Genomic DNA, 922,746 nt, shown 5'->3' on the forward strand with positions numbered 1-922,746 from the left:
TTGACGGCAACGAGTGCCATCAAGGCAGCTAATGCCAAACATGCAAAACCGCAGCGCAACGTGTTCGCTCCTACTTGTATTGCGCCCACTCCAACGTGGAGGGGTCTTCGAACTTGATCCGCATACCCGCGTAGGCAGCCAATCCGGCGGTATTGAAGCCGTAAACCTCCTCATAGTTCTGATTGAGCAGGTTCTCGATACGCCCGAATAGTTCCATGTTCGGAGCTATCTGATAGGAAGCTGCCGCCGACACAAGCCAATAGCTGTCTAACGCTACGCGTTGCGAGGAGAATGTAATAGCGCTGAAGCCGAGATCCTGCATCTGGCCATTGTAAATGGCGGCAAGATTGAAATTACCCTTACCGGCATCGAACACGTAATTCAGCTCCGCGCGGCCGGAATGGGGCGGACGGCGCACTTCTTCCTGCCCGTCGCTTTCCTTTGCATTGAGGTAGGTATAGGCGGCCCCGAGGGTCAAGCCGTCCATGACGAGAAACTTGGCGGAAACCTCCACGCCCTCGCGCGTACTTTGGCCGGTCCGGTTAAATGGAATGAAGCAGAACGGCGTGCTCCCGCAGGCGCTGGCGGGCGGCACAAAGTCGAAGTCGATTTCATCCTCCAGATTGGCGTTGAAATAGGTCACGTCCACGATGCCCTTGCCGGCGAGGAAAGTCGTCTCTAGGCCCACGTCCCAGCCAAGGCTAGTCTCCGGTTTAAGATCGGGATTGGCAACGAAGCCGTAAAAGACGCCGAACTGTTCCGAAAAGCTCGGATACTTGATACCCGTGCCAACGCTGGAATGCAGACGGAACGGCGTCGCGATCTGCAACGATCCCGTCACGCGCCACGTCGTTGCGTCCTCAAAACCTTCGTTGTTGTCGTGCCTGATATTGGCGGTTAGAGACAACGTGTCGAAGTATTCGCCTCTGATCTCACCGGCGACGGAATTGCGGTCACGCTCAAAGGCATCGGAGGCGATCAGCGGCTGCTCGAACGCTTCTCGCGTGTGTTCGAGCATTCCCGTAATCGCGTGCTGCACCGGGCCGCCTTCCCCGAGCCTGAAGGTCGAGAGGTAGCCGTACTTCGTAGTGGTCGAGATGTTTCGCGACAGAAGGCCCGCGGGCGGCGAGTAGATGCCCAGATCGAGATCGCTGTTCTCCGTCTGCGCGCCGTTCACGTAGAGCTTGTGCGTCCAGGCATGATCAAAGGTATCGAGCGTTGCATCCAAACGGCCAAGCCAAAGATCGCTTGCGAACGTCGAACGTTCCTCGGACGATACAAACAAGCCATCGCGGATATCGTTGCTACCGTCCCGGTCGCCGTCGCGGTGCGATGTGCGCACCGTTGCATCGATTTTCAGATTGGGCAGAACGAGCAAACCGCCAGCGAAGCTCAAGGTGCGAAATTCGCCACCGTCCTTCTCCGTACCCGCATCGGATATATCGAACCCGTTGGTCCTGAGGCCCGACAGCGTAAGACTGCCGTGCGCGCGATCGGTGCCGCCAGAAATGCCAACCATCGCATCACGAGTGTTGAACGAACCACCTTCCACGCGGGCGCGAACGGTAAGCGGGCCTTTGCCGCCGCGCGTGATGATGTTTATCACGCCGCCGATCGCGCCTGAGCTATAGAGGCCGCTCTGGGGTCCGCGCAAAACCTCGATCTGCGCAATGTCGTCGACCATGAGGTTGGAAAAATCGAAAAAGCCGTCGCTCCCCGCGTTGACTTCGACGCCATCGATGAGAACTAGCGTTTGATTGCTTTCGGCGCCACGAATACGCACGACGGTGAGATTTTGACGGCCGCTTTGCTGACTGACCGAAACGCCGGGCAAGCTGCGCAAAGCGTCTGCCGCGGTTCGCACCTGACGATCCTTGAGCTCCGCGCGCGTAACGACCGAAACGGCGGTGCCCAGCTTGGACGCGGGTATGCCGGAAACATCGCCATTTGCAGTCGTCTGGTCGGAACCGTTGAACGCCGCGTCGGGAATGTCGCCTGCGACTTCGCCCACGTCGTCTGCTGGTGGAGCGGTATCATCCCCCGGCGCATTTGCGGCTTTCTTTGCTGGCTCGGCCGGTGGGCCGTCTGTCGATTTCACCACCTGCGGCTTAGGTTTTGCCTTCGGTTTCGGTGTGGTCGCAGGCGCAGCTTCCAGCGTTGCACCCTCCACCACAACAGGCGGCAGCTCAGCATCGGCCAATTTCGCATCCTGAGCCCGCACAGTTGCAGGCAATACGTGCGTGAATACGCCACCTGCCAGCGCAAGCGCTGCACAGTTGATCTTGGTGGCGGTCCTTCTCGTCGTCATGTGTTCCCCCGTCGATATGGCGACCGGTGGAATGCGCCTCTTACGCTAGGGAACGTATTCACTTCGACTTCGAAACTGGTGCCGATAATCCGGCTAACGACTACGATCTTGCAGTTTCGAGACTTGCTATTCCCCGACACGTCAGATGCTGATTCCCACTAGGTCTTGCATCAGTCGCCACTACGGGTGTCCGCTCTTCCGCGCGCCCCGCACGGATGATGGGCGACGTGTGTCGGCAGGTCTCCTGGCTCACGGCTCGAACGCTTCCAGTCCGCCTTCCCGAACTAGACCATACGTGGTCCTGTCAGTGGCGCTTTTGGCTGAAAACTTGCCGTTTACAGTTGCGGGGGCAGCCTCGGTTTTGATCCCTTGCGGGCTCTCACCGTGTTCCCATTTTCACCGGCCGAATGTCACTTCGGTCGGAACCGTCACATCTGCATAAGGAACAGATCGAGCCGAACCCGTCAAGCGCGGCAAAACGGAAGTGTTGCGCGTATGCACCCATAAATGCACGTTCAGCGAAAATTGCTAGAAGCACCAGATCGCGTCAGACAAAGCGGCAAGATCAAGCAGGATGGCTTTTCCGCGCCAAGCAATGCCCGTAACGGCCACAACCACAAGGGCGCCGACGGCCGCCATAACCCATGGCCGCACCGAAGGTGGAAGTATCGATTTGTGATCGGGATCCATTTTCCGGTCCAGAACGATTGGCAATTATTCCGCTGGTTGAGGGTTGTGCCGCGGTGCGCTCTCTTCCTGAATCGGAAGGTGTATCAGAGCCGCAAACACGGCAAGCCCCAGAGAGATCCACCACATGATGTCATAGGATTTTGTGACGTCGAATAGGAATCCTGCGGACCAGGCTCCAAGAAACGACCCGATCTGATGGAAGAAGAACACGATGCCGTAAAGCATTGTCATCCACTGGGCGCCGAAGAACGTGCCAACCAACCCGCTCGTCAATGGAATGGTCGACAGCCATAACAGCCCCAGCGCAAAGCTCAAAATAATCACACTCTGGGGTGTGATCGGCAGAAATAGAAATCCCAGGAACACGATGGCACGGCCAAGATAGATGAGACTCAGCCCTACCCGCTTCGGGATGAAGCGCGCGGACTGACCTGCGGCCCATGTGCCTGCAAGATTTCCCAAACCCACAACTGTCAGTGCCGTGACGGCAACGCCTGGAGCCAGCCCCTGATCGGCGACGTATGCAGGCAAATGGGTGCTAAAGAACGCGACGTGAAATCCGCACACAAAGAAGCCGGCATTGAGTAGCCAATAGCTTGGCAACCGGAACGCTTGCTTTAGCGCCTCCCTCAGCGATTGGGAGGCTGCGCCTGTGACGTGCCTATGGGGCTGCCCGGAGATCAGGTAGGCGAGAGGAAGAATTGTCAGCGCGGTGAAAAGCAGAACGATCAGGCTCGATTTCCATCCGAGCTCCTCAATCAGCACATGCGCATAAGGCAGCGCGATCAAGATGCCGACGCCGCTACCCATGCCGAGCATCGCGATGGCCTGGGTTCTCAGCTCCACCGGCGCGGCGCGCGCGGCCGCTCCGACCATCGCGTTGACGCCTGCGCCTGCTACGCCAAGCCCGAGAAACACTCCCGCCACCAAAAGCATCGTCTCGCTGTGCGCCGCATATGTGAGGTAGAGACCTATTGCCGTCGTCACGCCGCCCATAACAGCAACGAGCCAAGCACCGTAGCGATCAGATGCAGCACCGACGAAGGGCGCTGCAATGCCCCACACCAAATTTGCTATGGCGATCGCCAGAGAAAAGACCTGCCGCCCTAACCCCAGATCCATCGAGATCGGCTTCAGGTAAAGCCCCATCACCTGCCGCAGCCCCATGGCGATTGCAGCAATCGAAGCCGCAGCCACGACGGCCAGCCACCATCTATCGCCCGGCGGCGTTATCTCGTCATGTTTCACGTCGGCATCTCCAGGATGCTCTCCGCCAATTTGACAATTTCACCGTTGGGCGTCTCCAGCCCGCGTATCGTATAGCGGATACGCAATCCGTCTTCGCCAGGGAAAAACGTGAAGATGTTGTAGCGCGCCAAAGGCTCGTCCTTATGCGCGCGGGCGGCGGACGCGGAAGGCACGCCGATGACCGGAATAGGCGCACTGCCGGTACGGGTTGCGGCATCGACATGCCAGTTCAGGCGCTCGCGGTGATTATGCCCGTAAAGTACCAGCTCTGCACCGGCGCGCTCCAAAACCCGGGCGAATTGAGCAGCGTCGGCCAACGCGCGGCGCGCACTAGCCAATCCGGGCAACGGAGGATGATGGATCAGTACCACGCGGATGACGTCTTCGTCGGCAAGCCTTTCCAGCATTTCGCCCGCCACTTCGATCTGATGCGCGCCAAGCCTCCCCGAAGCGACGAACGGCGGCGTCTCGATGGCCGAGTTCAACCCGATGAGCGCAAGCGGACCGATGCGACGTACAAACGGAAACGCGAGCGATCCCTCCTCGCAGCCCATATACGCGGCCCAGCGCGCGACGCCGATATGACCGGCAAGACGGGTGTAGACGTCGTGATTGCCGGGAACGACCGTCACGTCCTCGGGCGAGCCCAACGCATCGAGCCAGCTCCGCGCGGCCTCGTATTCCGACGGCAGCCCCAGGTTAATCAAATCGCCTGTGATGGCGATGTGGTCGGCACGCAGCGCGATGGCGTCCATCAACAACCGATCGGCGATCTCGCGCTCATGAACACGCTTGCGGCCGCGTTGCCAGTTGAGGAAGCCGAGCGTGCGTTTTGCATTCCAATGACGAAGCCCGAACCCAGCGATGGGCGAGAGATGAATGTCAGAAAAATGCGCGAGCGTGAACGGCGTCTTCATATCGGATGCTGTCGGAAGGGAGAACTTACCCGACCATGCTAACATGGTCCGCTTGCCAAGCACGGCAGAAACAGGCCACAAGTCCGTGTCTGTGGCGGGGCCGTCCGCCATGGCTTAGGGAGTCCGACGTTGCCCCACAAGAGCCTGATCAGGAAATTCTTTCAGAGCTACTGGCGTCTGTCGCGCAGCTTGAGCCTCGACGTGCGCGCCTGCGTGCGCGATGCACAGGGCAAGATCGGTTTGGTTCGCAGTTCCAGCGATGGTTCATGGCAGATGCCCGGTGGCATCGTCGAGACGGGAGAAACGTCGGCTGAGGCCCTGGCCCGAATTCTCGAACGAATCGCGGGGATCGAAATACTGGGCGATCCTCGGCTGGTTGCCATATATGCCAGGCCCGAGGGTGCCGATTTCGATCAACGCGCACTTTTCCTCGTGCCCTCCTGGCGGCGTTCCAGGGAGCCAAACATGGTGAAGATGTACGACGGCGCGGCTCCAGCCGCCCACGCGCTGACCTTCTTCGACTTGGACGGATTGCCGCACGACGTCGACAAGGCCGTTCCGCGACGCCTGGCGGAGATCGACCAGTCTCGTGCTTTGAGCGAGGTGTGGTAGAAGCGCGTCTGGCCGTCGGCATCCGTTGCCGCGATCAGCGATGAAATTCAGCCCCTCCCCTTCCCCGCGATCAGCTCCACAGAAATTCGACACATGCTGCCAATTGCATCCACGCGAAACGCACGGCCCGAAGACCTTCCCGCCATCTCGGCGCTTCATGCGCTCGTGTTCGGGCCCGGGCGCTATGCGCGCTCCGCCTATCGTGTGCGCGAAGGCAAGGGTATGTGGTCGCCGTTCTGTCGGCTGGCCGAGATAGGGACGCGCGTGATCGCGGCCTTGCGCCTGACCCCCGTAGTGATCGGTGAAACGGACGGAGCGGTCCTGCTCGGCCCGGTCGCCGTCGATCCCGAATTCGCCGGTCAGGGATACGGCCGCCGCCTCATCAGCGAGGCGCTGGACGACATGAAGGCTCATGGCGTTCGTCTCGTCATTCTGGTCGGAGACGAGCTCTACTATGGCCGCTTCGGCTTTCGCACAGTGCCATACGAGCAGATCACTTTACCCGGTCCGGTCAATCCGACGCGCGTGCTGGCACTGGAACTTCAGGACGGCGCGCTGCCCACCTATCGCGGCGTCATATCGGCACGTCCCAGTGCCGAGGCAGGCAAAGGCTGATCGGCTTCGACCGATACACAGCGCGAGAAATCTAGCGTGCACGAAAGCGTTTCCGACGAATAGCGGCGCTTTCCTGCTGTCAGCTGCGCGCTGCCCTTAAAAAGGATTTCGTTGATGGCCGGGCGGATCTCGATCGCATCCGCATCACCGCGAATGCGATACGTATCGGAAATGATTTCCGCATGTCCGCGCGCAATTATGTCGCCGGTTTTCTCATCCGCTATCTGCTCATCGGCGATCAGCACAACGCCGCGCGGAAGCCCCGCCAGAACCGGTGCGCTCAAGATAACTTGCGCAAAAAACAACAAGCCGGGAAGACACCACTCGATATCACCGCGCCGCATCGCACTCAAAAAGCCTCGCACACTCACGCTACCACGGCCTTCATAGCGCCAGGCCATGGCCGCAGTGGGGTGAGTGTGTGGAAAACGTGCGGCGGAGCGTGGGTTCGAGGGGTCAGCCCAGGAACGGATCCTTCATGAGGATCGTGTCCTCGCGCTCCGGGCTGGTAGAGAGCAGCGTCACCGGGCACTCGATCAGTTCTTCTACACGGCGCACGTACTTCACTGCTTGGGCGGGCAAATCGGCCCAGCTACGCGCGCCTTGCGTCGATTGCGACCAACCCTCGAAGTCTTCCCAGATCGGCTCGATGCGTTGCTGAGCGTTGAAGCCCGCAGGCAAGCGGCTCAGCCGTTCCCCATCGAGCTTGTAGCCAACGCAAATCCGGATCGTCTCGAAGCCGTCAAGCACGTCGAGCTTGGTCAGCGCAATACCGTCGATACCCGAGACCTTGGCGACTTGGCGCACGAGCACGGCGTCGAACCAGCCGCAGCGGCGTTTGCGTCCGGTCACGGTTCCAAACTCATGCCCCCGTTGGCCGATCTTCTCACCAATGTCATCGTTAAGTTCGGTAGGGAAAGGACCAGAACCGACGCGCGTGGTATAGGCCTTGGCAATCCCAAGCACGTAGCCCACCGCGCGAGGGCCGACTCCCGATCCCGTAGCAGCCTGCGCCGCAACGGTGTTGGACGAAGTCACGAACGGATAAGTACCATGGTCGATGTCGAGCAGCGCGCCTTGGGCCCCCTCGAAGAGGATGCGCTTGCCCTGGCGATGCACCGTGTCGAGCAGTTCCCACGTGACGTCCATGTAGGGGAGAACCTTCGGCGCAACCTCTTTCAGCTCCGCCATCAATTTGTCCTGGGCAATCTCAGGCTGCCCCAGGCCGCGACGCAGCGCGTTGTGATGCACCAGAATGCGCTCGACCTTGGGAGCGAGCGTTCCCAGATTGCGCAGGTCTTGCACGCGGATCGCGCGGCGGCCAACCTTATCCTCATAGGCTGGGCCGATGCCGCGGCCAGTCGTGCCGATCTTGCCCGTACCGGCCGCGTCTTCACGGATCTGGTCGAGCTCGCGATGCAGAGGCAGGATCAGTGTCGCATTTTCGGCCAGACGCAGGTTGTCGCGCGAGATGTGAACGCCCTGCTTCTGCAGCCGCTCGATCTCAGCGACCAGCGCCCATGGATCAACGACGACACCATTGCCGATAACGGCAAGCTTGCCGGGACGCACCACGCCCGACGGTAAAAGCGATAGCTTGTAGACGTTCTCGCCAATGACCAGGGTATGACCCGCGTTGTGCCCACCCTGGAAACGCACCACCACGTCGGCGCGCTCGGAGAGCCAATCGACAATCTTGCCCTTGCCTTCATCGCCCCACTGGGCGCCGATGACTACGACGTTGGCCATGCTCGATCCTTGTCACGTTCCAAGCCGCGCTTGACGCGCGCAAGGCCCCGGCGCGTGACCAGGGCCTCACTTTGTGTTGCAGCTCAAAGACGCTTTGCCTAGCGTCCAAATTCTTGAGGCCCGGTTATATCGAACTGACCCGGCCGGCAAGTCCAAAGGGCCCATTTCAAGGGGGCACACGGCGCATTGCGCTGCTTTGACGCCCGAAGCACTGAAAATTTCAGCACCAAGGGCTCTTTAAGACCGATTGGGCGGTTCCTGCGCACCGCCGAGGCCGGTCACTGACCGGAGTAGTAAATCGCCTTGGCACCTGGCCAGGTGATCCGATAGCCGTATTCAAAAACCTTTTCCTCATCGGGCTCTAGCTTGGCTTCAAACGACATCACGCCGCGCTTGTCGTCGAAATCGGTTTTGGTCGGCTGGTTGCGGCCGAGGAAGTCGACTTTGATTTCCTGGTTCAACGCAACCGGAACCTGGTCGATCATCTCGAGCTGAATGGGCCGCTCGTGCATGTTCTTCACGGTTACGCGGTAATTGCGTACATCCGTGTGGGATGAAGATATCAGCCCTGTCTCTCCGCGCTTTTCCTCGATGATGGCGTGGCGCACCTTCACCTGATCGTCGATGCCAAAGCCCAGGTCATGACTTTCTCCGGGGTTCAACAGCGGAACAGTGCCGGTTCCCACAAACGTTCCGTCACGAAAGAGATAGACGTCTCCCGGGAGCAGCGGCGTGCCCTTGGCAAACGACATCTTCGCGTAGAGATAGGCTTTGGGATCGGTCTTGGGCACAGTGCGGCAGAAAAGCTGTGGCTCGGTCGACTCCGTCGTGAGGACTACGCGCTTGGCTTCACCCGTGCCTGCAATGCTGACGCGTCCGGGTACCGCAAATGTTGCCTCGAAGGGCGCAACCGTCATTACGCTCTTCATCTCTTCGATAGGCTCGGCGGCAGGCGGAGGCGGTGCGGCGACAATCTCCGCTGGCATGTCTAGTGCCATGCCATCTGCCTCGCTATCGCGCGCCATCGACCGCTTCACCTTTGCGGTGGGCACCGGGCGAACTTCCGGCTCGAAATCCACCGTGACCGTCTGAAGCTCGGGTGCGGACGCTCCGCCTGACGGACGAGCGGTCGACAACTCGATCTGCGCATCCTGCCAGTCCTCGCCCGAACGCTGCGAGATTGCGGCACGGCGCGCCAGTTCCAGCGTGGCCGGCTCTGTCTTGGATCCGGTATTGAGGCGCGCGTCATAGAGCGGTGTCCAGGAGGCGTTCCCAACTTGATAGCGAATGATCAGATCCGCTTCCAACGGGGAGGAGGCGGCAACATGGATCTTCACTTCTGTCTGCTCGGACTTGGCGGGTGCCAATTGCGACAGCTTCTTCTCCAGATCCTCGATCTGGCGTTCCAGATCGCGCGTCTTTGCCTGTGCTTCGATCATCGCGCGCGCCGCATCGCTCGAACCTTGCGCAATGAGCCCGAGTACGCGCGACCAATCCTCCCCGGCGCCACCGGAACCGGGAGGCGCAGGACGCATCGGAAGCTGCGCAAGATTAGTGATCAGAGACTTTTGCGTTTCCGCGGCAGCAATCTGCGCATCTGCAGTCGCTTTCTGATCCCGCAGCGCTTCGATCTGGTCTTCAATCTTCTTGCGCTCCTGATCTGCGGCCTCGGAATCCTGGCGGCTTAGAAAAGTACGACGCGTATCGACCGACGAAATATCGAGCTTGCCCGTGGCGTTGCCTTCGACACGTATGGAGCCGGTAACAGCAGAGGCAGGTATATCGATAATCGTGATGGTGTGGTCGCCTTTGTCGAGCTTCACTTTGGTCAGCCGCGAAACTTCAGCGCCCGACAGGAACACCGTCACGGAATCGATCTTTGACGTCGCGGTCAGATCGGCGGCATTTGCCGTCGCGGAAAACGCCACGAGAAAAACAAGACACGCAATTCTGTACATGAGTTATTTCATCCAAACGCGCGCCGGCGCGCGATTACCAGTTACCTATATGAGACCGCTTAGCCTGTATAAAGCTTGGGTAGTATGACGCGGCTCGTTGTCGGAAAAAAGCTCTTTGCCGCAGCGCGCCCGCGATTAACCAAGGTCGGCTTATTTCTTGCGATTCATCAGGAATATCCAGCCTTGACCTCGCAATGAGCCCATTCCAGCCATGCCGTCAGACATTCAAGATCGGCCGTCTCGACGGTTGCACCCGTCCAAATGCGCAGACCATGCGGAACACCCCTGTAGGCCGCGAAGTCGAACCCAGCGCCCTCAGCTTCCAGCAGCTTCGTCAGCTGGGAAACGAAACGATCGCACGCTTCCTCGCCCCCTTTGGCAACATCGGGATCAACGAACCGCAGACAGACCGACGTATTGGAGCGCGTCTGTGGATCCTGCGCCAAAGGTACGAGCCAGTTCGTCGTCGCAGCCCAATCGTAGATGACGGCCGCATTGCGGTCTGCGCGGGCGATGAGGCCGTCAAGGCCACCCAAACTCTCCGCCCAACTCAGAGCGTCGGCGTAATCCTCCACGCACAGCATGGAGGGCGTGTTGATGGTGATGCCGTCGAACACGTCGCGAAGGATCTTGCCCTTGTCCTTGAGCCGCATGATCTTTGGGATGGGCCAAGCAGGCGTGTAGCTCTCCAACCGTTCAAACGCGCGCGGCGACAGAATGATCATGCCGTGCGCAGCCTCACCGCCCAGTACCTTCTGCCACGAATACGTGAGCACATCGATCTTGGCGAAGTCGATCCTTTGCGCAAAAACGGCGGACGTACCATCGCAGAAGGTCAGACCTTCGCGCTTGTCGCTGATCCAGGATGCATCCTTCACACGCACGCCCGTCGTCGTGCCGTTCCAGGTGAAGATTACGTCGCGCGCGGGATCGGCTTGCGACAGGTCGGGCAACAGCCCCCAGTCGGCATCGAACACGCGCAAATCGCCAAGCTTGAGGATGTCGAGCGCGTCCTTGAGCCAGATACGTCCAAAGATCTCCCAGGCGAAGACGTCGGTGCCGCGTGCGCCCAACATATTCCACATCGCCATCTCGAATGCGCCGGTGTCCGAGGCAGGAACGATTGCGGCCTGATAACCCTCGGGCAATTGCAGAATCTCGCGCGTGCGCGCAATCACATCCGCGAGCTTGGCCTTGCCTTCGCGCGAACGATGAGAACGTCCGATCAACGCACCCGACAGCGCCTGCGGCGTCCAACCGGGCCTTTTGGCGCACGGGCCGGACGAAAAGCGCGGATTGACGGGCCTTGCAGAAGGCTTTGCGTTACGGGTCATGGTGTTCCTGGACATTGAAATTAAATCGTGCCGCCGATCTTGAGGCGCGTTTGCGCCGGGGTCTAGGACGCCGTCCGCACCACGTCAAGCCAGGGTCGATAAATGGCGGAAAAGTTGGGGTAAGATCTCAAATAGTAAGACGAGGGGCGCACCTTTCGGTTCGCCCCTCGTTACGCTCCTTCACAAACCTATGTCGTCCGCGCTGCTTTAATCGATGTTGAAGCGCAAGCCTGTACGGAACTGATGCTGAATAGTGTCGCCGTAAGTGACGGTGCTGGTCGCTCCGGCATGGGTCGGCGCCGTGATTTGAATGGCGTTGCTCTCCCACAGCATCTGATAGCCGTTGTCCCAGATGATGTCCGGCGTGATCTGGTAAGAGAAGCCGGCCATGGCAGCGAGCGCAATGTCGAAGCGATCGGTTTCGTACTTCGTTTCGGACAATTCGTACGACTGTAGGCTGGAATTAATGCCTGCACATGCCGTTCCGTCGAACGTCGGGTCAGAAGCGTCGGACGAATACAAGCAATCTGCGTGTTCGCGCGAGGTGCGCGTCATCGAGCGCCACGTCACACCAACGCCACCGCCGATGTACGGGCGCAGACTCCACCCGGTCGGAATGTCGTAGAACATGTTGAACATCGCGGTGGTGCGTCCGACCTTCACTTTGTCGAAGCGCGTAACAGCGTAGTGGCCGACTATCGTCGTATCGTCGATGGCCTGCGCATCCATATAGTGCTCTTCGGAGGGACCAGCGACCTTGAAGTCGTCATAGAAGTCGAACGACACCTCGGCGCGGATGTTGGGCGTCAGGTAGGTACCGCCACTGATGCCGCCGTACATCGTCTTGTTGAGGTTGTCGCGTACCGGCATCGAGGTGCCGATCTCGTCGATGGTCGAATCATCCACCAGAACGCCGCCGGCTGCGACGCCGATGTACCATTCAGCACTGCTCACCGGAATTGGTGCAGGTGCGGGAACCGGCACACCGCCAGCGCCACCGTAATCCTTGATGCCACCGCTATACCAGTCGGCCGCCGTTGCCGGCGTCGAGCCGACCAACGCCAGACCGGCCATCAAGCCCATCGTAAAGCGCGCTTTGCGAACATTCATTTTCTTACAGTCCCTCGTCTTCAGCTCGCAGAAGCTCTTGGCGCTTCTCGACGCTCCCCATGCTCAACTTCGCAACAACAGCAGGCAGGGCCTTCCTGAACGACGCTCCCCGAGACGCCCGTTACAAGGGCGCGCTACGCGTACAGGAACAAATGAGGGATCGAACACGAAAGGCTTTCAGGACTTGAACCCCTTCCGCCCCTGGTGCCGGCAGCCGGACTGGCGTTGTTTGCCACCCTCAGCTGCCGTCTTCTCGTCTCACTGGAGGCAGATCGCTCCGCCCCCAAAACTCATCTCTGCTTCAGCGCAAATCGTAACGAAGGCCGAAACGGAACTCGTGGGCGTTCATGTCGTCCCAGCCGACATTGAGCGCGTTACCATTGGTCTGCAGCGCATTCCCGGTCTCGACATCGCCGAGATGGAGGAAGCGGTAACCGATATCGAGATAAAGGCCGCGGCCGCTATCGACCATGACGGGCTCATCCTTCACACCGCCCATGTAGACAGGCTGGCCGCCGCGCAGCTTCACGGTCAGGCCAGCCATGGCGGCGACTGCAAAGTTCGTGGTGCTGGAGCCGCCGTAGGTCGCATCGCCGAAGTTGGCGCCGCAGGCCGACACGCAGCCGAGCGTGCCGCTGCCCGTCGAAAGATGCGCAAAGCCGATGCCCGCGCCGAGATACGGCATGAAGCGACCACCGCGGTTGAAATCGTAATAGAGGTTGGCAAGGCCAACGACGCCGTCGACGTCGGTGGAGGTTCCAAGCGTACAGCACGTTGCTTCCGCGGTTCCGGAAACGTCTGCGGACGTGCGATATTCAAGCGTCAGGTCGCCGCGAAATCCGCGGCCGAAGTACATGCCGACGCCGCCGCCGACGCCCCATCCATTGTCAATGTCGCTGTTGCCACCAGAGATCGCTGAGGGAGGATTGACCAGCCCCTGATCGACGATGGAAATATCGTCGATGGTGTGGAAGGCCAATGAGCCATCGGCGCGGAGATAGACGGAGGGACCGGCAGAAACCATAGGCGCCACGTATTGTGGATCCTTCATGCCACCATAAAGGTCGGCCGCGTTTGCGCCGAAGACCGTGCTGAACAGAATGGCTGCGCCAAGCGACAGGGTGCGCGTAAATGCCATGGGGAACTTCCTTTCGATAGTCGCCTCGCCAACGCAAATACACGTCTTGGCGGAGCTGTGTTACGCATCATCAGCGCCGACTATCGCGAACAATCTTTAAAGTAGGTTTAATTGCGTTCCGTTTTGCGACACGCATCGCCGCCGTTCGTTAAACAGGCGTTAACGCAAGCGCGTACGCGCGCCTGGAATGCTAAGCGGCGCCCGCGCTTTGATGTTGCAATGTACGCTTTGGTGGGATCTCAGGCCGCAGCGACGGAACGAACCGCATCAACGATGTCACCGACGACTGTGGTCACGACGCCTTCGTCGTCGCCTTCCGCCATAACGCGGATGACAGGTTCTGTACCCGACGGCCGAATCACCAGACGACCGTGATCGCCGAGTTTCTGCTTTGCGCTTTCGATAGCCTTGACCACGCGGCTGTCCTCGAGCGGACGGCCGTTGGCATAGCGCACGTTCTGAAGAATCTGCGGCAGTGGGTCGAACCGATGACAGACTTCCGAGACGGGCTTTCCCGTCGATACGACGCAGGCCAACACTTGCAGAGCCGAAACGAGGCCATCGCCCGTCGTAGTAAAATCCGACAATACGATGTGGCCGGACTGCTCGCCGCCGACATTGAAGCCGTGCTTGCGCATGTGCTCCGTCACGTAGCGGTCGCCGACCGGCGTACGGGCTAAGGTAAGACCTTTGCCTTTGAGATAGCGTTCCAGGCCGAGGTTACTCATCACCGTCGCCACTATGCCCCCGGCCGCGAGCTTGCCGCGCAAATGCCAGCTCTCCGCGATGACCGCCATCAGCTGATCGCCATCGACGATATGGCCCTTCTCGTTGACTATCACGACGCGATCGGCATCGCCATCGAGCGCAATGCCGATGTCGGCGCGCACTTCCTTGACCTTCGCCACAAGGGCATCGGGAGAGGTCGAGCCGCACTTGAGATTGATGTTGAGACCGTTGGGTTCCACCCCGATCTTGATGACTTCCGCGCCCAGTTCCCAAAGCGCTTCGGGGGCAACCTTGTAGGAGGCGCCGTTCGCGCAATCGATCACGATCCGCAGGCCGTCAAGCCGCAAATTCTTTGGCAACGTCCGCTTGGCGAACTCGATATAGCGCTCTTGCGCGCTTTCGACTCGCGTGGCGCGCCCGATGCGCTCGGCCGGCGCCAGAAGGGATTTGGTGTCGCCATCGATGAGATCCTCGATCTGGCGCTCCATCTCATCAGACAGCTTGTAACCGTCAGGATCGAAAAGCTTGATGCCGTTGTCGTTGGAAGGATTGTGGGAAGCCGACAGCATCACCCCAAGATCGGCACGCAGCGACCGGGTCAGCATGGCGACGGCCGGTGTCGGCATCGGGCCGAGGAGGAAGACATCCATTCCCACCGAGGTAAAGCCGGACATGAGTGCGGCTTCGAGCATGTAACCGGAAAGGCGCGTATCCTTTCCGATCACCACGCGATGGCGGTGTGTGCCAGACTGAAACACCTTGCCGGCTGCCATCCCGACCTTGAGCGCCACTTCCGAGGTCATCGGATGCGAATTGGCGAGCCCACGAATTCCGTCGGTCCCGAAATAGCGGCGTGACATGAGTACCCTCGTCCTCAGCGGTTGGTGGCGTCGCGTATGCCTTTGCACAGCGGTCTTGGGAGACTTTGCAAGAGCGGTGCAAACGAACCGACACCCCTACCCCGACCGCCCGACATGGTAAATGCCGTTATTGGCGGGGCAAGAGCGCCACACATCAAAACAACTTGCACGACATTACCTCCAAGACGTTGAGCTTAGGCAAATTTCGCACCACTTTCACGCAGCAGTTGCATCCACAGCCAAGGCCGGGCCGATCCCGGCTTTTGGCATGGCGCAGGGTCACGGAATCGGCCCATAGCTCGCCTAATGGAGGCAGCCGGAAGGCGTTTTCGCCTATTTTACATGTGCCGCGTTCGCGTGGCGTTCCTACGAGGGGGTATTGGTTGTAATGGCGGTCTTTCTTGCAGTGGCAAATCGCAAGGGTGGTGTTGGCAAATCCACGATTGCGGTCATGCTGGCACATGCGTTGAGCGTGTACGGGGGCAAGCGAGTGCTGGTGCTCGACCTTGATTCCCAGTGCAATGCCTCGCTGATCCTAATGGGCGGCCAGGGATGGAACGAAGCCCGCAAGGCCGGCAAGACCATCTCGGACTACTTCTACGACCTGTTCGACGGAATCCCCGCAAATGCGCGTGACTATGTCGCCCGCAACGTTGGCGACGTCGCGGCCGCTAACGGCAAACCAGCCCCTGTCGCCCTGGTGCCCGGCTCGCTGCTGCTGGAGGACATTCAGGGCGAACTCTATCTGAAGCAGGCAAGCCAAAGCCATATCCCCGACGTTGTGGCTAACCGCGTCCGCGGGCGCATCGAGCTGCTCATTCGGCGCTTCGAAGGCGATTTCGACGTGGTGATCCTCGATTGCCCGCCGGGTCTGTCGTTTGCCGCCCTGGCAGCGCTGAAAGCGGCCGACAAGGTCATCGTGCCGTTCCGGCCCGATTACGTGTCCCAGCTCGCGGTCGACCGCATCGCGCTGCTGATAGAGGACAAGCGCACCATCGACGATCTGGCCGAGATCCCCATCGAGGATCGGCGGTACACCTGCTTGGCCAACTACGTGCGCGACGACAACAAGCATTACATGCTGATTGAGGAAATCAGTCTGGTTCATCCGCTGATGGAGACCTTCCTGCCGCAGCGCGAAGGCATCGCCAACGCCTTCGACTATATCAACGAGCGCCGCTCCATCGAAACCAAGTATGGGGACGCGATCGGCGATGTGAAAGAACTTCACATCGAGACGGAAAAGCTGCTGGAGCAGATCGCCAAATCAGCGCAGAAAGACAGAGTTGCAGCCCAGTAGCCTCGTCTGCGCAAGCGACATTGGCCTCTTTTGGGGCTTTGGTTTCATGGTGTGGTACGGATTTCTGGTTCCACGGTTTCTTGAACGGACAATCTTGCGATGAGCAAAGGCGTTCAGCTCTGGCCTGGCGATCGGATGCGGGCATTTTACCGCCGGCACATTACGGCGGAGAGTTCGCTCGACCCGAAAACCACAGAACGTCTCGTCGAGGCGCTCACCAAGGCCACCAATCGGATGTTGGTCTGGGAAATGCCTGCCGAGCCTGCCGCCGCTAAGGTCGAGGGTGGCAAGGCCGCGAAAGCCTCCGCCAAGACCAGTGCCCAAACAAATGCAAAGTCTGGCAAGTCTCCCGAGGCCGCGCCAAACGATCCGCCTTTCGATCCGTATGCGTTTTCCGCCATGGTCATACTCGCCAAGCAGGGGAGCGAGGCGCTTGCTGCACGCTTGGCCGGGATCAAGAGCGTCGATCATCTCAAGAAGCTCGCCGACGCTCAGCACCTTGGGTTCGATCGCTCGCTGACCAAGATCGACGACGTGCGCAAAGCCCTGCTAAAAGCTGCTGAACAGCGGCTCGCCGACCGGCGCGCTGCCGCAAGCTGACGCAACGCTCATTCGGGACGTCGTATGGCCTCCAAACCCAAGCTAGAGTTCTTCTACGAATTCGCCTCGACATACTCGTACCTGTCCGCCATTCGCATAGACGATCTTGCCGCGCGCGCGGGAATCGATGTGGCTTGGCGGCCTTTTCTATTGGGGCCGATCTTCGCCAGCCAGGGATGGACGACCTCGCCCTTTAATCTATACCCGGCCAAGGGCCGCTATATGGTGCGCGACATCGAGCGAATCGCAAAGGCGCGCGGACGCAAATTCGTCATGCCGGCAGTCTTTCCGGCAAACGGCCTGGCGGCGGCGCGCATCGCGCTTGCCGGCGAGAAGGCGGGCTGGATCAAGGATTTTTCCCGCCGCGTCTACGAAGCGCAATTTGAACGTGGGGAGGATATTTCCAACCCCGACATTTTGCGCAGGCTCCTCGATGATTTGAAGCTCGACGCCGACGTCGCTATGGCGCAGGCCAATGCGCCGGAGAACAAGGACCGGCTGAGGGCACAATCCACGCGCGCCGCCGAACTCGGATTGTTCGGCGCACCGTCTTTCGTCACACCCGATGGCGAGCTGTTCTGGGGCGATGACCGGCTGGAACAGGCAATATCCTGGACGCTGGGGCCCAAGAAAACCTGAACGTCGGCACATCGAGCAATTTTCCGACGTTTTACATCAATTCCATTCGCATCCTCACTGAATTAGAATCCGACCCGCCGCCGGAGTTGCGCCTTCCGGCTGTCTCTCTCTGAACGGCGCGGCACGAACCACGAGGCCAGCATGTTCCCTGTCGGTGATGACGACTCCACAATCCGATCAACGACCTACGTTACCTACACGCTCGTGGTCATCAACGTTCTGGTATTCTTGCTTGAGCTGGCAGGGGGGAATGCCTTTATCCAGGAGTGGTCGTTCATTCCGGCGCGGTTCACGCGCAACCCTTCAAGCGATGCCATCACAATTCTCACAGCCATGTTCATGCATGGCGGATGGATGCATTTGTTCGGTAACATGCTCTACTTGTGGATCTTCGGAAACAATGTGGAGGACCGGATCGGCTCTATCCGCTTCCTGATCTTCTATCTCGTGTCAGGCTTGGCGGCGACCTTTGCCCAGTACTATTTCTTGCCCCATTCAAACGTGCCAAACGTCGGAGCGTCGGGCGCCATCGCAGGCGTGCTGGGCGCGTATCTGGTGATGTTTCCAAAAGCAAGGGTCAACGTCGCTATTGGCTATAACGTCGTACCTATGCCCGCCATTCTGGTACTCGGATTCTGGATCGTGCTTCAGCTGTTCAGCGGCGTCGGTTCCATCGCAACAACAGACGAGACCATGAGAGACGTTGGCGGCGTTGCATACATGGCGCACATTGGCGGCTTCTTCACGGGCATCCTGCTTGCGCTCGTCATGGGCGGACGAAGGCCAACCAACATGGCTTAGCGCTGTGTCTCAGCCCGTTTCCCTGACGATGTGCGCCTTGCAAGCAGCAATGAATTCAGCACGCTCGCGTTCGCATCTGAACGCACGCGGCGGAATGATGTTACCGGCAGCGGGCTCAAACCACAAAATCACGTAGCCATCGAACTCCGTAACGTCCTCGAAACGGCTCCAGGCCATCTGGTTGCTGAGCCCGGGGGACGAAGATTTGATCCCATCTTCAGAAACCTCGAGCTGCCGCTCGGCGAGCACGGGCCCTCCCGGTCGGACACCTCTTTTGCTTTGCGCAAAATACTGAGCCCATAGCGAACCCAGAATTATCGTCACCCCCGCTGCGAGGCCGACGGCGAAGGACACCATGTTGTTAGGTCCTAAGCCGAACGCTGGTATCAACACGTGCGCCGCGGCCAGGAAAAGCGGCAGCACCAGAAGCGTAAGAACCAGCGCGGTGGCCTTGCTGGAGGTTTGCTGGCCAGAGATGCGGTTCATCCGCGTTTTGACCGCGCGCTGGTAAACCGCGACATCGGCTGGCTCGAGCTTGTATGTCAGGTGACGGGGCTGCATTTCACGCCAACCCGGCTTCCGTGCCAGCAACACTCGCGCGCCAAACCTCGACAGCCTGCCGCGTCTCGGCGACGTCATGTACGCGCACGATCTGGACACCTTGCGCTATCCCGCACAATGCGGCTGCGAGCGATCCCGGCATGCGGTCCTTTGCTTCCGGCACATCGCACAACTGCCCGATCATTTTCTTGCGCGAGGCACCCAGCAGAAGCGCAACGCCCAAGCCATGATAGAGCGACAGCTTCTGCATGACGGCCACGTTGTGATGCAGATGCTTGCCGAAACCTATGCCGGGATCGGCAACGATCCTCTCGCGCGGAATGCCCGCGGCGACACACTCTCCAATGCGCTTGTCGAGATAATCGAAGACGTCGAGCACGACGTCGTCGTAGCGCGGGTTGTCATTCATGGTCTTGGGATCGCCTTGGGCGTGCATCAGCATGACAGGCAAGCCGCTGGCAGCCGCCACATCGAGTGACTTGGGATCGTGCGTGAGCGCGGACACGTCGTTCAAGATGTCCGCGCCAGCAGCCGCGGCCTGGCGCATAACTTCCGCCTTGCGGGTATCGACGGAGATGACGGCTTTCGTTTTTGCCCGCAAGCCTTCGATCACAGGGATGACACGCGACAGCTCCTCCTTAAGCGCGACAGCGTCCGAGCCGGGCCGCGTGCTTTCTCCTCCGATGTCGAGGATATCGGCTCCCTCCTCGATCAAACGCAAACCGTGTGCGATAGCCGCTTGGGCACCCGAGAACTGCCCGCCATCCGAGAAACTGTCCGGCGTCACATTGACGATCCCCATGATGCGCGGACGCTTCAGATGCAGCCCCGCCAGCGGCGCACGTTCTCCTTGGAATGCCTCGTAAGTTTCCCACATCTGGTCGCCGTCGAAGGGCGGATGGTACCAGTCCTGTGCCTCGAAGGCTTCCACAAGGCGACAGCGCCCCGGTCCATGATCCGCGCGTCTGATCAGTTCGACGTGAGCAAACCCGATGTCGTCTCGCCCGCATAGTGGTTGCAGGCCAACGGTATTAGGATCGAGCTTATCGCGCACCGTCGCGAACGAAATGACCGGGCGCATATAATAGCTTCGGGTCAATGCGGGGCCTCCGAAAGAAACAGCCCCCGGGAGGTGTTTTCCGGGGGCTGCCAGATTTTGTCGGTTTGAACCGCCGCGTCAAGACTGCGGCTGAGGCTCCATGCCGCCCGAAGGCTCGCCACGCGGGCGCGGTGCACGACCAGCGGTCGGAACAGCCGAGCCCGTGGCGCCACGCGGTCCTTCGTCGTCCGAACGCCGGACTACCTTTTCACCGCGCATGATAGCGCCGCACTCATCGCCGGTGATGGTCTCGTACTCCATCAGCGCCTGCGCCATGGCCTCGAGTTCGGCCTTATGTTTGGTCAACACTTCCCAAGCCTTGGCTTCGCCCGTGGTCACGATACGACGCACTTCTTCGTCGATCAGATTGGCCGTCTCTTCGCTCATGTTCTGACGCTGCGTGATCGAGTGACCGAGGAACACCTCCTGCTGGTTCTCGCTGTAAAGCAGAGGCCCGAGCTTGTCTGACATGCCCCACTCGGTCACCATGCGCTTGGCGATGTTGGTCGCCTGGCTGATGTCGCTCGACGCACCCGTATTGAGGTGCTCACGGCCGTAAATGATCTGCTCGGCAACGCGACCACCGAACGCCATGGCGATCTTGGCCTCGCACCACTGCTTGGAGTAGCTGAGCTTGTCGCGCTCAGGCAGGCTCATGGTAACGCCCAGCGCGCGGCCGCGCGGAATGATCGTCACCTTGTGCAGCGGATCGTTGCCTTCGACCACGATATTGACGATAGCGTGCCCTGCCTCGTGATAGGCGGTTGCAAGCTTCTCCTCTTCGGTCATGGCCATGGTCTTGCGCTCGGCGCCCATCATGACCTTGTCCTTGCTGTCTTCGAACTCGGCTTGGGTCACGAGACGCTTGTTGCGCCGCGCGGCCAGCAAGGCCGATTCGTTGACAAGGTTGGCCAAATCCGCGCCCGAGAAGCCCGGCGTACCACGCGCGATGACCTTGGGATCGACGTCGGGTGCCAGCGGCACCTTCTTCATGTGAACGCGCAGGATCTTTTCGCGGCCAGCCACATCCGGGTTCGGAACCACGATCTGACGGTCGAAACGACCAGGGCGCAGCAACGCGGGATCAAGCACGTCGGGACGGTTGGTCGCCGCGATGATGATGATGCCTTCGTTGGCTTCAAAGCCGTCCATCTCCACCAGCAACTGGTTGAGCGTCTGCTCGCGCTCGTCGTTGCCGCCGCCTAGGCCAGCGCCGCGGTGACGACCGACAGCGTCGATTTCGTCGATGAAGATGATGCACGGCGCATTCTTCTTCGCCTGCTCGAACATATCGCGCACGCGCGATGCGCCGACGCCCACGAACATCTCGACGAAGTCAGAACCCGAAATGGTGAAAAACGGCACGTTTGCTTCGCCAGCGACCGCACGCGCGATCAGCGTCTTGCCGGTGCCGGGAGGACCAACCAGAAGCGCGCCGCGCGGAATGCGTCCGCCTAGCCGTTGAAACTTTTGCGGATCGCGCAGGAACTCGACGATCTCTTCCAGATCGGCCTTGGCCTCGTCCACGCCTGCGACGTCCTCGAACGTCACGCGGCCCTGACGCTCGGTCAGCAGCTTGGCGCGGCTCTTACCAAAGCCCATGGCCCGGCCCGAGCCCGACTGCATCTGACGCATGAAGAACACCCATACGCCGATAAGAAGCAGCATGGGGAACCACGACAGCAGGATGCCCGTCAGCGACTGCATCTCGTCTTCAGCCGGTTGGGCGCTGAAGTTCACGCCCTTTTCGCGCAACTTGGCGACCAAGCTGGAATCGTCGGGCGCGTAGGTCCGGAAGCTCGTCCCTTTGGGGCCTGCCTCGCGGTATGTGCCGGTGATGCGTTTGCCCTGCAGAACCACCTTCGAGACCGAGCCCTTATCGACCGCCTCCAAGAACTCTGAGTAGGCAATGTCGTCGCTCCGGCGGGCCTGGGAGGTGTTCGAAACCAGGTTCCACAACGCGAAGACCAGCACGAGCATTGCTGCCCAAATCGCAAGCCTTTGATAATTTTGATTCATTTGAGTTCCCAAAGAGGCCGGTAGTCTATTGCAACCCTAGCCGGCGGCCATAAGACCCGCATTCGTGCCGTTAACATAGGGTTCCCCCGTCAATCGCACAAGCAAAGCCCCTTATATGGTCAAAGAGATAAGATCTGCAGAACTGGAAGAGCTTGCCCGCCAAGCCCTGACATATCGCTAATTCACATTGAACCAACGTTATCGTTTCCGGCAATTGGGCGGGCTCGCCCTCAGTGACAGAGCGGCTCGGCGTCCAGTTCCTCCCCGCCGCTCAGGTCCATGGCCGGGTCGGCTTGCAGATACGCCTGCAGGCTCGGGACGGCGACCAGCTTGCCTTGCACCCGGAATGCCGGCAGCGCCGCGACGGCTGCTGCTGGCAATCGGCACCGCGGATCGAGCAGCGGGCCGACCAGTGTTTGACGATCGGTCTCACCCAGCATGCCGACTTCAACGCCCTCAACCCCGCGCCGCGTTCTCACCCTGAAGCGGCGGTCCCAGGTCTGCCAGACACCGGAATGGTCGAGGGTCATGGGCGCGACATCGACCCGCCCGGCCTCCCGCCAGACCTTAACCTGCCGCGCCGTGGTGGTGACGACAGCGCCGCCGAGGGTCGCAGTGAGCCTCCCGTCTGAGGACATGCGTTTCACCATATCCTCAACCTCCGAAAGCTGCGGCACCGGGCTAGCCCCCCCGAAGCGCGAAATGAGATGCGCCAGAACCCGCATCCGCAAGTGCGCAGGCCCGGCATCAAAGGCGGACCGGGATAGGCTGGAATAGATCTCGTCGTTGAACGACAGCTCCAGCGTTTCGGTGAAGCGCGCGACCGCGTAGTCCATGGCTTCTCGCGCTTCTCCGAGCCGCCGCGCACTAGTGGCAATCGCGTCCGCACCGATGCCCTCGTCGCTGAGCCGCGAAAGCGCAACGCGCAGAGCAGGCCGCTCATAGTCGAGGCAGGCGTTGGTCGGATCTTCGACCCAGTTCACGCCACGTGCTTCCAAGGTGGCGATCAGACGTACCTTCGGCACGTCGAGCAAAGGGCGCAGGAGGGTTACTGAACTTTCCTCCCTCAAAGACGTGCGAGGCGCCATCGCGCTCAACCCGTCCAGCCCCGAGCCTCGCTTTAGACGCATCAGGAATGTCTCAGCCTGATCGTCTCGCGTGTGTGCGCTCACGATGCAGACGCTTGCGCCACCAAGGCCCAACGCTGCGCTTTCGAGCAATAGGTATCGCGCGGCGCGCGCTGATGCCGGAATGCCTCGAGCGGGCTTTTCCCCCTCCCACTCCAGCGTGCGGTGCGGCAGAGCGAGCTTCGCCGCACACTGCAAAACAAAGTGCGCTTCTTGCGCCGATTCCGGCCGCAAGCCGTGATCTACGGTAATAACGAGAACCTTGCGTAACGTATCGGGGTGACGGGCAAACCATTCGGCAGCGAGATGCATGAGGGCCATGCTGTCGGGACCGCCCGAAACCGCAAGAACGATTGCGTCGAAGGCGGCAAGCGGCGCCAACAGGCGCTCCGCCTCTTCCATCGTTACGACTGGGGCCTTCTCACCCACGCTTCACACTCCGAACATTAGGATCTTGCCAAGGCTTCGGAGGTCAAGCGTGCGGCTTCACTGACAGCCAACCCGCTGACGCTCCGCTTGCGCACGCGCTTTCACACTCTGAGGCGCATCGGGGAACTTCGAATTCAACTCCGAATAGGATGCGCACGCGGCGTCTTTCTGCCCAAGCCGATCGAGCGACATTGCGAGCTTCAGCAAACTATCGGGCGCCTTCGCACTCTTCGCATAGGTCTGGTAGCCCTGCAGGAATGCACTTGCGGCCGACTTGTACTGGCCGCGCACAAAATAAGTCTCACCAAGCCAATATTGCGCGTTTCCCGCAAGCGAGTCGCTCGGAAACTGTTTGAGGAAATCACCGAAGGCAGCTTCAGCAGCACCATAGTCGCGCTGCAGAAGATAGCCGTAGGCAGTTTCGTACGCCTGGCGTGGATCGCCGCCGCCCTCGCCTGCCGCCGGTAAAGCAGCCGTCTGCACACCCGCTGGTGACGTGGCACCTGCCGCAGACTGCGACGCATAACCGTTGTCGCCAGTGATGACCGGCGGGCCGCTCGAATTGCTTTCCTCGATCAGTCCACCGATCGCATCGTTGTGAACCGACGTCGTGCCGAACGATGACGCCGCTTGCGCCGGACCGGCGGAAGGCGCGACGTACTCACCGCGACGCGGCGCGCCACCCATGCTGCGAATCTGATCGGACAGAGCCTGCACCTGATTGCTGAGCGCCCGCACCTGGTTCTCAAGTGCATCCACCCGTATCGGATCTGCGCCGCCCCCACCGCCCGCAGCAGCAGGCGCCACCGGATTGCGCGCCATGCTCTGAAGCGTGCCGACAAGCACCTGCATGTCGACCAACTGTTCTTCGAGACTTTCAACGCGCGATTTCAAACCCGCATCACCCGCCTGATCGGCGGCTTTCGCTTTCGCGGATTTTGCATCCTGCGCAAACGCATCGTGTGCAAACGTCAACGGCGCAGCCAGCAAGGCCAAAGCGAGCGTACCTGCTGCGAGACGGCGCAAGTGTTGAAACAAGTCTGCGCTGGTCGTGAAGCTCGTCATCTCAATTGCCCCTGTGGTTCTCGTGTGCCGCGACAATGCAATCCAATGTGAAGTCTTCACATGAATGCTTCGAGTGCGAGGCACCGCCCCAATCTACTTGCTCGCTGGCACATGCTCAATGTATCGCGTCCGACGCGCCAGATTTCACATCGTTTCCAATTCATTTCGACGAACGCCCGACACAGCGGAGCTGGCCATTTAGCCCAATCACAAACTGTGGCAATGAAAACACGCCGCTCTTACCGCGCCAAGGGTCGCGTAGGCACGCTTGCGGGCAACTCTATGGCCATCGCCTCCGGCGAAGGCGCGGAAAGTTGCGAAGTCCCCATCCCCGCATAGTTGATCAAAGATTCGACGTGGCGGTTCTGCGCCTGACAGAGCGCGCTCGAACACGTCGCGACAGGATCGGTGGCGCCGCGTGCTTCAACCCGAATGCGCGAAGGTTCGACACCACTTTCAAGCAGCTTTGCCTCAACCGCGCGTGCGCGCGCCAACGAAAGGTCGGCTTCGTCACGGTTGCTTCCCCCGTCAGCAGAACGACCGATCACGGTAACCTCAAGACTTGGCATCCGCTTGAGCCATTGCGCCTGCGCCTCGACGACGGAGCGCGCTCGACCGCCGAGCAACGCGCTATTTTGCGAAAAGAAAACCCGGTCGCCCACGTCCTTCAGGAAACGGTTACGCGTACGGCGAACCTGTTCGGCACTTACAAGAAGTCCGTTTTCCGCGCTCGGCTCGACACCACGCTGGGTGACTGTCTTTGCCGGGATCGAATCGCGAGACGTTGCGCGGCTGACATTGGCGGTGTTGCTGGTCGGCGCAGGGCCTGCGTTGTCGTCACCGGCGCCTTCGTCCTCGTCGAGGCTGATCAACGCCTCAGACGCTGCCGCAGCCTCGGTCGACTGCGGATAGGAAGACAGAATTGTTTCGAAGATTTTGCGTGCCAAATCCGATCGGCCAGCATCGAGTGCGTCGAATCCGTCAGAGAGCAGATCGGAGGGTCCCGATGCGCTCTTTGCCGGACCTGCTCCGGCAGTAGTTGCACTCATCCCGCCCGCGGCAAACGCCATACAGACGGCGAGGACAACTAACCTGAACTTTGAACGACCTCTGATCATGGCACCAAAATCGGACAACCCGCTTTGCCCGCACGTGAACTTGTGGTCCTCCATTGGGGCCAAACTAAGCCAATTGTGGGTTAACTCGCCTAATTGGGAGCAGGTGTTGCAGTATGGTTTACGGACGATCCGCCAACCGAATGCAGCTTAGCCGCAAGTCTTCGGAAGCGCCCCTCGCCGGCGGTCGATTCATCGAAGGAATCGCACGCAAAAGACGCGTAGCAGAACACGGACCATGAACTCATCGCGCGCAAAACGAAACGGCGGGGCCGAAATCCCGCCGTTCAAAGTTTTCGCAGCCAATCTGACCCTTTGAGGGCCAGCGGATCGCTAAGTCTAACGCTGGCTTATCTGGCCACCCGAGTTCAGCACAGTCTGCGCACGACGATTCTGCGACCAACAGGAGATGTCGTTGCAAACCGCCACCGGGCGCTCCTTACCGTAGGAGATGGTGCGGATGCGCTGGCCATTGATGCCGTTTTGCGAAAGGTAGTTGCGCACAGCGGTTGCACGCTTGGCGCCCAGCGCGATGTTGTATTCGCGGGTGCCGCGCTCGTCAGCGTGGCCCTCAATCGTGATGGTGTATTGCGGATACTGCTGTAGCCACTGCGCCTGCTTGGCGAGGGTCTGGCTGGCTTCCGGCGTCAGGTCGACACTATCCGTCGAGAAGTAGACGATGTCGCCGACGTTCTGCGTAAAATCGCGCTGAGAGCCAGGTGTGGCAGCACCATACTTTCCACCAGCTGCGTTCAGCGCAGCTTCCGGCGAATTCTCCTTGTTGGCGCAGGCCGCAGCCGACAGCGCCAACGCAGAAACCGCTGCCAAGCGCAGCGCGGCCAACAAACTCTGTCGGACTAACATCCTTGTCCCTCTCGCTCCATTGGGCCGGAGGGGTCTCCTCTGAAACGGCCTGGGCAACCTTTTGACGTGTGAAGAGATTTAATGTGAGCTTCCGCCGAAAATGTGGCCGCACCAACGGCCTGCACTGGCAGGTGAAAGGCTCCTTGCTGAGGTAATCTAACGTCCCGTTTGTTGATTCTGCCACGGGCACTTCGCGCTCATCCCCTGCCAATTCGCCCCAGGGATGAGGCTCATTCGTCTGTGACAAGAGGTAGAGCTTTCTGCGCCACACGACGATGCACGGGCTGCGAGCTGGGCGTCTTTGGTGGCCCTTGGGTCACGACCGGAAACAAGTCAGAAAACGCTCAGAAACACTGAATCTCGCACCGGATCCGAAGCATGCAACCCAACAAAACCGATACCCAAAAACGAAATCAAGACCGAATTGAAAACGGATCTCTCCGTCAACAACTCGGCCTTGAAAGGTCGTTAGCTAACGTCCTTGACGTAAATCGCTTAGCGAGCGATTTCGGTCTTGGCAACGTCAGCGCCGAGCTTCATCGGAACGTGCTCAACTTCACGACGGCAAGCGCCGAGAGCAACGGCCGCAACGAGCGTAGCGATAAGAATAGCGCCCTTCATGTCTTAATCTCCTTGATTAGTGTCCCAGACTTCTGCCTCAGTTAGCGCGCAACATGCCCGGCTACCGGGACGTCAGCGCCGAGCTTCATCGGTGTATGCTCAACTTCGCGACGGCAAGCGCCAAGCGCCACAGCCGCGATTACCGCTGAAAGAACGATCAGCCCCTTCACACCACGCATGGTCATGTCTCCTGATACGTTTCCGGCAGAAGCCGTAGGATTTGGGTACCCTGGGGGGGGGCTGGCAATCAAGAACTGTCAGGGGTTTGAACGAGTTTTCCAGCCCAACAGATGCGAAAATGCCACTCGATGGCAGCACCTGCCACACGCTAGAGCGCGTACCCTGTCTTGGGCGTTAATACCTTGTTAAGATTTAGTAAAACTTAGGGCCCCAATTACATCGCGCAATTGGAGCCCAGCATATGAGACATGTTTAGCTCATCAATTGAGCAGGGGAGACCATGCCGGATCTGATGCAAACGACGGGGTGGGAACCTGCCGCTCATTATACCCGGTGATATCGACCGAGAAGATTCGCGCGCCCCCGTTCGCACCTTGCGATTCCCGGAAGAACATCAAAACGCGCCCGTTGGGAGCCCAGGTCGGGCCTTCGTTATGGTAGCCCTCGGTGAGAATTCGCTCCCCGCTCCCGTCAGGCCGCATAACGCCGATAAGGAATCGGCCCGACATCTGTTTGGTAAACGCGATGTAGTCCCCGCGCGGCGACCAGACTGGCGTGGAATACCGCCCGCCGTCCGCCCCCGATACCCGGTGAACGCCCGACCCGTCGGCATTCATTACGTAAAGCTCCTGAGATCCCTCCCGGTCGCTTTCAAAGACGATCTGGCGGCCGTCTGGCGAATAGCATGGGCCGGTGTCGATGGCGTTGGTCTGCGGCGTAATCCGGCGGGACTGACGCGATCGCAGATCCATCTCGAAAATACTGCTTGAGCCGTCCTGTGCTCCCAGACTCATGATGACGCGCTGTCCGTCCGGGGAAAATCGCGGCGCAAAAGTCATGTTCGGGAAGTCGCCGACAAGTTCGCGCCGTCCCGTCTCGAGGTTCATGATGAAAACGCGCGGTTGATCGCGCATGTAGGACATATAAGTGATTTCCTGGTTGGTCGGCGAGAATCGCGGCGTAAGCACGAGTTCCTGTCCCTGACTCAGCAACCGCACGTTAGCGCCATCCTGATCCATGATGGCCAGGCGCTTGACGCGCTTATCCTTGGGGCCGGTTTCGTCTATGAAGACGATACGGGTATCGAAATAGCCCTTCTCGCCAGTAAGGCGCTGATAGACCTGATCGGCGATCAGGTGGCCAATCCGCCGCCAATTCTGAGCCGCCGTGGAAAACCGCTGACCGACGAGCTGGCGGCCTGAAGCAACGTCCCACACTCGAAATTCAGCACCCACCTTGCCGTCGCCGGTCTTGACCGTGCGGCCGACCACCAGGGCATCGGCACGGATCGCACGCCAGTCAGGAAACCTCGGCGCGGCATTCACGTCGCGGATCTGCTCCAGGAACGATGCCCGGTCGAGAGGCTGAAACAGGCCAGAACGCTCAAGATCCGCCTGCACGACGTTTGCGACGTCGTTGGCGAGTTGCGGATCATCTCCAAGAAACACTGGGATCGCGATCGGAATTGGAGCGATCGTGCCCTGGGTCTGTGTACCTTGCAGCTGTGCGCTCGCAGGAACTGCTTCGAACATCGTCACCAGGTACGCGAGGCCGACAAGCGCCCAAACGCCTCGAAGTTTCAGTATCGCATTCGACATTCAGGAATTCTCGCTTGTCCGTTGGTACTAAACGCTTCACCCGTGCCGCAGCCTGCCAATTTGATCGGCTTTCGCCGGAGAATGAAGCAAGTGTTAGGCGCAATCACAACATTTCACGCGGATCGAAGACCCAGATGATGTCCTTCCAAGCATCGTATTTGTCCGTGGGCAATAAGTAAGGCTGGCAGGCCTTTACCGCGCGAACTGCGGTTTCGGCCGCCACTTGACCGGAAGCGCCCGAGGGGGCGGAACGCACCGAGGGATCGCCGTCCAGCGTACCATCAGGCTTCAAACGCCATCCCAGTTCGACCACCGGAACCTCATCGCCACCGCCCCCTCCAGGCAAACGCCAGCACTGGGCGAGCCGCGATTTGATCATGCCCGCTAGGAGGTCCTGCTCGCGCGCCGAAAGAACCGTGTCTTTTCCGGTCGCCGTACCTGCTTCTTTGCCGATGGCCGTTGCCGTCTTGCTGGTGCCTGAGGCTTGCTGGCCCTTCTTTGTCGGATCCTTGTCGATCAAAGCCTTTTGGGAATCATCGGGCGCCTTGTTGAGAAGATTAGCGATCTTATTTGGATCAAACTTCTTGGCTTCTTCGGCTTTCCGTTTTGCCTCGGCAAGCTTCTTTTTCTTCAGCTCCTCTTCACGCTTCTTCTTAGCTTCGGCCTTCTTCTTTGCTTCTTCGGCAGCCTTCTTCTTGGCCTCCTCTTCGGCCTTCTTCTTTGCCTCTTCGTCCGCCTTCTTCTTGGCGTCGGCCTCCGCTTTCAAGCGGTCCTCTTCCAGCTTTTGCTGCAGAAGCTTCTGCTCTTCAGGCGTTGGGCCAGGCGGAGGAGGAGGCGGCGGCTCGTCGAGCTTCTTGGCAATGGGGTCAGGTTCAGGCGGCGGCGGCTCTTCAGCCTTTGCGACCTCTTCGGCCGGCGGTGGCGGAGGAGGCGGAGCGTTGTTGGGCTTCTTGGCGTCGTTCTTGGAGTCGTCTGGCTTTGGTTCGTCGTTGGCTTTGGTCTCAAGTTGCTTTGCGTCTTCGCTTCCCTGCTTCAAACGCAGGAACTCGCTTGGCGTGATGACCTCGGCCGAAATGATAGGGGTGTTCTCGTTCGGTAGCTCTGACACCGCGCGCATGGAGAGGTACGCCCAACCGATGAGCGCAGCATGACACATCAGCGATATGACGAGCCCTAATGGCACGTCTTTTAGCCTCCCTTTTCTTCGTCCGTGACGAAGGAGAGTTTATTGAAGCCTCCAGCCTTGATACGCCCCATGACGCGCATGATGACGCCATACGCGACACCTTTATCACCGCGAATATAGATCGGCTCGTCGTAGCCATTCTTGGCGATTGCCTTGAGCTTGTCGGCAACCTGATCGAGTTCAACGGGTGTTTCGCCGATGAAGATCTCGCCGCCCGACTTGACCGTCACCGCGAGCGGCTCCTGCTTGGGCGCCGGAATCTGTTGTCCCTTTGCTTCGGGAAGCTCGACGGGTATGCCGACTTGAAGCAATGGTGCCGCCACCATGAAGATGATCAGAAGCACCAGCATGACGTCCACCATCGGCGTCACGTTGATCTCAGCCATGGGCATGTGCCGTCCACGGCGGCGACGTCCGCGTCCGGTTGGAGCTGCTTGTGTTTTGACGCTTGCACCCATGGCTCGTCCCCTTGTTGACGCGGGCTCTTAGTTGCGCACGTCGATCTGACGCGAGACGATGGCGGCGAACTCGTCGGCGAAAGCGTAGAGACGCTGAGATATCGCGGCAGAGTCGGCTGAAAACTTGTTGTAGAAGATGACCGCGGGAATAGCCGCCATAAGGCCAAGCGCGGTTGCAAACAACGCCTCGGCAATACCGGGCGCCACGACCGCGAGGTTTGTGTTCTTGGAGACGGCAATCGACTGGAACGCGGTCATGATACCCCAGACGGTACCGAACAGGCCGACGAAGGGTGCAGTGGAGCCGACCGTTGCAAGAAACAGCAAACGCCTGTCGAGCCGCTCCATCTCACGGCTGATCGTGACATCCATCACCTTCTCGACACGCAACTGAATGCCGCCAAGCGCGCGGATATTGCCTTCTACCGACCGTTTCCATTCGCGCATGGCAGCAACGAATAGAGCAGCCATGGTGATCGTGCGTCCCCGGGCTAGCCCGGCATAAAGCTCATCGAGTGACTGACCCGACCAGAACAGCGATTCAAACTTGTCGCTCTCGACGCGCGCACGTCGAAACGCGAACAGCTTTTCGAAGATGATCGCCCAAGACCAGATGGATGACAGCAGCAAACCGATCATCACAAACTTGACGACGAGATGGGCCTGCAGAAACAGCTCGAAAAATGAAAACCCGCCTGCGCTCACCGGAGCGATGGCACCTTGGGCAACGTCAGCGGGGTTCATTCATGCCAACCTTTGTTGTCTGTCTGTTGCAACCATGAAGCGACCTGAGCGACGTGCCCAGCTTCGCTCGTCAGCCAAGAAGCCGCGCTCGCCACACGCAAAAGCGAGGCGGACGCGGCGACAAGAAAGCTCACAAACGCGGCAGAGCAATGGTCCGCGTTCCCTCGCCATGGCCGGCGGAAGCGGCATTGAAGGCTGACGTCGGCTTGTTCGACCCAATCCCCGTCACCCAAAAGCACGCCCCGCCGCGCACTGACCCGTATCGCAGTCTTGTTGCCTCGCAATATGACCAAACAAGGGCTTATGGGCAGGGGCGCACTCTGCCGACCGCTCCACTTTTCCACCAGTTTCTGAGTTCGGTTCTGAATAGACCGGGCTTCTCAACGATGAGGCCCTTCGGAGCGTGACGGTTCAGGCCAAGGCGAGTTGATCGCAAATCTCAGCCAATCGGATTAGGTGCGCCGCAAGAACTTTTGTTGCGTGCGCGAAACCATCGATGCGGCGGCAAAATATTATGCACTACGGGCCATTTCGATAAGAAACGATGCCTTGACAATTCGCGTCGATACGCCGCACACTTTCCAGGCAAACAACAAAATTGCCTAACAGGCAAAATCCGTCGGCATTTGACGGTTTCACTAGGGGAGAATTTGGATGTCCACTTCAAGCGACCCAAGGGTCGATCAAATGTACGCGCGCGACCGCGGAGCAGCGCTTCTGGCGCTGGTGACTCTGTGGTCCACACTACTCTTCGTTTTCTGGGAAGTCTTGCCTCTCGTTCCCGAGCCCGCGGTTCTTTACGTGCTGGGCGCTGGCGTAGCGATGGTGTTGCTCTTCAACACCGCCTCGATCCTGGCGATGCTCTCGCACTACAGCGAAGACCGGGGGCCGATCTACGGGCTCGATCTGCACTACCTCGACGAAATGAAAAAGAGCCGGGGCTAGGGAGGCAAACAATGGCTAACGGAAAATACGACCCCCCGAAGCAATCCGCTCTCGGGCAAATCATCGACTCTCTCTTTCTGCTCGTGCTCGTCGGTTTGAGTCTATTTGTGCCCCTGTGGCTCGGACTGGCCGGCGGCGGCAAGGCCGACCTCACCTTCACCGAGAAGACGTGGCAGGGCATGGGACAGAACGAGATAACGGCAGCAGCCTTCGAGAAGCTCGGATATACGCCTGAAACGGCGCACGACATGATCGCCTCACGGTTCGACTACTCATTCGATCCGCTTACCGCGATCATCACTGCGATCGTCATCATCGCCTATTTCGTCTTCGTATTCCGCTTCTCCGACAAAGAGTATCGCGACGTCATCCGCGAACGCTTTGGCGGCAAGTGAGGGGGCCACCATGCCAAATCTTGCAGAAATGAACACATTCGAATTGCTTGAACTCGCAGCCTGGGCAATCTCCTTATTGCTCGGCCTGTGGATGATCGTCGACATGATCCGCACCAATACGGCTTATTCAGACGACGTGCTGTTGTCCTCGCGCGAAGGCGAAATCGAGGACGAACTCATCATTGATCCGACACACAGGGGCTAGCCATGACACAAACAACAGCTGTCCATGGCGAGAAAGTCTCGCTTCTGCGCGTTCTGGGCCCTGGCCACGTCTGGGCTCTGGGCGTCGGCATCGTTCTTGTCGGTGAGTTCATGGGGTGGAACTTCGCAGTCGGCAAAGGCGGCCTCATCGCCGCACTGATCGCCTGCTGGTTTGCCGGCCTGCTCTACACCTGCGTCGCTATGATCGACTCGGAAGTGACCTCTACGGTTGCTGCCGCGGGAGGTCAGTACGCGCAGGCTAAACATATCGTCGGGCCACTTATGGCTTTCAACGTCGGCCTCTTCCTCGTCATGGCCTACACCATGCTGGAGGCGGCCAACGCAATCACGCTCGGCTATCTCGTCCAAGAGGTAGGGAAGATGGCGGGGTTTGAAGCGGCACACGACAGACCCTTCATCGTACTCACCATCATGTTCCTTGCCTGGTTGAACTATCGTGGCGTCTACGCAACGCTGACCTTCAACCTGGTCATCACGGCTATCGCCTTCATTGCGATCGTCGTGCTGTTCCTGGCGTTGACGGTTGCCAAGGTTGCCCCGCTCAACCACGCGGGCTTCATACATGGTGACACCCTGCCCTACGGCTGGATGGGTGTGATCGCGGCCATGCACTTCGGTTTGTGGTACTATCTGGGCATCGAAGGGACGACGCAGGCGGCAGAAGAAGTGCGCTCACCTGCACGCGCTCTGCCGCTGGGAACGATGACCGGTATCATCACGCTGCTGATCGCGGCAAGTATGACCTGGTACATCTGCGCCGGTCTGATGCCTTGGGAATACCTGGGCCAAGCCACGACGCCATTGTTCGACGCCGCCCGCTTGACGGATTCCAACCCGCTCATGGTTCTGCTCTTTATCGGCACCATGTTCGCGACGATGGCTTCTGCCAACGGTTGCATCAACGACGCCTCGCGCGCCTGGTTCTCGATGGGTCGCGACCGTTACCTGCCAACGTGGTTCGGTGCCGTCCATCCCAAGTACCGCACGCCGTTCCGTTCGATCATCTTCCTCGTTCCAGTGGCGTTGATGTTCGCTCTCGGTGCGCCGCTTGATCAGGTCATCACATTCTCGATCCTCTCGGGACTGCTGGAGTACACCGTCATGTCCTTCAACATGATGATGTTCCGCTCCAAGTGGCCGCTGGGCACGATCAAGCGCGGCTACGTGCATCCCATGCATCCGCTGCCCGCAATCGTGCTGCTGGTTCTGTGCAGTGTCACGTACTTCGCGGTGTTCCTGGGTTATGGCACGCAGCTGATGGCCATGATGGTGTTCTACATCGTCGCCTCGGCATGGTTCCACTTCCATCGCTATAAGTACGTTCGCCGTGGCGATCAGTTCTCGATGAACTGGCCGCGTCCGCGAGGCTACTGAGGCATTATCCAGAGCCTTGCGCGGCGCGTCCTTCCTGAGGTGAAGGATGCGCCGCGCGCTTTCGTTTTCTGATTGGTTTTGAGGCCAGTGTTGACTGTCCAAATCCTATTTGCTGCTGGTGCTGCAGGTGTCACTGCGCTGGCGTTGCTTGCCCGCCATGAGCGTCTTCTGGTCAAAGCCCGCCGCCAGAACATTCTGGAGCCGGTACGGGAGCTGTTTGACGACGCGACTTTTGAGACCGATGGCGCTGGCATTCCCCGCATCGAGGGCCTTTACCGCGCGCGACGGTTTAAGCTCGATCTCATTCCCGACACCATGACTGTCAAGCGCCTGCCTCAACTCTGGCTCTCGATCACCGCCCTGAAGCCAACCAACATCGCAGACGCGGGCCTTGTCGTCCTTATTCGGCCCTCAGGTAATGACTATTACTCGCTTGCGCAGCACATGAGCACGCACTTGGATACACCCCGCGAGTTCCCATGGGAGTGTCAGGTGCGCGGCCAGAGCGAACGCTCGCGCGCCACGCTGCAGGCCATCAAAACGGTTGCGGGCGCGATACTGTCCGATCCGAAGGTGAAGGAAATCGCCGTCACGCAGCGCGGCTTGCGCATTGTCTATCAACTCGCCGAGGGCAAACGCGGACAGCATCTGCTGTTGCGGCAGTGCGATTTTGAAGGCACGACGCTCGAGCCGCAATTGCTCGCTCATCTGTCTGGAGAACTCGACACGCTGGCCGCCGTCCTCGGTATCGACCTGGTGGAGAAATCCTCATGATGCAGCAGGCTGTGACACAATCGAAAAAGCCTCTTGATCCCTATGTCGTGCTTGCGATCGCGATACTCCTGCCCGGCATGGGTCATGTCGCGGTCGGACAACCCAAACGCGGGCTCGGGTTCGCGTTCTTCACGCTGCTGCTGGCGCTGTTTACGTACGCGATCACCCCGCCCGACCGCTCGTTTGTCGGACGCGCTGCCATGGGACTGTTTGTCTGGGCGTTGTCGATTCCCGACGCTTACCGGATCGCGCGGATGCAGTACGAAACCTGGAAGCGGGACAACGGGTGATCAAGCGCAACCAAACTATAGTTCGGTGGCCGCGCGATGGGCTTCGAACGCGGAACGCACACGATCGCTGAGACGGAGCGGCTTGCCGGACTTTGAGATCAGAACGATCGTCACATCGGCCTCGAAGATGCGCTTGCCCTCGCGCACGATGGTCTGCTGGAGCGTGATACTTGCCCCGCCAATCTCCCTGACGCGCGTCTCGACCAACAGCAGATCGTCCATGAGACCGGGACGGATGAAATCCATATTCATACGTCGCACGACGAAGATCGCAGGCTCTGCCCCGGAACTGCCGTCGAACATCGAACGCGCGTCCGCACCAAGCAGACGAAGAAAGTCCGTGCGGCCGCGCTCGCAGAACCGGACATAGCTTGCGTGATAAACGATGCCACCCGCATCCGTGTCTTCAAAGTAGACACGCACAGGCAGGACATGGCGCTGACCGGTCTCATCGCTCACGATGCGACCCGCGATGTCCGGCCATTGATCCGTTTTCATCTCATCCCGCTCAGGCTGTAGTACGCTTCCCGAGCTCAACAACGACGATCTCGGGCGGGGAGCCGAAACGCACCGGCAGGCCCGAGCAGCCTATGCCGCCAGACACGACGAGGTGACGTCCCTCCTCCACGATATGACCGTAGACATAGCGGGCCTTGTATTTGGAGGGAACGACCGGCGCATAGCCGAATAGCCGCACCTGCCCCCCGTGTGTGTGCCCTGACAGCGTGAGTGCTATACGATTGGGCACATCGGGGAAAATGTCAGGCTCGTGCGCCATGAGAATGACCGGCGCGTCGTCGGTAATTTTCGCAAGGGTGCCGGGCAGATCGTCGACGCCGCGATAATCGACGCGACCCCGGCGGACGAAATCGGCGTAACGATCCGGCTTGGGCCAGAACGCCCACTGATCTCCAAGGCCGGCAATCCAGAACGGACGGCCATCCTTTACGAGCCGTACCGCATCGTTCTCGTAAACAGGAATTCCCGCGTTCTGAAGAGCAATGGCGGCACGCACAGGCCCTTTTTCAGAAGACTGGATCGCGCGATCTTCCCACCAATCGTGGTTACCCAGAACAGCGTGCACACCCAACGGCGCTTTCAGCCCGGCTAGTGCCTGCGCCCAATCGTCATGAGGTACGGGACGCCCGAAATGACCAAGGCGATGGCCAACAACGAAATCACCAAGCAGAAGGATCGCATCAGGCTCAAGGTCGTTGGTTTGTGCGACAAGGCTTTCAAGCCGCTTTACGCTGACCCATGGATCGATCGCATGCAAATCCGCCAGAACGGCAAGGCGAAGGTTCAACCCTGCGGGCCAGGACGGCGGCGTAATCGCGTAGGAGGTGACGTTGGTACGAAAAGGCTCGGCCAGCGCATAGCTGACAAGCGCCGTTCCGGAAAAGCCCAAGGTGGCGAGCGCTTGTAGAAAGTGTCGGCGCGTCAGCATTCGTGAAACCCGTCCGTGACTTTACGTTGCAGGCGTTGTGGCTTTGAGGATCGGCGCGCGCTAGCGCCTTTTTCCGCCTTCTTCTGCCTCGTCGTCCTCATCGAAGATTGGAAGTTCGGGAGTGGCCGCGCGCGCTGGTCCCGAAAGGCCCAAATGACGATAAGCCTTCAATGCGAGAACGCGGCCACGCGGCGTACGGCTTATGAAACCTTGCTGGAGAAGATACGGCTCGACGATTTCTTCAAGTGCGTCGCGCGGCTCCGACAACGCCGCAGCAAGCGTTTCGATACCGACCGGCCCGCCCTCATAATTGCGCGCGATGCACCCAAGGTAACGATGGTCGAGCGCATCGAGTCCCTCACCATCCACCTCCAGCAGCCGCAGCGCACGGTCCGCGACGGCGGCGTTAATGACGGCAGCGCCTTCGACGGCGGCGAAATCGCGAACACGGCGCAGCAAGCGCCCTGCGATGCGTGGCGTCCCGCGCGAGCGTTTGGCAACCTCGCGCGCACCGTCGGATGCTATCGGCGCACCGAGCACGCGCGCGCCGCGCGACACGACAAGCTCAAGCTCATCGACCGTGTAAAAATTCAGACGCACCGGTATGCCGAAGCGATCGCGCAACGGGTTGGTGAGTAGCCCTGCTCGCGTCGTAGCGCCCACGAGCGTAAATTTCGGAAGATCGATACGTACTGAACGCGCAGCAGGCCCTTCGCCAATCATAAGATCGAGTTGGAAGTCCTCCATCGCAGGATAGAGAATTTCTTCAACCGCCGGATTGAGCCGGTGTATTTCATCGATGAAAAGTACGTCGCGTTCTTCCAGATTGGTCAGAAGCGCGGCGAGATCTCCAGCCTTGGAAATCACCGGACCTGAAGTCGCCCTGAACCCGACCCCAAGCTCCTTGGCCATGATCTGCGCGAGCGTCGTCTTGCCGAGACCTGGCGGGCCTGCAAACAAGACGTGATCGAGCGCATCGCCACGACCTTTGGCGGCCTGGATGAAAATACTCAGATTGGCGCGGGCCTGCTCCTGACCGATGAACTCGGCCAGCGACTGGGGACGGATCGTCGCCTCGAAGGCGTCGGTCTCGCGCTTGGCTGAACTGATCAGGCGGTCGGTCATGGTTTGTTCGTGGCGGTGTTCGCCCCCGCCGTCAAGCCGACACGGTGCGCGCGGACGCACCAAGCGTGGAAATTGACCGGATCGGGCCGGATTGCCGCGTAAAGCAGCTGATCCGGCCAGCATATGACACCGAGGACGATTTCTGCTTTTGGCGCCTTTCGCGCCTCAGGCCCAGGTTAGGACGTCGCCGCAGGCGCGCCGACTACGCCTCGCGTTGAGCGCGGGCAAGGGGTTTGGGCGCGGCGGTGAATTTCACACCCAGCTCCTTGGCTCCACAGCGGACGATCTTGCATTCGTACATGACGCGATCCAGTCGCACGACAAGCCGGATGCGATCATCATTGCTGATGCCAGCGGAAAAATCTCTATCCCATCCCTGCCGAAGCTCGAGCCGCGCTCCTGTGGTGGACATATCGCGGATAAGACAGGGAAAGGATCCCGGGCCATCTTCCAAGTACACGACAGCCGGCGTCATTCCCGAACGGCGGGGTGCGAAGCGCTTTTCGCTGGCTTTGTCGTGAGCGCCCACTGACGCGGCTTTGGGCTTCGATAAAATCCGGTCAATCGATCGCATCGTTCGTCCTGCTTGGTTACCGGTAGATGACCAAGAATCAACGCACGATCAGGTAAACGCCCTGTTAAGACTATCCGTCGCATTCGAGCTTTATGGCGCATGTTTGCGCTTGATGTGCTGAACGGCCTGCTCCAGCGCCTGCAAGAAGGCGGATCGGTTGGCTTTGCTGAATGGCGCGTTATAGCGCCCGCCTTCGCCAGTCTCCCTCAAATGCTGCGAGAGTTCGCGCATTGCGAGTGCCATGCCAATGGACGCATCGGTGAAGGGCTTGCCGGTGTTGCCGATCGCGTGTGCGCCTGCTTTCAAGGCGCGTGAGGCAAGCGGAATGTCCTGCGTGATGACGATGTCACCGTTGCCAGCGCGCTCCGCGATCCAATCGTCGGCAGCGTCGGGACCATCATGCACGATCACCCGCTCGAACTCTGGTCCCTCGGGCAGTCGCATCCAGGCGTTCGAAACAAAGATTACCGGAAGAGCATGGCGCAGCGCGACCCGCGCCACCTCCTCCTTGACCGGACAGGCATCAGCGTCGACAAAAATCCTCATCGTTCAAAGATCCTGGCGGTTGCTTGAAATCGCAAAGAATGCCGCACTTCTTAGACCGGAGTAGAGGCAATCGTGCAGAAAATCTCGGCTAATGCCGCAGGCGCGGTGATGTGGGGATTATGGCTGGCGTCCATCTCGAAGTAGCACCAGCCCGGATCGGCCTTCGCGGCACGCGCAAACGGTCCGAACATATCGCCGGGCCCAATGCGCGTGCAATAGATGAAGCTACGCGGCAAAGCGGTAACGCCGAGCTTGAGCTCGATAGGCTGCGTCATGGTCTTGAACGGTTGAGGATGACGGCGCGGCGCGATCCAATCGAGGTCGGCCTGCTCGGTGTCGGGCGGAAGTGGATTGGGCGGCACGCGCCATCCCTCGCCTTGTGTGCGTGCGCCTTTCACCCAGCGCTCGCGCTGCTCAGGCGTTGCGAGAGCAAGCATGGTGTCGCCAGCCTTGGGCGCAAATGCATCGAGATAAACCACCTGCGCCAATCGCTCCGGCATACGGTCTGCCACACCGGTTGCGACGAACCCGCCGTAGCTGTGGCCGACGAGAATGACGTCGCGGAGATCTTCGTGGAAGATCACGGAACATATGTCAGCGATATGATGCTCCAGATCGATATCTGGATGTGCCAGATGCAGGCGTTCACCCAGACCAGTATGCGTAGGCGTGAACAGCTCATGCCCGGCTGCGCGCATCAACGGATGCATTCGCTTCCAAACGAAACCGGCGGACCATGCGCCGTGCGCGACCACAAACGTCGCCATCTCAGCAATCCTTTCAAAAGCGCTTCCGCAGAATGCACGCGCAATATAGCGATCCGGCACTTTTGCGGAATGGTACGTGGGGATGAGCGTGCGCTTAGGGTTTAGCGCGCCAGCGCCTTTAATCCGCGCTTGATAAGCGCCGCCGTATCGGCCGCCTCGCCCAGCTCGCCCATGGCGGTTGCAACCGCTGCGGAAGCCTGTTGCGGATTATAGCCAAGATTGGTGAGCGCGGAGATCGCCTCAGCCGCGGCGTGCCCCTGAACGATGGGCTGCGGTTGCGCCACACCGTTAGCCAAGGCGGGCACATTAAGACCGGCCACCGAGAGGGCCGGAGCCTTGTCCTTAAGCTCGGCGACGATGCGTTGCGCCAACTTCTTGCCGACGCCCGGAGCTTCCTCGACCGCTGCCCAATTGCCAAGAGCAATGGCATTCGCGAGATCCTGCGGGCTCATGATGCCCAATACGCCCAGCGCCACCTTTGCGCCGACCCCCTGGATGGTCTGCAGCGTGCGAAACCAGTTACGTTCCAGCTCGCTTTGGAAGCCGAACAGGCGGATTGCATCCTCGCGCACATGAGTGTCGATGGTGAGAGAAACCTCATCGCCAATCTTCAAATTGCGAAGAGTGCGCGCCGACGCCTGCACCTCATATCCGACGCCACCGACGTCGATAATGAGAAAGCTCTCGCCAATGGTATCGACTTTACCTCGCAACTTGCCGATCATGTGCGAGCTTCCTTCAGCAGACGAAGAGCAGCGGCCTGGGGCGTGAACCGATGGTTGGCGTGACAAATCGCAATCGCCAGTGCGTCGGCTTCATCGGCACTCTCGAACCGCGCTTTGGGCAACAGAAAACCTATCATGGCTTGTATCTGCTGCTTTTCAGCGTGCCCCGCCCCGACGACTGTCTTCTTGATCTGGTTGGGCGTGTATTCCGCGACCTGTAGCCCGAGCATAGCGGGTGCAAGCAGCGCAGCACCCCGAGCTTGGCCAAGCTTCAAGGTAGAACGAGGGTTTTCGTTGACGAAAGTTTCCTCGACCGCTGCCTCACGCGGAGAAAAACTCGCGATCACGCTGCTGATGCCCTCAAACAGCGACCGTAGCCGGTACGCCAAATCGTCCCCAGAGGTCGATGTGATGACGCCGGATGCGACATAGCTCAAACGCACCCCGTCGCTATCGACGACGCCCCAGCCTGTTCGGCGGAGGCCCGGATCTAGTCCCAATATGCGAATCGCGGATGCTTTCATGTCCCCCTGATACCACGCCCGCCGTCACAGACGCGGTGCGAACGCTCCACATCCGGGCATAAAAATATCCCGGAGCGCTTCCCGGTGTGTGACAACCAGGTAACGATCCGGGATCTGCCTTGCGGGCCGGCAGAAGGTTACTCGGAGGTCGGAGGTGTCGTGCGATAGCGATGGTATTCGAAGGCCTTTGCCAGGTGGTCAGGCTCCGGCATCGGGCTCTCCACGATCGACGCCTTGAAATTCTGGGGGCGTGCGGCCGTGAGTTGTGCATCGACGAACTCAGCCCAATAAATTCGGCGCAGCGTGCGCGTATAGGCTTCGAAAATCGCGGACCCGTGACTGGACATTCTGTACTCCACTCCAGAAAGTTGGGCAGCCACCCGCAATGGACGCCACACGTATGAAGGTCAATAAATAATGAATAGAATTTAACCGCTAATTCTCACCAAGTTCTTGACGCCCGTCGCGCAATTTTAGCGACTTAAAGAAAAATTCACCAATAGTACGTGCACGCACGTTAACCGGGGTTAACGGCGATGACAGTGCTGAAAGACTGGCGCGGTGAAAGGCGTACGGCAGTGCAAGCCGACGCGCGGCTTTCTATATCTGGTCAGCGACGCGGCAGGCTTGCGTTCAAGCGGCCGTCAGTTTCTTCAAAACGTCCTCGGACACCTCGAAGTTCGCAAAGACGTTCTGGACGTCATCGTCGTCCTCAAGTGTCGCGATCATCTTGAGGATCTTTTGCGCGTTCTCTTCATCGACGGGCGTCGTCAGCGTGGGCTTCCATACGGCCTTGACGCTGGCCGCCTCCCCAAGCGCCTTTTCCAGCGCCGCTGCGACAGTCCCGAGACTGTCGAAAGAGCACGTAATCAAATGACCGTTGCCATCGGTTGCCGCATCGTCGGCGCCTGATTCGATGGCAGCTTCGAGAATGGCATCAGCGGAGCCCGCTTCCGGCTTGTAGGAAATCTCCCCGACGTGATTGAACATATGGCTTACCGAACCTGTCGAACCGAGGTTGCCGTCATGCTTCGTGAAGACGGAGCGCACCGCGCCGCCCGTTCGATTGCGATTGTCGGTCAGCGCTTCGACGATGACGGCCACACCGCCGGGCGCATAGCCCTCGTAACGCACTTCCTCATAGTTCTCGGTATCGCCCCCGGCCGCCTTCTTGATGGCGCGCTCTATATTGTCCTTGGGCATGTTTTCCGCGCGCGCTTCCTGAATGGCGAGACGCAGGCGCGGGTTCATGGTCGGGTCAGGCATGCCGAGCTTGGCGGCAACGGTTATCTCTCGGGAAAGCTTAGCAAACATCTTGGAGCGCGCGGCATCGGCACGCCCCTTCTTGTGCATGATGTTCTTGAATGCTGAATGCCCGGCCATTGCGATGCCCTGAAAAGTTCGTTGCTTGCGAGATGATCGGCCCCGTGTTTGGCGCAACATTCGGGGGCTGGTCAAGCCCATCGCAAGCATCCGCAGGGCAAATGGGGCCCAGCCGCGCCAGTCTGCCGATGCAAGGCCGCTATTGGAGAAGATCGAGCGGATTGATAGGCTTGCCGTCCCTCAGGACTTCAAAATGCAACCGGGGCCCCTGCGTGCGCCCCGTTGCGCCGATTTTGCCGATCTGACGCCCGCCAGTAATGCACTCTCCTGCACTGACCGACAGCGCTCCAAGGTGGCCGTATCCAGTCTCGACGCCGCCGCCATGTGCGATGCGCACATAAAGCCCAAGGTCGCCTTTGTTGCCCGCCTCTACGACTTTACCGCTTCGCGCGGCATATACGGGCTCGCCGGCAGGACCGTCGAGATCGACGCCGCCGTGGAACTGCTTGGTCTTGGAGATTTCGTCGTACTGGTCGCCGAACTCCTTGATGACACTGCCGCCGGTTGGTCTGGCAAAGACCAGCGCCTCCTCTGCCGATCCCGCCATACTGCATTCGGCCGCCCAAGCGCCTGCGGAAGCCAGAGTGAGCAAACCGGCTGTCAGTGTGACAAGAGTGAGAAGCGCTTTTGCCATAACTCCCCCCTACCAGAAGTCGGGCTCGACCGGATCAAGATGTGGACCCCGCCTGAACGGAGCGACACGTCGCGCCAGTCCTGTCGCATCGTCGATGTCTATCGCAAGCCCACAGAGCGTGGCTTGGCCCATCGCCGGTTCATAGCGTGTGCGCGGAATTTTGGTCAGGAACCTGCTCAGCGGCTCCTCGGCATCCATGCCCAGCACAGAGTTGTAATCACCACACATGCCAGCATCGGACATGAAGGCGGTGCCATTTGGCAGAACGCGATGATCCGAGGTCGGCGTATGCGTATGCGTTCCCACTACGCCCGATACGCGACCGTCCACGAAATACCCGAACGATTGCTTCTCGCTCGTGGCCTCGGCGTGGAAATCAACGAAAATGACGTCTGCGCCGTCCTTGAGCTTGCACGCTGTGATTTCGTTGTCGACGGCGCGGAAAGGACAGTCGAGCTCGGTCATGAAGACGCGGCCCATGACGTTGATCACCAGGACGTCCGCTCCGTTCCTTGCCTTGAGCATTGTAGCCCCTCGCCCCGGCGTGCCCTTTGGAAAATTGAGCGGGCGGATCAAGCGGTCGTGCCGCTCGATGAAGACGAGAGTGTCCTTCTGGTCGAAGGCGTGATTTCCGAGTGTGACGCAGTCAGCGCCAGCATCGATAAGGTCATTCAGAATGGATTCGGTAATGCCGAAGCCGCCGGCAGCGTTCTCGCCATTGATGATGACGAAGTCGAGTTCATAGCGCTCCCGGATGCCTGGCAGCGCCTCCAGGATCGCGTTGCGGCCGGTACGGCCCACAATATCGCCAAGAAAAAGCAGTCGCATTCATGTCCCACGCCCCGCGTCCAGGTTGGAGAGGGCTTCTTTTAGTTCTTGCTGCAACGGATCGGGCCCGACGGCGTCAGCACCCAATCCAGGCGCTGGTCATAGCTCTCGTGGGGAACCGCGTCGACCTCTAGTTCGTCATACGCTATGCCGACGGCCGTGACCGGCTTGTGCACCTTCAGCTTGGCCAACGTGCGATCATAGAAGCCGCCGCCGTAGCCCAGCCGCCAGCCATCCCGGTCAAACGCCAGGAGCGGCACGAGGAGAACATCGGGCGCCACCTCGTCCTTGTTAGCGAGTGGCTCGCGAATGCCCCACTGAACACGTGCCATTTCATCGCCTGGCGCCCAAGACCGCATGATGAGCGGCTTGCCGCGCCCCTCCATGACCGGAAGCGCCAGCTTGAAGCCTTCTCGATGAAGCCAATCGAGCAATGCAGAAGGATCGATCTCGTCGCGGATAGCAGCAAAGCCGGACACCGTCGCCCCTGGCCGTACGCCCAGAAAATCCAGCCCATGGGCCGCAAGACGACGTCCAGCCTCTCCGCCATGGGCCTCATATGCCGCCTTGCGGGTTGCGAACGCCCTGTTGCGAAACTCTGCCTTCAGCTCGACTGGCAACGTACAGGCTCCCGGTGAATTAGGTGCCGCGGTGGCCGTTGGGAACATGATCCCGCGTGGTCCCTACGAGCGTAGGTGGGCACCATATGTCCAGAGCCACGGCTCCGGCCAGGGACAGCGCCCGTGCGGATCTTATAGGCCCCCGGGTCATTTGTCCCTGACGGGCCCCGCAGCGTTCTGGATGTAGGCCAAGATTGCCAGAAAATCCAGGGGCGCGCGGGTCTCAGCCAGCAGACAAGTTATGTGCAAGCCCGGCTCTCAGTGCCAGCGACCCCACGCCCAGCGACCGGTCAACACAATGGCGACCAGCCAAATAACAACCACGATGACCGCCGCAGTCCGCGATGGCGCCAAACGCGTGCCGGGCGTGATCTTGGCGCGATGTTCGGCCATAACCTCGCTCGGGATCATCCTTCGGATCGCCCATAAGGCCAAAGGCAGCAGGATCAATTCATCCAGAAATCCGATCACCGGGATGAAGTCGGGGATCAGATCGATCGGGCTGAGGGCATAAGCGACGACAGCAACCCCAAGAAAACGCGCGGCAAACGGCGTTCGCGGATCACGCAATGCGGATGCCAGTACTGCGATTTCCGATTTCAGCGATTTGGCGAAAGCGCGCAGTTTTTCGATCATCAGCCCGGCCAATGTTGCTCATGGAAAGCGAAATGATTGTTTCTTAGGTGCCTGACTTGCGCCCGAGATCACTGGCGCTTCCAGTGCGTTGCTCTTCCACCGTCTTCGTTACCGATTTCAGCTTGTCGGTCTGCTCTTCCAGCAACTCGTCAATGTCGGCGCGCGCCTCGAACAGCTCATCCGTCACCATGAGCGCAGCCATGAGCACCAGCCGCTCATCGCCCACGGGCCCATGCTCACGAATGAGCGTGTCCAGCTTGTCCTTGAGATAGCCCGCGATTTCGCCCAAACGATCCGCATCCGCCTCGGCACACTCGAAGCGGTATGTTCGCTTGTTAAACGATATCGCAACCTGGGCCAAAAGCTGTCCGGCCCGCTGTTGGCAGGGCCGCTCCCCCGAGGACGACGACAAAAATCGCCTAGTCGGTCAGGTTATGAAGCGAATCGATAGCCCAATCAATGCGATTGATGATTTCGGCGTGCTTTTGCTCAAGCTCTTCGATACGCGACCTTGCCGCCGCAAGCTCCGAACTTAGCCGCGCATTCTCCGCAACGAGCCTGTTATCGGCTGTCTTGGCAGCGATTTTGGAGCCCTCGCCCCGCTTTGATTTTGTAGTAGTCCGTTCAGCCATAACTCGTAAGCCCCAACCCGGCTGGCCGCGGGTTTGGCTCGCGATTCAGCGCCCCACGGAACTGCACGTTACGTGGCATCCATAAACCACGTCAACCAATCAAAACTACAATGCAGCATTACTCCATCGATCCTGTCTCAACCTTGTTGCTTCATTGCCTCGATTGACGCATTGACAGCCGTCAGCCTGCTCAAGTTAATGGCGCACGCCGGAATAAGTGTCGTCACAATGCCCTAGCCGGCTGCGCGCGCGCCGCCCTGGTGCGCCTTCTTTGCATCAAGCTCCCGGGAGGAAAAAACAATGGCGGTGAAAGTCGCGATCAACGGATTTGGGCGTATCGGCCGCAACGTGCTTCGCGCGATCGTCGAAAGCGGTCGCACAGACATCAAAGTCGTCGCCATCAACGATCTGGGCCCGGTTGAAACCAACGCACACCTGATGCGATATGACAGCGTGCACGGACGTTTTCCCGGCAAGGTCACCGTATCGGGCGACACCATCGACGTCGGCACAGGCCCCATCAAAGTCACAGCCATCAAGAACCCGGCTGAGCTGCCGCATAAGGATCTCGGCGTACAGATTGCGATGGAGTGCACAGGCATTTTCACGTCGAAGGAAAAGGCGTCCGGGCATCTCGCCGCCGGCGCCAAGCGTGTGCTCGTTTCCGCCCCTGCCGACGGAGCCGACCTTACGGTTGTCTACGGCGTCAATCACGACAAGCTCACGAAGGAGCATGTTGTCGTCTCGAACGCCTCTTGCACCACGAACTGCCTGTCGCCGGTGGCCAAGGTGCTCAACGACACCGTCGGCATCGAGAAGGGCATGATGACGACGATCCACTCCTACACTGGCGATCAGCCGACCCTCGACACCATGCACAAGGATCTCTACCGCGGGCGCGCCGCCGCGCTTGCAATGATCCCGACCTCGACCGGTGCGGCCAAGGCCGTGGGACTTGTTCTACCTGAACTGAACGGCAAGCTCGATGGCTTCGCCATGCGCGTACCGACGCCCAACGTCTCGGTCGTCGATCTGAAGTTCATTGCCAAGCGCGCGACGACCAAAGACGAGATCAACGCTGCCATCAAGGCCGCAGCTGATGGTCCGCTGAAGGGCATCTTGGGCTACACGAACGAAAAGAACGTCTCCATTGACTTCAACCATGATCCTCTTTCGTCAATCTTCCACATGGATCAGACCAAGGTCATGGACGGTACTCTCGTGTCGGTCTTGTCCTGGTACGATAACGAATGGGGCTTCTCCAACCGCATGAGCGACACCGCAGTCGCCATGGCGAAGTTGATCTAAATACCGATTTAGGCGGAATAGACAAAAGCGGTGGCGTGGTTCATCTCACGCCGCCGCTTTTTTTGTCAGACATTGATTGGTTTTACGCCTTTGCCGCCTGGTGCACGCGCGCTTTATGTTCGTTGGCGATGAGCGCGGCGTCGGACAACTCAAGTGCTGTTTTGGACATCGCATCGGCTTCCTGCGTTAGGTCGTCAACCCCCATGCGTTTGAGCGCGCGCAAGACCTTTTGGAGCCGCACACCGATTTCGACGCTACCGGCACCGTCGCGCGCTATTGGCGTGAAAGCGTCGTTGACGATCTCCCGAGCCGTCAACGGCAGAGCGTGGAGGCGGTCGAAAGCAATCTTGTGGGTCTCTTCATCAGCTTGAAGTTTCGCCCATTTCTCGATCACCTCAACCAGTACGTTGAGAATATTCACCGCCGTTCCGGGATCGTTAACGGCAGGCGACAGCGCCCGATCGGCGGTTTCAGTTAGGTTGAGAATGTTGAAGCGCACGTCGCTATCGCTTTCCCGCGTGGAACCCAGCACGATGCAGCCGTTGATCGCGCTCGCCAACTCTGGCGTTTTCGCGTCCGCAGGCGTGACATAGGCAATCGGCGCCGTCGTTTCGACGTGTTCTCCTGGCCGCACAAACAGATAGATTTGGCAATCGTTCTCGCACGCCAGTTCCTGCAGGTTACCGAGCCCTAAATCCACCACGTAGCCGAAGCCGTCGGGAAAGACCGCGGCAGCATCTTCGCTCGGCGCTCCGTCCCAGGTGTTCGCCCCGAGTGCCCCTGCCGTCTTCGGCGTCAGTGATGAGAGCGCCGCATCGTGCAGGCGTTCAATGGTGTTGCTCAGTCGGCCGAGCTTCATCACGTGGTCAACCCAGTTGATGAACGACAGCAGCACGAAAATGACGATGGCGATCAGCCCAATGAAAAGGATGAAGCGGCCTGCGTGGCCGTAGTGAAACGCCTTGAGAGCCAGGATTCCGCAGATGGAATAGATGAAGGCAGCAATGAAAGCTGACAGAACGGTTTGCGCGGTACTGTCTGACAGGATGAACCGAGCGGCCCGCGGCGTGGACGTGGTCGAGGCCGAGGATGCTGCTGTGACGATGGCCGAAACGGTAAATGTGGCCACTGACAACATGCTGGAAGCAAAAATGCCAAATAGCGTGACCAGCGATTCCTCGCTGATATCGAGATCGAACTGCCCCTCGAAATGGTTGCCCAGCAGAAGCGCGGCGGCCGCTATAGCCACCGAGAACAAACTGGCTAAAGCCGGCCTGAACCAAAGTTTATGTCTTAAAAACAGGCGCAGACGCTGCAGAAGCACGCATTTCCCCTTGATTAACCGGAATTTCTTTCTAACCCATTTGCATAGCGCGCGCGTTTGCCGCAAGTGCTATCCCGTCCGACAGCAGCGCACATTGCGATGCAGCCTTGGCGGCCCGCCCCATCCGCGCTAATGCGTTGCCGCCGATTTCGAGAACCAACCGGATCAGGGGAGCCGACATGTCCGAACGCCTTGAAGATATCGCGCGCGCAATGGTTGCGCCCGGCAAAGGAATTCTTGCCGCTGACGAAAGTTCCGGAACGATCAAAAAGCGCTTCGACAAGATCAACCTGACGTCCACAGAGGATGCACGCCGCGACTACCGCGAAATGCTGTTCCGCTCCGCCGACGCCATGAAGAACTACGTTTCCGGTGTGATCCTGTACGACGAGACCATCCGACAGAAGGCCAAGGACGGCACCACTCTCGTGGACGTCATGAAGGCTGCGGGCTCCATTCCCGGCATCAAAGTCGACACCGGCGCCAAACCGCTTGCCGGCCCGAGTTCCAAGATCGAGACCGTGACGGAAGGCCTTGATGGTTTGCGTGAACGCCTTGCGGACTACTACAAGCTCGGGGCTCGATTTGCAAAGTGGCGCGCCGTCATCACCATCGCTGACGGCTACCCGACCTGGAACTGCGTGAAGGCCAACGCCCATGCGCTCGCTCGCTACGCGGCGCTATGCCAGGAAGCCGGCATTGTGCCAATCGTTGAGCCAGAAGTGCTGATGGACGGCGAGCATTCGCAACACGACATTGCTGAGTGCGCGCGCGTTACGGAATGGACGCTGCGTGCTGTCTTCCGCGAGCTTTACGATGCGCGTGTAAACCTAGAGGGCATGGTCTTGAAGCCCAACATGGTCATCGCCGGGCAGAAGTGCACGAAGCAGGCTTCGGCGCAGGAAGTCGCCGAGCGCACCATCAAAGTTCTCAAAGCAACCGTGCCCTCCAGCGTACCGGGCATTGCGTTCCTATCGGGCGGCCAGTCCGACGAGGCGGCGACGGAGCACCTGTCGCTAATGAACGCCATTGGTAACCTGCCCTGGGCACTGACTTTCTCATATGGCCGCGCACTTCAGGCCGCTGCATTGCAGGCTTGGGGCGGCAAGGCTGAAAACGTCGCTGCCGGTCAGCGCGCATTCACGCATCGCGCCAAGATGAATTCGCTGGCAGCCCTCGGAAAGTGGGACGCCAAACTGGAGAAGGCGGCTTGAGGCACTTTTCCAAGCCATGAAAATAAACAAGGCGGGCATCAGGGCCCGCCTTTTTTGTTTCTTTGATTCCGGCTGATCCCTTAGTTGGCTACCAGACCGGACAGTGCATTGCTCATGATATCGTTCGTCGTTCTGGTGGACCGCCGCGCGGTCTGCTCTTTCTTTTTGTTCGACTTGCGCGACGAAGTTGTAGCCGGTTGCGGATTAACGTCCGTGCTTCCCGTAGACACGTCGACCTGATCGTCATCGATAGCCGCAACCGTATCGGCGCTATTGGCCGCCGGCGCACTATAACGGACGTTGCGGCCAGCCAACGCCGACAACAGCCGACCGTCGTTGCCATAAACATCAGAGTAGGTTCGCAGCTTGCCCTCTTCGTCGACCCGCGCCGTGAAGTACGCAAGATAGACGGGCAACGGCTTTTCAAGAGTGACGTCTCCACCGGAATTGAACATCCCGCGGACCTTTGCTGCCGACCAGCCCTTATCCTGCTCCAGCAGAACCTCTGCAAGACGCTCCGGATTTTGGACGCGTATACAGCCATGGCTCAGCGCGCGGAAAGATTGTTTGAACAGCGCCTTCTGCGTCGTGTCATGCATGTAGACATCGTGGCTATTGGGGAAACGGAACTTCACGTCGCCCAGCGGATTCTGCCCGCCCGGAGGCTGCGTAAAGGAGAAGCGTCGGATATCCACCTTGCTCCAGTCGATGCTATCGGGATCCACTGGTCGGCCGTTGAGCGTCGGCCGCAGACCGTAGGCCTTCAGCACGCGCCCACCGCCGCTTGATCCACCTCCGAACAGCTGGTCAAAGAAGCCACCGCCCGAGGCCTGTTTCAGCCGCGGCAGAAGCTCCTTCATTTTAATGCCGTCAGGTACGCCCCAGGTCGGACGGAACATGACGTACAGCATGGTCGAACTCAACATCGGCGTCGGCCAAGTGGTCTGACCGACAATGATGCGTTCCTCGAAAATCTTCTCGTCGCCTTTGTAGGCGCGAGCGACATATTCGGGGATGTTGTTCATCACATAGACTTCGCCGAGATCCTCCGGCAGCCAGCGCCAGCGTTCCATGTTGGCGATGATGCGATCTATCTCCGCCTTGCCGTCGCGCTTCTTGGGCTTGCCTTCCGCGTTCAACGCAGCTCGGGTCGCAGAGTTGAGATATCCGTTGGCCTTGATGCCTTTTTCCTGCTGAAACGCCTTCACAGCCTCCACCAGCACCGCATCGTAGACGTTTTCATCCTCGCTGTTTTCGGCAGGTGTCTTCAAGCGCTTGCGCAGTAGGGCAATATCGTCGTTTTCCTGTCCAGGCTTTACGGTGCCCTTTCGGGGAAGCTCAACCTTGAGAGCCTCGTCGATCTTTTCCTCATCCTGCGGCCCGCGCGCCTTCAGCATTGCCTGGCGCAACTTTTCAAACTGAGGATGCTTGGGATTGAGGCCCGTCAAGTAACTGCCGGGCGTTGCGCTGGCGGAAATCTCCGCGAGCACGTCGGCAGGCTGTTTCACGGGGGGCTGCATGTCCCAAATTCTGCTGACGGAAGCAGGTGTGACCCGGCCGCCGCGCGCGTAGCGAGCGTATCTCAGCACTGCGAGCGACAGCTTGGCTTCTGCGGTTCCCTGATCGGCGCTCGGCGCCCCTGCAGCCAGCTCGGGCAGTTCAAACGCCGAAGCATCGAGCCCCCAATCGTCGGCCTTGCGGATTTCGGCAATCGCTTCGTTGGCTTTGGATGAGAGCGCGCCGTCCTTGATCCATAGAGGTGCAGGATGCTCGCCGTAGTACTGGTTCAAAGCCTCCACATCGTCCTTGTCGAAGCCTTTGACGAAAGTCTTATCGGATAACTTCTCCACGGCGGCGGCGACTACGGCGGCTACCGCAGGATCGACAGGCGGAGCGGCCGCGGCGGTTGTTTCAGTTGCAGGTGCGTCCGTTGCCGTTGCGTTGTTCGTCTTTGTCTCATCGGGCGAGGCGCTTGGGCTGGCAGGAGCTGTCGACGCCGCCGCATCTGCGGGTTTCGCGTCTTCCGACTTTGCGTCTTCGGTTGCCGCAGGGCTCGGAGCGGCAGCTGCATCTTGCTTGGCGTCACCGCTTGGCGGTGTCGCTGCCTGATCCTTATTCGCTTGGTCCTCCTTGCCGGCGTCTGCCGTTCCTGGCGCAGCAGCGTCAGGCTTGCTGGCGTCAGCCGCTTCAGGCTTGGCGGCCTCGTCCAGCTTATCGGTCACTTCCGAGGCCGGTGATGCATCAGGCGGAGCCGGTGTTGCAGCTGTTGTGGAAGAAGACGTTCCCGTCTCGCTCGTCGTGCTGGCGGAACCGCCTTCTGCGGAAGGTTCCGCGATGACAGGTGTCGCCACCAACGCGGCGGCCGTTGCAAAACCAGCCATCCACGATGCGCGCATCACCGCCTTCGTACCCATATCCGGTCGCTCCAAAATTGCTTCAAATGTGGCGGACTTGAAAAGTGATCTCGCCCCCTACTGCCCATACCGGCCCAGCAAGATGGCATATTCTAGCCCGTTGCCCCAGATTTCACAGCACCATGGCTGCATCGCCACCGTGGGTAAACCGCACGGGGGTCATTAAACCTCGAAATGATTTGGGTGTGGCACTGAAGACTCGGGGCATCTACTTAAGAGCTCGCGGAACCGTGATCTGAAACCATGGGGAAAATCCCAGCGCCTCGGTCGGGTTCTTTTTTCCGCCTCATTCCGCCGCGATAGCCGCAGCCTCAATTCCGGGAGATTATCTTGGCCGTGTCAGAGCTTTACCTCATCGCCGAGATTGGCGGATCGACGCCCGATTCAAATCGCGCCCGGATTGCCGCTGCCCTTGGGGCCGCAAGCATCCCCAGCGTGCTGTTGCGTCCCGTTCCGGGAGGCAGCCTCGAAGCGGGCCGCGTGAAACCGCTCGTGGAAGAGGTTCAAGCGAAAGGGGTCGCCGCGCTTGTGGCTGACGATGCGGAACTTGCGCGGGTGGTTCGCGCCGACGGCGTGCACCTTTCCTGGAGCAAGGACCAGACCGGCCGGATGACGGAAGCGCGCGAAATTCTCGGAGGCCGCTATATGTTGGGCGCGGATGCGGGTCGCTCTCGCGATGACGCCATGACATTGGGCGAGATGGGAGCCGACTATGTCGGCTTCGGTATTCCACCCCATGTTGAGGATCGGGCAGCCGCATTTGCGCGCCAATGCAATCTGCTTTCTTGGTGGGCAGAAATCTTCGAACCACCTTGCGTCGCCCTCGATGTGCCTGACGCAGAAGCAGCGGGTCATGCCGCACGCGCCAACGCCGACTTCGTGTCTGTTACACTCAGCCCCGATATGACGCCAGAGGATGCGGCCGCGTTGGTCAAGACCTTCTCCATTGTCATCGGAAGTGCCAAAATCCCTGCATGAGACGCGTTGTTGTCATACGCACCTGTACGCTAGGCGTTCTCTCGCTGGCCTTGAGTTGCATGAGCGCGATTGCATCGCGCGCCGAAAGTAGCTCGTGGTCACAGCGGATCGAAACGCCCGACGATCAAAAGGCGCCGGCCGCCAAGAAGACCCCGCCAGAGAAAACTCCGCCCAAGAACAAGCCCGCTAGTGCCGCCAAGCCTTCACCGGCGGCGCAAAAACCAGCTACGACCACGATCTCCAAGACTGTGCCGAGCACCGTGCCGGCAACAGGCGAAGACGCGGCCTATATGGCCTTCGACCAAGGACAATATCTCACCGCGCTGAAGTTAGCTCAGGAAGCCGCCGGCCGAGGGGATGCAACTGCAAACACTCTGATAGGCCGCATCTATGAGGAGGGCTTGGGCGTTCCCCAGGACTCCAAGACCGCCGCCAACTGGTACACACGCGGTGCCGAGCTGGGAGATATTCCCGCAACGTTTGAGCTGGCCATGCTGTTGGCCCAAGGCAAGGGTGTGGAGAAAAATCGTGAGGCCGCCGCTCAGCTGTTTGAGAAGGCGGCTTTAACCGGACACGCACTCGCAAATTACAATCTCGGGCTTCTGTTTCTCAAAGGTGATGGCAAGCCACAAAATCCCTATCGCGCGCTTGATCACATCCGATTTGCCGCCGAGAAAGGCGTAGCGCAAGCGCAGTACGATTTGTCAGCCATGTACCAAAAAGGCGAAGGCACACAGCCCAATGCCCTGGAGGCCGCCAAGTGGTTGTCGCGCGCCGCCGCGCAAGGGCTCGATGTCGCCCAGTACGATTATGCGATCATGCTTCTAAAGGGCTTCGGCCTGACGCGCGACGAGCCCAAGGCCATCGCATACCTCAAAGCCGCGGCCGAAAAAGGACTGCCGGGAGCCCAGAACCGTCTTGCTTGGGTCATTATGGAAGGCGTGGGCACGAACAAGGATCCGGTTGAAGCCGCCAAATGGCGCTTCATCGCCAAGCATAACGGCTTCGCGGATGAGAAGCTTGATGCGGCAATCGCCAAGTTCTCGAAGGCTGATCTGGCAAAGGCGCAAAAAGCTGCCGCCGATTGGTCCGACCGCATCCAAGTCCAGCCTATCGAGTAACATCACGGCATAATTCTAGCCATTCGGCGGAATGCGTTGGCGGCGAAGGGCAGCTATTGCTTGGGTCCGAAGACTGTCGAGCGCATACCTTTGTGCAGGTCAGCCGCAAGGAACCTAGAATATGACGCAGAACTACCGGCTTCACCCCCTGATCCTCGGCGAAGCTGACGTCGGCAGCGCGCTCGACGTATTTTGGGGGATGAATAAGGAACAGGGCCGCGTGACGGTTCCGGTCTATGCGTTTCTCATCGAGGGCGGGCCCCATCCCATTCTCATCGACACCGGTATGCGCGATGCCGAACGCGCAATGGCCATTCATAGACTTGGACCGCATCGCCTTCCACCGGGAATGTCCCTGTCTGAGCAACTCGCCCCGCATGGATTACGGCCTGAGGACATCGGCACAGTCGTCCTCACGCACCTGCACTACGATCATTCTGGCGGTTTGGAATTGCTGTCCAATGCGCGGATCGTCGTTCAACGTAGCGAGCTTGCCGCCGCTGCCACTCCGATAGGACCGCGCACGCTCGACATTGGCTCACGCGAATTGTTCTATGACCGCAAGGACATCGCCGCCTTGATCGACCCAATGTGGGATCGCGTTGAACTCATCGAAGGTGACTGCGAGCTCTTCCCCGGTATCGAGTGTATTTTCTACCCCAACACCCATACGCCCGGCAGTCAGTGCGTTTTCGTTCAAACGGAGGATGGCGTCATCGGCTGCGTCGGCGACATCGTGCGCAAGGTCGACACCAACGTGCGCAAAGGAATTCCGCCGGGCATCTACTACGACCTGGAGCAAATGCAGCGGGCCATGCGCGACATCGCAATGCGCTGCGACATTGTCTATCCCGCGCACGATCCTCTCGTCATGGAACCGGACAGAGAAAAGCGGTTGGCTGCCTTAAGCCCCGGCAAGCCGTGGCCGTGAATCTGGCTATGCGTTCACCAGCGGCAGAAGCAGCTTATTGAGCGTACTGTTGGATGCCATGACGTCGCCGGTTTCCAGCATCTTGTCGGCGCCGCTGAGATCGCTGACGAAGCCGCCGGCCTCACGCACGATGACGATGCCTGCCGCCATGTCCCAAGGCTTGAGGTTGCGTTCCCAATAGGCGTCGAAACGGCCCGCCGCCGTGAAGGCGAGATCGAGCGCGGCAGATCCGGTGCGCCGGATGCCCGCGACCTCCTTCATCACCGTGTCCATTTCCTTGAGAAACTTTGGATGTCCCGGTCGGCCGCGATGTGGAATACCCGTCGAGATCAGAGTATCGGCAAGGGTCTTGCGCGCCGCAACCCGCAAACGCCGATCGTTGAGATAGGCGCCCTTGCCCTTTTCGGCGGTGTAGAGCTCGTCCGTCGCGGGATTATAGATTACGCCTGCCACGAGCTGCCCCTCGCGCTCCAGGCCAATCGAGATCGCGAACAGCGGCATCGAGTGCAAAAAGTTCGTCGTACCATCGAGCGGATCAACCAGCCATCGGTGCGTCGTGTCGGCGCCTTCGATGAAACCGCGTTCTTCCATCAGGAAACTGTAGCCGGGTCGCGCCTTCGACAGCTCTTTGAAGATGATGTCCTCGGCCTTGTGGTCTGCCGCAGAAACGAAGTTCGCAGGCCCCTTTACGGATACCTGAAGCTGCTCGACCTCGCCGAGGTCGCGAGCCAGGCTACGGCCGGCCTTACGCGCGGCCGTGATCATGACGTTGAGGAGCGGCGAAACGTTGGCCATGAGATTTCTGCAAATTTCCAAAGAGCAAGGGCCGGATCGGCCAAGATGGGCCGCCAGTGACATTGGTGACGACCTTACGGATGGGTGGGGTGGTGACTAGCCGCTTCACACTGCCAGCGCAAGGCGGCGATGAGCGCACACCCATAAACCCGGCCAACATTACGGAATTTCCGACTTCTGGCGCGTTGCGACCCAGCCTTCAGGTGCTACCCTGCCTTCAGGAAATGCGAGCGGCCCAAAACAGAACAAGAGGCCGCAGGCGCAACGGGGAGAATACCATGAGCGAACATTTCGAAGCCTATACGCTCGGCAATACGTCGGAAGAATACAGACGATTGCGCATGCAGGCTCTCGCCTGGGAGGAAGCCACCCGGCGCGCCATCGTTAAAGCCGGACTGGGCGAGCGAGCGCGCTGCCTCGATGTCGGCTGCGGTCCCGGCGAAGTGATGCGGCTTTTGCGCGAGATGACTGGGCCGGACAGCCACATCACCGGTGTGGATCGCGACGGCAAGATCGGGCGCGAAGCGCTCGCTACGCTGAAGGCGGTCTACGGAGACAACTTCGCTTTTCACGAGCTTGATCTTGCGAGCGAAGCGCAAATTCCGGGTGGACCGTACGATTTTATATTCGCGCGATTTGTCGTGTTTCATCAGCGCGATCAGGTTGCGTTACTCCGCAAGCTCTGGGGCCTGCTCAAACCCGGCGGCAAGTTGCTGGTGATGGACGCAGATATCCTTGCACCGATGAGCGTGTGGCCGGCGTGGTCGGATGAAATCGTCGCATTCATCCAGAACACTCTTAAGGGCGCGGGACTCGATCTGGCCACCGGGCGGCGGATGCCCGAGTGGTTTCTTCAAGCCGGCATAGGGCCCCACGACGGGCTTGACGCTTCGACCATCCTGCTGCCAGCGCCCGAGGTTGCAACATTCGCGAATGTGGTCGCCACAAGTCTATTGCCGGCCGCGCTTCAGATGGGCACGACCACCCAGCCAGCGTTCGACGCCATGGTTGCCAAAGTCAAAGAGGAAGGCGCCAAGGAAAAGGCTTGGATGTACTGGCCGATCGTCATCGCGACGTGGAAGACCAAGCCGCACACCTCCTGAGTTTCCAGCCCTCATCCGCGAGTTTTTGCCTGTGTGTCGCAACACTGTCATGCGGCGGGAACTCTTTGGGAAGCACAATCAGCACCGGGTGCTTTCGCCAATGGCACACCGGACTGAGAGTGTTGGCTTTTGGCCAAATCGCCGTGCGCGCAGCATCACACGTGACACCAAGGCCACATTTTGGTGTTGCAACGGCATGATCTTGCCCGTTTTCGCTGCCATTGCGTTCGGGTATTGTGGACGTTCGCGCGGGGGCGAGGGAGCAACACCGGGGAGAGACGAGGCACATGGCCAAAAAAGCCAAGGGGGACGCGACACTCGCGCCTATTTCCCGTCGGTTGACGCCGCCCGGCGTTTTTCTGTTGCGCATGACCATCTTCCTGACGCTGATCGGATTTCTCGGCGCAATCCTTTTTGATCAGCTCAAAAGGTCGTGGCTGACCAACCCCGGCCTCAACGCGTTGATTATCGGCGTGCTCGCGTTCGGAATTTTGTACGCCTTCCGCCAAGTCATCCGGCTCTATCCCGAGATCCGCTGGGTCAATGCTTTTCGCATTGCCGATCCCGGCCTGGTCAATCCGCACAAGCCGGTGCTGCTGGCGCCTATGGCGACCATGCTGCGCGACCGCACGGGAGCGCTCTCGCTCTCGCCCGCAGCGATGCGCGCCTTCATGGATTCCATCAGTTCGCGCCTGGACGAAGCGCGCGACACCGGCCGCTATCTGGTCGGCCTGCTGGTTTTCCTCGGACTGCTCGGAACTTTCTGGGGTCTTCTCGACACCATCCAATCGGTTGGCCACGCCATCGATACTCTCGACAGTAAGGCGACCGACAACGTGCAGATGTTCGGCGATTTGAAAGCCGGGCTTGCCGCTCCCCTGCGCGGCATGGGCACCGCGTTCTCGGCCTCGTTGCTCGGCTTGTCGGGCTCACTTGTCCTAGGCTTTCTGGAGCTACAGGCCAGCCACGCTCACAACCGCTTCTATAACGAATTAGAAGAATGGCTCTCGGGCATCACCGAGCTCAACCCGTCATCAGGCGTAAGCGGCTCGACAAGCTCGGAGTTCGTCAATCGCCAACTGCTGAGCGCCGTCGTCGATATGCAGCGCGCGCTGGAGGAGTTTTCAAACCGGCTTGCCGATCAGCCGATTGAGCCACCCAGCGTGCTGGCGTCGACGCCACAGCCAGATGAAGTGCGCGATCTTGCCCGCGGCGTGAACCAGCTTGTCAGCCAGATGCGCGCCGAGCAGAAAGTCGTCCGCGAGTGGGTGGATGAGCAGGCCGCGCAACAGACCGAGGTGGCATCGATGCTCAAGAGCCTCGCCGAAAACATGAAGCGCGGAGGCTGATGCCCTATGGCGCGTGGCCGCAATCGCAGAGGTGGAGAGTATGCCGAGTTCTGGCCGGCGTACGTCGACGTTCTGTCGACGCTGCTGCTCGTGGTCACGCTGCTGATGTCGCTCTTTATGATTGCGCAATATTTCGCCGCCGAAGAAGCCAGCGGCAAGGACACCGCACTTAAGCGTCTGACCCGCCAGATCACCGAATTGACGAGCCTTCTCAATCTTGAAAAAGGCAAATCCAAGAGTGCAGAAGATGAGCTGGCGTCGCTGCAGGCCTCGTTGTCGGCGCTGCGAGACGAAAACAGCAAGCTTGCAGGCACGGGCCTTGGCGCAGATGAGCGCGCGAAGGCGGCTGAAGGGCGCATCTCGGCTTTGTCTGCAGATCTGGAGACCCAAAAGAACGTCTCCAACGAAGCGCTGGCCAAGGTCGATTTGCTCAATCAGCAGCTGCTCGCATTGCGCCAGCAGATCGCGGCGTTGAATGAGGCCCTCGACGCCTCGGAGAAGAAAAGCTCAGACAGCGACAAGACGATCAAGGATCTCGGACAACGGCTGAACGCTGCCCTCGCCCGTCAGGTCCAAGAACTGCAACGCTATCGCTCCGACTTCTTCGGGCGGCTTCGCAATCTGCTGAAGGACCGCAAGGACATTCGCGTTGTTGGCGACCGCTTCGTATTCGAAAGCGAAGTGCTGTTTCCTTCAGGCTCAGCAACTTTGACGCCGGAGGGCCTGGCGGCAATGGATCAGCTTGCTGCCGCCATCAAGGAACTGGAAGCCCAGATCCCGCCTGAACTCGATTGGACTTTGCAGGTCAACGGGCATACGGATTCCCGACCGATCTCAAGTGCGCAATTCCCCTCCAACTGGGAACTATCGACGGCGCGCGCGGCCTCGGTGGTCAAGTACCTCATCTCAAGAGGCATCCCACCTGACCGGCTTGTTGCCGCCGGGTTCGCTGAATTTCAACCCATCGAGGGTGGGTACTCCGAGGAGGCTCTTCAGGCCAACCGTCGTATTGAGCTGAAGCTCACCACCCGCTGATTGCAAGCATTGATCCGCGAAATCAATCGTCATTGCGTGCGCGACGCTCGCGCGTACCGCGCTTGTAGCTCTCCGGTACGGCTTCATCGATCTCGCGCAACTGGCTTCGCGCGGGATCAGCGGCGGCAATCTTCGAGGCTGGCACGCCAGACAGAGCCTGAATGACGCGACGATCGTGGCCATACATGTCGTCATACTTGACGATCGTACGGTCCTCGCCCGGCACCATTGTGAAATAGACGTTATGGACCATGAAGGGACGGTCCAGATCGATCTTGTTGCTGGGCTTTTTCGAGTTGCTCAACAGCTTGTTGACGGTGTCTTCGCTCCATCCCTTGTCGCGCGCGAGCAATAAAACGGCAAGCCGCTCAGGATTGCGCACGCGCACGCAGCCGTGGCTGTACAAACGCCAGGACGACTTGAACAACGCGCGGTTGTTTGTGTCGTGCATGTAAACGTGATGCTCGTTGGGAAAGAGGAACTTCACGCGGCCTAGCGGATTGCCACTGCCGGAACGCTGATAGATGCCGACATCGCGGATATCAATCTTGCTCCACTTGAAGCGGGTGGGACGCAGCTCCCGGCCGGAAAGACCAAGGATGCGCATATTGCGTCGCTCCAGCACGCCGTAGTCGCCTGCCTTCAACTTCGGAAGCAGATCGTTGACCTTGATCGAGGGAGGAACGCCCCATTCGGGTTGGAAGACGATCTGCCTCATCCGCTCGGAAAATACGGGCGTTTGCGTGTTGGGCTGCCCGACGATGATGCGCTCCTCATGGATCACCTTGCCGTTCTCCACGACACGGGTCTCCATCTCGGGAAGGTTGTTCCAGATGTGAAAAGCACCGAGGTCGCGCGGCAGCCAACGCCAACGCTCCATATTGGCAAGCAAGCGATCCAAATCTTCTTTCTTTGGCGGCGGCGGCGGGCGGTTCAAGACGCGCCGCGCCTTGTCGTCGATGCGGCCCCAGCGCACGCGCACCTTCTGCTCGCTCAGATAATCGTGGAGAGCGTTGGCAAGTTTCTCGTCAAATTTGGATTGAAAGCCCTCTTCGGCGGGCACCTTGAGCTTGCGACGGACCACCAGCACATCGGGGTGCCATTCGCCAAGTTTGATCGTTGGCCCCATGGCCATGATGTCGGCCGGATCGGGCTCTCTGGGATGCTCGATCTCTCGACGCATGGCGACGTAGGCTTCGCGCAGAAGCTCGAATTCCGGATAGGGCGGGTGCATGGCACGCAAGGCGGCGCCTGCGTCCTCATTCGAAACGACGTCAATCATCACAGCCGTCGCGTAGACGGGATCGTCCGTGCGATTGAGCCACAGGCTCAACGAGGATGGATCAATCCGTCCCCCGTGGGCGTGAAACGCATATTTGACAACCGCACGCGACAGGCCGAGTTCAGCGCTGGCAAGCGCATCATCCGTTAGATCGTTCGGATTGATCTCGGGCGCCTGGAAAGCGGCTGGGTCAAGACCCCAGTCTCCTGCCTTGCTCAACTCGGCAATCGCGGATCGTGCGCGAGACGTCCACCCCTTAGAGGACACCCAGACAGGGGCACCGTCCCTGCTGATATAGAACGAGCGCAGTTGGGCAAGCCAAGCGACGTCCCGCCCCTCGGCATCAGCCCTTGCAGCAGCAATGTGCTCATCGAGCGTGTTGGAAAAAGCAGATCCGCGCTCAACCCTCTCCAGCTGCTCTGCGCGGAGCGCTAATTGTCCTGCGGTGTCTGGCTCAGCAAAGGCTGCCGCCACACCGGTTAATAGAAGAAAGCCGCCGGCGAAGACCCGGCAGAGTACGCGATACATAAACTCTGTGCCCCTTACTTTGGTCCGGTACTATTGCATCATCAGCACTACGATGCACGCGGAGCTTTGGGTCATTTCACGAAATGGTTGAAATAATCCCTACCCTGTCCGCGCCATAACGGCGGGACGAGCAAAACCGCACAGAAATCCTGAAATGACTATCTCGGTTAAAAGCCGCCGCTACTCGGCGGCCTCACGCCCAAACTGCAGCTGGGCCAATCTCGCATAGGTGCCCCCCTTGCGCAGAAGTTCCGCATGGGTGCCTGTTTCCGCGATCCGCCCTTCCTCCAGCACGATGATGCGATCGGCCTTCTGCACAGTCGCAAGCCGATGGGCAATGACGAGCGTCGTGCGATCCTGCATGACACCTTCAAGCGCACGTTGGACCGCGCCTTCGCTCTCCGCATCCAGCGCACTCGTGGCTTCATCGAGCAGCAGAATTGGCGCGTTGCGCAGGATGGCGCGTGCGATGGCGATGCGCTGGCGCTGGCCCCCAGACAGCGTGATGCCGCGCTCGCCAAGCTTTGTCTCATAGGCATCAGGCAGCGCACGAATGAACTCATCGGCCTGTGCAGCCTCGGCGGCGCGGCGGATTTCGCTGAGGGTCGCCGATGGCGAGCCATAGCGGATGTTTTCAGCGACCGTATCCGCAAACAACGCCACATCCTGCGGCACTACCGAGATGCGCGCACGCACCTTCTGCAGATCCGCCTTGGAGACATCTACGCCGTCAACCAGCACAGTGCCTGAAATCGGATCGTAGAAGCGCAGCAGCAAGTTGAAGAGCGTGGTTTTACCCGCTCCCGACGGCCCCACGACGGCAACCGTTTCGCCACGCGCCACCTTGAGGTTTATGTCGTGCAACGCCGAAACTTCGGCCCGATTAGGATAGTGGAAGCTGACATTCTGGAACGCGACCGTGCCGAGCGGTGGCTCGGGCAACGCAATCGGGTTCTTCGGCGAGCGAATGGTGGGCTCCTCGGCCAGGATCTCCATAATGCGGTCCGCTGCGCCCGCCGCCTGGCTCATCTCGCCCCAAACTTCAGAAAGCTCCGCCAGTGCGCCGGCCGCAAACAGTGCGTAGAGCACGAACTGGCCCAAACGTCCGCCCGTCATGTCACCTGCAATAACGGAAGACGCACCGTACCAAAGCACGGCCGTGACGCTTGCGACCGTCAGGAAGATGGCGAGAGCGGTGAGCAATGCACGCGCGACATGGCGCTGGCGGGCATCGTTGAATGAGTGCTCCACTGCTCGGGCGTACCGGTCGGAAACCTGCGGCTCGTTGGTGAAAGATTGCATCGTGCGGTGCGCGGCAAGGTTCTCGGATGCATAGGCCGAGGCCGAGGCGAGACTATCTTGAGCCTGCCGGGACAAGCTGCGCACCATCCGCCCGAAACCGACGAGCGGCAGCACGATCAACGGAATTGCGATCAGGACAAGTCCGGACAGTTTCGGGCTCGTCACGAACATCATGATCAGCGCGCCAATCAGCATGATCGCATTGCGAGCGAACTGCGACAGCGCTGTGCCAGCGGCCGCCTTCATCTGGGTGGTGTCGGCCGTAAGCCGGCTCATCATCTCGCCGGAGTGACTCTTGTCGAAAAAGGCGGGGCCCAAGGAGGCAAGATGGGCAAAGGTCTTGGCGCGCAGGTCCGCCACAACCCGTTCGCCCAGCCAATTCACGCAATAGAAGCGAGAGGCCGATGCCAGCGCCAGCACAGCGCCGATTCCGATCAGCGTGAGGAAGTAGCTGTTTATCAGATCGCCATCGTGACCGCCAAAACCGTGGTCGATCATCCGGCGCACCGCCAGAGGGACAACAAGCATCGCGGCGGCCGAAACGACCAGCGCAATCGCTGCGCCTGCCAACATGCCTTTATGGGACATCAAAATCGGCTTGAGTTGCAGCAGCGGTCGAAGCGACTGACGAGATGAGGGCGCGCCTTCAAGCTGCGAATTGGCCTCAGCGCTGCGGCGCCGGCTTCGTCTGGACATACCTAATCACAACCTTTTCAATGCGTTGTCCGGCGACCGGGCGCCGGTAGGGCATCGCTTTGGAGGCCCTGGCGGCCAGCGAGCCGGGGCGAACATGCCCGACCGGGCAGCCCACCTCAAGGGGCAATGGGACGCTGGCTCGATCCGTAATGTTCAACCGGCGCAACGCCACACTTGTATGCGGGGCACTTTAGAGTTATGGAAGCGCCAGAAATTTCGCCACAAGTGGAGACGCGCCGGCCGGGCCGCATTTGGCAGCTCAGCGGAGAAGCGCTCTATTTCGCTAAACTGCAAGTGAGAGCGCCATGAAGAAAGACGCAGATCTTCATCCCGATTACCACATGATCCGCGTGGTCATGACGAACGGGACCGAGTTCACCACCTACTCGACCTACGGCAAGGAGGGCGACACGCTCACCCTCGACATCGATCCCACCACACATCCGGCCTGGACGGGTGGCGATACGAAGCTGATGGACCGTGGCGGTCGCCTGTCGCGCTTCAAGAAGAAGTTCGAAGGCCTGGGCTTCTAATAGCTCGCAAAAATTCAAGGGCAGAAATTCAAAACGCCAGGCGGGAAGCTTGGCGTTTTTCTTTGTCTCCGAACCTTGTCGGCTTCGATACGCCGAAAACGATCAGGCCCGGCGCTACCACCGGGCCCGATCAAAAATCTCTCAGCGTTCAACTCGAGGAGAAGCTCTGCTCAACCGAGCTTATTCTGGAAGGCCCGCTCCAGAAGGTTCATCTGTGCAGCAACCGGATTTGCCGGACGCTCGGGGATGACATCAGGATCGCCAGCCGAGTTCATGGCACGGTCGAGCTGAACGATGCGGTCATGCAGCGTGAAACTTTGCTCAATCAGATCACGCAATCCAGCGGGAAGGTCGCCAAAGCCGGTGACGTGCGCCGGGCGTCCGAATGCCTGCAACTTGACGCGACGGCGCTTCTTGGCAGCTTCCTCTTCCGTGATCTCACCTTCCTTCAAGGAGCGGCGGATCAACAGCCAGGATGCAAGGTCGAGCAATCGCGTCGTCAGACGCATGCTCTCAGTTGCGTAAAGAACGCTCGCCGGACCGGTAAGACGCTTCGCCTCCGCACGGCCGGGACCGTCGAGGTAGGCAGCGGTGCGCTCAACGAGCGCCATACCTTCCTTGAAGATGTGATCGAATTGTCCGGAAGACTGAAACCGCTCACCGAACGATACGGTTGTAGAGCTGCCCGAAAGGGCGCCATCGACTCGAGAACTATTGTTCATGACCCTGTACGACACAAACGCTTACCCAACACAAACCAACTATACCGATTTCACACTACGGCACCATAGTTAACAACATGGTCCATTTCGGGGCACTTGTCGCACCACCTGTGGACAACTCAGGTGCCTTGTATCTTCGACTGCAAGAACGACGCCGACAGTCCATCGCTGCAAGATGCTTCGAACAAAAAAAAGAGCCGCCCGGGAAGAGCGGCTCGAAAGTCGACAGGGAGGCGTCAAACCAAGCAGCGGGGGGCGCCGCGAGGTTGATCCAGATGGCTGGATACATTTGATAATGATTGGGTAGGGTTAAATGCGAGTTAAGTGCGCGCATCGTTCAAGAACACGGGAGGTAACACTTTGTTGCAGTCGGCGCGACGCACGGAAACCCGACACAACAGGCGTTGAAAGCATAGCGGCAAGTTTTGTTTACGATTTGAAAAGTGCGCTTGCTGCGGCCTCGTGCGCCTTCTTCTTCGCCAGCTCTGCGCTTACCCGCTCGATCTCCTGGTGAAGCGCTGCAATGCGCGCCTCCAATTCGGCAACCGAAAGCGTCCCCAGCTGCTCGCCCAGCGTCGCTTGTGCTTTCGGACGTACCTCATCCCAATCCATAATGAGGGCTCCTTTGAATTTGCAGGCGCCAGCAACAGAGCCTATCCGCTTTATGGCGACCAAAGCTTGTGCCGAGCGACCCGGTGATGCATGTGTCGAGTACGGACACTAGAGGAAAAGCGCAACGATGACGACTCTGCCCACAACCATGACCGCCATTGCCATTGATGGAAAAGGCGGACCGGATGTCCTGAAAGAAGTTACTCTGCCGTTGCCGCAACCTGGCCGCGGTCAGGTTCTGATCAAGATTTCAGCCGCGGGCGTCAATAGACCCGATGTGCTTCAACGCAAAGGTCTCTATCCCGCGCCGAAGGGACATAGCGAGCTGCCTGGTCTCGAAGCGTCTGGCACCATCGTAGCGGTTGGCGAACAAACCTCGCGGCACAACGTCGGCGATACGGTGATGGCACTTCTCAACGGAGGCGGCTACGCCCAATACGCCATCGCCGAAGAAGGCAGTTGTATCGCAGTGCCGCAAGGCCTCGACCTCGTCCAGGCCGCGGCGATGCCTGAGACGTTCTTCACAGTTTGGCACAACGTGTTCCAACGCGGCGGCTTAAAAGCAGGCGAGAGCTTTCTCGTTCATGGTGGAACAAGCGGAATCGGCGTCACCGCCATCCAGCTTGCCAAAGCATTCGGCGCAACGGTCTTTGCAACGGCAGGATCTCCAGAAAAATGCGACGCCTGCCGCGCACTCGGCGCGGACCATGCCATCGACTACAAGACGCAGGACTTCGCCGAAGCGATCAAGGCTCAAACGCAAGGCCGCGGCGTCGATGTCATCCTCGACATGGTCGGCGGTGATTACATCGAGAAAAACATTCGCTCGCTCGCCGACGATGGCCGCCTCGTCAACATCGCCTATCAAAAAGGTTCAACAGTAACCATCGACTTCATGCGCGTCATGCTAAAGCGGCTGACGCTGACGGGTTCGACCCTGCGGATTCGGTCAGCGACTATAAAGGCCGCCATCGCACGAGAGGTGGAATCCAATGCGCTGCCCCTGGTGATGAAGGGACAGATCAAGATCCCCATCGACAGCACCTTCGCGCTGAAGGACGCAGCACGGGCGCAGGCCCGCATGGAGGAGAGCGCGCATATCGGAAAGATCGTACTGAGCGTCGGCTGACCGTCGCCTCACAAAAGCTCCGCACGCTCGCCGATCCTGCCGAGACCACAGCGCCTCGTCCATGACACCTGGTAAAGAGATGCAAGATGCCAAAGCCGCAGGCGAGCCGATGACGCGTGGCGCTTCGAGCTCAACCCCAGGCGCAAGCGTGTCGAAGAAGAATTGATTATGTCTTGCGGAGGCGCGGCGGAAAATGCGCCGCGCCTTTTCGCGTCCAGCTGCCCATGGCATGCGACATCACGCAAGCGCGCGCATCACGCCGACGGGTCGCTTCGATGTGCTGGCAAACAAGCGCTCGACTGCGTCGGCCAACGTCTCGTTCGCGTCCATGCTGACCTTGCTCGCGACATAGACGGCGTCGATTCCAGCACCGATTGCACCGGCGATGTCAGTCTTTGCTCCATCGCCAATGGCGAGAATGGCTTCCGGCGCGATTATTTCGCCGCATACGTCTCGCGCCATCTGCTGGGCCGCTTCGTAGATCGGCGCGTGCGGTTTTCCCGCATAGAGGACCGTGCCACCGATTGCCTCATAAGCCTGCGCCAATGCTCCCGCACAATAGATCATGCGCCCGCCGCGTTCGACTTTGACATCAGGATTGACGCAAACCATCTCCAGGTCACGGGCGAGACAGGCTGCGAGCACGTCGCGATAGTCGTCCGGAGTTTCCACCTCGTCGTCGAACAGGCCAGTGCATACGACGGCACGCGCGTCGGCAGGATCGCCCAGTGTTACGTCCAAGCCTCGATAGACCGGTAAGTCCCGCTCGGGACCTAAGTGGAAGATCGTCTCCCCGTTGTGCTTGGCAATCAGCGCGCGCGACACGTCACCTGACGTCAGGATGGCGTCATATGCCTCGCGCGGCACCCCGATCTGATCGAGCTGACGAGCGACACCATCGCGTGGACGCGGCGAATTCGACACGAGAATAACGCGGCCGCCATGTGCGCGAAAATTCCGGCACGCAATGACGGCGCCGTCATATTGCCGGACGCCATTGTGCAGCACGCCCCAGATGTCGAGAAACCAGACGCGGTACGGCTTGGACAATTGCGTTATGTTCAACAACTCGGGGATTGCGGTCATGACAGCCCTGGCGCACGGATGAACTGGTGCGCCTTCAAGTCAGCGCACACCTGCCAGCGCCTATAGCCTTGTCGCAATCGCCTGTCACCGGCCTGGGCGCACGCGACGCATGCGCTGCCCTCAAGCAGCCGCCGTCCGGCGCTCGGCAAGAGATTCAAGCGTAATCTGACGCGCGCCGCCAAACAGCTGGCCTTGCCCGAACAGAGCACCAAAGCCGAATACCTTTGCCAATTGCGTCTGATCGTCGATAGCCTCGACCACCAAGGTCAGGCCCGCCTCCGCCATATGCCGGCAAAGATCGGCGGGCGGCACCATGCCATGGCCCGTCGCCATTCCATCGAGGAACGCCTCGGCTGGAAGTTTGACAAAGGCAAAGCCACGTTCTGCGAGAGCGGCAAAATCCGTCGCCAGATGCGTGACCTCCGACAGCGCGAAACGGAACCCGAAAGAGTTCATATCGGAAAGCGCTTGCCAGGTTCCGGCGCCGAACGCGGCGACATCAGCCTGTGTGAATGTCAGAACGAGCTGGCCGGAGATCGACATCCGCTCTTCGAACTTGCGGGCGAATGCCTCCAGGAACTTGCCATCGGTCATCGAGTGTCCGGCCGTGGGGGCAAGCAGCGAGCCGGTCTTACCACGCGACTCCAGTTGATCGGCGACGCGCGCGGTCCGGTTGAGGCGTTCGATGTCGAATAGCCCCAGCATCTCGCTCGCACCGACGCTGAGCGTTTCGACAACACCGTCGATGAAAGATCCCGTAGGCGATTTCAGGCGTACATCGACCTCGAAATGCGCAACGGCATAATCACCAAGCCCGACGATGGGCTTGAGGAAGACGTCCATACGACTCGTTTCGATGGCTGCGGCGATTTCCGACAGCTTGCGATCGGGAATTGGTGTGGGTGCTGCCAATCGGCCATCGCCGAGCTGAGACCGCTGCCGGATAGGCGTCCTCTCGTTCGGCAATGTTTGATCTTGGCCGCGATGTGGTGGCTCCATCGCGGCGCTTCGAGGCGTTGCGGACTGCTGTTGCGAGCGCGGCTCGGCAGACGAGCGGGACGGCGGCGCCTGCTGCTGCTCGCGCATGTCATCTGCATCATCGTCGTATGGTTCTTCATCGCGTGAAACCGCGATCGGCTGCGCGCTGGCAGGAATAAGAGCATCGAGCGACGGCAACGCGCCAGACTGAAGAGGCGCTTGCTGAGGCGGCGATGTTGCAGGCACGGAGAGTTTATTCACCTTGGCCTTTCTCTCGCCGAACTCGCCACCTTCAGCCGGTTCTGAAGCCGGCTTCGGCCGCTTCATGCGATGCGCTGTGTTGCGCAGCGCCGCGACGGATTCCTCAATGCCCGACCCACCATGATAGCCGCCCAATTGATGTTGCGTCGGCTCGGAAGCTGCTCCGTGATCCGCCGCGTGTGCGATGCGCAGCGCTTCGTTGGCGTTCACTTCATCGGCCAGAGCCTTGATCTTCCGTTGGACGAGTTCGAGATCCGCCTCGACGCTTCGAACATGAGGAAGATGCGGTGTACGGGTGTCTCCTTCCCCTTCACCGCCTGGGGCGAACTCACGAGACGTACCCGTGTCTGTTGGCCGGAACGACCAGGCGTCGCGCAATGCATCGCCTGTCGTTTGCGATGCGCCGCTCCAATCAGGCAGCTCGACAAGATCAGGCCCAACAGTGGGCTCAGCGCCACGGCCGTGCTCATCACGCCTCTCAACCGATGAGGCAGGACGCTGGGGCGCGTGAGCACGTGACGGATCGCGAGGCGGCGGCGAACCACTCTGGACCGCGCCACCAGCAGGGCCGAGACCTGATTTGGGCGGCACGAAGCGCGCGCGACGATTTACTTGCGAGGGCTCCCAACGCGCATCCGGCTTCAACGGCGATTGAGGGAACGCCTCAGCGTCGTCGCCACCCATCGCAGTCTCTTCCGGCCATCCCTCGAACTGCCGCGGCCCGCCTGAGGGCGAGCGCGAAACGGCTGGCGACGACATCGCCGAATTGGCGGCAGGACCGCTGGATCTTTGGTCGGGCGCCCTTGTGTCAACAGTTGCGGGCGCCTGATATCCGGCCTGAGTCTCTGCGAGCGGCGCGGCACGGCCTTCTGGCGGGCTACCGGGTTTTGCCTGCGGCCAGCTTGCACGCAAGTCGACCGAACCGGATGTCGGTCCACCCTGGCGCGCTGGCATTGGCGACAGTGGCATGCCATGGGATTTTATCCGCGCCATCTCGTGCTCGAGGCGCAAAACCTCAGCCCGCAAGCGCGCGATCTCTCCTGAACGCACCAGCATTCCATTGATGGCCATGAACATGGCGAAAGCCAACAGCCCCGCCGTGGCTGCGCCTGCTGCTGCGTAGCCCAAGTGAACATGAGCCACACCGCCCACCGCCATTGCGACGAGCGCCATCATGACCATGACAATACGTTCTCGCGCCGGACCGCCCTCCGCAGGGGCGCCCATCTCCTCGACCGGCGCGGGATCCGCCGCGACGGGTCCACCCCCGACCGGTTCGATACTTGCCATCTCCGATGGAGGCCGTGCGGCCTTCACGGAGGTATCTTGGGTTGGAACAGGAGTGGTCATAACGCCTGGAGCCTATTGAGCTGATTCTTTAAAATGAGAGGATCGGGGCCACGCACAGTTGGCGCAATCTCGCAAGGAAGGCTTTCACCAGAATTCACTGCCCGCGGTCCTGCCGCAAAGCAGTTGGCAGGTGCAGAAGCACCTTTCGGCAACACTTCCAGGTTGCATCCACCTCTATCCATCGCTTGTTTCTCTCCGAGCGTCTCCCGCGCATGGGGGGCACCCGCCCGCCTCCCGACGGCCATTCCGATAGGTAGCGGACCCGTGCCCCAATTCATCCACAGCCGCCCCATTGCCGCCCTATGCCAGCCGAAGCGCCACCCGAATCGACGCGCTGTTTAGAGACCGTTAGGCGAATCACCGTGCTATCGTAATGCCCGACTGTCTCTAGACGCGTCGGGCTATTTTCAGCGCGTCGGGAGGGATTGGCGGCATGTACATGAGCGTAGTTGGAAACAGTCCTGAGAGTGAAATTTTGGGCGAGTTGACCGGGACTCGCGTCCTGATCACCGGTCTTGCAGGTCATATTGGCGTCGACATCGCGCGTGCATTTGCAGATCTCAAGTGCAAGCTGGTCGTCCAGACCGACGATCTCACACCCGACATGACGGAGCTCGCGGCCCTGCTGTCTCAGAACGCGGCCGAGATGAAGCTCTATACCGATCCCATCCGGACAGCCAAGTCCGCGACGCGATTTGCGCAGCATTGTCAGCAGGCTTTTGGCGGGCTCGATACCGTTATCAATCTTCAAACCATCACGCCCCAAGAGATGCGTGACGTCTCAAGCGAGGCTGATGTCGAGCGTCTCATCACTGAGAAGCTGACGCCGCTGACCCACATCACGCGCGTGTGCGCCAACCGCATGCGCGTCATATTTGCTGAGGGTTCAATCCTCAACGTCCTTACAATGCCGGCACCGCTGCGTCCGCGTGAGGCAGCCATCGCCGGAATCGCCCGCACCGCACTGGCCGCAATGACGCGCGGTGAAGCCGAACAGTGGGCGGACCAGTCCGTGCGCATCAACGGCATTGCACCACGCATCGGCATATCGAGCCCATCTGGCGCGTCGCTCAAGAGCGAACCGGACATCGCGGCGCTTGCGTTCTACCTTGCTTCACGGCGCGGCAAGACGCTGTCCAGCCATATCTTCGATGCCGAAATGACCGGGTGCTGAAAAGCACCTGACGAAATAAGCAACAATTAAGAAATCAAACAAGGCGGCAGGATCACTGTCGCCTTTGTCGTTTCGCGATCAAGCCATCCGCCCAGCTTCTCTCAAGCAATTGAGGCAGAAATCTCCAATTAAGAGAAAAGCAAATGAACTGACATATATAGTATACAGATTGTTTGACCCCGGTAATATTTTGGAAACGAGTGTGAACACTCTGAAAACAAAAATTCTGATCGCTGACGACGACCCAGTTTATCGCGAGGTCGGGCGGGATGCATTGGAGCATGCCGGATTTGCGGTCACTGCAGTCTGTGACGGCGCGCAAGCCATCGCCGCCTTGTCTGCTGAGAAATTTCACGCTGCCGCGGTCGATTTGACGATGCCCGAGGCCGACGGCATCGCCGTCATCTCGACAGCGCGCGCAGATGGTCCAAACATGAACACACCGATCGTCGTGATTACAGGACACGACGAAGCCTCCGCCGTCGAGCGCGCCTACAATGCTGGCGCCACGTCGTTTCTGACCAAGCCAATCAATTGGCTTTTGTTCACCCACCATATGAATTTTATCCTGCGCAATGGGCAACTCGAGACCCAATTACGCGAGGCGACCCAGGCAGCTGCCTTTCTCAGCGATTTGAAAGGTCAGATGCTTTGTGCCCTGGCGCGCGAGTTCCAAGCGCCGATCAAGACCATCTACGGATTTGCCGAACTTGTCCGTCGAGAGGTCTATGGCCCCCTCGCACCAGCAAGTTACCGCGAACTGGTGCTCGACATGGGCTCCGCTGCCCATAAGCTCAACAGCTCGTTCCTCAAGTTGATGGATCTCGGCAACGCTCTGAACGAACAACTCGATATTAAGAACGAAGTGATCGCAATTCGCGAAACGCTTCGCGACCTACTGGTTTCCATCAGCGACGAAGCCGAGCGCCGTCGCGTCCATGTCGTCTCGACTGTTGACATTCCCAGCACACTTGCCCTTCGCGCCGACCGCGTTCTGTTCATCCAGGCCGTGCGTGCCGTGCTTGCGAACGCCGTGCGGTTAGCTCCCAGAAACTCCCAAGTCTCTGTACACGCCTGGATTGATCAGAACGACGGACTGAAGATTGCCACCTCCGACACTGGGCCTCCGATCGCTGCAACCCTGCTTGCGGAGATCACCAATCGCAGCCGTAACGAACCCAGCGTGCCGATGATTGATACTCAGACCCGCGAAGTCGGCATGAAGATCGCCAAGGTCTTGACCGAGGCTCATCAGGGCAGCATCGATGCACACTCGGATGGCGAAAACTCAAATGTCGTGCGGATCAATCTGCCAGCCTCCCGGCTCACCTCTTTCGAAGCCGAGCCTCGCACGCCGCAACCGGCTACCAAAGCGCAGGACAAGCGTCTTGCAGAGATCAGCGCGGCTCTAGCTCAGGATCCGCGCGTCCGCTTCGCTAAAGTCGATGCACCAGCCGTGTCTGCGCGGCAACTGAGCGAGGACAAGGCAGCGGTTCGCGAGTGCAGCCCGCGAAATCCTGGCTGACACCCCTGCAACGATGGACGCGGAGATGACAGCCTCGACAATCAAGACAATGATAGCGGCGCGATTGGGTATTCCCGATCGCAATGCAAGTGCCGTCGATTCCGCTGTGGCGCGTGCGACCTTGACGCTCCTCTACCAGCAACTGCCTCAGGGCTTGCTGGCGACGATCATCAATTCGTCATTACTGGTGTACGTCCTCGCTGACGTCGTCGAAGTGGCAACGCTGACAGCCTGGATGTCTCTGATGTTCGGCGTAACTGCTGTCCGCTACGCGTTGGTCCTCGGGTTCCGTTCCGAAGCGACCGAGCAGATGGATACGAACAAGTGGCGTGCCTACTTTTTCAATTCAGCCGCGGCCACAGCAGCCTTGTGGGGCGTCGGCGGCTTTGCGCTGTTCCCCGCCGGTAGCCTGGAGCACCAGGCATACCTGGGCTTTGTGTTGGCCGGCATCACGGCCGGCGCCTCGGGCACGATGGCTGCTGACGACAGAATCTACCGCGTCTATGTCATAACCGCCATTGCGCCCTACATGACACGTCTTGTGCTCGAAGGTTCGCCGATGCCGCTCGCAATGGCAACCATGTCGGCGGTGTTCATGGCAGGAATGATCATGGCCTCGCGCGGAAACGCACGTGCTGCGCGCGAATCCTTGCGACTGCGTTTCACCAACGCGGATCTCGCTCTCGATCTGGAAAGGACAATTGCCCGCCTTCAGCATACCAATATCGCCTATGAGGCAGCGATAAGCGAAAACCAGCGCAATCTCGCTTCTCTGGAACATGCCGTTGAGGAAGCCAAGGCATCGACGGAAGCAAAATCTCAATTCCTGGCCAACATGAGCCACGAGATCCGCACGCCCATGAACGGCGTGTTCGGTATGACCGATCTCTTGATGCGCACTTCTCTCGATACCCGCCAGCGCAAGTTGGTGCGCACTATCAACGAGTCCGCGCGTGCGCTCCTCACCATCATCAACGACATTCTAGACCTGTCGCGCATCGAGTCCGGGAAATTAGAGCTCGATCGCCACGAATTCGCGTTGCGAGAAGCCGTCGAGCGCTCGGCCGATCTGTTTGCAGGCCAAGCACAGTCGAAGGGACTGAACCTCACCGTCTACGTTGCGCGCGACCTCCCGCATACGGTGATAGGCGACAGCGGGAGGCTGAAACAAGTTCTCCTTAATCTCATTGGCAACGCTCTGAAGTTCACCAAGGATGGCGAGATCGCGGTGCGTGTCACGCGCATCAATAACGACGCCAACTGCGTCCGCGCCTTGTTTGAAGTGCAAGACACCGGCATAGGCATCGACGCAACTGTTCGCGAGAAGCTATTCCAGCCCTTCACTCAGGCTGAAACCTCGATCAATCGCCGCTTCGGCGGTACAGGTCTGGGACTGTCAATTTCACGCCATCTGATTGCGCTGATGGGCGGAAGCATCGGGCTGGATAGCCAGCTTGGCAAAGGTACGCGCGTCTTTTTCGAGCTCGATCTGGAAGCGGGTTCTTCCGGCGTTCAAGGCGACGACCACGATTTGAGCGTGCTCGAAGGCGCGCGCATCCTCGTCATCGACGACCGGGAGACGAACCGCGAGATCATGGCCGGCTATTTGTCCGGATGCGGTGCCCTCGTAACGCTCGCTTCCAATACAGCCGAGGCCTGGCCGCTTCTGGTTGAGGAAAACGCCGCTGATCGCCCATTCCATGCAGCCATCGTCGACATGATGATGCCGGACGAAAACGGACTGGAGTTCGCAACACGGGTCAAAGCTGACGAGACCCTCAGCAAACTCAAGATTATTCTCGCAAGCTCGCTTTCCTGGCAAGGCGACTTGGCAAGCGTGCGCCGGGCTGGCGTGGAAAAAATTCTTACCAAACCAATTCGCCGTCATGAGTTGCTTGATGCCGCCGCGCGCGCCATCTCAGGCACCCGTCACGCGGGTTGGCAGGCATTTCGTCTCGATGGCGCTTCGAACGCGCAAACGGACACCTCGGGCGGGCTGCTTAGCCGTCGCATCCAGGCGCGCGTCTTGTTGGCTGAAGACAATCCGGTCAACGTTGAGGTGGCCCGCGAACTCCTCACTTCGGCTGGATGCCGCGTTTGCGTAGCGGGCAACGGATTGGAAGTCCTGGCGCAGCTTGAAGACACCGACTTCGACATCGTCCTGATGGATTGTCAGATGCCGATCATGGACGGGCTGACCGCAACACGAAAAATACGCCAAGCCGAGCAAGACAAGGGACTGGCTCGTATCCCCATCATTGCGGTGACGGCCAACGCATTCGCCGAAGACAGGACGCGATGTCTCGACGCCGGAATGGATGATTACATTTCCAAACCCTACAGCGAAGACACTCTTATTCGCACGCTCACGCGTTGGGCGCCCATGCGGCAGCCGCTAGCGACCGCGATTAGCAACGGCATGAACGAAGTTTCCGGGGCTCGAAGCGGCGCTGCTGCTGCGCAGGGAGCCGAATTTAAGGAAGAAACAGGTTCAGCCATCGACGAGGGCATGATCGCGCCGTTGAAGTCTGCCCGACCCGATCTGCTGGCCCGATTGATAAAGACATTTCTTTGTTATGCCCCCGACGCTCTCAAAGGGTTGCAAGAAGCCCGCAGCGAGGGCGATGTGCGTCGCGTCGCCATGCTTGCCCATTCGCTGAAGTCCTCCAGCGCCAACCTTGGAGCGGTCAAGCTGTCGGCCCTCTGCCGAGACTTGGAGAAAAGGGTGGCCGAGAAGCAGGAGGCGGAAGCCCTCGCCATCGTCGACCAGATCGTTTCAGCCTTCACACCGGTATCTGAGGCACTAGACGAGCTGTCGGAAAGCCTTGCAGTGGGCGGCAACACGCCGACGCGGGCGCAGCGTTAACCGATCGCGTGCGCCTATTATTTGCGCTATTTCTCGAGCCGTTCGTACAGTGGCGTTTGCCTTTCGAGGCGCAAAGCGGGATGATTGCTGACATACGACGTTCCCAGGCCGGCGCTTAATGGACATCCGACAACTTCAATATCTGGTCGCATTGGCTCGCGAGAAGCACTTCACGCGCGCGGCGAACGCCTGCAACGTCACCCAGCCGACGCTGTCGGGAAGGATCCGGCAGCTGGAACTGGAACTCGGCGTTCCGATTGTCGAACGCTCCCAGCGCTACCAGGGACTAACGCCCGAGGGAGAGCGCGTTCTGAAGTGGGCACAGCTTATCCTGAACAACTGGCAGTCCATGCAGCAGGAGCTGGCGCATCTGACCGACCGCGACGCGGGCCTGTCGGGACGCCTTGTGCTCGGTGGCATCCCCTCGGCCCTGCCCATGATCCCGTTCCTCACCAAGTCGGTACGAGAATCCCATCCAGGCATCGACTTCACCGTGATGTCGATGAGTTCGGAAGAAATTCTGCGGGCGCTGGAAGACTTCACGATCGATGTCGGCATTACCTATCTCGACAACGAGCCTATCGAAGGGTTGCTGGCCGCGCCCCTCTATAAAGAGCGCTATTGTCTTTTCGTGACCGAGTCACACCAACTGGCATCGCGTGAAGCGGTGACATGGAAAGAAGCGGCGCACGAACGCCTTTGCCTGCTGACGACCAACATGCAGAACCGGAGGATCATCGATCGGGCTTTCCGCGGAGCCGATTGCCGCCCGACACCCGAGCTGGAGACCAACTCCGTTATCAATCTGTGCGCCAACGTGCGGCTCATGGGGCTGGCCAGCGTGATGCCGGACTACATTCTGGGTATCCTCGGGCCACACTCTGGGATAAAAGCTATTCCTCTCAGGAATCCCGAGGTCGTCCACAACGTCGGGCTCGTCGCTGTGAAGCGGGCACCCCTCTCACCCCTTATCGAGGTTCTGATGGAGGCCGGCCGGAGCTTTGAGCCGCAACCCGCAAACTGGGAGGCATCGGGGCAGGCGGTGCCGATTTATTGAAGAATAACAACGAACGCCTTGCGATAAGCGGAATGCAAAGGAGCAGATTCGACCAACTTCGACCAAGTTCGCAGTTGTTGCGACGCAGCATAGATGCAGTCGATAACAAAATCGACAATAACGATTTGAGTCTCAGCGTAGTTTCGGAGACTTTCCGCGGACTCGGCGAACACCCATATCAAGAAAGATAGAACAATTATAAGAGGGACCCCGGTCGCGGGGCTATCGGCAGTTCATGGCCAAGAGTACGTCATCCCCGAAAGACGGTTCGATCAAGGCGGCAGCGGAAGAATCGCATGCGGCCCGCCCCGTCAGCGAAGCCCGCGCCGTCGCGATCTGCGCCCAGCATGGCAATCGCCCCGATGAGCTGCTCGAAATTCTTCACGCCCTACAGCACGAACTCGGGCATGTGCCGGAAACGACACTTCCCATCATCGCCACTGCCCTGAACCTTTCGCGCGCCGAAGTTTATGGCGTTCTATCATTCTATCATGACTTCCATCGCCATCCGGTCGGCAAGCACGTCATCAAGATCTGTCGCGCCGAAGCTTGCCAGTCCATGGGTACCGAAGCGCTGTGTGCCCACGCTGAGCGCAAGCTGTCGACAAAGATCGGCAACACCACGAGCGACGGCAAGTTCACCATCGAAGCCGTCTACTGTCTTGGCAACTGTGCCCTCTCGCCCGCCGTCATGGTCGGCGAAGATCTCTATGGCAAGGTCGATGCCAAGCGTTTCGATGAGATTGTCGGCTCTCTCGACAAGGAGACCGCATAATGGTCACCATCTACGTTCCTCGCGATGCTGCAGCGCTCTCGGTTGGCGCTGATGAAGTTGCCGCCGCCATTGCCACCGAAGCTGCCAAGCACAAGCTGGATGTGAAAATCGTCCGCAACGGCTCACGCGGGATGTTGTTCCTAGAACCCCTGGTCGAAGTAGAGACAGTCAAGGGACGTGTCGCTTATGGCCCGGTCACTCCGGGCGACGTCGCAGATCTTTTCAAGGCCAAATTCCTGGAAGGCGGCGCACATAAGCTTTCACACGGATTGACCGAGGAAATCCCTTATTTCAAAAGCCAGGAACGTCTGACGTTCGCGCGTTGCGGCATCACCGATCCGCTCTCGATAGACGACTATCGCAAGCATGGCGGCTTCGAAGGCCTGGCCAAAGCCATCGCGATGAAGCCGATCGACATCGTGACCGAAGTGACAACCTCAGGCTTGCGCGGTCGCGGTGGCGCAGGCTTTCCCACCGGTATCAAGTGGAAGACCGTCCACGATCTCTCCGCCGACCAGAAATACGTCGCGTGCAACGCGGACGAAGGCGATAGTGGCACTTTCGCCGACCGTATGCTGATGGAGGGAGACCCTTACTGTCTCATCGAAGGCATGACGATCGCGGCAATCGCGGGCGGCGCCACCAAGGGCTACATCTACGTGCGCTCTGAGTATCCTCACGCCATCAACGTTCTCAAGGAAGCCATCGAGATCGCTACAAGAGCGAACTTCCTGGGCGAGAACATCCAGGGCTCCGGGCACAACTTCGAACTGTTCGTGCGTCGCGGTGCGGGTGCCTATATCTGCGGCGAAGAAACCTCGATGCTGGAGAGCCTCGAAGGCAAGCGAGGACTGGTACGCTTCAAGCCGCCGATCCCCGCTATCGAAGGTCTGTTCGGCAAGCCCACCATCATCAACAACGTGATGAGCTTCGCCGCCGTTCCGATCATCCTCGCCAAGGGCGGGGAATTCTATAAGAACTATGGTGTCGGCCGTTCACGTGGGACGCTCGCTTTCCAACTCGCCGGCAACATAAAGCAGGGCGGCCTCGTCGAGAAAGCATTTGGCGTGACCACCCGCGAACTGATTGATACTTGGGGCGGCGGCACCGCCTCTGGCCGACCTGTCCGCGCGGTTCAGGTCGGCGGCCCGCTTGGCGCTTATCTCACCGTCGAAAAGCTCGATGTCCCGATGGACTACGAGGAATTCGTGAAGGTCGACGCCATGGTCGGCCACGGCGGCGTCGTCGTATTCGATGACACCGTAGACATGGCCAAGATGGCTCGCTTCGCCATGGAGTTCTGTGCCATCGAAAGCTGCGGAAAATGCACGCCCTGCCGGATCGGTTCCCAGCGCGGCGTGGAGGTGATCGACAGGATTATCTCCGGACAGGAACGCACGAAGAATTTAGAACTTCTCGAAGACCTGTGTGTTACTATGACAGATGGATCACTGTGCGCCATGGGCGGACTGACGCCGATGCCTGTCATGAGCGCGCTCAAAGGCTTCCCCGAAGATTTCAACCGGGCGCCGAAGAAACCCGTCGCCGAAGCTGCCGAATAGAAGCCGCCTGACATTTGAATTCATCGCAAGCTTGCGAGGATTAGAACCCATGAACACCCACGTAAAGCCGATGACCCTTATCAAAGAGACCGACTACGGAACGCCGTCCGTCGAGTCTCACACCATGGTCTCTCTCGAAATCGATGGCCGTGAAGTGTCGGTGCCGGAGGGTACCTCGATCATGAACGCCGCCATGCAGCTTGGCATCCAGGTGCCGAAGCTGTGTGCGACTGACAGCCTTGAGCCTTTCGGCTCGTGCCGTTTGTGTCTGGTGGAGATCGAAGGCCGCAAAGGCACACCTGCATCCTGCACCACCCCCGTTGCACCCGGCCTCAAGGTGACGACGCAGAACGCGCGTCTTGCACAGCTGCGCAAGGGCGTCATGGAGTTGTACATCTCCGACCATCCGCTCGATTGCCTGACCTGCGGCGCCAACGGCGATTGCGAACTTCAGGACATGGCGGGCGCCGTCGGTCTGCGCGAGGTTCGTTACGGCTATGATGGCGCCAACCACGTCTTCGCCAAGAGCGCAGATGGCAGCAAGAACGATAGCTTCAAGGCGAAGGATACATCCAACCCTTACTTCTCGTTCGAGCCGTCGAAGTGCATCGTGTGCTCGCGCTGCGTGCGCGCGTGCGAAGAGGTGCAAGGTACGTTTGCGCTCACCATCGACGGTCGTGGCTTCGCTTCGCACGTGTCCGCCGGTATGGATGAAGAATTCCTCGCCTCCGAGTGCGTTTCTTGCGGCGCCTGCGTGCAGGCTTGCCCGACCGCAACACTGATCGAAAAGTCTGTGCTCGAAAAGGGTCAGCCGGAGCACTCCATCGTGACGACCTGCGCCTACTGCGGCGTCGGCTGCTCGTTCAAAGCCGAAATGCAGGGCGAAGAAGTCGTGCGCATGGTGCCCTACAAAGACGGCGGCGCCAACGAAGGCCACTCCTGCGTCAAAGGCCGCTTCGCATTCGGCTATGCCACACACAAGGATCGCGTCCTCACGCCGATGGTACGCGATAAGATCACCGATCCCTGGCAGGTCGTCTCGTGGGACGAGGCGATCAAATTCGCCGCGACGCGCTTCAAGGCCACTCAGGAGAAGTATGGCAAAGGCTCTATCGGCGGCATTACCTCCTCGCGCACCACCAACGAGGAAGTCTATGTCGTACAGCGCATGGTCCGCGCGGCATTTAACACCAACAACATCGACACCTGTGCGCGCGTATGCCACTCCCCGACCGGTTACGGTTTGAAGCAGACGTTCGGAGAATCCGCAGGTACCCAGGACTTCAAGAGCGTCGACAAAGCCGACGTCATCATAGTCATCGGCGCCAATCCTACCGATGGTCATCCGGTGTTCGCCTCGCGCATGAAGAAGCGCATCCGCGAAGGCGCCAAACTGATCGTAGTCGATCCGCGCCGCATCGACATGGTCAAGAGCCCGCACGTCAAGGCCGACTATCATCTGCAGTTGCAGCCCTCAACCAACGTCGCGATCATGAACGCGATTGGGCACGTCATTGCGACCGAGAACCTGATCGACCGCAAGTTCGTGGCACGTCGCTGCGAAAAGGGCGATTTTTTCCGTTGGGAAGAATTTATCAGCCGTCCTGAGAACTCACCTGAGGCTCTGGAGGAGATCACTGGTGTGCCCGCGCAGGAGGTTCGCGAAGCGGCCCGCCTGTACGCCACCGGCGGCAATGCTGCGATCTACTACGGGCTTGGCGTCACCGAGCATTCGCAGGGCTCCACAATGGTCATGGCCATGGCAAACATTGCCATGGCGACGGGCAACATCGGCCGCGAAGGCGTAGGTGTGAACCCGCTGCGTGGCCAAAACAACGTGCAGGGCTCGTGCGACATGGGTTCGTTCCCTCACGAGTTCCCCGGCTATCGCCATGTCTCGAATCTCGAAGCGCGTCGCATGTTCGAAAAGGAATGGGGCGTTATGCTGGATGCCGAGCCTGGGCTCCGCATCCCCAACATGTTCGATGCAGCTCTCGACGGCTCATTCCGCGGCATCTTCATTCAGGGCGAAGACATCGCTCAATCGGATCCCAACACGCATCACGTCGAGCACGCTTTGACGGCGATGGATATCGTTGTCGTGCAGGATCTCTTCCTCAACGAAACGGCTGCCTTCGCGCATGTGTTCCTGCCCGGCACGTCGTTCCTCGAAAAGGACGGCACCTTCACCAACGCCGAGCGGCGCATAAACCGCGTTCGGCCGGTGATGCGCGCTAAGCAGGGTATGTCGGAATGGGAAGTTGTATGCCGGATCGCCACCGAGATGGGGTATCCGATGTCCTACAAGAACGCTGCCGATATCATGGACGAGATCGCACGTTTGACGCCGACCTTCCGCGGCGTCTCGTTCGACAAGCTGGAAAAGACGGGGTCGTTGCAGTGGCCGGTTGACGATGCGACTCCTGAAGGCACGCCCGTCATGCACACCGAGGAGTTCACCCGCGGCAAGGGCCGCTTCATGTTGACGAACTTCGTCCCAACTGCGGAGCGCACCAACCGCAACTTCCCGTTGGTGCTGACCACGGGGCGTATCCTGGCCCACTATAATGTCGGCGCCCAGACACGGCGCACCCCGAACGTGGCCTGGCATCCAGAGGACGTGCTGGAAATCCATCCGCATGACGCTGAGGTGCGCGGCATTAGCGATGGCCAGATGATCTCGCTGGCAAGCCGTGTCGGCGCCACCACGCTGCGGGCGAAGATCTCCGATCGTATGCCGCCGGGTGTGGTCTATACGACGTTCCATCATCCGGTGACGGGTGCCAACGTCATCACCACCGAAAACTCGGATTGGGCGACCAACTGCCCCGAGTATAAGGTGACCGCGGTGCAGGTCACGATCTCCAATCGCCCGTCTGAATGGCAGGAGGACTGGGAGACCCGTGACGTGAAGAACCGCCGTATCGGCACCGACAAGGCCATGGAACCGGCCGAGTAGGTTGAGAAGACAGATCGGCAAGCGAATGAACCTCATGGGCAAACCGGCTGCCAGCGAGACGGGCACAGTTTCGACGTGCTCGCGTATCGCCGAAGGCGTGGCCCATGAGGCAGACGGCGGCACTCACGAGATCGCATGGGCGCTCCCCGAAGAGACGCCCGTTGCCGTGCAGATCAACTCCGAGAACTTCACAGTCATGATGGCGACGCCGGCGGATCTGCGCGACTTTGCCGTAGGCATCGTGCTATCGGAAGGGATCGTTAAAGATGCCGGAAAGATCCAAGGCATCCTCGTGATGCCGGTGGAGAACGGCGTCACAATCGATATTGCCATTAATGAAGCTGATATCGACTTCACACACCTAGCGCGCCGGTCCATTGAAGGGCGCACTGGTTGCGGACTGTGCGGGGTCGAGGATATCGCCGCCGCGCTGAAGCCTCTTCCGCGAATTGAACGCACCAGCGCCCCTACTCCCTTAGCCATTCTGAAAGCTGCGAAAGCCCTTCCCGGCCTACAGCCCATGAACCTCGTTAACCGGTCTGTTCACGCGGCCGGCTGGATCTCTTCCGACGGCGACGTTCTTCTGGTGCGCGAAGACGTCGGACGCCACAACGCGCTCGATAAACTCATCGGCGCGCTCAAGCAGACGAAGACCGATCTTCGCGCCGGTTTCGTGCTGATGACCAGCCGTTGCAGCTTCGAACTTGTGCAGAAATGCGCGCTGGTCGGCATCGGCGCACTTGTCACAGTCTCAGCCCCGACAGCACTTGCGCTTGACCTGGCGCGCGCATCGGGGCTCTATCTCGCCGCCCTCGGCCGGGACGAGGCGGTCGTGTTCAACCCCTGATCAGTTTCAAAGTATTTCTGGAGCTTGCCTACACATGGACAATCGCGATCTCGTGCGCATGGCCAATCAAATCACCGCCTACTTCTCCGCCTACCCGAAGGGTGAGGCGATCGACGGCATCGGCAAGCACATTCACCTGTTCTGGGATCCGCGCATGCGCGACCAGTTGAAGACTTATCTCGATCAGGGTGGCGAAGGGCTCGATCCCTTGTTCATCGAAGCCATGGCTGACTATTTCAAAGGCCCAAAGAGCCCGGCCAAGTCGGCGGCAAAGCCCGCAAACAAAGGCGCCGAACCCTCGTCGACGCGCGGCACCTGATTTCGCCGCCGCCACTTAGGCAAGCATCGCTCAGCCATCGTCATTGAAGCATATGTACCCCCGCTGGTGACATTGCTTTTCCGCTACGGATCAGGCCTTGCACCTGGATACCGGCAAATTCCGGTGCCTGGGTAAGCTATGCTTGCGAGCCCAGCGAGGTGCGATTATGCATCCTCAAGTGGCAGCATTCTGCAAGATGAGAGGCTGATGACCTACTCCGCTCCCCTCGACGACATGCTCTTCGTCTTAAACGAAATCTGCGGTGCGCCACGTATCAGCACCTTCTCGGGCTTTGAAGAGGCGACACCGGACACGATCGCTGCGGTGCTGGAACAGGCCGCGGTCTTCACCAGCGAAGTTCTGGCACCGCTGAATAGCGCGGGCGATAAGACCGGCGCACGCCGCACGGACACCGGCGTGGAAACGACGCCGGGTTGGAAGAGCGCCTATACGCACTTCACCGACGGCGGCTGGAATGGTGTCGTCTTCGAATCCGAATGGGGCGGCATGGGATTGCCCTGGATGGTCGGCGGGGCTGTTCAGGAGATGCTCAACTCATCCAACATGGCTTTCGCCCTCTGCCCCCTACTGACGCAAGGTGCCATTGAAGCCATTCTGCTGAACGGATCGGACGCACTTAAATCCACGTATTTGCCGAAGATGGTCAGCGGCCAATGGACCGGCACGATGAATCTGACGGAGCCGCAGGCAGGCTCGGATCTCGCGGCCGTCCGCACAAAGGCGGAACGCGCAGGCGGACATTATCTCATCACCGGCCAGAAGATCTTTATCACCTATGGCGATCACGACCTGACCGAGAACATCATTCATCTGGTGCTCGCGCGTCTGCCCGATGCGCCGGAGGGTGTAAAAGGCATTTCACTGTTCGTCGTGCCGAAGTTTATTCCCGATGCGTCCGGTGCTCCCGGCGAAACCAACGACGTTCGTTGCGTCTCGCTGGAGCACAAGCTGGGCATTCACGGAAGTCCGACCGCAGTGATGTCTTATGGCGATCATGGCGGCGCCGTGGGCTACCTCGTTGGCGAGGAGAACCGCGGTCTGGAATATATGTTCGTTATGATGAACCAGGCGCGGCTCAGCGTCGGCATCCAAGGTCTCGGCATCGCCGAACGCGCCTATCAGCGGGCACGAGTCTATGCCAACGAACGGGTCCAAGGCCGCATCATCGGCGATGCGACGCCCGGTGCCAAGCCGATCTCATGGCATCCTGACGTGCATAGGATGCTGATGAGTATGCGCGCGCGTACTGAAGCCATGCGGTGCCTCGCCTATTGGGCGGCAAGCGCATTGGATTTTGCTCACGCAGCACCTGACGATGCCGAACGCGCCGCACATCAGGCGCGCCTCGATTTTCTCATTCCCATCGTCAAGGCTTGGTGCACCGAAAGCGCTTGCGATATTGCCTCGCTGGCCGTTCAGGTCCATGGCGGCATGGGCTACATCGAGGAAACCGGCGCAGCCCAGCATTTTCGCGACGCGCGCATCACGACAATCTATGAAGGCACCAGCGGCATTCAGGCCAACGACCTGATCGGACGCAAAATGCAGCGCGACAACGGCGCGGCGGCCCTCGCCGTCGTGGCCGAACTGAAAGTGATCGAGAGCGCGTTGGCGGAGACAGCTGGCAAAGACCCGATCTTCGTGCCGATCCACAAAGCGGTTTCTCGCGCAATCCGCGCGATGGAAGCCGCTGGCGGCTGGCTATTGCAAAATGGTCGCCAGAACCCGGTCGCCGCCGGCGCTGCCGCGTTCAATCTCCTCAATGTTTTCGCGATCGCCATTTCCGGCGCGCTGCTTGCCAAGAGCGCCCTCGTTGCGGCCCGACACATTGAGGCCGGGGAAGGCAATGCGGAATTTCTCAAGGAAAAAATCGCGGTCGCCCGCTTCTTCGCAGGTCAGATCATGCCGGAAGCCGATGCGCGCCTCGCCGCGGTACTCGATGCGCACGAGGGTGCATTGCAGCTCTACCCATCTTCGCTCGCCTGACTTTCCTCAACGCACCCGCGGTCCAGCTCTTCAATATACTTAATGCTCTGGCCCTGTTTTTGCAGCGCACAAAAACGGGTCCGCTGGTGAATCAAAATCGCTTATTTCATCGCGGTTTTCGAGCGCATCTGACTGTCAACACTGCTTATACGACCGGTCAAAAAATTCGACGAAAGGCTAATCATACGCTTGTCAACGATGCGGCATGCTGGCACAGTCCGCACGAACCATCATCCAGAGCCTTCGAAATATGCACGACAGTTCAAGCGAATTCACTGCGGCGTTGGGAGTAACAGCCACATTGGGCGGTGACATCGTACGTGCCTCTTGGCGCCGCTGTCTTTCGGAGTACGGCCTGGACAGAGCTGCGCGTCGGCCGGTCGAACGGGTGACCAGCTCAACGATCAAAGACCTGCGCGAACGGATGGAGGACATCCTTGTTCAGGCATCGCCCGTCGTCGAGGGCGTCCGTCGTATCGCAGCAGACACCAACCATGTCATCCTTTTGAGCAATGCCGACGGGGTCGTCGTAACGAGCTTTGCCGACTCGACGGGAAGCCAGGAAGTTTCGCGCGAAGGTCTCAACACCGGCTCGCTTTGGTCAGAGCAGCGCGTGGGCACCAACGGCATTGGCACCTGTCTGATATCTCGCCAGCCGATCACCGTTTTCGGCGGCGCCCATTTCAACGAGAACTTTGCGACGTTTACCTGCTCGGCCGCACCGATTTTCGGACCCGACGGCCAGGTGATCGCCGCTTTCGACATATCGGGCCGCGCGGTGCCCGGATCGGGCGATGGCACGATCGCCCAATATTTCGCCCGTGAGGCTGCCTCACAAATCTCGATGATGCTGTTTCGCAAATGGCATCGCGACGATTGCATCGTGACGCTGTCGGCAGAGGCTGACCCGATGCCGATGTCTGCCAAGGCGCTCATCGCGACAGATGAGAGCGGCTGCATCCTGGGCGCCACTCAAGAAGCGCTGTCGTATCTTGGCGTTCCCGAGATGGCGGATATCGGCGGGCGCTACATCAATGATATTTGGGACGTTTCGTTCAACGACCTGCGCCCGCTTAGCAAGCACAGCGTGCGGCTGACAGGGCCAAACGGCTCGAACGCATTCGTCACCGCCTTCTTGCCGAAGAAGAAATCCGTCTCCACGCCATCGCGCACCGCGACGACAGTCGTCGAGGACAAGAAGGCGAGCACGCAAGCGCCGCCTCTGCGCGCCCTCGACAAAGTGGTCGGGGCCGACCCGTTGATGGTCCAGAATGTCAATCTGTGCCGCAAGATCATCGACAAAGACATTCCCTTGCTGATCCTCGGCGAAACCGGCGTTGGCAAGGACACTCTTGCACGCGCCCTTCATGCCGAAAGTAAGCGCGCACACAAGCCGTATGTCGCCGTCAACTGTGCCGCGATCCCGGCAACGCTTCTCGCCAGCGAGTTATTCGGCTATGCGCCCGGCACCTTCACCGGCGGCGCAAAGGGTGGACGCACCGGCAAGATCCTCGCCAGCCATGGAGGAACACTATTCCTCGATGAAATCGGCGATATGCCGCTCGATCTTCAGGCTCATCTCTTGCGGGTCCTGGAAGAGCGCACGGTAACGCCACTGGGCAGCTCCGAAACGATCCCCGTCGATATGAAGATCGTTTGCGCGACACACCGCAATCTTCCTGACCTCATCGCCATGGGCCAGTTCCGCAAAGACCTTTATTATCGCATCCGCGGAGCGCAGATCGTATTGCCAAGCTTGAAGGACCGTACCGATCTGCCGCAACTGGTTGCCAGCATCGTCAGCGATGAAGCCGGGCCAGGGGCAGACAAGATCACGTTCTCCGAGCAGGTGATGAACCTATTCCAGCGCTATCCATGGCCTGGAAACATCCGAGAATTGCGCAACGTGTTGCGCTTCGCGGCCTCGCTCCATCCTGGCAAGATGATTGAGATCGAAGATCTGCCAGATCAGATCCTAGACTTCTCGCGAGCAAATCTTTCGCACTTCCCGGCTGATCCGGTGCGTGTGATCCACCAGGATCCCATCATTGAGGAGCCGCGAGTTGAGCCTGCCATGCCGCCGCCCGCTCCAACGGGTGCAACGTTGCACGAATCCAACGAAGCCGCCGAGCATCACCGCATCGTCGAGGTTCTGCGAGCCAAACGCTGGAACGTCACCGAGGCGGCCGCGCAGCTAGGAATTTCGCGCGCAACGCTCCATCGCAAGATCCGCCGGTACGGCATCACCTCGCCGAACAATCAAGGCTGAGGGCATATCCCGACACCCCTAAGTGCGAAACGCGCAACTTTTCCCTTAAGCAGGAACGAGCGCGCGATTGAGGTAGTCGTTCAACGACTGGGCGACATTGCGGGCGTCCGCCTGCTCGCGTCCAATGAGATCGGAAAGCGTCACATGGCGCATACGATCGATGCGCCTGTCCGTGCCGCTGGCAGCATAGAACACGTTCAATGCCTCAATGGGATCATCTAGCTCGTTCGACGCCATCAGCGCGATGTGAGCAAGAACAGCAACCCGGCGGGATGTCCCCTCGCCGCCGAGAAGTTTCCAACGCTGCGCTGTCCCACCCAATTTGAGATTATCGACAGCAACGTTGTAAGTGCCGTCACAAAACGCTCCCGGAATTGATGCGACGTGCGGCACGATCCCATAGGTATCGCGAAGGAACGCGAGCACTGGAGCGGTGAGGCATCCGTAGGCGTTTGCAATCGATGCTTGTTCGCCGGTGAGCGTGAAGCATAGCGACAGGTTCACAACGCCAGGCTCCTGCGGCGTGAGATCGCCACCGGTGTCACGTTCGTGCACCGGATATCCCAACGCTTCGACCGCAACACGCGCCTTTTCGAAATAGTCGCGCGTTGGAAGTCCGCGCGGAACGATAATGGCTTTTGGCGTTCGCCAGATCAGAGCGCGCATTTGGCTCGGCTCCAAAGTCTCTTGGCGGATCTGCTCAAGCAGATCGCGCTCAAGCTGAAGCGCATCGGCAAAAGGAACCGGCTCGTCTATAACGCGACTGAACTGACGTTCCGGTTCGACCGGCTTCACGCCATGCCTTCGATTATCTTGCAGAGATCTGTGAGGAAATCGCCCGCGGGGGCTCCGTTAACGGCGCGATGATCGAATGTCAGCGACAAGCCCATGATTGGCCTCGCAACGATCTGACCATCAACGACCCACGGGCGCAACGAGGTTTCCCCAACGCCGAGAATGGCAATCTGCGGAACCGGCAAAATGGGCGTGAAGAATCGCACGCGCGTCAGACCGATATTGGAGATCGTGAACGTGCCGCCGGTCATTTCCTTGACCGTCACTTTGTTGACCTTGGCGCGGTCAACAAGATCGCGACGAGCCTTGACCCGATCAGCAAGCGACAGGTTGCCGGCGTTGAAGATCGCCGGCGCCACCAGAAGATCTCCCGGCAACGCAACGGCAACGCCGATATTCATGTCCGCGCGTTGCGTGATCTCGTTGCCGACGAGAGTGCCATTGAGTGCCGGGTGCAGGCGGAGCGCCTGCACCACGGCCTCGACGACCAGGTCCTCGACGGACGCCTTCAGCCCTTCGCCCAGGAGCCTTGCCTTCATCGCGGCGAGGCCGGTGGTGTCGCATTCGGCAAAGTGTGTGAGCTGAGCGCTGGTCGACAGACTCTCGAGCATCTTGCTCGCGATCATGCCGCGCATCGCGGTGAGCTTTACGACCTTGTCGGCGGTAGCAGCCGGTGCTGTTGTGTCCGTCATTGGTGAGGAAACTGCCTTTTCTTGTCTTGTCGCTAACTCAGGTGATAGTGCCGATCTCGGCACCCTTGGCAACGACCGCCTCGGCGGGCTGCGAGATCTTGATGGTGCCAGATGCAGGTGCGCGCACCTCGTGCTGGACCTTCTCCACCATGATCTCCGCGATCAACTGCCCTTCGGTTACCGCGCCACCGTCACCCACCAGCCAAGTGGTGATGACGGCCTCTGTGTCTTCTTCCCAGAGATCAGTAGGTATCGTGACGGCGACCATGTTGCTTATGTCCTCTTCATTGCATTGAAAGCTTCAACAATCTTGTCGGGATTGGGCAGAGCGAACTGCTCCATCGGACGCGAAAATGGAATCGGGATGTCGGGATAGGCGACACGTTGAGGCGTGGCCTTGAGCACTGAAATATCGCGCTCGGCAACAGAGGCAATGATCTCGCCCGACAAACCGTAGCTATTATAGTCTTCATCGACGACGATGAGGCGGCCCGTCTTCTTCACGGAGTTGAAAACGGTATCGCGATCAAGCGGCACCAGCGTGCGCAGGTCGATGACTTCCGCGCTGACACCTTGTGCCGCAAGTTTATCGGCAGCCTTGAGGCCGTTGTGCACGCCCATGGCGACGCCGACGATGGTGACGTCGGTGCCTTCGCGCACAACCGCTGCCTTGCCGAAGGGGATCGAATAGGTTTCTTCAGGAACGTGCACTGTTGCACCCGGCTCCGTCCCGAGCCAGCCCATGCCCTGCAACGACTTGTGGTACATGTAGATGACGGGGCTGTCGTCGCGGATGGCCGAGACCATCAGGCCCTTAGCGTCGTAAGCGTTCGACGGGCAAACGACCTTCATGCCGGGCAAATGTGCGAACGTGCCATAGAGGCACTGCGAGTGCTGGCCGCCGTCGCTGTAACCGCCGCCTGTCGACGTCATCAGGACGACCGGAACTTTCACCTCACCACCTGAGAAGTAGATGTTCTTGGCCATGAGATTGTAGATGGCGTCGAAGCAGACACCGAAGAAATCAACAAACATCAGCTCGACGATGGGCCGCATACCGTCGGACGCAGCTCCAACCGCAGCGCCCATGAATGCCGTTTCCGAGATCGGCGTATCGCGGACGCGCTCGGCTCCGAATTCCTCGATCAAGCCGCGGGTGTTGCCGTAAACGCCACCGAGTTGGCCGATATCTTCGCCCATGACGAAGACGCGCGGGTCAATCCGCATCTCCTGCGCAACGGCTTCCGCCATCGCGCGTGCAATGGTGACGCGCCGTTCATTCTGCTGCGGCTTTGCAGCCGTCGAAGTCAAAGTGGACATTGCTTGCTCCTCCCAAGGAGTAACGTGTTTTTTGTCTTTGCCATCCGTTCGCGCCGCGCTCGTTGCGTGATGATGCGGCCGGGTGGCGGTTCACGGGAGGGCAGCGCATTGTCCGCGCCCTCCCGATGCTCTCAAATGCTGCCTTCAGGCAAAGACCTTCTCTAGAGCTTCCTCGGCCGCGGGGTAGGGACTCTGGCGGCCGAACTCGATCGCATCATCCACCTTGGCGCGAGCGCGGGCGACGATGGCGTCGTTCTCTTCCTGTGTCATCCCATCCTCGGCCATCAGGCGTGCTTTCATGGCCGGAATCGGATCTTGCGCGCGCAAACGATCGAGCTCGCCCTTGGGGCGATAGCCTTCGGCGTCGCCCATGAAGTGACCGGCCAAACGAGAGGTTTCGATTTCGATCAGCGAGGGGCCTTCGCCCCGGCGTGCGCGCTCGATGCATTCGCCAGCGACACGGAAAATCTCATAAGGGTCATTGCCCTTCACGAGATAGCCCGGAACGCCATACGCCTGGGCGCGGATCGAGTTGTCCGTCACCGCAGTGGAAGCCGATTTGGCGACGGAGATGCCCCACTGGTTGTCTTCGATGATGCAGATAAACGGCAGCTTCCAAACAGCGGCCAGGTTCATCGCCTCATGGAAGGCGCCCTGGTTGACCGCACCCTCGCCGATGTAGGCCACGGCGACCCCAGGCTTCTTCTGCATCTTGCGAGACAAGGCCGCGCCGACCGCTGGGCCCATACCCTGAGCAATGATGCCCGAGCAGCAGAAGTTCACGTTGGCGTCGAACAGATGCATGTGGCCGCCACGACCACCACTCAGCCCCGTCTTCTTTCCGAAGATCTCGGCTACCATCTTTCGCAGATCGACACCCTTGGCGACCGCGATGTGGTGGGGACGGTGCGTACCAGTCACCATGTCTTCGGGTTTCAAGTGCGCACACACGCCAACGGCGCACGGCTCCTGACCGTTGGACAAATGCATCTCACCCGGAATGGGGCCATTGGCCATGTTGAAAACCGGCTTTTTGCCCTCGAGGTAGATCTGCTCGATCGTTTCCTCGAGGAACCGGCTTACCAACATGTTCTCATACATCCAGACCTTCTGGTCTCTCGTTGGTTGCACGATTTTCCTCCCTGAATTTTCTTTTGAAGTCGTGTTTTTGTTCTCTCGTCGGGGGTCCAATTGCTATCACCCGGACAAGGCGTCGTTCTTCGGTCTACAGAAGCATCCTGCGTGCCAGTTCCTATTTTCCCGACAGCACCTAAATTTGCTTATCGTTTCAGCGTGTTGACGGCACTCCTTGAGACGATTTTGGTTGCACGTGTCGCGCGCTTGTTCCACCTGTAGCGGTAGCCCTGACATCAGCCGTGCGCACCTGCAAACGCTGCAAGCCTTAGCGCCCTGGCGAGACCGCGAGTCCGTTCACCCGCAAACCTCTATCAAGCCGCAACTGCCTCAGTGATCGACAACAGCGCCGGCGTATGGATGACACGCGAAAGCTTCAATCCTGCACGCTCAAACAATTTCGCGAATTCTTCCTGCGTACGCTCAAATCCCGGAAGCGCAGACATCATCAACACATCCAGCACCTTTCCGCCGTGCGGGCCATTCCCCGGAGGTATTACGCAGTCACACACCAGGATGCGTGCGCCCGGGTTCATGACTTTCTTGATATTAGACAGGATGGTAACGCAATCATCGTCTTTCCAGTCATGGATGATGCGCTTCAGCATGTAGACGTCGCCACCAGCGGGAGCGCTCTTGAAGAAGTCGCCCTCAACGCACGTCCAGCGGCCAGCCTCCTCGTTGACGCGCGCATCCTTAAGCACGTGCGCCACATCATAAAGCACGCCCTTGGCGTTCGGCGCACACTTGAGCGCCTCAATCAGCAGTCCGCCATGTCCACCCGCGATGTCGATGATCGTGTTGACACCGCTCCAGTCGTAGGCTTGTGCGATCGGTGCATTTTCCAGATCCGACAAGCTGGACATACCGCGATGGAAGATAGCGCCCGCTTCCTTGTTTTGCTCCAGGTAATCAAAGAACGGCGCACCGAAATGCGGGATCATGCCGTTCTCGCCCGTGCGCACGACCTCATCCAACTCGCCCACCGGCTTCCAAAAGATGTCCTGCGTCACCATCAAAGCGGCATGATGCAATGTATGCGGCAGGCTGGTACGCAGCAGGTCAGCCGCTGGAGTCAGCTGATACTCGCCGCCTTCTTCCTTGAAGACATTGAACATTGCCAGCAGCCGCAGCACGCGATTAAGCGACTGCTCATCGACACCCACCTCTTTCGCCAAATCGCCCACTGACTTGGGACCGCCTTCCAGCCGGTCAGCAATCCGAAGTTTCGCGGCGGTGGCCAAAGCACCGGATAGAATAAAGCCGAACGCAAGATCGACGATGATTTGACCGGGAGCGGGTGACTCTGACATGCGGCGCAACCTTCCTGAATTTAATGCTTTTTGATTGTTGTGGTGACTTCGAACGTGCACGTTCGCGCGCCCTTGAGGGTAGGGCCGGCGAGCGGCTCGTAGGGTCCACGACCTTACGATGAAGGGCCAATTCGGCTGACATCTCGTATGAGCGGCCCAAAGACGGAATTTGCGGAATGTACTGCGGCGCAAGGGCCGCAGGGCGAGAAACTGATCAGCCATCGACCGTCAGCAACTCGCCCTTACGACTGGGCTCTTCCCTCGCCCAGCCTTTCCGCAACGCTTTTGTTTGCGGCTTACTTGCGGCTCAGTCCGGCAAAGGCCATGGAGCCATTATCGTCTTCATCGAGCAGGCCATAACGCACGCGCTGCGACAGCAAGGCTGCTTCGGTGCGATTGCGGCAGCCGGCCATTTTGAAGATTGCGGAGACGTGAGCCTTCACTGTCGATTCCGCAACGCGCAACTCGTGCGCAATTGCCTTGTTCGACAACGCTTTGCCTACGAGCAGGAAGACGCGCCACTGCTGCGGGGTCAGGTTCCACATGGGGGCCGATGCCTGAACAGGCGCAGCTACACGATGTGCTTCGATATCAGCAACGTGGGCATGATCCTTAGAATGCTCGTTACGAGCCGGGGTGGAATACATGCGAGCGTCAGTCATTGTCGTTGATCCATCTGGGTTTGCGTTGGAACGGAATATTGCGAAAGTTGACTTGGCGGCTCCTGCGAGCGCACCGCACTGGTGGTGAAATCGAAATCAAGGAAGCCCGGAGCATGCGAGATGCGGCTGCGTGAAAGTCGCGCGAGCACGGCGCTTGCTGAAGATGTGCATCGGTCCTGACCTCCCAGGTCTTTCGTGGCTCTTTGGGTTAGCCAGCCCGCGCCTGCGAGCCAGACTCCCGATTACGACGGGCCACGTTGACGATTTTCCAGGCAAGTGTTGTGCCAGCTCTCTACGCCACTGAAATGCATTTGTATTTTTGGATTTTTTGGCTTGAGGCGTAATGCAGCGCGTCTCGCGACTGCTACACACGTCGCATATCGTTTGTCGCATACGACGAACTTCCAAGCCTCGTTGATGGTCCAACGCTTCAAACTTCTTGGAATGATTGAAAACGCGCGCCACGACGCAGCGTGCAACAAGTGTCTCAACCAACTTCGAAGAAACTGTCGCAAGGCCGCAACGCATGAACCGGCGACCTATGCTGCAAGCGCGAACGAATTTTAGATCACACGACAATTTTGAAGCAAACGTGTGTTGCTCGAGGCTAGGAGTCACGTGAACCGCAGACCAGAGTTGTCTCATATGCATAGCCCAAAATGCACAGACACAACTTCCGCATCACCGTCAGCCGATTGACTTGAAAACAATTCATGAGCGCGTGCGGCGCAGCATCGACCTATTGGCACATGCCTTGCTCAGACACTTTCGAAGATGTTGCGTCCGGCCATGCCGCAGCTCTCCAACAAGAAGAAGAACGAACGACCAAAGAATAAAGACTCAAAACTGAAAACCAATAAAACCGAGGAGGATTATGGCGCCATGCTTCACGATCTGAATATGATCGCCGCAAAGCCATCCGTGTTCGCCACGCCGACGCGGCGCCAGTTGCTGGGCACGACTGCGTTCGTCGCGCTCACCGCTGGCCTGTTGACCACGACGATGAGCCGGTATGCGGTCGCTGCAGCGTCATTCGACGACACGCAGAAGGTTATGCTTCTGCGCGTGGCTCGCGATATCTATCCGCACGAAACGCTTCTCGACAACGCGCCCTATCAGGCCGTGGTCGACAGCATCGTTACGGAAGCGGGAAAAGACGAGAAGGTCGCCGCTATGATGTCGGACGGCTTGGTCGATCTCGATAAGCGCGCCGATGCGACCTACAAATCCAAATACGTTGACGTGAAGAACCCGCTCGAACGCGAAGCCCTGCTTCGCCAAGTCGAGTTGACCGACTGGTTCCAGAAGATCCGCGGTGGGCTTCTGTTCGGTCTCTATAACAACAAGGCCCTGTATCCGAAGTTCGGCTACGACGGCTCATCCTGGGAGCACGGCGGTTGGATCAACGATCCGTCGTTCGGCAAGGTCGATTGGCTCTAATCGGGTTCTAAGGGAAGGAAACAATTACAATGGCAGCGAAATTCGACCTCAACGACGATAGCGTCGTCGTCATCGTAGGTTCCGGCGCGGGCGGTGGCACCATGGCCAACGAGCTCGCCCAAAAAGGCGTGAAAAGCGTCGTCCTCGAAGCGGGCAAGACGCTCAGCCTCGACGACATCGAAAACGACGAATGGGCCATGTTCTTGAAGATCTCATGGCTCGACAAGCGTTACTCGGGCGGTACATGGCACGGGCACATCAACCATCCAAACCTGCCGGCCTGGATCGTCAAGGGCCTCGGTGGCTCGACCGTTCACTGGGCAGGCGTCTCGCTGCGCTATCAGCCCCACGAGTTCAAGATGCTGACGACCACCGGCGGCGTGCCGGGCGCCAACGTCCTCGACTGGCCGATCAGCTACGATGAGCTGAAGCCCTATTACGACAAGGCCGAACTGAAGATGGGCACGACCGGTGATGTGACCGGAATGCCTCACCTGCCCGATAGCGCCGACTGGAAAGTGCTCAAGGAAGGCGCACGCCGCATCGGCTACTCCAAGCTGACGGCAGGCCCGATGTCGATCAACTCGGTCGAACGCGATGGTCGCCCGGCTTGCCAGCAGATCGGCTTTTGTATGCAGGGCTGTAAGATCGGCGCGAAGTGGTCGACTCTATATACAGAGCTGCCCAAGGCGGTCGACACTGGCAACTGCGAGATCCGTACGGACTGCATGGTCCTGCAGATCGAGCACGACAAAACGGGTAAAGTCACCGGCGTTGTATACGCAGACAAAGACGGCAAGCATCAGCGTCAGAAGGCTCGCATTGTCTTGGTGGCCGGCAACTCGATCGAAAGCCCGCGCCTGCTGCTCAACTCGGCTTCCAGCAAGTTCCCCGATGGCTTGGCAAATTCGTCCGGCCAAGTTGGCAAGAACTATATGTCTCACATGACGGCTGGCGTGTATGCCGTGATGCCGGGCAAGGTCTATCAGAATCGCGGCACTCAGGTCGCCGGTATCGTGAGAGACGAATCGCACCACGACGACAAACGTGGCTTCGTTGGCGGCTATACCCTTGAAAAGCTTACCCTGGGTCTTGGCTTCCTGTCGGCGTTTATGATTCCCGGCCCGACCGGCTGGGGCCACAAGCTCACGGGCGCTCTGGAGAAGTACGACCAGACCTCAGGCGTGTGGATCTGCGGCGAAGACCTGCCGCAGGAGATCAATGGAATCGAACTCCACAAGACGGAGAAGGATCAGTACGGGTTGCCTGTGCCGATCGTGAAAAAGACCGACCACCCGAACGACACCAACATGCGCAACCATGCTTATGCTCAGATGGGTAAGATCTATGACTCATTGGGCGCGCTGGAGGTTTGGAACCTGCCTGCGTATCCGGCGAGCCACAACATGGGCACAAACCGCATGTCGGAGAAGGCAAAAGACGGAGTCGTCAACAAATGGGGACAGACTCACGACATTAAGAACCTCTTTGTGTCTGACGGCAGCCAGTTTACGACCAGCGCCTCGTGCAATCCGACGCTGACCATCGTAGCCCTGGCTATCCGCCAAGCTGACTACGTGGCAGACCAAATGAAGAAGGGTGCCATCTAGGCAACACAGTTGTAGAAAAGCGCTTCGCAGCCTTGCGTGTTTGGCAGATTGAGTTTAGCACAGCACCATAGATGCGAAGCGCCTTTCTTAAGGTGAGCATTTCACGACCGACCCGCTGCAACGTGTTCAGATCGGCAGGGGTCACCTAAACGGACCGAGTTAGTGTCGCGTTGAGTAGCTATCGGCTACGGGCACTCAACCTCGGATCCGATAAGGCTGTTGTAACTGCGTAAGCGGCCACCGAATTTAAGGCTGCTTGGTGTGCGCGTCACAGCCAGTACCTCAGTAAACCAGGCTGTTTGTAACTGCGTGTTGTGGTGATCGAGTCTTTCGCTCGTTTGCCCAATCGTAGTGACGTCGCGGCCAAGAAGCGTCAATTCAGACGGGTAACTTTGGATGGGGGACTACAACATGAAAGCAAGACTGCTGGCGGCGGCTATGGGAGCTGCTACCCTGCTTGGTGGAGGCAATGCCTTCGCTGCCGATCTCGGCGGCAATTGCTGCGCCGACCTCGAGGAGCGCATCGCTGAACTCGAAGCCACCACGGCACGCAAGGGCAACCGCAAGGTTAGCCTGACGATCACGGGCTGGGTTTCGAGCCAGCTGTACTGGTTCGACAACGGCGACGAGTCGAACGTCTACGTGGTCGACAACAACAACGACCTTTCGTCGAACGTGAAGTTCACGGGTACGGCTCAGATCTCGCCTGGCTGGCGGGCTGGCTACTCTCTGTGGATCTACACGAACGGCCCTTCTTCGCTGACGGCTAACGAGAATTGGGACGCCAACGCCGGCAGGGGCTGGGGTCTGAATGCTGAGAACTCCTACTGGTTCATCCAGTCTGACACCCTCGGCAAGCTGTCGGTTGGTAAGCAGAGCCTCGCGGCAGATAACGCCGCTCTCGGCACTGACTTCTCTGGCACGCTCTTCCCCGCGAACGGCGTGACCTTCGATGGCGGCGCTCTTAACGTCACTATCAACGGTGTCCCCACCGGAGCGGCTTGGTTGAACGCTGGCTTCTGGTGCGAACACGCTGGCGTCGGCACCGCGAACGACTGCGCTGGCGGCCGTTTGAACGGCGTACGCTACGACACTCCGACCTTCGCTGGCTTCACGCTCGGCGCATCGTGGGGTGAAGATGATTACTGGGATATCGCTCTGCGCTGGTCGGGTGAGCATTCTGGCTTTAAGATGGCGTTCGCAACCGCCTACTCTGAGAGCACGGATCCCGACATTCTCGCTACGGGCGCTAACACCAACGACAACCAGTACTTCCAGGTTGGCGGTATGATTAAGCACCTTGCTTCCGGTCTGTGGATCCACGGCACCTACGGCAAGAATTTCATCGATGATGCTCCTGGCAATCACCCGCCTCATCCGGACTCCGAAGGCTGGTACTTGAAAGCTGGTTGGACCACGAAGTTCCATTCGCTCGGCAACACCCACTTCTACGGCGAGTACGGTGGCAACAACGATGCTTTCGCCAACCAAGCTGGTTGCACGGGCTGCATCAACGGCGTCCAGATCACCTCTTCGGATGCCACACGTTGGGGCCTCGGCGTTGTCCAGGAAATCGACGCAGCTGCAATGTCGCTGTGGGCAAAGTATCGCCACCATTCGCTGGATGGCACGCTGGCCAACAACACGACCTTCGATGCTGATAACGTCGACATGTTCCTCGCTGGCGCTGTGATCTTCTACTAAGATCCAGTAAAAGCTAAGGATTTGGGAAGGGCCGCTGCAAAGCGGCCCTTTTCTTTTGTCATAAGAAGCGCGCCAAACTGCAGGGCGTGCCTGCAGGCCACAGGTGTGTGCATTTGGCAATTGTGGTGATTGCATGCCACAGGCCGGTGGGTAAGTGATTCGGTTCTGCGGTTCGTGCTGGACTTGCAGACGCTCCCGATTAAGAACTGAGCACAGGCTCGCCCAAGAACCCAATTGGCGCGAGGACCAGGAGACCAGACGGGTTTAGTTATTTCAGACGGGTATAAGTAAGAGTGATGGGGGACTACAACATGAAAGCAAGACTGCTGGCGGCTGCTATGGGAGCTGCTACCCTGCTTGGCGGAGGCAACGCCTTTGCTGCCGATCTCGGCGGCAATTGCTGCGCGGACCTCGAAGAACGTATCGCTGAGCTGGAAGCAACAACGGCACGTAAAGGCAACCGCAAGGTTAGCCTGACGATCACGGGCTGGGTTTCGAGCCAGTTGTACTGGTTCGATAGCGGGTCCGAGAGCAACGTTTACGTTGTCGATAACAACAACGACCTTTCGTCAAACGTGAAGTTCACAGGTACCGCCCAGATCTCCCCCGGTTGGAAGGCTGGCTACTCTCTGTGGATCTACACGAACGGTCCTTCTTCGCTGACGGCTAGCGAAGATTGGGATACCAGTGGCGGCAGGGGCTGGGGCCTGAATGCTGAGAACTCCTACTGGTTCATCCAGTCCGACACCCTCGGCAAGCTGTCGGTCGGCAAGCAGAGCCTCGCGGCAGATAACGCCGCTCTCGGCACTGACTTCTCCGGCACGCTCTTCCCCGCGAACGGCGTGACCTTCGATGGCGGCGCTCTTCACGTGTCAATTAACGGTGTCGCTACCGACGCTACTTGGATGAACGCAGCCTTCTGGTGCGAACACGCTGGCGTCGGCACCGCGAACGACTGCGCTGGCGGCCGTTTGAACGGCGTACGCTACGACACTCCGACCTTCGCTGGCTTCACGCTCGGCGCATCGTGGGGTGAAGACGATTACTGGGATGTGGCTCTGCGCTACTCGGGTGAGTTCTCGGGCTTCAAGATGGCGTTCGCAACCGCCTACTCTGAGAGCACCGATCCCGACATCCTTGGCACGGGTGCCAACACCAACGACAACCAGTACTTCCAGGTTGGCGGTATGATCAAGCATCTGCCTTCGGGTCTGTGGGTTCACGGCACTTGGGGTAAGAACTTCATCGACGACGCTCCGGGCAACCATCCTTATCATCCGGACTCCACCGGTTGGTACTTGAAGGCCGGTTGGACGACGCGCTTCTCTGCTCTTGGCAACACGCACTTCTACGGTGAGTACGGCAAGAACAAAGATGGCTTCGCTAACGACACCAGTGCTCCTGACTGCTTTGGCTGTCTCGATGCCACCGATAATGGTACGCAGATCATTTCCTCGGATGCCACCCGCTACGGCGTAGGCGTTGTTCAGGAAATCGACGCAGCTGCGATGTCGCTGTGGGCAAAGTGGCGCCACCACGAGTTGGACGGTACGCTGGCCAACCAGTCCACGTTCTCGGCTGACAACGTCGACATGTTCCTCGCTGGCGCTGTGATCTTCTACTAAGATCCAGACCACAAACGGAAATCTGCAAAGGGGCCGCTGAAAAGCGGCCCCTTTCGCGTCTCCGGCAAGTCGACCGCTTGCGTATGCGCCATTTCCGTTGAGGTTGCGGAGCTCTTACCCATCTGGCGAACTTGCAGCGCAGCAATGGAGCGGGCATATCTGGGGTAGCTCCAACGAGGCACGTCCATGGTTACTCTGATTGATACTCGCGCTGATACACCGGATGGCGACCCCAAGCCGTCGTCAGAGCGAGTTCGCCACCCGGAAAAGGCTCACCGGTCAGAAACTCCCACTATTCAGAAACCGCACTGGATCCGAGTGAAGGCTCCCTCTTCGCCCACCTACAGCGAGACCGCCGACATCGTCCGCAGCAAGGGACTTCACACGGTCTGCGAGGAAGCAGGTTGTCCAAACATCGGCGAATGCTGGAGCCAACGGCACGCCACCATGATGATCATGGGCGACACTTGCACACGCGCCTGCGCGTTCTGCAACGTCCGCACAGGACTTCCTCTGCCGCTCGACACCGCTGAACCGCAAAAAGTTGCTGATGCCGTTGCCCAGCTTGGACTCGCCCATATTGTCATCACATCGGTTGATCGGGACGACTTGGAGGATGGCGGCGCCGACCATTTCGCGCAGACAATTCGTGCCATTCGCGCAACAGCGCCCGGAGCCACGATCGAGGTTTTGACACCGGATTTTCTGCGCAAGGATGGTGCGCTGGAGCGCGTCGTCGAGGCCAAGCCCGACGTGTTCAATCACAATCTGGAGACGGTACCCGGGCTTTATCTGCGTATCCGTCCAGGCGCACGCTACTTCCACTCTTTGCGCCTTCTCCAGCGGGTAAAAGAGCTTGACCCCACCATGTTCACGAAATCCGGCATCATGGTGGGATTAGGCGAAGAGCGCGAGGAAGTTCTTCAACTGATGGACGATCTGCGTTCCGCCGACGTCGATTTCGTCACCATCGGCCAATATCTGCAGCCAACGCGAAAACATGCCGAAGTGAAGTCCTTCGTTACCCCTGATGAGTTCAAGGCTTATGAAACCGTCGCCTACGCAAAAGGCTTCCTGCTCGTCTCATCGAGCCCGCTAACGCGCTCCAGCCATCATGCCGGAGAAGATTTCGCCCGGCTCAAGGAAGCACGTCAGACGCTGGCCACCAACTGAGCCCTTGCGGCGCGTTGGCTCTCGTGTTTGCTGACACGGATAGCCAAATGCTGTCGGGCGACTGACCCGGTTTAACGCGCGGGCTTGGGTCGTTTGCCCTGCTCGGTGCTTGGAGCGCAGAAGAGATCGTAAAGCGTGCCCATCATGCGCACTGCCCTCGGATCGGCGAGACGATAGTAAATCGTCTGAGCATCTCTCCGCGTGGCGACGATGCCGTTCGCGCGCAGCTTTGCAAGATGCTGCGATAACGCTGATTGAGTGAGGCCGACCGCATCCTCAAGCGCCCCGACGGAGCGCTCTCCCAGGTTCAACTCGCATAAGATCCGCAGCCGACTGGAATTCGCCAACACCTTGAGATAGTTGGCAACGTCCTGACTGCGCTCGGTCAAATCAATTGCGTTCATGCCACTACTTAAGCAATCGCTAATATTCCAGTCAAGCGCGATCACAGTCGCAGGGCGTACGCCACTTGCAAACCGATCCACGGCAAGTCCGCGAAGTCTGCAAGTCTAGCCCGGGGCTGTCGTTTTACTCGCGAGCGAATTATGCTTTTCTGGCTCTGCCAACGAAGCTCCCCTTGCGTGCACCTCTTTTTTGCATAGACGGGCGACCAACTGGGGACATATCCGGAACCGGGATGACATCGAGCAAGCAGGCCACGGGACAACCGACCCTCAAACAGAAACTGAACCACTACTACACGTCGCAAACCCCAGAGGGGCGGCGTTTCAGGTATGGCATTCTCGCGTTCGATCTTCTCGCGGTCTCATTCATCATAGCGACCTCGTTTGTGCCACGCTCCGAGTTCATGGAGGTGCTGGACGCCTTGTTCGGCATCATCATGCTCACCGAATTCTCGGCGCGCATGTACAGTATGCGCGCGCCATTGCACGAACTTCTGCATCCCGCAACGTGGGCCGACGTAGCTGCAATAGCCTCGTTCCTCGCCCCCATCCTTGGCGAAGGAGCCGGCTTCTTGCGGATCATGCGAACGGTGCGTTTGCTGAGAACGTATCACCTGTTGAGTCAGCTTCGCCGCGACTTCAGCTACTTCCGGCGCAACGAAGAAATCATCCTCGCCAGCGTGAACCTCTGTGTCTTCCTATTTGTGATGACGGCGCTGGTCTACGAAACTCAGCACCTGACAAACCCGCAAATCAAGAACTACGCCGATGCGTTGTATTTCACCGTTACCGCACTCACAACCACGGGCTTCGGCGACATCACACTGCAAGGATCGGGCGGCAGGCTGATCTCAGTCGTCATCATGATCCTTGGCGTCACTCTGTTTATCAATCTGCTGCGCACTATCTTGCAACCCACCAAGGTGCGCTATCGCTGCCCGTCATGCGGCTTGATGCGCCACGACTACGACGCCGTTCACTGCAAGGCGTGCGGCAACCTTCTCAATATCCCTGACGAGGGGAAGCTCTAAAGGCGTCAGCTCTTCGACTTCAGCAAAGCGTCGAGATTGGCCATCCCCTTCTCGAACATGCCGCCGACCATCTTGTCCATATCGACGAAGGCGCACACCATGCGTCCAGCAAAGCTGTTTTCGCCGCTCATGGTCCACGTCATGCGTGTTCCCTCCCCATCAGGCGCAAACGTAAATACCGTCTGACTTGTTCCTGGCATCGGCTTTACGAATTCGAGGCGCATGGCAATGCGCTCATTGGGCTTGCTGTCGGTGATCGTCATCTTGCCTTCGCCGACATCACTGTTACCAGCCCATCCGAACACAGCCCCTTGCCCGGAGGGAGCGCCATCGAAAGTCGACTTGGCGTCGGGATCAAGCTTTGCCCACGGCGACCATTGCTGCCAATTGTGATAGTCGTTGACCTGCGCAAACACGGCATCAGGGGGCGCATTGATGTGCGCTTCGCGGGTAATCGTGTACTGCGACGGTTGCAGGGCGATATAAATGCCGAAGGCCGTCAAGACGGCCACGAGCGCCGCGGCTAACCACTTCAGCATTGTCCTCGCTCCTCCCAACGCTTCTGGGCCCTCATGCCCGCCACGTTATTGAACGCCGTGTTCGACATTGCCGTATATCGCCGTCTGATAATTCAACCAAGCGTGACGTTGCCAGCCCACAATCTTACTCCAGTCATATAAACCAAGTTTGTCAGGAAGCGTTTCTACTAACGACGTAGAATTTGACGGGCCGACGGCGAGCAGGCACGATCCCGCCCGGTCAATCAAGGCTTTGAGTTGTGCGTACGCAGGATACATCTGGAAGGCGGGGCGCGACGCTTGCTGGCGTGGGGGCTGCGCTTGCTTGTTTCGTCCTGATCACCGGGAAAACTTCACCTGCTGGAGCTTTCGAGGACAACGCGACGACCGCCGCCTCAACCTCCCAAGACGCAAGCAAGCCGGAGACCTCTGCTCAGTCCGGGACCACAACTTCCGACCCAGCAGATGTTGTCACCGACACTGCTGCGCAACCTGAGAGCGGCACGAAGCCGACATTGGTCGAAGAACTCACAATGAAGGTGTTTCTCGACAGGTTGATGCGTGCGGAAAGCGGTGGACGGCTCAACGCCCGCAATCCCCGCTCCACTGCGTTTGGTCCTTACCAGTTCATCGCGTCGACCTGGCTTATGATTGCCAATAAGCACTTCACGAAAGAGATGGAAGGTCTGCGCGCCGACCAGGTTCTCGCCCTGCGAACCGATCTTGGTCTTTCACGGCGCGCGGCGGAAATCTATACCCATCAAAATGCGGCTTATCTCATCGCCCGAGGGCACAGGGCAACGTTTCCCAACTTGCGTCTTGCCTTCCTGGTCGGGCCCAGCGCAGCCGCGCGTGTTTTGTCTGCCCCTGCAAATGCCGCTGCCAGCACCCTGCTCGGGGGCGGTGTAATTGCCGCCAATCCCTTCATGGCGCGGCTCACCGCAAGCGGGCTCGTCGCACGTGCTGCTCGCGATATCCTGGCTGATCCCGGCTCACTTGCCGGTGTGACGCCGGATCCCGCATTGGTGCGCGCAGCAGCGAACGGTGAAGGGGACAGTAAGCGTCCAGCGATTGCAGTACCATGCGAGCTTTCGTTGCCATCGTGTCGTCGCTGGCTGGCGCTGGCCCAAAGGCGCGCCAATCGCAAACAGCGGCGCGCAAGCCGCTGACGCGCACATCTTTAGGCTCGCAGCCAGCACAAGCCGATCAAGCAACATGTGTCGGAAAGGCCCAAGAATCCTCCGAATCTGCTAGATAGTTGAAGCTCCATCTTTGAACGATTCGAGGAGTTGCGACATGTCCGACAGAACCCAGCTCGCCATTGGCCGCAACACATTGAACGTTCCGCGCATCACCAAGCGCGCCCTCGAAGTTCTTCTGGCCACCTCCGTCACCGGCATGGTGTCGCTACTCATTCTCCTGCTCAACAATGTGTTGACGGGGCGCGGCGGCTGGCTCAACGGCTTCGATGTATGGATGTCCTTCATCCGCCGGCCCGACATTCTGGGAACGATGGTGCTGACCGCAATCTGCACGGTCGCATTCCTGCAGTGGCAACGCGAGAGCGGAAAGCGCTAAGCGCACGTCCTTCCGATCGATGACAAAGCCTCACCGCGACGGCGTCGAGCACGCCGCCCTGGATATGCTTATCCGCCTTGCCACGCCTTGATCGCGTCGAACGGATAGATAAGCATCAGGACATTGAGCGTGAGGTTGTCGCGGATCATGTACGCCATGAAGACCTCGATGCCGAAAAACATTGCGACACTCGCCCACACTGGCAGCACGGCGGCCATCGCGAAGCCGATCATCATGGATGCGATATCGCACATGGAGTTGATGACGCTGTCACCGTAGTAGTCGAGCGATATCGTCGCCGCACGATAGCGATTGATTATGAGAGGCGTGTTTTCGAGTATCTCCCACCCTGCCTCGATCGCGACAGCGGCCACAAAGCGCTGTCCGATGCTCCACTGCGGCGTCAACCACGAAAACAGCGCATAGAACAGCAAGCCGTGCAGCACGTGGGAGAACGTGTACCAGTCGGTGAGGTGCTGGGAATTCTCCGAGCTGTGCACGACGCCATGCCACATCTTGATGGTGCCGCACGTACAAATGGGAACCCGCCCCATGGCGAGCAATATCAACGCCGTCACGATCATGATCGCAGCCGCAAATCGGGAGCTGTGTTTGTCGATTAGCGGTGCCAACTGCACGTCAGTTCTCCAGGGCAGCCGGTATGGCCTTTCGGGCCTTGCGCCGCGCACGCCAGCGCGTCCACGCCTCTACGAGCCCCCAGAGGATGAGAACTCCAAGAAGCACCGGCAGACTGACAAGCGCGGTCCATCCCAACACAAACATGGCAGACAACACGCCTCCAATGTCCACGCCGGCAATAGAGCACACCGAAGTTGAGGCTTCGTTGAGTTCGCAGCCCGCCAGGGCTGCTATCGTGGCGCTGACCAGAACGCTTGCCAATGGCAACAGGCACAATACGGACAAGGCCACGAAGAAGCGGCGAAGATGGCGCATTTCTTCCCTCCTTGCGTTTCCCAGCTACGGCAAAGACCAATCCCGTCCTGATTTAGCCGATGGCCCAGCCAATGTCTGGCGTCTCAAGGACACGCAAACAGGCTAATCTCGCTTTGCGCCACAATAGGGGAGACACATCTCACCGCGGGGACGACAGGGAAGCTCAGATAAGCCAGCGGGGAACGCACGAGAGATAGTGTGCATAGTCCTCGCCGAAAGCCGCCATCAGATCGCGCTCCTCCTTCCGAATGACCGTAAGGTTCATCGCCAGGATGTAGATGGCAGCCGCCGCGATCGCCGCCGATACAGAAAACACCGCGATCGAGGCCAATGGTAGAAAGAAGGCAACGTAGATGGGATTGCGAGAGTAGCGGAAGATGCCCGACGTCACGAGGCGGCGCGGCTCACCAAATGTATTTGCCAGCAACGACAACCGCATGTGCCGCTGGATCGCAAGCACGCATCCAAGAAACAGCAGGAAAGCCGCGACGGGGACATACAGCCCCGGCCCGCCGACAAGAATGCTCCTGGCCATCTGGGGGGAGGATGCCAGCATCATACCGATTGCGAACGATGCGCCACTGATCCAGGCCGACAGATCGATGCGGTTCAGCGCGCCCTTCAGTTCGACAACGGGTTCTTGCATTTCGACGCGGGCCAACATGGCAGACTTTCCCAGGCTGGCTGCGAAGCCGCCTTGTCAGGGCGTCACCGCAGCATTTGTCCATTACCGCGCCAAACACATCCCAATCTGAAACGCTGCGCGGCCAACTGAGGGTGAAAATGCAAGGCCAGGGCCAGCTCTTGAGGCCCGAAATGAGCGCCCTTAGAAGCGAATTAACGTTGGCTAACATGACCTGACATCCGTCCCTGGCCGTTAACACTTGCAGGGCGACACTAGCCGCCCTATTGCCCAAAGGCTCAGCGCCCGTGCGCGGGGCACTGAAAGAAGCCTAAGGAGCAGGCGTCGTGGCAGATCTCTCTAAACTTCAGCCTGGCATTGAAGGCTCAGCGCGGATCAAGGTTGCTCCCGAGCGGATGGCACCGGCCATGGGCTCCGGCGGCGCGCCGGTTTTCGCCAGTCCCTCGATGATCGCGTTGATGGAAGGCGCCGCCGTCGACTGTGTGGAGAAGCTCCTGCCTGATGGACATCAAAGCCTGGGTACCCATCTCGATGTCCATCACATCTCAGCAACGCCGGAGGGGCTAACCGTGACGGCCCATGCCAAGTTGATCGCCGTGGACGGCCGCAAACTGACATTTGCCGTCGAAGCTCATGACGGTATCGAAACGATCGGCAAGGGCACCCATATCCGGGTTGTGGTGGACACGGCCCGCTTCATGGCGCGGTTGGCACAAAAATCATCGGCGGGAGCCTAAGGGCCGGGCTGGGCCAAGCCCCGCCATCATTGCCGCTTTTATGGCTTCTGCACACGGCATGCTAAGACGATCGGAAAAGGGTGCGGGGAGCGGGAGCCCACTCATGGAGTGCATATCGCGATGTTGAGACGTTTGATGCTCGTGTTGGGCCTGATGGCACTGACCGCGGCTGGCGCACCATTCGCGCACGCAGAAGAATGCACGGCCACCGACTATGCGGCCGCAGTCGACCGCTCGGGCGCGGAGCTGAGCAAAGCGAGCCGCGCTGTTCAGCCGAAGATCCAGCAACGTATGAGGCGCTACCAGGAAGCGACTGGGCTTTCCGACACCGATTACGAGGATGCCGCGCTGCAGGCGATTCACGACGATCAGCTGGATCAGCTCGACGCCAAGAGCAGCGAGTTGCTGCTGAAAATAGACAGCCTTGGTCGTCTGCCCGACGGCAAACCTCCTAGCTGCGCGGAAGTTGCCGATATCGACGCGTTAGGCAAGGAACTGTTGGGCATCGTGCGAACCAAGTCGGACTACATCCTGGAGCGCCTTGATGCCAAGATAGCGGAAGCCGAAGCCAAGAGCGGGCGCGTCGCCTCGGCGGGCAAAGCAGACCCTGCAAAAAGCGAAGCGCCAAGCACCGAAGTCAAGAAGACTGAGGCAGCAAAGACTGAAACCTCAAAGGCCGAGACACCCAAGAGCGAAGTCGCGAAGTCTGCGGCGCCCGCAACGAAGTCTCAAACTCCCAAAGCTGAGCCGAAGGCAGCAAAGGCAGAGCCCAAACCCGCGGCGAAGCCACAGGTTGCTATGCGCGACGATTGGTCGGCAAAGACCAAACCCAATGCTGGCTACCAAGCCGATCCCGATGAAAGTGTGCCGGTACCCGTGCCTGCACCAGGCGGGGCAGGTTCCGCTGCTGGGGAACCTGATGGTTATTCGATCGAGGAAATCCGCGACGCCACGCGCGGCTTCTTCGGCACTATCTCGACCAACCTTGCCAGCGTGATCGAGCACGCATTCAAAACCTCGGGCCGGCCCACCGCGTATGTACTCGGCACGGAGGGTGGCGGCGCTTTCCTGGCCGGCCTTCGCTTCGGTGAGGGCACACTTTACATGCGCCATCGGCCAGAGACGCGAAAGGTGTGGTGGCACGGACCTTCAATTGGCGGCGATTTCGGCGCCTCGGGAACACGCACCATGTTCCTGATATATAAGCTGGACAATGAGCAAGGCCTCTACCGCAGCTTTACGGGCGTCGATGGATCGGCGTTCTTCGTCGGTGGCGTCGGAATGACGGTCCTCAAGGGCGGAGACGTCATTATGGCGCCCATTCGCACGGGGCTTGGTTTGAGGGTGGGCGCCAATGTCGGCTACGTGCGCTTTACACCGACAGCGACATGGAACCCATTTTGAAGCACAGACTCCTGCGACAGAATTTGGATCGAAACGCCAAACAAAAAGCCCGGCGAAGTCGCCGGGCTTTTCATTGAGCAAAGCTCTGGATCTCACCACCATCCGTTGCTGGCGGAGCCGTACTTTTTATAATAGTAGCGGCGCGCCTGTGCGTTTGACTTTTTGCTGTTGGCGTAAGCAGGCTTTTTCCCCTTCTTGACGAAGTTCGGATTGTAAGCCGAAGAGGGAGAAGAGCCAAAGTCGAACAGGCTCCAACCGCTGTTCTGGCTGGCGTACTTCTGCGCTGGAGCGGACTTACGAGCAATCGCCGGCGCGCTGTACTTCGGCGTGCCATAGACCGAAACGCGCGTCATCTTGAGACCGTGCTTGTGCACGAGGTTGTAGAATGTCTTGGCATTGCTCGGCGCAAGGCGAATGCAGCCATGCGAAGCCGGACGGCCCAGGTACTTCGTGGCGTAAGTTGCGTGAACCGCAACGCCGCCGTTGATGAAGACGGCATGGGGCATCGGCGCGTTATCGTATTTGCGCGAGTACCACATCTTGGCGGTCCACTGGGGACGGAACGTTCCGCGCGGCGTGGGATGGCTGGCGGTGCCTGACGAGATCGGCCACGAATACTTGACGTTTCCGTATTCGCGAACGGTCAGTGTCTGTGATGCAAGGTCAATCGAAACTTTCAACGTGGGATCGGGAAGCGGCGCCGGTTGGGCTTTCGCTTCGGCCTCCGCAGGTTGCGATTCCGGCGTTGTCTTGGCTTCAGGTGTGGTTGCTTCGGAGGGAGTTTGCTCTTTGACCGAACTGCCGGAATCCTCCAGCAGATCCGAACTCTCATCTGCCTTTGCAACAACCGTCGCATCTTGTTTGGCCGGCTCGGCTTGGGCCATTGAAGCGTCTGACAACATAGTCAGACAAGCCAACGCCAAAATGCCTTTACGCAACATCACCAACTCCAATCTCAGGAACTAAACGCTCGAATGCGCGACAACAATTATACGATAAACGGTGCCGAATGCTTAACGAGATGGACGATTTGCAGGATTAGATGGCATTCCTGCCACGCACCCAACCTCCCCCTATCCAATTGTCTTTTCGAACTATTTTCATTCGTCTCGACCGGCCTCATTTTAGTGCTTCAATAAAATGCCGGCATAGAAGTTAGTAGACGGAAATTCTTGTTCGTCTCATCCCGTGGTTTGAGACAAGGGAATACAGCTGGCGGGCGTGGGAAGGCGCTAGCCGAACGCACCCGTGCGACGCTGGCCTGCCGAGATATTGCGTATGCTGAGTTGCATGGATCGCGTAACCGCCGCGAAAGAAAATGGAATATGGCATCGGCGCAGAGTCATACTTGGTCGAGTACCACATGCGCTCCATGCGCTTGGCGCTATATCTGCCATGAGGCGTTGAATACCCGCGCCGACCGGTCGATACCGGCCACGAGTAATAGTGCATCCCGTCAACGAAGACGTCCATGGTCTGAGAACTTGTGCTGATTTGGACGGCAACATCAGCCTTGGCGGCCACAGGAACGGCCAGCATAGACAGCCCCATGACGGCGGCTGCCGTTAAACCCCTCAACATTTCTTGAACCCTCGAACGCAACTGGAACTCGATTGAACGCCGGGCCGAATGTTTCCCGCCCTGAGATAGGCTGTCGTATCCTTGCGTTACTTAACAGCCGTTAAGAGCCGACAAATCTATCCCATTAGTGAACATCGGGTATATGTGACACTAGTGCAAGTCCGTACTGGCACGTATCGACGTTGAAGACTTTCAAAGCAGTACTTGCGAGTGGCAATTATTCGGAAATAGGCGCCTTCACATTCTCATAGGCCAGCAACGCCCGACGCCGCGCGAAGGCATGTTCAACCAATCTTTCCGGATAGTTCGAGCCAAGCGTAACGCCGGCATTCTCCAAAACGGATGGCGGCGCAGTCCACGGCGCGTGGATATACTCATCAGGTAGATTGGAAAGCTCAGGCACGTACCGCCGGACGTAGCTTCCTTGCGGATCAAACTTCTCACCTTGTGTGACCGGATTGAAAATACGGAAATACGGCGCTGCATCCGCACCCGATCCGGCCACCCATTGCCAGCTTGCAGCATTGTTCGCAAGATCCGCATCAACAAGTGTGTCCCAGAACCACTGCTCGCCCGACTGCCAGGGGATGAGCAGATCCTTTACGAGGAACGATGCTGCAATCATGCGAACTCGATTATGCATATAGCCCGTATGCCAAAGCTCGCGCATACCCGCGTCGACAATAGGATAACCGGTGAGACCACGCTGCCAGGCTTTCAAGGCAGCAGCGTCGTTCTTCCAGGGAAATTGCGCGAACTCGGATCGAAACGGCGCTGAGGGCAAGTCGGGTCGATCGACCAGCAACGCATATGAGAACTCGCGCCAAGCCAGTTCCTTTAAAAAAGTTTCGTGTCCTTTGTCCGCCCCTCCCAAGCCCGCGGCCACCTGGCCCGCACGATACCAGCACATGCGCGGAGAGATTTCACCAAAGTGCAGATGCGGAGACAGCCGCGAAGTTCCTTCTATGGCCGGGAGGTTACGCGCATCCGCGTAGTCCTTCATCGCGTGCTTCAAGAAGCGATCCAAGCGTGCTTGTGCCCCTTTCTCGCCCGGCGTCCAGGATGTGCGAAAGCCGCCAGCCCAGTCCGGCTTGTGCGGCAACAGATCAAGCGCCTCAAGCGCAAGCCCCTTTGGCAAGCGCGGGGGAGAAACGATCTGCTTGGGTGCGGGCTTTGGAGCGGACACAGTGAGCCCGTTGCTCAGCGCCCTCCAGAACGGGGTATAGACCTTGTAGACGTCGCCGCCCTTCGTTCTGATCTCTTCCGGTTCGCGCAAGAGCGCTCCACCGTAGCGCCTGAAACCGATACCGTTCGTATCGAAATGCTCCTTGAGACGCTGTTCGAGTACGGCCGCATGAGGCTCATAAGCGCGCGAACAGAAAACAGATGATGCTTGTACCTCCAGGGCGAGCTTGCTGAGGATGTGTTGCGTTTCGCCCCGCAACAGAAGCAGAGCACCGCCCCGTTCCGTCAACGCATCGCTGAGCGCTGCAAGGCTCATGTGGAGCCACCAGCGCGAAGCCCCCCCCATTCGCCAGACGCCCGGTGTTTCATCGTCGAGAATGTAGAGCGCTAAAACAGGGTCACCGGTTGCGACCGCTGCCGCCAGTGCTGCGTTATCGCTCACACGCAAATCGTTGCGAAACCAGACAATAACGGGACGTTGTGACATTGGACTGTCGAATAGGGATGAACGGGCCAAATGCAAGCACTGCGGCGGCGAGCCAGTGTGGGAGGCGCAGCCAGCGACAGAACCAGCCGACGCTTTGGCTCAAGCCACCGCAGCAAGTCCTAAACGCACGAAACCGCGATTAGATCACTTTTGATGTGCAGGTCAGTTAAACAGCAGATCGAAAATGCTTTTCGGCTTCGGCTGATGCCGGCGCTGCGAGGCAGATCGGCGGGAGGGCTGGTTACCTTGAAATTCTCCGAATGGCTGGTCCCACGGCGACCATGTCGAGCCGCTGTACGACTTGGAGGCCGTCCGCCGGCTTGCTCCCCCCTTCGGTATCGCAGGCTCAGCTACGACGGGCGCGTTTAGGCGCAGCGGAAATTCGTCCGTGACGCCGTCGATACTGGCGATCTGAACGCGATCATCCTCCCAAGTCCACTTGGCGACCTTTTTACCCTGCCGGCTGGGCTGGATAGCGATGACCTTGTCGTTTTCGATATCGATGATAGCCGACTGCTCGGTATCTTCCGCACCTGAGGGACCAACCACCTGGCCTGCAGCGAAACGCAAGACGCCATAGCCCTTGTAGGGCTCCTTCTTGAGTTCCCACTCAAGGAGTTTAGGCGTCCCTTCCCCCATCATCTCAAGTGGGATGCGCACGTTGGGATAGTCATCAGAGACGGCAAAAAACGCATTCTTGCGCGAAACTATGTTCCAGTTTGCGATGCCGGCCCCTGCCACCTTTTCATCGGCTGCGGTGTCGTCGGCAGCGCCCAGTCGCTTCAATGCATCTTCGGCGAGCTTAAAACCGGGCTTCAAGACGGTGGCCTTGCGCTGTGCAACGATGGCTGCGTCAGGGCGCCCACGCGCCTCCTCCATCTCTCCCAGCGCCCACTGCACTTCGGCGAGGTCGGCCTGAAGCTTCAAGGCCGCGTTCATGTCCTTCTGCGCCACGTCGAGCTGCTGCGTCTGCTTGTAGAGATAAGCCCGGAACGCAAACGCCACGGCCGAACGCGGATCTAGCTCAATAGCGCGATTGAGATCGGCAAAGCCCGCATCGTAGGATTCAGCCATCCCATTTGCCAATCCGCGCGCCTCATAGGCTTCGACAGACGACGGCGCCAACTCGATGGCGCGCGAAAAATCCTTGATCGCCGACATTACGTTGGCGGCGTCGAGATAAGCATATCCGCGCACGATGTAGAGATCGGCATTGTCGCCATCGAATGCAGCGGCGCGGGAGAGATCCTCGATTGCCTCCTCGCCCTGCCCGATCACGAGCCGCGCCTCGGCGCGATTGCGATAGGCAGTGGCAAAGCGCGCATCGGCGTTCACCGCCCGCGAAAAATCACGAATGGCAGCGTGCGGCTTGCCTTCGGCCAAATGCGCCAGTCCACGACCCGATAGCGGTGGGGCGCTTTGCGGCGCAAGTTCGATGGCGCGCGTAAAGTCTGCTATCGCTTGCTGCTGCTGCCCGAGTTTGAGACGCGCATTGGCTCGATTGGAGAACGCGGCAGAGTAGCGGGGTGCTAGGAGAATGGCGCGGTCATAGTCCTTGATCGCTTCCTGATACTGTCCGAGCGAAACCAGAAGATTGCCGCGGTTGTTGTAGGCTGGCGGATATTCTGCAAACAGCTTCAGCGCGGCGTTATAGTCTTCAAGCGCCAGCTTCGCCTCGCCCGATTTTGCCAAAGCCACGGCCCGGTCGTTCAACAGTCCAGCGCGGCGATCGTTGGCAAGCCCCGTATCTTTCAGAGCCTCGGTATAGGCGGCCACCGCTTTGGCAGTGTTTCCGCGTGCCAGCTCTTGCGCAGCCTCAGCTGCTTTCTGTCCCGGCGTGCTGGCGTCAGCTTGGGCGTTAGAACCTTGCTGCCCCCCTGGCGCAATCGGTCCCCCAGCCGCGCCGTCGTCGGCAGCAAAGGCGCTGGAAACAAAGCATGGTATTCCCACCGCTGCCGTGGATACCAGCAACGCGGCAAAACCCAGATGCAGCACAGATGGAAGCAGATTACGGCGCATCGATCCCCTTGGAGCGGTCTCTCCCAGCGTAACTCAATCTTGGCGGCGGGCGTTCGCGTACCTGCCAGATTCTGGCGTACCCGACTCAACTTCTTTGCACGCCAGATTGCTTCTATCGGTTCATTATGGCCCGTCGAGGACGAAATGCCAAAACCTGAGGTTTTGCAATCACAAGCTCGCTCATCGCTTGACCGTTCCCAATCTTGATCTTAGAGCCCCGCCGTAACAGGCAAAATTGGAAAACCACACATGAATTTATGGCTTCGCATGATCTGGGTGGTGATTGCCGGATGGCTCGGCGGCGTGCTCAAGCCGCCACAGGACGTCTCGAGTGTATCGTTCCGGGTATGGCCGCACGACCTCGATCCCTTTGGTCATATGAACAACGGGCGCTACCTCACGATCATGGATCTGGGCCGCACCGACATAATGGTGCGTTCGGGGCTGTTCCGCGCCGCCGCACGCCACAAGTGGACGCCAATAGCCAGCGCCGTCGTCATCCGCTTTCGGCGCGAGATGCGTCTGTTTCAGAAGTTCAGGCTCGAGTCGCGCATCCTCTGGTGGGACGATACCGTCAGCATCATTGAGCAGATCTTTGTTCTTGAAGGCGGACCGCATAACGGACAGGTCGCCGCCCACGCCCTGTTCAAAGGTGGGTTGTATGACCGAGCCGCGCGCAAATTCGTGCCGATCTCACGCTTGATGGAGGAGATCGGATTGAGCGGGCAAAGCCCTGATATGCCCCCGCGCGTCGCCGCCTACCTCGCGACAGACGAAGCCATGAAGACGGCGATCCGCACCGACATACAGGCGACGTGACAATGCCGCCGGCACGGTCAATGATACTTCGATGACCACGAAATTCTCGCCCGTCGAACTATCGAAAGCTGTAACGGTTAGCGCGCCGGATGGCTCGCGCGTCGATATTCTTGCGCAGAATGGACGCGGAAGCATGGCGCGCTTTTCGCTCGATCCTCATACAGTCTCGAAGGCCGTACGCCATCGAACAGTGCAAGAGCTCTGGTATATCGTGGCAGGCATCGGCGAGATGTGGTTGAGCGATAGCAGAGGAGAAGAGATCATCGCACTTGCGCCTGGTCTGTCGCTTTCAATCCCGACCGGCACATCATTTCAATTTCGCAGCCTGGGCGATGCGCCGCTCGAAGCTATTGGTGTAACGATGCCGCCATGGCCCGGCATGGACGAGGCGGAGTTCGTGCCCGGAAAATGGTAGGGGGCGAAGGCGCATCTGATCAAGCCTTCACAATTTTCGCAAGACTCCGGGCAAGGCTTCGGGAATGTCTTCGGCGATCAACCCGGGGCCGAATGCATTGGCGCACTCGCCATGCATCCAGACGGCAGCACACGCGGCCTCGAAGGCCGGCATGCCTTGAGCGAGTAACCCTGTCACGAAACCAGCAAGCACATCACCGGAACCGGCGGTGGCAAGCGTCGGCGGCGCATTTGTGTTGATTGCGGCAAAGCCATCCGGCCTCGCAATGACCGTGTCGGGCCCCTTGAGTACGACAACGGCTCCGCTTTCCCGCGCCGCCATGCGGGCACGCTCCAGTTTCGAAGGAAGCTCTGCAAATTTCGGAAACAGCCGCTTGAACTCACCCTCATGCGGCGTCATCACCACCGCCCGCTCGCCCAACGAGTTAATCGCAGAAAAAAGCGTATCGGGCCGCGATGTCATCGGTCTTGCAGCTCCCGTAAAGCCAAAGCCGACACCGCCCCCCTCGTCCTCATTGGCAATTTGCGCGAAGGAGGTCAGCGCATCGGCATCGAGCACCACGGCAGCGCCCGACTCTAAAGCAACAAGAACACAATCGCGCGTATCTTCATCAATGCCAGCGCCTGGTCCTATCAGGCAGGCGTTCTTGCGCTTGTCGCGTAGAATTTCCGAAAGCGCGCGGGCCGAAGGACAAGGAAGCAGCATAATCGCCGTCAGATGCGCGGCATTCTCCGGTAGCGCCGATGTGGGGCTTGCGACCGTGACGAGCCCGGCGCCGATGCGAAGCGCACCGCGCGCCGACATGCGGGCGGCACCGCTATGAAAAGCAGGCCCCGAGACCACCAAGGCATGTCCGCGCGTATATTTATGGCTCGAACGCCTAAGCTCTGGCAGCCCGGACCGCCAAACATCCGGCGCGTTCTCAACGGCATGAAAAATCTGGCCCATCTCTCGATTTCCCGCCCCCCCACCAAGCGCCTCGCTGGGAATGCCGATGTCGGCAACGCAGACTTCGCCGCATAAGTCGTGCCCGGGAAAGAGGAGATGTCCTGGCTTCTTACGGAAGAACGTCACCGTGCGATCCGCATGCACCACAGCCTCACCGAGCGGGACACCCGTCGATCCATCGAGGCCGCTTGGTACGTCCACAGCTAGCACTCTGGCACCCTGACCGGCCGCCTCGTTTATCAGATCGATCGCGGCGGCAAAGTCGCCAGCAGGCGCACGTGCCAATCCGGCGCCGAAAATAGCATCGACGATGATGGCTCCGGGACCCAAGTCCACGATGAGAGCCTGGCCAAGTGCGGATTCGACGGTTCCCTCCCATCTGCTCGCCATTTTGGCGGCATCGCCCTTGAGCTTCTCTACGGGCACCAGACAAAGAACCCGCACATCGCAGCCCCACTCTCTCAGGTATCGCGCAGCAACGAAGCCGTCGCCGCCGTTGTTGCCCGGACCACAGAACACAACGGCCCTGCCCCCCTGGGAGATCAACCTGCTGGCCTCATCGGCAATTGCCCGCCCCGCATTCTCCATCAGGGTTAGCGAGGGCACGCCCAGCTCCACCGCGCGCTTATCAGCCTGGGACATCTCAGCGGTGGTCAGCAGCTCGTTCATGCTGCCGACGCCTCAATCAAAGACTGCGACCTATCGACCGTGCGGCCCTGACGGCAACAAGGATTTTGCCTCATATCCACTCAGACTCCACTTTCGTACACCTGCCCCGCCACAACAATTGTCATTTGCCGCCAAAACAGCCATCACATCCGCCCATTTTCCAAACTCAATGCATAGTTTTTGAGCTATTTAAGTGGGGCGGCGCGTCGGGAGACTGTCGTCCAAAACGCTAACACTTTGTAAAACCAAGAACTAACCCAAAACCTACGATCTGGCATAAGCCCTGCTATCTGTGGGGGCCAAGACCGTAAGGGATGAAACCGAGCTCTAAACTCAAGGGGCGCTATGAAAAAAGTCGAAGCTATCATCAAGCCGTTCAAGCTCGATGAAGTGAAAGAGGCTCTACAGGAAATTGGCCTGCAGGGCATTACCGTAATCGAAGCAAAGGGCTTTGGCCGCCAGAAGGGGCATACCGAACTGTATCGCGGCGCGGAATACGTCGTCGACTTCCTGCCGAAGGTGAAAATCGAGGTAGTGCTAGCGGACGAACTGCTCGACAAGGCCGTGGCGGCTATCCAGAAAGCAGCAAAGACAGGCCGGATCGGCGACGGAAAAATCTTCATTTCTTCGATCGAAGAAGCCATTCGCATTCGCACCGGCGAATCCGGCAGCGAAGCTATCTGATCCAAATAACAGACCAACTGGGTCGCCGTGCCTAAGTTTTAGGCTTGGCAAGCGGTGCGCGCGCGGATAGGCGTGTTGCGCCCAACGACTGACCACACAGGGGAGTTCTTATGAAGAGCGCGAGTGATGTCCTGAAGCTTATCAAGGACAAGGATGCGAAGTTCGTAGATCTGCGGTTCTCCGATACCAAAGGCAAGATGCAACACGTCACTGCGGACGTTTCCTGCATCGATGAGGACGTTTTCAAGGACGGCTATGCGTTCGACGGCTCCTCGATCGCCGGATGGAAGTCCATTGAAGCCTCAGACATGCTTTTGATGCCCGATCCGGCGTCTGCACATATTGACCCCTTCTTTGCTCAAACGACGGTCGCGATCTTCTGCGACGTCATCGAGCCCTCGACCGGTCAAGCCTACGAGCGCGATCCGCGCGGCATCGCCAAGAAGGCCCAGGCCTATATGATGTCGCTTGGCATCGGCGATCAGGTCTTCTTCGGTCCGGAAGCCGAGTTCTTTATCTTCGATGACGTGAAGTTCTCTACCGATATGTACAATGTCGGCTACAAGATCGACAGCTCGGAGCTGCCGGTGAACTCGTCAACCGATTACGAGATGGGCAACCTGGGCCATCGCCCGCGCGTCAAGGGCGGCTACTTCCCGGTTCCCCCGATCGACAGCTGCCAGGACATTCGTTCGGAGATGTTGTCGGTTCTCATCGAGATGGGCGTTACCGTCGAAAAGCATCACCACGAAGTTGCTGCCGCCCAGCACGAACTCGGCGTGAAGTTCGGCCCGATGATCACCATGGCCGACCACATGCAGATCTATAAGTATGTCGTCCATCAGGTCGCCCAGGCCTACGGCAAAACGGCAACCTTCATGCCGAAGCCGCTGTTTGGCGATAACGGCTCAGGCATGCACGTCCACCAGTCGATCTGGAAGGGCAGTCAGCCGATGTTCGCGGGCGACAAGTACGCCGACCTCTCTCAGACGTGCCTGCACTATATTGGCGGTATTCTGAAGCATGCCAAAGCGATCAACGCTTTCACGAACCCGTCGACCAACTCCTACAAGCGCCTTGTTCCCGGCTATGAAGCTCCCGTGCTGCTCGCCTACTCGGCGCGCAACCGTTCGGCGTCGTGCCGCATTCCGCACGTTTCCTCGCCCAAGGCCAAGCGCATCGAGGTTCGCTTCCCCGATCCGTCGGCCAATCCGTACCTCGCTTTCACGGCGATGTTGATGGCAGGCCTCGATGGCATCCAGAACAAGACCGATCCGGGTCCGGCCATGGACAAGAACTTGTACGACCTGCCGCCGGCAGAGCTCGCACAGATCCCAACCGTTTCTGGCTCGCTGCGCGAGGCGCTCGACAGCTTGGACAAGGACCGCGAGTTCTTGAAGAAGGGCGGCGTCATGAACGACGACATGATCGACGCTTACATCGCGCTCCGCATGGAAGAGAACATGCGCTACGAGATGACGCCGCACCCGGTCGAGTACGATATGTACTACTCCGTTTAAGCAAAGCGACATGTTCAAATGAAAAAGGCGGCTTCAGCGGGCCGCCTTTTTTTTGTTGCCTTTTCTCAGCTCGACTGAATGACGAAGCCTTCTTGGATGGGGCTCTGCGAAGGGCTCGCATTGTCGCCGTCTTTTTCGATCCGCGTCGCCCTCTGTGGAGCGAACGCTCTGCAAGCGTCGAAACGAAGGATCTCTCACGAGGCGAAATCATAAATATATGCCGGCCCGAAGCTGCCGTTGGATGCAACTCCGGGCCGGCGGTCTAACGGTTACGCGGCTGCAGCCTTCTTACCAGCCATCGGAACCGTAGAGATCGTGCGCAGGATCTGCGACGCGATCTGGTATGGGTCGCCTTGCGAGTTCGGGCGACGGTCTTCCAGATAGCCCTTGTATCCGTTCTTGACGAACGAGTGCGGCACGCGGATCGAAGCACCACGGTCAGCCACGCCATAGCTGAACTTGTTCCACGGTGCGGTCTCGTGCTTGCCCGTTAGGCGCAGATGATTATCGGGACCATAGACAGCGATGTGGTCTTCAAGGTTCTTCTCGAATTCCTTCATCATCGATTCGAAATACTCCTTGCCGCCGACTTCGCGCATATAGGAGGTCGAGAAGTTGGCGTGCATGCCCGAGCCGTTCCAATCGGTATCGCCCAGCGGCTTGCAGTGGAACTCGATGTCGATGGCATATTTCTCTGTCAGACGGAGAAGCAGGTAGCGCGCCATCCACATCTCATCGGCGGCCTTCTTGGAGCCCTTGCCGAAAACCTGGAATTCCCACTGGCCCTTCGCCACTTCGGCGTTGATACCTTCATGGTTGATGCCAGCGGCAAGGCATAGATCGAGATGTTGCTCGACGATTTCACGCGCAACATCGCCGACATTCTTGTAGCCGACGCCGGTGTAGTACTGCCCCTGCGGCGCGGGATAACCCGAATCCGGAAAACCGAGCGGACGACCGTTCTTGTAGAAGAAGTACTCTTGTTCAAACCCAAACCAGGCGCCTTCATCATCGAGAATGGTAGCGCGCTTGTTGGAAGCATGCGGCGTCACACCATCAGGCATCATGACTTCGCACATAACGAGAGCGCCGTTTGTGCGTGCGGGATCAGGATAAACTGCAACGGGCTTCAACACACAATCCGAGCTGTGTCCTTCAGCCTGCATCGTTGAGCTTCCATCGAAGCCCCAAAGTGGCAATTCCTCGAGTGACGGGAAGGCGCTGTACTCCTTAATTTGAGTCTTTCCACGCAGGTTCGGCACCGGCGTGTAGCCATCCAGCCAGATATATTCGAGTTTGTATTTCGTCATGCAGGCATACTCCCGGGTTAATGACATTGAGCACTGCGGTGCAACCGCAGAAATTTCAGGCGATTGAGTTTTTGCTCAACAGGCAGGCATAGGACTGTCGGTCGAAACCAAATGCTGGTCCGTGCGTTTTGAACACGGCCCGCAGTTGCTGATATTTCGCGGCCCCCACGGTTGAATTCGACCAGGACAATCATCCGCTTTGAAGACTTCTCACGACGTTCTGCGCAACAGCAATGAACCATCACGAGCGCCATAGATGTTAGAAAGGCGCATCAAAAGAGTGCAATGGGGGGAGTGCCTATAATATATACAATTTGCAGTTCTTATTTAGGCAATTGCGTGATTTCGATGCAAATCGTGCTATTGTCAGGGGCCAAGGAAGAAATTTGGATAGAAGACAAGCGAGGCCTCCATGGCAACATTCAGTCCCGGACACACCGCCAAGATCTACGCATTCCCTCCGCGTGGTCGTATGGCTGGGAGCGATGTAAATCGCTCCCATACACAAGACCTGTCAGACGAGCTGGCGCAGATGCCGGTGACGATCTGCACAGGTGCTTGGTATCATGAGGACGCAGTTACAACGTCACACATGCCGAAGCGTTCTAGCTAGTCTGCGGTTTGCCCCTACAGGCGGATCCAGACAGTTACTCTGGGTCGCTTGAGAAAAGTGGGCCTAGTGTAACGACAAAATTCAAGGCGGCCTATCGAGGCCGCCTTTTTTAATTCTGTGGCGCGGATCACACCTCCAAACCGACCGTGTCGTGTTAAGCTGATTTGATAAGGCAGTGCGCAAGTTCGCGACGTGAAGCGCCAAGAAGGCTGCCCGAGGACGCGCCTCAAGGATCTTTGATTGCTGGCTCGCTGCACCGAATGCCAATGCATCGGGAGCGGTTGGCCGCATCGTTCCGCGAGAGGATGCCATGATCAAACATCATCACTTCATCGGACGTTTCGAAGTCACAGCGCCCCCGCTCGAAGGCGACCGGGGATATCTCGAATCTTGGATGTTCGAGCTGATCGAGGCTCAGGGAATGAAGGTCCTGTCTGGGCCTCATGTCGCCTTCGTCGACAAGCCAGGCAACAGAGGCCTCACGGGCGTCGCCATCATCGAGACTTCGCACGTGGCCGTACATATCTGGGACGAGACATCGCCCGCGCTCGTGCAGCTCGACTTCTATACCTGTGGAACGCTGCGCAAGGATCTCATCCTGCAAGCCATCGCACCGTGGGGCGTAGCCAAGCACACATTCATGGTTCTCGACCGCGAAACCGACGTTGTTGCGATGGAGTTGGCCTAGAAATCTATCGGCTGAGCCTGCGCTGCAATGCGCGGGCTCAGTAGAACAGCAGCACCCCAAGACAGCCGCCGATGAGCGCATAGTAGAAGAACTGACGCTCGCGTACGAGGAACCATGTCACCACGCGGCGGGGAATATCTGCCCAGTGGTAGCGCGCGAGCACGCCGAGCAACAAGCCGACTGCCAGTCCGAAGACGGCCGATTCCATTTGCAGACCAGTCCCCGGCGCCAGACCCGATCGTATGCCGTGGCTCTCAAGCCAGGGTAGCATAAGGGCCACCACACTGAGCGTCATGACGCCAAGTGCGAGAATGGAGCAGAACTGGAAGACCGAGCGCATCATGGGCGAAACATTTTCGCAATATTTCAGACGAGGCGGCTTCGCTATGCCCGCGTTCCGCCCCTCTTTGCATTTAACAGGCTGGAAGCGAATTATTTGTTAACCATGCCGCTGCCTGCCCATGCGCGTTGGAAATTTGCATCGTCTCAATCGCCGCGAGCTGCTGCGAGGCAGCGCCGCATTCGCATTCATGGGCGCGCAGACGCGCTTGTCCAGCGCCGCGGGTCTTTACGCATGGCGCCCAGCCACGGCCGCCACAGGTGCTGGAGATACGCTACAAGCGCGGTTCTCTCCCCCGCCGGGTTTCATCAGAGATGCGGTTGCAGACTCATCATTCGCCGCCTGGCTGCGATCCTTGCCGCTGAAAGAGCAAGGCGCGCGCGTGCATCTCTACACGGGGGCGGAAAAATCCCGCCAGGATGTCCATGCCGGTGTCATAGACATCGACGTCGGCGGGCGCGATCTTCAACAATGCGCTGACGCCGTCATGCGACTTCGCGCCGAGTGGTTGCTTGGAACCGGCCGCAGCAGCGAGATCGCCTTCAATATGACAGAGGGCGGGCGGGTTCCGTTCTCCAGATGGGCCCGCGGAGAGCGAAGCTCTCCCTCTGGCAAACGGTGGCGAAAGACCGCCGCTGCGGATTCCAGTTACGCCAGCTTCCGCAAGTATTTGGACTTCGTCTTCTCGTATGCAGGCACCGCATCACTCGAGAAGGAGCTGGTGCCCGTGCCTGAGGGCGACATCGCCATTGGGGATGTCTTCATCAAAGGCGGCTTTCCAGGCCACGCGGTGCTCGTTGCCGATCTCGTCCACAACGCGGCCACACAATCGAAGCGCTTCCTTCTGATTCAGAGCTACATGCCGGCGCAGCAGATGCACGTCCTCAGGAACCCACAAAACGGCGACGGCTCCCCCTGGTACGGCGTGCCCGCTGGCAACTTGGTAACGCCGGAATGGACCTTTGCTCCAGGCTCACTCCGACGCTGGCCCTCATCACGTTGACGATGAAGCGAACTTCGTATCGCGATTTATGCCAGCACCAGCGGAGTACATCGGAGGCAGATCTTTGAGAGTGAGAAACGCTTCTTGCGCGCTTTCCGGCCGCACGCCGCGTGAATCCAACAAATGTTCGCTCAAAGCCGCATAGGCCGCCGACGCAGGCTCCGCGCTTTTTTCGGCGGAATACAACTCCGTCAACCTTTCAAGGATCAGCGCGGTTAAACTCAAGGCGTAACGTCGCTCGATGTCTCCCCGCATGATCGCGCGACGTGCTGAGGGATCGGCAGCCAAGAGCTTCAGCCACATCCGACGACGAATTGCGCCCTCGTCCGCGCTCTCAGATCCATCCTCAATGGATAGCGCAGCGGCCGCCCAGCGTTCCGCAAGACGCCGCTGAGCCGGTTTCGCGCCAGTGCCGGCCACTTCGGAAGACGGCCGATATCGGGCGAGCCTGAAGACGTTGCCCGGCAGCCGCGCCCCCAGGTGCAAACTGCGGCGCCCAAAGCTTTGAGAGACGACATGCAGTGTGCGCTCATCCAGACCGAGTTGTGCATAGTCGCTAACGAAGGTCTTGCCTCCCGGGTGCGTGGTGCCAAAGGTAACGACCCCGCAGATATTTCGCCCGCGCTTGGCAAACTCGTAGGCCGCAAGCATCGCGGCTGCGCCCCCGCGTTGATGTCCCGCGAGCAGGATGGGCGGCTTGTCATCGTTCTCGCTTGTCCGCAACACGCCCTTGAGCCACTCCTCCACGCCAGGACGCAACCCATTCCACATCCGGGCGGCTGCTCGGGCACGTGGAGCGGCGTCCCAAATCGATTCTTCTGGAACATACTGGCGTGCACCCGCGCGCGGAGTGAGGAGCGCCGCAGATGCTGAAAGGGGGCGGAAGCCGTCCGGGTCCACGACTGCGATCGTGGTCACACCTTCAAAAACAAAGCAAAGAGCGCGCCCAGCTTCATAGGTTACGAGATGGGGCTCGCCAACGCGCGGACAGTGCGTGCGCAAATAGCGCGGTGCATCTTCGTGATAGGCTAACGCGCAGGCATAGGCGAGAAACTCTGTCAGCCCCACCGGCACGCGCCCTTCCGCGAGCGCTTGCCGGCTTTCTGTCAGCTTTACCTTGCGATCCGAAGCCGGCCTGCCCAATCCCGCAAGGTAGTGCTTCACGGCGACCGCATTGAAGGGATGGTATTGCAGCTCAGGTTCATCGCCCGCCAGTCTGCGCGAGAGAATATCCGATATACCAGACACCCTTGGCGGGCTGGTCTTTCGCGTCGGGGCGGTGCCTTCTATCGCACCAGCTTGCGGGCTAAGCGTACGGCTTTGTCGCAAAAGCCCCGAGATCAACACCAGCAATGCGCCGACGGTCCCCGTCAGCAAAGCCTGAGCGAATGAACTCGTGTAGTCGGCCACATGAGCCTGCGCTGGATCCGCGGGGTCATACAGCACGACGATTTCATCGCCGGGTCGATAGCGTTCCGCACTGCCTGCGCTTTGCGACATGAAAGTGTGTCGCCGACCGTCAGCGTCGACGAATGAAATGATCGGCACTCCGCGCCCATCGTGCCCGGAATTCACCAGCTTCTCTATTTGCCCCGCTGCTTTGGCGGACTGCCAGATGGCGTCGATTTTCCCCGCCGCGAGAACGGCGGCCCAAAGCATGATGGCGACGCCCGCAATGCCGACGAGAGCAGCCGCTGCACCGCGGCCAGTCGTCAGATTTCTGCGCTGCAATTTTGCGGGGTCGTCAGCCAACATCCACGCCTTGAACTGAAATATGAAGGTTTCAAACAACTATCGAGGCAAGCGAACAATACAGACAAGGCGCAGCGATGACGCTCGTGACACCTCACATTGCCGCGTGTGGCATCGCAACGACGCGCGCGCTCAAGCCTGTCTCCGCCACAGCCAGAGCACTCCCGCCAGCGCCAGGAGCATGAATAGCGCCATGGCATACACGAAGCCCTCTACCGGCGAGATCGACATGGCGAAGCCAGCCGCAGCCGGGCCCAGAATAGCCCCCAGCTGGTACATGACGAGAAACGCCGCGTTGGCAGCCGCTAGATCGCGTGCCTGAACCTCCTCGCCCACGACCGCCAAACCGACAGTGTAAAAACCGAGCACAACGCCGCCTAGAACAAACGCCAGCGGAAACGCCATGGGCGGATGGGCAAGAGCCGCAGGCAACAACAGCGACAGCACGATAAAGGCAACGCCGAGCGCAATAGTGACAAGCGTGCGCGCCATTTTGTCGGCCATGTAACCGATGAGAAATTGAAGGACCACGCCGCCAGCGGTCAAAAAGCTCATGAGACGCAAAGCCGTCGCTTGCTCCAGTCCGCCTGCAATGCCGACGTTGCCGATCAGCGCCAGGTAACTCATCTCCGCAAAGCCGCCGATGAAGCCCCCCATCATCCCGACCGGAGCAAGCCGCACGGCAGAAAACGGCGAGTGATCGGAGCCCTTCTGGGACACGTCGGGCGCCAAACGAGCGGCCAGCACGATTGGAAGTCCGGCGAACGCCATCGCGCCCGCGCCGACCAGATAAGGCGCATAGCCGAGCAGTCCCGTCGCCTCCAGCAGAAGTGGACCGACCGAGTAGCCCGAGAAAAATGAGATTGCATAGATCGCAATGACGCGCCCACGGGTTTCTTCGCGGGTGACGAGATTTATCCAGGTCTCGCCGGCCAGCCACGGCAGCGCGAGCCCGGCGCTCATCAGGAAGCGAATAACGATCCAGGCGTGGACGTCTTGGAACAGTCCAAGCGCGATGAAACCCGCCGCGCCAACAAGACATCCCACAGAAATGGCCCGCACGGCCCCCCAGCGCGCGACAAGCCCCGGAAGAAATGGCAACGTCGCCAACACGCCCATGGCGGGCGCTGCCCCTGCGATGCCGATCAGCCATTTTTGCGTGGCCCAGCTTTCGAGAGTTAGCGCTGTCAACGGAAAGCCGACGCCGAAAGCCATGCCGACGCCGAACGCTGCGGTAATAACCGCCGCAAGGCTGGCGATACGTCGTCGATCCTCGTCGCGCGTCCAACCACTCTCAGGCTCGGACGGCGGATCGGGGAAAATCCCGGGTCCTGTGGTCATGTGTCGGACGCGACGTTACGACGTGCTTCTGCCACGGAAACTGGCAACGCCTTGGCAAACAGGTCGAGATCTGCGTCGAGGCCACAGCTTACCCTGATACAGCGGTCGAGCGGAGCAACCGCTGGTTTGCGAATGAAAACGCCTTGGTCGAGCACGCCTTCCAGCACGCGCTTAGCGAATGCACCGTCGGCCCCGCAGTCGATGGCGACGAAGTTTGTTGCAGACGGCAATGGCAGCAGACCACAGCTGTGTGCAATCGCTCCGATGCGATCCCGAGCGCGCGCGATCTGGCTGACGACCTCAGCGAGATAAGGCTGGTCTTGCAACGCCGCCAACGCGCCAAGCTGGCCGACGCGGTTGATCCCGTAATGGTTTCGCACCTTGTCGAAAGCAGAAATGATCTCCGGTTCCGCTATGGCGTACCCGATGCGCGCACCAGCAAGTCCATAGGCCTTGGAGAAGGTGCGGTAGCGGATCACCTGACCATTCGCTACGTCGATGGGCGGCAACGTGCCATCCGGCGCGGTGTCGGAATATGCCTCATCCAAAATCAGCAACGTTTGAGGCGGAAGATTCGCAATTAACTGCGCGATCTCGTCTGCAGGCCACCACGATCCCATCGGATTGTTGGGATTGGAGACGTAGAGAATACGCGCGCTCTCCGCCTTTGCGGTTTCAAGCAGCGCGCCGAGATCCTCACAATCATGCGCCATCGGAACCTTGATGAGGCGGCCACCGTGAGCAAGCACATGGAAATTAAATGTCGGATAAGCGCCGTCCGATGTGACGACAGTTTGCCCAGGCGTCAGGTACATCAGGCATGTCAGACCGAGCAAGCCATCGATGCCTTCGCCAACGACGATATTACCAACGTCAAGGCCATGAAACGCAGCAAGTGCAGCCCGCAGCTCGTAGCTTTCCGGATCGGCGTAACGCCAGTTGGTCTCGGCGGCCTCGCGCATGACGGCAATTGCTTTAGGGCTTGGGCCGAAGACGCTTTCGTTGGCGCCAAGACGAGCCAGGAACTTTCGTCCTGTTCCCCGCTCGATGGCTTCGGGCCCGACGAAAGGCACGAGTTTGGGCAGGGCTTCGATTATGGGTGTGAATGGGATGTGCGGCATGGCTGGATGATCTGTCAGATCAGACACAACTCGGCAAGCGCCTTGCGCATTCCTGGCGGCATGGCGGAGATGCCGTTCCCCGCGCACTTGCCGAGATCTTCCGGTGCATCCTCGGCGGAAAGATATCGCCAGCCCTGAAAAGCGCGCCGCGGCACAGGGCGCACGGCAATCAGCTCTGGATCGAGCACCATGACGCAACAGGGCGTGCCGTCTTCCTTGGTTCCCTCATCGAAGGCGACAAACCGTTGGCGTGCTGTAATGATCCCCTTCATCACCCAGTAAAGAGAGCCGCCGTCGAGCAGGTCCTCCTGGCGTTTTGGGCTTTGAAATGTGGTGTGATAGGGCAGCGGACGTTTGCCCGCCTTTTTCGCTGCCGCTATGCGGCCGCGCTGCCAGTCCGCCAGATCCTCTATGGAATGCGCGCCAACGCACAGCTTGATCATATGAAGTGCCATGAGCGGATTTGACCTCAAGGTGGGAGTCGGCGCAATCGCACTATCCACAGTCCTAGCGCAGAGATATCTGCCAAATCACTTATGCGTGCATGTACCGGCGTACTGAGAGAACATCGGCTGGCCGAGCAGACCGAAGTGGCGCGAATGCACCGCTGGCTGGACGTCCGGAGTAGCCGGATCGGCGTCGTAAATCGTCGTGAGATTGAGGAAGCCCTCGTTGGCAACCTCAAGGAAGTGATTGGCGTTGAGCGCGCGCACGATCCTGAGTTTCCCAGCATCCTTGCCCTCGATAATCAGCTTCGCTGACTGCGCGTCCAAATCGACATCGTCGATTTCAAATGCCAAAGGCGCAGAAGGCGAGGACGAGAACTTGCCACCTTCGTAGGTCCACACATAGCCCGTCTCGAATCGGCAGAAGAGCTTCGACTCAGCAGCTTGCGCGCTCTGCGAGGATATCGTCACCGCAATCCCCACAACGGCCACTCCAGCGAATTTGAGAAGGTGGCGGAAAAGGGCCATTGGCGAAGTTCCTTCTTCAGGCATGTTGTGAGCGGGCGTCTGTCGGGGCAGACCATTCCGCGGCAGCATTGGAACGAGATTGCGGCGATTGAAGCCCGCCCGACGCAGGAAGGCAACGGCTTCACCATTTTTGCCATGTAAGCCGCATTGCTTATCGGCAACACGTGGCAAAATTGCTAATCAATGATGATCTTTGTTCGACTCGGCCCTCAAACGGCCGAACTGATAGCTCTTTTGGCGCCGTGGCAGCGAGAACCCCAATCCTGAAGTCTTTGCCGATGTGCGTCTTTCTCGCACTGACGGGCTGCGCCGCCGGCAATCTGGAGCCGACGACGGCGGCGACACTTGCCTACGCGCCTGCGGGCGAGGCCGGCGGGAACGGCGGCGGACAGGTGATCACCGCTGGATATCAACTCAGCCCGGAAGAGCAAGAGTACGACTGCAAGCGGCTGGCAGGGCACCTGCAAATCCGCATCCTTGAGCTGCGAAGCCGATTGAGCGACACGCAAACTTCGCAACTGTCGCGTTCCCTCAACACTGTCGGCTCCGCAACCATGGGCGGATCAAGCTTCGGCCTCGATCCTAAGAGCGACCGAGCGCGCGATGTTGCACAGATCCGGGCCTATAACGATGAGTTGGTGACGAAACACTGCCGCTCCTTCGATCTCGCAAAGGCGATCACGGGCGATGACATGCCGCCGTCGCCAACGGTTCCGCCTGCCTCCTCCAGCCATTGACGCCCGTCATCGGCGCGTTAACGCAACACAGTCCAATGTCGACTTAGGCGTGCAAAGCGGCCTGACGTGGACTGGTGTTTCGCGTTATGACTGTCGCGTCCACTTTTTTGCAGTCACCTCAGCGAACGCATGACCCAACCTCAGAACACAGCAGCCGAACGCGCGAATAATTTCCCATGGCCGCCGGTTCTGCTCGTCGCGGCCATTGCCTTGGCGCTCGCGTTGGGCCGATGGGCGCCGCTGACCTGGCCCGGCATGGATGATGGCCCGGCCCACTTTATCGGACTTGCAATAGGCGGCGTCGGTCTGGGACTGATCGTAAGCGCCATTCTGACTTTGCGAGGCCACGAGACGACAGTTATGCCCGACAAGATGTCTAGCGTGCTGGTGACCGACGGTCCCTACCGCTTTTTCCGCAATCCCATCTACCTCGGCGAAGTGATGGCGATGTTCGGCCTTGCGGAACTCTCAAAGAACATCTGGTTTGTCATTGCGGGGGCGGCATTTGCCCTGGCTGTAACCGTCCTGCAGATCCTCCCTGAGGAGCGCCACTTGGAAGCGCGCTTTGGAAAGGACTACCTCGACTACAAGCAGCGCGCGCGGCGCTGGCTGTGAGCGGGAAACGGTAATGGCCCGGGATCTTGGGGAGCAGGAGCGCGCATTCGTCACTTCGCTGAAGGAAGACACCGGACGCGATCTGAGCGGCTGGATGAGCGCAATCGCCGAGTGTGGCCACAGCCGGCGCAACGACATCATCGACTGGCTGCGCGTCCAAGGCTTCACGTTTGCAAATGCGTCTTGGCTTGAGCGCATTCACCATAACGGCGGCCAGCTCATCTACGGCGACGATGGCACGAGCACGGAGCCGGTGGCATCAACGACGGACGCACGTTTGCCTCCTGCCCGGGAAATATCGGACACGCAACACTCCAAGTTTGAGCCTGAGACGACGGGCGAAGCGGCTCCCGACGCAAAGCCCTCGCTCTCTCGCTCTTTCGTTGCAGCGCCCAAGGCTTCCACCCCGGTTACGGCTGCTAGCGACCAAGAGATAGCCAGCCTGCTCCTTGCGGCCAAGGGCCTGCGACCGCTGGCCGAACTTATTTTGCGTGAGGTGGACGCACTCGTGCCGACCCTGGTGCAGACGGCAGAGCCGCCGCTTATCACAATTGCCAGCCCCATGCCCTTTGCCGCCCTGCTGACCGGCCCCAAGGATCTGAGGCTGTTTGCCGACTTCGGTCCTGGCAGCCGCGACCGGACCCGCAAAGCTGACACTGGACGCGTTTCGACACCATTTCCGGACGTTCTCGTTCTCAACGATGCCCGACAAATTGATGATCGTTTCCGCGAGCTGATTGCGGCAGCCTACACGCGAGCGCTTCAATAGGTCGGAGCTTACCTGAGTTGCATCAACGTCTTGGCTGCAAATCATCGATTCGCCAGAATTTTCATGGCTCTTAGCGCCGGATGCGGAGGATACCATGAGTTCTGATCCCTGCCGGTTGGCAACCAGCACGCGTGCGATGGCGCTGGCGTGCGCGCTGATCGCGTGGCCAAGCCTTCCCCTTTTCATGGGTGGACTTGCGGGCGTGGCCTTCGCGCAGACAGCCAATCGGGATCACATCGGCGATCTCATCGAAAGAACCGCAACCGACAGCGGCACGATCAGCGCCCAAAAGACGGACAAAACCCCTCCGGCCGATCCGCGAGCGGGCGATCCGCAGTTCGAACAGGCCGCCGCTCTCATGAGCGCGGTCGATGCCATTCTAAAAGACAGCGCCGACAACCGATCGGATGCGGAACGCTTGCCCAGCCGCGACGAGTTCATCCTTCCTCCGCTATGGCGTGAAACGCGTGAGGATCGCGAGGAGAAGGTGCGCAACCTTCTGGACGCCGCGCTGTCCATCGTGACCAACGTGCCAGTGGTCGAGATTCAGAAAAGGGTCGAAGGGCTGCGCAAAAACATCCGCGAGCTGGAAGATGAAAACGCGCACCTCAAAGAGCGGCAACTGACCGCCCCCAAAGACGCGATCGTCTCGGACACGGTTTCCTCGATCCAAGCCACGATCGACGAAAACGTGAAGCGCGTTGAGGCCAACCGCGATGCGATCAAAGCGGCAAAGGGCGAAATCGCCGATGCACTGAAAACGTCCGGCATCGAGCTTGGAACCGATCAGGTCGATCTGCTGCTTGATAGCGTGCTGTCGGGCGATCTTGTTCGTTTGGTCGCCGCATTCGAGGCCGCACGACTTATCGATGGTCAGCTCGCCAAGCTGATTTCGACCACTGGCGACAACATGAATTCAGCGCGCAAGTACTTCGCCATGCACGCCGCCTTGTTCGCCATGCTGGTGCGCGCCCAAGACGCGACCATCACCAAGATCGACACCCAGTACATGCCAAAGCTCGATGCGATCCTCGGCGACATCAAGGCTGCAAAAGCAAAAACATCGAACTTGCTGAAGGCGGAAAACCGTCCCGACCAGAAGCGCGCGCTTGAAGCCAACCGGGAAAGCCAAAGAGTGGCAGAAGACGCCGCCCAGGCTTACCGCCGCTACTTGCAGGGCCAGCGCGAGCAGATCGCACGGGCGCGCGTCAAGGCGGTGCATGATCTGCGAATTGCCGACAACACCTACGAGACGGTGGAGGCGAGCGTTCAGCTGCGCAATCTCATGCGCGACAGCTCAGCGTCATTTGAAGCCATCCAGAAGCTGGAAGCGCCGAGCTTCGAGCACATCTTCAAGAATGATGAGTTGCGGCGCGAATTCGAGAATCTAACTCGCCGGCTTGACGCGCCGTCAAGCTGAAGACCCAAGGCGCACAGTCGTTTCTCCGGCCTAGTTGCGGCGCCGATACTGCAAAAAGTCCGTCAGCTCCCCCATCCGGTCATAGAGGTGGCGCGCCGTTTCATTCTTCTGCTGTGTGGCCCAATAGGTCCGCGTCGCTCCGCGCGCATCCGCCAGAGCATAGGTCGCTCCGATCAAAGCTCCGCCGACGCCGCGCCCCCGGACGGAAGGATCGGTATAGAGGTCCTCCAGATAGCAGTATGAGGTTAGCGACCACGTGGAGCGGTGAAACACGAGGTTGGCAAGACCGACCGCGTGGTCACTGTCATCGACGGCGACCAGACCGACCATGCCGTCTTTCTCCGCCAGCAGGCGCTCGAAGGTGAGCGTAATGATCTCGGGCGCAACTTGTGCCTCGTAGAATGCGATGTAACCTTCAAATAGCTCGCGCCAGCGGGCTTCATCGCGCGCTTCCAGCGCCCGCACTCTGGTCTTACCCGTATTGATCATAACCCACTCCTCCTCGACGCTGTCGTCACAGGAGCCAGATTGAGGCCAGCCCAAGGAATGCAAAAAATCCCACGATATCGGTGATCATGGTGACGAATACTCCGGAAGCAGGTGCAGGATCGAGACCGTAGCGGTCCATGGTCAGGGGCACGAGAATGCCGCCCAATCCTGCCGCCAGCGAGTTGCAGATCATGGCGGCAGCGATGACTGCACCCAGCTTGCCCGATCCAAACCAAAAGAACACGACCAGCGCGATGATTGTCGACAAGACCAGCCCGTTGACTAGTCCGACGACAGCCTCCTTGGAAATAACGCGCGGAGAATTGACGCGCCCAAGCTTATTGGTCGCAAGCGCGCGCACCGTCACCGTCATGGTCTGGGTTCCCGCGTTCCCGCCGACGGACGCGACAATCGGCATCAAAACGGCGAGCGCCACCATCTGCTGAATGGTAGCGTCAAAAGCCTGGATCACGAACGACGCCAGGATGGCGGTGCCGAGGTTTACGATCAGCCAGGGCACGCGCGAGCGCACCGTATCGATGACGCTGCCGGCCAGGCTCTCGTCGCCCACGCCAGCCAGAGCCTTCATATCTTCCTCGGCCTCGTCCTGGATGATCTCAACCACGTCGTCCACCGTCACGACGCCCACCAGTCGGTTATGAGCGTCGACGACCGGTGCCGACATCAGATCGTAGCGCTTGAACTGGCGGGCTAGCTCTTCCTGATCCTCGGTGGCGAGCACCATATGGCGCTCGGTATCCATGATGGCAGCGACAGCAACATCGCGTTTGGTGCGCAGCAGCCTCGAAAGATCGACGGAGCCCATGACCCGGAAACTCGGGTCCACGACGAAGATCTCCGAGAAGTGATCCGGAAGCTCCTCGGTTTCGCGCATGTGGTCGATGACATGCCCCACGGTCCAAAACGGAGGCACCGCCACAAACTCCGACTGCATGAGACGGCCGGCGGTTTCTTCAGGATATTCAAGGTTCCGCTCAATCGCCTCGCGGTCTTCGGAGGGAAGCTGCGCGAGAATTTCCTGCTGATCGCTCTCTTCGAGATTTTCGATCAGGTAGGCGGCGTCGTCGGTGTCGAGTTCTGTGACAGCCTTGGCAAGCAGATCGTTTGGCAGAGCTTCCGAGAGCTGATCTCGGACGCCTTCGTCGATCTCGGAGAGCACTTCGTAATTAAATGACGACCCCAGCGCCTGGATCAGTTCAACGCGTTCGTTTGGGGCAAGGAGTTCGATAACGGCGGCGAGATCAGGCGCGCGCAGATCGCCGACGAGCGTGCGCACCTCGTCAACCGCTTTGCGGTGAAGCGCATCGGACACAGCGTTGAGCAGCTGGCTGTTTTCCGCCTCGTCGACAGGTTCCTGGTCGTGTTCTCTTTCTTCCGCCACGTCCGCGGCTACCTCGCTCTGGTTGAAAACCTCACCCAAGAAGTGACGATCGGACGGCCTTGTCCCGCGCAATCGCGAGAGAGCCAGGGCATCCCTTACGCGCGTGTTACAATTGTCAGACGCTCCGCACTAGCCCGCTACGGTTCCGGCGCATCATATAGTTTGCCGACACCAACCAAACCGTTACTCATCGGGCACAGCAGACACCTTGATTTTGCCTACATTTCCGTAAGGTCGCAAATCTGCCAGCCAAACCATATATAAGGAATTTGGAAATAGCCTAGCTGCCTTGACGGTCTGCGGCGCATCGGGTTCTTGCTCTGAAAGCGGCTGCGGGGGAAAATCCAGGCGCAGTTTGGTGGAGCCGCACTACGCGGCGCGGGAATCGCAGTGGCGGCCCGAGTTGTTTAGAGGGATGGGCACGCAATGTTGTTGGGAGTCTTGGACCGCTGCCGGTTATTGGCGGTCTCTTGCCTGATCGGTCTGGTAGCATCCTTTGGCTTCGCAGCCACCGCACCCGCAAAAGATGGTTCGTCGAAACCCGAGCTTCTCAGCGTAGAGACCGGAAGCGTAGAGCACGCGTCCGACAACTCATCAGATTCCGGCCAAACGAGCGACGCAAACCAAGGCGACGCCGCTCAGCACGCCTTGGATATTCCAGCTTGCGCAAAAGATCCCGACAAACTTGGCATTTCTCGCGTGGTTGAGATCGATTCAACGGGCGGACCGATATTCGGCGGCTCTCACGCCTACAATTCTTTTCTTCGGGACCACGAAGTCATCCTGACTTTCGACGATGGTCCCTTGCGCGCTTACACGCGCCGAGTGCTGGCGGCGTTGGATGCTCACTGCAGCCGTGCAACGTTCTTCATGGTTGGACGAATGGCAGTTGCAGACCCCGCCATGGTGCGTGAGGTTATCGCCGCGGGTCACACAGTCGGCTCGCATACGTTCAACCACCGCAATCTGAAAACCATCGGTCTCCTCAAGGCGAGATCGGATTTTGAACTGGGTTTTTCGGCTGTCACCAAGGCTGCCGGACAGCCGATCGCGCCGCTGTTCCGCTTCCCTTATCTCAGCGAAAGTCGGCAAGTGCTTGAGCATCTGAAGAAGCGCAATATTGCGTCATTCTTCATCGACATCGACAGCAAGGACTACCAGACCCGCAACTCGGACATCGCGTTCAAGCGGATCATGAGTCAGCTTAACGTGACGCATAAAGGCATCATCCTGATGCATGACATCCAGCCTTCGACGGCCGGAATGATCAAGAAGCTACTCGATACGCTTCACGACCAGGGCTACAAGCTGGTGCACGTTGTGCCAAAGCAAACAGAGCCGACGATGGTGGAATTCGATGTCCCAGCGGCCCAGGCACTTGCCGCCAAGGGTAGCAAGGCGAAGCAGTCCCCGCTCTCCGATCGGTCTTTAACCTGGACCGCCCCTCCAAAGGAAGGCGCTCAGGCTGCCACGACCTCGGCCAGCAAGGGTGGAGCGGAACCTACCACAGCATCCAACGACGACCATTTGCCTTGGACCAAACCCGCAGCCAAGCCGCGGCGCGCTCCAAAGCCTGCCGCACGTCCTGAGCATGAACAGCTGCCCTGGCAGTCGCGCACTTTCGCCAATTGAGGCTGCACTCAGCGCCGCTTGTCGAGAACGGCCGCCTTTAGAGCGGCCTTTCGTCTGGGCCAAACGGCGCGTACCGCTTTTGAATCACAGCTGCCGACCACGGCAAAGCGCCGCTGAGCGGCTGATCTTGGCGGTCAATCCGATGCGCTTTCTTTTCCGGGGATCGCTTTGACAAACCGACCCGAATCCGAGGGCGGCACTATCGCAAAATGAATGGTGCGGTTGAGAGGACTCGAACCTCCACGCCGTTTCCAGCGCTACCACCTCAAGGTAGTGCGTCTACCAATTCCGCCACAACCGCATTTGAGGCCTAGGATTTCTAGAGCCTGCGATCCGGCCACAGCCTTAAAAAGGACCCTGCGAACCGGAGAGGTTGCCCCAGGTAACAGAGCGACCGTCCCAACGCAAGCAGCAGTTTTGTCCCGCCACAACAAAGGGCAAAATGGCGCGATTCCAAGTGCCCGCGTTACGTGCCAGAGGACCGCGGGGGAACCGGCAAAGCCGTCCGCAAGCCACTATCGCGTGCCTATCAGATTAGGAGACCACAATTTCATGGATACCCCCCGAGCCCCGGCTTCCCCTGAGGCCACCACCGGCGTCATCGGCTGGGCGATCTCGGACCGGCCAGTGCCTTACCCAGAAGCGCTCGCGACCATGAACGCGCGCGCAGACGCGATTCGCCGCAACGAGGCATCCGAACTCGTTTGGCTCCTGGAGCATCCGCCGCTCTACACCGCGGGCACCAGCGCGCAGCCCGCAGACCTACTGGAGCCCGACCGCTTTCCAGTTTTCGAAACGGGACGTGGCGGGCAGTTCACGTATCACGGCCCTGGCCAGCGCGTGGCCTACATCATGCTCGACATGAAGCGGCGCGGCGGCGATGTACGTGGGCTTGTTGCCGACTTGGAACGCTGGGTGATCGAGGCGCTTGCGGCGTTCAATGTCAAAGGCGAGCGTCGGGAAGGTCGTGTCGGCATCTGGGTGCGGCGACCCGAAAAGGGTGCCGATCGCGAGGACAAGATTGCTGCGATTGGCCTGCGCGTTTCGCGATGGGTGACAACCCACGGCATCAGTTTCAACGTCGAGCCGGATCTTTCCCATTATGCGGGGATCGTGCCGTGCGGTATCCAGGACCATGGCGTCACCTCACTTACCGACCTCGGCCTGCCGGTTGCCATGACGGATGCCGACATCGCCTTGCGCGCCGCATTCGAAAAGGTGTTCGGGCCGGTCGTGCCCACCGACCCGCCGCTGTGAGGAAAACTGGGGATATTGCAAATTGGCACCATTGATCGAAGACGCCGATGGATGGCGTCCGGATCAAATTGCACCCCGAGACTCACTTTGACCGCGACCGCTCGCTTAAGCGAGGGCGGGAAAAACCTCCGGTCAGGGGGAGCAAGTGGGTCTCGCGTGGCCCTTCTGAGTAGGCTGCCTACCCCCGCCTAGTCTCCCCTTGGCACCCCGCATCAGCTAGCCGAGCGATGCATTAACCTCATGAGTCTCAAAAGAAAAGGCGCCTACCTCCGTCCTGGAGGTAGGCGCCCAATACACTACCGCGATTTTCTTCTACTCCGACTTTGGCTTGTCCGCAGGTTCGGTGCTGCCGCCTTGCGGCGCGCCATCTCCTAGCGGCGTATCGTAGTAGAGGAAGCCTTCTTCGACGGACACGGCTTCCGAGCCTTCCAGCTCGTACTCATCGTTGTCACTGTCATTGAGGCGGATAATACAGCCCTTCTGGCAGACCCCTTCGATCACCTTGCCGGGCGGGATAACACTTTCCTGCCGGGCATCTCCCTCGATGATAGTGAGCTTGACCTCCTTATCATCGTGGTTGGTGACGCTGACCGCTTGGGCGGTCGAGGTCACAAGAAGAGCTGCGACCATACCAGCTGCAAGAGAGGTGAATTTCATTACAGCTTTCCAGATCGCGGCAGAAACAAATTACTTCTTCTTCTTCGCCGCAGCTTTCTTAGCGGGAGCCTTCTTGGCAGCTTTCTTTGCAGCTTTAGCCATCGGATGTCGTCCTTCTGTTGTGGCTAGTTTCGGCGCTGTTGTACGCCTCGACTCGATTGTTTTTTTCGAGCCGCAGGCACTCTGGTGAATTTCAAGCTTGTTCACAAACGAATTTTGATGGTTGGTGATATCGATTTTTTCGATAGATAGATTTCTGTGATCGGTTTGGCTTCACCCTCGGGGTATCAGCGTCATGGATGTCAGCCTCGCACGAACGTTTCTGATGGTCGCGGAAACCGGCAGTTTCATAGACGCCGCGCGCAAGATGAACGTCACCCAATCGACAGTTTCAGCCCGAATTAAAGGGCTTGAAGACATGCTCGGTCGCCCGCTGTTCGAACGCTCGAAGGCAGGCGCGGAGCTAACCGGGGCGGGTGAACTCTTTCAAAAGCACGCGCTCGCCATGGTCCGCGTGTGGCAGCAGGCGCAGCTCCAAGTGTCACTTGCCGACACACATCGTGATCATTTGTCCATGGGCGCTCCGCTCAGTTTGTGGAGTTCTTTCCTGTTGAAGTGGGCGTCGGGGTTGCGGCTTACGATGCCGGATGTCGCCATTTCCGCCACCGCGGGGGCTTCCTCGGTGCTGACTCAGCGCCTGATCGAAGGCACGCTCGACGTCGCCGTGCTCTACCGACCCTCGGTTCCGCCTGGGCTTACCATCGAACACCTGTTCGATGAGGAATTCGTCCTGGTAACGAGCGCCAAGCAGGGTGGCCGCCGCCAACCGGCCGACTATGTGCTGATCGATTGGTGCGCCGAGTTCATGCAAGACCATGCCGGCGCATTCCCTGAACACGCCAATCCGGCGGTGACTTTGGATCTGGGGCCTATGAGCCTCGACTATATTCTGGCCAACGAATGCCAAGCCTATTTCCCAGCCCGTATGGTGCGTCCGTTGGTGTCCCGCGGCCGTCTCAGACAGCCCAAGCGTGGGCGCAAGTTCGTTTACCCCGTCTGCATGGTCTACCCGGAAACCCGCAACGAAGAAGCTTATGAGACCATCCTCGACGGCATCCGCGCAGAAGCTGCACGGTACGGTTAAAGGCGATGACCAACCTTGAAGGTCAAAAGAAAACAGGCGCCAGTGACGGCGCCTGTTTGTGTAAGTCTGGTCTCGTTCGCGTAGCGGCTATCAGGCAAACTCGATGATGACGGCATCCACCGCGAGGCTGTCGCCGGGCTTGGCCGCGATTTTCTTGACCTTGCCGTCGCGCTCTGCGCGCAGGACGTTTTCCATCTTCATCGCCTCTACCACCGCAAGCGTATCGCCTGCCTTGACCTCGGCACCCTCCTCTACGCTGATCGACTTGACTAGGCCTGGCATCGGGCAAAGCAGGAACTTCGACATGTCGGCTGCTGCCTTTATCGGCATCAGGGCCGCAAGCTCGGCCTCCCGCTCCGTATAAACGTAGACCGGGGCCTGGATGCCGCGATAAGCGAGGCTGACACCGTTGGCGATCGGACGTACCAACAGTGAAGCCTCCTTGCCGCCGACCGTTCCGGTCCATACCGGCTCGCCCGGCCACCAGTTTGAGATCGCTTCCATTGTCGCGGTCACCTTACCGTTGGCATCGAGGAAGGAGATGGCGTAAGGGCCTGGTACCTCGCCCGACACGTCGAGCGTCACGGTGGTCGCACCAACGCGCACTACACGACGCTTGGCGAAGGTCACTGATTTTCCGGTCATCTGATGGGTGATGGCGCGGCGGCGCTCGTTACCCAGATGGTCGATGACAGCAGCCACGGCGGCGATGATGTTCAGATCTTCCCCCGCAGGCTCGATCGGATTGAAGCCCTCAGGAAACTCCTCCTTGATGAAGCCGGTCGATAGCTTGCCCGAGCGCCAGCGCGGATGCTGCATCACTGCCGACAGGAAGGGAATGTTGTGCTGGATACCATCGATATAAAATGCATCGAGCGCATCGGCCTGAGCATCAATGGCGGCCTCGCGGGTCGGCGCATGGGTTACGAGCTTGGCGATCATAGGATCGTAGTACATCGAGATTTCGCCACCCTCGAACACGCCGGTGTCGTTACGTACGGTGATGCCGCCTTCGGTCTTCTCCGCCGGAGGCCGATATTTCACCAAACGCCCGATAGACGGCAGGAAGTTGCGATAGGGATCCTCGGCATAGACGCGGCTTTCGACCGACCAACCCTTCAGCTTGATGTCCGCCTGCTTGAAGGGCAGTTTTTCACCTGCCGCGACGCGGATCATCTGCTCGACCAGATCGATGCCGGTGATCAGCTCGGTGACCGGATGCTCGACCTGCAGGCGCGTGTTCATTTCAAGGAAGTAGAAGGAGCGATCCTGTCCGGCGACGAATTCGACGGTGCCGGCCGAATCATAACCCACTGCTTTTGACAGGGCGACAGCCTGCTCGCCCATGGCCTTGCGGGTTTTCTCGTCGAGCAAGGGCGAAGGTGCCTCTTCGAGGACCTTCTGGTTGCGGCGCTGGATAGAGCACTCACGCTCGCCGAGATAGACAACGTTGCCGTGCTTGTCGCCCAGCACCTGAATTTCTATGTGGCGCGGGTTCTCGATAAACTTCTCGACGAAGCAACGGTCATCGCCGAACGAGGATTTCGCTTCCGAACGCGCAAGCTGGAAGCCTTCTTCTGCTTCCTTGGCGTTGTAGGCGATACGCATACCCTTTCCGCCACCGCCCGCCGACGCCTTGATCATGACGGGATACCCGATCTCCTCGGAGATCTTGACCGCCTGCTTGGCATCTTCGATTTCGCCCATATAGCCGGGCACGGTAGAAACTTTGGCAGCCGCGGCGGCCTTCTTCGACTCGATCTTGTCGCCCATCGCGGCAATCGCCTTGGCGTTGGGTCCGATGAAGACCAATCCGTTCTTTTCGAGCTCGGTGGGGAATGCCTCGCGTTCAGACAGAAAGCCGTAACCCGGATGGACCGCCTCGGCGCCTGTGGCCTTGCAGGCGGCGATGATCTTATCCATCAGGAGGTAGGACTGCGCTGCTTGAGGAGGCCCCAAATGCACCGCCTCGTCGGCCATCTCCACATGCAGCGCATCGCGGTCAGCGTCCGAATAGACCGCTACCGTCTTGATGCCCATTTTGCGCGCAGTCTTGATGACGCGGCAGGCGATCTCGCCACGGTTCGCGATCAGAATTTTCTTGAACATCTTGCGCCCTTATCCCCGGACGAGAAACGTTGGTTAACGCCCTCGTGGCTCATGTCGATTTGATTGTCCATCGGACCTTCTAGTCATTGGCGGGCCGCTCGTAAACCGCCAGCTGGGGCCCCGCGCACCATCCTCCCCGCGCTTTGCGGCCGCACTCAATCGAACGGGCAGCCATCATAGTCAAAGAAACGCCCCAGGATCCGATCCCGGGGCGAAGAGGTCAGTCACTGGCAAGAGAGAGACTGCGCGTCGCGCTTATGCGGCATCACCAATCCGGTCGACCGCCTCGCTCAATACCGGGTGGATCGACGGGCTTTCGCTCCGCAAGTATGCAACAAGCGCCGTTTCCGAGGGAGACAGTCGCCCATCCCGTCCCAGACGGCTTACGAGCCATGTTGCTTCCGCCTCGGTGATTGCCTCGTTGGTAATGATTTCGATGCGCTGATGCTCAAGGCGCGCAAGAGCCCGCTCCTCGGCGGTCTGATCGTGATAGGCATCGCGCACCGCCGAAAGGTTGGAGCGGACCATCGAAAGCAGGAAGGCGAACACGGAGGTCCGTTGCTCGACTGCATCCAGGCTGGCTTCCTGACGCAGAGCCTCTTCACGTGAGGGAACTGCATAACCCGACGTCGCCATGATCACGTTGGCAACCGCCTTGACGAACAGATCGGTCCAGGCCGCGTTCGCCGGTCCATGCGCTACGGCCTCATCGATGTCGAACAGTACGTCGGCTTCATCGCGCGTGACCGCGACATGGCCGCCACCACCGAAGGCATAAAGAATACGACGCAGCATCTCGACCTCGCTCAGTGAGATCGTACCAGCTAACGTGGAGCTGTCGGCCCGCAATGGCCCGCTGCCCGTGATGACCGCATGCTTAATTTGATCCAAGGCGAACTTCGCAAGGCTGACCGGCGCCCAACGGGCTTTGTCGATGACCTCGACCACAAGCTCCAGCTCAGCTCTGCTGCGCACTAGGCCGTCGTGGTTTACGCGGTCGAGGAGCCAATGGGCGTTTTCGCTTGTGACATAGCCCTGTGGATCGGCCTGATCGACGACGTAGTCGGTGATTGCTTCGATAAAGAAGCTCGTCCAATCGGTGCTCTCGGATTTGCACTTGGAGAGCTTGAAGAGCGTGTCGGCTTCCTCGGCGGACACAATGCCGTCCTCGTAAAACACGCGACGAAACTTAACGAGATCCGAATTGCTGATGGTGCCGCGCGCCAGGATGTCTTCAACAGGAAGCGACTTCAGACCACTCATCAGAAAATCCTCGCAAAACGGCAAAATTCGTGATCCGGAGGATAGGCAGCGGGACTTAAGCAGACCTTAACAAGCATCCCAAAGCGATGTTCAGGGCTCCTTTGGTGTTGCCATGCGGTCACGCCAATTCATCGACTAACACATAGTGATAGAGGCATGACCAAAACCAGCGATGCGCCGTCGTCTTGAGGACAGGTTCCAAAAAACAAAAGAAGAGCTGTCCGGGGGGAGGAGCAGCTCTTCAAGTTGGCGCACGCCGGGGGTCCTAGACGTGCGCGGGAGGAGGCAAAGAAAACAAACTTGCCGTCGGCCCGATCAGCGACCGAAGCGCGGCATCCACCAGACCCGCTGCCATCCGTTGTGAGCCTTGACGGCGATGTTGCGGCTGGCGTCGTCTTGCATATGCTGCAGGGTTCGCCGTTCGCTGCGGCTGAGGTGTCCGTCAGCCCGCATATTTGCTTCCGTGCGCATAATGTCGGCCTGCTGGCGGCGCAGCTTCACACCCTCGCGCCAAGTAATCTCGCCACTCTCACGACCGCTCTCGATTCTGTTCTGCTGCGCGCGCAAACGGGCATCTGGCGAATAGGCAAATGCGGCGGTGGAGGTGGCTGCAAGAAGGGTGGCGGTCAATATGATGGACTTCATGTCTTCCTCTTTGGACGATTGAAAAAATGGCGGGCTCTAAGGCCCGTACGCCGATCAACAAGTTCGATGAGGAGGAGACTAGAATTCCCGCTTTGAATTGCCACTGAATGGGCAGCTCATCTGGCGTTCATATTGTCAGAGCGGCTTCGAGCCGCCCTGGAAGCCCTAGAAATCAAGGCCAAGATTGACCTTCAAAGCCGCATCTGGCGTGGCTTGTGTCAGCCCGAAGAGGACGCCGACTTCGGCATGCAAGCCGCCTTCGTGACCTCCGTGCTCGTCGCCGTGATGCTCGCCCTCGTGCATCTCGTGATGCGATGGATTGCCGTGGACGTGACCCAGGTAAAGCACTGGTCCGATACGATGTATCTGCTCACTGGCACCAGGAGCGTTGCCGATATCAGCGATTTCGCCATAGCCCTCCACGCCGACGGAGAAATTTTCCTCGATCTCGTAGGTCGCTCTCCAGCCATAGCTCAAAGTAATGCCGTCCTCACGATTGCGCCCAAAGGTCTTCTCGAAGAAGGGATTGAGCGTGAGCGTCATCAGGCCCGAAGAAAGCGACACGACGGGACCGAACTCAACCGCGTTCGTCTCTTCCGAATTGGTGCCGAAACCTATCGCGGTCTACCAACCCCAATCGAGCGGACCGCGACTGGCCTCGGGCAATCTGAACACGTTCTCGAAAGCGACCGAGGAAAGATCATAGCTCTCGCCTTCTATCTTTTCGGCCGATAGCGCGACTTTCGCCATCCAGAACGACGTGATCCCGCCATGAATTGCGAACTCGTGAGCGCGCTTGAGCGCGTCATGAGCGTGACCGTCCGTCCCGTTCTCGTCCTCATGGTCGATCTCACAAGCAGGCCACTGCCGTTGTCTGAGCATGTGTTGCCTTCAAGCTTCAGATCTCACCGAGCACCGGTCACGCACTCAACGGCACACTCTAAGTGTTCTCGTAACGACGGCCGGGCCGTCAGCTTCACGGCATCCAAAGCCCCGAGCCGATGGATCGACGACGCAATTTGACGTAACGGAAAACCACAGGACAGATCTTACAGAGAGTCGGGATGAACACCTCCACCACCCTCGCACAGGCCTCGCGTAAAGTGCGCCGACGCCTGCTGCCGTTTCTCATCGTCTGCTACTTCGTCTCGTATCTCGACCGGGTGAACATCGGCTTTGCCGCCCTGACCATGAACGCCGACCTCGGCATCGGCCCGGAAGCCTTCGGCTTCGTCGCTGGCATCTTCTTCATCGGCTATTGCCTGTTTGAGGTGCCGAGCAACATTGCGTTGGCCCACTTCGGCGCACGCATATGGATCGCACGCATCATGATCTCCTGGGGTTTGGTCTCGATGGCCATGGCCCTGGTCAGCGGGCCGGTCAGCCTTGCGGTGACGCGTTTTCTTCTCGGCGTGGCGGAGGCCGGATTTTTCCCGGGCATCATCTATTATCTGACCCGCTGGGTGCCAGCGGCGGAACGGGCCTCAACGGTCTCCGCTTTCATGGCAGCGGTCCCTGTATCGGCTTTGATCGGCGCTCCACTCTCCGGGCTGATCCTCGATGCGTTCGCGGGTGTCGGCGGCCTCGCTGGTTGGCAATGGCTGTTTATCTTGGAAGCAGCGCCAGCCATCTTGCTCGGCTTGGCAGCTCTTTCTGTCCTCAAGGATGAACCGAAGGATGCCCCCTGGCTGACGCGCGCGGAAGCCGACGTTCTCACTAAGAAGATCGCAGAAGAAGACGGTGCGCGCCAAAAGGCAGGCAACATCACGCTGACTCAGGCGCTGACCGAGCCGCGCGTATTGGCCCTGAGCCTCGTCTATTTCGGCATCGTCGCCGGTCTCTACAGCTTGACGTTCTGGACACCGCAAATCGTGAAAGCATTCGGATTGAGCAACAGCGCAACCGGTCTCATCGCCGCTATCCCATTTTTGGGCGGCGCGCTCGTCATGTATCCGTGGGGACGGCATTCGGACCGGCAAGCGGAGCGGATTTGGCATGTCGCGATACCCTGCTTTGTGGGTGCGGTCGGACTTATCGCGGGCACCTTCGCGACCGAGCCGGTCTGGGCGATGGCGGCACTCGTCGTCGCTGCGCTCGGCATCTTTGCAGCTCTGCCCACATTCTGGGCCCTGCCGACGGCTCTGCTGTCAGGCACGGCAGCGGCGGCGGGCATCGCGCTCATCAACTCGATCGGCAACATCGGTGGATTTGCCGGTCCCTATGCCGTTGGTTGGTTGAAAGCCGCCGGCCTCGACACGGCAACCGCGGTGGCTGCCATCTCTGCCCTGATGTTCTTATCGGGCGCCATGGCATTGATTGCCGGACGCCAAACGGCACGGGCGCGTTAAGCATGATGGTAAGACATCTGAGCGTGTAAATACTTTCTTAAGCGGGGCCAAGCGACGCTGTCATCGGATAGCGCGTTGTATTGGAGTTTCCGCCGTGTCGAAGAACTTGATCGGGCTGTCAATCGCCAGCCTCATTTGCAGTATCTTGGTGTCCACGCAGCCGGTGGACGCGCAGGACCCCGCCCCAAATCTCGCTGTTGAAGCGAAACAAGATGTCCGTCGCGCACTCGCAGCGGAGATATCCAAGCTGATGGATTATCCCGCCGCAGTCTCTGCCTGGAAAAGCAGCCTAGGCGCGGCTCAAAACTTCTCTGGGTGTGGCTGTGCTGCTCCCAAGCACATGCAGGAGAAGTTCAACGCCGCCTGGAAAAATGCGGTGGCCGATGGCTTCGATGTGGACGAGGTCGTTGCTGTCCTTGAGGACACGACAGCCCAGACAATGACACTGGACGAGTTGAAACAGGCCATCAACTTTCGCAAGTCCCCGCTAGGGCAGAAAGTCCTTTTGGCCGAGCAAACTAGCCGAAAAGCATCTGCAGAAGCCGACCCGGCTAACACTCGGGCGCGGATGACATCCGCCCAAAAGGAACTCGACGCGAAGCCGCTCAGAAAGGCGCAACTGAAAAAGCTTCTGGAACTATCGGGCGGAATGCGCGGCACATCCGACGTCCTGATCAATATTTCCATCGGCACGGCGCTTGGCGCGAGCACCATCGCACAGCCAAATCAACCTCGCATATCCGACGACGAAATCGTCTCCATGGTGGAAGCCACGCGACCGATGGTCGAGAAGAGCGTGGCGGCGACATTGCTGCCGCATTACGCCAATTTGTACGCTTCGCTCAGCGACGCTGAGCTGAAGGCGCTCAACAAGCAGATGAGTAGGCCGGAAGCACGCAAATTCACGTCCATGACTCTGGCAGCGTTCAACCACGCCATGCGCGCTCAAGCCCTCAAAATGGGTAAGCATTTCGCAGGGGAACTGCAGGCTGAAAAGATCTGACGTCGCTAAAACGCACACAAGATCCCAATATTCTCACAACACAAAGCCCGCCGTCACTGGCGGGCTTTGCTGTTTAGAGATCGGCCGACAACAGGTGGTAAGGGCCCGCCTTCGGCTCATAAACAAGACGCCCGACGGACCGCAACAACCCTTAAAGCGGGATGTTGTCGTGCTTCTTCCAGGGGTTCTCGACCGTCTTGTTACGAAGCATGTTCAGCGCGCGGCAGACGCGGCGGCGCGTTCCGTGCGGCAGGATCACCTCGTCCACATATCCGCGTTCGGCGGCGACGAACGGATTGGCGAAGCGGGCCTGATATTCGTCGATGCGGCCCTTGATCTTTTCCGGGTCGGCAAGGTCTGCGCGATAGAGGATCTCGGCAGCACCCTTGGCGCCCATGACCGCGATTTCAGCCGTCGGCCAGGCGTAGTTGACGTCACCGCGGATGTGCTTTGAGCTCATAACATCATATGCGCCGCCGTAGGCTTTGCGGGTGATGATCGTGACCTTCGGCACCGTTGCCTCCGAATAGGCAAACAGCAGCTTGGCGCCATGCTTGATGAGACCGCCGTACTCCTGTGCGGTTCCTGGCAAGAAGCCCGGAACGTCGACGAAAGTGATGATCGGAATATCGAAGCAGTCGCAGAAACGCACGAAACGTGCAGCCTTGCGCGATGCATCGCTATCGAGCACGCCAGCGAGAACCATTGGCTGGTTGGCAACGACACCGACGGTGCGGCCTTCCATGCGGGCAAAGCCAGTCACGATGTTGCGGGCGTATGCTTCCTGAATTTCGAAGAAATCACCCTCGTCCACGACCTTCAGGATCAGTTCCTTGATGTCGTAGGGCTTGTTCGGGTTGTCGGGGATCAACGTGTCGAGAGAGTAATCGGCGCGATCGGCTGGATCCTGGGTCGGCACTTCAGGCACGCCGGTTTCGTTGTTGGCGGGCAGGAAGTCCATCAGACGGCGCATCTGGAGTAGCGCTTCGACGTCATTCTCATAGGCCCGGTCGGCAATGGAGGATTTCGTCGTGTGCACCTTGGCGCCGCCCAGCTCCTCGGCCGTGACGGTCTCGTTGGTCACCGTCTTCACGACATCTGGGCCGGTGACGAACATATAGCTGGTGTCCTTCACCATGAAGATGAAGTCGGTCATGGCCGGCGAGTAGACGTCTCCACCCGCGCACGGTCCCATAATGACCGAGATCTGCGGAATGACGCCGGAGGCGAGCACGTTGCGCAGGAACACCTCGCCGTAGCCGCCGAGTGCTGCGACGCCCTCTTGGATGCGCGCACCGCCCGCATCGAACAGACCGATGATGGGCGCGCGGTTCTGCAGCGCCATATCCTGGATCTTGGTGATCTTCTTGGCGTGCGTCTCGGACAGCGAGCCGCCGAATACGGTGAAATCCTTGGCGAACACGTACACGACGCGGCCGTTGATGGTGCCCCAGCCGGTGACTACGCCGTCGCCGGGGATCTTCGACTTTTCCATCCCGAAGTCGACGCAGCGGTGCTCGACGTACATGTCGAATTCCTCGAACGACCCTTCGTCCATCAAGAGCTCGATACGCTCGCGCGCGGTCAGCTTGCCCTTGGCGTGCTGGCTGTCGATACGAACCTGGCCACCACCGAGGCGGGCATTGTCGCGGCGCTTCTCGAGCTCTTCGATAATGTCTTTCATGGGGAGCGGCCCTTGGACTTGGTGAATTGTTCTGGAAAGGAAAAGGTCTGATAGCACGCTTGGGCCCAAGCGCAAGCGCGGCCAAAGGCGCAGCTTAACCATATGGCGCGTCTGTGGATTTATAGCTGCCGCTATGAGAAAGCCAGCGGGTGCTAGGCGGCATTGTCCAGTCGCGCAAGGCGGGCGGCGACATCAGCCGCTTCAAGCTCGACGACGCCAGCGCCGGGAATGGGCTCCAGCACGACCAGATGCCCGCGCTCAGCCAGCCAGGGCAAGGTCGATGAGCGGAAATCGGCTATCGGATCGGCTACGATGCGTTTGCCCGGCGTCACCCGTTTCATGAGCCTCTCGGCCTCAGAGCGGACAGGGAAAATATAAAGAGCATGACGCTCAACACCTCGGCGCACCAGGGGAAGCAACTGCGGGCCTTCCTCTCCCTCAGCGGTGAAGACCTCCCCGCGTTCGGTCACGAGGGCAAGAAATACTGAGACAGCTTCCAATTTAAGCCGCAGGAGCAGATCCGCTGGTTCGACCTCGGGCTCGATCGGGTCTGAAACCCAATCGGTGCCCGCGAGTCCTTTACCGCTTCGCAGGCCCGGAAGGATGTCACCGGCGAATTCCAGCAAGCTGATCTCTTGAAGACCATCCTCTCCCGTCAGCGCCTTTGCCCAGCGCTTGGCTTCCTTAGGGCACGACCAGAAGAGTTGTACCGTCCGCCCCGCGCTTTTCTGCGACGGGACACATGCGCTCTGCTCATCGGCAAGCGTGAAGACGCGCCCTTCCTTCACGGACCGCTTCACGAAGCGGTCTCGTTGACCAAGCTCTGGAATGCGCGGACTAGGAAAGTTCACTTCGGCGGCTCTTTTGCGCTTGCTTCTGCTCTAACAAGACGAATCAGACGCCTGAAGTTTCGCTTGATACCTCGCCTTCGGCAAGCGCACGCGGGCTGGAGCGCCGTGCGTGTGGCAGCGCTGCAAGACAACGAAACTAGGGCTCTCCCACGAAGGCAGCGAATTGATCGTCGAAGGTGCGTTTCAACAGGGCCGCATATCGTGCATACGCCATGTGCTCCCGGCCGATGCGGCCATAATGGACCTGTTCGCCATTACGCAAGCGGCTCAGCACGATTGGCGTGGAGACGGGGGAGAGGTGCGCGCCCTTTCCCGATTGCAACGTCGTCAGGATGCCGTGCATCTCCCCAGAGATGGTCGGACGCGCGACAACGATCAGACGATGCTGGCCGTGCCGGTTGGTAACGAGATAGATGTGCCCAGACTGGTGAGGCACAGCGACTTTGCCGAACTGGGTGTAGTCGGTATCGACGCGATCTCCCTCACGAAAGATCAAAGCCGCGGACGCCTCGTTCCAGTCGATGTCGGTACGGTAGGCATAGACGGCGTGCTTTTCTCCGAACGACGGCCGCAGTGTGAGGTAAGAGCCTTCGAGCCATTGGACGGCCGCGCGGCTGTAATTTCCCAGATCATCGGGGGCATTCGTGCCCTCGGGCGGCGTATCCGAGCGGGCAGAAGCGGCCGGCAGCAGCTTGATCCCAAGCCCTTCCTCCAACCGCACAATCGTAGCCAGTGTAAACGCGCGTCGGCCAGCCAGCACCTTCTCAAGGGTCGAGATCGAAATCTTGGCGGCATCCGCCAGCCCCTGCCTGGTCATCCGCCGACGCGCCAATTCCTCGCGCAGGCGCAATGCCAGCTGCTCGCTTTCCTCACCAGAAAGCTTCAAGGCCCTGCCGTCACTCATCGTTCACTCACCCTCGTGGTGCCCAACCGGACCCTCACATTTCCGCACAAGTAGGGCAGCGGCAAGGCGGACCACGCCCAGAAATTCAAGGATTTGACTAAGGCGGTAAACGTCAGTTGCGGCGAGGCTCCAAGTGACTTCAGCCACTTGAGGACTTCCCTATGCCCCTGCGCTCACGCGCCTTCCCCGACCAGACTTTGTTCTGCCTGGCCCTCGTCACCCTCGCCAACTGCCCGCGCGACGGCGTGCGGGATTTCGGCCTGCGCCTTCTCGCTCGGGCAACCCACGCGAACACCTGACAAGGAGCGGCCACCATGAAGATCCTCATCGTCAACCCTCCCCACAAAGCGATTGGCTCGCGGATGCCCGGCGAGATGTTGCCGCCGTTGGGATTGCTCGCTATCGGCGGCCCGCTCATTTGCGACGGTCACGATGTTTCCCTGCTCGATGCCGATGTCGCCGACATGACGCCCGACGCCATTGTGGAGGCGGTGGTTGCTAAGGCACCCGATGCTCTGCTGCTTGGTCACAACGGCTCAACGAGTGCACACCCCACCATCGTCGATCTGATGAAGCGGTTGCGCCCGCTTATCCCCGAGACGTGGTTCATCTACGGCGGCGTATTCCCGACCTACCATTGGCGCGAGTGCCTCGATGAAATGCCCGAACTGGATATCATCGTGCGCGGAGAAGGTGAGGAAACCACCCGCCGCCTGATCTGCGCCATCGAGGATGACACACCCCTGGAGGAGATCGCCGGCCTCGCTTTCCGTCGCTTAGGTCTCGCCCACGCAACCCCGCCTGCTCCGATGATCCGCAATCTCGACGACTACCGCGTCGGCTGGGAGCTGATCGACCACGCGCGCTATTCCTACTACGGCGGAAAGCGCGGCGTCGTCGTCCAGTTCTCGCGCGGATGCCCGCATCTATGCAGCTACTGCGGGCAGCGCGGTTACTGGACCCGCTGGCGCCATCGTGATCCAAAAGCCTTCGCGGCCGAGTTGGGCCGGCTTTACCGCGAGCATGGCGTCACCATGATCTCGTTTGCCGACGAAAACCCCACCACATCAAAGAAAGTCTGGCGCGAGCTGCTCAAGGAGATAATCGCGCAAAACTGCAAGTTCACGATGATTGCCACGTTGCGCGCATCCGACATCGTGCGCGACGCCGACATTTTGCATCTTTATCGCAAGGCGGGCTTTGAACGGTTCTTGATCGGCATGGAACACTCCGATCCCGAAACCCTCGCCATGGTCCGCAAGGGAAGTGTGACCAAGGACGACCGTGAGGCCATCAGGCTTTTACGCCGGCACGGAATCTTGTCCTTATGCACCACCGTATTCGGCTTCAACGAGGAACGCGACCGCGATTATTTGCGCATCTTCCGCCAGCTGCTCGTCTACGATCCCGATCAGATCATCACGCTCTTCGTGACGCCGCACAGATGGACCCCGTTCTTCGTGCAGGAGAAAGATCGCAAGGTCATCCAGACTGATCAGCGCTTCTGGGACTACAAGCATCAGGTTCTCGCAAATCGTCACGTGCCCGCATGGCGAAGCTTTCTCTGGGTCAAGCTGATCGAAGTTCTGGTGCAGACGCGGCCCAAAGCCTTGTTTCGCACCTATTTGCATCCTGATCCCGCCGCGCGCCATGGGATGCGATGGTACTCTCGCATTGGCCGCAAGGTGTGGCTGCATGAGATCTGGGAATTCCTCACCGCCGTTCGCTTCTCACCTCGTGGGCCATCGCTCGAAGCATTCTGGGGTGGGCCACAACGCGGTCTCGAAGATGCGCTGAGCATCCGCAAAGACATCGGCCGCTCGGGGGCCAGCCCCTCGCATCCACTTTCGGGAGATCGCACCGCAGCATGAAAATCGTGCGCGCCCCGCACCATCGCATCAGACCGAAGTCGAACACGATTGTCGTTGACGACACCCACCGTCAATTGAACACTCGGTCAACATCAGGGAGAGAAACGGATCACTCAAGGAGACCGGCGACATGAAGATCTACGACTGGCACATCGCGCCTAATCCGCGTCGCTTACACATGTATGTCGCGGAAAAGGGGTTGGACATTCCGTTGGTCGAAGTCGGCACCGACAAGCTCACGCTCAGCGACGAGTACAAAGCCAAGTATCCGCACGCGATGGTTCCGATGCTGGAGCTGGATGACGGCACGTGCATCGGTGAAGCGATGGCAATCGCGCGCTATCTTGAGGAACTCTATCCTGATCCGCCGCTGTTTGGAGTCGATGCAAAGGATCGCGCCATTGTCGATATGTGGGAAAAACGCGCCAATGAGGAGGGTATGCTGGCCGCCTCAGAATTGTTCCGCAATACCGCAGCGACATTCGCCGATCGCGGTCTTCCCGGCTCGGCCCAACCCATCCCGCAAATCCCGGAACTCACGACCCGGGCACTGGAACGCATGAGCCGCTTTTTCAAGAAATTCGATGCCCAGCTCGCCGACAAGCGTTTCGTAGCCGGTGATCGCTACACGGTCGCTGATATCACGACGCTATGCGCCATCGATTTCGGCAAATGGACTGATGTTGATATCCCCGACGACTGCAAGAATTTGCGTCGGTGGTACGATGAGGTCTCGGCGCGTCCCAGCGCAAAAGTATAGGCCCGGCAACGGCATTGCCGCTCAATTTGTATTTTTGCAGGTAATGCCGTTCTCTTTCCGGCAGCATATGCGTATCGTGAGTATAGTGCATTTCGATGGTTCTGCATCGGAAAGAGACAAATGAGACTTGCAAAGACTTTTTATTGCGCACTTGCGGCGTGTGCCCTGCTGGCGGGATCGGCAAGCGCGAGCGACTATTCTCACGAATGCCGCTCCGCCGACGGCCTTTATGAAATGAACGATGAGGAGCTTCACGCCTCGGACAACAATCAAACCGCCATTCCATACGAGACCATCAGCGATAAAATCTTGTCTCAACGCAACGGCTATTGTCTGAGCCACGACCGACGTTTTGAGTTCGAATCCAAGACATATGTCCGGCGTGTACGCATTCGCGTTGAGGGCGAGCCGGTCGAAGTGGAACTGCTCTGTCAGCTGGCATCAGACGGATTGCCGGCAGCGTACAATTGCGACAAGGAGGTCGTGACGCTCGACACGACTTCTCAAAATGGCGGCGGTAACCCCGCGGGCAGCACTAGCAGCAGCGCCATCTGGCTACACAACGGCTCGTTGATGCGCCTTGAAGCCACCGGGTACGCCCGCGTGTTTTCTTACGAGAAACCCCGACCAGGAATGCGCAAGGCCGGAGCCCGACCAGGTGATGTCGTCTTCGAGGGTGAAAGACAAAGCGATACATACACCGGCACGGCCTACATCTTCTCTCGCGACTGCGGGCGGCACGGCTACCCGGTGGCAGGCAAAGTGACCAATGGCGACCGGGCCGTCGTCCTTGACGGGCAGGCACCGGTCCTGGACGATAACTGCAAGATCAAATCCTATCGCCACGACCGTCTACGCTTCGAGTATGTCAGGCGCTAGTCCCGAGGGAATTCCGCCATACCTCCCTCGGCGGCGCGATTTGGCCTGATTGTTTGCCAGCGCGCCGACGCCTATAACCGGCGCATGACAAACCTTTTCGAAGCCGCCGGACTGGAAAAAGGCGCGCCCCGGCCGCTTGCCGACCGGCTGCGGCCGCAGAAATTGAGCGAAGTCGTCGGGCAGGACCACCTTGTCGGCCCGGATGGCACGCTGACGCGCATGCTTTCGTCCGGCCGCCTTCCGAGCCTGATTTTGTGGGGGCCGCCCGGCTCGGGCAAGACCACCATCGCACGCCTCCTGGCGGGCGAGACCAAACTCGCTTTCGAGCAACTGTCCGCCATATTCTCCGGCGTTGCCGATTTACGCAAAGCCTTCGACCGCGCACGAATGCTGCGCGAACAGGGCAAAGGCACACTGCTCTTCATTGACGAGATCCATCGCTTCAACCGTTCTCAACAGGACAGCTTTCTGCCCTACATGGAGGACGGCACGATCACACTCGTCGGCGCCACGACAGAGAATCCTTCTTTCGAGCTCAACGCTGCGCTTCTGTCGCGCTCCAACGTTCTTTTGCTCAATCGCCACGACGAGACGGCGCTTGAAAATATCCTGAAGCGCGCCGAGACCGAAATGGGTCGAAAGCTGCCGCTCGACGACGACGCGCGGGATGCATTGAAAGGCATGGCGGACGGCGACGGCCGCACTATGATCAATCTTGCCGAGGACGTTTTCGCCGCCGTCAACGATAAGTCCAAACCGCTGAACCGCGACGCCCTCATCAAACTCGTTCAACGCCGCGCGCCACTTTACGACAAGTCGCGCGAGGGCCACTACAATCTGATTTCCGCCTTGCACAAGAGCGTTCGCGGCTCGGACCCCGACGCGGCGCTGTACTATTTCTGCCGTATGCTAGACGGAGGCGAAGATCGCCTGTTCCTCGCCCGCCGCTTGGTGCGGATGGCTGTCGAGGACATCGGACTTGCCGATCCGCAGGCACTTGTCGTTTGCAATGCCGCCAAGGACGCTTTCGATTTTCTCGGCAGTCCCGAAGGTGAGCTGGCCCTGTCCCAGGCCGTCGTCTATCTGGCGACCGCGCCGAAATCGAATGCAAACTATGTGGCCTACAAGGCGGCCATGCGCGCCGCCAAAGAGCACGGGAGCCTTGCGCCGCCTAAGACGATACTCAATGCACCGACCAAGCTCATGGAGGAGGAAGGCTACGGGTCGGACTACCTCTACGACCACGATCAGCCCGACGCCTTCTCGGGCCAAAACTATTTCCCACCCGAGTTCAAGAAGCGGCCGCAGTACTACGATCCGGCAGAACGCGGATTTGAGCGCGAAATCAAAAAGCGGCTAGAGTACTGGGCACGGCTCCGCAGAGAGCGCGGAGGCGGTTAAGCAGAGGCGAACGATCCGCCTGACACACGGCCAAGTTCCCAAGCGCGGCAAGACATGAGCGTAGTAAGACATGGAAAGTCTGGAACTCCTGCAGCGCTTATCGGTCGCCCTCGCCATCGGACTGTTGATCGGCCTTGAACGGGGCTGGCAGACCCGCATGGAAACTGAAGGCGAGCGAGCCATCGGTTTTCGCACACACACGCTTGCGGGCATTTTGGGCGGAGTCTGGGGCGCCCTTGTCCACGGCGCAGACGGAAGCGGGCTGATCGCGCTTGCAATAGCGTTCAGCATGTTTGCCCTGCTGATTGGCTTTTTTCGATATCGCGAGGTTGTCCACGAACGAACTTACGGGGCTACTACGCTGGTCGCGGCCATGCTCGCGTTCTCTCTAGGCGCTTTCGCCGTGCTCGGGAACATGCAGGTCGCAGCCGCTGCCGGGATCGCGACCGCCGGCCTGCTGGCGATGAAGGAAATGCTTCATTCCTGGATCAAACGCATGACATGGCCCGAGCTCCGCTCGGTTCTCGTGTTGGCGTCGATGACGTTTATTGCATTGCCTATACTGCCCAATGAGCCGGTCGATCCCTGGGGCGCGCTCAATCCTTACGAGATCTGGCTGCTGACGGTGCTCATCGCAGCCATCTCGTTCGCTGGATATGTCGCCATCAAGCTGCTCGGTGACCGCAACGGAATAGCCGTGACCGGCATCGCCGGTGGATTGGCCTCCTCCACCGCCGTCACCATCAACATGGCAAGCCTGGCCGCCAAGCAGCCTGAACACCGGGGCCCACTCGTGGCGGGCGCGCTGATCTCGGGTACCGTCATGATGGCTCGCGTCCTTACAGTTGCTGGCATCGTCAATCACGCACTGCTGCTGAAGCTTGCGACGCCCTTGATCCTCGGCGGATTGGTGCAAGCAGGAGCAGGTGTGTATCTGCTCGCTATTCACTCCCCGCCCGATCGCAACGGCAATGACCTCGATCTGAAAAATCCCTTCGACCTCGTCAGCGTCCTGAAGTTCGGCGCCTTTCTAACCGTGCTGATGGTGCTCGTGCACTTTGTAACCAAATACGCAGGTGACGCGGGCGTTTACTTGCTCTCCGCGATTTCAGGTGTCGCCGACGTCGATGCGATCACCCTCTCAATGGCCCGCCTCGGCGGGACGAGCCTGGATCTCAACGTGGCAGCCCGCGCCGTTCTCATCGTTGTCGCTGTCAATACACTGTCCAAGGCCGCGCTCGGATGGATAACGGGCGGAGCGGCATTTGGTGTGCGCATGGCCGTTGTTGGGCTGACGGCGATTGCGGCAGGCGGCCTCTGGCTGGCGCTAGCCTGAGTAAATGGCCGAGCGGACTGCCTTTGCCTTGCCACGCGCACGGATTATAAGCGCCAAGGACACGGCAGGCAGGGTGCAAAGCAGAAAGACGGCATGGTCCAGTTCATCGATCTTTGGCGCGGACATCCGACCAACGAGAGCGTCGATGCGCCTTGCACCGTTTCGGAGCGCAGCGCGTATGCGCCTGACGAAGCACCGGTGGATGCCATTCCCAGCCCCAAGCCGGCCGAAGCCCACGTCACACCGGTCGCGCCGCGCGATCAGTCCGCAATTCGCCTCGGCGTCGCCATGCGACGTGCGGGCGTGCGCATCGAAGAACTCGGACCGCGGTTACAAACCTGCGGCATTCACGACCGCTCTTTGATGCACATCCTATCCGCCAGTCAGTTTGCCGCCGCTTTGAGGCGCGCCAAGATTGCCGGCTTCGGCGACGTGGAACTGATCGCGGGAAGCGACGTCGAACGATTTGAGGCCCGCATCATCGGACGTACCGGAGTGCTTTACGTGCGCGACTACTGGATGCGGCCCGGCGATGCGGAGGGCCGCCCGACGGGCGACCTCATTGACTTGTGGAACGGCTATCGTACGACCGACAGTTGGCTCATGGAGTGGATGTCATGGGCGGGATACACATCGGCTTACGGGCTCGCCCGCGAAATGTGGTTCTGGCCGGTCGCCTGATGATGGCCAAACGAGTGAAGGATCAAGCCCCTTGCGTACCGTTATTGCGATGATCTTCGCACTCGTGGCTGCTGGATTTACGGCACTCAGCGTTGCTCACAATGTCGCGGACAACATCGTCGCCGGCCAACACTTCACCATGCCGGGAGAGGCCGCGCGCGCCCATACCCTTATCTACATGGGTACCAATTTTATGGCCCTGGTGCTCGGCTACGGCGTCGGCTGGTTGCTCGCCTATCCCCTTCGCCGGCGGCCGCAAGGCCAGTAAAATCGCAGCAACCGCGCGTGAAGTGGCGGCCTGGCGCTTCCTTAACTGCATTGCAGAGGCTATAGCTTCGGCCTGTCGAATTCTAAGGAACTCCCTATGAAACTTCTCCTCCTCGCGTCGGCGGGTGGCGCTATCGGCGCGGGCACGCGCTTCCTCGTAAACGAAGCGTTTGCGTCGCGGGGCCTGGTGTCCTTTCCCTGGGCCACGCTGACGGTGAACATGCTCGGCGGGTTTCTGATGGGAGCCGTGATGGTTCTGGTTATGGAGCGCTTCGACGGTTCGCCGGAAATCCGCACCTTTCTCGCGACCGGAATGCTCGGTGGCCTTACCACGTTTTCCGCATTCACCTATGAACTGTCGCAGATGATCGGGGCTGACGGGCTCGCCAGTCCGCGTCTGTTCGCCTACATCGCGCTTTCCGTCCTCTTCGCACTCGGTGCGCTCTACGCCGGCATGGCCGTTGCGCGCGCGGTGATTTCATGAGCGATACGCCGCCCAAAGTTGAAAGCATCCGCGTTAAACAGGGCGAGGCGGATATGCGCCTCGACCGCTGGTTCCGCGTGCATTTCCCCGAGGTGGGTTACAGCTATCTGCAAAAGTTGCTTCGCTCTGGGCAGGTCCGTGTCAACTCGAAGCGCGCCCAGGCCAATGACCGGCTGGAGCCCGGCTTTGAAATCCGCGTTCCGGCCATCGTGCGCCAGCCCAAGTCCACCGGCTCAGGCCTCAAGCCACCACCGGGCCTGTCGAAGGGCGACCGCGACACAATCGAGAAGATGATCATCTATGAGGATGAGCACGTTCTCGTTCTCAACAAGCCGTTCGGCCTTGCGGTACAGGGTGGCACGGGCACCAAGAAACATATCGACGGAATGCTCGCTGGAATGGCTGACCGCTTCGGCGGGGAGCGCCCGCGCCTCGTCCACCGTATCGACCGCGATACGACCGGCATTCTTCTCGTTGCCAAAACGCGCGATGCCGCCGCCAAACTTGGCCGCACGTTTCAGACCCGCTCGGCGGCAAAAACCTACTGGGCGCTGGTGAAAGGCCTACCCAAGCCTCCCCAGGGCAAGATTGAAGCCGCGCTGGTGAAGGCAACTGGGCCTGATGGCGACCGGGTGCGAAAAGCACTCCCCGGCGAGCAAGACAAAGCCATGCACGCCACAACGCATTATTCCGTGATCGACCGCGTTGCCAACAGAGCGGCCTGGGTTTCGCTCAAGCCCGTAACAGGCCGACAGCACCAGTTACGCGCCCACATGCATATGATCGGCCACCCCATTGTGGGCGACAACAAGTATGAGGGTGACGTTCACATGCCAGCGGAGAATATCGAAAAGAAGCTGCACTTGCATGCGCGGCGCCTCATCATTCCTCATCCGGTCACCAAGGAGAAGATCGACGTCACGGCTCCGTTGCCACCCCACATGAAGGCATCGTGGGAAACCTTGGGTTTCGATGAGAAGAAGTTCGGAGGCAAGGAGGAATGAACGCGTCATCGGCGGCGAAACGCTCCGGAGAACGGGCATGAAACTCCTCATCTTCGATTGCGATGGCACGATCGTCGATAGTCAGGCCGGTATCGTCCTGTCGATGGACCACGCCTTTCGCTCATTGAACCTGGAGCCGCCGACGCGCGCACAAACCCTGTCGGTTGTCGGCCTGTCACTTCCGGAAGCGTTTTCGGTTCTCGCACCCGATGTCGACCCTGAGGTGCGGATCATGCTGGCTGAACGTTACAAGAGCGCGTTTCGCGACCTCGACCGCGATCCTTCGGATTGTGAGGTTCTCTTTCCGCGATGCCGCGAAGTGATAACTCAACTCGCAGCTGATGATAATGTCGTACTTGGCATCGCGACCGGAAAATCCAAACGCGGCGTAGATCGGCTGATCGAGCGAGAAGGCTGGCATGGGCACTTCATCACTATCCAAACCGCGGATGACCATCCATCAAAGCCACATCCGTCTATGGTTCTGACTGCGATGGTCGAAACAGGCGCCGAGCCCCATGAAACGATAATGATTGGCGACACCACCTATGACATTCAGATGGCGCTTGCGGCCAAGGTGGGCGCACTGGGCGTTACTTGGGGCTATCATCCGCGCGATGAACTGGCCGATGTGGGCGCGCATCTCATCATCGACGATTACAGCGAGATGCCTGGCGCATTGGATCGCATATTCGAACAATTGAGCGCGCACGCATGAACAGCTCGGAAAAAGGAAACGGGTCAAACGGCACGGACAGCAAGCCGTCCGGCGGGCCCAAGGGTGCGATCAGCGACAGTCTGGCGAAACCGCTTCCCAAGCGCTTCTATAATGACGTGAGCGTCAGCGACGGCGCCTTCTTCCAAATTTTGCTCGACGGCCGCGTCGTCAGAACGCCGAAAAAGCGGGCGCTGGTGCTTCCAACCCGCAAACTCGCCAATGCGGTTGCCGCCGAATGGGCAGCGCAAAAGGATGTCATCGATCCCAGTACCATGCCGATGACGCGCTTTTCCAACACCGCCATCGATGCAGTTGCGGATGCGGCGAACGAAGTCGCCGCCGATATCGTGGCTTATGCCGGCCGGGATCTTTTGTGCTATCGCGCCGAAACACCGGCAGAGCTTGCAATCCGCCAGGCCAAGGCCTGGGATCCCGTCGTCGATTGGGCGCGCGAGGCTCTTGGAGCACATTTTACCGTCGTCCACGGTGTTATGCCCGTCGATCAGCCAGTGTTGGCGTTACAGCGCATCGCAAAGGCGTTGGAACCGCACGAGCCATTCCGGCTCACCGCGCTGCATGTGATGACGACCCTGACAGGCTCGGCCATTCTCGCCCTTGCCCAAGCTCGCGGCTTCTTATCGAGCGAGCAAGCATGGAACGCAGCGCATGTCGATGAGGACTACCAGATCTCAGTCTGGGGTGCGGATTACGAAGCTGCTGAAAAGCGCAAACAGCGCCAAAAAGATTTCGACGCTGCGACTAGGCTGATCGCCACACTGACTTAAGTGCATTGCGCTAGTTGCGCACGGCCACCCGCACAGTTTGCGGTGCGCCCGACGTCGCACCGGACTTGTCAGCCACTACGACATCGAACTTCGCGGTATCCGCATTCGAGCCGTCATGGGAGAATAGCACCCTGCCCTGCTCCAGATCCTCCTGCGTGAAGCTGCTTATCGGCTGGCTTGGCGCGCTCGAAAAGCTGATGAAGCCGTTGGCAGCATTAGAAACCGCGAATGTCAGGTTATTGGTGTGGTCGTCGGGATCGACTGCGGTGAGATCGGCAGTCGTGATCCGTACTGCGCGGCCTTTTCCAACCGCCAAATCGAGATCACCAGCGACCGTGGGCGGTACGTTGCGCACGCTTGCTGAAAGCTCCGCGCCTTCTTCCATCGCCAGACGGCCATACTTGACGCTGCCCGCAACGTTACCGGTGCTGCGGATCGAGATCAGCTCCTTGACGCGAACATCGCCTTGCAGCTCACCCTGGATGTCGGCGTTCTCGGCTTTCACAACACCGAAGAGACGGCCCTGCGGATGGACCACAACTTTGGCGGCGTCGAGCTTGCCGTCGACATAGCCGAACACCTCGATTTCGCGGCAATTGCTCACTTCGCCTTGGAGCACCGTGTCCCTACCGATGACCAGCACGCCCTTGTTATTCGACACGACTACTCTCCCCCGAAAGCCGACCACTCATAATCCTTGCTAGATGTGGGGCAGGATTGTGTCAGCTTGTCGTCCCAAAGTGAGGTTAACGCGGCTTCGACGCAAAACGCATCCTCAGCCCGGAACATTGAGCTGCAAGACGCGCTCGCCCCGCTTCACCGAGACGCTCCACATGCGCTTGCGGCCGGACAGAGCCTTCTCCAGATCGCCCACGTTGGCGATCGTCTCGCCGCCAACTTCGACCACGATGTCGCCCTGCCGGAAGCCAAGCGATTTGGCAACCGATCCATTCCTGACCGAAAGAATGACGACACCGTCCGTGTCGTCCAACCCCATTTCATCCGCTAGACCTGGCAGGATGTTTGAGACGCGCGCGCCATCGAGAGGGTGGGGACCAGACAGATTACGAACATCGTCCTTCCCGCCCTTCGGTGGCGCGACGAGAGCAATATCCGTTTCGATCCCACGACCTTTTCGCAGCACCGAAAGTCGCGCGGTCTTTCCGACGCCCTTCGTCGTCAGACGGTAGAAGACAGCACGCGGATCGGCGACCTCGATGCCGTCAACACTCATGACCACATCGCCAGGCTCGAGGCCCGCCTTCGCCGCCGGACCTTCTGCAGAGATGCGCGTGACGACGGCGCCTGCGATACGACTGAGGCCCAGACCGTCAGCGAGATCACGGGTCACGTTCTCAAGCTTCGCACCGAGCCACGGACGTTCGACCTTGCGGCCGGCAACAGCACTCTCAGCATAAACTTTCACAAGGTTTGAAGGTATGGCGAAGCCAATACCCACTGAACCACCGCTCTTGGAATAGATCATGGTGTTGATGCCGACGACGCGGCCATTCATATCGATTAGCGCGCCACCCGAATTTCCCGGATTGATGGCCGCATCCGTCTGGATGAAAATCTGCGCGTCAGAGGCGCCAATGTCCGAACGCGCCAACCCCGAAATGATGCCGCTCGTTACGGTTTGACCAACACCGAACGGATTGCCGATCGCCAACACCAGGTCACCGACTTCCAGGCTGTCGCTGTCTTCAAACTCCAGGAATGGAAAGTGCCCATCGCCGCCCTCGATCTTGAGAACCGCGATGTCCGTCTTCTCGTCCTGAGCGATGACCTTGGCGTCGAACTCCCGCTTATCGGCGAGCGCAACGCGGATCTCCGTTTCGCCGCGTCCCTTCACGACATGTGTGTTGGTTACGATAATGCCGTCAGCCGAGACGATCACGCCCGAGCCTAGCGAGCTCATCACGCGCTCGGAAGGTTCGCCGAACTGATCGCCGAAGAAGCGGCGGAACCAAGGATCATCCGAAAAGGGCGAATTGAACGTCTGGACGCGGCTCCTGACATAGACATTAACGACTGCGGGAGCCGCCTTGCGCACAATTGGTGCAAACGACATCTGCACAGCTTCGCGCGTGGGAGGTGCCACCCGCTGCTGGGCGTTAGCCGAATTCGTCAAAGCATACGAGAGCGTCTCTCCTCCTGCCACCAGCATCAGCGCCGCAACGACGGCGCGGATGGTCAGATAGGCAATTCTGGAAATGCGCGGCATGAAGACCTCGTAAGGTTTGATCTGGCAGTGCCGAGGGCGATAGGCGCTATTTCCGTCTTATCTATGATCGTAGAACGCGCGGCTCAAGCGATTATCCCCAGGCGCGATGCAACGCAGCTTAGTCTGCAGAATATGAGCTGAAACCGTGCGCAACTCTTACCGCTAAATCAGGCCAAGTTCGCGCAAAGAGCGGATTGCATCGCGAATCGCAACGTCTCCCGACCGCAGCGGAAGGCCGAAGTAATTCGTAATCTTCTCACTGGTGTAAGCCTTCTCACGGCCAAGTTCCGGCAAGATGGTACGCAGCCGCTTGTCAAACAGGGCCAAGGCGCGCACCGCTGTATCGGGCAGCTGGAATTTCGGCGTCTTGGATTTCAATTCCGGGCACTCTGCTGCAAGCGCTTGGCCCAGCGCGAACAGCCCTGTGTCGTCGCGCGCAACGATAAAGCGTTCTCCAGCCGCCTCGGGACGAACGAGCGCCTCCGCATGAGCTTCAGCCACGTCGCGCACATCGCAAACCGGAAAGCGAATGCGTGGTGCGGCCGGATAAATCCCGCGCGCCATCAGGCGATAGAGTTCGAGCGAGGTGGACAGATCGCCATCAAGCGCAGGCCCCTGCACGAAGCCCGGATTGATGACTGTCAGCTCGGGAGCTCCGGGAGTCGTTCCGACGAAGTTCCATGCCGCCTTCTCCGCAATGGTTTTGGAGCGAATGTACGGCGTCAGTCCCGGCGTGTTCTCGTCGGTGAAGTCCTTTTCGCTGAAAACATGATCCCGCCCGTAGGACGTAGGATACATCACGGCGACCGTCGACGACGTAAGCACCACGCGGCCAATGCCGTGGCGATGAGCTGCTCGCAACACGCGTAACGTGCCTTCGCGAGCCGGCATGATCACGTCGTCTGGATTAGAGGGCTGCTCCATCGGAAAAGGCGAGGCGGTGTGCATCAGGTGATCGCCGCCCTTTACGGCCTCATCCCAGCCCTCGTCTGACAGCAAATCGCAATTGGCGAATGAAAGCCCCGCTGTGTCGACCCCCGCCCGGTTTAGAGCCGTGACCACGGCCAGGGTGTTCTTGCCCTTTCGCGCGGTACCACGGACCGTATATCCGCGTCGCAGCAGCTCCGCGATGATGTGCTTGGCGATGAAACCGGTCGCACCCGTAACGACCACCGTCTCGGACATGCACCAACCCTCCCGGTGTGCGTGAAACCTCGGCCTTACGACACTATCCCTAGCGCGCGCAATCTGCCACCTCGACCAATAGCGAGGCAACGGAACGCTCGATGTGACAAACGAAACATGCCCCGCGCGGGTGGCACGGGGCATGCGATGAATGCTTTGCTTGTGGCGCTAGATTAAGCGTTCTGCTCTTGCGCCTTCAGCATTTCTTCGTGACGCGCCTTGTCCTCGGCACCCTTTACGGAGGTGTCGCGATCGACCAGCTCGATCACAGCGCGCGGAGCGGCGTCGCCATGGCGGAAGCCGGCCTTGAGAACGCGCGTGTAACCTCCGTTGCGATCCTTGTAACGGGGGCCGAGCACATCGAACAGCTTCTTGGCCATGTCCTCGTCGCGCAGGCGCGAGGCAGCCAAACGGCGCGAATTGAGATCACCGCGCTTTGCGAGCGTAATGTACTTGTCAACGACGCGCTTGAGGTCCTTGGCCTTGGGCAACGTGGTGACGATTTGCTCGTGCTTGATGAGAGCGGCGGCGAGATTGGAGAACATCGCCTGACGATGTCCGACGTGGCGGCCAAAACGGCGGCCGAGCTTCTTATGACGCATTGGTCTTCAGTCCTTTTGTTTCGTTGTGCATTGGTTATGGGAGGTTCTTTGGCCTCGCCTTGGTCGTGCGTCCGTTGCAACCCGCGCTCAGCAGAGCCGGCCGCAACGGACGAAATCGTGCTTAGTACTGGTCCTCGAAGCGCTTGGCCAGCTCGTCGATGTTGTCCGGCGGCCAGTTGGGCACTTCCATTCCCAGATGCAGGCCCATGGAGGCCAGCACTTCCTTGATCTCGTTAAGCGACTTGCGGCCGAAGTTCGGCGTGCGCAGCATCTCAGCTTCTGTCTTCTGGATCAGGTCGCCAATGTAAACGATGTTGTCGTTCTTCAGGCAGTTGGCGGAGCGCACTGACAGCTCCAATTCGTCCACCTTCTTGAGCAGCGCCGCGTTGAAGGCAAGCTCGGGATGCGCACGCTCTTCGACGGCCTTCTTGGGCTCTTCGAAATTGATGAACACTGCAAGCTGATCCTGAAGAATGCGCGCAGCCAACGCCACAGCATCCTCGGCACGTACTGAGCCGTCCGTTTCAACGGTCATGGTCAGCTTGTCGTAGTCAAGGATCTGACCTTCGCGCGTATTCTCCACCTTGTAGGAGACTTTCTTGACCGGCGAGTAGAGGCTGTCGACCGGGATAAGACCGATCGGCGCGTCCTCGGGGCGATTGCGGTCGGACTGAACGTAGCCTTTGCCCATATCGGCGGTGAACTCCATACGGATGGAGGCACCCTGGTCGAGATGGCAAATGACGTGATCTGGGTTGAGGATCTCAACTTCCGAGGAAGCTTCCATATCGCCGGCGCGCACTGGGCCTGCGCCTTCCTTCTTCAGCACCATGCGCTTGACGCCATCTGAATGGATGCGCAGCGCGATTTCCTTGATGTTGAGAATGATGTTGGTGACGTCCTCGCGCACGCCCGGCACGGAGGAGAACTCATGCAGCACGCCATCGATCTGTACTGTCTTGATGGCAGCGCCCTGAAGCGAAGAAAGCAGCACGCGACGCAGCGCGTTGCCGAGAGTCATGCCAAAACCGCGTTCCAGCGGCTCGGCGACGACAGTTGCAATCCGGGCGCGGTCGCGACCCGGCTGGATGTCGATCTTGGAGGGTTTGATTAGGTCTTGCCAGTTCTTCTGCAGAACATTCACCACGGGGAGCCTCGCTTGCGATGCGGCGCGGGTTGATGAAGCCCGCGCCTACCAAGGGACGAATAAGTAAATAATACCAAGCCGCTAGCAGCTGGTCGGGCGGTCATTGCCGCCCTCGGCGTTATACGCGGCGGCGCTTGCGCGGGCGGCAGCCGTTATGGGGGATCGGCGTCACGTCGCGGATCGAAGTGATCTGGAAGCCGATCGACTGAAGCGCGCGAAGTGCCGACTCACGACCCGAGCCCGGACCGCAGACTTCGACTTCGAGCACCTTCATGCCGTGATCCTGAGCCTTGCGGCCAGCATCTTCAGCGGCAACCTGAGCGGCATACGGCGTCGACTTGCGCGACCCCTTGAAGCCCTTCGTGCCCGACGACGACCAGGCAATCGTGTTGCCCTGTGCGTCTGTGATCGTGATCATCGTGTTATTGAAAGACGCGTTCACGTGAGCCACGCCCGACGTGATGTTCTTCTTCTCGCGCTTCCTGACTTTGCCGCGTGCGGCTGCTTCCTTGGCCATCTCGACTTTGCTCCTTACCCCGTAGCGCTCTCGCCTTTGGCGCCCGTGGGCTCAACTCGAATTTGCGGCCCCAAGCAAAGCAATGCGAACAGGACCGAGTTAAAAATGCCAGCGCGGGCCAAGCTCGAAAAACCGAACCAGCGCTGCGAAAACTACTTCGTCGCTTTCTTCTTGCCGGCGATCGCCACAGCCTTGCCCTTGCGGGTGCGGGCGTTCGTGTGCGTGCGCTGACCGCGAACGGGCAGGCCCTTGCGGTGACGCAGACCGCGATAGCAACCCAGATCCATGAGGCGCTTGATGTTCATCTGAACTTCACGGCGCAGATCGCCCTCAACCGTGTAATCGCGGTCGATGGCTTCACGGATCTGCAGAACCTCAGCGTCAGTCAGCTCATTGACGCGGCGCTCAGCAGGGATGCCAACCTTCGCGCAGATCTCGCTGGCGAACTTGGGGCCAATGCCGTGAATGTAGCGCAGCGCGATGAGGACGCGCTTGTTGGTCGGGATGTTGACGCCTGCGATGCGGGCCACGTTGGTCTCCTGCGGTCTTCTTGCGGTAGAGCGACTTAGCGCCCACCTTATGGTTAGTGATGCCGTCCGGCATCGTGGTTAGTTGTCCGCCTTGCCTGCACCGTATGGGTGCGAAGCGGCACTAGCGGCCGTCCAAATGCACAACGTTCCGGGCCCGAGCTTTCGCCCCGGTCCGGATTTCATCTGGCCTGCGCTAGAAATTCCAGTGGTTTCTATCGCGCAAACCTTGATCCGTCAATCCGGTGGGTCGGCCTTTCAGGCCTTCCCAACCGCCGCCAAAACCCCGTCGATCTGGCGGGTTACGTCGTCGATTGGCGCCATACCGTCCACGGTCCTTAACAGTTCGTGGGCGAAGTAGTACCCGGTGAGGGGCGCCGTCTCGCGGTAGTAGGCCATAAGGCGCGTCTTCAGCGCCTCGGCATTATCGTCGGCCCGGACCGTACCGCCAGCTGCCAGCGTCTCGCGGGCGCGGTTCTCGATACGATCGACCAGAATTGTATCATCGACCTTGAGCTCGACCACGCAATCCAGCTTTTTGTTTTTCGACTTCAATAGCTTATCGAGCGCTGCCGCCTGCGGCAGCGTGCGTGGAAAGCCGTCCAAAATGAATCCCTTGGCGCAATCGGGCTCGGCGATGCGGTCGGCAATAATCCCGACGACGACCTCATCCGGCACCAAACCTCCGGCCGCCATAATCTCCTTGGCCTTCATACCGACCGGCGTCCCCGCCTTCACGGCTGCCCGAAGCATGTCTCCGGTCGAAAGTTGAGGAATGCCAAGCTTCTTGCAGAGCACCTCCGACTGCGTCCCTTTGCCTGCGCCTGGAGGTCCCAGTAGAATTAAATTCATCGCCGCCCCTTTGCTGAGGATGCGCCCTTGAGCTTGGCCTTCTTGATGAGGCCTTCGTATTGCTGGGCAATCAAATGGCTCTGGATCTGAGCCACGGTGTCCATCGTAACGCTGACCGCGATCAGAAGCGAGGTACCGCCGAAGTAGAGCGGAATGCCGGCATATCCGGTCAGGAACTCGGGCAGCACGCAGACCGCAGCAAGATAGAGAGCGCCGATCAGGGTAATCCGGGTCAGGATGTAGTCGATGTATTCGGCGGTCTTCTCGCCGGGGCGGATGCCAGGGATGAAGCCGCCGTACTTGCGCAAGTTATCTGCCGTGTCCTTCGGGTTGATGACAACCGCCGTGTAGAAGAACGCGAAGAAGATGATGAGCGCGGCGTAGACCGCCATGTGCAAAGGTTGGCCGGTGCCCAGCGACGCCACGATGTTGTTCAGCCACTCAGGACCCTGACCGGCAGTGAACTGTGCGACGGTAATCGGCAGCAGCAGCAACGAGGAGGCGAAGATCGGCGGGATAACGCCCGACGAATTCAGCTTCAGCGGAAGATGCGAAGCCTCGCCCTGGAACATCTTGTTGCCAACCTGGCGCTTGGGATACTGGACCAGCAGCCTGCGCTGTGCGCGCTCGAAGAATACGATCGCTGCCACGACACCAAGCGCAAGCACCAGGAAGCCAACGAGCAGTGCGGGGCTGATCGAACCCGTTTTCGACAGTTCGAAGAGCTGGACGAGCGCGCCGGGCAAGCCCGCGACGATGCCGGCGAATATGATGAGCGAAGTACCGTTGCCGACGCCGCGTTGGGTGATCTGCTCTCCAAGCCACATCAGGAACATGGTACCGCCGACCAGCGTGATCACGGTGGTGGCGCGGAAGAACCAGCCGGGCTCAATGACGACGCTGCCAGCCGCATTGTGCGAACCTTCAAGCCCAACAGAAATACCGTAAGCTTGGAACGCCGCGAGCACGACCGTCAGGTAGCGCGTGTACTGGTTGATCTGCTTACGGCCGGCCTCACCCTCTTTCTTCAGCGCTTCGAGCTTCGGATTGATCGAGCTCATCAGCTGCATGATGATCGAGGCGGAGATGTAGGGCATGATGTTCAAGGCAAAGATGGCCATGCGACCGAGCGCACCACCGCCTAGCGTATTGAACATTCCGAGGATGCCGTGCGACTGCTGCGCGAAAGAAGCAGCATAAGCGGCAATATTGATACCCGGCAGCGGGATATATGTGCCCAGCCGGTAGACGACGAGCGCAGCGAGCGTGAACCAGATGCGCTTCTTCAGATCCTCGGCCTTCGAGAAGGCTCCGAGGTTGAGATTTGCGGCAAGCTGCTCGGCAGCGGAAACCATCGTGTTATTCTCCTGACCGAGCGCAGCTGGTGCGCGGGTCCAGATCTCGTTTCAAGGATGGAACGCGGAAGGCCCACAGCAACATGGCGGACCTCCCGTCGGACCTTATTCGTCCTTGGCGCCTGCGGGCTTCTTACCCGCTGCCGCCTTCTTAGCGGCCGACTTGGCGCGCTTCTTCTCGTCGGCTTCCAGCACCTTGACGGGAATGATCGTCACGCTGCCGCCGGCTTTCTCGATCGCAGCCTTGGCCTTAGCCGTAGCGTGGTTGACCGTGATGGAAACCTTCGTCTTGATTTCACCGTCGCCAAGCAGGCGCAGGCCATCCTTCGGACGGCGCAGAACGCCAGCGGAAACCAGTGAAGCCACATCGACCGGCTGTCCCGCGTCGACGCGCTTTTCCTCAATCGCCTGCTGCAGAGCGCCGACGTTGATCTCGTTGTAGTCAGCCGGGCGCCACTTGTTGAAGCCGCGCTTGGGCAAGCGACGATGAAGCGGCATCTGGCCGCCTTCGAAACCGCCGATTGCAACGCCGGAGCGAGCCGTCTGGCCCTTTCCGCCGCGGCCACCCATCTTGCCCAGACCGGAGCCGATGCCGCGGCCGATGCGGGTGCGGAACTTGCGAGAGCCCGCGTTGTCTTTAATGCCGTTGAGCCGCATTGGGCTACGCTCCTTCTTTCGTGGCACCAACAGGCCGCTGAGGCCGGGCGTTGGATGCCCAATAGTTTCGTGTCCTTAAGCTGCCTGGCGTGACCCTATAGGGCAAGCGCCGAGCGAAATTACTTGTCCTCTACGACCCGCACGAGATGCGAAACCTTCTTGAGCATGCCGCGCATTGCAGGCGTGTCCTCAAGGGTAGCGCGACGGCCGAGCTTGTTCAGCCCCAGGCCGACGAGCGTCTGCGTCTGGCGCTCTGGGCGGCGGTTCGGGCTGCGGATCTGCTCGATCGTAATCGTCTTATTGCTGGCCATGTGGTTACCTCGAAAGCAAATGTGAAGCCCCTCGCAAAAAGGGGCTTCAAGTCTCGTCTCAGGCCTCGGCGCTTACGTCCGCAGCCGATCCGTCACGGCGGCGCGAAACGATGTCCGAAACCTTCTTGTTGCGGCGGGCTGCGACCGCACGCGGATTTTCCTGCGCCTTCAGCGCATCGAACGTGGCGCGCACGACGTTATAGGGGTTGGTCGAGCCCAGCGACTTCGCAACGACGTCATGCACGCCGAGCATCTCGAACACGGCGCGCATCGCACCGCCGGCGATGATACCGGTACCTGCCGGTGCCGAGCGAACGACCACCTTACCCGAACCGTGACGACCGACGCTGTCATGGTGCAGCGTGCGGGCATCGCGCAGGGGAACGCGAAGCAGGTTGCGCTTTGCGCCTTCCGTCGCCTTGCGGATAGCCTCAGGCACTTCGCGCGCCTTGCCATGACCGAACCCGACGCGGCCCTTCAGATCGCCTACCACGACGAGTGCGGCGAAACCGAAGCGCTTACCGCCCTTCACAACCTTGGCGACACGATTGATGTGCACCAGCTTGTCGGTGAACTCGCTATCGCGCTCCTCGCGGTCACGGCCGCGCTCTCTTTGAGGTCCACGTGCCACGTTTAAATCCTCTCCATTAGAACTTCAGACCGCCCTCGCGGGCGGCATCGGCCAGCGCCTTGACGCGGCCATGAAACAGAAAACCACCGCGGTCGAACACGACTTCGCTGACGCCGGCCTTCACAGCCCGCTCCGCGACCAGCTTGCCAACAGCAGCAGCTGCGTCCTTGTTCGCCCCGGACTTGAGCGAGCCCTTGAGCTCTTTGTCCATCGTCGATGCCGCCGCGAGCGTGGTGCCCTTGGCGTCGTCGATCACCTGCGCGTAGATGTGCGCAGACGAACGATGGATCGAAAGGCGCGGACGCCCGCTCGAATACTTCTTCACGCTGCGGCGCACACGGGCCCGGCGCTTCACAAACTTTTCTTTGGAATTGGCCATGGTCGCCGTCCTTATTTCTTCTTGCCTTCCTTGCGGAAGATGTACTCGCCCTTGTAGCGCACGCCCTTGCCCTGGTAGGGCTCAGGCTTGCGCGACGCACGGATCTCGGCGGCCATCTGGCCGACCGCCTGCTTGTCGATACCCGAAACCGTCACCTGGTCCTGCTTGGGTCCGCCAACCTTGACGTCGACGCCAGCGGGAATGTCGAGCACGACGTCATGGCTGTAGCCGACGGAGAGCACGATCTCGTTCTTGCCCTTCATCTGCGCCTTGAAGCCGACGCCGTGAATTTCCAGCTCCTGGCTGTAGCCATCCGTCACGCCCTTGATGAGGTTGGCGATCTGGGTGCGCGACATGCCCCACATGGAGCGAGCCGGCTTGGTATCCTCGATCAACGAAACGAGGACGCCCTCCTTCGTCGATTCAACCTTGAGCTCCTCAGGAACGCTGAACGAAAGCTCGCCCTTGGGGCCTTTCATCTTGACGTTCTGACCGGCCACCGTCGCCGTCACATTCGACGGTACGGGAACGGGTTTTTTACCGATGCGCGACATGGGTCAATGAACCTTTTTTCTTCAGTCCGGCGAGTGTGTGTCGATAACCCCGACCGGCCCTTTCGCGATTAGAAGATGTTGCAGATGACCTCGCCACCAACGTTGGCCTCACGCGCCTTCGCATCCGACATAACGCCCTTGGGCGTCGAGAGAATGGAGACACCGAGACCGTTGGCGACGGTCGGAATGTTCTTGACCGGCGAATAGACCCGGCGGCCAGGCTTGGAGATACGCTCGATTTCGCGGATCGCCGGCTGGCCGTTGTAGTACTTCAGCTCGATTTCAAACTGCGGGATTTCGCCCTTCATCTCAACGCGGGTGTAGCCGCGGATGTAGCCCTCGTCCTGCAGCACGTCGAGAACGCGGCCGCGCAGGTTGGATGCCGGCGTCGACACCTTCGGACGACGGCGCATCTGCGCGTTGCGGATACGGGTGAGCATATCGCCCAACGGATCGTTCATTGCCATTGCGCGCTCTCCTTACCAGCTCGATTTGACCATGCCCGGGATGCGGCCCTGGCTGGCGAGTTCGCGCAGCTGGTTGCGGCACATTCTGAGCTTGCGGTAATTGCCGCGCGCGCGGCCAGTGATCTCGCAACGGTTGCGAATGCGAACCGCGGCGCCGTTACGAGGCATTTCGGCCAGCTTCAGACGGGCCGCGAAACGCTCTTCCGCGGTCTTCGTCATGTCCTTGGCGAGTTCTTTGAGCCGCTTGCGCTTGGGCGCCTGCTGCTCGGCCATCTTGCGACGGCGCTTGTTCTTTTCAATCGAACTGGTCTTAGCCATATAATCTCCTCCAAAGGCCTTTCGGGACGGCCGCTTTCAGCTGGCCCGAGGTCCTCTAGCTGCGGAACGGGAAGTTAAAGCCCTTGAGCAACTCGCGGGCTTCGTCATCAGTGTTTGCCGACGTGCAGACGATCACGTCGAGACCCAGGACGTTATCGACCTTGTCGTAATCGATCTCGGGGAACACGATGTGTTCCTTGAGGCCGGTTGCGTAATTGCCGCGTCCGTCAAAGCTCTTCGGGTTCAGGCCGCGGAAGTCCTTCACGCGCGGCAGCGCGATCGTCACCAGGCGGTCCAGGAACTCATACATGCGGTCGCCGCGCAGCGTAACCTTGGTGCCAATCGCCATGCCTTCGCGCAGCTTGTAGGTCGCGATGGCCTTGCGGGCACGGGTAACGACAGGACGCTGACCGGCGATCAAGGCCAGTTCAGCAACCGCGTTGTCGACCTTCTTGCGATCATTGACGGCATCGCCCACGCCCATATTGAGAACGATTTTCTCAATCTTTGGGATTTGCATGACGTTGGCGTAGCCGAACTTCTGCATCAGAGCGTCGCGCACGACCGTTTCGTAATGCGACTTGAGGCGCGGCTTATAATCCTTCGGGCGCGGCGCAGCTACGCGCGCTTCCTTGGGAGCGGCTGCAGCCTTCTTCGCGCCTTTTGCCTGGGCGCCACCCTGGGGCTTGCCGCCCTTTTGCGCTTTTTCTTTCTCAGCCATGGCTTAGTTCTTCTCCGGGATCTGCTCACCCGAGCGCTTAGCGACACGGACCTTCTTGCCGTCGGCCAGGAGCTTGAAGCCAACGCGCGTCGGCTTGCCGTCCTTGGGATCCTCAATCGCGAGGTTGGAAATCTGGATGGGGCCTTCCTTGGAAATAATGCCGCCTTCCTGCTGGGCCGTCTGACGCTGATGGCGACGCACCATATTGATGCCGCGAACCAGCGCGCGGTTCTCCTTCGGCATCACGTCGATGACCTCGCCGCGCTTGCCTTTGTCGCGCCCGGCGAGAACGACGACGTTATCGCCTTTTTTGATCTTGAACGACGCCATTACAGCACCTCCGGGGCGAGCGAGACGATCTTCATGTGGTTCTTTGCGCGCAACTCGCGGGTCACCGGTCCGAAGATACGGGTGCCGACGGGTTCGCCGTTGGCATTGACCAGCACCGCAGCGTTGCGGTCGAAGCGGATCAGCGAGCCATCGGGGCGGCGAATGCCCTTGGCAACGCGAACGATCACGGCCTTCATGACTTGGCCCTTCTTGACGCGACCCTTCGGAATAGCCTCTTTGACCGACACGACGATGGTATCGCCCACGGTCGCATACTTACGCTTGGAACCGCCCAGCACCTTGATGCACTGGACGCGGCGCGCACCCGAGTTGTCGGCGACGTCGAGATTGCTCTCCATCTGGATCATCGCATCATTCCTTCTTTTTCACTGTCAGGCACGGCTGACAGCTCGCTCTTCTTTTGGGTCCTTTTTCGCTCCCGGGGTCTTGGGACCAACCTCGAATATATGAGGCTCCCAACGCTCCGACGGCTCAAAGGTCTTTATACAGTGGCGTCAAATTCGTGGACGATAGGTCGGGTGACTAGGCACCCGGCTCACGCCTCGTTTTCAACGACGGTCCACCGCTTATTCTTCGAGATGGGCGCCGATTCCTGGATCAGGACCTTATCGCCAACCTTGAATTTGTTTGCCTCGTCGTGTGCGTGATACTTCTTGGTACGACGCACGGTTTTCTTGAACAGCGGATGTGTGTAGCGGCGCTCGACCTGAACGACAATCGTTTTGTCGTTCTTGTCGGAAACCACAACACCATGCAGCACGCGCTTCGGCATAGTCTTCTTGCTCCTTTACGCGCCCTTTTGGGCGCTGCCGGCACGCTTCATGCGGGCCGCGGTCTTTACCCGCGCGATGTCACGGCGAATGATCCGGATACGCGCAGTGTTTTCAAGCTGGCCGGAAGCCCGCTGAAAGCGCAGGTTGAACTGCTCCTTCTTCAGCTTCACCAGCTGGTCGTCGAGCTGATCGAGCGACATGTCGCTGAACTCGGCTGCCATTGTTCTCGTCCTCTACTGTTCTTGCGCAATGCTGCGGGTTAGCCCACGCGCATCACGACCCGTGTCTTGATCGGCAGCTTGGCGGCACCCAGAATGAGCGCTTCCTTGGCGATCTGCTGATTGATGCCACCCAGCTCGAAGATGATGCGGCCAGGCTTCACGCGCGCCACCCAAAGTTCCGGCGAGCCCTTGCCCGAGCCCATGCGGACTTCGGCGGGCTTCTTGGAAACCGGCACGTCGGGGAACACGCGGGTCCACATACGACCGGCACGCTTGGTGTGGCGTGCGATCGCGCGGCGCGCCGCTTCGATCTGGCGAGCCGTGAGGCGCTCAGGCTCCATGGCCTTCAAGCCGACCTCGCCGAACGCCAGCGTGGTGCCGCCTTTAGCGGCCCCGTGGATGCGGCCCTTGAAGGCCTTGCGGAACTTTGTCCGTTTCGGTTGCAGCATTGTTGTCTCGCCTCAAATCTCGTTATGCGTCGGCTTCGTTGCCGACATCGCCGCCGCCACCCGACGTCCCGCCAGGGCCACCACGGCTGCGACCACCACGGTTGCCGCGGCGCTCACGGCGCTCGCCGTCGTCACGACGCGGACGAGGGCTGCCGCCCTCCTGCATCTCGGCTGCCTTCTTCTCGGACGCCATGGGATCATGCTCCATGATCTCGCCCTTGAAGACCCAAACCTTGATGCCGATGATGCCATAGGCCGTCACAGCGCGGCCGTAGCCGAAGTCGATATCGGCGCGCAGCGTATGCAGCGGCACGCGGCCTTCGCGATACCATTCCGTGCGGGCAATTTCAGCACCGCCCAGACGGCCCGCAACGTTGATACGGATGCCGATAGCGCCGAGCCGCAGGGCCGACTGCACGGCACGCTTCATCGCGCGACGGAATGCAACGCGACGCTCCAGCTGCTGAGCGATCGACTCAGCGATCAGCGTCGCGTCGATCTCGGGCTTGCGGATCTCAACGATGTTGAGATGCACTTCCGAGTTCGTCAAACGAGCAAGCTCGGAGCGCAGACGCTCGATCTTGTCGCCCTTCTTGCCGATCAAGATGCCGGGGCGCGCGGTATGGACTGTCACGCGGCACTTCTTGTGCGGGCGCTCGATGATCACGCGGGCGATGCCGGCCTCGCGCTGATCCTTCATGATGTGCTCGCGGATCGCGCGATCCTCGTGCAGCAGCTTCCCGTATTCACCCGTGCGGGCAAACCAGCGGCTGTCCCAGTTGCGATTGATGCCGACGCGCAGGCCAACGGGATTGACTTTCTGACCCATATTACTTGGCCTCCTTGGCGGACTTCTTTGCGGCCGGCTTGGCCTTCGCCTTCTTCTTCGGCGCCTCGTCTTCTTCGACCTGGCGGACGACAACGGTGAGCTGAGAAAACGGCTTAAGGATTGCAGCGCCACGGCCGCGGCCGCGGGCGTGGAAACGTTTGAGCGTCAGGTTCTTGCCGACATAGGCCTCGGCCACAACCAGCTCGTTCACGTCGAGCCCGTGGTTGTTCTCGGCATTGGCGACGGCGCTCATCACGCACTTGCGGACATCGCCCGCAATGCGCTTCTGGCTGAACTCGAGTTCAGCCATGGCCTGATCCACCTTCTTGCCACGGATAAGACCGGCGACAAGGTTCAGCTTCTGTGGCGAGATGCGCAAAGACTTGACGACAGCCTGCGCCTCGTTGTTCGCCAAACGGCGCTCGTGAGAAGGCTTGCCCATTATCTCCTCACCGCTTTCTTATCGCCACCGTGCCCGTGGAATGTGCGGGTCGGAGCGAACTCGCCGAACTTGTGGCCGATCATGTCCTCGGTGACAGCAACGGGAATGTGCTTCTGGCCGTTGTGAACACCGAAGGTCAAGCCGACGAACTGGGGAAGAATGGTCGATCGCCGGCTCCAGGTCTTGATGACCTCGTTACGACCAGACGACCGAGACTTTTCCGCCTTTTTCAGGAGGTACCCGTCAATAAACGGACCTTTCCAGACTGAGCGTGTCAAAGTGCTTCTCCTTGCGTTCCGCGCTTACTTCGTCTTCTGACGGGCGCGAATGATGTATTTCGTAGTCTGCTTGTTCTTGCGGGTCTTGAAGCCCTTGGTCGGTTTGCCCCACGGCGTCGCCCAGTGCTTACCACCCTTCGTACGGCCACCGTTGGGATGGTCGACCGGGTTCATGGTGATCGAGCGGTTGTGCGGACGGCGACCCTTCCAGCGAGTACGACCAGCCTTGCCGACGACGGCGTTCATGTGATCCGGGTTCGACACCGCGCCAACCGACGCCATGCAATCGGCCGGCACCTTGCGCGTCTCGCCCGAGTTGAGCTTCAGCACCGCCCAGCCAGAATCGCGGCCGACGAGCTGAACGAACGCGCCAGCGGAACGAGCTAGCTGACCACCCTTGCCGGGCTTGATCTCGACGTTGTGGACGATCGTGCCGACCGGCATCGAAGACAGCGGCATCGCGTTGCCGGGCTTCACGTCGACCTTATCGCCAGACACGACCGTGTCACCGACAGCCAGACGCTGAGGAGCAAGAATGTAGGACAGCGTGCCATCCTCATACTTGATCAGGGCGATGAATGCCGTGCGGTTGGGATCGTACTCCAGACGCTCAACAACAGCCGGAATATCGGCCTTGCCGTTACGGCGGAAATCGATCTTGCGGTAGCTCCGCTTGTGGCCACCGCCAATGAAGCGGGACGTGGTCCGCCCGTGCGCGTTACGACCGCCCGTCTTGTTGAGGCCCTCAACGAGCTTCTTGACCGGGCTGCCCTTCCACAGATGGCTCTTGTCGACCTGCACCAAATGGCGTCGGCCGGGAGACGTCGGGCTGAATGTTTTAAGCGCCATAATTCATGAACTCCTTAGAGACCGGTCGTCACGTCGATGGAGTGACCATCTTCGAGCGTCACGACGGCTCTCTTGGTGTCGCTGAGCAGCGCCGGACGGCCCCGGAAGGCCTTGAGCTTGCCCTTGCGGACGATCGTGTTGACGGCTTTGACCTTCACCTTGAACAGGCTCTCGATCGCGGCCTTGATCTCAGGCTTGGTCGCCTTCGAGTTCACCTTGAAGATGACCTGGTTGGCTTCCGAAGCGAGCGTCGCCTTTTCGGTGATGACCGGCGAGACGATGACGTCATAGGCGGTGCGTTTCGTCATTTGAAGCGCGCCTCCAGCGCCGCGACGGCTGCCTTGGTCAGCACCAGCTTCTTACGACGCAGAATGTCGTAGACGTTGATGCCCTGAACGGGGAGCACGTCGATGTTGGGAATGTTGCGGGCCGCGCGGGCGAAAGCCGGCTCGAGCTCGGAACCATCGATGATGAGTGCGTTTGACAGCTCAAGCTTTGCGAACTGCGATTTCAGCGCGCCGGTCTTGCCGTCCGTCGAGGAGGCCTTATCCAGCACGACAATCTCACCTGCCTTCGCCTTCGCGGAGAGCGCATGGCGCAGAGCGAGAGCGCGCACCTTCTTGGGCATATCAACGGCGTGACTGCGCGGCTTGGGACCGAACGCCTTACCACCGCCACGGAACTGCGGAGCGGACTTGTCGCCGTGACGAGCACCACCGGTGCCCTTCTGCTTGTACATCTTCTTGCCCGTGACCGAGACTTCAGAACGGTCCTGGGCGTGATGCGTACCGGCCATGCGCTTCAGGGTCTGATAGCGCACCATGCGGTGGATCAAGTCCGAACGCGGCTCGAGGCCGAAAATTGCATCTACGAGTTCGATATCACCGGCGGAGCCGGCATCGAGCGTGGTGACGGTTGCCTTCATCACGCACCTTCCTTCTTGGCTTCAGCACGCGGCTTGAATGCGCCGGGCTTTGGCAGATCCTTGGGCGTGGGCTTCTTGACGGCATCGCGCACCAGCACCCAGCCGCCCTTGGAACCCGGCACCGCGCCACGCACCATAACGAGACCGCGAGCGACATCGATTTTGGCGACAACGAGGTTCTGAGTCGTGATGCGCTCATCACCCATGTGGCCAGCCATCTTCTTGCCTTTGAACACCTTGCCGGGATCCTGGCGCTGGCCGGTCGAACCATGCGCACGGTGCGTAACCGAAACGCCGTGAGTTGCGCGCAGACCGCCGAAGTTCCAACGCTTCATGGCGCCCTGGAAGCCTTTACCCTGGTTCGTGCCCGTCACGTCGACGAACTGCCCTGGGACGAAATGATCGGCGGTGATCTCGGCACCGACTTCGATCAGGTTCTCAGGACTGACACGAAACTCTGCAATCTTGCGCTTGGGCTCAACCTCGGCCTTCGCAAAATGACCGCGGTCAGCCTTGGTCAAGCGCGAGGGCTTGCGGGTGCCGGCCCCGAGCTGGAGCGCGGTATAGCCGTTCTTCTCGACCGTCCGGTGCGAGAGCACCTGCAAATTGTCGAGCTTCAACACGGTCACCGGGACGTGCTCGCCGGTTTCCGTGAAGATGCGGGTCATGCCCACCTTCTGTGCTAGTACACCGGAACGCATCAGCATTCCTTCCTATCGTTGGGGCCGTGCTCACTGTTTCAGAGTAGAGGGCCCGAAATCTGTTTCGTTTTCTTTTACAGTTTGATCTCGACGTCGACGCCGGCAGCGAGATCGAGCTTCATAAGAGCATCGACCGTCTGCGGTGTCGGATCGACGATGTCGAGCAAGCGCTTGTGAGTGCGCATCTCGAACTGCTCGCGGCTCTTCTTGTCGATGTGCGGCGAGCGGTTCACGGTGAAGCGCTCAATGCGCGTCGGAAGCGGGATGGGCCCGCGCACTTCAGCGCCCGTACGTTTCGCCGTGTTCACGATCTCGCGGGTCGATGCATCAAGTATGCGATGATCGAACGCCTTGAGACGGATGCGGATGTTCTGGCCGTGCATGGTGTCGTCGCCTTCACTCTCGAAAAAAGACTAAAGGATGCGTCCCGGCGGGCCGACACGCATCCTCGTGCTATGAGCTACTCGATAATCTTGGTGACGACGCCGGCGCCGACGGTGCGGCCGCCTTCACGGATGGCGAAGCGAACCTTCTCCTCCATGGCGATCGGAGACACGAGCTCAACCGAGATCGAGACGTTGTCGCCCGGCATCACCATTTCGGTGCCTTCAGCCAGTTTCACCGTGCCCGTGACGTCCGTCGTGCGGAAGTAGAACTGCGGGCGGTAGTTGTTGAAGAACGGCGTATGACGGCCACCCTCTTCCTTGTTGAGGATGTAGGCCTCGGCCTGGAACTTCTTGTGCGGTTTCACGGAGCCGGGCTTGCAGAGCACCTGACCGCGCTCGACGGCAGCCTTGTCGATACCGCGAAGCAGACAGCCGACGTTGTCGCCAGCCTCGCCCGAGTCGAGCAGCTTGCGGAACATTTCGACGCCGGTGACGACCGACTTCTGAGTGTCGCGCAGACCGACGATCTCGACTTCTTCGCCGACCTTGATCATGCCGCGCTCGATACGGCCAGTGACAACCGTACCGCGACCCGAGATCGAGAACACGTCTTCGATCGGCATCAGGAAGGGCTGATCCTTCGGACGCTCGGGGATCGGGATGTAGGTGTCGAGAGCTTCATACAGCTTGACGATGGCTTCGTCGGCCAGCGGGCCCTTCTCACCGTTCAGCGCCTTGATGGCGGCGCCGCGGATCACCGGCGTATCGTCGCCAGGGAAGTTGTACTTGGAAAGAAGTTCGCGGACTTCCATTTCGACGAGATCGAGAAGCTCTTCGTCCTCGACGATATCGCACTTGTTGAGGAACACGACGATGCGCGGCACGCCAACCTGACGAGCGAGCAGGATGTGCTCACGGGTCTGGGGCATCGGGCCGTCAACGGCCGAGACGACGAGGATTGCGCCGTCCATCTGAGCTGCGCCGGTGATCATGTTCTTCACGTAGTCGGCGTGGCCTGGGCAGTCGACGTGTGCGTAGTGGCGGTTCGGTGTCGCGTACTCGACGTGCGAGGTGGCGATCGTCAGAATCTTGGTGGGGTCGCGGCGGCCCTGGCTTTCAGATGCCTTGGCTACTTCGTCGTATGCAATCGCGGTCTGGGTCCAGCCGCGGTCGGCCGACACCTTCGTCAGAGCTGCGGTCAGCGTCGTCTTGCCATGGTCAACGTGGCCGATCGTGCCGACGTTGCAGTGAGGCTTCGTGCGCTCGAATTTTGCTTTGGCCATCGGTGGCTCTCCTTCGTCTTCCTAACTCGGCCCCGGATTATGGTCCGGGGGATTTCTGCTCAATACAATTCCGGGCTCCACGCATCAGGCCATTTGAACCTGACAAATGAAATCCGTGGTTCCGTCAGGCGTACTTCGCCTTAACTTCGTCAGCGACGTTCTTGGGTACGTCGGAATAATGCGCGAACTGCATCGAATACTGCGCACGGCCCGTAGACATCGAGCGCAGCGTATTGATGTAGCCGAACATGTTTGCGAGCGGCACGTAAGCACGGATCACAGTCGCGTTGCCGCGCATCTGCTGATCACGAACCTGGCCGCGGCGAGAGTTCAGATCGCCGATGATGCCACCGACGAAATCACCCGGAGTGACGACCTCGACGTCCATGATCGGTTCGAGGATCTTCACACCGGCCTTCTCACAACCCTCTTTCATGGCCGCACGCGTCGCGATCTCGAATGCGATCGCGGACGAGTCCACTTCGTGGAACGCGCCGTCGTAGAGGTTGACCTTCATATCGACCATGGGAAAGCCGATGAGGATACCGTTGTCCCAAACCGACTTGACGCCTTTTTCGACACCCGGGATGTATTCCTTGGGCACCGTGCCGCCAACAATGGTGGACTCAAACACATTGCCCTTGCCAGTCTCGTTGGGCTCGAGCTTCAGCTTGACGCGCGCGAACTGACCCGTGCCGCCCGTCTGCTTCTTATGCGTGTAGTCGATGTCGGTCGCGCGTGCGAGCGTCTCGCGGTAGGCAACCTGCGGCTGACCAACGGTAGCATCCACGCCGTAGGTGCGCTTCAGGATGTCGACCTTGATGTCGAGATGCAATTCGCCCATGCCCTTGAGGATGGTTTCGCCCGACTCCGGATGAACCGAAACGCGGAACGAGGGATCCTCAAGCGACAGCGTGTTGAGCGCGATCGCCATCTTCTCCTGATCGGCCTTTGTCTTTGGCTCGATCTTCATTTCGATGACGGGCTCAGGGAAATCCATCTTCTCGAGAATGACAGGCTTGTTGGGATCGCAGAGCGTCTCGCCCGTGCGGGTATCCTTCAGGCCTTGCAGAGCGACGATGTCACCTGCAAACGCCTCTTTAATTTCCTCGCGGTCAGCAGCGTGCATGAGATACATGCGGCCGGCGCGCTCTTTCTTGTCGCGCGTGGTGTTCGCGAGCGCCATGCCCTGCTCGAGCTTGCCCGAGTAGATACGGCAGAACGTGATCGAACCGACGTGTTCAAAGTTCATGATCTTGAAGGCGATCATGGCAAGCGGATCGGCATCGGTAGGACGGCGCGGAGCCTCAGCTTCCGTCTTGGGATCGATGCCCTTGTAGGCTTCGCGGTCAGACGGCGCAGGCAGGAAATCTACGACCGCGTCAAGCAAGGGCTGCACACCCTTGTTCTTGAACGCCGAGCCGCACATCATGGGGTAGAAGGTACCGGTGATCGTAGCCTTGCGGATGAGCTTGCGCAGCGTCTCCTCGTCGGGCTCGTTGCCCTCGAGATACGCTTCCATCGCAGTATCGTCCATTTCGACGGCAGCTTCGATCATGGCGGCGCGATATTCTTCGGCCTTGTCTTTCAGGTCGGCCGGAATCTCGCCTTCAACCATCTTGGCGTCCTTGCCATCACCATCCCAGGTAATCGCAATCATACGGATGAGGTCGATGACACCCTGGAAGTCGGACTCAGCTCCGATCGGGATCTGCAGCGGAACGGGACGCGCACCGAGCTTATCCTTGATGTCCTGAACACACATGTAGAAGTCGGCACCGATCTTATCCATCTTGTTGGCGAAGATGATGCGCGGAACGTTATACTTGTCACCCTGACGCCAGACGGTCTCGGTCTGCGGCTCGACGCCCTGGTTGCTGTCGAGAACGCAAACGGCCCCGTCGAGCACGCGCAGCGAACGCTCGACTTCAATGGTGAAGTCGACGTGGCCTGGGGTGTCGATGATGTTCAAGCGGCGCTTGCGGCCATCGCGGCCCGGCCAGAAGCAGGTCGTCGCGGCCGACGTAATCGTAATACCGCGCTCAGCTTCCTGATCCATGAAGTCCATCGTTGCGGCGCCGTCGTGGACTTCGCCGATCTTGTAGGATCTTCCGGTGTAATAAAGGATCCGCTCAGTGGTCGTGGTTTTTCCGGCATCGATGTGGGCCATGATGCCGAAATTGCGGTAGTCCTCAATCGGGTATTGGCGGGCCATAAGTTGCCTCGATAATCCGTTTCCTTTGCGCTCAGGCTGCCCTCTGGCAACCAGCGCATTTACCAGCGGTAATGCGAGAACGCACGGTTGGCTTCCGCCATCTTGTGCGTGTCTTCGCGCTTCTTGACGGCCGTGCCGCGATTGTTGGCAGCATCCAAAAGCTCACCTGAGAGCTTGTCGACCATCGTGTTCTCGTTACGGGAGCGTGCCGCGGAAATGATCCAACGGATCGCTAGCGCCTGACGGCGCTCGTTTCGAACTTCGACCGGCACCTGATAGGTGGCACCACCTACGCGGCGCGAGCGGACTTCGACAGCCGGCATAACGTTGTCGAGCGCCTGCTTGAATAGCTCCAGGGCATTGGCCTTGGCCTTCGCTTCCATCTTGTCGAACGCACCATAGACCATGCGCTCGGCAACCGACTTCTTGCCGTCTTCCATCACCGCATTCATAAACTTGGTGACGACAAGGTCGTTGAACTTCGGATCCGGGATCACTTCCCGCTTTTGCGCCGCGTGACGACGAGACATCCTTGTGTCCTTCGCTTCGAATTCTGTTTCCGATCAGGGCCGAACGAGCCGACCCGGCTGCATTCTTACTTCGGCCGCTTAGCGCCGTACTTGGAGCGCCGCTGACGGCGGGCGGAGACGCCCTGAGTATCGAGCACGCCGCGGATGATGTGATAACGAACGCCCGGCAAGTCCTTCACACGGCCGCCGCGGATGAGAACCACGGAATGCTCCTGAAGGTTGTGACCCTCACCCGGGATGTAGCCAATGACCTCATAGCCGTTGGTCAGGCGGATCTTCGCGACCTTACGGAGTGCCGAGTTGGGCTTCTTCGGCGTCGTTGTATAGACGCGAGTGCACACGCCACGCTTTTGCGGGCAGGCATCCATATGGCGAGACTTCTCGCGATAGGTCTTCTGCTCCCGGGGCTTCCGGATCAACTGTTGTATCGTCGGCATTCGCCAAATCCTGCCTTCGTGTCATAAACTTCGGCGCGTCCATTATGGAAATGCGCCAAGCAACCCTGCCAGGCGGCGCAAACGGCGCCCCTAGCATGAAAAAACCAGAGGATCTTGCCGCCCGGAGGACGACAGATCATGGTCCGTCGATGTGCTCTGCTTTAGTGAACGGTAGCGTCTAGGCCGGCGTCGCATCCCAAAAGGGCGCCGAAGAGGGCCTACCGCCTACCGTGAGAGTGGGGGAGCTATATACACGGGTTTCATATTGGTCAACACTCAGAGACCCGCGATTTCAAATTATTTTGCGCCAGCGAAGCCTGTAAGCGAAAAAAGCGGCTGCGACGTGGTGTCTTTCGCGCCAAGTCACCACCAATCCGAGCTAAAATTCTAACGAAAGACGGCCGCGAAGCTTGTTCGCGGCCGTCCGTTTTCTCATCGTTCGTTTTGCCCCTTAAGCGGCCTCTTCCGCTCCCGGACGTCGACGGCGGCGTGCGCCAGGAGCGCCACCAGACCCTTCGGGCCCAGACAACGAGCTCGACTTAGCCTGCTCCATGGCGATGAGCTCATCGCGCTTTTGAGCAATCTTGCGAATCCGCCGTAGCATACCGCCCGTACCTGCCGGGATGAGACGGCCCACGATGACGTTCTCCTTGAGGCCATCGAGCGTATCCGCCTTGCCGTTGACGGCGGCATCGGTGAGGACGCGCGTCGTTTCCTGGAAGGAGGCTGCCGAGATGAACGAACGGGTCTGCAGCGACGCCTTGGTGATGCCAAGCAGCACTGGATTGGCGCTCGCAGGCCGCTTGCCGGCTTTCTCTGCTGCCGCATTGACCTCGTCGAACTCGATCCGGTCGATCTGCTCGCCCTTGATCAGATCGGTTTCGCCGGAGTCCGTGATCTCAACCTTCTGCAGCATCTGGCGAACGATCACCTCGATGTGCTTGTCGTTGATGGTCACGCCCTGCAGACGATAGACGTCCTGGATCTCGTTGATGAGATAGTTCGCCAGCTCCTCAACGCCCTTGATCGCAAGGATGTCATGGGGCGCGGGGTTGCCGTCGTAGACGAAATCACCACGCTCGATGCGGTCGCCATGCTGCACGGCAAGGCTCTTGCCTCGCGGAATGAGGTATTCGACCGGATCCTTCGACTCATCATCAGGCTTGATGGTGATGCGCTGCTTGTTCTTGTAGTCCTTGCCGAACTCGACCGTGCCGGAGAGGTCCGCCAGGATCGCGTGGTCCTTCGGACGGCGCGCCTCGAAGAGTTCCGCCACGCGCGGCAGACCGCCCGTGATGTCGCTCTGCTTGGCCGAGGACGTCGGAATACGCGCAAGCACGTCGCCTGCCTTAACCTCCGCGCCGCGATCGACAGACAAAACTGCATCGACCGAAAGCAGGTAGCGCGCATCGCCTCCGCGGGCGACCTTGATCGGCTTGCCCTTGGAGTCCTTGATAACGATCGCCGGCTTGAGTTCGGAGCCGCGCGGGCTGGTGCGCCAGTCGACGATGACCCGGTTCGACGTACCCTTCATCTCGTCGGTCTGCTCGCGCACCGAAGCGCCTTCGATCAAATCCTCGAAGTCGACGGTACCGTTGGCCTCCGACAGGATCGGACGGGTATAGGGATCCCAGGTCGCCAGCTTGGTGCCGCGCTTGACCGTATCGCCTTCGTCCACAAACAGACGCGCGCCATACACGATCTTGTGCGAGGCAAGCTCCTTGCCGGTCTGATCGATAATGAGGACCGACATGATGCGCGAGGTCGAGATATTCTGACCCTTCGAGTCCTTCGCGATGGTGCGGTTCTTGATCTTCACCGTACCGTTGAAGTTGCTCTCGATGCTCGACGAGTCGACCAAGTTTGCCGTGCCGCCGATGTGGAACGTACGCATGGTGAGCTGCGTGCCGGGCTCGCCGATGGACTGAGCAGCGATAACGCCGACAGCCTCGCCGATGTTTACCGGCGTACCACGCGCCAGATCGCGCCCGTAGCACTTGCCGCACACGCCATTGATCGTCTCACAAGTCAGAACGGAGCGAATGCGCACTTCCTGGATCTCAGCCTTGCCGATCGCCTCGGCATGACGCTCCTCGATGAGATCGCCATCCTTGATGATCAACTCGCCGGTAACCGGATGCTTGATGTCCTCGGCGGCGGTACGACCAAGCACGCGCGCCGCGAGCGACACGATGACCTGACCGGCGTCCACGACGGCCTGCACGTTGATGCCGGCATCGGTTCCGCAATCCTCTTCCGAGATGATCGCATCCTGCGCCACGTCGACGAGACGGCGCGTGAGATAGCCTGAGTTCGCCGTCTTCAAGGCGGTGTCGGCCAGACCCTTGCGAGCGCCGTGCGTCGAGTTGAAGTACTCGAGCACCGACAAGCCTTCCTTGAAGTTGGAGATGATCGGCGTCTCGATGATCTCGCCCGAAGGTTTGGTCATGAGGCCGCGCATACCGGCAAGCTGCTTCATCTGGGCAGGCGAACCGCGCGCACCCGAATGGCTCATCATGTAGATCGAGTTGATGGGCTTTTCGCGTCCGGTCGCAGCGTCCTTATGAACCGCCGAAATGCGATCCATCATTTCCTTGGCGATCTGATCGGTGCAACGCGACCAGGCGTCGACCACCTTGTTGTACTTCTCCAACTGGGTGATCAGACCATCCTGATATTGCTGCTCGAAGTCGCGCACTTCGGAGTTGGTCTTCTCGACGATCTTCTCCTTGGTGTCGGGGATGAGCATGTCATCCTTGCCGAAGGAGATGCCCGCCTTGAAGGCGTGATGGAAGCCGAGCTGCATGATGCGATCGCAGAAGATCACCGTCTCCTTCTGACCGCAGTTGCGGTAAACCGCGTCGATCATGCCGGAGATGTTCTTCTTGGTGAGCATCTGGTTGACGAGCGCGAACTTGACGCCCGGCTGACGCGGCAGAAGCTCGCCCAGGATCAGGCGACCCGGCGTCGTGTCGTGGATCTCGGTGACCGGCTCGCCGTTGTCATCGACCGTCTGGAAACGGCCCTTGATCTTGGCGTGCAGGGTCACGACACCGGCAGCCAGCGCGTGATGGATCTCGGCGAGCGAGCCAAACATCATGCCTTCGCCCGGCTCATGATCGCGCATGAGCGAGAGATAGTAGAGACCAAGCACGATATCCTGCGAGGGCACGATGATCGGCTGACCGTTGGCCGGATGCAGAATGTTGTTGGTCGACATCATGAGCACGCGGGCTTCAAGCTGGGCCTCAAGCGACAGCGGCACGTGGACAGCCATCTGGTCGCCATCGAAGTCGGCGTTGAAGGCAGCGCAGACGAGCGGATGCAGCTGAATGGCCTTACCCTCGATCAGGGTGGGCTCGAACGCCTGAATGCCAAGGCGATGCAGCGTCGGCGCGCGGTTCAGCATCACCGGATGCTCGCGGATGACCTCGTCGAGGACGTCCCAGACTTCCGGCTTCTCTTTCTCAACCAGCTTCTTTGCCTGCTTGACGGTGGCGGCTTGGCCGAGAGTCTGCAGCCGCGCGTAGATGAAGGGCTTGAACAGCTCCAGCGCCATCTTCTTCGGCAGACCGCACTGATGCAGCTTGAGCTCTGGACCAACCACGATGACCGAACGGCCCGAGTAGTCCACGCGCTTGCCGAGCAGGTTCTGACGGAAACGACCCTGCTTGCCCTTCAGCATGTCGGCGAGCGACTTCAGCGGGCGCTTGTTGGCGCCGGTGATGACGCGGCCACGGCGGCCGTTATCGAACAGCGCATCGACCGCTTCCTGAAGCATACGCTTCTCGTTGCGGATGATGATGTCGGGCGCACGCAGCTCCATCAGCCGCTTCAGACGATTGTTGCGGTTGATGACGCGACGATACAGGTCGTTGAGGTCGGAGGTCGCAAAGCGGCCGCCATCGAGTGGCACCAACGGACGTAGCTCCGGCGGAATGACCGGCACCTGGGTCAGGATCATCCATTCCGGACGATTGCCGGACTCGATAAAGGCCTCGATCACTTTGAGACGCTTGCCGAGCTTCTTGGGCTTCAACTCGGTCGTCGCCTCGGCGATCTCCTGGCGCAGATCGACAGCAATCTTGGGCAGGTCCATAGCCGAGAGAATTTCGCGGATCGCCTCAGCACCGATGCCGGCGGTGAAGCTGTCTGCGCCGTACTCGTCGATGGCCTGGTTGTACTGCTCTTCCGTCAGCAGCTGCTTTTCGGAAAACGGCGTCACGCCCGGCTCGATGACGATGTAGTTCTCGAAGTAGAGAACGCGCTCAAGATCCTTCAGCGCCATATCGAGCAGAAGGCCGATGCGCGAGGGCAGCGACTTCAAGAACCAGATGTGGGCGACGGGGGCGGCAAGCTCAATGTGGCCCATGCGCTCGCGGCGCACCTTGGCCAGCGTCACCTCAACGCCGCACTTTTCGCAGATGAGGCCCTTGTACTTCATGCGCTTGTACTTGCCGCACAAGCATTCGTAGTCCTTGATCGGTCCGAAGATGCGCGCGCAGAACAGGCCGTCACGCTCGGGCTTGAACGTGCGGTAGTTAATCGTCTCGGGCTTCTTGATCTCGCCATACGACCACGACAGGATGTCGTCGGGCGAGGCGATGGAAATCTTGATCTGATCGAAGGTCGGGAGCGGCGCCTGCGTCTTGAAGATGTTGGTAATCTCGTTCATCAGCTCTCTCCTCGTGAGACCGATGGGGGCATCGGCCTCGAAAATTCCGTAAAGTCTCGCGGCTCGCGCCGCCAATCGCGTCGCGAGAGCCTCGCATCATCAGGGACACGAAGCTCTCGCTATGGACCTGGTTACTCGGCTGCCGGCGGCAACTGCGCCTGGGGCTCTTCCGGCAGTTCTTCGCCCTCCGGACCGGCCTGCACGTCGGAGTTGATCAACTCCACATTGAGTCCGAGAGCGCGCATTTCCTTGACGAGCACGTTGAAGCTCTCTGGTACGCCTGCCTCGAACGCATCGTCGCCACGTACAATGGCCTCGTAGACTTTGGTGCGGCCAGCCACGTCGTCCGATTTGACCGTGAGCATCTCCTGCAGCGTGTAAGCAGCGCCGTATGCTTCGAGAGCCCACACCTCCATTTCGCCGAAGCGCTGACCGCCGAACTGCGCCTTGCCGCCCAGCGGCTGCTGGGTGACGAGCGAGTAGGGGCCGATGGAGCGCGCGTGGATCTTGTCGTCGACAAGATGGTGCAGCTTGAGCACGTACTTGTATCCGACCGTCACCTTGCGATCGAACGGCTCGCCAGTGCGGCCGTCGTAGAGCGTCACCTGACCCGACGAGTCGAAACCTGCCATCTGCAGCATATCGACAATGTCCTTCTCGCGGGCACCGTCAAACACGGGCGTTGCGATCGGCACGCCGGTCTTCAGGTTCTCCGCGAGCGAGGCCAACTCGTCGTCTTCGACCGCCGGCTTGATCTCGTCGCCATAGATCCTCGTCATCTCGTCGCGCAGAGCCTTGCCCTGCCCACTCTCGTGGAACTTCTGAAGCGCTTCGTCGATTGCGCGGCCGAGACCACGGCAGGCCCAACCCATATGCGTTTCCAGGATCTGGCCGACGTTCATGCGCGACGGCACGCCCAGCGGGTTCAGCACGACGTCTACGGGCGTGCCATCCTCAAGGAACGGCATGTCCTCAGACGGCACGATCATCGACACGACGCCCTTGTTGCCGTGACGGCCGGCCATCTTGTCGCCCGGCTGGATCTTGCGCTTCACCGCTACGAAGACCTTGACCATCTTCATGACGCCCGGAGGCAACTCGTCGCCACGCTGCAGCTTGTCGACCTTATCCACGAAGCGGCGCTCGAGGCCCTTCTTGGCCTCTTCGTACTGCTTCTGGATGGCCTCAAGCTCGCCCTGGGCCTTCTCGTTGGCCAGACCGATTTCCCACCATTGGCTGCGCGGAATATCGTCCAGGATCACATCGTCGATCGTGGTACCCTTGCGCGCACCACGCGGTCCCTTGGCGACTTCCTTGCCCATCAGGGCATCCTTGAGACGAGCATAGACGTTGCGGTCGAGGATCTGCAATTCGTCGTCGCGGTCCTTGGCGAGACGCTCGATCTCCTCGCGCTCAATGGCCATGGCGCGCTCGTCTTTTTCGACGCCGTGGCGGTTGAACACGCGCACTTCGACGATGGTGCCCGAGACGCCCGGCGGCAGACGCAGCGAGGTATCGCGCACGTCAGATGCCTTCTCGCCGAAAATGGCGCGCAGCAGCTTCTCTTCTGGCGTCATCGGGCTTTCGCCCTTCGGCGTGATCTTGCCGACGAGAATGTCGCCAGGATGCACTTCCGCGCCGATGTACACGATACCGGCTTCGTCGAGGTTTTTGAGCGCCTCTTCCGAAACGTTGGGAATATCGCGCGTGATTTCCTCGGGCCCGAGCTTGGTGTCGCGAGCCATCACCTCGAACTCCTCGATGTGGATCGAGGTGAACACGTCTTCGGAGACGACGCGCTCGTTCATGAGGATGGAGTCTTCGAAGTTGTAGCCCATCCACGGCATGAACGCGACGAGCACGTTCTTGCCGAGCGCAAGTTCGCCGAACTCCGTCGAGGGTCCGTCCGCAATGATCTCACCGGACTTCACCTGATCGCCCACGTTCACCAGCGGGCGCTGGTTGATGCAGGTGTTCTGGTTGGAGCGCTGGAATTTGCGCAGACGGTAGATATCTACGCCCGGCTTCGACGGGTCGGTCTCTTCGGTTGCACGGATAACGATACGGGTTGCATCGACCTGATCGACGACACCCGTGCGGCGTGCGGCAATAGCAGCGCCGGAGTCGCGTGCAACACGATCTTCCATGCCCGTGCCAACGAGCGGTGCTTCCGCCTTGATGAGCGGAACGGCCTGACGCTGCATGTTGGAGCCCATGAGCGCGCGGTTGGCGTCGTCGTTCTCCAGGAACGGGATCAACGCGGCGGCAACCGAAACGAGCTGTTTGGGCGACACGTCGATATAATCGACCTTGTCGGGCGTCACGAGAAGAACGTCACCCTGGTAGCGGCAGGTGATGAACTCGCCTGTCAACTTGCCCTTGGCGTCGATCTCGGCGTTCGCCTGGGCGACGTGGTGGCGCATTTCCTCCATGGCGGAGAGATACACGACCTCGTCGGTGACCTTGCCGTGCACGACCTTGCGATACGGGCTTTCGATGAAGCCGTACTTGTTGACGCGCGCGAACGTCGCCAGCGAGTTGATAAGGCCGATGTTGGGGCCTTCAGGCGTCTCGATGGGGCAGATGCGGCCGTAGTGGGTCGGATGCACGTCGCGCACTTCAAAGCCCGCGCGCTCGCGCGTCAGACCACCCGGACCAAGGGCCGACAGGCGGCGCTTGTGGGTGATTTCCGACAGCGGATTGGTCTGGTCCATGAACTGCGAGAGCTGCGAAGATCCAAAGAACTCACGCACGGCGGCAGCCGCCGGCTTCGCGTTGATCAAATCCTGCGGCATGACCGTGTCGATGTCGACCGAGCTCATGCGCTCCTTGATGGCGCGCTCCATGCGCAGAAGACCGACGCGATACTGGTTCTCCATCAGCTCGCCCACCGAGCGAACGCGGCGGTTGCCCAGATGGTCGATGTCGTCGATATCGCCCTTGCCATCGCGCAAATCGACAAGGGTCTTGACGACCGCGAGAATGTCTTCCTTGCGCAGCACGCGCATCGTGTCGGGCGCATCGAGTTCGAGGCGCATGTTCATCTTCACGCGGCCAACGGCCGACAGGTCGTAGCGCTCCGAGTCGAAGAACAGGCCGTGGAACAGCGCGGTTGCCGCTTCGATGGTCGGCGGCTCGCCCGGGCGCATGACCCGGTAGATGTCCATCAACGCTTCCTGCGTATTGGCGTTCTTGTCGATGTGCAGCGTGTTGCGGATGAAGGCGCCGATGTTCACGTAATCGATATCGAGAACGTGGAATTCTTTGACCTTCTGCTCCTTAAGCTCGGCCAGAAGGTTTGCATCGAGTTCGTCGCCAGCCTCCGCAAAGATCTTGCCGGTATCCAGATCAACAATGTCTTCGGCGATGAAGCGGCCCGAAAGATCCTCGGCCGAAACCAGGATTTCCTTCAAACCGTTCTCGGCAAGCTCACGCGCCTTGCGCGCGGTGATCTTCTCACCTGAGCGCGCGATGACTTCGCCCGTCTTGGCGTCGGTGACGTCGGACTGGGGCGTGAAGCCACGGAACTTCTCGGCAATGTACGGCATTTTCCAGCCGCGCTTGGATTCCTTGACCGAGATGTGGTTGTAGAAATGCGAAAGGATCTGCTCGTCGTCGAGGCCCAGCGCATACAGCATCGTCGTCACCGGCAGCTTGCGGCGACGGTCGATGCGCACGTATACGATGTCCTTCGCATCGAACTCAAAGTCGAGCCAAGAACCGCGATAGGGAATGATGCGAGCCGCGAACAACAATTTGCCCGAAGAATGGGTTTTGCCGCGGTCGTGGTCGAAGAACACGCCCGGCGAACGGTGCATCTGCGAGACGATCACGCGCTCGGTGCCGTTGATGATGAAGGTGCCGTTCGACGTCATGAGCGGCATGTCGCCCATGTAGACGTCCTGCTCCTTCACGTCCTTGATCGACTTTGAACCCGTCTCCTCGTTCACATCGAACACGATCAGGCGCAGCTTCACCTTCAGCGGCGCGGAGTAGGTCATATCGCGCTGCATGCACTCGTCGACGTCGAACTTCGGCGGCTCAAACTCGTAGCGCACAAACTCCAGCGTCGCCTTGCCGGCGAAGTCGGAGATCGGGAATACGCTTTTGAATACCGACTGCAATCCGAAATCATCAGGACGCCCACCAGGGGGCTCCTTCACCATCAGGAAGTCGTCGTAGGAAGCCTTCTGAACCTCGATGAGGTTCGGCATCTCGGCAACTTCGCCGATAGATCCGAACTGCTTCCTGATACGCTTGCGGCTGGGAAGGGTCTGAGCCATGTCCGCTCCTATGCTCGTGTTGGCGGGCGAATCCCGCAATCAAATCGTGTCGTTCGATGCCGTCGGCCTTATCAGCCTCTTGAAACGGCTCACCGGAGGGTTCTTTTTGGGACTTCCGATCCCAAGAGAACCCTCCGGAAAGACGTTCCTTTTGCCCCGCGAGCAAGATGCGCATCGCGGAGAACACAAGTGAGCGGGTGTCCCGACAAGATGACGGGACACCCAGCCGAATTACTTCAGCTCGACCTTTGCGCCCTGGTCCTCAAGCTGCTTCTTCAGCTTGGCGGCCTCGTCCTTGGAGACGCCTTCCTTCACAGCCTTGTTGCCAGCTTCGACGAGGTCCTTGGCTTCCTTCAGACCCAGGCCCGTGATGGCGCGGACTTCCTTGATGACGTTGATCTTCTTGTCGCCACCAGCGATGAGGAACACGGTGAACTCCGTCTTCTCCTCGACGGGAGCGGCGCCAGCGCCGCCAGCCGCGGGAGCAGCAACGGCAACGGCGGCCGCAGCCGACACGCCCCACTTCTCCTCGAGAGCCTTCGCAAGCTCAGCGGCTTCCAGAACGGTCAGGCTGGAGAGATCATCAACGATCTTTTCAATCTTCGACATAATGTACTTCCTTCGGTTTGAACCAGTTGGTTGAGTGCAGCCAGTGGCTGCCAATCGTGCTTTTCATCGAGGCCCACTTGGAGGCCTCTCCCGAAATCAAGCGGCCTCTTCCTGCGATGCCTTTGCCTGAATGACGCGAGCCAGCTTTGCACCGGGCTCCTTGACCGTGCGGGCGATCTTGGTCGCCGGCGCGTTGAGAAGACCGATAAGCTTTGCGCGCAGTTCATCGAGCGAGGGCAGTTCGGCGAGCGCCTTCACGCCATTTGCGTCGAGGACGTTGGTGCCCATCGAGCCACCAAGAACGATCAGTTTCTCGTTCTTCTTGGCAAACTCGACAGAGACCTTGGCGGCAGTGATCGGGTCCTTCGAGTAGGCCAGGACCGTGGGTCCCGTCAGAAGGTCGGCGATGCCGCTGTAGTCGGTGTCCTTGAGCGCAATCTTGGCGAGCCGGTTCTTGGCCACCTTGACCTTGCCGCCGGCAGCTTTGAGCTGCTGACGGAACTGGGTCATCTGAGCGACCGTGAGACCGGTATAGTGGGAGACAACGACAACGCCCGTGTCCTTGAACACGCCGTTGAGGTTATCGATGAGCTCACGTTTCGCGGCTCTATCCACGTCTCGTCTCCTGCTTGCGGATCTTTCCTCTTGCGAGCCGATCCGCGGGGTTGCACCTTGCCGCTCTCTCCTCTTCGAAGAGGGCGACGGTTGGTCTGTCCTTACTACCGGCAACCTCCGTTAAGAGGCGGCACGGTGCTGACCCAGAAGGTTCAAACCGGATAATCGGGTTGCCCCGGCGATCCAGCCGTCTTCTGTCTCATGCGGGCCCTCGGTCTTGAGAGACTTAGGAGCCTTGCGGAAAGTCCGCCGGGCTCACCCACAATCTCGGACAGTGAACCGGACCGATGCTCGAAGAGCCCCGGCCCGGGGCATTCCAGGTTGCCCTGGAAACTCGTGTCGTGCCTTAGACCACAGGGCCCGAGGCGACGGTCGTCGTGTCGATCTTGAGGCCAGGGCCCATCGTCGAAGACAGCGAGACCTTCTTGACGTATGTGCCCTTGGAGCCCTGCGGCTTGGCCTTGACCACAGCGTCAACGAACGCCTTGATGTTCTCCACCAGCGCCGCTTCCGTGAAGGAAGCCTTGCCGACGCCAGCGTGGATGATGCCGGCCTTCTCGACGCGGAACTCCACCGAGCCACCCTTTGCACCTTTGACGGCGCCCGTGACGTCCATAGTGACCGTACCGACGCGCGGGTTCGGCATCAGACCACGCGGACCCAGCACCTTACCGAGACGGCCGACGAGGCCCATCATGTCCGGCGTCGCGATGCAGCGGTCGAAGTTGATCGTGCCCTTGGAGACGATCTCGACCAGATCTTCCGCACCGACGATGTCTGCTCCGGCAGCCTTCGCCTCATCGGCCTTGGCGCCCTTGGCGAACACAGCGACGCGCGCAGTCCGGCCGGAACCGTTGGGCAGGTTGCACACGCCGCGGACCATCTGGTCGGCGTGCTTGGGATCAACACCCAGGTTCATGGCGATCTCGACCGTTTCATCGAACTTCGCCTTGGCGCGGGATTTGATAATCTTGACGGCCTCATCGACAGGGTAGGACTTGCCCGCGGGCAGACCCTGTTTGACGGCCAGCATGCGCTTGCCACCGGCAAGACGTGTCGCCTTGATCTGCTCGGGCGAAAGCTTTGCTTTGTTATCAGCCATTGTTTTTTACTCCGCCACCGTGAGACCCATCGAGCGCGCGCTGCCCGCAAGGGTCCGCGCGGCGGCTTCGATATCGTCGGTGTTCATGTCCTTCATCTTGACCTTCGCGATGTCGCGAAGCTGCGCCATCGTCACGTTTCCGGCCACAGCGCGACCCGGCTCCTTGGAGCCCGTGCCGCCCTTGCCCGTCGGGCGCAGACCGGCGGCCTTCTTGATGAGATACGTGGCAGGCGGCGTGCGCATCTCGAAGGTGAAGGAACGGTCGGAATAGACCGTGATCTTCACCGGGATGGGCGTGCCCTGCTCGATGTCCTTCGTCTTGGCGTTGAAGGATTTGCAGAACTCCATGATGTTGACGCCGCGCTGGCCAAGCGCGGGACCGATTGGCGGCGAGGGATTCGCTGCGCCTGCCGGCACCTGAAGGTTGATGTAGCCGTCAATTTTCTTCGCCATGGTCTCCCCTAGCTCACTGAAGGACACTCAAAGCGCCTTGGCGAAGGCGCCTCTGGTCCAGGGTTAGCGGTTCAGCGGGCATGGACTTTCAAGAAAGTCCGTTTGCCCTCCCGCACGTCATTGCCGACGATGATTTCATCTCCGGCAATTCCCGGCGAAACCGCCGGTAGCTTCGGTCCGATCACTGCACACGCCATCTGCCTGCGAAAATTCAGACAGACGACTTTTAGCGCGGCAATCAGCTTGCAATCTTCTCCACTTGGCCGAACTCGAGTTCGACCGGCGTTGGCCGTCCGAAAATCGACACGGCCACCTTGAGGCGCGAACGCTCCTCGTCCACCTCTTCGACAACGCCCGTAAACGAAGCGAACGGGCCGTCGGCAACCTTGACGTTCTCGCCGACCTCGAAAGTGATCGTGGGCTTGGGACGCTCCACACCCTCTTTCACCTGATTGAGGATGCGCATTGCTTCATCCTCGGAAATCGGCATCGGCTTATTGTCGGCGCCAAGAAAGCCCGTGACCTTCGGTGTATTCTTGATCATGACGAACGCAGCGTCCGTCATCTTCATCTTAACCAGCACATAGCCGGGCAGAAATTTGCGCTCGGCCTGGATCTTGCGACCACGCTTGACTTCCACTACCTCCTCGGTCGGCACGACAATCTCTTCGAACAAATGCTCAAGATTACCCGCCTTCGCGCGCTCGCGGATGGCGTCCGCCACCTTGCGCTCGAAGTTCGTATAGGCGTGGACGATATACCAGCGCGTGCCAGGCACCGTCGTTTTGTCTTCGCGTTGCTGCGCGAGCGTCATCTTTACTTGCCCTCTCGCCTGCTAGTCACTAGGCGCCCAAGCCTAAGACGAGGCGCACAATCCAACTCAAAGCCTGATCGACTACCAAAAAGAATATAGAGGCGAGCGCGACCATGATGAGAACCATCACAGTCGTGATCCAAACCTCTTTGCGCGTCGGCCAGGTGACTTTGGCAGTTTCTTGCCTGACTTCCTGAATAAACGCGATCGGGTTCAACTTCGCCATTAAACTGCAATCCTGATAGGGCATGCGACAACTCGCCGCAACCTGCCTCGGACGTTTCCGGGGCCGGCGCCGCGAGTCAGACCGGGAGCAATGGCAGGGGCGGAGGGTCTCGAACCCCCGACCTTCGGTTTTGGAGACCGACGCTCTACCAATTGAGCTACACCCCTAGAAAGCCCCACAATTGCGGTGCTTACATTGGGCCGAATTGTTCCAAGGCCCGTCTCCTTAGACTATGTTTAAGCGTTTGTCACCCACTGCATTAGGTATTTTGCTGCGCCGCCATGCTGACGCCAAAATCGGCCCCTGGTCCGCACATTTTGTGGCAAAAAACCCGACACAAGCCTTTGAAATATATAAAATGGTTCGCGGCATGAGAAAGTCAATGGTTGCGCTCACCCTTACGAGCTGCCTCTGTCTGGTCTGGCCAGCGTTGGGCGCTCCCGAGACCGCGCTGGATACGCAAAAGACCGCGCCTGCCGCCACCACGCGGATTTTGCCATCGGATACCGCCTCGGGCCCGCGCGCACCCGACAACGGCTGCCCCTTACGCGCCAGCCCAACGGAGGCAGGCTCCGACAATGCGATCCCCTTTTTCGACCTGATCGCTGACGCGGTAGCCGAGTACAGCGTGCGGGTGACCATCGCCGACACCGATCCAAGAACCGCCCTCGCAGACGCTCTCAAGGGCGTAGATGAGCAGACCCGCACCCTTGCGACCCTCTACACACTCTGGGATGGGCTCGGACGCGATGGCCTGCATTCATTCTTTTTCATGCGCGTCGGCGGGCTTGCGCCCCAAGCGCGCTCGGCGCTGAAGGAGGCTGGCCTTCACAAAGACTACGACACCTTCGGCACAGCAATGGCCCTGTTCGGCGAAGACTACCCCTTCGACGAGAAAGCCCGAGAGAAGTTCTTCGGCTATGCGCACGGCCAGGGCGAGTACAACGACTTCGACCGCCGACTTCTGGATCTGGCCAATCAATTCCCTTCACGGACCGAGTTTGCCCAAGAGCTCGAAGGCTACGTCACTAGGCGCGACGAACTCTGGCATCGCATCGAGGCGCGCCGAAAAGCCATCGGCGCTCAGCGGCGCTTCGGCATACTGATCGATAATCTCTGGCGCAAAATCCCATCCGGCTCCGATGACGAGGACGTTCCCCAACGGCTGGCGAAGCTCAGCTTCCCAGAACAGACTCTCATCGCCCTGGATGCCTTCAGTTCAGAATTCGAAAACGGTGGAATTCACCAATTCTTCTTCAATTCAACGGGGGCGTTCGCGCCGGAAGTACTGGCGGGACTGCGCGCGCTCAACCTGACGCAACAAGCGCAGCTCTTCGAGCGCGCCATGAAAACCTTTCCCTCACCCTATCCGCGCGACCGGGACAAGCGCGCCGCTTCCTATCTTGGTCATCGCGACCTGGAAGGATTTGAATCGGAACTCGCCGAATTGACCGACGAGTTCTATGCCGCGGATACGGCGCAGACCAACAGCAAGCCGCACTCGGCAACCAATGCAACAGGATTGCGGTCGGCCATCCTGCGCTATGCGGAAGCGCACAAACTTTTGCCCTGCTAGCCCAAGGGAATCCGCGGCGCCTTCAAGCCGCGAAGGCGGGCATCAGCGGACCGGCTCAATAATGACCGCAGAACCGTAGGCAAGCACCTCCGTCACGGCCGCTGCGATCTCATTGGCGTCGTAGCGCATGGCGAGAACCGCGTTGGCGCCCATCTCCTGCGCGTTCTTCACCAACAGATCGAATGCCTCCTGACGGGTCTGCTCGGCGAGCTTGGTATAAACGGTGATGTTGCCGCCAAAGAAAATCTGAATGGCCGCGCCCAGGTTGCCTACGACGGAGCGGGAGCGCACCGTAAGACCCTTGACCATGCCGAGATGGCGCACGACGCGATATCCCTCGATTTCGTTCGTTGTGACGACGATCATAGTGCCTCCTGAGATCGCTCAGCCTACCGGGTGGCGACACTAGCGTGTTGTCTGACGAAACGCGAGGAGCGACGCCATCGACGGCATTGCAAACTGGGGACCAAGGCGATGCACTTCGAGCCGGCTATGCCTGCGTTGGCGTGAAAGCAAGAGAACGCCACCAACGGGCCTGCTTTTTTTCAACACGCGAAACGCTGCAAGCCAACGCAGGCCAAATCCGATCCGTCCAATGGAGCTCGGCCACCACCGCAAGGCTGCAGCCGTCGCTCAAGCAAAGCGGGACGCGCACTGACACGTGTCGAGACAATTTATGGAAGCAATGGAGCGGGTGATGGGAATCGAACCCACGTATTCAGCTTGGAAGGCTGCTGCTCTACCATTGAGCTACACCCGCGCACGGACCGACTAACCTCAATAATTAAGCAGCTTGGCGACAATAAGAAACCTCGCGCCCCCTGCCATCCGGCCCCGTGGAGCCGCTTGATAGACGCTTCGGAGCACAATGTGAAGCCCGTAAGTGCCGCGTCGGTGGAAAATTGGCTTTAGTCGCTCGCAAGGGTACTTACTGGCCGAAAAGCAAGTTCAGATGGTCGTTTTACGAGTTGGCACCTTGCCCGACCCCCTCAGTAAATCCGCTGCTCTGAAATTCCTGCCATAGCCAAACTGTCTATTCTTCATCTTCAGAATTTGCTGTTCCAAAAGCCGCCACGACACCTCCGTTAGCAGCAATGAAAGTGCGATCTTTGCGCTACTGACCGCTGCATAGTTTGCCAGATTGCCCTCCACGCGTAGCGGTTCGAGCGCCGCAAAAATTGGATAATGATAGAGGTACAGTCCATAAGATCGTGTTCCGATGTATCGCATTTGCGGCGAGGCCAAAAAACGTTGCGTGTTACTGGCGCAGCTTTGGACGAAAACGATGAACGTGACTGCCAGCAAGGCAAAACCACTGAATGCCAGTGGCAATGTCTTCATCATGTTGTCGGATACGAGAATCAGAGCCGCCAACAGTGCCAACCACGCAACAAGCGTGACTCTCGCAGCCGACCTCTGTCCTATCGACAAAACTGACGAACGCAGTTCCGGCATGCAGAGTCCGGCCAGGCATCCAATCATAAGCGAGTCCATTCGTGCGGGCGTCGCTGTATAGATGCGATCAAGATCGACACCAGCAGTAAGCATCGAATATCTGACCGCAATCGCCAGAAAGACGATGCAACAAGCGAACGCTGCTAATGCCCTGCGTGACCTTGCAAAGAGAACGATGAATGTAGTCGGCCATAGAATATAGAACTGCTCTTCAAGCGCGAGCGACCACGTGTGCCCTACACTGCCAGCCTTTTCAGCATCGAGAAAGTTGGCATAGAACAGCAGAGATGCGACCGCCGCATGCCACCTACCTGCTTCATTGGATGGCCAAAACATTAGCGCAAGCACGAGACACACGGCCAGGGGAGGCAATATTCGACACGCCCTACGCATATAGAACTTGAACAGATCGACTTTACCGGTCGATTGGTATTCTCTCACCAGCAATTCAGTGATCAAAAACCCGCTAAGCACAAAGAATATGTCAACCCCAAGAAAGCCGCCGCTTAAGCGGCCGTAGGTGAGGTGAAAAAGGACAATAAAAATGACGGAAACGGCCCTCAGTCCATCCAGCTCGGCAACGCGTCCCATTTTGGCGCTGATGTCCTGCTTATCGGGCAACAAGTTTGATCTCCAATCAGCCCGCTTACGCGCCGCCGGCCGCGTGGTCGTAGATGTCATCCTCCTGAGCGCTGTGGATGCGCACCAGCGATTCAATAGCCTCGATTACCCGTTGCGCGTCCCGGATCAGATAATGGTCGGCGTCATCCGGCGACAGGGAATGCGATAGCCGTCCCAACATTCTGGCCAGATGCAGGATTTCGCGATGAGCGCGGCTCATGGCAGCCAAGCCCGAGCCATCATGCAGTATTTTTTCAAGCCGCGGATAGACCAGCGCCTCATCCTCTCGTTCGTGCGTGACGATCGTGTCGCCCACGATCTTGTTTGCTTCAAGGATTAGAGCGATCGCGACAGCCCCCATCGCCTCATCGAGCGCGTCCGCGATCTCGCGCAGCCGGTCGAGCGCACGCGTGATTTCAGCATGACCCTGATGCAGGGCACGGCTCGCGGCGGGTTGCAACACAGGATGCTTGGATTCCCGGCGCGGCACGAGCGCCCGAAGAGCGTTGAGAATGACCGCGACATCGATGCCTTCTTGCGTCAAAGCGCCGGCCACTGGCGTCAGGTAGCCAAGCGCGGCCGCAACCATCGCAACTGCAGAGAGCGTCATGCCTGCCACGATGCTTTGCACGGCGATTGCGCGCGCTCGTTTGGCGATAGACACCGCATCGGAAACCCTATCGAGCGCATCCACTAGAACAACGACGTCGGCAGCTTCAGACGAGGCGCTGGCGCCGCGTGCACCCATCGCGATGCCGACATCGGCCGCGGCCAGGGCTGGCGCATCGTTGATGCCATCGCCGACCATGATCGTTGGATGCTGGCGCTGCTCCATGGCAACGGCCTCCACCTTCTCGGCGGGAACACGGTTGGCCAAAACTGCATCGAGGTCGAGTGCCGCGGCGATGGTCTCGGCAGATTCCGCCCGATCGCCCGTGACCATCACGATGCGCTTCACGCCACTCGCACGCAGTCCTTGCACGGCGCGCGGCGTGTCACGGCGTAATTCATCAGCCAACAGGATCGCGCCGATAGTATCGCCGTCGCGCGCAACGAATACGCTCAAGGCGGAGCGCCAAGAGGCTCGGCGAAGAGCGCGCGCGGCCCATCCCATGGGGTGCATGGCCCCGGTGACTAGTTCGTAGGAACCGGCTTTGATTTTCTCAACACCGACCATTCCTTCCAGTCCCGATCCGCGGGTTTCGCGAACGTCGTGAGGCTGCACCAGCGCGATTCCGCGTGCGCGTGCGGCTTCCACGATTGCATCCGCCACGACGTGCTGTGACGCCTGCTCAAGGGAAGCCGCAAGGCGCAGCACATTTCCGGCATCCTCGCCGGGAGCTGCCTCGACAGCGACAAGGCGCGCGCCTCCAACCGTGAGCGTGCCGGTCTTATCAAACATCACCGTGTGGACCCGCGCCAAGGCTTCCAGTGCGGCACCGCCCTTGATCAGAATGCCGCGGCGCGCTGCCCGCGATACACCTGCAATGAATGCTACTGGCGCCGCGAGGATCAAGGGGCACGGCGTCGAGGCCACCAGAACCGCAAGCGCGCGCACCGGGTCGCCACTCCACATCCATGCCGCGCCCGCCAGCAACAGCGTGGCAGGCAGAAGCAACAATGCATACTTGTCCGCGATGCGAATGAAGGGCGCCTTCGCCGTTTGCGCGGCGGTGACAAGACGGACAATGCCGGCGTATGTGCTCTCACTGGCCGTCGCAGTGGCACGCATCTGGAACGTCTCACCGACATTGATCGTGCCGGAGCGCACCGCCTCACCTCGCGCTCGCGTTACGGGGATGGGTTCGCCTGTCAGAGCGGATTCATCGATGACCGCTCCTTCGTCCACAACGACACCATCTACGCCGATGACCTCGCCCGCCCGCACCAAAAGAATTTCGCCGGGCGCGACCGCCTCGATGCCGACATCTTCGACGGTCCCGTCAACGACCCGGTGTGCAAGGCGCGGTGCGCGGTCTACCAGCGATTTGAGGTCACGTTCTGCGCGAGCAACCGCAAAATCCTCAAGAAGATTGCCACCCGCATACATGACCGCAACAACGACAGCGGCAAGGTTCTCGCCAAGAACGAGGGCCGCCGTCATCGACACGAACGCGACGGCGTCGACACCCATCCGACCGGCGAGCAAATCGCGCACCATCGAGATAAAAAGACCGATGACGACCGGAATTGTGCCAGCCGCCCAGCAGGCCTGGGCCAACCGCGGGGCACCCGCAACCCACGCTAGCGCGCCCGACGTCAGACCGGCCAACGCGATGAAGACCAATGCGCGGCGTTGAAATCGCTCCGAGGTGAAATCCGGCACTGCCCCGCCCCCTGACTGGCCTTCGGTTTGTCTCCTGAGCGATGCTTAAGAGGTGAAGACGGCGCGTGCAATAACCTCCCGAACCGAATGCCTGGTGGGCAGACATTCCAGCGGCGTCAACTTGTGGCAGCGGGCGGAGCGGTATCGCCTTCGCCTCGCGCATTGCGCCGGCCGAACCAGTTACCTTCGCGCAGGTGTTGGAAGGTCACGTACAGCATCGGAATGATAAGAATACCAGCAAACGAGGCGGCCAACATTCCGAAGATCACGGGCAGCCCCACGGCATACATACTATCGGCACCTGGACCATGCGCGATGATGAGCGGCACTAGCCCAGCGATAAACGCGATGCTTGTCATCATGACGGGTCGGAAGCGTTGATGGGACGCATGGATCGCAGCATGCACGATGTCATTGCCCTCCTCGCGTAGCTGCACAGCAACTTCGACGATAAGAATCGCATTCTTGGCCGCGAGCGCGATAAGCATAACAGTGCCGATCTGAGCGTATAGATCGAAGTTCGCGCCCATCACCCAAACACCGAAAATAGCGCCGAGGATCGCAGCGGAAACCGACAGGAGAACAGGAATAGGAATGTTCCAGCTCTCATAAAGCGCGACCAGGAAGAGATAGGCGAACAGCAAGCCAAACCCCAAGACGATCCCGGTTTGCCCCGCGGCGGCCTTGGTCTCCAAAGCCTGGCCGGTCCATTCATAACCATATCCGTTGGGCAGCGTCGTGCGCGCCAATTCTTCCATGGCCTGAATGGCGTCACCGTCACCGTGCCCTGGCGCAGCGTTTCCGGTTATCGAAATTGCGCGATAGTTGTTGTAGCGCGTGATGGCGCGCGGCGAGGCTTCCAAATCTGCAAGCACCAGCGACGACAGCGGCACCATTTCACCTGAAGCATTCTTCACCTTGAGATCATAGATCTGAGAAATGGATTTACGATAATCCTGCTCGGCCTGAACCATGACCTGCCAGGTGCGCCCAAAACTATTGAAGTCGTTGATGTAGTAGCTGCCGAGCGACGACTGCAGTACCGAAAACAGATCTGATAGATTGACACCCAGCACGGCAACCTTGTCGCGATCGATTGTCAGACGAATCTGGGGAGTTGACGCATCGAAGGTCGTGAACACACCAGTGAGTTCCGGGCGCTGGCTTGCAGCCAAAATCAGCCCGCGCGCCACCGCCGCCATTTCGGACAGTTCCTGGCCCTGCAACGCTTCGAGCATGAACTCAAAGCCACCCGTCGTCCCCATGCCCGGAATAGAAGGCGGATTGAGCGTGAAGAACATGCCATCTGGAATGACCGCAAGGGCGCGCGTCAGCCTCGGTGCAACAACCGTCGAATGGGCATTCGGCGAAGTGCGCAAATCGTAGTCTTTCAGACGCGAAAACATCACGCCCGAGTTCGACGCACTGCCGCCGCCCAAGAGATCGAAGCCAGCGATAGAAACGACATTGCCGACCGTCGGCTCCTTGCGCAGGATGGCTTCCGCCTTCAGCATCGCTTCCTGGGTACGATTTAACGATGCACCGGCCGGCAAGGTTACAACCGTTATCAAGTAGCCCTGATCCTCGGCCGGCAGAAACCCTGCGGGTGTCGCCGACATCAAAAACCTTGTAGCCAAGCCAAGCGCGAAAACGACTGCGAGCGACACAGCGGCAACGCGAACCAAGCGCGTGACGACCGATGCAAAGCCGTTTCCGGTAGCGTTGATCGCACCCGTGATTGTCTTCATGATGCCTTTGGGGTGACCCGGCTTCAGAAAAACCGCACACAAGGCTGGCGCTAGCGTCAGGGCCACGATGGCGGAGATGACCATCGCGGCGGAAATGGTGATGGCGAACTGACGGAATAGTACGCCGCTGCTGCCTGGAAGAAATGCAACCGGCACGAACACCGACAACAAGACCAGCGTAATAGCGATAATTGCGCCAGTAATTTCACTCATCGCCTTATGTGTGGCCTCGGGAACAGTCAGCTCCGGGTGCTCTTCCAGGATGCGCTCGACATTCTCCACGACCACGATGGCGTCGTCGACGACCAAGCCGATGACGAGCACCATTGCCAGAAGCGAGATCATGTTGGCCGAGAAGCCGACCGCGAGCAGGATCGCAAATGTTCCAATCACTGAGACAGGCACAGCCAGCAATGGAATGAGCGTCGCGCGCCACCGCCCGAGAAACACAAACACGACAAGGGCCACGAGGGCAAACGCCTCGCCAAGCGTGTGAACGACCTTGTCGATCATCTGCCCCACGAAATCGGCCGTGTTGTAGATGTAAGAATATGTAATGCCTTCAGGAAAGCGAGGCCTCAAATCTTCGAGGCGCTTGGAAACCGCGTTTGCGACTTCAACCGCATTGGCGCCAGGCGAGAGATAGACGCCCAAAGGGCTCGAGGGCTTACCATCGAATGTGCTGATGGAATCGTACGTTTTGCCGCCCAGTTCCACGCGCGCCACGTCCTTGACGCGCACAACCGACCCGTCAAGTTCACCACGCACGATGATGTTGCCGAATTCGTCGGGATCCGTCAGCCGACCCTTTGTCGTGATTGTCAGCTGGAGCCGCTGATCCTCCGACAATGGCGCCGCACCGATGCGCCCGGCAGCAGCCTGCGTGTTCTGGGAGGCAACGGCAGCGATAACATCCTGGGAAGTCAGATTGAGACTTGCGAGCTTCTCGGGATCGATCCAGATGCGCATCGCATAGTCGCGTGCACCGAAGTTCACCACATCGCCGACTCCGGGGACACGTTTCAACTCATCGACAATGTTGATCGTCACGAAGTTCGAGATGAAGAGCTGATCGTGCTCGGGCTTGGACGAGTGGAATGTAAAGACCTGCAAGAGGCTGGTTGAAACCTTCTTGATCGAAAGCCCGCTACGGCGAACATCCTCTGGCAGCTTGGCTTCCGCCTGTTTGGTGTTGTTCTGAACGTTCACCGTTGCGATGTCGGGATTGGCGGCCAGCGAGAAGCTGACGCTCAGCGTATAGCTGCCATCGTTCGACGAGGTCGATTTCATGTAGCGCATGTCGCTGACGCCATTGACGACGCTTTCCAGCGGCTGAGCGACACTTTCCTCGACCGTGCGGGCATCGGCTCCGGAATAACTTGCAGCCACCTGCACAGTCGGCGGCGCAATATCGGGATACTGCGCGACAGGGATGGACAGAATAGAGATGAGGCCGGCAATCGTGATGACCAAGGCGATGACGATCGCCATTCTCGGCCTCTTGATAAAGATATCCGAGATCATCGCGTTGGCCTCGATCCTGATAGAGTGAAAAATTACTGCACGCGAGCGCGCGCAGGGTTGGAGCCGTTAATCCGATTGGGCGACCGCAATGACTTTCTGGCCAGGTCGCGCCTTCTGATGCGCGCTGACCACCACCCGGTCGCCGACCTTGAGGCCAGCCTCTACGACAATTGTCGTCCCTCTTTGCTTGCCGAGTGTCAGCCGCGCTACCCCGACCTCGCCATCTGGCGCAACCGTAAGCGCGTAGCTTCCTTGCTGATCGAGCAGCAAGGCTGACTGCGGCATCACAATTTTCTTCTCAGGCTGCTTGCTGACTACGTTGGCCTGAACGACCTGTTGGTCGATAAGCAAGCCGTTCGGATTTGCAAACTTCGATCGCACGGCCACTGAATCAGTTGAAGAGGAGGCGGTCACGTCGGAAAATTCAATCGCTCCTTTTTCTGGATAGATCGATCCATCCGCCAAGGTCAGCTGCACGAAATACTGCGATTTGTCCTTGTCCTGCCGACGCACCTCCAACCGAACGGCCTGCGGGAGAGGAAATGTCACGTAGACAGGATCTTCGCGCACCAGCGTGACAAGCGACTGACTGGACGTGTTGACGTATTCGCCCGTCGAATACGTGGCCCGCCCAACTCTTCCATCAAAGGGCGCGACAATCTTCGTGTAGCCCAGCTGCAGTTTGGCGTTTTCCAGATCCTGTTCGCGCGCTTTCGCAGTGGCAACGGCCTGCTTGAGATTTGCATTGGCCTGATCGAGCTGTTGCTTAGAGATCGCGTTAGAGTTTCGTGCTGCCAGATCGTTCTGGCGATCGAGTATGATCTGCGCGAGATCGCGAGCGGCTTCCGCGCTGGCAAGATTAGCCTCTCCCAACGCAACGTTCAATTTGTAGGTAGCTGGATCTATCTCAAATAGTACGTCGTCTTTCTTGACGCGCGAACCCTCCGCGAAAAGACGAGGGAGCAAAAAACCCTCCACGCGAGCGCGCAGGCTCACCTTCTCCATCGCCTCGACCCGCCCCGTGAAGGAGCGCGACGACGCGACGTCAACTTCCTTGATCGTTTCAACGAGAACGGAAGGCTGCGGAGGCGCTGCTGCGGCGGCAGGCTTGTCTTCAGCCAGTGCGCTCCAAGTTGATGTCGCCAGCGCCAACGAGACGAGAAGTATTCGCCTTACCATCATAGGACCGCGTTCCCTATTCAATCCGCCAGGACTGACAATAGAGGCTCTACGGAAATGCGGCAACTTGCCCAAGTACCCTGAAGCAAAGGATCGTTGTCACAAAAGGCTTATGAGCGATGATTTCAGGAATTCAGGTGGAAGGACGTTTTTGGGCGCAGGGCAGGCTTGGCGGCGGCGCGCAAATAAATTGGTGGAGGGGGCTGGATTCGAACCAGCGTAGGCGAAGCCAACGGATTTACAGTCCGTCCCCTTTAGCCACTCGGGCACCCCTCCATGACCAACAAGCGTTAGAACTGTGAGCGATAACGCCCAGCGCGTCCAAACGAAAGCGACCCCGCCGGAGAAAAGGCAGGGCCTCAATGCCTGCCTTATGTTCGCGGGGGGCTTTCCTGTCAATCGGAAAAGCGTCATGGTCCGCCTCCGATTTCTCCCGCGCGTGGGCATTCCACCGCTTTTCGACCGACGCGCGCCAACCTCAAGGCCTGAATGTGAGCAAAGACAGACCCCGCCCCCCACAGCGGCCCTGGACCCGTAAATCCGGCGCGCCGAGCCGGTCAGGCCACCAGGGCGCAGGCGGAACACGCCATGCGCGACCTCACGCCTCGCGCCGGGACAGCGACCGTAGCGAAGACGGCCCCTTGCGTCTCTTCGGACTGCACGCCGTCGAAGCGGCGCTCAAGAACCCGTCGCGAAAGGTCCTCCGCCTCGTGTTGACTGAAAATGCCGAGCGGCGCCTTGTCGAAGCTGTTGGCGTGCTGAACCACCCCATCGAGCGGGCCACCCCGCGCGATCTCGATCGCATTCTGGGGGCAGATACCGTTCATCAGGGGGCGATGCTGGAAACCGAGCCCCTGCCTGAACCTGAATTTGCGGATCTTGTCGCGCAAGCCAGCGGTCGCCCGCTCATCGTTCTCGATCAAGTCACCGACCCCCACAACGTCGGTGCTATTTTACGCTCCGCGGCGGCGTTCGGGGCAGCAGGCTTGGTGATGACGCGCCGGCACAGCCCTCCCCTTAACGGCGTATTGGCAAAGTCGGCATCCGGCGCACTGGAACTAATTCCCGTCGCACTGGTACAGAACCTGTCGCGTGCTCTTGAAGAGCTCAAGGAGGTTGGCTTCCTTGTCGTCGGTCTCGACGGCGAAGCTCAAGACGCCATCGAAGAGCTGGACTGGTCGCGCCCAACCGCTTTGGTCATGGGGGCGGAGGGCAAGGGGCTGCGCGAGTTGACAGGCAAGACCTGCGATCAGCTTGCCCGCATCACGACCGACGGTCCACTGGCAAGCCTCAACGTGTCGAATGCGGCTGCGGTGGCGCTGCATGCCGCCCTGGTAGCCCGCGCAAAGGCCAAGAGCTGATCAACCACCGTCGGTTGATCATAGCTGTCCTGGCAAACAAAAATGCGGCCCCGGACCCGGACCGCATGTAATGCTCGTTCTCGAAAATTGCGCCTCAGCACCCCGCAGCAATCGTACCGAGGCTGCACGTCGAGTTTGCGATCAATCGCAGATCAAAGGTCGTTCGCAGATATAGCGTCCGCCGCGGCAAACTTCGTCGCCCCAGCTGTTCTCAAAGCAGCGCCGCCCCGTCCAATGACATTCACGGTGCCCGTAATAGCACCGGTCGTCATAACGCGAGTAGTACCGTTCGTCGGCGTGAGCCCGCGCGGCGCCGAGAACGCCTAAACCAATGATGCCGGCGGCAACGCCGAGTGCGACACCACTTCCATTCCGGGCTTCCGCTTGCGGTGCTGCGGACGCCATGAAACCGAACGCCATTACGAGCGCCATGAAGGCGTGCTGGAATTTCCTGACCATAAGATTTGCTCCGGTCTGCTTTCCGAGTGCGGCCACAAATGGGACCGTCACGATGCAGGCTCGCGAGGATCCCCTAAGGAATCATCCTCGCTCAAGCCTGACCGTGACGCTCACCACATGAATGTGACCTGAACGCGGAAGAGACGCGGCAGCAAAGTGTCTGCGTCACTTACCAGTTGCCACGGCGATGGCCACCGTAATGACGGCGATGCCACTCGACGTGATGATAACCAGGCTTCGTCGAACCCCAGGCGCGGTAATACTTCGGCAGACGAAAATGCGCGCGGTCGATGTAAGGACGGCGCCAATATCCGGAGTTGTAGTACGGGTAGTAGCCGCGCGGAACATAACGGTAAGCGTAAGGATCGCTCACGCTGTCGCGCAGATACACATGATGATAGCGCGGATAATAGACCCAATGCCGGACCGTGCGGCTCCGGTCCCAGCCCGCCGGCTGATCAGGGCGATCTAAATGAAAGGCAGCTGCGGGGCTCGCGGCTGCAAAGCTGACGGTCGCCGCTGCGATGACGGCCGTCAAAAAGCCTTTGAAACGCATTACTCGGTACTCCTCGACACACTCGTGCGATAAACACTGCGCTAATCATTACCGGAGATTAGCTAAGGCACCGTTACATTGCATCTCTCAAGCGAGGAAATTTACACGAAACCGCCGCTCTGAGCCGGAGACACACTGTTGGCAACAGCGTAAATCCTGCAAAAGCGTTAACAACCGCGGCTTTGCTCCGAGCGGAAATCTAGTAGGCGTTGCGGAAAGTCTTACGCGAAATCACTGTCAGCACGATGATGTAGACGTCGAACAGCAGCGACCAGTTGTCGATGTAGTAGAGGTCGTGCTCGACCCGCTGATGCATACTGTCATCGGTGTCGGTGGCGCCGCGGAATCCGTTAACTTGTGCCCAGCCGGTGATCCCCGGCTTTACGTTCAGACGGCGCGGGTATTTCTCAATCCGTTTCTCAAAGAAGCGGTCGTGGGCGACCGCGTGGGGGCGCGGTCCGACCAACGCCATATCTCCCGCGATCACGTTCAGCAGTTGCGGCAGTTCATCGATCGAGAATCTGCGCAGCACGCGACCCACGCGGGTTACTCTTTTGTCGCCCTGCTTGGCTTGCTGGATGACGTCTCCATCGTCAAGCGTCGACATGGTGCGGAATTTCCACATTCGGAATTCGCCCAGATTATAGCCCCGTCGCCGCTGCCGGAAGAACACTGGGCCCGGACTGTCGATCTTGATCGCAAGAGCGACCAACCCCAGAAACGGCAGGAGCAGTACAAGCGCAGTCAATGCAAACACGACGTCGAACGTCCGCTTGCTTGCAGCCTGCAATGGTCCAATGGGCTCGCGGGTCAACGACAAAGTCGTCTTGCGGCCAAACCGGGATATGCGTGCATGTTTGAACTGCCCGACCAAACCGTCAGTGCCCAGGTGCACGACAATCGGCAAAATAGAGAAGGCGGCGACAGCCTTCTCCGTGAAAGCGCCATTGCATCCGCTGGAAATGATCACGTCCTGAACGTTATCCAGGCGCGCGGTTCGAACGGCATCCTCAAGCTGCATGGTCCAATCGTGGCCCTCGACCGTATCGCCGACGACGACAAGACGAGCCACAATGACTGCACCCGCCGCGCCATCAGCAATCTCGCGCTCCATGAACGCCAGGCTCTCGGACGTACCGACCAGCATGAGACGTCGCGGTAGAATGACGCCACATTCGATGAGCGTTGCGATCGAGCGATGGAGAAAGGCGTTGAGAGCGATCAGCGTCACCAACCCAACGCTGTAAAAGATGATGAGCCAGGCGCGCGAGAAGATCGCGGTCGTCTTCGTGAGAAAGCCTATCAGCGCCAGAGCGGCGAAAGCCAGGTTCCACACCAAAAGCAGACGTCCATTGCTGCGGCGGCCTTCCAGGAGTGCTTCAACTCCGTATTCGTTCTGAACCAGAAATGTCAGGCCGTATGCTAAGCCTGCGAGCAAGCCAATACCGGCGTACTTGCCGATATCGCCTGTCATCTCGTAGACGAATAAATGGTAGCCGATCCCCGTCGACACAGCGACGAGTACGATCATCGTCAGTTCTAGGAGAAACACGCCACCTGCAAATGATGCTCGGGATAGCCCGAACCTGTTGTGACGATGAAGAACAGGCCGAGATCCAGCCTCAATAGCGCGACCGAGCACTCACTACCACCGCAATTCCAATTGCCAGAGGAGGGAACTCCGGCACCCGCAATATCCCTCTTCGTCAAGCTGTATATCAAGACTGCGTTCGGATCTCCTGCCATTTGATATATATGTTTAAATGCCACGGAAACAATTTGGTCTCAAATCAGATGTTCAGTTTTCGAACAACCGAAGGCATAGCTCTTGCACAATACCGGTTGCCTCAATCCGGCCTGCTGCCGTGTTGACGGTAAACAGGATGCGGCGTGCCGCTCCTGTACGTCCGACTGTGTCTTTGCGTAACGACGAGTTCAGAATGGTACAAATAGTTCCGCGACTGGGGTCAGCTTACTTGCCGCACGTGCTGCGCAACTCCACACGACCTGTCGCATCTCAGCTGCCATCGTCAACGGCCTCCGACGCTACGACAGACATTGACGGGCTGTTCCGAATCCTCAAGCGCAACATATGGAGGATTTTGCTGGCAACTTTGGCGGGCATCACTCTTTCGCTTGCTTATCTGGCTGTCGCGAAGCCGTTGTACACGGCGACGGCCTCTATCTTTGTCGATCCGCGCGCGCGCAAGGTTGTTTCCGAAGAGATCGTGCAAGGTGGCGTGGCTTCCGATCTTGCCCTCGTCGAGAGCCAAGTTTCAATTCTCACGTCGGACGCTGTTCTCCGGCGTGTGGTCAAAAATCTTCAGCTCGACCAGGATGAAGAATACGCACCCAAAGCCCGGCACGGTCTGTTGTCGCGCATCAAAGCGCTGATCGTCCCGAAAACACCGATCGCAGACCTCGATCCAACCGTGCAGGCCATCAATACGCTGGCCGATAGCATCAAGGTCAAACGCGCACAAAAAACCTACGTAGTTGACGTTGATGTGACAGCGTCCTCGCCTGTGAAAGCCCAGCGCGTCGCACAAGCTGTCGTCGACGCATATTTGGCGGACCAAACCGCAGCCAAGACCGGGGAAGCCAGGCGCGCCAATGCCCTCATCGACGCGCGTCTCGGCGAACTGCGCCAACAGGTACTCGATGCAGAGACCCGTGCCGATCAATTCAAACGAGATAATCGGATTCTAACGTCTGAAGGCGGGATCGTCACGGAACAGCAGCTGACCAAGCTGAATGGCGAACTCATTACGTCCCGCGCAGTTACCGCCGAGAGCAAGGCCCGGAACGAACAAATCGTCTCGGCTCTCAACTCCGGCGCCGGAGCTGAAACTCTGCCGGACGCCGTGCGATCTGGCCTGATCCAAAAGCTGCGCGAGCAATATTCTCAAGTCGCCCGTAGAGAAGCCGCCCTAGCCTCCCAACTTCAGCCGCGCCACCCGGTGCTTGTAGAGGTTCGCTCGCAACTCGCCGAAGTGAAGGCTCAAATCAAGGCTGAGCTGAAGCGCGTGGCGACCGCCGCGCAAGCCGATTACCAGATTGCCGAAAATCGTGAACGCGAACTAGCCGCCCAACTTGAGCGCGCAGAGGAGGAAGTTCGCCGCACCAACACCGCACAGATCAAGTTGCGCGAACTGGAGCAGGAGGTAACCGCAAGCCGTGAGCTGCTCAGGCTCTTCCTGGCGCGCGCCAAGGAAACCCAGGAGCAGCAGAACGTATCGACACCTGATGCGCGCATCATCACCCCGCCATCCGTCCCCGCAAAGCCGTCAAAGCCGCTGACGTATCTGATTTTGGCGTTGGGCCTCGTCGGAGGTTTAGGTCTCGGACTGGCGTCAGCGCTGATTAGAGACCACTTCGACGCATCGGTACGCACAACGGCGGCCTTTGCGCCGACGCTTCCAGCCCAAGCGGTGGCAAGCCTCCCGTTACTTGATCCGCTCCCGCGTCCAATCTGGCAACGACTCCGCATCGGTAAATCGCCAGATCGCGTCGAAGCCGCGCAATTCTCCGATCTCCTCACCGCGCTGACCGACACGTCGAGCGGGCCGCACACTCATTATCGGCAAAGCGTCTTGCGACTGCTTGCACGTATAAAGGCGCATCAACGTCCAGGACGCCCCCACACCGTGTTTGTCGCATCCCCTGTCACCGAGGCCGGAAATTCAGCCACCGCTCTCGCCCTGGCATATGCCGCTGCGCTAGCGGGAGAGCGCGTGCTGTTGATAGACGCGACCTCGAACAGGCCCGACCTATCGAACATCTTCGCCGCATCGCTCGAACAGAAAAACGTCGTCGTGCTCGATAACAAGGAACACCTTGCGGAAATCACCGCACGCGACTCTCGCTCGGGGCTCGCGTTTCTGCCGCTCGCATTCGTTGACCTGCGCACCCTAAAAAGCCAGCAGCGACGTCGTCTGGTAGCGGGGCTTAACGGCCTTATCCAGAGCTACGATCTCGTCTTCATCGACGCGGGCGGCTTGCTGGAGGACGAATCTGCGATGTGTTTGCTGCCCACCGCTGACGAAGTCTTCCTGGTTGCCCGCCATGCCGCGACGACACGCGAGGAAATTGCCGAGAGCATGGAAGTTCTGGAACCTGCCGGAGATCGTTTGACTGGCGGCATTCTCGCAATGACACACTGACAATCCTGTCGCCAGGCCGATGGCACAGAAATAAATCAGGACTGATTGACGATGGGCGTCCCCAACTCGACGCGTCAGCACTTTCCTCCCGACGGTCGCCTGCCGGGGCTGGGGCTCGCACTGGTTGCTGTACTGTTCATGGTCATTTCGCCGTTGGCGCTGGTATTGCTGGGGCTGAACTACGATGACGCTGGCGGCGGCCCTCTGGAGAAAGTTCATCCCGCGACGGTGCTCGCATTCGCCGTATTGGGACTGTCGGCGCTTTACGTGCGCAATCCGTTGACCGCAACGCTCAACGCATTGCTGGCTTATCCCGGCACGCTGGTCTTTCTCATTACGATTGGCCTATTGATCGTTCACTCCATTCGCGTGGTCGGCCTGCCGTTTACGTTCTTTTTCGATACCTTCCTGGCGCCCGTCGTCGTGTTCTTCCTGTTTAAGGACATGCGCCAAGAAAGAGCCGACCGCTTTGTGCTGCTATTTCACACCCTGATGATGGTGAACGCGACCATCGGCATCATCGAGTTTGCTGTCGGCGCACGTCTCACGCCTCTCGTTGCAAACGGGATAGTTATCGAAGACGACTGGCGCTCGACGGCTTTGTTGGGGCATCCCCTAGCCAACGCGAGCATCACCGGCGCCTATATCCTGACCCTCGCCCTTGGAGCCGCGCGCGACCTGCCACGCCCGTTCGCGATTGGCGGCTTCGTCATCGCCTCGGCGGGAATGGTTGTCTTTGGCGGTCGTGCTTCCAGCGTCCTTTTGCTGGTGATGTTATTGGGTCTGGCAGCGACACGCGCGGGTGGGGTTTTGCGTGGCGCGCGATTCGACCGCCGCACCTTGATTGCCGCATTGATCGCAATTCCGCTGGTCTCATTGACCATCATAACTCTGGCTGAAGCTGGCTTTTTCGACCTTTTCATCGAACGCTTCTTGGACGATCGGGGCAGCGCCAGCACTCGTATCGAAATGTTCGAGCTATTCAAGCACATCCCATTGAGCGAGCTACTGCTGGCGCCCGACCCAGAGCAGCTTGCCACACTGCGCACGCTTTACGGTCTCGACTTCGGCATCGAAAGTTTTTGGGTGTCATTCGTGCTGAGCTACGGTCTGATCCCGGGCCTGGTCTTCTTTGCCGGACTGTTTCTGTTCTGCCGCGATATCGTCCGCGCGACGCGCCCAGGCACGATCTGGGTTCTGGTCTTCTTCTTTCTGGTCGCCTCGACCTCTGTAAGCCTCTCGGCAAAGACACCCCTATTGGCCATTCTCGTTCTGATGTTGCTCGTCCTCATGCGACAGCCACAGCCAGAGGATGTAGTCCACGATCAATCGGGATCACCCTTACGTCTGCGGCGGCGACACCGGATTGCACCGCCGTCACCTCTGACCACTGCTTAACCAATCCAAATACCCGCCCCTCCGCAGAACTGTTGTATCCGCCCTGGGATAATGGCGAGGCATGAGAGTTGCTATTGCGAATGATGGAGGACAGCTGTCGGTTCATTGCGACACACAAGGTCCAAGCAAGTGCCTCCCGGATGAAGCCGGCATGCGCATGCAGTCTTCTCCGCGCGACATAAAGGCCCATGGGGTCATGTAAAATTTGTGTCAAACAGTAACGAGCGCATGTCCTGCACAGCGCCCTATGGTGAGTGAGCGTAAAGATGATGTCATCGAGTTTGCCGTATCTCGCATCCGTTGACGGACGCGGCATCAACTGCCCAACCTTGGAGCGCGCCGTCTCAGATACGATCGATCGCGCAAAGGCCGGGGAAGCCTTCACAGTTTTCACGCTCAATCTCGATCATCTTGTCAAGATGCGGCGCAATCCGCTTTTCAGTGCCGCCTACGCAAACGCCGGCATCGTCACAGCAGATGGCGCGCCTGTTGCCTGGCTGGCTCGCGCACAGAACTCAGGGATCGAACGCACGACGGGCGCCGACCTCGTTATTCCGCTTGCAGAAGCTGCAGCCCATGAGCAGCTGCCCATCTTCTTGTTCGGTACCTCCGCGGAGGTGATGGCGCGCGCTGGCCGCGATTTGAATGAACGCACCGACGGCCTCATCGATATCGCTGGGACGCTTGCTCCGTCATCTAACTTCGATCCCGAGGGACCGGAGGCCGACGCCGCCATAGAGACCATTCGACGGTCTGGCGCGAAGTTGGTCTTCGTTGCTCTTGGCGCTCCCAAGCAGGAAATTTTTGCGGAGCGTGCAAGGCAGGCCGGATTGTCGTCTGGGCTTGTCTGTATTGGCGCCGCGCTGGACTTTATCGCAGGCACGCAGGTCAGAGCGCCCCAAGCCATGCGTGATAATGGACTTGAGTGGATCTGGCGACTTGCCACCAACCCACGCAGGCTGTTCATGCGCTATGCGCAATGTGGCAGCCTGTTTTTGGACTTGATGCTTCTGGCTCCTCTGCGTCAACGCGCTTCGCGTCTTCGCGGGGCTTGAGAATACGGTTACGGGATTAGGCTGGGTTTAGTGTTTCGCCCGCTGGCGAACGTTCGAGGTCGGCTCTTGATGTCGAGAAAAATACTCTTCTATACCCACGGCCTGGTTGACGGCGGTGGCGAGCGACTCTGGTCTTGTCTTGCCAGCGCGTTCAAAGCCCGCGGCAACGACGTGATTTTCGTTCAGGACTTCGAAGCCGACGAGAATCGCGCCAACCTTGACAGCTCAATACCCGTATTCACGATTGGGCGCAGACATTGGCGCGCTGTGAAGCGGCTGGCCGAAATCTTGCGCGAGGAAAAGCCGGATATCGCACTTTCAGCCATTGGTGGATCCAACACAAAGCTGATGCTCGCTAAATGGCTGGCGAATTCGCCGGTGCGCACGATCATCACCTATCATGGCTTTTGCGAGTGGCGCACAGGGCTGCTAAGCTTCGCTACCTACTTCGGCTTGCCCATGCTGAGTGCTGCAGCCGATGTTACGGTGGCGGTTTCCGACGGACTGCGCGAACGACTGGTTCGCCGTTGGGGCGCCCGCCCCGAAAAGACGACAACCATCCTCAATCCGGTATTCTTTCCGAAGAGCGCCGAGGTGCCGACCGAAGCGGAGCTTGCGCGCCGCTCCGACGTGCTTCTTGCCGTCGGACGCCTCGTTCCTGAGAAGGACTTCCCCACCCTTTTGCGTGCGTTCGCGCGCCTCTCGCGTTCCTCCGTGCGGCTGGTTATTCTCGGCAAAGGTCCAGAAGAGAAGAAGCTCAAGTCATTGGCAAATGAACTGGGCATCGCAGACCGCGTGACGCTGGCCGGCTACTCCAAAGAGCCGTGGCGTTTCTATGCGCAGGCAAAATGCTTCGTGCTGTCGTCTGTATCGGAGCCATTCGGCAACGTCGTCGTCGAGGCCATGGCCTACGGACTTCCCGTAGTCGCGACCGCAAGCGCCGGACCGCAAGAGATCCTGCGGCACGGCAAATTCGGCAGTATTGTTGCGGTCGGAAACGATTTGCAGTTTGCCCAAGCTATCGAAGATACGCTCGATCATCCCGGCGACCCGGCCATGCGCCGTCGCAGAGCTGACGAGTTTTCATTCGACGTTCGCGTCCCTGCCTATGAAAAGCTGATCGATAAGGTGCTTGGCACCGTGAATGTCACGCATATCGTGCCGCCCACTCACCAGGACGGTCCGGCGACAAGCCTGCCGGCCGCCTGAACACTCAAGAGCGAGACACTTTACCGATGCCGGAAATGGAGAAACACCGACAGCGGGTCTATCTCGATCTGACGCACGCTGGCCGCCACGTGACGGGCCTGGAGCGCATCTCGATCGAACAGTTCGAACAAGTTCACTTCCACGGTGCCGACATCGTGCCCGTGCGCGCCAACGGCGTCGCCTCCATGATCTTGCGCCAACAGTTTCTGTTGCCTGCGCTTGCTGTCCTGAACCCATCGGCTCAATTCGTCTTTCCGGGATTTCCGCCTTCGCCGCTTTTCGCACCCTTATCGCGGCGGGTCTGGATGTACGTCCACGACACGTTTCTCATCACCCGCAAGAACGACTTGTCGGCTAAAGCGCGCTTCTACATGGCTCCTCAGTTTGCCTTCGCGCTTCGTCACCTGAAGCGTTTCATGGTCAATTCCGAGAAGACGCGCGATGAGCTTCGCCCCTTCGTCGGTAAGGACGCCACGATCCGACTTTACCGGCCATTTGTCGGCAATGTATTCGACCTCACAGCAGAAGGCCGTGAGGCGCGCATTGTGAAGCCAAATCCACTGCGGCTGGCCGCACTCGGAACGATAGAGCCGCGCAAGAACTATTCCGCCGCTATTGCCGTTCTCGACCAACTTCGCTCCATGGGACACGCGGATGCCCAACTTCACATTATCGGGCGTCCGGGCTGGGGTGAGGATGCCCAACGCATCGCCACTCATCCCGGCGTGGTGATCCACGGCTATCTGCCCGCCGAGGAGGTCAAGAAAGAGTTGGAAGCTTCCGACATCTACCTGTGCACCTCGCACGATGAGGGACTGGGTCTGCCGTTGCTGGAAGCGCAGTACGCAGGCCTCCCCATCATCGCACCCGATGCTCCGGTCTTCCGGCAGGTTCTTGCGGCATCAGGCACCTTCATCAATCCATCCAAGCCGGAAGAAGCGGCGCGCACTATCCTGGCCATGACGTCTGATCCCGAATGGCGCGCGCAGACCGCGACCGCAGCCCTCGGCAATATTGAACGATGGAATGAGATCGCTGACAAAGACCTCGCCTCCGCGCGGCAGATTTTTGCCTCAGCTTTCGACCCTGACACTTCCACCGCCCCGGCTGCGGCGCGCACGCCATGACTTCGAATTCTTCCCCGAGCATGAGCCGCCGCGATCTGCTGATCGGTGCGACTGCAGCGGGAACTTTGTGCGCTGTGGCGCCTTGTCCGCGCGCCGCTTCTGACGACGCCCAGGGACTGGCAGCCCTCGCCGAGAAGAAAGGCATCCTCTTTGGCGCCTCCTTCGCCGTTCACGAACTCGACCGCGAGTATGGAGCGCAATATCGCGATCTCTACCTACGCGACGCACGTATCCTGACAAGCGAGCTTGAGTTCAAACTCTCCATGCTCCGACCCAATGCCCAATCCCTGGATTTTTTCGGTTCGGACAAGCTCGTCGAGTTCGCCACTCAAAACAACATGGCCGTCAGAGCCCACACTCTGATCTGGGACGACGATGTGCCCGAATGGATCCACCGCTTGCCCGCAGGCCATATTCCGGATCTCCTCGACATGCACGTCGAGACCGTCATGTCGCGCTATTCCGGCAGGGTCAAATATTGGGATGTGATCAATGAACCCATCGGCCCCTGGGACGGCAAACCCGGCAACTTGCGTGCAGGACCGTTCTACAACGCTCTTGGCGAGACCTATATCGCGCGCGCTTTCAAAGCCGCCCGCTCCACGGCCCCGACCGACGTACTCGTCCTCAACGAAGCCCAATGCGAAACCGCCGACGAAAATGGAGAAACGTTCCGCACCAGTCTCTTGGCCCTGCTACGTCGGTTGAAAGACCAAGGGACGCCCATTGACGCCGTCGGCTTCCAAAGCCACCTGCGATTGGCTGCAGAATATGATTTCCCCGCGTTCGCCGCGTTTTTGAACGAGGTCGCCGAGCTGGGCTTCGAGATTCATGTCACCGAACTCGATGTCAACGACAGCAAGTTCCCCGGCGATATTCCGGTTCGCGACAAGGCAGTTGCGCAGATGTATCGCGGATACCTGGACGAAGTGCTGAAGCTGAAGGCAGTTAAGGTCGTTGAAACTTGGCAGCTCTGCGATGCAACGAGTTGGATGAATGATCCTTCGACGCAGACCCGCATGGAGATCCGGTCGGCGCCACGGCCGCTGCCCTACGATGCAAGCTTCAAACGTAAGCCCGCCTGGAACGCGATTGCAGAAGCATTCGCTTATGCTCCGCCGCGCTAAACTTTTCGGGCTGCGCCATTGAGGTTCCGGCCAGGCAATCTACATCCCGACGCATGGAGGCCGACCGACTAGGCGGCCAAATCCGAGTTATCCCCGTAGCGTCGTCGCTGGATGGCGCGGTGGTTTTGGTAGACACGCGCGAGCTGGTACTCGGGAGTGAAAGTACCTACCTCGTTCGCCACGCCTTCGGGCGTGATCGTTCCATTTGCTATCGCCTCGTGTACCTCGACAAAGGCTTCCGCCAGACGCGCCGCCATATCATCTTGCTCGGACGAGCGAGCCACAAGCTTGCCCGACACACCATCTTTTATGACGCTGGCGAGCTGCGGAAGATGGATCGCGCATACAGGGCGGCCTGAGCCTAGTGTCTCCAGAACAGAGAACGGCATACCTTCGAATTCGGAGGTCAGAATGCCCGCATGAACATTTGACAGAACATCTGCAACGCCCTGCGCACTCTTGAAGCCGTGCAGCACGGAATAGCTACGGATGGCATCGAATTCGGGAAAGCGGTTGGGATCGCTTGTGCCCATGTAGTGGAATTCAACACCCTCACCCAGACGCTCGCGCAGCCGCGCAATGGTCTTGAACATAAGGGAGGGAACCTTGAAGAGATCAAGCCGACCGGCAAAGGCGATACGCAAGCCGTCGCCTGGAAACGGTGCGGGATGGAACGTCTTGGTATCGACCCAAGTCGATTGAGTCCCGATCTTGTCCGCATTCGCGGGATAGGTCTGGCGAATTCGTTCTGTGATGATCGGATTCACGCACATGAACTTGTCGCACGACTTCACCGCCAGCCACTCGTTGATGTTGTGAACGTAACGGTAGCTCTTGAGCAAGGAATCCATTTGCAGTTTCGGCGCACCTTCGCCGTGAAGCATTTGGATGAATGGAAGCCCCATGCCCTTCACAAGCGTTGCAAACTCCACGCGCTGCAAATCGACGCTCGTCGGGACCTCACGCAGCACGCGGCGCACCGTCGGCAGATGGCGCAATAACCCCTGCATGAATTGGAAATTGATCGAGTCTTTCAGGCTTCGGGCCGCCTCGCGCGCCTTGTCTTCCGGATAATGAAGCACGGGCAAAAAATCGAATGGCTTCCCGCGGAACGTTTCGCGCGAAACCTTACCCAAAGGGCGTTTACCCGTAGAGTCCACACCTATCATCAGAAAGCTGAAGTCGTCCGGCAGATGGCCAATCATGTCCCGGACGAATGTCTCAAGGCCACCGACCTTCGCGCCGAGTGGATCGAAGGAATGTATGACGCAAAGACGATACTGCATGGGATAACAAACTCACTGTTCTACGTTGCGGCCAGCTTCGATTGGCTGCGAAACACAAGCTAAGACGACACTATTCCAAGATCATGCCGTTGGCGAAGCAAAGCCCCGGACAACGCGACGCATCTGGCATCTTGATGCCGTTAAGGTTGCCAACTCCGCCACGATTGTCTCCCAACATTTTTCATATCCAGCCCTTAGGCCTGACGCAACGCGCGAAACTTCGCGAGCACTGTATTCATCTCGCCCGGATAGACCAGGGCCAGTGCCAAGCCATAAACAGTGGCACCGGTGACGATGGCAAGCGCAAGCGAGACAACGGTGGGCGTCATGGGCAGGAAATGCAGAGCCCCGATCATCGCAGCGGTAGCCGTTGCAATGCGGATCAGATGGCCCAGCGGCAGAGCAAATCCGTGCAAATAAGCCCCACAAGACAATGTGACCAAAAGGCTTACGATTGCCCCGCACGCCGCTCCCGCGACGCTTCCCGGCAGACCTCCCAGCGCCAGGCCGATGGCGCCGCCCACGATCGTGCTCAATCCATCGAGCACGTCATTGACCAGTGGAATTCTGGTTTCTTCCCGCAGAAGAAACACTTGCTCCCCGAAGTGAATACGCAAGTTTCTCGCAGCCCCGGCCAATATGGCCCAAGGCAGCACCGCTGCCGTCATTTCTCGGAACGGCGCGGCGACGATGCGTTCGACGAGGGGATCTGAAATTGCCCATAGCCCGCCGGCCGCCGGCGCCAGGATGGCGAGCAACAGCACGCCATTGCGTACGAGTTGCGCTTGTCCTTCCGCCATGCCGCTCTCGCGTGACCGCGCAACCGCCAGCGGAAAGGCCGCCGCCGTCACAAGCATCGCGGCGAACGCCGCCGCACGCAGACCCAGACCCCAGCCGACGGTGACGAGACCGACCGCCGCCGCGCCTTCCTGATGCTCGATCACGAAGCGCAGACCGTTGTTTGCAAGCCATACGAAGAGACCTCCTATGACCAACGGCATTCCGTAACGCAAACCCGTGCGAACGATGTCGGGAGATATGTGATGGGGCCGCGACCCAAGGCCCAACCGTGAGATGACACCAGCCAGAGCAAGACCCTGCGCTACTGCGTAGCCCCATAACACGCTGGCAGCGGTCGCAGAAAACAGCTCCACGAATAACACGCCAAACGCCAGCCCCAGCACCGGCCAGCTCACCTGCATGATGGTGTAAACGAACGTATCCTGCGCGGTGCGCGCACGGTCTGTGAGGTGGGTTGCCAGCGTACGCGACAAGCAATAGGCGAGCGCACCGGCCGCCAGGGCTGGCGACCACGCCACGTCGATGAACAAGGGCAGCAACATCACGCCCAGTGCCGTGCCAAGCGCTGCGGCCAGCATGACGCCAGCCTCCGTGTTCATGAACGCAGCTTTGTCCCGAGACTCGGCGTTCCGGTCGAAATACCGCATAGTGTAGAGCGTGAACCAGAACATCGTGGCGATGTAGCCGAACTCTTGCGCCGCTGTAATAAGCGCGAACGTGCCCATCTCGACCGGATCGAGAAAGTAGGTCCACAGCACGATCGACAGGAACTGAACAATGGGTCCAAGAACCTGCGCGGGCAGATACAGTAGAGTTTGACGCAGAAGCATTTTGCCCGCTGACTTGTATGGACGCCCCTTGGGGCAAAGAAATGCGGCACGCTCTTCTCTAGCCGCACGTCCCGTAATATGCGAGCGTCGCAGGCGCAGCAAAGCGCCTCGCCTGCGCCGCACGACACAGGAGCGCATTCTCGCCCATGCAAATCTGCGTCCATCTCGACGCTGCCCGGCTTTACCGCTGGCATTTGGCGCTTCTGACTGCCCTGGCCGATGCCGGGCACGAGGTCGCTGTCTCATTTAGGGACACGCCCGAGCCCCTGCCCACCAGCTTTACGGCTTTGGTAGATTACGATCATGCGCGAGCACGGGCGGGAATGGACCGGTTCTCCACGCTGCTTCGCAGTGAGGCGTTTTCGTCCTGGCCGCAGTATGCCGGGGGGACCTACGACCTCATGCTTGATGTATCGTCAGCCAGCACGGTCAAGACCCACCCGGGTCGCATCATCCGGCCCCTCTATAACGGCTCGTTCACGGACTACGCGCTGTTTCACGCCATACTACAACAATGTGCGCCGGTATTGAGCGTGTCTGACTCCATTTCGCGCGATCATGTCTGGCTCATAGGCACGCCCGCCATTGAAACGCCCTGGCGGCCATCCGTCTCGATGGACATGATTTCGTCGCGGCTCGTGGAAGGGCTGGTGCGCGTTGTTAATCGCATTGCCCACGATGAAGGACCGCAAGATCCGCTGCCGACAAAGCGATCCTTTGCGGGACGCTCTACCATACTGTCATCGGCCACGAGCCTTATGCGCGCGCGGATTGCCCGCAAGATGGGGCGCGTTGCCGAAGTTGTCGCCGGCAACGAAGCGAGGTGGTTTGTCGCCTGGAGGAAGATCTCATCTGAGGCCGTGACTTCATCAGCTTCGCAAAAATTGGAGATCAACAAATTCCGAACGTTGGAGGATGGAGGAACTCGCTACTTCGCCGATCCCTTTGTGTTCGTCGATAGCGATACGACCCATGTATTCATCGAAGAGCTGCCGAAGGCCACTGGCCGTGGCATCATCTCTCACTTCACTTTGGCGCGCGATGGCAGCCCGTCCAAAGTCACGCCGGTTCTGGAAACCGAATTTCACCTTTCCTACCCGCTTGTCTTTTCACATGAGGGCACGATCTACATGCTGCCGGAGTCCTCCGCGTCGGGCGGTTTGGATCTCTATCGCGCCAGGCGCTTTCCGTACGAATGGGAGAAGACCGCTCGCCTCATCGAAGGACATCTGCACGACGCGACCATTTTCAGACATGAGGGCCGGTGGTGGATCGCGGCGGGGACTATCAGTCTGCAAAGTTCAAGCTGGGATGCGCTATCGCTTTTTTACGCCGAAGCTCTGACCGGCCCCTGGCACACGCATCCGTACAACCCCGTGCTCATCGACGCGGCGGCAGCGCGACCTGCCGGGCATGTGTGGCGTGATGAAGCGGGGCGGCTGTTGCGACCGGCCCAGAACTGCAGTGGCGGCTATGGCAGCTCCCTGACGCTTCGCGCCATCGTGCGGCTCGACCCGGAGGGATTTTCGGAAGAAACCGACGGCGCAATCGCATTTGAGCCCGACTCGGGCATTTTGGGACCCCATACTCTGAACCGGGCTGGAGGTTTCGAGGTTATCGATTTGTTTGCGCGACCAAGCGCCCTCGGGGCTGGTTATCGGACTTGAATGAGGCTATAAGCCCGCCTCGGGCTAGCGTCGCGCCGGGCCATTTCAGGCAACAGGTAGACGCCCGCGGACAATTGCGCGTGCTCCCGAAACCGGAGGCCACTTCGCGCCCACCCAGGATGCCGGCTTAGCACAGTGGTAGTGCACCTGATTTGTAATCAGGGGGTCGGGGGTTCAAATCCCTCAGCCGGCACCAAATTTACTCGCTCAGTTCTCTGCCATTCCGGACCGGTGCGCCACCCGGGCATACTATGGCGACCTTAGGAGCCAGACATTATCGCAGCGAAGACGAATGTTGCGCGGTCATGAACTGGAGCGTGTAATCTGGGACAACTTTGAACTTCTTCGCCACCTGAGCGAGGGGAGGATAAATGCTTAAGAAATTTGGCCATGGGCCGTCTATGTTGTTCACGATGGCCTGGTTCTTCGCGGCAGCCATACTGACAGACCCCGCGCGCGCGCAGCAAGGCCCAGTCGATTTCGCCAAAGGTGAGCTCGTCGCAAATGAGGCCTGCTCATTTTGTCACGATGTCACTGTCGATGAGTCCGATCCCCCCGATAACAAAGTGCCAAGTTTCGTCGCGATAGCGAATAAGCCGCATCAAACGGCGGAGCGGCTAGCTGAGACCGTCCTCTTTCCTCATCGCGACATGCCCCAGTTTTCGTTCGATAAGCCCACCGACTTGAGAGACGTCATCGCTTACATCATGACGATGCGAAAGAAAGACTGACGTCGGCCCCCATCGCCGCGGAGATCGCTTCCGTAAAGAGCCCAGCCTGCTCGGGATATGCTTTCATGCACCACCTGAAACTAAGTAAGGCGTTCACTCTCATCGAGCCTGGGCCTCTCACCCTCGTGACCACCCATGACGGCACCAACAGCAATATTATGACCATCTCTTGGACGATGGTGATGGACTTCACGCCAGTATTCGCCATCACCACCGGCGCATGGAACCACTCATTTAAGGCCCTGCAAGCAACGGGCGAATGCGTCGTCGCCGTTCCCACGGTCGACCTCCTGGATCGCGCAATTGGTATTGGAACCTGCTCCGGTTCCGACACCGACAAATTCGCCACGTTCAAACTTACCGCTGTTGCCGCTAAGCGCGTCCGCGCCCCGTTGATCAAGGAGTGCCTGGCCAACATCGAATGCAAAGTCATCGACATGGTCGACAAGCACAATATTGTCGTACTGCAGGCGGTCGCCGCCTACATGGACACTGCGCGAAAGGAGAAGCGCACGGTTCATGCGGTGGGCGACGGCACTTTCATCGTCGATGGCCGAAAGCTAGACCGCAGGAAGATGATGGCATCCAAGCTGCCTGCTGGGGTTTAAGCCGCTGCACTGATGGGAAATTGCAATTGCCCAGAACAATCAAGGAGGCGTGTCGACGCCTAAATAGATGTTCGTACTACCGACAGGACGCCGCGACGGTTGAAGACCTCACTTAGCTGCTCGAAGCCTGCAGCAGTCCAGACAAGAGCGTCTCCTCGGTATATGGCTTGCGAACCACTGGAACCGACCGAAGATGCTCTGGGATCATAACCATGTCTCCATAGCCCGTCGCAAACACAAACGGCACCTTCCGCTGCCTTAACTCGTCAGCTACCGCGAGGGAGTTGCTAGACCCAAGATTGACATCGAGAACGGCAAGATCGGGCGGCGCATTACCGATGGCCCGAAGCGCGTCCGAAGCGCTACCGACGGCCACCAGATCACCCGCGCCCAAGGATCGGAGCATGTCCTCCGCCTCCAGGGCGATAAGAAGTTGATCTTCTACGAGGAGTATCGAGCGCCCCGCGATGGTCTTGGCGTCTTTCGCAGTCCTTACAGTCTTTTGCGGCGGCGCTGGCACGGGCTTGTGCAAGCGCGATGTGAACCTTACAGGGATGGCTATCTTGGCGGCTAGGCCGCCAGGGAGAAACGCGATCTCGCTTCCTCCCTGCAGGTCGTGCGGAATAGAGCGATGAAGCACAATCGAGCCGAACCCCTTGCGCTTTGGTTCGAAGACAGGAGGACCGCCCTCCTCCCTCCAGACAATCTCCAAATTCTCCTCGTTGAGCGACCAGTTCACTGCGAGCTGTCCGGTTTGATTAGACAGGCTCCCATACTTTGCAGCGTTGGTCGCCAGTTCGTGGACGACGAGAGCCATGACGGAGTAGGCGCGCTGGTCGAGGCCGATGTCGTCTCCGATCAGCTCCATTCTCTCCATCGGATAGGGTGAAAGTTCCGCCCCCAGCAATTGACGCAGAGAGCCGCCACCATCCGAGCGAACCACCTGATCGTGCGCGTGAGAGAGAGCAAGAATTCGACCTTTCAAACCGGACACGAATGCCTCGATACTTTCGCTGTCGCCGGTCGGTTGATTTACCAACGACTTGATCAGAGCCAGAATATTTTTGACGCGGTGGTTCAGCTCATCATTGAGAAGACGCATCCGCGCGTCGGCCCTGTTGCGCTCCTTAGCGAGAATCTCGCTCTGCCGCATCATCACCTCACGCAAACCAAGAAGCACGGCTTGGGCTGAGGTCCGCTCATCCACGCTCCAAGATTCCGATTGTCCCGCCACGATCTGCTTCCACACAGCAAAGCTCTTGCGCGGCGTTAGGCGATCGCCGTGCGGTCCTGTTGTGTATGTCTTGTTAGGATCGCCGGCCCAGTTCAGGGTTTGGAGCTTCTCTTTGCGAAAGAAGAAGAGAAAATCTGGCTGGGTCAGCGATAGCGGAATGGCCAGCACACCCGCCGCCGCGTCTGCGAATTCTGCGGCCGACGGCAGATGCGCCTGAAGAGCGTTGGTTGCCCACACCTCATCTCTTCCAACCTCCCGTATTAAACTCGCCATCATCGGGACCACACTTGAAGGCGGCGTCGAACCATGGGCGGACCAAGTGCCGTTCATCCATAAACCGACGCCATCCGAATCGAGGACCGAGTTGAGTTTTGGCAGAGACTGGCGAAGAAATTCCTCCGTTGGCTCGTTAAATCCCGTGGAAGCCAAGATTTCGTCCAGCGTATGGCGCGCACGCCGTGTAGCGTCCGCACGAACGTTTTGCTGGATGGATGTCAGATGCAGAGACAAAAAGTCTCCGAAGAGCTCCATAGCGATGCGTCGTGACATCCCTAGCGCCTTGGGTGCGTAATGATGGCATGCAACAAGACCGAAGAGCTTGCCGTCCACGATGATGGAAACCGACATGGACGCCGCAACGCCCATGTTGCGGAGGTATTCCAGGTGAATTGGAGAAACGCTGCGCAAGTGTGCAAAGGAAAGATCGAGCGGTGTCCCGGAGGCGTCGTATTCCGGAATAATGGGGCTGCTTTCTCCCTTCGCATCTGAGATCACACGGATGGTGTTCTGCAAATAGAGTGCACGCGCCTGCGATGGTATATCCGACGCGGGAAAGTGCTGCCCGAGAAATGACTCTAAGTGATGTCGCTTAGCTTCGCCCGCCACCTTGCCCGAGCCGTCGTCAGAAAACTCGTAAATCATCACGCGGTCGTAGCCGAGAACCGCCTGGAGAAATCGCGGGAGCTTCTCAAAAAGGGCCTCGCGATCCATAAGTGATTGTGTGCGCGCAATCAGGGACCGGGCAATATCCAGTGGACCATCGCCATTTTCGCTCGCCGCAGGCTCGAACTCCAACAACGTCACACCATCGCAGGTGTGGCAAGAAACATCGAAGAAGCCTGCGTCCTGTAGGTCCAATCGGTGGGCCAGCCCCGGACGTCGTGGCTCTTTCGATTTAGCAATAGCGTTCAATAGGCTGTGAACGACAGGTCCAGAAAACAACTCTGAAAGAGACTTGCCAGCCGGATCCCCACCGAGTTTCAGCATTTCAACAATATTCAACGAGCTGCGGAGTATTGTGTCCCCGTTCTCGTCGCATACAAGGAGGCACCCATGCGTTTGAATGCTTCCCGGAATATGGATCGGTTCGCGGTCGCAAGTCGTCAGATCAACGTTTTCCGGCATCGATGTACGCCTCTGCGATGCTCAACACCAAATCAAATACTTTACTGCCCGCATGGACGAGGGCCTCCTCGTCGATGTCCTCTGCACTCTCAAGCTCGTTGAGGAACGCGCTCCACCTCGGAGCTTCTGCCGCCTGCCGGGCCAAATGCCTGGCCCCAAAATCGGCGCAAAGCCCCAATGCCTGAACTTGCGAATAAAGAACGCGGGCCCCAAGCCTCGATCCTTCCAATACGTAGAATGTGCCTAGATAATCTTCGCGGCAGTTGCGCAGCTCAAAATCAGTGTTGGGTTGCGCGCGCCCAAGCCGAAGATCGTCGCAGTCCAATTCGATATCCCTCAGCAGCATCTGAGGTTGCAGCGGATATTGAGAGAACCGATGTTCGATCTCTCTCTCGATCACGCTTCGAAACGCGCTTATGACGAGCAGATAGCGGGCATAATCCAACCGGCTCGCCAACGGCACGAGCTTGCTATCCAATGCTGTGTGCGCTGCCTCGGTAGCCTGGCGCAGAGCACGACGTCTTGGACCCATACTTCCTTCACATTTCAAAGCGGCTGCAAACCGCCGTACTGCGAGCTGCGTGTCAGCCCCTCAAGATCGCGCTCCAAAGCAGCGCCTGGACCCAAGTAACAAAATACCACTATTCGGATCACGCGCCAGAGTCTGTTCACTAGTGAACAGACGAATTGTTGTTTTCGTGGGGGGGGGGCGGTCTCCCAATTCAGAGGGGCCGAACAACGAACAAGGGCCGGACCCCATTGCGGTTTGGCAATGAGGTCCGACCCTTGGTGTTTAAGCACGCCGGAACCGGTCGGCACGGGGAGCGCTGCGATCCCGGCGTGCGTCTCAGGCGCTGTGCAAACCCGATCCGCAGCTTGTGGAGGCTCTACTAGCCGACGGAGGCAGGTAGTGCGATGAAGCGCTGAGAGTTCTCATGCTGCACAAGAGCAAGTGTGTGTTTCTTGCCGTTGGCGCCAGCTTCCTTCAGCGCCGTCTTAAGGTCGTGCGCAGAGGAAACCGACTTGCCGGCAATCTTCAAGATCACATCGCCTGCCTGGATACCTGCGTCAGCGGCCTCGCCGTCGGGGTCGACGTTGAGTACTGCCAAGCCATGCTCGCCCGCGCCATCGACGCTGGAAGCCGGAGCAACGGTCATGCCGAGTTTTCCGACGTCGCCTTTATCGCCGCTCTCATCTTGGGCCGAAGCAACCTTTTCATCTTTGTATTCGCCGAGCTCGACCTTGAATGTCTCCGCCTTCTGGTTACGCAGAACAGACAGTGTCACATCATTGTTGGGGGCAAGACCGCCGATAAATTTTGCCAGACCGCGCGCGTCCTTCACGGGCGTGCCGTTGACAGCAGTGATGATATCTCCCGATTTCAGACCGGCCTTCGCTGCAGGACCGTTTGCAAGCGGCTCGGAGATAAGCGCACCGCTGGCTTCCTTGAGGCCGAGGCTGTCTGCGATCTCTTTTGTTACCGGCTGAATCTGCACGCCGAGCCAGCCGCGATCGACGCGACCCTTTTCATGAAGTTGCTCAACGACGGATTTCACCGTCGACGAGGGAATATCGAACGCGATACCGACCGAGCCGCCCGTCGGCGAATAGATTGCGGTATTCACTCCGATCACCTTGCCCTGCAGGTTGAATGTCGGACCGCCGGAATTTCCGCGATTGACCGCGGCATCGATCTGAATGAAGTCGTCATAGGGACCACTACCAAGATCGCGCCCATGGGCCGACACGATACCTGCTGTCACCGAGCCACCGAAGCCATAAGGGTTACCCATCGCAACCACCCAAGAGCCGATCGGAGGCGCGTCGCTCGCCAGTTCCACGAACGGGAAATCGTCGCGGCCTGAAACCTTCAGCAACGCGAGGTCGGTCTTGCTATCGGTCCCTATGACCTTTGCCGGCAACTGCGTGCCATCATCCATAATGATCTCGACATCGACTGCTTTGTCGACGACGTGATTGTTGGTGACGATGTAGCCGTCATTGGAAATGAAAAAACCTGAACCAAGCGCCTGGCTCATTTTGGGCTGCTGACCATTGCCGCCCTCACCATTCTGTCCGTTGTTGTTCTCGCCATATTGATTGAAGAACTTTTCGAACGGAGTGCCCTCGAAGGGATTTCCCTTGGGGAAATTTACCATTTGCTGCTCCGCAGGCGCTTTAACGCGCACCGACACGACGGCGGGCTTCACGGCCTGAGTGAGGGAAGCAAAGTCCGGCAGATTGGCTGCGGTCTGTCCGGCCTTTTGAGAAAGATCGGTGGCTTGAGCTGATGCCTGAGGCCAAGGCTTTCCAGCTTCGGCCCGGACTTCCCACGCGGCGGTCGTTCCCACTAGAAAAGCGCATGCTGCTACGCTCATGAGAAGTCTGGACGCAAGCGCCGTTTTAGCAGGGCGCGCTGACGTAGCGTGCTCATCATTGTTCGTCATTTTGCAATCTCCTGGGTCTTTGAGGATCGAAAGAGCGCCGGGAGGGAAATCTTACGAATGGCGCTTCGTGGAGAAAGTTGTCATGGCGAACCTCTCCGCAACGTGGAGAACAGCCTAAAATTTTGTAAGACACTTCACGCGGTCGAGATTGCGCACGTGACCGCGTCTCTTCCCAAGGGACAAAAAATCGGCCCAGTAAATCAGGCCAAATGGCCGACAAACAGAAAGAGCGCCGAGGCGATTCTCCCGCCCCAGCGCTCTCGTCTGTAAGACTTACAAAAAATTCACGCGCCGGTATCGATACGCGCCAACCAACGCTCGAAAGCCAATCTCAGCGTCTCCACATCGTTTTCAAAACCGTCGCGGACCTCTGTGCTCTTGGCATGCTCTCCGAGCTGAAGATGGCGCAACTTGAAATCCGCAGCCGCCTCGCGCTCAGGTCCAAGAAGTGCACCCTGCTTCTCCAGGTGTGCGATCTTTTCGCTGATCCGCTGACCCAGCTCTTGAAGTCGGTTTAGGTCATCTTGATTGGACTCTGACATGGTCGCCTCCATCTGATTTTCGTGTGGCGCGGTGTAGCACCTCAACGATGAAATTGTGACAGGTTTTTTGCAAGGCAAGCCGCCTTTCCGGGGCTTGCAGATCGAACGAAGCACCCTGGCGCCCCGCAGGCGCGCCAATGTTTGCTAATTGCACACGACTAGCCCTTGAGCTTGATGGCAGGCAAGGCCCATATTGGCAGTATGCACCACAAGAAGATCGGTCATTAACGCTGTCCTAATGACCTCTTTTCCAACACTGCCATGCTCCCGCCGCGACATCTTAGACGCACATCGCCAACATCATTGATAGGACACTCGGGAAGATGAGGACCAGATTTATTGTACTCCTGGGCCTTCTTGTGCTGGTGGGCGGATGGGCATATTTGCGCCTTGGCAACGCCGACCCCACGTCGGACTGGCAAGGCTGGGTTGAAGGCGATTTTCTGTATATGGGGCCCGACGAAGCGGGCCGGCTCGTTTCACTTGATGTGAAAGAGGGGCAGACCGTTAAGCGCGGCGCACCTTTATTTTCCGTTCAAAGCGATATTCAGGACGCAGACTGGCGCCAGGCAAAGGCTGCCGTCGAAGAGGCCAAGGCCAAACTGGAGAGGACGCAAGCAGCTCAGCAACGCCCCGAAGAAATCGCAGTTCTTGAGGCCCAGCGCCGACGCGCGCAGGCCGCGCTTGATCAATCGGGCCCCGAGCTAAAGCGCGCCAAGGAGCTTAACGAAAAAGGATTTGCCGCTCAGTCTCGGCTCGATGCCGCCGAAGCCGCCTTTGCGCGCGACACCGCCGCCCTGAGCGAGGTGGAAAAGCAGATCGACGTTGCACGGCTCCAATCTCGGCGGGAAGACATCGATGCGGCCAAAGAGGTTGTCGCTCAGGCCCAGTCACGCCTCGCATCAGCTGAGTGGCGCCGCGAGCAGCGCAGCGTCTCTGCTCCAGCCGATGGCACAGTACTAACAATCTACTTTCGAAACGGAGAAGTCGTACCCGCGGGCCGTCCCGTGGTCTCGCTGCTGCCGCCAGCCAATATGAAGGTGCGCTTCTACGTCCCCCAAAGCGTTGTGCCGACGCTCAAGATCGGCCAGCGCATCAGCGTTACGTGCGACGGCTGCGCGGCGAACATCGAGGCCAACATCAGCTTCATTTCGCCAGAGGCTGAATTCACTCCGCCCGTCATTTACAGCCGCGAAGAGCGCCAAAAACTCGTTTTCCTGATCGAGGCCCGCCCCACCCACCCCGAGCTGCTTCGCGTCGGCCAACCCGTCAGCGTAACCGTGCTAAACGATGAACAGATTTCCAAGGCCGACACACCAAATTCCAAGGATGCAGGCCATACGTGAGTACTGCACCAAACGAGCCAGATATTGCTATCGAAGTCGAAGGATTGACGAAATCGTTCGACGGCAAGGTCGTGGTCCGAAATCTGTCCATGAAGGTGCCGAAGGGGGAGATTTACGGCTTCCTCGGTCCTAACGGATCCGGCAAGACGACGACGATCCGAATGCTTTGCGGTTTGCTGACGCCTGACAAGGGGCGCGGCACATGCTTGGGCTTCGACATTCTCACCCAGAGCAGGCTGATCAAGCAGCGCGTCGGCTACATGACGCAGCGCTTCTCGCTCTATCAGGACCTCTCTATCCGCGAAAATCTCGAATTCGTGGCGCGCATCTATGGAATCCCGAACCCGCGGCGGGCGGCGCTGGAAGCCATGCAGAAGCTCGGGCTCGAAGGTCGCCAGGAGCAGCTCGCAGGAGAGCTTTCCGGCGGTTGGAAGCAACGGCTGGCACTCGGCGCGTGCATTCTACCTGAGCCCGAGTTGTTGCTGCTCGACGAACCCACCGCCGGGGTCGACCCAAAGGCGCGACGCGAATTCTGGAATGAGATCCATGCGCTCTCCGCTGATGGCCTGACCGTCCTCGTTTCGACCCACTACATGGACGAGGCCGAACGGTGTCACGAGATCGCCTATCTCGCCTATGGTGAGTTGCTCGCGCACGGCACTATTGATGATGTGGTCGCAAAATCCGGACTTGTGACATGGACCGTGTCGGGTGCTGAAGATCCTCATTCTCTAGCTCAAGAGCTGGAGGATCTGGATGGCGTGGACATGGTTTCCCCGTTCGGCGCTACACTGCACGTGTCGGGTGCAGACAAGGAAAAGCTCGAGCGCGCCATCGCTCCTTATCGCGCGCGTCCTAATCTGAAGTGGCGGCATTCCGAGGCTTCCCTGGAAGACGTCTTCATCGATCTGATGCGTCAGGGCCGCGACAACTTCGGGGAGCCGAGCGGCTAATGGCCAAAATTCCCCGATACCGCTCGACGAGCTTTGCGCGTTTTTCAGCGATGTTCGTCAAAGAGTTCATCCAGCTCAAGCGGGATCGCATCACGTTCGCCACGATGATCGTGGTGCCCCTCATGCAGCTTCTACTGTTCGGCTTCGCGATCAACACCAACCCGCGTCATCTGCCAACGGCGCTGCTCATGCAGGAACAAACGGATTTGAGCCGCTCCATCCTGGCAGCTCTGCGCAACACCTCGTATTTCGACATCAACGTCATGGCCCGATCGAGCAAGGAGCTGGATGAGGCGATTGTGTCGGGCAAGGTCCTTTTCGGCGTGGAGGTTCCAGCCAACTTCGAACGCGATGTGCGGCGGGGTAACAATCCGGCCATCCTCGTCATTGCAGACGCGACGGATCCGGTTGCGGCGGGGACGGCACTCGGTGCTCTGGAACCCATCATCACGTCCGCGCTAAAGGCGGACCGCGCTATTCCCGTCTCGCAAACAGCCAGCAGCGCATTCCGTATCATTCAACACCGGCGCTACAATCCGGCGGGCATTACCGCGCTCAACATCGTGCCCGGTCTGCTTGGCACCATCCTCACCTTGACGATGCTGATCTTCACCTCGCTCTCGGTGACCCGCGAGGTTGAGCGCGGCACCATGGAGAGTCTGCTGGCCATGCCGATGGAACCGGTCGAAATCATGCTCGGCAAGATCGCGCCCTATATCATCGTCGGCTTCGTCCAGGCGGCGATCATTCTCACGGCCGGCGTGTACGTTTTCCGGGTCCCGATCGAAGGCAGCTTGCCGCTGCTCGCCGGTCTCACCACCCTGTTCGTTACCGCAAATCTATCTGTCGGATACACCTTCTCGACGATCGCCAAAAACCAGCTTCAAGCCATCCAGATGTCGATGATGTGGTTCCTGCCCAACATTCTACTATCGGGTTTCATGTTTCCCTTCGCCGGTATGCCAGCATGGGCGCAAGCGATCGGACAATTCTTGCCACTGACGCACTTCCTGCGCATCGTGCGCGGGATCATGCTGAAGGGCGCAGGGATTACCGTTCTGTCCACCGAAATCGTCTGGTTGACGGCGCTTATGCTGATCGCCATGACAATCGCCGTCACACGTTTCCGCAAGACTTTGGACTAAGCTGGCCAAGCATGCGATTGGGTTTTAAACCGCTCACAGTGTGTGGAGGTTCATCCTTGACGATAACGATCTACCACAACCCTGCCTGCGGGACCTCCCGCAATACCCTGGCGATGATCCGCCAGTCCGGGGCTGAACCCAACATCATCGAATACCTGAAGACCCCCCCGTCGCGCGCGCAACTGGTGAAGCTCATCAAGGCTATGGGGGTTTTCCCGCGGGATGTCCTGCGCGCCAAGGGCGGCCTCTATGATGAGCTGGGCCTCGAAAATCCCAAATGGACCGACGCAGAGCTGATCGACTTCATGATTGCGCACCCCGTCCTGATAAACCGGCCAATCGTGGTAACTCCAAAAGGCACTCGGCTTTGCCGTCCTTCCGAATTAGTGCTCGAATTGCTCGACAATCCTGCTATCGGAGCCTTCACCAAGGAAGACGGCGAGATCGTCAAGGACAAGTCTAAGGGAAAATCCAAAAAGTGACCGAGCGCGACAATAGCCTTCCCAACATAAAAACGGACGCCTTCCATCTGCCGGATCTTGGCAAACTTGGTGCGCGCGCCAGCCATCGGCCACGCATTCTGCTGCTTTACGGCTCCGTGCGCGAACGTTCCTTCAGTCGATTACTCGCGCAAGAAGCCGCCCGGCTTCTGGAAAGTCTAGAGGCTGACACCAGAGTTTTCGATCCGAGCGGACTGCCTCTTCCCGACGACGCAAGCGATAGCCACCCCAAGGTCCGCGAACTGCGCGAACTGGTAGAGTGGTCGGAAGGCCAGGTGTGGAGTTCGCCGGAGCGACATGGCGCCATGAGTGCGATCTTGAAAGCGCAGATTGACTGGCTCCCGCTCAATTCAGGGGCGGTGCGTCCTACACAAGGTAAAACGCTTGCTCTCCTGCAAGTCTGTGGTGGATCGCAATCTTTCAACGCGGTCAATCAAATGCGCGTCCTGGGCCGCTGGATGCGCATGATCACCATCCCCAACCAATCCTCGGTTGCCAAAGCCTTCCAGGAATTCGATGAGCATGGACGTATGCGTCCGTCTGCATTCTACGACCGCGTCGTGGATGTGATGGAAGAACTTATGAAGTTCACACTGCTGACGCGCGACATCTCTGATTATCTGACAGATCGCTACAGCGAACGGGTGGAAACCGCCGAGCAACTTTCCGCGCGCGTTAATCTGAAAGAGGCGGCAGGCACCTGAGCACCTGCCGCCTCTCGTTTGCTTCTACTATGAGTCACGCATCAGTCGATGCAGTCATAGTAGCGATACTTCCATTTTGGATTGCCGGTCTGGAGCCACTTGCGCCACAGCCAGGCGCAGCTTCCGCCGTAGTAGTAGTTATCCATGGAGTAGTAAGGGAGCGCATAACCGTAGCCGTAGTAACGGTAGTGCGGATACCTGCCGCGATAGTGACCGCCGTTATGCGGGCCGCCTTTGCCACTCCACTTGCCACCGTTCCAATGCTTGCCGCCTGAACTCATTCCACCGGGGCCCGGTTTGAAAGAGGGTGAGGGCCCACGCGGCCCGGAGAAGCGCGGGCCTCCGCCGCCTCCTGGAGGCGCGCCATGAAACGCGCGCGGACCACCGCCGCCGCCCATGTGCGGACCGCCGCCACCTCCCATGTGTGGCCCGCCGCCGCCCATACGTGGACCACCGCCACCACCCATGTTCGGGCCACCGCCACCCATCCGCGGGCCGCCGGCCATAGACGGGCCATGCGCGTTCGCCGCGCCGGCCGATTGCGAAAGGGGCAGCGCCAGCCCGAGCGCGAGAAGCGCAGCTGCCGATGCCCTCCAAAACAGGTTCATTGCGACCTCCATAACATTGCCGTCACCTACACCCGGCGCGACTTCGTTTGAGATATGGGAATTGCGCGGGAGAATTTTCAGATCCTGCGCAATTGTCGCAAGTGCAGCTGAGCGCACGCTGAAACGGCGCTGAAATCGAGCCAGGAATTTTGGCTCATAACCGTCGCGGATCAGAGAAGTCCTAGTGTGGCTTCAGCACGCGGTGAACGACCGGGCTCAGAAGCGCACTGTTCTGCGCATAGGCGTTGAAGCTATCTCGCGCACTCGCCAGCAGGCCGGAATGCGTCGGCACTGCTGCCAACATCGCCAGGGTCGAGATAAGGCTGAACGCAAGATTGATCAGCAACGACCTGCGGAACATTTACAACTCCAACACCGACCTTCACACATTTTTAATCAATGCACGAGCACGCGGCGGCTCGCAAGACGCTCGCGTTCAGAAATCGGAGGATGCGGCGGAAAACATCAAAAAGTTAACGACTAGCCAGGATGCGCTGAGCAAACGGCACGCGCATGTTGGCTAACCACGAGAGCCACCCGCCCAGCATAGCCGCTAGCGGTTTCCTGGCTTCAAGCGAGGGACGCTCAACCACCAGCCAAGAGATCATCGCGACAGGCAGCGTCAGCGCTGTGGCGAACACGATCAATGCGGCGGGACCAGCTTCAGGAAAACTGCCGATCAACACCTGCTGGATAGGGCAAGCGTAAATGTAGACGCCGAACGAAACGTCATAGCGGTTAGCGAGCGACCTCATGCGGCCAGCGGGAAGACTTGCGACGTAAAGCGTGGCGTAGCCGAGGAAGCCGGCGGTGGCCAGCACGCCAAACCGCGTTCCGATAGCGCTCACGAACAGCACAAAGAGTGCAACGCAGACGCCGCCATGAACGAAGAGCGCAGAGCGCATCAGATAGGCGAGCGTACCGGCGAAGAAAAAGACCGAAAAATAGCGGATATTGTCGGCTGCGGTGTAGGCGTCGGCCGATTTGGTAGGTTCTATGAAGACGACGGCAACGCCAAGCGCCAAGGCTGCGGCCGCGTATTTTCTCCACTCCGGCTTGAACAACCCTACGCAGCCCAAAGCTGCCAGCCCGCCGTAGCAAAGCACTTCGTACTTCAAGGTCCACAAGGACATGTTGACGAGACCTGGCGCCGGGGCCGTCTCGAACACGCCGGGAAGCGTCGCCGAGCCGGTCGACAGCGATACCGTCTTGATCACGTATGCAAGCGTCTCGGAATGGGTGAAATAGGCAAAGATCGGCAGACTGGTTACCGCCGGCCCGATGAAGACCACCGTCACGAAGACGCAGATGAGAAGGCCCGGAAAGATCCGCAGGACGCGGGCCAGCACGAAGTCGAGCAGACTTCGGCTGCGATCGAAACTTTGGGCGACGAGGATGCCGCTGAGGAAGAAAAAGACCTGGACCGCGTGCTCGCCGAGCGAATGTCCAGTCCAGCTGACCAACGGCTCGGCGGCCGTCGTTCCAGCATAAAGAAAGAATCCATGGGAGATGAGCACGGCGAGCGCCATCGCGAGGCGGACGAGGCCGAAATTGTTTGCCTCCGGAGCGAGGATATCAGCAAGCCGTGTAGCCGCGCGCCTGTTGGCTGAGGCGTTAACTGTGTGTTCCAAATTGCTATGAACAGGGTTCGACATACGACAAGCCCTGCAATTCATGCGCCACGTCAAACAATGCAAAACGGCCAGCCGTAAGGAGCTGGCCGTCCGACATTCACACTTCTTAACGCCTCGTCGTAATCAGGCGTCGGCGGACTTGGGCGATTTGAATTTCTGCCGCTCGGCTTCCAGAGCCGCGGCCTGCGAGGCCCAGCTGGCCCCAATCCAATCATCGGTTCCAAACAGCCAGTACCAGAAGCGATTGCGGCGATGATAACGCTCGATCATCATCTTGTTCATGGTGTCCATATGGGCGGACAGCGCATTGAGCGTCTCGATCGGGCGTTCGTTGTCGCGGTCGAGATTGGTGAGGCGGTTTGAAATTACCGACAGATCGCCGGCCGCGTCCGTTCGCCACTGATCAATGGAACCGGCAAGCGTGTGCTGGTTCTGGTTGAGCTTCATGAGGGCTTCGTGCACCTCTCCAAGATCACGCGCATAGGCTTCGTGCTTGGTGGCGGCCGTCTCAATCTCGGCCGCAAGCGCACGCTCCACCGCGCCCATGCGCTCAGCCACCTTCGTCAGTAAGTCACTCAGGCTGGCCTGCTGTGCTTGCGCTGATCCCACAACAGCCGATACGCGCTCCACCACCGGCTGCATGAGCGCGTTGATCATTTCACCGCGTTGATGCTCGAAATTGCCAAGCAGGCTTTCCAACCGGCTCAGGCCGCCTGAATTTGCATTCACGGCGCGCGCCACTTCAGCTTCGAGGGAGCGCAGGCGCTCTTCCAGGCGACTGACACCCTCCTCGCCACCCTTTCCGGCCCCGCCAGACAGCACCGCTTCCTCGATGATGTCGAGCCGGTTGGCGATGGGCTTGAGATCGACGACGGCGCGCAAGCGGTCCATAAGATCAGCGGGAACAGCCCCGCCTAAGGGCCTCTCGCGCACGGCAGATTCGATCGCCTGCAGCCGTTCCGACAAGGTTGCCCAGGAACGCGCTATACCATCGAGCTTTTGTTCGAGCGCAGTTTCCAAAATCAAAAGTTGCTCTTGAAGAGCCTCGCTATGAGGCGCCTGGCCCTGGTTCACGGCTTGCTCCAATGTGCCCAAGCGATCGACCAACGTTGTTTGAAGGCGTCCCTGGTCAGAACGCTGCGCCTGAGTTTCTTTGCTCAAATCCTTCAGCAGCCCCGACATGATCTGGCGCTCGCTCGAAATGTCGGAGCTCAACGCGCGAACCATCTGCTCGAGCGCATCAAGTCGAGAGTTCTGAATGCTGTCGGTTGGCGTGCCTGTCAGATCGACGCGATAGCTGCGGGCGGGCTCAGACGACATGCGCTGCATGTCCGTCTGCTTCGGTGCCGTGACGTAACGTGGTTCGGTCACGTAGCGCGTTGCCGGCGGCAGCGGCTCGGGCGCTTCGCGGATCGTGCGTACTGTATGGCGCGACAGCAGCGATAAGCCGGGCAGATCATTGCGCTGATCGAACAGAACGAACAAAAGGTCTTCGATGCTGGCAGGCGCGTTTCGGCGCGCAGCATTGGCAGCAGCGAGCCGCAGAACCTCAGCCAATTCGTCGGAGCGGCGGGGCGTCCCTTTGCCGTTGGGCAGCCCGACGGGAATTTCGCTCGCTATGATGGTTGCGCTTTCGCGGCGAAGTGCGGCCACCCGCACTCCCCGCGCCTCAAGGGCTTCGGCGGCCGCCTCTATGCGCGTCAGGGCATTGAGCAAATGTTCCAGCCGCACCTCACCGGCACGATGCGCAAGCGCGATGTCAAACGCATGATTGCTGCAAGCCAGCACCGTGTCGTCTACCCAGATCGGACCAGAGCGCGCGCCCATCGCCCCTACGTCGCCGGTGCCCAGCGTTTGCGGTGTACGCAGATCCAGATCTTCACCCCGATAAGTCATCGTGTACTCGTCTCCTCGTGACGCGCGACCGCCAACTCCAAGCCACAGACGGTGGCCAGACCACATTCGCCCAGTGCTCCTCTACATCGCCCATCCCGCATGAGGGAGCGTCAGACGGCAAGCACCTATTTCCCAGACCCACGTCACGGGTTTTAGGAACTGATAACGGCAAGCTGTTGACTATCCCACATTATCTGCGAATGAACCGGGCCGCGAGGGGGCGCGCTGCTTTGGCTCGCAACTTGGTCAACGCCAAAACAGCCAACCTTTCCAGTTGCTTATGCTTAGCGGCCGCGCCTACGCACGATGCGATCTGCTCAAAGCAGCGTGGTGCGTACCGGTGTCTGCAGCCCCGCACCCTCATTGCGCGGATTATTGACCCGTCGGTCCACCTCGATGTGATCCATCAGCCCCTCCGGTGGGGGCTTGAGAATATCACGCACAAAATCGGCCGTTCCCGGCTTGCAATCGAGCCAGCGATCGAAGTCCTCGGGCGCAATAATGATCGGCATCCGATCGTGGAGCGCACTCATGTCAGCGTTGGCGCCCGTCGTCAGTATGGCCATGGTCTCGATCTCGCTGCCGTCGGCGCCTAGCCAATGTTCCCAAAGACCCGCAAACGCAAAGGGCTCGCGATCCCTACGGCGAATGAGATGAGGTTGCTTGTCGCCGCGCGTTCCGGTCCATTCGTAGAAGCCGTCGGCGGGCACGAGGCATCGACGATGCCTCATAGGTCCCCGAAAAGACGGTTTATCGATCGCCGTTTCGGAGCGCGCGTTGATGAGGGTCGAAAATTCCCGAGGATCCTTCACCCAGGACGGAATGAGCCCCCAACGTACCAGAACCAACTCCCGCCCACCCCGTTCTGCGTTACGAACGATCAAGACCGGATCAGTCGGAGCGATGTTATAACGCGGTGGAAATCCGTGCTCGATAGGGACGGCGAACAACTTGCCTATGGCCTCAGGGGGCGCGGTGAGACTATAACGCGAGCACATTCGTCTTGAACCTTTGGTGGATACCCGAAAGTTGCGTGATCACTAGGGTCTATATAGGCGGCGTCCGGTATTTTCGATGTGTCCTGGCAGGCTTGTGCCCCGTGATTGCCGGAAAAGGCATCTAACGGGTACGCCATCAAAGACCTGCAAGCGCAAACACAGCTTGATCCACGACGGGAACTTCCAGATGCGCCGCCCACGGACTGGACTGATATCAACCATTATCGCCGCTAGCCTCATCTGGGCAACCACGCCGGGAGTTATCGCGGCGCAACAGGCCAAACCCTACGACGATAAGCTAATGCGTCTGTCGGAAATTCTGGGCGCCATCCACTATTTGCGGGAGTTGTGCGGTGCCAATGAGGGGCAGTATTGGCGCGACCGGATGCGAGAGCTGATGGATGCCGAGGGATCGACCACGCTGCGCAAGGCGCGGCTCACGCGCGCCTTCAACCAGGGGTATCGTAGCTACAGTCGCACCTATAACACCTGTTCGCCTTCGGCGCAGACAGCCGTTACCCGCTTCATCAGCGAAGGCGCCGAACTCTCAGACGGATTGATCAAGAGTTTTCCGCAATAAAGCGCGTGGCAGAGGACGCGGCAGAATTCCCAATGGGCGAGTGCGTGGCGGGTAGTTTACTGTGAATTGTTGTCGGGGTCACCTTTCGCCCTGGCGCATGCTAGTTCAAACAGAAAGGGAGGCAACGTCATCTGAGCGACGTAATTTCCAAACACGAGCAGGCAGGGGCCAGCCGGGGGAAATGACGGAAGGACAGGATGATGAGTGTGTGGTGTTATTCTGGTTGGGGGGAAGCAATGTATTCTTTTGAAGATTTGGAAGTGGACAATCCTTCTCTCAAGGCCTTGGACCTCATTCTTGCAGCTTGGGACGAAGGCGCCGATACCGGCGTCGCACCCGAGCAGATGGCTTATGCCGCGCTCTTCACTGCCTTGACGGATCTCGTTTCGATGTATGGTGAAGATGCCGTCGTCAAGCTGACCCGTGGCCTGGAACAGCGCATCGACTCCGGTGAGTTCACCTTGAAGCGGCGCCACCAATAAGCCGCCACCAATAATAAGAACAGCGGCGGCCGATCTCCGACACTATTAGAAGTGGCCGCCCTTCCAGACGACTTCAGCCAGCAACAATCCGCCAAAGATCGCCAGTAGAATTCCGGCGACACGATTGATCGTGCCCAGTCGCGTCGCGTCGATGCGGTGGCGATGGCGGCTGATCAGGTTAGATAGCCCAACCCACCAGAGCAGGCTGCCGGTCATGATGGCCGCCACCATGAGCAGCACGTCGACGGTCGAATGCACCTCAACAAATGTCGAGACGCCGCCGAAAATTGCGATCAAGCCAAGTACAGCGCCGGGGTTGGTAATGGTGAGAAAGAACGTCTGCGGTATGTCCCATACGAAATCGCGCAGACTTGTTTCATGCTCATGCACGGGAGCAACCGCGATGCGCGGTGTCGCGTAATAGAGCTTAGCTCCAAATGCCATGAGCGCCAGCCCGCCCACGACCTGTATCACGGCACGATAGTTCTCAACCGCAGCTGAGATCGCACCCACACCCATGCCGGCTGACAACGCAATCAATCCGTCTCCGAGCATCGAGCCAAGACCGGCGGCAATGCCGCCCCAAAAGCCGCGTTCGATTGCGCGCTGAACGCACAAGACGTTGACCGGACCAACAGGGGCGGCGACCAAGACGCCAATGAACAATCCCACTGGAATGATGAAGGGATTGGGAATGTAGTCCATGATCACGCGATTAGTTCCACCCGCATTGGCCCCGCCCGCCTACTGCCCGAGCCTCATTCCATGGGCTTTTCGTGCAGCACCATCCGATAAGAAAAATCGCCCGTTTGGCGAATCCTTCCCTGCTCTAGTGGTAGTTGGCCGCCGATGTCTTGTCCAATGCGCAGGGGAGCGTCTAATCGTTGGGTTCAACACGAGCCGAGGGCATGCCCAAGAAATGGGCGGCGGCGTCGTTAGCTGCAAGCAGAGCCAAAATAGCGCAGGGACACGGCGTCACCGGAAATCGGCCACCTATCGCCTGTCCTTTCGATTGGCATAAGCTTTTGGCGAACCCTCTATTTCCGTCTCCCGGGATCTCGTAGGGGAGGGAGGAAATTGCCGAGCTTTGGCCAGGCTAACCTCCCCAGAAACAAACAGTTGTGGCGCCTCAAACGAATACCGGTCTGGCCAGCGGCGCAGGACTGTTGTTAAGTGCGGAGGTTCTTCACAGTTTGAGTTAATCTAGGAACCTAGGATCATGAAGAGATTATCGCTTGTCGTCGCCGCCGTGGCCATTGTTGGCGCGTCGGGCAATGCCAGTGCGAACGAGGGCTTCTACGACCAGTACGGGTATCAGACGCCCAACAAGTACACTCGTGCGGCCCCTCCCCCGAAAGCCAAGGCCAGCGAGGCCTTCAGCTTCGAGTTCAAGAAAAAACAAGCGGCGGCTCTCTCCGGCGATGGAGAAAAGAGCGGTGGCGGGCGTCCCAAGATTTCGCCCATCACACCCCCCAAAGTCAGCTTCCATGGATACGGCGCCGGTCAGATCATCATCGACCAGTCGTCGCGCAAGCTTTACTACACGGTTTCCTCATCGAAGGCTTATGTCTATCCGATCGCCGTCGGCAAGCAGGGCTTCAAGTGGACGGGAACCGAGAAGATCTCCAAGAAGGTCGATTGGCCGGATTGGCGTCCGCCGGCTGAAATGCGCGAGCGCAAGCCCAACCTGCCTGTATCCATGGCGGGCGGTGTCTACAATCCACTCGGTGCCAAGGCGCTTTATCTGGGCAACACGCTATATCGCATTCACGGCACCAACGATCCTAAGAGCATTGGCACAGCCGCGTCGTCAGGCTGCATCCGGATGTACAACGGCCACGTTGTGCACTTGGCCAGCCTTGCAGGCGTCGGCACCACCGTGCATGTCGTGAGCAAGCTGCCCAAGGCAATCGCCTCCAACTAAGGCGATCAACGATCGGTGCTTCTTAGACCAGCATCCAATACAGCAGATCATGAAGTGGAGACGGCCCTGGCATCAGATTGATGCCCAGGGCCGATTTCGTCAGATACAACGCGGCAATGCCGACGCTCATGATCGCCGACGCGGGAACCGCCAACAGGAATGCCTGTCCCCAGGTCAGATTGTTTTCAGCAAAAAGAGCATTGCGATAGGCGGTGGCGAACATGTCGATTTCCGGCACGATTGTTAAGGTTTGCCGGAGAAATGCAGCGCCCATGCCAGGACCATTAACGTGCTTCAGCGTTAGCGCGCGCCCTCAAGAAATCTCACCGGCGCCCCCTGCGCACCGCTGAAGATCTCGCCTTCCCACATAACCTGGCGACCACGCACAAAGGTGCCAACGGGCCAGCCGGTCACCGTCACGCCGTCGTAAGGCGTCCAACCCGCGCGGCTTTCAACCCAGCGATTTGTGATGGTTTCGCGCCGCTTTAGGTCAACGACGGTCAAGTCGGCGTCATAGCCAGCGGCAATGCGGCCCTTGCCGCGAATGCCGAACAGACGCTGCGGACCATGGCTCGTAAGATCAACAAAGCGTTGCAGCGACAGCCGTCCCGCATTGACATGATCGAGCATGATCGGGACGAGTGTCTGCACGCCTGTCATGCCAGAATGGGACGCGGGATAGGCATGGTCCTTCTCTTCACGTGTGTGGGGGGCATGATCTGAGCCCAGCACATCCACGATGCCCGCTTCCAGCGCTGCCCAGATCGCCGCCCGATGACGTTCCGTGCGAACGGGCGGGTTCATCTGCACGTAGGTACCCAGGCGCTCGTAACATTCAGGCGCAGCCAGCGTGAGGTGGTGGGGCGTGACTTCGACGGTGGCGAACTCCTTGTGATCGCGCAAGAACGCCATCTCTTCGGCGGTCGAGACGTGCAGCACGTGAACGCGCTTGCCGTACTTCTCGGCCAAGCACACCAGTCGTGTCGTCGCGATCATCGCCGCTTCTTCGTCGCGCCATACTGGGTGCGAAGAGGGATCGCCCGTCTTGCGCTCACCCATGCGCGAGATCAGGCGCGCCTCGTCCTCCGCATGGAAGGCCGCCCGCCGTGATATCCTGTCTATGATCCGGTCAAGCGAGCTTTCGTCATCGACAAGCAAGTCGCCGGTGGACGAGCCCATGAACACCTTGATGCCGGCGGAGCCTTCGAGTTTCTCCAGCGCAGGGATCTCGCCGACATTCTCCCGCGTACCCCCGACATAGAAAGCGAAGTCGCAGAACATTCGGTTGCGCGCGAGCGACACCTTCTGCGCCAGGAGTTCCGCCGTGGTGGTCAGCGGCTTGGTGTTGGGCATCTCGAACACAGCCGTCACACCGCCAGCGACCGCCCCACGGCTGCCAGTTTCCAGATCTTCCTTGTGCGTCAATCCAGGTTCGCGAAAATGCACCTGCGTGTCGATCACGCCGGGAAGGATGTGCAGGCCCTTGGCGTCCAGCGTCTGCGCCGCTTGTGCGTTGGTCAATTGCCCCAGCGCGGCGATGCGGCCGTCCTTTACCGCAATATCCCGCACGCCCTCACCGTCATGATTGACGATCGTCGCGCCCTTTATCAGCAAATCGAACGATTCAGCCATCGCTACCTCGCATTCCCGCTACCCGCCCGCATGCCTTGCGTTTGTCTCTAGCCCCGCATACGTAACTTGTCGGCCCAATTCAACCGGCGTCTAGAACAACATGGATAAGCCATTTATCGCACATCTGGAGGATCGCGGCGTCGTAGCCGTCACCGGCGCAGATGCGGTGAAATTCTTGAATGGTCTGGTGACCAACGAGGTTGCTCACCTTGCCGAGGGAGAGGCGGCCTACGCGGGGCTTCTATCACCGCAAGGCAAGATCCTGTTCGCCTTCTTCGCCTTGCGCACGGCAGACGGGTTTTTCCTCGATGTCGCGCGCGAGAAGGCCGCCGATCTGGTCAAGCGCCTCAGCCTTTATAAACTGCGCGCCGCGGTGACGATTGCCGACGTCTCGGAGCGCTTCGACGTCTGGGTCGCGAAGGATGAATCTTCAATCGCCAAGCACATCCCGAACGTGGCTCTTTCGTTTCGCGATCCACGACATGAGGCGATGGGGCTCCGTATCTTGTCCCCACGGGACGCAGCAGCGTCCGCTGCGCCCTCAAATGGTGACGTCGGTGCCTACGTCGCGCAGCGTATCGCACTTGGCGTTCCCGAAGGCGGCAAGGATTACGAATTCGGAGACACCTATCCGCACGAAGCCGATTTCGATTGGTTCAACGGCGCCTCGTTCGCGAAAGGATGCTACGTCGGACAGGAAGTCGTCTCACGCATGAAGCATAAGACGGTCGTGCGCAAGCGCGTGGTCCGAATTACTGGCGAGACAAACCTGAAACCGGGCGCGGATATCACAATCGGCACCGTCGTCATAGGTCGTACGGGCTCCGTCGATGGCGTTCATGGCTTGGCTCTTTTGCGTCTCGATCGTTATGCCGAAGCACGTGAAGCAGGACAAACCGTATCGGCGGCGGATACTCCGATCCAAGTTTGCGATGAAGACTTCACGCGCTACGCCGAAACGGTCGCGAAACGCGAAAAGGCGTAAGCCCTTCCCCGCGCGTTAGGCGAGAAAGGGCTCAACCCGATTTAGTCTTGTGCGGGAGCTGCGGATTTCGCGGCGTCCTTCGCTGCCTTGAGTTGATCGAACGCTTCAACCGCGTGGCTGGCGTACATGACGGACGGCCCCGCACCCATGTAGATCGCCAGCCCAAGCGTTTCCATTACTTCCTCACGCGAGGCGCCCTGCTCTATCGCTGCCTTGGTGTGAAAGGCGATGCAGTCGTCGCAGCGTGTCGCAACGCCGATGGCGAGCGCGATCAGCTCCTTGGTCTTGGTGTCGAGCGCATTGGTCTTCAGGGAAGCCTGCGCCATCGCCGAGAAGCTCTTCATAACGTCGGACGTGCCGACACGAAGCTCGCGCAGATGGGGCGAAAGCTGCTTCATGTAGTCCTGCCAGTCCTTGATCATTCTGCTTCTCCTCGGGCAATTCCACTATTGCGATAATGCTCACCTACCCCCCGCGACAGGAGGCAGCAAGCGTCCTGCTTGAAGATATTAGATTTAGCTAATATAACAACCCCCGAACAGTTGATTGCGTCATGAAGGAACGGCGCGGGCGCCTGTACGCAGGTCGCCTAACGTTCAAGGAGACACGAAAACGATGGGAACGATGCAGAAAATCTCGCCTAAGGACGCCAAGCTCTTGATCGACAAAGGGGCCGTTCTTGTCGATATTCGTGAAGCGGATGAGCGCGCCCGTGCACAAATCGCGGGGTCGTGCCACATGCCGCTCTCGAAACTCGGCACGCTTGGCAACGCTCCTGCGACGAAAGGCCAAGTGGTGGTGTTCCACTGCAAGAGCGGCAACCGCACGATGGTCAACGCCGACAAGCTCGCCGGCAAGACGCAATGCGAATCTTACATCCTCGATGGTGGCATCGACGCTTGGACCGCGGCGGGCCTGCCTGTTGCCGCTACTGCGAAGAAAGCGCCAATCGAGATCATCCGGCAGGTGATGATCGTGGCAGGTTCGATGGCCTTGGCAGGTGTCGTCCTGGGCATGTACGTTTCTCCAGTTTGGTACTACCTATCGGCATTCGTTGGATTGGGATTGATCTTTTCAGGTGTTACGGGCTTCTGCCTGATGGCCTATATCCTGAAGCGGATGCCCTGGAATAAGGGCTTTGCCTGAGCGACGGCGAGGCGCTTGCCTGTCGTTGCCAATTCATTGAGTTCCAAGACATGGCAACGACTATCAGTAAGAATTCCGGCAGCGGGAAAGCGACGATGCTCAGGTGTCCATGGCCTGGCATCGCCGATCCATTATATGCACGCTACCACGACACAGAATGGGGCGTGCCCCTGACCGATGACCGCGCACTGTTTGAAAAGCTGGTGCTCGAAGGTTTCCAGGCCGGGTTGTCCTGGCTCACGATCTTGAAGAAGCGCGACAACTTTCGCTCCGCGTTCCACGGATTTGATGCACGGCGGATCGTGCGCTATGGCACAAAGGACATTGCGCGGCTGATGGATGACGCCGGCATCGTGCGCAATAAATTGAAGATCGAAGCGACCATCGACAATGCCCGCGCCTACTTGGCACTGACGAAACACACGCCGTTGTCTCACTTCATCTGGTCGCATCTCGACGGCCCGCCGCAACAGAACAAGCTGGTACGTCTGTCTGACGCTCCAGCGCAGACCGACCTTTCAAAGCGCATCTCAAAATCGCTGAAGGCAGAAGGCTTCAGGTTCGTAGGACCGACGACGGTCTATGCCTTTATGCAGTCTTCGGGCATGGTCAACGACCATCTCGTCTCTTGCCCTCGCCACGATCCTTGCGCAAAACTTCAGCGTGCCCTCAAAATTCCCGGCAAAGCTTGATTAACCTGACATGACCCAAGATCCCGAACACAAGCCGCGCGCGTGGCAGCGCATGTTGTCGGGCCGCCGACTTGATCTGCTGGCCCCCAACCCCGCCGACATCGAAATCGACGACATCGCGCACGGATTAGCACGCGTAGCACGGTGGAACGGACAGACGACGGGCGCCCATTCTTTTTCGGTCGCGCAGCATTCACTCGTGGTGGAAGCCATCGTGCAGGCAAATAACACCGGTTTCGGCTCTAAAGAGCTTCTCGCGGCCCTCCTCCATGATGCTCCCGAATATGTGATCGGTGACCTGATCAGTCCATTCAAGGCCGCGATTGGCCTCGATTACAAAGCTTTCGAGAACCGGCTGCTTGCTGCAATTCACCGCCGGTATGCTTTGCCGATCGCGGAGAATTCGGAGCTGACGACGAGCATCAAGCACGCCGACAGGATCGCTGCGTATTACGAAGCGACCGTTCTTGCGGGCTTCGCGATCGAGGAAGCGCAATCTTTTTTTGGGCGTCCTGAGATACCTAAAACCTTACATCACGAGCTGCTCTTGCTTGAGCCACTGCCAGCAAACCAAGCTGAAATGGCCTTTATAGATCGATTTAATCAGCTCTGGTCCGATTCATAATTGCGTCCAAAAAGCGGCAACCATCTGCCAATTACGAGCACGCAATTCCGAAAATAGCCATGATCAGGTCTTAGCTCGCCTCTTGGGGAGCACGGGGAGATATGACCTATGAACATGGAACTTGCAGGTAGAGGCAAACCGTCGCCCGATAAATCGAAGCGCATGATCCCACAGGAGAACGATGGCCTTGCGCCATCTGCCGTCGAGATCGGATTGACGGCGGCGATTGTCGCCGTGCTCGACAACGAGCCCGTCGCACTCGTCGTACGCGGAGAACCCGACAGCGCCGGAGCAACTGACGGACTGCCGTTTGGGCCGTTTGAACCGCGTCAGCATCGCACTTTGGAAACCGGACTTCGTTCTTGGGTGCAAGAGCAGACGGGGCTTGATCTTGGCTATGCCGAGCAGCTCTACACTTTCGCCGACCGTGGCCGTCATCTGGAAATCAGCGACGCGTCACCGCCAGTCGTTTCCATTGGCTATCTGGCGCTAACCCAAGCGCGCGTAGGCAATGAACTTTCAAGCGGCATCTGGCGCTCTTGGTATCACTACTTCCCTTGGGAAGATTGGCGCCGCGGACGGCCAGAGATCATATCGACTGACATCGAACCAAGGCTGAAGGCTTGGGCCGAACGCCAGGGCGAACTCCCCGCTGCACAACGTCCCATCGCGCGTTCAGAACGTATTCGCATTTGCTTCGGTCTCGACGGTACAGCCTGGGACGAGGAGAAGGTGCTGGAGCGTTATGAGCTGCTTTACGATGCTGGCTTGGTTGAAGAAGCCCGCCGAGATAGCCGCCCGTCAGCGCAGGAATGGTCCGACTTGCCTCGGCTCGGTCATCCCATGCAGTTCGACCACCGCCGCATCCTGGCAACGGCGATCAACCGCACGCGCGCCAAGATCAAATATCGGCCCGTCGTGTTCGAGCTGATGCCGGTCGAGTTCACGTTGTACGAATTGCAGAAGACGGTTGAAGCAATCCTTGGCCCTCATCTGCACAAGCAGAATTTCCGCCGTCTCGTCGAAGGCGCAGGCCTTGTCGAGCCGACCGGAGAGATGAAGACGCGCACAGGCGGCAGACCCGCAAAGCTGTTCCGCTTCCGCCGCGAGGTTCTTTTGGAACGTCCGGCTCCCGGCGTTCGCGTTTCCGCGCCGCCAAGCCGCACGCAATAGAACTCTTTCGGCTCAGCAGCGTTGTTCAAACGCGCAAGCTTCAAGATGCGGGTCGCGAGATAACAATCTTGCGACCCGCACCTTTGAGGCTCTGGAAATTCGCGTTTACATACATTAAGTTAAGTGCACGGTAGGAATGCTCATATCGAGCATTTTAAACGAATTGCCCGGCAGCAAGCCGGCTTTCTTTGGGCTTATAAAATGCTCGTTTGGAGCATATGAGACTAGAGATCGCCATTTGCCGGTTCGATGAGTTGAAGGAGGCATCCGCGTTGGCAACCATCTCTAAGACCACGGTGCGTCAGACCAAGAGCGGTTCAAAGGCGATCGCGGCTTCGGCCCGCACCGCCGCCACGCGCAAGAGCGCGCCTGCCCGCCTGCCCGAGACGGGCAAGGCTTTCGCGCCGCTTGCCAACCCACCGAAATACGAATGGTCTCCCGCTCTCAAGGCCGAGATGGCGCCGATGTACGACCGCGTGAAGCACGTGGTCACGCCGATGGAATGGCCGCACTATGCGCCGCTGATCAAAGCCATCAATGAGCTGAAGAAGATCCGCAACGCTGTCGTGCTGGCGCACAACTACATGACGCCGGAAATTTTCCACTGCGTATCGGATTTCCGTGGTGACAGTCTTCAGCTGGCCAAAGAGGCCGCGCGCGTTGACGCCAAAGTCATCGTGCAGGCCGGCGTTCACTTCATGGCGGAAACCTCGAAGCTGCTTTCGCCCGATAAAACCGTTCTCATCCCAGATCTGCGGGCAGGCTGCTCGTTGGCATCCTCTATCACTGCCGAAGATGTGCGCATGTTGCGTGAAGCCTATCCGGGCGTGCCTATCGTCACTTACGTCAACACGTCCGCAGCTGTGAAAGCGGAATGCGACATCACCTGCACGTCCTCCAACGCCGTCAAGGTCGTTGAAAGCCTCGGTGCACCGCGCGTGCTTTGCATTCCCGACCAGTACCTCGCGAAGTGGGTGCAAAGCCAGACTAAGGTCGAGGTCATCGCCTGGAAGGGTGCTTGTGAAGTTCACGAGCGCTTCACCGGCGCCGAGCTGGAGCAAATGCGCAAGGATGATCCAGGCCTGAAGATCATCGCCCATCCTGAGTGCCCACCCGATGTCATCGCGGCGGCCGACTTCACCGGTTCGACTTCAGGCATGATCAATTGGGTGAAGGATAAGCGGCCGGCCAAGGTGATGCTCGTCACCGAATGTTCGATGGCGTCCAACGTTGCCGTAGAAGCTCCCGATGTCGAGTTCATCCGGCCGTGCAACCTTTGCCCGCACATGAAGCGCATCAGCCTGGAAGGGATCTACGACAGCCTCGTCAACATGCAATACGAGGTGACGGTAGACCCCGATGTCGCGGAACGCGCCCGCCGGGCTGTCGAGCGCATGGTGAACCTGACGAACTGATCGCAAGCCTGAGTTTCAGCAGCGGAGACGCACTGCGATGGCTACCAGACCGACACGTTCCAAATCCAAGGGCTTTACTCCTGCGAACACCACGCCGGGACCGGGTGATGTTGTCATCATCGGCGCGGGACTGGCTGGACTGTACACGGCGTTGAAACTTGCGCCGCTTCCCGTGACGGTCATTGCCGCCGCGCCGTTGGGTGAAGGCGCATCCAGCGTCTGGGCGCAAGGCGGCATCGCGGCAGCGGTCGGCGAAGGCGACAGCACCGATAAGCACGCAGCCGACACCATTTCGGCCGGCGCGGGCATCGTCGATCAAGCCATGGCCCACCTGGTCGCCGACGAAGGCCCTGACGCCATACGCGATCTTCTCACTTACGGGGTGCCATTCGACCGTGATCTGGAAGGCCACTACGTTCTTTCCAAAGAAGCTGCGCATTCAGAAAAGCGCGTCGTTCGCGTCACGGGCGACCGGGCGGGATGGGCGATCATGAACGCGCTCATCGCAGCAGCGCGCGCGACACCCTCAATTCGTTTCCTTGAGGGCTATGAGGCACACGACCTCATCACCGAGGACGGTCGCGTGAAAGGCGTGCGTCTCATCCGCCCGGCAGCTCTCGGCCATGGCACTTACAAGTTCGTACCAGCATGCGCCGTCATCCTGGCGACCGGCGGTGTCGGTGCGCTTTATGCAGTTACCACTAATCCCTCCTACGCACGCGGCGAAGCGATAGCCATGGCAGCGCGAGCCGGCGCGGTGATCACGGATCCCGAATTCGTCCAATTCCATCCCACGGCGATCGACGCGGGTATCGACCCGGCGCCGCTTGCTACCGAAGCCTTGCGCGGGGAAGGAGCCACACTGGTCAACCGACTGGGCGAGCGCTTCATGCTGGCGATCGACCCGCGCGGAGAGCTTGCGCCACGTGACGTCGTTGCGCGCGGCGTACACGCGGAAACTACCGCCGGTCGCGGTGCGTTCCTGGATTGCCGCGAGGCTATTGGCGCGCGCTTCGATGAAGCCTACCCGACGGTTGCCGCACACTGCCGCGCTGCAGGGATTGATCCAGTGCACGACCTTATCCCGGTTGCACCGGCCGAGCACTACCACATGGGAGGCATTGCTACGGATGCGCGCGGACGCACTTCGGTGCCCGGACTATGGGCGGTGGGTGAAGTGGCGGGAACGGGCCTGCATGGCGCCAACCGTCTCGCCTCCAATTCGCTTCTTGAAGCTGTCGTGCTGGGCGGTCATGCTGCAGCCGATATCAAAGCGCTCATTCCGAGTGAAAAGGCAGGGCACTTCGTCGTGCCTAAGCGCGTCTCGGGACCCAAACCTCTTAAAGCGGCAAAACGTGCTGAGCTTATCGCGAAACTACGCGCCATCATGACGTTGCACGTAGGCGTCGTGCGCAACGCCAAAGGGCTCAAGCTTGCACTGCGCGCACTCGACGCTATTGCAATCGACGGCAAGGACGATCCTCTGATTGCTAACATGGTGCTGACGGCGCGCCTCATAACCGCAGCCGCTTTGAAGCGTAAGGAAAGCCGTGGTGGACACTTCCGCGATGACTTTCCGCACGCCAATCCCGAGCTTGCGAAGCGGACGTTCATCACCCTTGCAGATTTGCCAAAACGCGAGCCGGTTCCTCATCCCGCGTCAGCTGCGGCCGCCAACGCGGTTTGCGCACCATGAAGACGCGCGCGATCGATCTTGCGCCGCTTCCAGCGCCGCTCATTGCAAGCGCTGTCAAGGCTGCGCTGCTTGAGGATCTCGGGCTGACCGGCGACATCACGACCAACGCAACCATTCCTGCTGACACGCGCGCGCAAGGCGTTATCGCCGCGCGCAAGGCGGGCGTCGTCTCCGGGCTTCCTCCCGCTGAAGAGGCGTTCCGCCAACTCGATCCCGACTTTCGCTTCGACATCCTGGTTGCGGATGGCGAGCGCGTGAAGCCGGGCGACGTTATTGCGAAGATTTCCGGCAATGCGCGTGCGCTGCTCACCGCGGAGCGGGTCGCGCTCAATTACATGGGACGCATGTCGGGGATAGCGTCGCTCACGCGCCAATATGTCGACGCGATTGCGGGAACTAGGGCGCGCATCGTCGATACCCGTAAGACAACGCCTGGACTGCGCGCCTTCGAAAAGTATGCGGTCCGATGTGGCGGCGGACACAACCACCGCACCGGCTTGTTCGACGCCGTCCTCATCAAGGACAATCATATCGTTGCCGCGGGAGGCGTGGAGCAGGCCGTGGCGGCCGCGCGCCAGACTGCAGGCCACATGGTCAAGATCGAGGTGGAAGTCGATACTCTCGATCAGCTCGACCGTGCACTGAAGTACGACGTGGATGCCGTTCTGCTCGACAACATGACACCATCCCAGCTCAAGGAGGCGGTCAAACGCATCGGTGGGCGTTGTCTCGCCGAGGCCTCGGGTGGCGTTAGCCTCGAAACGGTGGGCGCAATCGCCAAATCAGGCGTCGATCTCATTTCGGTGGGAGCTTTGACCCACTCTGCCCCCGTGCTCGATTTAGGGCTTGATTTCAAGGCGCAACCCGCAAAACGAACCATCAGCGCTTGAATTCGCCATAGTTGGCGCGCACCTGAAGGCTTGTGCTATAGCGCCCAGTGCGGTGGCACGATGCGCGGGTTTTTCCCGGCGGTCGCGCGAAAAGCGGAGTGTGACGTCATGAAGTGGATCGTTCTTTGGGGCCTGTGCGCCGTGACCGGAGCAGCGCTCGCGGGCGTCTTCGCCGGCACCAAGAACCGTGACGTATCGTTCTGGATGGCTTGGTGCTTCCTGTTTCCGCCGCTCATCGTATGGCTGATGCTGATGCCGAAGAACGCCGGTCCGCGTCCGAAACCGCGACCTCTCGATGATTTCGACAATCCACGCGGCGGTTTGCTTTAGCCTCAACCGTTGGATTTCTGCATTTTGGCGCGCACTGACGCCTGTGCGGCCGCCAAGCGTGCAATGGGAACGCGGTAAGGCGAGCACGACACGTAATCGATGCCAATGCCGCAGAAAAATTCCACCGAGCGTGGCTCCCCGCCGTGCTCACCGCACACGCCGGCTTTCATTCCAGGCTTAGCAGTCCGCCCGCGCTCCAAGCCTATGCGTACCAACTCACCAACGCCTTCCTGATCGATTGTCACGAACGGATCGTTGGTGATGATGCCGCGCTCCAGATAGCTCGAAAGGATCGGGGCCGCGTCGTCGCGAGATAGCCCCATGGCCGTCTGGGTGAGATCGTTCGAACCGAACGAGAAGAAACTTGCGCCGTCCTCGCCCTCTGCAATCTCACCCGCCCGCAGCGCGGCGCGCGGCAACTCGATCATGGTGCCAACTTCGTAGCTCAGCTTGACGCCCGTCTCGCGCTCCACTGACTCGGCCGTTCTATCTATGACAGCACGCAAGGTAACGAATTCGGCGCGGAACACGACGAATGGAATCATCACCTCGGCGTGCACCGGTGCACCGGACTTCTTGCCCGCCGCAATTGCGGCTTCGAAGATGGCGCGCGCCTGCATCTCGGTGATTTCCGGATAGCGCACGCCTAATCGGCAACCCCGGAACCCGAGCATGGGATTGAACTCTTCAAGCTCCGTGATCCGCGTCTTAAGCCGCATAATATCAGTATTAAGCTCCGCCGCGACCTGAGCGATTTCCCGCTCCTCGTGCGGTAGAAACTCATGCAACGGCGGATCGAGCAGCCGGATCGTTACCGGTAATCCCGCCATGATCTCAAACAGCTCTTCGAAGTCTGCGCGCTGCACGGGGAGAAGTTTGGCGAGAGCCCGTCTGCGATCATCCTCGTTCGTCGCAAGGATCATCTCCCGAACAGCAAGAATGCGATCTTCTTCGAAAAACATATGCTCGGTTCGGCACAGCCCGATGCCTTCCGCGCCAAATGTTCTGGCCTGCCGGGCGTCGCGAGGTGTATCGGCATTCGTGCGCACCTTGACGGTGCGTGCGGCATCAGCCCACCCCATCAATTTCGCGAACGCTCCTGAAAGCTGAGGCGGACGCATTTTGGCTTTACCGGCAAGAACGCGCCCCGTGCTGCCGTCGATGGTGATGATCTCGCCCGCGCGAAAGGTTCGTGCGCCAATGCGCATGATTCCTGCGTTCGCATCGATGCGCAAGGCACCCGCACCCGACACGCACGGGCGGCCCATGCCACGCGCAACGACGGCGGCGTGGCTCGTCATGCCGCCACGCGCGGTCAGGATTCCGACCGCCGCATGCATTCCGTGAACGTCCTCCGGGCTCGTCTCGGCTCGAACCAGGATGACATCCTTGCCCTTGCCTTTCAGCGCCTCAGCCATCTCCGCATGAAACACGATTTCGCCGGATGCCGCGCCCGGAGAGGCGGGCAGGCCCGACGTCAACACTTCCTGGGGTGCGTCGGGATCGAGCGTCGGATGCAGCAACTGATCGAGCGCGTTGGGCTCGACGCGGAGAATAGCCTCTTCCGAAGTAATCAAGCCCTCTTCTGCCATGTCGGCGGCAATCTTGAGCGCGGCTTCGCTGGTGCGTTTACCAGATCGCGTTTGAAGTACCCAAAGCCGCCCGTCCTCGATCGTGAACTCCACGTCCTGCATGTCGCGATAGTGGCGCTCCAGAAAGCTGAAGATCTCTTTCAACTCTCCAAACGCGTTCGGCATCATGGTTTCAAGCGACACGCCTGAGCGCGAGATGCCAGCGAGCAGCGGCTGCGGCGTGCGGATGCCCGCCACCACGTCTTCGCCTTGCGCGTTGGGCAAGAACTCGCCGTAGATCTCATTCTCACCCGTCGAAGGATTGCGCGTGAATGCAACGCCCGTAGCGGACGTATTTCCCAGATTGCCGAACACCATGGCCTGCACGTTGACGGCTGTCCCCCAGTCGTCAGGGATCGCATGCAGACGGCGATAGGTGACGGCGCGCGTGTTGTTCCAAGATCCGAACACCGCGCCAATCGCGCCCCAAAGCTGCGTGGCGGTGTCCTGCGGAAACGGCGCTCCCGTTTCTCGTTCGATCACTTCCTTGTACTCGGCGATGATCTCGGTCCACGCATCTGCATCCAGATCGGGATCGGAAGCAAATCCGTTCAAATTCTTGAAGTTCTCAAGAACATCCTCGAAAGCGCCGTGATCGCAACCCAGCACAACGTCGCCGTACATCTGGATGAAGCGCCGGTAGCTGTCGTAGGCAAAGCGCGCATCGCCAGACCGCTTCGCCAGCCCCTCGACCGTCTTGTCGTTGAGGCCAAGGTTGAGGATGGTGTCCATCATGCCCGGCATCGACGCGCGTGCACCTGAGCGGACAGACACGAGCAAAGGCATTGCTTCATCACCGAATACAGATCCGGTGACGGCGGAAATGGCATTTAGCGCCGCCAGCACCTCTTCCTTAAGTCCATCGGGAAATTTCTTTCCGGCCTTCACATAGGCGGCGCAGGCTTGAGTCGTAATGGTGAAGCCAGGAGGGACGCTGAGGCCGAGTCGCGCCATTTCGGCAAGATTGGCGCCTTTTCCACCCAGCAACTCGGTCATGGAGGCATCACCCTCGGCGTTACCCGGGGCAAAGCTGTAGACCCATTTCCTTTTGCCGTTGCTGGAGCTGTGTGTCATCAGAGCTAGCGGGCCTCCCTGGCATTGCCTGTCGCTGGCGGCAGATACTTGCCACAATGGCGGCCCCGAAAAAAGGGTATATGTCCGCGACGGTCTCGAAAGACGCACGAAGCCGTCAATCTAGCGAACAATCGAGCAAACCTAACCGACGGAAGACATCAGATACCATGAGCAAACTGCCAGCTGTCCTCGGCACTCTCGAAGAAACCAGCGGGGAAGGATTGGCCCGGCTCTTCGAATTGCTGAGGATCGAAAGTATTTCGACTGATCCCGCCTGCAAGACCCAGTGCGCCGACGCAGCACGCTGGTGCGCCGAACAATTGCGCGACATCGGATTTGCGCAAGCCAAAGTGGTGGAGACCTCCGGTCATCCAATGGTCGTAGCCCATGACCGCACCAAACGCGCACCTGGTATCCCGCACGTTTTGTTCTACGGTCACTATGACGTCCAGCCCATAGATCCGCTCGAGTTGTGGAACAGCCCGCCCTTCTCGCCCACGCTGGCGCAGGATCCCGACAATGGAACTATAATCGTTGCGCGCGGCGCGGAGGACAACAAAGGCCAGCTCATGACATTCATGGAGGCCTTCCGCGCGTGGAAGAGCGTCGCGGGAGAACTTCCGATTGCCGTATCCGTGCTCATCGAAGGCGAAGAAGAATGTGGATCTCCCTCGCTTCCAGCATTTCTTGAGACCCACGGCGAAGAACTGAAGGCGGACTTTGTTTTTGTGTGCGACACCGGACAGTGGGATAAGGACACGCCCGCGATCATCACTATGCTGCGCGGCCTTGCCGGTGAAGAACTCATTATTCACGGCCCCTCGCGCGATCTGCATTCCGGCATCTACGGTGGCCCGGCGACCAATCCTATTCGCGCACTCGCCCACGTCATGGCAGCACTTCATGACGACAATGGGCGCGTTGCGGTTCCCGGCTTCTATGACGGTGTGAAGGAACCCGCGCCGGAGCAATTGGCGCAGTGGAAGCAGATCGGCCTTTCAGGCGAAGCCTTCCTTGGCGCGGTTGGCCTGAAGACTCCTGCCGGCGAGAAAGATCGCACAATCGTCGAGCAATTGTGGTCCCGCCCGACACTGGAATTCAACGGCGTGACGGGCGGCTATCAGGGTGCAGGCTCAAAGACCGTGATACCCTCCAAGGCTTCAGTCAAGATTACGTGTCGCCTCGTGCCCGGTCAGGATCCCGACAAGACCATGGTCGCGATTCGCGATTACGTTGAAAAGATCCTGCCTGCAGATTGCCGAGCCGAGTGGCTCGACGGGCGCGGCTCGGGTGGCATCATGTTTGACACTGGCGGCAATGCCATGCAGGCCGCCGCCCGCGCGCTAGAGGCTGAGTGGGGCAAGCCCGCTGTGCTGATGGGGTGCGGTGCGTCCATCCCGATCGTGACATCGTTCCGCGACAGATTGGGCATGGACAGCCTGCTCATTGGCTTTGGTGTCGACGACGATCGCATTCACTCGCCAAACGAGAAATACAATCTTACCAGCTTCAAAAAGGGCGCCCGCTCATGGGCCAGAATTCTTGCTGCATTCGCTGAAGCCGCTTAAGAGACCCGCGACACGCACGCAGTTGGCCGCAATTACACTCTACGGTGCGAATTGCGCCGCCCATATTCTGAAATTGAAAGACGCCATGCGTATACCCATCACGATCATCAAACGTCTTCTGGCAGCCGCTCTCATGCTTGCCGCGACGGCGGGCGTCGCCGAAGCGCAGTACCGCGACCGTTACGGTCAAGAGCGCGAAAGCAGGTTCGGCCGCGATGATGATCGTCAGCGCAACGTGGCGGGGCAGTTCGATTATTACGCGCTGGTGCTGTCGTGGAGCCCGACTTATTGCGCCGAAAGCGACGACGGCGACGACCAGCAATGCAATCGGCGAGACGGCAGGCGCTTCAATTTCGTGCTCCATGGGCTGTGGCCACAATATGATCGCGGATGGCCGCAGGATTGCCGCACCGCGCGCCGCCCGTTCGTACCACAGCCGCTGATCGACAATATGCTGGATATTATGCCGAGCCCGCGGCTCGTCATTCACGAATATCGCAAGCATGGGACCTGCTCTGGACTCTCCCCCGATGCCTATTTCGGGCTGGCGCGTAGGCTTTTCAACTCCATCGAAATTCCAAGCAACTACAGAAATCCATTTGAACAGCAGACCGTGTCCCCGCGCGAGCTGGCGCTAGACCTGATGCGAGCCAATCCAAGTCTCAAGCCGGAAAACTTCGCCATCGTCTGCGGCGGACAAGGAAACCGCCTCAAAGAGGTGCGAATCTGCTTTTCCAAGAACGGACAGCTGCGCGCCTGCGGTGCCAACGAGGATCAACGGCGCATGTGCTCAGCCTCGCGCATTTTCATTCCGCCGGTGCGTTCGACTGCGCGCGGCAACCCAGATCCTGGTGCGCAATTCGATTCGCCAAGATCCAATCCGCTGCCCGGTCCACGAATGGATCTTTACGAACGTCATTTGTGACGCACTCTCCCTGTGGAAAACTTGAGTGCGTAAGCATCTATGCCACGCGCGAGCTTGCTGGCACGCCATATCCTGCACACACTTGAGCTTGAACGATTCTCAAGGCTTGGGGCATGCGCAACATCGATCTCGATCAGATCTGGCCTTTTCCGCAGCGGCGCTTCAACGCTCCGCACGCCAGCATGACGAGCGACGATAGCCGCTACACGCGCGACGTTTACGATCAGCTGGCACAGTTCGATCACCCGGTAAAATCGGCAAGCGATGAGATCGACGGATCCGATGGCGGGCCTTACGTCTTCACATTCGGCGAAGCAGATGCCGAGGCTCTATGCGCCGCGTGCGAGGCTAGTCTGCCCCCTCCGCAAAGTGCGCATGTCGTGGCAGCTGCAGCACCAATTGCGAGGGTTCAGCGCGCAGTACAGTCTGACCCAGGCCAGCACGCCGTGCGCCCGCCGCCGCCGCCGCTCAGCCAGATGTCAGCATCGCCATCGCTGAGAGTTTCAACAGCGGCCCAGGAAACAGAAAAGCCTGCCACCGTCGAGAACAAGGCCGCCCCAATCCTTGCGACGGTCAAGGAACCGGAGACTGCCCGGCCACGTGCGCGTCGGGATTGGACGCCGCTCGTCTGGGGCGGATTGGGTTTCATCGCAGGAATGCTGGCGTGGCATGTGGTCGGCTTCTGGTCGTTCATGTCGAATGTTGTGCTTCATCCGAATGACGCTCGCTCCGCCCGCGTTGCGCGCGGGAACAGAACAGCTGTGGCCCCGGTTAACGTGCAAAAGGCAACCGAACCCAGCGTGCAGACCGTCACAGTAACGGCTTCGACCACTGCCGCCCCGATTGCGGTTGCTGCCGTTTTCAAAACAACTGGGCGTGTTTCCGGTGAAGCCGCGCCAGCGCTGACGGAAACTGCTGCAGCAGATCCATGCGTAACGTTGACATTGAACCGCACCTCCGGTGGAACGTCACCCGGGCAGTGCGGTGAACGGTCCGACGCGTTGATGCGAGACGCGGGCTATAACCAACGAGCAGACAAACTCGCTCTGAAGCCCCGCCTACAAGACGCGGCGATCTGGACAGGCGGAACCGCTGTTGCGACGACGCAGGGGCAGAAAGCCGACAAACAGGCCGAAGAACCAGCCATCGACTATGGCACGCTCAATCCGGCCGATTTGAACCTGAAAATGGATTGATCCGGACTCTCACGCTCCGCTTCGCGCGTCCTATAGGAAATCTTGCTTTGGCATTCTCAGGCGCTGCCCATCATGAGATGAGCTGAAAAACCTCAAGCTGCTTTACGGATGCGCTCGCTGCGCCATGAGGCTGGCGCACGGGCCACAGCGCCGATGGCAGCGGGCACATTGTTGATTTTGTCGAGCATCGAAGGATCCAGGCTCCATCCGCACGCCAAGCGCAAGACTTGTTCTTGCGTCGGATGGAGAATGATTGCCGCTCCAGCATCGCCTTTGCGCTCGCGGATGCCGCGCACCTCGTACAATTTCAATCCCAGAGCGCGCTCTTGAGGCGACTGGCGTCCACGGTCCCAAATTACGCCCTCCTCGCCCACAGCAAAAGCGCGCACGATGCGGCCGCGCTCGATGCGTGCCCAGGCATAGAAGTCGACGTCCGGAAACGCTGCAAAGTACTGTACATCGCGAAACCGCTCTCCCAGCTGCTGCAGCAACGGCGTCAGCTTGTCGACGAATGCCCTACCCGCGGGCAGCGGTAACGGTACACCCGCGACAAACGTCCAACCATTGACCGAAGGCGACAGGAAGATGTGGTCGTCCGACAGGGACGCATCATAGATGGTTCCAACTCCCGCATCCCAGTTGGCGGCAACCAGGACTTCAAGCTCCAGTGTTTCGGCCACCCCTTCGAAGTCGTCCGTCCGCACGGCGATCCATGCCATGGCCGGTCCAAACGGCTTTGGCGCATCGGGATCGGCCGAAAGAACGACTTTGCGCGGCGGCCGCAACGATGGCAGCACGACATAGACGATGGCCGCCACCGTCAGACTTATCATTCCGAAAATGAGTACGATGGGAGCCAACACGGGTACCCGTCCTTTGCCGATTCGCATCTGCGCTCAATATCCAGCGACAGAGCCATTTCCTGCAAGACGCCACAGCAGTGGGAATGGGGAAAATTCACTGCAGTTGACAAAGAAGGCGCACAGACCGGCCTTGCGCCGTTCGATCCTGTTGACTTCGAGCGGCGTAACGCCTCTCAGTTTCCCGACCCCTCACTTTGGTTCGGCATATATGTCATCGTCAGACACCACACCCAAGGTTGCGTTGATCACTGGCGCCGCGCGGCGGATCGGCCGGACCATCGCACTCGACCTGGCACAGCATGGCTGGTCTGTGGGCGTGCACTATCGCAAATCGGCCGAGGAAGCCCGCGCATTGGTGAGCCAGATCGAGGCTCTCGGCAGCGGGGTGAAGGCCGCCGCTCTCGCTGCCGATCTCGGAGATGGCGCGGCCGTGGCGCACCTTGTGGAGGCCTGCGCGCACGCGCTAGGACACGCTCCCATCTGCCTGATCAACAACGCGTCCGAATTCATGCTCGACACAATCGAGACGCTGGACCAGGAGACGTGGGACGTCCACCAGAACATCAATCTCAAGGCGCCAGTGTTTTTGGCCCAGGCTATGCTACGCGGCCTCCCCTCTGAGACCGAAGGCAACATCATCAACATCATCGACCAGCGGGTCTGGAAGCTGACGCCGGATTTCTTCTCCTACACAATCTCCAAGGCCGGCCTTTGGACCGCAACCCAAACTCTCGCACAGGCTCTTAGTCCGCGGATTCGGGTCAATGCCATCGGTCCAGGACCCGTCCTGCAGAGCATCCATCAGACGCCGCAGGATTTCGCTGCCGAACAGTGCGCGACGCTGCTCAAGCGTGGCCCCTCGCCGTCGGAAATCGCGGCTGCGGTACGCTTCATCCTGTCCTCGCCGTCAATGACCGGGCAGATGATCGCACTCGATGCAGGCCAACACCTCGCCTGAAATTTTTCGAGGCCAACTCCGTAGCCAGAAAAGATGTATACACCCCGCTCAGCACCCACCTTGATGCCATTGGTGCAGAACGAGATTTTGCGGGCGCAAATGGCGAATGCCTCATGTCCGCCCTGTAACGTTCTCATTGACGCCGCAATGCTCGGCGACCTTGTTCATGCGAGCCACGGGGGCTCAATCAACACTTTGTTAAGGTTAAGCGCCTAAGAACCTTAATTGGTTCTGTATGGCGCCTGTTGAGGGTGTCGCGTAATTATGGGTGAAACCATGATGTGCCGCTATGGGGCGCGTTTTGCGCTCCGTTTGGCGACCGCCGTATCGGCGTTCGCCTGCTCCGCTACGGCTTTTGCCGCTAGTCTTCCCCAGGTCCAGTTGTCGGACGGAAACTCGGTGCCCGCCTGCGCGACACCTGGCCGGCTGACCGCCTTTCTGGAACAACGCAACGGTGCGCTGCCAGAGAAGTTCTCGACCATTGCTGCTGACTACATGCGCATTGGTGAGCAGCTTCATATCCGATGGGACATTGCCTTCTTCCAGATGCTGCTGGAGACAGGCAATCTGAAGTTCACCGGCGACGTTTCCGCCGACCAGAATAATTTCGCTGGTCTTGGCGCTACAGGCCGCAAAGAACACGGCGAAAGCTTCCCTGACGTCGCGACGGGCGTTCAAGCCCATCTAGAACATCTGCTTTTGTATGCCGGAACCCCGGTTGACAACCCGGTGGCCGAACGCACCCGCAAGGTTCGCGAATGGGGCGTTCTCGACTCCTGGCAGAAGAGCGTCAAAGGGCCGATGACCTACACGATGCTCGCAAAGAAATGGGCGCCGTCATCGCGCAACTATTCCCGCGACATCGCGAACGTGGCCGACGCCTTCTATTCGGGCGCGTGTCATGGGGCCGATCCCAAGCCCGAGATGATGGCTCTCGTCCATCCAGAAACGGCAGCTCCGTCAAAGACCGCGGCGGCCGACGATGGGCAGGCACGCAATAGCGTTTCTGGCTCAGAGCTAGCAAAACGCGCAGTAGCAGAGGCCCGCGCCTCAGGATCTTTTGTCCGCTCAAGCCTCGGTGCAAGCTCGCTTACGGCCGAAGAAGCCGCAGCCACGGCTCAGCCGGTCACGGCCGAAGCCAGCGACAAGCCGGCCTTCAAGATCATTAATGGGCAGCAGGAAGAAGCTGCCGAGACGCCCGCTGAAACTGCTGCGGCGCAAGCCGCTCTCGAACAAGCCGCCAACGAGCAGCGCACAAAGGCCGCCCCAAAACAAAAGGTTCTGACGGCAGCACTGGGTGCTGGCACCAAGAACGCGGTTCAGCCTGCAAAATGCCGGGTATGGACCGCGAGCTACGGCGGCGCTCATGCGATGATCATCAAGGCAAGCACGGACGACACGGTAAACTACACCGTGCTCGACGTGAACGAGCAGACCGCCAAGCGTGAAGCGGAAGCTTATATCGCCGCTTACGCAAAGGGCGGGCAGACGGTCGGGGAATTTCCCAACCAGACGCAGGCGCTCGACAAAGCGTTCGAACTCTGCCCCGAGGGCTGATCTTAGAAATTGGCCCTTGAGGGTTCACCGATGAACGCAAGTATGCGCGTCAGACAACGGGCGCAGAGCGTGGCTACGGCCTTCGTCTGCCAACTTCTTCTGACCACGGCCGTCCAAGCCGCTCCACCGATCCGCACCGACACAAACAACCGCGTTCCTGCCTGCGTATCGCCAGAGCGCCTGATGGCTTTTCTGCGAGACCGAAACGAAGAGCTCAATCCGCGCTACGGAGAAATTGCGCGCTGGTACAAATACTACGGCGAAGCCTGGAACGTGCGTTGGGATTACGCCTTCTTCCAGATGCTTCTGGAAACTAATTATCTGAAGTACCGCCGCGGTGACGGCAGGCGTGGCGACGTCCACGAACGGCAGAATAATTTCGCCGGCATCGGCGCGACAGGCGGCGGTGTTGCAGGCGAGCGATTTGCCGACATCAAGACCGGCGTGCACGCCCAGATCCAGCATCTCGTGGCTTACTCTGGCGAGCACGTGCAAGATCCGGTTGCTAAACGCACCAGTGAGAACCAGGACGACATCATCGCCCAGTCGCGAAGATTGCGCCGTGCCGTCACGTTCGGCGATCTCGCGCGCAGGTGGGCCGCGGACCGCGCCTATGCCCGATCCATCGACATCGTCGCCAAGTTGTTCAACGACGGCTACTGCAAAGGCCCCGCAACGGCCGACATGGCGCCGCCACCGGCCCCAAAACCGGTACGCCGATATGAACGGCACGCGGGATTGGTGGGCCCCGCACCCGATCACCTCGGGGGTCCGGAAGAAGTCCTTCCCTGGGCCTCGCGCAGCGTCGCTCAAGAAACGAGCGATAACACCAACACTGCAGACAAGCCACGGCGCGAAACACGTACGCCGCCACCTCAGATAGCTCCCGCTGCCGCCATCAAAGAGACGCCACCAACCCCGGGTCACAACGGGCGCCCCCCCGTGCGCACGCTTTGGACCCGGGAGGATGGCTATGATCCCGCTGACACCAGAGCGCACGCGAGTGAACAGGCTCGCCCGGCTGGCACGCTGGAAAACAGCGACGACAATCCGCAACATGCCTCGGCGGGCGCTTCCGGAGAGGTGCAGCTTCCGCATTTCAGGATTGCGCCGACCGACACGCCCCCCTCGCACTTGGGCGGTCCGGTCGATCCCGTCATCAAAACCGCAAGCGTTCCCGCCCGCATCATGCCAGACTCAGATACGCCGTCTGACGATGCCAGACGGATCACAACCGCCGTTCGCACGGCATCGCTCGGAGAATGCCGGATCCTGAGCGCGAGCTATGGCGGACACAAGACGCTGCTCGTTCAAGCCGACGCGAGCGGAGCCATCCAACTGACCGCACTAACGGTGCTGGACGGGTTCGAAGATACGATGTTGGAGAGCTACGCCAAGGAAAGAGCACCCGGCGCAAAGCTGATTGGGACTTACGCAAGCAGGGACGACGCGCTCACCAAAGCGCGAACCATTTGCCCGTCGGGCTGAGCCGGAATTCACTCCAACACAACGCGCAAAAGAAAAAAGGGCGGCAAACCTAGTTGCCGCCCTTTTTTACTCAACCGTCCTGTGCGCTCATTACGCGCGCTTGAACGAAATATCCTTGTTGTCGATGAAGCCGTAGAATGCGTTCGTCCGATCCGTACCTTCCTTCTGGTAGGCTTCCTTCGCTTTCTGCAGCTTGTCGTCCTTCATGTTCACGCCCTGCTTCGACAGATCGTTGGGATCGAACCCATGGATGTTGCAGATGTTGAGGCCGAAGATCTTACGCTTCACCTCGCTGTCGTCACCACCAAGCTCCTTGAACGCGAACGTCTCGCGCATCTCTTCGGGGATCTCCATCCGGCGCAAGGCTTCGATCTGCCACTGCGGTGAGCCATACCAAACAGAGTCTGTCCCCCAGATCACGTGATCATCGCCCATACCCTTGATGAGCGTACCAAGAAGACCTGCGGCATGCTGGGGATGAGAGATCACGCAATTGGCAAAGCAGCTGCCTAATTCGGCATAGACGTTTGTCACGCCGTATTTGGCCGGGATTTCGGCCAGATCCGAAACCCAGTCGATGCGCCCGGTTTTTTTGAACTTGTCGAGATGATCCTGCGGATAGTCGTTCAGGGGCTTCAGTCCGGAGTGGAAGATAACGAAATTCAGACCCGGCCAGTCCTTCGCGGCCTTGCCCACGTCGTCGACCATGGCGTGCTTCCAGGCGTGGAAGTTATCTGCATAGTCGTTCGGCAGCAGCCCCTTATGAATGCAGAACGTCTTGATGCCCGACTTCACCATTTTTTCGTAAGCTGGATACATCAGCTTTTCATCGTCGAGGCGGTAGGGGAAGTCACTGTTGGAGAGTGGATCACCCACCGTATAGCCCTTCCAGCTGATCGGTTTCTGCTCTGCTGCACAGCGATCCATCTCCTCAAGCCAGCCCGGCGTGTTGGGACGCACGATCGCCTGGCTCCACATGCGGCGCGAGCCGCACAGATCGTCCATCAGGCCTTGCGCGCGGTACATTTCCTTGTTGGTGAGGAACCAGTTGGCTGCATCGTCGGCCGGTGCGCCCGATAGGATGCCGAGTTTGGTATCGCTGTCGAAGTAGACCTCTTTCAAGAAGTTGGCGAACTGAAGCTGCTCGAACTCGGTTTGCTTGTCGCGGAATTTCTCAGGGACCCATTTTTCCATGCCATACTTGCGCAGCGCCTTCAGGCCCTCGAACGAGAAGCCTTCGTAGACGAAGTGCAATTGGTCGTCGAAAATGAATTGATCACGCAGGGCTGCCGCGCGCGCTTCCGCCATGGAGACGTCCGCCGCCTCAGCTCTAGAAGCGCCGAACACGTTGCCGTAGTGCTCATTCATCACCGAGAAGGACAGCGCAAACCCTGCCGCCGAGCGCAAGAACGAGCGGCGTGAGACGTTGTTCTTTTTGGCGAGTTCAGTTGCCTCGGACAAGATGTGGCTCTTGACCTTGCGCTGCACGTCATTCTGCGGCGAAGGATTGAACTCACCGTTCGATAACACCTGCGATGGAACCGGCAAAGAGCTTTCGGCTTCTGCGGTTTCATCGCGTTCCTGCAAACCAAGGTGGTACTTCTCCGTCCGGATCCACAACGACATTGGCGTTTCCCTTTTTCGTTCTGTGGCAATGCGTTGCGACTGCTCAGCGGCCTTCTGAGCAGAAGCCACATCGCATTATGGTTCAACAATCTTGTATCATTACATCCTGCCGGGCAATTGGCTCAACGTATTGGCGTTCGCAGCGGCCGAAACATCGTGCGACGGGATCAATTCCCGCCCGAAGGGCCAAGGTATTTCAGAGCCGCGTTCGACAGCGCGCCGCCAACAACGCACGGAATGCCGACCTCAACCTGCCCTAATGCGCCCGCCGCGACGCAACCGAGTGCAAATACGGTCTGCCCCGCCTGACCCCACCAGTTGAAGTTACGCGTACTTTCAGGGCCCTTCGCCTTAAGTTCGTCGATGGAGGCCAACGCCTCTTTGCGGATCTTTGAAAGCTCCAGAGTTTCGGCTGCTTCAATGACTTCGCCAAGCGGCGCGCGGACCTTCACATCCTGATCCGACGAGATGCCCTTCAAAAGGGAGAGTAACTCCGGATCGCGGGCGGCGTTTTGCGCGAGTGTCCACTTCGCCATGGCGCCGATCGTCAGCTTTTCGACACTATCGCGGTCAAGCGACCAGGCGAGCACCGTCACGATGCGGCGCACCGGCGCTTCTGCGCCCGTGGCAAAGTAATAGCCCCAATTGATGTCGATAGCCGACGAGCTTTCCTCGAATGGCAGGTTTTCCAACGTCGGCTTGCCACCAAACAGGTACTTGTCGATCAGAACCTTACGCGCTGGCATCCGCTCGACAAACTTCTTCATCACTTCCTGCCAATCGGTCAGTCCCGAATAGGCAATCGCTTTGATCAGCAAGACCTGATCCTGCGGATCGAGCGGGAACATCTTGGTAATCAACGCTTCCGCCTTATCCGGATTGGAGCCGATAACGCCTGCTGTAAATCCGATGTAGACGCCGGCCTGATCCATGTCCTTGGTCACGCTGGATTTGATCATGGCCCTAATGGCCTCGGGCAGGCGGTCTGGCTCGGGCTTGAGGCGATAGCCGTTGATCCAAGACAGCAGTTCTTCAGAACCGTTGAACGGTCTTGGCTGCTTTTGCTTCGCCAGCAACGGTCCTGACACCGCCGAAAAGCTCACTGCGAGAGCTATGAGAGCTGCGATCAAACGCATGGCAAGCTCCGGAAATCCGCGCAAAAAACGATATTGGAAAGCTTGGCGGCGACCTCGCACCCCTCCGATGGCCATAATGTGGCGCTGCCGCCCCCTTGCTGTGGCTTGACGGGGTCCGGCAAAGCCCAATATTGGCGCCATGGTCACGCAAGATCCCGCAAATGAAGAAGGCGTCGAGCTTGAATCGACGGAGGCCGAAGATGCCGGCACGCGGGTCATCGCGCGCTATTGGAAGACGTTGCCTGCCTCGCCGGGCGTCTACCGGATGCTCGATGCGCAGGGCGAAGTCATCTATGTCGGCAAAGCCCGCTCGCTAAAAGCGCGCGTGGCCAACTATACGCGCTTGCAAGGCCACACCAATCGCATCGCGCGCATGATCCTGGCGACACATTCGATGGAGTTCGTAACCGTTCGCACGGAAGCGGAAGCGCTACTTCTCGAAGCCAACCTCATCAAGCGCTTCAAGCCACGTTTCAACGTTTTGATGCGGGACGACAAGTCGTTTCCCTATATCCTCATCAGCCGCGACCACCCGGCACCGCAGTTGACGAAACACCGGGGCGCGCGCAATCGCAAAGGCGACTACTTCGGACCGTTTGCCTCCGCTGGCGCCGTCAACCGCGCCATCAACATGCTGCAACGTGCGTTTCTCTTGCGCACCTGCTCCGACAGCTTTTACGAGAACCGCACGCGCCCTTGCCTGCTATTCCAGATCAAACGATGCGCCGCTCCATGCACCAGCGAAATCTCGCTGGAGGACTATCGCAAGCTGACGGACGAAGCTGTACGCTTCTTGCGCGGCGAAAGTCAGAGCGTGCGCGAGATGTACCAGCGCCTGATGACCGAGGCTTCAGACAAACTGGAGTTCGAGGCGGCCGCCAAGTACCGCAACAGATTGTGGGCGTTGGCGCACGTCACAGCAGATCAATCGATCAATCCTGAAGGCGTCGAGGAGGCCGACGTATTCGCAGCCCACCAAGAGGGCGGACAGACCTGCATTCAGGTGTTCTTCTTCCGCACCGGACAGAACTGGGGCAACCGTGCCTACTATCCCAGAGCAGACCGCTCACTCGGTGTGGAAGACGTGCTCGATGCCTTCATCGCGCAGTTCTACGACGACAAGCCGGTGCCGCGGCTCATCCTTCTATCACACGAAATTCCGAACCATGACCTGCTCGCCGAAGCGTTGACGTCAAAGGCAGAGCGCAAAGTTGAAATCCGGGTGCCCTCGCGCGGCACAAAATCCGCTCTTGTGGAACATGCCATCGCCAATGCGCGCGAAGCGTTGGGCCGCAAACTTGCGGAAACGTCTTCGCAGACACGTTTGCTCGAAGGTTTGGCGGAACGCTTCGGGCTGGCAAGCACACCGCGCCGCATTGAGGTGTTCGACAATAGTCACATCTCGGGCACGAATGCAGTTGGCGCGATGATCGTCGCCGGGCCGGAAGGCTTCGTCAAAGGACAATACCGCAAGTTCAACATCAAGTCGGATGCGACCACACCAGGCGACGACTATGCAATGATGCGCGAAGTGCTTGCACGCCGCTTCAAACGACTCACGTCGGATTCAGCTAGCGAAGAAGGTTCGACGCGCGACGTACCGCACACCGAAACTCCGGCGAACGAAGAAGGCGGCTCACGCATCTCCCCTCCGGCACACACCTCGCGCGAAATGAAAAAACTTGCGCTCGGCATGATCCCGCTTGCCGCAAGCGGGCGGATCGCGCGCGATGTTCCGCCTGACACGGTTCTTGATGACGCTTCATCTACCGCAGACGATACGAGTAAAAACTCTGGCGATGATGATATGGCACCGGAAAAAGACATCTTTCCCGACCGCCCCGACGTCGTCTTCGTCGATGGCGGACTTGGCCAATTGTCGATTGCCTGCGAAGTGATGCGCGAACTCGGCATTCACGATATCGCGCTCATCGGAGTGGCAAAGGGGCCCGATCGAGACGCTGGCCGCGAGCATTTTCACATCCCCGGCAAAGACAAATCCTTCATGCTCGAGCCGCGTGATCCGGTCTTGTATTTCGTTCAAAGATTGCGCGACGAAGCCCACCGATTTGCAATTGGCACCCACCGCGCCAAACGCTCGAAAGCTTTGAGCGCCAATCCGCTCGACGAGATCGATGGTATAGGGCCCACGCGCAAACGTGCGCTGCTCAAGCATTTCGGCTCCGCAAAAGCCGTTTCGCGCGCGGGCGTCGAAGACTTGAAAGAGGTTGAGGGCATTTCCTCTGAAATGGCACAGAAAATCTATGATTTCTTCAACGAGCGTCGAAGTTGACGAATATCGTTTCCGGCCGGCACGCGGCATTCTGAAACAGATGCTTCTGGTGGAAATCCGATAACGTTCCCGTGCGGTTAGATAACGTGGGGTGGATTTCCGCGACGCTTTCGCCCTATTTTGGCGCGCATTGCCGGTCCATCAGAGGCTTGGCGATAAATCCCCCGAAACTCGATTACTGGTGCCAATGAACTTCCATCGAAGCAAAGCCTGTTTGACGGCCGCATTGCTTGCGTTCGCAGCTTTCAACGTTGCGTCGAATGCTCGGACGGCAGGGGCCCAGACCGAATGGCAAACTGAGGTCGAACAGCCCAAGGCGCCAGCGGCAGCAAAGCCAACCAGTACGAAAGCAACCACTAAGGCGGCGGAAAGCAAACCGGCGGCTGCGCAGCAAGCGCCCTCCACACAGCCCGCGGCAACACAACAGGCCCCAGCCCAACACACGCCCCAGCAGGCGCCTGCAGCACAAGCCCCCGCGCCTCAGCAGGCACCTGCTGCAGCACAGCCCGCACCGGCTGCGGCTGCTCCGGCTGCGAACGGTGCGGCCCAACAGACCCAGCAACAAGCACCGGCCGCCGTACCCGCGGGTGATGCTGCGGCTCCCGCGGCCGAAGGGGCTGGTGCGCCAGCCCCGGCGCCCGAGACGCAAGCCGAGCCGCCTCAACCGGCAAAACCTGTACCGAAACCGACCCCGTTGCCGCCGGAGGTCGCGACAACGATCGAAAAGACAACCGACGTCATGGATGGTGCGGAGAAGAAGCTCTCCGCAATCAAGGACGTCGATGCCGACCTCGGCCGTTTGCGCAACGATATCGACGGCGTGATTTCTTCGACCACCCGCACAGCCGACAGCTTGCGCCCGCGCCTGGCGGATTTGGAAGGCCAAATCGCCAAACTTGGGCCGGCGCCCGGCAAGGATGATCCGCCTGAAGCACCCACAGCGGCCACAGAGCGCGCCCGCCTTGGCGCTGAAGCCGCCGAGGTTTCCGGGGCGATCAAAACGCTCGAAGTAACCTGGTGGCGCGCACGGCAGGCCATCGACAAGATTACAGACTTGCGGCTTGAGCTGTTCGTCAAGAGCCTCACCCAGCGCATGTCCAGCCCACTGTTTTCGGAACTTTGGGAGGACGTCGTTCGCGACTGGCCATCTGTATCCTGGCGCATCGGCTACAATGGTTCCGACTGGCTGCGAAATGCCGACACCCGCAAAGGCCGTCTGTCCATCGTGCTGGCGGCTGCGGCGTTCACGTATTTATTTTTGAAGTTGCTTGCCGGTTGGCTGACGCGATTCCGTCCGACGCCAGGACACCCCGAATGGACATTCTTCGAACGCGCGGCGGCGGGGTCTTGGATTGCGCCGGTGCGCGCCATGCCCGGCATCCTCACCGCACTTGTCTTGTACTTCGGACTGGACCACATCGGGCTGCTGTATCACCCGACGACGATGCCGACCGCCACCGCACTGCTCTATGCGATACTGATTTTTTCGGCCGTCTCGGCCCTGGTTTCGACAGTCTTTGCGCCCTACTCGCCACAGCGGCGTCTCATACCGTTGTCAGATCGCGCTGCGCGGCGGGTCGGACGACTGCTCAAGATCCTGGCCGCAATCTATTGTCTTGATCTGTTCTTCTCCGAGTTCGCCCAGATCCTGTACTTCCCTCTGTCCTTGAGCGTCGTGCAGTCGCTGATCTCAAGCCTTGCGTTTGCCGCGGTACTCGCGGGATTGCTGCTAACACCCTTCTCGCCGACGGGACATCCGCGCTCGGAGCCTTATCCGCGCAGCTATCCCCGGTGGTTGAAGTTTCCACTTTGGCTTGTCGTGCTTGCAATCGTGGTCGCGTGCCTTACAGGCTACGTCGCGCTTGGCCGCTTCATTGCCCAACAGGTCGTGATGACGGGCATCGTGGCGCTCGTCGGCATCCTGCTATTCTTTGCAATTCGAGCGTTCACACGCGAGGGTACGAAGGGGGGGCACGCTGTCGGATCCATCCTGCACGATGCATTCGGCATGGATGAACCTCGCAGAAGGCAGCTCGCGTGGCTCACTGAAGCGGTTCTTACCTTCATCCTTTTCTTGACGTTGCTTCCCGTCTTGCTGTTGCAGTGGGGATTTGCGGCGGCTGATATTCGCGACTGGCTGAAGGCGGCATTGTTCGGCTTCGAGATCGGCCAGATTCGCATTTCTCTGGTGCGCATCCTCGGCGGTATCTTGCTGTTCATGGCGCTGTTGTTCGTAACGCGCTTGGTTCAGCGCCGCTTGCGCCAGAACGTGCTTGTCGCGCCGCGTATGGATCCAGGCGTTGCGAACTCGGTCGATACCGCTGTCGGATATACCGGCATCGCACTCGCCTCGATCATCGCGGTTTCATATGCAGGCTTCGATATCACCAACCTGGCCATTGTCGCGGGCGCATTGTCGGTCGGCATCGGCTTTGGTCTGCAGTCCATTGTCAACAACTTCGTGTCGGGACTGATCCTGCTCATCGAACGCCCCATTAAGGTCGGCGACTGGGTCGTGGTTGGCACGGAAGAAGGCACGGTGAAGAATATCTCAGTGCGCTCCACCGAGATCGAGACCTTCAATCGCGCCAGCTTAATCGTCCCCAACTCCGAGTTGATCACCGGCAGGGTGATGAACTGGACCCACCGCAGCGCGCTCGGCCGCGTCGTTCTGCGGTTCTCAGCGGGAGCAAACGCCGACCCTCGGACGGTTCTTGCCATCTTGCAGGAGTGCGCGCAGGCTCACCCCGATGTCCTGAGCGAACCGGCGCCAATTGCCGTCTTTGAGGGGTACACCCAGACCGCAACAGAGTACTCGCTGCGGGCGTTTTTGGGCGATATTTCCTCGGGCGTGAGGGTCCAATCCGACCTGCGGGTGGCGGTTTTCGAGGCGCTTCGGGAGCATCAGATCGAAAAGGCTATGCCTTTAGTCACGGCAGTCGTGTCGCCGGGAGTCTAGACCGCTCCGGTAGCATTATCGGTAGCAGCCCATTGACGGATGCTTTGTGGAAGGGTTAGCCACAATCCATGGATCAAGCCGCCCGACGACCAATTGCAACCAGCCTGCCTAACATCCTGACTTACGGAAGGATTGTGGCGGTGCCTGTGCTCGTGGCCTTGATGTTCTTTCCCGATAATGCCACGGCCCGCTGGTCGGCCTTCGGCGTCTTTGTCCTGGCGAGCATCACCGATTGGCTGGATGGCTACTTGGCCCGGATGTGGGAGCAGCAGTCCACGCTCGGCCGTATGCTCGACCCTATCGCCGACAAGCTCTTGGTCGGGGCCGCGCTGCTCATGCTCGTGTATGACCGGACTATCAGCGGCTGGTCGATGTGGGCCGCCGTGATCATCCTTTCACGAGAGATCCTGGTTTCGGGGCTGCGGGAATTCCTGGCAGAGCTCAACGTGAAGATTCACGTTACCCAGCTTGCCAAGTGGAAGACCGCGTTCCAGTTCATCGCCCTCGCCATGCTCCTGGCAGGACCAGCCGCCAGCGTCTACATCAGCAAAGTGACCGAGGTTGGAATGGTGATCTTGTGGATCTCCGCGCTTTTGACCCTGGTTACAGGTTACGATTATCTCAAGGCGGGCATCCGCCACGCAATCGAACGCTAGGACCTCAAATCGTGACTGAACCGACACGTGAAATCACCGTCCGCTACTTTGCCTGGGTACGCGAAAAGACTGGCGTGGGCACGGAGCGTGTCAAGGTTCCCGATCGCGTTGCGACTGTCGCGGACCTGGTTGAACTCTTGCGTTCGCGCGGGCCCGAGTTCGAGGCGGCTTTTGCCCATCCGGCCTCTGTCCGCGCGGCGATAGATCATACGCACGTCAAGCCGCAGGCCTCCATCGCACAAGCCCGCGAAGTCGCATTCTTCCCGCCCGTCACCGGGGGATGACTCCGATGAGCGTGCGCGTGCAGGAAGCGGATTTCGATGTCTCGGCGGAAATCTCCTTGCTGACCGATGGCAACGACAGCATCGGTGCCGTGGCTACGTTCATCGGCAAGGTGCGCGGAGCCAACCATGGAAACCCGCTTCGCGCCATGGTGCTGGAACACTATCCCGGCATGACGGAAGCTGAACTCGGACGTATCGAGATGGAGGCCGTCCAGCGCTTCAAACTTTCTGCCAGTCTCGTCGTCCACCGCGTGGGTGAACTTCACCCCGGCGACAACATTGTTCTCGTAATCACTTGTTCCCCCCATCGGGGCGATGCGCTCGCCGCCTGCGAATTCCTCATGGACTACCTCAAGACCCGAGCCCCATTCTGGAAAAAGGAAATTGGGCCCACCGGAGAGGGGACATGGGTCGATGCGCGCGACAGCGACGATGCGACGGCGCTACGATGGTCGAAGTCCCGTTCCTAACGCATTGCATCCGCTGACTGACTTTCCCCTGCGGCTCCGACCCGTTAACACGCCCTTAACGTCCGAAGAGCGATAAGCTTAACAAAGGCCTGCTGCTTTCCTCAAAACGCCATTTTCAGCAGGCACTCCAGTTGTGTCCCGCATTCCTTCACGGGGGGTGCGCGTTGACGGGGGTAATACGAAGTGACTGTCTTTTCGAGAGTGTGCTTGCTGGCATGCGCGGTCGCGGCTTTTTCGGCCATGATCTCGACGCCGCCGCGCGCGCAGGCCCAAGAAGTCGCCGGCCAGCAGGTAGCTGCTAACGTTCCCTCAGCAGCACTTGCCGGGGCAAACGCTGCCCAGGCCACCGAGGCGGTCGCCAAGGGCCCCGTCTATACGCGCTTCATCGTCGGCCTTGAGCGCAAGGTCGAATTCAAGGTGTTCGCGCTCTCCCATCCCAACCGGGTCGTTCTGGAACTGGCTGACGACAAGGTGCGCCTGCCGGATCTCGGACGTGATGGAGCGCACGGCCTGGTAAAATCCTTCCGGGCTGGATTGGCCGCCCCTGGCCGCATGCGCATCGTGATCGACGTTGCCCAGCCTGTGGTGGTCGATAGCACCAAGTTGGACAAGACCAAGGGCGGCTACCGCCTTGCTCTCGATATTCTTTCGGTCGATGCGGCCATGAAATCGCGCAAAGGCATGCAGTTCGCGCCGAACGGCAGCAGCACGGTTAGCCTTCAGCCCCCACTCCCCCGGCCCGCACGCAGCCCCAAAGAGCGTGCCGCGCGCGCATTCAAGCCCGTCATCGTTCTCGATCCCGGTCATGGCGGCATGGACTCCGGCGCCACCAAGTACGGTACGGTCGAAAAGGACGTTGTTCTCGCGTTCGCGCATGTGTTGCGTGAGGATTTGGAGGCGACGGGGCGCTACAAGGTTCTGATGACGCGCTCCACGGATGTTTTCATCCCGCTCGACGAGCGCCGCTTATACGCGGAGCGCAACGGCGCAAACCTCTTCATCGCGATCCATGCCGACTACGCCAACAAGCGTGCACGCGGCGCCACAATCTTTTCGCTGCGCGACAAGGTCGCCGTGAGCCTAAAACAGTCGCTCACCTCTCGCTCTGCGGAAAAATTGCTGTCACCCACCGAGATGGACGTAGTGAAGCAGGGTAACGGCGATACGGCGACCGTGGCAAACATCCTTGCAGATCTTGCGGAACGGGACGTCGCCCGCACACAGCAACGCTCGGATCTGTTCGCAAAAACCGTCATCGAGAACATGAGCGAAAGCACGACAATGCGCGATGAGCCCGACCAGCAGGCGGCGTTTCGTGTTCTGAAGACAGCTCAGTTTCCCTCAGTGCTGATCGAGCTTGCCTACGTCACCAATACACAGGATGCGCGGAACCTGAAATCGGACGAGTGGCGGGAGAAAGTCGCAGACTCCATCGTCCAAGCCATCGACAACTATTTCTCCACCGAGGTCGCGCGACTGCCCATGTAGCGTCTGTGCGCACGCTCGCTAAATCTGCAACATCCGGACAATATTTTTGACAGCGGACCAAAATAGCCGCTCGTCCTAGCGGAACAACTAGCAAAAAGGCCGGCGCGCATGTCGCGAGCCGGCCTTTTCATTTCAATCCTGGCCGGAATGCATCGCACGCTTCCGGCTGAGGCTCATTTAAGTCCTACATGGGGGATGCTTGCTATGCTGACGCCAGAGCAGAAGAAACAACCAGCGCGGGTCCCGTTGAGACGAACGATTGCGTGCACCTGTGCTGTTGATCCTGGAGCGTAGTGGTCGAGAAAGGCTCTTCTGCATGAGGCACTCCGTCTTCCGAGTGTCCGCAACCCGGCCGCCACGGGCCGGAGCTTCGACCTGAACCTGCACGCGCACGAATTTCCGGCACGCGGGCTCGCCGGATTTCGCACGGACAACGTGGTTCAAAACCGATATGCGGAGAGGGTTGGACAGGAACGTGAGCCTTGCCGAGCCTGGACTTGAGCGACGCTCCCTCGGGCAGCCCTATCCATTGCTGCCACGCGCCATTCAAAGCCATCTGCCGGTCCATCCGGATCCGGTTCAGAGAAGAAGTGGGCATGAACCCCTTATGCTGTCTCTGACGCTCGCACAGTGTTGTAGAGGCCGAAAGATCAATACGATCTTAAGAACTCATCAACCACTCACACTGCCAATGGTAAGTGATTCGTGTGACGGTTCGTGAGATCAGCAACATAAGCGGGAGTGGCAATCAGGCAAACTTCCGGCCCCCCACCCGTAATTTCGACAGGGGCCAGCCCGGCCTCGTCGCCGTCGACCTCGACATAGACGGGTGTTTGAGCACCGATCTTCACGCGCGACGCAGCGCGCACGATAACGCCCTTCGGACAGGTATTGGGGTCGGGCAGCCGGCCCGTGGCAAGCGCCAGAGAGGCGGCCAAGAGTGCCGATCTGGTTTTGCCCGTCACGATAATGGCGATTAGCTGGTTGGCGCCTAACTGCGTCTGCCTGGTGAGCACGAACGAGCCGCCATAGTGGGCCGCGTTCGACACGATCACCCAACTGGCCTGATAGCATGTGCCGTCTACCTGGACGTCGAAGAGTTCAGGTCCCGAGATCAGTGCGCGCGTCACCGGCACGGCGTAGGCCGCGCGGCCTAGAACCCGCTTCATTTTCTGATTGAGACCCGCAACGATGCGGCCGTCGAACCCCGCGCCAGCCATCAGAAAGAATGGCGCGCCGTTGACCAGACCGCCTCGGGCAGTGATGACGGGACCGTCGAGAAGCGTACGCGCTATCTCGTCGGCGCCTGATCCCAGCCCGATCTCGTATTTCATGACGTTGCCGGTCCCCAGCGGGACGATTCCAACCGGGAGCGTGGTGCCCGAAAGCCCGGCTGCAACGGCGCGGATTGTTCCATCGCCGCCCGCAGCGATCACCGCGTCAGCGTCACCGTTACGAGCGATCTGCTCCACCATGCGCGTCGCTTCATCGGAGCTTGCGGCCGACACAGGGAAGATGTGCGCACCGGCCTTGCGAAGATTTGCCAGCACGCGGTCAAGCAGCAGCGGCCGGATTGAACCGGCGCGCTGATTGAAGACTAATGCAAACCGCTGCCGCATCGTTAGGGCATTCCTGAAGCGCCCCCGGCGGGCGCGTGAGCAAAAGAAAAGAGAGGACAGCCGGTAGCTGTCCTCTCCTCGTTAAAATTATGACAGTTTTACGTCAAGCAGGCCAGAGCAGCCCAAATGGTCAGGCTGCCGGCCCTTCTGTGCGGCGGGCAGAGTTCTGCACAGCCTTTTGCACTTTTTCGAAGGCCCGAACTTCGATCTGGCGGATGCGCTCGCGCGAAACGCCGAATTCGCTCGACAGATCCTCAAGTGTGGCCGGGTCCTCGCGAAGGCGGCGTGCCTCAAAGATCTGACGCTCGCGGTCGTTGAGCACGGACATCGCGTTCTTCAGATAGGACTTCCTCCGCGATAGCTCTTCGCTTTCGACGAGCCGATCTTCCTGGCTCGGTGCGTCATCGACAAGCCAGTCCTGCCACTCGCCAGCCTCTGCGTCGGCGCGTACCGGCGCATTGAGCGAAGCATCGCCGCCCAGACGGCGGTTCATGCTGACGACATCGTCTTCCGAAACGCCAAGCTTGGTCGCGATCTTCTTGACGTGCTCAGGCTTGAGATCGCCCTCTTCGAGCGCCTGCAACTGGCTCTTGGCGCGGCGCAGGTTGAAGAACAACTTCTTCTGCGCGGCCGTGGTGCCCATCTTCACAAGGCTCCACGAGCGCAGAATGTATTCTTGAATGGAAGCGCGGATCCACCACATCGCATATGTAGCGAGGCGGAACCCCTTATCGGGCTCAAAGCGCTTGACAGCCTGCATAAGCCCGACGTTGCCTTCCGAGATCACCTCGCCGATAGGCAGACCGTAGCCGCGATAGCCCATGGCGATACGCGCCACGAGCCGCAAGTGCGATGTGACGAGCTTTTCGGCCGCATCGGCGTCCGCATGTTCCTGCCAGCGCTTGGCGAGCATGTACTCTTCGCCAGGCTCGAGCATGGGAAACTTGCGGATCTCTTCCAGATATTTGGAAAGCCCAAGCGATCCGCCAGCAATTGTCGGATATGCGTTGGAAGCCATACTTTTTCTCCAACCGCCCGTCCCCCTGTCCTGCGGGATCTAACCCTGGACATGTTCGTGGCGGCTCCCTGACGGAACGGGCTCATCCCGCTCCTAGTTCCGGTATCAACGATAATGACGACCCCGTTCCGGCGGTCGTTACATATTGTTTAGACGCAGCATTTCACCCCCTTGGGGCGGCGACAAACGATCAACGTTGCGTGATTAGCCCTTCTTCAGGTCCTTGGCGGCAGCATTCGTCTTTGCCGTCGCTCGCCGTGCCCTGCCGCCGGCAGGCTCCGGAGCGCCCCCACGCAGCCTGTCGACAAGACGCTGAATCTCCTCAGGAAATTCTGACTGGAAAACCATCTGCTTGCGTTTCCTTGGATGCTCGAAAGCAAGCGATGCAGCATGTAAAGCTTGTCTCCCGAGCTGTTCCAGTGCAGCCCGAGCCCCTTGATCCAGCACCGCCGAGCGCGTCTTGAAGCCGGCGCCATATGTGGCATCCCCCAAAACCGGATGTCCGATATGCGCCAGGTGCACGCGGATTTGATGGGTTCGGCCGGTTTCCAGCCTCAGCTCTACAAGGCTCGCCTCAACGCCACCGCGCGGTCCGACGAATGTCTCGAGTACCCTATAATGGGTAATGGCATGGCGGCCGCTCTCGCCGCGCGTCACCGATATCTTCTGGCGATTGGACGTGCTTCGCGCCAAGGGCGCATCTATCGTGCCCTCAGCGCGCTGAAGCTGGCCCCAAACCAAGGCCTTGTACACCCGTTCAAGGCGGCCGTCGGCGCCATGCGATTTGAACTGCTCCGAAAGGCTCTGGTGAGCCGCGTCGTTCTTGGCGACAACCAGCAATCCTGATGTGTCCTTGTCCAGCCGGTGGACGATGCCGGGACGTCTGATCCCGCCAATGCCCGACAGGCTGTCGCCGCAATGCGCCACAAGGGCATTGACCAGAGTGCCCGAAGCATGACCGGCCGCCGGATGCACCACAAGCCCTGCGGGCTTGTCGATGACGATGACGTCGGCATCCTCATAGACGATGTCGAGCGCAATGTTCTCTCCCGCCACGTCGCTCGGCTCGGGGTCGGGCGGAACGAAGCGGTACACGTCGCCCGGTTTGACCCTCAAGTTGCCGTCGCCTATGGTCTCGCGCCCAGACGTGACGGCCCCTTCGCGGATGAGCGCTTGCAACCGCGCGCGGCTGAGTTGCGGCACCCGTCCGGCGAGCCAACGGTCGAGGCGCTGGCCCGCATCCTCAGGCGGCACGGTCAAAGTAACGGGGCCCGTCAACTCTTCGACGGCGTCGATGTCCTCGATAGGCTCGTGCGCAGTCGGCTCTTCAACCGGTCGGCTCTCGAGCTGATCGGTCTTGGATCGAGATTTGCTGGGTCGAGGAGATTTGGGCACGGCTTTCCGCCGGTGATCGCTTTGGTTGTTCTAGGAGGAAGGCATGACCCGCGAGGGTGAGGCGCAAGCCACCAACACTGGCACCGCAAATAGCGCGGCAGCAGACGATGCCGCTCTCATGCGCGAAATGCGCCTGCAGCGCAACCTGAAGATCATTATTGCGGTAATGACGCTCTTCATCGTAGCGGGCCTGGGTGCCATCGTCGCGCGCATCGTCTCAGGAGCAAGCAAGCACGTAGCTCCGGCAGCCACAATTTCCCGCCCAGGTGTTTCCGCGGGGCCCTCGATCACGTTGGAGCTGCCGCAGGGGGCGAAAATCGTCTCCGTTTCGCTTTCTGGCAATCGGCTGGCGGTTCACCATGAGGGGCCGCGTGGGTCAGGCATCACGATCCTGGATCTTGAGACGGGCGCGCGCATTGCGGACGTAACGGCCCGGGAGGCCTTGCCAAACGCCCAATAGCACTTCGCAAGGTGGCTTTGAATATGCCGCATGGCGCGCGAAATGAATAACGCAAGGCTCGGCGCGCATGTCCTCTTGATTGCGCCTGCGCACTCCCCTATACGGGCACAAGTGAGATGCGCCCCGTTCGTCTAGTGGCCCAGGACACCCGCCTCTCACGTGGGCAACAGGGGTTCGAGTCCCCTACGGGGCGCCAGCTTTTCCTCCAGGGCTTACGTTGCAAGGTGTCTTTTGCACCATCGCTGCTGCTCGCCCAACTGGCCGGTCATTGTTAAGCGCGTTGCGGTTTACGCGCCTCAATTGCAAGCTCCGGCAGATCCAAAGTTGGGTCTACGAACCGCCCGCGATCTTCAACCCGAGCAAACATTGCGTCGTCCGCATCGCCAAATCGGCAACGTCGGATTTCGATAAAGCCGACCTTTCTCAGTTCTTCTGTTATTGAGGGCTCATCCCACATCCAAAGATGCATTGACCCTCCGATTAGCCATCTCATCCGACTTAGCAGCGTCCTCGGCCGCCGCTCCTGACCAAGATGACATGTACGCATAAAGTCACCACTGGAGTCGGCGACTCTAATTGACACTTGGCGCACGTAGCGACGCGCCCTTTCTTCCAGGTCTGGCACGATAAGCCGAAATACGCCATCTGGCTCCAACATCTCGAACGTGTTGTGCAAAGCCTTCCTGAAGTCTTCAAGGGCGAGATGCTCTAGAACATGGGAGGCATAGACACCGCGAACTGTGTTGGCGGGAACTGAAATTCCCTTAACTATATCGCCGTAACTGACCTGACGAGGAAAGCGCTGCGAATTGCCAGCCAACAGTCCCAACGCTTTTCCCACGACAGGCAAACGTTCTATTCGAAGTGTTGGAGAACTATCGAAGTTCAACCATCCTTCACCAAAGGAAAATCCGCAGCCGTACTGCACGTAAACTGGAGCCATTCGGTTTTCCCCTAGTCCCGTCTATCCGACAAAGCCGGTCACCAGCTCAGCACGCTAAACGACATCCTCAGCGTTCGCACCATCGAGGGCGTCGGCGGCTTCCATGGAGGCTAGATCAGCGACAAGCCGCAACGCTTTGAGCGTTGCGGAGCGTTCATCTGGCGCGAGTTTTAGAAAAGCACGCTCAAACTTGTGGCCTAACGCCGGCGGCGCCGCCAAGAGCGCTGCGTGGCCCTTTTCGGTCAACCGAGTGTGCACGATGCGGCGGTCAGTGCGAGACCGATAGCGCTCTACGAGCCCTTTGGCTTCCAGCTTGTCGAGGATGCCGACCACGGTCGCAGCACTCAGGTCGGCTTCTTCGGATACCGCCCGTCCCGTAACCTCTCCGAGGTCCCTCACGATCGTCAGTACCACCAGCTGCGGCAGCGTTAGTCCGGCCTGCCGGTCAATCTGACGCGAATGAAGATCAACCGCCCGCGCGATCCGCCGGACCGACTTCAAAAGAGACCGAAGTTCAGCGTCTTTCGTCATAGGGCTCCCGACTTAGGTGCGGCGCATTACCGCTTGAGGTCTGATCATTATTGCTCTAATCATTTGAGGTCAAGTTAAATTCGAGAGGAGTGCGCCAGGATATGTGCGGCTTTTGTGGCGAGATTAATTTCGACGGTCGGAACGCTTCTGCCGCCAGTATCGAGCGCATGGCTGACAGCATGGCACCGCGGGGACCGGACGGATCTGGCGTCGTAGTGCGGGGCGCAGTAGGTCTTGGACATCGCCGCCTCAAGATCATCGATCTCACCGAATGTGCGGCCCAACCGTTCGTCGATACCGAACTTGGGCTCACACTCGCCTTCAACGGCTGCATCTATAATTATCCGGAATTGCGCGCCGAGCTCCAAGCCGCCGGCTACCGCTTCTCGTCAACTGGCGATACCGAGGTCATCCTCAAAGCCTGGCACGCATGGGGTATCGAAGCGCCAAAACGCTTTCACGGCATGTTTGCATTTGCGATCCACGACCGTGCAAGCGGCAGCGTGACGCTCGTGCGCGATCGCTTCGGAATCAAGCCGCTCTACTATGCCGAGCACGCTGGCGGATTGCGCTTTGCCTCGACACTCCCAGCACTGCTCGCAGCAGGCGATGTCGATACCTCGATCGACAGCGTCGCTCTTCAGCACTACATGACCTGGCACGCTGTCGTTCCCGCGCCACGTACGATCTTGTCGGGTGTTCGCAAGTTGCCGCCCGCCACGATCCGCGTGATCGAACGGGACGGCAAAATGAAAGACGATACGTTCTGGGCGCCGCGGTTCGAGCGCACCAGCGCGGACGTTGCCCGTCCTTTCGAGGAATGGCGCGACATGGTGCTGGAAGCGTTGCGCGTTGCTGTGCGTCGCAGGATGGTTGCGGACGTACCTGTAGGTGTATTGCTTTCGGGCGGTGTCGATAGCTCTTTGATCGTTGGCCTGCTTGCTGAGGAAGGCCAAACGGGTCTCGCCACCTATTCCATCGGCTTTGAAGAAGCACACGGCGAGAAAGGTGACGAGTTCCACTACTCCGACATCATCGCCAAGCACTACGGAACGCGCCACCAGAAGATCTTCATCCCCTCTAGCGAAATGCTGGAAAACCTGCCGCTCACCATCGCGGCTATGTCCGAACCAATGGTTTCTTACGACAACATCGGCTTTTTCTTGTTGTCGCGCGAGGTGGCGAAGACCATCAAGGTTGTGCAGTCGGGTCAAGGAGCGGACGAGGTGTTCGGCGGCTACCATTGGTATCCTCCGCTCGCAAACTCCAACGATGCGGCGGGTGACTATGCCCGCGCTTTTTTCGACCGCACTTTTGAACGGCTGGCGCAGCACCTGAACCGAGAGCATCTACCGCAACGCGACGAAGCGCGCGCGTTTGTGGAAGCACACTTTGCCATACCCGGCGCGGACGACGCGGTCGATAAGGCCCTCCGACTCGACACCAATGTCATGCTCGTAGACGATCCGGTAAAGCGCGTTGACAACATGACCATGGCCTGGGGGTTGGAAGCGCGTGTTCCCTTCCTCGATCACGAACTGGTCGAGCTGTCCGAGCGGATTCCAGCACATCACAAGCTCGCGCACGGCGGCAAGGGTGTATTGAAAGAAGCCGCGCGCCGCGTGATTCCGGCCGCCGTCATTGACCGGCCCAAGGGCTACTTTCCCGTTCCCGCCTTGAAATACATCGAGGGCCCATACCTTGAGATGGCGCGCGACGCCCTGACCAGCCGGCGCGCGAAGGAACGCGGGCTTTTCAGATCGGAATATCTGGACGATCTTTTCAAAGCGCCGAAAGACCACATCACGAAACTACGCGGCTCGGAGCTTTGGCAAGTGGCCCTGCTTGAAATGTGGCTCCAGACCCAAGGGGTATAGCGTGACCGCCTCCGACAGCAAGAAAACCCGGGAGCGCTCGAAAGAGCAGCGCCGGCGCGTGCGAATGGCAGGAGCAAGTGGCCCGTCGGCCCGACCCGACCCCGCCATGATAGCGCATTCCAGCATCAACTGCGGCTGGGGCCGACTGATATTCGCAAATACGTTTGAAACGACGGACGCACTCGTCGACACGTTACGCGCGGAAGGTCTAGAACAGCGCGACATCGCCTTGTACGTCCGCGATCCACACGTCGTGCTTGCGGCCGCTCCGCAAGAACTTTTTCTCGATCCTTCGCACACCTACCGCCTCGACCTTGGCAACTACCGCTCTGTCCACCGTCGCCAGCCCGCATTTGTTATTCGTCGTCTGACGACGCGCGAAGATGCGGAAGCTATCAACGTGCTCTATGCGGCGCGCGGCATGGTGCAGGTGTCGCCGGACTTTTTCTGGTCGAAACGCGACCCGCGCGCGCTGACGGTGATCGTCGCGGAAGATGCCGAGACCGGCGTCATTCTAGGGACTGCGATGGGCATCGATCATGCCCGCGCTTTCGGAGATCCCGAACGAGGCTCATCGCTTTGGTGTCTTGCCGTGTCGCCTCAAGCGCCACACGGAGGAATTGGAGAAGCGCTTGTCCGCAGGCTTGCCGATCACTTCAAGGCGCGCGGCGCGAGCTACATGGACTTGTCGGTGATGCACGACAACCTCCAGGCCATCGCACTTTATGAAAAACTCGGCTTCCGGCGCGTTGCTGTTTATAGCGTAAAGCGACGCAATACGTTCAACGAACCGTTGTACGCAGGCCCAGCCGTCGAAGGTGAGCCCAATCCCTATGCCAAAATCATCATCGACGAAGCACGCCGACGCGGCATTGGCGTCGAAATCACAGATGCGGAAGGTGGTTTCTTCCGCCTGTCCTATGGTGGCCGATCGGTGAATTGCCGGGAGTCGCTCAGTGAGTTCACGTCTGCGGTCGCCATGTCGATTTGTGACGACAAACGCGCGACGCGGCGCATCGTCCAAGCCGCCGGCGTTGTCGTGCCGGACCAGATGACCGATGGCGATGCAGAACAGCGCGCGGCATTTCTCGAAAAGCACGCAGCAGTCGTCGTTAAACCTGCACGCGGCGAACAAGGCCGTGGTGTTGCCGTCGGCATCCGCACGCCGGAAGATCTGGAAGCTGCCGTTGAGCGGGCGCGCGCATTTTCAGAAAGCGTGATCCTTGAGGAGTATTTCAAAGGTCAAGATCTGCGCCTTGTCGTCATCGACTACAAGGTCGTCGCCGCAGCGGTGCGCCGACCAGCCCGCGTATTTGGCGACGATCGCTCAACCATACGCCAACTGATCGAGGTCCAGAGCCGCAGGCGTGCCGCTGCCACCGGCGGCGAAAGCAAAATCCCGATGGACGCGGAAACTGAGCGCTGCATTCGCGAAGCAGGCTATGACTTCGACAGCGTGCTGCCGCAATCGCTGGAACTGGAAATCCGCAAGACAGCCAACCTGCACACCGGCGGCACGATTCACGACGTGACCAGCGAAACACACCTCACCCTTATCGAAGCCGCCGTTAAGGCTGCACGTGCTATCGGCATTCCCGTGACTGGAATAGACCTTATTGTGAAAAGTCCAAAGAGCCCCAACTATGTTTTCATCGAAGCCAACGAACGTCCGGGGTTGGCTAACCATGAACCAAGACCAACAGCAGAGCGTTTTATCGATTTCCTTTTTCCGCTATCCATTCCATCAGCTGTACGCGAGGTTCACAGGAGACCAGCGACGTGAAGAAAATCGAGCCTCGGCTTCGCATCGATACCACCTACCTTGAAGATCAGCTTGCCAAGCTGCTGAGCATTCCAAGCCCAACCGGCTACACAGATACCGTCGTCCGCCATGTCTGCAAAGAACTGGGAAGGCTCGGAGTCGATTACGATCTCACGCGCCGGGGCGCCATTCGTGCTCGCCTCAGCGGACGCCAGACGGCCGGAGCACGCGCTATCGTCTCGCACCTCGACACTCTTGGTGCGCAAGTCAAAGCCTTGAAGGACAACGGCCGACTCGAACTCGTCCCCATCGGCACTTGGTCGGCGCGCTTTGCAGAAGGCGCTCGCACGACAATCTTCAGCGAAACAGGCACCTATCGCGGCACAATCATCCCCCTCAAAGCATCTGGGCACACTTTCGGAGATGAGATCGACAGCGCACCAATCGGTTGGGCACACGTCGAGCTGCGCGTCGATGCTTACGCGCGCAATCTCGTAGAGTTGGAGCGCCTGGGCATTGCTGTCGGCGACATCGTCGCCATCGACCCCCAACCGGAATTCATCGAAAACGGCTTCATCGTATCGCGTCATCTCGATAACAAGGCTGGCGTCGCTGTCATGCTGGCGGCGTTGAAGGCGATGAAGGACGCACCGCCACCACCGGTACAGATGTTCTGGCTGTTCACGATCGCCGAAGAAGTCGGGCATGGCGCTGCCTCCATTCTCCTGCCTGACGTCGCCTCGCTGGTCACGGTTGACAATGGAACCTCCGCGCCAGGGCAGGCGTCCTCCGAGTTCGGCGTCACGATTGCTATGGCCGACCAAACCGGACCGTTCGATTATCATCTGACGCGCAAACTGATCGGGCTTTGCCGCCAGCACGACATCCGGTTCACACGCGATGTCTTCCGCTACTATCGATCGGACAGTGCATCCGCGATCGAGGCAGGGGCTGACGTGCGCACCGCGCTCGTGACGTTCGGCGTCGATGCCAGCCACGGCTATGAACGCATCCACGTGCATGCGCTCCGCTCCATCGCGGAACTTTTGACGTGCTACAGTCAGAGTGAGGTCGATATCACGCGTGATGAAAGCCTGGTATCCGATCTCAAGGGCTTCACGCGACAGCCGTCCGAACCGGCAAAGCAGGCGTTGACACCGCAAAGCGACGTGCCGTCGGCAACAAAGAAGCTGTGAAGTTTGCGACATTAAAAGAGCGCCACGACGTGGTGGCGTCTTTGGCTCGTTGCGTCAGCCCGACTTGTCGAGATTGGAGATGCGTTCCAAGAGTCGGGCCCGGCGTGGCGCGGGCGCTGCTTTCTCGCTCGGGGCAGGAGCCGCGTCGGCATTGCCGTTGACGGCCTTCAGATACCCTGCGCTTCGCTGTTCGCGGGCCGCCTCAGCATTGCCGTTGCTGGCCGCTGGACGCACAACCTCCACACTCGCTTCGGCCAAGCGCCCCGGAACTCGCGGCTGCGCGATGCGATCGGCCAGAGAACGTCTTGGTGTTTCGGCAGAGCCCTTGCCTGCAGCGCCCTCGCCTTCGGAAGACTGTACGCTCAAACGATGCATCTCCTCGCGGAAATGCTGCGCCTGCCGCGCTAGCCGTTCTGTACCGGCGGCAACCTCGGCACGCAAAGCCTCAATGGTATGCTTTTGCTCCTCGACTTGAGCTTGCAGCGCGCCGATCTCGGCCTTGGCAGCCAACGCGTCAGGTTCGTGACGATCCTTGGCATCGTCCTCATAGGTCCGCAACGACGCCATCAACCGTGCAATCTCGGAAAGCTGCTCGCGGTTCTCATCCTCGAGTGAGGCCATGCGCTCGGTCCCGCCGGAATCGGCCTTCAGAGCCTCCAGTTCGGCTTCAACCTTGGCCAACTGAGACCTGAGTCTTGCAGCTTCTGCCTCTTGAGTTGCCTTTTGGTCGCCATCCTGGCTCGTTGCATCCGCTGCTTGCAGCTTTTCAATCAACCGCGCCTGATCTTCCGATTTGGCACGCAGCGTCTCGATCTCGGTGCGCAGCGCTACCTCACCGTCAAAACGCGGATCCCCGATGGCCTCGCGGTTGCGGGCTGCGCGTGTGTTTAGTGCAGAGCGCAGCCGTTGCGTTTCCTGAGTGAGCTGCGTGTTGATTTGACTTGCCTGCTCCAGGGCTTCCGACTGGCGGGCCCCTGTCTGCGTCAGCGAGGCGATCTCACCATCGCGTTGCAACAGCATGCGGCGGGCTTCTCCCAGCCGCGCCTCCACCTTCGGCAATCGATCGAGAATGGTCTGCTCCAGCACCCGGCGGGCGTTCTGGTGCTCCTCGACGTTGGTCTTCTGCGACTGCAGGAGATTTTCAAGTTCGCTGATACGGGCATCACGTCGATTGATCTCGACGCTCTGACGTGCTCCCGTCAGCCCCGCCTCTTCAAGCTTCATCTCCAGCTTGTGAACCTCGGTCGCATATTCGGCCCGGAGTCGATCCTTGTCAGCGCGGATCTCCGCTTCGGTGAGCGGCAGGGCCCGCTTGATGCGCTCGGTTGTGAAGCGTTCAATACGGCGGCGATACGCCGGCATCAGGAACAGCATCGCCAACGCCGCCAGCAGCGTGCCGAGAAGGACAAGCATAGCGTTGTAAACGGTGATCAATGGCCTGTTCCTGCCACTTAGGCGACGCGACGACAAAAGCCCGGCGGGAGGCCGAAGCTCCCGTCAAACAGCCTATGATCAAAGCGCCGACTCAAAACGGGTTCCAAGTCGGATTACGCGTATACTTCAAATAGCCGACGTTGGCACCTAAGCGCACGCCGATTCCCGAGCGTATTGGCGCAAGAGTCACGCTTCCAGACTTTTGAAGTTGCACCCCGACGCCGCCAACGAAATAGGCAGCGCCTTGGATGCCACCGAAGCGATCATAGATCTCGGCAGGGTCGCGCAGGTTGTACACGAGCACCATGACCTTTGAGCCCTCAGCGCCGACGTCATAGCCGAGCGTTGGCCCCTGCCAATATACTTTGTGGTTGCCAGCATCCTTTGTGTACAGCGTTCCCTCGCCGTAGCGCAAACCGGCGATCAGTGCGCCGCCAGCATCTTCGCCAAGAATATACCCGTTAGGACGACCGGCTTTTTGGAATGCCCATTCAACGGCTTCACCCAGCTCTTTTGATACCGCGCCGAAGAAGCCGTGACCCGCTTTGACGATTTCGCCCTGCGAGTAGTAGCGCCCGCTGCCCTCATCGGCCGGTCCTCCCTCGCTCGGCGGAGGAACCGGCTCATACTGTTCCGCCTTCGGTGAAGTGTAGGGCTCGCCATAACCGCCGTTGTCATAAGCCGGAGGCGGCGGCGCTGCAGCTCCGCCGTTGTACCCCCCACCGCCGTTGTTATACCCACTGCCGCCGTTATACGTGTCATAGCCACCGCCAGCCGAGCCGTCGCTTGGGCGAACGGGCTCGTAGGTCTCCGGCGCAGTCTGGATCTCATCGGGACGATAAGCGTCGTCACCGCGCCCGGCCGTACTGGATCCACTTGATCCATAAGGCGAATAAGCGTCGTTTGCGGCAAAAGCTGTGTGGGGAAGCGCGGCCATCAGCGCGCTAGCCAGAGCGAACCCCCAGCGGCGCGGGAAGCACACTTGAATCATCTTCGATCCCTCGTTGAGCCCTCTTTTCGAGGCAAGCCGGACGGTCTCTTGCACGCGCGACCCCAAACGGCGCGGACAACATCAGATTACCCAACCCAGCCGATTCGGTTCAGAATCGCCTGACACTTTTGCCAAAGTGTGGCCGAACCTCCTGAAAAACACTGTTTGCAGCCCCGCGAAGGCCGTCAGCCGGCTAACCGCTGGCTTTGGAGCGCCGGAAACCGGTCAGCAAGGGCGGTCCGCCCCACGCGACGAAACTCTGGTTCAGATAGCTTTCGGCACTTTTGCCGTACACCATTGCGCCACCATCGATGGTCGTCACCGTCCCGCCCGCAGCTTCCAGAATGGCCTGACCAGCAGCCGTATCCCATTCGTAAGTAGGGCCGAAACGCGCGTAGATATCGCCCTCCCCCGCAGCGATGAGACAGAACTTCTGCGACGATCCAAGCGGACGCGCATCGTGAACCTCGAGCGCGGCAAGGAACTCCGCACTGGCTCCCCCGGTGGTTCGGCTATTGAACGCCACGAGGCGCGAACGATCCGCTATCCGTGTTCGCACCTTTTCAAGTTTCAAGGCATCAAGAGTTGCCGGCACGGCTCCTTCTGCTGGAACATGCGCACGATATGCGGCGCCATCTGCACGAGTGACGTAGAGAGTGCCGGTGGGCGGTACGTAGATCAGTCCGAATACCGGCTTGCGGGCGTGAATGAGACCGACATTGATCGAAAATTCCGGCTTTCCGCGAATGAAGTGCCGCGTTCCGTCCAGAGCGTCTACGAGGAAGAAATCGCCGTCCTCGGGGGGTAGCCGTTCCGCTGCGGCAAGTTCCTCGGCAATGACAGGAACGCTGGGCCAATTTCGCTCCAGACAGGTCAGGAGAATGGCCTCAGCCTCATGGTCGGCAGCCGTGACAGGTGAAGCATCCGGCTTCGACAGAACGGTAACGCCTGCCGAAAAATAGTGCAGCTCCGCCCGCGCTGCCTCCAGCACGGCAGGCAGCAAACCCATGATCAGCGAATCGGCGTCCGGGACAGCCATCATTCTCCATTTCAAATCTGGCGGTACGGCCTTTCGATAGGTGAAGTTTCCCGCACCACGTTCCATGCAAACGCTCTCAGCAAAAAACTCCTTGAAAAGGCTCCTTGCATGAAGCGCGCCGGTTCGCATGAAGCGCGCCGTTGCTGACCTCACGTCTTTGATACCGTGGCCGCAATAGCTCATATCCGCTCAGAACGACCCAGCGCAGGCGGAGCAAAGACGCTAGGGCTTGGCAAGTGGCTTGCGGCGCATGTATCAGTGCGTACTGGCCAATTGCAAGCGGCCCTGTTTGCTCGCGTCGTGCTGTCGCGCTTGAGCTGCCGCTGCGACCTATTAGTACGTGTACACTATAGTACTAGGCGCCAACCCCGACACCTTTTGACGATTGGAATTGCGATGAACAGCCGCGTTATCCCGAGCGATCTGGAATTGGCAGCCTTGATATCGAGCAAAATCTGTCATGACGTGATCAATCCCGTCGGCGCCATCTACAACGGCTTGGAAATCCTCGACGAGGATGATGATGTTCAGGCCAAGTCTTATGCGCTCACGGTTATCAGGAATGTGACGGAACAGGCTTCGGCGCGGTTGCAGTTTGCCCGCTTTGCATTCGGCGCGGCAGGCTCTGCAGGTTCGATGATCGACCTCGGGACCGCTGAGCAGATCTCGCGAGGCTTCGTCGGCATTACGCAGGGCAAGCACAAGCTCGTCTGGCGCGGCGCGCCTGGTCATATGGGCAAAGACAAAGTCAAGTTGCTGCTCAATCTGGTCGCTTCTGCCGTTACAGCCCTTCCAAAGGGCGGCGAGATCGACGTGGCGTTCGGCGGGTCGTTTGAGACGCCGAGCTTCCTGTTGCGTTGCCGAGGCAATGGCGCGCGTCCCCCGCAGTACCTGACCGACTTCGTGGCTGGCAATCATCCGCCGCTCGATGCCATGAGCATCCAAGCTTACTACACCTACAGGATTGCCCAGACGGCTCATATGCGCCTGGAAATTCTCAAGGATGGGGCAGACATTCTGCTCGTCGCCAAACCTCAGGGTTAGAACGCCAGGCATTGTTTGCCGGATTATCGCGCCATCCCGCGTGTCCGGACCGAAGCTACAGATGCGTGTGACGCGCATTTTGTGCCACGGATTAATCCAGCATTAGGAGTTTGGCGGGCAGAGTCTAAGCGAACCGGAACGGGCACGATATTGCGCCCGTCATTGGCACGCTCACGCTCCGTCCAGGCGATAAGCACAGGCTCCGACCGCGCAATGAAGCATATTCTGATTGTCGACGACTCCCCGATTATCCGTCAATTCGGCCGATTGATTTTCGAAAGCCTCGGGTTTCGCGTGAGCGAGGCGGAGACTGCCGCCGAGACGCTGGAGCGCGCACGCACGGACGCACCCGACTATATCCTCCTCGATTGGATCTTGCCGAACGCAAGCAGCCACGAACTCATTCAGAAGTTGCGGCGGGAGCGTATGGAAAAGCGCCCCTACATCATCTACCTCGTCACCGAGAACGACGTCAGCGACGTCACCAAAGCCTTCAAGGCTGGTGCCGACGATTACCTGCTAAAGCCGTTCAATCGCGACATCATCGAGATGAAGCTGCACGAGATCCAAGTCGCCGCCTGAAGTTTTCAAGAGCTTCGCGTGCGCTGATCTCTGGCCGTAAGCCACCTTGCCTGCTAATCCTCGCCCAAGCCTTCGCTTAGGGTCCAGGCTCACGTAAGCTTGATCCTCCTATTGAAGGCCAATCCTTCTTTGAAGCGCCTGCTTCTTGAGCGGATTGTGATCGAGGATTTTTCGCAGTGCTGCGCATCGAACAGCTCAAGGCCGCGCCCTTGCCGCCGCTGACCTTCACCGTCGGCGACGGGGAGTGTCTGGTGGTCGAAGGCCCTTCCGGATCCGGCAAGACCAGGCTGCTGCGCGCCATCGCGGATCTCGATCCGGCAACAGGTCATGTCTTCCTCAATGGCGGCGAGCGTAACGAGATGCCCGCACCGCATTGGCGCAAGAAGGTTCGCTATCTGTCGGCAGAACCTCAATGGTGGGGGGAAACTCCGCGCGCAGCCTTTACCGCTTTGGCAAATGACGATGCAGCCCAAGACCGTTTGCGGCGTCTGGTGACTTCACTTGGGCTCGACGTCGAGATGCTCGACAAGCCGATCGCATCGCTGTCAACGGGTCAGCGCCAACGCCTTGCGCTTATCCGCGGCATCATCGATGAACCAGCCGTCCTCCTGTTAGACGAACCGATCTCCGCGCTCGACCTGCCTACAGCCGCGCTGGTTGCCGAGTTGCTTCGCTTTCAGCTTCTGGCTGGGCGAACACTGATCGTCACGGCCCACAACGACAATCCGGTTTCGCGGCTTGGCCACGCACGTCTGCAGCTGGCCCCGATCCCTGGTATGCCGCCGCCCCGCCTTGGCGTAAGCAGCGCCAATTCGCCACTCGATCAAAGAAGCGTGCATCCATGACATCGTATGTGCCGCTGTCCTTCTCCGATCTCGCCATCGCCACAACGCTAGTCGTCCTCAACGGCGCCATCTCGTTTGCATACCGCCTGAAGCTGGAAAAGAGCTTAGCGATCGCCGCCGTCCGCATGATCGTACAGCTCGCCGCCGTCGCGCTCGCGCTGCGATTCATCTTCCAGCAGGTCTCACCGCTATGGACCATCGGTGTCGCCTCCATGGTTGCCGCCGGCGCGACGTTCGAGGTCATCACGCGCCAACAGCACCGCCTCAAGGGATGGCTGGGCTTGCTGCTCAGCGCCAGCCCTGCGTTTTTATCGGGGCTCGTCACAACATTTCTGGCCCTTGCCGTCATTCAGCCCGCCCCCTGGTATGCGCCGAGGTTCCTCCTTCCAATCTTGGGCCTATTGACGGGAAATACGCTGTCCGGCGTGACGCTCGTTCTCGACACGTTGACATCGGCCGCGACGCGCGAACGCAATACTATCGAAGCCCGCCTCGCTCTTGGTGCGACTCGCTACGAAGCGTTCCAGGATATTCTGCGCCAAGCCATGCGCACCGGCTTGACGCCGGTGCTCAACGCAATGGCCGCCGCGGGCATCGTCTCTCTGCCGGGCATGATGACGGGGCAGATACTGGCGGGCATCGATCCAGTGGAAGCTGCGAAGTATCAAATCATGATTATGTTTCTGATTGCAGGGGCCACGGCGATCTCCGTCCTCGCAGCTGGCCTTGCTATGGTGCATTTCATAACCGATGACCGCCATCGCCTCCGCCTCGACATGCTCGTGCGCGCAAAGGATTGAGCCTCACCCGTCGATCTAAAAGAGAAACCCCCGCGCAAAGCACGGGGGTTTTCGAAATTCTGCTCAACTCAGGCCCGAGCCTGCACCTTACTGAGCGGGGGTTCCGGCGTTCGGATCAGCTTCAGCTGGCTCGTTCTTATTCACTGAACCCGTCTCGATCGAAGCATCACTCTTCTTAGCAGCGGATTTTCCACCGCCCCCCACTGGAGCGCCATCCCAGCACACGCTCGCTTCAGCGCGGCAGGTGTACTCGTCGAATACAACAAAGTCCAAGAACAGCTCGCAGGTGACGTCTTTCTTGCCGGTCGTATATTTCGCGATGCCGTTGTCGCCAGCCCACTTCGCAATGTACTTGTCGAGCAATTGCTTAGCGTCGCGGGTGGGGCCATCCTTGCCGTAATCGTTGACGGAGAAGCCCAGCCGCGTGCACGCCGCAGACGCCTCATCGGCGAAGGACAGGCTGAAGGCGGCGGCGGCCACGCATGTAAGCGAAAGAAGCGATTTGCGCATGAAGGAAGCTCCGGCAAGCAAACTAGGAATTTTCCCGGATATCTATAGCGGCCGTCACATGGCGTGAACAGGGCACGGGAGACCCTTGTGGGTTACAGGTCACTGGAAAAGCGGTGCTCAACTTCAAGTTTTTGCCAGCCTCGGCGAAAAAGACACAGCAATGAAGTGAAGCGGCATAAGTCCCTTTCTACGGACGAACCCAAACTCTTCTCTTTCTTACGGCGCACGGTGCACTCGCAACGACGTTTCCCACTGTCCCTGTCAAAAGGACCAGCCTCGGAGCTTTGTGGCGCATGCGTCACCCTCTAACCACTCTACCCAATAATCGAACGTACAAATCCGTGCGCAGATGCTCATTGGATGACTGGGCTGTAACATGCTGTCACAGTAGCGTGCACTTAGGGGAACGGGAGGACGCACGACAGCGGAGCATATCGTTGCGAAAGGCGCTCCTCCCATAACACGTGGAGAAACATGTCATGGATATCGTAACTCTGATTATTCAGCTGATCAGTGGCGCACTGGGTGGCAACATCGCAGGCGCACTCTTCAAGAACATCAGCCTGGGCACCCTTGGCAATTCACTCGCCGGAATCGTCGGCGGCGGGCTTGGCGGTCAGATCCTCGGATCGCTCCTCAACCTGCCGATGGCAACCGGCGCGTCCGGTTTGGACCCGATGGCAATCCTCTCGCAACTTGCGAGCGGCGGCGTTGGCGGCGGCGTGCTGATGGCAATCATCGGCCTGATCCGCTCCATGTTGGCGAAGTAGCCAGCGGCAGTTTAGGGGAAGAATGAAACGGCCCGCAGCACTTGTGCTGCGGGCCGTTTCATGTCGTCCGATAGATTGTGGTGCGTGCGATCAGCTGCAGGCCTTGCGGCGAGCAAGGCAGTGCGGCAAGCCGTTGGCCGCATCGCACTTCGTAGAAATGGGACCAGCCGCTTTCCATCCATGCGCTGCGATCGAGTTCTTAAGCGCGGCCTCGGCCATGAACTTTGCGAGGTCCTCGGTGACCATCGTTGCTTCGCCGCCTGCTTTCACGCAGCCAGCCTGAGCGCCAGACGCCGAAACGGCAGCGAACGCGGCAGCGCTCAATGCCATAAGTTTCCATGCCTTCATTGTTACTACCCCCTGTTTTGAAGTGTACTTCGCTAATGTAAGGCGCCGTCTTTAGAGCTTGCAGATTGTAGTCTGGCCGCGACAGGTCACGCCAAGGCCGCCGTTGGTGCAGCGATACTTGACGGGATTGACCTTGTATCCGGGCGTCGTGCCGTTCGACATCCAGGCCGCCCAAGCGGACCAATCGGTAGCTTGCAGCAATGCTTCGTAGACTTGGAATTTCGCAGTCTTCTCGTCGCCGCCGGTCCCTTCCGCCGCCTTTGCGACGCAACTTCCGGCCGCCTGCGCGCCGGAACTTACCATGACAGGACTAACGACGGCGATCGCCGCAATGGCGATCCACTTGAATGACGTCATTGAACTTACTCCTCAAAAAGGAATTTGCTCGCCGCATCGTGGCGCACGATGGAGCATCTTTGCCGCTGCAGTTTAGATTTTGCATCTGGCAATCGGCGCTCAAAACAGCGAGCACATAACTTTAAAAATTCGCAGTGGCGGCAACGCCACGCCAAAAGAAATAAGCGAAAAGAGAAAAATCGGATCGGCAGGCGTTATCCAGCCTGCTCGAGATTGACCGCTTTCGGGCCCTTGCCGCGTTTGTCCGGCTCAGTTTCGAAAGAGATTCTCATCCCCTCTATCAGCGCACCAATACCTGAACGCTCCACCGCCGTGACGTGCACGAAGATGTCATTTCCACCGTCATCGGGCTTGATAAAACCATAGCCCTTCTGCGTGTTGTAGAATTTCACGGTGCCAACTTGGCGCATGCATGCTCTCCTCAAATTCCTCCGCGTTAGAAAACGCGAAAGCGAGTGCGAGAAGAGGCCGTCCCGGCGCGCCTCTGCACCCGCACCGAAAATGCAGCGAAGCAGACCAGCCGCGCGCCTCAGGTTTCGCCAGAAGGTCCGCAACCAGGCTCGGACGCACCTATTGGCGAAAGACGTCACCGGCAAGCTTGGCTGCTCTGACCCGGCTACAGCGCCTACAGTTACGCAAAATCGTGCTTTTTCTGCAAGCCGAAAGCTTTATTTTTGGGAGAAGCAAAAGCAAAAAACGCGCGATACTGGCGATTGACCGGCTACAGGGACCAATCGATCAACTCAAATCCAGCACCTGGCCCGGCGGCCAGCTGCTGGCTCAAAACAGGCATCAATTGCGCGAGTTGCTTGGCAAGAATGTAAGGCGGATTGACGATAAGAAGTCCTGTCTCGGTCAAGCCCGGTGCGCTGGCGCGAGCACGCACCGCAAGCGATACACCTATCACCTTTTTCAGTCCCAACCCTTTCACATCCAATATGAAACGGCTGACATCTCTGATCTCCTTGATCGGATACCAAACGACATAAGTCCCCGATTCAAAGCGCCGAATGGCTTGCGACAGCCCCTCAACGAGGCGCGCAAACTCATCGGCAGCCTCGAACGGCGGATCGATCACGATGAGCCCGCGACGCTCCGGAGGCGGAACGAGGGATTTCAATGCGATCCAGGCATCCAAATTGAGCGTCCGGGTATTGGGCGTTCCTTTGAGAGCATTTTTGAGCAGGGAGAAATCTTCTTTATGCAGCTCATTGGCAATGAGCGTATCGGTCGTGCGCATGAGTGCGCGAGCCAGAAGCGGCGAGCCAGGATAACGCCGCAACGGTCCTGCACCATTAAGAGCTTCGACCGCGTTCAAGTAGGAGGAGAGCAAGGCCGCTATCTCGGGTGCAAACTCGGCTTGATAGATCCGCCCTATGCCACCTTGCCATTCGGCTGTCTTGCTGGCTTCGACGCCTTCCAGATCATACGCGCCGATTCCCGCATGCACGTCGATGACGCGCAGCGGTGCGTGCTTCGTTGTCATGTACTGCAGGATCAGCGCCAGCACGGCGTGCTTCAACACGTCGGCGAAATTTCCTGCGTGATAGGCGTGGCGGTAGTTCATGGCGCTTGTAGAGAGTTGCCGGCGTCAACTGTCAAGGCGGCTCACGCCTTGCGCTCCCAGCGCCCCTCCTCCGTCTGCTGCCAATAGGTGACCGCGCAACCTGCCTGCTTGGCCGCTGTCCACTGCGAGCGCGCAATCGCGAGCGCGTCGGGATCGCCACCGTCGAAGAGATAGACGATGCGCACAAACCCATTGAACGTCTCAGCCGTAGCGCCGTCGACGAGAAAGCGCACGCCGGCCGCGTTCGGTGTTTCGGAACCTGTCGTCAAGAACACTGGTTGGTCTGATGAGTAACCTGCCTTGCGCTGCCCATGAGGCAGAAAGCTATCATCGCTGTAAGTCCACAAAGCTTGATCGAGTGCGTCGAGACGTTCCTGGCTGCCTGCTTGAACGACAGCCTTCCATCCACGCTCCAACGTGCGCGTTAGTAGACTGGGAAGCACACGCTCCAGCGGCTGACGCTCTAAATGATAGAACAGAACTTCGGCGGGTCCGCCCCCAGCCTCATGTGCTTGGTTGTCCGCCATCACCGATCTTCCCCGTTGCCTATTTCGCTGGCAGATAATTCCGGCAACATTCACCGCACCGCAACACCAAGCAGCATTGTGCGATGCACTTGGCGCACAGCACGCATCCAAGTGCCACGCAAACCGATTTACAGCATATTTTCAGGAATGACTGCACTTGCAGTCTTAGCCGGATCGACTATTTATCGAGGTCCGGAGCGGCGCCAGATGTGCGGCTGTCGCCCGTGTGGGCGGATGAGCTCGGCAGCCTTCTTATGTTTGCTGCTGATGCTCCCGCCCGCTGCGCTTTATGGCGCGGCGATCTTCTGCGTCGCCGCGCCTGTCGCCGCAAACTAGCGGCGAAGGTACTTGCGCGGCACTTCACCTGCATCCACCAGGGCACGCACGCAGCCCTTCGAAAGCGAACGGCGGTTGCTTTCAAAGCAACGACGCACGGCGCTCGAACCCGGATCGTACTGGGCGCAAAAATCCTGATAGTCGAGACCGCAGGCCTTCTTCACTTTCTTGCTGAAGGCGAGCGCACCCGTGGCCGACACGCCGATCACAGCCAACGCCATGACAGCGACGCTCATTGTCGTCTGCAATTTCCGCATATGTTTACTCGTCCTTATATTGGCGTCCCGCTGTTTGCGTATCGGGCTGGCCTTGAAACCACTAAATAACGGCTCGCCGGATAGCGCACCAGATGGGCGGTGACAGGCCCTCAAATCATGGCGCTTCCGCGTCTATTTCTTGGCAAAGGGATTATCGCCCTTGCGCAAATTGAAGCGGATGGGAACGCCGGGCAAGCCGAATGTCTCGCGTAGGCTATTGGTGAGATACTTCAGATAAGACTTGGGCAACACCTCGGCGCGCTGACAAAATGCCACAAAGGTCGGGGGACGGGTCGAAGGCTGGGTCACATATCGGATCTTGATGCGCTTGCCGGCCGCAGCCGGCGGGGCATGGCGCGACAATGCCTCGATCAGCCATCGGTTGAGATGCGGCGTTGGAACGCGCTTGTTCCATAGTTCATAAGTCTTCGCGATCTCACGCATCAACTGGTCGAGGCCGGTTTCCGCACGCGCTGAAATGGCGACTAGGGGAACCCCGGGCACCTGAGCCAGGCTTTCCGCCACCGTTTCCCGCAACTCACGAAGGGTCTTCTGCTTGCTCTCGACAGTATCCCACTTGTTGACCGCGATAACGAGCGCACGGCCCTCCTTGGTCACCATGTCGCCTATGGTGAGATCCTGTTTTTCGAAGGCGCGCTCGGCGTCGATGAGAAGCACAACGACTTCGGCAAACCTGATGGCACGCACGGCGTCGCTGGCCGACAGCTTCTCTGCGAGTTCATTGATGCGAGCCTTCCGGCGCAGACCTGCGGTGTCGAAGAGCCGGATGGTCTGACCATTATATTGAATGTCGCTAGCAACGCTGTCGCGCGTGAGGCCGGGTTCGGGCCCGGTAATCATGCGATCCTCGCCTAAAAGCGCGTTGACCAGCGTGGATTTCCCTGCGTTCGGGCGCCCGACGATGGCGACGCGGATCGGCTTTGGACCTTCCTTAGAAGGAACTTGTTCGGCGGCTTCGCTGTCTTCGCCGTCGGTTGATTTGCGACGGCGGACCGTAAACTTCAGTCCAAGCGCCGCAGCAATCTCGGTCACGAGATCGCCAATACCCTCGCCGTGCTCTGCTGAAATGGCCAGCGGAGCGCCAAACCCCAGCGAGAAGCTGTCGTAGAACCCTTCCGTTCCCTGTCGGCCTTCCGCCTTGTTCGCAATCAGGATGACGGGCTTTCCGGACGCACGCGCGAGCTTTGCAAACGCGGTGTCGGTGGGCGTAACTCCAGCGCGCGAGTCCACCACAAACAGGATCAGATCCGCTTCGGAGATCGCCCTTTCCGTTTGCTTGCGCATACGGTCAGCAATGGACCCAGGTGCTGCCTCTTCCAATCCGGCCGTATCGACAAGGCGGATCTTGGGGCCACCCAGGTCGGCGGTGCCCTCGCGCCGGTCGCGCGTCAGGCCCGGCATGTCGGACACGAGTGCGGCACGCGTTGCCGTGAGCCTGTTGAACAGCGTCGATTTTCCGACATTAGGACGGCCAACGATGGCTACGACAGGAAGTAGGGACATAGCGGGGCGGAACTCGAACGTTAGGCTCAAAAACGGCGAGGGCCCCGCAGGGGGCCACTCAGGATTTGCGTGTTCCTAGCCCAAATTTCAGTTGAGAGCGATTAGTTTTGCCGAATCCGTGAAAACGAACAGTCGGCCCTGCGCGACGATCGGAGCTATATAAACCGGATCGCCCAGGTCGATTGCGCTGCCCACCTTGCCCGTGGCTGCATCGACCCCGATCAATCGCCCCTTGTTGGATGTGAGCCAGAGCGTGCCACCTGCGAGAACTGGGCCCGACCAAGTCCTTGTTTCAGGCAAGCTCGCCGTCCACCGTGTGCTGCCGTCAGCGCGCGATAAAGCCATCAGCTTGCCGGAGGTATCTACGATGTAGACGGTATCGCCCGCCACGCAAGGCGTCTGCATACTTGGCACGTTAACCGACCACAGCCGCTCACCCGTCGTGATGTTGGTCGCAACCATGCGTCCGGCATGTCCCACTGCGTAGACCGTGCCGCCATCGATTGCCGGGCGCGAAGCATCGCTCATGGACGCAAGCTGTGACGTCGAGCGCGTGCGTGCCAAGCTCTCGCTCCAAACCGGCGTGCCATCCGACACCTTGAACGCCATCAGGTCGCCCGAGGGATAGGGAACGACAACAACATCGCCTTCAACGCCAGGGCTCGTCGACGTCGTAAGACTTGCCTGCTGCGGCAAACCACGAACTGACCAGATCTCGGCGCCATCAAGCGTACTCAGGCAGAAGAAGCGTCCCGACACCGTCACGACGAACATCTTGTCGCCTGATACGGTCGGCGCGGCGCGAACGGGTGAATCGAGGTTTTTCTGCCAAAGGAACTTGCCGCTTGCCGGATCGAGTGCACCGGCGATACCAAAGCCGTTAGCGATGAAAATCCGGCCGTTCTCAGCCGCCAATCCGCCACCGTGGCCGCCACCGCCGGTCTCGTTTTCCGGCCTGGTAGAGACTGAGAACACCTTGCCGCCGGCCATCGAGAACGCGCTGACATTTGCCTCCGAGTCCAGCGTATAGACCTTGCCGTCATAAACGATGGGGCTCGCCATCACGCGGCCTTCCTTGGAAGACCCTTCGCCTGCGTTCTGGCTCCAGACCTGGCGGACCGATCCATTCAGCGTCAAGTGACCTGGCACGTTGTTGGGCTCTCCGCCCGATTGCGGCCAGCTGTCGTTAGACCGTTGCGGCGGGAGAATGATCGGCTGATCGGCTGCGGCGAGATTGGCGGAGATGCTGTCGGTCGTTTCCACCACAGGAATGCGCCTTCCGGGCAGCGGTGTCTGCTTCTCCTTGAAGGGATTGAGCTCGCTGATTTTCGGCAACGAAGGGCCGTCGCTCGAACAGGCCGACAAGACAAGAGCGGTGCAAATAAGCGCCACAGCAAGGCCGCCGCGGACCCAACCTTTGACTTGTCTGGTTCCGTCCCCCAAGGACATCTGCTGCTCCTGCCGTCATGCGGCGCCGAACAATCGGCGCGCTATTTATCTTTTGACGCGGCTTACTGGCAATTACTGGGCGGGCTTGGCCGGATCGGCCTTTTGTGCTTCCCCCTCAGCGTCTGTCTTCGCCGGAGCCTCCCCGGCTGTTGGCTCAGACGGCGCAGCGTCTTTGGCTGGCGCTGCATCTTGCGTTTCCTTGGCCCCGGCATCCGCCGCCGGTTTCTGATCAGCTGCCTCGGCAGGCGCGGCGGACGGGGCTTCGGTTTTGTCCGACTTCTCGGCCGAAGACTCTTCTTTTTTCTCCGGCGTCCCGCCGTCCTTGGCCGGTTCACCAGCTTTTGGAGTTGCGGGCTTTTCAGCCTGAGCGGCGGGCTCCGGCGTCTTTCCCTTCTCCTTGGCGAGTTCGGCCGACGTGATTTCGGCCATAACGATCTTTATGCGATCCTGAATAGCGCGTGTCGCGTTAGGATCGATCAGCAGCGGCTCGAGAAGCTTGCGTGCCTCGTCCAACTTACCGGCCTTGTAGGCCGCCAAACCCAGAAGCTCACGCGCGCTCACCCGGTAGGGGCTCGAATCCCCTGTCAGCGAGTTGAGCCGATTCTGCATCTCGGTAAAGTCCGCCTCTCCCATACGCAGGGATGCGGCCTGGAGTTGTGCAAAGTTTTTCAACAGCGGATCTGCGCTCGCATCGGCTGCGAGCGCGTCGTAAGCCGCAACAGCCTCCGGCGTTTTGCCAGCTTTCACGTAAGCCCCTGCAATGTGAAGCTTGGCGAGCGAAGCATAGCCGTGGGGGCCAGTCTCCGCGATGTGTTCGAACGCCTTGATGGCCTCGTCGCTCTTGTTCTGATTTGCAAGCTCAACGGCCGCATTGAACTCAGACCCAGCGGTCTGAGCGGCAGAAAGACGGCGATTTTCCAGAAACTTGTATCCGGCAACGGCGGCGATGAAGAGTGCGGCAGCGCCCAGGATCACGCCATTATAGCGCGCCCAGAGCTTCTCCATTTTCTCGCGACGGAGTTCCTCTTCGACTTCACGCAACAGCGAGTCGCCATCGTCAGCCATACCTTATGCTCTCCCGCATTCTTTTACTGGACAGCAGCGCGCCGGCTTGCTGTGCCGAATGTTGTTCCACGGCGGACCCTGCTGAGGCTTATCCTCTTCTGCGAGCACAACGCCGAAATGTCCTTATCGCTGGAGTGATCCAACGAAACTGTGGCCGCATCAATACTAGAGCGGGCCAGCAGGGCAAGCCCAAGCCGGTCCCGGAGCAGCGTTAACCGAACTTTCCCCCCACTAATCCAGCATTGAAGAGCCAGATCACCGTAATACATGGGGTCAAGTGCTTGGATTTTTCGTCTTTTTCGTGGCTCCCCCGCCTTGAGACGGAACCGGAGCCGCTGAGCCTGGCTTTTGCGCACCAGACCCAGCAGCATCTTTCATTTGGTAGGTGTGCTCGGAAGTTGGGAACGTGCGAGCCCTGACCTCTTGGGCGTAACCGCGGATTGCGCCCTCGATCGCCGCGCCAACCGCACCGAACTCTTTGACGAACTTGGGAACTTTCGGCGACAGCCCCAGCATATCCTCCATCACCAGGATTTGGCCGTCGCACCCGGGAGAAGCGCCAATGCCTATGGTGGGGATCGGAACGGCCTTCGTGATCCGGTCAGCCAGCGGCGCTGCCAACGCTTCTAGAACAACCGCGAACGCTCCCGCCTCAGCCACGAGTTGCGCATCCTCCTCGATTCTGGCCCATTGATCCTGCGTGCGGCCTTGAGCTTTGAAACCACCGATCACATTGATCGATTGGGGCGTCAGGCCGATGTGCGCCATCACAGGAATGCCGCGCTCGACGAGGAAGCGGATGGTCTCCGCCATCCGCCGCCCACCTTCCAGCTTGACGGCGCCGCAATCGGTTTCCTTCATCACGCGAGCCGCATTCCTGAAGGCGATCGACGGGCTTTCCTCGTAGGTTCCAAAGGGCATGTCCACGACGACAAGTGCGCGCGATGACCCGCGCACCACCGCACGGCCATGCATGATCATGAGTTCGAGCGGCACCGGCACGGTTGTCTCGTAGCCGTGCATCACCATGCCGAGGCTGTCTCCCACCAAAAGAAAATCGCAGTACTTGTCTGCGATCGCAGCCGTATGTGCATGATAGGATGTAAGAGAAACAATAGGCGCGCCGCCTTTCAACGCTGCGATGTCGGGCGCCATAAGACGTTTGAGCGGTGGATGCTGAGACATCTGATTGAGTGAGCCTTGTTGTTTCCGGAGGCGAACCATACGGCTTGGGTCGCGCCCTCGCCAGGGCGCATAACGTCGAAGCCGAATTTGGCGAGTTTAGCGATTGCGCCACGGCCCTTGCGAAAACTGAAGCTTTGCTTGGTTAAATTCGCGATGATCTCGGCGTGTCGAACCTGTGAACAGGCAAATCGTTGATTCCACGCCACATCCACACAGTCAGTTGCATCAAAAACCCCTCCAATTGTTGAGCCTCCATCGTACCTCTGATAACCAAGACTTAGTGTTCGTTCGCTAAGTTTGGCGTCAGTATTTTTTCGGGGTGGTCGTTCAGTGGGTCGCGTCGCAATCCAACCCGCCAGCCGTAACTTTCGGATGTCAACGCATCTGTTGACGGCTGTTGCACTTGGTCTTTTCACGAGCGCGGTGCTCAGCGTTTCTTCTGAAGCCGCCGAGAAAGCCTCGCGCAATACTTCGCGAGACGAGCCTGCTCAAGAAACATCAGCCGGTCCGAGAACCATCGTAATCTCGTTGCGCAAGCAGCGGCTTCGCCTGTTCGACGGCAATCGGGAAATCGCGTCCTCGCGCATTTCGAGCGGCCGCAGTGGTTTCGACACACCGACGGGCGTCTTCTCCATCCTCGAGAAGAAGAAATACCACGAAAGCAATATCTACGCCGGCGCTCCGATGCCCTTCATGCAGCGCATCACATGGTCGGGCATCGCGATGCACGCCGGAGTCGTACCAGGCTACCGCGCATCACACGGGTGCGTGCGGCTGCCCTACTCTTTCGCCAAGACGTTCTTCGGCCGGACGGACGTCGGCGGCCGCGTGATTATTACCAATGACGAAGTCGCACCCCGCACCTTCGAACATCCGACGCTATTCAAGCCGCTACCCGAATTCGATCCGCCGGCACCCACACAGGGGGCTAATGCGCAAGGGGCGGTGGTTGCCTCGAATGATACGACGGCAGCCGACAAGGCCGCGCTCCATTCCCTGGTCGCAGGCGCGATCCCCCCTTCGAGCACGGGCAAGCCACGCTCACGCGCAGAGGCATTGCGCCTGCAAACCGAGAAGCTGGAGCGGCTCAAGACCGAGATGGATAGCGCCCAGGAACGTAAGGCGGCAGCCAGCGAGAAGGCCAAGGCAGCCTTGCGCGCCGCTCAGGACGCAGAAGCAAATTATCAATCGGTGCGAAAGCCATTCGAGGAAGTTCTGAAAAGAGCGGACAATGCACAAACCGCACGCGAGGCCGCTGCGCGCGCCTATCGCGATTACCTCATACGGCTGACCAAGAATGAGGACGCGCCCAAGAACAGCAAGCGCTCGAACAGAGGCGACGACAAGGACGCTTCGCCTGCAGATCGCGAACTCAATCTTGAAGATCGTCTGCTCGATCTCACTTTGGATGCCGACGACGCACGCGCTGAATCAGCCGAAGCTCAGCTTGCGATCGCGGATGCCAAGACGGCGTTCGCAACTGCGGACGCGGCAAAGACGCAGGCTATTGAAGAAGTCAAACAATCGGTCGTGGAGTTGCGAAAAGTTCAGACCGCGCTGGTCGAAGCGCGCGCAGAAGCCCGCCGTCGCGACCGCCAGCTTTCAATCTTTATCAGCCTCAAATCGCAGCGCATCTATATCCGCCAAGGTTTCGAGCCTGTTTTCGAGACGCCGATTGAAGTGGACGACCCTCCCGGCGCCATCGGTACTCATGTCTTGACGGTGCTCGATTACGATTCCACGGGCAACGACTTCATTTGGCAGCTTGTGAGCGCTCAACCGCCACGTCCTGCTGTCGATGATGACGACAGAAAGAAGAAGAAGAAGAACCGGCCTCAGCCCGTGTCGATCACCTCTCCACTTAACACCGAGGCGGTGCGGGCTGCGCTCGACTCAATCCGCATCCCACAAGACGTTGCGGAGCGAATTTCAGAACTTGCAAAACCGGGCACATCTTTGATCATCTCGGAGAAAGATCCTTCCCACGAAACCGGCAAGGGCACCGAGTTTGTAGTTCTCACCCGCTAGATTAATTTCTAGCAGGGAAGCTAGGCGCTCAAACCGGGCAGCGGCGGAACTCCGATCAGCCATTCGTGCAGGCGATAAAGAAACGCGAAATACAGCGCGGTACCAGCCACAACAACGATAACGTCGTTGAGCATGCCTGTGGGCTGCTTAGCCCCCAACGGACCTAGTGCTCCACGAGACTTGACGCTGATAAGATCGTAGACCGCATAGGCGAGGAACGACCCGAAAAGAAAAATGGATGCGACGTCGCCGTTTGAGAGCAAATGCGCAACCGCCCAAAGTTTTATGGCCATCAACATGGGGTGTTTTACGGCTGTGCGAATGCGCGAAGGCACTTGAGATGCAACCAACAAGATCATCGCCGGCAACATCAGTGCCATGGTGATGTGACGCATGAACTCGGGTGGATCCCACAAGACGGGGTTCTTACCGGGGTGAAGCTGCATCTTGTGATAGCCGAGGACGATAACGACAAACCCTGCCAGCGAGATCAGCGAAAAGACGACGCGATACATTACTGGCCCGAACCGTTCAAGAAGGCCACTGCGCATCTGCGGGGACGTCGGCAGCAAATGAATACCGAGGAAAATGATGAGACCGACGATTAGCAGCATCATGGCGTAGATCCCCTTTAAACAAGCGAAGCCCCAAAGCCGGGCAGCAATCAATAAGACCAGTGTCTAGAGCGGTTCGTATAAACTTGAAACCGTTGCACTAGCAAATTGCTCCAATCTCTTGAAGACAAGCCTGTAAGGCGGCTTACAGATTCGCATCTCAGCTGTGGAAAGCCCCGCCGATGCGTGTCCTAAGTCGCCTCCTTCGTGCCTATACAGACAGCAACCTGCCCAGCTCCAGTCTGCGCTGGCCAGCCAACTTGTCTTCGAAAGGCCCCAGATGCGGCTTGCGACCTATAACGTCGAGAACCTGTTTGCACGCGCCAAGGCGTTGAACCTTGCCGACCCGCATGCCGCCGCACCAATCCTGGAACGCTTTGCAGAACTCAACAATCTGTTCGAAGAACCCACTTACACCGACGAAATGAAGTCGCGCATGTTGCTGCTTCTGGGCGAACTAGGCATCGGCAAAACCAATGACGGCCCCTACGTCATTCTGCGCGAGAACCGCGGGCAGCTCATCGTTTCCTCCAAACTGAAGGGGACGCGCATCGTTGCCAGCGGACGAGGCGACTGGGTGGGCTGGCTCGAGATGAAGAAGGACATCATCAACGAGGTGGCGACCCGCAATACGGCCCAGGTCGTGCGCGATGTTGATCCCGATGTGCTCGCCGTGATCGAATGCGAAGGCCGCCAGGCGCTGCGGGAGTTCTCCCATCAGCTGCTCCCCCTGGTTGGGGGCACCCCTTTCGACAACATCATGCTGATTGACGGCAATGACGATCGCGGCATCGATGTCGGGCTGATGAGCCGACGCGGACACCACATCGGATGGATGCAAAGCCACGCCGACGATCGCACGACGCTTGGCGAATACGTATTCAGCCGCGATTGCCCCGAGTTCGGCGTGCGCACGCCTTCGCGCGAAACCGTCTGGGTGCTCGTCAATCATTTCAAAAGCAAGGGCTATGGCAACCAGGACTCTTCCGCCCGCAAACGATGGCTGCAAGCGGAAAGCGTTCGCCGCATCGTCGAGCGGCTAGAACTTGAAAAGGCATCGCTCGTCGCCGTTGTCGGCGACTTCAACGACACGCCCGATAGCGCACCGCTTGCGCCCTTGCTGCACGAGAGCGTCTTCAAGGACATCTTTGCGCATAAGAATTTCGACAATGGCGGACGGCCCGGCACCTTCGGGCGATGTTCCGAGCGCGACAAGATCGACTACATTTTGCTCTCGCCCGCCCTGTTCGAGCGCGTCAAGACGGGCGGTGTGTGGCGCAAAGGAATTTGGGGTCCGAACAAGAGGCCTCTGTGGGAAGTGTACCCCGAGATGAAACAATCGTTTCATGCCGCCTCGGACCACGGCTGCGTATGGTGCGAGTTGGAGGTTTAGAATTTCAGCGCGGCTTCTTTGCCGAAGCATCACCGGCCCTTCCCAACAGCGGGTGATCGAATTCCAGCATCGTGTCCAGCATCACGCCAGCGCGTCCGGCGCGTCCCCACATGACCTTGCCAGGAAGTTTTTCACCTGTGTCGAGTTCTATCGTCAGCGCCATGCCAACGGCGAGGCCATCGACGCCACTTAAACCGATGCCTGAGCGCGAAGCGTTGTCGATCACAACCGCGCTCGTCCCGCGCGGTGTCAGCAAACGTGCGCGCCGCTGCACGATCTGGCGCGCATGCACGCGGCTCTCCGCCCAGCGCGGCATACACATGGTGCCGTCATCGGCGACGCACGGCTGACCACCGGCCTTCGCCGACCGCAATAATGCTTCGGCGTGCTCATTGTTGACCGGCGGACGGCTGAAGCGTACCGACGCCATCAGCTCCCGAACAGCTGGGATGACTGCCAGCGCCGTCCCGCAGACTCGATGCCACGCTTCGTTGAGCTTTTCAAACTCAACTCCACGGATCGTCTGAAACGGTGCAGGCCCCGCGTCCGCTATCGCCTGGGAAAGCCGCAAGGCATAGCCTAATCGTGCGTGATAGGCTTGCAGGCGCAGGATAACATCCGACGGCATGTTTGCCGCCAGAACGGTGTCGATCTGACGGCGATAGACTTCAGGGCTCGCAGGCAGATAGCCCGTCAGGTGTTTGAGCGTAAGTTCTTTCGCGCGCCCGCAATGCAATGCGCCCGCGATGCTCGTCGTAATCGCGATATAGACGCTCGCCTCTTCAATTTCGACAAGGATCGCACGCAAAGCGCCGAGTGTTTCTGCGCTTATGGCATCGGCCGATACTGGTGACGCACCCGATGTCTGGACGGGCGTCATCCAATGTTTCAGTTCGCGCGCAAAGAGTTGCTGATAGGCCATGAATGCGACCCCGAGGAAATGAGATTAATTCTCTCGCCGGATCTTAAGCAGCCTTCGTAAACGCTCCGCTAACCAATGAGGCGAAAATTGGCCGGCATTTTCCTCACAACCTAGGCAATCGCTCAAACCGGAGCGGGCTCGAAGCGAATGGCGGATCTCAAGAAGGGGCTACGGCAGATAACCCTTGTCGAGGTCGAGAACCTGGCGTTGCATAGACTTGCCAGCCGCATCGAAATGCACCGCCGTCCACGCCATGTTCGTGCCGCTCTCCTCGCTGGATTGCGAACGGATCGACACCATCAATGTTTCGCGCGCCTTGATCTTGAGGGGCGACAGGAGCGGAAAATAGAGCTGCTCCCAGTGCGTCCGGGGGGCATCGGGCGCGGTCGACAAGGAGATGCCATTGCCCAGATCGGCCTGCCACCAGCAGGCGAACCCGTAAACGGTCGCAGGATGGGTCAGTTTCCAACTCGTCTCACCCTTGCGGTTGGAACGCTTGTCGGCACCCAGCCGAACGGCGTCCCATTCCCGCGCGCTCGCCATTCCATCCAGAAGTTCGGCCGCCTTTAGTGTTCGCACATACGCGTTGTTGAGGCTCATGGTTTGGGCGACTGACAGATCAAGGCCATGACCGACCCGCTCCCAGGCGCGCAGTTCGTTGTCGATGCGCGGCGCTACGACGGGGGCAACGAACTGCGTCACGCCCGAGGGGATCATCACACCGCCGTCACGCAGAAAGCGCATCTGGGCATCATGGAAGGTTGCAATCATGTGCTCTTCGAAAGCGTAGTTCCCGAGCGTCTCGGAAACGACGACATCGACGCGCGGCGGGTCATTGAACTCGCTCGAATGGCACGGAATGATCTGACAATTCCTCGCGCGGTTGGCTTTAAGCACCTTGGCGGCAATGCCCGCGACTTCCGCCATTTCAAACAGTAACACCTCTCGGGCGCCGAGCTTGGAAGCCATCAGACCCAACAACCCCGTGCCAGCACCAATATCCGCGACCGTCGTCTTGCCTGGTACGATGACGGCCTTAAGCGCCTTGTAAAAAGCCTCGTTACGAACTTTGTCTGCTATTAGCGTGCGATGATATTCGATGCGCATGACGTGGTCCTCGGCGCGCCTCAGGCAGGGTGCTTCAACTGATGTGCGGCATCACAGTTTTAGATGCGGGCTGCGGATTTGATAAAGCGTCAACGCCGTCGCAATGGCCAGATTGAGACTGTCGAGGCGGCCTGACATTGGGATCTTCACCCGGCGCGTCGCAGCCTTCGATACCCGTTCGGACAAACCCGGCCCCTCACTTCCCATGACGACAAGTTGCGGCCCCTCGTAGGACGCCGAGCGAAAGTCCTCGGTTGCCCTCAAATCCGTCGCGACGACATCGCCTGGCCACTTTGAAAGCTGGGCCATGAATCCGTCCGCGGTCATTCTCACCAGGGGAACACAGAAGATGGAGCCCATGGTCGCGCGGATCGACTCCAGCGAATACGGATCGCAGCAGTTGCCGACCAGGATGATGCCTGCCATCCCGACAGCATCGCAGGTTCTGATGATGGTGCCGAGGTTGCCCGGATCGCGGACTTCTTCAAGGGCGAGCCATGTCTGATCGGCGCGCAAGTCTTCCAGCTTGGGCGCACCCGCAAAGCTCTGGGCGAATACGCCGAGCATAGTCTGCGGATTATCCTTGGAAGCGAGCTTTCCCAGCACTTGGGCAGATACCTCAAGAACCTCCGTACCTTCGTTCAAGGCCCAGCTCACGAGTCCCTTGTTGATGCCGCTGTCGACACTTCCAGCTTGATAGACCAGCGTGCGAGGGACAAAGCCGTTATCGCGTGCGGTCACCAGAAGTGACGCCCCCTCGGCAACAAACAAACCTGTCTCTTTGCGCACCTTGCGCATATCGAGCGCACGGATCGCCTTGATACGGTCGTTGGTGAGGCTGGTTATAACTTTGGGCTCGCGCGGTCTGTCGTTCATGGTGTGCATTGTCTCATGGCGCGCTCGTCCAGCGCACGAACAGCGACGTCGGCACCATAGGGCCGCTCTGAGCCCGGATGGCAAGCTCGCCTGTGTCGAACGCGCCGCCCCGATCGGAGAGGGTGTCGCGCAACAACTGGTCGAAAGCGATTGCCGAGGCGCGAATGGCGTAGACCGTCAAGACGAGACCGGCTCGATTGGGCGCCAGCAGCTTGGCGCAGTCGGCGATGAGCCCCGGTACATGGGTGAACAGATCCCACACCTCGCCGCCCGGCCCACGGCCGAACTTCGGCGGATCGACCAGGACCATGTGGTAGGTACGCCCTCGGCGGACTTCGCGCGCGGTGAACTTCGCCGCGTCGTCCAGAATCCAGCGGATCTTCGCGTTATCGAGTTTGGACGCCGCCTGATTTTCACGCCCCCACGCGATGGCCTTCTTGGACGCATCGACGTGCGTCACCTCGGCGCCCGCCTTGGCGGCCAGCAGCGACGCACAGCCCGTGTATCCGAATAAATTGAGCACGCGCGGGGGTTCGCCCTTCACCTTGGCCAATTCGCCGAGCATCCATTGCCAGTGAGGGCGCTGCTCTGGAAACAGCCCCAGATGCCAAAGCCCCGACAGCTTGCACAACATCGTGACGCCATCGACGACCACCGGCCACTGATCGGGAACCGGTTTGTCGATCCGCCACTTACCCTTTTCGTCGTCCTCTCCCGAGGCTGAAAAGACCGCGTGCGCCTTGCCCCAGTCTGCCTTTTCAAGGCGCGGAGTCCAAAGCGCCTGGGCTTCCGGCCTGTCGACCAATATCTTGCCGAACTTTTCAAGTTTCCGCCCTGCCCCGCAGTCGAGAAGGGTGTAGTCCGGAAAACCTGATGAAGAGGCGATCGATAGGGATTTGAGCTGAGTAGGCATTGGGCTGGGCCGCGTCATACGCGGTGTCTTCGCTTTGAAGGGATACGATGATGCGAGGTCGTGGGAGCGACGTCTCAATCGGGACAGCCGGGCTCTAGCACGATCCGCCAAGCAGCGCACCTTGCCTAGTCCACGCCCAAGGGCTTGAGGGGAGGAGGCAACGGGGCTGGCCAGGAATGGCAACCTATCGAAACCAACCGGTGCTGACAGTCCACAGGTTTGTCCCCAATCGGCCACAGCAATGCCTGTGCTCATTTGGGTACAAAACGCGAATCGGTGCACAAAGCGCAGTAAGGCAAAGTCTTTCCGGAAAGTTAATGATGGCCGCCGAGGCTCCGCACACTCCACTCTCTGTCTACATGCTGGCAGACCACCTCGACGCCGCGCTCGCGGCTGGTGAGGATTTGCTCGCGCGCGGCGGAGATTGGCGTCGGCTGCTCGATGCTCCGGGCAACATGCAGACTTTTCCACAGCGCCAGCGCGCGATCGTCGAAGACATCCGCGGGCTTGAGATGATCGCCATCGCGCGCATCCTGAAGGCCCGCGACCATGCCCAGGCCCTGGCAAAGATGGACAAGCGCTTCTTTGCTGTTGCCAACCTGTTCGCCTCAGGTACTGCAGTTCTGCTCGATGCTGTTGAGGCTTGCGGCGACGCAACCGTAAGCGATTTCGACACTGCTGATGGTCTCGTTGCATATGTTCGCGGTCGCGGCCTCATCGCACCAGATGCTGCTGGTATGAAAAGCACCGCCGAGTTGACCATCGATGACAGCTTCCTGGTCGCGCGAAAAGCTGCGCTCGGCCCGTTGATGGACATGGCAGCGGCCTTCCTTGATGCGCTTGAAGCCCACTACGATCTGTTCGTCGCCGATGAAGCCGATCAGACGCAGATGGTATCGTCCCGCGGCGCTGCCAATATCGAAGGCAACGCCATCGATCTACAGATTGCAGCAGCTAGAGCCGAAGCGGATGCTGATGTGGAAGCGTCTCCGCCCTCCTCGCCAATTTCAACCCGCGATGCCCCAAAAACGGAGTTCGCGCGGCGAGCGCATGTCGCTCAACTGACTGCCGCCTCTAAAGAGCGGTTGCTGACCGATCCAAATCCCGGCCAATAAAAAGCCCCGGCGTATTGCCAGGGCGTTTCTCTTAGATCTGCGATCGTCCTTCGCCGATCCTCGGATCGGCGATTGATGATCAATAGACTTGTATCAATAGACTAGGCGAATGCGGGTGTAGATTTCCTGCGCCGTGAGCGTAGAGGGCGCAACCCGGCGAACGTCGGGCTTTAAGCCGAGAGCGCGGCGAGCCGCTGCACGCAAACCATCGGCGGGCGTCGTCTCGTTCTCGTCTTCAGAAGCGGCCGGACCCTGCTCTACGATGAGATCAGCGGCTGCAAGCTTCGTTGCAGAAATATCCGCCATTGCCACGACCATCGCCGAATTCGCAGCGGCCATCGTGGTGTACTTGCCCATATGACCGGGCACTTTGGCGTAATGGCGGTTCTTCTTGTAGCGCGCCTCGGACAACGACGGGGCGGAGACCACCCGCACAACCAGCTTCGCCACACCCTTGTTCTTGAATCCCAGCTTTTCTGCAGTGGCGCGCGAAACATCGAGTTTACGCTTACCCCAGTAGGGACCGGAGTTGTTGACGCGCACAGTTGCGGCCTCGCCGTTGGCAGGATTCCAAATCAGCAGCACCGTCCCGTTGGGATAGACCGGGCTTGCTGCGTTGTCTGCGTCGTTGGGATGAAACTTCTCGCCCGACGAAGTGAGACCGCACGGATTGTAACGATCGCGCTTGCAATCATCATAGAACGAGGTCGAAAGGCTTTCCTCAGAACCGACGAGCTTGACCATCTCGGGAATGGTTTTGACTGTGTGGCAGACGTGGTTGAAGCAGTAAGTTTTGCCTGGCACCTTGGCCTGGGCCGCGAGCGGTGAAAGCGCTGCAAGTGAAGCTACAAGCACGGCTGCGAGCGGACGGCTCATCGAACGGCCCGCGATGGCGCGGACATACGCGGTCAACATTGGTGAAACTCCTCAATTCCAAGTTCTGCGCGCGTGCCTCTGCGCGCCAGTCCTCCATGAACTCCTACACGAGACGGTCTTGGTTGATTGACCCCGTCGAAGGATGCCGCGGAACTTAGAGAAGAAATTTACCCAAGCGCACCGTGGCGGATTGACGCCGATGTTGCGACGCAATGCACGCCTGTTTTACAAGTGATTTCTTTGGATTGATCACGAAACGTAACAATTCATTTCAACTCAATCATGGCGCCAGCTTGGCCTTCAGCGTCTCGAAGGCCTCTGCCAGCCGCGCAGGATCTGTACCCCGCAAAACCAGATCGACCGTCGGTTTGCCGTCGTGCATCGCCGGGTAGCTTCCCATTGCAACATCGGGATAGCAGCGTTGATGATCGGCAAAGACGTCGGCAATGGCGCTCTCCGCACGCTGCAGCTGTAAACTCTGCGACAGCATCCGCGCACCCGTCTTCAAACGCGGCGTCACGGCATCGAGCATCACCTGCATGATGTCGGGGATGCCGGCCATGACGATAACATTCTGAAGTATAAAGCCAGGCGCGATGGAAACAGGATGATCCACCAGTTCGGCGCCGTCGGGCAGTCGCGCCATGCGCAGGCGCGCTGGCGTCAGTTCGACCCCGCGCGCATCACATGCAGCCTGCATCAGCGCGCGGGCGCGCGGGTCGACGTCGATGGACACTCCGAATGCCTTTGCGATGCTGTCGGCGGTGATGTCGTCGTGCGTCGGGCCGATGCCGCCTGTGGTGAACACATAAGAATAGCGTGCCCGCAGCGCGTTGACGGCAGCAACGATGTCCGCCTCGTCATCGGCGACCACCCGCACTTCCTTGAGCCGGATGCCGATCTGCGTCATGCGATCGGCCACTGCGCCAATATTCTTATCCTTGGTTCGGCCTGAAAGGATCTCATCGCCAATGACCAGAAGGGCGGCGGTTATGTCATCGGACTGTGCCATGGCGTCAGGTTCTTTCGCGTTTTCCGAGCGGGTAAAAGGCTGGCCGCATCATGGCCGCGCCATCCCAGCCGTGATATCGCGCACTGCCGCCTCAACTTTCAAGTCCAAGAGCTTTTCGCCGCGCTCGGCACTGGCCCGAGTGGGATCGCCGACCACGCCTTTTTCATCGGCAGCCAGCTTGTCCTTGCGTATTCCGTCCGGGTAAACCGCCATCAGCTCGGATGTGTCCCGGATGCCCGCATGGGTGCCGATCTGGGACTTGGTCTCGCCCTGCGCTACCAACCAGGCTTCGCCTCCATTGTCGGCATAATAGGAACTGGCCTGGATGACGCGAACCCCGTCGTTGGCCCAGGCTTCGCTAAGCGCGTCTGCTACCCGCTTCTGGGGGGCTTGATTGGGCCCGCTGTCGCCAAGCAGCACAATGGTCTTGAAACCATGGGCGCGGAAACTTGCGGCGGCATTTTCCAGCACGGAAACGAATACCGCAGGCGGCAGGCTGATCGTGCCGGGGTACGCCATGTGGCCTTCGCGCGTCGCGATATCTCCCTCGGGCACATAGGTCATTACCGGGGCGACCAGCGCATTGCCGAGCTTGCGTGCAATGCGGCGCGCCGTTTCGGCGACGATAAAGTTATGCTTACCGAGCACCATGTGCGGGCCGTTCTGCTCTGTGCCTCCGGTGGGAATAATAATGGTCGTGTAGCCATGGGCGATTGCGTCCGCCACCTCGGGAGAGGTCATGCGCTCTATCTCGACATCCCGCAATTGCTCAGCGGCGCGGGACCTCAGCGTCGTGAGCATCGAAACTGAGAGAAAAACAAACGTCAGCGCGACCACGAACGTGGGTGACCGAAAACAATCGCGAGCCAAGAGCCGTCTCCTCGTCAAGCCTCATTAAATTGTCAGTGTTCTAGCAGTTTCGCGTTGCCGGGCGCATTACCTGCCGTTATTCCGCTCACATGAAATTTCCCTCACCCTTACGCCGCGGCAAGCTCATCAAACGCTACAAGCGCTTTCTGGCTGACGTGATGCTCGACGACGGCACGACGGTGACCGCGAGTTGCCCGAATACAGGCGCGATGCTCGGCCTGACGGCGCCCGGCTCCACCGTATGGCTGTCACATTCAGAAAAGACGTCGCGAAAGTATGCCCATACTCTCGAAATGGTGGAAGCCAATCTTGGGTCCAGCCCGACGCTTGTCGGCATCAATACCGGACACCCCAACGCCATTGTGTCCGCAGCGATCACGTCTGGCCTCATTCCAGAAGTCTCCGGGTATCAGAGCCTCCGACGGGAGGTGCGCTACGGGATCAATAGCCGGGTCGACATTCTGCTGGAGGATCCGGCCAAAGGCCTTTGCTACGTCGAGGTCAAGAACGTTCACCTCATGCGCGAGCCGGGACTGGCCGAGTTTCCAGATTCCAAGACCGAACGCGGTGCAAAGCATTTGGCCGAACTGTCGAACGTGGTTGCCGAGGGCCATCGCGCCGTGATGGTCTACCTCATTCAGAGGGCCGACGCGGAGAGCTTCTCTCTCGCCCGCGACATCGATACCGCCTACGCGCAGGCGGCCGCACGAGCTTCCGCGGCCGGCGTGGAGATGCTCGCCTACCGATGTAAGCTGAGCCCGCAAGATATTGTCCTCGACTTGCCCATTCCCCTCCGAGAGCCAAAAGCCTGAAGGGCCGCGATTTACGGGTCGATTTTTCAATCGTTGAACTCGTGAAACGCTCTTCACTAAGTTGACGATCATGTGATCGAATTTATGGACCTGACTTCGCGAAACGTTTTGCTCGTCAGGGCCGTATATGGATCGACGGCGTTGGCAGTCGGGCTAAAAGTGGTGCCCCGGTCGACGTTAGCGATTTCAATCAAGAAGGGAGCATCCACGATGTTCACCCGTCGCCAGTTCGCCCAGGCAGGCTTGGCCGCAGCGGCTGCACTTACCACGGTGAGAAGGTCCGCGCGTGCCGATCAGGAGAAGAATATGAGCTTCGAAATCACCAAGACCGACGCAGAGTGGCGTTCGGAGTTGACACCTGAGCAGTACCGGGTTTTGCGCAAGCATGGCACCGAGCGTGCGGGCACGTCCGCTCTCGACAAGAAATATGATCCCGGCACCTACAATTGCGCAGGATGTGACCTGCCGCTGTTTTCCTCAGAGACGAAGTATAACAGCGGTACGGGCTGGCCGAGCTTCTGGAAGCCGATCGATAATGCCGTCGGCACGTCCGAGGACAATAGCTGGTTCACCACCCGCACCGAGGTGCATTGTCGTCGCTGCGGCGGCCATCTGGGGCACGTGTTTGAGGATGGTCCCCAGCCAACCGGACTGCGCTACTGCATGAACGGTGTCGCCCTGAAGTTTGTGCCCAAGGCCACCGGCTAGAGGTTTCGCGCCGCCTTTCTCCATTTGAAAGCGAAGGCGGCGCGGTCTGACATAACCAATGATCGGTCGCGCTGAAACAAGTTCAACCCCAACTAGGAAAGCCCATGGCCATGACCAGACTGGCCTCGATTGCCTTTGCGGCGCTCGTGCTCTTTGCCACCGCGATTGTTCTGCCTCTTACTGCTGAAGAGAGCGGTCCTTCCGACCATGAGAGCGGTGCGCGCCCGGCTCAAACCGCTAAGGCGGTTTTTGCAGCTGGTTGCTTCTGGTGCGTGGAAAGCGATTTCGACCACCTTCCCGGTGTCATCGACACGACATCAGGATACACCGGCGGCACTCTGGAAAATCCGAACTATGACAACCACACAGGCCACGTCGAGGCGGTTCAGATCACCTACGATCCGTCAAAGGTCAACTACAAGCAGCTGTTGGATTACTACTGGCATCATGTCGATCTGACAGATGGTGGGGGTCAATTCTGCGATCGCGGAAGCGCATACCGCCCCTTCATCTTCACTGGCAACGAGACGGAAAAAGCCGAGGCCGAAGCGAGCAAGAAAGAGCTTGAGGAGAGCGGTCGCTTTAAGTCGATCGCCGTTAAAATCGCGCCGGCTGGCAAATTCTGGACGGCCGAGGACTACCATCAGGATTACTATAAAAAGAATCCGCTCCGTTACCGATACTATCGCGCCGGATGTGGCCGTGACGCGCGCCTGACTCAACTGTGGGGCGACCTCTACCAGCATTGAGACTTCACAAGTTGATCAAATTTGTCGTGATCTAAATATTGATCAAACTCGTGCGACACATGCGCGCTTGCAGCATTTGACTCGACATGAATTGAACCGCGAAAACCACTTGAAATGCGGCGTTGCACGCAAGCTTTTGAACCAGTTGCGGCGGCACCTTGCAAACGTCAGATCACCACGGGGTTTTGCAGGGCAGCACTCGTTTGGTGCTCTGCATAATGATTTTCGCTCATGCGAGTTAGCCCTGTGAATAACTAACCGAGAGTGTCATATTGGAGTAGCACTGCCGCCGTATGAGACGCAGTGTGTATATTGCAAAGTGTTTGCTCACCGAAAAAGTTTTTCATGTCTGGAGGGCAGTCATGACAAGCGCAAAGGCCGAATTACTTGGCAAGGTCGTCATTCTTTTGAACGGCGCAAAGACCGAAAAAAAGACTGGCAAGGCCGTGGATGTTCAGGCCCCGGAAAAACTCCTCGAGACTGCGCGCAAGAACCCTGACGCAGTCGCGTTCGGATACGTATCGGGCTGCTGGGTTGCCGCGGCTTGATCCTTTGCGTGTCGCTCGGCCACAGGCAGTTCCCCCCGTGCGCTGCTTGATTTCTGAGTGGCACGCAAAGATGCTCCCCCGAATGAATTAATGAAGAAAGGCGGCTCTGAGCCGCCTTTCTTTTTGTTTCTGATACCGCTGCTGGATGGAGATCAGCCCTAAGCAGCAGCCTGTTTCTGCGACGCCAGCACCTGATCTCGCAAACGCCCGCTCAATTCCGCCAGATGGTCAAAGTGCGAGGTGAAAGACCCGACGCCTGACGTTGCCGAACGCAGGTCGACAATGAGGCTGTCCATCTCGGCGGCAGGAATATGGGCCTGGATTACGTCCCAGCCTGGCCAGCCCTCTCGGGCATCAAAACCTAGTATCTGCCCCCGTCGTTGCGAGATGATGCCGTTGATGCGGGAGTTGGCCTCCGAAGGCACGGCAATCTCCACCGCCATGACAGGTTCAAGCAAGACGGATGAACACTTCGGCATCCCTTCCGCCATCGCGATGCGACCGGCCTGCCGGAAGGCCATGTCGGAGCTGTCAACCGAATGATAGGAGCCGTCCGTGAGGGTCACGGCGACGTCAACACACGGAAAACCCAGCGGTCCTTCTTCAAGATAGTCGCGTACACCTATCTCGACCGAGGGAATGAAATTCTTAGGCACCGCTCCGCCTGTAATCCGCTCGTCGAACGTAACTCCGGTACCTCGCGGCAAGGGCGCAATCTCCAGCTTTACATCGCCGAACTGACCATGCCCGCCCGACTGCTTCTTGTGGCGCGCACGAATTTCCGCAGACCCCTTAATGGTCTCCTTATAGGCCACCTTGCGCGGTTCGCGGATGACCTCGATGCCGTACTTGCGCGCCAACCGCTCCAGCGCGACACGCAAATGCATTTCGCCTTGGCCGAATAGCAGGATCTGGTGGGTGTCGGTCGTATGGTCGACGCTGAGCGAGGGATCCTCCTCAAGCAATTTGGCCACCGCCGCTGACAACTTCACCTCGTCCTTGCGATCCTTCAACCCAAGGCCAACGGCGTAAACGCCCTGCGGCGCGGGCGGAGCAGCGATCTGCACCACCCCTCCCTTTTCAAGCGTCACTGTCTCACCGGCTGCGATATGTTCCAGCCGCCCGAAGGCGACGGTATCACCAGCCTTGGCGGCGCCGCGTTTGGTCGTCTCCTCGCCTTTCAAAGTGAAGATGCCTGCCACTCGCTCTTCCTGGCCATTTCGACCAACGAGAGTGGCGCTGTCGGGAATTTCACCCGTCAAAACGCGTGCGAACGAAAGCTTGCCGCCAGCCTTTGTGTGCAGGTTCTTGAAGATGTAGGCCGCCGATTTGGCATTCTCGATTTTGAGGCGCCGGGCGGTGTCTTCCACCGTGGGTGCTTCGTGGCGAAGCGCCTTCATAAGCCTCATAATGCCGTTACCATGCTCGGCCGAGCCGAGAAGAACCGGCACGATAAGACTGTCACGCAGCTCCTTGGTCAGATCCCCAAACACACGGTCTTTAGGCGGAGTCATATCTGACAAAAGCTGTTCCATCAGCTCGTCGTCATAATCGGCGAGCTTCTCCAGCATCTCGAAGCGGGCTTCCTTTTCGCGGTCGGAGACGCCCTTGGGCAGCTCTATGATCTGACTCTCGGCCTGCTCGCGATAAACGTAGGCGCGCTCGGACGCGAGATCGACGTATCCGGTCGCCACCCCATTCTCCCATATGGGAATCTGACGCAGCACAAGAGGCTTGACCGACGCAGGCTGAAGCGCGGGGATAATCTCGCGCACGTGGGTAGAGGTGGCATCGATCTTGTTCAAGAAAAGCAGGTGAGGCAGACCGATATCCTCAAGGCGTTTGAGGATCATTTGCAAGGCTGGAACCCGCCTTGAATCTGGCTCGCACACAACCACCGCTGCGTCGCACGCAGCCAGCGCAAGAGCGCCTTCGTGCAAAAATTCTACAGATCCGGGGCAATCGATGAAGTTGAAGGTATCGTCGAGGAATTTCACTTCCGCGACGTTGAGCTGAACGCTCATGCCATGGTCGCGGGCTTCGGCGCAACCATCTCCAACAGTGTTCTTGGCTGCAACTGAGCCGGGTCTCGAAATTGTCCCGGTACGGGCGAGGATCGCCTCAAGTAACGTCGTCTTCCCGCTTGCGAAGGGCCCGATCAGCGCAATGCAGCGTGCGCTGCGGACCCCATCTCTGCCACCTTGCGTGCCGTTTCCGCCCCTAGGGGCGCTTGAATTGCCCATGGTCTGCCTCCCACATTTTTGCGAGGTGCGCGACAACGTCCGGGCCGCACCCCGCACCTCGTGGGACGAGCGCGGCTCTCTTTGATGCTCCTCCAGCGCAACTCGCCGCGCAACATCAAATCTTCTGGTGCGCAGCGCACAGTTTCGTGACGACGTCATATTGCGATGCGAACATAAAAGGCGGTCCGTGTTGAGATTTTTTGCGACGCATCACGAGTTGCTAATCCAAGCGCATGAAAATTCGTAACAAATAGGAAAAAAATAACTTGCTCGGACGCATGATCAGCCAGATAGTGAATCAACAGCGTTGGAGGTTGAAATGGGCACAAGATCGACGCGCTGTTCGGGCCAGAGGGAAAATGGCTCTTGTAAAGCGCGAGGCGCAGTAATGGGTATCGAGGCACTAATGTCCGCTGTAGATGCGGCGGGCTATGTGATGGTAGCAGAGGACGATCTTCCCGAAACGTTCGGTGCCGAGGCTCTTGAGGAGCCCACCGCACTGACGGTCTGGCAACCGGTTCTGGCGGCCGCAGCAAGCAAACCGGCTTGGACTTCCCAAGTTTCAAACGCTTGGTCTTGGATTATGGGACGCTTCGTAAACGGCGCCACGGCCTGATGGCTGGCTGAGAAAAGCCGTCGAAACGGCAGGTTTCGATCCTGCCCGCTGAGCGCGCAATTATGCGCGCTTTTTTTATTTTCAGTGCCTCCTAAGGCCCGGCTTCTTGCTTTGCCGGAGCTGCCGCTGCCTGAGCCTCAGCTGCGGGCTTGGGCGATGACTTGGGGACTACAGGTTTGAATGGGGCGTTGAGCGCCTCCAGCAGCTTTCCGTCCCTCTTGTAAAGATCCCTGTAGAACCGAGCGCCTCCGTCAAACGTCGGATCGACCGTCCAATAGAGGAGCATCACCGGCAGCTTGTCCTTGAGCACCACGCTCTGGAGCTTGCCGGTCGCAACGATGCCGTCGATCTTCTCCCTACTCCAGCCCAGCCGATCGCCTAGGATCAGCTCTGCCAGATGAAGTGGATCTTCAACCCGGATGCAGCCATGGCTCATACTTCGGTCGGCCCTGTCGAACAGCTGACGGCTCGGGGTATCGTGAAGATAGACAGAGTACTTATTGGGAAAAAGAAACTTCACCTGCCCCAACGCATTGTGGGGCCCCGGCTTCTGAACGATGCTGTAGGGGAAGCTTGATCCGGTGAAACTACTCCAGTTCACGCTCGAAGGGCTCACAACGCCACCCTTGCTGTCTGTCAGATAGTAGTTATTCGCATTGAGGTAGCCGGGGTTGGCGGCCGCTTTGGGAAATATCTCGTTACGCACGATGCTGCGGGGCACGGTCCAGGTCGGATTGAAGACGATCTGGTTCATGGGCTCGGTGAAGATCGGGGTCTTGGTGTAGGTCTTGCCGACGATCACCCGGGTGCTCCAGACATTTTTGCCCTTGAGGAAGAGGTGCAGTCGCTGGCCTGCAATATTGACAGCCACCATCTCCTCACCCAGTGGCCGTAAGATCCACCGGGCGCGCTCGAGGTTGACCCGGATCTGCTCCACCCGCTCGTGTACCGTCACGTTGAGGGCAGCAAGCGTATTGGGACCGCCAACGCCGTCCGCATCCAGGCCATTCGCCTGCTGAAACGTCTTGAGCGCTTCAACCAGAGGCGGATCGAAAACCTGACTGTCGGACCGCGGGCCTGAATATTCGCCAGTGACAGCGAGACGCGCGCGCAGCTGGGGGACACGCGGATCTTCGGTCCCCGGTTTCAACGTCGGCCCGCTGGGAACGCTGGGCCAGCCGCCGTTGACCTCATATTGGGTAAAAGCCTGAAGCGTGGCCTTCATCGCGGCATATAGCGGGTGCTTGAGCCGCACGTCGTCGATCAACTGAGCAACGCGGCCTTCGGCAAGGGCCTTGGAGATCAGTTCGGGCGGATCATTCGTAAGCAGGGGCCGGGCGAAGTTCCAACTCGGGTCCAATGCGTTCGGGTAGACCTTGCCGAAGTACATTTGATAGAGCAGACGGACGAGCGCATCGCTCATTAGAATGTCGCGCTCTGCGACCGGCAATGTATCGATCGTCGGCTTGGAAAGGGCGTCAGCGTGAAAATCGTTCGGTAACAGCCCCTCTTCCCAGCTGCGGACCACAGCAGTCCGCAACGCTCCAACATTGCGCTCATCGCTCCAGGCAAGTCTGTTGCCGAGCGCAGCATAGAGCTTGGTGAGAAAATCCGCAGACGCGATATTTCTACCCGCTATCTTTCCGCCTGACGACAACACTGCAAGCTGAGGAGTAAGATCGCCACCTGGTTGCTCTGCGCCCACAGCGCCCGGCTGGTAGATGACCGCTAAACCAAGATAGACTAGGCCGATCCAGCGGCTAACTCTCCAGCCCGATTTGGTCGATAAAAACATCGAAATCCCCCAACAGCGCCAAGCTGCCCGTCGTCGTATACCATGTCAGGAAAGTAGGGGCGGCCCTTTTTGAACCTGTCAAGCTTCCCTCGGCTGGCGTCCTAATACGTAGAATTCCTCATTGGGACGCAGGCTTATCGAATTTGCGAGCCGGTTCGACATAGCAAAAAAGGCAGCTATAGCCGAGATATCCCAGCAGTCATCGGTGGAGAAGCCGTGCGTGGCGAGTTCGACAAAGTCGGCTTCTTCGACGGTCTGGGCGTTTTTTGCCACCTTCATCGCGAAGTCGAGCATCGCACGCTGGCGCCGTGTGATATCGGCCTTACGATAGTTGGTGGCAACCTGATCGGCGATCAGCGGATTGCGGGCGCGAATGCGCAGGATCGCGCCGTGCGCGACGACACAGTACTGACACTCGTTAGCGGCACTCGTCGCCACCACAATCATCTCGCGCTCAGCCTTGCTCAATCCTCCGTCGCGCTCCATCAGTGCGTCGTGATAGGCAAAAAAGGCGCGGAACTCATCCGGCCTATATGCAAGCGCCAAGAAGATGTTGGGCACGAAACCGCTCTTTTCCTGTACGCCGAGGATGCGCCTGCGGATGTCTTCCGGCAGCCCGGAAAGCTCGGGGACCGGAAAATGGCTGATGGGCGGATGGGTCATGGAACACTCTTCTCAGTTTCCGGGTGCGCGTGCGCGTGCAGCCCAAGACGATGACCTTCAGGGCTTAAACCACCACGTCGCCGCTAGGGCGGCAAGTGTCAGGATTAAAGAGGCGCGCCAGAAGCGACAAGAGCGGCAAGACGCGCGCGCCTGCCGCTCTTCAAGATCGGTCGTCACCGGCATCGCGGGCTTATCAGACGAAGGTCTCCCGTCTGCGCCCACCAACGCCTCACTTCAAGTTGCCGCAGAAACGCTGGATGCGCTTGCATGCCTCTTCGAGGCTTTCGGTTGACGCTGCATAGGAGATCCGGAACGACGGCGATCCCGCGAAGGCCGCGCCATGGACGCAGGCCACGCCTTCCTCCTGAAGAAGCGCGGTGACGAAATCTTCGTCGCTATTGATCTTCACGCCAGCCGCGCTGGTCTTGCCTATCGCCTCTTTGCAAGAGGGATAGACATAGAATGCGCCCTGCGGCTTGGGACAAACGAGCCCCCTCGCCTGATTGAGCATCGAGACCACGAGGTCTCGGCGCTGAACGAACACTGAGTTATTCTTGGCGATGAAGTCCTGCGGACCGTTCAACGCCTCCACGCCCGCCCATTGAACAATAGAGGACGGGTTAGAGGTCGACTGGGACTGTAGTTTGCACATCGCCTTGATGAGCACCTCAGGGCCTGCGGCATAACCCAGCCGCCAACCGGTCATGCAATAGGCCTTCGAGAGGCCATTCATGGTGAGGGTCCGGTCGAACAGCTTGGGTTCGACCTCGACGATGGTTGCGAACTTCAGCCCGTCATAGAGCAAATGCTCGTACATATCGTCGGTGAGCACCCAAACGTTGGGATGCTTCAGGAGCACATCGGTGAGCTTCTTGATGTCTTCGGCCGAATAGGCCGCGCCGGTGGGGTTGGATGGCGAATTGAAGATGAACCACTTGGTGGCAGGCGTAATCGCCTTCTCCAGATCCTCCGGCTGCAGCTTGTAGCCGTCTTCCAGGCGCGTCTCCGCGAACACCGGCTTGCCGCCGCCCAGCAGCACGATGTCGGCATAAGAAACCCAGCAGGGCGCCGGCATGATAACTTCGTCGCCCGGATTCAGCGTAGCCAGCAGCGCATTATAAAGCACCTGCTTGCCGCCCGTACCGACGGAGACTTGCGAGGTCTTATAGTCGAGCCCGTTGTCGCGCTTGAACTTGGCGACGATGGCGGCCTTCAGTTCCGGAATTCCGTCGACGTCGGTGTATTTCGTCTTGCCGGCATCGAGCGCCTTCTTGGCGGCGTCCTTTATGTTCTGCGGGGTGTCGAAGTCAGGCTCGCCGGCCGACAGCGAAATGATATCGCGGCCCTCGGCCTTCAATTGGCGGGCCTTGGTCGAAACGGCGATGGTTGCGGAGGGTTGGATGCGGTTCAAGCTGTCGGCGATGAAGCCCATGTCGCGAGGCCTTACGTGTTCGAGCGGTTATGAGAGGGATATATGCCATTACGAGTATTTCGCTAGTGCGAAATAAACGGCGCGGAAGCTACTGCCATCGGGTCGGCACCGCAAGACGGCCTTTGGTGGGCAGCTCTGCGTAAACCGCCGTTCACTGTAACGCTTTGGTAAGTTCGTCGCGTGATACCATTCCGCAACATGCGCCGCTTACTTGCGTTGCAGCAGCTAATGCACCGCCACCGCCACATTGTGGGCCAACGGGCGCCATGCTGACGCGCTCAACTCCCGTCAGGCTCAAGCGCGAGTCGAAGTTGTTATTGCGGGGAGGCTAGTTATGGCGATTAGCAAGCACACAGGCGAAGATCGCGGATCCTTCTGCCGCTCGGTTCGCCGGGGACGCGGCCGCTGGTTCTTCGTCCGGCCTGCCATCGATGCGGGCGTTTCTCTCGTCCTGTTTATGATCGCCACCGTCACCCTCAACAGTGCTCCTACGAGCGCCAACCCGCAAATTCCGGGCCCCGCAGCCCAATTCCGCAGCATGGTTGCGCCCGCCGTGGGCGACCCCGCCGAAGAGCGCACCATCGTAGAAATCGCGACGACCAGCTCCCCTGAATCACCCGACGCCGTTTACCGTCGCACAAGCTTCAGCGCCGCTTGGATATTGTTATCGTTTGCCTTTTCCATCCTCGTGGCGTTCAATCTTGCGTTTCTGCGCCATATGCGGCGCGCCTACGCCAAAGGCCGTCCTGTCCATCACAGCCCCAAATAATGGGGCACGCACGGGAATTTGATCGCCAAATCGCGTCAAAAACAGTCCCCAGGGATTTATGTCATCCACCACGAAGCTGGTTCCGAAGGCTATAATTCTGTCCTAGTTGTATTGAAACGTTGAGCATAGAACGTGCGTTGAGCTGTTAAGTGCCAGAGACCTATACAGCCGCAACGAAATGGGCGAAAACTCAGACCGAGGAACTTGAGGAGAACCGAATGTCGCAAGGACTGACGCGCGTTCTGAAGCCTGCCACGGTCGCAGCAGCATTGCTGATCCTGGGGGGCGCCGCCGCCGTCCTGACCCAAAGCTCCGAAACCCTCCTTCGCTCAAGCTTCGCTCGCGCCCTGCAGCCCACGGAGCCGAAGCTCGCTGAAGCCTCATTTGTGCCGCCGCAACACGTGGGCGTTGCTAGCATCCCCATTTCCGGTAGCGAAGAATTCTGGCTCACCGCCATGGGGCGCGATGTGGCCATGTCGAAGGGCGTATCGCTTGGCGACCGCATCACCTTCACCCTTGATGGCACCGAGCGCCACTATCGTGTGACCTCCGTCAGCGAAATCAAGCCGACGACAACCCGAGTGGATACAAGTTCCGCAAATGCTCGCGTTGTGCTCGTTACCGCACGCGATGCCAGCGCAGACCCGAGTGCTCGCTCGATCCGTTTCGTGATCGAAATCCCGGGAACTCCGCCCGCGGTCGTCACCGGACGTCCGGCCCGAACCCTCTGAGCTTCTGCGAGTTGGCTCTTGTGGACCACGCGCCCCGAAAAAGGCGCGCCCGGGCCAGCTTGCCTCAAGCCGGCGAGCCGCCTAACCTGATTAACCGCATCGCCGCCGCGGGAAAGTTGGAATGCGCCTCAACCCACCTACGCTCCTAATCTTCCTCATCGCCATGGTGTTCGCTGTGCTGGCGGTCGTAACCAAGGTCGGCATCGGCTTCATGCCGCGCTTCATTCCCCATCAGGAATTCTGGCTGGCCATCATTGCCTATCTGACCCTGATGGTCGGCAACCTTGTCCGCGGCCTTTAGTACAAGTCGCCATCCCGGTCTGCGCCGACGTGGCGGTGCTCGCCACCGCCTTAATCGTCAGAGGCCCTTACCCTCCTTTCCGGCACGACCTACTCCAGCCAAGGCATAGGCCTTGCACCCCCGTCTTCGCAGACCCGCTCAACGGGTCAAATCGGAACAACCCAGACACGGCCCACGCCTGTCCGGATTGAGCGAAGGTGCAGGGAGCGACGATCTTGGCTAACAGATTAAGCATGCCGGTCTTGTACGGCATCTGCATGGGATTGGGGCTCGCCGTCATGGGGCAGTCTGGCAATCCTCGTCCGGCGTTCGAGCCTGAGCTCGTGCAATGCTTCAAAAGTCCAGCTGCCAGCAGCACCAGTACGAGCGAGACAGCGTCAAAGATGATCAAAGCCAGCATTGCGCGTCGCGCAGCGCGCGATGCAGCCCGCGCGTGTCAATCGGGATGGTGTGACAACCGCATGCGCTACAACATGAATTATAATTTGGCCCATTACCTCGCCGAACGCCGTGCCGTGACCACCGACCTGTACCGGAGCGAAGGCGATGCTGGCTTGGCGAAGGCGGCCCAGCTCTTCTCGACGCCAGACGATGTCAAACTCGCAAGCGACGCAGCCAGTCTCTACGCCAAAGGCAGGCTGGATCCCGCGGAACTGCAAGACGAGCGCGACGCGCTTGCGCTGGTCATGATGAAATCGGCGGACTCATTCAAGCCCTGTGTGGCGCTCCATCGTTCCAGCCCCAACGTTGCACCTTACGTCTACTAAGAGCAACGCTCCTGATGAGTCTTCTAGCAGTCGTATCTGTAGAGAATATCAGGGCTGACAACGGGCCCGATTGATCCGGCCCCGGCTCTCCCCCATATTCCCGGCCATGGCTCGTCCTCCTAAATCCAAATCCGGCAGTAAGCCGCGGCCCTCGCGCCCGAAGTCCGGCAAGCCGACGCCGCCGCCACAGGAAACGGCAGCCGGCACGCCGGCGACGCTCGGCTTTGCCGAGATGCCGCAAACGGCGTTCGACGTGCCGCCCGAAGCGGGAACAGTTCAATCCGCAAGAGCAGTTTTGTCGTCACTTCCCGCTCTGCGCGGCGTCGGGGCTCCAACGCCACCCATGGGCGGTGGAAGTTTGTCAGACAGTCTCAACGCTATTCTATCCAAGCCGCACGAGCGTACCGATCGCGCCAAGGAGATCATCGCGCGCCAACCGATGATCGCAGCCCATCCGCTCGTCTCCGGCGAAATGCCGATGTTCATGCCCCATAGGCCAGAGCGACCGGAAAAGAGTGAAGGCGGCGTGTCCTTCAAGCTCGTATCCGACTACAGCCCGAAGGGCGACCAGCCTCAGGCCATCAAGGAGCTGGTCGAAGGCGTCAGCCAGCACGAAAAGAGCCAGGTTCTACTCGGCGTGACCGGCTCGGGTAAGACATTCACCATGGCGCACGTCATCGCGGAGACGCAACGGCCAGCATTGATCCTGGCGCCCAACAAAACGCTGGCGGCCCAGCTCTACGGTGAGTTCAAGAGCTTCTTTCCAGACAACGCTGTTGAGTATTTCGTCTCCTATTACGACTACTACCAGCCCGAGGCCTACGTGCCGCGCACGGACACCTACATCGAGAAAGAAAGCTCGGTGAACGAGCAGATCGACCGGATGCGCCACTCAGCCACGCGCGCGCTTCTGGAACGTGACGACGTGATCATCGTCGCCTCGGTGTCGTGCATCTACGGTATCGGATCGGTGGAAACCTATACCGCGATGACGTTCACTGTGCGGGTCGGTGAACGGCTGTCACGCGACCAGTTTCTCGCCGATCTCGTCGCCCTGCACTACAAGCGCAACGACGCCAACTTCATCCGCGGATCGTTCCGCGCGCGCGGCGATACGGTGGAAGTCTTCCCGGCCCATTTGGAAGACCGTGCATGGCGCTTTTCCCTGTTTGGCGACGAGATCGAATCCATCGTCGAGTTTGATCCGCTGACAGGACAAAAATCCGACGAACTCGCGTTGGTGAAACTCTACGCCAATTCGCATTACGTCACGCCGAAGCCAACACTGCAGCAGGCCATCAAATCCATAAAGTCCGAGCTGAAACAGCGGTTGGATGAATTGTATGCCGTCGGCAAGCTGCTTGAGGCGCAGCGCCTGGAGCAGCGCACGACTTTCGACATGGAGATGATGGAAGCGACAGGAAGCTGCGCGGGCATCGAGAACTATTCGCGCTACTTGACCGGACGCAACCCGGGCGACCCTCCACCGACGCTGTTTGAATATCTGCCAGACAACGCCCTGGTGTTCGCCGACGAAAGCCATGTCACCGTGCCGCAAATCGGCGGCATGTTCCGCGGCGACTACCGGCGCAAGGCAACCCTCGCCGAATACGGCTTCCGCCTTCCCTCGTGCATGGACAATCGTCCGCTGCGGTTTGAGGAATGGGATGCGATGCGCCCGCAATCGCTGTTCGTATCGGCCACACCGGGCTCATGGGAGCTTGAGCAGACCGGTGGTGCTTTCGCCGAGCAGGTTATTCGCCCCACGGGCTTGATCGACCCGGTTGTCGAGGTGCGCCCGGCAAAGACGCAGGTCGACGACCTGCTGGACGAGGTGCGCCAAGTTGCAAAGAAGGGCTACCGTACTCTGGTCACGACGCTGACCAAGCGGATGGCCGAAGACCTTACCGAATACATGCACGAAGCAGGTATCCGCGTTCGCTATATGCACTCCGACATCGAAACCCTGGAGCGCATCGAGATCATCCGCGATCTCAGGCTTGGCGCGTTCGACGTTCTCATCGGCATCAACCTGTTGCGCGAGGGCCTCGACATTCCAGAGTGCGCACTGGTGGCCATTCTGGATGCCGATAAGGAAGGCTTTCTGCGTTCCGAGACATCACTCATCCAAACCATTGGTCGCGCGGCGCGTAACGTCGATGGCAAAGTCATCCTTTACGCCGACAGCTCGACCGGCTCGATGGAGCGCGCACTTGCCGAAACAAACCGGCGGCGCGAGAAGCAAGTCGCTTACAACATCGAAAACGGCATCACGCCGGAAACCATCAAGCGCAACATCCATGATGTTCTGCAATCGGTCTACGAGCAGGATCACGTTACCGTCGATGCGGGACTGGCCGAAGAGGATGCGTCTCTGGTCGGTCACAACCTCGCGAAGGTCATCGAGGACATGGAGCGGCGCATGAAGGAAGCCGCAGCTGATCTTGAGTTTGAAACGGCCGCTCGCCTTCGCGACGAAATCAAACGATTGCGCGAGACGGAACTTGCCATTGCCGACGATCCGCTGGCTCGTCAGGCCGACGTCGATGATAAGACCGGCGGCTATCGAGGTGAACGCAAGTATGGGGCAAGCGCAAATCTTCCGCCGGAGAAGCCGTCTGGCGGCTCGCGCATCAAGACCGAATACGAGCCTGTCCAGCCGACATATGCGCAATCAACTTCGCGGGTAAGGAAGCCGTCACTGGACGACATGGGGCCCGGCACCGACAGACCTGTTCCTGCGCGCGCGCCGAAGATCGACAGCCGGACAAAGGCTGGCGCGTTCGGCGAGAAAGTCGCCGGGCCGCATAAGCCGACGCTCGACGAGATGGGCCCACATGCCTCGCTGCCGCTCAAGAGCGGCAAAGCGCCGGAGAAGCCCCGGTTGCCGACCCGCACGGTGGAGTTTGATGATCCCAGCGAGAAAGCCAAACGCCGAGGCCGACCCAAGAAGACCGGACGGCCCGGACGCTGAGGTCTGCGGCATCAATGCGAAAATCAACAAACGTCCACATTCAAGTCGACAGATCGCACTAGGAACGTAATGCCTCGGTCATGAACGCGAGGCACATGCACATCCAGTGAGGGACCATATGACGTTTATCGATTGGTTGAGGTCATTGCTGGGTGGGACACGCGTAAGCGGGGGCACACCATTCGCGGCTGGACAAGGTCCGTCCCACGTCATCGTGATGCGTCACGGCGAAAAGACAGGCGACAAGTTCGACCCGCACCTTTCCGCCGAGGGACAGCAGCGCGCGCAAAACCTCGCGACCTATATCCCGAAGCAATTTGGCAAACCCGATTTCCTGATCGCTGCCGCCGAGTCCAAGCGCTCCAACCGGCCCTACGAAACGCTTCTGCCATTGGCCCAGGCGTGTAATCTCGAAATCATCGAAGACTTCAGAGACGAGGACGTGGAAGAGGTGATCGACATGCTCTCCCGCGAACAAAGGTTCGCCGGTAAGTATGGCGTCATCTGCTGGCGTCACTCGGATCTACCACGCCTTATCGCGTCGCTCGGTGCACCAGACGGCACCTATCCGGATCCTTGGAATCCGGCCACGTTCGATCTGCTCGTAGACGTCGCCTATGTCGGAGCGGGAGCGCCGCAGGTGCGGTGCATTACGCCGTCGTTCTGACTAAGTCGCTGCTGTTTGATTTCCAGTCGCAAACAGTGACAAGCGATGTCAAGCAGCAGCCCGACGTTGGGCTTCGAGCGAACGCAGCACCATCAGCATGGTATGACGGATGGCTTGCTCGACCGTTTGAGCGAAGTAGACGCTGCCGCCTCCGTTTGCATAGGTCCACGTCAGCGTCCGCTCTGACGCGCGCCAGCTTCCAAAGAAGCTTCGGTCCTTGAGCACGGTTACGCCGCAGCCCGTCAACCCGGCGCGCGCAGTAAAACCACTCAATTCGAATTCAGGTAATCTCATCAAGCCGCGAAGGACGTCGGCTTCGAGCTTTCTTGGATTGTATGCGTACATGCTCTTTGCAACGAAATATGTCAGGGCCAATATCGATGCCGATCTTAAGACGAAATCCCTTACATATTTCTTTCCAACTGCCCCGCAAACGCGGAGCGCGCGCCGCAACCCACTGCTTCACCTGAATGGTGGAGAAGATGGTCCCAGCGCGACGTTCTCGTAGTGATTTAGATCAGCATTTTTTCAGCGTCGCAGCGAGTTCGCGGAACACATCCGCATGCACCGGCATGACCTTTACTGATTGATCGCATCCACGGCCGGCAACCGCCATCTTGGCCTGGAAGTAACGACCCGAGAGATCCACTTCAAAGCCCTGCTCCGTCACGGTGCCATCGAGCGTACCTTCGATCTCGTTGATCGGATCTTTCCAAACACCGGTGACCTTGCCGTCTTGCACATTCAGATCCGTAGCGGCGTGGAATTTGAAATTCTGGCCGTTGTCGCATCGCATGTTCTGGCGCATTCCAGGTCCGTCCTTGCGCGGCAGATAGGTGACGATGCACTTGAACTTCGATGGGCCGGACGAAGTCGTGAGAATGGCGTTGCCCACCCAGCGTCCCATGAGATAGGCGAGCGGATCAGCGGGGGTTGCCGCCAGAAGCGTGCTTGCGGTGACGCCGCCCAGGATTAAACCACCAGCAAGCCCCAATACCTTTGTCGTTACCATACGCATCACTTGAACTCCCTCGTCACCGCATCCAGCCAAGTCCCAGATGGCTCTCGACCCCGGTGCACCCGCTCACGCGTCCAGGTTCGGCCAGCACGGCCCATGATCGATTGGTTTTTGTTTTTCCCGTTGCCCCCGCCCGTTCGGAAGCAGCACGCTATTGTTCCTTCCAGATCGCGTCTTTTTGCTGTCGCAAATGGGGAAATACGGCCGACGCTGCTGCCTTATTTCGCGGCAGCCCGGCACTGGCGGAACAACACTCACCCTCACACCGTTCTCTTCCCGGCTGCAGAGTCGCCAGTGTGTCATGGTTGCAGTTCAGCCACACAAATCGCCCTGGCAGGTCTCGCCAAACTCACCAACTCAGACCATAATCCCTCGCTTTCTGAAAATTGCTCGGAGGAATCCGCTGTGCTGCGCACGACGTCTGCTTGTTTGCGATTGCCTGCCCTCAGTGCGATGCTTGTTCTCGGCGCATTGCCATACGGCGCGCGCGCCGCCGAAAATCCATTTCCGGCGTTGGCCGGCACATGGAACGGCTCGGGCACCGCGACACTCGAAGGCGGGAAGAAAGAGAGCCTGCGCTGCAAGGGCTATTACACCAACGGCGGTGGCGGATCGGCCTTGGGCTTGTCAATTCGCTGCGCAAACTCTTCCACTAAGATCGAGCTCCGCGCCAATCTCAACTATTCCGATGGCGCGGTGTCAGGGAACTGGGAAGAGCGCACGTATAACCAGTCCGGCACCGTGTCCGGCCGCGCCAGCAACAATAAATTGAGCCTTGCGATCTCCGGCGGCATCAACGGATCGCTGTCGCTGTCGCTTTCAGGCCGCCAGCACTCGGTCGCTGTCTCTACAGGCGGCTCAACGCTCAAGGCGATCAACATTTCGATGACCCGATAGAGCTTGGCCCCTCAAGGTGGCTGAGCCGGCAAATATGTTTGAACTGGAGACCCTATGCGATTTGCGCTCTTTGCCGTTCCTGCTCTCATCGTAACTGGGCTAGCCTGTGAGCCAGCCGACGCGAGATCTCGGCGCACAGTTCCAGACGGGGCATATGTCACGGCGGAAAGCCGGTTTGGCAACGGCAGCGTCACCGGCGCCGTCCGCAATACCGATCTTGGGCCGCAGGTTCAGCTTCCCGACGGCCACTGGGAATACTGCCGCCGCAGCTGCTCGGAGACGCTTCGCGTCGAGACGGTCGACTTCAGCATCAACAATAACAACCCGCCGTGGGTTGGCCGCGGCGGTCTCGGCAATGAATGCGGAATTTTCGGATGCATCGAGCTCGGTTTTGGCGGTCGACGCTACTAAGTATTGGTTAGACCAAGAAGGGGTTGCTCTTGCGTTCGATGCCGATCTGGCTCGGGCGGCCGTGACCGCAGATAAAGGCCACATCGTCGCCGAGCGGGAATAGCTTGGTCTTGATGGCGCTGATCAAGGCGTCATGGTCGCCATACGGGAAATCCGTACGCCCGATCGATCCTTGGAACAGCACGTCGCCGACGAGCGCAAATCGCTGAGCGCGGTTGAAGAACACAACAGAACCCGGCGAATGCCCGGGGCAGTGGAATATCTCGAAAGTATGCCCGCCGACCTTTACGGTGTCTCCCTCGTCGAGCCAGCGGTCCGGAGTGACGTTGCGCACGCCTGGGATCTGGTAGAGCTTGCCCTGCTTCTCCAAAGCTTCAAGCAGGATGATGTCGGCCTTGTGTGGACCTTCGATCTTCACACCTAGCCTTTCGCGCAACTCATCGGCGCCGCCCGCATGGTCTATGTGACCGTGGGTAAGAAGAATCTTTTCCACCTTCATGCCCGTCTCGGCGATCGCGCGCTCGATCACGTCGAGATCGCCACCCGGATCGACAACCACACCTGACTTGCTGACTTCATCCCAAAGCAACGTGCAATTTTGCTGGAAAGGCGTAACCTGCACGATAGCCGCTTTGAGCGGTGAAACGGGCTGTGCGGCTTGCGACATGCGTAATCCTCAATGCTTTCTGACACGGGCGTATCTCGCACGATGTAGTCCACGGGGACACATGGTGCAAAGTTCTTTGAGGCGCAACAGGCGACTTCGCGCCAACCGTCTCAGCTTTCGCGCTGAAAAACATGCGCAAACCGGTTGTTGCCGACGCACTTCAGTTTGCAAAACAATGAGAATCCCCTCAGCATTACAATTGTTGCACGCACAGGCCTTTGCGAATGTCTGACTGTGTTCGCAATTGTCTTTCAAAATCGCCCGAGGCCGTTGAGGGCAACAGCATCCGCTCGCAGGCCCTAAGGATTTTTACGCATGGCGCGCCCGAGCAAATACGATCCGCTTCGCTCAAAGCCCCCGATGGCATTAGCTTTTGTGGCTACCTTTGCATCAGCGGCGGCGCTGACCGTCCTTTACAATCATGCGAACAGCCCGCAGTTGACCTTCGCGCAAATCGAGCAAGAGGCCACGCAGGAACTCTCTCGCATCGGATATACTTGGGCGCGCGTATCTATCTCGGATGGAATTGCGACTATCGAAGGCGAAGCTCCCGGCGAAAGCGAACGGGTGATTGCCTATGACATCGTGCGCCGGACCTTGCGGCCTTTGATGGGCAGATCTCCGGTTATCGCGGCGGTATCCTCGCATTTGAAGTTGTCGCCGCAAGCTGTTGCTTCGCTCGCGCAAGCAAATTCCGAGCGCGATGGCGGCGGCTCCGATTATTATCTGAGCGCCGATGCCAATATGCCGTATCCGGCGCCTCCGATCATCACCGGCGCCACGGAACGGGCCGATAACACGGACGCCGCGGTGACCACGGCGGCACTTGAGCCGACGACGGCGGCCGATCAGCCCCCGGCGCCATCGAACAAGACTGCAACCAACCCGGAAATGGCTCAAGTTGCCTCGGAAACCTCGGCCACGTCCACGGACCCAAATTCTGACAGTGTCGCCGAGACACCCGAACCGGAGGCTGAGCCTGCGCGCACCGTCACGATTGAACCACCGGCCGCGCCGGAAGCCATTGCCGATGCGTCACCTGCCGCGACGGCAACGCAATCGCCTAACGAGGAGCTGAAGACTGAACCGGACCACGCCGAACAGGAAATAGCTATTTCGGCTACGCCCGTGCCGGGTCCAGCTCCAGCTTCCGACAGCGTACCCACGACGATGGTCGCGAGTACGCCAGCCGCCGTCGAGGAGGAGGAACGAGCACATCTTCCGGTCGAAGCCGCAAACATCAAGCCGGCGAGCGAACACGCTGAACCGGCTCGGATCGAAACGGCGGCGCTCGATACGCCTGCACAGATCGTTGCGACTGCCACTGCTGCGACGGAGGCAAAGTCGACGCTCGACCCGATCGCTGATTGCAAGGCCGAATTCTCTGAGGCGTTGAGCCAGGCCATGATCCAGTTTGGCTCCAACTCCGCGGCAATCGACCGCCAGAGCCATCCATTGCTGGACAAGCTTGCCCAAATCGCCAAGCACTGCAGCCGCTTCAGCCTCGTGGTGGAAGGACACACGGACTTGAGCGGAAGCAGATCCCATAATCAGGTTCTGTCACAAAAGCGCGCCGATGCGGTTCGGTGGGCTTTGGTCGATCGCGGTGTGGACATGGACCATATCTCCGCGCGGGGATTCGGCTCTTCGCAGCCACTTGTTTCGGGCACCAGTGATGCCGCAAACGCTCGCAATCGCCGTATTGAGTTCTCGGTTCTAGAGCCGAAGGTTCGCAGCCGGAATGCCTCCACCAGCGCTCCCGCCAACGAGCGGCGGATCAAATAACCCGTAAATCGTAGGTGAACCTCTGTGAGCCGTGGGCAAGCCGAAGTGCGTCGCGGCAACCGCGCTCCTGTCGTCATCACCGAATAGAAAAGATCGCCGGCACCGGCGTTGTGGGTGGCAGCCCACAAAACAGAACAAGGGGCACGGCCGAGGCCGCACCCCTTGTTTGGAACCAACACGCCCGCCAGAAAATTGCATCCGCAATCCGGCAGGCGCAAACTTATCAGGCTGCTTCGATGCCGCCTTCGTCACCTGGATCGCGCAGCACGTAGCCACGGCCCCACACGGTTTCAATGTAGTGCTTTCCGCCCGTGGCCGCCTGAAGCTTTTTGCGCAGCTTGCAGATAAACACGTCGATGATCTTGAGTTCCGGCTCGTCCATGCCGCCATAGAGATGATTTAGGAACATCTCCTTGGTGAGCGTCGTGCCCTTACGCAGGCTGAGCAGCTCAAGCATCTGGTATTCCTTGCCGGTCAGATGCACGCGCTGGCCGTTGACGTCGACCGTCTTGGTGTCGAGGTTGACGCGCAGGTCGCCGGTCTCGATGACCGACTGCGCGTGCCCCTTGGAGCGGCGGACAATAGCCTGAATTCGCGCGACCAGCTCGTCCTTATGGAACGGCTTGGTCATATAGTCGTCGGCGCCAAAACCGAGACCCCGGACTTTATCGTCGATGCCGGCCAGACCCGAAAGAATGAGAATGGGTGTAGAGACCTTGGAGACGCGCAGCGTCTTAAGGACTTCATAACCGCTCATATCGGGAAGATTCAGATCGAGCAGAATAATGTCGTAATCATAGAGCTTGCCGAGGTCGACCCCCTCCTCGCCAAGATCCGTCGTGTAGACGTTAAAGCCTTCCGACTGCAGCATTAGCTCAATGCTCTGAGCCGTCGCGCTGTCATCCTCGATTAGTAGTACCCGCATGCGCCGATCCTCTCGTGCCTCGTCCGCGTCCCGTATGCTCTCCGCCCTGTAAGAGAACGCATGAACTGCTTCGAGCTAAGCCATCGTTAGGAATCTAGCGCCGAGAGGTTAATAAACCCTAATTTTGTCTTTGCATTTCGCCGGACCGAAAAGCCAATCTCAAGGAATATTGCCTGATCCTTGAAACGCCCCCCTACGCACACCGCTTCGCTTTGACACAAAAGAAGGCATAACTCGCCTATTCGTGCCAAAATAGCCCGCTGCAAAGACATCAATTTTGGTACTTGCGCCCCTCGACACTCTTCGACCCGCCCGCGCGCGCTCTCCAGCCAGGGCGCCCACCCCAGCTGGCCAGCACTTTGATCACGTTCTGGCCGAAGTTCGATACGAATCAAGAGCTAACAGAATTCGCCGTTTGACCCTAGGGGGCTAATGGCAAATTTCGGGCATTCGCCGAATGTAGGGCCGACAAATGATATGGCGTTGCTTTACCGCAACTTAATTGAAGAGTGTTATATGAAATTTCAAAGTCATCTTTTTCTCCCGCCTCTTGGTCGAGAGACATGGATCGCTATAATTAGTATCGGACTTTGGGAATTCGACTGGAGTTCACAGCGCTTTTTGACTGCGTTGGCACGGAATTTGGTACAGGACCAACGTAGGTTCGAATTTGTTTGGGGTATCGAACGATGAAGGCACGCGAAAACGCACTGCGCATTCGCCAGCACGTGGTGGACGAGAAAAACCGCAAGGTCGAAGACCTTGAACGGATGATTCGCGAGTTCGACACCATGGCGGCCGATCTAGATCGCCAGATCCAGGCCGAAGAAGATCGCACCGGAATTCGGGATCGCGCTCACTTCTCCTATTCGACATTTGCCAAATCGGCGGCCCAGCGCCGCGATAATCTGCGGACCTCCAACGACGCCATGCGCGATAAGCTCGCCGAAGCGATTCGAGAGCGCGATGAGGCCGCTGAGCAATTTGCCCGATTTGCTGCCCAGAGCGAGGTTCGCGAAGAAATGCGCATCGGCCATCGCCGACGCCCTGAACGTCTGACAACGGCGATGTTGCGCTAGGGCCTGCTCCCTACGCCTAATACTGGTTTTGTGTTGAGGCGGTGCCACAAGCGCCGCCTTTGCGCTGTTTTGTCCCCTGAAAGCCGCATTCCGAGAGGTGGATAGGGCCTTGAGTTCGACCCTGTGGCGAGGCAAACGGGTTTGAACTGGCGATCCTATGGCGCGCCTCAACGGGATTAGGTGAATGGCGGCTGCCGCCGATAAATCCGGACGGTTTATTTGCACGGCCGTCCGCTATGGCTGCAGGGGAGCTTGGCCGCTCGCTATCATCGTAGCGCTTTCGGGCTGCGGCGGCGGCGGCAGTCTGGGGAGCGGCAGCCCTTCGACTGGGGCAACGGAGTCCTCGGGTCTCAGCCTACCCAAGCTCGCCGACATTCCCGCAGTTGCCGCCATCACAACGCCGGCCGAACCCGACCCGGAAGGCTCGGCTACCGAGTTGTATACTCGCATCGCACGCGGTGCGGTCGGATGCTGGTTCGGCGCGTCGGGTCCGTTGAAGAAAGACTACATATACCACGCCGAAGCGGATGCGCCCTCGCGTGGAGGTAAAGCAGAGATCATCATCCACGTCCGCGATCCAAGCCAGGCAAACCCGCGCGGCATGAAAGCCTACCGAATCAAGATTGAGCCAAAAAACGAGGCCAACGCGACCGTCACCACTGAAAATCTCAAAATGCCGGAGGTAACGGCCGCTGCCATGGCGGCCGACGTCGGTCGCTGGTCGCGAGGCGACCAAGGTTGCCAGGGGGCCTCGACAGCCGTCGGTTGGACGGCGGAAGCTGGCGCGCCTGAACAAGCCAAGACCGCGCCGGCAGCCAAGACAAAGGTCAAAGCGCCGGTAAAGGCACCTTCAAAGAACCAGCCCTGACCTTTCGGGCGCTGGCGCTGATCGCGGCCGTGCACCTCCAGCCCAGAGAAATCGACATGCCCGTTAACCCGATTATCCCGGGCGGCGGGGGTCAACGCGGTATGGGTATGCTTAACAGACACCAAACGGGCGGCCCTCACCTGAGCACCGCCCGTTAAAATTGTCAGACTGGCCTTTACCTACTCGCGGTAGTCCTGAATGCGCGTAGCGCGCAAGCCAGGCAGGCCATGCTTGTCGATCGACCTCTGCCAAGAGAGGAATTCGTCGACCGTCAGTTTGTAGCGCTCGCACGCCTCTTCCATGCTGAGGAGACCGCCGCGCACGGCAGCGACCACCTCGGCTTTTCGCCGGATCACCCAGCGCTTGGTATCGCGCGGGGGAAGATCTGCAACTGTCAGCGGGGACCCGTCAGGGCCGATTACGTAGCGCCCGCGCGCTCTCATCTGATGTTCGGTCATGATACTCGATACACACTCTTGACCAGTAGTTTGTTGTAACCGGTTGCTATTAAATTAGCCCTAACCCATTGAGTAAACATGGCATAAATGGGTGTGCTAATCCAGCTTCCGACTTAAGGCTGCACCAAGATCCATCCCGTTTCGAAGCAATGGAGGGACCTTGGATCTTGCTTAGCGATTTCCGGGCCAGTTTAATTAATTGCCGGGCAATACCTGCCCGGTGAGGCAGCAACTCGCCTTGCAACCGGCTCAAATCCTGGAATAATGAAGCAGATTGACGCTGGTTCCTTGCGGAACCGGCTAGTTTTGTGTCGGGATTGACCATATCTAGGGCTCGGCCGTGCCCATAAGTATGAGACCCGGCCGATTTCTGACCTTGTGAATTCGAGCAGGCAACCTTGAACCCTGAGCCCAAAATCCGCCCCGAGGGCACCAAGAAGCGTGTCGTCGTCGCCATGTCCGGCGGCGTTGACTCCTCTGTGGCTGCCGCACTGATGAAGGAGGAAGGGCACGACGTCATCGGCATCACCCTGCAACTTTACGACCATGGCGCAGCCACGGGGCGTAAAGGCAGCTGCTGCGCCGGGCAGGATATCCATGACGCACGCCGGGTTGCAGAGGCTCTCGGATTTCCTCATTATGTGTTGGACTACGAGGCCCGCTTCGCAGCCAAGGTTATCGACAGCTTCGCTGAGAGCTATGTCTCCGGCGAAACGCCCATCCCATGCGTGACCTGCAACAACGAGATCAAGTTCCGCGACCTGCTCGATACAGCCCGTGATCTTGGGGCCGACATGCTGGTGACGGGCCATTATGTGCAGCGGCTTGAAGGCCCTGAGGGCCCTATCCTCGCGCGTTCCGTGGACCCCGAGCGCGACCAGAGCTATTTCCTGTTTGGAATCACCCGCGACCAGCTCGAAATCCTGCGCTTTCCTATTGGCGGATTGCTGAAGCCGGCAGTGCGCGATGTCGCACGCCGTTTCGCGCTGCCCATCGCTGATAAGCCCGATAGCCAGGACATTTGCTTCGTGCCCGCCGGGCGCTACAGCGACGTGATCGCCAAACTGAAGCCCGGTGCCGCTGAACCCGGCGATATCGTGCATGTCGACGGGCGCGTTCTCGGCCGCCATCAGGGCATCATCCATTACACTGTAGGCCAGCGCCGTGGCCTGAAAATTCCCGGCCCCGAGGCGATTTATGTCGTGCGGCTCGATGCCGACCGCAACAAGGTGATCGTCGGCCCGCGCTCAGCACTCCAAACGAAGAGCCTTATCCTCAGAAATGTGAATTGGCTCGGGGACAGGCCGCTCAACGCCGTCGCCCAGGATGGAATGTCTATATATGTTCGTAACAGATCGTCGCAGACGCCACGCCCTGCTTCGCTGTTCTGCGACGACGATGGCACCGTTCGAGTGGTTCTGTGCGACGGCGAGGAAGGTGTTGCATTGGGTCAAGCTTGTGTATTTTACGATAATGGGGGACCAGCTGCCCGCGTGTTGGGAGGGGGCTGGATTGCCAAGACGCTCACGTCAGGACTGGGCTTGCCCGAGAGCGGCGGAGCCAAGATGGACCTGCGTGACGCATCGGCACGCCAAATAGTGTCGTGATTGGGCAAAGCCCATCGAGGGAGGATCGACGTGAGTGATAAGGAGTTGCTGAGCATGGTTCGCGGATCGCAAAGCCAATCTGCTGCTGCCCTGGCCCATCAGATGGACCACGACGACGTGCGCGATGCTTATCGCCGTTGGGCTCCGGTCTACGATTATACTTTCGGCAAAATCTCTACAGCTGGTCGTCGCCATGCGGTCGAGATGATCAATGCCTCGCACGGCAAAGTTTTGGAGGTCGGCGTTGGCACCGGCCTTTCGCTGCCCGAATACAAATCGCATCTTGAAATCACCGGCATCGACCTTGCGCCAGAGATGCTCCAGAAGGCTCGCGAGCGGGTAAAGTCTGAGCGGCTTACCAACATCGCCGGTCTGTACGAGATGGATGCCGGCAATCTGCAGTTCGCGGACAACTCGTTCGATACGGTTGTCGCGATGTATGTCATCACCGTCGTGCCCGAGCCGGAGAAGGTGATGAATGAACTGGCGCGCGTGTGCAAACCCGGCGGCCAGGTTCTTCTCGTCAATCATTTCAGCCAGGACGAAGGCGTTCGCGGCTGGGTTGAGCGCAGAATGGCCCCGTTCGCCGATCTCGTTGGCTGGCACTCCGTATTCGAGATGTCGCGCGTGATGGGCTGCCCCAACCTTAAGCTGACCGATCGCAGATCGCTGCGCCCCTGGGGCATTTTCACGATGATGCGCTTCCAGAAGGAACAGAATGCCGTCCATCATCCCCTCGCAGCGGAGTAAACCGCCGCGTTAAGTTTCAGGCGCCTAATCCTATTGGCAGGCCTGCTAGACTGTCGTCTTGACAGTCCGAGCCAGTCCTCCCTATAGACGGGCCTTCCGGCGCTCGCGAGCGTTCGGCGTGGCGGGATAGCTCAGGTGGTTAGAGCGAAGGTCTCATAATCCTTAGGTCGGCGGTTCAAGTCCGCCTCCCGCTACCAATCAATTTTTTCGATGCGCGCGGTTATCGGAATCCAATCGCTCGGTTCAGGCCGATCTCAGGCAGGATCCAGGCGCTCGATCGCATCGCCAAGACGCACAACGCCACTTTCAACGATGCGCGCAGTGATGCCACCGTGCCCCCGAACGGCATTATAGCCGCCTGCCCCCAGCGTTACCTCCATGCGGCCGCAAGGGGCACATTCACCCGTCGTCTCCAGAACGGCCGCGCCGACACGAAACCGCTGTCCCTTGAGCGCCTGTAGATTGATACCTTTGGTCATCAGGTTGCGGCGAAGATCGCGAGGGTCCACGAATTCCTTTCCGAGGAAAGCCGCGATAGCCGCCAGGCTTTCCATGGCAATCAACGTGACCTGACGTGCGCCATCGTTACTGGTCTTGTAGCGATCGCCGACAATGCCGGTTCGAGCGATTAGCTCTGCGATGTCGGGCGTGACCGGCGGAGCTCGGCGTTCGGGCCGCAGTCCGATCCAGACAAGCCTGCCTGGACGGATCGGGCCTGCAAGCAGCTTCTGCATCGGCGTGATGATCTTGTCTGGCACGACCGCGTCTCTCTATGACTATCCATGCTTTGCGCCTCGCGAGTGGCTACTGGATCGGATTTCAGCCCTCCGCTCCGCAGCACTTCTTGAATTTTTTTCCGCTGCCACAGGGGCAGGGATCGTTCCTGCCGACTTTAGGGGATGCGCGCCGCAACGTGTGCCCGGCGTGTGAATGCGCGTGACTATGCTCGTGACCATGATGGTGGTGGCCGTGATGATGCGCATGTCCCTCGCCGGCCGCATGTCGATGGCCTTCGCCCGCAATAAACCGCCAATGGCCTTGAGCATCACGGGCAAATTCCGAGACCTCGTGATGCTCCCAAAGCTGGCCGTCTTCCTCGTATGTCGCCAGAAATTCAACGGCGGCCAGTTTGTCGTCGGGCCCGCCCTTGGTCGTCTTGAGCACTTTGAGCCTTTTGAATTTGGCCCGTGCCGTCCAATCTTGGGCGGCCTTGACGTGTGCCTCCGCGCCCGACGATGGCGCAAACGTGCGGCCCAGATATTCAACGTTACCGAGTGCATAAGCACTGTACCGCGCGCGCATGAGAGCTTCGGCGGTGTTGGGCTGGGTTTCGCCCTTCATGAAGGGCTCGCAGCAAGTCTCAAAGGAACGGCCGGAGCCGCAGGGGCAGACAGTCACGGGAATTCCAACCTTTCAATCTCGTCCAAGCCAGCATTTGGATTATCGGACCTTGCATTTCAATTATATCAAAGCCGCTGGCGCGAGGTGAGGTTGACGAAACATACTGTCACACAGGCCCTTGGCGATGGCACTGGTTCAGGCTATCACAGCGCCAAGCGTGCCTAGCTCAACTGGATAGAGCATCGGAATTCGAGTCCGAGGGTTGGGGGTTCGAGTCCCTCGGCGCGCGCCAATGTCTCTTTAGTGGCGCCTTCCGACTCTCCTTGCGGAGAGCCGGCCGGAAGGCGCGAATAGGATCCTTAAAGGCGCCTTCCGACTCTCCTTGCGGAGAGCCGGCCGGAAGGCGCGAATAGGATCCTTAAAGGCGCCTTCCGACTCTCATTGCGGAGAGCCGGCAGGTAGGCGCGAATGGGATTACGCTGGCTTATGAGAAACTCACGCCCAGCGCCTTCGCCCAGGCAAGGCCCGGCACCGTTCCGTTGCGCGGCTTGTACTCAAGTCCGATGTAGCCGCCATATCCGCTCTTATCGATGACGTCGAACAGACGCTTGAAATCGAGTTCTCCTTTGTCCGGCTCGCCGCGATCGGGCGGAGACGCAATCTGCATATGCCGAATGAAGGCTTGCGCTTCGCGCAATCCGCCCTCGACATTCCCGTCCATGATCTGGCGGTGATAAAGATCGAACTGTAGGCCGGCATTCTTGCGTCCGACCGCCGACAGAATATCGAGTGCCTGTCCCGTGCGGTTCAAGAAATAGCCAGGCATGTCGCGCGTATTGATCGGCTCGATGATGAGCGTAAGACCGTCGGCCGCTACGCAATCTGCTCCGCGTTGAAGATTGGCAATAAAGGTTTCGCGACTTGCTCCCTGAGATTCCAATCCCGCCATAACGTGAATAAGTTTATTGCCGAGTGCGCGCGCGTAATCGGCCGCGCGAGCGATAGCTTGATCGTATTCGGCTTCCCGTCCTGGCACCGCCGCGATGCCGCGCTCACCCGCGTCCCAGTTTCCTTGCGCGGCGTTGAAGAGAACAAGGCTCATGCCTGCTTCGTCGAGCTTCTCACGCAATCTCGATGCTTCGAAATCATATGGGAACATGAACTCACATGCCCTGAAGCCTTGCGCAGCGGCTGCCGCGAACCGTTCGAGGAACGCGACCTCGTTGAAAAGAAAGCTCAGGTTCGCGGCAAATCTCGGCATCGTTTTGTCTTTCTTTTTGCGCCTTCCGACTCCCCCGCGGGGAGCCGGCCGGAAGGCGCGGGTAGGTTCGAAGTGCGCTTTTGCTGACTTCAATCGTGATCATGGCGCACACGGCGCAGCTTCTTGACACCTGAACGTTCTGTCTTCGCTTTCAGACGCCGTTCCTTTGAAGCGCGCGTCGGCTTGGTCTTGATCCGCGGCTTGGGCGCGACGAGCGAACTGGCAATCAATTCCGCAAGGCGCTTTCTGGCATCCGAGCGGTTCATGTCCTGGGTGCGGAAGCGATCAGCCTGAATAATCAGAATGCCCTCGTCGGTCAGCCGCCGACCGGCAAGCTTGACGAGACGCGATTTGGCGGCTGGCGGAATGGAATCGCTTGCAGCGAGATTGAAGCGAAGCTCCACCGCGCTCGAAACCTTATTTACGTTTTGCCCGCCAGGTCCGGAGGCGCGCACGAAACGCTCCTCAATGTCCTTTTCGTCGATGTCGAGCGTCTGATTGATGCGCATATCCGATGGCGTGAACGTTAGTGACCGCAGCCGGCATCAACCGAGACTGATCTCCTTGAAGAAGGTCAAACGGTTTGAGAACGGATCGGTCAGTGTCATTTCCTCCCCACCCCAGGGAGGGGTTTCGATGTTGGGGCGCAGATTGGGGTAAGGCTTGCTGCGTAATTCTGCAAGCAGCGCGTGAACATCGTCGGTCGGCACCCTCAGCTTGGCACCGGGCGATCCATCCCCATGGTGACCGGAAAGATGCAGCAGGCAATCTCCACGCGATATCTGCATGTAGGCCGGCATGTCGGGCTCGAAGCGATGCTCCCAATGCAGGGAGAAGCCGAGATAATCGAGGTAAAAGGCTCGAGCCGAATTTTCATCGAAAATCCGCAAGACAGGGATTGGAAACGAAATATGCATCGACAAAGCCCCGCTGAGACCCCCTGCTGCTCAAATCCGACGCAAGCGCAGATCCTTGGCAATCTCGCGCGCCGCGTTCATGCCTGGAACGCCGGTAACGCCACCGCCTGGATGCCCGCCCGAACCGCAGAGATATAAACCAGGAACCGGCATGCGGTAGTTTGCATGACCCAGCACCGGGCGGGCAGAAAATAGCTGCCCCAGCCCAAGCTGACCATGGAAGATGTCGCCGTCAATTAGTCCGAAGCGTTGTTCGAGGTCCAGCGGCGACAAAATCTGACGCCCAACGACCGCGGCCTTGAAGTTCGGCGCCTGCGCCGTAACCGTTTCGATGACCGTATCGGCGAACGCCTCTTTTTCGGATCCGCCTGCCCAGCTTCGCGGTGCGGGAAGGCGCGGAGCCACGTATTGCACGAACAGGCTTGCCACGTGTTTGCCTGGCGGCGCGAGGGTGTCGTCAAGCGTGGATGGGATCAGCATCTCTACGATCGGCGCGCGCGACGTGCCAAGCTGACGAGCGTCGATATAGGCTTGCTCCATGTAGGCCATGGTCGGCGCAAAAAGGATACCCGAAGCGTGGTGCGGCTGTGCCTGCTTTCCAGGCTTGCATATGAAGTCGGGCAATTCATCCAGCGCCACATTCATGCGAAAGACGCCCGAGCCGGTCGTCATGCCCGTGAAGGCCGCCAGCACTTCAGAGGCCACCGCACCGTTAGGCACAAAATCGCGAAACAGAAGTTTGGGTGGAATATTTGCCGCGACCGCGCGAGCGCGAATCTCTTCTCCTGACTTGAGAACGACGCCGCCCACGCGGCCACCGTCCATCAGCAGCGCGCCCACCGGCGCATCGGTTCGGATCTCGGCGCCCCGCGCACGTGCAGAGGCAGCCATAGCGGCCGAGATTGCCCCCATGCCGCCTATGGCATGGCCCCAAACACCCTTGTTGCCGTTCACTTCACCAAAGCAATGGTGCAGAAGCACATACGCGGTCCCCGGCGCCGAGGGCGGCAGATAGGCCCCTACAATGCCATCGAACGCGAAGGCCGCCTTGATGTGGTCATTCTCAAACCAGCGATCCAGGAAGGCTTCTACGCTTGACGTGAACAGATCAACGAGGAATCGCTGCTCATCGAGCGTCAGTTTCAAGATGCGCCGCCCAACGGTACCGCCTTTGATGAGTTCCAGAAGCCCTCCGCCTGCATTGGGCGGCGTTCGCGTTACGAGATCGCGCAACACATCTGCAGCGCGATCTAGCGCATCGTCATAGGCCGCATAGCGTTCCGCGTCTCTTGCGGAAAATTCCGCCATCGCCTTTTGGCGCAACGAACGTGAACCGTAGGCGAGATGCATCGAGCGGTGTGCGTCGATGGGCCAGAAGTTACCCGCCGGGCGCTCCACAATGCGCAGGCCATGGCGGTTCAAGTCGAGATCACGAACGACTTTGGGGTTGAGCAGACTAACCGTGTACGAAGCAACGGAGTTGCGATATCCGGGCGCAAACTCTTCCGTCGAAGCCGCGCCGCCGACGGCTGAATTCTTCTCGAGCAAAACGACCTTGCATCCCGCATCTGCGAGATACGCAGCGGCGGTTAGACCGTTATGACCGCCCCCAAGAATCGCTACATCATAGATCTCGCGCATGCATTCCTGCCAAAGAATCAATGTGCACACTTATACCCGCTCAAAACAAAAGCGAGACGTCAACACTGCTGCGGTGCAGCAAGAACGACGGTGGGTAAGGAACTATTTACTGATTGAAAGAAGCGCCAACTCACGGAACAATGGCCCTTAGTAATTTGTTGAGTTTCAACATTGCTTGATGCGTAGAATTGGCGAATCCCTGAGAATTTGAGCGCCCCACACACGCAGGGCTGTGGAGACAGGTTAATGACATCAGCGAGCCGGACAATTGCACAGACAGAGAGTCTTGCCCCGAAGGTGGCAGGGGTCGCCTTCGCCTCTCTGTTTACGGCTGTTTTCTGGGTCGCCATGATTTCGCTGACGGGAATGGCGTTTGGAATTTCTTTTGATCTTGAGTCTCTCGCGCTCGTTGGCTGCGCGATCGCGGCATTTCTATCCGGCGTATGTTCGCCGCTGATGTTGCGAGACACACTCGAAGACTACTGAGCCGAGCGGCTAGGGATGAACCGAAACGGTTTCTGATCCCACGTCTTCCTATTTGTTCAACAGATACTCGTACCGCTTGTCCGTGAGCGTCTTCAGAAACGCAACCAAGCCATCTATGCGCTTTGAGTCGAGCGCAGACCCAGTTTCAAGATCTTCTTTTGATAACGTATCGGGAACCTCCGCAGGACCCCATGGCTTTTGCGTCTCCGGATTGATCTGCTGGCGCGGGTTTTTCGAGTTGTACTTGTTATAGAACTTCACGACCGTCCGCAGATCCTTGAATACGCCGTTATGCATGTAGGGTCCGGTGACGGCAACGTTGCGCAACGAAGGCACCTTGAACAAGCCTGCGTTGGTCGGGTTAGCCGCGTTTGGATTTTGCTCCAACCCAGTATCGACATAGCCCGGCTTCGTGCCATTCAAAGCGCGCACCGCGACATTCACTGGCGTGCCTGTGTTTCGATATTGGTAGTTCGTGAACGTCTCACCTTCCGCGCCTCCAAACTCCTTGAGCTTGTGACACCGGCTGCAGTTGGTGAACTGAGTGGAGAAAAACAGGACACGGCCCAACTCCTCCTGATCCGTCAATTTCACCTCGCCCCGTAGATAGCGATCGTATTTGGAATCGAACGGCGAGAACATCGGCGTTCGTTCAAAAGCAGCGATAGCTTTGGCCATCGCCGTATAAGATTTGTCGTCGTCGCTCAAAGTATCCTTGCCAAACAACTCTCCGAACGCCGTCACGTAATTAGCGTTTTCCTTCAACCTCGCGACGACCATGCTCTTGTCCGGCATACCCATCTCGATCGGATTGAGCGGCGGCCCCATGGCTTGATCGCTGAGCGTGCGCGCGCGCCCATCCCAGAACAGGCCGCCGACGGGTTTGCCTTGCGCGTTGATATGGAAGTCGGGCGTCAGCATCGCGTAGGCTGCGCTCGGCGTATTGCGATCGCCGATCGAATGACCATCGTCGCCCATCGAAACGGAGCGCCCCGCCTCTCCCGACTCGCGCGGATCGGTGAAGGCAAGATCGGGAGAATGGCAGGTTGCGCAGGCCTGCGTACGGTTCTTCGACAGGTTGGAGTCGAAGAACAAAGCCTCCCCAAGCTTCTCGACGGTATCAAGCTTCGTCGGCGGTTCCTTGGAGAGCGCGAATTTGCCCGACCCAGCCATCATCCCAGCCGCGAGAACACACACAAAGACCACACTAGCGGAGACGACGGCTTGGCGCGTCGACGTGCGATACCACGTAGGGCCGCCGCTCTCGGATGGCTGCTGTGGCCTGCGCACTTCACGTGCGCTCAATCGTGAGTTCGTTTCCAAGGCTCGTGAACCTACGGCTCCAGGCACGGGACAAATGCGTGCGTCGCTGCATTATGACTTAATTGGTAGACAATCAAATGCAGTACCATGTCGCACTTCATTGACCCTAGTCAGTCTCCGTCCATGCTGTTGAACCCCAAGGTCAATCCAAGTTCTCCCGGCAGGACATCGATGACGTAATATTTGGCGTTGTTGATTGCCGCAATGATGGTCACGGCCCTGTTGGGATCTGGGGGCCCGGCAAGGGCGGCCGCGGCGTCAGCAAGTTTCTCATTCGCCGCTGCTGCCGCCTCCGGAGCAAATGGCTCGACCACCTTGAGCGCGGCGGCCAACGCTTCCAAGTTCAAAGCTATATCGCGTTCGCTCCGCTTGGAGCGCCAGCTCTCTGCACTTTTGGGATTTGGCACAACGCCCTTGCCGCCATAGATGGGCGGCATCTTACGGTCCTCGACCAGACGGATACCGGTGGCTATATCACCAAGGACGGCGGCAGCCGCTTCCTTGGCCTCGTCGGGCTTGGCGCTTGCCGACTTGATCTTTTCCAAGTCTCCTGTTTCGGGAGCGGTCCATTCCGCCAGCGCGTTCGTCGCAATGGTGCGGAGATTGCGCGCGATAGACGTACCCACAGCGCACTGCCGCGCGGTTAGCGTCGCCTTTTCATCCACCGAACCACGACCCCCGTACAGCAGTCGTTCCAACACAGGTAAGCCTTGAACCGCCACGCTGGCGCCAGCAATCTCCTCTGGCTTCAGTCCCTCCTCGCCCGAACCGCTCAGCAACGCGTTCAGTCCACGCGAAATGGCATTGCGCGGATCAGGCCAATAGAAAATACGCTCCTGCCGGCTTTGACGCGAAAGCGGACCTGACCTGAACATCTCCATTTGCGCCCAGGCATCGCTGGCTACGTCGAAGGCCTCGCGAAGCTTCCGTTGCGATTGGCACCCCTCTTCCCATACTTCCGCCTGCTTCACGAACGCGGCCTTGAGCCCAGACAGACGTGGGCCCGTCACTTTTTCTGCAAACACCGTAGGAAGCTTAGTGACATCATGCGCGTCATCGGCAGCGCAGATTTCAGCCGTTACCCCCAACGCAATCACAGCAAAGAGGCCGAACACAAACGCGGCGCGGACAGCCTGCTTCATCATTTCCTATTCACCCAAAAGATAGCGTTCGAGCGCGTGGCGTTGATCTGGCGACAAGCTCTCGTACCTTTCACGAGCGTCTTTGGCATCGCCGCCGTGCCATAGAACAGCTTCGTCGATATTGCGCGCCCTGCCGTCGTGCAGCAACGTGGCGCCAGCGCGCAAGCGTTCGCCAAGCCCCAAGAGCGGCGCTGTGCGCCATTCGCTGGGTCGCTGCCCGTTGGATTCCGCAAGGCCCGCCAGGCCGTCACCCAAATCGTGCAACCTGAGATCGGAAAAAAGCGATATTTCCCCCCCACCCTTTGCGGGCAAAGATGGCGCATGGCAGCTATCGCAGCCGATCTGCGACATGACTCCAGCGCCGGCCGAGCCATCCTTGATGGGAGGCGTATAGGCGGTATCGAGACCGCGCACATAGGCCGCGATCGCATCGACAATTTCCTTGGCGATCTCTACGCCCGATGCATCCGCGCCGTTGATCGCCTCACGGCACTTGGTTTGCTCGGGAGTGCAATCGCCACTGGGTTCGGGATATTGACGAGTCGAAAGGCCCAGATCGCGGCTGAAGGCGAGTGCTATAGCGCCTTCAAGATCTCCTTCGGTTGCCTTACGCCCAAATATCAAAATACGACCCTGCGCGTCGCGCAACAAACGTCCTTTCGAATTAGGTTGGGCATCTCGACCTAGCGCTTCGAGATCGACCTTGTCGATCCGGGCAGCAACCTTCAGGCTTGGTGCGAGAAGCAGCGTTTGGGACGTCTCCTTAGCGAGCGGCGTTTCAAGCCCGGCCAGAGCGGGTTTGGATTGACGAAGCTCGATATGACTACCATCGCGCAGAGCCAGAGACTCTACTCTCCAATCAAGGAGCGCCTCCGCCTCCGAGCCAAATCCCGGAATGGCGTGGGTTTGGATCTGCCGACCGTAGTGTGGATCGCCAGACCCGTCGGGTCTCGACAATCGCACGACGCTCCCCCGCGACAGCAGGCGTTTGTCAGGCATGATTTCGATGCGCCCGGCGGTTGCCGCTGAATGGCACTGGGCACAAGAGCGGGCGTTGAAAAGCGGTCCAAGGCCGTCGTTGGCCTTGGTGGAAGACGGAGCGGGCACCCATTGACGGTCAAACAACGCCTTGCCGACCGCACGGTCCAGGCCCTCGTCGGCCGGCGCTGCGGAGGGCACGAGCGCGACCAAGGCCGAAAAGAGAATGAGGAGACGCTTAAAATGCCGCCCGCACGTCGGGGCAGGCGCGATCCCGCCGTGTTGGATCATATTCACTTGCGTTCGCGGCACGTCTACTTGCGGCGGGCTGGACTGCAACATGCACCATTGGACCAAGATTTTATCGGGGCACCGAAAGCCGCTCAAACCCGCGACACCAGTCGCCGCAGCTATACGGCCGACCGAGGTCCAGGTCAAAATCCCACACGCCGCACGGGATCAAAGGCTGAAAATATTGGGCGAGGGAGGAGCGCGGACCAACGTGACGGGGGTCCCGTCCCGGGCCGCAATCCTGCGAACGGGGTTACGCGGCTTCAGCCCAAGAAGGCGTTGCAGGGTCGCTTTGAAGCTGTCCTCGGCTTGGGCAATAATGACGATTTCGTTGTAAGTCTCGTCACGCGACAATGCGCTTACCACGTCGCCAAAATCGCCCACACGCGAGCAGATCTCATAGCGAATGCCAGCGTCGTCGAGCCAGGGCCCTGCAGTATCGCAGATCTGGCGCACAAGATCACAGCCTGTTCCCGTCCGCGCGGGCTGCACGCCCGCAATCATGAAGAAGCCGCCCACACTGTTTCGCGCACGATCAATCAGGTAACGAGCTGCGGCGCCTGCCTGCTCTTCCCCTTCAACCGCAACGAGCACCTTGGACATGACTTCTTAACTCGGCTTCAATCCCGGTGGCGCTTTACGCCAGACCGGTGTTAGTGGCTGATCGTAACTGGCTCGTCCGCTGCGACTGCATGCGACACGGCTGGCGTAATGGTGCCCGCAGTGGAGGCTTTAACTAGAACTGCGCCCTGGGGTGCAGAAGCTGTTATCACCTTGGTTGGAGCCTGGGCGGTCTTTACGTCGACCTCCCAATTGGTCGGGAAAATGATGGCCGCCAGGAAAGCAAACACGTAGACGACCAGCATCTTATAAAAGAGCGTTGCGTGTTTCATGTCTCGCCCTCCTCAGGCGTCTTCTGAAGAAGGCTTGTTGGTTGCAAGAACGGCAGGATCCTGAGTGTCCGCCACGAGATCCATTTCGGGGGTGACAGCCGTGGGCGCATCGCGCTCCATCGGCTTAGCGACGCGCACTTGTACGAAACCACCGTAGGAATAGGCCGATGGCAGAACCACCTCGGCGTCTGCATCGGCGTCGAAGTTCTCTTTGATCATGAAGATCATCCCCTGTTCGTAAAATCCCCGGCCCCGCTGCTATGGTCGTGAAAATACATGGGAACGGCGCTCCTCGGCAATTCGAGCCCGCTACCTAGCTGCGGCCACCTAGGTAACAATACGTATTACGAGATATCCTCATCTCGCTCCCGGCGGTTTCGGTTCGGCGCGACGCTTGGTAAAGCTGCAAGGGGGCTTTGCAGCCAACACCGAGCAGCAAGCCGACAGCGGGTACGAAGGCAACCATTCTAAGCTCATGCGCGATAACGGAAATGGCACTCTGACAGCGGTTGAGCCGTTGAAGCGGCTTATGACGGCTGGCGCCGCGTACATCGCGGCCTATATTGCCTTGGACCTAATCAGCTACGTAAAGCCTTATGGCACGTTCGGCGTCACCCCCTGGAATCCGCAGATCGGGCTGACCCTCGCGCTGGCCTACTTCGGCGGAATTGTTGCAGCTCCCTTTTTTCTCATTGCGCAGCTCATAACCAACTACCTTCTGCGCGGGGGGCCTATGGGCTTTGGGCTGGAGCTTGCAACCTCGGTCGTGTCAGGCGGCGCCTTCTTCATCGCCGGCACGGCGCTGCGCCAAAAGGGGCTGATAGATCCTCGACTGCAATCGGTGCGCGACGTTCTTAATCTGCTGATGGCCATCATGGCGGCAGCGGCGGCGGCCGCCTTTCTGTTCACGATCATCATTGCGCTCGGCGGGGAATTGGGGCGGGGCGACTTCGGCCACGTTGCCTGGCGCCTTCTCATTGGCGATGTGATCGGCTGCCTCACGATCACACCTCTGATCTTGATATTTGCGTCCCTTCGTCCCTGGCCAACGCCGAGACTGGATGCAGCTTTCCAGATCGCCACCTTGATCGGCGCCCTGATCGTCGTGTTCGGATACCAGGAGGCAACTGCCTTCCAGCTTTTCTACCTACTATTCCTGCCGCTTCTGTGGATCGCGCTGAGCTATGGCACGGCGGGTGCGGCCATTGCGATTCTGATTATCCAGATCGGCTTGCTGATCGGCGCTGAATTTCGTTTCGGCACGGATCCTGGCCTTACCGTATTGCAGGTCTTGATGTTCGCCGTGGCTTTGACCGGCTTGCTGGTTGGCGCGATATTCATTGAACGTGAGAATGCTGCGACGCGCATTCGGGATCAGCAGAGCGCGCTAGACCGCGCCATGCGCACGCGTGCGGCAGGCGAAGTCGCAGCGGGCATCACGCATGAAATCAATCAACCTCTGACGGCATTGCGCACCTATGCCACGGTTGCTCGCTCTGCACTTCAAAACAACAATATGGAGTTGGCACTCGACAGCCTTGCGAAGGTCAATGCGCAAAGCGACCGCGTGGCAAACGTACTCAAGAGCATCCGAGATCTTCTTCATCAGGGCACCATTGACATTGCGCCCGTCAACATCGACGATCTGTTGCGTGATTTTGCCGAGTTGATGGCTTCTGATCTTGCATCACGCGGCATAACGTTGCGTATAACAGTACCAGCGGGCTTCCCCCTCGTGCGGATTGATGGTGTGCAGATCACTCAGGCTCTGCATAATCTCGTCAATAACGCTGCGGATGCCATGGCAGGCATCGGTCAGCACGGCGCAATCGGCATCGTCGTGAGTTGGGTAGCTTCGAAAACCCGGCCGGAATTTGCTATTTCGGTCACTGACGAAGGGCCGGGATTTCCACCTGGCGTCAATACTGAACGTCCCGTACCGTTCGTCACGACCAAGTCGGAGGGTACGGGGATTGGATTGAGTATTGCGCGCACGGTCGCGGAAGCGCACGGGGGACGCTTGACGATTGCGTCGGCGGCGACGGGGGCTTGCGTCAGAATTATTCTCCCTTTCAAGGAGGCAGGACATGAAGAAACGCATTTCGGTAGTTGATGACGATCCTGCCGTCATCGATTCGATACGGCTGCTGCTCCAATCTCAAGGCTTTGAAACGGATTGTCATGCGGATGCCGCATCGCTTCTGGATTCTCAGACCGACACGGACTGCATCCTTTCGGACGTGCGTATGCCGGGCATGAATGGTGTCGACCTGATGCGCGAGTTGCAAACGCGCAAGGATGCGCGTCCCATCATTTTGTTGACTGGACACGGCGACATTGAGATGGCGGTCAACGCCATAAAGGGTGGCGCCTTCGACTTCATCGAAAAGCCGTTCGATCCCTCACGCTTGATCGCCGCCATTGGCAATGCCATCAACAAGGCGGTCGAGAACAAGGTCATCCAGGAAGAGACAGCGCTGTGGAAAGAGCGCTATGACTCGCTGACCGATCGTCAACGCGAAACCATGGCACTTCTCGTTCAGGGATTTGCGAACAAGGAAATCGCGACGCGGCTCGGCATTAGCCCGCGAACCGTGGAAATCCATCGCACGTGGGTCATGAACAAGATGGCTGCGCGCACGCTAGCTGAACTTGTGCGTATGGGAATTTCTCTCGACGTCGTCTGATCATCCTCATGCCCAGAAGGGCTGCGAACATGGCCGTCCCTAAGACGCCGCTCTTGGCTGTTGATTGCGTCGTGCGCGATGCGCATGGCCGTATCCTTCTCATAACGCGCGCCAAACCTCCGTATCGCGGACAGTTCGCGCTGCCCGGAGGCTTCGTCAACCGAGAAGAAAGTGTCGAGGATGCTTGCCGACGCGAAGTGCTGGAGGAGACCGGCCTTCAGCTGAAACGCATTCGGCTAGTAGGCGTCTATTCCCAGCCCGGGCGCGATCCTCGGGGGCCAACTTGCTCGGTTGCATACTTCGCTTCAGTTCGCTCAGGCCGCGTCAAAGGCGGCGACGATGCGCGCGAGGCCGCCTGGGTCGCCAATTGGAGGGAGGTAGATCTTGCCTTCGATCACCACAAGATCATCACCGATGCGCTCCGACTCGCGCGCAACGGTTGACCTGGAGGCGCGGAGCATCAGTCGCCGTAATTTTTGACAAACAACCAAGCGCTGACGAGGCAAGCCACGCTCCCGGCTGAGATGATAACGATTGCAAGAACGTCCGCTCCTGCATATCCCCAAAAAGCATTCGTCATATGCTTTCCTTTTCGAGTAACCCTGTATCGCGCATGCGGGTACGGCCAAACTCGGTCAATTCATATTCGAAGCTCAGTCGCGGCTGACCGCGGACGGAACTGAGCGTGCGATCCACCCATTTTATCAATCCGGCCGCAGTCAACTCATCAAGCGTCACACGAGTGTTGTTCTCCCAGTAAGCGCCCGAGAGGCCGTAATAGGCCAGGAGGCGGCTTACGAGTTCTTCGTCCCAAAGCCTGTCGGAACGGCTGAGTTGCTGAAGCAAAAAGCCCTTCTGATGAATCTTCATGATGCGGCCCCTCCGGCCTCACCCTCGCGCAATGTGGTGAGGGCTTCTGCGGGTTCCCGGAACATCACGAAGCTGCCGCCGACGGCAAAGACCAAGCCCACGATGAAGTAGACGGGCGGAAATTGAAGTGTGAAGGCCGCAATAAACAAAAGCGCAAATACCGCGTAGACATTGCCGATTGCTTCGCCGCGGCCCACACCAATCAGGCCAAAGCTCTTATAGAAACACGTGTAACAGAAGGCATGACAGACCGAGGCGAGAACGATCCAAACGACTGCTCTGCCCTCCACAAATGTCTCGGCAACGAGCCGATGGACGGGCAGGTCCCCAACCAGTGCCATCAACGGCAGGATCACGAGACCCCAGAAGATGACTTCAAACGTGAAGCGGCATTGAATGCCTGCGTCGGGATCCGATACGTCCATGGCGCGCGCGGCAACTGCGCCCTCCGCCCCCCAACCGACTGCAGACATGAGGCCCCCGACATAGCCAAGCCAAGCATGCTCGTTGCCAGCGTCGCCCTGACCAAAGAGCTCAGGCCCGTAGATCGCTACGCCACCTATGATGATCAAAGACATGCCGATGGCCGCATGTGTCGTGATCTTTTCGCGGTACCAATAGCGCGCGATGATGGCACCGAAGACTGGATAGAATAGCGACGTGACCGCTGCGAAAACGGGCCCGACGAAGCCCATCGCCATGTAGGATCCAAAGATCGCAATCGGCCCGCCGCAGATCGAGGCGAGTGCATACCATTTTGAGATCTTGCTGAATCGCACGAATGTGCGAGCAAAATCGGGGATTTTGCCGAGAGCACCATTCCAGAACAGAAGGAAGATGAAGACGGCGACGGCGTGGATGAAAGTCATAACCGCTGTGGCTGTCAAACGCAGAACCTGGTCGCCTTCCGGAATCCCCGCATAAGGCATCTCATACCATAGCGCCGTGCCTGGCACGTACCATGCGCCCCAGAGAACCGCCGTCCATAGCGCGAAGATAAAGCCCCAGCGCTTGGAGCGGAGTGCGTGCCTTCGAACTGCATCCGAAAGGCCCAGCTCAGACCGTTGGCTCATTGACATGGCGTTTGCTCATTAGGGTTCGACGCCTCACCTAAGGCATAAAGGGGCCGGGAGCCTTGCACGGCTCCCGGCCAAGTTTGCGCACGGGGAAGAAGTGTGCGCGTGCCGTGTTCGTGAATTCGCCTTAAGTCCGCGCCTGAAAGCAATTGAAATGCAGCGTTACTCCTGGTTCTGCAGGTTGTGCGCAACAACCCGGAAGTGCCGCATGATTTCTTCCTTTACCGGTGTTCCGACTTTCACCCTATCGAGCGCCATCGTCATGCAATTGAGCCACGCATCTCGCGCCTCAGAATTTATCTCAACGTGCTCGTGCATCTTGCGAACATTGGAATGCCCGTGCTTCTCGGCGTAAAGCTTCGGCCCACCGAAAAAGCCGGTCAGAAAGTTGAACTGCTCGATGCGCGAATGAGCGATTCCATGCCCTCGCAAATGCAGAATCTTCAGCGCATGCCCTTCCGGCTCACTCTCAACAATGTCGTAGAAAACCTCCACGAGTTCTCGAACGACATGTTCACCCCCCAACTGGGCATACAAAGAATTCATTGCCATTTTTGACTCTGCTGCGCTAACCGCCTGGCCGGACGAATTGCGGTGCTGGCCGGAAAAATGATCCGGCCAGCACAGGAGCTTTTGAGTTAAGCTGCTGGATGCGTTCTCAGACGCATCGGATCGTAGAACGGCATCTGCACGACGGTGGCGTCGTATTCTTTGCCGTTATCGACCACCTTCAGCTTTGTTCCCAACTTGGTGTAGGCCGGCGCGATCTGAGCCATCGCTAACGACTTCATCAGATGCTGGCTGAACGTGGTGCTGGTGACGGTACCGACTTCCTTGCCATCGGCGTAGATCTTGGCCAACGGCGAGATCGCTTCGTTGTGCCAAACCTCAAGGCCGGAAATGAAGGAACGTTCCTTGCCCTTCTTGTCCGCCAACGCCTTCTTGCCGATGAAGTCTGGCTTGGACATATCGACTGTCCAATCCGCACGGACCTCCCACGGCGTGGTATCTCCATGCGTCATGTCGAAGGGGAAGAACAGCAGACCGCCTTCAACGCGGATGATGTCCAGGCACGACCAGGAGACCGGCTTAACACCCTTATCCTTGCCTGCTTCCAGGATCGAATCCCAGATGAACGGCGCATCGGCGGCGCTGCAGAACACTTCATAACCGCGCTCGGCCGAATAGCCACCGCGGGCGATCGAAACCGGCTTGCCGAAAATGGTCGTCTTCTCGTGCCGGAAGTAGGGCAACTCCGCGAGCTTCATCGGCGTGTGCGGCGCCAGAACTTCGAGCGCCTTGGGCCCCTGCAGCGATATGATATGAATATCGTTGTCGCGGGCCAAATTCACGTCGAAGCCACTTTTCGCAGCAGCAGCGGCTTCTTCAAAGGCACCGCCGCCGTGGGAAACGCGATATTTGCCATCGCCGTCTACGTACACGAGAACGTCGTCGATCAACGCGCCACTTTCGTTGACGATATTGCTGATGTGGGAGTCGCCGGTCTTAGCTTTCGAAACATCACTGGTCAGAATGTGATTGAGGAACTTCAACGCATCTGGTCCATCGACGTTCACGATCTTGAGTGCGGAAACATCGAACAGCCCGGCGCAATTGCGAACCGTCTCTGTCTCCTCATAGGGGCAAGCAGAATAGTTCTGCGGAATGGGCATGTCGTTCCAAGACGATGAAAGGTCTGAACCCAGCGCTTTGTGCCGGCTGTTCAGAACCGAGTTACGCTCTTTCGTCATTGCGTTCATCGGACTTACTCTCCAGTTTTTGTTGACGTTATTTCTCTGCACCGCAACCTCGAGGTTGCGGCTTGGCGCTTCGATTTACTTGATCAGGAATCCTGGCGGTGTCGGCTTGCCGTCGTCATACTTCGACAGCCAATCGACAGTGGTCTGGTGGTAGCGGGTCAATCCCTTGTAATCGATGAGCTCAGGCGGCAGCGACTTCAGCACGCGATGGAAGCGGCGCGCCCAATCCGGATTGGTAACAAGCTCGCTCATCTTCAGAAGATAAGCCCGGATCGAAAACACGAGGGCATTCGAACGGGGCAATCGCCACAAAGCCTGCAACTCCACGCGCAGGTGCACCTTGTCTCCGACATTCTCAGGCGTGACCGATGCCCGGTCTATGCCCCAGGTGTTATAGTTTTCGGGGCTGGTATCGAGACGCGGATTGATCGTCATCGTCCAGTTGAGACGACGGACCGGACGGCCGCGCTGCAGGTTTAAGAGGAACTTCAACGCGCGATCGAACACTCCGACCTCGTGGGCCAACGGGACCGGACCGTGCCACTCCATGAAGTTCATGCCGATGTCGAAATCCAGCGACCAGTCGGCCTGCGAGGTCGCGATGCCCGCGTCCATCCAAAGATTATTGTCGCGTTGGTCGAGGATAGCAAAATCGCCCTGGCATTGCCGCGTTATGTATTCCATCGGCTCGTAAGGCAGCGTCGATTCATCACCGAAACGGAAACGCTGATCGATGCCGAGCGGACGATTGATCCAATGCCAATCGTCACCATTGCGCTCCAATGTGAAGTGCTCTGGGTATGCATCAGCCATGGACGTCATGAGCAGTTCGAGCGTGTCCCACTGCGCAGCCATCATGTGAGGCAACGCTTGGCAGCGCAGCGGATCTTCCGCCAGAACGATCGCGCGGTCGCGCATATCCGAAACGTAATGCTCGTCCACATCGATCGGAAACTCGTAAACCGATCCCTTGGCACCGGCCGTTACATGCGGCTCCATGTTCACGGAGTACATGTACTTGTCTTCCCAGAACGGGAAGGGGAAACGCGCAATGCCTTCAGGGCTATTGGCAAACGTGTAGTCGTCGCGAAACGTCTCGTTCTTGAATACCTTATTCATGGCCTTGAACCTTCCTTGAGCGCGTAGCCAATCACAGATCAAGCGTCAGGCAACCGCCGTTGACGCGCGACACGCAGATTGCAATCTGCTTCCCTTCTTTCTTTTCTTCGTCCGTAAGGTAGTGGTCGTTGTGCAGTAGCTCGGTGGTGCAATCGACCACCCGCGTCACACACTGCCCACACGCACCGCCGCGGCAGAGATACGGCGCATCCACTCCAGCTTGTTCCAAAGCCTCTAGAGCGCTTTGATGATCACCAACTTCAATGGTCTGGCCTGTGCTCTGCACCGTGATCTCGAATGGCTTGCCTGGAGGGGGAGCGCTGAAGTGCTCGAAATGCGTATTCTCCACGGGCCAGCCTTCGTGTTTTGCAACATCGAGCGCCCAGTCGATCATGCGTTGGGGGCCGCAAACGTAGAGATGCGTCCCGAGCGGTTGATTGTTCAGAATCTCCGCAAGCGGGATGCGCTCGCCGCGATTGGATCTGTAAACATGAACGCCGTGATTGGCCTCTTCAGAAAGCTCCTTGCAGAACGCGCCAGCCTCATCTGACCGCACCGCATAATGCAACTCACAGGCCGCCTTTTCTTTCTTACAGAAGTCCAGCATAGCGAGCATCGGTGTGATGCCGATCCCGCCGGCAACAAATATGTGCTTGCGCGCCTTATGGGCCAAAGCGAAAAGATTGACCGGCTCACTGATCTCCAGCTTGGTGCCAACTTCTACTTTGGTGTGCATATAGACCGAACCGCCGCGCGATTCCCGCGATCTCTGCACGCTGATCACGTAGCCGCGGTTGTCATTGGTAGCCCCCATGATGGAGTAGGGATTACGCCAGACATGCTCGCCTTCGCGCATTGTGACGATGATGTGTGAACCTGCCGAAAAGATGGGCAACGGCTCATCGTTCATGCTCACCAACTCGAAGCGCTTGATATCTTCCGCGACAGTGTCGACGCGTGCAACGCGCACATTTTGCTGGGCTCTGCTCATTTAAAATCTCCCATGGACTCTACGGGCTCACCGGGGGCTTCAGCGTCGATGCGCACGCCCATGAATGCGCCAAGCCGGCGCGAAAAATGATCGCGCACGAGAAGCAAGGTGCCACAGTGAGCGCATTTAACCGGATTCGTCGTCACATCATCTGTTATGCCTTTGCAGTGCACGCACTGCACGCGCCGCTTTGTCGAACCGCGGTGCTCGGTCAAAATCGATTGGTGTTCGATGCCATGATCCATGGCAGTCTGAACTGCTCTTGCTATCAGCGGTTCGGGACCAGCAACGTACAGACGCAACCCCATGCGCGCTTGTGACAGCGTAACGGCAAGACGATTGATCGCGGTTTCAAGCGACGGCATCGCCCAGATGTTTGCAGGCCGCAACCCGTCACCAAATGCGCCGAGGTCCGCAGCCCCCGCAGTTAGCAGGATCGAGCGCTCTGCGAATTCAGCCGTCGCCCGCTTGAACATATCAGCGACCGCCTTGACGCCCTCTGCATCCGCGACAATCAGATTCTGCTTCGCGTAGGGATCTGGCTCAAGCCCGGGGTACACGGGTCGACTTTTTATTCCGGAAACCAGCATCGTCTTATTCAACTCCTCTGCATGACCTCATGCTCGACGGCCGGTCGTCGGCGTTCGAATTGTGGGTCGACCAGGGTGGCACTGGAGGTATGCTCGCCACCCTGGTTGTTGGAACCCGACCGGTCTGACCAAGTGACCGGTCGGGCTTCCTTTGAGTACATCACGTCAAACTGGCAGCGTGAAGAACCAGTTGGCGATCAGCACCGTAGCTAGACCCGCAGCGAGCGTGAGGTACGGCAGAATGCCCGCCTTACGATGCACGATCTCGCCTGGTGTGATGTTCAAGTCCTCATACATATGGTCTGGGAAGCGATCACCATCCTGGACGTGGTGACGGAACCAGAACACCGGAAGGATCAACGAAGCCGTGAACAGGCCTGCCCACAACGCGTTGGGGTTCCAAACCTTGGCACCTGCGCCCATGAAGACTGCATTGACGAAGGCAAAGACGCCGCCGAGCACGATCAAGATCGTGGGAGCCTTCCACGGACGATGGATGTGCGCATTGTCGATGCGATGGATCCAGCCCGAGTTGAGGTTCAGGAAGTTGAAGATGATGTAGCCAACGTTGGAAACGGCGAGGATGAAGAAGAAGCTCGTCGCATCCGCGCAGGCAATGGCAAGAATGCAGAGATTGACGCACAGGTCCGTCCACATCGCTGCAGTCGGAGCACCATGCGAATTCGTCTTGCTCAGGTAGCGCGGCAACCAACCATCGACGGATGCCTGATAGAGCGTACGCGACGAACCGGCCATCGCGGTCATGATCGACAGCAACAAAGCCAGGATCATCATCATCACGAGGATGTTCGTCATGAAGCCGCTGCCGCCGACCATGTGGCCCATGGCTTCCGCAACGCCCGAACCATCTACAATCGGTCCGGCGAGCATGCCGTCAATGCCAAGCACACCCTGGAACGTGAACGGAACCAGCGTATATAGCAGAAGGCAAAGAAGGCCGGAGTAGAAGATGGCTTTGAACGTATCAGAACCCGGATTTCGGAATTCGGCCGTATAGCAGACCGCGGTTTCAAAGCCGTAGGTCGACCACGCGGCGATGAACATGCCTCCCAGGACGAGCGTCCAACCAGGAATGTCCCATTGTCCCATCTCAGGAACGTAGGCATTCTTCAGCGGAACCAACGGTGTGTAGTTGGACCAATCGATCTGTCCGGTCAGAATCGGAACAACGCCGACGATGAGCATCGGAATGATGACCAACAGGCCAATGTATTTCTGAACGTTTGCTGTACCCGCAATGCCGCGGTGCTGGATTGCGAAGGTGAGCAGCATCAAAAGCGCACCAATCCAGAATGCAGCGTTGAAGGAGAAGTGCACAGGTCCAAGCGTGCCAGATGCCAGCGTCCAATCGCGGATGTGAGGCGTCACCGCGGTAATGCCGTCTGCACTCAACAGAGCAGCAATCGCATCGTCAGCGGTCTTACCGGCATTGGCTGCAAGCCACTCAACGACACGCGGGCTGTCGGCCGCAATAGAACCCGCATTGGCCTTGACCCACGCAAGTACCGCAGGAGCATCAGCCGGAGGGATGGGGGCAAAAGCGTTCAGGATATACGCAGCTGCAATCGAACAACCGAGCGAGAGCACTGGCGACCATGCGAACCAGTTGCACCACACGGACATCGGAGCAAGCCACTTCGCGTAGCGAACCCACGCGGCGGCGCCGTACACCGAAGCGCCGCCGGATTTATTGGGAAACAGACCTGCAATTTCTGCGTAAGTAAAGGATTGGATGAAGCCCATGATCATGGACACAGTCCAGACCAGAAACGCCACCTTTCCGACCGTGCCGGCAATGCCGCCGATGGAGAACAAAACAAGGGCCGGCACACCGCTGGCAACCCAGAACGCTCCTCGCCAATCGATACCACGCACCAACTCCGTACTTGAAGTTGGTGCTGGATCATTGATCGTTCCGCTGCGTATGGATGTCATGATACTCCTCCGAAATGGATCTCTTCCACGTTTGCTCTAATTTATTGTTTGTTCTTTTCTTCGCTCAGGCTCTTGATGGCCCTTAGAGATGACCGGCAGTCGTTCCACCGGCCGACTTCTTCTCAGTTGAACTGCGCCTCCAACTCTTGCGTCAGCTCAAATAGATCCATGCAAACCCCATAGGTCGCGACGTTAAAGATCGGCGCCTCAGGATCGGTGTTGACTGCTATGATGGTGTCGACGTGCTTCATGCCGTACAGGTGCTGCACAGCGCCCGAGATGCCGAGCGCGATGTAAACCTTGCAGACACTAGCAACCTTGCCGGATTGACCGACTTGATGGGGCTTAGGCAGCCAGCCGGAATCGACGATCGGGCGCGAACATCCGAACGTGAAGCCGAGCCTATCGGCGAGCTTCTCGAAGCGAGGAAGATTATCCTTTTCCTGAATGCCTCGCCCCACGGACAAGATGTACTCGGCCTTTGAGATATCGATGTCCGACGGCGGCGCTTCGATATAGCCGGTATGTTGCATTGGCTTGGCGGCATCGCCCAGATCGGCTTCGAAGCTCGACCGCGTTGCGCTCCCTTTGCCTTCGGGAACCGGATAAGTCGCGCCGCGTAACGCTAAAACGACAATCTCCCGGCCAGGGAAAGCAACTTCCAGATTGACCTTGTTGCCGTAAGCGCCCCGCGTTGCGACGATGGCTTTCTCATCACTTGCAAGCGCGAGAACATCGCTTGCAAAGCCTGCTCCGATCCGGGCAGCAACTGCAGACGCGCAGGCCATGCCATTCACGGTGTGACCGAAAAGGATAAGCTGCGGGCGATATTTCTTGCCCAACTGAAGCGCGCATTCCTCATAGATATGTGGATCGAAATGATCGCCATCCATCTTGACGGTGACGATCTCGTCGACGCCTTCCAGATCCACTTCGGCGGCCATCGCATCCAGGCTCTGACCAATGACGGCAACGACAAGTGGTCCACCCAGCTTGTCTTTTACCGAGGCGGCTGCCCCGATAGCTTCCTTGGTGATATCGCGAACAGCACCGTTGAGATGCTCGGCGAACAGGAGGATGCCAGCCATGTCAGGCTCCCTTCTTTTCACGAATGAGGGTTGCGATGAACTTGGCGACCTCGGCCGGCGTGCCGCTAAGCATCTCGGCCTTCGATTGCTCAGGTATGTACATGCGTCGAACCTGATAGCCTGCGCTGCCATCCTGGACGTTCTTGCCATCGACAACGACTAGCGGCTTCTGCTTTGCCTGCTTGACCATCTTCATGGTTGCAAAGCGAGGCGTGTTGATGCCGGTTTGAATTGCGACGACGGCGGGCGCCTGCAGATCGAACGTGTGGCGCAAGCCGCCTTCGAGTTCGCGAGCGAGTTGCAAAGGCCCTTTGCCGTCCCAATCAAATCCAACAACAACAGCGGCATGCGGAAGCCCGAGGATACGCGCGAGCGCCGTGCCGGTTGCGCCATGCGCCTGGTCTGCCGACTGCACGCCGGAGAAGATAAGATCCGGCGATTCAGCCGCCGCGACTCCGGCGATAGCGCGAGCGATCGTGATAGGATCGGCGTTTGCGAGGGACTCATCCCATATACGCACCGCGCGATGTGCGCCCTTGGCCAGAACCTTGAACAGCGACGCATCGGCATCAGCATCGCCCACCGTCACGGCAACGACCTCACCAGCGCCGAATTTCTCGATGCATCGCAGAGCTTCTTCGAGTGCTGCGTCGTCCCACTCGTTTAACGAGAATTCCATGAACTCGCGGCGTACGTCGCGGCCATCGTCGGTGAAGCCGTATTCATCGCCGAGCTTCGCAACGTGCTTGATCGTGACCAGTATGCGCGGACCGGTCTTGGCCGGGGCTTCGTATCCTTCGAACGTGGCGGGAACCACCGGCGAGAGCGTGTCCCATGAGACAGGCTTAAAGGGCGTATCGGGAAGCGACGCGCTGGCAAGCGGTGTTGCGTCGTTGGATTTCGCCACCACCGGAACTTCAGACGGGATCGTCGCTTCTGCTTTCCGTTCTTCCACGCTCACGGGCGCAGCAATCGGTTCTGGCGTGGATGTAGCGACCGACGCCGCAGGACCAGACGTAAGCTGAGCTGCGGCAGGAGTCGCGACCGCAGGAATCGAGGCCAGCCGCGCCGAGAGAACGGCATCCAGTTTTGCGGCCACGGTGTCTGCAATCTGGGTCGCAACAGATTTGACGATGCGGTCGGCGAGAGGTGGCAGGTCTTTCAGGTTGATGGACTTCAGCTCAATTGCCTCGGCTACGAGCTCCGCCAGATCCTGGACAACGAAGTCGTTCTCGTGCCCTCCCGTCTTTCGTGCGTCTTCAAACATGGTGAGATCCTTTGGACAGCAGGTAACGAAGATGTCGATGCCACCGAGCGCGGCCGCTTCATGCACACGATTCTCCGAGGGCTTTTGCGTGCCGGGCGTATCGGGGATCCAAATGCGCCCACCGCCAGCGCCGCAGCAGAACGAGTTATCGCGATTGCGCGGCATCTCGATGAGTTCACATCCGATCAGTTCGAGCACCTTGCGGGGCGCGTCGTAGCCGCCGTTCAACCGGCCGAGATGACAGGGGTCGTGGAAGGTGACGCGCTTATTCAGCGGCTTCTTCACTTTGAGGCGTCCGCTGCTCAGCAGCTCGACCAGGACGCTGGTATAATGCTCGATGGGTGCTACTTTGCCGAACGAGGGATACTCGTTCTTGATCGTGTTGTAGCTATGGGGATCAGTTGTGATGATGCGCTTGAACGGTTTGGCACCATCCATCTGCTCGATATTGTGCGCGGCAAGCTCTTCGTAGAGCCCTTCCTCTCCAACCCGCCTAACGTCATTGCCAGCGGTCTTTTCCCCCTCGTGCAAAAGAGCGAAGTCCTCGCGTGCCGCTTTGAAAATGCGCGCGACCGTCTGACTGACTTTCTGGTTGCGAGGATCGAATGAAGCATAGTCGCCAACGAACCAAAGCGTTTCGGCTGGCTCTTCGCGAATGTCTTTTACCTTGAATTCAAGCGCCTTCGTCCATTGCGACCGTTTGCGGGAGTTTTCGCCAAAACTGTTGCCGGTATCGCCGATGACCGTGATCGTGTTGCGCAGGAGCGGGTCCATCGTGCCCTGCTCCACCAAATGTCGGCGCATACGCACGATCAAGGACGGATGCTCGATGCCCACCGGGCAGATCTCTTGACATGCTCCGCAGGTACGGCAGGCCCATAACGTCTCAGGCGCGATCACACCGCCAACCAGATCCAGTCCCGCGGTCGGGCAGCCCTGGGCGTCGTCGTTGTATTCGCGCAGATCGAGTATGAAGTCGCGCGGGCTAAGCGGATATCCGGCCGTTCGTGCAGGACAAGCTTCATGGCAACGCCCACACTTCGTGCAGGCATCGAGATGGAGCATATCCTTCCAGGTAAAATCAGAAATAGAAGCGATGCCGGCCTTTTCCGCATCCTTCGGCTCGGGCGGAAGGAGTGCAAGAGGCTTGGCATCGCGCATCAACAGCGACCCCACTGCCGATATAACATGCTTGGCTTTGTACCAGGGAATGGCGGCAGTGAAGGCAAGCGCGAGTATACCGTGCGTCCACCAGTTCACAGCGCGGATGTGAGCGGCGGTTTCAACCGACATGCCCATTCCCGTGAGGGCCTTGGCCAACAGATAGCCAACCGGCGACCACGCCGCCCACGCAGGTTGATCGACAATCAGACCGCAGGCTTCTTGCAGAAAGCCGCCAAATCCGATGATCAGCAAAGTTGTGACGAAGATCCAATCTTCTATTCTCCACGCCTTTGCGTCTGCGCGCAGATCTTTTTCTCCACGGTAACTGCGCAGGTATTCGAGCTTCTTGGGCTTGAGGATGCCACGTCGGACGATCATGTAGATCAGTCCAATGATGAGCGCCAAATGCCCTAGATCGAGCAACAGGCTCATAATGAGATAGAATTTGCCTTTGACGAAGGTGATCCCCGTCAACGGCTTGAGAATATCGACCTCGATGAAATACAACGAGGTTGCAATCGCACCGAAGAGATAACCGTAGAAGATGCCCTTATGGGCTGCACCCGCCGCCCGATCTCGACGGCGTAGCGTGCGATGAGAGAATATGTCACTTAGCGCGCGAGAAAGGCGATCCTTGAACTCCAGTGGTCCGACGAGGGATTTGCCGCGGGCATATTTGGCGAAGTGGCGGTAGGCGCCATAGAGGAATATCAACATCGACGCCGTGCCGATCATGTAGAACATGATCAGCTGGTGCGTGTTGATGCCCCAAAATAGCACACGCGATTCCACGGAAGATTACCCCTAATCCTGCAAAGGCTCGCGGCCTAGAAGTTTAAAAGTTGCGTCGGCCTCAGCGGACCAGACTCGTGCTCAAAGCAAATGCCCGAGCCGGATTGCGTCCGGCTCGGGCAAATCAGGATCAGCCGATCGTTTCGCGGTCGGTGAGCTTGGGGAAGGTCTCGTGTCCCCACACCTGACGCTCGCGGATCCACGGTTGCGGACGCTGTGGGTTGGAGGACTCGAACTCCCGCGCAATGCGGTGCCCTTCGAAGATCGCCTGAGCGATGAGGCCAGGAGCGAAGCAATCGCCTGCCTGATAGATCGCCTCGATCTCGCGCTTCTCCCACTCGTCCTTGCGGCGAGACAGTTCACGCCAAAGGCTATCGTTGGGAACACGCGCGGAGCACATGACGATCGTATCGAACGGAACCTCGACGACCTCCGTACCGGCACGGCGCGGCAGCTCACCGGTCTTTGGTGCGCCGTTACGCTTATAGCCATCGCGGAACAGATAGTACGCGGTAGCCTTGCCGGGCTCGACCTTGGTCAGCCAATGGCTGGTCAGTTCGTGGATCTTCTTCTCATGCATCATACGATGCAGGTTCGGTGCCTCCAGCGTGAAGTGCGTGTAAGGTGCGACGCCCTTCAGTGGAGACAGGATCTTAACGTGCTTGCCACGATCCGCCAGGTATTCGGCAATCGAGACGCCCGTGAAGTAGCCGTCGCAATCGACAACGAGAACGTTGTCGCCCACCGGCTTGTTCTCCATCAGGATCTGCTCTGGCGTGCAAACGTACGGCAGAGAAGAATCGACACCCTCGACCGGCGAGTGCGTGACGAAGTTGAGGCCATCTCCAGCCCAATGGGAGCCGGTAGCGAGGACGACCTTGTCTGCACCGTAGCTGAGAATGTCTTCAGCGCTCATCTTACCGACGCCCGTGTGGACCTCGACATTCTTGAGCTTCTGGAGCTGGAGCTGACGATAGATCGTCACGCGCCCCCATTCCGCCAGACCCGGATATTTGACAACCTTGCGGATGCGGCCACCAATTTCGGTGTCTGCTTCGCGCAAGTGAACATCATAGCCACGCTCGCCCAGGACGCGCGCGCATTCCATGCCTGCCGGGCCGGCGCCAACCACGAGCACCGAGGACGTCGACTTCGTCTTGGAGAATTTCTCAGGATGCCAACCGCGGCGATACTCTTCGTTAGCGGTCGCATTCTGCGTGCAAATCATGGGCGGGCCGCCGATTTCCCAGCGCGAGATGCAGACGTTGCAGCCGATGCACTCGCGAATGTCCTCGTAGCGACCTTCTTCGATCTTCTTGGGAATGAAGGGATCGGCAATCGAGGGGCGGGCGAAGCCCAGAATATCGAGGCGGCCTTCGCGGAGGCGAGCTGCCATGTCGTCGGGGCTGGTTTCGCGGCTGACGCCGAGAACCGGAACCTTGGCGACGCGTTTGCAATCGTCCGTCCAGTTGCGCTGATGGCCCGCTTTGTAGAAGCGCGACGGACCTGCGTCCTCACCCCACTCAGCGATGTCGCCTACGTTGAGATCCCAAAGATCCAGAACGCCTTTGCTGTCGACCAGCTCGATGAACTTCATGCCTTCATCGAGTGCTTCGACGCCATCGGCGCCATACAGCGTGTCGACCGCGAAACGCGTGGCAATGGCTGCTTCATGACCGACCGCCGCCTTCACCTTCTCAAGCGTCTCAATCCAGAAGCGCGCGCGGTTTTCAAATGAGCCGCCGTACCCGTCCGTGCGACGGTTGTAGTACTTGGAAAGGAACTGAAGCGGCAGATAGCTGTGTGCGCCATAGACGTAGACGATGTCGAAGCCCGCCTGCACAGAGCGCTTGGCAGCTTCCACATAAAGGTTCTGCAGATGCGCAATGTCGTCGAGATCGGCCTCGTGGCAGTACGTCAGATACTCGAATTCGGAAGCCTGCGAAGTGGGACCATAGGAAATGGCACGCGATTCCATGCAAGGCGCATGTGAGCCGCCGTACCACAACTCGACGCCGCCGAGAGCTCCGTGCTTATGAAGACTGTCGTTGAGGTGACGCAGATTGATGACGTCGCCTTCGTCCCAGATGCGCGCCGACACGCGGTGGCAGTCGTCCGACTCCGGCGAGATCGAGCAGTACTCAGTGCAGCAAGCGCCCCAACCACCCTCTGCCTTCATCCCGCGATGTCCGGCTTGCGTACCCGGCTTTTCCGACCCAGCGCCGATGCAATGGGGGACTTGATAGAATCTGTTCTTCATCGTCTTCGGGCCGATCTTGATCGGCTCAAACAAGATGTCGTGTTTCGGATTGCGCGCCATACCCACTCTCCTCCGGTTTCTTTTTAGCCCTTACGGAACCAAAATGATCCACTTTATACCATTTTTGGACCACTTTGGAGCTAAACTAGGACCAGAAAAAACCTCGTGCAACTAAATTTCGACGCTCGTCAGCAAATTTTTTTATCATAAAGAAACGTTGTGCGGCGCAAAATATAGGCAATCACACCTTGCGTGCGACATTCCGGCTTGAAAAATCGAACTTAATCAGTGTTTGACCAATGGTCTGAAATGGTCTAAAAATGACTCGATGTCGCAGAGAAGTTGCTGATTTCGACCAGATTCGACCGAGCTAAAATCCTTCAGAGGGTGGTTGAACGCCTCGGTTGGACCTATGTGTGAGCGCGAAAACCCGCCGACCCGGCGCGGCTCAAATTTTGGGCGGACGCTATTGCCGCAGTGAACAACCCTGCGCGGGGCAGGAAAACGAGGACCGAAATGAACGAAATCACGCATCCGGGCCAGCTAGACACGTCGTCCAACGGTGATAGTTCCTCCGCAGATGTCATCGCGCCGTGGGAAGCCAGCACGGCAAATCACCCTCTTATCAAGGAGCGCGTGAAGTCTGTCGCGGCAGCACTTTTTCGGCAGATCCACAAGGGCCGATACTCCTACGGAACTCGGCTTCCGTCCGAGCGCGATCTTGCTGAGGAGTTCCACCTGAGCCGCGCCGTCATCCGGCAAGCCATCGAGTTTCTTGAGACGTACGGAATCGTAACGCGCCGCGCCAACAGTGGTGCATTCGTCGCCTATAGTGCGAAGAAGGATGGCCAGATCGCAACGTCTGATCCGGCCGGTGCACAGATGCTCAATATCTCCGCCATTGCAGAGACCGCCTCACCCTTTGAAATGAATGTCCTGTGCTCGATTATCGAACCCGACATGGTTCGACTTGCAGCGCTCTACATGTCGGTGCGCGATCTGGCGAACCTCAAAAAAATTCTTGAAGAGATCGAGCGCATCATCACCAACGCGGAATTATTCGCGCATCTCGAAAAGAAGTTTTTGTTGGCTATTGCTGAAGGAACTCACAACCGGCTCTTGTTGACCATCTACACGATCATCCATGAAGTTCGCCGCCAGCCGCGCTGGTGTGCCACGCGCGTAAAGTCCCTGTCACCGGAGCGCATTGTCGAAAACCAGGCGCGGCTTCGCTCGCTCTACAATGCGCTTGAAAATCGTGACACTGAGAGTGCTGTTGAATTCATGAAGCTGCTCATCGCTGGGCATCAAGATGATCTGCTGAACTCACGCTGAACTCTTCGCGCTGGTCCCACATCAGGTTGAGTGCGCGCATGTGTTTGATCAAGTACTGACTGTTGGCGGCCCACCAAGCCCGCGTATCGACGAAATCAACAATACGTGCGCGGCCATTACGAATGGTGACGACTGGCCATTCGCCGACAAGCGCATTGTCAATGCCAAAAAGCTCGCGCCCCCACCACGTCGCCCATCCGAAGACGTGATGTCCCCTACCGCCCATCTTCATCATCGCCAGGACCGACAGGGGCGCGACCGTGCGCGCGCTTTCAACGGCGGTCTTCCACATTTCGAGGGTCGCTGCATACTCCCACGAAACCGCGCTCCATTCGCCCGGATAACGCCTGCAGAACTCGTCATAGAACCGCTTTGGCTGGGCGAAGTTGATGCGCGGATCGTCGAGCTTTGGATCGTCAAAATCGGGGAACTGGAACACGAAGTTCTCCATGAACTTCGGGCTCGTTTTCTCGATCAATGCTTGATAGTTGTCGCAGGTGCACGACAATAGCCTACCCTTGAAGCCACGCTTGTAGGCCTCGACTGTCATCGCATGCACGAACGGTTCATAGGCCGTATCCCAACACAGAATATCGGGCTCTTTCTCCAGCAATCGCGCGATGATTTGCGTAAAATCCGTGGTCTCGATCGGAAACAAATGCTCGTCGACGAGCCTCAAGCCGGCGGCTTCGAAAGCTGCGCGGTATGTCGCGATCGAGGGAAGCCCATGCTCGTCGTTTTGCGTGCACATCGCCACTGTGCGCAGTCCGGGATCGTCGCGCACCAGCCAATCCACCCCAGTGACATTGTAGATTGGATGAACTTCGCTCGGCGCAATCAAGGTCCGTGCATCGGGCGTCAGATCGCTTGGCAGCAGGGTCGTGACGAGGGCCTTGCGCTGGTTGATAAAGTCGCGCAACGGGCGCGACATATCGTTACCACCCAGCATCAAGAGCATTTCGACGCCATCCTCAAGGAGGAGCTTGCGGGCGCCAATCAAAGCCTCCTCGCTCTGAAACCTCGTATCATGGGCGACGATTTCGATCTGGTAGAGACGGTTGCCAACCCGCACGCCACCCTTCTCGTTCACCCAATCCTTCCAGATAAGACAGCCGTGGTACCCGGGCTCTGCCCAGCTTTTCAACTTTCCTGACAACGGCCCCAAAAAGCCGACCTTAAGCGTCCGTCCGGTGTTGATGATGGACGGCGGAAGCGCCAGTGAAAGCGCGGAGGTCAATGACGGCTTGCTGGTCCGATTGATCATTTATCTTCAAATTCCCGAATGGACCTTCCGAAATGGCAACAGCGCCGCAGGATATCAAGAGCCTCAGGATGAGCCAACGCTAGGGATACGATCGGAAATCCTAATGACCAAGAAAAAGACCGGTCGCGAAAGGTTCCGCAACCGGCCTTAGATAGCAATGTGCTATTTCTGATCGGTCAGATTTCGCCCTTGAGACCTTTCTCAAAGTACTTGTGAATGATCTTGTCCTGGTTCTCCAGCAACCACTCAATCGAAGGCTCGTTGCGCATCGCCTTCTTGATGGCCTTGGCTGTTGCCTCGCGATGAATGTTGAAGAGAACCCTGTGATCGAGGTCCTTGACGGTCACGATTGAGGGATTGAGCCACACGGACACGATGATGCCGATGTCGTTGGCCTTGTCGATCGGAATGTCTCCGGCACGGACTGAATCTAGCACGCCCATAGACGTTGCGTACTGAACCGTGCCCATTAGGATGTTGGTGTACTTCTCGTCGGTGACTGTGACCTTGCTTACACAAATCGTGGCGGGACGTACCATCACGTCCGTGTTCATCAGCGCCAGAACCCGTGAGTGACCAACGACCTGATTGCCGAGCAGATTTGCGAAGGCGGTGCCGAAGGGGCCGTCCATCTCGCCGATTGCCACCTCGGGTTCGGCGGCTGTACCGGGCGGACCGCCCGCAACTAATGCCTCTCCGACGCGAATGCCGAATTTTCCGCTCATGGTTATCTGCTATCCTTTCGTGTGATCCGGCACCGCCGGAATGCTCATGTTGTTGAGGTCTAACCCGAGGACCGGCTGAGGTACCGCACCGGTCAACATCTTCGGGACACAAAGATCCCAGCGCCGATCTACCTAGATGCGTTGTCAATCTCCGTCAATCTTGAAGAATTATTTTTTCTTCACAGGAACTTATGTTCTTTGTGCTTAAGCCCCAAGCCGGAACGGCCCAGCGCTTTGCCGTTGCTGACAGCGAGCCGATAAATTTTGCAGCAGAAATTTTCGATTGCAATGCAGCGAAGCTTGCTTCCAGCGCCTGATCCATCCCGCAACTTATCGAGGATCGGAGCGACTGAATCCTCATTCCGCGGATGCGAAATGGGTCAATCAGGTAACTGTCTCCCTTCACTCTGAGACAGTCGATCTCTCTCGCTGAGGCATTCAACTTACAACCAAAAACTCTAGCGTCGGTCTTCCGCGTTCGCCGCAGTGAGCACTCTCGAAAGATGCGTAAAAAACGCAGCTCGGCTTTCCCGGTTCTGAAGCAACAAAGGTATCGTCTTATGAAGCACGTCCGGCCCGAATTGGGTTTCCTTGCCCTTTTTCTTTTCCTCAACCCATCTCAGACCACAATAAGCCGCGCCGCTGAAGAGCCTGCAACGCAAGCTGCTCCGCGGCCGTCCGATGATGATCTGCGCAGATCTGATTGGATCGCCGAGGGTCGAGCCAAGTTCGTTTCCGCCTGTGCCTATTGCCACGGCTCAAAAGGCAACGCGGGTAAGGTGAAGTCCTTCACCGAACGTTCAAACTGGGATCCCCAATTCATTCACGACACGATCGTCAACGGTAGAACGCGGGGCGCAAACGTCATGCCGCCATGGGGTGGCTCGATTCCCGATGATCTGATTTGGAAAATCGTGTCCTACATCAAATCGCTTTCGGTCGATTTTAAGGGACCAATCGATCCGAAGTAACGTCGCGTTTCGCAAACGCTATACGATATGTGGAGCGCGCTGAAGTGTTTTCGGGAAATGGCTTCTTTTTGTCCCGTCGGTCTTGCGCCCCGAGCCAGCCATTTCGAACCGCCCTCCGCCAATACTTCATGCTCATTCAGATCTCCCCCGTTTCGGATTAACTGGAGTTGGATGAACATTTCAACGTTAGCAACTGGATCAAAAAACAATGAGAACCGATATCGAGTTCAAGACAGAAGACGGCACGACCTTGAGGGGTTGGCATTACGTACCCGATACCGGCAAGGGTAAGTACCCGACCATCATGATGTGCCATGGCTTTTCTGCCGTGAAAGAATTCTATCTCGATCGCTTCGGCGAGCACTTCGCTGCCAACGGATTTGCAGCCGTCATTCACGACCATCGCAATTTTGGCGCCAGCGACGGCAAGCTCCGCCTGGAGATCGATCCATGGCAACAAGTTCGCGACTGGCGCGATGCCATTACGTTTGCCGAAACACTCCCGCAGACTGACACCGACCGTATCGGGCTATGGGGAACGAGCTATTCGGGCTCGCACGGCATTGTCGTCGGCGCAATAGACCGGCGCATCAAATGCGTATCGGTCCAGGTTCCGCTGATCTCCGGCTGGTCAAATGCCCGTCGGCTGATCCGCGCCGACTTCATCGGCGGTTTCCAGCAAGGGTTTGATGCCGACAGACGTGCGCGCCTCCGGGGAGAGGCACCGGCAATGGTACCGGTCGTTGCGGAAAATCCCCTCGATCCGGCGGCCCTGCCGACGCCCGATAGCTATGCCTTCTGCATGGACACATCCAAACGAGCCCCAGCATGGCGCAATGAGGTCACTCTGCGCTCGGTGGAGATGTTCATGGAGTACGAACCGGGCGCCTACCTGCCGCTTGTCGCTCCAACACCGATACAAATGATTGTTGCTACCGGCGACGTCTTAACAGTGGCTGACCAAGCCCTTGCCGGCTACGAGACGGCGCTGCATCCAAAGCGATTGATCTGCCTGAAGGGCGGACACTTCGATGCATACGTCAAGGACTTCGACAAAGCCGCTGGCGCGGCCACGGCGTGGTTCAAGGAGCACCTCTAAGCGGCCGCGTTCTTCGCCGCGCTGCGGCGCAACGAATATCGATGCTGACAACGACAGGGCTTGGCGAAGGAACGTTTCCCGCCGAGCCCTTTCTCGTTCGCGCACAAAGTTGCAGACCTCTATTGACTGAGCAAAGAGGTCTTCGAAAGGTCTCTTGAAACGCGAGCAAGCGGCCTCCAAAAGCCGATCATCACGCGAGAGCCGGTGCGGTCAGAAACCTTCCAATCGCGTTGGAGGGTGCAAGTCAACTTGCCGCAACTCTCGTTCTCTCACTCGCTCAATTTTCATCTAAAGCATTGAAAGCTCATACGAACGGCAGTCTGGCCCGGTTGTTGCTCTTGAACTTCCTTGCACGTCGTCCACGCGGCGGCACCGCAGGGGAGAAACGCCAACCATGACCGAAACATTTTACGACGTCTTACGACGCCAGGGCATATCGCGACGCAGCTTCTTGAAGTTCTGCAGCTTGACCGCCGCCTCACTGGGTCTTGCGCCTGAATTCGGACCACGAATGGCGCACGCGCTGGAAAATAAGCCACGCACTCCGGTGCTTTGGCTGCACGGCCTGGAGTGCACGTGCTGCTCGGAGGCTTTCATCCGTTCGGCGCATCCGCTCGCCTCGGACGTAATCTTGTCGATGATCTCACTGGACTACGACGACACCATCATGGCCGCGGCTGGTCACCAGGCGGAAGCCATCGTCGATGAGATCATCGAGAAATATAAAGGCAATTACATCCTCGCTTGCGAAGGCAATCCCCCGCTCAACGCCGATGGCATGTACTGCATTATCGGCGGAAAGCCTTATCTCGATCAGCTGAAGAAGGCCGCCGCCGACTGCAAGGCCATCATCTCGTGGGGATCGTGCGCATCGTGGGGCTGTGTCCAGGCAGCGCGCCCCAATCCCACCAAGGCCGTGCCGATCCACCACGTCATACATGACAAGCCGATCATCAAGGTCCCCGGTTGCCCGCCGATCCCGGAAGTCATGACTGCGGTAATCACCTACATCGCGACATTCGAGAAACTGCCCGAGCTTGACCGTCAGGGCCGTCCAAAAATGTTCTACTCCCAGCGCATTCACGACAAATGCTACCGCCGCCCACACTTCGATGCCGGCCAGTTCATCGAAGCCTGGGACGACGACAGTGCACGCAAGGGCTACTGCCTGTACAAGATGGGCTGCAAAGGCCCCACAACGTACAACGCCTGCTCCACCGTGCGCTGGAATGGCGGCGTCTCCTTCCCCATTCAGTCCGGCCATGGCTGCATCGGATGCTCGGAAGACGGTTTCTGGGACAACGGCTCCTTCTACAATCGCCTCACCGACATCAACCAATTCGGAATTGAAGCCAATGCCGACGACGTCGGCAAGACCGCGGCCGGCGTCGTAGGCGCGGCTGTCGCCGCCCACGCGGCCGTCAGCGCCATTAAGCGTGCGCGCAATAACGGAGGGAATGAGTAATGAACGCCCAGACACCCAACGGCTTTAGCCTCGACACCTCCGGCAAGCGCGTCGTCGTCGATCCCGTTACCCGCATCGAAGGCCACATGCGTTGCGAAGTGAATGTCGACAACGAGAACATCATCCGCAACGCGGTTTCAACCGGCACTATGTGGCGTGGTCTGGAAGTCATTCTCAAGGGTCGCGATCCGCGCGACGCCTGGGCGTTCACGCAGCGCATCTGCGGCGTATGCACAGGCACGCACGCCCTCACCTCGGTGCGCGCGGTCGAAGACGCCCTCGGCATCAAGATTCCCGAGAATGCCAACTCTATCCGCAACATCATGCAGCTTTGCCTGCAGGTGCACGACCACCTTGTGCACTTCTATCACCTGCACGCGCTCGACTGGGTCAACCCGGTCAATGCTCTGAAGGCGGACCCCAAAGCAACGTCCGAGTTACAGCAGAAGGTTTCACCCAACCACCCGAAGGCCTCGGCCGGCTACTTCCGCGACGTGCAGAACAAGCTGAAGCGGTTTGTTGAAAGCGGCCAGTTGGGCCCCTTCCGCAACGGATATTGGACAAACCCTGCCTATCTGCTCCCACCCGAAGCAGACCTTATGGCAACGACGCACTATCTGGAGGCACTCGACTTCCAGCCCACCATCATGCGCATTCGCACCATCTTCGGCGGCAAGGACCCGCATCCGAACTGGCTCGTGGGGGGTGTACCGTGCGCGATCAATGTCGACGGAGTGGGCTCTGTTGGCGCAGTCAACATGGAACGCCTCAATATGGTGCGCTCCATCATCGAGCAAACCATCCGCTTCGTCGACGACGTCTACATTCCAGATCTTCTGGCGGTCGGCCAGTTCTACAAGGGCTGGCTCTATGGCGGCGGCCTGTCCGGCAAGTGCGTCCTCGCTTACGGAGATATTCCCGAGAACGCCAACGACTATTCCCCGACAAACCTTTTGATGCCGTCAGGCGCAATCATCGACGGCAATCTGAAAGAGGTTCATCCGGTCGATCTACGCGACCCGACACAGATCCAGGAATTCGTACCTCACTCCTGGTACAAATATGCCGACGAGAAGAAAGGCTTACATCCCTGGGACGGCGTTACCGAGCCAAACTACCAGCTTGGCCCTAACGCCAAGGGAACCAAGACCAACATCGAGCAGATCGACGAAGACGCCAAATACTCGTGGATCAAGGCGCCGCGTTGGAATGGGCATGCAATGGAGGTCGGGCCGCTGGCTCGCTACGTCGTGGGCTATGCGCAGGGCAACAAGGACATCACCGAACAGATCAACCTGGTGCTGAAGACGCTCGATGTACCGGTGGATGCGCTGTTCTCGACTTTGGGCCGTACAGCCGCGAGAGCTTTGGAGTGCCAGTGGTCGGCATACAAGATGCGCTACTTCCTCGACAAGCTGGTCGCCAACATCAAGGCTGGCGACAGTTCGACGGCCAACGTCGAATATTGGGAACCTTCTACCTGGCCCAAGGAAGCCAAGGGAGTGGGCTTCACCGAAGCTCCGCGCGGGGCTCTGGCACACTGGATCCGCATCAAGGACACCAAGATCGATAACTACCAGTGCGTCGTGCCGACGACATGGAACGGCTCCCCACGCGACAACGAAGGCAACATCGGCGCCTTCGAAGCCTCCCTCATGAACACCAAGATGGAACGGCCCGAAGAGCCGGTCGAAATTCTGCGCACCTTGCACAGCTTCGATCCCTGCCTTGCCTGCTCTACGCACGTTATGAGCGAGGACGGGCAGGAACTCACGCAAATCAAAGTGCGCTGAGCACTGGGAGAAAACACATGAGACTACTTGCAAAAATAGCATATGCGGGCCTCGCCTTTGCGGCGCTCGGCACGGTCCCAGCGCTCGCGCACACCGGTGTCCCCGGGCATATTCACACAGGCTTGACGGCGGGCTTTCTGCATCCTCTGACTGGTATCGACCACATGCTCGCGATGCTGGCGGTTGGCTTCTGGTCGGCGCTTGCATTCAAAAAGTCGACACACGTGGCCGCCGCTCCGATTGCCTTCGTGCTTGCCATGCTGGCAGGTGCAGTCCTCAGTTTCTTCGGCTCGGGCTTCCCGTTCGCTGAAACAGGCATTGCCCTGTCCGTCGCCGCACTCGGCCTCCTCATCCTGGCGAAAGTCGAGCTGTCCGTCGCAACGGGCTGCTGTCTGATCGGCTTGTTCGCGCTGTGCCACGGCTACGCGCACGGGGCCGAAGCATCTGGAGCGGTCGGGGCTTACATGGCCGGGTTTGCGATCACGACGGCGATGCTTCATGTAGCCGGCATCGGCATAGGCCGTGCATTGATGCAGGTGCGTTTGGCCGCTCCTGCAATCGGCGCCGGACTTACAGTTGCCGGCGCCTATCTGCTCGCCTCGTGAGGAGGGTCCCATGTCGAAAGCAGCGAAGTCTTCCGGACAAATCGAGGAAGCCGTTTATGTCTACGAAGGGCCTCTACGGCTCTGGCATTGGATCAATGCACTGGCCATTCTAACACTTGCACTGACCGGATATTTCATCGGCTCGCCATTGCCGACCATGCCGGGCGAAGCAAGCGCGCATTTCCTTATGGGCTACATACGCTTTGCCCATTTCGCAGCCGGGTACATACTCATTGTGGGTTTCTTGCTGCGGATTTACTGGTCGTTCGCTGGAAACGAACATGCCAGGCAAATCTTTACCCCGCCAATCTTCAATAAGGAATGGTGGGGCGAGGTCTGGCATGAGATCAAGTGGTACCTGTTCGCGACCTCGGAGCCGAAGAAGTACATCGGTCATAATCCGCTTGCGACCCTCGCCATGCACGTCCTGTTCGTGTGGGGCGTCATATTCATGATGATCACGGGCCTTGCTCTCTACGGAGAAGGAGCGGGCATGGATTCCTGGCAGTATACGATGTTCACCAGTTGGGTGATGCCGTTGTTCGGCAACAGCCAGTGGGTGCACACCTACCATCACTTAGGGATGTGGGTGATCCTGATCTTCGTAATGGTCCATGTCTATGCGGCCGTGCGCGAAGACATCATGTCCCGACAAAGCATCCTCTCGACCATGATTTCCGGATGGCGCACCTTCAAGGACAAGCGTCCGGCCGACGACGACCACTAAAGCCGATCAGCACTGCTCCACTGCGATCCCAAGACTGAGAACCTATCTCCGTCCTCCACCGAGGGCGGAGTTTTTGCATGTGCGAAGGAGACTAACCATCGCTGGCCGCCACTATTCCAGCTTCCGACATCGGCCCGATGCATATGGCAAGTTAGTTTCCAATAATGCCGCGTAGGTGGTAACTTTCCTTTCAATCCGATACGACAAGCCGTCCCACATGCGACATAACCCACTGAAAACAATGATAGGCGACAAGTTGGCCTGCTAGTTGCTTAGCACTGGTTAACGCAACACTCCATCCAGAAGGGTGTGCAATGGAGCAAGAACGCAACGTCTTGATCCTGGGGATCGGGAACCTGCTGTGGGCCGATGAAGGGTTTGGCGTGCGCGCGGCTGAAGCGCTCAATCGCACTCATACCTTTGCATCCAACGTGACCGTGATGGATGGGGGTACGCAGGGCCTCTATCTGATTGAGCACGTGCGCAAGGCTGACATCCTGGTGGTGTTCGACGCCGTCGACTATGGGCTTGCACCCGGCACTCTGAAGCTCGTTGAGGATGGCGAGGTTCCCAAGTTCCTGGGCGCCAAGAAGATGAGTCTGCATCAGACCGGCTTCCAGGATGTCCTCGCATCTGCCGATATGTTTGGGGATCTGCCGGAGCATCTGTTTCTTATCGGAGTACAGCCCGAGGAACTCGAAGATTACGGCGGCTCGCTACGCGCATCAGTCAAGGCGCAGATTGCACCCGCGATCTCTCACGCGATCGATTATCTCGCCCGCTTTGGCATCAACGCGCAGGAGCGTTCCGAACCGCTTTCGGAAAGCGTGACTCTCTCATCGCCAGAAGTTGCCCTCGACGCCTATGAACGCGACCGACCTGCCGAACACGAAGCCTACCGACACGGAGACGCTCGTGTCGTCTTCTCCCCATCAGCAGACCCGGACCGGGAGAGAAGCTGAATGTGCATCGGTCTTCCCATGCAGGTTATCGAAGCTAGAGAAGGCTTCGCTGTCTGTCGCGGACAGGGCGAGACCCGCCACATCGATATGAAGCTTGTTGGAGATCAACCGGAGGGCACCTGGGTGCTGGTCTTTATCGATGCCGCCCGCGAGGTCGTCACAGCCGACCACGCCTCAGCTGTGAGTAAGGCCTTAAGAGCACTCGATCTTGCCATGTCGGGACTTCCTTCGAGCCAGGATATTGACGCGCTGTTCCCCGATCTTGCCGACCGCGAACCGCAACTGCCAGAACACCTGAAACCCACAACAATTCGATGACGCGAAAGGGATAAGACCATGACCACTCCGCTGATCGAGGCCCTCATCACACGTCACGGCTTCGCATGTGTGGATGAAACGACGGTCGATACCTTCCTTGCCGCACACGAGACCGCGCTTCTCTTCTTTCCCGGCGATGCGGAGCGCCTCGTCGAGAGCAACGACGTTGCTGTTATTCTGCCGGAGATCATGAAGGCTTACGGCACGCGCATCGCACCGGCTCTCGTTGCTAGTGCGTCGGAACGAACTTTGCAGAAGCGGTATCTGTTCAATGCCTTCCCGACGATCGTCTTTCTGCGCCAAGGCGGCTATCTCGGCCATCTGTCCCGCGTCCTCGATTGGCAGGACTACCTGTCGGAGATTCCCGCCATCCTGGCGCGCGATGTCACCATCCCAAAATTTGAACTTCCCGAAGGCTGCTACAGCAACGGCCTAAAACGGGACGCTGATAACGCGCAACAAGGAGACTTCCAATGACCGGCATGTCACCTCTAGTTGGCCCCGGATCCCAGCCGTCGGAAGACGATGGCACCGAACTGCAATACATGGAAATGCCCAAGGCGATGCGCACCTATTCGGCGCCGTCATTGCCTGAACCCGAAGAGATAGAAGATATCTCGAAAGCGCTCGCGCTGCTGCAATCGGTTGCGGATGCCGCGCAGTCGGCGAGTACCGATCCCAGCAAGACCCAGCATATCGACATTACTGATCTAGATGCACAGAACCGTGCCTTCATCGATCAAGCGCTTGGGGAAGGCGAAGTTTCTGTTGTCGCCGGTACAGCCCTGCAAGTTCAGGAATCGGTGTTGGCCGGTATTTGGCGCATTCAAGAGACCGATTCGGAAGGCCATCAGGTGCGCGATGTCATCGAGGTCGGCGCGTTTCCGTCCACCGTGCTCGATACGGCCCGCAGCTCAACACTTGGCAGCCTGCGAAGTCACCACGGACCACTGCGCCAGGGCGTCCTCAACGCTCCCGCGCTCGTCACCGAGCTTGACGACAAGATCGCGAATTTCGTGCCCGGCGCCCCAGCTCACGTCATCAATCTGACGCTGTTGCCTCAGACGGATGAAGATCTGAGCTTTCTCGAAGAGCGCCTGGGTCCGGGTTTGGTGACGATCCTGTCTCGCGGCTACGGCAATTGCCGCATCACATCCACCTCTACAGCCAACGTCTGGTGGGTGCGCTACTTCAACTCCCGCGACGCGATCGTCTTGAATACTATCGAGGTCGTCGCGGTTCCCGATGTTGCATGCGCCGCCCCTGAAGATCTCAAAGACAGCGCGGATCGACTGCGGACAATTCTGGAGATCTACCAGTGAACAACAGCTTCTTCGCAGGCTCTTACGGTGGCGACGATAGCCGGCTTTCTGACCGCACCAAACTTGAGTGCAAGATTTGCTGGCACGTCTACGATCCTGCTGAAGGCGACGACTACTGGCAGATACCAAAAGGCACGCCGTTCTCCCAGCTTCCCGAACATTGGACGTGTCCAAACTGCGATGGCGACAAAGCCGGATTCATGGTGCTGGAAGATGACGCACAATCGTAATCTCGAAGACATCGCCGCTAGGCTCGAAGCCGCGTTTACAAAGGTCTGGCGCGAGCGGATGGACGGCGTGCCCATCCTCAATCCAAGGCTTACCGTAGAAGCTGTCGGGTTGCGCGAATGGAACGGTCACTGGCTATGTGCGCTAATCACGCCTTGGTTCATAAACCTAATCCTGTTGCCGCAGCGCAATCCGCCGAATTGGGCGGCCCTCCCGATCGGTGAGAAGATGCTACATCGGTTCCCGGCGGGACGTTTCGAGTTCATTGCAGGCGAAGAGGGCGACGTCGGCCGCTATCTCATGTGCTCTCTGTTTTCGCCGGTTCTTGAATTTGAAAATCACGAAGCGGCCCGCATCGCAGCATCGGCTTCGCTCGACGCCTTGTTCGACGCAGCGCTCGATCCAGATCATGACGACAAGCAGAAAGTTGATAGCGGTACTCAGGAAGGAGCCACGCCTGTTCCTCCAGCCGATAGTGCTGAAGCCAAGCCAACCCAGTTGTCACGACGCGGCTTCCTTTCCGGCCGGGCTAACCCTCCGGAAGGAAACGCGACATGAGAACGGAGGGTCGGCTCGACATAACGATTGTTCGCGCGGGCCAAACTCCGCGGGTGACGATCTCGTCGAGCCGTCCGCACGGGTTGGCCCGCACGCTGATCGGCATGAAATCCGAACACGTCGTCGCGACCATTCCCCTGCTCTATTCGGTTTGCGGTATGGCGCAGGGCGCAGCAGCAGCCCAAGCCGTTTCAGCTGCCTCCGGCGTATGTGTCCCGCATTCCTTGCGAACCGCCCGACGACTTCTTATCCTGGCAGAAGCGTCGCGTGAACATCTCATCGCGTGCGCACGAGACTGGGCCCAACTTGCCCGAGATAACGGCTCGGAAGGCGATTCATTTCCAATCCTACGCACATATCAAAAACTGCAACGCGCGATTGACCGTGGCAACAATACGCTAACGATTGGCGCCGACGTTGTCCTGAACGAAGCCGATGTCTCTGCAGCCATCAGCGAGCTTGATGGACTCATTCATACCTCCGTGTTGGGCGAGCCGTGCGCGCAGTTTCTTGATCGAACAACCGCTTCCGCATTCGACGACTGGGCCGCCGACGACAAAACGCCCGCGCAAAAACTTGCAACAGGCGTCTTACGCGCGCACTGGGCTCACACCGGATCGACAACCACGCGTTCGCTCCCTCGCGGGTGCGCCAGCCCGCTAGCCTCAGATTTACTCTCTCAACGCAAACAGACGTTCACCGCCATGCCCGAGTGGGAGGGTGGATGCTGCGAGACAACGGCTTTGAGCCGCCAATCCGACCAGGCTCTCATCAAAGAATTATACCGGGCCTACGGAAGCGGACTTCTTACCCGCATCGCCGCCCGCTTGATTGATCTTGCCCTGCTGCCGCAGATCATGAAGAGGACCCTGGCTAACGAGAATTTCCAGGACGTTCCGTGGCACTTTGAATCTAACCATTTCGCCACAGAATGCGGTGTCAGCGAAGTAGAGACCGTGCGCGGCCGCCTTATCCACGCTGTGCGAATTCAGCAGGATATCGTTCGCAATTATGCGATCCTGGCGCCGACTGAGTGGAACTTCCATCCCGCGGGCATAGCAGCGGACGCTTTGATGGCAATGGCATCCGGGGAAAACATCGCAGAACGGGCGAAGCTGTTCTTAGCCGTTCTCGATCCGTGCGTCGCGTTTGACGTGAGGGTTGCCTGATGCATGAAATGGCGATCTCAGAGAGCATTCTGAACATTCTTGAATCGGAAGCCACCCGCCAGAAATTCGCGCGCGTAAAAAAGGTGTTCCTGGAGATCGGGCCATTCTCGACCATCGAGCCTGAAGCCCTGCGATTCACGTTTGATGTCGTGACCAAGGGAACGCTCGCCGAGAATGCAGGACTTGAAATCTGTACGCCACAGGCTGTCGCCTGGTGCCTGAATTGCGAAGCGAGTTTTCCGGTGAACCATCGCTACGATCCCTGCCCAAGTTGCGGTGGACACCAAATGCAGATGTCGTCAGGCGATGAAATGCGTATCAAAGAGCTGGAGGTGGAGTGATGTGCACCGTATGTGGATGTAGCGCCGGTGAAACGCGCATCGAAGGCAATCAGACCCCAAAAGCGGCCAATCCAGCTCATACGCACGCCGATGGCCAAAGCAGCCACCGGCACGAGCACAGCCATCACGATCATTCCCACCATCAAGATCATTCCCACGGCCACGGCCACGATCACGGCCATCACCATCATCTCGATGCCGGCGTGATCGACTATGGGCATGGCCCTGCCCGCGCACATGCACCGGGCCTTAGCCAAACCCGTATGGTGGAAATCGAGCAGAACATCCTCGCCAAGAATGACGCCTATGCTGCGGACAATCGAGCTGCGTTTGAAAAGCATGGCATTCTCGCGCTCAACCTAGTCTCGAGCCCTGGGTCAGGTAAGACAACTCTCTTATGTAAACTAATAGAATTACTCCTGCCGCAGATGCCCGTTGCTGTGATCGAAGGAGACCAGCAGACCTCCAACGACGCCGATCGCATCCGACGCACCGGTGCGCCTGCCATTCAGATCAACACCGGCAAGGGCTGTCACCTCGATGCGCACATGACTGGGCATGCTTTTGAACATCTGGCGCCTTGCGATGGCTCAGTTCTCTTCATCGAAAACGTCGGCAACCTGGTCTGTCCGGCCGCATTCGATCTTGGCGAAGCCCACAAGGTCGTCATTCTTTCCGTGACGGAGGGCGAGGACAAGCCACTCAAATATCCAGACATGTTTCATGCCGCAGATCTTATGATCCTGTCCAAGGCGGACCTTCTTCCGCACGTCGACTTTGATGTGGCGGCAACAATCGCCAACGCACGAAAGGTCAATCCCGCAATCAAAATCGTGCAGCTATCCGCCAAGACTGGCGAAGGCCTCGATACATTCGTTCAATGGATCAGAGCGGCGCGTGTGATGGCAATGACCGGCCACCCAGCGCTCGCCATGGCCGTTTCAGCACAAGGAGCTTGAGCTATGTGTCTCGCGCTGCCTGCTGAAGTGGTGTCGATCAACGACGAACAATCCACCGCGATTGTAGCTCTTGGCCCCGTAAAAAAGGAAATATCGATCGCGCTTCTTGAAGACGTGGCGCCAGGCGATTTCGTCCTCGTGCACGTCGGCTTTGCTCTCCACAAGGTATCGCCCGACGAAGCTGCACGCACGCTCGCATTGATCAAACAAGCAGGCGAGGACCCGATAGAGGAGTTCGCCCCATGAAATACGTGGACGAATATCGCGATGCAGATCTCGCCCGCAAGCTCGCTGCTACAATCGCGCGAGAGGCTGATACCTCGCGCACTTACAACATCATGGAATTCTGCGGCGGGCATACGCACGCAATTTTCCGCTATGGCGTGCAGGACTTGATGCCACCCAACGTCAAGTTCGTGCATGGCCCGGGTTGTCCAGTCTGTGTACTTCCAATTGGGCGCATCGATAGCGCGATAGAACTGGCCGAAAGACATGGTGCCATTGTCTGCTCCTATGGCGACGTGATGCGCGTTCCGGCCTCTGGACGGCGCAGCCTCATCAAGGCAAAGGCCGATGGCGCCGACATTCGCATGGTCTATTCCATTCGCGATGCATTGCGCATCGCTCGCGAGACGCCAGGCCGCCAAGTAGTTTTCTTTGCGATTGGCTTCGAAACAACCACTCCTCCCACGGCAGTTGCAATCAAGGAGGCGCAGGCCCAGGGCATCACGAACTTCTCGGTTTTTTCCAACCACGTTCTAACTCCGGCTGCCGTCGCACACATCCTTTCAAGCCCCGAAGTCGCTGACCATCGAACCGTTGCGATTGACGGCTTCCTTGGACCATCGCATGTGTCCTCTATTATCGGAAGCAAACCCTACGAAGCCGCAGCCGAACACTTCAAGCGGCCGGTTGTCATCGCCGGCTTTGAGCCCCTCGACGTCATGCAGGCGACTCTAATGGCTATCCGCCAACTGAACGAAGGGCGGCACGAGGTCGAAAACGAATATGTCCGCGTCGTGACTCGCGAAGGAAATGCCAAGGCGCAGGCCATCGTTGCCGAGGTCTTGGAACTTCGCGATACGTTCGAGTGGCGCGGCCTCGGCGAAGTGCCGCGGAGCGCACTTCGCATCCGCGATGAATTCTCCGACTTCGACGCCGAGGCTCGCTTCGACATCACCGCGCGCAAAGTCAAGGATGCAAAGAGTTGCGAATGTCCGGCGATTCTTCGAGGTGCCAAGAGGCCGACCGACTGCAAACTGTTTGGCACCGCATGTACGCCTGAGAATCCGATCGGATCATGCATGGTGTCTTCCGAAGGGGCCTGTGCAGCCTACTACACCTATGGACGCTTCCGGACTTCCGGTGGGAAACCCGGACCTGAGCAGGAGGCGGCCGAATGACAATGCTTGGTCGATTTACAGGCCGCCTCGACATTGCCGGAGGCAGCATTGATATGACGCACGGCAGTGGCGGCCGGGCGACAGCACAGCTGGTCGGCGAACTCTTCGCGCGTCACTTCTCCAACGAACTGCTGGCACAGGGTAATGACGGTGCCGCTTTCGATGTTGCGGCGGGGCGAATGGTTATGAGCACCGACGGACATGTGGTGTCACCACTCTTCTTTCCCGGAGGCGATATCGGTTCCCTTGCAGTTCACGGCACAATCAACGATGTGGCCGTGATGGGGGCCCGCCCGTTGTATCTCTCGGCCGCCTTCATCATCGAAGAAGGCTATCCGTTGCGCGACCTCGAACGCATCGTCGAAAGCATGGCCGAAGCCTCTCGCGCCGCTCGCGTTCCGATCGTGACGGGCGACACCAAAGTCGTGGAGAAGGGAAAAGCCGACGGCGTGTTCATAACCACCACCGGAATAGGCCTTGTGCCTAGCGGCATCGAGGTGTCAGGCGACAAAGCGAAGCCCGGCGACAAGATTATCCTGTCGGGATCGATCGGAGATCACGGCATCGCTATTCTTTCCAAACGCGCCAATCTCGAATTCGAAACGGAGATCGCATCCGACACGGCAGCTCTTCACGAGCTCGTTTCGGATATGCTCGCCGCCGTTCCATCTCTACGCTGCTTGCGAGATCCAACACGCGGCGGCCTCGGCACAACACTCAACGAGATTGCGCACCAATCACGGGTCGGAATGCGGCTTATCGAGCGCGCCATTCCGATCAAGCCCGAGGTTCGCGCCGCATGTGAGCTTCTTGGACTTGATCCCCTTTACATCGCAAATGAAGGAAAGCTCGTATCCGTGTGCCCCGCCGACTGCGCGGAAGCCTTGCTGGCGGCCATGAAGCAGAACCTGCTTGGCCGCGACGCCGCCATCATCGGAGAGGTGGTCAGCGACAGCAACGGCTTTGTCCAAATGGAGACCGAGTTTGGCGGCAACCGAATTGTGGATTGGCTGGTCGGTGAACAACTGCCGCGAATCTGCTGACTGAAGAAGATCCGGTAAAGTGCATCTGGCAACAAAGATGATTTGCGGAGATCGCCTATGACAGGATTGCCCACAGTCCTGATCGTCGATGACGAGCAGCGGAGCCTGGAGGCCCTGGAGCGCATCCTTGAAGATTGCTTCGACGTCAAGACGGCAACAAACGCCGAGGAAGCCGAGACAATACTCGAGAACGAGTGGGTTCAGGTCATCCTTTGCGACCAGAGAATGCCGCACGTCTCGGGTGTCGAGTTCCTCAAGATCGTGCGCGACCGCTGGCCCGACATCGTTCGAATGATCATTTCTGGGTACACCGACTCGGAAGACATCATCCGTTCCATCAACGAAGCCGGGATCTACCAATACGTCACAAAACCTTGGCAGCCCGAAAACCTTATTCTGACTCTCAAAAACGCTACAAAATTGTTTGAGTTGCAACGACAGAACGAACTACTTGCTGTCGAACTCAAGATGTCGACGGAACGAGCGGAAAGCGTTTTGGATGAGCGCCGTCACGGCCTCAAGTCTCGCTTCCAACGCGACGACGGCATCGTGCGCTGTCCCGATAGTCCGATGAACGAGGTCTGCGACCGCGTCAGCCGTATCGCACCCTATGATATTTCAGTGCTTGTCACCGGCGAGTCCGGAACGGGTAAGGAACTGATCGCGCGGTCCCTGCATTACAACAGCCTGCGTTGGAATAAGCCGTTTGTTGTCGAAAACTGTGCTGCCATGCCGAGCGAGCTCTTAGAAAGCGAATTGTTCGGCCACAAGCGCGGCGCCTTTACCGGAGCCGTCGGCGATCATATCGGCTTATTTCAGAGAGCCGATGGCGGGACCGTATTCCTTGACGAAATCGGCGAGGTATCCCCGGCATTCCAGGTGAAACTTCTGCGCGTCCTTCAGGAGGGCGAAATGCGCCCCGTCGGCAGCCGTCAAACCCACAAAGTAGATATTCGTGTTATTGCGGCAACCAACAAAGATCTCGAAGCGGAGGTTCGCTCCGGACGTTTTCGCGAAGATCTCTACTATCGCTTGTCGGCCGTTACCGTGCACGTCCCTGCGCTGCGAGACAGACGCCGCGACATTCCCATTCTTGCCCGCGTCCTTCTCGAACGAGCGCAAAAGCAGCTCGGCAAAATGGTGCATGGTCTTTCGAATGAAGCTATTTCCTGCATGATGGCCTACCATTGGCCGGGAAACGTCCGCGAATTGCAAAACGAGATCCAGCAACTTCTTGTCATGGCGCCGGACAAGGTAGAAATAGGCGCTGATTTACTATCCTCACGCATTCTGCGCGCGGCCCCTCAGGATGAAGACGATGATGATGATGTCGATCTCTTTGGGTCGCTGGATGGCACTTTGCGCGAGCGCGTCGAAAACGTCGAAGCGCGCCTGATCCGCGAGACACTTATCCGCCATCGTTGGAACAAGAGCCGGGCGGCTAAGGAACTGGGCTTGTCGCGGGTCGGACTTAGGAGCAAACTCGAACGCTACGGGCTTGAGAAGGTGGAAGGTTTGGATGCCGAAGGGCGCAGAAGGCCGGCTGGCTGAGGCGGCCTTGACAGTGCTGAAAGCGGCCAGCAATCAGGGCAACACACATCCGTTGCTTGCGGATGCTGGCGTGGCGGCCGCGCTCGAATTTTCACCGCAAGGTGAGGAGGCGTGGATCGAGGTCATCCAGAAGATGGATGCTGTTTACGCCGATCTCGTCGATCATCAAGTCGAACTGGAACATAAGAACGTCGCACTCGAGGAAGCGCAGCAATTCATCGATGGCGTCCTTTCCGCCATGACCGACGTTCTTATCGTCTGTGATCGTAACGGCGATATTGAACGTGGCAATGCGGCGTTGGAGCGGCTGACGGGACGCTTAGGAGGAGACATCGTTGGCGCTCCGTTGATGAGCCTGTTTGCGCACGCACCACCCTCCGCCGAAGATTTCCTAGACAAACTTCTGCGCGGAGACAGCGTTGCCGATCACGAAGTGGCGTTGCGGGGGCCCGAAGGCCGCCCGGTTCCGCTTTCCGTCAATTGCTCGGAACGGCTGGACCATAAGGGCATACCGGTTGGATTTGTGCTCATCGGAAGGCCTGTAGGCGAATTGCGCCGCGCCTATGAGAGCCTGAACATCGCACATCGCGAACTTCGCCAGGCTCAGCAACAGCTCGTCGTGTCGGAGAAGATGGCGGCGCTTGGTCGCCTTGTTGCTGGCGTAGCGCACGAGCTTAACAACCCGATCAGTTTCGTGTTTGGCAACATGCACGCGCTCAAGCGCTATGGAGAACGTCTGACAACCTACCTTCAGGCGATCGATAGGGGCGACCGACCCGAAGCGTTGCAGGAGCTGCGCAAGCGCCTGAAGATTGATCGCGTTCTGGCCGATATTGAGCCGCTCGTCGAAGGCACATTGGAGGGCGCTGAACGCGTTAGCGATATTGTGCAGGATCTGCGCCGCTTTTCGAGCACGCAATCGGAACCAGCCGAAAACTTCGACATCACAAAGATTGTTCGCACGGCTGTCAGCTGGGTGATGAAGGCGGCCCGCAACAAACCTGACGTCGTGTTCGATATGCCTGAGGTCTTTGAGCTGTCGGGCCGCAAGGGTCCCGTACATCAGATCATCGTCAACCTCGTGCAGAACGCCGCTGATGTAACAGCCAGTATAGCCGACCCACGTCTCGACATTTCGCTGACCACCTCACCGACAGGCGTCACCATTCAGGTGCACGACAACGGCCCCGGTATCCCCGCGGACGCAATGCCGCGCATTTTCGATCCCTTCTTCACTACCAAGCCTATCGGAGAGGGTACAGGCCTTGGACTCTACGTTAGCTATGGTCTCGCGGAAGAATTGGGAGGAAAGCTGGAGGCGCGCAATCACCCGGCGGGCGGCGCGCTGTTCAGCTTGAAGCTTCCGCGTGTTCTGAAGGAAAAATCCGATGGCGGCTAATGGAGAACGCGGCGCGCGCAAAGCCTTGCTCTGGCTGCAGTCGGGTGGCTGCGGCGGCTGTACGCTATCTCTGATCTGCGCTGAAAATCCCGACTTTTTGACCGCGCTCGACATCGCCGGAATCCAGATCCTCTGGCATCCATCCTTGAGCGAGCCGACGGGCGCGGAATTGGACGACATCCTTTCTTCAATCCTCGCTGGAACGACGCCTCTCGACCTCCTTTGTCTTGAGGGCTCCGTCATCCAAGGCCCCAACGGCACCGGACGTTTCCATATGCGTGCAGGCGGCGCGGGCCCGATGAAAGATTTGATCGCAGAGCTTGCCAGCCTTGCCGACACTGTCCTCGCGATAGGATCGTGCGCTGCCTTTGGCGGCATTACAGCGACCGGGAAAAACGAAGTCGAAGCCACCGGCCTAAGCTGGGATGGTGCGGAGTTCGGTGGTCTTCTTGGCGGTGATTTCCGCACCAAATCAGGACTTCCGGTGATCAATATCTCCGGCTGCCCGGTTCATCCAGACTGGGTCGTAGAGACGCTTCTGCAATTGGGGAGGGGAACCTTCTCAGCAGCCGACCTTGATCCGTTCAACAGACCGCGCTTCTACACGAACCATCTCGTCCATCACGGATGCCCGCGCAATGAGTACTACGAGTACAAGGCTAGTGCTGAGCAGCTTTCCAACCTTGGGTGCCTTATGGAGCATCTCGGATGCATGGCCACGCAAGTCCACGCGGACTGCAACATTAGGCTTTGGAACGGCCAAGGGTCGTGCACGCGCGGTGGCTACCCTTGCATCTCATGCACGGAGCCGGAGTTCGAACGCCCATCGCACCCTTTCCTGGAAACACCGAAACTTGCTGGCATTCCGACAGGCCTGCCGACCGATATGCCGAAGGCTTGGTTCGTGGCGCTTGCCGCCCTCTCTAAAGCCGCCACTCCTCATCGCGTAAAGAGCAACGCCGTTGCCGACACCATCGTGACGCCACCGGCTGGTGGCAAAGGGAAGAAGGTCAAATGACCCGCCGCGTCGTCGGACCCTTCAATCGTGTCGAGGGCGATCTCGAAATCTCACTTGAGATCGAGGACAACCGCGTCAAGGCAGCATGGATCAACTCTCCGCTCTATCGAGGCTTTGAGCGGATGCTCGTTGGTCGCGATCCACGCGATGCGCTCGTCATTACGCCACGCATCTGCGGTATTTGCTCTGTCGCCCAATCGCTCGCATGTGCCGAAGCCCTTGCGGACGCACAGGGCATCACACCACCGCTCAACGGCGCGCTGACGCGCAACATCATCCTTGCCACTGAGAACATCGCTGACCACCTCACCCATTTCTACCTGTTCTTCATGCCGGACTTTGCCCGACCAATATATGCCGGTGAGCCATGGCATGATCGCGTGGCGGAGCGCTTCAAAGCCGTGGAAGGCAGCGCACCGCGCGACATGCTCCCAGCGCGCGCGGCCTTCATGCACATCATGGGACAGCTCGCTGGCCATTGGCCGCACACACTGGGATTGCAACCGGGCGGCACCACGCACGCCATCGATGCTGCCGGTCAGGCACGGGTCTTGGCGACGCTTGCAACCTTCCGCCGATTTCTCGAAACGCACCTGTTTGGCGACAAACTCGAAATCGTTGCATCACTGGGATCCGCCCGCGAACTCGATGCGTGGTGTGATCGAGTTCGACCTTCACACGGCGATTTCGCCGCGTTTCTGCGACTGTCCCGCAGCCTCGGACTTGATCGGCTCGGGCGTGGAACTGATAGCTTTTTGAGTTTCGGCGCTTACGCAGTTGGGGGAGAACACCACTTCCAGCGCGGGGTCCACGAGAGCGGCCGCGATGCAAAACTCGACGCCCGAGAGATCCGTGAGGACTGCGCAAACACCTGGATGATACATCGCGATCAACCGCGCCATCCATCGCAAGGGATAACCGCTCCCAATGCCGAAGCCGCAGGCGCGTACACTTGGTGCAAGGCTCCGCGTCTGTCCGGAAAGGTGATGGAGGTCGGCGCTCTCGCTCGACAGGTCATCGATGGCCACCCACTTGCGCGCGATCTCGTTTCACAAACAGGCGGAAGCGTCATGGCTCGCGTTGTAGCGCGGCTCTTGGAGATCGCACGCCTGATACCAGCCATCGAAGAATGGACTCAGAGGATAAGACCGGGAGAGCCATTTTTCACGCAATCAGCAATGCCGGACGAAGCATCTGGCAGCGGTCTCATTGAAGCGGCACGTGGTGCGCTTGGACATTGGTTAACAATCCGGAACGGCCATATCGCGAACTATCAGATCGTCGCTCCGACGACTTGGAATTTCTCTCCGCGCGATGGAAGCGGCAAGCCGGGCGTATGCGAACAGGCACTCGCGAATGCTCCGGTTCAACAAGGCGAGCGTGAGCCTGTTGCTGTCCAACACATCGTGCGCTCGTTCGATCCGTGCATGGTCTGCACAGTACACTAGGAGCCCTGCGGATGATAATCGAGGGTGCTGAGTTCCGGGTTCGTGGCCTCGTACAAGGTGTCGGTTTCAGGCCCACGGTCTGGCGACTCGCGACCGCGCACCAACTTTCGGGAGAAGTGCTCAACGACGGAGACGGCGTACTGATCCGGGCCTGGGGTGACGCGGGCGCGCTCTACGATTTTGAGACTGCACTAAAGACACAAGCGCCGCCACTTGCCCGCGTCGCGTCCGTCGAGCGCCGCCCTCTTCCCGCCCGCGAACACACGCACGGCTTCAAAATCTCTGAAAGCATATGTGGGCGGATTACGACCGGCGTGGTAGCGGACGCCGCGACCTGCCCGGAATGCTTGAAGGAAATTCTTGATCCATCGAACCGCCGTTATCGCTACGCCTTCACCAATTGCACTCATTGCGGTCCTCGCCTGTCGATCGTCAAAAGCGTACCCTATGACCGGCAAGCGACTTCCATGTCTTACTTCGCCATGTGCGCCGACTGTCGGCGCGAGTACACCGACCCCGCAGATAGGCGGTTTCATGCTGAACCCAACGCTTGTCCCGTTTGCGGCCCAAAAGTCTGGTTGGAGACCAACGGAGGGGGCAGGCTCGACCCTCCATCAGGCCGTGATCCAATTGCCCATGCCGCCGCACTGATAGATCAGGGCGCCATAGTCGCCATCAAAGGGATCGGCGGATTTCATCTAGCTTGCGACGCGCGCGATGCGAATGCCGTCGCAACCTTGCGCCAACGCAAGCATCGCTACGATAAGCCATTCGCTCTTATGGCCCCCGATGCGCGGGACATTCGCTGTTATGTGGAGATGAGCACCGAGGAAGAGAGGATTTTGCGCTCACAGAGCGCACCAATCGTACTACTGCGCAGAAAACAAGGAGCGCGGAAACTCGCTGCTCAAATAGCTCCAACCCAGCCCGCACTCGGCTTCATGCTACCCTATACGCCGCTGCATCATTTGCTGATGCGAGAACTCGATCACCCAATCGTTCTCACGTCTGGAAATACAAGCGACGTGCCGCAATACATTTCAAATGACGAAGCACGACTGGGACTTGCCGCAATCGCCGATGCGTTCCTGATGCACGACCGCGAGATCGTCAATCGCCTGGACGACAGCGTGATGATGGTAGCCAATAGCGCGCCGATGATCATTCGCCGGGCCCGAGGCTACGCGCCAGAGCCGCTGGCTTTGCAACGTACCCTAAAAGACGCACCACCAATCTTAGCCATGGGCGCTGAGCTCAAATCAACATTCTGCCTCGCAGGCGACGGACGCGCCATCGTCTCCCAACATCTTGGTGACCTGGAATGCGTCGAGACCCATAGCGAATATCGAGCAACTCTGGATCTTTATCGGCATATCTTCGCATTCAAGCCGCAGATTGTCGCCATCGACAAACATCCCAACTACTTCTCTTCAAAGTGGGGGCGGACGCTAGCTGAGGACTGCGGCGCGCAGATCATCGAGGTTCAGCATCATCACGCCCATATTGCTGCGGCAGTCGCGGAATACGGAGAAGAGTACGGTGACCAGGCCGTTCTCGGGATCGTCCTTGATGGACTTGGCATGGGCGATCGCGGCGATTTTTGGGGCGGCGAATTCATGCTGTCTCGTCTGACGGGCTATCAGCGGCTGGCCGCATTCGATGCTGTTGAACTGATTGGCGGAGACCGAGCGGCGCACGAACCGTGGCGCAATGCATTTGCGCACCTCCATCGCGCCTTTGGATGGAAATCCTTTGAAACCAACTATGCTGCGAACAGCTTTGCCACCTTCATGCGCACGCGGCAAACACCTGTTCTGCTCGGCATGATCGACGCTGGGGTCAACGTTCCGCCTGCAAGTTCGGCAGGACGAATGTTCGACGCGATCGCGGCTGTCCTGGGCCACTTTCCGCAACGTGTTTCCTATGAAGGACAGGCCAGCATTGCGCTGGAAGCTGCAGCCCAGTCGTGTCGAAGGGACGGTGCAGCGGGCTATCCATTCTCTATCCGTGAGGGACAACCGCTCCGCATACTCTGGCGCCCCTTTTGGGAGGCGCTGCTCCAGGATATGCAAATGGGCGTTGATGCAGACATCATCGCTATACGCGCCCATCGTGGCATCGCCCAGGCGGTCGTCGAGGTCGCTTCAAGGCTTAGCAGCGAGCACGACGTCCACACCATCGTCCTGTCAGGAGGCGTCTTTCAAAATAGGCTACTCATTGAAGCCGTTTCAGCTGGCCTGGAAGCGGGCGGCGCGAAGGTTCTCATCCCCCGCGCCACTCCCGTAAACGACGGCGGCATATCGCTAGGCCAAGCCGCCGTCGCGGCCGCGCTCAGCTCCAGGTAACACGGCCAACCCGCTTTCGCGTCCCATCAAGGGAAAATGAATGTGATCGCAAAGCGGCCACCAAAGTCGTGCGGGCCACTATCTGGGCTGTCAGCCCAGTACCGAAGGCCACCCTGAATACTGACGGGCTGATTGCCAAACTTCGTTCTGTTAACGTCCAAAAAGGATATCAAATGATAATCAACTCCCCGATGGACATCATCTTCCGCGACTTGTTTTACCGTCTACGTTCATTCGCTGCAGGGCATGACATTTTTCTTAAACTCGAAGGATTCAATGTCACCGGATCAATCAAGGTCAAAACGGCGATCGGGCTGATCGAAGATTTGGAGAAGCGCGGGATCGGCCGACCGGGCGAAACTGTGATCGTTGAATCCTCGTCGGGAAATCTAGGTATCGCACTGAGCCTGGTATGCGCCATCAAGGGGTACAAGTTCATTTGCGTGACTGACTCCAACGCGACGCGGGCGAATATCCGCGGCATGGAGCTTTATGGCGCACAAGTGATCGTGGTGGACGACCGTGCTCCGGATGGCGGTTTTCTCGCACGCAGATTCGAGATCATTGACAGCATACTGGATGAAAATCCTAACGCGGTCTGGCTCAATCAGTACGAAAACCTCGCAAATACGAAGGTCCACGAAGAGCAAACAGCAAACGAGATCGCGAACGAGTTCGACAAGGTAGACTGGGTCTTCGTGGGTGCGGGCACAACAGGAACGCTCGGCGGCATCTGCGAACAACTCAGACGGAAGTTTCCTGATGTCAAAATCGTTGCAGTTGAGCCGGTGGGTTCAGTGACGTTCGGTGGACGATCCGGCAAGAGGAATATTCCCGGGATCGGGACCAGCGTTCGGCCCAAGCTGGCCAATTATTCGAACCCCGATTTCGTAATGGCGATCGACGAGCCCAGGACGATAGAAATGTGCTTGTCCTTCGTGCGCGATTATCATCTTCTCGTCGGTGGAAGCACAGGAACCGTTCTGGCCGCGGTACGCGAGATGGGACCGAAGTTTAAAAATGGCGACACGATCGTCGCGATATCGGCCGATCTTGGCGACAAGTACCTCGACACAGTCTATGACCCGGCTTGGGTTCAAGCCACGATCGGCATGGAACGGAAGGTCGTCGCGCCAGCCGCCGGAGAATAACGCGTGGTTGCAATTCCGCCCTTCTACATCGTACCAGGTTCCGCGGTCAAAGACGCTATCGCCAGAAAGCGGTCCGCTGTTTTCGAGGCCGTCGAGCAGGCTTACCGGCTTTATGCGGCAAAGGACGCGATTAACCCCGATAGTTATTTTCTGAGATTTCCCGACAGGCCGAATGCGCGCATCATCGCGCTTCCAGCTCATCTTGGAGGATCGATCCAAAAGAGCGGCATCAAGTGGATTTCCAGCTTTCCCGACAACAGACAGTCCAACTTGGCACGCGCATCGGCCGTGCAGATTTTAAACGACGCCGTGACGGGCTATCCAATAGCCTGCCTTGAGGCATCTTTGATCAGCGCCACGCGCACTGCCGTCTCGGCAGCTTTGGCGGCCGAACGATTAACACCTAATCCGTACGAGGGGACGCTGGGAATTGTCGGAACAGGCGTGATAGCCCGTGAGACAGTGCGCTGGCTGCTTTACAGGAAATGGAAGTTCCAAAAAGTGTTGCTGTTCGATCTCGATCCAAGAGAATCTCAGCAGTTCCGAGCTTGGCTCGCAGATGAGCACGGTGTCGCGTCCGAAGTGGTAAGTGCGCTAGAGAGCGCCGTGCGCGCAAATCTCATTATATTCACGACAACCACCGGCGAGCCATATCTTTCGGACGTCGGCCTCTTTAGTCACAAGCCAACCGTCCTGCATCTTTCATTGCGCGATATCGATGTGCCTGTGATCCTTGCCTCCCAGAATATCGTGGACGACGTCGACCACTGCTTGAAGGCGCGAACCTCACTTCACCTGTGTGAGATTGCGACAGGTAGCCGAGACTTCGTACATGGCACACTGGTAGATGTTCTGGATCGACGGGTTCGCTTGGACAACGATCGACCGAGAATATTTTCGCCCTTCGGAATGGGTATTCTCGATATCGCGGTGAGTGACATCGTGCTTAGCACGGCTGTTGCGGAAGGTTCCGCACTTGCGCTGCCAAGCTTCTTCAGCAACTCTGAAAGGTGGTAATAATGCATCGTGAATCTGTCGAGATCGACGATCGTGCTGAGGTTGCGGATCGAGCTTCGAAGCTAGGCGGAGTTCACTCGGCTAGGTCGCGCGTGTGGAGCTGCAATGAGTGGGATCCGCTTGAGGAGGTGATAGTCGGCAATCCACTAAACGCTCGGTATCCGACGCCGGATCTTAGCTCGCAGCTAGCCGAGTTCTCCGACCGCTCCATGGCAGACCTTCCACGCGGGCCGTTCCCCGAACAAGTGATCGAGGAAACTGAGGAGGATCTCGCCGGATTCTGCAAGCTTCTGGAGCAGGCCGGTGTCACGGTGAAGCGACCCGATCCTTGGCGCCACGACGCGAAGTTCTCGACCATCGATTGGGAAGCAGAGGGCTATTACAACTACTGTCCCCGCGACATCATGATGGTCGTTGGCGATCAGATCATAGAAACGCCAAACGTCATTCGCAGCCGCGCTCAGGAAACCTTCAGCTATCGCTCACTCCTCATCGACTACATGAAATCGGGCGCGCGGTGGTACAGTGCCCCAAAACCACGGCTCCTTGACTCGCTCTTCGAGGGACAAGATCTAGAGCGACCCACCCCACGCAACGATGAGCCGGCCTTTGACGCCGCCAATGTGTTGCGCTTTGGCCTGGACCTGATCTATCTCGTCAGCGGCACGGGCAACGAGATGGGCGGACAGTGGCTGCAGTCGATTTTGGGCGACAAGTTTCGCGTTCATTTTCTCAAGGACGTATATTTCGGCAGCCATATCGATTCAACGCTGGTGGCTCTGCGGCCTGGCCTTGTTTTATGTAACCCGGGCCGCCTTAACGACGACACCATCCCGCCTGTGTTGAAACAATGGAAGGTCATTTACAGCCCTCCCATGGAGAACACGGACCGCCACAGCGCCGACTACATTTCGCGAAGCATCGGAAGCGATTGGATCGATATGAATGCATTCAGCATCAATCCGAACCTCGTGGTCGTCGATCGCAATCAGCCCACGCTCATTAAGCTGCTTGAGAAGCACGGCCTGGATGTCATCCCCCTGAAATTGCGCCACTCCAAGTTATTGGGTGGCGGCCCCCATTGCGTGACACTTGACGTCCGCCGCCGCGGCAAGATGGAGCGCTATTTCGATTAGGACCTGGGACTAAGTGTTGACGAAGAGACGTCGGATGAGGTCCCACTTATAGTACGTCACCACCTCGAGCTAGGACGGCACATTTGACTCTGGCAGCAACCATCTTCGCAACTGTGGTATTGCTGACCTACGTGGCGTGGAGACGGTATCTGTGGACTGCAAAAGCTGTAAGGGACGAGCCTTTCGATACCTGTCCTTACAGCCTCAGGGACATCTTTGACGAAAGTGTCTACGACAAGGTCCCACATCAAAGAGGTGCGCGGTGGCTGAGCGAGGTTTTCAGCCGCTCGGCCGCCCGCTTTCCCGACCATCCCGCACTTCAAATTCCCCACACAGGTGAGACGCTGAGCTTCCGGGAGCTCGATACGCGCGCCGATACGATAGCCGCTGCCCTATCGCAATTTCTTACCGGCCCCGATCAAGTTGTTGCGTTGTCGATGCCCCAGGATAGCTGGCACATCGTGGCGGCTCATCTCGGCGTTCTGAGAGCGGGTGGGACACTGGTGGTGTTCGACACCACGCTCCCGGATAGCCTGGTTACGCACATGATCGCGGACGCGAACCCGGTCGTCGTTCTAACATTGGGCCAGGACAGCTATCGCGACCTGCCCACGCTCGACATCTCGAAACTTCCCAAGCAGGTCTCGCCGCCTCTCCCGCCTTCGTGGCTCGATGACCCGACACAGAGACTGGCGACGATCTTTTACACAAGTGGCACGACGGGAATGCCCAAGGGTGTGGAATCTCCACATGCCGGCTACATCAATCTGGCGCTCAGCTATGCCGACTATTTCGATCTCGTGCCCGGCATTGATGCGACAACGCTAACCTCATCGCTTGGCTACGATGGCAGCATCTCGGAAATGTATAGTGCATGGGTGTCTGGATGCGCTGTGGTGATGTTGACGAAGGATCAGGTGCGCTCCGGCCCCGATCTGATCCCGATCCTGAGGGCGGCGGAAGTGACGGTGCTGTTCTGCCCACCAGTGCTTCTTTCCACTCTGACGCCGACACCGGAGGTGGATCTGCCCTATCCGCTGTGCCGCTACATCGTTCCGGCCGGCGAGGCATTCCCGAGCGCCCTCGTAGAACCTTGGACGCGGGCACGGCGGCAGATCATCAATACATACGGCCCAACAGAGGCAAGCACAGACACCAGCCGCCAGAGTCTGAAGGCCGGCGAGCCGATCACGATTGGCTCGCCGTTTCCCAACGTCACCTACGTCATTTTAGAGATCGATAAGCTCGACCCTGTTCCGCATGGCGAGGTTGGAGAGCTGTGTATCGGCGGGGTGCACTTGGCGCGCGGATATCGAAACCTGCCGGAGCAGACGGCAAGCCGGTTCATTCAGCACCCTACGTTCGGGCGTTTGTATAGAACGGGCGACAAGTGCGTGATCGACATCAAAACCCAGCAGGTGCACTTCCTCGGCCGAATAGACACGCAGTTCAAGGTACGCGGACACCGCGTCGAGGCTCAAGCAGTTGAGGACATGCTGCAAACCCAGTTTCACGAAATCGAAGCTGCAGTACTCGACTACCAGAACGAGGCGCTCATAGCTTTTGTCCTTGCCCCCTCGCTCAGCAACGGAACGAAAGCTGAGGTTGCCGCAGCGCCGGAAGAATGGGCCGCGCGCATAACCGCGACGCTTGCACGGCAGCTTCCGGCACCGTCCGTCCCGTCCAGGATTGTCCTGGTCGAAAAATTTGTCATGAAGCCAGTGTCGGGAAAAATCGACCGAAGCAAACTTCCTAAGTTATTGCAGAGTGCAGGCACAGTTGAACCACCTGCACGCTTTCTCGATGGGGCGGCGACCGACGATCTCTCACAAGCCAACGTTGCCCGGGAACTCGATAACGTCGAGGTGCTCGCGATCTGCAGGAGCGTCCTTGGAACACCGATCGGATGGGACGACGAGTTTGCTCGATCCGGTGGCCATTCGATCGTCATCGCGCGCTTGGCTCTTAAGCTGCAAAGCGCCGGATGGACCATTCCTGTCCGCGCACTGATGAGTGACTGCAATACGCCCCGCAAGGTTGCGCAACGCCCCCGGCAGGCGTCTCAGGCCGCTGCGCCGACCATTCCGGCCAAAGCGATTGAGCGCCAATCGCCGTCTGGCTCTGCCACGGATAATGCGCTGCCGGTCGCAGTATTCACGGCCCTGCAATTGGCATTCGCATTGCTATTAATCTCGCCAGGCCTGATTTCGCTGGTTGTCGCGGTGAGCATGCTTGAGATCGGTGCTTTCTTCGTCGCAGGCACGTTTTTTCAATTCCTCGCAGTCGGTGTGGGGCTCTATTTTGTCGGCCTGTCGATGCCGTTTGCGACGCTGCTGTGGGTGCTTTCTATCAAGCGCTTCCTTCCTGGCAAGGTCACAGCGGGCATCTATCCGAAATGGAGCCGGATGCATCTGCGCGTCTGGTGCCTCGCCCGCATGGAGGCCCTCGTACTCCGACAGCTCAGCATGATGTTTCGAAGCGCGCCATTGATGACGTTCGCGCTAAGACAGCTCGGCGCACGGGTCGGCCGCAATGTGCAGTGCGCGCAGGACGCGGTAATAAGGGGTCCGCTTGAACTTGTATGCATCGATGATGACGTAACCATCCAAACCGGGGCCTACATCCAGCCGGTGAGATGGACCGGCCAGCAACTCCACATCGGGAAGATCGATCTGGAGAGCGGCTGCAAAATCGGCATGCGCGCGGCCGTCGGCAATGGCGTCAGGGTCGGACAAGGCACGTGGGTAACGCCCTTCACTCCCATTCTTCGCGATACCGGCCCTAACGAGATGTGGGAGGGTGGGCCGGCCCGACTGGCTGGCCGGTTTATCGATCTGGATCGCCCCCGGCGTGTCGCCCGCATCTCCTACCCAATCTGGTTGCTGGAGAGTTGCAACATCGCGATGCAGATATTGGCCAACATCGCTGTCACCGTGGCACCAGCCGCAATGATCGCTTGGCTTGCGCGCGATTTTACGCCGCTGCCGGATCTCGACGAGTCGTCTACCTACTTCAGTCATGCACCACTGCTTCAAATGATGTGGCGGCTCGCACTTTACGCGTTCGTGACCACTTGGCTCACCATCGCCGTCACTTCGGTCCTCGGCTGTCTTTTCGTGCGGGTGACAGCCGCACGTCCAGGACTTCACAACACGCACAGCTTAGCCGGAGCGCTTCTAATGCTCCGGATCAACATGCTGAATGCCATTCAACGCATATGGACGTGGACGCTTACTGGCCAGTATTTGAGGTCGCTTGCTGGCGTGCGATTCAGCCGGCTGGGCTGTTCTGAATGCGATATCATGTTCAATCTCGTCCCGGAGACGGCGCGTGTCCACGCCGAGGTCTTCTGGTCTAACGGTAGCTTCACGAACATGCTCGACTACGGACCGCACCACCTCACGCTGCGCCACGTCGACATGCCGCGCAAATTCTTCAGCGGCAACAATTGCGTCATCGAGCATGGCCAAATGCCGTCGAACTTCCTACTCGGCGTTTCCACGCCGTGCAGCGAAATAGATTTCCGGAGGCAGATCCGCACGCGTCCCGGGCAACCCATCGTCGTGGCGGGCAATCCGCCGGTGCGATTTGCTAGCGCATCTTCCGAGGAGGAGAACGCCGATCACTGCCTCCCGAGTTTTCCACTGTTTCTAGCTCGAACTCTGCTGAACGACTTCGTCGGCATCGGATTGCAGCGCGTGACTGAGCTCCTCGTGTTCTCGGTTGCACTCATTGCTTTGTTGCGGACAGGCGCCGGGTCGGTCTCCTGCTCTATCGCGGCTATTCTCATCACGGAGGCTGCGATCGTTCTGCTGAGCGTGGGAGCGAAGAGAATACTTGTCGGCAACGATTGGGGAAGAGATCATCGCACTGCGTTCTGGTCCTGGAGGCACTTCAGCTACTTCTTCGCTCAGGACTGCTTCTTCGTCTGGTGCCGGGGATATCTGGCATTGGCTGCGGGCACCGTCCTCGCAAATCCGCTTCTGAGAGCGATGGGATGTCGGATCGGTCCCAGAACTCTCGTGACGGAACCCATGCAATGCTCGGACTGGAATGCGGTCAGCTTTGGAGCTGACTGCGTCGTGGGGGGCTTCATGCAATTCCACACGTTTGAGAACATGGTTCTGAAGGTTGAGCGGACCCATCTAGCTGACGGTTGCTCGATCGCCTTCGGTGCCACGGTGATGGGAGGCGTGAATGTCGAGCCGGGGACCTCGGTGATGCCCCTTTCGCTGGTCCTCAAGGGGATGACGTTGCCAACGGGAACCTACGAAGGAAGTCCCGTTGGGTTTGCTGCTGCTGAAACTTGCCGGGAAGCCGCTCAATGAGGCAGGCACTTTTCCCCACATCAAAAGTTCAACGGCCCGAGGTCGACCGCCACTTCCGGAGCTGCGCGCGTGATTGTACGCCGGAGATAGCGGGTGCGACCATCCGTGTTCTATACGCCCCTTGGTCGCGTGAACCGGAGGTATCAAAACTCTGTGCATCGCTACTGCCCGATGTCGAGCAACGGCAGTCTGAGCTGTTCCTGACAGATGCCGATCGGGAGCGTTTCCAGCAACGCCGATCTTTCCAGCGATATTGTGTGTACGATGCACTTGGGTGTGCAGACATGCTTCATGACCTCGATTTAGGCTGGACAGCCAAGGGGCGGCCCTATCTTGCAGGGCGTCCCGAATACTCTTTCAGTTTTTCCGCGTGCCGGCTCGGCTTCGTTGGCGCTTGGTCGTCAACCCACGACATCGGGATCGACATTGAGGATTCGGCTGACGACGTTGAGGACTTGGAGATGTGCCGCTACTACTTCGAGGCGCGCGAGACGACAGCCATTTTATCCTTGACCGGCGCGGAGCGTAGAAGCGCCTTTTTCCGTCTATGGACTTCGAAGGAGGCAGCACTGAAATCGATAGGCGAAGGCATCCCCTACGGTCTTTCCACTTTCGTTCTCGATCTCAAGCCTTCCCCACGAATTATCTGCGCACCGGCGGCCTTCGGCGATGTCGGTCGCATCCAAGTCCATCCGGTGGACGGCACAGACGGTTGCACATCGCTCGTCTTGCGCGCGCGATTATGACCCGACTGGGGTGAGGATTTCGAGCGCGCGAACAATTAAAGGATCGATCCCCCTTTCGATGTCAACCCTGGTGTTCAACAACTCGATATCAGGCGGCACACCCCTGCCCTCGAAGCAAACCATGTCTGCAGATAGGTACTGTTGATAGGAGAGGCAATAATCCCAGCCGTTGGGCAGGGTCTTTTCTAGAGTGTATGAGAATATTCCGTTCGTATGATCTCCAATGATCGTGACGTTGGGGAGCTCGCGCAAGGCAAGTGCGAACGCCTCGCCGCCGCTAAAGACCGCGTCGCATGTCAAAAGAATAATGGGACCAACGAAGCGGGGACTGCCATGCGGCTCCAAATGCCATGTCTTGAGGGGCGACCAGTCGTTCGCACCACAACCGAGCTTCGTCCGCCTATGGAAGGCAACCCGTTGACGGTCTGCGAAGCGGTTGATGATCGCGATGGCTGTGCTGTCGTCGCCGCCGGGATTGCCGCGAATGTCGATGATGAAGCCCCTGAGGCTGGAAAAGTCCTGCTGCAACTTATTGAGTGCAGTTGAAAGCTTCTTCTTACCGATCCCTTCGAGCTCTAAAATGCGCAAATAGCCGATGCTCTCGGAGCGTCCGTAGTGAAGCACCCAGGCTTCTGTGGGGGCTGGCACGTCAAATCCGTTGGACACGAGCGTTCTCGATGTCGTCTGAAATAGCTGCCGTACACCATCCTTGCCAAGCGCAGTATGAAACCGAGTTGGCTTCTCCGCTGTGAAGCGGCGTTTCATACCATCGATCTGGGCTTTGACCTCCACGTGTCCATCGTTCAGGGGATCGATCATGCAACACAGCGTATCGAATAGCTCCGCATCTGTGGTCAGACCCGTGATGCGCGGTCGATAGATCTGGTATTGCCGTACCCAGTCGACTCGCCTCAGTTCGAAAAACGGATATCTTTCGAAAAAGGTTTTCCAGAAGACTTCAAAATTTCTCACAGGGTCGCGATCGATCATTGTCCGATCCCTCGCAGCAGGCACGAGCGCTTAGCAATGTTTGGTTTTGACATCAGTGCCGGTGGCAAGGGTCACAACCCTGCGTCTGGCCAGAGTCCAACGATCAGCTCCGATACGGCAAGTTGAACGGCATAGATCGCCAAGGTGTACCTTCCGACAAAACGAAGCATTGCTGTCATCGATTGAGGTGGTTGAATGGGACTTGCGCCGCGACGAAACCGGACGAGGGCCAGCGATAGAACAATTATTCCAACGATAAAGACTGCCAGTTGAGCTTGCGAAAAAGAATACTCAATTTGCTCGAACCAAACATAGAGCGGTACTGTGATGAGGAAAGCAAGTATGCGCATGGCGCTCAAGTGCCGCTGCGAGTCGTTTCGCGGCATAGAGTTTGCTCCAACCACTTTGGAAGCTGAAGTGTAGTTCACATACATACGTTGCAAAAGTCCGCACAGTGCCCAAAGCCAACCCTCTGCGCCATAGTCAAAGAGGTTCGATGTGAGGGGCAGCGCTAGAACCAAGAAACAAATTACTCCAGTGAAAGCGAGCCATTGAAAGTTTTCAATGAATTGCGCGGCATACGGGCGCACCAATCGGATCAATGCGAAACTTAGTAGAATATTCGGCGAGACCCAATTCCAGTCTTCGTTCCAGCTTTCAAGTACCGTGAGAACCAAACCGAGTGAAAGCCAACTTAGCGGCACCTGCCGCGTATTGGCATAGCCCATGAGGAAGAAAAATGGAGGAGCTGCCATACGGCCTAGCGTGCTCCACCAAGAATCGTTTTCGACAAAAAAGTGCCCAAAGTGGTCAATGGCAACTAGAATAATTGCACAAGCCTTTAGCCAATCGGTGTTGTCGACCGTGTGAGGTGCAGACATTTTAATGCAACCTACCGCGCATGGCTGGCACTTTTCAGGGGCCGGCTGCTGGTCGAATTGCTTGGAGCAGTTCAACCACTTTATCTAGCCCCAAACTGTTAGGCCACAGACGCCGGTTCCTCCAGGTGCCTCAGTGACACGATTGCGAGTGATAGCGAAAGGTAATCCAAATCTTGAGATGTAGGAGCGAAGGACAAGATTAAGGCCAAGATCTCGGGGGCCTGGATCGCTCGGACAATCGGATTTACTGGCCATGAAGACTGCGGTGCAAACTTCTGCGTAAGTTTTGCGGGATTTAGTCCCGCACTGTGCTGATCCGATGGGCAATTGTTGCAACGGGCGCCCAGCTAACACGTTGAATTATCTTGCTTTGTTCTATCTGTCTCGTATTTTGATTCCGCCATGCGGAGGTTCGAACCCTCCCACCCCAGCCAACGTCTAAGCCATTTATATCGCTGTAAAAAAGACTTTTTGTCGTATAGTGAATTGGCGCCTAACTTCCGACGGTTAGCGCGGTGTGCGTGTGACTGAGCCGCGATGAGAGACGTCAATTCGCGGGATATGCCGCCTACACGACGAGGTTATCTCTCGAGGCCTTTTTCGTGCTGCGGGTTCGCGCCAAAAGCGCGTGCGCTATTCGTCCGTTTTTCAATCTTGAAAACGTGCCATGATTCGCTCTCCGCTGAGTGTGCGAAGTCTCGCCTCTGTTGCATCAAAGGAAGCCGAGGTGACGTCGCTGAAGCGACCATTCCCGAGGCAACGTGTGTGTCTTCGTGATGAAGTTCCTCGCCGTTAGCGTCGTCGGATGACGACCGTCGAGCACCGCTGCAACGATATCTGGCGCGAGGAAACTGATCCGCAGAAGTGCCGTGATGTAGTTGGCGTTCGTTTTGATCCGCCGCGCGGATGCTTCGATGCTCTCGCCGGTCCCGTTGAATATCTTTTCGCGGACATCAAAAGCTTTGACGAACAAATTGATCAGCGTGGTGTTCGGTGCTTGCGCTGTCGCAGCGCGCACGACGAGTCGCATGCCTTGTCCTGCGCGTTTCAATGCGGCGTCCACTTTCAAGACGATAGGGTCCTGGCCGCTGCCAATCTCGCCGCGTCTCCTGGCCTCCGGCTTTCCGGGTTGCGTCAGCGCATAGAAGACGTGCAACCGGTCGATCTCGACGTCTATGTGCCCTGGTTGAATGACGACCCGACTGACGATCCTCCGGATCAGCACTCTGCGTTCAGTTGGTGACCGCTGTTCCCAACCACCCGCGAGGTCCGCAGCACTACTTAAGATTTGCTGCTTTGGCACCTTTTCAAAGCCGATTTCAGAAAGAGCTTCGAGGACGGCGGGGCCCGACGAAAGGAAGTCCTTGATCGTTTTCCCGACAAGCGCTTCGATATCGCTCGCCGGGATACGGCGACCGCGTGGTGCTTCGGCTCTCGGCCCCGTGATCAAGTTGTTGGATACGTAATACCGATAGCGCTTGCCAGTTTTTACGGCATGGCTCGGTGTTAAGCGACAACCATCTCCGTCATACAGAATGCCCGTCAGCAGGCTAGCCTCTTGAACTCCAGCGGCGGCCTCACGGTCATGCGTGTTGTCCTCGAGCCGCTTCGCAACCGCATCCCAGAGCGGTCGATCGATGATCGGCGCGTGTTCGCCCGGATATGCCTTGTCCTTGTGGACGATCTCGCCGAGGTAGATCCGGTTCTTGAGCATATGATAGAGCGCCCCGCGGGCAAATGGCTTTCCACCTGTCGTCTTGCCGTGTTTGTCGATCCGTTGTTTGGAGACGATGCCCTGTTGGCTGAGGTCGTTCCTCAAGGCCGACACAGCACCGAGTTCGAGGTAACGCCGAAAGATGCGCCTGACAGTTTCTGCCTCGTGCGGTGTGATCACGAGTTTTCGGTCGCGCACATCATATCCCAGCGGCGGGTAGCCACCCATCCACATGCCCTTCTTCTTGGACGCGGCGATCTTGTCGCGGATGCGTTCACCGGCGATTTCGCGTTCAAATTGGGCGAAGGAAAGGAGCACGTTGAGCGTCAGGCGCCCCATGGACGAGGTTGTGTTGAACTGTTGCGTAACGGAGACGAACGAGACGGACGACGCGTCGAATATTTCCACGATCTTGGCGAAGTCTGCCAGGGAGCGGGTGAGCCGATCAACCTTGTAGACGACAACACAATCAACTTTGCCGTCACGGACGTCATTGAAAAGACGTTGGACGGACGGCCGTTCGAGAGTTGCTCCAGAAATGCCTCCGTCGTCATACATCTCAGGAAGGGCGAGCCAACCGGCGTGGCGCTGGCTCAAGATATAGGCCTCGCACGCTTCTCGCTGCGCATCGAGAGAATTGAAATCCTGCTCCAGGCCCTCTTCAGAAGATTTTCGCGTGTAGATTGCGCAGCGCAAGCGCGACGCTTTCGTTGCGGTCGAGGCATTAGTCATTTTTGCCCTCCCGCAAGCGGGCGGTCGGCGACTGAGTTCGCGCTCTCAAGCCGAAGAAGCGCGGGCCTGACCAATGTGCGCCGGTGATGGCCTCGGCGATTTTGCTCAAGGAAGCGTAGGTCTGCCCGCGCCATTCAAAGCCGTCGGCCAAGACTTGAACCTCATGGGTTGTTCCGTTCCATTCGCGCAGCAGCTTCGTTCCGGGCTTGAAAGCGGTCTGCCGTTCAAGCTTGCGTTCGGCACCTGAGGCGCTTTGATCGGACAGGATTCTGAGACGCCGAAGGGTCGGCTTTGAAAGCCCGCCGTGAACGGCCTCCTGGATCTTGTAGGCGATGCCGCGGATCAGGAGATCACGACTGAGCCTGTGTGGCGGCGGCTTTCGATAAAGCCGCCGCCATTCTGTTCGCAGCTCTGGGAGACCGAGTATCTCGATCGCTATAAGCTTGGCTTCGAGGTCGGTGTGAAACGAAACGCCCATCGTCAGCGACCGCGCTTTGTGTCGATGCGGTAGCGGCGCAATCCGCCCGCGGTCTTCGACGACGTGAGTGCGAGGCCGAGCTTCTTCTTGATCGTGCCTGCGAGGAACCCACGCACGCTGTGCTGCTGCCAGCCCGAGGCTTCCATCATTTCCGTGATGGTGGCGCCGTCGCGCCGGCGCAGAAGTGTCAGGATGCGATCCTGTTTCGTGACGCGCGCGGTATGCTGCTCGTCGTTGGGTTCTACCTTGCTTGCGACGGTGTGCTTTGAAGAAGACTTTTCAGTTGCCTTGGGCTTTTCGCTTTTGGCAGAGGTTGCGGACTTTGTTCGTTTGGTCTGGCTCGAGACGCGGGCTTCCATTGTGGTCATGGTGGGCTCCAGGGGTTTCAAGGTTGCGCCACCTCGGCGCTCCCACCACCCGAAGCCCCGCGTTCCGCGAGGCGAACCCCGAAAATTCGGCACCCCAGCTAACCGGCGCCCGTCACGCCACCAATGCGTCCTTTGCGGCAGAAGTCGAGGCCTGATTTCGCTCCGAAGCGCGCGAAATTGGACGCGTCGGTTAACGAAGGCGTGCTATCGATTTTGGATGTTGAGCGGATGATATTCGCTGCGTCAGAAACGGCGCGACTGACCCTCAGCCGAAGTATCTACGCTCACGATCTCTTCCGGCCCGTCAGCATGGCCTTCACGAGATTCTCTCCGTGCTCGACGCTCGCAACGATGACACCAAAGACGTGGAGCCCAATCAGAGCGAGCGTCACATTCGCCAACGCCTCATGGATTTCCTCCAGTGCTTTCGAACCCCAATACGCATCTGTCGTCATGAGCGTGCCGGCTATGCAAAGCCCCGCCAGCATGACGAGGAGCGCGACGATCATCCAGCCGCCGGCGGGATTGTGTCCGACAACGCGGGGGGCTTGCAGTCGCACGCTCTGCTTTAAGAATTCGGCGACTGCCCGCGGCCCCTTGACGAAATTGGTGAAGCGCGCGTGGCGGGGACCAACAAAACCCCATGCGATTCGCAAGGCAACGAGTGCGGCGATTGCATAGCCTGCCGTCAGATGCAGCCATTCGATCTCGTCGCCGGTCAAGAACGCGACCACGAAAAGCACGACGAGGCTCCAGTGAAAGATGCGGACAAAGGGGTCCCACACCTTCATTGTTGCCGGCGGCATGGGGCCGCCGGCAATTTCCGATCGTTCGAAATTCATCGCGACGCGGTCCCCTTCTTGGGCAGGGCCGACCATACGGTGCCGACGGGATTGCCCGTCGCCGGATCGATGAAGAACTCGATGCGCTTGCCATCGGTGTCTCGCGCATAGATCTCAGCGCACGAGCCCTTCATTTTAGACTTGGCAACCACGTAGCCGTGATCCTTGACGATCTTCTCAATGGCTTCGAGCGTCATCCACTTGCTCTTCGGCTCGTTGGTACAGGGCTTGCCGAAGCTTTCAGCCAATGCGCTTCCACTGAGTGCGGCAAAGACAGTGGCGGCGATCATAGTTCTCTTCATGACATGTTCCTTATTGCATTGTTTGGTTGAGTAACCCCGCGTCATGCAGGTGCCCTGTCGGCGGCGGCGAGCGGTCAGGAGTCTTCCGATTTGACGACGCTGGCGGTCACGGGGTCGAGCTTCAGTTCGGACTTCGTGCCGTTCTTGTCCTCGACGTCGGCTTCCGCGCAGCCGTCTTCGAACTCGATTTCCTTGACCTTGTATCCCTGCTCGGTGAGTTTCGATTTGAGCTGTTCGAGCGTCAGCCATTGCTCCTTTGGAGCTTTGGTGCAGCCTTCGTCCTCGCTTGCGAACGCATTCGAGGTGAGGGCAAGGCCGATTGCCAGGGCTATGACGGCTAGGTTTGGAGCGGTGCGCATGTTGTCTCCTTCTGCTACATCACGCCGCCTCTTCATGGGCGACATGCACGCCTTATGCAGCAGGGCGGGTGACCGCCTCCTGATGCGAGCCGTCAGCATTTCGTCAGGTCACCGGCCGTAGCGTCGGGACGGACATTTGTCAGAGATCAATCAATATGCTGCGACGCTCTCCTAAATTTGCTTTACTGGTTTTGACGGCCCTGCTTGGAACCGTGGCACCCTCTTTCGCAGATGATGACGAACGCGGCGACGAAAATCACCGGCATGACAGAATTCGAGGAGCGGTCGAGCGCGGCGAGATCAAGCCCCTCGTCGACGTCTTGCAGTTTGTACAACCCAAGCTGCCCGGTGAGATCGTTGGTGTCGAAGCTGAGTACACGGACGGCCGCTGGGTCTACGAGTTTCGCGTCCTCGACAGACAAGGCCGCATGTTCGAGGTCTCCGTCGATGCCGCAACCGCTGAGATCTCAAGAATCGAGGACAAATGATGCGCGTTCTCGTCGTCGAGGATGATTTGAGGATTGCCGCGGATGTCTGCAGTGCGCTCCGGACTGCCGGCTATTTGACCGACCTCGCAGCCGATGGGGAGGACGCATGGTTTCGCGGCGATACAGAGGACTATGACCTCGTCGTTCTCGATCTCGGTCTGCCGCGGATGGACGGATTGGCCGTGCTCAAGAAGTGGCGGAGCGCCAAGCGCAATATGCCGGTCATTGCACTCACCGCACGCGGCAGCTGGATGGAGCGCGTGGAAGGCATCGATGCTGGCGCCGATGACTACCTGCCCAAACCCTTCCGTATGGAAGAACTGATTGCGCGCATTCGAGCGCTCGTAAGGCGATCGAGCGGACACTCGTCATCCCTGATAACGGCGGGCGATCTGATGCTCGATGAACGGCAAATGCGCGTGAGCGTGGCCGGCGTCCCGGTCGATTTGGCGCCGCTCGAATACCGTGCCGTTGCCTACCTGATGCACAATATCGGCCGCGTCGTTCCTCAAGGTGAGCTGAGCGAGCATATACACGGCTCAGCGGATGCCTATGACTCCAACGCGATTGAAGCGTTGATAGCGCGAATTCGGCACAAGATCGGCGGCGATTTCATCAAGACTCGGCGAGGCTTCGGCTACATCGTCGAAGAGGCTGCGTCGTGAAGCCGGGCTCATTGCGGCTACGGCTCGCCGCCGGAGGCGCGGCGGCCATCCTCGCCGCACTTGTTTTAGCAGGGCTCGGCCTCAGCGTCCTTTTCGAACGCCATGTGATGCGGTCGCTCGCCGATGATCTCGAAGTCGATCTGCGCCAGATGATCGCCGCACTCGAGTTGGACGCGACGGGCCTGCCGAAACTGACGCGCGAACCGGCTGACCCGCGCTTCGCCGAGCCCTTGTACGGACTCTATTGGCAGCTCGGTACGCCGGCCGGAGCCGTGGTGCGGTCGCGCTCGCTGTGGGACGCAACGATACCGCTACCCCACGACGCATTGTCGCCCGGCGAGGTGCATCATCATCGCGTCGTGGGACCCGGTGCCAGCACGCTGCTCGCCGTCGAGAGAACGGTCCTTCTCAAGTTCAATGAGACCCGGCTGCCAATTCGGCTTGTCGTCGCCGCCGATCTGGCCAAGATCGTTGCAGCGAGACGGTCGTTTACTGATGATCTTATTCCGTCTCTGGCGCTCTTGGGTCTTGTCCTTGCCGTTGCGACGTGGGTCCAGGTCAGTCTTGGGTTGAGACCGTTGGCGCGGGTCCGCGAAGGCATTGCGGCCATCCGCGAAGGACAAGCCACGGCGATCGAAGGCGCCACGCCGTCGGAAGTCACGCCGCTCGTGCAGGAGATCAATGCGCTCGTAAAGGCGCAGGAAACCGATCTTGGGCGCGCGCGTGGCCGCGCTGCCGATCTCGCGCATGGTTTGAAGACGCCGCTGTCGGCACTCTCGGCCGACGTCCGCGCCCTCCGGGCGCGCGGCGATGCCGATATTGCCGGTCGGATTGAGGAAGTCTGCGAAACCATGCGCCGGCACATTGAACGGGAGTTGGCGCGAGCGCGCGTTCGCGGAAAGCGTGGCTTTGGCGGTCCCCCGCCGACACTACTTGGCCCGCTTGTCGAATCGCTCGTTTCGATTCAGCGCAGAAGCGGACCGGGAGAGCGACTGTCGTTCGAAATCGATCTGGCCGCAGACTTCAAGATCGCCATGGACAGAACCGACGCGGCAGAGGTGCTCGGCAACCTACTCGACAATGCCAGACGTCACGCCCGCGCCAAAGTCCGGATCAGCGCCTCCGATGATGGGCGCGTATCGATCGAGGACGATGGTTCCGGAGTCCCGGAAGATATGAGGGAGTGGGTTCGCGCGCGCGGGGCGCGTCTGGATCAGAGACCGGATGGCGCAGGCTTGGGTCTGGCGATCGTGCAGGATGTGCTTGCGGCGTATGACCGGGGGCTGTCGCTAGAGATATCCTCTCTTGGCGGTCTGAAGGTGACCTTCTAGCGGAAACTTTGGCCAATGCCTTGGCAGCTCCTGGCCCGTCTCTCCCGTTCCTTGCGAGCCACCACGTCGTCTGCTGCCAAGGGAAGACCGGCAGCGCCACGGACGTGAGCTACCCGGCAAGTTTTGACCCCGAATTTCAACTCCTCGGGGTGACAGAGTCGCCGCTCAGATAGGGAGCAGCCGTTCGGCCAATACCATCACGCACCACAACGCTGTCAGTCCCAGCATCGCGACGTCCGATTTCCGAAAACTAAAGTGATCGAGGAACGATGCAGGCGTGGCCGCAATGCCCCGAGTTCCCCTTGTTTGTGCCGGAATTGACGGACGGCGGGTGAGGAACGCTTGCGTGAGTGGCACCGCCCGTGCCGCTCTACGTCGATGTGTCGTCGACGTGGACGTTGCTCCCATTAGAGCATTATAGCTGTCTGAAACGCTTGAGCTTCTTTGCATTGCGGTGTTTCCTCTCACAAAAAGCGGTGATTTCGCTGATTGGGTAGACGGACGCTAGCAAGGCATAGTCGTCGGGACGCTGATGGATGCCGTAAGCTACCTGTCAGCTGCCATCTGTTGCACTAGGGAGCGCTGCCTTGACTGGTATCAACGCCGCCGCGTCCTAGCCGGCTATTGTTTGTGCCGACGGAGCCGAGTGGTGGTGAGGAGTGTCAGGAAGATGCCAATGGGAAACGTCCAGTTCTACCGAGTATGGGACGCGCCGACGCGGCTGTTCCACTGGATCAACGTCGCCTGTGTTCTTGTCTTGGCGGCCATCGGCACCGCCATACTCTACGACAAAGAACTCGGCGTTACCGACGCTGGCAAACTCCTCTTGAAGTCGGTCCACGTTTGGATCGGCTACGTCTTCGCGCTCAACCTGCTGTGGCGCATCGTCTGGGCGTTCATCGGCAACCGGCATGCGCGATGGCCAGCCATACTTCCCTTCCGGTCCGGGTACGTTGCCGAGTGCAAGAGTTACATCCAAGGACTGAAGCAGGGCGACGCACGACCCTATCTGGGCCACAATCCCATTGCACGCGCGATGGTGACCTTCCTGTTCATCCTACTCCTCGTGCAGGCCGCCACCGGTCTCGTGCTGGCGGGAACGGACATCTACTATCCGCCGTTCGGAAATTGGATTGCCGCTTGGATTGCGGCGCCGGGCGTTGATCCTTCCACCATCGTCCCGTACGACAAGACCGGCATAGATCCGGCTGCTTGGGATGCCATGCGCTCGTTCCGGTCGCCATACGTGACCATGCACTACTGGGTCTTCTATGCGTTGCTCATCGCTGCGCTCATCCATTTGGTAGGCGTGGTTGTCACGGAGCTGCGCGAGGGAGGCGGCATCGTCTCGGCGATGCTCACCGGGCAAAAGGTGTTCAATCGGAAACCTGTCGATGACGCTGATTTAGAGGCGTGACAGGGCTTGGACTTCGAGTAGGCCTGCGGCAAGCGAGCTCAAGTACTGCCGTTAGCCCCGCGCTGACGTCGTCACGAACACGAACGTTGTCTGACCACGACGACGCCACAAGGGCGAAGACTGCTCGTGGCCCTCAGCCGATGTAGGGGCGGCTCGGTGACACTTCCGCAAGTTGGGGAACAGCAGAAGCTCCCCCATTTTTGCAGCGCATGCTGTTGACGGCTAAGTGATCGCCTCAAGCCCCTTCGACTTGACGAGACTGAGCAACTTCAAGGATGGCCCGCTCGGCTTCTTTTCCCCGCGTTCCCATTCGCTGACAAGCTTGGCTTTTACATTGAGATAGCTCGCGAACACGGCCTGGCTGACACCAGCGCGTTCGCGGATCGATTGAATTGCTTTTGGCGACAAATCCTCGACTGTTGTCAGGCACGACGCGTCGAACTCGCGCATCGTTCCCTTGTCGATTACTCCAGCACGATGCAGTCCGGCAGCTGTCTTGTGAGCCACGGCCAGCGCATCACTGCGGTACTTAAGCCCCTTCTTGGTCATCACACTCCACCTCTTTCAATTCGCCCGCAGCAACCAGTCTTTGCAGCGTGGCTGCGTTGGCTTGGAGAAAGGCCTGCGCGAGCCGACGGTAGACTTCGAGTTCGTCATCCGAGAGGTTGGCTTTGCTGTTCTTCGCGAAGCCGTACATGAAGATGCTCCGGTCGCCCGATCGAAATGCAATGATCGTGCGATATCCGCCAGATCGTCCTTGACCCTGCCGCGCAACGCGCTGCTTGATTACGCCGCCACCCAGGTCGGCATCGATCAATCCGCTACCGGCACGGAGCACGGTCTCGCAGAGTTGGCTCGATCCAATGCGTTCCTTGCGAGCGAAGCGGGCAAACTCCTTGGTGGCGAAAACCCGCAACTGGCATCTCCTTAGAGCCGCACCTATATATCACCCCTAGGGGTATAGTTCAAGGTGCGCCAAGTGGCTCGCTTCCGAGTGTGCGGCCGATACCGAGCGGGCAGTCGGACGCCGCTCGTCTCTGCGTCTCACCCGGGCGATATCCGTTCCTGCCCTGATTTTTCTTAGTGTTTTCTGTAGGTTGGGTAGGGTGAATCTGACTCTGCCTGTCGAGGTTCGAATCCTGGTCGGTCAGCCACCATCTAACTAATTGATATTGCTGCATATTATGTCATTTCCGTAGGCGGAAATCTAGCGTCTTTTCCGGGCCTTGTCGACGTCAGTTTTCCGATCCCGTACGCCACTCCCGTCTCTGCACGAGGTTCGTCGCCTCTTTGCCCGTTTTATCTCTGTCGCCCTTTTTCGGCCGGTCAGACTCGCATCGTTTTGCGGACGTGGCAGGTGCTATCGAGACTCGAAACCGAGGACGGCCCGCTGGAGCTGCCAGTCGTGGGGCAAGTCTTTGCAAAGGGAGATGAGGCGTGCCGCTGTGAGGTCCTCAGGCTGGCGCCCTTCAAAGAGGTCTCTTACAATGCCTGGAGACAGATATGTGAGGCGCATGTGCGCCGAAAGATAGTCGCGCTTGACGCCAAGCCGCTGCGCGAGTGCGTCGATGGTTGCATCGCGTCCTGACAGTAAGGCATCGCGGGTCGCATACGCATTTCTGAGCAGAGCGATCATGTGGCGATCCGGCTTTGCAGCACGGCCGCCTCCAACAATCAGTCGAATGCCTTTTCCGGCGCGGCGCAGTCTGGCCTCGGCGCGGAGTTCAGTTGTGTCGAGATGTTCTCCAGACAGCTCTCTAGATGCTTCACCCACTAGGACTCTTATGATCTCTTTCCGGTTGAGGCTGACGACAACTTCATCGACACGGACACACACGCGCGCGATAATCGACCGGACGAGTTCGCGAATCTTGATCGACGGCAAGGCCGCCCAGCCGTGTGTCAGTTCGTCGGCCTTCTTGAGTGACGAGCGAAACGTGGCAGCGTCGAGGCCGAAAATTGACAGCGTCTCACCGACGTCTTGTTCCGAAGCAAAAAACGCTCTTATCCGTTCGAGAACCAGCGCCTCGACGTCGCCTGCCGGCACGCGCAAGCCCTTTTCATGAAGCGAACGAGCCTCCGTTATCAGCGCTGTGGAGACATAGTACCGGTAGCGTCGGCCCTTCTTGACGGCATGCGTCGGCGTCATGCGGTGTCCTTCTCCGTCCACGATCAGCCCGGCAAGCAGGCTCGGCTCTTCTGCAGTCACGCCAAGCGCTTGGGCCTGTCGATTGCTAGCTAGCTTCTCTTGGACGAGTTTCCAGTTCTCGGCCTCAACGATCGCTTCGTGCTGACCGGGGTAGACCTTCCCTTGATGTCCAATCTCGCCCCGATAGATTGGATTTTGCAGCAAGGTGTAGAGTGCGCCGCGTGAAAAACGGTTGCCACCCGCAAGGACGCCGCCGGCGCCTTGCCGGCACTTACTCACGATTCCAAGCCCGGCAAGTTCGTCCGCGAGGATCCGGACCGACCCGAGTTCGGCGTAGCGCCGGAAGATCATCCGCACCGTCTTGGCTTCGGCTTTATTGACGATCAGCTTGCGCTCCTTGACGTCATATCCGAGCGGGACGTTGCCGCCCATCCACATGCCCTTGGCTTTGGACGCGGCGATCTTGTCGCGGATTCGTTCGCCCGCGATCTCACGCTCGAACTGGGCGAAAGAGAGCAGCATGTTGAGCGTGAGCCGGCCCATCGATGTTGTGGTGTTGAACGACTGCGTCACAGAAACGAACGAGGCGCTATGAGAGTCCAGCACATCGACGATCTTCGCAAAATCAGAGAGTGACCGCGTCAGCCGGTCGACCTTGTAGACGACCACGATCTGCACCTTGCTGGACGTGATGTCGGCGAGTAGCCGCTGGAGCGCAGGACGCTCCATGGTGCCGCCCGACAACCCTCCGTCGTCGCAGAGATCTGGAAGTGCCGCCCAGCCGGCATGCTTCTGGCTAAGTACGTAGGCAGCGCAGGCCTCCCGCTGCGCGTCGAGCGAGTTGAACTCCTTCTCGAGCCCTTCGTCGGAGGACTTGCGCGTGTAGATGGCACAGTTGAGCCGTTTCATTGGAGGCGCCTCTCCAGAAGGGCGAGGCGACGCCGGATTTGATTCACCGTTTTCGAGATGCGCCTGAGTTGACTGCGTCCGACATCGAGGACCTTGACGCCTTGCCCCTCCGACGCGATGAGCGCCGCGTCCTCGAACAGGCCGGTCAGATCGGCAAACGCCCGTCGGATGGCATCCAGATCGGCGTTAGCCATCGCCGGCCCCCTTCTTCGAAGTCAGGCCGAAGAACCGTGGTCCGGACCAGTGCGCGCCGGTGATTTCGCGCGCGACGACCGAAAGTGACCTGTATCGCCTGTCGCGCCATTCGACACCGTCCGCGTGGACGAGGACGGTGTGGGTCTGCCCATTCCACTCGCGCACGAGCCGCGTGCCCGGCTTAACCGCGGTGCAGGGCGCCGCCCTGCGGTGTTCGTACGAAGTTGCGTCAGGCCCTGCACCGGTCAGCTTTCGCAGAACTGACTTGGGGAGACCGCCGAATGCCCTCTCCTGGATCTTGTAGGTGATGCCGCGCAGAAGCAGATCGCGGGACAGGCTCTTCGGCGGCTGCATGTGATGCAGCCGCCGCCATTCTGCCCGCAGCTCGAAGTTGCTCAGGGCTTCGAGCCGCACCAACTCGGCCGCGATGTCTATCGAGACTGGCCTCATGTCAGCGACCGCGCTTGGTGTCGATCTTGTAGCGACGCAATTCGCCTTCGCTTTTTGACGATATGAGCGTGAAGCCGAGCTTCTTTTTGACCGTTGCCGCGAGGAACCCGCGCACGCTGTGTTGCTGCCAGCCAGTTGCTTCCATCATTTCCGGAATGCTGGCGCCGTTGCGTTGGCTCAAGAGCTCCAGCACGCGATCATGCTTCGTCACGCGCTCGGTATGGTGTTCATCGCGTGCAGCAGAGCGATTTTCGGCTGGCGCCGGCCGAGACTTGGCGCCAGATTTGGTCTTTGCGGATTTGGCGGGCGCCGTTGGCGCGTGCTTCTTGGCGTGGCTTGGGACGCGGGCTTCTATTGTGGACATGGTGGGCTCCAGGTGTTTCGGGGTTGCGCCACCTCGGCGCTCCCACCACCCGAAGCCCCGCGTTCCGCGAGGCGAACCCTGAAAATTCGGCGCCCCAGCTAATCGGCGCCTGTGCCGCCACCAATGCGTCCTTTGCGGCAGAAGTCGAGGCCTGATTTCGCTGCTAACGCGCGAATTCGCAGCCTCAGTTAAGGAAATCTATGACCGGTGCCAGGGGCCGAGCGGACGAATTACAGCCGACAGCCAAACGACGAATTTGACCCCAAGCTGAACTTGTTGCCTACCAAATGAATGGGCAAGAGGTTATGCCGCTGCGGCTAATGCGATGTCTGCACGTGCGCCGTTCATGCTTGAAATTATGGCCGACGCAGAAAGGAAAAGATTGCTCTCGGCTCACGAAACATCATCTTCCCGCGCTGGCCGCTTACGGCCGTCACCATTGACCAAACGAGATTTTCACGAGTGCGAACGCTTGTAAACAGTACGCCAGCAATATGAATGGCGACGCAAGCTGCTGTCACATGGGCAAACAGGCTATGGAGCGTGTCCACCGCTTCCGATCCCCAATAGGCGTCAGTTGTGAGCAGAACGCCGACCACGCCCGTGCCGGCAGTAATAAGCAGAAGGATCACCACCATGGCGCCACCTGCGGGGTTATGCCCAAGATGGCGCGGCTCCGCACCGCGCGCGACCTGACGTAGGTAAGCGTATGTGGCGGCTGGCGGCTTAACGAACACTGCAAAGCGCGCATGTGTAGGACCGACGAAACCCCAGAACACGCGGAATAAGATCAGCACGAGGACGGCCCAGCCGGTGACAACGTGAGCCTCGCGCGCTTCATCGCCCGTAAAATACGTTACGGCGAAGGATACGACGAGTCCCCAGTGGAAGACGCGGAGGAACGGGTCCCAGACCTCAGCGGTGCTTTTCGGCAACGGCCCTAAATGTGGTCGGATCGAAGTGCGATGCCTGCATCCTACTGCCTTTCCTGACTGTCATTCAAATTCGATCCCTGCGGTCAAGCGAAAAATGGCGTCTTCGCTGTGTCCGGTGAGGCCAAATGTGCCGCCAATGCCGACATGAATTTCATTTTTCAGGTCCGCACGCAGCCCGATGCCGATGTATTGTTCGGTCTTGCTGCCATCAAGTGTTAGACCCATTGGCGAGTCGCCAGCACCTCCGAACAACTCGAGACCAAGCGTCAGTTTCTGTACACCTCGTTCGCTCAAATAGCTGAGGGATGGCGGCGCGTCGTATGCGCGAAAGAATGTATAGTTCAGGCCAGCAGCGTAACCAAAGGCCCAGTGACCGTTTTCAAGGTTCACTTCGTGAATGGTGTTGAACGCGACGTTGAGATTGCTGTTTAAGTCGTGACCAAGAATGATCTTGGTCTCCACCTCATGCTCGCTGCCTTCTTCCTCTCCTTCCTCCTCTTCCTCGTCGTCAACGCGGCCAACCACATCCTTGACGAAGCGGCTGTTTGGGCGCTTGTAAATGTATTCGGCATAAAGAACGGGGTTTAAGAGCGTTTCTTCGCGGAAAAGTCGCAGACGGTTTTCGAAGCGGAAGCTACCAAAATCATAGTCATCGCCGCTGTCGAAGGTCTTCGCGCCTTCGAGATAAATGGCCGTCGTAAAGAGATCGGTCACGCCGTATTCAATTTCGAAAAGCTGGGCGGTGTAGTTGGGTTCCCCGTCACCGACACGACCGATATCGGAAAAGACCTGGACCTCGACGGCGCCCTCTTCCTCCATGTGGTGATTGTAGAGGACGTAATTAGCGTCTTGCCCAGCGAGTGCGGCAGACGTGCTCACCGAGCCAGCGAGCACGATAATGGCCGTCATCCGCCTAAAATGGATTCCCATAACTTCCCCCCAAAGTTCGAGATTCAAGGTCTCGAGCACTTAGAGCGTGTTTAATATGTCTACTTCATTGGTCAATAATTACGGCGCTGTAAGTATACGTAAGGTTGGAAACGTGGCGAAATGGCCACTGTCGACGCCGGAGAGATTTTGCAGTGGCGGGCCGGAGTAAAAGTGCAGCATATCCACCTCGTTCCAACGAGCGAGATGCGGCCGCCCGTGACGGTCATGTGTACGTGAGGATGCTGCGTCATCGCCGAGACCCAAGGGTGCAGTACGGCTGTCACGCCGATCTTCACGCCAAGGTGTTTTGGATCGGCAGCGATGGTCAGCATCGTCTCGCTGCTGGCTTTGAACAGCGCGTCGTAGATGACGGCCTTGTCCTGATAGGCGATGTCGCCGATCTCGGCCGGCAGCGTGAACACGATATGGAAGTACGGCACCGGCAGCAGATCCGCTTCACGCGCTTCCATCCAGTCGCGCGCCTGGGCGCCCTGGCACTTCGGGCAGTGACGGTTACGGCAGGAGTTGTAGGCGATGGAGGTGAAGCCGCACACGGCGTTCTCGCAGCGCGCGACATGCCCGCCGAGCGCTGCCGTGTGACAGTCCTCGATCGCGCTCATCACCTTCAACTGACCGAGGCTCAGATGGCCGCGGTTGGCGTCACGCCAAGCGGGGCCGTGGTCGCGGAAGATGTCCGCGACCTCCAATGCTGGACGAGCCAAGGGGCCGGCTCAAGCGGGCGGTCCATCTTTCGGTCGCAGCAACCGGTCGAGCGGGCTTTCGATCGAGCGCAGCAGATTAGTCGCGACCTGCGTGTAGCGCGCCGTCGTATCCAACTTCGCATGCCCGAGCAGCACCTGAATCACCCGCACATCGATGCTGTTCTACAGAAGATGCGTCGCGAAGGAATGCCGGAGCGTGTGCGGCGACACCCAGGAACCGAGCCCGGCGGCGTCGGCCGCCATGTGACAGGCCCGGTTCAATTGGCGCACCGTGATCGGAAGCAACGGATCGCGGCCCTGGAACAGCCAGCCCGGTGAGCTGCAGCGAGAGCATTGCGTGACGATCCCTGCGCCCCTTGCCCCGCCCACGCGGAGATCGACCCCGCACCGCATCCCCGGCGGCGGCATCCCCATGGTTCCTCCGCTCACGCGGAGATCGACCCACTTGTTAGATTTCAGCCGGAATGGAGATCGGCGTCGATAGCGGAGGAGCAAGTGACATGATGAATGACGGATGGATGTGGGGCATGGGCTTCGGGCACATCGTTGTGGTTGCGCTTGTCGTTCTGGTGATGCCGCCCTCGTCAAATACGTGTTCTTCCGGTGAAGGTCCCGAAGCGGGCAGCACGGCATACCGTGAGCCTGCGATGGCGCGAGCGGGTCTTTACCTTTGGACTCTACGCCGGCGTATCCGCGGCCGGTCACCTTCTCTGGGAGATCGTACAGCTGCCGCTTTATTCTCTCTGGCAGACTGCATCGCACACAGAGCTGGCCTTCGCCGTTCTGCACTGTACCGGTGGCGATTTTCTTATCGCGCTGAATGTCCTGCTGGCATCGGTCGTGCTGCTTAGAGCTTGGAGCTGGCCTCGCGCGCAAGCGCTTCAGGTCGCCTCCCTCTCCATCCCTCTCGGAATTGCCTACACGGCCTACAGCGAGTGGCTCAACATCTATGTCCGCCAATCATGGGGCTATCGTCCGGCGATGCCGACGGTTAAGATACTCAGCTACCAGATCGGCGTATCACCGCTCGCGCAGTGGCTCCTTGTGCCAGCTGCTGTCTTTGCCATCCTTGCGTCAATGCGCCGGTGGTACGTTCAATCCGAGCCCGGTGCACCGGAGCCGTGACAGCACGCAGCACCATGACCTGCATGCTCCTCCTGGATTGGCGGGCAAGGCAAATCCCCGTAGCAGAAGTGACGCATCAATCGCCGGACTTCGGCTTCAACATCGCGCCGCAAGCGCGCAAGCAAGATTGTACTGGCACGTACCCTTGTCGTTGCCCTTACCGGGGCGGCCGAAGCGGTCGCGGAATAGATAATGGCTGACGAGTCCCGTGAACGCCTGCGTCCGAGCGCGCGTGCCGTCGCCCAGAATTCGCGCCACTGCCAGCTTGGTGTTGGCGTAGTGGATCGATTGCGGCGCACCGGCTTGTCCGGTCTCCGAACGGCTGGCGAAGAACGCGAATGCCGAGACGTGACCGCCCAGGAACGCTTCCGTTCTCTCGGCCGGATACGTCTTGATGAATGGCGCGTCCGAGTGCGGAAGGTCCATGAAGAACACGTGCAGTTTCTGCCGCCGAATTTCGGCGTGCTGTGGCAACCGCACGGGTGCTCGTTACAATCTGACTCCACCATATCGGTCACCCTGGTCATCTCACAGCATAACCGCAGTGCGCGGTGTGACGGTTGGAGCCCATCGTGACTTGGTTTCCGTGATGATGGTGCGGTTTTCTCGCACTGAAATCAGCTCGCTTCATGCAGGGGCCTTTGGCACAATGGCCAAAGCCTTTCATGCGAGACTCTCCATCACGCCAAGGCATGACATGTGCCGTTGCGGATGTGACGCTAAAGGCGAACAGCGCTGCCGTGCAGACAAACAGGGAAGGTCGGGTCATGATTTTTCTCCTATGAGGACGGCGCCCTTACGCCGCCGTCCGTTTGCTCAATGATGGTGGTGACGATGGCGATGCCCGCCGCCCCAGATGTAGATCCGCGGCACAAATCCATAGTACCCATGTCTACGGTGGCGGAGCCTCCACGAGCGGCGATGATGGTGGCCCCATCTCCGGTGACCGTGATGCCGCCAATGACGGCGGTGCCGATGTCGGATCTGCTGAACATCGGACGTGCTAGTCTGGGACAGAGCGATCCGAGCGCTGCCGGCCGGAACCATCGCTGTTGCGGCTGAAGTCCCGCCAAATGCGGCAAGCGTAGCGGCGAGGATGACTGCGAAACTTTGCTTCCTCATGGCACTTCCTCCTTTAGCGTTGGCTGTCACTTCTTGTGGTCGTGATCGGCGTCCTTTTGGTTTTCACCTTCGTGCGACGATGCCTCAAACGTGGCGCCGTCGATTTTCGCGCATTCGTCCTTTGTCAGTTCTTTCCAGCCCGGCTTTTCGCACGCGGCATCGCCCTGACAGACGGACGGGCCCGAGCAGTGACCGTGCTCCTCGCCCGCAAGGGCCGCCGCTGTAAAAAGAGATGCCGTCGCAATCGCGATGATGATTGGCTTGATCATAGGGATACTCCTGTTCCGCGTTTGATTGCCGTGACGGTTGTCAGTCGCGTCACCTCCTTTCAGGGATTGCCCAAATAAATGCGGAAGGTCAGCGCGCCGTGTTTCGGTGTAAAAGCCAGCGCGGCGAGCAAGCTGTCCTTGCCATGCGAAAGCTGATAGCGCGTCACCTGCTGACCCGGCCATGCGGGCGTGTCGTGTGGCGCCACGCCAAAACGTGCCTCAAACCCCGCCTTTACATCGTCGACGAGATGCGGGCTGACGGGCTGGGTGGTGAGCGAGCAGACGTACACTGGGGGCTTATGGTTGCTTTCCGAATGGACCAACGCATACGCACCGAACCTGTCGTGGAACGTCCACCCTCCATCGATGTGGGAAACGGCGCCACTTCTGCGAGTCAGGTCTTCATTCGGAGCAGGTTTCCATTTGCCAACCAGGGCAAGGGTCTTCAGGCCTTCCAGGCTCTCGCCGTGCGCGATACAGGTATTTGCGACCAGCCGCAGAAGATGCTCGACCTGTCGTGCATGGGCAATCTCCGTTGCAATTTTGGCAGTGTCGACCGTTGCCAGCCCGCCATCCCTAGCGCCACCGAGCAGGTCCACCAAACGCTGTCGCGCCGCAGCCGCTTCCTGGTCCTCAGCGTCGCGGCTGATGGCTCTTTCGTAGTCGGCAAGCGCCTGCTCAAGTTCCCGGCGGCGCACATGCACGATAGCCCGGTTGAAGTAACTGTCGCTCACGTCGGGCTGTAGGCGAACCGCCTCGTCCAAATCGTTAAGGGCTTCATCAAGCCGCCCGAGGTTGGACAACGCGTTTCCGCGATTCATGTTGGCGTAGGGCAGTCCGGGGCTGATCCTCAGGGCCTCGGTGAAATCTCGGACGGCCGCGATGTAGTCTCCCTTCGCATAATAGACATTGCCACGGTTGTAGTAGGCCAAGGCGCTGGCCGGATTGAGTGCAATCGCAGCGTTGAAGCCTGCCAACGCCCGATCCATTTCGCCCTTCATGTAGTCGGATGCGGCACGGTCATGGATAGTGGCGAAGTCGGCGGCCTCAGCAGACTCTCCGCGTTCAGCCGGAACCCCTGGAGCCAATGACGCGCCTGTCACGCAAACAAGGCCTGCCAAAAGGATGGCCAGATAGCGCTTCGGCGTCAGGGCAAGAGGCATGAAACGCGCACTCCGTCGTCAACAGGCCCGTAGGGCCGCTGGTGTCATTTCAGGGTACCGGGCGGGTAAAGACCTTCGACGAGCGGTAAAAGCCCCTTGATCTTCGTTAGCGCGGTCGAGGCAGCATCAGCCTCATTGTGCTCGGCGCCGTGGTGTAGCTCGTCAACAGCCTTATCGAGTTGCTTGAGCGCAGAGGTGAGCTTGGCCTTCGATCCTTCGGCGACCATGTCCGACTTCTCCTGCAGCGTGTGCACCGCCGCTTCCATGTGCTCACCCGCTTCATGAGCCCCGGCCAGTTTATTGCCGCCAATGGCCGTCTCGGATTCGGTCAACTTCGCCGTGATTAACGTCCAGGCCTCTTTGACGTTGGCCGGTGGCGTTACCTTGAAGTGGGCCTCGTCCTTCCCGTGCGCGTGCTCCTTCCCATGCTCGTGGCCCTTGCCGTGGTCGTGGCCCTCTTCGGCCATCACAGGCAATGACAGGGCAACGACGACAGAGGCTGCGGCAGCCAGGATCGTTCGGGTGACGCTCATGCGACATGTTCCTTTGCAGTTTGGGTTTCTGGTTCGGCTTCGGCGGTGAACTCTTCGTTGAGGCAGAAGCGCTTGTAGAGCGCCGGCAGCACAATCAGTGTGAGCAGTGTGGCGGTGATCAGCCCGCCAATGACGACAGTTGCCAGTGGCTTTTGCACTTCGGCGCCCGTCCCCGTCGCAATAGCCATCGGAACGAAGCCGAGCGAAGCGACCAGCGCGGTCATCAGAACCGGGCGGAGGCGAGTCATGGCGCCTGCGATGATGGCCAGTTCGCCTTGCATGCCCTTGAGCCGCAGCTGGTTGATGTAGGTGACCATGACGAGACCGTTCAGTACGGCCACGCCGGACAGCGCGATGAAGCCGACTGCCGCTGAAATCGAAAACGGCATGTCGCGTAGATACAAAGTGAGGATGCCGCCGGAAATCGCTAGCGGCACGCCGGAGAACACCAGTAGTGCCTCGCGCACTTTGCCGAATGCGGTGAACAGCATCAGGAAGATGATGAAGAAGCACGCCGGTACGACGATCATCAGCCGACTGCGCGCCGCCTGCAGGTTTTCAAACTGCCCGCCCCAGGCCAGCCAGTTGCCTGGAGGCACCTGAACCTCGGTATCAATGCGCTGCTGCGCCTCTTCGACAAAAGAGCCAATGTCACGCCCGCGCACATTCGCCTGAACGACCACGCGGCGCTTGCCGTTTTCGCGGCTGATCTGGTTCGGGCCCTCCTCGACCACGAAGCGGGCCAGCGTTTTGAGAGGGATGAAGGAGGTCTTCGCGGAGTCGCCGTCCGTATCGGGCACCGGTACAGGAAGATTTTCCAGGGTTTCGAGGTCATCTCTGAGCCTGTCCGGCAATCTCACGAGGATGTCGAACCGGCGGTCGCCCTGGAACACGAGGCCCGCTTCCCGCCCGCCGACCGTAATTGAGATCACGTCCAGGACATCGCCGATGTTGAGGCCGTAACGAGATATGGCCTGCTTATCGAGCTTGACGTCCAACATGGGCAGGCCCGTGGTCTGTTCGACTTTGACGTCGGCCGCGCCCGGCACTTGCCGCAGCACGGATGCCACCTTGGTTGCCGTTGTCCCAAGCTCGTCAAAGTCGTCACCGAACACCTTGACGGCCACATCGCTGCGCACGCCTGCAATCAGCTCGTTAAAGCGCATTTGGATCGGCTGGGTGTACTCGTAGTTGTTGCCCGGCAGCAGGCCGACGGCCGCCGCAATCTTCTCGACCAGCTCAGCCTTGGTCATGCTCGGATCTGGCCAATCCGACTGAGGCTTCAGGATGATGAAGGTATCCGAGACGTGGGGCGGCATCGGGTCCGATGCCATCTCCGCCGTGCCTGTCTTGGAGAACACGAACGCGACTTCGGAAAACGCACGAACCGTTGCCTCGACCTTCAACTGCATCTCCTGCGACTGGGAGAGTGACGTTGACGGAATGCGCATGGCATGCATGGCGAGGTTCTTCTCATCCAGTGTCGGGATGAATTCCTGGCCAAGGCGCGTGAACAGGAACAGCGAGAACAGGAAAAAAGCGACCGACATCCAGATGACGCTGGTGTTGTCGGCCAGCGCGTTGCGTAACGCCGGTTCGTACATGCGCTTGGAATAACGGATGATCGCGCTTTCTTTTTCTTCAACGCGTCCGGTCACGAACAGCCCGATCATGGCAGGCACGAAGGTCAGCGACATGACGAATGCGGCGAGCAGCGCAATGATGACGGTCAGTCCCATCGGCTCGAACATTTTACCTTCCACGCCGGTGAAGGTGAGGAGCGGCAGATAGACGGTGATGATGATGATTTGCCCGAACACTGACGGCTGGATCATTTCCTTGCTGGCGACCATCACCTCGTGCAGTCGCTCGGAGACGTTGAGCAGCCGGCCTTCGTGGTGCTGACGCTCGGCCAGTCTGCGCAGGGCGTTTTCGGTGATGATCACCGCACCGTCGACGATGAGCCCGAAATCGAGTGCGCCAAGACTCATGAGATTGGCGGAAATCCCGGCTTCCACCATGCCAACCGTGGTGAAAAGCATCGTGATGGGAATGACCAGCGCGGTGATGAGTGCGGCGCGCAGGTTGCCGAGCATCAGGAACAGCACGACGATAACCAGCAGCGCGCCTTCTGCGAGGTTTTTGACTACGGTTTTGACGGTTGCATCAACCAGGACTGTGCGGTTGAGCACGGTCTTAATGGCGATATCCGGCGGCAGTGACTTGGAGATCGTTTTGATTTTCTCGTCAACAGCTGCTGAAACGATGCGGCTGTTGCCGCCCTTCAGCATCATCGTGGTGCCAACGACCACCTCATACCCGTTCTCGCTGGCCGAACCGGTGCGCAGTTCGCGGCCGATCCCAACCTCTGCGACGTCTTTCAAGTGAACCGGGACGCCGTTGCGATTGGCGATGATAACATTGCCGATGTCGGTCGCGGTTTCCAGCCGCCCGTCGGCACGGACGATGTAGGATTCGCCCTTTTGCTCGATGTATCCGGCACCGACGCTGGTGTTGTTGCGCTCCAACGCGTTGATGACATCGGTGAACGTCAGCCCCAGGGACAACAGCTTCTGCGGATCAGGCTGAACCTGGTATTGCTGTTCGTAGCCGCCGATGGCATCCACCTCGGCAACGCCGGTCACGCCTTTAAGCTGGGGCCGGACGATCCAGTCCTGCACCGTGCGCAGGTACATGGAAAACTCGAAATCCTTACGCAGAACTAGGCCTTCCGGCGTCAAGTAACTGCCATCGCTCTGCCAGCCTGGTTTGCCGTCTTTGACCTCCGCACCCTTGCCGCGAGGATGTTCGAAATGGACCGTCCACATGTAGATTTCGCCGAGGCCGGTCGAAACGGCACCCATGCGTGGTTCAGCCCCCGCCGGCAGGTTGGCTTTAGCCTGGTTCATCCGCTCCGACACCTGGGCGCGCGCAAAGTAGATGTCGACGTTGTCCTCAAAAACCGCCGTGACCTGCGAAAACCCGTTGCGCGACAGCGAGCGCGTGTAGGAGAGCCCCGGTATTCCAGCGAGTGCAGTCTCTATCGGGAAAGTGACGTTCTTTTCGATCTCAAAGGGCGACAACGCTGCCGCTTCCGTATTGATCTGGATCTGGTTGTTGGTGATGTCCGGCACGGCGTCGATCGGCAGCCGTTGCAGCGAATAGAGTCCGAATGCCGACGCGGCGGCAACCAGCAAGACCACCAGCACGCGGTGGGTGAGGGAGAAACTCAGGATGCGTTCAATCATGGCCGGTTCTCTCCCCCTCAATGCTCATGCTCGGCTTCGGCTTTGCCGAGCTCGGCCTTGAGCGTGAAGGTGTTGGAGGTGGCGACCGTTTCGCCGAATTCGAGCCCTGAAATGATCTCGACGTATTTCGAATCCTCGCGGCCCGTTGTCACCGGCCGCGCACGGAAGCCGCCGCTTTCGCTGACGAACACCACCTTGGACCCCTTGACCGTCTGAATGGCGCCAGCGGGCACCAGAATGTCGACTTCCTGCTCTGACGCGATGAGGCGCGCATCCACATAGTCGCCGGGCTTCCAGATGCCTGAAGCGTTGTCCAGTTCGGCGATGGCCTTGGCTGAGCGGGTCTCGGCATCGATCACGGGGCTCAGCGCGAAGATCCTTCCACTTGCCTGCCTAGTGCCCGATTGCACGCGCACCATTTGACCTTGTTTGGCGAACGACAGGTCATTGGGCGCAACAGCTAACTCAATCCAGACCTTTGCCGGATCGGCGATCGTGAACACTTCTTTGTCGGTTCCAACGGTCTGGCCGAGCACCAGGTCACGCGCGGTGACCTGACCGGCGATGGGCGCCCGCAGCTCGTAGATGCGAAAACTGCTCTCGTCCCCGATCTTGGGTAGCCGTTTAATTTCGTCGTCAGAGAGTCCGATTGCGTGCAGGCGCTGATGCGCAACATCGAGCCTGATTTTGGCTTCTGCGTGAGCGTTGCGGGCGGCGAGGTATTCCTGCTCCGCGGTCACCTTCTGCTTCCACAGTCGCTCTTCCCGCTCATAAGTTGAGCGCGCCAGTTCCTCGGTGCGCGACGCCGCCAGAAAATCAGCCTTTGCATCGGCCATTTCGCGGCTGTCGATCGTGGCAAGAAGATCGCCAACAGCTACGGTATCGCCAAGTTGCCGATCAACGCTCGCCACGGTACCGGTCAGTTTGGGTACAACCCGGGCCTGGGCATTGGCATTCATCGTTATCCGGCCTGGAGCAGCGACTTCCTTGCTGAGCTTGCCGGAAGCCGCCGGCTGCATCTCGATTGTTGCAGCCTTGATCTGTTCGGCACTCAGTTTGATCAGCCCTTCCGACGATTCACCTTCTTCCTTGCCGTGGGCATGACCGTGCTCATCCTTCTCACTAGTAGCCTCTTTAGCGTGGTCGCCGTCGGCTTTCGCAACCGGTGCTATCTCAGGGCTAGAAGGCCACATCGATTCCCAAACCGCCCGGACGAATCCGTCCTCACAGACCTTCGCGCCGAAGCCCTCAGCCGCATGGTCAGCATCCTGCTCTTCTCCATGACCGTGGCCATGCCCATGCGCATCCACCTTCGCGGGTCCGCACATGGAGCTGGTCTCGCGATACGCTACGAACAAGCCCAAAAGAGCTGCTGCAATGGCTAGGGTAAGTTTCGAGGTGAACTTCATTTAGCAACGCTTTCCTAGAATTCCTTGATGTCGCGCCCGATAAGCGCTTCGACCTTGACCCGTGCCTTTTCGTAGTCGGCGCGGGCATTGAGCAGATCGAGCCGCACCTCGAACACCGAGCGCTGAACATCGAGCACATTCAACAGATCGAACTTGCCCTCGTCGTAGCCGAGTTTGGTGCGATCGAAGGCCGTCTGCGCCACAGGCAGCACATCGCGCTTCAACCCATTGAGCTGCGTCGCCGCGACTTCAAGATCGCCAACGGCCTCAATCAGCGCGCGCAGAAGTTCGTCGCGCACAGCCAGCGCATCGGTCTCCGCCTTCGCAAGTCGGCTCTCGGCGGCGGCGATGTTGCCGTCATTGCGATCAAAAATCGGTAGCGGGATCGCTACGGACGCGACGATCGCCGTGGAGTCGTTCTCATTGAACTGACGCACCCCGGCACCAACGCGAAGGTCGGGGATGGCTTTGGCATTCTCCAGATTCACCTGGGCGGCACGGCGGCCAACCTCATCACTCCAGCGCGCCAGCGTTGGATTGCTATCGAGAAAGGTTTTCAATGCTTCAACGGAAGGCACGCTAATACCGTTGCCAAGCCGGCCAGCTGCTGCGCCGAAATCGGGCGCATGCGCACCCCATAGTGTCGAAAGCTTACGCTTGGCCGCATCCAGCCGCGCCTTCTCCGCACCCTGAAGGGCCTTGGCTCGCGCGGCCGCCACCAAAGCACGATCCAGCTCGATCGGACTGGCCTTGCCGGCCTTGACGCGGGCATCGACGCTTTTGCGCGTCTTCTCTGCTATCGAGACAAACTCACCCAGGACCTTCACCCGCTCCTGCGCGGTGAGCACGTCCACGAACGACTGGGCGGCCAAGGTCGCCATCTGGACGCGGATGCCCTCGTAGTCCCACGTGGCGAGGGACGTCTCGAGTTGAGCGGCCTGCAGACGCGCATAGCGCTTGCCGCCGAGTTCAATGAGCTGGGTCAGACTGGCAGTTTCCTCAGCGACATCGAAGTCGCGCTTATCCTTTGAGCCGCCGAAGTTCTCGACCTCCAGCAACAACTCTGGATTGGGCCGGCGTGAGGCTTGAAAGGCTTCACCATCGCGAGCCTGAATTTCGTGGTAGGCCGCGCGAACGGAGGGATTGTAAGCCAACGTCCGGCTGACTGCGTCGCGCAGCGTCAGACGGTTTTCATAGCTTAAGGTCGACGTAGCGCTGACTGATGGAAACATTACCGGTCCGGCTTCCCCGGACACTGCCGTTTCCGTGCTCCAGCCGGAAAGTTCTTCGCCCGTTGCGCCATAGCCCGAGCAGGCCGTGGCCATCGCCACAGCCAGCCAGAAGTAAAATTTAGAACGTTTCGCCATAGGGCCCCCAGGCATCGAATCAAGTTTTGCGCCGTCAGCAAGTGTGCCGACGTGCGCAGCCAAAGATCAGACGGGAGGCGCTAAATGAGGAGGATAACCGTGCTCAAGGCGTCAAGACGCGGGTCGCCGGACAGCGCCACAGCATAGCTGCTCGAAGCGACAAGGATTTGCTCCGGCTGGAACACGAGAGGTGTGGTTCCGATTTGCAGCGGCGAATCACCGCCGTCATCCGTCGACTGCTTCTTGATCGAGGAGAACGTGACCGTTGCCGTCGCCTGAAGACCGATGTCGATGCAATCCGGGCCGTTCTCCAGACTGACAGTTTGCGAAGCCTTTTCTGGCGCAACGTCAACGACATGGTCGTTCTGGTGGTGCATGGAGCTGTGGACGAACTCCACCATCCGGTGGCCGTCGTTGCCGATGCACAAGCGCATCGACCCGGCAACCACGGTGGCCGGGATAAACAGCGCAAGCAGCAAAACGGTTAAGGATCGTCGCATGGTATGATCATAGACTCCTCATCCAGAAGCACTATCAAGATTTTCTGCTGCTTGGCAATCCGGCAAGGCAGGTGTTGCCTGTATGCACATCAGTTATATTTCCGTAACGAGGAGATCAGATGGGCGCCGGTCACGACCACGGGCATACGTCATCCAGCGCATCCGCGCTGACAAAAGCCCTGGCGCTGACAGGGACGTTCCTGGTCGTCGAGGTGGTGGCCGGTATCTTGACCGGCAGCCTGGCGCTCATTTCCGATGCCGCGCACATGCTGACCGACACTGCCGGGCTCGCGATTGCTCTCGCCGCCATCAAGGTGGGCGAACGGCCTGCCGACAGCCGGCGGACCTTCGGCTACCGCCGCTTCGAAATTCTTGCCGCAGCCTTCAACGCGATCCTGCTGTTCGGTGTGGCTGCCTACATTCTGTATGAAGCCTACCAGCGGGTTCTCGCCCCAACTGAAATCCAATCCCTACCAATGCTCGTGGTGGCGTTCCTCGGCCTTCTCGTGAACCTTGCCGCCATGCGACTGCTGGCAGGCAACGCACAGTCGAGCCTCAACGTGAAAGGCGCCTATCTGGAAGTCTGGAGCGACATGCTCGGCTCGATTGGAGTCATGGCCGCTGCCATAATCATTTGGCTCACCGGTTGGCGTTGGGTCGATCCGCTGGTTGCCGTGGCGATTGGATTATGGGTGCTGCCGCGAACGTGGCAGCTCTTTAGTGAGACCATGAACGTTCTGCTGGAAGGCGTGCCCGAAGGCATCAACGTGGTCGCGATCGAAACGGCGTTGCGCGCCGTCCCCGGCGTGCGTGACATTCACGACCTCCATGTGTGGGCACTGAGTTCTGAGATGCCGTCCTTATCGGTCCATCTCGTGCTCGGGGACGCGCCGGACGCGGATAAAGTTCGCGAGAAAGCAGCCGAGCTGCTCGAAGAACGCTTTAGTATTGATCATGTCACGTTGCAGACCGAGCGAACGGACTGCCGTGACGGGCGCGATCAGCACGGGCTGCACTAGGCCAGGCTGTAAGGAGCGTTTCCACCATCGGCTTTCATCAATGCCGTGGATCGATCGGAGCCAGCGCTTCAATAATTCGGCACTCGCCAATGGTGCCGCGACCGCAATAGCGGATGATACTGTCGAGTTCGCGCCGTAGAGCCTTTAAATCGGCCAGTTTGCGATCGACGTCTGCGAGATGGTCGCGAGCGATGACATCGACAGCTTCGCAGGAACGCTGCTTCTGATCCGACAGACCCAGAAGTTCCCTCACCTGCTCCAGGCCAAAACCCAGATCGCGGGCACGACGAATGAAGCTCAGTCGACCGAGATCGCTTTTCCCATAGGCGCGGTAGTTTCCACTCGTCCTATCAGGGGCGGGAAGTAATCCGATCCGCTCGTAATAGCGGATCGTCTCGACCTTGGTGCCGGTTGCTTTGGACAAATCGCCGATCGTGAGGACGCCTGAACTCATAAGTGTTGACCCTGTAGTTACTACAGGGTGCAGTATGATCTCATAACGAGAGAAAGTCCAAAAAACGTGACAGCTGTCGAACGACCCTCAACAAACATCCACGCGCTCAAGATGGGCGTCGAGGGCATGGATTGCGGCGCGTGCGCGCTCAAGATCGAGAACGCCCTGAAGCGTCTCCCCGGCGTTGCCGACATCAACGTCAATTATGGCGCCGAGACGCTGGACCTGAACCACGACGCGGATCAGAGCTCGCGCCAAGCGATAGAGGACAAGATCCGCAGCCTTGGCTACACGCCGCGTGCACTGGCGACTGAGCAGGTCATCTCGACCCATTTGACCGAGCGGGCTGATCGGCCGTGGTGGCAAACGCGCAAGGGGCAACTTGTCCTTGTGAGCGCAGTCCTGCTTGCAGCGGCGGCAATTGTCGCCTGGGTTGCACCCGACCTCTCATTTTACGCTTATCTCTCAGCCGCCGTCATTGGTCTCGTCCCCATAGCGCGCCGCGCGGTCATGGGCGCCATGTCTGGCACGCCTTTCAGCATCGAAACGCTCATGAGCGTAGCGGCGGCCGGAGCCGTTGCCATCGGCGCGACCGAGGAAGCAGCGGTTGTGATTTTCCTCTTTGCCGTCGGTGAGCTTCTGGAGACCGTTGCGGCAGGTCGCGCAAGGGCTGGCATCAAAGCACTAATCGGATTGGTGCCGCGTACCGCCAAAATCGAGCAAGATGGCGAAGTGCGGGAAGTGCCCGTCGAACAGCTGCGTGTCGACGATGTCGTCGTGGTGCGACCCGGCGACCGGGTTCCATCAGACGGAAAAATCATCGAGGGGACGTCGGAACTCGACGAAGCCCCCGTCACGGGCGAATCGGTTCCCGTCCTTAAGACTATTGAGGCGATGGTCTATGCCGGCAGCATTAACGGCAACGGCTTGCTCAGGATATCAATCACCAAGACCGCAGCCGACAACACCATCGCGCGCATCATTCATCTGGTGGAGCAGGCACAGACTTCTAAAGCGCCTACGGCCCGCTTTATCGACCAGTTCGCAGCGTACTATACGCCAGCGTCAATGGTCGCTGCGGCGCTGATTATCATCATACCACCGTTGCTCTTTGGGGCAGACTGGGAAACCTGGATCTACCGCGGCCTTGCTACCCTACTCATCGCCTGCCCCTGCGCGCTTGTTATCTCTACGCCTGCCGCCATTGCCTCCGGTTTAGCGGCCGGGGCCCGACGCGGGCTTCTCATCAAGGGCGGTGCAGCCTTGGAGACTCTCGGCAAGATCAAGACCGTCGCCTTTGACAAGACTGGCACCTTAACCGTTGGCAAGCCACAGGTGACCGATGTCATTGCCATCGAAGGCGACGACAGTGAGGTGCTGGCGAAAGCTGCCGCCGTCGAGCAGGGGTCCAGCCATCCGCTCGGATTTGCGATTATCGCAGCGACCAAGATGCGCGGGCTCACCATACCAGAAGCCTTCGGCGGCGCTTCTGCGGTTCCAGGCAAAGCCGTTGTCGCGCGTCTGCGCGATGGCTTTATCTCGGTCGGCTCTCCGCGTCATGCAGCCGAATTTAACCTGCTGCCCCCTTCCTTCGAGAGCGTGGTGCAGCGGCTTGAGGCGGAAGGAAAGACAGTCGTGATCGTGGCCACGAATGAGCGCGCGCTCGGCCTTATTGCGCTCCGCGACGAACCGCGCCCCGATGCCGTAGCCGGGATCAGGTGGCTAAAGGCGCTCGGCGTGGACACCATCATGCTGACCGGCGACAACCGGCGCACGGGTCAAGCCATAGCCAGCGCCCTTGGCCTCGATGTACGCGCCGAGCTGTTGCCTGAAGCAAAACTCCAAGCCATTGCTGAACTCAAGACGGCTGGCCCAGTGGCCATGGTGGGGGATGGCATCAATGACGCGCCTGCCCTTGCGGTATCCTCAGTCGGCATCGCGATGGGGGGCGGGACCGATGTCGCGCTGGAAACCGCCGATGCAGCCTTGCTCAGCAACCATGTCACCGGCGTTGCTGAACTTGTCAGTCTCGCGCGGGCGACCTTATCGAATATCTGGCAGAATATCGCGCTCGCGCTCGGGCTGAAGGCCGTGTTTCTGGTCACGACACTGCTCGGTGTCAGCTCGCTGTGGATGGCCATCCTCGCAGATACAGGGGCCACCGTGCTGGTGACCGCAAATGCGTTGCGCCTGCTGCGATTTCGTCCGGCAGCGACAGCATCGTCTCAGGAGATCGCATGAGCAGCGCAATGGACACCTTGGCACCGCCCCGCCTGACACGACTGTTCGGATTGGCGGCGATCCTTATCGCCTTCGTTTTGGATCAAGCCACGAAGTTGATGGCGTTAGCGGCGCTTGAGCGTGGGAGCGTCCAATTCGTGCTGCCATTCTTCGATCTGCGTCTCAGTTTTAACCAAGGGGTATCTTTCAGCATGTTCGCTGAGACATTCGCGGACCGCCCTTTGCTTCTGGCCGGAATTACGCTCGTCATCGTTGCGCTATTTGGGTTTCTCCTGATCCGATCAACCACCCGGTGGGAGGCCGCCGCGTTCGGATTGATCATTGGCGGCGCGCTTGGCAACTCTTTGGATCGTATTCGCGTTGGCGCGGTTGTTGATTTCCTCGATTTTCATGTCTGGGACTATCACTGGCCCGCGTTCAATCTCGCGGATGCAGCAATCGCGGTCGGCGTCATCGTCCTGCTGGCAATCACATCGCTCGGCAAAAATGACGATATCGCGTCGCGAGGGACTGCACGATGACTACAGCCCTTCAAATTTACCGACCGTCACTTTGGACGGCGGCGCTGGCCAACGGCTGTTGGCCTGGGCGCGTCACGCTGACCGCAGAAGGCCTCAAGCTCGTCCTCGGCGTGTTTCTCGTCTTGGCGGGCCTAATGACCCTGTCGGGGAGACCGATCGTGCACTTCAAACCTCTGTTGAGCAAGTCATGCCGCCCTGGTTGCTGCATGTTACCACTCGCATCTGAGCCGCATGCCAATCCCTGAAGCCATGAGACGATGACACCATGAAGCTTTATCCTATCCGCGAGGCATTGGAGCAAAATCAAGTCGCCCTGTACTTCATCAGCGTCGTTCTCGGACTTGCTGTTTCCTGGGCATGGCCGGGAAGCGGCGCCTTGGAGCCGCTTATTAATCCGACGCTTGCGCTGATGCTGTTTGTGACTTTTCTCCAGGTGCCGCTCGCGGATCTTGGAAAGGCATTCACGGATGTCCGCTTTCTGTCCGCGCTGGCCGTGGGCAACTTCATTGTGGTTCCGCTGCTCGTCGCAGTGCTCATTACTTTTTTGCCGAGGGAGCCGCTGCTCGTCATAGGGGTCCTGTTCGTTCTGCTAACGCCCTGCGTCGATTACGTGGTGACGTTCTCCCACCTCGGCCGCGCCGACGCCAAATCCCTTTTGGCCTCGACTCCGTTGTTGCTGTTAGCACAGATGGCGTTGCTCCCGCTCTATCTTGGCGCCTTCGTTGGAGACGATGCCGCCGCTCTGGTGCAGCCAGGGCCCTTCGTTCACGCCTTTGCCCTCTTGATAGCCGGTCCACTTCTTCTTGCAGCGGGCTTCCAAGTCCTCGAACGCAGGGTCAAAGCCGCAAAAATAGGGGTGGCCGCACTTGGTATCCTGCCGGTCCCAGCCACAGCCCTGGTCTTGTTCGTCGTCATTTGCTCGGTGGTGCCGCAGCTCGGCCCTGCCATAAGCAGCGTGATGAAGGTGGTGCCGATTTACGTGGCCTTTGCGCTGGTCGCGCCCGTGGCGGGCTGGCTTGTCGCCCGCGCATTCTCTCTTCCACCGGATCAAGGCAGAGCCGTCGCGTTCAGTGCTGCGACGCGCAATTCGCTGGTTATCCTGCCCTTGGCGCTTTCTGTCCCAGGCGCAATCCCAGTCATCCCCGCAGTGATCGTGGCACAGACATTGGTGGAGTTGCTCAGCGAGCTGGTCTACATCCGCGTTATTCCGCGGTTCCGAATTTAGATCCGAGCTGTTCGGACAATGCCGCAGAATCTATCTCCTAGGATTTCAGTTTCCTTAGAAATGGCAGTGAGCGTATCATGATACGCTGACGCTTGCGGTTACCCGCGCAGAGCTGGTTGGGTTAGGTTTGATCCAAGTCAAGTACGGAGCGCTGACACCGACTTAAGAAACGATGACCGGTTCCTGCAAGCAAGCCACAATGAAGAAATCAGAAAGAAAGACGTAGCATTGAGGAGTAAAGCACATGACCATGCGTAAATGGGTGATCGCAGCGGCACTCCTGGCAGCGGCTGCGACTGGTTCGCTGGCTCAAGACCAAAAACAGGGTCAGCATATGCCGATGGGTCAAGGCATGGGGATGATGGGTGGCTGTCCCATGATGGGCAGCAACATGGGAATGGGCATGATGGGTCAGGGTATGCGGGGGATGATGGGCCCAGGCATGACGGGCAATATGCCGATGGGTATGGGTATGATGGGTCAGGGCATGGGACCAGGCATGATGATGGGCATGGGTCCCATGATGGAAGGCCGTCTTGCCTATCTGAAGGCCGAACTGGGCATCACCGACACGCAGGCCGCGGCTTGGGACGGCTACGTGAGCGCGGTCAAGGCTCGCGGCGATGCCATGCAAAGCATGCACACGACGATGATGCAGGCGATGCAGGGCGGCACGGCCATTGACCGTATGAACGCCCATACCACGGCTATGCAGAGCATGATGGACAGCATGAATGCGCTCAAGCCAGCAACCGAAGCGCTCTACAAGGTTCTGAATGACGACCAGAAAAAGAAGGCTGATATGCTGCTCGGCATGGGCTGTTGCATGATGTGAGAGAATACATGAGTTATTACTTCAACAAGGTTTTGTTGATGGGCTTCGATGACGTCGTCACTCTGACGGCCGAGAAGCTCAAGGAGCAGGGTTTTGGCAACATCACCGAGATCGACGTGACGAAGACACTCAAGAGCAAAATCGGCGTTGAGTTTCGTCCATACCGCATTCTGGGAGCGTGCAACCCTGCGCTGGCCCACGAGGCGCTCAAGCTCGAGGACAAGGTCGGAACGATGCTTCCCTGCAATGTCATCGTTCAGGAGCTGGCACCGGGGCGCGTCGAGGTGGCAGCGATCAACCCGGTCGCCTCGATGGCCGCCATCGACAATCCCGCGCTACTCGACAAGGCAGCGTTTGTCCGAGCAAAGTTGGAAAAGGTCATTGAATCATTGTGCGGAGGCGACAGACGACAGCCACACGGCGTCTGAATTTGGTCTGCACTCCTGGCGGGAAGCCTCTCGCTGGCCTGCCCGCACCAACGCCACGTGTACTCAGTGTTCTACGCTTTGTACCGCGACCTAGCACTTCTTCGCTTCCGTAAGCCGTCGGAGGTGCCTGTAGAGCCGGCCGATGCGCAAGGAACTCTGTGATGTAATTGGCGCGCGAACGGCCAAAATTGCTGACGTGGATTCTGGCCCACGCACACGCTCGGCTCTTTAGGAGATCGAGCGATTGACCAGCGTGAGGAACGGCAATCGATCGCCTATTTGAAGGCATAAGGATCGTCATCATCGATCGGCTCCTGCACATATGCAGTCGGACCTGCCCGATACTCGGCCAGAAGCGCCGCCTCGTTCTCCGGCGGCCCCCACGGGGCATTCGGATTTTCTTGCAAGCGCCGTTGATAATCCATCGTCCAAACAGCATACCGCTCCCATTCCTCGCGCGACATCTCACGCGCCGGCATGGCCGGATGTCGATCACCGATCCCGAAAAGCTCGTAAGCCAAGATGGCTGTTTCGGGTACCTTGCACAGTGCGCTCATCGGAAAACCAAACTCATCCGGCTGCGCAAACCAGCCCCCTCGCACCTCCTCGTCGTTCATGTGCACGTAGGGCTTCTGCTGATACTGCGCGGAAAAATTATACGCCCCCATGTCCATCATGCGACGGTAGAGGGGCACCCAGCTGTCGATCTTGGGCGCCAGCGGATAGCCTTTCTGGCGCGTGATGACGCCACCGCGCGACAGCTTCCACTCTTCGTGCTCGGTGGCAATCGCCGGCAAGTTGAGGTGCGTCCATGGCAGCTCGCCTGACAGCAGATGGCCACTGAGATCCTCGTGATGCAGCCGCTGCATGACGACGACGACCCGGCCTTTGTCCTTATCGTTCAGCCTTGGGATGACCTCGGCATCGAACCACTTGTTGACGGCCCGACGGCGCGGCTCGTCGTGCACGCGGGCCGGCGCGATCGGATCATCGACGACAATGAGGTCGGCGCCACGACCGACCAGGATGCCGCCAACCACGCCCGAGATCCGCTGGCCGCCATGAGGCAGATAGAGGTTGCCGCCGCGGCCCTCGGGCTTCAGATGCGGAAACAGGGCCTGGCAACGCTGCGACCGCAGAAGGTCTTGCGTCGCGCGCTCGAAGTCCCCGGCCAGCTCACGCGAGCCGGCGATCGACATAATCTTGAGTTCGGGATTGCGTCCGTGCATCCACACCGGCAGCGCAATTGAGGCCGCCAGCGACTTCAAGCATCGCGGGGGCAGGTTGATGATGAGCCGCGTGATCTCGCCTTTGGCCACCCGCTCCAGATAGTCAGCCAGCACATCGATGTGCCAGGTGTCGACCAGTGCCGTCTTGGGGTTCAGCTCCCGAAACGCAAATCTCAAGAAGGCCGAGAAGTTCGACCGGTAGAGCGCCTTGATCTGTTCAGCCTTGGTCATTGTCGTCTCCTGTCGGTGGCGATCCGAGCGCCTTCAGCAACTCGGCGTCATCCGCCTCTGTCGCTGTGAAGGGCTCGATGTCCTTGTGCTTCTCGAGGTGCGCGAGGACGAGCTGCATTGGCTTCTGGTCGCCACTGATGGCGCGGTTGACGAGTTGCTTGATCAAGGCTTCGCGCTTGCTCAAGCGGATCTCGCGGCCGCCTTCCTTGAGCACGACCGTCTGATCGAGCTCGCGCTTGATCATGGCTTCGATGCTGCGGCTCTTGCGCGGTCGGCCGCGCGGGTTACCCGACTGACCTGGTCTGAACCGGCTGTGCATCGGAGGCCTGCAGTAGCCGACTTTGTCGTCATCCTCGGCACTCATGATGAGACCTCCGAGCACCCGCTCTGCACAGAGGCGGCCTCGCCAAGCCGCTCGGCCGCGACCTCCGCAAATGTCTGCCCCGTCGCCGAAAGGCGGGCCTCGACACCCGAGACGCCACTCACGCGCTTCACGATGGTGTCGCAGTAGACGGGATCGAGTTCGATCCCATAGCCGCGTCGGCCCGTGCGCTCGGCGGCGACCAGCGTCGTGCCCGAGCCGGCGAACGCATCGAGGACGATTCCCCGACGCCTCGAGCAGTCGAGAATGGCGTCCGCGACAAGCGCGACCGGCTTGACGGTCGGATGCATCGCCAAGTCCGCCTCACGCGTCGCGCTGAAGGTGTTGGCGCCGGCATAGGTCCACACATTCGTGCGGTAGCGGCCATGGCGGCCGAGTTCGACGTTGTTGATATGGGGCGCGGTGCCACTCTTGAAGACAAAGACCATCTCGTGCTGTGAGCGGTAGAGCGACCCCATGCCGCCGTTGGTCTTGTTCCAGACGCAGATGTTCTTGAGCTCGTTGAACGTCCGGCCGCCAGCGGCGAGAACTTCGCCAAGGTGGCGCCAGTCCATGCACACAAAATGGATCGCGCCATCGATGGCGCGAAGAACGAGGTTGGCGAAAACGCGCTCAAGAAAGGCCGTGAATTCGGCTTCCGTCATCTCACCAGACGCAAACGCGAACTCGCGGTGTTTGACCGCGCCGAGGCCCGAGACATGGCCATCGATCTTCACGTTGTAGGGTGGGTCCGTGAAGACCATCTGCGCTTTGGCGCCATCGAGCAGGCGCGCCGAGGTTTCGAGGTCGGTCGCATCGCCGCAGATCAAGCGATGGCCGCCGGTCTGCCAGAGGTCGCCGAGCCGCGTGACGGCTGGACCGTCGGCCGGTGGCGGCACAACGTCGTCTGCGTCGGGTTTCGCCTCAGCCTCGCCAAGCAGAACGTCGATCTCGGCCATTTCGAAGCCTGTGATCGTGACGTCGAAGTCAAGCTCAAGCGTCGTTAAATGCTGCAACTCGATTCTGAGGATCTCGCGATCCCAGCCGGCCTTCTCGGCGAGCTTATTGTCTGCGAGGATGTAGGCGCGCTTCTGAGCGTCGGTGAGGTGTTCAAGGCGCAAGCACGGCACGGTAGCCAAGCCGAGCTTCTTCGCGGCTTCGACGCGGCCGTGGCCGGCGATGATGGTCCCGGCCTTGTCGATGAGAACCGGGTTATTGAAGCCGAAGGCCTTGATGCTCGATGCGATCTCGGCGATTTGCTTGGGACTGTGCGTTCGCGCGTTGCTGCTGTATGATTTAAGGGCAGCAACGGCGACGTGCTCAATGGCGAGCTTTGCAGACATAGGTCGGGGCTCCGAAAGACAGAGTTCGACCTTCTTATCTATTGGACTGTCACAGCACGGTCATCGACGAGAAATCGAGAGTTTTCTCTCAACAGCGGGTCAGGCCTTTTTCTGCGAGGCCTTCCTCACCTCGTAGGCAATGTTCCGCACCCGCTCCCATCCGATGTTCAGTTTGAGACGTGCCTGAACCATGCGGGCGGCTCGCTCGCTAGGCGGGCCCTGCCACCATTCGGCTCTCCGAATTCGTCGCCACCCTTCAAGCCCACACGCGGCTTGTCGCCACGCCAACCAAGATTCGCGTCGGTCAAAACTCGTGGCAATGAACATCTTTGTAAACTGACGGCCAGGGGTAATCCGCCCGCGGCCCTGACGCTTCTTGGCCTTGCCGTCCAGGCGATCGCTCAGATGAGCGAGTACAATTTGTGGAATAGGTTCGCGAGCGTTCCGCTTGATTTCAACGACAAGGTAGCTGGTTTCGATCCAGGCTTTGGGATCGGCCTCAAGGTTGCGCTGAGCGGAGGCGAATGGGCTGAGATCGCTCGCGCATTCGCTGGAACTGTTTTTCGCAGAAGTCCGTCCACGCCCTTGCCGCCTCTTTGCCTTACCGTTGAGGCGTTCGCTCAGATGGTCGAGCACAATTCGTGGAATGGGTTCGCGAGCGTTTGCCTTGATTGAAGCGTGCAGATAGGTCGTCTCGACCCAAGCCTTGGGATCGGCCTCAAGCTTGCGCTTGGCCGAGGCGAAAGGGCTGAGATCGACGTTGCGACGGTTAACGATCTTCGGTTTCTTGGCCATGGCGCTTAACTCAGAGGCTTCATTATCGTCGTTAAGCAAACCGCATGCCAGCCTGCCGGCTGTTCACCATTGGTGGTCAGATGCGAAGTAGCGAAAGTTTCGTTGACGCCGCTAGAAGGACCCTCAGGGTAGCCAACAAGTTTGAAGCGGGGACGACAAGGCCGCCCCCGCTTCGTGCTCGTCTCAAATATTGTCCAGGTCAGTTGCGACTTGGCAGCTTCACCACGATTTCGAGGGTGGCCTTTGCGAAAAGGACTTCCTCATCTGAGTTCGCAAAATGCGAAAGCATGTCTTCAGTGCCTTCGCGGATGAAAGCCTCCGGCTCGACCAAGACGCCATTGTCGATCGGCATCGAGACGATGCATCTCCGAAGTGCTGTGCGGTAGGGTAGGCGCTTCGCTGGTTTTTTCATGGTCAGCTCACTCGTTATCACCCGGACGATCGGGCGATCGACTAATTAGGCCATGCGCTACCTTCCAGCATCGACAAGAAAACAGCAGATTTCCGAGTCCAAGTCGGCGTGCCTGGCGGTTGGCCGTCCTTAAGAGGCACTCGATTCAAAGGTCGCCTGCTATCGAGAATAATGTCGCTGTTACTCTGCTGACGTTCACTGTTCCGCGTCACAATATTACCTGATCCGAATGCAGGGAATTGACGCGCTGAAGCCCCACTTTTCGCCTGAATTAGCGACTGAGTTCTGGGTAAACGCGCCGAAAATGCGGAAAATTCCCTGTTATTGGCCCGGACATACTGAGACCCGTTCGCGCCAGACTGCCAGCACAGCCAGCCTTTTCACCGATTTCGTGGGTTCTCCCGTTCGCACCGCGCGGTGTTGAAAGCCGCCTCATTTCCGTGGGTTACCGGCGTGGCCAGTGTCGAGGCGGGTCCTGAGACGGGAGGCCTCCCTTCGCAGGCCGATCCTGACAGAATATCTCTGGCACGACTTTTCGGGGCGGGCGGAATTTTTCTAAACGCGACTGCTGGGACCGCGAGGTGAACCTGCGGTGCGCGCGCTGAGACGACCAGTCGAGTGGCAGACTTGCCGAGGTTCTCAAGAGACGCTTGGCACTCAGTTCTGGCGGCTGCCGACCGCTTAGTATGTCATCGATGATGCTCGGGGCGAGGTAGCAGCGGCGCATCAGAGCGGTGAGATACCCTTTGCTCTTCCCGCGACGCGCAGTGATCGCATTCAACGTCTCGCTAGTATCGGCCAATACGTCATCGCGAACAGCGAAGGCTTCCTGGATCAGCCGGACCAGCGTCGGATCGACTTTCTCCGCCATTGCTTCCCGTCGCATAGTGATCGTCGAGATCTTGGACTTTGAAATTTTGTCAGCTCGTACCGGTGATCGTCGTCACATACTACCTGATTGGTCTCCCAATTATGTGCACGGCATGGAGACGGCAGGCGCACACTAGGAGCTTCCATGAGACAACTCACAGCGCTCCGCGGACTCCCGAAGAGCAGTTTGAAAATCTCGTGGCAAGCGGGGAAGTGTCTACGGCTGAAATCGTTTGATAGCTGGTCATGCAGCTATCCGACGCCGACGCAATAATGGCCGACGTAGCGGGCTGACAAGCTGATAAACTGGGCGCGTTGAGCAAAATAAACACACCGACGTCTCAACACAGCCAAGCCTGATACCGCTTTGAAAAGTAATGAATTAGCTGCTCTTGTTGGCTTCTCGCTCGCTTCAGAAAAGCAATATCGTGATAAGAATTTCGGCATCGTGATACAATGCCGCACGACGTTTGACCTGTATCAAATCTTTAGTCTCGCCCGCTGGCGAGGCCAGAGATTGCAAAAAAGCAAACCGGGCGCTGGCATCTACCTGCGCACACGGACGCGTCAGAGGAAATGCACTTCACGCCGTCCCGAGCGGCGACGGAGGACCGTAATGCCGCTGATTACACCCGAGGAGCTGCCGATCTGGGTTCCAGGCGAACTGACCGTCGATAGTGCTTCTCAAAACTGGAAGGATGTACGGGTCCGCGGCTATCACTATCAGTCGCTGGACGTCCCCATTCCCGCCATGCGGGATTACGTGATCGTGGTTTATCGCGACGGGCTCACCCCGATGAATCGCAAAGTGTGTGGTCCATGGCGAAATGAGCAAGTTGGCCCTGGTACCGTTTCGCTTTTGACTCACTCGACGGATTCCCATTGGCATTGGTCCGTGCCGATTGAAGTGCAGCACCTTTATATTTCGCCGGAGAAAGTTGCAGAAATCGCCAGCGATGCCTACGGTCGGGATATCAAAGTCGTCGAGTTACAGGATATTCTGCGAGCCGACGATCCTGCTTTGATCAATGCCATGACGACGCTGATGAACGAGTTGAACACCGGCGGGCTCGGCGGCACCTTGTTCGTCGAGGCGGTTACAAACCAAGTGTGCGTGCATCTTCTGCGGAACTATGCGGCAGAGCTTCGCGAAGCCAAACAGGCCAGAGGCGGCTTGTCACCCCTGCAGACAAAGAGGGTGAAAGAATTCATCGAAGGAAACCTCGATCGAAATTTGAGCCTCGCCGACATAGCAAAAGTGGCAGGGATTAGCGTTTTTCATCTGATCCGCCAATTCCACGAGACGTTCGGCTGTCCACCGTATGTATATCTTACTTTGCGCCGCCTTGAGCGAGCGCGATGCATGATTGAGGCAGGCGACACGCCGTTGAAATGCGTCGCAGCCAGCTGCGGCTTTTCGGATCAAAGCCACATGACGAGGCTGTTCCGGCGCGAGTTCAAGATCACGCCCGGTGAGTACCGGAAAAACGCCAACACGTAGCGAGCGTGGTCATGTTCTCTGGGAACCACAGCGCAAGCAAGTTACGCTGGTAGTTCCTGTTGTTGCCGTCAGCCGACCACCACATCGCTGATCTGAATGACCGGCGTTGCATCCGTGTAGTTCTTTATGTCCGCCAGAATGTCGCCGGCGTTTGGGCCGAATCCGGCTTGGAACGCCTCGACCGAGTCGCAGAAGATGTGACACATGCCGATATAGGTGGGGGGTGCGCCGGGCGCGCCACCGGCAATGCCTTTGTCGACCGTGTAAAACTTACACTTGTCGCCCATCTTGTTTTTGACCAGCGGCATATGCTTGTCGCGGTAGTAGTCGTGATCAAACCGCATTCCCGAGGTGTAGGGATACATTACGCTGACTTTTATCATCTCGTGTCTCCGATCGCCTATGGCAGCTTTAGCCAAGCAGTTAAGCAGGCATGCTCAGCAAGTCGTTCAGGTGTTGATCGATCTGACCTGCAAACGTAGCATCTGTTCCAAAAAGCCCAAGATGCCCGTCGATCGTGTTGATCGGTCGGAATTCAGCACCGGCTATCATCTTGCACTCCCTCTCGCAATCCGCCGGCGGAAAGAACATGTCATGGCTAATCGGCATAACGAATGTCTTGGCCTTTATGCGGCGAAGCGCTGCGCTCAAGTCTCCGTTGGTATTTCGCGCAACGTCGCCGCGCTGCCACTTCCAAGCCATGGCCAGAAGATCGTTGGGGTCCATGGGGCCAAAATACCCGCCCATGAAGTTGATCGTGAAATCCTCAAGGGAAGAGAAACCGAGCTGCTGATATCGCTTTTGAACGAAGAATTCGGTGCTCCAGCCCATTACGCCCCACAATTTTGCGTGCCGTAGAAGGCCTTCGCGCACGCATTCGGAGCGTGAGTAGAAGCCATTGTTCCATGATGTATCCGAAGTGATCGCCTCTATAAGCGTCTCGGCGAAAAGGAAGTCGTGGGTAGTGTTTTGCGCCGTTCCGGCGATCGGTGCCGCTCGGGCCACCATGTTAGGGAAGCGTACCGCCCACTCGTAAGTTTGTTGCGCGCCCATTGAGCCGCCGGTTACGAGCGCTAGGCGCTGAATGCCGAAGTCCTTCGTCAGCACCTTGTATTGCGCCCGTACGTCATCGCTGATCCGGACTTTCGGGAAGTTCCCCATTCCGCCGGGGAGCGGTGTGTTGTGTGGCGACGTCGATAGCCCGTTCCCGATTTGATTGATGATGATAATGAAGTACTTGCTGGGATCGAGCGCGCGGCCTGCGCCTGTATATACGTCGGCCATGATCTTAGAAGTGCCGGAATACCAAGTCGGAATCAGTATCGCGTTGTCTTTCGCGGCATTTAGCGTGCCATAGGTGGCGACTGCGAGTTGGCAGTTGCGGATCGTACCACCGTCTTCGAGAACGAAGTCGCCGATGTTGTGAAGTTTGTAGGGTCCATGCACATCTTGCGAATAAAATGCGTTCTCAATCATGTTGTCCTCCCGAACTTTCTTTGGCCGTTCAATCGGCTTTCTGGCTGGCAGTCTCGGAACTTGGGGCGATATGCTCTAGAACATTCAGGTTCTGGATTTGGAATGATATTGCCCGCGCAGGCGCGACAGGCATTTCTGATGACACAAGCTCGGGCGGAGCGGTCAGCTGGCACGCTTGCCTCCCCGTTCAGCCTCTCGACGTCATCGGGAATGGCGTGATGCATACGGTGCGCCAACAGGGCCGCCTCGACACGATTTCGGCAACGGGCCAGCTTGAAGATCACCGACACGTGCGCCTTGACGGTTGTCTCCGCAATGTTGAGTTCCTGAGCAATGGCCTTGTTCGTCAGAGCCTTGCCAATCAGAAGGAACACGCGCAATTGTTGCGGTGTCAGCTTTCTAAGTTCGACGAGATCGGCGGGCTTGAGAGCTTGTCGTTGCGCGCAGGAATAAGCGTCTTTCATTCATCCAGCCTTACTTCTCGTTCAGGCGGCTCATTCAGCAAGGATAACTCCCGCTGGCAAATTCCACCAACGGATGAGGCAGATCGGCGACGGTTATTTGGGGGCGTTCGCACGACGATATCGTTACACGAAGCAGGTTCTTCAATTCCCGGAAGTTACCTGGCCAGTCGTGCCGGCACATAATATCCCGTGCGCGCGAACTCAAAGTAATGTCCTTACCTTGAACCTTGGCCTCCTCGGCGGTCATGCGGTCGATGACATGCCCCAGATCTTGTCGCATGCGCAAGGCAGGCAGCATCACGCGCACGCCGCTGATACGGTAGTACAGATCTTGGCGGAACCGTCCCTGTGCAACGAGGCCAAGCAAGTCACAGTGAGTGGCGCTGATGAATCGAATATCGAGTGGGATGCTCTTGTTGCAGCCGAGCGGGTTGACCGATCTCTCTTCGAGTACTCGCAGCAGATACGCCTGCATATCGAGTGGCATGTCGCCGATCTCATCGAGAAAAAAGGTTCCGCCGCCGCTCTCAACGAGCTTGCCGGCGTAACCGCTTTTTGCACCGTCCGTGAACGTTCCAGGAGCATAGCCAAAAAGTTCGCTGGCCAGCAGGGTGCTCGGAATCGCGGCGCAATTAAAGGCAACAAATGGCTTTCGTGATCGATTGCTGGCGGTGTGAACCGCACGTGCAAGCGTATCTTTTCCTACGCCAGTTTCCCCGAGAATGAGGAGCGGAAAATCCTTATCTGCAATCTTGCGGCACAATTCAACCACGCGCGCCATCGCAAAGTCGTTGCCCGCCAAATCATCAAGTATAGGCGCCATGAACACGTATCTTGGTTCCAGACCTGTAAGAAAAGAACAGCCACCCTTACCTTGCCCATCGAGAAGTTGAGGTGGCTGTCGCAATCCATGACTATTGGATATCGAAGCCGCGATAACCGCCTTGCGTAACTTCATCGCAACGCTGTTTGTAAGGTCCTACGCCGCCGATATACGAAAGCAGCCGGCGCGGCTTACCCTCGACGTTCGAGCCCATGTACCAAGAGTTCGTACGGACAACGAGCGTGGCGTTCGCAAGTTCGTCGTGATGAGCGACCCACTCGTCCTGTCTCTGCTCCGTCGGCTCGATCGTCTTTGCGCCTATCTTGCGCACATTCTTGATGCACTCGGCGATCCAATCGGTCTGTTGTTGCAGGCACGTCGTCATGTTGCAGAGCGCAGCGGATGGGGCGAGCGGCGCGCCCGTCGTGAAGAGGTTGGGATAGCCATGCACCTGCATGCCGAGCGTGGTGCGGATGTCACGACCCCAATCGTCCTTGAGCTGGCGTCCTCCGCGTCCGCGGATGTCGATGCGCGTCAATGCGCCGGTGCCAGCATCGAAGCCTGTTGCCAAAATGATGATGTCGAGCTGATGCACCTGACCGTTTGCGAGCTTGATGCCTTCCGGGACGACCTCGACGATCGCGTTGTTCTTGACGCTCACGATCTCGACGTTCGGTTGGTGGAACACCTCGAGATAGCGCGTTTCGAGCGGAACTCGGTGCGTTCCGAAGCCATAGTCCTTCGGAATGAGCAGATCGCACAGCACCGGATCCTTAAGCCGCTCGCGCATCTTCTTGCGCACGAATTCCGACACGCCTTCACTTGCATCCTCGTCGGAGAACATTTCTGCGAATGAAGCTATCCACAATCGCAGCGAGCCCTCGTTCCAGATGCGCTCCATGACTTCCTCGCGCTGCGCAGGCGTCAATTCTCCCCAGGCGCCGTTCGTGAAGTCGTATTCAAAGCCAGTGAACGTGTTCGGGCATGTGGTCTTGAGTTCGTCGAAGCGGGTCTTGTATGCGGCCACGTCCGCGGCGGAGTACTTGGGATTCACCATCGGGATGATGTACTGCGGCGTGCGCACGAACACCTTCATGTGGCCGACTTCGGACGCGATCGTCTGAATCACCTGGATACCTGTCGCGCCGTTACCGACCACGCCGACTCGCTTTCCGGCGAAATTGACAGGGGTCTTTGGCCAGCGCGCCGTGTGATACAGCTGACCTTTGAATGTCTCCTGGCCAGGAAAACGTTTGTCCAGCGGCGCCGAGAGCATGCCGCAGCACGTGATCAAGAATTGGGTATCGATAACATCGCCCTTGTCGGTCTTGACCGTCCAACGACCCGTCGCATCGTTATAGTGGGCGCTTTCGACCCGAGTATTGAACTCGAATTCCTTACGCAGATCGCAACGATCGGCGACGAAGTTCAGCCAACGCTCGATCTCGGGCTGAGCGGGAAAACGCTCGCTCCAGCTCCAGGCATTGTAGAGCTCTTGCGAGAAGAAATACTGGTAGATGTAGGCTTCAGAGTCAAAGCGGCAGCCAGGATAGCGGTTCCAGTACCACGTGCCGCCGATGCCCGACCCGGCCTCGAAGCCACGGACTTTCAGGCCCTGCTCCCGAAGAAGATGCACTTCATGAAGACCCGCGACACCGGCGCCGATGACGACGGCATCATACGTTTTTGTTGAGGTCGACGGAGCCGTGCTGGATGACGATGAGAACATATTTCCTCCCATTTTTATTAAGCCGGATACGACTTTTCATTTTGATGGGAGTATCGAGCTGCTCAGCCTGAGGGGCTTGAACGATCGATTGCGTTGTTTGGAATGATTTGTACCAAGCGCCGGTTTGTACGACGTGGCCATTCTGCAAGGGCTGCCTGGCTCTTAGTACGTTGTTACCGCGACGCTGCGGCTACATCGAGGTGGCGGGCTGCTGCAATTGCTAGTGCCCGCGATCAAGCCCTGAACGCATGGCAAAGCCGCGGACGTTTCCACCTACGCCGATTTCCATGAGACCTATTTCACCAAGCACATTTCATTTACCTCCGACCAGCTCAATCCGAACCGAGCGAGGTACTTCTTCAGCCGGTCGGCGTCGTTGGTGGAGGACTTCGCTTCTCGCGAGGCCGCAAACAAGCGGCGACCTGCCTCGCTCAAGGAGCGTGACGTGCGGCATGTCTCGACAACAAAAGCAAGCTGGACGCGATCGAAAAGATCGATTTTATCGAGCTGTTTTGCACCAAGTAGGCTTTCTAGAACGTCGTCGTTGCGGTCGCGCTCAGTACTGCGCGTGCTTGGCGAACATCTGCCGCCGTTCCAGATCGGAGTGCAGGCGGTGAACTGTCGCCACAACTACGTGGCGCGAGAAAATCATTTCGGGCGCGACATTGCCGCAGCGCTTGAGGTTATGGTTCGCTTTGCCGTGGACCCCAGGTGGCTTATCTACCTGCCTCCCACAATGTCGCCCTGCGAAACATCGAAGGAGTCGGGCTTTCTCGAACATCCCGCGGAGGCGTTGAGCTTCTACGAGCGCGCGGGTCTGAATGCGCGCTTCGCTGACGGGCTCGTCCGCGTCGATGCGTTCAGCGCCGCTGTGCGCCAGTACTGTTGGCCGGTTAACGGGCTCGACGGCGTGTGCATCGCGCCATTCCATATCCTGGCCAGCGAAGGCAAGGTGCATAGTGAGAGGAGCCACGTCTGGCATATGGAGACGCTCGCCCGCCTTGCAGCTCACGATCGGCTGTTCCAGGCGACGCGCACAATGCTCGTAGACTTCGAACGACCAGAGACGCGCGAAGCCGCCATCACGTGGTGGCTGGAAATGACGGATGCCGGTGGGGAAGGTATGGTCGTGAAGCCGGAACTGTTTCTCGCGCGCGGTGGAGAAAACCGATTGCTTCAGCCCGCCGTAAAATGCCGCGGGCAAAACTACCTGCGGATCATCTACGGCCCCGACTATGACAGTGAGGAGAACCTCGTCCGCTTGCGCAAACGCGGCCTCAATGCCAAGCGCTCCTTGGCTTCGCGCGAGTTTGCGCTAGGGCTTGAAGCGCTGGAGCGATTTGTTGCGCGTGAGCCGCTCCGCCGGGTGCATGAATGTGTGTTCGGAGTTCTCGCTCTCGAAAGCGAGCCTGTCGATCCGCGACTGTGAGATCGCCGCCTGTTCGGTGCGTCATCTGTCTCCTGGGTTAGAAGGCCAGATAGGGATGATCCTTGCTGAAGCGGCCTAAACTCACCGACTTAGTGTCGCGCCGAGAAGGCTTGCGACCATGCGGACAATCGTCTCAGCGATGCGGCCTCCTGCGATCGATCGATCTTGCCGGTCGCATCCGCGTCGATTAGGGCGGATAATACCGCGTCAAAATTTTTCTTGGCCTTGGCGATGAGCAATAAATCAATACCGGCGTTGAGCGCTTGCACCGCAGCCGTGCCGATGCCGTCAACGCTTTCCGTAATGGCCCCCATGCCAAGATCATCGGTGATGGCTAGGCCGTCATATCGCCACTTCTGGCGCAAGAGCCCGGTGACGACGAGTGGAGAATACGACGCTGGACTTGCGCGATCTACGGCGTCAAGTCGAACGTGGCCGACCATCAAGGCAGCGCCCGGCAATTTCAACACCTGCCGGAACGGTATCCAGTCGCTCCTTTCCAACTGCTCTTCATCGGTACGGATTTCACCGGCGGCAACATGGGTGTCATTGGTAACGCGACCCAGCCCCGGAAAGTGCTTCAGGACGCACGCTATGTCGAATTGCCAAAGTTCGTGGCAGTACCAACTCGCGACCTGCGCCACCAACTGCGGGTCACTGGCAATCGCGCGCTCGTAAATCCGCGATAGCTCGTCGTTTGGCAGAGTAGAAGTGGGCCGGAGGTCAACGACGGGTGCCAAATTCATGGTGATGCCGATGGCATTGAGCCCGTGCGCCTGCGTCTCAGCGAACCGGCTGACCGCGGCCCGACGTTCGTCATCTGTGTTCATAGGCGCAATAATCTCCGCCAACGAAGGCTGGTCGTTGAGCGGTGGGGAGAGGTGCGAGACGAGACCGCCCTCCTGGTCTGCCGCAATGATCAGCTTGGGCAGCCCCTGTTTCGCCCGGATATCCTGAAGCTGCGCGATATCCCTGGCGATGTCCGAAACGCTCCGACCACCTACGTTGCGCGTTGTCACGTAGACACCGGCAACCGCCCGGTGCGCCACCAGATCTTTTATCTCAGCAAAATCGTTGTAGCCGACGATCAGCCGGCGGCCGAGCCGCTCCAGTCGCGCCGGATCCTGCTGCAGAAGCATGGCCCTCGTTCGCCAGTTCAAGCTGTAATGAACTGCTGCGAAAAGAAGAGCCGATAGCCCAACCAGGATGGCGACGAAAGTAAGCTGGTGACGGGTGATGGACACGAAATACTCTAAGATGGCTAATTCGCTTTGTGTGTTGTGCCGGTCGACACCCGAATTCTAGTTTTCCCGGAGCGCCAGCGCTGGCGCTTGCCCTCGAGCCGACATGTTCCGCAAACGAACAGCGACAAATAGAGGCCCGCCATTCGATTTCCGAAGAGATATCGCGATCGCCGATGCGGCGAAGCAGACCGCAGCAATATACCAAGTCTGCCACATGCCCCAGCTAAACGATGCAATCGTCATGCACGTGACGAAAGACGCATTCACAAATGGTAGATCCTCTGGATTAACGCGCGAGATCCGACGTATCGCAAGCAGTCCGGCCGACATGAACAGCGCGACGCCGACGAGACCGAATTCATACCATACTTGCAGGAAGATATTGTGCGAGTGTCGGCCGTTTCGTTGTGGCGAGACTTCACCTGGAATCGTCTCTGCGCTCGGGCCTTCGAGTTCATCGTAGTAGCGCACGCTATCGATGCCTTTGCCGAATAATGCGTGGGCCGGCACCTGTTCGGCCTCGTAATTCCATAACACGACGCGGGCCCGAGCCGATCCTGGAATGGCTTCGGAATTTTGCAGACCGTGCGCGTAGCAATACCTGACAACGGGCACGACGCCGATGGATGCCGTGACCCATATTGCCGTGACGGCCATTCTGGCTAATCTCGGCGAGTATCTGCTCAGACCGTAAATTGACGCCGAAGCGATAAGAGCCACCTTCGAAGCGTCGTGATAGGACAGGAAAGTCGCGGCGGCTACGACCACACATAACGATGGAACAACCCAAGGCGCGGCTTCCGCGCTCCAAAAGCGTCTATCGTCAACCGCTATAAGAAGGGCCGGCCAGAACAGGAAATTGAGCACGGCTACATTGCGGTTGAGAACGTAGTCGCGCACCGCCTCGATTGTTTCACCGGAAATGATAAAATGAAGTTTATTGCCACCTGCGAGCCATGGCACGTCGTTGAGTGCACCGGTCATCAGCGAAAGGCCGCTGAGCAGCTCAGAAACGATATACGCAGCACCGACGAATACTGAAATGACAAGTGCGCGGCGGATCAGCCCCATATTGAATGGCTCACGCTTCCTAACGAGCCGCAAGATCAGCAGTGCCATCGCGCCGTAAACTGCTGCAATCATGATGATCTTGAATGCATGCAGAGGTTCTGGCGAGGTCGCCACACGCAGAACGAGGAAACCCGCAATAAGCCAGCTAAGTGGATTGAGACAGCAACGCAGCAATAGTGTCCGAACCGATTGAGGAGGCAAAACCGGAACGTTTCGCGCGGCGACGAACAGACCCAGTAGAAGCGGCATGAGCGTGTGTAAACATTTTGGGGCTACTATCGAAGCCACAACGAGCACCGCAATACCGGTTGCAAGCCAACTGGTTGGCTGCGCCGGACGCGCGTTCCCGGCTGATACGTGGAATTCTCCCGCTGCGTTCATCGCCGTTCACTCCCTATAAGAGAGAAGAAAAGCGATTCTTGCGAATGCCGTAGTGCTTGAAGACGCAGTCACCGGTTTATGCACAGCGCAATGATAATCGGACGGCTGATGCACAATCTTTAGTCAGCTTGATGGGCCTTCCCGGGAAAAAACGGACTAAGCCGCCTATCACGAAAAAATGGGATTGCGCTGGACTGAGTTCGACGACGCAGAGGTCGCAGGCGCGAGCTGTGAGGCAAGCAAATGCAGACCCCTAAACAATGATCGATCCTGCATCGAAGAGCGACTTGACCGTGACACCGTGCACGTCCTGCAGCATGACGAGATCATAAGATTTCGAGCCGATCTCAACGGAGACCATCGTCCCCGACGCTGTATCCTGCATATGCAGGAAGTTGGTGCCGTGCGTGGAGTTAAAGGCGGTCAGATCGAGCTTGTCGGACCCGGAGGTGAAGTCGCTGATCGTGTCGTGGCCGAGGTATCTACGGCCAGAGACGACATCCATGACAGCCCATTCAAAGGTGTCGGCGCCGGCACCGCCAGAGAACAAATCCGAGCCACCCATGCCGCGGAAGGTGTCGTTGCCTGCACCGCCGATGAAAGTATCTTTCGACGAGCTGCCCAGGAATGTATCGTCGAACGCCGACCCAACAAACTTCTCAAAACCCGAGAAGCGGTCGTTGGCGAACCCAGTGGTGGTGTGTCGACCCGCGTCAATGGTGACCCCGATGTCCGCAAACGAGTAGTCGAGCGTATCGAGGCCCTTGCCTCCGTAGTAGATGTCTTTGCCCGATCCGGCGAAGACGACATCGTCTCCAGAACCAGCATTGACCCTATCGTCGCCTGCGCCGTCGAAGATGACATCGTTGCCGGTGCTCGCGCCGATCCGATCGTTGCCATCGCCACCGATCAGGGTGTCGTTGCCGCTGCCGCCATTGATCGTGTCGTTGCCTGCGCCGCCATCGATGAAGTTGTCGCCCCTGTCGCCATATAGCCTGTCGTTCCAGGACGAACCCACAACGCCTTCTATGGAGTAGACCTTGTCTAATCCAGTGCTCTGACCGGAAGCCCGGCCCCTCGACAGATCGACCCTCACGCTCGACATGGCGCCTGAGAAGTCTAGCGTGTCGGAGCCGTCGCCACCGTCGTAGATGTCATTGCCGGAACCGACGATGAAGGTGTCGTCGCCGAGACGGCCTAGAACGCTGTCATTTCCGGCGCCGTCGATCAGCGTGTCGTTGCCGGTGCCGCCTGTGATCGTGTCGCTGCCATCGCCACCGTCAAGGATATCGTTATTGCCGAGGCCGGTGAAGGTGACGCTAAGGGACCTTGTAACAGCCGTGTTTTGACCGTTTTGCGCTTCCGTCGACATCGCGGTGACGTCAAGCGTGAAATCGGCAACTGCTGATGCGGTCATCATCAGTGCGGAGAGATCGGCGGCGGTGAGGGTCCAAGAGCCGTCGAAATTGTGTACACCTGCAGAAAGGGTCGCATCCGCTGGCAGACCGGCAATCTGGATCGCAAGAGTTTCCGAGCCGTCAGTGTCAGTCAGCGCGGAGGCGATATCAAGCGCGAAGGTTCTCATCACCTTGAGGCCAGCGCCGTTGATGACGTCATTGCCGGCGCCACCGGTGATCACGTCACTGGCGTCGGACCCGGTCAGTGTTTCGCTCGCCGCCGTCCCTTCTATGGTAAGCCCGGCGGGTAGCGTTACGTTGACAACCGATAGCGTTGGGGCGTCTGCGACCGCTGCGATGGCAACTTCAACGTGCTGCATGGTCTGGCCGCCACGGCCGTCCGAGACCATAATGTCGAAACTATCATTGCCAGAGAAATTTCCAGCGCTTTTATAGACGTAGGCGCCCGTGCCTGAATTGAGTGTCAGCGTGCCATTGGCAGGGCCAGAACTGACCGCAAAGCTCAGTGCATCCTCGTCGGTGTCGGTCGCACCGACGTTGCCCGAAATGGCGGTGTCCTCGTTGGTGTTCAGAGACACGTTCGCATCGGCAGTGGGTTCGTGATTGAGAAGATCGGTGATCGGTGCGGCGATCCCGTCGACATACAAAATGACGCTTTCTACGGCGTTGATCGAAAGCTGAAGCGCGTTCAGCGTGAGCACGTCGGCAGTCGTCTGCGATGTCTGATTTGCAAGGGATCCCGCAGCGGCAGCTTTGTCTATTACCCATTGTTGGAGCGTCGCAAGATCGGCAAGTATAGCCGGTGTCAACTGTGCGGATGACAACTCGAGCGCGAGGCTATCATTTCCGCTGCCACCGGCGACGATGTTGAAGCCGGTTCCAGGGGTCACGTGAAAGGTATCATCTCCGGTGCCGCCGTAATACGTGTTGTTTCCTTCGCCGCCATAGAAGACGTCGTTGCCGCCGTCGCCGTACATCGTGTCGTTGCCGGCGCCACCATAGATGGTGTCGTTGCCGCCGCCCCCGAAGAAGCCGTCGTTGCCGTCGCCGCCATATAGCGCGTCGTTGCCCGCGTCACCTGTCAACGTGTCGTTGCCTGCGTCGCCATAGATTGTGTCGTCGCCAGCGCCGCCGTTGATGCGGTCATTGCCGTCGCCACCGTGGATCTCATCGTTCGCCGCCGTTCCGACGATGACGTCCTGCCCGGACGTTCCGTTGATCGTAGCCATAGTCCCTCGCATGCACACTTAACTTGCATCGATAGAGATAGCGAACCCGATATAAGGCTACGTTCCGATGGCTGACGTAATTTTCGCGATCGCATTTACTTTTCGTTTACCGCTGCTGCCGCGCGCTGAAATGTCAGCGACGCTTCAGTGCGCCGGACTTGGTCATTCGCACACGCGGAGGACTTCTGCGTCTCCAAAGAAATATTGTGCAAGCGATCCGGTCGCCGCTACGGACGTGGGCAACCTGCGCACGCTAATTCAGAATAACGTTAACGGTTTTCTTGTCCCAGCTGAGCGTCCATACGAAATCGCCAACTTGCTTCGGAGCATTGTTGGGTCTGCCGCAGATCTGATGCGACTTCGATCGTCAGCCCGCGCCACTGTCTTGGATAAAGGGTTGGATTTGGAGACTATGCAGCGGCGCTATCGCACTTTTTTTGACCAGCTAAATGGCAGTCCAAACCTGAGCGGCCCAGACGCGATCGTCGAGACGAAGCCTTAGTCCACGGCGTCGCGCGGCGCATCGTGATGGAGGTTGGTAGCCGATGTTTCAATTTACACGGCGATCAGAGAAACGTTGATGCTGTGAACGGCGCAGCTTCCGGCAAGGTCTGCTTTCTTGCCCGGATTAATTGCGTTGACGTTGCTCTCAGCTCCCTCTGTTGACCATCGGCCTTTGTGCGCGAGTATCACGCCCATGGGGACGTCGTTTGAAACCGCGACCTTTAGAGTGATCTCTCCGACTTCTGTTCGCAGCGTGATATCAGATCCGCTCTTTATTCCCCGTCCAAGCGCCTCGTTGGGGTTCAGAAAGGCCTGGTCGTGTCCCAGTTGTTTTAGGATCTTCGGGTCGTTGCCGTAGCTGCTGTTCATCAGCCACTCGGATGCCGGTGACAACAGTCGCAAGTCCCCTTGCTGGGGCCGGGCCTCGGCGGAAGGGAAGGGCGCGTGCGGCAATCCGGCCTCGACGAAGGCGTCGCTCGTCATTTCGATTTTGCCTGAGGGCGTGCGGTAATCGTGTCGTTCGAATTGAACTGTCGGGTGTGGCGGATGGAAGATCGTGCCGACTTCTGCCAACGCATCGAAGGTTAGGCCAGGTTTGGCTTGATCAAGAAGGTTTCCGATCAGGCTGGCGTCTGTTTCGAACAGCTCCGTTTCGGTCAGCTCCATCGCGGCAGCAAGGCGCCGGAAAATCTCCTGGTTGGGCAGCGCCTCTCCAAGCGGTGGCATCGCCTTGGCTTGGGCCGAGATCGAGGAATTGAAATAGGACATAACGATATCATCGAACTCAAGGAAGCTTGCAGCCGGCAACACGTAATCGGCGAAGTTGGCCGTATCTGTTTGGAAGAGATCCAGCGTTATTTGAAGCAGGTCGTCGCGTTCGAGCGCGCGGCGCAACCTACGCTGCTCCGGGCTCGATGCTGCGATGTTGTTGTTCCAGGTAATGAGCGCCTTCGTGGCCGGTCCTTCGAGATGCTCGGCGAGATCCATGTGGCTGATGGAAGGTGCAGGATCGGAGGCCAAGTGGGCCGCTGACAGATAAGCTGGGTCTATGCCGCGCGTGTCCCATCCATTGAGGTAGAGGAAACCCGCGCCATACTTTCCGATGTTGCCCGTGGCAGCGGGCAGCAGACCGACCGCACGCATGGCGTTGCCGCCGTAGGTCTGGCGTTGGAAGCCTTGCCCCATCCACAGCAGAGAGGGCCCATCAGCATAGGTGAGTGCGGCCTTCTCGATGAGGTTCGCCGGTACACCGGTTACAGCCTCGCCCCAAGCTGGAGTGCATGCCTCCAGCTGATCATCGATCTCATTCCACCCGATAGCGTGTGCAGAAATGAATTCTTGGTCGATCTGTCCGCGGGCGCGGATGACATGCAGCATTGCAAACGCAAGAGCGCCATCGGTCCCTGGGTAGAGCTGCAAGTGAAGATCTGCAGCCGCTGCAGTTTCATGCCGAATGGGATCTACGACAATCTTGGGAACCTGCGCATTGCTGAACCAATGTTCGTGAACGTGGGGTGCCGCGGCGGAAGGGTTGGCGCCCCAGACCATCAGGCATTTCGCACCGTCAATGGTCCGCGGATCGAAGCCGCGGGTCGACTCCCCATACATGAGCTGCAGTGCGGCGTGGCCTGCCTTGTTGCAGACCGTGTCTGGATCAACTTCGGTTGCTCCGATGCGATTGAAAAAACGCAAGGGAAAAACGCCGGCGATCAGCGAGCAGGTGCCGGTGTAGTGCGTCTGGAGAATGGCGTTGCCGCCGTCCTGTTCGCGAATTGCATTCAGCCGACGGCCGATATCGCTTAGCGCTTCATCCCAGGTTACACAGATGAATTGACCTGCGCCTTTCTTGCCGGTTCGCTTTAGGGGGCTAGTCAAACGCACTTCAGGATTGCGCCAGACGCCGTTGTAGACGATCGAGCATTTGGCACAAAGCGCACCGTGGGCAACGCTGTGTCCGGGATCGCCTACGATACTGACGATGCCGTTGCTGTTCACCTTCGCGAGCATGCCGCAAGCATCGTAGCAATCGCGCGGACAAGTTGTGCGAATGACGCTGGTTTCCATCGGAGCCACTTTTCTAAAGTAAATTGCTGAGACCCATCGGTATGGCTAGGTGCGGGGCCACCCTCGCGCAAAAAGTGTTGTTTGCGAAGCCCTATTTGGAGGCAATGATGAGATTTACGTGGCGGGCAGGGGATGTGCGGCCCAGGTACTACAGTGGCGCGTTAAGTTTTCGCTGCCAGCGCCTGGAGAGGTGTGCTGAGCTCGCGATGCCTATAAACTTTGAGTCGAAAATCTCGCATTTGATTCTCTTATTTGACGCACGCGCACCCTGATTGCGAAGGGATGTAAGATGTTCACCGCTCAAGATATTCCCCGCCTGGCTTTGTCGTTAGGGTTTGCTATGTGTCTCGGCTCGGGCGCACGCGCCGACGACAGCGATATCCAAAAGCAGCTATCCAATCCGATCGCTTCGCTGACACTGCTCCCCGTCCAGGTGAACTACGATACCAACATCGGCCCAAACCGGGATGGGGATCGCGTTACGACAAACATTCAGCCTGTCGTGCCCATCAAGCTCGATAGCGAATGGACGATGGTCGTTCGCACGATCCTGCCCGTGATTGGTCAGGACGATATCTTTCCGGGCTCGGGCAGCCAGTTCGGCCTGGGCGACACGCTGCAAAGCTTCTTCTTCGTGCCGCAGACCGTCAACGGCTTTACCTGGGGCGCTGGTCCAGCCATCCTTTGGCGCACGGGAACTGATGAGCTGCTGACCAGCGGGAAATGGGCAGCTGGCCCAACCGCGGTCGTACTACAACAAACAGGGCCGTGGACGGTCGGCGCTCTCGTAAATCACGTCTGGTCATTCGCCGGAGATGAAGATCGTGCCGATGTTAGTACAACGTTTATCCAGCCTTTTGTCGCTTACGCCGCCAGCGGCGGCTGGACCTATACTCTCAACACTGAGTCGTCCTACGATTGGGTTGGTGATCAGTGGTCAGTGCCGATCAATGCAATGATCACCAAGCTGAACTCTCGCGAGGCAACGAAACGCATTTAGGCATCTACACCTCACTCGTCGCCGATAATTAGGCGATTTGGCTAACGATGCTATTAGCTTCATTGATCTAAGTCATGGGCAAATTCGTATGGATGGTCTGGCGCATAGAGTGCAAATTAATCGGCTGAGAACAATACGCAGCTAATCTGCACTTAATGCTTGAGCCTTGGCAGGACGGAGTTTCGAGTTCGCGACCTCGTTTGTGTCCCCGCCGCATCGCAGCATGACAGCTAATAATAGGCGCGGACAGCATTTGGATCCTCCAAATGCTGTCCGACGCCACTTGACCGCTTGAACGTCGAGAGGCCGAGGTATTTTCACGGGCCTTTGATGCGGCACGACGCTTCAGCTTTTCACTTTCAACATGGCGAAGACCAACGCGAGCCCAAACGGCAAGGTCAGCGCCAACCCCACCTTGAAGATCGGCACATAAGGTCCGTAAACGTCCGGCCCAAACTCACCCATCTCACGCATCAGCGCGATTAGAGCAACCAAGAGTATCGACACAACAGCGAGAATGCCGGCGGAAGGATTACCGGCACGGTGCTTCCAAAAATGCCTCGCGAAGCGAAGACCCTGCGAGCACAAACAGCCCCGCAACAACTCCCATCGCCGCCGCAATATAAGCAGGATCAGGAACGCCGACCGTCAACCGGAGATAAATGAACCACGCCAACCACGCGAGCGGCGGCAGTGAGGTCACGATCAAAAGCGCGAACAACCAACGAGGCATCGAAGACGGCTAGGTGATTCGTTGGGGCGGACTGCGGCAGCGACCGTCAATTGCGCTGGATCGTTTGAGACTTCTCCCACCAGTCCGGCATCCACTCCGGCGCTCCAAAGAACACGTACCAAATGTCTTCAAACGAATAGACTACGCTCACGACTATCGCTGCAGTCATAAAGACCGCTCCGGCCACCCACACGAAACGGAACAGCAGAACCAACAGCGGGTGCGATGACGGCCGGACGATCTCCTGATAGAACAGCCCGCATTTCTTCCAGAGCCCCCAGGTGCTGAAAGCCGATAGCAACGCCCACGCTCCGAAGAACAGCGCGCCCATCCCCAAGAGCCCCGTCACCACCCTCCGGTCACTGACCTTGAGATCAACGCCCGGCAGGCTGAGCGTATCAATAGAAGTCGTGTTGAATTTCACACTGACGATCGCGACCGAAACGACGAACGCGGTCAACACTAGGTTGCGCGTGTCCTTGACGGAACGCTGATACAGATCGAAGGCCGTTGTCTCGCGACGCTGCGCGCTTTCGTGCGCCTTCCAATGGGGCTCGTTGGGCGCGAGAATTTCAGCGACCGGCTCCGGCTCGGGCACGACAACCGGCACAGGCTCCTGCTTCGCCTGACGCACTCTCTTGGGCGCGCTCGCGGGTGCGACCGGAGCGGTGAAAACGAGATCAAGACTGAGCTGGTCAGGAGGTGGTTTCTTCGCCATCGGCCGCCGTGACATCGCGCAAGAGACTTGCACTGCCTGATTCGAACGCGACCTGGGCGCGCAGTGAGCGCGTTATCCACCGGGATGGAAGCCAAGTGACGCGAAGCGCTGCGCTTAAGAACGTATCAATGCGCGTAGCTTGGCTAATCCTACGGTGTGACTTCTCCCACTATCGCTGGGAAGAAGTGGCTGGGGTGGGAGGGTTCGAACCTCCGCATGGCGGAATCAAAATCCGCTGCCTTACCACTTGGCTACACCCCACCATGTCCGCCGCGGGCCGCTGAGGGCCCGGCGCAGCGCGGCACCATATGCGCTTCACTGGTCCCGGGCAATGGCGAGGCGGAACAATTTGTGGCGGCCAAATGCCCGCGCAAGACCCGTATCCGCTGCCCGCCGGGGAACTCAACTAACGGCTTGGAGTTGCATGCAAAAGACCCTACTTTGAGGCATAGTAGCGGAACCAGTCGGCAGACTGCCCCAGGGCCCTTGCCCGGCGGCAACCTCACCGCTATAAAGCCGCCTCACTCGATCGCCAGCCTTTCCCGGGCGATGAGAGTTTACGGCCTTGTTCGTCAGGCTGTTGGTCGGTGCGGAGCGTAGCGCAGCCTGGTAGCGCACTTGCTTCGGGAGCAAGGGGTCGGAGGTTCGAATCCTCTCGCTCCGACCAATACTTTTTCAAGTCTGGGCCGGCGCGGACGCCTCCAAAATTGCGAGCACGCCATGGAAGGCCCAACTTTCAAGACAAACATGACGTTCAACTACGACGAGGGAGCCGAGCTTCTTCCCGGCGTCATGCGGGTCGTGGCCAATAATCCTGGCCCTTTCACCTTCAAGGGCACCAACACTTACCTCGTCGGAACGCGCAAGCTTGCGGTTATCGATCCTGGCCCAGAAGATGAGGATCATCTTGCTGCTATTCTGCAGGCCACGGGCGGGCGAGAGATCACGCACATCATTTCGACGCACGCCCACCGCGATCACGTCGATGGCATCCCAGCGCTGAAGGGAGCAACGAACGCAAAGTTGTGCGCCATGCGCCGCTCATCCACCGTGCCCATTCCGTTGGACCGCGCCCCGCAAGGGCGCGAATTCGTAGATTTCAATATATCGCCCGACGTCGAGCTGTTCGGCGGCGAGACACTCGAAGGTGACGGCTGGGCGCTCAGCGCGATCCATACGCCGGGTCATGCGCCGGATCATCTCTGCTTCAAACATGCCCAAAGCGGTGCCCTTTTCTCCGGCGATCACGTGATGGCGTGGAACACGTCCGTTGTTGCACCACCGGAGGGGCGCATGTCGGACTACATGCGCTCGTTGGAAAAGCTCATGGACGAGGACGCGGGCGTGTATTTGCCCGGCCACGGCGGGCGTGTGGAAGAGCCCAGGCGCACGCTTAAGGCCTACCTGCTGCACAGACGGATGCGTGAACAGGCGATTTCCAAAGCCATAAGAGATGGCGCCAAGACTGCCCGCGAGATCTTGCCGGCGGTCTATCCTGATATCGCCGAAGCTCTTATCTCGGCGGCCTTGCTGACCGTTCTAGCGCACGTTGAGATGCTGGCCGAGAAGGGCGAGATCCAGTACGAGGATTTGTTCTCAGCCGACGCCCTGCTGAGGGTCGTTTGATTTTCTGCCCCGCATCCTCGGCGTCCTTGGCCTTATGCTGCGCGGGTACTGTTGCTTCCAGGCGACCGACGATTTCTTTCAGGATTGTGCGCACGCGGTTGGCGTTGCGGCCAAGGTCATTGCGGCCGTAGCGTGAAGCGGAGCGCACGTCGACATGCGCTGACTTATCGTCTCCCGTCACCCGAATGACGACGTCGTCCTTGAAGCCCATGATGAGTGTACGTTCCGTCAACTCGATGGTTCCGGCGCCGTCGCGCGCATCGGCTGGCGCGGTCTCCGCTAGAGGCTTGAGTTTGAGCTTTGTCAGAGCCTGCAGAACGACATCGAACGTGTCGGCAGCGGAGCGCGGGACATCCAATGTTTTCAGGTCAGGGTACCCGGCGGCCTGCAGCGGTCCATCCACGTCGGCGTTATAGACGATGGAATTGTCGCCAGCCCCGCGCGCGCTAGCGGTCACGTCAAATTGCGGCGGATGGACTGTGTCCGTCGTCGCGTCAGCGATCGCGGGGTAGTCGCGGCTCGCCAGCCAAGCCGTTGCAGGCAGAGCGAGCAAGGCAAGTGACATCGCCAGCGCAACAACAACCCGCGCTGTCCCTCGACGACCCGTAACCCAGATGTCCAGCCCGGCGATAAGCGCCATAACGATAGTAATAACCGCGCCAGCAAAGGAGGTTCCGGCCAGATTGGCCGCGATGGGCGTGGGCATCGACAACACCCGATGCAGGACGAACGCGACCACAAGCAGGATGACGCAAAACAACGCCAAGCGGCTCGCCCAACGCGCCATGAGTGATGGCGGCTGGTCGGCGGCGTACTCTATCCGGGTCGAGATTACGGCCACGGGTCCGTCTCAAGCTCCCTCAGATTTAGAGAAATCAGGCCCCCACCATAGCCGCGATTTGGTCGAAAAGGCGAAGTGGCGGCGATTGCTCACGGGAAAAGGCGCGTCTTCGTCCATGGGGTGGCCGAATCGGCACGCCGATACACAACGCGATCGTGCAAACGGAACGGACGACTCATCCAAAATTCGATCTCTACAGGTGTTACACGAAAGCCCGACCAGTAGGGAGGCCTCGGGATCTCACCCAGCGCATATTTGGCCGTATAGCGCGCGACTTCGGCCTCGAGCGCGAAGCGACCCTCCAACGGACGCGACTGCTTGGATGCCCATGCACCAATGCGGCTTAGTCGCGGGCGCGAGGCAAAATAGGCATCGGCCTCCGCGGCGTTGGCCGTCGTCACAATTCCACGGACGCGAACCTGACGCTCCAGGCTCTTCCAGTGAAAGAGAAGAGCGGCCTTGGGATGTGCGAGAATTTCGCGACCCTTCGCACCCTCGAAGTTGGTGTAGAAGACGAACCCCCGTTCAGGCACATCCGCACCATCCACTCCCTTGAGCAGCACCATGCGCAGGTTCGGCAAGCCCGTTTCATCCACGCTTGCCACTGCCATTGCATTGGGATCGTTGATCTCGCTTTTAGTGGCGGCAGCCAGCCACTCCGCAAAAAGATCGAAGGGATCGTCCGTGGGCGCGAAACCTTCTCTGTCGCTCGCTTCAGCTGTGCTCATGCGTCTTCGTCACCTTCTTGCGCGCCACCGACAGGCAGCAACTTCTTCGTCCGATCGATACAGACTGAAATCGTCTATTAACCAAACCCGCGCAAACTTGCGAGCAAGTCCGCCTGTCGCGGCTTCCTGTAGCGTTGTGTTCGTTGAGTGTCTCTTCATGCGTTATGCACGCCCGTCACTATTTTCGATTTATGCCACCGGCTTGACGGCCTTTCTTCTGGTCTCAGCCATTCTTTTGATACCGACTTTTGCTCGCGCCGGGCAGGCGAAGGCTCCCAAAGCCGCGCACGACAGTTGCACCTGCCCACCTTCGCAAAGCACCCAGCGGCCCAAACCTGCCCGCTTGAACGCACCCTCTCGGGTCACTCTCGGCATCCAGGACGAGATCGCGGCCCTGGAGAGCGTTCAATTGGCATTGAGCCAGGTTGCAGACGGCTCAACCTACGTCTGGCACCGCAGCCACGGGCTTCTGTCGGGCATCGTACAGCCCACGTCCTCCTTCAAGGATGCCGAGGGTCAAGTCTGCCGGCACATCGTGGTCATTCTCAACTCCCTCGATACGACCAGCAAGACCGAAGCCATCGCCTGCCGCATGCCAGACGGCATCTGGCAACTCGATGGTTGAATATAATATAGATATTTCAGAGTTTTGGACAGCGCGCCGGCTTGCGCTGCCATGCCCCGCTCCTCGATCTGGACCGGGCCGCCCTTTTGTGTAGGATGCGCGCCGGGTTAAACCCGAAATATCCTACAACCTCAAGGATCGATAAGCCGATGACGGCATCTCAGACGAACACGGGCCCGGCAACCGGAAATTTGATGGCCGGAAAGCGCGGTCTGATCATGGGTGTCGCCAACAATCGGTCGATCGCCTGGGGCATCGCCAAGGCCTGCGCGGCCCAGGGAGCAGAGATCGCGCTGACCTATCAGGGCGACGCCCTGAAAAAGCGCGTCGAGCCGCTAGCCGTCGAACTGGGCTCAAAGGTTGTCCTTCCCTGCGACGTGACGGATGCAGCCTCTATGGATGCGGTATTTGCCGAGCTGGAAAAGACCTGGGGTCGTTTGGATTTCCTCGTTCACGCCATCGCATTTGCCGACAAGAATGAGCTCGATGGCCGCTACGTCGACACTTCGGAAAAAAATTTCACTCAGAGCCTGCTCATCTCATGTTACTCGTTCACGGCTCTTGCGCGCCGTGCAGAGAAGCTGATGACCGACGGTGGCTCGCTCGTGACGCTCACCTACTACGGCGCCGAAAAGGTCATGCCGCATTACAATGTCATGGGTGTCGCCAAGGCTGCGTTGGAAGCTTCGGTGCGGTATCTGGCCTCCGATCTCGGCAAGAACGGTATCCGCGTCAACGCGATTTCAGCAGGCCCTATCAAGACGCTTGCTGCCTCGGGCATTTCCGACTTCCGCTACATCCTGCGTTGGAACGAGTACAATTCACCGCTGCGTCGGACGATCACGATCGAAGACGTCGGCGGTGCGGGTGTCTACCTGCTGTCCGACCTCTCACGCGGCGTCACCGGCGAAATTCATCATGTCGACTCCGGCTATCACGTCCAAGGCATGAAAAACGAGGACGCCCCTGATATTTCTGTCGTCAAGAGCGACGCCCCTTGAGCGAAGGCGTCCAAAAGACGGCGCATCTCAAGCCAGGCGTCACGCTTTACCTCGTGCGGCACGGCGAGACGGACTGGAACAAGCAAGCCCGCTACCAGGGCCAAGCTGATATTCCCCTAAACGAGACAGGCCGCCTACAAGCGGCGCGCAACGGCGCTACGTTGCGCACGATACTCCCTGCCATCGCGCAAGCGGATTTCGTTTCTAGCCCCTTATCGAGGGCGCGAGAAACGATGGAAATCTTGCGGGGAGAAATTGGCGTCGATCCGCTTGGTTTTCGGCAAGACCCCACATTGCTGGAACTGCACTACGGTCACTGGGAGGGGCATCTCGCATCGGAGCTGCCACAGACCGATCCTGAAGGCGTAGCGGGAAAGCAAGCCGATCCATTCGGCTGGCGTCCCGACGGCGGCGAAAGTTATGCCGACCTGATGGATCGGATCTCAGCGTGGATCAACGCTCTGGATCGTACGACCGTCGCCGTGACACATGGCGGTGTTTCGCGCGTCGCACGCGGCGCATTGTTGGGACTCGATCGATCCGATATTCCAATCCTCGATGTCCCTCAGGATAAGATCCTGGTCCTCCGAAATATGACAATGGAATGGTTTTAGCGAAGATTGCGCAGCAATTATCCGACTTCAATGTCTTGCAGTTCGGTCCCGTGAAGTTATAGGCTGGCGCGCGCTGGCTCGGCCGCTCTGTTATCAATTCATGTCAAGAGGGGACGACATGGACGACTCCCAATCCGGCGTTCATGCCTCTTTGACTGACCACGTTCCGTGGTTTCTACCTGGGGCTGACGGCTCAGATCCTCTGATGACGCTGGCAGCTTTAAGCCTTCTCGGCGCCGTGGCGTTGCTAGGGGTGATGTTTTTCACTCTCCATTCTTTGCCTGAGAGGCTTGGGCACAAAAAGCTCCAGTTCGAAATCGTCGCTGTGCTCGGACTGCTGTCCTTGTTCACGCACGTCCACCTGTTTTGGGTTGCCGGGCTTCTGCTGGCGCTGATCGACCTTCCAGATTTTGCCACGCCGCTGGGGCGAATCTCCCGCGCGCTCGAAAAAATCGCAGGCATCGAGGCGCCTCGCGAGCCCAAATTGGCCTTTGAGACTGCCGAAAGCCTCCCTTCGCCAGAAACCGCCAAAGCCGAATCTGAAGCTACGGACAAAGCCGGGAAGGAGACGGCCTAAAAGATGCTTGAACTCTTCTTGTGCTCCCTGCTCACAGTCCTCCCCGATTACCTCTATCGCCATTACTACGAAGGCAAGCGGATCGGCCATGAGATCACGGTTTATTCGGTCTGGTATCAGCTTCGCTGGGGCCTCACCGCGTGTCTGATTTTGACCATCCTGCTGATCACGACGATTTTCTACTTCCACCCTTCATCAACCAACGTCGCTTCGTTCTACCGCACCATTCCGATCATCCCGGAAGTCAACGGTCGTGTGGCAGAGGTCTACGTTCAGCTTGAAGACAAGGTGAAGCAGGGGCAGTTGATCTTCAAGTTGGAGAGCAGCCGGCAGGAAGCGGCCGTCGAGTCCGCGAAGAGATCAATCAAGGAACTGGATGCCGCAATGGTTGTCGCGCGCTCGGAGATTACCGGGGCGGCGGGGCAGATTCAGCAGGCCAAGGGCGCTCTGCAGCAGGCTATCGATGAGTACGACACGAAGGCGGAACTGAGAAAACGCAATGCCGACGTCGTAGCCACACGTGAACTGGAGAAGCTTCAAAACGTTGTCGATGCGCGTAAGGGCAGCCTTGCCGCGGCAGAGGCCGCAAAGCAGGCCGCGGAGGACAAAGTGTCGAGCCTTCTGATCGCACAGAAGGCGACTGCGGAGGCTGCCCTTCAGCAGGCTGAGGTGGATCTGGAGAAAACCAAGGTCTATGCGGGAGTCTCGGGAACCGTGGTACAGTTCGTTCTGCAGGTCGGCGACTATGTAAACCCCTTCCGTCCTGCAGGCATCCTTGTTCCTGAAGGGCTCAATGGGAAGCGCCGGCTTCGTGCTGGCTTTTCCCAGCTCGAAGCCCAGGTCATCCGGCCGGGGATGGCGGCTGAAGCCGTCTGCATGTCAAACCCCTTGGCCGTCATCCCCATGGTTGTCACCGATGTGCAAGAAGTAATCGCAGCCGGTCAATTTCGCGCCAGTGACCAGATCGTAGACAGCCAGCAAGTTACGCGCCCAGGCACGCTAACCGTCGCTCTCGATCCACTCTATGAAGGCGGCTTGGACAAAGTAACGCCAGGCAGCGCTTGCGTCGCGAACGTGTACTCCAATCATGAAGAGGAAATCGCCAAGTCCGGCTTTCTAAAGAGCCTGTCTCTGCACATGGTCGACGCAACGGGCGTCGTACATGCCCTCTTGCTTCGCGTGCAAGCGCTCATCATCCCGATCAAGACGCTGGTTCTGACGGGACACTGAGCCCGAGTAAATTGGTAGTGGCGGGACTTTGCTTCGCCATTCCCGTCAGATCGCGAGACGGTTTGGTCAGGCGCTAGTTCTTCTTGCCGGATTTTTTCTTAGCCTTGCCTCCAGCGATCTTCACGCAGCTCTTGCCTGCGCTGTCAGGCGCGTAGCCCTGATCGCAATTCGGCTTTGCTCCGACGAGATCCACCTTGCGCGGCTTGTTGGAGCCTGCGTTGCTCGAAGGCTTTTTATCGGACTTCGACGGGCTCAAGTCCGGCGTCTTGGGCGCCACCCGCTTAACCGGTTCAACCATGGGCTCAGCTGACGTCACACCAGGCTCACCCAGGGCCACGCGCGAACCGCTCAACGCCACGGTTGAAGCCAGCACCGCAGCAGCACTCCACCGAGCAATGTTCGCCATGTCATGCCCCCCGTGTCATGGCCCCTGTGTCATGGCCCCTGTGTCATGGCCCTTGTGTCATGGCCCTTGTGTCATGGCCCTTGTGTCATGGCCCTTGTGTCATGGCCCTTGTGTCTTGGCCCCGACGTCGGTGGCAACCGGGCAGAGCTGAACGATGCCACGACCCTGCTGACAATCTCAATCGCTGAGCGAGCGACAAAATAAAAAGAGCCGGAGAAGCGGCTCTCCGGCTCTTTTCGCCCCTCTCTTAGAGGAGCATCACTTATTGGGCCGTTCGCGGGTCCAGGTGCTCAGTCCGGACACACAAACCGCCTGAATGCGCGCTCAAAAGGTAGCCTTGAGAGCGGCAACACTTTGGACTTCATTACGAATTACGCAGGACTTCGGTCCACTTCGGACCGCAAGGACCACAGCGCTCCTCAATCTGATCCTTCGATGCGACGCAGGCTGCGTTCGGGCAGAAGTGCGTGCTCGGTCAAGTTGCTGATGCGATGCGGACGTGTCTGGTCATGCCGTAAAGACCATGATTGCAAGCGTGGAACCTACGGCGAACGCAGTACTGTTGCCCAAATAATCTGCGTCGCGCGCGCTTGTCACGCAAATTGCCCAGCAAGAAGGCTTGCCGGGCGCGGTGTCGGCACCTAAGAGGAAGAGTGAAGCATGGCTGCAACACGACTTGTGTTGGACAGATGGCGCACCTAGCGGGTCGCAGCCGGGCATTCGCCAGCATTTTCAACAAGCAGCCCTTCGATGTCTCACAACACCTTCGGTCACCTCTTCCGTATCACCACTTGGGGTGAAAGCCATGGCCCGGCGATTGGATGCGTGATCGACGGCTGTCCGCCGGGTATCCCGCTCGAAGCTGACGAGATCCAGGCTTTCCTCGACAAGCGCAAGCCGGGGCAGTCTCGGTTCGTGACCCAGCGCCGCGAACCCGACGAAGTGCGGATCCTTTCCGGCGTCTTCACGGACGACGCAGGGCGGCAGGTGACGACCGGCGCACCGATTGCGCTCGAAATCCAGAACGTTGACCAGCGCTCCAAGGACTACGGAGACATCGCAGTAAAATATCGCCCCGGGCACGCCGACTACACTTACGATGCCAAGTACGGCATCCGCGACTATCGCGGGGGCGGCCGCTCCTCGGCGCGCGAGACCGCTTCCCGCGTGGCGGCAGGCGCGCTGGCACGCAAGGTCGTGCCCGGCGTCACCGTGCGCGGCGCCCTCGTTCAGATCGGGCCTCACGCCGTAGATCGCGCCAACTGGAATTGGGACGAAGTCGGCAACAATCCCTTCTTCTGTCCCGACGCGAAAGCTGCTGCAACTTGGGAGGCCTACCTCGACAAGGTTCGCAAGGATGGCTCATCCGTCGGCGCGGTGATCGAGGTCGTGGCCGAAGGCGTGCCGGCTGGTTGGGGCGCCCCGCTCTACGGCAAGCTCGATCAGGACCTCGCATCCGCGATGATGTCGATTAACGCGGTCAAGGCCGTGGAAATCGGCGCTGGCATGGCGGCGGCAGCACTGACGGGTGAAGAGAATGCCGACGAAATGCGAATGGGCAACGACGGGAAACCGCACTTCCTTTCCAACAACGCTGGGGGAATCCTAGGCGGGATCTCGACAGGGCAACCCGTCATGTGCCGGTTCGCGGTCAAACCCACCTCATCCATTCTCACGCCGCGGAAGACCGTCGACCGCAACGGCAAAGATACAGATGTCGTCACCAAAGGGCGGCATGACCCGTGTGTCGGCATCCGAGCGGTGCCCGTCGGTGAAGCGATGATGGCAATCGTGCTCGCCGATCATTTCTTGCGCCATCGAGGGCAGTGCGGGAGCTGAGAAAACCGTTCTTCGTCCTCAGTGACACAGCTCGAGATCCGCGAACGCAAATCCCTCGCGCTCGACGGTTTCTCCCGTTTTGACCGACACGGCTTTCGAGAACATCGGCCCTGCCGTGACGCAGGAGTGGAATTCCCCATTCTCTCCACATGGATCAATGCCCACCGGAAGATCCGCAAGGAACGAGGCATCGAACCGGCGACCGGCAAAAGAGGCGTCCAGCTTTTTCTGATCGACCACGGAGATCCATGTCTCCAATCCTCCCGCGATCATTTCATCTGCAAGCGCGCGCGTATCGCGCAGCCACAGCGGAAAGAGCGGCTTCAACCCTGTACCCGACAGCTTGTCCTCGCGATACTTGCGGATGTCCTCCAGATAGAGATCGCCAAACGCCATCGCCTCCACGCCTGCGGCGAGTGCTTCGGAAACGAAGGCTCCCATGCGCTTTTCATAGTCTTCGTTCGAGCATGGCCACGGTAGCTCCACGACATGGAGAGGAAGTCCGGCCGCCTCGGCTTGTGCTTCTAGGATTTCTCTGCGCACGCCATGCATGGCAACCCGATCAAAGGCGGCATTGACCGTCGTGACGAGTCCCACAACTTCGATGCTGGTATCTTGCCGCAAGACATGCAGCGACCAGGCACTGTCTTTCCCACTCGACCAGCTCAATAATGTTTTCAAACCATGCGCTCCGAGGCTATAGCCGTACCTGCATCAACTAACCCTTCCGGCCCAACGACGAAAGCCCAAGCTATGCCGCAGTACAAGTCCATCGTCGTGCTTACCGGTGCGGGGCTCTCAGCCGAAAGTGGACTATCCACATTTCGCGACTCCAGCGGCATCTGGTCGAGGTACGATTGGCGCGACGTAGCTACCCCGCAAGGCTTTGAAAAGAATCCCACCCTCGTTCACGATTTCTACAACATGCGCCGCCGTGCCCATGCGGATGTCAAGCCGAACGCCGCGCACCTCGCCCTTGGTAAATTGAGCCGCGAACATCCCGGAACCACCATCGTTACTCAGAACGTCGATTGCCTGCACGAAGCGGCTGGTACAGAACGGCTGATCCATATGCACGGCGAGGCGATGAAATCCTTGTGCGCGCATTGCGAGGATCGCCAGCCGTGGACCGGCGACATGTCAGTCGAAACGCTCTGTGCTGCCTGTGGCCAATCAGGCGGCATGCGGCCGGATGTCGTCTGGTTCGGCGAGATGCCCTATCACATGGAGAAGATCGGCAGATTGCTTCTGGCCTGCGATCTGTTCATTTCCATCGGGACCAGTGGAAACGTCTATCCCGCTGCCGGATTTGTCGCCGCCGCGCGCGAAGCTGGCGCTCACACCGTCGAGTTGAACCTCGAACCATCGCAGGGCGCGAGCCTTTTTGCCGAAGCGATCTACGGACCAGCAACGCAGGTCGTTCCTGCATTTGTCGCGCGCCTGCTCGCGACGAACGCTTAGCGTCGGAATATCGCCACCGCTTCAATGTGCGCGGAATAGAGAAATTGATCCACCGGCGTCACGCTTTCCAGACGGCATCCACCATCTATCAGTGTCCGAGCGTCACGGGCCAAAGTTGCTGGATTGCACGAGACTGCCACGACAGTCTTGACCTTCGACTTTGCCAGCATTCTTGCCTGCGCATCCGCTCCGGCGCGTGGCGGATCGAAAACCACGCAATCGAAATCGCGCAATTCTGTTGCCGAGAGCGGCTCGCGAAATAGATCGCGCACGCACGCCTCGACCGGTTTTAGACCCGTTGCCTTCTTCAATCCCGTGTTGAGTGCTGCGATGGCGCGCCTATCGCTGTCGGCCGCAAAAATTTTGGCGCGCTCAGCGAGCCTATACGTAAATGCTCCAACTCCACAGAATAGATCAGCCACCGCCTTCGATTTTCCCACGGCGTCGCCAATCAACTGCGCCAGAACGTCTTCCATCTCGGCCACTGCTTGCAAGAAGCCACCCGGTGGCGGCACAGCCTCCGCGCGGCCGAAGCGAAGTGACGGCGTCAACCCCTCGTAAACCGGATCACCATCGATGCTGACCCGCGCAATCCTCGCCGCAGACGCCACGTTAGCAATCGCGGCGCACAATTCCGGTGTCAGCTTCGCCGCCACATCCTCCAGAGCCACATCCAGCCCGCCCATCGTCCACGTTGCGATAACGCGCGTTTCGCCGCGTCGTGACAAGACTGGCGCCACCAGTTCTCTCATGGCCGGGAAGGCCGACACGATCTCCGGGCGCAGGACGCTGCACTCATCAAGATCGACGAGATCGTGTGAGCCGGATTTGTGGAAACCCAAAAGCACGCCAGAACCGATGCCGCGCGCGCTGAGCACCGCCCGCCTACGCGCCCCACGACAAGCAACGACGTCATTGAGCGGAGCATCTATGCCGCGCGCACGAAACGCGGCCGCAACTTGTTCCTTCTTCCACGCTAGATAAACCGGTTTATCCATGTGTTGAAGCGCGCACCCCCCGCAAACAGTAAAATGCCTGCAAGGCGGGACGACGCGATCTCCACTGCTCTTGAGGACATCAATAAGATGTCCCGCAGTGCCATCGACACTAGCGCGTATTCTTTCGCCAGCGAGGGTGAAGGGTACGAAGATGTTTCCCTCCTCAGTATCCGCAACGCCGTCTCCTTGGGCACCCACTCGGGTAATCTCGAATTCGCGAACCTCAGACATCCTTCAAAGCTCCGAGCAAGAACTCTTCATTGCCCGATCCACCTGCAATCGGGGAGACAACCACACCGCAGACGCGCCAGCCCGGCTGCTTTTCCACAAATGCACGCACATTTTCCACCGCTCGGGCGCGCGCCGCTTCATCGCGCACGATCCCGCCTTTGCCAATGTCGGCGGGCGTCAACTCAAACTGCGGCTTGATCAACGCCACCAGAAATGCCCCACGTGCCGCTAGTTTCATCGCTGCGTCCAGGGCCTTGATCAGCGATATAAATGAAAGATCTGCGACCAGCGCTTCTATGGGCGCGCCGACGTGAGAGGCACTAATCTGTCGAATATCGAATTCCTCGATACTCGTTACGCGGCAATCCGTGCGTAAGCCCTCATGGAGCTGAGCCCGCCCGACATCGACGGCATAAACGTGCTTTGCGCCCCGCTTCAGGAGAACTTGGGTAAATCCACCGGTTGAAGCTCCTGCGTCCAGCGCTACACGCCCGGACGGATCGAACCCGAACGCTTCGAGCGCGGCTTCGAGCTTTTCTGCCCCGCGCGACACAAACTCAGGTGTTCCGGTAGCAAGCGTGACCGAGGCTCCGGCAGGAACCGTCTGAGCAGGCTTCGCGCAAGGCACGCCATCGACCATGACAAACCCGCGCAGAATAAGGTCACGCGCCCGTGCTCGACTGCCAACAAGGCCCTCGGCAAGCATCCTGAGATCGAGACGGGTTGAAGCAGGCGCTGACATGGCCGTTGCATCACCCCTCGGGCGTCATCCGGTCAAGCCAAAAAACGAGAACATCCAAGATGTGCGGCGAAGAGATCAACTCGCGATGGCTTTTGGGGTTTCATACGTCTGACGCCTCAGCCTCTGCACGGCGTTAAGAAGCGCGAAAGGCGCCCCTGACAGCAGAACCTTCACATAGCGCTCATCCTGGAAATCGCCGTTGAGCGAGAGGCGCGGCAGTGCCGTGAGTTCATCGTAGTGATGGGTGTGGATCAGCCCCTTGCGCGTCGTCACAGCAGTTGCCATCCCCAGATCGCGCGCCATCTCGAACTCGCGTTCACCCGCTGAAGACTCGCAACCGTATGGATAACTGAAGTGGCGACATGGCTTGCCGAGTTCGTCTGCAATGCGCGCGATGCTCTCCGCCATCTCTTGGCGGGCCTTGGTCGCATCAAGCTTTGAAAGAGCATAGTGGCCCATAGTATGTGCCCCGATCGTAACCAGAGGATCGACCGCAAGCTCGCGCAATTCCTTCCACGTCATCACGAGATCTCGGCACAGGGCGGCCTTGTCGATGTTCGCCGCACGAGCCAACTCGGTCACGACGGAGCGAGCCTCGTGCTCGGGCAGATCACGTAGCCGCCAATAGATTGTATCGAAGGCCGATGTGCGCTGCGCGTCGGTTTCGAGATCATATTCGTGAATATCACCAGCCAAGTCGACCTCGACCCGCGGCAGACGGCGGAGGGCTTCCTCAAGCGTCAGCCACCATAAGTCTCCCTTTCCGTCCGCATAGTCGGCGGGAACATAAATCGTAAAGGGAACGTCGTGGCGGTTGAAAATCGGGTAGGCGTGATCACGATTGTCCCGATAGCCATCGTCAAGGGTAAAGACCGCGAAGGGACGTTCGCTGTCGCGCGACTTGAGCCGTTCTGGGACATCGTCGATTGAGATGCAGTCGAATCCGGCGGCCTTCACCTGGACAATAACGTTCTCAAGAAACTCGGGCGTGACTTGCAAAATCCGGTTGGGTGCGAAGCCTTCTTCTTGCTCAGGCCTAACGTGGTGGAGCATGAAAATTACGCCATTGCCGCTGGTAAACGGAGCAATTAGCTCATCGACCCCGGTGTAGTGCATAGCGCTCAGCGCCGCTTTCAGGAAGCTCCTGGAATTCATCAGCATTGTAATCGGCCAACTCACAGAATTTAGATACGCCGACCTATGGATCGACGAAGTAAATGCCGACTTGCAAGATGTGTGCGCACGACGGTAAATCCGCCCGTGGCATTGCCGACTTGGTTAACGATCTTGATATCAGAGTTTGCAGTCGGACATCAGGCCGCTTCACCGGCCACCTTGCGCGTGGCGCGCAGGAGCCGCTGCGTTGGCACGCCCGTCGGCACCGCGCGCGACATCGTCAGAATGTCGATGCCCGCGACCTCAAACCCCAGGAACGTTCCAGGCGCGTCCTGCAGGACGGTTGGCTTTTTCTTGGGATCCGGCAACAGGATGCCCGCGTCGAAGCGGCCCTCGATCGTCTCAAACAACATCCGCGCATCGTCATGCGCACCAGCGACGATGATGTGATCGTACGCCTCATCGAGTGCATCGAGCACGAGATTGAGCTGGTCGGGATCGATCTTATCGACCTGCTTGATCGGAGCGCCGCTGCCGATGAAGTGCACGCGGCTTTCTGGCAAACGCTGCACGATGTCCCCAAACGTCGCCTGGCCCGAGAGCAACTCCGAAAGCCCAACATCAGCTGACATTCCGGTCATGCTTGCTATGCCGGATTGTACACCGGGACTCCAATCGACGACGATAACCTGCCCCCCGCTCGCGCTGATCGCCTTACCCAACTCGATTGCGTCGCGCCCCACGTTCTTGACGTTGGGCGTTTCGCCCGTGACCAACGTGCGGAATCCGCCCTGGTCCGGTGTGGCGGCACTGAGGCGCGCTGAAATCTCAGCGACAGAACGCTCCCCACCTTCATTGCTGGGCTCGGATGCTGGGGCCGACAAGGCTGGAGCTTTTGTTTTTCCAGCCGCGGCGCCCGCCACCGCTTTAGGCGAAGGCTTGGCGCTCAGGGTCGGTTCGGCCTTCAACTCAACGGCTTCTTGAACCGGAACCGCGCTTGTGCCCCCGCTACGCGCGCCATCAAAGAGCGCCCGGGTGATCGTCCAGAACGTTCCCAGCAGGAGCGTGGCAAAAGCCAGCAAAGCCGCCGTCTGTCCCTTTTTCGGAGAGATAGGGAAGCTGGCCGGTAATGCCTTTGAAATGACCTGGGCTTCGACCGGCTGAGCCCGTGTGTCGAGGCGCTTGCGATTGGCTTCGAGCTGGGCCTGCAGATTATCAAGCTCGGTGCGCTTTGCTTTTGCATTGGCTTGCAACTGACGCAGCTTCGCCTCCTCGGGAGCCTGGCTCACGACGCGCGATTTGACCTCTTCAAGACTTGCTGTGATCTGGGCAACGCGGTCATGCGCAACCTTGACCTCTTTTTCCAAGCCCTCGACGAGCTTTGCGACTTCAACTGAGATCTGCCGCTTCAATCCCGAAAGATCGGCATTGAGCTGACGCATACGCGGATGGCCAGGCAGAAGGGTTGCTGAAAGCTCGGAGATCTGCCGCTCGATGCGCACACGTTGCTGCACGAGGTTCTGAATGAGAGGCGACTTCTGCACGTCAGGCAGCGCATCTGCCGATCCGGCCTTCGCCATTTCGCGCGCGGACTTGGCCCGAGCCTCCGCCTCACCCAGCGCAGACTGCGCCTTCGTGAGTTCCCCGGTCAGCTCCGAAAGCTGCTGCTCATTGAGGCCGGTGTTCTGTGCGCCACCCTTAAAGACGTTGATCTCGCCGCTATAGCGCTCAGCCTCGGTCTCAGCTGCGGCCACTTCGGGCACCAGTTTGTCGATCTTGCCTTTGAGAACCGTCTGCTGCTCATCAACCTCTTCAGCAGCAGCCGAGGCAAGCGAGTTGCGATAGGCTTCCACCAGGTGATTAGCGATTTGGGCCGCCAGGGGCGGTTTGATAGACGACACCCGCACACCGATAAACCGGCTCTCCTTTGCGGAATAGACTTCTATTTGCCTGAAGAGCGCGTTGAGGACTCTGTCGTGCTCGCTCTCTCCCGGACGCGGACCGCCGATGCCAACCATGCGCATCAGCTTATCGGGCATATCTATGGGACCTAGCGCGTTATTGAATTCAGGGTCGTCCTTCAACTTGAGTTCGTCAGCAATTTTGGAGACCAACTCGGGGGCCTGAAGCGCGCGCACGTGCGTGTTGATCGCCTCCTTGTCCATCTTCACCGTCAGCGAATCTGGCGACGATGTTTTGGGATCTGCGAAGCTGCTGGAAGCTCCTTTCGCGACGATCGCAAGTTCAGCCTGCGACTGGTATTTCGGTGCAACCTGCATCAGAGCGCCGTAAGCGAGCGCGCCGACCGCGGCACTACAGAGAACGAGACGAGGCAAGCTACGGCGCAAAGCCCCGAATATCGTACTCATCTCGATGTCGTCAGGAGACGCTTCACTGCGTGCGGGCATGGGTCGACTCGGCATGGGCTGAGGGGAGTGTTCTGAGTCGCTAATAAAGAAGCCTGAAGGTTAGCAACGGCTTAACCGTTTCAAAAAAGGGCGCGTGCTCAGCCTTTCTTAACCCTCGGAGACTAACTTGAGGATGTTCGTATTCTGAAAGTCGGGAAGAGTCTGTCATGTGTGTGCGCTTAAGGGTCTTGGCCGTGGCGGCTACTGCCATGCTTGCTGGCTGTGCTGGCGTACCGGGCGGCAACCTCTTCTCCGAGCCCCTGCTGGTGTCGAATCCGCTTCCTGCCGACGACTACGGCGCACCGCCCCCACCCGTCGTTGTGGAAGAAGCACACCAAGTCGCCTGGGGTGAGCCTACCCATTTGCCCGTCGAACTGGCCGGTCCGCACGCGGTCGCCGACACAGATGGCCCTTACCTGCTCGACACCGGCGACAGGCTGCGCATTTTTGTCTACGGCCAACCCAATCTGTCGCGGCTTTATATCGTCGACCACGAGGGCAAGATCGCCGTTCCCCTCATCGGCAATGTCAGCGCACGCGGCAAGACCACTTCACAGCTTCAGTCGACCATCCGCGCGCGACTGGGCTCTGAGTTCGTCAAGGATCCCCACGTCACCGTCGATATCCAGCAGAACCGCCCGTTCTTCATTCTGGGAGAAGTTCGCAACGCGGGCCAATACCCCTACGTCTCCGGCATGACCGTCGAGACGGCGGTAGCCATTGCTGGCGGCTACACTGAACGCGCAAGCCAACGGACGTTTCGTATTACGCGCCGCATTAACGGTCTGGTTGAACAGATCGAAGCACCCGGCGATTACGTCGTGAAGGCTGGCGACACGGTTTACGTGTTTGAAAGGTTCCTCTGAGACCCAGATAGGAAAGTCCTTCGGAACCGAGCCAGAGTCCTGGCCAGGGTAACGCCATGCGTATTCTCCACTGCCTCAGGGCACCCATCGGCGGATTGTTCCGCCATGTTCTTGATCTCGCTGGCGAGCAGGCCCGCCGCGGTCATGACGTGGGTTTGCTGACGGACAGTACGGTTCAGAATGCTCTGACCAGCGTCCAGTTCGCTGAGATCGCGCCCTTGTTGACGCTCGGCGTCGCGCGCATTCCGATCAGCCGGCAGCCGGGTTTAGGCGACTATAAAGCCGCGCGCGCAACCCTCGATCACGCCAGACCGCTGAACCTCGACGTGTTGCATGGCCACGGAGCAAAGGGCGGCGCCTATGCACGTCTCGCGCGTCGGGCGTTACGAGCACAAGGCCAACCCGTGCAGGCGTTCTATACGCCGCATGGCGGCACATTGAACTATCGGCCCGGTACTGCCCAGTCGACAGTCCTGCTGAGTTTAGAACGCGTTTTGGAGCGTTTCACAGACGGACTGATCTTTGAAAGCGCCTATGCGGCCCGCGTCTATTGTGATCGCGTCGGCAATGGACCGGCACCACAGCGCGTCATTCATAACGGCCTGCGCCCTGGCGACTTCATGGCTCACACGCCTGAGCCGGACGCCACGGACTTCCTCTTCATCGGTGAGCTGCGCCCCATCAAAGGCATGGACCACATGCTCGATGCGCTGGCGCAGCTCAACGAGCGTTCGCCAGTGACCGCGACAATCGTGGGATCGGGGCCGGAGGAGGCCAAACTCAAAGCAAAGACGGCGGAACTCGGTCTTCAAGACCGTTTGCGATTCACCGGAGCCTTACCTGCCCGCACCGCGTTGTCCCTGGGTAGGACAATGGTTGTTCCATCCTTGGCCGAAAGCTTCCCCTACGTTGTGCTGGAAGCCGCGGCTGCAGGGGTGCCGCTCATTTCGACCGACGTCGGCGGAATTCCTGAAATCACCACAGGAACCGACAGCGAGCTCATTCCTCCAGCCAGCGTTCCAGCATTGGTGAAGGCCATGCGCGAATGCCTTGATCATCCAGAAGCCGCAGCACAACGCGCCCAGCGGCTGAAAGACAACGTCGCGAGTAAATTCACGGTCTCGGCCATGGCCGATGCCGTGCTGGCGTTCTACGCATTAAGAGATGCTTAACCTAACAACGCGGCGGTGCGTCTCAAAGCTCGTGTGTTAACCTCCATTGGCACACGGAATGCTTGCTCAAGTCTCGAAATCGCAATGTTGAACACTCGAGACTGAAAATGCCTGCCACTCTTCAAACTCTCCCGGCAAACCACTCCAACACTTATCGTCCGCGCTTGGCGCTTGCCACCGCTCGCCTCTGCGACGCTAGCGCAAACCCGAAGTCAAGCATTTCGCCGGTGGTCGTCTGTGGCAGCGTGCGCGCGATGGATTTTGTCCTCATCACCCTGGCTGGTCTGTTCATCGCTATCGCCTACGTGAACGAACCTGGGATCGTCGGCAGCGCGCGCTACATGACGGCGATCGTCGCAACCGGTGCTATCACGACAATCACTTTCCAGCTCTTAGGTCTTTATAACCTGCGCACCTTCTCCTCGGTTATGCGCAACGTTCCGCGCATTATGCTGGGTTGGAGCGCCACCTTCGCGGCCCTGATCGTCGCGCTGTTCCTGCTGAAGATCGGTGCACACGTCTCGCGCGTCTGGCTGGCAACCTGGTACGTTGCGGGCGCAACCACATTGATCGCCGACCGCGCGATCCTCGCTTGGATTATGCGTTCCTTGGCCGCAAACGGCCGCCTCTACCAACGCGCCGTGATCTACGGAGCGGGCCCCGTCAGCGAAGAGCTGATTGCCGAGCTTGAGGCCGATACCGATCAGATCGTGCGCATTGCCGGCATCTTCGACGAACGTGACGACAAGCGCGGACCGCGCCTGGTTGGCGGCTATCCGCGACTTGGCAGCGTCAATGATCTGCTTGCTTTCAGCCGCACCACGCGCCTCGACCTGGTTATCGTCGCGCTCCCGCTTACGGCCGAAAATAGGCTTTTGCAGCTGTCGAAGGTGCTTTCGGTGCTGCCCGCCGACATCAAAATGCCTGCTCGCGCCACAGGCCTGCGCTTTGCCCCGCGCACCTACTCGCACGTCGGCTCAGTGGCCATGATCGATCTCTACGACAAGCCCATCGCGGATTGGGGAACGATCTCGAAGTGGCTTTTTGACAAGATCGTCGGTGCAACCGCATTGACGCTCCTGGCGCCCGTCATGGCACTCGTCGCGCTGGCGGTAAAGCTCGACAGCCGTGGTCCCGTTCTCTTCCGCCAGAAGCGTTACGGCTTCAACAATGAGCTCATCGAAGTCTTCAAGTTCCGCTCGATGTACACCGACCGCTGCGACGCCGCGGCTGCCAAGCTCGTAACCAAGGACGATCCGCGCGTGACCCGTGTCGGCCGCATCATCCGCAAGACCAGCCTCGATGAGTTGCCGCAGCTCTTTAACGTGCTGCTGGGCGACCTGTCGCTTGTTGGTCCGCGCCCGCACGCTGTACAGGCCAAGGCGGGCACAGAACTCTATGACGAAGTCGTGGACGGCTACTTCGCCCGCCACAAAGTGAAACCAGGCATTACCGGCTGGGCGCAGATCAACGGCTGGCGCGGCGAGACCGATACGCGAGAGAAGATCGAAAAGCGCGTCGAGCACGATTTGTATTATATCGAGAACTGGAGCGTGTTCTTTGATCTCTACATTCTGCTGAAGACGCCCATGTCGTTGTTGTCGACGCAGAACGCCTACTGAACCGCGACGCAATTTTATGCCTGGGAATTGAACAAAGCGGCGGAATGATCCGCCGCTTTACGTTTTGTTCACCCCAAGTCTTGGCCCGGCTTAACATCACCAGCTGGGGCCCGGTCCTTGCATCCTTAACGGCGCGAACAAGAACACTGCCTTTGAGGGTTTCATGTTGGAACGATCACTTAGCGTGCTGCGCATTGATGAGGCCACCGAAAGGCCGCGCAGCTTCGTTCACACGGCTGCCCTTGCCCTTGTTTGGCTGACCTTCGCCTCGAGTGGCGTGGTGTTTTCCGAGCCTTGCCCCACAGATGGTATGGCACTCGGCCTCATGGTCCTTCTGCCTGTCATCGGCCTGGTGCGCGTACCAAAGTTGCTTGCTCTGTTTCTCCTCGTTTCAGCGGTAATAGCGGCAACCGGTTTGGTCTCTGCCACTTTCGCTGAAGACACGTCCAAGGCGGTGACCCACACTCTCGTCTCCTTGTTCCTGGGCGGTTTCACTTTCACAATCGCCGGATTTATCGCCGTTCGCCCGGTCGAGAATATCAAGCTCATTTTCAGCGCCATCACCGTTGCCGCCGTGATCGCGGCTCTGGCAGGCATCGCCGGCTACTTCTCACTCGTTCCCAACGCTGAAATATTCACAAAATTCGGACGTGCGTCTGGCACGTTCAAGGACCCCAATGTGTTCGGCCCGTTCCTAGTACCTCCGATCTTGTATGCCGTTCACATCGCACTTCAAGGTTCCCTGCGGCGCGCCTTGCCGCCGTTGATGCTGGCAGGACTCCTGGCGCTAGCCGTCTTCTTGAGTTTCTCGCGCGGTGCCTGGATAAACCTCGTCGTTTCAGCGGGTATTTATTTGGGACTGTCTTTCCTCACTGCGCCAACCAACGGCAGGCGGCAGAAGATTGCGCTTCTGGCGATTTTGTGTGCCGCCGCGCTCGGAGGCGTCGTTGCAGGCGCGCTGCAAAACGACAGTGTCGCCAGTCTGGTCAAAGAACGCGCCAGCGTAACGCAGAGCTACGACGTGGGCCCTGAAGGTCGCTTCGGTGGACAGCAGAAGGCGCGCGCCCTCATACTTGATAATCCGCTTGGCATCGGTGCCGCGCAGTTTTCGCCGTTCTACCATCACGAGGAAGCGCACAACGTCTACCTCACCGTTACACTGGCAACGGGCTGGCTCGGATCGGGGCTGTATCTCATCATGGTGTTGTCGACCCTGGCTCTGGGTCTGCGCCAGTGCTTCAAGCGTACACCCTGGCAGCCATTCGTCCTGATTGCATTTGCGACCTTCGCGGCCAACGCAGCCGAGGGAATCATCATCGATACCGACCATTGGCGCCACTTCTATGTGCTGATGGCTTTGATCTGGGGAGCGACAAGCGCCTCTGCGGTCCGCGCGAGCGCAGGCGAAAGCCAGCGCATACGCATGCCGCGCATAGCAACTCCCTCTCGGGCCGGCACGCGAATTGGACGTCTTCAAACGCACGGATACATCGCCGGATGACACAGGGCCGGATAACTCTAGGCACGCGCACGAATGATGCAGCAGCGTCAGAAGGTAAACGACCGGGCCGCATCATCGCGGACGGCCGCAACGCTTTAGCAAAGTCAATCTTGTTCATCCGCCCTGCGCGACGACGCGGCCGGATCTTAAAGCCTCTGGCGTCCGTCATCGACAATCGGCCCGACCCTAGCCACCCGCCAAACCGCCGACATGGCTCCATTGTGAAGCTAGCAGCGACCTCAGGCCCAACCAATGCGAGACACTAAGTACAAAGAGCGCATCATTCCTATCTCGGGATGACGCGCTCTTTCGTATTTCTGGATGCGCCGACAGGCACCTTGCGGCACCAAGGCAATTTATCAAGCAACCGCGCTTGTCGCCGGTATATGCTGCTGACAAGGATAGGGAACGCCTGTCAACGGATTGACGACAAGAGATGCGCGGAATTTGGGTTGCGTGCGCTTTGTTGTGTGCACGTCGATCAATTCGACGAGGTGGATGCGGTTGATCATCGAGACGTAGTTGCGAAAGTGTGCGCTTCCCATGGCATCATGATCCCGTGTTGAGACTATGCCATTTGCGAAGCATGAATCTTGCCACTGAACACCGTTTTCGGACTAAACCCAGCGAAAAACTGCAAGCGCGTAGAGCACGCAAACCGCCACCGCCGGCCACAGATTGCCACCGAACATGCCGAGCCACGCCAGGCAAATGAACGCGCTCCCCAGTAGCGAAATGAAAAGCCGATCTCCCCGGGTTGTATCAAGTCCAAGAACGCCGTGACGTGGATCGCCGCCTGGCACCAGGATCTCCCAAACTGTCATCGCGATCAGACAGCACGCGATGAACAAGAAGAAGAGCGCAGTTGGTACGGTCCAGGCCATCCAGGACAAGAATGTCGTGCCTTCCATGTCTATCTCCTTGTCCTAGACGCGACCCAGCGCGAAGCCCTTGGCGATGTAGTTGCGCACGAAGTAGATGACGATCGCACCCGGGATAAGTGTCAAAACGCCAGCGGCAGCAAGCAGACCAAGTTCATAGCCGGATGTGCTCGCCGTCTTCGTCATGGCCGCAACGATTGGCTTTGCAGCTACCGACGTGAGGTTCTTGGCTAGAAGCATCTCGACCCACGAGAACATGAAACAGAAGAATGCCGCCACGCCGATGCCTGCAGCGATTGTTGGAATAAAGATTTTGACAAAGAAGCTTGGAAACGAATAGCCGTCGACGTAAGCGGTCTCGTCCAATTCTTTGGGCACACCGGACATGAATCCTTCCAGGATCCACACCGCTAACGGCACGTTGAAGAGCGTGTGTGCCAAGGCGACCGCCCAAGGCGTATCAAACAGCCCCACCGCGGAATACAGATTGACGAATGGCAACACAAACACGGCAGCAGGCGCCATACGATTGGACAGCAACCAGAAGAAAAGATGCTTATCGCCGATAAAATTGTATCGCGAGAAGGCATATGCGGCGGGCAGCGCCACCATTACAGAAATCACGGTATTTATCAGAACGTACGTGATGGAATTTATGTAGGCGTTATACCAGCTCGGATCTGTGAAAATTGTCTTGTAGCTCGCAAACGTGAACTCGCGCGGGAAGGCACTAAACCCTCCCAGAATTTCGTTCGTGGTTTTGAACGACATATTGAGCAGCCAATAGATCGGCAGCATCAAGAACAGAATGTAGACGAATAGAATGAAATAGCGCCAGCGCATCACTTCGCCTCCCCACGCATCATCAGCGTGTAGAACAGCCAGCTCAGGAACAGGATAATAAGGAAATAGACGATCGAGAACGCTGCGGCCGGGCCCAAGTCAAATCCCCCAAGCGCCTTCTGAACCAAATCGATCGACAGAAACTTCGTCGTGCTGCCTGGACCGCCCCCGGTGAGAACGATGACTTCAGTATAGATCATGAAACTATCCATGAAGCGGAGCAGGATCGCGATCGTCAGCACGTGCTTGAGCTTCGGAAGCTGGATATAGCGGAACACCGACCAGCGCGAGGCGCCGTCCACCTGAGCCGCCTGATAGTAGGCGTCGGGAATCGAAACGAGGCCTGCATAGCACAACAGAACGACGAGGGATGTCCAATGCCACACGTCCATGAGCACCGTCGTGAACCAGGCCGCAAACGGTTGGCGCGTATAGTTATAGGGAATGCCCAAACCGTTGATGGCCTTTCCTAGTAGCCCGATATCTGGCAGCGCCATGATGTTCCACATCGAGCCAACGACATTCCACGGCACCAGCAGCGGTAGCGCGATAAGCACAAGACAAACCGATACCCACGGCCCTTTGCGCGGCATGCACAGCGCGATGGCAAGCCCAAGCGGTATCTCGATGGCCAAGACCAAGCCGGTAAAAATCAACTGACGTTGAAGCGACTCGTGGAATTGCCTATCGTGCAGCACCTGTTCGAACCAGCGCGTGCCCGACCAAAAGAATTCGTTATTCCCGAACGTCTCCTGCACCGAATAGTTGACTACGGTCATCAGAGGGATCAGCGAGTTGAAAAGCACCATCAGGAAGACGGGCAGAACGAGAAACCACGCCTTGTTGTCGAACGTCTTTTTCATCGGGCAGCTCCTCGCGCTGCATCGCCGACGAGCCAACCATCGGCATAGATCCGTGCGCGTGATGCATCAAAGGTAACTTTTGCATTGTCGGACGGAATGGCCGCTCCTTGGCGCACGAGAATTTTCAGCGGCTGATCTCCAGCCTGGGCCGATACGATATTGAAGCGACCGGCATCCGCGACTTTGGTCACCTGCACCGGTAGGCCATCGGTAGAAAATTTCACAAATTCCGGGCGGATGCCGACTTGAAGCGTTTGAGCGCCTCCTCGGTACTTGTTGGCATTTTCCGTCGCGATCTCTGTGCCGTTGACCAATGCCTGACCATCGCACACCTCGCACGCGATGAGGTTCATGCCAGGAGATCCGATGAAGTGGCCAACAAAAGTGTGGTGCGGCCGCTCGAACAGCTCAACCGGTGTTCCGATCTGCACTACCTCGCCATCGTTCATCACGACCACTTTATCCGCGAAGGTCAACGCCTCGGTCTGATCATGCGTGACATAAATCATGGTGCGTCGGATACGCAGATGCAATTCCTTGAGCTTGGATCGCAACTCCCACTTCAAATGCGGGTCGATCACCGTAAGCGGCTCATCGAACATGATTACGTTGACGTCCGAACGCACCAGACCGCGCCCGAGCGATATCTTCTGCTTTCCATCCGCCGTCAAACCAGAAGCCCGGTTCCGCAGCGTGCCGGACAGGTCGAGCATCCCGGCGATTTCATCCACCCGCTTGGCGACGGTTGTTTCATCGACGCCGCGATTGCGGAGAGGGAATGCCAAATTGTCAAACACCGTCATGGTGTCGTATATGACAGGAAACTGGAACACCTGCGCGATGTTGCGCTCTTCCGGCGTCTTGTGCGTGACGTCGACGTCGTCGAATTCGATGCGGCCTTTGGTTGGAATGAGCAACCCCGAAATCAAATTGAGCAACGTCGTCTTACCGCAGCCCGATGGTCCCAGCAGAGCATACGCGCCGCCATCGTCCAACGTTAGCGTCATAGGCTTCAGCGCCCAGTGCTCCGGTGCAGACGGTTCGGGAACATAAGCGTGCGCCAACTCGTGAAACGAAATTTTTGCCATCAGCCGGCCAGCTCCCCAGTTGGCTTGTAGTAGAGGATCTGATCGGTATCGACATAGAGCTGCGTCTGCGTGCCGACCTCGACAGGGTGTATGCCATGCGATTGTGAAACCCAGGTCTCATCGCCTACTTTGAAGTGAATAACGCTCTCGGACCCCGAAAGCTCGGTAATCAACACGCGCCCCGCGATAGTTGCTGAGTTGGCGGCGATGCTAGATTTCGTAACGTGGTGAGGCCTTATCGCGATGGTGTAATCCCCATCGGGGATGTTGCGCGCCGCTGAGCCGAGCGCCCATTGCGGGCCATCCGAAAGCTTTAACTGGCCATTCGTCTTGACTGCCGCATGGGTATTGATCGGTGGATCGGAAAACACCCGCGCCGAGGCTAGGTCCTTTGGATGTCGATACCCTTTTGCAGTTGGGCCAAATTGGGTGATACGGCCTTCATGCAGCGTTGCCGTGTTGCCGCCGAACAGCAGGGCTTCTGCTGGCTCTGTCGTTGCGTAAACGACAATGCAATTTCGCTCCGCGAACAACTTCGGCAACTCGTCGCGCAATTCCTCTCGCAGCTTGTAGTCCAAGTTGGCGAGGGGCTCGTCGAACAAGATGATATCGCTGTCTTTAACGATAGCACGAGCGATTGCCGTGCGCTGCTGTTGACCGCCCGAAAGCTGTGACGGCTTGCGGTCCAGCATCGGGGTCAGACGCAAAAGCTCAGCAGCCTGCATGACGCGGCGGTTAATCTCCTGGACGCTCATTCCGGCAACTCGCAGGGGAGTTGCAATATTTTCGCGGACCGTGAAATTCGGATAATTGATGAACTGTTGGTAGACCATAGAGACGTTGCGCTTCTGCACAGGAACGCCGGTTACATTCTCCCCGCGAAACCATATCTCTCCACTCGTGGGCTTTTCCAGCCCGGCCATCATCTGCATGAGTGTAGTCTTACCAGCCAGCGTCGCGCCGAGCAGGACATTCAAACTGTTATCCGGCAGCACCAGATTTGTTTCATAGATGAAGGTATCGGCGCCAACGCGCTTGGTTATGTTTCTTAGTTCTAGCGACATGGCCTCTGAGCTTTTTGGAACGCTCTGATCGTACGGGATGAAAAACCCCGGGGCACGCCAACGTGGTCAGCGCCCCGGGTACAATCGCATTTGCGTTGTTGACCTCTAGTTCTTGGTCCAACGCTTGATCAGCTCATCATAGGCGATCGTCTGGCCCGGTTCTTTCTCGTTGGCGAGCTTGGCGGCGGGGCCGTCAGGCTTGCCGAGCCAATCCTCGGGCTTCTTTTCAGGATTGAGACGCGGGCCGCACCCGCCGTAGGTTTTATTGGCTTTATCGGCCGCCTCCATTCGAGCCATCATCTGGTCCATCTCGCCCGCGAGACGATCCATGGCTTGCTGAGGCGTGAATGCACCGGAGTTCACATCGCCGATCTGCTGCCACCAAAGCTGCGCAAGCTTGGGATAGTCAGGCACGTTGATGCCGGTTGGCGTCCAATTCACCCGATCTGGCGAACGATAAAATTCAACCAGGCCGCCAAGGTTGGGGGCACGGTCCGTGAAGGACTTATGGTTCACCGTGCTATCGCGGATAAACGTCAGACCCACATGGCTCTTCTTTACGTCAACCGTCTTGGAGATGACGAACTGTGCATAGAGCCAAGCTGCCTTTCGACGATCGACCGGAGTTGATCTGAACAAAGTCCATGAGCCGGCGTCTTGGTAGCCGAGCTTCATGCCTTCTTTCCAATACGGACCATGCGGCGAAGGCGCCATCCGCCACAGCGGCTTACCGGCGTCATCAACTGTATTGTTGCCATCCTTCTTGGGCGCGACCATCGAAGCGGTGAAGGCCGTGTACCAGAAGATTTGCTGAGCAACGTTGCCCTGGCTCAGAGCCGGCAGCGACTGATAGAAGTCGTAGTCGGCAGCACCGGGAGGTGCGTACTTGCGCAGCCACTCATCCCACTTCGCGATGGCAAACACGGAAGCCGGAGCATTGGTGCCGCCGCCGCGCGCCACCGATGCGCCGGAGGGATTGCAGCTTCCCTTATCCATGCGGATGCCCCACTCATCGATGGGACGGCCGTTGGGTAGGCCAGGCGAAGTCGAACCCGCCATCGATAGCCACGCGTCGGTCATGCGCCAGCCAAGGTCGGGTGCACGCTTGCCGTAGTCCATGTGCCCGTAGATGCGCACGCCGTCGATTTCCTTCACATCATTAGTGAAGAACTCCGCGATGTCCTCATATGCCGACCAATTGACGGGAACGCCGAGATCGTAGCCGTACTTGGACTTGAACTTCTCCTGGAGGTCCTTGCGGTCAAACCAATCCTTGCGGAACCAGTAGAGGTTGGCGAACTGCTGATCTGGAATCTGCCAGAGCTTTCCGTCCGGGCCGGTAGTGAAGGATTTGCCGATGAAGTCGTCGACATCGAGCCCTGGGTTGGTAACGTCCTTGCCTTCTCCCGCCATCCAGTCCGTCAGGTTCACAGCGCTCTGCAACCGCGAATGCGTTCCGATGAGATCGCTGTCGTTGATGTAGCCGTCATAGAGATTGCGGTTGGTTTGCATCTGGGTCTGCACTGCCTGCACGACTTCGCCTTCGCCGAGCAGCTGATGATTGACTTTGATGCCGGTAATTTCGGTGAAAGCTTTTGCCAGCGTTTCCGACTCGTAGCTGTGCGTCGGAATGGTCTCCGACAGCACGTTGATCTCGAGCCCTTTAAAGGGCTCGGCGGCCTTGATGAACCATTCCATCTCCTTCATCTGCTCTTCTTTGGACAGAGTCGAAGGCTGGAATTCGCTTTCGACCCACTTCTTGGCTTCGTCCATGCCGGCAAACGCCGGGGCGGACAAAGATATGGCCGCAGCAATCATTGCTACGGCGGATATGCGTTTCCTCATTTTTTTCACCTCCCAGGGCACAGAGAGCTTAAAACTATCAAGTGAAACAAAACGCGTGTCAATCGCAAAGCCCTAGCGAAAAATGAAAGCACGGAAATCAAACGAAAAAACGCAATTTGATGCGTTGTCCGCTGGCTTTTTTGCGGCATTGCAGCAGAGAGATTGTGCGGCGCAAGACTTTCGAATGCACTCGAAAACTTGAAAAAACGAATATTGCGCGCTACCATAACCGGACAGGGAGAGCTTCGAATGTTGACCACTTCACCGCGCCAACAGGAAATCGTCCGGCTCGCACGCGAGCAAGGTCGCGTCGACGTCGAGACGCTGGCAGAACGCTTCACAGTGACACCGCAAACGATCCGCAAGGACTTGAATGACCTATGCGAACGAGGCGTTCTGCAGCGCTACCACGGAGGCGCGGTGATCGCCTCCGGCGTTGCAAACTACGGCTACGAAGCGCGGCGACAGCTGGCGACGGAGGAGAAGCGGTTGATCGGCGTAAGGGCGGCTGCGCTCATTCCTGACAACTCTTCGATTTTGATCAACATCGGAACCACGACAGAGCAAGTCGCCACCGCACTGCGGCATCGTCATGGGCTATTGGTAATCACTAATAATACCAATGTTATAAACATTTTAATCGGCTGCGCAGGCATCGAGGTCATCGTCGCTGGTGGGGTGTTGCGCCATTCGGATGGCGGCGTCGTCGGCGAGGCGGCCGTGGACTTCATCCGCCAATTCAAGGTCGACTATGCGGTCATCGGCACTTCCGCCATCGACGAGGACGGCTCATTACTGGACTACGACTATCGCGAGGTCAAAGTCGCAAAGGCGATCCTTGGATGCGCCCGCCATACCATACTCGTTGCCGATAGCATGAAGTACGCGCGCACTGCGCCCGTACGCATCGGTCATCTATCGGAAATCGACTATTTCGTAACCGACCGGGCACCGCCTCCGGCGCTCGCAGCCATCTGCCGGGAGCACAAAGTTGAGATTGCCCTGCCTGGATCGGCTTGAAATTTCGTTTTCTTGCGATAATCTTCGCTTCTCAGCCCCGGCCGACGCGCGCCGGGTTCGTCAGGAAGAGCCTAAGTCGCCCCGTGCGAGGCCTTCCAAACCATTTGCCCTTTCCCGAAGGCGAGCTGGCCCAAGTGTACGACATTGCGATTATCGGCGGCGGCGTAAACGGATGTGGCATAGCCCGCGATGCGGCCGGACGCGGCCTCAAAGTGCTACTGGCGGAAAAAGCCGATCTTGCATCGGGCACATCCTCCGCATCGACCAAGCTCGTTCATGGCGGCCTTCGATATCTGGAACACTACGAATTCAAGATGGTGCATGAAGCCCTAGCCGAGCGTGAAGTTCTGCTCGCGATGGCCCCGCACATCATCTGGCCGCTGCGCTTCGTGCTTCCGCATCACAGCGCACTCAGGCCCGCTTGGCTCATACGGCTCGGCCTCTTCCTCTATGATCATCTTGGCGGGCGTAAAATTCTCCCCGCCTCGCGCGGCATTGATCTGCGGCAGTCACCCACAGGGAAGCCGCTTCAGGAGCGTTTCACGCACGCCTTTGAATACTCGGATTGCTGGGTGGACGATGCGCGCCTCGTTGTTCTGAATGCTATGGACGCGCACGCGCGCGGAGCCGTTGTTCGAACGCGAACCGAGGTCGTCTCAGCGCGACGCGGGCCGAAGTCGTGGACCATCGATCTTCACGACAAGATCCAAGATGCGCGCGAAACAATCGAAGCCCGTGCGCTGATCAACGCCGCTGGTCCCTGGGTCGACGAGGTGCTCAACACACGAGCTGGAAAAAACGGAAAACGCCGCATTCGCTTGGTCAAAGGCAGCCATATCGTCGTACGCAGACTCTTCGAGCACGACAAAGCCTACATCTTCCAGAACGACGACCGGCGTATCGTATTTGCCATCCCGTATGAAGATCATTTCACGCTGATCGGAACCACCGACGTCGACTACATTGGCGATCCAGGTGCCGCAGAGATCGACGCGAGTGAAATCGACTATCTGTGCCGATTGGCAAGCGGCTACTTCAAAAAGCCGGTCAGGCCCCAAGACGTCGTCTGGAGCTATTCGGGTGTCCGTCCTCTGCTGGATGATGGAGCATCCGCCGCTCAAGAGGCGACGCGCGATTACGTTCTCGAACTCGACGACAACGGGGGAGCTGCCCCTATGCTGAACGTCTTCGGCGGCAAGATCACAACCTATCGCAGACTTGCTGAAGATGCCTTGCAGATTCTCTCGAAAGTCATGCCGGTAGGTGCGCCCTGGACCGCAGGTGCCGCCCTACCTGGCGGTGACTTCCCAGTGGACGGCGTCGATGCACAGGTGCGGGCCCTCATGTCAATGTCGCCGGGCATCGAACCGGAACACGCTTCGCGTCTCATTCGCACCTACGGCACGCGTGCCAAGCAGATCGTCGACGGTGTCGCGCGCGCCGATCAACTCGGCCGGATGTTTGGTGGCGGACTATCGGAACGCGAAGTGCAATATCTAATCGACAACGAGTGGGCCCGCACGGCCGAGGACGTTCTTTGGCGTCGCACAAAGATGGGACTGAGATTGACGCCCCAGCAGGCCGCAGGACTATCAGAATGGCTCGCCGGACGCGCAACTGCCATGGCATAGTCGTCGTCCGGACTTCTAGGATTTTTCTAAGTCATAAACCCGCATCCGTCGCCCCGAGGCGAATTGAGAAATGCGGTGCAGACGGGGAGCGAGATGACACGATACATCCTTGCGATTGATCAAGGCACCACATCCAGTCGCGCCATCCTGTTCGACGCCGAATGCCACATCAAAACGATCGCGCAACAGGAATTCTCGCAACACTATCCGCATTCTGGCTGGGTTGAGCACGAACCCGAAGATTTGTGGGAGACCACAATCTCGACCTGCCGACAGGCGATTTCAGACGCCGGCATCACGGCAACCGACATCGCAGCCATCGGCATCACCAATCAGCGCGAAACAACGGTGGTGTGGGATAAGACGACAGGCAAGGCCATCCACCGCGCTATCGTATGGCAGGACCGGCGCACCGCAGATATCTGCGCAGGATTGAAACACGCCGGCCTCGAAGATACCGTCTCGCGGCGCACCGGCCTACTACTCGATCCATACTTCTCCGGAACTAAGGTAGCTTGGATTCTCGATCGCGTTCCTGGCGCGCGCGAGGCAGCAAACGCAGGCCGCCTCGCCTTCGGCACCGTCGATAGTTTTTTGATGTGGCGGCTCACCGGCGGCAAAGTACACGCAACGGACGCCACCAACGCCAGCCGCACACTGCTCTACGACATCAACAAGAAGCGCTGGTCGATGTACCTTCTCGATCTGTTCCGCGTGCCGGCCTCCATGTTACCGGAAATCAAGGACTGTGCCGCGGACTTCGGCACAACAGATCCAGAGTTGCTCGGGGCTGCCATACCTATCGCAGGCGTTGCCGGCGATCAGCAGGCTGCCTGCGTTGGCCAAGCCTGCTTTGAACCTGGAATGGTCAAATCCACCTACGGCACGGGTTGCTTCGCCCTGCTCAACACGGGGACCGCGCCCGTCTTCTCACGCAACCGCCTACTCTCGACGGTTGCCTACGCGATCAATGGACAAGTTCACTACGCGCTGGAAGGCTCCATCTTCATTGCCGGTGCGGCCGTGCAGTGGCTTCGCGATGGATTGGGCATCATCAAGACCGCATCCGAGACAGGGCCGATGGCAGCTGAGGCCGATGCCGATCAGGATGTCTATCTCGTGCCCGCTTTCGTAGGTCTTGGCGCACCCTACTGGGACGCAGAATGTCGTGGCGCAATCTACGGCTTGTCGCGCGGCACTGGTCCCAAGGAGATCGTGCGCGCTGCACTGGAGTCGGTTTGCTATCAGACTCGCGATCTCGTTTCCGCCATGCGCGCCGACTGGGGCGCAGCGCGCGAAACCGTGTTGCGCGTCGATGGCGGCATGGTCGCCTCCGACTGGACCATGCAGCGTCTCGCCGACATCCTCGCTGCACCGGTTGATCGTCCGCAGGTACTGGAGACGACCGCACTCGGCGCAGCTTATCTCGCCGGGCTGCACATCGGCTTCTATCCTGAGCCGGCGGAATTTGCGAAAAGCTGGTCGCTCGATCGCCGCTTTTCGCCAGCCATGAGCGAGGCGGAGCGGACGCGCAAATATGCGGGCTGGCAGGACGCCGTGCGCCGCACGTTGACGCGCCAATAGCGGGCACGTTGAGAAGCTGAGACAACAGCCCGCGCGGTGAACAAGGCTGCAGTTTCGCGGCCGTCGAATGGATATTTCCCACGACCAACACCACCCTCACAGGTTGCGTTTAATGACATATTAACTCTCTGTTAACCAAAATCTTCTTGCTTAAATGACACAAATCGATCACTTAAAGCAACCTTAGGTTGTTGTTAGTGGTAGACCAATGCACCCAAATCTGCGTCGTCCTCCGTTTCTTGCCGCACAACCCATCCGCACGATTTTTGCTACCGGACTTCTCGTTGCGGCCTCTGCCACGCCTGCGCTGGCAATCCCTTCTCCGGAATTGGTGGTCGGCTCCCTAAGCAGCCTTTCGCAATTGACTGCCTTGCTCTCGGCGATCTTTGGCGGTGGGGCACTCGCGCTTGGTTCGCGCATGAACGCAATTAGCCGGTCGGAGGGTTCTCGGGCGCGACATGCAGGGCACATTGTATTGGCGTGCTTTGCTGCTGCCGTCCTTGGGTTCGGATCAGCGATCTATGCCTACCAACAAGGTGCCACGCGCGAGCGCAACCGCCTGCAGCAAACGCTGCTGCGCCCCACACCAAAGGCCGCCGAAGGGCAAACACTAGACCCTCTGTTGAAAGAAATCCCTTACGAAAAGCAGATCCTTCATCCGCGAGGACTGTCTACCGACCAGGCCGCGAAGATCATCGCAGACGTTGCTGAGCACAGATCGCAGGAATGGCAGATCCTCGATATCCGCGAGAGCGCTGAGACCGAAATGGGATCACTCGCCGGCGCGATTAAAATCCGCTTCCCCGATCTGCCGCAATCTCACATCGACCTTGCGAACAAGACGAACCTGCTCATCTGCCATAACGGCAACCGCAGTGCGGAAACATGCGAGGCGCTTGCTGCGAAGGGGATAGACTGCCGATTTATTGCCGGAGGACTGGAGAAATGGCTGGCTGAAGGCCGTCGTCTCGACGGATCGAAAGCGCGTAGCGTCAATGATCTGCGCGCACTTCCAAGCTTTCCAAGCCAGACGACGCTGCTTGATACTGAACGAGTCCACGAGCTGGTCGAAAAGGAAGGTGCCACATTCGTTGATGTGCGATATGCCGGCGAATTTGCGAGCGGCCATCTTCCCCACGCAATCAACCTACCAATTCGCCCAACGCCAACTTCCGAATTGGCCGCACGCATCTCTGCACTGCCCGCCAAGCCGATCATCGCGCCCTGCTACGACCGCCGCAGCTGCTTTTATGGCGAGATCCTGGGACTAACTTTGGCACGCGCCGGGCGTGATTTTCGCGGACGCTATACCGTGCCATGGGAGTATTTCGCGCCTTCCAAGCGCCCTCCGCATGTGGAAGCGCTGCTTGCTGCGCAAAACAAGACAGCTTGGATGCGCGCGGGCGACGCCCTTGCCGCCGCTCTCGCAGCCCTGACGGACAAAACGGGCCTAGCGTGGGCAATTGTCTTGATGGCGCTCGCTTCACGTTTGCTCGTCATGCCGTTTTCACTCAAGGCTGAGCGCGATCAGCTTGCGACGCATGCAATCAAGGACGAGGTTGCGGATCTCAAGACAAGATTAGCGGGCGATCCGCAGCGCCTCGCGCGCGCCTTGCGCGCCGTCTACAAACGCGCCGGTTTGACGCCTGGCCGCAACCTTGTGGCATTGCTTTTCCTGCCCGTCCTCGCACTCGCTGTTGACGCTGCGATCCAAGTTGCACAAGCCAAGCCTTCGCAATTCTTCTGGATCGGCGATCTCGCCCACTCCGATCCATGGCAAAGTCTACCAGCGGTGTTTGCCGCGCTCATTGGCATTTATCTGCAGATTGCCTTTGTGAACTCCCGCCGCCAGGCAGCGATCGTCTGGTTCCTGGCGGTACCACTGCTGTTTGCCGCCGCGGCAATCCTTCCTGCCGCCGCAGGATTGTACATGGCCTCAAGCGCTGCACTCCTTCTAGTTCAGCGTTTTTTCGTCTCCGGGCTTCCCGGATGGAGCACGCTCAAAGCGTCGGCGATGCACGCGCACCAGCGCATAGCCATGGCACGACTGAACACGCCCGGTGTCATTTCCCTTTCCGACGCTAACGCCCTCCAAGACGCTGGCAACAAGGCCAAGCGCCTTGCGCAACTCAACGCAGCCGGATTGCCGGTTCCGCCCGGCTTGGTGCTCACTCCCGAATTTCTTGCGAATTTCAGCTCAGTCAACGATGGCTGTCGCAGGGCTCGCGTGAAAGCGATCTGGCGCTATTTCGGAAAGCGCCCTCTGGCCGTTCGCAGCTCAGGGGCTCTAGAAGATGGCAACGCGATGAGCTTCGCAGGCGTCTTCGAGAGCATTCTCGACTGCGATCAGGCAAACCTCGCCGACGCGATACTTAAGGTCTGCGCATCCTTCGGAGACGCAAACGCAAGCGCGTACCTGGAGGGCGCAGGCGGACATCCTGGACACGTTCTCATTCAACCCATGGTGAACGCTCGGTATGCGGGTGTGCTTTTCACCGAGGCTATCGAAGAGCCGGGACAGATGCAGATCGAGATGGTGGAAGGCACGGGCGACAAACTGGTCTCCGGCCTGGCAACGCCGCAGGCTTTCCGCGTTGGACGCATCAGCGGCGCCATTTCAGGAAAAACGACTCCTCCCATCGACCTCGCCCCGTTGGTCTCGCTCGCACACCGCGTTGAAGCCGTCTACGGCTGCCCGCAAGATATCGAATGGGCGTTCGACGGTGCGCGCTACGTCATCTTGCAGGCTCGCGATGTGACAGCAAATCTCGGCGATGTCTGCGAACGCGAAGAACGGCGACGCTTGGTCCAACGTTTATCGGCTCATCAGCAAAAGTTGCATGCCAATACGCCCATATTCGAACGAGACGACGTCGCCGAACTGCTGCCACGGCCCACCCAGTCCTCCCTTTCGCTTCTCGACGACATGTGGCGCAGCGGGGGTAGCGTTGATCTCGCTTTGCGCAGCCTCGGCTTCGATGCCGCATTCAGCGAAGACGGCCCGCCGCTTCATACCACTGTCTTCGGTCGGCTTTACACGGATGTCACCGTACAGGCTCAATGCACGCCGCAGATCTCGCGATTTGCCATCAGCCGGCTGGAGCGTTCTCTGCCCGATGTAGAGCGCAATTTTCGAGACAATTTTCTTCCCACCTTCGTTGCCCAAACCCGCTTGCTGCAGGCGACGGACTTTAATCGCCTCGCAACGAACGAACTTCAGAACGCATTCTTCTCCGTGAGACGCCGTTTCATCGAGGAGACCCATGCAGAGGTTTCGCGCGTCAACATTGCTGCCCAGTTCGCCATCGATCGCGCTCGCGATGCGTTGCTTGAAAATGGATACGATCCTGCCGCTCACCTTTCCGGCGCGGGAGCTACCGAGCTTGAACAGCGCCTGACCGACGCGCTCTCCGACGCAGGACGCGGCTCAGTCAATACCCTCAATGACCTGATCGGACACCGCGCGGCGCTCGACTACGAGTTGGCCGATCCACGCTATTCGGAAGGCCAACAGCTTATCGCCAGGGCTCAAAGGCTCGTCGATGCGCATGGGCGCGCGCCGCTGGCACCGCACAGCAATGCCGAAACTCCCGCAGCACAAATTTTGCCGCCTGCAATCGCAGACAAGATTGCACTGGCGAATTCCCTGCAAACCTTGAAAGAAGACGCCAAACATCATGCCCTGCGCGAACTTGCGGTTCTGCGCAACATCCTTTTAGCCCTTGATGAGCGATACGTACTCTCTGGTTCCATCTTCCATCTGACGCTTGATGAGATCGAACGCCTCGATGCTCAAAACACCGAAGAACTCGCCGCATGCGCTCATGCCCGAGCCATTACATATCGGCGCTATTCCAAACGGTTGCCATTACCCGGTTCGCTAACGTTGGCGCACTTGGAGGGATTGCATGGTATCGATGCTTCAGATGCGAAGACCGCATCGAAGGGGCAGCGTGTCTCGGGCAGCACAGATGTCATGGGCCGCGCGCGTGTCGTCAGCGCCATCGAAGCTGAAGAAGGCCGCCCGATTGAAAGCCTGAGAGACGGCGAGATCATCGTTGCACCATTCCTTCATCCAGAATGGCTGCCCGAACTTCTGCGTTCAGGCGGCGCGGCTGTCTCTATCGGAGGATGGCTCAGTCACATGGCAATTGTCGCGCGCGAGCACGGGAAGGCTCTGATTGTTGGCGCTGACATGCTGGAGACAATCCAGACCGGTAGCCTCATCCGGCTTGGCGCGGATGGACACGTTGAGGTCCTTGCTCCCGCGGGAGCTGCCTACGCAAGCGCGGCCGAGTGACGACTGCGTTTCAGCCCGCCAGTCCGCCGACCAGCGTGACCACCACCGGCAACATTGCAAACACCGCAATCGCAGCGGTGTTTGTCCATCCCGCGCGCAACATGAACCACGTCATTTCACTCACTCCTCTGTCGAGCCAGGCCCAACACTAGCGCCGAGGCATGAAAATCACGCTGAAGGTCCCGCTAGCTTTCGTTTCAAATTCAATCGAAGTGCGCACCGGCTGGTGGCCGAGCCCCCGCGTTTTCGGGTGGCACGCCGTTTTCTTGGCAAGCGAATAGTTACCTTCTTCTCGTATAAGTTGTGTGACGCATAAAAAGCCCCAGGAAATTGTCCTTGGGTTTCACCTCGCTCCTACACAGAGATTGCTTCACCCATGCCCCACGTTGCACATCCAAGGCTTCGCCCACCTGCACCTCTACTGCGCCTCTCACTGATGACTTTTGCGTTGTTGGCCAGTTGGACAACAGTCTCGTCGGCGCAAGAGCAGATTCATATTCAAGGCTCGACAACCTTCTTTGATCGCCTGCTTAAGCCCAATCTGGCGGCGATCGAAATGGCTTCCGGCACCAGCATCGATGTTGTGCCGAACAAATCCATCTGGGGCGTGATCGCGCTGCTCGAAGGGCGCGCAGACCTGGCGATGATCTCAGCAAACATGCAAGGCGAGATCGAAGTTGCCCGCAAGATTGCGCCGGAGCTTCCCTACGACCGGTTGCAGGCTTTCAGCATCGCCAGCGTTCCCATCAGCTTTCCTGTCCATCCCAGCAACCCCATCAAGTCGCTGACGAACGAGCAGATGCGCAAGATTTTGAGCGGAACGATCAAGCGTTGGAGCGAAGTCGGTGGTCCCGATATCCCGATCCGCGTTGTCGCCACGCAAGACGGAGGCGGGACCGTGGTGGCGGTGCGAAGCCAACTGCTGGACGACGGACCCATTCGCGCGGGTGGCTCAATTCGCCCCGAAAGTGCGAGGCATGTCGTTCAAGTCGTCGCGCAGGAGCCCGGCGCGATCGGCATTGCCCAGCACAAACTTGCCGAGGGTGCCAAGCTTCCAGAGATCACGATTGAAACGCCAATTGTCCAAACGCTGACGTTCATCGCACGCGCGCCGATAAGCGCAAAGGTAAAGGCGGTTATCGGCGCGACCAAAGCCATCCAGGAAAGAGACCCACTGTGAACCTGGGCACGCTGACAACCCACCCCAGGATCGCGACGAAATTGAACCTCGTCGCGGTGTTGGCGGGGCTTGCCCTATGCGGGCTCAGCGTCGCTGCTTTGCATTCTGCCAAATCAATTGGAGCGACGGCCGAGCACATTCGTTCGGAGGCAATGGTAGCGGTCGTGCGCTCCGCAGAACTCGGCGTTCTGGTGGAGCGTCATCGCCGCATCATAGAAGCTGCTCCCGTTACCTTCGACAAAATCCGCGTCGATAAAGACCGGCGCATATCGGAGGCGATTGCGGACCACATCCAAGACCTTGTCGCGCAGGATGAAAACCGCTTCCTGGATCCAGTCGAACGCCAGCTTCCGCAATTCTTCAAGCTCGGCCGTCGTGTTCTCTATCTGGCTGCAAATTTCGCGCAGGATGAAGCGCTCAAGAACGTCTACGACTACGGGCGGATTGCCAAGCGCATCCAGGAACGCATCGTAACATACCGGACGATCAACCTTCGCAACGCCAACAAGGATACCGCTTATCTAACCGAAACGGTGCGAGCCCTCGTCAACTGGGTGCTGTTGGCTGCGCTCTTCGCAGCGGTTCTCGTCGGCCCTCTCACCATTGCGGCCGTGCGCAACATCGCAGAGCGCATCAGAAAAATTACCGATGCGATGCGGGCGTTATCCCAAAACAAGATCGAAACGCCGATCCCGATGCTGGAGAGCACCGATGAAATCGGCGAAATGGCGCGGGCAGTGTCTGTCTTCAAAGATAACGCCATAGCACTGCGCCAGAAGCACGAGGAGGTGGCCACTCTCAATGCCCGCGTCGATCTCGCCCTGAACAACATGGTTCGCGGGCTATCGATGTTCGACACGGATCGCAAGTTGATCGTTTGCAATACGATCCTTCGTGACATGTATGGCCTTCCCGACAGTCTAACGACAGCATCAACACCCTTTGTGGACATTGTGCGCTACTGGGCACTCCATAACCTATCCGAGGCGCCAGAGACCTCAGAAATCAATGTCAATGCCTGGCTGGAAAAACATGCCGAGCGTATCAGCGCTGGAGACGAATTCACCGATATCCATCACCTGCCGGACGGACGCATTTACGCAATCAATACACGTCCTCTTCCGACAGGTGGCTGGGTGGACGTCCACGAAGACATCACCGAGAATCAGCGCAGCGCGGAGCGCATTTCCGAACTTGCCCAGACCGATGCGTTGACCGGTCTCGCCAACAGGCACAGCTTCCTTGAAGAGCTGGAACGCTCGGTTGCAGACTGTAGAGAAGGCGGAGAGTTTGCGATTCTGTGGATCGATCTCGACCGCTTCAAGGAGGTCAACGATACGCAAGGACACCCGACCGGCGACGCCTTGCTCAAAGTCGTCGCGGACAGGCTCAAGCGAACAGTGCGGCAAACGGATTTCGTCGCGCGGCTCGGTGGGGACGAGTTTGCTGTCATCGTCCGTGGCCGCGACATTTCGCATGAAATTCTGGCGAGTGTCGCAGCTCGGATCAACGCAGTTATCAGCGAACCCGCCCTGGTCCTTGGCAACTGGGTCAAGGTCGGTGCGAGCATCGGCATTTCTACTGCGCCCGGAGATGGCTCGGCGTCGGACGCAATCATGAAAACAGCGGATATCGCACTCTACCGCGCCAAGGCCGAAGGGCGTGGCAAAGCCATATTCTTCAATCGAAAGATGGCCGATGCACTGACCAAGCGAAGGCGACTTCAATCCGATCTTGAAGCAGCCGTCGCCGATTCCAGTTTGGAGCTCTACTATCAGCCTATCCTATCGGTGAAAAAGCGCCGCGTCGTCTCATTCGAGGCGCTCATGCGATGGCGCCACCCCCAATTGGGTTACGTTCCTCCGACGGAATTCATCCCCCTGGCTGAAGAGACCGGCTTGATCTCGGATATGGGCGCGTGGGCGCTACGAACAGCGTGCCATACCGCAGCAACCTGGCCGAACGACATCGCCGTGTCGGTCAACGTATCGGCGGCGCAGTTTCGCACAAACACCTACAGCTCCAATCAGAGCGTTGAGCAAATCGTGAAACAGGCCCTCACAGAGTCGGGCCTTTCTCCGAGCCGACTGCAGCTTGAAGTCACCGAAACACTCCTGCTGCACGACAAATCGGAAAACTGGGAGGCGCTAGCCAAGCTGAAGACCCTCGGCATCGCGATCGCCTTGGACGACTTCGGGACAGGCTATTCTTCGCTGAGCTATTTGCGCCGCTTCCCCTTCGACAAAATAAAAATAGATAAGAGCTTCGTGCGAGACCTAGGGCAGAACGTGGATAGTATCACCATTGTGCAGGCGATCAGCGATCTCGCCAGCACCCTCGGCATGGCCTGTGTGGCAGAAGGCGTGGAAACTGAAGAACATCTGCGCTTTGTAGAGATAGCGCAATGTGAAGAGATGCAGGGGTTCCTTTTCTCAAAACCGGTGCCTGCAGAGATGATTCCGCAGACGCTTTCCGAATGCGAAGCCCGAAGCGTCGCGTGATTTTGTAATGCGCGAAGCGCGTTCGTGCGTTAGCCGAAAACGCCCGGCCGCGTCTTCCAATCCGCCCAGCTGATGCGCGCGTCGTCGGGGTAGATTTTTAGAACGCGCCCCTCGCCGCGGGCCTTTGCGAGCGTATTATCGACCCAATATCTCCCGCCGAACCACCGGACCGACCGATACAGTACAAATCGCTTCCACCCCGGAACGCCAAGTTCGGCCAGCGCGCCGTCGAATACATCGTCGGCATCGCGTCTTTCACCCGCCTGATCCCAATAAAGCCAATCATGCACAATGGCCGGCAGCCCATACCGGCCTATCGGCGGCATCCAAGACCAGAACGAACTCGGCACACTGGCGAAATCGGTTGTGAACCCTTGCGGCACGACAACCTCGCACGGGGTCACACCAGGAACATGCCAACGCATCGGCGCGGTGAGATACCAGTAGTCCATGTCCGCAAAGGGCACGAGCGCGGGAGGCGCCGCACGCTCCTCAACGGCGTCGGCCGACGGCGCTTCAGCCGATACGCCACGACCCAGCCCGCCTTCAGCGGCGCGCTTTCGCGCCATAGGTTGAGGTGCGGCGACTTTCTTCAACTCGCCCGATTTTGCGAGCTGTTTGAGAAACTCCGTCTTCGCGCTCATGGCTGCGCCTCCCTCTTATGCCCTTCCAACAGAATAGCCCCGCGAACGCACGACCGTCCACACAGCTGCAAAAAAGGGCCGTGTCCCTGTGGACACGGCCCTGATTGCTCCGGCTGAATTGGCGACGTGTCAGCGTGCAAATGCAGACGTCATCAGGTCGCCGACACTATGCCGCCGCGGATTACTCGGTTGGCTCGATTTAGCGGCCGCCTTGGGCGGCGAGAAAAGCCCGCCCGAAGACGATGTAGAGGTGGGCGTCACAAGAAGTCCGAAAGGAGGAACAAATTTCCCGGGACGGACTGATGGCCGGGAAGCTCGCGCGGTTGAGGCATCAGACACATCGGAACCGCCAGACAATCTGGCGCCCGCGAGCAAGCCGCTGTCCGGCTCCGTGTTATGGCGCGGTCCCTTATCGATCTCCTTCCAGCGACCGTCGAGGGCAAGCGTCACGCGTTCGTCATGGCCGTAGGGATCTCCATAAAATTCCGCGTGACCGTCATCGTCGATCCAAACTGAGAAGTAGCCAACATGAACGGGAATTGGTTTATCGAGCGTAATCTCGTTGTTGCCCGGCCCGCTGTCAGCAAGCCGTTTGGCATCGAGTTCACCTTCACCCTTTTCGATGTCAAAGAGCTTTTGAGCGAAACTCACCGGATTGCGCAGTCGCACACAACCATGGCTGTAGAGCCGCTCGCTGGTCTGGAAGAGAGACTTGTTGGGCGTATCGTGCAGATAGACCGAATGCTTGTTGGGGAAGAGGAACTTTACATCGCCCAGCGCATTGCCATCGCCAGACGGCTGATAGATCGAATAAGCCGACAGGTTCGCCTTTTCCCAGTTCACCTTCCAGCTGCTTACGGTGCGCTTGCCCTTCTTTACAACTATGCCCTCGCTTTCGAGCGAGCGACCGCGACGCGCGGCTGAGAGAAGCTTCTCGACTTTGATCGAGTCCGGCAAAAACCACGACGGTCGCATCACGATGGTCGTCATCGGCTTGGAAAAGATTGGTGTCGGCGTTGCCGGCTTGCCGACAATCACCCGCTCCGTGAGGGTCGTCTTGCCATTCTGCACGAGCTGAACTGTAAACGATGGAATATTGACAAGCAGGTGGGTTGCGCCGAGATCGCGCGGCATCCAGCGCCATTCTTCCATGCTCGCAACAACCGAATCCAGATTGGCACTCGCATCGCGGCTGAGCGCGGCGCGTGTCCCTCGGCCCACAAGACCGTCAGAGCTGAGACCGTTGGAGCGCTGAAAGGCCTTCACTGCATTCTTGAGATCAGTGTCGTAGAGCGTGTTATCCCCATTCGAGGCAACGCCTAGACGCGCGCGCAACCTTGCAATCTCGTCACTGCGCGTTCCCGGCACAAGCATCGGTCCGCGTGGGTCGATCCGAGTGGCGGCAATCTTGGCCGCTTCGGCCTTTGTCTTCGCGTAAAAGGCGTGCAGCCTCTGGAACTGCTCATGCTGCGGCTGGAACGACTGCAAGGCCTTGCCCGGATCGGCTGCCGACGTCACCTTGTCGATCACGTCGATGGAGTCGGGCAGCTCGGGCCGACGATCGAGGAAATCCGACAAGTCACGATCGGGAGCAACAATACGCCCACCACTGGCCTGACGAGCATAGCGAAGCACGGCATTCATCAGCTCATATTCGATAGCAGCAACTTCTTGGGGGCTTCGACGTGACGAACCGGTGTCTCGCGCTTGAGGTGAAAGCTCGAAGTCTTTAGCCTTGAGGCCCCAGCTTTCTGCATCCGCCAACTGGGCGATGACTGCGACGGCGGCCCGTGTCGGTCCGGTCTGATCGTACCAGAACGGTCTGAAATCGCGGTTGGCATAAAATCTTCTGAGCGCAAGCTCATCGTCCATGAACTCCACCCGTGAAGCATCAGCGTCAATCGTGGTTCGCAGGAAATCCTGTACACTGCCCGCAGTGGTTTGCGCTCTTGCCGTGGTCGGCAACACAGAAACACCGCCAGCAAGAACGGTTGCACTTGCGAAAACAAAGGCACCTATCAACCGTTTGAGCATTCGCTCCCCCAAATCTATGGCTATCAACAATTGAACGTCTGTCGTGCTACGACTGCCGCTCGATGAAGCCGGCGAACATAAGCGCGCCGGGCGTTACGGCGTGAAACCGCGAGGGTTGTAGTGAAGTGCCTGGAAGCGGGATCTCTACGCTTTGCGTGTTGGTCCTTGGAACCTCGCGGCGCTCAGACTTAGCCGAAGCGATCAGAGCCCGTTTAGATGATCCAACACGGGCTACGCGGTGGGACTTTGATTTCCGCGCATACCGCACCAAGCCGTTTACCGTCCTGGCGCGAATCTCTTCACTGGGCTGCGCCGCCGCGACGGCCACGGCGGCGACCGTCTCAACCAAGACGTGCTCAATCGCCATCATGCGAACCATGCGGGCGGTTTCGGCGTGATCCAAGGCGACGGCCAACGAAACTGCCGACATATAAGGAGGTGTCATGGCGCGAACCGGCGGGCGCACGGGACGTGGTTCGGGCACATAAGCCAAGTCTTGCAGTCGCTTCTCGGCTCGCGAAAGCGAGCGGTCAGGCGAATTCGCGAGCGCCATTATTTTCGGTGCAACGGTCGTGGCCAGATTATCAGCTAGCTTCGCACATCCAACTAGGCATGCACCGATGGCTAGTAAATAGGCAGAGCCTAATGCAACACCCGACACGAAGGCCACCCATTAACCCTATGAAACGCCTAGAATTTCTTTCATATATCAGTGCACATACTAGGCGTCAATTGTAGGAAGCAATTTGCTTACCCCGCTGTTGGCAAAACATCTGCATCAAGCAGAGTGCAAAGAACTTGCATTGACATGACCAACGCCCAACGCAGGCGCAATGTTCCAAGCCGCTAAGGTATTGAGCACGAACGTTCGACAACGGGATAATGACAGATGCATGTCATATCCAGCCGACGCACAGAGTGGCTTATTCAGCCAGGCTTTATCCAACAATGATTGTCGTGAAAGGCCGCACCGCCAAACGGGGCTGATTGAATGGCACTCGTCAACGTGTTGATCCCTTCTTCTCTCTCGAACTGACCGTTTGGAGAAATAGACTCCACGATGACAACGCCAGGCAGCACACCATCGAACGCACGCGCAACGAGGGTAATCTCTCCGCGTTGGTTTCCCATTCTGATCGTTGCGCCATCGCACAATCCAAGCCGCGACAAATCGGAGGGATGAATCTTGGCGTGAGGCCTACCTTCGCGAGCACTGCTCGTGGGCATCTCATTGAACGTGGAATTAAGATAGTTCCGCGCAGGAGACGTTGCCAAGCGGAAAGGATGCTCAGCGTCGCAGTTTTCGTTCACGTTCCAATGATCGGGAAATTTCGGCACGGTCTGCGCCAGCCCACTCATCTTGCTCTGGCGACCGATCGACAGCGTCGTCCAATCCGGCTTGAATCGAAACTTGCCGTCTGGATAGCCAAAGCCGTCTATGAAATGCGCATGTTCGAAAGACGGCTGGCAGTCTATCCACCTGTATTCGGCTAGTTCCTCAAGTGTGCCCCAGCCCGAATTTTGCAGCGTTTCATCGACTATTTGCGCGGCTGTCATTTCAAAACCGCGATGCGATGCGCCGAGTCGCTTGGCGAGAGCGCAAATGACGTCGTGATTGGATTGGCACTCCCCCGGCGGCTCACGCAGCTTGGGGCCAAGCATGATGTGACTATGCCCGCCGCCCTGATAAACGTCGTCATGTTCCAGGAACATCGTTGCGGGGATCACGACATCCGACATGCACGCTGTCGGCGTCATGAATTGCTCATGAGTGCAGACAAACAGATCTTCACGCATAAACCCAGCTTTGACCTTGCGCTGCTCGGGCGCGACTTGCGCCGGATTCATGTTCTGAATGAAAAGCGCGGTGACCGGCGGACCGCCTGCCAAGTCACCTTGGTCACCTGTCAGGACCGGCCCGATCCGGCTCATATCAAGCAGACGAACATCTGGGTCGCGCAAGTCGTTACCTTCGATCAGGGTCTTGTCCCAATGATAGATCCCGCCCGAGTTGTGGAAAGCCCCTCCACCCTCGTGGAGCCACGCTCCCGTTATCGCGGGAATACAAGACGCGGCATGCATGTTGTGAGCGCCGTTGCGCTGACGCGAGAAGCCGTAGCCCAACCTGAAATAGGTTTTGGGCGTCGTGCCAATGCGGCGCGCAAAATCCTCAATCTCCGAGACGCTCAGCCCGGTAATCTCAGAGGCCCAAAGCGGGGTCTTCTCCTTGAGGTGTGCCTCAAGCTGGTGCGGGCAATCGGTATATTTTTCGAGATAAGGCCAGTTCGCGTATCCGTCGCGAAACAAAACGTGCATGACCGCGCAAGCCAATGCACCGTCCGTTCCAGGCCGCAGGCAAAGCGCGACGTCCGCCTGCTCCATAGTGCCGTTGCGATAAATGTCGACGGCAATGATCTTGGCACCGCGCTCGCGCCTTGCCCGCGTCGCGTGGGTCATGACGTTGACCTGAGTGTTGACCGGATTTGTACCCCAGATCACGATTTGGTCGGACTTGGCCATCTCGCGCGGATCTACGCCAGACAGGCGGCCTGTCCCGGCGGTGTATCCCGACCAAGCCAGTGTCGTGCAGATGGTGGCGTACATCTGGCTGTACTTCTTGGCATGCCGCAGGCGATTGATGCCGTCGCGCATGACCAGCCCCATCGTGCCGGCGAAAAAGTAAGGCCACACGGCCTCGGGTCCGTGGCGCTCCTCAGCCTCTAGGAGCTTTTGCGCGGTGATATCGAGAGCGTCGTCCCAACTGATGCGCTCGAATGAGCGAGAGCCTTTCGGGCCTTTGCGACGCAAAGGGTAAAGCAGCCGATCGGGATGGTGAATACGCTCGGCGTAGCGCGCCACCTTGGCGCAGATGACGCCATCTGTGTAAGAATTCTCCTTGGCTCCGCGAACGCGACCTATGCGATTGTCGGCTAACAGCTCGACCTCAAGCGCACAGGTCGAAGGGCAGTCGTGCGGACAAGTCGTATGTCCTATCCGGACGGATGAATTCATGTCCTTTATCCCGTGGCTGCCCGACTGGGTTCAGCGCCTCATTTTCACCTGTGGAAGCCTAAGCAATCCCGCACAGTCTTGCCACGCAATTTACGCCGTAGTGCCTATCCGCAGATCGCAACGCAGTCGATACCATCGCACGAGGGATGATCAACGAAGAGTTCTTTGCATGTGCTTAGACCGTGTTGATGCTTGTCTTTCCAGTCGCAACAATCTACGTGCTGGGACTCGCGCTCGATTTGGGAGCGCCCCGCCCCATACAAAGGTCATTGTCGATGAGTGGTGCGCCCTTATCCCTCACCCATGGCGAACGTCTGCCCAAAACCGGCTTCCTACTGCTTGCTGGCGTAACCCTCTTCTGGGGCGCAAACTGGCCCGGAATGAAGATCGCTGTGGCGGAGATCCCTGTCTGGTGGTTTCGTGCGACCTGCGTGTGGGCCGGAGCCATCGGCCTTCTGACGGTCGCCAAGCTGTCGGGCAATACGCTGCTCGTGCGTCGCTCGGAAATTCCGAAACTTCTGCTGGTGTCATTCTTCGCAATGCTGGGCTGGCAGGTGTGCTCGGCTTATGGCGTTTCACTGATGCCCGCTGGCCGAGCGTCCATCATCGCCTTTACAATGCCGGTGTGGGCCGCATTCTTCGGCGCGATCTTCCTTGATGAGCCTATCACTGGCGCCAAGATTGTCGGCCTGCTTCTTGGTGTGGCGGGGCTTGGGGTCCTTATCGGAGAAGACCTCATCGTCTTTGGCACCGCGCCGGTGGGCGCGATGTTCATGCTCGCTGCTGCCTTGGCATGGGCGATCGGCACGGTCTTATTCAAGAAGTACAAATGGACGACACCAATTTCCACGCTCGTCGGTTGGCAACTCGCGGCTGCGGCCGTCCCTATAACGATCGTCGCGATGCTTTTTGAGCCAACGCCTCACGTGACTGAACTGAGCACGAAAGCCATTGTCGCAATGCTTTACCTATTTGCGCTACCGATGGTGTTCTGCCAGTGGGCCTATTTCAAACTGGTGAGCATTTTTCCTGCCTCGATTGCGGCTATGGGCACCCTCGCCGTACCGATCGTCGGCGTCTATTCCAGCGCGTTGATCCTGGGCGAACCAGTCGGCTGGAGGGAGCTTGTATCGCTCGTACTGATTTGCTCCGCCCTCGCCAGCGTTCTAATTTATCCTTCGCTGCGCGCGAAGAGGTGACCAGCCACACCTAAAACGCAGAAAGCGAACTCCGCTTACTCCATGACTGCACCGTAAACGAGGTTTTTGAAGAGGTGTCGGCTTTGCAGTCGCGCCGTTGCGCCCTGAGTAAGCAAAATAAAAACGAGCTGCTCCTTGGGATCGATGGAAAAGCTCGTGCCGAAGAGGCCCGCCCACATCACGTCGCCCTTCGAGCCCGGGCTCCATCCAAAACCATCCTGCAAGCGCACGGCAAAGCCCAAGCCAAAGCCATACCCTGGCCCGGTTGATGACTCTGTAGAGCCACCCATGCCCACGAGGTGGTTTTGCAGCATGAACTCAACCGTCTTTTTCGAAAGATACCGCTTGCCTTCATACTCACCGCCGTTGGCGATCATCTGCAGGAATTTGAAATAGTCCTGCGCAGTTCCGCAAAGACCGGCTCCTCCCTTCAAGTATGATTTCTTGATCTCGTCCTGCGTTCTGCAAAACCGTAATGAAAGCTTCTTGAGAGGATCGCTGTCGGGAACCTCGGCAATCCGATCAGCCTTCTCAGCCGGCACCCAGAACGCGGTGTCAGTCATGCCGAGGGGACCGATCAGCGTGTCCTGAAGCAGAACGTCGAGCGGTTGCTTTGTCACGCGCTCCAGAAGGAGACCAAGAACGTCTATGGAGACGGAATAGAGGAAGTTGTTCGCCGGTTGATTGGCCAAGGGAATTTCATGCAGACGCTTTAGCATCTCGTCGCCCGAGATGTCCGCGTCGCTCCCCTCGATATTGGCTGCCTCATAGGCTTGTTTCAGCCGCTGGGACTTTACGGTGAAGGTGTAGAAAAATCCCGATGTATGCCGCATCAAGTCCTGGATCGTGATGGGCTTGTCAGCCGGAACATCATCGTAAGACACCTGCCCACTTGCATCCGCCTTCGCAACTTCGACTTTGAGATCCTTCAATTCCGGCAGATAGTCGGCGACAGGATCGTTGAGTTTGATGATACCTTTCTCAACCAACATCATCGCTGCAGTCGTGACGATCGCCTTCGTCATGGATGCGAAGCGGAAGATGCTGTCTTTATTCATCGGTTTGGTTTTGGCCGCATCGAGATATCCGTGCGCCGCGAAATGCACGATTTCGCCTCGGCGAGCGATCAGCGTGACAGCGCCGGGAAACACGCCTTTAGCAATTTCCCGGTCCATCGACGTTGCTATCCACCCGAGACGCTCAACAGACATCCCCTCAACGATACCGCTTTTGGAAGACTGCGCCTCTTGCGCTGCAACTGGATTGATCAAGAAACCGATAAGCGCGCAGACCGACGCTAAGCCACCAATCGCACGGCGCATGAGCTATCCCTCCCTTTCAATCCAGCCATTACTGGAGGGGAGAACCTACAGTGCAACCAGCGTAGGCGTCACTAGGCCAGATGGCCAGCAAGGCGCCCGAACGCAACGTAAATGTTTATTGGAAACGCGTCCTGCGTTTGTGCAATGCCGCGACTGCGCTCTACACCACAGTGCTAAGCAACGACGTGTTGGCCCGCATCAACGAAGATAACATTGCCGGTGATCGACTGGGCCTCGTCACTGACCAAGAACGTGGCATATGCGCCAACGTCGTCAAGCGACACCAGCTTGTGCTCGGGGGCAGCAGCAATCGCGGTATCAAGAAATTGATCGAAATGCGCAATACCTGACGCCGCGCGCGTTTTCATGGGCCCAGGCGACAAAGCGTTCACGCGTATCTGCTTGGGACCCAATTCTACAGCAAGGTAGCGCACACTTGCTTCGAGTGCGGCTTTGACCGGGCCCATAAGGTTGTAGTTAGCAACTGTCTTCTCTGCGCCGTAGTAGCTCATCGCCAATAGAGTGCCGCCATAGCGCATCAAAGGTTCGGAAAGCTTCGCCATCCGCAGAAACGAGTGGACTGACACATCCATCGAAAGCGCAAACCCTTGCGCGGAGCAATCCGTCAATCGACCGTGCAGATCATCCTTCGGCGCATACGCGATCGAGTGCACGGCAAAATCGAGGTGTCCCCAGGTTTCGGAAATCCGCGCGAATACGGCTTCGAGCTGACCAGGAACCGTTACATCACACGGAACAATGATCGGACTACCTAGTCCTTCAGCAAGTGGGCGCACATACGGCTCCGCCTTGTCATTGAGGTACGTGATCGCGAGGTCAGCGCCTGCCGCCTTGAATGCCTTCGCACACCCATACGCTATGCTATGCTCATTTGCGATGCCAAGGATGAGCCCTTTCTTATTTTCAAGAGAGAACATGTACGCCTCGCGTCGGTTTCACCGGTAAGTCTCCTCAACGTGTCGCGAGCGCACTTCACCATCAAGACACGAGCATGTGGCATATCAGCCGAGAGATGGATCCCACTGTCGCATACAAAGCTCAGAAAAAGTCTAATGCAGACGGCACCTACGTCTCCAAGGTCGCAGTCCTGCGCGCCTGCACTACTACTTTGCCTCGCGTGCAATGAGCGCTCGTTTGCGTTCAATGCCCCATCGATAGCCAGACAGCGCACCGTCGTTACGGATCACGCGATGGCAGGGAATGGCCACCGCAATCTTGTTCGCGGCACATGCGCTAGCTACGGCGCGCACGGCCTTGGGCATGCCGATGCGCTCTGCAATCTGCGTATATGTCACCGTCGTGCCGACCGGAATCTCTCTCAGGGCTAGCCAAACGCGGTGCTGAAAAGCCGTCCCACGCATATCGAGCGGAAGATCAAGTCCGTTCGCTGGGGTTTCGACCAGCCCCACGACTTTAGCCATGACGCCCTCAAACGTGGGGTCGCCACCAACGAGTGTCGCCTTGGGAAAGCGGTCTTCAAGTTCGTGAACCAGCGTCTCCGGATCATCCCCCAGGAGGATCGCGGCGATTCCCTTGGCACTGGCGGCCACTAGAATCGACCCAAGCGAGCATTGTCCCACAGCGAAATGAATCTGTGTTCCTGCTCCGCCGGACCGAAAATCGGAGGGGCTCATGCCAAGCACGCTCTCTGAGTCAGCATAGAAGCCCCCGCTGGAGTTGAATCCGGCATTGAAGATCGCCTTGGTTATGGTGGGATCTTTTCTCAAGCTGTCGCGCAACCTCTTCTGACGGTGCGCGATGGCATAGGCCTTCGGCGTCACACCCGCAATCGACTTAAAAATGCGATGAAAGTGAAACGGGCTCAGCCCCATTGCCGCCGCCAACGTGTCGAGCTTTAGTGACTCTTCCGCGTTTTCTATCAAACGGCAGGCCTCTGCTACTTTGACGGCATATCGCTCATGGAGGGATAGTTCTTCGGGCCTGCAACGCTCGCAGGGGCGGAACCCCGCAACCTCCGCCTCGCGACACGAGGAATGAAACGCCACGTTCTCCCGCCGAGGTAATCGCGCTGCACATGAAGGCCTGCAGAAGACGCCGGTGCTCTTGACGGAATAGTAGAACTTACCGTCGAAGGTCTGATCACGCGTGACAAGTGCCTGCCAATAGATCGCATCCAGGCTTTGTGTTGGAGGGATCGAAACTGCGCGTTGGGCGCGCAGGACAGTCTTGCGGGCGGTCTTCATTGTCAGCGTCTCGCTGTATCAAGCTCTCGGGCAGTACCCGTGCGTTCGTGTTTGCGGCAGCGCAGCAAAGCTCCTTGAAGTCCCGCGCCGTAAGCCGCCAAGACGTTGGCTTTGCCAAGTGGCAATCCCGACGCTAGTTAAGCCATAGGGCTGGCCCCGTTCGCCTCCTGTTTCTTGCTCTTGAACAAGAAAAAACGGCGGTGCGATTTAACTGACTGCCCCATCGCGCTAACCCTTTACAATTGCAACACGCTACACGATTGTCTGGTGCTTTTTGCGTGTCTGTCAGGTCCCTTTGCCTTGGCCAGCGCGGATGTTTGGCCAAGATCACATGCAATGCTATAAAAATAGACAGCCAACGACTTTGCTACCGGGAGCAAACGTATGGGTCGTAAGTTGGACCTTGAGGCCACACCACGAGGGTGGCTGAACTCACACAGCGAGGGTCAGTGGAACTCTCTTGAAGACGCGGCGGACAAATCGTTTGCTTGGGAAGAGGCGCTACGCACCTGCTATCTTGATTGGGAACTGACAAAGCCAGTCGGCCCGGATTTCAAGGCACGATTCCGCAAACGCCCCATCGACGAACTCGATCTAATTGAATGTATTTGCAGCCCTTGCTCCGGGCGCCGTGTCTTCCGCCAGACAAATAGGGAGGACAAGCCATTCATCGGGATGCAGATCGTCCTATCGGGCTCAGAGCGCTTCACGATTGGCAATAAGACAATCCGCGTATCCAGAGGCGATGTCGTCTTCTGGAACAGCTTTGAAGAAACGGAATTCGAGGTTCTTGAGGAGCTCCACAAAATCACGCTTCTGGTTCCTCAAGCACTTCTGGAGGCACGCCTCGAATTAGGTTTGCTTATCCAGGGCGGTATCGTCGACACAGAGAGCGCCACGGGAGCGTTGCTCTATTCCCATATCCAGACTTTGGCCCAGCGCTTCACCTCAATCGCGCCGCAAGAAATCTACGGAATAAAGTGGTCCACGGTGGAACTCGGCGCGGCCGCCGCTGTTTGGCTCCAGCAACCGTTCATGACTCCGTCTCAAGCACATACGCGACGCATCCAGAATTACATCCTTAGCAATCTGCAGGATCCGGAGCTTTCGCTTGCCAAAATTGCGAGAGAGAATGGTATATCTATTCGCTACATCCACTCGCTGTTCAGCACCCTTGGGACCACCGCCTCGCAATGGATCATGGATCGGCGACTGGAACGATGCCGTGATGCCCTGGCCTCTCGCCGCGACTCACGCGGTCTCGTAAAGGATGTTGCCTTCCAGTGGGGTTTCAACGACGCGACTTACTTTGGCCGCGTCTTCAAGAAGAAGTTCGGCCTGACTCCCCTGGAGTTTTGGGGCCAAACACACAGCGCTAAGGATGAAATCCCTTGCGTTGAAGGGCCGCCAGCGGGAGGTGGCTGACGGCCCATGCGCTAGTGGACGTCGGATTGATTAGGCCGCAGAAGCCTTTTTGGCTTGTCCGGACTGCTCCAGGAATGCGTTCCATGCCTGCTGCGCTTCAAACCAGCCAACGTTGGCGATGACCGAACCCTTCTCGTCAATGAATGCGAGCGGGCCGAGGAACGTCATGTAGAATGCGCTGTCGACGGGGAAGTTCGTGCGGTCGTGGCGCGCTGACGAAGCTTCGAATCCATAACCTGGTGCGCGGGCAGTCTCACCGCCATTCTGCTCACCGCCACGAATATCCATCTTGCCCTTGTACAGGAAATACTCGCCTGGGCCGGTGTGAATGTGCGTTGCAAACGACGATCCTGCGGGGCAATCAAATACTGCCGTCCAAGACCCCATCTCTGGGCAAACATTCAGCAGGCGCCACTTGATCCCACCTTCGGCAAACCCCTCGAATGGGGCCCATGGGGTATCGTCCATTTGCACGTAGATGTCTTGTGCCTTGGGCTTCATTTTTTGGTTCCTCCATTGCCGATGATCGGCTGATTGCGATACCGACAACAATAGTTTCGAACCCAGGCTTCTTCAGCGCAGACAAGCGCAGTAGCATCGCGAAAATCGCGTAGCGGACCTTTGATTCAACGCATCGGAAATCCGTTTGCGCTCTCGTCCGTCGATCTCAGCATAGCGATCTGTTCCATCAGTGCGCGCGTTCTCTTATCTAAGGATCGTTGCCTGCCTTTCCTCTAAGGTACGGATAAACTTAAGGGGGTGCAGTTTCTGCGCCCCCTCCTTTTATACAAGAATGTGAATTGTGAGTTTTCTGCCGGGATGCTCTAGAAGCCTTCTGCAATTTCTTGACAATACAGAGGGCCATGCACCGTTTCCCAATAGCGGATCGGAGTTTGCCCAAACCGCTTCTTGAATACGCGACTGAAGTGGGCACTATCGTTAAAGCCCCACTGGAAAGCCACATCCTTAACAACGCCGCGTCCGTCGCGACGCGCACCCAGCGCATCTCGACAACGCTCCAGACGACGTTCCATGATCCATTGCGATACCGTGCATCCAAGGGCTCTGAAGAGCGAGTGCACGTAGCGAACGGAAATTCCGTTGTCGTCGGCGATCCTCTGCACGCTCAAATCGGCATTCTGAAGCTGCGCGAGAATATATCTTTGGATCCGTCGCGTGTGTTCCTTGGAAGGACTGATTATCGGTTGCTGCAGCCAAACAGCCGTGGCGGCACCCAGTTCGATGCTGGACCACTTGATGCCGTAAATCTCTTCGTCGGAAATGTTGGCAAACTGCGAAGCGAGTGCGCAGATGTGAGAATAGAGCATCGCGCCCGAAGCGGTGTTCGTATTGACGATGCCGCCGCGAATGAGGATGCCCATCTCGAGACGAGACTCGAGCAACGATTGAGGCATCAATAAAGTGACCTTGTGCAGGTCCTCCACCACCTCGAACTCCGTGGATTCATAACTATTCCAGAAAACGACATCGCCCTTCGAGACCGAGATTGTCTTGTCACCGATCTTAAATCTCTCCCCCCCATCCACGACGATCTGGATGCCAACGAAGGGCTCACCTTCCTGGGTGGTTCGCCGAAGCACGCGCCGCCCCGAACAAGGGCTGCACTGACACTCGACGAGTCTGATCTCTGACAGATACTTTTGCCTGATCTGGGCATGAAACTCGTCGTTGACGGGCTTCGTCAGCTCCCAGTCGAGGTAGCAGTCTCTAAGCGCTTGCTCCCAGGCAGCAGATTTGCTGACGACGGCGGCCTCCGTGGTCCACCAATCCTCCCGGACAGGCTCGGTATGCGGCTCTCTCACGTTCATCCCCTCCCTGGGGAAATCCGATTGGTCGGATCGGAAGCTTGGCGTGCCTCTTTTAGTCGCAGCCTAGAAGCTTTCGTATTGGTGCGTCAAACGCTCTTCCACCGGCATCGAGCGCATGGGGATTTGTCTGAGAGTGCAAAAGAACAAAAATCGCGCGCTTTACGCTCAGAGCCAAGTGCTCGTGCACGCACATCCAAGGGCAACTTGAAGGGTCCGCGCTAGCTTGCTGCTGGGTACACAGAACAGCCCCGTAAAGCGCTAGGAGGAACGGCTATGGATGCAAAATCTCCACAAGACAAGGTAAATTGGGACTACATAGAGGAATGGAAAAAGCCGGTTAACCCGCTGGGAGAAGAGAATAAAGACTTCCAGTGCATATGGATGCCCTATGGCTTGCCAGAGGCCATTGACCCTGAATCCACCAAGTATGGCCTGGGCGTTACCGTTCAGAACAAGTGGAAGATCCCCGAGAAGATTATGATCACCCAAACTATTACGGGTGCTTTCTACAGCAAACGGGGCAACCCCAACCATCCGGTCTCTCCGGACGAAATTCTCGATCAGGCCCTCGCCTGTGCCGACGCCGGCGCTCAGAACATCCACGTTCACGTGCGCGGCGAAGACGGCCACAACATTCTTTGCCCCAAGCTATTCCACTATGTGATCGACCCGATCCGCAAGTACTATCCCGATCGAATCGTCAGCGCCTGCATGGTGCCCTTCCAGAAGGGCGAATGGACAAAGATGATCGAATGCTTGCAGGACGGCCTGATGGACGAAACCCCCATCAACACCGTCGCGGCGTTCTGTGGCGATACCCTGTTTGCCAAGCCTCCTCACGTTATGATCGAGAAGGCCCGCATCTTGAACGAGCTGAACTGCAAAGCGCAGATCGCGGTTTACAGCGACGGTGACATCGACAACGCCGACCGCTACCTGATCAAGACCGGCGCAGTGAAGCCACCGTACTATTGGGTCATCCTGCCGAACCTTCCGGGCGGGTCGCCCATGCAGAACCCCAAGGCGATGGTTGAAGTGCTGATGCACTACGTCAACCGTATCCAAGAGATCGACAGCGAGTCCGAGATCGTCGTTTGCGCATCCGGCCGCGCCGGCACGTATCTCGCTACGTTCGCCATGCTGCTTGGTCTTAACATCCGCATCGGCATGGAAGATACCGTTTGGCGCTTCCCGCACCAGGATGAGAAGATCAAGAAGAACCTTGATACTTGGTACCAGTTCAGCCAGATGGCGCGCCTCCTCGGTCGCGAACCGCTCAGTGCTGACGAGTTCCGCAGGAAACTGGGCATGAAGAAGCCCGGCGGCATCTTGCGCGACAAGGCCGGACAGCCCGTGCTGTCTATGGCTCGCTGACATCACAATCGGGGCTCCGGATTACCTTTCCGGGGCCCCACTTTCATAAGAACCGAGCAAATGCACGGCTGAGCCAAATTCTCGCCGGATTTTTTGCTGCGCCTAGATTTACCTCAGAGAGGACGATATGCCTGAGTTCGACGCACTAATGGCTCAGAAACCGCACCACAAAATGCGGCAGGCATTTTCGGCGGCATCCGCCACACTGAATGAGACGACGTATCCACCAACGACACGAAAGATCGACGCAACCGACAGTGTACGATCACTGACGCCGAAGCAGCGCAAGGTATTCTCGCTGTTGAGCTTCGGGTTCTCCAATAAGGAGATTGCAGCGATGATGTCTGTCGCGGAGTCCACGATCAAGGCACACGTCTGCGCAATCTTTCAAGCATTCGGGTGCACCAATCGCGTCCAGGCTGCTCTCATCGCTTTCAGCATGCGCCAACACATGTCACCGGCTGAGCTTCTCCGCACGCCGCGCCGTCCATCCGCAGAAGAAATCGCCCACCTCAGCGGCTTTTTCGATCGCTGAATTCGGTCTGCAGTTCGGACAAGCTGACAGCTTGCGCAATGCAAAGAGAGGGTCGCAAATGCGGCCCTTTCGCTTTTCCAGTCGGCACTTGGCGCAGAAATATCTGCGACACACCGGAACGTCAGATTATTCCGAGATAACGGCTCGGGCGAAAATGTATTGCCGCAGAATTTATTTAAACCCTGCTCTGCTTTATCGAGCATTCGGTCTGGCGCGCTATTCGCAAAAAAACTAGGGCCCGTGTTGAAGCCTTTTGGTTGGATCGAACACGGCCCGGCTTCTTCATTCAAGCAGAGTAGGAACGACTGAACCTTATGAGTCAGGGCGACCGCTCGCGCCCGCGCCTCCTTGCTGACGACCTCAAACGACGACGGGGAGCGCTTCTAAAAGCGCTCCCCGTCTCTGCTACTCGATCGTGCGTTCAATCTTACTCGACGGTGAACGCGATTACCGCGGCGCCGCCACGAACGTTCTTGAAGTCGGTGAAGACGCTGGAGGCGAAGCCTGGGAACAGCGAACCGAAGCCCGACGGAACGACGATGTACTGCTTTCCATTGGCCTTATAGCTCATGATGCCGGCGCGGATGCCTGAACCGGTGTTGAACTTCCAGAGTTCCTTGCCGTTCTCGTCATCGTAGGCATGCACCCAACCTTCAGGATCGCCGTTGAAGACAAGGCCGCCAGCCGTCGCCAACACCCACCCGAGGCCGGGGTTCTTATAGTCGACGCGCCAAGCCATTTTTCCCGTCAAGGGGTCAAATGCCTTGAGATAGCCATAGGCCTTGCCACCCGGAGGCGGATTGAACTCGAATTCGCTGGTCGAGAAGTAGGGCTGCGAGAATGCGAGATCCCCGATCTTGGTCTCGACCGTCTGAGCTGAGTTGCACAGCTCAAAGCCGTTCGTATACCACAGTTTGGTCTTCGGGCTGTACGAACCGGCGTTCATGCTGCGAGCACCAAGAGCGCTTGGGCAGAAGATGTCTTTCTTCCCGTCGTTCGGCTCGTGGCGCTTGCCGAGAGCGCCGGTCTTCGGATCGATCCCGTCAACCCAATTCACGTTCTCGCTGAACTTCCAGACATTGAGAACCTTTCCGTCCTTCTTGTCGAGGACCGTCACGAACCCACCCTTGTTGAGGTGGAACATGATGTCCTTGCCATCGTGATTGACGGTCACGATCTCATTTTGGGAATCGAAGTCCCAGGAATCGTTGGGCACTTCCTGATGGTGCCAAACAAGCTTTCCTGTTTTTGGTTCGAGCGCAATCAGCGAGGAAGTGTAGAGATTGTCACCACGACGCATGCTGGAGCGGAAGTCCGGAGCAGGATTCGACGTTCCGACGTAGTAGAGCTTCGTGTTCGGGTCGTAGGATCCCGGCATCCAGGCGCCGCCGCCGCCGGTCTCGCGCGTGTTACCAGGCCAGCTCTTAGGATCGTCCTTAAGCACTTCAAACGTCCAAAGCAGCTTGCCGTCGGCGATGTTGACGCCATAAATCTCGCCGCGCTGAGCAAGGTCACCACCTGTCTTGCCGATGATGGCAACGCCGTCAGCAATGGTGGGAGGCGAGGTGAAGTTGCAGCCGTGGCACTCCTTCGGGTTGGTCAAGCGAACCTGCCAGCCTTCCTTGCCCGTCTTCTGGTCGAGCGCCATCATGCGGCCGTCCGACGTGCCGAACAGGACTTTGCCGTCACCAACGGCAACGCCACGATTGTAGGAAGCAAAGATCGACTTGATGTGATCCGGGTCGAGCTCCGGGATATAGTCCCAAAGTTGGTTGCCGGTGGCTGCGTCGAGCGCATAAACGCGGTTGTTCGCAGCGATGTAATACATGACGCCGTCGATAACCAGCGGCGTCACCTGAATGCCAGATGTGATGTCGCCCGGCTGGTGAATCCAGGCCACCTTGAGCTTCCCAATGTTGTTTTTGGTAATTTCATCGAGGGGGCTATAGCGCCAGGAGCGGTAATCGCCGTTGAATTCTGTCCAGTTTCCATTCGCATCTTGTGCTGATGCAACGGCAGAGAATGCCGTAGCAGCGAATGCGCCGAGCAGCAATTGCGCTGCCAGCCCTATGGGTCGTTTCATTAATTCCTCCTTTACCGAGAATAGTTCGCTGTGGAGTGCATTGTTGTTGTCCGGGCTTATTGTGACCCGGTTGGCGACGCTGCGCAGAACAGCACGTCGGCTAAAGACGTAAGTTGGGTTGCCCCGCCGCGGCATGCACTAGCGTGATGCGAAATATGTCTAAGAGCGCACAGCTCCCGGTCTTGTGCACTTTGTGCGCCGCATCTACTCTCTCATACGATCAAGTGTGCACTCTCGGAGGCACGCCTTCATCACGCGCGCTGTTGTCACGCGCGCCTATCTGCTCTTTATGAGAGGGCGCTCGTGAGAGTCGCAATTCGCAGATTGGTAAAATTGCTGGACGGACCCTGAATGTCACGACCACCGTTGTGGACTCCCGAACCCGATAGCGTAGCTTCGTGCGCGCTAACATCGTTCTTGAATTTCCTGGCGCCTCGCCATGGCGAGATGGATGCTGACCAGCTCCATGCCTGGAGCGTTGCCAACAGCCCCGAGTTCTGGTCTGAACTCTGGGACTATGCCGGTATCATTGGCGACAAGGGTGCTGCGCCCTTCATCAAGCAAGGCCAACGCCTGGAAGAGACGAGCTTCTTTCCATCCGCATCGTTGAACTATGCAGAAAACGCGCTGCGCTTCTCGAAGACGGATCAGGAAATCGTCTTTTGGGGAGAGAACAAGGTCAAGTCACGCTTGAGCGCGAATGACCTGCGTCTTAACGTCGGCGCGTTTCAACGTGTCCTGCGCGCGGCCGGCGTCGCGGCAAAGGATCGTGTCGCGGCGATCCTTCCCAATGTTCCTGACGCAATTTGCGCCTTTCTCGGAGCCTGCTCTATAGGCGCCATATGGTCATCATGTTCTCCAGACTTCGGCGAGCAAGGTATCGTGGACCGGTTTGGCCAAATCGAGCCCAAGGTATTGGTGGTCGCCGATGGCTACTATTATGCCGGCAAGACAATCGATGTTTCCGACAAGATCCTCGCTGTTTTGAAACGCCTCCCAAGCGTCGAGCGTGTGTACGTCGTGAACTATATCGGCGGTGCCAGCGCGCTGCTGGACCGCATCAACGCAATCAAACCCGGCAGTGCCGAACTATTTGAAGCCGCGCTGGAGAAAGCCGGAAAATCTGAACCACAGTTTGAGCGCCTTCCGTTCGATCATCCTCTGTACATTCTCTTCTCGTCAGGAACGACGGGCGTCCCCAAATGCATCATCCATCGTGCAGGCGGCGTCCTGATCAAGCACCTGAGTGAGCAAATCCTCCATACCGACATTAAGCCAGGGGATCGGCTGTTCTATTTCACGACGTTGGGTTGGATGATGTGGAACTGGCTCGTATCAGGCTTGACCACGGGCGCCAGCCTGCTGCTTTACGATGGCTCCCCGACTTATCCGACCGGTGATTCTCTGTGGCGCTACGCAGAGAGGGAATCTTGCACACACTTTGGCACTTCGGCTAAATACATCGATACGATCAAGAAGCAGCAGCTAGGCCCCGGACACACACATAACCTCGCGCCCATGAGAGTCCTCCTGTCGACGGGATCGCCTCTTTCTCCCGAGTGCTTCTATTACGTCTATCACGCCATAAAGGATGAAGTGCACCTCGCTTCTATCTCTGGCGGAACAGACATCTGCGGATGTTTTGTGCTCGGCTATCCGACCAAGCCAGTGTGGCGTGGAGAAATCCAGGGACCAGCGTTTGGATTAGACCCTGACGTCGTTGATGAGAATGGACAATCCCTCAAGCAAGGAAAGGGTGAACTCGTTTGCCGCAACGCTTTCCCTTCGATGCCGCTTGGATTCTGGAACGACCCTGACGGCGCAAAATATCGCGCCGCCTATTTCGACCGGATGCCCGGGCTCTGGCACCATGGCGACTTTGCCGAATGGACTGAGAATGGCGGCTTCATCATTCATGGCCGTTCCGACGCAACGTTGAACCCTGGCGGCGTCCGCATTGGCACAGCGGAAATCTATCGCGTCCTAGAAGGCATTTCTGAGGTTCAGGACGCAGTTGCTGTCGGACAGCCCGTGGCTGAAGACGTTCGTGTCCTGCTGTTCGTTGTCATGAAACAGGGTGAAGCGCTCACTCCTGAACTCATCGATCAGATCAAGACTCGCATTCGTCATGGAGCGTCCCCGCGCCATGTGCCGTTTCTGGTGCACGCGGTTCCAGATATTCCCAGGACTCGGTCCGGCAAGATCTCCGAGCTTGCCGTGCGTGACACCATCATCGGCATAAAGGTCAAAAACACCGAGGCGCTTGCCAATCCTGAATCGCTGGCCAGCTTCGAAAATGGCCCGTGGAGTTTGGCGCCCGCGGCACAATAATCGAAAGGCGACGGAGTTGACTTTCCTTTCCAAAGCGGCACTCGTGTCGCTTGCATCATACTGCATGCTTGCTTTCTCGTTCTACGCCCAAGCGAAGGACGAGACCTGGGCTGGCATCAAGAGTGAACTCATCGGCGATGTCGCCATTGAGGAGAACCCCTCCATCCTCTCAATCGCCGCACCTGAGAAGGCCGACGACCCCGCCGTTGTTCCCGTGAGCGTATCGATCTCAGATACGTACAAAGGTGAGATCTCTCAGCTCTTTTTGATCATCGACAACAATCCGTCGCCGCTCGCAGCAAAGATAGATTTTGGCCCGGCAGCCGGGTTGTCCGGCCGCAGACTGTTCTCGACGCGCGTACGAATGGATACTCAGTCGCCCGTTCGAGCCGTCATGCGAACAGCGGACGGGCATTACTACATGGCCGCTCAAACTGTCGTTGCTGCTGGCGGTTGCTCGGCACCCAGTCCCAAAGATGTTGATAGCGCCTCTCACGAGGGCGAAACCCGCATAAAAGTCTTCGCGCCCGCGCCTGGTTCTACCTGGTTGCCCGAGGCTCAGGTCATGGTGCGACATCCAAATTTCAACGGCATGCAGCGCAACGCAGAAACGGGTCAAACAATTCCCGCCCGCTTCATCGAAAAGATCAAGGTCGACTCATCGGATCGCAACGTCTTTGAAATGACGGCTGGTATTTCGATTTCCGCCAATCCAAATCTGCGATTTACGTTCGCGGCGAGCCCTTCTCTCAATCTGGCCGTCGATACCGTCGACACCGACGGCAATCATTTCATTGGCAACTTCCCCAATTGAGCTGGCTGGGATCGCCGGGCGTCTGCTGCCGCCCCCGTATTGCTTGGTCGCGTCGTCAGCAGCAATCCTGGCATACTCTGTCGTACCAAGTTAGCTTGGAACTTCCCAGAAGCATCGATTGATGTTTGCCTTGCAGACCATCCAACGCAGCTCTCAACTGCTGGACTTCTGCTCGTCGGGCTTGCGATTGGAGCTCTGGCCCAGGCGATCATGGGCCTTGCCGCCTGCATGAGCGATGATGCGGACGCACAGATGAGATCGTCGTCACCAGCATCCTCAGCCAGACCTACGGCTGCGAAATTCGCGCCAACACGCTACCAACGGCCGACACACCGTTTGCCCTGCCCGTCGTATAATGCGAGACGTTTGAGAAATTCCGTTCGCGAGCTCGCACGCCCGCAGCGCTAGAAGCCAACTGAGCCCTGCACGACGGGGCCTGAGTATTCGATATCGACGCCCTTGGTGAGAACGTTGCCTTCGTGCTCTAGCTTGCCATTGACATAGCGATATCCAAGTCCGACCGCGAACGTGTCATCAATCCAATAGTTCAGGCTGGCCATCGCGGCGACGTAGTGGCCGCTGTAGCTACCCAGGCTTCCCACGAGGCCATCTACAGAGCCTTCCAAACTTACCCTATTCGAGAGGGCATAGGTGCCGTAGAGCCCGATCGTTGGAACCGGACCGATAACGTCCGCACGCTGCTCTTCCGTCGACCCCGATGCTCCAAGCACGGTTGCGGTTCCCTGCAATGAGAAGCCTGCATCAAGGATCGTAAGACCGAGACGGGCTCCAAACTCGGACTGCTCATCCTTCACAAATGAGTAGCCAACAAAGGCTGAGTAGTTTCGGATCCGAAGCGAGCTGTCGGCCGCTGCACTGGTTGGAATTGTAATGAAGCCGAACTCGATGTCATGACTCACCGTACGGCTGCCATCGGTGTCAACCGTGTCGAAGGTGAAGTCGAGCCGCCAGCGATCTGAAAAGCGCCAACGGGCCGCTGCAAACACCGACGTACTGTGTTCGTCGAGTCCAATCTGCGAAAAGCCTACGCTGCCGCCTCCACCACCGTTGATGTCCGCCGTTGCACCGCCATCCAAATTTTGAAAGACCGCACCAACATTGAAGACCCAGGTCTTGGTGAGGGAAGGATTGACAACCGGCTCCCCGGCCGCCGCGGGCATAGTCAGGCTACCCCAACACCCCGCAATTGCGAGCAACGTCGCAACGGAGTGCCAAATCCCGCTTTCGTTATTTCTCGCCCGCCCGCACAGCACGACCAGCAGCCCCCTCGAAAATGTTCGGTAGGAGTAGGCCCATTCCAAACTCCGAGCCAGTTCTGTGTTTGCTGGAACGGTTCGACCCATAGTTTTTGGCAGGAGCCATGTGCCATGGACGCCACATCCGGGCAGCGCAACCCGGCTCCCTATTGTCAGAGGGCAACATTTCGCACCGGGCTGCAGAGGGGCGCCCACTTCCTGAATTTAGCAGCGCCCAAATACGCGCCACGCTCAAAATATATGCTCCTTATACGCACTCTTTTTTTAACGCCTAATTGGCTGACTGAAGCGAGACACATCCCGTCGGATAAATGTAATAATATATCAACTATTCGAATGCCGCTCGAAACGCGAAATAGTTCAGCGATCAGCTCCACAATGTGGGCTCAACCGACGGATCGCACTTCTCATCGCCATCGAGCGTCACCTTCATCTTCGATGATCATCGAGATGAGAATGGCTTTTGACAGTTTGATAAAGCTGGGCCGAACTATCTTAATATCCCACCTGCTGCGAAGTTGACCTTCGTACCGCGCGCAAGCAGAGATCAAGTCTGACGGAGCAAACCATGACCGGTGCCAGCAACTGGTTTTAATTAATCACTCTGCAGAAATATAAGTTTCAAGGGCCTCCTTCTTTTGCTAAATTGAGGTACTTTCATCCACTTTTTATATTCAGGAGGATCCAATGAGGCTGAAGTTTCTCGTCGCCGCTGCAATTGTTGCTGTCTCCATTCCGTGCGCTGCCATGGCTGAAAGCCTGGGAGATAGAGAGGCTGCAGAAATTGGCGGCAATGTTTTCAAGAAGCTGGACGCCAATGGTGATGGTACGGTCGACGCCACCGAATTCCAGGGACTCGTCAACCACCATTTCAAGAAGGCCGACAAGAACGGCGACGGCGTCGTTGACACTGAGGAAATGGGCGGCGCAGAGGCCAACGCTCTCATCCAGATGAAGGAATTCTAAGTCAATAATCGCAGATATGGCGGTAATTCGCTGATTTTCTGCGTTTTTGGCTAGCCAGCTGGCAAGGGGTGCTAGGGAGACGCTACAGATAGCCGTACGTGACTTGGCCGTCCTTATTTCGACCTGCTTTACACAATGAACGATGGGCGCGAAAGGCGCCCATCGTTCGCTTTATTGATGGGGAGTGTGTCTCGCGACGCGTCAGAGAATGAAGCACGGTTCGCTGACTAGTTGTATTGGCGCTGCAGTGCAGGCTCGCGAAACATGCTCACAAAAAGGTACTGACGTCGATCCGGGATCGACTAGACTGTTTAGATGGCCCGCACTTTGTGGCGAGCGATCCACGAAATACTTGATGGACGCTCCCCATCTTTGCCGATCGAGTTGCTAAGGAGAGTGTCCATGTTCGAGTTCCTCACGCGCCGCAACATTTTGGCAGCGTCGATAGCTGCTGCGATGACCTTCGTGGTCCCCGGCTTGGCATTCGCCGACGATAAGGATCCTCTGCCCTCCTGGAACGACGGCCCCACAAAGGCATCAATTGTCGATTTCGTCACTGCCGTCACCACCTCGGGCGGACCCGATTACGTTGCACCGGAAGAACGCATCGCCACCTTCGACAACGACGGGACGCTGTGGACCGAGCAGCCGATGTACACCCAGCTCGCGTTCGCGCTCGATCGGGTAAAGGCAATGGAGCCGCTCCATCCTGAATGGAAGGATACGCAGCCCTTCAAAGCCGTTCTTGAAGGCGACATGAAAACCGTTGCCGAGTCCGGAGAGAAAGGCCTTCTCCAGCTCGTGATGGCAACGCATGCAGGCATGACGACCGACGAATTTTCAAAAATCGTCACCGATTGGTTTGCAACAGCCAAACATCCTAGATTCAAGAAGTCATACTTGAAACTGGTCTACCAGCCGATGCTGGAGTTGCTCGCCTATCTCAGGGCGAACGGCTTTAAGACTTTTATCACCTCCGGAGGCGGCGTTGAATTCATGCGGCCATGGACGATGTCGGTGTATGGCATCCCTCCAGAGCAAGTCGTCGGATCATCGATCAAGACAGCATTTGAGATGAAGGATGGGCGGCCTACCCTGATGCGCCTCGCCGAACTGAACTTCATTGACGACAAGGCCGGAAAACCTGTGGGCATCAATCAGTACATCGGCCGTGTGCCTATCGCAGCATTCGGCAACTCCGATGGCGACTTGCAGATGCTGCAATGGACGACGCTCCAAGGCGGAAGACGCTTCGGACTGATCGTGCATCACACCGATGCGGAACGCGAATACGCCTATGATCGCAAATCGACATTTGGCAAACTCGATGAAGCACTCGACGCTGCGGCAGTGAACCAATGGACGGTTGTCGATATGAAGAACGATTGGAAAGTAATCTTTCCTGAATAGCAGATTGTTGCCACTGCAGTGATGAACCGCTGTGAATGCGGCTCATCACGCATCGTTCAGCGCTCGACCTCAAGACCTTGCCAATCCGTAAGGTCCGCGGCACTAATGCTTCCTGATTGTTTACAGCAAATACCGATATTCGCGACCGCCCCGGTCATCCTGACGCATAACGGCCGCTTGAATAGGGCGCAAAGATAACCAACTAAAAGAACACGTCCTTCCTCCCTCCGTCGTTCGATAGGTTTCATGCGTCGTCATCACCACATCTTCGAACGCATCATCGACCGCGCCAGAGGTCTGCCTTCTCCAGCAATGGCAGTGGTCTATCCCTTGAGTGACGTTGCGCTTCAAGGAGCGGTCGAGGCAGCAGAGGCTGGCCTGATCGAGCCCATTCTCATCGGTCCCGCCAAGCGAATGAAAGAATTGGCTCGTACATGCAAACTTTATGTCGACTCCTATCGCATCATCGATGTTGAAGACGATCAGAAAGCCGCTGCTAAGGGCGTAGAGTTGTGCCGCACGGGCGAGGCATCCGCACTCATGAAGGGGAGCCTCCATACTGATCATTTCATGCATGCGGTCATGCTGGACGATGTGGGCCTTAGAACCCACCGCCGGATCAGCCACGTTTTCGTTCTTGATGTACCGAGCTATCCACGCACGCTGCTCATTACAGACGCTGCTATCAATATTTATCCAAAGCTCGCCGATAAGGTCGACATTGTGCAGAACGCCATTGAACTCGCACACGACGTCGGAATTCAAGAACCTAAGGTCGCGATTCTTTCCGCCGTCGAGACTGTTACTCCCGCAATTCAATCCACGCTCGATGCCGCCGCCCTCTGCAAGATGGCCGATCGCGGCCAGATTACCGGCGGCGCTCTCGACGGGCCGCTGGCTTTCGACAATGCGGTCAACCTCAAGGCCGCCAAAATCAAGCACATTCATTCACCCGTTGCAGGCCGGGCCGACATTCTTGTCGTTCCGGATCTTGAATCGGGAAACATGCTCGCCAAACAATTGGAGTACCTGGCAGATGCCGAGGCTGCTGGCATCGTCGTCGGCGCACGTGTTCCCATCGTTCTGACGAGCCGTGCCGACAGCCCAAAGAGCCGTCTCGCGTCATGCGCTGTAGCAGCGCTTCTCGCGCACTCACGAAGTCAAAAACCAGAAGGTGCAGCCGTCGGCAAGGCAAGCTGAAGTTGATCTGATGCGCACGAACGAAAACATCCTTGTCGTCAATGCCGGTTCTTCCAGCATCAAGTTTGCTGTCTTCACCTCAAGTCTCGTGCGGCAGATCTCTGGCGAGCTTGACGGTATCGGAGCCACTCCACACCTTAGCGCACGAAACGCCAATGGCGACAAACTGGCCGATCGCGACTTCCACACTGGAGAGGTGAGTGTCCACTACCTGCTTGCGGAAACCGTAGCATGGATTGAAAGCCATCTCGGCCCGGGGAGCTTGATCGCCATCGGCCACCGCGTAGCCACCGGCGGCCTATCGCATTCCTCTCCCGCAATCGTCACACCCAGCGTTCTGGAAAAGCTCCAAACTCTCATCCCCCTCGCACCTCTGCACCAACCCCGCAATCTCGAACCAATAGAAATATTGGCCAAATTGCACCCGGGCCAGCCGCAGGTCGCCTGCTTCGACTCTGCATTCCACAGTACGATGCCGCGCATCGCCCGACTTTATGGCCTGCCGCGAAGCCTCACCGAATCTGGTGCGCAACGCTTCGGTTACCACGGGCTTTCCTATGAATTCATCGCCAGCCGCCTGCCCGATCTGGACCCGAAGGCTGCCGCCGGCCGCACCGTCGTCGCGCACTTGGGCAGCGGCAGCAGTATGTGCGCGCTCAGCTCTGGCAAGAGCATTGCCACGACGATGGGCTTCAGCCCTCTCAGCGGCCTCGTCATGGGCACTCGTCCTGGCGAACTCGACGCTGGACTCTTGATCTGGATGATGCGCGAAAAGGGCTGGAGCGCGAGCGACGTTGAGAACTTGCTCTATAATGAGAGCGGTCTCAAGGGCGTGTCCGGCATCTCCAGCGACATGCGCGTATTGCTCGAAAGTCAGGACGATCAAGCACGCGAAGCGGTCGAACTATTCGTGCACCGCATCTCATTGGAGCTTGGCAGCCTTGCTGCTGCACTAGGCGGACTAGACGCGCTGGTGTTTACCGGTGGCATCGGCGAGCACGCCGCCGCCATCCGCAAGGCTGTCTGCGATCGATCAACCTGGCTTGGCATACATATCGACGCAGAGAGCAACGAACATTCGAGCGAGCGCATTTCTACGCAAGAGAGCCGCGTCAGCGTCTGGGCCGTTCCAACCGACGAAGAACGGATGGTAGCTACCCACACAATCCAGCTCGTCAGCCCACGCGGCGATCCCAAACGACAATGAATAGGAGATCGGCATGCTTCAAAACAACAGCACTGCCCCAAGTTCTGACACGAAACCTAAAGCGAAGCCGATCAAACAGGAACATAGCGTCCCCTTCTTCTGGCCCATGGCCGCCGCGATCGAGTTTCAAGAAGCGGGATTGAAGTTCGTCGAAGACAACATCCGCTATCTCGCTGAAGCCGAAGCCATAGAAAATCCGCCGCCACCCGATTGGGCGACCTCCAACACGATACAGTTGGATCTCGACACCATGCGGCTTCGAGACTTTTCCAAGGATCCCGCGAAAGCAGTGGTTCCCGTGCTGGTCGACGCGCCCTACGCCGGCCATAGCTCAACTATTGCCGACTATGCTCCAGGACAGAGCCTTGTGCAGACGCTTCTCACGAGCGGCATCGCGCGCGTGCTGGTGGCAGATTGGAAAAGCGCAACAAACGATATGAGCAACTTCAACATCGACAAGTATCTTGCCGAAATAAATGTCGCCGTTGACGATCTGGGAGGACGCGTCAATCTCGTAGGTCTGTGCCAGGGTGGCTGGATGTCGGCAATGTATGCATCCCGCTTCCCGCACAAGGTTGCCAGCCTCGTTCTCGCTGGCTCGCCGATTGACACTGACGCTGGAAACGGCCCGATCAAGCGTATGGCGCACGAACTGCCGCTTGGATTCTACGAGAGGATGGTCGATGCCGGCGGCGGTCGCATGCTTGGTCAGAACATGCTCGCCGGCTGGAAAAACATGCACCCAGGCGAACAGTACCTCGGAAAGTACATCGACCTTTACGAACATATCGAAGACAAATCATACATTACCCGAACCGAGCGCTTTGAGCGTTGGTACGAAAATCCAATCGACCTGCCGGGCAGGTATTATCTCCAAGCCATAGACCTGCTTTTCAAAAAAAATGTCTTTGCGAGGGGGGACTTCATCGGGCTTGGCCGCAAGCTCTCGCTTAATGATGTGAAGTGTCCGGCCTATCTCCTCGCTGGCGAGAGCGACGACATAACAACACGCGAACAAGTCTTTGCGGCCGAACAACTGCTGGGAACACCAAAGGGAGCCATTACGAAAAAACTCGTACCCGGCGGTCATATCGGCTTGTTCATGGGCTCGCGCACTTTGAAGGAGGCGTGGCCCGAGATTGCGAATTGGATCAAGGCAAACGGCGTCTAGAAGGACCCCGGTCCGGCGTCAGAAAAAAGGAGAACACGCGATGCTTGAAATACTCAAAGGCTATCCCGATGACGTTCTCGCTATTTCTGCCAAAGGGGAGGTCACCGCGGATGATTATGCCAGGACGCTTATTCCCGAACTCAATGCGCGGATTGCGAAATATGATTCAGTGCGCATGCTCTACGAGCTTGGACCGGAATACACTGGCTTCAGCGCCGGCGCCGCTTGGGCCGATATGAGAACCGGCATCTCAAACTGGAGCAAGTTCGAGCGTATCGCCGTTGTTACCGATGTGGGCTGGATAAGGGACACCATGCGCCTGTTCGTCCCGTTCTTTCACCATGCCATGCGTGTATTCTCAAACGCGGAGCTCGCCGAGGCGCACGACTGGATCATTTCGAAAGCCGCAGCAGCATGAACTTGACGAAACGCGGCAAAGAGAAGACCTCTGAGGCTACGCCAAGCGGTGATCAAAAACCGCCTGCCGTCCCCCCTGCCGACTTGTCAACCGATCTTAAAATCGGCCTTTCCAACTCGGAAGCAGCCGCGAGATTGCTTAAATATGGTCCCAATGCGCTCGCAGAAAAAAAGACGAGCGCGCTGGCTCGTCTGATGCACTATTTCTGGGGGCCGATCCCCTGGATGATCGAGACGGCGGCGCTCCTTTCGGCTTTTCTCGGTGACTGGGCCGACTTCGCAATTATTCTGACCATGCTTCTCGTCAACGCTGGCGTTGATTTCTGGCAAGAACACAAAGCCGGCAGCGCCATCGAAGCGTTGAAACAGCGCTTGGCGCTTTCGGCTCGTGTGCTTCGCGACAGCACCTGGCAGAACATTCCAGCCAGCGATCTCGTCCCCGGCGACGTTATTGCTCTGAAACTGGGCAATGTCGTTCCCGCCGATCTTGTCCTCAAGACGGGTGACTATCTCAGTGTCGATGAGTCTGCCTTGACCGGTGAATCACTGCCCGTCGACAAGCGCGCTGGCGACAGCGCCTATTCCGGTTCCATCGCCAAGCTGGGTGAAATGCAGGCCATCGTCACCGCGACAGGCATGAAGACGTATTTCGGCAAGACTGCACAACTTGTCGAGAGCGCCCAAGCGCATTCGCACTTTCAGACCGCAGTCTTGAAAATCGGAAACTTCCTGATTGCAACCACCCTCGTACTCGTGGCGATCATTATCGCCTTCGCCGTCTGGCGACATGAGCGGCTGATCGAGACCATCCAGTTCGCTCTAATTCTGACCGTAGCTGCGATCCCAGTTGCCCTACCGACCGTCCTCTCTGTAACTTTAGCTGTCGGCGCCGAGCGTCTTGCCCGGATGAAGGCCATCGTTTCGCGTCTCGTCTCCATCGAAGAACTCGCTGGCGTGGACGTTCTTTGTGCCGATAAGACAGGTACGCTCACCCGTAACCAACTCACTATTTCTGATCTGCGACCCACCGCTAGCGCGACCGATGATGACTTGTTGCTTGCGGCAGCGCTAGCCTCCAACAAAGATGACCCCGATGCTATCGATGGAGCTGTCCTGGCGGCGCAGAGCAAAACGGCTTCGTTGGACGGCTGGAAGATGCTTGCGTTCACCCCGTTCGATCCGATCTCGAAGCGCACTGAAGCACGCGCAGCAAAGAACGGCGACACCTATCTTTTCAGCAAAGGCGCACCCCAGGTCATCCTGGACCTCGTAACGCTGTCACCCGACGAAAGAAAAGCCTGCGAGCGCGAGGTGGACGACCTTGCCAATGACGGATACCGCGCCCTTGGCGTTGCTCAGAAGCACGAAGGTGGCCCATGGACATATCTCGGCGTCATTCCAATTTTTGATCCCCCGCGAGAGGATGCCGCTTCAACGATTGCCCGCGCGCGCAGCATGGGCATAAACGTCAAAATGATCACCGGCGATCACGAAGCCATTGCGCGCCAGATTGCCGGAAAGCTCGGACTTGGCCGCAACATCCAATCGGCAGCAGCTTTGTTCGATCAAGACGGCGACATCGCTCGCCGGATTGATGCCGTCGATGGCGTCGCGCGTGTGCTGCCAGAACACAAATTCAAGATCGTCAAGGCTTTGCAAGACAGCGGGCACTTGGTTGCGATGACGGGCGACGGGGTCAACGATGCACCCGCGTTGAAACAAGCCGATGCGGGCATTGCCGTGAGCGGGGCTTCGGATGCTGCTCGAGCGGCTGCTGACGTCGTTCTCACCGGATCTGGTCTTTCGGTTATCACATCGGCAATCGAAGAAGCCCGGCGGATCTTCGAGCGAATGACGAGCTACGCCACATTTCGCATTGCCGAGACGATCCGTGTTCTCCTTTTCATGACGTTGTCGATTCTCATTTTCAGGTTCTATCCGGTCACCGCCATCATGATCGTTCTGCTTGCAATCCTGAACGACCTGCCGATCATGACCATCGCTTACGACAATGCGGCCACGGCGAAAGCGCCGGTCAAATGGGACATGCGGCGCGTGTTGATACTCTCCACCGCTCTCGGCTTTGTCGGCGTGATCGAGACGTTCCTGCTGTTCTGGTATGTCGACACAGTCCTAAAGATCCCACGCGAGACAATCCAAACTCTCATCTTCCTCAAACTCTTGGTCGCAGGCCACTTGACCCTCTATGTCGCCAGAAGTCAGGGCTGGTTCTGGCAGCAGCCATGGCCGAACCCACGGCTGTTCCTCACTACAGAGGCAACGCAAATTCTTGGGACCTTGATTGCAGTCTACGGTATCTTCATCACACCGCTGGGTTGGAAATACGCCCTCGCAGTCTGGGCCTATGCGCTCGCCTGGCTTCCCATTGAGAATGTCATCGCGAATATTGTTCGTAGCCGATTGAGTGCTACGAACACCTAGCCACCGCGGCTTGCTGCTTCACTTGAGCTGCTTTGGATAGCGCGCGATACTTCTCGCTGCTTGACCAGCGCATAGATCGCCGGGATGACGATCAATGTGAGTAGCGTGGAAGAAACCATTCCGCCGATCATGGGAACTGCAATACGCTTCATGACTTCCGCCCCGGTGCCGTGGCTCCATAGGATTGGCAGCAAACCTGCCATGATCGCGACTACCGTCATGATTTTTGGTCGCACCCGCTCTACCGCGCCTTCGACGATCGCCGCATGTAAATCTGTTTGACTGAGAACCCTGGCCTCCGATACAGCCTCCGATTTGCGCGCCTCGAACGCGTGATTAAGGTAGATGAGCATGATGACTCCGGTCTCGGCCGCTACGCCCGCGAGCGCGATAAAGCCAACTGCTACAGCGACAGACAAGTTGAAGCCCATCCACCACACGAGCCAAAGGCCGCCGATCAGAGAAAACGGCAGCGACAGCATTACGATCAAGGTGTCCGTCATCCGCCGGAAGTTCATATAGAGCAGCGCCAGGATGATCAGGAGCGTAAACGGCACGACGATTGCCAGCCTCTTCTTGGCTCGCTCATAATACTCAAACTGTCCGCTCCAAACCGCGTAATAGCCCGGCGGGAATTTGACTTGCGCCTCAACGGCCTTCTTCACGTCCGCCACGTATGTTCCGAGATCCCGATCGCGTGCATCCACCAGAACGTACGCCGAAGGCTGAGCATTCTCGCTTCGGATCGACGCTGGTCCTTGTGTGCGCGTGATGTTCGCTACCTGCCCAAGTGGAATCGACGCGCCGTTAGCGAGGGGCACAAGTACCTCGTGAGCGATCGAGACAGGATCCGATCGAACATCGCGAGGATAGCGTATGCTGATGCCATAGCGCTCGCGCCCTTCGATGGTTGTCGTGATCGTTTCGGCGCCAATGGCAGATGCGACAATCTGTTGAACGTCGGCAATATCCAGTCCGTATCGTGCGAGGGCGCCGCGATCTGGTTCGATATCGAGGTAATAGCCGCCCATAATGCGCTCAGCGTACGCGCTTGATGTACCCGGCACCGTCTTGACCGCGTTCTCGATAGAGCGAGCCAGCTTCTCGATCACCCGCAGATCTGGCCCGATGACTTTGACACCAACCGGAGTTCGGATTCCGGTGGCCAACATATCGATGCGACCCTTGATCGGCATGGTCCAAGCGTTGGACACGCCCGGAAACTGCAATGCCTTGTCCATTTCCGAAATCAACTTGTCGACCGTCATGCCAGGCCGCCAGGCCTCCTCGGGCTTCAAGGTTATGATGGTCTCGAACATCTCGGTCGGCGCGGGATCAGTAGCAGTAGCAGCGCGCCCCGCTTTCCCGAACACGTGTTCGACCTCCGGAAAAGTTTTAATAATCCGATCCTGTGTCTGGAGAAGTTCGGCCGCCTTGGTCATCGACAAGCCCGGAAGCGTCGTCGGCATGTACATGATCGTGCCCTCGTTCAGCGTGGGCATGAATTCAGAGCCGAGCCTCTGAGCGGGCCATGCGCTCGCCGCGAGCATGACGAGCGCGAAGATGATGATGAGCGCCTTCGCCCGCAAGACAAGATTGATGATCGGCCGGTAGATCCAAAGCAAGAACCTGTTCACTGGGTTCTTCGCCTCCGGCACGATGCGTCCGCGAATAAACAACACCATCAGGGCCGGTACGAGCGTAATGGAGAGCAAGGCGGCGGCAGCCATTGAGAACGTCTTGGTCCAAGCGAGAGGCTTGAACAGCAGACCTTCCTGTGCCTCCAGCGCGAAAACTGGAAGGAAAGACACGGTGATGATCAAGAGCGAGAAGAACAGAGATGGCCCCACCTCGGATGCCGCTTCGACAAGTACGCTGATGCGGGATTTGTCCTTTGGTGCGCGTTCCACATGTTTGTGCGCATTTTCCACCAACACGATTGCGGCATCGATCATTGCACCGATCGCAATCGCAATGCCTCCGAGGCTCATGATGTTGGATGAAATTCCAAGCACCCACATGCACAAATAGGCGGCGAGAATACCGATTGGGAGCGTGATGATCGCCACAAATGCGCTGCGCACATGCAGAAGAAAGATAAAACAGACTATTGCTACGATAACGCACTCTTCGAGAAGCGTGGATCTGAGTGTTGACAGGGCGCGGTGGATCAGGTCGGAGCGGTCGTAAACGGGAACGATCTTGGTTCCATCCGGAAGAGAATTGCTGATCTCGCTCACTTTCTTTTTCACGTTGTCAATGACGGACAATGCGTTCTGTCCGAAGCGTTGCACAGCAATGCCCGCAACCACCTCCCCTTCTCCGTCGAGCTCACTCAGACCTCGCCGCTCGTCTGGGGCCAACTCGACGCGCGCAACGTCTTTGAGAAACACCGGCGTGCCATCGACACTCTTGAGCATGACCTGCTCGATATCGCTGACACCCTTGATGTAACCACGCCCGCGGACCATGAATTCCGTTTCGGCAAGCTCAACGACACGCCCGCCCACATCCATGTTCGCGGCACGGATCGCGTCGCGTACGCGCGCCAAAGGAATATTAAAAGAGCGTAGCCGCTGCGGGTCCACCACGACAGAGTACTGGCGCACGAATCCGCCGACGCTGGCGACCTCAGCGACGCCCTCCGCCTTCGAGAGCGCGAATCGCACTTGCCAATCTTGCGTCGTTCTAAGTTCCGCCAGCGTCCTTCTGGCCGCCATGACGGCATATTGATACACCCAGCCGACGCCCGTGGCATCGGGCCCAAGTGTAGGCGTCACGCCTTGCGGAAGAGACTTTGCGACACCTGACAGATACTCAAGGACGCGAGAGCGCGCCCAATAGATATCGGTTCCTTCCTCAAAGATAATGTGGACGAAAGAAGCGCCAAAGAACGAGAAGCCTCGCACGACTTTGGATTTCGGAACTGAAAGCATCGCCGTCGACAAGGGATATGTGACCTGATCCTCGACGACTTGGGGGGCTTGGCCGCTGTACTCGGTATAAACAATGACCTGAACGTCGGAGAGATCCGGAAGGGCATCGAGCGGCACTTTCGTTACTGCAACTGCTCCCGCTGCAGCCAGGAGCGTCGTCAACAGAAGGACGAGCACGGTATTGCCCGCACACCAACGTATGATACGGGCGATCATGGCTTTGCCTCATCGTGCGAATGCGTGTCATCGTGAGCTGTGCCGCCAGAAGCATCGGATTCTTTGCTGGCCGGTTCATCCGAAAAGCCCGCGAGGGCCGCGCGCAGGTTGCTTTCCGCATCAATGAGGAAATTCGCCGATACGACGACCTTATCGCCCTCCTTCACGCCTTCTTTGATCGCAACGAAGGCACTATCGCGAAGCCCTGTTTTCACTTCGCGCGGCTCGAAGCGACCTTCACCCCGATCGATGATGACGACTTGGCGTTTACCGCTGTCGATGAGAGCGGACATAGGGACGGCGAGCTGCTTGGCCTCTTGATGATTTGTTTCGATATCCACATCAGCGAACATCTCGTGCTTGATGCGGTGTTCTGGATTGGCAAGCTGGATGCGCACCTTCCCCGTCCGGGTCTGCGGGTCCAACTCGTGCAAGATGAAGGTGACTTGCCCCTCGAATGTCTCCCCGGGAAAGGCGCGAAATGAAATGCGTGCCTTGTCCCCGATTGCCACTTGACCAATGTCCTGCTCGGAGACGTCCGCAATCACCCAAATGCTGGAGAGGTCGGCTATGCGGAAGAGTTCATCTCCCATCCTGGCCATCATGCCTTCCACCACATTCTTTTTGAGAATGAAGCCGGCGATGGGCGATGGCCAATCGAACGCCAAGACCGGCTCACCGGACGTCTGCAGCTCCTCGATAACGGCCGGTGGAAGCTCGAGATTGGCTAACCTCTGTATGGCCCCCGCATCGCTTCTCGTCGTTCCCGCCGCGCGCGCGATGCGGTAATCGACCTGCACTTTCACCATATCGGGACTATAGATGCGAAAGAGCGGCTCGCCTTTTTCGACGTGGCGGCCATCCTCGTTGACGTAGAGCTTTTCGATAAAACTGTCGGCCCTGAGCGTCACCGAATAGAGCGTTCGCTCGTCGGGCTTGGCGATGCCTGGTGCCCTGACAGGCCGGGCCACCTTGCGCAAAACGACAGGTTCGCTTCGCACGCCTGTGCGCTGTACTTTTACGGGGCTTATCTTGACGATGCCGCTATCGTCTTCGTCGCCCTCATAAACAGGAATGTAGTCCATTCCCATGCCGTCCTTCTTGGGCACCTGCGAGACATCAGGCAACCCCATGGGATTGCGGTAATAGAGAACCGGCCGGTTTTCGGAGGGCTTTGTCGATCCCTGTTGCGCCAAGTCGCTTTCTTCGTCGTCGTGCACTGGCAGATAATCGCGACCGTCAGCGGTCTTTTTCGGCGTGGCTGAATAGTCCGTTTCATCCGAAGGGTTCTTCCAATAGAGAACCTTGCGCTCCTCGTGCGCACGATCCGAAGCATGTTGTATGGACGGCGGCCAAACACGGCTTAGTTCGGGCCAGGTTCCGGTGCCGAGCCGATAGCCAACCACGCCCGAAATTACCAGCGCCGCTGTGGCGATGCCCGCAAACAAGGTCTTGTTCATCGCATCGCTCCTTCAGTCCTTGGCATCAAAGACGACAAAGCCCTGGACGGTTTCTGCTTCACCCGGCACCTTGGCCATCACCTTCAATGCCCATTGCCCCGCCATCGTCAGATCGGCCTTGAAGCGGTAAACACCCGCCTCGTTCGACGGTAAGGCTTGGAGGCTGGCGGTCATGTCGCCCATGCCATCTGGTGACATGTCTAGCCGCGAGCGAAAGATAATCGCTCCGGCAACTTGCTTGCCTGTTTGCTTGTGCACCAAACGAACAGCCAGTTCGCTTCCTTTACCGTTAGCGATACTGGTCTTTGCGGCTTCAAATGCGTAGTCCGTTGCGGCCGCAAACGCGGCGGAAGCCGAGATCATGCACGCGCCCGCAAGCGCGGCCCGCATAAACGTGGCAACTTTCATTGGCCCGAACCTTGTCAGACGGTTTGTAGAGGAAATGTTGCGTGCAACCGCGTGCTCGCGCGTTTATTCGCGCGCAACACGATCAGCTGTCATCGCTCACTGTAGATCAGGCTATTGGGGGAGGCGGAATGGGCGCTCGCGTCCAGCCTGCTGGCTGTCGCGGTGTCGGTGGCACCAGCCGGATGCCTGCTAGTTGCAGGTGATTAGGCTCAGAAGATGTCACCGCGAGAAGTTGGAAACATTTCGCAAAGCAGAATGCAGCGCACGTATTGGGATGATTGCAGCCGCCGCTCTTGCCCTGAACGTGAGCCGAAGTCTCCATGGAATGGCTGTCGTGCATATGGGGCATATGAGCATGGGTTGACAGCGCAACCGATGCTGACATCGATCCTTCGGCGTGATTGCATCGCGCAAGGGCCGTCGTCATCGGCGCGAAGCCGATAATCAGCGCCAGTAGCGAAACCAGAAATTGCCGAAAACTTCTCAACCGCGCCGTCTCCCCAGACATCCAGTAGGGCATATCACGGCGCCCCACCCCTCGGAAGCGGATTTAACGTCTCATTGGCTAACGGCGATAGAGCGGCGAAAGAGGGCCAGACTTGCTGTAAAGAAGACCGCTCCGAGACCGGCGACCTTGGCAAATTCCGGCCAAACAATGCCAAAATCAGCCCCCCGGAACACGACGGCTTGGGCAAATGCCATGAAATGCCGCGAAGGCAGCAGCCACGTGACGGGTTGGATCAACTCCGGTTGACTTTCGATGGGACTGACACCTCCCGAAAGCATCATCATCGGCAAGATCGTCATGATCATGAGAAGAGCGAACTGCGCCATGGTTCGCGCAACGGTGCCTAGAAAAATGCCGATTGCCGCTGCGGCAAACAGGTAGACAGACGTACCCGCAAGAAGAAGCAGCGTTGAGCCCGCTATCGGCACTTGCAAAATTCCGGTGACGACCACCGTCAGCGACAACGCGAATGCGGTGAGAATAACCACACCGTTTGCAAGAACCTTGGCCATGGCAATCTGGAACGCCGTCAAGGGCATGACGAGCAGGTGCTCGATCGTTCCATGCTCACGTTCGCGCAGGAGAGCTGCACCCGTCAGCACGATGGTGATCATGGAAAGCTGATCGAGGAGGGCCACGATGGCGCGGAACCACATGGCGGTACCGTTGGGGTTGAAAGCCAGACGTTCAAGTAGTGTGACGGCACTGGTGGATTTTTCGTCGGATCTCGCAACAAAGCGATCGACTTCATTGCGCACGATATTTTGGATATAGCTGTCGCCGAGAGACGCTTGAGCCACAGCGGTCGCGTCGATATTGATCTGTACGCTTGGCCGTCGGCCATGGCGCACGTCCTCTTCGAACTTTGGCGGTATCTCGACCACGAACGTAAACTTGTCGCGGTTCATGGCATCTTCCACGCTCGCAGCAGAGATCTCCTGGGGACGCTGGAAGTATGGCTGATAGAATGCATTTTGGATCGCACGCGATAGCGTCGATCTGTCTTCGTCAACGAACGCGATCGAAGCGTTGTGCACGTCGTCCGTCATTCCCGTAGCCTGGGAATATATGGAAAAGCTGAATGCCCAGATGATGAGACCAACCATCACTGCATCGCTGAACAGGCTGCGGAGTTCTTTCGTGCCAAGCCAAAAGATGTTCGTCCAGGTCCGCATCCCTCACGCCTCCTGCTTCTTCAGGAAGAACGCTGCAAGCGAGATGAAAAGTGGGCTATATGCGGCAAGAACGATGAGATCGAGCGCAAGATCGCTGGAGTTCAATCCCTTGGTGAAGGCCCCCACGCTCAAGTGCATGTAGTACGTCGCCGGCCACAGAAGTCCGGCAACATGCGCACCACCTTCGAGCGTCGAGACCGGCTGTATCATGCCGGAAAACTGCATGGTTGGTAGCATCGATAGGATGCTTGTGGCAAACACGGCAGCGACCTGCGAACTTGTCAACGACGAAAGCAAGAGCCCCCAACTCGTGGTTGCGGAGATAAAGAGTATCGCACCCAGGAAAAGCGTAATGAATGAGCCATTGAGGGGCACCTGCAAAAGAAAGACAACGAGCAGCGTCAACACCAAGAAGTTTACGGCGCCGATGACGATATAGGGCAACTGCTTGCCGACGAGGAACTCGATCCGATTGGTCGGCGTGACATAGAAGTTGGTGATCGTTCCAATCTCCTTCTCGCGCGCCATGCTGACCGCCATGAGAATGGCGGGAAATAACAAGAGCAGCATGGCCGGCGTTTTCGGCCCAATCGAGTAGATCGTTTCGAATGAAGGATTGTAGCGGTAGCGCGGCTCCAAGGAAACGTTTGCCGCCGCGTTTGCGTCAACCCCGGCGGAGCGCGCCAGTTCCGTCAGATATTTTACGTGCGCGGCCGTTACATAACCTGCAATCGTCGCCGCGCGCGTTGTGTTTGCGCCATCAATCCAGGCTGAAACAGAGACCGGCTGTCCGCGCTTCAGGTTTCGCCCGAAGTCAGGCGGAATCTCGATAGCGAGCGTGATGTCGCCGGACCTCAGGCGCTGTTCAAGCTCATCTTGCGACTTGATCTCGGGCTTTTCGATGAAATAACGCGACCCGGAAAAGCTGCTTAAATAGTCCCTACTTTGCGGCGTCTGGTCGAGATTCATGGCGGCAAAGTTGAGATTGCGCACATCGAGCGAAATGCCATAAGAAATGACGATCAGCAAAATCGAGCTGCCAAGAAATGCGAACGCGAGGCGAACCGGATCGCGAAGAACCTCCATCATCTCGCGATAGCTGAAGGCCAGAAGACGCGACAAGCTGAATCGATAAACCTCACCCCTATTCCCGCTTGCTGTGTCGGCCTCTAAGGGTTGCACCGTCAGAGTTTCGGCGGCAACGTTCTGCTCTGCCGTCTCGTCGGAGGCCTCTTCAATATAGGCGATAAACGCATCCTCAAGAGACGCGGCGCCTTTTTCTTCTACCAAGTGCGCTGGCTGGCCATAAACAAGTACCCGCCCAGCGTGCATCAGCGAGACACGATCACAGCGGAGGGCTTCATTCATAAAGTGCGTGGAGATGAAAATCGTCACCTTGTCCCGGCGAGACAGTTCTACGAGAAGCTCCCAGAACTCATCACGAGCCACCGGATCAACGCCCGACGTCGGCTCATCGAGGATAAGCATTTCCGGCTCGTGGATGACCGCAACCGCAAGTGAAAGCCTCTGGCGCATACCGAGCGGGAGCGACGAAGCGAGCACATCCAGTTGATCGGCGATCCCGAAGCGCGTCACGAGTTGGCGTATGCGCTCGGTCGTTTTGGCGGCACTTAGATGGAAGAGCCTGGCATGAAGCATAAGGTTCTGGCGGACGGTCAATTCACCGTAGAGCGAAAACGACTGCGACATGAACCCGACGCGCTTGCGCGTCTCGATATCGTTGGCATCCACCGGCTTGCCGAACAGGAAGGCTTCGCCTTCGGTGGGCGGCAGCAACCCAGTCAACATCTTCATTGTGGTGGTCTTGCCGCAGCCGTTCGATCCAAGAAAGCCGAAAATCTCCCCGCGCTCGATTTCAAAGCTGACGTTATCGACTGCGGTGAAACCGCCGAAACGGCGCGTCAGCCCTTTTGCGACAATCGCGGGCACGCCATCCGCCATTTCCCGCGGTGGGATCACAAGCTCTCCCTGCTTCCTGCGCCGATGTTTCGGCAACAATTGAACGAAAGCCGCTTCAAGGGCGGTCGTCGCGGTCTGCTCCTTGAGTTGTGCAGGCGTGCCGGTTGCGAGAATGCGGCCAGCGTCCATTGCCACCAGCCAGTCGAAGCGTTCCGCTTCGTCCATGTAGGCGGTGGAAACGATGACGCTCATTCCCGGCCGCTCCTTTCGGATCGCGTCAATGAGCACCCAGAACTGACGCCGCGAAAGCGGATCGACACCCGTTGTAGGCTCATCGAGGATGAGCAGATCCGGATCGTGAATCAGCGCGCAGCACAACCCTAGCTTCTGCTTCATGCCGCCTGAGAGCTTGGCCGCAGGGCGGTTGAGAAAAGGGAACAGACCCGTTGCCTTGGTCAGCCTGTTGATGCGCGCGCGGCGTTCTGCTGAACCCTGCCCGAAGAGGCTTCCGAAGAAGTCGAGGTTCTCCTCGACACTCAGTTCCTGATAGAGGTTTTTGCCCAACCCCTGCGGCATGTAAGCGATGCGCGGACCAACTTCGCGTCGGTGCTTGCTAGACGCCATATCGCCGTCCAGAACTTCGAGCTCGCCGACCTGCAGTTTGCGCGCACCCGCAATCAGACCGAGCAATGTCGATTTGCCGACACCATCGGGCCCGAGAAAACCAACCATGCATCCCGAAGGCACATCGAGCGTCACACCCGACAGGGCACGAACGGTCTTATAGACGTGCGTAACGCCCATGATGCGTACAATCGGATCGCGCTCAGGCTTCATGAAACCGGCTTCAAGTTATGATCGATCAAGGCCTGCCAGGTGAACTTGCGCTACCCGCATCGCTGGCAGGCTCCGCCGCAGCCGGTGGATGACTTGGCGGCAGCTTCTGCAGGAAGTCGGGCCAGGGCGACGGCTCCACTCCGGGTGGAAGCGAAAGTCTGACATACGCGACACCGCGAACGCCGGTCTTCACGCGCTCGATGTAATTCATCACCAGTTCGGACGGCACGCGCACCTTCACTCGGAACACGAGCTTCTCACGCTCGCTCGCGGTCTCCACCTGCTTCGGCGTGAACTGCGATTCCGGCGAGACGAAGCTGACCGTCGCAGGAATCGCCACATCTATCACATCCAGCTTGATGCGGGCTTCGGCACCAACATTCACACGGTGCGCCTGCGCCGCAGGAAGAAAGACTTCCAAGTAAACGTCAGACAAATCGACAAGCGTCAGAATCTTGCCACCCGCGCCGACCACCTCACCGGGCTCGGCTAACCGATAAAGCACACGTCCGACTGTTGGCGACCTCAATGTGCAGTCGTCGATTTCGGTCTGAATCTCCTTGGCGACCGCACGCGCCGCATCAATGCTGCGTTGTCGAGAAACAAGCATCGCTTCGGCCGAAGCCACATTTGCCTTTGCGACCGCGCTCTGACTGACCCGGGTATCATAGACCTCCTTTGAGGTGTGGCCCTTGTCGACGAGGCTTGAGGACCGCGCCAGCTCCTGATCGGCGAGGAGGAGCTGTGCTTGTGCCTGGGAGATTGCCGCCTCAGCTGCTGCGGCTTGGCTTTGCGCGCTGGCAATGTCAGCTTCAGCTTTCAGAGCCTGCGCCTTGAGTTGCGCCACGTCGATTTGGGCAAGTACGTCGCCCTGTCGGACAAGGTCGCCTTCGCGCACGCTCACGCTCTCTACGCGCCCTGCGATCTTGGTCGCAACATCGACCTGTACGGCTTCAATGCGTCCGTTACCCCAGGCGATATCCTCGGGCAAAGAGGTGCCGTTGCCGCCAAAAAACAAATAGCCAAGGCCGCCCAGCACAATGGCCCCAGCGGCCGCCATGAGGTAGTTCGTCCGCAAGGCTCCTGCTCCATGAGAACGTTTATACGATTGCCCGCTGCACTATAAGCATAAGTATAGGCAGGCGCGGAACCATTGCCATAGGCCATAGCGACTGACAACGATAGCTTTGATGGAAGCACCCAGAACCCGGCATGGATCTGACAATCGTTCAGGTTTTGGGGGCGTCAGCTGGTTGGCCGGCCCCGGCCGTGTCAAAACTTGAGGTAAAATGTCGGCCCTAGTCGCGTGCATGCGTCAGCCGCCTGCCATCACGGCTTCCGGTATCTCAAACCGCTCAGAACCGATGGTGACGGTGAATAGATCGCTGTTCTTTTCGGTTTTCATCTTGGCGCCGCCATCCGCTTGGCTTTCATCGACCCCAGCAAAACCGCGGGAGGTCATGGCGTCAATCGCCTTTACAGCGTCCATACCTTTGAGGTCCTCGATTGGGACTAAGCCTCCTGAGCCGCCACCTGCAGTGCCGCCGCCCGTCACACCGATCTTAATCGTATATCGCGAACTCTCGTTGCGCCGCGCGGCATTCCTCATCAGGTATACCCGGACACGATAGTCGCCCGGTTGAGAAAGGCGCTGTTCGTAGTCGTTGCCACTGGAAGAGCCGACAAAGAGCGCAGTCTCGCCCGTCGGCGGTAGGACATTGAAATAGTTGGAGGCATTGCTGGCGGTGAGCGACCGACGCCGACGATGTAGTCAATATACTGATCGCCCGGCTTGAACTGATTTTCTTTGTACGAACACTTTTGGCCCAGGCGCTTTTAAGCTCAGCCTTCTGGACGCTAACGGCATATCGCTACTTCTCGACAAATGCCTTCTCGATGACGAATTCCCCGGAGGTGCTCGCGCTGCCTTCGTGAAATCCCAGATCCAGGAGGTAGGGCTTTATTTCGTGCAGCATCTCAGGGCTACCGCACAGCATGACCCGATCGAGGTCTGCTGACAGGCTCGGTGTGGAAATTTCCGAGTACAATCGGCCCGACTTCATGAGATCCGTAATGCGTCCGCGGTTCTTGAAAGGCTCACGCGTAACGGTGGGGTAGTAGACGAGCTGCTCGCGCACCAGTTCCCCTATGAGTTCGTGTTTCGGCAATTCGCTCGTAATAGTCTCGGAATAGGCGAGTTCAGCGATATTCCGGCATCCATGCACCAACACAATTCGCTCAAAGCGCTCGTAGGTGGACGGGTCACGGATGATGCTCATGAAGGGCGCAAGGCCGGTTCCGGTTGCAAGAAGGTACAAGTTGCGGCCAGGACGCAGGTGATCGATAAGAAGCGTCCCAGTCGGCTTTTTCCCAACAAGGATCACATCGTCCCTATCGATATGCTGTAGGCGGGAAGTGAGCGCACCATCGGGAACCTTGATGCTCAGAAATTCCAGATGATCATCATAATTCGAGCTGACGATGCTGTACGCGCGGGTCACAGGGCGTCCATTGTGTTCAATGCCAATCATGACGAACTGCCCGGACTCGAAGCGTAGCGACGGACTGCGGGTCGTTCGGAAGCTGAAGAGTGTATTGGTCCAATGCTGGACCGATTGCACCCGTTCACTTGTGAATGCACTCATGGCTGCGAAACTCACAATAGAGGGCCGTGCCGGCCGAGGACGACCGGCGAAACGCCAGAATTGGTTCAAGACGTGCCTGTCGGGCTGAGGCGTCTGGCGCCGATCGCTCACGGCGCCAGACTTCCCGTCAGTTGGCTCGGCTCACCTGCACAAGATTGTCCGAGAACGAGGGCGCGTGGCCCATGTCCGTAAATTCTGCCGAACTGATACTGTTGACCGTTCCATCGTTGAGCTGACGCCAGTATCCCAGCGAAGCAACCACAACGCCCGGATTGACGTCACCGGTAATCCGCGCGACGCCCTTGAAAGCACCGCGACTGTTTTCGACTTTCACGCGGTCTCCCTCGACGATACCGCGCGATTCAGCGTCCGCTGCATTGATCAGAACGAACTGATCACCCTGCCCTTTGATCTTCTGTTCCATATTGGCGTAGCAGGAGTTCAAGAAGCCGTGGCTCTTCGGCGATACGATATTGAGCGGATATTTCTTTGCTAGTTCTGGATTGGTGGCTGCCGTCTCGCGCGGGCCCACGTAATCGGGAAGCGAGTCGAGCGGCTCTCCAGGCTGGAAGCCTTCGTACATTTGACGGAAAGGACCAGCGACGAAGTTGCTGGCACCTTCCACGAGGAAATGGCACTTGCCAGTTGGCGTTGGGAAGTTCCCTTCCTTGTGACGCGCGCGATCATCCTTGGTGCCAACATTTAGCCGCGCATACCCGTGCTTGCGCAGATAGTCGAGATCGATGCCTTCGCACGCGGGTGCCGACCAATCGACATAGTTCTCAAGGCACTCGCTATCCGACCATTTGAAGTTTTCCTCCTCGAAGCCCAACCTGGCCGCAAGCCGACGGAAGATTTCGTTGTTCGGGATTGCCTCTCCCGGGCTTTCTGCACACTTGGCGTTGTAGGTGAGATAGAGATGGCCCCAAGACAGGATCATGTCTTCCATCTCCGCGCCCATCGATGCAGGCAGCACGATATCGGCATAGGACGCGGTGTCTGAAATGAAGTGCTCGGCAGAGACGAGGAAGAGATCCTCGCGCATCAGTCCTTTGACGATCTTGTCCGTCTCCGGTGCCTGCGTAACGGGGTTCGAATTCCAGCACATCATGGATTTAATCGGTGGGTCGAGCGGGATCTCGCCCGTCAACGCGCGGCCAATTTGAAGATTGTTGACCACGCGCGTTCCCGGCGGGATCAGGTCTGGGCGGCAGATGACGTCGAACTTGTAGGGATGTTCCCAGACCGAGAATTGGGTGATCCCACCTCCAACGTGACGCCAGGCACCGGTTAATGCCGGAATGCAACTGACAGCGCGAATAGTCTGGCCGCCGCCGTAATGGCGCTCGAGAGCCACGCCGATGCGGATGGCGGCCGGCTGTGTCGTAGCCAATTCGCGTGCGAGCTTCTTGATATCGGCAGCAGGAACACCGGTGATCTTCTCCGCCCACTCCGGTGTCCGCGTACTGGCCCGCTCCTTCAACTCGTCAAACCCGACCGTGTAATTGTCGACATAGTCCTGATCCACGAGCCCCTGTTCGATGATCGAGTTGACGAGCGCCATTGCTAGCGCGCCATCGGTGCCAGGCTTCGGGCAGATGTGCCAGTCGGCTTCCTTGGCGGTCCGCGATGCATAGGCGTCGATGACAACGACCTTTGCGCCGAGCTTTTGAGCATCCCTGACGATCGCCCAATGATGGAGATTAGTACTGACGCTATTGCAGGCCCAGATCACGATGTACTTCGAGTGGATATAGCTCTCCGGGTCGACGCCAGCGGTTGGCCCTAGTGTCAGTAGCCAGGCCGTGCAGGAGCCTTCACCGCAGAATGTGCGCTCGCATACGGTCGCACCAAGACGGTTGAAAAACGCATCTCCACCATTAAGGCCATGCACCAGACCTTGATGTCCGAGGTAGCTGTAGGGGATGATCGCCTGTGGACCGTGCTCCGCGATAATATCTTTCCAGCGCGACACGATCTCGTCCAACGCCTCATCCCACGTGATGCGCTCGAACTGCTTGGAACCCTTAGGCCCGGTCCGCCGCATTGGGTAGAGCACGCGGTCAGGGTGATAGTGGCGCGACTCGTAATCCTTGAGCTTCACGCACAGGCCGCCGCGCGTCATGGGATGGTCGGGATTGCCCCGCACGCTCTTGAGTTTGTTCCCTTCCACCTCGAACAACATCGAGCAGGTATCGGGACAGTCATGAGGGCAAGCACCGAAGGACGTTGTCGTCGAGACACGCTCGTTCATGGTTTTCCTCGCATTTACTTGTTTCGACTGCGCAGCGCGCCGGTCGCGCAAGCCACGTGGCTTCAGAAAAGCCGAAGAATTGGCGCTAACCAAGTGCCAAAAGCAAAAAATTTATAGGGCCAAGGAGTTTGACATATTGATTTTGCAGTCGCACTCCCTCACCTTGGCACCACTAAACAGCGGTTCTTGGCACTAGAGAGACCCCGAAAATTGCTCTATTATCTGGCCAAACGAAGAAGTATCGGTTCGAGGAAAATCCGGCTTGGACCTTAATCTGTCGCTCGATCCAGAGGCTGCCCTTTCCCTTCAGGCCCAGCTTTTTGAGCAGGTGCGCGAACTCATCCTCAGCGGCGTTCTGAAAGGCGGCGGCGCTTTGCCCCCCAGCCGCCACCTCGCTCAGTCCTATCGCATCTCTCGAAACACCGTCTCGCTCGCCTATGACCGGCTGATTAGCGAAGGCTATGCGAGTTCGCGAGGCACCGCCGGCGTATTTGTCTGCGAGGTTCTTCCGGAGGAGACATTACTCGTTTCGGGGGTACCGCAGAAACGGCTTCTCGATGTTCCACAAGATGACGAGGCCGAGCCAGTCCTGTGTTTCGCCGGAAGCCCCGGCGGCGGTAATGACCGTCCCGCAATCGACTTCTGGGTCGGCCGGTCGGATCCAGCGCTATTTCCAATCAGGACATGGCGCAGCTTGATCAACAAGCGGCTCTCATCGGGAAGCGGTCATTTTACCGACTATAGCGATCCCGCAGGGCTGCCCGAGTTGCGCGAGGCTATCGCAAATCATCTTGCGCAGGCGCGAGGTATGCATGTTTCGCCAGAGCAGATCATCGTCACCAATGGCGGACAGGATGCGCTAAACCTTATTTATCGCCTCGTCGCCAATCGCACGACACAGCTGTGCATCGAAAATCCTTGCTATCTGGGTGCGTCGTTCCTGTTTCAGAGCACCGAAAAAAAGATCCACCCTGTTCCCGTCGACGAAGATGGGCTTCGGGTTGACGACTTGCCTCAGACCAAAGGCAGCCTCCTCTACGTCACGCCTTCGCATCAGTTTCCAACGGGCGTCACGCTTACGCTCAAACGCCGTATCGCGCTGTTGCAATGGGCGCAGGAAACCGACAGCCTGATCATAGAAGACGATTACGATAGTGACTTTCGCTACGACGGCCCGCCCCAAACGGCACTTGCCGGCCTCGACCGCAGTCGCAAAGTCTTCTACATGGGCACGTTCTCAAAATCAGTCGGTGCAGGCATAAGATTGGGCTTTGCCGTGCTCCCTCGGGAGTATTGGAACAAGGCGCGGATGCTGAAGGCGCAAATGAGCAACGGCCAAAGTTGGCTGGAGCAAGCCGCGTTAGCTGATTTCCTATCCCAAGGGCACTTCTACAGACACTTGCGCCGCTCCCAGCACGCTTACAAGCTGCGGCGGGACTGTCTCGTCAAAGCGTTGACCGCGACGTTTGAATACCCGGTTATTTCAGGAACAGCGGCAGGTCTGCATTTAACTTGGCGGCTGCCGCAAAACTGTCCGCCCGCAAGCATCGTCCAGATAAGTGCTCGGCAGAACGGCGTTGGGGTGTACTCTTTGAAGAGCGGAGCCTCGTTCGATTTCAATCCAAAGGCGCGAGATGACGTCCTTCTGTTCGGCTACTCGTCGATCCATGAAGAAGAAATTACAAAGGCAGTTGCCATCCTTCAGAAAGTTCTTCATCGCGCAAAGCCGCAAACAGCAGCGGCCGAATAGATGCCACTAGCCCTCACTAGAGCAATGTGAGCAACGGTGGCCACCAAGAAGGTGGCGGCTACGAGCCTCTTCCGTGTCACTCATCCGCATGGGTCGGTGGCAACGTCGTCGATCGGCTCAGTCTGAAGAAGGCGTAGAAGTAGCCGAGCCACAGGATAACAGAAAGGCCATAGAAGACGATCGTGCGCAGCGACCAAAACGGCCATGAGCCAGCGGGTCCGATCGCAATCACGTTTGGATACCAACTGAAGAGTGTGGATCGCCAGCGATTCCACATGAGCGTCATTTCCGTATCGCGCGCCTGGGCGGTTTTCGCATCATTGAAGACACGCTCGCTGTTCCGCTTCAGCCACCACCAGGAATCGTCGTTGACGAGTTCAAGCCCTCGGTCGGATCGATTACGCATGTAGATATATTCGACATCGGACGTATTCCCGCGAGCATCGGGATCGCTGCGACGTACCTCCGTTCCTGTGATGACGCCCGTTGTCCATGTTGGGCGTGCGTATTCCCATCCAAACCAGAGCGGGATACCCAAGACGAGCGCAGCGACTGCCAATACTGCATTCCCCCGTCGCCACAAGCTAAACGCAAGCACGAGGATTGCGAGAAGGAAAAAGTAACCGATCGACACCCAAGCCTGTAGCATGGCCTAAACCTCTTCTAACCTCGATGCGGTTTCATCGTCGTGCAACACCCTCAACTTTGTGCTCTCCCCAAATCTCGCGAACCGGGCAGATGATGTTCGCATAGCCGCAGCGTTCACGCGACGAAAATCCTGGTCAAGGCCGTTCACTCGCTGATTCGATGCATGCCACATAGCCTACGCGCTCAAAATAGCGCTGAAAGGCTCGATCGAGCGCGCACCGTCGCGTTGGAGACAGCTGAATCCCCACTCGCCAAGTGGAATGGGTCGGCGAAGTTCCTCCTGTCCCACATCAACGGATGTGTGTCAGATTTAGAGACTTGAAGGCCGGATTCGTGATCAAAACTCTTCCCGACGGGTGGCCGGGAAGTGGACGCAGCAGCCCACTCGAGCGTCGCGACGTCCGTCGGGCTACTCACCAGCACCATTCGGCCGACGAAAACTTCGCATCGCGCTCGGTTGCCTGCGTAGCGTAGTATCGATCGTCGCCATCCAAAAGCTCGTACCAGCGCGGCAACGACAAAGCGTGGGGTCGCAGATCTCCTAAGGCGTCAACGCCTTACCCAACGACTCAATCTGTGCAAATGTCAGCATCGGGGGCGCGTTGATCTGGTCCTTGAATAAGCGTGGCGTATTGAGGCCTTCCTTCCAGTTTTGCGGCCGGATTTCGCCAGTGATGGCGTCAATCTCTACCCGCTCGATGACGACGGTTCCGTCGGAATAAACGGCTTCGATTTTGAGCTTCAGGGTTTCTGCGTCGGCTGCGCGACGACCAATAAAGAGCCCATTGTCGGCGCGTTGCAGCCAGTCCGGAATCTCGGTTCCGTCGCTGCGCGTCACGCGATAATCAACGATACGACGGGTTCCGGCCTCTATCGTATTCGAAATCTGAATGATTAGAGTGCCGTCACACACCGAACTGTCTATCACGATCTGCTCGCGATCGCTGAGGCCGCCTAGATTGCCAGGCACGTTGTGACGCATGGAGAAGCCGAGAAGAGGTTCGGACATTCGAAAGAGCCTAACGTCGGCCAGCCCGGCTCTTGCGGCTAACTCTCTGGACCGCTCGGCAGCGATGACCTCTAACACACTTCCTCTGTTGCCAAGGGTGCAGATACCGTTCAGTGACCTGGCGCTGTTTACGGACGCAAGCACAACACCATCGGCGCCAAGGCTGCCAGCGATTGATCGCAGGGATTCAATGTCAAAAACAGCTTCGATGACCGCGCCGTCAGCGACTAGCGCCTCCCGCGGAGCAATTGCTTCGGGATACGAAGGCCATTCAGGCCCTTCGAAGCCAAAGACCTCTGATTGGTAGACATAGTCGTTCGCTGCGACATCGATGGTCACGAATGCCTTGGCTCGGCCACCGTCGCTGTCATCTATCCAATATGTGATGCGATCCTTTCCGATGTACCCGGGTTTCGGTGTGTACCGAAGCGAGCCGTCCGCGAGAATTTGGACGCTTCCGTGGGCCGCCTGCGCCGCCACAACCGAAATAGGGTCACCATCAGGGTCGGTATCGTTGTCAAGAACGTCGATAACCGTGGCGCGCCCAGCTACGGTTGAAGCGGTATCGCTCTGCGCGATCGGCGCCGGATTCTCTATCGACCAATCCACCGTACGTGTGGTCTTGCCGCCGTGACCGTCGTCGACGGTAAACGTTACAGTATAGGGACCGCTGTTCGAAGAATCATGCTTCAAGGTGCCGGATACTACGCCGGAGTTCGGGTCAATAGCCAAGCCTGGCGGGAGACCTGAAGCTGTGTAGGTAACTTGGTCACCATCAACATCACTTACTAACCGAGATACGTCGAATTCAATCGTCTGACCGTCGCTTGATTTGGGCGGTATGAACGGGCCAATGACAGGCGCATCGTTCACAGCCGTGACCGTGATCGACACCGTCTTCGTCACGCTGCCGCCCTGCCCGTCGCTCACCGTATAGGTGAAGCTGTCGGGCCCGTGGTAGTTCGCATCCGGCGTATAGATGTAGCTGCCGTCACCCGCCACGCTCACCGTACCGTGCGCAGGATCGCTCGCCTTGCTGAAGCTTAAAGTATCCCCGTCAACGTCCGTCGCCGTCAGCGTTCCCGTGAAGGCCGTATCCTCGCTCGTCACAACGCTCTCGTCCGACGCAACCGGCGCGTCGTTCACAGCCGTCACAGTCAGCGACACCGTCACAACACCGCTGTCGGACTGGCCGTCGTTCGACTTATACGTGAAGCTGTCGGAACCGTGGTAATCCGCGTCCGGCGTATACGTGAACGAACCGTCACCGTTCAGCGTCAGCGTTCCGTGCCCCGGGCCCGTCACCACAACCGCGCTCAGGCTGTCGCCGTCAACATCGCTGTCGTTGACTAGAACACCAGGCGCCGCAACCAGCAGCGTCGTATCCTCTGACGTCGTATAGCTGTCACCCGAAGCGACAGGCGCATCGTTCACAGCCGTGACCGTGATCGACACCGTCTTCGTCACGCTGCCGCCCTGCCCGTCGCTCACCGTATAGGTGAAGCTGTCGGGCCCGTGGTAGTTCGCATCCGGCGTATAGATGTAGCTGCCGTCACCCGCCACGCTCACCGTACCGTGCGCAGGATCGCTCGCCTTGCTGAAGCTTAAAGTATCCCCGTCAACGTCCGTCGCCGTCAGCGTTCCCGTGAAGGCCGTATCCTCGCTCGTCACAACGCTCTCGTCCGACGCAACCGGCGCGTCGTTCACAGCCGTCACAGTCAGCGACACCGTCACAACACCGCTGTCGGACTGGCCGTCGTTCGACTTATACGTGAAGCTGTCGGAACCGTGGTAATCCGCGTCCGGCGTATACGTGAACGAACCGTCACCGTTCAGCGTCAGCGTTCCGTGCCCCGGGCCCGTCACCACAACCGCGCTCAGGCTGTCGCCGTCAACATCGCTGTCGTTGACTAGAACACCAGGCGCCGCAACCAGCAGCGTCGTATCCTCTGACGTCGTATAGCTGTCACCCGAAGCGACAGGCGCATCGTTCACAGCCGTGACCGTGATCGACACCGTCTTCGTCACGCTGCCGCCCTGCCCGTCGCTCACCGTATAGGTGAAGCTGTCGGGCCCGTGGTAGTTCGCATCCGGCGTATAGATGTAGCTGCCGTCACCCGCCACGCTCACCGTACCGTGCGCAGGATCGCTCGCCTTGCTGAAGCTTAAAGTATCCCCGTCAACGTCCGTCGCCGTCAGCGTTCCCGTGAAGGCCGTATCCTCGCTCGTCACAACGCTCTCGTCCGACGCAACCGGCGCGTCGTTCACAGCCGTCACAGTCAGCGACACCGTCACAACACCGCTGTCGGACTGGCCGTCGTTCGACTTATACGTGAAGCTGTCGGAACCGTGGTAATCCGCGTCCGGCGTATACGTGAACGAACCGTCACCGTTCAGCGTCAGCGTTCCGTGCCCCGGGCCCGTCACCACAACCGCGCTCAGGCTGTCGCCGTCAACATCGCTGTCGTTGACTAGAACACCAGGCGCCGCAACCAGCAGCGTCGTATCCTCTGACGTCGTATAGCTGTCACCCGAAGCGACAGGCGCATCGTTCACAGCCGTGACCGTGATCGACACCGTCTTCGTCACGCTGCCGCCCTGCCCGTCGCTCACCGTATAGGTGAAGCTGTCGGGCCCGTGGTAGTTCGCATCCGGCGTATAGATGTAGCTGCCGTCACCCGCCACGCTCACCGTACCGTGCGCAGGATCGCTCGCCTTGCTGAAGCTTAAAGTATCCCCGTCAACGTCCGTCGCCGTCAGCGTTCCCGTGAAGGCCGTATCCTCGCTCGTCACAACGCTCTCGTCCGACGCAACCGGCGCGTCGTTCACAGCCGTCACAGTCAGCGACACCGTCACAACACCGCTGTCGGACTGGCCGTCGTTCGACTTATACGTGAAGCTGTCGGAACCGTGGTAATCCGCGTCCGGCGTATACGTGAACGAACCGTCACCGTTCAGCGTCAGCGTTCCGTGCCCCGGGCCCGTCACCACAACCGCGCTCAGGCTGTCGCCGTCAACATCGCTGTCGTTGACTAGAACACCAGGCGCCGCAACCAGCAGCGTCGTATCCTCTGACGTCGTATAGCTGTCACCCGAAGCGACAGGCGCATCGTTCACAGCCGTGACCGTGATCGACACCGTCTTCGTCACGCTGCCGCCCTGCCCGTCGCTCACCGTATAGGTGAAGCTGTCGGGCCCGTGGTAGTTCGCATCCGGCGTATAGATGTAGCTGCCGTCACCCGCCACGCTCACCGTACCGTGCGCAGGATCGCTCGCCTTGCTGAAGCTTAAAGTATCCCCGTCAACGTCCGTCGCCGTCAGCGTTCCCGTGAAGGCCGTATCCTCGCTCGTCACAACGCTCTCGTCCGACGCAACCGGCGCGTCGTTCACAGCCGTCACAGTCAGCGACACCGTCACAACACCGCTGTCGGACTGGCCGTCGTTCGACTTATACGTGAAGCTGTCGGAACCGTGGTAATCCGCGTCCGGCGTATACGTGAACGAACCGTCACCGTTCAGCGTCAGCGTTCCGTGCCCCGGGCCCGTCACCACAACCGCGCTCAGGCTGTCGCCGTCAACATCGCTGTCGTTGACTAGAACACCAGGCGCCGCAACCAGCAGCGTCGTGTCCTCTGACGTCGTATAGCTGTCACCCGAAGCGACAGGCGCATCGTTCACAGCCGTGACCGTGATCGACACCGTCTTCGTCACGCTGCCGCCCTGCCCGTCGCTCACCGTATAGGTGAAGCTGTCGGGCCCGTGGTAGTTCGCATCCGGCGTATAGATGTAGCTGCCGTCACCCGCCACGCTCACCGTACCGTGCGCAGGATCGCTCGCCTTGCTGAAGCTTAAAGTATCCCCGTCAACGTCCGTCGCCGTCAGCGTTCCCGTGAAGGCCGTATCCTCGCTCGTCACAACGCTCTCGTCCGACGCAACCGGCGCGTCGTTCACAGCCGTCACAGTCAGCGACACCGTCACAACACCGCTGTCGGACTGGCCGTCGTTCGACTTATACGTGAAGCTGTCGGAACCGTGGTAATCCGCGTCCGGCGTATACGTGAACGAACCGTCACCGTTCAGCGTCAGCGTTCCGTGCCCCGGGCCCGTCACCACAACCGCGCTCAGGCTGTCGCCGTCAACATCGCTGTCGTTGACTAGAACACCAGGCGCCGCAACCAGCAGCGTCGTGTCCTCTGACGTCGTATAGCTGTCACCCGAAGCGACAGGCGCATCGTTCACAGCCGTGACCGTGATCGACACCGTCTTCGTCACGCTGCCGCCCTGCCCGTCGCTCACCGTATAGGTGAAGCTGTCGGGCCCGTGGTAGTTCGCATCCGGCGTATAGATGTAGCTGCCGTCACCCGCCACGCTCACCGTACCGTGCGCAGGATCGCTCGCCTTGCTGAAGCTTAAAGTATCCCCGTCAACGTCCGTCGCCGTCAGCGTTCCCGTGAAGGCCGTATCCTCGCTCGTCACAACGCTCTCGTCCGACGCAACCGGCGCGTCGTTCACAGCCGTCACAGTCAGCGACACCGTCACAACACCGCTGTCGGACTGGCCGTCGTTCGACTTATACGTGAAGCTGTCGGAACCGTGGTAATCCGCGTCCGGCGTATACGTGAACGAACCGTCACCGTTCAGCGTCAGCGTTCCGTGCCCCGGGCCCGTCACCACAACCGCGCTCAGGCTGTCGCCGTCAACATCGCTGTCGTTGACTAGAACACCAGGCGCCGCAACGAGCAGCGTCGTGTCCTCTGACGTCGTATAGCTGTCACCCGAAGCGACAGGCGCATCGTTCACAGCCGTGACCGTGATCGACACCGTCTTCGTCACGCTGCCGCCCTGCCCGTCGCTCACCGTATAGGTGAAGCTGTCGGGCCCGTGGTAGTTCGCATCCGGCGTATAGATGTAGCTGCCGTCACCCGCCACGCTCACCGTACCGTGCGCAGGATCGCTCGCCTTGCTGAAGCTTAAAGTATCCCCGTCAACGTCCGTCGCCGTCAGCGTTCCCGTGAAGGCCGTATCCTCGCTCGTCACAACGCTCTCGTCCGACGCAACCGGCGCGTCGTTCACAGCCGTCACAGTCAGCGACACCGTCACAACACCGCTGTCGGACTGGCCGTCGTTCGACTTATACGTGAAGCTGTCGGAACCGTGGTAATCCGCGTCCGGCGTATACGTGAACGAACCGTCACCGTTCAGCGTCAGCGTTCCGTGCCCCGGGCCCGTCACCACAACCGCGCTCAGGCTGTCGCCGTCAACATCGCTGTCGTTGACTAGAACACCAGGCGCCGCAACCAGCAGCGTCGTGTCCTCTGACGTCGTATAGCTGTCACCCGAAGCGACAGGCGCATCGTTCACAGCCGTGACCGTGATCGACACCGTCTTCGTCACGCTGCCGCCCTGCCCGTCGCTCACCGTATAGGTGAAGCTGTCGGGCCCGTGGTAGTTCGCATCCGGCGTATAGATGTAGCTGCCGTCACCCGCCACGCTCACCGTACCGTGCGCAGGATCGCTCGCCTTGCTGAAGCTTAAAGTATCCCCGTCAACGTCCGTCGCCGTCAGCGTTCCCGTGAAGGCCGTATCCTCGCTCGTCACAACGCTCTCGTCCGACGCAACCGGCGCGTCGTTCACAGCCGTCACAGTCAGCGACACCGTCACAACACCGCTGTCGGACTGGCCGTCGTTCGACTTATACGTGAAGCTGTCGGAACCGTGGTAATCCGCGTCCGGCGTATACGTGAACGAACCGTCACCGTTCAGCGTCAGCGTTCCGTGCCCCGGGCCCGTCACCACAACCGCGCTCAGGCTGTCGCCGTCAACATCGCTGTCGTTGACTAGAACACCAGGCGCCGCAACGAGCAGCGTCGTGTCCTCTGACGTCGTATAGCTGTCACCCGAAGCGACAGGCGCATCGTTCACAGCCGTGACCGTGATCGACACCGTCTTCGTCACGCTGCCGCCCTGCCCGTCGCTCACCGTATAGGTGAAGCTGTCGGGCCCGTGGTAGTTCGCATCCGGCGTATAGATGTAGCTGCCGTCACCCGCCACGCTCACCGTACCGTGCGCAGGATCGCTCGCCTTGCTGAAGCTTAAAGTATCCCCGTCAACGTCCGTCGCCGTCAGCGTTCCCGTGAAGGCCGTATCCTCGCTCGTCACAACGCTCTCGTCCGACGCAACCGGCGCGTCGTTCACAGCCGTCACAGTCAGCGACACCGTCACAACACCGCTGTCGGACTGGCCGTCGTTCGACTTATACGTGAAGCTGTCGGAACCGTGGTAATCCGCGTCCGGCGTATACGTGAACGAACCGTCACCGTTCAGCGTCAGCGTTCCGTGCCCCGGGCCCGTCACCACAACCGCGCTCAGGCTGTCGCCGTCAACATCGCTGTCGTTGACTAGAACACCAGGCGCCGCAACCAGCAGCGTCGTATCCTCTGACGTCGTATAGCTGTCACCCGAAGCGACAGGCGCATCGTTCACAGCCGTGACCGTGATCGACACCGTCTTCGTCACGCTGCCGCCCTGCCCGTCGCTCACCGTATAGGTGAAGCTGTCGGGCCCGTGGTAGTTCGCATCCGGCGTATAGATGTAGCTGCCGTCACCCGCCACGCTCACCGTACCGTGCGCAGGATCGCTCGCCTTGCTGAAGCTTAAAGTATCCCCGTCAACGTCCGTCGCCGTCAGCGTTCCCGTGAAGGCCGTATCCTCGCTCGTCACAACGCTCTCGTCCGACGCAACCGGCGCGTCGTTCACAGCCGTCACAGTCAGCGACACCGTCACAACACCGCTGTCGGACTGGCCGTCGTTCGACTTATACGTGAAGCTGTCGGAACCGTGGTAATCCGCGTCCGGCGTATACGTGAACGAACCGTCACCGTTCAGCGTCAGCGTTCCGTGCCCCGGGCCCGTCACCACAACCGCGCTCAGGCTGTCGCCGTCAACATCGCTGTCGTTGACTAGAACACCAGGCGCCGCAACCAGCAGCGTCGTATCCTCTGACGTCGTATAGCTGTCACCCGAAGCGACAGGCGCATCGTTCACAGCCGTGACCGTGATCGACACCGTCTTCGTCACGCTGCCGCCCTGCCCGTCGCTCACCGTATAGGTGAAGCTGTCGGGCCCGTGGTAGTTCGCATCCGGCGTATAGATGTAGCTGCCGTCACCCGCCACGCTCACCGTACCGTGCGCAGGATCGCTCGCCTTGCTGAAGCTTAAAGTATCCCCGTCAACGTCCGTCGCCGTCAGCGTTCCCGTGAAGGCCGTATCCTCGCTCGTCACAACGCTCTCGTCCGACGCAACCGGCGCGTCGTTCACAGCCGTCACAGTCAGCGACACCGTCACAACACCGCTGTCGGACTGGCCGTCGTTCGACTTATACGTGAAGCTGTCGGAACCGTGGTAATCCGCGTCCGGCGTATACGTGAACGAACCGTCACCGTTCAGCGTCAGCGTTCCGTGCCCCGGGCCCGTCACCACAACCGCGCTCAGGCTGTCGCCGTCAACATCGCTGTCGTTGACTAGAACACCAGGCGCCGCAACCAGCAGCGTCGTATCCTCTGACGTCGTATAGCTGTCACCCGAAGCGACAGGCGCATCGTTCACAGCCGTGACCGTGATCGACACCGTCTTCGTCACGCTGCCGCCCTGCCCGTCGCTCACCGTATAGGTGAAGCTGTCGGGCCCGTGGTAGTTCGCATCCGGCGTATAGATGTAGCTGCCGTCACCCGCCACGCTCACCGTACCGTGCGCAGGATCGCTCGCCTTGCTGAAGCTTAAAGTATCCCCGTCAACGTCCGTCGCCGTCAGCGTTCCCGTGAAGGCCGTATCCTCGCTCGTCACAACGCTCTCGTCCGACGCAACCGGCGCGTCGTTCACAGCCGTCACAGTCAGCGACACCGTCACAACACCGCTGTCGGACTGGCCGTCGTTCGACTTATACGTGAAGCTGTCGGAACCGTGGTAATCCGCGTCCGGCGTATACGTGAACGAACCGTCACCGTTCAGCGTCAGCGTTCCGTGCCCCGGGCCCGTCACCACAACCGCGCTCAGGCTGTCGCCGTCAACATCGCTGTCGTTGACTAGAACACCAGGCGCCGCAACCAGCAGCGTCGTATCCTCTGACGTCGTATAGCTGTCACCCGAAGCGACAGGCGCATCGTTCACAGCCGTGACCGTGATCGACACCGTCTTCGTCACGCTGCCGCCCTGCCCGTCGCTCACCGTATAGGTGAAGCTGTCGGGCCCGTGGTAGTTCGCATCCGGCGTATAGATGTAGCTGCCGTCACCCGCCACGCTCACCGTACCGTGCGCAGGATCGCTCGCCTTGCTGAAGCTTAAAGTATCCCCGTCAACGTCCGTCGCCGTCAGCGTTCCCGTGAAGGCCGTATCCTCGCTCGTCACAACGCTCTCGTCCGACGCAACCGGCGCGTCGTTCACAGCCGTCACAGTCAGCGACACCGTCACAACACCGCTGTCGGACTGGCCGTCGTTCGACTTATACGTGAAGCTGTCGGAACCGTGGTAATCCGCGTCCGGCGTATACGTGAACGAACCGTCACCGTTCAGCGTCAGCGTTCCGTGCCCCGGGCCCGTCACCACAACCGCGCTCAGGCTGTCGCCGTCAACATCGCTGTCGTTGACTAGAACACCAGGCGCCGCAACCAGCAGCGTCGTGTCCTCTGACGTCGTATAGCTGTCACCCGAAGCGACAGGCGCATCGTTCACAGCCGTGACCGTGATCGACACCGTCTTCGTCACGCTGCCGCCCTGCCCGTCGCTCACCGTATAGGTGAAGCTGTCGGGCCCGTGGTAGTTCGCATCCGGCGTATAGATGTAGCTGCCGTCACCCGCCACGCTCACCGTACCGTGCGCAGGATCGCTCGCCTTGCTGAAGCTTAAAGTATCCCCGTCAACGTCCGTCGCCGTCAGCGTTCCCGTGAAGGCCGTATCCTCGCTCGTCACAACGCTCTCGTCCGACGCAACCGGCGCGTCGTTCACAGCCGTCACAGTCAGCGACACCGTCACAACACCGCTGTCGGACTGGCCGTCGTTCGACTTATACGTGAAGCTGTCGGAACCGTGGTAATCCGCGTCCGGCGTATACGTGAACGAACCGTCACCGTTCAGCGTCAGCGTTCCGTGCCCCGGGCCCGTCACCACAACCGCGCTCAGGCTGTCGCCGTCAACATCGCTGTCGTTGACTAGAACACCAGGCGCCGCAACGAGCAGCGTCGTGTCCTCTGACGTCGTATAGCTGTCACCCGAAGCGACAGGCGCATCGTTCACAGCCGTGATATTGAGGGTAGCGGTGGCAACGCCCACGCCACCGTCAGAGTCCGTTATCTGATACGTGAAGCTGTCGGGCCCGTGGTAGTTCGCATCGGGCGTATAGATGAATGTTCCGTTCGTCTGGAATGTCAACGTACCGTGCGCTGTTCCCGTTACTAGGGAGTAGCTCACGGTGTCCCCATCAGGATCACTGTCGTTAGCCGTTACAGAACCGGAAAGCGGTGTATCTTCAGTTCCGGTGATCGTGTCATTGCCAGCAACCGGTGGCGGATTGGTAGCGGTATAAGTAAAGTCCTTAGTGAAACTGGCGCCTTGGCTATCGGTCGCGGTGACGGAAATCGTGTAAATTCCATCAGACATAGGGCCGCCCTGGGACGCGTCAGAATGAAGCGTGCCCGTTATGGCGCCCGTTGAAGAATTGACCGTCAGCCCAGCAGGAAGCCCGCTCACAGAGAAGGTAAGTGTGTCGGCATCGGGATCAGAAAAGTTACCGCCTACGGCCAAGTTCACGGCTGAGCCGTCTGCACCTGTCGCATTGGGAATTGTTGATGCGACTGGCGCCGGGTTTGTCACAGTCCACGTGAACGTTTGCTGCGTTGTAACACTCGATGCATCAACAGCCGTTACGGTCACGATGTAGGGGCTGGTGGCAGAAGCAAGGTGATCGATCGTTCCGCTTATAATGCCGGTTGAGGTATTTATGGATAGCCCCGCCGGCAGGCCCGTTGCACCATATGTCAGCGTATCACCGTCGACGTCAGAGAAATTCCCAGACAGGTTGAGCGAGATCGCGTCACCATCAGCTGCTGATTGGTTGGCAACAACCATCGAGGTCGGGGCATCGTTCACAGGAGCAACGGATATACTCGCGGTCGCGTCGGCAACCGATGTGAGGCCTGCGTTGTCGATAGCGCTATAGTTGAAGCTCGTAGCCCCGTTCCAGTTTGTACTCGGCTTGAAATAGACCGTCGCGGAATTACTAAGGGCGTTGACTAGCGACCCGATACCAATCGATGTCGTGAGCGTTGCATCACTATAAAGCGTACCGTTCAGCGGCACTGTCGCGATTTTGAAGCTTGCAACCGAGCCATCAACGTCAGTGCCGTTCAATGTAACCGCAATTGTCGTGTCCTCGTTACCTGAGGCGCTAGTCGTCTGCGGCACAGGGGCGTCGTTGACCGAATTCACAGTGATCGAAACCGTGGCCGTTTCGATCTTCCCGCCGGAGGTTACGGTATACGTAAAGCTGTCGCTTCCGAAGTAGTTCGCGTCAGGCGTATATGTTATGGCGCCATTAGCTAGGAAGGTCACGCTGCCGTGTGTCGGCGAACTCACGCTGGTCACACTTGGCGTGCCCTCGAAGCTGTCGGCTGTCGCACCGCCCGTTCCGGTCAGAACGTTAAAGTTCGCGGTGGTGTCCTCGTTCGTCGTAATCGCGTCGGCGGCGATATCCACAACCGGCGTGATCGTAATAGTTGTTACATCTGTATCCGAGAGCGCACCGCCCGCACCGGTGTTTCCACTGTCGTTGGTTGTCATGGTGAGATTAACGGTGCCGTTGAAATCACCAACTTGAACGTAATTTGGGGCCGATGCCGACGCCAGATAGGCGTTGATGTTGCTGAGTGTTCCCGAAAGCTGAAGCGAAGCCGTGTTTGACCCGCTCACCGTCACGCCGCCGGACGATGTCGCCGTGAGGGAGCCCGAGCTGACGGACAGCGTAACCGTGATATTTCCTGATCCCGCATCCACATCCGTGACCGAGAGCCCACTAAGTTTCAGGGCGCCGTCCTCTGTCGCGCTATATGGCGCGATGTGGTTGACAGGCGCGTCATTGATTGGATTGACCGTTACGGTCGCGGTCGCGGTTGCGGAGCTACCGTCGGCATCGGTCACCTTATAGGTGAAGCTGTCGGTTCCGCTGTAATTGCTGGACGGTACGTATGTGAACGCACCGGTCGCGGTATTGAAAGCCGTTAACGTACCGTGGGACGGACCACTAGTGACCGCTACCGACGTGATCGGCGTATCGCCAAGGTCGGTTTCATTTGCCAACACGTTATCGCTGAAAGAGGTATCTTCATTCGTCGTGAAGTTGTCGCCCACCAAATCCGGTACGCGATCGATGTTGATACGGCTTGTTGCTACTCCTGAATTCGTATCTCCGTCATTGACCACGATTTGAATTTGCCGTTGCGTCGTGGATGGTGTGTCGCTGGAGTTTGAGAATTTTATCGCCTTGAGCGCCGCTTCATAATTGGCCTCAGACGCAACGCCGGTGAGCGTCACAGTCGTCGATGTGGCTGTATTCGCCACAGTGGCGGTAATACCGGTCGGCAGCGTGCCGACGCTGAGAACATCGCCTGCCTGCTTATTGGTAAGGGTGATCGTCGCCTGATGAATGTCGGTCGTGGAATCGAAGTTCTGGATCAACGCATCACTGTCGACAATGCTGATCGGCGTGCTCTGCTCGGTATAGGTTGCGTGGTAGTCGGGACCGGTAGCCGTCGAGTTATTCGCATCGAGATCGAGACGTAACGACGATCCAAAATATTCGATAAAGACGGCGCTGTTCCAATTGGCATCGCCGATATCGGTGATTGCCAGATTTACCGTATAGGACTGACCAGTGGCCAGCTTGACGACTGCGCTAAGGGGCACAGTCTGGCCATCGAGAACCTCTGCCGGAGATGCCAAACCTGCATTACTGACAAAGTATCCAGAGTTGGTTCCAGCATTGACGTTGTTAATCGAGACGGGAGTGGATGTGCCGGGGATCAAAGCAAAGTTAGTGTTGCTATAGCTGCCGCCCGACGGATTGGTGCCGGAAATGAAAAATCCGAACGCATCATTGTACGACGAACCGACGTACTCGGGATACTCCTCCGAGCCGAAGACATAGTACACTGCAATTTTGTTGACACCAGCATCAGGCGTAAAGGCGAGCTGAATGCGTGCAACGTCGCGCTGCGTGCCCGTAGATATGGTCTGAAGCGGAGCATAGGTCGTGTTGTCTCCGCTGCCGCTGCCATCCCACTGGTTGCTCGGAGCATTCGGCAAGGTGGCGATATTGCCGGTGCCCAAAACGACGCCGTCCTTGAGGCCCACATTAGAGTCGTTTTGACTAAACGTTCCTACGTATGAGCCATTCGTTCCGTTTGGAAGGGTCAGCGCCGTTATGGTGATCCCTGAGTTTGTCGGCACGAAAGAACTTTGCAAGGTAGCAGTGTTTGTCGTCGCTGTGACAGACAAATTCAGCGTGCCATGCCACTCGTAGTCAGCAACCGTCTTTGCCTCGACGATGCCAATTGACTTTTCCAACACCCAGTTGCCGCCGAGATCACTAGCACCAGTGATATCCGTCGAAGCTGCAACGTCGGCTCCCGTCAGATTAGAGAACAAATTTACAAAAGACTCGCCATCACTGCCGTGAGCAACGTCGCAGCCATAGATAAGAATGTCGCCCGTCTCCGAGAGCGATGCTCCAATTTTAGCCAGCACGTCTGAATGAGCGGCAAGATTGGCGTTTGTCAGCTCTTCAGAACCAAGTTTGAGCGTGGCTTCCGTGCCGTGCGAAATAATGTGAATTGCGCCAATGTCGCTACGAGTTGCAAGATAAGTGGCCATCTGATCGAGTCCCGAAGATGTATCGTCAATAAGGACGATCTCATCGTTCAGGTCGATTGCTGAGATAATCTGCTCAAGATTCTCAACATGCTTGTCGATGAACACTACCGTTGCGGCCGCTTTATCGGCCGGACCCGAAAGCGCTGCAGCGAGTTCGGCATTTCCGGCGTCACCCGCGTCATGAGTAACGTGGGCAGGCTCTGGCACGGCCTCTCCCGCACCGGGGTTACTAGCGCCGCTTGCTTTCGTTGCAGCTTCGTGGCCATCGTTGGTTTGCGATTGGACCGCGTGTTGGTCGGCAGCGGTCACCGCCGCTGCCACCGCCGCGGCATCAAAAGCTATTCTTGGCTCGAGCGCACGATATGAGACGCCGGCTTTAAACAAACGGCGCAGCCCTTGAAGCTGTTTCTCTTCGTTCTGATGCCCACTTCGGACGCGTCGCGAAATCAAACTCATAGCCCACACAACACAAGACCCATACGTCCTATTTATTCCCCTATTGTTAATATTATATTCTACTCCTCTATATCCCCCGTAAATTAATGAATTAGAGAAGCAGCATCCAATTCAGCTTCTTTTAATTTGTGTTTATATTTTGCTTAGAAACCGCTTTCGCGAACGAGAACGGCCGCGGCGCGACGAAGACCACGGCCCAAAAAGCTTTCAGCCGAACCTTCAAGCACGACAACGCCCCGAAGCGAAAAGTTATGCGCGGCGGCTGATCCAGCGGTAAAAGTCGCTAAATAGCTGGCTTTGACAGGAATTGACTTGGTGCCGGTCCCCGGGATGGTCTGCGGCCGCACAGCAATCGGACCGCCATGGACTGAAGCCAGTTCCAAAATGTCGATACTGGCGGCTCCAGCAGCAGAAATTTCGCTGACGGCAACGGGAACACTTGGCCAATCTGGCTCATCAGGAATGAACCGGCCTATTGTCCCCTGACCGACACGGCGAATTTCCTCTTCAGAAATGTATCCTCGAGCAACAAGGCCGTTGCCGCCTTGGATCAGCGCCACGAATTCCCGGCGCGAAATGGTTCGGTTGGGCTGAACGGCGGAATTGAACTCAGCAATCCTGCCAGAAATCGGAGCGACGAGTATTAAATTCGCCTTCTCTTTGCCCAAACCATCTCGGGTTTCAATCAGAGCTCTCAACTCCTGCTCGAGGACCAAGCTCGTCGTGCGATCCTCAGCATCGCTCATACGCCGCGCGAGACGCAAGCGCACAAGATCAATCTTACGATTTGTCAACTTAAGTTGCTGGTCAATGTCGTAAGATTGCAGTTGAACCAGAGGATCACCAGCTCTGACTCTGTCCCCGGCCCGCACCAGCACACTCTCTACCAAGCCGGCACTCTTGGGATATACACGCGCCAACTGCGAAGTTTCGATAACGGCAGGCACGGAAATTTTGCGCGACCAGGGCACACTCAAAATCAAGATACCAAGAACTGCGCAAAGGATTGTGATCCTTGTTCGCTGCGTAGCGCTGATTGAGGCGCCATCGGCCCACCAGCGCTGTAGCTCACGCAACACCGGACCCAAAACAAAATAGAAAATTTCAACGGCAAACAAGATGATGCCGAGCGCCTTGAAGGCGAAATGATAGACGAGTACCGCAATTCCCGTGAAGATGATCAATCGGTAAAGCCATACGCACCAAGCATAGGCAATTAAAACTACCGCTGTCTTTTCAGGCAAAGCTTCGGGAGCTTGTATACCGAGACCGAAGAGGATTTCGCGAAGTTTCCATCTACCAAACGCAAACGCGCGCGTCTGCAGATTGTCGATACCGATGAAGTCGGAAAAAAGGTAATAGCCGTCGAACCGCATCAGCGGATTGAAGTTGACGGCAATGCTCAATACCCAAGCGACGGTGGCAAGGAAGAAGGCGGTGCTCCGCAAGATGCCATCCGGCAAGAACGACCAGGCAAGCGTTGCAAGGCACGCGATCGACAACTCCACAGCCACGCCTGCCGCACCGATTATCAGCCGACTTCGGCGGTCGCGCAGACGCCAAGCGTCGGTTACGTCAGTGTAGAGGACGGGAAACATCACGAGCAGACAAACGCCCATACTGGGCACACGGCATCCAAAGCGCGCCGCTGTAAAGCCGTGGCCGAGTTCGTGTGCACTCTTTATGAAGGTCAACGCAAGCGCATAGGCAACTGCACCTTGCCAGGAAAAGGAGTACTGGAACGTGTGATAGAACGCGTCCCACTGCCTTGAGACGAGATAAAGCCCGGCGATTCCCGATGAAACAACAATCCAAGCGAATGTACGTGTGTAGAAGCGCTCAACGTATGGGAGCAGGCGCTTCAAAGCCGCCTCGGGCCGCAAAATGGGCAGGCGAACATAAAGGTAGTTGTGCAAAAGCCAGCTAAACCAGCCCAGACGTGAGCGATCGAGCAACTCAGCAAAACGGCGCCATCCACCCGTCGCAGATTCCACCACCATGTGGTTTGCGATGAGGAACTGCACAAATTCCGCGACTTCGTCGACTGTAACGACGTCGCCCAAATCACTTCTGACGACCTCGGCGAGTTCCGAAAAGCTCATTCCGGCCTGCCACCGTGAGAGAAGGTGATAGGCGGTCTGGTCAATCTGAATATAGGTGTGCTGCAAAGCATCAATGAGCGTCCAGGTCGCACCTCCATCGGCGGCCACCGCTCCAGACTCAATGCGCAATTCCTGGCGAAGTTCAGGTAGCCTCGCTTCACGAAGATCGGAACGCTCCACTTGCGTCGGCTGTGGAGAGTGCATGGCTAAAATCCGATCCACTGGCGCAGCGTCGTGATCGGCCGCCGGAAAAGATACAGCCCAAGTGGAGCCTCGTCTCCGGATATCTGGGCGGTGCCACGGACACCCAGCCGCGGATTCGGCTTCCCGGTACCGGGTGTGATATCCGCAAAGACCCGAAACGCAGCGATACCATTATCACCGAGCTGGGCCTTGTAATCGGCGCGACGCACCTTTGCATCCCAAGGACGCAAAGGATCACTGTCGAGGAAGAGGCGCACACTGGCACCGGGCGCAAGAGCGATGGCGTCAGAGACGGCAAGCTCTATGCGGGCCTCAATCGACGAGGCGTCGGCAACCTCCAGTATGCGTTCGCCGACAGCGATAGGTCGACCGATAAGTTCGTGCTTATCGTTGTACATTGCCAAGCCGTCGCGCTCCGCGCGAATCTGTGTCTTCTCGTAAAGGTCTCGAGCAAAATCGCGTTCAGCTAACTTCAAGGCGAGTTCAGCGCGCGCAATGCCAATTTCGCGCATTCCGCGAGGATCCGTGAACGCAATCTGATTGCTCTGCTTTAGCCGCGCTTCGGCCACCTCTACCTCGCGCTGCGCAACCTCGTAACGATTTCGAAGCGCAGTGTCCGCGAGCTTCACCAGAAGATCACCCTTCTTCACCGATTGATTGGGTTCGACAAAAATATCCTCGATGACACCATCCATGGGTGCCGCGACGACGAAAGGGTCCCTAGGCGACATCTCAACCGGCGCAAGAACAGAAATTGGAACCCGCACAAAAAGCAGCAGCGCGAATATTCCGGCGATGGCAACGGTGTGAAAACGATAAGACGTGAAAAAATCACGCAACCTATGTCGCTCTCGTGCCGCCAAAGCACGCAACGCATGCGCATATGTCTGGGCCAAGCGTCGGGCTATGACGACATCCTGCTCCAGCCAAGCGTCTTCGCGGACGAGAATCAAGGCACCGCGCATTTCCGAAGTGCCATGCTGCAATGGCACCCAAACGGCTTCGCGAAAAGGATAGGCATCGCCGGCCGAATCGCCCGTTTCCGGTATTGTGATGCGAATTATTCCGGAGGCGTCAGGGCGTTTAGCGGTCGTCCTTGCAAAGTTCTCGAAAAACGCAATCAGGGGCGCATTTCGATCAACTACGGGGATACTCGAAACTCCCTCAATCTGAAGCCCCCCAGCTGGACCCGGCATGGCAACAAAAATTTGTCGCGCTCTAGTCAACTTTCGGGTTTCGTTGACCATCAAGAGAACGAGGTCTCTCTCGCTGGCTGCGTCCCGTACTTCCTGTTCGACACGGAGCAGAGCAAGCAACGCCGCAAGCTGGCCATCACCAGCGCCGCCGCTAGCGGGTGTCCTCACCTTCGATGCTGGATCAACCCCCGGCTTCGATTGCTTCTCAGCCATCATCCATTCGGACGCTGGAAGTGCGCCGCTCCGCTCATACCGGGCAAGATTTCCGCGTCAGGCCTTTCAAAGGTGGCAAAGACTTTCACCATCTGACTCACTGCGTCGACCGCGGCGCCAATGCGCACAACCTTTGCTTGATAGCTTCGGCCCGTCTCATCGACACTGAAGGTGAAATCGGCACCATCCCGCAACCAATTGAGCCAGCGCGACGGCATTATGATCTCGATCTCCAAACGCGCATCGCTTGTGATCTTCATGAATGACTTGCCTGGTTGCGGCCACTCAAAGCGATTTATGTCCAACTCGGCCACACGGCCTGAGAAGGGCGCTACTAACTCGCATTGCTTGAGGCGCGCTTCGAGCGCATGCGATTCGGCATTCGCCTTGTCGAGACGCGCTCGGGCGATTTCAACATCGTGCTTACCAACTGCACGCAATCTCTCAAGTTCCTCGTTGCTCTCGACCGTCAGGCGCATTTCGTGGGCGACAGCCTCAGCAGACCGCTGCTCGGCGCGGTATCGTTCGCAGTCGAAGGCGAGGAGCAGGTCACCTTTCTTAAACGCCTCACCCTCGCGAAAACCGATTTTGGCCACCTGGGCCGCCAGCTCAGTGGAGAGAGATGCCTCATCGAGAGCGCGAATTACACCGCGGACAGGAACACCGTCATCAGCAAGGCTGTCGGCGCGCGCAGGCATCGGAGCTAAGGGCGCAATCCAGCCCGTCGCGCCGAACATCCCCGCGGCCAAGATTGCACGAAGATGGCCCATGCCCATTACGTGCTCCTGCAGACATCCCAAAATGACCCACCATTCACTCGGCTGAGGCCACGCGCTTCGACCAGCCCGCATTAAGATCTCCGCGCTCGAACCACAGCTGCTGCAGCGATGCCCGGAGATCTCTCACCGGTTCACCTCGATCGATTTCCCAGCCGTACGGATCGAGCCCCATCGACGAAAATAAATTCGCATAAGCATTCTGGAGTTGTGCGTAGGCGATGTCGTACTTTGCCTCAGCAACGAGCGTATTCATCTCTTCGCGGATCAACGTCTGTTTGCTTACGCGGTCCGCAGAAGCCTCGGCTCGAATTTGCGCCAACAGACGTTTTTGAACGTCACAGAATTCGGCAGCAATCGCAAGCTCTTTGCGGGCATGAAAGAAGCGAATGCGCGAAACGTAGACCTGCGTCATCACCGCCATCGAAAGAGCCAGTGCGCGTTGATGCAGCATCTCATCGCCAAGCTCGACCACAGTACGGCGCGCAGGATAGCTGAACACCTTGAGCAGGTTCCAGCTTGCCTTGGCACCCCAATTCACCCAGTCCGCATTAAGCAGGAAGCTGTTGCTGTCGTAGTTTGAACCGGCATAAACCTGCAAACCAGGCAGCAACTCGAGGAGCGCAGCATCCGCTTCGTTGATATTGATGCGCTTTCTATATTCGACCTCGCGCAATTCGGGCCGATTATAGAGAGCAGCCACAACCATGTCCTCGAGGTTTGCCTTTAGCGCCAGGGATTCACGCTTAGAACGATAGCGGGCCAAGGTGAACTCGGTTCCTGGCCGCAGATTCATCAAGGCCGCAAGCTGTGCTTTCGCCGTATTCAGTTCGCGCTGAATTTCTCCGATTTTTTGCTTTATCTCGATCAGTTCGCGCTCATAAGTGAGCGCCGTGATTGGCGACGTCCGGCGCTCATCGTATAGCTGTCGCGTTTCGCGCAATGCAGCTCGCGTCTCCCCCTCAAGGGACACCAAGCGCTCAGAAAGCCGCTCAGCACTTATCGCACGCCAATATGCAGTCCGAACATCCTCGACGACGCGCTGCATGACTTTGCGGCGCGTCTCTTCCTGCACGAGCACCTTGTCGGCAGCTTGCCGGGCGCGCACATAGGAAAGACCAAAGTCCAGGATGTTCCAGCTGAACCCTATGTCGGCGTTCGCAACACCCTTGTCCTGACTTGTCGAGGCACCAAAGTTCTGAGTGTCAGTGGTCAGATTGAAGCTCGATGCGGCATTATAGTTGTTGCGGCTCGCATAGCCGCTATTTGAAACCACCCCCGGCAACATATCGTACCGGGATACATCAAGCTCAGCTACTCGGACCGCCGCTTCTGCTTCCTCGACGCGATGATCCAAATTGTACTTCAACGCGCGAGCCATAGCCTCATAAAGATCGATTGGGCCCGTCACAGGCTCCTGATTCGCCGTAACCTCTGCGCGATTGGCATCCACAGAATGCGCAAGCTCGGCTTCAGTGAGCGGGTCTGGAGAGACCACACAGCCTGCGATGACCAGACAACAGCCCGGCACAATAAGTTTGATGATTCGACGGACCATTGCTGCCAGCTGCTCGGAATCGGGTCGCTCTGCTCAACGCTTCGAACGCAGCACTTGTGGATAACTTTTCGCACACTCACCCGGCGCACCACGGGGCGCGCAACAAGCCACGCACAAGGTTGGGATATTTTGAAAAACCTCATGCGAATCAAACTGTGGGTAACTTCAATTCGCATGTGAGAATGCAACGTACAACGATAAGTTTTTGTGGGACGTTACGTTTAGGAGATAACGTGACCTTTGGAGCACAAGAGGAAATTCTCACGGGCTTAATGGCCCGTCGACCCTTCCACAGATAGATCACAACATCCAGAGGCTCGCGTTGCTGATCCCAGCTGAGCTTCGGCGGCGCGGAAAAGGAGAGCGATGTCACCTCCACCAGCTCCGTAAAGGAGCGCAGGAGAAGAGAGCCGCGCAAAGTCCTACCGCTCGATAAGCTGGAGCGCTGAGCGCACCCCAGCTGGACGTTCTCCAGAGTTGGCTGGCGCAAGTTGCATCGCCATAGCGGCCATGGATATCAGAAGAGCATTCTCGACGAGCGATAAAGTTCCGCGAGGTAATATGGTCTTCATAATCCGTTCCCACAACTGAGCAGCGCTCTATCCGAGTGCCTCTACGTGAGAAGGTTATGCCGCGTAAGCATGCACCACTAATATTAGTTGGCTATGGTCTTTATTGATACCGATCACCGCCGCCCGCCAAAGGTCTCGCGCACGTCCAGGCAAGTCGCGCGAGAGCTCCTAGAAATGCGGGCCCGGCGTCGTCAAGGAAGCGTCAATTGTCGATCTTCTGGGATCAGCCAGACGTCAATAGAAAGTTGCTCTTGAAATCTGGTGCAGCCAGGGCCTCCGCTTCGTCTTTCAAGTTGACGCCCGACGTCCCCCGCCGCCGCGCTTCAGTCATCAAGAATAGAAGCTTATGCGCAGCGCCATCGTACCTCAGGCCGTCCTTGCGAATGTTGGATATGCAGTTGCGCGACTCATCGGTAAGCCCACGGCGCGGCCCGTAGGTGAGATAGATCCCCATGCTGTCGGGCGAACTGAGGCCCGGCCGCTCGCCGATCAGCATGACAACAGTCTTCGCTCCCAGCGCTTCGCCGATTTCATCACCTACGGCAACGCGCGCTCCCTTAACGGCAACAAGCGGTGCGACGCGCCAACCAGCTTCATTGAGAATCGGCAACATCACTTTGAGAAAAGCAACGGCGTTCTCCTCAATTGCAAGCGCTGACAGCCCGTCGCCAATGACAAATGCCACGTCATAGCCATCGGTAGGCCGCGCACGATTTGCGAGCGCGACCTGCGAGGCTTCGTTGAGGCGTCGGCCCTTGTCCGGCCGCTGCAAGTAGTCCGGGCGACCCTTGGCAGCACTTTCCAATTGCAAGACGTCATGCCCGATTTCGGAAAGCGCGGTTTGCAGTGCCGAAAAATCAAGCTCGTGATGGACTGCGTTGCGAGCGCGTGCGTGGGCTAGCTGGAAGTCTAGGTGTGGCGCAGTGGGAAGGCTGGTACCAACCCGGCCAAGCGCGATGCGCGCCTTAGTGTATTGCCTCAGCCCTTTCCAGGGATTTTCCGCCACGACGGTTGGGATGTCTTTGCCCATGGTGATGCCTATTGTCAAAGATTCGGGGGCCTCAGTTCAGGCGCGCCAGCGCAGGCCGAAAGATCATCGGCAAATCGTCGGAGAGACTAACGGGGTCGGTGCCGTTGAAAATTCCAGTCTGCATCAACCACTCCTCGAACTCCGGGGCGGGCCGCCGCCCCAAAACCTTGCGCAAATATAGTGCATCGTGAAACGACGTCGTCTGATAGTTGAGCATTATGTCGTCGGAGCCCGGAATGCCCATTATGAAAGTGATCCCAGCAACGCCCAGGAGCGTCAGCAGAATGTCCATATCATTCTGGTCAGCCTCAGCATGGTTTGTATAGCAGATATCGCAGCCCATGGGCACGCCAAGCAGCTTGCCGCAGAAGTGGTCCTCAAGGCCCGCCCGGATTATCTGTTTGCCGTCGTAGAGGTACTCCGGTCCGATAAAGCCGACGACCGTGTTAACGAGCAGTGGTTGGTACTTGCGCGCAACCGCATAGGCGCGCGCCTCTAGAGTTTGTTGATCGGCACCGTGATGCGCATTCGCCGAAAGGGCGCTGCCTTGGCCCGTTTCAAAGTACATGACGTTATTGCCTACGGTACCACGCTTAAGCGACAAAGCCGCGTCATGGCCTTCCTTTAACATGGCTAAGTCGATGCCGAAGCTCCTGTTGGCTGCTTCGGTCCCAGCAATGGATTGGAATACTAGATCAATTGGCGCTCCGTGATTCACAGCCTCGATTGTCGTGGTGACGTGAGTCAGAACGCATGATTGCGTTGGGATGTCGTAGCGCCGGATGACTTCATCAAGCATGTGCATCAGCGTTTCGACGGCGGAGATGCTATCTGTTGCCGGGTTAATGCCGATTACCGCGTCTCCGTTCCCGTACATCAGGCCATCGACGATGCTGGCGGCAATACCTGATGGATCGTCCGTGGGATGATTTGGCTGCAGGCGAGTCGAGAGCCGGCCTTCCAGGCCAATGGTGTTGCGGAAGCGCGTGACCACACGGCATTTCTCAGCAATTAAGATCAAATCCTGATTGCGGCTGATCTTGGAGACCGAAGCAACCATTTCAGGGGTCAACCCACGCGACAGCTGGCTGAGCGTGTCTGCTGTAGCCCGGTCGGACAACAGCCAATCGCGCAGGCCACCGACGGTTAGGCTCGCAACAGGAGCGAACGCCTTTGCATCATGTTCATCAATGATCAGCCGTGTTACCTCGTCGGTCTCATAGGGGATTATGTGTTCTTCCAGAAAAACCCGCAGCGGCAGGTCGGCAAGCGCCATCTGAGCCGCAATGCGCTCTTCTTCGTCGCCAGCGGCTACCTCGGCGAGATAATCGCCAGACCGCTCCGGACTTGCCTTCGCCATCAGGTCCTTCAGATCTTTGAAGCGGTAGACATGATTTGCGATCGTGTGTGTGTAGCCAGCCATGGTTTTCTCGCGATTACTTTGAACGAACTTTGATCGTCACACGGGCAGAGCCCGTGTGACGATCATGCCTTACTGGGCAAGCTCAGCTTCGATCTGATTGTCGCGCGGCGCAATTGCGCGCTGATGCTTCGTCGTAAGGAAGTAGGCGTAGCCTACAGCAAGGAAGGCAACGAAGATCACCGCCACGATCGGATTGTAGTACGTCATTGCAATGAGGCAAACGACAGCTGCACATAGCGCGAATGCCGGAAAGACCGGATAGAACGGCGCCTTGTACGTCCGAACCATATGGGGGCTGACCTTGCGCAGGCGGAACAGACTCAACATGCTAACAATGTACATGACGATAGCGCCAAATACAGACATGGTGACGATATTTGCAGTGAGTGTCTGCCCGCCAATCTTGATCCATTCATCGCTGAAGATCGCCAAAATGCCAACGATGCCTCCCGCAATGATGGCGCGATGCGGCGTCTTGAACCGCGGGTGCACCTTGGCAAGGAACGGAGGCAGGTAACCTGCACGCGCTTGCGCAAAGATTTGCCGCGAGTAGCCGATAATGATGCCATGAAACGAGGCAATGAGACCGAACAGCCCGAGCCAGACCAGCATGTGCAGCCAGCCGCTGTTGTCGCCGACGATATAGCGCATCGCCTGCGGCAGAGGATCGTTGATGTTGGCAAGTTTCTGCCAATCGCCAGAGCCACCGGCGAAGATCATTACGCCAAGTGCCAGTGCTACAAGCGTAAGAATGCCGGAGATGTAAGCGCGTGGTATTGAGTGCTTTGGGTCTTTGGCTTCTTCTGCCGCCATCGCAACGCCTTCAATCGCAAGAAAGAACCATATGGCGAAGGGTATTGCCGCAAACATTCCGGGGATTGCCGCGCTCGAAAATACGTCTTGCCCAGACCAAGCGCCCTTGAGGAAATTATCCCAGCTGAAGCCCGGCGCTACCACGAACATGAAGACAATGAGTTCGAAGATCGCAAGAATGGTGACAAAGAGCTCAAAGGTCGCCGCGATCGATACGCCGATAATATTGAGACTCATAAAGACAATATAGGCTCCCACAGCGGCAATCTTCGGATCGAGTCCCGGGAACTGCACATTGAGGTAGGCCCCGATGGCGAGCGAGATGGCCGGCGGAGCAAAAACAAATTCTATCAGCGTTGCCATGCCTGCCAGGTATCCACCCGTTTCGCCGAAGGCAGCGTGCCCGTAGGCAAAGGGGCCGCCAGCGTGCGGGATCGATGTGGTGAGTTCCGTGAAACTGAAGATGAAAGTCAGATACATCGCCGCGATAAAAAGTGCAGTGACGACAAAGCCGAGCGTGCCGGCACTGCCCCATCCGTAGCTCCAGCCGAAATACTCGCCAGAGATCACAAGACCTACAGCTATGCCCCAAAGTTGTAGTGTTGTCAGCGACTTACTCAGCTCGTGATGGCTGACCGTGCCGATGTGTTCCTCGGTTTGCATTTCTCAGCACCTCTCCCAATAGATGAATCCAGATAAAGCCGATCAGACGCGCGCCGATGGCTGTAGTTTTTCTTTTCTCCGACGGAACGCCGGCCTGAGCTTTACCTTTGATATCCTTCTCGGCTCCGGGCTATCCGGTTTCGGCAACAGTTCGAGACCGGAAATCTTTTTGCGGACCATAGTGCGCGCAGCTGCCTTCAATGGGGGCCTTTGGCCTGCGCTGGTTTGCAGAGCGCTTCAATGCCCTGTAATAATGCAGCGTCACCGGTTTATTGGCGCTGTTTTATCATGCCGAAGCTTGCCGTACCTTTCGCTAGTCCGGCTGTAATGGCTCCTGATGTGGGCTATGTCGCCTCGGCCGCTTTCATGCCAAAGCCCAGGCTGCCACTCGTGCAAACCATCGCCACTGTCGACGTCGATGAGCAGGCTGCTCTTTTGAGCGGCTGGAACCAAACGTACAATCAGCTGTCCGCTGGCAGGTTCTCGGGACATCTTACCAATGCCAGCGTCGACGGTTTTTTGATCTTCCGCGAGGTCACCGCAAATTCCTTGCATCAGATCGGCGTATTGCCGGAAGACCTGTTTGCCATTGGTGTGCCCCTGTATTTGCAGGGCGCCGCAACATTCTGCGGGCAGTCTTGTAACGGCTCGCAACTGCACATCTTCTCAGGCAAGGATGGTTTCGAATTTCATTCGCCCAGCGGACTCGATATCGTCGGCATCGTTTTCGCTAAAGAGATGCTGTTGAGAAGTTTTTCCGAGGGCGAACGCGAGCGGCTTGAGCCAAATTTGAGCCGGGCGCATCTCCACGACAGTTCAACTTCGTGCGTACTTCGGCTGCGAACCGTCGTTGCCGCCGCACTTGCTGCCTTGCACCAAACACCGGACATCTTCGCCTCACCTGACCTTCTTGTGGCTTTTAAAAAGGAGCTCGCTGACATTATTGCCGACGTTCTCACCGATGACCTGCCGAATGAAGCGGTCTTCCTGTCATCAGAACGTCGCCTGCAGATTGTCCGCGACGTACGCGTCACGCTACGGGACAATGAGGTGCCTGTAACAGTCGAAGACTTGTGTCGCATCCTCAGGATCAGCCGGCGCACGCTGCAATATTGCTTTCAGGAGGCGATCGGCATGAAACCTGTGCAGTACATGCGCGCGATACGCCTCAATGGTGCGAGGCGAGAATTGAAGCACGGCCTTTCAGTCACTGATGCAGCGACGAAGTGGGGCTTTTGGCATTTCGGTCGCTTTGCGCAAGATTATAAGGCACTTTTCGGGGAGAGCCCGTCGGCGACCAAGCAGCAACATCAATTCGGCTAAGGTGGTCGCAAGCAGTCCGTCGGTGTGCGTTACCTGTCAACGCCTCATCCAACCGGTCGTGCACTTCGTTTGCCGAATACTCTCCCCCGATGACGCTTCTAGTGCTGGTCCATCATCGAAATCGCAGCGCACAACGCTGAGCTCAGTACGTTCTCGGCAGCCTCACCCGCGGGCAATGCTTGAGCAATGGAAACCGCTCCGATCAAGATGCTCAATTTAACAACTAAGCAATGATGTCGAAGATCGATGCCGGAGAGCGTCCGTCGTTATTTTTGTTTGACCGGAGGGATAACCCAAGACCCGTCAATGATCGTCGGATCACTTTCGTCAGGCCAGTATAAGCGCAACATCAAGGTGAACTTGTCTTTCGGGGCGGGGAGCCAGTTGGCTTCCTTGTCGGCACCGGGGCTCTCATTTTGGATATAAATTACGAGCGCACCGTCTGATTCCAACTTCGGATTCGTCCGCATACTCATGGAGTAGCGGTTGATTGGATTGGCGACGAAGAACATGTTTTGGTCGTACATCGTGAGCGACCAGAAGCCTTTTACCGGCGGCAGCTGCCCTTTCTCAAATCGCATCGTATAGGTCTTGGAACCATCGTAATGGGACAAAAGTGAGGGCTTGAGTGATGTGGGATAGACAGCATCTTGGGGGCGGTTGGCGCCAAGACCGATGTATGTCACCAGCGCGCGCTGAATGTAGTTGGTGCCGTAGACACCAGCCTTTGTTGTGTAGGTCCAGCCATTGACGCGAGACATGTCGCCGTCTCTTGTCATGAAATGAAGCTGAATGCGGTGTTGGCTCAACTTCGGCAGATCAGCTTCCCAACGTCGATCCACGAATTTCGGATCGAAGTCCTGCCCCGGCACAAGTCCAATGCTCTTGAACCTCTCCAAAGCCGGAGCATCCGCGGCAGCTGGCGGATTTCGCTTGAGCAGTTCCGCCAGCAGCGTGAAGTACTCAACCGTCGTCAGATTGTTCACCTGCTCGCGGACCGGCGTCTTCATATCTATCGACGGATCGACTTTGCCGGCGGGGGGGACATAGTCAGTGCCGTAGGTGCTCAAAGGCTGAAGCTTGAATTGATCCTGCAGGGCATGCACGGCAGCGTAATCTTCAGGCGTGCCGGTGCAGTAGATGCGCCCGAGCATCCAGACGATGCTTGTCGGCGCCTTCAGTTGGGACATCCCTGATGGCACTGTCCCCGACCAATCCGGTCCGGTGATTAGAAATGTCTGCGCCTGCGTTCCCGTCGTCCGGCTGCCGGGCACTTGGAATACATCTGTCCAGCCGCTCAAGAATGGTAGAAGGAAGTATCTTCCCTTCATATCAGGGATGCTCAACACCCACGGCTCGTTGCTGACATCCAAAAAGGACGTCGTATAGAGCGTGTCCGCATTTGGTGCGGTGACATCCCGGAACGTTGCATCCGGATATTGCCGGAGCTTGATGAGATTGCCTTCTGGGGCTCGTGTTCCTTCAGGCTTGGCAACGTTTGTGATAACGCGCCGCGTCATCTCCATCGTTACGAGCGGATAGCCATAAACGTATGCGTCGGAAGCGACTAAGAAATCCTCGCCTTCGTGCATGAGATCAACGATAGGGCCATCCCATGCCCAAGCACTTGAGGCTGACGTCGTGGTCAAAAGAGAAAGAGTACAAATTGCTTCGCGGCGGGTGAAGTCCATGGCACCAGAGCCTTCTGACAGTTGGCACGGCCTATCTGCGTCCTAGCGGCAGCTAAGAGCGTTGCTTAATTGTCCGCTAGAATGGCGGTCGAGCGTGCTTGCGCGTTAATTTGGAGGATTTATAGCCGAACTCAATAAATCCGTATAGGCAAGTTTCGCTTTCCGCGACCGCAGCTTACAAAAAATATTCTTTGGCGATTTCCGTCGACCTGGATCGACGCTAAAATTCAGCATTCAGCGCTTTGCACCTCGGCGACGCATAACATCTCGTTTACGCTGCCTAATAAATAGCTTGGCTGCAAGAGCCACCGCATGCCGTCGAATTTGCGATGCCGCGTAAACGGGTGAACAGGGCCAAAGCTGGAAGATGCTAGTACTTGTCCAATGAGCCCCAAGAGACAAACGTCCATCAAAGGGAGAAACTTGAGCAGCATAGCAATCATGAATGCGCTGCCTGTCTTGACCTGCTCCAGGGTTTTCGGGCCAGGGATTACTTGAGAGACTGCCCTCCGAATCGGAGGCAGAGATGCGCAAGAGCAGATTTTCAGACGAGCAGATCGTGGCGATCCTTCGGGAAGCCGACGCGAACCCTGTGGGCACGGTTGCCAAGAAGCACGGGGTTTCCGAGCAGGCGATCTACACATGGCGCAAGCGCTTCGGCGCGATGCAGTCGGACGACGTCAAGCGCCTGAGGCAGCTCGAAGCCGAGAACGCGCGGCTCAAAAAGCTCGTTGCCGAGCGCGATCGCCTTTGTCGACGGGCTAGGGGGTGAAGTTGAGAAAAAGGGTAGGGCACGGCCGCCACCGCGCAAAGTCGCGGCATAATTTATCTTGACCACGGGGCCCAGCGCCCCAAGTCTCGGGGGGCATGTTGGAGGGTCCCCCGATGACGCAGATAATGTTCGATTTCCCGCTATCTAGCGCAGAGCTTGTAGTTATTCGAGCGGCGCTCATTGTCTACAGGCAGCATTGCGAGATGTCCGATCAGGGTGCGACGCCGTTTGCGTCCCATGCCTTGGCGGCTGCGAACCTTCTTGAACGCATCGACGAAGAGACCATCGCGGATTTGTCGCCCCAGGAAACGGCGGACCTTATCCGACAACTTAAGAGCGACTTTCGCTAGGGACCAAGGAACATGGCTGACAAAGATAAGGGCGCGGAGCAATCCGCGCCTAATTTCGTTTCTACTGCCCCGCCTGCCGCGGCCATGTTCTTGGGCGTTCGCGCTGCAGTGAACCCCAAGAAGGCCGGCGAAGACCGCCCCTTGAAGGCCATTCGCAAGGCTGAGCGCATGCGCGTCAAGGGGGTGTCTCAATCCGACATCCATGCCCAGACCTCCAAGATGCTCGAAGGTACTCCTTATTCGGGCGTAACCTATGGCGCGGATAAAATGCCCAGGTTCGAACTGGAGGACGCAAGCGCCAAGGTGAAGGCGGCGGCCATCCCCAAGGGCGGAAAGGCATTTGCCGCAGACGTGCTCGACCATCCGGAACTCTATAAGGCGGTCCCGGAATTGAAGCACTTGTCCGTGTCGAAGAGCGCCAACAGCGGCTCCCAGATTGCTGGCGATGAAATTAAGCTGAGCCAGAAAGTGTTCTCCGGCTCCATCGTGGGCCGCGAGATCATGCACTCAGCCCTCGGCAAGTCGCATCTGTTGCACGAACTCCAGCACGCGGTTCAGGACATCGAAGGCGTGCCTCACCGTGACGGACGAGTGGACGAAGGAGGGCTTGGCAATCGAGGTCGACGGACGCATTCGCTCCGGCCGCGTAATCGAGGTTCTGTCGCGGCTCGTGTCCGAGCGCGGAGCGCCGCTTTATCTTCGTTCCGACAATGGTCCTGAGTTCGTGTCTCGCGCGCTGCTGAAATGGATCGTCGCGCAGGGCATCGAAACGGCATTGATCGATCCCGGCAAGCCCTGGCAGAATGGCTTGGCGGAGAGCTTCAACGGCAAGTTCCGCGACGAGTGCCTGTCGTTGGAGTGGTTCCGGTCGCGGGCCGAAGCAAAGGCAGTCATCGAGACGTGGCGGCGGCACTATAACGAAGTGCGGCCGCATTCGAGCCTGGGGTACCTGACGCCTGCCGCCTTCGCGGCAAAGATCGGGAACGCAGCGCCCGCCGATGTGACGGAGCGGACCGCTGCGGCTCTACGAGCCTTCGCGCTCCGCCCCGTCACATCGGAAGACAAACCAGAAGCAACGAGGGCTGATCTCTCAAGCTAAGAACGGTCCGAAGAAGTCGAGCAGGTCATAGTGACGTTCAATCTGCGCAACACTCGTTCCCATGTTACGTGCCAGATCGAACTCGGTGAGCTCGCCTCTTAGGAGCTTCAAAGTCGCGTAGGTGTGCCTAAGAGAATAGACGGTCCGCCTTTCGTCTTCAGCATCGCAGAGCAATCCGTCAGGTCTGTCAGCATACGGCACACGACGCAAGAAGGATTGGAAGGTTTTGTTCATGTCCGTTGCGGCGTGATTTGAGCCATTTTGGCCTTGAAAGACGAGTTCCTGTGGACCGGGCTTGCCTGAGATCATGAACCAATCGGCAAGATAAGCACCCGTATCTTCTAGGGGGACCACAACTCTGGCGCCACGTTTGGTGGCGTCCCGGACCTTGATTGCAAAGTGTTTGCCAATGTCTGATAGATCACCCCACCTCAGAATCCTTGCTTCACCCACTCGCAAGCCCGAGCTGGCCATGAACAACACATATGTTCGCAGTTGTTGGCGTTGTCTGCGGTGGTAGGCATTAAGTTGATCATTCCGGTATGGTCCGCGGCCTTCAGCCCAATCATGAAGATTTTGGGTAAGAACTATCCATTCAGCTTCATCAAAGGCGGGTCGACGCGTGTCACCGCGATTCGGCTTTGGAGCTTTGAGCTTAATGGGATACTGCATGAACCTGCGTCTATGGGCATCGGCAAATATCTGATTGAGTGCCGTCTGTTCCATGTGCAGGGTCTTGTTGGCAGGTACGTTTTTCGAGTTTGCTGACGACTTGGATTTTGCGTTACGGCGTTGCGGATTGTTTGCGCGAATACGCTGGCCTTCATTCGACAGCCAGTAGTTGATACGCCATTCCCAGTAACCCTCTGCGAAATCCAATGTGATGTCGTTTAAAGGTTTGGTGCCGAAGTAATCACTCAAATGGCGATCAAAGTACTTTTGATGCCATTTCTGTCTGTCGGGCTTCCATGTGTTTTTGCGAACTTCACGGTCAAACCAATCGTTCCAGTGTTGGGCGAAGGTTCGGTCTTTAATCGGCGCACCATCCGCAACCCGGCGATTGATGCGATCTAGTTCCGCCTTTGCAACGAGCACCGCATTCTCGTAGTTGCGGGTCTTGGAACTCAAAGTTTGATAGCCGGTTCGAAGTTTGATCCGCATCTGCCAAATCGGATGAACTTTCCCCCGAGACATGCGTCGGTAGAGCAAACACGCGCCGTCAAAAAGTTCATGCCTGTCTGCATAAAACGCCAAGGGTGTTCCCCCCTAACTGTGTGAGCGATCTGTGAAGATAGCCAAATTGGAAGGTGGGCCGATACAAGGGGTTGTGAATGATGTGTGAATTAGAAAAGGGGGGTCGACCTTAAGGCCAACCCCCTTGAAAACAAACGGAAAAAATGAATTCCGTCTTAGCGCTTGGAGAACTGGAACGAACGGCGGGCTTTGACGCGGCCGTACTTCTTACGCTCTACGGTGCGGCTGTCGCGCGTCAGGAAGCCCTGCTTCTTGAGGACGCCGCGCAGGTCGGGCTCATAGTAGGTCAGGGCCTTTGAGATGCCGTGACGCACAGCGCCAGCTTGGCCAGACAGCCCGCCACCGGTGACGGTGATGCGGATGTCGTACTGGGTCGAGCGGTTGGCGATCGACAGAGGCTGCTGAAGCATCATCTGCAGCACGGGGCGAGCGAAGTAGACCTTGAAGTCCTTATCGTTGACCGTGATCATGCCCTTGCCGGGCTTGAGCCATACGCGGGCCACAGCGTCTTTACGCTTGCCGGTTGCGTACGCGCGCCCGAGCTTGTCCAGCTTCTGGGTGCGCACCGGCGCTTCATCAGATGCGGACGCGCTGCCCTTGAGGCTCGCGAGGTCGTCCAACGTCCTGGATTCTGTTGCCATTGGATTAGACCCTCACATTCTTACGATTGAGCTTGGCGACGTCGAGCGTCTCGGGGTTCTGCGCCGAATGGGGATGCTCCGCGCCCTTGTAGACGCGCAGGTTGCGCATCAGCTGACGCTGGAGAGGGCCGCGCGCGAGCATGCGCTCGACAGCCTTGCTCACGACGCGCTCAGGATGCTTGCCCTCCAGGATCTGGCGGGGCGTGCGCTCCTTGATGCCGCCGGGATATCCGGTGTGGTGGTAGTACACCTTGTCTTCGTACTTGGCGCCGGTGAAGACGACCTTGTCGGCATTGATGACAATCACGTTGTCACCGCAGTCGACATGCGGGGTGTAAATGGCTTTGTGCTTGCCCTTGAGACGGGTAGCGATGAGAGCTGCGAGGCGGCCGACGACGAGACCTTTGCCGTCAATCAAAATCCACTTCTTCTCCACCGCACCCGGCTTTGCAACGAATGTAGACATGAGTCTTCTGAAGCTCCTGCCGGCTGCCGGATTGGTTGGGTGATGCGCCTTCGCGATTATCGCTTCGGCGAGTGGCGGTGTGCATACGTTGAACTTGGAGTGGCGTCAACAAAAGTCTTTGGTGTCAGAATAATATGATACAAATCAATAGTTTAAGTATTGTGGTAAAATATTACCGGACGCGGTAGCATGGTACCGCCAATTGTCAATCGGATCCAATACGGTTTTGCCGCCGATGCGTAACGGGATCGTGCAAAAAGTCCCAAATCGTGATGATCTATCGCCAACATGCCGGAAGGGGCTGCCGGCGCGGGACACGACATTCTTAATCTAGTCGCAGTTGGCGTGTGATTTCAGCCTCCGGAAAGGCCACGCCGCCAGCCGGCTTTTGCTGGCCTGGCGGACGGGCGAGGAGGACGTTCCATGACCCATTCGATCAAGCTGCTTCGGAGCATAATCGTTGCTGTTTTCGTAGCTTTAGGGCTCGCAAGTGTGGCGCACGCTCAAGAGGTGAAGCAGATCAAGCTCACAGAAGCGCAAGTTAAGAGCTTCATCTCTGCGCAAGCGGATCTGGCGGCCATTGCATCGAAGATCCAGTCGGCGGGAGAAAAGCCCGACCCTGCGCTTCAAGCGGAGCTTGAGGACATTTCCAAGAAGCATGGATTTAAGGATTTCGCCGAGCTGGATGACGTGGCGGCGAACATCTCGATCGTGATGGCGGGGCTCGACAGCCAGACGGGAGACTTTGTCGATCCGGTCGACGCGCTCCAAAAGGAGCTGGAAGACGTCAAGAAGGATGACAGTATTCCCGATAGCGATAAGAAGCAGCTCATTGAAGAGCTGGCCGAGGCCATCAAGACGACGCCGCCGCTCGAACATCGCGAAAACATCGATATCGTGAAAGCCCATCGCGCAGAGATCGAACAAGCCCTGCAATAGCTTGAAGTGGCGCTTAGGCGCGCTTGGCATTTACCGTCAAGGAACCTGGCGCGCCGCAGCGTTACCTGTCGCGGCGCGCTGAGCGTTTCTTGCACGCCTCGTCGTGGTAGAACAGCTATTGTTGGCGACTGTCAGACATTGGCGCAACATCGTGCGGAGAGATCATACGTGACTGTGGTTGAAACGAATGAGCTTCTGGTGACACGGACCGAGCCGGGTATCGCCGTCGTCACCTTGAACCGGGCTAAGGCGCGCAATGCGCTCTCGCTATCGATGCTTCGACAGCTCGACGTTATGTTCAATAAGCTTGGCGCCGACAAGGGCGTTGCTGCGATCGTATTGGCTGCAGATGGTCCGGTTTTCAGCTCTGGGCACGATCTGAAGGAAATGACAGCTCATCGCGGCGATGCAGATGGCGGTCGCGCTTTCTTCGAGACGACGATGCAGACCTGCTCGCAGATGATGCAGGCAATAGTTCACTGCCCGCGGCCGGTCATTGCTGCGGTTTCGGGAATGGCGACCGCCGCGGGCTGTCAGCTTGTGGCCAGTTGCGATCTCGCGGTCGCTGCCGATACAGCGACGTTCATGACGCCTGGCGTCAACATCGGATTGTTCTGCTCCACGCCGATGGTGGCGCTGTCACGCAATGTGCCGCGCAAGAAGGCGATGGAAATGTTGCTTCTGGGCGAAGCGATGAGCGCGCAGGATGCCGTGCAATACGGCCTCGTCAACCGGGCGGTGGCTGCGAGTGAGGTGATGACGCAAGCGATGGCGATGGCCACCACGATCGCATCCAAATCGAAGGCGACTGTGGCTATTGGTAAGACCGCTTTCTATCGCCAGATCGAGGCACCGCTGGGCGATGCATACTCGTATGCCGCGCGTGTGATGGTGGAAAATATGATGGCCGCCGATGCCGAGGAGGGAATTTGCGCATTCATCGAAAAGCGTCCCGCGAATTGGCAGACCGATTGAAGGCTGGTTGAAATGCAACCTCGCATTACGCTCGTTACCCTCGGTGTCGCCGACATTGCCAACGCGCGCGCTTTCTACGAACGTCTGGGCTTCGTCGCCTCGCGAGACAGCAATCCGCACGTTGTGTTCTTTGATGCCGGTGGTGTCGTGCTCGCTCTGTTTGGAAGAGCAGCACTGGCAGAGGACGCTGGCGCGGTTGACAGCGCGCCGGGTTTTTCCGGGGTAACTCTTGCGCACAATGTTGCCAGCCGAGTTGCAGTCGATGATGTTCTGGCTGAGGCTGTGGCGGCCGGCGGACGGCTGAGCAAGCCGGCGCAGGAGACGTTTTGGGGCGGCTACTCGGGCTATTTTGCCGATCCAGATGGGCACATGTGGGAGGTCGCTCACAATCCCTTCTGGCCCATGGATGAAACGGGTCGCGTTCTGCTGCCAGGGTCTGGGACGGCATGAAACACGACGCCTACAGCGACGACTACATTTCGCAGATACTCTCCAGCATTCGTTCGATTGCCGTTGTCGGCGCCAGCGCCAATCCCGTGCGCGCTAGCTTTATCGTGATGCAATATCTGATTGCCAAGGGATACCTCGTCTATCCTGTCAATCCAGGCATCGCAGGGCAAACGGTGCTTGGCCGGAAGGTTTATGCGAGCCTTTCAGAACTCGATGAGGGTGCGGACTGTGTCGACATTTTTCGAAACTCCGAAGCCGCTGGCGGCGTTGTGCGCGAGGCGGTTGCGTTGAAGGATATGCTCGGCCTCAAGGTCATCTGGATGCAGCTTGGTGTTCGCAGCGATGCGGCGGCCGCCGAGGCGGAAGCGGCGGGTTTGCAGGTGGTGATGAACCGCTGCCCAAAGATCGAATATGGTCGCCTGTCGGGCGAAATAGGGTGGTTCGGAATCAACACGGGGGTTGTTTCCAGTCGACTGCCGCGTTTGGCACCCAAGGGCGTGCAGAGCCTTGTGATCAAACCACCTGAGCGTTGAGCTGCTAGCGCGGTTTGTGCCCCGCGATCGACAGCAGAACGAGGAGCGCCACGACCGTGATGGCGGCGGCAGCAAGCGCAACGAACGGGAACGAGACGCCCCATAGGCCGCAGGCGATCAGTGTCGCGTTGGCAGCCGCGATGCGCCAAACCACAGGTAGATGCCGGTTGCCGAGCGCTTCAGTGGCGCGCTGGTAGAAATGCGATTTGTGCGCTTGCCAGACCTTCTCTCCACGGAACAGCCGTTTGAGCAAGGTAAGCGTCGCGTCGGCAAGGAAATAGGAGGGGAGGATGATCGCCGGCGCCCAATGTCCGCGGATTGCTAGATCGATCATCATTGCGCCGGTGAGATAGCCTAACGGTACGCTGCCGATGTCGCCCATGAAGATGGCGGCTTTGCCGCGTTCGCGAAGGTTCCAGATCAGGAAGCCTGCGGTTGCACCGATCAGGGCGGCGCTGAGCGGCGCGAGCGAAACGCCGCCTGGTGATGCCACCCCGACGAGCAGATAGCCGAAGGCAATGGCGATAGTTTCCACACCGGCAATGCCGTTGATGCCGTCCATGAAGTTAAACAAGTTGGTCATCCAGGTGAGCGCAAGGATGGCGACAGCGCGGTCGAGCCACCAGGGTAGAAATCCCTGAAACACCATGGCCTGGTGGGGAAGGGTAAAAACGAGAATGGCAGCCGCGGCCACGTGCACCGGAAAGCGCACGCGCGCAGGCAGCGGGTCAATGTCATCAAGCCAGGAAACGGCCATAACCAGCATTAAGCCGGTCAAAAGCGCGGAAGGAATTTCGCTCAGCGGAAACAGCAAGGCAGTTGCGGCGAGAGCGGAGGCAAGAAGCGGAAGGCCTCCGCCCTTGGGTACTATGCCGGTATGCAGGGTGCGCTCGTTCTCTTGTGCAACTGCACCCCGCGACGCAAGCCAGGGGATTAGGAGCCGGGTGCCGATGGCGGCAGCGACGAAGGCAAGAAGCGCGACGGGCAGCAGATGCAAGAGGGCCTCTTCAAAGGGTCGCCGGCAGGGCAGGAGCGCCGTGTAAGGATATCGCCAGATTCAGCCCCTGTTACCACGATTGAGACGAATGTGACCACTCGCGGCTTGCCGACTGGCTGTGCGTCGCCGGCTCGGATGGCTTCTGCTCGCGCCGCAGCGAAGGCCCGGCTCAGCACGTTAAGCTTTCCGCCGTTTCCGCGCCAAAGTGCCGCCAATGTGATCTGAAGGATTGGTTTTGGTGTATCTTGCCATGGCGCGATTGAGTGCCATCTAACCTTCATCCGTTCCCTTTGCCAAAGTCCGGCACTTGGGGCATATGGCTGATATGGAAGTCAAAGACGCAATGAAAGCCGGCGCACTGAAATCGGTTCAACTCGATATGGATTGGTCGGTTCAGACCGTTCTGCCAATTGAGTTCAAGGGCCGCGAGGTCATGCTCGAAGCGCATGCCTATCAAGGCGAGGCGCCCGAGGAGCAGGCGCTTGTGTTGATCCACCGCGATCCGGACGCGCCTGTCGGTACGTTGCCGATCGTGCGCGTGCATTCCGGCTGCGTCACGGGCGACATTTTCCATTCCTTGCGGTGCGACTGTTATCAGCAACTTCAAGAGGCTTTGCGCGTCATCACCGAGGTACCTCTCGGCGCGATCATTTATGTGCCCTATCACGAAGGGCGTGGCATCGGTCTATTCAAGAAGATCAAAGCCTATGCGCTGCAGGATCAGGGGCTGGATACGGTCGAGGCGAACATCGAGGTCGGCGAGCCGATCGACAGCCGCGACTATGAGCTTGCGGCCCGCATCCTGGCAGATCTTGGCATGGATGAGGTCAAGCTGCTTTCCAACAACCCCGCCAAAGAGCAGGCTTTGAAGGCCCTAGGGGTCAAGGTCGCGGAGCGTGTGCCGATTGTGATTTCGCCCAATCCGCACAATCAGCGTTATCTTGATACCAAGCGTCTGCGCATGGCTCATAAGATATGAGCCGTTACCGCCTCAGCTCGATCCGAAAAGGTCGTCGTGAATGTCTCCGACGGCCAACGCTTCGGCTGATGCTTCCAGGTCGCCGGTTGTTTTCGGGATCGTAAACCCGCCTTCTGCAACCAAGCGCGCAAACAGGCCATCGCCTGCGGCGAGCTGCGCGAACCGCCCGCGCTCCACGATCTGTCCCTGGTCGAGTACGATAATCTGGTCGGCATCGGCAACAGTCGAAAGGCGATGCGCAATGATGAAGGTGGTGCGACCCTTGCGAAGCGTATCAAGCGCACGCTTGATCTTGGCTTCCGTTTCCGCGTCCAGCGCACTTGTCGCCTCGTCGAGGATGAGGATCGGCGCATCCTTCAAGATTGCCCGCGCGATGGCGATGCGCTGACGCTCTCCGCCTGACAGAGAGGCACCGCGTTCTCCGATGACGAAATCATAGCCTTCCGGCTTCGCGGCGATGAAGTCGTGTGCTTCAGCCAGCCGCGCCGCACGCTCGACTTCAGCCTGGCTGGCGTCCGGCCTGCCTATCCTAATGTTGTCGCCGATTGTGCGATTGAAGAGCCCTGCGTCCTGGAAAACCACGGCAATCGACTGGCGTAGGGAGGCGAGCGTGACGTCGGCAATGTCGGTTCCGTCGATGGTAATGCGCCCAGAGCTGGGGCTGCGGAAACGCTGTAGCAGTGCGATTGAAGTCGATTTGCCCGAGCCGGTCGGCCCTACAAGCGCCAGCGTTTGACCCGCCAGGGCGTGGAAATTCAAATCGTGGACGCCCTGCAGGCCCACACCATATCGGAAGCTGACATGCTCGAAATTGACATCGCCTTCGACATTCACCAGCGGGCGCGCGTCTGGCTTCTCTGCGACCATCGCGGATTCATCAAGGAGCCCAAATAGCATTCGAAGCGCGGGGCCCTGCTGATGGACACGCACGACGAACGCTGAGAGTTGATCGAGCTTGCCGATTAGAAGGCCTGCAAACGAGACGAATGCTACGATCTGGCCGACGCTCAGTTCGCCGCGAGCCGACAGCATCGCACCGACGGCAAAGACGGCGACCATCGTGAGGGTGGCAGCAGCGCGTTGCAGCACCGATAGCACGCCCCACCAGGTGAGGACCGGGAATTGTGCCTTCATCAATTCCTTGATCATGGCGCGCAAGGCATCGGCTTCCGCGCTGATGCGGCCATAGCTTTGCACCACGGAGACGTTGCCGATCACGTCGCCGATGCGCCCGGAAATGGCGTAGTCGTGATGGTCGGCGGCGGACTGTCCGGCAGATGTCCGGCGCATTACGAATACGTTCATAGCGGTATATGCGATGGCGGTGCACCCCAGGATCGCAGCCATGCGATAGTCCATGGAGAGCGCGGTCGGCACCAGCAGTACGATGCCAAACAACGCGGTGAGCTGCTCTCGCATGGCGCCCAGCCAAAGCCAGAACAAGGCACTGCATCCGGAGACGATAGTCCGGATCACCGTGCCCGATCCGCGGGTGGCGTGATAGGTCTGCGGCAATGTCATTGCGCGCTCAAACACGTCCGCCATCACCGCGAGGCGGCGGCGGTGGGCGAGGCGGTCGGCGTAGATCGCAACCGTGACGTTGGCCAGGATGCCGAATAGCCCGAGCGCCGCCCAAAGCCCGATGATGGGAAACGCTCCTTGGCCTTTGGAGAGCGCATCGACCACCTTGCCAAACAGGATCGGCTCGGCAAGCTGAATGGCCGCGATGACCACACCGGCCGACGCCAGCGCGATAGCCAGGAACTTTTCCGGGGCAAGCAGCGCGAGCGCGCGGCGGTAGATTTGCACCAGTCCCAGCTCCGGGATTGTTTCGGCCTTTTTCATGCTTTGATCGCGCGCGAGCATCTTTCCCGGTACCGATTCGGGGGCGTGCCACCTGAGAGGAGGCAGGGAACCGCGATTGAGCAGGGGACGTTGATTTGGGTGGGCAGCAACGAGTGGGACCACAGGAAATGGCCGACTTCCAGCGCCGTGCCTGGAACGGTCAACCGTTCATTCATGTGCCATTCACAATCGTCCAGCATAGGCTCCTCTGAGTACGTCGGCCTCCGCGTTCCAGGCGTTGCCGTCGACCTTTTCGGGGCACTTCGACAAGATTTTTGGCATGTCAAGGCGGGCCGCTCAATGACGGTACACCACCACAATTTTCGGAAGCCCGATACCGACCCTCTGATAGAGCCGTTGCTGGCGGCGCCGTCCGATAGGCCTTTCGTTATCGCGCAGCTCGGACAATCTCTCGATGGACGAATTGCCACGCCGACCGGCGCAAGCCGTTGGATCAATGGAGGCGGCGCTCTTGACCACCTTCATCGGCTCAGGGCGAATGTGGATGCGGTGATCGTCGGAGTCGGCACTGCCGTTCAAGACGATCCCGAACTAACCGTGCGGCGGGTGGAAGGACGCAACCCGGCACGCGTGGTCATTGACCCAAACAACAGGCTTACGCCACATGCACGATGCCTCGCCGATGATGGCTGCCGACGCATCGTTTTCCGCCGTAACGTCTGTGGCCAGCAAGGATCGCTCGAACAGATCGAGCCTCCAGAAGGTCCGGGCTTCATCGATCCGAAATGGATAGTGCGTCGGCTTTTCGCGTGTGGGTTGAAAAAAATTCTAGTGGAGGGTGGCGCGCGCACAATCTCGTCCTTCATCGATGCGGGTGTCGTAAACCGCCTGCATGTGCTCGTGGCGCCTATCATTTTGGGATCAGGTGTACCGGGATTGTCGCTGTCTCCGATTGCTACGATGTGCCAAGCGCTGAGGCCCTCCACACGAACACAGGTTCTTGACGGGGGCGATGTGCTGTTCGATTGTGACCTGGGCAGAATGGATGAAGGGTAACGTCATGGCGGATGAGGAACGTTACGATATTCCCGTTTACTCCCGCCAAGCCCGCATGTTCCATTGGTGGATCGCGCTTTTTCTGCTGCTGCAGGTCCCCATTGGATTCTACATGACGTATCGCGGCTATGATATGGAGGCCGTGAACGATAAGGGCGAAGTCGTCAAAGGCTTATGGGACGGCATCACGAACACCCTTTACAGCTCACACAAGTTGCTCGGCCTTATAATACTTCTGTTCGTGGTATTGCGGCTGAGCTATCGACTGGTCTACGGCGCTCCTGCGCCGGATCGCTCGGTTCCTGCACCGCTCACCGGGGCATCGCACTTGCTCCACTGGGGCCTTTATCTGGCGCTTCTGGCGACGCCGATCATCGGGTACGTGGGAATTTCATACGGGCGTTATCTCAGCGTGTTCGGTCTTCCGTTGCCGCCGGTCACAATCGAGGACAAGAAGTTTGCCGAAGAAGTGTTTGAGTACCACGAGACCGCAGCAATCATTCTTCTGTGTCTGATCGGCGTGCACGTCGCCGGCGCGCTTTATCACAAATTCATCCGGAAAGACCGCGTGGTTGAGCGAATGCTTCCCAAGAAGCGGAACATCGTCTGAGGGACTTTAGCAGCTTCAATCGGGTGTGCGCGCCAATCAGGCGGGGCATGCGAAAATGTCCGTGTGGCCGATCTCGACACCGGAACGTATCACTTTCACCCACCCTTCAACCACTTTGGCGTCGAGGGCCCCGGTTTCGAGCACCGCCATCGCGTGTCCGCGTTGCAATTCTGCGATCAGAGTTCGTTCGCGCTGATCGAGCTTCCAGGGGCTTTCTCCTTCCACCACGCTGTAGCCCTCAAGACGGAATTGATCAGCAAGGAGCGCTGGCGCCATCGGCCCGGCGGCAGGGCCAAAACCCTTGTCATTCAGCTGATGGCGATTGAAGGCAGCGGCGATTTGATTGTCGGTGGGACGATGTGGCGTCCACTTCTGCAAACCATTATAGGTGAGCACGCCATAGAACGCGACACGTGCCGCTGCCAAAGTCCGCGCCAGTTCTCGGATAAAGTTCGCGGATACGAGATCGCATAGTGCTGACGCCGTGACGAGGTCTGTGACATTGACCATATCGCCGAGACCTGCGGCAAGATCCCGTCGCTCGAACGAGACCGATATTTCAGTGTGCCCCTTCTTGATCCGAAGACCGTCGTCTTCATCGGGCTCGCTGGAGTCTGCCCAACGACGCAGGGACTGGCGTGCGTACGCAATGAGGTCGGCGTCGTTGTCGACGAGAGTCCAGCTCTGTTTGTTGCAGAGCAGCGGAGCGGTTGCGCGCAAGTTGGACCCCGTCCCCGCTCCAAGGTCGAGAACGTGCATATGCTCGCGCAGGCCAAACCACGCCGAGACGGCGTTGGCAATCTCGCGATTGCGGCTGCGCAGATCAGCGCCTTCACGCAGGCTCAGCCAATCGCTTGAGAACATGGTCATGCCTTCAGGCCCAGAATGACGGCGGCGATGCGCCGGGCCGTCTCGTGCCAAGTCGGCAACGTCCGCCCGATCTCCCAGGAGGCATCGGCGAGTTTATCGCGCACTCTCTTGTCACTAAGTGCTTTGCGCAAGGCGACTGCCATTTCTGCTGTATTGCCCGGCTGAACGTGCAGCGCCGCGGCGCTATGAGCGGTGTCTGCCGCAGCGCCGCCGGTGGTCGTGACGATCGGCAGGCCGCGCGCCATGGCCTCGGCAATGACCATGCCGTAGCCCTCGAACAGCGAGGCTGACACGAACAGGTCGGTACTGTCATAAAACCGGTCGAGCGTGGCGGGGACGACTTTGCCGGACAAGGTCACCCGTTCGGAAAGCCCTTCTTCAGCAATGCGCTCGCGCAGAGACTCGACGCAGGCTGGATGACGGTCGATCGCCCCTGCGATTGTCAATTTCCAGTCGATATCCTTCAAGGCGCTTAGCGCCTCGATAAGGCTTTCATAGTTCTTACGGGGCGAGACGGCGCCGACGGCGAGGATGTGTAGCGGCGCGCCCGTTCCGGTGGCGCGCTGAGCTGGATCGGTGCCCGGTTCGGCCACGGTGATCTTATCGCGATCGACTCCGAGTTCGTCTCGCAGGATACGGGCGGTTGTGCGCGACGTAACCACGATATGATCAGCACGTTCAAGCGCGGCTGCCTCGCTGGCCTTCAATTCCACTTTTCGCGCGTGTGCCAGCCCCGTCTCCAGATAGAGGGGGTGGTGCACGACGGCAATGATGCGCCGTCCCGACAAAGTCAGTCTATCTTGAGGAATTGCGCCGAAGGCGAGACCGTCGAACAGAACCGTCGCATCGTCAGGTGTTTCAGCGACGAGCGAAATGGCATCCGCGATGTCGGCTTTCGAGGGGTTTGGAAAATCGGACGCGAGAGCCAGATGCTGCACATTCACGCCGAACGCGGGCAGCATCTCGATGACACGGCGATCATAAGCATACCCGCCGGTCGGGCTCTTGATGTCGCCGGGAATGGCGAAATAAGCGTCAGCCACGGATAGGTCCTTCGTATGAAGCTCGTGCCAGATCGGTTTCCGATAAGGTCACGCGGATTTTAGCAAGGTGTTGGCCGTCATCCCCTAGACGCCCGTCCTGCGCGGCCTCGCAGATCCGGTCGAAGACATACTTGCAGAGAAATTCGGTTGTAGTGAGGACGCCGTTGAATTGAGGTAAAGCGTCGAGATTTTGGTAGGCAAGCGGTTTAAGCGTCTTGCTCAGCACATCGAGGGCCGCGCCGATATCTACGACGACGTTCTTGGCGCTGAGCTTGTCTGCGTAAAAGGCGACATCAACGACAAAGGTCGCGCCGTGCATGTTCTGCGCCGGGCCGAAGAAGGGATCGGGTAGGGAGTGGGCGATCATGATCCGATCGCGAACTTCCACGCAGAACATGGGGAGATCTTCCTTCATTCCGGCACACGGTTAATCGGGGTAGCGGATCAGTGGCGGTAGCCCGCCGCTGGAATTCGATAGCACTGCGGCAAGCTGTTGGGGTACCGCTTCGAACGGAATTTCCTCGCTCACAAGCGCGTCCAGCAACGGATCGTCAAGAAGGCAAAGAGCTGTTTCCAGGCGTTTGCGATGGCTAAATGTGGGCCGGTGGCTTGGCGCAACGTGCCCGACTTGCGACGATATCAACCGCAGTCGACGGGCGTGGAACGCACCTCCCAGATGTACCGTGGCAGGCGCATCGCCATACCAGCTCGCCTCGATGATGCGGCCCTCGAAGGCAGCCGCGGCCAGTGCCGTTTGCAGCCCGGCAGAGGTCGCGGAGGTATGAAACACGATCGAGTTGTCGTCTTTGAGCTCGGCGGGTGGCGAGAAGGGTATATCCAGAGCCGACGCCAGTGCCGCTTTCGCCGGGTCGATGTCGCACAAGGTGACGCGCACGCCCGGCATCCGTCTCGCAAGTCTGGCAGTTAACAAGCCGAGCACGCCGGCGCCGATCACCGCAACCCTGTCGCCAGGACCGGTGCCCGCATCCCAATGGGCATTAAGCGCTGTTTCCATATTGGCTGCCAGCGTCGCCCGGCGGGCAGGCACGCAGTCTGGGACCGGCACCAGCATCTCAACAGGGGCGTGAAAAAAGTCCTGGTGGGGATGGAGGCTGAAAACGGTCTTACCCGCGAGGTGTTCTGGACCTGCAACCACCGTACCGGTCGCCGAATAGCCGTATTTAACGGGGAAGGGAAACGAGCCCGACTGCATTGGCGCGCGCATGCGCTGCCATTCCGATTGGGGCACATGGCCGAAAGCAACGAGGCGTTCCGTGCCACGGCTGATCGCGCTGAAAATAGTCTTGACCCGGGCCTCCCCGGCTATGGGAACTCCAAGCCGTTCGGTGCGCAGCTCGGCAACTCCCGGCTTGACGTACCACAGCGCCCGGGCCACCACCATTTGGCCCTGGCTGCGGCGCACCACGTCTGCCGCCCTGCTTTCCATCGTCTATCCTCGCAATTTCCGTGGCTGAAGCGCCGATGACCGCGTCCTCTCACAATCCGGACCTCGCCCGGACGGCTGACCGGCTGAGCCTTACGACACCGGCGGGGTTGCAGGCAAACGCCAAGCTCGCCCGCCGCCGCCTTGGCCTTCTGGTGACCTGTGTCGCGATATGGGCGGCGCTGGGGGGGTGGTTTGCAAGCATCGTCTCATCGGGCGGATGGACTTTGATCGATTGCGTGCTGCTGATCTGCTTCCTGGTTGGCACACCCTGGGCCGTCTTGGGTCTGTGCAACGCGGCTGTCGGACTTTGGTTGCGCCATGGAGCGCGCGATGGTCTGACCGAGGCTGCGCCGTTCCTGTCTCTCACGCGCGAACAAGTGTGCGAGCCCGTAAGAATTAGAACCGCCGTTCTAATGACGGTGCGAAATGAAGATCCTGAGCGCGCGCTACGACGTCTGCAGACCGTTAAGCAAAGTTTGGATGCGACGGGCGAAGGCGGCAACTTTGCCTACTTTGTTCTCAGCGATACCCAAATGCCAGACGTTGCCGCGCGAGAAGAAGCCGCTGTTTCGCGTTGGCAGGCAGCTGAAGGCGAAGGCGGGCAGATCGTCTATCGCCGGCGCGCCCACAACACCGGCTTCAAGGCTGGAAACGTGCGTGACTTCTGCGAGACTTACGGACGCAATTTTGAGCTGATGCTTCCACTCGATGCCGATAGCTTGATGACGGGTCACGCGGTGGTCGAGCTGGTTCGCATCATGCAGGCCCATCGCAAGATCGGAATTCTGCAAAGTTTGGTAGTGGGTATGCCTTCGTCATCTCCATTTGCCCGATTGTTCCAGTTCGGAATGCGCTTTGGTATGCGCAGCTACACTTTGGGCCAGGCTTGGTGGGTAGGAGATTGCGGACCCTTCTGGGGGCATAATGCGCTCGTGCGTATTGCGCCTTTCACCGAGCATTGTCGGCTTCCTCTGCTTCCCGGTGATCCGCCCCTGGGTGGGCATGTTCTCTCCCACGATCAAGTCGAAGCGACATTAATGCGTCGCGCCGGCTTCGAAGTGCGCGTGATGCCTATCGAGCGCGGATCTTATGAGGAGAATCCGCCTGACGTGCTTGAGTTCATCCACCGCGATGTGCGCTGGTGCCAGGGAAACATGCAGTATCTGAAATTGCTTGGAACGCCAGGGCTGCATCCGGTCAGTCGCTTTCAGCTGGTGTGGGCCATTTTGATGTTCATAGGCGTGCCGGCCTGGACGGTAATGATCGCGCTTTCACCATTTGCCGCGCATGAGGCAATGCAGCAGCCGAGCTTTCCTGCGACAAGCGCGAAGGCACTCTATGTCACCTATCTGCTGATCTATCTCACGCCGAAACTTGCCGGGCTTATGGATGCAGCTTTGACGAAGGGAGAGGTTGCACGATTTGGCGGAGCGCTGCGCTTTTGGAGCGGCGGCGCGATGGAAATCGTTTTTTCGTTTCTGCAAGGCGCGGTCTCCACGATTCGAACCAGCATCTTCATGACCGGACTCTTGTTGGGCAGGTCAATCGTGTGGAGCGGCCAGAACCGCGATGCGAAAGGCATCAGATGGGCAACGGCAACGCGTGCGCTCTGGCCGCAAACGTTGTTTGGTGTCGTGGTTATGAGCGCACTCTATGCCGCCTCACCGCCCACCCTGCTGTGGAGTTTGCCCCTCACCGCAGGGTATATTCTGGCCATTCCCTTTGCAGTCGCCACTGCGAACCCGAAGCTGGGTCACTTCATGCGACACCATCTCATTGCGGCTATTCCAGAAGAGATCGCGCCTGTGCCGGAGATCGTTAGGGTGCAGTCGGGCCGCGAATGGGCAGAGGTGGTGCGGGCATGACGTCTCGTGCGCTCGAGGGCGTGTTTCGCTCCCTGCGTCTCTATCACGGAGCCGAGGCGCCCCGCGCCAAGATGGACGAACTCTATGGTCGCTTCATCTCGGCGGGAGATCTTGTTTTCGACATCGGCGCGCACGTGGGCGATCGCGTGTCGTCATTCCGCAGGCTCGGCGCGCGCGTCGTCGCCGTTGAACCGCAACCCCTCGCAATGCGCGCACTGCGGCTCATTCATGGCCAAGATGATGACGTCACGCTTATACGGGCTGCCGTCGCTTCGCAGCGCGGTCAGCTTAGATTGAGGATCAACAGTGCCAACCCCACGGTCTCGACAGCTTCGGACAGTTTCGTTGCCGGGGCCGACGGGGCATTGGGCTGGGAAGGACAGGTCTGGGACGATGAGATCGTCGTAGCGACCACGACAGTCGATGAACTCGTCGCTCGGGCAGGGTGCCCGCAGTTCATCAAGATCGACGTCGAGGGTTTCGAGGATGACGTGCTCGCCGGTTTGAGTGTGCCCGTGCGCGCATTGTCGTTCGAATTCACCACCATTGCCATGGAGATCGCCTTGCGCGCTGTGGAACGGTTGGCAAAGCTTGGCCCTTATAACTTCGACGTTGCCATGGGAGAATCCCAGCATTTGGCTTTCGGCCGGGCGTTAGAGGCGGACGAGATGACGCGCTTCTTGAAAGCGTTACCTCACAGCGCTAATTCGGGCGATGTGTATGCTTGGTTGGCGGAAGACTGAACTTGGGGCTTAGGGCTCTTTAATTCGTTACATTGGAGATTGAACTGACATGCGCCGCACGATCCAATTTCTCATTGCCGCTGCTACCGCTTTAGGTATCGCCGGGCAGGTCAGCGCGGCTTCTCTCGACGGACTTGCCGTGGACGTCACCAACGAGAGCGAGCCGGTGCTCTGCGCAGAGAAAGATAACGTCGCAATTGCGTTCGAGAATAAGAATGTGCGCTCGTTTCGCATCGAAGCCGCGCACCCCGTTTATCTCTCCGCGGGAATGCGCGACAACTTCGAGGCCGACTGGACCGCGTGTGATATGACCGCCGACCCCGCCTATAAGGCGCCGGGTCAGCCACGTAAGGAAACGCTTTACGAAGAAACCCAGATGTGGGTCGTCGGATACGCCTTCCCGACTTTCTGGCGGCCTTCGACGGCGAAGGTTCGTATCGGCGACCGCGTTGAAGAAGGTATTCACATGCTGCAGGTATGGTTGCTGCGGACTGACGGCGCGGAGGAAGTTCTCGTGCTTTATCCGCAGGACGGTTATTGGCGGCCCAGGCCTATGACGCCGCCGGAAATGCGCAACACCGGCTACGGATCCTCCTTCCTTGTCGGCCCGATTGATCGCGACGTTCGTCCGCACGTCAAGTTCAAGGAGGTCGCGTTCGATCCTAAAACACGCACGTTCACGCTTCAGTTCGAAAGGGGCGGCAGCGCAACTGTCCGCATGGTCAAGGCCGACCACAACCGTTTGGCTCTGGATGTAGCGTTCGACAAAGGCATCGAGAACGGCCCGTTCGCTATGTTACGCTCGATGTATGTGACGGAGTTCAATAATGACGTCGCCCGCATCGCAGTGCGCGAGCGTGACGCGAAGGGCTGGCGCGAGGACAACATCATGAAGTTCGACAAGGCACATGCGACCGACATCTGGATGGGCCGTTTGTCGCCCTCACAGCACAACACATCCTCGCCCGATGTCGTGTTTAACTCGTTCTCCGATGGGCCCTACCCGAAGCGCCCCAAGAGCGAGCCTCCGCCGGAAGTACGGGTGGAGGATGCAAGATAGCCCATACGACTACGCCGCTCGGTTACTATGAACTGTTGTAGAAGGGCCTCGGCCGTTCGTTGTGCGGTCGGGGGCCGCTGGCGTCGACCAAGGTCGGGAAGGATGAGTTCGTCATGACGGCACTAGTGTCGAATTTCACCGGCAGTATTCCAAAGCACTACGACGAGCACCTGGGGCCGTATCTTTTTTCGGAGTATGCGCGCGATATGAGCGAGCGGGTTGCGGCTCTGCAAGTCTCCAGTGTCTTGGAAATCGCTGCAGGAACCGGGATCGTATCTCGTCAGTTGAAAGATGCTCTTCCCAAAGCCGCGCAACTGACTATCAGCGATCTCAATCAGCCAATGCTGGACGTGGCCGCAAGTAAATTCTCTGGCGATGAGCAGGTTGAGATCAAACAGGCCGATGCGACCGCTCTGCCATTCGATGATGAGGCTTTCGACGTCCTTTGTTGTCAGTTCGGAGTCATGTTCTTTCCAGACAAGCCGAAGGCGTATCGCGAGGCTCTTCGCGTCTTGCGTCCGAAAGGACGATACATCTTCAGCGTGTGGGGCGCGTTAGAGGAAAATCCATTCGCGCGCGTCGCGCAGGACACCATCGCGAGCTTTTTCGCAACCGATCCGCCAACCTTCTACATGACCCCATTCGGTTATCATGACATGGGGGCCATCCAATCAGCACTCGACGAAGCAGGGTTCTCCCGTATTGCAGCATATAATGTGCATCGCGAGATTGATATTCCGGAAGCGTCTCATTTTGCGCGAGGGCTCGTCCTGGGCAATCCGGTGAGCGAAGAAATTCGCACCCGAGGTGCATCAGACCATGAGACGGTGATCGCCGCAGTGGCCGACGCGCTGGAAAAATCCTTTGGTACCAATCCCGGACGGATGCCGCTTAACGCTATAGTCGTCGAGGCGCAAAAACCCTTACCCTAATGTTTGACGGCTGGATCTTCAGGGTTCAGAGTTCCTTCACAAGCGCGTTCAACAACTTGATGTCGAGGGTGTTGGAGCGTTTGTGCGGCAGGCTTCGGCTGCCCCACATGCTGGAAGGAGTTAATTAATGAAAATTTTGGCGGCTCAACTTGTTTTCGCAGCGAGCGCGCTGGCATTCAGTACATTAGCAAGCGTGCCGGCAATGGCGCGAAGCAAAACGTTCCACAGTCCCAAGGTCGGCGGCAAGATGCTGGACGGCTGCTATTCCTGGCCTGGCCCTTGTAAGTCGAAACGGCAGGCCAATGCTTTTTGCCGTCGCAAGGGGTTTGACTTCGCGGCAGATTTCGAGGCTTCGAACGAGTTTGGCGCCTATCAGGCCAAGCGCCTGGGTGATGGCGGCGTGTGCACGGCGTCCTGCACGGTGATGCAGATGGTGAGATGCAGCACGGACGAAGGTGATGACGACGACGATTACGGCGATGAAGACTGAGGCTGGTTTGGAGTTTTACCAGCGCAGTTCGGCCATGGCGGCAATTGCGGATGGCGTGCCTGCTGGAAAAAGAAGCTCCAGCTTCTCAGCGGACAACGCAGCACCATCCATCGCTTCGTGACGATGAATGCCGGATGCGACGAATAGGGCGTCGCATCCGAAGTTTTCAGCGCCCTTGAGATCGGTACGGATGGCGTCGCCGATGACGAGGCAGCGTCGGCGCGGCACGTTGCCGTCGCGTAGTCCCTCGGCGATGGCGTGCGCGGTCTCATAAGCGTTGAGGTAGGGCTTCCCCGCCCAGAAGACGTCCCCACCCATGTGCTCGTAGAGGTCCGCGATGGCGCCTGCGCAATAGAGCAGCGTGCCACCCACGTCGACCAGCAAGTCGGGGTTTGCGCATACGAATGGCAGTTTGCGCGCTTTAGCCTTTTTGAGCAAAGGAACGTAGTCCTGAGGCTTTTCGCGTCTGTCGTCCGTGAGACCGGTACAAACGATGGCCTCGGCGTCATCGAGATGGGCAGCCTCTGCCTTGAGGGCGGAAAAGAATGCCGCGTCCCGGTCCTGAGGGCCGATCAGATACAACTTAGCGAAGCCCCGGTTGGTGATGTGATTGAGTGCGATTGCTCCTGATGAGACGATATCGTCCCAAGCTGAGGCGGGTACGTTTCGGCTCTCCAGCATGTCCGCGACACGGTACTTAGGGACTGGGGCATTAGAGACCAGAATGACGGTTCCTCCGCCTTTTCGAAACCGCTCCAGGGCGGCGCAAGCATCCTCGAAGGCCGTTACCCCGTTATGAACTACGCCCCAAACGTCGCAAAAGAGCACGTCATAGTTGGCAAGAAGCTCTCCGGCGCGGTCGAGAATCTCTGGCACGCGCGGAGTTGGGGGGGGGTCTTTCTTCACCGTTGAGGACCGATTCATTGCTGCGAGAGGCGCCGGATGGCGTCTTGCCCTGCCGGTTAGCATGGTGATCGGCAGCAATCCAGTCTCTGCTGCGGTGCAAAGCTCCTATGCATGAGCCCCTAGACGTACCGGGATACTACCGATTGTCTGCTATCGCCGGGCATGTCTGTGTGATGGCAGCCATGATTTTATGAGAAGCTGGCGTGAAGCCTTGGAACCCGGCAGTCTTGCGTGCAGGGCTCCCGAAGCGTGCCGGTTTTTCGAATTTCGATCCAGGAGAGTTTCGTCAAGATGGCGATTGAAACAGATGACAGGACCAACCTGAACGCAGATAGCGCGGAGGCGAGGGAGTGGCGTGAGGCGATCTCCTCGGTCATCGCTTTTGAGGGCGTGGACAAGGCCGACGAAGTACTGACCCAAGCCGTCGATACGGCTCGGCGCTACGGGGCCCGCTTGCCGTTTGCGGCCAACACGGCCTACATCAACACGATCGCACCTTTCGAAGAACCTAAGCATCCCGGAAATCGCGAGATCGAGGCAAAGATAAAGTCCGCGATCCGGTGGAATGCGCTCGCAATGGTCTTGAAGGCCAATAAGACATCCACTGAACTTGGCGGACATATCGCCAGCTATCAGTCGGCCTCGACACTCTATGAGACGGGCTTTCAACATTTCTGGCACGCTCCAAGCGAAACCCACGGCGGTGATCTGATCTTTTTCCAGGGACACTCGGCACCTGGGATCTACGGGCGCGCCTATCTGGAAGGCCGTTTGACAGAGGATCAGCTTTTGAACTTCCGCCAGGAAGCCGAGGGCAAGGGTCTGTCATCGTATCCCCATCCCTGGCTCATGCCGGGGTTCTGGCAGTTCCCGACGGTCTCGATGGGGCTTGGTCCGCTGATGGCGATCTATCAGGCCCGCTTCTTGAAATATCTCCATGACCGGGGACTAGCGGATACGTCAAAACGCAAAGTCTGGGTGTTCTGTGGCGACGGCGAGATGGACGAGCCTGAAAGTCTCGGTGCGGCGGCCCTGGCAGGGCGCGAGAAACTCGACAACCTCATCTTCGTGATCAACTGCAATCTGCAACGTCTCGACGGTCCGGTGCGCGGCAACGGCAAGATCATTCAGGAGCTGGAGGGCAATTTCCGCGGTGCGGGTTGGAACGTCATCAAATGTATCTGGGGCTCCAACTGGGATGAGCTGCTCGCGCGCGATGGGACCGGCCGGCTACGTCAGCTGATGGAGGAATGTAACGACGGTCAATACCAGGACTTCAAGTCCAAGGACGGCGCCTACATTCGCAAGAACTTCTTTGGCAAATATCCCGAGACGGCGGCGCTCGTCGCCAACTGGTCTGACGAACGCATCTGGTCGCTGACCCGCGGCGGGCATGATCCGCGCAAAGTCTATGCTGCCTATGCGACAGCGGTCGAGCATGAGGGTCAGCCAACTGTGATCCTGGCCAAGACCGTCAAGGGCTACGGCATGGGTGCAGCCGGTGAAGGTCAGATGATCGCCCACCAGGCCAAGAAAATGGGCGCCGACAGCTTGCGCCAGTTCCGGGACCGGTTCCGTCTCAAGGAACTCTCAGATGAAGACCTGGAAACGTTGCCCTTTATCAAGTTCGAGGAAGGCACGCCCGAGCAGTCTTATCTCAAGGACGCCCGCGCCAGGCTCGGCGGATCGCTGCCGCAGCGGCGCGGCAAGACCTCGTTCGAATTGGAGATCCCCCCGCTGTCGTTCTTCGATGCTCAGGTAAAGGGATCGGAAGGGCGCGAGATCTCCACAACGATGGCCTTCGTCCAGATGTTGACCAAGATGATGCGAGACAAGAGCATCGGAAAGCACATCGTGCCCATCGTGCCGGACGAAAGCCGCACCTTCGGCATGGAAGGCATGTTCCGCACCTTCGGCATTTATTCGCAGGTCGGTCAGCTTTACCGACCGGAAGATGCCGACCACCTCATGTACTACAAGGAGGACAAAAGCGGTCAGATCCTGGAAGAGGGCATCAACGAAGCCGGTGCAATGGCGTCCTGGATTGCTGCCGCAACGTCATATTCGTCTTCCAACGTGCCGATGATCCCGTTCTTCGTCTATTACTCTATGTTCGGGTTCCAGCGCATCGGCGATCTTGCATGGGCCGCGGGCGACATGCGTTCGCGCGGCTTCCTGATCGGGGGCACATCGGGACGCACCACGCTCAACGGCGAAGGGCTCCAGCACCAGGACGGACACAGCCACATCATCTCGGCAACCGTGCCCAACTGCATCTCGTATGATCCGACCTTCAGCTACGAGGTTGCGGTCATCGTGCAGCGCGGACTGGAACGCATGTATCGCGATCAGGAGGACGTCTACTACTACATGACGGTTCTCAACGAGAACTACGTCCACCCGGCCATGCCGGAAGGTGCCGAGGACGGCATTATCAGGGGCATGTACCTGTTCAAGGCTGCCGATAAATCCGCTCCGGGTCACCGCGTCCAGTTGATTGGCTCAGGCGCCATCCTGCGCGAAGTGATCGCAGGAGCTGAGCTTCTTGAAAAAGACTTCGGTATTCAGTCCGACATCTGGAGTGTCACCAGCTTCACCGAGTTGCGCCGCGAGGCGGAAGACGTCGAGCGCTGGAACATGCTCAACCCGCTGGAGCCCGAGCGCATCCCCTACGTCACGCAGTGCTTTGCCTCGCGCGGCGATGCTCCGATAATCGCGTCGACCGATTACATGAAGATGTATGCCGAGCAGGTGCGCGACTATGCCCCCAACCCGTATGTGGTGCTGGGAACGGATGGTTTCGGGCGCTCCGATTATCGCCGCAAGCTGCGCGCGCATTTCGAGGTCGATCGCCACTTCGTTGCGGTTGCCGCGCTCAAGGCACTCGCCGACGAGAACAAGGTGCCCTCGCTCAAGGTGGCGGAGGCGATCAAGAAATACGGCATTGATCCCACCAAGCCGAACCCGGCGCGAGCCTGATCCAAACAAGCGCGAACCAAATTCTAGCATCAGGGAAAGACAAGAATGTCATCGAGCGAAGTCAAGGTTCCCGATATCGGCGACTTCAAGAGTGTGCCTGTCATCGAGGTTCACGTTAAGCCGGGGCAGACCGTCAAGGCCGAGGATCCACTTGTTACGCTTGAAAGCGACAAGGCGGCTATGGATGTACCCGCTCCGCGAGATGGGACGGTCGAGTCGGTGACGGTGAAGGTTGGCGACAAAGTTAGCGAAGGCACTCTCATCGTAAAATTTGCCGAAGGTGGTGATGAGAAGGCGCCTGCCGCGGCCAAGCCGGAATCGAGCGCGAAATCTGCACCCGCCGCCGCGCCGGCGGCCTCCGCTCCGCAAGCAAAGGCTGCACCTGTCTCCACCCTGGAGCCGATGCCCGAGCCACTCCCCATCCCGCGCGAGGTTCCCGCTCCTCCACTGCACGACTTTGCAGGTGTTCATGCAAGTCCGGCAGTCCGCCGCCTTGCGCGTGAACTTGACGTCGACCTAACGGCGCTCAAGGGAACCGGCGAACATGGCCGCATCACCAAGGACGACGTGAAACGGGCGATTGCGAAGGACAGTGGCTCAGGGGGCGGTGGTGGTTCCGGCATCCCGGAAATTCCCCCCCAGGATTTCGCCAAGTTCGGTCCGATTGAAACCAAGCCGCTGTCACGCATGAAGCGGCTGTCGGGACCCCATCTCCATCGCGCGTGGCTCAACATTCCGCATGTCACCCATACGGACGAGGCCGACATTACCGACCTCGATGCCTACCGCAAGACGCTCGATAACGCCGCGAAGGCAAAAGGCTTCCGCGTCACGCTGTTGGTATTCTTGATGAAGGCGTCGGTCGTCGCATTGAAAGAGTTCCCCGAGTTCAATGCTTCCCTCGCGCCAGGTAAAGACGCGCTCATCCATAAGAAGTACTATAACATTGGCGTTGCGGTGGACACGCCCGACGGGCTCGTCGTTCCCGTGATTAAGGACGTGGATCGGAAAGGTGTCCTTGAGCTTTCGCAGGAATTATCGGCCGTTTCAGCCAAGATGCGTGATGGGAAAATTGCGCCTGCTGACATTCAAGGCGGAACATTTTCTATTTCGTCGCTCGGTGGAATCGGCGGCACCGCGTTTACCCCAATCGTCAACGCGCCCGAGGTGGCAATTCTGGGTGTCGTGCGCGCTGCCATCAAACCGAAGTGGGACGGTGCGACGTTCGAACCACGTCTGATGCTGCCTTTATGCCTTTCCTACGACCACCGGGTTATTGACGGGGCGCTCGCTGCACGCTTCACCCGTAGGCTGGCGGATGTCTTGGAGGATGTGCGCCAACTCGTCTTGTAACCCCCGAAGGAGGAGAGCTTCGATATGAGCACGACTGAAATTCGCGTACCTGACATCGGCGATTTCAAGGACGTGCCAATCATCGAAATTCACGTCGGTCCCGGCGCGACGATCAATGCGGAAGATCCTCTCATCACGCTTGAAAGCGATAAGGCGGCGATGGAGGTTCCAGCACCACAGGGCGGGCGGATCGTTGAACTACTGGTCAAGCCAGGAGACAAGGTTAGCCGGGGCACGCTGATCGCGCGCATGGAAGCTTCTGTTGACGCAGCAGGCGCAGGCAATGCACCAGCCGCTGCAGCGGGCGCTTCGGGAGCAGCAAGCGGCGCCGCCGCTGCCTCAGCGCCTGCGGCGGCCTTCACCGGCACCGCGGATGTCACTTGCGATGTTATGGTGCTGGGGGCGGGACCTGGCGGCTACTCGGCGGCGTTTCGTTCCGCTGACCTCGGCCTCAACACTGTTTTGGTCGAGCGCAGTCCGACGCTGGGCGGCGTTTGTCTCAATGTCGGCTGTATTCCCTCCAAGGCTCTCTTGCATACCGCAGCGATCGTTGACGAAGCGGCAGCACTCGCGACCCACGGCATCAAGTTCGGCGCTCCCGAGATCGATATCGATGCGCTGCGCACGCACAAGAACAAGGTCGTCGGCAAGCTCACCACGGGCTTGGCGCAAATGGCCAAGATGCGCAAGGTCAACGTGTTGCGTGGCGTCGGCTCATTCCTCGATGCCAACCACATCGCGGTTACGGGGGCCGATGGTGCGCGTCAGGTTGTGAAGTTCTCCAAAGCAATCATCGCAGCTGGGTCGGAAGCGGTGGCGCTTCCCTTCATTCCGCAGGACCCGCGTATCGTCGATTCGACGGGTGCGCTGGAGTTGCGTCAGATCCCTAAGAAGATGCTTGTGATAGGCGGCGGCATAATCGGGCTCGAAATGGCAACCGTCTATTCGGTCCTCGGCGCGCGCATCGACGTCGTCGAAATGCTCGACGGCCTGATGCCCGGCGCAGATCGCGATCTGGTCAAGGTCTGGGAAAAGAAGAATGCCAAACGCTTCGACAAGATCATGTTGAAGACCAAGACTGTCGGTGTCGAGGCCAAGGCGGATGGCATCCATGTGCGCTTCGAGGGCGAGGCCGCGCCAGCAGATCCGCAGGTCTACGACCTTGTGCTGGTGGCGGTCGGTCGCTCACCCAACGGCAAGCTGATCGGCGCGCAGAATGCGGGCGTCACTGTCAGCGATCGCGGGTTCATCTCCGTTGACAAGCAGATGCGAACCAACGTGCCGCATATCTTCGCCATCGGCGACATCGTCGGGCAGCCGATGCTAGCCCATAAAGCGGTGCACGAGGCGCATGTGGCTGCCGAGGTTGCGGCTGGAAAGTCGTCCGCCTTCGATGCCAAGCAGATTCCATCGGTTGCCTACACCGATCCCGAGATTGCTTGGGCTGGCAAGACGGAAGATCAGCTTAAGGCCGAGGGCGCCAAGTTCGGCAAGGCAGTCTTTCCATGGGCGGCGTCGGGCCGAGCCATTGCCAACGGACGCGACGAAGGCTTCACCAAGCTGCTGTTCGATAGTGAGACCCACCGCATTCTAGGCGGCGGTATCGTCGGCACCCACGCGGGCGATCTCATCAGCGAGATCTGTCTTGCGGTCGAGATGGGCGCTGAGCCTGCCGACATCGGTAAGACTATCCACCCTCATCCCACGCTCGGAGAATCGATCGGCATGGCGGCGGAAGTCTTCGAGGGCACCTGCACGGATCTGCCGCCGCAGAAAAAGCCAGCCGCGTAGCCCAAAAACTTCGCATCAGAGCCCCATCGGCCGCGGCTTTTCATGCCGCGGCCGATTTGCGTTATGCGCTTGGCATGGCCGTGCGACGCCTGGGCATATACTCGCAACAACGATTCGCGATCTTGTCGCGTGCGAACGGGGAGGGGCAGGCAGGTGCGGATACTTTTCATCCATCAGAACTTTCCCGGCCAGTTCAAGCATCTGGCGCCCGCGTTGGTGCAGCGTGGCCATGAGGTGCAAGCGCTGACGGTTGCGAGCAATCGACAAGTCACCAGCATTCCGACCGCGCGCTACAAGTTCGAGCCGCATCCATACGACATCAACGCTCTCGGTCTAGCCCGAACCTACGCCGAGATGGTCGATCGTGGGCAGATCGTAGCCCGCGCGTGTGAGCAACTGGCTGAACGCAACAAGGTCCAACCCGACGTGGTGATTGGACATATCGGCTGGGGGGAGACGCTTTTCCTCAAGGCGGTGTGGCCGAAGACGCGCGTGCTGCTGTACTCGGAGTTCTTTTACAACCCGCACGATGCGTTACAGACATTCGATCCAGAATTTGACATCGACCGGCTCTCCAGTCGCGTCTGGGTAGCATCCCGGCAGGCCCACCTGTTGCAAGCTCTTTATGGCGCGGACGCCTATCTAACTCCTACGCACTGGCAGGCATCTGGATTTCCCGACTTTGTGCAGCCGCGTATGAATGTCATTCACGAGGGCATCGAAACGGCTCAGTTACGACCTGATGCCTTTGATCGCGTGACGCTTCCAGGAGGCGTGAATTTCACCAAAGGCGATGAGGTCATAACGTTTGTCAGTCGGACGCTTGAGCCCTATCGCGGCTATCACATTTTCATGCGGGCGTTACCGGATGTGCTTGCTGCGCGGCCCAACGCGCATGTCGTGATCGTCGGCGCCGACGATGGTGGGTACGGCTTATCTCCTCCGCAGGGCACAACGTGGCACCGTAAGTTCCTCGACGAAGTGTCTGGCCGGATGGATCCTGCGCGCGTGCACTTCACCGGCCACATCCCCTTTGAAACATTCGCAGCATTGATGTGCGTGACGCGCGTGCACGCCTATTTGTCGTATCCGTTCGTGCTGTCATGGTCGATGTTGCAGGCCATGAGTTGCGGCGCGCATGTCATCGGCTCGCGCACGCCTCCAGTGGAGGAAGTGATCGAGGATGGCGTCAATGGTCAACTCGTCGACTTCTTCGATGTGAAGGCGTGGTCCTCGGCGCTGATCGCAGCTTTGGCCGATCCTCGCAGGGCCGACAACCTGCGGACTGCCGCGCGCAAAACGATTGTCGAACGCTACGATCTGCAAACGAGATGCTTGCCGGATCTAGTCGCCTGTGTGGAACGGATGGCGGCTTAAGAGTGGTTACCCGTTGGGCCGTGGAGCGGCCGCCCGGCGTAACCGGTCGTTGATTGCTTCGCCAAGTCCAATTGCAGGAATTGGCATGACGGCGATGGACGCCGCGCCGGTTTGATCGAGCTTGCGCAGATAGGCAAAAAGATTGGCTGCGGCCTCGATCAGATCCCCGCGCGGGCTGAGGTTCAAAACGGGACCCGAAGTTTGCGGCACGTACGCGCCGAAAGCGAGCAGGGCTTCTCCGGGGACGGGTTCTGATGCGCAGAGCCGCATCTTCGCATTTGGAGCGTAGTGGCTTTCAAGCTGGCCGGGAGAAGTGGGCTTGACGCTCGTATCTGCGGCGCGATTTAGGTTTGCTCCGAGCACCGCTTCAATCGCGTCTGCGGCAATCGCGCCTGGCCGCAACAAAACCAAGTCTTCGCCTGTCGCATCGATCACAGTCGATTCCAGGCCGTGCGTGGTCGGACCAGCATCGAGGATCATGGCGACGCGCTCGGCGAGATCTTCCGCGACGTGCTGGGCCGTCGTCGCTGTAATCCGCCCAGAGCGATTTGCGGATGGCGCAGCGAGGGGGCGGCCCGTGGCCTTCAAAAGGCCCTGCGCCGCCGGATGCGCCGGTACGCGCAGCGCAAGCGTGGAGAGCCCCGCCGACGCAAGCTCCGCGACGGGCGCTCCCGGCGCACGTTCGACGACGAGTGTGAGTGGGCCCGGCCAAAACGCTTTCGCCAATTCCCGCGCGCGCTGAGAAAATATCCCGAGCTGCGCTGCTGCGTCGAGGCTGGAAACATGAATGATCAGCGGATTGAAGCGCGGACGACCTTTGGCTTCAAAAATGCGCGCCACAGCGTTGGCATTCGTCGCGTCGGCAGCCAGCCCGTAAACGGTCTCCGTCGGAAATGCGACGAGCTGGCCAGCGCGCAGCAGTTCACCCGCTTGCAACAGACTTGCCTCAGAAATCGCAGCAGGAACGGCAGGCCGCTCTGTGGTTGGTTTGCTCTGCCCGCGATCCGGCATAGTCTCTGTTCGTCCTCAGGAGTGTTGTTGAACCGGTTGAGCCGGACCTCTGGCTCCACTAGACGACAATTGCCTCACGCTCAAGCCACACCGCGGGCTGGGGCCGGAAAGTTGGGGCAAACAGGGCAGAAAGGTGAACGCAGATGGCCGAGGGTATCGATGTTACCAAACAGAACGGGGTGCAGATCATTCGCATCAACCGGCCACAGAAGAAGAATGCGCTGACATCGGTAATGTATCGGGAACTGATCTCGGCATTCGATGATGGAGACGCCGATCCTACGGTTTCGGCCCATGTCGTATTCGGCCTCAAGGGGGTGTTCTGCGCAGGAAACGACATCGGTGAATTTTTGTCTTTTGCGCAGAACGGAGGGATGCCGCTCGAAGCGATCCTGGCGTTTCTTGGAAAGTTGCCGGTCATCGAGAAGCCCGTCGTTGCCGGCGTGGATGGAATTGCCGTTGGTGTCGGCGTCACGATGCTGAGGCACTTTGATTTGGTCTATGCGGCGCCTGAATCCTTCTTCTCTACACCGTTTCTCGATCTGGGCCTCGTTCCCGAAGCGGCCTCCAGCCTTCTCATGCCACAGCTTATGGGGCATCAGCGCGCGTTTGAATTGCTGGTCCTGGGCGAGCCTTTTTCAGCCGATCGGGCACGCGAATGCGGCCTCATCAACGAAATAGAGCCGAGCAGCGGCCTGGAGGCGCGTGCGTTGTCGGCCGCGAACCGCCTTGCGCGCAAGCCACCTGAAGCATTGAAGCTGGCGCGCCGGCTTCTGCTCGGAGATCCCAAAGACGTCCTCGATCGCATCAAGTTGGAGGCGGATCTTTTTCGCGAGCGCCTGACATCGCCGGAAGCCATCGAGGCTTTCCAGGCTTTTGTTGAGAAGCGGGATCCCGACTTTTCGAAACTGAAGAAGGCCGACTGAATATCGCCGCAAAGGCGCGGATCGTTATAGCCAGGACAAAAAAGGCGGTGGGGGAGGCCGGCATGAGAGCAAAATTCGCGATTTTGACGGCGATGCTTTTCGCAATGCTTTGTACCGGGGAGCTTATCGAAGCCGCGCAAGCCAACTGGCTGACGGCCCTCACAAAGGGCGCGACCAAGGCCGGGAAGGCCGCAAGCCACACGCATTTGGGTGACATCGGCAAGGCGATCAGCCATGTGCCTCATCTGCCGCCTGGATCACGCGGCGTGGCATTGGCCGCGCACGCGACGTCTGATGGACATTGGCAGTTTGCGACCCGTGAAGGAAATGTGTTCACGGCAGCGACGCCGGACGAGATGAAGCGCATGTTGCCGTCCCTCGTTCCGGATGCGCCGACCGATGGCAAAATGGCGCTCTATCTTTCAGAGGACAGTGCGTTCGCAAATCGCTCCGCGCTCGACAAGCTGCCGGCTGACGCCGAATTGCACCTGACGACTTCCGAGGGAGCCTTTCCTCTAACACGAGCAGGAGACGGGGCACTGTCGCTGAAACTCAAGCCCAACGTCACGATTGCGCTTGGCGAACGCGGCATGTTTGAGGAGGCGCTGTCATTTCTGTCGCGTCCGTTGAATAAGTCGAGCATCCGGACGCTCAGCATCGAGCCGGGTGCTACAAAGCCGTTGTCCTCCGCGCCCCGCCTTGATCCCGCGAGCAAAGCGCCGGTGGTTGATAAGGTTGCGCCTGAACAGCTTGCTCAATCCCTTCGCGCGTTGAGGGGGCAGACCGCATTGGTGGTTGGACGTATCGAGAACGGAAAAATCGTGTTCAAGCCGGCGAGCGGCGCAGAGGTGGTGAGCGATTTGGATGGCTTGCTTGCCGCCGCGCGCGATGCCGACGTCAACCTCGTTTTGCTGAATGCGGATACGCCGCTTCAGCCGGGCGGTCGCAATTGGCTGTGGCAATCCATCGAGGTCGGCGGCCTCAACGAGGCGATGTCGAAAGCAACCTTCGGGGATTTTCTCGATGCGCTCGGCGCGCACCGGGCCCCGATGCGAGTTTCTGCCACGCCCGACGGCTCTGGACGTGTGCGCCTGCAGGCTCAGGCGGAAACGTCGGCAGGTGCGGTCGAGAGCGCGCAGAACGCGCTTTCCGACTTTCTCGGAGACATTACGGGGAATGTCGTAACCAATGCGGTTGATGTTCACGCCCGCGATGAAAGCCAGCAGAAGGAAATCGACGCGCGGATCATCCCGGGCGTGCCGACGTACATCCAGTATCCCTATTTGATTGCGGTGTTCCTGGGTGTGCTAGGCTGGGGCGTATCGCGGTCTTGGTGGTCGGCAATCTGGCCGCCGCGCATCCCTCAGGGAGGCGAGAACTGGGTCGCAGGCAAGTTGAGGGCGCTCCCCAACTTTCTGGCGTTTGTGTTCCTCTTTCTTCCACTGGCCGGAATTCCGGCGTTCGTCTGGCATTCTCTCTTTCAGCTCTGGAACATGATCAGTGCGCCGTTCCGCTGGATTGGCCGCCTGATGCGGCGGCGCGTGGAGGTGTAGGCAGGCGAGGTGGGCTCGCACTTCCCCTCCGAACGGCTTAGACTGACACAAAAACCGTTCAAGGAGAGGAAGCCGCGATGGGATCGCTCAAAGACAAAACCCTGTTCATCACAGGCGCCAGCCGCGGAATTGGTCTCGCCATTGCTAAGCGCGCCGCGCGTGACGGTGCTCGCGTTGCCATCGTGGCCAAGACCGATATGCCGAACCCCAAGCTCGAAGGCACGGTGCATTCCGCCGCAGAGGAAATCCGCAATGCGGGCGGGCGCGCATTGCCCATCGTTTGTGACATCCGTGATGAAGATCAGGTGACGCGCGCGGTGGAGCAGACCGTGGCAGCGTTTGGCGGCATCGACATTTGCGTCAACAACGCCTCGGCGATTTCTTTGACGCCGATCGAGAAGACGGAGATCAAGCGTTTCGATCTCATGTTCCAGATCAACACGCGCGGTACGTTCATGGTCTCCAAGGCCTGTCTACCGCACCTCAAGCGCGCTCAGAATCCGCATATTGTGATGCTATCTCCGCCTCTCGATATGAGCGCGCGTTGGTTCTCCGGCCATGTCGCCTATTCAATTGCCAAGTACGGTATGAGCCTGTGCGTGCTTGGCCTCGCGGACGAGTTAAAGAAGGATGGTGTTGCGGTTAACGCCCTGTGGCCACGCTCTACAATCGCGACGGCCGCTATCCGTAATATTCTGGGTGGAGATCGTCTGATGAGTATGAGCCGGAAGCCCGACATTATCGCAGATGCCGCCCATATTCTCTTTCAGCAGCCCGCAAAGACCTTTACTGGTCAGTTTCTCATCGACGATACATTTTTGCACAAGGTTGGCGGCATCACCGATTTCGAAGCCTATCGGATCGATCCTTCGAAGCCCTTGGCGCCTGATTTTTTCGTGCCCGCCGACAGCGTCCCTCCGCCCGGCGTGGTGCTCGCTCGCCTGTCGGAATTAGGGTGAAGGCGGCCGAGCGATGCGAAATGTCTTGGCGGCTGCGTCTTCTGGCGTAGTATGGAAAGAAAACGCTCCCAGGGACAAACGCATCCGGACCGGCACGACGAATGACTACCGTCCTCATCACGCATCCATCTTTTCTCAAGCATGATACCGGCGAATATCATCCCGAGCGACCTGATCGCATGCGCGCGATAGATCGCATACTTGGGCATGAGATCTACAATGCGCTGGAGCGACGGGAGGCGCCGTTACGCGAGGATGCGCAAGAGGCTATCCGGCGCGTGCATCCGGGAAACTACTACGACTCACTCGAAGCCAAGCGTCCTGCTCCTGGCGCGCCGTCCATTCATCTCGATGAAGACACGATCATGTCGGAAGGCACGTGGGAAGCGGCCCTGCGCGCGGTGGGTGCTGGACTTGACGCGGTTGATCTCGTCATGAACGAGCAGGCGGCCAATGTTTTCTGCCAGGTTCGTCCGCCGGGGCACCATGCAGAGAGCAATGTTGCGATGGGGTTCTGCCTTTTTGCGAATGCCGCCATCGCAGCGAACTATGCGCGTGCGAAACACGGTGCTGAGCGAATTGCAGTGGTTGATTTCGATGTTCACCACGGCAATGGCACGCAGCAGATATTCTGGTCGGACCGGGACTTGTTCTACGGCTCGACGCATCAGATGCCGCTGTTTCCGGGCACCGGTGCACTGAACGAGACAGGCGTCGGCAATATCTTCAACGCACCGTTGCGCGAAGGCGACGGGCGAGAAAAGTTCGAGATGGCGTTCCGCGAGCGAATTTTGGGGCCTCTGCGGAATTTTTCGCCTGATCTGATTATTATTTCTGCAGGATTCGACGCCCACAAGAACGATCCACTGGGCGGATTGGAATTGGTCGAAGCCGATTATATGTGGGCAACCGAGCAACTCGCCGATATTGCGGATCGTCAGGCGGGCGGGCGCATTGTGTCGATGCTCGAGGGCGGTTATGACCTCGCGGGACTAGCCCGGTCCGTCGCCGTCCACGTCAAGACGCTGATGGATGCGGGCGCGTGATTGGCGTCAGCCCCGAGAGATCGAAGACATGAATACGACAGCAAAGCCTGCGCGCAACCATGCCGATATCAAGGAGATGAGCTTTGAGCGTGCGCTCAAGGAGCTTGAGCAGATCGTCGGCCGTCTCGAACGCGGCGATGTGGAACTGGAAGAGTCGATTGCCATTTACGAACGCGGCGAGGCCTTGCGCGATCACTGCGATCGGCTTTTGAAGCAAGCGGAGGCAAAGGTCGAAAAGCTCACCTTCGGTGCAGATGGTCGCCCGCGGGGCACTGAGCCGCTCGACCCCGGTGCGTGAAATCATATCGAGCGAAATATAAGAAAGCGGCTCGGTTCACCTCGAACCGAGCCGCTTTTGCTTTGGCTGTGCGCGTTGTCGTGGAGCGCCCTTATGAAGCTTCTTTTGCCATCTCGCGAAGCTTGAATTTCTGGATCTTGCCCGTCGAGGTCTTCGGCACTTCAGTGAAGATGACATGACGAGGTACTTTGTAGCGCGCCAGCCCTTGTCGGCACCATTCGATGATCTCATCAGCAGTCGCCGACGAGCCAGGCCGTAGTTCGACGAAGGCGCACGGCGTCTCGCCCCACTTTTCGTCTTCCTTGGCGACGACCGCGCAGAATGCGACGGCGGGATGCTTGTAAAGCACGTCCTCCACCTCGATGGAGGATATGTTTTCGCCGCCGGAGATGATGATGTCCTTGGAGCGATCCTTGAGCTGGACATATCCATCGGGATACAGAACGCCGAGGTCGCCGGAGTGGAAGTAGCCGCCGGCAAAAGCATCTTCCGTGGCCTTCTTGTTCTTAAGGTATCCCTTCATCACGTTGTTGCCCCGGAACATGACTTCGCCAAGCGTTTCGCCGTCGGCAGGCACGACTTGCATCGTCTCCGGGTTCATCACCGTGAGTTCCTCAAGGGTGACGTAGCGCACGCCCTGACGCCCCTTTTTGGCGGTGATTTCTTCCTTGGGCAGCGCGTTCCAGGCGTCGTTCCATTCGTTGATGGTTGCCGGGCCGTAGGTTTCGGTGAGACCATAAAGATGTGTCAGCTTGAAGCCAGCTTCCGTCATGGCGGACAGAACAGCAGCTGGTGGCGGCGCGGCGGCGTGGTTGAAGGATACGGTGTGCGTGATCTGCCGCTTCTCATCGGGGTTGGCATTCAGCAGCGTGGCCATGACGATTGGCGCGCCGGAAAGATTGGTGACGTGGTGATCGACAATGGCATCGAAAATCGCCTTGGCGCGAACCCAACGCAGACAGACGTGTGTGCCGCCCATCATGGTAACGGACCACGGGAAGCACCAGCCGTTGCAGTGGAACATCGGTAGCGTCCACAGGTAGACCGGGTGGATCGCCATGCCGGTTTCGATGCTGTTGGCGTAGCACATCAATGCCGCGCCGCGGTGATGGTAGACCACGCCCTTCGGATTGCCCGTCGTGCCGGACGTGTAGTTGAGCGAGATGGCATCCCATTCGTCGTCCGGCCAATGCCATCTGTAGTTTTTGTCGCCCGCCGACACGAACGCATCATAGTCGAGGTCTGAACTCGCCGGATTGGTCTGCGGGTATTCTGTGTCGTTGTAGTCGATAATGAGAGGCTTCACGTTCGCTAGGGCGAGAGCCTCCTGCATCACCGGCTGGAACTCTCGGTCCACGATGACGATCTTGCTCTCTGCATGATCGAGCTGGAATGCGACGATGGCGGCGTCGAGACGCGTGTTGATCGAATGGAGAACCGCGCCGGTCATGGGTACGCCGAAGTGGGCTTCCAGCATGGCCGGTGTGTTGGACAGCATCACCGAGACGGTGTCGCCCTTGCCTATGCCGCGCTGCGCGAGCGCCGAGGCGAGCTGACGTGCACGATCATAGAACTCGGCATAGGTGATGCGTTGTGCCCCGTGAATGATGGCCGTTTGCTGCGGATAGACGGCGGCCGAGCGCTCCAGGAATGTCAGCGGTGTCAACGGCTGATAGTTAGCAGCGTTCTTGCCGAGGTCTTGTTCGTAGGGGTTAACGGCCATTGGGGCGCCCTTCGTCTTAGCGGAGATTGTTTCTCAAGGAAAATTCCAGAAATTTCCGTGGGACGCTAGCGAAAGGCGACGAAGGCTTCAACTCGGGAATTGGTTGATAGGCTGAATAGTCAAGGTCTTGTGGACGGGCGGGCGGGCGTAAGTGCGCCCGCCTTCGCAAGTAACCGTGTCCGTAGGCTCTTTGCCATCCGGTCGCCCCGTGTCCGCTCGTCGGAACGATTATTCGTCCTCGTCCTGATCGGCGTCTTTCTTGGAGGACATCTCTTTGAGCTTGGCGAAGACGCGGGCCTGCTCTTCCTCCGGCGTCTCCTCCTGCTCCTCGGCCGAGGGCTTGGGGGAAACGATAGTGGCCATTCCGGCTGGAACTGCGTCCTCGGCGGTCTCTTCAGCGCCCGCCGTGGTTTCCTCGGTGGACAGGAGCGTGCCGGCCTTCTCGCGATCCTTCATCGCCTCCTTACGCTCGCGCTCCATGCGCCGGGCGGCTTTCTTGACTTCGGCGTCGAGATCAAGCTGCGAGCAAAGTCCCAAGGTCACAGGATCCTGCGGGGTCAGTTGCGCGGAATTCCAGTGCGTGCGGTCGCGGATCTGGCCGATGGTCGGCTTTGTGGTTCCGACAAGGCGCATGATCTGGCTGTCTTTCAGTTCAGCATGGTTGCGCAGCAGCCAGAGCACGGCGTTCGGGCGGTCGTGCCTGCGCGAGACCGGCGTATAACGCGGGCCTTTGCGAGTTTGCGCCTGCGGCGGAAGCTCCACCTTGCTTTCAGCCAGCACGAGCTTGTGCGAATGGTCTTTCTCGGCGCGCGCAATTTCTTCGCGGGTGAGCTGGCTGGACGTCACCGGGTCCATGCCTTTGATGCCCTGAGCGACGTCGCCATCGGCGATGCCTTTGACCTCCAGCGGATGCAGGCCGCAAAATTCGGCGATCTGATCGAAGGACAGCGCTGTATTCTCCACCAACCAGACGGCGGTGGCTTTGGGCATAAGGGGACGGCGTGCGCTCATGTAAGTTTTCTCCGGCCCTTCGCACCCGCTAGGGAACAAAGGTAGCTTATCAAGGAAGCTCAAGTTTAAGGGATCAAGAGGGCTTATACCCCTGACCAAGCCCAAGGCGCAACCTTAGAATGCGCAAATTCTGGGCCGGGTGCCCACCGTGCGAGCTTCAACCGCCCGTGAGGCAGCCAGCGGGACCTATTGTCCTTGCGGGATAAAAATGCCGCTTCAACATGTTGCGAGCTAAATCGCGGGGGGATAGTGTCCGCCGCGCCGTCTCGTCGCCTTGCGGGCGAATGGGCCAAGTGGCCTGCAGAAACGATCGGCCGAGAGCAAAAGGAAAGAACGCGATGCTGGCGACTGCGGGTACAACCCAATATTTCGAGGATCTCAAGGTCGGCCAGGAAGCGTCCATGTCGCGGGTGGTTAGCGAGGCTGACATTGTGGCCTATGCGGCCTTGTCGGGCGACTACAACCCCGTTCATCTCGATCCCGATTATGCCGCGCGGACCGTGTTCAAGGAACGCATCGCGCACGGCATCCTTTCGGCGGGCTACATATCGGCGCTGTTCGGCATGAAGCTGCCCGGACCCGGCTCGATCTACATTTCCCAGACGCTGACCTTTAAGGGGCCCGTCAAGATCGACGACCGCGTCGAGACGACGGTTCGTCTCATCGAGCTCATTCCCGAGAAGAAGCGTGCGAAGTTCGACTGCATGTGCATGGTCAACGGCAAGCCGGTACTAACGGGTGAAGCCGTCTTGATGGTGCCCGGCCGTCCGGCCTGATATTGGTCCCCCCTAAAGTTGCCCGGCGCGGCAGTTCGGATGGGACGAGCTGGTGAGCCGCGGGGAGAGGCTTCAACGCCAATGCAAGTCGTTCACGGCCATACGCATGTTCCAGTCAACGCTCGCGGCGCGGTCATCGCGATCGGTAACTTCGATGGCGTGCACCGAGGTCATCGCGCCCTCATCGCGCAAGCCGTCTCCAAGGCCAAGCAGATGGAACGCGCTTCCGGCGTGATGGTATTCGAGCCTCATCCGCGAGAATTCTTCCATCCTGCCGAGCCGCTGTTTCGTCTGACGCCCCTCAATCGCAAGTTGGCGATTTTCGAGCATTTAGGGCTGAAACTGGCCTTCGTCGAGAATTTCGATGCGCACTTTGCTTCGCTGACCGCCGAGGAGTTTGTCGAGCGGGTGCTGGTTGCGGGGCTTGGCGTAGCTCATGTCATCGTTGGGTATGACTTCTATTTCGGTCACAAGCGCGCGGGTAATCCGCAGATGCTCATCGAAGCAGGCAAGAGGTTCGGCTTTGGCGTCACCGTCGTGGCGCCTGTTGCGGAAGCGGGTGAGGTGTTCTCATCGTCGGCGGTTCGCGTTTACCTGGCGCAAGGCGACGTCAAAGGAGCAACCCAGGTTCTGGGCGAGCCCTGGCGTGTGACCGGCAACATCGTGGGGGGCGCCAAGCGCGGGACGGGCATGGGCTATCCGACCGCCAACGTGCCGATGCCGAAGGGAACAGCGCTGGCGCATGGCATCTACGCGGTGCGCGCCCATGTCGATGGAGCGGTTCACAACGCCGCTGCCTACCTCGGCACGCGCCCGACCTTCGACAACGGTATGCCTGTGCTGGAGGTGTTTTTGATCGACTTCAACGGCGATCTGTACGGCCACCACATCGAGGTGGAGTTCATCGATTTCATCCGCGAAGACCGCAAGTTCCACTCCGCCGAGGCGCTTGTTGCGCAGATGGATGAAGACGTCAGGCAGATACGCAAGGTGCTTTCCGAGCAGGTCTAGGCTCCCCGCGCCCGCCGGAGATAGCGCCAGGGCGTCGTCAAACAGCCAAATTGCCAATAAAACCAAGCGGCCTTTGCTTTGCCCCAGCTGGATTGCTAGAAGGCCGTCTCCGACCGATTTGCAAACGCGAAAGCCCGTTCCCGATGTCCAAGAAGCCCGAGGGTGACAAACACACTGCCAACGCCGCCCACACGTCCGAAAAAGCCCCCCACGCCGCAAAGGCCAGCGGAGGCAAGGCGGATAAGGCGGCGGCGGGCGGCAAGGATGCCGGTGGCCGCGACTGGGGCGCGACGCTCTTTCTGCCCCAGACCGACTTTCCCATGCGCGCCGGGCTGCCCGACATGGAACCCAAGATGCTCAAGCGCTGGGCGGATATGGATCTCTACGGCGAGATCCGCAAAGCCTCCAAGGGGCGCACCAAGTTTGTGCTGCACGACGGCCCACCTTACGCCAACGGCAACATCCACATCGGGCACGCGCTAAACAAGATCCTCAAGGATCTCGTGGTGAAGTCGCAGCAGATGCTGGGTTACGACAGCCCCTATGTCCCCGGTTGGGACTGCCACGGCCTTCCGATCGAATGGAAGATCGAGGAGCAATATCGCGCGAAAGGCAACGAGAAGCCGAACTTCTCCGATCCCAAGGCCATCAATGCGTTCCGCGACGAGTGCCGAAAGTTCGCCGAGAAGTGGCTCGACGTGCAGCGCGAAGAGTTCAAGCGGCTTGGCGTGCTGGGCGATTGGGCCAATCCCTATTCCACGATGGCCTACCGTGCGGAAGCAACCATCGCGCGCGAGATCATGAAGTTTGCCGATAACGGACTGCTGTATCGCGGCTCCAAGCCGGTGATGTGGTCGGTTGTCGAGAAGACAGCGCTGGCGGAAGCCGAGGTCGAATATCAGGACTATCAGTCCGACACGATCTGGGTGAAGTTTCCAATTGTGCGGGCCAGTTCCAGTACTCGGCTTCCTAGCGCCGACGCGTTCGATCTCTTGGGAGCTTCCGTTGTTATTTGGACAACAACCCCGTGGACGATTCCCGGAAATCGAGCGATCGCGTATTCTTCGAAGATTGCCTATGGACTGTACGAGGTAACGCGTGCTCCGGACGGCAATTGGGCCAAGACGGGCGAGAAATACGTCCTCGCAGACAAACTTGCGACTGAGGTTATGCGGTCGGCAAAAGTAGAGGCGTTTGAGCGGATTGCGAGTGTCAATCAGGACAACTTCTTCAAAATGTTTTGCGCGCACCCGCTGGCCTCACTTGGCTACGACTTCGACGTGCCGTTGCTCGATGGCGATCACGTTACCGACGATACTGGTACGGGCTTCGTGCATACGGCCCCCGGCCACGGCGCGGACGACTACAACATCTGGACCGCCAACCAGAAGGCGCTGCGCGCGCGTGGCATCGACACGACGATCCCGTTCACTGTCGACGCCGATGGCGTGCTGACAAAGGAAGCCCCTGGCTTCACCGGCAAGCGCGTGCTGAAGGAGAACGGCGACAAGGGCGACGCCAACGACGCCGTCATCAAGGCGCTGGCCGAGGCGGGCAACATCATCGCGCGCGGACGCTTGAAGCATCAGTATCCGCATTCCTGGCGTTCCAAGAAGCCGGTCATTTTCCGTAATACGCCGCAATGGTTCATCGCCCTTGATAAGGCGCCTTCCGACTCTGCGACGCGGAGCCGGTCCGAAGGTGCCAAGACATTGCGCCATTTGGCGTTGGAGCAAATCAAGAAGACCGAATGGGTGCCGCAGGCCGGTGAGAACCGCATCACCGGCATGATCGAAAACCGGCCCGATTGGGTCGTTTCGCGTCAGCGCGCTTGGGGTGTGCCGATCACGGTGTTTGTCGCCAAGAAGGATCACGGCAATCACAAGGAAGGCGACATCCTGCATGATGCCGCCGTCGATGCCGCCGTCATCGACGCCTTCGAAAAGGAAGGCGCGGATGCGTGGTACGCGGAGGGGGCTGCGAAGCGCTTCCTGAAAGCCAGCAAGGACAAGCTCGATCCCGATAACTGGGAGCAGGTCAAGGACGTGCTCGACGTGTGGTTTGATTCCGGGTCCACACATGCCTTCACGTTGGAAGACCCCGAGACGTTCCCCGATTACAAGGGCCTCTCGCGCAAGGGACACGTGAAGGGCGGCCAGGACCGCGTCATGTATCTGGAAGGCTCAGACCAGCATCGCGGCTGGTTCCACTCCTCGCTGCTCGAAAGCGTGGGCACGCGAGGGATTGCGCCCTATGACATCGTGCTGACCCACGGCTTCGTGCTCGATGAGAAGGGGCAGAAGATGTCGAAGTCGCTCGGCAACGTGGTTGCGCCCCAGGACGTGATGGCAAAGTCGGGCGCGGACATTCTGCGCCTGTGGGTGGCAGCATCGGACTACTCCGACGATCTGCGCATCGGACCGGAAATCCTCAAGACCTTCTCTGAGACGTATCGCAAATTGCGCAATACGCTGCGCTGGATGCTGGGCGCGCTCGCACATTACACGCCGGACGCCGAGGTTGCGCTCAAGGACATGGGACCGTTCGAGCTGGAACGCCTCATGCTGCATCGGCTTGCCGAACTCGATCACGAGATCCGAAAGGCCTACGAGACCTATGATTTCCGCAAGGTCATCGGCGTGCTGGCGCACTTCATGAATACGGAGCTGTCGGCGTTCTACTTCGATATTCGTAAGGACACTCTGTATTGTGAGCCGCCCTCGTCGGAGAAGCGCAAGGCGGCGCTAACGGTCGTCAATCACATCTGCGATTGCGTGATCCGTTGGCTGGCGCCGATCCTGTCGTTCACGGCGGAGGAAGCCTGGCTCCTCTATCGGCCGGATGCGGAGCCCTCGGTGCATCTTGCGAGCTTCCCCAAGATCCCGCGCGAATGGCGCGACGACAACCTTGCGGCCAAGTGGGACCGCGTGAAGGAGGTGCGTTCGGTCGTTACCGGTGCGCTCGAAATCGCGCGCGCGGAAAAGAAGATCGGCTCGTCTTTGGAGGCAGCACCCGACGTGTTCGTCACCGACGCTGATCTCATGAGCGGGCTGGCTGGCGTCGACATGGCTGAGGTGTGCATTACTTCGGCGATCCAAGTCTCGGACGCGGCAATCCCGCAAGGCGCTTTTACGTTGTCCAGCGAGCCCGGCGTCGGCGTCGTGGTGAAGCGGGCTGAGGGCACGAAGTGCGCGCGCTCCTGGCGCATCACAAAAGACGTCGGGTCGGACAAGGATTATCCCGAACTGTCAGCTCGTGACGCCGCCGCGATGCGCGAAATCGATGCGAAGGCCGTTGCATGAGCGAGATCGTCGAGAAGCCCGGTTCTTGGCTGTGGGGACGCCGGTCTGGACTGGCATTGGCGGTCCTCGCCGCGACGTTCGTGATCGACCAGATCCACAAGTTCTGGATGATCTACGTCTATGACATCGCCTCCAAGGGGCCGGTGGCGGTCTCGCCCTACCTTGATCTCGTGTTCGTCAAGAACGTCGGTATCAGCTACTCGCTGTTCAATCAGGATAGCCAGATCGGGCAGTACCTGCTCGCAGGCTTTGCGGCGGCCGTCAGCGTGGCGCTTTGGATCTGGATTGCGCGGGGGGCCGCAGACCGGCTGATGGCCATTTCTTTGGCCCTGATCATCGGAGGGGCGCTCGGCAATGCGCTGGACCGCGTGCTGCTCGGCGGGGTTGCCGACTTCTTCCTGATCCATTTCGTGCCAGGAAACCCAAAATTCGACTGGTACGTGTTCAATATCGCCGATGTGGCCATCGTTGCCGGCGTGTTGGGTCTGCTGTATGACTCTTTCAGGACGAGTCGCAATGACGCCGCAAACCCTTTATAGGGATTTGCGATCCGCATTCTGTGGGGACGGATGCGGGCGCTGAGTGACTGGGGGATAGCATGTCACTGAATACACTGCTGAAATTCTGTGTCGTCGGCGTTGTCGCCGTGGCCGTCTGCGGCTGCGAAGCCAGCGACGTTCAGCTCAACGGCAAGGTTTTCGACGCTTTGGGCGTCAATACCTCGTCGACAAATCGTGAAACCCCCGATATGAAGCCGCGCGCCGGCATTGTGGTGCCGCCTGATCTTTCCAGCCTGCCAGAGCCTGGTTCGGGCAAAACCGAGCAGGCTCAGCTACCTATTCAGGATTATGATGCGTCCCGGACGACGTCCAAGGCCGATCTGGAGCGTCAACAGAAAGAGTACTGCGACAAGTACTACGAGCCAGTCAAAAACTCCGATCAGGACGCTGCTTTGATCGAGGGTCCGCTCGGGCGCTGCCAGAAGTCGGTCCTGTCGCTTATCGACGGCGGCTCCAAGGACGACGATAGCAAATAGGCTCCAATGCTGATTGAGATGCGCTAAGGCCCCTATCGACGGTCTGGGTCTCGGCCTGCATTGAATTGATCAGCGTGCCAAATCTGATCGCGCCGAAAATTCTTTCTAATCCAAGTCGTTGACATCGTGTTCAGATGAACGCGATGTCATTTGACTTATCCGGTCCCAGCCCTGAAACCTCGACTACTTGAGCCGCACTCATTAGGCTTTGCGGCGATGCCTCGCCTATTCTTCCGTTAACTCTTGGATGACGGCTGGATCCGAGCAACGATACAGGGACACCGCATGATTGCTCCCGCGCTTCGCACTCTTCTCGCAACCCTTCTCTTGGCGCTTCTCCCCATGCTTGTAATCAAAACCGACGCATTCGCTGAAGACTCGCAGACCCGGGCCAGCGAGTTCAAGCTCGCCAACGGTATGGACGTCGTGGTCATTCCCGACCACCGTGCGCCTGTCGTGACTCACATGGTCTGGTATCGGGTCGGCGCTGCCGATGAGGTGCGCGGCGTGTCCGGTATCGCTCACTTCCTCGAGCACTTGATGTTCAAGTCCACCGAGAAGTTTCCCGCCGCCGAGTTTTCCAAGGTCGTCGCCCGGCTTGGCGGACAGGACAACGCCTTCACAGGACAGGACGCTACCAGCTACTTCCAGAACATCTCCAAGGATCGCCTGAAGACGATGATGGAGATGGAAGCGGAGCGCATGGTCAACTTGAGGCTCGACGACAAAGAAGTGCTCACAGAGCGCGACGTTATCCTTGAGGAGCGGCGCTCGCGCATCGATAACAATCCCGCCGCGCTGCTGGACGAGCAGCTCAATGCGGCTCTCTATCTCAACCATCCCTACGGCGTGCCGGTGATCGGCTGGTATCATGAGATGGCGAAACTATCGCCGCAGAACGCGCAGGACTTCTACAAGCACTACTACGCGCCGAATAACGCCATCCTGGTGGTGGCAGGCGACGTCACGCCCGACGAGGTCAAGAAGCTTGCTGAAGAAACCTATGGCAAACTTCCGACCAACCCGGCGGTGTCTTCCACGCGCGTGCGGCCTTCCGAGCCGCCGCAGATCGTGGCGCGCCGGCTTGAGCTCAAGGATCCGCGCGCGGGTAACTTCTCATTCCACCGCTACTACATCACGCCAAGCTATAAGTCGGCCAAACCCGGCGAAGCTGAAGCGCTTGAGGTGATGATGAAGATCATCGGCGATGGCGCTACCAGCCGCCTTTACAAGAAGCTCGTCGTCGATGGCAAAGTCGCCGCCAGCACTTCGGGGGATTTCTCCGGCCTTGGGATGGATAGCGGGCAGATCACGCTCTTTGCCGTGGCTGCAGATGGCGTTCCTCTGCCCAAGATCGAAGCCATGGCCGATGAGGTGCTTGATGACGTCGTAAAGAACGGCGTGACACCTCAGGAGCTTCAGCGGGCAAAGAACGCATTGACGGCTGAATACATCTATCAAAGCGACAATCAGGCCATCTTGGCACGCCGCTATGGATGGGCGCTCGTTGTCGGGCGCACGATTGAGGACGTCGAAAGCTGGCCTGATCGCATCGCCAAGGTGAGCCTCGACGACATCAAGAAGGTCGCGGGTGAGTACCTCGATATCAGGCATTCTGTGACGGGATATATGACGCCCGACAGGAGCGAAGTCGCCCAGGCGCCAACGGCCGCCGCGACGAGGGCTTCAGCCAACGGGACGGAGAGGTAGGCCACATGATGCAGGTTTCGTTTGCGCGCGCCAGTCGGCTGGCCGGCGGGTGGCGCAAGGCGGCTGCTGCCGTCGCATCAATCTTTCTCATTCAAGCATCAGGGACGTCACCCGCCAGTGCCATGAACATTCAGACGATCAAGAGCCCTGGCGGCATCGAGGCGTGGCTTGTCGAGGAGCATTCCGTTCCTCTGATGGCGCTGCGTTTCTCCTTCGAGGGCGGTTCGAGCCAGGACATGCCCGGCAAGGAAGGAACTGCCAACTTCATCACCGCGATGATGGATGAGGGTGCGGGCGACATCAAATCGGCCGAGTTCCAGGAGCGCATGGAAGAAATTGCGATGCGCATGAGCTGGAGCGACAGCAAGGATGCGCTCTACGGCGGTCTTGAGACGTTGACGCAAAACCGTGAGAAAGCGACAGAGCTGTTGAAGCTTGCCGTTACTAGGCCGCGGTTTGACGCTGACGCCGTGGACCGCATTCGCGGCCAGCTCATCGCGAACCTGATGTATGCGGATAAGGATCCCGACAAGGTCGCCGGAAAGGCGTGGTTTGCAACCGCGTTCGAGGGCCACCCCTATGCTCGTTCGTCGGAAGGCTCGCCGCAAACGATCGGCGGGATGACGCCCGAAGATCTTCACGCTTTTCACAAGCGACTGTTCGCCAAGGACAACCTGAAGGTTGTCGCGGTCGGCGACATCGATGCGGCGACGCTGGGCAAGATGATTGATGAGATCTTCGGGGATTTGCCTGCAAAGGCCGAGTTTAATCCCGTTGCTCAGACGCAGCCGGTCAACACCGGAACTCAGACGATCATTGACATGAACGTACCGCAGTCTGTCGCTGTGTTCGGTCTGCCCGCTATGGCGCGCAAGGATCCCGATTTCATCCCGGCTTTCGTTGTGAACCACATTCTTGGCGGCGGCGGATTCGCTTCCAAGCTCATGGAAGAGGTGCGCGAGAAACGCGGCTTGGCCTATTCGGTCTATAGCTATCTGCAACCCTACGATCACACCTCGGTCATGGTTGGCAGCGTGGCGACGAAGAACGAGTCGATGGCTGAAAGCCTCGACATCATCCGCAAGGAGTTGACCAAGATGGCCGAGAACGGCCCGACCGCCGACGATCTGGCGGCCGCCAAAAGCTTTCTCATCGGCTCCTATCCGCTGCGCTTCGACACAGATGCCAAGATTGCGGCTCAGCTTCTCGGACTTATGGAAGAGGGGTTTGGACCGGACTATGTCGAGAACCGTAACAAGCTCATCGATGGGGTAACGATGGAGGACGCAAAGCGCGTCGCCAAGCGGTTGCTGCAAACCGATAAGCTGATTGTCACCATCGTCGGCAAACCCGCAAACGTGAAGGCAATCGGGGCGGCAGCGGCCACGCCGCCGCGCGGCTGAAGGCAGCGGGCAATCGAATTCCAAAAGGCGGTGGCCGACCAGGGTCGCCGCCTTTTTTCTAGTCACCCGTTCAAAGAGTTACCACTCCGATCATCTGGGGCGAAGGGACGTCGGCCTGACGCGGCCTATTGGCCTTGGGAGGCTGCCCAAGACTGTGATATGGCACGGCCACCGCTTGTGAAGTCTTGAGAATGGGGGAGACGCATGGCCGCTGAACAACCCGAACGCTACCGCCAATCCGTTGCAGGCTGCATGGACGGCGCAATCGGTGCCTACGGGCTTAGCGACGGTGTTCTTAAAAGTTATCTCGATCGGCTTTCACCCCATCTCGAAGCGTTGCGTGCCGACTATGCCGCCAAGTCCTTACCGTTGCTTCGCGTATGTGAAGATCGCGACGATGTAGCGGCCGCACGCGCGGCGCTGACCAAACTGTCTGAGGGCGCGCGCAACATCTTGTTTTTCGGTACTGGCGGCTCGAGTCTGGGGGGGCAGACGCTTGCCCAGCTTGCGGGATGGAACATTCCTGGAGGCGCGGATGCTGCGCAGAGGACGCGCCCGCGTACACGCTTTTACGACAATCTCGATGGAACGACGCTCGCCGCTGGTCTTTCAGCGGTAGAGCTGGCCAAGACGCGCTTCATCGTCACTTCGAAATCGGGCGGAACGGCCGAGACGCTCGCACAGGTTATTGTTGCGTTGTCGGCGGTGAAAGACGCCGGACTTGAAGCCCAGATCCCCGATATGTTTCTCGGCATCACCGAACCGGAAAAGCCGGGCAAGCCGAATGGATTGCGCGAGTTGTTCTCGTTCTTGAAAATTCCGATGCTGGAGCATCACACAGGGATTGGCGGCCGCTTCTCGTGTTTGACGAATGTGGGCCTGATGCCCGCCATGGCGCGCGGGATTGATCCTCTTGCTGTGCGCGAAGGTGCGGCGGCGGTGGTGCAATCGATGCTCGCTGCTAAGTCGCCGAAGGATTTTGCGCCTGCGGTCGGCGCCGCAACTGCGGTTGCGCTGTCGAAAGAGCGCGGCGTGCACACGCTCGTTATGATGCCCTACAACGATCGCCTCAGTCGGCTCGCAGCTTGGTTTGTACAGCTTTGGGCAGAAAGCCTGGGCAAGGGTGGGGAAGGTACCAGCCCCATCGCCGCGCTGGGCCCCCTCGATCAGCACAGCCAGCTGCAGCTCTACATGGATGGTCCGCGCGAGCATTACCTGACGGTGATGCGTGTGGCCTCTGCCGGCAAAGGTCCGCGAATCGATCCCGCTTTCGCCAAGCGGGCAGGAGCCGAGTTCATGGCCGGGCGCACCATCGGCGATGTTGTCGCCGCCCAGGCCCATGCGGTGCCCGAGGCACTGGCGCAGGCCGGACGGCCGGTCAGGACGTTCGATGTGGATAGCCTTGACGAAAAGACGCTCGGATCTTTGCTGATGCACTTTATGATCGAGACGATTCTCGCAGGTCGCCTTTTAGGGCTCGATCCTTTCGATCAGCCCGCCGTCGAGTTGGCCAAAGTGCTGACAAGGAAGCGGCTGAAAGCGGGAGCATGATCAACGCGCAGCGCTGTCGGTTATGTCGACGCGCGAGTACGAGGAGACAAATCCTTGGGCATCCGCCAGCTCTCGGCAGAGACCATAAACCGCATCGCCGCCGGCGAAGTGGTCGAGCGTCCTGCAAGTGCGGTCAAGGAACTCGTTGAGAATGCCATTGATGCGGGCGCGCGTCAGATCGAGATCGTCGCTGCCGCCGGTGGATTGTCGCTCATCCGCGTAACGGACGACGGAGGTGGAATGAGCGCTACCGATCTCGCCTTATGCGTGGAGCGGCACGCTACCTCAAAGCTTTCCGAAGAAGATCTTTTTGACATCCGTAGTCTCGGCTTTCGCGGCGAGGCTTTGCCGTCGATCGGCTCGATTGCGCGTTTGGAAGTGAAATCTAAGCCGCACGATGCGCGTGATGGGCTGGCCATCGTCGTCGAGCGTGGGCGCAAAGGAGTGGTGCAACCCGCCGCACTCAATGCGGGTACGGTCGTTGAGGTGCGCGATCTTTTTTCGGCGACCCCTGCGCGCCTCAAGTTCATGAAGAGCGAGCGTTCAGAGAACATGGCGATTGCCGATACTGTGCGCCGCCTCGCCATGGCGCATCCAGAGATCGGTTTCGTACTGCACACAGGTGAGCGCACGCCCTTGGTCTTGCCACGCAGCAATGCCACGCCGGAAGGTCTGCTGGAACGTCTGGGCCGCATCATGGGTGCAGAATTCATGGCGGATGCGTTGGAGATTGCAGGCGGCGGCTCTGGCGCGAGCGGTCCCATGCGGGTGTTTGGTTTCGCAGGGCTGCCCACGCTTCACCGCCAGGACTCTGGTCAGCAGTATCTTTTCGTCAACGGCCGCCCGGTCAAGGATCGTCTTTTGATCGGCGCCGTAAAGGGGGCATACGGCGATCTCATTCCAAAGGGACGCTCGCCCTACCTTGCGTTGTTCCTGGAAGTTGCGCCAAGCGACCTAGACGTTAATGTTCATCCCACAAAAGCCGAAGTCCGCTTCCGGGATCCTGGTAGGGTACGCGGTCTGATCATCGGAGCGTTGCGGCAGGCACTTGAATCAGCCGGCCATCGCGCTTCTGCGCAAGGCGGCGTGCTGACGGCAGAGAGTTTCGTGGCCGGAGAAATCGGCGGTGAGCCGAATGCGCAATCGCCGTATCCTTCTGCGGTTGAAAGCGCGGCTGTGCAGAAAATTTTCTCTGGCGCGCAACATGCGGCACCGTCTCGATCGTATTTTTTTGATGCGCGTCCCAGCGGACAGTTCGACGAGGCGAAACAGAAACCGTTCGCTCCCTTGCTCAATCCAAGCGCCGACGCGCGCACGTCTGCCGTCCCGCTGCGCGAAGATCTTCTAGAGCGTCCGCTCGGAGCAGCGCGCGCTCAAGTGCATGAGAATTACATCGTCGCGCAAACCCGCGATGGTCTTGTCATCGTGGATCAGCACGCAGCCCACGAGCGGCTTGTTTATGAGCGGCTGAAGAAGGCGCTCGCAAATGGCGGCGTGACGCGCCAGGGTCTGCTTATTCCGGTCATCGTGGCGCTTGATGAGGACGAAGCGGCAGGATTGATCGAAAAGGCCGCCGAATTGGCCGAGCTAGGCTTGGTCGTGGAGAGCTTCGGGGCAGGGGCGGTCGCTGTGCGCGAAACACCCGCGTTGCTCGGGGATACGGATGTCCAAGGTCTGGTGAAGGATTTGGCGGCGGAAATTGCGGCTGAAGGCACCGCGCGTCATCTGAAGGACAGGCTTGAGGCAATCGCTTCGCGCATGGCGTGTCATGGTAGTGTTCGCTCTGGCCGCCGGTTGACCGGAGAAGAGATGAACGCTTTGCTGCGCCAGATGGAGGCGACACCATATTCCGGGCAATGTAATCATGGGCGACCGACCTACGTGTCGCTGAAGTTGAGCGACATCGAAAGACTGTTCGGCCGGCGCTGAGCGGACTGCCTGATGGTCACGAGGGGAGAATCATGACCAATCCGCTGTTTGACTCATTGTTTGCCCCGCACGCTGGCAAGCAGGATGCATTTCTCGTCACCGCCAGCGGCGAGGCTACGTCCTACGATGATTTTCTCAAAGATGTGTCGCGTCTGGCGCAAGCGCTGATCGCATGCGGTGTGAAGCCTGGCTCGCGCGTTGCTGTTCAAGTTGAGAAGTCGCAAATGGCGCTCGCTCTATATGGGGCGTGCCTTCTGTCGGGCGCGGTCTTTCTGCCACTCAATACCGCCTACACGAGCGAGGAAGTTGCCTACTTTGTCGGAGATGCCGAGGCGAGCCTGATCGTGTGCGATCCTTCCGCCAGCGATGGGCTGGCTGCTTGCGCCAAGCAGCATCATGCGCGGTTGGAAACTATGGACCGGGAAGGCGGCGGGTCCGTTGCTTCCCTGGCCGCATGTATGCCCGTCAGTTTCGAGCCTGTTGATCGCGAGATCGAGGATACCGCTGCGATCCTTTACACGTCGGGCACTACCGGCCGTTCCAAAGGCGCCGTGCTGTCGCAAGGCAATTTGCTCTCAAATGCACTTGCATTGCGCGATATCTGGCAATTCTCGGCGTCAGATAGGCTGCTGCACGCGCTTCCGATCTTTCACGTCCATGGGCTTTTCGTAGCAACAAACGTGATGCTTGCGGCCGGCGGTTCGATGATTTTCCTTCCACGCTTCGACACAGACCAGGTGATTACCCTACTGCCGAAGGCGACGACCATGATGGGCGTGCCGACGTTCTATACACGGCTGCTTGCTGCGCAAAACTTCACGAAGGAGACGGCGCGTTCCATTCGTCTATTCGTGTCAGGCAGCGCGCCTTTGTTACCCGCGACTTTCGCGGATTTTGAGGAACGAACGGGCAAGCGCATCCTTGAACGCTATGGCATGACCGAAACCGGCATGATCACATCCAATCCCTATGAAGCCGAGCGTCGCGCCGGCGCCGTCGGCTTCCCGCTGCCCGGCGTTTCGGTGCGCATTGCTGATCCAGAAACGGGTGCTGTGCTGCCCAGAGGTGAAACAGGCGTGATCGAAGTTTCCGGTCCGAATGTGTTTTCAGGCTATTGGCGTCGGCCTGATTTGCGCGACAGCGAGTTCCGGCCCGACGGTTACTTTATTACCGGTGATCTCGGCATGATCGATGAGGACGGCTATGTGTTCATCGTCGGGAGGGCAAAAGATCTCGTTATTTCAGGTGGCCTCAACGTCTATCCAAAAGAGATCGAAACGTTGATCGATGGATTGGAGGGCGTTGTCGAGTCCGCCGTCTTCGGCGTGCCGCATGCCGACTTCGGCGAGGCGGTCGTGGCAGCCGTCGTGACGACGCCTGGTACGGAATTGACTGCCGAGACGATCAAAGCCGCGATTGCAGGCAGACTTGCCGGCTTCAAGCAGCCTAAGGCGGTTTTCATGGTCAAAGATCTGCCCCGCAACACCATGGGCAAGGTCCAAAAGAACATCTTGCGACAGACTTACAAGGATGTCTTTCAGCCGGTGGCACAGAAATAGAAAAACCGGAGCGGGGTTCCGCTCCGGCGCTCTAACCGGGATGATGTCGAAGGCCGATGCGCACGGCCTTGCGGTCTCAGGCCGGATACTGTTCAGGCGTCACGCCAGCCGTTTCCAGGAACTTGCGGATCTGCATCACTTCGTCCTTGGGGAGCGAGTGATTGACGTGAGTTAGCGCGACGGAGTGGCCATTCAGGCTAACGCCGATGCGGTTGCCGTGCTTGTTCTCTATTTCGGCGCCCAGCTCCTTCAAAACGTGCTCGACTTCCTTGAAGTCGATGTTTGCGCTGATCGGATGTGCGAACAACTGGGCGAGCACCTTGCGATGTTTATGGTTCATTGGGTCCTCGGTTTATGATCTTCGTCAGGAAGACTGACAGCAGACGTGCCCGAAGTGATTGCGCTGGATCAACTCGCCAAGCGTCGTTTTTTCACAGTTGAAATCGGGCGTAGGGCTCCGGGGGCTGCACAATTGTCCCCCCGTATGCGTGCTCGGTCTTGCGATGCAAGCTTGCCAAGCCGCACGGAACAGTTCGGGCGCAATCGGCTCTCCTGGCGGGTAGCCAGCCGGTTGCGCCCTTTGACGTTCAGTGGCCTTCGACGTCGTTGGCGCTGTCGGAGTTGAGCTGTCCGTAGTTCTCCACGCCGATGCGGTCGAGAAGATCCAGCTGGGTTTCGAGGAAGTCGATGTGACCCTCCTCGTCTTTCAGCAACGCCTCAAACAGTTGCATCGAGACGTAGTCACCCTCGTCGCGGCAGATTTCGCGAGATTTCGAATAGCTCTCGCGTGCAATGTGTTCGCCCTTGAGATCGCATTCGAGAACTTCCTTGATGTTCTCGCCGATCATCAGCGGCGCGACATGCTGCAGGTTGGGGTGTCCTTCCAAGAACAGGATGCGGTCGACGAGCTTGTCGGCATGTTCCATCTCTTCGATGGACTCGGCGCGCTCCTTCTTGGCGAGCTTTCCGTAACCCCAGTTCGCCAGCATTCGGTAGTGAAGCCAATATTGGTTGATGGCGCCTAGCTCGAGCTTCAGGGCTTCGTTGAGACGTTCGATAACTTTCTTATTGCCCTTCATGGGACGGCTCCGCCTGCTGTTGGAATTGAACTATGTCGGCAGACCTTATGGCATCGCACACAATATGGCCAGAACGCCATCGACGCGGGGGGCAATATCCAAAAATTGCAGGTTTTCAGGCGGCGCCGACGGCCGTCTCGTATGAGCCGTGCGCGGCGCGCTCGCGCCGTTCGCGGCGGTCTTGAAGGATGGCGAGCTTGCGGCGAGCTTCAGCTAAAGAGTAGGGGCAAACGCGCGTGTCGTTCTGCAGCCGGTCCATGGCTTGGTAAATGACACGGACGGTGAGCGGCGCGCACCGGCAGCAATTCATTTGTTTTTTGAGATGTCGGAAGACGACGCCTGGCGTTGGCAAAAGCGCCCGGGGAGAACTCATGATTTCGCAGACGGCACGGTCGACGTCACGATCCGTGATGACTGCGCAAGAGCAGACGATCACAACACTTCTCCAATGCTTCAGGGTTCAAGGCCCCAATATCGGAATCTTGGACGTACTTTGTGGGCAAACCGGGAACCGCGTCAAGATGGGCATTGGTGAATGCGACCTAAGGCGCAGTCCAGAAGCTTGAAATTGCTCTAAAAAGCACATCGGAGGGCCGAAAATCGGGCGCTTCAGGCATCGCCTAACCCCATCAGCCCCATGATCTCGTCCACGGCCAGAGTGGGAAGCAGGGTGCCAGCGCCGACGGCCTGCTCGATATTCGAAAGTTCGGCAGCGACTTTGGGATTCGATTTCAGGGCGCTCATCAGGCGATCTTCTAACATATCGCGCATCCAGGAGACGGTTTGAGACCGCCGCCGGGCCTGAAATTCGCCGGTGGCGCTCATCTTTTCGCGATGCTCCAGCACCTTGGCCCAAAGGGTGTCGAGTCCCTTGTTCTCACGTCCCGAGATGGTGACGACGGGAGGAAACCAGGTGGCGCCGTGCGGTGTGAAAATCTGCAGGGCAGCGCGATAATCGGCGGCGGCGCTTTCTGCGCGCTTGATGTTGTCGCCGTCGGCCTTGTTGATGGCGATCATGTCGGCCAGCTCAATGATGCCCTTCTTGATGCCCTGCAGGTCGTCGCCGCCGCCTGCCAGCAGCAGCACAAGGAAGAAATCGACCATATCGGCGAGGGCGACTTCACTTTGACCCACGCCAACGGTTTCAACGATCACCGCGTCGAACCCTGCGGCTTCGACTAAGGCCATGGTTTCGCGCGTGCGCCGGGTGACGCCCCCAAGGGTACCCGAGGACGGAGAGGGCCTTATAAATGCATTCTTTTCTTGGGCCAGATCGTTCATGCGGGTCTTGTCACCCAGAATAGAGCCGCCTGTGCGCTTGGAAGTGGGGTCGATGGCAAGGACCGCGATTTTCAGACCGGCATTTATGAGATTCATGCCGAGCTGGTCGATGGTCGTCGATTTTCCCACGCCTGGTACGCCGGTGATCCCCAGCCGGATGGCGTTTCCTGTCTTTGGAAGAAGCTGCTGCAACACGGCCTGGGCCAGGCAAGCGTGCTCTGGATTGGAGCTTTCAACGAGCGTGATTGCCCGCGCCAACATGGTGCGATCGCCGGCGCAAACGCCCGCGACGTAATCTTCAACCGGAATCCGATGCGCAGGGCGGGCGGGTAGGGTCATGAGAAAGTTCGACTCTTCAGGGCTTTGAGTTCCGTCTTTGCGGACGCGACCTTGGGGATAAATGCACCATCCCGCAAGCCGCGATTTAGCCGCTCACGCCCGTCATAACAGCGTCCATCACCGGATCGTACGATCTACGGCATTGAAGAGACCGGACCCGAGGTTGCAGGGCACGCGCCCGCTGGCCTATGGTCCGGTACATTGCGGGTTGCGGGAAGTTTTTAGGGGGATTTTATGAAGCGGCTCACGGGAATTGCGCTTGCCTTAGCGTTGTTGATGCCGGTTTCCGGCCTTGTCACCGGTTGCGGACAGGAAAAGTCCAAGCAGGAGCAGGCGGCTGAGGACAATTCGCGCGAAATGACCGAGAGCGCGCCTCCTGAAGCTAAAGAGGGCGGCAGCGGCCGCAAGTCAGCGGCAAGGAAGAGGTACGCGCCTGGGAAGGATGTGGGCTCCGCCGAAGAGGAGGCCGCTCCGCCGATGACGGAAGCCGCTCCCGAGGCCACGGCTCCAGAGCCAGAGGCCTCCGAGAGCGCTGCTCCAGAAGTCGCTGAAGAGCCAGCACCCGTTCCCGCTTATCCTGATGTTGCCGCTCCCAAACCCGCCGCTCCTTCGGATAACGATGGCATCGGTATGAGCGGGTCAGGCCAAGGTGGCGGTGGGGCGGACTACTCGCGTGGAATAGGCGGGGATGATGCAGGCTCTCCAGGATCGTCTGCCGGTACTCCGCCACCAGAGGCTACGACCGAGGCGTCTCCCACGCCGCCGCCAGCAGCCTCCGACAAAGAAATGTTCGACGTCGTGCCTGTATTCTATGGCACCGATCGCGCCGTCGAGCCTGATCCCAATCGGCTGCGGTATGGCTCTGAACGCGGTCACAAATTACAGCTGGGTCGGGCGCTGGTGACCGTGCCGACGGCTCATAAGGTGCCCGAAATCGAGCGGCCCTGGGTGATCGAAATTCCCTACTTCAAGGTCAAGATCTACGAGGAGAAGGAAGACACCGCCAAGCACTTCACAATTCAGGAGATCAGCGCGCTGACCAAGGAGCAGATGCTCGACCTGGTGAAGCTGAGACTGTCGAAGTCTGAGAACTTCAAGGACCACGCCTTCGTCTTCGTCCATGGCTTCAACACGCCTTTCGATTACGCGCTCTATCGCACGGCGCAGATTGCCTACGACATGAAGTTCGACGGCGCGCCATTCGTCTATTGCTGGCCGTCGGGAGGCAATGTCGCGAGCTACACCTATGACCGTGGCAGCGCCGAACAGGCCGAACCCTACCTCACTGAATTTCTGGAAATAGTCATCAAGGAGAGCGGGGCGAAATCCATTTCTTTGATTGCGCATTCCATGGGCAACGAGCTGCTGTTGCGAGTTCTTGAGAGCCTCCGCCCGCGAACGCCGGAAGGGGTCAAGATCAGCCAGGTGATCCTCGCCGCGCCCGATGTGGACCGTGATAAGTTCATGAACATTGCGCGCGAGATTACGGACTTCGCCAATGGCGTGACGCTGTATGCGGCTTCTAACGACAAGGCGCTGGGCTATTCGGCACGTTTCTGGGGCGGCGTTCCCCGCGCAGGCGACGTGCCTGCATCGGGTCCGTTGATCATTCCGGGCGTGGACACCATCGACGTCAGCGCGGTCTCAACCGACAGCCTCGGCCTCAACCACTCGGGCTATGCGGAGAACAACGCCTTGCTCAACGATATTAAGCTCCTGCTTCAGACCGGGGAACGGCCGCCGGACAAGCGGATCCCGATCCTTGAGCATATGACGACGGCCGCTGGCGGCGTCTATTGGCGCTATCCGCCGGCGAAATAGGGTCCGCCAGTCAACCGTTTCTAAACGACTGTCCCATAACATGACGCCAGAGGTTTTTATATCCTTGGAGTTTCGTTATGGCGTTGCGGCTTGGAATTGTAAGTATTTCATTATTGTCTGGGGTTGTCGGCGTTGGTCTCTCCGACGCGCGCTCTGCGCTGGCGGACGAGGCATTTCTGTGCGGGCCCGATACCGTCGTCTACGTCAAACCCTCGGAACTTGAGCTGAAGAAGCGCACCGATCCCTGCATCGCGGCCTACTTCGGCTTGAAAGTCGATGAAGGTGCAAAGACGCCTCCGTCAGAACCTCCATCGAATGCAGCCAAGCCTTCGATGAAGGCTGGCGCCGGAGCAGCGCAGCCGGCACCCGTTGAGCTTAAGCGGCTGCCCGAGCCAGAACGCGAGAGATCGACGCGCGCGGTCGAGGAACGTTCCGCATCGTTGTCGCCGCCTATGCCTGCGCCGGGAACCGATTACCGCAATGTGCGGATCATCAATGCATCCTCTCCGGGCGAGGAATGGTATCGGCACGTGCGCTAAGCGCGAACTTCTTGGGCAAATATCGGATGCGGCGCTTTCGCAAGTATGCTGGCTTGTTTCTTTTGATGGCAGTTGGTCGCTATGCGCCACTGCAGCAGCTCGAGGGATTTTTTGTTTCTGCAACGCCAGCTTCGAGAATTGTGACGGGGTCTCTGAACGCAACTAAGTCAGTGGTGGCTGTCCCTGGCAACGACGCTGGCGATGCTCGGGCGCGTTCACAGATCGACATCATACTTGCAGACGCGCAATCCAATCCGGGCTCTCAATACGGCCATCCGGGACGAGGCAGAGGCAATCCCGCCCGAATCCGTAGCGGGCGAGACAGTGGCTGGCCTGATGAAATGTTCGTCGGGGGCACAGGCCTTCTGGACGGCTCTCCTTCCTTACAATCGCAGCATGCCCTTGCTGAAACCAATCCTGACAGCTTCGTGGTGATTTGCGAGGCCGGCTGCCGGAGCGGTCACGACGAGATCGTGTACACAATTTCCAAAGCCAGCGCGCAGGCAGCAGAAATTGCAAAGCATAGGATGGAAGTGACGGCCGCCTCGACGGAGGTTGCAAACAGCGACGATGCCGTCGTCTGTATCGCAGGTTGTTACGACGACGATACGGCGGCACGCCGTCATGCCAGCGCAGCTGCGCCGTCAGTTCCATCACAAGAAACCCGAGTAGCTCAGGCTACCGAAACAGATCAAGACCAAGAGCTTGCGACACGTCATTTGATCAGCTTGGAGACGCATGTGCGTGCCGTCCAAAAGAGGGTCGATGCACTTGCCGCTTGGTCGCGTCTGTTGCCGCAGACAGCATATGCATCTGAACGGGGGCGACCTGCGTTGCGCTCCGCACCCTCCGATAGCAACCAGCACGACACTGACGACCGGTATGCCGAGCGGCCGCGCCAGATCGCCGAGGACGTAGTTTCCGCCGATCACTCATAAACGACTTGTTAAGCGTGTTTGCGTAACTGTTGTGTCGGTTCAGTCCAGCGTCAAAGGTTTCAGTCATGCGTCGGCACACGTTGCTCCTGTGGAGCTCCATTGCACTTATCAGCGCGTCGCTTTCCCCTGTGTGGTCTCCGTCAGGAGTGCTCGCCGCAGACGCCGCCAAGTCCAAAGAAAAATCCTCTAACGCCGCACAGCCCAAGATCTACAGCGTACCAGAAGATGGCATGGACGACGATTTTCCGGCTTCGAGCCGTCTCGTTCGCGATCTCGTTGCGGCACATCCCAACGAAGATCTTGTGATCTGTGTGGCCGGCTGCAATCCCAATCTCAATCGCGTGATCTACTCTCAGCCGGCCGACCCGCATGCCAAACGTGCGACGGTCGCTGAGAAGCACGATGCGGCTCCCGAACCCGTTGCCCAGGAGCAGAGCGAGCCTGCAACTCCTGAGACGGCCGAGGCAAAAACACCCGCAAATGAGGCGCCCGCTGCCGCGGCGCAACCGGAAGCCTCCGAACAGCGCATGGAGCCAACGGCGGCAGAGCCCGAGTCTCAGTCGAGCAACGATAATTCGGATGAGCCGCCCGCCGCTGATCACTCGGATGAGAATTCAGATGAGAATTCGGATGCCAACGCCTCGCGCGAGCATCATCAGGACACCGATCCCGACGGGGCGGCCGAATAGCGGTCCCGCTCCAATCAAGCAATAAGTGGTGAGGCGGCGGAGGTCGCCTCATTTCGTTTGAATAAGTTTCATGACGTCGGCGTAGGACGAGACCTTATAAACAAGGCCGTTCTTGATGAAGTACTGCCAATCGAGCTTGTCGGACTGGGCAAGATCTTCCGGTGTGACCGAATAGAGTTCGTCGCTCAACACGTCCCGGAAGTTGATGGCTGTCGCTTTCGCTTCATCTCCAAAGTATTGCCAGGTTCCCGGCGGAGGAAGTCGGCTCTCGGCCTCCTTGTGAAACACCACCTCTCGCAACACCTCAGGCGAAAGCTCGCCGCGTTTTATGGCCTCGATCGCCATTTCTACGAAGCCGATCTGAACGAGACCGGAGCAAATGTACTCGTTGGGCGGCTGCCACTCGTTCTCGCGATAAACTTCGACCGTCTTCTCCTTGGTGCGCATTTTCGACTGTACGCCGAACCAGATGTTGCGCGCGATGCGCAAGATTGCGAGGAAATCGTAGCGCGCCTTGATCTTGTCGAGAAGAAGTCCGCGTACGCGCGACTGGCGCGGCGCCGTGAACCAATCCTTGCGCAGCCGTTTGATGGCAACGTATGTGCTCTTGTTCTCGGTGTAGTCGGTGAACTGGGTGAGATCGACACCACCCGTTCCGGACTCGATGACGAATGTTCCCGAAATGCCGGAGTCAAACTGAGGACCCGTGAATACGAGCGCGGCATGGGAGAACGGAGAATTGGTCGCCCAGCGGATGACTGCGGCTGTGATGTCGCCGGTGCGCCGCGTCAACACCACGTCGGCCCGGTCGAGGTAATGGCCCTGCAGAAAGGTTGCGACGTCCTTCGGCCATTTGTCGTCGAAGGCTTGGGCGGTCTGCGCCGTCTCGACGTCGGCTTTGGGCGCGGGCTGCTTGTTGAGGGCGTTTGAGTCTTGCGCGACCAGCAGCATTAAGGCGAACGCCGCCGCAAGGGACAGGAGTGTCGCCCGCTTCATGATATTTCCCCCTCTCGCAATACTTACAGGGCCACGCTGTGGCGCGTCTTGGGCGTGATTATGCCCAAAAGCACTTCATGGAAAAGACAAGGAGACAGCAGCACGCCATATCCACATGTTTAACCGGGCATTTTTGACCTTAGGCGTTGCTGAGCGGCACCGCACGGGACGCTGCCTGGTGCGCGATGTAAGAAACCCGCGACGGAAATTGCGATGCTTGCCGTTTCCCTGATCGACGGCAGCGGGCGCCGTTCCCCTGATGCGCCCCGCACCGAGATTTTAAGGAGATGATACGCATGATCAAGATTTCCCGCGGCGCAATGGCCGCTCTTGCTGCCGTAGTGGCAGTTCCTACGACGGTTGCAATTGCACGCGGCTATGACCATGGCGGCTGGCATCGCATGAGCCCCGAGACGCGCGAGCGTCTTGATGAAGGGCGCCTTGCAATGGCCAAGACTGCGCTCAAGCTCAATGCGGACCAGGAAAAGCTCTGGTCGGCGGTCGAAACCGAGGTCCGCGCTGCGTTTAAGGCACGCGAAGCCCGGGCGGCCGAGCGAGATCAGAAGCGCGAGGAATGGCGCAAGGCGCGTGAAGAAGGCAAGGACGTCGATAAGCTGCGCGGCGATCTTGCAGACCGCATCGAGAAGATGAGCGAAAGAATGTCGGAGCGTGCTGAGCGCATGAAGGCGTTCTCCACGGCGTTCAAGCCGTTCTATGCCTCGCTTTCCGATGAGCAGAAGGAAGTGCTGCGTCCTCTGATGCGCGATCTTATGCGCGGCGGCGGACACCATGGCGGCAAGCGCTGGGCGCACGGACGTGGGCACGAAGGCTGGGGCGGTCATCACCGCTGGCGCGATGGAGATCGTGCTGAAGGTCGCCGAGGTGGCGGTTCCATGCAGGACGACAAGGGCCCGCCGACCGAGCAGGCTGCGCCCGATGGGCCAGACGGAGAGGACACGCCGTCCGACAACCTCTAAATCACGGTTCTCAAGTTTCGCATTTGCGGGAATGCGGGATGGTGCGGGTCAGGAGAAATCCTGGCCCGTATCGTTTTTGACGACAGCCGCTTGGAAAAAAAAAGGCGCTGCTTTTTTTGAAGCAGCGCCTTCTCTTTTTCATTATCTGTGGCTGAGTTCAGGCGACGCGAGGCGCTCCCGAGGAGCGGTTGCGACGGCGCGGTTGCGAACCGTTCAAGAACTTGGGTGGACGCTGACCGTTCCAGCGCTGTGGCGCGGCCGACTCGCTTGTTCGAGAGTCGTTGTCGCGTGCCTCGCGATGGTTGCGGTTTCGATGTTCGCCTTGGGCCCTATGCGCTTCGTGATGCGTTCTTGTCTCATCGCGCGGCCTGGAGTGGTGGGTCTTGTGGGCGTGAGGCCCGCCATGGGAACCATTGCCACGCTGCCGTTCCTGCCGTAGTTCTTGTCCACGTTCGTGGCGAAGCCCATCGGCAGCTGCCGTCTCCTGGTGGTGTTCCTTGAAGCGGCGGTCATCGCGTGGTGCGTGATGGTTCGCTTTGCCATGGCGATTGTTGTTCCGCTCGTTGTTGTCGGAGCCGCGATGTCGCGGGGCGCCACCACGATCTTCGCCAAGTCCTGCCGGCCTGCGTTGGTCACGCTTTTCATCGCTAATGGCAAAATCGTTGTGGCGTTCCCGAGAGCGACGGTCATCGCGTTCGCGGTGCGGCTTGCCATGGCGGTGGCCGCCCCGCTCGCCCTTGTCGGAATCGCGCTGCCGTGCTGGACCGCGATGATCCTCGCCAAACCCGACAGAGTTTCGGCGTTCGCCGCCGCTGTCGCGGTTCTTGCGCGGTATGGCCGGCAACGCTTCGCCGCCTACATCGTCGATGACTTCGATGGGCTGCTTCATCAAACGCTCGATGGCCTTGATCTCGCCGCGCTCGGAAGGATCGCATAGCGAGATTGCTATCCCGCTTGTTCCCTTGCGCGCCGTGCGGCCGATACGGTGCACATAAGTCTCCGGTTCCATCGGCATATCGAAGTTGATGACGTGAGTGATGCCGGAAACATCGATGCCGCGCGCTGCGATGTCTGTCGCAACCAGCACGCGAACGTGACCGGCGGAGAAATCTTTCAGTGCGCGCTGGCGTGCATTCTGAGCCTTGTTGCCGTGGATTGCCGCGGCACCGATGCCAGCCATCCCGAGACGGTCTGCAACGCGGTCGGCACCGCGCTTGGTCCGCGTGAAAACAATGACGCGCGAGACGTTTTCGTCCTTGAGGATGGTGTGCAGGCGGCTTTGCTTCTCCGGCCCGCGCACGATCATGACCTTCTGATCGATACGGTCCACGACGATCTGCTTAGGGCTGAGATCGATGCGATAGGGGTCGTTGAGCAATTCATGCGCAAGCTTGCGGATTTCGTCCGGCATGGTGGCCGAAAGCATCGCCGTGCGACGCTTGTGAGAGAGAAGCGACGCAATCCTGCGGACGTCGCGGATGAAGCCCATGTCGAACATGCGGTCGGCCTCGTCGAGAACGAACGTCCGCACGCAACGCAAATCGACGTGGCGATCATTGACGTGATCGAGCAGGCGGCCGGGTGTGGCGACAAGTACGTGGACGCCACGCTTCAAGGCGTGAATCTGGGGGCCTTTGCTGACACCGCCGAGCACGACCGCCCGGCGGATGTGCATATTGCGGGACAGGCTTGCGACCTCCTGGTCAATCTGCAGCGCAAGCTCGCGCGTCGGCGCCAGAATGAGCGAAAGCGCCTCGCGCGGATTGGGATTGGCAGGGTTGTTGGCGAGTTCTTGCAGGATGGGCAGCACAAACGCTGCGGTCTTTCCTGAGCCAGTCTCGGCCAGCGCAAGTAGGTCGCGACCTTCGATCTGGGGAACAAGTGCAGCCTTCTGAACCGGCGTCGGCGTATCGTACCCGCACTGGTTCAGCGCGCGCGCAACCGGCCCGGCAAAGCCGAAGGCCTCAAAATTGTCATGTGTCAAAGTGGAAAATGTCCCAAGGGCTCCGGACCTGTGCGCACCCTTCGTGCGAGGTCTCGTCCCATGGCCCACACCGGCGCTTTCGGGGTGTGGCCTCGTTTGTTCGGATTGATCTGGATGCAGGGTCGAGCGCGTTTGTCAAAAAACGCTTGTGTTGGCACGAAGACCCGAGCGCCATCGAAGAGCAATGCGCCGCTTATGCGCAGGCTTCGGAGGCGAAGTCAAGGCAATCGGCGGCCCTGTGCCGTCATGTGGCGAGCTGGCGCAGGGGGCAAACGGTTACTTCTTGCAGGGGTAGGCCTCTGACAGAGCCGCCGTCATGGTCACTTTGGTCGGCTCACTAAGCCGATCTTGGTGCTTCCTGGCCCAGTCGAGGTAGATTTGGGCAAGGTCGTCCATGTTGTAGCCTTTGGGGATGCAAAATCCGTCCTCGGGCTTCGACATTTTGACATGCGAATTAATGAAGCCGGCGCAGGACGATTTGAGCTGGATGTATTCCGGCGTCACCTCTTTGATGGGCCGGGGCAGCGCGAAGAACTGCTCACACAGCTCCACGAGAGGCATGGAGTCGTCAGCCCTGGCAGTCGGAGCATTCGGAAAGCCCGCTGCGAGCGCGCATGCGCAGGAGGCAACGGTAAGCCAGCGAAGTTTATGCAACATGAACTCGGTCCTGAGGCTATTCCGGCAAGAGGTGTTCCTAACACGTGTCCGCCTTGAGAAAAACCGGAACGGAAGTCGGTTTCTCTTGCGCGGTTCCGGCGTGATAAACGGGAGCTGAAAAAAAGCGAATGAGGGCACTGTGACAACCTCGAACGACGCCAAGCTTACCGATCAGCAGATCGCCGATATTGCTGATCTCGTCCTGCGCACCTACGACACGCGCACGCAAATAACGTCGATTGCGGCGCAAGTTGAGGGATTGGACCTCGCGGCGGCTTACAGGGTTTGTGCCAAGGTGCGTGACGTGCGGGAGGCGCGTGGGGAACGCGCGATCGGTCGTAAGCTTGGGTTTACCAACCGCAACATCTGGGATGAATACAAGGTCTACGCTCCGATCTGGAACTACGTCTACGACACCACGGTGCGTAGCATCTCGCCGGAGGGTGCCGAGTTCGAAATGGGACTGGTCGTGGAGCCGCGCCTGGAGCCTGAGATTTCGCTCGGCCTAACGCGCGATCCGGAACCGGGCATGGATGAGCGTGCGCTGATGGACTGCATCGGATGGGTGGCGCACGGCTTCGAGGTTGTGCAGTCGCTGTTCCCCAACTGGATATTTGCGCCCGCGGACACGATTGCGGCGTTCGGTCTGCATGGCGCTTTGATGTTGGGACCGCGCCATGAGGTCAGCGACGCTAACCGCGAAGGCTGGTTTGCGCGCTTGAGCGACTTCGAATTGAAGCTGTTTCGCAACGAGCAGTTTGCCGACCAGGGGCACGCGCGCAACGTTCTGGGGGGACCGCTCTCAGCTTTGCGCAACGTCGTGGAAGTATTGGCAGCCGATTCCGCCAATCCCCCAATTTCCGCTGGTGAGTTTGTGACGACCGGAACTGTGACCAGAGCATTCCCAATGCATAGTGGAGATATTTGGCGGACGGAATTCTCGGGGGCACCACTTGAGGGTTTGAAGGTGGCGTTGCGCGACTGAATGTCTCGAATTCGGCGCGGCGGCCTTGTTGAATTGGTCCAATTAGCAGACCAGTACGTCGCTCCAGATATTTAGCTGCTTATTGCAGAACTGTTGTTCTCCGGCGTTGCAATGATTTCAAAATAACGATCGTGCGCCTTCTCGTCGGGTAGTGTGCGGCTACATAAATTCCGTCAAGAGAGACGAATTGTGTCGTATGCAGATGGAACATTAAATCCATTAGGACAACGAATTGCGCGTTCGCATTTTCTTGCGAATTAAGCACATTTTTTCGCGGTATCCGATCTGCCCGGAGAAAATTCGGGAATTCAATTTTGCGCACGGATTATCGGCGAGTGGTTAGTGGAAAGGTAAGCTAACCCGAACATTCACAGTAATCGCAAGCTGAACGTCAGATGAAATTTTGCGAGATTTCTGGAATGAAAATGTTTGCCAGCAATGAAGTCCGCTTATGGTCAGAACATCTTGGACGACTTAAATTAAAATGCATTGGCGATTGTTCAGGGCAATCGTCTTCTTGAGGCAAGCGCGTCCTGGAACCGTTCGGCGTCGGAAATAGGGCCGTCCAGCGCAGAACGAAGGGATCAATGCGAAGTTTTTCTCCGCGACTCGTTTTATCAAAAGAGCTGCATCCACTGTTCGCCGAGCAGATCGCGGAGGTACGGGCAACGCCTGGGTTTTACCAGGCCATTCGTCTCCACGCCGATGCAACGCGTATCAGTGGTAGTTACGGCGCGGACGCCGCCACTTACGCAAAGCACATTGGTGATGCGGGCAATCAGTTGATCGAGTTGGTGGCCCTTTACCAGCATCTCCTGAAGGAGCGGTCGAACATTGGGGTCGGCGCTACTTTGGGAAGACTGCAGAAAACCGCGTTTATCCATGGTTTCGCCAGCCCGCGCCGCGTCACGATGTACGTGAAGCGCTTGGTCCAAATAGGAAGACTGGGCTACAGCGAGGAGGCGGGCGACCGCCGCGTGCGCCGTCTTATTCCAGGTGAAGACCTCGTGATGGCGGCGTTTCGCAACACCCAACACAGCGTGCGCGCCGCCGATTTGATCTGGCAATCGCAATTGGGCGAACGACTGCAGAGCGATACGAACTTCTTCGACATGCTGTTCGTCGCCAAATATCAGCGCTACGTGGCGGGTGCCGATCCGCTGCGACCATTCTCGGACGTTCGTCACTTCACGTCAAAAGACGCGGGCAGCTATCTCCTCGGCTCGCTGATTTATGGTGCGCTCGAAAACGCCGAAAGGCTTTCGCCCGAGACGGAGTTTACCTTGGGCTACTCGGATGCGTCCGCTGCCAGCGGTGTCTCGCGCACACATGTTCGTAACGTCATTGAGACCGCGGAGAAGCTAGGTCTCGTGATCAGGATCGGCGAAGGCGGTCGGGCCATGAGGCTGACGGAAAGGATGATCGACTCCTACGAGCGCTGCTTTGCCTGCGCCATGATCCTGGTTCGCGCTGCTGCCAACGACGTTGAGGCTCAGGAAGTACAGGAGCCAGTGCGACCAAACAGTGACTCGTGAGGACGCAGCCACTCGTAGACTTGTGTGAAATCAGGCGAGCTCGGCAATGGCCTTGCGCATGGCGTCCATGACGCCGGGCTCTGTTATGGCGTGTCCGGCGGCATCAATGATCTGCAAAGTCGAGCTTGGCCAAGCGGAAGCGATTGCGTCCGCGGCCAATGGCGGACACAGCAAATCATAACGCCCTTGAACGATGTGGCCTGGGATGCCGTTGAGCCGCCCCACATGGTCCAGCAGTTGGTTTGGCGCGAGAAAAAAATCATGCGCGATGTAGTGAGCTTCAATGATCGGAGTTGGAGGTAGTCGGGCGTCGCTTGCAACCTGGTGCGGCAAGTTTGTGTTTGCGGGTTTGAGTTCCGAAAGCGCCCGCTCGTAGGCGTTCCACATGTGCGCGGCTGGTGCGTGGACTGCGGGATCGGGATCAAGTAGCCGGCGCACATAGCTGGCGAGCAGGTCTGCGCGCTCGGATGCTGGCAGCCAGTCGCGGAAGTCGCGGTACAATCCGGGCCGGAAAGCGCGCGGACCTTCGATGAAGGCCCACGTGACCTCCTGGCGCGTGCCGAGGAAGACAGCGCGCAAAACGATCGAGCTCACGCGCTCCGGATGGGCTTCGGCATAAGCGAGCGCAAGTGTCGACCCCCATGAGCCGCCGACGACCATCCACCTTTCGATATCGTAGTGCACGCGTATGGTCTCGATGTCCTGCACCAGATGAGCGGTCGTATTACTACGGCACGACAGGTAGGGGTGGCTACGACCGGCGCCGCGTTGATCGAACAAGAACACATGGTCGCGCTGCGGGTCGAACAAGGAACGATGAAGGTGTTGTGCGCCGCTGCCAGGGCCGCCGTGCAGAAATACGCAAGGTCTGCCGCCACGCAGACCAACTTCCTCAACATATATCCAATGCCCATCGCCCACGTCGATCATGCGCGCGTCGAAGGGGCGCAAGGGTGTGGAGGCATGTTCATTCATGTATGGGACCGTGGGTTATGCAGATTGGAGTGCGTATTTATCGAAAGCTTGGCTCTATTTCAGCGTTGTCTTTTCAGCTTGCCTAAGAGGGCACCCGCGGCGGCCGGGTTCCTTACTTTGGCGCCCGAGATAAAATAGATGAAGACATCGCCCCGTTTTGCCCAGATCTTTGCGTCTTTGGCGAAGCCCGTCAGGTCGGCTTCCTTGTAGCCAGTTTCCAGTTCTTCGCTAGAGCCCATAAGCCGCGCATAGGTGAAGCCGCCGGAAGACTCATTAATCTGCGGATGGTCCGAGCCTTGCGCATGGACGATGGCGACGTCATGCGTGCGCGCCAGTTTATAGAATGCGGGGTCTAAGAAACTTGCGTGTCGCACTTCGAGGGCATGGCGCAGGCGTATGCCGTCATGCGATCGCGGGAGGAGGTCGAAGAAGGCTGCAAGGTCGGTTTGATCGAATTTTTTGGTCGGCATCAGTTGCCAGTTGATGGGGCCGAGCTTGTCGCCGAGTTCTGTCAGGCCCTGGCTGAAGAACTTATCGATTGATGCTTTGGCGTCTGCGAGGACTTTACGGTTTGTGACGTAGCGCGATCCTTTAACCGCGAATACAAAGCCGTCCGGTGTCTCGTTCCTCCAGTTGCGCCACGACTGCGGTTTGAATGTCGAATAGTAGGTGCCGTTGATTTCGATTGAGGTGAGTGCGCGCGAGGCATATTCCAATTCGCGCTTCTGGGTCAGGCCTTTCGGATAGAACACGCCGCGCCAGGGCTCGAACGTCCACCCGCCAATGCCGACCCGAATGTTTCCGCCTGCCATATCAGCCCCAGCCTCTTAAGACACCACACCCGATCCGGGCCGCGCGTTTCTCCAAACGCATCTATTTGATCGAAGTTCGGGGCGCAATGGAAGCGGGTGCGCGCGGGCAAGCTTCTGCAGCTGCCCGCGCAACGTCGATGTTTGGGGAAGGCTCCTTATTGGACGACATAGTTGCAGGGCTTAGCACTTGCCAGGCAGCGCCACTGTCCGGTGTTGAGCTTGGAGCAGCTGACCGAACGAGCGTCGGCGATTTTCCAAACCGACCAAGACAATCCGAATTGCGAATTGGCCGATGTCGACCAGTTTTTCCGGGCGGCGCCCATGGCTCCAAGTTTTAGCGGCTTGATGCCGATAGATTGGTGCGGCGACGCCTTGCATTGGTAAGCCTGGGCGCTGCTGGAGGCGAACGGCACAACAAGCAGGGCGAGCGCAAAAGCGGCCGATCGTGCGGAAAGCATGACTTTAAACATGAAGAGCTCCTTGCGGTTTTTGTTAATGAAGCCTGCGCGATGCAGGCATCCGAGCAGGTAGTCGCAAGGAGTTCGGGATCGGTTCAGAACAATTTGCGGGAACGCTAGAGAAGCTACGCGGAAATCTTCAGCTCCTGCGCTTTTTCGACGATTTCAGCGTGGGCTTCCCAGATAAGACGTTCGATGATTTGCTTGCGACTAGGGACGTTGGGGTGCGCGCGGCGCAAGTCGTCCAATTGCTTGAGGGTGGCGGCGTCTAGGGGTACTGATACGATATGATCCATCGGCAGATGTCCTTTGGTTGCGCTGAGGTGTGATGGCAGCGATGTAGACCACGGCGCCTTTGTCGCGCTGTGCCCCACGGAACAGACCTCCGGGTTTCAGTCACTCCGCCGCGTTATGGATTGAAGTTGCAGAAAGGAAGTGGGTGTTGCTATCGGCATCTGTCACATACTCGAAAGGCTTTCACGTCCTGATTGGAGACGACCGTTCCCAAGCCGCGACGCTTGTCATTCAGCCCGGCGCGAAAGTTGGCGGCGATAAAAATAGGCATCGCGGCGCCGATCAGTGGATCTATGTCGAAGACGGGCAGGGCGTGGCTGAAATAACGGGGAAGACGCTGGAGCTGGCGCGAGGCACCCTGATCTTGATACAGCGCGGCGAGAGCCATGGGTTCAGAAATACCGGCGCTGATGAGCTACGCATTCTCACTTTTTATGTGCCGCCCGCCTACGACGAAAACGAAAATGAACTGCCTGCTGGCTTGCCGTGAGAGCTGGTTTCACTCCCTGCTCAAATGGCTAAGACTCGGCGCGTTCTGTTCCCAGTTCTGCCCGTCAAACGGCTCTATGCTCAGGGATCGCGGCCTGGTGTCGAGGCAACGCACATTGATGTCGACCCCGTCGGGATTGGAGCGCGGTGTGTAGAATGGCTTGATGCCGCATACTTTGCAGAAAGTGTGCTGCGCAACGCCAGTATTGAACGTGTAAACGGTGATGTCGTCCGCGCCGCGTAGCAGCCGGAAGTTCGATTTCGGCACGATGAGGTGGAGAAAGCCTGCCTTGGCGCAGATTGAACAGTTGCAATCTTGCGCGACGATATCGGATGGCGCTTCCACTTCAAAGGCCACGCAACCGCAGTGGCAACTTCCCGAGTAAAGCACGGCGTATTCCTTAGCCTTGCATTCAGGCCTCGCCTTCAGTTGCCGGGGATTCCCGGGCGAACTCAGCCTCGAGTTCTTTCTCCATCCGCACGAGGTCTTCCGGCAGAGGCATTCCGAACGCCTTTAATTCTGACAGCTTCTCTTTGATCTGGAGGTAGATTTCGTGTGCATCCTCCGGTTCGTTCTGCATGGCGGTCAAAAGAAACGAGATATCGGTCTTGAGTTGATCGAAGCTCATGGATGCTCTCCTGAAGGGTAAGCCATTGTAGGATAGCACGTTCTCGTAGGGGCGGGTTCACGCTTTTCTGATGTCGGCGGGCGCCTAATCTGGCGTCAGAGAGCGTGGCTTGCGGGAACCGGCGAGGCCGATAATCGGTTTCTACCGAGGTTCGGCACATTTTTCGAAGGAGATCCTCGCATGGCACGCTCTGCTTCCTCAGTGCAAATTGAGAAGGAACATATTTTGGCGCTGTTAACCGATGCTGAAGTCGGGAAAGTGGCCACCGCGGAAACCAAGAGGGCGCTAGCTTCTGGCGAACAATACGTCGATCTTGATGATCTTTCCGCGGGTGTGCAGACCGCAAAGGGCGGCGCGGCGCCTGACTTGCACGAGCTGATTGTGCGAAGCGCCGTCGGCGGCAACACGTGGGCTGCTATTGTCGATCGCCTGAAGGCCGGTTGAGGCGGCTTACACCTGTCAGATATCTTACGGCTATCGCAGGTAGGGGCTTGATGACCTTGTGCACCGCACGTACGTGAGCGCGGCTGCGTGTCTTCGGCGTTGACCGAACCGCCGCCCGATCATAGCTTGCAAATAACGCATCTCGATCTGATTGTACGTGGTCGTGTTAAGCACGATGCGCACAACGCGTGGCTCTGTCGGCTCGGCGCGATGCGGCATGCAGTTGTGATTTGTGCGTAAGTGACAGGAGACCCTTCGATGCCTCGACTTCCGGCGCCTAGCGTGATGTTTGCCGTTTCAGCTCTGACACTTGCGCTTGGCGCATGTTCTCCGTCGCAACCATCTACGAGCGTTAGCGACGCCATTCAGACGTGCGCTGCATGTCACGGCGAGAACGGTGTGCCAACCGATCCGACCATTCCGGTGATCTGGGGTCAGAAGCGCGGTTACCTCCTGAACCAGCTGATCGACTTCAAGATCGGGCATCGCAAGAACGAACTGATGGCGGGCATCGTTGAGTCTCTGAGTAAGACGGACATGGAGGCGCTTGCCACGCATTTCGCGGCACAGACATGGCCGACCCTCGATCAGAAGCCCGATCCGCAATCCGAGCAAATTGCCATCAACATCATCGACACCAAGCAATGCACGGCCTGCCACCATGAATACTTCCAGGGCGATACAATTCGTCCGCGTCTGGCCGGGCAGGGTGTCGATTATCTCGTGAAAACGATGCAGGACTTCCGCAGCCACGATCGCGCAACGTCGCTTGCGATGTCCTCGTTGCTTCGGGACGAGACCGATGACGAGCTGAAGGCTCTTGCGATATATCTAGGCAGCCGGAAAGAAGTCGTCGCGCAGAAATAAGCCCGCGCAGGAATGCAGGGCTCCGCAAGCTCGCGTCTTGGGTGCCCTACCGGAACTGCTATTCCGCCGCCTGTTTTGGCGTGTAGCCGAGCTGTTCGTTCAGCTTTTCGATAAGATCGCCAGCAGCCTCCGGGATGTTGGTGCCGGGGCCGAAGACGGCCTTGGCGCCGGCCGCGTAGAGGGTGTCGTAGTCGTGCGGAGGAATAACACCGCCGACGACGATCATAATGTCTCCGCGGCCTTCCTTGTCGAGCGCGGCTTTGAGCTCGGGAACGAGCGTGAGATGTCCGGCGGTCATCGACGACACGCCCACCACGTGCACATCGTTCTCAACTGCCTGGCGAGCTGCTTCGTCGGCTGTTGCGAACAGCGGGCCGATGTCTACGTCAAAGCCAAGGTCCGCAAACGCCGATGCTATTACTTTCTGTCCACGGTCGTGTCCGTCCTGGCCGAGCTTGGCGATGAGAATGCGCGGACGGCGGCCGTCGTTCTTGTCGAACGCCTCGACGAGCTTCTTGACTCGATCGACGCTGGGGTTCATCGCGGCTTCCTTCTTATAGACACCGGAAATGGCGCGGATCTCTGCCTTGTGGCGCGTGAAGACTTTTTCGAGCGCGTAAGAGATCTCGCCTACCGTCGCCATCTTGCGTGCGGCTTTCACTGCCAGGTCAAGAAGGTTGGCGTTGCCTTTTGCGCCTTCCGTTAACGCGTCGAGTGCCGCCTGAACTTCCGCCTCGTTGCGCTCAGTGCGCAGGCGCGCAAGCTTTGCGAGCTGCGCTTCGCGGACGGCCCGGTTGTCCACTTTGAGGAAGTTGATTTCCTTGTCGCCCTTGATCTGGAACTTGTTGACGCCAGTGATGGTCTGGCGTCCGGAATCGATGCGCGCTTGCGTGCGGGCGGCCGCTTCCTCGATGCGCATCTTCGGGATGCCGGCGGCGATCGCCTTCGCCATGCCGCCTTGCTCTTCGATTTCCTGGATGTGGGAAAGGGCGCGAGCAGCGAGATCGTGCGTCAGGCGCTCGACATAATAGCTGCCGCCCCACGGGTCGATCGTCCGAGTGGTGCCCGATTCCTGTTGCAGGAGAAGCTGTGTGTTGCGCGCGATACGCGCGGAGAAGTCGGTCGGCAGAGCGATTGCTTCATCCAGACCATTGGTGTGCAGCGACTGAGTATGCCCTTGCGTCGCGGCCATGGCTTCAAGGCAGGTCCGCGTCGCGTTGTTGAAGATGTCCTGCGCCGTCAGCGACCAGCCGGAGGTCTGCGAGTGCGTGCGCAGCGACAGCGAGCGTGCGTCCTTCGGGTTGAATTCCTCCTTGATGAGCTTCGCCCAGATCAGGCGCGCGGCCCGCATCTTGGCGATCTCCATGAAGTAGTTCATGCCGATGGCCCAGAAGAACGACAGTCGCGGCGCGAAGGCGTCGACGTCAAGGCCGGCAGCAACGCCCGCCCGCACATACTCGATGCCGTCAGCGATCGTGTATCCAAGTTCGAGGTCGGCGGTCGCGCCGGCTTCCTGCATGTGATAGCCGGAAATCGAGATCGAATTGAATTTCGGCATGTTCGCCGAGGTGTAGGCGAAGATGTCGGAGACGATGCGCATGGACGGTGCGGGCGGATAAATGTAGGTGTTGCGCACCATGAACTCTTTCAGAATGTCGTTCTGAATGGTACCCGCAAGCTTCTCGGGAGCAACTCCTTGCTCCTCGCCTGCAACGATGAAGAGGGCGAGCACGGGAAGCACCGCGCCGTTCATGGTCATCGATACGGTCATGTCCTGCAACGGAATGCCGTCGAACAGCGTCCGCATGTCGTAAATGCTGTCGATCGCAACGCCCGCCATGCCGACGTCGCCCTTAACGCGCGGGTGGTCCGAGTCGTAGCCGCGATGCGTCGCCAGATCGAAGGCAATGGAAAGTCCCTTCTGACCGGCAGCGATGTTGCGGCGGTAAAAGGCGTTTGAATCTTCCGCTGTCGAGAAGCCGGCGTACTGACGGATCGTCCAAGGCTGCAGGGCGTACATCGCCGGATAGGGCCCGCGCAGGTAAGGCGCCACGCCCGGGAACGTATCGAGGAAATCGAGCCCCGCCGTATCGGCTCCCGTGTAGACAGGTTTCACCGGAATGCCCTCTGGCGTCCCCCAAATAGGTTCCACCGGCGGCTTGGCGCTGGTTTTGCTGGGCGTCTCAAGGGCGATCTTGGTGAAATCAGGGATCTGGGTCATCGGGGCGGTCTTTGGCCTCTTGTAGGTTCGCCGCGCGGGCAACCGCGCTCTACAATCCTGTGTAGCGAGCGAAGTCGTTGCCAATCAAGCCGATTTGAGGGTTTGCGACAATGAGAGTACCGGCGCTCCGGCCGATGCCCCATTATGATTGCAGGCCCTGAGTTTCGCGCCAAGACATTGTCAAATAAAGAAAAAATGGCCAGCGGGGGGACGCTGGCACACTCAGTCTACAGGGGAGGAAGGAACGAGTGGTCTTCAAACGCACCCAGCCTTCAGAAGGTTCCCTGCAGGTTCGGGTTCGCGTAGAGCGTCGCGCACGTCCTTTTCGGTGAGGTCGAAGTCGGCAAGGCTATACGTGTGGCGGCCGTGGCGACCTTTCGGATTGGCGGCGAGCCAGCCTTCGACCTTGCCAGGTAGGGCCGGATCGCGCTCGTAGCCCATACGGCTGTAGATGTTGCCGACGGTGGCGACAGGAGAGCCGACCAGCTGCTCATAATCCACGTGCACGACGCGATCGGCAGGTAGCCAGCGCAGCGCCTCGCGGGAGACTTCCTGGGCCTTAGCGGCGCTTGAAAGCACGTAGTCGGTGATCTTGCGTTTGTCGAAACGATCCGACGTCATGCCCCATGCAACGGCCACGAGGCTGCAATAGGACGCGATGCACTCAACTGGGTCGCGATGCGTCATGACCAGACTCGCATCCGGGTAGACCTCAAGCAGAGCCGGCAGTCCGGCCATATGCTGGGGCGATTTCAGCACCCAATGTCCGCGCGGGTTAAGCCACTGCAGGATCTGCAGCTGCTTCTTATGCATCCGGTAGGCAGGGACCGCGGATTGCCGTTCAAACCATTTCCAGTAACGGGGCAGATATGCGAAATCCCAACCCGGCGGCATTGCCGCGTAGTTGCGGAAGAGATGATAGCACTCGTCGGGATCGTCGATACCCATGGGATGAATGGCGGCGAGATCCGGTGCTACCCAGTGGAGCAAGCCGAGCGCGCGCTTGGCTTCCCGAATTCGAGTTTCTTCCGAGACTGGTTTGCCATCACGTTCCGCCAGTGGGCAGTAGCCTTCCCAGACAGGCGTGAAACGGGCGTCTTTATGCAAAGACAAAAGCCGCTGCATGATGGTGGTGCCGGTGCGCGGCCAGCCCAGAACGAAAAGGGGACGGGTGATCTTTTCGTCCTCGATTTCGGGATGTTCTTCGATGAAGCGATCGAACTCCAGGGTGTTGCGGAAGCACTGGAGAACCTGAGATCGCACAGCAAGCGTACCGAACAGGCTTAACTCTGCATCTTCTTCGTAAGATTTGAGGCGTTCTGCACGCGCCGTGCGCACCCAGGCTTCAGAATTGTCTTCGCGCCCCACCGCCCGCTCGACAGCTTTAAAGGCGGCAGGATCATCAATTTTCGGAAACAGACCCAACGCTCGTAACGCCGGGCCGAGCCGGTTCAGCGCTGAAATCGGCCAAGGTGGCGAAATACGTGTTCCGGAAGGAAGTTGCCGCATGGCCTCTCCAGTTCGTAGTCAGTCTTGGGGTTTAGCGAGAAACGGCCTGCACTGCGAATCCGCAAAAGCCATCGCGAGCCGAAGATTGGCCGCCAACAATAAATCTTAATAGCAGAAGGTGGTTCCACGATTGTGGCGATGAAAAGAAAAAGGCCGGCTTTCGGGGGAAAGCCGGCCAAGTCTTTGGGGGAGGAGGAAAGTGCGCGTGAATACGTGAGGAAATTGTTCCTGGATTGGGGCTCAATCGCGTACTGCGCCCGCAATCAGGGTCAAAAGTGCTAGGCCGGGTATGGAAACCAGCAGCCCGAGCGAATAAGCGGCGTACTCGTTACCGCTTTCAAAAATTGGTGCGACGGCATGGCTCACCTCGGGGAACGATGCGGCAAACACGGTCACAACTGTGGTGAGTGCGATCGCTGCTGAGCTGATGATCCCGGACATCGTGTTTCTCCTCGGTGTGTTTGGCGCTCTCGCCAGTGCTGTCGTCTTGAGGAGGAGAATGGTTCAAATGCCCGTGCTCCGCTGTTCCAGGAGTGACAGATGAACTTTGCACCTAAGACAGCATAAATGATGGTAAATGAATGGGTTGGTTCATCTGCCCGCCATCGCTTCGACGCCTTTTGGATCGATCAAAGTGTCATCGGCACGCGCTGGGGCTATCCATCCCGCGCAGAGCCGGAACATCCTTTCATGTGAGTTATAACATGAAGCCCATGATCTCTCGGATCTCGACAGGAAGTCTGGCCGGTACGCTCGCAGGCTTGGTCGCGGCGTTTACAGCCGTCGCCGTGGCGCCGTCTCCCGCTTCGGCACAAGGTTGGTACGATTGGGAACGGCCGTTGCGCGTACGCCCGCGACCGCCTTCCTATTACGACGAATATGATGGTTATGATGGGCCGCGGGCGTATGAGCGTCGCCGCTGGTACCGTCGCTATGGCCGCGGTTTCAATCCCTATGATGATGATGAGGGCTGGTCGGAACCACGACGGCGGCCTGCGGTCAGACCTGATGAGCGCGAGGACGACTTCGACAGCAACGACGAGGCTGACATCGACAATGGTTCGGGGCCAGCGGGTGTGACCGGCGGCGCCCGTCCAGTTATTGCGCCGAAGGCGCCACCCATCGTGCCCTTCAGTGCAGCCTACAAGCAGGGCTCCATTGTTATCGATACCAGTGCCCGTAAGCTCTACTACGTGCGCGGGCATATGACGGCTTATGCCTATTCCATCGGCGTCGGTCGTGAAGGGTTTTCGTGGACGGGCACTGAGAAGGTATCCCGGATTGCGGATTGGCCCGATTGGTATCCTCCCGCAGAGATGCGCAAACGTAAGCCGGAACTGCCTGAGCGGATGCTGGGAGGGCTAGACAATCCACTCGGCGCCAAGGCGATCTACCTCGGCAATACGCTCTACCGCATTCATGGGACCAACAATCCGAACTCGATCGGGCACGCAGAATCCTCCGGCTGCTTCCGGATGATGAACGCCAACGTCATCCATCTTGCCTCGATCGTTTCGATTGGCACGGAAGTGACAGTCGTGCGGGCGCTGGGGCGCGGTGTGGTGACTGCGAATGTGCGAAATGCGGACGCCCCGTCCACCGAGGCGCCGTCCACGCACAGAGCTGCTCCACGCGTGAGGTCGTCGCCGCGCATCCAGTGGAGCGAGGACCCCGATTCCGATCCGACTTACACTGACGAGGAGTTGATGCGCTAAAGGAAGGGCAGCGCCGGATGATGCCGACTGAGGCCTTAACCCAGCGTGTTCTGCAGTCCCTTCAGCGTTGCAATGGCGTCAGCGCCCGCGAACAGGAACTGGTCAACGCCTGCTGCCTTGAAGGCAGCTTCCTTGTCGCCCGGCCGCCCTGCCATCAGAACGAGCTTCGCGCCGGCCGCCTTCAGCGCAGCGGCGGTGCTTTCGGCGAGCGTTGCGTAAGTGGCGTCGGATGAGCAGATGCAAGCGGCCTTTGCGCCCGAAGCCTTGAACGCCGAGGCGGCGGCCTCCGGTGTTTTGTATCCATCGGAAGTCAAGGCTTCGATGCCGCCCGCGGCAAGATAGTTGCGTGTCCACGTCGATCGAACGTTGTGATCGACGATCTCCCCCATGTTCGCGAGGAAGACTTTATAGCCGCCATGCGCGTCGGCTGCGTCGCGCAAGGTTTCGAAGCCTTCCGACACGCGATGCACTTTAAGCGGCGTTATTTCGATCTCGGCCTTGCCCGTGTTCGTTGCCTGTTGACGAGGCCACGGCTCGGCTTTGATGCCATCGTCGCCGAGGAGCGGGAAGGCCGAAACGCCGGTCAATTCCTGGCGGCCGGTAGCGATGGATTTGGCCCGTGCCTGAGCGGTCGCCTCGATTATCTCCTGAACGTACCCGGTCGTGAGACCAGGCAGAATGCCCCCGCGTGCCTCAATGTCCTGGAACAGCTCCCAGGCCTTGCGCGCCATGTCCTGAGTAAGCTGCTCGACGTACCACGAGCCGCCGGAAGGATCGGTGACACGGCCAAGGTGGCTCTCCTCCTGGCACACAATCTGGATGTTGCGCGCGACGCGCCGTGCAAAAGCATCCGGCTTACCAAGGGCAAATGTGAAGGGCAGCACGCAGATCGCATCCGCGCCGCCTATGGCAGCGCCTGCGCAAGCAATCGTCGTGCGCAGGATGTTGGTCCACGGATCGCGCTTGGTCATCATCCGGTAGGATGTCGGCACATTAAGCCTGACCTTGGCCGCCGCGTCGCCTGCTCCGCAGGCCTGCGCCATTTGCCAGATGATCGTGCGAGCTGCGCGCAATTTGGCAATCGTGGCAAATTCGTCGGCATCGGCTGCAAGTGCCACGGAGATTTTTGGCATGGCGTCGGCTGGCGCGATGCCTGCGCGCTCGCACGCACGCAGGTAGGCCACAAACGTTGACAGCATCACCGCCAACTCTTGAGCCTCGCTGGCGCCGGCGACGTGGTAAGCGACACCGTCGGCGGAAAGTGCCGTAACATTCGGCATGGACAAAGTCGTCTTCACCAACGCAACCGCGCGGGCCATGACCGTATCGAGGTCCTCAGGCAAGCTTCCCCGGATAGCCAGCGTGCCAAATGGATCGGCACCGAAGGAACCTGAGCGCCTGTCGTCGGGGATGGCACGCGCCGCCCAAACCGCATTCAGCGCCAAAGCCGCGTCGAAGGCGTTCTCGCCGGCGATCAGCGCGATCGGGCAGACGTCGAGCAGAACGCCTGCAAGGGCTTTTTCCAGGGCCTCTTTGGAGATCGGCAGGCCTGGCCCGCCCATATGAAGGGCGATGGAGTTCACCCCGCCGTCGAGGTCCTCCAGGATGGCTGCATTAGCCGCCGCCGGGTCCTGTTCGACGTGTACCGTGCGGATGTCCCAGCCGTAGCCCTCACGTACTGCCCGTGTACCGCGCGTGAAGGGCGCTGCACCCGGCAATGATCCCTGTGAGGAGACCAGAGCATCCTTACGCGCGTAAAGCGGTCGGATCGTAATGCCATCTGCGGTCTTGGACACCAGCCGCTTCTCGAAGTCGATCCCCTTCAACGCCTTTTCGACAAGCGCCCGCCACTGGTCAAATCCTGGCTGGGGAAAGCCGCTGGCGAGGTTGAGGTTGGACGTCGGTTCGGTCATCGCGTCAGTGTCCTGTCAATTCGAAGGCCTATGGTCCTTCTATAGCGACTGGGTGCGGCGGAAGACGAGGCAAAAAACACTTGTGCCGAGGGGCCTGTTGACGCGCCGTTTCCTTTGGCCGAGCAGCATAAACACGCGCAGCGACGTCCAGTGGATACGGATGGTCCGCTATGCAACCGGTGTTTGCAATGACAATCCGCCCGTGCCAAGAGGTCGGGGACATCAAACAGCCGCGAGTCGGCCTTTTGTTGGGTGCGTGCGCCTTGAAGCACATGGCCATTGGGGCGATCCGTTTCTGCGGCAAGGCGGGCAGGGAAATCTTGGGGTGACGCAATGAGCCAATCGATGATCGTGGACGGCAAGATCTTCGTCGGAAAAAGCATTAAGCCCGAATACCTGGATCTGAAACTGGCCAACCGGCATGGATTGATCACGGGCGCCACAGGTACAGGCAAGACGGTCACCCTGCAGGTGCTGGCGGAAGGGTTCTCCGCTGCGGGCGTTCCGGTCTTTGCCGCCGACATCAAAGGCGACTTATCCGGTATCGCGGCCGTCGGTGAGCCAAAGGACTTCCTTCTCAAGCGTGCGCACGAGATTGGCCTTGAGCCTTTCGAGAACCGGGCGTTCCCCTCCATTTTCTGGGACGTGTTCGGAGAGCAGGGCCATCCAATCCGCGCTACTGTGACGGAGATGGGACCGCTGCTGCTGTCGCGACTGCTGGAGCTCAACGAAGTGCAGGAGGGCGTTCTGAACATCGCCTTCCGCGTCGCCTCCGACGAGAAGATGCCGTTGGTCGATATCGACGACCTGCGCGCTTTGCTCAATGACATTGCAGGTCGGGGCAAGGAGATTGCTACCAAATACGGCAACATCGCTACAACGTCGGTCGGTGCGATCCAGCGGCGTTTGCTCGTGCTCGAAGAGCAAGGTGCGACGCATTTCTTCGGAGAGCCGGCTCTCGATATCAACGATTTTCTGCGCATCGCTCCGGACGGTCGTGGCGTGGTAAACGTGCTGGCGGCGGACAAACTCATGGAAGCGCCGCGCGTGTATGCGACGTTCCTTCTGTGGCTGCTGAGCAAGCTTTGGCAAACGCTACCGGAAGTGGGTGACCTGCCCAAGCCGAAGCTGGTGTTCTTCTTCGACGAGGCGCACCTGCTGTTCGACGATGCACCCAAGCCCTTGATGGATCGCGTCGAGCAGATTGCGCGCCTTGTGCGTTCGAAGGGCGTTGGCGTTTACTTCATCACGCAGAACCCGGCAGACGTGCCGCGGACAGTCGCCAGCCAGCTCAACAATCGAATTCAGCATCGCCTCAACGCCTTTACGCCGCAGGATCAGGCGGGCATCGAAGCCGCGGCTAAGACATTCCGGCAGAACCCGGATCTCGATACGCAGAAGGTGATCAAGGAACTCAAGGTTGGCGAGGCGTTGGTCTCGCTTCTGGAGAACAAGGGCGAGCCATCCATCGTTCAGCGCACGCTGATCCGACCGCCGGAAGGCCGAATAGGTCCGGTATCGCAGGAAGAGCGCCGCGGCGTCATCGAGTACAGCCCCTATTACGGGAAATACGAAGAGCGGATCGATCGCGAGAGCGCGAAGGAAATTCTGGCGCAGCGTGCGGACGCCAATGCCAAGGAAGCGGAAGCCAGTGGTGGTGTCGGCGACTGGTTGGGCGGTGTGCTTGGCGGCGGGCGCAGCACATCCACCGGGCGCCATCAGCAGGGCATGGGTGAAATGATCGGGCGGGAACTGCAGCGCTCCATCTCCCGTACTGTAGCCACGACGATCAAGAACATTATCATAAAGTCCATTACCGGCGGTCGCAGATAGACCAACAGGAAGGGACGAACGTGAAAGCAAGAACTTCGAAGAAGACACTCGCGGCGACAGTGTTTGGTTTTGTCGCTGGCGCGCTCTATGTGAGCGCAGCGTGGGCGATGGGCGGCAATCTCTCTACCAAAGGCGAGCAGCTGCTCAACGAAAATTGCGCCAAGTGTCATGCTGTCGGCGCAGAGGGCGACAGCAAGATCGCTACGGTCAAACCGTTTCGCGATGTCATCCAGACGTTGCCCGCCGACGAGCTCGGCAGCGCTTTCATCGCGGCCATGAACAAGAATCACAAAGAGTTTGCCTTTGAACCGATGGACGCGAAAGCGATTGGCGATTATCTCGACAAGCTGAAGCTTCACCTCGATAGTTCAAAGAAATAATTGCTGCGCGACCGGCACGCGCTTTTCAGACCCTGAGGAGCCAAGCTTATGGTTTCTAAGCGCATCACGAGTGTTCGAGCTCTAAAGGTTGCGGCGGCTTTTTCGGTCGTCGCAGCCTTAATTATCTCTCCGGCAGTTGCGGAAGATTTGAAGGCCAAAGGCGAGGCATTGCTGACTAAGAATTGTGTGCGCTGTCATGCCATCGGCCCTACGGGCGAGAGCACCCATAAACAAGCTCCTCCGTTCCGACAGGTCGTGACCCGCTATCCGCTCGACGACTTGGCCGAAGGATTGGCTGAGGGTCTGACGACAGGGCATCCTGACATGCCTGAATTCGTTTTCAGTCCCGGGGAGATCGACGGCATACTGGCCTACCTTCAAGATCTGAAGGAGAAGACAGGCGGCGACGCACCAGGATCGGCGGGCGGGAAGAAATAGCGCCGCTTACGTGATATAAGAAATCCGCTATGTCGTTCAGACCGGCAGCGTTTGAGACGCCCGCCGGTCGGCGATCTCCTTTTTTGCATAGACGTAGGCCGCCTCGACCAGAGCGGAATGCTGACGCCAATCCAGCGCGCCCATGTGCGGCGGCGTTGGTGGCATCAGGAGCCAATCGTCCGGCTGTAAATGGCGTTCGAAGTGGTTGCGGTTGGCCATCAATGTTCGCACCAGGACCGAGGCCGGAGACGGCACATCGGGCAGCTCTGCGCGCGTCCAGGGCAGCAGCAGCTTCCAGAACAATTCGCGCCGTCCGGGCAGATCGGCATAGTTGGCGTTAAGCTTCTCCGCCGTTGGAGGATCGAACGTGACGACGATGTTGGGTCCGCGCTTAATTTGGCGCATCACGTCGATCGGGACGTTGGACGCGACAGATCCATCGACAAACATGTTGCCATCGGATGCGAAGTAGGGTGGCAAAACAGCTGGGATCGCTGCGCTTGCGCGTATGGCCGCCCAGACGGGCCCCGTCCTCAATACCTCCAATCGGTAGTTGGTGAGATCGAGCGCCACAGCGAAGTAGGGCTTCCACAAATCTTCGATACGCGTATGACCGTACTGTTCTTGCAGCAGACGGTCGAAGTGAGTGTGATCCAGAAGGCTGTAGCGAGGCAGCGTGTATCGCTGCATCGCTTTTCCTTCGATGAACATGCGATGTACGCGCCTGTCGATTTCATCGGCGGCCTTATCCTCGGCGAACGCGGCAGCCATGGCAGCTCCGCCCGATGCCCCCCCGACCAGATCAAGAGCGATCTGCGCTTCACTTAGGGCCTTATACAATCCGATGTGCGCCGCGCAGTAAGCGCCGCCCCCGCAGGCCACTAAGCCCATGGCCCGTCCCATGACGAAGCGCCACAAGCGGGCGAGGCTGTCTGCATCACCCATGGCCGCGTGGTGATGCATCGAGACGGGACGCTGTGCCAGCCAATGGCGCGTACCCTGGACGCCGTGGGCATGATCGTGGAGGATAGCCAAGCGATGGCGCGGAGGCAGATCGAGCGCCAGGGAAAATTCTTCCAGCGCATTGCGCGCAACGGGTGCGCCGATTGGCGAAGACCCCTGATATCCGACGAGAACCACCTCGTCGGCTTGCCGGATGGCTTTCTCGCTCCATGGTGTGAGGGTCTCGTCCGCAACGTAGACGACGCGCTCGTAACGGCTTTCGAGTTCATTTAGCCGGTGTGCCGCCTCGACGTCCTCGATCGTCGAGAGTGCGAGGCCGTGGGAGTGGAGGGTGCGCGAAGATATAACCAGTGTGGCAGGGTCGCGTTGAGCGTGGGCGCACAGGTCGGCGATGAATTCCTGTGGAACAGGACGATGCCCCGCCCCTACGATCGCGATTGTTCGCGGCGGCGGCTTTGCGGTTCTTGCGCCTCTGAGGCGTGCGCTTTTGCGGGTTTCAGCCGCGAGTCGGTTAGCGAGCGTCGCAGTGATATTAGACCAGATGGCTGGTGTGAGAGCGCACAGCGCGTCGAAATCGGCCCGCGACAGAGACACCACGACGCTATCGCGAATGGCTCTGCAGGTTGCGGTGCGCAGACCGCCTGCGAAGAATGCGATTTCACCGATCGTGTCGCCGCTGGAGATTTCGGCAACCGGTTCTTCGTGCCCTGCAACATCGACACTGAATCGTCCGGTTACAACGACGTAGAGCGCATCTGCGGCTTCACCTTCGCGCACCAACGCCGTGCCGCGTGTGACGGGAATTGGCGACAGCAGAGCTTCCAAGCGCGCGAGGTCGGCCTCGTTGAGGCCCTTGAATGCGGCGACGGTTGAAAGACGAACATGCTCAGACGGCATCGGGGCGCCTTACGTGCTTCCTCTCCTTGGTAGAGATACTAGCACGTGGCGCCCCGATCGGTGGGCTCAGTCTTCCCATCAAGTTTGACCTTGCGGAAAGGTCTCCGTCTCGAAATGGGCCGGGCCGGATCAGCCCATGAGCTGTTCGACGTATTCCCAGTTCACCAGATTGTCGATCCACGCCTCAAGGTACTTCGGGCGCGCGTTGCGATAGTCGATGTAATAGCTGTGCTCCCACACGTCGCAGCCGAGAATGGGCGTTGCACCGTGCATCAACGGATTTTCGCCGTTGGGCGTCTTGGAGACCTCGAGTTTGCCGTCCTTCAGGGTCAACCAGGCCCAGCCCGAACCGAACTGCGTGGTGCCCGCGTTGATGAAGTCGGCGCGCATCTTGTCGTACCCGCCGTAGGCCTCGACCAGCTTTTCGAGCTTGCCCGGCATCTTCTTGCCGCCGCCGCCCTTCTTCATCCACTGCCAGAAGTGGAGGTGGTTGTAGTGCTGGCCGACGTTGTTGATCACACCGGCGTTCTTATCGGCGAAGGCTTCTTTGCAGATCTCCTCCAAAGACTTGCCTTCGTACTTTGAACCGGCGAGCAGCTTGTTGCCATTGTCCACGTAAGCTTGATGGTGCTTATCGTGATGGAATTGTAAGGTTTCTGCCGACATATAGGGCGCGAGCGCGTCGTAGTCATAAGGCAGAGCGGGAAGTTTCAGGGTCACGAGACTAATCTCCAGATGAGGGACGCTGGCCCGAGAGAAATTCGGGCCGGAGGGAACCTAGTGCGACTTGCCGAATGTGGCAAACGGTCGATTTGCGCGGGGCGGCGCTCAGATCCAACCGTGTAGACCCGACAATTACGCGTCATAAAAGCAGAGCAAGGCATCATCTTTTGTCCTTGCGGCGGGAAAACCGGCGAAACGCCCCTGTCTAAAGGAACGGCGAATTGACGTCATGAGTTCCCAGATTATATGCAACGCGCGCTTGCAGCGGGTAGCGTAAGAATTGCCACAAAGACTAACAATAGCCCACGGACGAAGAACCGCGATGGGCGGCGAGCGGGCCGACGGATTTGACCTCGCCTTTGCGTTTTTGTTTGCGAAGAGATGAGGGCACGCATGGAAAGTGCCGCTAGCAGAATGGGCAAGCCGTTGAAATATCTGTTTACCCTGGGAATTCCATTGGCCTTGGCCGGTCTCGGCGTCGTCTACATGATGGACCCTCGCGGCGGGACGAAGGACGATATTAGCTACGAGACGGCCTCGGTGGAACGTGGCACGATCCGCAAGATTGTCTCCACGTCCGGCCCGGTACGGGCTCTGGTGACGGTCTCGGTCGGTTCGCAGCTCTCCGGCCAGATCGACAAGCTCTATGTCGATTTCAACAGTGAGGTTAAGGAGGGCGACCTGATGGCGACCCTCGACTCGCGCACCTATGACGCGAAGGTGGCTCAGGCCCGGGCGGACTTGCAGGCGGCCCGCGCCGGGCTGCTAAATCAACAGGCGACGATGCAGCGCAATGAAGCGGTGCTGGCACAAGCCAAGCGCAGCATCGACCGCCAGGCCACGCTGCAGAAGAAGGGCTTTGCAGCTACGGCGACGTTGGAGAACGCTCAACGCGATTTCGAGATCGCCCAAGCCGACATCGAGGTTACGAAGGCGCAGATCGAGTCCGCCAAGGCGGTGATCGCGCAGCGCGAGGCGGCGCTTAAACAGGCCGAGGTCGATCTGGATCGCACGCATATTGTTGCGCCGGTCAACGGGACAGTGATTTCTCGCACGATCGACGTCGGCCAGACCGTTGCCGCCAGCCTTCAGGCACCTGAACTCTTCAAGCTCGCACAGGATTTGCGTCGGATTAGTATCGAGGCGCAGGTCAACGAGGCTGATGTGGGTGCTGTGGCGGAAGGCAATCCGGTTACGTTCACGGTCGATGCCTATCCCGAGCGGACATTCGAAGGAAAGGTCACGCAGGTACGTCTGGCCGCAACCGAGCTTCAAAACGTCGTCACCTATACCGTAATCATCGAGGCTTCCAACGATGATCGGCGGCTCTTTCCGGGCATGACCGCAAACGTCCAGATCGAAGCGGCAAAGAAAGATGACGCGCTGCGCGTTCCGAACGAGGCGCTTCGTTTTCGGCCGCGTAACACGGACAAATCGGCCAGCGACTCAAGCACTTCCAGAGAGGAACGCACGGACCGTATGCTTGCTCGCCTCAAGACTCAGCTTCAGCTCACCGATACACAGGAGCAGGTGGTGCGAGACGCCTTGAAAGCGATGCGCAGCTCTTCGTCCATGTCGGGGGCAGAGACCATCGATCGCAGCGCATTGCGTCAGATGATCCAGTCGACGCTGGAGCAGGCCTTGCGGCCACTGATGAGCGATGCCCAGATGCCGGCATTCGACAAATGGAAATCGGGACGTGCGGAGTCGCGTTCGGGCGACGTCTATGTGCTGGATGCCAAGGGCGAACCAGAGCGGCGCTTCGTGAAGCTCGGCATCTCCGACGATCAGTTCAGCGAGATCGCAGGCGGAAACCTCGAAGAAGGCGAGCGGGTCGTCGTGCGCGCACGTTCGACAAGCAAATGACGGCTTTAGCGCTCGATGTCGCCGCAGCTGGTGCTGCCCGGAAGGCGCCGGCAGCGGGTGCGCCTCCTCTCATCCGCGCCGACAACGTATTCAAGACCTACACGATGGGTGACCAGGTCGTACGCGCTCTCGACGGCGTATCGCTCGACATCGAGGAGGGCGACTTCGTTGCAATCATGGGCGCTTCCGGTTCCGGTAAGTCGACTATGATGAACCTCATCGGCGCGCTCGATGTGCCAACGTCGGGTACGCTCTACATCGACGGGCGCAATATCTCGGATATGAATGCCGACGAATTGGCCGACCTTCGTAACCGGCGTATCGGGTTCGTGTTTCAGCAGTTCAATCTGCTGGCGCGCACACCGGCGTTACGCCAAGTCATGCTGCCGCTGCTGTACGCTCATCCGCGCCCAGCCGACCCGCAGGCGATGGCGATCGAACGCTTGCGCCAAGTTGGACTGGCAGAGCGTGCGGATCATCATCCCCGCCAGCTTTCTGGCGGCCAGCAGCAGCGCGTCGCAATTGCCCGCGCGCTGGTCAACAATCCCAAGATCCTGCTCGCGGACGAGCCGACTGGAGCGCTCGACACCAAGACGTCGGAAGAGATCATGGCATTGTTCTGTGCTCTCAACGAGCAGGGCATTACCGTGATCATTGTTACGCACGAGCCCGATATCGCCGAGTTTGCGCGCCGCCGGCTTACGTTCCGCGACGGGCGCATCGTCGATGACACGATCAATACGCACCGCCGCAAACCCATCGGAGGCGTGACGTGACCTTTCTTGACAGCCTGGAAGTTGCGTGGTCAGCGTTGCGCGCCAATCTCATGCGTTCGATCCTCACCACGCTCGGCATCATCATAGGCGTGGCTTCCGTAATCGTTCTGGTGGCAGTCGGGTCGGGTGCGCGCAGCGACGTGGAAAGCAAGATTGCGTCGCTCGGTTCCAACATGCTGGTGGTATTTTCCGGTTCGAGCCGCGTTCGTGGGCGTGCGGGTGGCGCAGGCACCGACAAGGAACTCTCGGAAGGCGATCTCAACGCGCTCCACAACGGCATCGGAGGCGTAACTGCCATTTCCGGCCAGCTCAATGGATCAGGCCCTGTTGTTTATGGAAACGCCAACTGGACAACCACGCTGAGCGGCGTGCATCCCGATTATCTCACCGTTCGCGATTGGCCGTTGGAATCCGGGCGTGATTTTACCGTGCAAGACCTTAGGTCTTCGGCGCGGGTGGCAATTCTCGGCCAAAGCGTTGTGAAGCAACTATTCCCGGGTCAAGACCCTCTCGGTGCACGAATTCGCATAAAGAACACCCCGTTCCAGGTTGTTGGCGTTCTGTCGGCAAAGGGCTCTTCAAGCTTCGGGCGAGATCAGGACGACCTTGTTTTGCTTCCGATGACAATTGCCCGCAATCAGATCTTGGGTAAAAGCGGTGTCACGCCGGATCAGGTCGGGCAGATATATATTAAGTTCGACGAGCAAACCAATCTAGCTGATGCGCAGGAAGAGATTGAAACGCTGCTGCGCCAAAGGCGTCGTGTAAAAGCTGGCGATGAGGACAATTTCAACGTGCGAAATCTCGCCGAGTTCATGAAGGCTCGCACGGAAGTCTTGAGCACGATGACTTATCTGCTTGGCGCGACCTCGGCGATTTCGCTTATCGTCGGCGGCATCGGCATCATGAATATCATGCTCGTATCCGTGACAGAGCGAACGCGGGAAATTGGTTTGAGGATGGCAGTTGGTGGACGCCGTCGCGATATTATGCGCCAATTTCTGGTCGAAGCTGTAAGTCTTTGTCTTATTGGCGGGCTGATAGGCACCGTTCTGGGCGTTCTGGCTACTTTGGTATTGGCTCAGGCCGGTCAAATGCCTGTATTAATTTCTCCAAGCGTGATTTTCCTGGCAATGGGTGCTGCAGCGGCAACAGGCGTCTTTTTCGGCTTCTTTCCTGCTCGACGCGCCGCTCACCTTAATCCCATCGATGCATTGCGCAGTGAATAGACTGCGATATAAAGTCTCGATCTTAACGAATTTTGCATGAAAAATAATAACAGAGTGTCAGCTCCCCCTTGGCGCAGGCAGTGTAGTTCGTTTAAGCGTTAAGCAGTGAGTTCAGACGGGATTCAGTAGCGTGAGACAAAAAACATCCAGAAACACTATCAGTGGCAATCTAGACAAAATGTCTTTGAAAGAGCTGGTAGAACTTGAAACGCGTGTGGCAAAGGCGATTGCCGTGATGCGCGACAAGGAGCGTAGCGAACTTAAGCGCAAAATGGCTGAAATGGCTGACGCTCACGGCTTTTCCGTCAATGAGCTTTTCGGGGGCGGCCGTGGGGGACGCGGCGCTGGTAAGTCAAAGTCTATTGGCGTTGCGCGTTATGCAAACCCGGAAAATAAGTTGGATACCTGGACGGGCAGGGGGCGCAAACCAAATTGGTTACTTGAGCGCTTGAAGAAGGGCGCGAAGCTCGAAGATTTCGCAATCTGATTTCGCTCGAAGGCAGATATCGCAAACGGCTCGACATGCAATGCATATCGGGGCGTTTTCATTTGTCCCGATGCCGGTATGACTGTTTTCCTTGTCTAGCGGTCTATGGATTACGAATGCCGCTTCAGAGTTAGTTTGTGAAGCGGATACCAACCATCACATTGACGCTGTTTGCGTCCTGGGCGTCATTTGTGTTGCGACTGTTGGAGCCGAGCAAAGGGCCGAACATTCGCAGTCACGACTGAAGAACGCAGGATTGCGTTCGTGATTGTAGTGGAGGTGGCCGTAGCCGACCTCGAATAGGGTACAAGACTCTGGTCTTTCAGTAGCAGGAGCCCGACCGATTGTTGGATCAGAAGGTTATCGAATGTCGCGTCGCGCGCGTAGGCTCTGCATTTGCGGGTCGTGCGGATTGCTCAAATAGTTGGTGTCCAGCGGAAGTAAGCATTCGAATTACCTCGCGGGGTGTTTTGCGAGGTCGCGCATTGATGGCGAACCTTCGCTTTGTATCTTCAATTTGATGCCTGCCTGAGCGAGTAGCTGCGGTTATTTTTCGTGTTATCAGTGGCTTGTTGCGGGTCTGTGGGACCGCCTCGGGAGGCGCCCGCAGGAGGCTGGTCGGGGCGTGATAGCGAGGCTGTGCGCGCCTACTTCCAGCGGTGATTACGCTGAACAAGCTTTGGAGCCGGATGGGGCGAGCGCTGAGGCTGCCGCGACGCTTGCCCGACAGCGGGCCCCTTCGCTAACCCAAAGCCAGCTGATTTAGCACTCACGTCTTGACACTGCTAACAGGTCCACCCCATATACCGCTCGGCCGGACTTTCCGGCGCGCTGGTGGGGTGGCTCTTTTCGAAGTCGGCTGTCCGCTAGAGCGCCGCGACGGCTCCGGCACGAAATCAGAAACCAGAAAATTGTTTAGATCATGAGGTTTACCCCATGAAGTTCCGTCCTCTCCATGACCGCGTCGTTGTCAAGCGGCTCGAGGAAAACACGAAGACCGCCGGCGGCATTATCATTCCCGACACTGCCAAGGAAAAGCCTCAGCAGGGCGAAATCGTCGCTGTCGGCCCCGGCGCTCGCGACGAATCGGGCAAGGTCAATGCCCTCGACGTTAAGGTCGGTGATCGCGTTTTGTTCGGCAAGTGGTCGGGCACCGAGGTCAAGATCGACGGCCAGGATCTCCTGATCATGAAGGAGACCGACATTCTTGGCGTGCTCGAAGGCGCTGCCAAGGCCAAGGTCGCAGCCTGATCACAATCGCATAAATCAAACCCTCGCATCGATTAGGAGTTGCTTCACATGGCAGCTAAGGACGTAAAATTTGCTCAGGATGCTCGCGAGCGTATGCTCCGCGGCGTCGACATTCTCGCCAACGCAGTGAAGGTGACGCTCGGCCCGAAGGGTCGCAACGTCGTCATCGACAAGTCGTTCGGCGCGCCTCGCATCACCAAGGACGGCGTCACCGTCGCCAAGGAGATCGAGCTTGAGGACAAGTTCGAGAATATGGGCGCGCAGATGCTGCGCGAGGTCGCTTCCAAGACGGCCGACCTGGCCGGCGACGGCACCACGACTGCAACGGTTTTGGCTCAGGCCATTGTGCGCGAAGGCGCCAAGTCTGTTGCAGCCGGCGCTAACCCGATGGATCTGAAGCGCGGCATCGACATGGCTGTCGCAGCAGTCGTCAACGATCTCAAGACCAACTCCAAGAAGGTCGTGAAGGATCAGATTGCCCAGGTCGGCACGATCTCGGCAAACGGCGACGAAGTCGTCGGCAAGAAGATTGCCGAAGCGATGGAGAAGGTCGGTTCGGAAGGCGTCATCACGGTTGAAGAGTCCAAGACGCTCGACTTCGAACTCGATGTTGTCGAAGGCATGCAGTTCGATCGCGGCTATCTCTCGCCGTACTTCATCACCAACGCTGACAAGATGGTGGTAGAGCTCGAGAGCCCCTACATCCTCCTGTTCGAAAAGAAGCTGTCCGGCCTGCAGTCGATGCTGCCGATCCTTGAAGCCGTTGTGCAGTCGGGCAAGCCGCTGCTCATCGTTGCCGAGGACGTCGAGGGCGAAGCTCTTGCGACCCTCGTTGTCAACAAGCTGCGTGGCGGCCTCAAGGTTGCTGCCGTCAAGGCTCCCGGATTCGGCGATCGCCGCAAGGCCATGCTTGAGGATATCGCGATCCTCACCGGCGGCACCGTGATCTCGGAAGACCTCGGCATCAAGCTCGAAAACGTGACGCTGAAGGATCTGGGCCGCGCCAAGAAGGTCGCGATCGATAAGGAAAACACCACGATCGTCGACGGCGTTGGCAAGAAGCAGGAAATCGAAGCCCGCGTGAAGCAGATCAAGGCGCAGATCGAGGAGTCGACCTCGGACTACGATCGCGAGAAGCTTCAGGAGCGTCTGGCCAAGCTCGCCGGCGGTGTTGCCGTGATCAAGGTCGGCGGCGCAACGGAAGTTGAAGTCAAGGAGCGCAAGGACCGCGTCGACGACGCTCTGCATGCTACCCGTGCAGCTGTCGAAGAAGGCATCGTCCCTGGTGGCGGCGTTGCGCTGCTGCGCGCCATCAAGGCTCTCGACTCGCTGAAGTCTGACAACGACGATCAGAAGGTCGGCATCCAGATCGTGCGCAAGGCGTTGCAGTCTCCGGCCCGTCAGATCGCTGCAAACGCTGGTGAGGATGGCTCGGTGATCGTCGGTAAGATCATCGAGAACTCCAAGTACGCTTTCGGCTACAACGCTCAGAGCCACGAGTATGGCGACCTGTTCCAGCAGGGCGTCATCGACCCGACGAAGGTTGTGCGTTGCGCACTGCAGGACGCCGCCTCGGTTGCTGGCCTCCTGATCACGACGGAAGCCATGATTGCTGACGTTCCGAAGAAGGATGGCGGTCATGCTCATGGCCCCGCCGGCGGCATGGGCGGCATGGGCGATATGGGCTTCTAAGAAGCCCCCGGGGCGGTTCAACGCTTCGGCTCGATAGCAAAACGAAAAGCCCCGGAGAGATCCGGGGCTTTTTTGCAGCCGCACCAGGTGCGCCGCACGAATTGAACCGTGGGACGTGCCCAGGTTCGCTTTCGAATGAAAATCATGGACCGCGTTTGAGCACCGCGTAAGCCGAATATCCGCGCGGGGATTGCTCGAATCGCGTCGACAGGCCGTTTGCGGCAGCGACAGAGCAGGCCACCGTTTCGAGGTTGAGGCGGGGCGTCACATTGTAGTGCTTCAGAAAGAGACGGAACGCCCAGCGGGGGCCGTTGGGCAGTCGATCCATCGAACCAAAATCGACGATCGACAACTCCCCGCCGGGGTTAAGGGCGCGCACCGCGCACTCGATCGCGAGCGGCCAATTCGGGATCATCGACAAAGCATATGAAATGAAGATGCGGTCAGCACCAGCAAGACCGAACATGGCTTGAAGATCGAAATCAGTCGCATCGCCTTGAGCGAGTTTGACGCGGTTCTCAAGGCCGTTCTTTTGGACGGAGGCTGCCGCTGTGCGGAGCATCTCCGAGGAGATGTCGAAACCGTAGAACGAAGCGTTGGGATAGCGCCGCGCGGCCCGCACGATATTCCAGCCCGTGCCGCAGGCAATCTCCACGACGCTGCCGCCGTCGGGGGGTGCCAGCTCCTTGATCAGCCGGCCCCGCCAGAGCAGATAATGGGTTCGGGTGGCGTCATAGACGTGACGTTGAAAGCGGTATTGGCGGTCCATCTTGGTCGCCGCTGAGATCGCGCCCATGCTCGCTTCCTTAAGCCTTGATGTAGAGGTGGAAGCCGCCGTAGATCGCGGAGCGATCGTTGGTGAACCCGACTTGCGAAGTTTCACGGTCGTAAGTCCACTGCGCCAGCAGATCATTGGCGATGCGACCGGGCAGGATCGTTTCGCGTCCGGCTGTGCGGAAGATTACGCGGGCGCCGGGGCGTGATGTGCGCGTGATTTCGCACCACAGGGCGTTGAGCGTCTCGTCGTCCATCCAATCCTGAGCATCGAGCAGGACATAGCGATCAAGACTTTCGGCGGGCTCCGCTCTCAGGAAATGGATGAAGTTCTGCTTCAAGACGCTGACGCGGTTCACACGTGCGCGCACATTAGAAAAGTTCTCTTTTTGCAGGTAGGGCGGCAGCGCACATTGTGATTGCTCGCCGTACCGCCCGGCAAAGGCCTGCCAAGCGAAGTAGTTGTCGGAAATATCGAAGTTGCAAGCCAGACGCTCTACGCGCTCCTTGAGAACGTCTGCCATTTCGCGTGCCCCGTGATCGCACAGCGCGTCGTACTGCGCAGGCGGAATGCCCAGCCCAAACAACGATGCGCGCTGCGAAGCCACCCAGCGGACAACGGCCTTGTCGAACAAGGGTGCAAGGTGCGTATCAAACAGCGCCCGCTGCTCTTCCCGTGTCTCCGCTTTGAGGATTTCCTCAGGATCAGCACCCAACACCCGCGCACTAAGGCGGGCGGCGGTGATGAAGTGGCCGAGAAGACCGTAGCGATAAAAATTGCGCGCAAATCGCGTAATGCGGCGCCGCCCGGTGATGTCGCGCCCCTCCCAGTAGGCGCGCGATGTTTCATCGAGCGTCGGTGCGATCAGGTCGTCGTACAGACGCACGTTGCGTTTGTCGGATGCCTGCGCAAAGAAGCGATGGAACGTCGCGTAGGTCGGCAGCGCGCGTGCAGCTGCAAGCTTCAACGCGTTCAATGCGACGTGAGTTTCATTAAGATCGACGGCATAGATCTTGGCGGGATCCGCCGTGAGGTAACTCAAGACATTGCAACCGCCAGAGGCGATGGTCACAATTCGCGAAGTCGGCGCAATCTGAAGCGCATCCATGTCGGCGCGCGGATCTTCCCATATTTGCGGATATACCATCGAGCGGAATGCGAACGCGAACACGCGCTCCAGCATTCCCTTCTTGCTGAGACCGGGCTCATGGTAGACAGCCTCCCGCAACAACTCCGCGCTGGTACGGGGCATGATATCGTAAAGGGAGGCGTCAGAAGCAGTTGTGGTCATATGGCGTGCGTTCCTAATGGACGGAGATGATCAGCGTTCACGCCGCCACTCCGATGCTTGATTGCTTGATGACTTCGCTCGTCTTGCTGTCGGTGGCCGGCGACATACGCCAGCGGATGATCTCGAAGCGCCCATCGTGGTGCTCGCCGATGGCTGTGCAGCTTTCCACCCAATCACCCGTATTGAGGTAGTGAATACCGTCGATATCGCGCTCGTTGGCGTGATGGATGTGGCCGCAGATCAGGCCATCGGCGCCACGCCTGCGTGCTTCGCTGGCAAGGGCTGCTTCAAACTCGCCGATGAAGTTGACGGCCCCTTTAACGCGCTGCTTGAGGAAGTTGGAAAGCGACCAGTACTCGAGCCCCATCTTCCGGCGCAGCCAATTGAGCGGATTGTTGAGCCAGAGAGCTGCTTCATACGAGCGGTCGCCGAGGAAGGCCAACCAGCGCGCATAACGGACCACGATGTCGAATTCGTCACCGTGCATGATGACATAACGTTTTCCGTCGGCAGCCTCGTGGATACAGTCACGACGGATTTCGATGCCACCGAAGTCCATTCCACAATACTCGCGCAGACCATCATCATGGTTGCCGGGAATGAAGATGACGCGCGTCCCCTTGCGCGCGCGCCGCAACACTTTTTGGATCACGTCGTTATGGGACTGTGGCCAGACGGGGCCCCGACGGACTTTCCAGAAATCGATGATGTCGCCGACCAGGTAGAGCGTCTCGGTCTCTATGTGCTTGAGAAAATCCAGCAACTCTGCGGCCTTCGCCGATCGCGTTCCCAGATGTAGGTCCGAGATGAAAACCGATTTATATTTTTTCAATTCGATCGCTGCTGTCACGATCAGCTCCCTTGAGCGGCCCGGTGGCTGCGCTCGTATTGAGAGAGTCATGTTTCAGGCGTGTGACACTGCGTGGCTCTTTCGACACGGTAAACATGCGCGCCGTGTGTCTTGCGGGGACGCGTGATGCAGCCCATATTTTCAAAGCCTGCGCGCTGACGCGCGGGAGAAGCCCGAATAGGGGCGCAATTCCAAAAACAGCAACGTAACTCGGGAGGCCGGAGATCATGCACGCAACCGAAATCCAGGCTCACGCCAGAAAGCTGTACGAAGCCATGGGTCCGAAGGCGCTTGCGGAGGCGGCGCAGAAAGCTAAGACATTCGAGAGCGGAGGCCGCAAAGAGGACGCTGACACGTGGCGACGCATCGAAGCGGCTCTACGCCAGATGCAGGGACCGCGGTCGACCTGAACTGCGCGGGCAAAATCGGCTATTGCGATTGATTTGGAACTGCGCGGGGCAAAAAAGCGTCGCGCAGTTTGTGTTTTAGAATGAAGCGTCGCGGAAAATTCGCTCCCATACAAAGAGCAGCGCCGTGTTCATGATACCCACGCAAATGAACGCCACTGCGATCGGGCCTGCTGAGGTCTCAGGCAGCCCCAACCAGTTTGACGAGTATGCGACGGTCAAACCTGCGACGATGCTGACGATGGCGAGAAGGGCGAACACGATTTGGACAAAACGAAGGGAGCGTGCACGCTCCAGGTCCACGTGGTCCATGACTTTACCTCAACGCAATACAAATGGTCCCAGCCCGAAAAACCTAACCGGATCCAGCAAATTGTAAAAGATTTTTTTAACAATTTAGTAACGATTTGCGGCAAGTGCTTGAAGCATCGAGCGATGCTCTGCTGGATCCGCAGGGAAATCCGCTGACATCCACCAGTGTTCGAAGGCCTCGATGATCTCGCCCACTTTGGGGCCGGGTGCTACGCCTAAGGCGAGTACATCGGCACCGCGGACCGGCAAGGCAGGTATCGGCCAGCGGTGCGGGAGAAATGCCCGTTCTTTGCGCGCAACATCGCTGGCTGGATCGTCGCCCGCTGCCCAGGCTACCAGCGCGCCGCGCAGGAAGTTATCCGCGCCGGTCTCGTAGAGCCAACGGCGTGCCTCAGGCTCGGGCGTCTCCGGCGCATAGGCGGGATGATGTCGCGCCGCACCGGCAAGAGCATCGGCCTGCGCATTCGATAGCCGCAGATGTGCAGCAAGATGGGAAGCGCCCGACGGATTGTCTAACGTCAGCGCGGCAAGGCGTGCGATGTCATCGGGTGGCAGCCCGCAAGCTGCTTCGATTGCAACCATTCGCGTGAGACGTTCGGGATGCGTTTCCCGTCCAAGGACGTGTTTGAGGATTGAGCACTGCGCCATAACCTCAACGACCTCGGCGGCGCGGGGTGCCGCGATGAGGTTTATCGTTTCCACCCCGATGCGTTCCAGAGAGAGACGCGCCAAGCCGTCTTTCAGGGCGACGCAAGCAGCAAGTCCGTCGGCATCCGGTGCGTCGCGGCTGATCTGTGCGGTGAAGCGGAAGAAGCGCAGGATGCGCAAATAGTCTTCCCTGATCCGCTGGTGTGGGTCACCTATGAAGCGGACGCGACGAGCGGCGAGATCTTCTCGGCCACCGAAATAGTCGAAAACCTCGCCGTCAGCGCCGGCATAGAGGGCGTTGATCGTGAAGTCGCGGCGTGCGGCGTCTTCGCGCCAGTCGGTGCTGAAGGCAACAACTGCGCGGCGGCCATCGGTTTCCACGTCGCGTCTTAGCGTCGTGACCTCGAAGGGTTGGCCATCCGACACGATGGTGACGGTGCCATGCTCCAGGCCAGTGGGATGCACGCCTAATCCGGCAAGAGAAGCGCGCTTCATCACGGCTTCAGGAAGGAGTGGTGTTGCAACGTCGATGTCGGTGATCGGTTCACCCAGCAGTGCGTTGCGCACCGAGCCTCCAACCACGCGCGCATCGCCGCCGTCGTTGGTCAGAACCTCCAACAGCTTGCCGAGCGCGGGCGCTCGCAACCACGGCGCCTGAGCCAGCGGCTTGTTCGAGTGCGGATCCTGATCCGGTTTGGCCATGACGTCTTACTTCTGACTATCATTGGCGCCGTGGCCAGGCAGTAACTTGCCGTCTTGATAAGAGGGCGGCGTGTAGGCCTCGCCAGGGCGGTGTCCGGACGCAGAGGAGAACACGAGCAGCGTTGTGATCATGAGGAAGGCGCCGGTCACGAAAAGCTGAACTAGGGGCGCTTCGGCCAATACCTTCCATAGCCCGGGCCAATCGTTGCGCTGGTAGGCGATGTAGGAAAGGTAGGCAATCGTGGGCAACAGGAAGAGAAACAGGTTCTCCAGAACGATGCGGATCATGCGGTCGTCAGCCTCCGGTGCAACGCGCGAATGATTCCTGCGGTAGCACCCCAGATATAGCGTCCTTCATGGGGGATGGCATAGAACTGACGTTGGGCGCCCCGCCATTCGCGCGCATCGATCCTGTGGTTGGCCTCATCCAGCAGGAAGGCAAGCGGGACGCTAAAGATGTCTGCCACCTCATGCGGATCTGCCTTAAGGGTAAACCCGGGTTTCACGACGCCGATAACGGGGGTAACCAGAAACCCAGTGCTCGTCTCGTAGGGTTCGACGTAACCAAGAGGCTCCACAAAACTTGGATCTAGGCCGATCTCCTCGTGAGCCTCACGTAAAGCTGCCGCAAGCGGCGTTTCATCGTTCGGTTCGATTTTGCCGCCAGGAAAGGCGATTTGACCCGCATGAGCGGCAAGGTGCGGCGTGCGCTGGGTCATTAAGACATTCAGTGGCGCATTGGCCACGATGGGTACGAGCACGGCTGCCGGTCGCAACTTTGCAGGAGACAGAGGTCGTACCTGCGGGTTGAGATCGTAGTCGCTGGGTAGAAGGCGCGTTGTTCTGGTTGCCATTTCCGGCCCGGCGGGGCTGGGCAATAAGCGCGTTGAAGCGAGAGTCCGCAGTGTGGTCTCGTCCATGTCCCCAAACTGTAAAAGTGAACCCATTTCAGTGTTTAGCTCAATCCAGGCAGGCCAAAGGGATCCCCGAATTTACTCCGATCAAGGCTTGAATCACGATACGGTCAAAGTCTGAGGCGAAGGTTTCGCCGAATCAGAGGCCTTTTCGCAAGGAGAAGTTTTTTGTTCTGGACGTTTCAACGCCGCCGGTTACCGGTAGCTGCGGTGGTTGCTGTAATGCTTGGCCTTGTGCTGGCATCCCATCAGCCTGCCCGCGCCATGTCGACGGCGGATTTCCTGGCGTCCTTAACAGGGGAAGAGACAGCGGAGCTGCAGGCCTGGAAGGCGGCTCGCCGCGCCCATGAGCATCACCTCGACGTCTATTGGGACAAGGTTGAAGATAAGCGGCAGGCGCGCAAAAAAAAGCGCTCACGCACGGTTCTGTTTACCGCAGACGACTACGTGATGACGCTGCCGCCGAGCTATACCGGTCCCAAACTCTCTAATGCGCTGGCCGCCAAGTATTCAAAGTTCCTCACTTCGCAGGAAGAGGCAGCACCATCTCCATCGTCGAGTTTGCCGGTTGTGTCCGACTATCTGGGCGCGGCAAAGCGCGTCTACGGCTTTGTGCCCGAGCGGGTGTCGGAAAAGGAGTTTAAGCGCCGTTATGCGGAAGAGGCGCACGCACTTGGGCTGGAAAAGAACCAGGTTGTGCGCGTGTATGCGCTGGAGACGGGCGGTATTGGCACTTACGACATGCAAGCTGGCATTCATCCGACCAAAAAGACGGGTCGGGCGATTTCCAGCGCACTGGGCTACGCTCAGTTGCTCGATGCAAATTCTGTGAATGAACTGTCGAAGAACGGAAAGCTGTTCATCGCTCATCTGCAACGCAAGGCCGCCAATCCAAACATCTCATCGCAGCGGCGCCACGAGCTGAACTACAAAATCACAGTTTTGAAGCGGATGTATGCCAACGCCAAGCGCGTGCCCTACAACTGGGCGCGCCATCAAAGGTACGCCAAGACCGAGGAGGGCATGGGCATGCATGTCCTCAACATCGATGGCGACATCGGCCCCATGCTCCAGGCCATGAAGTTGAAAGGCTTGTTGGATATGGGCGCCAAGTACGGCAGGACCAACATGACGGGGGCCCAGGTGGAGGTGATGAACCTCTCCGGCCCGGCAACCGGTCTCGAATTGATGCAACCCGCCGGCCTCAAGGCACCGGTTTCCAACTTCTTTTCTCGCCGGGCCTATTACGTAAACAAGATGGTGATCGGGCTAACGGGCGAGCAGTTGCTGGCGGAGCTGGATCGGCGCATGACCGCTAGCATGAAGGCACAGGGCTCGATAGAGTTTGCCCAGGCGTTCGATGAGGTTCTGGCTGCAAGAACAGCAGGCCGTTAATTGCGCCGGGGTCGCGCCGTTCGACCGACTTGCAACGCTGCGTGGTCTGGCGGAAGGTAACGGGAATGCGCCTGGTGCGCGGCTCTCCTTACCGCTTCTCGCCCCCGTATACCGTTCTCGTCATGACAAACCTTGATGCTATAGATCGCAAGATCCTCAGTTTGCTGCAGGACGACTGCCGCCTCACCATGCAAGAGATTGCAGAGCGCGTGGGATTGTCCGCTTCGCCTTGTCATCGTCGCATCAAGATCATGGAAGAGGCGGGGATTATCCGCCGCTACATCGCCCTTGTCGACCAACGCAAGGTGGGGCTTCCCGTTAGCGTCTTTGTCTCGATTAAGCTGGAGCGCCAGCGCGAGAAGGATCTGGAGGCTTTTTCAAAGGCAATCTCACGATGGCCGGAGGTGCTGGAATGCTACCTCATGACCGGCCATCGCGACTATTTGTTGCGTGTCGTGGTGGAGGACCTGACAGCCTACGAAACGTTCTTGAAGCACAAGCTCACGCTTGTGCCCGGCGTCGCCTCCATCGAGTCGAGTTTCGCACTTGATCAGATCAAGTATTCGATTGCTCTGCCGATGTAAGCGGGGCGTGGCTGTTTATCAGGGCCATTTCACAATAGGCGGCATGGACGAGAGGATCGAATCCACGTTCCCGCCCGTCTTCAGTCCGAACACTGTGCCGCGATCATAGAGCAGGTTGTATTCCACGTAGCGGCCGCGCCGAATGAGTTGCTCTTCGCGTTGCGCCTCGGTGTAAGGCATTGTGTAGTTGCCGCGGACGAGCATGGGGTAGACCGAAACAAACGCACGTCCGACATCCTTGGTGAAGGCGAGTGCGCCGTCCCAGCCGCCCTCTTCGTCGCTCGGAGTCAGGTAATCATAAAAGATGCCGCCGACGCCGCGCATTTCCTTGCGATGGGGCAGGTAGAAGTATTCGTCGCACCAGTCCTTGTAGCGTTTGTAATCGGCGATCTGATGAGAAGCGCAGGCGCCATACATTGCGGAATGAAAGGCAAGTGTGTCGGCGTCCGACTGGGTGCGTCGCGCATCAAGAACGGGCGTGAGATCCGCGCCGCCGCCGAACCACCATTTGGTCGTCACCACCATGCGCGTGTTCATATGCACGGCGGGAACGTTGGGATTTCGCATGTGGGCAATGAGCGAAACTCCCGATGCCCAGAAACGGGGATCCTCATCAGCGCCTGGGATCTGCTTGCGGAACTCGGGTGCAAACTCGCCGTGCACGGTGGAGGTGTGCACACCGACCTTTTCGAAAACGCGCCCTGTCATCATACTCATTACGCCGCCGCCACCCTTGGCGCCGGTATGATCGGTGCGCTCCCACGACGTGCGCACGAACTTTGCCGGCGCCATGTCGCCATGGGGGGCGTCTGCAGGCAGATCGCTCTCCAGTTTCTCAAACGCGGCACAGATCTGATCGCGCAACTCCTCAAACCAGGCGCGTGCCGCTTGCTTGCGGACTTCCAGTAGGGGTTCGCTCATTTCTTCGGGTTCACTCATGGCAGCCGGACTTGTGCTCGTCTTCTTTTCGACCAATATGGGACCTAGTGCATAGGGCGTTCATCGCGCCGCCACAAGCTGTCTGGCCCACTTGTTAGGCCCTCGGGGTAAATGCCTCATGAGGGCCGAATGCTTTTTTGTCGGCAAAGGCCCGACAATCGGCTGTGTGGCGCGATCCCTTGAACCCTTTAACGCATCAGATAGACCCATGACGTGGTCCGTGCGGCGTGGTTCGCAAGGTTCGCGGGTGTTTTTTGAAAGAGCACAAGTTGATGTTTCGGCGGATAGCATCCTGGTTTGAGACGCGCATAGATCCTTTTGCGCGGCCGCAGATCGTGCGCCCGCCGGTCCGGCTCGGTGCATTCTACTGGCATTTCGTCAAGCCGGTCTGGCCCATCTTCGTCGCATTGCTGGTCATGGGCTTTCTCGGCTCAATCATCGAGGTGATGCTGTTTGCCTTCATCGGCGAACTGGTCGATCTCATGAAGGCCACGCCCGACCCCAAGACGTTCATGGCGGACAATGCCCTCGTCTTGGGTTGGATGGGTTTTATTGCGCTGATTGCGCGTCCCATCGTCTCGACCGTGCATGATCTCGTCAAGAACCAGGCAATTGCGACCACGTTTACGAACCGGATCCGTTGGCAGACGCACTCGTATGTGCTGCGCCAGTCGCTGGGCTTTTTTCAGAATGATTTTGCCGGACGTATCGCCAACAAGATCGTTCAAACCGGCCCGGCACTGCGTGAGAGCGTCGTTCAGCTGATCGATGCGCTTTGGTATGCCTTGGTGCAGTTTTTCGGCGCGTTGACGATCTTTGCAGCTGCGGACTGGCGATTGACGCTTCCGCTGATGGTCTGGCTCGTGGCGTACATCGTCGCGCTGTCCTATTTCGTACCGCGCATCAAGAGCCGCTCCACCGACACATCGGAGGCGCGTTCGATGCTGGTTGGGCGGATCGTGGACAGCTACACCAACATTCTGACCGTCAAGCTTTTCGCCCACGCCGAGCGCGAGGACGAGTACGCTCGAACCGCTTTCCGCGAGATGATGGAAAAGTGGCAGGCGTCGCTGCGGCTCATCACGGGGATGGAGTTCGCGCTTTACACGTTGAACGGTGTCCTAATTGTTGCGACCGGCTGGCTTGCGATCACGCTGTGGTCGAACGGCCATGTCACGACGGGAGCAAATGCGACCGTCATCGGCCTCGTCATCCGTATCGTGATGATGTCGGGATGGGTGATGTGGACCATCTCGGGCATTTTCGAGAACATCGGCGTGGTCCACGAAGGCATGGAAACGATTTCGCGGCCTCACACCGTTCTTGACGCGCCAGCCGCGCGGCCCTTGGCGGTGACGAAGGGCGAGATCAAGTTCGACGCGATTCAGTTCCATTACGGCGCAGGCGTGAGCGGTGCGGCGGATCAGCCCGTGCGCGTGATCGACCACCTCAATCTCAAAATCGCATCCGGCGAGAAGGTCGGGCTCATAGGCCGGTCAGGCGCGGGAAAGTCGACTCTCGTCAATTTGCTGTTGCGTTTTTACGACCTCGAAGGCGGGCGCATTCTCATAGATGGTCAGGACATCGCGGCCGTGACGCAGGACAGTTTGCGCGCGCAAATCGGCGTTGTGACCCAGGACACTTCGCTGCTTCACCGCTCTGTGCGCGATAACATCCTTTATGGGCGGCCCGACGCAACGCCCGACGATGTACGGATCGCGGCATCGCGTGCGCAGGCGGCAGGTTTCATCAAGGATCTGGAGGATATGAAGGGTCGCAAGGGATACGAGGCGCAAGTCGGTGAGCGAGGCGTAAAGCTGTCTGGTGGCCAGCGCCAGCGGATCGCCATCGCACGCGTGCTGCTCAAGAATGCGCCTATCCTCGTGCTCGACGAAGCTACAAGCGCGCTCGACAGCGAGGTTGAGGCGGCCATCCAGGGTAGTCTCGATACGCTGATGGAAGGCAAAACGGTGATCGCAATCGCGCACCGGCTTTCCACAATCGCCGCCATGGATCGTCTTGTCGTCATGGACGAAGGCCGCATCGTGGAGGAAGGCTCTCACGCGGAGCTGCTCCGTCGTGGCGGCATCTATGCGCAGCTTTGGGCCCGTCAGTCGGGCGGCTTCCTGGCGCACGAAGCCGCGGAATAAGCCGAATTTCAATTCCTTCGGTCGCGTTCGCACGACGCGCTGACACCCGCAAAATAATTGTTGACTTAAATAGTAATGTATTGGTAGGGTGCGCCTACCCACTTACTCCGAGGGAAACTCGTAAGCTTCCGATATGCCGAACAACGACATATCGGAAGCTTCTTTTTTTCGTGAGAAACCGGGTCTTCACCGACGGAGTTGCTGGTTACGGGGGCCAGACCTACCATCTGGTCGAGAATCGTTCCAAGTACTCGAGCAACAGGCTCGTCACAGAATGACCTCCGATGGAGCGAGGTTCTTAACCAGTTCTGTCGCAGCGGGTGTGTGCGTTGTCGGCAGTGTTCTTGTTTGCGGGTCTGCTTTAGCTGGAAACGGCGCCAACTTTGTTGCCTACGATCACCATACGGCGCACTGTTCCGCGCCATGGTCGGTATCGAATTCAATTAAGGGCGGCCTATGGGTGACGACGTTCCGATCCTTCCATCGATGAGATCGAGGATCAGATCGCCAGATTGCATTTATGGGGTGCAGTCGGTCAGCTGGTCAGCCTCCAGCGAGAATGAGTAGGGCCCGGTATCGCGCACGTCTACGTTCTTGACGAGGCAGGAGCGGCCAGCTTTGTCCTTGATCTTGACGTCGTAGGTCCCTGCCGTCACCCCCGTGAGCGGCAGTCGTTCGTCGCGACCTACAACCTTTTCATCCTCGTTCTCGGTCTGGTTGCTGCCGAATTTGCCGGTTCCGGCCGGGGCCATGTAGAGCTCCACGAGGTCCTCACCGGTCAGGTTCCAGAACTTCATCTTGGTTTTCTTTGCCGCCTTGTCGTCGTCGTCCGCCAGGGCGCAGGACGTGGCGGAAATGAGTAGGAAACCTGCAGCAATTGCCAATTTCATGGACGTTGATAGCTCCCTGGCGTTAGGCAATGAATTTGCCCTTCTTTTGCATCATTTCGTGGTCAGGGTGCGGAGCATACCCTTGGACCGGATCGCAGGCCAGTTGGCAGCGATCACGACGGCTTCAAAATTCCGAGGGCACGGTTGAGGGGTATCCGTTCGTCTGGCGCAGGGCCTCCCCCACGACGATCGCCGCTGCAACCGCGATGTTGAGCGAGCGCAGCCCCGGGCGCATGGGAATGCGCAGGCGGGCGTCTGCCCTGTCATGGACGTGTTGGGGTACGCCGGCGCTTTCGCGACCCATGAGCAGGACGTCGGCGGCTCCAAAGTTGAAATCGGTATGGGCAACTGCTGCGTGGGACGAAAGCAGCACGAGCCTGCGGCCATGAGCGCGACGGTCGGCCTCGAAATCCTCGAGGCTCAAATGCCGCGTCAGGTCCACGTGGTCCAAATAGTCGAGGCCAGCGCGTCGCAGGGCGCGGTCGCTCATGTCGAACCCTGTCGGTCCAATGACATCCACAGGGATATTCAAGCACGCGCCCAGTCGCAAGATAGTGCCAGTATTTTGAGCAATGTCAGGCTGATATAGAGCCAATCGCATGGTTCGAAAGTCTCAAGTTTAGTGGCTGGAGCGCGGTTTGCGATCCGTGATGCGCCAAATTGCCCAACCGTTGCGGCCCGCGGAACCTTGAGGGGTTGGCCGAACGGTGTCAAAAGGTGCCCGCAGGGGGATCTTTATTGCGCTCCAGATCCGGCTCGGGCGCCACAGCGAAACAACAACAAGGGGTGTTGATTAACCCCACAGCTCGCTGTGCTGAAGGTCTCTGCATGTACTTTTTTCTTCGGAGGCTCTCGTGGCATCTCACGCTGATCACGCCGATGAGGCAAATCGCCGGGATTTCCTGGTGATCGCTGGCAACGCCTTTGCAGCGGTCGGCGCCGCATCCTTGCTTTGGCCTTTCATTCAACAGATGAACCCCGACTCCAGCGCAAAGGCGATGGCGTCGACGGAAGTCGATCTCTCCCATGTGAAGGAAGGTCAGGCGATTACCGTCATGTGGCGCGGTAAGCCCGTCTTTGTTCGCAACCGAACGAAGGAAGAGATCAAGGCGGCCGAGGATGTCGAGCTGAAGGTGCTTCCCGACGAGGAGGCGCGCAACGATGCCCTTCCCGCAACGGCGACCGCAATTGACGATAACCGCGTCAAGAAGGGTCACACCAACTGGCTGGTGCTGGTCGGTATCTGCACGCACCTTGGCTGCATTCCCAAGGGACAGGACATGGGAGACGCGCGCGGCGACTTCGGCGGATGGTTCTGCCCATGCCATGGCTCGCACTACGACACCTCGGGCCGCATTCGGAAGGGTCCGGCACCGCGCAATCTCGAAGTACCGCCCTACGAGTTCGTTTCCGACACCAAGATCAAGATCGGCTGAGGAGTCATAAGATGTCAGGACACTCTTCAAGCTACGAGCCGACGTCACGCTGGGGCAAATGGTGGGACGAGCGCCTGCCGATCATGCGTTTGATGCACGGGCAGTTCGTAGATTTTCCCACCCCTCGCAACCTCAATTATCTCTGGACCTTTGGCGGAATCTTGATGTTCTGCCTCGTGGCGCAGATCGTCACCGGCGTCGTGCTGGCAATGCACTACCAGCCCTCCGACGTCGCCGCGTTCAACGCTATCGAGCACATCCGCCGCGACGTCAACTACGGCTGGATGATCCGCAATTTCCATTCGGTCGGCGCGTCGATGTTCTTCATCGCCGTCTATATCCACATCTTCCGCGGTATGTATTACGGCTCCTACAAGGCGCCGCGTGAAATCCTCTGGATCCTGGGCGTGGTGATCCTTCTCCTCATGATGGCCACCGCTTTCATGGGCTACGTTCTCCCCTGGGGGCAGATGAGCTTCTGGGGTGCTACCGTCATCACCAACTTGTTCTCGGCTCTCGATACCATCATTCCGGGTCTGGGCACCGCGATCGTGGAATGGCTTTGGGGCGGCTACTCGGTGTCGGGCGTAACGCTCAACCGGTTCTTCTCGCTTCACTACCTGCTGCCCTTCGTGTTGACCGGCGTCGTCATTCTTCACGTATGGGCGTTGCACATCACGGGACAGAACAATCCCGACGGTCTCGATCTCAAGCAACCGTCGGACTCGGTGCCGATGCACCCCTATGCGACCTCCAAGGACATCGTTGGCATGTTTGCCTTCCTTATCCTGTTTGCGTGGTTCGCATTCTTCCTGCCCGACTACCTGGGCCATCCCGACAACTATATCGAGGCTAACCCGCTGGTGACGCCGCCGCACATCGTTCCGGAATGGTACTTCCTGCCGTTCTACGCGATCCTGCGTGCTTTCACGGGCTCGTTCCTGGGTATTCCGCTAGGCGGCTTCGCCAAGCTGATGGGCGTCATCGCGATGTTCGGTTCGATCCTGGTGATGATCTTCGCACCCTGGCTCGATACCTCGCGGGTGCGTTCGGCCAAGTATCGTCCGATCTTCAAGTGGGCGTTCTGGATCTTCCTGTTCACCTGCTTGGCGCTGGGCTATCTCGGCTCGCTCCCGGCAGAAGGCGTCTACGTCTTCTGGGCGCAGGTGTTCACGGTGGTTTATTTCTCGTTCTTCCTGATCGCGATGCCGGTCATCGGATTGATCGAGACGCCAAAGCCTTTGCCGCGATCCATCACGGATGCGGTTCTGGGTTCCGATGCAGCTGCCAAGGCGTAAGTGAGGACACCATGAAAAATCTGATCTCACTGTCAGCTGCAAGCCTTCTGGCTTTGGGCACACTCACCGGGGCATCGGGTGCCGCCGAAACAGCTGCCGCCCATCACGAGATCGAGCGCCAGCCTTGGGCGTTCGCGGGTTTCAAGGGGCAGTTCGACCAGGCGCAGCTACAGCGCGGCTTCCAAGTCTACAAGGAAGTCTGCTCGGCGTGTCACGGTTTGAAGCGGGTCTATTTCCGCAACCTGGTGGAGCCGGGCGGTCCTGGCTTCCCCGAAGAATCCGTAAAGGAGCTCGCTGCAAGCTGGCCGAACCAGATCCCCACGGTCAACGATCAGGGTGAAGTGGCCAAGGGCGGCGATTTGATCAAGCGTCCGGCCAAGTTGTTCGACCCGATCTTGGGGCCGTATCTGAACGACCTGCAGGCGCGTGCTGCGCAGAATGGCGCTCTCCCGCCCGATCTGTCCGTCATCGCCAAGGCCCGTGGCGTGCATCGTGATGTGAGCTGGATGATCCATCCGTTCCTGATGCTGGGTGACATTCTCACCGGCTACCAGGAAGGCGGACCGGATTACATCTATGCGCTGATGACGGGCTACACGGACCCGCCGTCGGACTTCGCAATCACCGAAGGCAAGAACTACAACCTGGCCTTCCCAGGACATCAGATCAGTATGCCGCCGCCGCTTTCGGAAGGAGCGGTGACCTATCAGGATGGCACCAAGGGGACGGTCGAGAACTATTCGCGCGACGTTTCGGCGTTCCTTGCTTGGGCGGCTGATCCTTCGCTCGATGAGAGAAAGCGGATCGGCTGGCAGGTCATGTTGTACCTGTTGGTCACGACCGTGCTGCTCTACTTCGGCAAGCGGCGCATCTGGTCGAAGATGCACTGATAGCTCGACAACCCAACGAATATGAAAAAGGCCCGCGGCCAACGCGGGCCTTTTTCATTCGGCTGCCTCGATAAGCCCGCAGGGGGTGAAAGCGACAGCGTTGTCGGCTAGAGTTCGCCAAGCCGCCGACACGGCGGCGATATAGCGAGGGGCGTGAACGCATGGCGAAGTCGGTGCTCGGCATTATGGGAGGCAGCGGCCTCTATCATTTGCCCGGTTTGAAAAATGAGCGCTGGGAGACGATCTCCAGTCCTTGGGGACAGCCCTCCGATCAAGTGCTGTTTGCCGAGATTGATGGCCTCCCGGTCAGGTTTCTGCCGCGGCACGGACGTGGCCACCGCGTCTCGCCGACTCACATCAACTACCGCGCCAATATCGATGTGATGAAGCGCGCCGGTGTCACCGATCTTGTCTCGGTTTCGGCCTGCGGCTCGCTCAAAGATCGCTATGCGCCGGGACATTTCGTGGTCGTTGATCAGTTCATCGATCGCACATTCGCGCGCGAGAAATCGTTTTTCGGTGAGGGCTGCGTTGCCCATGTGTCGGTTGCCGACCCGGTAAGCCCGTTGCTGGTTGCTGCCATCGAGACAGCGCTGAAGGCGGAAAACGTAGAGCACCACATGGGTGGCACCTATATCGTTATGGAGGGCCCACAATTTTCCACCCGCGCGGAAAGCGAGCTTTATCGCTCGTGGGGTTGCGATGTGATCGGCATGACCAACATGCCGGAAGCAAAGCTCGCACGCGAGGCTGAGCTTTGTTACGCCACCGTCGCGATGGTCACGGACTACGACTGCTGGCACGATGATCATCAGCAGGTCGATATCGCGGCGGTATTGGCGGTTATGAAGGACAACACCGAGAAGGCGCAGCGCATGATCGCGCGTCTGGCGAAGGATTTTCCGCGCGAGCATCCCGCATGTCCGATCGGCTCCGATACGGCTCTGGAGATCGCTATCGTCACGGCTCCCGAAGCACGCGATGCCGAGCTGATCGCCAAGCTCGACGTCGTCGCAGGACGGGTGCTGAAGGCGGGATGAGGAGCCACCGTGCCGGAAGAAAGGGCGTCAGCTTCCGAAGCCGATCAGGATCTTCATCTTTACCAGTTCGGGGAAGAACGTCTGAAGCAACTGGCCAAAGCCCCACAGGATTGCCATCAGCAGGATCATGGCCGGGATTGCGGCGATGGTGGCTTTAAGAAAGAAGGCGACGAGATGACCGAAAGGAACATCAAAGCGTCGAACGACGGCAGGGTAATTTTCGTCCAACGCGGCGCTTGCGACGGCCGGAGCCGGCTCCACGTAGACCTTGGGGCCAGGGCCAACGTAAGGATCGGGCGTTGTCGAAAGGGTCGGAGCCGCAGCGCGCTCGCGCGCGGCACGTTCCCTGGCTTCCCGCTCGCGTGCCTCTTTTTCTCGCCGGAACGTGCGCGGCAAGTCGTCGGCAGGCTCATCACTGAGGGGAGCGTAAGTGGGGTCCGCCATGACCATCGAGCCTCCAGCCATCGTGTGATATTCCCTCAACTGGGAAGGCGGCGCGACATACGAATCAAATCGGCACGCCCAAACCTCATCCTCTTTGTATCGTGACAATGAGGATATTGCTAATTTGCGCCGCGATTTTGACGGGAGCCCGACGTGAACGATCTTAAGACGCTTATACGTACTATTCCGGATTATCCAAAGCCGGGCATCATGTTCCGCGATGTAACGACCCTACTGGGGGACGCCAAAGGACTCAAATCCGCCATCGTTGGGATGGCCGCTCCCTACGCGAACGCTAAAATTGCGGCCGTTGCCGGGATTGAAGCGCGCGGCTTCATTCTTGGTGGCGCAGTCGCTGACAGGCTTGGCTGCGGCTTCATACCGATCCGAAAGAAGGGTAAGCTGCCGTGGAAAACGATTGGGCAGGAATACGCACTCGAATACGGCGTGGACATCATTGAGATGCACGAGGACGCCATTGCAGCCGGCGAGCGCATTCTGATTGTCGATGACCTCATCGCGACCGGAGGAACGGCCGAGGCCGCCGCAAAGCTGATACGGCGCTCGGGCGGCGATGTCGTCGGTGCGGCCTTCATCATAGATCTGCCGGAACTGGGCGGCGTCGCGCGACTGAAGAGCCATGGCATCGAAAGCCATGCGTTGATCGCTTTTGAAGGACATTGAACGTGGCGGGCGCGCTTGATCAGGAAAAGCTTGCGGTAGCCATGGCAAGCATCCGAGCATGGCAGGCCGATCCTGCGAGCGCACTTGTGAGTTGTCCGGTGTGCGCGGCCAAGGGGCTCGTCATCACCGATTGCTCATCGCGACCACATGCGGAATGGTACCGGTTGCAATGCGCCTCATGCGGTCTTGAGGAAATGTTGAACATTCCAATGGGAGCGAGCGGCCCAAGTTCCGCGGATTAGCGGAAACCACCAAACCAAGAGCGAGCGTGTGACCTATGAAGATCAACGGCAAACCAATGCGCACGCTATGGCTCCGGCCCGATGGCTGGTCCGTCGAGATCATCGATCAGACGCGACTGCCCCATGCGCTCGAAACTGTGGTGCTCAAGACTGCGGATGATGCAGCCTATGCCATTCAGGCGATGCTTGTGCGCGGGGCGCCGTTGATTGGGGTGACGGCGGCCTATGGCGTTGCGCTCGCCATGCGCAACAACGCCACAGACAGCGCGCTGGAGGATACGGTGACGTATCTGGCCGCTCAGCGGCCAACGGCGGTCAACTTGCGCTGGGCTTTGGAGGAAATGCGCAAGGCGCTCTTGCCGCTTCCGTCTTCCGAAAGAGCAGAGGCAGCCTACAGCAAGGCGGCGCGCATCGCCGACGAGGATGTGGAGATGTGCCGGTTGATCGGTGCAAATGCTCTGCCGCTTCTTCGCGAGTTTACGCAGCGTAAGCAAGGAGAGCCGGTCAATATTCTCACCCACTGTAACGCGGGCTGGCTTGCCTGCATCGATTGGGGTACGGCGACTTCGCCGATCTATCAGGCTCACGATGCCGGTATTCCAGTTCACGTATTCGTCGATGAGACCCGGCCTCGCAATCAGGGTGCATCGCTGACGGCCTACGAGCTCGGACAACATGGTGTGCCGCATACCCTCATCTGCGACAACGCCGGCGGTCATTACATGCAGCATGGCAAAGTCGATCTCGTCATCACCGGAACTGACCGCGTTGCGCCGAATGGCGATGTCGCCAACAAAATCGGCACGTATTTGAAAGCGCTCGCGGCGTTCGACAACGGCATTCCGTTCTTCGTCGCGCTGCCATCCTCCACCATAGATTGGACGATCGCTTCGGGTTCGGAAATTCCCATTGAGGAGCGCGACGCGCGCGAAGTCCTGACGGTGCAAGGGCGCGATGGTAGTGGACGCATTACGCAAGTGTCGATTGCTCCACCCAGTACGGTGGCTGGAAATCCGGCTTTTGACGTTACGCCTGCACGCCTCGTCACCGGGCTTATTACCGAGCGCGGCATGTGTCGTGCCACCCGTGAGGGTCTGTTCTCGCTCTATCCTGAGCGGGAGGTGATTTCGGTATGAAGAGTGGCTACATCGACCCGGCTTCCGATACGGCATTGCGCAAACAGGTACTGGATACCGCGCGCGCTATGAGCCGCTCGGGGTTGTCGCCTGCGAGATCCGGCAATGTCTCGGTGCGGGTGGGGCCGGCGATGCTGATTACGCCCTCAGGCATGTCGTATGAAGAAATTACGCCAGGCGACATCGTTCGCGTCGAATATGATGGCAGCGTCGCGCGCGGGCAAAGAAAGCCCTCCAGCGAGTGGCATTTTCATCTTGCGGCCTACGCCGCGAGACCCGATCGCAACGCGATCGTGCACACCCATTCCACGCATGCAACGGTCCTGGCGTGCGCGCATCGGTCGATCCCGCCCTTTCACTATATGGTCGCTGTCGCAGGTGGACGGGACATTCCATGTGTGCCCTACGCGACTTTCGGCACAGCGGAACTTGCAGCCCACGTTGCGGAAGGTTTGAAAGAGCGGGATGCGTGCTTGATGGCCAATCACGGCCAGATCGCCTTGGGCGAGACGCTTCAAGGCGCTTTGGAGTTGGCATTCGAGGTCGAGGTGCTGGCGGAGCAGTACTACAAGGTTCTCACATTGGGCATGCCACAAATCCTGGACGACGCGGAAATGGATGTCATGATTGAACGCTTCAAGAGCTATGGTCAGAAGGCACAGGGCGACAGCTACGAAGACTGACGTTCTCGAAATGTCGGTCGATCAGTCCGCCGGCCGCTCGTGAACCTCAACGTAATCGCTCCAGACTTGGGCACGCCAGCGTGAAACGCAGGGGCAAGTTCTAAGGCAGCGTTCTCCCTCGGACGTCGGCTTGAAAACGTAATTGAAGCGCAGATCGTCGGGCTCTTCCTGGATCAGCCCGCGAGCGAGATACTCAGACATTGCGGTCTTCCCAATAATCTCCATGACGCGCTCGTTGAGACTGAGCAGTCCAGCGGAATATCGCCTCCAGGCAATATCGACCAAAGCCAAGGCCCAGCAGTCTGCATGTTTGGCGTCAGTAGATGGGGAATCGACCTCAACAGGGCACGCGCGCGTTTGCACGCATGGTTCGCGATGGCCAACTTCCGATGGCGAGAGTGATGAAGTCGCATCGCCCGTCGACGCGCGCAGTGCTTCATACCGTTCGATGGCAGCGAAAGCCTTGAGCTTCACGATCGCTAGATGTTTGGGATCTTGGTCGCAGCCTTCGCGCATGATGAGATTGACGACATCGTAATCGTCGCCGGGTCCGTAGAAAGGAATTGTGACGGTCATCAGCGACGAGTCGGCGACGGGCTTTGTTTTCCGCAGTTGCGCACGCCCCCCCGGCGCACTGCGAAGTAACGGTTCAAGCCACGACAAAGTTGAAGTTAGGCTAACCGCGCCCTCGCCGGCACTACATGCGCATCGCGACCTCAATGATTGGAGCACGCCCTCATCGGGCTGCGTCGCGCTAAAAGTCACCTCAAGCTTTGGCGGATTGCCACTGACATGCGCGAACAGCACGTCTTGGCAGCCGTGCTGCGCAATCTCGTGCTCGAGAGCTGTGAAGAGAGCCTCCAACGTCATGCATGTTTGCAGCCTGGCGATGAATGCTTCGATGGATCGCTGGGTGACAGGCATTCTGAATGTCTCGCGTCCCTTGGATTTGCGAAAGTCGCCAGAAAGCCCGCGTGTACTATTTAGCTTCCGGTCAGACGGCATAAGTTACCGCTCCTGGGCTGGGTGAACAGCCGGGGTCGGTGCAACAATTTGGGACTGTGGCGTGATGGAACCGTTCAATCGGGGAGATGGGGAAAACTGTGCTCGCGGGTGCCGGAGCCCTAGCGAATAAAATTGCGTCCTTACTCAATCGCGCCTGAGGAAGCGGACTAAAGTATCCCCCCAAAAACGTTGGTCAAGATCAATAAGACCGGTCGGTATAGTGAATGAGACACCGATCCTGTCTTCTACGACGCAAATGGCACCATCTATCAGCCAGCCGCCTTGCACCAACGATTGGAGCGATTTCTCGGCAAGTCCCTTTCCGTATGGTGGGTCGAGGAACGCCAGATCAAAGGGTTCAATATTCCCAGCTGGTCCCAGATCGCACGCATCGCGGCGGAAGATGCGCGTCTCTCCCATCAGGCCAAATGCCTCGATATTCTGGCGGATGAGTCCGCGTGCTTGTGCACTGTCTTCCACGAACAGACAGTAGGCTGCACCGCGAGACATCGCTTCCAGGCCGAGGGCTCCGGTACCCGCAAACAAATCAATAACGCGCGCGCCTGCGAGGTCGAAATCGTCCGTTCCATGAGCGAGAATATTGAAAATGCTTTCGCGCACGCGGTCGGCGGTGGGGCGCAGTCCTTCGTGCTCAGGTGCGGCCAACGCGCGCCCGCGAAATTTTCCCGCGACAATTCTCATGTTTCGCTTTTGCTGCTTGATTGTGCCTTAGCGCTGCGGTGACGTTCCTTGCGCGCCTCTGGGCCTTCTGAAAGTCCAAGCTGCTGGGCGATCTTGGGTCCCAGCTGTTCGATGAGCGTTCGTCGTTTGACGAGTTCGACCGCGCCAGGCGCAAGGTCGAGAAGCTGGAAGGGACCGAAAGAAACTCGGATCAAGCGGTTGACGGTGAGGTTCAGACTGGCCAGAATTTTGCGCACCTCGCGGTTCTTGCCTTCGCGAATGGCAATCGAGAGCCACATATTTGCGCCCTGAACGCTGTCGATGGCCGCATCGACCGGGCCGTAACGAACGCCCTCGACCTCGACACCTTCTTTGAGCTTCACCAGATCAGCTGGAGTTACCCGTCCGCGGGCGCGCACACGATAGCGGCGCACCCAGGCATTGGCGGGAAGTTCGAGATAGCGTGCCAGTGCGCCATCGTTGGTCAGCAGCAACAGACCTTCGGTGTTGAAATCGAGGCGGCCGACGGACACGACGCGCGGCAACTCGGGCGGCATCTTTTCAAATACTGTCGGACGGCCTTGCGGATCGGAATGGGTCGTCACCAAACCCTTGGGCTTGTGATAGCGCCACAGACGCGGCGGCTCTTTACCAGGAAGCGGTTTACCATCGACGAGAACTTTGTCCTTTGCGCTCACCTCAAATGCGGGCGTGGTGAGCACGCGACCATTGACGTTGACGCGGCCGTCTGCGATCCAGCGTTCGGCTTCGCGGCGCGAGCAAAGCCCCGCGCGCGCCATCGCCTTGGCGATGCGCATCGGTTCGTCTGCACCACTGCTGGCGTGAAGATCGCCCGCGGTGGCGACAGCGGCGGGGGACTTGCGAGGGCTCTTGGTTGAGTCCTTGATCATCGTGTCGGTGTAATCCTTCGAGTTCAGGCAGGGCCCCTTATGACACCAGCGCGACCGTTAAGCCATATGGAGTTGGCGCTCAAAGAGGCGCAGGCCGCCGGTGCGCGCGGCGAGGTGCCGGTGGGGGCGGTGCTGGTGGGGCCCGATGGGAGCGTAGTTGCGAGTTGCGGCAATACAACCCGCATAAACAACGATCCGACGGCCCATGCCGAGATGTCGGCCATCCGAGAAGGTGGCGCCAAACTCGGCGCCGAGCGGCTCACCGGTTGCGATCTTTACGTGACGCTGGAGCCTTGTGCCATGTGCGCGGCGGCCATCTCGTTCGCCCGCATCCGGCGCCTTTACTATGGCGCGGCCGATCCCAAGGGTGGCGGGGTGGAACACGGTGCAAGATTCTTCTCGCAGCCGACATGCCACCATGTGCCCGAGGTCTACAGCGGAATAGCCGATGAAGAATCCGCACAGCTTCTCAAGTCGTTTTTCGGCGCTCGGCGCTCGCCTTGAAAGAACGTTCGCCTTCAGAAGCCTTCACTCAGGGTCGGTGGCTTTCCGGCGCGAGAGGAATTTCCGCTTGCTCCTTGGGAGCAACCTATTTCCTGCCTTCTCCGCCTCGTGTTCACCGGATGCCGCAATTTGAGGTAGCGTTTCAACGGAGAGTACGCGCTGAAGCTGGGCCTTTAGACGCTCCTTCGCAGGCTCGGCCGCGGCGAGAATTTCATCGACCTTCAAGATGTCCAGCAGCTGGAAGCGCTGCGTTCCCGATGTGATGAGGATATCGGGTTGTGCGGTCTTGAGTTTTTCACGCACGATAGTTCGCTCGAACAAGAATGCGCTGGCAAAGAGCGCTTCCATCGCTGTGGGATAGGGACGGCGCGGATCGGGTACAGGCGCGCCCGAAACGTCGATTGCAACGATGATATCGACTTCACCTTCCAACAGGTCATAGGGCAGGGGATTGGTCAACCCACCATCGATCATTGCTTTGCCGTCGACAATGACGGGCTGGAAAATCGCAGGGAGTGCCATGCTGGCCGCCACCGCAATTCCTAGCGGACCTTGCGTGAAGACCTGTGGCTCTTGATCGTAGTAATCAGACGCGACGATTTTGAGCTGAATGGGCAGGCTCTCGAAATCAGCCTTGGTCTGCTTCGGCATCACGACGTCGAGGACGGCGGCAGGATCCAGCAAGGCAGACTTGCCCGGAAATAGTTCGCGAATTCGTTGCAAGGGGCGCTCTGCAAAAAAGTCTCGCAGAACAGAGAAGCGTTGCGAGAGGATATATTTGGTATGGGCGCGCATCTCTGCTCCCGAAACGCCCGATGCATAAGCTGCGCCCATCATGGCGCCAATAGAGGTTCCCGTAATGAGCTTTGGCTTGATGCCGAGCTCGTCGAATGCCTCAAGCATCAGAATATGCGCCAGTCCCCGGGCACCACCTCCGCCGAGTGCAAGCCCGATGGATGGCACAGGCGGCGGTGACGGGCTTTTCACAACGGCATGAAGTTGGGGACGCTCGATACGTTTTCGCGGCATGTTTGCAAAGACCAAGCCTTGTTTGCCAGAGGAGTCCTTCTAGATTGCATCATGGCGGCAAACTTGTGAAAGCGCTTAACGCCGCTGCTTTTCCCGTGCGATGGCCCGCCAGCCAATGTCGTTGCGGCAGAAACCGCCGGGCCAGTCGATTTTGTTGATAGCCGCGTAGGCATGGGCCTGCGCATCGGCCACGCTCGATCCGCGCGCGGTGACATTCAAGACACGTCCGCCATTGGCCAGAATGCGCCCGCCGTCAGATTTCGTACCGGCGTGGAATATCTGGACGCCATCGACGCGGGCTGCCTCGGCAAGACCCTTGATTTCGGTGCCTTTCTTCGGGGTGCCCGGATAGCCGTTTGCGGCCATCACCACAGTTAGAGCCACGTCGTCGCTCCATTTCGGGTCGACTTTGGACAGCGTGCCATCGGCCGTTGCGCGCAGGGCTGCCAGAATGTCGGAGCGCAGGCGCATCATCAGAACCTGGGTTTCCGGATCTCCAAAGCGTACGTTGTATTCTATGAGCTTGGGACCGTCCTTCGTGATCATGAGCCCGGCGAACAGAACGCCGCGGAACGGCGTGCCGCGCGAGCGCATGGCTGCAACCGTCGGCAGGATGATTTCGTCCATCGTGCGCTTGGCGACTTCTGCCGTCATCACGGGGGCAGGTGAATATGCGCCCATTCCTCCGGTGTTGAGGCCGGTGTCACCATTGCCGACGCGCTTATGATCTTGAGCGGATGCGAGCGCCAGGGCATGCGTGCCATCGCATAGGGCAAAGAAGCTCGCCTCCTCTCCTTCGAGGAATTCTTCGATCACGACCTCAGCGCCCGCGGCGCCAAAGGCCCCGCCGAAGCACGCCTCGATGGCGTCGCGCGCTTCTGCCATCGAGGCCGCGATGATGACGCCTTTGCCTGCCGCGAGCCCGTCGGCTTTGATGACGATGGGAAGAGGTTTTCCCTCAAGGTAGGCGAGTGCTGAGGCGGCATCCGCAAATCGCCCATAGGCGGCGGTCGGAATATTGAACTGCGCGCACAGATCTTTGGTGAAGCCCTTGGATCCCTCAAGTCGCGCGGCCGCCGCGTTTGGACCGAAATAAGCGATGCCTGCCTTTTCGAGCGCGTCGCCCAATCCTGAGACCAGTGGGGCCTCAGGACCGATTACGACGAAATCCACAGCATTCGCGCGGCAGAATGCAACCACCGCATCGTGGTCTTCCACGTCGAGCGTCACGCATTCGGCGTGCTCGGCAATACCGGCATTTCCTGGTGCGCAATACAGCTTTTCAAGGAGGGGGCTGGCGGTCATGGCCCAGGCCAGGGCATGCTCCCGGCCGCCTGAGCCGATCAAAAGGACGTTCATCGCAGACTCGATTGCTAAGGGGCCCCTGATGTACCATTGGGGGCGAAAGAGACAAGGATGGAATCCCTGGTGACCGGAAGCGAAAGACCAGACATGCGCCAAAGCGGCCGTTCAGGCGAAAATACGCCTGAGTTTTCGGTCTCTGAGCTGTCGGGCGCTATTAAGCGGGCGCTGGAGGAGGGGTTCGGTTACGTCCGTCTCAAAGGGGAGATTTCGGGCTATCGCGGTCCTCATGCCTCCGGCCATTGCTATTTTGCGCTCAAGGACGATAGAGCCAAGATTGAAGCCGTCATCTGGAAAGGTGTTTTCGGGCGGCTGCGTTTCAAGCCTCAGGAAGGGCTGGAAGTCGTAGCCCAGGGCAAGATCACGACGTTTCCGGGCTCTTCCAAATATCAAATCGTGATTGAAGCGCTTGAGCCTGCAGGGGCCGGTGCGCTTATGGCGCTGCTCGAAGAACGCAAGCGCAAGTTCGCCGCCGAAGGATTGTTCGAGGACGCTCGCAAGAAGCCGCGGCCGTTCTTGCCGCGCGTGATCGGCATTGTAACCTCGCCGACCGGTGCTGTCATTCGAGATATGCTGCACGGCTTCGATGAGCGCTTTCCAGCGCACGTGGTGGTATGGCCTGTTCGCGTGCAGGGGGAAGGCAGTGCGCAAGAAGTCGCCAACGCCATTCGCGGCTTCAACAGTTTTGCTCCGGGCGGCGCACTGCCTCGACCCGACGTTCTGATTGTGGCGCGCGGCGGCGGCGCATTGGAGGACCTCTGGGGCTTTAACGAAGAGGTCGTGGTTCGCGCCGCGGCGGAAAGTACAATTCCTCTTATTTCGGCGGTCGGACATGAGACGGATTGGACGTTGATCGATCTGGTGGCGGATGCACGTGCACCAACACCGACGAAGGCGGCTGAATGGGCTGTGCCGAAGTTCAGCGAGTTGGCGGAGTCTGTCGAGCAGCTCGGGCAACGTCAGCGGAGCGGGATTCGCCGTTATCTCGATGAGACCCGCAACACGCTGCGCGCCGAGGCACGCGGGCTGCCGAAGCTTGAAGAGCTGATCGCATTGCCGCGTCAACGTTTCGATGGCGCGTCAGGTCGGCTCGATCAGGGGCTGCTCGGGCTTCTTCAACGCAAGAAGACGGGCTACGCGCAGGTGGCGACCACGTTGCGCCCCGCTCTTTTGAGCGTTCGGTTTGGGGCCGCGCGTCGAGCGCTCGATCGGCTGGCTCAGCGTCAGAGCCACTGTCTAGCGCGCTTTTCAAATCTGGCACGCAATCGGTTCGAGCGCGTGGCAAGCCGCCTGCGGCCAGGACATATCGCCATCCGCATCGCCCAATCGCGGAAAGATCTAGGCGTACTTGAGCAACGCGGCGCTCAGGCGCTGATGGGCCGGATTGCGCTGGGACGGCGGCGGCTCGAGGGTGAGGCCAACATGCTGCGCACTTTGAGCTATCAGAGCGTTCTAGCCCGCGGTTTCGCTCTGGTGCGTCAAGAGGATGGTGTTGCGGTGCGGGCCGCAGCGGCTCTTTCGGCCGGTGCCCGCATCGTTATCGAATTTGCAGATGGGAAGACCGGCGCGCAGGTAACCGGCCCGATCGACGAGGGTTTTGGTCAATCGCGAGCCAAACCTGCAGAACGTGTGTCGCGCGCGCACACCAAGAACGATAGCGGAACCGATGGCGGCGGACAGGGCACGCTCTTTTAAGCCTTGTGCGCGAAGATCGTCGCAAGGTAACAGTCAACCCTTGACTGAGCGTGGCCTATTGGTGCTTGGATAGGTTTCAAGTTTCGGTCGGCGAAAATGGAAGGTTCATGAATCGCATCGACAAGTTTTTCGGCCTGAAGAATGAGGCCAAGGTGCGCTATCTCGATGGCGAATTCGAAGTCGTCGCTCCGGGCGAATTCGTTCGTTGCGCCGTCACCGGCCAGACGATTCCGCTCGCTGATCTGAAATACTGGAGCGTGGAGGCGCAGGAGCCATACGCGAACGCCGAAGTTTCCCTGAAGCGCTACCTTGAGCTGCGCAAGAGAAGCGCCCAGGCCTAAGACGTTTCGAAGCCACCTGAGGACATATTGAGGGCCTGTTCGACGCGCGCGCTCAGTGCCGCAAGGTCGTCGTCGCTGAACTGTAGGGTGATCGGAACCGTCAGTGTGTTTTCTCGCAGAACACCAAGGCTTCCATCAGCGCCGTAAAGTCTCACGAAATCCTTCTCCGTCGTCACCAGCCGGGCACGATGTGTCTCAGCCAGCGCCAGCAATGCGTCGGCATCCGCATCGGTGAAGTGATGATGGTCGCGATAGGTCTGGCGGGCCTCTATCACAGCCCCTGCGGATTTAAGCAGCATAAAGAAGCGGTCGGGATTGGCGATGCCGGCGAAGGCGACGACGCGAGCCCCATTGAGCCATTTGAGTTCACCCGCTCCCGCCACCCGTGCGCGCAGAACCGCTCCAGAAAAGATGTCGCCGATCTCGCGTCTTGCCAGTGCCAGCTCTTGATCTGACGCTTCGCCGTTCAAGATCACAAGATCGACTTTGGACATCTGTTGTGGGAGAGGCGCGCGCAAGGGGCCGGACGGCAGGCACATGCGATTTCCGAACCGGCGGCGGACATCGACAAGGGCGACAGAAAGTACTTTGCGGAGCGAGGGGTTCTGTAATCCGTCGTCCATGATGATGACGGCGTTGGAGGAAAAGCTGCGCTCTATGAACCGAGCCCCATCTGCACGGTCGCGAGCAACGACGGTGGGAGCTGCGCGTGCGAGCAGTAGCGGCTCATCGCCAACCTGCGCGGCGTTCGATGCGTGCGCGTCCACGAGCAATGGTCCGATCGCGCTGCCACCGTAACCCCGCGTCAGGAACACCGGTTCACGTCCGAGCCCGCTTACGATCTCAGCCAGCGCGATGGAGAGCGGCGTCTTGCCTGTTCCACCTGCCGTGAAGTTGCCGACGCATAGGACGGGTAGCTTCGAAATATAACTTGGTGCACGCGCCATTCGTTTGCTTGCAAGCGTGCCATAGATTTGCGTAGCGGGCGACAGAACAAGTGCCTGCCATCCACGCCGCGGGCGGTACCACCAAGATGGCTCATTAGTGCTCACGCCGCGCCGTCTCCTGACCATCGAGGTAAGGTGTCAGCGCGTCCATTGTGGTTTTCATTGCGCCGGCAAGTTCCGCAAGGCCGGTTTCTGCGGCTTGGCGTGCCGCGCTCATCTCGCCGGGATTTGAAAGCATCTGCGAAACCACGTCAGCCAGCCCTTGTGCCGAAGTGATAGTTATAACTCCATTGGAACGTGACAATGCTGCGTAGGCTTCCTGGAAGTTATGGGTGTGTGGGCCGCTGATGACGGCCGCGCCATGTTTGACAGCTTCTATCGGGTTTTGTCCGCCGTGGGGCACCAGCGATCCGCCGATGTAAGCGAGCGGACTAAGTGCATAAAACGTTCCCAGTTCGCCAATCGTGTCGGCAATGAAGATCTGACCGTCGGCTGAGGGAACTTTCGTTTCAGAGCGGCGCTCAACCTTGAGCCCGAGTGGTGCCAGCCCGTTGATGATTGCTTCGGCACGATCAGGGTGGCGGGGAACGATGATGGTCAGAACAGTCGGGAGTTGCGCCGCTAGCTGCACGTGGGCAGCGGCAATCATCTGTTCCTCGCCAGGATGAGTGCTTGCCGCCAGCCAGACCGGCCGCATCCCAACGGCTTGCTTCAATGCCTCAAGCTGCACGGCATCGACAGGCGGTGGCGGCGCGTCGATCTTGAGATTTCCGCTGGTCACGACATTGGGCGCACCGAGAAAACGCAGCGCGCGCGCAACCCGTTCGTTCTGCGCCAATATCAAGGAGAAGCGCGAGAACAAGGGGCGTCCGACGCGAGCATAGGCGCGCCAGCGCCTCATGGAGCGTGGCGACATGCGTGCATTGATGAGCGCAAGCGGGATCTTACGCTCCGACGCGGCCAGAATGAGGTTCGGCCAGATTTCGGATTCGGTAAAAATTGCGAAGTCGGGCTTCCAATGGTCGAGGAAGCCCGCGACGTAGCTGCCAACGTCGAGTGGAACAAACTGGTGGAATGCGCGATCGGGCAAGCGCTTGGCCGCCAGCGCAGCCGAGGTCGTGGTGCCTGTGGTCAACAATATGTGAAGCTTGTCATCGCGTGCGAGCATAGCCTCGATGACAGGAAGTGCGACGTTGGTTTCGCCGACGCTGGCGGCGTGAACCCACACAAGCTTGCCTTTAGGACGCGGCATTGTAGGCGCGCCTAGTCGCTCATTGCGCCGCGCAGAGTCCTCCTTGTCTCGCCGAGCGCGGTAGTTGAGTAACACCGGCACCAAGGGCCGCAGCGCTCCGATGCCTTTGGTATAGATGCGCAGCGTCCGCCCGGGTGCGGGCGGTGAGCGGGCGGCGATCATGTCGAGTGGCGTGGCGCGTTCAAGTTCAGCGCCTGCAAGGGCATATGCCCGGGTCATCGCTGTGTTGAGTTCGTCTTCGAGTTTTTTGCGAAGCTGTTCGAGCGTGGCAGCGTCCGCATCTCTCGGCACGTGGATGATTTCGCCACCGGCAAAGGCGAGTTTTGAATAGGGAAGGTTGACCGTGATCCGGCTCCAGGTGTCGAACGAGGTCATCCGCGAGCTGGCGGCGGCAACCGGGGCGATGGGGCGGCCGGAAAGCTGGGCAATCGTTATGATGCCCATCCCGGCCGTACGAGCAGGCCCAGGCGGCACATCCGCAGTCATGACGACGGAGGCGCCCTGCGTCAGTGCGCGCACAGCCCCGCGGAGGGCGGCTGCGCCGCCGCGGTCCCTTTTACGGTCGCCCGCGCCAGCCCCGCGTATCAGCTCGACGTCAAAGGCGCGCATCGCCTCGCCGATCAGCTCAGCGTCGCCGTGACGTGCCACCATGGCGGAGACCTTGGCGCCGGGCGGACGCAACAGGCAGAGCATCATGAACTGCCCATGCCAGCACGCGACGGTGCAAGGGTGTGTCGCGGCGAGCCGATCCAAAAGGTCGGGCGGGTCGTAGACGATTTGGGAGGTTTTCGCGACGTGACCGATGAGCCGCGCCAGTGTGCGACCGGCCAGCCGTGTCAGCCTCGTTTTGGTATCTGCCATGGCGGGATTGGCAACCTCATTTCTCAGCCCACGCCACTTGCGAAAGCGTTACGGCAAAGCCACTTGCGGTGGCTACCTATAGCGAATATTTAGCCAGAGCAAACGCGTTTGAACGGCGAAAGCAGGGGGTATTTCCGTCTTATCCATGGGGACAAGCTCGCCAGGCTTTTTTGAGCTTTCCGCCAATGGGCGCAGTTCGCGCACAGGAAATATTAAATCCCTGATCCGTATGCAACTTCGGGCGAATTCGGCGGCAGCATGGCAGGCATGATAAAGCGCGCGAAGCGCAGCGTGCGCCGAAAGGTCGGCGACTGGCTTCACGGCGCAATCCACAACGCGCCAGACAGCCTGCGCGGGCGAATCTCGCCAGCCCTTTGCTATTTCGAAATGCTCATTGTCGACTATGGGATTGTGCGCATTCTCTACAACAACCGCCATCGCATTTCGCAAGACGCTTGGCGGTCCGCGCAACCTGCGCCGCATCAGATCCGGGATGCCGCGCGCAAGGGCATCAAAACCGTCATCAACCTGCGCGGTGACCAGTCCTTTGGGACCACGTGGCTGGAACAGCGCGCCTGCCAGCAAAACGGCGTCTCGCTGGTCAATTTCAAGCTGCGGTCTCGCGCCGCACCCTCTCGCGAGGAGCTGCACGCCATCCGCGATTTATTTGCAAGTATCGAATATCCGGTCCTGATCCACTGCAAATCTGGTGCGGACCGGGCGGGCTTGATGAGCGTGCTCTACCGTCATGTTCGCGAGGGGCTACCGATCGAGAAAGCGAAGCATGAGCTGTCATTCAAGTACGGCCATATCCGCCAGGCAGACACGGGTGTGCTCGACTACTTCTTCGAGCGCTATCTTGCCGATAATGCCCGGCAGCCGATCGATTTCTGGGATTGGGTCGATACGCGTTACGATGCCGAGGAGGTCAATCGCTCCTTCAAAGCCAAACCTTTGGCAAACCGGCTCGTAAATACGATACTGGCGCGCGAATAAGCGACAACGGTTGGGCCGGGAATGACGACCCTCCGCCAGCCTTCTTAAATCCGAATGGGATCCGCCAATCCTAATTGACCAGGGCGCCGTCATGGGGACTGCCGGCGAGGCGCGAGTAGGCGCCTTTGCGCGCAAGTAGCTCGTTGTGGTCGCCGCGTTCGATGATGCGACCGTCTTCCATAACGCAAATCAAATCGGCCCGCTGCACGGTCGAAAGCCGATGGGCAATGACGAGTGTGGTGCGGTTGGTCGTGAACCGAGCAAGCGCTTCCTGCACCAGTCGTTCGCTCTCGGTGTCGAGAGCGCTGGTTGCCTCGTCAAGAAGAAGTATCGGCGCATCCTTGAGGATGGCGCGCGCAAGGGCGATGCGCTGGCGCTGTCCTCCAGACAATCGTCCCCCGCCATCGCCGATCAATGTATCGTAGCCTTGCGGCTGCGTCATGATGAAGTCATGCGCAGCCGCCGCCTTGGCCGCGGCGCGGATCTCCTCAGGGGTGGCGTGAAGCTTGCCGAGCGCAATGTTGGCCGCGATGGTGTCGTCGAACAAAGTGATGTCCTGGCTGACAATCGCGACGCGATCCCTTAGCGAGGCCAAGGTGACGTCGCGCACGTCCTGGCCGTCGATCAGGATCGCACCCTCGGTTACGTCGAACAGTCTTGGCACCAGGTTTATGATCGTGGATTTGCCGGCACCCGATCGTCCTACCAGCGCTATGGTTTTGCCACCTGCCACCTCAAGCGTGAAGTCGGTGACAGCGCGTACCTTGCTGGAAGGATCATAGGCAAATCCGACGTTGCGGAAGCTGATGGCGCCGGATTTGAGCATAAGCGGCTTGGCGTTCGGCCGATCGACGATCTTGGGCTGCTCGTCGAGAAGCTCATAGACACTCTCGATCGCGGCAAGTCCCTCCTGGATTTTGCCAGACAGATTGCCAAGCGCGCGGATCGGTTGAGCCGCCATGAGCAGCGCCGTGATGAAACCCATGAAATCGCCGACCGTCGAGATACCGCCTGCAATGCGCAGGTAGGCGAAGGCAACGACGCCCGCGACGGCAAGGCCGCCAAGTGCTTCCAAGAACGGATCGAGGCGCGCACGGGTACGGACCGCCTTGAGGCGAAGTTTAAAGACCTGCTCGAAGCTCGCGCCCAGCTTCTTGGATGCATAATCCTCCAGCCGGAAGGATTTGATGAGCCGTGCGCCTGACAAGTTCTCCGACAGCAGCGAAGTCATGTCGCCAAGCTCGTTTTGCGTCTGCTTGGCAACGCGGCGCAGTCTTCGTGAAATGAGCGCAATCGGCACGGCCGCCAGCGGATAGACCGCCAACACGACAAGGGTCATCATCCAGTCGAGGTAAAGCATGGAGATGACGAGCGCGAACACCGAAAGCGTATCGCGAATGGCCGAGTTCATCGCAGCCGTAACGGCTGACTGAATGAACGAGATGTCGTTGGTCAGCTTGGATACGAGTCGTCCCGGGGTGTCGCGCGTCAGACGCGAAAAGTCCGCCGAGATAAGATGAGAAAATGCGAGTTGCTGGAGATCGGTTGTCAACCGCAGCACCAGGCGATTGGTGGCGACGTTTTGCAGATAAAGAAAGATGCTGCGCACCGCCGTGATGCCGATGATCGCAAACAAGACGAACCTCAGCAAAGAAGCATCGGCATGTTCGCTCTTCATCAGCGTGTCGAACGAGAGCTTGATAACCGTCGGGTAGCCGCCGGTTGCCGCCGCGAGGCAAGCTGTGAGAACAAGGGTCCACAACAGTTCGCGCCAACGCGGCCAGACCCAATCAGACATGAAACGGCTGAGCAGCACGCGCGATTCCTCATCGAACCGCAGGCCGCGCTTGGAGGGTTTGACGGTGGCGGTTCGTTGGGTCGCCAGATCCGTCCCTGCCGTCTCAGTCGTTTTCGTCATCAAGTCGCGTGTCCGCCACCGCTTTTGCCGGCCGCCGCAAGTTCAGGCGACAGCAGGCGATGAAGATGGACGATGAAGTAGCGCGTCGTAGCATTGTCGACAGTGCGCTGAGCCGCCCCCTTCCATGCAGCGTAAGCAGTTTCGTAGTTCGGGAACACCCCTACGATATCCACATGGTCCAGGTCTCGGAACTCGTGGCTGTGGAGATCGGTAAGCTCGCCGCCGAAAACGAGGTGCAAAAGCTGAGGCTTGTGGTCGGTGTGGCCGGATTTTTGGGTCATAGATCGTCCGTCTTGTGGTCAAATGATGCTAAAGGCTTAAGCCTCGTGTCTACAAGGAGCAGCCCCCGCTTCAAAGCCCAAGTTTTCATCGTTTTATCGATGAAGTGTGCAAAATCGATGCGGCGAAGTAAGCGGTTGTTTACCCTGTTCCTTAGGACGATCTGAACACAAATGTGACAGATTGAACAAAATGCCTGAGGACGCAGCCCGGGCTCGAAAGTCGACAGTGATATGCGGCGTGTTTGTCCCCGGGGGCAAATGCGCCGCAATTATGTTAAGGCCTTGAAAATGCACTCATTCGAATCAGCTGAACCCTGCAAACCACGACAGCGCCATATCGGCGACGATGGCGAGAAACACTGCCGCGCCGACATCCCTGTTTGATCGGAACCGCCGCAGACAATTGGCGGGGTTCTTGGTGTCGAGCGTCGCCACCTGCCAGGTCATCTGAAGGAAGACAAGCGTTATGGCGAGAAAATAGATTAGGTGGGTGCCGGCCATCAGCCCTGCAGCAAGCCACAGGACGACAGCGCCGCCATAGAGCGCGCCAACCCACGACACGGTGTTGTCTCCGAAAGTCAGCGCCGTTGAGCCAAGTCCGAGCAGCGCGTCGTCGTCCTTGTCCTGGTGCGCATAGATCGTGTCATAGCCGACAGTCCACAGGACGCATCCGGCGTAAAGGAGCACGGCAGGCCAATCCAGCGAGCCCTTGACTGCAGCCCATCCCACCAGCGCGCCCCAATTGAACGCAAGCCCCAGCACAATCTGCGGATAAGACGTGAAGCGCTTGGCGAATGGATACGAGGCGACGATGATGAGCGAGGCAATTGCGAGCAGGATGGTGAAGGTGTTGAGGCACAAGAGGACCGCGAGCCCTATGAGCGACATAAGCAGAACAAAGATGAGCGCGCCGCGCGGCGTTACTTGTCCGGACGGAATGGGGCGGCTCCGGGTGCGCGTCACCTGAGCGTCGATGTCGCGGTCGACGTAGTCGTTATAGGCGCATCCCGCAGCGCGCATAGCCACTGCACCGATGGCGAACAGCAGGAGCAATGAAATACTTGGGAAGGGTTGGCCACGCTCAGCTTCGGCCAGCGTCTGCGACCACCAGCAGGGAAACAGCAATAGCCACGAGCCTATAGGACGGTCGAAGCGGCCCAGCCGCAAGTATGGCCGCCAGGACGCGGGTGCCCAGCGGTCCACCCAATTATGGGACGGGGCATCGGCGACTGCGGAGTCTGGTCGGGGGTCGAGGGTCGTGTCCTGCTGCATGTTCGAAGAATCGACACTCCTTGTCGGGCCTCAAAAGAAATGATTGCCAGCCCGCTCTCCGCGTAAGCCTAGACGGGGCGGCGGTTCTGGGCAATCTGGTGCCCTATGGCGTATCCCTGTTGCCCTAAGGCTTTGCGCGCCGCGCTGCCCGCAATTGTGGCTTGCGCGGCTCTATGTAGCAGCTAAGACGCTTGGATCATGGCAGTCCACGATTTCACATCGGAACGTCTTTTCGTCGAAACCAGTCTGGCTCCCGACACAAGTCTGACCCTGGCGAGCGAGCAGGCGCACTATTTGCTCAACGTGTTGCGCATGTCCGCCGGCGGAGAGATCCTGGTCTTCAACGGCCGTGATGGGGAGTGGCGCGCTCGGCTTGAGGATGTAACCAAGCGCACCGCCAGTCTGCGCGTCATGGAGCAGACCCGTCCGCAGTCAGACGGGCCAGCAATCCACTACCTGTTCGCACCCCTCAAACATGCCCGTCTCGATTATATGATCCAGAAGGCGGTCGAGATGGGCGTAGTACGGCTCAGTCCGGTGATGACGCACCGAACCGTGCCCGGACGGGTCAATGCCGAGCGTATGCGCCGCAATGCCATTGAGGCAGCCGAACAGTGTGGTGTCTTGCGTGTTCCCGAGATCGACGACATCGCGCCACTCCCCAAGAGGCTGGATGCTTGGGATCCCGCTTGCCCTCTGATTTTTTGTGATGAAGATGCTGCGGTGACGGACCCCGTCTCCGCTTTGGAGATGTTGAAGCCAGGGCCTGTCGGCGTGCTGATCGGTCCTGAAGGCGGGTTCGATGCCGAGGAGCGGAGGCTTCTTCTGTCGAAGAGCTTTGTAACCGCCATCTCGCTAGGCCCAAGAATCATGCGCGCCGATACAGCGGCAGTGGCGGCGCTTGCGCTGGTTAATGCAACTCTAGGCGATTGGCGTTAGTTGCGCTGTTCCAGCAACTTCAAACCTAAGACACCTTGCTTGTGGCCCGCAGCATCGCCATAACCATGCGCACGCCAATGGTGTTTGCCCGGTCTATTCCGGTCTTCCACCTGCCGTGTCCAGGAACCAAGCCCCGCTACAGCCCAGGGACTTCAGCTCGATGTCGACGCGCGAAGATGGCGCACAAAGCTCTCAGATCGAAAGCCGAGCCGATCTTGTCGCCTGGATAGCTGCTGGCGAAAAGCCGAAGGCCGACTGGCGCATTGGCACGGAGCACGAAAAGTTCGTGTTTCGCACGATCTCGCTTGAGCCCGTGCCCTACGACGGACCTCGCGGCATCCGTGCTCTAATGGAGCAGCTGGTAGGGCGGTATGGCTGGGTCCCCATTATGGAAGGGGACAACATCATCGCTTTGAAGCGGCCGGAAGGTCCGCTGGGAGGCAATATCTCGCTGGAGCCCGGCGGACAGTTTGAGCTGTCGGGCGCGCCTCTTCAGACGTTGCACGAAACGGCGACTGAGACGGCGCGTCACCTCTATGAGGTTTTGGACGTGGGCGAGGACCTCGCCATCGGCTTCCTCGGTGTAGGCTTCTCGCCTAAGTGGACGCTGGCAGAGACGCCGCACATGCCCAAGCAACGCTATGCCGTCATGACCCGATACATGCCACAGGTCGGCAGCCGCGGTCTCGATATGATGTATCGCACGGCAACGGTTCAGGTGAATCTCGATTTCGCCAACGAAGCCGATATGGTCAAGAAGCTGCGAGTCTCATTGGCGTTGCAGCCTATCGCGACGGCGCTGTTTGCATCTTCCCCTTTTACCGAAGGCCAGCCAAACGGCTTTCAGTCCATGCGTAGCGAGGTCTGGCGTGACACGGATAAGCGGCGCACGGGTATGCTGCCGTTCGTGTTCGAGGACGGCATGGGTTATGAGCGGTACGTGGAGTATGCGCTCGACGTGCCTATGTACTTCGTCTATCGCGCGGGAAAATACATCGACGTCGCGGGATCATCCTTCCGAGACTTCTTGGCGGGCAAGCTCAAAGGTTTGGAAGGTGAATATCCCACCATCGACGATTGGTCGGATCACCTCACGACACTGTTCCCCGAGGTGCGTCTGAAGCGTTTTCTGGAAATGCGCGGCGCAGACGGCGGCCGCTGGAGCTTGATCACGGCGCTTCCGGCATTCTGGACCGGACTGCTCTATGACGAGGCCGCACTGGATGCGGCTTGGCAATTGGTCAAGAACTGGACCGCAGAGGACCGGGAAGCGTTACGCAACCACGTGCCCAAGACTGGCCTCAAGACGCCGTTCCTGGGCACGATCGTCAACGAGATCGCCCGCGAAGCGGTGGGTATCGCGCGACTTGGGTTGAAAAACCGCGCGCGGATCAACGCGAAGAGCCAGGACGAGACGATCTATCTTGCGCCGCTGGAGGCGATTGTCGGTCGCGGGCGGACGGTTGCAGACGAGCTTTTGGAGAGATTCAACGGGCGTTGGCATCGCGATATTGACTGTATCTTCGAGGAATTCGCATTCTAGAGCTTGCTGGACGGTTCAGTTTCCGTTCATGCAACCAGGAGTATAAAAACCCTAACGGAGGCTCATTTTGCCTCTGCGGGAGGCGTGAATGCGAAAAATCCTTTTTATGCTGTCGCTCTGCGCCAGTTTTTTTCTGGCTGGCGCGCATGGCATACGTGCCGAGGAGCCCGCAATTTCGCGTACTTTCCAGGTGGCTGGGGCGAGCGACTGCCAGAAGCGTTGTCAGGCCCAGGAAAACCAGTGCCGGATGGCGAGCAAGGATCTCGATTCCAGCTCCTGTGCCGCCAAATTCCTGGCCTGCATTCAAAGCTGCCGGGGCCGTTAGCCGCTGGGCGTTATATTCTGTCAAATTCCCTCTAGGTGACTGACTTATGCGCGGGCGCTCTTGCCTGCGACCCGCTGCAGCGGCTTTGCTGCAACGCCACCGACGCCGTTGTTTAAAGATGCAGGGCGCTGCCATTGCGGCTCGCCTGCATATAGCTCGGCCAGAAACTCAATGAAGGCATGAACCTTAGAAGGCATGAACTCGCGGCATGAATAGACCGCATAGATGGCGTTGTTGGGCGTACCTTCGTAATCCGGCAGTACGACGCGCAACTCGCCGCGCTCGATATCCTTTGCAACGTCCCACCAAGCCCGCAGCCCGATCCCAAGACCTTGCAAAAGTGCAGTGCGTGTGAAGTCGGCGGAGTTGGAGCGAATATTGCCTTTCACGCGTAGGTCGTGTGGACCATCCGGACCTTCCAGCCGCCAGAGATCTTGTGCGCCGGCGAGCAGGCAGTTGTGACCTTCCAGTTCGGCAAGATCCTTAGGCGTTCCAGCGCGCTCTAAATACAGGGGAGAAGCGCACATCACGCGCTTCTCATTTGCAAGTTTGCGCGCCACGAGGGAGGAGTCCTCCAATTCTCCGATCCGGATTGCGACGTCGAAGCCTTCGCGGATGATGTCGACGAAGTGGTCGGATAGGTGGACGTCGAGTTCGATATCGGGATAGCGGGCCAAAAATGTGGGCAGATGCGGAGCGATGTGGAGGCGGTTGAACGTGGTGGGCACCGAAATTTTGAGCGTGCCGCGGGGTTTTGTGTTGCGGCGCGAGACATAGTCCTCCGCTTCTTCCACCAGGCTCAGGATGTCCACGACGCGTTTGAAATACCCCTCGCCCGTTTCAGTCAGCGTGAGCTGGCGGGTGGTGCGCTGGAAAAGGCGGGCGCCGAGCCGTTCTTCGAGCAGGCTGATCCTTTTGGAGACGACGGCAGGAGACAATCCCATCTCGCGGCCCGCCGCCGACATGTTGCCGGTGCGTGCTACCCGTGCGAAAATGTCCAAGTCGCTAATAGCTGTCACGTTCGGATCCCTAGGCGTGCTGGTTCTTTGCGTCCTGGGTTGCGCCGCGTGTGCTCCCATTGCTTTACGTTCTGCCATGAACAAAGTGTTCCGCTAAATCGTCTTAGATGAAGGACTGTTTTTCCCCAGAGAGTAAACTCGCCTCAGGGTGGCCTGTACAGCAATAGCGCCGGCGAGGGCATTTCCTGCGGTATTTGCTCCAATTGATGAATGTTCACTCTTATCAAAGCTGTCATAATGCGAACACTAAACTTAACGGGATGGTCCGGCGGGGCGTCAAAATCTCTTCGAACCTCCCCAACACGGTGCCAAGGGTTGCGCTCTCAAGGTGCGTCTTGCGGTATGGTGGCCAAGAGGCCGAAGGAGGTCATCGCGTGTCTTTCGTGAGCTTGCCGGACCCTGACTCCGGCGTGCTGGCCCGCCGTAATCTGATCGTGGAAGGGCTCAGCAAACTAGTCGGACCCGACGCGCTCATCATCGATGAGGACGGCCGACGTGCATTCGAAACGGACGCCTTGACGGCATACCGGCGCGTTCCGCTGGTTGTTGTTCTTCCGCGCACGACCGAGGAGGTTTCCCGTGTGCTGCGGTACTGCCACGACAACAGTTTGAAGGTCGTTCCGCGCGGGGCTGGCACATCTTTGTGCGGTGGTGCGCTGCCGGGAGAGGATACCGTCGTCGTCTGCGTCTCGAAGATGAACCGGGTGCTCGACATCGACTATGCGAACCGCACGGCTCGTGTGGAAGTCGGCATTACCAATCTTTCGATCTCGGGCAAGGTGGCGGCCGAGAACTTCTTTTATGCGCCCGATCCTTCCTCGCAGCTCGCGTGTACGCTGGCAGGCAATCTTGCGATGAACTCGGGCGGTGCGCATTGTCTTAAGTACGGCGTTACCACGAACAATGTACTCGGACTCAAGATCGTGCTTATCGACGGCACCGTCGTGGAATTCGGCGGTGCGTATCTGGAGCCAGGCGGATACGACTTCCTGTCGCTGATCATCGGCTCTGAAGGACAGTTTGGCATCGTCACCGAAGCGACTGTGCGCATCTTGAAAAAGGCTGAGGGTGCGCGGCCCATGATGGTCGGCTTCTCGTCGCCCGAAGCCGCTGGCCAGTGTGTCGCCGGCATCATTGGCGCGGGTATCATTCCGGTTGCCATTGAATACATGGACAAGCCCGCGATCCAAGTGTGTGAAGCCTACGCGCGCGCCGGCTACCCGCTCGACGTCGAAGCTCTCCTCATTATCGAGGTCGAAGGATCCGAAGACGAGATCGAGACCCTTCTGGCTCGCATCACCGAGATCGCAAAGCAGTTCGAGCCGAAGTCTTTTGAAGTCAGCGCCGATGAGGATCAGAGCGCCAAGATCTGGGCGGGCCGCAAAGCCGCATTTGGCGCGATCGGACGAATTTCCGACTATTATTGCATGGATGGGACCATCCCGCTTGGACAGCTGCCGATGGTGCTGGGCCGGATTTCTGAAATCTGCTCGGGCTATGGCCTCAAGGTCGCAAACATCTTCCATGCGGGCGACGGCAACCTGCATCCGCTCATCCTATACAATGCCAACGATCCGCAGGAGGCTATGAAGGCCGAAAGCGCCGGCGCTGACATCCTCAGGCTGTGCGTAGAAGCGGGTGGCTGTCTGACGGGCGAACACGGGGTCGGCATCGAGAAGCGCGACTTGATGACCGTGCAATTCTCGCCGACTGATCTTGCCGTCCAGATGCGCATCAAGACGGTGTTTGATCCGGACTGGCTGTTGAACCCGAGCAAGGTGTTCCCGCTAGAAGTGAGCGCAAACCGACAGGCCGCTTAAAAACAGGCAGCTTGAAAGGTGCGCCGTTGCGCGCTTTTCTAGAGTTAAAAGTCAGCAAGGCACATAGAAGGCCAAAGCTGAGACGTGAAAGGAAACGACCCTGTGAGTGAATTGTGGCGGCCTGCCGTGGAGTGGGAACTGCGCAGCATGATCGCGCAGCTTGTCGAGGGCGGCCGTTCGGTCGAGGTTGTAGGCCACGGCTCGTTGCGCGGGATCGGGCGCCCGGTAAAGAACGACGTGACCATCACTACAACCTCATTGCGCGGCGTAACCCTCTATCAGCCTACCGAGCTGGTCATGTCTGCGCGCTCCGGCACGCCCCTTGTCGAGATTGAAGAAGAGCTGGCTGCTCATGGTCAGATGCTCGCATTCGAGCCCATGGACATTGGCCCGGCCAGCGGCGGCCCTGCCGGTGTGCAGACGATTGGCGGGGTATTCGCCAGCAACATGCCAGGCTCCCGCCGAATCTCTGCCGGTGGTGCGCGTGACCATTTGCTTGGCGCCACCGCCGTCAACGGCCGAGCCGAGCTGTTCAAATCGGGCGGTCGGGTGATGAAAAACGTCACCGGTTATGACGTCGCGCGCGGGCTGACGGGAAGTTGGGGCACCCTCGCGATCCTTTCGGAAGTGACGTTCAAGGTCTCGCCGATGCCGGAGGCTACGGTGACACTCGCTTATCCAGGACTACCCGACGATCTCGCAGTTGAGGCCATGACGACGGCGCTCGCGACGCCCTATGACATCTCGTCGGCGGCGCATCTGCCGAAGGGAACGGCAGCACGGCTCACCGACCCTCGGCTTGCTGGGCTCGATACGTCGTTGACGCTTATTCGGCTTGAGACCTTCGCCAGTTTCGTTGCCGGCCGTTCTGGCAAGTTGAAAGAAGCACTGAAGGTCTACGGAGCGCCGTTGGAGCTGGACGAGGAGCAGTCGAAGTCGGTGTGGGGCGACATCCGTCATCTCAAGCTGATGCCGTATTCGCCCGACACAAGTCTTTGGCGCATCTCGACCACGCCGACCAAGGCCGCCGAGATCGTCGCTGCCATCAGCCGGTTCATGGCGACGAATGTGATCTACGATTGGTCAGGCGGGCTGATCTGGCTGGAGGTTCCAGCTGCCGCCGATGCGGGCTCGGCAGATGTGCGGCGGGCTGTCGCCGTGCGCGGCGGCCATGCCACCTTAATCCGTGCCGCTCCGGAAGTCCGCCATGCGGTGGAAGTCTTCGAGCCCATGAAGCCCGAGGTCGAGCGTTTGACGCGCGGCCTCAAAGCCGCGTTCGATCCTCGCAACATGCTCAATCCGGGTCGCATGTATGCGGGGCTTTGAGCTGCTGTCTGTGCTATAGCTAAAAACCTCGCAAAAGACGCCTCGTTCGACACGTGCGCCCAGAAAAAGAAAAGCGATGCAAACCAATTTCAAGCCAGATCAGCTGACCAATCCTGTAACGGCCGATGCCGAGAAGATTCTGCGGCGGTGCGTCCATTGCGGTTTGTGCACGGCGACTTGTCCGACCTATCTGGTCTTGGGGGACGAGCGTGATAGTCCGCGCGGTCGCATCTATGCCATCAAGGACATGATGGAGCGTGCTGTTGACGCGCCGCCGGAGGTTTCCAAGCATATCGACCGGTGCTTGTCGTGCTTCTCGTGCATGACCACGTGTCCCTCGGGTGTTGACTATATGCATCTGGTTGAAATCGCGCGAAATCACATTGAGAAAACGGGACAGCGAAATTTCCGCGATAAGCTGGTGCGTCGGATGCTGGCTGAAACGGTGCCCTTTCCGCGTCGTTTCCGGTGGGCGCTGCGTGCTGCGCCGCTCGGCCGTCCATTTTCCGGTTTCATGAAGCGGATAGGCTTGAAGCCGATTGCCGCGATGCTGGATATGGCGCCAAGACAAGTCTCGCGCCAGCGGTTCATCGGGCCAGGCAAGGCTGAGATCACCAAAGGAACCCGCAAGGCCCGAGTGATCCTTTTGGCGGGCTGCGCGCAACAGGTTCTGCGCCCGCAGATCAACGATGCCACCATTAGACTGCTCGGCCGCAACGGTGTCGAGGTCGTGATCTCAGCGGACGCGGGCTGCTGCGGCGCCTTGACGGGCCACATCGGCATGGAGGAGCAGGCACTCGAAGCTGCGCGGCGGAACGTTGATGCGTGGTCGAAGGAAATCGCAAAAGAGCCGGTCGACGCTATTCTCATCAATGCGTCCGGTTGCGGCACAACCGTGAAAGACTACGGCCATCTGCTTGCGCGCGATCCGGATTATGCCGAGCGCGCCAAGAAAATCTCAGAACTCGCCAAAGACGTCAGCGAGTTTCTCACCTCGCATGATATTGGCGCGCCGTTGCGGTGGACGTCGCTGAAGGTGGCATATCATTCGGCCTGCTCGATGCAGCACGGTCAGCGCATCACGCGCGAGCCGAAGGCGCTTCTGAAGAAGGCAGGCTTTACAGTGCTCGACATCCCTGAAGCGCACATCTGCTGCGGTTCGGCTGGTGTCTACAACATCCTTCAGCCAGAGATCGCCGGCGCGCTGCTGGAGCGCAAGTCCGCGAACATTAAGGGGCTGCGTCCCGATCTGGTGGCGGCGGGAAACATCGGCTGTATCGCGCAGATTGCGCGCGGCGTTCCTTATCCCGTCGTCCACACAGTCGAATTACTGGATTGGGCCCACGGCGGGCCGGTGCCGGAGGGGCTTGAGGCCCTGGAGGAGTTCGCGACCGACGTGCCGGTACCAGCTCAGCGGCGCGTGGACGACTATATCCGTGCCTAATACGCACTATCGGTCTGCGTCACGAACTGGAAAAAGTGAATTACGTCAGGCACTAGGCGGATTTTTCTACCACCATTGACATTAAGCGCCATACTGGGATTAAGGCGTTAGAACCTGCACGGTGCTTGCAAGGTTGGCAGCGCGTGGGCCACGCCGTCTCATAATGATGCGGCGTGTCCGATCCTGGCCGCGTCCGCGCGGACCGAACAGCAAGCTGATACGACTTCAAGGTGATGCGTATGTCGGACCCGATCTTTACAAACTGGACTGCGGACTTGACGGCCAAGTGGGCCAAGGCGCCGCTCAAGGCGACCCACCGGCTCCATGAGCATCCGCTGTTCTCGTTCGATGCGCTTGCCGATCTGATCGACCGATATCCACGATCGCAGTACGCGCTTGTGCAAATGGGTCCGCAAGGCTCTCCGCGCCGCACCTGGCGTGAGGGCGACATCGGGGGCGTCACTGGCGACAAGGTAATCGAGGCCATTCGTAATGGACGCATGTGGCTCAACCTGCGCAACGTGGGCGAGGTGGATGCGCGTTATCGCGAATTGCTCGATGAGGCATTCGAAGAGGTTGCTCGTAATGTTCCAGGCTATAAGACCTACGCCCGCACCAACGGTATCCTGATCTCTTCGCCCAACGCGCAAGTTTATTATCACTCCGATCTGCCCGGACAGTCGCTGTGGCAGCTTCACGGACGCAAACGCGTATTCGTCTATCCCAACACTCCGCCGTTCTTGACTGAAGAGCAGCTTGAGAGCATCGCGCTGTTCGAGGTTGAGGTCGATATGCGATACGAGGCCGAATACGACCAGCACGCGCAGGTATTCGAGATCGGCGGGGGCGAGATGCTTCACTGGCCTCTGAACGCGCCGCATCGTGTCGAAAATCTCGATTGCCTTAACGTTTCGATGACGACCGAGTACTGGACCGAAGAAATCCGCCGCAGCCAGATGATCAATATGGCCAACGGCATCTTGCGCTACAAGGCCGGTGTGAAGCCTAAGAGCCGCGCCACGCAAGGGCTCGGCTTCTGGGCCAAGGCCGCGCTTCAGGCCGGTGTAAAACGCGCCGGGTTGCTGAAAAAAGAGCGCCAAGCCCGCCGCATCGTCGAATTCAAGCTCGATCCGGTCCGGCCGGGCGCAATCATTGATTTCCAACAGGCTGCTGAATGACCAGCGCCGCCGCGTGGCGAGAAGGGCAGGAACGAAAAGGCTGTGGCAACCTTGAGTGAAAACGCTGCCGTTGATGGGACGACCTCTGTCTCGCATGGCGGAATATGGCGGGCGCCGCGGTTCATCGCGGAGGTGTTCGACGGCGCCGATGAGGCACTGGCTGCGCTCGATAGTGTGCAGGAGGGCCTTGTTTCAACGGGCTTTCAGTCGACTAATTGGCTTACGGTTCTTTACGAGGATCTGGCGCCCGCCAAGCAGGCCATGCCGCGCCTTGTCGTCGTTACAGAGCGAAACAGCGGGGACGTCGCGCTCATTCTGCCGCTCGTCGTGTACACAAAGAGAAACCTGAGAATTGCTCGTTTTGCCGATCTTGGGGTCTCCGACTATGGCGTTCCCATTCTTGGGCCGGCGGCGTTGAAGAAGCGCCGTTCGATACGACGGGCATGGCGGGCCGCTCGCCATTCGCTGCGCGATGTCGATATGATCCGTCTGGAGCGGATGCCTGCGCGGATTGCAGGCCGTCCCAACCCGCTCGTAAGCCTCCCCGGCGTGACACCTGCCCGTCACAATGGAAATCTTCTCGTCATCGAGACGACGGTCGAAGACTTCTTGCGGGATCGCGGCAAGAAATATCGCAAGGAGGTCGAGCGTTGCACGCGGCTATGGGAAAAGGAGGGTGAGCCCCGCTTTGCCCGCGCCATGACAGCCGCCGAAATTGCACGCGCCTACTCTGTGCTCGAAGAGCAGCAGCACGCGCGTCACGCTGCGCTGGGCAGCAAGTACATTCTCAATCAGCAGGCCTATCGCGCGTTTTACGAACGCCTGGTGATGGACGGTACCGAGTGCGGACTTGGCTATCTGTTCACTCTGGAAGCGCGGGGCGAGATCGTTGCTGGGTTGTTTGGCATCTTGCACGATGGGACCTTCACGCTGCTGCGCATTTCAAACGGCGGCGAACCCTGGAGCCACCTCTCGCCGGGAAGGCTCGTGATCGTGGAGGCGATGAAGTACTTTGTCGCGCACGGCGTGCGCCGGTTCGATTTCGGCATTGGCGACTATCCCTTCAAACGCGGTTTTGGGGTTGCCGAGGTGCCGCTTTATGATCTGTTCGTGGCAAAGGATCTGGCAGCGCTGCCGAAGACGCTTTACCACCGGGCGGTCGCCCATGCGCGCAAGAGCCCCACGATCCGCGGGCTGGTGCGTCGGCTAAAGGGCCACGCTGAAAACGCCTAGATGACCCACCCCCCACAGTTTCTGTGACGGGGCCATCACTAAAGTCAGCAAATGGCGTGCTTTCCAGTCGAGCCGGATCCCCGGCTTTCGCACTGCGGAACCATCCGCTATAAGGCCCCAGACCTTTGGGGCCCCGTCAGGGCGCCTCAGCAACTCAAAAGTTTCAATCCATGTCCAAATCCAACAAAGGCGCTGGCTCCGAGGCACCCTCGGCGGCGCGCCCGGAAGCCAGAATTGCCAAAGGCTTCCGCGACATCGAGGCGGCCGAGCTTAAGGGCCTCAATGAAATGCTGAGCGTGATCCGCTCGGTCTATGAACGCTATGGGTTCGACGCGCTCGAAACGCCTGCCCTCGAATATACCGATGCGCTGGGCAAGTTTCTTCCCGATCAAGACCGGCCCAATGCCGGAGTGTTTTCGTTCCAAGACGAGGACGAACAGTGGATGAGCTTGCGGTACGATCTCACCGCGCCGCTCGCCCGCTATGTCGCGCAGAATTTCAACGCCCTGCCCAAGCCGTTCCGCCGCTATGCATTTGGCAACGTCTATCGCAACGAGAAGCCGGGGCCAGGGCGCTTCCGCCAGTTCATGCAGTTCGACGCCGACACGGTGGGAAGCGAGAGCATCGCTGCCGATGCGGAGATGTGTATGCTTGCGGCGGACACGCTTGAGGCGCTTGGCATCAAGCGCGGCGACTACGTGATCAAGGTCAACAGCCGCAAAGTGCTTGATGGTATACTGGAGCTGGCCGGGGTCGATCTGACGGATGGCTCGCAAAGTGGTAAGCGGCTCACCGTACTGCGCGCCATGGACAAATTTGACAAGTTTGGCGCCGAAGGCGTTTCGCAGTTGCTCGGCAAAGGCCGCAAGGATGAGAGCGGTGATTTCACCCCAGGGGCAGGCCTTACCGACGCGAATGCGACGATTATCACGAAGTTTCTAACCGCGGCGCAGGGCGCGCGCGAAGGCGCGATCGACCGTGTGAAGGGGATCATCGCCGGCAATGCGCGAGCAGAGGAAGGACTTGCCGAGCTGGAGGCCATAACGGATCTTGTTACAGCGGCCGGATATGATGCCTCGCGGATTACCTTTGATCCATCCGTCGTGCGAGGTCTGGAGTACTACACTGGCCCCGTGTTCGAGGCAGAGCTGACCTTCCAGGTGAAGGACGAAGACGGCAACACCGTTCGTTTCGGCTCGGTCGGCGGCGGGGGGCGTTACGACGATCTCGTCGCGCGCTTCACGGGCCAGAAAGTTCCAGCAACCGGATTCTCTATCGGCGTCTCGCGCCTTCAGGCGGCACTCGCGCATGTCGGGCAAAAGGCGAATGCCGCGCTTGGGCCCGTTGTCGTGCTCGTCATGGATAAAGACCGGGTCGCCGACTACCAGGAGATGGTGCAGAGGCTGCGCACTTCAGGCATCCGCGCGGAAATGTATCTGGGCTCTTCCGGCATGAAGGCGCAGATGAAGTACGCCGATAAGCGCAGCAGCCCCTGTGTCATTATTCAAGGTTCCGATGAGCGTGCCAAATGCGAAGTGACTCTCAAAGACCTGATCGAGGGCGCGAAGGCGGCGGCTGCCATCAAGGATAACAAGGAATGGAAGGAAGCGCGCCCCGCTCAACTCTCCGTTCCAGAAGCCGACCTCGTCGCTGAGGTACGCAAAATCATCGAACGTCACCAAGGTTAGAGACGATGTCCGCCGAGACGGCACTACGGTTCGAGGCGCTGGAAGCGCAGGCGCAAAAGGTCATGTCGGTCTTCACCAAAGCCGGGCATGAAGCCGTTGCGCCTTCCGTGATCCAACCTGCGGATGTCTTTCTGGATGCGATAGGCGAGGCGTTGCGTGCGCGCACTTATGTCTTCACCGATCCCGATGGCGCGGAGCTATGTCTGCGTCCCGATCTTACCCTTCCTACCTGCAGACTGCATGTGGCGCGCCATGCCAATCCTGCGGTCAAGGCGCTCTACTGCTATAATGGCCCGGCTTTTCGCTTTCAGCCTCAGGGAGCGGACGAGGTCCATCCCCGCGAGTTCCGTCAGGCAGGCATAGAGCGCATTGGCGAGAACGAGCGCGAGAGCGCGGAAGCCGCTACGATCACGCTTATTATGCAGGCGCTGAGCGCGTGCGGTCTCAACGACTGGACCATGCGCATCGGCGATCATGGCATGTTCCGTTCGGTGTTGGTGGCCGCGAACGTGCCGGAGCGCTGGCGCCAGCGACTGGCCGATGCGTTCTGGGAACCCGGTCAGTTTCACGCTGAGCTGAAACAGCTTGTAAGCGCGCCGGATGCCAATGCGCGCAAGCTGCCGCGCGAACTCATCGAAACCCTTGTTCCCGGCGACGTGGAGGCGAGCGAGGCGGCCGTTGCCGCTTATCTCGACTCTAACGGGATCGAGCTGATCGGCACGCGAACGCTTGCCGAGATGACGAGCCACATGCTCGACGTTGCGCAGGATATTGGCGCCGCCCCGCTTTCGTCCGCGGCGGCCACGTTGATCGAAAGCTATGTCGCCGTCTCCGGCCCCGCTCGCGCATGCGGCGATACGATCGCAAAACTGCTCAAGAGTGCGGGGGTGAGCGCGGGATTGGCGCTCGATGTCTATGACAAGCGGCTTGCGCAACTCGCGAACGTCGGGCTCGATCTTTCACGTGTGGCGTTTTCGGCGGAATTCGGCCGCAACCTCGAATACTACACCGGGCTTGTGTTTGAGGTAATTTCGCCGCTGTTCGGCGAGGCGAGCCCGATTGCCGGCGGCGGGCGCTATGACAATCTTCTGCGTTCGGCGGGGGCCTCGAAGGACGTATCAGCCGTCGGAGGTGCCATCCACACCGAACGCCTCCTGAGGGCTGTGAAGGAGGCGCGCGTATGAGTGCGAAGCTGACGCTTGCCATCCCTTCCAAGGGCCGCCTGATGGAGCAGACGACAGACGTGTTTGCTAAAGCCGGCCTTGTCGTGAAGAAGGTCGGTCACGCACGCGGATATCGCGGCGAGATCGAAGGCATGCCGGGTATCGACGTCGCTTACGTCTCGTCCTCCGAAATCGCGGCGGGTTTGAAGGCGGGCAGTGTGCACCTTGGAATTACAGGGGAAGATCTCATTCGTGAGAGCATGTCGGACGCCGCCACCCGCGTGACGTTTCTGCGGCCGCTCGGTTTCGGATTTGCCGACGTGGTCGTTGCGGTGCCCGCGTGCTGGATCGACGTGACCACGTTGGCCGATCTTGAAGCGATCTCCGGTCCGTTCCGGCGGGCGCATGGGCGCTGGCCGCGCGCCGCCACAAAGTACAAGAACCTGACGCGACGGTTCTTCGCCGCGCATGGATTTGGCGACTATCGCATTGTGGAAAGTCTCGGCGCGACCGAAGGGACGCCTGCGGCAGGCACGGCGGAGTTCATCGTCGATATTACGACGACGGGAGAGACACTGCGCGCCAATGGTCTGCGCATTCTGGACGACGGCGTCATCCTGAAGTCTCAGGCCAACCTCATCGCAGCCAATCTTGCACAATGGACGCCGGAGCTCACCGGATTGCGCGACGAACTCGTGAAGCGTTTGGCCGCCTGAGAACCATCCGGCGGATGGGCGGATACGTGGAATCCTCCATTGTGCTCGCGGGCCCTTTGCAGACAAATGCCAGGAACGATTGCCTTGAGCCACGTGAACGGAGGATCGCAGGATGGAACCATTGCAGTTGGCGAATGCGAGCCGCACGTTCATTGACGGGCTCACGCGCTGGGCCGTTGAGGCCGTGCCGAACATTCTTGCGGCACTGGTTCTGTTTGCTGTCGGCGTTTGGTTCTCTGGCTGGGTCGCGCGTCAGCTCGGACGCGGTATTGATCGCGAAGAGCGCATCGATCCGACCATGCGTGGCGTTCTCACGTCGCTGGCGCGCTACGGTATTCTTATCGTGACTCTGGTTGCGGTGCTCGGTCAGCTGGGCGTGCAAACGACCAGCATTCTCGCCGCGTTGGGTGCAGCAGGTCTTGCCATCGGTCTTGCCTTGCAAGGAACGCTGTCGAATATCGCGGCAGGTATGATGCTGCTCTGGCTGCGGCCCTATCGCGTGGGCGACTTCATCGACGCGGGAGGCGTGGCCGGCACAGTGAAGGAAGTCGGACTTTTTGCGACCGAGATGCATTCCTGGGATGGCGTCTACCAATTCGTTCCCAACTCGGAATTGTGGAACAAGCGCATCATAAACTACAACCGCCTGCCGACGCGCCTTGTCGAGATCAAATGCGGCATCGGCTATAACGACGACATCGACAAAGCCAAGGCCATCATGTTGCAGCTCGCAGACGCCGATATGCGCGTGCTTTCACAGCCCGCACCCACGGTGTTCGTCTCTGCGCTCCAGGATAGCTCTGTTGAGGTGTCGCTGCGTGCGTGGGCCGAAACGCCCGATTATTTCGGCACGCTGAGGGATCTCAATGAAAGCTGCAAAAAGGCCTTCGATGCAGCGGGTATTTCAATACCCTTTCCTCAACTTGATGTGCATCTTGACGGCGCTCTTGCGCGCGCAAAAGAACCAAGCGGCAAACCAGCCTAGCCGATCTCAGCTAGGATACACTTCAGGATGCCGAAGTCATAACGACCGTCGAGCGCAGCATGGGCAGGCCCGAGCTTGCCGGTCTCCAATGTGTTGCAGCGTTCGAATGCGGCCAGGATCTCGTCCATCTCTGCTTCGTCGAGCGGCAGAACGCTTCGCGCCTCTATCAGACCTGCTGCGATAGCATCGGCGAAATGCCCATAAACGGTCGAGAGCGCGATCTCACGCTCGCTCGCAATCTGCTCGGCATCAAGTCCGCGCAGATGGGCTCCAAGCGTCTGGTTGACGGTGGAAGGCAAGCGGTTATTGAGCAGCGGATGGGGTTTGTGCAGGCCAATCAACTCCAAGAAAGCCTTGCCGTATCGGGTGATCTTGCTGGCGCCGAGGCCGGTAATGTCATGCAGGCCAGCCTCGTCCATGGGCCGCTTCTCCGCCAATTCGATGAGCGTGCGATCTTGCGCAATGACGTAGGGTGGCAGCTTCGCAGCCGTGGCAAGCTTGAGGCGTAATGCCCGCAACGCCTGAAGCAATGTTTCGTCCTGCGGCGCTACCTTTGCAATCGACTTGGCTTCGCGACGCGATTTCTTCTCTGGCGCGCGCGTGACGCGAATGAGGAATTTCGCCTCTCCACGCAGAACCGGCCGCGCGCTTTCCGTCAGGCCAAGCATGCCATGGCCTTCGTCATCGGCGCTCAAGAGACCTGCTGCGATCAGCTGGCGAAAGAGACCTTTCCAGGCGACGGCGGACACATCCTTGCCGATGCCGAAGACGGATAGCCGGTCATGGCCGTTGCGCGCGATGCGTTCGTCTTCCTTGCCCATGAGCACGTCGCAAAGATAGGTGACGCCGTAGCGCTGGCCGGTGCGGTAGACGGCTGACAGCGCCTTCTGCGCAGACAGCGTGCCGTCTTCGGTCTTGGGTGGGTTGAGGCAGTTGTCGCAGTTGCCGCAAGGTTCGCTCAGGCGCTCGCCGAAATAGGCGAGCAGGGCCTGGCGGCGGCATCCAGGCATTTCCGCCAAGCCTATGAGCGCATCGAGCTTCTGACGCTGAACGTGCTTGAAGGCGTCCGAGCCATCGCTTTGTGCGATCCACTGGCGCAGTTGCACGACATCGCCGATGCCATAGGCCATCCAGGCATCCGCAGGCTCACCGTCCCGACCAGCACGGCCTGTTTCTTGATAGTAAGCTTCAATGGACTTCGGCAAGTTCAGATGCGCCACGAAACGCACGTCAGGCTTGTCGATGCCCATGCCGAAAGCTATCGTCGCAACGACAATGAGCCCATCCTCGTTGAGGAAGCGAGTCTGTGCGGCTGCGCGCACGTTAGCCTCAAGGCCGGCATGATAGGCAAGCGCCTTGCGTCCCTTGGACGAGAGCCAGGCTGCGGTCTCCTCCACCGATTTTCGCGACAGGCAATAGACGATGCCAGCATCGGTAGGGTGCTCGCTGGTGATGAACTGCCACAGGCGCTCGCGCGCGCTCATCGAGCCCATCTCGGCTATGGTGTAGCGAATGTTGGGCCGGTCAAAGCTGGCGACGTAGACTTCCGCGTCTTCCAGCGACAGCTCAGTCACGATCTCCTGGCGCGTACGCTCGTCGGCCGTGGCCGTGAGTGCGATGCGCGGCACCGCCGGAAAGCGCGTAGCAAGAATTTTCAGCTGACGGTATTCGGGCCGGAAGTCGTGCCCCCATTGGGAAACGCAATGGGCTTCGTCGATTGCGAACAGAGCAATCTCGTGGCGCGTCAAAAGATTGAGGGTGCGCTCCTGGACCAGTCGCTCGGGCGCGACGTAAAGCAGATCGAGGGCGCCAGCGGCGAACTCGCGCTCGATGCCGTCCTGCGTTTGGCGGTCGAGCGTCGAGTTGAGAAAAGCCGCTTTGACGCCGACGTCTTTCAGGGCGTCCACTTGGTCCTGCATCAAGGCGATGAGGGGAGAGACGACGATGCCGGTGCCGGACCGGACGAGGGCGGGGATCTGGTAACACAGCGACTTGCCGCCACCTGTCGGCATCAGGGCGAGGCAGTCCCGCCCCTCCAGCAGGGCCGCGATGATGCCCTCTTGATGCAGGCGAAAGCTCTTGTAGCCGAATACCTCGTCGAGCTTGGCGCGCGCCGCGTCGAGCGGTTTCGGGCTCAGCAGGTCGAAGGCCGGCAGGGCTTTGGGCGCGGCAGATGCCGGCATTGCGGTGAAGCTCCCGGATTTACGCGAATGCGACCGGCAACTCATAGGCTGATTCTATCACCAGGCCGGCATTGCTGATGGCCGCGGCTACGACAATCCCGTTGAAAACTTGAAAGGATTTCGCCGCGATCCCACGCATTCCAATGTTTAACAGGCCGTTCAGAAGCAGTTCATGTTGGGGGCTGTAGGGTCACATCCAAGCTGATGGAGCAGATAGCGCCCATCAGGTCCCAAGGTGCCCGGCCAGGTTCCCCTCTCCCCCCCCCCCGACCTGGCCGGAGCTGCCTTAGGACACCAGACACACTTCGGTAATCCTCCCAATCTGTGCCCGTTGCCCGCCGGAACTCATCCGGCGGGTTTTCTTTGACTTTTCCCTGGTCGATGATGTTGGAGGGGCCAGGTGGGGATTTGTCCCCTCGATTTTTTTGCTGCAACGCGGTAAGCCCGGGCCATGGCTCATCCGATCGCAGATTCTTTCACACGCAATCCCGTACTGATCGAAGTGACCCGCGGCCCCTTGGTGGAGTGCCGTCATCGGGGCACGGTTGCGGTTTGTGATGCGGCCGGCGATTTGGTTCTGGAATTGGGCAACGTGCGTGCGCCGGTCTATCCGCGCTCTGCCATAAAGCCATTGCAGGCATTGGCTTTTATCGAGAGCAGAGCCGCCGACCGTTATGGCTTTGGCAACCGCCACATCGCATTGGCTGCGGCCTCGCACTCTGGCACACGCGAGCAAGTGGCGACTGCAGGTGAGATGCTGGCCGCACTAGGGCTGGATGAGAGCATCATGCACTGTGGCAGCCATCTGCCGCGTGATCAGGATGAACAGCGCGCGCTGCTGCGTACCAACAGCAATCCAACGCAGCTGCACCACAACTGCTCAGGCAAGCACGCCGCCATGCTCGCAACCGCTTGTCATTTGGGCGAGCCGACCGCCACGTATGAGCAGGCGGAGCATCCCGTTCAGCAGCGCATTCGCGCGCTTCTAGAAGACATGAGCGGCGCCGAAATTACAGATGACGTATGCGGTATAGATGGATGTTCGGTCCCCAATTGGGCGCTTCCGGCGGCCAATCTTGCGCGCGCCTACGCTCGGTTTGGAACGGGCAAGGATTTGTCGCCGGAGCGCGCGAAGGCAGCTCGCCGCATTATGGAGGCGGCGCAGGCCGAGCCAGATTTTCTCGCCGGTCCGGGGCGGCTCGATACGCGTGTGCAGAAGCTTTTTGGCGGCGCGGCTTTCGTGAAAACGGGAGCGGAAGGGGCTTATGCGGGGTGCTTCCCGCAATCGGGTCTCGGCTTTGCGCTCAAGATGGACGATGGCGCTTCGCGCGGTGCGGAAGCGGTTGTTTCGATGCTGATTGAGGCGTTCCTGCCGCAAGCGCGCGGCAAGCTCCCGCTTAAGACGCTGAAGAATGCGCAAGGCAAAGATGTCGGCGTGATCCGTCCATCCCCGCTCGCAGCCGTCGCACTGCGATGATTGCCGTTCGTTTCTGGACTAAACCGCGACATTGCCATTGAGAGCGATACGTCCGCCCGAGCCGGGTTCGCGCGCGAGATCGGGCCCCGACATAGCACCCAGGTTCATGGTGCGGATGGCTCCGTCGATCGTTTGCGAGATGAGATTATTGGCGATGAGGCACGCGCCGGCCTCGGGTGCATTCGTGATGGCGATGCCCACACGCGAATGCCGGATGACGTTTCCGGTTGCCGCCACGTCGCGCATATAGGGGCCCCATCCGATTTGCAGCCCGACGGTCGGCGCGCCTTCTATTGTATTGCCGGTGACGGCAGCGTCGGCCTCCACGCCGATACCTTCACCGCGCTTTTCGCCCTCGGGCTCCTTCTCGCGGCGGAACAGATTGCGGATCAGGTTGCCTTGGATGACCGCGAGACGGCCGCCCTCCTTGAAATTAGTGACTGAGATTCCCGTTGCAGCCGTATCGACGACGTTGTTGGCGATGACGCAGCCCTGAAAGCCGAACTCGGCGTAGAGCGCCACTTCGCCGAGGCGCTCGCAATTGTTCGAGATGATCTGAATATTGGAAGCCGCGTTGCCACGTACCGCGCTGTAGGTACAGTCGTAAATGCGGTTCGCCTGAACCAGAACACCGCCTGCTCGAAATACGTTGACGCCATTGCCCCATTCGCCGGTTCCACCAAGCGCGTTACGGATCTGACTGATGCGGTTAGCGATCACGAGCGTTCCGTCTTCACCGGCTTCTCTGCGCCAGACGAGAATGCCGTTTCCTGCGCAGCGCGTGACCTCGTTGGCGGAAATTTCCAGGCCTTGGGCGTCGAGAGACTTGATGCCGGCTGAGAGGACGTCGGACACTACCATTCGGCTGACCCGTCCGCAGCATTCCACCAGCGAGATGCCGCCGCCCGCGCTATTGCGAACTTCCACATCCTCGATTGCTATGGCGCGCGCCCGCGAAATGTTGAGCAACGCTTCGCCACGGGAGACATCGAAGGTTTTGTAGGCTCCGTCGATGATAAGACCTTGCAGTACGATGCCATCGGCATTGTCGGCGGTGATGCACGCAGATCCCCCGTTGAACAGAAGCACCGTCCGCCGGGCGTTGCCGATCAAGGCGGTGCCGGCACGCAACCGCAGATCCGAAATGCGAATGACACCTTCCGGCAATCGCAGCGTGCGTCCTGTGGCTGCCGCCTCGTCGATGAGGCTCTGCAAGGCAGCGGTCTGGTCTTCGGCTGCGTTAGGCTTCAAATCAGCGTGCATGATGTCGTTGCCGATCTGGCGAAAGGCGGCTTGCAAGGACTTCGCCTTGGGAGCGGCAGCATCGGCGGCTTGCGCTCTGGTCACGGCGGCAGCCGCTGCGCCAAGTCCGAAACTGGCTGCGAGAAGGGAGCGGCGATCGACGGTCATGGCGGTCTCCTTGGGCGGGGTCGGCTCAAGGACAAGCAACATCGACGCCAGTCAGGTAAACGTTAAGCGGGGTGGTTAATCTGCAGATTGCGTGAGAAACGGTGAATGGGTCGTCTCCAGGCACGCGCGCACGATTTCTAAGGCGCCATCCAGCGCCTCAGAAAAGCGCAAGGGCGGCCCTTCCAGGTCGGCCGGTATGTGGATGAAGCCGGAGCGGCAGGCCACTGGCAGGGCCTTCGTGGCCGTCAGGCTATGGTAAAGAACGGCGTTGCAAAGGTAGCCACCGGCGTCGTCCGACAACGAGACAGGAAAGCCAAGCGCCTTCAAACGTGCTTCGATTCCAACCGCATCGATGCTGACAGGGTGCAGATCTGGTCCAAGGCGGGACAGCCGGTTCTCTGCGGGCAGGCAGCCTAATGCATCCGGCGAGGAACGGCATAGGTTGTGAGCCTGGCGTTCGATGCGAAAGCCCGTGGCGTCGGCGGCAACGCCGAAGTGCAAAGCGAGTGTAGGGCGGTGATGGGCGATCAACGTCGCCGCGCGTTCCGGAGCTGCGCTCCAAGTGGTTTGCAGAATTTCGTGATGCACGACATGGCCGGGGAAGCTCTGACGTGCGTGGTGCGCCAGTGCCGGGACAAGCCTTGCCGTCGCATTGTCTGCAATGCCGGGAAACGGTCCGAAGCCCGTTAGAAGCACGGTCTGCGTTTGGGTTTGGCTCATCGCCGTTAGCCTGTTCGAAATGCGGCTTTCAGCTTACTCGAAAGGTCGTGCGAAGTGAATGTTGGAGCGTCCGCAGCCTTACTCGGATGGAGGCGTATCCGCATCCGTCTTGAAGTAGGGTTCGACAACGCCTTTGAGCTTCACCGTGATGGGGTTGCCCTTGCGATCGCGGGAGTTGCCCGCCGCAACGCGGATCCAGCCTTCCGAAATGCAATACTCTTCGACGTTGGTCTTCTCGATGCCGTTGAAGCGAATTCCCACGTCGCGCGCCAGAAGGGCCTCGTCGTAATGCGGGCTTGAAGGATTGACGGAAAGTCGGTCAGGAAGCTTGTCGGTCATGATCGTTTCCTCGTAAGCCGTTTCTTATATTGGCGACGCTCTCTCGCCGATTACGCGCACTCGTTCTGCTCCGCCGCGCCATGTTCACCGAAACTGCGACGAAGCGATAGCGCGATCAGTTCGCGAAGCGGAAGTGCATGACGTCGCCGTCCTGCACAATGTATTCCTTGCCCTCCAGGCGCATCTTGCCGGCTTCCTTTGCACCGGTTTCGCCATTGAGAGATGTGTAATCGTCATAGGCGATGGTTTCAGCGCGGATAAAGCCTTTCTCGAAGTCGGTGTGGATGACGCCCGCCGCCTGCGGCGCCTTGGTGCCGCGCGTGATCGTCCATGCGCGTGCCTCCTTCGGACCGACGGTGAAGTAGGTGACCAGATCGAGCAGTTTATAGCCGGCGCGGATCAATCGATTGAGCCCAGGTTCAGCCAACCCCATCTCAGCGAGGAACGCATCGCGGTCTTCGGGCGCAAGTCCTGCAAATTCACTCTCGATCTTGGCTGAGATGACAACCGTCGCCGCGCCCTCTTTGTCAGCGCGCTCCTGTACCTTCTGAGAGAAAGCGTTGCCTTCGCCAGCCGAGCCCTCATCGACGTTGCAGACGTAGAGGACAGGCTTTGATGTAAGCAGTTGCAGGGCACGGAAGATAGGCAGCTCTTCGGGCGCGACCGGTGTAAACCGCGCGGGCTTGCCTTCGCGCAGGAGCACCAGAACTTTGTCGATGACGGCGAATTGGGCCTTCGCCTCCTTGTCTCCGGACTTTGCTTTCTTCTCGATCTGGGTGACACGCTTTTCGAGGCTTTCGAGGTCGGCGAGCATCAGTTCGGTCTCGACGGTGTCAGCGTCGGCGATGGGATCGATGCGATTTTCGACGTGTGTGACGTCGCCGTCCTCAAAGCAGCGCAGCACATAGGCGACCGCATCGACTTCACGGATGTGGGACAGAAACTTGTTGCCCAGTCCTTCGCCTTTCGAGGCGCCGCGTACCAATCCTGCGATATCGACGAACGTAAGCCGCGTCGGAATGATTTCCTTGGAACGTGCGACGCTGGCCAGCTTGTCGAGCCGCTCATCGGGCACGCCGACTTCGCCGACGTTGGGTTCAATGGTGCAAAAGGGATAATTGGCGGCCTCGGCGGCGGCTGTTTGAGTCAGCGCGTTGAAGAGGGTCGATTTGCCGACGTTCGGCAAACCGACAATTCCCATCTTAAAGCCCATATGTGATTTGTCCTTGAATTGCGTTGCGCTGAGCTACAACGCTCATCCTTCAAGATCAATGGGCTGGAATGGCGCGGAGGCGCGTCAGGACCGGATTTTCCGGGCTTTGTGCAAAACGTCACGAGTTATTCGGGGGCATGCGCCGCGGCGAAATCTAGGGCGGGTGAAGAACGCCCAAATAGAACATTCGGCGGCGGGCATCCTCGTGCAGGCTGTTGATGGAGAGCACCTTGGTATAGCTCTCCAACGCCAGTTCCTTGTCTCCCCAGTCGCGGGCCATTTCACCCCGCATCCAGAACAATGGCAGGTAGCGGTCGTTGACTGCGATGCCTTTGTTGAACTCCGCCTTTGCACGTTCGCGATCGTTCATCGCGTTGAACACCTGGGCGCGGCCCATGTAGGCCTCGACCTCACTCGGCTTGAGTTGAAGCGATTTGTCGAAGTCGGATAGCGCATCATCGAATTTATGTGCGCGCATGAGCGCCTGACCGCGGTCGCGGTAGTACTTGTCGTTATTTGGGTCGAACCCGATGAGCGTGGTGTAGTCCTCCACGGCCTTGAGGTACTGCGAATTCTTGGCGCGCGCCCATGCACGACCTTCGAGCGCAGTGATGTTCTTCGGTTGCAGTTTCAGAACCGACGTGTAGTCATCGGCCGCTGCCCCAAAGTCTTCCTCTTTGCCCCAGCCGACGGCGCGCAGCATCAGAATGCGCGCTCGCTCTGTCGGATCGGGGTTGGTGGCGTTCAAGATATAGGTGCAAGCTCTCACGACAAGGGGTGCGGAATCGGTCTGCTCGCAATCTTTCAGCGTCGGTGCTTCGGCAGGTGGCGGAGGTGGTGTTGTTGGCCCATTGGCGTATTGGGCGTCGGCGGAAACGGCGGAGGCGGTGTTGCAGGCCGCCGCGCACGCAATGAGTGCACAGCGCGCGCGTGCAAGGCGTAAGCGTCCGCGAGTGAATCTACGTGCAGGGCCTGATGTCACGGCTTCCCGTCTCTCTTACCAGCGCAGTTTGCGCTCTTTGAGCCGTTGCAAACGGCAGGCAGGTTTTGCGCTAGCCGAAGCGTCATTGCAAGCGCGGGGACAACCCTAGTAGCTTAAGGTTGAACATGATTCGAGCGCATTTGGCGCGGAAACGAGCCTATTGCTGATATTGCGCTAATGCGAATGTCGAATAGCGCTCGGGGCTTGGAAGATTGGTCTTGTCCGACATGGCGGAGCGCAGGGCTTGTTCGATGTTGACGCCGTTATCCGCTTCGCGCATCGCGATTACGATGAACGGACGCTGCCAGCTGGTCTCATCGTTCTCGCATTCCGCGCATGGCTCAAGGTAGCGGCCAAGATTGAGCGTCCACATCGGTATGTTGGGCCCTATCGCATCACGGACCCATTGTGCGATGCGCGCGGCACGCAGGCCGCCACGCTGCGTTTCGCGGCCGACATCACCTTCCTGGCTGGCAAGCCCGACGGCGATGAGGGCGCGTGCGCGGCCAAGGTTCTCACGCAACTGAGGGGCAAGCACCTCTGTTTCAATGTCGGATGGTGTCAGCCGCTGATCGCCGCGTTCAAGCTCCGTCGTCGATCCCAAGACCCAACCGTAATTCTTGGTCAGCACCACAACGTCAAACAGCGCGCGACGGCCAAGGGCGTCCGTGCCTTCGATCGGAAAGACCAGCGTCCGCTCGTTCCACCGCTTAGCGAAGATGCGCTGGGCGCCGCTCTTGTCCAGGAACTGGGAAAAGTAAGCGTCCTTTAACGTGATGCCCCCGATAGTGACTGTGAAGAGCAGGGCGAGGAGACCGATAACGGCTTCTTCGCGCGCGCCGAACAGACGATGCAAAAAGCCCATCAAGCCGCGTTCGCGCTCCGTGTCGGTATGTTCTGGGATTGCAATGGCTGCAGTGGCCGCGCTCGAACGCCCCTCGCCGAAGTCATCGTCGTACTGGACCATCTGCTACTCGCTTTACCTATGCCGACATATACGCTGTGCAGGGATGAGCGCCCCGTACGGAGGTGAGGCCGACACGGGAGGGCCTGACGACCTGCGCCCCTTCAGTCGCCCGATTTTCGCGCGCTGAGCCACTTTTTCAAGTTTTCTGCCAGCGCGGATTGGCGCTTATTGGCCCGTTCTCCCGCTGGATGCGGCGTATTTGTTTTTCTCTGTGGCACAGGAGCCTCGCCTTTTGAGGCTGCCGTTGTTTTGGCGGGAAGCGCCTGACGTGATGCCGGCTGGGCAGGCTTGTCGGCGGCATCACCGGCATCCGCCTGGATGAAACGCGCTACGTCGCTGAGGAAGCGGGCGTCGTCACCTTTGGCGAGGTGATGCGCCGCGCATGCCAGCGCATCGAGAAGCTCACTCACCCATTCGCGTTCGACCTTCGCAAAATCGTTGAGCACGTAATAGGTCACGGCGTCCTTGGAGCCGGGATGTCCAATGCCCAACCGCACGCGCACGTATTCGTTGCCGATGTGGGCGGAGATCGAGCGCAGACCGTTGTGGCCCGCGTTTCCACCGCCGAGTTTGACCTTCACTTTCGAGGGGGCAAGATCGAGCTCGTCGTGAAAGACCGCGACATCGGCAGGATCAATCTTGAGGAAACGTAGGGCCTCGCCAACAGCGCGACCACTCTCGTTCATGTAGGTTTCAGGCTTCATCAGCATCACGCGCTCGGTGCCGATCGTGCCTTCTGTGACGAGAGCTTGAAATTTCTTGCGCCAAGGCGGGAAGTCATGCGCGCGCGCAATTGCGTCCAGCGCCATGAAGCCAATGTTGTGGCGGTTACCCTGATACTTGGCACCAGGATTGCCGAGACCGACAAAGAGTTTCATTTCGCTCCTGCTTCCCGGCACGCCCGCAGCGCGCCCGCCGCAAGGCGGGGCCTTGTAAAGGGTCTCGGCGGGACGCTTCGTCTGCGCCCCACCGGGACAATTGTCGTTCGATAATTACTTCTTGCCAGCAGGCTTCGCAGCCGCTGCGGCGGGGGCGCCTTTGCCGGCTGCGGCAGCGGGTGCACCTTTGCCAGCTGCTGCCGCCGGTGCGGCTGCTGCTGCCGGAGTGTCGGCCGCCGCGGCCTCGTCGTCGCCCTTGAGAGCGCCTGCGATGGTCGCAATGGTGAAGTCGCGATCCTTGATCACCGGCGAGATGCCCTCTGGCATGTTGACCGACGAGACGTGGATCGAGCGGCCGATCTCAAGGCCCGTCAGATCGATCTCGAAGTACTCAGGAATTTTATTATAAGGGCAGAAGACTTCGAAGTCGTGGCGCACGATGTTGAGAACGCCGCCGCGCTTCAGACCCGGCGAAGCCGCGTCGTTGACGAAGCGAACAGGAATGGAAACGCGAATGATGCCGTCTTTGCCGACGCGCTGGAAGTCGACGTGAAGAGGCGTGTCGCGGACGGGGTCCAGCTGAATGTCGCGTGCCAGCACGATGTGCTTGGTACCCTCGACGTCGATCTCGAAAGCGGTCGAGGTGAAGTGCCCCTTGAGGAACTGCTTCCAAAGATCGTTGTAGTCGAGCGCGATCGTCTCGGGGGTCTTGTTATCGCCGTAGATCACGGCGGGTACGTTTCCTTCGCGGCGCGTTTGACGTGCGGCCCCCTTGCCGGCACGCGGGCGCGCCTGAGCCTTGAGCGGAATGAGCCCAGACATGGCATGTCTCCGAGTGTTTAAGGGTTTCCCTATAGGGAAACCAGAAAAAGCCGCATCCGGCCTCCAAGGGTGCCGGGCGGCGTCTCACAAGTGTTCATGAGATGGGCGGGCTTATAACCGCGATCCCGGGACTGTGCAACCACGCGGTGCAGACGACGGAAACGCCGAGGGGGCTAGATGGCTCCGTCGCTAAGGTCCACTTGCTGAGGGCAATCGGCGCACATGCAACGCTGTCCAAGCCGGGGCAAGGCGTCTCATGGCGCCTCAAGGGTTTTAAGCTGCCGCCGATACAGCTAAAATACCAACGTTGTAATGTCATCGGGCACAGCCTCGTGCTTCTGCTCGTCTGAGGTATAATGGACAAGAAGACTACAAAGCGGCGCTCGGCTGCGGACCAGGACAAGATCGTTGTCGAAGCCCTGCGCGGTGTGGGACGGCCCGTCTCGGCATATGAATTGATCGAGGCGTTACGGGACCAAGGGGTCACCGCGCCGCCGACCGTCTACCGAGCGCTCAATCGCCTTATCGAGGATGGATTGGCGCATCGCCTTGAGTCCCTCAATGCCTTTGTCGCCTGCAATCATCCCCACCACCACCACCACACCGGCAAGGCAGTGTTCGCAATCTGCGACGATTGCGGGTCGGTGACGGAGTTCGACAGTGAGACCGCCGAAATGAGTTTGGCCCAGTGGGCCAAGAAGGCAGGCTTCAAAGTGCGCGCCATGACACTCGAACTACGCGGCCAGTGCAAAGCCTGCGGGCAGGCTTCCATGGGTGCGAACCTCGGCGATACTGAGTGACGGACGCTAGAACGACAATCCGAACATGTCGCTGATGATGTCCCCGGTCGACCGCGGCTGACGCTTTTGTCGAGCGGGCGCAGAGGAGGCGACCGCCTTGGGATTGAAGTTAGGCTGCGGCGGCGCGAGGTGATCGCGGCCTTTCTTGATCTTGTCCCACTGACCGTCGAGTGCCTGGGTAATACGCCGTTCGTGCCCATAAATATCGGGGAAGGCGCGGACCTTGCCATCGTCGTCCACCCAAGCGGTGAAATACGCGAGGTGGATTGGAATGCGCTTTTCCATCGCAACCTCGTTGTTGAGGGGGCCTGAGCGGATCAACTCGGCAATCTTGGATTTGTCCCAACCCTTGTCGTAGTCGAGGATGATGTCGGCGAGCTCAACCGGGTTTTGCACGCGCAGGCATCCGTGTGACAGCGTTCGCTGCGCTTGCCGGAACATCCATTTATCCGGCGTATCGTGCATGAAAATGGTGTGCTGCGAGGGGAACGAGAACTTCACCACGCCAAGCACGCTTTTCCGGCCCGGAGGCTGCATTACATAGTAGTTGCGGATGTCATCCTTGGTCCAATCGATCTTGCGCCAGTCGAGCACGCGGCCGTCTTTGGTTTCAAGCTGAAGACCATATTCGCGCATCAACCCGCCGCCCTTGAGCAGGCTGGGCCACAGCTCATTCACCATGATCGATTCAGGCACGCGCCACTTCGGCCGCAACACGACGTATTTGAGATTGCGTGTGAAGATCGACGACTGCTTGTCCAACATGCCTGCAACAATGCGTTCCTTGCGGATCACTTTGCCGTCTTTGTAGACGTACTGCATGAACTCGGGGATGTTGTTGAAGACGTAAAGTTCGCCCATGTCGTCGTGCATCCAGCGCCATTCTTCCATGTTGGCGCGCAGCCGTTTCGCAGCGGCAGACATAACTATCTTGCCGCCTTTGGCTTCGCTGCCGGCCTTGGCGCCACCTGCAGCAATGAAAGCTTGGCGTAGCTTTTCGAATTGCGGATGTTTGGGATGCGTCGAAACGAGATACTCGGCTGGCGCGGATGCGGCCGCAAGACCGGCGAGCACGTCCTTGGGATCCAGGAGTTGTGGTTTGCGGTCGAGATTAGAGTTCAGCATTTCCGCCGGCTCCATAATACGTCCGCCGCGCGCATAGCGCGCATAAAGCAGAGCCGAGCGGGTCATCATCAGCTCATCGGTGGCCAACGCGGCTGGGCCGGTGCTGGGGGACTCCAATTTGGGAACCGCAAAATCTGAAGCCTCAAGGCCGTACGAGTTCGCATCCTGAAATGCCGCGATGATATCCTTGCCATTCTGCGTTAGGCCGTTGTCATCGACCCAGAGTGGTGCGTACGAGCGTTTCTCGTAGAGGCTCGTAATGGCATCGCGTTCCTTCTTGGCTTGTTCATCGTCGGAATTGGAGGCCGTAGCCGCAAGCGCTTCCTTCATGGCAGCTGCGAGTGGGCTCAATGTTGCGGGCTCGGGTGGCGCCGCCGCTGCATCGTCGGCAGCAGGCTGTCCTGAGTTTGTGTCAGCACCCTGTTGGCTGTCTTTCGGCTGATCGTCTGTCCCTGCCGTAGTATCGCGTGCCGAGGGCTCATGGGGCTTTTGCTCGGCGGTGGATTTGTCTGCCGAATTGTCGGGCTGCGAGGTCGTGTTGGTTGTTTCGGAGGTCGGACTTTCGCTTTCGGGCGAAGCTGGGTTCTCTTCGGCCGACTCCGCCCCTTCGCTGGCGTCTTGATCGGGAGTGACTTGAGCCGTCTGGAGCGCCTTCGCTGCCGGGGTGTGGGCTTCCTGCGCCTGAGCGCTCGTGCAAACAAGGCTCAATGAAAGTAGGGCCGCAGAAAAAAAGTCGAAGCGCACCGTCATGAAGAAACCTCAAGGGATCGAAGCCGACGCATTGCAAAAAATGAAGTGCTATCTGATTGCCGTAACAGTGTGAACACCAAGCCGGGCGAAACGGTGGATACCATTCAGACACGCCGAATTTGTCGCCCGTATGTGCCCTCGATGCGCCATGACGCGCTGAGTCGGGCGTTTCAAAGACCATCGGCGCTGCAGCGCACAATCCGAACTCAAGCCGAGATTGATGTGCCCATCCCCCATCTGGCGCGGTGGCGCAAAGGAAATACCGCGATATGGTGGCCCCAAAAGGGGAAAGAACCAGGAGGAGATTGGATGGACTCGGCAACGACCGACAAAGCGGCCGCGAGTGGCGGGACGCTCGCACGTTTGGCCCTGAGATTCACCGACTTTGCCGAGCGTTGGTTCCCCGATGCTTTCGTGTTCGTGGCAATCGCCGTCGCTATCGTCGTCGCAGGCGCCTTGTTGAACGGCGCAGAGCCGAAAGCCATCGCCTCCGCATTCGGAGATGGGTATTGGAGCTTGCTCGTTTTCACGATGCAGATGGCCTTGATGGTAGTCTCCGGTTACGTCGTTGCCGTATCGGGGCCGGTTGAACGGTTGATCACCTGGATTGCCAGCCTGCCCAAGACGGGACGTGGAGCGATCACGCTTACGGCCGCCATGAGCATGGCGATGTCGCTAATCGGCTGGGCAATGAGCCTTGTCTTCGGTGCGGTGCTCGTGCGCGCGTTGGGGCGCCGCAAGGACCTCCAGATGGATTATCGCGCGGCGGGCGCTGCGGCCTATCTCGGATTGGGCGCGACCTGGGCACTCGGCATCAGTTCCTCGGCGGCGCAGCTCCAGGCCAATCCGGGCAGCATGCCCAAGTCGTTGCTGGAGATTACCGGCGTAATCCCGCTCACGCAGACTATCTTCTTGTGGCAGTCCATGGTGATGATGCTGCTGATATTCGCGCTATCGGTGACCGTGGCCAACTTGTCCGCTCCGTCGCCAGACAAGTCACTGACGGCGGACGACATGGGGATCGATCTGACAATTACCAAGTCGGAAGATCCGCCGCCCTCGCGCCCAGGTGAGTGGTTGGAATATTCGCCAATATTGACCCTGCTTCTGGTCGGGATCTCGGTGCTGTGGTTTGTGCACGAATTCCAGACCAAGAGCGTGCTGACTGCGGTATCGAACCTGAACACGTACAATTTCTTCTTCATTACGCTGGGACTGCTGTTGCATTGGCGCCCGCGAAATTTCCTTAAGGCTGTGCAGAAGGCGATGCCCGCGACCGGCGGCATTTTGATTCAGTTCCCCCTCTACGGCGCTATTGCGGCCATTCTGACCCAAGCCAAGAACGCCGCCGGCATTTCGATTGCCGATCAGATTGCCCACGCCTTCGTCAGCGTCACCACGCAACATACGTTTCCGATCGCTGTCGGCGTCTACTCTGCGGTGCTGGGGATGTTCATTCCATCTGGCGGCGGCAAGTGGCTGCTCGAGGCGCCCTACGTCATGCAGGCGGCGAACGAGCTGCAAGTTCACTTGGGTTGGACCGTGCAGATCTACAACGCGGCTGAGGCTCTGCCCAATCTCATCAATCCGTTCTTCATGCTGCCGCTGTTGTCTATCGTTGCCTTGAAGGTGCGCGACATCGTGGGGTTCACATTCTTGCAGTTCTTGCTGCACACGCCTTTCGTGCTGTTCCTGCTGTGGCTGTTCGCGATGACACTGACCTACACGCCGCCAGTGATGCCGGGATAGGCTGGCGTTGTCAGGCGTCGGGGTTGAGCACGCGGGCGACGCATACGCTCACGCCTTCGTGCCAATCGGGTTGGACGATGCCGAAAGCGCGCTGCAGCTTGGTGCAATCCAGCCGGGAGTTGTGCGGACGCTTTGCGCGCGTCGGATAGCCATCCGTCCCGATGGCCGATAGCGAGGTGACAGGTCCACCAAGCTTGGCGGAGGAATCGAGAATGGCGCGTGCCACCTCGTACCAAGAGGCCTCGCCGCCTCCTGCAGCGTGATAGACGCCCCAAGGCTTGGCATCTGTGCCGCCTGGTGCCGAGAGCTTGCGCGCCACCCCTAAAATGGCTTCGACGAGGTGCGGGGCATATGTCGGGCTGCCGATCTGATCGTTCACGACCTTCAGATCGGTTCCCTTGCCCGCGTGTGTGAGAATGGTTTTGACGAAGTTCTTGCCGAACGGACTGTAAACCCATGCGGTGCGCAAAATGATGTGCTGCGGATTGGCCTCGGCAACGGCGCGCTCGCCTTCGAGCTTTGTGTGACCATACACGGATTGTGGAGCAGTGGGATCGTCCTCGATGTAGGGCGTGGCTTTGGCGCCATCGAACACGTAGTCGGTCGACAGGTGAATGATCGGCGTTCCCCGCTTGGCGGCAGCCGCAGCAAGCATCGCCGCGCCGTCACGGTTGAGCGCCATGGCGCGCTCCTCTTCACCCTCCGCGTCATCGACCGCGGTATATGCGGCCGTATTGATCACCACATCCGGCTTGATGTCGGAAAGCGCACGCTCGATGGTGGGCGAATTACAGATGTCTAGGCCGGGGCGTCCGATAGCGCAGGCCTCGATGTCGGAGGCGGCAGGCGCAACGTCAAGAAACGCGCGTGCTACCTGTCCGTGCGACCCGGTAATGAGAAGGCGCATGTGATGGCTCTCCCGCAACATGCTTTGGATCGTATCTGCAGTCCCTCGCTAACACCCTGCGCGAGCACCTTGTACGCGTCCGCTGTGTCAATAGAACAGGCTGGATACGCTTTCCTCGCGTGACGTGCGCGCGATGGCTTCGCCAATCAGCGGCGCGATCGAAATGACGCGAATGTTCTTGGCCGCTTTCACGGCTTCGGTCGGCAGGATGGAGTCCGTGATGACCAGAGACTTCAGCCGCGAATTCTGGATGCGGTTTACCGCGCCACCCGACAAGACACCGTGAGTGATGTAGGCGGACGCTTCCGTCGCGCCATTCTTGAGAAGAGCCTCGGCGGCGTTGACGAGAGTGCCGCCGGAATCGACGATGTCGTCGATCAGGATGCAGCGTTTGCCGTCGACATCACCGATGACGTTCATGACTTCACTCTCGCCCGGACGCTCGCGGCGCTTGTCGCAGATGGCGATAGGAGCTCCGATACGTTTGGCAAGCGCACGCGCGCGAACGACGCCGCCGACGTCAGGCGACACGACGACGATATCGCCGTTGTTGCCGTAATAGTCTTCGATGTCGCGCGTGATCACTGGTGCAGCGAACAGGTTATCGGTCGGAATGTCGAAGAAGCCTTGGATCTGGCCGGCGTGCAGGTCGAGGGTCAGCACGCGATCGGCACCAGCGCGTTCGATGAGGTTGGCGACGAGTTTGGCCGAGATCGGTGTGCGTGGACCCGGCTTTCGATCCTGGCGAGCATAGCCGAAGTAGGGAATGACGGCGGTGATCCGGCGTGCCGAGGAGCGCTTCAAAGCGTCCAGAAGGATCAGCAACTCCATCATATTGTCGTTGGCCGGGAACGACGTGGACTGGATGACGAAGACGTCCTGGCCACGGACATTCTCTTGGATCTCGACAAAGATCTCCATGTCCGCGAAACGTTTGACCTGACCCTTGGTCATGGGCAGCTTCAAATAGGCGCTGATAGCGTCTGCGAGCGGTCGGTTGGAGTTGCCGGCGACTATTTTCACGTCTGACGTTTCCCGGCCCTGTCGTGGGCCACTTGCGTCGCGGGTGTCGAAAGGCATGAGCAAAAACTCCCCTGCGACCCCGGAAAAGGCTGCGGTATGCCGGCTTCTAGCAAGCGGGCCCGGTGGTGGCAACCGCCGGGCCCGATTGATTTTTGCGACATGATCTACCAGCGTTAGGCCAGCAGGTTCGCAAGTTCTGTTAATTTGTCTTTGGCGGCAGCAGTTTGATGATGCCTTGTGCGGCTGCTTGCGCCGCAGCATCCGCCGTCTTGCCCCAGGCGCCATCAAGCGAGCCCTGCGGGATGTCGTTCTTCTGAGACACGGTGCCGAGCTTCTTGCCCTTGGGGTCGTAGACGTTCCAGTCGATCTGGATCGGCTGCTTGCCATCCTTGCCCTGGCCCATAGCAACCTTGCCCTCGACCTTGTAGGTCTCGGAACTGGCCACAGTCGCCAGCGGGATGCCCTGCTTGCTCAACTCGCGTTGGATGGCTCCCGTGAGCGAAACGCTGCCATCACCCGGAGCGCCGGCTACGCTCGGAACCAGAGCACGATAAGAGCCGCTCTCGATGCTGCCCGTCGTCGCTGCTGCGGCCGGAGGCGTGATGGCCGCTGTCTGCGTTGGTGCCGCCGGCGATGATGCAGCGGCTACATTTGTGGCGGCCGCACCAGCGGCGGCTACGGGGATGTTGGCCGTCGAGGCGTACCAAGATGCTACCTGCGTCGCGGTCTTGTCGGAGATGGTCTGGATCACCTGGGCGTTCACACCCGACCAGGGATCGCTGCCGCTGCCCGAGGCCATCGTCTCACCAGTGATGCGGTGTGCACGTTTGCCGGTCTGATCGGTGATATCCCAAATATAGGAGATCTTAGAGCCTGCGGCCTCGCGCGCCGCTACGATATAGCCGCGCAGAACGTATTCGCCTTTGGCGGACGGTCCCTGAGCGACGGAAATTTTGTTGCGCTCCATAGAGGAGGCAAGCTGCGTTTGCAGATCGCGAGAAACACTCTCAGGCGCACCGATGATGGGCGCAATCTCCAGCCGCGCCGTTTGCGCGGTGCCCGGTGGCGGTGTCTGCTGTCCGGCAATTTGCGTCTCTGGAGACGTTTGGCCGTTGGATGAAAGCAGCGAATTTCCAGTTCCGCAGCCGGCGAGCGTCATCGCCATCACCGATGCCAAAGCGGCGCCACGCAGTGAGCCCGTCCAGCCCCTCAGTGCAGTTGATAAAAACGTCGTCACGGCGACTCCCCCGTTCTTGTACCCGCTCTTTCCGGCGGCCGACGTACCAACCCTGCGGCCTTCTACTCCCTCAAATTGACTCTACCGGTACCCACCGTCGAACCTGTAGAGCAGCGGATGCACCCCCGTCCAGATGCCGCCGAATGAGATCTGTGGTCACTCGCCCCTGAATGGCCCAGATCGGGCACTTGCCTGTGGATTGTGCAACTAAGCCACGACAATGGCGGAGATTTGGCGCCCGTAATCTCCCTCATTTAGCGCCTGCGAGCGCCTGTAGCTGTAAAAACGTGATTCGTTTTCGTAAGTGCAGGGCGCGCACAACTCAACATCCGCAATGCCAATACGGTTAAGGCGTCCAGCAACGTAGCCTGGCAGATCGAAATGCACACGCGCGCCCGGGGACGGTGTCACAAAAAAGCGCTCGTTGCCCGGATCGAGGCTAAGCAGCTCGGCTTCGAATTCAGGTCCCACTTCGTAGATCTTCGCGCTGATCGTCGGGCCAACTGCCGCGCGGATGGAGGAGGGATTTGCTCCCTGGCGCACCATCTCCGCGACCGCTGCCTCTAAAATTCCGCCCACGGCGCCACGCCAGCCCGCATGAGCTGCGGCTACGACTTTTGTCTCGGGATCGGCGAACAGAACCGGTGTGCAGTCCGCGGTCAGCACGCCGACGGCCAGGCCCGGCGTGCGCGAGACTACCGCGTCGGCTTTGGGAAGTGCGGCGCGGTCGACTGGCGCGGTGACGGTCAGGGCTGTTGCGCCATGCACCTGGTAGAGCGTGATGACACCAGCGTTGACTGCCTTGAGGTGCTCGGCGGCGCGGCGGCGGTTTTCCTGCACGAGGCTTTGGTCGTCGTTGGAGCCGAGCCCGGCGTTGAGCCCTGCGTATATGCCCTTTGAGACGCCGCCTTCTCGCGTGAAGAAGCCATGTCGGATGCCGGGCACGTCGAGATTGGATGCCGTGATGGGGTTGAGCATGCGTGGGAGGCGGTCTCTCGTTAATTGCGGTTGTGAGGGCAGGCAAGCACCCTATCACTGACGAGTGACGATTGGTCAACGACCACAATGTTGTCTATCGCCGATTATGCCTGTGCATGCGCAAAGCCGGGAAGTGACGGCACACCCTGCGCGCGCACGCCGATAACCTTGAAGCGCGTGCCCATCCCGTTGGGAGCAAGCAGCCGTGCTACGCCCGTCTCAATCTCTCCGGCGCGATTTGGATTGGCGTGCATAAGGCGTGAAGTACGTTCGATGATGCCGAGATTGCCGAGAAACTCCGCCTGAGTGATCGGACCGTCTATGGCGAGCCCCCCGGCGTGCAGCACGCTGGCTAGCTCAAAGAAGCTGACGTGGGCGGAGATGTCGGCCTCGCCTGGCGATGCGAGAGGGTCTTCGTATTTGTGCTCGCGAACGGCCTGAAGGGTGTCGCCCGCCGATGCCGTGGCATAACCATAATCGATGATGAGGGCGGCAAAAGGACCGCTTCGTGCAAGAGCGCCAAGCGCTTCCGCAAAACGCTCTGGCCGTTGGCTTTCCACGACGGCTCCAACGGCTGCTTGTGGATAGAGGCGGTCGAGCGTGCCCGTCGTCTCGCTCATGTTTCGCACGCAAAAGGTGAGCTTTCCTCCCTCATCAAGCCCAACGCCGCGCTGGCGCCAGCCGTCGGAGGTCTTCACCCATTGGTCGACGGGCCAGGCATCGAGAAATTCATTGGCGAGGATGATGGCGGGCGCAGGAAAGCCGATCAGATTGTGGCCCCATGTGATCGGCACACCCGCTTGAGAGAGCGTGTCGCGCTGGGCGGACTGCAATACTTGGCTCGCCTCGACTAGATGGACGCGCACGGCTTGCGCAAAGCCCGGAACAACCCGGGCGGCCCGCAGCACATCGCGCATCATGGTGCCTCGACCCGGCCCATACTCCACGAGCGTGATGGACTGCGGTCCGCCTAGAACCTGTTGCCAGACGACGCCCGTCCACAGACCGAGCATCTCGCCGAAGATCTGTGAAATCTCTGCCGCGGTGATGAAGTCGCCCGACGCTCCGATGGCCTGGCGCGTGGCGTAATAGCCTGTCGCCTCGTCCCACAAGCAGGCCGACATATATTCGGACACGCTGATAGGGCCGTGCACGCGGATCCGTTCTGCCAGCTTGTGCGCCAGAGGCGTGACCCGGCGAACGCCGGGATCGGCGCTCAAGGCGCCACCTTTTCGCTTTCTGGCTTCTTCTCCGCATCCGGCTCGGTGCCGGCATCTTTATCCGATGCGGTCTCTTCAGCGGGCCGCGCGGTTGCGATGAAGTAGATGCCGAGCAGGAGCATCGGAATGGAGTACATCTGCCCTGCGGTGAATGGGCCGATGTTCAGCACATGTACCGCCTCGGGCTCGCGGAAGAACTCGCAGATGGTGCGGGCGATCGCGTACCAGACGAGGAAAACGCCTGCAACAAGTCCCGGCCGCTTCAACCCGAACTTCGTGTGCGTGATGTACCGAAGCAGAACGAACATCACCAGCCCTTCGAGAGCTGCTTCGTAGAGTTGGCTTGGATGTCGCGGCAGCGGTCCGCCGTTTGGAAAGATCATGCCTACGGCTGCGTCCGTCTCGCGTCCCCAATGCTCGGAGTTGATGAAATTGGCGATACGTCCGAGGAACAAGCCAAATGGAACGCCTGCGCTCGCAAGGTCCATGACGGAGCGCACGGGAGCGCCTGTCTGGCGGGCGAAGAGTATCAACGCCATGGCGGACGCGATGAGCGCCCCGTGGAATGACATGCCCCCCTTCCAGACTTTAACGATCTCGGCAGGGTTGGCGAAGTAGAATTCGGGGTCATAGAGCAGCACCTGGCCTAGGCGGCCCCCGAGCACAACCGCCAAGGTCAACCAGAGGAGCAGATCGTCGGCCTGTGCGGGCTTCAGAGGCGCTGCGCCTAGCCAAAGTTTCGGCGTCGCCAGCAGCCGCTTGACGTACTGCCAGCCGAGCAGAAGCCCGAACATGTAGGACAGGCCGTACCATTTGATGGAAATGGGACCGAACTCGATCGCCACGGGGTCAATCGCGGGATAGGTCAAAAACGCCAATGTCTCGATCATCTGGTGCCCCCTCATGCGCCTTTTGGTGCGGTGCGCCTTAACGGCGCTTGGCGCTGGCAGCGGCCCCCGAATTGCTTGTGCGGCCTCAAGCCCTGCCTGGGCCGGTTGTTTGCGGCTCGTATGCCCCTTGTCAAGCAACCCTTGAAGTCGAAACCAGCTGCCGTCATATGTAAAGCCTTGAATTGCTGTCTCATCCAAGCCCGCAGGACCAGCCCCGATGACCCAGACATCAAACCGCCTTTTTGACGATCTCGCCAAGATGATGACGGATGCCGCAGGCGCAGCAGAGGGAATGAAAAAGGAAGTTGAAAGCATGATGAAGGCGCAGGCGGAGCGCTTCATGAATTCGATGGACGTCGTCAAGCGGGAAGAGTTCGAGGTCGTTAAGGCCATGGCGCAGAAGGCGCGCGAGGAGAACGACGCTCTAAAGGCTCGTTTGGCTGAGTTGGAGGCAAAGCTCGCTGGTCGCTGATCGGGCCGTTTGGCCTTTCGTGATATTTCGTCCTGCGGCGTAGCGGAATTGACCTTATCTGCCATCCACAGAAGCCGCTGAGTTCTCAACATCAAGTTGCCATTAAGCCCGCCTTTTGAGCCAATTGCCCGCTCTTTGCCACTTTGCCCGTGGACAAGGTCGGCCTCACCTTGCGACTCGGAAGGCGGTGATGCTTTCGTCCGGCCACGGCCGACGCTGATTTACGCTTCCGGGTTTCAGTTTGGAGTTGGAGCGCCAGCGTGCGGGAAAGGCCCGTCGAGCCGGCCGCGATGGACAAGGATGAAGCGAGAATGGCAACCGCCGAACGCAGCTACGAGCGCCTGATCAATCCAATCGATCTTGTGGAGCAACTGGCTACGGCGCACGACTGGTCAGCCGATCGCTCCAGCGATGACGAGCTGACGCTGATCGTCGCCGGAACGTGGACGGACTATCACGTTTCGCTGAATTGGCGGGAAGACCTCGAAGCGCTGCACCTCGCCTGCGCGTTCGATTTCCGGGTTCCGGAAAATCGTTTGCCGGAAATGTATCGCCTGGTGGCCCAGATCAACGAGCAGCTCTGGCTCGGCCATTTCGATCTGTGGACCCAGGAAGGCCTCGTGATGTTCCGTCACGCGCTTCTGCTGAACGGGTCGGTGGCAACCACCCGCCAGTGCGAGGCCATGCTGCGTGCCGCCCTCGAAGGCTGCGAACGCTACTACCAGGCCTTCCAGTTCGTGGTCTGGGCGGGTAAGGAAAGCCGTGAGGCCTTGGTTTCGACCATGTTCGAGACCGAAGGACAAGCTTGATCCTTTCGCGTTAGGACTGCTGTGACATGAGTTTCAATCTCGATGGACCGGTGCTGCTTGCAGGCGCCGGGAAGATGGGCGCCGCCATGCTGTCTGGCTGGCTGGCGCGAGGCCTCTCTCCCGCGAACGTTATCATTCAAGAGCCGAATATCGCGGGCGAGGCGGCCGAACTTGCCAAGCGCCACACCATCGCGGTCTATCCAAGCGTCGCTGCATTGCCCGCCCCGCCAGCGGTCATCGTTGCTGCGGTGAAGCCGCAAGTCATGGACGCAGTTTTTCCGCCCCTCGGCAAGCTCGCTGGGCCCGGCACGGTGGTGCTGTCGATCGCGGCTGGCAAATCGATTGCGAGTTTCGAGAAGCACATCAAGCCCGGCGTCGGTGTGGTGCGTGCCATGCCGAACACCCCTGCCGCAATAGGGCGCGGCATCAGTGGTGCCGTTGCCAACACGCACGTGAGTGCGGCCCAGAAAGCCACGTGTGATGCCCTGTTGTCGGCCGTTGGTGAAGTGGTGTGGGTCGACGACGAGAGCCTCATCGATGCCGTCACTGCCGTATCGGGATCGGGACCAGCCTACGTCTTCCTGTTAGCCGAATGCCTGGCTGAGGCGGGCCGGGCCGCCGGACTCGATGCGACCCTCGCAATGCAGCTCGCGCGCGCCACAGTTACCGGCGCCGGTGAGTTGATGCACTGCTCTCCGCTGCCTGCTGCAACCTTGCGCCAGAATGTGACTTCGCCCGGCGGTACCACGGCTGCTGCGCTCAGCGTGCTCATGCGCACGCCGGGTGGACTGCAGGATCTGATGACGGAAGCTGTGGCGGCCGCAAAAGAGCGCGGCCGCGAACTTGGCTCCTGACTCGGCCTGGATGGGTTCGAGTCTGAACTGTCGCTCGCAGCCGCGCTGAAGGCACAGCTCGCGTCTCCCGCAGGCGGGACCGGGAAACCCGAGCAAGTTGCTGGTCGAGCCACTCCCAAGGAGGAGCAGAGAGAGACCCATCAGCGATGACGGTCTTGGAAAGCGTAGCGACCGTCTCGAATATCAAGATGTAATAAGATAACATCACTAACAACACACAAGTCCGTGTGCATTAAGTTCCCGCTGCAATTGGGAAAATCTCGGATTGTGCTGGTACTCAGATAGGGAGCGAGATGATAGCCCGCAGGCCCCCCATCGAACTCTGGCCGAGAGCTATCTCGCCGCCGTGGCTCTTGGCGATGTCGCGCGCAATCGCCAGCCCCAGCCCCGAATTGCCTTCATCGACGTTTCGGGCATGGTCGATGCGGTAGAAGGGCCTAAACACGTTTTCGCGTTCAGAGGGCGGGATTCCCGGTCCATTGTCATCGACCTCGATGCGGATCCATTGGCCCTCGGTTGCAGCGCGGATCACGATGTGATCGCCAAAGCGCGCCGCGTTGGAAACCAAGTTGGTTATTGCCCGTTTCAGTGCTTGGCGTTTCAGCGGCAGGACAAGATCCCGCCGCTTCTTGCGCAGCTTCAGCTCCACGTTATGTCCGTAGATCTGTGCCTCTGCATGGATCTCCAGGAGCAGCTCCTTAAGATTGGTTGGCTTGGCTTCCTCGCCACCGTCGCCCTTGGTGAAGGCGAGATAATCCTCCAGCATGTGCTGCATTTCGTTCACGTCGGCGGAAAGTGCGCGCGCTTCCGGCGTGTCTCCCAGGAGCGCCAGTTCGAGCTTGAAGCGCGTTAGGACAGTGCGCAGGTCGTGACTGACGCCCGCCAGCATGGTGGTGCGTTGTTCGACATGGGTGGTGATGCGATCACGCATTTGCAGAAATGCTTCCGCAGCCTGGCGCACTTCGCGGGCACCGCGCGGTCGGAAATCCTCAGGGATGGTCCGTCCTTTTCCGAACGCATCCGCGGCTTCTGCGAGCCGGAGAATGGGGCGGATCTGATTACGCAGGAACAGGATGGCGACCGTGAGCAGAATGATCGAGGTGCCGACCATCCAGAGGAGGAAAATATGCGAGTTGGAGGCGTAGGTCTGGCTCCGCGTGGCGATGAAGCGCAAAATCGCATCGTCGTGCTTTACGCGGATATCGACGAACCGCGCCTCGCCCACTGTGTCGATCCAGAACGGACGGTTGACGTGTCGTCTGATCTCAGCAGAAAGCGCTCGGTCGAGTAGGGTGAACAGGGGTTTTGGGCCCGGCGGTGGCAATTCACCGGCCGGCAGGAACTGAAGCTCCAGATTGAGCCGTTTCTTTGCCAGCTCGACGAGATCTTGCGTTTTCTTCTTGTCGGGAAGCTCGTCGTACATATCGACGATCGCGGCGATGTCGCGCGCGGTTGCTTCCGAAAGGCGGCGCGTCACGGCCTGCCAGTGGCGTTCCATGAATGCGAAAGCGATAACGCCTTCAAGAACCACGATCGGCGTAATGATTATCAGAAGAGCGCGTGCATAGAGGCCTTTGGGAAGGAGCTCGGAACTTAGCGAAATCAAACGCTGCGTCAGCGGGTGGGCACGCAGGCGCGTGCGCCAGCTAGCCGGCGGGTCGAGGTCAACGGCATGTTCTCGAGCAGCAACCATTTCAGCCGAATTCGTCTCGCTTCGCCAAAGGAGCGCAACGCATCAATCTGTGTATAGAACGTAGCCCTTGCCACGCGCCGTCTGCAGATAAACCGGGTTGGAGGGATCGCACTCGATTTTGCGGCGCAAGCGGTTGATCTGCACATCGATGGCGCGCTCACTGCCGGTTGACTCATCGCTGGACAATTCATGGCGCGGGACGGGCACGCCAATGCGATTGGCGAACAGGCGCAACAGATCTCGTTCGCGCTCGGTCAATTTGATGGTTTCGTCATCGCGCCTCAGCTCGCCGCGCGAGAGGTTGAAAACGCAAGGTCCCATTCGGATCTCGTCGTTCTGCACCGCCGCGCCCTGTCCGCGCCGCAGGATTATCTTCAAGCGCAGCAAAAGCTCGCGCGGCTCGAACGGCTTGGTCAGATAGTCGTCGACGCCGGTTTCCAGTCCCGCAATGCGGTCTTCCGGATTTGCCAGGGCGGTGAGCATCAGAATGGGTACAGGGCGGGTCGCCTTGAGATCGCGTGCCAAGCTGAGGCCAGTCTCACCCGGCATCATTACGTCGAGAAGGACCAAATCAAACGAAAGGCCACGCATGTATGAGCGGGCCGAGGCCGCATCTGCGGCCTGGGTTACTCGAAAGCCGCTCGATAGCAAAAACCGGCTCAACAGATCTCGGATCTTTTGGTCGTCATCGACCACGAGGATATGGGGAGCGTTGTCGGGCAAGGGATCGCAGCGCGTGCGTGTGCTCTGAGCCGGATCGTTAATTTGAAAGGACGCATCCTGTCCCCCGGTGCCTTTCATCAGTCAGCTCCATTGCGTGTCTTGATCGCCGTGTTCGCGCCGCCAGCGTTGATCAGCGCTTCCACATAAGGGCGATCTTTCTCCGCAATCATGCCAAAAAGAAAGCGGCGTGTGAGGCCTTCTGCCCCAGGGCCAGCTTTCGCAAGTGCAGCCTCGACCCGTTTTGTTTGTATTTCCGTCAGCTTGTCGGTCAGTCTTGCGCCTTTGGTTGAGACGTAGAGTCTGCGCTCTCGGCGATCCTCGTCTCCCGCCCGCTGGATAATGAAGCCCTCATCGACAAGCTGCTTGAGAACGCGCGCCAGGGCCTGTTTCGTGATCTTCAGAATTTCCAATAATTCCGCAACCTTGAGCCCTGGGTTGCGATGCACAAAATGCAACACGCGGTGGTGTGCGCGGCCAAACCCGTAGTGTTCCAGGATGGTGTCGGGATCGCAGGTGAAGTCGCGATAGGCGAAGTAGAACAGCTCGACACAAGCGACAGGATCGAGCGGTGCGGTCTCCTCACGCACTTCGCCCGACCCTTCGGACTTCGAACTATTGCTAGCGGCCACACTCCTTTGGCCGGACGCAGCATCGGACGTTATGTCAGTCATGTTGACTTATTGGCCTTGAATGTTTCCCGTTTCAAGTCAAATTGTTGGGCAATTCCATGCCTGACCCTGTCGTCTCGCACTTGCCCAATAGGGGGGTTGGGAGTTAAGGCTTCGGAAGTTGCTTTCCTCCCCTCCGAAGACCCCCAGGTGCGCTTGGCCGCCACCGCTGGGTACAACCTGCTATATCGGGACTTAAATCTTCATGGCTGACATCGCACCCTATCACGACCGCGACGGCTTCATCTGGCTCGACGGACAACTCGTTCCCTGGCGCGATGCCAAGGTTCACATCCTGACCCATGCTCTTCATTACGGAAGCGCGGTATTCGAGGGCGAGCGGGCGTACGACGGCGAGATCTTCAAGCTGCGCGAGCACAGCGAACGTCTGATCGAGGGTGCTGGGATTTTGGACTTCAAGATCCCCTACACCGCTGAGCAGATTGATGCGGCTTGCCGCGAAACCATGCGCGCCAACAATCTCACTGATTGCTACGTAAGGCCGATTACCTGGCGCGGAAGCGAGACGATGGGCATCTCGGCGCAGGCCAACACCATCCACCTCGCCATCGCCGCGTGGAATTGGGGCTCCTATTTTCCCATGGAGCAGCGTCTGAAGGGCATCCGGATCTGCATGGCGGGATATCGTCGGCCAGCACCCGACAGCGCCCCTTACCGCGCCAAGGCCGCTGGTCTTTATATGATTTGCACCATTGAAAAACACCGCGCAGAGCGCAGCGGCTACTCAGATGCGCTGATGCTCGACTATCGCGGCCACGTTGCTGAGTGCACTGGAGCCAACGTATTCTTCATCAAGGACGGCGTCATCAATACGCCGACGCCTGATTGTTTCCTCGATGGCATCACGCGGCGCACGGTCATAGATCTTGCCAGGGCGCGCGGTATGACGGTCAACGAACGCACGATTATGCCGGAGGAACTCGGGACCTTTACGGAGTGTTTTATCACAGGCACGGCTGCCGAAGTAACGCCGGTGTCTGAAATCGGCGAGCATCGCTACAAGCCTGGTCAAATCACCGAGACCTTGCTCAACGACTATATGGCGTTGGTTCGGCCCAAGAAGCAGGCTGCCGCCGAATAGGGCGGCGTTGATTAGCTGCCAGACAAAAAATTCAAAAAGCCCCAGCTCGCAAACGAGCCGGGGCTTTTTTGCGTCGAGAAAATAGTGCCGCGAGCGCACTTCTGCGCTTTGAGCTTCTCGATGCTTATTTGTTGATGGAGTGCTGTGTGGTAGCGCCGAGCTTCATCGGCACGTACTCGGGAGTTTCACGACGGCAAGCGCCGAGAGCCAGAGCAGCAACACAAACAGCAAGGACCGTATACTTCATTTGACTGTACCCCGTAAAAAACGCTCGATCGAAATTGATCTCAACACCACAACGCGGCGGTGAACCGAGTGTTCCTTTTTTTGGTTACCATCTTCTTACCAAATGTCGCGTCGTGAAGAGGCTAGTCGCTGGACGATGCGTTTCGGCAACACCGCTTGCTCACGCGGGGCGCGCATTGCCAACAGTCCCCATTGAGGAATGTGCAGCGCGGATCTTTGAAAGAATTGATGAACCGTCTCGTAGTCGGGCGCGACCGAGGAAACGGAAGCACCGTTCGGTGCCGACTTTTCAACGAGGAGTTCATATCATGAAAAATTTCGCTCTTACCGCCGCCGTGCTGACCATTTCGGCTTTTGTTACGGGGGCGGCAATTGCCGCCGGGCCGTTTGTTCCGGCAAAAACGGCCGTGGTTTCCAAGGGCTCGATCGAATTGGCGGCAAGTCGCAAACCTGCGCGTCGTCATTCCACCGCGCAGCTGAAGGGCAATGGTCGCGTCGTGAAGGACACCTGTCCGGGCGGTGACAAGAAATGCATCAAGGATCTTGTGGCCTCGTGCGACAAGGCTGGCGGCGGATTGTCGACGCAGCCCGACGGTGGCGTCGATTGCTATGTGGTCGGCATCCACGACCAGCCCTGACCTTTTTCTACACTTGCAGATTACTGGAACACGCGCAGTCGGGACAAAAGCCCGGCTGCGCTCATGCCGGTTTCGTTCCAACTTGCCTTTTTTTTGCCAGTTGGATTTGGCTGCTAATACAACTGCGGGAAATGGTGCCACGAATGCGGTTGAGGATTTGTCATGTTTCCCCGCTTCCTTACTTCCGAAACTGCCGAGCCGGCCTTCAGTCGTGATTTCGACGAGGGCGCAGACGAGTTTGATTTGCGCGCGCACGGAGTGGAGGACGAACTCGTGTGCGGAGAACGGATTTGTCCGTCGCATGCAACGCCGCCCGGGAGTTCATGGCTTCAATCCTGGCTTGTCGTCGTTTCGATCATGGGGGCTGGCTGGGCGTGGATGCAATTGCCATCGACGCTGACGTCACCCGCGCGAGCAGCCATCGCATCGGCCACGTCCGCAGTAATGGCTCAATTTGCAAACGTGTCTTCTCAGCCCTCGGCTGTGTCCGAAGGCGCAGGTGACACAGCGCAGGCACAGCCGCCGCCTGCCCCGCTGCCGCCGGCACTTGAGAGTGGGGAGGAGGTGGCATCCGCTCCGGGCGCCGATGCTGGAGTTAAGGTGGAGTCAAATCCCGTGGTCCCGCCACAAGAGCAAGATCAGTCTGAGATCGCTGCTCCTGATCAAGAGCAGAAAGCGGAAGGTGTCGAGAATGCGGGCGTAGAGGTGGAACGTCTGCACGAACCGAAGGTTAATCCGTCTGATCGCTATGCGTCACGTGCGCTGGCGGTGGGGCTGCATCCTGATCTTTCCCGCGTATTGCTAAAAAAGCTGACGTCCGCCGATTTTGAAAACGCGCGCAAGGCAATTACCGCAGCCCTTTCTGAGACGCCTCAGGACGGCACGTACGTCTGGCCGCGCAAGCCCGAGGCATCACGCGCCCAGTTCGAGATCCGCTTTGTCGCAGGCGCGCCGAAGGATTGTCGCCGCTATGTTGTGACGGTGATCAAGGATCGCTGGTCAACAACTGCGCGGGCAATGGAGAAATGCACGGGAACTGTGCGAGGATGACATATCAGATGCGCGGCCTGGAACCGTGCATATGTCTCCGCGTTGTGCGATGGCATGACGATGTAACAATCGCGTAGGTGTCCCATGCCCGGTCTAAAGTCGCTAGCTTTGTTGGTGTCAGCAGTTGCGTTCGCAGGCGTGATCCACGCAAACGAGGCAAGAGCGGTTAGCGACGACGTCCGCAACGCTTGCCACACAGATTACGTGACCTATTGCAAGCATCATCGTATTGGATCGAATTCTCTGCGCGCGTGCATGCGGGAAAATAGCAAGCGGCTTTCTCCAAGTTGCAGGCTAGCGCTGATGACGTCTGGTGAAGCGTCGCCCGAAGACGTACGTCGCTACAAGCGCGATATGGCGAAGGGCGGTCATTAGCGCGTCGCCCAAACTGTTATTGTTCATTCACTCAAACTGCACTCGTTAACCTGTATAACGCTGGGCGAAATCTTCTGCCCGCAAACGCGAGGCGCGTGGCCGCAGAGCTGCGCTTGCACTTGCGTGGATACTCCCTTGGTATTAGCAACGGCAGGAAACATGCTCCTCCCGAGGAGTTGACCCGCTTCCCAAGGAGTTTCCGATGGCAGACCCCAATAAAAAAATTGAAGAGCTCCAGCGCCAGAACGCCGAACTCTCCGGCATGATGCTCGCAACCGGCGTCATCCTCACTCAGCTCCTGCAATCCATCTGCAAGCGTGAGTTGAACCCTCAGGCTGCAGCGGGCCGCATCATGCAGACGGCGCGCGAAGGCATCGAAAGCTTTGCGAAAGAGACAGACGCTGATCCTCAGATGAAGAAGCGCGCACTTGAAGCGGTGCAACAGTATGAAGACCAGATCCGCTCCGTACTCGCAGTGTGATCGCTGCCGCTTTCAGCCTTTCTTACTCATCAGTAGGATCATGCATGTCACGGATTGCATTCTACACAAACCCGATGAGCCGGGGACAAATCGCGCGCTGGGCGCTGCATGAGGTCGGTGCCGAATATGATCAGCACCTGATTGACTACGGGCCGCCGATGAAAGCTCCGGCGTATCTCGCCATCAATCCGATGGGGAAGGTGCCTGCGATCGTTCACGATGGTCATGTAGTGACCGAGGCTGCCGCGATCTGCCTGTATCTTGCCGAGGCATTTCCGCAGGCCGGTCTGCTGCCGCAAACGCTTGCCGAGCGGGCCGACTACCTGCGCTGGACGTTCTTTGCGGCTGGGCCAGTCGAGCAGGCAATTACCAGCCGCTCGATGGGATGGAGCGCTGAAGGCGACAAGATGAAAGAGGGCCGCCTGGGATTTGGCTCCTATGAGCGCTCGGTATCGACGTTGGCAGGTCTCTTTGATGGGCGCGATTACGTGTGCGGGGATCGTTTCACGGCGGCCGATGTTTATGTTGGCTCGCAGGTGGATTGGGGGCTTGCCTTCAAGACGATTTCTCCAACCCCTGCACTCGAAGCCTACGCTGCGCGGATGCGTGCGCGGCCAGCGTATCAAGCCGCCAAAGCCATCGACAACGCGCTTATCGCCAAGGCGAACGGCTGAACGCAGATCTAGCCTCCCTAGATCAAGCTCTCGTTCTTTCACTCGTAGATGTAGGTTACGATGAACACGAGATCGGCAGGGACGGCGTTGTACGGCGGCAATGGGAAGCTCGTCTGTCTGGTTGCGAATACGACGCTTTGATCCAGGCCCGCCACGTTCGAGGGCATTTCCACGTTGGTGCTGACGAGGTTGCCGTTCCGGTTCAGCGTGATGCGCACACGTACGCGCCCGCGCGTATTGCTCAGTTGCGGCATCGTTGCTTGAAGTGCGCGGATCACGCCGCGCGCGAAGTCGTCGTTGGCGCCTGAGCGCGTAATGCCGGCCGGACGCTCGAAACCCGCGCCTCGGCTACCCGGCGGGGGAGAGAACGAGCGCGGGATACTGAGATCGAGGTTGGCCGTCTTTGTCTTCTTCGGCTTCGGAGTTGGCTTAGGCTCGGTCTTCTTGGCTTTTTCCTTCTTGGGCGACTCTTCGGCCTCTTTCTTCGGAGGCGGGGGAGCAGCCGGCTCGGATTTGTCGGCCTTTGCTTCGTCGGCTCCTGGATCCGGCGGAAGGCTGTCGCGAAGCTCGTTCGGAGGCGCGATGGACGCGGTTGCCTCCTTGTCGGCCTCGCGATCGGGAGCGGTTTCAGCTTGGCTCTTGCTTAGTTCGGGTTCGGGCTTGACCGGCTCTGCGGCCTTCGTCTCGGGTTCGGGCTGCTGCTGCTCGCGCTGTTGTTGCTCGGTCTGCTCGGGTTCGGGAGGCGGGGCGGGTTGCGGCGGCTTGGGCTCTGCGAGTTGCGGCGGCGGAACCGGCTCCCCGGCCGCATGATCCTCGACGGTCGACTTTCCCTTCAGATCGGCTTCCGACACCAGCGAAACGCTGATCGCATCATCCACGCCGCTTGCATCGCCGATCTGGCGAGGATGCGAGGTGGAAATGAGCCCGGTCAGCAGGCAGACGTGCACGGCGAGCGCCGCGATCAGCCAGCGGCGAAAGCGATTGACGTCCGCCGAGACAGACGTCTTCTCGCTCGTAAAGCCGTCCGCTGGCTTTGCGAGTTCGAATTCCGCAGATGTCGATGCCGTAGTTGCGCCCATCGCGCCGCAGCATATGACTTTTCGCTGCCCGGGGGTATGCCGGAACGGGCAGTTTTCACATCCTGTTTACGGCCAGCGGCGAAATGCGCGGGCCTCCGAGCCCGCAACCGCACTTTAACGCCAGGCTTTGGTTCAGTCTGACGATAAGTCCTGAGGCAGCATTTGCGCGGCGATTGCACTCAGCCAGTTGGCGTCAGTGCCGATGGCGAGCGATTGCCAGCCCATGCGGGCCATCTCGCGCGCGTACTCGGCATCGTTGGCGAAAATGAAAGTGATGACCCCTGCGGCGGTGGCGCGTGCGTGGACGTGCGCGATGGCCTCGCGGACTTCCTTGGCGCGGATGTCGCGATGTCTGCCGTTGGACAGCGACAGCGCCAGATCGTTCGGACCGAGGCAAATCATGTCGAGCCCTTCCACTGCGCAGATCGCGTCCACGTTCTCGACTGCGCGCTTGGTCTCGATCTGCCCGCAGGCGATGGTCCATGCGTTGGCGGCTTCGACGTAATCGCCCTCGATTAGGAACTTGCCGCGATAGGGACCGAAGCTGCGGCCCCCGAGCGGGGGAAACTTCGCCGCCTGCACGAGCCGCGCGGCATCTTCCGCAGTGTCGATCATCGGCACGATGACGCCTTGTGCGCCCGCATCGAGTGCGCGGCCGATCAGGCCGGTGTCGAGGTGGGCGATGCGTACCAATGCCGGAACGTGCGCCGCGCGCGCCGCTGTGAGGCAGGCGAGAAGCTCGGTGTTGCCGCCCGCGCCATGTTGCTGGTCGATAACGACGGCGGGCCATCCGGCGTCCGCGACCGTCTCGACCACGAGCGACGAGCCCAGCCCCAGCCAAGCGGTCGGCAGCGGTTTGCGAGTTTTGAGCAGCGCGCGAAAATCGGCGGACGTGCTAGGGTTCTTGGGGGCTGGATTTTTTCCGGCTGGCATTTTTTCGGTTGGCATGAAGACGTCTTTCGGATGGAACGTTTTGTTCGTCGGCTTGAAAGCTTCGCGCGCAGGACACGGTCATGCGCGGGCAAACGCAAGCGAAATCTGTGGCGCCCGGGCCTACCGCGCTTTCGGGTTCGCGGCGCACTTTAGGCGGCGGGCCTGAGTGGGCCGGGCGGATTGCTCGGCTCGTGCGCGAAGTATTTGAGCGTCACATACGCGCCGATCCACGAGCCGACTACGGCGAATAGCACGTAGATCCAATTGTTGGTGTAGCTGATAACCGCAAACGAGGAGAGCATGTACCATATGCCGCTCCAGTTCGCGGCGTGGAGCGCGTTCCTTGTGACGACGGCGGATGTGAACTTGACGTAAGCGGCGTCGGTCGCGGCGGTTGCGATCAACACGCCGAGTGCGATGAGTGGATCAAACGACATGGGCGGCTCTCACCTGTTCTGTAGGACGCCCGATATTGGCATATGTCGGAGGAAATAAGGAGGTGGATGGGGGCAGCGAGGGGGGAAGGAGCGGTTATCAGACTCAAAGATGAGCAATAGCTGCCTCTGCCGGGAGCAGATGAGCAACGCCTCTCTTCTATTCTGACACGACCTTCCCGCTTACTCGGCGATAATTTTTTCGGGGATCGCTTCGTATGGGTTGGCGTGCGCCACCTTTTCTGTCCTCGACTTTGTGCCCGGCATAATTTCAAAGCGCGGGTCAAAGTCTACCATGGTCGATGCAAGCTGCTTGAGGATGCTGATGTCACCTTCGACTTTTGCGGTGCCGTTCGCAATTTGAGATTCGAGTGTCTTCGCACCTACCATGGTTTGCTCAAGATCCGAGCGGTTTATCGTTAGCGTTAGATCAGGCTTGTCGGACTGGAAGCCCTGAATATTGGTGAGCGTTGCGTTCTCAAGCTCAACGATAAACTTTTCCCCGTTGTCTGGGGTGACAAGATTTATCACGAACTGCATACCTTCGGCCTTGCGGCTGTCCATTCGAATGGCAAGGAAGTTCAAGAATAGCTCTGTCGACATAGCTCGGATGACATCCGGCGAACTGGAGTTGGCGGTTTCGCCTTGTGGGATGCCCGACCGCAACTCGTAAGCGCCAGCAAGAAAACTGTTCCGTAGCCCCGGATTTTCCTGCTGGTATCCGATCTGTTCAAAGACATCGGCCAGCAAATCCTTTGCGTCGGCGTTGTCGGGCTCTGCCTGCACCAGCTTGTCCAAGATCTCCGATGCCAATAGATATTGGCCGCTATAGCAACGTCAAAAGCTCTTGGCCGACAGCAATGCTCATCACAGTGAAAGCCGATGAGCATTGCTACCGGTAGCAGATCACTTACACGTGCAATTGACGTCGGAAGGACCTTTGCCCTCAGTGTTGCCGCCTGTGCACGTGGGAGTCTTTCCTTCGGGGCAGGTCACCGAGCACGATTGAGTTTTGTCCGCGCTGTTCGCCGAACATGTTCGCGTTTCTTCTGCAATGGCAAGATTAACACTCAAACTTGCGATGGCGATTGACGACGCAATGACTAGCAACTTACGCATGCACTTCCTCCAATATAAAATGACTATTTTGTCGCTTTTGTTAACAAGTCTGACTCTTCGGCAGCGCATTGAAATGCTATGTGCCACCAAGGTGGAAAGCTCCGATAGCTGGCCTTTTTGGCGTTGATATAGATCAACGGAAATCAAATTTTGGCAAAGAATATTTTTTTTGTAATGGTCGGTCGATGCAATGAAATGGGACGATCCAATCTACTTTTTCCACTTATCACCGCCGTTTTTCCGTGTCTGTCATTTCAGTTTTCGTCACGGCTCGCAGCGCGCGAAGACTCTTTGGGTGCCGCGGAAGCCTACAAGACGATCGCGTCTGTCCTGAGGATCGACGATGTGTCGACAGTCCTGGCCTCAGGAATAACGGGCCTGGGAAGCGTCGCTGGCTTTGTCGGCCGCATTAGCAGTGCGTCGCAACTGACCGACTGCGAGCGTGGCGGCTGCGCTTCTCGCTTCAGCCATTCAGCAATATGCACCGCACGTGGAAGTGTCGCGGATGTGACCGCTAGCGGAAAGCGCGGGAGCGAATGAGGCGCTGGTGATGCGGGGCCATCGAGGGCCCTGCGTAGGGCGCTCGATGGCGTTAGCGATCTTCATCTCTTAACAGGCCAGGCTTCAACGAGAGAGGCCAAGACGCTTCATGTCGGGCCCAGCCTTCGCCAGCGCAGCACGGCACGTGTCCGTCAGTGTCGCCTTGTGGCTCTTGATGCATTCATAAAGGCGTCCGCCGCCTGGTGCTACGTCGCTGCAATACTGAAGAAGGTCGGAGCTGCATTGGCGTTCGTAGACCTGAAGGTTGGCGTTGGCTGCGAAAAAGTCGTCTACGCCTCGATAGACGGCGACCGCGCACTGCACCGACAGTTTGTCTTCATAGGCGTATAGGCAGGCCGCCACACGCCCACCGCCAAGCGTTACCCCTTTGCAGTATGTTTTGAGCTCGGGTGCGCACTTTTCGCTGACTTCGCCAACGATGGACTGCTGAGCCGAAGCTGTGCCGGTTGTGAATACGCCGCCGACCAGCGCGGCGAGCACGAATATTGCCTTCAAGTTCATTGCTAAGACTCCCCTTTCAAATTTCCCAATGTTAGCAGCAGCTTCAGTGAGCTGATGTCAAAGCATTTGAGTGCATCTCGTAGCTTGGAACGATGTAATTTTTACAACGAAAGACGGGACTTTGGCCGCTTTCCACCTTGACCGTTCCTGATATACTCCCTCGCCTTAGAAAAGGGGTTGCTTCAATTCTAGCGCAGGATCGTTCAAAAGCCCTTCTGGCAGATCAAATGTTGCAGACGCCGGCAGTTTTTACGTGCTCGTTCGATGACGTTGGGCCGTTTGCTCGCGCTCTCACGCAGGCCGAGGTGTCTTGTTTTCAGACAAGCACGGGGCCTATCCAGTTCGATCTTGCTATATGCAAAAGCCCTCAAATGGAGTTGCACTTCACCTCAATGCCGCTCGGGGGATGCATCGCAACCGGCAAGACTGCTACGACAACACAAAGCTTTCACATTCCATTGGGAACCCGACCGCTCATTGCCATGGGAGGCAGGCAAATGGAGGGGGATTCGTTTGCAGCATATGCCCCTGGCGGGGAGCACGTAATACGTGCGCACGGTGGTGCCCGGCTTGCCTATATCGTGCCTAGCCCCGAACTGATCGAGCAGACGTCGTTCGCGCACCTCCTCGGCAAGGCGACAATTCAGGAAAAGGCAAATCTAGAAATCATCTCGACCGGCTCCGATGCGATGACACGGCTGCAGAATTTTTTGCAGGATCTGGGAAGCCTCGCTACCAACACGCCTCAGGCAATGTCGAATGCGCAGGTGTTTCGCCACATGGAGCAGGTGCTGATGGAATTGCTTGTCGCCGCCTATTCTTCTCGTGGGCCGGAGGGTGGCAATACGGGTCGAGCACCGCATTCCCGTCGTCGCGTCTTGCATAAAATCGACGAGCTCCTTCGGTCGAAGGCTACAGAACCCGTGTATGTGACCGACCTTTGTACGGTTGCCGGGATAAGCCAGCCGACGCTTTATCGGGTTTTCTACGATACGTTTCAGATTAATCCCAAACGATACTTACAGCTGCGACGCCTGCACCTTGCGCGCGAGAGATTGCAGGACAGCTCAAATCCAGCGCAGTCTGTTTCCACGATCGCATTTGACTGCGGCTTCTGGCAGCTTGGACGCTTTGGACAAGCCTATCGGGAGCTTTTTGGGGAAACACCCTCGCAGACCCTGCGTCGATCCCGCAATGGCGCACCTAAAATCAGCTGATGTACGCGGCTTTGCTAGCTTTGGCCCTTGCTGCATTGGTTTCGGAGGGAAGAAGTCGATACTGAATGAAACTGGCATAGTCGTCTCGAAGGAGGGTTGTTATCCATCGGGCGATTTTGAACCCTATGGGAGGATGACTTTTGCGAACCGGCGGATCCCGAGGCTTGCCTGACTGCGTGCAGGACGCGGCGCGAGTCGTTTGTTTATTCTTATGCTTTGCTGTCTTTCAATCTGCCGCCTTTGTTGGACGGGCGGAGACAGCGCCTGCCAAAAAGCCGAACATCGTTTTCATTCTGGCAGACGATATGGGCTGGAAGGATGTTGGCTACCACGGCTCCGATATCAAAACACCGTCGCTCGATAAGCTGGCCGATGCTGGAGCCAAGCTTGAACAACACTACGCTATGCCAATGTGCACGCCGAGCCGCGCCGCACTTATGACAGGCCGCTATCCGATGCGATATGGCTTGCAGATCGGCGTGATCCCCGGTGCGGGAACGTATTCGCTTGCGACGGATGAATACTTGCTGCCGCAAATGCTGAAGGAAGCCGGGTACAAGACATACATGAGTGGAAAGTGGCATCTTGGTCATGCCAAGAAGGACTTCTATCCAAATCACCGCGGCTTCGATTCTTTCTACGGCGCAACGGTCGGTGAGATAGACCACTTCACTCACGCATCGCATGGCGTGGACGATTGGTATCGGAATGACGATCCGATAAAGGAAGAGGGATTTGATAATAGTCTGTTCGGCGCTGAGGCGGTGAGGGTCATTGAAGCCCACGATCCAAAAGATCCGATGTTTCTATATCTGGCGTTCACCGCGCCTCACACTCCATTCCAAGCCCCTCAGGAGTATTTGGACCGCTATTCCTCCATTTCCGACAAGAACCGTAGAGCCTATGCAGCTATGATCTCGGTGATAGACGACGAAGTTGGGAAAGTCGTTGATGCCCTTGATAGGAAAGGGATGCGCGAGAACACACTGATTGTCTTCGCCAGCGATAACGGTGGCGTGCGTTCGTCGATGTTCGCTGGGGACACGAAGGTCGAAGGTGGCTTGCCTGCGAGCAACGGCCCGTTCCGCGATGGCAAAGGCACGACCTACGAGGGAGGTACGCGGGTCGCTGCTTTTGCAAACTGGCCCGGGCATATTAAGGCTGGAGTCGTGGATCAGCCGATTCATCTCGTTGATTGGTTTCCGACCTTCGCGAAGCTTGCAGGTGCAAATTTCTCTAAAGGCAAACCCCTCGATGGCCTGAACGTTTGGCAGACGGTTAGCGCAGGCGCGCCTTCGCCGCGTAAGGAGATGCTTTATAACGTCGATCCGATGGGTGGCGCTTTGCGAATGGGCGAGTGGAAGCTTGTCTGGAAAGCCTCATTGCCTCCCAAGGTCGAACTTTTCAATCTCAAGAACGACCCCTCGGAAGCTAGAAATCTAGCGGCCGGAAACCCTGGAAAAGTGAAGCTTCTTCAGAATCGATTGACGGAACTCGCCGGCCAGATGGCGCCGCCGCTTCTGTTGATGGAAGCTGTGCGGCTGACCTATTACGTGCCTCCCGTTTCCGCGGATCCGACGGCGATATTTTCCGGAGGCGACTGATTCAGCCGCGCGACGGAGCGACGGCAAACAAACCTAATAATGGCTGCAGCTAAGCCGAAGCCGAGGGCCGAGTCGTTCACAACTCGGTCCCGGCGGGCCTTCGCTGCAGCCATTCTTTTCGTCATCGCGTCGGGCAACGTATCGGGGCATACTGGTCGCGTAGCCAGTTAGACGGACGCAAATCTAAAATTGCCCGCGACTGGAAGAAAGAAACAAGGTTTGGAACTCCCGCCGCCATGCATGAAGTCCTACAAGCGACCGCAACGGTCCTGTCGTTGATCAACCCGGTTGTGTGCGCGGCAATGTTCAACGTCGCGATGTCAGGTCAAGACCGATCCGCAAGGCTCGCCGCCGCCACGAAGGCGTTGCTTGCGATCGCAATCATCTTGATCATGGCGGCGCTGTTTGGGACCAAACTCCTTGCGCTGTTTGGAATTTCGCTTGATGCCTTCGCGGTGGCAGGTGGCGGCATCCTTATCTGGATCGGGATTGGCATGTTCAATCCCGGCGGCAACACGACTTCGACATCACCGGAGGCGTCGAACTCGCTTGGGCCGCTGATCATGTTCGGCGCAAGCCCTGGAACGATAACGGGCGTCATCACGATTGCGGCCCACCACTCTGGAACCGACCTGCCCATCAGTGCCCTTGTCGCCATTGTGATTGCGGTTCTCGTAACCTGGATCGTTGTCGTGTCCCTGTCCCAGTTGGGCAGGACGGAGCGCCCGAGCTTCTGGCGCTCGTTGGCGACGCGCTACATGGGCTTGATCGTTATTGCCATGGGCGTGCAGTTCGCGCTTTCCGGATGGAAGGCGTTTATGGCCTAAGCCCGCTTGGCTGAGAGTGACACCCCTCATCCTCGCCGCGCGGCTTCGATTTTTGCGACGTCGATCTTCTTCATGTCCATCATCGCAGCAAACGCGCGTTTGGCTTCCTCGCCGCCGGCGGAGATCGCGTCGGTCAGCGCGCGCGGTGTGAGGAGATGCCCCACTTGTCCTTGCACCAGCCGCACGCACTCTCTTGGCCGCCGTTGCCGACGATGGCGTTCCAGTAGCGATCTGTCTCTTCCTGATCGTCGGTGGCGATCTGGAAGGAGAATGCTTCATTGTGCTTGAAGGCGGGGCCGCCGTTGATGCCGACGCAATCAACGCCCGCCACCGTGAACTCGACGACCAGCACGTCGCCCGCTTTGCCGGAGGGGTAGTCGCCGGGTGCGCGACGGACGGCGCGTACCGCGCTGTTGGGAAAGGTCACGGCGTAGAACTGCGCGGCTTCCTCCGCATCCTTGTCGTACCAGAGGCAAATCGTGTTCTTGGCCATAACGTTTCCTCTCTCTTTAAGCTGCGCCGGGCGACTTTCCTTTCGTTTGCGCCTTCCGACACGCCTCCGGCGCGCCGGCCGGAAGGCGCGACGCGACACGCGCACACGGCGGCCGGCTCCCCGGAGGGGAGTCGCCGTGTGCAATCAATAAAGCACGAAGCGGACGGGTTCCGCGGCGTGGGTCTTCGCAATAATCGTCTCGGAACCGGTCCGCTCCGTGACAGCCAAAGATCAGGGTTCCGGCAGGCCACTTAATGAAGCGGGATATTCCGCACACGGTTTTTCTCATGCCGTGCGGACCTGCTTTCCGCCTTGACCGCATCGCGCGCGTGAGGCGAGCGGGTCTGGCTGCCCCATCCGAGCGCCGCGCGACGCCTCACGCGATGCCCTTGCCGGATGGGTAAAACCGATTATGCTGGGCACTGACGAATCCGGGGATAAGTTTTTAGATGCGCCGGGCGGCCGGCTCGACGAAGGAGAGTTGCCCGCGCCAGCTAAAGTGGGAAGCAGCGAGCGCGGTGCTCTGCGCCCGCCGGTCGGCTCGCGGAACGCGAGTCGCCGGGCGCAATTAAAAGAGAGGTCGGGGATAAATTTTTTGTGGGGGTTGGTCAGGGCCTGTTATCACGAAATAAAGTGCAAGTGATACTGAACATATTTTTTGTAGATCGGAGGTGATAGAATGAAGCACGAGGATTATCCTGCTTTATTTCTAGATGCGGATGCGGCTTCCAATTTATATCAGGCGAAATTTTTACAACTCATTCGTGGGGAATATTTCGCGCTATTCCTGGCGGCTCTATTCTCCATGAATATTTTTGCAGGCGTTTTTTATTATGTCCTATACGCTGGTATTTTCTTTGTAGGTCTTCTCGTTCTTGTGAGTCGCGCACAGAGCAAGCCGGAACAATGGTGGTATCGCTGTCGCGCGCTTGCCGAGAGTGTAAAAACATTAACGTGGCGTTACATGATGCGGGCTGCCCCATTCAATGTCGATGATGCCACGGCAAAGCTGAGGTTGCGTGACGAATTGCACGAGATGTTTGTAGAGAATAAGGAGACAGCCAAGCAGATTACAAATGATTGGTCTGGCAATAATCAAATTACCGCCGCGATGGTGGCTGTGCGCGCGATGAAGCGCGCCGATCGAATGAAATATTATCTCGACAACCGCGTCGACGATCAAAGGAGTTGGTATAAACGCGAGTCAAAGATGAATCGTGACTCCGCGCGGTTCTGGGTTTGGATGAGCGGCATCGCCTACGTTCTAGCCGGGGGCATGGTCCTTTCTCGTATTGCTTGCCCCGAGTGGAAGTATTGGCCAATTGAGCCCCTGATAGTCGTAGCGGCCTCTATTGTGGGTTGGATGCAAATCAAGAAATTTAATGAACTTGCCGCCGCTTACACCGTGGCGGCTCACGAAATTGGATTAATTCGGCCAAAGGCTGATTCGGCGAATAATGATGCTGATTTCTCAGAATTTGTGAATGACGCAGAGAAAGCGTTCTCGCGAGAGCATACTCTTTGGATTGCCAGACAGTCGGATTAGGGAGATTGAATTGATGGATACTGCATATGTGATCTTTGACGGTGAAAATGATAAATGGGCATACGCCTACATAAACGGCTGGAAAGCCAATAAAAATATTGATTTTGATTATCAGAATGCGCATGATCTTGATACTATGACGGGTCGCGCACAAGATGAGCAGTACGTTAAGTCGAAGTTGCGTGAGCGCATGAAAAATTCTACCGCCGTTATCGTTTTGGTCGGCGAGAAAACGAAGAATCTCTACAAATATGTGCGGTGGGAATTAGAGCTTGCACTTGACCTCGGACTCCCAATTATCGCAGCCAATCTAAACAAAACGAATGGACAGGATAAGGATTTATGTCCTGCAATCATTCGTGACAAGGCTTGTGTGGTGCATATTCCCTATAAGCTGGATGCTCTTAAGCACGCAATGAGCAACTTTCCAAGATTCTATCGCCGATTGAGCCTGGCAGAGAAGCAGGCAAAAAGCGCTTATTCTTACAGGATGTACGATCAGACGAGTTGATAGGAAGACGACGGGTCACGGGCATTTGCTCCGCGACACCCGCTTGCCACCACGTTTAGCCGCGCCTGCGCCGGGGGGTTGCTCCGCCGCCTGCTTTCCCACCACTTTCGCGCTTTTGTTTGCGGCTTCCGACACGCCTCCGGCGCGCCGGCCGGAAGCCGCGCTTCAATACCCGCTTCCATCCTTCCGCGTGAACTGCCACTTGCCGTCTGGGTCGAGTGAGGCTTTGAGGTCGTCGTTGGGGTAGCTGCCCTCGTCGCCGGGCGTGCGGTCGCCGATCTCTAGATAGACGACGTCACGCGCCGTCCGGTTGACGAGATGATGGGCGATGCCTGCTGCTGGGAAGCCCGCGCACATCCCGGGTCCCATTTCGATCTCGCCGGTGTCGGTGACGAGCGTCGGCGTGCCTTCGAGAATATAGACGAACTCGTCCTGCTTGCTGTGGCGATGCAGCAGTGCGGACTCGCCGCCCGGCACAAGTCGCGTCAGGTTCACGCCGAAGTTCTTCAGTCCGAAGATGTCGCCGAGCGGGCGCTTCTCGCGCTTGCCCATGCGGCTGAAGAAGGGCTCGGGATAGTTCGACGGTTTGGTGCGAAGGGGCGCGTCCTCGGCTTTGATCGCAAGTGGCGGTGTGTCGGGCATTGCTACTCCGCAGCCTGCTTTTTGTTCCTCTTCGCTGCGGCGGGCGACTCTGCGTCTTTGTTGCGCTTCGGATGCCCACTCGCATCCGCGCTGTCGAGCCGGCCGGAAGGCGCTGAGACGGGGCGGCGTGCGAGAAGATCGCGCAGGTATTTGCCGGTGTAGCTTTCCTTGACCTTGGCGACATCCTCGGGCGTGCCCTCGGCGACGATCTTACCGCCGCCATCGCCGCCTTCCGGCCCCAGATCGATGATCCAGTCGGCGGTCTTGATGACTTCCAGGTTGTGCTCGATGACGACGACGGTGTTGCCCGCGTCTGCGAGCTCGTGCAGCACTTCAAGCAGCTTCGCAACATCGTGGAAATGCAGGCCGGTGGTCGGCTCGTCCAAGATGTAGAGCGTGCGCCCGGTGGCGCGGCGTGACAACTCCTTCGACAGCTTGATGCGTTGCGCCTCGCCGCCCGACAGCGTTGTCGCCTGCTGGCCGATGTGGATGTAGCCGAGCCCCACGCGCGCCAGCGTCTCCAGCTTGTCGCGGATGGAGGGCACCGCCTTGAAGAACTCCGCGCCTTCCTCAACCGTCATGTCGAGCACGTCGGCGATGGATTTTTCCTTGAAGGTGACGGCCAGCGTCTCGCGATTGTAGCGCTTGCCTTTGCATTCCTCGCAGGTGACGTAGACGTCGGGCAGGAAGTGCATCTCGATCTTGATGACGCCATCGCCCTGGCAGGCTTCGCAGCGCCCGCCTTTGACATTGAAGGAGAAGCGGCCCGGCTCATAGCCGCGGGTCTTGGCTTCGGGCAGGCCTGCAAACCATTCGCGGATCGGCGTGAAGGCGCCGGTGTAGGTCGCCGGGTTCGAGCGCGGCGTGCGGCCGATCGGGCTTTGGTCGATGTCGATCACCTTGTCGAAGTTCTCGATGCCGGTGATGCGATCGTGTTCGCCGGGGTGCTCCTTGGCGTTGGTGAGCTTGCGCGCCACCGCGTTGAAGATGGTGTCGATCAGCAGCGAGGACTTGCCGCCGCCGGATACGCCCGTGATGCAGGTGAACAGCCCGACCGGAATGGAAGCGGTGACGTTCTGCAGGTTGTTGGAGCGTGCGCCGGTTACGGTCAATTGCCGTTCCGGATCCGGCGGGCGGCGATTGCGCGGAACCGCGACCTGGCGGCGGCCCGCGAGATAATCGCCCGTGAGGCTCTTGGGATCGGCGATGATGTCGGCGGGCGTGCCTTGGCTCACCACCTCGCCGCCGTGAATGCCGGCGCCCGGTCCGATGTCGACGACGTGGTCGGCCGCGAGGATCGCGTCTTCATCGTGCTCGACGACGATCACCGTGTTGCCGATGTCGCGCAGATGCTTGAGCGTTTCGAGCAAGCGGTCGTTGTCGCGCTGGTGCAGGCCGATGGAGGGCTCGTCGAGCACGTACAGCACGCCGGTCAGGCCGGAGCCGATTTGCGAGGCAAGACGGATGCGCTGGGATTCACCGCCCGACAGCGTGCCCGAGGAGCGCGACAGCGTCAGATATTCCAGGCCGACGTCATTCAAGAACTTCAGCCGGTCGCGGATCTCCTTGAGAATGCGCGTGGCAATCTCGGTCTGCTGTTTGGTGAAGGTCTTGGGGATGTCCTGGAACCAGAGGTTCGCCGCCTTGATGGACAGATCGCACACCTCGCCGATGTGCTTGTTGCCGATCTTGACCGCCAGCGCCTGAGGCTTGAGGCGATAGCCGCCGCACGCATCGCACGGATGGGCAGCCTGGAAGCGCGACAGCTCTTCGCGCACCCAGTCGCTGTCGGTCTCGCGCCAGCGGCGCTCGATATTGCCGATGACGCCTTCAAACGGCTTTACGGTCTTGTAGTTGCGCGTGCCGTCCCAGTAGGTGAACTCGACGTCTTCCTCGCCCGATCCGAACAGGATGGCGAGCTGCACGTGCTTGGGCAGACGCTCCCACGGCGTCTTCATCGATACCTTGTAGAACTTGGCGAGGCTTTCCAGCGTCTGTTCGTAATAGGGCGAGGTGACGCCGGTCTTCGCCCATGGGTAGATAGCGCCCTCCGCCAGCGACAGCTCGGGCTGGGGCACGACAAGATCGGGCTCGAAGCGCAGTTCGGTGCCAAGGCCATCGCAGGTAGGGCAGGCGCCTGCGGGCGCGTTGAACGAGAACAGCCGCGGCTCGATCTCATCGATGGTGAAGCCGGACACCGGGCAGGCAAAGCGGGCTGAGAATACGATCCGCTCGTGGGTGTCGTTCTTCGATTTGTTGGCGCCCTGGGTGTCCGCCTTCGACAGCGGCTTATCGACGAACTCGGCAATCGCGAGACCGTCGGACAGCTTCAGGGCCTGTTCGAAGGAATCCGCCAGCCGAGTGCCAAGATCCTTCTTGACCACGATACGGTCGACCACCACGTCGATGTCGTGCTTGAACTTCTTGTCGAGCTTGGGCGCGTCGCCGATTTCATAGACCGTGCCGTTGACCTTGACGCGCTGGTAGCCCTTTTTCTGCCACTCGGCGATTTCCTTTTTGTATTCGCCTTTGCGGCCGCGCACGACGGGCGCGAGGATGAGCAGGCGTGTTCCTTCCGGCAAAGCCAGGACGCGATCGACCATCTGGCTGACGGTCTGGCTTTCGATGGGAAGGCCGGTCGCGGGCGAGTAGGGCACGCCGACGCGCGCAAACAGCAGGCGCAGGTAGTCGTAGATCTCCGTCACCGTGCCGACGGTGGAGCGCGGGTTTTTGCTCGTCGTCTTCTGCTCGATGGAGATAGCGGGCGATAGCCCGTCGATGTGATCGACGTCGGGCTTTTGCATCATTTCGAGGAACTGGCGCGCGTAGGCACTCAAGCTTTCGACATAGCGGCGCTGGCCCTCGGCATAAATCGTATCGAAGGCGAGCGAGGATTTTCCCGAGCCCGAAAGCCCCGTGAACACGACGAGGGCGTCGCGCGGGATTTCGAGGTTGACATTCTTCAGGTTGTGCTCGCGCGCGCCCCGGACGTGGATGGTCTTCATCAGGTCCGAAGCTGGGTGCGTGGAGGTCTTGCGGGGTGCCGGTTTTTTCATAACGAAAGGATTTAGCGGAGGGGCGAACGGCGGGCAACGCGCCGTGCCTGTCAGACAGGTGGAGGAGGGGGGCGGCACGCTGCCACGGCCCGAGAAAACGGAGGAAAAATCCGTGCTGGATAAAATTTTAGGCACCGCGTTTACGGGTCCTTATTGGCCCCCGCTCAATCTCGACAAGGCGCAGCAACCCAGCACACCCCGGAAACTCCAATGGCGATTACCCCCGTGACCAGCGCACAGGTTCTGCAAACCTATGCGGACGGCACCGCCCTGTCGGCTTTAGGGTTTGATAACGCGCGTATTGCTCGGCTTGAGAATGGGCGGATGGCCATCTCCTGGGGTACGGTTGAGAACGGATCGACCGAGGTCCTCAATATTGCGACCCTCGATCCCGGCGGCAGCTCGATTTCGGGAATTTCGCAAGCTGCCAGCGTGTCAAGCGACAGCTATCTGGAGCAGCCGAAATTTGCCGCCATGACCAATGGCGGGTTCCTGGCCGTTTGGAACCGCGACCGGGATAACGTGACCTCCCCGACCAGCGGGGACAACTTTGCCCGGGCTTTCTCGAACAACGGAGCCGCCTCGGCGGCGAGCTACAATTTGTCGACGGCTGCTGCGGGCGGCGAACAGACACCATCGGTCGTGCGTCTTGGTAACGGCAACTTCCTGACCTTGTGGTCCGACACGTTATCGACGTCCGGCTTGAGTACCTCCACCGATATTGTGGGCCGCATTGTCAGTGCCACCGGAGCGCCCAAGGGAGGCGAATTCATCGTCAATTCGGAGCGGACAGGATTGCAGTTCGGCACCGATGCGGCGGCACTGGGAGACGGCCGCGCGGTAGCCATCTGGGCCACCGGGACCGCATCACTTTCAGGTATCAAGATGACCGGCCTGAAAGGGCGCTTCCTGAATTCTTCCGGCGCGGCGTCTGGCGTTGAATTTGCCATCGACACCATCGCCGCCGGCCGCACCTATGAAACAAAGACGCTCGACGTACTCGCCCTTGGCAACGGCGGCTTCGTCGCGCTCTGGGAAGAAGACAGTGGTTCCAGCGAAGAAATCCATTTCCAGCGCTTCACTGCCACCGGGGCAAAAGCGGGCGCGGAAACGATCGTCGAAACAGTGACGGGGACACGCCATATCCTGCACTTCTTCACGACGGAGCTTGCCCATGGTGGGTTTGCTGTGGGTTGGCGCCAGACGGGCGGCGGTTTGCCGGAGAAGAATCTCATTCGCCAGTTTGGCATGACGGGTGCTGAGATCGGCAGCGAAGCATCGCTCGATACGCTCGGCGGTGCGCAGGGGCTCAATCGGCCCTACGACATGGAATTGATGTCGAATGGACGGGTGATGACCTTCGGCTTCCACGGCAACAATGCGGTCGCCACGCAGATCTTTGATTTCGGCTCCAAGACAATTTCGGGCGGTGGCGCGAACGACAAGCTGTTCGGCCACAACGGCGTAAACGATGTTATGGTCGGAAACGGTGGCGCCGACACTCTTTTCGGACTTTCGGGCAACGATATCTTGAACGGTGGTGGCGGCAATGACGTCCTGAACGGCGGCGCCGGTTGGGACACATTTGTTTTCAGCGCCGCACTCAATGCGTCGACAAATCGCGACACGATCCAGAGCTATTCGACGGCGCAAGACTCGATCAAATTGGAAAACGCCGTTTTCACCGCTCTTGGTTCGACAACCGGGCCGCTCTCCGCCAATATGTTTTATGCTTCGGCCTCCGGCCGGGCGCATGACGCCGATGATCGCATCCTCTACAACACCAGTACCGGTGTTTTGAGCTATGACCGGGATGGCTCCGGTGCCGCCGCTGCGGTTGCGTTTGCCGTGCTGAGCAACAAGCCGGCGATGGCGGCATCAGAATTTCTCATCATTTAGCGTTTTTGCCCGCTCCTGGCAGATGCTGCGTTGCAACCGTGTAAGACTGTTGGTGGCTGGCGCGCAACCGTGGGTTCCCGTAGCATCACCTGAAATATCAGGTGTGAAGGGCTTGCCGCACTCTTTCCACGGATAAGACAGCGGCTGAGAGGACGTATGGCAGTCAGCATCAACTGCGACATGGGCGAGGGCTTCTCGCTTTACAAGATGGGCGACGATGCGGCATTGATGCCCTTAATTTCGCTCGCCAATGTCGCCTGCGGCTTCCATGCCTCCGACTTCAATCACATGCGCGCCACGGTGCGGCTGGCCAAGCAACATGGCGTAAAGGTTGGCGCTCACCCTTCGTTGCCGGATTTGCAGGGCTTCGGGCGTCGCGAGATGAAGATCTCGCGCGAGGAACTTGCCAACTGCATCCTGTATCAGGTCGGTGCGCTGAAAGGATTTGCCGACGCGGAAGGCGTGCCGCTCAATCACCTCAAGCCGCATGGCGCACTTTACGGTATGGCCGCGCGGTCCGAGGACATGGCCCATGCCGTGCTCGACGTTGCGGAGGTTTTCAAATTGCCCGTGCTGGGTATGAGCGCAACTTGCCAGGAGCGCGTCTGCCAGCAGCGCGGGGTGCCGTTCATCGCCGAGTTTTTCGCCGATCTCGACTACAGCGATGAAGGCGGCCTCATCATCACCCGCGAGCATGAAGCGAAAGATCCGGCGGCGGCCGCTGCCAAATGCCTGCGCGCGATCACCCAGGGCGTCGTGCGATCGACCGGCGGCAAGGACGTTCCCGTGCGCGCCGAGACGATCTGCGTGCATTCCGACACGCCAGACGCGGCGGCCATCGCAAAGGCCGTGAACGAGGCGGTGCAGGCTTACTTATAACGACCGACGTAAAACAAAAAGAGGCACGCAACAAAGCGTGCAGCAAGGGAGGGTTTGAGATGGCAGAATTTGAGGTTCTTTCGCATCTGCCGGGGATATTCTATCACCGGCCCTCTCCCGACGAGCCCATGTTCAAGAACCCCGGCGACGCGGTCAATCGAGGCGATGTGCTCGGTCTAATAGAAATCATGAAATCCTTTAACGAGGTGAAGGCCGAGCGTGCGGGCACCTTCACCCGCTATCTGGTCGGGCATGGAGAAGAGATTGCCCCCGGCCAGCCGCTTGCCCTGATCGACGGGTGAGGTCTCATGCAATCGAGATATACGTTCGGCGGCGACGAGCATCTGTTCGTTGAAGTGTCCGAGGAGATGTCACTGGAGGCGTTCTTCAAGAGCCTGTCGGTGACAAACGCCGTGCGCGACAGCAAGATTGCGGGCGTCACCGAGATCTGTCCGGCCAACGCTTCATTCCAGATCAAATTCGATCCTGACCGCATCGCGCCGGACGATTTGGCCGCCGAGGTGAAGAGGCTTGAAGCTGCCGCTGCCCGTGCCGAGCCCGTCATAAAGACACGCATCATCGAGATCCCAGTGTTCTACAACGATCCCTGGACCCATGAGACCTTGATGCGGTTTCGCGAGCGCCATCAGGATCCCAACAGCACGGACATCGAGTATGCGGCGCGGGTCAATAATCTCGCCAGCGCCGATGACTTCATAAGAGCGCATTCGAGCGCGCCGTGGTTCGTCTCCATGGTCGGCTTCGTTGCGGGGCTTCCGTTCCTGTACCAAATGGTGGATCGATCGCGACAGCTTCAGGTTCCCAAATATCTGCGCCCGCGCACCGATACGCCGAAACTCACCGTCGGGCACGGCGGCTGTTTTGGTGCCATCTATTCGGTGCGCGGGGCTGGCGGCTATCAGATGTTCGGCATCACACCGATGCCAATCTACGATCCCAATCAGAAAATCAGCTATCTGCGCGATTTCATGTGCCTGTTTCGGCCCGGAGACATCGTGAAATGGAAGCCGATCGACCGCGAGGCCTACGATGCCGCGGTTGGCGATGTGGAGAGCGGGCGCTTCGTGCCGCTGATGCGAGATGTGACGTTCTCGCTCGATGCCTTCAATAGCGACATCGATGGCTACAACCGCAAGCTCGACGAGGTGCTCCATGGCGCTTGAGATCGTTCAACCAGGTCTTGCTACGACCGTTCAGGATCTTGGCCGCCCGGGCTACTATCATATCGGAATTCCCCTCTCAGGAGGGATGGACCGCTTTGCGCTGCGTTGCGCCAACATGCTGGTGGGCAACGATGAGGGAGCCGCGGTTTTGGAAGCCGTCTTCATGGGCCCCCAGATTCGATTTGGTGAGGACAGGCTCGTTGCCGTGACCGGCGCGGAATTGCCGCCCAAGGTTGATGGCACGCCGCGCGCGACCTGGACCAGCTTCCTGGTACGCAAGGGCGAGACCTTGAGCTTCGACTTTCTCAAGAAGGGCGCACGAGCCTACATCGCCGTAGAGGGCGGCATCGACGTGCCGGTCGTTCTCGGCAGTCGCTCGACATATGCGCTTGGCGCGCTCGGCGGATTCAAAGGCCGCAAGCTTGAAGCCGGAGATGCTCTGGCGGTGGGGCCCGTGCAGGCGGCCCGCACAGCAGAACGCAGCATTCCGGAGACGCTGCGTCGTATGCCCGGCGCCCCCCCAGAATTGCGTGTCTTGCGCGGGCTTTACGCTCACCGGGTCAAGGAAGGCTCGATTGAGCAATTCTTCGCCGACACCTGGAAGGTAGCGCCCGAGGCCGATCGCATCGGATATCGTTTTCGCGGAGGGGCGGCATTGCAATTTGAGCCGCGCGATCCGCCATTTGGGGCCGGTTCCGATCCCTCCAATATCGTCGATGCTTGCTATCCCTACGGTTCGATCCAGGTGCCCGGCGGCACTGAACCGATTGTACTGCATCGCGATGCAGTTTCGGGAGGTGGGTATTTCATGCTGGGGACAGTGATCTCGGCCGACATGGACTTGATCGGTCAGCTTCAACCCAACACCCGCGCACGCTTTGTCGAGGTCGATATGCAAAGCGCGCTCAGCGCCCGCAGGGACCGCCAGGATCGCCTGGCAAAAGTGCGTGCAGCCTTGGGTATCACGGCGCCATTGCCAGCATGAACCCGTTCCGTTGGAAGCAAACGGTAACTCCCAGCATGCCTAAGCCTCGTGCGCCGGCGGTTTCCTTAAGCGTTCCTTCACCACGTTCCAACAGGAATGCCTAGCAAATAGAGTGCGCGCGTGGCGCTTCTAAAAGCTTGAAGAAAATTCGATCCTTTTCGCAAAGCATCCGTTTAATGCCTAACGCTAGGTTAGCTTTACGCACGTGAGGGAAACTGGTGAGGGCAGCGTCTGGGAGCGCACCTCACCAGCCTCGTGCCAACGACCTGCACTGAGGTGGCGTGATGCCAACGATTTCTTTCACGCTCGATCAGGCTGCCAACCAAATTGCGACAACCGGCTGGACCAATGCCTGGTCGAACCCGGTTTCTTATGGCTTCCGCTCCAGCAGCTCTTCGGTCGGCTTCACCCGCTTTACAAGCGCGCAGATCACCGCTTCCGAAGATGCGCTCAAGCTCTGGTCCGATGTTGCGAAGATCAAGTTCGCGCGCGTTGGAACCAGCTATACCAACTCAGCAACGATCCTTTTTTCAGGCGAAACATCGCAAGGCGGATACGGCTGGGGCTACTTTCCCGGTAGCCGTGCAACGTACAGCCTCGACGGCGACGTGTTCATCAATCCTTCCAACGGCTGGTTCAAATCGTTGGGCAAGGGATCGTACGATTTCATGAGCATTATTCATGAGATTGGTCACGCCATCGGGCTCGATCATCCTGGCGATTACAACGGCGGCAATCCCATCGGTCGGGCCCTGGCCTGAACGCTCCATGAACAATGCACTCAACCCGCGTTCAATCGCGCCCGTGTATTGCCAGCGCCATATCACAGCTATAGTCAACGGATAAAGACATGCTCAGTGTCGTCATGCGTTCCAGCGCTACGTTTCAAGAGGCCAACATGTTCGATCAATCTCAAGGGTCTAAGATGACCGCTCTCGCTTCGCATGGCAGCGTGGCGGTCAACCGTGCGATGCAGTTCGCCAAGATAGGGGTGCTCGCTGTCTCGGTTGCGGCGGCCGTGCCTACTGCTCGCAACCTCTATTACTCCTGGTCTACGGGTGTGCCGTTCAATCAAGTTGAGCACCGCCTTACGCAGGCGTCCCTCTGGGAGAAGAATTTCGATTGCCGCATCGACTACAGAGCGCTCACTACGAGCTCCAACAGCAAGGTTGAAGTTGGCTCATGCGGCAAGACTGGTGACATTTCGATCCGCGTGTCGAGCCAGGGGCAGACCAACTACGAGTGGATCGCCTTCGAGCAGTTGCCCAAACCAGCCACTCAGTCAGTCGGTCTGCTCGATCTCTTCATCAGTTCTGCGTATGCGGGAGAATTGCCTGTAAGGAATACACAAGCCCCGCAGAGCCAACCGATCCGTGTCGCGCAGGGGATGGAAGTTGTTTGCCAGTCGAAGACCAAGGACACGATCGTCCGGATCGTAAAGGATGGCGGCAAGTGCTTCAGGGAAACCGTGTCGCTGTTCAAAGGCTCGGTTGAGAAGCGTGAAGCGGTCCCTTGCAACACGCAATGCGGCGCGGGCTGATCACGGATTTGCGCAGAAAGTTTGCAAAGAGGAGCGCTGCGCGGAGATGTTTTCCGCGCGGCGCTTTTTTGTTTTTCGCTTAGGGCCGCGCGGTCATCGCATCAGACAATCGAATGCATTAAGCAGCCGCTCATAAACTTCTCTAAATAAGCATATCTCTATCTTGACCTCGTTGCGCAGCGGGTGTTGACTTCATGTTGTGAAGCCGTCGCTGCCGAGGAAGCGTGAGCCGAAGCCTAGCCGAGAGGGCTACAGGCGCTCCGCATCTGCAGTACCGCGTAAGGTTGTGAGGTCGTGCGTCACGAGAGGCGAAACACTAATGGAGGGAGGATGACTCCACCGGGTAGTTGCTTCAGACCTCGTCTAGCTGCGGGGTCGCGGCTTGATTAGCGAACTCGAGATTTCGGCCACGCTGGTTAGTGCCGTGAAGTTTACAATTTGGACAAGCCACGCGAGGGCGGCTGTTTGTAAGGACGGCCAGGGCCTCGATCACACAGCCCGGTTCTAGTCTGGGCAAAACATCGAAGGCAGCGGCAGAGCGATCTGCGGTAAGGCTGTGAGCAGTGAAGCTGCGATCAATGCATTGAGCCGTTGCGCTTCAAAAAATGAATAAGACCCCGCCGACGTCCGAGGACATCGCGGGGTCTTTGTCTTTTCTTTTGAGCGCACTGGCTTTGCTTTGACCGCTCTAGTATTTTGTGCAGCGGACCAAGCGCCCTCGCGCGAGTTCTCAGAACGGAATTTCGTCGTCGAGCGCTTTGTCGAAGCCACCTTTGCTTGCTCCACCGCCAGAGGGCGCGCGCGAAGAACCGCCGCCCCTCTTGGAGCCTGATGAGGCAGGCTCGCTGTATCCGCCGCCGCCGCCGAAGTTGGAGCCCCCCGCATCATATCCGTAGTCGGGAGCGCTCTCCTGCATGCCAGCCGACGCGCCGCGTCCACCGCCAGCGCCATCCAGCATGGTCAGCGAGCCATTGAAGCCTTGCAGCACAACCTCAGTCGAGTACTTCTCGACGCCGGATTGATCCGTCCACTTGCGGGTCTGCAGTGCGCCCTCGATGTACAGCTTGGAGCCCTTGCGCACATACTGCTCGACGACCTTGCACAGCGGCTCGCTGAAGATCACGACGCGATGCCACTCGGTCTTCTCCTTGCGCTCGCCCGTATTCTTGTCGCGCCACGTCTCACTGGTTGCCAGAGAGAGGTTCGCGATCGGGCGGCCATCCTGGGTGCGGCGAATCTCAGGATCCTTGCCGACGTTGCCTACCAGGATCACTTTGTTGACCGAACCTGCCATCATAACTCTCCTTCGATTACGTCTCGTTCGATCTTGGGCGCGGTGGCCGTGCCTGTTGGCTGCGTGGGGTCAAGCAAACTCAGTTCTTGGCCCAGTTCTCGGATTGAGAAGCAGAACGCATTTCAAAACAAAGGCGCACGGTCCGGCGCTTTCCATCGAATCCTGATCGCACACTAGCTGCGAACGGCCTTGTGCGCGGGGGTAGCCGCAGAGTTGTCCACGCAAATCACCCGACAAATTCGCCCGGACGTAGAGCACAGCCATACTCCGAACGTTAATGTTCAGCGTTTGTTCCTACAATATCCGGCCCACAAGCGCAAGGGCGAAGTGAAGGAAGGGGGCAGCAATCCCTTCTCCGCCGACGCTCAACGCGCGCCCCAGGATCCTCTGAAGTTCCGGTTGCCGAACGGAGCTGTTCTGCTGACGTCGCGCGGCAAGCGACGGTGCCAACGATCAAGCGCGATACTCAGGCACGATCGCAAGGCCGTTGGGATGCACGCGAGAGGTCAAACGCATCAACTCAACTTGACGTGCCGGGCGAAAGCGCTATGGGCTTTGCTTGAACGGTTAACCATCACCAACCACAACAACCGGAGCAACGAGCGCGCCGATGCCGCAATACAATTGTCTCAAATGCCCCGGCTACTGTTGTTCCTATCCCGTGATCGCACTGAACAAGCGGGACGTTGAGCGCCTCGGCCGCCATTTTGGGTTGAGCTTTGACGAGGCCCGCGAGCGCTATACGCGCGAGGCTCACGGGCATAAGTTCATCATGCGCCGCAAGCCCGACACGCACTTCGGGCGCATCTGTCAGTTCTTCGATACAACGGAACGTCGGTGCACGATCTATGAGGCGCGACCGTTTGCGTGTCGCGACTACCCGGGCGATGGCCGGTGCGGATATTATGATTTCCTCATGCACGAGCGTCGCTGTCAGAAAGACGAGAATTTCGTCGCGATCACCAATCACAAGGACTGACCTTCCGTCCTCGGCAAGATCGCAGCGTGCACACACATACAAAAAGTTCCGACGAGAATTTGAAGCGCTGTGTTGGTGAGGCAACGGGCGCTCGCGCGAATATCAATAAAACTCCGAGAGATTGGACATGCGCGCTTGCACGCCCACAACAAAACGAACGATGAGCTCGTTCGAGTGTTGCGCCGCGATGAGTAGCTGGGGAATATGCAACTTACCAGGGGCCGCAGCGGGGAATTCCCTTCGCGGAGGGTTTAAGCCGAATAGATCGAATAAGGCTTCTCGGCTCCTGGTTTTGCGGGTGCGCGAGCGGGCGGGTTGCCTGCACTGAAGGTGTCGGCGCGGGGCGACACCTTCAGGAAGTGCCCACTCCCATCAAAGCGCTCCTTACGGCGCGGTTCATTGAGTGGCGCGTCCGAGGTTTTTGCCAAATAGCCGTTTCGAACAGCTAAGCTCCCTTCAAGAAATTGATAATTGCGTTGCGGGTTGCTTCGTCAGCCACGCCCGAAAACGGTTTCATAGTGTTTCCGGGAACGGCCTTGTCGGGATTGGCGATAAACGCATCGAGTTTCTCCTCGTCCCAACTGAAGCTGCCGTCTCGCAAGGCGCCCGAATAGCTGAAACCTTCAGCGGCGCCGGCTTTTCGACCCACAATTCCGTGCAAGTTGGGACCCAGCCGGTTGTCATCTTTCTTGACCGAATGACAAGTTCGGCAAGCGTTGTTGAATGCGGTCTCGCCGTCGACTTCGTCAGCAGCGCGCGTTTCTGAGACGCAAGGCGCCAACAGCATGGCGGCGCTCAATACAGCCAAGCGCGCGACAGAGGCGCGCGTGCGCGCTCCGAGTGGGCGAAATGTTCGCGGCAGCATGTCGGATCTCCTACGTACCTCATCGTACTTCACAGACAAACGTAAAAAGGCCCGGACTGTTCCCGTCCGGGCCTTTCATGCCGATTTCTGATTTTGCGATGCTATGCGGCGATAGCTCAAACGCCGTCAGCTACGCTCGTTATTCTTTGGGCGCTTCTGTTGTCGACGGTGGAGTGGCTTCTGGCGCAGGCGTTGTTGCGTCACCTGAGGGCTTTGCGGCCTCCTTCGCCTTCTCGATCGCCTCGTCGGTGGCGCTCTTGGCCTTATCGAGCGCTTCCTTTGCCGCTTCCTTCGCCTTCTCTAGGGCGGGTCCGGCCTTTTCCTTTGCGCTCTCGTAGGCGTCCTTTGCAGAGACGCCTGTTTTGTCGCGGAGCTCCTGCCCCTTCTCAAGCGCGCGTTCAAACAGCGACTTCTTTGGACTGTTGCGTTTGAAAGCCGGTGCGGCCTGGAGCACGTCATGCGTAGCCGTCGGCATGATCGCGCTGATCTTGCCGTCGGTTACCTCGAAATGGATCGCGTCAATCAAGACGCCCACCTTCTTCTCGCCAATGCCGACGAAGCCGCCGGTTCCCATCACGATACCGACGACCTGATGATCGCCGGACAGAATGATGTCTTCGATATCGCCGACGATCTTGCCGTCAGGACCCTTAACCTTGACGCCGATGAGCCGATCCTTCGCCAGGTATTGAACCGGCGCTTCTTCGGCGATGAATGTGTTCGGGGGCAGCTCCGTCTCCGCCATCGCGGGAACCGTCCCTGCCATCAGAACAAAGGCGAGGGAGGCGAGTGTGGTCTTCATGGTTGTTGTCCTCTCATGTACCGCGCTTGTTTCAGAGCGGCGACGAGCCCGCTAGAATCGCTGCCCGCTTAAGCGGCGCGCTGGCTCGTGCGCCATGTAGGCAGAGAGTATGTCGAGAGCAAGTCGGTTTGCGTGAATAACTCTGTGCCCGGGCAGGATAAGATAACTTCTTGGAACGGCTAGAAAATAACGCGGGGAAAGGAGCCCGTGACATGGCGACGCGCAAGTTGCTCTCAGCCCCCCTGATCGGGTAAGTTGACCGCACCGTTGATTGATTTGGAGATTGTGTAGGGCGAACCCGGCCCTTGGCCACCGGATCAAGACCTATCCTTCAAACGCGATTTTAAAGAGCGCAAGAGCTTGGCAGACAACAGCGACGACGATCAAACGGGCGGCAAAGAGCCGAACGACATCCGCCCTATTACGATCTCCGAAGAGATGAAGCGCTCGTATCTCGATTACGCCATGAGTGTAATCATATCGCGCGCACTTCCCGACGTGCGCGACGGCTTGAAGCCGGTGCATCGGCGCATCCTTTACGCGATGGAGCGGCTAAACCTCGCGTGGAACCGCAAGCACATGAAGTCGTCGAAGATCGTCGGCGACACCATGGGCGACTTTCATCCGCACGGGAACATGGCGATCTATGACGCGCTGGTGCGTCTGGCGCAGGATTTTTCCATGCGCGTGCCACTGGTCGACGGCCAGGGCAACTTCGGCTCCATCGACGGCGACCCACCGGCGGCCGAGCGCTATACCGAGTCGCGGCTCGCCAAGGTTTCGCAGTATCTGCTCGATGATCTTGAGAACGATACGGTTGATTTTCGCGACAACTACGACGGTCGCTTGCAGGAACCGTCGGTATTGCCGGCGAAGTTTCCAAATCTGCTCGTCAACGGTGCAGGCGGCATCGCTGTCGGCATGGCAACGAACATTCCGCCGCACAATCTGGGCGAAGTGATCGACGCCTGTCTTGCCGAACTCGACAACCCTGAGATCACCATCGACGAACTCTGCCAGATCGTGCAGGGCCCGGATTTTCCCACCGGCGGCATCATTCTGGGACGCGGCGGCATTCTCTCCGCCTATCACAAGAGCCGCGGCTCCATCATCATGCGCGCGCGCGTAGCGGTGGAGAATATCCGCAAGGATCGCGAAGCCCTCATCATCACCGAAATTCCCTATCAGGTGAACAAGAAGACGATGATCGAGAAGATCGCCGATCTTGTTCGCGACAAGAAGATTGAGGGCATTTCCGATCTGTGGGACGAGAGCAACCGGGAAGGTATCCGGGTCGTCATCGAGTTGAAGCGCGATGCGGTCGCCGATGTGGTGCTCAATAACCTCTACAAGTATTCCGACCTGCAGACGACGTTTGGCGCCAACATGCTCGCCATAAATGGCGGCCGGCCCGAAAGTCTCAATCTGCGCGACATGATCCACGCCTTCACGTCCTTCCGTCAGGAGGTCGTGACACGACGTATCAAGCACCTGCTCGCCAAGTCGCGCGAGCGTGCCCACGTCTTGGTCGGCTTGGCGATCGCGGTCGCCAACATCGACGAAGTCATCAAGCTGATCCGTCACGCAGCCTCTCCTGCGGCCGCCAAGGACGAGTTGATGACCCGCAACTGGCCGGCCAAGGATATGGCGCCGCTGATCGAGCTGATTGCCGATCCGCGCCACAAGTTGGCGGAGGACGGCACCTACAAGCTGTCGGAAGAACAGGCCAAGGCCATTCTCGATCTGCGTCTGTCGCGCTTGACAGCGCTGGGCCGCGACGAGATCGCGGACGAGTTGAACAAGATCGCGGTCGAGATCAAAGACTACCTCGCAATTTTGTCGTCGCGTGCGCGCGTCGTCGAGATCGTCAAGAACGAGATGATCGCGATCCGAGAGGAGTTTGCGACGCCACGCAAGACCGAGATCCTCGACATCGAGGGCGAGGTTGACGACGAAGACCTTATCCAGCGCGAAGATTGCGTCGTCACCGTTTCGCACAAGGGTTACATCAAGCGTGTGCCGCTTGCGGCCTATCGTGCGCAGCGCCGCGGCGGCAAGGGCCGCTCTGGCATGGCGACGCGCGACGAGGATTTCGTCACGCAGTTGTTCGTGACCTCAACCCATACGCCGGTGCTGTTCTTCTCATCGCGCGGGATGTGCTACCGCATGAAGGTGTGGCGCCTTCCGCCAGCTTCGCCGCAGTCGCCCGGCAAGGCGCTGGTCAATCTTCTCCCGCTCAGCGAGGGCGAGACGATCACCTCAATCCTGCCATTGCCGGAGGATTCTGCGACCTGGGGTGAGCTGGAACTGATGTTTGCGACCCGTTCGGGCAACATCCGCCGCAACGCGCTGACGGATTTCGAGAACATCAACCGCAACGGCAAGATCGCAATGAAGCTCGATGAGGGCGACACCATTGTGAAGGTCGCAATCTCGCGGCCCGGAGACGATGTGCTGCTCACCACAGCCGACGGGCAGGCCATTCGGTTCCTGATCGAGGACGAAGTACGCTTGTTCAAGGGGCGCGACTCCACCGGCGTGCGCGGCATTCGACTGGGCGACGGCGATGAGGTTATCGCAATGGCGATCCTCAACCATGTCGATGCAACGCCAGCCGAGCGTGCCGCGTACCTCAAACAAGCTTCGCTGCTGCGGCGTGCGGAGGGCGCGGAGGAAGCCGACATCGAGATCGAAATCGATGAGGAAGGCGCTGACGGTGAGGTCACGATCTCGGCTGAGAAGTTCGAAACCATGCAGGGGCAGGAACAGTTCGTGCTCACCGTCTCCGAAAAGGGCTTCGGCAAACGGTCGTCGTCTTATGAGTTCCGTACCTCCGGCCGCGGTGGCAAGGGCATCGTGGCGATGGTCGTGAACGATCGCAATGGCCGTCTTGTCGGCTCGTTCCCGATCGAGGAGAACGACCAGATCATGCTAGTCACAGACGGTGGGCAGCTGATCCGTTGTCCGGTTCATGATGTGCGCATCGCAGGCCGCAACACGCAGGGCGTGCGCGTCTTCAAAACCGATGGAACGGAAAAGGTCGTTTCGGTGGAGCGCATCACCGAAGAAGAGAACGGCGGCGAAGAGACCGAAGGCGACGAATAACCTGCAAGTCGAATGCACTTACAAATGGCAGACACAAAAAGGCCCCGGGGAAACCCGGGGCCGACTGTTTCTTAGAGCAAAGTAGCATCCACTGGGGATCTTCCGCTTCGCTTGGCGTCTTAATCGTCAAGGTGCGTGAAGGGCTATTACCGCATTGGCCATGGGACACAGGGCCATCAGGCCGTCCCAATCGCAAACGGTCATCTGTGCGCGTCCCGTGCGCTCGATAATGTTGGAATGCGTCAGGCGCGACATGATCCGCGAGAGCGTATCGGCGTTAAGCGCGAGGTACTCGGCGACCTCGGTTCGCGACAACGGCATGTCGAAACTGATGCCCCGGCTGTCGCGTACGCCCAAGCGGCTGGCGGCCTCGATCAGAAGAGCGACGACACGCTGCTCGCTCGCTAGGCCAGCGAGGATAGCGACGTGCAACTGCAGGCGGGCACGCTGCGAATTTAGCTTGTGGAACACAAGGTCGGAAAGGCGGCTGTCGCGATGCATCTCCTGCAGGAAAGTCGGTGCCGAGATTCGCCACAGCTCTGCAGGTGTCGTGGCCGTCAATCCTAGATCGGGAATGGGAGCCTGAAGCCCTGGAACCACGACATCGCCTGGATAAAGCAGCTCCAGGATGGAACGTGAGTTGGTCACCGGGGCGCCCTCGACCGCCGCCAGGCCCGAGCGCACGATGTAGACGTGCTCGGCTCCGAACAATGCCAACCGCTGGCGGCGGCGAAGCCGTTGCACCTGGGCCAAGCTGCGAAGCTTGGAAAGGCCCGAAACATCGAGATCATAACCCGACATTGCTTCGGAGATCGGCGCCCGATCAGCATAGTTCAGTTTGGTGGTGATATGCATCTATCTGCGTCCGATTTCATTCGCGCCGGGTGTCTACTTTGCCCAGCACGTTGGCACACCAGCGCCTTCGCGCCTTTGATCGGAATCACACGGGCAGGGGATGCGACAACGAGTACTCAGACGACATGGCGTCAGAACATGCCGCGATGGGGTGCGGCGTGCAGTGCCCAGGTGTGATGATTTTCATCAGCCTCGATGTTGCTTCGCGGCAACGGGCACTTCGAACTCAGCCGAACAACTGATCGAGATCAGTCAACTGGCGTAGACGGATCTGGCGTTGGGAGCACGTTTCGAGAAATGGTTAGTCATCACAGAGTCGCCCTTGGGGGGGCGGCGATTCAAGACAGGGGACTGATATGTTGAAATTGGGGAAAGTGATGCTGGCCGCAGCCGCTCTGGCGCTTACGGCAGTATCCGCGCCTGCTTCGGCCGGCGATTACAATGGGGACTTCCTGGTGCGCCTGCAAGGCACCGTGGTTGCGCCTGATTCGAGCGCAGACGTTTATGCTGGCGGCGCACTGATCCCTGGCGCCGATGCCGACGTCAGCACAGAGGTTCTCCCGACCCTGACGCTCACCTATTTCTTCAATAAGAACATCGCAGCAGAACTGTTCTGCTGCTTTGCCAAGTTTGACGCTGAGGGCAAGGGTCTGCTCTCGGGAACCGATCTCGGCAGCTTCTGGGTCTTCCCGCCGATCGTGACCCTGCAATACCACTTCGACTCGATGGGCGGCTTTAAGCCCTACGTCGGCGCTGGCGTCGAATACATGGCGTTCTTTGACGAAGGCCACAGCGACCTCGGCGGCGCTAAGCTCCACCTCGACAACGCCTGGGGGTTTGCACTGCAGGCCGGTTTCGACCTCGAAGTCGGTCAGGGCTGGTACCTCAACGCCGACGTGAAGCATGTATGGCTCGACACGGACGCGAGCTGGGAAGGCACCAACATTACGTCGAAGGTTGATGTCGACCCCTGGATTGTCTCGGTTGGTCTTGGCTACCGCTTCAACCTCTCGGACATCTTTGGTTCGCGTGAGGCCCCCGCCTCCTTGAAATAATCCATCTTTCCAAGACGGATTGCGCACAAGGCCCGGTCTTCGACCGGGCCTTGTTTGTTTTGAGCCGATACCCAAGCGGGCGTTCAGGCTAAAGTCTGGCAGGGCTGGGCAATGCGGGTGCGGGCGGGTTATCATTGGAAAGTGAGAGCCCGGGCACTGTTCCCGGGCCAATTTCTACTTTGAGCTGCAAGGCTGCCGATGCCCGCCAAATCTCCTTCCGCGAAAATACGCACCGGCTTTTACTCCGGGTCCTTCGATCCGGTGACGCTCGGCCATACGGACGTCATCCGGCGCGCGGCAGCCATACTCGACAGGCTCGTCATCGGGATTGGAATCAATCCGGGAAAGTCGCCCATGTTCAGCGAGGACGAACGGGTCGAAATGCTCAAGAAGGAAGTCGCCGCAATCGCGCGCGAGAGCGGCACCCAGATCGATATTGTTACGTTCTCCGGATTAGCCGTCGATGCTGCGCGCACGCATGGGGCAAGCGTTATTGTTCGGGGCCTGCGGGACGGCACCGACTTTGACTATGAAATGCAGATGGCGGGGATGAACGGCGAGATGGCGCCGGAGATCCAGACGATCTATGTGTCGGCCTCTCCAGCCGTCCGCCATATCGCGGCCAATCTGGTTCGCGCGATTGCAGCCATGGGCGGAAATGCAACGCCGTTTGTGTCGCCTGGGGTCGCGGCAGCCCTGAGCACGAAGTTTGCAGGAAAGAAGCCGGTCTAGACTTAGGCTTCGGATCGGCTTTTCATGAGGCGTTCGGTACGTTCGATACGCCGGGATGGCGGCATGACGTCGAATATGCGCAGCAAACAGTTTGGCGGAGGCGGACAGCGAGGAGCCCTGGGCGGTCGCCTATTGGCTTTGCTGCGCGCGCTCCCGGCGGGACGGGTGACGACGCCCGAGGTTATTGCGGCGACCCTCGACACCGCTCCGGCATTAGTGGTTGGGGCGATTGCGCGGCTGAGCGAGGACGAGAGAGACATGGCGCCGTGGCATCGGGTTGTGGCGTCCGGGGGAGCTATCGGGCGTGGGCCGTGGCGAGAGGCGCAATTTGCGCGGCTGGTGCGGGAGGGCATTTCCGTCTCGCCGGCAGGAGTCGTCCAGGATATGGGCCGTGTCCTGCTCGCGGATCTGTCAGACTTGCCTGCAAAGACTGGCAAATCTGGGCATCATTCTGCCGTTCAGTCAGAGCCCGAGCAACCTCGTCCGGCGGCCCCGGTACATCGTTCGCGCGGCATGAAGGACCGTCCTGGAGGCTGAAAGCGGCGTTCTGCCTAAGCGCCAAAGAACCCGTTTGAGGGCTTGCCGCTGGGCCGTCAAATCGCCATAAGGACGGCGACACTGCCCGCCGGCCGCAATTTGAAGCCCTTTCCGGGCCGGCCGGCACGCTCGGCACTGTGCGCCCGTGGCGGATGGCAACGACGGCGCCAATGCTTCTTTCAGAACAACAGAGAGGACCCCATGCGTTTTCTTAAGAGTCTTGCCGCCGCCTTGGTGGCGGTGTCGCTTGGTTTCATTGCCGCGAGCCATCCGGCTGCGGCGGCGGGCGATACGCTTGTCATCGAGCTCAAGACTGGCAAGGTCGTGATCAAGTTGCGGCCGGATCTGGCGCCCAAGCATGTCGAGCGCGTGAAGGCGCTGGCGGCAAAGGGGTTCTATAACGGTGTCAAATGGCACCGGGTGATGGACGGCTTCATGGCGCAGACCGGCGATCCCACCGGCACCGGCATGGGCGGATCGGATCTGCCCGACCTTCCGGCCGAGTTTTCCAACGAGCCCTACAAGCGTGGCACCGTGGGCGCTGCACGCACGCAGGATCCCAACTCGGCCAACAGCCAGTTCTTTATCTGCTTCAACGACAGCGGATGTGCGGGCCTGCGCGGACAGTACACCGTGTGGGGGCAGGTCGTGTCGGGAATGGAATTCATCGACAAGCTGAAGCGCGGCACCGATGGCAGCGGCATGGTCGACAACCCGGACATCATGGTGAAGGTCACCGTACAGTAATGGATGCACGTCCCCTGCTGCACGTTGCGGCGGGGGACACATCCGATGCGCAATCGCAATCGCAAACGAGACGAATAGCTTTGGAGGAATATCGCGGTATGGCTGCTTACAAGGATCCCGAAAACACCCTGATCATCGAGACGAGCAAGGGAAAGGTTGTGGTCGAATTGCGCCCCGACCTTGCGCCCCAGCACGTTGAGCGCATCAAGCAGCTTGCACGCGAGAAGTTTTACGACGGCATCGTGTTCCACCGCGTGATCGAGGGCTTCATGGCGCAAACCGGCTGTCCGCAGGGTCGTGGCACGGGGTCGTCCAGCTACGCCAACCTACCGGCCGAGTTCAACAAGGAACCGCACGTTCGCGGGGTGTGCTCGATGGCGCGCGCATCCAATCCGAATTCGGCCAATAGCCAGTTTTTCATCTGCTTCGACGACGCGACGTTCCTCGACGGCCAATACACGGTTTGGGGCAAAGTCATCGAAGGCATGGAGAACGTCGACAAGCTCGCCCGTGGCGAGCCTCCGCGTTCGCCTGACAAGATGATTTCCGTCCGGGTCGCCGCGGATGAGGCGTGATCTGCGCGATGGCTGACCTTCCGGTGTCAAGGATCGTCGCGACCAAGGGTTGTCTGGCGCTCATCGTGGGCGCCGGCCTGATTGGCGCGGCGGGCGTTGCGCTTGCCGCCGTCGCTGCCCACAAAATCGACAGCCCGGCGCTGGTCACGGCATCGTCGATGCTGATGATCCACGCCGCGGCGGTGGTCGCGATCGCAACCGTGGCGGCAGCCTTGCCTGGATACGGCTTCGTCACGGCCGGGACCGTGATGCTCGCGGCCGTAAGCTTGTTTTCCGGCGACGTCGCGCTCCACGTGACAACGGGATCGCATATATTTCCCTTTGCAGCGCCAATCGGCGGGAGCCTGACGATTTTGAGCTGGCTTGCGGTGGCAGGTTGCGCGATCGCCGCTTTGATCCGGCACCCGCGTTGAATTATAAGGCCCGCGAAACGATTAACTTTAGATCGCGCGCGGGATCGTCCACATTGAAGGAGGTCCGCGCATATCATTCTTGCAGACGCGGCCGCAGGGATTGTGATGCGCACCGAGCTTTTCGATTTCGAATTGGATGATGACAAGATAGCGCTTCGTCCGGTATCTCCGCGCGACAGTGCGCGGTTGCTGGTCGTGAGGCCGGGGGAGCGTGACGCGTTGCAGGATCTTGCCGTCCGAGATCTGCCGGATCTTGTCGCGCCGGGCGATGCGCTCGTCTTCAACAAGACGCGCGTCATACCGGCGGCTTTGCGTGGCGTGCGTATTCGCGATGGCGTCAGCGCCAAGATCTCGCTCAATCTCATCCATCGACTCGACGATCACGTCTGGCGGGTTCTTGCGCGCCCTGCCAAGCGTTTGGAGCCGGGTGACCGGGTGCAGCTTGGCCACTCCAACACGATGTGTCACATGGGCTCGCTCGATGCCACGGTCGTCGACAAGCCCGAAGGCGGCGAGGTCGACCTTGCCTTCGATTTGACGGGCCCCGATCTTGAGGCGGCGTTTCTTGCGGTCGGCGACATGCCGTTGCCACCCTACATCTCCAATCGCCGTTCGCCCGACGATGCCGACCGCATCACCTATCAGACAGTTTACGCAACAGAACCTGGCGCGGTCGCTGCTCCGACAGCAGGACTGCATTTCACCGACGCGCTTTTGTCCTCCCTTAAAGCCAAGGGAGTTGAGGAGCAGTTTGTGACGCTGCATGTCGGCGCGGGAACGTTCCTGCCGGTGAAGTCAGAGGAGACCGAAGGGCACAAGATGCACGCGGAATGGGGAGAAATCTCGCCCGAGACAGCGACCGCACTCAATCAGGTGCGCGCGCGCGGCGGCCGGATCATCGCGGTTGGCACCACGTCATTACGCTTGCTGGAAAGTGCCGCCAACGAAGCAGGCGAAATACAACCCTTCAGTGGAGAGACGTCGATCTTCATCACGCCCGGCTATCGATTCAAGGCGGTCGATGCGCTGATGACCAACTTCCACCTGCCACGTTCGACGCTTTTCATGCTGGTCGCCGCGTTCAGCGGACTGGAAACCATGCGCGCTGCCTACGCTCATGCGATTGCGCAAGGATACCGTTTCTATTCTTACGGCGACGCCAGTCTGCTCTTTCCCGCGCACGCGCCCGCGAAGGCTTAAGACATCGCGGCCATGCAACAGAACCTTCCACGTTTCGCCTACCGGTCGCTGGCTCAGGACGGGCTTGCCCGCCTCGGTGAAGTCGAAACGCCGCGCGGGATCATTCGCACGCCGGCGTTCATGCCCGTTGGTACCGTGGCCACCGTCAAGGCGCTTTATCCCGAACAGGTGCGCCAGGCGGGTGCCGACATTCTGCTCGGCAACACCTACCATTTGATGCTGCGCCCGGGAGCGGAGCGCGTTGCGCGGCTTGGCGGGCTGCACAAGTTCATGCGCTGGGACGGGCCGATCCTCACGGATTCCGGTGGCTTCCAGGTCATGAGCCTTTCGAAGATCCGCAAAATCACAGAAGACGGCGTTACGTTCCAGTCTCACATCGACGGTTCGCGTCACATGCTCTCGCCGGAGCGATCAATCGAGATCCAGTCGCTGCTAGGTGCTGACATCCAGATGCAGTTCGATGAATGCATCGAGCTTCCGGCCGAGACCAAAGAGGTTGCGCGCGCGATGGAACTGTCGCTGCGCTGGGCTGAGCGTTCCAAGCGCGCGTTCGAAAGATATGGATCTTCTGGGCAGGCGCTATTCGGCATCGTGCAAGGCGGCATAGATCCGCAGCTGCGCCGACGCTCTGCGGAAGAACTCGTCGGCCTCGATCTGCCGGGATACGCGGTGGGTGGGCTCGCTGTTGGTGAAGGCCACGAAGCGATGATTGCCACGCTGGAGGCGACACTCCCATTCTTGCCGCATGACAAACCGCGCTATCTGATGGGCGTGGGCACCCCGCTAGATCTCATCGAAAGCGTGGCGCGTGGTATCGACATGTTCGATTGCGTCATGCCGACCCGCAACGGCCGCCACGGCTATGCATTCACATGGGGTGGCGTGCTGAATTTGAAAAATGCCAAACACGCGGAAGATCTAACGCCCATCGATGCGCTCAGCGGCTGTCCCGCCGCGCGCGACTACTCGCGCGCTTATGTGCATCATCTCATTCGCTCGGGAGAATATCTTGGCGCGATGATCCTTTCGTGGATCAACACGACATTCTACCAGGAACTGATGGCGGCGATGCGCCAGGCGATTGCACAGGGGCGATTTGCGACCTGGGCGCAAGAAACCAAGCCCCGCATCACGGCGCGGGGGTAAGCGCCGCCTTCTGCCGCTCCTCGCGTGCTGTGACGCGCTCTCGGTGCACCAGATAAATACCTGCCGCGATGACCACACTCGAACCGAGCAACGACCAGCGGTCGGGCACGTCGCCGAACACGAAATATCCGAGCGCCACCATCGACAGGATCTGGAAATAGAGGAACGGCGATACGCTTGAAGCGGGTGCCAGCCGATAGGCGAGGATGAGCAAATAGTGTCCCGCGCCGCCGAGCGCGCCAAGGCTCAGAAGACGTGCCCACTGCCAAATGTCCGCCGGCCAGACCCAAACAGAAAAAGCGATTGGCGCGCCAAAGATCGTTCCTACGAGCAGCGCATAAAACAGGGTGACGAGCGGCGGATCGAATGCTGAGAGCTTGCGCGTCAATAGCATGAACATCGCATAAACCAGCATCGACATGAGCGCGACACCGAACGCCCAATGGACCTGTGTAAAGCCCGGGCGCACGACAATCAGAATACCGACAAAGCCTACGCAGATCGCAACCATACGGCGCCAGCCGACCCATTCACCGAGAAACGGTCCGGCAAGGGCGGACACGACGAGCGGCGCCAGGAACGCGATCGACACGGTTTGGTCGAGGCGGAGATATTTCACCGCGATGAAATTGAAGGTGGTGGTGGCTGCCATGAGAAGCGATCGCATGATCTGCAACCCAAGCTTCTGGGTTTTGAGCAGATCGGGAACGGCGTTGGGTCCTAGAATCGCGACCATCAGGAACATCTGACCGAGAAAGCGAAGCCAGACGACTTCTGCAGTCGGCAGCCCGACCTTGGTGACGAGGTATTTGGCCGAGGCATCCAGACAAGAAAAGAGTGTAACGGCCGTACACATCAGACCGATCGCCTTAACGCGGTCGCTGGCGCCTGTGAGGCGCCGTAGGGCGAACGGTCTTGTCATGTCGGAAGCGGCCTCGCGAGAAATGCGCACGCATACATTCATGCCGTGCGCCGCAAATCGGCGTGGCGAGGCGTGTCATACAGCATTTGCCTTGAGTTTGTGCACTCAGAGCAGCCATGTGTTGGCCGCATGAGCGGACCCGGCTCCGGTCGTGCTTCGACCGGGTCGGTCAAGGGGGGAGGGCAGGGCTTGTCGGCGCGCGGCCTTTCCAGTCTTTGCTCCCGCTCAGCATGGCCGGCCAAGCGCGCCGTGGGCCTTTGAAAAGCCCTGAAAATTCGCCCGTGACCATTGGACCGGAGCGGTTTGGTCCTTCAAGCTTGCAACAGAGGCAAAAGCCGGGTAATCGCACCCCCTTGGGGGCCCGTAGCTCAGCGGTAGAGCATCTGACTTTTAATCAGAGGGTCGTTGGTTCGATCCCAACCGGGCTCACCAGTGTTTTCAGATAATTAGCGCGCCCTGTCGCGCGCGACGGGTAACCGGGGAAGCGCCTGGGGAAGCAGTCGTTCGCGTTTTGACCTGCTCGACTTCTTCGGACCGTTCTTAGCTTGAGAGATCAGCCCTCCCCGAGCCTCCGCTCGCTCACACCGCAAGCTGTCACAAAGCATTCGACGACGGACATATAAGCGCAAAACGGCTCAAATAAATTTGTTCTGCTGAGATTTCGACGGCTTGAATGCGTGCGCTGCATCATCCTGGTTGATGCTGTACTAGCATCATGAATTAGCAATTGAAGCCGAATTGGCGCGGTGCAGCGGTGCACTTCATTCGCAATCGCAAAGAAAACGACAAGTGGACAACAATCTTGAGTGCAGTAGTCCTGACGCCTAGCATCGATATGGTTGCGAACATCAAGCGAGCAGCGGTGCTGCTTGAACGGGCTTTCGATAATCCGCGGTCACTCGAAGTCGCATTAGGCTTTGACCGCGGCAACTGGGTAAAAGCTTTCAGCTTGTTCTTTTTGGGAAGTTGCGAGCGACCCTGCTTTCACGGAGGGTATTATGACGTTTCCCACAGCCAAATTGATGGGAAAGATAGCTGATGTTCACACTAGAGTGTCTCCAACAGACAGTCATCGCGGAAGCTGCAGCGGGGCGTCGTTCAAAGCGCCAGAATTCCAATCGCGGGGTTCTGTTAAACTGAATGCGATAATTCTCGCAGTCCTAGACCGGGACAGCGAGTTGCGCCATGACCATCTGCGTAAGCGTTGGCAGGCCGTTATCAGAAAAGCACGCTAAGCAGTATGAGCCTTGATTGAATAGGCGGCTTTTGCCCGAATTTATGGATGCACAAGCAAATAATCCTCAGCGTCACGCCCCCGGAAAAACTGTGGGTCTTGGTTCGCTCCTCGCTTCTTGGCCAATTCGCTAACTCGGCGTGCCAGATAGCTCGCCATATCCTTGGTTGATATGATCTCGGACTTCTCTCCGTCGAGCGCTTCCAAGAAGGCAAATGTAAACAATCCGTGCCCGATTGATTCGTCCTCGAGCGAAAGCTGGTCGAATCGAGTTGCCGTGTAGGCAATTATGTTGGCGCGGTAAGCCGCGTTTCCAAGGCGAGGATTGTAGGAGTTGCCTGAATGGCACGTATCGACGACTAGAATTCGGCGTCCCTTCGCAAGTTCAAGAGCTTCTTGAAGCGCGAACCAAGTCACGACAGTAGAGCTTCGCAAGGTCCTTCCACTCCATGCGCTATCACTCGCAAGAAATCGATAGCTACCCCTGTCGTTGAGACCGTGGCCAGCAACGAAGAGCACAAGTGTATCATTCTCTTTTGCCCTCTTAAATAGATCGACAGCATCTAGAATGTTAGCCGCCGTGGGAGTGTCATCCGGATTTCCATCGTTCGTCAGAACACGCCTAACCGTTGTTTTGTGGCTTCGGCCGAGCCGCCGCTCCACCATGTCTGCGAGTGCACGCGCATCGTCGCCGGCAAAGCGCAAATTGCAACTTGACCTACCCTTCGGGCCGCACCGGTTCCCAAGCCCCGGATATTCGTCAACGCCGATGGCAACGATGTAGAGTGCGCCACGCTCATCGAGACGGCCTTTTCCATTGTGATTAAGCGCAATCGTTTCTGATCGCTCTCCAACATCATTAACAAGCGACACCCGGACGTCGTTGTGTCCTTCGTAGAGAGGGACCTCAAGATCTAGGTCACCTTGCGAGAACCCGCCGGTGCCTGTGGGCGAAGAGATGCGGGCAACTTGCACACCATTGACTGTTACATTGACCAACTTGATTGGATCGGAATTCTCTTCGATTGATATTCTAACCTGAGCGACTTCGGGTGTATTCGTTCCCTGAGCCGGATCTGCGATGCGAAATGATGGAATGCTCCGACTGAGGAGTTCACCGAGATTGGTGCGCGTGCCCTCGGCCTCCTCGACTGCCTTCTCCGCAGACGCAAGGATCAAGGCTCGTTCTACAATGTCGGGGCGGTGAAGATGCTGCCCAAGCTGATCTGCGTCGACGTAATCTGCGGTACGCTCAACGCCGCGGTTGATCTGCCAGCCAACAATGTGATCTGCACCAGGAGAGCCCGTGTAGTAGCCGTCGGGTGTCCAAGCTATCCAAGTCCCGTCAGCACCTGGGAACAGGGTGACAATGAGTTTCCTTGTCGCGACATTCCAGAGCCGCACGGTCTGATCGAGACTCGCTGAGGCAAGGAGATTTCCATCTTCCGTCGTTGCGACGGAGAGGATCTGATCCGTGTGGCCGATAAGCGAGCCAATCGACCGGCCGTCGAGGTCAAAGACCGTCAAAGTTCCAGCTGCCCCCCCGCTAACAATCTCTTTGCCATGGGCCACAAACGTGAATGCTGAGTGCATAAATCCATTGGTCGCATCGCGTTGAATGATCGCCCTTATTTTTCCCTTTTCCCGGATCTCTAGCGTATCGTCCCGACGCTTCGAAGCCGGTCCGCTACCGGTGGTAAGCACGGTGTCCAAATACGATGTGCGGGCACGCAAAAAAGTGCTGTCTTCTCCAGCCTTCACCGTCTCCGGTTCACCGAGTGGATGATTTTGCGCAGGCAGTTTGAGCTTACTGGCCAGCGGGGCTGGTTTGTTTGGGCAGCTCAGCAATTGGGGGCATGGATCGGTTATGCCCCACGCCACTTCTTGCGCGTCTTTGGCGAAGGCCACTTGCCAAACGGCCTTGCCAATTCCTGCAAGTGCAATGTCACGCCGTCCTGTATCGAGCGTCCAGATGTGCACCTCATGCCCCTCTCCGCCAGCGGAAGCTGCACGTATTCCATCAGGGGCGAGCGTCAGGGCAGTGACCACATTGTCGTGACCGACGTAAACCGGCTTCGATGTTCCAGTCCTAACATCAAACGCCCGAACCGACGTATCGAGACAATCGCAAGAGGCCAGGAGAGCGCTCCCGTCATTGCGAAATACCAACGTGCGCACCGTTCCCTCGAGCGACGCTAGTCTCGCTTGGACCGCCTCTTGGCCAGTCTCTATTTTGCGGAGCTCGCCGTTGGCCAAGCCTGCCACAATTAGCTCCGATTGAGGAGAGATAGCGAGCGTGGTCACGCGAGCATTCAAGTGATACTCCCGCTTGGGTGTGCCGTCGGAAATATTCCAGAGGCGTACGACTCCGTCAGCGTCTGCTGTCACCGCCGTCGCACCCACTTCAGCAAATCCTATGGAGGTTACAGAGACCTTCTTCTGAGACGCGAATGTCTTCAACGCCGTTCGATTTTCGACATCCCAGAGGATTGCAGACCCGTCTGCACTTCCCGAAAGGAGAAGGCGCCCATCGGGAGAGAAAGCGAGCGAAGTCAGGGCATCGGTGTGCCCCTTGAAAAGGGCAACCTGTTTACGATGCGCAAGATCGTACAGCCGCACGTCGCCGCAGCATGGCTCAAATGCGCCGTCAGCACTGAACCAGCCTCCTGCCGCCAGCCAGCGGTCATCAGGCGAGATCGCCAAGGCTGTAATGCTGCCCTCTTTGCCGGGCCCTATCTGGCCTCTCAGCACAAATTCAGTTTTCGAGGTAGCTAGGTCCCAAATGCGGATGAGCTTGTCGTCTCCCGCAGACACGAGTCGATTTGCGGAACGGAAGAAGGCTACGGACCTGACGATGCCAAGATGCCCGCCTGTCTCAAGCATCAGCTGTGGTAGGCTATCAGCGGCTGCGCAAGGCGGCATTAGGAAAAGTAAAGCTGCCAACTTAATGATCCGAACCAGTCGCATGGTCCCAGCCTCTAGAACGAACCATTCGGAAGCGTAGTCCAGCCACGCATCTCCACCAAGCATAAAGATCGCCTAAACTTGTCAGAGGAGGTTGGAAACTGTCATAAGCGGGAGTATAAAGGATACTGATGATTACATCGTAGTATTTGCGTTTGCTTGCGCATGAGGCGTAGCATGCCACGAATTTCTCCTGTTATTTTAATTGTTTTTCTCGCAGCTCAACAAAACGGGGCGCTAGCAGCAGCGTGCCGCGATATTCTCCCTCTCGACGATCACCAGCTGACCCAAGAAGAAATGCGCGCCTGCCTAGAGCCGAGGGCGAAAGCAATGGTTGCCCTGCATCTGCTTGGTGAACGCCAATTCACCTGGAAGGATTTTGGCGAGCTCGGTCAGATGTGCAAGGCCGGTAGCCGCCAGGAGCTCAGCAGCGACCCCATAGAATGGGCGTCTCAGGTCGTCCGCTGTCCATCGCCAAAGGAGCGCTGCGGATGCCCCCTCCCCCGGATAACAGCTTGGGCGCGCGGTTTATGCCGGAGCAGGCGGAGGCAGAAGGTCTGCGCAGCGTGAATTTGAAGCTCATAAAGCAGGAAGCCGGGATCATCAGCCGAGAGATTATCGCGCAGTGCGAGGATATTCGAAACCGCCTGAAAGGAATGGATGGCGTTAAGGTCAAACGCAAGTGCGGTTCGCTCCGGTGAGTGGAGATAATGGATGATATGCGCAATGGATTATTGGCCATATTGCTCGTGGCGATAAGCTTTTTGCCTAGTTCCCCCGCCTTTGCGGCGTCATGTCAGGACAGTCTCCCGATTGATGAGCGCGAATTGACCCAGGACGAAGTACGCGAATGCTTGAAACCGCGTGCGGAAGTCATAGTCGCGTTCAAGCTGCTGGGCGAAAAAGAGCTGAGCTGGAAGGATTTCGGAGAAATTCACCGCAAGTGCGGGGCTGGTGGAGACGAGGCATTGAGCGATGACCCCGTCGTATGGGCGGGACAAGTTTCTACCTGTCCATCGCCCAAGACGGATTGCGGTTGCAGTGTGAGCGACTTTGCAGGTAGCCGTTTTATGCCGGATCCTCCTGAAGCCGCATCTGTTCGTGACAAAAATTTGGCGTTGATAAAGCGCGAGGGGGCGCTGCTTACGAGGCAGGCCTTTGACGATTGCGAGGCAATTCGTTCCCGACTTGAAGCTGTGCAAGGCGTGAAGATCAAGCGTAAATGCAAGAACCTCAGGTAAGAATGGGTGAAGTCCCTTCCTTCATCAGAATGAAGGTGATCGCGACATGCAGAAGCATTCGTGGAACATCAAATAGCTCCACGATGGCGCATCGTTTGATCTCTATGGTTTCCGTCGAGGCCGTGGAGCGCAATTTGAAGAGGACGAGATGAGCGAGCCAGGGCATTTCTCGCTTGAACGGGTCGTCGCTGCTGTTGCGAACCGGCGCGTGAGCTTCATCTCAGCCACACTTGTGCTCATCGCAGCTCTCATTTTCGGACGTGAAGCAATGAGTGAAATTCCCGAAATTGTCGAAGCAGGCTACGGTTACGATGCACAATTGCGTGCAACGCATCTCAGCCGCAGTCTTGCCACTCATAGTTTGCCTGTGACGTTCGTCGATGTGGACGACGAAGCGCTGAATGCGTGGGGTGACGCCACGCACACGACGCCACGTGCCAAGATAGCGGCGCTCATAGAACGAATTTTATCCAAGAACCCAGCTGCAATTTTCGTCGACTTCGATCTTTCAGGAGCCATGTCCTCGCCAGGTGACACAGATCTGGCCAAAGCGCTGGATGCCTATCCCCGCAATGGGCCCCCGCTGCTGCTGACGCGCGCTCTGCGGTCAATATCCTGCCCAGATGGTGTGTGCAGAGCTAATTCATGCGTCCCCGCGACACAAAGCAATCTTCAGTCCTCGCCCTTTGAAGGAGCCGTGGCCGGGAATGCTAATATGCGATGGGTTTCAAGTCTTTTCGCCGCCGACGGTGATGGCGTTGTCAGAAGTTGGCGCCTTTGGGAACCCGCCTGCGAGAAGGGAAAGATAACGGTGATCCCCTCGCCGCAGCTCGCCGCGCTCGCCCTTGCAGAACCGGAATCAGCGGGCGCTGGAAAGCTAGAGACTTATCTGGACTATGCAGCACAAGAAGCGCAGGGCATCCCGGCAATTCGACCTGATTGGCCCAAAAATCCTAAGGCCCGCAATGCGTTGATCCCCTTTTTGATCAAAGGCGGATCTCAAGAGCACGTGTCGGGCTGGACGGACGATCGCGGGTTTAGGTATCAGCGCATACGGGCCTTCAACCTGCTGCATGGGGAAATTGCTGAAACGGCGATAAAGGATCGGGTGGTGGTTCTCGGAGCAAGCTATGGTCCTGACACATTCAAAACACCGTTCGGAACCATGCCGGGATCAGCGCTTATTGCCAATGCCATTGCCGTCGCTCCGGCAATTCTCAACACGCAACCCGTCAGCACCTTTCTCCTTTTCTTGATCTCCTTTTTGCTCGCCACCGCCTATGCCACTGTCGCCAAGACACTTCGCGCTATCCCTGCGGGGTTTGTCATTCTTGCCCTAAGCTACGTGTGGTTATCGCTTGCAACTTATTGGCTCAATCCGGCCGATGCTGTGCATACCGTAAGCTACGCGTTGCTCATGCTCGGCGCCTTTCTTGCTATCGAATCCGCAATCGAGATTCTGTTGGAGCTTCCTAGCAACGGACTTTCAGCCGTCTTGAAGACTAGGAGCAGCGGCGCTTCTTCGAAACATTAGGTCACAAAACATGAGACGCTTGGCGCCGACGAAATTTGTCATACTGGGAATACTACTTTCCATTCTGCCCGGAGCTGTCGTCCACGCTGAAGAAGTGCCGGCTGGCGTCGCCATAGACATAGAACCCAAAGATGCAGGCGCGGCGGAGATCCAGTTTAAGCGCGACGGCAAACTCTATCCCTTGCGTGAGCACGAGCTCCTTTATGCCAACGACGAATTGGTATTCCCTCCTGGAAGCGAGAGCTCGGTCAAGGTTCTCGTCGATGCAAATCGCCAAGTAACACTAAACGCACAACATACAAAGCTGCCGCCTGCGAATTGGAGTGGTTTACAGGGCCTGCTGCCCAGATTTGCATCAGCTTACCGCTGGCTATATTCGCGTGGCACCAGCGATAACGAAGGACCGCGTAACGCGGTGTCGCGTGAACTTTCTGCGGAACTCCCCCCGTCCGTGCTTCCCGGACTGAGAGGCAACCTCGTGATTTCGAATGACGCCGACCCGCCGCTCTGGATTGGTTGGACGGAAGGCGAGGCGCCGTTCACGGTAACGGTTTCTGCGCAAGGGAAACTCATAAGTCAGGCAGAGATCTGCGGCGACGACCCCCCTCCTGAGGACTGCCTCCGCGAGGCCCTTATAACTAATCTACCGGCAGGAACCGATGCTCTGGAGGTGAAAGTTACGGCGGCAGACCGTCAACAATGCACGAAGACCTTAAGCCGTCAATTCATTGCAAAGGCCCCCCAAGACGAGCCACTCGGCGACTTGGGGGCCTTTTTAGCCGCTGTTCAACTGCTCGACCAGGATGACGGGGCGTACGCTCTCGAGAGTGCACGTATTCTGGCCAGCATACGTGAGCGTTATCCAGCGGCTCAAAAGCTCCTTGATCGCATGCGAGATGGCGAAGTGCCGTAAGGCAGCGATCAGGATTAAGTCGGAGGGCGGAGTGCCCCTTACTTGGGCGAAGCGTTTAAGTGAGAGAGCCAATCGCGAAGGAACCTAGGTCGTGGTCCGATCTGATGCGCCACTCGACGGCCAGTGCTGTCAATGTTCATGCAGCAAATTCTGTGCCGACAAGTTAAAATAGCGTGACAATTGTGATGCTCAATCGGCCAATTCGGACGTACATTATGTTAGGCTAACATTGTTATTGGGCGTGCGTCATGCGAAAGCTCTTGGGGTTTTTTGTTGCATTTTGCGTTGTCGTGGTCCCACTCCCCCGTGCATTCGCGCTTGCCACCGCAAAAATTGGGATCGACATAAGGACACTGGAACCGTCAGACCGGATCGAAAAGAAAATTCCCTTTGGCGTTTTTATTGAACGTGTTGCCGCCGACAGCCCGGCGGCAAGGGTCGGGCTCGAGCCTGGCGATGTCATTCTCGCCGTTGATACCCAGCCGGTAACTAGCGCTACAGAATTTGTTAGAGCGCTTAAGGCCTTCGGAGAGCAGGACGCGATTTCACTGACTGTTATCGCCAAGAACGGGAAAGAAGCTGTCGTGGCGTTGCGCCTGGACGGCGAGAGTTTAAGCTCGCGTGATACCAGTAGTCGGAGCGTGGCGGATCAGGATGACCAGCCGCGTAAGTACAGCTACAAACGCGCCTACAAGAGCAGCAAGTCTCAGTCCCCGTCGTCGGTTTCTCCACCGTCAAAATCGCCCTCTCAAGACCTTTGCGGGAACGGCGAATGCACGCCCGTGAAGGTTTATTATGCCACCGACCGCCGCGGGAAAAACGACCCGTCACTCGGGCGAACCTATTCTGCAGAGCGGATTAGCAACCAGTCAATCGAAACCGGCATTTGCTGGGTGACGATTCCTAAGGCGCACGAGGTAGGTGAGATCGAAGTGCCAAGTCTAGTCTGGCTAGAGTTCCACCAGGACCCGTCCAAACATATCATCGTGGCGCGGACGAACGAGCTTGACTCGGGCAGCTTCTACAATAACGCGCGTGAAGATCTTGCCAAAGCTCCGACGAATAGCGCGCTGATCTACGTCCATGGCTACTGGAATACGTTTGAAGCAGCGGCGCAGCGAACGGCGCAATTGGCGTTCGATCTGAAGTTCAAGGGATTGCCCGTGTTCTTCAGTTGGCCGTCGCAGGGCAGATTTTTCGGCTACACCATGGACGAAACCAACGTTGAATGGGCAGCGACAGACCTTCGGAGATTTTTAAGCGACTTCGTCAGAACGACGGACGTAGAGCACGTCTATCTTGTGGCACACAGCATGGGCAACCGGGCTCTGCTGAAGGCGATTGCGCCGCTGATGACCGGCGATTCAGCCGTCCGCTCTAAGATAACGGAAGTCATTCTGGCGGCGCCCGATATCGACGCGGAGGTATTTAAGCGTGAAATCGCACCGATGATATTCACGGGAAGTCCCGCATCTACGCTTTACGCGTCGTCGCGCGATTGGGCATTACGCGCTTCGCGCTATTTTCATGGTTACCCGCGGGCGGGCGAAACGGACGAAGGCCTGACAATCGTATCCAACGTCGCGACTATTGATGCCTCAAATGTCGATACTGATTGGCTCGGTCATGCATATTTTTCGCAGTCGAAGTCGATTATTTCGGACATTGATCAGATTTTTGAGGGGGTCAACAATCCTGACAATCGCGAGAACATCGATGCCGGCGACTTCAACGGCGCCAAATATTGGGTCTTAGCAAAATAGGCGTCAGCAATTGCGTTGGTCCTCCTTCTTCCGTTAACGGGAGTGATTTTCTTCTGCTGCCGTCGGATAAGGAACTCACGCTCGATGACTCCGGCCTCTTAACCTTCCACCATCCTACGAAGAGCGGTGGAAGCATTGAATGTGTCTTCTCCTGGGTCCGCGGCTGAGTGCCAACTCTCGGTATTGTGGTGCGTTAAAAATCTCACCGTCGAGCAGCTTTCGCCGGGGCGACTGGGGTCTGAAGCCGTCCGCAAATTCGATCTCCTGTCGTTTCGCTAGACCGCACATAGGAGGACTAGCTGCTTGTGCAGCCCTAGGTTCGGCAATCGCACGCTCCGCACCCTCGCGATCCGGCGTTGACTCTAACGGATACGGCCGAAAAACATCCGGCCGCCCCGCGGCTAGGCTGCGAGCCAGATCGACCGCTGGTGCTGCGCCCGCCGCCGCCACGCGCGCAGGCTCCACTCATTTCAAACTCATCAAGCGAATGTGGACCACTAAAGGATGATTGATCCCGCGTCGAAGAGCGACTTTACCGTGACGCCATGTACGTCCTGCAGCATGACGAGATCATAAAACTTTGAGCCGATCTCGACGGAGACCATCGTCCCCGATGCCGTATCCTGCATCTTCATGATGTTAGCGTTGTGCGTGGAGGTAAAGGCGCTCAGATCGAGCTTGTCGGACCCGGCGGTGAAGTCGCTGATGGTGTCGTAGCCGAAGTACTTCCGGCCAGAGACGACGTCCTTGACAGCCCATGTCGCCTAAGCCACATGCACAAAAAATCGTTACGATGATTGCGTCGCAACTTGACACGGCAAGCGCCTCGCTAAACCTCGGTACATGAGCCTGCATCGTTTTCGATTCCGATTAGTCTCGGTGCTCGTGATTGTCGCCTTGATGGCGAGCCCAATCGCGCGCACGTTTTGCCGTGCGGTGGTTGGATCGGCGACCGCTGAGGTGCAGCTAGTGGCGCCATGCCACCATGAGGGCATGGCAGGCAAGCTCGACAGTCGGCCTGGGTCGGATAAATCCCACGATCGAAACGACCATTGTCCCGTTTGCATGGCGCTTGCTGCGGTGGCAATGGCCGACAGCGCGATCCACGTCTGGAACCGTCAATGGGCTGATTCCGTTGGCGGCGGAATTCCAAAGGTACCCGGATCGGAACCGCTGAAGTTGAACCTCGGCGGCATCGGCAGTCGAGCGCCACCCTTGAAAGCTTGAGCATCAAAACCAGAGTGCGCGGGTTTCGACGTTGCCGATCCTGCGCTTATTAGAATGATCGCAATCGAGGATACGCTATGTCGATTTCCATGCGCGGCTTTTGCGCGGTTGGCGCCGCCGCTTGCTTAATCCAGTCAACAACCGGTGCCTTTGCCCACCATGCCGGGGGGCTCGGCAATACAGGCTCTGGCGGCCCGATCGTCACGATCTCCGCCGCCACACTTGATGAGGGGCACAGCGTTGCTGGGATCTCCGTCATCTATTCCGATTTCAGCCACCTGAGCGACGATACACTCATAAACGCGACCGCTTCCGGCAATGAAGGCGTGCACGGACTCTCGACGATCCAGAGTTACGCGCTGACCTACGCCTACGGCTGGACGAAAGATCTGACGGTTGGCTTCCGCTTACCCTATATTCGTCGCACAGGCATTCGCGCGGCGGAAGAGAATGACGAAAGTCCACCCGAGATCGAGGTGGAGGATCATGGACCCTCAGACGGCATCGGTGACCTTTCGTTGTTCGCCGAGTATCGCTTTCTGAATGATCGCGAGACGAACACCCAAGCCGCGCTGATTGTGAGTTTGCAGACTCCCACCGGTAAGACCAATGTGCTGACGCGGCAGGGTGACCTGCAGGATGCCGAGTTCCAGCCCGGCTCTGGCGCCTGGGATCCTCTGTTCGGCCTTGCTGTCACGCATACCCTGGGGCCCTGGTCATTCGATGCCAATGCGCTTTACAATCTGGTGACGACAGGCACGCAGGACACCGATCTCGGCGACCAGTTTCTGTACAATTTCGCCGTCTCCTATCGCCTCACGGGGGTTTCCAGCACCGGAGCCATGTTTCACGGAGCCCATGCCCATGAACCCGGCGACGATGGACACGGCCATCACCACGATGCTGCCTCCGGCCCGGCGCTCGATCTCGTACTTGAACTCAATGGCGAGTGGCACGCCAAGCAGGATACTGCAGGTGTCGTCGACGAAAATTCGGGAGGCCACACGATCTTCATCGCGCCGGGGCTGCGCCTGTCGCAAGGCAACGTGTCCGGGTATGCATCCATTGGCATTCCCGTGCTTGCGGACGAGAACGGTATCCAACCGGAACCCGAGTGGCGCCTAATTACGGGAGTGTCCATCGCGTTTGAATGAATTGCCGACGATGATGCACTTAGCGAGATGTCGAACGACCTGCGCGGTCAATCTTCACGTAGTTGCAGTATGGCCCCAAACTCTGCGCGGGCGGTTCGACACCAAATAGTCATCAGCCAGGTCTTTGCACGCAATGGAGGAGTCCGGGATAGGATCAACTAGGTGCGGGCGTAGATCTAGGCAGCCTGAGCTCGCTTGATCTCTCTTGGAGCCAAATGGACAGGACTACCCATCTCGGGCTCCGGGCGCCCCGCGATAGGCCCTGAAACCGTGTCCTGAACTGCAGTCTGTAACTTCACGATAGCATAGAGCGCCGGGATCACGATCAACGTCAATATTGATGACGTCACCATTCCGCCGATCATCGGCACTGCGATGCGCTGCATGACTTCGGACCCCGTGCCGGTGCTCCACAAGATGGGAATGAGGCCGGCAATGATGGCCACCACTGTCATCATTTTGGGCCGTGCGCGATCAACCGCGCCGCTCATGATGGCGTCTTCTGTGTCTTGGGCTGTCAGGGTGCGACCCTCTCGCGTGCAGGCATCCAACGCGGTCGCATGGCTGCGATCCAGATAATGCAGCATGACAATGCCGGTTTCGGTTGCAACGCCGGCAAGCGCAATAAAGCCAACTCCCACCGCGACCGAGAGATTGATGCCTAACCACCACGTCAGCCATATCCCCCCCGAGAGCGCGAAGGGAAGCGACAACATTACGATGAGCGATGGCGTGAGTTGGCCGAAGTTCAAATAGAGAAGGAGAAATATCAGGGCGAGCGTCAGCGGTACAACACGTTCCAAGCGTGCGGAAGCGCGCTGCATCCCCTCGTATTGTCCGCTCCAAACAAGGTGCGTTCCCGCGGGCAACGTCACGCGGTCAGCCAAGGCGCGTTTGGCTTCCTCGACGTAACTCGCCAGGTCGCGACCGTGGACATCGATGTAGACATAGGTCGCAAGCTTGGCATCTTCGGTGCGAATACTGGCTGGGCCGCGCGCTAGGCGAACGTCTGCCACCTCGCCAAGGGGAACGGTGCCGCCGGTAGGAAGCGCAACTTGGATTTCGTTGGCGATTGCGTTGGGATCAGATCTCAGTGCGCGCGGGTAGCGGAGAGAAACCGTATAGCGCTCACGCCCTTCAACCGTTTGCGTCACTGTCTCGGCGCCGAGCGCTGTGCGGATGACGTCTTGCACGGCCGAAATGGTAAGGCCGTAGCGGGCCATCCGTTCCAATTGTGGGTGGATTTCTAGATAATAGCCGCCGTTTACACGTTCTCCGAACGCGCTGCCTGTGCCTGGGACAGTCTTCAAAGTCGCTTCGACGTCGCGTGCCGCCCGCTCGATATCATCGAGACTTTTGCCGACGACCTTGATGCCAAGAGGCGTGCGAATGCCGGTCGCCTGCATGTCGATCCTGGCTTTGATGGGCTGGGTCCACGCGTTGGAAACGCCGGGGAACTGCAAGGCGGCGTCCAGTTCTTTAATCAGGCCATCTTTGGTCAGGCCGGGTCGCCATGCGCTCTTCGGCTTGAGATTGATGAGTGTCTCGAACATCTCCATTGGCGCCGGGTCGGTTGCTGTTTGCGCGCGCCCGGCCTTGCCGAAGACGCTTTCGACCTCGGGAAACGAACGGATGATACGATCTTGAGTTTGCAGCAATTCGGCAGCTTTTGTCACCGACAGCCCGGGAAGGGTCGTCGGCATGTAGAGAAGCGTTCCTTCATCGAGATCGGGCATGAATTCGCCACCGAGCCGCTTCATTGGCCAGACCGTGGCCGCCAGGACGGCAATGGCGAGAACGATAGTTGTGAATTTGAACCGCAGAACAGTGCGGATGACCGGCCGGTATACGGCTGTGATTGCTCGATTGAGCGGGTTCTTATGCTCCGGCACCACCTTGCCGCGGATGAAGATCATCATAAGTGCGGGCACGAGCGTGACAGACAGCAACGCGGCCGACGCCATCGCGAATGTCTTTGTGAAGGCAAGGGGAGAGAAAAGCCGCCCCTCCTGTGATTCCAGCGTGAAGACCGGGAGGAAAGATACCGTGATGATGAGAAGCGAGAAGAATAGCGGTGGGCCGACTTCGCAAGCCGATTCCAAAAGCGTCTGGATACGTGGCTTGTCCTTAGGCGCGCGTTCGAGATGCTTGTGGGCATTCTCAATCATAACGATAGCTGCATCGATCATCGCGCCGACGGCGATGGCGATTCCGCCAAGGCTCATTATGTCAAAGCCCATGCCGATGACCTTCATGCCGAGGAAGGAGATCAGCATGGCAGCGGGAAGCACGAGGATGGCGACCAGTGCGCTGCGCACGTGGAGCAGGAAAGCTAGGCAAACGAGCGTAACGATGAGGCATTCCTCAAAAAGTACGGAACGCAAAGTGGAAATTGCGCGGTGAATGAGGTCCGAGCGATCGTAGACCGGGACGATTTGCGAACCGTGGGGCAATCCCGGCGAAATTTCGTTGATACGATCCTTGACATTGTCGATGACCGCCAGTGCATTGCTGCCGGGGCGCTGCATGACGATGCCGCCGGCGACCTCACCTTCGCCGTTGAGTTCCGCCAGCCCTCGGCGTTCGTCGCCCGTCAACTCGATGCGCGCGAGGTCCTTGAGCAGAACCGGAGTGCCCCGTTCCGCCTTGATCACGATACCTTCAAGATCCGCAATGCCGCGCACATACCCGCGCCCGCGGACCATAAACTCGTGTTCACTCAACTCCACGGTTCGTCCGCCAGTCTCCTGGTTGCTTTGCGCGACGGCCTGCCTGACGCTTTCCAGCGAAATGCCTAGGCTGCGCATCCGATTAGGATCGACGACGATGCTATATTGCTTGACGAACCCGCCGACGCTGGCGACGTCGGATACGCCAGCCGCCTTTGAGAGTTCGAAGCGCACGTCCCAATCCTGAAGTGAACGCAACGCAGCCAGCGATAGGCCCTCGCCCAAAACGGCGTATTGGTAGACCCACCCGGTGGAACTCGAATCTGGACCGAGGGTCGGCGCTACACCCGGAGGCATTCGGCTTGCTTGCGTGCTCAGAGACTCAAGCACCCGGGACCGCGCCCAATAGGTGTCGGTTCCATCCTCGAATATCACGTAGATGATAGATGCACCGAAGAAGGAGAGACCGCGGACAACTTTGGATTTGGGCACAGTAAGCAATGCTGTCGTGAGGGGGAACGTGACTTGATCCTCGACGACTTGAGGTGCCTGGCCGGCGAATTCGGTGTAGACGATCACCTGCGTATCGGAGAGTTCCGGAATGGCATCGAGCGGCAGAGTGCGCACTGCCCACGACCCCATGGCAGCCGCAATCGCCACAACCATGATAACCAGAACAGCATTTCGGGCCGACCACGCAATGAGCCGAGAGATCATTTTCGTGCCTCGACGTTGCGCGGCGTCGAGAAAGACTTGATCGCCGCCTGGAAATTGCTCTCTGCATCAATCAGAAAATTACCGTTCATCACGATCCTGTCGCCTTCCGCGAGACCTTGCAGAATTTCTGCGTAGCCACCTCCACTTCGGCCGACCTTGACGTCGTGCGGCGCGTAACGGCCGCCGTCTTGCGCCACGAACACGACTTGGCGGTCTCCTGTGTCGATGATGGAAGCGGTAGGGACTGTCAGCGCCTCAGCATCTTCAGGTGCCGAGATCTCCACATCGGCATACATGCCGGGAAGGAGAAGCCGTTTGGCGTTATCGATTTCGATGCGGACTTTAGCAGTACGTGTCTGGAGATCGATCTCTGGAAGGATCAGTGCAACCGTTCCGGAAAACATATGCCCAGGATGAGCTCTCGTGCGAATTGTGACGGCTTCGCCGGCTTTCAGATTGGCAATCTCGCTCTCGGGAACGTCGGCGATGACCCAGACGACAGAGAGGTCAGCGATGCGAAAAGCTGTGTCGCCTGCCCTTAACTGCTGACCCGGCACAACGCTGCGTTCTAAAACAACGCCATCGCGTGGAGCACGTACGCTTGCCGTGTGAGGAACGCGACGCTCACGTTCGATTGCTTCAATAAAGTCGTCGGGCGCTCCCAGGTCCTGAAGGCGGCGGCTTGCGGTGATGAGCGTGGATTTAGGCACGCTTCCTGGTGCGTCTGCCGATGCATTTACATGAACCAGGAGCCAGGCCCCCTGATTGACCAGTTCCTTGCCGTAAAGTTCCAGGAGCGTGTCTCCCTTCTTGACGGAGCTGCCTGTGGTAAACGAGCTGACATTTTCGACGAAGGACTCAAACCGGGGCGCGATTACGAATATCCGCTGCTCGTCGATTGCGACGGTCCCCGGTGCGCGGATGCTTTTGGCAAGGTGCTGGCGCGTGGCTGCGACGGTCTCCACGCCGATGCGCTGGATCTTGCTGGGTTCGATTTTAATCGTGTCGACGTCAGCGACGTCGAGGACATCTTCGTAGACTGGGATGTAGTCCATCCCCATCTCGTCCTTTTTTGGAACAGGCGAAACGTCGGGAAGTCCCATTGGGTTGCGGTAGAATTTGATCTTTCGCTCGGCCGGCGCCGCGGCAACCCTCGATGAAGCCTCACTCTGCGCCTGCGCGGTCGTCGAGCCATTGGGTTCGGTAGTGGCGCCATTTTGCTTTCTGCAGATAGGCGCATTGAAAAGGAGCGGCTCGGAGGCGCTCTTCGTCGCCGACGTGGAAGTGGTGGGTTCTGTTGGCAGCGCCGACATAGGTGCCTCGTCGGCGGCTTTCGCGGTCGGAATTGCGAAAATCGTCGCTGCGAGGCCGAAAGCCCCGGCTATCCCATAAACTCTGAAACGGGCGAGTGGCACGATGATGCCTTTCCTGGATCGCGGATACTTAAATGTCTCAATGCGATACGATTGCGTTGCCGGCTTTTCGCTATGCAGCTTGATAAGCGCAAAGTGTGTGCCATTGGTCCAACGGTGAGGACCTTGACTTTACGCGCATGGCCGGCAAAGCCTGTGCTACGCACCATATTTCCAGGAAGATTTGTCGAAACATCCGCTTCTGGCAGCGAACTTCAAGATGGTTTACAAAAGTGGGCAGGCTTAAACGAAACGAGCACAGTGGAGGCTCCATGTCCGATCTCACCAACTCGCAGGCCGACGTTCAACTCGGCGTCGATGGTCGCGCTGACCGTCGAGCGTTTCTTTTGGCCGGACTAATGGCAACGGCCGGGATCGCGACCGGTTCAAAGAGCCTTATGGCCGCAGACGAACATGAGCACCATGGCGATCATGCTGAGCACATGGGCGGGCATGATCATTCCGCTCCGGCTGCGCATCAAGCTTTGATCGACGCCGCGCTCAAGTGCGTTAACAAGGGCGAAGTTTGCACCAATCATTGCATCACAATGTTGGGCGACGGCGATACCTCTTTAAAAGACTGCATCCGCACGGTCTCTGCGATGATGCCCATGTGCGAGGCTTTGGCAAAATTGGCGGCGCTTGAGTCCTCGCACCTGAAAGATCTGGCAAAAGTTTGCAGCGATGTTTGCGAAGATTGCCAAAAGGAATGCAAGAAGCACGCAGAGCACCATGCTGCTTGCAAGGCGTGCGCGGAATCATGCCAGGAATGCATCGACGCCTGCAAGAAGGTGACGTGAGGCTAATGCCTGCTGGGGAGGACAAAGCGGACGGACAATGAGCGTTCACTCAAGCGTGCTCATGACCCAAAGCGAACTGCTCGGTTAGTAGCGTTATGCGGGATCCGCAAAGCGATATCCAACCCCTGGCTCAGTAAGAATAAGAGAAGGCTCGGATGGCTTGTCTTCCAGCTTTGCGCGAAGCTGGCCCACGAAGACCCTTAGGTATTGACTGTCCGAAACATTGGCTGGTCCCCACACATCACGCAATAGCTGACGGTGCGTTATCACTTTTCCCGCGTGCCGCATGAGCAGAGCAAGCAGATCAAACTCTTTTGGTGTCAGGCGAACATGCTGATCATCTCTCATCACCACGTGACGGGCGATGTCGAGCTTGATGCTGCCGATGACAATCTCCGTCATGGCGGGGGCTCCCGCTTGGCTGCTTCGGCGCATCGCGGAGCGGATGCGCGCAAGCAATTCGCCGATGCCGAAAGGCTTGTTGACGAAGTCGTCTGCGCCGAGATCGAGCGACTCGATCTTTTCGCTTTCCCGGTCTCGCGCCGAAAGGATGATAATTGGAACAGGCGAGTGTTGCCGGATCGCGGTGATGACGGCCTTGCCGTCCATGTCAGGCAGTCCGAGATCAAGAATGATTAGATCTGCGCCCGAAGCCTTGAAGGCGCGTAATGCCTCCGAAGCGCTCGCAGCGGACGTAACTTGAAATCCGCTCGCGGCAAGACTGGGGCGCAGAAAGCGCTGGATCTGTGGTTCATCATCGACGATGAGGACCTTGATGGCGGCGCTCATGACCCAGTTCCATCCTGAAAGCGTTGGCTGTTTTGGGGGATGTTAAGGGTCACGCGCGTCCCTTGCCCACTAGCGATTGGGCTACTTGCCGCAATTGTCCCGCCCAGAGCTGTCATCACTTCCTTGCAAATGGTGAGGCCGATGCCTGACCCTCGCGTTCTTATCCCAGGGGCACGATAGAACTTGTCGAAAATCCGTGGCAGGGCGTCCGGCGAGATACCCTCTCCGCGGTCCTCAATTTCGACACGGTAATCCAGCTCCGCGCGGCGCAATGTCACTTTTATTGTTCCATTCGCGGGAGAAGCATTGACAGCATTCTCGATGACGTTGAGGAAGACATGTTCCAAAAGCAACTCATCCCCACGCACGATCGCCGGCGAGACTTGTAGGTCAAGGCTAAAGACCGCGTTCGGCATCGTCCGGCGCGCTATGGCGACGGTTCTACCAAGTGTGTCGGCTAAGTCGATCCAGTCTTTGGCCACCTCTGGCGGCCCTGAATCGAGACGCATCATATCGAGCATGTTGGTCACGAAGCGCGTGAGGCGGACGGTCTCCTCCTCGATGGCAGCCAATAGCTCGTTCTTGCTCTCGTCGGGCATCTCCGATCCAAGCTGGCGCAAGCTGGTCACGGCGCCCTGAATTGCAGCGAGCGGTGTCTTGATGTCATGTGATACCGAGGAAAGGAGCGCCGATTTGAGACGCTCGGCCTCCACCTGCTTCTCTGCAGCGCCTTTCTCCTCTTCCAGTGACAGGCGTTCGAGTGCAATCGCGGCCTGCTTTACCATCGCTTCCAGAGTGGTGTCGCTAACATCGTCGTCTCTCGGCTGGTGGACGCCGAGTACGCCCGCTACTTTATTGCGAACGAGTATAGGACGGAACTCGTAGTCTGCACCGGGCCAGCCGGCGACAGCTGGATAGACAGTCTGACGCGACGCGGCGCAGCGTTGAGCCGCTTGCCAGTCCGCCGTGCTCAAGTCCTTAGCCTCGGGAGTTTTCTGTAATATTGAGAGGTCGCCTCCGGCCGGTGCGCTAAGTATGACCGCGGACTTACCGGAGGCCTTGTTCGCCATCGAAACAAGCGATCTCGCAATATCTGCTTCGTTCATCGCGGCGGCAAGGCGCACTGCCAATGCATTGAGCGTCTCCAACGATCTCGTTCTTTGGCGTGCCTGCTCAGCGACTTCACGCAGGCGTCCAGCTAGGCTACCAGCGGCGATCGCCACAGCAAAGAATACAAGGAGGGCGACGAGATCGCGCGGATCCGAGGTGGAGAACGTATAAGTGGGCTGTACGAAGAAGTAGTTATAAGCGAGGAAGGTGGCCGTTGCCGTCGCGAGCCCCGACAGCATTCCGAAGGCGACTGCGCTGGCCACGACTGTGAGCAGGTAGAAGATCGCAACCCCGTGGTCAGGCAGCCAGCCGCTTATGAGAGCGCAGAGCGCCGTCGTCAAGCCGGCGCTCGCCGCACCTGCGATGACGGCTGCCCCGCCCTTCAACGGCCGGGGCAGTCGGTCCCATACATGGCGATCCGTACCATCGGTATGCATCACAGAGGCACCATTTTTGGCTCTGCCCCATGACTACAGAGCAGCCAGGACGCGGGACAGGACCTTTACGCCTTCCTTATGCCGAAGACCAAAATCCCCATCGAAACTTGATACGGAAAGGCAAATTTTTCGAAGGTGTTGGTTGTCGCCTTCGAGGATTCTTTCCATGACTGATGCCGTAGCGCATCCCGCTCAATCCGCCAATGTTCATCTCCCCACTGCGAAACGGATGAGCTTTCTTGCCTTGGCCGTCGGTGCGATCGGCGTGGTCTATGGCGACATCGGGACAAGCCCGCTTTACGCACTGAAGGAATCGTTGAACGCCGCGAGGGAGGGAGGTGAACCGACCGGGGTCATGGTGATGGGGGTGTTGTCCCTCATGTTGTGGGCGCTCATCATCATCGTTACCCTTAAGTACGTTGTCTTGATGCTTAGGGCCGATAACCAGGGGGAGGGTGGCACATTGAGTCTCATGGCCCTCGCCGAACGTTCGGTCGGCGCAGGTACATGGTTCATCCCGCTTCTTGGCATGGCCGGCGCCGCGCTATTTTACGGGGATGCCATCATCACACCGGCGATCTCTGTCCTCTCGGCGGTCGAGGGCCTCGAACTCATTACGCCTGCGTTCACGCCTTACATACTTCCGATCAGCCTGGGCGTAATCGTTGCGCTTTTTAGCGTTCAAAGCCGGGGAACAGCGAGGGTCGCGGCGTGGTTCGGACCGATCATACTCTTCTGGTTCCTTGTGCTCGCAGCAGGGGGGCTTGCGTACATTGCAAGAGTTCCGGGAATTCTTATGGCCTTCAATCCCATGTTGGGAGCAGGCTTTCTGTTGACGCACGGCATGGCCGGCGTGGTCGCGTTGGGTGCCGTTTTTCTCACGGTTACGGGTGCTGAAGCTCTCTACGCAGACCTGGGACATTTTGGTCGAAAGCCGATCCAGGGGGCATGGATCTGCATTGTTCTTCCTGCCCTCGCCATCAACTATCTTGGACAAGGTGCGCTTCTTTTGACTGACCCCACCGCGGTGGAGAGCCCCTTCTACCGCCTCTATCCTGAGTGGGCACTGATACCAATCGTATTCCTCGCCACACTCGCGACGATCATTGCTAGCCAAGCCGTCATTACGGGAGCGTTTTCGATTACGCAGCAGGCCATTCAGCTTGGGCTGCTCCCTCGCCTCGACATCCGGCGCACCTCAGAAACTGAGAAGGGGCAGATCTACATGCCGGCTGTCAACTGGATACTGATGATTGCCGTACTGTTCCTAGCGGCTTCGTTCCGCAACTCTAGCGCATTGGCTTCCGCCTACGGCATCGCGGTAACGGGAACGATGGTTGTAACAGTATGCCTCGCAACGGTCATCGCACGCGAATATTGGCGCTGGCCCGTATGGAAAACCGCTTTGGTGATGGGACCGTTCTTTCTGATCGATTGCGTGTTTCTCGGCGCTAACGCCCTGAAGATCATGGCGGGGGGCTGGCTGCCGCTTTTGGTTGGCGGCGCCTTATTGGCTTTGATGGTGACTTGGCGGCGCGGGCTTGCCTTGCTTAAGCAGAAGGCGCGGCGTGAGGAGCTTTCAGTTGCGGAATTTTGGCCCACGCTCGAGAAGAAGATCAAGGATCGTGTGCCGGGAACTGCCGTATTCCTTACAGCTCGGCCGGATGCGATCCCAGTGGCGCTGCTGCACAACCTTAAGCACAACAAGGTGCTGCATTCACATAACATCGTAGTCTGCATCGAGGCGGCGGATACGCCGCGACTGCCAGAAGCCGAGAGGAGCGTTCTGCAGCGCATCTCCGACGATTTGTCGATCGTTCGCTTGCGCTTTGGTTTCATGGAAGAACCAAATGTGCCGAGAGCACTGTTGCGTCGCCGGCTGGGACTCAAGCTCAACCCACGCGATACGTCGTACTACCTTTCGCGACGAACTCTACGTCCAGCAACACGCTCCGAACTTCCAACTTGGCAGGTTAGGGTGTTCATCTTTCTTGCCCGCCACGCCAGCGATGCCTCGCGTTACTTCCGGATTCCGACGGATCGTGCCGTCGAGATCGGAACTCAGATCACGATCTGAGGTCTCCTTCTGGCCCTCAGCGCCAGGGACCCGACGGCAAGTTTCTGACAACTGCGTCTATGCGATAGCGGTACTCATAATGCCCCCCTGTCGCCGATCGGCGCACTTGGGTCCGGTTCCGGAGCTACTGCTGTCGTCACCCGAGAGCCGTTTTGAGACGAGTTCGATTGCGTTGTCGAGGTCCGGAATCTCTGCCAAGCCACAGGCCAAGAACTCTTGGCAAATCCGCCATGGTTGAGCTTACGGTGCCCTGGGTAGGAACAGTAGCTTTAGGTAGGAACGCATCAAGAGAATCTGTTGCGCCGTCAAGTGCGGCTCTCCGACCGCTCGAGACATGACAAGACCACCCTCAATGACAGAGCTGACCATGTCGGCAAGATGATCGAGATCGACGTCATCATTGATTGGATAAGCCCCGGCGATTTCATCGAACATCGTTCGGAAACGGCGACGCCAACCTAGAACAGCACGTCGATTTGCTTCACGCACGTCGCGATCGAACAGCCGGTCCTGATAGACGGCGGTCGCCACAACACAACCGGGATGCCCACCGGGCATGTCCTCAATCAGCTCTGCAAGGAGCTTCAGTCCAATCAGGGCGGACTGCAAGGGGTCATCGGACAAATCCCGCGCGCGTGCGAATAGGTCGTCGAAAAGCCGATCCTCGACTTCGATATGCCGTTCGATGAGTGCGCGAGCGAGCGCATTCTTGTCGCGAAAGTGGTAGAAAAAGCCGCTCTTCGTGATCTCAGCGCTGGCAACGATCTCTTCGATCGAAGTCGCATCGAACCCTTTCGCCAGAACGGCATCCTGGGCGATGTTCATGATCTTCTCTCGTGTCTCGCTTCCACGGGCCATAGCGATGGGCTCCAGAATCCTTACCGCAGGTACAGTACCGCTGGTATGGTTTTCGTTGCACTCCTTTGCGCCCGCTCGATGCGAGACACCTAGTCGATTGTTAAATCGGTACAAAGTTTACCGCCTGGACTCTACCGCAAGTGGGCTTTCCTCGCCAGGGAAGCAGCGTGCATACCCTTCTCGACGGAAGCCTCGTTGAAAGGAGTTGCACGATGGCCAGCGTAAACCAATTGTTGAAGACGGATCGACCATTTCTGACGGACGGTGGCTTTGAGACTTGGCTGTTCTTCCAGCAAGGCTTCGAGGCGCCAGAATTTGCGGCGATTGTGCTGCTTGACGATGACGCAGCGCGCCAAGCGATGCGCCGTTATTTTGATGGCTTCCTTGCTATGGCAGAGAACGCCCGAACCGGGTTCGTGCTTGACACGAATACTTGGCGCGGCTGCACGCATTGGGGCCCCAAACTGAATCGGTCGAAAGCAGATATGCTTCGCCTCAGTCGCGATGCGGTGACCGTCGCCAAAGAGATTCGTAAGGCGTGGCAATCGCGCGTGTCGCCGATAATCGTCAATGGCGTGATTGGCCCCGCTGGCGATGGCTATGCACCGGGCAGGGTATCGAATGTCGAGGAGGCCAGCCGGCTACACCGGCCACAGATCGAGACCCTGGCGCAGGCAGGCGTCGACATGATCTCAGCGATCACCATGACGAATTCCAGCGAGGCTATCGGCATTACAGAGGCTGCAAGAGAGGCGCGGCTGCCTGTCGTGGTCTCGTTCACGGTGGAAACCGATGGCCATTTGCCGACAGGCGAACCACTTGGCGATGCGATACAGGCGGTTGACGCCGCCACCAACGAAGCACCGTGCTACTACATGGTCAACTGTGCCCATCCGGATCATTTCCGCGATGCCGTTGCCACCGGAAGGAACTGGGTGTCGCGCATCGGCGGCGTCAGGGCGAATGCATCACGCCTGAGCCATGCCGAACTTGACGTTGCCGAGACATTGGACGACGGCAATCCTGACGAGTTTGGCCAGTTACATGCCGATCTCGCAGGGTTGTTGCCCAATCTTCGCGTCATCGGTGGGTGTTGCGGCACTGATCATCGTCACGTTCGCTGTGTCTCGCAGCATCTCCACGCTCAGCTCGCCTTGTAATCAGCGTAATGGGTGGCAGTATTGTTGCTTGCTGCCACCTAACCGACTACTTCCCAGGGCGGGGCTACGGGGTATCCCACATTTTTTGCCGGCTCTCCAAGCACGTGGCCGGTTTGACACCCGGCGCCTTCCGAAAGCGCTTTCAAGTTCCCAATTTGCTCAGACAAGGCGCGGATAAACCGCGATAGCCTTGTACCCGACGATGTCCACTCATCGAGGTATAGGAACGGTGCTGCAACTCCGATCTTTGTGCCTATCGAGTGCGGAGACCAATGACCGCTTTCTCTGCCCAACAGTCATGGAGCCGACCGCAAACGACGAGTCTGACCCATACCCGAAGTGGCGACTGCCGGGTTCGACTCGCGACTACCTGCAGCTGCTGCAAAGTTCCAGATCAACTGAGCGCCCGCGCGCGAGAAGAGGCCAAAATGCCCATCGAGGTTGGTGTTCATGATTGAGTTGTCATGGAAGCTCGAAAACTTACCTTCGATCCAGATGTCAAACGGATTGAAGAGTGGCGCAACGGACGAACCCAGGCCAGGTGAGAGGCCGAGTCCCACGCCGCCGGCTTTGCGAGCTTCGGTCTCGGCCGAATAGCGCGCCATGTCCCGCAGACTGGTCGAGAACCCAAAATGAGCTGCGCCTTCGTTGCTGCCAGTCACCTTGAACGGCAACGGAACTCCGTTCTCGCCTTTAGCATCGGGGTCGCCGCGGCCGAGAGCAGCCAGGGTATCGAACGAACGATCCCCACGTGTCGATGTTGCGAAGCCCCGGGCACCGAAGTTCAATCGGGAAAGGTCGCACGTTCGCGGACGCGAAGGCCGCAGACAGACATACCACGCACTACTTCGAAATATTTAGCAACCGCGCCATCTACAGCGCTAGCCGGCTGGCCGGTACGGTTCACCGGGCGGCATGGGAGGCCCAGAATCGCATGCGGGACGGAACTCTCTCTAGCATGCAAATGCCCAACTGCCACGGCCGTGGCTTTTTCGGCGCGCAGTAGAAATTTGGCGCCTGTAAGATTTCGCAATGGCCGGTTTCCAGCTCGGTCGCTCGACAGGGAGCGACCGCGAGTTACGCAGGTCAACTCAAGGAAATAATTGGCTGTTTGACGCAAATCACGCGGCAGCATGAGGTACAGGTCTTGACGGCACCCGCCGACGATCGCCCGTAGGACACTGACGAATGAAAGAACCACACGCTTCAACGCAATTCCTATTGGCACACCATTTTCTTTCGAACACGTCACAGAAGTGTCGTAATTGCTCCCCGACCTGATTGGCCGAAGGTGGGAAACGGGGATGCAGAAGATGTCGACCAAATTGTTGTATGCGAGCGCCATGCTCGTCGCATCGACGACATGGGCCAGCGCCTATCTCGATCCGGGTACTGGAAGCCTGGTGCTCCAAATAGTGATCGCTGGCGCTCTGACCGCCGCCGCATCGGTGCGCGTATTCTGGTACCGGCTAAAGGAGTTTGCCCGCCGGATGATCGGCTTGAAGTCGACTCCAGCCGATCGTTCATGACGGGAGTTCCTGCCGCCGAAAAGCAGATGGACGCAATCCGCGATTATGCGTCCTTTCGCGATCCATCGGGGTTCATGTTTTGGAAGGCCGGCGAGATTTACCGCTGCATCCATGCTTCGTACGCCGATGTATTCAAGGCAGCGGACACCTGTGGCCTTTTCAAAGCAGCCGTCGCGGCGGGTTTGCTACTTCCGTTCGAGATATGCGAGCGGATGAGCGTCCCTATCCATTTGGGCGATCACAGCACAGTGATGAGGCCACGCCAAATCAATGCGATCAGCTATCCATACGAATGGAGCTTCACTGCGCTCAAGGAGGCAGCGCTGGCAACGTTGCGTCTGCAGTTGTTGGCGCTTGAGCACGGTTTCTTGCTCAAGGATGCGAGCGCCTTTAACATACAGTTCGTCGAAGGCGCGCCGCAGTTCATCGATCATCTCTCTTTCGATCCCATTGCGCATCACAACGCATGGCCGGCCTACGGCCAATTCTGCCGCCATTTCCTAGGACCATTGCTCCTGATGTCGTACGTGGATCTGTCGTTCGGCAGCATTCTGCAAAAGTACATCGATGGCCCACCTCTCGATTTGGTCTCCCGCTTGCTGCCGCGGCGCACCGAGTTGTCCCCCTCGATACAAATTCACCTGCACATGCACGCGCGGATGTCCAAATCCTATGCAGATGCAGACAAGCGGGTCGGCGGGGGACGGACGCTATCGGCGCGCGGATTTCAATCGATTGCCAACTCCCTCCTGAATCTGATCGAGCGGTTGGAGCCAAAGGATCAGTTTACCGAATGGGGAAACTACTACGCCGACACGAATTACAGCGATCAGGCGTTATCCGCTAAGAAAGATCTACTGCGGACGATGGTGCAGAGCATTGAACCCCACACAGTCTGGGACCTCGGCGGCAATAATGGCGAGTTCTCGCACGCGCTGACCGATCTTGCGGGGCAGATCATCTGCATGGACATCGATCCGCGGGCTGTCGATCAGAATTACATTCGCTGCCGCAAGGATAAGATTTCCAATGTACTCCCGCTCATCGCCGACGTCACAAACCCTCCGCCTGCGGTGGGCTTTGCGAACAGGGAACGTCCAGCGCTGCTCGACCGCAATAAGCCCGATCTGGTCATTGCACTCGCGCTGATCCATCACCTGGCAATTTCTAACAACCTGCCCCTGAGTTACATCGCGGACTTCCTGGCCAACCAAACGCCGGCGCTGATTATCGAGTTCGTGCCGAAATCAGACTCGCAGGTACGGCGTCTCTTGGCGAACCGGCCGGATATTTTTCCAAACTACAGCCGAGAGGGCTTCGAAGCAGCTTTTGGCGACCGGTTCGCTATCACTCGGGCCAACGCCATTCCTGGCACCGACCGCACGCTCTTCGTAATGCACCGACGCAGCGGCACGGACACCTAGAAAGGCGAGCTTGCAATGTCCTCTCCGGCCTCGAAGACCCGCCACTCAACGTTGGAATACCTGGGTGTCGTTGTCCTGGCGACGGTGGCGCCGACGCTGTTCGTGCTTTCCCAGAACTGGTACGCGATTCACATGCAAAAGAGCCTCTGGCTCATTGGCGCGGCGCTGCTAGCCGGCATCAGCATGGGCGTGCTGCTAGAACTCATTGTTCGCACCGCGGACTTCGCTCTCGGCCGGACTCGGCTCTCGGCTCTTAGCTCAAAATCTGGATTGCGAGACACGCTGTTTGCGCTCGCCGCTGCCGGCATCCCGTCCCTATTGCTGTTTCGCTCTCTTGAAGCGGCCCTGCCTTCCCGCGCGATGCTGGCCGCCCTTTATGGTGCGATGGCGATTGCGATCGTGCTGCTCTTTCGCCGTGTAACGCCGCGCCCGTTCTTGACCTTCTTTGCGATCTTCTCTGCTGTCTCTGCCGCCAATTGGCTTGCCAGTGTCGCGACAGCCGGACCTCCCAAGGCCGATACTCTGGCACAGGACTTCGAGACAGCGGTATTCAAGTCTAAGCCGAACATCTATCTCTTCATCTACGACGCCTACGGCAGCAAGGACGTCTACGAGCGCATATTCAGTTTGGACAACAGCGCTCAGTACGCCGCACTCCAGGCGCGGGGCTTCAAGGTTCTGCACTCTTTCAGCAATTACGACTCCACCTGGCAGACGACGCTGGCGACCTTCCTCGGCGCCCATCACTACTACCGCTTCGAGTTCGGCAATGCGGATACGCACGTCGGGCGGCCAATGATGGCGGGACGGACACATAACCCCGTCTTCATAACGCTACAGCGAAATGGCTACCGGCTGCAGCAGATCCACAGCCTCGACTATTTCGTGAATGAGCGGGGCAATCAGGAGTTCATTTATCCGGATGAAGCCTCATCAAGCGCGTTGCGCATCTTCAACATCCCATTCCTGAACAAGCTGGGCGGCCGCAAAAGGCGCATGACTGTGGAGGCGCAAAGCGAGGTGCTCGATGCACGGATTCGTGTGGCATCAGAGAAGAGTTCCGGGCCGTGGTTCACATTTTCGCACGTCAACCTGCCCGCGCATTCACCGGGGTTGCCGTGGTTGCAGTTGAAGGGCTTCGAAAAAGATTTTCGCGAGCGGACCGCGCGTGCCAACGAGCACATGCTGGCAACGATCGACCGCATAAAGGCATTGGATCCCACAGCGGTCATTGCGATTTTCGGCGACCACGGCGCGATGAGATACCATCAGATCTGGGGTGCCGGTGATCCAAACCAAGCCTTTGCCGAGGCTGGTTTTACTCCCGAGATCGTCACTCTGGACCGCTTTGGCATCATGATCGCCATTTATTCGGCGGGCCTTTGCGACGACCAAGTGTATCAAGGCCTCACCCCGGTCAACATCATGCGAACGATATTCGCGTGCCTCGCCGACGATCGCAGAATAGCGTCGCGCCACGCCGATGACATTTCGCTTTTTGGCGGCAAGAAAGGTCGCTTGCGGTTGACTGCTGAAAACGGGCGCATCCTGCCGCAATGGCAAGTTTACGAACCAAAGTAGCTTGGCCAGCGCCGAACAACCTCATTGCCGAATTGGAGGACCGGGAGTCGTTACCGCACGCCATTGATCGATCCGGTGGCAGGTGTGTTGTGCCACTTGCCGAATGCGGCGGTCTTGTAGCCGCAATATCCTAAAACCTTCGCGAGAGTTGCCGACGTGCGCGGAATGCGGCCCGTGTATCCGTCCCAGTTGACCGCTCGTTCTGCGATGGTGCCGGGACCGGCGCGTTGATGGTTTCGCCCGGTAAGAAGCGAAGCGCGCGTGGGCGAACAAATCGCCGTGGTATGAAATTCATTGAAGCTGATGGCGTAGCTTGCAAGCCGCGAGAGCGTCGGCGTGTGGATTGGCCCGCCAAACGTATCGGGCAGTCCAAAACCTACATCGTCGAGCAAAACAATCAGAATGTTTGGCGCATCTTTCGAAAGATGATTGACTGTCGGAAACGGAACGAGCTTTGAGTCTTGCAGCGTCGGCCCGGCCACGCTCTTTGACGGCGGTACCGGAAATGGAAGCACCGAGCCGTCGGTCGGCGTGTCACTCCGCGCGTGGCTAGCAGCCAAGACCGAAAGCCATATGGTTGCGATTGCGGTGGCGAACCTTCGCAACACCAGGCTTATTTTCAATGCAGAGCGGCGTGACGATACGCCGGAACGTCGATTGAAAGCGAGCGTAGATCCCATCGAAATTGCTCCATCATCGCGCTGACTCTTTGCGGATGCGCTCTAACGCACTCCTGACCCGCAACGTTGTTTCAAGCACATCGACCCGGGCGATTTTCAATTCGCTCGGCTCGATGTTTTTGGGGCCCCAATTCACGTTGACCGCATTTGACCGACCAAGACATCGTCCTTGCCAGAGGGTAGGTTATGGCTACCATCCCACCTATGAGCAATGAAACACGCCTCAAATTGGTTGACCCAGAGTTCGCGCACGTTCAGGCCGGGCATCTGTACGAGCAGACCAGGGCTTGGCTTCAGACCGTGCTGCCCACGGCGGATGTCCGCCACATCGGCGCGACAGCTATTCCTGGCTGCCTCACAAAAGGCGACCTAGACATTGTCATACGTGTCTCGCCCGAAAGCTTCGCACAGGCCGAAACCGTTCTGTCGTCTCGATTTGCGCGCAACCAAGGTTCAGTGCGCACTGCGGATTTCGCTGCGTTCGTGGATACCGCCACTGATCCACCCCTCGGCATCCAGCTCACGGCCATCAATGGTCCGTTCGATTTCTTTCATGCATTCGTCGACGCACTTTGCGCGTCCCCGCATTTGGTTCGTGAATACAATGCTCTCAAGAGTGCGTATGAAGGACACGCGATGGCCGTATACAGGGCTGCCAAAGATGCATTTATCGACCGCGTTCTCGCGGACCGGCGGTTACCCAGATGACGACCCCAATTGGCGATTCAGCAATCCATTCGCCAAATCAAACACTAGCGCGCTCCTGACCCGCAACCTTGGTCCAAACCCATCGAGCCGAGCGAATTTCCATTCGCTCGGCTCGATGGGTTTTGGTGGCACCAATTCACGTTGACCGCTTTTGGCCCGAAGCCGTCCTCCAGTCGAGGATATTAATTCGTCTAGGTAGAGCAGCCTTCCTGTAAACGAGTAGAACGTAGTTGGCCGCCCCCGGATGCTTGTGGCAACCTGAAGGGCACCCGAGGGCCAGCAAAATGGATCGAGCCTCACCCCCTGTTACGATTGGCGATCTCCGACGCGCTGGGCGGCGCCTATGGTGCTATTGCCTAAGCTGCGGGTATGAGGTCGAGAAAGACCTTACAACTTGGCGGGCCCTTGATGATGCCGTCGAGGTGCCGTCCGCGCACAAGCACCTCAAATGCTCGCGGTGCGGTTCGGGCAAGGTGTCAACGCGGCCGCAATTGCATGATCGCACGATCGACGAAATTCGGGCCGAGGCCCGTGCAAAGCAAGTGCGTGAGGCTAACGGTTGAGGCGGGGAGGCGCAAACGGGGTCGTCCCAGGGTCTGCTAATCCGAACCGCAGGCGATAATCATGGCTTCGCGCCGCCTCGAAATACACCCGGCAAGTCTAAACCGGTTTAGTCGGTGATCGGATCCCTCCAAAAGGTCGCTAACAATGGAAAGCAAGCCTTCATATTCGGGGGTTTCATTCCTAGCTACCGGAATGTTGAGCGCCCAAAATACGGCGAGGGCCTTGGTGCGCAATCCCTGGATTGTTGACGCACGTATCGCCCAAATGCATTCGGCCACCGCACGCGAGTGAGATCACAAAAAGTTGTCGACGGCATTCGCATTCGCTGATCGTGCCGATGTATCGCCGCAGACCGCATTTATTGATCCAACACGGCATGCCAAGCGTTCTTGAGCGCAGGACAAAAAGAAGGCAGCTTACTCCATGACCTACGCAATGGCTTACGTGCTCGCCCTCGTCGGCTTTGTCATCCTCGACATCTTATGGCTGAAGACCATGGGCTCTTACCTCTACCGCCAGGTGCTTGGCGACATCCTCGTCGAGGACATTCGAAAAATCCCGGCCATCGCATTTTATTTGATGTATCCGGCCGGGCTCGTGCTGTTCGCGGTGGCCCCGGCGATCAAGAATGGCTCCATCGGGTCGGCTTTGATCTACGGTGCACTGTTCGGCTTGTTCACCTATGGAACATATGAACTCACCAACTACGCCACACTGCGCAACTGGACCCTGCAGATCACGCTCGTCGACATCGGCTACGGGATGATCGTCTCAGGCCTTGTGGCGCTGCTTGTCGCGCTCATTCTTCCGTCAGTCTTGCAGCTGGTCGGAGCACGTCGGCTTGCGGCAGCTTCGCAACAATCTCTTCCGGTCTGAATCGGCCTTCAGATTTTTAATGGTGCGCAGCGACTGGATGCATGAGCCGTACAATCCTGCTTGTGAGTGCACCGCAATGCGCTGAACGCGCTGCAGCATGTTTTGCGAATTGATCTTGGCACAGAATGTCGCGCGACATTTGCCTCTCTCCTGCCACCGCTCGATAGATGTTGTTTTCGCGCGTGTGTTCCTTATTCTTCGTCGGTATTTCGCATTTTTCTGTTCGACTACATTTGGCTTGCGGCCGTCGATGATCAGGAGGACTCGAACGTGGTCCCAATGTCCAAGGGAAATCGTGTCATTGATCTTTCAGCTAAGCGCAAGGAGCGACGCGGGATGTTGATGAGCATTGGAGATGTGCTGGCGTTAAAGGGCTCGAATGTCCGAATGATCGAGCCCGACGAGACCATCGGGCAACTCTCCCGCGAATTAATGCAGCAACGTATTGGGGCCATGGTCGTAAGCCGTGACGGCAAGACAATCGACGGAATTATCTCAGAGCGCGATATCGCGTACAGCCTCGCTGATCGTAGAGGGGAACTTCACCTTTTGAAGGTTTCGGCGCTGATGACCCGCAAGGTGGTCACATGTACGCCGGCACACAGCCTTTCGAGTGTGGCGGCACTCATGAGCAAGTATCGGATTCGCCATCTTCCCGTAGTGCAGGAAGGCGTACTCGTCGGACTTATCAGTATTCGTGACGTGCTTGAATATCGCATTGTCGAAGTCGAACGTAAAACGAGCCTTATCGGTAGACTTTTTTCCTCAAATTCCGAACGGTAGGGGCGCTAGCTGCAGTTTGCACGGCCTTCAATCTAAACTTGGGCTTCCGGGCAGTCGCTTTGCGAACCATCTTTCGCGACTAAGCCCATAAGCGGCTATTTACTCACGGCGAACCGATCGGAAACGACTTCGGCCACGAGATCGAATGCCTTGCGCATGTTGCCCTGGTCTCGCTGGTGCACCAACCATACATCCAAGGACAAGCTAAAGTCGGAGACATCCACGACGACAACCTCGCGTCGAACCGCGCTCGTTTCGAGAGCAACAAGAGGCACCAAACCCAATCCTATACCGGCCGCCACCAAGCGCAGTTGCGCTTCCACACCAAACGTATCAATGGCCACACGCAGAGCATCTTCGTGCTGACCCATCGCAGCTTCAAGTGCTGCTCTGTAACCGCAGCCCAGAGGATTGAGTACCCATGCCTCGTTCGACAATTGAGCAAGACGCAACCGTCCTTTGCGTCTCTTGGCGCCTTTTGCCCGAACAATCGCTGTTTTGACTGAAGCGAGGTATCGACCGCTGAGTGTGGTCGGAGGGCGCAAGGAGGCGGGCAGGAGGACCAGTGCCGCGTCCAATGTACCTTGTTCTACCTGTCGAATAAGTCCACCGCTCCAATCTGTACGCAGGCGCAGGTCGAGCTTTGGGAAAGCCGTCTGGAGCCGCTGCACGGTTCGCAATAGCGCCAATTCGCCAACTGCTTGGGCAACTCCAAGCTTCATGACCCCGAAAGGATCGCTTTTTTCTTGGGTCGTCGCGACCAAATCCTCGACAGCCCGGAGAATTGGAATTGCCTGCTCGACTATCCGGCGTCCCATGGCGGTTGGCGCCGGAGACCGTGTCGTGCGATCGAACAATCTCAAGCCTAGCACCTCTTCCAGATGACTAAGCCGGCGCGACACTGCGGATTGCGTAAGGTGCAGGCGATCTGCTGCCATCGTGACAGACTTTGTCTCTACGACCGCTAAGAGAGCTCGAAGATCGTCGATCACATTGAAAAATCCTCATACACTTCATGATTATTATGCATTTGTCTCATGATGATAAGGGTACTACTGATGCTTGGCCCAATGAGCAAGAGGCTTGCCCTTCTGATTTCGAGAGGACTTAAAGATGCCGCTGGTCAGAATCGACCTGAGCAAAGATGCACCCGATAGTCGCGTGCGCGCGATTAGCGAAGCTGTCTACGGCGCGATGACAGATATCGCCAAGGTTCCGCTCAATGACAAATTCCAGATCGTGTCGCGACACAGCCTGGACGAGTTGATCTATCCGAATGATGGATATCTTGGCGTTTCGTACTCGTCGGATATTGTTTTTATCCAGGTCACTTGGGTGGGTGGGCGTTCAACCGAAGTCAAGAAGCAGTTCTATCATCGCATCGCCGATGAGATTCACGAGAAGTCAGGCGTTCGCAAGGAGGACGTCTGGATCAGCCTAGTTGACTCTGGCCGCGAGGACTGGTCGTTCGGCAACGGTGAAATGCAATATGCCCCCAAATAGCTTCTTAATGCCGGAACGCCTCCATGTTCAAACGAGAACGCTTGCCTCTATGCACAAGCATCGAAGACCTGCGCGCGCTCGCGGAGCGCCGCGTTCCGAAAGCCTTTTTTGAATACATGGATCATGGGTCTTATTCCCAATCCACCCTGCGGGCCAACTGCCGAGACTTCGAAGCGCTCGAATTGAGGCAGCGCGTAGGTATCGATGTTAGCAACAGGATCCTGAGCACCGAACTGATTGGCGAGAGCGCCGAGTTGCCACTTGCTATAGCTCCGGTTGGCCTGCTCGGGATGATGCGCGGGGATGGCGAGATCCACGTCTGCCGTGCGGCTCAAAAGGCGGGCATTCCGTTCTGCCTCAGTACCATGTCCATCTGCTCGATCGAGGATGTAGCTCAAGCTGTCGAGCAGCCTTTCTGGTTCCAACTCTACGTTATGCGCGATCGAGGGTTCGTGCGCGAATTAATCGAGCGTGCGATCGCAGCCAAATGCAATGCCCTTGTCACAACATTGGACCTGCAGGTGCAGGGTGAGCGCTATTGCGATTCAAAGAATGGCCTGACGGTGCCGCTCAAAGTAACTCTATCAAACGTTCTGGACGTCCTAACGAAACCCGCCTGGGCCGTCGGTATCCAAAACGGAAGACGCAAAACGTTCGGCAACTTGGCTTCGCGCATAAAGGGGGCGGATAGCATCGTGTCTTTGGCGGAATGGGTTGCCAATCAGTTCGACCCAACGCTGAACTGGAAGGACGTCGAGTGGATCAGGAGCATATGGCCAGGAAAGCTTGTTCTTAAAGGTATACTTGATGTCGAAGATGCGAAAATAGCAGCAGAGTTGGGTGTCTCGGCGATTATCGTATCGAACCATGGAGGACGGCAACTCGATGGCGCGCCATCCTCGATCTCATCCCTTCCTAGAGTGGTCGAGGCTGTCGGCGATAAAGTTGAGGTCTTGTTTGATGGTGGCATTCGATCGGGACAGGACATACTGCGGGCGCTAGCTCTGGGCGCACGCGGCTGTTTAATAGGCCGGGCTGCTGCGTACGGCTTAGGAGCCGCTGGCGAGGCAGGCGTGGCAAAGGCGATCGCCATACTCCGCAAGCAACTCGACGTATCAATGGCGTTGACTGGCACGAGGTCCGTCTCCGAAATTGGACCGCAAATCCTGGAGGGGGCCACCAAACTTACTCACAACGGCAGCGCTTGCTAATGTCTGGTTAGGCTGGTTCCATCCGAGCTATGCGGCAGCGAAGCGGTTTATCTAAATTATCCGGGGCTCTGCCAGAGAGTTTGAAGATCGGTCGAGCGAACCCAACGTCAATTAGTACCTGGGTCATCCGCGGCGTCTCTAGCGAGCAAATTCTTTGCTCGTATCGACCATGCTTAGAACGGAGCCCAAGTTCAACTCGGCAACCAGAAGTGCCGCCTCCACGCGTGAGACGACCTTGAGCTTACGAAAAATGTCCCTGTTGTGGGCCTTCACCGTGGTCTCTTCGATTGAGAGAGCATGGGCGATTTGCTTGTTAAGCAGCCCACGGCAAAGCATGCCAAGCACGCGGAACTGTTGGTCAGTGAGGGTGCAGAGCCTGCGCTTAAGCCTTGCTATCTCTTCTGAGTCTGAAATATCGGGCGCCGGGGCATTACAGTGAAGAACTCCACCTTCAAGTGCCGCATGAACCGCCCTTCTAAGGCTCTCGCTGCTTAGGGACTTGCAGGCGTAGAGGACCGACCTCCTGAATCCATCATCGGGCCGACGGAACGCAGAAACGACGACGACGGGCATGCGCGGCCACTGGCGGTACAATTCATTCACGTCGCGAGGGCAGTAGACATGGGGAAGCCAGTAATCGAGCAGCACCAAGTCAATGGTTCCCTCGGCCGCAATCAGACCCAATGCGTGGTGGATGGTTCGGACGTGAACACGCCGAATGGCGGGGAACACTTTCGCCATAGCCTGCTGCAGCGCACACGCGGAGCATGAATGATCGCTAACGATTAGGAATTTTTTTGACATCAAACACCTACGGCATCAGCAGACCGGCCGCAGTTGTGTAGACACGCTTATTGTGCGATGCAATATTATATGTTGCAGTGCGGCAATGTGCTCAATACATCGATGACTGGCTTGGGGGGGCGCCGGTGCGGTGCCGACGACTGGTCCTGGCCCCAGTTCCTGTCAGGGTGACGTCTGCTCTCCGACGAGGAGCCGGCGTAGTTCGGATTGCCGCCGTTTTTCGTCCCGGCTGGCGACACGCCAGCAACTCCGCCTCGCGAAGGTGTTCCCTTACAGTTTGTGTCATAATTGACGGTTTTTGCGGATAAATCCCATCTGCAACAGCGTATTCCTTGGCAGCGGCCATGCGCCCAACTAGCGTCCTGCTAAGATTCCATTCTCGGAGGTGGCAATGCAGACCTTGAAATTCGGCTTTGTGGCCGCGGCGACGTTGTGCGCGATTTCGGCGACGGCTCAGGCCGCCGATTGTGCCAGGATCACGGCCCTCGGCTCAACGTTGACCTACGATACCGCCGTGCTCTTCTCGACAAACGCACTCAAAAATACGCTCGCTGCGCAGGGGCGAGTGGGCAAGGGGCCGGTGCACACGACCTGCAAAACAGAAACGTTGATGACGACGTGTCACTCCTCGCAGGTCGCATGCAAAGGCGCAACGCCCAAGACTTGCTTGGGCGCTTGGCTGTGCTTCTGACAGGTGAGTGGGCGCGAACGCTAAAGTAACCTCACCGCGATCAATGGTGCGGGGTGACCTTGGCCACCTTTTTTTGGCAGCGGAGGCGCACCGCGCATTGTATTTTACCCGGATATATTGACGGCATAATTTTATCCGGGTATAAATGACTTCATGGATCGATTGCCAGCCTTCGTTGCTTTTGTCGGGCCCCGCTGCGTTGCCAGCGGCCCGTTGTCAGACATCTTGCCGAACCTCAAAGAGAGGTTTGAACGCGAGCCGTCTGAGCAAATTCTTGTGTTCGACGGTAATACCGGCAAGCGTGTCGAGCTGGACCTCCGGGGTTGTCTTGATGATGTGCTTAAGCGCTATTCGACAGAGACGTCACGCGGTCCGGGAAGACCGAAGCTTGGTGTTGTAGGCCGCGAAATTTCGCTTCTACCGAGACATTGGGATTGGCTGGAGGAGCAACCGATTGGGGCGTCTGCTGCTCTACGCCGGTTGGTCGAGGCGGCCATTCGACACGAACCCGGAAGAGAACGTGCGCGCCGAATTCGTGCAGCACTCAGCCAATTTCTGTCTGCGTTGGCAGGAGACCGTTCCCACTACGAGGATGTGTGTAGGGCTCTGTTTGCTGGCGAAACAGCCCAGTTGCCAGGGCTGATGGCTCGTTGGCCGAAGGATATTCGGGAATACGTCCTGGAACGAGCTCAGGCAGCCGCCGAGGCGGAAGCTGCGAAATAGCCAAGCAAGCACGTGAAATAATCGTAGCGTTGTAACGCATGTGGAGCGATGGCGATTACGCAGCCGTCGCACAACTTGTTGCGCCGTCTAAATGATAGCAATGAATTTAAAGATGTGTGAGACGTGCGTCTTCGAGCAGATTTCATTCTTTCAGAGGGTCGGTGGTGCGATTCTGACCGGGTTCACCATAATTTCGAGCTGGCTATGGCACCACAGCTGCGCGAAAAATATGGAAGCACGCGAGGCGCTAGATTTGGCCGGAAAATTCTGTCTCCTCTCGATATTGAGTCACGATGGAAAGTCAGCAAGAGATGAAACCCTCCAGATCCCTAGCTCTCGCGCTCCTCCTTTGCCTCCTCTGCCTCAAGGCATTTGCCGGCGTGGCTCATGCCCAGGCTGACGACAACGCCAATTTCCAGGCCGGGGTCTCTGCGCTTCAAGCCAACGATATGCCGCGCGCTTACCAAGCCTTTCTCAAGGCTGCGGAGGAGGGCCACGCCTCTTCCCAATTCAACGTCGCCGTCATGTATGAGCGGGGGATCGGCGTCGGCAAAGACGAAAGCAAAGCGCTTGCTTGGTACGAGAAGGCCGCATCACAGGGAAATGCCGACGCGCAATTCAATCTGGGAGTGCTCTACGAAAATGGTCGTGGCACCAAGGTTGACTTTGAAAAGGCAAATGAGTGGTATCGCAAGGCCTCGGCACAAGGCGATGCGCTAGCCATAGGCAACCTCGGCATGCTGTATTTGCGCGGCCAGGGCGTGAAGGAAAACAAGGTCGCGGGCGTGGCGCTGCTCTTGGTCTCAGCCACCAAGGACCCTTCGCCCGAGAACCATGCCAAAAAAAATATTGCGAGTACGCGCGGGCTAACGAGTGCGATGGTCGTTGCTGCCCAAACGCTCTCGCAGAAACTTAGTAGTGCCAATAATTTGCTGGTGCCTCTCGATGAATATTTGAAAGAGGCGGAGAGTGGCGCCGCGAAATAGTGGCAGCGATGGCCCGCGTTAGATCGGCCAGCCGATCGCTTAGAATTCCTTCATTTGAATGAGTGCGTTTGCCTCGGCGCCGCCCATTTCGTCCTGATCCACGACGCCATCGTGGTTCTTATCGGCCTTGTTGAAGTGATGCTTGACGAGCGCCTGAAACTCGTTGGCGTCCAGCTTGCCGTCATGGTTCTTATCTAGCTTTTTGAAGACATTGCCGCCGAGTGCAGCGGCCTCTTTACTGCCCATGTTTTCGGCGTGTGCGGGAAGGGCTATGGCCATTGCAATTGCGGCCAAGGAAAAGGCTTTAAAACGCATTGGAAACTCCATTCTCTTTAGTCTTAGGCGGGGGATTAGATTGCGTCGCGCGAGATCACTGGCAATTCGTGCAACATTTGCAGTCATTTCTGCCGAGCTAGGTCCGCTTGTGATCCCGGCACGCGATGTATCCTCATCGCAAATATGTTCTGGAGTTGGGCTTGCCACATACAAGATCGTAAGCTGCTTGAAGGCAGCGTTCTTCGCGAAAAAGATCAGTTTTCCAAATGGTGACGACGGTCAGACTTCGCTATTTCTGAGCATTCAGATAAAATTCCGCAGTTTTACATAAAAGTATGGGTTGGGCCCCTTTTCCTCCTCGCGAACGGCCCTATATCGGAGGTGTGGTTCCTTGCCCCTTCAGGAACCCCTGGATGCCTGCTTTTCTCCCCCGTGAAGCAGCATCAATGGTTTGGGTTCCTCCCCCGGGAACCATTCCAAAAAACCCCCGGTCCAAGCCGGGGGTTTTTCTTTTTGCCTCTTTGTCGAAGTTCGCAGCCCGCGGCCGTCAGCGGCGATGATGCGGAATACCTGTCGAACGGGTGCTTGCGATCAAGTTGTCGTCGATAAGCGTGTGCCGCAAACTTGCGTAGTTCTGTAGATTGAATGGTGGGCTTGCGCATTGTCACGCCCCACCATTTTTGAATTTGGCTATTCGGCGGCGACGGACGAGGCCTGTGCAGGCTCAGCCGTCTGCAGGACGACGGCGACGGATTGAAGAATGGCGGCATACCGCACGGCGGTTTGGATCGTAGACGACGGCACGTTGTGTTTGCGCAGTTCTTTCTCGTGCGCTTCCATGCAGGCGCCGCATCCGTTGATTGTCGAGACCGCCAGCGACCAAAGCTCGAAATCCGCCTTTTCAACCCCAGGGTTTGCAATCACGTTCATGCGCAAGCGCGCTGGCATCGACGCATATTCTTTTTCCGGCACGAGATGCAGAAAGCGGTAGTAGACATTATTCATAGCCATGATAGCGGCCGCCGCTTTGGCAGCAGAGACGGTTTGCGGCGAGGTTTTTAGAGCTGCTTCCTGTTCGAACGCAGCAATCAGGTCAGGGCATCGCGTCGTGATAGCGCATGCGAGCAGCAGCCCAAATTTCGTCTGGGGGGCAAGCGTATCATCGCTGACAAGGGAGGACAGATTGAGCCGGACATCTTTTGCGTAGTCCGGCAAGCGCGCAATCAGCGCATCGATCATCATGGCACGGGTTTCCACTTTTCAGAAGCGAACAGTCCAAAGCCACAGCACGCGCGTGCGCGCTGTGGCTCGTGGGTCTTTTGATGAAGATCTAGGCTGCTTTCAGAGTTTCGCCGCCGACCTGGCGATTGCACGGGCACAGCTCATCCGTTTGAAGTGCATCAAGCACGCGCAAGGTATCCTTAGGATTGCGACCCACATTCAAGTTCGTCGCGTAAACGTGCTGGATGACGTTGTCGGGATCGACAATGTATGTGTAGCGATAGGCGACGCCAGCTGAAGAGCGCACGCCCAAGCCGTCGATCAGCGAACCTGTGGTGTCCGCGAAGGACCAGATCGGCAGCTTGTCGAGCGACTTGTGATCGCGACGCCAGGCAAGTTTGCAGAACTCGTTGTCCGAAGAGCCGCCCAGGACTACGGCATCGCGATCGGCAAAATCGCGCGTGAGGCTGGCGAACTCTGCGATCTCCGTTGGGCAGACGAAAGTGAAGTCCTTCGGATAGAAAAAGATCACCTTCCATTTTCCCGGAAAGCTATCCTGGGTGAGCGTCTCGAACGCGCTCTGTCCCTTTTCTTCATGGGCGTTGAAGCCTGGCTTCACACCTGTGATCTCGAATGGAGGAAGCTTGTCGCCAATTCCGAGCATTGTGAACTCCTGCGTGTGGATGCGGTCAGGCTAAGGCTCAGCAAACGCTGTGCCATGTGTAAGTTATTGGAAATGCGTGATTTCCAGTGTTCGCCACGCGACAAATTGTAGGCTGCCCGACAATCGCTGTTGGGTTTCGATAGCCATCAGGAGCGTCAACGAGGCGTCAGCCAGGCACTGCGAGTTTCGATTTTTTTTTGCCGTGGTCGGCGATCCACTTCTCCAGCCACTGGACGTGCTCGGCTTCTTCCTCGACGAATTCCTTGGCAAGGACTTTGATCTCGGGATTGGTCGTGGTGTCGTGTACGAGCTTGTAGAACGCATGTCCGCGCTTCTCGCTTTCGAGGGCGATTTCAATCGCCTCGTCGTAGGCAATCAGCGGGTCGGACGCCCATATCGCGGCTGTTTCAGGACTTTCAAAATCCGGCCACTGGTAGTCGTCAGGCAGGATCACGGGGATCTCGCGGAAGCCGGATCTGGCTTTCGCATCCTGCAAATGCATGCGCGAGTAGTCGGAGAGCTTGCGAAACAGCGCACCGACGGGTTTGTTGCCCGCCGCTTCCATGGAATCGGCAAGGTGGCCGAAGCGCAAGGTTGCCTCTTCTTCCAGTTTGACGGCGTAGCAAAGGAAGACTTCAACGGACGTGGTCACATCCTCTAGGAGCATGGCACTTCATCCCGGTAGCGTGTGAATTTTCGGCGCGGCGTGAAGCTGGCGGTGTCAGGCGCCGCCCGGCACGCCGGTGAATTTCACCCGAATGTCCTCGTCGCGCACGATGTACTGACAGGCGAGTCGGAAGCGTGGGTTGATGTCGTTCACCGCGGCCCGCTCAATTTCTTCCTTGGTGATCTTACCAAGGGATTTGAGCAGGCTTTTTTCCTTGTCGGTGAGCATCTCGCCCATGTTCTTGCCGGACAAATGCTCAACTTCGATGAGGCAGGATCCGCAATTGCCGTCGCGGCACTCGAAAGGCAGAGGGATCTTGTTCTTCTCGGCAATGGCGAGAATCGTGCCTCGGTCGCCTGCGATGGCGTAGACGGTAACGTCTTTATGCAGCAGTGGTGAAGCAAAGGTAATTTGGGCCATGGGTGTGCAGCCAATTCTTGTAAGGACGCCGGACGTGAGCGCCACTCAGCAAGAGATGTGCCGATAAACCAAGGGCCCGAAATACCTGCATTGTTGCTGTCACATTATCGGGGTGCGATGTCCCGAAGCCTACAAAATGTCGCTTGTGTCGGTGACGTCTCAGTCTGACCGTTGCCGGTTAGTTGGTCGCACTGCCGACGCACTGCAAAAAGGCACAGTGCCCAATAAATTCATGGGGTTTGCAAAAAAGATTGGCGCGACAAACCCCGGTTGAGGGGCGTACAATTTTGCACATGCGAAAGAGACGTCTTATGTCTCAGCCCATTTGAAAGGGCTTTAACGATGATGGCATCCCATTCGGCCGGAATGCCGCTCGCTACAGAGCGTGGAGCGAGCCAGGCCATAAGCAGATTGCAAGGTGAAGTAGCGCTAAGCGGGATTTATGAGGTCTCAAAGATTCTCGCGAAGCCTGCGCGCCTGGAAACCACGCTCTCCAACGTGCTCAACCTGCTGTCTTCCTATCTCGACATGAGGCAGGGCACGATCATGCTGCTTGACGATGACGATGTCCCCGAGATCGTCGTCGGAAACTGCTGGAGCGAAGATCTTTCACACGCCGACGCGGCCAGCATTCCGCGCCAAGCGCTAGATCAGATCATCGCTACGGCAATGCCGCTGATTGTGGAAAATGCGGAATCCCACCCGCTGTTTGCAACCCAGCTTGCAGACGGCAGCCTCAAGCATCAGTCGTTCATTGGCGTCCCGATCAAGATCGAGGACCGCGTGGTCGGTACGATCTCGATCGACCGGCCGAGCGGGGGCGCGTCGTCGTTAGGCTTTGATCCCGATGTGCGCTTTCTTTCGATGATCGCCAATCTAATTGGGCAGACCATCCATCTGCACCGCGTGATCGCCCGGGATCGGCAGCGTTTGCTCGATGAGAGTAGGCGGCTTGAAAAGCAGTTGGCGACGAGCGCGCCTGCCAAGATCGGCAAGAGCAAGGCGGATGCGCACGGCATTGTGGGCGAGAGTCCGCAGATCCGCGCGGTTCTCGACAAGATCGCCATCGTCGCCAAATCGAACGCGACCGTGCTGCTGCGCGGCGAGTCCGGCACGGGCAAGGAGCTTTTTGCACGCGCCATTCATGAACTTTCGCCCCGAGCGAAAGGGCCCTTCGTCAAGGTGAACTGCGCCGCGCTGCCTGAGAGCGTTCTGGAATCAGAGCTTTTTGGGCATGAGAAAGGTGCATTTACCGGAGCGGTGAGCGCGCGTCAGGGCCGCTTCGAGTTGGCGGACGGGGGCACGATCTTCCTCGACGAGATCGGGGAAATTTCTCCCTCTTTCCAGGCCAAACTGCTGCGTGTTCTGCAGGAGGGCGAATTCGATCGGGTTGGCAGCACGAAAACGCAGAAAGTCAAAGTGCGCGTCGTTGCCGCCACGAATAAGGATCTGGAACAGGCGGTCACCGCAGGCACGTTCAGGGCCGACCTGTACTATCGCATCTCGGTGGTGCCGCTGATGCTGCCGGCCTTGCGCGAGCGCAAAAGCGACATCCCCGCGCTTGCCCAGTCGTTCCTGACGCGTTTCAACAAGGAAAACGGACGCGATCTGCAACTGACCAAGGGTGCGCTCGACGTTCTGAAAGCCTGCTATTTCCCGGGCAATGTGCGCGAGCTGGAAAACTGCATCTTCCGGACGGCCACTCTAGCGCGCGGGCCTGCCATTGAAGGTATCGATTTCGCCTGCGGTCATGGAGAGTGTTTGTCTTCAGTGCTTTGGCGCTCCAAGCCGCACGCCCCCGCAAACCGGGCGCCAGCCACGATGATTCCGCTGCCTGTGACGCCGTCTCAAGCGGCCGAGCCGGACGAAGATCATTCCTGCGCGTGTGGCTCTCCGGTTCCGGGCGAAGGCGATTGCACGACGCCAGATGTGTGCGGGACCCAAGGAACCCGGGTTTCGCGCGCTCAGCTCATCGACGCGATGGAGCGATGTGGATGGGTTCAGGCCAAGGCCGCGCGGATTCTAAGACTGACGCCGCGTCAGATCGGCTATGCGCTCAAGAAACACAATGTTGATGTGAAGAAGTTCTGACGCTCTTTTGGGGCGCTATCGAGAAGCCGTGCCTTCCAAGTCCCCCGGAAGGCACGGCTTCTCATTTTTGTGGCCCGGCGCTTCGCAATCGGCGGCCCCAATGATCCGCACCATGGCGCTGCGATGTCGGGTTGCCGACATGGATCTGTCGGGCGCCTGACACACGGATTTTGGCAATATGTAGCAAAATCAGCCAGATAGAAGCTGGCACCGAGCTTGCACTTACCTTCACAAAGAGGACCTTTGTGAAAGGGGTGAACATGACCGGCGAATTGATCTCCTTCGAAGACCTGCTTGCAGATACGTCTGTCGAAGATATGCGCAGCGAGCTGTCTTCGGGTGGCTGTTCTTCTAGCAGCTGCGGCTCGTCAGCAGGGCCCGCGGATATGGCTCCAGAAGTCTGGGCCAAGATCAAGGACCATCCTTGCTACTCGGAAGAAGCACACCATTATTTCGCACGGATGCACGTGGCCGTCGCGCCCGCCTGCAACATTCAGTGCAATTATTGTAACCGCAAATATGATTGCGCAAACGAAAGCCGTCCTGGTGTCGTCTCCGAGAAGCTGACACCAGATCAGGCGATGCGCAAAGTCATTACCGTTGCCAACGAGGTGCCGCAGCTCTCCGTTCTCGGCATCGCGGGCCCGGGTGATGCCTGTTACGATTGGAAGAAGACCAAATCGACCTTCGATCTGGTTTCCAAGGAAATTCCCGACATCAAGCTGTGTATTTCGACCAACGGTCTGGCGCTGCCCGAGCATGTCGATGAGCTTGCCGACATGAACGTTGATCACGTCACCATCACCATCAACATGGTCGATCCCGCGATCGGCGAAAAGATCTATCCGTGGATCTTCTACAAACACAAACGATATACGGGCCGCGAGGCCTCAGAGATTCTCCACCGCCGCCAAATGGAAGGCCTGGAGATGCTGACCAAGCGCGGGATTCTCACGAAGATCAACTCGGTGATGATCCCCGGCGTGAACGATGAGCACCTCAAGATCGTCAACGAAGAAGTCAAAAAGCGCGGCGCTTTCCTGCATAACATCATGCCGCTGATTTCCGATCCGGCGCACGGCACGCATTACGGTCTCACCGGTCAGCGCGGGCCGACCCATGCTGAGCTGAAGGCGTTGCAGGATGCCTGCGCGGGTGGGGCTAATTTGATGCGTCACTGCCGTCAGTGCCGTGCCGATGCGGTTGGCCTGCTCGGTGAGGATCGTGGACAGGAGTTCACGCTCGACCAGCTTCCCGACGAAATCTCCTACGATCCGGCCAAGCGCGAGCAGTATCGCCAGGTCGTTGCGAAGGAACGCGGTGATCACGTCGCGGCCAAGTCGCAGGCAATCGCCGAGATCAAGTCGGTCGCAGATCGCCCGATGCTGATTGCGGTCGCCACCAAGGGCGGCGGACGCATCAACCAGCACTTCGGCCACGCCCGCGAATTCCAGATCTATGAAGCTGGCTCCGAAGGCGTCCTGTTTGTCGGCCACCGCAAGGTCGAAGACGCTTACTGTCAGGGCGGTTTCGGCGAAGACGCCACACTCGACAGCGTGATTGCAACGCTCAAGGGCGTTGACGTGGTTCTGTGCTCCAAGATTGGAGATTGCCCCAAGAAGGATCTCAAGGCGGCCGGGATTACGGTCACGGACGACTATGCCTTCGAGTACATCGAAGCGGCGATCTCTAGTTTCTACACCCAATCGGTTGAGCAGGCGCCGCACGCCCTCACCGCTTGATCAGAAGAACTCCGGCAAGGCGAAGTTAACTCAGGAGATTGAGCAATGGCCTATAAGATTGTCGCCTCACAGTGCACCGTTTGTGGCGCGTGCGAGTTTGAGTGCCCGACAGCAGCCATCAGGATGAAGGGCGATATGTACATCATCGATGCTGCCAAGTGCGTCGAGTGCGAAGGCCATTTCGACTCGCCCCAGTGCGCAGCTGTCTGCCCGGTGCCAGACACTTGCATTCCGGTTTGATGCTTCCGCGTCCCGGCAAGGAGGCGGAAAGGCATGGTCGAGGAAGCGAACGAGGTTGTCGAAGCCGTTGACTGGCTGGGCCGGCCCGTATCGTGCAAGGATTGTCCTCACGACGCCATGCGCGCGCAGGAGCGGTGCGATCTCGGCCGCATCTGCGTGCGCGACCGGCGTTCCAAGCGTATCGATCGGTTCTTTGCGAACAATCCGACGCTTGCCGGACGCTATCTGAGCCATCCCTACTCGGAATTGCGGGTGTTGGCGGCCAAGCATGCCAGCGTGTTTCTGCTGACCGCTTTGGTCAACGATCCCGAGCCCGACGTGCGGGCGATGGCTGTGTATAGGCTGCCGTACAACCGCATTTCCGCGCTTAAGAACGATCCTGACCGCAAAGTTCGGTTGGCGGCAGCTCAGCGTCTTGAGGGTGCAGATCTGGTTCAGATGCTGAACGATCAGGACTATGCAATTCGCCGTACAGCCGTGGCACGCATCGATGCGGATCTCGTCGGACTCGCGATGAACGATATCGAACCCGAGGTGCGTCGCGTTGTTGCGCGACGTATGCCGCTCACCAAGCTGGCGCCCATGATGTTCGATGCCGATCCGCTCGTGCGTTACGAAGTGGCTCAACGTCTGGCGCCCGAACAACTGGACATCCTCGTTCACGACGAGGACTTGCGTGTGCGCTACGCGGTTGCCGAACGCGGCAATCGGGATGCGCTCATGTATCTGAAATACGACCGCGATGAGGAAGTGCAAGCGATGGCGATCGGTCGCCTTTCTGCACTTGAAGAGGAGGGCGGCGATGGGCCTGGGGCGTGAGCAGGAGGTTGAGATTTTCAAGCCGCCGCTGTTTAAGCCCGGCGAGAAAGTTGTCTCTCTGAAGAACGTTCGCAACGACGGAACCCTGCGTGGGCGCGAGATCGGTGAGATCGTCGTGAAGAAAGGCGAAGTCGGGTATGTGCGCGACATCGGCACATTCCTGCAGCAGTTCTTCATTTACGCGGTGGAGTGGATCGACCGGGGAACGGTTGTCGGGATGCGCGCGAAGGAATTGCAGAGCCTGGACAGGCCGAAGCCAGCAAAAGAGGACCGCACATGAAGGTGATGATCAGACGAACGGACGCCGGGCTCTCCGCCTATGTTCCCAAGAAGGACTTGGAGGAGCCGATCGTCGAGGTCGAAAAGCCCGAACTGTGGGGCGGCTGGGTGAAGCTGCGCAATGGATGGACACTGGCTCTGCCGGAGTTGGCCGCAGATACACGGCTGCCGATCACTGTTGAAGCCAAGAAGCTGGCGGATGCGGCGTAAGCGTTTGCGCAACGAGCTATCCGTTTTGAGATCGATACAATAGAGGCTGCCATGGCGATACCTGCTCTGCGTATAACTCATACCTTGGGTCAAGAACCGAACCCGGAGACCCGTCTGGCCGACATTGGCGCCGATATCACTGCGGGAAATCTCATTCCGTTTCTCGGGCCGGAACTGTTGGGGCTCGAAGAAGAACCCAAAGTGCCAGTAACGCCCGAGGCATTGGCGATGGAGCTGCACGCAAAGGTGCCGGTCGGTGCCATGCTGCGCGGTAACATGTGGGGAACCGCACAGTACATCGAACAACGTCGCCATCGCAAAACGCTTGTTGCCATCATGGCCGATATCTTTAAGACGCCGGTAAAGCCTGGCGCGCTGCATCTGTGGCTCGCCCGCCAGAAGATCCCGCTTATTGTGGATACCTGGTATGATGGCGCGCTTGCGCAGGCGTTCAAGGATGCCGGCCGCACTGATTGGGCCCAGATCCAGGGTGTCACACGCGCCCTTGAGCAGCGCGACGTCTGGACGAAATGCTACGCGCCGGACGGCAAGGAAATTTCTCCCGACGATGCCATGGCGGCGACGACCTTGATCTACAAGCCGCACGGATCGGTATCGCCGGCGAACAATTTTCTCGTGGCCGATAGCGATTATGTCGAGGTGCTGACGGAGATCGACATCCAGACGCCGCTGCCGGACGCCGTCAAGGATCGGCGCTTGGATCGCGGATTTGTGTTCATTGGATGCCGCTTCCACGACCAGATGCTGCGGACCTACGCGCGCCAGATCGCGAAGAGGTCGGGCGGACCGAAGTTCGTCGTTCTCGACTTCGAGCCGACGCGCATGGAAGAGCGCTTTTTTGCCGAGCAGGGCATTGAGCCTATCGTCGTTCCCCTGGCTGACGCAGTGAAGGCTATTACGGCGCTCTGACTTCGGTTGGTAGCTCTTTACCTTGAGAGGCATTCGAGGCGGTTTTCCGTGTAGGCGGTGGCCGCCTTTTCCGTTTGTGAGGCAGCGCAAGAAACCTGCCCCCCGTCAGGCATTTAAGCCGACGAAATGTCGGGTTCCCCACACGATGTCGAAGCTGTGTTTGGCGTGTCGACTACGCGAAAAGCCACGAAAAATAAGGAAAAAACGCATTCCATCTGAGTTGGCACAGAGGTTGCGAAGACCTTAGCAAGGCAGGTCCGTCGGACCGGCGCCGACGGTACTCCAAATCCGGTTCAAACATCCAAAGGGGAATAGCACATGGGCTCTTTGCGCCAAATCGCCTTCTACGGCAAAGGTGGCATTGGTAAGTCGACCACCTCGCAAAACACGTTGGCCGCACTCGTTGACCTGGGTCAGAAGATCCTGATCGTCGGCTGCGATCCTAAAGCAGATTCCACCCGTCTTATCCTGAACTCGAAGGCGCAGGACACCGTTCTGCATCTTGCAGCCCAGGAAGGCTCCGTCGAGGATCTCGAACTCGAAGACGTTCTGAAGATGGGCTACAAGGGCATCAAATGCGTCGAGTCCGGCGGTCCTGAGCCGGGCGTCGGTTGCGCCGGTCGCGGCGTCATCACCTCGATCAACTTCCTTGAAGAAAACGGCGCCTATGACGATGTCGATTACGTCTCCTATGACGTTCTTGGCGACGTCGTGTGCGGTGGCTTCGCCATGCCCATCCGCGAAAACAAGGCCCAGGAAATCTATATCGTCATGTCCGGCGAGATGATGGCGCTTTACGCCGCCAACAACATCGCCAAGGGCATTCTGAAATACGCCAACTCCGGCGGCGTTCGTCTCGGCGGCCTCATCTGCAATGAGCGTCAGACCGACCGCGAGCTGGATCTGGTCGAGGCGCTGGCTGCACGGCTCAACTCCAAGCTCATCCACTTCGTGCCGCGCGACAACATCGTGCAGCATGCCGAGCTTCGTAAGCAGACCGTCATCCAGTATGCGCCCGACTCCAAGCAGGCTGAAGAATACCGCCAGCTCGCCAACAAGATCCATGCAAACTCGGGCCAGGGCACCATCCCGACCCCGATCACCATGGAAGAGCTGGAAGATATGCTGCTCGACTTCGGCATCATGAAGACGGACGAGCAGGCGCTTGCCGAGCTGCAGGCCAAGGAAGCCAAGGCAGCCGCAGCAGCGCAGTAACTCGGGGAAGATGCGGCTCAAACCGGGCTTTGAACCCGGACCTTGAAGCCGCCCTCGGCCCTGCAACAGGCCTTTCGCTCAAGCGGAGCTCAAAGCTATGGATGACTTTACAAACACTCCAGAATTCAACGAGAAGCTGATTGAGGAAGTCCTCTCGGCTTATCCCGACAAGTCGCAGAAGCGGCGCAAGAAGCATCTCGGCGTTGCCGCCGACAAGGGCACCGACGAGGAAGGTCATGCCCTGAGCGAATGCGACGTCAAATCCAACATCAAGTCGGTTCCCGGCGTGATGACCATTCGCGGCTGCGCCTATGCCGGTTCCAAAGGTGTGGTGTGGGGTCCTGTGAAGGACATGGTCCACATCTCCCACGGCCCTGTCGGTTGCGGTCAATATTCGTGGTCGCAGCGGCGCAACTACTACATCGGCAAGACGGGCGTAGACAGCTTCGTCACGATGCAGTTCACGTCCGACTTCCAGGAGAAGGACATCGTCTTCGGCGGCGACAAGAAGCTCGAAAAGATCATCGATGAGATCAACGATCTGTTCCCGCTCGCTAACGGCATCACCATCCAGTCGGAATGCCCGATCGGTCTGATCGGCGACGACATCGAGGCCGTTTCGAAGAAGAAGAACAAAGAGATCAACAAGACGATCGTGCCGGTTCGCTGCGAAGGTTTCCGTGGCGTGTCGCAGTCGCTCGGCCACCACATCGCGAACGACTCAATCCGCGACTGGGTGTTCGACAAGAAAGAGAGCGACTACGTTGCCGGTCCTTACGACGTCAACGTCATCGGCGACTACAACATCGGCGGCGACGCCTGGTCTTCGCGCATTCTGCTCGAAGAAATGGGCCTCAATGTCGTTGGTAACTGGTCGGGCGATGCGACCCTGGCCGAAATTGAACGCGCACCCAAGGCCAAGCTGAACCTCATCCATTGCTATCGGTCGATGAACTACATCTGCCGTCATATGGAAGAGAAGTACGGGATGCCGTGGGAAGAGTACAACTTCTTCGGTCCCTCGCAGATCGCAGCATCCCTGCGCAAGATTGCGGCCCGCTTCGACGACAAGATCAAGGAAGGTGCTGAGCGCGTTATCGCGAAGTACCAGCCGCTGGTCGATGCCGTCATCGCCAAGTACAAGCCGCGTCTGGAAGGCAAGACCGTGATGCTCTACGTGGGCGGCCTGCGTCCTCGTCACGTCGTCAACGCCTACGAAGATCTCGGCATGGTCATCACCGGAACCGGATACGAATTCGGCCACGGCGACGACTACCAGCGCACGGGTCACTACGTCAAAGGCGGCACGCTCATCTATGACGACGTGACCGGCTACGAGCTCGAAAAGTTCATCGAGAAGAAGCGTCCCGACCTGGTCGGCTCCGGCATCAAGGAGAAGTACCCGGTTCAGAAGATGGGCATTCCGTTCCGTCAGATGCACTCTTGGGACTACTCGGGTCCGTACCACGGCTACGATGGCTTCGCCATCTTCGCTCGCGACATGGACTTGGCGATCAACAACCCTGTTTGGGGAATGTTCGACGCTCCCTGGAAGAAGAAGGCCGCCTAGCGGTTACGACCTCTCCCCGGCGTAAAACTGGGGAGAGGGGTTTAGTGAAAATTCAACTCCCACAAGGCGCGTCCCGTATGGCGGACGGCCAACGATGGAGACTTGTCCAATGCCCCAATCAGCTGAAAAGGTTCTCGACCATCGTCCTTTGTTCCGCGAGCCGGAATACCAGGAGATGCTGAAGAACAAGAAGGAAAAGTACGAAGGCGGCCATCCCGACGAGAAGGTTCAGGAGGTCTCCGACTGGACCAAGAGCTGGGAATACCGCGAAAAGAACCTCGCTCGCGAGTCGCTGTGTGTGAACCCCGCCAAGGCTTGTCAGCCGCTTGGTGCAGTGTTCGCTGCCGCCGGCTTCGAGAGGACCATGAGCTTTGTGCATGGTTCGCAGGGCTGCGTTGCGTACTATCGCTCGCATCTTTCGCGCCACTTCAAGGAACCATCCGCCGCCGTTTCCTCGTCGATGACCGAAGACGCCGCCGTGTTCGGTGGTCTCAACAACATGGTCGATGGTCTTGCGAACACGAAGGCGCTTTATGATCCGAAGATGATCGCCGTGTCGACAACGTGCATGGCGGAAGTCATCGGCGACGACCTGCATTCCTTCATCGAGCAGGCCAAAGGCAAGGGCTCGGTGCCGCAGGAATTCGATGTGCCGTTCGCACATACGCCTGCATTCGTCGGCAGCCACGTCAATGGCTACGACAACATGGTCAAGGGCATCCTTGAGCACTTCTGGAAGGGCAAGCCCCGCACGGAAGGCACCAAGATCAACATCATTCCGGGCTTCGACGGCTACTGCGTCGGCAACAACCGCGAGCTGAAGCGTCTCCTCGACCTGATGGGTGTGGAATACACGCTGATCTCGGATGCGTCCGACAACTACGATACGCCGTCGGACGGTGAGTACCGCATGTACGATGGCGGCACCACGCTGGAAGAATGCAAGGATGGCATCAACGCCAAGGCGACATTGTCGTTGCAGGCCTACTGCACGCCGAAGACACTTGAGTTTGTCGAAAGCATCGGCCAGCAGACGGCAACCTTCCATTATCCGATGGGCGTCCAGGCTACCGACGAATTCCTGATGAAGGTGTCGGAGCTGACCGGCAAGGAGATCCCTGAGTCGATCCGCATGGAGCGCGGCCGTCTCATCGACGCGATTGCAGACAGCCAGTCTTGGCTGCACGGCAAGACATACGCCGTCTACGGCGATCCCGACTTCGTCTACGCCATGGCGCGTTTCATTCTTGAGACGGGTGGTGAGCCGATCCACTGCCTGGCCACGAACGGCAACAAGGAGTGGGAAGCAGAAATGAAGGCGCTGCTCGCGTCTTCGCCATTCGGCAAGAACTGCCAGGTATGGGCCGGCAAGGATCTGTGGCACATGCGTTCGCTGCTCGCCACGGAGCCCGCTGACTTCATCATCGGCAACTCCTACGGCAAATACCTTGAGCGCGACCTGAAGATTCCGCTCATCCGCCTGACGTTCCCGATCTTCGATCGTCATCATCATCACCGCTTCCCGACCTGGGGATACCAGGGCGCGCTGCGTGTGCTGGTGACGCTGCTCGACAAGATCATGGACGTGATGGATGTCGACACGAACGATCCCGGCGTAACCGACTTCTCGTTCGATCTGACTAGGTAAAACCAATCCCTCTCTCCGCTTTTGCGGGGAGAGGGAAACTCCCTGGAGGTCCGGCATGGCCTTGAACGACAAGATCCAGGACGTCTTTAACGAGCCCGGTTGCGATAAGAACCAGGGCAAGAGTGAAAAAGAGCGCAAAAAGGGCTGCTCAAAGCCGCTCACGCCTGGAGCGGCTGCGGGTGGTTGCGCTTTCGACGGGGCAAAGATCGCGCTCCAGCCCATCACCGACGTCGTGCACCTTGTTCATGGTCCGCTCGCCTGCGAGGGTAACAGCTGGGACAACCGCCACGCGGCTTCGTCGGGCTCCAAACTCTACCGCACCAGCTTTACGACCGATCTTTCCGAACTCGACATTGTGATGGGCGAAGGCGAAAAGAAGCTTTATCGCGCCATCAAGCAAGTCGTGGCCGAGTACGCGCCACCGGCGATTTTCGTCTATCAGACCTGTGTTACGGCGCTGATTGGCGATGACATCGACGCGGTCTGCTCTCATGCCTCGAAAAAATTCGAGTTGCCCGTAATTCCCGTAAATGCCCCAGGCTTTGCAGGTTCCAAGAACCTGGGCAACAAACTGGCAGGCGAGACGCTTCTGGATCACGTCATCGGCACCATGGAGCCGGAAGAAGATCCAGGCGAGTTGTCGATCAACATCCTTGGCGAATACAACCTGTCGGGTGAGCTTTGGCAGGTGAAGCCTCTGTTTGAGGCGCTCGGCATCAAGATTCACTCCTGCATTTCCGGCGATGGCCGCTATCGCGAGATCGCATCCTCCCATCACGCGCGCGCCAATATGATGGTGTGCTCCGCAGCGCTCATCAATCTCGCGCGCAAGATGCAGGAGCGTTATGACATTCCCTATTTCGAAGGCTCGTTCTACGGCATCAGCGACACGTCCGATGCTTTGCGGCAGACGGCGCGCCTGTTGGTCCAACGCGGAGCCTCGCCAGACCTTCTCGATCGCACGGAGACTTTGATTGCACGAGAAGAGAAGAAGGTGTGGCAGAAACTTGAGACCTACCGCGAGCGCCTGCAGGGCAAGCGCGTGTTGCTCTATACGGGCGGCGTGAAGAGCTGGTCGGTTGTGTCCGCCCTACAAGAAGTTGGCATGGAAATCGTCGGCACCAGCGTGCGCAAGTCGACCGATGAGGACAAGGCCCGCATTCAGGCGATCATGGATGATCCTCATACCTATGAGGCCATTCCGCCGCGCGAGATGTACGCGATGTTGAAGGAGAGCAAGGCGGACATCATGCTGTCGGGCGGCCGCACGCAATTCATCGCGCTCAAAGCCAAAGTGCCTTGGCTCGACATCAACCAGGAGCGGCACCACGCCTATGCCGGTTACGATGGCATCGTCGAGTTGGTTCACCAGCTGGATCTGGCTCTTCATAATCCCGTTTGGGAACACGTGCGCGCACCAGAGCCCTGGGACGCGGAAGGACGCATCAGCTCTGCAACGCCGACTTCTTCTCAGCCACAGGCAGAAGCCTCGGTGCAAGCCGAGGCTGCTGCTGAGGATGACAACTACCTCGCCGGTATCTCGAAGAAATTTGCTGGGCTCGATGCTCACGACTTAGGGGAATGCTGATCATGAATGCGCACGCGACAGCGAAAGCCGTATCGGTTAATCCGCTCAAGTCTTCCGCGCCGCTGGGCGCAGCCATGGCATATCTTGGCGTCTCGGGTGCCATCCCGCTGTTTCATGGCAGCCAGGGATGTACGGCCTTCGCGCTCGTGCTGATGGTGCGTCATTTCAAAGAGTCGATCCCGATCCAGACCACGGCAATGAACGAGGTCTCGACCATTCTAGGCGGCGCCGATCATGTCGAGGAGGCGTTGCTCAACCTCAAGAACCGCGTAAAGCCCGAACTCATCGGTGTCTGCTCCACGGCGTTGGTCGAAACGCGCGGTGAAGATTTCAAGGGCGATCTCGCAAACATCATGCGTCGGCGTGCGAAGGACATGGAAGGCACGAAGGTCGTGTTCGCGTCCACGCCCGATTTTTCCGGTGCGCTTGAGGAAGGCTGGTCGAAGGCCGTCACCGCCATGATCGAAGACTTGGTGGAGCGACCGGCCGGACGGACCGCGCGCCTTCGACAGGTCAACGTTCTAGCGAGCGTTCACATGACGCCCGCCGACATTGAACATGTGCGCGACTTAGCCGAACGCTTTGGCATTCAGCCGATTATCCTGCCCGACATTTCTGGAAGTCTTGCCGGCACCGTGCCCGATCGCTGGGTGCCCACTAGCTACGGTGGCGTGACGCTTGAAGAGATTGCACGGATGGGTCAATCCCAGGCCACGATTGCCATTGGCGAGCATATGCGCGCACCGGGTGAGCGCCTGCAGCAACTGACCGGCGTTCCGCTCAAGATGTTCGACCGTATCACCGGCCTTGAAGCAGCAGATCGCCTGGTCGTCACCTTCGCCGAGCTGGCCGGTATGCCGGTGCCTGCAGCCATCCGCCGTCGCCGCAGTGAACTCGTCGACGTCATGCTCGATAGCCATTTCCATTTTGGCGGCAAGCGCCTCGCCATCGCGGCGGAACCGGATCTGCTCTATGCGCTTTCGGAGACGTTTACGGAAGTTGGAGCCGACATCGTTGCGGCGGTTACCACCGGTCTGTCGTCAAAAGCCATTCCCAATGTGAAGGCAGATGTGTCGGTGGGTGATCTCGGCGATCTTGAACATCTGGCGGAGGCCCACGAGGCCGATCTTCTGGTCACGCATAGCCATGGTCGGCAGGCTTCCGACCGGCTCGATATCCCGCTCATGCGCGTGGGCTTTCCGATCTTCGATCGGCTGGGCGCACAGCACAAGCTTTCCGTCGGCTACGAGGGAACGCGAAACGTTCTCTACGAAGCTGCGAATATCTTCCTTTCCCAGCATCACGAACCAAATCCGGCAGAACTCTCACCTGTAATGACTTCTACGGAGGACATCGATGAACGTTCGTCGTTTGCGGCTCATTGAAGACGAGGTCAACGTGACGGAGACCCAGACGAAGCCGGCTGGCGTGCGCATTGCGATTGCGACGCAGGATATGAAGAACCTTAATGCGCACTTCGGATCAGCGCGCAAATTCGCCATCTACGATGTAACGCCGGATTCGTGGGCATTCATCGAAGCTGTAGGATTTGACGATGTTTCTGACGAAGGCGGCTCGCACAAAGATGACGGCGACGACCGCATCACGCCCAAAGTTGACGCGCTGAAGGGCGTCAATCTGCTTTTCGTGCGCGCGATTGGCGGACCTGCCGCGGCAAAAGTCGTGCGCGCGAAAATCCACCCGATAAAAATTCCGGACTCGCAGCCGATCGATGATGTCATCTGCCGTGTGCAGACCATGCTGAAAGGGTCTCCTCCACCTTGGCTGCGCAAGGTGCTCGCTGAGACCGGAAACATCGAAAAGCCCGCATTTGCCGAGGAGGACGCCTAAATGACTGTCGCGACAGCTGAGACGAATGCTCTCGAAAGGCCGTTCGTGAAGACCCTGGTTCGCCTCATCCGGGCTCAGGATTCCTACGGTGTCTGGGAAGGCAAGCCCGATCTGGCTCTGCTTGAACCTTTCATCGTGACGAAGGAAAAGCGCAAGCAGTTGCCATTGATGGCCGATCCGGACCCTGATGTGATTGCGCGTGTCGAGATGTTCTACAGCGCCATTTCTCTCTCGATTGAGCGTGAGACCGGAATGATTGCGAGCCCGATGATGAAGATACATCACGAGGGCTTCGGTCGCGTACTCCTCACGATGGGAAAGCTGGTGGTGCTGTCCAAACATTTGCGCGACATGCATCGCTTCGGCTTCGACACGCTGGAGAAGCTTGCGCAGGAGGGCGACAAGCTTGTCGCGACTGCAGTCGAAACCATCAACACTTATCCCGAAGTGGCGAAGGCTTAAGAAGGGGGAGCACGAAATGTCTGACATCGAGACGCTGAAGGCGGAAATCAAGAAGCTGTCCTCTCGTGCAACCACGGCCAAGATGAATCTTCATGACTTGTCCGAGGATCTGCCGGTGAACTGGCAGAACATCATGACAACGGCCGAGGCGGCGCGCGATGCCTACAAAGAACTGGAGGAAGCGCGCGCCAAGTTGAAATCTCTGGAAGCCGCCGTCTAGGCACAAGGAAATTGCACATGACCGACTATGCGACACGTGACGGCACACCTTGGGAGCCCGTCTATATCACCGCCATCAACGGCGAAACATGCATCGGTTGCGGCCGCTGCTTCAAAGTCTGCTCGCGTGACGTTATGCACCTTTACGGCCTCAACGATGAGGGCGAGGTTCTCGGCAAGGTCACCGATGACGACGACGACGACTTCGATGGCGATCTAAACCGCAAGATCATGGTGCTCGACAACGCGGGCGCCTGCATTGGATGCGGAAGCTGTGCACGTGTGTGTCCGAAAAATTGCCAGACGCACACCAAGGCCAGTGAACTTTCCGCCGCAGGCTGAGCCGCGCCTGCCGTTTACAGCCAGACGTTACGAGGAGGAGCATCATGTCCGGATTGCCGTTCGAACCAGCCACCTCAATGCAGCCCATCGAACCTCTTTTGGATGAAGACGGTGCGGCCTTCGACCGGATGGTCCTCACCTCTATCCTCGAAAAGTGTCTGGTCGAGCGCGATCAGTTCGGGGGGCGTCTGGCAGACCGGCTTGGGATTGCGGGCACCAGGCTCGCGATCCTGCTCATGCTCAATGTTCCCGGCCATCCGTTGCTTGCGCCGGAAGATTACGAAGCAAGCCCGGAGCCGGAAGAGCAGGGTTGGGTGCGTGATTTGTTGTTGCGCAACGTGGCGACGGATCTGGAGATAACCCCGTGGCTCGCTGAGATCATTGCGCGCAGGGCCATGCAGGCCAACCACCTTTGGGAAGATCTGGGGCTGCCGAACCGTGACGCCTTGAACAAGTTGATGAGGCGACACTTCACCGCGATGTTCGAGGCGAACCAGGGCCGTATGCGCTGGAAGCGTTTCTTTTACCGCGCGTTGTGCGAGGAAGAAGGTTTGTCGCACTGTACCTCGCCCACTTGTGCTGATTGCGAGGACGTTGAGCGTTGCTTCGAGCCCGACTCGGTTGAGGCGCAAATTGCTCGCTCCAAGCGTGCCCAGGACTGACCCTTATCAGGCTTGAAAAATTGCCACCTGCCCATCTGCCCACGATGGGCCGGTTTTCTTTTGTCTGCCTTCTGCGGATTGTCGGGAAGCGCACGTTGTCAGTGTTGCGACATGCAAGGTCGGATTAAATATCCAGTAATTACTTGATGTTGTGCACTGGCATAAGGCTTGCGAAGCCCCTTCCAATCATCCTCATGCACGGAGGCACTCCTATGATCTCACTCACCGAAAACGCCGTCTCCGCGGTCAAGAAGGCCATCGCGAAGTCCGGGAAGGAAGGCGCTGGTTTTCGCATCATGGTCGAGAACGGCGGCTGCTCGGGTCTTAAGTACAAAATCGGCCTCGATACCGCGCCGCGCGAAGACGACGAGATTGTCTCCGCTGGCGACATCAAGGTCTTCATCGATCAGCAATCCAAGCCGATGGTGGAAGGCATGACGGTGGATTTTGTCGAGGAGATCGGCAAGGCCGGTTTCTCGTTCGACAATCCGAACGCGAAAGAGAAGTGCAACTGCGGCAAGTCGTTCTGCTAAGGGGATCCATACCGCCATGTGGGACTATACCGAAAAGGTCAAAGAATACTTCTTCAACCCGAAGAACGCCGGCGTGCTCGAAAGCGCCAACGCCATTGGTGAGGTCGGTGCCATCGCTTGCGGCGATGCCTTGAAGCTGATGCTCAAGGTCAATCCCGACAACGAGCTGATCGAGGACGCCAAGTTCCAGACGTTCGGCTGTGGCTCAGCCATCGCGTCGTCGTCTGCGCTGACAGAACTCGTCATCGGCAAGACACTGGACCAGGCATTGAAACTGACCAACGCCGACATCGCCGAATTCCTCGGCGGGCTGCCGCCGGAGAAAATGCACTGCTCCGTGATGGGTTATGAGGCGCTGCAAGCGGCGGTTGCCAACTTCCGCGGCGAGGAATGGAAGGACGATCACGAGGAAGGCGCGCTCATCTGCAAGTGCTTCGGCGTCGATGAGGGCATGCTCGAGACAGCCATTCGCGTCAACAAGCTGACGACGCTCGAAATGGTCACCTTCTATACCAAGGCTGGCGGAAGCTGCTCGACCTGCTCGGAAGCGATCGAGGAAGTTCTCGCCAAAACCAACGCCAAGATGGTGGAAGAGGGACTTCTGATGGCCGAGCAGGCGTTTGTCGCTGGCACCTCGGAATCCTCTGGCGTCAAGCGTAAGCCTCAGGCGGGCAAGGGCAAGGTCGCGACTATTGAGGTGTCGGACGATTTTGTACCTCTTGAGATCTTCAACGACGAATACAAGACGGCCGCTGCGCCCAAGCTGACGACAGTGCAGAAGGTCAAGCTGGTCGAAGAGACGCTGGATGAAGTGCGTCCCTTCTTGAAGAAGGACGGCGGCGACTGCGAGCTGATCGATCTCGATGGCGACAAGGTCATGGTGAAGCTCTCAGGTGCCTGCGTGAACTGCCAGCTGGCGTCGGTGACCGTCAGCGGCATTCAGGAAAAACTCATGAAGAAGACCGGGTTGCCTCTCAAGGTCGTTCCGGTCAAGGCCGCGGTCGCCGCCCACTAGCGACGGCGTACTTTCCTTTCAGCGCATTGTTTTCCGCAGGTGCTCAAATGCCGGCAAAAGCTATCTACCTAGACAACAACGCAACGACGAGAGTCGATCAGCGCGTCGTAGACGCCATGCTCCCGTTCTTTACCGATCAGTTTGGCAACCCATCCTCCATGCACGCTTTCGGCGCAAAGGTGGGTGGAGCCGTCGGGCAAAGTCGCGAACGTGTGCAGGCGCTGCTCGGAGCAGCCCACGATCATGAGATCGTGTTCACGTCGGGCGGCACGGAAAGCGATAACTCCGCGCTCTTGTCGGCGCTGGAGGCCAATCCCGACCGCAACGAGATCATCACCAGCATCGTGGAGCATCCCGCGATCCTGTCGATGTGCGAGTACCTGGAGAAGACGCGCGGTGTGACCGTGCATTACATTCCGGTCGACAAGCAGGGCCGTCTCGATCTTGAAGCCTATCGCAACGCGCTGTCGGACAAGACGGCCATTGTGTCGATCATGTGGGCCAACAACGAGACGGGCACGATCAACCCCGTTGTCGAACTCGCCGAGATGGCGAAAGAGTACGGCGCGCTCTTTCATACCGATGCGGTGCAGGCGGTGGGCAAAGTTCCGATCGACCTGAAGTCAACGCAAATCGATATGCTGTCGCTGTCCGGGCACAAGCTGCATGGTCCTAAGGGCATCGGCGCGCTCTACGTCAAACGCGGCGTTCGCTTCAAGTCGCTGTTGAAGGGCGGACATCAGGAGCGTGGCCGCCGCGCTGGTACCGAGAATGCGCCTGGCATCGTCGGACTCGGCGTTGCTGCAGATCTGGCGCTAACGAACATGGTAGAGGATTCTGCTCGCATGGCGCGTCTGCGCGATCGCCTCGAAAAGGGCATCCTGCAGCGTATCGGCAATTGCTTCGTTACAGGTGATCCGCAGAACCGTCTGCCCAACACCGCAAACGTCGCGTTCGAATATATAGAGGGCGAGGCGATCCTTCTGCTGTTGAACAAGGAAGGCATCGCGGCATCGTCTGGTTCGGCCTGTACGTCGGGTTCTTTGGAACCCTCGCACGTGATGCGCGCCATGAGCATTCCTTATACGGCCGCGCACGGTGCGACTCGGTTCTCGCTGTCGCGCGAGACAACGGACGCGGACGTCGATCACGTGCTCGCCGTTATGCCGGGCATCATCTCCAAGCTGCGCGACCTTTCGCCTTTCTGGAGCAAGGACGGCGGCAACACGACAGGCTTCCAGCCAACGTATGCTTGAGGACGCATTGATGCACGAGAAGCGCATCATCCTGAATGACACGACGCTGCGCGATGGCGAGCAGGCCCCAGGTGTTGCTTTTAGCCTGGAGGAGAAGGTTGCCATCGCGGTCGCTCTGTCGCGTGCCGGGGTGCCGGAGCTGGAAGCCGGTACGCCTGCCATGGGGGCAGAGGAAATCGAGGCAATTCGGACCATCGTGAGCCTCGGGCTCGACGCGCGCCCCATCGCCTGGTGCCGGATGTGCGAGAGCGACATAGTCGCAGCCGCGCAAACGGGCGTGCGCATGGTCAATCTGTCCGTACCGGTTTCAGACATACAACTGAAGGCCAAACTCGGTGAGACGCGCAACTGGGCCCTTTCCGCCATTGCCCGCGTCGTGCCGTATGCGCGCGATCTTGGTCTCGACGTCGCAGTTGGCGGTGAAGATACCTCGCGCGCCGACGTCGATTTTCTGTGCGAGGTGATCGAGGCCGCGGAGCGGGCGGGTGCGCGTCGTTTTCGCATTGCCGACACCCTGGGCGTCCTTGATCCATTCTCCACGCAGGCGCTGGTTGAGCACTTGCGGGCGCGCACGTCGCTCGAACTGGAAATTCACGCCCACGACGACTTGGGTCTTGCGACAGCCAATACCTTGGCCGCTATGCGTGCCGGCGCAACGCATGCAAGCGTTACCGTCGTTGGGCTCGGCGAGCGCGCTGGCAACGCGCCACTTGAGGAGATCGCGGTCGCCGCGCGGCGGCTTTATGGATATGAGACCGCGGTTGCCACGGAAGAATTGGCCGGGATCGCAAATCTCGTGGCAACGGCCTCCGGACGGGCCATTCCCGACGGCAAGGCTATCGTCGGAAGTGCAGTATTCACGCACGAATCCGGCATTCATGTCGACGGTCTGCTGAAAGACAAGCGGGCCTATGAAGCACTCGATCCGACGATTCTGGGGCGAGAGCATAAGATCGTGCTCGGCAAACATTCCGGCCTTGCCGGACTTCAGCGAGAGTTGGCCAATTGCGGACTTGCGCTGGGGCCGACGGAGGCGCGTGCGCTCCTGGCAATTGTCAGGAACGAGGCGCAGCGCACCAAGGCCAGCATCTCGCCGTCGCGTCTGGCTGAGCTATTTCGCGATGCCTGCGGGCAACAAGTTCTTCTTGAACACTGAACTGCGTGAGGACACGGACATGGAAGAAGATCATTCGGCGTGCGGTATCGGCCCCGTTATTCCGCTTGCCTCAGAGAAAGACGTTCTGGGGAAGCTGAAGAAGCTCTCCTCTGCGGAGGACTTTTTTGACGGGCTCGGACTTCCCTACGATCCGGCCATTCTGCGAGTGGCGCGTCTGCACATCATGAAGCGGATGGGCGAGTACCTTTCGACCGACGATCTTGATGGCTTACCCGATCGCGTGGTTATCGCGCGTTGCCGGTCCTACCTGGAGCGGGCGTACCAGGACTTCGCTTCCTCAAGCCCGCTGGAGCAGCGCGTTTTCAAAGTTTTGAAACAGGCGGTGGCGCCCGAAGAGAAGCCGTTTGTCTCGGTGGATGATCTTTTCTGAGGGTGTGAGAGCATTGCTCGCGACGATTACAAAGCCGCCGGTTCAACGCCGGCGGCTTTCGCATTTAAGGCCGCTAAGGCTTGTCGGGTTCACGACATGGCGCCTGCGTTGTGGGGTATCACACTCAAAGTTAACCCATCCGCTTGCGACAGAACCCAGCAAATACGGGCGTTTCTGAGCGATGTGTGAATTGGCATGAGGCTTGCCATCTCTCGAATATGAATGATGTGAAGGAGGTCGCCATGCACATCGTCGTTTGTATCAAACAGGTGCCCGACAGCGCGCAAATCCGCGTGCATCCCGTGACCAATACGATCATGCGTCAGGGTGTCCCAACGATTATCAACCCGTATGATCTTTTTGCGCTCGAACAGGCGTTACGGCTGCGGGACCAGCACGGCGGTGAAGTTACCGTGCTCACCATGGGTCCGCCCATGGCCGAGGACAGCTTGCGCAAGGCGCTGACCTTTGGTGCCGATCGTGCGGTGTTGCTGACTGATCGCTTCTTTGCCGGCTCCGACACGCTTGCGACTTCCTACGCTCTGGCGAGTGCTATCGCCAAGGTCGGCGAGGTCTGGGGAAAGCCGGAAATCGTCTTCACCGGCAAGCAAACGATCGACGGCGATACGGCCCAGGTTGGTCCCGGCATCGCCAAGCGGCTCGATCTCAATCAGCTGACCTATGTTGCCAAGATCGTCGAAGCCAATCTCGAAACCAATGAGTTGACGGTCGAGCGTCGTGCTGAAGGCGGCACTCAGGTCCTCAAGACCAAGTTGCCGGTGCTTGTCACCATGCTTGAAGCCACGAACGAAATCCGCCGCGGCTCGATGGCGGATGCGTTCCGCGCTGCGCGTGCGGAAGTCGTCAAGTGGAGCGCGAGCGACGCCGGCATCGAAGACCTCAGCAAGTGTGGTCTCAAGGGCTCGCCCACCGTCGTCAAGCGCGTGTTCGCGCCTGCCGCCCGGGCTGACAAGGCGCATATGATCGATATCTCGACGCTCAAGGGCGACGCGGTGGGAGAAGCGGTCATGGACGAGATCTTCACGCGGCTTCCCGCAATCGAAGACGAGCTGCAGAAAATGGCCGCCGGCTACTGATCGAAATTCGCAAAACGAGGCGAGACGCGCATGACCAGCCAACCTAAAAAGACCCCGGCCCCAGCCCCCGCAGGCGGCCGCGCCGGGATGAAGAAGGAGCTGCCTGAGCACTTCAAAGCCTACAAGCACGTTTGGGTTTTTATTGAGATGGAACGCGGGGAGGTTCACCCCGTGTCGTGGGAGCTGCTCGGCGAAGGCAGGAAACTCGCAGACAAACTCGGCGTCGAGCTTGCCGGTGTTGTCATGGGGCCTCCGGGTGACGCGGTGAAAGCGGCGGCAGCCGAGTGCTTTGTCTATGGCGCCGACGTGGCCTACATTGCCGCTCACGAAGCTCTGACCGACTATCGCAACGATCCCTACACCAAGACGTTCACGCACCTCGTCAACACCTACAAGCCCGAGATATTGTTGCTCGGCGCGACTACGCTCGGCCGCGATCTGGCTGGCTCGGTGGCGACGACGTTGCTCACCGGCTTGACAGCGGATTGCACCGAACTCGCCGTCGATGCCGACGGATCCTTGGCCGCAACGCGCCCCACCTTCGGTGGCTCGCTGCTGTGCACGATCTACACCTTGAACTACCGCCCGCAGATGGCGACGGTGCGTCCGCGCGTCATGCCCATGCCCGAACGTCAAGAGGGGCGAATGGGGCGGGTGATCGAGGCCGATATCGATCTAAAGGAAGACGACATCGTCACGAAGATTCTGTCGTTCCTTCCCGATCGTAACACCGACAAGTCCAACCTAGCTTATGCCGACATTGTCGTGGCGGGCGGAATGGGGCTGCAATCGCCGGAGAACTACCAGCTCATCAAGGGTTTGGCTGAGGTGCTCGGCGGTGAATACGGTTGCTCGCGTCCGCTTGTGCAAAAGGGCTGGCTGACGGCCGACCGCCAGATCGGGCAGACCGGAAAGACGATCCGGCCGAAACTCTACATCGCTGCCGGCGTCTCTGGCGCCATCCAGCACCGCGTGGGCGTGGAAGGTGCAGATCTCATCGTCGCGATCAATACCGACAAAAATGCACCGATCTTCGACTTCGCCCATGTCGGTGTCGTCGGAGACGCCATGCGCATATTACCGGCCCTGACGGAAGCGTTCCGGGCCCGCCTTCTCGTCAACCGCCTTGCGAGCTGAAGGATCTAGTCATGCTGGAAGAGAAATTCGATGCCATCGTCATCGGCGCCGGACCTTCGGGCAACGCGTGCGCCCTAACCATGGCCGAGCGCGGCATGAAGGTGCTGCAGTTGGAGCGTGGCGAGTATCCCGGTTCCAAGAACGTGCAGGGCGCTATCCTGTACGCCGATGCCTTGGAAAAGCTCATCCCGGACTTCCGCGAGGATGCCCCGCTTGAGCGCCATATCATCGAGCAACGTCTGTGGATGATGGACGATCGCTCTTTCTCGGGAATGCAGTACCGCTCCGAAGACTTCAACGAGGAGAAGCCGAACCGCTACACGATCATTCGTGCGCAGTTCGACAAGTGGTTCTCCAGACGTGTGCAGGCGGCTGGTGCGTTGGTGATCTGCGAAACGACCGTGACGGAGCTGGTGCAGGAAGTCGATGGTCGCGTCATCGGCGTGCGCACCGACCGCAGCGGCGGCTTCATCAAGGCCGATGTCGTGGTGCTTGCGGAAGGCGTCAATGGACTGTTGGGCGAGCGCGCGGGGCTGAGACCAAAGCCGAAGCCCGATACGGTGGCTTTGGCCGTCAAGGAAATGCATTTCATTCCTCGCGAGACTATCGATGCGCGTTTCAATCTGACGGGCGAGGAAGGCGTGGTTATCGAGGCAGCCGGCACGATCACGAAAGGTATGACCGGAACGGCCTTCATCTATACCAACAAAGAGTCGCTGTCGGTGGGTATCGGATGTCTGATCTCGGATTTTGCCGAGACGAAAGAGACGCCTTACGGCCTGCTGGAAAGCTTCAAATCACATCCTTCGGTCGCACCGCTTCTTGCCGGATCTGAAGTGAAGGAATACGCCGCTCACATGATCCCTGAAGGAGGCTATCGCGCCATCCCGCAGCTGTTTGGCGACGGCTGGGTCGTGGTCGGCGACGCAGGGCAGTTCGTCAACGCCGTGCATCGCGAAGGGTCGAACCTGGCGATGACGACGGGCCGAATTGCAGGAGAGGCGATCTTCCAGCTCAAGTCGCGCCGCGAACCCTGCACGGCCGAAAACCTCTCGCTCTATAAGAAGATGCTGGATCAGACCTTCGTCATCAAGGATCTGAAGAAGTACAAGGATCTGCCCAAGACCCTGCACAATAAGCATTTGTTCACGACCTATCCGCAGCTTCTGAGCCAAGCCATGCAGACGTGGTTCCGCGTCGATGGCGTGGATAAGAAGGCCAAGGAAAATGAGATTGTGAAATCGTTCTTCAAGACGCGGAAAATCACTGGGCTATTGAGTGACGCGTTCTCGCTCGCACGCGGTTGGCGTTGATAACTCAACTTGAAACATAGGAGCCGAAGATATGACTGCATTGGCATCACGCGTCGAAGACAAGCTTTATCAGAACCGCTATCTCGTCGATGTCGGCAGACCGCACATCAAAGTGAAGCCCCACGAGGTTCCGACCGACGCGCTCGTGGCGCTTACCAAGGTATGTCCTGCCGGGTGCTACGCAATGAACGACACGGGCCAAGTTGAAGTGACGCCCGACGGCTGCATGGAATGCGGTACCTGCCGGGTTATCGCGGAAGCTTCAGGCGATATTGAATGGAATTATCCGCGCGGTGGATTTGGTGTTCTTTTCAAGTTTGGCTGATGCCTGAAATTCAAAGGCCTTGGGCCGAAATGTAGCCGTTGGGCGCGCTTGAATTGACGGATCGGTAGGCGCACATATCTCATGCGTGCCGCCTACGATTTGGAGAAAGACATGAAAATCAGCGCACGTAATCAGATTAAGGGGACCGTTCTTGACGTGGTAAAGGGAGCGACGACCGCACACGTAAAGATCGATGTTGGAGGCGGCGCCGTGATCACGGCTTCGATCACAAACGAGTCGGTTGAGGAGCTTGGCTTGAAGAAGGGTATGCCGGCTACGGCAATCATCAAGTCTTCGGATGTGATCGTCGGAGTCTGACGCGACAAGTATGCTGGCGTCTCCTGCGAGTGTCGATTTTCGCGATCTTCTGGTAGCGAAGGTTGCTGGGGAGGAGTCTGTCGCGCAAGAGCTTTGCATTGGTTTGACGTGGACGGCTTGCAAGACCGCGACGACCATTGGTCTTGCTATGAGCCCGACAGAGAGGTCCCGGACCTTGCAGTGGCCCGGGACACTTGTTGGGAAAAAGGCCGCGGACTTGGCTGCTTGGATAGGATCTTGGAATTCTTTCGAAGCGTCGGTAGGACTTTCCGCCATCAATGCGGTGGTCAATGCACCGGGCAACGCATTGATGGGACAGGCTCAGCCTCTCGCGATCGGCAATCTCAGCGTTTTTGAACATTTCAGGCCTCAGCTTGTGGGAAAGCGCGTCGGCGTCGTCGGCCGTTATCCTGGGCTGGCGCGCGTCCTGAACGGGCTCGATGTCCGTGTGCTGGAGCGTATGCCGGGTGAGGAAGATCTTCCCGATACATCGGCTGAATATGTGCTGCCGGAGTGCGACTGGGTTTTTCTAACCGCCACCAGTCTTATCAACAAGACGTTTCCAAGATTGGCTGAACTTTCTCGGCGATCCGTCACGGTGCTGATGGGGCCGTCCTGTCCATGGCTTTCTGAGTGGCGGGAGTTCGGCATCGATATCGTTGCGGGCGTACAGGTGATAGACCCCACCAAGACCTGGCAAGTCGTGCTGGAAGGCGGTGGTACGCGGCTGTTCGATGAAGGCGTCCGCTATGCTGTTGCGGACTTACGCACTTCCAGGTGAGCGTTGGTTTGCTTTCGAGCGCTTTTGTTGCATTCCTGCGCGCGCTTGGAATACTGCCAACACGGTCGCCTGAGCGATGGTCAAGCCGCGATCATCCGTGCCGGTCCAACGTGCATCGCGTCCGCGCGGATCAATCTCGATCAGTTTCACGCCATTTGGAATTTTGCTGCCGTCGCGCGCAATGCCACGCAGAACCCCGTCAATGGGTGCATGGACTTCGATGTCGTCGATAAGACCGAGCGGAAGCCCCTTGAACACGCGCATTCCGACGTCCAGGCTCGTTCGCCAAGCTCCCGCTGCCGGCGAGTAGACGAAGCGCTCCGCTCCAACTCCACCGAGCTGTCGGCTAACGCCGTCGGCGGGTAGGGTGGCTCCCGTTTTGACGAGAGTACCCTGTTTGGCTGGCTGAGTTTCTATAGCTACATCGCAATTTTCGCCGACCGCAAAGCCGGGCCCGAGCCCCACGGTAACGTTTGCGACCGCGCGCAGATCGGGGCGAGGGGCTTTTTTCTGCATGCGCGCGTCGACCAGAACATCGAAGCGATCGATCGTCAGCAACTCATGGGTGCCGAGGCGGGTGACGGCGATGAACTCGCGCTCGGTCATGCAGTTTCGGGCCGCCAGAGTATTTTCGACGCAAACCGAGCTGACCCCGCCGACAGATATGGGATCAAGGAAAAGCGCATCGTAAAAGGCCATGCCGCGCCGGATGACAGGAGGGTTGGGATCATGAGACATAATCACGCCGTAACCGGCTTTGAAGAGCTCGACCGCAACCGCAGATGCGATCTCATTCAAACCAAGAACGAGAGCGCGCAAAGTAACGGAACCTCGGCCACCTGATGCTGCAAACATGGACGCCCCTTGCTTTGTTGAAAGTTAATAGGCAAGGGGCGTGCCAATTAAATCTGACCGGAGAAATCAGCTAAAAATCAGCTAGGGCGGCGATTGTTGTGTGATCTGCGACAAGGGCTTGTCGAAGGTTCGACATGAACGGGCGTAGGTTGAGCAACCTCGATCGTGCGTTGCCGGACGATATCGTCGAGATGACCAGATCCGCGCCACTTGTGCGCAAATGCGGCGGATTGCAGTGATCAACAGGCAGCGAATTCATCGGACCCACTGAATCGCTTCTGTAGACAATGCGTGCCGACGCCCGAGTAAGCCGTAAGGGCCCAAAGCCGCGCATCATGTGGCCTTCTCTCCAAGCCGAAACCGGAATTCGGGTCTCCCGCAACGCCTTCAACGACCTTCTGTGTCGGGAATGTGAATGTTCGTGCCGAGGAAACGCAGTTGGCAGAATGAGTTAAGGCTTCAACAACCTGTCATGTAAGGGCGGTAGCAATGGGCCGTCGGCGCGAGGCGCCGTCATGGCCCGGCCAAGGGCGGGGTCAAAGTTACTTCCTCAAGGTAGGAGATACGAGCGTGAGAAAGTTTCTCGGCATTGCTGCGGCGGCGGCGTCGGTGCTTCTGGCTCAGCCGACACTGGCTGCTGACATTTCGGGCGCAGGTGCCACTTTCCCTTATCCGGTCTACGCAAAGTGGGCTGACGCGTACAAGAAGGAAACCGGGATCGGTCTGAACTATCAGTCGATCGGCTCGGGCGGCGGCATCAAGCAGATCAAGGCCAAGACCGTCACGTTCGGTGCGACCGACGCACCGCTGTCGGGCAAGGATCTCGACGAGGCGGGCCTGGTTCAGTTCCCGATGGTAATGGGCGGTATTGTTCCCGTCATCAACGTCGAGGGCATCAAGGCCGGTGAGCTGGTTCTCGATGGACCGGCACTGGCCAACATCTTCCTCGGCACCATCAAGACCTGGGACGACGCCGCAATCAAGAAGCTAAACCCCTCGCTGAAGCTGCCTTCGGCTGCCATCGCCGTTGTGCATCGCTCGGACGGATCGGGCACGACGTTTAACTTCACCCACTATCTGGGTAACGTCAGCGAAGACTGGAAGTCCAAGGTTGGCGTCGAGAAGGCCGTTGAATGGCCGGTCGGCATCGGCGCGAAGGGCAACGAAGGCGTTGCCAACAACGTCGCTCAGACCAAGGGTTCGATTGGCTACGTCGAGTACGCATACGCCAAGCAGAACAAGATGGTCTTTGCCAATATGATCAACAAGGATGGCAAGACCGTTTCGCCGACCTCGGCTGCTTTCGCGGCTGCTGCTGCTGGCGCCGACTGGGCCTCTACGCCTGGTTACGGTGTGATCCTCGACAATCAGCCCGGCGCTGAAAGCTGGCCGATGACGGCTGCTACGTTCATCCTCATGTACAAGACGCCGAAGGACGAGGCTGCTTCGCGCGAAGCCCTCAAGTTCTTCCATTGGTCGTACGAGAAGGGTGGCAAGCTGGCCGATGAGCTCGACTACATCCCGATGCCGGCGAGCGTCGTGAAGAGCGTCGAGGACATGTGGTCGAAAGACATCGTTGGCGCCGACGGCAAGCCCGTCCTCGCCAGCAAGTAAGATCTACCGGGTCCAGGGCGCTTGCGCGTCCTGGATCCACTCGTTCCAGCCGCTCTTACCGGAGGCGCCAGCTTGGCCGACATTACTTCCACAGATAGCGTTGCGTTTGCAGGCGCTGCTCGGGAACGCGCGGGTACTCTCAGCAAACTTTACCGCGACGACCGCATCTTCAGGACGCTCACCTTCTCGGCGAGCGTTTTCGTGCTTGTCATTCTAGGCGCCGTCTTCGCCTCGCTGGCTATTGGCTCATGGCCGGCCTTCAAGGCGCTTGGCCCTTCCTTTCTCACTACGCAGTCTTGGAACCCGGTGACCGAAAAATTCGGCGCTTTGGCGCCAATATATGGAACGGTCGTCACCTCGCTGATCGCCATGCTGATCGCGGTGCCGCTGGGTATAGGCATTGCCGTCTTCCTCACGGAGCTGTGCCCGCCCGCTTTTCGCAGTCCGATCGGCATCGCCATTGAGCTGCTGGCGGGTATCCCCAGCATTATCTACGGCATCTGGGGTCTGTTCTTCTTCGCACCATTCTTGCAGCGGACGCTTCAACCGTTTCTCATCTCCACATTCAGCGGTGTGCCGGGGCTCTCGACGCTGTTTGGCGGACCTCCCTATGGTATCGGCGTGCTAACGGCTTCGTTGATCCTCGCAGTCATGGTGCTGCCGTTTATCACGGCCATCAGCCGCGATGTTTTCGCGACGGTCCCTTCGGTGTTGAAAGAATCGGCTTACGGCCTGGGCTGCACGCGCGCAGAGGTGATCCGGCGCGTTGTCATTCCCTACTCTCGTGTCGGTGTGATCGGCGGCGCCATGCTGGGCTTGGGCCGAGCGCTGGGTGAAACGATGGCGGTGACGTTCGTGATCGGCAACGCGCATCGTATTGCCGGTTCTATCCTGGCGCCGGGCACCACGATCTCGGCTACGATTGCAAATGAGTTCACCGAAGCCGATGGCGATATCTATACGTCGTCGCTCATTGCCCTTGGTCTGATCCTCTTCTTCATCACATTCATCGTGCTCGCCGCCGCCCGCTACATGCTGTTGCGCCTCGATCAGAAGGCGGGGAGATAATCGTCATGGTTGACCAAGCGATCTACACGCGGCGCAAGTTCAACGATAAGCTGGTCTCGGTCTTGTGCTGGGTGGCAACGGGTATCGGCGTTAGTGTTCTGGCGATCATTCTTGGCACGCTGCTGTTCAAGGGCTTTGAAGGAATTTCGCCGCGGCTTTTCCTCGAGATGACGCCCCCGCCGGGTAGCGATGGTGGTCTGGCCAACGCAATCTGGGGCAGCATCGTCATGTCGGTCATCGGCGTGGTCGTCGGAACGCCGCTTGGCATTCTGGCAGGCACGTACATGGCGGAATACGGGCGCAACAGTAAGCTCACTTCTGTCGTACGGTTCATCAACGACATCCTGCTCAGCGCTCCTTCGATCGTCGTAGGCTTGTTCATCTACGAAATCGTTGTTGCTCCGATGAGGCACTTCTCCGCGATTGCCGGTGGGCTCGCGTTGGCCGTTCTGGTTGTTCCGATCGTCGTGCGCACGACAGAGGACATGCTGCGCCTTGTGCCGGATTCCTTGCGCGAGGCGTGCGCGGCGCTCGGGATGCCACGTGCCGTGGTGATCCGGAAAGTCACCTATAAAGCCGCCAGAGCCGGAATGATCACAGGCATTCTGCTCGCCGTCGCCCGCATCAGCGGTGAGACGGCGCCCTTGTTGTTCACGGCATTGAACAATCAGTTCTGGAGCACGAACCTGGATGCCCCCATGGCCAGCCTTCCGGTCGTGATCTTCCAGTACGCCATGAGCCCTTATGAGGACTGGCAGCGCCTGGCCTGGGCTGGGGCGCTCCTCATCACCATCGCAGTTCTTACCCTGAGCATTCTCGCCCGCTGGCTAGGCAGATCAAAGGTCCCGCAATGAACGTTATGTCTACAAACAAAGTCGCAACGATCGCCGAGAAGATTTCGATCCGCAATCTCGATTTCTACTATGGTTCGAACAAGGCGTTGAAGAACGTTAACCTGCCTCTCTACGAGAAGGAGGTGACAGCGTTCATTGGACCGTCCGGCTGTGGCAAATCTACTTTGCTGCGCATCTTGAACAGAATGTACGATCTCTATCCGGGCCAGCGCGCGGAAGGTGAGATCCAGTTTGACGGGCTCAACATCCTTGATCCCAAGCTCGACGTCAATCTGCTGCGCTCGCGCATCGGCATGGTGTTCCAGAAGCCGACGCCATTTCCGATGACGATCTACGAGAACATCGCATTCGGCGTCACGATGTACGAGAAGATTTCAAAAGCCGAGCTCGATAATCGGGTCGAGGAGTGTCTGCGCAAAGCAGCCCTTTGGACCGAGGTGAAGGATAAGCTCAACGCCAGCGGCCTGAGCCTTTCCGGCGGCCAGCAGCAACGCCTGTGCATTGCGCGCACTGTTGCCATCAGGCCTGAGGTGATTCTTTTCGACGAACCTTGCTCGGCGCTCGACCCTATCTCGACAACTCGCATCGAGGAACTGATCGACGAACTGCGCAAGGACTACACGATCGCAATCGTTACTCACAACATGCAGCAGGCCGCACGCGTCTCGCAGCGTACGGCGTTCATGTACTTGGGCGAACTGATCGAGTTCGACGAAACCGAAAAGATGTTCACCAACCCGGGCCAGAAGCAGACCCAGGAATACATCACGGGCCGGTTTGGCTGAGCTCGTTGCGATCTAACATACATGCCAGTCACTGGTCAGGAGACCTCATGAAAGATCATACGGTCAAGGCATACGATGACGAGCTCGATCAGCTCGACGCGTTGATTGCGACCATGGGCAAGCGCGTTGAGAGAATGCTCTCCGATGCCGTTGAGGGGCTTGAACATCGCAACGTGACCAAGTCGGAAGAAGCGGTCATGGCGGATACGCTCGTCGACAAAATCCATCGCGAAATCGAAGAGCTCAGTGTTTCTGTTATCGCGCGGCGTCAGCCGGTTGGTCAGGATCTGCGCCGTATTGTCGGCGCGATGCGCGTTGCTGTCGACCTTGAGCGTATCGGCGACCTTGGAAAGAACACAGCGAAGCGCACGCTGGCAATCTCGGGTGTCGATTATCCCAAGCCGCTCATGACCGGCTTGCAGGGTATGTTCAGGCTGGCCGTCGAGCAGCTGCGCGATGTTCTCGACGCCTACATGGCAAGGAACGCAGAGAAAGCCGTCGCTGTGTGGAACCGCGACGCCGAAATCGACAACATGCTCAATGCGCTGTTTCGCGAGTACCTGACGTACATGATGGAAGATCCGCGCAACATCGGCATCACAACTCACCTCCTGTTCGGCGCCAAGAACATCGAGCGTGTAGGCGATCACGCGACGAATATCGCGGAGACCGTCTATTACGTCGTTCATGGCAGCGATATGGGTGAGCAGAGACCGAAGGCGGACGTGACGAGTTCGTCATTGGTGTCCAGCGGCTGAGCCTGAGCGCACGAAGGTACGTCGAATGGCGACTCGTGTACTGATCCTTGACTGTAGAGGGGAGAGCCAGGGTGAGTTCTCCCTCTATCAGGCCGGTGCCGCGCCCCAATCCCATGGGGCCGAGAGCGTTGCGGCAGCAATGGACGACGCGACGGCAACGGATGCGCTGGACGTGGTTCTCGTCCGTTTGCCGTACTCCGATCTGTCCTGGCGTGAGTTCTGCGCAAACCTCTTCACAAATAAAAATGGGGAGGCTGCGCCATTCGTTGTCGTTGCAGTGAATGGAAAAGCCGTCGAAGCCGCGGATATTTCGTCGGCGGAGATCTCTTCGTCGGACGTACCTCTGCCTGCACTCGGCATCGAGGCGCTGCTGGGTACGCTGCCGACGCCGCACAAGCTCGTGGTCGGTTCCGTTGAACTGGATCTGAGAACGCGCCAGGCGCGCCGCGCCGGTCGCAAGTTGCGCCTTGGGCCAACGGAATTCCGGCTTCTGGCGTGCTTCATGTCACACGCGGGCCGTCTCTTAAGCAGACAGCGAATCATTGAATTGGTTTGGGGTGAAAGATGTGAGATCGACACTCGCACCGTGGACGTTCATATCGGACGTTTGCGTAAGGCGTTGATCCGCGGCAGCGAAGCCGATCCCGTTCGTACGGTCCGCTCTGAAGGTTACGTCTTCGAGGTGTCTGTACCGGAGCGCATGAGCGCGCGCCGGGCTTGAGACGCGAACGCGTCGTAGTGACAGCAGGGGTGTTGGAAGCCCCCTCAGTCCGGTAAAGTCGGATCGCGCGCCGCGCGCGCAAGCTTTTCGGCAAGGTTGTCCGCGGTAACGACACCATCCGTTTTTTCGAGCCAAGCCTTTAAGAAAGTCCGCTCTTGCAGAGCCTCCATGAACATGGCGCGCTTCAATACTTCGACGTCGGTGGTTGCGTATTTGCGTTCAAGGGCGGCGCGCAAGGCCGGTTTTGACAAAGCCATCTCGGCGCCGGAAGGGTTCATCAAAAGCTGTCGAGCTTCCCTCTGTGCCCGCGTGCGCATCAGTGCATCGAGGAACGGGTGCCCGGCTTGCGCATCGAGTTTGGCCGCATCCTCGGCACGATTGGCGAAGTAGACCTCGAGCGCACGCTGCCGCGTGGCCGCATCGCCATCGAGATCGTACAGTTCACTCTCGGTGGCCGACGAGATGAGATTCCCCTGCAACCGAGCTGGCAGCTGCAGGGCTTCGGGTAACTCCCAGTCGTAGTGGACATACCCCAGGGCGAGCAGCGCACCCAACACGATTCCGCTCAAGAATTTTGCCATGGCTTCATTCTCAACCCTTGAGAGCCGCTGCTCGTTGTTACCTCATGCGGCCTGTTCGAGCCGCGCCGATTCCACCCACGATTTGATGCGCTCGATGTCCGGCGGATTGCCTTCGCGCAGAACCCGCTTGCCGGCATCGCTTGCCGCGAATTTCAAAACGTCGGCGGCGAAATCGACAGGGTCGGCGGCGGCAACGTCTTTCGCGGTTCGGTACCCCGCTCCAGTCAAAAGTTGCGCGTGGGTACCGCGCAAACCTGGAACTTCCATCACGAGCTGTGCCTGATGCTGCCATTCTTCAAGCAAGGCCGCCGTCATGCGTCTGTCGCCGAGTTGCTGGGAGAGGTCATCGGGTTTGTGAGCGAGGAAATCCGCCACCGTCTTGACCCCGATGGCTGCGAACTGTTCCGCCATCTTGGGTCCGATCGACGGTGCCTTCTCCAGATCGTCCACGGCCGTGAGGTAGACATGACGCTGCTCGGGGTCGCTGGAGCGGTGCGCGGTGCTCTTCAACGGCGCAAACGTTCCGCGCGGAGGCAACGCCAAAGGTGGCTCGTCGGGTTCGTTGGCAGCAGGCTGTGGTGCCGGATCGGGAACAGCGCCGGGAATAAGCTCCGCCTCGATTTCAATGCGGCGCCGCGGCTTGCTTTTTGCTGCCGGGGCGGCGACGACCTTACCATCGGAGGCCGGCGCGGAGGGTGCGATGCTGTCGCTCGAGCGCGTGATTTGTGCGCGTTGCACATTGATTGGATCGCCTTCCGGCACCCGGACCGCGCGCTTGTCATTCTGCCGGGTGCGTGCGGCGTTGAGCACTTCGCGCTTATGCAGGTCGCGAATGATGCGGTCGTCTTCGGGCAAGGAGTGTTCGACGCGGCCCGTTGCCTGCAACTCGTCATACATGGCTTGCACCACGCGGCGGTCCTCGGCGTTGTCGATTTTCTTTTCGATCCACTTCGCCGGGATCTTGAGGGTCGCAATCACGGTGGCGAGCGAAAGATTCACATCGGGCGCTTCGACGCCGGATTCCGCGACCGCGCGGTCCAGAATGTGACCGAACCCATCGGCAGCGTACATCAGCAACTCCGCGATCACCGTGCGGCCAACGTCGTCGAAGCCTTCGTCAGGATGCACGACACCACGTTTGAAGTCGTATTGCGCGATCAGCTTCTCATAGTAGCGATGAGAGTATTCCGCGCCGTCGCATGTCATTTCCTTCAGCCAGTGTGCGCCTTGCGGAACGGCGACATCGAGCGTGTCAAAGCGTGCCTCTCCAATGGCGCGCAGGGCATTGTAGGAGCGGTTGATTGTCCACTCTACGGCGCGGTGGATGGAGTTCTCCGCTTCGGTCTGGCCGGTGTGGAAGGGATGGATCGGATCTGTGTAGTAGTGGGAAAGAACGCCCGCCGCATAGGCTGCGTCCGCCCACCGGGTCTCGCGAAGCGCGGCGACGGTGTGGCCGTACCAGGCTTCGACTTTTTCCGGGGCGCCGCCCCAATACGACTCGCCAACGTGCAGGACGTGATTTTTGAAGTCCTTGAAGCTCTTGTCTGGAGCTTTCGAGCCCTCCAGGTAGAGATCGACGTGCTTCAGAAACATCCGTCGCCAGCGTTCGGCGTCCGGGCGCTCCATGTGTTGGAGCGCGTCGAGCGCAAGCTTGTGGTGCGTGCCATTGGCATGAGCCGCATAGATGATCCGAAAGAGTAGCGACATGATCAGACGAAGCCTCGCGCTGGCCGGCTCGCAGGTGAGCCACCGGTGAAGCTTGGAGTTTTAGGCGAGTCGCAGGGGCTAAGCGCCTTGACGGCAAGACTCAACCCGATTCGTCAACGGCTTTCGTTCGTGGGCTCGGTCTGGCGCAGGCGGCGGAAGCGGATCACGTCGCCGCCGAGATCGCGGTCTTGGGCGAGACGGCGGGCAAATTCGGCGCGTTGCTGGAAGCGAATCACGTTCTCCGCTTCCGGCGCGTCGTTGAATATCCGATTCAGGGACGCAGACTTGATGCCAAGCTGTGCACCGAAGCTGATGGCTTCAGAACGCGCTGCAAAGTGTGCCGCCTCGACATATCCCATCAACGCTGCCGCAGTTTGAGCGCTACCCAGTGGCCCTGTGCGTTCGACGGTTCCAAGCTCGGAAAGGATAGGCGCGATGGCATCCACTGCATCGGGAAATCCGCCAACAAGAACTTTCGCCGAACCTTGCTGGATACACGCAGCATCGCCAAGAAGGGCGGCATCTGCAACGCTGATGGCACGCATTCCGACGAGGCCAAGAATCGATTGCACCTCGCGCGGCGACCGCATACCGAAATCTATCAGGTGTGAGCCTGGCGGCAGTTCGGTGGCAAGTCCGGTGCGGTCTTCGTCACCAAGCAGGACCTCCCGCAGGATTGCCATGTCGTCGATTGCGAGCCCAACCATTTCGCATTCACGCGCGATGTCCGTCACGTTCGCTGCCAGTTCCAAAAAAGGCCCTTTTGCCGGCGGAGCGGATGTGGGGTGCATCGTAAGATAGATCACGCGGTGACCGGTCGCGGCGAGCCGTTCGGCAATCGTTACCGCTTCGGGATCGTTGGAAATAAGGCCTAGAGGCCGGTTGGAGCCCGATAGGCTCGTCCTGGTCCCCTCGTTCATGCACGTTCTCCCTGGCCGCCAATAGCACGGTGTGCGGCCCCGTTCTTTTGGAGAATAGCTTGCGCCGCCGCCCCTGTCATTGCTTTTGGGCAGCACACCGAATGTAGAAAATCAGTTGTTTCAGCAGCTGGCGGAAGCCCCAGACGAGCAATGTTCGCCTGGGACATAGAAGCGTGGAGCCTAGCGGCCCTCACGCCACCATGCGATCGCAAGCAGGAACAGCAATGCGGACAGAGCCATGAAGCCTGTGAACAGCGGCGTGAGCTTTACGCCCTTGGTCAGATAGGCGTCACGGTCTTTCAGGCCCATCCATCCGGAACCCGCAAGCAGCTTAGCGTTCGAGAGCATCGATACGCGCGGCACGTCAACGCTCGCGCCTGTTGCGCTTGCCAGAAGACCGCTCGGGTTCGTCCAGAACACGCCTGCACCCGTCGCATCGGCAATGGGCTTCATCTTATCGGGTGTGGCTGTGACTTCATTCATTTCGCGCGGGTCTTCGATACCTGCGTTGACGACGGCCGTGAGAGGCCCCGACGGTCCCTGCGTTTCAGCTTTATAGAGGCCGGGCACTTTCACATCGACATTCGCGCGCCACACACCCTCTCCGGCCGGTTCAAGGGTCACCTGGGTTTCTTCGCCGCCGGGTCCGAGCAGTTTAACCGGCTGCACGGTGTCTTCCATGGTGCGGCGTTCGAGTGAAATCTTGAACCCCTTGGAGGATGCGATCACGCGCTCTTCCTCAAGATCGGGTTCCTTCATCAACCAATGCGACAGGCGCCGCAGAAGGTCCGTGTGTGGTCCGCCGCCTTCATAGCCGCGCGCCCACAACCAGGCTTGGTCGGACGTGAGAAGCGCCACGCGCCCTTTGCCTTTGCGATCGAGAACGAGCAGCGGTTTATCCTCTGCGCCCGACATCAGCACGTGACCTTTGTCGGCATTCACTTCCGCCAGACGGAACCATCGGCCCCAGCTTGGTACGTCGCCACCAGAGCCCGGCAAATCCTTGGTCACGGGATGGCGCATACCGGTCTTTGTGATCTTGGCTTTGAAGGGCGTTTCGATCACGCGGCCCGTCGGTGGAGCGGGGAGCACGGGTGCCAGCGGCGTTCTAAATAGTGTGTAGCGCGAGGCATACGCATCGCCTGCCGCGATCAGCAGCGCACCGCCGTGTTGGCTCACATACCGCGAGATGTTGTCGTAGTAGAGCAGCTGAAGGATTCCGCGATGCTCGTAGCTGTCGAAGATGATGAGATCGAAATCCTTGATCTTCTCCGAGAACAGCTCGCGAGTCGGGAAGGCGATAAGAGACAGCTGATTGATCGGCGTGCCGTCCTGTTTCTCAGGCGGGCGCAGAATGGTGAAGTGCACCAGATCGACGGCAGCATCGGACTTGAGTAGATTGCGCCAGGTGCGTTCGCCTGCGTGCGGTTCGCCGGATACGAGCAGCACGCGCAGGTTCTCGCGCACGCCTTCCGCGGCAATGACGGCGCGGTTGTTCGCAGGCGTCAGCTCGCCATCGGCGGTATCGAGCTCGACTTCGAGAATATTGGTGCCGGTGTGAGGGAAGGGCATATCGACCTTCACCGGGCTGTTGATCGTCGTCTTGATGGTTTCGTCCGGGCGTCCCTCGCGTCGCACCTTCAGCGTCACGGTGGCGGGTTGCCTGCCCGCCTTGCCGGTCTCGCGCACAGCAAGTTGAATAGGGCGCGTCTGGCCTACAAGTCCATACTTGGGTGCTTCGACAATCTCGATACGCCGATCGAACTCGTTTGGTGCGCCTGTCAGCAGCGTATGGACAGGTGCGTCGAAGCCGAGAGCCTGAGCGGATTTTGGTACGTCGTGAACCTGCCCGTCGGTCACGAAGATCACGCCCGCAATGCGGTCGGGCGGCGTATCGTTGAGCGCCGCGTTGAGATCGGCAAACAGGTTTGTGCCTGCGGCGGCCTGCTCGCTCGCCTTGCCGCCATCGACCCACTTCACGGTCAGATTGGGGATCTTGCCAAGTTTGGATTCCAGCTCGGACTTGATGGCCGCCGTTTCCTCGGGCCGTTTGGCCAACCTCTGGCTGGTCGATTCATCGAGCACGACGATGGCGACGTTGGCGAGTGGCTCACGCTCTTCCTCGCGCAAGGTGGGATTGAGCAGGGCCAGGATAAGGGCGGCAAGCGCCGCCAAACGCAGGAGCGCGCCGCGGGTGCCGCGCACCAGGAGCAGAACGACGAGCGCCAGCGCCACCAGGGCCAGCAGCCACAGCAGCGGATCGGGAAGTAGAGGCGCGAAATCAATAGACCAGTTCATCGTATCCTCATTGCCCCAGCCGTTCGAGCATGGCGGGGACGTGCACCTGATCGGATTTATAGTTGCCGGTCAGGGCGTGCATGACGATGTTGACGCCGGCGCGGAATGACATTTCGCGCTGGTTCTCTCCGCCGGGAACGACCGGGTAGAGCGGGCGCCCCCGACTATCGAGTGCCCAGGCGGCGGCAAAGTCATTCGACGTGATCATGATCGAGGTGACGCCGTCAGCGACTCGCGCCTGACGCTCGCCATTGTCGTGATTGATGGCTTCGACCCAAAGATTGCCGCCGTCCCAGCGGCCTGGGAACGAGTGCAAAAGATAAAACGATTTTGTCACGACGTGATTTTCGGGCACAGGCTCAAGGCGCGGAACGTCAAGCTTGCCAAGCAGGCGCTGCAAGGCGTTGCCGCTCTTGCCGCCAATCGGAAGTGCGTTGACGCCGCCTTGTCCATAGTCGCGCGTATCGAAAATGATCAGGCCGCCTTCCTTCATGTAGGCGTCGATCTTGGCCGTAACGGCGTCGGGCAAAGCTTGGGCGTTGTCGAGCACGGGCCAGTAGAGGATGGGATAGAAGGCGATCTCGTCCTTGGCGATGTCGACAGCCTGGGGCGGGCCCGGATCCACGGCGGTGCGCGTAACAAGAACCTTGCCCAGTCCGGTCAATCCTTCGCGACTGACCTCGTCAGTCTGTGGGTCGCCGCTCAAGACGTAACCGAACGTAACTTTGCTCGTCGCATCGACCGCCGCCTGATCGGCAGGCGAGAGAGGCGGTCCGGTCACGACGGCCCTGGGGGCGTCTCCTTCGCTATCCTGCGCAAACAAGGGCGTTGGAGCCAACAGCTGCGCACCAGCTAGAACGGCAAAGGCGATCGCGACTGCGGAGGAGGTTGCGCGGCGCTGGAAGACGTACTTGAGCCCGCCAGCCTGTAGGATCAGAACTGCGAGAATGTCGGCAAACAACAAGGCGAGCGCCAAGGCCAACATCCACGACTTGAGCGGTGTGCTGGCCGCATTCTCGTAAGTGAGGCGCTGCACGCCGCTTGGCAGCGATGTGATGGGCAGAAGTTCGGTCTTCGGCGTCACGATGTTGAGAGAGTGCGGCCCGCTGGAGTTGCCGTAGTATCCGGGAGGATGTTCCAGGCTCGGCGCCGTCTTTTCGATCTCGGCAGCTTTGATCGGTTCGGCCGTCGGCGGCGGCGGCTTCAACGTGCCGTAACCATCAAGAGTCTTGAGCGGCGGTAAGACGTTCATGGCGTCCGCGCCCGACGCCGACGTTCCGCCTGCCGTGGCCTGATCCGCCGAGGTCGTCGCTCCAACACGTCCCATGGTCGAGATCCGCCGCATCATCTCTACGAACAGACCGGAGATCGGCAAGTTCGACCAATCGGTATTGGCAGTAACGTGGAACAGGACGAGCCGCCCCTCGCCGTGCCGCGTAGATGTAACCAGAGGCGTGCCGTCAGCGAGACGCGCCCAGATGTCGACGTCGTTTCCAAGCTTCGCCGGATCGGCAAGGACTTGCCGGTTGATCACGACATCGGAGGGCAAGGACAATCCAGAAAACGGGCTGGCGTCGTCGAAGTTTGCGAGCTTCTGCGGCGTGGACCAAGATAGCGCGCCGCCCAACGACCTGCCGCCAGAGCGCAAAGGAACGGGAAGCAGATCGTCTCCGCCTTTTTCGAGACGAGGTCCGGCAAAACGCACCAGAACGCCGCCCTTCTTGACGAACGCATCGACCTGCTTGGCGCTCTCATCAGGAATGGTGCCGATATCGGCCAGCATCAGAACGGAAACGTTCTGCTTCAAGATGGTGTCGATGCCTGCGGCAAGGTTTGCATCCTTGTCGACGACGAGTTCGGCATACGGCTGAAGCGCCTTTTGGATGTAATAGAGCGGAGCGAGCAGCGGTTGTGCCTTCTCGCGGCTGGCGCCAGAGATCAATCCGACGCGATGCCATTGCGTGGCGGCATCGATCAGGCTGACCGCGCCAGCGGAACGTTCGCCAGGGATTTCGATGCGCGCGACCTGATTTCGCAATTCGATGGGCAACTCGAAGGGAACGATTGCGCGGCGTTCGCCGGCTTTGATGGTGAAGTTCACTTCGCCAAGGCGCTCGCCTCGCGCGGAGAAGGCGTGGATGGGGCCCGAGCGCGACGATCGCGAGGGAGAGTCTACAACGGCTTCGAGCTTACCCTTCTGTCCCAATTGGGCGGCAAGCCCCAAGGCTTCCTCACCCTTGGTTTCGTCGATGACAGCGAACGAACCGCCTTGAGCCAGGTCCGACAATTGGTTGGCGAAGTCTGCGGCGCCACCGTCATGGTCGATGCCGTCGTGCAGCCAGACGATGCTCACACCGGAAGCTTTGGCGTCGCCCAGGGTCTTGGTGATGTTCTCGGCCGTGCGCTGGCGGTCCGGCGCAAACGGCATCGGCTCCAGCGCGGCTGCAGTCGTGCGCGCGTCGCCAGGGGGCTCGATCTTCAGGGCGCTGCCCTTTGCCTTGAGCGCAGTGGGAACCAGCATAACAGGGCGGTTTTTGCTCTCTGCTTCCGAGATCAGCCGATCGATCATGTGGGCACGTTCCGGCCAGCGCGAGGCCGCGCTCCAGCCGTTGTCGGCTACAATGACGACGGGACCCGAGCCAGAGAGGGCTGCATCCTTGGTGGGATTGAGCACGGGTTCAGCTAAGGCGAAGATCACGAATGCCGCAGCCAAGAGCCGGATCAGCGTCAGCCACCACGGCGTTTTCTCCGCGGTCTTCTCCTGGTTTTCGAGGCCGACGAGAATGCGCGTGGGAGGAAACTCGACGCGCGCTGGGCTAGGAGGCACGGCGCGCAAGAGCCAGTAGATCACCGGCAGGCTGGCGAGCGCCGCGAGCAGCCACGGATTGAGAAAGGCGAGAGCTCCAAACGTCATTTGCCGGGATCCCCCACGTCCGTGCCCTTCCAACGCAGAGCGGCGCCGGAGCCGCTCAAGTGTGCAACGAGCGCAAGCAGAGGTTCGGAGGCGGATCGGTCTGTGTGATGGACGAGGAACGACCAGCCGATACGGTGGGCGATCTCCTGGATAGCAGCGCGATGGGCAAGAAAGCGATCGACATAGCGCTCTCTCAGACCTTCCACGCGATCAGCCACCCAACGTTCGCTACCATCAGGCGACAGGAATTCCGTGCGCCCGGCGTAAGGCAAAGTCTCCTCGGCGGGATCGAGCACTTGAATGAGATGTCCGTTGGCGCCTGCGGCACCGAGCGTTTCAATTGCTTCGCGAACTTCCTCGATAGGATCGAGGAAGTCTGAAATCAGGATCACGCTGGAAAAGCGCGCGAGCTTGTCGCTCGCGGGAAGGGATTTATCAAGAGCGTCGGCGCCTTCGGCTACAATGGTATGCGCGAGCTTTTGCGTTGCGCGGCGATTGGCGCTGGGCTGGGTGAGGCCGAGAAGGGCGACGCGCTCGCCACCGCGCACCAGAATTTCCGTGGCGGCGAGTGTGAGGACCAGCGCACGCTGCTGTTTGGAGACCTTTGAAAGGTGGCTCTTGAATCGCATAGAAGGCGACAAGTTCGGCCACAGGTAAACAGTGTGTGCTGCTTCCCACTCGCGCTCGCGCACGAACAACGTGTCCGAGCCAGCCGAGCGGCGCCAGTCGATAAGGTGCGCGCCTTCACCGGACTGATATTGGCGGAACTGCCAGAACGTCTCGCCGGGGCCCGAGCGCCTGCGGCCGTGAATGCCGTGCGCGACGGTCGCGGCGATGCGATCGGCTTCCATCAGCAGGTCCGGCATCAAATCGACGAGACCGACTGCTTCGCGTTCAAGCGCGAGGACGCGGCGGCCGTCGTCGGACGCGCTACTCTTTCGGCCGGCGGGGCCTGCCATCTGTGCTACTCCACCGCTTCCGCGAGGCGCGCGATGATCTTGGAGAGATCCTGGCCTTCCGCACGCGCGGCGAACGACAGCGCCATACGATGCTTGAGGATGGGTTCGGCAAGGCCGATGACGTCGTCAACGGAAGGCGCTAAGCGCCCGTCGATCAGGGCCTTGGCGCGAACCGCCAGCATGAGCGCCTGGCTCGCGCGCGGCCCCGGGCCCCAGGCCACGTATTTGTCTGTCTCGGCGCTCGCGCCGGTACCTGGACGGCAAGAACGAACCAGCTTCAGGATCGCTTCGACAACCTTGTCGGGCACCGGGATCTGGCGCACGAGGCGCTGGATCGCCATCACATCCTGCGCCGAAAGCACCGGCTCGATCTTCGCGCTCTCCGTACCCGTGGTCGCATACAGCATCCGCCGTTCGGCGACGAGGTCGGGATAGTCAACGTCGATCTGCAGCAGGAAGCGGTCGAGCTGGGCTTCTGGCAGAGGATACGTGCCTTCCTGTTCAAGCGGGTTCTGGGTTGCCAACACGTGGAAGGGTGCCGGTGTGTCATGGCGGTGGCCCGCCACGGTAACGTGGCGCTCCTGCATGGCCTGCAGCAAAGCCGACTGGGTCTTGGGCGATGCGCGGTTGATTTCGTCAGCCATGAGCAGCTGGGTGAAGATCGGGCCCTTGATGAAGCGGAAAGAGCGCGCCCGCCCGGGCTCGTCTTCAAGAACTTCCGAGCCGATGATGTCGGACGGCATCAAGTCAGGGGTGAACTGAATGCGTTTGGCTTCCAATCCGAGAACTTTGCCGAGCGTATCGACGAGAAGCGTCTTGGCGAGGCCCGGCACGCCGATCAGCAGTGCGTGGCCGCCCGAGAGAATGGTGAGGATCGTGCGTTCGATAACGACATCCTGGCCGAAAATAACCGTGGCCGCGGTCTTGTGGGCGCGCTGAACGCGCTCGGACGCCGCCTCAAGGCGCGGAACGATATCGGCGTTAGTTTCGATAACTGTGCTCATGCAGACCGCATCCCTTGGCAATTTCGCTCATGCCCTCATTTGCAAGGGGCAGGCTTGTTGTCGTTTGTCCCGATGGGTCCAATAACGCGCGCCAAATACGCTCTCGTAGCGCAACCGACAAAAGCGTTAACGCGGACACCATCTCCACCTTGAACGTTCGGTCTCAGGGTCCCCTAGCGTCAAGTGAATGTTACGTTAGAAATGCCCTCTGAGCCGTTGAATTGCGACGAAAGGTGGAGCGGGGCTGATACACCTCGCCGGAATGCTGCGATGAACGAAAACGATAAAGTGAACACTGGACTTAAGGAGTTGATCGCATCGGCAGGAGAAGGGGCCGGAGCCCGGCCGGTGGAGGCTTGGAATCCACCCTACTGCGGCGATATCGGCATGGCGATCAAGTCTGATGGAACTTGGACGTTTGGTGGAAGTCCGATCGGCAGGTTTGCGCTCGTAAAGCTGTTTGCGTCTATCCTGCGCAAGGACGCGGACGGCCGCACCTATCTCGTAACTCCAGTAGAGAAGGTGGATTGCCACGTCGCAGATGCGCCGTTCATGGCGGTGGAAATGGCGGTCTCAAATAGCGGCCGCGCACAAACCCTGACCTTTCGTACCAACGTGGATGATATCGTCACCGCGGATCGGGACCATCCGATGCGGTTCAGCGTGGAGGCGCCTGCGGGAGGACTTAAGCCTTATGTTTTAGTACGCGGACGGCTGGAGGCATTACTGACGCGCGCAGTCTATGCCGATCTCGTAGAGCTTGCCGTGGAGCATGAGGGACGGCCCGGCGTATGGAGCGGCGGGATATTTTGGCCGTTCGAGGAACAAGCCTAACCAGACATCGGACGAGTATTGTTCAGCCAAGTCTCGCATCCGCGAGCAGCCCGCTTGCGATCCAACTTTGAAGATAGCCTGCGGCACGCATTGGCGCGCTGTCCGGATCATCAAAGGTTGCAGCCATCTCGCAAAGTACGCCGAACGAGACGCCTTTGCAGGCTTCATCCCACATCATGCATTCTTCAGGTCCCAGCACTCTGAAGTGAGAGTCGAGATCCTGACGCCAGATGAGCAGAGACTGTGGCTCGGCAAGCGGATGGGCGGCGGGCGGTGGTTCGTCGGCAGCCAAGGCGCACCAAATGGCGTTGAGGTCGAAATTCGTATCGATCCGCCGCGCCGTCGGGTGCGGCTCAAATGAAAGGCGGCCGAAATCTTCAGGTGCGAAGGAAGATAAATATTCCAGCGTCAGAGCCGGTGTGTCAGCAGCGTCGAAGATGTCATTCAGAAAGCCCTCCAGCTGTGCAAGATTTCCTATGACGGGATGATCCGTGCAGCGCGGATGCCGCGCGACGAATTCGGGGAACGCGACACCATACCAGCGTGCATTCGGATCGTGCGAGGGATGCGTTTCGATAAACTCCCGCGCTAGATTGTCGAACGCTTTGTCGCCCATGAATGTATGCAAACGCTCGAAGTCATGCCGAAGAATTCCGACGAGCCGCAAGCGGTAGGCATCGCGATAAACGTCGAAGAGTGTTTCCTTGTCTTCGCGCGGGCTGTCGGGGATCGACGGCAGGATACCGTCCGTCCCTGAAAGAACGCTTTGCTGGAATTGGGCAAGGAGGTCCGCAAAATTCATGTGAGGCGATTTCGCTTCATGGTTTCTCGCGCAATCAGGCTGCGCTCGCGCGCGGCGTGCGCGCTGGGAACGGTCGGCCGAGCGTTGTCTCCGCGATGTTACGGGCTTGCTGTAGTTCCTCAACCAGTTCAGCAAGGGGTGGAATGTTGTCGTCGCGTTCGATCATGGTCGAAACGGGCCCGAACCGCTGCAACGCGGCGGTGTAAAGGTCCCATACTTCCTGACGCACCGGCGCATCATGGGTATCGATGAGGTGCGTTCCCATGTCGGAATGTCCAGCCAAATGAAATTGCACGACGCGGTCGGCGGGAATGGCGTTGAGGAATGCTTGTGCATCGTATCCATGATTATAGCAGCTGACGAACACGTTGTTGACGTCCAACAAAAGCCAGCAACCGGTACGGCGGCTCATCTCAGCGATAAAATCCCACTCGCTCATCTCGCTTTCCTTGAACGTGACGTAGGTCGACACGTTTTCAAGACACAGCGGCCGACCGAGGCGTTCTTGGATGTACTGGATGCGCGCCACCACGTGATCGAGCGCCTCGCGCGTATAGGGGAAGGGTAGAAGGTCGTGCAGATTGACGCCGTGCACGCCTGTCCAGCACAAATGATCGGAAACCCACTTCGGGTTTACACGGCGGGCAAGAGCCGACAGGGCGTCGAGATAATCTTCATCGAAAGGTGCGGTTGATGCGATGGAAAGCGACACGCCGTGCATGACGAGCGGATAGCGTTCGGCAATCGCGTCCAGCATACGCAGCGGACGCCCACCGCGGACCATGTAGTTTTCTGAGATAATTTCAAACCAATCGACCGACGGATTGCCTTCCAGGATCTCGGTGTAATGCTGTGGGCGCAGGCCAAGCCCAAATCCGAGCGGTGCGGGCCGTTCGTGCGAAGTCTTGCCTTCCGTGCGCCGTCGATCTGCGGGAGGATTTAAGTTGGCCATGGAAAGGCACCTTGGCTTAGGTTCGACAGGTATCCGACATAGCAGTCGGTGATGGGAGAGCGCTGCTTGTTGCGCGTTAGACAGGGCCGAGACCCGGAAACAACCGGGAGGACTGTCTCCAGATCTCGGCCTTTTCGTGCAAGGAACAAGCTTGAGAGGTTTACTTCGCTTCCTCGAAGCTGATCTGCACTTTCTCATCCTTGTTGGAAGCTGCCGCCGCGTCGCATTCTTCCTTCGTCATTTCGAGGAAGCCCTGACCTTTACACTTGTTCTGGCCGCCGCATTCGTTCTTTGCCGTTTTGCATGCGCTCTTTCCCGCGCAGGCGTTGGCGCCGATGCAGTGTCCTTTGGCGGTGGCGGCGGTTGCCCCGTTGATGACGGCCGCTCCGGAGAAAAGAAGTGCAGCCGCTGTTGCCGCGATGGCCGCGCCGGACTTGGGTGACATGTTCATTTGGGTATACCTCCACTGGTGCCGGCGTGCGGTCAGCTACGCAGGCTGTCTAAGTCTGCAGGATGCGAGACTTCTGCCCCTCGTCCTGGCAGGAGATTCGGTCTCATCGACCTCAGTGACCTGCAGGCAAAGGTACGGCGGATCACGAGCGGGAGTTTCACGCTCACAATTCTGTGATCGAAATATTTTGAGCCCGCAGCCGGGGCAGCAGCAAGAGGTCAGTTGAGTTTGAGCTCGGCGTCGAGAAGGCGAAGCTCAGCGGGCCTGATGAGTTTGTCGTGCGCGACGGTCACTTTATACAGCTTCCCGTCCAGCTTTGCGCTCCAGAACTCCAGGAAGGATTTGAGCTTCGGGAAGCGCGGCGCCAGATCGTACTCCTGCCAGATGTAGCTTTGGAGCAGGGCGGGGTAGTCCGGCAGCCGGTAGATTATTTCGGCCGTCGTCAGACTGAAGCCTTGCAGTTGCGCGCGAAAATCTGCGTCGCCCTCGTAATGCGTTTTGCTATTGCCGGACACTCAAGCTCTCCCTTCTGTTGGTCGAACATGATCACCATGCGTAGGTATTGTCAGGCGAGAATCGCTCGTCCGCAAGCAAGAAAAATTATGGAAAACAATCATCTAGCAGCACGGATAAATGAGTGCTGATAGCCGCTTTGGCGCCTTTTCGCGCATCCGTTTGCACAATCGCGAGGCGCAACTAATCTAATTCATGGAATTTGAAGGCCATGTTCGTGATCGAGACCGCGCTCAAGAGCTTCACCACCTTTCTGGCGACCGTCGGTCCGGTCGAAGCGGCTGTGTTGTTTGCGACACTAACCCCACGCATTAGTCCGGCGGCTCGTCGCGGGATCGCAATCCGCGCGAGCGTCATCGCAACGATCATTCTGCTGATCTTCACCGTTCTCGGTGGACCGCTTCTATCGCAACTGGGCGTTTCCCTTGCTGCACTGCAAACCGCTGGCGGGATCATCCTTCTGATGCTGGCGATCGATATGGTGTTCGCCCGTCCTGGGAGTTCGTTGAAGTTGACGCCGAACGAGGACGAGGAAGCGCATTCGCGCGATGACATGGCGGTGTTCCCGCTGGCGACGCCGTTGCTGGCGGGGCCGGGCGCCATGAGCGCTGGAATTGTTTTGACGGCGAACGCCGCGCACCAGCCTTTCGGGATCGCGGTTGTGGTCGCCGCTTTGTTGAGTGTGATGGCTTTGACGCTCGCGTTGCTCATCGTCGCGCACGAGTTCAACTCCAGGATCAGTCTCACCGCGCAGCGCGTGCTCGTGCGGGTATTTGGAATTCTGCTGGCGGCCATCGCGGTGCAGTCGGTCTTCAACGGCATCGCTGCGTCAGGTCTGCTGCGCGCCTAATCCAAGACGCTCGTTAGTGGGTTCTTAAGGCCTGGATGTTTCAATCCGGGACAAGGTTTTGCGTTCGCGTTTGTTGCGTCGCTGTTGAGTTTCCAAGAGGCGTTTCATGTCCGTGTTGCGTTCCGGCCCTCGGTCGGTCCTGTTCTACTGCGCGCTCAGCGCGCTGATCGGTGTCGGAGGATGCGCCTCCACACAAGCTCCCAGCTATTCGGCTCAGAATTCCGCGCCCCGCGTTGTGGCGCAAACGGCTCCTACGACCGAGGATGACGGTTTGCCAGCGCAAGCCCCGCCGCCTGCATACATCCGTCAATTGCCCGACGATCCCTCCGAACCTTTCAGCCCGAACTACGGAGGCGGCAATCCCGCTGCGATGAGACCGCCGCCGGCCGGCAAGACCCAGCCTCAGCAACAAGCGCAAGCTGTGCGCGTGCCGGTACCAGACGACTTGCCGCCCGCGTTCCGTAACAAGCTCGTGACTGCGCTCCGACAAGATGAATGATCGTTCAGCGCAACGACATATCGGACGCATGATCTCCGCCTAGTCGTGGATGCAACGAAAGAGCGTTGAACTTTGCAGCAGCTCTGTTCGTTGAACACGCACCAATAGCGCGCACCAGCTGGCGCGCTGGCAAGGAGACATACGATGCAAACGATCAAACTTGGTATGCTCGCTCTCGCCGCGGGCTTTATGTTCCAGGGCTTCGCGCCGACGAGTGCAGAAGCTGCACCGCTCGTGCCTGCGGCCCAATCGCTTGGACAAAGCACAGGCAGTGGCGTGGCGCAGGTTCATTACGGCTACCGCGGCCACGTTCATCGCCGCTATTGGGGACCCCGGGTCTGGGGTCCGCGCGTTCAGGTCTATCGCGGCTATGAGGGCTGCCATTGGATGAAGCGTCGCGCCCTCAACACAGGAAACCGCTATTGGTGGCGCCGCTACAACGCTTGCCGCCGCGGCTGGTAAGTGAGCGGCTGTAGTCGTTTTTGATTTGATGGGGGTGCAGCAACGCACCCCCATTTGCTTTTGGCCCCATTTGCTTTGGTCTGTGTTCCAGGCAATTCTCAGCGCGCGTAGCGTTTGCTCGATGGGGAAGCCTGGTGCTCAACATAGTCCGATATAGCGACCTGTTGGCTGGTAGCGGCGGTCGCGCGATGGCGGTGAGCGCTCTTGCGGACGGGCTCAACGACATTTTCTTCGCGTCCAGCAATACCCAGACTTTTTCCAGCGATGCAGCCCGCTGCGCTTTTCGCCAGCGCTGGCTAGGGCGCTATCTGGACTGCGATCCCGACCTATGCTTCGTCGCCCTTGATAGCGATGGACGCATAGCGGGCTACATCGTCGGCGCCTTGGACGATCCGGCGGTCAGCGGACGTTTTTCCGACATCTGGTATTTTGCAACCTTCGCCGCCTTGACACGGCGGTTTCCGGCCCACTTGCACGTTAATCTCGCGCCGGCTTTTCGCAATCAAGGCGTGGGGAGCGCGCTCGTGTCGCGTTTCGTATCGCAGGCTTCGGCGGCTGGCGTTCCCGGCGTACACGTCGTCACCAGTGAAGGCGCGCGCAACATCGAGTTTTACGCTCGCAACGGCTTTCAGCAGGTTGGCCAGGCCGAACGGGACGGCGCGCGCTTGGTATTTCTTGGCCGCGAGGTCGCGCACGGTTGAACGGTAGGTCGAGGGGTGCCTTTTTTCCCACAATAGCGGCACGCGGCGCGGCCTGGCGCTTGAGTTTGGCCGTCCTGGCGTGGTTCATGTGCCGCCATGGCTTTCCGATTCATCCACACTGCCGACTGGCAGATCGCCAAACCGTTCACGCGCTTTCCTTCCGAGCTTGCCGGAGAGTTGGCGGCCGCGCGTCTGTCCGTTGTTGCGCGAATTGCCGAGATTGCTCGTCGGCATGGCGCGGCGCACGTCGTTGTCGCGGGCGACGTTTTCGATAACGACCGCTTGGATGCGCCGACACTGCGCCGCGCGATGGAGCATCTGCGGGCGCAATCCGATATTATTTTTGTCTTGTTGCCAGGCAATCACGATCCAGCCAAGGCGGGCGGCGTGTGGGAGCGCATCGCGCGGCTGGGTATGCCCGGCAACGTGACGGTGCTGGATGAACCGCACCCTCATTCCCTGACGCCGGAGTGCGTGGTGCTGCCCGCGCCTTTGACATCGAAGTCTCCCGGACGCGATCCGACAGAGTGGATGACGGACGCGCCGACAGCGCCCGGCCAAATTCGCATCGGTCTCGCTCACGGATCGATCCAGGGCTTTTCCGCCGATGGCGAGAGCAGTGTGCCGCTTGCGCCGGACCGGGCAGTGCGCGCGCGTCTTGATTATCTCGCGCTGGGGGATTGGCACGGCACCACGCGCGTCGATGCGCGCACGTGGTATGCGGGAACACCGGAGCCTGACCGCTTTCCCGATAACGATCCCGGCAACGTCCTCGCCGTCACAATCGAAGGCGCAGGTGCAACGCCGCAGGTGGACAGCGTGCGGTCTGCCCAGTTCACATGGGCTAAACGCGATTGCATGCTTTCAGATGGTAGCGACGTCGCAAGCTTGGATTCGATCGTCTCTGGCCTGGGACCAGCCCTCACGTCGACGTTACTGCGGTTGCGCGTCAACGGAAGTTTGACGCTTGCGGGGGAGGCGGCATTGCGGCAATGGCGCGAGAGCCTGGAAGGCAGACTGCGTCATCTCGAATTGGACGACAGCGCGCTCGTACTTCGCACCAGCTCGGATGACTTGTCGATCGCCGGCGAGGACAGTGCGTTGCGCGCGTGCGCGAGCGAGCTGGTGACGATTTCGAACGACGCTGCACGTTCAGACAGTGATGCCGCGAAACGTGCTTTGCAGATGCTGTATGCGTTCGCCGCCAAAGCGCGCCAGGAGGGGACATGAAACTCCTGGCATTGCGCGCGGCTCAGTTTCGCCGATTTGGCGATGGGGTTGCCGTCGAAGGCCTGTCGCCCAGCGTCAACGTGCTGGCAGGCCCTAACGAACTTGGCAAATCGACACTGTTCGAGGCGTTAGAGGCTGCCTTTCTGGTGCCGCATGGAACGACCGGCGCGCGCCTTGAAGGCTTCAGACCGCGCGTGGGCGGGGAGCCTCTGGTCGAGGTGGATTTTGAAATCGGCGGTGCGCGCTGGCGTATCAGAAAGCAGTTTGGGCGCGGCAAGACGGCGGTATTATCCAACTTGGATTCAGGCCGCATCGAAGCGCGTGCAGGCGAGGCCGAGGCGCAGCTCGCTCATTTGGTTGGAACCAGCGACGGTCCGGGCCGGATCGGTCTGGTTTGGGTGCGCCAGCAGCGGGCGTTGCACACGCCCGATCCCGACATCGAACCGCTGACCGGAAAACAAAAAACGCGCGGCGAGACCAACGCGCTGATGTCTCTCCTTTCTCAAGAGGTCGTGGAAGCTGCGGGCTCGAAACTTGGCGAGGATATCCTGTCGCGTGCGCGCGCCGAACTTGGCCTGCTTATGACGCCGGGCAGGGATGGGGCCAAGCGCAACGGACCATATGATCTTGCTTTGCGCGCGCGCAATGCGGCGCGTGATGACCTCGCGCGCGCCCAGCATGCCGCCGCTGCGAGCGAAGCGCGCCTTGCGCGGATCGGTGAGCTTTCCGTACATCTGCGCGCGCTCGAAGATCCGCGCGCGACCATCGAACTTGCCCGAAGGATCGACGAGCTATCCAAAACCCTTCAAGCAGCAGACGGCAACCGCGAGCGTTGTGCACGAGCCGCTTCAGACCTTAAGGCTCGACAGCTGGAAGCCCAGGCAGCTCGTGATGCGCTTCAACGCGCCAGGGCAGCTGATGCGCGCGAGCTGGAACTCGTGAACGCCTGCGCGTTTGCCGAAAGTGCCGCTGCGCATATCAAAGTGCTTGCAGACGCTTTCAACGCCAACACGGCAACCCAGCCGCGGCTTGCCAAGCTAGAAAGCGCGCGCGCAGCACTCATGCGTGAGCAAGAAGCGCTCGAGGGCATGAGCACCTTCGTCGAGATTGCGCCGGTCGTAGGTGCTGAAGGAATAATAACGGCGGATGGAGCGCCTGTTCTGCGCCCGCAGCGCCTTCCGGTGCCCGAGCGTATGACGATCGACGTCAAAGGAGTGGGCACGATCCGGGTAATTTCATCCGACGCGGATCGCGCAGCGGCAACATTGAAGCGGCGTGATGCGCTGGAACTGACGATCACTCAGCTGCTCGACGAGATGGGGGTCAGTGATGACGCTCAAGCTCATGCTCAAGCCGACGCACGCAATCAGACTTCGGTCCAACTCGATGCTCTGCGGATGAAGTTGACGGAGGTAGCGCCGAAGGGCCTTGCCGCGCTCCATGCTGAGCTGTCCGAGATCAAGACCCAACGCGGGCTGCTCGCCAATCAGGATCTTGTAGGGAAGGTAGAGGCAGCTAACGATGCCGCGATTGCGGCTCATACGGCCTACGACAGCGTGCTAGCGGAAGGACTCGACGAGGACCGCTATCGGGTTTTGCTTTCACAGAAGGATGCGGCCCAGCGAGAGGCGACGCGCCGGACTGAAGAGGTTAGGCGCACGAGCGAACAGCTGGAGCGTCTGCGCGGCGAGCAGGCCGGTATCGATGAAGACGGTCGCGCAGGCGAAGTTGAAATGATGTCAGGCTTGCTAGAACAGGCCGAGGCAGAGGTGCGGCGCTGGGAAGCGGACATTGCCGCGCTCAAACTTCTGACTACGACATTGGCGCGTAACATCGAGGATGTGCGCGCGCGCTATCTTGAGCCGGTGGCCAATGCACTGATGCCGTATCTTGCACACGTCTTTCCCGGTGCTGGTGTTACCTTCCGCGAAGGCTTTGCGCTCGAAGCGTTGATGCGGGCAGGCGAACGAGAGATGTTTTCAAGCCTATCGGATGGGACCCGCGAACAGCTCGCTGTTTTGGTGCGAATGGGCTTTGCTGAGCTTTTTGCCTCGCGCAGCGCGCCGGTGCCGCTCGTGCTGGACGATCCACTGGTTTATTCCGATGATGAGAGGCTGAACGCGATGTGCGGCGCGCTCAATCGCGCGAGTCAATCGTATCAGATCGTCGTGTTGACCTGCAGGAAAACCGCATTTGCTGCACTTGAGGCCAAGAGCTTAACTCTGAAGCCGTGGAGTGGCATATGACGCCCGTCAGACAAGGGCGCTCAAAATAAAAGGGTGCCTCTGCACGCAAGTTACTGAGCAGAGACACCGTTTCAAGGAGATTTGGGACGGGAACAGTTGTCTTTTGTTGGGACAGAATTTTTAGGGTGTCGCAGGTTCAGCGCGCGCCAGGCAGTCTGGGCGGCACAATGGTTACGGAAGCTTCCGACTCATCTTGCTGCTCGTATGACGGCGTGCTCGGCGAGACTGCCGCCAGAACCGGGCCGGTGTGTGCGGTCTGGGCCGGGCGGGGCAACTCGCTGATGGTTGCGCCTTCGCGCGGATCCTGAGTTGTTCGCCGCGACTTGCCTTCGAACATTGCGCCCTGCTCGATCGACAGCGCGTTGTGATAGATGTCGCCGTCCACTTCGCTCGATGCCTGAAGCATGACGCGCTTGCCGCGTACGGTGCCGGTGACGTGTCCGCGGATTACGATTTCTTCGGCGACGATGCCGCCTTTGATGTTGGCGTTGGGGCCGACGATAACGTGGCTGCCATGAATGTCGCCTTCGACGATGCCATCAACTTGCACCTCACCTTTGGAAATCAGATTTCCATTGATAATGAGGTCGGGGCCTATGACGGAGAGGCCTGCGCGCTCGTTCGCGCGCTGTCCTGCAACGAAAGGACGTGCTGGAAATGCGCTAGGCTGATCGTTTGCCGGAAGATTGGGTTGGCCCCGTGCGGCTTCGGGCTCCGACTTGCGGAAATTCGGCAGCATTAGTAACTCCCCTCTGACACAACTTAAGCAACGTCAAACAAATGTAATATCCCGCACTCGATCGTAGCCGCACGCACCACACCCCGTCCCGTCGAGCACGGCCGAATCGCTAACACCGATCTCTACCCCGGTCAGTACAGGCGGCTTAGATATCCACCTTTAATGTCCCGTTGATCTCTCTTTTAGGAGCTTGTTGTGCCGGGAGTGTGGCAGTAGGTCCACGCTCTTGGCTCCTGCAAGTCGAGAGTGGACGGTGCAGCCTCAGCCTTTGAGCGCCTTGACCGCTTCCAAGACTTCCTCGGCGTGTCCGGGGACTTTGACCTTGTGCCATATGCGGGCGAGTTTGCCGGCCTTGTCGACCAGGAACGTTGAGCGTTCCACGCCCATGTACTTGCGCCCGTACATCGATTTTTCCACCCAGACGCCGTAAGCTTGGCAGGTCGCTTTTTCCTCATCCGCAGCCAGCCGCAACGCCAAGTCATGCTTGGTCTTGAACTTGGCATGTTTGGCGGCGCTATCGGGCGAGATGCCTATGATTTCAGCACCGGCTTTGGAGAACTCATCGATAAGGCAGGAAAAGTCTTTTGCTTCAGCCGTACAGCCGGAAGTGTCGTCTTTCGGGTAGAAATACACGACAACAGGCCGTCCCTTGAATTTCGACAGTTGAACCGTTTTGCCGCTGTCATCGGGTAGTTTGAAGTCGGGCGCTTTGCCACCTTCTGCGAGCATGCGTTTGCCTTTCTTTTGTCGTTATTCACCGGGTAGTTGCAGTACGGTTGTCGCGTATCGAACTTGGTCCCGCGCTGCCGGGGCAAAATAGGAAATTCAAGCTCATTCCCCCTGATGTCGGCACGCCATGCGGCCATCGGGAACGAGCCTGAAATCGAGGAGCGACGTTGACGACTTACCCCACACGACAGCGTACGCAAGGGGGGGCGCCGGGGTCGCAGCCGGTCACCACGCCTCCTCCGCTGCCGCAGGGATGGCAAGACGCCGCACAAACGGGTGTGCCACGAACTGGCGCGCCGCGTTCGGGGCCGACTAAAGGACGCCCCGCGCGTCGCAAGGCGCGCGCGCAAAAGAAGACATCGCTCAGCCAAAAGATCGCCGGACTTTTTCACCGCCGGCCGGATAGTTCCAGCCGCGGGTACGGAAGGCGCGTTGGCCGTGGCGTGGGCAAGGCGTTGCTATACACCTTTGTCCCCCTCATCATGCTCGGGGTGATCGCCGCTGGCGTCATTCTTGTTCGGCTTCGTCACGGCCCCATCTCGTTCGACGTTGTGGTGCCGCCCATCGAGCGCGGCATCAACGCCGAGCTGGTCAACAATCAAGTCGATATCGAGGGTGCAGAGTTGCGACTTGGCAGCACCGGAGGCCTAGAGTTCCGGCTGCGCAACTTGAGCGTTCTGGATAAGGACGGGGCCGTCGTTGCGACCGCACCTCTGTCGGCCGTCAATATTTCCCTTCCGGCCCTTTGGCGCGCGCGGATCGTGCCCGAGCGCGTCATCCTCATCGATCCTGAAATTCATCTGAGCTTTACGGACGAGACCGGCTTGGCGTTGTCGGTCACGAAGTTGCCGACTGAACGGCCGCAGGTTGGCGGCAATGATGGGTCAGGGCATCCGGACCAGCCGTCCACTACAGTTGGCCAGGCGACGCCGGGATCGCCCAAGCCCGTACAGCCGCTCAATATCGCGAAGATGATCAGCGATGCCTCGGCGCGCGCGCGCCGCCAGCTCGACGCGTCGTCCTACCTGACTGAGTTCGGCATGGAGAACGTGTCGGTCGTGCTCGATTATGCCGGTCAGCGCAGCTCTTGGCGGATCAACGAGTTTAGCGTCGACTTCAATCACCGCCGCAAGCGCTCTGTGATCTCCGGCCGTGCCACGATCGCTTCGCAGCGCGGGCCGTGGGCTCTGACCTTCCTCACCGACGAAAGCGAAAAGAGCGACCGCATCGCGGTCAAGGCTACGATCCGCGACCTCGTACCCTCGACGCTATCGGCCGCCGCGCCGCCTTTGGCCCTGCTCAATACCTTCGATCTGCCTATTGCGGGCGATGCGACTGTGGAAGTCTCTACCGGCGGCGAGATCGCCAAGGCTGAGATTGCGCTGCAAGCCGGTAGCGGCCAGATCGTGCTGCCCGGCGTTTCCACCGATCCGTTCCAACTGACCGCCGGCCTCTTCCGGTTGTTCTATGACGGTGAAAAGCGCAACTGGGAGCTTGCGCCCAGCCCCGTGAAGTGGGCCGACGGCAATATCATGTTCTCAGGCAAGGCCGCTGACATCTCAGGCGACAAGGGACCGCCCGTTTGGCGCTTCACCCTCGATGGCAAGAACGGAACGCTGGAAGCCGGCGAGTTCGGTGTGCCGCCGGTGGCGCTCGAACAATGGAGCGTGCTTGGCTCGATCATTCCCCGGCGCGGTGTCATCGAAGTGGGAGATTTCCGCGTCAAAGGCGGCGGCGGCGAAGTTGCCATGAAAGGCATGTCGGTAGCCGGACCGCAGGGCCAAAGTGCGCGCGCGGAGGTGACTGTTTCGCCCATGCCTCTTGCGACCTTGAAGGCCATGTGGCCGCGCGCCTTGGCACCTGGCGCGCGAGAGTGGGTTGGTGAGCGTGTGAGCCAGGCCACCTTTAAGGGCGGCAACGTGAGGTTCGCTTCCGGCGAGTTCATGAAGGACGAAGGTCCTGCGGCAACACCTGGCATCGAGAGATTGTCGGCGACGTTTGAAGTCGGCGATGTGGTTGCAGTGCCGCTCGACGGCATGACGCAGATAACCGCCCCGCGGGGGCTCATCAGGCTGGAAAACAACGCGCTTGAGGTCACCTTGCCCGACGCGTACGCGACTGTTTCCGGTGGCCGCCAGGTACCAATCAAGACCGTGCGATTGGTCTCGCCCGATGTCGTAGGACCGCGTCCGGACAGCGAGCTGACGCTCAATATACAATCACCGCTCGGGCCATTGTTGGAAGTCGTGGAAAGTTTGCCCATGCGCGCGGTGCGCGAGGCTGGTCCGCTGCCTAAGGACGCCGACGGCAAGGTGGATGCGGCGCTCAAACTCAAAATCCCGTTGGTGTCGGGGTTGAAACCCGATGAGGTTTCGGTCGAGGGCAAGGCGCGCATTACCGACGGCCGCATCGGCAAGGTCGCAAACCAGTTCGACGTGCAGGGCTTTACCCTCGCGCTCGATCTTACTGACAGTGCGCTCGATGCCAAAGGCGATCTGCTGATCAACGGTGTACCAGCAAAAATTGTAGGCCAGCGCATCTTGAACGGTGCAACTGATGATCAGCAGCCACCGCTCAAGATCACTGCCAAGCTCGACGATGCCGACCGCACGCAGTTGGGGCTCGACATCAACGATCTGGTGCATGGCACTGTACCTGTCGACATTTCTCTCTCCAAGGGACCGCAAGCAGAGCCCGTCATCAAGCTAAAGGCCAACCTCACCGATGCCGAGCTGATGATCGATGCGATCGCGTGGAAGAAAGCGGCGGGACGGCAGGCGACGCTCGAAGCAGATATAGCAAGCGGACGAACGCACAAGACGGAACTGCAGAATTTCAAACTGGCCGGGGACGACATTGCGGTTGAGGGCTGGGTTGGCATCGGCGCCGACAATAAAATGAACGAGTTTTACTTCCCCGAGTTCACGCTCAACGTCGTGTCGCGGCTCGAAGTGCAGGGCACACGTGGCAATGACGGCATCTGGAAGGTCAAGGCCAACGGCAAGACATTCGACGGGCGCGACTTTTTCAGATCTCTATTCACCCTCAACGATGCGCAAAAGAATAAATCTGGCAAGCCCGATGCCGGCATCGATCTCGTCGCCGACGTTGACACGGTACTTGGAGCGTCGGACTTGGCCCTCAAGGGCTTGAAATTGAAGTTATCGGCGCGGTCGGAAAAGTTGGTTGCGCTCGATGCTCGTGGCCAGTTGGAAGGCGGCGCGCCGCTGGCGGCCGTTCTCGACAACAGTAACGGCACGCGACGCTTGTTGGCCGATTCCAGCGACGCAGGTACGACGCTGAAGCTCGTGGGCTTCTACCCCAACATTCAGGGAGGCCGGTTGCGGCTTGAGGTCAATCTCGACGGCAAGGGTCCTGCGGAGAAGACTGGAACGTTGTGGGTGGAGAATTTCAAGGTTCTGGGCGATCCGATCGTGAGCGAGGTTGTCGGCAGCGCCGATCAGGGCCGGCCTGCCATCGGCCGCCGGGAGGTCACGCGAGAAGTGTTCTTCTTTGATCGTATGCGCGCGCCGTTCTCGGTCGGGTATGGCCAGTTCGTGCTCGAAGACGCTTATGTCCGCGGTCCCCTGATGGGTGCGAACTTGACTGGAAAGGTCGATTTCAAGACGCGACGGATCAATCTGGGCGGCACTTACATTCCGCTGCAAGGGCTCAACAGCGCGCTGGGGGGTATTCCGGTTCTCGGACAGCTCATCTCCGGAACACGTGGCGAAGGCATCTTCGGCATCACGTTCGGCATTCAGGGCGATCTGAATAACCCGCAGGTGCTCGTCAATCCGCTGTCGCTCGTCGCGCCGGGCATCTTCCGCGAAATTTTCCAGATGACCAATCCCAACCCGAAAGTGCAGATCCGCGGCGACAACAACAGCTTGCCGCCCGTCGAACAGCGCGTGCGCGCGTCCGCGCCGCCAGCCAAGTCCAACAGCCGATCAAAGAGCGGCGGTTCGAAAAATTCGGGTTCTGCTCCCGTCACCGTCGACGGTTGGTCATCGACCACACAGCCTTAGTGGCAAGCAAGCGAAAGCGGCTGGCCCGGTGCTGGAGCCAACCGCAGATCAAAATGTAGTAACTGTTGCCTTCCTCAGACCGGCTTCAGCAGCACATGGCGCTTCTTGCCCAGCGACAGCTTGACGACGCCGTCAATGGAGTCGGAGGTTGTGAGCGTCGCCTTGTCGTCGATCACCGGACGGTCGTTGACCTTCACCGCGCCGCCTTGAACCTGGCGGCGTGCTTCGCTGTTGGAACTCACGAGCCCGGCCTTGACGAAGGCGGCAAGAAGGCCAATTCCGGATTGCAGTTGCTCACGCGAGATCTCGACCGTCGGGAGGTCTGCGGCAAGCTGGCCCTGCTCGAAGGTCTTTTTGGCGGTCGCGGCAGCGGCGTCCGCCTTCTCGCGTCCGTGTATGAGCGCCGTCGCTTCCGTTGCCAGGATCTTCTTTGCTTCGTTGATATCCGCGCCTTGTAGAGCGCCAAGGCGTGCGATCTCATCCATGGGCAACATGGTGAAGAGCTTTAGAAAACGCTCCACGTCGGCGTCTTCGGTGTTACGCCAGTATTGCCAGTAATCGTAGGCGGACAATTGCTGCTCGTTGAGCCAGACGGCGCCATTTGCAGTTTTGCCCATCTTTGCCCCCGACGACGTCGTCAACAACGGACACGTCAGTGCGAACAGATGATGCTTCACGCCCATGCGCCGACCCAAGTCGATGCCGGTGACGATGTTGCCCCATTGGTCTGAGCCGCCCATCTGCAGATTGCATCCGTAACGGCGCGCAAGCTCGACGTAGTCGTAGGCTTGCAGGAGCATGTAGTTGAACTCGATGAACGACAGCTCTTGCTCGCGTTCGAGCCGCAGTTTCGCGCTGTCCATCGTCAACATGCGATTAACGGAGAAATGCCTGCCGACATCGCGCAGGAACTCGATGTAGTTCAGCGGTCCAAGCCAATCGGCGTTATCGACCATGAGGGCATCCTTCTTGCCGTCTCCAAAATTCAGGAACCTGGAGAAGACCTGTTTGATGCCGTTCTTGTTGGCCTCGATTTCCTCGATGGTGCGCATCGCGCGCGTTTCGTCCTTGCCGGACGGATCGCCCACGCGCGTGGTTCCGCCGCCCATCAGCGCGATCGGCTTGCCGCCGGTCTTTTGCAGCCAGCTCAGCATCATGATGGAAATGAGCGAGCCCACGTGCAACGAAGGCGCCGTGCAGTCGTAGCCGACGTAGGCCACCAATTCATCCTTGGCTGCGAGAGCATCGAGCGCTTCCATGTCGGAGCACTGATGGATGAAACCGCGTTCGGTGAAGATTTTCAGCAGTTCGGACTTGGGCTGTGACATACGATAAGCTTGAAGTTCGGTGTTGGTCCCGGCCGCCACCATATTGATGGCCAAGCCTCAGCAAGGGGCTTGGCAGAAAAAGTTGCGACCAGCGGGTTGGAGGTCACCACATGAGCACGGGAAGGGGCTGATGGGCAAGCTGTTACGGGCGCTGGGCCTCATGAGTGGCACATCCATGGATGGAATCGACGTGGCACTTATCGTCACGGATGGTGAAAGCTACGTGGAGCGCGGTCCGGCGCAAACTTTCCCGTACAACGCGGAAATGAGGGGTCTGCTAGGCCAGGCTGTCACCGATGCAAAAGACCTGATACGTCGCGATGAGCGCCCGGGCGCTTTGCCGCACGCGGAACGTGAACTCACAGAGCAGCACGCGGCGGCTGTCTCCGCCTTCCTGCGCAGGCAGGGGATTGAGCGTGGTACCATCGATGTGATCGGCTTTCACGGCCAGACGGTCCTGCATCGTGCACCCCGGTCCCAAGAGGGTGCGACGATCAATGGAGCGAGCCCAAACGTCTTTCAATCGGCACTGACCCTCCAACTCGGTCTTGGCGAAATGCTGGCTGACTTGACCCGTCTTCCCATCGTTTATGACATGCGGGCAGCGGATGTCGAAGCGGGCGGGCAAGGCGCGCCTCTAGTGCCCGTCTATCACCGTGCTCTTGTCGCAAAACTCTCTCAGCGCCCGGTGGCGGTTGTAAACATCGGAGGCGTGGCCAACGTCACCTATGTGGGCGAGGGCAATCAACTGCTCGCGTTCGACACGGGACCAGGCAGTGCGCTGATCGACGATTTGGTGCGCGCGTACGATGCAGGAACGTGTGATACCGATGGCGCGCTGGCCGCCAAGGGCCGTATCCAGCACGACATCGTGACGGCATATCTGAGCGATCCTTATTTCGCTCGGGTGCCACCAAAGTCGCTCGATCGCAACGCCTTTAACCGATCGCTTGTCGCCGCTTTGCGCTTGGAAGATGCCGCGGCGACGCTGAGCGCATTCACGGCTGAAGCCATTGCGCGGGCCAGATCCTATATGCCGCAAGAACCGGAACTTTGGATTGTGTGCGGTGGCGGGCGCAAGAACAAGACACTGATGAAGATGATCGCTGAGCGCGTCGAGAATGCCGTCGTGCCAGCCGAAGCCGCGGGCCTCGACGGCGACGCGCTCGAAGCCGAGGCATGGGGCTATCTTGCGGTTCGGTCCCTGGCAGGCCTTCCGCTGACATATCCTGGGACGACCGGCGTGGCGGCGGCAATGTGCGGTGGTCGGCTGGCGAAACCGGCCAAACCCTGGGGCTGCTGATTTATGACAAGAATCCGAGGAGTTACGGCATGACGATGCTTCGAGCCGGGTTTACCGTTGCCATGATCATTTTTGGATTGGCTTCCGCGTTGCTGGGTGGTGTCGTGCTCTTCAGTGCCTTGCGTACCGGCTCAATAACTGTGAGCTATGGCTCGGGTGCGGATGCGGTGAAGCAGGTGCTGACATATGCGGGTGAGAGAACTCGCTTCTTGCAGTTCACAGGTTTGCTCGGCTTGATGCCATTCCTGATCGGCTTGGTGTTAGCGCGGATGGGTTTCCGGGCGATCCGCCGCTCATAAAAGAAGACCTCCCGGAGGGTTCCGGGAGGTCTGCAAGAGCACTATTTCTTTTATTGTTATTATTCGTCGCCGTCATCGTCGCCACCGGCGGGAGTCGCACTGGTGGCTTCCATGCGTTCAAGCTCACGCTGGCGGGCGCGTTCGCGTTCACGTTCGCGCTCACGTTCTTTTTCGCGCGCACGATCCTTTTCGAACTGGACCATGCGTTCATCGACATAGGAGCCGACGATCTGATCAAGCTCTTCGGTCTTGTCTTCGAAGAAGTGGTTGGCGCCCGGAATTACTTCGTGGGTGATCTTGATGCCCTTCTGGGTCTTGAGCTTGGCCGACATATCAGCAACAGCGGCGGTCGGGACAACGCGGTCCTTGTCGCCGTTGATCATCAGGCCGGACGAGGGGCAGGGCGCCAGGAATGAGAAATCATAGAGGTTGGAAGGCGGCGCAACGCAGATAAACCCGTCGATCTCGGGGCGGCGCATCAATAGCTGCATGGCGATCCAGGTGCCGAACGATACGCCGGCAATCCAGCAGGTCTTGGCGTCGGGTTTGACAAGCTGCAGCCAATCGAGCGCGCTTGCCGCATCCGCCAGCTCGCCCGGCCCGCCGTCCCACACGCCCTGGCTGCGGCCAACGCCACGGAAATTAAACCGAAGCACCGAAAATCCCCTGGCGGCGAACGTGTGGTAGAGCGTGTAGACCACCTGATTGTTCATGGTGCCCCCGAATTGCGGGTGGGGGTGCAGAATGAGTGCGATCGGGCTGTCGCTCTTGGTTTCGTGGTGGTAGCGGGCCTCAATCCGGCCAGCCGGGCCGTTGATGATCAATTCGGGCATCGGGCTCTTTCTTGATCTTTTAAGTTAATCAGCATGTTAGATTCTTCTGCGGACGTTTCTTGGCTGCCGCGGGGCAATTGTCGTTCACGACCTCGTGGTGCGCGCTTTCGATCCTTGACTTGGCGGCTCGGGATTTACATAGTGCGGCAAGTTTAGAACCGTTCGAAAAACCCGGCGCCCGTATATTGTCACCACATCAGGGCGCGTCTCTTAGCACGAGACGGGGTGTCGAACGCAAGTGTTTGGATTTCGTCACCACTTGGGGTGGCACAAGTCCAGGAGCAGCGTTACGTGGAACTGACCACAAGGGGCCGTTACGCCGTCATGGCGATGGCCGATCTAGCGCGTATGGATGGGACACGCGCCCATCCGCTGTCGCAGATCGCCGACAACCAGAAGCTGCCGCTGTCCTATCTTGAACAGCTCTTCCTCAATTTGCGCCGTGCGGGGCTGGTGGAGAGCGCGCGCGGTCGTGCGGGCGGATACCGCCTGGCGCGGTCTGCGCGTGATATCTCCGTCTCAGACGTCATGGCTGCGGTCGAAGAAGACACGCATTTCACCCGCTGTAACGAACACGGCGAAGAAGGCTGCCTCCCCGGCGAACGTTGTCTCACACATGGGCTGTGGAAGAGGCTGAGCGATGTCACCAGCGACTATCTGAAATCGGTTTCGCTTGAAGATGTCGTTGCGGGTCGCACGGAGCGGGGTTCGGTGGCTTCCGCAACGTCCGCAACGTCCGCAACGTCAGTGACGACTCCTGCGCGCATTTATCTGGACTACAACGCAACCGCCCCACTATGCCCGCAAGCTCGGGACGCCATGGTGGCCGCACTCGATTACACGGGCAATCCCTCGTCGGTCCATGCCGAGGGTCGCCGCGCACGCGGTATCATCGAGACGGCACGCGAGCAGGTAGCTGCGCTCATCAATGCCAAGCCGTCTGAAGTCGTGTTCACAAGTGGGGCGACGGAAGCCAACGCCTGGGCGATGGCGCAGGGCTTCGACACGGTGTTCGCCGCTGGTGTCGAGCACGATTCAATCTTGGCTTCTGCCCGTGCAAGCGCCAAGCGCGTCATTGAGGTGCCGGTCGGCAAGGACGGAGTTGCCCAGGTAGAGGCTATTGCACGGGACGTGCTGAAGCGCGCGGACCTTGGGCGCGTCGCGGCAACGCTTCAAATGGCCAACAACGAAACCGGCACGATTGAGCCTGTTTCCGATCTCGCGCACTTTGCGCGGGAGCACGGGCTTTTCATGCATACGGATGCCGTTCAGGCGGCGGGCCGTATCGAAATTGACTTTGCGGAGCTTCCCGTCACCACGCTTGCGCTTTCGGCGCATAAGATGGGTGGGCCGAAAGGCGTCGGTGCGCTGGTGATCCGCGATCATGTCGATCTCAATCCGCTGATCCGCGGTGGAGGTCAGGAACGCCGCCGTCGCGCGGGAACAGAGAATGTTGCAGCAATCGCCGGATTCGGGGCCGCAGCTGTTGCGGCTCGGGCCGCGCTGAAGGACGTCGCACGCATTGCGCGGTTGCGTGACCGGTTGGAAGAGGCAATTGCAGCGGTTTCGCCACAGACGCTTATCATCGGCGCAGACGCGCCGCGTCTGGCCAATACCTGCTGTCTTGCGCTGCCGGGTAGCAGCGCGGAATCGCTGGTGATCAAGCTCGATCTTGCCGGTATCGCCGTGAGCGCGGGATCGGCCTGCTCCTCGGGCAAAGTAGGCGCAAGCCATGTGCTTTCGGCCATGGGGCTGGAACCCGCAATTGCAAAAAGCGCGGTGCGCGTGAGCATCGGGCCTCAGACAACCGCGCACGATCTGGCGGCTTTCGTGGCCGCATGGAAGACAATCGCAGCCAAGACCGCCGCCGCGGCTTGAGCGCAGAAACCGAATGCCAAGGCCGCATCCGGCGGCAGAAAGAGTGAGAGGCAAGGATGGCCGCAGTCAAAGAGACCATCGATCAGGTCAAGACGATCGATGTGGACCAGTACAAGTACGGTTTCGAAACCAATATCGAGAGCGTGAAAGCGCCCAAGGGATTGGACGAGTCGACCGTGCGCTACATCTCGGCCAAGAAGGGCGAGCCGGAGTGGATGCTGAATTGGCGTCTCGAAGCCTTTAATCGCTGGAAGGCGATGACTGAGCCGACATGGGCGAAAGTGCATTATCCCAAGATCGACTTTCAGGATCTTTATTACTACGCGGCGCCAAAATCGACTGAAGGACCCAAGAGCCTCGATGAAGTCGATCCTGAGCTGTTGCGCATGTACGAGAAGCTCGGCGTGCCTCTGAAGGAGCGCGAGATTCTTGCTGGCGTGCAATCCACAAAAGTTGCTGTCGACGCAGTGTTCGACAGCGTGTCGGTCGTTACCACCTTCAAGGAAGAGCTGAAGAAGGCGGGCGTCATCTTCTGCTCGATCTCGGAGGCGCTCCGCGAACACCCTGAACTGGTGAAGAAGTACCTTGGCTCAGTGGTGCCTCAGTCCGACAATTTCTATGCCGCGCTCAACTCGGCGGTGTTCTCCGACGGCTCCTTCGTCTATGTGCCGGAGGGCGTGCGTTGCCCAATGGAATTGTCGACGTACTTCCGTATCAACGAGAAGCAGACCGGCCAGTTCGAGCGCACGCTCATCATCGCCGATCGCGGTGCTTACGTTTCGTATCTCGAAGGCTGCACAGCGCCGATGCGCGACGAGAACCAGCTGCACGCCGCCGTGGTCGAACTCGTTGCGCTCGATGACGCCGAGATCAAGTACTCCACGGTGCAGAACTGGTATCCGGGCGACAAGAACGGCAAGGGCGGCATCTATAACTTCGTGACCAAGCGCGGAGATTGCCGCGGCCATCATTCGAAGATTTCATGGACGCAGGTCGAGACCGGCTCGGCGATCACCTGGAAATATCCAAGTTGCATCCTGCGCGGCGACTACTCGCGCGGTGAGTTCTATTCGATTGCGGTTTCCAACGGATACCAGCAGGTGGACTCCGGCACCAAGATGATCCACCTGGGCAAGAATTCGTCCAGCCGCATCATCTCGAAGGGTATCGCTGCGGGCCATTCGCAGAATACCTACCGTGGTCTGGTGTCCGCTCATCGCAAGGCAACGGGCGTGCGCAACTTCACAAACTGTGACTCGCTTCTCATCGGCGACAAGTGCGGCGCGCACACAGTTCCCTATATCGAGGCCAAGAACTCATCGGCGCACTTCGAGCACGAGGCGACGACCTCGAAGATCTCCGACGACATGCTGTTTTACTGCATGCAACGCGGTCTGTCGCAGGAGGAAGCAGTGGCGCTCGTCGTAAACGGCTTCGTGCGCGACGTGCTTCAGCAGTTGCCCATGGAGTTCATGGCCGAAACGCAGAAACTGATCGGCATCTCGTTGGAAGGCAGTGTGGGTTAGCAATCGGCAGAAAGATTTTGGGTCGTCAAGATTCAGACCGTCGTCGAAGGCACAGCGCTCAGTTTGTAAGGAAAAAAACAAGATGCTTGAAATCAAGAATCTGCACGTGAAACTCTCGGAAGAGGATCGCGTCATTTTGAAGGGGGTGAACCTCGTCGTGCCCAAGGGCGAGGTGCACGCCATCATGGGTCCGAACGGTTCGGGCAAGTCGACGCTGTCCTACGTGATCGCCGGCCGCGATGGCTATGAAGTCACAGAAGGTGACATTCTCTGGAACGGAGAGTCGATCCTTGAGATGGAGGCCGACGAGCGCGCGGCCAAGGGCGTATTCCTCGCCTTCCAGTATCCGATGGAGATCCCCGGCGTTGCGGGTCTCACCTTCCTGCGTACCGCGCTTAACGCCGTCCGCAAGAAGCGTGGCGAGGACGAGCTGAACACCGCCGCCTTCATGAAGCTCGTCAAGGAGAAGGGCGCGAAGCTCAACATTGATGTCGAGATGCTGAAGCGTCCGGTCAATGTCGGATTTTCGGGCGGCGAGAAGAAGCGGTCAGAAATCCTTCAGATGGCGATGCTGGAGCCGACCCTGTGCGTTCTCGATGAAACCGACAGCGGCCTGGATATTGACGCACTGCGGATCGTCTCGGAAGGCGTGAATGCGCTGCGCAGCAAGGAACGCGCGTTTCTCGTCATCACCCACTACCAGCGATTGTTGAACCATATCGTTCCCGACAAGGTTCATGTGCTGGCGGACGGACGCATTCAGAAGACAGGCGGTAAGGAACTGGCCCTTGAGCTTGAGAAATCGGGCTATGCAGGCTTCACCGGCAAGGCAGCTTGAGATGACGATTGCAGTTATGAAAACCAAAGCAGAGCAGGCGCTCGCAGAGGCGTTCGAAGCCAATGCCGGGAAACTTCCCGGCAGCGCGGCCGTGAGCGCGGCGCGGCGCGCGGCGATTGGCAAATTCAACACGTTCGGGCTGCCCAATCGGCGCATCGAGGAATGGAAATATACCGATCTGCGCAACACGATGAAGGACGCGCTCGCGCTTAAGCTCGATGATGCCGTCAAAGTAACGATTGCAGATGTAATCGTTGCGTTGGGGCCGCTCGCTCACGTCGAAGCGTATCGCATCACCTTCGTCAACGGCCGCTATCGAGAGGATTTGTCCGATATGGCCGGGGCCGAAGGCGTGGACGTGACGCCGCTCGCCAAGGCGCTGGGCGCAGCGCCCGACAAGGTTGCCGATGGCCTCATGGCTGTTGGTGCGGCAGACGATGCCGTCGTCACGCTCAACACGGCTTTCATGACCGATGGCGCCATCGTGCGCGTAGCTCCCGAAGCCGCCCCAGCCAAGCCGTTGCTGATGGTGTTTCTGCGAGCAGGCAGCGAGGGTCGGTTCACCGCGGTGCGTAATGTCATTTCGGCGGGCGAGGCGAGCAATGTCACGCTGATCGAGGCCCACGTTGCGCTGCCGGGCTCTGCCGCCGAAGGCCAGATGAACGCGCTGACGAGCCTTACCGTCGCCAAGGGCGCGCACGTCGCCCACACCAAGGTCGCTGCCGATTTCGGAAAGGCGGTCCACCTGTCGAACTGGACGGTGGCGCTTGAGGCGGACGCCGTCTATCACGGCTTTCAGTTCACTTCAGGTCAGAGCCTGGCGCGCAATCAGATTGCCGTGCGCTATGATGGCGAAGGCGGTGCGCTCGATCTTTCGGGTGCGTTTCTGGTGCGCGGCACCGAGCACGTCGATACAACCTTGGTTGTTGATCATGCGGTCCCCCATTGCGAAAGCAGAGAGCTTTTCAAAGGCGTGCTCGACAACTCCGGCCGCGGCGTATTCCAAGGCAAGATCATCGTTAGGCCGGATGCGCAAAAGACCGACGGCAAACAGATGGCTCAAGCCCTGATGTTGTCACCCGATGCCGAGTTCGACAGCAAGCCGGAGCTGGAGATCTATGCCGACGACGTCGTTTGCGGGCATGGCACGACCTCCGCTGAGCTCGATGACGACTTGTTGTTCTATTGCAAGTCGCGGGGCATCCCGGAAAATGAGGCCCGGGCGCTGCTGATCGAGTCGTTCATCGGCGAGGCGCTCGACAAGGTTGAACATGAAGAGCTACGGACGGCGCTTTCGGCTTTGGCCACGGACTGGCTCAATGCAGCCGACAAGCGCAGATAAGGGAGAGGCCGATGGGGCGTGAGGCACTGGCAACGGATCGGCGTGGCGTCGGCGCAAGCTATGACGTGGAGCGCATCCGCGCGGACTTCCCCATTTTGTTCCGTGAGGTTTTAGGCAAGCCGCTCGTCTATCTCGACAGCGCAGCCTCGGCGCAAAAGCCGCGGTCGGTGATCGAGGCGATGGATCACGCTTATCGCTTCGAATATGCCAACGTACATCGTGGCCTCCATCACCTCTCAAACGTTGCGACCGACAACTTCGAGGCGTCGCGCGAGACGGTGCGTCGGTTCTTGAACGCAGGCAGCGCTGAGGAGATCATCTTCACCCGCAATGCGACGTCGGCCATCAATCTGGTTGCCAATACCATGGGGCAGAAACAGATTGGCGAAGGCGACGAGATCATCCTGTCGCTCATGGAGCATCACGCCAATATCGTGCCGTGGCATTTCCTGCGCGAACGCAAGGGTGCGGTGCTGAAATGGATTCCGATCAGCGACACCGGCGAGCTTCTGATCGAAGAGCTCGACCGTATGATCACGCCAAAGACCCGCATCGTTGCCGTCACTCACATGTCCAACGTGTTGGGAACGGTTACGCCGGTAAAAGACATCATTCGCATTGCCCACGCCAAGGGCGTCGCGGTGCTTGTGGACGGCAGCCAGGCGGCGGTTCATTCGACCGTCGACGTGCGCGATCTCGATGCCGATTTCTATGTCTTTACCGGACACAAGACCTACGGGCCGACAGGCATCGGCGTACTGTATGCGAAGCGCAAGCATCTTGAGGCACTGCCGCCCTATGAAGGTGGCGGAGACATGATTGAATCGGTTGCGGTCGATCGCATCACGTACAACAAGCCACCGCACAAGTTTGAAGCTGGCACTCCGGCCATCGTGGAGGCAATCGGGCTGGCGGCGGGTCTCAATTATATGATGCAGGTGGGGCGCGACAGGATCGCAGCGCATGAGGCGGACCTGGCGCAATATGCGGCCCAGGCGCTCGGGGAGCTGCCCTGGCTCAAAGTCTACGGCACCGCCCCAGGCAAGGGTGCGATCTTCTCATTCACTGTCGATGGCCTGCACCCACATGACGTCTCCACCATCATCGACCGCTCGGGCGTTGCGGTCCGCGCGGGGCATCATTGCGCCCAGCCGTTGATGGAGCGGCTCGGCGTTACCGCGACCTGCCGGGCTTCATTCGCCATGTATTCGACCCGTGCCGAGGTTGACGCGCTGGTGACGGCGCTGACCAAGGCGCACGATCTGTTCGCGTAAAGGATGAGCTATGGAAGACACCAAGGCTGAAGTTCGCGCACAGGCGGCCGAGACGCTAAAAGATGCAGCGGCTTCGCTTGACACACAGACCCCCGCCGACAGCGCGGCCAAGAGCAGCGAGCCTGGAGAGGCTAGCGCTAGCGGCGGCTTGTCGCCTGAGGAGATTGACCGTCTAACGAGCGACATTGTGGCCGCACTGAAGACGGTCTACGACCCTGAGATTCCCGCCGATATTTATGAGCTTGGGCTGATCTACAAGGTTGATCTCGACGATGACCGCAATGTCACCGTCGAGATGACATTGACTGCGCCCGGATGCCCGGTCGCCGGTGAGATGCCGCAATGGGTGGACGCAGCCGTATCCACTGTCCCTGGCGTCAAGAGCGTTACCGTCAATATGACGTTCGATCCGCCGTGGGATCAGAGCCGAATGTCGGATGAAGCACGGCTGGCGCTCAATATGTTCTGAAGAAAACCTGGATCGGGGCGCCGCAAGCGCCTCTCAAAAATGCCCTCTGCCGCCACCATATGAGATGGGGCAAACATCAAAAGCGAGAGCGAGATGCCGACATTGCGCACCACCCCGAAAGTTTTACGGCTCACCGACGCCGCGGCCAACCGCGTCAAGGCCCTTATGGCTGACAAGCCCGGCATCAAGGGCCTTAAGATCGGCGTAAAAAAGGGCGGCTGCGCGGGCATGGAATACACCATGAGCTGGGCGGACGAGATCGGGAAGTTCGACGAGATCGTTGAAGAGAACGGTGCCGTGGTCCTTATCGATCCGGGCGCAGTGCTGTACTTGATCGGCACGGAGATGGATTACAAGACGGATAAGCTCTCCTCCCAGTTTGTCTTCAACAATCCCAACCAGAAGGGCGCTTGTGGTTGCGGCGAGAGCGTCGATCTGCAGCCCGTCATGCCTCAGCACGAGGCGTAGCGCATTGGCTGCGGAGCAGGCACCGGCATGTGACCGGAGTCATTGGCTTTTGCTGCCTGCTTACTGGTTCAACGAACTCACGCGCGCCGACTGGTTCTCCAAAAATGATGCCGTCGATGCGACGCTGCGCAGCCGCTTCCTGCCGCTCTACGAGCAGCTGTCGGAGCGCGATCTCAAAGCCGCTGAACTGACACAGCAGGAAACATTGGCCGCGGTGTTGGCGCTTGACCAATTGCCGCGCAATCTGTTTCGCGGCACGTCACGCGCGTTTGCGACGGATTCGAAGGCGCGCGAGTTGGTTGTGGAGGCTCTTGCGCTTGGCTACGACCAAAGCCTTGGTCTAGACGAGCGATTGTTTCTCTATCTTCCGCTTGAGCACTCCGAGAACATTGCCGATCAGGAGCATTGCGTCGATTTGATTTCGGCGCTGGGTGATCCGGACTACACCCGGTTTGCCATTGCGCATCGGCAGATCATCGCGCGATTTGGGCGCTTTCCTCACCGCAATGCCATTCTCGGCCGCCGTTCGACACCCCAGGAGACGGCATTTCTTGCAGAGCCGGGAAGCTCTTTCTGATACTTCGCATGCTCGGGTAAGGGAAAGCGGGCTGGCCATGAGCGCGAACGACAGCGTCATTGAACTGCTGGATGAAGTGTGCGCGCCGCTTGGCGCTTTCAAAGCGCGGCGCATGTTCGGCGGCCACGGCCTTTACCTCGACGGCGTCTTCTTCGCGATCCTCGACGACGGGGTTCTCTATTTCAAGACAAGCGAGGACACGCGCGAGCGCTTCGAGGCGGAAGGGATGTCCGCGTTCACCTACGAAAGCAAGTCAGGAACGCACGCGCTGGTGTCGTACTGGCGGGTGCCGGAGCGGTTGTTCGACGAGGCAGACGAACTTGCAGATTGGGTTTCCCAAGCGGTGAAGGCTGCGCGCACCAAGCCGAGCGCGACGCGGCGCGCAGCTGCCCCAAAAAGAAAACCGCGCGCATGATGCGCGCGGCTGTTTCGGTCTGACATCGCACATGAACCGTCGGTCACGTAGGCCGAGCGGCACGTTGACGTCGCTTCGGCTTATCGTCCGCCGGGCGGCTGCTTCAATGGCCTCGGAGGCTTGCGCAAAAAGGCAGGAATGTTTTCTGCAAAGCCGACCTTGCCGCCGCCTTGGGCTGGCTGCGCGGTAGGCTTGGCAGGTTGCGCGCGCTGCGGCGGCTCGGGCTTCCTGGCTTCCGGCTTTGCAGGAGCATCCGCCCAACTGTCGGGACGACGCTCGCGCGGCGGCCGTGTGCCTTGCTCCGCGTTACGCGGCCGGTTCTGGCGGCGATCCTGCTTATCGTCGTGCGCCCGTGGGGCGGGCTTAGCAGATTGCTCCTGCCGTTCGGCGGGCTGTGGCTGGCGATGGCGCTCGCGAGCTTCGGCGTGCGGTTCGCCCTTACGGCCCTCGTGGCGCCCTTCGTGACGGCTTTCGGCTGAGTTGCGCGGGCGTGCATCGCGGGCCCCGCCTCGGTCGTGACCGCGACCACCTCGTCCACGCCGGCGCTTTCCAGCTTGCGCAAAATCCTCTTCCGTCGGCGCTTCGCCGAGCCAGATCGCGCTTTCGCCGGTGATCTTCTCGATGTCCTTGAGCAGTTTCAGATCTTCGCCCGAAACCAGCGAAGCGGAATAGCCTTCCTTGCCGGCGCGACCGGTCCGGCCGATGCGGTGCACATAGTCGTCAGCCGCCCAGGGGAGATCGAAGTTGAAGACGTGCGAAACGTCGGGAATGTCGAGACCGCGCGCAGCGACGTCTGAGGCTGCGAGCAACATGATTTCGCCGGCGCGGAACTTGTCCAGCGTCTCCGTGCGCGCACCCTGGTCCATGTCGCCATGCAAGGCCCCGGCGTTGAAGCCGTGCTTTGAAAGCGATTTGTAGAGGACGGCAACATCACGCTTGCGATTGCAGAAGATAATTGCGTTCTTGACGTTGCCGCTGCGGATCAGCTCACGCAGCACCTCGCGCTTGGCATAATCCTCGCCGTTCGGGCAGAATTTAAAGCGCTGGGTGATGGTCTTGGCGGTGGTGGCCGGTTTGGCAACTTCGATACGCACCGGGTCTTTGAGGAATTGCGAAACCAGCCGGGTGATCTCCGGCGGCATGGTTGCGGAGAAGAACAGCGTTTGCCGGCGCGGAGGCAACAGCTTGCAGATCTTCTCGATGTCGGGAATGAAGCCCATGTCGAGCATACGATCGGCTTCGTCGATGACGAGGATCTCCACACCCATCAACATGATGCGGCCACGCTGGAAATGATCGAGCAGCCGGCCTGGGGTTGCGATCAGCACGTCAACACCCCGATCGAGCTTTCGCACCTGCTCGTCCATGGAAACACCGCCAATCAGCAGGGCGACGTCCAATTTGTGGTTGATGCCGTATTTTTCGAAACTCTGCTCCACTTGCGCCGCAAGTTCGCGGGTCGGTGCCAGGATCAGCGACCGGGGCATGCGCGCGCGGGCGCGTCCGGTTTCAAGTCGCGTGATCATGGGCAGGACGAACGAGGCAGTCTTGCCAGTTCCGGTCTGGGCGATGCCCAGGACATCCTTGCCGGTTACGGCAACGGGGATGGCGGCGGCTTGAATTGGTGTCGGGCTCGGATATCCCGCAGCCGTAATAGCCGCCTGGACCTTGGGCGAAAGCCCCAGGTCCGCGAACGTCTTAGTATCCAAGAAGAAAAATCTCCATCAGCGAACTCTCCCCATCCCGGCGCGATACCGCACCAAGGTGGCATTCAAAACGAGAGCGCAGGGGGAACTGTGCCGTAAAGGGACTAAGCCAAATGGGGGGATGGATCAAATATGGTGAACTGAATCGATCCCCTGCGCTCCGGCACGCTCGGGTGCTCGCACACATTGTGTGCAGACGCAAGGAAAACAATGGCGCAGGCAGGAACCCCTCCGGGGAAAAGTGGCAGGAAGCACCTCCCTGCCAGGCCGTTGGAGCCAGGCTGGACCTCTGCACCAAGCTTACAACCGCGTTATCAGCGGGCAGGAGAAAACCTCGGGGTCTTTTCGCTGCGCTGCAAAGCTTCGTCCACAACCCACGGAGCGCTTCCTGGGAGTGCGGTCATGCGTCTCGCTTCAAATGACGCTAGTTTAGAGAGATAGCAGACCGGCGCCCGGCGGCGCGTATGTCCTTTAGAAAACTTACGCGCTTTCCCATTTCCCGTTTCCAGGAGCCGACCGGCATGAAGGCAGTGGCGCTGGACCACAATCTCAAGAACGGCGCCTCGCAACGTCCATCGAAGGGCGCGCTAAACGGCGAACAGGTGTTGGGCCTCAAGGCGCGCGACAACGTCACGAATTGGCGGCATCTGGCGCGCGTGTGGCTCGTCATTGCGCTTACCTTCGGCGCAGTCATTTGGTTTGAGGATGTTCTGACGGCACAAGGACTTTCGCTGTGGCGCGGTCTGCCATTTTGGGTTCTCGCGATCGCGATCATGGGCGCCTCGCAGCATCAGTTGGGTGGGGCGATCCACGAAGGCACCCACTCGCTGCTATTCGCCAACAAGCAGCTCAACGAGTTGGCCTCCGACTGGCTCGCGGCTTTCCCCATCTACACGTCAACCTATCAGTATAGGGTGCACCATCTCGCGCACCATCAGTTCGTCAACGATCCGGTTCGCGATCCCGACATCTCGCAGTTGAAAGACAGCGATCACTGGTTGGACTTTCCCGTCACCCACATCGAGATATTGAGGAAAATGGCGAAGCAGTTGTGGCTGCCGAACCTGTTCCGGTTCACCCTCGTGCGCGCCCGCTACAGTGCGCTTGGCCATGATGATAACCCTTATCTCGATAAATCCGCCGCACAGAACAAATGGCCCGTGCGTGCCGGCATCTACTTCGCGGTCGCTGTGCCGTTTATCGTCAACTACCTGATCGTGTTTCAGAGTGCGACCTGGGCATGGAGCTGGCTCGTTGCGAGCTATGCAGCGGTGATGCTCTATTACGTGCGCTTGTCTGAGCGAGATTTTCCGCAATCGCGGCTGCGACCGGTCATTTCCCACCGGGCAACCGCCATGGGGCGGATGACATTTCTTTTCATCCTGTACGGGCTGTTGACGCTGCACGATGCTGGAACCGGCGCGACTTGGGCCTGGGACCAGTTCGGACGCTTCTGGGCGCTACCGCTGTTCACGAGCTTTCCGCTGTTCATGATGATGCGTCAGTGGGTGCAGCACGGCAATGCCGATCGCGGCCGCTATACCAATACGCGGGTTTTTCTAGCCGGTCCGATCATGCGATATGCGGTATTGCCCTGGGGCATGGACTTTCACCTGCCTCATCATTTGATGGCGTCGGTGCCCCACTACCGGCTCAAGGAGTTGCACGAAATTTTGATGCAGGATCCCGAATACAAGGAGAAAGCGGTTCTGGTCGAAGGCTATCTTGGAGAGGACAACCCGCGCACGGGCCATCCCACCGTGTTATCGGTTCTTGGGCCAGCGCACGCTCCGAGCGCAACAAATGCAGCCTACGTGGACAGCTCAAGTCTTGAATATGTTCAAGTCGAAGATGCCGCTGCTATCGCGGATGAGGCGCGCCGTTCGGTCGATCAAGGCAGTTCAACCTGATCCACTTCGTGTTATCCTGGGGCCAGAAATGCATTTCGCTCCGATCCCCCAAGGAGGCCGCAAATGATGTATGCCGTAGGTCTGAAACTGAATGAGCGGACCGGACATGTTCTCGTTGATGCCGAGGATGCCCTGATCGCCGCCCTGAAGGCCAAGCATCAGCAACCCGATGCCGCCATAACGTATGTGCGCCGCCAGAACAGGCGGGGCGATGCCCGTCACCCGCCGCACCGATAATTGAGGCAATGGCGCAAAAAAATGTGCCGCGCACGGGCGAGCCGATGCGCGGCACATGATTGGCAGAGCAGGATTTGGGTTAGATATCCAGATCCTTCGCGAAGGCAGCTCGATCCTGAATGAAGCGGAAGCGGGCCTCTGGCTTAGATCCCATAAGCGCGTTGACGGTCTCCGAAAGCACAGAGCGCTCGCCTTCCCCGATTTCCACGCGGAGCAAGGCGCGCTTCTTGGGGTCCATGGTCGTCTCTTTGAGTTCGCTGGCGTTCATCTCGCCGAGGCCTTTGAAGCGTCCAACCTTGACGGGCGGGTTAGCCTTGAACTCTTTTGCGATAAGCGCGTCGCGATGTTTCTCGTCGCGTGCGTAGAGCGACTTGGCGCCTTGCGTGAGCTTGTAAAGCGGTGGCACCGCCAGGAACAGGTGACCCTGTTCGATAAGCTCTGGCATCTCCTGATAGAAGAACGTGATCAGCAGCGCGGCGATGTGTGCGCCGTCGACGTCGGCGTCAGTCATGAGAATAACGCGCTCGTAGCGCAGATCGTCGTCGCGGTACTTGGTCCCTGTACCGACGCCAAGAGCCTGGATCAGATCAGAGAGAAGCTGGTTTTGAGACAGCTTTGCCGATGAGGCGTTGGCGACGTTCAGGATTTTTCCGCGCAACGGCAGAATGGCCTGGGTTTCGCGGTCGCGCGCGCTTTTGGCCGAACCACCGGCGGAGTCGCCTTCGACAATAAAGATCTCGGTGCCGGACGCCTGCTGGATCGTGCAGTCTGCCAGCTTGCCCGGCAAGCGAAGCTTGCGCGTGGCGGACTGGCGTCCAACCTCCTTCTCCCGGCGGCGCTTCAGCCGTTCTTCCGATTGATCGATGGTCCATTCCAGCAACCTGTTGGCTTGCTGCGGACTGTCGGCGAGCCAATGGTCGAAAGCGTCGCGCACAGCCGTCTCGACGATCTTGGTCGCCTCAACCGTTGCAAGCTTATCCTTGGTTTGGCCCTGGAACTCGGGTTCGCGGATGAACACCGACAGCATGGAAGCTGCCGTGCCCATTACGTCCTCTGAAGTGATCTGCGCGGCCTTTTTATTGCCGACCAGTTCGCCATAGGCGCGCAAGCCCTTGTAGAGCGCCTGCCGCAAGCCGTTCTCGTGCGTGCCGCCCTCGGGCGTCGGAATGGTGTTGCAGTATGAGGAGGAGAAACCGTCCTCGTCCGAAATCCAAGCGACCGCCCATTCGACGGAGCCGTGTCCGCCCTCTTTCTCGATACGGCCGGCAAAGATGTCCTTCGTCACCTGCGTGCGGCCCTCGATCGACGAGGTCAGGTAATCCGACAGGCCGCCGGGGAAGTGGAAGATCGCCTCTGCGGGCGTCTCGTCTTGGATGAGTGAAGGATCGCACTTCCAGCGGATTTCCACGCCACCGAACAGATAGGCCTTGGAACGCGCCATCTTCATCAAGCGCGCAGGCCTGAAGGCGCAGCCTTTGCCGAAGATCTTTTCGTCCGGCTTGAAGCGCACCTTGGTGCCGCGCCGGTTCATGATGCTGCCGAGCTTTTCCAGCTTGGTTTGAGGCTCACCGCGCGAAAACACCATGCGGTACAGCTGCTGATCTCGCGCAACCTGCACTTCGACCAATTCTGACAGCGCGTTGACGACCGACACGCCGACGCCGTGCAGACCGCCTGAGGTGTTGTAGGCCTTGCTGTCGAATTTGCCGCCCGCGTGCAGCACGGTCATCACGACTTCGAGCGCGCTTTTGTTCTTGAACTTGGGATGAGGTCCGACGGGAATGCCGCGGCCGTTGTCGGTGACTGACAAAAAGCCGTCTGCATCGAGCTCGACTTCGATCCAGCTGGCATATCCGGCAACCGCTTCGTCCATGGAGTTGTCGATCACCTCGGCGAAGAGGTGATGCATGGCCTTCTCATCGGTGCCGCCGATGTACATGCCGGGACGCCGACGCACCGGCTCCAGTCCCTCCAGAACCTCGATGTGACTTTCCGAATAGCCAGAAGCCGGCTCGGGCGCCTTGCGGGCGCGGGAGGAGGTCTTTTCGCTCATCTCGCTCTCGATTTGAGAAAACAGGTCGGATTGATCTGCCATAGCGGGGGTCAGTCCTGTGCAGCGTTGAGCGGAAAGCCGGTTACTGATGAAGCCAGCAAACGGCGGTCCGGGTACGCGCAACAGGGCCAGACGGCGGCCGCAGAGGCGAATCTGAGTGGATCCTTATAGCGCGCTTGGCCCCCGATCCACCATGCCTTGTGCCCCTGTTGCCTCGAAGTCACGGGATATCCAGCACAATTTCGCTTTGCCTGTGCGGTCGTGCCGCGCATTTCCTCGGCATGTTGCGAAGCCGGACCACGCCCTTGCCATGCGCTTGGTCTCGTCAAGAGAACGCTCAAGCCGAGCACGGTACGCCAAGGTTTGGACGAAAAGTCAGCCAGAAATAGCCTTCAGGCGGGGCTTTAAGTTGTCTGCCGGATCGTTGGGGACAGCGACATCAAAGGGTTGTAGTCGCGAGAGTGTCGTGCCTGGGGAGGGCGCGAGTTTAAGAGCCGGTATTCGCGGGAAGAACGCAAGCTCAAGTACGGGTGCCAGCCGCTTTGCGGCCGTCTAAGGCCCCGTCGCTCAAGTTCCGAGGGGACCGCTGGGAATGTCGTACCATTCAAATGACGTGCTATTGGCGGATCGCGAAATCGCCCTGCCGCTATTTTTGAGCCGGGCCAGCGCACGGGTTCCGTTGGGGCTGCTCCCGCCGCCACTGCCAAAGATGCAGCGCACTGTCGCGGGGACGATTATCGGATTGCTGTGGGTTCGTCGCGGCCCGGTCAGCCTCAGTTTGTGTGCAGCCGTTGTCGTGTTTGCAATCGTTGCTGTTGCCTCCAGCCACCAGCTTTCGGGAGAGAAGCCCAGGATCGCTGCCGCAACTCTCATCTCGCCCCCAAAACTGGTGCACACCACGCTTACGCAGGCTTTCGATCTTGTTGCCGAGGTGGAGTCGCGTTTGACCTACGCGACGCATCTGGGGGACCATCTCAACGCCGCAGATGCTGTGAAGCTCTCCCCGCAAGAGGCCGCAGATGCGATTGCATTCGCGATGGCAGGCGGCGGTGAGAAGGCAACGAGCGAAGATGGTGGCGCGCTTCAATCTGAGCCCGACCAGACCGAGAGCGAGCAGGTCGCATTGTTTGTGGTGCGTGGTGTTCCTGCAAACGCGACGTTTCTTGAAGGTGCGTCGATGGGCGATGGCGTGTGGGCTGTTCCGGCCCGCGATGTTGCCGACCTTTCCGCGAAGCTCGGTGACGGCTTCGATGCGGAGATCTGGAGCGATGTGGAGATGGTTTCCCAAGCGGGCGTGACGGTGCGAACCGCCCGGATCACGTTACACAAAGACGCCGGCGTACCTGTGGCTGCAACGAGCGGCGAAGGAACAAACTTCACGACCGGCTCGCTTGCCTCAGATCAGGCTGTCGCTGTGCCCGTGACGAAAGAGACGGTCGCGGAAGCGGAAGATGAGACTGTTAGCCAGGTGGCCGCAGAGGCGAGCGCCAAGACGTCGAAACGCCGCCGTCACGCTCGCTTGCGGCGAACTTCAAAAAACGCGGTCGCTTCGCAAGAACAGAACACACGCAACGCTGCGCGCGTTGCCGACGCATGGAGCCCGGGTACGACGCGCGGGACGACCCGATCACAGCTATCGCGTGCTCGCGCGATGGGGGTTGGGGCGCCTAAGCAGGAGGACGATGACAAGCCGGGGATCATCTCCAAGTTCGTGACTTGGCTCAAGGGAAGCTCCACAACGGACGATACCGCTTCGTCGGAAACGGCATCTGCGACCGTCGCTGCGCCAGCGCCGAAAACGCCCTTCGCAACCGACGAAAGCAGTTTGAGCGGACTTGGAATGTTTCAGTCATCCCAATAAATCGCGATTGGCGAGAGGGTAAGCTAAACCGCAACGTTATCGATGAGGCGCGTCTTGCCAAGCCATGCTGCGGCCAGCACACGTAAGGGACGCGGCCCATGCGAGGTAACCGATTGCAGCGTTTCGGCGTCGGCCACCGCGATGTAGTCGATCTTCGTGAAGCCGGCGTTGCGCACCTTGCGCTTGGCGGTTTCAACGGCGCTCTTGATGTCAACGCCATTTGCTACTTCGCTGGCCAGTTCGGCAAGTGCGGCTTGAAGCATAGGTGCAACGGCGCGTTCCTTCTCGGACAGGTAGGCGTTGCGCGAGGACAAAGCCAATCCATCCTTCTCGCGCTTTGTTCGAGCGCCAACGAGCTTCAGCGGCAGATTGAGGTCGCGCACCATCTGGCGCAACACCGCGAGTTGCTGGAAATCCTTTTCGCCGAAAACCGCGATGTCGGGCATGACCTGGCTGAACAGCTTGCAGCATACGGTTGTCACACCTGCGAAGTGATGCGGGCGGAACTCGCCCTCAAGCGGCTTGGCGGCGCTGCCGGGCGTGACGGATGTGGAAAACCCTTCGGGGTACATCTCTTCGACATCGGGTGCCCAGACGAGATCGCAACCAGCCTCGTGCAATTTGGCGACGTCGCCTGCCTCGTCGCGCGGATAGCGCGCCAAGTCCTCGTGAGGGGCGAACTGGGTCGGATTGACGAAGATCGATACGACCACGCGGTCTGCTTTTTTGGACGCCAGCTTGACCAGGGAAAGGTGGCCTGCGTGCAGGGCTCCCATGGTCGGCACCAGGGCGACGCCGTCACCGTGCTCCCGCCACTTGGCGACGGCCTTGCGCAGCTCCTTTAGCGTGCGAACGATTTTTGTTTTTCCACCCACCGATGCCATCCTTCGGCCAATGACGATTGTTGGCCGACAAGTGGAGCGCCGGGCAGGACCTCGTCAAGTGGGGGAAAGTGGTCAACATTGACGGCACAGGGGGGGGCCGGAGATGCCACCCGGAGCGATCCGGGTGGCTTAGTCCCCGGCAATTCTCCAACGGGGCGGATCGCCAACCTGCATGTGAGCCTTCAATCTGCTAGATTTGCCACGATATTCGAATCGTGTGTTCTCGCGTTGGCGGAGTTGTGCGGCGCCGTTGTTTCGGAGTTTGTGAACCAGGAGATGTCATGGTTGCGGCCGTAAAACGCGAATCGACCAATCGCGACCGGGAGTTACCTGCCCGCGACGAGATCGCAGCGCATCATTTGATCGACGAGCATCGACTGGTGGGCGCGCTGATCGAGCGGGCCGTATTCACCCAGGACGAACGTCGCAGGGCAGGGGAGATCGCCCGCCATCTCGTCCACGCTACGCGCGCCAACGCTGCAAACCACGCCAATATTGATGCTTTCATGCACGAGTACGGGCTGGGGAGCGAAGAAGGCGTCATCCTGATGTGCTTGGCGGAGGCGCTGTTGCGCATTCCCGACTCAGAGACGGCGGATGCGTTCATCGCCGACAAGATATCGGGCGGCGCCTGGGAAAAGCATCGCGGCGCTTCCGACAGCCTGTTCGTCAACGCTTCGACCTGGGGCCTGATGCTTACCGGGCGCATCATGAAGATGCGCGAGGCTCAGGGGGGCAATCCGATCCAGTCGTTCAAGCGGCTGGTCGCACGTTCAGGCGAGCCGGTGATCCGCCAGGCTGTTCGCCAAGCAGTCAAATTGCTCGGTGATCAGTTCGTATTGGGAACCACCATTCAGAGCGCGCTTCTTCGCGCCCGTCCGCTGGAAGCCAAGGGCTGGCGCTTTTCTTTCGATATGCTGGGAGAGGCCGCGCGCACGGAGCGCGACGCGGAACGGTATTTTCAGCGCTACATGGAGGCCATCGACGCCGTCGGCCAAGCCGCCGGACCGATTGCCGGAACGAATCTTGACGCGATTTTCGCGCGCCCCTCGGTGTCTATCAAACTCTCGGCACTGCACGCACGCTTTGAGCCCGGCAAGGAAGCGCGTCTCGGCCGCGAACTCAGTCCGCGCCTGCTGACTCTGGTCCGTGCCGCCCGCGATAAGGGGATCGGCATCACCATCGACGCGGAAGAGCAGGACCGGCTCGATCTGACCGCGCGCACCTTCGGAGAGACGTTCCTGGATCCGCAACTTGACGGGTGGCACGGATTGGGTCTTGCCGTTCAAGCTTACGGGAAACGCGCGATACCGCTTTTGCGATGGCTTCGCCGCCTGGCGGGCCAGACCGGCAGGCGCATTCCTGTTCGTCTGGTCAAGGGTGCCTACTGGGACAGCGAAATCAAATGGGCGCAGGAACGCGGTCTGGCTGATTACCCGGTGTTCTCGCGCAAACTGCACACGGACGTCTCGTATCTCGCGGCAATGCGTTATGTTTTGGCCGATCCGCAAGCTTTCTATCCACAATTTGCGACCCACAACGCCCATGCGGTGGCTTCCGCACGAGTGGCGGCCGGGACGAGCGACTTCGAATTCCAGCGTCTGCACGGTATGGGTGAGGCGCTTTACGAGGCTGTGAGAGCAGACGATCGCAACGCTCCGGCCTGCCGCATCTATGCGCCGGTTGGCGGTCACGAGGATCTTCTAGGCTATCTCGTTCGCCGCCTTCTTGAGAACGGCGCCAACACGTCGTTCGTCAATCGGCTGGCAGACGACGAGACGCCTGTTTCCGACATCGTCGCAGACCCAGTGGAAGCTGCGGAACGTGAGCGAAGCTCCGGCACGCCGCATCCGTTGCTGCCACGGCCGCGCGAGATCTTTCTGCCTGAACGCAAGGCGAGTAGCGGTCTGGCACTAACGGAGGCCAGCATTCGCGGACCTCTGTTGGACGACATGGCGCGCGTACTCAAGACGCCGTTTTCGGCCGGCCCAATCGTCAACGGGTCAGCGACCACAGGTGGGGAAGCGGCGCAGCTGATGCTGTCTCCGCATGATAAGCGCGAGCGCGTGGGGACCGTGCGTCTGGCCACGCCTTCTCAGTTGGAAGAAGCTCTCGCCAGCGCCACGGCAGCGGCGCATCGCTGGGACATGACGCCAGCGCAGGAACGGGCGCGAATCCTGGAACTGGCTGCGGATTTGTTCGAACGCGAGCGTGCAACTTTGCTTGCCGCTCTGGTACGTGAAGCGGGTAAGACACTGGAGGCCGCTCAGGCGGAGCTGCGCGAAGCCGTCGATTTTCTGCGCTATTATGCGGTTGAAGCGCGTCGGCTTTTTGCCGAGCCGGTAACGCTCAAGGGTCCCACCGGTGAAGAGAATCTGCTCTTTTTGCGCGCGCGGGGTGTCTTCGCCTGCATCTCGCCGTGGAATTTCCCGCTGGCCATTTTCACCGGTCAGATTTCGGCGGCGCTGGCGGCCGGAAACGCGGTTGTTGCAAAGCCGGCCGAGCAAACACCTGTTACGGCTTTTCTCGCCGTGCGCCTGTTGCATGAGGCAGGCGTGCCGAAAGATGTGCTGCATCTCGTAACGGGAGCTGGAAAGCTCGGCGAGGCGCTGGTGAAGGATCAGCGCGTTTCGGGTGTGGTGTTTACCGGCTCGAATGAAACGGCCTGGGCGATACAGCGGACACTTGTCGCGCGACAGGGGCCGATCGTGCCGTTCATCGCCGAAACCGGCGGGCTCAATGCGATGATCGTCGACAGTTCTGCGCTCACCGAGCAGGTGGTGCGCGACGCGGTTCGCTCAGCCTTCGACAGTGCCGGGCAACGCTGCTCTGCCGCCCGCGTCCTGTTTGTGCAGGACGACGCGGCCCCGCGGGTCAAGACCATGTTGGCCGGCGCGATCGAGGTGCTCGATGTCGGCGATCCGTTTGACTACGCCACCGACATCGGCCCGGTGATCGATGAAGCCGCTCAGGACGCGCTTGAGGGTCACAAGGTGCGTATGGAGCGCGAAGGGCGGGAGATCATCGACCTCCCCATTCCCGAGCCTTGCCGTGCGGGAACCTACGTGACGCCTGCGCTCTACGAGATCGAACGGTTCTCGCTTCTCGAACGGGAGGTGTTCGGTCCTATTCTGCACCTCGTAAGATTCAGCCGCGGCCATATCGACAAGGTCGTCGCCGCCTTGAACGCGACCGGATACGGGCTGACGCTGGGGCTGCATTCGCGTATCGAAAGCGTTGCCGAGTACGTCACCGAACATGCGCGCGTCGGCAACATTTACGTCAATCGCAATCAAATCGGAGCTGTCGTTGGCGTGCAGCCGTTTGGCGGTGAAGGGCTGTCCGGCACCGGGCCAAAGGCTGGCGGTCCAAACTATTTGTTGCGCTTTGCGACCGAGCGTACGCGCTCGACTGATATTACGGCAAACGGCGGCAACTACATGCTGTTGTCGCACTCCGACTAGAGCAGGCTGCAGTGCAAGCTGAAAAGCGAGAGCCTGTTCGTACAGGTGAGACGAGTGCGTTAGGTATGAAGATGTTGAATGTTCGTGGACTTGGTCTTTTCCTCTGTGCCTCCAGCCTTTTTCTGGCCGTCCCGGTCGCAGCGCGTGCGCAAGACGACGCCGAGGGCGACGACCGCGCGCTGACCGAGTACGAGATTTCGTGCATGGACTGCCACGGTCCGAATGGCCGCGGCGATGGGCCGATGGCGCCGACATTGTCGAAGCGGCCCGCCGATCTTACCAAGATCGCCAAGGCTAATAACGGTGTATTCCCCGAAAAGCGGATAAGGGAAATGATCGATGGCCGTGCCATGGTTGCTTCGCATGGCGTACGCGACATGCCGGTGTGGGGGGCGCGCTATCGCAACTCGCCGGATCCCGATGACAAACCTTCCGACGTCGACAAGCGCGCGCGGGTTTTGATCGACCAGCTCGTTGAGTTCCTCAAGTCGATACAAGAAAAATAGCTTTTCAATGCCGCGCTAACGGTGCGTGGGAGCATCTGGCTCTTATGTATTCTGGGTTCAGTAGGACGTCATCACAAAGCAGTCGAACGACTGCTTGCGCAGAGCCACGCAGGTATTAGCTGCAGAATTGGCATCGAAGCCGCGGAAGCGGGCGCGATAGATCGTGCGGCCGCCCTTGTCGACGGGCTGGGTTACAGACGGGTAGTTTGCAACCACGGTGCCGGCACGCGCCTGTACCACGCTAAGCGCACGCTGGGCGTCGCCGATCGAAGCGTAGGCGCCAATCTGAATCTCAAACCGCGAGGTGGCAGGGTCGATTGATGCGCCGCGCAAGGGGCGTCCTTCGGCAATAGCCGTCGCCTGGGCCTGCAGGGTCGAGGGACGTTTTCCGCGCATGATACGGTTCGCCTGCTCAGAACTGAAGGTTGCACTTTGTGCAGCCGGTTCAAACGGGGGCGTCAAACTTGCGGTGAGCAATTTGGGGCGCGCAGAGGGCCTTACGATCGCGGGCGTCGGCTCAGGCGTGGCGGCGGGGGCCGATGCTAGAGCGACGGCGGCGCGAGCCTCTGGTGCGTTGGTCTCCATGGGAGCAACGTCAGTCCGGGCAGTCACGGACGGAGTTGTCTGCTGAACCGAAGCCGGTTGGATCGTGGCTTGTTGGTCGGATTGCTCAGCGGAAGCGGCCGCGCTCGTCTGCTGCATTGGCGGGGGAACATCGCTGTTGCCAATCATGGCGACGCGGGTTTCCGGTATCGACCCAGCCATGTAGGGCCGACCTGTACCGCGCGTCGTCTTCGGCACTATGGTTTCGGTGACGTTCGGCAGGCCGCTAAAATCATTCGAAGCAACGACGGCGGAGTTGCGGAGGCCTTCATCGGGCTCGCGGGCCTCCATGTCGGTCGTTTCGGCGGTATTCGTTCGCGGCTTCTTGAAAGCGTGGCGTGGCGCAACCATGATGCGGCGGACCTTGCCCACCATCTCGATGGGGATTTCGGGCGTTGCGGTCTTGGCTTCACCGGGCGGCGGCTCAATATCCTTGGAAGTGACAGGCGCGGGCTCCGAAGGACCCTGCGGCTCTGCTTGTGCAACGACCGTCTCGGGCCGTGCGGCGGGGCGGCTGGGTGCTTGCGCGATGGATTTTGGCTGCGCTTGTTGTGTGGGCCGGGGCGGCTCAACCGCGACGTCGGGTTGCGGCCGGGCAGGGCGCACCGCAGGCTTGGGAGGAGATTTGAGCTGAGCGACGAGAAGCGGTGCTGGCTTGCGCGTCTTGACCTTAGATGCGCGGCTCATGGCGCGCGTCAAGAGCACACGCATCTCTCCGTTGCGGGTTGCCGCGCTCGCTCCACCGAACACGGCGCCCACAAGATGACGGCCGTTGCGGTGGACCGAGGTGACGAGGTTGAAGCCTGAATCGCGCGTATAGCCGGTCTTGATGCCGTCGATGCCGCCATAACTGTTCATCAAGGTGTTGTGGTTGCGGTAGGAACGGCCGCGGAACGCGAACGAGCGGGTCGAGAACAGGCGGTAATATTGTGGGTAGTCATCTTGGAGGTGCAGGCCGAGCGTGATCATGTCACGCGCCGTCGTCACCTGATCTTGATCGGGCAGACCGGAGGCGTTTTCGAAATTGGTGCGGCTCATACCAAGTTCGCGCGCCTTGGCGTTCATCAGCCGGGCAAAATTGCGCTCCGAGCCACCGATCTTTTCAGCAAGCGCCACAGCGACGTCGTTGGCCGATTTGGTGATCAGCGCGAGAATGGCCTCACGGACGGTGATTTCCTCGCCAGGATCGAGATCGAGCTTGGAGGGAGAGGCATTTGCAGCCTCTTCGCTGATTTTCACCTTTGAGGACATGGACATGCGCCCTTGTTCGATTGTCTCGAACGTGAGGTACAGCGTCATCATCTTGGTGAGAGAGGCGGGATGGCGGCGTTCGTCGCCATCATCGTTGTGGAGAACCGCGCCGGTATTGGCGTCGAGGATCATGGCAGAGTGCCGCGCCGGGCGAGCTTGTGCGGGGGCGGCTGACTGCAAAAACGCAGAAAAACCGACTAATACAATCGCAAGCTGTGCGAACAACCGCAACAAGACGCCAACAATCCCTCTGACCACTCGCAAGCCGGGCGAAAAATGCCCATGTCAGCCCAATCTGCGAGGGCAAACTGATTTCCCTGTCGGGGATGTGGCGAACAACTCGCCGCCCCCCTTGCGCTAACCCGTCTTCGGGCAGCCAACCATTGTTTTGGGGCACTTTTTTGGCGTGTTTCGCAACGCGCCATACCGGCCCTTTGAACCAGGACAGATTATCTGGTTGCCGCTGATTTAACGTTAAAAGGCATGGTAAAATGCGGGTTTGCGGGTGTTCCGTTTTGCATCACGCACAGATTGAGGGTCGCGCTGTGACGGTTCAGGTCCTTGCCTGGACCGAACGGAAGCATGTCCCCGCCGGTTGGGATTAGAAGCCGTGTTTCGGTCCAACGCGCATCGGACTTTGAACGATAAGCCACGAGGTCGCGGGAGGTGGCCAATCGGTGCCATCAGCACCACTTCAAGACGAGTGCTTGGCTGCCTATTTTTTGCTCCGAGCGCCTTCCTATATAACAGTGACGAACAGGGGGACTACCCTGGGTGCATCGTGCAACAATCCGGGGGGTTTCCACCTTTGGCCCACCTACCTCCCGCAAAAATTGCGCTATGATCAATGGAATTGCGTCGCCTTGCGCGGCGCAGAGCGCGGGGGAGCCGGTCGTGGATGCTGCGGCGGAACCCCGACAGAAACGCACCAAGGGAGCAGAACACGACGCAGTCCGGTTGGCCTCCAATGTGCAAGGATTCAGGAAAGACGATCGTTTTCGCGGTCGAGTACGAATGACAACACGATACGAAAATATTACCGCGACTGAATTGGCGGCGCCTAGGGCCGCCAAGGAGCCCGTGCGCCGCGATGGGGGCGGGAACGATGACGAAGGCCGCACCGGCATCGTCACCAAGACTCGTCCTAAGACTAAGAAGCCGAACCTCTATAAAGTTCTTCTTCTGAACGACGACTACACGCCGATGGAGTTCGTCGTGCTCGTACTGCAGCGTTTTTTCGGCAAAGATCAGGAAGAAGCAACTCGCATCATGCTGCACGTCCACCACAAAGGCGTCGGGATTTGCGGGGTATATACTTTTGAAGTCGCTGAAACCAAGGTGACGTTGGTCATGGATTTCTCACGACAACATGGCCATCCTCTGCAATGCACCATGGAGAAAGAGTAGGACAACTTTGACGTCTCTTTCGAAAAATCTGGAAGCCACACTTCACCGTGCGCTGGAGTATGCGAACGTGCGTCGGCACGAATTCGCAACGCTTGAACATTTGTTGCTCGCGCTTGTCGACGACCGTGATGCGGCCGCCGTGCTAAGAGCCAGCAACGTCGATATCGATCAGCTGCGCAATCGTCTGGTGGAGTATCTGGACAACGAACTGTCGCCCATCGTCTCCAAGGTGGCGCGCGATGCCCAGCCGACGAACTCTTTCCAGCGCGTGGTTCAGCGCGCGATCGTGCATGTGCAGACTTCGGGTCGCGAAGAGGTCACCGGCGCAAACGTGCTGGTCGGCATCTTCTCCGAACGCGAAAGCCATGCCGCCTATTTCCTGCACGAGCAGGATATGACGCGGTTCGACGCCGTTCAGTACATCGCGCATGGCATCGCCAAGCGGCCCGGAATGTCCGAGGCCCGCAGTGTGCGCGGTGCTGACGAAGATACGACCGGTGAGGGCGAGGATAAGAAGCCCGGCGATGCGCTGACGGCCTACTGCGTCAACCTGAACAAGAAAGCGCGCGAGGGTAAGATTGATCCGTTGATCGGGCGCGAGCAGGAAGTTCTGCGCACGATCCAGGTGCTGTGCCGCCGCCAGAAGAACAATCCGTTGTTCGTCGGCGATCCCGGCGTCGGTAAGACGGCGATCGCGGAAGGTCTCGCCCGCAAGATCATCAAGGGCGAAGTGCCTGACGTCTTAAAGGACTCGACCATCTTCGCGCTCGACATGGGCGCGCTGCTGGCAGGCACGCGCTATCGCGGCGACTTCGAGGAGCGCCTGAAGGCGGTGATGAAGGAGATCGAGACCTTTGACGGCGCGATCCTCTTCATCGACGAGATCCACACCGTTATCGGTGCGGGCGCGACCTCTGGCGGCGCGATGGACGCTTCCAACCTGCTGAAGCCCGCGCTTCAGTCGGGGACGCTCAAGTGCATCGGCTCGACGACCTACAAGGAGTACCGGCAGCACTTCGAGAAGGATCGCGCCCTGGTGCGCCGATTCCAGAAGATCGACGTGAAAGAGCCGACGATCGAGGACTCTATCGATATCCTCAAGGGATTGAAGAGCGTGTTCGAGGATTACCATCGCATCAAGTACACCAACGAAGCCATCAAGGCCGCGGTGGAGCTGTCTGCGAAGTATATCCATGACCGCAAGCTGCCCGACAAAGCGATCGACGTAATCGACGAGACGGGTGCGTCGCAGATGCTCGTGCCGGAAGGCCGCCGCAAGAAGAAAATCACCGTCAAAGAGATAGAGGCGACGGTTGCCACGATGGCGCGCATCCCGCCAAAGACGGTGACCAAGAGCGATGCGGAAGTGCTCGGCAACCTGGACCGTGATCTGAAGCGGCTCGTGTTCGGTCAGGACAGGGCCATCGAAGCCTTGACAAGCGCCATAAAGCTGGCGCGCGCAGGGCTTCGCGAGCCCGAGAAGCCGATTGGCTGTTATCTGTTCTCCGGTCCCACCGGCGTCGGCAAAACGGAAGTGGCCAAGCAGCTTGCCAATCTGATGGGCGTGGAATTGCTGCGCTTCGATATGTCGGAATACATGGAGAAGCACACGGTCTCGCGTCTCATCGGTGCGCCTCCAGGCTATGTCGGCTTCGATCAGGGCGGCCTTCTTACCGATGGCGTCGATCAGCATCCGCATTCTGTGCTGCTGCTCGACGAAATCGAGAAGGCGCATCCGGATCTGTTCAACATCCTGTTGCAAGTGATGGATCACGGCAAGCTAACCGACCACAACGGCAAGTCGATCGACTTCCGCAATGTCGTGCTCATCATGACGACCAACGCGGGTGCGTCCGACATGTCCAAGCCGCCGATGGGCTTCAACCGCTCCAAGCGAGAGGGTGAGGATACCGAGGCCGTGAACCGCCTGTTCACGCCGGAGTTCCGCAACCGCCTCGACGCGGTCGTGCCGTTCGCCGGTCTGCCGCCCGAGATCATTGCCAAGGTGGTTGAGAAGTTCGTCTTCCAGCTCGAAGCACAGCTCGCCGACCGTGGCGTGTCCATCGAGCTTTCCGACGAGGCGATCCGCTGGCTGTCCGAGAAGGGCTACGACGAGAAGTTCGGTGCACGTCCTCTGTCGCGCGTCATCCAGGAGCACATCAAGAAGCCGCTGGCCGAGGAGCTGCTCTTTGGCAGCTTGGAACATGGCGGTACGGTGAAGGTCCTGGTTGCTGGCAAAGGCGACGACCGCAAGCTCACGTTCGACCTCATTCCGGGCGATCCTTCCAAGAAGCCCAAGAGCGAGGACGATGACGAGGACGATGGTCCGCAGCCGGTGCTGGTAGATGCCACACCGAAAAAGGCTCTGCCTGGTCCTAAGGACAAGGGTGACAGATCGACAAAATCCGGTGCGGTGCCAACCGTGCCGCGCAAGAAAAAGGACGACTGACGTCCCTTCTTGCAGCACGAAAATACACAACAGGCCGGACAGTGATGTCTGGCCTATTGTTTTTTATGGGTACCACAGGCGGGCAGATGTTTAGTGTCGTCGAATCGTTGATGCAACCTTACTCATTGCTCTTGCGGGAAACCGCAAATCACGACACCTTCAATGCATCGCTGACTACAGCAAATGTATCTCGTCCGCTGTTACCCGCTCTCCCCCCAGAGCGTCAGCGACGAACAGAGTGAGGCAAGTCGTCCTTCTTCATTCTGTCAGCAAAGGCCATAGGCCTTGAACGGAGTGGTCCCCCCGACCACTCCGTTTTGCGTTTGAAGCTTGAAGCGCACGTTTTATCCTTTCTGGCCGCGTGCGGTTTCGCCGCCTTGAATTCCCAGCTCGGACAACAATATTAGATTTGTCTAATATAGTGACGTGCAATTACGACGTCGCGCTTTTTTGGCTTCCAGACGGCGAAGGAGCCTTCGATATGCTTTCTCTGTTTTTGCTTCCAGGTGATCTGGTTTGCGATTGGGCGGGTGTGCCTGCCGAAAGCGAGCATCGTCAGGTGCTGCGTTCGTTCATCAACATGATGGTGTGGAGCGCCGTCGCGATCGGAGTAACTGTTTGGGTGATGGTTTGATCCGCGTCCCAGTTTGATCCGGGGCCTTGATCGGGGTGGCTCAGCATTCAGGAAGCCGATCAACTCAAAGCGGCTTTGAGTTTCGACGCATTGGATTTGAGCACCTCTGCATCCTCCATCTTGCCCGCGTGTGCGCGCAGAGCTTGTCCGTCGTAGCGAGGGATGACGTGATAATGGAGATGAAACACCGTCTGTCCGCCGGCGGGTTCATTGAACTGCCAAACCGTAATGCCATCGGCATTGAACGCCGCCTTGGATGCGATCGCTACCTTCTGCACCAACGGCAAAACCTTCGCGAGGACGGCGGGGTCCGCATCGAGGACATTGCGTGAGGGTGCTTTCGGTACCACCAAGGCGTGTCCGGGCGATTGCGGCATCACATCCATGAACACGAGCGCCGTCTCATCCTCGTAGACCTTGTGGCAGGGGATGTCGCCACGAAGGATCTTGGCGAAGATGTTGTCGGGATCGTAAGTGGTCATGATCGTGTCTCCCTGGGCCGTGATTTTGCAGGCCACTTAAAGCCGATGACGCTTCGCGCGTAAAGCGCGAGGTATGGCGCGCGGCTCGTTCGCGGCGTCAAGGCTTACGATAGGGGCCAAGCTCGGCCAACTCCTCGTTGGCTTCGCTGACAGCTTCGCGCTCTTGTTCCAGATAGCGTCCGATGGCGCGACGCAGTTGAGGGTTTGCGATCCAGTGCGCCGAATAGGTTTCAACTGGCATATACCCGCGCGCCAGCTTGTGTTCGCCCTGCGCCCCAGCTTCCACACGCGCGAGCTTATGATGGATCGCGTACTCGATAGCCTGATAATAGCAGACCTCGAAATGCAGGAACGGGTGATGTTCAACAGCGCCCCAGTAGCGCCCGTAGAGGCAATCGCCGCCGATCATATTTAGCGCACCGGCAATATAGCGGCCCGCGCGCTTTGCCATCACAAGCAGGCACTGCTCGGGCATTGTGCGTCCAATCAACGAAAAGAACGTGCGATTGAGATAGGGGCGTCCCCATTTGCGATTTCCCGTATCCATGTAGAAGTCGAAAAAGGCGTCCCAGTGCGCTTCTGTGATGTCGCTGCCCTTGACGTGCTCGATCTCGATATCGGCCGAAACCGCTTCGGCGCGTTCCTTGCGCACCGCCTTTCGCTTGCGCGACGCGAATGTCGCAAGAAAATCTTCAAAGCTCGAAAAGCCCTGGTTGGTCCAGTGAAACTGCTGGCCCGTGCGGCTCAGAAAGCCAAGAGCTGCAAGGCGCTCTTGCAACGCGTGGTCTGTAAACGTCAGATGCACGGAGGACAGGCCTGCTTGGCTAGCAAGTTCCAAAGCGGCGGCGGCCAACAGCTGTTCGTTGGCGGCCGAAGTTGCGCCCGGCCTTGTCAGCAGTCGCGGTCCAGGTACTGGCGTGAATGGCACCGCGATCTGAAGTTTGGGGTAATACCGCCCGCCCGCCTGCATGTAGGCGTCCGCCCACGAATGATCGAAGACGTATTCGCCCTGGCTGTGGCTCTTGGCGTAACAGGGGGCGGCGGCGTCAATGCCGCCATCGTCGGCTTCAATCACGAGATGGCGAGGTGTCCACCCCGTCCCGGGCCCTACGCATTTTGCCTGTTCGAGGGCCGACAAGAACTCGTGCGAGACGAACGGATTGTAGAGTGAGGGGTCCGGATTGGCGACGGCGTTCCATGCAGACGCATCGAGCGCGCTCAAGGCCGAAACCACTTTGACTTCTACTCCTGGGGAACCGGACAAATGCTTACCTTCCATGTCAGGGCATCCCTCTTGCCCGATCGATACAGTAGCGGAACGTCGCTCTGTTGGTGCTGCATCCGCTGAATAACAGCTATCTGCCGGCGCGGCCCGTGAAGTGCTTAAGGCTCAAATCCTTCAAAGATCGGCGCATCGGCCCAGCGAGCGGCCTTGCTGCGATCCTTGGCCGTGCGCACCGTCCAGGTGAAAAGCGCAAGGCCGCACACCTCGCGCACGAAGCGCGTCACGGGGGTGGGAAGCGCCCCGATCTGATAGGCGTAGAATTGTGGATCGGCAGGCGCCGAAAGCAGCAGGTCACGCAAATCGTTTGCGCGGCTCTTTGAAAGCTTCTTCTGCCACCAGCCGTGCCCCGCATAGCTGCCCGATACGATCCCGCGCGGCATCTTCGGAGCCAACTCGCGCACCAACGTCATCACGTCGGGATCGAAAGACATCAGCGCAAGCGGGCCTTTGTAGCTTTGCGAAAGCTTTGCGACGCGCGACATGAACGATCGATCCGGCGGGTCCCACTCGCTCTTGATTTCTACCAGCAGCGGTACTTTTCCGCCGACCAGATCGAGAAGATCCGAATAGGTGAGGATGTGGGTATCGCAGCCCTTGTAGGACAGTGTTTTGAGATCGCGCGCTTCGAGTTTTGAAACCGCTCCCTTGCCCCGCACGAGCCGGTCCAACGTTTCATCGTGAAAGACAATCGGAAGCCCGCCCGCGGCAGGGCGCAGGTCGCATTCTATGCCATAGCCCTTGGCAATAGCGGCCTCAAACGCAGGTAACGTGTTCTCGACGATACCCTTTTTGGCGTTGTGCAATCCGCGATGTGCGATCGGCCGAAAAAAGGCGTCTCGGTCCAGCATCAGCTGCGCACCTTGAGGATCGCTTCGATTTCGACCGCAGCGCCTGCAGGTAAGCTCGCCGCGCCGACGGCTGCGCGCGTATGGCGGCCGTTGTCACCGAGTACGGCAACGAAGAGATCCGATGCCCCGTTGATGACCTGCGGCTGTTCGCGAAAATCCGGAGTGCTAGCGACGAAGCCGGTGAGCTTAACCACGCGCTCGATCTTCTCCAGACTGCCAAGGGCTGTTTTGGCTTGAGCAAGGATGGCGAGCGCACACTCACGGGCAGCGCTCTGGCCTTCTGATGTGGTTAAGTCTGCGCCAAGCGTGCCCGCAATGAGGGTGCCGTCGGTCTTGCGGGAGATCTGTCCTGAAACGAACAGCAGATCACCCGACAACAGCGCGGGTACGTAATTGGCAAGGGGCGTGGGGGCGCTGGGCAGTTCCAACCCCAGGGCCCGCAGGCGGTCTTCGCAGCTGTCGGACATGGCGCCTTTCTCTCGCTTCCGCATAACGGGTGCTTCGGGGCACTGGTGTTCGGCCGGGAATGCGATTAAGCAGCGTTCCTGACTTTACCTTTATGGCCTGTCACGGGTGCTTGCAATGCCCCCATTGCGCCTTAAGGTCAGACCAATATGGCAGTCAAACTGTGTGTTTCGGGAGATCGTGATTTGGTTGACCACTTGCGCCAGATGGCTTGCGCCTCAATCGGCTTCGTGCTGGCTTTTGTCAGCGCGGTAACGCCGGCGGCGGCGGGGGTTACGTTCGTGCCTCATCGGGCCATCTACGAGATCTCGCTGATCCGTTCGACTTCGGGTTCGGGCATTTCAGAGATGACGGGCCGCATGGTATATGAGCTGACCGGTTCCCAATGTGAAGGCTATACGCAGAACATGCGTTTCGTTACGCGCTCTTCCAATCAGGAGGGCACGGAGACGACCAACGATCTACGTACGTCGAGCTGGGAGGAGGCGGACGGCAAGAAGCTGCGCTTTTCATCGACCCAATATCAGAACGACTCCATCGTGGACGCAAGCCAGGGCGATGCATCGCGCACGAAGAACGGCAAGGACGAGGAGACCCGCGTCGATCTCACACGGCCTGCCAAAAAGCGCGTGTCTTTCCCTGGCAACGTCTTCTTTCCCATGCAGCATGCCGCCTTCCTTATCGAAGCCGCCCGCGCCGGCAAGACGCTGGTGACGGCTGACATCTACGATGGTTCGGAGAAAGGCGAGCGCTATTACACGACGACCGCAGTCATCGGCAAGAAGGTCGAACACGTCAGCATCCCTAGTGCCGTCTCGCACAAGGCGGCTGCCGATCTGGCGGGCGTTCCAGCTTGGCCGATGTCGATCAGCTATTTCGACTCCGGCAAGGAAAAAGAGGACACGCCGCCGGTTTACGAATTGTCGTTCAGCTATTTCGAAAACGGCGTCACCAACGATCTCAAGATCGACTATGGCGAATTCGCCATCAAGGGTGAGTTGGCTCAGCTCGATTTCCTGCCCGTCTCCAAGTGCGCGCGCTGATAAGTCAAGCGCGGGTCAGCCAGGCTGCGCCACGCACACCGGAGGCATCTCCCCACTTGGGCGAGCGCACGTCGACGGAAGGGGCGTCTGCGAAAATGTACGGGAACATGAGCCCAGGCAGCTTCGCATAGAAATGCGAAAGATTTGACAGACCGCCGCCGAGCACGATGACGTCAGGATCGAAAATGTTGACGATGTGCGCCAAGCCGCGCGCCAGCCTGAAGACATGCCGGTCAAGAGTAGCCTGAGCTTGGGCATCGCCGGCAGCCGCCGCGCTTGCGATCTCTTGGGCCGTTATCGACGCGCCTGTGCTGCTGGCGTGATCCGCGGAAAGCGCTGGGCCGGAGACCCAAGTTTCCATGCAGCCCTTGCGACCGCACCAGCACTGAGGCCCGGGGTATTCATCCGGCTCCGCCCAGGGCAACGGATTGTGCCCCCATTCGCCAGCGATTCCGAGGGGGCCGTCGATCAGCACGCCATTGTGGACCAGCGCGCCGCCGCATCCGGTTCCGAGAATGACGCCGAAGACGCTGCGGCAGGCCTGACCGGCGCCATCGGTTGCTTCCGAAAGTGCAAAGCAATTGGCGTCGTTGGCAATGGCGACAGGCTGATCGAGCCGCGCGAGCAGGTCTTGGTCGAGCGGATGCCCGTTGAGCCAAGTCGAGTTGGCGTTGTGCACGAGCCCGGTACGCCGAGACAGTGCCCCGGGAATGGCCAGTCCGAGCGGGACAGGTCCACTAGCGCCACCTTGCTGACGCAGCGCATCGAGCATCTGTGCGATCGTTTCGATGGTCAGGCGATAGTCGCCACGTGGAGACGGTTGGCGCATCCGGGCACGTTCACTGCCGTCAGGCCCAAGCAGGACGCCTTCGATCTTGGTGCCGCCAAGGTCGATGCCTGCGCGCATGCAGTATCCAGTGTCGTTGCTGCCATCGCCGCTCATGTGCTGTGCCAGTCCCGTCCATCTCCACCGCTCAACAGCGCGTGGGCCGGTGCGACGATCTCAGGCTTCAGCCCCTTATCGGCGACAAAAACCAGCAACAGGCTTTCGTCCGAGAGCAAATAATCGAGCACTGCAATCGCGAGCGTGGGATCGTCTCTCCAGCCTTTTAGGTCGTTGGGGGTAAGACCCGTGAGAGATAGGAATCTCACCAATCGGTGCGGATCGGCAGTGATAAAGGTAAGCCCCTGCAACGCAACGTTTTCCGCCTCGTCGCGTGTCATGGCTTCTCTACGCGGTTTCATCTGCCTTATCCCTTAATAAGTGCCAAATGCGCAACTGCTTTAACCGTTGGTTACGGCTTCTCATGCAAAGTGCAAAGATCATTAGGTGAGAATCGGTGCACATAAGTGCCGCCGGGGCAATTTGGTCTGGATGCATGACCTACCAACAGACAGGAAACAGCGTTGAGCGCCGCGGGGCCGATCCGCGGACAACGCAACGTTCCGTTCTCATCGTGGAAGACAACGAGCTCAACATGAAGCTCTTCCACGATCTGCTTGCCGCCCATGGCTACCGCACGATCCAGACCCGCAATGGACTGGATGCTCTGGGCCTTGCCCGTACGCATCGTCCGGATCTGATCCTGATGGACATCCAGCTTCCCGAAGTCTCGGGGCTCGAGGTGACCAAATGGATCAAGGAGGATGACGATCTGCGCGACATTCCTGTCATAGCCGTTACCGCCTTCGCGATGAAGGGCGACGAGGAGCGTATTCGCTCCGGCGGCTGCGAAGCCTACATCTCCAAACCGATCTCGGTGGTGGCGTTTCTCGAAACAGTCAAACGCTTCACCAGTCGAAACAAGTTCTGATCAATCGTCCGGTGGACAAATCGTAGTTACACATGACTGCCCGCGTACTCGTTGTCGATGACATCCTGGCCAATGTGAAGCTGCTCGAAGCGCGGCTTGCGGCCGAATATTTCGAAGTGCTTTCCGCCTTCAGCGGACGGGAGGCGCTCGACATCTTATCGCGCGAGCGTGTGGACGTGGTCCTGCTCGACGTCATGATGCCAGGCATGGACGGATTTGAAGTCTGCCGGCGCATCAAGGGGAACGCTAAGACCCATCATATTCCGGTCGTCATGGTGACGGCGCTTGATCAACCCTCCGACAAGGTCCAGGGCCTGGAAAGCGGCGCTGATGACTTCCTCACCAAGCCGGTCGACGACATCGCGCTCATCACACGCGTAAAGAATCTCGCGCGCCTCAAGATGCTCAACGACGAAATGATCATGCGCGCCTCCACGGGCGAGCGGATGGGCATCCCGGACGATGGCGCGCTCGCGAAGGCGCTCTCGGGGCGATCTGGCCGTGTGCTCGTGGTCGACGATCATCCGCGTTCGGCCGCACGGCTCCTGGAGGTCTTGTCCAAAACCAACGATGCGTTTGCCGAGCGTGATCCGCAGGCCGCGCTGGTCAAGCTCGCCGAGCACAATTTCGATTTGCTCGTCGTTAGCCTCTCGTTACAGAACGCCGATGGCCTGAGGCTGTGCTCGCAGGTGCGTTCGCTCGACCGCACGCGACATCTGCCGATCATCATTCTGGTAGAGCCGGGCGATGAGGCGCGTCTGCTGCGCGGTCTCGATATGGGCGTCAACGACTACCTCATGCGCCCCATCGATCGCCACGAACTGCTGGCGCGTGTGAAGACGCAGATCAAGCGGAAGCGCCATTCCGACTTCCTGCGTCATCGTCTCGAAGAGACTGTGGAACAATCGATCACCGACGGACTGACCGGTCTGCACAATCGCCGCTACATGGAAAGTCACCTGAAGACTCTGGTGACGGATTCGCTGCGCACCGGTCGTGCCCTGTCCATGCTCATCGCCGACATCGATCATTTCAAGCAAGTGAACGATACTTACGGACACGATGCCGGAGACATGGTGTTGCGTGAGTTCGCAGGTCGTCTGAAGCGTAATACCCGTGGCATCGATCTCGCCTGCCGGCTCGGCGGCGAAGAATTCGTCATCATTATGCCGGACACGGACATTGCGCGTGCTTATCAGGTTGGCGAGCGTGTGCGCGCCTACGCGGCTGCCGAAAACTTTACGATCGGCGCAGACAAGACAATCCGTGTAACCGCAAGCGTGGGCATTGCGACCCTGGAACGGGGCGATGACACCCCGGAAACCATCTATAAACGCGCGGACAACGCGCTCTACGCCGCCAAGCGCCGTGGCCGTAATCGAGTCGCGGCCGACGCCGCTTAGG

851 protein-coding genes, 11 tRNA genes, 11 pseudogenes and 1 riboswitch (1 of these 874 only partly in view) are annotated in these 922,746 nt (G+C 58.9%); of the genes and pseudogenes, 428 read left to right on the forward strand and 445 right to left on the reverse strand.

The genetic code is table 11. From position 1 onward, the window contains the following. The 5 genes from R3D51_09055 to R3D51_09075 all read right to left on the reverse strand — a co-directional run. Nucleotides 1–20 carry the start of an ABC transporter substrate-binding protein gene (locus tag R3D51_09055; protein MEZ5899627.1) on the reverse strand. 826 nt of this gene lie to the left of the window's left edge, so only the first 20 of its 846 coding nucleotides appear in the window; its start codon is at nt 18–20; the stop codon falls past the left edge of the window. A 50-nt stretch (nt 21–70) separates the two neighbouring features. Beyond that, the gene (locus tag R3D51_09060) at nt 71–2,308 is read right to left on the reverse strand and encodes a TonB-dependent receptor (protein ID MEZ5899628.1); all 2,238 of its coding nucleotides are present in this window, start codon (nt 2,306–2,308) and stop codon (nt 71–73) included. Between the two features lie 216 nt (nt 2,309–2,524). Beyond that, nucleotides 2,525–2,753: riboswitch (cobalamin riboswitch) on the reverse strand. 83 nt (nt 2,754–2,836) lie between these two features. Then, complete coding sequence (locus tag R3D51_09065; GenBank protein MEZ5899629.1) at nt 2,837–2,998, reverse strand: hypothetical protein; 162 nt, start codon at nt 2,996–2,998, stop codon at nt 2,837–2,839. Nucleotides 2,999–3,022: 24 nt separating this feature from the next. Continuing rightward, entirely contained in the window at nt 3,023–4,246 is a 1,224-nt protein-coding gene (locus R3D51_09070) for an MFS transporter (GenBank protein ID MEZ5899630.1), read from the reverse strand. After that, nucleotides 4,243–5,274 carry a metallophosphoesterase gene (locus tag R3D51_09075; protein MEZ5899631.1) on the reverse strand — a complete coding sequence of 344 codons (1,032 nt, stop codon included), beginning with the start codon at nt 5,272–5,274 and terminating at the stop codon, nt 4,243–4,245. Before R3D51_09075 ends, R3D51_09070 begins: the two co-directional genes overlap by 4 nt. 18 nt (nt 5,275–5,292) lie before the next feature. On the opposite strand from R3D51_09075, the gene R3D51_09080 reads away from it, so the two are divergent. Both R3D51_09080 and R3D51_09085 read left to right on the forward strand, forming a co-directional pair. Further along, entirely contained in the window at nt 5,293–5,775 is a 483-nt protein-coding gene (locus tag R3D51_09080; GenBank protein MEZ5899632.1) for an NUDIX domain-containing protein, read from the forward strand. A 93-nt stretch (nt 5,776–5,868) separates the two neighbouring features. Continuing rightward, nucleotides 5,869–6,390 (forward strand): N-acetyltransferase, encoded by a 522-nt coding sequence (locus R3D51_09085; protein MEZ5899633.1) that lies wholly within the window; start codon nt 5,869–5,871, stop codon nt 6,388–6,390. Here the strand turns inward: R3D51_09085 and R3D51_09090 are convergent. The 7 genes from R3D51_09090 to glmM form a co-directional block, all read right to left on the reverse strand. Next, nucleotides 6,339–6,734, reverse strand: a complete 396-nt coding sequence (locus R3D51_09090) for a hypothetical protein (GenBank protein ID MEZ5899634.1) — start codon at nt 6,732–6,734, stop codon at nt 6,339–6,341. The genes R3D51_09085 and R3D51_09090 overlap by 52 nt on opposite strands. Before the next feature lie 112 nt (nt 6,735–6,846). Then, a complete protein-coding gene (locus tag R3D51_09095) occupies nt 6,847–8,139 on the reverse strand; it encodes an adenylosuccinate synthase (GenBank protein MEZ5899635.1) in 1,293 nt (430 codons plus the stop codon). Nucleotides 8,140–8,417: 278 nt separating this feature from the next. Continuing rightward, nucleotides 8,418–10,097, reverse strand: a complete 1,680-nt coding sequence (locus R3D51_09100; protein ID MEZ5899636.1) for a mucoidy inhibitor MuiA family protein — start codon at nt 10,095–10,097, stop codon at nt 8,418–8,420. A 167-nt stretch (nt 10,098–10,264) separates the two neighbouring features. After that, the gene (locus R3D51_09105; GenBank protein ID MEZ5899637.1) at nt 10,265–11,431 is read right to left on the reverse strand and encodes a phosphoserine transaminase; all 1,167 of its coding nucleotides are present in this window, start codon (nt 11,429–11,431) and stop codon (nt 10,265–10,267) included. Nucleotides 11,432–11,638: 207 nt separating this feature from the next. After that, complete coding sequence (locus R3D51_09110; protein ID MEZ5899638.1) at nt 11,639–12,541, reverse strand: outer membrane beta-barrel protein; 903 nt, start codon at nt 12,539–12,541, stop codon at nt 11,639–11,641. 301 nt (nt 12,542–12,842) lie between these two features. Next, entirely contained in the window at nt 12,843–13,679 is an 837-nt protein-coding gene (locus R3D51_09115) for an outer membrane beta-barrel protein (protein MEZ5899639.1), read from the reverse strand. A gap of 239 nt (nt 13,680–13,918) precedes the next feature. Then, nucleotides 13,919–15,268 (reverse strand): phosphoglucosamine mutase, encoded by a 1,350-nt coding sequence (gene glmM, locus R3D51_09120; GenBank protein MEZ5899640.1) that lies wholly within the window; start codon nt 15,266–15,268, stop codon nt 13,919–13,921. A gap of 388 nt (nt 15,269–15,656) precedes the next feature. Here glmM and R3D51_09125 point away from each other — a divergent pair, with 388 nt between their 5' ends. From R3D51_09125 to R3D51_09140, 4 genes are all read left to right on the forward strand, one after another. Beyond that, a complete protein-coding gene (locus R3D51_09125) occupies nt 15,657–16,568 on the forward strand; it encodes a ParA family protein (GenBank protein ID MEZ5899641.1) in 912 nt (303 codons plus the stop codon). A 99-nt stretch (nt 16,569–16,667) separates the two neighbouring features. Then, a complete protein-coding gene (locus R3D51_09130) occupies nt 16,668–17,168 on the forward strand; it encodes a hypothetical protein (GenBank protein ID MEZ5899642.1) in 501 nt (166 codons plus the stop codon). Nucleotides 17,169–17,192: 24 nt separating this feature from the next. Further along, nucleotides 17,193–17,807, forward strand: a complete 615-nt coding sequence (locus R3D51_09135; GenBank protein ID MEZ5899643.1) for a 2-hydroxychromene-2-carboxylate isomerase — start codon at nt 17,193–17,195, stop codon at nt 17,805–17,807. Between the two features lie 141 nt (nt 17,808–17,948). Continuing rightward, nucleotides 17,949–18,608, forward strand: a complete 660-nt coding sequence (locus R3D51_09140; GenBank protein MEZ5899644.1) for a rhomboid family intramembrane serine protease — start codon at nt 17,949–17,951, stop codon at nt 18,606–18,608. A gap of 9 nt (nt 18,609–18,617) precedes the next feature. Here the strand turns inward: R3D51_09140 and R3D51_09145 are convergent, their stop codons facing one another. The 13 genes from R3D51_09145 to tolQ all read right to left on the reverse strand — a co-directional run bounded on the left by R3D51_09145 (nt 18,618) and on the right by tolQ (nt 31,674). Then, nucleotides 18,618–19,169 carry a YcxB family protein gene (locus R3D51_09145; protein MEZ5899645.1) on the reverse strand — a complete coding sequence of 184 codons (552 nt, stop codon included), beginning with the start codon at nt 19,167–19,169 and terminating at the stop codon, nt 18,618–18,620. Between the two features lies 1 nt (nt 19,170). Continuing rightward, a complete protein-coding gene (folP, locus tag R3D51_09150) occupies nt 19,171–20,268 on the reverse strand; it encodes a dihydropteroate synthase (protein MEZ5899646.1) in 1,098 nt (365 codons plus the stop codon). A 78-nt stretch (nt 20,269–20,346) separates the two neighbouring features. Further along, entirely contained in the window at nt 20,347–22,287 is a 1,941-nt protein-coding gene (ftsH, locus tag R3D51_09155) for an ATP-dependent zinc metalloprotease FtsH (GenBank protein ID MEZ5899647.1), read from the reverse strand. A 230-nt stretch (nt 22,288–22,517) separates the two neighbouring features. Then, nucleotides 22,518–23,843 carry a tRNA lysidine(34) synthetase TilS gene (tilS, locus tag R3D51_09160; GenBank protein MEZ5899648.1) on the reverse strand — a complete coding sequence of 442 codons (1,326 nt, stop codon included), beginning with the start codon at nt 23,841–23,843 and terminating at the stop codon, nt 22,518–22,520. A gap of 57 nt (nt 23,844–23,900) precedes the next feature. Further along, nucleotides 23,901–24,908: a tol-pal system protein YbgF gene (gene ybgF, locus R3D51_09165; GenBank protein MEZ5899649.1), complete on the reverse strand. Its 1,008-nt coding sequence runs from the start codon at nt 24,906–24,908 to the stop codon at nt 23,901–23,903. Nucleotides 24,909–25,147: 239 nt separating this feature from the next. Further along, nucleotides 25,148–25,957 (reverse strand): OmpA family protein, encoded by an 810-nt coding sequence (locus R3D51_09170; GenBank protein ID MEZ5899650.1) that lies wholly within the window; start codon nt 25,955–25,957, stop codon nt 25,148–25,150. Nucleotides 25,958–26,362: 405 nt separating this feature from the next. After that, nucleotides 26,363–26,887: a peptidoglycan-associated lipoprotein Pal gene (gene pal, locus R3D51_09175; protein ID MEZ5899651.1), complete on the reverse strand. Its 525-nt coding sequence runs from the start codon at nt 26,885–26,887 to the stop codon at nt 26,363–26,365. A gap of 495 nt (nt 26,888–27,382) precedes the next feature. Beyond that, nucleotides 27,383–27,508: a hypothetical protein gene (locus R3D51_09180; GenBank protein ID MEZ5899652.1), complete on the reverse strand. Its 126-nt coding sequence runs from the start codon at nt 27,506–27,508 to the stop codon at nt 27,383–27,385. Between the two features lie 41 nt (nt 27,509–27,549). Further along, nucleotides 27,550–27,687 (reverse strand): hypothetical protein, encoded by a 138-nt coding sequence (locus tag R3D51_09185; GenBank protein MEZ5899653.1) that lies wholly within the window; start codon nt 27,685–27,687, stop codon nt 27,550–27,552. A gap of 261 nt (nt 27,688–27,948) precedes the next feature. Further along, nucleotides 27,949–29,220, reverse strand: a complete 1,272-nt coding sequence (gene tolB / locus R3D51_09190; GenBank protein ID MEZ5899654.1) for a Tol-Pal system beta propeller repeat protein TolB — start codon at nt 29,218–29,220, stop codon at nt 27,949–27,951. A gap of 169 nt (nt 29,221–29,389) precedes the next feature. Next, on the reverse strand, nt 29,390–30,469 hold the full coding sequence (gene tolA, locus R3D51_09195) for a cell envelope integrity protein TolA (protein MEZ5899655.1): 1,080 nt from the start codon (nt 30,467–30,469) through the stop codon (nt 29,390–29,392). 5 nt (nt 30,470–30,474) lie between these two features. Continuing rightward, nucleotides 30,475–30,930: a biopolymer transporter ExbD gene (locus R3D51_09200; protein ID MEZ5899656.1), complete on the reverse strand. Its 456-nt coding sequence runs from the start codon at nt 30,928–30,930 to the stop codon at nt 30,475–30,477. Nucleotides 30,931–30,957: 27 nt separating this feature from the next. Next, nucleotides 30,958–31,674, reverse strand: a complete 717-nt coding sequence (gene tolQ, locus R3D51_09205; GenBank protein ID MEZ5899657.1) for a protein TolQ — start codon at nt 31,672–31,674, stop codon at nt 30,958–30,960. 654 nt (nt 31,675–32,328) lie between these two features. Here tolQ and R3D51_09210 point away from each other — a divergent pair. From R3D51_09210 to R3D51_09235, 6 genes are all read left to right on the forward strand, one after another. Next, entirely contained in the window at nt 32,329–32,619 is a 291-nt protein-coding gene (locus R3D51_09210; protein ID MEZ5899658.1) for a hypothetical protein, read from the forward strand. Nucleotides 32,620–32,630: 11 nt separating this feature from the next. Then, a complete protein-coding gene (locus R3D51_09215) occupies nt 32,631–33,014 on the forward strand; it encodes a hypothetical protein (GenBank protein MEZ5899659.1) in 384 nt (127 codons plus the stop codon). A gap of 10 nt (nt 33,015–33,024) precedes the next feature. Then, the gene (locus R3D51_09220) at nt 33,025–33,219 is read left to right on the forward strand and encodes a hypothetical protein (protein ID MEZ5899660.1); all 195 of its coding nucleotides are present in this window, start codon (nt 33,025–33,027) and stop codon (nt 33,217–33,219) included. Between the two features lie 2 nt (nt 33,220–33,221). Continuing rightward, the gene (locus R3D51_09225) at nt 33,222–34,613 is read left to right on the forward strand and encodes an amino acid permease (protein ID MEZ5899661.1); all 1,392 of its coding nucleotides are present in this window, start codon (nt 33,222–33,224) and stop codon (nt 34,611–34,613) included. A 90-nt stretch (nt 34,614–34,703) separates the two neighbouring features. Beyond that, nucleotides 34,704–35,387, forward strand: coding sequence for a hypothetical protein (locus R3D51_09230; protein ID MEZ5899662.1), 684 nt, complete (start codon nt 34,704–34,706; stop codon nt 35,385–35,387). Then, nucleotides 35,384–35,677 carry a hypothetical protein gene (locus tag R3D51_09235; protein ID MEZ5899663.1) on the forward strand — a complete coding sequence of 98 codons (294 nt, stop codon included), beginning with the start codon at nt 35,384–35,386 and terminating at the stop codon, nt 35,675–35,677. Before R3D51_09230 ends, R3D51_09235 begins: the two co-directional genes overlap by 4 nt. Nucleotides 35,678–35,692: 15 nt before the next feature. Here R3D51_09235 and R3D51_09240 read toward each other — a convergent pair whose 3' ends face one another. The 16 genes from R3D51_09240 to R3D51_09315 form a co-directional block, all read right to left on the reverse strand. Beyond that, on the reverse strand, nt 35,693–36,175 hold the full coding sequence (locus R3D51_09240) for a YbgC/FadM family acyl-CoA thioesterase (protein MEZ5899664.1): 483 nt from the start codon (nt 36,173–36,175) through the stop codon (nt 35,693–35,695). Between the two features lie 10 nt (nt 36,176–36,185). Next, nucleotides 36,186–37,124, reverse strand: coding sequence for a metallophosphoesterase (locus R3D51_09245; protein ID MEZ5899665.1), 939 nt, complete (start codon nt 37,122–37,124; stop codon nt 36,186–36,188). Nucleotides 37,125–37,184: 60 nt separating this feature from the next. After that, nucleotides 37,185–38,249, reverse strand: coding sequence for a Holliday junction branch migration DNA helicase RuvB (gene ruvB, locus R3D51_09250; GenBank protein MEZ5899666.1), 1,065 nt, complete (start codon nt 38,247–38,249; stop codon nt 37,185–37,187). Between the two features lie 202 nt (nt 38,250–38,451). Beyond that, entirely contained in the window at nt 38,452–38,823 is a 372-nt protein-coding gene (locus R3D51_09255; GenBank protein MEZ5899667.1) for a PilZ domain-containing protein, read from the reverse strand. Between the two features lie 90 nt (nt 38,824–38,913). Next, nucleotides 38,914–39,369, reverse strand: coding sequence for a YaiI/YqxD family protein (locus R3D51_09260; protein MEZ5899668.1), 456 nt, complete (start codon nt 39,367–39,369; stop codon nt 38,914–38,916). 50 nt (nt 39,370–39,419) lie between these two features. Next, nucleotides 39,420–40,136, reverse strand: a complete 717-nt coding sequence (locus R3D51_09265) for an alpha/beta hydrolase (protein MEZ5899669.1) — start codon at nt 40,134–40,136, stop codon at nt 39,420–39,422. A 101-nt stretch (nt 40,137–40,237) separates the two neighbouring features. Next, nucleotides 40,238–40,861 carry a Holliday junction branch migration protein RuvA gene (ruvA, locus tag R3D51_09270; GenBank protein ID MEZ5899670.1) on the reverse strand — a complete coding sequence of 208 codons (624 nt, stop codon included), beginning with the start codon at nt 40,859–40,861 and terminating at the stop codon, nt 40,238–40,240. Then, nucleotides 40,858–41,385 (reverse strand): crossover junction endodeoxyribonuclease RuvC, encoded by a 528-nt coding sequence (gene ruvC / locus R3D51_09275; protein MEZ5899671.1) that lies wholly within the window; start codon nt 41,383–41,385, stop codon nt 40,858–40,860. Before ruvC ends, ruvA begins: the two co-directional genes overlap by 4 nt. Nucleotides 41,386–41,522: 137 nt before the next feature. Next, nucleotides 41,523–41,732 carry a hypothetical protein gene (locus R3D51_09280; protein MEZ5899672.1) on the reverse strand — a complete coding sequence of 70 codons (210 nt, stop codon included), beginning with the start codon at nt 41,730–41,732 and terminating at the stop codon, nt 41,523–41,525. Between the two features lie 286 nt (nt 41,733–42,018). Beyond that, the gene (locus tag R3D51_09285) at nt 42,019–42,768 is read right to left on the reverse strand and encodes a YebC/PmpR family DNA-binding transcriptional regulator (protein MEZ5899673.1); all 750 of its coding nucleotides are present in this window, start codon (nt 42,766–42,768) and stop codon (nt 42,019–42,021) included. 139 nt (nt 42,769–42,907) lie between these two features. Continuing rightward, entirely contained in the window at nt 42,908–43,402 is a 495-nt protein-coding gene (locus R3D51_09290; protein MEZ5899674.1) for a M23 family metallopeptidase, read from the reverse strand. Nucleotides 43,403–43,411: 9 nt separating this feature from the next. Continuing rightward, complete coding sequence (locus tag R3D51_09295) at nt 43,412–44,230, reverse strand: TIGR00282 family metallophosphoesterase (GenBank protein MEZ5899675.1); 819 nt, start codon at nt 44,228–44,230, stop codon at nt 43,412–43,414. Nucleotides 44,231–44,271: 41 nt separating this feature from the next. After that, the gene (locus R3D51_09300) at nt 44,272–44,850 is read right to left on the reverse strand and encodes a 5-formyltetrahydrofolate cyclo-ligase (GenBank protein MEZ5899676.1); all 579 of its coding nucleotides are present in this window, start codon (nt 44,848–44,850) and stop codon (nt 44,272–44,274) included. Nucleotides 44,851–45,108: 258 nt separating this feature from the next. After that, entirely contained in the window at nt 45,109–45,486 is a 378-nt protein-coding gene (locus tag R3D51_09305) for a DUF1232 domain-containing protein (protein ID MEZ5899677.1), read from the reverse strand. A gap of 43 nt (nt 45,487–45,529) precedes the next feature. After that, nucleotides 45,530–45,898, reverse strand: coding sequence for a cell division protein ZapA (locus R3D51_09310; protein ID MEZ5899678.1), 369 nt, complete (start codon nt 45,896–45,898; stop codon nt 45,530–45,532). 7 nt (nt 45,899–45,905) lie between these two features. Next, entirely contained in the window at nt 45,906–46,118 is a 213-nt protein-coding gene (locus tag R3D51_09315) for a hypothetical protein (GenBank protein ID MEZ5899679.1), read from the reverse strand. Nucleotides 46,119–46,418: 300 nt separating this feature from the next. Between R3D51_09315 and gap the strand changes: the two genes are divergently transcribed. After that, entirely contained in the window at nt 46,419–47,426 is a 1,008-nt protein-coding gene (gap, locus tag R3D51_09320; protein ID MEZ5899680.1) for a type I glyceraldehyde-3-phosphate dehydrogenase, read from the forward strand. 82 nt (nt 47,427–47,508) lie between these two features. Here gap and R3D51_09325 read toward each other — a convergent pair whose 3' ends face one another. Further along, nucleotides 47,509–48,750, reverse strand: a complete 1,242-nt coding sequence (locus tag R3D51_09325) for a DUF2254 domain-containing protein (GenBank protein ID MEZ5899681.1) — start codon at nt 48,748–48,750, stop codon at nt 47,509–47,511. Nucleotides 48,751–48,781: 31 nt separating this feature from the next. Next, nucleotides 48,782–48,931, reverse strand: a complete 150-nt coding sequence (locus R3D51_09330; protein MEZ5899682.1) for a hypothetical protein — start codon at nt 48,929–48,931, stop codon at nt 48,782–48,784. On the opposite strand from R3D51_09330, the gene R3D51_09335 reads away from it, so the two are divergent. After that, nucleotides 48,930–49,964 (forward strand): class I fructose-bisphosphate aldolase, encoded by a 1,035-nt coding sequence (locus R3D51_09335; GenBank protein ID MEZ5899683.1) that lies wholly within the window; start codon nt 48,930–48,932, stop codon nt 49,962–49,964. The two genes, R3D51_09330 and R3D51_09335, sit on opposite strands and share 2 nt — an antisense overlap. Nucleotides 49,965–50,044: 80 nt before the next feature. On the opposite strand, the gene R3D51_09340 is transcribed toward R3D51_09335, so the two are convergent. After that, nucleotides 50,045–52,378 carry a L,D-transpeptidase family protein gene (locus tag R3D51_09340; GenBank protein MEZ5899684.1) on the reverse strand — a complete coding sequence of 778 codons (2,334 nt, stop codon included), beginning with the start codon at nt 52,376–52,378 and terminating at the stop codon, nt 50,045–50,047. 336 nt (nt 52,379–52,714) lie between these two features. Here R3D51_09340 and R3D51_09345 point away from each other — a divergent pair, with 336 nt between their 5' ends. The 3 genes from R3D51_09345 to R3D51_09355 all read left to right on the forward strand — a co-directional run bounded on the left by R3D51_09345 (nt 52,715) and on the right by R3D51_09355 (nt 55,408). Beyond that, nucleotides 52,715–53,356, forward strand: a complete 642-nt coding sequence (locus R3D51_09345; protein ID MEZ5899685.1) for a thiamine phosphate synthase — start codon at nt 52,715–52,717, stop codon at nt 53,354–53,356. Beyond that, nucleotides 53,353–54,477: a tetratricopeptide repeat protein gene (locus R3D51_09350; protein MEZ5899686.1), complete on the forward strand. Its 1,125-nt coding sequence runs from the start codon at nt 53,353–53,355 to the stop codon at nt 54,475–54,477. The genes R3D51_09345 and R3D51_09350 overlap by 4 nt, the downstream gene beginning before the upstream one ends. Nucleotides 54,478–54,598: 121 nt before the next feature. Beyond that, nucleotides 54,599–55,408, forward strand: a complete 810-nt coding sequence (locus tag R3D51_09355) for an N-acyl homoserine lactonase family protein (GenBank protein MEZ5899687.1) — start codon at nt 54,599–54,601, stop codon at nt 55,406–55,408. Nucleotides 55,409–55,414: 6 nt separating this feature from the next. Here R3D51_09355 and R3D51_09360 read toward each other — a convergent pair whose 3' ends face one another. Next, nucleotides 55,415–56,203, reverse strand: coding sequence for an inositol monophosphatase family protein (locus R3D51_09360; protein ID MEZ5899688.1), 789 nt, complete (start codon nt 56,201–56,203; stop codon nt 55,415–55,417). Nucleotides 56,204–56,481: 278 nt separating this feature from the next. On the opposite strand from R3D51_09360, the gene R3D51_09365 reads away from it, so the two are divergent. From R3D51_09365 to R3D51_09375, 3 genes are all read left to right on the forward strand, one after another. Further along, entirely contained in the window at nt 56,482–57,306 is an 825-nt protein-coding gene (locus tag R3D51_09365; protein ID MEZ5899689.1) for a methyltransferase domain-containing protein, read from the forward strand. A gap of 287 nt (nt 57,307–57,593) precedes the next feature. Beyond that, complete coding sequence (locus R3D51_09370) at nt 57,594–58,655, forward strand: flagellar motor protein MotA (GenBank protein ID MEZ5899690.1); 1,062 nt, start codon at nt 57,594–57,596, stop codon at nt 58,653–58,655. A gap of 6 nt (nt 58,656–58,661) precedes the next feature. Beyond that, complete coding sequence (locus tag R3D51_09375) at nt 58,662–59,690, forward strand: peptidoglycan -binding protein (GenBank protein ID MEZ5899691.1); 1,029 nt, start codon at nt 58,662–58,664, stop codon at nt 59,688–59,690. Between the two features lie 22 nt (nt 59,691–59,712). Here the strand turns inward: R3D51_09375 and R3D51_09380 are convergent, their stop codons facing one another. After that, nucleotides 59,713–61,500, reverse strand: coding sequence for a L,D-transpeptidase family protein (locus R3D51_09380; GenBank protein MEZ5899692.1), 1,788 nt, complete (start codon nt 61,498–61,500; stop codon nt 59,713–59,715). A gap of 180 nt (nt 61,501–61,680) precedes the next feature. Further along, the gene (locus R3D51_09385; protein ID MEZ5899693.1) at nt 61,681–63,498 is read right to left on the reverse strand and encodes an ABC transporter transmembrane domain-containing protein; all 1,818 of its coding nucleotides are present in this window, start codon (nt 63,496–63,498) and stop codon (nt 61,681–61,683) included. Nucleotides 63,499–63,803: 305 nt separating this feature from the next. Between R3D51_09385 and rpmE the strand changes: the two genes are divergently transcribed. Further along, nucleotides 63,804–64,031 (forward strand): 50S ribosomal protein L31, encoded by a 228-nt coding sequence (gene rpmE / locus R3D51_09390; GenBank protein MEZ5899694.1) that lies wholly within the window; start codon nt 63,804–63,806, stop codon nt 64,029–64,031. A gap of 170 nt (nt 64,032–64,201) precedes the next feature. Here rpmE and R3D51_09395 read toward each other — a convergent pair whose 3' ends face one another. After that, nucleotides 64,202–64,753 carry a DUF1465 family protein gene (locus R3D51_09395; GenBank protein MEZ5899695.1) on the reverse strand — a complete coding sequence of 184 codons (552 nt, stop codon included), beginning with the start codon at nt 64,751–64,753 and terminating at the stop codon, nt 64,202–64,204. Nucleotides 64,754–65,182: 429 nt separating this feature from the next. Continuing rightward, nucleotides 65,183–65,365, reverse strand: a complete 183-nt coding sequence (locus R3D51_09400) for a DUF1192 domain-containing protein (protein MEZ5899696.1) — start codon at nt 65,363–65,365, stop codon at nt 65,183–65,185. A 127-nt stretch (nt 65,366–65,492) separates the two neighbouring features. On the opposite strand from R3D51_09400, the gene R3D51_09405 reads away from it, so the two are divergent. Then, nucleotides 65,493–66,494 carry an NAD(P)H-quinone oxidoreductase gene (locus R3D51_09405; protein MEZ5899697.1) on the forward strand — a complete coding sequence of 334 codons (1,002 nt, stop codon included), beginning with the start codon at nt 65,493–65,495 and terminating at the stop codon, nt 66,492–66,494. A gap of 237 nt (nt 66,495–66,731) precedes the next feature. Here R3D51_09405 and R3D51_09410 read toward each other — a convergent pair whose 3' ends face one another. Both R3D51_09410 and R3D51_09415 read right to left on the reverse strand, forming a co-directional pair. Beyond that, entirely contained in the window at nt 66,732–67,580 is an 849-nt protein-coding gene (locus R3D51_09410; protein ID MEZ5899698.1) for a TIGR01459 family HAD-type hydrolase, read from the reverse strand. Nucleotides 67,581–67,700: 120 nt separating this feature from the next. After that, nucleotides 67,701–70,169, reverse strand: a complete 2,469-nt coding sequence (locus R3D51_09415; GenBank protein MEZ5899699.1) for an EAL domain-containing protein — start codon at nt 70,167–70,169, stop codon at nt 67,701–67,703. Between the two features lie 439 nt (nt 70,170–70,608). Here R3D51_09415 and R3D51_09420 point away from each other — a divergent pair, with 439 nt between their 5' ends. The 11 genes from R3D51_09420 to R3D51_09470 all read left to right on the forward strand — a co-directional run bounded on the left by R3D51_09420 (nt 70,609) and on the right by R3D51_09470 (nt 87,529). After that, nucleotides 70,609–71,343: an SDR family NAD(P)-dependent oxidoreductase gene (locus R3D51_09420; GenBank protein MEZ5899700.1), complete on the forward strand. Its 735-nt coding sequence runs from the start codon at nt 70,609–70,611 to the stop codon at nt 71,341–71,343. Nucleotides 71,344–71,545: 202 nt separating this feature from the next. Continuing rightward, nucleotides 71,546–72,868 (forward strand): response regulator, encoded by a 1,323-nt coding sequence (locus R3D51_09425; protein ID MEZ5899701.1) that lies wholly within the window; start codon nt 71,546–71,548, stop codon nt 72,866–72,868. Nucleotides 72,869–72,893: 25 nt separating this feature from the next. Beyond that, complete coding sequence (locus tag R3D51_09430; protein ID MEZ5899702.1) at nt 72,894–75,734, forward strand: response regulator; 2,841 nt, start codon at nt 72,894–72,896, stop codon at nt 75,732–75,734. Between the two features lie 118 nt (nt 75,735–75,852). Beyond that, nucleotides 75,853–76,791: a LysR family transcriptional regulator gene (locus tag R3D51_09435; protein MEZ5899703.1), complete on the forward strand. Its 939-nt coding sequence runs from the start codon at nt 75,853–75,855 to the stop codon at nt 76,789–76,791. A gap of 235 nt (nt 76,792–77,026) precedes the next feature. Beyond that, complete coding sequence (locus tag R3D51_09440; protein ID MEZ5899704.1) at nt 77,027–77,566, forward strand: formate dehydrogenase subunit gamma; 540 nt, start codon at nt 77,027–77,029, stop codon at nt 77,564–77,566. Then, the gene (locus R3D51_09445; GenBank protein MEZ5899705.1) at nt 77,566–79,128 is read left to right on the forward strand and encodes an NADH-quinone oxidoreductase subunit NuoF; all 1,563 of its coding nucleotides are present in this window, start codon (nt 77,566–77,568) and stop codon (nt 79,126–79,128) included. Before R3D51_09440 ends, R3D51_09445 begins: the two co-directional genes overlap by 1 nt. A 70-nt stretch (nt 79,129–79,198) precedes the next feature. Continuing rightward, on the forward strand, nt 79,199–82,087 hold the full coding sequence (fdhF, locus tag R3D51_09450; GenBank protein ID MEZ5899706.1) for a formate dehydrogenase subunit alpha: 2,889 nt from the start codon (nt 79,199–79,201) through the stop codon (nt 82,085–82,087). Nucleotides 82,088–82,121: 34 nt separating this feature from the next. After that, a complete protein-coding gene (fdhD, locus tag R3D51_09455; GenBank protein MEZ5899707.1) occupies nt 82,122–82,934 on the forward strand; it encodes a formate dehydrogenase accessory sulfurtransferase FdhD in 813 nt (270 codons plus the stop codon). 34 nt (nt 82,935–82,968) lie between these two features. Further along, nucleotides 82,969–83,253 carry a formate dehydrogenase subunit delta gene (locus R3D51_09460; GenBank protein ID MEZ5899708.1) on the forward strand — a complete coding sequence of 95 codons (285 nt, stop codon included), beginning with the start codon at nt 82,969–82,971 and terminating at the stop codon, nt 83,251–83,253. Between the two features lie 207 nt (nt 83,254–83,460). Next, complete coding sequence (locus R3D51_09465; protein MEZ5899709.1) at nt 83,461–85,260, forward strand: acyl-CoA dehydrogenase; 1,800 nt, start codon at nt 83,461–83,463, stop codon at nt 85,258–85,260. Between the two features lie 205 nt (nt 85,261–85,465). Then, nucleotides 85,466–87,529 carry a sigma-54-dependent Fis family transcriptional regulator gene (locus R3D51_09470; protein ID MEZ5899710.1) on the forward strand — a complete coding sequence of 688 codons (2,064 nt, stop codon included), beginning with the start codon at nt 85,466–85,468 and terminating at the stop codon, nt 87,527–87,529. 45 nt (nt 87,530–87,574) lie between these two features. Here the strand turns inward: R3D51_09470 and R3D51_09475 are convergent, their stop codons facing one another. From R3D51_09475 to R3D51_09505, 7 genes are all read right to left on the reverse strand, one after another. Then, entirely contained in the window at nt 87,575–88,324 is a 750-nt protein-coding gene (locus R3D51_09475; GenBank protein MEZ5899711.1) for a hypothetical protein, read from the reverse strand. Next, the gene (locus R3D51_09480) at nt 88,321–89,016 is read right to left on the reverse strand and encodes a 2-oxo acid dehydrogenase subunit E2 (GenBank protein MEZ5899712.1); all 696 of its coding nucleotides are present in this window, start codon (nt 89,014–89,016) and stop codon (nt 88,321–88,323) included. Before R3D51_09480 ends, R3D51_09475 begins: the two co-directional genes overlap by 4 nt. A gap of 37 nt (nt 89,017–89,053) precedes the next feature. Beyond that, a complete protein-coding gene (locus R3D51_09485) occupies nt 89,054–89,284 on the reverse strand; it encodes a lipoyl domain-containing protein (GenBank protein ID MEZ5899713.1) in 231 nt (76 codons plus the stop codon). Nucleotides 89,285–89,289: 5 nt separating this feature from the next. Further along, nucleotides 89,290–90,336 (reverse strand): alpha-ketoacid dehydrogenase subunit beta, encoded by a 1,047-nt coding sequence (locus R3D51_09490; protein ID MEZ5899714.1) that lies wholly within the window; start codon nt 90,334–90,336, stop codon nt 89,290–89,292. Between the two features lie 144 nt (nt 90,337–90,480). Next, nucleotides 90,481–91,467 carry a thiamine pyrophosphate-dependent dehydrogenase E1 component subunit alpha gene (locus tag R3D51_09495; GenBank protein ID MEZ5899715.1) on the reverse strand — a complete coding sequence of 329 codons (987 nt, stop codon included), beginning with the start codon at nt 91,465–91,467 and terminating at the stop codon, nt 90,481–90,483. 317 nt (nt 91,468–91,784) lie between these two features. After that, complete coding sequence (locus R3D51_09500) at nt 91,785–92,783, reverse strand: methyltransferase (GenBank protein MEZ5899716.1); 999 nt, start codon at nt 92,781–92,783, stop codon at nt 91,785–91,787. A gap of 296 nt (nt 92,784–93,079) precedes the next feature. After that, nucleotides 93,080–93,445 carry a LuxR C-terminal-related transcriptional regulator gene (locus R3D51_09505; protein ID MEZ5899717.1) on the reverse strand — a complete coding sequence of 122 codons (366 nt, stop codon included), beginning with the start codon at nt 93,443–93,445 and terminating at the stop codon, nt 93,080–93,082. A gap of 774 nt (nt 93,446–94,219) precedes the next feature. Between R3D51_09505 and R3D51_09510 the strand changes: the two genes are divergently transcribed. The 5 genes from R3D51_09510 to lipA all read left to right on the forward strand — a co-directional run bounded on the left by R3D51_09510 (nt 94,220) and on the right by lipA (nt 100,997). Next, complete coding sequence (locus R3D51_09510) at nt 94,220–94,885, forward strand: gluconate 2-dehydrogenase subunit 3 family protein (protein MEZ5899718.1); 666 nt, start codon at nt 94,220–94,222, stop codon at nt 94,883–94,885. A 29-nt stretch (nt 94,886–94,914) separates the two neighbouring features. After that, nucleotides 94,915–96,495 (forward strand): GMC family oxidoreductase, encoded by a 1,581-nt coding sequence (locus R3D51_09515; protein ID MEZ5899719.1) that lies wholly within the window; start codon nt 94,915–94,917, stop codon nt 96,493–96,495. Nucleotides 96,496–96,906: 411 nt separating this feature from the next. Beyond that, entirely contained in the window at nt 96,907–98,199 is a 1,293-nt protein-coding gene (locus tag R3D51_09520) for a porin (protein ID MEZ5899720.1), read from the forward strand. Between the two features lie 311 nt (nt 98,200–98,510). Then, complete coding sequence (locus tag R3D51_09525) at nt 98,511–99,824, forward strand: porin (GenBank protein ID MEZ5899721.1); 1,314 nt, start codon at nt 98,511–98,513, stop codon at nt 99,822–99,824. A 186-nt stretch (nt 99,825–100,010) separates the two neighbouring features. After that, nucleotides 100,011–100,997 carry a lipoyl synthase gene (lipA, locus tag R3D51_09530; GenBank protein MEZ5899722.1) on the forward strand — a complete coding sequence of 329 codons (987 nt, stop codon included), beginning with the start codon at nt 100,011–100,013 and terminating at the stop codon, nt 100,995–100,997. Nucleotides 100,998–101,068: 71 nt separating this feature from the next. Here lipA and R3D51_09535 read toward each other — a convergent pair whose 3' ends face one another. Next, nucleotides 101,069–101,401 carry a metalloregulator ArsR/SmtB family transcription factor gene (locus R3D51_09535; protein ID MEZ5899723.1) on the reverse strand — a complete coding sequence of 111 codons (333 nt, stop codon included), beginning with the start codon at nt 101,399–101,401 and terminating at the stop codon, nt 101,069–101,071. A gap of 233 nt (nt 101,402–101,634) precedes the next feature. On the opposite strand from R3D51_09535, the gene R3D51_09540 reads away from it, so the two are divergent. Further along, complete coding sequence (locus tag R3D51_09540; protein MEZ5899724.1) at nt 101,635–102,432, forward strand: ion channel; 798 nt, start codon at nt 101,635–101,637, stop codon at nt 102,430–102,432. Nucleotides 102,433–102,437: 5 nt separating this feature from the next. Here R3D51_09540 and R3D51_09545 read toward each other — a convergent pair whose 3' ends face one another. Beyond that, nucleotides 102,438–102,971: an SRPBCC family protein gene (locus R3D51_09545; protein MEZ5899725.1), complete on the reverse strand. Its 534-nt coding sequence runs from the start codon at nt 102,969–102,971 to the stop codon at nt 102,438–102,440. 239 nt (nt 102,972–103,210) lie between these two features. Here R3D51_09545 and R3D51_09550 point away from each other — a divergent pair, with 239 nt between their 5' ends. Beyond that, nucleotides 103,211–104,119, forward strand: coding sequence for a hypothetical protein (locus tag R3D51_09550; protein MEZ5899726.1), 909 nt, complete (start codon nt 103,211–103,213; stop codon nt 104,117–104,119). 127 nt (nt 104,120–104,246) lie between these two features. After that, nucleotides 104,247–104,528, forward strand: a complete 282-nt coding sequence (locus R3D51_09555) for a hypothetical protein (GenBank protein MEZ5899727.1) — start codon at nt 104,247–104,249, stop codon at nt 104,526–104,528. A 68-nt stretch (nt 104,529–104,596) separates the two neighbouring features. Here R3D51_09555 and R3D51_09560 read toward each other — a convergent pair whose 3' ends face one another. From R3D51_09560 to R3D51_09570, 3 genes are all read right to left on the reverse strand, one after another. Next, complete coding sequence (locus R3D51_09560) at nt 104,597–105,166, reverse strand: DUF2585 domain-containing protein (GenBank protein MEZ5899728.1); 570 nt, start codon at nt 105,164–105,166, stop codon at nt 104,597–104,599. Nucleotide 105,167: 1 nt separating this feature from the next. Continuing rightward, nucleotides 105,168–105,482: a hypothetical protein gene (locus R3D51_09565; protein MEZ5899729.1), complete on the reverse strand. Its 315-nt coding sequence runs from the start codon at nt 105,480–105,482 to the stop codon at nt 105,168–105,170. 163 nt (nt 105,483–105,645) lie between these two features. Further along, nucleotides 105,646–106,146 (reverse strand): isoprenylcysteine carboxylmethyltransferase family protein, encoded by a 501-nt coding sequence (locus R3D51_09570; protein MEZ5899730.1) that lies wholly within the window; start codon nt 106,144–106,146, stop codon nt 105,646–105,648. A 305-nt stretch (nt 106,147–106,451) separates the two neighbouring features. Between R3D51_09570 and R3D51_09575 the strand changes: the two genes are divergently transcribed. Beyond that, nucleotides 106,452–106,862 carry a thioesterase family protein gene (locus tag R3D51_09575; protein ID MEZ5899731.1) on the forward strand — a complete coding sequence of 137 codons (411 nt, stop codon included), beginning with the start codon at nt 106,452–106,454 and terminating at the stop codon, nt 106,860–106,862. Nucleotides 106,863–106,982: 120 nt separating this feature from the next. Continuing rightward, nucleotides 106,983–108,266, forward strand: a complete 1,284-nt coding sequence (locus tag R3D51_09580) for a DUF1134 domain-containing protein (protein MEZ5899732.1) — start codon at nt 106,983–106,985, stop codon at nt 108,264–108,266. Between the two features lie 92 nt (nt 108,267–108,358). On the opposite strand, the gene R3D51_09585 is transcribed toward R3D51_09580, so the two are convergent. From R3D51_09585 to R3D51_09600, 4 genes are all read right to left on the reverse strand, one after another. Next, nucleotides 108,359–109,207: a L,D-transpeptidase family protein gene (locus R3D51_09585; GenBank protein ID MEZ5899733.1), complete on the reverse strand. Its 849-nt coding sequence runs from the start codon at nt 109,205–109,207 to the stop codon at nt 108,359–108,361. A gap of 214 nt (nt 109,208–109,421) precedes the next feature. Continuing rightward, nucleotides 109,422–109,847 carry a L,D-transpeptidase gene (locus tag R3D51_09590; GenBank protein ID MEZ5899734.1) on the reverse strand — a complete coding sequence of 142 codons (426 nt, stop codon included), beginning with the start codon at nt 109,845–109,847 and terminating at the stop codon, nt 109,422–109,424. 217 nt (nt 109,848–110,064) lie between these two features. Then, on the reverse strand, nt 110,065–111,519 hold the full coding sequence (locus tag R3D51_09595; GenBank protein ID MEZ5899735.1) for a deoxyribodipyrimidine photo-lyase: 1,455 nt from the start codon (nt 111,517–111,519) through the stop codon (nt 110,065–110,067). A gap of 162 nt (nt 111,520–111,681) precedes the next feature. Continuing rightward, entirely contained in the window at nt 111,682–113,538 is a 1,857-nt protein-coding gene (locus tag R3D51_09600; GenBank protein MEZ5899736.1) for a tetratricopeptide repeat protein, read from the reverse strand. A gap of 249 nt (nt 113,539–113,787) precedes the next feature. Between R3D51_09600 and R3D51_09605 the strand changes: the two genes are divergently transcribed. Continuing rightward, nucleotides 113,788–114,357 carry a thioesterase family protein gene (locus tag R3D51_09605; protein MEZ5899737.1) on the forward strand — a complete coding sequence of 190 codons (570 nt, stop codon included), beginning with the start codon at nt 113,788–113,790 and terminating at the stop codon, nt 114,355–114,357. Between the two features lie 31 nt (nt 114,358–114,388). After that, complete coding sequence (locus R3D51_09610; protein ID MEZ5899738.1) at nt 114,389–114,772, forward strand: cupin domain-containing protein; 384 nt, start codon at nt 114,389–114,391, stop codon at nt 114,770–114,772. A 27-nt stretch (nt 114,773–114,799) separates the two neighbouring features. Here the strand turns inward: R3D51_09610 and R3D51_09615 are convergent, their stop codons facing one another. Then, a complete protein-coding gene (locus tag R3D51_09615; GenBank protein MEZ5899739.1) occupies nt 114,800–116,389 on the reverse strand; it encodes an NAD(P)H-hydrate dehydratase in 1,590 nt (529 codons plus the stop codon). Between the two features lie 345 nt (nt 116,390–116,734). Here R3D51_09615 and R3D51_09620 point away from each other — a divergent pair, with 345 nt between their 5' ends. Together R3D51_09620 and glnA are read left to right on the forward strand one after the other, a co-directional pair. Next, nucleotides 116,735–117,073, forward strand: a complete 339-nt coding sequence (locus tag R3D51_09620; protein ID MEZ5899740.1) for a P-II family nitrogen regulator — start codon at nt 116,735–116,737, stop codon at nt 117,071–117,073. Between the two features lie 110 nt (nt 117,074–117,183). Continuing rightward, nucleotides 117,184–118,593 (forward strand): type I glutamate--ammonia ligase, encoded by a 1,410-nt coding sequence (glnA, locus tag R3D51_09625; protein MEZ5899741.1) that lies wholly within the window; start codon nt 117,184–117,186, stop codon nt 118,591–118,593. A gap of 269 nt (nt 118,594–118,862) precedes the next feature. Here glnA and R3D51_09630 read toward each other — a convergent pair whose 3' ends face one another. After that, nucleotides 118,863–119,903 (reverse strand): glutamine synthetase beta-grasp domain-containing protein, encoded by a 1,041-nt coding sequence (locus R3D51_09630; protein MEZ5899742.1) that lies wholly within the window; start codon nt 119,901–119,903, stop codon nt 118,863–118,865. A gap of 412 nt (nt 119,904–120,315) precedes the next feature. On the opposite strand from R3D51_09630, the gene R3D51_09635 reads away from it, so the two are divergent. After that, nucleotides 120,316–120,516 carry a DUF2735 domain-containing protein gene (locus R3D51_09635; protein ID MEZ5899743.1) on the forward strand — a complete coding sequence of 67 codons (201 nt, stop codon included), beginning with the start codon at nt 120,316–120,318 and terminating at the stop codon, nt 120,514–120,516. A gap of 310 nt (nt 120,517–120,826) precedes the next feature. Then, nucleotides 120,827–121,204 (forward strand): S-adenosylmethionine decarboxylase, encoded by a 378-nt coding sequence (locus tag R3D51_09640; GenBank protein ID MEZ5899744.1) that lies wholly within the window; start codon nt 120,827–120,829, stop codon nt 121,202–121,204. 37 nt (nt 121,205–121,241) lie between these two features. Here the strand turns inward: R3D51_09640 and R3D51_09645 are convergent, their stop codons facing one another. Continuing rightward, the gene (locus R3D51_09645; GenBank protein MEZ5899745.1) at nt 121,242–121,547 is read right to left on the reverse strand and encodes a hypothetical protein; all 306 of its coding nucleotides are present in this window, start codon (nt 121,545–121,547) and stop codon (nt 121,242–121,244) included. Between the two features lie 118 nt (nt 121,548–121,665). Here R3D51_09645 and R3D51_09650 point away from each other — a divergent pair, with 118 nt between their 5' ends. Beyond that, complete coding sequence (locus tag R3D51_09650) at nt 121,666–122,547, forward strand: DUF4846 domain-containing protein (GenBank protein ID MEZ5899746.1); 882 nt, start codon at nt 121,666–121,668, stop codon at nt 122,545–122,547. On the opposite strand, the gene R3D51_09655 is transcribed toward R3D51_09650, so the two are convergent. The 5 genes from R3D51_09655 to R3D51_09675 form a co-directional block, all read right to left on the reverse strand. After that, on the reverse strand, nt 122,539–124,302 hold the full coding sequence (locus tag R3D51_09655) for a DUF3592 domain-containing protein (protein ID MEZ5899747.1): 1,764 nt from the start codon (nt 124,300–124,302) through the stop codon (nt 122,539–122,541). The genes R3D51_09650 and R3D51_09655 overlap by 9 nt on opposite strands. A gap of 129 nt (nt 124,303–124,431) precedes the next feature. Then, nucleotides 124,432–125,640 (reverse strand): MFS transporter, encoded by a 1,209-nt coding sequence (locus tag R3D51_09660; GenBank protein ID MEZ5899748.1) that lies wholly within the window; start codon nt 125,638–125,640, stop codon nt 124,432–124,434. Beyond that, a complete protein-coding gene (locus R3D51_09665) occupies nt 125,637–126,761 on the reverse strand; it encodes a pyridoxal phosphate-dependent aminotransferase (GenBank protein ID MEZ5899749.1) in 1,125 nt (374 codons plus the stop codon). Before R3D51_09665 ends, R3D51_09660 begins: the two co-directional genes overlap by 4 nt. A gap of 14 nt (nt 126,762–126,775) precedes the next feature. After that, nucleotides 126,776–127,216, reverse strand: coding sequence for a DUF1489 domain-containing protein (locus tag R3D51_09670; protein ID MEZ5899750.1), 441 nt, complete (start codon nt 127,214–127,216; stop codon nt 126,776–126,778). A gap of 75 nt (nt 127,217–127,291) precedes the next feature. Further along, the gene (locus R3D51_09675; GenBank protein MEZ5899751.1) at nt 127,292–127,735 is read right to left on the reverse strand and encodes a hypothetical protein; all 444 of its coding nucleotides are present in this window, start codon (nt 127,733–127,735) and stop codon (nt 127,292–127,294) included. Between the two features lie 278 nt (nt 127,736–128,013). On the opposite strand from R3D51_09675, the gene R3D51_09680 reads away from it, so the two are divergent. From R3D51_09680 to R3D51_09695, 4 genes are all read left to right on the forward strand, one after another. Next, nucleotides 128,014–128,472, forward strand: coding sequence for a hypothetical protein (locus tag R3D51_09680; GenBank protein MEZ5899752.1), 459 nt, complete (start codon nt 128,014–128,016; stop codon nt 128,470–128,472). Between the two features lie 129 nt (nt 128,473–128,601). Beyond that, entirely contained in the window at nt 128,602–129,087 is a 486-nt protein-coding gene (locus R3D51_09685) for an isoprenylcysteine carboxylmethyltransferase family protein (GenBank protein MEZ5899753.1), read from the forward strand. Between the two features lie 13 nt (nt 129,088–129,100). Next, a complete protein-coding gene (locus R3D51_09690) occupies nt 129,101–129,856 on the forward strand; it encodes a hypothetical protein (protein ID MEZ5899754.1) in 756 nt (251 codons plus the stop codon). 94 nt (nt 129,857–129,950) lie between these two features. Further along, on the forward strand, nt 129,951–131,276 hold the full coding sequence (locus R3D51_09695) for a hypothetical protein (GenBank protein MEZ5899755.1): 1,326 nt from the start codon (nt 129,951–129,953) through the stop codon (nt 131,274–131,276). 30 nt (nt 131,277–131,306) lie between these two features. Here R3D51_09695 and R3D51_09700 read toward each other — a convergent pair whose 3' ends face one another. Both R3D51_09700 and mgtE read right to left on the reverse strand, forming a co-directional pair. Further along, a complete protein-coding gene (locus R3D51_09700) occupies nt 131,307–131,765 on the reverse strand; it encodes a GNAT family N-acetyltransferase (protein MEZ5899756.1) in 459 nt (152 codons plus the stop codon). A 25-nt stretch (nt 131,766–131,790) separates the two neighbouring features. Continuing rightward, complete coding sequence (gene mgtE / locus R3D51_09705; protein MEZ5899757.1) at nt 131,791–133,167, reverse strand: magnesium transporter; 1,377 nt, start codon at nt 133,165–133,167, stop codon at nt 131,791–131,793. Between the two features lie 426 nt (nt 133,168–133,593). Here mgtE and R3D51_09710 point away from each other — a divergent pair, with 426 nt between their 5' ends. Further along, nucleotides 133,594–134,799, forward strand: a complete 1,206-nt coding sequence (locus R3D51_09710; protein ID MEZ5899758.1) for a polysaccharide deacetylase family protein — start codon at nt 133,594–133,596, stop codon at nt 134,797–134,799. A 214-nt stretch (nt 134,800–135,013) separates the two neighbouring features. Here R3D51_09710 and R3D51_09715 read toward each other — a convergent pair. Further along, nucleotides 135,014–135,100, reverse strand: a tRNA-Leu gene (locus R3D51_09715). 251 nt (nt 135,101–135,351) lie between these two features. On the opposite strand from R3D51_09715, the gene lipB reads away from it, so the two are divergent. Then, the gene (lipB, locus tag R3D51_09720) at nt 135,352–136,056 is read left to right on the forward strand and encodes a lipoyl(octanoyl) transferase LipB (GenBank protein MEZ5899759.1); all 705 of its coding nucleotides are present in this window, start codon (nt 135,352–135,354) and stop codon (nt 136,054–136,056) included. A 312-nt stretch (nt 136,057–136,368) separates the two neighbouring features. On the opposite strand, the gene R3D51_09725 is transcribed toward lipB, so the two are convergent. Then, nucleotides 136,369–136,713, reverse strand: coding sequence for a hypothetical protein (locus R3D51_09725; protein ID MEZ5899760.1), 345 nt, complete (start codon nt 136,711–136,713; stop codon nt 136,369–136,371). On the opposite strand from R3D51_09725, the gene R3D51_09730 reads away from it, so the two are divergent. Beyond that, nucleotides 136,703–136,903 (forward strand): hypothetical protein, encoded by a 201-nt coding sequence (locus tag R3D51_09730; protein MEZ5899761.1) that lies wholly within the window; start codon nt 136,703–136,705, stop codon nt 136,901–136,903. The genes R3D51_09725 and R3D51_09730 overlap by 11 nt on opposite strands. 105 nt (nt 136,904–137,008) lie before the next feature. Beyond that, nucleotides 137,009–137,857, forward strand: a complete 849-nt coding sequence (locus tag R3D51_09735; protein MEZ5899762.1) for a LysR family transcriptional regulator — start codon at nt 137,009–137,011, stop codon at nt 137,855–137,857. A 90-nt stretch (nt 137,858–137,947) separates the two neighbouring features. On the opposite strand, the gene R3D51_09740 is transcribed toward R3D51_09735, so the two are convergent. The 5 genes from R3D51_09740 to R3D51_09760 all read right to left on the reverse strand — a co-directional run bounded on the left by R3D51_09740 (nt 137,948) and on the right by R3D51_09760 (nt 142,756). After that, the gene (locus tag R3D51_09740) at nt 137,948–139,966 is read right to left on the reverse strand and encodes an acetyl/propionyl/methylcrotonyl-CoA carboxylase subunit alpha (protein MEZ5899763.1); all 2,019 of its coding nucleotides are present in this window, start codon (nt 139,964–139,966) and stop codon (nt 137,948–137,950) included. Between the two features lie 255 nt (nt 139,967–140,221). Then, the gene (locus R3D51_09745; GenBank protein ID MEZ5899764.1) at nt 140,222–141,229 is read right to left on the reverse strand and encodes a hypothetical protein; all 1,008 of its coding nucleotides are present in this window, start codon (nt 141,227–141,229) and stop codon (nt 140,222–140,224) included. 315 nt (nt 141,230–141,544) lie between these two features. Further along, a complete protein-coding gene (locus R3D51_09750) occupies nt 141,545–141,874 on the reverse strand; it encodes a hypothetical protein (GenBank protein MEZ5899765.1) in 330 nt (109 codons plus the stop codon). Nucleotides 141,875–142,039: 165 nt separating this feature from the next. Further along, nucleotides 142,040–142,438, reverse strand: a complete 399-nt coding sequence (locus R3D51_09755; protein MEZ5899766.1) for a hypothetical protein — start codon at nt 142,436–142,438, stop codon at nt 142,040–142,042. A gap of 60 nt (nt 142,439–142,498) precedes the next feature. Beyond that, the gene (locus R3D51_09760) at nt 142,499–142,756 is read right to left on the reverse strand and encodes a hypothetical protein (protein MEZ5899767.1); all 258 of its coding nucleotides are present in this window, start codon (nt 142,754–142,756) and stop codon (nt 142,499–142,501) included. 182 nt (nt 142,757–142,938) lie between these two features. Between R3D51_09760 and R3D51_09765 the strand changes: the two genes are divergently transcribed. Next, nucleotides 142,939–144,222: an MFS transporter gene (locus R3D51_09765; GenBank protein MEZ5899768.1), complete on the forward strand. Its 1,284-nt coding sequence runs from the start codon at nt 142,939–142,941 to the stop codon at nt 144,220–144,222. 94 nt (nt 144,223–144,316) lie between these two features. Next, nucleotides 144,317–145,225, forward strand: coding sequence for a DUF2059 domain-containing protein (locus R3D51_09770; GenBank protein ID MEZ5899769.1), 909 nt, complete (start codon nt 144,317–144,319; stop codon nt 145,223–145,225). Nucleotides 145,226–145,376: 151 nt separating this feature from the next. Here the strand turns inward: R3D51_09770 and R3D51_09775 are convergent, their stop codons facing one another. The 3 genes from R3D51_09775 to R3D51_09785 form a co-directional block, all read right to left on the reverse strand. Then, complete coding sequence (locus R3D51_09775) at nt 145,377–146,909, reverse strand: acyl-CoA carboxylase subunit beta (protein MEZ5899770.1); 1,533 nt, start codon at nt 146,907–146,909, stop codon at nt 145,377–145,379. Between the two features lie 152 nt (nt 146,910–147,061). Then, nucleotides 147,062–147,760: a DUF2750 domain-containing protein gene (locus R3D51_09780; protein MEZ5899771.1), complete on the reverse strand. Its 699-nt coding sequence runs from the start codon at nt 147,758–147,760 to the stop codon at nt 147,062–147,064. 136 nt (nt 147,761–147,896) lie between these two features. Then, nucleotides 147,897–148,664 carry a helix-turn-helix transcriptional regulator gene (locus tag R3D51_09785; GenBank protein MEZ5899772.1) on the reverse strand — a complete coding sequence of 256 codons (768 nt, stop codon included), beginning with the start codon at nt 148,662–148,664 and terminating at the stop codon, nt 147,897–147,899. Nucleotides 148,665–148,978: 314 nt separating this feature from the next. On the opposite strand from R3D51_09785, the gene bchE reads away from it, so the two are divergent. The 11 genes from bchE to R3D51_09840 all read left to right on the forward strand — a co-directional run bounded on the left by bchE (nt 148,979) and on the right by R3D51_09840 (nt 158,850). Next, entirely contained in the window at nt 148,979–150,535 is a 1,557-nt protein-coding gene (gene bchE, locus R3D51_09790; GenBank protein MEZ5899773.1) for a magnesium-protoporphyrin IX monomethyl ester anaerobic oxidative cyclase, read from the forward strand. A 130-nt stretch (nt 150,536–150,665) separates the two neighbouring features. Then, complete coding sequence (locus tag R3D51_09795; GenBank protein ID MEZ5899774.1) at nt 150,666–151,295, forward strand: glutathione S-transferase family protein; 630 nt, start codon at nt 150,666–150,668, stop codon at nt 151,293–151,295. Between the two features lie 120 nt (nt 151,296–151,415). Next, the gene (locus tag R3D51_09800; protein MEZ5899775.1) at nt 151,416–152,174 is read left to right on the forward strand and encodes a hypothetical protein; all 759 of its coding nucleotides are present in this window, start codon (nt 151,416–151,418) and stop codon (nt 152,172–152,174) included. Nucleotides 152,175–152,258: 84 nt separating this feature from the next. Next, on the forward strand, nt 152,259–153,575 hold the full coding sequence (locus R3D51_09805; GenBank protein MEZ5899776.1) for a replication-associated recombination protein A: 1,317 nt from the start codon (nt 152,259–152,261) through the stop codon (nt 153,573–153,575). A gap of 70 nt (nt 153,576–153,645) precedes the next feature. After that, nucleotides 153,646–154,911 (forward strand): MgtC/SapB family protein, encoded by a 1,266-nt coding sequence (locus tag R3D51_09810; GenBank protein MEZ5899777.1) that lies wholly within the window; start codon nt 153,646–153,648, stop codon nt 154,909–154,911. A 93-nt stretch (nt 154,912–155,004) separates the two neighbouring features. Then, on the forward strand, nt 155,005–155,592 hold the full coding sequence (locus tag R3D51_09815) for a T6SS effector amidase Tae4 family protein (protein MEZ5899778.1): 588 nt from the start codon (nt 155,005–155,007) through the stop codon (nt 155,590–155,592). 31 nt (nt 155,593–155,623) lie between these two features. Next, nucleotides 155,624–155,860 carry a hypothetical protein gene (locus R3D51_09820; GenBank protein ID MEZ5899779.1) on the forward strand — a complete coding sequence of 79 codons (237 nt, stop codon included), beginning with the start codon at nt 155,624–155,626 and terminating at the stop codon, nt 155,858–155,860. Between the two features lie 96 nt (nt 155,861–155,956). Then, the gene (locus R3D51_09825) at nt 155,957–156,343 is read left to right on the forward strand and encodes a CrcB family protein (GenBank protein ID MEZ5899780.1); all 387 of its coding nucleotides are present in this window, start codon (nt 155,957–155,959) and stop codon (nt 156,341–156,343) included. Beyond that, nucleotides 156,340–157,347, forward strand: a complete 1,008-nt coding sequence (locus tag R3D51_09830; GenBank protein MEZ5899781.1) for an RluA family pseudouridine synthase — start codon at nt 156,340–156,342, stop codon at nt 157,345–157,347. Before R3D51_09825 ends, R3D51_09830 begins: the two co-directional genes overlap by 4 nt. Nucleotides 157,348–157,384: 37 nt before the next feature. Next, nucleotides 157,385–158,065 carry an HAD-IA family hydrolase gene (locus R3D51_09835; GenBank protein ID MEZ5899782.1) on the forward strand — a complete coding sequence of 227 codons (681 nt, stop codon included), beginning with the start codon at nt 157,385–157,387 and terminating at the stop codon, nt 158,063–158,065. Next, complete coding sequence (locus R3D51_09840; protein MEZ5899783.1) at nt 158,062–158,850, forward strand: ATP12 family protein; 789 nt, start codon at nt 158,062–158,064, stop codon at nt 158,848–158,850. Before R3D51_09835 ends, R3D51_09840 begins: the two co-directional genes overlap by 4 nt. A 10-nt stretch (nt 158,851–158,860) precedes the next feature. On the opposite strand, the gene R3D51_09845 is transcribed toward R3D51_09840, so the two are convergent. The 43 genes from R3D51_09845 to R3D51_10055 all read right to left on the reverse strand — a co-directional run bounded on the left by R3D51_09845 (nt 158,861) and on the right by R3D51_10055 (nt 194,913). Then, nucleotides 158,861–159,511: a polymer-forming cytoskeletal protein gene (locus R3D51_09845; GenBank protein ID MEZ5899784.1), complete on the reverse strand. Its 651-nt coding sequence runs from the start codon at nt 159,509–159,511 to the stop codon at nt 158,861–158,863. Nucleotides 159,512–159,625: 114 nt separating this feature from the next. Continuing rightward, nucleotides 159,626–161,077, reverse strand: a complete 1,452-nt coding sequence (locus R3D51_09850; GenBank protein ID MEZ5899785.1) for a Do family serine endopeptidase — start codon at nt 161,075–161,077, stop codon at nt 159,626–159,628. Nucleotides 161,078–161,239: 162 nt separating this feature from the next. Next, on the reverse strand, nt 161,240–162,262 hold the full coding sequence (locus tag R3D51_09855; protein ID MEZ5899786.1) for an aldehyde reductase: 1,023 nt from the start codon (nt 162,260–162,262) through the stop codon (nt 161,240–161,242). A 173-nt stretch (nt 162,263–162,435) separates the two neighbouring features. Continuing rightward, complete coding sequence (gene rplQ / locus R3D51_09860; GenBank protein ID MEZ5899787.1) at nt 162,436–162,864, reverse strand: 50S ribosomal protein L17; 429 nt, start codon at nt 162,862–162,864, stop codon at nt 162,436–162,438. Between the two features lie 121 nt (nt 162,865–162,985). Beyond that, nucleotides 162,986–164,008: a DNA-directed RNA polymerase subunit alpha gene (locus R3D51_09865; protein MEZ5899788.1), complete on the reverse strand. Its 1,023-nt coding sequence runs from the start codon at nt 164,006–164,008 to the stop codon at nt 162,986–162,988. Nucleotides 164,009–164,129: 121 nt separating this feature from the next. Beyond that, nucleotides 164,130–164,528, reverse strand: a complete 399-nt coding sequence (rpsK, locus tag R3D51_09870) for a 30S ribosomal protein S11 (GenBank protein MEZ5899789.1) — start codon at nt 164,526–164,528, stop codon at nt 164,130–164,132. Between the two features lie 152 nt (nt 164,529–164,680). After that, the gene (gene rpsM / locus R3D51_09875; protein MEZ5899790.1) at nt 164,681–165,058 is read right to left on the reverse strand and encodes a 30S ribosomal protein S13; all 378 of its coding nucleotides are present in this window, start codon (nt 165,056–165,058) and stop codon (nt 164,681–164,683) included. 255 nt (nt 165,059–165,313) lie between these two features. Next, nucleotides 165,314–165,907, reverse strand: a complete 594-nt coding sequence (locus R3D51_09880; protein ID MEZ5899791.1) for an adenylate kinase — start codon at nt 165,905–165,907, stop codon at nt 165,314–165,316. Next, the gene (secY, locus tag R3D51_09885) at nt 165,904–167,262 is read right to left on the reverse strand and encodes a preprotein translocase subunit SecY (protein MEZ5899792.1); all 1,359 of its coding nucleotides are present in this window, start codon (nt 167,260–167,262) and stop codon (nt 165,904–165,906) included. Before secY ends, R3D51_09880 begins: the two co-directional genes overlap by 4 nt. 105 nt (nt 167,263–167,367) lie before the next feature. Next, nucleotides 167,368–167,919, reverse strand: coding sequence for a 50S ribosomal protein L15 (gene rplO / locus R3D51_09890; GenBank protein ID MEZ5899793.1), 552 nt, complete (start codon nt 167,917–167,919; stop codon nt 167,368–167,370). Nucleotides 167,920–168,038: 119 nt separating this feature from the next. Next, nucleotides 168,039–168,230 carry a 50S ribosomal protein L30 gene (gene rpmD, locus R3D51_09895; GenBank protein ID MEZ5899794.1) on the reverse strand — a complete coding sequence of 64 codons (192 nt, stop codon included), beginning with the start codon at nt 168,228–168,230 and terminating at the stop codon, nt 168,039–168,041. 58 nt (nt 168,231–168,288) lie between these two features. Next, a complete protein-coding gene (gene rpsE / locus R3D51_09900; GenBank protein MEZ5899795.1) occupies nt 168,289–168,861 on the reverse strand; it encodes a 30S ribosomal protein S5 in 573 nt (190 codons plus the stop codon). 16 nt (nt 168,862–168,877) lie between these two features. After that, complete coding sequence (gene rplR / locus R3D51_09905) at nt 168,878–169,240, reverse strand: 50S ribosomal protein L18 (GenBank protein MEZ5899796.1); 363 nt, start codon at nt 169,238–169,240, stop codon at nt 168,878–168,880. Between the two features lie 11 nt (nt 169,241–169,251). After that, entirely contained in the window at nt 169,252–169,794 is a 543-nt protein-coding gene (gene rplF / locus R3D51_09910) for a 50S ribosomal protein L6 (GenBank protein ID MEZ5899797.1), read from the reverse strand. A 68-nt stretch (nt 169,795–169,862) separates the two neighbouring features. Then, complete coding sequence (gene rpsH / locus R3D51_09915) at nt 169,863–170,261, reverse strand: 30S ribosomal protein S8 (protein MEZ5899798.1); 399 nt, start codon at nt 170,259–170,261, stop codon at nt 169,863–169,865. A 12-nt stretch (nt 170,262–170,273) separates the two neighbouring features. Next, the gene (gene rpsN / locus R3D51_09920; GenBank protein ID MEZ5899799.1) at nt 170,274–170,579 is read right to left on the reverse strand and encodes a 30S ribosomal protein S14; all 306 of its coding nucleotides are present in this window, start codon (nt 170,577–170,579) and stop codon (nt 170,274–170,276) included. Between the two features lie 55 nt (nt 170,580–170,634). After that, nucleotides 170,635–171,300, reverse strand: coding sequence for a 50S ribosomal protein L5 (rplE, locus tag R3D51_09925; protein ID MEZ5899800.1), 666 nt, complete (start codon nt 171,298–171,300; stop codon nt 170,635–170,637). Between the two features lie 3 nt (nt 171,301–171,303). Beyond that, the gene (gene rplX, locus R3D51_09930) at nt 171,304–171,630 is read right to left on the reverse strand and encodes a 50S ribosomal protein L24 (GenBank protein ID MEZ5899801.1); all 327 of its coding nucleotides are present in this window, start codon (nt 171,628–171,630) and stop codon (nt 171,304–171,306) included. Further along, a complete protein-coding gene (gene rplN / locus R3D51_09935; GenBank protein ID MEZ5899802.1) occupies nt 171,630–171,998 on the reverse strand; it encodes a 50S ribosomal protein L14 in 369 nt (122 codons plus the stop codon). Before rplN ends, rplX begins: the two co-directional genes overlap by 1 nt. 188 nt (nt 171,999–172,186) lie before the next feature. After that, a complete protein-coding gene (rpsQ, locus tag R3D51_09940; GenBank protein MEZ5899803.1) occupies nt 172,187–172,423 on the reverse strand; it encodes a 30S ribosomal protein S17 in 237 nt (78 codons plus the stop codon). Nucleotides 172,424–172,438: 15 nt separating this feature from the next. Continuing rightward, nucleotides 172,439–172,645 carry a 50S ribosomal protein L29 gene (gene rpmC / locus R3D51_09945; protein MEZ5899804.1) on the reverse strand — a complete coding sequence of 69 codons (207 nt, stop codon included), beginning with the start codon at nt 172,643–172,645 and terminating at the stop codon, nt 172,439–172,441. A 38-nt stretch (nt 172,646–172,683) separates the two neighbouring features. Further along, nucleotides 172,684–173,094, reverse strand: a complete 411-nt coding sequence (rplP, locus tag R3D51_09950; protein ID MEZ5899805.1) for a 50S ribosomal protein L16 — start codon at nt 173,092–173,094, stop codon at nt 172,684–172,686. 22 nt (nt 173,095–173,116) lie between these two features. After that, complete coding sequence (rpsC, locus tag R3D51_09955; protein MEZ5899806.1) at nt 173,117–173,923, reverse strand: 30S ribosomal protein S3; 807 nt, start codon at nt 173,921–173,923, stop codon at nt 173,117–173,119. 1 nt (nt 173,924) lies between these two features. Continuing rightward, nucleotides 173,925–174,365 carry a 50S ribosomal protein L22 gene (gene rplV, locus R3D51_09960; protein ID MEZ5899807.1) on the reverse strand — a complete coding sequence of 147 codons (441 nt, stop codon included), beginning with the start codon at nt 174,363–174,365 and terminating at the stop codon, nt 173,925–173,927. Continuing rightward, nucleotides 174,365–174,643 (reverse strand): 30S ribosomal protein S19, encoded by a 279-nt coding sequence (rpsS, locus tag R3D51_09965; protein MEZ5899808.1) that lies wholly within the window; start codon nt 174,641–174,643, stop codon nt 174,365–174,367. The genes rplV and rpsS overlap by 1 nt, the downstream gene beginning before the upstream one ends. Nucleotides 174,644–174,667: 24 nt before the next feature. Further along, nucleotides 174,668–175,492 (reverse strand): 50S ribosomal protein L2, encoded by an 825-nt coding sequence (rplB, locus tag R3D51_09970; GenBank protein MEZ5899809.1) that lies wholly within the window; start codon nt 175,490–175,492, stop codon nt 174,668–174,670. Nucleotides 175,493–175,506: 14 nt separating this feature from the next. Continuing rightward, nucleotides 175,507–175,800, reverse strand: coding sequence for a 50S ribosomal protein L23 (locus tag R3D51_09975; GenBank protein MEZ5899810.1), 294 nt, complete (start codon nt 175,798–175,800; stop codon nt 175,507–175,509). After that, a complete protein-coding gene (gene rplD / locus R3D51_09980; protein ID MEZ5899811.1) occupies nt 175,797–176,417 on the reverse strand; it encodes a 50S ribosomal protein L4 in 621 nt (206 codons plus the stop codon). Before rplD ends, R3D51_09975 begins: the two co-directional genes overlap by 4 nt. Beyond that, nucleotides 176,417–177,118, reverse strand: coding sequence for a 50S ribosomal protein L3 (gene rplC / locus R3D51_09985; GenBank protein MEZ5899812.1), 702 nt, complete (start codon nt 177,116–177,118; stop codon nt 176,417–176,419). Before rplC ends, rplD begins: the two co-directional genes overlap by 1 nt. 74 nt (nt 177,119–177,192) lie before the next feature. Then, nucleotides 177,193–177,501 (reverse strand): 30S ribosomal protein S10, encoded by a 309-nt coding sequence (rpsJ, locus tag R3D51_09990; GenBank protein MEZ5899813.1) that lies wholly within the window; start codon nt 177,499–177,501, stop codon nt 177,193–177,195. 77 nt (nt 177,502–177,578) lie between these two features. Continuing rightward, nucleotides 177,579–178,787, reverse strand: coding sequence for an elongation factor Tu (tuf, locus tag R3D51_09995; GenBank protein MEZ5899814.1), 1,209 nt, complete (start codon nt 178,785–178,787; stop codon nt 177,579–177,581). 124 nt (nt 178,788–178,911) lie between these two features. Next, complete coding sequence (gene fusA, locus R3D51_10000) at nt 178,912–181,002, reverse strand: elongation factor G (protein ID MEZ5899815.1); 2,091 nt, start codon at nt 181,000–181,002, stop codon at nt 178,912–178,914. A gap of 59 nt (nt 181,003–181,061) precedes the next feature. Beyond that, entirely contained in the window at nt 181,062–181,532 is a 471-nt protein-coding gene (gene rpsG, locus R3D51_10005; GenBank protein ID MEZ5899816.1) for a 30S ribosomal protein S7, read from the reverse strand. 65 nt (nt 181,533–181,597) lie between these two features. Next, nucleotides 181,598–181,969 carry a 30S ribosomal protein S12 gene (gene rpsL / locus R3D51_10010; protein MEZ5899817.1) on the reverse strand — a complete coding sequence of 124 codons (372 nt, stop codon included), beginning with the start codon at nt 181,967–181,969 and terminating at the stop codon, nt 181,598–181,600. A 451-nt stretch (nt 181,970–182,420) separates the two neighbouring features. Then, entirely contained in the window at nt 182,421–186,644 is a 4,224-nt protein-coding gene (gene rpoC / locus R3D51_10015; GenBank protein MEZ5899818.1) for a DNA-directed RNA polymerase subunit beta', read from the reverse strand. A gap of 131 nt (nt 186,645–186,775) precedes the next feature. Then, a complete protein-coding gene (rpoB, locus tag R3D51_10020; GenBank protein MEZ5899819.1) occupies nt 186,776–190,927 on the reverse strand; it encodes a DNA-directed RNA polymerase subunit beta in 4,152 nt (1,383 codons plus the stop codon). A gap of 231 nt (nt 190,928–191,158) precedes the next feature. Next, nucleotides 191,159–191,536 carry a 50S ribosomal protein L7/L12 gene (gene rplL, locus R3D51_10025; GenBank protein ID MEZ5899820.1) on the reverse strand — a complete coding sequence of 126 codons (378 nt, stop codon included), beginning with the start codon at nt 191,534–191,536 and terminating at the stop codon, nt 191,159–191,161. Between the two features lie 96 nt (nt 191,537–191,632). Then, nucleotides 191,633–192,151: a 50S ribosomal protein L10 gene (gene rplJ, locus R3D51_10030; protein MEZ5899821.1), complete on the reverse strand. Its 519-nt coding sequence runs from the start codon at nt 192,149–192,151 to the stop codon at nt 191,633–191,635. A gap of 346 nt (nt 192,152–192,497) precedes the next feature. Continuing rightward, on the reverse strand, nt 192,498–193,253 hold the full coding sequence (gene rplA / locus R3D51_10035; GenBank protein ID MEZ5899822.1) for a 50S ribosomal protein L1: 756 nt from the start codon (nt 193,251–193,253) through the stop codon (nt 192,498–192,500). A 6-nt stretch (nt 193,254–193,259) separates the two neighbouring features. After that, complete coding sequence (gene rplK, locus R3D51_10040; GenBank protein MEZ5899823.1) at nt 193,260–193,706, reverse strand: 50S ribosomal protein L11; 447 nt, start codon at nt 193,704–193,706, stop codon at nt 193,260–193,262. 238 nt (nt 193,707–193,944) lie between these two features. After that, a complete protein-coding gene (nusG, locus tag R3D51_10045; protein ID MEZ5899824.1) occupies nt 193,945–194,520 on the reverse strand; it encodes a transcription termination/antitermination protein NusG in 576 nt (191 codons plus the stop codon). Between the two features lie 28 nt (nt 194,521–194,548). Beyond that, entirely contained in the window at nt 194,549–194,746 is a 198-nt protein-coding gene (gene secE, locus R3D51_10050) for a preprotein translocase subunit SecE (GenBank protein MEZ5899825.1), read from the reverse strand. Nucleotides 194,747–194,837: 91 nt separating this feature from the next. Further along, a tRNA-Trp gene (locus tag R3D51_10055) sits at nt 194,838–194,913 on the reverse strand. Nucleotides 194,914–195,128: 215 nt separating this feature from the next. On the opposite strand from R3D51_10055, the gene R3D51_10060 reads away from it, so the two are divergent. Then, nucleotides 195,129–196,322: a DUF4375 domain-containing protein gene (locus R3D51_10060; GenBank protein ID MEZ5899826.1), complete on the forward strand. Its 1,194-nt coding sequence runs from the start codon at nt 195,129–195,131 to the stop codon at nt 196,320–196,322. A gap of 42 nt (nt 196,323–196,364) precedes the next feature. Here the strand turns inward: R3D51_10060 and R3D51_10065 are convergent, their stop codons facing one another. From R3D51_10065 to R3D51_10095, 7 genes are all read right to left on the reverse strand, one after another. After that, on the reverse strand, nt 196,365–196,688 hold the full coding sequence (locus R3D51_10065; protein MEZ5899827.1) for a YbjQ family protein: 324 nt from the start codon (nt 196,686–196,688) through the stop codon (nt 196,365–196,367). A 320-nt stretch (nt 196,689–197,008) separates the two neighbouring features. Continuing rightward, a tRNA-Gly gene (locus tag R3D51_10070) sits at nt 197,009–197,082 on the reverse strand. Nucleotides 197,083–197,270: 188 nt separating this feature from the next. Continuing rightward, on the reverse strand, nt 197,271–198,398 hold the full coding sequence (locus R3D51_10075; GenBank protein ID MEZ5899828.1) for an acyltransferase: 1,128 nt from the start codon (nt 198,396–198,398) through the stop codon (nt 197,271–197,273). Nucleotides 198,399–198,423: 25 nt separating this feature from the next. Next, complete coding sequence (locus R3D51_10080; protein ID MEZ5899829.1) at nt 198,424–200,559, reverse strand: heavy metal translocating P-type ATPase; 2,136 nt, start codon at nt 200,557–200,559, stop codon at nt 198,424–198,426. A gap of 281 nt (nt 200,560–200,840) precedes the next feature. Next, complete coding sequence (locus tag R3D51_10085; protein ID MEZ5899830.1) at nt 200,841–203,996, reverse strand: multidrug efflux RND transporter permease subunit; 3,156 nt, start codon at nt 203,994–203,996, stop codon at nt 200,841–200,843. Nucleotides 203,997–204,062: 66 nt separating this feature from the next. Continuing rightward, nucleotides 204,063–205,178, reverse strand: a complete 1,116-nt coding sequence (locus tag R3D51_10090) for an efflux RND transporter periplasmic adaptor subunit (protein MEZ5899831.1) — start codon at nt 205,176–205,178, stop codon at nt 204,063–204,065. A gap of 188 nt (nt 205,179–205,366) precedes the next feature. After that, nucleotides 205,367–205,451 (reverse strand) — tRNA-Tyr (locus tag R3D51_10095). A 365-nt stretch (nt 205,452–205,816) separates the two neighbouring features. Between R3D51_10095 and rlmB the strand changes: the two genes are divergently transcribed. Continuing rightward, complete coding sequence (gene rlmB, locus R3D51_10100) at nt 205,817–206,536, forward strand: 23S rRNA (guanosine(2251)-2'-O)-methyltransferase RlmB (GenBank protein MEZ5899832.1); 720 nt, start codon at nt 205,817–205,819, stop codon at nt 206,534–206,536. Nucleotides 206,537–206,677: 141 nt separating this feature from the next. Here rlmB and R3D51_10105 read toward each other — a convergent pair whose 3' ends face one another. The 4 genes from R3D51_10105 to R3D51_10120 form a co-directional block, all read right to left on the reverse strand. Continuing rightward, nucleotides 206,678–207,046, reverse strand: a complete 369-nt coding sequence (locus R3D51_10105) for a hypothetical protein (protein ID MEZ5899833.1) — start codon at nt 207,044–207,046, stop codon at nt 206,678–206,680. 118 nt (nt 207,047–207,164) lie between these two features. After that, entirely contained in the window at nt 207,165–207,551 is a 387-nt protein-coding gene (locus R3D51_10110; GenBank protein ID MEZ5899834.1) for a hypothetical protein, read from the reverse strand. Between the two features lie 199 nt (nt 207,552–207,750). After that, nucleotides 207,751–209,082: an exopolysaccharide biosynthesis polyprenyl glycosylphosphotransferase gene (locus tag R3D51_10115; GenBank protein MEZ5899835.1), complete on the reverse strand. Its 1,332-nt coding sequence runs from the start codon at nt 209,080–209,082 to the stop codon at nt 207,751–207,753. 8 nt (nt 209,083–209,090) lie between these two features. Next, complete coding sequence (locus tag R3D51_10120) at nt 209,091–209,261, reverse strand: hypothetical protein (GenBank protein MEZ5899836.1); 171 nt, start codon at nt 209,259–209,261, stop codon at nt 209,091–209,093. A 230-nt stretch (nt 209,262–209,491) separates the two neighbouring features. Here R3D51_10120 and R3D51_10125 point away from each other — a divergent pair, with 230 nt between their 5' ends. The 6 genes from R3D51_10125 to R3D51_10150 all read left to right on the forward strand — a co-directional run bounded on the left by R3D51_10125 (nt 209,492) and on the right by R3D51_10150 (nt 217,630). Beyond that, the gene (locus R3D51_10125; protein MEZ5899837.1) at nt 209,492–211,714 is read left to right on the forward strand and encodes an exopolysaccharide transport family protein; all 2,223 of its coding nucleotides are present in this window, start codon (nt 209,492–209,494) and stop codon (nt 211,712–211,714) included. Between the two features lie 51 nt (nt 211,715–211,765). Next, complete coding sequence (locus R3D51_10130; protein MEZ5899838.1) at nt 211,766–213,112, forward strand: VpsF family polysaccharide biosynthesis protein; 1,347 nt, start codon at nt 211,766–211,768, stop codon at nt 213,110–213,112. Between the two features lie 266 nt (nt 213,113–213,378). Beyond that, complete coding sequence (locus R3D51_10135) at nt 213,379–214,167, forward strand: WecB/TagA/CpsF family glycosyltransferase (GenBank protein MEZ5899839.1); 789 nt, start codon at nt 213,379–213,381, stop codon at nt 214,165–214,167. 69 nt (nt 214,168–214,236) lie between these two features. Next, nucleotides 214,237–215,376: a glycosyltransferase gene (locus R3D51_10140; GenBank protein MEZ5899840.1), complete on the forward strand. Its 1,140-nt coding sequence runs from the start codon at nt 214,237–214,239 to the stop codon at nt 215,374–215,376. Between the two features lie 35 nt (nt 215,377–215,411). Then, nucleotides 215,412–216,503: a glycosyltransferase gene (locus R3D51_10145; protein ID MEZ5899841.1), complete on the forward strand. Its 1,092-nt coding sequence runs from the start codon at nt 215,412–215,414 to the stop codon at nt 216,501–216,503. Beyond that, a complete protein-coding gene (locus tag R3D51_10150) occupies nt 216,500–217,630 on the forward strand; it encodes an endo-1,4-beta-xylanase (GenBank protein MEZ5899842.1) in 1,131 nt (376 codons plus the stop codon). The genes R3D51_10145 and R3D51_10150 overlap by 4 nt, the downstream gene beginning before the upstream one ends. 68 nt (nt 217,631–217,698) lie before the next feature. Here the strand turns inward: R3D51_10150 and R3D51_10155 are convergent, their stop codons facing one another. Together R3D51_10155 and R3D51_10160 are read right to left on the reverse strand one after the other, a co-directional pair. Beyond that, nucleotides 217,699–218,916 (reverse strand): glycosyltransferase, encoded by a 1,218-nt coding sequence (locus R3D51_10155; protein MEZ5899843.1) that lies wholly within the window; start codon nt 218,914–218,916, stop codon nt 217,699–217,701. Between the two features lie 194 nt (nt 218,917–219,110). Further along, nucleotides 219,111–220,547: an oligosaccharide flippase family protein gene (locus R3D51_10160; GenBank protein MEZ5899844.1), complete on the reverse strand. Its 1,437-nt coding sequence runs from the start codon at nt 220,545–220,547 to the stop codon at nt 219,111–219,113. A 146-nt stretch (nt 220,548–220,693) separates the two neighbouring features. On the opposite strand from R3D51_10160, the gene R3D51_10165 reads away from it, so the two are divergent. From R3D51_10165 to R3D51_10180, 4 genes are all read left to right on the forward strand, one after another. Next, nucleotides 220,694–222,214, forward strand: a complete 1,521-nt coding sequence (locus R3D51_10165; GenBank protein ID MEZ5899845.1) for a hypothetical protein — start codon at nt 220,694–220,696, stop codon at nt 222,212–222,214. Nucleotides 222,215–222,335: 121 nt separating this feature from the next. Next, nucleotides 222,336–222,410, forward strand: a tRNA-Thr gene (locus R3D51_10170). A gap of 175 nt (nt 222,411–222,585) precedes the next feature. Beyond that, nucleotides 222,586–222,945 (forward strand): cytochrome c, encoded by a 360-nt coding sequence (locus tag R3D51_10175; GenBank protein MEZ5899846.1) that lies wholly within the window; start codon nt 222,586–222,588, stop codon nt 222,943–222,945. A 65-nt stretch (nt 222,946–223,010) separates the two neighbouring features. Next, nucleotides 223,011–223,553, forward strand: coding sequence for a flavin reductase family protein (locus tag R3D51_10180; GenBank protein ID MEZ5899847.1), 543 nt, complete (start codon nt 223,011–223,013; stop codon nt 223,551–223,553). A 112-nt stretch (nt 223,554–223,665) separates the two neighbouring features. Here R3D51_10180 and R3D51_10185 read toward each other — a convergent pair whose 3' ends face one another. The 4 genes from R3D51_10185 to R3D51_10200 all read right to left on the reverse strand — a co-directional run bounded on the left by R3D51_10185 (nt 223,666) and on the right by R3D51_10200 (nt 229,180). Further along, on the reverse strand, nt 223,666–226,191 hold the full coding sequence (locus R3D51_10185; GenBank protein ID MEZ5899848.1) for an HWE histidine kinase domain-containing protein: 2,526 nt from the start codon (nt 226,189–226,191) through the stop codon (nt 223,666–223,668). Continuing rightward, nucleotides 226,175–226,723 (reverse strand): biliverdin-producing heme oxygenase, encoded by a 549-nt coding sequence (locus R3D51_10190; protein ID MEZ5899849.1) that lies wholly within the window; start codon nt 226,721–226,723, stop codon nt 226,175–226,177. Before R3D51_10190 ends, R3D51_10185 begins: the two co-directional genes overlap by 17 nt. 358 nt (nt 226,724–227,081) lie before the next feature. Next, on the reverse strand, nt 227,082–228,638 hold the full coding sequence (locus R3D51_10195) for a Do family serine endopeptidase (protein MEZ5899850.1): 1,557 nt from the start codon (nt 228,636–228,638) through the stop codon (nt 227,082–227,084). Nucleotides 228,639–228,922: 284 nt separating this feature from the next. Further along, a complete protein-coding gene (locus tag R3D51_10200) occupies nt 228,923–229,180 on the reverse strand; it encodes a hypothetical protein (protein MEZ5899851.1) in 258 nt (85 codons plus the stop codon). Nucleotides 229,181–229,503: 323 nt separating this feature from the next. Here R3D51_10200 and R3D51_10205 point away from each other — a divergent pair, with 323 nt between their 5' ends. From R3D51_10205 to arsH, 5 genes are read left to right on the forward strand one after another with little or no spacing between them, the layout of a single operon-like run. Further along, nucleotides 229,504–230,526: an HlyD family efflux transporter periplasmic adaptor subunit gene (locus R3D51_10205; GenBank protein MEZ5899852.1), complete on the forward strand. Its 1,023-nt coding sequence runs from the start codon at nt 229,504–229,506 to the stop codon at nt 230,524–230,526. Continuing rightward, nucleotides 230,523–231,479 (forward strand): ABC transporter ATP-binding protein, encoded by a 957-nt coding sequence (locus R3D51_10210; protein MEZ5899853.1) that lies wholly within the window; start codon nt 230,523–230,525, stop codon nt 231,477–231,479. Before R3D51_10205 ends, R3D51_10210 begins: the two co-directional genes overlap by 4 nt. Next, on the forward strand, nt 231,479–232,624 hold the full coding sequence (locus tag R3D51_10215) for an ABC transporter permease (GenBank protein MEZ5899854.1): 1,146 nt from the start codon (nt 231,479–231,481) through the stop codon (nt 232,622–232,624). Before R3D51_10210 ends, R3D51_10215 begins: the two co-directional genes overlap by 1 nt. Nucleotides 232,625–232,680: 56 nt before the next feature. Next, nucleotides 232,681–233,106: an arsenate reductase (glutaredoxin) gene (arsC, locus tag R3D51_10220; protein MEZ5899855.1), complete on the forward strand. Its 426-nt coding sequence runs from the start codon at nt 232,681–232,683 to the stop codon at nt 233,104–233,106. A 26-nt stretch (nt 233,107–233,132) separates the two neighbouring features. Next, a complete protein-coding gene (gene arsH, locus R3D51_10225) occupies nt 233,133–233,828 on the forward strand; it encodes an arsenical resistance protein ArsH (protein ID MEZ5899856.1) in 696 nt (231 codons plus the stop codon). A 41-nt stretch (nt 233,829–233,869) separates the two neighbouring features. Here arsH and R3D51_10230 read toward each other — a convergent pair whose 3' ends face one another. The 5 genes from R3D51_10230 to R3D51_10250 form a co-directional block, all read right to left on the reverse strand. Next, nucleotides 233,870–234,436, reverse strand: coding sequence for a hypothetical protein (locus tag R3D51_10230; GenBank protein ID MEZ5899857.1), 567 nt, complete (start codon nt 234,434–234,436; stop codon nt 233,870–233,872). A gap of 181 nt (nt 234,437–234,617) precedes the next feature. After that, nucleotides 234,618–234,797, reverse strand: coding sequence for a hypothetical protein (locus tag R3D51_10235; protein ID MEZ5899858.1), 180 nt, complete (start codon nt 234,795–234,797; stop codon nt 234,618–234,620). Between the two features lie 112 nt (nt 234,798–234,909). Further along, entirely contained in the window at nt 234,910–236,091 is a 1,182-nt protein-coding gene (locus R3D51_10240) for an acyltransferase (protein ID MEZ5899859.1), read from the reverse strand. Nucleotides 236,092–236,193: 102 nt separating this feature from the next. Next, on the reverse strand, nt 236,194–238,032 hold the full coding sequence (locus R3D51_10245; protein ID MEZ5899860.1) for a Clp protease: 1,839 nt from the start codon (nt 238,030–238,032) through the stop codon (nt 236,194–236,196). A 251-nt stretch (nt 238,033–238,283) separates the two neighbouring features. After that, on the reverse strand, nt 238,284–238,964 hold the full coding sequence (locus R3D51_10250) for an SOS response-associated peptidase (GenBank protein MEZ5899861.1): 681 nt from the start codon (nt 238,962–238,964) through the stop codon (nt 238,284–238,286). 187 nt (nt 238,965–239,151) lie between these two features. Between R3D51_10250 and R3D51_10255 the strand changes: the two genes are divergently transcribed. Both R3D51_10255 and R3D51_10260 read left to right on the forward strand, forming a co-directional pair. Continuing rightward, nucleotides 239,152–239,544, forward strand: a complete 393-nt coding sequence (locus R3D51_10255; protein ID MEZ5899862.1) for a TIGR02301 family protein — start codon at nt 239,152–239,154, stop codon at nt 239,542–239,544. 236 nt (nt 239,545–239,780) lie between these two features. Then, the gene (locus tag R3D51_10260) at nt 239,781–240,026 is read left to right on the forward strand and encodes a hypothetical protein (protein MEZ5899863.1); all 246 of its coding nucleotides are present in this window, start codon (nt 239,781–239,783) and stop codon (nt 240,024–240,026) included. 45 nt (nt 240,027–240,071) lie between these two features. Here R3D51_10260 and R3D51_10265 read toward each other — a convergent pair whose 3' ends face one another. Then, nucleotides 240,072–240,731, reverse strand: coding sequence for a LysE family transporter (locus tag R3D51_10265; protein MEZ5899864.1), 660 nt, complete (start codon nt 240,729–240,731; stop codon nt 240,072–240,074). 514 nt (nt 240,732–241,245) lie between these two features. On the opposite strand from R3D51_10265, the gene R3D51_10270 reads away from it, so the two are divergent. Next, a complete protein-coding gene (locus tag R3D51_10270; protein MEZ5899865.1) occupies nt 241,246–241,950 on the forward strand; it encodes a L,D-transpeptidase in 705 nt (234 codons plus the stop codon). 22 nt (nt 241,951–241,972) lie between these two features. Here the strand turns inward: R3D51_10270 and R3D51_10275 are convergent, their stop codons facing one another. Both R3D51_10275 and R3D51_10280 read right to left on the reverse strand, forming a co-directional pair. After that, nucleotides 241,973–242,224, reverse strand: coding sequence for a hypothetical protein (locus R3D51_10275; GenBank protein ID MEZ5899866.1), 252 nt, complete (start codon nt 242,222–242,224; stop codon nt 241,973–241,975). 26 nt (nt 242,225–242,250) lie between these two features. Next, entirely contained in the window at nt 242,251–243,582 is a 1,332-nt protein-coding gene (locus tag R3D51_10280) for a dihydroorotase (GenBank protein ID MEZ5899867.1), read from the reverse strand. A gap of 100 nt (nt 243,583–243,682) precedes the next feature. Between R3D51_10280 and R3D51_10285 the strand changes: the two genes are divergently transcribed. Beyond that, nucleotides 243,683–244,567, forward strand: a complete 885-nt coding sequence (locus R3D51_10285) for a folate-binding protein (GenBank protein ID MEZ5899868.1) — start codon at nt 243,683–243,685, stop codon at nt 244,565–244,567. A gap of 41 nt (nt 244,568–244,608) precedes the next feature. Here the strand turns inward: R3D51_10285 and R3D51_10290 are convergent, their stop codons facing one another. Continuing rightward, entirely contained in the window at nt 244,609–244,989 is a 381-nt protein-coding gene (locus tag R3D51_10290; protein MEZ5899869.1) for a carboxymuconolactone decarboxylase family protein, read from the reverse strand. A 193-nt stretch (nt 244,990–245,182) separates the two neighbouring features. Between R3D51_10290 and R3D51_10295 the strand changes: the two genes are divergently transcribed. From R3D51_10295 to R3D51_10330, 8 genes are all read left to right on the forward strand, one after another. Then, complete coding sequence (locus tag R3D51_10295; GenBank protein MEZ5899870.1) at nt 245,183–245,713, forward strand: rhodanese family protein; 531 nt, start codon at nt 245,183–245,185, stop codon at nt 245,711–245,713. 50 nt (nt 245,714–245,763) lie between these two features. After that, a complete protein-coding gene (locus R3D51_10300) occupies nt 245,764–246,405 on the forward strand; it encodes a DNA-3-methyladenine glycosylase I (GenBank protein MEZ5899871.1) in 642 nt (213 codons plus the stop codon). Nucleotides 246,406–246,415: 10 nt separating this feature from the next. Further along, a complete protein-coding gene (locus tag R3D51_10305) occupies nt 246,416–247,030 on the forward strand; it encodes an HD family hydrolase (GenBank protein ID MEZ5899872.1) in 615 nt (204 codons plus the stop codon). A gap of 162 nt (nt 247,031–247,192) precedes the next feature. Further along, nucleotides 247,193–248,203 carry an NAD regulator gene (locus tag R3D51_10310; GenBank protein ID MEZ5899873.1) on the forward strand — a complete coding sequence of 337 codons (1,011 nt, stop codon included), beginning with the start codon at nt 247,193–247,195 and terminating at the stop codon, nt 248,201–248,203. A 218-nt stretch (nt 248,204–248,421) separates the two neighbouring features. After that, entirely contained in the window at nt 248,422–249,618 is a 1,197-nt protein-coding gene (gene nadA / locus R3D51_10315) for a quinolinate synthase NadA (protein ID MEZ5899874.1), read from the forward strand. A 37-nt stretch (nt 249,619–249,655) separates the two neighbouring features. Then, nucleotides 249,656–251,314: an L-aspartate oxidase gene (locus R3D51_10320; protein ID MEZ5899875.1), complete on the forward strand. Its 1,659-nt coding sequence runs from the start codon at nt 249,656–249,658 to the stop codon at nt 251,312–251,314. Beyond that, nucleotides 251,311–252,204 carry a carboxylating nicotinate-nucleotide diphosphorylase gene (gene nadC, locus R3D51_10325; protein ID MEZ5899876.1) on the forward strand — a complete coding sequence of 298 codons (894 nt, stop codon included), beginning with the start codon at nt 251,311–251,313 and terminating at the stop codon, nt 252,202–252,204. The genes R3D51_10320 and nadC overlap by 4 nt, the downstream gene beginning before the upstream one ends. Nucleotides 252,205–252,312: 108 nt before the next feature. Beyond that, entirely contained in the window at nt 252,313–252,534 is a 222-nt protein-coding gene (locus R3D51_10330; GenBank protein ID MEZ5899877.1) for a hypothetical protein, read from the forward strand. A gap of 2 nt (nt 252,535–252,536) precedes the next feature. On the opposite strand, the gene ppdK is transcribed toward R3D51_10330, so the two are convergent. Further along, nucleotides 252,537–255,239 carry a pyruvate, phosphate dikinase gene (ppdK, locus tag R3D51_10335; protein ID MEZ5899878.1) on the reverse strand — a complete coding sequence of 901 codons (2,703 nt, stop codon included), beginning with the start codon at nt 255,237–255,239 and terminating at the stop codon, nt 252,537–252,539. 167 nt (nt 255,240–255,406) lie between these two features. Between ppdK and R3D51_10340 the strand changes: the two genes are divergently transcribed. From R3D51_10340 to R3D51_10350, 3 genes are all read left to right on the forward strand, one after another. After that, the gene (locus R3D51_10340) at nt 255,407–256,807 is read left to right on the forward strand and encodes a M20/M25/M40 family metallo-hydrolase (protein ID MEZ5899879.1); all 1,401 of its coding nucleotides are present in this window, start codon (nt 255,407–255,409) and stop codon (nt 256,805–256,807) included. Between the two features lie 85 nt (nt 256,808–256,892). After that, nucleotides 256,893–257,732, forward strand: coding sequence for a ribonuclease T2 (locus R3D51_10345; protein ID MEZ5899880.1), 840 nt, complete (start codon nt 256,893–256,895; stop codon nt 257,730–257,732). 113 nt (nt 257,733–257,845) lie between these two features. Continuing rightward, complete coding sequence (locus R3D51_10350) at nt 257,846–258,928, forward strand: hypothetical protein (protein ID MEZ5899881.1); 1,083 nt, start codon at nt 257,846–257,848, stop codon at nt 258,926–258,928. Nucleotides 258,929–259,020: 92 nt separating this feature from the next. On the opposite strand, the gene R3D51_10355 is transcribed toward R3D51_10350, so the two are convergent. After that, on the reverse strand, nt 259,021–259,818 hold the full coding sequence (locus R3D51_10355) for a hypothetical protein (protein MEZ5899882.1): 798 nt from the start codon (nt 259,816–259,818) through the stop codon (nt 259,021–259,023). A gap of 181 nt (nt 259,819–259,999) precedes the next feature. Between R3D51_10355 and R3D51_10360 the strand changes: the two genes are divergently transcribed. From R3D51_10360 to R3D51_10370, 3 genes are all read left to right on the forward strand, one after another. Continuing rightward, nucleotides 260,000–260,749, forward strand: a complete 750-nt coding sequence (locus R3D51_10360) for an SDR family oxidoreductase (GenBank protein MEZ5899883.1) — start codon at nt 260,000–260,002, stop codon at nt 260,747–260,749. Nucleotides 260,750–261,013: 264 nt separating this feature from the next. Further along, nucleotides 261,014–262,306 (forward strand): glucosaminidase domain-containing protein, encoded by a 1,293-nt coding sequence (locus tag R3D51_10365; protein MEZ5899884.1) that lies wholly within the window; start codon nt 261,014–261,016, stop codon nt 262,304–262,306. Between the two features lie 42 nt (nt 262,307–262,348). After that, complete coding sequence (locus tag R3D51_10370) at nt 262,349–263,794, forward strand: glucosaminidase domain-containing protein (protein MEZ5899885.1); 1,446 nt, start codon at nt 262,349–262,351, stop codon at nt 263,792–263,794. A gap of 90 nt (nt 263,795–263,884) precedes the next feature. On the opposite strand, the gene R3D51_10375 is transcribed toward R3D51_10370, so the two are convergent. Further along, nucleotides 263,885–265,420: an amidohydrolase family protein gene (locus R3D51_10375; protein ID MEZ5899886.1), complete on the reverse strand. Its 1,536-nt coding sequence runs from the start codon at nt 265,418–265,420 to the stop codon at nt 263,885–263,887. A 167-nt stretch (nt 265,421–265,587) separates the two neighbouring features. Continuing rightward, entirely contained in the window at nt 265,588–266,556 is a 969-nt protein-coding gene (locus R3D51_10380) for a hypothetical protein (GenBank protein ID MEZ5899887.1), read from the reverse strand. A 139-nt stretch (nt 266,557–266,695) separates the two neighbouring features. Between R3D51_10380 and uvrC the strand changes: the two genes are divergently transcribed. The 6 genes from uvrC to R3D51_10410 all read left to right on the forward strand — a co-directional run bounded on the left by uvrC (nt 266,696) and on the right by R3D51_10410 (nt 274,706). Then, entirely contained in the window at nt 266,696–268,849 is a 2,154-nt protein-coding gene (uvrC, locus tag R3D51_10385; protein MEZ5899888.1) for an excinuclease ABC subunit UvrC, read from the forward strand. Nucleotides 268,850–269,036: 187 nt separating this feature from the next. Next, nucleotides 269,037–271,808, forward strand: a complete 2,772-nt coding sequence (locus R3D51_10390) for a DUF3772 domain-containing protein (GenBank protein MEZ5899889.1) — start codon at nt 269,037–269,039, stop codon at nt 271,806–271,808. Nucleotides 271,809–271,876: 68 nt separating this feature from the next. Continuing rightward, a complete protein-coding gene (pgsA, locus tag R3D51_10395) occupies nt 271,877–272,464 on the forward strand; it encodes a CDP-diacylglycerol--glycerol-3-phosphate 3-phosphatidyltransferase (protein MEZ5899890.1) in 588 nt (195 codons plus the stop codon). A gap of 32 nt (nt 272,465–272,496) precedes the next feature. Then, entirely contained in the window at nt 272,497–272,748 is a 252-nt protein-coding gene (gene moaD / locus R3D51_10400) for a molybdopterin converting factor subunit 1 (GenBank protein ID MEZ5899891.1), read from the forward strand. Nucleotides 272,749–272,753: 5 nt separating this feature from the next. After that, entirely contained in the window at nt 272,754–273,218 is a 465-nt protein-coding gene (locus R3D51_10405; protein MEZ5899892.1) for a molybdenum cofactor biosynthesis protein MoaE, read from the forward strand. Between the two features lie 207 nt (nt 273,219–273,425). Then, nucleotides 273,426–274,706, forward strand: a complete 1,281-nt coding sequence (locus tag R3D51_10410) for an N-acetylmuramoyl-L-alanine amidase (GenBank protein MEZ5899893.1) — start codon at nt 273,426–273,428, stop codon at nt 274,704–274,706. Between the two features lie 680 nt (nt 274,707–275,386). Here R3D51_10410 and R3D51_10415 read toward each other — a convergent pair. The 3 genes from R3D51_10415 to R3D51_10425 form a co-directional block, all read right to left on the reverse strand. Further along, on the reverse strand, nt 275,387–276,325 hold the full coding sequence (locus R3D51_10415) for a diacylglycerol kinase family protein (GenBank protein ID MEZ5899894.1): 939 nt from the start codon (nt 276,323–276,325) through the stop codon (nt 275,387–275,389). Between the two features lie 130 nt (nt 276,326–276,455). After that, nucleotides 276,456–277,343, reverse strand: a complete 888-nt coding sequence (gene rpoH / locus R3D51_10420) for an RNA polymerase sigma factor RpoH (protein ID MEZ5899895.1) — start codon at nt 277,341–277,343, stop codon at nt 276,456–276,458. Nucleotides 277,344–277,547: 204 nt separating this feature from the next. After that, on the reverse strand, nt 277,548–278,621 hold the full coding sequence (locus R3D51_10425) for an RluA family pseudouridine synthase (GenBank protein ID MEZ5899896.1): 1,074 nt from the start codon (nt 278,619–278,621) through the stop codon (nt 277,548–277,550). Nucleotides 278,622–278,781: 160 nt separating this feature from the next. Between R3D51_10425 and R3D51_10430 the strand changes: the two genes are divergently transcribed. Together R3D51_10430 and R3D51_10435 are read left to right on the forward strand one after the other, a co-directional pair. Further along, a complete protein-coding gene (locus tag R3D51_10430) occupies nt 278,782–279,198 on the forward strand; it encodes a hypothetical protein (protein ID MEZ5899897.1) in 417 nt (138 codons plus the stop codon). A 120-nt stretch (nt 279,199–279,318) separates the two neighbouring features. Then, nucleotides 279,319–279,394 (forward strand) — tRNA-Glu (locus R3D51_10435). Nucleotides 279,395–279,469: 75 nt separating this feature from the next. On the opposite strand, the pseudogene R3D51_10440 reads toward R3D51_10435, so the two are convergent. Both R3D51_10440 and R3D51_10445 read right to left on the reverse strand, forming a co-directional pair. Then, nucleotides 279,470–280,144, reverse strand: a pseudogene (locus R3D51_10440) (hypothetical protein). Nucleotides 280,145–280,195: 51 nt separating this feature from the next. Beyond that, nucleotides 280,196–280,672 carry a MarR family transcriptional regulator gene (locus R3D51_10445; GenBank protein ID MEZ5899898.1) on the reverse strand — a complete coding sequence of 159 codons (477 nt, stop codon included), beginning with the start codon at nt 280,670–280,672 and terminating at the stop codon, nt 280,196–280,198. A gap of 101 nt (nt 280,673–280,773) precedes the next feature. Between R3D51_10445 and R3D51_10450 the strand changes: the two genes are divergently transcribed. The 3 genes from R3D51_10450 to R3D51_10460 all read left to right on the forward strand — a co-directional run bounded on the left by R3D51_10450 (nt 280,774) and on the right by R3D51_10460 (nt 285,507). Then, the gene (locus R3D51_10450) at nt 280,774–282,549 is read left to right on the forward strand and encodes an N-acetylglutaminylglutamine amidotransferase (protein MEZ5899899.1); all 1,776 of its coding nucleotides are present in this window, start codon (nt 280,774–280,776) and stop codon (nt 282,547–282,549) included. A gap of 64 nt (nt 282,550–282,613) precedes the next feature. Next, nucleotides 282,614–284,332, forward strand: coding sequence for an N-acetylglutaminylglutamine synthetase (gene ngg, locus R3D51_10455; protein ID MEZ5899900.1), 1,719 nt, complete (start codon nt 282,614–282,616; stop codon nt 284,330–284,332). Nucleotides 284,333–284,337: 5 nt separating this feature from the next. Then, nucleotides 284,338–285,507: an osmoprotectant NAGGN system M42 family peptidase gene (locus tag R3D51_10460; protein ID MEZ5899901.1), complete on the forward strand. Its 1,170-nt coding sequence runs from the start codon at nt 284,338–284,340 to the stop codon at nt 285,505–285,507. A 54-nt stretch (nt 285,508–285,561) separates the two neighbouring features. On the opposite strand, the gene R3D51_10465 is transcribed toward R3D51_10460, so the two are convergent. The 3 genes from R3D51_10465 to R3D51_10475 all read right to left on the reverse strand — a co-directional run bounded on the left by R3D51_10465 (nt 285,562) and on the right by R3D51_10475 (nt 289,037). After that, complete coding sequence (locus tag R3D51_10465; GenBank protein MEZ5899902.1) at nt 285,562–286,941, reverse strand: hypothetical protein; 1,380 nt, start codon at nt 286,939–286,941, stop codon at nt 285,562–285,564. A gap of 91 nt (nt 286,942–287,032) precedes the next feature. Continuing rightward, nucleotides 287,033–287,932: a DUF1134 domain-containing protein gene (locus R3D51_10470; protein MEZ5899903.1), complete on the reverse strand. Its 900-nt coding sequence runs from the start codon at nt 287,930–287,932 to the stop codon at nt 287,033–287,035. A 193-nt stretch (nt 287,933–288,125) separates the two neighbouring features. Beyond that, nucleotides 288,126–289,037 carry an inositol monophosphatase family protein gene (locus tag R3D51_10475; GenBank protein MEZ5899904.1) on the reverse strand — a complete coding sequence of 304 codons (912 nt, stop codon included), beginning with the start codon at nt 289,035–289,037 and terminating at the stop codon, nt 288,126–288,128. Nucleotides 289,038–289,367: 330 nt separating this feature from the next. Here R3D51_10475 and R3D51_10480 point away from each other — a divergent pair, with 330 nt between their 5' ends. The 4 genes from R3D51_10480 (at nt 289,368) to fetB (ending at nt 292,242) form a co-directional block, all read left to right on the forward strand. Beyond that, complete coding sequence (locus tag R3D51_10480; protein MEZ5899905.1) at nt 289,368–290,015, forward strand: histidine phosphotransferase family protein; 648 nt, start codon at nt 289,368–289,370, stop codon at nt 290,013–290,015. Between the two features lie 213 nt (nt 290,016–290,228). Next, on the forward strand, nt 290,229–290,597 hold the full coding sequence (locus tag R3D51_10485) for a response regulator (GenBank protein ID MEZ5899906.1): 369 nt from the start codon (nt 290,229–290,231) through the stop codon (nt 290,595–290,597). A 176-nt stretch (nt 290,598–290,773) separates the two neighbouring features. Then, nucleotides 290,774–291,442, forward strand: a complete 669-nt coding sequence (locus tag R3D51_10490; protein ID MEZ5899907.1) for an ATP-binding cassette domain-containing protein — start codon at nt 290,774–290,776, stop codon at nt 291,440–291,442. Continuing rightward, nucleotides 291,439–292,242, forward strand: coding sequence for an iron export ABC transporter permease subunit FetB (gene fetB / locus R3D51_10495; GenBank protein ID MEZ5899908.1), 804 nt, complete (start codon nt 291,439–291,441; stop codon nt 292,240–292,242). Before R3D51_10490 ends, fetB begins: the two co-directional genes overlap by 4 nt. 87 nt (nt 292,243–292,329) lie before the next feature. On the opposite strand, the gene R3D51_10500 is transcribed toward fetB, so the two are convergent. Beyond that, complete coding sequence (locus tag R3D51_10500) at nt 292,330–292,752, reverse strand: hypothetical protein (GenBank protein ID MEZ5899909.1); 423 nt, start codon at nt 292,750–292,752, stop codon at nt 292,330–292,332. A gap of 479 nt (nt 292,753–293,231) precedes the next feature. On the opposite strand from R3D51_10500, the gene R3D51_10505 reads away from it, so the two are divergent. Next, a complete protein-coding gene (locus tag R3D51_10505; protein ID MEZ5899910.1) occupies nt 293,232–293,522 on the forward strand; it encodes a hypothetical protein in 291 nt (96 codons plus the stop codon). Between the two features lie 90 nt (nt 293,523–293,612). On the opposite strand, the gene R3D51_10510 is transcribed toward R3D51_10505, so the two are convergent. The 10 genes from R3D51_10510 to panB all read right to left on the reverse strand — a co-directional run bounded on the left by R3D51_10510 (nt 293,613) and on the right by panB (nt 302,137). Continuing rightward, nucleotides 293,613–293,870 (reverse strand): hypothetical protein, encoded by a 258-nt coding sequence (locus R3D51_10510; GenBank protein ID MEZ5899911.1) that lies wholly within the window; start codon nt 293,868–293,870, stop codon nt 293,613–293,615. Nucleotides 293,871–293,921: 51 nt separating this feature from the next. Further along, nucleotides 293,922–294,227, reverse strand: coding sequence for a hypothetical protein (locus R3D51_10515; GenBank protein ID MEZ5899912.1), 306 nt, complete (start codon nt 294,225–294,227; stop codon nt 293,922–293,924). A 194-nt stretch (nt 294,228–294,421) separates the two neighbouring features. Further along, the gene (locus R3D51_10520) at nt 294,422–294,637 is read right to left on the reverse strand and encodes a cold-shock protein (GenBank protein MEZ5899913.1); all 216 of its coding nucleotides are present in this window, start codon (nt 294,635–294,637) and stop codon (nt 294,422–294,424) included. Nucleotides 294,638–294,948: 311 nt separating this feature from the next. Beyond that, nucleotides 294,949–295,794, reverse strand: a complete 846-nt coding sequence (rlmJ, locus tag R3D51_10525) for a 23S rRNA (adenine(2030)-N(6))-methyltransferase RlmJ (GenBank protein ID MEZ5899914.1) — start codon at nt 295,792–295,794, stop codon at nt 294,949–294,951. Nucleotides 295,795–295,835: 41 nt separating this feature from the next. Beyond that, nucleotides 295,836–296,321 carry a DNA polymerase III subunit chi gene (locus R3D51_10530; protein ID MEZ5899915.1) on the reverse strand — a complete coding sequence of 162 codons (486 nt, stop codon included), beginning with the start codon at nt 296,319–296,321 and terminating at the stop codon, nt 295,836–295,838. 332 nt (nt 296,322–296,653) lie between these two features. Next, nucleotides 296,654–296,914 (reverse strand): hypothetical protein, encoded by a 261-nt coding sequence (locus R3D51_10535; GenBank protein ID MEZ5899916.1) that lies wholly within the window; start codon nt 296,912–296,914, stop codon nt 296,654–296,656. 132 nt (nt 296,915–297,046) lie between these two features. Next, a complete protein-coding gene (der, locus tag R3D51_10540) occupies nt 297,047–298,438 on the reverse strand; it encodes a ribosome biogenesis GTPase Der (protein MEZ5899917.1) in 1,392 nt (463 codons plus the stop codon). Between the two features lie 87 nt (nt 298,439–298,525). Beyond that, nucleotides 298,526–299,887 carry a PQQ-binding-like beta-propeller repeat protein gene (locus tag R3D51_10545; GenBank protein ID MEZ5899918.1) on the reverse strand — a complete coding sequence of 454 codons (1,362 nt, stop codon included), beginning with the start codon at nt 299,885–299,887 and terminating at the stop codon, nt 298,526–298,528. 72 nt (nt 299,888–299,959) lie between these two features. Next, a complete protein-coding gene (locus tag R3D51_10550) occupies nt 299,960–300,952 on the reverse strand; it encodes a tetratricopeptide repeat protein (GenBank protein ID MEZ5899919.1) in 993 nt (330 codons plus the stop codon). 273 nt (nt 300,953–301,225) lie between these two features. Next, a complete protein-coding gene (gene panB, locus R3D51_10555; GenBank protein MEZ5899920.1) occupies nt 301,226–302,137 on the reverse strand; it encodes a 3-methyl-2-oxobutanoate hydroxymethyltransferase in 912 nt (303 codons plus the stop codon). Between the two features lie 372 nt (nt 302,138–302,509). Between panB and R3D51_10560 the strand changes: the two genes are divergently transcribed. Then, entirely contained in the window at nt 302,510–304,165 is a 1,656-nt protein-coding gene (locus tag R3D51_10560) for a L,D-transpeptidase family protein (GenBank protein ID MEZ5899921.1), read from the forward strand. Between the two features lie 20 nt (nt 304,166–304,185). Here the strand turns inward: R3D51_10560 and R3D51_10565 are convergent, their stop codons facing one another. Further along, nucleotides 304,186–304,782 carry an NnrU family protein gene (locus tag R3D51_10565; protein MEZ5899922.1) on the reverse strand — a complete coding sequence of 199 codons (597 nt, stop codon included), beginning with the start codon at nt 304,780–304,782 and terminating at the stop codon, nt 304,186–304,188. A gap of 277 nt (nt 304,783–305,059) precedes the next feature. Here R3D51_10565 and R3D51_10570 point away from each other — a divergent pair, with 277 nt between their 5' ends. Next, a complete protein-coding gene (locus R3D51_10570; protein MEZ5899923.1) occupies nt 305,060–306,172 on the forward strand; it encodes an endonuclease/exonuclease/phosphatase family protein in 1,113 nt (370 codons plus the stop codon). A gap of 4 nt (nt 306,173–306,176) precedes the next feature. On the opposite strand, the gene R3D51_10575 is transcribed toward R3D51_10570, so the two are convergent. The 4 genes from R3D51_10575 to R3D51_10590 all read right to left on the reverse strand — a co-directional run bounded on the left by R3D51_10575 (nt 306,177) and on the right by R3D51_10590 (nt 309,990). Continuing rightward, on the reverse strand, nt 306,177–307,094 hold the full coding sequence (locus R3D51_10575) for a hypothetical protein (protein MEZ5899924.1): 918 nt from the start codon (nt 307,092–307,094) through the stop codon (nt 306,177–306,179). A 168-nt stretch (nt 307,095–307,262) separates the two neighbouring features. Further along, nucleotides 307,263–308,201 carry a 50S ribosomal protein L11 methyltransferase gene (locus R3D51_10580; GenBank protein MEZ5899925.1) on the reverse strand — a complete coding sequence of 313 codons (939 nt, stop codon included), beginning with the start codon at nt 308,199–308,201 and terminating at the stop codon, nt 307,263–307,265. 51 nt (nt 308,202–308,252) lie between these two features. After that, a complete protein-coding gene (locus R3D51_10585; GenBank protein ID MEZ5899926.1) occupies nt 308,253–309,077 on the reverse strand; it encodes an RNA methyltransferase in 825 nt (274 codons plus the stop codon). A gap of 13 nt (nt 309,078–309,090) precedes the next feature. Next, nucleotides 309,091–309,990, reverse strand: coding sequence for a class I SAM-dependent methyltransferase (locus R3D51_10590; protein MEZ5899927.1), 900 nt, complete (start codon nt 309,988–309,990; stop codon nt 309,091–309,093). A gap of 317 nt (nt 309,991–310,307) precedes the next feature. On the opposite strand from R3D51_10590, the gene R3D51_10595 reads away from it, so the two are divergent. Beyond that, entirely contained in the window at nt 310,308–311,105 is a 798-nt protein-coding gene (locus R3D51_10595; protein ID MEZ5899928.1) for a hypothetical protein, read from the forward strand. A 93-nt stretch (nt 311,106–311,198) separates the two neighbouring features. Here the strand turns inward: R3D51_10595 and R3D51_10600 are convergent, their stop codons facing one another. From R3D51_10600 to R3D51_10610, 3 genes are all read right to left on the reverse strand, one after another. Next, nucleotides 311,199–312,020, reverse strand: coding sequence for a septal ring lytic transglycosylase RlpA family protein (locus tag R3D51_10600; GenBank protein ID MEZ5899929.1), 822 nt, complete (start codon nt 312,018–312,020; stop codon nt 311,199–311,201). Nucleotides 312,021–312,261: 241 nt separating this feature from the next. Continuing rightward, on the reverse strand, nt 312,262–312,993 hold the full coding sequence (locus R3D51_10605) for a molybdopterin-binding protein (protein ID MEZ5899930.1): 732 nt from the start codon (nt 312,991–312,993) through the stop codon (nt 312,262–312,264). Between the two features lie 48 nt (nt 312,994–313,041). Then, on the reverse strand, nt 313,042–313,863 hold the full coding sequence (locus tag R3D51_10610) for a creatininase family protein (GenBank protein MEZ5899931.1): 822 nt from the start codon (nt 313,861–313,863) through the stop codon (nt 313,042–313,044). Between the two features lie 89 nt (nt 313,864–313,952). On the opposite strand from R3D51_10610, the gene sfsA reads away from it, so the two are divergent. From sfsA to R3D51_10630, 4 genes are all read left to right on the forward strand, one after another. Beyond that, entirely contained in the window at nt 313,953–314,675 is a 723-nt protein-coding gene (gene sfsA / locus R3D51_10615; protein MEZ5899932.1) for a DNA/RNA nuclease SfsA, read from the forward strand. Between the two features lie 210 nt (nt 314,676–314,885). Next, on the forward strand, nt 314,886–315,383 hold the full coding sequence (gene msrB, locus R3D51_10620) for a peptide-methionine (R)-S-oxide reductase MsrB (protein MEZ5899933.1): 498 nt from the start codon (nt 314,886–314,888) through the stop codon (nt 315,381–315,383). 110 nt (nt 315,384–315,493) lie between these two features. After that, nucleotides 315,494–316,132, forward strand: coding sequence for a peptide-methionine (S)-S-oxide reductase MsrA (msrA, locus tag R3D51_10625; protein MEZ5899934.1), 639 nt, complete (start codon nt 315,494–315,496; stop codon nt 316,130–316,132). Nucleotides 316,133–316,494: 362 nt separating this feature from the next. Next, nucleotides 316,495–316,680, forward strand: coding sequence for a hypothetical protein (locus R3D51_10630; GenBank protein ID MEZ5899935.1), 186 nt, complete (start codon nt 316,495–316,497; stop codon nt 316,678–316,680). Between the two features lie 158 nt (nt 316,681–316,838). Here R3D51_10630 and R3D51_10635 read toward each other — a convergent pair whose 3' ends face one another. Then, nucleotides 316,839–318,923, reverse strand: coding sequence for an elongation factor G (locus tag R3D51_10635; protein ID MEZ5899936.1), 2,085 nt, complete (start codon nt 318,921–318,923; stop codon nt 316,839–316,841). Between the two features lie 388 nt (nt 318,924–319,311). Here R3D51_10635 and R3D51_10640 point away from each other — a divergent pair, with 388 nt between their 5' ends. Further along, nucleotides 319,312–319,539 (forward strand): hypothetical protein, encoded by a 228-nt coding sequence (locus R3D51_10640; GenBank protein MEZ5899937.1) that lies wholly within the window; start codon nt 319,312–319,314, stop codon nt 319,537–319,539. Nucleotides 319,540–319,630: 91 nt separating this feature from the next. On the opposite strand, the gene R3D51_10645 is transcribed toward R3D51_10640, so the two are convergent. From R3D51_10645 to R3D51_10655, 3 genes are all read right to left on the reverse strand, one after another. Further along, nucleotides 319,631–321,334 carry a L,D-transpeptidase family protein gene (locus R3D51_10645; protein MEZ5899938.1) on the reverse strand — a complete coding sequence of 568 codons (1,704 nt, stop codon included), beginning with the start codon at nt 321,332–321,334 and terminating at the stop codon, nt 319,631–319,633. 78 nt (nt 321,335–321,412) lie between these two features. Beyond that, nucleotides 321,413–321,997, reverse strand: a complete 585-nt coding sequence (locus R3D51_10650) for a peroxidase-related enzyme (protein MEZ5899939.1) — start codon at nt 321,995–321,997, stop codon at nt 321,413–321,415. A gap of 229 nt (nt 321,998–322,226) precedes the next feature. Then, the gene (locus tag R3D51_10655; GenBank protein ID MEZ5899940.1) at nt 322,227–323,429 is read right to left on the reverse strand and encodes a pyridoxal phosphate-dependent aminotransferase; all 1,203 of its coding nucleotides are present in this window, start codon (nt 323,427–323,429) and stop codon (nt 322,227–322,229) included. 334 nt (nt 323,430–323,763) lie between these two features. Here R3D51_10655 and R3D51_10660 point away from each other — a divergent pair, with 334 nt between their 5' ends. The 6 genes from R3D51_10660 to R3D51_10685 all read left to right on the forward strand — a co-directional run bounded on the left by R3D51_10660 (nt 323,764) and on the right by R3D51_10685 (nt 329,638). Further along, nucleotides 323,764–324,198: a hypothetical protein gene (locus tag R3D51_10660; GenBank protein MEZ5899941.1), complete on the forward strand. Its 435-nt coding sequence runs from the start codon at nt 323,764–323,766 to the stop codon at nt 324,196–324,198. Nucleotides 324,199–324,416: 218 nt separating this feature from the next. Beyond that, nucleotides 324,417–324,929: a hypothetical protein gene (locus tag R3D51_10665; protein ID MEZ5899942.1), complete on the forward strand. Its 513-nt coding sequence runs from the start codon at nt 324,417–324,419 to the stop codon at nt 324,927–324,929. Between the two features lie 121 nt (nt 324,930–325,050). Then, the gene (locus R3D51_10670; protein ID MEZ5899943.1) at nt 325,051–325,230 is read left to right on the forward strand and encodes a hypothetical protein; all 180 of its coding nucleotides are present in this window, start codon (nt 325,051–325,053) and stop codon (nt 325,228–325,230) included. Nucleotides 325,231–325,445: 215 nt separating this feature from the next. Next, nucleotides 325,446–325,997, forward strand: a complete 552-nt coding sequence (locus tag R3D51_10675) for a hypothetical protein (GenBank protein ID MEZ5899944.1) — start codon at nt 325,446–325,448, stop codon at nt 325,995–325,997. Between the two features lie 106 nt (nt 325,998–326,103). After that, a complete protein-coding gene (gene uvrB / locus R3D51_10680) occupies nt 326,104–328,971 on the forward strand; it encodes an excinuclease ABC subunit UvrB (protein MEZ5899945.1) in 2,868 nt (955 codons plus the stop codon). 118 nt (nt 328,972–329,089) lie between these two features. Next, a complete protein-coding gene (locus R3D51_10685) occupies nt 329,090–329,638 on the forward strand; it encodes a histidine phosphatase family protein (GenBank protein MEZ5899946.1) in 549 nt (182 codons plus the stop codon). 48 nt (nt 329,639–329,686) lie between these two features. On the opposite strand, the gene R3D51_10690 is transcribed toward R3D51_10685, so the two are convergent. Both R3D51_10690 and R3D51_10695 read right to left on the reverse strand, forming a co-directional pair. After that, on the reverse strand, nt 329,687–330,013 hold the full coding sequence (locus R3D51_10690; protein ID MEZ5899947.1) for a hypothetical protein: 327 nt from the start codon (nt 330,011–330,013) through the stop codon (nt 329,687–329,689). Between the two features lie 142 nt (nt 330,014–330,155). After that, entirely contained in the window at nt 330,156–330,656 is a 501-nt protein-coding gene (locus R3D51_10695; GenBank protein MEZ5899948.1) for a hypothetical protein, read from the reverse strand. A 405-nt stretch (nt 330,657–331,061) separates the two neighbouring features. Between R3D51_10695 and R3D51_10700 the strand changes: the two genes are divergently transcribed. Together R3D51_10700 and R3D51_10705 are read left to right on the forward strand one after the other, a co-directional pair. Beyond that, nucleotides 331,062–331,553: a hypothetical protein gene (locus tag R3D51_10700; GenBank protein ID MEZ5899949.1), complete on the forward strand. Its 492-nt coding sequence runs from the start codon at nt 331,062–331,064 to the stop codon at nt 331,551–331,553. 54 nt (nt 331,554–331,607) lie between these two features. Beyond that, nucleotides 331,608–331,964, forward strand: a complete 357-nt coding sequence (locus R3D51_10705; GenBank protein MEZ5899950.1) for a hypothetical protein — start codon at nt 331,608–331,610, stop codon at nt 331,962–331,964. Between the two features lie 7 nt (nt 331,965–331,971). On the opposite strand, the gene R3D51_10710 is transcribed toward R3D51_10705, so the two are convergent. Next, nucleotides 331,972–332,631, reverse strand: a complete 660-nt coding sequence (locus R3D51_10710) for an MBL fold metallo-hydrolase (GenBank protein MEZ5899951.1) — start codon at nt 332,629–332,631, stop codon at nt 331,972–331,974. Nucleotides 332,632–332,946: 315 nt separating this feature from the next. On the opposite strand from R3D51_10710, the gene R3D51_10715 reads away from it, so the two are divergent. Beyond that, on the forward strand, nt 332,947–334,416 hold the full coding sequence (locus tag R3D51_10715) for an OmpA family protein (GenBank protein MEZ5899952.1): 1,470 nt from the start codon (nt 332,947–332,949) through the stop codon (nt 334,414–334,416). 223 nt (nt 334,417–334,639) lie between these two features. Here R3D51_10715 and R3D51_10720 read toward each other — a convergent pair whose 3' ends face one another. Then, nucleotides 334,640–335,341 (reverse strand): response regulator transcription factor, encoded by a 702-nt coding sequence (locus R3D51_10720; protein MEZ5899953.1) that lies wholly within the window; start codon nt 335,339–335,341, stop codon nt 334,640–334,642. Between the two features lie 689 nt (nt 335,342–336,030). Here R3D51_10720 and R3D51_10725 point away from each other — a divergent pair. Both R3D51_10725 and R3D51_10730 read left to right on the forward strand, forming a co-directional pair. After that, nucleotides 336,031–336,420: a flagellar export protein FliJ gene (locus tag R3D51_10725; GenBank protein MEZ5899954.1), complete on the forward strand. Its 390-nt coding sequence runs from the start codon at nt 336,031–336,033 to the stop codon at nt 336,418–336,420. 184 nt (nt 336,421–336,604) lie between these two features. Beyond that, nucleotides 336,605–337,288, forward strand: coding sequence for a hypothetical protein (locus R3D51_10730; protein ID MEZ5899955.1), 684 nt, complete (start codon nt 336,605–336,607; stop codon nt 337,286–337,288). Nucleotides 337,289–337,467: 179 nt separating this feature from the next. Here R3D51_10730 and R3D51_10735 read toward each other — a convergent pair whose 3' ends face one another. Beyond that, nucleotides 337,468–337,746: a DUF1153 domain-containing protein gene (locus tag R3D51_10735; GenBank protein ID MEZ5899956.1), complete on the reverse strand. Its 279-nt coding sequence runs from the start codon at nt 337,744–337,746 to the stop codon at nt 337,468–337,470. Nucleotides 337,747–338,144: 398 nt separating this feature from the next. Between R3D51_10735 and mnmA the strand changes: the two genes are divergently transcribed. The 3 genes from mnmA to R3D51_10750 all read left to right on the forward strand — a co-directional run bounded on the left by mnmA (nt 338,145) and on the right by R3D51_10750 (nt 340,300). Then, the gene (gene mnmA, locus R3D51_10740; protein MEZ5899957.1) at nt 338,145–339,353 is read left to right on the forward strand and encodes a tRNA 2-thiouridine(34) synthase MnmA; all 1,209 of its coding nucleotides are present in this window, start codon (nt 338,145–338,147) and stop codon (nt 339,351–339,353) included. Between the two features lie 30 nt (nt 339,354–339,383). Next, nucleotides 339,384–340,103: a methyltransferase domain-containing protein gene (locus tag R3D51_10745; GenBank protein MEZ5899958.1), complete on the forward strand. Its 720-nt coding sequence runs from the start codon at nt 339,384–339,386 to the stop codon at nt 340,101–340,103. 120 nt (nt 340,104–340,223) lie between these two features. Then, nucleotides 340,224–340,300, forward strand: a tRNA-Met gene (locus R3D51_10750). Nucleotides 340,301–340,357: 57 nt separating this feature from the next. Here the strand turns inward: R3D51_10750 and R3D51_10755 are convergent. Continuing rightward, entirely contained in the window at nt 340,358–340,861 is a 504-nt protein-coding gene (locus R3D51_10755; protein ID MEZ5899959.1) for an MOSC domain-containing protein, read from the reverse strand. A gap of 61 nt (nt 340,862–340,922) precedes the next feature. After that, on the reverse strand, nt 340,923–341,444 hold the full coding sequence (locus R3D51_10760; protein ID MEZ5899960.1) for a YchJ family metal-binding protein: 522 nt from the start codon (nt 341,442–341,444) through the stop codon (nt 340,923–340,925). Nucleotides 341,445–341,659: 215 nt separating this feature from the next. On the opposite strand from R3D51_10760, the gene R3D51_10765 reads away from it, so the two are divergent. Then, nucleotides 341,660–341,736, forward strand: a tRNA-Arg gene (locus R3D51_10765). A gap of 192 nt (nt 341,737–341,928) precedes the next feature. Here R3D51_10765 and R3D51_10770 read toward each other — a convergent pair. From R3D51_10770 to R3D51_10785, 4 genes are all read right to left on the reverse strand, one after another. Beyond that, entirely contained in the window at nt 341,929–342,705 is a 777-nt protein-coding gene (locus R3D51_10770) for a TIM barrel protein (GenBank protein MEZ5899961.1), read from the reverse strand. 89 nt (nt 342,706–342,794) lie between these two features. Continuing rightward, the gene (arfB, locus tag R3D51_10775) at nt 342,795–343,214 is read right to left on the reverse strand and encodes an alternative ribosome rescue aminoacyl-tRNA hydrolase ArfB (GenBank protein MEZ5899962.1); all 420 of its coding nucleotides are present in this window, start codon (nt 343,212–343,214) and stop codon (nt 342,795–342,797) included. Between the two features lie 36 nt (nt 343,215–343,250). Next, the gene (locus R3D51_10780; GenBank protein ID MEZ5899963.1) at nt 343,251–343,622 is read right to left on the reverse strand and encodes a glyoxalase superfamily protein; all 372 of its coding nucleotides are present in this window, start codon (nt 343,620–343,622) and stop codon (nt 343,251–343,253) included. Between the two features lie 30 nt (nt 343,623–343,652). After that, a complete protein-coding gene (locus R3D51_10785) occupies nt 343,653–345,263 on the reverse strand; it encodes an NAD(P)/FAD-dependent oxidoreductase (GenBank protein ID MEZ5899964.1) in 1,611 nt (536 codons plus the stop codon). Nucleotides 345,264–345,509: 246 nt separating this feature from the next. Between R3D51_10785 and R3D51_10790 the strand changes: the two genes are divergently transcribed. Then, entirely contained in the window at nt 345,510–345,749 is a 240-nt protein-coding gene (locus R3D51_10790) for a hypothetical protein (GenBank protein ID MEZ5899965.1), read from the forward strand. 48 nt (nt 345,750–345,797) lie between these two features. Here the strand turns inward: R3D51_10790 and R3D51_10795 are convergent, their stop codons facing one another. The 6 genes from R3D51_10795 to R3D51_10820 form a co-directional block, all read right to left on the reverse strand. Further along, a complete protein-coding gene (locus tag R3D51_10795; GenBank protein ID MEZ5899966.1) occupies nt 345,798–346,925 on the reverse strand; it encodes a cytochrome c peroxidase in 1,128 nt (375 codons plus the stop codon). Nucleotides 346,926–347,182: 257 nt separating this feature from the next. Continuing rightward, entirely contained in the window at nt 347,183–348,217 is a 1,035-nt protein-coding gene (locus R3D51_10800) for an imelysin family protein (GenBank protein ID MEZ5899967.1), read from the reverse strand. Nucleotides 348,218–348,220: 3 nt separating this feature from the next. Continuing rightward, nucleotides 348,221–349,483 carry a di-heme oxidoredictase family protein gene (locus R3D51_10805; protein ID MEZ5899968.1) on the reverse strand — a complete coding sequence of 421 codons (1,263 nt, stop codon included), beginning with the start codon at nt 349,481–349,483 and terminating at the stop codon, nt 348,221–348,223. A gap of 168 nt (nt 349,484–349,651) precedes the next feature. Beyond that, nucleotides 349,652–350,086 carry a universal stress protein gene (locus tag R3D51_10810; GenBank protein ID MEZ5899969.1) on the reverse strand — a complete coding sequence of 145 codons (435 nt, stop codon included), beginning with the start codon at nt 350,084–350,086 and terminating at the stop codon, nt 349,652–349,654. 50 nt (nt 350,087–350,136) lie between these two features. Next, nucleotides 350,137–350,376, reverse strand: coding sequence for a hypothetical protein (locus tag R3D51_10815; protein MEZ5899970.1), 240 nt, complete (start codon nt 350,374–350,376; stop codon nt 350,137–350,139). A 12-nt stretch (nt 350,377–350,388) separates the two neighbouring features. Beyond that, a complete protein-coding gene (locus R3D51_10820; protein MEZ5899971.1) occupies nt 350,389–350,595 on the reverse strand; it encodes a hypothetical protein in 207 nt (68 codons plus the stop codon). Between the two features lie 175 nt (nt 350,596–350,770). On the opposite strand from R3D51_10820, the gene R3D51_10825 reads away from it, so the two are divergent. Genes R3D51_10825 through R3D51_10835 form a run of 3 tightly spaced genes read left to right on the forward strand, consistent with a single transcriptional unit; the run spans nt 350,771 to nt 353,506 of the window. Further along, a complete protein-coding gene (locus R3D51_10825; GenBank protein MEZ5899972.1) occupies nt 350,771–352,489 on the forward strand; it encodes an ATP-binding protein in 1,719 nt (572 codons plus the stop codon). Continuing rightward, complete coding sequence (locus R3D51_10830) at nt 352,464–353,063, forward strand: response regulator (protein MEZ5899973.1); 600 nt, start codon at nt 352,464–352,466, stop codon at nt 353,061–353,063. The genes R3D51_10825 and R3D51_10830 overlap by 26 nt, the downstream gene beginning before the upstream one ends. 29 nt (nt 353,064–353,092) lie before the next feature. After that, complete coding sequence (locus R3D51_10835; protein ID MEZ5899974.1) at nt 353,093–353,506, forward strand: NUDIX hydrolase; 414 nt, start codon at nt 353,093–353,095, stop codon at nt 353,504–353,506. Between the two features lie 133 nt (nt 353,507–353,639). Here the strand turns inward: R3D51_10835 and R3D51_10840 are convergent, their stop codons facing one another. From R3D51_10840 to R3D51_10890, 11 genes are all read right to left on the reverse strand, one after another. Next, nucleotides 353,640–353,933 (reverse strand): hypothetical protein, encoded by a 294-nt coding sequence (locus tag R3D51_10840; protein ID MEZ5899975.1) that lies wholly within the window; start codon nt 353,931–353,933, stop codon nt 353,640–353,642. Then, complete coding sequence (locus R3D51_10845; GenBank protein MEZ5899976.1) at nt 353,930–355,012, reverse strand: DMT family transporter; 1,083 nt, start codon at nt 355,010–355,012, stop codon at nt 353,930–353,932. The genes R3D51_10840 and R3D51_10845 overlap by 4 nt, the downstream gene beginning before the upstream one ends. 159 nt (nt 355,013–355,171) lie before the next feature. Then, a complete protein-coding gene (locus R3D51_10850) occupies nt 355,172–355,561 on the reverse strand; it encodes a group II truncated hemoglobin (GenBank protein ID MEZ5899977.1) in 390 nt (129 codons plus the stop codon). A gap of 86 nt (nt 355,562–355,647) precedes the next feature. Continuing rightward, entirely contained in the window at nt 355,648–356,769 is a 1,122-nt protein-coding gene (locus R3D51_10855) for an aminomethyltransferase family protein (protein MEZ5899978.1), read from the reverse strand. 75 nt (nt 356,770–356,844) lie between these two features. Continuing rightward, on the reverse strand, nt 356,845–357,888 hold the full coding sequence (locus R3D51_10860) for a DUF3445 domain-containing protein (protein MEZ5899979.1): 1,044 nt from the start codon (nt 357,886–357,888) through the stop codon (nt 356,845–356,847). Nucleotides 357,889–357,919: 31 nt separating this feature from the next. Continuing rightward, a complete protein-coding gene (locus R3D51_10865; GenBank protein MEZ5899980.1) occupies nt 357,920–358,879 on the reverse strand; it encodes a PDR/VanB family oxidoreductase in 960 nt (319 codons plus the stop codon). Continuing rightward, entirely contained in the window at nt 358,876–359,469 is a 594-nt protein-coding gene (locus tag R3D51_10870; protein ID MEZ5899981.1) for a dimethylamine monooxygenase subunit DmmA family protein, read from the reverse strand. The genes R3D51_10865 and R3D51_10870 overlap by 4 nt, the downstream gene beginning before the upstream one ends. 165 nt (nt 359,470–359,634) lie before the next feature. Beyond that, entirely contained in the window at nt 359,635–361,425 is a 1,791-nt protein-coding gene (locus tag R3D51_10875; protein MEZ5899982.1) for an APC family permease, read from the reverse strand. A 122-nt stretch (nt 361,426–361,547) separates the two neighbouring features. Further along, a complete protein-coding gene (locus R3D51_10880; protein ID MEZ5899983.1) occupies nt 361,548–362,513 on the reverse strand; it encodes an electron transfer flavoprotein subunit alpha/FixB family protein in 966 nt (321 codons plus the stop codon). 1 nt (nt 362,514) lies between these two features. After that, nucleotides 362,515–365,736, reverse strand: a complete 3,222-nt coding sequence (locus tag R3D51_10885) for a heterodisulfide reductase-related iron-sulfur binding cluster (protein MEZ5899984.1) — start codon at nt 365,734–365,736, stop codon at nt 362,515–362,517. A gap of 130 nt (nt 365,737–365,866) precedes the next feature. Continuing rightward, a complete protein-coding gene (locus R3D51_10890; protein ID MEZ5899985.1) occupies nt 365,867–368,056 on the reverse strand; it encodes an FAD-dependent oxidoreductase in 2,190 nt (729 codons plus the stop codon). 456 nt (nt 368,057–368,512) lie between these two features. Between R3D51_10890 and R3D51_10895 the strand changes: the two genes are divergently transcribed. Further along, nucleotides 368,513–369,331: a GntR family transcriptional regulator gene (locus tag R3D51_10895; protein ID MEZ5899986.1), complete on the forward strand. Its 819-nt coding sequence runs from the start codon at nt 368,513–368,515 to the stop codon at nt 369,329–369,331. Here the strand turns inward: R3D51_10895 and R3D51_10900 are convergent. The 3 genes from R3D51_10900 to R3D51_10910 all read right to left on the reverse strand — a co-directional run bounded on the left by R3D51_10900 (nt 369,291) and on the right by R3D51_10910 (nt 371,642). Continuing rightward, nucleotides 369,291–370,595 carry an ABC transporter substrate-binding protein gene (locus R3D51_10900; protein MEZ5899987.1) on the reverse strand — a complete coding sequence of 435 codons (1,305 nt, stop codon included), beginning with the start codon at nt 370,593–370,595 and terminating at the stop codon, nt 369,291–369,293. The genes R3D51_10895 and R3D51_10900 overlap by 41 nt on opposite strands. A gap of 176 nt (nt 370,596–370,771) precedes the next feature. Further along, nucleotides 370,772–371,320: a formaldehyde-activating enzyme gene (gene fae / locus R3D51_10905; protein MEZ5899988.1), complete on the reverse strand. Its 549-nt coding sequence runs from the start codon at nt 371,318–371,320 to the stop codon at nt 370,772–370,774. Between the two features lie 154 nt (nt 371,321–371,474). Continuing rightward, on the reverse strand, nt 371,475–371,642 hold the full coding sequence (locus R3D51_10910) for a hypothetical protein (GenBank protein MEZ5899989.1): 168 nt from the start codon (nt 371,640–371,642) through the stop codon (nt 371,475–371,477). A gap of 238 nt (nt 371,643–371,880) precedes the next feature. On the opposite strand from R3D51_10910, the gene R3D51_10915 reads away from it, so the two are divergent. From R3D51_10915 to R3D51_11050, 28 genes are all read left to right on the forward strand, one after another. Beyond that, nucleotides 371,881–372,291, forward strand: coding sequence for a cytochrome c (locus R3D51_10915; protein MEZ5899990.1), 411 nt, complete (start codon nt 371,881–371,883; stop codon nt 372,289–372,291). A gap of 208 nt (nt 372,292–372,499) precedes the next feature. After that, nucleotides 372,500–373,390 carry an alpha/beta hydrolase gene (locus R3D51_10920; protein MEZ5899991.1) on the forward strand — a complete coding sequence of 297 codons (891 nt, stop codon included), beginning with the start codon at nt 372,500–372,502 and terminating at the stop codon, nt 373,388–373,390. A gap of 394 nt (nt 373,391–373,784) precedes the next feature. After that, complete coding sequence (locus R3D51_10925) at nt 373,785–374,855, forward strand: hydrogenase small subunit (GenBank protein ID MEZ5899992.1); 1,071 nt, start codon at nt 373,785–373,787, stop codon at nt 374,853–374,855. Continuing rightward, complete coding sequence (locus R3D51_10930) at nt 374,855–376,648, forward strand: nickel-dependent hydrogenase large subunit (GenBank protein ID MEZ5899993.1); 1,794 nt, start codon at nt 374,855–374,857, stop codon at nt 376,646–376,648. The genes R3D51_10925 and R3D51_10930 overlap by 1 nt, the downstream gene beginning before the upstream one ends. Before the next feature lie 17 nt (nt 376,649–376,665). After that, nucleotides 376,666–377,253, forward strand: coding sequence for a HupE/UreJ family protein (locus tag R3D51_10935; protein MEZ5899994.1), 588 nt, complete (start codon nt 376,666–376,668; stop codon nt 377,251–377,253). Nucleotides 377,254–377,263: 10 nt separating this feature from the next. After that, nucleotides 377,264–377,980, forward strand: coding sequence for a Ni/Fe-hydrogenase, b-type cytochrome subunit (gene cybH / locus R3D51_10940; protein MEZ5899995.1), 717 nt, complete (start codon nt 377,264–377,266; stop codon nt 377,978–377,980). A gap of 314 nt (nt 377,981–378,294) precedes the next feature. Next, nucleotides 378,295–378,942 (forward strand): HyaD/HybD family hydrogenase maturation endopeptidase, encoded by a 648-nt coding sequence (locus R3D51_10945; GenBank protein ID MEZ5899996.1) that lies wholly within the window; start codon nt 378,295–378,297, stop codon nt 378,940–378,942. After that, the gene (locus R3D51_10950; GenBank protein MEZ5899997.1) at nt 378,943–379,260 is read left to right on the forward strand and encodes a HypC/HybG/HupF family hydrogenase formation chaperone; all 318 of its coding nucleotides are present in this window, start codon (nt 378,943–378,945) and stop codon (nt 379,258–379,260) included. A gap of 18 nt (nt 379,261–379,278) precedes the next feature. Further along, the gene (locus R3D51_10955; GenBank protein MEZ5899998.1) at nt 379,279–379,737 is read left to right on the forward strand and encodes a hydrogenase-1 expression HyaE; all 459 of its coding nucleotides are present in this window, start codon (nt 379,279–379,281) and stop codon (nt 379,735–379,737) included. After that, entirely contained in the window at nt 379,734–380,582 is an 849-nt protein-coding gene (locus R3D51_10960; protein MEZ5899999.1) for a hydrogenase expression/formation C-terminal domain-containing protein, read from the forward strand. The genes R3D51_10955 and R3D51_10960 overlap by 4 nt, the downstream gene beginning before the upstream one ends. Beyond that, nucleotides 380,579–380,812, forward strand: coding sequence for a rubredoxin (locus R3D51_10965; GenBank protein ID MEZ5900000.1), 234 nt, complete (start codon nt 380,579–380,581; stop codon nt 380,810–380,812). The genes R3D51_10960 and R3D51_10965 overlap by 4 nt, the downstream gene beginning before the upstream one ends. Continuing rightward, the gene (hybE, locus tag R3D51_10970) at nt 380,796–381,368 is read left to right on the forward strand and encodes a [NiFe]-hydrogenase assembly chaperone HybE (protein ID MEZ5900001.1); all 573 of its coding nucleotides are present in this window, start codon (nt 380,796–380,798) and stop codon (nt 381,366–381,368) included. The genes R3D51_10965 and hybE overlap by 17 nt, the downstream gene beginning before the upstream one ends. Further along, complete coding sequence (locus tag R3D51_10975) at nt 381,365–382,537, forward strand: nickel-dependent hydrogenase large subunit (GenBank protein ID MEZ5900002.1); 1,173 nt, start codon at nt 381,365–381,367, stop codon at nt 382,535–382,537. The genes hybE and R3D51_10975 overlap by 4 nt, the downstream gene beginning before the upstream one ends. After that, nucleotides 382,537–382,878, forward strand: a complete 342-nt coding sequence (gene hypA / locus R3D51_10980; GenBank protein MEZ5900003.1) for a hydrogenase maturation nickel metallochaperone HypA — start codon at nt 382,537–382,539, stop codon at nt 382,876–382,878. Before R3D51_10975 ends, hypA begins: the two co-directional genes overlap by 1 nt. Then, nucleotides 382,878–383,837: a hydrogenase nickel incorporation protein HypB gene (hypB, locus tag R3D51_10985; GenBank protein MEZ5900004.1), complete on the forward strand. Its 960-nt coding sequence runs from the start codon at nt 382,878–382,880 to the stop codon at nt 383,835–383,837. Before hypA ends, hypB begins: the two co-directional genes overlap by 1 nt. Nucleotides 383,838–383,840: 3 nt before the next feature. Continuing rightward, nucleotides 383,841–384,083, forward strand: coding sequence for a HypC/HybG/HupF family hydrogenase formation chaperone (locus tag R3D51_10990; GenBank protein ID MEZ5900005.1), 243 nt, complete (start codon nt 383,841–383,843; stop codon nt 384,081–384,083). After that, nucleotides 384,080–385,240, forward strand: coding sequence for a hydrogenase formation protein HypD (gene hypD, locus R3D51_10995; protein MEZ5900006.1), 1,161 nt, complete (start codon nt 384,080–384,082; stop codon nt 385,238–385,240). The genes R3D51_10990 and hypD overlap by 4 nt, the downstream gene beginning before the upstream one ends. Continuing rightward, nucleotides 385,237–386,283, forward strand: a complete 1,047-nt coding sequence (gene hypE, locus R3D51_11000; GenBank protein ID MEZ5900007.1) for a hydrogenase expression/formation protein HypE — start codon at nt 385,237–385,239, stop codon at nt 386,281–386,283. The genes hypD and hypE overlap by 4 nt, the downstream gene beginning before the upstream one ends. 57 nt (nt 386,284–386,340) lie before the next feature. Beyond that, a complete protein-coding gene (locus R3D51_11005; GenBank protein MEZ5900008.1) occupies nt 386,341–387,834 on the forward strand; it encodes a sigma-54 dependent transcriptional regulator in 1,494 nt (497 codons plus the stop codon). Further along, nucleotides 387,803–389,233, forward strand: a complete 1,431-nt coding sequence (locus tag R3D51_11010) for an ATP-binding protein (protein MEZ5900009.1) — start codon at nt 387,803–387,805, stop codon at nt 389,231–389,233. Before R3D51_11005 ends, R3D51_11010 begins: the two co-directional genes overlap by 32 nt. Beyond that, nucleotides 389,223–390,251 carry a HupU protein gene (locus tag R3D51_11015; GenBank protein ID MEZ5900010.1) on the forward strand — a complete coding sequence of 343 codons (1,029 nt, stop codon included), beginning with the start codon at nt 389,223–389,225 and terminating at the stop codon, nt 390,249–390,251. Before R3D51_11010 ends, R3D51_11015 begins: the two co-directional genes overlap by 11 nt. After that, a complete protein-coding gene (locus R3D51_11020) occupies nt 390,248–391,699 on the forward strand; it encodes a nickel-dependent hydrogenase large subunit (protein MEZ5900011.1) in 1,452 nt (483 codons plus the stop codon). Before R3D51_11015 ends, R3D51_11020 begins: the two co-directional genes overlap by 4 nt. 11 nt (nt 391,700–391,710) lie before the next feature. Next, nucleotides 391,711–394,044, forward strand: coding sequence for a carbamoyltransferase HypF (gene hypF / locus R3D51_11025; GenBank protein MEZ5900012.1), 2,334 nt, complete (start codon nt 391,711–391,713; stop codon nt 394,042–394,044). A 173-nt stretch (nt 394,045–394,217) separates the two neighbouring features. After that, nucleotides 394,218–395,195: a 2,3-diaminopropionate biosynthesis protein SbnA gene (sbnA, locus tag R3D51_11030; protein MEZ5900013.1), complete on the forward strand. Its 978-nt coding sequence runs from the start codon at nt 394,218–394,220 to the stop codon at nt 395,193–395,195. A 3-nt stretch (nt 395,196–395,198) separates the two neighbouring features. Then, nucleotides 395,199–396,212: a 2,3-diaminopropionate biosynthesis protein SbnB gene (sbnB, locus tag R3D51_11035; GenBank protein ID MEZ5900014.1), complete on the forward strand. Its 1,014-nt coding sequence runs from the start codon at nt 395,199–395,201 to the stop codon at nt 396,210–396,212. A gap of 2 nt (nt 396,213–396,214) precedes the next feature. Further along, nucleotides 396,215–397,348 (forward strand): amidinotransferase, encoded by a 1,134-nt coding sequence (locus R3D51_11040; GenBank protein ID MEZ5900015.1) that lies wholly within the window; start codon nt 396,215–396,217, stop codon nt 397,346–397,348. Nucleotides 397,349–397,431: 83 nt separating this feature from the next. Next, nucleotides 397,432–401,676, forward strand: a complete 4,245-nt coding sequence (locus R3D51_11045; protein ID MEZ5900016.1) for an AMP-binding protein — start codon at nt 397,432–397,434, stop codon at nt 401,674–401,676. After that, the gene (locus R3D51_11050; GenBank protein MEZ5900017.1) at nt 401,673–402,422 is read left to right on the forward strand and encodes a 4'-phosphopantetheinyl transferase superfamily protein; all 750 of its coding nucleotides are present in this window, start codon (nt 401,673–401,675) and stop codon (nt 402,420–402,422) included. Before R3D51_11045 ends, R3D51_11050 begins: the two co-directional genes overlap by 4 nt. Here R3D51_11050 and R3D51_11055 read toward each other — a convergent pair. The 8 genes from R3D51_11055 to R3D51_11090 all read right to left on the reverse strand — a co-directional run bounded on the left by R3D51_11055 (nt 402,417) and on the right by R3D51_11090 (nt 409,088). Continuing rightward, a complete protein-coding gene (locus R3D51_11055) occupies nt 402,417–403,412 on the reverse strand; it encodes a S41 family peptidase (protein ID MEZ5900018.1) in 996 nt (331 codons plus the stop codon). The genes R3D51_11050 and R3D51_11055 overlap by 6 nt on opposite strands. Before the next feature lie 71 nt (nt 403,413–403,483). Then, the gene (locus tag R3D51_11060; protein MEZ5900019.1) at nt 403,484–404,293 is read right to left on the reverse strand and encodes a TraX family protein; all 810 of its coding nucleotides are present in this window, start codon (nt 404,291–404,293) and stop codon (nt 403,484–403,486) included. Between the two features lie 712 nt (nt 404,294–405,005). After that, nucleotides 405,006–406,739 (reverse strand): recombinase family protein, encoded by a 1,734-nt coding sequence (locus R3D51_11065; GenBank protein ID MEZ5900020.1) that lies wholly within the window; start codon nt 406,737–406,739, stop codon nt 405,006–405,008. Then, entirely contained in the window at nt 406,732–407,217 is a 486-nt protein-coding gene (locus R3D51_11070; protein ID MEZ5900021.1) for a DUF2924 domain-containing protein, read from the reverse strand. Before R3D51_11070 ends, R3D51_11065 begins: the two co-directional genes overlap by 8 nt. Before the next feature lie 2 nt (nt 407,218–407,219). Next, nucleotides 407,220–407,585, reverse strand: coding sequence for a DUF3489 domain-containing protein (locus tag R3D51_11075; GenBank protein ID MEZ5900022.1), 366 nt, complete (start codon nt 407,583–407,585; stop codon nt 407,220–407,222). A 284-nt stretch (nt 407,586–407,869) separates the two neighbouring features. Then, entirely contained in the window at nt 407,870–408,427 is a 558-nt protein-coding gene (locus R3D51_11080) for a cytochrome b/b6 domain-containing protein (GenBank protein MEZ5900023.1), read from the reverse strand. Next, a complete protein-coding gene (locus tag R3D51_11085) occupies nt 408,424–408,729 on the reverse strand; it encodes a PepSY domain-containing protein (protein MEZ5900024.1) in 306 nt (101 codons plus the stop codon). The genes R3D51_11080 and R3D51_11085 overlap by 4 nt, the downstream gene beginning before the upstream one ends. A gap of 74 nt (nt 408,730–408,803) precedes the next feature. Continuing rightward, the gene (locus tag R3D51_11090) at nt 408,804–409,088 is read right to left on the reverse strand and encodes a PepSY domain-containing protein (protein ID MEZ5900025.1); all 285 of its coding nucleotides are present in this window, start codon (nt 409,086–409,088) and stop codon (nt 408,804–408,806) included. Between the two features lie 155 nt (nt 409,089–409,243). Between R3D51_11090 and R3D51_11095 the strand changes: the two genes are divergently transcribed. The 4 genes from R3D51_11095 to R3D51_11110 all read left to right on the forward strand — a co-directional run bounded on the left by R3D51_11095 (nt 409,244) and on the right by R3D51_11110 (nt 412,989). Next, nucleotides 409,244–409,576: a peptidase gene (locus tag R3D51_11095; protein MEZ5900026.1), complete on the forward strand. Its 333-nt coding sequence runs from the start codon at nt 409,244–409,246 to the stop codon at nt 409,574–409,576. After that, nucleotides 409,576–410,241, forward strand: a complete 666-nt coding sequence (locus R3D51_11100; protein ID MEZ5900027.1) for a response regulator transcription factor — start codon at nt 409,576–409,578, stop codon at nt 410,239–410,241. The genes R3D51_11095 and R3D51_11100 overlap by 1 nt, the downstream gene beginning before the upstream one ends. Next, complete coding sequence (locus tag R3D51_11105; protein ID MEZ5900028.1) at nt 410,238–411,572, forward strand: HAMP domain-containing sensor histidine kinase; 1,335 nt, start codon at nt 410,238–410,240, stop codon at nt 411,570–411,572. Before R3D51_11100 ends, R3D51_11105 begins: the two co-directional genes overlap by 4 nt. Before the next feature lie 676 nt (nt 411,573–412,248). Beyond that, the gene (locus R3D51_11110; protein ID MEZ5900029.1) at nt 412,249–412,989 is read left to right on the forward strand and encodes a cytochrome b/b6 domain-containing protein; all 741 of its coding nucleotides are present in this window, start codon (nt 412,249–412,251) and stop codon (nt 412,987–412,989) included. Between the two features lie 222 nt (nt 412,990–413,211). On the opposite strand, the gene R3D51_11115 is transcribed toward R3D51_11110, so the two are convergent. The 10 genes and pseudogenes from R3D51_11115 to R3D51_11160 form a co-directional block, all read right to left on the reverse strand. Next, complete coding sequence (locus tag R3D51_11115; GenBank protein MEZ5900030.1) at nt 413,212–413,538, reverse strand: DNA-binding transcriptional regulator; 327 nt, start codon at nt 413,536–413,538, stop codon at nt 413,212–413,214. Then, nucleotides 413,519–413,905, reverse strand: a complete 387-nt coding sequence (locus tag R3D51_11120) for a type II toxin-antitoxin system RelE/ParE family toxin (GenBank protein MEZ5900031.1) — start codon at nt 413,903–413,905, stop codon at nt 413,519–413,521. The genes R3D51_11115 and R3D51_11120 overlap by 20 nt, the downstream gene beginning before the upstream one ends. A 444-nt stretch (nt 413,906–414,349) precedes the next feature. Continuing rightward, nucleotides 414,350–416,047, reverse strand: coding sequence for a recombinase family protein (locus R3D51_11125; protein ID MEZ5900032.1), 1,698 nt, complete (start codon nt 416,045–416,047; stop codon nt 414,350–414,352). Next, the gene (locus tag R3D51_11130) at nt 416,044–416,241 is read right to left on the reverse strand and encodes a hypothetical protein (GenBank protein MEZ5900033.1); all 198 of its coding nucleotides are present in this window, start codon (nt 416,239–416,241) and stop codon (nt 416,044–416,046) included. The genes R3D51_11125 and R3D51_11130 overlap by 4 nt, the downstream gene beginning before the upstream one ends. Further along, nucleotides 416,234–416,692, reverse strand: coding sequence for a DUF2924 domain-containing protein (locus tag R3D51_11135; GenBank protein ID MEZ5900034.1), 459 nt, complete (start codon nt 416,690–416,692; stop codon nt 416,234–416,236). The genes R3D51_11130 and R3D51_11135 overlap by 8 nt, the downstream gene beginning before the upstream one ends. A gap of 1 nt (nt 416,693) precedes the next feature. After that, on the reverse strand, nt 416,694–417,056 hold the full coding sequence (locus R3D51_11140; GenBank protein MEZ5900035.1) for a DUF3489 domain-containing protein: 363 nt from the start codon (nt 417,054–417,056) through the stop codon (nt 416,694–416,696). A 356-nt stretch (nt 417,057–417,412) separates the two neighbouring features. Next, a complete protein-coding gene (locus R3D51_11145) occupies nt 417,413–417,991 on the reverse strand; it encodes a cytochrome b/b6 domain-containing protein (GenBank protein ID MEZ5900036.1) in 579 nt (192 codons plus the stop codon). 60 nt (nt 417,992–418,051) lie between these two features. Further along, nucleotides 418,052–418,810: a hypothetical protein gene (locus R3D51_11150; protein MEZ5900037.1), complete on the reverse strand. Its 759-nt coding sequence runs from the start codon at nt 418,808–418,810 to the stop codon at nt 418,052–418,054. Nucleotides 418,811–419,094: 284 nt separating this feature from the next. Next, nucleotides 419,095–419,643 (reverse strand): annotated as a pseudogene (locus R3D51_11155) (transposase zinc-binding domain-containing protein). A 9-nt stretch (nt 419,644–419,652) separates the two neighbouring features. After that, nucleotides 419,653–419,955 (reverse strand): annotated as a pseudogene (locus tag R3D51_11160) (tyrosine-type recombinase/integrase). 291 nt (nt 419,956–420,246) lie between these two features. Between R3D51_11160 and R3D51_11165 the strand changes: the two are divergent. Then, nucleotides 420,247–420,768 carry a hypothetical protein gene (locus tag R3D51_11165; GenBank protein MEZ5900038.1) on the forward strand — a complete coding sequence of 174 codons (522 nt, stop codon included), beginning with the start codon at nt 420,247–420,249 and terminating at the stop codon, nt 420,766–420,768. Nucleotides 420,769–420,909: 141 nt separating this feature from the next. Here R3D51_11165 and R3D51_11170 read toward each other — a convergent pair. The 9 genes and pseudogenes from R3D51_11170 to R3D51_11210 form a co-directional block, all read right to left on the reverse strand. Continuing rightward, nucleotides 420,910–421,218 (reverse strand): annotated as a pseudogene (locus tag R3D51_11170) (IS21 family transposase). 329 nt (nt 421,219–421,547) lie between these two features. Next, the gene (locus tag R3D51_11175; GenBank protein ID MEZ5900039.1) at nt 421,548–421,763 is read right to left on the reverse strand and encodes a hypothetical protein; all 216 of its coding nucleotides are present in this window, start codon (nt 421,761–421,763) and stop codon (nt 421,548–421,550) included. 153 nt (nt 421,764–421,916) lie between these two features. Beyond that, a complete protein-coding gene (locus R3D51_11180) occupies nt 421,917–422,159 on the reverse strand; it encodes a hypothetical protein (GenBank protein ID MEZ5900040.1) in 243 nt (80 codons plus the stop codon). Between the two features lie 59 nt (nt 422,160–422,218). Next, the gene (locus tag R3D51_11185) at nt 422,219–423,322 is read right to left on the reverse strand and encodes a tetratricopeptide repeat protein (GenBank protein MEZ5900041.1); all 1,104 of its coding nucleotides are present in this window, start codon (nt 423,320–423,322) and stop codon (nt 422,219–422,221) included. 44 nt (nt 423,323–423,366) lie between these two features. Next, nucleotides 423,367–423,855, reverse strand: coding sequence for a hypothetical protein (locus R3D51_11190; GenBank protein MEZ5900042.1), 489 nt, complete (start codon nt 423,853–423,855; stop codon nt 423,367–423,369). After that, entirely contained in the window at nt 423,852–427,103 is a 3,252-nt protein-coding gene (locus R3D51_11195; GenBank protein MEZ5900043.1) for a CusA/CzcA family heavy metal efflux RND transporter, read from the reverse strand. Before R3D51_11195 ends, R3D51_11190 begins: the two co-directional genes overlap by 4 nt. A gap of 17 nt (nt 427,104–427,120) precedes the next feature. After that, nucleotides 427,121–428,512: an efflux RND transporter periplasmic adaptor subunit gene (locus tag R3D51_11200; protein MEZ5900044.1), complete on the reverse strand. Its 1,392-nt coding sequence runs from the start codon at nt 428,510–428,512 to the stop codon at nt 427,121–427,123. A 14-nt stretch (nt 428,513–428,526) separates the two neighbouring features. Next, nucleotides 428,527–429,879 carry a TolC family protein gene (locus R3D51_11205; protein ID MEZ5900045.1) on the reverse strand — a complete coding sequence of 451 codons (1,353 nt, stop codon included), beginning with the start codon at nt 429,877–429,879 and terminating at the stop codon, nt 428,527–428,529. Between the two features lie 80 nt (nt 429,880–429,959). Beyond that, nucleotides 429,960–430,379 carry a hypothetical protein gene (locus R3D51_11210; GenBank protein ID MEZ5900046.1) on the reverse strand — a complete coding sequence of 140 codons (420 nt, stop codon included), beginning with the start codon at nt 430,377–430,379 and terminating at the stop codon, nt 429,960–429,962. 119 nt (nt 430,380–430,498) lie between these two features. Here R3D51_11210 and R3D51_11215 point away from each other — a divergent pair, with 119 nt between their 5' ends. Beyond that, nucleotides 430,499–431,398 (forward strand): cation diffusion facilitator family transporter, encoded by a 900-nt coding sequence (locus tag R3D51_11215; protein MEZ5900047.1) that lies wholly within the window; start codon nt 430,499–430,501, stop codon nt 431,396–431,398. 37 nt (nt 431,399–431,435) lie between these two features. Here the strand turns inward: R3D51_11215 and R3D51_11220 are convergent, their stop codons facing one another. Continuing rightward, a complete protein-coding gene (locus R3D51_11220) occupies nt 431,436–431,852 on the reverse strand; it encodes a helix-turn-helix domain-containing protein (GenBank protein ID MEZ5900048.1) in 417 nt (138 codons plus the stop codon). Between the two features lie 126 nt (nt 431,853–431,978). On the opposite strand from R3D51_11220, the gene R3D51_11225 reads away from it, so the two are divergent. The 5 genes from R3D51_11225 to R3D51_11245 all read left to right on the forward strand — a co-directional run bounded on the left by R3D51_11225 (nt 431,979) and on the right by R3D51_11245 (nt 437,102). Next, complete coding sequence (locus R3D51_11225; protein MEZ5900049.1) at nt 431,979–434,093, forward strand: heavy metal translocating P-type ATPase; 2,115 nt, start codon at nt 431,979–431,981, stop codon at nt 434,091–434,093. After that, nucleotides 434,090–434,614 carry a signal peptidase II gene (gene lspA, locus R3D51_11230; protein ID MEZ5900050.1) on the forward strand — a complete coding sequence of 175 codons (525 nt, stop codon included), beginning with the start codon at nt 434,090–434,092 and terminating at the stop codon, nt 434,612–434,614. Before R3D51_11225 ends, lspA (R3D51_11230) begins: the two co-directional genes overlap by 4 nt. 265 nt (nt 434,615–434,879) lie before the next feature. Continuing rightward, nucleotides 434,880–435,839 carry an arsenic resistance protein gene (locus R3D51_11235; protein ID MEZ5900051.1) on the forward strand — a complete coding sequence of 320 codons (960 nt, stop codon included), beginning with the start codon at nt 434,880–434,882 and terminating at the stop codon, nt 435,837–435,839. 244 nt (nt 435,840–436,083) lie between these two features. Further along, the gene (locus R3D51_11240; GenBank protein ID MEZ5900052.1) at nt 436,084–436,674 is read left to right on the forward strand and encodes a Spy/CpxP family protein refolding chaperone; all 591 of its coding nucleotides are present in this window, start codon (nt 436,084–436,086) and stop codon (nt 436,672–436,674) included. An 8-nt stretch (nt 436,675–436,682) separates the two neighbouring features. Further along, nucleotides 436,683–437,102, forward strand: a complete 420-nt coding sequence (locus R3D51_11245) for a DUF302 domain-containing protein (protein ID MEZ5900053.1) — start codon at nt 436,683–436,685, stop codon at nt 437,100–437,102. A 275-nt stretch (nt 437,103–437,377) separates the two neighbouring features. On the opposite strand, the gene R3D51_11250 is transcribed toward R3D51_11245, so the two are convergent. The 6 genes from R3D51_11250 to R3D51_11275 form a co-directional block, all read right to left on the reverse strand. Beyond that, nucleotides 437,378–438,562 (reverse strand): hypothetical protein, encoded by a 1,185-nt coding sequence (locus R3D51_11250; GenBank protein MEZ5900054.1) that lies wholly within the window; start codon nt 438,560–438,562, stop codon nt 437,378–437,380. Continuing rightward, nucleotides 438,549–438,926 carry a DUF5681 domain-containing protein gene (locus R3D51_11255; GenBank protein ID MEZ5900055.1) on the reverse strand — a complete coding sequence of 126 codons (378 nt, stop codon included), beginning with the start codon at nt 438,924–438,926 and terminating at the stop codon, nt 438,549–438,551. The genes R3D51_11250 and R3D51_11255 overlap by 14 nt, the downstream gene beginning before the upstream one ends. Further along, nucleotides 438,923–440,266 (reverse strand): DNA methyltransferase, encoded by a 1,344-nt coding sequence (locus R3D51_11260; protein ID MEZ5900056.1) that lies wholly within the window; start codon nt 440,264–440,266, stop codon nt 438,923–438,925. The genes R3D51_11255 and R3D51_11260 overlap by 4 nt, the downstream gene beginning before the upstream one ends. A gap of 99 nt (nt 440,267–440,365) precedes the next feature. Next, the gene (locus R3D51_11265) at nt 440,366–441,061 is read right to left on the reverse strand and encodes a hypothetical protein (protein ID MEZ5900057.1); all 696 of its coding nucleotides are present in this window, start codon (nt 441,059–441,061) and stop codon (nt 440,366–440,368) included. A 199-nt stretch (nt 441,062–441,260) separates the two neighbouring features. After that, nucleotides 441,261–441,473, reverse strand: a complete 213-nt coding sequence (locus tag R3D51_11270; protein MEZ5900058.1) for a hypothetical protein — start codon at nt 441,471–441,473, stop codon at nt 441,261–441,263. Nucleotides 441,474–441,918: 445 nt separating this feature from the next. After that, nucleotides 441,919–442,359: a hypothetical protein gene (locus tag R3D51_11275; GenBank protein ID MEZ5900059.1), complete on the reverse strand. Its 441-nt coding sequence runs from the start codon at nt 442,357–442,359 to the stop codon at nt 441,919–441,921. A 600-nt stretch (nt 442,360–442,959) separates the two neighbouring features. On the opposite strand from R3D51_11275, the gene R3D51_11280 reads away from it, so the two are divergent. Further along, complete coding sequence (locus tag R3D51_11280) at nt 442,960–443,844, forward strand: AraC family transcriptional regulator (protein MEZ5900060.1); 885 nt, start codon at nt 442,960–442,962, stop codon at nt 443,842–443,844. A 68-nt stretch (nt 443,845–443,912) separates the two neighbouring features. Here R3D51_11280 and R3D51_11285 read toward each other — a convergent pair whose 3' ends face one another. The 5 genes from R3D51_11285 to R3D51_11305 all read right to left on the reverse strand — a co-directional run bounded on the left by R3D51_11285 (nt 443,913) and on the right by R3D51_11305 (nt 448,336). After that, on the reverse strand, nt 443,913–444,227 hold the full coding sequence (locus R3D51_11285; GenBank protein MEZ5900061.1) for an EthD family reductase: 315 nt from the start codon (nt 444,225–444,227) through the stop codon (nt 443,913–443,915). Nucleotides 444,228–444,267: 40 nt separating this feature from the next. Further along, on the reverse strand, nt 444,268–445,320 hold the full coding sequence (locus R3D51_11290) for an alpha/beta fold hydrolase (protein MEZ5900062.1): 1,053 nt from the start codon (nt 445,318–445,320) through the stop codon (nt 444,268–444,270). Then, nucleotides 445,317–445,784 carry a LuxR C-terminal-related transcriptional regulator gene (locus R3D51_11295; GenBank protein ID MEZ5900063.1) on the reverse strand — a complete coding sequence of 156 codons (468 nt, stop codon included), beginning with the start codon at nt 445,782–445,784 and terminating at the stop codon, nt 445,317–445,319. Before R3D51_11295 ends, R3D51_11290 begins: the two co-directional genes overlap by 4 nt. A 34-nt stretch (nt 445,785–445,818) precedes the next feature. Next, a complete protein-coding gene (locus tag R3D51_11300; protein ID MEZ5900064.1) occupies nt 445,819–446,607 on the reverse strand; it encodes a sigma 54-interacting transcriptional regulator in 789 nt (262 codons plus the stop codon). A 91-nt stretch (nt 446,608–446,698) separates the two neighbouring features. Further along, nucleotides 446,699–448,336 (reverse strand): NAD(P)/FAD-dependent oxidoreductase, encoded by a 1,638-nt coding sequence (locus R3D51_11305; protein MEZ5900065.1) that lies wholly within the window; start codon nt 448,334–448,336, stop codon nt 446,699–446,701. Between the two features lie 544 nt (nt 448,337–448,880). Between R3D51_11305 and R3D51_11310 the strand changes: the two genes are divergently transcribed. Then, entirely contained in the window at nt 448,881–449,765 is an 885-nt protein-coding gene (locus R3D51_11310; protein MEZ5900066.1) for a hypothetical protein, read from the forward strand. 89 nt (nt 449,766–449,854) lie between these two features. On the opposite strand, the gene R3D51_11315 is transcribed toward R3D51_11310, so the two are convergent. The 3 genes from R3D51_11315 to R3D51_11325 all read right to left on the reverse strand — a co-directional run bounded on the left by R3D51_11315 (nt 449,855) and on the right by R3D51_11325 (nt 455,108). Beyond that, the gene (locus R3D51_11315) at nt 449,855–451,009 is read right to left on the reverse strand and encodes a glycoside hydrolase family 3 N-terminal domain-containing protein (GenBank protein ID MEZ5900067.1); all 1,155 of its coding nucleotides are present in this window, start codon (nt 451,007–451,009) and stop codon (nt 449,855–449,857) included. 57 nt (nt 451,010–451,066) lie between these two features. Next, nucleotides 451,067–452,461, reverse strand: coding sequence for an O-antigen ligase family protein (locus R3D51_11320; protein ID MEZ5900068.1), 1,395 nt, complete (start codon nt 452,459–452,461; stop codon nt 451,067–451,069). 253 nt (nt 452,462–452,714) lie between these two features. After that, nucleotides 452,715–455,108: an Ig-like domain-containing protein gene (locus R3D51_11325; protein ID MEZ5900069.1), complete on the reverse strand. Its 2,394-nt coding sequence runs from the start codon at nt 455,106–455,108 to the stop codon at nt 452,715–452,717. A 67-nt stretch (nt 455,109–455,175) separates the two neighbouring features. Between R3D51_11325 and R3D51_11330 the strand changes: the two genes are divergently transcribed. Continuing rightward, nucleotides 455,176–455,610 (forward strand): hypothetical protein, encoded by a 435-nt coding sequence (locus R3D51_11330; protein ID MEZ5900070.1) that lies wholly within the window; start codon nt 455,176–455,178, stop codon nt 455,608–455,610. Nucleotides 455,611–455,663: 53 nt separating this feature from the next. Here R3D51_11330 and R3D51_11335 read toward each other — a convergent pair whose 3' ends face one another. Then, complete coding sequence (locus R3D51_11335) at nt 455,664–457,676, reverse strand: molybdopterin-dependent oxidoreductase (GenBank protein ID MEZ5900071.1); 2,013 nt, start codon at nt 457,674–457,676, stop codon at nt 455,664–455,666. 340 nt (nt 457,677–458,016) lie between these two features. On the opposite strand from R3D51_11335, the gene R3D51_11340 reads away from it, so the two are divergent. Then, on the forward strand, nt 458,017–458,676 hold the full coding sequence (locus R3D51_11340) for a transporter (GenBank protein MEZ5900072.1): 660 nt from the start codon (nt 458,017–458,019) through the stop codon (nt 458,674–458,676). Nucleotides 458,677–459,021: 345 nt separating this feature from the next. Here the strand turns inward: R3D51_11340 and R3D51_11345 are convergent, their stop codons facing one another. The 3 genes from R3D51_11345 to R3D51_11355 form a co-directional block, all read right to left on the reverse strand. Then, entirely contained in the window at nt 459,022–459,183 is a 162-nt protein-coding gene (locus R3D51_11345) for a hypothetical protein (protein ID MEZ5900073.1), read from the reverse strand. A 272-nt stretch (nt 459,184–459,455) separates the two neighbouring features. Next, a complete protein-coding gene (locus R3D51_11350) occupies nt 459,456–460,127 on the reverse strand; it encodes a hypothetical protein (protein MEZ5900074.1) in 672 nt (223 codons plus the stop codon). Between the two features lie 186 nt (nt 460,128–460,313). Next, nucleotides 460,314–460,388, reverse strand: a tRNA-Gln gene (locus R3D51_11355). 329 nt (nt 460,389–460,717) lie between these two features. Between R3D51_11355 and R3D51_11360 the strand changes: the two genes are divergently transcribed. Continuing rightward, nucleotides 460,718–460,794, forward strand: a tRNA-Pro gene (locus R3D51_11360). 53 nt (nt 460,795–460,847) lie between these two features. Beyond that, nucleotides 460,848–461,753 (forward strand): MBL fold metallo-hydrolase, encoded by a 906-nt coding sequence (locus R3D51_11365; protein ID MEZ5900075.1) that lies wholly within the window; start codon nt 460,848–460,850, stop codon nt 461,751–461,753. Here the strand turns inward: R3D51_11365 and R3D51_11370 are convergent. Both R3D51_11370 and pdxH read right to left on the reverse strand, forming a co-directional pair. Then, entirely contained in the window at nt 461,641–462,594 is a 954-nt protein-coding gene (locus R3D51_11370) for a DUF1499 domain-containing protein (GenBank protein ID MEZ5900076.1), read from the reverse strand. The two genes, R3D51_11365 and R3D51_11370, sit on opposite strands and share 113 nt — an antisense overlap. A gap of 89 nt (nt 462,595–462,683) precedes the next feature. Further along, nucleotides 462,684–463,322 (reverse strand): pyridoxamine 5'-phosphate oxidase, encoded by a 639-nt coding sequence (gene pdxH / locus R3D51_11375; protein MEZ5900077.1) that lies wholly within the window; start codon nt 463,320–463,322, stop codon nt 462,684–462,686. Between the two features lie 157 nt (nt 463,323–463,479). On the opposite strand from pdxH, the gene R3D51_11380 reads away from it, so the two are divergent. The 5 genes from R3D51_11380 (at nt 463,480) to R3D51_11400 (ending at nt 467,369) form a co-directional block, all read left to right on the forward strand. Then, nucleotides 463,480–463,947, forward strand: coding sequence for a hypothetical protein (locus R3D51_11380; GenBank protein ID MEZ5900078.1), 468 nt, complete (start codon nt 463,480–463,482; stop codon nt 463,945–463,947). Between the two features lie 149 nt (nt 463,948–464,096). After that, a complete protein-coding gene (fabI, locus tag R3D51_11385) occupies nt 464,097–464,948 on the forward strand; it encodes an enoyl-ACP reductase FabI (protein ID MEZ5900079.1) in 852 nt (283 codons plus the stop codon). Next, complete coding sequence (locus R3D51_11390; protein ID MEZ5900080.1) at nt 464,945–465,562, forward strand: histidine phosphatase family protein; 618 nt, start codon at nt 464,945–464,947, stop codon at nt 465,560–465,562. Before fabI (R3D51_11385) ends, R3D51_11390 begins: the two co-directional genes overlap by 4 nt. A 118-nt stretch (nt 465,563–465,680) precedes the next feature. Then, complete coding sequence (locus R3D51_11395; protein MEZ5900081.1) at nt 465,681–466,139, forward strand: hypothetical protein; 459 nt, start codon at nt 465,681–465,683, stop codon at nt 466,137–466,139. Nucleotides 466,140–466,142: 3 nt separating this feature from the next. Continuing rightward, nucleotides 466,143–467,369 carry a biotin/lipoyl-binding protein gene (locus R3D51_11400; protein MEZ5900082.1) on the forward strand — a complete coding sequence of 409 codons (1,227 nt, stop codon included), beginning with the start codon at nt 466,143–466,145 and terminating at the stop codon, nt 467,367–467,369. A gap of 73 nt (nt 467,370–467,442) precedes the next feature. Here R3D51_11400 and R3D51_11405 read toward each other — a convergent pair whose 3' ends face one another. Further along, a complete protein-coding gene (locus R3D51_11405; protein ID MEZ5900083.1) occupies nt 467,443–467,775 on the reverse strand; it encodes a hypothetical protein in 333 nt (110 codons plus the stop codon). 750 nt (nt 467,776–468,525) lie between these two features. Between R3D51_11405 and aroC the strand changes: the two genes are divergently transcribed. After that, nucleotides 468,526–469,614, forward strand: coding sequence for a chorismate synthase (gene aroC, locus R3D51_11410; protein ID MEZ5900084.1), 1,089 nt, complete (start codon nt 468,526–468,528; stop codon nt 469,612–469,614). Between the two features lie 18 nt (nt 469,615–469,632). Here the strand turns inward: aroC and R3D51_11415 are convergent, their stop codons facing one another. After that, nucleotides 469,633–470,295 (reverse strand): ATP-binding protein, encoded by a 663-nt coding sequence (locus R3D51_11415; GenBank protein ID MEZ5900085.1) that lies wholly within the window; start codon nt 470,293–470,295, stop codon nt 469,633–469,635. A gap of 72 nt (nt 470,296–470,367) precedes the next feature. Here R3D51_11415 and R3D51_11420 point away from each other — a divergent pair, with 72 nt between their 5' ends. Beyond that, a complete protein-coding gene (locus R3D51_11420; protein ID MEZ5900086.1) occupies nt 470,368–471,075 on the forward strand; it encodes an NAD-dependent deacylase in 708 nt (235 codons plus the stop codon). On the opposite strand, the gene R3D51_11425 is transcribed toward R3D51_11420, so the two are convergent. From R3D51_11425 to R3D51_11440, 4 genes are all read right to left on the reverse strand, one after another. Next, a complete protein-coding gene (locus tag R3D51_11425; protein MEZ5900087.1) occupies nt 471,072–472,304 on the reverse strand; it encodes a class I SAM-dependent RNA methyltransferase in 1,233 nt (410 codons plus the stop codon). The two genes, R3D51_11420 and R3D51_11425, sit on opposite strands and share 4 nt — an antisense overlap. After that, nucleotides 472,297–473,046 carry a TlyA family RNA methyltransferase gene (locus tag R3D51_11430; protein ID MEZ5900088.1) on the reverse strand — a complete coding sequence of 250 codons (750 nt, stop codon included), beginning with the start codon at nt 473,044–473,046 and terminating at the stop codon, nt 472,297–472,299. The genes R3D51_11425 and R3D51_11430 overlap by 8 nt, the downstream gene beginning before the upstream one ends. Before the next feature lie 75 nt (nt 473,047–473,121). Then, on the reverse strand, nt 473,122–474,201 hold the full coding sequence (locus R3D51_11435; GenBank protein MEZ5900089.1) for a polysaccharide deacetylase family protein: 1,080 nt from the start codon (nt 474,199–474,201) through the stop codon (nt 473,122–473,124). Nucleotides 474,202–474,359: 158 nt separating this feature from the next. Beyond that, the gene (locus R3D51_11440) at nt 474,360–476,570 is read right to left on the reverse strand and encodes an exopolysaccharide transport family protein (GenBank protein ID MEZ5900090.1); all 2,211 of its coding nucleotides are present in this window, start codon (nt 476,568–476,570) and stop codon (nt 474,360–474,362) included. A 209-nt stretch (nt 476,571–476,779) separates the two neighbouring features. Between R3D51_11440 and R3D51_11445 the strand changes: the two genes are divergently transcribed. From R3D51_11445 to R3D51_11460, 4 genes are all read left to right on the forward strand, one after another. Continuing rightward, nucleotides 476,780–477,436, forward strand: a complete 657-nt coding sequence (locus tag R3D51_11445; protein MEZ5900091.1) for a polysaccharide biosynthesis/export family protein — start codon at nt 476,780–476,782, stop codon at nt 477,434–477,436. A gap of 56 nt (nt 477,437–477,492) precedes the next feature. Then, complete coding sequence (locus tag R3D51_11450) at nt 477,493–478,608, forward strand: glycosyltransferase family 4 protein (protein MEZ5900092.1); 1,116 nt, start codon at nt 477,493–477,495, stop codon at nt 478,606–478,608. 107 nt (nt 478,609–478,715) lie between these two features. Beyond that, a complete protein-coding gene (locus tag R3D51_11455) occupies nt 478,716–480,230 on the forward strand; it encodes an undecaprenyl-phosphate glucose phosphotransferase (GenBank protein MEZ5900093.1) in 1,515 nt (504 codons plus the stop codon). 163 nt (nt 480,231–480,393) lie between these two features. Beyond that, nucleotides 480,394–481,731, forward strand: a complete 1,338-nt coding sequence (locus R3D51_11460) for an O-antigen ligase family protein (protein MEZ5900094.1) — start codon at nt 480,394–480,396, stop codon at nt 481,729–481,731. A 359-nt stretch (nt 481,732–482,090) separates the two neighbouring features. Here the strand turns inward: R3D51_11460 and R3D51_11465 are convergent, their stop codons facing one another. The 7 genes from R3D51_11465 to R3D51_11495 form a co-directional block, all read right to left on the reverse strand. Then, entirely contained in the window at nt 482,091–482,276 is a 186-nt protein-coding gene (locus R3D51_11465) for a hypothetical protein (protein MEZ5900095.1), read from the reverse strand. Nucleotides 482,277–482,348: 72 nt separating this feature from the next. Next, nucleotides 482,349–482,642, reverse strand: a complete 294-nt coding sequence (locus tag R3D51_11470; protein MEZ5900096.1) for a DUF2160 domain-containing protein — start codon at nt 482,640–482,642, stop codon at nt 482,349–482,351. Nucleotides 482,643–482,657: 15 nt separating this feature from the next. Next, complete coding sequence (locus R3D51_11475; GenBank protein ID MEZ5900097.1) at nt 482,658–483,455, reverse strand: carbohydrate ABC transporter permease; 798 nt, start codon at nt 483,453–483,455, stop codon at nt 482,658–482,660. Then, a complete protein-coding gene (locus tag R3D51_11480) occupies nt 483,455–484,318 on the reverse strand; it encodes a sugar ABC transporter permease (GenBank protein MEZ5900098.1) in 864 nt (287 codons plus the stop codon). Before R3D51_11480 ends, R3D51_11475 begins: the two co-directional genes overlap by 1 nt. Beyond that, nucleotides 484,315–485,406, reverse strand: coding sequence for an ABC transporter ATP-binding protein (locus R3D51_11485; GenBank protein ID MEZ5900099.1), 1,092 nt, complete (start codon nt 485,404–485,406; stop codon nt 484,315–484,317). The genes R3D51_11480 and R3D51_11485 overlap by 4 nt, the downstream gene beginning before the upstream one ends. Then, a complete protein-coding gene (locus R3D51_11490; protein ID MEZ5900100.1) occupies nt 485,406–486,470 on the reverse strand; it encodes an ABC transporter ATP-binding protein in 1,065 nt (354 codons plus the stop codon). Before R3D51_11490 ends, R3D51_11485 begins: the two co-directional genes overlap by 1 nt. 105 nt (nt 486,471–486,575) lie before the next feature. After that, the gene (locus R3D51_11495; GenBank protein MEZ5900101.1) at nt 486,576–488,288 is read right to left on the reverse strand and encodes an ABC transporter substrate-binding protein; all 1,713 of its coding nucleotides are present in this window, start codon (nt 488,286–488,288) and stop codon (nt 486,576–486,578) included. Between the two features lie 276 nt (nt 488,289–488,564). Here R3D51_11495 and R3D51_11500 point away from each other — a divergent pair, with 276 nt between their 5' ends. From R3D51_11500 to R3D51_11525, 6 genes are all read left to right on the forward strand, one after another. Then, the gene (locus R3D51_11500; GenBank protein ID MEZ5900102.1) at nt 488,565–489,335 is read left to right on the forward strand and encodes a DeoR/GlpR family DNA-binding transcription regulator; all 771 of its coding nucleotides are present in this window, start codon (nt 488,565–488,567) and stop codon (nt 489,333–489,335) included. A gap of 125 nt (nt 489,336–489,460) precedes the next feature. Then, a complete protein-coding gene (gene glpD, locus R3D51_11505; protein MEZ5900103.1) occupies nt 489,461–490,966 on the forward strand; it encodes a glycerol-3-phosphate dehydrogenase in 1,506 nt (501 codons plus the stop codon). Between the two features lie 93 nt (nt 490,967–491,059). Then, the gene (gene glpK, locus R3D51_11510; GenBank protein ID MEZ5900104.1) at nt 491,060–492,550 is read left to right on the forward strand and encodes a glycerol kinase GlpK; all 1,491 of its coding nucleotides are present in this window, start codon (nt 491,060–491,062) and stop codon (nt 492,548–492,550) included. Nucleotides 492,551–492,758: 208 nt separating this feature from the next. After that, nucleotides 492,759–496,850: a PEP/pyruvate-binding domain-containing protein gene (locus R3D51_11515; protein MEZ5900105.1), complete on the forward strand. Its 4,092-nt coding sequence runs from the start codon at nt 492,759–492,761 to the stop codon at nt 496,848–496,850. A 436-nt stretch (nt 496,851–497,286) separates the two neighbouring features. After that, a complete protein-coding gene (locus R3D51_11520; GenBank protein MEZ5900106.1) occupies nt 497,287–498,030 on the forward strand; it encodes a substrate-binding domain-containing protein in 744 nt (247 codons plus the stop codon). After that, nucleotides 498,027–500,531, forward strand: coding sequence for an EAL domain-containing protein (locus R3D51_11525; protein ID MEZ5900107.1), 2,505 nt, complete (start codon nt 498,027–498,029; stop codon nt 500,529–500,531). Before R3D51_11520 ends, R3D51_11525 begins: the two co-directional genes overlap by 4 nt. A gap of 29 nt (nt 500,532–500,560) precedes the next feature. Here the strand turns inward: R3D51_11525 and R3D51_11530 are convergent, their stop codons facing one another. The 4 genes from R3D51_11530 to R3D51_11545 all read right to left on the reverse strand — a co-directional run bounded on the left by R3D51_11530 (nt 500,561) and on the right by R3D51_11545 (nt 506,221). Continuing rightward, on the reverse strand, nt 500,561–501,175 hold the full coding sequence (locus R3D51_11530; GenBank protein MEZ5900108.1) for a DUF1353 domain-containing protein: 615 nt from the start codon (nt 501,173–501,175) through the stop codon (nt 500,561–500,563). A 129-nt stretch (nt 501,176–501,304) separates the two neighbouring features. Continuing rightward, a complete protein-coding gene (locus R3D51_11535; GenBank protein ID MEZ5900109.1) occupies nt 501,305–503,209 on the reverse strand; it encodes a L,D-transpeptidase family protein in 1,905 nt (634 codons plus the stop codon). A gap of 46 nt (nt 503,210–503,255) precedes the next feature. After that, a complete protein-coding gene (locus tag R3D51_11540; protein MEZ5900110.1) occupies nt 503,256–503,762 on the reverse strand; it encodes a hypothetical protein in 507 nt (168 codons plus the stop codon). A gap of 374 nt (nt 503,763–504,136) precedes the next feature. Beyond that, nucleotides 504,137–506,221: a molybdopterin-dependent oxidoreductase gene (locus tag R3D51_11545; GenBank protein ID MEZ5900111.1), complete on the reverse strand. Its 2,085-nt coding sequence runs from the start codon at nt 506,219–506,221 to the stop codon at nt 504,137–504,139. A 188-nt stretch (nt 506,222–506,409) separates the two neighbouring features. Here R3D51_11545 and R3D51_11550 point away from each other — a divergent pair, with 188 nt between their 5' ends. After that, complete coding sequence (locus R3D51_11550; protein MEZ5900112.1) at nt 506,410–507,420, forward strand: DMT family transporter; 1,011 nt, start codon at nt 506,410–506,412, stop codon at nt 507,418–507,420. A 35-nt stretch (nt 507,421–507,455) separates the two neighbouring features. On the opposite strand, the gene R3D51_11555 is transcribed toward R3D51_11550, so the two are convergent. From R3D51_11555 to ada, 3 genes are all read right to left on the reverse strand, one after another. Next, nucleotides 507,456–508,742 carry a serine hydrolase domain-containing protein gene (locus tag R3D51_11555; GenBank protein ID MEZ5900113.1) on the reverse strand — a complete coding sequence of 429 codons (1,287 nt, stop codon included), beginning with the start codon at nt 508,740–508,742 and terminating at the stop codon, nt 507,456–507,458. Nucleotides 508,743–508,915: 173 nt separating this feature from the next. Next, a complete protein-coding gene (fabI, locus tag R3D51_11560; GenBank protein ID MEZ5900114.1) occupies nt 508,916–509,680 on the reverse strand; it encodes an enoyl-ACP reductase FabI in 765 nt (254 codons plus the stop codon). A gap of 186 nt (nt 509,681–509,866) precedes the next feature. Continuing rightward, entirely contained in the window at nt 509,867–510,967 is a 1,101-nt protein-coding gene (gene ada / locus R3D51_11565; GenBank protein MEZ5900115.1) for a bifunctional DNA-binding transcriptional regulator/O6-methylguanine-DNA methyltransferase Ada, read from the reverse strand. A gap of 384 nt (nt 510,968–511,351) precedes the next feature. Here ada and R3D51_11570 point away from each other — a divergent pair, with 384 nt between their 5' ends. Next, complete coding sequence (locus tag R3D51_11570) at nt 511,352–512,392, forward strand: AraC family transcriptional regulator (protein MEZ5900116.1); 1,041 nt, start codon at nt 511,352–511,354, stop codon at nt 512,390–512,392. 30 nt (nt 512,393–512,422) lie between these two features. On the opposite strand, the gene R3D51_11575 is transcribed toward R3D51_11570, so the two are convergent. Together R3D51_11575 and R3D51_11580 are read right to left on the reverse strand one after the other, a co-directional pair. Further along, the gene (locus R3D51_11575; protein MEZ5900117.1) at nt 512,423–512,893 is read right to left on the reverse strand and encodes a 2,4'-dihydroxyacetophenone dioxygenase family protein; all 471 of its coding nucleotides are present in this window, start codon (nt 512,891–512,893) and stop codon (nt 512,423–512,425) included. Between the two features lie 323 nt (nt 512,894–513,216). Continuing rightward, nucleotides 513,217–514,221, reverse strand: coding sequence for a helix-turn-helix domain-containing protein (locus R3D51_11580; GenBank protein ID MEZ5900118.1), 1,005 nt, complete (start codon nt 514,219–514,221; stop codon nt 513,217–513,219). A gap of 273 nt (nt 514,222–514,494) precedes the next feature. Between R3D51_11580 and R3D51_11585 the strand changes: the two genes are divergently transcribed. Both R3D51_11585 and R3D51_11590 read left to right on the forward strand, forming a co-directional pair. Beyond that, the gene (locus R3D51_11585; GenBank protein MEZ5900119.1) at nt 514,495–515,595 is read left to right on the forward strand and encodes a 3-keto-5-aminohexanoate cleavage protein; all 1,101 of its coding nucleotides are present in this window, start codon (nt 514,495–514,497) and stop codon (nt 515,593–515,595) included. A gap of 127 nt (nt 515,596–515,722) precedes the next feature. Beyond that, a complete protein-coding gene (locus R3D51_11590) occupies nt 515,723–516,130 on the forward strand; it encodes a LuxR C-terminal-related transcriptional regulator (protein MEZ5900120.1) in 408 nt (135 codons plus the stop codon). Nucleotides 516,131–516,557: 427 nt separating this feature from the next. Here the strand turns inward: R3D51_11590 and R3D51_11595 are convergent, their stop codons facing one another. Next, nucleotides 516,558–518,213: a PQQ-binding-like beta-propeller repeat protein gene (locus R3D51_11595; GenBank protein MEZ5900121.1), complete on the reverse strand. Its 1,656-nt coding sequence runs from the start codon at nt 518,211–518,213 to the stop codon at nt 516,558–516,560. A gap of 351 nt (nt 518,214–518,564) precedes the next feature. Between R3D51_11595 and R3D51_11600 the strand changes: the two genes are divergently transcribed. Both R3D51_11600 and R3D51_11605 read left to right on the forward strand, forming a co-directional pair. Next, on the forward strand, nt 518,565–520,544 hold the full coding sequence (locus R3D51_11600) for an acetoacetate--CoA ligase (protein MEZ5900122.1): 1,980 nt from the start codon (nt 518,565–518,567) through the stop codon (nt 520,542–520,544). Nucleotides 520,545–520,560: 16 nt separating this feature from the next. Next, nucleotides 520,561–521,358 carry a quinoprotein dehydrogenase-associated SoxYZ-like carrier gene (locus R3D51_11605; protein MEZ5900123.1) on the forward strand — a complete coding sequence of 266 codons (798 nt, stop codon included), beginning with the start codon at nt 520,561–520,563 and terminating at the stop codon, nt 521,356–521,358. Between the two features lie 404 nt (nt 521,359–521,762). On the opposite strand, the gene R3D51_11610 is transcribed toward R3D51_11605, so the two are convergent. Continuing rightward, on the reverse strand, nt 521,763–522,539 hold the full coding sequence (locus R3D51_11610) for a hypothetical protein (protein ID MEZ5900124.1): 777 nt from the start codon (nt 522,537–522,539) through the stop codon (nt 521,763–521,765). A gap of 783 nt (nt 522,540–523,322) precedes the next feature. On the opposite strand from R3D51_11610, the gene R3D51_11615 reads away from it, so the two are divergent. The 7 genes from R3D51_11615 (at nt 523,323) to R3D51_11645 (ending at nt 531,448) form a co-directional block, all read left to right on the forward strand. Further along, entirely contained in the window at nt 523,323–523,601 is a 279-nt protein-coding gene (locus R3D51_11615; protein ID MEZ5900125.1) for an EF-hand domain-containing protein, read from the forward strand. Between the two features lie 456 nt (nt 523,602–524,057). Next, nucleotides 524,058–525,011: an HAD family hydrolase gene (locus R3D51_11620; protein ID MEZ5900126.1), complete on the forward strand. Its 954-nt coding sequence runs from the start codon at nt 524,058–524,060 to the stop codon at nt 525,009–525,011. Between the two features lie 246 nt (nt 525,012–525,257). Next, nucleotides 525,258–526,211, forward strand: a complete 954-nt coding sequence (locus tag R3D51_11625) for a bifunctional enoyl-CoA hydratase/phosphate acetyltransferase (protein ID MEZ5900127.1) — start codon at nt 525,258–525,260, stop codon at nt 526,209–526,211. A gap of 10 nt (nt 526,212–526,221) precedes the next feature. Continuing rightward, nucleotides 526,222–527,418 carry an acetate/propionate family kinase gene (locus tag R3D51_11630; GenBank protein MEZ5900128.1) on the forward strand — a complete coding sequence of 399 codons (1,197 nt, stop codon included), beginning with the start codon at nt 526,222–526,224 and terminating at the stop codon, nt 527,416–527,418. Between the two features lie 13 nt (nt 527,419–527,431). Beyond that, complete coding sequence (locus tag R3D51_11635) at nt 527,432–528,589, forward strand: alpha/beta fold hydrolase (protein ID MEZ5900129.1); 1,158 nt, start codon at nt 527,432–527,434, stop codon at nt 528,587–528,589. A 40-nt stretch (nt 528,590–528,629) separates the two neighbouring features. After that, nucleotides 528,630–529,007: an STAS/SEC14 domain-containing protein gene (locus R3D51_11640; protein ID MEZ5900130.1), complete on the forward strand. Its 378-nt coding sequence runs from the start codon at nt 528,630–528,632 to the stop codon at nt 529,005–529,007. After that, nucleotides 529,004–531,448, forward strand: a complete 2,445-nt coding sequence (locus R3D51_11645; GenBank protein ID MEZ5900131.1) for a plasma-membrane proton-efflux P-type ATPase — start codon at nt 529,004–529,006, stop codon at nt 531,446–531,448. The genes R3D51_11640 and R3D51_11645 overlap by 4 nt, the downstream gene beginning before the upstream one ends. On the opposite strand, the gene R3D51_11650 is transcribed toward R3D51_11645, so the two are convergent. The 9 genes from R3D51_11650 to R3D51_11690 form a co-directional block, all read right to left on the reverse strand. Continuing rightward, nucleotides 531,445–534,600 (reverse strand): CusA/CzcA family heavy metal efflux RND transporter, encoded by a 3,156-nt coding sequence (locus tag R3D51_11650; protein MEZ5900132.1) that lies wholly within the window; start codon nt 534,598–534,600, stop codon nt 531,445–531,447. The genes R3D51_11645 and R3D51_11650 overlap by 4 nt on opposite strands. Then, nucleotides 534,597–536,060 (reverse strand): efflux RND transporter periplasmic adaptor subunit, encoded by a 1,464-nt coding sequence (locus R3D51_11655; protein MEZ5900133.1) that lies wholly within the window; start codon nt 536,058–536,060, stop codon nt 534,597–534,599. Before R3D51_11655 ends, R3D51_11650 begins: the two co-directional genes overlap by 4 nt. 12 nt (nt 536,061–536,072) lie before the next feature. Beyond that, complete coding sequence (locus R3D51_11660; GenBank protein MEZ5900134.1) at nt 536,073–536,468, reverse strand: FixH family protein; 396 nt, start codon at nt 536,466–536,468, stop codon at nt 536,073–536,075. A gap of 558 nt (nt 536,469–537,026) precedes the next feature. Continuing rightward, nucleotides 537,027–538,151 carry an ABC transporter permease gene (locus tag R3D51_11665; GenBank protein MEZ5900135.1) on the reverse strand — a complete coding sequence of 375 codons (1,125 nt, stop codon included), beginning with the start codon at nt 538,149–538,151 and terminating at the stop codon, nt 537,027–537,029. 3 nt (nt 538,152–538,154) lie between these two features. Next, nucleotides 538,155–540,908, reverse strand: a complete 2,754-nt coding sequence (gene rbbA / locus R3D51_11670) for a ribosome-associated ATPase/putative transporter RbbA (protein ID MEZ5900136.1) — start codon at nt 540,906–540,908, stop codon at nt 538,155–538,157. A gap of 25 nt (nt 540,909–540,933) precedes the next feature. Further along, nucleotides 540,934–541,986 (reverse strand): HlyD family efflux transporter periplasmic adaptor subunit, encoded by a 1,053-nt coding sequence (locus R3D51_11675; GenBank protein MEZ5900137.1) that lies wholly within the window; start codon nt 541,984–541,986, stop codon nt 540,934–540,936. Nucleotides 541,987–542,223: 237 nt separating this feature from the next. Beyond that, a complete protein-coding gene (locus tag R3D51_11680; GenBank protein ID MEZ5900138.1) occupies nt 542,224–542,517 on the reverse strand; it encodes a hypothetical protein in 294 nt (97 codons plus the stop codon). Between the two features lie 262 nt (nt 542,518–542,779). After that, nucleotides 542,780–543,553: a ferredoxin--NADP reductase gene (locus R3D51_11685; protein ID MEZ5900139.1), complete on the reverse strand. Its 774-nt coding sequence runs from the start codon at nt 543,551–543,553 to the stop codon at nt 542,780–542,782. A gap of 127 nt (nt 543,554–543,680) precedes the next feature. After that, on the reverse strand, nt 543,681–545,807 hold the full coding sequence (locus R3D51_11690) for a molybdopterin oxidoreductase family protein (protein MEZ5900140.1): 2,127 nt from the start codon (nt 545,805–545,807) through the stop codon (nt 543,681–543,683). Between the two features lie 262 nt (nt 545,808–546,069). Here R3D51_11690 and R3D51_11695 point away from each other — a divergent pair, with 262 nt between their 5' ends. Continuing rightward, nucleotides 546,070–547,557, forward strand: coding sequence for a PLP-dependent aminotransferase family protein (locus tag R3D51_11695; protein ID MEZ5900141.1), 1,488 nt, complete (start codon nt 546,070–546,072; stop codon nt 547,555–547,557). A gap of 76 nt (nt 547,558–547,633) precedes the next feature. On the opposite strand, the gene R3D51_11700 is transcribed toward R3D51_11695, so the two are convergent. From R3D51_11700 to eat, 10 genes are all read right to left on the reverse strand, one after another. After that, nucleotides 547,634–548,116, reverse strand: a complete 483-nt coding sequence (locus tag R3D51_11700) for a DUF1523 family protein (protein ID MEZ5900142.1) — start codon at nt 548,114–548,116, stop codon at nt 547,634–547,636. A 630-nt stretch (nt 548,117–548,746) separates the two neighbouring features. Beyond that, nucleotides 548,747–562,339: an Ig-like domain-containing protein gene (locus R3D51_11705; GenBank protein MEZ5900143.1), complete on the reverse strand. Its 13,593-nt coding sequence runs from the start codon at nt 562,337–562,339 to the stop codon at nt 548,747–548,749. Between the two features lie 392 nt (nt 562,340–562,731). Continuing rightward, nucleotides 562,732–564,894, reverse strand: a complete 2,163-nt coding sequence (locus R3D51_11710) for a biotin/lipoyl-binding protein (GenBank protein ID MEZ5900144.1) — start codon at nt 564,892–564,894, stop codon at nt 562,732–562,734. A gap of 2 nt (nt 564,895–564,896) precedes the next feature. Next, nucleotides 564,897–565,859: an HlyD family efflux transporter periplasmic adaptor subunit gene (locus R3D51_11715; GenBank protein MEZ5900145.1), complete on the reverse strand. Its 963-nt coding sequence runs from the start codon at nt 565,857–565,859 to the stop codon at nt 564,897–564,899. A 443-nt stretch (nt 565,860–566,302) separates the two neighbouring features. Further along, nucleotides 566,303–567,073, reverse strand: a complete 771-nt coding sequence (locus R3D51_11720) for an efflux RND transporter periplasmic adaptor subunit (GenBank protein ID MEZ5900146.1) — start codon at nt 567,071–567,073, stop codon at nt 566,303–566,305. Between the two features lie 43 nt (nt 567,074–567,116). Next, complete coding sequence (locus R3D51_11725) at nt 567,117–568,637, reverse strand: TolC family protein (GenBank protein ID MEZ5900147.1); 1,521 nt, start codon at nt 568,635–568,637, stop codon at nt 567,117–567,119. A gap of 422 nt (nt 568,638–569,059) precedes the next feature. Further along, nucleotides 569,060–569,209 (reverse strand): hypothetical protein, encoded by a 150-nt coding sequence (locus tag R3D51_11730; GenBank protein ID MEZ5900148.1) that lies wholly within the window; start codon nt 569,207–569,209, stop codon nt 569,060–569,062. Between the two features lie 223 nt (nt 569,210–569,432). Further along, nucleotides 569,433–570,239: an ethanolamine ammonia-lyase subunit EutC gene (eutC, locus tag R3D51_11735; protein ID MEZ5900149.1), complete on the reverse strand. Its 807-nt coding sequence runs from the start codon at nt 570,237–570,239 to the stop codon at nt 569,433–569,435. Between the two features lie 31 nt (nt 570,240–570,270). Beyond that, complete coding sequence (locus tag R3D51_11740; protein ID MEZ5900150.1) at nt 570,271–571,662, reverse strand: ethanolamine ammonia-lyase subunit EutB; 1,392 nt, start codon at nt 571,660–571,662, stop codon at nt 570,271–570,273. 69 nt (nt 571,663–571,731) lie between these two features. Then, nucleotides 571,732–573,138 (reverse strand): ethanolamine permease, encoded by a 1,407-nt coding sequence (gene eat, locus R3D51_11745; GenBank protein ID MEZ5900151.1) that lies wholly within the window; start codon nt 573,136–573,138, stop codon nt 571,732–571,734. A 567-nt stretch (nt 573,139–573,705) separates the two neighbouring features. Between eat and R3D51_11750 the strand changes: the two genes are divergently transcribed. Next, nucleotides 573,706–574,461, forward strand: coding sequence for a helix-turn-helix domain-containing protein (locus R3D51_11750; GenBank protein MEZ5900152.1), 756 nt, complete (start codon nt 573,706–573,708; stop codon nt 574,459–574,461). Nucleotides 574,462–574,727: 266 nt separating this feature from the next. On the opposite strand, the gene R3D51_11755 is transcribed toward R3D51_11750, so the two are convergent. Beyond that, the gene (locus tag R3D51_11755; protein ID MEZ5900153.1) at nt 574,728–576,152 is read right to left on the reverse strand and encodes a DUF1254 domain-containing protein; all 1,425 of its coding nucleotides are present in this window, start codon (nt 576,150–576,152) and stop codon (nt 574,728–574,730) included. A gap of 526 nt (nt 576,153–576,678) precedes the next feature. Here R3D51_11755 and R3D51_11760 point away from each other — a divergent pair. The 3 genes and pseudogenes from R3D51_11760 to R3D51_11770 all read left to right on the forward strand — a co-directional run bounded on the left by R3D51_11760 (nt 576,679) and on the right by R3D51_11770 (nt 578,373). After that, nucleotides 576,679–576,897, forward strand: a pseudogene (locus tag R3D51_11760) (transposase). 140 nt (nt 576,898–577,037) lie between these two features. Next, the gene (locus tag R3D51_11765; protein ID MEZ5900154.1) at nt 577,038–577,274 is read left to right on the forward strand and encodes a hypothetical protein; all 237 of its coding nucleotides are present in this window, start codon (nt 577,038–577,040) and stop codon (nt 577,272–577,274) included. 571 nt (nt 577,275–577,845) lie between these two features. Continuing rightward, a pseudogene (locus tag R3D51_11770) lies at nt 577,846–578,373 on the forward strand (integrase core domain-containing protein). Here R3D51_11770 and R3D51_11775 read toward each other — a convergent pair. The 3 genes from R3D51_11775 to rplM form a co-directional block, all read right to left on the reverse strand. Next, the gene (locus R3D51_11775) at nt 578,365–579,627 is read right to left on the reverse strand and encodes a tyrosine-type recombinase/integrase (GenBank protein MEZ5900155.1); all 1,263 of its coding nucleotides are present in this window, start codon (nt 579,625–579,627) and stop codon (nt 578,365–578,367) included. The pseudogene R3D51_11770 and the gene R3D51_11775 overlap by 9 nt on opposite strands. A gap of 155 nt (nt 579,628–579,782) precedes the next feature. Next, a complete protein-coding gene (gene rpsI, locus R3D51_11780; protein ID MEZ5900156.1) occupies nt 579,783–580,268 on the reverse strand; it encodes a 30S ribosomal protein S9 in 486 nt (161 codons plus the stop codon). A 4-nt stretch (nt 580,269–580,272) separates the two neighbouring features. Then, the gene (gene rplM / locus R3D51_11785) at nt 580,273–580,734 is read right to left on the reverse strand and encodes a 50S ribosomal protein L13 (protein ID MEZ5900157.1); all 462 of its coding nucleotides are present in this window, start codon (nt 580,732–580,734) and stop codon (nt 580,273–580,275) included. 423 nt (nt 580,735–581,157) lie between these two features. Here rplM and R3D51_11790 point away from each other — a divergent pair, with 423 nt between their 5' ends. The 4 genes from R3D51_11790 (at nt 581,158) to R3D51_11805 (ending at nt 583,631) form a co-directional block, all read left to right on the forward strand. Next, nucleotides 581,158–581,673: a hypothetical protein gene (locus R3D51_11790; protein ID MEZ5900158.1), complete on the forward strand. Its 516-nt coding sequence runs from the start codon at nt 581,158–581,160 to the stop codon at nt 581,671–581,673. Nucleotides 581,674–581,841: 168 nt separating this feature from the next. Beyond that, a complete protein-coding gene (locus R3D51_11795) occupies nt 581,842–582,648 on the forward strand; it encodes an enoyl-CoA hydratase (GenBank protein ID MEZ5900159.1) in 807 nt (268 codons plus the stop codon). Between the two features lie 12 nt (nt 582,649–582,660). Beyond that, nucleotides 582,661–583,098: a VOC family protein gene (locus R3D51_11800; protein ID MEZ5900160.1), complete on the forward strand. Its 438-nt coding sequence runs from the start codon at nt 582,661–582,663 to the stop codon at nt 583,096–583,098. Next, complete coding sequence (locus tag R3D51_11805; protein MEZ5900161.1) at nt 583,095–583,631, forward strand: CoA-binding protein; 537 nt, start codon at nt 583,095–583,097, stop codon at nt 583,629–583,631. Before R3D51_11800 ends, R3D51_11805 begins: the two co-directional genes overlap by 4 nt. Nucleotides 583,632–583,635: 4 nt before the next feature. On the opposite strand, the gene R3D51_11810 is transcribed toward R3D51_11805, so the two are convergent. Beyond that, on the reverse strand, nt 583,636–584,628 hold the full coding sequence (locus R3D51_11810; GenBank protein ID MEZ5900162.1) for a glycosyltransferase family 4 protein: 993 nt from the start codon (nt 584,626–584,628) through the stop codon (nt 583,636–583,638). Nucleotides 584,629–584,971: 343 nt separating this feature from the next. On the opposite strand from R3D51_11810, the gene R3D51_11815 reads away from it, so the two are divergent. After that, a complete protein-coding gene (locus R3D51_11815) occupies nt 584,972–585,607 on the forward strand; it encodes a GTP cyclohydrolase II (protein MEZ5900163.1) in 636 nt (211 codons plus the stop codon). Nucleotides 585,608–585,619: 12 nt separating this feature from the next. Here R3D51_11815 and R3D51_11820 read toward each other — a convergent pair whose 3' ends face one another. Continuing rightward, nucleotides 585,620–587,452 carry a glucan ABC transporter ATP-binding protein/ permease gene (locus R3D51_11820; protein ID MEZ5900164.1) on the reverse strand — a complete coding sequence of 611 codons (1,833 nt, stop codon included), beginning with the start codon at nt 587,450–587,452 and terminating at the stop codon, nt 585,620–585,622. 300 nt (nt 587,453–587,752) lie between these two features. Between R3D51_11820 and R3D51_11825 the strand changes: the two genes are divergently transcribed. Beyond that, a complete protein-coding gene (locus R3D51_11825) occupies nt 587,753–588,469 on the forward strand; it encodes a RibD family protein (protein ID MEZ5900165.1) in 717 nt (238 codons plus the stop codon). Beyond that, nucleotides 588,459–589,079: a cytochrome b gene (locus R3D51_11830; protein ID MEZ5900166.1), complete on the forward strand. Its 621-nt coding sequence runs from the start codon at nt 588,459–588,461 to the stop codon at nt 589,077–589,079. The genes R3D51_11825 and R3D51_11830 overlap by 11 nt, the downstream gene beginning before the upstream one ends. 36 nt (nt 589,080–589,115) lie before the next feature. Here the strand turns inward: R3D51_11830 and R3D51_11835 are convergent, their stop codons facing one another. From R3D51_11835 to R3D51_11850, 4 genes are read right to left on the reverse strand one after another with little or no spacing between them, the layout of a single operon-like run. Next, nucleotides 589,116–589,943: a class I SAM-dependent methyltransferase gene (locus tag R3D51_11835; GenBank protein MEZ5900167.1), complete on the reverse strand. Its 828-nt coding sequence runs from the start codon at nt 589,941–589,943 to the stop codon at nt 589,116–589,118. Between the two features lie 2 nt (nt 589,944–589,945). Continuing rightward, nucleotides 589,946–590,992, reverse strand: a complete 1,047-nt coding sequence (locus R3D51_11840) for a glycosyltransferase family 4 protein (GenBank protein MEZ5900168.1) — start codon at nt 590,990–590,992, stop codon at nt 589,946–589,948. Further along, complete coding sequence (locus R3D51_11845; protein ID MEZ5900169.1) at nt 590,985–591,389, reverse strand: 6-carboxytetrahydropterin synthase; 405 nt, start codon at nt 591,387–591,389, stop codon at nt 590,985–590,987. Before R3D51_11845 ends, R3D51_11840 begins: the two co-directional genes overlap by 8 nt. Nucleotides 591,390–591,419: 30 nt before the next feature. Next, entirely contained in the window at nt 591,420–592,439 is a 1,020-nt protein-coding gene (locus R3D51_11850) for a zinc-binding alcohol dehydrogenase (GenBank protein MEZ5900170.1), read from the reverse strand. Between the two features lie 35 nt (nt 592,440–592,474). On the opposite strand from R3D51_11850, the gene mdoH reads away from it, so the two are divergent. From mdoH to R3D51_11875, 5 genes are all read left to right on the forward strand, one after another. Beyond that, nucleotides 592,475–594,304, forward strand: a complete 1,830-nt coding sequence (gene mdoH, locus R3D51_11855; protein MEZ5900171.1) for a glucans biosynthesis glucosyltransferase MdoH — start codon at nt 592,475–592,477, stop codon at nt 594,302–594,304. Continuing rightward, complete coding sequence (locus R3D51_11860) at nt 594,301–595,047, forward strand: FkbM family methyltransferase (GenBank protein MEZ5900172.1); 747 nt, start codon at nt 594,301–594,303, stop codon at nt 595,045–595,047. Before mdoH ends, R3D51_11860 begins: the two co-directional genes overlap by 4 nt. Nucleotides 595,048–595,096: 49 nt before the next feature. After that, nucleotides 595,097–596,107 (forward strand): hypothetical protein, encoded by a 1,011-nt coding sequence (locus tag R3D51_11865; protein ID MEZ5900173.1) that lies wholly within the window; start codon nt 595,097–595,099, stop codon nt 596,105–596,107. Between the two features lie 113 nt (nt 596,108–596,220). Continuing rightward, nucleotides 596,221–597,039, forward strand: a complete 819-nt coding sequence (locus R3D51_11870; GenBank protein MEZ5900174.1) for a methyltransferase domain-containing protein — start codon at nt 596,221–596,223, stop codon at nt 597,037–597,039. 127 nt (nt 597,040–597,166) lie between these two features. After that, nucleotides 597,167–597,529 carry a hypothetical protein gene (locus tag R3D51_11875; protein ID MEZ5900175.1) on the forward strand — a complete coding sequence of 121 codons (363 nt, stop codon included), beginning with the start codon at nt 597,167–597,169 and terminating at the stop codon, nt 597,527–597,529. A gap of 15 nt (nt 597,530–597,544) precedes the next feature. Here the strand turns inward: R3D51_11875 and R3D51_11880 are convergent, their stop codons facing one another. Next, the gene (locus R3D51_11880) at nt 597,545–598,453 is read right to left on the reverse strand and encodes a TIGR01459 family HAD-type hydrolase (protein ID MEZ5900176.1); all 909 of its coding nucleotides are present in this window, start codon (nt 598,451–598,453) and stop codon (nt 597,545–597,547) included. 273 nt (nt 598,454–598,726) lie between these two features. Here R3D51_11880 and aceE point away from each other — a divergent pair, with 273 nt between their 5' ends. From aceE to R3D51_11900, 4 genes are all read left to right on the forward strand, one after another. After that, nucleotides 598,727–601,414: a pyruvate dehydrogenase (acetyl-transferring), homodimeric type gene (aceE, locus tag R3D51_11885; GenBank protein ID MEZ5900177.1), complete on the forward strand. Its 2,688-nt coding sequence runs from the start codon at nt 598,727–598,729 to the stop codon at nt 601,412–601,414. A 45-nt stretch (nt 601,415–601,459) separates the two neighbouring features. Further along, nucleotides 601,460–602,767 (forward strand): 2-oxo acid dehydrogenase subunit E2, encoded by a 1,308-nt coding sequence (locus tag R3D51_11890; GenBank protein MEZ5900178.1) that lies wholly within the window; start codon nt 601,460–601,462, stop codon nt 602,765–602,767. A 24-nt stretch (nt 602,768–602,791) separates the two neighbouring features. Beyond that, entirely contained in the window at nt 602,792–604,558 is a 1,767-nt protein-coding gene (lpdA, locus tag R3D51_11895; GenBank protein MEZ5900179.1) for a dihydrolipoyl dehydrogenase, read from the forward strand. A gap of 153 nt (nt 604,559–604,711) precedes the next feature. Then, nucleotides 604,712–605,935, forward strand: coding sequence for a glycosyltransferase (locus tag R3D51_11900; GenBank protein MEZ5900180.1), 1,224 nt, complete (start codon nt 604,712–604,714; stop codon nt 605,933–605,935). 6 nt (nt 605,936–605,941) lie between these two features. Here R3D51_11900 and R3D51_11905 read toward each other — a convergent pair whose 3' ends face one another. Next, nucleotides 605,942–606,946: an L-threonylcarbamoyladenylate synthase gene (locus R3D51_11905; GenBank protein MEZ5900181.1), complete on the reverse strand. Its 1,005-nt coding sequence runs from the start codon at nt 606,944–606,946 to the stop codon at nt 605,942–605,944. Between the two features lie 143 nt (nt 606,947–607,089). Here R3D51_11905 and R3D51_11910 point away from each other — a divergent pair, with 143 nt between their 5' ends. The 5 genes from R3D51_11910 (at nt 607,090) to R3D51_11930 (ending at nt 611,728) form a co-directional block, all read left to right on the forward strand. After that, nucleotides 607,090–607,872: a crotonase/enoyl-CoA hydratase family protein gene (locus R3D51_11910; protein ID MEZ5900182.1), complete on the forward strand. Its 783-nt coding sequence runs from the start codon at nt 607,090–607,092 to the stop codon at nt 607,870–607,872. A gap of 62 nt (nt 607,873–607,934) precedes the next feature. Then, complete coding sequence (locus R3D51_11915) at nt 607,935–609,425, forward strand: hypothetical protein (protein MEZ5900183.1); 1,491 nt, start codon at nt 607,935–607,937, stop codon at nt 609,423–609,425. A 77-nt stretch (nt 609,426–609,502) separates the two neighbouring features. Then, nucleotides 609,503–610,384: an NAD(P)-dependent oxidoreductase gene (locus R3D51_11920; GenBank protein ID MEZ5900184.1), complete on the forward strand. Its 882-nt coding sequence runs from the start codon at nt 609,503–609,505 to the stop codon at nt 610,382–610,384. 101 nt (nt 610,385–610,485) lie between these two features. Further along, on the forward strand, nt 610,486–611,430 hold the full coding sequence (locus R3D51_11925) for a histone deacetylase family protein (protein MEZ5900185.1): 945 nt from the start codon (nt 610,486–610,488) through the stop codon (nt 611,428–611,430). 28 nt (nt 611,431–611,458) lie between these two features. Continuing rightward, nucleotides 611,459–611,728: an exodeoxyribonuclease VII small subunit gene (locus R3D51_11930; protein MEZ5900186.1), complete on the forward strand. Its 270-nt coding sequence runs from the start codon at nt 611,459–611,461 to the stop codon at nt 611,726–611,728. Between the two features lie 91 nt (nt 611,729–611,819). On the opposite strand, the gene R3D51_11935 is transcribed toward R3D51_11930, so the two are convergent. Both R3D51_11935 and R3D51_11940 read right to left on the reverse strand, forming a co-directional pair. Next, complete coding sequence (locus R3D51_11935; protein ID MEZ5900187.1) at nt 611,820–613,451, reverse strand: acyl-CoA synthetase; 1,632 nt, start codon at nt 613,449–613,451, stop codon at nt 611,820–611,822. Nucleotides 613,452–613,679: 228 nt separating this feature from the next. After that, the gene (locus tag R3D51_11940) at nt 613,680–614,462 is read right to left on the reverse strand and encodes a cell cycle transcriptional regulator TrcR (protein MEZ5900188.1); all 783 of its coding nucleotides are present in this window, start codon (nt 614,460–614,462) and stop codon (nt 613,680–613,682) included. A 338-nt stretch (nt 614,463–614,800) separates the two neighbouring features. Between R3D51_11940 and R3D51_11945 the strand changes: the two genes are divergently transcribed. The 10 genes from R3D51_11945 (at nt 614,801) to R3D51_11990 (ending at nt 628,739) form a co-directional block, all read left to right on the forward strand. Then, complete coding sequence (locus R3D51_11945; GenBank protein MEZ5900189.1) at nt 614,801–615,238, forward strand: MaoC family dehydratase; 438 nt, start codon at nt 614,801–614,803, stop codon at nt 615,236–615,238. Between the two features lie 81 nt (nt 615,239–615,319). Beyond that, the gene (locus tag R3D51_11950; GenBank protein ID MEZ5900190.1) at nt 615,320–616,249 is read left to right on the forward strand and encodes a bifunctional riboflavin kinase/FAD synthetase; all 930 of its coding nucleotides are present in this window, start codon (nt 615,320–615,322) and stop codon (nt 616,247–616,249) included. A 143-nt stretch (nt 616,250–616,392) separates the two neighbouring features. Further along, the gene (gene ileS / locus R3D51_11955) at nt 616,393–619,551 is read left to right on the forward strand and encodes an isoleucine--tRNA ligase (protein ID MEZ5900191.1); all 3,159 of its coding nucleotides are present in this window, start codon (nt 616,393–616,395) and stop codon (nt 619,549–619,551) included. After that, a complete protein-coding gene (lspA, locus tag R3D51_11960) occupies nt 619,548–620,090 on the forward strand; it encodes a signal peptidase II (protein ID MEZ5900192.1) in 543 nt (180 codons plus the stop codon). The genes ileS and lspA (R3D51_11960) overlap by 4 nt, the downstream gene beginning before the upstream one ends. A 59-nt stretch (nt 620,091–620,149) precedes the next feature. Further along, complete coding sequence (locus R3D51_11965) at nt 620,150–620,587, forward strand: hypothetical protein (protein MEZ5900193.1); 438 nt, start codon at nt 620,150–620,152, stop codon at nt 620,585–620,587. Nucleotides 620,588–620,929: 342 nt separating this feature from the next. Beyond that, nucleotides 620,930–622,297: a pitrilysin family protein gene (locus R3D51_11970; GenBank protein ID MEZ5900194.1), complete on the forward strand. Its 1,368-nt coding sequence runs from the start codon at nt 620,930–620,932 to the stop codon at nt 622,295–622,297. A gap of 5 nt (nt 622,298–622,302) precedes the next feature. After that, a complete protein-coding gene (locus R3D51_11975; GenBank protein MEZ5900195.1) occupies nt 622,303–623,700 on the forward strand; it encodes a pitrilysin family protein in 1,398 nt (465 codons plus the stop codon). 204 nt (nt 623,701–623,904) lie between these two features. Further along, nucleotides 623,905–625,251 carry a glucose-6-phosphate isomerase gene (locus R3D51_11980; GenBank protein MEZ5900196.1) on the forward strand — a complete coding sequence of 449 codons (1,347 nt, stop codon included), beginning with the start codon at nt 623,905–623,907 and terminating at the stop codon, nt 625,249–625,251. A 54-nt stretch (nt 625,252–625,305) separates the two neighbouring features. Beyond that, a complete protein-coding gene (gene mutL, locus R3D51_11985; GenBank protein ID MEZ5900197.1) occupies nt 625,306–627,180 on the forward strand; it encodes a DNA mismatch repair endonuclease MutL in 1,875 nt (624 codons plus the stop codon). 32 nt (nt 627,181–627,212) lie between these two features. After that, entirely contained in the window at nt 627,213–628,739 is a 1,527-nt protein-coding gene (locus R3D51_11990) for a malonyl-CoA synthase (GenBank protein ID MEZ5900198.1), read from the forward strand. Between the two features lie 76 nt (nt 628,740–628,815). Here the strand turns inward: R3D51_11990 and R3D51_11995 are convergent, their stop codons facing one another. From R3D51_11995 to meaB, 4 genes are all read right to left on the reverse strand, one after another. Continuing rightward, entirely contained in the window at nt 628,816–629,079 is a 264-nt protein-coding gene (locus tag R3D51_11995; GenBank protein ID MEZ5900199.1) for a hypothetical protein, read from the reverse strand. Between the two features lie 247 nt (nt 629,080–629,326). Next, on the reverse strand, nt 629,327–629,818 hold the full coding sequence (gene bfr / locus R3D51_12000; protein MEZ5900200.1) for a bacterioferritin: 492 nt from the start codon (nt 629,816–629,818) through the stop codon (nt 629,327–629,329). A 115-nt stretch (nt 629,819–629,933) separates the two neighbouring features. Beyond that, entirely contained in the window at nt 629,934–630,128 is a 195-nt protein-coding gene (locus R3D51_12005; GenBank protein MEZ5900201.1) for a hypothetical protein, read from the reverse strand. Nucleotides 630,129–630,427: 299 nt separating this feature from the next. Beyond that, on the reverse strand, nt 630,428–631,438 hold the full coding sequence (gene meaB / locus R3D51_12010; protein ID MEZ5900202.1) for a methylmalonyl Co-A mutase-associated GTPase MeaB: 1,011 nt from the start codon (nt 631,436–631,438) through the stop codon (nt 630,428–630,430). Nucleotides 631,439–631,672: 234 nt separating this feature from the next. Between meaB and R3D51_12015 the strand changes: the two genes are divergently transcribed. The 4 genes from R3D51_12015 to R3D51_12030 all read left to right on the forward strand — a co-directional run bounded on the left by R3D51_12015 (nt 631,673) and on the right by R3D51_12030 (nt 635,425). Then, nucleotides 631,673–633,259, forward strand: coding sequence for an alpha/beta hydrolase (locus R3D51_12015; GenBank protein ID MEZ5900203.1), 1,587 nt, complete (start codon nt 631,673–631,675; stop codon nt 633,257–633,259). 77 nt (nt 633,260–633,336) lie between these two features. After that, nucleotides 633,337–633,798, forward strand: coding sequence for a hypothetical protein (locus tag R3D51_12020; GenBank protein MEZ5900204.1), 462 nt, complete (start codon nt 633,337–633,339; stop codon nt 633,796–633,798). Between the two features lie 26 nt (nt 633,799–633,824). Next, on the forward strand, nt 633,825–634,736 hold the full coding sequence (locus tag R3D51_12025; GenBank protein MEZ5900205.1) for a hypothetical protein: 912 nt from the start codon (nt 633,825–633,827) through the stop codon (nt 634,734–634,736). 65 nt (nt 634,737–634,801) lie between these two features. Then, complete coding sequence (locus R3D51_12030; protein MEZ5900206.1) at nt 634,802–635,425, forward strand: hypothetical protein; 624 nt, start codon at nt 634,802–634,804, stop codon at nt 635,423–635,425. A 48-nt stretch (nt 635,426–635,473) separates the two neighbouring features. On the opposite strand, the gene R3D51_12035 is transcribed toward R3D51_12030, so the two are convergent. Then, on the reverse strand, nt 635,474–636,421 hold the full coding sequence (locus R3D51_12035; protein MEZ5900207.1) for a hypothetical protein: 948 nt from the start codon (nt 636,419–636,421) through the stop codon (nt 635,474–635,476). 296 nt (nt 636,422–636,717) lie between these two features. Here R3D51_12035 and R3D51_12040 point away from each other — a divergent pair, with 296 nt between their 5' ends. Continuing rightward, nucleotides 636,718–637,398, forward strand: coding sequence for a Spy/CpxP family protein refolding chaperone (locus R3D51_12040; protein MEZ5900208.1), 681 nt, complete (start codon nt 636,718–636,720; stop codon nt 637,396–637,398). 157 nt (nt 637,399–637,555) lie between these two features. Here R3D51_12040 and R3D51_12045 read toward each other — a convergent pair whose 3' ends face one another. Both R3D51_12045 and R3D51_12050 read right to left on the reverse strand, forming a co-directional pair. After that, the gene (locus tag R3D51_12045) at nt 637,556–639,382 is read right to left on the reverse strand and encodes a DEAD/DEAH box helicase (protein ID MEZ5900209.1); all 1,827 of its coding nucleotides are present in this window, start codon (nt 639,380–639,382) and stop codon (nt 637,556–637,558) included. Nucleotides 639,383–639,658: 276 nt separating this feature from the next. After that, a complete protein-coding gene (locus R3D51_12050; protein ID MEZ5900210.1) occupies nt 639,659–640,039 on the reverse strand; it encodes a Rap1a/Tai family immunity protein in 381 nt (126 codons plus the stop codon). Between the two features lie 139 nt (nt 640,040–640,178). Between R3D51_12050 and R3D51_12055 the strand changes: the two genes are divergently transcribed. Together R3D51_12055 and R3D51_12060 are read left to right on the forward strand one after the other, a co-directional pair. Next, the gene (locus R3D51_12055) at nt 640,179–641,024 is read left to right on the forward strand and encodes a hydratase (protein MEZ5900211.1); all 846 of its coding nucleotides are present in this window, start codon (nt 640,179–640,181) and stop codon (nt 641,022–641,024) included. Between the two features lie 587 nt (nt 641,025–641,611). Further along, nucleotides 641,612–642,559: a hypothetical protein gene (locus R3D51_12060; GenBank protein ID MEZ5900212.1), complete on the forward strand. Its 948-nt coding sequence runs from the start codon at nt 641,612–641,614 to the stop codon at nt 642,557–642,559. Between the two features lie 30 nt (nt 642,560–642,589). On the opposite strand, the gene pip is transcribed toward R3D51_12060, so the two are convergent. The 4 genes from pip to R3D51_12080 all read right to left on the reverse strand — a co-directional run bounded on the left by pip (nt 642,590) and on the right by R3D51_12080 (nt 645,100). Then, complete coding sequence (pip, locus tag R3D51_12065; GenBank protein MEZ5900213.1) at nt 642,590–643,534, reverse strand: prolyl aminopeptidase; 945 nt, start codon at nt 643,532–643,534, stop codon at nt 642,590–642,592. A 59-nt stretch (nt 643,535–643,593) separates the two neighbouring features. Beyond that, nucleotides 643,594–644,346 carry a DUF72 domain-containing protein gene (locus tag R3D51_12070; GenBank protein MEZ5900214.1) on the reverse strand — a complete coding sequence of 251 codons (753 nt, stop codon included), beginning with the start codon at nt 644,344–644,346 and terminating at the stop codon, nt 643,594–643,596. 155 nt (nt 644,347–644,501) lie between these two features. Continuing rightward, nucleotides 644,502–644,816 carry a hypothetical protein gene (locus R3D51_12075; GenBank protein MEZ5900215.1) on the reverse strand — a complete coding sequence of 105 codons (315 nt, stop codon included), beginning with the start codon at nt 644,814–644,816 and terminating at the stop codon, nt 644,502–644,504. A gap of 113 nt (nt 644,817–644,929) precedes the next feature. Continuing rightward, complete coding sequence (locus R3D51_12080; protein MEZ5900216.1) at nt 644,930–645,100, reverse strand: hypothetical protein; 171 nt, start codon at nt 645,098–645,100, stop codon at nt 644,930–644,932. Nucleotides 645,101–645,243: 143 nt separating this feature from the next. Here R3D51_12080 and R3D51_12085 point away from each other — a divergent pair, with 143 nt between their 5' ends. Beyond that, a complete protein-coding gene (locus R3D51_12085) occupies nt 645,244–645,588 on the forward strand; it encodes a cupin domain-containing protein (GenBank protein MEZ5900217.1) in 345 nt (114 codons plus the stop codon). A gap of 9 nt (nt 645,589–645,597) precedes the next feature. Here R3D51_12085 and R3D51_12090 read toward each other — a convergent pair whose 3' ends face one another. After that, nucleotides 645,598–645,978 (reverse strand): GFA family protein, encoded by a 381-nt coding sequence (locus tag R3D51_12090; protein MEZ5900218.1) that lies wholly within the window; start codon nt 645,976–645,978, stop codon nt 645,598–645,600. A gap of 22 nt (nt 645,979–646,000) precedes the next feature. Then, entirely contained in the window at nt 646,001–646,216 is a 216-nt protein-coding gene (locus tag R3D51_12095) for a hypothetical protein (GenBank protein ID MEZ5900219.1), read from the reverse strand. 180 nt (nt 646,217–646,396) lie between these two features. Here R3D51_12095 and R3D51_12100 point away from each other — a divergent pair, with 180 nt between their 5' ends. Both R3D51_12100 and R3D51_12105 read left to right on the forward strand, forming a co-directional pair. Next, a complete protein-coding gene (locus tag R3D51_12100) occupies nt 646,397–646,660 on the forward strand; it encodes a hypothetical protein (protein MEZ5900220.1) in 264 nt (87 codons plus the stop codon). A 258-nt stretch (nt 646,661–646,918) separates the two neighbouring features. Further along, complete coding sequence (locus tag R3D51_12105; protein ID MEZ5900221.1) at nt 646,919–647,527, forward strand: cytochrome C; 609 nt, start codon at nt 646,919–646,921, stop codon at nt 647,525–647,527. A 58-nt stretch (nt 647,528–647,585) separates the two neighbouring features. On the opposite strand, the gene scpA is transcribed toward R3D51_12105, so the two are convergent. The 3 genes from scpA to R3D51_12120 form a co-directional block, all read right to left on the reverse strand. Then, a complete protein-coding gene (gene scpA, locus R3D51_12110; protein ID MEZ5900222.1) occupies nt 647,586–649,748 on the reverse strand; it encodes a methylmalonyl-CoA mutase in 2,163 nt (720 codons plus the stop codon). Nucleotides 649,749–650,003: 255 nt separating this feature from the next. Beyond that, nucleotides 650,004–651,257: a sulfotransferase gene (locus tag R3D51_12115; protein MEZ5900223.1), complete on the reverse strand. Its 1,254-nt coding sequence runs from the start codon at nt 651,255–651,257 to the stop codon at nt 650,004–650,006. A gap of 240 nt (nt 651,258–651,497) precedes the next feature. Then, on the reverse strand, nt 651,498–651,698 hold the full coding sequence (locus tag R3D51_12120; protein ID MEZ5900224.1) for a hypothetical protein: 201 nt from the start codon (nt 651,696–651,698) through the stop codon (nt 651,498–651,500). Nucleotides 651,699–651,961: 263 nt separating this feature from the next. Here R3D51_12120 and R3D51_12125 point away from each other — a divergent pair, with 263 nt between their 5' ends. Continuing rightward, nucleotides 651,962–652,972, forward strand: coding sequence for a L,D-transpeptidase (locus R3D51_12125; GenBank protein MEZ5900225.1), 1,011 nt, complete (start codon nt 651,962–651,964; stop codon nt 652,970–652,972). A 35-nt stretch (nt 652,973–653,007) separates the two neighbouring features. Here the strand turns inward: R3D51_12125 and R3D51_12130 are convergent, their stop codons facing one another. After that, nucleotides 653,008–654,885 (reverse strand): methylmalonyl-CoA mutase family protein, encoded by a 1,878-nt coding sequence (locus R3D51_12130; GenBank protein ID MEZ5900226.1) that lies wholly within the window; start codon nt 654,883–654,885, stop codon nt 653,008–653,010. A gap of 279 nt (nt 654,886–655,164) precedes the next feature. On the opposite strand from R3D51_12130, the gene R3D51_12135 reads away from it, so the two are divergent. Genes R3D51_12135 through R3D51_12145 form a run of 3 tightly spaced genes read left to right on the forward strand, consistent with a single transcriptional unit; the run spans nt 655,165 to nt 657,536 of the window. Beyond that, nucleotides 655,165–656,718: a helicase HerA-like domain-containing protein gene (locus R3D51_12135; GenBank protein ID MEZ5900227.1), complete on the forward strand. Its 1,554-nt coding sequence runs from the start codon at nt 655,165–655,167 to the stop codon at nt 656,716–656,718. A 20-nt stretch (nt 656,719–656,738) separates the two neighbouring features. Continuing rightward, nucleotides 656,739–657,098, forward strand: coding sequence for a c-type cytochrome (locus R3D51_12140; protein ID MEZ5900228.1), 360 nt, complete (start codon nt 656,739–656,741; stop codon nt 657,096–657,098). 48 nt (nt 657,099–657,146) lie between these two features. Continuing rightward, nucleotides 657,147–657,536 carry a cytochrome c gene (locus tag R3D51_12145; protein ID MEZ5900229.1) on the forward strand — a complete coding sequence of 130 codons (390 nt, stop codon included), beginning with the start codon at nt 657,147–657,149 and terminating at the stop codon, nt 657,534–657,536. A gap of 36 nt (nt 657,537–657,572) precedes the next feature. Here R3D51_12145 and R3D51_12150 read toward each other — a convergent pair whose 3' ends face one another. Further along, the gene (locus R3D51_12150) at nt 657,573–659,396 is read right to left on the reverse strand and encodes a cyclic nucleotide-binding and patatin-like phospholipase domain-containing protein (protein ID MEZ5900230.1); all 1,824 of its coding nucleotides are present in this window, start codon (nt 659,394–659,396) and stop codon (nt 657,573–657,575) included. Nucleotides 659,397–659,525: 129 nt separating this feature from the next. Next, nucleotides 659,526–660,116, reverse strand: coding sequence for a superoxide dismutase (locus tag R3D51_12155; protein ID MEZ5900231.1), 591 nt, complete (start codon nt 660,114–660,116; stop codon nt 659,526–659,528). A gap of 396 nt (nt 660,117–660,512) precedes the next feature. Here R3D51_12155 and R3D51_12160 point away from each other — a divergent pair, with 396 nt between their 5' ends. The 6 genes from R3D51_12160 to groL all read left to right on the forward strand — a co-directional run bounded on the left by R3D51_12160 (nt 660,513) and on the right by groL (nt 667,420). Continuing rightward, nucleotides 660,513–661,985, forward strand: coding sequence for an efflux RND transporter periplasmic adaptor subunit (locus R3D51_12160; protein MEZ5900232.1), 1,473 nt, complete (start codon nt 660,513–660,515; stop codon nt 661,983–661,985). Beyond that, nucleotides 661,982–662,761: an ABC transporter ATP-binding protein gene (locus R3D51_12165; protein ID MEZ5900233.1), complete on the forward strand. Its 780-nt coding sequence runs from the start codon at nt 661,982–661,984 to the stop codon at nt 662,759–662,761. The genes R3D51_12160 and R3D51_12165 overlap by 4 nt, the downstream gene beginning before the upstream one ends. Further along, nucleotides 662,758–663,990: an ABC transporter permease gene (locus tag R3D51_12170; GenBank protein ID MEZ5900234.1), complete on the forward strand. Its 1,233-nt coding sequence runs from the start codon at nt 662,758–662,760 to the stop codon at nt 663,988–663,990. The genes R3D51_12165 and R3D51_12170 overlap by 4 nt, the downstream gene beginning before the upstream one ends. A gap of 130 nt (nt 663,991–664,120) precedes the next feature. Next, the gene (locus tag R3D51_12175; protein MEZ5900235.1) at nt 664,121–664,477 is read left to right on the forward strand and encodes an H-NS histone family protein; all 357 of its coding nucleotides are present in this window, start codon (nt 664,121–664,123) and stop codon (nt 664,475–664,477) included. Between the two features lie 936 nt (nt 664,478–665,413). Beyond that, complete coding sequence (gene groES / locus R3D51_12180) at nt 665,414–665,728, forward strand: co-chaperone GroES (protein ID MEZ5900236.1); 315 nt, start codon at nt 665,414–665,416, stop codon at nt 665,726–665,728. Nucleotides 665,729–665,776: 48 nt separating this feature from the next. Next, entirely contained in the window at nt 665,777–667,420 is a 1,644-nt protein-coding gene (gene groL, locus R3D51_12185) for a chaperonin GroEL (GenBank protein ID MEZ5900237.1), read from the forward strand. A gap of 142 nt (nt 667,421–667,562) precedes the next feature. On the opposite strand, the gene R3D51_12190 is transcribed toward groL, so the two are convergent. The 3 genes from R3D51_12190 to R3D51_12200 are packed head-to-tail and all read right to left on the reverse strand — an operon-like array spanning nt 667,563 to nt 670,336. Next, nucleotides 667,563–668,216, reverse strand: a complete 654-nt coding sequence (locus R3D51_12190) for a class I SAM-dependent methyltransferase (GenBank protein MEZ5900238.1) — start codon at nt 668,214–668,216, stop codon at nt 667,563–667,565. A 10-nt stretch (nt 668,217–668,226) separates the two neighbouring features. Continuing rightward, on the reverse strand, nt 668,227–669,486 hold the full coding sequence (locus R3D51_12195; protein MEZ5900239.1) for a DUF3419 family protein: 1,260 nt from the start codon (nt 669,484–669,486) through the stop codon (nt 668,227–668,229). A 37-nt stretch (nt 669,487–669,523) separates the two neighbouring features. Continuing rightward, nucleotides 669,524–670,336: a UDP-2,3-diacylglucosamine diphosphatase gene (locus tag R3D51_12200; GenBank protein ID MEZ5900240.1), complete on the reverse strand. Its 813-nt coding sequence runs from the start codon at nt 670,334–670,336 to the stop codon at nt 669,524–669,526. A 227-nt stretch (nt 670,337–670,563) separates the two neighbouring features. Between R3D51_12200 and R3D51_12205 the strand changes: the two genes are divergently transcribed. Further along, nucleotides 670,564–670,746: a hypothetical protein gene (locus R3D51_12205; GenBank protein ID MEZ5900241.1), complete on the forward strand. Its 183-nt coding sequence runs from the start codon at nt 670,564–670,566 to the stop codon at nt 670,744–670,746. A 75-nt stretch (nt 670,747–670,821) separates the two neighbouring features. On the opposite strand, the gene R3D51_12210 is transcribed toward R3D51_12205, so the two are convergent. The 4 genes from R3D51_12210 to R3D51_12225 form a co-directional block, all read right to left on the reverse strand. After that, on the reverse strand, nt 670,822–671,055 hold the full coding sequence (locus R3D51_12210; GenBank protein ID MEZ5900242.1) for a hypothetical protein: 234 nt from the start codon (nt 671,053–671,055) through the stop codon (nt 670,822–670,824). Between the two features lie 84 nt (nt 671,056–671,139). After that, the gene (locus R3D51_12215) at nt 671,140–672,405 is read right to left on the reverse strand and encodes a CCA tRNA nucleotidyltransferase (GenBank protein ID MEZ5900243.1); all 1,266 of its coding nucleotides are present in this window, start codon (nt 672,403–672,405) and stop codon (nt 671,140–671,142) included. Between the two features lie 6 nt (nt 672,406–672,411). Then, nucleotides 672,412–672,693 (reverse strand): DUF6111 family protein, encoded by a 282-nt coding sequence (locus R3D51_12220; GenBank protein MEZ5900244.1) that lies wholly within the window; start codon nt 672,691–672,693, stop codon nt 672,412–672,414. Then, a complete protein-coding gene (locus R3D51_12225; protein MEZ5900245.1) occupies nt 672,690–673,259 on the reverse strand; it encodes a CoA pyrophosphatase in 570 nt (189 codons plus the stop codon). Before R3D51_12225 ends, R3D51_12220 begins: the two co-directional genes overlap by 4 nt. Before the next feature lie 228 nt (nt 673,260–673,487). Here R3D51_12225 and R3D51_12230 point away from each other — a divergent pair, with 228 nt between their 5' ends. Together R3D51_12230 and R3D51_12235 are read left to right on the forward strand one after the other, a co-directional pair. Beyond that, nucleotides 673,488–674,714, forward strand: coding sequence for a hypothetical protein (locus tag R3D51_12230; protein ID MEZ5900246.1), 1,227 nt, complete (start codon nt 673,488–673,490; stop codon nt 674,712–674,714). Between the two features lie 122 nt (nt 674,715–674,836). After that, nucleotides 674,837–675,298 (forward strand): Lrp/AsnC family transcriptional regulator, encoded by a 462-nt coding sequence (locus tag R3D51_12235; protein MEZ5900247.1) that lies wholly within the window; start codon nt 674,837–674,839, stop codon nt 675,296–675,298. Between the two features lie 18 nt (nt 675,299–675,316). Here R3D51_12235 and hemF read toward each other — a convergent pair whose 3' ends face one another. Continuing rightward, nucleotides 675,317–676,237, reverse strand: a complete 921-nt coding sequence (gene hemF, locus R3D51_12240) for an oxygen-dependent coproporphyrinogen oxidase (GenBank protein MEZ5900248.1) — start codon at nt 676,235–676,237, stop codon at nt 675,317–675,319. A 272-nt stretch (nt 676,238–676,509) separates the two neighbouring features. Here hemF and R3D51_12245 point away from each other — a divergent pair, with 272 nt between their 5' ends. Beyond that, a complete protein-coding gene (locus tag R3D51_12245; protein ID MEZ5900249.1) occupies nt 676,510–678,387 on the forward strand; it encodes an ABC transporter ATP-binding protein in 1,878 nt (625 codons plus the stop codon). 518 nt (nt 678,388–678,905) lie between these two features. Here the strand turns inward: R3D51_12245 and R3D51_12250 are convergent. After that, complete coding sequence (locus R3D51_12250) at nt 678,906–679,277, reverse strand: hypothetical protein (GenBank protein MEZ5900250.1); 372 nt, start codon at nt 679,275–679,277, stop codon at nt 678,906–678,908. Nucleotides 679,278–679,401: 124 nt separating this feature from the next. Beyond that, nucleotides 679,402–679,878 (reverse strand): tRNA (cytidine(34)-2'-O)-methyltransferase, encoded by a 477-nt coding sequence (locus R3D51_12255; protein ID MEZ5900251.1) that lies wholly within the window; start codon nt 679,876–679,878, stop codon nt 679,402–679,404. A gap of 253 nt (nt 679,879–680,131) precedes the next feature. Between R3D51_12255 and petA the strand changes: the two genes are divergently transcribed. From petA to R3D51_12275, 4 genes are all read left to right on the forward strand, one after another. Then, nucleotides 680,132–680,713 (forward strand): ubiquinol-cytochrome c reductase iron-sulfur subunit, encoded by a 582-nt coding sequence (gene petA, locus R3D51_12260; GenBank protein MEZ5900252.1) that lies wholly within the window; start codon nt 680,132–680,134, stop codon nt 680,711–680,713. A gap of 11 nt (nt 680,714–680,724) precedes the next feature. Further along, nucleotides 680,725–682,011: a cytochrome b/b6 gene (locus tag R3D51_12265; GenBank protein ID MEZ5900253.1), complete on the forward strand. Its 1,287-nt coding sequence runs from the start codon at nt 680,725–680,727 to the stop codon at nt 682,009–682,011. Nucleotides 682,012–682,022: 11 nt separating this feature from the next. After that, entirely contained in the window at nt 682,023–682,901 is an 879-nt protein-coding gene (locus R3D51_12270; protein ID MEZ5900254.1) for a cytochrome c1, read from the forward strand. A gap of 161 nt (nt 682,902–683,062) precedes the next feature. Further along, the gene (locus tag R3D51_12275) at nt 683,063–683,941 is read left to right on the forward strand and encodes an S-methyl-5'-thioadenosine phosphorylase (protein MEZ5900255.1); all 879 of its coding nucleotides are present in this window, start codon (nt 683,063–683,065) and stop codon (nt 683,939–683,941) included. Nucleotides 683,942–683,968: 27 nt separating this feature from the next. Here R3D51_12275 and R3D51_12280 read toward each other — a convergent pair whose 3' ends face one another. Then, nucleotides 683,969–684,385: a hypothetical protein gene (locus R3D51_12280; protein MEZ5900256.1), complete on the reverse strand. Its 417-nt coding sequence runs from the start codon at nt 684,383–684,385 to the stop codon at nt 683,969–683,971. 153 nt (nt 684,386–684,538) lie between these two features. Between R3D51_12280 and R3D51_12285 the strand changes: the two genes are divergently transcribed. The 3 genes from R3D51_12285 to R3D51_12295 all read left to right on the forward strand — a co-directional run bounded on the left by R3D51_12285 (nt 684,539) and on the right by R3D51_12295 (nt 687,130). Continuing rightward, complete coding sequence (locus R3D51_12285) at nt 684,539–685,069, forward strand: adenine phosphoribosyltransferase (protein ID MEZ5900257.1); 531 nt, start codon at nt 684,539–684,541, stop codon at nt 685,067–685,069. A 277-nt stretch (nt 685,070–685,346) separates the two neighbouring features. Then, the gene (gene mtnA / locus R3D51_12290) at nt 685,347–686,447 is read left to right on the forward strand and encodes an S-methyl-5-thioribose-1-phosphate isomerase (GenBank protein MEZ5900258.1); all 1,101 of its coding nucleotides are present in this window, start codon (nt 685,347–685,349) and stop codon (nt 686,445–686,447) included. Next, nucleotides 686,444–687,130 carry a class II aldolase/adducin family protein gene (locus tag R3D51_12295; GenBank protein ID MEZ5900259.1) on the forward strand — a complete coding sequence of 229 codons (687 nt, stop codon included), beginning with the start codon at nt 686,444–686,446 and terminating at the stop codon, nt 687,128–687,130. The genes mtnA and R3D51_12295 overlap by 4 nt, the downstream gene beginning before the upstream one ends. A 21-nt stretch (nt 687,131–687,151) precedes the next feature. On the opposite strand, the gene R3D51_12300 is transcribed toward R3D51_12295, so the two are convergent. The 3 genes from R3D51_12300 to R3D51_12310 all read right to left on the reverse strand — a co-directional run bounded on the left by R3D51_12300 (nt 687,152) and on the right by R3D51_12310 (nt 689,727). Continuing rightward, nucleotides 687,152–688,054: a hypothetical protein gene (locus tag R3D51_12300; protein MEZ5900260.1), complete on the reverse strand. Its 903-nt coding sequence runs from the start codon at nt 688,052–688,054 to the stop codon at nt 687,152–687,154. Nucleotides 688,055–688,279: 225 nt separating this feature from the next. Continuing rightward, nucleotides 688,280–688,837 carry a 16S rRNA (guanine(966)-N(2))-methyltransferase RsmD gene (gene rsmD, locus R3D51_12305; protein MEZ5900261.1) on the reverse strand — a complete coding sequence of 186 codons (558 nt, stop codon included), beginning with the start codon at nt 688,835–688,837 and terminating at the stop codon, nt 688,280–688,282. Next, nucleotides 688,834–689,727, reverse strand: a complete 894-nt coding sequence (locus R3D51_12310) for a pseudouridine synthase (protein ID MEZ5900262.1) — start codon at nt 689,725–689,727, stop codon at nt 688,834–688,836. The genes rsmD and R3D51_12310 overlap by 4 nt, the downstream gene beginning before the upstream one ends. Nucleotides 689,728–689,766: 39 nt before the next feature. Here R3D51_12310 and R3D51_12315 point away from each other — a divergent pair, with 39 nt between their 5' ends. Next, nucleotides 689,767–690,231: a nucleoside deaminase gene (locus R3D51_12315; protein ID MEZ5900263.1), complete on the forward strand. Its 465-nt coding sequence runs from the start codon at nt 689,767–689,769 to the stop codon at nt 690,229–690,231. 24 nt (nt 690,232–690,255) lie between these two features. On the opposite strand, the gene R3D51_12320 is transcribed toward R3D51_12315, so the two are convergent. Together R3D51_12320 and purD are read right to left on the reverse strand one after the other, a co-directional pair. Further along, nucleotides 690,256–691,260 carry a patatin-like phospholipase family protein gene (locus R3D51_12320; GenBank protein ID MEZ5900264.1) on the reverse strand — a complete coding sequence of 335 codons (1,005 nt, stop codon included), beginning with the start codon at nt 691,258–691,260 and terminating at the stop codon, nt 690,256–690,258. 75 nt (nt 691,261–691,335) lie between these two features. Then, the gene (gene purD, locus R3D51_12325) at nt 691,336–692,619 is read right to left on the reverse strand and encodes a phosphoribosylamine--glycine ligase (GenBank protein ID MEZ5900265.1); all 1,284 of its coding nucleotides are present in this window, start codon (nt 692,617–692,619) and stop codon (nt 691,336–691,338) included. A 57-nt stretch (nt 692,620–692,676) separates the two neighbouring features. Here purD and xseA point away from each other — a divergent pair, with 57 nt between their 5' ends. Together xseA and R3D51_12335 are read left to right on the forward strand one after the other, a co-directional pair. Further along, nucleotides 692,677–694,317, forward strand: coding sequence for an exodeoxyribonuclease VII large subunit (gene xseA / locus R3D51_12330; protein ID MEZ5900266.1), 1,641 nt, complete (start codon nt 692,677–692,679; stop codon nt 694,315–694,317). 107 nt (nt 694,318–694,424) lie between these two features. Next, entirely contained in the window at nt 694,425–694,658 is a 234-nt protein-coding gene (locus tag R3D51_12335; protein ID MEZ5900267.1) for a DUF2093 domain-containing protein, read from the forward strand. On the opposite strand, the gene lpxK is transcribed toward R3D51_12335, so the two are convergent. Next, on the reverse strand, nt 694,655–695,710 hold the full coding sequence (gene lpxK / locus R3D51_12340) for a tetraacyldisaccharide 4'-kinase (GenBank protein ID MEZ5900268.1): 1,056 nt from the start codon (nt 695,708–695,710) through the stop codon (nt 694,655–694,657). The genes R3D51_12335 and lpxK overlap by 4 nt on opposite strands. Then, a complete protein-coding gene (locus tag R3D51_12345) occupies nt 695,700–697,718 on the reverse strand; it encodes a glycosyltransferase N-terminal domain-containing protein (GenBank protein ID MEZ5900269.1) in 2,019 nt (672 codons plus the stop codon). The genes lpxK and R3D51_12345 overlap by 11 nt, the downstream gene beginning before the upstream one ends. 258 nt (nt 697,719–697,976) lie before the next feature. On the opposite strand from R3D51_12345, the gene R3D51_12350 reads away from it, so the two are divergent. Continuing rightward, nucleotides 697,977–698,714 carry a sulfur transferase domain-containing protein gene (locus R3D51_12350; GenBank protein ID MEZ5900270.1) on the forward strand — a complete coding sequence of 246 codons (738 nt, stop codon included), beginning with the start codon at nt 697,977–697,979 and terminating at the stop codon, nt 698,712–698,714. A 70-nt stretch (nt 698,715–698,784) separates the two neighbouring features. On the opposite strand, the gene R3D51_12355 is transcribed toward R3D51_12350, so the two are convergent. The 3 genes from R3D51_12355 to ubiA all read right to left on the reverse strand — a co-directional run bounded on the left by R3D51_12355 (nt 698,785) and on the right by ubiA (nt 702,185). Continuing rightward, nucleotides 698,785–700,632 (reverse strand): ABC transporter transmembrane domain-containing protein, encoded by a 1,848-nt coding sequence (locus R3D51_12355; protein MEZ5900271.1) that lies wholly within the window; start codon nt 700,630–700,632, stop codon nt 698,785–698,787. Continuing rightward, complete coding sequence (locus R3D51_12360; GenBank protein MEZ5900272.1) at nt 700,632–700,913, reverse strand: DUF4170 domain-containing protein; 282 nt, start codon at nt 700,911–700,913, stop codon at nt 700,632–700,634. The genes R3D51_12355 and R3D51_12360 overlap by 1 nt, the downstream gene beginning before the upstream one ends. A 303-nt stretch (nt 700,914–701,216) precedes the next feature. Further along, entirely contained in the window at nt 701,217–702,185 is a 969-nt protein-coding gene (gene ubiA, locus R3D51_12365; protein ID MEZ5900273.1) for a 4-hydroxybenzoate octaprenyltransferase, read from the reverse strand. A 198-nt stretch (nt 702,186–702,383) separates the two neighbouring features. On the opposite strand from ubiA, the gene R3D51_12370 reads away from it, so the two are divergent. The 3 genes from R3D51_12370 (at nt 702,384) to R3D51_12380 (ending at nt 704,992) form a co-directional block, all read left to right on the forward strand. Continuing rightward, nucleotides 702,384–703,124: a 16S rRNA (uracil(1498)-N(3))-methyltransferase gene (locus R3D51_12370; protein MEZ5900274.1), complete on the forward strand. Its 741-nt coding sequence runs from the start codon at nt 702,384–702,386 to the stop codon at nt 703,122–703,124. A gap of 160 nt (nt 703,125–703,284) precedes the next feature. Next, a complete protein-coding gene (locus tag R3D51_12375) occupies nt 703,285–704,667 on the forward strand; it encodes a glutamate--cysteine ligase (GenBank protein ID MEZ5900275.1) in 1,383 nt (460 codons plus the stop codon). Between the two features lie 88 nt (nt 704,668–704,755). Beyond that, nucleotides 704,756–704,992: a hypothetical protein gene (locus R3D51_12380; GenBank protein ID MEZ5900276.1), complete on the forward strand. Its 237-nt coding sequence runs from the start codon at nt 704,756–704,758 to the stop codon at nt 704,990–704,992. Nucleotides 704,993–705,036: 44 nt separating this feature from the next. Here R3D51_12380 and R3D51_12385 read toward each other — a convergent pair whose 3' ends face one another. Next, nucleotides 705,037–706,011 carry a LysR family transcriptional regulator gene (locus R3D51_12385; protein ID MEZ5900277.1) on the reverse strand — a complete coding sequence of 325 codons (975 nt, stop codon included), beginning with the start codon at nt 706,009–706,011 and terminating at the stop codon, nt 705,037–705,039. Nucleotides 706,012–706,385: 374 nt separating this feature from the next. Between R3D51_12385 and R3D51_12390 the strand changes: the two genes are divergently transcribed. From R3D51_12390 to R3D51_12430, 9 genes are all read left to right on the forward strand, one after another. Continuing rightward, nucleotides 706,386–707,831, forward strand: a complete 1,446-nt coding sequence (locus R3D51_12390) for an FAD-linked oxidase C-terminal domain-containing protein (protein MEZ5900278.1) — start codon at nt 706,386–706,388, stop codon at nt 707,829–707,831. Between the two features lie 102 nt (nt 707,832–707,933). After that, on the forward strand, nt 707,934–709,157 hold the full coding sequence (locus R3D51_12395; protein ID MEZ5900279.1) for an FAD-binding protein: 1,224 nt from the start codon (nt 707,934–707,936) through the stop codon (nt 709,155–709,157). A 76-nt stretch (nt 709,158–709,233) separates the two neighbouring features. Then, the gene (gene glcF, locus R3D51_12400; GenBank protein ID MEZ5900280.1) at nt 709,234–710,601 is read left to right on the forward strand and encodes a glycolate oxidase subunit GlcF; all 1,368 of its coding nucleotides are present in this window, start codon (nt 709,234–709,236) and stop codon (nt 710,599–710,601) included. 239 nt (nt 710,602–710,840) lie between these two features. Further along, nucleotides 710,841–711,779 (forward strand): hypothetical protein, encoded by a 939-nt coding sequence (locus tag R3D51_12405; GenBank protein MEZ5900281.1) that lies wholly within the window; start codon nt 710,841–710,843, stop codon nt 711,777–711,779. Between the two features lie 42 nt (nt 711,780–711,821). Further along, complete coding sequence (locus R3D51_12410; protein ID MEZ5900282.1) at nt 711,822–713,012, forward strand: GNAT family N-acetyltransferase; 1,191 nt, start codon at nt 711,822–711,824, stop codon at nt 713,010–713,012. Between the two features lie 170 nt (nt 713,013–713,182). After that, the gene (hisS, locus tag R3D51_12415; protein MEZ5900283.1) at nt 713,183–714,700 is read left to right on the forward strand and encodes a histidine--tRNA ligase; all 1,518 of its coding nucleotides are present in this window, start codon (nt 713,183–713,185) and stop codon (nt 714,698–714,700) included. Between the two features lie 5 nt (nt 714,701–714,705). Next, the gene (locus R3D51_12420) at nt 714,706–715,884 is read left to right on the forward strand and encodes an ATP phosphoribosyltransferase regulatory subunit (protein ID MEZ5900284.1); all 1,179 of its coding nucleotides are present in this window, start codon (nt 714,706–714,708) and stop codon (nt 715,882–715,884) included. Beyond that, nucleotides 715,881–716,579, forward strand: coding sequence for an ATP phosphoribosyltransferase (gene hisG / locus R3D51_12425; protein MEZ5900285.1), 699 nt, complete (start codon nt 715,881–715,883; stop codon nt 716,577–716,579). The genes R3D51_12420 and hisG overlap by 4 nt, the downstream gene beginning before the upstream one ends. 112 nt (nt 716,580–716,691) lie before the next feature. Then, nucleotides 716,692–717,564, forward strand: coding sequence for a mechanosensitive ion channel (locus tag R3D51_12430; protein ID MEZ5900286.1), 873 nt, complete (start codon nt 716,692–716,694; stop codon nt 717,562–717,564). On the opposite strand, the gene recQ is transcribed toward R3D51_12430, so the two are convergent. After that, nucleotides 717,561–719,747: a DNA helicase RecQ gene (recQ, locus tag R3D51_12435; GenBank protein ID MEZ5900287.1), complete on the reverse strand. Its 2,187-nt coding sequence runs from the start codon at nt 719,745–719,747 to the stop codon at nt 717,561–717,563. The genes R3D51_12430 and recQ overlap by 4 nt on opposite strands. 451 nt (nt 719,748–720,198) lie before the next feature. Between recQ and R3D51_12440 the strand changes: the two genes are divergently transcribed. Further along, entirely contained in the window at nt 720,199–721,224 is a 1,026-nt protein-coding gene (locus tag R3D51_12440; GenBank protein MEZ5900288.1) for an asparaginase, read from the forward strand. 18 nt (nt 721,225–721,242) lie between these two features. On the opposite strand, the gene R3D51_12445 is transcribed toward R3D51_12440, so the two are convergent. The 8 genes and pseudogenes from R3D51_12445 to R3D51_12480 form a co-directional block, all read right to left on the reverse strand. After that, the gene (locus R3D51_12445) at nt 721,243–722,634 is read right to left on the reverse strand and encodes a TIGR03808 family TAT-translocated repetitive protein (GenBank protein ID MEZ5900289.1); all 1,392 of its coding nucleotides are present in this window, start codon (nt 722,632–722,634) and stop codon (nt 721,243–721,245) included. A 75-nt stretch (nt 722,635–722,709) separates the two neighbouring features. Then, on the reverse strand, nt 722,710–723,354 hold the full coding sequence (locus tag R3D51_12450; GenBank protein ID MEZ5900290.1) for a pyroglutamyl-peptidase I: 645 nt from the start codon (nt 723,352–723,354) through the stop codon (nt 722,710–722,712). A gap of 78 nt (nt 723,355–723,432) precedes the next feature. Then, nucleotides 723,433–723,693 (reverse strand): DUF3297 family protein, encoded by a 261-nt coding sequence (locus R3D51_12455; protein MEZ5900291.1) that lies wholly within the window; start codon nt 723,691–723,693, stop codon nt 723,433–723,435. 115 nt (nt 723,694–723,808) lie between these two features. Further along, a complete protein-coding gene (gene ychF / locus R3D51_12460; protein ID MEZ5900292.1) occupies nt 723,809–724,906 on the reverse strand; it encodes a redox-regulated ATPase YchF in 1,098 nt (365 codons plus the stop codon). A gap of 154 nt (nt 724,907–725,060) precedes the next feature. Beyond that, entirely contained in the window at nt 725,061–725,888 is an 828-nt protein-coding gene (locus R3D51_12465; GenBank protein ID MEZ5900293.1) for a tetratricopeptide repeat protein, read from the reverse strand. A gap of 157 nt (nt 725,889–726,045) precedes the next feature. Then, nucleotides 726,046–726,855 (reverse strand): hypothetical protein, encoded by an 810-nt coding sequence (locus R3D51_12470; GenBank protein ID MEZ5900294.1) that lies wholly within the window; start codon nt 726,853–726,855, stop codon nt 726,046–726,048. A 329-nt stretch (nt 726,856–727,184) separates the two neighbouring features. Continuing rightward, nucleotides 727,185–727,733 (reverse strand): annotated as a pseudogene (pth, locus tag R3D51_12475) (aminoacyl-tRNA hydrolase). 114 nt (nt 727,734–727,847) lie between these two features. Further along, entirely contained in the window at nt 727,848–728,555 is a 708-nt protein-coding gene (locus R3D51_12480) for a 50S ribosomal protein L25/general stress protein Ctc (protein ID MEZ5900295.1), read from the reverse strand. Between the two features lie 356 nt (nt 728,556–728,911). Between R3D51_12480 and R3D51_12485 the strand changes: the two genes are divergently transcribed. Further along, nucleotides 728,912–729,355 (forward strand): Fur family transcriptional regulator, encoded by a 444-nt coding sequence (locus tag R3D51_12485; GenBank protein ID MEZ5900296.1) that lies wholly within the window; start codon nt 728,912–728,914, stop codon nt 729,353–729,355. Nucleotides 729,356–729,361: 6 nt separating this feature from the next. Here R3D51_12485 and R3D51_12490 read toward each other — a convergent pair whose 3' ends face one another. Continuing rightward, complete coding sequence (locus R3D51_12490; protein MEZ5900297.1) at nt 729,362–731,230, reverse strand: L,D-transpeptidase family protein; 1,869 nt, start codon at nt 731,228–731,230, stop codon at nt 729,362–729,364. 309 nt (nt 731,231–731,539) lie between these two features. On the opposite strand from R3D51_12490, the gene R3D51_12495 reads away from it, so the two are divergent. Beyond that, complete coding sequence (locus R3D51_12495) at nt 731,540–732,979, forward strand: TIGR00366 family protein (protein MEZ5900298.1); 1,440 nt, start codon at nt 731,540–731,542, stop codon at nt 732,977–732,979. Between the two features lie 10 nt (nt 732,980–732,989). On the opposite strand, the gene rfbD is transcribed toward R3D51_12495, so the two are convergent. The 6 genes from rfbD to lgt form a co-directional block, all read right to left on the reverse strand. Next, the gene (gene rfbD / locus R3D51_12500) at nt 732,990–733,886 is read right to left on the reverse strand and encodes a dTDP-4-dehydrorhamnose reductase (protein MEZ5900299.1); all 897 of its coding nucleotides are present in this window, start codon (nt 733,884–733,886) and stop codon (nt 732,990–732,992) included. A gap of 87 nt (nt 733,887–733,973) precedes the next feature. Then, nucleotides 733,974–734,909 carry a ribose-phosphate pyrophosphokinase gene (locus R3D51_12505; GenBank protein MEZ5900300.1) on the reverse strand — a complete coding sequence of 312 codons (936 nt, stop codon included), beginning with the start codon at nt 734,907–734,909 and terminating at the stop codon, nt 733,974–733,976. Between the two features lie 199 nt (nt 734,910–735,108). Then, nucleotides 735,109–736,146 carry a hypothetical protein gene (locus R3D51_12510; protein ID MEZ5900301.1) on the reverse strand — a complete coding sequence of 346 codons (1,038 nt, stop codon included), beginning with the start codon at nt 736,144–736,146 and terminating at the stop codon, nt 735,109–735,111. 207 nt (nt 736,147–736,353) lie between these two features. Then, the gene (gene pgeF / locus R3D51_12515) at nt 736,354–737,124 is read right to left on the reverse strand and encodes a peptidoglycan editing factor PgeF (protein MEZ5900302.1); all 771 of its coding nucleotides are present in this window, start codon (nt 737,122–737,124) and stop codon (nt 736,354–736,356) included. 104 nt (nt 737,125–737,228) lie between these two features. Next, nucleotides 737,229–738,344 carry an SAM-dependent methyltransferase gene (locus R3D51_12520; GenBank protein MEZ5900303.1) on the reverse strand — a complete coding sequence of 372 codons (1,116 nt, stop codon included), beginning with the start codon at nt 738,342–738,344 and terminating at the stop codon, nt 737,229–737,231. Next, on the reverse strand, nt 738,341–739,234 hold the full coding sequence (gene lgt / locus R3D51_12525; GenBank protein MEZ5900304.1) for a prolipoprotein diacylglyceryl transferase: 894 nt from the start codon (nt 739,232–739,234) through the stop codon (nt 738,341–738,343). The genes R3D51_12520 and lgt overlap by 4 nt, the downstream gene beginning before the upstream one ends. A gap of 217 nt (nt 739,235–739,451) precedes the next feature. Between lgt and R3D51_12530 the strand changes: the two genes are divergently transcribed. The 3 genes from R3D51_12530 (at nt 739,452) to proC (ending at nt 741,369) form a co-directional block, all read left to right on the forward strand. Then, nucleotides 739,452–739,706, forward strand: a complete 255-nt coding sequence (locus R3D51_12530; protein MEZ5900305.1) for an accessory factor UbiK family protein — start codon at nt 739,452–739,454, stop codon at nt 739,704–739,706. A gap of 311 nt (nt 739,707–740,017) precedes the next feature. Continuing rightward, the gene (locus tag R3D51_12535; protein MEZ5900306.1) at nt 740,018–740,515 is read left to right on the forward strand and encodes a YbjN domain-containing protein; all 498 of its coding nucleotides are present in this window, start codon (nt 740,018–740,020) and stop codon (nt 740,513–740,515) included. A 26-nt stretch (nt 740,516–740,541) separates the two neighbouring features. Then, nucleotides 740,542–741,369, forward strand: coding sequence for a pyrroline-5-carboxylate reductase (gene proC / locus R3D51_12540; protein MEZ5900307.1), 828 nt, complete (start codon nt 740,542–740,544; stop codon nt 741,367–741,369). Between the two features lie 277 nt (nt 741,370–741,646). Here the strand turns inward: proC and R3D51_12545 are convergent, their stop codons facing one another. From R3D51_12545 to R3D51_12555, 3 genes are read right to left on the reverse strand one after another with little or no spacing between them, the layout of a single operon-like run. Next, on the reverse strand, nt 741,647–743,062 hold the full coding sequence (locus tag R3D51_12545; protein ID MEZ5900308.1) for an ATP-binding protein: 1,416 nt from the start codon (nt 743,060–743,062) through the stop codon (nt 741,647–741,649). A 42-nt stretch (nt 743,063–743,104) separates the two neighbouring features. Then, nucleotides 743,105–743,863 carry a response regulator transcription factor gene (locus tag R3D51_12550; GenBank protein MEZ5900309.1) on the reverse strand — a complete coding sequence of 253 codons (759 nt, stop codon included), beginning with the start codon at nt 743,861–743,863 and terminating at the stop codon, nt 743,105–743,107. Continuing rightward, a complete protein-coding gene (locus R3D51_12555; protein MEZ5900310.1) occupies nt 743,863–744,456 on the reverse strand; it encodes a MarR family transcriptional regulator in 594 nt (197 codons plus the stop codon). Before R3D51_12555 ends, R3D51_12550 begins: the two co-directional genes overlap by 1 nt. A 202-nt stretch (nt 744,457–744,658) precedes the next feature. Here R3D51_12555 and R3D51_12560 point away from each other — a divergent pair, with 202 nt between their 5' ends. Then, nucleotides 744,659–745,555, forward strand: coding sequence for a branched-chain amino acid aminotransferase (locus tag R3D51_12560; protein MEZ5900311.1), 897 nt, complete (start codon nt 744,659–744,661; stop codon nt 745,553–745,555). A 124-nt stretch (nt 745,556–745,679) separates the two neighbouring features. On the opposite strand, the gene R3D51_12565 is transcribed toward R3D51_12560, so the two are convergent. Then, on the reverse strand, nt 745,680–745,802 hold the full coding sequence (locus tag R3D51_12565) for a hypothetical protein (GenBank protein ID MEZ5900312.1): 123 nt from the start codon (nt 745,800–745,802) through the stop codon (nt 745,680–745,682). Between the two features lie 307 nt (nt 745,803–746,109). Here R3D51_12565 and R3D51_12570 point away from each other — a divergent pair, with 307 nt between their 5' ends. The 4 genes from R3D51_12570 to R3D51_12585 all read left to right on the forward strand — a co-directional run bounded on the left by R3D51_12570 (nt 746,110) and on the right by R3D51_12585 (nt 749,019). Further along, nucleotides 746,110–746,439: a hypothetical protein gene (locus R3D51_12570; protein MEZ5900313.1), complete on the forward strand. Its 330-nt coding sequence runs from the start codon at nt 746,110–746,112 to the stop codon at nt 746,437–746,439. A gap of 162 nt (nt 746,440–746,601) precedes the next feature. Beyond that, entirely contained in the window at nt 746,602–747,489 is an 888-nt protein-coding gene (locus R3D51_12575; GenBank protein MEZ5900314.1) for a hypothetical protein, read from the forward strand. 577 nt (nt 747,490–748,066) lie between these two features. Continuing rightward, nucleotides 748,067–748,345, forward strand: coding sequence for a hypothetical protein (locus R3D51_12580; protein ID MEZ5900315.1), 279 nt, complete (start codon nt 748,067–748,069; stop codon nt 748,343–748,345). Nucleotides 748,346–748,389: 44 nt separating this feature from the next. Then, a complete protein-coding gene (locus tag R3D51_12585; GenBank protein MEZ5900316.1) occupies nt 748,390–749,019 on the forward strand; it encodes a glutathione S-transferase family protein in 630 nt (209 codons plus the stop codon). Between the two features lie 38 nt (nt 749,020–749,057). Here R3D51_12585 and R3D51_12590 read toward each other — a convergent pair whose 3' ends face one another. The 6 genes and pseudogenes from R3D51_12590 to R3D51_12615 all read right to left on the reverse strand — a co-directional run bounded on the left by R3D51_12590 (nt 749,058) and on the right by R3D51_12615 (nt 753,646). After that, entirely contained in the window at nt 749,058–750,098 is a 1,041-nt protein-coding gene (locus tag R3D51_12590) for a cell envelope integrity protein TolA (protein MEZ5900317.1), read from the reverse strand. A gap of 132 nt (nt 750,099–750,230) precedes the next feature. Further along, the gene (locus R3D51_12595) at nt 750,231–751,046 is read right to left on the reverse strand and encodes an aldolase/citrate lyase family protein (protein ID MEZ5900318.1); all 816 of its coding nucleotides are present in this window, start codon (nt 751,044–751,046) and stop codon (nt 750,231–750,233) included. Nucleotides 751,047–751,180: 134 nt separating this feature from the next. Next, nucleotides 751,181–751,468 (reverse strand): hypothetical protein, encoded by a 288-nt coding sequence (locus R3D51_12600; GenBank protein MEZ5900319.1) that lies wholly within the window; start codon nt 751,466–751,468, stop codon nt 751,181–751,183. Nucleotides 751,469–751,648: 180 nt separating this feature from the next. Further along, nucleotides 751,649–752,131, reverse strand: a complete 483-nt coding sequence (locus tag R3D51_12605) for an alkyl sulfatase C-terminal domain-containing protein (protein ID MEZ5900320.1) — start codon at nt 752,129–752,131, stop codon at nt 751,649–751,651. Then, nucleotides 752,132–752,281 (reverse strand): annotated as a pseudogene (locus R3D51_12610) (alkyl sulfatase dimerization domain-containing protein). A 927-nt stretch (nt 752,282–753,208) separates the two neighbouring features. Then, nucleotides 753,209–753,646: a cysteine rich repeat-containing protein gene (locus tag R3D51_12615; protein MEZ5900321.1), complete on the reverse strand. Its 438-nt coding sequence runs from the start codon at nt 753,644–753,646 to the stop codon at nt 753,209–753,211. Nucleotides 753,647–754,143: 497 nt separating this feature from the next. Here R3D51_12615 and R3D51_12620 point away from each other — a divergent pair, with 497 nt between their 5' ends. From R3D51_12620 to R3D51_12630, 3 genes are all read left to right on the forward strand, one after another. Then, on the forward strand, nt 754,144–754,863 hold the full coding sequence (locus R3D51_12620) for a helix-turn-helix domain-containing protein (GenBank protein ID MEZ5900322.1): 720 nt from the start codon (nt 754,144–754,146) through the stop codon (nt 754,861–754,863). Between the two features lie 176 nt (nt 754,864–755,039). Beyond that, entirely contained in the window at nt 755,040–756,467 is a 1,428-nt protein-coding gene (locus R3D51_12625) for an arylsulfatase (GenBank protein MEZ5900323.1), read from the forward strand. 236 nt (nt 756,468–756,703) lie between these two features. Further along, nucleotides 756,704–757,294 (forward strand): MarC family protein, encoded by a 591-nt coding sequence (locus R3D51_12630; protein MEZ5900324.1) that lies wholly within the window; start codon nt 756,704–756,706, stop codon nt 757,292–757,294. A gap of 26 nt (nt 757,295–757,320) precedes the next feature. Here the strand turns inward: R3D51_12630 and R3D51_12635 are convergent. Then, nucleotides 757,321–757,787, reverse strand: a pseudogene (locus tag R3D51_12635) (VOC family protein). 679 nt (nt 757,788–758,466) lie between these two features. Between R3D51_12635 and R3D51_12640 the strand changes: the two are divergent. Both R3D51_12640 and R3D51_12645 read left to right on the forward strand, forming a co-directional pair. Continuing rightward, complete coding sequence (locus R3D51_12640) at nt 758,467–759,333, forward strand: DUF4231 domain-containing protein (GenBank protein ID MEZ5900325.1); 867 nt, start codon at nt 758,467–758,469, stop codon at nt 759,331–759,333. Between the two features lie 13 nt (nt 759,334–759,346). Next, nucleotides 759,347–759,844: a TIR domain-containing protein gene (locus tag R3D51_12645; GenBank protein ID MEZ5900326.1), complete on the forward strand. Its 498-nt coding sequence runs from the start codon at nt 759,347–759,349 to the stop codon at nt 759,842–759,844. Between the two features lie 165 nt (nt 759,845–760,009). On the opposite strand, the gene R3D51_12650 is transcribed toward R3D51_12645, so the two are convergent. Continuing rightward, nucleotides 760,010–760,486, reverse strand: coding sequence for a cupin domain-containing protein (locus tag R3D51_12650; protein MEZ5900327.1), 477 nt, complete (start codon nt 760,484–760,486; stop codon nt 760,010–760,012). 2 nt (nt 760,487–760,488) lie between these two features. After that, nucleotides 760,489–763,491: an excinuclease ABC subunit UvrA gene (gene uvrA / locus R3D51_12655; protein MEZ5900328.1), complete on the reverse strand. Its 3,003-nt coding sequence runs from the start codon at nt 763,489–763,491 to the stop codon at nt 760,489–760,491. 261 nt (nt 763,492–763,752) lie between these two features. On the opposite strand from uvrA, the gene R3D51_12660 reads away from it, so the two are divergent. The 7 genes from R3D51_12660 to R3D51_12690 all read left to right on the forward strand — a co-directional run bounded on the left by R3D51_12660 (nt 763,753) and on the right by R3D51_12690 (nt 770,029). Continuing rightward, complete coding sequence (locus R3D51_12660) at nt 763,753–765,441, forward strand: calcium-binding protein (protein MEZ5900329.1); 1,689 nt, start codon at nt 763,753–763,755, stop codon at nt 765,439–765,441. Between the two features lie 156 nt (nt 765,442–765,597). Continuing rightward, nucleotides 765,598–766,320 (forward strand): LamB/YcsF family protein, encoded by a 723-nt coding sequence (locus tag R3D51_12665; protein ID MEZ5900330.1) that lies wholly within the window; start codon nt 765,598–765,600, stop codon nt 766,318–766,320. A 59-nt stretch (nt 766,321–766,379) separates the two neighbouring features. Beyond that, complete coding sequence (locus tag R3D51_12670; GenBank protein ID MEZ5900331.1) at nt 766,380–766,622, forward strand: acetyl-CoA carboxylase; 243 nt, start codon at nt 766,380–766,382, stop codon at nt 766,620–766,622. Nucleotides 766,623–766,628: 6 nt separating this feature from the next. Then, nucleotides 766,629–767,504: an allophanate hydrolase subunit 1 gene (locus tag R3D51_12675; GenBank protein MEZ5900332.1), complete on the forward strand. Its 876-nt coding sequence runs from the start codon at nt 766,629–766,631 to the stop codon at nt 767,502–767,504. Further along, the gene (locus R3D51_12680) at nt 767,494–768,489 is read left to right on the forward strand and encodes a biotin-dependent carboxyltransferase family protein (protein ID MEZ5900333.1); all 996 of its coding nucleotides are present in this window, start codon (nt 767,494–767,496) and stop codon (nt 768,487–768,489) included. The genes R3D51_12675 and R3D51_12680 overlap by 11 nt, the downstream gene beginning before the upstream one ends. A 284-nt stretch (nt 768,490–768,773) precedes the next feature. After that, nucleotides 768,774–769,250, forward strand: a complete 477-nt coding sequence (locus R3D51_12685; protein MEZ5900334.1) for a matrixin family metalloprotease — start codon at nt 768,774–768,776, stop codon at nt 769,248–769,250. Between the two features lie 89 nt (nt 769,251–769,339). After that, a complete protein-coding gene (locus R3D51_12690) occupies nt 769,340–770,029 on the forward strand; it encodes a hypothetical protein (GenBank protein ID MEZ5900335.1) in 690 nt (229 codons plus the stop codon). 730 nt (nt 770,030–770,759) lie between these two features. Here R3D51_12690 and R3D51_12695 read toward each other — a convergent pair. Further along, nucleotides 770,760–771,323 carry a single-stranded DNA-binding protein gene (locus R3D51_12695; GenBank protein MEZ5900336.1) on the reverse strand — a complete coding sequence of 188 codons (564 nt, stop codon included), beginning with the start codon at nt 771,321–771,323 and terminating at the stop codon, nt 770,760–770,762. A 610-nt stretch (nt 771,324–771,933) separates the two neighbouring features. On the opposite strand from R3D51_12695, the gene R3D51_12700 reads away from it, so the two are divergent. Beyond that, nucleotides 771,934–772,302, forward strand: a complete 369-nt coding sequence (locus tag R3D51_12700; protein ID MEZ5900337.1) for a YkgJ family cysteine cluster protein — start codon at nt 771,934–771,936, stop codon at nt 772,300–772,302. A 445-nt stretch (nt 772,303–772,747) separates the two neighbouring features. Here the strand turns inward: R3D51_12700 and R3D51_12705 are convergent, their stop codons facing one another. Further along, nucleotides 772,748–773,167 carry a c-type cytochrome gene (locus R3D51_12705; protein MEZ5900338.1) on the reverse strand — a complete coding sequence of 140 codons (420 nt, stop codon included), beginning with the start codon at nt 773,165–773,167 and terminating at the stop codon, nt 772,748–772,750. A 139-nt stretch (nt 773,168–773,306) separates the two neighbouring features. Then, nucleotides 773,307–773,969 carry a PRC-barrel domain-containing protein gene (locus R3D51_12710; GenBank protein MEZ5900339.1) on the reverse strand — a complete coding sequence of 221 codons (663 nt, stop codon included), beginning with the start codon at nt 773,967–773,969 and terminating at the stop codon, nt 773,307–773,309. A 360-nt stretch (nt 773,970–774,329) separates the two neighbouring features. Between R3D51_12710 and gyrA the strand changes: the two genes are divergently transcribed. Further along, a complete protein-coding gene (gene gyrA / locus R3D51_12715; GenBank protein MEZ5900340.1) occupies nt 774,330–777,074 on the forward strand; it encodes a DNA gyrase subunit A in 2,745 nt (914 codons plus the stop codon). A 126-nt stretch (nt 777,075–777,200) separates the two neighbouring features. On the opposite strand, the gene R3D51_12720 is transcribed toward gyrA, so the two are convergent. Then, on the reverse strand, nt 777,201–777,929 hold the full coding sequence (locus tag R3D51_12720; GenBank protein MEZ5900341.1) for a Crp/Fnr family transcriptional regulator: 729 nt from the start codon (nt 777,927–777,929) through the stop codon (nt 777,201–777,203). A 356-nt stretch (nt 777,930–778,285) separates the two neighbouring features. Here R3D51_12720 and R3D51_12725 point away from each other — a divergent pair, with 356 nt between their 5' ends. From R3D51_12725 to tgt, 8 genes are all read left to right on the forward strand, one after another. Beyond that, nucleotides 778,286–778,984 carry an OmpW family outer membrane protein gene (locus R3D51_12725; GenBank protein MEZ5900342.1) on the forward strand — a complete coding sequence of 233 codons (699 nt, stop codon included), beginning with the start codon at nt 778,286–778,288 and terminating at the stop codon, nt 778,982–778,984. Nucleotides 778,985–779,182: 198 nt separating this feature from the next. After that, nucleotides 779,183–779,716: a pantetheine-phosphate adenylyltransferase gene (coaD, locus tag R3D51_12730; GenBank protein MEZ5900343.1), complete on the forward strand. Its 534-nt coding sequence runs from the start codon at nt 779,183–779,185 to the stop codon at nt 779,714–779,716. 63 nt (nt 779,717–779,779) lie between these two features. After that, nucleotides 779,780–780,253, forward strand: a complete 474-nt coding sequence (locus R3D51_12735; protein ID MEZ5900344.1) for an MGMT family protein — start codon at nt 779,780–779,782, stop codon at nt 780,251–780,253. 201 nt (nt 780,254–780,454) lie between these two features. Continuing rightward, nucleotides 780,455–781,000: a peptidylprolyl isomerase gene (locus tag R3D51_12740; GenBank protein ID MEZ5900345.1), complete on the forward strand. Its 546-nt coding sequence runs from the start codon at nt 780,455–780,457 to the stop codon at nt 780,998–781,000. 98 nt (nt 781,001–781,098) lie between these two features. Next, nucleotides 781,099–781,575 (forward strand): peptidylprolyl isomerase, encoded by a 477-nt coding sequence (locus R3D51_12745; GenBank protein MEZ5900346.1) that lies wholly within the window; start codon nt 781,099–781,101, stop codon nt 781,573–781,575. Between the two features lie 8 nt (nt 781,576–781,583). Further along, nucleotides 781,584–781,988, forward strand: a complete 405-nt coding sequence (locus R3D51_12750; GenBank protein MEZ5900347.1) for a DUF423 domain-containing protein — start codon at nt 781,584–781,586, stop codon at nt 781,986–781,988. Nucleotides 781,989–782,093: 105 nt separating this feature from the next. Beyond that, nucleotides 782,094–783,188: a tRNA preQ1(34) S-adenosylmethionine ribosyltransferase-isomerase QueA gene (gene queA, locus R3D51_12755; protein MEZ5900348.1), complete on the forward strand. Its 1,095-nt coding sequence runs from the start codon at nt 782,094–782,096 to the stop codon at nt 783,186–783,188. A gap of 12 nt (nt 783,189–783,200) precedes the next feature. Continuing rightward, nucleotides 783,201–784,334 (forward strand): tRNA guanosine(34) transglycosylase Tgt, encoded by a 1,134-nt coding sequence (tgt, locus tag R3D51_12760; protein ID MEZ5900349.1) that lies wholly within the window; start codon nt 783,201–783,203, stop codon nt 784,332–784,334. Here the strand turns inward: tgt and R3D51_12765 are convergent. Then, nucleotides 784,318–785,256 (reverse strand): DMT family transporter, encoded by a 939-nt coding sequence (locus tag R3D51_12765; GenBank protein ID MEZ5900350.1) that lies wholly within the window; start codon nt 785,254–785,256, stop codon nt 784,318–784,320. The two genes, tgt and R3D51_12765, sit on opposite strands and share 17 nt — an antisense overlap. Nucleotides 785,257–785,613: 357 nt before the next feature. Here R3D51_12765 and R3D51_12770 point away from each other — a divergent pair. Both R3D51_12770 and R3D51_12775 read left to right on the forward strand, forming a co-directional pair. Next, a tRNA-Lys gene (locus R3D51_12770) sits at nt 785,614–785,688 on the forward strand. Nucleotides 785,689–785,983: 295 nt separating this feature from the next. Then, on the forward strand, nt 785,984–786,295 hold the full coding sequence (locus R3D51_12775) for a hypothetical protein (protein ID MEZ5900351.1): 312 nt from the start codon (nt 785,984–785,986) through the stop codon (nt 786,293–786,295). 237 nt (nt 786,296–786,532) lie between these two features. Here R3D51_12775 and R3D51_12780 read toward each other — a convergent pair whose 3' ends face one another. Beyond that, nucleotides 786,533–789,520 (reverse strand): caspase family protein, encoded by a 2,988-nt coding sequence (locus tag R3D51_12780; protein MEZ5900352.1) that lies wholly within the window; start codon nt 789,518–789,520, stop codon nt 786,533–786,535. Nucleotides 789,521–789,945: 425 nt separating this feature from the next. Here R3D51_12780 and R3D51_12785 point away from each other — a divergent pair, with 425 nt between their 5' ends. Both R3D51_12785 and R3D51_12790 read left to right on the forward strand, forming a co-directional pair. Then, complete coding sequence (locus R3D51_12785; GenBank protein ID MEZ5900353.1) at nt 789,946–790,155, forward strand: hypothetical protein; 210 nt, start codon at nt 789,946–789,948, stop codon at nt 790,153–790,155. A gap of 9 nt (nt 790,156–790,164) precedes the next feature. Then, nucleotides 790,165–790,695, forward strand: coding sequence for a hypothetical protein (locus tag R3D51_12790; GenBank protein MEZ5900354.1), 531 nt, complete (start codon nt 790,165–790,167; stop codon nt 790,693–790,695). Here R3D51_12790 and R3D51_12795 read toward each other — a convergent pair. Then, complete coding sequence (locus R3D51_12795; protein MEZ5900355.1) at nt 790,688–790,861, reverse strand: hypothetical protein; 174 nt, start codon at nt 790,859–790,861, stop codon at nt 790,688–790,690. The two genes, R3D51_12790 and R3D51_12795, sit on opposite strands and share 8 nt — an antisense overlap. Here R3D51_12795 and R3D51_12800 point away from each other — a divergent pair. From R3D51_12800 to R3D51_12810, 3 genes are all read left to right on the forward strand, one after another. Continuing rightward, nucleotides 790,844–792,229 carry a CHASE2 domain-containing protein gene (locus R3D51_12800; GenBank protein MEZ5900356.1) on the forward strand — a complete coding sequence of 462 codons (1,386 nt, stop codon included), beginning with the start codon at nt 790,844–790,846 and terminating at the stop codon, nt 792,227–792,229. The two genes, R3D51_12795 and R3D51_12800, sit on opposite strands and share 18 nt — an antisense overlap. Nucleotides 792,230–792,239: 10 nt before the next feature. Beyond that, nucleotides 792,240–793,142 carry a hypothetical protein gene (locus R3D51_12805; GenBank protein MEZ5900357.1) on the forward strand — a complete coding sequence of 301 codons (903 nt, stop codon included), beginning with the start codon at nt 792,240–792,242 and terminating at the stop codon, nt 793,140–793,142. A 248-nt stretch (nt 793,143–793,390) separates the two neighbouring features. Beyond that, a complete protein-coding gene (locus R3D51_12810; protein ID MEZ5900358.1) occupies nt 793,391–794,905 on the forward strand; it encodes an alpha/beta fold hydrolase in 1,515 nt (504 codons plus the stop codon). Between the two features lie 497 nt (nt 794,906–795,402). Here the strand turns inward: R3D51_12810 and R3D51_12815 are convergent. Next, nucleotides 795,403–795,618 (reverse strand): annotated as a pseudogene (locus tag R3D51_12815) (type I secretion C-terminal target domain-containing protein). 187 nt (nt 795,619–795,805) lie between these two features. Between R3D51_12815 and R3D51_12820 the strand changes: the two are divergent. Together R3D51_12820 and R3D51_12825 are read left to right on the forward strand one after the other, a co-directional pair. Continuing rightward, complete coding sequence (locus tag R3D51_12820; GenBank protein MEZ5900359.1) at nt 795,806–796,132, forward strand: hypothetical protein; 327 nt, start codon at nt 795,806–795,808, stop codon at nt 796,130–796,132. A 77-nt stretch (nt 796,133–796,209) separates the two neighbouring features. Continuing rightward, nucleotides 796,210–797,286 (forward strand): transporter, encoded by a 1,077-nt coding sequence (locus R3D51_12825; GenBank protein MEZ5900360.1) that lies wholly within the window; start codon nt 796,210–796,212, stop codon nt 797,284–797,286. Nucleotides 797,287–797,462: 176 nt separating this feature from the next. On the opposite strand, the gene R3D51_12830 is transcribed toward R3D51_12825, so the two are convergent. Then, on the reverse strand, nt 797,463–800,672 hold the full coding sequence (locus tag R3D51_12830) for a CusA/CzcA family heavy metal efflux RND transporter (protein MEZ5900361.1): 3,210 nt from the start codon (nt 800,670–800,672) through the stop codon (nt 797,463–797,465). After that, nucleotides 800,669–801,727: an efflux RND transporter periplasmic adaptor subunit gene (locus R3D51_12835; protein MEZ5900362.1), complete on the reverse strand. Its 1,059-nt coding sequence runs from the start codon at nt 801,725–801,727 to the stop codon at nt 800,669–800,671. The genes R3D51_12830 and R3D51_12835 overlap by 4 nt, the downstream gene beginning before the upstream one ends. A gap of 629 nt (nt 801,728–802,356) precedes the next feature. Between R3D51_12835 and R3D51_12840 the strand changes: the two genes are divergently transcribed. After that, nucleotides 802,357–802,884, forward strand: a complete 528-nt coding sequence (locus R3D51_12840; GenBank protein MEZ5900363.1) for a four-helix bundle copper-binding protein — start codon at nt 802,357–802,359, stop codon at nt 802,882–802,884. Between the two features lie 93 nt (nt 802,885–802,977). Here the strand turns inward: R3D51_12840 and R3D51_12845 are convergent, their stop codons facing one another. Together R3D51_12845 and R3D51_12850 are read right to left on the reverse strand one after the other, a co-directional pair. Further along, nucleotides 802,978–803,673 carry a response regulator transcription factor gene (locus R3D51_12845; protein MEZ5900364.1) on the reverse strand — a complete coding sequence of 232 codons (696 nt, stop codon included), beginning with the start codon at nt 803,671–803,673 and terminating at the stop codon, nt 802,978–802,980. Further along, on the reverse strand, nt 803,670–805,220 hold the full coding sequence (locus tag R3D51_12850; protein MEZ5900365.1) for a DUF4118 domain-containing protein: 1,551 nt from the start codon (nt 805,218–805,220) through the stop codon (nt 803,670–803,672). Before R3D51_12850 ends, R3D51_12845 begins: the two co-directional genes overlap by 4 nt. 166 nt (nt 805,221–805,386) lie before the next feature. Between R3D51_12850 and R3D51_12855 the strand changes: the two genes are divergently transcribed. Then, a complete protein-coding gene (locus R3D51_12855; protein MEZ5900366.1) occupies nt 805,387–807,297 on the forward strand; it encodes a potassium transporter Kup in 1,911 nt (636 codons plus the stop codon). 240 nt (nt 807,298–807,537) lie between these two features. Here the strand turns inward: R3D51_12855 and R3D51_12860 are convergent, their stop codons facing one another. Further along, entirely contained in the window at nt 807,538–808,155 is a 618-nt protein-coding gene (locus R3D51_12860) for a TetR/AcrR family transcriptional regulator (protein ID MEZ5900367.1), read from the reverse strand. A gap of 212 nt (nt 808,156–808,367) precedes the next feature. Between R3D51_12860 and R3D51_12865 the strand changes: the two genes are divergently transcribed. After that, the gene (locus R3D51_12865; protein MEZ5900368.1) at nt 808,368–809,315 is read left to right on the forward strand and encodes a homocysteine S-methyltransferase family protein; all 948 of its coding nucleotides are present in this window, start codon (nt 808,368–808,370) and stop codon (nt 809,313–809,315) included. 296 nt (nt 809,316–809,611) lie between these two features. On the opposite strand, the gene R3D51_12870 is transcribed toward R3D51_12865, so the two are convergent. After that, nucleotides 809,612–810,103 carry a hypothetical protein gene (locus R3D51_12870; protein MEZ5900369.1) on the reverse strand — a complete coding sequence of 164 codons (492 nt, stop codon included), beginning with the start codon at nt 810,101–810,103 and terminating at the stop codon, nt 809,612–809,614. A gap of 525 nt (nt 810,104–810,628) precedes the next feature. Here R3D51_12870 and R3D51_12875 point away from each other — a divergent pair. The 3 genes from R3D51_12875 to R3D51_12885 are packed head-to-tail and all read left to right on the forward strand — an operon-like array spanning nt 810,629 to nt 813,849. Next, nucleotides 810,629–810,844: a hypothetical protein gene (locus tag R3D51_12875; protein MEZ5900370.1), complete on the forward strand. Its 216-nt coding sequence runs from the start codon at nt 810,629–810,631 to the stop codon at nt 810,842–810,844. Further along, nucleotides 810,841–812,268, forward strand: a complete 1,428-nt coding sequence (locus tag R3D51_12880; protein ID MEZ5900371.1) for a class I SAM-dependent methyltransferase — start codon at nt 810,841–810,843, stop codon at nt 812,266–812,268. The genes R3D51_12875 and R3D51_12880 overlap by 4 nt, the downstream gene beginning before the upstream one ends. Before the next feature lie 15 nt (nt 812,269–812,283). After that, a complete protein-coding gene (locus R3D51_12885; GenBank protein MEZ5900372.1) occupies nt 812,284–813,849 on the forward strand; it encodes a hypothetical protein in 1,566 nt (521 codons plus the stop codon). 77 nt (nt 813,850–813,926) lie between these two features. Here R3D51_12885 and R3D51_12890 read toward each other — a convergent pair. Further along, nucleotides 813,927–814,409: pseudogene (locus R3D51_12890) on the reverse strand (sulfatase-like hydrolase/transferase). 306 nt (nt 814,410–814,715) lie between these two features. Here R3D51_12890 and R3D51_12895 point away from each other — a divergent pair. The 3 genes from R3D51_12895 (at nt 814,716) to R3D51_12905 (ending at nt 817,460) form a co-directional block, all read left to right on the forward strand. Then, nucleotides 814,716–815,237 carry a GrpB family protein gene (locus R3D51_12895; protein MEZ5900373.1) on the forward strand — a complete coding sequence of 174 codons (522 nt, stop codon included), beginning with the start codon at nt 814,716–814,718 and terminating at the stop codon, nt 815,235–815,237. Between the two features lie 987 nt (nt 815,238–816,224). Then, on the forward strand, nt 816,225–816,677 hold the full coding sequence (locus tag R3D51_12900; GenBank protein MEZ5900374.1) for a DUF2177 family protein: 453 nt from the start codon (nt 816,225–816,227) through the stop codon (nt 816,675–816,677). A gap of 336 nt (nt 816,678–817,013) precedes the next feature. Further along, the gene (locus R3D51_12905) at nt 817,014–817,460 is read left to right on the forward strand and encodes a CBS domain-containing protein (protein MEZ5900375.1); all 447 of its coding nucleotides are present in this window, start codon (nt 817,014–817,016) and stop codon (nt 817,458–817,460) included. A 95-nt stretch (nt 817,461–817,555) separates the two neighbouring features. Here the strand turns inward: R3D51_12905 and R3D51_12910 are convergent, their stop codons facing one another. After that, nucleotides 817,556–818,452 carry a LysR family transcriptional regulator gene (locus tag R3D51_12910; GenBank protein ID MEZ5900376.1) on the reverse strand — a complete coding sequence of 299 codons (897 nt, stop codon included), beginning with the start codon at nt 818,450–818,452 and terminating at the stop codon, nt 817,556–817,558. 121 nt (nt 818,453–818,573) lie between these two features. Here R3D51_12910 and R3D51_12915 point away from each other — a divergent pair, with 121 nt between their 5' ends. Both R3D51_12915 and R3D51_12920 read left to right on the forward strand, forming a co-directional pair. Then, nucleotides 818,574–818,963, forward strand: a complete 390-nt coding sequence (locus R3D51_12915; GenBank protein MEZ5900377.1) for a tautomerase family protein — start codon at nt 818,574–818,576, stop codon at nt 818,961–818,963. Between the two features lie 41 nt (nt 818,964–819,004). After that, complete coding sequence (locus tag R3D51_12920; protein MEZ5900378.1) at nt 819,005–820,174, forward strand: alpha-hydroxy acid oxidase; 1,170 nt, start codon at nt 819,005–819,007, stop codon at nt 820,172–820,174. A 138-nt stretch (nt 820,175–820,312) separates the two neighbouring features. Here R3D51_12920 and R3D51_12925 read toward each other — a convergent pair whose 3' ends face one another. After that, nucleotides 820,313–820,915, reverse strand: coding sequence for a response regulator transcription factor (locus tag R3D51_12925; GenBank protein MEZ5900379.1), 603 nt, complete (start codon nt 820,913–820,915; stop codon nt 820,313–820,315). A gap of 454 nt (nt 820,916–821,369) precedes the next feature. Between R3D51_12925 and R3D51_12930 the strand changes: the two genes are divergently transcribed. The 3 genes from R3D51_12930 (at nt 821,370) to R3D51_12940 (ending at nt 823,378) form a co-directional block, all read left to right on the forward strand. After that, on the forward strand, nt 821,370–821,669 hold the full coding sequence (locus R3D51_12930; GenBank protein ID MEZ5900380.1) for a hypothetical protein: 300 nt from the start codon (nt 821,370–821,372) through the stop codon (nt 821,667–821,669). Nucleotides 821,670–821,822: 153 nt separating this feature from the next. Then, entirely contained in the window at nt 821,823–822,392 is a 570-nt protein-coding gene (locus R3D51_12935; protein ID MEZ5900381.1) for a DUF2239 family protein, read from the forward strand. A 311-nt stretch (nt 822,393–822,703) separates the two neighbouring features. Then, entirely contained in the window at nt 822,704–823,378 is a 675-nt protein-coding gene (locus R3D51_12940) for a tetratricopeptide repeat protein (protein MEZ5900382.1), read from the forward strand. A 39-nt stretch (nt 823,379–823,417) separates the two neighbouring features. On the opposite strand, the gene R3D51_12945 is transcribed toward R3D51_12940, so the two are convergent. The 5 genes from R3D51_12945 to R3D51_12965 all read right to left on the reverse strand — a co-directional run bounded on the left by R3D51_12945 (nt 823,418) and on the right by R3D51_12965 (nt 826,626). Continuing rightward, nucleotides 823,418–823,693 carry an EF-hand domain-containing protein gene (locus R3D51_12945; protein ID MEZ5900383.1) on the reverse strand — a complete coding sequence of 92 codons (276 nt, stop codon included), beginning with the start codon at nt 823,691–823,693 and terminating at the stop codon, nt 823,418–823,420. 651 nt (nt 823,694–824,344) lie between these two features. Continuing rightward, nucleotides 824,345–824,896 (reverse strand): carboxymuconolactone decarboxylase family protein, encoded by a 552-nt coding sequence (locus tag R3D51_12950; protein MEZ5900384.1) that lies wholly within the window; start codon nt 824,894–824,896, stop codon nt 824,345–824,347. 88 nt (nt 824,897–824,984) lie between these two features. Further along, entirely contained in the window at nt 824,985–825,539 is a 555-nt protein-coding gene (locus R3D51_12955; protein MEZ5900385.1) for a peroxiredoxin, read from the reverse strand. Between the two features lie 166 nt (nt 825,540–825,705). Beyond that, complete coding sequence (locus tag R3D51_12960) at nt 825,706–826,206, reverse strand: ferritin family protein (protein MEZ5900386.1); 501 nt, start codon at nt 826,204–826,206, stop codon at nt 825,706–825,708. 54 nt (nt 826,207–826,260) lie between these two features. Next, complete coding sequence (locus tag R3D51_12965; GenBank protein ID MEZ5900387.1) at nt 826,261–826,626, reverse strand: 2Fe-2S iron-sulfur cluster-binding protein; 366 nt, start codon at nt 826,624–826,626, stop codon at nt 826,261–826,263. A 366-nt stretch (nt 826,627–826,992) separates the two neighbouring features. Here R3D51_12965 and nifA point away from each other — a divergent pair, with 366 nt between their 5' ends. The 28 genes from nifA to R3D51_13105 all read left to right on the forward strand — a co-directional run bounded on the left by nifA (nt 826,993) and on the right by R3D51_13105 (nt 851,816). Then, nucleotides 826,993–828,717, forward strand: a complete 1,725-nt coding sequence (gene nifA / locus R3D51_12970) for a nif-specific transcriptional activator NifA (protein MEZ5900388.1) — start codon at nt 826,993–826,995, stop codon at nt 828,715–828,717. A 260-nt stretch (nt 828,718–828,977) separates the two neighbouring features. Then, nucleotides 828,978–830,459, forward strand: coding sequence for a nitrogenase cofactor biosynthesis protein NifB (gene nifB / locus R3D51_12975; protein ID MEZ5900389.1), 1,482 nt, complete (start codon nt 828,978–828,980; stop codon nt 830,457–830,459). Nucleotides 830,460–830,504: 45 nt separating this feature from the next. Next, entirely contained in the window at nt 830,505–830,699 is a 195-nt protein-coding gene (locus R3D51_12980; GenBank protein MEZ5900390.1) for a 4Fe-4S binding protein, read from the forward strand. 33 nt (nt 830,700–830,732) lie between these two features. Further along, entirely contained in the window at nt 830,733–831,518 is a 786-nt protein-coding gene (locus tag R3D51_12985) for a 4Fe4S-binding leucine-rich repeat protein (GenBank protein ID MEZ5900391.1), read from the forward strand. Then, on the forward strand, nt 831,502–831,798 hold the full coding sequence (locus R3D51_12990) for a nitrogen fixation protein NifZ (GenBank protein MEZ5900392.1): 297 nt from the start codon (nt 831,502–831,504) through the stop codon (nt 831,796–831,798). Before R3D51_12985 ends, R3D51_12990 begins: the two co-directional genes overlap by 17 nt. Continuing rightward, nucleotides 831,795–832,007, forward strand: coding sequence for a putative nitrogen fixation protein NifT (gene nifT, locus R3D51_12995; protein MEZ5900393.1), 213 nt, complete (start codon nt 831,795–831,797; stop codon nt 832,005–832,007). The genes R3D51_12990 and nifT overlap by 4 nt, the downstream gene beginning before the upstream one ends. A gap of 51 nt (nt 832,008–832,058) precedes the next feature. Beyond that, nucleotides 832,059–832,937 (forward strand): SIR2 family protein, encoded by an 879-nt coding sequence (locus R3D51_13000; protein ID MEZ5900394.1) that lies wholly within the window; start codon nt 832,059–832,061, stop codon nt 832,935–832,937. A 318-nt stretch (nt 832,938–833,255) separates the two neighbouring features. Then, complete coding sequence (nifH, locus tag R3D51_13005; protein MEZ5900395.1) at nt 833,256–834,152, forward strand: nitrogenase iron protein; 897 nt, start codon at nt 833,256–833,258, stop codon at nt 834,150–834,152. Between the two features lie 97 nt (nt 834,153–834,249). After that, nucleotides 834,250–835,722, forward strand: coding sequence for a nitrogenase molybdenum-iron protein alpha chain (gene nifD / locus R3D51_13010; GenBank protein ID MEZ5900396.1), 1,473 nt, complete (start codon nt 834,250–834,252; stop codon nt 835,720–835,722). A gap of 109 nt (nt 835,723–835,831) precedes the next feature. Then, entirely contained in the window at nt 835,832–837,370 is a 1,539-nt protein-coding gene (nifK, locus tag R3D51_13015) for a nitrogenase molybdenum-iron protein subunit beta (protein ID MEZ5900397.1), read from the forward strand. Between the two features lie 55 nt (nt 837,371–837,425). Beyond that, on the forward strand, nt 837,426–838,958 hold the full coding sequence (gene nifE / locus R3D51_13020; GenBank protein MEZ5900398.1) for a nitrogenase iron-molybdenum cofactor biosynthesis protein NifE: 1,533 nt from the start codon (nt 837,426–837,428) through the stop codon (nt 838,956–838,958). 2 nt (nt 838,959–838,960) lie between these two features. Continuing rightward, nucleotides 838,961–840,343, forward strand: coding sequence for a nitrogenase iron-molybdenum cofactor biosynthesis protein NifN (gene nifN / locus R3D51_13025; protein MEZ5900399.1), 1,383 nt, complete (start codon nt 838,961–838,963; stop codon nt 840,341–840,343). Continuing rightward, a complete protein-coding gene (nifX, locus tag R3D51_13030) occupies nt 840,315–840,809 on the forward strand; it encodes a nitrogen fixation protein NifX (GenBank protein MEZ5900400.1) in 495 nt (164 codons plus the stop codon). The genes nifN and nifX overlap by 29 nt, the downstream gene beginning before the upstream one ends. Beyond that, nucleotides 840,810–841,271, forward strand: a complete 462-nt coding sequence (locus tag R3D51_13035; GenBank protein ID MEZ5900401.1) for a NifX-associated nitrogen fixation protein — start codon at nt 840,810–840,812, stop codon at nt 841,269–841,271. It abuts the gene before it with no gap. A 16-nt stretch (nt 841,272–841,287) separates the two neighbouring features. Next, nucleotides 841,288–841,491, forward strand: coding sequence for a CCE_0567 family metalloprotein (locus R3D51_13040; protein ID MEZ5900402.1), 204 nt, complete (start codon nt 841,288–841,290; stop codon nt 841,489–841,491). A 17-nt stretch (nt 841,492–841,508) separates the two neighbouring features. Next, complete coding sequence (fdxB, locus tag R3D51_13045) at nt 841,509–841,832, forward strand: ferredoxin III, nif-specific (GenBank protein ID MEZ5900403.1); 324 nt, start codon at nt 841,509–841,511, stop codon at nt 841,830–841,832. A 44-nt stretch (nt 841,833–841,876) separates the two neighbouring features. Next, entirely contained in the window at nt 841,877–842,494 is a 618-nt protein-coding gene (locus R3D51_13050; protein MEZ5900404.1) for a nitrogen fixation protein NifQ, read from the forward strand. Between the two features lie 212 nt (nt 842,495–842,706). After that, entirely contained in the window at nt 842,707–843,027 is a 321-nt protein-coding gene (locus tag R3D51_13055; protein ID MEZ5900405.1) for an iron-sulfur cluster assembly accessory protein, read from the forward strand. 16 nt (nt 843,028–843,043) lie between these two features. Then, nucleotides 843,044–844,042 (forward strand): Fe-S cluster assembly protein NifU, encoded by a 999-nt coding sequence (nifU, locus tag R3D51_13060; protein MEZ5900406.1) that lies wholly within the window; start codon nt 843,044–843,046, stop codon nt 844,040–844,042. Between the two features lie 47 nt (nt 844,043–844,089). Next, nucleotides 844,090–845,298 carry a cysteine desulfurase NifS gene (gene nifS / locus R3D51_13065; GenBank protein MEZ5900407.1) on the forward strand — a complete coding sequence of 403 codons (1,209 nt, stop codon included), beginning with the start codon at nt 844,090–844,092 and terminating at the stop codon, nt 845,296–845,298. Between the two features lie 10 nt (nt 845,299–845,308). Further along, nucleotides 845,309–846,454, forward strand: coding sequence for a homocitrate synthase (gene nifV, locus R3D51_13070; GenBank protein MEZ5900408.1), 1,146 nt, complete (start codon nt 845,309–845,311; stop codon nt 846,452–846,454). Nucleotides 846,455–846,473: 19 nt separating this feature from the next. Next, entirely contained in the window at nt 846,474–846,845 is a 372-nt protein-coding gene (gene nifW / locus R3D51_13075) for a nitrogenase stabilizing/protective protein NifW (GenBank protein MEZ5900409.1), read from the forward strand. Nucleotides 846,846–847,087: 242 nt separating this feature from the next. Next, nucleotides 847,088–847,942 carry an electron transfer flavoprotein subunit beta/FixA family protein gene (locus tag R3D51_13080; protein ID MEZ5900410.1) on the forward strand — a complete coding sequence of 285 codons (855 nt, stop codon included), beginning with the start codon at nt 847,088–847,090 and terminating at the stop codon, nt 847,940–847,942. A gap of 30 nt (nt 847,943–847,972) precedes the next feature. Further along, complete coding sequence (locus tag R3D51_13085) at nt 847,973–849,079, forward strand: electron transfer flavoprotein subunit alpha/FixB family protein (GenBank protein ID MEZ5900411.1); 1,107 nt, start codon at nt 847,973–847,975, stop codon at nt 849,077–849,079. 11 nt (nt 849,080–849,090) lie between these two features. Then, nucleotides 849,091–850,392 carry an FAD-binding protein gene (locus tag R3D51_13090; GenBank protein MEZ5900412.1) on the forward strand — a complete coding sequence of 434 codons (1,302 nt, stop codon included), beginning with the start codon at nt 849,091–849,093 and terminating at the stop codon, nt 850,390–850,392. A gap of 31 nt (nt 850,393–850,423) precedes the next feature. Beyond that, complete coding sequence (locus R3D51_13095) at nt 850,424–850,717, forward strand: ferredoxin family protein (GenBank protein ID MEZ5900413.1); 294 nt, start codon at nt 850,424–850,426, stop codon at nt 850,715–850,717. Between the two features lie 111 nt (nt 850,718–850,828). Next, nucleotides 850,829–851,035 carry a TOBE domain-containing protein gene (locus tag R3D51_13100; GenBank protein MEZ5900414.1) on the forward strand — a complete coding sequence of 69 codons (207 nt, stop codon included), beginning with the start codon at nt 850,829–850,831 and terminating at the stop codon, nt 851,033–851,035. 10 nt (nt 851,036–851,045) lie between these two features. Next, nucleotides 851,046–851,816 (forward strand): DUF364 domain-containing protein, encoded by a 771-nt coding sequence (locus tag R3D51_13105; protein ID MEZ5900415.1) that lies wholly within the window; start codon nt 851,046–851,048, stop codon nt 851,814–851,816. On the opposite strand, the gene R3D51_13110 is transcribed toward R3D51_13105, so the two are convergent. Continuing rightward, on the reverse strand, nt 851,799–852,671 hold the full coding sequence (locus R3D51_13110) for a xanthine dehydrogenase (GenBank protein MEZ5900416.1): 873 nt from the start codon (nt 852,669–852,671) through the stop codon (nt 851,799–851,801). The genes R3D51_13105 and R3D51_13110 overlap by 18 nt on opposite strands. A 588-nt stretch (nt 852,672–853,259) precedes the next feature. Here R3D51_13110 and pstS point away from each other — a divergent pair. The 6 genes from pstS (at nt 853,260) to R3D51_13140 (ending at nt 858,471) form a co-directional block, all read left to right on the forward strand. Then, complete coding sequence (pstS, locus tag R3D51_13115; protein ID MEZ5900417.1) at nt 853,260–854,285, forward strand: phosphate ABC transporter substrate-binding protein PstS; 1,026 nt, start codon at nt 853,260–853,262, stop codon at nt 854,283–854,285. Between the two features lie 72 nt (nt 854,286–854,357). Continuing rightward, nucleotides 854,358–855,353: a phosphate ABC transporter permease subunit PstC gene (pstC, locus tag R3D51_13120; GenBank protein MEZ5900418.1), complete on the forward strand. Its 996-nt coding sequence runs from the start codon at nt 854,358–854,360 to the stop codon at nt 855,351–855,353. Nucleotides 855,354–855,358: 5 nt separating this feature from the next. After that, the gene (pstA, locus tag R3D51_13125; protein ID MEZ5900419.1) at nt 855,359–856,207 is read left to right on the forward strand and encodes a phosphate ABC transporter permease PstA; all 849 of its coding nucleotides are present in this window, start codon (nt 855,359–855,361) and stop codon (nt 856,205–856,207) included. Next, on the forward strand, nt 856,204–856,992 hold the full coding sequence (gene pstB / locus R3D51_13130; protein ID MEZ5900420.1) for a phosphate ABC transporter ATP-binding protein PstB: 789 nt from the start codon (nt 856,204–856,206) through the stop codon (nt 856,990–856,992). The genes pstA and pstB overlap by 4 nt, the downstream gene beginning before the upstream one ends. Before the next feature lie 47 nt (nt 856,993–857,039). Beyond that, nucleotides 857,040–857,750, forward strand: coding sequence for a phosphate signaling complex protein PhoU (gene phoU, locus R3D51_13135; protein MEZ5900421.1), 711 nt, complete (start codon nt 857,040–857,042; stop codon nt 857,748–857,750). 25 nt (nt 857,751–857,775) lie between these two features. After that, a complete protein-coding gene (locus R3D51_13140) occupies nt 857,776–858,471 on the forward strand; it encodes a winged helix-turn-helix domain-containing protein (GenBank protein ID MEZ5900422.1) in 696 nt (231 codons plus the stop codon). A gap of 44 nt (nt 858,472–858,515) precedes the next feature. On the opposite strand, the gene R3D51_13145 is transcribed toward R3D51_13140, so the two are convergent. The 7 genes from R3D51_13145 to R3D51_13175 form a co-directional block, all read right to left on the reverse strand. Continuing rightward, nucleotides 858,516–859,052 (reverse strand): hypothetical protein, encoded by a 537-nt coding sequence (locus tag R3D51_13145; protein ID MEZ5900423.1) that lies wholly within the window; start codon nt 859,050–859,052, stop codon nt 858,516–858,518. Nucleotides 859,053–859,094: 42 nt separating this feature from the next. After that, nucleotides 859,095–860,759: a DUF4332 domain-containing protein gene (locus tag R3D51_13150; protein MEZ5900424.1), complete on the reverse strand. Its 1,665-nt coding sequence runs from the start codon at nt 860,757–860,759 to the stop codon at nt 859,095–859,097. Nucleotides 860,760–860,872: 113 nt separating this feature from the next. Next, the gene (locus R3D51_13155; protein MEZ5900425.1) at nt 860,873–861,679 is read right to left on the reverse strand and encodes an NAD(P)-binding domain-containing protein; all 807 of its coding nucleotides are present in this window, start codon (nt 861,677–861,679) and stop codon (nt 860,873–860,875) included. A 180-nt stretch (nt 861,680–861,859) separates the two neighbouring features. Then, nucleotides 861,860–863,977: a hypothetical protein gene (locus R3D51_13160; protein ID MEZ5900426.1), complete on the reverse strand. Its 2,118-nt coding sequence runs from the start codon at nt 863,975–863,977 to the stop codon at nt 861,860–861,862. Nucleotides 863,978–863,984: 7 nt separating this feature from the next. Then, complete coding sequence (locus tag R3D51_13165) at nt 863,985–866,891, reverse strand: DUF4159 domain-containing protein (protein MEZ5900427.1); 2,907 nt, start codon at nt 866,889–866,891, stop codon at nt 863,985–863,987. Further along, entirely contained in the window at nt 866,888–867,850 is a 963-nt protein-coding gene (locus R3D51_13170; protein MEZ5900428.1) for a DUF58 domain-containing protein, read from the reverse strand. Before R3D51_13170 ends, R3D51_13165 begins: the two co-directional genes overlap by 4 nt. 5 nt (nt 867,851–867,855) lie before the next feature. After that, nucleotides 867,856–868,854 carry a MoxR family ATPase gene (locus R3D51_13175; protein MEZ5900429.1) on the reverse strand — a complete coding sequence of 333 codons (999 nt, stop codon included), beginning with the start codon at nt 868,852–868,854 and terminating at the stop codon, nt 867,856–867,858. A gap of 270 nt (nt 868,855–869,124) precedes the next feature. Here R3D51_13175 and R3D51_13180 point away from each other — a divergent pair, with 270 nt between their 5' ends. Beyond that, nucleotides 869,125–869,688 carry a DUF1285 domain-containing protein gene (locus R3D51_13180; GenBank protein ID MEZ5900430.1) on the forward strand — a complete coding sequence of 188 codons (564 nt, stop codon included), beginning with the start codon at nt 869,125–869,127 and terminating at the stop codon, nt 869,686–869,688. 22 nt (nt 869,689–869,710) lie between these two features. On the opposite strand, the gene R3D51_13185 is transcribed toward R3D51_13180, so the two are convergent. The 4 genes from R3D51_13185 to R3D51_13200 all read right to left on the reverse strand — a co-directional run bounded on the left by R3D51_13185 (nt 869,711) and on the right by R3D51_13200 (nt 872,408). Then, the gene (locus R3D51_13185) at nt 869,711–870,490 is read right to left on the reverse strand and encodes a DNA-binding domain-containing protein (GenBank protein MEZ5900431.1); all 780 of its coding nucleotides are present in this window, start codon (nt 870,488–870,490) and stop codon (nt 869,711–869,713) included. A 34-nt stretch (nt 870,491–870,524) separates the two neighbouring features. Further along, nucleotides 870,525–871,442, reverse strand: coding sequence for a DUF692 domain-containing protein (locus R3D51_13190; protein ID MEZ5900432.1), 918 nt, complete (start codon nt 871,440–871,442; stop codon nt 870,525–870,527). 160 nt (nt 871,443–871,602) lie between these two features. After that, nucleotides 871,603–871,893, reverse strand: a complete 291-nt coding sequence (locus R3D51_13195; GenBank protein ID MEZ5900433.1) for a hypothetical protein — start codon at nt 871,891–871,893, stop codon at nt 871,603–871,605. 218 nt (nt 871,894–872,111) lie between these two features. Then, entirely contained in the window at nt 872,112–872,408 is a 297-nt protein-coding gene (locus R3D51_13200; protein MEZ5900434.1) for an usg protein, read from the reverse strand. A gap of 209 nt (nt 872,409–872,617) precedes the next feature. On the opposite strand from R3D51_13200, the gene R3D51_13205 reads away from it, so the two are divergent. The 6 genes from R3D51_13205 to R3D51_13230 all read left to right on the forward strand — a co-directional run bounded on the left by R3D51_13205 (nt 872,618) and on the right by R3D51_13230 (nt 878,394). Then, on the forward strand, nt 872,618–873,256 hold the full coding sequence (locus tag R3D51_13205; GenBank protein ID MEZ5900435.1) for a MarC family protein: 639 nt from the start codon (nt 872,618–872,620) through the stop codon (nt 873,254–873,256). A gap of 106 nt (nt 873,257–873,362) precedes the next feature. Beyond that, nucleotides 873,363–873,755, forward strand: coding sequence for an adhesin (locus tag R3D51_13210; protein ID MEZ5900436.1), 393 nt, complete (start codon nt 873,363–873,365; stop codon nt 873,753–873,755). Between the two features lie 144 nt (nt 873,756–873,899). Further along, complete coding sequence (locus R3D51_13215; protein MEZ5900437.1) at nt 873,900–874,217, forward strand: hypothetical protein; 318 nt, start codon at nt 873,900–873,902, stop codon at nt 874,215–874,217. A gap of 134 nt (nt 874,218–874,351) precedes the next feature. Continuing rightward, on the forward strand, nt 874,352–874,918 hold the full coding sequence (locus R3D51_13220) for a GNAT family N-acetyltransferase (GenBank protein ID MEZ5900438.1): 567 nt from the start codon (nt 874,352–874,354) through the stop codon (nt 874,916–874,918). Between the two features lie 96 nt (nt 874,919–875,014). Continuing rightward, a complete protein-coding gene (locus R3D51_13225) occupies nt 875,015–876,148 on the forward strand; it encodes a DNA repair exonuclease (protein ID MEZ5900439.1) in 1,134 nt (377 codons plus the stop codon). Continuing rightward, nucleotides 876,145–878,394, forward strand: coding sequence for a hypothetical protein (locus tag R3D51_13230; GenBank protein MEZ5900440.1), 2,250 nt, complete (start codon nt 876,145–876,147; stop codon nt 878,392–878,394). Before R3D51_13225 ends, R3D51_13230 begins: the two co-directional genes overlap by 4 nt. 136 nt (nt 878,395–878,530) lie before the next feature. Here the strand turns inward: R3D51_13230 and R3D51_13235 are convergent, their stop codons facing one another. Together R3D51_13235 and bcp are read right to left on the reverse strand one after the other, a co-directional pair. After that, complete coding sequence (locus R3D51_13235; GenBank protein MEZ5900441.1) at nt 878,531–879,133, reverse strand: polymer-forming cytoskeletal protein; 603 nt, start codon at nt 879,131–879,133, stop codon at nt 878,531–878,533. A gap of 261 nt (nt 879,134–879,394) precedes the next feature. Continuing rightward, nucleotides 879,395–879,862, reverse strand: a complete 468-nt coding sequence (gene bcp, locus R3D51_13240; protein ID MEZ5900442.1) for a thioredoxin-dependent thiol peroxidase — start codon at nt 879,860–879,862, stop codon at nt 879,395–879,397. Between the two features lie 443 nt (nt 879,863–880,305). Between bcp and R3D51_13245 the strand changes: the two genes are divergently transcribed. Continuing rightward, on the forward strand, nt 880,306–883,890 hold the full coding sequence (locus tag R3D51_13245) for an AsmA-like C-terminal region-containing protein (GenBank protein ID MEZ5900443.1): 3,585 nt from the start codon (nt 880,306–880,308) through the stop codon (nt 883,888–883,890). Nucleotides 883,891–883,964: 74 nt separating this feature from the next. Here R3D51_13245 and tyrS read toward each other — a convergent pair whose 3' ends face one another. Continuing rightward, nucleotides 883,965–885,218 carry a tyrosine--tRNA ligase gene (gene tyrS, locus R3D51_13250; protein ID MEZ5900444.1) on the reverse strand — a complete coding sequence of 418 codons (1,254 nt, stop codon included), beginning with the start codon at nt 885,216–885,218 and terminating at the stop codon, nt 883,965–883,967. Between the two features lie 130 nt (nt 885,219–885,348). Here tyrS and R3D51_13255 point away from each other — a divergent pair, with 130 nt between their 5' ends. Together R3D51_13255 and R3D51_13260 are read left to right on the forward strand one after the other, a co-directional pair. Beyond that, nucleotides 885,349–886,521, forward strand: a complete 1,173-nt coding sequence (locus R3D51_13255) for an anhydro-N-acetylmuramic acid kinase (protein MEZ5900445.1) — start codon at nt 885,349–885,351, stop codon at nt 886,519–886,521. A 29-nt stretch (nt 886,522–886,550) separates the two neighbouring features. Continuing rightward, a complete protein-coding gene (locus R3D51_13260) occupies nt 886,551–886,820 on the forward strand; it encodes a hypothetical protein (protein ID MEZ5900446.1) in 270 nt (89 codons plus the stop codon). A 59-nt stretch (nt 886,821–886,879) separates the two neighbouring features. Here R3D51_13260 and R3D51_13265 read toward each other — a convergent pair whose 3' ends face one another. After that, on the reverse strand, nt 886,880–887,653 hold the full coding sequence (locus R3D51_13265) for an alpha/beta hydrolase (GenBank protein MEZ5900447.1): 774 nt from the start codon (nt 887,651–887,653) through the stop codon (nt 886,880–886,882). Nucleotides 887,654–887,944: 291 nt separating this feature from the next. Between R3D51_13265 and R3D51_13270 the strand changes: the two genes are divergently transcribed. The 9 genes from R3D51_13270 to R3D51_13310 all read left to right on the forward strand — a co-directional run bounded on the left by R3D51_13270 (nt 887,945) and on the right by R3D51_13310 (nt 896,440). Continuing rightward, nucleotides 887,945–889,531 (forward strand): aminotransferase class V-fold PLP-dependent enzyme, encoded by a 1,587-nt coding sequence (locus R3D51_13270; GenBank protein ID MEZ5900448.1) that lies wholly within the window; start codon nt 887,945–887,947, stop codon nt 889,529–889,531. 56 nt (nt 889,532–889,587) lie between these two features. Continuing rightward, on the forward strand, nt 889,588–891,057 hold the full coding sequence (gene sufB, locus R3D51_13275; protein ID MEZ5900449.1) for a Fe-S cluster assembly protein SufB: 1,470 nt from the start codon (nt 889,588–889,590) through the stop codon (nt 891,055–891,057). A gap of 82 nt (nt 891,058–891,139) precedes the next feature. Next, on the forward strand, nt 891,140–891,895 hold the full coding sequence (gene sufC, locus R3D51_13280; protein ID MEZ5900450.1) for a Fe-S cluster assembly ATPase SufC: 756 nt from the start codon (nt 891,140–891,142) through the stop codon (nt 891,893–891,895). Nucleotides 891,896–891,911: 16 nt separating this feature from the next. Then, a complete protein-coding gene (gene sufD / locus R3D51_13285; GenBank protein ID MEZ5900451.1) occupies nt 891,912–893,237 on the forward strand; it encodes a Fe-S cluster assembly protein SufD in 1,326 nt (441 codons plus the stop codon). An 11-nt stretch (nt 893,238–893,248) separates the two neighbouring features. Next, complete coding sequence (locus R3D51_13290; GenBank protein ID MEZ5900452.1) at nt 893,249–894,511, forward strand: cysteine desulfurase; 1,263 nt, start codon at nt 893,249–893,251, stop codon at nt 894,509–894,511. 10 nt (nt 894,512–894,521) lie between these two features. Further along, on the forward strand, nt 894,522–894,980 hold the full coding sequence (locus tag R3D51_13295) for an SUF system Fe-S cluster assembly protein (protein MEZ5900453.1): 459 nt from the start codon (nt 894,522–894,524) through the stop codon (nt 894,978–894,980). A 93-nt stretch (nt 894,981–895,073) separates the two neighbouring features. Further along, nucleotides 895,074–895,448 carry an iron-sulfur cluster assembly accessory protein gene (locus R3D51_13300; protein MEZ5900454.1) on the forward strand — a complete coding sequence of 125 codons (375 nt, stop codon included), beginning with the start codon at nt 895,074–895,076 and terminating at the stop codon, nt 895,446–895,448. A gap of 49 nt (nt 895,449–895,497) precedes the next feature. Next, nucleotides 895,498–896,025, forward strand: coding sequence for a DUF924 family protein (locus tag R3D51_13305; GenBank protein ID MEZ5900455.1), 528 nt, complete (start codon nt 895,498–895,500; stop codon nt 896,023–896,025). Between the two features lie 37 nt (nt 896,026–896,062). Continuing rightward, nucleotides 896,063–896,440 (forward strand): TfoX/Sxy family protein, encoded by a 378-nt coding sequence (locus R3D51_13310; protein ID MEZ5900456.1) that lies wholly within the window; start codon nt 896,063–896,065, stop codon nt 896,438–896,440. 80 nt (nt 896,441–896,520) lie between these two features. Here the strand turns inward: R3D51_13310 and R3D51_13315 are convergent, their stop codons facing one another. Continuing rightward, nucleotides 896,521–898,149 carry a DEAD/DEAH box helicase gene (locus R3D51_13315; protein ID MEZ5900457.1) on the reverse strand — a complete coding sequence of 543 codons (1,629 nt, stop codon included), beginning with the start codon at nt 898,147–898,149 and terminating at the stop codon, nt 896,521–896,523. A gap of 461 nt (nt 898,150–898,610) precedes the next feature. Here R3D51_13315 and R3D51_13320 point away from each other — a divergent pair, with 461 nt between their 5' ends. Beyond that, complete coding sequence (locus R3D51_13320) at nt 898,611–900,056, forward strand: fatty acid desaturase (GenBank protein ID MEZ5900458.1); 1,446 nt, start codon at nt 898,611–898,613, stop codon at nt 900,054–900,056. 63 nt (nt 900,057–900,119) lie between these two features. Beyond that, entirely contained in the window at nt 900,120–900,293 is a 174-nt protein-coding gene (locus tag R3D51_13325) for a hypothetical protein (protein MEZ5900459.1), read from the forward strand. Nucleotides 900,294–900,372: 79 nt separating this feature from the next. Here R3D51_13325 and parE read toward each other — a convergent pair whose 3' ends face one another. Next, on the reverse strand, nt 900,373–902,388 hold the full coding sequence (gene parE / locus R3D51_13330) for a DNA topoisomerase IV subunit B (GenBank protein MEZ5900460.1): 2,016 nt from the start codon (nt 902,386–902,388) through the stop codon (nt 900,373–900,375). Between the two features lie 550 nt (nt 902,389–902,938). On the opposite strand from parE, the gene R3D51_13335 reads away from it, so the two are divergent. Continuing rightward, nucleotides 902,939–904,207 carry a hypothetical protein gene (locus R3D51_13335; GenBank protein MEZ5900461.1) on the forward strand — a complete coding sequence of 423 codons (1,269 nt, stop codon included), beginning with the start codon at nt 902,939–902,941 and terminating at the stop codon, nt 904,205–904,207. A 23-nt stretch (nt 904,208–904,230) separates the two neighbouring features. Here R3D51_13335 and panC read toward each other — a convergent pair whose 3' ends face one another. After that, entirely contained in the window at nt 904,231–905,082 is an 852-nt protein-coding gene (gene panC, locus R3D51_13340) for a pantoate--beta-alanine ligase (protein MEZ5900462.1), read from the reverse strand. Nucleotides 905,083–905,372: 290 nt separating this feature from the next. Between panC and putA the strand changes: the two genes are divergently transcribed. Both putA and R3D51_13350 read left to right on the forward strand, forming a co-directional pair. After that, nucleotides 905,373–908,555, forward strand: coding sequence for a bifunctional proline dehydrogenase/L-glutamate gamma-semialdehyde dehydrogenase PutA (putA, locus tag R3D51_13345; protein ID MEZ5900463.1), 3,183 nt, complete (start codon nt 905,373–905,375; stop codon nt 908,553–908,555). 65 nt (nt 908,556–908,620) lie between these two features. Next, nucleotides 908,621–909,061, forward strand: a complete 441-nt coding sequence (locus R3D51_13350; protein ID MEZ5900464.1) for a c-type cytochrome — start codon at nt 908,621–908,623, stop codon at nt 909,059–909,061. Nucleotides 909,062–909,118: 57 nt separating this feature from the next. Here the strand turns inward: R3D51_13350 and R3D51_13355 are convergent, their stop codons facing one another. Then, nucleotides 909,119–911,173 carry a serine hydrolase gene (locus tag R3D51_13355; GenBank protein ID MEZ5900465.1) on the reverse strand — a complete coding sequence of 685 codons (2,055 nt, stop codon included), beginning with the start codon at nt 911,171–911,173 and terminating at the stop codon, nt 909,119–909,121. A gap of 756 nt (nt 911,174–911,929) precedes the next feature. On the opposite strand from R3D51_13355, the gene clpS reads away from it, so the two are divergent. From clpS to R3D51_13370, 3 genes are all read left to right on the forward strand, one after another. Beyond that, a complete protein-coding gene (gene clpS / locus R3D51_13360; GenBank protein MEZ5900466.1) occupies nt 911,930–912,322 on the forward strand; it encodes an ATP-dependent Clp protease adapter ClpS in 393 nt (130 codons plus the stop codon). 7 nt (nt 912,323–912,329) lie between these two features. Further along, nucleotides 912,330–914,771 (forward strand): ATP-dependent Clp protease ATP-binding subunit ClpA, encoded by a 2,442-nt coding sequence (clpA, locus tag R3D51_13365; protein MEZ5900467.1) that lies wholly within the window; start codon nt 912,330–912,332, stop codon nt 914,769–914,771. 481 nt (nt 914,772–915,252) lie between these two features. Continuing rightward, complete coding sequence (locus R3D51_13370; GenBank protein ID MEZ5900468.1) at nt 915,253–915,405, forward strand: hypothetical protein; 153 nt, start codon at nt 915,253–915,255, stop codon at nt 915,403–915,405. A gap of 59 nt (nt 915,406–915,464) precedes the next feature. Here R3D51_13370 and R3D51_13375 read toward each other — a convergent pair whose 3' ends face one another. From R3D51_13375 to R3D51_13390, 4 genes are all read right to left on the reverse strand, one after another. Continuing rightward, entirely contained in the window at nt 915,465–915,887 is a 423-nt protein-coding gene (locus R3D51_13375; protein ID MEZ5900469.1) for an HIT family protein, read from the reverse strand. A gap of 97 nt (nt 915,888–915,984) precedes the next feature. Further along, the gene (locus tag R3D51_13380; GenBank protein ID MEZ5900470.1) at nt 915,985–917,166 is read right to left on the reverse strand and encodes a GNAT family N-acetyltransferase; all 1,182 of its coding nucleotides are present in this window, start codon (nt 917,164–917,166) and stop codon (nt 915,985–915,987) included. A gap of 104 nt (nt 917,167–917,270) precedes the next feature. After that, nucleotides 917,271–918,020, reverse strand: coding sequence for a glycerophosphodiester phosphodiesterase family protein (locus R3D51_13385; protein MEZ5900471.1), 750 nt, complete (start codon nt 918,018–918,020; stop codon nt 917,271–917,273). Further along, nucleotides 918,020–918,487 carry a RidA family protein gene (locus R3D51_13390; protein MEZ5900472.1) on the reverse strand — a complete coding sequence of 156 codons (468 nt, stop codon included), beginning with the start codon at nt 918,485–918,487 and terminating at the stop codon, nt 918,020–918,022. The genes R3D51_13385 and R3D51_13390 overlap by 1 nt, the downstream gene beginning before the upstream one ends. Nucleotides 918,488–918,670: 183 nt before the next feature. On the opposite strand from R3D51_13390, the gene R3D51_13395 reads away from it, so the two are divergent. Continuing rightward, nucleotides 918,671–919,528, forward strand: a complete 858-nt coding sequence (locus tag R3D51_13395; protein ID MEZ5900473.1) for a cell envelope integrity EipB family protein — start codon at nt 918,671–918,673, stop codon at nt 919,526–919,528. A 4-nt stretch (nt 919,529–919,532) separates the two neighbouring features. On the opposite strand, the gene R3D51_13400 is transcribed toward R3D51_13395, so the two are convergent. Together R3D51_13400 and R3D51_13405 are read right to left on the reverse strand one after the other, a co-directional pair. After that, nucleotides 919,533–920,471, reverse strand: coding sequence for an ROK family protein (locus R3D51_13400; GenBank protein MEZ5900474.1), 939 nt, complete (start codon nt 920,469–920,471; stop codon nt 919,533–919,535). Next, a complete protein-coding gene (locus R3D51_13405) occupies nt 920,468–920,773 on the reverse strand; it encodes a DUF3572 domain-containing protein (GenBank protein MEZ5900475.1) in 306 nt (101 codons plus the stop codon). Before R3D51_13405 ends, R3D51_13400 begins: the two co-directional genes overlap by 4 nt. Nucleotides 920,774–920,907: 134 nt before the next feature. On the opposite strand from R3D51_13405, the gene R3D51_13410 reads away from it, so the two are divergent. Both R3D51_13410 and R3D51_13415 read left to right on the forward strand, forming a co-directional pair. Continuing rightward, nucleotides 920,908–921,342, forward strand: coding sequence for a response regulator (locus R3D51_13410; GenBank protein MEZ5900476.1), 435 nt, complete (start codon nt 920,908–920,910; stop codon nt 921,340–921,342). A gap of 32 nt (nt 921,343–921,374) precedes the next feature. Further along, a complete protein-coding gene (locus R3D51_13415; protein MEZ5900477.1) occupies nt 921,375–922,745 on the forward strand; it encodes a PleD family two-component system response regulator in 1,371 nt (456 codons plus the stop codon). Nucleotide 922,746: the final 1 nt, after the last annotated feature.

It is taken from the genome of Hyphomicrobiaceae bacterium, assembly GCA_041397645.1.
Lineage (GTDB): Bacteria > Pseudomonadota > Alphaproteobacteria > Rhizobiales > Hyphomicrobiaceae > Hyphomicrobium_B.

Bases quoted from the DNA above. Each gene is read 5' to 3' on its own strand.
- R3D51_09060 (MEZ5899628.1), bottom strand. From the start codon at position 2,308: ATGACGACGAGAAGGACCGCCACCAAGATCAACTGTGCAGCGCTTGCG.
- R3D51_09065 (MEZ5899629.1), bottom strand. From the start codon at position 2,998: ATGGATCCCGATCACAAATCGATACTTCCACCTTCGGTGCGGCCATGG.
- R3D51_09075 (MEZ5899631.1), bottom strand. From the start codon at position 5,274: ATGGCGGACGGCCCCGCCACAGACACGGACTTGTGGCCTGTTTCTGCC.
- R3D51_09085 (MEZ5899633.1), top strand. From the start codon at position 5,869: ATGCTGCCAATTGCATCCACGCGAAACGCACGGCCCGAAGACCTTCCC.
- R3D51_09090 (MEZ5899634.1), bottom strand. From the start codon at position 6,734: ATGCGGCGCGGTGATATCGAGTGGTGTCTTCCCGGCTTGTTGTTTTTT.
- R3D51_09095 (MEZ5899635.1), bottom strand. From the start codon at position 8,139: ATGGCCAACGTCGTAGTCATCGGCGCCCAGTGGGGCGATGAAGGCAAG.
- R3D51_09100 (MEZ5899636.1), bottom strand. From the start codon at position 10,097: ATGTACAGAATTGCGTGTCTTGTTTTTCTCGTGGCGTTTTCCGCGACG.
- R3D51_09105 (MEZ5899637.1), bottom strand. From the start codon at position 11,431: ATGACCCGTAACGCAAAGCCTTCTGCAAGGCCCGTCAATCCGCGCTTT.
- R3D51_09110 (MEZ5899638.1), bottom strand. From the start codon at position 12,541: ATGAATGTTCGCAAAGCGCGCTTTACGATGGGCTTGATGGCCGGTCTG.
- R3D51_09115 (MEZ5899639.1), bottom strand. From the start codon at position 13,679: ATGGCATTTACGCGCACCCTGTCGCTTGGCGCAGCCATTCTGTTCAGC.
- glmM (MEZ5899640.1), bottom strand. From the start codon at position 15,268: ATGTCACGCCGCTATTTCGGGACCGACGGAATTCGTGGGCTCGCCAAT.
- R3D51_09125 (MEZ5899641.1), top strand. From the start codon at position 15,657: ATGGCGGTCTTTCTTGCAGTGGCAAATCGCAAGGGTGGTGTTGGCAAA.
- R3D51_09130 (MEZ5899642.1), top strand. From the start codon at position 16,668: ATGAGCAAAGGCGTTCAGCTCTGGCCTGGCGATCGGATGCGGGCATTT.
- R3D51_09135 (MEZ5899643.1), top strand. From the start codon at position 17,193: ATGGCCTCCAAACCCAAGCTAGAGTTCTTCTACGAATTCGCCTCGACA.
- R3D51_09140 (MEZ5899644.1), top strand. From the start codon at position 17,949: ATGTTCCCTGTCGGTGATGACGACTCCACAATCCGATCAACGACCTAC.
- R3D51_09145 (MEZ5899645.1), bottom strand. From the start codon at position 19,169: ATGCAGCCCCGTCACCTGACATACAAGCTCGAGCCAGCCGATGTCGCG.
- ftsH (MEZ5899647.1), bottom strand. From the start codon at position 22,287: ATGAATCAAAATTATCAAAGGCTTGCGATTTGGGCAGCAATGCTCGTG.
- ybgF (MEZ5899649.1), bottom strand. From the start codon at position 24,908: ATGACGAGCTTCACGACCAGCGCAGACTTGTTTCAACACTTGCGCCGT.
- R3D51_09170 (MEZ5899650.1), bottom strand. From the start codon at position 25,957: ATGAGTGCAACTACTGCCGGAGCAGGTCCGGCAAAGAGCGCATCGGGA.
- pal (MEZ5899651.1), bottom strand. From the start codon at position 26,887: ATGTTAGTCCGACAGAGTTTGTTGGCCGCGCTGCGCTTGGCAGCGGTT.
- R3D51_09180 (MEZ5899652.1), bottom strand. From the start codon at position 27,508: ATGAAGGGCGCTATTCTTATCGCTACGCTCGTTGCGGCCGTTGCTCTC.
- R3D51_09185 (MEZ5899653.1), bottom strand. From the start codon at position 27,687: ATGCGTGGTGTGAAGGGGCTGATCGTTCTTTCAGCGGTAATCGCGGCT.
- tolB (MEZ5899654.1), bottom strand. From the start codon at position 29,220: ATGTTCGAAGCAGTTCCTGCGAGCGCACAGCTGCAAGGTACACAGACC.
- R3D51_09200 (MEZ5899656.1), bottom strand. From the start codon at position 30,930: ATGGGTGCAAGCGTCAAAACACAAGCAGCTCCAACCGGACGCGGACGT.
- tolQ (MEZ5899657.1), bottom strand. From the start codon at position 31,674: ATGAACCCCGCTGACGTTGCCCAAGGTGCCATCGCTCCGGTGAGCGCA.
- R3D51_09210 (MEZ5899658.1), top strand. From the start codon at position 32,329: ATGTCCACTTCAAGCGACCCAAGGGTCGATCAAATGTACGCGCGCGAC.
- R3D51_09215 (MEZ5899659.1), top strand. From the start codon at position 32,631: ATGGCTAACGGAAAATACGACCCCCCGAAGCAATCCGCTCTCGGGCAA.
- R3D51_09220 (MEZ5899660.1), top strand. From the start codon at position 33,025: ATGCCAAATCTTGCAGAAATGAACACATTCGAATTGCTTGAACTCGCA.
- R3D51_09225 (MEZ5899661.1), top strand. From the start codon at position 33,222: ATGACACAAACAACAGCTGTCCATGGCGAGAAAGTCTCGCTTCTGCGC.
- R3D51_09235 (MEZ5899663.1), top strand. From the start codon at position 35,384: ATGATGCAGCAGGCTGTGACACAATCGAAAAAGCCTCTTGATCCCTAT.
- R3D51_09240 (MEZ5899664.1), bottom strand. From the start codon at position 36,175: ATGAAAACGGATCAATGGCCGGACATCGCGGGTCGCATCGTGAGCGAT.
- R3D51_09245 (MEZ5899665.1), bottom strand. From the start codon at position 37,124: ATGCTGACGCGCCGACACTTTCTACAAGCGCTCGCCACCTTGGGCTTT.
- ruvB (MEZ5899666.1), bottom strand. From the start codon at position 38,249: ATGACCGACCGCCTGATCAGTTCAGCCAAGCGCGAGACCGACGCCTTC.
- R3D51_09255 (MEZ5899667.1), bottom strand. From the start codon at position 38,823: ATGCGATCGATTGACCGGATTTTATCGAAGCCCAAAGCCGCGTCAGTG.
- R3D51_09260 (MEZ5899668.1), bottom strand. From the start codon at position 39,369: ATGAGGATTTTTGTCGACGCTGATGCCTGTCCGGTCAAGGAGGAGGTG.
- R3D51_09265 (MEZ5899669.1), bottom strand. From the start codon at position 40,136: ATGGCGACGTTTGTGGTCGCGCACGGCGCATGGTCCGCCGGTTTCGTT.
- ruvA (MEZ5899670.1), bottom strand. From the start codon at position 40,861: ATGATCGGCAAGTTGCGAGGTAAAGTCGATACCATTGGCGAGAGCTTT.
- ruvC (MEZ5899671.1), bottom strand. From the start codon at position 41,385: ATGAAAGCATCCGCGATTCGCATATTGGGACTAGATCCGGGCCTCCGC.
- R3D51_09280 (MEZ5899672.1), bottom strand. From the start codon at position 41,732: ATGTCCAGTCACGGGTCCGCGATTTTCGAAGCCTATACGCGCACGCTG.
- R3D51_09285 (MEZ5899673.1), bottom strand. From the start codon at position 42,768: ATGGCCGGGCATTCAGCATTCAAGAACATCATGCACAAGAAGGGGCGT.
- R3D51_09290 (MEZ5899674.1), bottom strand. From the start codon at position 43,402: ATGGCAAAAGCGCTTCTCACTCTTGTCACACTGACAGCCGGTTTGCTC.
- R3D51_09295 (MEZ5899675.1), bottom strand. From the start codon at position 44,230: ATGCGACTGCTTTTTCTTGGCGATATTGTGGGCCGTACCGGCCGCAAC.
- R3D51_09305 (MEZ5899677.1), bottom strand. From the start codon at position 45,486: ATGATCGAAAAACTGCGCGCTTTCGCCAAATCGCTGAAATCGGAAATC.
- R3D51_09315 (MEZ5899679.1), bottom strand. From the start codon at position 46,118: ATGGCTGAACGGACTACTACAAAATCAAAGCGGGGCGAGGGCTCCAAA.
- gap (MEZ5899680.1), top strand. From the start codon at position 46,419: ATGGCGGTGAAAGTCGCGATCAACGGATTTGGGCGTATCGGCCGCAAC.
- R3D51_09335 (MEZ5899683.1), top strand. From the start codon at position 48,930: ATGTCCGAACGCCTTGAAGATATCGCGCGCGCAATGGTTGCGCCCGGC.
- R3D51_09330 (MEZ5899682.1), bottom strand. From the start codon at position 48,931: ATGTCGGCTCCCCTGATCCGGTTGGTTCTCGAAATCGGCGGCAACGCA.
- R3D51_09340 (MEZ5899684.1), bottom strand. From the start codon at position 52,378: ATGGGTACGAAGGCGGTGATGCGCGCATCGTGGATGGCTGGTTTTGCA.
- R3D51_09350 (MEZ5899686.1), top strand. From the start codon at position 53,353: ATGAGACGCGTTGTTGTCATACGCACCTGTACGCTAGGCGTTCTCTCG.
- R3D51_09355 (MEZ5899687.1), top strand. From the start codon at position 54,599: ATGACGCAGAACTACCGGCTTCACCCCCTGATCCTCGGCGAAGCTGAC.
- R3D51_09360 (MEZ5899688.1), bottom strand. From the start codon at position 56,203: ATGGCCAACGTTTCGCCGCTCCTCAACGTCATGATCACGGCCGCGCGT.
- R3D51_09365 (MEZ5899689.1), top strand. From the start codon at position 56,482: ATGAGCGAACATTTCGAAGCCTATACGCTCGGCAATACGTCGGAAGAA.
- R3D51_09370 (MEZ5899690.1), top strand. From the start codon at position 57,594: ATGGCCAAAAAAGCCAAGGGGGACGCGACACTCGCGCCTATTTCCCGT.
- R3D51_09375 (MEZ5899691.1), top strand. From the start codon at position 58,662: ATGGCGCGTGGCCGCAATCGCAGAGGTGGAGAGTATGCCGAGTTCTGG.
- R3D51_09380 (MEZ5899692.1), bottom strand. From the start codon at position 61,500: ATGTATCGCGTACTCTGCCGGGTCTTCGCCGGCGGCTTTCTTCTATTA.
- R3D51_09385 (MEZ5899693.1), bottom strand. From the start codon at position 63,498: ATGTCCAGACGAAGCCGGCGCCGCAGCGCTGAGGCCAATTCGCAGCTT.
- rpmE (MEZ5899694.1), top strand. From the start codon at position 63,804: ATGAAGAAAGACGCAGATCTTCATCCCGATTACCACATGATCCGCGTG.
- R3D51_09395 (MEZ5899695.1), bottom strand. From the start codon at position 64,753: ATGAACAATAGTTCTCGAGTCGATGGCGCCCTTTCGGGCAGCTCTACA.
- R3D51_09400 (MEZ5899696.1), bottom strand. From the start codon at position 65,365: ATGGATTGGGATGAGGTACGTCCGAAAGCACAAGCGACGCTGGGCGAG.
- R3D51_09405 (MEZ5899697.1), top strand. From the start codon at position 65,493: ATGACGACTCTGCCCACAACCATGACCGCCATTGCCATTGATGGAAAA.
- R3D51_09410 (MEZ5899698.1), bottom strand. From the start codon at position 67,580: ATGACCGCAATCCCCGAGTTGTTGAACATAACGCAATTGTCCAAGCCG.
- R3D51_09415 (MEZ5899699.1), bottom strand. From the start codon at position 70,169: ATGACCACTCCTGTTCCAACCCAAGATACCTCCGTGAAGGCCGCACGG.
- R3D51_09420 (MEZ5899700.1), top strand. From the start codon at position 70,609: ATGAGCGTAGTTGGAAACAGTCCTGAGAGTGAAATTTTGGGCGAGTTG.
- R3D51_09430 (MEZ5899702.1), top strand. From the start codon at position 72,894: ATGACAGCCTCGACAATCAAGACAATGATAGCGGCGCGATTGGGTATT.
- R3D51_09435 (MEZ5899703.1), top strand. From the start codon at position 75,853: ATGGACATCCGACAACTTCAATATCTGGTCGCATTGGCTCGCGAGAAG.
- R3D51_09440 (MEZ5899704.1), top strand. From the start codon at position 77,027: ATGGCCAAGAGTACGTCATCCCCGAAAGACGGTTCGATCAAGGCGGCA.
- R3D51_09445 (MEZ5899705.1), top strand. From the start codon at position 77,566: ATGGTCACCATCTACGTTCCTCGCGATGCTGCAGCGCTCTCGGTTGGC.
- fdhF (MEZ5899706.1), top strand. From the start codon at position 79,199: ATGACCCTTATCAAAGAGACCGACTACGGAACGCCGTCCGTCGAGTCT.
- fdhD (MEZ5899707.1), top strand. From the start codon at position 82,122: ATGGGCAAACCGGCTGCCAGCGAGACGGGCACAGTTTCGACGTGCTCG.
- R3D51_09460 (MEZ5899708.1), top strand. From the start codon at position 82,969: ATGGACAATCGCGATCTCGTGCGCATGGCCAATCAAATCACCGCCTAC.
- R3D51_09465 (MEZ5899709.1), top strand. From the start codon at position 83,461: ATGACCTACTCCGCTCCCCTCGACGACATGCTCTTCGTCTTAAACGAA.
- R3D51_09470 (MEZ5899710.1), top strand. From the start codon at position 85,466: ATGCTGGCACAGTCCGCACGAACCATCATCCAGAGCCTTCGAAATATG.
- R3D51_09480 (MEZ5899712.1), bottom strand. From the start codon at position 89,016: ATGACGGACACAACAGCACCGGCTGCTACCGCCGACAAGGTCGTAAAG.
- R3D51_09485 (MEZ5899713.1), bottom strand. From the start codon at position 89,284: ATGGTCGCCGTCACGATACCTACTGATCTCTGGGAAGAAGACACAGAG.
- R3D51_09490 (MEZ5899714.1), bottom strand. From the start codon at position 90,336: ATGTCCACTTTGACTTCGACGGCTGCAAAGCCGCAGCAGAATGAACGG.
- R3D51_09500 (MEZ5899716.1), bottom strand. From the start codon at position 92,783: ATGTCAGAGTCACCCGCTCCCGGTCAAATCATCGTCGATCTTGCGTTC.
- R3D51_09505 (MEZ5899717.1), bottom strand. From the start codon at position 93,445: ATGACTGACGCTCGCATGTATTCCACCCCGGCTCGTAACGAGCATTCT.
- R3D51_09510 (MEZ5899718.1), top strand. From the start codon at position 94,220: ATGTTGCGTCCGGCCATGCCGCAGCTCTCCAACAAGAAGAAGAACGAA.
- R3D51_09515 (MEZ5899719.1), top strand. From the start codon at position 94,915: ATGGCAGCGAAATTCGACCTCAACGACGATAGCGTCGTCGTCATCGTA.
- R3D51_09520 (MEZ5899720.1), top strand. From the start codon at position 96,907: ATGAAAGCAAGACTGCTGGCGGCGGCTATGGGAGCTGCTACCCTGCTT.
- R3D51_09525 (MEZ5899721.1), top strand. From the start codon at position 98,511: ATGAAAGCAAGACTGCTGGCGGCTGCTATGGGAGCTGCTACCCTGCTT.
- lipA (MEZ5899722.1), top strand. From the start codon at position 100,011: ATGGTTACTCTGATTGATACTCGCGCTGATACACCGGATGGCGACCCC.
- R3D51_09535 (MEZ5899723.1), bottom strand. From the start codon at position 101,401: ATGAACGCAATTGATTTGACCGAGCGCAGTCAGGACGTTGCCAACTAT.
- R3D51_09540 (MEZ5899724.1), top strand. From the start codon at position 101,635: ATGACATCGAGCAAGCAGGCCACGGGACAACCGACCCTCAAACAGAAA.
- R3D51_09545 (MEZ5899725.1), bottom strand. From the start codon at position 102,971: ATGCTGAAGTGGTTAGCCGCGGCGCTCGTGGCCGTCTTGACGGCCTTC.
- R3D51_09555 (MEZ5899727.1), top strand. From the start codon at position 104,247: ATGTCCGACAGAACCCAGCTCGCCATTGGCCGCAACACATTGAACGTT.
- R3D51_09565 (MEZ5899729.1), bottom strand. From the start codon at position 105,482: ATGCGCCATCTTCGCCGCTTCTTCGTGGCCTTGTCCGTATTGTGCCTG.
- R3D51_09570 (MEZ5899730.1), bottom strand. From the start codon at position 106,146: ATGTTGGCCCGCGTCGAAATGCAAGAACCCGTTGTCGAACTGAAGGGC.
- R3D51_09580 (MEZ5899732.1), top strand. From the start codon at position 106,983: ATGTTGAGACGTTTGATGCTCGTGTTGGGCCTGATGGCACTGACCGCG.
- R3D51_09585 (MEZ5899733.1), bottom strand. From the start codon at position 109,207: ATGTTGCGTAAAGGCATTTTGGCGTTGGCTTGTCTGACTATGTTGTCA.
- R3D51_09590 (MEZ5899734.1), bottom strand. From the start codon at position 109,847: ATGTTGAGGGGTTTAACGGCAGCCGCCGTCATGGGGCTGTCTATGCTG.
- R3D51_09595 (MEZ5899735.1), bottom strand. From the start codon at position 111,519: ATGTCACAACGTCCCGTTATTGTCTGGTTTCGCAACGATTTGCGTGTG.
- R3D51_09600 (MEZ5899736.1), bottom strand. From the start codon at position 113,538: ATGCGCCGTAATCTGCTTCCATCTGTGCTGCATCTGGGTTTTGCCGCG.
- R3D51_09605 (MEZ5899737.1), top strand. From the start codon at position 113,788: ATGAATTTATGGCTTCGCATGATCTGGGTGGTGATTGCCGGATGGCTC.
- R3D51_09610 (MEZ5899738.1), top strand. From the start codon at position 114,389: ATGACCACGAAATTCTCGCCCGTCGAACTATCGAAAGCTGTAACGGTT.
- R3D51_09615 (MEZ5899739.1), bottom strand. From the start codon at position 116,389: ATGAACGAGCTGCTGACCACCGCTGAGATGTCCCAGGCTGATAAGCGC.
- R3D51_09620 (MEZ5899740.1), top strand. From the start codon at position 116,735: ATGAAAAAAGTCGAAGCTATCATCAAGCCGTTCAAGCTCGATGAAGTG.
- glnA (MEZ5899741.1), top strand. From the start codon at position 117,184: ATGAAGAGCGCGAGTGATGTCCTGAAGCTTATCAAGGACAAGGATGCG.
- R3D51_09630 (MEZ5899742.1), bottom strand. From the start codon at position 119,903: ATGACGAAATACAAACTCGAATATATCTGGCTGGATGGCTACACGCCG.
- R3D51_09635 (MEZ5899743.1), top strand. From the start codon at position 120,316: ATGGCAACATTCAGTCCCGGACACACCGCCAAGATCTACGCATTCCCT.
- R3D51_09640 (MEZ5899744.1), top strand. From the start codon at position 120,827: ATGATCAAACATCATCACTTCATCGGACGTTTCGAAGTCACAGCGCCC.
- R3D51_09645 (MEZ5899745.1), bottom strand. From the start codon at position 121,547: ATGATGCGCTCGGTCTTCCAGTTCTGCTCCATTCTCGCACTTGGCGTC.
- R3D51_09650 (MEZ5899746.1), top strand. From the start codon at position 121,666: ATGCGCGTTGGAAATTTGCATCGTCTCAATCGCCGCGAGCTGCTGCGA.
- R3D51_09655 (MEZ5899747.1), bottom strand. From the start codon at position 124,302: ATGTTGGCTGACGACCCCGCAAAATTGCAGCGCAGAAATCTGACGACT.
- R3D51_09660 (MEZ5899748.1), bottom strand. From the start codon at position 125,640: ATGACCACAGGACCCGGGATTTTCCCCGATCCGCCGTCCGAGCCTGAG.
- R3D51_09665 (MEZ5899749.1), bottom strand. From the start codon at position 126,761: ATGCCGCACATCCCATTCACACCCATAATCGAAGCCCTGCCCAAACTC.
- R3D51_09670 (MEZ5899750.1), bottom strand. From the start codon at position 127,216: ATGGCACTTCATATGATCAAGCTGTGCGTTGGCGCGCATTCCATAGAG.
- R3D51_09675 (MEZ5899751.1), bottom strand. From the start codon at position 127,735: ATGGCCCTTTTCCGCCACCTTCTCAAATTCGCTGGAGTGGCCGTTGTG.
- R3D51_09680 (MEZ5899752.1), top strand. From the start codon at position 128,014: ATGTGCGTCTTTCTCGCACTGACGGGCTGCGCCGCCGGCAATCTGGAG.
- R3D51_09685 (MEZ5899753.1), top strand. From the start codon at position 128,602: ATGACCCAACCTCAGAACACAGCAGCCGAACGCGCGAATAATTTCCCA.
- R3D51_09690 (MEZ5899754.1), top strand. From the start codon at position 129,101: ATGGCCCGGGATCTTGGGGAGCAGGAGCGCGCATTCGTCACTTCGCTG.
- R3D51_09695 (MEZ5899755.1), top strand. From the start codon at position 129,951: ATGAGTTCTGATCCCTGCCGGTTGGCAACCAGCACGCGTGCGATGGCG.
- R3D51_09700 (MEZ5899756.1), bottom strand. From the start codon at position 131,765: ATGATCAATACGGGTAAGACCAGAGTGCGGGCGCTGGAAGCGCGCGAT.
- R3D51_09710 (MEZ5899758.1), top strand. From the start codon at position 133,594: ATGTTGTTGGGAGTCTTGGACCGCTGCCGGTTATTGGCGGTCTCTTGC.
- lipB (MEZ5899759.1), top strand. From the start codon at position 135,352: ATGGATACCCCCCGAGCCCCGGCTTCCCCTGAGGCCACCACCGGCGTC.
- R3D51_09725 (MEZ5899760.1), bottom strand. From the start codon at position 136,713: ATGAAATTCACCTCTCTTGCAGCTGGTATGGTCGCAGCTCTTCTTGTG.
- R3D51_09735 (MEZ5899762.1), top strand. From the start codon at position 137,009: ATGGATGTCAGCCTCGCACGAACGTTTCTGATGGTCGCGGAAACCGGC.
- R3D51_09740 (MEZ5899763.1), bottom strand. From the start codon at position 139,966: ATGTTCAAGAAAATTCTGATCGCGAACCGTGGCGAGATCGCCTGCCGC.
- R3D51_09745 (MEZ5899764.1), bottom strand. From the start codon at position 141,229: ATGAGTGGTCTGAAGTCGCTTCCTGTTGAAGACATCCTGGCGCGCGGC.
- R3D51_09750 (MEZ5899765.1), bottom strand. From the start codon at position 141,874: ATGAAGTCCATCATATTGACCGCCACCCTTCTTGCAGCCACCTCCACC.
- R3D51_09760 (MEZ5899767.1), bottom strand. From the start codon at position 142,756: ATGCTCAGACAACGGCAGTGGCCTGCTTGTGAGATCGACCATGAGGAC.
- R3D51_09765 (MEZ5899768.1), top strand. From the start codon at position 142,939: ATGAACACCTCCACCACCCTCGCACAGGCCTCGCGTAAAGTGCGCCGA.
- R3D51_09775 (MEZ5899770.1), bottom strand. From the start codon at position 146,909: ATGAAAGACATTATCGAAGAGCTCGAGAAGCGCCGCGACAATGCCCGC.
- R3D51_09785 (MEZ5899772.1), bottom strand. From the start codon at position 148,664: ATGAGTGACGGCAGGGCCTTGAAGCTTTCTGGTGAGGAAAGCGAGCAG.
- bchE (MEZ5899773.1), top strand. From the start codon at position 148,979: ATGAAGATCCTCATCGTCAACCCTCCCCACAAAGCGATTGGCTCGCGG.
- R3D51_09795 (MEZ5899774.1), top strand. From the start codon at position 150,666: ATGAAGATCTACGACTGGCACATCGCGCCTAATCCGCGTCGCTTACAC.
- R3D51_09800 (MEZ5899775.1), top strand. From the start codon at position 151,416: ATGAGACTTGCAAAGACTTTTTATTGCGCACTTGCGGCGTGTGCCCTG.
- R3D51_09805 (MEZ5899776.1), top strand. From the start codon at position 152,259: ATGACAAACCTTTTCGAAGCCGCCGGACTGGAAAAAGGCGCGCCCCGG.
- R3D51_09810 (MEZ5899777.1), top strand. From the start codon at position 153,646: ATGGAAAGTCTGGAACTCCTGCAGCGCTTATCGGTCGCCCTCGCCATC.
- R3D51_09815 (MEZ5899778.1), top strand. From the start codon at position 155,005: ATGGTCCAGTTCATCGATCTTTGGCGCGGACATCCGACCAACGAGAGC.
- R3D51_09825 (MEZ5899780.1), top strand. From the start codon at position 155,957: ATGAAACTTCTCCTCCTCGCGTCGGCGGGTGGCGCTATCGGCGCGGGC.
- R3D51_09830 (MEZ5899781.1), top strand. From the start codon at position 156,340: ATGAGCGATACGCCGCCCAAAGTTGAAAGCATCCGCGTTAAACAGGGC.
- R3D51_09835 (MEZ5899782.1), top strand. From the start codon at position 157,385: ATGAAACTCCTCATCTTCGATTGCGATGGCACGATCGTCGATAGTCAG.
- R3D51_09840 (MEZ5899783.1), top strand. From the start codon at position 158,062: ATGAACAGCTCGGAAAAAGGAAACGGGTCAAACGGCACGGACAGCAAG.
- R3D51_09850 (MEZ5899785.1), bottom strand. From the start codon at position 161,077: ATGCCGCGCATTTCCAGAATTGCCTATCTGACCATCCGCGCCGTCGTT.
- R3D51_09855 (MEZ5899786.1), bottom strand. From the start codon at position 162,262: ATGTCCGAGACGGTGGTCGTTACGGGTGCGACCGGTTTCATCGCCAAG.
- rplQ (MEZ5899787.1), bottom strand. From the start codon at position 162,864: ATGCGTCATAAGAAGCTCGGCCGCCGTTTTGGCCGCCACGTCGGACAT.
- rpsK (MEZ5899789.1), bottom strand. From the start codon at position 164,528: ATGGCCAAGGAAGCAGCCGCACGCGGCAAAGTCAGGAAGCGCGAGAAG.
- R3D51_09880 (MEZ5899791.1), bottom strand. From the start codon at position 165,907: ATGAATTTAATTCTACTGGGACCTCCAGGCGCAGGCAAAGGGACGCAG.
- secY (MEZ5899792.1), bottom strand. From the start codon at position 167,262: ATGGTTTCCGCTGCCGAGCAGCTTGCCGCAAATCTCAACCTCGGAGCC.
- rplO (MEZ5899793.1), bottom strand. From the start codon at position 167,919: ATGCGGCTCAACGGCATTAAAGACAACGCGGGCTCTCGCAAGTTCCGC.
- rpmD (MEZ5899794.1), bottom strand. From the start codon at position 168,230: ATGGCCAGCAATAAGACGATTACGATCGAGCAGATCCGCAGCCCGAAC.
- rplR (MEZ5899796.1), bottom strand. From the start codon at position 169,240: ATGGCCAATTCCAAAGAAAAGTTTGTGAAGCGCCGGGCCCGTGTGCGC.
- rplF (MEZ5899797.1), bottom strand. From the start codon at position 169,794: ATGTCGCGCATCGGTAAAAAACCCGTTCCCGTACCGTCGAATGTGACG.
- rpsH (MEZ5899798.1), bottom strand. From the start codon at position 170,261: ATGGCAATGAACGATCCGTTGGGCGATATGCTCACCCGTATCCGCAAC.
- rpsN (MEZ5899799.1), bottom strand. From the start codon at position 170,579: ATGGCTAAGACCAGTTCGATTGAAAAGAACAAGCGCCGTCGCAAGATG.
- rplE (MEZ5899800.1), bottom strand. From the start codon at position 171,300: ATGGCTGAGAAAGAAAAAGCGCAAAAGGGCGGCAAGCCCCAGGGTGGC.
- rplX (MEZ5899801.1), bottom strand. From the start codon at position 171,630: ATGGCGTCGTTCAAGATCAAAAAAGGCGATAACGTCGTCGTTCTCGCC.
- rplN (MEZ5899802.1), bottom strand. From the start codon at position 171,998: ATGATCCAGATGGAGAGCAATCTCGACGTCGCCGACAACTCGGGTGCG.
- rpsQ (MEZ5899803.1), bottom strand. From the start codon at position 172,423: ATGCCGAAGCGCGTGCTGCATGGTGTTGTGGTTTCCGACAAGAACGAC.
- rpmC (MEZ5899804.1), bottom strand. From the start codon at position 172,645: ATGGCAGCCGAGTTCAGCGACATGTCGCTCGATCAGCTCGACGACCAG.
- rplP (MEZ5899805.1), bottom strand. From the start codon at position 173,094: ATGCTGCAACCGAAACGGACAAAGTTCCGCAAGGCCTTCAAGGGCCGC.
- rpsC (MEZ5899806.1), bottom strand. From the start codon at position 173,923: ATGGGTCAGAAAGTCAATCCCGTTGGCCTGCGCGTCGGCATCAATCGC.
- rplV (MEZ5899807.1), bottom strand. From the start codon at position 174,365: ATGGGCAAGCCTTCTCACGAGCGCCGTTTGGCGAACAACGAGGCGCAG.
- rplB (MEZ5899809.1), bottom strand. From the start codon at position 175,492: ATGGCGCTTAAAACATTCAGCCCGACGTCTCCCGGCCGACGCCATTTG.
- R3D51_09975 (MEZ5899810.1), bottom strand. From the start codon at position 175,800: ATGACGAAACGCACCGCCTATGACGTCATCGTCTCGCCGGTCATCACC.
- rplD (MEZ5899811.1), bottom strand. From the start codon at position 176,417: ATGAAGGCAACCGTCACCACGCTCGATGCCGGCTCCGCCGGTGATATC.
- rplC (MEZ5899812.1), bottom strand. From the start codon at position 177,118: ATGCGTTCCGGTGTACTAGCACAGAAGGTGGGCATGACCCGCATCTTC.
- rpsJ (MEZ5899813.1), bottom strand. From the start codon at position 177,501: ATGCACGGCCAGAACATCCGCATCCGTCTCAAGGCGTTCGATCATCGC.
- tuf (MEZ5899814.1), bottom strand. From the start codon at position 178,787: ATGGCCAAAGCAAAATTCGAGCGCACGAAGCCTCACTGCAACGTCGGC.
- fusA (MEZ5899815.1), bottom strand. From the start codon at position 181,002: ATGGCCCGCCAATACCCGATTGAGGACTACCGCAATTTCGGCATCATG.
- rpsG (MEZ5899816.1), bottom strand. From the start codon at position 181,532: ATGTCTCGTCGTCACGCGGCGCAAAAGCGGGAAGTGATCCCGGATCCG.
- rpsL (MEZ5899817.1), bottom strand. From the start codon at position 181,969: ATGCCGACGATACAACAGTTGATCCGGAAGCCCCGGGAGCAGAAGACC.
- rpoC (MEZ5899818.1), bottom strand. From the start codon at position 186,644: ATGAACGAGATTACCAACATCTTCAAGACGCAGGCGCCGCTCCCGACC.
- rpoB (MEZ5899819.1), bottom strand. From the start codon at position 190,927: ATGGCTCAGACCCTTCCCAGCCGCAAGCGTATCAGGAAGCAGTTCGGA.
- rplL (MEZ5899820.1), bottom strand. From the start codon at position 191,536: ATGTCGAAGATTGAAAAGATCGTTGATGATCTCTCCAGCCTGACCGTT.
- rplA (MEZ5899822.1), bottom strand. From the start codon at position 193,253: ATGGCTGATAACAAAGCAAAGCTTTCGCCCGAGCAGATCAAGGCGACA.
- rplK (MEZ5899823.1), bottom strand. From the start codon at position 193,706: ATGGCGAAGAAAATTGACGGCTACATCAACCTTCAGGTGCCGGCAGGC.
- nusG (MEZ5899824.1), bottom strand. From the start codon at position 194,520: ATGACGCTCGCGCAGCAACGCGAAGACAAAACGACGGTGCCTGGCACG.
- secE (MEZ5899825.1), bottom strand. From the start codon at position 194,746: ATGGCGAAGTTGAACCCGATCGCGTTTATTCAGGAAGTCAGGCAAGAA.
- R3D51_10060 (MEZ5899826.1), top strand. From the start codon at position 195,129: ATGGTTGCGCTCACCCTTACGAGCTGCCTCTGTCTGGTCTGGCCAGCG.
- R3D51_10065 (MEZ5899827.1), bottom strand. From the start codon at position 196,688: ATGATCGTCGTCACAACGAACGAAATCGAGGGATATCGCGTCGTGCGC.
- R3D51_10080 (MEZ5899829.1), bottom strand. From the start codon at position 200,559: ATGGTGCGCGATTTGCTCGCCGGTCGGATGGGTGTCGACGCCGTCGCG.
- R3D51_10085 (MEZ5899830.1), bottom strand. From the start codon at position 203,996: ATGATCTCGGATATCTTTATCAAGAGGCCGAGAATGGCGATCGTCATC.
- R3D51_10090 (MEZ5899831.1), bottom strand. From the start codon at position 205,178: ATGATGGTAAGGCGAATACTTCTCGTCTCGTTGGCGCTGGCGACATCA.
- R3D51_10110 (MEZ5899834.1), bottom strand. From the start codon at position 207,551: ATGCGTTTCAAAGGCTTTTTGACGGCCGTCATCGCAGCGGCGACCGTC.
- R3D51_10115 (MEZ5899835.1), bottom strand. From the start codon at position 209,082: ATGATCGTACTCGTCGCTGTGTCGACGGGGATCGGCTACCATTTATTC.
- R3D51_10125 (MEZ5899837.1), top strand. From the start codon at position 209,492: ATGGTACAAATAGTTCCGCGACTGGGGTCAGCTTACTTGCCGCACGTG.
- R3D51_10130 (MEZ5899838.1), top strand. From the start codon at position 211,766: ATGGGCGTCCCCAACTCGACGCGTCAGCACTTTCCTCCCGACGGTCGC.
- R3D51_10135 (MEZ5899839.1), top strand. From the start codon at position 213,379: ATGATGTCATCGAGTTTGCCGTATCTCGCATCCGTTGACGGACGCGGC.
- R3D51_10140 (MEZ5899840.1), top strand. From the start codon at position 214,237: ATGTCGAGAAAAATACTCTTCTATACCCACGGCCTGGTTGACGGCGGT.
- R3D51_10145 (MEZ5899841.1), top strand. From the start codon at position 215,412: ATGGAGAAACACCGACAGCGGGTCTATCTCGATCTGACGCACGCTGGC.
- R3D51_10150 (MEZ5899842.1), top strand. From the start codon at position 216,500: ATGACTTCGAATTCTTCCCCGAGCATGAGCCGCCGCGATCTGCTGATC.
- R3D51_10155 (MEZ5899843.1), bottom strand. From the start codon at position 218,916: ATGCAGTATCGTCTTTGCGTCATACATTCCTTCGATCCACTCGGCGCG.
- R3D51_10160 (MEZ5899844.1), bottom strand. From the start codon at position 220,547: ATGCTTCTGCGTCAAACTCTACTGTATCTGCCCGCGCAGGTTCTTGGA.
- R3D51_10165 (MEZ5899845.1), top strand. From the start codon at position 220,694: ATGCAAATCTGCGTCCATCTCGACGCTGCCCGGCTTTACCGCTGGCAT.
- R3D51_10175 (MEZ5899846.1), top strand. From the start codon at position 222,586: ATGCTTAAGAAATTTGGCCATGGGCCGTCTATGTTGTTCACGATGGCC.
- R3D51_10180 (MEZ5899847.1), top strand. From the start codon at position 223,011: ATGCACCACCTGAAACTAAGTAAGGCGTTCACTCTCATCGAGCCTGGG.
- R3D51_10185 (MEZ5899848.1), bottom strand. From the start codon at position 226,191: ATGCCGGAAAACGTTGATCTGACGACTTGCGACCGCGAACCGATCCAT.
- R3D51_10190 (MEZ5899849.1), bottom strand. From the start codon at position 226,723: ATGGGTCCAAGACGTCGTGCTCTGCGCCAGGCTACCGAGGCAGCGCAC.
- R3D51_10195 (MEZ5899850.1), bottom strand. From the start codon at position 228,638: ATGACGAACAATGATGAGCACGCTACGTCAGCGCGCCCTGCTAAAACG.
- R3D51_10200 (MEZ5899851.1), bottom strand. From the start codon at position 229,180: ATGTCAGAGTCCAATCAAGATGACCTAAACCGACTTCAAGAGCTGGGT.
- R3D51_10205 (MEZ5899852.1), top strand. From the start codon at position 229,504: ATGAGGACCAGATTTATTGTACTCCTGGGCCTTCTTGTGCTGGTGGGC.
- R3D51_10215 (MEZ5899854.1), top strand. From the start codon at position 231,479: ATGGCCAAAATTCCCCGATACCGCTCGACGAGCTTTGCGCGTTTTTCA.
- R3D51_10230 (MEZ5899857.1), bottom strand. From the start codon at position 234,436: ATGAACCTGTTTTGGAGGGCATCGGCAGCTGCGCTTCTCGCGCTCGGG.
- R3D51_10235 (MEZ5899858.1), bottom strand. From the start codon at position 234,797: ATGTTCCGCAGGTCGTTGCTGATCAATCTTGCGTTCAGCCTTATCTCG.
- R3D51_10240 (MEZ5899859.1), bottom strand. From the start codon at position 236,091: ATGTCGAACCCTGTTCATAGCAATTTGGAACACACAGTTAACGCCTCA.
- R3D51_10245 (MEZ5899860.1), bottom strand. From the start codon at position 238,032: ATGTGGTCTGGCCACCGTCTGTGGCTTGGAGTTGGCGGTCGCGCGTCA.
- R3D51_10250 (MEZ5899861.1), bottom strand. From the start codon at position 238,964: ATGTGCTCGCGTTATAGTCTCACCGCGCCCCCTGAGGCCATAGGCAAG.
- R3D51_10255 (MEZ5899862.1), top strand. From the start codon at position 239,152: ATGCGCCGCCCACGGACTGGACTGATATCAACCATTATCGCCGCTAGC.
- R3D51_10260 (MEZ5899863.1), top strand. From the start codon at position 239,781: ATGTATTCTTTTGAAGATTTGGAAGTGGACAATCCTTCTCTCAAGGCC.
- R3D51_10265 (MEZ5899864.1), bottom strand. From the start codon at position 240,731: ATGGACTACATTCCCAATCCCTTCATCATTCCAGTGGGATTGTTCATT.
- R3D51_10270 (MEZ5899865.1), top strand. From the start codon at position 241,246: ATGAAGAGATTATCGCTTGTCGTCGCCGCCGTGGCCATTGTTGGCGCG.
- R3D51_10275 (MEZ5899866.1), bottom strand. From the start codon at position 242,224: ATGGGCGCTGCATTTCTCCGGCAAACCTTAACAATCGTGCCGGAAATC.
- R3D51_10280 (MEZ5899867.1), bottom strand. From the start codon at position 243,582: ATGGCTGAATCGTTCGATTTGCTGATAAAGGGCGCGACGATCGTCAAT.
- R3D51_10285 (MEZ5899868.1), top strand. From the start codon at position 243,683: ATGGATAAGCCATTTATCGCACATCTGGAGGATCGCGGCGTCGTAGCC.
- R3D51_10290 (MEZ5899869.1), bottom strand. From the start codon at position 244,989: ATGATCAAGGACTGGCAGGACTACATGAAGCAGCTTTCGCCCCATCTG.
- R3D51_10295 (MEZ5899870.1), top strand. From the start codon at position 245,183: ATGGGAACGATGCAGAAAATCTCGCCTAAGGACGCCAAGCTCTTGATC.
- R3D51_10300 (MEZ5899871.1), top strand. From the start codon at position 245,764: ATGGCAACGACTATCAGTAAGAATTCCGGCAGCGGGAAAGCGACGATG.
- R3D51_10305 (MEZ5899872.1), top strand. From the start codon at position 246,416: ATGACCCAAGATCCCGAACACAAGCCGCGCGCGTGGCAGCGCATGTTG.
- R3D51_10310 (MEZ5899873.1), top strand. From the start codon at position 247,193: ATGATCCCACAGGAGAACGATGGCCTTGCGCCATCTGCCGTCGAGATC.
- nadA (MEZ5899874.1), top strand. From the start codon at position 248,422: ATGAGACTAGAGATCGCCATTTGCCGGTTCGATGAGTTGAAGGAGGCA.
- R3D51_10320 (MEZ5899875.1), top strand. From the start codon at position 249,656: ATGGCTACCAGACCGACACGTTCCAAATCCAAGGGCTTTACTCCTGCG.
- nadC (MEZ5899876.1), top strand. From the start codon at position 251,311: ATGAAGACGCGCGCGATCGATCTTGCGCCGCTTCCAGCGCCGCTCATT.
- R3D51_10330 (MEZ5899877.1), top strand. From the start codon at position 252,313: ATGAAGTGGATCGTTCTTTGGGGCCTGTGCGCCGTGACCGGAGCAGCG.
- ppdK (MEZ5899878.1), bottom strand. From the start codon at position 255,239: ATGACACACAGCTCCAGCAACGGCAAAAGGAAATGGGTCTACAGCTTT.
- R3D51_10340 (MEZ5899879.1), top strand. From the start codon at position 255,407: ATGAGCAAACTGCCAGCTGTCCTCGGCACTCTCGAAGAAACCAGCGGG.
- R3D51_10345 (MEZ5899880.1), top strand. From the start codon at position 256,893: ATGCGTATACCCATCACGATCATCAAACGTCTTCTGGCAGCCGCTCTC.
- R3D51_10350 (MEZ5899881.1), top strand. From the start codon at position 257,846: ATGCGCAACATCGATCTCGATCAGATCTGGCCTTTTCCGCAGCGGCGC.
- R3D51_10355 (MEZ5899882.1), bottom strand. From the start codon at position 259,818: ATGCGAATCGGCAAAGGACGGGTACCCGTGTTGGCTCCCATCGTACTC.
- R3D51_10360 (MEZ5899883.1), top strand. From the start codon at position 260,000: ATGTCATCGTCAGACACCACACCCAAGGTTGCGTTGATCACTGGCGCC.
- R3D51_10365 (MEZ5899884.1), top strand. From the start codon at position 261,014: ATGGGTGAAACCATGATGTGCCGCTATGGGGCGCGTTTTGCGCTCCGT.
- R3D51_10370 (MEZ5899885.1), top strand. From the start codon at position 262,349: ATGCGCGTCAGACAACGGGCGCAGAGCGTGGCTACGGCCTTCGTCTGC.
- R3D51_10375 (MEZ5899886.1), bottom strand. From the start codon at position 265,420: ATGTCGTTGTGGATCCGGACGGAGAAGTACCACCTTGGTTTGCAGGAA.
- R3D51_10380 (MEZ5899887.1), bottom strand. From the start codon at position 266,556: ATGCGTTTGATCGCAGCTCTCATAGCTCTCGCAGTGAGCTTTTCGGCG.
- uvrC (MEZ5899888.1), top strand. From the start codon at position 266,696: ATGGTCACGCAAGATCCCGCAAATGAAGAAGGCGTCGAGCTTGAATCG.
- R3D51_10390 (MEZ5899889.1), top strand. From the start codon at position 269,037: ATGAACTTCCATCGAAGCAAAGCCTGTTTGACGGCCGCATTGCTTGCG.
- pgsA (MEZ5899890.1), top strand. From the start codon at position 271,877: ATGGATCAAGCCGCCCGACGACCAATTGCAACCAGCCTGCCTAACATC.
- R3D51_10405 (MEZ5899892.1), top strand. From the start codon at position 272,754: ATGAGCGTGCGCGTGCAGGAAGCGGATTTCGATGTCTCGGCGGAAATC.
- R3D51_10415 (MEZ5899894.1), bottom strand. From the start codon at position 276,325: ATGCGGCAGCGGTTTGCATTAGTCTTCAATCAGCGCGCCGGTTCAATC.
- rpoH (MEZ5899895.1), bottom strand. From the start codon at position 277,343: ATGGCTTCCAACGCATATCCGACAATTGCTGGCGGATCGCTTGGGCTT.
- R3D51_10430 (MEZ5899897.1), top strand. From the start codon at position 278,782: ATGACCCGCGAGGGTGAGGCGCAAGCCACCAACACTGGCACCGCAAAT.
- R3D51_10445 (MEZ5899898.1), bottom strand. From the start codon at position 280,672: ATGACGAAAGACGCTGAACTTCGGTCTCTTTTGAAGTCGGTCCGGCGG.
- R3D51_10450 (MEZ5899899.1), top strand. From the start codon at position 280,774: ATGTGCGGCTTTTGTGGCGAGATTAATTTCGACGGTCGGAACGCTTCT.
- ngg (MEZ5899900.1), top strand. From the start codon at position 282,614: ATGGCAGGAGCAAGTGGCCCGTCGGCCCGACCCGACCCCGCCATGATA.
- R3D51_10470 (MEZ5899903.1), bottom strand. From the start codon at position 287,932: ATGATTCAAGTGTGCTTCCCGCGCCGCTGGGGGTTCGCTCTGGCTAGC.
- R3D51_10475 (MEZ5899904.1), bottom strand. From the start codon at position 289,037: ATGGAACGTGGTGCGGGAAACTTCACCTATCGAAAGGCCGTACCGCCA.
- R3D51_10480 (MEZ5899905.1), top strand. From the start codon at position 289,368: ATGAACAGCCGCGTTATCCCGAGCGATCTGGAATTGGCAGCCTTGATA.
- R3D51_10485 (MEZ5899906.1), top strand. From the start codon at position 290,229: ATGAAGCATATTCTGATTGTCGACGACTCCCCGATTATCCGTCAATTC.
- fetB (MEZ5899908.1), top strand. From the start codon at position 291,439: ATGACATCGTATGTGCCGCTGTCCTTCTCCGATCTCGCCATCGCCACA.
- R3D51_10500 (MEZ5899909.1), bottom strand. From the start codon at position 292,752: ATGCGCAAATCGCTTCTTTCGCTTACATGCGTGGCCGCCGCCGCCTTC.
- R3D51_10505 (MEZ5899910.1), top strand. From the start codon at position 293,232: ATGGATATCGTAACTCTGATTATTCAGCTGATCAGTGGCGCACTGGGT.
- R3D51_10510 (MEZ5899911.1), bottom strand. From the start codon at position 293,870: ATGAAGGCATGGAAACTTATGGCATTGAGCGCTGCCGCGTTCGCTGCC.
- R3D51_10515 (MEZ5899912.1), bottom strand. From the start codon at position 294,227: ATGACGTCATTCAAGTGGATCGCCATTGCGGCGATCGCCGTCGTTAGT.
- R3D51_10520 (MEZ5899913.1), bottom strand. From the start codon at position 294,637: ATGCGCCAAGTTGGCACCGTGAAATTCTACAACACGCAGAAGGGCTAT.
- rlmJ (MEZ5899914.1), bottom strand. From the start codon at position 295,794: ATGAACTACCGCCACGCCTATCACGCAGGAAATTTCGCCGACGTGTTG.
- R3D51_10530 (MEZ5899915.1), bottom strand. From the start codon at position 296,321: ATGGCGGACAACCAAGCACATGAGGCTGGGGGCGGACCCGCCGAAGTT.
- R3D51_10535 (MEZ5899916.1), bottom strand. From the start codon at position 296,914: ATGCGGAAATTGCAGACGACAATGAGCGTCGCTGTCATGGCGTTGGCT.
- der (MEZ5899917.1), bottom strand. From the start codon at position 298,438: ATGTCCCTACTTCCTGTCGTAGCCATCGTTGGCCGTCCTAATGTCGGA.
- R3D51_10545 (MEZ5899918.1), bottom strand. From the start codon at position 299,887: ATGTCCTTGGGGGACGGAACCAGACAAGTCAAAGGTTGGGTCCGCGGC.
- R3D51_10550 (MEZ5899919.1), bottom strand. From the start codon at position 300,952: ATGGCTGACGATGGCGACTCGCTGTTGCGTGAAGTCGAAGAGGAACTC.
- panB (MEZ5899920.1), bottom strand. From the start codon at position 302,137: ATGTCTCAGCATCCACCGCTCAAACGTCTTATGGCGCCCGACATCGCA.
- R3D51_10560 (MEZ5899921.1), top strand. From the start codon at position 302,510: ATGTCAACGCATCTGTTGACGGCTGTTGCACTTGGTCTTTTCACGAGC.
- R3D51_10565 (MEZ5899922.1), bottom strand. From the start codon at position 304,782: ATGATGCTGCTAATCGTCGGTCTCATCATTTTCCTCGGTATTCATTTG.
- R3D51_10570 (MEZ5899923.1), top strand. From the start codon at position 305,060: ATGCGGCTTGCGACCTATAACGTCGAGAACCTGTTTGCACGCGCCAAG.
- R3D51_10575 (MEZ5899924.1), bottom strand. From the start codon at position 307,094: ATGGCCTATCAGCAACTCTTTGCGCGCGAACTGAAACATTGGATGACG.
- R3D51_10580 (MEZ5899925.1), bottom strand. From the start codon at position 308,201: ATGCGCATCGAATATCATCGCACGCTAATAGCAGACAAAGTTCGTAAC.
- R3D51_10585 (MEZ5899926.1), bottom strand. From the start codon at position 309,077: ATGAACGACAGACCGCGCGAGCCCAAAGTTATAACCAGCCTCACCAAC.
- R3D51_10590 (MEZ5899927.1), bottom strand. From the start codon at position 309,990: ATGCCTACTCAGCTCAAATCCCTATCGATCGCCTCTTCATCAGGTTTT.
- R3D51_10595 (MEZ5899928.1), top strand. From the start codon at position 310,308: ATGATGGCCGCCGAGGCTCCGCACACTCCACTCTCTGTCTACATGCTG.
- R3D51_10600 (MEZ5899929.1), bottom strand. From the start codon at position 312,020: ATGTTGACCGCGTATGTCCGCGCCATCGCGGGCCGTTCGATGAGCCGT.
- R3D51_10605 (MEZ5899930.1), bottom strand. From the start codon at position 312,993: ATGGCACAGTCCGATGACATAACCGCCGCCCTTCTGGTCATTGGCGAT.
- sfsA (MEZ5899932.1), top strand. From the start codon at position 313,953: ATGAAATTTCCCTCACCCTTACGCCGCGGCAAGCTCATCAAACGCTAC.
- msrB (MEZ5899933.1), top strand. From the start codon at position 314,886: ATGTTCACCCGTCGCCAGTTCGCCCAGGCAGGCTTGGCCGCAGCGGCT.
- msrA (MEZ5899934.1), top strand. From the start codon at position 315,494: ATGACCAGACTGGCCTCGATTGCCTTTGCGGCGCTCGTGCTCTTTGCC.
- R3D51_10630 (MEZ5899935.1), top strand. From the start codon at position 316,495: ATGACAAGCGCAAAGGCCGAATTACTTGGCAAGGTCGTCATTCTTTTG.
- R3D51_10635 (MEZ5899936.1), bottom strand. From the start codon at position 318,923: ATGGGCAATTCAAGCGCCCCTAGGGGCGGAAACGGCACGCAAGGTGGC.
- R3D51_10640 (MEZ5899937.1), top strand. From the start codon at position 319,312: ATGGGTATCGAGGCACTAATGTCCGCTGTAGATGCGGCGGGCTATGTG.
- R3D51_10645 (MEZ5899938.1), bottom strand. From the start codon at position 321,334: ATGTTTTTATCGACCAAATCGGGCTGGAGAGTTAGCCGCTGGATCGGC.
- R3D51_10650 (MEZ5899939.1), bottom strand. From the start codon at position 321,997: ATGACCCATCCGCCCATCAGCCATTTTCCGGTCCCCGAGCTTTCCGGG.
- R3D51_10655 (MEZ5899940.1), bottom strand. From the start codon at position 323,429: ATGGGCTTCATCGCCGACAGCTTGAACCGCATCCAACCCTCCGCAACC.
- R3D51_10660 (MEZ5899941.1), top strand. From the start codon at position 323,764: ATGGCGATTAGCAAGCACACAGGCGAAGATCGCGGATCCTTCTGCCGC.
- R3D51_10665 (MEZ5899942.1), top strand. From the start codon at position 324,417: ATGTCGCAAGGACTGACGCGCGTTCTGAAGCCTGCCACGGTCGCAGCA.
- R3D51_10670 (MEZ5899943.1), top strand. From the start codon at position 325,051: ATGCGCCTCAACCCACCTACGCTCCTAATCTTCCTCATCGCCATGGTG.
- uvrB (MEZ5899945.1), top strand. From the start codon at position 326,104: ATGGCTCGTCCTCCTAAATCCAAATCCGGCAGTAAGCCGCGGCCCTCG.
- R3D51_10685 (MEZ5899946.1), top strand. From the start codon at position 329,090: ATGACGTTTATCGATTGGTTGAGGTCATTGCTGGGTGGGACACGCGTA.
- R3D51_10695 (MEZ5899948.1), bottom strand. From the start codon at position 330,656: ATGCGTATGGTAACGACAAAGGTATTGGGGCTTGCTGGTGGTTTAATC.
- R3D51_10705 (MEZ5899950.1), top strand. From the start codon at position 331,608: ATGCGATTTGCGCTCTTTGCCGTTCCTGCTCTCATCGTAACTGGGCTA.
- R3D51_10710 (MEZ5899951.1), bottom strand. From the start codon at position 332,631: ATGTCGCAAGCCGCACAGCCCGTTTCACCGCTCAAAGCGGCTATCGTG.
- R3D51_10715 (MEZ5899952.1), top strand. From the start codon at position 332,947: ATGGCGCGCCCGAGCAAATACGATCCGCTTCGCTCAAAGCCCCCGATG.
- R3D51_10720 (MEZ5899953.1), bottom strand. From the start codon at position 335,341: ATGCGGGTACTACTAATCGAGGATGACAGCGCGACGGCTCAGAGCATT.
- R3D51_10725 (MEZ5899954.1), top strand. From the start codon at position 336,031: ATGAAGGCACGCGAAAACGCACTGCGCATTCGCCAGCACGTGGTGGAC.
- R3D51_10730 (MEZ5899955.1), top strand. From the start codon at position 336,605: ATGGCGGCTGCCGCCGATAAATCCGGACGGTTTATTTGCACGGCCGTC.
- R3D51_10735 (MEZ5899956.1), bottom strand. From the start codon at position 337,746: ATGACCGAACATCAGATGAGAGCGCGCGGGCGCTACGTAATCGGCCCT.
- R3D51_10760 (MEZ5899960.1), bottom strand. From the start codon at position 341,444: ATGAAGGGCGAAACCCAGCCCAACACCGCCGAAGCTCTCATGCGCGCG.
- R3D51_10770 (MEZ5899961.1), bottom strand. From the start codon at position 342,705: ATGCCGAGATTTGCCGCGAACCTGAGCTTTCTTTTCAACGAGGTCGCG.
- arfB (MEZ5899962.1), bottom strand. From the start codon at position 343,214: ATGCGCATCAATCAGACGCTCGACATCGACGAAAAGGACATTGAGGAG.
- R3D51_10780 (MEZ5899963.1), bottom strand. From the start codon at position 343,622: ATGCATATTTCGTTTCCAATCCCTGTCTTGCGGATTTTCGATGAAAAT.
- R3D51_10785 (MEZ5899964.1), bottom strand. From the start codon at position 345,263: ATGCGCGAGATCTATGATGTAGCGATTCTTGGGGGCGGTCATAACGGT.
- R3D51_10790 (MEZ5899965.1), top strand. From the start codon at position 345,510: ATGACATCAGCGAGCCGGACAATTGCACAGACAGAGAGTCTTGCCCCG.
- R3D51_10795 (MEZ5899966.1), bottom strand. From the start codon at position 346,925: ATGATGGCTGGGTCGGGCAAATTCGCGCTCTCCAAGGAACCGCCGACG.
- R3D51_10800 (MEZ5899967.1), bottom strand. From the start codon at position 348,217: ATGATGAAGCAGGCTGTCCGCGCCGCGTTTGTGTTCGGCCTCTTTGCT.
- R3D51_10805 (MEZ5899968.1), bottom strand. From the start codon at position 349,483: ATGATCCAACACGGCGGGATCGCGCCTGCCCCGACGTGCGGGCGGCAT.
- R3D51_10810 (MEZ5899969.1), bottom strand. From the start codon at position 350,086: ATGTCCAAGGTGCTCGTTGCGGTTGAAGGGGAAGAGCAGGCAGGCGCC.
- R3D51_10815 (MEZ5899970.1), bottom strand. From the start codon at position 350,376: ATGAAACACGCAACGCTCTTTTATAAGATGCTGGTCGTCTACGTGTTT.
- R3D51_10820 (MEZ5899971.1), bottom strand. From the start codon at position 350,595: ATGATCAAAGAGAACTTCGACGCCGATGCAGACGCCGAGGTGGTTCTG.
- R3D51_10830 (MEZ5899973.1), top strand. From the start codon at position 352,464: ATGAAGAAACGCATTTCGGTAGTTGATGACGATCCTGCCGTCATCGAT.
- R3D51_10835 (MEZ5899974.1), top strand. From the start codon at position 353,093: ATGGCCGTCCCTAAGACGCCGCTCTTGGCTGTTGATTGCGTCGTGCGC.
- R3D51_10840 (MEZ5899975.1), bottom strand. From the start codon at position 353,933: ATGAAGATTCATCAGAAGGGCTTTTTGCTTCAGCAACTCAGCCGTTCC.
- R3D51_10845 (MEZ5899976.1), bottom strand. From the start codon at position 355,012: ATGTCAATGAGCCAACGGTCTGAGCTGGGCCTTTCGGATGCAGTTCGA.
- R3D51_10850 (MEZ5899977.1), bottom strand. From the start codon at position 355,561: ATGGCAATGAATTCTTTGTATGCCCAGTTGGGGGGTGAACATGTCGTT.
- R3D51_10855 (MEZ5899978.1), bottom strand. From the start codon at position 356,769: ATGAACGCAATGACGAAAGAGCGTAACTCGGTTCTGAACAGCCGGCAC.
- R3D51_10860 (MEZ5899979.1), bottom strand. From the start codon at position 357,888: ATGAATAAGGTATTCAAGAACGAGACGTTTCGCGACGACTACACGTTT.
- R3D51_10865 (MEZ5899980.1), bottom strand. From the start codon at position 358,879: ATGAGCAGAGCCCAGCAAAATGTGCGCGTTGCACGCGTCGACACTGTC.
- R3D51_10870 (MEZ5899981.1), bottom strand. From the start codon at position 359,469: ATGCTGGTTTCCGGAATAAAAAGTCGACCCGTGTACCCCGGGCTTGAG.
- R3D51_10875 (MEZ5899982.1), bottom strand. From the start codon at position 361,425: ATGACATCCATACGCAGCGGAACGATCAATGATCCAGCACCAACTTCA.
- R3D51_10880 (MEZ5899983.1), bottom strand. From the start codon at position 362,513: ATGGCTGGCATCCTCCTGTTCGCCGAGCATCTCAACGGTGCTGTTCGC.
- R3D51_10890 (MEZ5899985.1), bottom strand. From the start codon at position 368,056: ATGGCGCGCAATCCGAAACACGACATCTTGTTTGAGCCGATCAAGATC.
- R3D51_10895 (MEZ5899986.1), top strand. From the start codon at position 368,513: ATGAACGAAATCACGCATCCGGGCCAGCTAGACACGTCGTCCAACGGT.
- R3D51_10900 (MEZ5899987.1), bottom strand. From the start codon at position 370,595: ATGATCAATCGGACCAGCAAGCCGTCATTGACCTCCGCGCTTTCACTG.
- fae (MEZ5899988.1), bottom strand. From the start codon at position 371,320: ATGAGCGGAAAATTCGGCATTCGCGTCGGAGAGGCATTAGTTGCGGGC.
- R3D51_10910 (MEZ5899989.1), bottom strand. From the start codon at position 371,642: ATGGATCAGGCGCTGGAAGCAAGCTTCGCTGCATTGCAATCGAAAATT.
- R3D51_10915 (MEZ5899990.1), top strand. From the start codon at position 371,881: ATGAAGCACGTCCGGCCCGAATTGGGTTTCCTTGCCCTTTTTCTTTTC.
- R3D51_10920 (MEZ5899991.1), top strand. From the start codon at position 372,500: ATGAGAACCGATATCGAGTTCAAGACAGAAGACGGCACGACCTTGAGG.
- R3D51_10925 (MEZ5899992.1), top strand. From the start codon at position 373,785: ATGACCGAAACATTTTACGACGTCTTACGACGCCAGGGCATATCGCGA.
- R3D51_10930 (MEZ5899993.1), top strand. From the start codon at position 374,855: ATGAACGCCCAGACACCCAACGGCTTTAGCCTCGACACCTCCGGCAAG.
- R3D51_10935 (MEZ5899994.1), top strand. From the start codon at position 376,666: ATGAGACTACTTGCAAAAATAGCATATGCGGGCCTCGCCTTTGCGGCG.
- cybH (MEZ5899995.1), top strand. From the start codon at position 377,264: ATGTCGAAAGCAGCGAAGTCTTCCGGACAAATCGAGGAAGCCGTTTAT.
- R3D51_10945 (MEZ5899996.1), top strand. From the start codon at position 378,295: ATGGAGCAAGAACGCAACGTCTTGATCCTGGGGATCGGGAACCTGCTG.
- R3D51_10950 (MEZ5899997.1), top strand. From the start codon at position 378,943: ATGTGCATCGGTCTTCCCATGCAGGTTATCGAAGCTAGAGAAGGCTTC.
- R3D51_10955 (MEZ5899998.1), top strand. From the start codon at position 379,279: ATGACCACTCCGCTGATCGAGGCCCTCATCACACGTCACGGCTTCGCA.
- R3D51_10960 (MEZ5899999.1), top strand. From the start codon at position 379,734: ATGACCGGCATGTCACCTCTAGTTGGCCCCGGATCCCAGCCGTCGGAA.
- hybE (MEZ5900001.1), top strand. From the start codon at position 380,796: ATGACGCACAATCGTAATCTCGAAGACATCGCCGCTAGGCTCGAAGCC.
- R3D51_10975 (MEZ5900002.1), top strand. From the start codon at position 381,365: ATGAGAACGGAGGGTCGGCTCGACATAACGATTGTTCGCGCGGGCCAA.
- hypA (MEZ5900003.1), top strand. From the start codon at position 382,537: ATGCATGAAATGGCGATCTCAGAGAGCATTCTGAACATTCTTGAATCG.
- hypB (MEZ5900004.1), top strand. From the start codon at position 382,878: ATGTGCACCGTATGTGGATGTAGCGCCGGTGAAACGCGCATCGAAGGC.
- R3D51_10990 (MEZ5900005.1), top strand. From the start codon at position 383,841: ATGTGTCTCGCGCTGCCTGCTGAAGTGGTGTCGATCAACGACGAACAA.
- hypD (MEZ5900006.1), top strand. From the start codon at position 384,080: ATGAAATACGTGGACGAATATCGCGATGCAGATCTCGCCCGCAAGCTC.
- hypE (MEZ5900007.1), top strand. From the start codon at position 385,237: ATGACAATGCTTGGTCGATTTACAGGCCGCCTCGACATTGCCGGAGGC.
- R3D51_11005 (MEZ5900008.1), top strand. From the start codon at position 386,341: ATGACAGGATTGCCCACAGTCCTGATCGTCGATGACGAGCAGCGGAGC.
- R3D51_11010 (MEZ5900009.1), top strand. From the start codon at position 387,803: ATGCCGAAGGGCGCAGAAGGCCGGCTGGCTGAGGCGGCCTTGACAGTG.
- R3D51_11015 (MEZ5900010.1), top strand. From the start codon at position 389,223: ATGGCGGCTAATGGAGAACGCGGCGCGCGCAAAGCCTTGCTCTGGCTG.
- R3D51_11020 (MEZ5900011.1), top strand. From the start codon at position 390,248: ATGACCCGCCGCGTCGTCGGACCCTTCAATCGTGTCGAGGGCGATCTC.
- hypF (MEZ5900012.1), top strand. From the start codon at position 391,711: ATGATAATCGAGGGTGCTGAGTTCCGGGTTCGTGGCCTCGTACAAGGT.
- sbnA (MEZ5900013.1), top strand. From the start codon at position 394,218: ATGATAATCAACTCCCCGATGGACATCATCTTCCGCGACTTGTTTTAC.
- R3D51_11040 (MEZ5900015.1), top strand. From the start codon at position 396,215: ATGCATCGTGAATCTGTCGAGATCGACGATCGTGCTGAGGTTGCGGAT.
- R3D51_11050 (MEZ5900017.1), top strand. From the start codon at position 401,673: ATGAGGCAGGCACTTTTCCCCACATCAAAAGTTCAACGGCCCGAGGTC.
- R3D51_11055 (MEZ5900018.1), bottom strand. From the start codon at position 403,412: ATGATCGATCGCGACCCTGTGAGAAATTTTGAAGTCTTCTGGAAAACC.
- R3D51_11060 (MEZ5900019.1), bottom strand. From the start codon at position 404,293: ATGTCTGCACCTCACACGGTCGACAACACCGATTGGCTAAAGGCTTGT.
- R3D51_11065 (MEZ5900020.1), bottom strand. From the start codon at position 406,739: ATGACTAATGCCTCGACCGCAACGAAAGCGTCGCGCTTGCGCTGCGCA.
- R3D51_11070 (MEZ5900021.1), bottom strand. From the start codon at position 407,217: ATGGGCGTTTCGTTTCACACCGACCTCGAAGCCAAGCTTATAGCGATC.
- R3D51_11075 (MEZ5900022.1), bottom strand. From the start codon at position 407,585: ATGACCACAATGGAAGCCCGCGTCTCGAGCCAGACCAAACGAACAAAG.
- R3D51_11080 (MEZ5900023.1), bottom strand. From the start codon at position 408,427: ATGAATTTCGAACGATCGGAAATTGCCGGCGGCCCCATGCCGCCGGCA.
- R3D51_11085 (MEZ5900024.1), bottom strand. From the start codon at position 408,729: ATGAAGAGAACTATGATCGCCGCCACTGTCTTTGCCGCACTCAGTGGA.
- R3D51_11090 (MEZ5900025.1), bottom strand. From the start codon at position 409,088: ATGCGCACCGCTCCAAACCTAGCCGTCATAGCCCTGGCAATCGGCCTT.
- R3D51_11095 (MEZ5900026.1), top strand. From the start codon at position 409,244: ATGCTGCGACGCTCTCCTAAATTTGCTTTACTGGTTTTGACGGCCCTG.
- R3D51_11100 (MEZ5900027.1), top strand. From the start codon at position 409,576: ATGCGCGTTCTCGTCGTCGAGGATGATTTGAGGATTGCCGCGGATGTC.
- R3D51_11110 (MEZ5900029.1), top strand. From the start codon at position 412,249: ATGGGAAACGTCCAGTTCTACCGAGTATGGGACGCGCCGACGCGGCTG.
- R3D51_11115 (MEZ5900030.1), bottom strand. From the start codon at position 413,538: ATGACCAAGAAGGGGCTTAAGTACCGCAGTGATGCGCTGGCCGTGGCT.
- R3D51_11125 (MEZ5900032.1), bottom strand. From the start codon at position 416,047: ATGAAACGGCTCAACTGTGCCATCTACACGCGCAAGTCCTCCGACGAA.
- R3D51_11130 (MEZ5900033.1), bottom strand. From the start codon at position 416,241: ATGGCTAACGCCGATCTGGATGCCATCCGACGGGCGTTTGCCGATCTG.
- R3D51_11135 (MEZ5900034.1), bottom strand. From the start codon at position 416,692: ATGAGGCCAGTCTCGATAGACATCGCGGCCGAGTTGGTGCGGCTCGAA.
- R3D51_11140 (MEZ5900035.1), bottom strand. From the start codon at position 417,056: ATGTCCACAATAGAAGCCCGCGTCCCAAGCCACGCCAAGAAGCACGCG.
- R3D51_11150 (MEZ5900037.1), bottom strand. From the start codon at position 418,810: ATGGAGGAAGAGGGCGCCGTCGAGGTCCAGGTCTTTTCCGATATCGGT.
- R3D51_11175 (MEZ5900039.1), bottom strand. From the start codon at position 421,763: ATGTTCAGCAGATCCGACATCGGCACCGCCGTCATTGGCGGCATCACG.
- R3D51_11180 (MEZ5900040.1), bottom strand. From the start codon at position 422,159: ATGATCAAGCCAATCATCATCGCGATTGCGACGGCATCTCTTTTTACA.
- R3D51_11185 (MEZ5900041.1), bottom strand. From the start codon at position 423,322: ATGCCTCTTGCCCTGACGCCGAAGCGCTATCTGGCCATCCTTTTGGCA.
- R3D51_11190 (MEZ5900042.1), bottom strand. From the start codon at position 423,855: ATGAGCGTCACCCGAACGATCCTGGCTGCCGCAGCCTCTGTCGTCGTT.
- R3D51_11195 (MEZ5900043.1), bottom strand. From the start codon at position 427,103: ATGATTGAACGCATCCTGAGTTTCTCCCTCACCCACCGCGTGCTGGTG.
- R3D51_11200 (MEZ5900044.1), bottom strand. From the start codon at position 428,512: ATGAAGTTCACCTCGAAACTTACCCTAGCCATTGCAGCAGCTCTTTTG.
- R3D51_11205 (MEZ5900045.1), bottom strand. From the start codon at position 429,879: ATGGCGAAACGTTCTAAATTTTACTTCTGGCTGGCTGTGGCGATGGCC.
- R3D51_11210 (MEZ5900046.1), bottom strand. From the start codon at position 430,379: ATGCGACGATCCTTAACCGTTTTGCTGCTTGCGCTGTTTATCCCGGCC.
- R3D51_11215 (MEZ5900047.1), top strand. From the start codon at position 430,499: ATGGGCGCCGGTCACGACCACGGGCATACGTCATCCAGCGCATCCGCG.
- R3D51_11220 (MEZ5900048.1), bottom strand. From the start codon at position 431,852: ATGAGTTCAGGCGTCCTCACGATCGGCGATTTGTCCAAAGCAACCGGC.
- R3D51_11225 (MEZ5900049.1), top strand. From the start codon at position 431,979: ATGGATTGCGGCGCGTGCGCGCTCAAGATCGAGAACGCCCTGAAGCGT.
- lspA (MEZ5900050.1), top strand. From the start codon at position 434,090: ATGAGCAGCGCAATGGACACCTTGGCACCGCCCCGCCTGACACGACTG.
- R3D51_11235 (MEZ5900051.1), top strand. From the start codon at position 434,880: ATGAAGCTTTATCCTATCCGCGAGGCATTGGAGCAAAATCAAGTCGCC.
- R3D51_11240 (MEZ5900052.1), top strand. From the start codon at position 436,084: ATGACCATGCGTAAATGGGTGATCGCAGCGGCACTCCTGGCAGCGGCT.
- R3D51_11245 (MEZ5900053.1), top strand. From the start codon at position 436,683: ATGAGTTATTACTTCAACAAGGTTTTGTTGATGGGCTTCGATGACGTC.
- R3D51_11250 (MEZ5900054.1), bottom strand. From the start codon at position 438,562: ATGACCAAGGCTGAACAGATCAAGGCGCTCTACCGGTCGAACTTCTCG.
- R3D51_11255 (MEZ5900055.1), bottom strand. From the start codon at position 438,926: ATGAGTGCCGAGGATGACGACAAAGTCGGCTACTGCAGGCCTCCGATG.
- R3D51_11260 (MEZ5900056.1), bottom strand. From the start codon at position 440,266: ATGTCTGCAAAGCTCGCCATTGAGCACGTCGCCGTTGCTGCCCTTAAA.
- R3D51_11265 (MEZ5900057.1), bottom strand. From the start codon at position 441,061: ATGGCCAAGAAACCGAAGATCGTTAACCGTCGCAACGTCGATCTCAGC.
- R3D51_11270 (MEZ5900058.1), bottom strand. From the start codon at position 441,473: ATGAAAAAACCAGCGAAGCGCCTACCCTACCGCACAGCACTTCGGAGA.
- R3D51_11275 (MEZ5900059.1), bottom strand. From the start codon at position 442,359: ATGCGACGGGAAGCAATGGCGGAGAAAGTCGATCCGACGCTGGTCCGG.
- R3D51_11280 (MEZ5900060.1), top strand. From the start codon at position 442,960: ATGCCGCTGATTACACCCGAGGAGCTGCCGATCTGGGTTCCAGGCGAA.
- R3D51_11285 (MEZ5900061.1), bottom strand. From the start codon at position 444,227: ATGATAAAAGTCAGCGTAATGTATCCCTACACCTCGGGAATGCGGTTT.
- R3D51_11290 (MEZ5900062.1), bottom strand. From the start codon at position 445,320: ATGATTGAGAACGCATTTTATTCGCAAGATGTGCATGGACCCTACAAA.
- R3D51_11295 (MEZ5900063.1), bottom strand. From the start codon at position 445,784: ATGAAAGACGCTTATTCCTGCGCGCAACGACAAGCTCTCAAGCCCGCC.
- R3D51_11300 (MEZ5900064.1), bottom strand. From the start codon at position 446,607: ATGGCGCCTATACTTGATGATTTGGCGGGCAACGACTTTGCGATGGCG.
- R3D51_11305 (MEZ5900065.1), bottom strand. From the start codon at position 448,336: ATGTTCTCATCGTCATCCAGCACGGCTCCGTCGACCTCAACAAAAACG.
- R3D51_11320 (MEZ5900068.1), bottom strand. From the start codon at position 452,461: ATGAACGCAGCGGGAGAATTCCACGTATCAGCCGGGAACGCGCGTCCG.
- R3D51_11325 (MEZ5900069.1), bottom strand. From the start codon at position 455,108: ATGGCTACGATCAACGGAACGTCCGGGCAGGACGTCATCGTCGGAACG.
- R3D51_11330 (MEZ5900070.1), top strand. From the start codon at position 455,176: ATGGCTGACGTAATTTTCGCGATCGCATTTACTTTTCGTTTACCGCTG.
- R3D51_11335 (MEZ5900071.1), bottom strand. From the start codon at position 457,676: ATGGAAACCAGCGTCATTCGCACAACTTGTCCGCGCGATTGCTACGAT.
- R3D51_11340 (MEZ5900072.1), top strand. From the start codon at position 458,017: ATGTGTCTCGGCTCGGGCGCACGCGCCGACGACAGCGATATCCAAAAG.
- R3D51_11350 (MEZ5900074.1), bottom strand. From the start codon at position 460,127: ATGGCGAAGAAACCACCTCCTGACCAGCTCAGTCTTGATCTCGTTTTC.
- R3D51_11365 (MEZ5900075.1), top strand. From the start codon at position 460,848: ATGGAAGGCCCAACTTTCAAGACAAACATGACGTTCAACTACGACGAG.
- pdxH (MEZ5900077.1), bottom strand. From the start codon at position 463,322: ATGAGCACAGCTGAAGCGAGCGACAGAGAAGGTTTCGCGCCCACGGAC.
- R3D51_11380 (MEZ5900078.1), top strand. From the start codon at position 463,480: ATGCGTTATGCACGCCCGTCACTATTTTCGATTTATGCCACCGGCTTG.
- fabI (MEZ5900079.1), top strand. From the start codon at position 464,097: ATGACGGCATCTCAGACGAACACGGGCCCGGCAACCGGAAATTTGATG.
- R3D51_11395 (MEZ5900081.1), top strand. From the start codon at position 465,681: ATGGACGACTCCCAATCCGGCGTTCATGCCTCTTTGACTGACCACGTT.
- R3D51_11400 (MEZ5900082.1), top strand. From the start codon at position 466,143: ATGCTTGAACTCTTCTTGTGCTCCCTGCTCACAGTCCTCCCCGATTAC.
- R3D51_11405 (MEZ5900083.1), bottom strand. From the start codon at position 467,775: ATGGCGAACATTGCTCGGTGGAGTGCTGCTGCGGTGCTGGCTTCAACC.
- aroC (MEZ5900084.1), top strand. From the start codon at position 468,526: ATGTCTCACAACACCTTCGGTCACCTCTTCCGTATCACCACTTGGGGT.
- R3D51_11420 (MEZ5900086.1), top strand. From the start codon at position 470,368: ATGCCGCAGTACAAGTCCATCGTCGTGCTTACCGGTGCGGGGCTCTCA.
- R3D51_11425 (MEZ5900087.1), bottom strand. From the start codon at position 472,304: ATGTCTGAGGTTCGCGAATTCGAGATTACCCGAGTGGGTGCCCAAGGA.
- R3D51_11430 (MEZ5900088.1), bottom strand. From the start codon at position 473,046: ATGTCAGCGCCTGCTTCAACCCGTCTCGATCTCAGGATGCTTGCCGAG.
- R3D51_11435 (MEZ5900089.1), bottom strand. From the start codon at position 474,201: ATGAATTCCAGGAGCTTCCTGAAAGCGGCGCTGAGCGCTATGCACTAC.
- R3D51_11440 (MEZ5900090.1), bottom strand. From the start codon at position 476,570: ATGCCCGCACGCAGTGAAGCGTCTCCTGACGACATCGAGATGAGTACG.
- R3D51_11445 (MEZ5900091.1), top strand. From the start codon at position 476,780: ATGCTTGCTGGCTGTGCTGGCGTACCGGGCGGCAACCTCTTCTCCGAG.
- R3D51_11450 (MEZ5900092.1), top strand. From the start codon at position 477,493: ATGCGTATTCTCCACTGCCTCAGGGCACCCATCGGCGGATTGTTCCGC.
- R3D51_11455 (MEZ5900093.1), top strand. From the start codon at position 478,716: ATGCCTGCCACTCTTCAAACTCTCCCGGCAAACCACTCCAACACTTAT.
- R3D51_11460 (MEZ5900094.1), top strand. From the start codon at position 480,394: ATGTTGGAACGATCACTTAGCGTGCTGCGCATTGATGAGGCCACCGAA.
- R3D51_11465 (MEZ5900095.1), bottom strand. From the start codon at position 482,276: ATGGGAAGCGCACACTTTCGCAACTACGTCTCGATGATCAACCGCATC.
- R3D51_11470 (MEZ5900096.1), bottom strand. From the start codon at position 482,642: ATGGAAGGCACGACATTCTTGTCCTGGATGGCCTGGACCGTACCAACT.
- R3D51_11475 (MEZ5900097.1), bottom strand. From the start codon at position 483,455: ATGCGCTGGCGCTATTTCATTCTATTCGTCTACATTCTGTTCTTGATG.
- R3D51_11480 (MEZ5900098.1), bottom strand. From the start codon at position 484,318: ATGAAAAAGACGTTCGACAACAAGGCGTGGTTTCTCGTTCTGCCCGTC.
- R3D51_11485 (MEZ5900099.1), bottom strand. From the start codon at position 485,406: ATGGCAAAAATTTCGTTTCACGAGTTGGCGCACGCTTATGTTCCCGAA.
- R3D51_11490 (MEZ5900100.1), bottom strand. From the start codon at position 486,470: ATGTCGCTAGAACTAAGAAACATAACCAAGCGCGTTGGCGCCGATACC.
- R3D51_11495 (MEZ5900101.1), bottom strand. From the start codon at position 488,288: ATGATTGCTGCGGCCATATCTTTGTCCGCCCCGGCGTTTGCCGGCATG.
- R3D51_11500 (MEZ5900102.1), top strand. From the start codon at position 488,565: ATGTTGACCACTTCACCGCGCCAACAGGAAATCGTCCGGCTCGCACGC.
- glpK (MEZ5900104.1), top strand. From the start codon at position 491,060: ATGACACGATACATCCTTGCGATTGATCAAGGCACCACATCCAGTCGC.
- R3D51_11515 (MEZ5900105.1), top strand. From the start codon at position 492,759: ATGCACCCAAATCTGCGTCGTCCTCCGTTTCTTGCCGCACAACCCATC.
- R3D51_11520 (MEZ5900106.1), top strand. From the start codon at position 497,287: ATGACTTTTGCGTTGTTGGCCAGTTGGACAACAGTCTCGTCGGCGCAA.
- R3D51_11530 (MEZ5900108.1), bottom strand. From the start codon at position 501,175: ATGAGCGCGAAGACGGAGTTTCTCAAACAGCTCGCAAAATCGGGCGAG.
- R3D51_11535 (MEZ5900109.1), bottom strand. From the start codon at position 503,209: ATGCTCAAACGGTTGATAGGTGCCTTTGTTTTCGCAAGTGCAACCGTT.
- R3D51_11540 (MEZ5900110.1), bottom strand. From the start codon at position 503,762: ATGGCGCTCGCGAATTCGCCTGACCGCTCGCTTTCGCGAGCCGAGAAG.
- R3D51_11545 (MEZ5900111.1), bottom strand. From the start codon at position 506,221: ATGAATTCATCCGTCCGGATAGGACATACGACTTGTCCGCACGACTGC.
- R3D51_11550 (MEZ5900112.1), top strand. From the start codon at position 506,410: ATGCTTGTCTTTCCAGTCGCAACAATCTACGTGCTGGGACTCGCGCTC.
- R3D51_11555 (MEZ5900113.1), bottom strand. From the start codon at position 508,742: ATGCGCCGTGCGATTGGTGGCTTAGCGTCGGTCTGCGCGCTTATCGGT.
- fabI (MEZ5900114.1), bottom strand. From the start codon at position 509,680: ATGTTCTCTCTTGAAAATAAGAAAGGGCTCATCCTTGGCATCGCAAAT.
- ada (MEZ5900115.1), bottom strand. From the start codon at position 510,967: ATGAAGACCGCCCGCAAGACTGTCCTGCGCGCCCAACGCGCAGTTTCG.
- R3D51_11570 (MEZ5900116.1), top strand. From the start codon at position 511,352: ATGGGTCGTAAGTTGGACCTTGAGGCCACACCACGAGGGTGGCTGAAC.
- R3D51_11575 (MEZ5900117.1), bottom strand. From the start codon at position 512,893: ATGAAGCCCAAGGCACAAGACATCTACGTGCAAATGGACGATACCCCA.
- R3D51_11580 (MEZ5900118.1), bottom strand. From the start codon at position 514,221: ATGAACGTGAGAGAGCCGCATACCGAGCCTGTCCGGGAGGATTGGTGG.
- R3D51_11585 (MEZ5900119.1), top strand. From the start codon at position 514,495: ATGGATGCAAAATCTCCACAAGACAAGGTAAATTGGGACTACATAGAG.
- R3D51_11590 (MEZ5900120.1), top strand. From the start codon at position 515,723: ATGCCTGAGTTCGACGCACTAATGGCTCAGAAACCGCACCACAAAATG.
- R3D51_11595 (MEZ5900121.1), bottom strand. From the start codon at position 518,213: ATGAAACGACCCATAGGGCTGGCAGCGCAATTGCTGCTCGGCGCATTC.
- R3D51_11600 (MEZ5900122.1), top strand. From the start codon at position 518,565: ATGTCACGACCACCGTTGTGGACTCCCGAACCCGATAGCGTAGCTTCG.
- R3D51_11610 (MEZ5900124.1), bottom strand. From the start codon at position 522,539: ATGCCCGCGGCGGCCGGGGAGCCGGTTGTCAATCCTTCCCTCACCAAG.
- R3D51_11615 (MEZ5900125.1), top strand. From the start codon at position 523,323: ATGAGGCTGAAGTTTCTCGTCGCCGCTGCAATTGTTGCTGTCTCCATT.
- R3D51_11620 (MEZ5900126.1), top strand. From the start codon at position 524,058: ATGACCTTCGTGGTCCCCGGCTTGGCATTCGCCGACGATAAGGATCCT.
- R3D51_11625 (MEZ5900127.1), top strand. From the start codon at position 525,258: ATGCGTCGTCATCACCACATCTTCGAACGCATCATCGACCGCGCCAGA.
- R3D51_11630 (MEZ5900128.1), top strand. From the start codon at position 526,222: ATGCGCACGAACGAAAACATCCTTGTCGTCAATGCCGGTTCTTCCAGC.
- R3D51_11635 (MEZ5900129.1), top strand. From the start codon at position 527,432: ATGCTTCAAAACAACAGCACTGCCCCAAGTTCTGACACGAAACCTAAA.
- R3D51_11640 (MEZ5900130.1), top strand. From the start codon at position 528,630: ATGCTTGAAATACTCAAAGGCTATCCCGATGACGTTCTCGCTATTTCT.
- R3D51_11645 (MEZ5900131.1), top strand. From the start codon at position 529,004: ATGAACTTGACGAAACGCGGCAAAGAGAAGACCTCTGAGGCTACGCCA.
- R3D51_11650 (MEZ5900132.1), bottom strand. From the start codon at position 534,600: ATGATCGCCCGTATCATACGTTGGTGTGCGGGCAATACCGTGCTCGTC.
- R3D51_11655 (MEZ5900133.1), bottom strand. From the start codon at position 536,060: ATGAACAAGACCTTGTTTGCGGGCATCGCCACAGCGGCGCTGGTAATT.
- R3D51_11660 (MEZ5900134.1), bottom strand. From the start codon at position 536,468: ATGAAAGTTGCCACGTTTATGCGGGCCGCGCTTGCGGGCGCGTGCATG.
- R3D51_11665 (MEZ5900135.1), bottom strand. From the start codon at position 538,151: ATGCGGACCTGGACGAACATCTTTTGGCTTGGCACGAAAGAACTCCGC.
- rbbA (MEZ5900136.1), bottom strand. From the start codon at position 540,908: ATGAAGCCTGAGCGCGATCCGATTGTACGCATCATGGGCGTTACGCAC.
- R3D51_11680 (MEZ5900138.1), bottom strand. From the start codon at position 542,517: ATGAGGAATGCCGCGCGGCGCAACGAGAGTTCGCGATATACGATTAAG.
- R3D51_11685 (MEZ5900139.1), bottom strand. From the start codon at position 543,553: ATGAGTGCATTCACAAGTGAACGGGTGCAATCGGTCCAGCATTGGACC.
- R3D51_11690 (MEZ5900140.1), bottom strand. From the start codon at position 545,807: ATGAACGAGCGTGTCTCGACGACAACGTCCTTCGGTGCTTGCCCTCAT.
- R3D51_11710 (MEZ5900144.1), bottom strand. From the start codon at position 564,894: ATGCACTCTCCACAGCCGACGCAAGTGGAGCGTTCCGATCTTCGTGAA.
- R3D51_11715 (MEZ5900145.1), bottom strand. From the start codon at position 565,859: ATGCGCGGTGCCTTGATTCTCGTCCGCGAAGACGCTTGGCTGGAGCAG.
- R3D51_11720 (MEZ5900146.1), bottom strand. From the start codon at position 567,073: ATGGGCCATCTTCGTGCAATCTTGGCCGCGGGGATGTTCGGCGCGACG.
- R3D51_11725 (MEZ5900147.1), bottom strand. From the start codon at position 568,637: ATGGTCCGTCGAATCATCAAACTTATTGTGCCGGGCTGTTGTCTGGTC.
- R3D51_11730 (MEZ5900148.1), bottom strand. From the start codon at position 569,209: ATGAAGACCATATTACCTCGCGGAACTTTATCGCTCGTCGAGAATGCT.
- eutC (MEZ5900149.1), bottom strand. From the start codon at position 570,239: ATGGGCAAAGACATCCCAACCGTCGTGGCGGAAAATCCCTGGAAAGGG.
- R3D51_11740 (MEZ5900150.1), bottom strand. From the start codon at position 571,662: ATGGCTGGCTACACACACACGATCGCAAATCATGTCTACCGCTTCAAA.
- eat (MEZ5900151.1), bottom strand. From the start codon at position 573,138: ATGCAAACCGAGGAACACATCGGCACGGTCAGCCATCACGAGCTGAGT.
- R3D51_11755 (MEZ5900153.1), bottom strand. From the start codon at position 576,152: ATGGACTTCACCCGCCGCGAAGCAATTTGTACTCTTTCTCTTTTGACC.
- R3D51_11765 (MEZ5900154.1), top strand. From the start codon at position 577,038: ATGACGCAGATAATGTTCGATTTCCCGCTATCTAGCGCAGAGCTTGTA.
- rpsI (MEZ5900156.1), bottom strand. From the start codon at position 580,268: ATGGCAACAGAATCCAGGACGTTGGACGACCTCGCGAGCCTCAAGGGC.
- rplM (MEZ5900157.1), bottom strand. From the start codon at position 580,734: ATGTCTACATTCGTTGCAAAGCCGGGTGCGGTGGAGAAGAAGTGGATT.
- R3D51_11790 (MEZ5900158.1), top strand. From the start codon at position 581,158: ATGACCCATTCGATCAAGCTGCTTCGGAGCATAATCGTTGCTGTTTTC.
- R3D51_11800 (MEZ5900160.1), top strand. From the start codon at position 582,661: ATGCAACCTCGCATTACGCTCGTTACCCTCGGTGTCGCCGACATTGCC.
- R3D51_11805 (MEZ5900161.1), top strand. From the start codon at position 583,095: ATGAAACACGACGCCTACAGCGACGACTACATTTCGCAGATACTCTCC.
- R3D51_11815 (MEZ5900163.1), top strand. From the start codon at position 584,972: ATGAAAGCCGGCGCACTGAAATCGGTTCAACTCGATATGGATTGGTCG.
- R3D51_11820 (MEZ5900164.1), bottom strand. From the start codon at position 587,452: ATGAAAAAGGCCGAAACAATCCCGGAGCTGGGACTGGTGCAAATCTAC.
- R3D51_11825 (MEZ5900165.1), top strand. From the start codon at position 587,753: ATGACGGTACACCACCACAATTTTCGGAAGCCCGATACCGACCCTCTG.
- R3D51_11830 (MEZ5900166.1), top strand. From the start codon at position 588,459: ATGAAGGGTAACGTCATGGCGGATGAGGAACGTTACGATATTCCCGTT.
- R3D51_11835 (MEZ5900167.1), bottom strand. From the start codon at position 589,943: ATGTTCTCAAGCGATTGGCTGAGCCTGCGTGAAGGCGCTGATCTGCGC.
- R3D51_11845 (MEZ5900169.1), bottom strand. From the start codon at position 591,389: ATGTTCTGCGTGGAAGTTCGCGATCGGATCATGATCGCCCACTCCCTA.
- R3D51_11850 (MEZ5900170.1), bottom strand. From the start codon at position 592,439: ATGGAAAGCAGGGCGGCAGACGTGGTGCGCCGCAGCCAGGGCCAAATG.
- mdoH (MEZ5900171.1), top strand. From the start codon at position 592,475: ATGACCGCGTCCTCTCACAATCCGGACCTCGCCCGGACGGCTGACCGG.
- R3D51_11860 (MEZ5900172.1), top strand. From the start codon at position 594,301: ATGACGTCTCGTGCGCTCGAGGGCGTGTTTCGCTCCCTGCGTCTCTAT.
- R3D51_11865 (MEZ5900173.1), top strand. From the start codon at position 595,097: ATGCGCCGCACGATCCAATTTCTCATTGCCGCTGCTACCGCTTTAGGT.
- R3D51_11870 (MEZ5900174.1), top strand. From the start codon at position 596,221: ATGACGGCACTAGTGTCGAATTTCACCGGCAGTATTCCAAAGCACTAC.
- R3D51_11875 (MEZ5900175.1), top strand. From the start codon at position 597,167: ATGAAAATTTTGGCGGCTCAACTTGTTTTCGCAGCGAGCGCGCTGGCA.
- R3D51_11880 (MEZ5900176.1), bottom strand. From the start codon at position 598,453: ATGAATCGGTCCTCAACGGTGAAGAAAGACCCCCCCCCAACTCCGCGC.
- aceE (MEZ5900177.1), top strand. From the start codon at position 598,727: ATGGCGATTGAAACAGATGACAGGACCAACCTGAACGCAGATAGCGCG.
- R3D51_11890 (MEZ5900178.1), top strand. From the start codon at position 601,460: ATGTCATCGAGCGAAGTCAAGGTTCCCGATATCGGCGACTTCAAGAGT.
- lpdA (MEZ5900179.1), top strand. From the start codon at position 602,792: ATGAGCACGACTGAAATTCGCGTACCTGACATCGGCGATTTCAAGGAC.
- R3D51_11905 (MEZ5900181.1), bottom strand. From the start codon at position 606,946: ATGCCGGATCGCGGGCAGAGCAAACCAACCACAGAGCGGCCTGCCGTT.
- R3D51_11910 (MEZ5900182.1), top strand. From the start codon at position 607,090: ATGGCCGAGGGTATCGATGTTACCAAACAGAACGGGGTGCAGATCATT.
- R3D51_11915 (MEZ5900183.1), top strand. From the start codon at position 607,935: ATGAGAGCAAAATTCGCGATTTTGACGGCGATGCTTTTCGCAATGCTT.
- R3D51_11920 (MEZ5900184.1), top strand. From the start codon at position 609,503: ATGGGATCGCTCAAAGACAAAACCCTGTTCATCACAGGCGCCAGCCGC.
- R3D51_11925 (MEZ5900185.1), top strand. From the start codon at position 610,486: ATGACTACCGTCCTCATCACGCATCCATCTTTTCTCAAGCATGATACC.
- R3D51_11930 (MEZ5900186.1), top strand. From the start codon at position 611,459: ATGAATACGACAGCAAAGCCTGCGCGCAACCATGCCGATATCAAGGAG.
- R3D51_11935 (MEZ5900187.1), bottom strand. From the start codon at position 613,451: ATGGCCGTTAACCCCTACGAACAAGACCTCGGCAAGAACGCTGCTAAC.
- R3D51_11940 (MEZ5900188.1), bottom strand. From the start codon at position 614,462: ATGAGCGCACGCCGTCCCCTTATGCCCAAAGCCACCGCCGTCTGGTTG.
- R3D51_11945 (MEZ5900189.1), top strand. From the start codon at position 614,801: ATGCTGGCGACTGCGGGTACAACCCAATATTTCGAGGATCTCAAGGTC.
- R3D51_11950 (MEZ5900190.1), top strand. From the start codon at position 615,320: ATGCAAGTCGTTCACGGCCATACGCATGTTCCAGTCAACGCTCGCGGC.
- ileS (MEZ5900191.1), top strand. From the start codon at position 616,393: ATGTCCAAGAAGCCCGAGGGTGACAAACACACTGCCAACGCCGCCCAC.
- lspA (MEZ5900192.1), top strand. From the start codon at position 619,548: ATGAGCGAGATCGTCGAGAAGCCCGGTTCTTGGCTGTGGGGACGCCGG.
- R3D51_11965 (MEZ5900193.1), top strand. From the start codon at position 620,150: ATGTCACTGAATACACTGCTGAAATTCTGTGTCGTCGGCGTTGTCGCC.
- R3D51_11970 (MEZ5900194.1), top strand. From the start codon at position 620,930: ATGCTTGTAATCAAAACCGACGCATTCGCTGAAGACTCGCAGACCCGG.
- R3D51_11975 (MEZ5900195.1), top strand. From the start codon at position 622,303: ATGATGCAGGTTTCGTTTGCGCGCGCCAGTCGGCTGGCCGGCGGGTGG.
- R3D51_11980 (MEZ5900196.1), top strand. From the start codon at position 623,905: ATGGCCGCTGAACAACCCGAACGCTACCGCCAATCCGTTGCAGGCTGC.
- R3D51_11990 (MEZ5900198.1), top strand. From the start codon at position 627,213: ATGACCAATCCGCTGTTTGACTCATTGTTTGCCCCGCACGCTGGCAAG.
- R3D51_11995 (MEZ5900199.1), bottom strand. From the start codon at position 629,079: ATGAACCATAAACATCGCAAGGTGCTCGCCCAGTTGTTCGCACATCCG.
- bfr (MEZ5900200.1), bottom strand. From the start codon at position 629,818: ATGAAGGGCAATAAGAAAGTTATCGAACGTCTCAACGAAGCCCTGAAG.
- R3D51_12005 (MEZ5900201.1), bottom strand. From the start codon at position 630,128: ATGAATTGCTGCCGGTGCGCGCCGCTCACCGTCCGTGTCATTTACCAA.
- meaB (MEZ5900202.1), bottom strand. From the start codon at position 631,438: ATGACCCTACCCGCCCGCCCTGCGCATCGGATTCCGGTTGAAGATTAC.
- R3D51_12015 (MEZ5900203.1), top strand. From the start codon at position 631,673: ATGAAGCGGCTCACGGGAATTGCGCTTGCCTTAGCGTTGTTGATGCCG.
- R3D51_12020 (MEZ5900204.1), top strand. From the start codon at position 633,337: ATGGCGTTGCGGCTTGGAATTGTAAGTATTTCATTATTGTCTGGGGTT.
- R3D51_12025 (MEZ5900205.1), top strand. From the start codon at position 633,825: ATGCGGCGCTTTCGCAAGTATGCTGGCTTGTTTCTTTTGATGGCAGTT.
- R3D51_12030 (MEZ5900206.1), top strand. From the start codon at position 634,802: ATGCGTCGGCACACGTTGCTCCTGTGGAGCTCCATTGCACTTATCAGC.
- R3D51_12035 (MEZ5900207.1), bottom strand. From the start codon at position 636,421: ATGAAGCGGGCGACACTCCTGTCCCTTGCGGCGGCGTTCGCCTTAATG.
- R3D51_12040 (MEZ5900208.1), top strand. From the start codon at position 636,718: ATGATCAAGATTTCCCGCGGCGCAATGGCCGCTCTTGCTGCCGTAGTG.
- R3D51_12050 (MEZ5900210.1), bottom strand. From the start codon at position 640,039: ATGTTGCATAAACTTCGCTGGCTTACCGTTGCCTCCTGCGCATGCGCG.
- R3D51_12060 (MEZ5900212.1), top strand. From the start codon at position 641,612: ATGCGAAGTTTTTCTCCGCGACTCGTTTTATCAAAAGAGCTGCATCCA.
- pip (MEZ5900213.1), bottom strand. From the start codon at position 643,534: ATGAATGAACATGCCTCCACACCCTTGCGCCCCTTCGACGCGCGCATG.
- R3D51_12070 (MEZ5900214.1), bottom strand. From the start codon at position 644,346: ATGGCAGGCGGAAACATTCGGGTCGGCATTGGCGGGTGGACGTTCGAG.
- R3D51_12075 (MEZ5900215.1), bottom strand. From the start codon at position 644,816: ATGTTTAAAGTCATGCTTTCCGCACGATCGGCCGCTTTTGCGCTCGCC.
- R3D51_12080 (MEZ5900216.1), bottom strand. From the start codon at position 645,100: ATGGATCATATCGTATCAGTACCCCTAGACGCCGCCACCCTCAAGCAA.
- R3D51_12095 (MEZ5900219.1), bottom strand. From the start codon at position 646,216: ATGAGCTTCGATCAACTCAAGACCGATATCTCGTTTCTTTTGACCGCC.
- R3D51_12100 (MEZ5900220.1), top strand. From the start codon at position 646,397: ATGGCACGCTCTGCTTCCTCAGTGCAAATTGAGAAGGAACATATTTTG.
- R3D51_12105 (MEZ5900221.1), top strand. From the start codon at position 646,919: ATGCCTCGACTTCCGGCGCCTAGCGTGATGTTTGCCGTTTCAGCTCTG.
- scpA (MEZ5900222.1), bottom strand. From the start codon at position 649,748: ATGACCCAGATCCCTGATTTCACCAAGATCGCCCTTGAGACGCCCAGC.
- R3D51_12115 (MEZ5900223.1), bottom strand. From the start codon at position 651,257: ATGCGGCAACTTCCTTCCGGAACACGTATTTCGCCACCTTGGCCGATT.
- R3D51_12120 (MEZ5900224.1), bottom strand. From the start codon at position 651,698: ATGTCCGGGATCATCAGCTCAGCAGCGATCGCACTCACCACAGTTGTG.
- R3D51_12125 (MEZ5900225.1), top strand. From the start codon at position 651,962: ATGAAGCCCATGATCTCTCGGATCTCGACAGGAAGTCTGGCCGGTACG.
- R3D51_12130 (MEZ5900226.1), bottom strand. From the start codon at position 654,885: ATGACCGAACCGACGTCCAACCTCAACCTCGCCAGCGGCTTTCCCCAG.
- R3D51_12145 (MEZ5900229.1), top strand. From the start codon at position 657,147: ATGGTTTCTAAGCGCATCACGAGTGTTCGAGCTCTAAAGGTTGCGGCG.
- R3D51_12150 (MEZ5900230.1), bottom strand. From the start codon at position 659,396: ATGCCGTCTGAGCATGTTCGTCTTTCAACCGTCGCCGCATTCAAGGGC.
- R3D51_12160 (MEZ5900232.1), top strand. From the start codon at position 660,513: ATGGAAAGTGCCGCTAGCAGAATGGGCAAGCCGTTGAAATATCTGTTT.
- R3D51_12165 (MEZ5900233.1), top strand. From the start codon at position 661,982: ATGACGGCTTTAGCGCTCGATGTCGCCGCAGCTGGTGCTGCCCGGAAG.
- groES (MEZ5900236.1), top strand. From the start codon at position 665,414: ATGAAGTTCCGTCCTCTCCATGACCGCGTCGTTGTCAAGCGGCTCGAG.
- groL (MEZ5900237.1), top strand. From the start codon at position 665,777: ATGGCAGCTAAGGACGTAAAATTTGCTCAGGATGCTCGCGAGCGTATG.
- R3D51_12190 (MEZ5900238.1), bottom strand. From the start codon at position 668,216: ATGGGCGCGATCTCAGCGGCGACCAAGATGGACCGCCAATACCGCTTT.
- R3D51_12195 (MEZ5900239.1), bottom strand. From the start codon at position 669,486: ATGACCACAACTGCTTCTGACGCCTCCCTTTACGATATCATGCCCCGT.
- R3D51_12205 (MEZ5900241.1), top strand. From the start codon at position 670,564: ATGCACGCAACCGAAATCCAGGCTCACGCCAGAAAGCTGTACGAAGCC.
- R3D51_12210 (MEZ5900242.1), bottom strand. From the start codon at position 671,055: ATGGACCACGTGGACCTGGAGCGTGCACGCTCCCTTCGTTTTGTCCAA.
- R3D51_12215 (MEZ5900243.1), bottom strand. From the start codon at position 672,405: ATGGCCAAACCGGATCAGGATCCGCACTCGAACAAGCCGCTGGCTCAG.
- R3D51_12220 (MEZ5900244.1), bottom strand. From the start codon at position 672,693: ATGATCCGCATCGTTCTGGAGAACCTGTTTCTCTTCCTGTTGCCCACG.
- R3D51_12225 (MEZ5900245.1), bottom strand. From the start codon at position 673,259: ATGGCAACCAGAACAACGCGCCTTCTACCCAGCGACTACGATCTCAAC.
- R3D51_12235 (MEZ5900247.1), top strand. From the start codon at position 674,837: ATGACAAACCTTGATGCTATAGATCGCAAGATCCTCAGTTTGCTGCAG.
- hemF (MEZ5900248.1), bottom strand. From the start codon at position 676,237: ATGAGTGAACCCGAAGAAATGAGCGAACCCCTACTGGAAGTCCGCAAG.
- R3D51_12245 (MEZ5900249.1), top strand. From the start codon at position 676,510: ATGTTTCGGCGGATAGCATCCTGGTTTGAGACGCGCATAGATCCTTTT.
- R3D51_12250 (MEZ5900250.1), bottom strand. From the start codon at position 679,277: ATGAAATTGGCAATTGCTGCAGGTTTCCTACTCATTTCCGCCACGTCC.
- R3D51_12255 (MEZ5900251.1), bottom strand. From the start codon at position 679,878: ATGCGATTGGCTCTATATCAGCCTGACATTGCTCAAAATACTGGCACT.
- R3D51_12265 (MEZ5900253.1), top strand. From the start codon at position 680,725: ATGTCAGGACACTCTTCAAGCTACGAGCCGACGTCACGCTGGGGCAAA.
- R3D51_12270 (MEZ5900254.1), top strand. From the start codon at position 682,023: ATGAAAAATCTGATCTCACTGTCAGCTGCAAGCCTTCTGGCTTTGGGC.
- R3D51_12275 (MEZ5900255.1), top strand. From the start codon at position 683,063: ATGGCGAAGTCGGTGCTCGGCATTATGGGAGGCAGCGGCCTCTATCAT.
- R3D51_12280 (MEZ5900256.1), bottom strand. From the start codon at position 684,385: ATGGCGGACCCCACTTACGCTCCCCTCAGTGATGAGCCTGCCGACGAC.
- mtnA (MEZ5900258.1), top strand. From the start codon at position 685,347: ATGAAGATCAACGGCAAACCAATGCGCACGCTATGGCTCCGGCCCGAT.
- R3D51_12295 (MEZ5900259.1), top strand. From the start codon at position 686,444: ATGAAGAGTGGCTACATCGACCCGGCTTCCGATACGGCATTGCGCAAA.
- R3D51_12300 (MEZ5900260.1), bottom strand. From the start codon at position 688,054: ATGCCTGTCACCCAGCGATCCATCGAAGCATTCATCGCCAGGCTGCAA.
- rsmD (MEZ5900261.1), bottom strand. From the start codon at position 688,837: ATGAGAATTGTCGCGGGAAAATTTCGCGGGCGCGCGTTGGCCGCACCT.
- R3D51_12310 (MEZ5900262.1), bottom strand. From the start codon at position 689,727: ATGATCAAGGACTCAACCAAGAGCCCTCGCAAGTCCCCCGCCGCTGTC.
- R3D51_12315 (MEZ5900263.1), top strand. From the start codon at position 689,767: ATGACACCAGCGCGACCGTTAAGCCATATGGAGTTGGCGCTCAAAGAG.
- R3D51_12320 (MEZ5900264.1), bottom strand. From the start codon at position 691,260: ATGCCGCGAAAACGTATCGAGCGTCCCCAACTTCATGCCGTTGTGAAA.
- purD (MEZ5900265.1), bottom strand. From the start codon at position 692,619: ATGAACGTCCTTTTGATCGGCTCAGGCGGCCGGGAGCATGCCCTGGCC.
- xseA (MEZ5900266.1), top strand. From the start codon at position 692,677: ATGGAATCCCTGGTGACCGGAAGCGAAAGACCAGACATGCGCCAAAGC.
- R3D51_12335 (MEZ5900267.1), top strand. From the start codon at position 694,425: ATGAATCGCATCGACAAGTTTTTCGGCCTGAAGAATGAGGCCAAGGTG.
- R3D51_12345 (MEZ5900269.1), bottom strand. From the start codon at position 697,718: ATGGCAGATACCAAAACGAGGCTGACACGGCTGGCCGGTCGCACACTG.
- R3D51_12350 (MEZ5900270.1), top strand. From the start codon at position 697,977: ATGGCAGGCATGATAAAGCGCGCGAAGCGCAGCGTGCGCCGAAAGGTC.
- R3D51_12355 (MEZ5900271.1), bottom strand. From the start codon at position 700,632: ATGACGAAAACGACTGAGACGGCAGGGACGGATCTGGCGACCCAACGA.
- R3D51_12360 (MEZ5900272.1), bottom strand. From the start codon at position 700,913: ATGACCCAAAAATCCGGCCACACCGACCACAAGCCTCAGCTTTTGCAC.
- ubiA (MEZ5900273.1), bottom strand. From the start codon at position 702,185: ATGCAGCAGGACACGACCCTCGACCCCCGACCAGACTCCGCAGTCGCC.
- R3D51_12370 (MEZ5900274.1), top strand. From the start codon at position 702,384: ATGGCAGTCCACGATTTCACATCGGAACGTCTTTTCGTCGAAACCAGT.
- R3D51_12375 (MEZ5900275.1), top strand. From the start codon at position 703,285: ATGTCGACGCGCGAAGATGGCGCACAAAGCTCTCAGATCGAAAGCCGA.
- R3D51_12380 (MEZ5900276.1), top strand. From the start codon at position 704,756: ATGCGAAAAATCCTTTTTATGCTGTCGCTCTGCGCCAGTTTTTTTCTG.
- glcF (MEZ5900280.1), top strand. From the start codon at position 709,234: ATGCAAACCAATTTCAAGCCAGATCAGCTGACCAATCCTGTAACGGCC.
- R3D51_12405 (MEZ5900281.1), top strand. From the start codon at position 710,841: ATGTCGGACCCGATCTTTACAAACTGGACTGCGGACTTGACGGCCAAG.
- hisS (MEZ5900283.1), top strand. From the start codon at position 713,183: ATGTCCAAATCCAACAAAGGCGCTGGCTCCGAGGCACCCTCGGCGGCG.
- R3D51_12420 (MEZ5900284.1), top strand. From the start codon at position 714,706: ATGTCCGCCGAGACGGCACTACGGTTCGAGGCGCTGGAAGCGCAGGCG.
- hisG (MEZ5900285.1), top strand. From the start codon at position 715,881: ATGAGTGCGAAGCTGACGCTTGCCATCCCTTCCAAGGGCCGCCTGATG.
- R3D51_12430 (MEZ5900286.1), top strand. From the start codon at position 716,692: ATGGAACCATTGCAGTTGGCGAATGCGAGCCGCACGTTCATTGACGGG.
- recQ (MEZ5900287.1), bottom strand. From the start codon at position 719,747: ATGCCGGCATCTGCCGCGCCCAAAGCCCTGCCGGCCTTCGACCTGCTG.
- R3D51_12440 (MEZ5900288.1), top strand. From the start codon at position 720,199: ATGGCTCATCCGATCGCAGATTCTTTCACACGCAATCCCGTACTGATC.
- R3D51_12445 (MEZ5900289.1), bottom strand. From the start codon at position 722,634: ATGACCGTCGATCGCCGCTCCCTTCTCGCAGCCAGTTTCGGACTTGGC.
- R3D51_12450 (MEZ5900290.1), bottom strand. From the start codon at position 723,354: ATGAGCCAAACCCAAACGCAGACCGTGCTTCTAACGGGCTTCGGACCG.
- R3D51_12455 (MEZ5900291.1), bottom strand. From the start codon at position 723,693: ATGACCGACAAGCTTCCTGACCGACTTTCCGTCAATCCTTCAAGCCCG.
- ychF (MEZ5900292.1), bottom strand. From the start codon at position 724,906: ATGGGCTTTAAGATGGGAATTGTCGGTTTGCCGAACGTCGGCAAATCG.
- R3D51_12470 (MEZ5900294.1), bottom strand. From the start codon at position 726,855: ATGGTCCAGTACGACGATGACTTCGGCGAGGGGCGTTCGAGCGCGGCC.
- R3D51_12480 (MEZ5900295.1), bottom strand. From the start codon at position 728,555: ATGTCTGGGCTCATTCCGCTCAAGGCTCAGGCGCGCCCGCGTGCCGGC.
- R3D51_12485 (MEZ5900296.1), top strand. From the start codon at position 728,912: ATGGACAAGAAGACTACAAAGCGGCGCTCGGCTGCGGACCAGGACAAG.
- R3D51_12490 (MEZ5900297.1), bottom strand. From the start codon at position 731,230: ATGACGGTGCGCTTCGACTTTTTTTCTGCGGCCCTACTTTCATTGAGC.
- R3D51_12495 (MEZ5900298.1), top strand. From the start codon at position 731,540: ATGGACTCGGCAACGACCGACAAAGCGGCCGCGAGTGGCGGGACGCTC.
- rfbD (MEZ5900299.1), bottom strand. From the start codon at position 733,886: ATGCGCCTTCTCATTACCGGGTCGCACGGACAGGTAGCACGCGCGTTT.
- pgeF (MEZ5900302.1), bottom strand. From the start codon at position 737,124: ATGCTCAACCCCATCACGGCATCCAATCTCGACGTGCCCGGCATCCGA.
- lgt (MEZ5900304.1), bottom strand. From the start codon at position 739,234: ATGATCGAGACATTGGCGTTTTTGACCTATCCCGCGATTGACCCCGTG.
- R3D51_12530 (MEZ5900305.1), top strand. From the start codon at position 739,452: ATGACCCAGACATCAAACCGCCTTTTTGACGATCTCGCCAAGATGATG.
- R3D51_12535 (MEZ5900306.1), top strand. From the start codon at position 740,018: ATGGCAACCGCCGAACGCAGCTACGAGCGCCTGATCAATCCAATCGAT.
- proC (MEZ5900307.1), top strand. From the start codon at position 740,542: ATGAGTTTCAATCTCGATGGACCGGTGCTGCTTGCAGGCGCCGGGAAG.
- R3D51_12545 (MEZ5900308.1), bottom strand. From the start codon at position 743,062: ATGGTTGCTGCTCGAGAACATGCCGTTGACCTCGACCCGCCGGCTAGC.
- R3D51_12550 (MEZ5900309.1), bottom strand. From the start codon at position 743,863: ATGAAAGGCACCGGGGGACAGGATGCGTCCTTTCAAATTAACGATCCG.
- R3D51_12555 (MEZ5900310.1), bottom strand. From the start codon at position 744,456: ATGACTGACATAACGTCCGATGCTGCGTCCGGCCAAAGGAGTGTGGCC.
- R3D51_12560 (MEZ5900311.1), top strand. From the start codon at position 744,659: ATGGCTGACATCGCACCCTATCACGACCGCGACGGCTTCATCTGGCTC.
- R3D51_12565 (MEZ5900312.1), bottom strand. From the start codon at position 745,802: ATGAAGTATACGGTCCTTGCTGTTTGTGTTGCTGCTCTGGCTCTCGGC.
- R3D51_12570 (MEZ5900313.1), top strand. From the start codon at position 746,110: ATGAAAAATTTCGCTCTTACCGCCGCCGTGCTGACCATTTCGGCTTTT.
- R3D51_12575 (MEZ5900314.1), top strand. From the start codon at position 746,602: ATGTTTCCCCGCTTCCTTACTTCCGAAACTGCCGAGCCGGCCTTCAGT.
- R3D51_12580 (MEZ5900315.1), top strand. From the start codon at position 748,067: ATGGCAGACCCCAATAAAAAAATTGAAGAGCTCCAGCGCCAGAACGCC.
- R3D51_12585 (MEZ5900316.1), top strand. From the start codon at position 748,390: ATGTCACGGATTGCATTCTACACAAACCCGATGAGCCGGGGACAAATC.
- R3D51_12590 (MEZ5900317.1), bottom strand. From the start codon at position 750,098: ATGGGCGCAACTACGGCATCGACATCTGCGGAATTCGAACTCGCAAAG.
- R3D51_12595 (MEZ5900318.1), bottom strand. From the start codon at position 751,046: ATGCCAACCGAAAAAATGCCAGCCGGAAAAAATCCAGCCCCCAAGAAC.
- R3D51_12600 (MEZ5900319.1), bottom strand. From the start codon at position 751,468: ATGTCGTTTGATCCACTCATCGCACTCGGCGTGTTGATCGCAACCGCC.
- R3D51_12615 (MEZ5900321.1), bottom strand. From the start codon at position 753,646: ATGAACTTGAAGGCAATATTCGTGCTCGCCGCGCTGGTCGGCGGCGTA.
- R3D51_12620 (MEZ5900322.1), top strand. From the start codon at position 754,144: ATGGAGGGGGATTCGTTTGCAGCATATGCCCCTGGCGGGGAGCACGTA.
- R3D51_12630 (MEZ5900324.1), top strand. From the start codon at position 756,704: ATGCATGAAGTCCTACAAGCGACCGCAACGGTCCTGTCGTTGATCAAC.
- R3D51_12640 (MEZ5900325.1), top strand. From the start codon at position 758,467: ATGAAGCACGAGGATTATCCTGCTTTATTTCTAGATGCGGATGCGGCT.
- R3D51_12645 (MEZ5900326.1), top strand. From the start codon at position 759,347: ATGGATACTGCATATGTGATCTTTGACGGTGAAAATGATAAATGGGCA.
- R3D51_12650 (MEZ5900327.1), bottom strand. From the start codon at position 760,486: ATGCCCGACACACCGCCACTTGCGATCAAAGCCGAGGACGCGCCCCTT.
- uvrA (MEZ5900328.1), bottom strand. From the start codon at position 763,491: ATGAAGACCATCCACGTCCGGGGCGCGCGCGAGCACAACCTGAAGAAT.
- R3D51_12660 (MEZ5900329.1), top strand. From the start codon at position 763,753: ATGGCGATTACCCCCGTGACCAGCGCACAGGTTCTGCAAACCTATGCG.
- R3D51_12665 (MEZ5900330.1), top strand. From the start codon at position 765,598: ATGGCAGTCAGCATCAACTGCGACATGGGCGAGGGCTTCTCGCTTTAC.
- R3D51_12670 (MEZ5900331.1), top strand. From the start codon at position 766,380: ATGGCAGAATTTGAGGTTCTTTCGCATCTGCCGGGGATATTCTATCAC.
- R3D51_12675 (MEZ5900332.1), top strand. From the start codon at position 766,629: ATGCAATCGAGATATACGTTCGGCGGCGACGAGCATCTGTTCGTTGAA.
- R3D51_12680 (MEZ5900333.1), top strand. From the start codon at position 767,494: ATGGCGCTTGAGATCGTTCAACCAGGTCTTGCTACGACCGTTCAGGAT.
- R3D51_12685 (MEZ5900334.1), top strand. From the start codon at position 768,774: ATGCCAACGATTTCTTTCACGCTCGATCAGGCTGCCAACCAAATTGCG.
- R3D51_12690 (MEZ5900335.1), top strand. From the start codon at position 769,340: ATGCTCAGTGTCGTCATGCGTTCCAGCGCTACGTTTCAAGAGGCCAAC.
- R3D51_12695 (MEZ5900336.1), bottom strand. From the start codon at position 771,323: ATGGCAGGTTCGGTCAACAAAGTGATCCTGGTAGGCAACGTCGGCAAG.
- R3D51_12700 (MEZ5900337.1), top strand. From the start codon at position 771,934: ATGCCGCAATACAATTGTCTCAAATGCCCCGGCTACTGTTGTTCCTAT.
- R3D51_12705 (MEZ5900338.1), bottom strand. From the start codon at position 773,167: ATGCTGCCGCGAACATTTCGCCCACTCGGAGCGCGCACGCGCGCCTCT.
- R3D51_12710 (MEZ5900339.1), bottom strand. From the start codon at position 773,969: ATGAAGACCACACTCGCCTCCCTCGCCTTTGTTCTGATGGCAGGGACG.
- R3D51_12720 (MEZ5900341.1), bottom strand. From the start codon at position 777,929: ATGCATATCACCACCAAACTGAACTATGCTGATCGGGCGCCGATCTCC.
- R3D51_12725 (MEZ5900342.1), top strand. From the start codon at position 778,286: ATGTTGAAATTGGGGAAAGTGATGCTGGCCGCAGCCGCTCTGGCGCTT.
- coaD (MEZ5900343.1), top strand. From the start codon at position 779,183: ATGCCCGCCAAATCTCCTTCCGCGAAAATACGCACCGGCTTTTACTCC.
- R3D51_12735 (MEZ5900344.1), top strand. From the start codon at position 779,780: ATGACGTCGAATATGCGCAGCAAACAGTTTGGCGGAGGCGGACAGCGA.
- R3D51_12740 (MEZ5900345.1), top strand. From the start codon at position 780,455: ATGCGTTTTCTTAAGAGTCTTGCCGCCGCCTTGGTGGCGGTGTCGCTT.
- R3D51_12745 (MEZ5900346.1), top strand. From the start codon at position 781,099: ATGGCTGCTTACAAGGATCCCGAAAACACCCTGATCATCGAGACGAGC.
- R3D51_12750 (MEZ5900347.1), top strand. From the start codon at position 781,584: ATGGCTGACCTTCCGGTGTCAAGGATCGTCGCGACCAAGGGTTGTCTG.
- queA (MEZ5900348.1), top strand. From the start codon at position 782,094: ATGCGCACCGAGCTTTTCGATTTCGAATTGGATGATGACAAGATAGCG.
- tgt (MEZ5900349.1), top strand. From the start codon at position 783,201: ATGCAACAGAACCTTCCACGTTTCGCCTACCGGTCGCTGGCTCAGGAC.
- R3D51_12765 (MEZ5900350.1), bottom strand. From the start codon at position 785,256: ATGACAAGACCGTTCGCCCTACGGCGCCTCACAGGCGCCAGCGACCGC.
- R3D51_12780 (MEZ5900352.1), bottom strand. From the start codon at position 789,520: ATGCTTGGTGGAGATGCGTGGCTGGACTACGCTTCCGAATGGTTCGTT.
- R3D51_12785 (MEZ5900353.1), top strand. From the start codon at position 789,946: ATGCCCCCTCCCCCGGATAACAGCTTGGGCGCGCGGTTTATGCCGGAG.
- R3D51_12790 (MEZ5900354.1), top strand. From the start codon at position 790,165: ATGGATGATATGCGCAATGGATTATTGGCCATATTGCTCGTGGCGATA.
- R3D51_12800 (MEZ5900356.1), top strand. From the start codon at position 790,844: ATGAGCGAGCCAGGGCATTTCTCGCTTGAACGGGTCGTCGCTGCTGTT.
- R3D51_12795 (MEZ5900355.1), bottom strand. From the start codon at position 790,861: ATGCCCTGGCTCGCTCATCTCGTCCTCTTCAAATTGCGCTCCACGGCC.
- R3D51_12805 (MEZ5900357.1), top strand. From the start codon at position 792,240: ATGAGACGCTTGGCGCCGACGAAATTTGTCATACTGGGAATACTACTT.
- R3D51_12810 (MEZ5900358.1), top strand. From the start codon at position 793,391: ATGCGAAAGCTCTTGGGGTTTTTTGTTGCATTTTGCGTTGTCGTGGTC.
- R3D51_12820 (MEZ5900359.1), top strand. From the start codon at position 795,806: ATGGCGAGCCCAATCGCGCGCACGTTTTGCCGTGCGGTGGTTGGATCG.
- R3D51_12825 (MEZ5900360.1), top strand. From the start codon at position 796,210: ATGTCGATTTCCATGCGCGGCTTTTGCGCGGTTGGCGCCGCCGCTTGC.
- R3D51_12830 (MEZ5900361.1), bottom strand. From the start codon at position 800,672: ATGATCTCTCGGCTCATTGCGTGGTCGGCCCGAAATGCTGTTCTGGTT.
- R3D51_12835 (MEZ5900362.1), bottom strand. From the start codon at position 801,727: ATGGACTACATCCCAGTCTACGAAGATGTCCTCGACGTCGCTGACGTC.
- R3D51_12840 (MEZ5900363.1), top strand. From the start codon at position 802,357: ATGTCCGATCTCACCAACTCGCAGGCCGACGTTCAACTCGGCGTCGAT.
- R3D51_12845 (MEZ5900364.1), bottom strand. From the start codon at position 803,673: ATGAGCGCCGCCATCAAGGTCCTCATCGTCGATGATGAACCACAGATC.
- R3D51_12850 (MEZ5900365.1), bottom strand. From the start codon at position 805,220: ATGCATACCGATGGTACGGATCGCCATGTATGGGACCGACTGCCCCGG.
- R3D51_12855 (MEZ5900366.1), top strand. From the start codon at position 805,387: ATGACTGATGCCGTAGCGCATCCCGCTCAATCCGCCAATGTTCATCTC.
- R3D51_12860 (MEZ5900367.1), bottom strand. From the start codon at position 808,155: ATGGCCCGTGGAAGCGAGACACGAGAGAAGATCATGAACATCGCCCAG.
- R3D51_12865 (MEZ5900368.1), top strand. From the start codon at position 808,368: ATGGCCAGCGTAAACCAATTGTTGAAGACGGATCGACCATTTCTGACG.
- R3D51_12875 (MEZ5900370.1), top strand. From the start codon at position 810,629: ATGTCGACCAAATTGTTGTATGCGAGCGCCATGCTCGTCGCATCGACG.
- R3D51_12880 (MEZ5900371.1), top strand. From the start codon at position 810,841: ATGACGGGAGTTCCTGCCGCCGAAAAGCAGATGGACGCAATCCGCGAT.
- R3D51_12885 (MEZ5900372.1), top strand. From the start codon at position 812,284: ATGTCCTCTCCGGCCTCGAAGACCCGCCACTCAACGTTGGAATACCTG.
- R3D51_12895 (MEZ5900373.1), top strand. From the start codon at position 814,716: ATGGCTACCATCCCACCTATGAGCAATGAAACACGCCTCAAATTGGTT.
- R3D51_12900 (MEZ5900374.1), top strand. From the start codon at position 816,225: ATGACCTACGCAATGGCTTACGTGCTCGCCCTCGTCGGCTTTGTCATC.
- R3D51_12905 (MEZ5900375.1), top strand. From the start codon at position 817,014: ATGTTGATGAGCATTGGAGATGTGCTGGCGTTAAAGGGCTCGAATGTC.
- R3D51_12915 (MEZ5900377.1), top strand. From the start codon at position 818,574: ATGCCGCTGGTCAGAATCGACCTGAGCAAAGATGCACCCGATAGTCGC.
- R3D51_12925 (MEZ5900379.1), bottom strand. From the start codon at position 820,915: ATGGCGAAAGTGTTCCCCGCCATTCGGCGTGTTCACGTCCGAACCATC.
- R3D51_12930 (MEZ5900380.1), top strand. From the start codon at position 821,370: ATGCAGACCTTGAAATTCGGCTTTGTGGCCGCGGCGACGTTGTGCGCG.
- R3D51_12935 (MEZ5900381.1), top strand. From the start codon at position 821,823: ATGGATCGATTGCCAGCCTTCGTTGCTTTTGTCGGGCCCCGCTGCGTT.
- R3D51_12940 (MEZ5900382.1), top strand. From the start codon at position 822,704: ATGAAACCCTCCAGATCCCTAGCTCTCGCGCTCCTCCTTTGCCTCCTC.
- R3D51_12945 (MEZ5900383.1), bottom strand. From the start codon at position 823,693: ATGCGTTTTAAAGCCTTTTCCTTGGCCGCAATTGCAATGGCCATAGCC.
- R3D51_12950 (MEZ5900384.1), bottom strand. From the start codon at position 824,896: ATGATGATCGATGCGCTGATTGCGCGCTTGCCGGACTACGCAAAAGAT.
- R3D51_12955 (MEZ5900385.1), bottom strand. From the start codon at position 825,539: ATGCTCGGAATTGGCGACAAGCTTCCTCCATTCGAGATCACAGGTGTG.
- R3D51_12960 (MEZ5900386.1), bottom strand. From the start codon at position 826,206: ATGCTCCTAGAGGATGTGACCACGTCCGTTGAAGTCTTCCTTTGCTAC.
- R3D51_12965 (MEZ5900387.1), bottom strand. From the start codon at position 826,626: ATGGCCCAAATTACCTTTGCTTCACCACTGCTGCATAAAGACGTTACC.
- nifA (MEZ5900388.1), top strand. From the start codon at position 826,993: ATGCCGCTCGCTACAGAGCGTGGAGCGAGCCAGGCCATAAGCAGATTG.
- nifB (MEZ5900389.1), top strand. From the start codon at position 828,978: ATGACCGGCGAATTGATCTCCTTCGAAGACCTGCTTGCAGATACGTCT.
- R3D51_12980 (MEZ5900390.1), top strand. From the start codon at position 830,505: ATGGCCTATAAGATTGTCGCCTCACAGTGCACCGTTTGTGGCGCGTGC.
- R3D51_12985 (MEZ5900391.1), top strand. From the start codon at position 830,733: ATGGTCGAGGAAGCGAACGAGGTTGTCGAAGCCGTTGACTGGCTGGGC.
- R3D51_12990 (MEZ5900392.1), top strand. From the start codon at position 831,502: ATGGGCCTGGGGCGTGAGCAGGAGGTTGAGATTTTCAAGCCGCCGCTG.
- nifT (MEZ5900393.1), top strand. From the start codon at position 831,795: ATGAAGGTGATGATCAGACGAACGGACGCCGGGCTCTCCGCCTATGTT.
- R3D51_13000 (MEZ5900394.1), top strand. From the start codon at position 832,059: ATGGCGATACCTGCTCTGCGTATAACTCATACCTTGGGTCAAGAACCG.
- nifH (MEZ5900395.1), top strand. From the start codon at position 833,256: ATGGGCTCTTTGCGCCAAATCGCCTTCTACGGCAAAGGTGGCATTGGT.
- nifD (MEZ5900396.1), top strand. From the start codon at position 834,250: ATGGATGACTTTACAAACACTCCAGAATTCAACGAGAAGCTGATTGAG.
- nifK (MEZ5900397.1), top strand. From the start codon at position 835,832: ATGCCCCAATCAGCTGAAAAGGTTCTCGACCATCGTCCTTTGTTCCGC.
- nifE (MEZ5900398.1), top strand. From the start codon at position 837,426: ATGGCCTTGAACGACAAGATCCAGGACGTCTTTAACGAGCCCGGTTGC.
- nifN (MEZ5900399.1), top strand. From the start codon at position 838,961: ATGAATGCGCACGCGACAGCGAAAGCCGTATCGGTTAATCCGCTCAAG.
- nifX (MEZ5900400.1), top strand. From the start codon at position 840,315: ATGAACGTTCGTCGTTTGCGGCTCATTGAAGACGAGGTCAACGTGACG.
- R3D51_13035 (MEZ5900401.1), top strand. From the start codon at position 840,810: ATGACTGTCGCGACAGCTGAGACGAATGCTCTCGAAAGGCCGTTCGTG.
- R3D51_13040 (MEZ5900402.1), top strand. From the start codon at position 841,288: ATGTCTGACATCGAGACGCTGAAGGCGGAAATCAAGAAGCTGTCCTCT.
- fdxB (MEZ5900403.1), top strand. From the start codon at position 841,509: ATGACCGACTATGCGACACGTGACGGCACACCTTGGGAGCCCGTCTAT.
- R3D51_13050 (MEZ5900404.1), top strand. From the start codon at position 841,877: ATGTCCGGATTGCCGTTCGAACCAGCCACCTCAATGCAGCCCATCGAA.
- R3D51_13055 (MEZ5900405.1), top strand. From the start codon at position 842,707: ATGATCTCACTCACCGAAAACGCCGTCTCCGCGGTCAAGAAGGCCATC.
- nifU (MEZ5900406.1), top strand. From the start codon at position 843,044: ATGTGGGACTATACCGAAAAGGTCAAAGAATACTTCTTCAACCCGAAG.
- nifS (MEZ5900407.1), top strand. From the start codon at position 844,090: ATGCCGGCAAAAGCTATCTACCTAGACAACAACGCAACGACGAGAGTC.
- nifV (MEZ5900408.1), top strand. From the start codon at position 845,309: ATGCACGAGAAGCGCATCATCCTGAATGACACGACGCTGCGCGATGGC.
- nifW (MEZ5900409.1), top strand. From the start codon at position 846,474: ATGGAAGAAGATCATTCGGCGTGCGGTATCGGCCCCGTTATTCCGCTT.
- R3D51_13080 (MEZ5900410.1), top strand. From the start codon at position 847,088: ATGCACATCGTCGTTTGTATCAAACAGGTGCCCGACAGCGCGCAAATC.
- R3D51_13085 (MEZ5900411.1), top strand. From the start codon at position 847,973: ATGACCAGCCAACCTAAAAAGACCCCGGCCCCAGCCCCCGCAGGCGGC.
- R3D51_13090 (MEZ5900412.1), top strand. From the start codon at position 849,091: ATGCTGGAAGAGAAATTCGATGCCATCGTCATCGGCGCCGGACCTTCG.
- R3D51_13095 (MEZ5900413.1), top strand. From the start codon at position 850,424: ATGACTGCATTGGCATCACGCGTCGAAGACAAGCTTTATCAGAACCGC.
- R3D51_13100 (MEZ5900414.1), top strand. From the start codon at position 850,829: ATGAAAATCAGCGCACGTAATCAGATTAAGGGGACCGTTCTTGACGTG.
- R3D51_13105 (MEZ5900415.1), top strand. From the start codon at position 851,046: ATGCTGGCGTCTCCTGCGAGTGTCGATTTTCGCGATCTTCTGGTAGCG.
- R3D51_13110 (MEZ5900416.1), bottom strand. From the start codon at position 852,671: ATGTTTGCAGCATCAGGTGGCCGAGGTTCCGTTACTTTGCGCGCTCTC.
- pstA (MEZ5900419.1), top strand. From the start codon at position 855,359: ATGGTTGACCAAGCGATCTACACGCGGCGCAAGTTCAACGATAAGCTG.
- pstB (MEZ5900420.1), top strand. From the start codon at position 856,204: ATGAACGTTATGTCTACAAACAAAGTCGCAACGATCGCCGAGAAGATT.
- phoU (MEZ5900421.1), top strand. From the start codon at position 857,040: ATGAAAGATCATACGGTCAAGGCATACGATGACGAGCTCGATCAGCTC.
- R3D51_13140 (MEZ5900422.1), top strand. From the start codon at position 857,776: ATGGCGACTCGTGTACTGATCCTTGACTGTAGAGGGGAGAGCCAGGGT.
- R3D51_13145 (MEZ5900423.1), bottom strand. From the start codon at position 859,052: ATGGCAAAATTCTTGAGCGGAATCGTGTTGGGTGCGCTGCTCGCCCTG.
- R3D51_13150 (MEZ5900424.1), bottom strand. From the start codon at position 860,759: ATGTCGCTACTCTTTCGGATCATCTATGCGGCTCATGCCAATGGCACG.
- R3D51_13155 (MEZ5900425.1), bottom strand. From the start codon at position 861,679: ATGAACGAGGGGACCAGGACGAGCCTATCGGGCTCCAACCGGCCTCTA.
- R3D51_13160 (MEZ5900426.1), bottom strand. From the start codon at position 863,977: ATGAACTGGTCTATTGATTTCGCGCCTCTACTTCCCGATCCGCTGCTG.
- R3D51_13165 (MEZ5900427.1), bottom strand. From the start codon at position 866,891: ATGACGTTTGGAGCTCTCGCCTTTCTCAATCCGTGGCTGCTCGCGGCG.
- R3D51_13170 (MEZ5900428.1), bottom strand. From the start codon at position 867,850: ATGGCAGGCCCCGCCGGCCGAAAGAGTAGCGCGTCCGACGACGGCCGC.
- R3D51_13175 (MEZ5900429.1), bottom strand. From the start codon at position 868,854: ATGAGCACAGTTATCGAAACTAACGCCGATATCGTTCCGCGCCTTGAG.
- R3D51_13180 (MEZ5900430.1), top strand. From the start codon at position 869,125: ATGAACGAAAACGATAAAGTGAACACTGGACTTAAGGAGTTGATCGCA.
- R3D51_13185 (MEZ5900431.1), bottom strand. From the start codon at position 870,490: ATGAATTTTGCGGACCTCCTTGCCCAATTCCAGCAAAGCGTTCTTTCA.
- R3D51_13190 (MEZ5900432.1), bottom strand. From the start codon at position 871,442: ATGGCCAACTTAAATCCTCCCGCAGATCGACGGCGCACGGAAGGCAAG.
- R3D51_13195 (MEZ5900433.1), bottom strand. From the start codon at position 871,893: ATGAACATGTCACCCAAGTCCGGCGCGGCCATCGCGGCAACAGCGGCT.
- R3D51_13205 (MEZ5900435.1), top strand. From the start codon at position 872,618: ATGTTCGTGATCGAGACCGCGCTCAAGAGCTTCACCACCTTTCTGGCG.
- R3D51_13210 (MEZ5900436.1), top strand. From the start codon at position 873,363: ATGTCCGTGTTGCGTTCCGGCCCTCGGTCGGTCCTGTTCTACTGCGCG.
- R3D51_13215 (MEZ5900437.1), top strand. From the start codon at position 873,900: ATGCAAACGATCAAACTTGGTATGCTCGCTCTCGCCGCGGGCTTTATG.
- R3D51_13225 (MEZ5900439.1), top strand. From the start codon at position 875,015: ATGGCTTTCCGATTCATCCACACTGCCGACTGGCAGATCGCCAAACCG.
- R3D51_13230 (MEZ5900440.1), top strand. From the start codon at position 876,145: ATGAAACTCCTGGCATTGCGCGCGGCTCAGTTTCGCCGATTTGGCGAT.
- R3D51_13235 (MEZ5900441.1), bottom strand. From the start codon at position 879,133: ATGCTGCCGAATTTCCGCAAGTCGGAGCCCGAAGCCGCACGGGGCCAA.
- bcp (MEZ5900442.1), bottom strand. From the start codon at position 879,862: ATGCTCGCAGAAGGTGGCAAAGCGCCCGACTTCAAACTACCCGATGAC.
- tyrS (MEZ5900444.1), bottom strand. From the start codon at position 885,218: ATGTCACAGCCCAAGTCCGAACTGCTGAAAATCTTCACCGAACGCGGT.
- R3D51_13255 (MEZ5900445.1), top strand. From the start codon at position 885,349: ATGGGCAAGCTGTTACGGGCGCTGGGCCTCATGAGTGGCACATCCATG.
- R3D51_13260 (MEZ5900446.1), top strand. From the start codon at position 886,551: ATGACGATGCTTCGAGCCGGGTTTACCGTTGCCATGATCATTTTTGGA.
- R3D51_13265 (MEZ5900447.1), bottom strand. From the start codon at position 887,653: ATGCCCGAATTGATCATCAACGGCCCGGCTGGCCGGATTGAGGCCCGC.
- sufB (MEZ5900449.1), top strand. From the start codon at position 889,588: ATGGCCGCAGTCAAAGAGACCATCGATCAGGTCAAGACGATCGATGTG.
- sufC (MEZ5900450.1), top strand. From the start codon at position 891,140: ATGCTTGAAATCAAGAATCTGCACGTGAAACTCTCGGAAGAGGATCGC.
- sufD (MEZ5900451.1), top strand. From the start codon at position 891,912: ATGAAAACCAAAGCAGAGCAGGCGCTCGCAGAGGCGTTCGAAGCCAAT.
- R3D51_13290 (MEZ5900452.1), top strand. From the start codon at position 893,249: ATGGGGCGTGAGGCACTGGCAACGGATCGGCGTGGCGTCGGCGCAAGC.
- R3D51_13295 (MEZ5900453.1), top strand. From the start codon at position 894,522: ATGGAAGACACCAAGGCTGAAGTTCGCGCACAGGCGGCCGAGACGCTA.
- R3D51_13300 (MEZ5900454.1), top strand. From the start codon at position 895,074: ATGCCGACATTGCGCACCACCCCGAAAGTTTTACGGCTCACCGACGCC.
- R3D51_13310 (MEZ5900456.1), top strand. From the start codon at position 896,063: ATGAGCGCGAACGACAGCGTCATTGAACTGCTGGATGAAGTGTGCGCG.
- R3D51_13320 (MEZ5900458.1), top strand. From the start codon at position 898,611: ATGTCCTTTAGAAAACTTACGCGCTTTCCCATTTCCCGTTTCCAGGAG.
- R3D51_13325 (MEZ5900459.1), top strand. From the start codon at position 900,120: ATGATGTATGCCGTAGGTCTGAAACTGAATGAGCGGACCGGACATGTT.
- parE (MEZ5900460.1), bottom strand. From the start codon at position 902,388: ATGGCAGATCAATCCGACCTGTTTTCTCAAATCGAGAGCGAGATGAGC.
- R3D51_13335 (MEZ5900461.1), top strand. From the start codon at position 902,939: ATGTCGTACCATTCAAATGACGTGCTATTGGCGGATCGCGAAATCGCC.
- putA (MEZ5900463.1), top strand. From the start codon at position 905,373: ATGGTTGCGGCCGTAAAACGCGAATCGACCAATCGCGACCGGGAGTTA.
- R3D51_13350 (MEZ5900464.1), top strand. From the start codon at position 908,621: ATGAAGATGTTGAATGTTCGTGGACTTGGTCTTTTCCTCTGTGCCTCC.
- clpS (MEZ5900466.1), top strand. From the start codon at position 911,930: ATGACAACACGATACGAAAATATTACCGCGACTGAATTGGCGGCGCCT.
- R3D51_13370 (MEZ5900468.1), top strand. From the start codon at position 915,253: ATGCTTTCTCTGTTTTTGCTTCCAGGTGATCTGGTTTGCGATTGGGCG.
- R3D51_13375 (MEZ5900469.1), bottom strand. From the start codon at position 915,887: ATGACCACTTACGATCCCGACAACATCTTCGCCAAGATCCTTCGTGGC.
- R3D51_13380 (MEZ5900470.1), bottom strand. From the start codon at position 917,166: ATGGAAGGTAAGCATTTGTCCGGTTCCCCAGGAGTAGAAGTCAAAGTG.
- R3D51_13385 (MEZ5900471.1), bottom strand. From the start codon at position 918,020: ATGCTGGACCGAGACGCCTTTTTTCGGCCGATCGCACATCGCGGATTG.
- R3D51_13390 (MEZ5900472.1), bottom strand. From the start codon at position 918,487: ATGTCCGACAGCTGCGAAGACCGCCTGCGGGCCCTGGGGTTGGAACTG.
- R3D51_13400 (MEZ5900474.1), bottom strand. From the start codon at position 920,471: ATGAGCGGCGATGGCAGCAACGACACTGGATACTGCATGCGCGCAGGC.
- R3D51_13405 (MEZ5900475.1), bottom strand. From the start codon at position 920,773: ATGAAACCGCGTAGAGAAGCCATGACACGCGACGAGGCGGAAAACGTT.
- R3D51_13410 (MEZ5900476.1), top strand. From the start codon at position 920,908: ATGACCTACCAACAGACAGGAAACAGCGTTGAGCGCCGCGGGGCCGAT.
- R3D51_13415 (MEZ5900477.1), top strand. From the start codon at position 921,375: ATGACTGCCCGCGTACTCGTTGTCGATGACATCCTGGCCAATGTGAAG.